This is a genomic window from Alsobacter metallidurans (assembly GCF_014636935.1).
In the GTDB taxonomy this organism is placed as follows: domain Bacteria; phylum Pseudomonadota; class Alphaproteobacteria; order Rhizobiales; family Beijerinckiaceae; genus Alsobacter; species Alsobacter metallidurans.
In genome coordinates, this window is sequence record NZ_BMES01000001.1 from 1,183,782 (window position 1) to 2,083,675 (window position 899,894).

Sequence of the window (899,894 nt, forward strand, 5' to 3'; positions counted from 1 at the left end):
GATGGACGCGGCCAGCGACGGCGCGGTTTGCTGAAGCGATGGGCGCTGGTTAGGTCGAACCTGACGAAAGAGCCCGCCTGGGGGTCAACCAGGCGGGCTCACTTACGCACAGGCTACACGTGTTCGCTTCCTGCAAGAGAAGGATGGACATTCGGAGTTAATGTTTGACTACATCAATGTGGCGAGCGAAGCGGACTGCCCTCGCCACCTCAGATGGGCTCTCACGTAGGCGATCAGGCGAGCAATGGATGAAGACGCCGAACGTACCCGGATTTCAAAGCTGGCGGCCGAACTGGTCGCCAAGTTCGGGGAACTCGGCACAGAAACCCTGAGCACGGAAGTCGCGAAATTCCTCGCGCGTCACCCTGATATAGACGCTGACGTGTTTATGGACATCGCAATTGATTTATACCTGGAGCGACGCAGGCCGCGCCGCCTGCATTAGACCGGATGCGCTTTTTCAAGCATGCAGAAAGACCTTCTTCGGTCCGTCGTGCTGCATCGCTACTGGGAGAACGACATGGTTCGGCGAAACCTGCGGGATGTCTACGACGGCAAAGCCCCCGATGGGTCGCGTTATGTGGACGTCACGTTTAGCCGAAGCGCTTGCAACACCATGGTTCTTGCCTGGGTTCATTCCACTGCGTGGACAGATGATCAAATCGTGCTTGATATACACCCAGCAGAACTGATCAGCGCAATCTCATCGGGCGCCGCCGCAAGGCTGCTCAAAGCGGCCGGCGCTTCAGGTGTCACCTTTCGTTACCCACAGCTCAGCGCGGATCGTGGCTAACGTTCAAACTTCAACGACGGGCCGCCGCTTCCCGCCACCATGGCCTGCGCCTCGCATTCCTTGGCGGGTTCCTCGTGTCCTATGCTGCCGGCTGCAGGCTGATTCACTACTACGCTGACTTTGAGGGCCGCAGTCAATGGGCCAGATGGACAATGAGGCGGCTGGCTGCTCACCATGCCTGAAACAGCTTATCAAGCATGCGCCCCGCGATCCTACGAACGCCTGGGAAAAGAGGCTTCGCCGGCTTCGTCGCTGCATGCTTCTCAAGCCTGCTAAGAACTCCGGCTTTCTTCTCGCGCCAGTTTTCCACGGGCAGCATGGGAGCAACCTCCGGCCCGGCCGCGAACACAGCCACTAGATCGTGCTGGCCGGCCGACGAAAACGGCCCCGACTTGACCGAGAGAGTCGCGAGGCCGCTTCGCCCAGCGAGGGCCGGCAGCGTCTTTCGGGTGAAATAGTAGGTGTGCACAACCTTGAAGACACGCGACGCGTTGTCGGTACGCACGATCGGCTGGATGGCATCTAAATACGGGACCAGCACCACGAGGCGGCCGTCGGGGGCCAGCATCGCGCGCAACGTGCGCAGCAGGGCGGCCCGTCTAGCACGTGCTCCAGCGTGGCAATCAGGAACACGAGGCCGTAGCGGTCCCCGGCGCTGATGCGCTCGTTGACGTCCTCCTCAAGAACGGTGAGTCCGTAGTGTTCCCGGGCGAAGCGCGCCGCCTCGGCGGACAACTCGACGCCGACCACCTGCCCGCGATGGCGCTTGCGGAGCTCCGACAGCATTTCGCCATAGCCGCAGCCGACGTTAATCACATTCATGTCCGGCCGGAATGCGACGTGAGGGGCGATCTCGTCAAGCACGCGGCGCATCACGCCCTCGTTCTTGGCCGCGATGGCGGCGAGCTGCCCGCCGTACAAAACCGCTGCGTTCGCTCAACGCCTTGACTCCTGGGCCATTCGAGGAAAGTTCCGGAAGTGAACCGAGGTGCAGGGATTTGCAGTTCTCTGCGTAACCACCCCGGCAGGATATCTCACATAGGACGCGGCGAGGCGCATCGCCGCGGGGGTTGCTCGGCTGCTTGCTCTGCTCGTCCGCAACAGTCTCGTGGCGATGTCGAGAGCGCCGCATCCGGGCCTCAATCAAATGGGCTCGCCCCTACTCTTCCGGGGGCTCAATCAAGCACAGCGCCCATCTTGTCAGGAGTCTATTCGCTAAGCCATGTTGGTTGGCTCTGCCAATGAGAGACTGTCAGCAATCTCCGAGGTAGGCCGGCATCAATCATGACGCCGCTTTAAGCATGGCTGCGTGATAGATACGAATAGCTCCTCAGGTCCTCGCACTGCGCCAATCATCGAACGTCTTGGCTTCCAAGGGTCGGCTTATGTGGAAGCCCTGACCCTCCTCGCAGTCCCAGGAGGCGAGAAGGTCGTAAGTTGCCTGGTCTTCGATTCCCTCGGCCACCACCCGGTAATCGAGATTGTGGGCCATGCCGATAATTGAGCGCACCAGCTCACGGTGCCTGTCAGGCAAGCCAGGGGGCTGGAGGAAGGAACGGTCGATTTTCAGCACCTGGGCAGGCACCTTGGCCAGGTTGGATATGTTGCTGTAGCCCGTGCCGAAGTCGTCGATCGCAAGGCCGACGCCGATCTGTCGGATTCCGGCGAGGCTCGCCGCTGTAGCCTCGTCATCGCCCGTTATGGCGTGCTCAGTCACCTCGAGTTCGAGGCGGTCTGCGGGGACGCCGTGGTACTCCAGGAGATCTGTAATATGGCTTACAAAGCTTTTGGCGCGCAGGTTTATCGCAGACACGTTGACCGAGAGCGCCAAGGGGCGGCTCTGAAACTCCCACGCAGCCGACTGCCTTAAGCTGGCTCCGAGCACCCATTCAGTGAGCGGCTCAATGAGCGAGGTTGCCTCTGCTAGTGGAATGAACTCCGCCGGCGAGATTGCGCCCAACAGTGGATGTTGCCAACGAAGCAGCACCTCAGCGCAGTGGCAATGCCCGTCCCTCATATCGATCCGTGGCTGGAAGCGGATCGAAAGCTGGTCTTGGGCGACGAGCGCAGCTCCTAGGTCTCTGACGAGATGGAAAGAACGCTGGTGCGCCTCGTCCGACACTCGGTCATAGCGTGCCCAGCCAGCAGCCCGGGATCGGCTGTCCTGCGCCGCGGCAAGGGCAGTGCGCAGCATGACCGAGGGTGCCGGAGGGTCATGGCCAAACTCGACAAAGCCGATCCCAACCCGGGTGGAGATGTGAAGACCCTCGCACACGAGAGGCTGGGCGAAGACAGCCGCCAGTTCGCGAGCGATGGTCTCGGTTGCTTGTCCGCCCTCCGTCAGAAACGCGAAGCTAAGCACGCTCACATGGTACAGAACAGCTTCGGGGCCAAGGAAACGGGAGAGTTCGGCGGCCCCAGCCCGGACGAATTCTTCTCCAAAGCCTTGACCCAGTGCACGCAAGATTGCGTTGAACTGATTAGCCTCAGTGAGGGACACTAGGACAAGTGCCTTGCCTGGAAAGCCACGTCCGCGCTCGGTATCGCGGGAGAACCGTGATCGATTCGGAAGCAGCGTGATGTGATCAGTCGATCCAAGCGCTTCCAGAGCATCGGAATAACGCTGTGCGATGATTGCAAGATCGCTTGTAGCCTCAAGATCTCCCGAGCAAAAACGGCCTAGGCGAGCGATCGCGTTCGGCGTTTCGTTCGACCCATATGGGTAAGAATTCTCTGATACGCGACGGTGAATTTCGCCGAAAGACGCTTCGTTAGCGGTCATCGTACGTCCTGACCTCGAGGCCTTTCGCATCCTCATCAGCGCTGATTTACAAACAGCTATCGTTTGCTGCGGCAAATCGCCTCAGAAAATGTGCTTGCGCAAATGTTATCTCGCCTGGCTATCCGCGGGTCTCCGTCTATCACGCCGATTGGATCAGGCCGTCGACCGGACCCGCTTTGCCCGGCAGACGGGAAGCGTCGGATATCGTTGAGCCAATCGATCTTGGCCAGACAGCTGTTAGTGATCTCATTGAGAAGCCCTAACGTATTTCTCGGCAATGAGGTCGGCATATTATGGCGGAGAAATGCAGGTCTTCAACCAAGGACGGGCCCCTCGGTCCGACAGCTTCTTCGCCGCTCTGCCACGCCTGAGGTCGAGCCGGGACACGTTTGACCTGAGTCTCTATCGGTCAGCTCCAGACTGTTGGTATCTAGCAATTACCGACGTGCAGGGCTCAACCGCAGCAATCGAGCAAGGGCGGCACCGGACAGTGAACTACATCGCCGCGGCCGGGATCGCGGCACTGCGGAATCTATGCCACGACTGTGAGATACCGATCTTATTTGCTGGCGACGGCTGCGCCGTAATGGTTCCGGCCAATTACGGTGACGCCAGTCGTCTTGCGCTGGCTCGTCTGCGCCAGCTAGCCCGGGAGGAGTTCAATCTTAATTTGCGCGTCGGACTAGCTCGCGTGAGCGAGCTTAGGGAATGGGGCGCGGACGTCTTAGTTGGCAGGTACGAGCCAACGATAGGTAACGCTTTTGGCGTCTTTGCGGGCGGAGGTGTGGCGGCCCTCGAAGCCGCACTGAAAAAAGAAGCGCCGTCACCGCTGAAGGCTAAGGCGCATATACCCTCATCGCTTGAAGATGGGGCCTTACCTGACCTGACCGGATTGAGCTGCCAGTGGCAGGAACTCAAGTCGCTGAACGGCCGCATGCTCACCCTTATTCTGGAGGGTCGAGACATGTCGCTCGCCTACTCGGCCGTTCAAAGGTTAGCAGGCTCAAAGGGCCTTACCGCGGCGACGCCGGCTAACCTACGACCGCGCTGGCCAGCCGCAGGTGTCTGGCTCGAAGCGCGGGCCACCCATGGCCGGAAGCCAGCCAGCCTCATCGCGGCGCGTCTTTTCGTGCGTGCGATGGCCGCCTACATCGTCCTGCGGACTGGCTGGCGTGTGAAGGGCTTTGATAGGCGGCGCTACATCGCCGAAATCGCCAGCAACACTGACTTCTGCAAGTTTGATCAACAACTTAGTCTCGTGATCGACTGTGACAGCGCAGCCGAGGTCGCCATACTAGCCGAGCTGGTCAGCATCGCGAAAGGAGGAGACCTTCATTTTGGCTTTCACCTATCGCCGACCGCGCTGATGACGTGTTTCGTGACATCGGTAGAAGACAGCAATCATGTCCACTTCATCGACGGAGGGGACGGCGGCTACACCAGGGCAGCAGGGCTGATGAGGCAAGACCCCAACGTTGAAAGCCCAACTGCACTGCCCACTGGTGGTAGCAATAGCACGAGCTGAATGCTGCCTATCGCGCCGCCTGCATCCACCTGCAAAAGCAGGACGTGACGCTTATGCGCGGCGGGCCTCATAGCCCTCGAAAAGCTCCTTGAGAAGCTGCTCCCTGACATTTTTTTGCGACTGATAGGAGAGTCCCTCGGCGGGCGGGTCGAACCAGGTCGCCTTCACGGCCTCTTTCCAGCCCGGGCTTTCGGTCCGCTCCATCTCGGCGCATCCTGCGTAAAGCTCCGCCTACAGTTGGTCGTCGCTCATCCGCTCCGGCACCATTCCCCGACCCACGCGCTGGGCAGTTTCGATCTTCCGCAACCGGCTCTCAAATACGCGCATCAGTCGCTTTCCTCGGTTTCACGCCACGCCTGGTAATCCGCCAGGATGCTGTCGAACACGTCGGAGTTCTTGTGATGTCCGGCTTGCCTGCTTTGGCCAGGCCCTCAAGCCACCAAGCCCTCGCCGCCTCTTTCCAAGCTGCCCCGTTCTCCTGCTCAACCGCCTGCAGCATCGGGAAAAATTGGCCGTAAGCCCGTTCGGTCTCGGCGGCGAGCTCCTCGTCTGTCATCTGCTCGATACGGCAGCCGAAGCGCTTGGGCTGCGGGGCTTCAAGCCTCCGTAGACACCCTTCAATCATGCGCATGAGGGCCCCTCAATCGTCAGCTCTGAACGCCGCCTCGATCGCGGCGCGCTGCTGCTCGACCGTCACGTGGCGAGAGCCGCCCAGAGGCCCCACAGAGGCGAGGATGCCGTCGGCATTGCGGTAGCTCGCCAGAGAGGCCGACACAGCAGCGTCCCGCGTCGCCTTCGGCACGATCGCCACATAGGACGCCTGGCGAGCCTCCAGGCGCTGCAGGCGCACCATTACTTCCCGCTTCATCGACGGCCTCCCATGCCCATGTCCTCCAGCCGCACGAGCCGGTCCTGAATCTCGGTCACCTCGATCGCGTGCACGTGCGCGATCGACGGCTTGGCGGTGAGGATGATCCTGGTCGCGGCCTCGACGCTTGCCGCGGTTTGGATATCCACCACGCCAGCTTCTCGCAGGTAGTTGGACACGACGAGCTGCACCGCGCGGCTATCGTCAACGATCAGCACCGAACCAGAAAACATTAGTTAGCCCTGCGTTACTCCGCAGTCGCACGAGGGCTGTGAAGGGCCCGTTAGCGCGCGTGCTTGCTCGAGCACCTATCCCGAAAGGAGCAAGTAACATCCCGGATGGGGTTCGCCCGACTTCGCTGTGCGCATTGAGCTGGCCCACCTGCTGGCATTGCCGGTCGATGGGGTCGCCTTCGTTGACGCCCACGACGAGCACGGGCCGGACCTGTTTCGGCATGCCTGCGCGCTCGGCTTGGAGGGCATTGTTTGCAAACGGAAGGACAGTCCATATCGGTCGGGGATCTCGCCAGCTTGGTTGAAGGCGAAGTGTCCAGATTACTCGCGGCTCTGAAGCCGGAAGCGGATCTGGATCACGTTCCGAGAGCATTGCGGTCAACCGGACGCCTGACGCAGGAGCGCTCTGCCCCCGCAGAGCGCGGTCACCGGTTCGGCGCAGAAGTCCGAAGCCGATCATCCAACTCTGTCACGAGCGCCTTCAGCTTATGAATCTCGGGCTCTGTTTTTTCGAGCGAACACACAATGGCGCGCCGGGCAGCCACGGCGTGGATGCGAGCGTCCCGGCCCAGCGACGTCAGGGAAACGCGAACTACCCGTTCGTCATTTTTGTCCCGGTTGCGACTAATGAAGCCCTGAGTCTCAAGGCGCTTCAGAAGGGGGGTCAGGGTGCCAGAATCGAGGTTCAGCTTGCCCCCGATCTCTCCAACGCTGGACCCATCCGCTTCCCAAAGCACCAACAGCACCAGGTATTGCGGATAAGTGACGCCAATCTGGTCCAGCAGGGGCTTGTAGGCGGCCGTGAAGGCGTGCGCGGCTGAATAAACGGCGAAGCACAGCTGATTTTCCAGCAGCAGCTCCGGAGTGTCTTGGTCTTTGTGAGCATGTGGCATATGGGCAATCTAGCACTTATTATGTTGCGCGCAATTTAATTGCGCACTATGGAAAGGCGCCGCAGAGGACCCGTCATGCTTGCTCGCTTTCTCCTGACCCCCGCAATTCTGGCCGCCATGGTTGTGGGTGGCATCCAACTGCTCGACGCCAAGACGCCCAAGGCCGCCGCTCCCGAGCGCAAGGTCGCCAGCCTCGAGGCCATCCCATCGGGCGGGGCTGCCCAATCGCCGGTCCGCTCGGGCCCGCGTGACGTGTTGGCTCAGCCAACAGCGAGCCGTAGCCCCGACCAGGCTGCCCCCGCAACGCTCTCCCAGCCCCAGGTCAATGCGACCGCCATACAGACCACAGCGCCAGCCCCGACGACGGTATCCGTGGTTCCGGTATCCTTGCCCGACAAGACGACGCCTGCTCGCAAGCCGGGCGCCGTGGCGGGGGCTGCTGGCTGCACCGGCTACAAGTCATACAGTGCCGCCACCCAGACCTATCGCTCTTTTGACGGCGCAGTGAAGCCTTGCCGGGAAGTGCCGGCGCGCTCGGTTGCGCTAAACTGAAGGCCGGCCGGATGCTCGACGATTCAAGAAGTTCGCGCTGCGCGGCAACGTCGTGGATCTCGCGGTCGCCGTCGTTATTGGCGCCGCCTTTGGCTCCATCGTGACGTCGCTCGTGGCCGACATCATCATGCCCATCATTGGGGCGATCACCGGCGGGCTCGACTTTTCCAGCTATTACCCGCCCGTTTCTGCAAAGGTGCAGTCCGGCCTGGCGTATACCGATGCCAAGAAGCAGGGCGCGGTGCTGGGATATGGGCAGTTTCTGACGGTTGCGGTGAGCTTCGCCATTGTGGCGGCTGTGCTGTTCAGCATCGTCCGAGCCATGAACAAGCTGAAACGTCAGGAGGACGCCAAGGTCGACGTGCCGAAGTCGCCGGAGATCCCGGCTGACCTCAAGCTGCTGGCTGAGATCCGTGACCAGATGACCGCCCTGACCCAAGCCCTGACACGTCTGGCCAGCACGGGCGCTGAGCCGTCGGCGCGAAGAGCTGTCGGCTGATCTACTGCTATGCGTAAGGGCCGCAGCTCCGTCATGGGCCAGATGGATGCCGCCACGGCCGAGCGGGTCGCCCAACTGCCTGCAGCGCTGAAAGGCGAGGGGGCCGACCTGGGCGACATCCCGGCCTGCTCGTGGACCGTGGAGGGCAGCGACGGCATGTTCCGGGTCAACTCATCGGGTCTGCGCTCGCCGGCGCGCCTACTACGCCGGCGCGCGGGGATCTGCCGTGGGACCCCAGAACGGCGCTTACGCCTGAAATATGCGATGTAAAACCCGCTTTGCGATATTGCGAAGGCCCGGGAAGAGGGCCTGAGCGGGCTTGATCGCTGAGTGTTTATCAAGCCTGGAAAGAACTTCGGCCTTTTTCTCGCGCCAGTCCTCCACGGGCAACTCAGGTGCGATCTCCGGGCCAGCTTGGAAAACTGCCACAAGGTCGTGCTGTCCCGCCGAAGAAAACGATCCCGACTTCACCGACAATGTCTGGAGACCGCAGCTGCCCGCCAGCGCCGGCAAACTTTTCCGGGTGAAATAGTAGGTGTGCACCACCTTGAAAACGCGCGAGGCGTTGTCTGTGCGGACGATAGGCTGGATGGCGTCTAAATCTGGGACTAGCACCACCAGTCTCCCGCCCGGCGCCAGCATGGCACGGAGCGTGCGCAAGAGCGCTGCGCCGTCTAGCACATGCTCCAGGGTGGCAATCAGGAAAACGATGTCATAGCGATCGCCGGCGTTGATACGCTCGTTGATGTCCTCCTCCAGCACCGTGAGGCCGTAATGCTCGCGGGCGAACCGGGCCGCTTCGGCGGACAACTCGACGCCAACCACTTCTCCGCCATAGCGTTTGCGGAACTCCGACAGGAGCTCGCCATAGCCGCAGCCGACGTCGATAACCTTCATGTCCGGCCGGAACGCGACATGGGACGCGATATCGTCCAGGACGCGGCGCATCACGCCTTCGTTCTTGGCCACGATGGCGGCGAGCTGTCCGCCGGACATTTCCTCGTAGTAGTCGGCCGCATAATATTGGTTGTAGCCGGCCTGATCGAGACGCGGCGACAGGAAGGTGAATCCGCAAGCCTCGCAGCACGCCACCCGGCAAGTGGGCGACCCCGGCCAGTGCGGCTTCTTCACCGGCGTGGTGATTAGCTCCTGATGCCGGTCCGGCGCAGACCCGCAGAGGTTGCAGGTTACGGGCTGCTCGATCTGGTTCACTGTTGCCTCCGGCGAACGACCCACGGGTCAGCGGCTTCGTAGCGCAATTGCCGACGCTGTTGGAAGGGGAGGGGGTCGACCTGGGCGACATCCCCGCTGGGCAGTGGACCGTGCAGGACAGCGACAGCATGAACTCGCCAGGCTACGCGCTGGCCTGCGTTTACTACGCCGATCGTCGGGCCGGGGATCTCACCTGGGACGAAGCCCGACGGATCTCGGCGGGGATTGCCCGGCTCCCATTAACGCTGCGGCCCTCTACGATACAGCCGAGTTAACGCCGTCGCCGCCTGAATGCCGGGTCGCGTACTCGCTGCCACCGCAGAGCCCTTTAGGGGGTCAGCCGTTCGGCCGATTCCGCCCGGCTTCGTTCACGCTTCAGGCTAATGGTAAATCTGCGCTATCTCAGTTCGTCGAGGCCAGGCGAACAGCTGTTCACCGATTGGCTGCCGTGCCCTCGTAGGCTGAGAACGCCCTGGTGATTGCGTCATGAAGCTTGTGCACCCAGTCGTTTGCGCTCTGGAGACGACACTCGGCTTCCGCTATCCGGCCATCTGCCTCCTTGATGCGGACCTCGGCTTCCGCGACCTGCTGCTCAAGGTCGCGTACTTTGGCCCGGGCGCGCGTCAACTCCTCAGTCAGGGCAGCAACTCCTGCCGCAGCTTCACTCTCAATTGCGCGGATCCGTCGGTCCGAGCGCTCCAGTAGGGTAGACGCGCGTCCAACAAGGCTCAGTGCACGGTCCAAGTCGCGCTGGTGAGTTGCGTGGCCGCCGGGCTTGTTGCCGCGCTGCGTCTCATCTCCGAACCCGCTCTGCCGCGAGCGTTCGGCCAGGGCGAGGATGCTCGCAAATTCGCTGAATGCATGTTCGCCCTGCTCGGCCAGATCTGAGTGAGCGAGTAACGTATCTAAATCCAGCGGATCTCTGCGCATTATGGTCACCGGTGCAAAAGCTAATGAACTGTAGCTTTTCATGGTTAATGCCGGGTTAAATCCAAGCGCGCTGCGAGTCCGCAAATGCTGACAAGAATAAGGCCCCGTGGCTGACGTGGCCTGAGTTGCCTTTGGAGGGGCGCTCCAATGTCAAGGTCGTTTGTCATTGCATATGAGGGGCAGCAAGGCTGTGACCTAGCGCACACACGCTTGTCTCTGGATTCTGCTGCTGCCCGCCAGACGGGCCGTTAATGTGTTTCAAGGCCATATTCTGTAAGCGTGCTAAAGGGGCTTTACAAACGCTTTGGGACTATGCGAACGTAAGTGCACGCTTACAGCCTTACAGGGGTTCGCTATGGCCGTTTACGCCTACACCCGGGTCAGCACCGATCGCCAAGCCAACGAAGGCGAGAGCTTGGACGTGCAGCAGCGGACCATCACCGGCTACGCCATGATGCACGGCCTGGCTGTTGAGCGCGTGTTTGTGGAGCGCGGTGTTTCCGGCTCGAAGCCCCTCGGCGAGCGCCCCGCCGGTGCTGATCTGCTCAAGGTTCTCCAGACCGGAGACGTGATCATTACGGCCAAGCTCGATCGCATGTTCCGCTCGGCCAGCGACGCCCTTTCCAATCTGGAGGACCTGAAGCGCCGGGGCGTCCACCTGCACATGATCGACCTGGGCGGCGATGTGACCGCCAACGGCATCGCCAAGCTGGTGTTCACGATCCTCAGCGCCGTAGCCGAGGCGGAGCGCGATCGTATCCGCGAGCGGGTCGCGACGGTGAAGGCTGATCAGCGCGCCCGCCGGCGCTACCTGGGCGGCTCGGTCCCGTTCGGCTACCGAGTCTCGGAAGATGGTGCTCTAGTCGAGCACGAGGCCGAACAGCAGGCCATCCGTGAGATGCGGGAGGCGAGGGCGGCTGGACGGTCTCTCCGGGCAATCGCCGCGCAGATCGAGGCCCGCGGAATTTCGATCAGCCATGTAGGCGTGAAGCAAGCGCTCTCTGCGGCTGCGCGTTGAAACTGGGCTGAATTGGGATGTGCTGATGTTCGGTCTTACAAAGCAGTACGATGTCTATACTGGAGTCGAATCTACAAAAAATGAAATGCTCATTTTTATTTGCGAGCATTCAGATCAGTCTCGGCTTTTAGTTCATGGCCTTTGTCATGAGCACGGATTAATCGTGAGCGAAATACAGCGAGGAATCCCTTTCGTCGATTACTCTAGCGGTCCACTTACAAAAGGTGAAACTGACCTATTATGCTGGATGCTGGGCTCCGATGGTCCCTGCGGACACAAGAGCCATTTCTTCCGGCTCAGCCCTGAGAGGAAGGAGCATCCCCATTTCGCCGATTTTGGAGAGAAGCTCCGTCAATTAATCTCTCGTCGTCTTCGACGAAATGACTTGCTCAGATGGCGTTGGTAGGTAGGTCGTCGTCCCCGACCATACGCTGCCAAACAATGCTTTTATGGTGTTATTTTAACATTCTGATGATGGAATTTCACAAGTGCGATCGCGGGATGTTCGTGCTTATTGCGGCCCCTCCGGGCTTGGCGCTCGGCCTCGCGCGCCGCATAGCGGGGTGAGGCAGAAACCACCCGTGGTCGGGGCGCAGCGCGGGGCGATCTCCGGCCCTCGGGTCGCTCCGGACCAGGTCGGCTGCGCTTGGCTGTTTAACGGCTGTATTTTCAGCCATGGGCATCGGCGGCCGGCATCGCTCTTCGTGCATCATCATCCCCAATTCGCAGCGGGCTTGAGTGGCTGACTGGCTTCCTCATCCCACAGGTCGGCCAGCTCCAAGATGCGGCTGGGCAGACCGTAGAAGGGGGCGGGGCGCGGGATTGGTGCCTGGGCCGCCGGTGGCGCAAAGCTGACCGGGATCGCGACTACGGCCGGCTCCAGATCGGGCGGCCACGCGATCGACTCCGCCGGCTTGGACGAAGGTTCAAACGAGAGGACCGTATCGGCGCGGCTTTTATTCGCCGGAGCATTGTTCCCCTGTGGGACAATGCCAGCCTGAGGCGAGTGCCCGGCTTGCTGTTCTTGCTGCTGTTCTGAGCGCGCTACGGTGGCGCGAGTCGTCGCTTTGCCGGGCCGGATCTCCGCCGGCTTGAGCCCAACGCTGGCGAGCTTGGCACGGGCCGCAGCCTCGTCGCCGGCGGCCACGCCCTGAAGACATATCTCGGCTCGGTAGCGGTCTTGGGGGGTCGCTCTAACCGTCCACTCTGACCATTGATCAGAAATGCTCTCAGACGGAGATTCTCCCATAGAGATACTTCTATGGGCGTTTCTCCGTCTGAGAGCTGTCTGCCATCGGCGGTCCACGTCAGGCCGATCGCGAAAAAATCCGCGCCAGGCGTCCGCCTTGCCCCCAAGCGCCGCAGCCCAAAAGGCCCACTTGCCGCGACCCTCGGCCGGCAGCACACCCTTGAAGATCAGGTCATCAACCGGCGTCGCCTCGGCGAAAAGGTCGGCCGTCCGGACAAGCTCATCCACCTGCAGGGGGAGGGGAACGCTGGTCCCGACGATCACGAGGAGAGGCGTCTCTGCAGAGCGGCGCACGGCGCGGGCGCGGCCGACGGCCTGGATTAACTCTGCCTCGGTTGTCTGCCAACGGAAGCGTTCGGCCAGCTCGTCGGGATGCCGGTCAGCTTCGGCCACACGGGCTGTACCGTCCGATAACAGGTAGGCGCTGGGCTGCTTCTCGAACCACTTGCCCTTGCCGACGCTCGGTCCCCACGAACCCCGATGCACGGCCGCCATGCGCTCATATTCCAGCGGTCCTGCCTGCGGGCGGGACCACACAACGAGGCAGCGAACAGCCCGGAAACCGTCATAGCCCCGGATCGCGCCGAAGTGCGCCAGCTTGCAAGGTGGCCGGCCGTTCCAGTGATCGATCAGCCACGCCTCCGCCGCTTGGGGGACGATCGCGGCAACGTCGCCGTGCTCTCTCACGAGCCCGTCCAGCATGCGCGCGAGCCGCTGAAGGTTGTTCTCGGCCGTGCGGTCCTGCTTGGTCGCATCCTCGGCCGTGGCGTCGCCCTGGGGCGTCCAACCGCGATACCCGTTGGTCTGGTCGTAGGTCTGATGGATCTCCGCCGCCGCCGGCGAGGCCACTTTCACGTCAGCCGCGACAGTGAGGCGAGGAAGCCAAGGCTTCAGCAATTCCGGGTCGCCGGTGCCGTCCAGCACCAGGACGGGGGCATTGCGATATGCTTCGTCCAGGTCCTCTTTCCACCCGAGAATGAAAGCCGGTTCGTCGCCTCCCTCGGCCTCAATCTGTCCAACCTCTAGCGCCGCATCGTCGTTGCCGGCATTGTCCTCGAGCGCTTGGGCGACACAGAATGCCAGCTTCGCGATAGCGAACAGCGGACGGTTCCATTTCACGATGTCGGCAAGCGCTTTGTGGAGGGCCGGCCCGGTCAGGTCAGAAGCGTTCGGCACGTCGCGCGCGAGCGAGAACACGGCCAACCGAAATTCCCGGAAATCGTGGGCCGTCATTCCCAGGCCGCGCAGCTCTCCAAGGCTGATCCGGACGCGGCTCTTATCCTGGGCGACACGCTTCAGCAGCTCCGCCAGTCGGCCGAGGCGCTCGTTCTGGTGCTCAAGCGTTTGCCAATCGACGGGGCGCTTGGCGTCTTCAGAATTGCGCAGGGGCCTTTGGAGCGTCGCCAGGCCGAGCTTATCGGGCTTCTCCGATAGGCCGCCCATCAGATCGGCCGGGCGGGTCTCATCGACCACGACGGCGTCAAAGGGGTCTACCGAAACCACTTCCCCTTGCCAGTCGGTCGCCTTCCGCCGGATCTTTCCGGGCGGGGCCTGCGTCAGCGCCGAAGGACCGGCAAGCACCACGATCGGGCTGCCTGCGTCGCCCTGCGTTTTGTAGGCGCACGGGCTCTCGCCTGAATTGGATTTGGGATGGAAGGGGCAGTAACCCCGCGCGTTCGAGCCGCAAAGGTGGTCGATCTTGCCGCCGGCCGCCTTCACCTCGTGGAAGTCCGCCACGCGGCGGCACATGGTGACAGAGGGGTCTTTCGGGTCCGGCCGTTCCAAGCCGCGCCAGAGCTGCGCGCAGCCGGGCTGCATTGCGTTGGCGCGCCGGTGCAGGTCTTCGCCCAGCTTGTGGTCATTGACGAAGAACACCACTCGCCGAGGCACGTCCGGCCGATCTTTCGCCGAGTGCCCAGCGTGCTCGCCGTCCGTAAACGCGAGAGCCCCGCGCAGTGCCGTTTCCGTTTTTCCGGCCCCGAGGTCAACACGCATCAACTGTTGCCGGCCCCGGTGCTCAGAGCGCCGCCAAGCGGGCATCTCGTCCGCCTCCAGCTTGAACCGTAGCCGCGCCGCGCTATCCCCCTCCACACCCCGCCAGAAAGCCTCCATCGGTCCTGCGAGCGCGGCTGACGCCTGATCGGCCCTCATCGTAGGAGCCTGCCACCAATCTGGAACGGGCGTTTCCGCCGGACCGCTGCGGGGCTGCGTTTCCTCGGCCGAGGCTATGGCATCCGTAATCCGAGCCCGAACGGATTCACTACCCTCAAGCTGGGCTAGGTCATTGAAATCCTTCGCGCCGTCAGGGGCAGAGGCCCAAGGCCAAGCCTCAACGATTCGGCAGCCCTCCGACCGCCATTCCTCAATCCGAGCCTCAATCTTCAGGCGCGACGGAGCGCCAGGACGATCATGCTCCCGCAGCACTACAAAGGGCCGGCCTGCGTCGGGCTGCAGCCCACTGATGCCGCCTAGGGCGATGCGGGTTTCAAGGCCGGTTGCCGCCCAGGCCGTCAGCCCGGTTTCCGGCCCCTCAGCGGCCAGTATCTCGCCTTCTGCGCCGAGGCCCGGAAGGATGACGGCGCGGCCGGCTATGACGCCGTGCGAGCGCTTGGACACGCCGGTAGCGTCGGGCCGCTTCTGCGCGTCGCGGGTGAGATAGATCGACTGAACCGCGCAGGTTTGGCCCGCCTCATCGAACACGGCCAGGATGAGCGCTTGCGTGATGGGATCGAAGCGGGCCGCGTCGGGCCAACCTTGGGCAGGAGCCGCGACGGCCCGCGTCCGGAGAAGATACGTCTCAGCCACGGTGCCGGCAATCGGCTGGGCTCGCTGCCAGCGCCGCTGCGCCTCGGCGATGCGTGCGGCCTTGTCGGCGGCCAGCTCGGCCTCCCGCGCCTCGCGGCGAGCTTCGCGCTCGGCCTGGCGCTTCGCAGCCCCAGCAGCCCACGCCGCGCGCTGTTCGGGTGTCTCCTGGTCCGGCTCAGGCATGCCCAGCCAGCGACGCGCCCAAGCCAATGCTTCGGGGAAGCTGCCGGACGTGACGCGCATCTGAATAAGGCCGAGTAGGTCCTTCCCTTGGCCGCCTTCCTTGTCGTGCCAGAAGCCGGCCTTGGGGCCGCTCAGGACCAGCGCGAACGAGCCCTTCCGGTACCAGCGAAGATCGCGGCCAGGGCGGGACAAAGCGCGGTTTGGCTGCTCGCCGAGGATGTCGCAGACGAGCGCCTCGGCGCTGGCCAGGAGAGCGTCGCGGACGTCGTCCAGGTCGCGGGAGCTACGCAACGCGCACCGCCTTCCGAGAGGCGGGGCAACCCCAGCTCTGAAAGGTGATGCGCGCGCAGATCACTCCACGAACTCCGCGCCGTAAGCCTGCGCCAGGTGGAGGCCGAAACGGACGGCGCGGCCGTGATCATGGAAGCGCCAGGCGACCGAGCTGTCAGACCATTTGCTCTCGTGGATCACGAGCCAGTCGCCAGCCCGGTAGGGGCACTCGCAGAGATAGACTTCGCCCTTGGGGTCGACGGGCTTTGGCCGCTGACGAGGAAAGCGGATAATCTCGGCGGCGCTCATCGTGCCACCCTCCCAAACGCGAGTTCGGCGACGGCTCGAGCATGCGCAGCGGAAACCCCAACGCGAGCGAGCAGCCAAGAGGCTTGCAGGTCTGCAAGTTGGCTGGACTTTTCAGAGGAGCTCTCGTATTTACTGGGGTAGCGATCCGCCAAGATCCTTCTACCCGGAGCCGGCCCGTCCCCCAGACGGCCGGCTTCGTCCGTTTTGGGCATTAGGCCGCGACCTCCCACCCAAGCAGGCGGCGCGCCTCTGCGGCGGGGATGCGGATCGTCCGCCCGACGCGGACTGATCGAATTTCACCCTTTTTGATCGCGTCATAAAGGTGGTTGCGGGAGGTCTCCGTAGCCTTCGCGATGCAAGTCACCTTGACCGGAAGGTCTGCTTCGACGCGCTGGCGCAAATCGGTATCCATTGCCGTCTCCGTATTATGAAGCGCCCGTGCGAGCACTTACTGGAGAACTAACGCTGGAATGCCCGATCCGCAAGAATTACGATGCGCTTATCCGTCATAAAACGACGCGGAGGACGTTATAGCGCTGGCGATGCGCTTAAGTGCGTGCTATGTGGTGCATGATTGGCAGTTTGGGATGAGAGCGCGATGGGTCGGCCGAAAAAATCGGATGAGGAAGCCAAACGAGCGCCGCTTGGATTCAGGACTACAAGGGAGCTTCGCGCGAAACTGGAGGAGGCCGCCGACGCCTCTGGACGTTCTCTGGCCCAGGAGATGGAAATCCGGCTGGAGCGCTCGTTCGACTTCGTTCAAATTGTCGACCGGGCGATTAAAACGACGATCGCAGCAACATCCGCGATGGTCGAAGAGAAACGGCTATCTGCAGTGGGTGGGAGCCATAATGCTCAGCTCGGCGAGCTGATCGCCTACATTGCGTTCTTAGTTGAAGCCGAACGCGAGAAGCGCTGGACCGAAGATCAGGATACTCGGCATGCCGTCGAATCTCGGCTGCTCTCGATGATCCCGAGGCTGCTCCGCAATCCTGTTATGGGTGAGAAGGAGCCGAGTGGCCCATTGCTGTCTGATTTGGCCAAGACAGCTGAAGCTGTGGCCAAGGGTCTACGCGCGAAGGCGGAATGAGAGTTCTTGCCTATTGCCACAACTCTCTGCCAACGCGGCGGAATCGGATTTTAACCCCCTCGCGCGTGCGCCCGCGCGTATTGGTCCCGAAACTCCTGATATCTGTCAGGCGGACCGCCTGTTTCGCCTCTGTTCTCAGGGCGACCTCTCGCTGAAACTGTCCAGCAAGCGCCGGGCCGCCGGGATCAGATCCCCACTGTCTGGGAAGTTGGTGATTGAGTAATTCATCTTCACCAGCAGAGAGCGATGGCTGAAGTACAAGCTACATCCCGGGTTAGGTACTTCACTCACGCAATGAGCATAGCCGGAGGCCATTGCTCTGAAGCTGTGTTTAGAACCACTGAACCACGGGGGCGTAGAATACGATCCATCAGGCGCTGCTTCGGCCCGATAAACGTTCGCGGCAGAGATCATCAGGGCCTGAAGATCGCGGGTGCGCGGGGCGGGTGTTAGCAAGATATTGATTATCGGATAGTACCCAAATCGGGATACAGCCTCAGGGATTGGGCGCAGAAGGAAGACCAGTGCGTCGTCGGGTAAGGGTGCCAGAGTCGGGCCAAACGCAAAGAAAAAGAAGGCAGGTTTCTCGCCTTGCGTCGGCTTCCCCTCGACATAAGCCGCAGGAATGAGCAGCGTTTCTTCGGCTATGCGCAATTCCAGGCTTTCGCCCACAGATGCCGACGAGTGATGCAGGCTGATCCGAGCTACGAGCGCCAGCGCGATTACAGGCGGCAGAAAATACCAGCGAAAGGTCATGCTCACTCATCCCTAGGGCATGGGCCACCTCTGAGGATAGCCGCAAAGGTATTCGCGTGACACGAACCCCCGAGGGGGATTGCCATGATGGCAACCCCTTGCCGACGTGGCCCACCCTGAAGGTATGGTCATGATGGCCATACCTCGATCCTCCCCCGCTGGGGGAACACCGCCCTGAACACTAAACCATCACTATTTGCTGTTGGCCGGGGTGTCCCGCGCGCCCACGCGTACTACTGCGAAAACGGCAACATGCCCTCTAAATCCCACTATTTTAGTGGTGGATCAGCGGGAGCCCGCCACGCTGTTTCCACGCTGTATTATCAGCGTCGGCCTCGCGGGCGCGCGCGTACTGGTCGCGAAACTCGGCAGGCCCTTTTTAGGGCATGACAAAACTCCCCCGCCCACTGTTCTCAGCGCGGATCGCGTCCCTGTTTTCTCGCTGTTAAAACAGTGGAGCGGCGGCTTTTTAGGGTGTTGCAAAACCCGCGCGCCACCATCATCGCCGTTGGACAGGTCAACGATTGCCGATCCGAATGCCGCAACGCACTATCCATTCGCGCGGCAGCACGTTGGCTCCGACGTCAGGCTTCAAAACGTAGAACGCCATCTTGCGATAGCTCCAGGCGTACGGCGTGCAGCCCTTAAGCGCCGCCGTGTGCAGAAAGAATTGGAAATCGCTAGGCGCTTCGCGGATGGAGCGGAAGAACGAGTGCTCCTCAACCTCATCCGCCCCGAAAGCCTGAACGGCGCGGTGCCTGATCCAATCCGCGTAGACGCCTACAATCGCCGTGGGTAGCAGAATGGCCAGGCATATGAGGATGGGGACCCTGAACGGGCTATTGACCGGCCCCATAAACCGGACCGTGAAGCTCAAAGCCACGAGGCACAGAGGAGGGATCAACTGCCACAAAGGAGCGCCAAGACGATCATGCCACAACAGAGCGAGCATGATTGGATGGACCGGGCTGCCGAACAGAAGCGTCGTCACTCCGACGTAAGTGAGAACGGCGTATAAGAACCCCATCGACATCCCATAGCAGGCCATTGCAGCGGCGAGTTTAGCTGCAAGCCTTACCCCGGCCATTAAAGCCGGTTGCTGCCACGCGCCAAGGGCCGAGACCTTCTCGTTCTGGTCACGTATGCACGTGAGAGCATTCCCCTATCGGAGCCTATTTTAGGCTCGGCCCGGATGGGAGCCCGTCTGTTTTGGTCCTGTATTTACAGACAGCCGGTCTCCGTATTTGTCCCGTAATTACGGGGAGCGCTCCGCTGCAATTAGCCTATCAGCAGCGCTGTCCGAGTTTGATTATTTGAACAGGTTCCTCATAGCCGAGCAGGCACCCCGATCGCTTTTTAGAAAAGCGCCCAGTTTGTCGACATGAGTCATCACTAATGCCTTATCGGCAGGGTTGTCTAAATTGATACCAGCAGCCTTCGCCATCAGGCTTTCCCTGACGATGACATCGCTGCTTACTGGGCCCGTTACCTGATCGCAGACCGCGCCATAGGCTAAAAGCGCCGCGAAATTATAAGCTGCATTGTCCCTGGTATCGGCGCGGGCTTGAGAGGCCACCGCAACAGTAAGCAACACTAACGAGATGACTTTTTTCAAGGCGGATTCCTTTCCAACGTCCTTGTTACACAGGTCGAAAAACAGCGCGGTACGAATTGTTATTTTTCGCAGATAGCGCTGCCTGTGGCCATAAGGCTGCTGTTCAGCAGCGCGCCGGCTGTCATCTCCACTGCCCTCCGCTCTGCCTGAATGAACGCCGCCCACAGCCGATCGTAGGTTCGCGCGTGCATGCCCTTGGGGCGGGGAGGGAAGGGCTCTACGAGGTTGCCGGAGCCTCCCACCCGCGCGCGGGCTTTCCTGGCCCTCCTAAGGCCCCTATCGCGCTCCGTCTCACGTTGGGAAGGGTAGGCAAGCCCCCTGCACTTTCTGCAGGCCAGTGGGAAGCCGTAGAGGACCGCGGCGCGCCTGCCGCACTCGTCGCGCCGAAACCAGCGCCGCTCGCCGCCCAGAGGCTGCTCTGTCCGCTCTAGGTGCACCCAATCGCATCGCTCGCCGATCCTGATGCGCAGGGCCGCCGGCTTGGCCTCTATCTGAGCCTCCGCGATCACGCGGCAATTGACGGTCTGGCAAAGCCGCCGCACAGCGCCGCGCTCCAGAAAGCCATTCCGGCCAAGCCAGCGAATATCCAGCTCGAATACGCTGGTGGTCTTCGGCCGTCCGCCACCTTCGGGCCTAGGCATGCCGGCTCTCCTGGATCAGCTCGATCACGCGGGACGCGATCGGCCCCCACGTCGCGAGATCCTGCGCAACCTGCGTTTCGCTCACTCCGTCCCGCCGCTGATAGTGCGCCAGGAAGGTAGGCCAGACGGCCTCGGCAGTGGTCGCGAAGGGAATGCGAGCATGCTGGCAGAAGCTCACCAGGTCGCGTGCATCATTCCCGGCCGCGAGTTCGTCGAATAAGCCGCGCAGTCTGTCCTCAGCCGCTCGGCGAATGCTCATCTTCGGCATTTTCGCTCCCATTTCCGAAATCATGTGGCAAAACCGAAAACGATCATCCCAACGAACACCATCGCGGCGAACGCAGCGAATTCGCGTTTTGCACGCGCAGTAATCGCATCAGCCGACCAGTCGATACAACGCCGCGGATTTCTGACAGTATAGCCATGCATTCCGGTTGCTCCATCCCAGAATTCAGCACAATCTTGGCGGATATGGGGGGAGTCGGACGTGAACCAATCGTTGTACGCTCACAAGCGCGAAGGCTATTTCACCGGCGAGCGCCGGGACTTCATCGATCCACTGCCGGGTGCCGGCCTGCGCATTCTTGAAATAGGCTGTGGCGACGGCGCAAACGCTGCCTATGCGCGCAAATCAGGCAAGGTCGCCTTCTACGCCGGCGTGGAGCCTTTCGAAGACGCCGCGCGCGTCGCAGAGCCCCACATGGACGCCCTGCACATCGGCGACGTTGAAAAGCTCGATCTCACCACGCTTGGGCGCGACTTCGACGTGGTGATCATGAGCGAGGTGCTGGAGCACCTGGTTGACCCGTGGGCGGTGCTGCGCGGCGTGCGCCAGGTCGTGACGCCAGACGCCACGATCCTGGCCAGCTCTCCCTGCGTCTGCCACTACAGCACCGTGCTGATGCTCCTGCGGGGCCGTTGGGATCTCACCGACTCCGGCCGCATGGACCGCACGCACCTGCGCTGGTTCACGCCCACCAGCTACGCCCGCATGTTCGAGGATTGCGGGTTTCGGGTGGAGTCCGTGGAGCGCATGAACGGGCTCACGCGCAAGCACCGGCTGGCCATGAGGGTTTTGCCTGAGCGGTATCATCACCTGTTCACCGGGCAGATAAGGCTCCGCGCGCGGCCAGCGTAAGAGCCAGTTATTGGCACAAGTTTTGGCCCAAACGACAAGGGCCACCCTAGCGGATGGCCCCAAGTCTTTGAGGAATAATGGTCGGAGCGATAGGATTCGAACCTACGACCCCCTCGTCCCGAACGAGGTGCGCTACCAGACTGCGCTACGCTCCGACACTGTCGACTGGCGACGCGGCGTTATAGGCAGCGGTGGGGAGCGGCGCAACCCCTAAAACGGGGCGACGGTCCCGACCTGCCCGGAAGCTCAGTCGCAGCAGGCGGCGTCCTGGGCGGCGTCGTCGCTTCCGAGGCCGCGCATCCAGGCGACCATGCGGCCGAGCGTCCCGAAAACCACTTCGTCGATCAGTTCGAGAACGGTTTCGAAGATGGCGTCGATCATCATGATTCTCCCGCGAAAAACCTGTCAGCGAATGCATCTCCAATAGGCCGGAGCGACGGCGGCACTTTCAGGGCAGACCTGCGGCGAAGCGGTGCGATCGCGCACATCCGAGGCATTCTGGACAGACACGGTTAACCAACCCTTTCCGCCGCCACGCCCAAGCCGCGGGGGTGGGCGCCTGGGAGAGGGCTGAGCCGGCGGGCGGATTTGTGGCGCCCCGGTCCGCAGAATCCACGACGGGAAAGCGCCGGACTGTTCTCAGCGGACAGGGCAGGTAGCATCGTGGCCGCACCCGAGGCCGCCCCATGCCCGTCCCGTCCCCCTGCATCAAAGTTTGCGCGCTGGACCCCGCCACTGGATGGTGCGTCGGCTGCGGCCGCAGCGCGCGCGAGATCGCAGGTTGGTCGCGCCTGGACGAGGACGACCAGCTCGCGGTCCTCGAGACGCTGCCGTCCCGTCGCGCCAGTCTGGCGAACATTGCGCCGCCGCCGATGGATTGCGCGACCTGCGGCGCCTGCTCGGGCCGCAGCGCGGCCGCCGCCTAGCTGAGGGGCGTTCAAGCGCTCCGGAACGCGGCCGGATCGATGCCGTGGCGGTTAAGCTTGTCGTAGAGCGTCTTGCGGGCGGTCCCTAATTCCTCCGCCGTCGCCCGGACGTCCCCCTTGTGACGCGCGAGCGCGTCGCGAATCAACGCGGCCTCGAAGCCGTCCACCTGGTCCGCCAGGCTCGCGCCGGCGGCGTCGGCCACGCCAGGTGTCCCGGCCAGTTCCGGCTCCAGCCCCAGCAGGGCGCGTTCGGCCGAATGGGCGAGCTCGCGGACATTGCCGGGCCAGTCGCGTCGGCTGAGCCGGTCCCGCATCTCGGCCGTGAAAACTGGCGCCGGGCGGCGGAACCGCTCGGCCGCCGAGGCGATGAAATGCGCAAACAGCAGCGGAATGTCGTCACGCCGCTCGCGCAGGGGCGGCAGCCGCAGCATCACGACGTTGAGGCGGTAAAAGAGATCCGCCCGGAACGCCCCGCGGGCGGCGGCTTCGGCCAGGTCGATCTTGGTGGCCGCGACCACTCGCAGGTCCACGGGGCGAACCTCGTTGCCGCCGAGCGGCTCGACGCTGCGTTCCTGCAGCACGCGCAGCAGCTTCACCTGCAGGGAGAGCGGCATGCTCTCGATTTCATCCAGAAACAGCGTGCCGCCGTCGGCATGCTCGATCTTGCCGATGCGGCGCTTCTGCGCGCCCGTGAAGGCGCCGGCCTCATGGCCAAATAGTTCGCTCTCGATCACGCTTTCGGGCAGCGCGCCGCAGTTCAGCGCCACGAAGGGGCGGGTCCGACGTCGGCTCCAGCGATGCAGCGCGACGGCCGCGACCTCCTTGCCGGTCCCGGTCTCGCCCTCGATCAGCACGTCGACGTCCGTGTCCGCGATGTCGTGCAGGGTGCGACGGATGCGCTGCATCGCGGGAGTCTCGCCGATCAGCACGACATCGCCCCGCCGTGCGTCCTCGAGTTCGGCCTGGAGGCGGCGGTTTTCCAGCACCAACGCGCGCTTCTCGAGAGCGCGGCCAACGCTGGAGATCAGCCGGTCGGCCGGATATGGCTTCGCCAGGAAGTCATAGGCGCCCTCCCGCATGGCCTGCACGGCCATCGGGATGTCGCCGTGCCCGGTGATCAGCAGCACGGGCAGGTCCGGATCGGCCTTACGCAGGCTGCGGAAAAACGTGATGCCGTCGATCACCGGCATGCGCACGTCGGTGACGACCACGCCGGCGAAATCCGGCCCGAGCGCCCGCAAGGCGTCCTGCGCGGACGCAAAGGCCTGAACGTCGAAGCCGGCGAGTTCCAGGCTCTGCGCGTTGGCGGCGCGCAGCTCCGCGTCGTCGTCCACAAAGGCGACGCTGCGAGGCCCGCTCACGCGTCGCTTCCCCTATCAAGCGGCAGCGTCACCGTGAAGGTTGCGCCGGAGGCGTCGCTCGCCGCCACGATGTCCCCGCCGAAATCGCGAACGATGTCGCGGCAGATGGCCAGTCCGAGCCCGAGGCCTTCCGGCTTGGTGGTCGCGAAGGCGGTGAACAGGTTCGCCATGGTGGATGGATCGATGCCGGGGCCGTTGTCCGAGACCACGAGGCTAGCATGTCCGTTTGCGGCGCGCAGGCGGATGGCGACATGTGGCGCGGCGACGTCCCGGGTGGCGTCCAGCGCGTTCTGCAGCAGGTTGACGATCACCTGCTCGACCCGCACGAGTTCGCCGCGCACCAGCACGTCCTCGGCCGGCAGGTCGGCGTCGACCGCGACGCCCTGGGCGAGCAGGCGGTGGTTCAGGAGCATCAGCGAGCCCTCGATGGCGGCCTGCGCCGACACCGGCCCGATCGCCCCCGACGCCTTGCGGCCGAACGCCTTCAGTTCGGAGGTGATGCGGGCGATGCGGGTGGTGAGCCCTCCGATTTTTACGAGGTTCTCGCGCGCGTCCGGCGCGCGGTCGCGGTCCAGCATCACGGCCCCATTGTCCGCATAGGCCCGGATGGCGGCGAGCGGCTGGTTGACCTCGTGCGCCACGCTGGCGGCGAGCTGGCCCAGCGTCGCCAGCTTGTTGGCCTGCACGAGCTGGTCGCCAAGGGTGCGAGCGGCGGTTTCGGCGCGCTGGCGCTCCTCCATCTCGGCTTCGAGGCGGCTCTTGGCGTCGGTGAGTTCGCGGGTGCGCAGCGCCACCTGGGTCTCGAGCTCGGCCCGGGCTTCCTCCTGCCGCCGGGCGCGCTCCAGCCGGCGCTGCCGCACCAGCAGGCCGAAACCCGCCGCAAAGGCGGCCGCCAGGGTGCCAAGCCCCGCAATGGCTTGCGCCTGCCGCTCGGCGCGGTCCACCACAGGCCGCAACGGCGTCAGCGTGTGCAGGGACCAGTCGGTCGTCGGCACGGGCTGCATCAGGTGCAGGGCAGGGCCGCCCGGCGTGGCCGCCGAGGCGTCCGTCTCCACGAGCGCGCCGTCCGCGGCTTCGGGCGGGCGGAACGGCAGGGGCTCCAGGTCCGACGCCGCGACCTGGAACTCCTCGCGCACCTGCTGGCGGCGTTCGGGCGCCAGCGCGCGGGCGGTGCGGAAGCGCCACTCGGGCCGGTCAGTCACCACAACCACGCCTTGCGCGTCCGTCGCGTAAGTGCGGTCCCCGCCGGTGCGCCAGTCGGCCTCGATGGCGTCGAATTCAAGCTTCACCACCACGATCCCAGCGGGCCCGGCCGCGTCCTCGGCCCGGCCGGAGAGGTAGTAGCCAGGCCGGCCGCTCACCGTCCCGAGCGCGAATTGCTCAAACGCTCCGCGCGCCATCGCCTCCTGGAAGTAGCGCCGGAACGCGTAGTTCTGGCCAACGAAGCTGGTCGGCTCGCGCCAATTGCTGGCCGCCAGCGTGCGCCCGTTCGCGTCCAGTGCGTAGATCACGGCCGCGCGCGCGGCGTGGCTCAGCTCTTCCAGCCGGCGGTTGATCGGCTCGGCCGCCCCCGGCCCCGCGCGGCCGCGCAGCAGGGCGAGCAGTTCGGCGTCCTGCGCCAGCACGGCGGGCAGCGCGCGTTGCTTCTCCAACTCGCTGCGGAGCGCCGAGAGGTGCAGCGCCATGGCGTTGCTGGCCGAGCGGCGCAGTTCGGCGATCGCGGCGGCGCGGCCGAGGCGGCCGCCTTCCCAGACCGCTGCCACGAAGGCCAGCAGGGCGAGCGCCGCCAAGGCCGCCCAGGCGGCGCGGCGGCGGTCCATGGATGAGCGTCGAGCGGCCTGCATGCCGGGCAACGGTTGAACTCCCAAGCAGCCGACCAATGGCCGAAGCTGCAGCAAGTGGCCCATCGTAGCGCCGGGCGCACGCAAAATCCCGCGAAGCGCGCTTGAGTGCGGATTTCCGCACTGGTTCGGCGGCCGAGTCACCGAATTCGCCCCGCGCGGGCCTGCGGGGCGCATCCCGTGCCAAGAATTCGGCAACGATTCCAACGTCGCCCGGCGAACAGGGCGAGAGCCCGCCGTGGCACGCGGCTTGCCATCCTATGAGCAGTCGCGCGGCTCCCCATAGGGCCAGCGGCGTTGCTGAAGGTGTGTCCGGCCAAGATGCGGCGAGGCGAATAAGCCTACTCCGCCCCCGGACCTCCGTTTCGAGGAGAGGAACGACCCATGGCTCACGCCCTCACGGCAGGCGCCGCGCCCGCGCCGCGCAAGAAATTCTATCAGGTGCTCTATGTGCAGGTCCTGATCGCGGTCGCGGTCGGCATCCTGCTCGGGCACTTCTACCCGCAGGTCGGCGAGCAGATGAAGCCGCTCGGCGACGCCTTCATCAAGCTCGTGAAGATGATCATCGCGCCGGTGATCTTCCTGACGGTCGTCAGCGGCATCGCGGGCATGACCAACCTCGAGAAGGTCGGCCGCGTCGGCGCGAAGGCGCTGCTCTACTTCATCTGTTTTTCGACGCTGGCGCTGATCGTCGGCCTGATCGTCGCCAACGTGCTGCACCCCGGCGCGGGGATGCACATTGATCCGAAGTCGCTCGACACCAAGGCGGTCGCCACCTACGCGGCCAAGGCCCATGACCAGTCGATCATGGGCTTCCTGATGAACATCATCCCGGACACCGTGGTGGGCGCCTTTGCGTCCGGCGAGATCCTGCAGGTGCTGTTCTTCTCCGTGCTGTTCGGCTTCGGCCTCGCCTTCATGGGCGACAAGGGCAAGCCGGTGCTCGACTTCATCAAGGTGGCGGCCGAGGCCGTGTTCGGCGTCGTCCACATCATCATGAAGGTGGCGCCCATTGGCGCCTTCGGCGCGATGGCGTTCACCATCGGCAAATACGGCATCGCGTCGATCGGGAACCTGTTCTACCTGGTCGCGGCCTTCTATCTCACCTCGGTCATCTTCGTGGTCGGCGTGCTCGGGCTCGTGGCCCGCTACAACGGCTTCTCGGTGCTGAAGCTCGTCCGCTACATCAAGGAAGAGCTGCTGCTGGTGCTCGGCACGTCGTCCTCGGAGTCGGCGCTGCCCTCGCTGCTGGAGAAGATGGAGCGCGCCGGGTGCTCGAAGTCGGTGGTCGGCCTCGTGGTCCCGACCGGCTACTCGTTCAACCTCGACGGCACCAACATCTACATGACCATGGCGGCGCTGTTCATCGCCCAGGCGACCGACACCCCGCTGACGCTCACCGACCAGGTGCTGCTGCTGCTGGTCGCAATGCTGAGCTCCAAGGGCGCGGCCGGCGTCACCGGCTCGGGCTTCGTCACGCTCGCCGCCACCCTCTCGGTGGTGCCCAGCGTACCGGTCGCCGGCATGGCGCTGATCCTCGGCATCGACCGCTTCATGAGCGAGTGCCGCGCGCTGACCAACTTCGTCGGCAATGCGGTGGCGTGCGTGGTCGTGGCGCGCTGGGAGGGCGAGTGCGACATGGAGCGCCTCCACGCCGCCCTTGACGGCAACCCCATGCCGCTGCCGTCCGAACTTGAAACACAGGCCCCGGTCGCAACCCCGATCGCCGCCTGAGCAGCCGCCCCGACGCGGCCCGGCTGGAAAGCATTCAGCCGGACCGCATTGGCAATCGCTAACGTGCCTGCGCGATTGCGAGGGGTAAGATCACTTGATCTCGGACTTCCATCCCCGAGCAACTTGGCATTCATGCAGCTCCGCTTCAGGTTTCTGGGGCGGAGTTTTTCTTAAACGACGGGGTTGCCGCCTGAATAGTGCTGATCAGATGGCGGATACTTATCAAATGTTGGGAAAGTGTAATCGTTGAGGCGCTGAAACTGCCTTGTATGCCAAATGCCAGATGGCTCATCCTCGGTCCAAACAGAAAAGGACCAAGGGATGAATGCTCAAGCGAAGCCCGTGAACCGCTGGCTGCAGCTCACCTTCGGGGTGATCTGCATGGCCATGATCGCCAACCTCCAATATGGCTGGACGCTGTTCGTCGACCCCATCGACGCCCAGCACCACTGGGGTCGCGCCGCGATCCAGCTCGCCTTCACGCTGTTTGTCGCCACCGAGACCTGGCTCGTGCCGATCGAGGCCTGGTTCGTGGACCGCTACGGCCCGCGCGTGGTGATCCGCTTCGGCGCGGTGATGATCGCCATTGCGTGGGTGATCAACTCCTACGCGGACAGCCTCCCGCTGCTTTATCTCGGGGCCGTGGTGGGCGGCGTCGGCGCCGGCTCGGTCTACGGCACCTGCGTCGGCAACGCGCTGAAGTGGTTCCCGGACCGGCGTGGCCTCGCGGCCGGCGTCACGGCGGCGGGCTTTGGCGCGGGCGCGGCCCTGACGGTGGTGCCGATCGCCAAGATGATCGCCACCTCGGGCTACCAGCACGCCTTCTTCACCTTTGGCGTCGGCCAGGGCGTGGTGGTGTTCATCATGTCGTTCCTGCTGCGCAAGCCCGACCGCGTCATGCCGGCGCAAAAGCGCATGGTCCGCGTGCCGCAGACGCGCGTCGACCGCACGCCGGGCGAGACACTGAAGACCCCGGTGTTCTGGCTCATGTACGCCATGTTCGTGATGGTGGCGTCGGGCGGCCTCATGGCGGCGGCCCAGATCGCCCCCATCGCGCATGACTACAAGGTCGCGGACGTGCCGGTGTCGCTGCTCGGCATGCAGATGGCGGCGCTCACCTTCGCGATCTCGCTCGACCGCATCTTCGACGGCTTCGGCCGGCCGTTCTTCGGCTTCGTGTCGGACAATATCGGCCGCGAGAACACCATGTTCATCGCTTTCTCGATCGCGGCGGGCTCGATCCTGGCGCTGAGCTGGTACGGGCACAATCCGGTGGTGTTCGTGCTCGTGAGCGCGCTGTTCTTCGCCGTGTTCGGCGAGATCTACAGTCTGTTCCCGGCCACCTGCGGCGACACGTTCGGCTCCAAATACGCCGCCACCAACGCCGGCATGCTCTATACCGCCAAGGGCACGGCCTCCTTCATGGTGCCGTTCGCCAGCATCATCGCGGCGTCCTATGGCTGGCACGCCGTGTTCAGCATCACGGTAGGCCTCAACGCGCTGGCGGCCTTGCTGGCGATGTTCGTGCTGAAGCCCATGCGGGCGCGCTACCTGCCCGGCGTCGACCCCGTCGCGGCGGCGCCCGCCACCGCGATCTCGCCCGAGCGCACGGCCTGATCGACCCGTGGATGGGCCGCCGGCTCAGTCTTCGCGGCTGAGCCGGTAGCCGATTCCGGTTTCGGTGATGATGTGCTCCGGCCGTTCGGGATCGTCCTCGATCTTCTGCCGCAACTGCCGGACATAGATCCGCAGATATTGCACGTCGACGGTCGGCCCCCAGACCTGCTCCATAATGACCCGGTGCGTGAGAACCCGCCCGGCGTTCAGGGCGAGCAGGCGCAGGATTTCCCATTCCTTGTTGGAGAGCTTCACCTCGACCCCGTGGCGGCGCACCTGCCGGCTGGTGAGATCGATAGTCAGGCCGCCATGGTGGTGCACGGGCTCGGCGCCTTCGCGTTGCACGCGGTGGCGCAGCGCCGTGCGGATGCGGGCGACCAGCTCCGACATCCCGAACGGCTTGGTGACGTAGTCGTCCGCGCCCAGTTCCAGCGCCTCGACCTTGCCGCGCTCGTCGCCACGGCTGGAGAGCACGATGATGGGCGTCCGGTCGCCGGCCGCGCGCCAGCGCCGGATCAACTCGACGCCTTCCATGTCCGGTAGTCCGAGGTCGAGCAGGATCACGTCGGCCGGATCCGCGTTTTGCAGGGCCAGCCCCGCCTTGCCGTTTGGCGCCTCCAAAACGCGGTAGCCCTGCGCGCCCAGGCTGGTGCGCAGCAGCCGGCGGATGGGACCGTCGTCCTCGACCACCAGGACGGGGAGGCTGGTTCCGGTCACGCCACGGCCTCCGGGGCGGCGATCAGGAGAGAAGGCGGAAACGTCAGCGCGAAGGCCGCGCCGACGCCGTCCGGATTGTCCCCGACCGCGAGCCCGCCGCCGAGCGCGGCCGCAAAACCCCTGCAGATCGCCAGCCCGACGCCGGAGCCGGCCGGCCGCCGGTCGCCGTCCCGCACCTGGAAGAACAGGTCAAACACCCGCTCGCGATCGGGTGGCCTCACGCCGGGCCCGCTGTCGCGCACCGTGATCGTCACGGCGCCGTCGGCCGCTTGCCCGCTCTCGATCCGGATCGCGGAGGCGGGCGGCGAGAACTTGGCGGCGTTTTCGATGAGGTTCCCGAGGATCTGCTCCAGCAGCACGGGGTCGAGGTCCAGCATCGGCAACGGTGGGATCGCGGTGGTCACGACGTGGTCGCGCGTCAGCGACGCCGTCTTGCGAAGGGCCGCGCCGACGATTTCGCCGATGTCGGTCGGCTCGCGGCGTGGCGCGACGGCGCCAGCCTCCAACCGGGCCATGTCGAGCAGGTTGGTGACGAAGCGGCTCATGCGCTCGGCTTCTTCCTGGATGGTGGCTGCAAGCTCCTCGCGCTGGGCGGCGTCATAAAGCGGCGCGTCGTCGCGCAGGGTCGTCACCGCGCCCAGAATGGAGGCGAGCGGCGTCTTCAGGTCGTGCGAAAGCGAGTTCAGCAGGGCGGAACGCAGCCGCTCGGCTTCGGCCGCGTGCTGGGCGGCGTCCCGCTCCCGGGCGAGCCGGATACGCTCCAGCGCCACCGCGGCCTGGTCGGCCAACGCGCGCAGGAGGCGCTCCTCCTCGGGGGCGAAATCGGGGCCGGCAGGGTCGCGCGCGGCGCCCACCGCCCCGAGCAGGCCCGCGCCGGTGAGCATCGGCGCGAAACAGGCGTCGCCAAGCCGGAGCAGCCGGTCGCGCGGCCGTTCCGGGCCCAACCATTCTGTCCGCAGTGCGTCGAGTTCGAACGCCTCGAACGCGCGATGGCCAATGGAGGGCGGGGCGGTCCCGAAGCCCCCTTGCGCGTCGGCGAGCAGGACGGTCGCTTCCCCGTGCAGCAGCGCGCCAACCGTGTCCGCCGTCGCGCGGACCACTTCGCCTGCGTCCATCAGGCGGGCAAGCCGGCTGCTGAAAGCGTAGAGCGCCTCGGTGGTCTCGGCCCGACGCCGCGCCTGCAGCGAACGCGCCGTTGCGAGGGCGGCGAGATTGGCCGTGATCAACGCCACTGCGCCGAACAGCGCGAGCGCCGCCACGTGCTTGGGATCCGCGATCGTGAACGTGTAGAGCGGCGGCAGGAAAAAGAAATTGTAGAACGCCACCGCGCCCGCGCAGGCCACGAAGGCGGGTCCGGGGCCGCTCCGGGCCGCCACCGCCACCACGGCGGTCAGGAACACGAGGTCGACGTTCTCCAGTCCCACCAGCGGCTGGATCAGGAGCGCGATGGCGAGCGCCGCCGCGGTCGCGAGCGCGGCTTCGCCATAGCGGCCGGCGCCCTCCGTTCCGCCCGCTTGTCCGCCCAGGATCATCCCCGCTCCACCGCCGCGCGCCACGGCGGCGAGCAAAACGGCTCCGCACCGGTGGCGTATAGGAAACTCATATATGAAAAGGCCCGTTTCGGCTCGTTTCTATGGCGCCGTCCGCCGGGCGGCATAGATCGAGCGTGCGGCCACCCCGGTCGCGCAACCGTCCCGAGCCATGAGCACCACTTCCCCCTCGGCGTCCCTTGCAGCGCCTTCTCCCGCAGTTCTGCACCCCGCCCAGCCCCATGCGCCCCGGGCGAGCTTCTGGGCTTTGACCCTCGGCAGCGTCGGCGTCGTGTATGGCGACATCGGCACCAGCCCCCTCTACGCCCTGAAGGAGAGCCTCACGGCCGCCGCGGATGGCGGCGCGCTGACGGAGCCGATGATTCTGGGCGTCGTCTCGCTCATTCTGTGGACGCTGATCGTCATCGTGACGCTGAAATACGTGCTGCTGATCCTCAGCATGGACAACGAAGGGGAGGGCGGCACGCTCACCCTCATGGCGCTGGTGCAGCGCGTGATGGGCCACAAGGCGGCCGCCATTACGGTGCTCGGCATGGCGGGCGCGGCCCTGTTCTACGGCGACGCCGTGATCACCCCTGCGATCTCGGTGCTCTCGGCCGTGGAGGGCCTGAAGCTCGTGGCGCCTAACCTCGATCCTATGATCGTGCCGCTGAGCATCGCCATCCTGGTGCTGCTCTTCGCCGCGCAGAGCCGCGGCACTGCTGCGGTGGCGCTCTTCTTCGGCCCGATCACGGCGGTGTGGTTCGTCGCCATGGCGCTGGGCGGCCTGCCGCACATCCTCGCCGAGCCGCGCATTGTCGGCGCTCTCAATCCCGTCCACGGCGTCGACTTCCTCGTCCATCACGGGATCGCGGGTCTGTTCGCCCTCGGGGCGGTGTTTCTCGCCGTCACGGGCGCCGAGGCGCTTTATGCGGATCTCGGCCATTTCGGCGCGAAGCCGATCCGTACGGCCTGGCTGGGGCTCGTTCTGCCGTCGCTGGTCGTCAGCTATCTGGGCCAGGGCGCGCTGCTGCTCGCTCGGCCGGAAGCGCTCGAGAACCCGTTCTACCTGATGTACCCGGCCTGGGCCTTGCTCCCCATGGTGGTCCTTGCCACTGCGGCCACCATCATCGCCAGCCAGGCAGTGATCACCGGCGCGTTCTCGATCACCCAGCAGGCCGTCCAACTCGGCCTGATGCCGCGCACCGACATCCTGCGGACGTCCGAGACCGAAAAGGGCCAGATCTATGTGCCGCGCATCAACTGGATGCTGCTCGTCGCGGTGCTGTTCCTGGTTTACGCCTTCAAGTCGTCGAGCGGCCTCGCCTCGGCCTACGGCATCGCGGTGACCGGCACGATGGTGGTCACGGCCGTGCTCGCGTGGTTCGTGCTGGTGCATGTCTGGAACTGGCCGCGCGCCCGCGCCACGCTGGTGATCGCGCCGTTCCTGGCCATCGACGTCGTGTTCCTGGGCGCCAACCTGCTGAAGCTGTTCGAGGGCGGCTGGCTGCCCGTGCTGGTCGGCTTCGGCCTGATGGCCATGATGCTGACCTGGCGCAGGGGAGCGGCTATCCTGGCCGAGAAGACGCGTCGGCAGGAGGTGCCGCTCGCCGGTTTCCTGACCTCGCTGGAGAAACGGCCCGCCGAGCGCGCCCGCGGCGTGGCGGTCTTCCTGACCGGCGACCCCAACCACGTGCCGTCCGCCCTGCTGCATAACCTCAAGCACAACAAGGTCTTGCACGAGCGCAACGTCATCCTCAACGTGGTGACCGAGGACGCCCCGCGCTGGGATCCGGCCGCCCGGGCGAGCTGCGAGCGCCTGTCGGAGGGGTTCTGGCGCGTCACGCTGCGCTTCGGCTTCATGGAGACGCCGGACGTGCCCAAGGCCCTTCAGGCCAGCAAGGCGCTGGGCTGGACCTTCGACCTGATGAGTACGTCGTTCTTTATCTCCCGGCGGGCGCTGCGGCCCGCCGTCCAGTCCCGCATGCCGCGCTGGCAGGAGAAGCTGTTCATTCGCCTCGCCCGCAACGCCAGCGACGCCAGCGAGCACTTCCGCATCCCGAGCGGCCGCACCATCGAGGTGGGGTCGCAGGTGACGGTCTGACCGCGATCGCCGTCAGCCCGGCAGGGGGTAGTCATCCGTGTTCAGCACCCAGCCGGGCTTCAGCGAGAAGTCCATGCGTGGCGGCGAAAAGATGTCGACCAGCTGGTTGACGCCCGGGTCCATGCCGCGCGTGGTGTGGATCGCGGGCGGCGGGATCACGGTGACGGAGGGCGTGCCGGCGTATTCGTGCTCGTCCTGGCGCCACATCCGCATGTCGGGCGTCCACGGCCAGCGCAGGTGGTGAATGAAGGCGCCCTGAACGGCCAGCGAATACTGCTCGAAGTCGTCGTGGTGGTGCGGCGACAGCTTGGTGGTGTCGCGCGGGCCGACCTGCGGGGCAAGGTAGTTCACCATGAAGGTGGTGCAGCGCCAGATGCGGCCGAAGCGACCGGGCTCGTCCGGCACGTCGAGCGAATAGGTGCGGATCTTGAATCCGTCCGGCGGCGTCGGCCAAGGCTGGAACGGCGGAATGTTGTGGTGCGGCTGCGCGTACTCGGCCGCGTTGGAGCAGCGCTCCGCCAGGTCGGCGTTGCGGGTCGTGAACAGCCGCACGATGCGCCCGCCCTCCAGCACCTCCACGGCGCTGTCGCCCGGCGGTACGAAGGTCACCGAGTAGCCCTCGATGGTCCTGGTGTCGCCGCCGGCCGTGAGCCGCACCGACACGCCGGCGTCCGGCAGCAGCAGCACCCACTCGTCGGGCTGGTTCTGGCGCGAGAAGCGGGCGCCGCTCTTGGCCTCCGAATAGGCTACCACGCCGTTCTGGCCGCGCATTAGCCAGGTGCGGCCGTCGGGGCCGCTCTCGGCCGGCTCGGTCTCGTAGAAGCGCACGTAGTCGGCCGGTGAGTAGGCGGTGAACACCGGCGCGTTTGCGGGCGCCTTGAACAACGCGGCGCGCGGATCGGACTTGTCGAACATCGGGAATGCTCCGTCGCGGAGAGCCGGCTGCGCCGGCGAGGAGATCAGGCTCGCTTGAAGCCCTTGAAGCCGGCGAAGATGCCGCTGGGAAACAGCAGCAGGACCACCAGCAGGGTGGAGAGCGCGGCGACGTTCTTGAAGCCGGCGCCGAACAGCACGATGGCGGCGGCCTGCAGCACGCCCAGCAGCACGCCGCCCGCCAGCGCCCCGGCGGCGCTGCCGAAGCCGCCGATGATGGCCGCGATGAAGCCGTTGACGCCAAAGGGCGTGCCGATGTTGAAGGCCGTCACCTGCGTGGGCGTCACCAGGATGCCGGCCACCGCGCCCAGCGCCGCCGAGAGCGCGAAGGAGACGAGCAGCATGCGGCCGACCGGAATGCCCAGCAGCGCAGCGGCCTCCCGATTCTGCGAGCAGGCGCGCAGCGCCCGGCCCGTGCGGGTGCGGGTGAAGAACAGCCAGAGCAGCCCCACCATCAGCGCGCCGCAGCCCAGGATCCAGAACAGCTGGTAGCCCACCGCGATGTCGCCGAGCTTCAGCGGGCCGCCCGGCGTGAACTCCGGAAACGAGCGCGGCTGGTCGCCCAGCGTCAGGATGGTGATGCGCTCGATCATGATCTGCGTCGCCAGCGTCGCCAGGATGATGGCGAACATGGTCGCGCCGCGGTTCCACATCGGCCGCACCACCAGCGTCTCGATCAGCATGCCGATGCCGGCCACGATCGGCACCGCCAGCACGGCGGCGAGCACGAGCGGCAGTCCGAGCCGGGTGAGCAGCGCGTGGCAGATCATGCCGCCCAGCATCACGAACACGCCCTGGGCGAAGTTCACGATGCCGCTGGCGTTGTAGATGACGCAAAAGCCTATGCCGACGAGGCCGTAGATGAGGCCCACGCCCACGCCGGTGATGAGGCTTTGCAGCAGTTGAGTGATGTCAGCCATCGGCCATCTCCACGCCGCCAAGATAGGCGGTGAGCACGTCGGGATGGGAGCGGATCTCGTCCGGCGTCCCTTCGGCGATCTTCTTTCCGAAATCGAGCACCGCGATGCGCTGCGCGACCTTCATGACGAGCCCCATGTCGTGCTCGATCAGCAGCACGGTGACGCCGCGTTCGTTCACGCGGTGGATGACGTCGGCCAGCGCCGCCGTTTCCTGGGTGTTCAGCCCTGCGGCCGGCTCGTCGAGCAGGATCAGGCGCGGCTCGGCCGCCAGCGCGCGGGCCACCTCCAGCAGCCGCTGGCGGCCGTACGGCAGCTTGTCGGCGATCATGTCGGCCTGGTCGCCCAGGCCCACGAAGGCGAGGAGCTCGCGCGCCTTGCGGGCGATGCTCTCCTCCTGCTCGCGGAACCAGCGCGGGCGAAGGAGCGCGCTGCCGACGCCGCCGCGCGTCACGCGGTGAAAGCCGATCTCGACGTTCTCGGCGACCGTGAGGTCCTTGAAGAGCTGCACGAGCTGGTAGGTGCGGATCAGCCCGCGCGACGCGATCGCGGCCTGCGGCAGGCCGGTGATCGGCTGGCCGTCGAACACCACCTTGCCGGACGTGGGCTTCAGCGATCCCGCGATGGAGTTGAACAGGGTCGTTTTGCCGGCCCCGTTCGGGCCGATCACTGCGAAAATCGAGCCTTCCGGCACATCGAAGCTGATGTTGTCGTTGGCCAGGAGGCCCCCGAACCGCATCGTGACGTTCTGGACGGAGAGCAACGCCATTGCGGTCACTCCGCCTTCGCGGCGGCGCCGCGGTTGAAGAACTGCTTGATGGCCGGGGCGAAGCCCGCGAGGCCGCGCGGCGCGAAGATCAGGATCGCGACCAGGATCACGCAATAGGCGACGTCCTGCAGCTCCTTGAGCCCGCGCAGCGCCTCCGGCAGCAGCGACACGATCACGGCCCCGACCAGCGGCCCCCAGGTGGTGCCAATGCCGCCCAGGTAGAGCATCGTGAAGCTCAGCACGACCATAGAGGTGCCGAACACCTCGGGGCTGATGAAGCCGACGAAGTGGGCGAACAGCGAGCCCGCCACCGAGCCATAGGCGGCCGCGATCACGAAGGCGACAAGCTTGTAGCCGGCGACGTTGACGCCCAGCGCCGCGGCGGCCGGCTCGCTGCCCGCGATGGCGGCGAGCGCCCGGCCGAAGCGCGAGCGGCGCAGCCGGTTGGAGATCCACACGCCGAGCAGCGCGAAGGCCACCAGCACCACCAGCATCTGCTTTTCGGTGACGAGTTCGTAGCCGAACAGGCCGATCGGCGGGATGCCCGAATAGCCCATGTAGCCCTGCGTCAGGCTGGTCCACTCGATGGTGATCTCGTAGGTGATCAGCCCGAGTGCGAACGTCGCCATCGCGAGATAATGCCCGCGCAGCCGCAGCGTCGGATAGCCGACCGCGAACGCGATCGCGACAGACACCGTCGTGGCGATCAGGAGTGCGAGCACCGGCTCCATGCCGTGCCCGGCCGTCAGGATGGCCGAGCCGTAGCCACCCAGCGCCGCGAAGGCGTTCTGGCCGAAGGAGGCCTGGCCCGTATAGCCCATGAAGAAGTTCAGCCCGGTGCTGAACACCCCGTAGATGGCCGCGAAGCCCAGCACGGTGACGATGTAGCCGCTGGAGCTGAGTCCGACGCCGAGCAGCGCCAGCGTGGCGAGCACCGGCAGCCAGGAGCCCGCGTGGTCGCGCCAGCTTGCTCTAGTGGAGGTAATAGCGGGCGAGGTCATGATGGGACCTGATCTCGGATGCGGGGAGTTCGGCCGCGATCTGGCCGAGCGACAGCACGTAGACGCGCTTGGCGAGCTTCAGCGCCAGCGGGGCCTTCTGCTCGACGAGGAGGATGCCGAGGCCCTGCCGGTTGAGCTCGCCAAGCGTCGCCAGGATCTCGCTGGCGACGCGCGGGGCGAGGCCGAGAGAAGGTTCGTCGAGCATCAGCAGCTTCGGCTCGGCCATCAACGCGCGCCCGATGGCGAGCATCTGCTGCTCGCCGCCCGACAGCGACGCCGAGATCTGGTCGATGCGCTCCTTGAGGCGGGGGAACAGCTCGAACACGCGCCCGAGCTGCTTGTCCATGTCGCCGCCGGGGCGCGTATAGGCGCCCAGGATCAGGTTCTCGCGCACCGACATCTGGCCGAAGAGGCCGCGGCCTTCCTGCACCATGATGACGCCCAGCTCGGCCAGCCGGTGGGTGGGCAGGCCGCTGACGTCACGCCCCTCGAAAGCGATGCGGCCCGACGCAGGCGTGAGCCGCGTGATGGCGCGCAGCAGCGTGCTCTTGCCGGCCCCGTTCGGGCCGAGCACGGTGACGAGCTCGCCGCGGCCGATATGCAGGCTCGTGGGCTTTAGCGCATGAACCCGGCCATAAAAGGCCGAGATGTCCGTGACCTCGAGCAACGGGCTCTCGGCGGTCGTTACGCCGGGCGTGCGGACCGTCCCGACCGCCGGAGCGTTGGCGGGAGCGACCCCGGTCATTTCAGGGCCACAAGCTTGCCGCCGCGCACCACGCCGATCTCGAACGGGTTCTTGGTGATGCCGACATGCTGCTCGGGCGAGAAGTTGAACTGCGCGAACGAGCCCTGGATCGACGGCAGCGTCTCGAGCGCGTCGCGCACCGCCGGCCCCTCGGTGGACTTGGCCTTCTCGACCGCCGCGACGATCAGCATGAAGCTGTCCCAGGCGCGCGCGCCGGCGTTGGGGTCGCGGTCGCCATACTTGGCCTGCCAGACTTTCAGGAAGGCGTCGGCCGCGTCCTTGGCCGGTCCGGCCGGGATCGACTCCGGGATCTGCACGCCGGGAGCGACGAACAGGAAGCGGTCGCCCAGCACTTCGCCGGCCTGCTTGAAGGTCGCGCCGTCGTCGAGGCTCGCCAGCAGCAGCATCTTGTCGAGGCCGAGCGCCTTGATGTTCTTGGCGGTCGTCACCGTGGAGCCGCCCTGGCCCATCTTGATCACCGCGCCTGCGCCGGCTGCGTTCATGCGGCCGAGCTGGACGCTCACGTCCGCGTCGTCCTGCTTGTAGGATTCGACCGCCACGACCTCCATGCCCATGTCCTTGGCGATCTTGGAGCCGAGGTCCTTCATCAGCATCGCGTAGGGCGTGGGGTCATGCAGGATGCCGACCTTGCGGATGTCGGTCTTGTCCTTGAGGTGCTGGTAGCGCGCCTCGATCTCGAAACGGGGAGGGGGCAGCACGCTGAAGGCCCACTTCTGCTCCTCCGGCCGCTGCGGCAGGATCGAGCACAGCACCATCGGGATCTGGGCGCGCACCACGGAGCCCGCCGCCGCGAAGTTGCCGGCCGACACGCAGCCGCTGTCAAAGATCTGCACCTGGTCGTTCGACATCATCTTGCGATAGCCGACCACGGCTTCCTGCGGCTCGGACCGATTGTCCTCCGCGACGATCTCGACCTTTTTGCCCAGCACGCCGCCCTTGGCGTTCAGCGTCTCGGCGGCGAGCAAAAGGCTGTCGCGCCAGGCGCGGTCGTTCACGGCCGCATAGCCGGTGAGGCCGACCGAGGATCCGATCTTGTAGGTCTGCTGGGCGAGGGCCGAGGTGGCCGAAAGGGCCAGGATGGCGGCGGCGGCCAACAGGCCGGAACGGTGTCGCATGGGTGGTCTCCTCCCGACGAGGTCGTTTCGTTAGACAGAACGACGTTTCGTTTGTAAGTTTGCGGGGGACGACAAGCCCTGTCAACCGCCTTCAGGTCGAATGCAACCGGCGTCGGCTCCCGAGCGCCTGCGAGATGCGTGAAGCGGCCGCCAGGATGCGTCGGATCTGCTCGGCCGAAGGCTCCGCCTCGATGTACTGGATCGAGTCCACCACGCCGACGCAGCCCGCGATGGTTTCGGACGCGTCGAAGATCGGGGCCGCGAGGGTGTTGATGCCGATCATCGCCTCGTTGGGCGCCACGGCCCATCCGCGGCTGCGGATCAGCTCCATCTCGCGCTCCAGCGCGCCGATGCTCACCAGCGTGTGCGGGGTGAGCATGTCGAGCCGCGAGCGCATCACGCGCGACCGCAGCTCCTCCGGCCCGTACGCCAGCGCGACCTTGCCTTGCGCCGATCCGTGGAACGACAGCAGCGACCCAGGACGGACGCCGATCTCGATCGAGGCCTTGCCCGGCATGGTGCGCAGCACCCGCACGCCGTCGACGTCGAGTTGCGACACCACAGCCGAATGGCCGAGCCCGTCGCGCAACTCCAGCAGCGCCGGCAACGCCGCGTTGGCAAGATCCAGGTCGTCCGCCACGGCGCGCCCGAGCGTGACGAGGCGCGGGCCGACCTGGTAGCGCTCGGTGTCCGGCTCCTGGCTCAGATAGGCCTCCTGCACCAGCGTCCGCAGATGGCGGTGGATGCGGCTCTTGGTGATGCCGAGTTCCCTGGACAGGGCCGTGACCCCCATGGGCTTCGGCGCGTGTCCGATCGCCTCCAGGATCCGCAGCACAAGCACTACCGCCTGGACGCCCTCGGCGGCCGGTCCTCCAACCTTTGGCATTCGTCGCTCCCTCGCGCAGCTCCGGCTCGGGCTTGGCCTCAAGGCAAAAAGGCCTTGACAGACCGCCGTCAAAATCCGGTATCGTTCTGAAAAATGAGATGCTGTTCTGATGTGCAGAACAATTTAGGGAGATGCGCCGATCATGTCAACGGCTTCGGGAGGCTCCCCCTCCTCCTTCAGGCAGCGCTTTCACGCCGGTGAAACGTTGCTCGGCACCTTCATCAAGACCCCGACCAGCCATGCGGTGGAGATCATCGGCGGACTCGGTTTCGACTTCGTGGTGATCGACGAGGAGCACGGCTCCTTTGACCGGGGCTCCACCGAGATGGCGCTGCTCGGCGCCCGCGCGGCCGGAACTGCCGGCATCGTGCGGGTGCCCGAGCCCACCGCGGCCCGGCTGCTGGCCGTCCTGGACGATGGCGCCACGGGCGTGCTCGTGCCGCACGTCTCCAGCGTCGACAAGGCCCGCGAGATCGTGTCCTGCTGCCGCTATCGCGGCGGCAAGCGCGGCTTCTCCAACACCACCCGGGCCGGCGGATTCGGCACGCTGGCGGTCTGGGAGCACGTCGACGCCATGGATGCCCAAACCACCGTGATCGCCATGATCGAGGACCCGGAGGCGCTGGACGTGATCGACGACATCGTCGCGGTGGAAGGCCTCGACGGCTTCTTCATCGGCCGCGGCGACCTCACGGTCGCGCTGGGCGCGAGCGGGATGGCCGACCCCAAGGTGCGGGCCGCCGCCGAGAAGATCTGCGCCGCCGCCCGCCGCGTCGGCAAGCCGGTCTGCCTCATGGTGGCCAACGCCGCCGAGGCGCAGGACTGGCGCGCGCTCGGCGCCTCGGCGTTCATCGTTTCATCCGACCACGGCTTCATGCGCCAGGCGGCCATGAAGACGCGCGCCGACTTCTCGGAACTCGCCAAGGCGTGAGCCGGCCTTCCTCAACGCCGGTTTATCAGGAGCACGACCATGTCTGCAGCCCTCTCCACCTCGTCGCTGGACCAGCGCATCGCGGCCTTGCTGGTTGGCGCCATCGACCCGCACGTCCATAGCGGCCCCTCCATCGCGCCGCGCAGCCTCGATCACCTGGAGCTCGCCCGAGAGGCGTCTGAAGCCGGCTTCGCGGCCGTGCTCACCAAGGACCACGACTATGCGGGCGTGATGACGGCGGCGCTGATCAGGCGTCACCACCCCGAGTTAAAGACCAAGGTCTATTCGGGCATCGCGCTCAACAACGTGGTCGGCGGCCTGAACCCCTACGCGGTGGAGCATACCGCCGCGATGGGCGGCAAGGTGGTGTGGATGCCGACGCTCACGGCCGAGCAGCATTTCCGCTGGGAAAAGGAATCCGGCAGGGCCCACCCGGCCTCCACGTCCAAGATCCGCCCCGCCACGGTGGTGCCGGTGCTCAACCCCGACAAAACCGTGCGCGACGACGCCAAGGAGATCCTCGACGTCATCGCCCGCACCGACATGACGCTGGCCAGCGGCCACCTGCATGTGAGCGAGACCTGGATCGTCTTCGAGGAGGCGAAGAAACGCGGCGTCAAGCGCCTCGTGTTCACCCACCCGGAGGACATCGTCGGCGGCACGCTGAACGACGTGAAGGGGATCGCCGCCATGGGGGCGCAGGTCGAGCACTCGCTGTGCATGTTCCTGGAGGGCAACAAATTCCAGTCCAGCCCGTCCGAGGACCTGAAGAAATACATCGACGCGGCCGGCGTGGATAACACCATCCTGTGCTCCGACCTCGGCCAGACCGGCAACATCAGCCCGGTCGAGGGCATGCGTCGCGGCGTGAAGCTCTGCATCGACCTGGGCTATTCGGACGAGGATATTCGCAAGATGGTGTCCACCAATGCGGCCAGGACCCTTGGCATCGAGGCCGATTTGCCCTCCGCTGCGTGACCCGAACAAGCAAGCTCAACGGAGAGAAACGCCATGGCGCAGCCCCGCAAGGTCGTCATCACCTGCGCGGTGACGGGCTCGATCCACACCCCGTCGATGTCCCCGCATTTGCCGATCACCGCCGAGGAGATCGCCGAGGCAGCCATCGGGGCGGCGGAGGCCGGCGCCGCCGTGGTCCATCTCCATGCGCGCGACCCCAAGGATGGCCGTCCGGACCAGTCGCCCGAGCGTTTCGCGCCTTTCCTCAAGGTGATCAAGCAGCGCTCCAACGTGGTGGTGAATATCACCACGGGCGGCGCGCCCACCATGAGCGTCGAGGAGCGGCTGCGTCCCGTCGCGCAGTTCAAGCCCGAGGTCGCCTCGCTCAACATGGGCTCGATGAATTTCGGGCTCTTTCCCATGCTGGCGCGCTTCAAGGACCTGAAGCACGAGTGGGAGCGGCCGTACCTCGAAGGCTCCAAGGAGCGGATCTTCAAGAATACCTTCGCGGATATCGAGATGATCCTGCGCACCTGCGCGGAGAACGGCACCCGGTTCGAGATCGAGTGCTACGACATCGGCCATCTCTACACGCTGGCCCATTTCGTCGAGCGCGGGCTGGTGAAGCCGCCCTTCTTCGTCCAGAGCGTGTTCGGCATTCTGGGCGGCATCGGAGCCCATCCGGAAGATGTCATGCACATGAAGCGCACGGCGGACCGGCTCTTTGGCGACAGCTATCGCTGGTCGGTGCTGGCCGCCGGCCGCAACCAGCTCCCGGTCGCCGCGCAGGCCGCCGCCATGGGGGGCAACGTCCGCGTCGGGCTGGAGGATTCGATCTGGATCGGGCCCGGCCAGCTCGCAAAGTCCAACGCCGAGCAGGTCACGCAGGTGCGCAAGATCATCGAAGGCCTCGGTCTCGCGGTGGCGACGCCCGACGACGCCCGCGAGATCCTGCAGCTCAAGGGCGGCGACCGGGTGGAGTTCTGATGCACGCCCTGATCGTCTACGCGCATCCGGAGCCGACCTCGTTCAACGCGGCGATGCGCGACGCGGCTGTCGCGGCGATCGCGGCGGCCGGCCATACCGCGGAGGTTTCGGACCTCTACGGCGAGGGCTTCAACCCGGTCGCGGGGCGGCATGACTTCACCACGGTCGCCGACCCGGACCGCTTTCACTACCAGACCGAGCAGGAGCACGCGGCCCTCCACGACGGCTTCGCGCCGGACCTCCGGCGCGAGCAGGAACGTGTCGCCCGCGCAGACGTGCTGATCCTCCAGTTCCCGCTGTGGTGGGGCGGTCCACCCGCGATCCTGAAAGGCTGGTGCGAGCGCGTTCTGGCCTATGGCGTCGCGTATGTGGACGGCGCCCGGTTCGACACCGGCCTGTTCAAGGGCCGCCGGGCGTTGTTCTCGGTGACGACCGGCGGCACGCCGGAGCGCTTCTCCTCCACGGGCGTCTACGGCCCGATCGAGCAGGTGCTCTATCCGGTGCAGCGGCTGCTGCTCGAATACTTGGGCTTCGACGTGCTGCCGCCCTTTGTGGCCTATGGGGCCCCGCGGGTCGGTGAAGAGGAGCGCGCCGGCTACCTTGGCGACTGGGCCGAACGCGTCCGCGCCGCCATGGCCGCGCCGGTGGACCGCAGCGACGCTGCGGCGGCCTCCGCGCTCACGACGCTCGGGTCGGGCGCCTGGGGACGAAAGCGCTAGAGGGCCGTCCGGCAATGCAGCACGGCGCTGAATGCACTGGCGCCGGCGCGCGAGACTGGGTTGAGTGTGCGCCGTCGCGCCCCTCCACAGCGGATCCGCATGCCCCCTCATTCCCGCCTGGTCGCCTTCGGCCGCTGGTTCTACGGCCAGCCCTACCTGTTGCTGCTGTTCACGACGCTGTTCTGGGGCGGCAACGTCGTGGCCGGCAAGCTGGCGGCCGGAGAGGTTTCGCCCATGGCGATCACCTTCCTGCGCTGGTTCATCTCCTGCGCGGCGCTGGCCATGTTCGCCCGCCGGGCCGTGCTCTCGGAGTGGCGCGTCCTGGCGCCGCGCTGGCTCTACATCGTCCTGATGGCGGGCGTCGGCTTCACCACCTTCAACGCCCTGTTCTACGAGGCCGCGACCCGCACCACGGGCGTCAACATGGCCATTATCCAGGGCTCGACGCCCATTTTCGTGCTGCTCGGCGCGCTCGCGTTCGGCGTCCGGTTCGGCCTTCTGCAGATGCTGGGCGTCCTCGCGACCATCGCGGGCGTGGCGCTCACGGCGTCGCGCGGCGATGTTGAGGTTCTGAAGACCATCGCGTTCAACCGCGGCGACGCCTGGCTGCTGATCGCCAGCATCCTGTACGCCGGCTACACGCTGGCGCTGCGCTGGAAGCCGAAAACATCCAGCCTCGTGTTCTTCACCGCGATGGCGGTGGCGGCCTGCGTCACCTCGCTGCCGCTGCTCGTGCTGGAAGGGCTGCGCGGCGACCTGCAGTGGCCCACCCTCAAGGGCTGGCTCGTGCTGCTCTATGTGGCGCTGCTGCCATCGCTGCTGTGCCAGATCTTCTACATCCGCGCCATCGAGCTCATCGGGCCCGGGCGGGCAGGGGCCTTCTACAATCTTGTGCCCGTGTTCGGGGCGCTGCTGTCGACCCTGATCCTGCCCGAGCCCTTCGCGGCCTACCACGTCGCCGCGCTGGCGCTGGTGCTCGGCGGCATCGCGCTGGCGAACTGGAAAGGGAGCAGCAAGGCTGCTCCCTGAAGGCCGCGGATCAGTTGGCCGTGCCGACCTTGGTGCTGATGGTGTTGAACTTGGCGTTGAGGTTCGACTTCACGCCCTGCAGCGCCGCGATGATCCCGACCGCGATGACGGCTGCGATCAATCCATATTCGATCGCGGTGGCGCCGCTCTCGTCGTCGATGAAGCGGGTGAGCGTCTTCTGAAGCATCGGGGGGAACTCCGTCAGGGGGAAACGACGGAGATCCTGAACGGCGAAGATTGATTTCTCGTATAGATTGCGGAAGTCTGTCGTGCACCTATCGACGACTGTTTCTCAACGCTGGATCAACCCTGGCTCAACGCTGCGAGCAGCTCCGGATCGTCGTGGCGTGGCAGATCGGCCCCCCGCCGCTGGCAGGTCACGGAAGCCGCCGCCACCGCGTAGCGCAGCGCCCCGCCGAGCGCCTCCCGCGACAAGCCCGCCAGCGCCTCCCGCGACAGCGCCTCGCGCCGGCCCAGGTCCGCCAGCATGGCGGCATGGAACGTGTCCCCGGCTCCCACCGTGTCCACCACGTCGACACGGCGGCCGGGGACCTCGAGCGGCTCGCCGCAGCCGAACGCCACGGCGCCCTCCGCGCCGCGCGTCACCACCACGATCTTTGCCCCGAGCTCCAGCCAGCGCCGTGCCGCCTCGGCGGGTCTCACGCGGCCGCCGAACGCGATCTCGATGTCCTCGTCGCTCGCCTTGATCAGCGTGGCGTGCCGGGCGAAGCGCTCGAACCGCGCCGGCCAGGCCGCCACGTCGCCGATCACGCTCGGCCGCAGGTTGGGATCGAGGCTGATCACCCGCCGCCCGCCCTCGCGCTCGGCCAGCGTCGCCAGCGCATCCGCGACCGGCGAGACCGAGAGCGTGTAGGAGCCCATCGCGATCGCCGCATAGCCGTCGAGGCTCGTGGGCAGGTCGGCGGCCGTCACCATCCGGTCCGCCGCGTCAGCTCCGTAGAAGGTGTAGCGCGGCTGCCCGTCCGCGCCTGTCGCCACCACGCTCAGCGTGGTGGCGTTGGGCTTCAGCGGCGCATGCGTGAGGTCCACGCCTTCCCGGGCCAGCCCCTCGCGCAGGATCTCGCCGAAGCGGTCCGTCGAGAGCCCGCCGAAATAGGCGCTCGCCGCGCCGAGCCGCGCCAGCCCGATGGCGACGTTCATCGGCGAGCCGCCGGCCACGAACTCGGCCGGCAGGCGCGGTCCCGCCTCCGGCCCCACGAACACGTCGAACAGCGCCTCGCCGCAGACGAGGATTGCCCCCTTCGCCATCCCCCGTTCCTTTTCAGTATCCGTCGTCGTGCCAACTTCTTCCGTCGCGCTCGATCAGCGCCACGGCGGCGGATGGGCCCCATGTGCCGGCCGTGTACGGCCGAGGCGGCTGCTCCGAATTGGTCCAGGCTTCCCGGATGGGGTCGATCCACGCCCACGCGGCCTCAACCTCGTCGCGTCGCATGAACAGCGTCTGCGAGCCGCGCACGACGTCCATCAGAAGACGTTCATAGGCCTCCGGCGCGCGGGCCGAGAAGCTGTTCGCGAAGCTCATGTCGAGCGGCACGTGCTGCAGCCGCATGCCGCCGGGGCCCGGATCCTTGATCATCAGCCACAGCTTCACGCCTTCGTCCGGCTGCAGGCGGATCACCAGGTGGTTGCTCATGACGGGTCCGGCCGTCGCGCCGAAAATCGAGTAGGGCACCGGCCGGAACGCCACGACGATTTCGGACACCCGCGTGGCCAGGCGCTTGCCGGTCCGCAGGTAGAAAGGCACGCCGGCCCAGCGCCAGTTCTGCACCTCGGCTCGTAAGGCCACGAAGGTCTCGGTTTGGCTTTCAGGCTTGCCGAGTTCCTCCAGATAGCCCGGGGCGGCGCCGTCCGGCGAAGCGCCGGCCTTGTACTGTCCTCGCACGGTGGCCTGGTCGGCGTTGCCCTCCCGGATGGGCTTGAGCGCCCGCAGCACCTTCAGCTTCTCGTCCCGCACCGCGTCGGCCTCCAGCGAGGTCGGCGGCTCCATGGCGACGAGGCAGAGGAGCTGCAACATGTGGTTCTGCACCATGTCGCGCAACGCGCCCGAGTTGTCGTAGTAACCGGCGCGGCCAGCCACTCCCAGCGTCTCCGCCACGGTGATCTGCACGTGGTCCACATGCCCGGCGTTCCACAGCGGCTCGAACAGCGCGTTGGCGAACCGCAGCGCCATCAGGTTTTGCACCGTCTCCTTGCCGAGATAGTGGTCGATGCGGAAAATCTGGCTCTCGTCGAAAACCGCCCCCACGGCGTCGTTCACGACCCGCGCGGTCTCTCCGCTCTTGCCCACCGGCTTCTCGACCACCACACGCGCCAGCGGCGTCACCAGCGCGTACTTGCCGATGCGCTCGCAGATCGGCCCGAACAGGTCGGGAGCAACCGCGAGGTAGAAGGCGCGGACCCGGTCCTGCGCTTCGCCGAGCAAGCGGGCGAGCTCGTCCCAGCCGTCCTCGCCGGCAGCGTCGAGCGGCACATAGGAGATGCGGGTCAAAAAGCGCTGCACGCAGGCTGGCTCGCGCTCCGGTTCGGACACGAACTCGGCCAGCCAGCCGCCAACCTTGCCGGCGAACTCCTCCCGCGAGAGCCGGCTGCGGGACACCCCTATGATGCGCGCCTCGGGCGGGATCTGCCCGGCGAGATCGCGCCGAAACAACGCCGGCATCAGCTTGCGGGCGGCCAGGTCGCCGGTTGCGCCGAACACGACCATGTCGAACGGATCCACCGCGATGGTGCGTGCGCTCATGCTCTCGTCTCCTTCAACAACACGTCCCGGTGTGGCGCGAAGCCCGACAGCAGCGGCAGCATCGCGGCCCCGAGCGCCCGCGCGTCCGGTCCCACCGCGCCCTCGACGATCGCGGCGGGCGTCAGCCCTTCGCGGTCCAGCGTTTCTGCCTCCGTCGCGACGGCGGCGACGAGCCGCCGACGCACGGCGTCCGGAAACGCGCCGTCGATGATCACGGCCTGAAAGTCGATCACGGCCGTGCAGGCGATCACGGCCGGGGCCAACGCCTTTGCGGCCTCGTCGATCCATGCGTCCAGGTGGGGGCCGAATTCCGCCCACTCGGATGGCCGCGTCCAGATCGGCGAGGGATCGATGCCGGCCGCCAGCAGGCGCTTTTCCAGGAGATAGATGGACGCCTGCCTGAGGAGCTGTGGCCGCACCAGCGCGCCGCGCGGGTCCAGGCGCGCCACCGGCATGGAGCCGAGCGCGCCGGCGTTGCCGCTGCCGCCCGGGTAGAGCTGCCCGTTCAGCACCACGCCGCCGCCCACGAAGGAGCCGAAGAACACATAGGCGAAATCGCGATAGCGTCCCCCGCGACCCACCATCAGCTCGGCGCCGCAGGCTGCCGTGGCGTCGTTGCAGACCTGCACGTCAAGACCGGAGATACGCGCCACCTGAGCCTTGACGTCGAACGACCGCCAGGCGTCCAGCACCGCCCTCGGCGCGCCGACCTCGGCCTCCCAGTTCCACAGCTCGAACGGCGCCGCGACGCCAATGCCCAAGATTCGGCGGCGCTGGGCCGGAGTCAGTTCACCGGTGGCGCGCCCCAGCGCGGTCTCGATCCAGGCGGTGAGCGCGGGCGGGTCGGGGTAGCGGTAGATCTCGCGCAGGCGCGCCCGAACCTTGCCGACAAAATCCACCAGCACCAGCTCGGCGCTCCGCCGGCCGATCTTGAGGCCGAGCGAAAACGCGCCGTCGGGGTTCAGGGCGTGAGGCACGGAAGGCTGGCCGACGCGGCCGCGCTGCTTTTCCTGGCGAACCAGCATCCCCTCGGATTCGAGCCGGTTCATGATCGTCGTTGTCGTCATGGCCGAGAGGCCCGTCATGCGGGCGATGTCGGCCTTGGGCAGGGGACCATGGCGGCGCACGAGCGACAGAACGAGGCGCTCGTTGTAGAGTCGCACGCCTGACTGGTTGGTGCCTCGGCTGGCGTCCGACGCGCCAAGCGAGAAGGTCGCCTCCAAGCCTGATTCTTGCGGGTGGTCCGCCATGCCTCCTCCAGCCGGCGGATTATCCGACGCCGATCGTTCAAAGCATCATTTGGCCCGGGTGTCTCGCTGTCAATTACTAAGTCCAATGGATTTACTAAGTTGACTCCCGCCCGGTTTCGATTTTTGATGCCGTCACGGTCGACACGTTCGCCGAACCGGCCTCGGAAAAGAGGCTCGATCCTTGGGAGGAATTGCGATGAAGATGCTTTTCACGGCGACGGCCGCGTCCGCACTCGCGCTCGGAATGCTCGCTTCCAGCCCCGCGACGGCCCAGAGCAAGCCGATCGTCGGCCTGATTACCAAAACCAACACCAACCCGTTCTTCGTGAAGATGCGCGAGGGCGCCGAGGCCGAGGCCAAGAAGGCCGGCGTTGAGCTGCGCACGTTCGCGGGCAAGTTCGACGGTGACAACCAGGCTCAGGTCGAGGCCATCGAGAGCCTCGTGTCGGCAGGGGCCAAGGGCATCCTGATCACCGCCAGCGACACCGCCGCCATCGTGCCAGCCATCAAGAAGGCCCGCGACAAGGGCGTGCTCGTGATCGCGCTCGACACCCCGCTGCAGCCCATCGACGCCGCCGACGCCACGTTCGCGACCGACAACTTCAAGGCCGGCGAGCTCATCGGCCAATGGGCGAAGGCGACCATGGGCGACAAGGCCAAGGACGGCAAGATCGCGCTGCTCGACCTCAGCAAGAACCAGGTCAGCGTCGACGTGCTGCGCGACCAGGGCTTCCTGAAGGGGTTCGGCGTCGACATCGCCGACCCCAAGAAGATCGGCGACGAAAAGGACTCGCGCATCGTCGGCAATGACGTCACGGCCGGCTCGGAGGAGGGCGGCCGCAAAGCCATGGAGAACCTGCTCCAGAAGAACCCGGGCGTGAACCTCGTCTACACCATCAACGAGCCGGCCGCGGCCGGCGCGTATCAGGCGCTGAAGGCCGTCGGCAAGGAAAAGAACGTTCTGATCGTCTCGGTCGACGGCGGCTGCCCGGGCGTCAAGAACGTCAAGGCCAGCGTCATCGGCGCGACCTCGATGCAGTTCCCGCTGCTGATGGCCTCCAAGGGCATCGAGGCGGTGGCCGAGTTCGCCAAGAGCGGCAAGAAGCCCGCCAACACGCCCGGCCTCGACTTCTTCAACACCGGCGTCGAGCTGATCACCGACAAGCCGGCGGCCGGCCTGCCGTCCACGACGTCGGAGGACGGCCTGAAGAAGTGCTGGGGCTGACGAGCCCTGAATGGTGCGGCCGGGGCGGCGACGCCCTGGCCGGCGATCCGGGGGCGCGGACGCGAAGGCGCCAGCGAGGAAAAAGCGCATGAGTACGAACGAGCCTGCCCGTCCGGCCGCGGCCGATTACGAAAAGGCGCTCGTGCGCAGCGACCAGCGCGTCGCCGAATTCGAGGAGGACGCCCCGACGCCGCTGATGCGTCTCCAACGCATGCTGCACAGCCAGCCTACGCTGATCCCCGGCATCGTGCTGCTGCTCGGTGTGCTGATGTTCAGCGTGATCGTGGGCGAGCGCTTCCTGGATCCATTCAACCTGTCGCTGATTGTCCAGCAGGTCACGATCATCGGCATCCTGGGCGTCGCCCAGACGATCGTGGTGCTCACCGCCGGCATCGACCTGTCGGTCGGCGCCATCATGGTGCTGACCAGCGTGGTGATGGGCAAGCTCGCGGTGGGCGGGGGCGTGCCGGCTCCGCTCGCCGTGTCAGCCGGGCTGATCGTCGGCATGGTGTGCGGCTGGATCAACGGTGTGCTGGTCACCTATGTGCGGCTGCCGCCCTTTATCGTCACGCTCGGCACCTGGAGCGTCTTCTTCGCACTGAACCTCTGGTATTCCGAAAGCGAGACCATCCGGGCGCAGGACATCGAGACCGAGGCGCCTCTCCTTCAGTTCTTCGGCACCGCGGTGGACCTCGGCCAGGCCCGGCTCACCTTCGGCTCTATTTTCATGCTGCTGCTGTGCCTCCTGTTCGGCTACATGCTGAACCGCACGGCCTGGGGCCGACACGTCTTCGCGGTGGGCGACGACCCCGACTCCGCCCGCCTCGCCGGCATCCGCACCGAGCGCACGCTGCTGTCCGTCTACAGCCTCGCCGGCCTCGTCTGCGGGCTGGCCGGCTGGGCGCTGATCGGCCGCATCGGATCGGTCAGCCCGCAGGCCGGGCAGACCGGCAACCTCGACAGCATCACGGCCGTGGTGATCGGCGGCACCAGCCTGTTCGGCGGGCGCGGCGCCATCCTGGGCACGCTGATCGGCGCGTTGATCGTGGGCGTGTTCCGCAACGGCCTCGCGCTGTCGGGCGTCAACGTGCTCTGGCAGGAATTCACCGTCGGCATACTCATCATCGTCGCGGTGGCGATCGACCAATGGCTCAGGAAGGCGACGTCATGAGCGTGGTTCCGGTTCTTCAGGCGCGCGGGCTGGTGAAGCGCTGGGGTCGCGTCACCGCCATGGACCACGCTGATTTCGACTTGATGCCGGGCGAGATCCTGGCCGTGATCGGCGACAACGGCGCCGGCAAGTCGACGCTGATCAAGGCGCTTACCGGCGCGGTGCTGCCCGACCACGGCGAGATCCGCCTCGACGGCAAGGTCGTGAACTTCGCCTCGCCGCAGGAGGCGCGCGCCGCCGGCATCGAAACCGTGTACCAGAACCTCGCGCTGTCGCCGGCGCTCTCCATCGCGGACAACATGTTCCTGGGCCGCGAGATCCGCCGCAAGGGGCCGCTCGGCGACTGGCTGCGCATGCTCGACAAGGCCGAGATGCAGCGCATCGCCCGGCAGAAGCTGTCGGAGCTCGGGCTGATGACCATCCAGAACATCGGCCAGCTGGTCGAGACGCTGTCGGGCGGCCAGCGCCAGGGCGTCGCGATCGCGCGCGCCGCGGCCTTCGGCAGCCGCGTGATCATCATGGACGAGCCCACCGCCGCGCTGGGCGTCAAGGAATCGCGCCGCGTGCTGGACCTCATCAACGACGTACGCCGCAAGGGGCTGCCAATCGTGCTGATCAGCCACAACATGCCGCACGTGTTCGAGGTGGCGGACCGCATCCACATCCATCGCCTCGGCCGGCGCCATTGCGTCGTGGACCCGAAAGCGATCAGCATGTCGGACGCCGTCGCGATCATGACCGGCGCGGCGGAGCCGCCGGCCGCCGCCGCGGCCTAGAGGGAGCCGCCACCCGATGACAGCCGCCACGCTCGACGCCGTTCTGAACTGCATCGCCGATCAGGCGACGTGCGGCCGCGTCATCGTGGCGCTTGCGGGCGCGCCCGGATCGGGCAAGTCCACGCTGGCCGAGCAGATCGCCGAGCGGCTCAACGCCAGCAAGCCGGGCTTTGCGGCCGTTTTGCCGATGGACGGCTTCCACTTTGACGACAGCGTGCTGGACGCCGCCGGTTTGCGGCCCCGCAAGGGCGCGCCCGACACTTTCGACGTCGGCGGCCTCCGGCACACGCTGCAGCGCCTGCGCGCCCGGGACGAGGACGTCGTCGCCGTGCCGGTGTTCGACCGCGACATCGAGATCGCCCGCGCGGGCGCCAGGCTCATCCCGTGCTCCGTCGCGGTGGTGGTCGCGGAGGGAAACTACCTGCTGCTCGACCGCCCGCCCTGGGCGGCGCTACGGCCGCTGTTCGACGTCGCCATCCTGCTGGACGTGCCCGAGCCCGTGCTGCGCATGCGCCTGGAGGAACGCTGGCGCGGCTATGGCCTGGATGACGACGCCGTGAGGCGCAAGATCGATGGCAACGACCTCCCCAACGCCCGCGCTGTGATGCGCGAGAGCTGCGATCCGGACATCCGGCTGGCCTGATCAGTTTCGCATGTCAAGTTAGGACCCTGGCCAACAAGGCGATCAGAGTTGCCTCATCGACTGGCTTGGGCAGCATGGCAACGCCATCAAACGCAGGGTCGCGCATGAACGATCGGCTGTAGCCGGTGGCGACGATGAACGGGATGCTCTGTTCCCGGAGTACGCGCGCCACCGGCTCGCTCGTTTCTTCGCCGAGATTCAGGTCAAGCAGAACCGCATCCGGTCGCGTCCTCGCAAGGATGTCCAGCGCCCGCCGGCAGGACGCAACCGGGCCAACGACGGCGCAACCGGCCTTTGAAAGCATCGCCTCGACGTCCAGCGCGAGCAGAAATTCGTCTTCAACCACCATGATGGTGCGCCCGGCCAGCGGGCTTTCCTTGTCGTCACGCGGCATCGGCTTGGCTCGTCATCTTGAACGCGAGTTTACTGACAAGGCCCCGCCGGTCGAAGCTCAGCTTCGTCTCGCCCCTCGGCTGGCATGCGGTGGCGTGCTCGAGCCGAACCCGTTCCCATTGGGGTGCTGAACAGGCAGCCCGTCGCTTGGGGACCGCCAGTCGAAGCGCGCCGTTTCGTTGGAGGCGAGCGCCGTTCAGCGTATCCGCCATCGAGTTTCAATCATTACCGTAGATTTCGGCATCCCCGGGCATGCGACTGATCGGGGTTGCCGTAAATCGGGCTCGCATGTGCCATGACGCACATCGCCCTGCCTGTAACAGGCGGATACCGGGACATCAGCTTTCGAGGAGAAATCGACGATGTCCCCCAATCCATTTCCTGCCGATGGCAAGGTGATGTTCCGTATCCGGAACGCAGCTACCCGCATTTCTAAGCGTATCATCTCGCGTCGCACACGTATCGCGCTAGCCGCACTGGACGATCGTCTGCTCAAGGATGTCGGCCTGAGCCGCGGCGATCTGGTGGGAATGTAGAAGCAAAGAGATGACGCAGCATAAAGCCTGCTGTTGTCGTGATGCGCTTCACAGCCGCGGCCCAAGATCTCGGCTAACCCTTGATCATCCACGCTGGCCGGCAGCGCTTCCGTGAACGCCGCCAGACCGCGCCCAACTCTGCAAAGGAGCCTGCGATGCGCCGTAAACCCACAGACCCATCTTCGTCCTCCACTGGCTTCGACAAACCCATCGCGGCGGACGGCGCGGCCCTCATCGGGCAGGCGCCTGAGGTCCCTGGCCACTGGCCGTCGCCGCTCACGGGCCGGGACGTTGTGGTCGCCCTGACGGCCTCGGCCATATGGGCGGCTGTTTTCGCCGTCACGTCGCTCACCGCCTCCCACGACGGTGCGGCGACGCCGGCTGCCATGACGACTTCGGCTCTCGCGATGCCAACCACCCCGAGAGAAGACCGCTCCAGCTTCGAGCGCGCCTACTCGGCCGGCGCCACATACCAGTACTGGCCTTGCGGCGATCCGGCCTGCGACCAGTAGGTCGCGGAGCCGCGACAGTTCAAAGGCCGTCTGCAGCAAAGGCTTTCTTCCTGCCGCAAGCACGCTAAGCTTTCGGTTCGCCACAGCGGCCACAAGCAGCGCGCGGGCGTTGGGAGGATAAACAATGAATCGACTGGCTTTGTTGGCCGGCCTCAGCCTGGCCGCCCTGACGGCGGGATCCGCCTGGGCGGCGCCGTTCATGATCGTCGGCAATGACGAGAAGCTGATCTGGGATGATGAAGGCAAGCCCGTTCTGGCCGCGCCCGGCAAGGACAACGTCCTGATCGTCGACCTCGCCAATCCCGAAGAGCCGAAGATTGTCGCCAATTTGCCGCTCAAGAACTCGGTCGTCGGGCCGCCCGTCAACGTCGCCATCGACCCGACAGGCTCCATCGCCTTGGTGGCCGACTCGGTGGACGTCATCAAGGACGGCGAGGCCCTGAAGCAGGTCCCGGACAACAAGATCCACGTCATCGACCTGAAGGCGAACCCGCCGAAGCTCGTCGAGACCATTCAGGTCGGCAAGATGCCGTCCGGCCTCGACATCAGCCCCAAGGGCGACATGGCGCTGGTGGCGCATCGCGGCGACAATTCCGTCGGTGTGCTCTCCATCAAGGGTACGAGCGTGAAGCTCGTCGACACGGTGCCGATGGGCGACATCGTCGCGCATGTCGCGTTTTCGCCGGATGGGACCAAGGCGCTGGCCGTCAAATTCCCGGGCCACAAGGTTTCGGTGCTCGACATCGCGGCCGACGGCAAGGTCACGTATGGCAAGGTCGACCTGCCGACCGGCCAGTGGCCCTACAACGTCGCGATCAGCCCGGATGGCAAGTTCGCGCTGACCTCCGACAACGGCAACTCCGGCGCGTCGGACGGCAGCGTCGACACTGTGAGCGTGATCGATATGACGGCCACGCCGGCCCGTATCGTCGATCGCGTCGTTGTGGGGGATGGCCCCGAAGGACTTGCGATCAGCCCCAAGGGCGATGTCGCCGTGGCGGTGATCCTGCGCGGCTCCAACGCTAGCAAGAAGGCCTATTTCTACAAGAAGAACGGCGCCATCGACGTCCTCAAGATCGACGGCGGCAAGGTCACGAAGATCAAGGAGATCGAGGTCGGCGGCCTGCCGGAGGCGGCCGTGTTCACGCCGGACGGAAAATACCTGCTGGTCGGCAACTATCTCGACCAGGACTTCTCGATCCTCAAGGTGAACGGCTCGGAGGTCACTGACACCGGCAAGCGGTTCAAGGTGCCGGGGCACCCCGCCTCCGCCCGCATGGGGCCGGGCTGACGTCGCAAGGCAGGGCAGGGCGGCGGCCATCACGGCCGCCGTTTCGCCTCAGCGCTTGCGGACCGCCCGGTCCAGCCCGCGCACGAGCGGGGCCACGACGTCCATCACCGGGGTCGCGATCCCATGCTCCACGCCAAACGCGGCTGGCTGCTCCAGAAGGGCGGCCACCTCGGTGGGCCGACCCGCCAGGATGTCCTGCAGCATCGAGGGGCGGCCGCCGCCGAGCGTGCCCTTGGGCCGCACGATGCCTTCCACGTCCACGTCGTCGCCGAGATCCCAGCCGGTCGCCTTCGCGACCGCCAGCACCTCGCGCACGAGCGCCTTGCCGACCTCGAACAGGCCCTCGTCCGCGCCCCGTTCGCCCGCGGTCAGGCGGGTCAGCGCCGAGAGCGGATTGCCGGGCGCGTTCAGGAGCAGTTTGAGCCAGACGTCGCGCCGGATGTCTGCGCTTCGCTTGGCCGTGAGGCCGGCCTGTTCGAACACACGCAGCGCGCTCGCCAGCGCGGGGCTGTCGCCATTGTCCGGCGCGCCAAGCACAAAGTGGCTGCGCGTGCTGTTGGACACGACGCCAGGCTCGGTGATCTCGTTGGGCGAATAAATGACGCCGCCGAGCGCTCGCTCGGGCCGCACGTCCGACCAGAGCCGGCCTTCGGGGTCCAGCAAGGGCAGCGTCGCCGGCTTGGCGTCGAGGCCGTAACGCCACCACCACGGGATCCCGTTCAACAGGAACACGGCCGCGCCCCCCGGCGCGATGAGCCGGCCGATCGCGTCGGCAGATTGGGGCAGGGACACGGCCTTCAGCGTCACCAGGACGAGGTCCTGCTGCGGCAGCGTCCCGGGATCGTTGGTGCACTGCGGGACCGGGACGGTGAAGCGCTCGGTTTCGCCGACATAGGTCAGCCCGTTGCGCCGCATCGCATCCAGGTGCGCGCCGCGCGCCACAAGCGAGGTTTCGGCCGCGCCGGCCCGCAGCAGCTTCGCGGCAATGTGGCTGCCGACCGCGCCGGCTCCGAACACGCAAACCTTCATCGAGCGCCGCCTCCTGATTGGGCTGGGCAGAGCGCGCCGACCCATGGCGGCGCACCGTGCGTGACGCCGCGATGATTAGCGCGGCCGTCGCTCACTGTCGCCAGCGCGGCGCGCATGGCTCCCGGGCTCACGCGTGCGCGTCGGAGCCCTTCGCGGCGGCCGGGCCGGGCTCCACCAGCACGTTCCCGTCGGGCTTGTTTTTCGTATCGCCGATCAGCGTCTGCAACTCGCCGGCCCCGACCGCCTTCGCGGTGGCTCCCGGGGTGGGCCGCGTCAGCACATCGACGGGCGCGCGGCGCTTGCCGCCGCCGCTTTCCGCTTCGTCGCGCACGGCGCGGACGGCGTCGTCCGACAAACATCCGAGCTTGCGCGCGTGCTCGGCGATTGCGGCGCTGTCGGCCGCGAGCAGCAGCGCACTGCCGGCTTTCGCCACCGCGGCCGCCAGCGTCTCGATCTCGGCGAGGCGCTCCCTGGAGCGCGTGACGTCGCGGATGTACACGGCCAACACCCGCCCGGGGTGCTCCTGAACGATGCCGCCGTAGATCTCCGGGTCATGCTGGCCGCTGTCGCCGATCAGCACAAAGGGAAGGTCGGAATAAAGCGCCAGCATGTTGGTGATCAGGAGCTTCTTGTGGTCCTTGGCTGCGCGCGGCCAGGGCCGTCGCCAGGAAAGCCCCCACTCGCGCAAAAACAGGATGGGGCCGACCGGGATGCCGTGTCGCTGGAAGATCTCCGCCAGCACTTCGTAGGTTCCCCACGGCGCGCGCGAGACGTAGAGCATCGGGTTGCGCTCACGCCCGGACGCGCCGTGGTGCAGCCCGCGATACAGCGCCGCCACCCCCGGAAAGGCGACGCGGCTTTCGGCGTCCGCCACGAAGAGGCGCCACAGCATTTTGAACACGTTGGCGACGCCGGTCTTCACCACCGTGTCGTCAATGTCGCTGATCACCACCAGCCGGCTGTCGGCAGGCGGAATGAACACCTCGCCCTTGGCGCGCACCGGCTGGTCGCCTTCCAGATCCAGCGCCACCTCATGCCAGCACGCGTCGGAGGGCGGCGGCTGTGGCAGGGTGAGGTGAAATCGGAAATAGCCGTCCGGGTCGGTCTCCACCGTCTGCTCGGCCCCGTAGAAGCGGGCGCGCACCCGCGCACCGCGCAAAGCCTTCCGGGCAATCCGTCGCGAGATGTTGCGCAGGTCGTCCGCGACTCCGCCGCCGCCCTCGCCGGGGTGCTTCTGCAGGAATACGCGGCCGATCAGAAAGATTTCGCTGGCCGAGCCATAGCCGCGGTAGGGCTGCAGCACGACGCCGCCTTTCCACCGCGCCACGCGCACCGGACGGGCCGCGAGGGACAAAAGGCGCAGGAGCCCGCGTCGCCATCCGGCGGTCTCCGTTTTCGCCATGAGCGCTTCCCCGGTCCGATCCCTCGTCGGGAGGTCAACCGCCCGGCCGCGACGCGGGTTCCAGCGCCGGCGGCGGACCAGGATTGCGCAAGACATCAAGGGAGGTGAACAGAAGTCGTCATTCGGCGTTGGGCTGCATCTCTCATTGGAGTTCCAGCAATGCGCGCCTTGATCATCATCTCCGCCGCGGCCCTCAGCCTCACGGCCTGCGCCACACGACAGCAAGCTACCGGCACGGCGGTCGGCGCGGTCGGCGGCGCCGTGGTGGGCGGACCGGTCGGCGCCGTTGTGGGCGCCGGCGCCGGCGCGGTGGTGGCGGCTCCGGGCGGCGTGATCGACCAGACCAAGCCGCGCCCGCGCAAGAAGTATCGCCGGGTTCGCTCGTCGTCCTGACGCGCAGATCTCCCGAGCCGGCGACCCCTAGCGGGGACGCGCCGGTTCGGATTTCGGCAGGAACCACGCCAGCAGGCCGAAGGCCGGCAGGAACGAGCAGAGCCGGTACACCGTGTCGATGCCGACATGGTCGGCCGCTTCGCCCAGCAACGCGGCCGCGATGCCGCCCATGCCGAAGCTGAGTCCGTAAAACAGCCCGCCGATGAGCCCGATGCGCCCCGGCACGAGGTCCATGGCGTAGATCATGATGCTCGCGAAGGCGCTCGACATGATCAGGTTAATGACCACCGTGAGCACGCCGGTCCAGAAAAGGTTCACGTAGGGCAGGGCGAGCGCAAAGGGCAGCGCCCCCAGGATTGAGAACCAGATCACCCGATGCCGGCCGATCCGGTCGCCGATGATGCCGCCCGCCAAGGCGCCCACGGCCGCAGAGGCGAGAAACACGAACAGCATCAGCTGCGAGGCCTGCACGGACACGCCGAAGCGCTCGATCAGGTAGAACGTGTAGAACGACGCGAAGCTCGACGTGTAGGCGTTCTTGGAAAACAGCAGGACCACCAGGATCGCCATCGCGCCGATGATCCGAGCCCGGGTGTGGCGCGGCTTGTCCACCGCCATGCGCGCCTTGCCGCCGGCCGGGGCGGCCGCGAGATCGCGCGCCTGCCGCTGCACGATCCAGACCATCATCATGATGGCGAGCAACGCCAGCACCGAGAACCAGGCGAGGCTGGTCTGGCCCTTGGGCACGATGATGTAGGCCGCGAGCAGCGGCCCGATCGCGCTGCCGGTCTGCCCGCCCACCTGGAAGATGCCCTGCGCAAGTCCCTGCTGCCCGCCCGAAGCGTTGCGCGCCATCCGGGTCGCCTCGGGGTGAAAAATCGACGACCCGATGCCGACGCAGCCTGCCGCGACCAGCAGGTGGCCGAAGCTCGACGCATAGGCGAGGCCCAGGAGCCCGACCAGCGAGAACGTCATGCCGACCACCATCGAGTACGGCATCGATCGGCGGTCGGTGTAGTAGCCGACCAGCGGCTGAAACAGCGACGCCGCGACCTGGAAGGTCAGCGTGATCAGGCCAATCTGGCCGAAATCGAGGTTGTAGGCGTTCTTGATCACCGGGTACACGGCCGGGATCAGCGACTGGATCGTGTCGTTCAGCAGATGCGTCACGCTGAGCGCCACGAGAACCGGCATCACGGCGCGGTGGGACAGGGTCGGGCTGGCGATGGTCACGGCGTCGACTCGCTTGCGCCCACATCCGCGGGCCGGGGGGCGTTACTGTTAGGGCGCCCTGTCACAATGCGAAAGCCGTCGCCCAGCAGGGGACGCTTGCGTTGTTGCTTTGGCGCGCAGTCCGCGCGGGGCCGGCCAAGCAGCGATGATGGAAGAACTCAGCGCGCCGCCGGGTCCGGGGTCTTGGAACGGCCCATGCGGTTCAGCACTTCGCGAGGGATGCCGTAGGCCTTCACCACCGCTTCCCAGTGCCGCAATCCGCAAAGTTCCCGCTGGATCATCAGCGACCAGACCCGGTCTGCGGCCTCGTCGAGCAACGCCGAGCGTCGAACCGGTTCAGGAGTCCCGGTCGCATCCAGAGCCTTGAGCCGCGCGAGCGCGGCCTCGACCTGCCCGCCGAGCGCACCCAGCGTCTCGGCCTTTTGCTGGGCGATCTCAAAGTGGAGCACATCAACGCCGGTTTCGGCGCGATGGCCGGCGGAAAGGCTCTGGGGCGGGCGGAACGTCATGGAGGCTCAGTGGGAAACGTGATGCGATCCCGCCCATATGGGCCATCGCTCGGCGTTCGCCACCCCGCCGTGCGGAAAGCGTCAGATCCACCGCATGTGGAAGCGCGCCCGCGCCACAGCGGCGCCGAGATACCCCGCGTCGTCGCGCACCAGCCGGAATCCGAGATTGGCCGGCGGCACGCCCACCGCGCAGCCGCCCGCACGGGCGTCGCGCACGAAGTCGGTCACGTAGCTACGGTGCTCGCCTTCCACGACCCGCACGCCGCAATTGACCGTGCGCTCGCCGGTCGGCTCGCCGGAAGCGTCCAGCGCCTGGCGCAGGAAGCAGGTGTCGGTCCACTCCCACACGTTGCCGGCAATGTCCGCGACCCCATGCTCGTTGAAACCGAACGCGCCGGCCGGACGGGGCGCCTTGTCGGCCGGGGCTTGGCGGCTGGATTCCTGCTCGTACTTGGCGAGCCAGCGCTTGGAGAAGGAGTCCGAGCCATCGTCCGCCAGTACGGCGTCGTCATTGAAGCGGGCGCCGGCCGCGAAGGCCCACTCGGCGTCGGTCGGCAGCCGCCAGCGCGCGCCGGTGCGGGACGAGAACCACGTCGCATATGCGGTAGCGTCGTGCCAGTTCACCCCCACGGCGGGAGCCTCCGCCGAAGCCGCCGCGCGAAACAGCCGCCGCTCGCAGGCTCCGGCCGCCACGCAGGCGTCATAGGCGGCGGCGCTCACCTGGTAGGTCATGATCGTGAGCGGACGCGTGAAGCGAAACGCGCGGCGGGGCGCGTTCACCGGGCGGCCGTTCAGCGCGAAGTCGCCCGCCAAGCGGTGCAGGAACGCGCCGGGCGCAATCGTCGTCACCGCCACCTGGTCGGCCGGAATGGCGGGAAGACCGTAGCCGGCAGCCGCAACCGCGAGCGGAGCGACGACCAGCGCCGCCTTGGCGGCCAGCTTGGCTTTGAGGATGAGCAGCATGGCGACGGCCTCCCGTGCGCCGGCTCGTCGCTTGGACGAGCCGGCGGCTCGCGATCAGTGCTTGTGGGCCGGGGCGTCCAGCGCGCCCGTCTTGGCGCCGCTCAGGATCGGGCTCGGAGGGCTGACCTGCTTCATCAGGTCGTCGTTCCAGGTCCCCTCGACCTTGAAATGCGCGGTGGCGCCGAGCTCCACGGCCTCGATGAGGTTGTGGTTCACATAGGCGTAGATGCCCGGCTGCTTGAAGGTATAGAGCGCGGCGCCGGCAGATCCGCCGCGGATGAACCAGGTTTCCAGGTCCTTCTCGGGCCGGTTGGCGAACTTGCCCGTCTCCCACACAAAGTCGCCATGGCCGCCGATCAGGTGCGGGCGCGTGTCGCGGTTGGCCTGGCTGTGCACCAGCAGCACCTGTTCGCCAACCTTGGCCGTCAGGGCGTTCTTGCCGGTCAGCGAGCCGACCTTGCCGTTGAACACCTCGTGGCTCGGGATGAGCTTGCGCATGACCTCGGCCTGGTCCGGATAGGCGTCGCCGGCGCTTTCGTAGGACTTGAACTTGCCGTTCTCGTCACGCGGGACGTAGAAATCCTGCTCGCCAATGTAGAAGGCCTTGTCGTAATGCAGGGGCTTGCCCGTGTCGTCCTTCAGGCCCTCGCGCGGCAGCACCATCACGGCGCCGTTCATGCCCGAGGTGACGTGCCAGGGGATCATCGAGCCGCCTGGCGCGCAGTGATACACGAACACGCCGGCGCGGTCGGCCTTCCAGCGCAGCACCACCTGCTCGCCGGGGTTCACCATGGTGAGCTCGCCACCGCCCAGCCCGCCCGTGGCGGAGTGGAAGTCGATGTTGTGGGCCATCATGTTGGTGTCGGGGTTGATCAGCGTCAGCTCCACGTAGTCGCCCTGGTGCGCGACCATCAGCGGGCCCGGAACCGAGCCGTTGAACGTCATGGCGTGGATCTTCGTGCCCTCGTTGTCGATGACCAGTTCCTTCTCCTGAATGGTCATCTTGAACTGCAGCACCTTGGGGCCGGCCTTGGTCGCCTGCTCATGGGCGTGGATGAAGGGCGGGGCCACCAGCTCGACCTGCTCCCGCGGAAGCTTGGCGAGGTCGTCGGCGAGCGCCGGAACGGCGGCGACGAGAGTGGCGAGGGCGGCGGCTGCCATCATGGTGCGGCGGGTGAACATGGCGTTCTCCATCAGGATCTCTTGATCACGAGATGGAGAATGCTCCCCCGGCCGCATGTCTTCTTTGCTGAGCCGCAAACACTTCGACGGTTGCGCCGGAAAGTACAAGACGCGCGCCTTCAGCGCGTCGCCTGCCTGTAGAGGCCCGGCAAGGCGGCCGGCAGGCGCGCGATGTCGCCCACGATCGCGTAGCCGCCCTGCCCGAACAGGGTGGGGAAGTAAGATTGCGCATTGGCGTCGATCGTCACCCCGAACACGCCCAGCCCCATGCGCCGCGCCTCGCCGACGGCCTTGCGCGTGTCCTCGATCCCGAAGCGCCCCTCATAGTGGTCGACGTCGTTGGGCTTGCCGTCCGTCAGCACGAGCAGGAGCTTGCGCAGGTTGGGGCGCCCGGCGAGCTGCGCCGCGGCATGCCGCACGGCGGCGCCGATGCGCGTGTAGTAGCCCGGCCGCAGCGCCCCGATCCGCCGTTCCACCGCCTGCGAGAGCGGCTCGTCGAAGCCTTTCACGGTCTCGACCCTCACCCATGAACGCCGGCGCGACGTGAAGCTCAGGATGGAATGGCTGTCTCCGCACGCCGCGAGCCCGTGCGCAAGCACCAGCGCGGCCTGCTTTTCCACGTCCAGTACGCGGCGCTCGTTCACCCAGGCGTCCGTGGAGAGCGACACGTCCACCAGCAGCGTCACCGCGATGTCGTGCGCCTGCGCGCGGCTCTGCAGGTGGACGCGGTCATTGCCCGCATTCCCGGCCGCAATGTCGCAGCGGGCCCGCACCAGGGCGTCAAGGTCGAGCTCCGCCCCGTCCTGCTGACCGCGCAGGATCTCGCGCCGCGGCCGCAGCGCCTCGAACTGGCGCCGCACGCGCCGGATCAGCCGCAGCCCGTCTTGGTCCGGCTCCCAGGTCTCGCCCTCCTCGGAGGCCGGCGCCGCGAGCACGCGGCAATGGCTGGGCAGATAGGCGCGTTTGCGCCAGTCCCACTCCGGATAGGTCAGCTCGGCCGTCAGCGGCGTGGCGTCAACGGCCTCGGGCGGCAGGTCGAGGTCGAATTTGAGTTTGCTGGCCGGCTTGCCGGTGCGTTGCCCCACGGTGAGTTCCTCGAGGTCGTCGGCCGCCTTGTCGGCGTCCTCGTCCTCGTCGTCGTCCGACGGGCGGTCGACGTTGATCATTTCCGCCATGGCGAGGATCTTTTCGAACCTGTTCAGGATCAGCGGGTCGCGCTCGCCGCGCTCCTGCGCCGAGCCTTCGCGCACGGCGAAGCGCTTGCGCGTATCCTGCGGGACGGAGGAGGGCAGGGCCGCAACCTCCTCGGCCTCCCCGCGGGAGGCGGCCTCGGTTCGCAGCCAGGCGTCGCCCCAGAGAGGGCACGGCAAGAAAGGCTGGTAGCCCGCAGGCGCGGCGGCAGGCAGGGGTGCGTCATGCACGACGGTGTCCCACAGCGCTCCGGGCGGCGGTTCCCTCGCGCCCAGCGCGGCGAGGATGATGCCCTCCACCTCGCGCTCCAGCGGCGGCATGGGCCGCACCGGCCGGGCGGCCGCGACGGCCTGGCAAAGCTGCGCATGGTCGCGAACGAGGCCCGGAAACGCCGACAGTGTCGCGAGCGTGGTTCGCCGCGCACGGCGCAGGATGGCGAGGTCCCGCCGCAACGGATCGACGTCGGCGATAGTCTCCACCGGAACGATCGAGAACCAGGCCGCGAGCCAAAGATACAACGCCCGGTTCAGCGTCGCGTCGGGAAACAGCGCGATCCGCTCGGGCAGAAACAGCGTCGCGGGGTCGCGCCCGGGTTGTTCGAGCCGCTCCTCGCCAACCCCGATGCGCTGGCGCCATCCAAGCCGATGGGGCGACTTTCGCGCCGCCGTGCCGGCGAGCTGCACGCCGGGCTCGCCGCCCAGGCCGCGGAACATCACGGCGAGCGGTCCGCTCAGATCCGCCAGCGCGACCGCGTGAGCGGGATGGCGCGGATAGGTGGCGGCCCCTCCGACCAGGCGATGCCACGCCTTGCCGACGGTTTCTTCCAGTTCCAGGAACTCGAACATCGGGGGATCTCCGTTCAGCCCGCGACGGCGCGCGCAACCTCGACGAGGGCCGCCTTGACGTCCGGCTCGTCCGTGAGGGGCTCGATCATGGTGGCCAGGATGGCCTCGCGCGCTTCCATGCCGGCCGCGATCAGGGTGGCGCAGTACACGACGAGGCGCGTCGACACGCCCTCTTCGAGATCGTGTCCCTTCAGCGCCCGAAGCCGCGTCGCGAGCTGGATCAGGGGCCGCACCGCGCCTTCCGGAAGGCCGCTTTCGGCCGCCACCACGGCCAGCTCCTGCTCGGGCGGCAGGAAGTCGAACGTGATTGCGACGAAGCGCTGGCGCGTCGATGGCTTCAACGCCTTGAGCAGGCTCTGGTAGCCGGGGTTGTAGGAGACCACGAGCATGAACGCGTCGGGCGCGGCCAGTTCCTCGCCGGTGCGCTCCAGCGGCAGCACGCGGCGATCGTCGGTGAGCGGATGCAGCACCACGGCCACGTCCTTGCGGGCTTCCACCACCTCGTCGAGATAGCAGATCCCACCCTCCCGCACCGCGCGGGTGAGCGGCCCGTCCGCCCAAATGGTGTCGCCGCCCTTCAGCAGGTAACGGCCGGTGAGGTCTGCGGCCGTGAGGTCGTCGTGGCACGACACGGTGTGCAGCGGCAGGCCGAGCCGCGCCGCCATGTGGGCGACGAAGCGGGTTTTGCCGCAGCCGGTGGGGCCCTTCAGCAACAGCGGCAACCGGCGCGACCAGGCGTGTTCGAACAGCGCGACCTCGTTGCGGGCCGGCGCGTAGGCGGGAATGTCGGCGAGGGGCCGGGGGAAAGCGGCGATGTTCATCGGGAACCTCGTAGGTGCGTTCAGGAAAGGGGAGCCGGCCCGGCGCGCCGGACCGGCCGGGCGCGTCATTCGGCGGGCTGGAGCGCGCTGACGGGTTCAGCGCTGCGGGTGCGGCCAGGAACCAGCACCGACCACGCGAACATCAGCGCGGCCGCCACTACGGCGACGCCGCAGCCGAGGCGGATCCAGTAGTAGACCGCGAGCCCGTCCTGGACCTCCATGTAGGTCTGGCCGAGGATGCGCTGAAGGTAGACCTGAATGAACCCGGCCGCCGTCAGGGCCAGCGTCATCACCGCCATGCCGCCGCACATCAGCCAGAAGCTTGCGACGCTGAGCCGCTGGTTGTAGACGCCGCGTCCGTTGAGCGCCGGAAACGCGTAGGCCATCATGGCGAGGTTCAGCATCACATAGGCGCCGAAGAAGGCGAGGTGCCCATGCGCGGCCGTGAGCTGCGTGCCGTGCGTGTAGTAGTTCACGGGCGCGAGGGTGTGGAGGAAGCCCCAGATGCCGGCGCCGAAGAACGCCATGACGGAGCAACCGATCGACCACAGCAGCGCCGCCCGGTTGGGATGGTGCCGGCCGGCCTTGCGGGTCATCTGCACTGTGAACAGGATCATCGTGAAGAACGGCGCGATCTCGAGCGTCGAGAACAGCGAGCCGATCCACTGCCAATAACCGGGCGCGCCGATCCAGTAGTAGTGGTGGCCGGTACCGAGAATGCCCGAGAACAGCGCCAGTCCGATGATCAGGTAGAGCCACTTTTCGACCACCTCGCGGTCGATGCCGTTGAGCTTGATCATCAAAAACGCCAGCACGGAAGCCATGATCAGCTCCCACACCCCCTCGACCCACAGATGCACGACATACCACCAGTACATCTTGTCGAGCGCCAGGTTCGGCGGGTTGTAGAACGCGAACAGAAAGAAGATCGCGACGCCCCACAGGCCGAACAGCAGGATGTTGACCACCGTGGTCTTGCGGCCCTTGAGCGCCGTCATGGTGACGTTGAACAGGAACATCAGCGCCACGACGACGATCCCGACCTTGATCGGGAAGGGCTGCTCCAGAAACTCGCGGCCTTCGTGGAAGCGGAACAGGTAGCCCACCACCGCAATGGCGGCCGCGCCCAGGAAAAGCCAGAACTGCACCTTGGCGATCCTGGTGGAGTAGAGCTCCGTCTCGGTTTCCTCAGGCAGCAGGTAGTAGGTGCAGCCCATGAAGCCCATCAACAGCCAGACGATCAGCGCGTTGGTGTGGATCATCCGGACGATGTTGAAGGGCAGCAGCACCGACAGCGTGTTCGGCAGCACGTAGATGAGGCCGGCGACGAGGCCAAACGTCACCTGCGCGACAAAGAGGCCGAGCGCGCCATAGAAGTAGAGGAGGGCGACCCTCTGGGTTTCGTATCTGGGTCCGAGCCCCCCGGGGGCGGACAGCACGGCGGATTGCGTTGGCATGGCGAAGTCTCGTCTTGGGAAAGGGCGGGGTGAGGAGCGGCGGCGCGGATCAGCCCGAGGTGTTCGGCGGCCAGTTCTGCGTGTTGATGCGGCTCGTCCACTCGAGGAAGTCGGCGAGGTCGTTCAACTCCTGATCGGTCAGGTTGAATTGCGGCATCTGCCGCCGGCCCGGCGTTCCGGATGGCTGGGACTGCATCCAGGCCTTCACCATCTCGCGGGCGCCGGCCGGGTCCTTGTCGCCGCCCCAGCGGTTCCAGACATTGCCGACCTCGGGCGCGAAGTAGGCTCCTTCGCCCAGGATGGTGTGGCAGTTGATGCAGGAGTTTTTTTCCCAGACATGCTTGCCGCGCGCGACGCCGTCCGACAGCGTCTTGGCGTCCGTGGACTGGGTGGCGATGAAGTAGTGGCTGTGGGCCGTGAGGCCGACGAAGATCGCGAAGAAGAAGGCCGAGCCGCCATAGAAGACGTTTCGAGCCGCCGAGGTGGTGAGGCGTTCAGCCATCAGGGGAGCCTTTCCGGAGGGTGGGCGCGGCCAGAGCCACGATGCGCCGCACCCTAGAGACCCGGTCAGGGGCTTCTTTGCGCCCCAACAAGCTCGCGGACGATCCTCCGGCAAGTTGTGCGGGCGCAAAGAGCGACGCCGCCCGCCAGCTCATGATGCCTGCGACCGAACCTGGAGAGGATCATGACCGACGCACAGCTGGGCCTGGCCGTGACCACGCCCATCATCATCGTTTTCGCGATCGCGCTCAGGCGCATGGGGGTGTTGCGGACAACCGGCGCGGCCACGGCGGTGCTCGCCTCAGTGGCGATCGCGGCGGCGCTTTACCTGACGCAGTGAGCGGTCCGCGCCGGACCCGTCCGGGCCCGCGGCCCGACAACCCGAGGAGTCACTCCATGCCGACGATCACACGCGACCTGCTGGTCGACGACGTCATGCGTCGCTGGCCGGCCGCCATCCGGGTCTTCCTGGACTTCGGCTTCCTGTGTGTGGGCTGCCCGATCGGCTGCTTTCACACGATCGACGACGCCTGCCGCGAACACCACAGCGACCCGGAGGCCTTCATGGCCGCTTTGCTGAAAACGGCTCCGCAGGCGGCGGCCGAGGCCAATCCGGCGTAACCTCGCACGCGCGTCCCCGGCCTCACACCACCCCGCCGGGCTTCGCCCGTCGACCCTCTCCGTCGAGGGGAGGGTTGCGCTGTGCGGTTGCGGCCGCGACCCTGCCTTCAGCGAGGCCGAAGAGGCGGTGCGGATCGCGGACGACGATCCGCTGGCGGCCACCCTCGACGAGACCCTGCGCCTCCCAGGCGCTCAGGATGCGGCTAACCGAATGCAGAGTCGTGCCGGTCATCTGGGCGACGTCCTCGCGGGTGATCGGGAAGCTGATCTGGATGCCTTCCTCAACCTTGCGGCCGGACTGCTTCACCAGCCGCAGAAGCGTATGCGCGACTCGGCGCTCGACCTCCTCGGTGGACATCTCGACCACCCGCACATGCGCGTCGTCCAGCCGCGAGCCGACCGTCTGCAAGGCGCCGGCGGCGAGCGCCGGGCAGCGCGCCAGCAGCGGCGCCCAGCTTGCAGCCGGCCAGACCAGCGCGACGCTGTCCACCACCGCCGTCGCGGTCGCGGGGTAGTGCGGGCGGCCCATCTGCACCGCGATGCCGAACAGGTCGCCCGGAACCACATAGCGGATCACGACCTGCTGGCCGGCCGGCGTCAGCTTGGCCACCTGAAGGTTGCCGTGCAGGAGCACAAAGAAGTTTTCCGCCCCTGCGCCCTGCTCGAACACCACCGCTCCCTTTGGATAACGGACCGACTTGGCGTGCGAGAGCACGAAATCGATTTCGTCGGGGCCCAGCGCGGCGAAATTCGGCATGTCGGCGATCAGCGAACGGTCGAGGGCGCCCATCGGCAAAGTCCTTCCAACGGAGGGCGTGGTCGGCGCCTCGATCTGCGCAGGGCTCGACCCGGTTTTTCCAACGCGCTAAACCGCGTGCAACTCCCAGGTGCAAGGTAGTCCGCGCGTGAAGCACGGCGCTATCCGGTCGGATACGGACCGCATTCTTGTTTGCGGTTCGACAAATAGCCTGCGCCTGCGTCGTCCTATGAGGGTGTGAGCCTCTTCCGAGGCCCCCGCTCACAGGAGTTCAATCATGCGCAATGCCGTTTTGCTCGCCGCCGTTTTGCTCGGCGCATTTGGGGCAGCAGCCTCGGCCGCCGAGGTGGAAGTCAAGATGCTGAACAAGGGCGCGGCCGGCGTCATGGTCTTTGAACCCGCCATCGTGCAGATCCAGCCCGGCGACACCGTGAAGTTCGTCGCGACCGACAAGGGCCATAACGCCGAGACAATCGACGGCATGCTGCCCGAAGGCGCAGCCGGCATCGCGGGCAAGATGGGCGAGGACGCGGTCGCGACCTTCGACAAGCCTGGCGTCTACGGCCTGCGCTGCAAGCCGCATTACGGGATGGGCATGGTCGCGATGGTGGTGGTCGGTCAGCCAACCAACCTCGACCAGGCCAAGGCCGTGAGCCATCCCGGCAAGGCCAAGACCACCTTCGCGGCCCTGTTCGACAAGCTCGCCACAAGCAAGACGGCCGGCAACTGAGGCCCGCCGCGGGAGCCGGAACGGGTCCGGCTCCCCTCCCGAGGATCGCGCCATGTCCCCCATCCCCCGCCTGCGGCCCCATGTCGGGCCGGACCTGCTGTCCTACGGCTTCCGGCCGTTCTTTCTGTTCGGCTCGCTCTTTGCGGCCGCCGCCATCCTGGCCTGGCTGCCCGCTTATTTCGGCGAGATCACGATCCCGACCGCCTTCGCGCCGCGCGACTGGCACGCGCACGAGATGATTTACGGCTTCCTGCCGGCGGTGATCACCGGATTTCTCCTCACCGCCATCCCCAACTGGACCGGCCGCCTGCCGCTGCAGGGCCGCGCGCTGGCGATGCTCGTGCTGGTCTGGGCCGCCGGCCGCGTCGCAGTTTCGACCTCGGCCTGGACTTCGCCGGTGTTCGCGGCCGTGGTGGACCTGTTGTTTCTCGCGCTCGTCGCCGCCGCCGCGACCCGCGAGGTGGCGGCGGGCAGGAACTGGCGAAATCTGCGCGTCATCGTGATCGTCGCGCTGCTGTTCGCCGGCAATGTCGTGTTCCACGTCGAGGCGATCCGCGACGGCGCGGCCGACTACGGCCTGCGCGCCGGCCTGGCGGCCGCCATCCTGCTTATCACTCTGGTGGGTGGACGCGTCGTGCCGAGCTTCACCCGCAACTGGCTGGCGCGGCTTAATCCCGGCCGCCTGCCCGCGCCCTTCGGCCGCTTCGACGCCGCCGCGATCGCGGCCTCTGCGGTGGCGCTCGCCGCCTGGGTCGCCGCCCCGAACGCTCATCTCACCGGCGGCGCCATGGCGATTGCGGGCGCGCTGCAGGCGGTCCGTCTCGCCCGGTGGGCCGGCGAGCGCACCTGGCGCGACCGCCTCGTGTTCGTGCTCCACGTCGCCTACGGCTTCGTGCCGCTGGGGTTCCTGCTCGCCGCGGCGGCCGCCTTCGGGCTGTTGCCCGCCTCGGCCGGGATCCACGCCTGGACGGTCGGGGCGGTCGGCCTGATGACGCTCGCGATCATGTCGCGCGCCAGCCTCGGCCACACCGGGCGCTCGCTGGTGGCGTCCCGGCCCGTGCAGGCCGTCTACGCGCTGCTGTTCACGGCCGCGCTGGGGCGCATCTGCGCGGCGACGCACCCGGCCGCCGCGATGGTCCTGCTCCACGCCGCCTGGCTGTGCTGGGTGGCGGCCTTCGGCGGCTTCGCGGTCGCGTACTGGAAGGTGTTCACAGGCCCGCGCCTGCGGGCCTGACCTTAGCGCCGCACGAGCGCGTGCGGCAGCAGGATCTCGCCCGCCGGCTCGCCCTGGCGCAGGCTGCGCAGGCACTCCACGATGCGGGGTCCGAAAGCGGGGTAGGGCACCCGCACGGAACTCAGCCACGGCGCGATCCAGGCGTTCAGCGCGTTGTCGTCGATCCCCACCGGCTCGCAATCGCCCGGCACGCGGACGCCCCGCTCCAGCGCGGCCCGGTAGAGCCCGTAGGCCATGAGGTCGCTCGGGCACAGCACGCCGTCCGGCCACTCTTCCGACGGACCCAGCGCGCCCGCGGCCGCGTAGCCTGCGTCGAGGTGGTTGGCGCCCGCGCCCGCGACGACCCGCACCCGCACGCCCGGCGCCTGCGCCTCGAAGCGCTCCACGAAGCCCTCCACCCGGTCCCGGATTGTCGAGGACAGCTCCGCCGGGTGGATCGCGGCCGGCCGCCGCACGCCGCGCGCCAGCAGGTGATCCGCCGCATCCGCCCCGGCCTTGCGGTTGTCGATGCCCACGAAGGCGAGCCCCCCATAGGGGCTGCGCCGGTTCACGAATACGATGGGGTCGCCACGCCCCACCGCCGCCTCCAGCTCCGGGCTCGCCACCGCGCTCACCACCACGAAGCCTTCCACGAAGCGCGACCGCATGGCGCGCAGGTATTCGTCCTGCAGGTCCGGACGGTCATGCGTGTCGCACAGGATCATCACCGTGCCGGCGTCGCGCAGCGCAGCCTCCGTGGAGGCCGCGATGGCCGCCATCGCGGGGTTGTCGAGGTTGGGCGCCAGCATGGCGACAAGCTGGCTCTCGCCGCCGCGCAGGCTGCGGCCCACCGGGTTGGGCCGGAAGCCGCGCTCGGCGATCAGCCGCTGCACCTTCTCGACGGTCGCCGGCGAGGCGCGGTCCAGCGCGCCGTTGGCGATCCGCGACACGGTGGACACGGAGACGCCCGCTTCGGCGGCGATGTCCGCCAGAGACGCGCGCGCTCCCAAACGTCTGTCCGGCTCGATTCTGCTCACGCCCAAGCCCTACCATCGCGGATCGAGAAGGCCCATTGACAGTTTAGGCAAACGTTTGCCAAACTCAACATTAAAGCCGGGATCCCACGCCAGAAAGCGCGATCCCGCGCGGATGATCCGCAACCGGCGCGCCAAGCCCGGACGGTTCCAGGGAGGAGAACGCCATGACGAAAACAATGTGGGCGCTCGGCTGCGCCCTGGCGCTGTCGCTGCTCGGCTCCACGGTCGCGCAGGCCCAGACCACGCTGCGCATGATGTGGTACTCGGACGGCAATGAGGGCGAGGTCATGGCCGACCTGCTCAAGCGCTTCGAGGACAAGAACAAGGACATCAAGGTCGTTCTCGACAACGCGCCCTTCAAGGCGATCACCGAGACGCTTCCGGTGCAGCTTGCCTCCGGGCAGGGCCCCGACATCGCCCGCATCACCGACATGGGCGGCCTGGCGCCTTTCCTGCTCGACCTGCGCCCGCACCTTAAGGACGCCGCGACCTTCGAGAAGAACTACGGCCCCTTCCTGGAGTGGATGCGCGTCCCCGGTAACACCACCGCGATCCCGGGCTACATGACGCAGCTCACCGTCACGGGCCCCTTCGTGAACAAGACCCTGTTCGAGCAGGCCGGCGTCCCAATGCCCGGCCCCAAGGCGACTTGGGAGGAGTGGGCCAAGGCCCTCAAGACCGTGGCCGACAAGGTGAAGGCGCCGTTCCCGCTGGCGCTGGACCGCTCCGGCCACCGCTTCTTCGGCCTCGCGGTGTCGCAGGGCGCCAAGGTGGTGGACGCCAAGGGCGAACCCGCCGTGGTGGACGAGGGATTCAAGCGCGCCGCGCAGCTCATCGTCGACTGGCACAAGTCGGGCGTCATGTCGAAGGAGCTCTGGGGCTCCGTCTCGGGCGCGGCTTATCGCGGCGCGAACGAGGAGTTCAAGAACGCCCAGGTCGTCATGTACGTGTCGGGCTCCTGGCAGATCGCCCAGTTCGACAAGACGGTCGGCGACGCTTTCGACTGGGTCGCGGTCCCGACCCCCTGCGGCCCGGCCAACTGCTCCGGCATGCCGGGCGGCGCAGGCCTCGTCGGCATCAAGGCCACCAAGAACCCGGCCGAGGTCGCGCGCCTTCTGGAATGGCTCGCCAGCGACGAGGTGGTGAGCGAGTTCTACTCGCGCACGCTGTTCGTCCCCGGCAACCTCTCGGTCGCCAAGAAGGGTGTCGCCTATCCGAGCGCCAAGCCGCAGGCCGCCGCCGCCCTCAAGGTCTTCGGCGAGGCCGTCGCGGCCATCGATCCGGCCGCCTACAAGATCCAGGGCTGGACCAACAGCCGCATCGTCTTCAACGCCGCCATCAGCCGCATCGGCCAGGCGGTCTCAGGCGAGACGACGCTGGACGAAGCCTACAAGCGCATCGAAAGCGACGTCGCCCAGCAGATCGCCGAGCGCGCCAAGAAGCAGTGACTCTGCGCTGAAACGCCGGGCCCACCCTCCCGTCATTGCGAGCGCAGCGAAGCAATCCAGCCCTGAAAGCCGGGCATAGAGACTGGATTGCTTCGCCTCCGGCTCGCAATGACGACGAGGAAAACAGCAACGCCGGGCCCACCCTCCGTCATCGCCGGCGGCGCGAAGCGCCGGGAAGGGGATCCAGACGTCGAGACGAGCCGCAGGCCGCCTGGATCCCCTTCCCGACCTGCTTCGCAGGTCGCCGGGGATGACGGCGAACCACCGCAACGCAGGGACCACCCGCCCGGCCGCGCACCGCAATCGGCAACATCGAAGCCCTGAACCGATGACCAGCCCCGCCCCATCCGCCGCGCCCGTACGCGCCCGCTTCGCTCCCTTCGAGCGGCTGGGCCTTGCGCTGGTGCGGCTCTTCGATCCGCCGATGCGGGCGGTGCAGCGCCTCGTCGGGGTGGGGCGGATGCCCTACGTGTTCCTGCTCCCGAACGCGCTGTTTTTTGGCGTCTTCGTGTTTTTGCCCATCGGCATCAACATCGTGTTCTCGGTCACGGGCGGTACGGCGCTGTTTCCGTCGCAGCGGCCCTATGTGGGCGGCCAGCAATACGCCTACCTCTTGGACTGCGGCTCCTATCTGGAGCCCGCGACCTGCCGCGAGGACCACTTCTGGCGCGGCGTGGCCAACACGCTGAAGTTCACGATCTTCCAGATGATCGCCATGGTGCTGTTCTCGCTGGCCGCCGCGCTGGTGCTGAACCGGCCCATTCGCGGGCGCGGCTTCTTTCGCGCGGTGTTCTTCTTTCCGGTGCTGCTCTCGCCCGTCGTGGTGGCGCTGATCTGGAAATGGATCCTGCAGCGTGACGGGCTGCTCAACGCCGTGCTCACCACGGCGGGAGGCGAGAAGATCCTGTTCTTCGTGGATCCGGGCTGGGCCATGTTCTGGTCGGTATTCGTGTCTGTGTGGGCCCATATGGGCTTCTACACGCTGATCCTGCTGGCCGGCCTCCAGGCCATTCCGCGCGACATCTACGAGGCCGCCGAGATGGACGGCACGCGGCCCTGGCGCACGCTGGTGCGCATCACCCTGCCGCTGCTCTGGCCCAACCTGCTGGTCGTGCTTGTGCTGGTGCTGATCCGCTCCGTGCAGGTCTTCGACGAGGTCTTCGTGCTCACGGGCGGTGGCCCCGGCACCGCCACCATGATGATCGTGCAGTACATCTACACGACGGCCTTCGCCAACCAGGTGCAGAACTTCGGCCTTGCGGCCGCCGCCTCCGTGCTGCTCGGCCTGGTGCTGTTCGGGCTCACGCTGCTGCAGCTCTACTTCACGCGCAGGAAAGCCGCATGACCGGGATCGCGCGCCTCTTTACCGCCCGCCGCGGCGTCGGCCGGCTGCATTGGACCGATTGGGTGTCCTACGCATTCCTGGCCGTCGCCGTGGTGCTGATGTTCGGCCCAGTGCTGTGGCTCGTGCTGTCCTCGTTCAAGACGCCCGCCGCCCTGCTGGAATTCCCGCCGACGCTCGCCCCCGTCGCCCAGAAGGAGGTGCGCGTCGAAGGCTACCCGCAGCCGCTGCCGCTTTTCTCCGTCCCGATGGAGGATGGAACCGTGCGCCAGCTCGCGCAGGTCCGTCGCGTCGGCATCATCGCCCAGATGGTGGATCCCGCGAGCCCGGCGGCGACGGTCAGGGTCCCGGTCGACAAGCGCACGCCCGTGCGGGAAGTCGCCTTCGCATTCGAGAACTACATTGAGCCCCTGGCCAAGTTCGACTTCCTCCGATTCCTCGGCAACTCGCTGTTCGTCACCGTGGTGGCGACCCTGATCACGCTGGTGATCAACTCCATGGCCGCCTACGCGCTCTCGGTCTACGAGTTCAAGGGCAAGAGCCTGGCGATGCTGGGGGTGATCGGCACGCTGATGATCCCGATCACCATCATCCTGGTGCCGGTCTATCTGGTCGTCACCGAGATGGGGCTCGTGAACTCGCTCTGGGCCGTGATCCTGCCCGGCGCGGCGACGCCCACGGGCGTGTTCCTCCTGCGCCAGTATATGCTCACCATCCCGCGCGACCTCATCGAGGCGGCCCGCATGGACAAGGCCTCCGAGTGGCGCATCTACGCCCGCATCGTCATGCCGCTGTCGCTGCCCGCCTTGGCGGTGCTCGCCATCTTCTCGATCATGTGGCGCTGGAACGACTTCCTGTGGCCGCTGGCGGTGCTCACCAAGAGCGAGGTCCACACCCTGCAGATCGCGCTGAACGCTTTCCAGGGTGAGCTGCAGACGCAATGGCACTACCTGCTCGCCATGACGGTGGTGACGCTGGCTCCGGTCGCGATCGTGTTCGCGTTCCTGCAGCGGTTCATCACCACCGGCATCGCCAACACGGGAATGAAGTGATGGCCGGCCTCGAACTCAGAGCCATCCGCAAGGACTACGGCCCCGTCGCGGTGCTCAAGGGCGTCGACCTATCCATCGCGGACGGCGAGTTCGTGGTGTTCGTCGGGCCTTCCGGCTGCGGCAAGTCCACGCTGCTGCGCGTCATCGCAGGGCTCGAGACCGTGACGGGCGGGGCCGTGACCATCGACGGGCAGGACGTCACCCGCGTCCCCGCGTCGGATCGCGGCCTCGCGATGGTGTTCCAGTCCTACGCGCTCTACCCGCACATGAGCGTCTACGACAACATGGCCTTCGCGCTGGAGAACATGGGCGTCGCCAAGCCGGAGATCGACGCCCGCGTGCGCCGCGCGGCCGCGATGCTGCGGCTCACCGATTATCTGGCCCGCAAGCCCGGCGCGCTCTCGGGCGGCCAGCGCCAGCGCGTCGCCATCGGCCGCGCCATCGTGCGCGATCCCAAGATCTTCCTGTTCGATGAACCGCTGTCCAATCTGGACGCCGAACTGCGCGTCGCCACCCGCAAGGAGCTGGCCGCGCTGCATGCCGAGATCGGCGGCACGATGATCTACGTCACCCACGACCAGGTCGAAGCCATGACGCTCGCCGACCGCATCGTGGTGCTGAATGGCGGGCGCATCGAGCAGGTCGGGCGGCCGCTCGATCTCTACAACGAGCCCGCCAACCTGTTCGTGGCCGGCTTCATCGGCTCGCCGCGCATGAACCTGCTGCCCGCCGGCGTGGACGCTGTGGGCGCGCTCACGCTCGCCGGGCGCGCCCTTGCGGGCGTCACGCCCGGCGCCCAGCTCGCCGGCGAGGCCGTCACGCTCGGCGTCCGCCCCGAGCACGTCGGGCTGTGCGCCGCGCCCGAGGCCGACGCCACCGTGGCGGTGGACCTCGTCGAGCAACTGGGCGGCGAAACCTTCCTGTACGCGTCCGGACAGGCCGATCTCAAGCTCACCATCCGCCTCGATGGCCAGGTCGGCGTCGGGCGCGGCGATATCCTGCCGGTGCGGTTCGATCGCGCGCGGCTGCACGTGTTCGATGCGGCCGGGCGCGCCCGGCCCCTCGGCCTCGCCCCACGGAGCCCTGCATGAAAGCCCTGACGCGCGCCCGCTTCGCCGGGCGCGACGGCGTTTCCGCCGTGTTCGCGCTCGACTACGGCGTTGAGATCCGCATCGCGCTGCTGGAGCCGGATCTCGGCCGCGTGCTGATGCGCCGCGATGGCGGCTACCGCCTCGACCGCGGCTGGACGGTCGCGCCGGACGGCGAGGACACGCCCTACGAGGGCCGTCCGCGCGACGATCTGGCGGGCTTTTCCTGCCCAACCGCCACCGTGACCGAGCGGGACGGCGTGGTGACGCTCGCGGGCGAGCGGCTGCGCGCCGAGGTCACGCTCGAGCCCTTCGGCGTCGCCTGGTTCCGCGCCGGCGAGAGCGCGCCGTTTCTGCAGGACCGCCGCACCCAGGCCTATTTCGTGTCGCGCAAGACGCACGCCTTCGTGCATCACACTGAGCGCCAGGAGCACGACCGGCACTATGGTCTCGGCGACAAGGCCGGTCCGCTGGACCGCACCGGCCGGCGCTTCCGCATCGACGCCGTCGACCCCTGCGGCTTCGACGCAGAGCTGAGCGATCCGCTCTACAAGATGATCCCATTCGTGATCGTGGCCGGTCCGACAGGCGCGCATGGCGTGTACTACGACAACCTCGCGACCGCCGAGGTGGACCTCGGCGCGACGCTGGACAACTACCACGGGCTGTTTCGCTCCTACCGGGCCGACGACGGCGACCTCGACGCCTATGTGTTCGCCGGGCCGGGCGTGCCGGACGTCGTGCAGGCCTTCTCGCGCCTCACGGGCGGCCACGCCTTCGGACCGCTCTGGACGCTGGGCTTCGCCACCACCTCAATGGCGATCGCGGACGCGCCCGACGCGCATGCGCGAATCGCCGATTACGTCGCCAAATGCGCCGAGCACCGCATCCCGTGCGACAGCTTCCACTTCGGCTCCGGCTACACGATGATCGACGGCCGTCGCTACGCGTTCCATTGGAACAGGGACAAGTTCCCGGATCCCGAGGCGACGCTGAAGAGCCTCGCCGACGCCGGCATGCATCCGGTCACCAACCTCAAGCCCTGCCTGCTGGAGGACCATCCGCGCCTCGCCGAGCTGCGCGACGGGGGAGGGCTGGTGCTAGATGGAGAAACGCGCGAGCCCGCTGTGGCGCAGTTTTGGGACGGGCTCGGCTTTCATCTCGATTTCACCCACCCGAACGGCCGCGCCTGGTGGCGGGCGGGCATCAACGACGCGCTGCTCCGCAAGGGCGTCGTGACGGTGTGGAACGACAACAACGAATACGAGATCTGGGACGAGGACGCGGTCGCGCATGGCGACGGCCGGCCCTTCGCGCAGACGCTGGCGCGCCCTGCCCAGGCGCTGCTGATGACCAAGCTGTCGCGCGACGCCCAGGTGGCGCATGCGCCGGCGAAGCGCCCCTACGCGATCACGCGCGGCGGCGCGGCCGGCATCGGCCGCTACGGCCAGACCTGGTCCGGCGACAACGAGACCGCCTGGAAGACCCTGCGCTTCAATCTCACGCAGGGGCTCAACATGAGCCTGTCCGGCCTCTTCGACATCGGCCACGACGTCGGCGGCTTCCACGGCCCCAGCCCCGGCCCGGAGCTCCTGTGCCGCTTCGTCGAGTTCTGCTCCTTCTGGCCCCGCTTCGTCATGAACTCCTGGAACACGGATGGGGTGACGACGCTGCCGTGGATGCACCCGGGCGTGATCGCGCCCATCCGCGAGGCCATCCGCCTGCGCTACCGGCTCGCGCCCTACCTGTACGCGCGCATGTGGCGCGCCGCGCTCGCGGACGATCCGGCCGTGCGCCCGCTCTTTTACGATTTTCCGCAGGATCCCGGCGCCATCGCCACCGAGGACGCCTTCATGCTCGGCCCGGATCTCCTGGTTGCGCCCGTGCTGGAGGAGGGCGCCCAAACCCGCTCGGTGCGGCTGCCCCACCATCCGGGCGGGTGGTACGCGTTTCACGACGGCTCGCACCACCCGGGCGGGACGGTCGCGACCGTGGACGCCCCGCTCGGCCGTGCGCCGCTTTTCGTGCGCGCCGGGGCCATGCTCCCGCTGGCGCAGCCAGGCGAGCGCCTGGACCCCGCGCAGGATCGCGTCCGCGAACTGGCGATCTTTGGCGCGCCCTCGGCCGCCGAGGCGAACCTCTATGACGACGACGGCGAAACGGCCGGCTGGCGCGAAGGGGCCGGGAGGGTAACCCAACTGCTGTTGCGGGATGGCCGCCTGTCTGCGACGGCCGAAGGTCGTTATGAGCCCGCCTGGCGCGAGATCCGGGTGCGCTGCGTCGGCGGCCCCATGCCGGCGTTTGAGCAGCGAGGCCCGGTTCGGCTGACGGCCTGAGCCGCGCTCAAGCCTTGGCGGGCTGCGGCGCGGGGGCCAGCAGCACGAGCCCGTCGGTCATCAGCACCGGGCTCGTTTCGGCGACCTGCGCGATCAGCTCGCCCAGAGTGACGTCGACCGGCTCCGGCCCCACCCGGAAGTCATCGAGGATGGCTTCGGCTGTCTCCTGGCCGATGGCAGCGCAACTCGTCAAACCCTGGATGAACGGTCGCTCGTCCAGCAGGAACGGCAGGCTGCAGCACCAGACGTTGCGCATGGAGTTCGGGCCGTCCACGAGCCGGAACGTCTCGTCGACCCGGATGGCGCGCCCGCCGGGATCGTCGCCGAGGTCGCGATTGGCGAACAACAGCGCTCGAAGCGTCGGGAACGGAAACGCCTCGTCCGGCGCGGCTTCCTGGCCCGTGGCGTCGAAGATGCAGTCGAACGCCGCAGCGCCGCCGCCCGAGATCACGCGGCCGCCCTGCGCCTCGCGCTCCACTCGGTATTCCGGATCGAGCTTCTCCAGATGGAGCACGCCCGCCTCCCGCAAGGCCAGCAGCCGTTCCACCGATCGCGGCGGCACGGCCGCGTAGTTGTCCACGAACACGCGCTTCAGCCCCATGTCGAAGCGGCGCATCTCGTCTTCGTCGAGCGCCGGAACGCACGCCGCAAAGGCTTCGTGGCTGCGCAGGATTGCATAGCGCCACGCGATGACGTGCTGTGTCTTCGCGTTTCGGCGGACCTCTTCGAGATTGCGCCGCGCCCACGCGAAGGGGTCGGCTCCGTCGCGCTCAGCGAAATAGGCGTCCGCGAAGCTGTCAGCGTCCAGGCCGGCCAATCCGATGCCTTCCGCATAATCCGGATCGCTGGCCGCCAGCATGTCCGCGAAGGCGGCGAAAACGGCGTCCAGCACCCGCCCGGGCGGGCTTGCGTCCACAAGCCTCAGGACATCGGCCTCTGCAAAGCCATCCGCCGGCGTGGTCGGCAGCGGGCAGAAGAAGTCCGCCTCGGGAAGCCGGCCGCCACGCGACATCATGGTGATGCGCAGCGGCGGCGCTTCCGGGAAAGCCTGGTAGCGCGCGCCCGCGAACAGGCCGCGTTGGCTCGCCATTGCGGTTGCGAGGTCGATCGCGGACAGCGACGACCCCAGGATTGCGACGTTCTTGACGTCGTCGTCGAGCGTCGTCAGCGCCTTGTGCGGGTATTCGACGCTGAGATGGCCCGTTGCGATCACGAGCTTGTCGCAGGCGCAGCTCCAGGGCGCGCCGTCTCGCTCCGCGACGATCCGGATCGAGGTCTCGATCGGAACGACGTCCTTCACCCGGGTATTCGTGTGGACGCGCAGATCATGGCCCGCGGCAAGCGCCTCGTCCCGCAGCAGCGCAAGCTGCTCGGCAAAATAGGCGCCGAGCGCCACGCGGGGGTAGAAATCCCGCTCCCCGAGGCGGCCGCGATCCAGCCCCCACGCCGAAAGGGTGTCGTCGGGGCGCCGCCTCATGAACGCCAGCAGCGTCTCGACCACGGGCGGCAGCTCGACGCTGGCGATGTTGGCGAGCATCTCGACCGTGTTGCGCCGCGGATCATAGGGCGTCCCAACGCCCGCCTGCGGCCCCGCCTCGAGCAGCAGCAGGGTCAACGGCCGCGGCTGCCGCACGAGGCTGCGGAGCGTGTAGATCGCCGTTGGCCCTGTACCGATGATCACGACAGTTCGCACGCAACGCTCCACCCGGCCCCGAACCACGCTGAAACAACGGCGCTGAAGCTTGGTTCCAAGCCTGGGGTGCGGCCATTTGGGCCGGCGCAGCGCAACGAAAAGCGCCGCGAACCGATCGGCGACCAGGAAAGAGCTTTGAAGCTCTGGCTGGGGCGGGAGGATTCGAACCTCCGCATGGTGGAATCAAAATCCACTGCCTTACCGCTTGGCGACGCCCCATCAGACTCATCGTCCGGCGCGGCGGACCATAGTGGGAGGCGCCATGGCGCGCAACGGGGGGAGGGGCGGTTTTGGCGCCGTTGAGGCGCGGCGAGTTGGGGCCGTGCGGGGCGGATCAGGCTGGTCGCCGGACGGCGATGCTCGCGCTTGCGGGAGGCGTCGGCTGGTTTAGGCTCGCCGAGCCACGCCCACCATCGCGGAGCATAAGCCATGGCTGACGAACTCGTGTTCTACACCAACCCAATGTCCCGCGGGCGCATTGCCCGATGGATGCTGGAGGAGGTGGGGCAGCCCTATCGCACCGAGATCCTGGACTATGGCACGACCATGAAGGCGCCGGATTACCTCGCCGTTAACCCGATGGGGAAGGTTCCGGCCGTGCGCCATGGGCAGACGGTCGTTACAGAAGCTGCGGCGATCTGCGCCTATCTGGCGGACGTGTTCCCGGAGGCGGGGCTTGCGCCTCCGCACGGCGCGCGGGAGCGCGGGCCCTATTACCGCTGGATGTTCTTTGCGGCCGGCCCGGTCGAAGCGGCCGTGTCGAACCGTGTGATGGGGTGGTCGGCGCCCGAAGGCCGCGAGCGCATGCTGAGCTATGGCCGCTTTGAAGACGCCATGGCGGCGCTCGATTATGCGGTGTCACAGGGCGACTACGTGGCGGGTGACCGTTTCACGGCGGCGGACGTCTATATCGGCTCGCAGATTGGGTGGGGCCTCATCTTCGGGACCATCGAGAAGCGCCCGGCCTTCGAGCGCTACTGGGCCCGGGTGAGCGACCGCCCGGCCTACCGACGCGCGACCGAGATCGACGACGCATTGATGCCGAAGGAGTGACCCGGCGCGCGCCTGTTGCCCGGTCTAGCGCCTTACCCCCCGGCGGCGCAGCACGATGCGCTCCAGCGCCGTCATGGCGTCGTAGATCAGCACCGCCATCACGCCCACCACCAATCCGCCCTGCAGGATAAAGGCGGTATTGTCTGACAGGAGGCCGGCGATGATGACCTCGCCCAGCCCCTTGGCGGCTACCGTAGAGCCGATCGTGGCGGTGCCGATCGCGATCACGGTGGACAGGCGCACGCCCTCCAGGATCTGCGGCGCCGCCAGCGGCAGTTCGATCTTCACCAACCGCTGTAGACCGCCCATGCCCGCGCCCTTGGCCGATTCGACCACGGCTGCCGAAACCTGCTGCAACCCGCTGAGCGTGTTTTCGAAGATCGGCAGCAGGCCATAGACGAACAGCGCGATCAGCGTCGGCGCCTGCCCGAAGCCAACCAGCGGAGCCGCCACAGCCAGCACGGCGACGGGCGGAAAGGTCTGGCCGATGTTCACGATGGCGCGCGAAAGCGGCAGGAACTCCGCGCCCGCCCGCCGGGTGACCAGGACGCCGAGCGCTATGGCGACCACGGCGCTGCCCACGGTGGCGAGCGCCACCAGTTCGAGATGCGCGATGGCGAGGTCGAGCAGCGAAGCCTGCGTGTAGATGGGCGGCGCGCCATTGTGCGTCAAAGGCGCGAACACAGGTGCGAAAAACTGCGGGGCGAGCAGGAAGGCGAGCAACAGCACGAGCGCAACGACGCGCGGAGCCAGCGCCATCGTGCTCATGCGCCGCGTCCGAGCGCGAGAATGCGGCGCAATGACAGGCGGCGGGGCGGCGTACCCGCCTCGCCGCTCACCGCTGCGGCGTCGGCGCCGCGCCAGATCAGCTCCGCAAGGGCGTCGCGCAGGTTCGCATCAGGCGCGATCGGGAAAAGCCCGTCCGTGTCGCCGCTTTCGGCGGCGTCGCGCGCGGTCTTGAGCGATAGCGCCCTGAGGGCGCGGTCCGACGAACCAATCAGTCGCGACACGTAGTCGTTGGCGGGCCGCAGCAGCAGGTCCTCGGGGGATCCATATTGCTGGAGCTTGCCGCCGCTCATCACCGCTATGGCGTCGCCGAGATGGAACGCCTCCTCCATGTCGTGGGTGACGAGCAGGATGGTGGTTTCGAACCGGCGCTGGATGGCCTTTACGTCGTCCTGCGCCTTGACGCGGATGATGGGGTCGAGCGCGCCGAAGGGCTCGTCCATCAGCAGAATGTTGGGGCCGGCCGCAAGCGCGCGCGCGACGCCGACGCGCTGCTGCTCGCCGCCCGAAAGTTCGTCCGGATACTTGGCCGCGAACTGGCCGGGATCGAGCTGGAGCGCCTCCAGCAACTCCGCCACGCGGGCGCGGATCTTCGCTTTTGGCCAGCCGAGCAGCGTGGGCACGGTGGCGATGTTCTGCGCCACGGTGCGATGCGGAAACAGGCCATGGCCCTGGATGGCGTAGCCGATGCCGCGGCGCAGGGTCGGGCCGGGCAGGGAGGCGACGTCCCGCCCGTCGATCAGCACCCGCCCGGCGGTGGGCTCGACCAGGCGATTGACCATGCGCAGCAGCGTCGACTTCCCCGAGCCGGACTGGCCGACCACCACCGTGAATGATCCCGGCTGGATCTGCATGGACACGTCCGACACCACATCGACGTCGCCATAGCGCTTGGTGAGGTTCTCGAGCTCGATCATGCCGGACGCCTGCCGAGTGCGTCGACAACTGCGTCCAGCAGCACCGCGGCCACGAACGCCATCGCGACCGTTGGGGCGGCGCCGAGCAGCACGAGGTCGATCGCGGTCTGGCCGACGCCCTGGAACACGAAGGTCCCGAGCCCGCCGCCGCCGATCAGAGCCGCAATGGTGGCGAGGCCGATGTTTTGCACCAGCACCACCCGCACCCCGGCGAGGATCACCGGCAGGGCGAGCGGGATTTCAATGCGGGCGAGGATTTGCCTTCGCGTCATGCCCATGCCTGCGGCGGCGTCCACCGCGGTGGCGGGCACGCGCCCAAGCCCGAGCGCCGTGTTGGCCGCCACGGGCAGCAGGGCATAGAGGGTTAGGGCGAGCAGCGCCGGCGCTGCGCCGATGCCGCGGATCCCGAGCTCGGCCGCCCAGGGCTGCGTGCGGCCCAGCCAGGCGAGCGGGCCCATCAGGAGGCCGAACAGCGCGATGCTCGGGATGGTCTGCACCACGTTGAGGACGGGCAGAACCGCGCCCCGGATGCGAGGGCTGAGCGCACAGAGCGCGCCGAGCGGAGCCCCGATCAGTATAGCGGCCGCCACGGACCCGCCAGCAAGCAGCAGGTGCTGGCGCGCCTCGCGCCCGAAAACGTCCGCCCGCGACGCGTATTCGCGCATAACCGAGAGCTGGTCAAAGAGGCCGGAGCGGAACGCCAGCACGGTCACGGCGGCGGCGCCCGCCAGCGCGGCCATGCGCAGCAACGGCGACAGCCCCAAGCGCGCCAAGGCGTCGGTGGCGAGCAGCGCCAGCGCCAGAAGCAGCAGCCAGGCTCCGCCCCCGGGCGCGACCCGGGCGAAGCGGTCGCCCGGAGGCGTCAGCCAGCCCGCCCCGAAGCCGACAGCCAGCGCCATCGCGCCGACGCCCAGCAGCGCGGCGGCGAGGCGAACGCGCGGCCGCCGGTCCAGAAGCGCCACCGCGGCGACGAGCGCCAGCACAGCCAGGAATGCCGCCGCGACGGCCGTTCCCAGCGTGTCGGCCAGGGTCTTGCCGGCGCCCGCCGCGATGCGGTTGGCCTTAAACGTCAGAAAGGGCAGGGACGCTAGCCCGCCGGCCGCCAGCGCAACCAGCAGGAGGCCGAGGCGATCGAGCCGTGCCAGGGCGCCTGTCCCAACCTGCCGCGGCGGCGCCGCGGCGGCCTGGTGCGTCGCCATGGCGTCGCGCGCCTTACTTCTTCAGGAAGCCCTTGGATTTCAGGTATTCCTCCGCGACCGCCTTGGCGGGCTCGCCACCCACCTGGATGCGGGCGTTGAGGTCCTGCAGCGTCTCGCGCGTGAAGCTCTCGAACACGGGCTTCAGCCACTCGGCGATCTTGGGATTATCCTTCAGCACCGCCTCGCGGATGATCGGGGCGGGCGCATAAACGGGCTGGTCGTTCTTGTCGTCGTCCATGACGACGAGGCCCGACGCCGCAACGCCGCCGTCGGTGCCATACGCCATGGCGGCGTTGGTGCCGTTGGTCTGGTCGGCCGCCGCCTTGATGGTCGCGGCCGTGTCGCCGCCCGAGAGCACCACCAGTTGGTCGGGCTTCATCGTGAAGCCGTAGGTCTTGCCGAAGGAGGGCAGGGCCGCCGGCGAGTTCACGAACTCGGCCGAGCCCGCGAGCTTCACGGTTCCACCGCCCGCGACCCATTTGCCGAAGTCGCTCATCGTCTTCAGCTTCGCCTTGTCGGCGACGTCCTTGCGCACCGCGATCGCCCAAGTGTTGTTGGCCGGCGCGGGCGAGAGCCACACGATCTTGTTGGCGTCGTAGTCGAGCTTCTTGGCCAGTTCGTAGCCCTTGGCGAGGTCCTTCCAGGCGCCGTCCTCGGCCTTGTTGAAGAAGAAAGCCGCGTTGCCCGTATATTCCGGATAGATGTCGATCTCGCCCGACGTGATCGCCTTGCGCACCACCGGCGTGCCGCCGAGCGTCAGGCGATCCTGCGTCTTCACGCCGTTCGCCTCCAGGACGATGCGGATGACGTTGCCGAGCAGCGTCGCCTCGGTATCCAGCTTGGATGACACGACGACGTCGGCCCGTGCGGCGCCCACGGCGCCCATCGCCAGTCCGAACGCCACCACGGCGATTTTGCTAACCTTGATCATGGAAGCCCTCGTTGTCGAAATCCGCCTCAGGCCCCCGCCGCGCCAAGTTTGGCTGGCCGAAACGATACGGGTCAAGAGCCGCGCTGGATTGGCGCAACCCCGCTCGGGGCTGTGAACTCGCTCACACACGTAAAGGCTGCATCGTGGTCCAATGTTCGCGCCGAAAGGCGATCTCTCGACTTCCCTCCGAGGAGCTCTCTTCACTCCGAAGCTCCGACTTCCCGCCGGCCCCGCGCCGGCGGGCTTTTCATATCCAACCGTGGTCCTGAACACTCGGCAACGGGCGTCGGCACGGAGCCAAAACTTGCGAACTCCCTTGCGTGGGAGGGCTGGGTTGCTGTCCTAAACCGCAGCCCCTGCCGGCCGGGGCTCACGCACGGCGGCGAGCAGTCTCGCCGGCGTGCGCCTCCGACGATGGATCTTGTCCATCAACAAGTAGATCACTGGCGTGGTGTAGAGCGTCAGCAACTGGGACACGATCAGCCCGCCCGCGATGGTGACGCCGAGAGGGCGGCGCAGTTCGGAGCCGGGGCCCGTGGCCAGGATCAGCGGCACGGCGCCAAGCAGGGCGGCTAGAGTTGTCATCAGGATCGGCCGAAACCGCTCGAGGCAGGCCTCGTGTATGGCGTCGAGCGGCGACAGCCCGCGCCGGCGCTCGGCTTCCAGCGCAAAATCCACCAGCATGATGCCGTTCTTCTTCACGATGCCGATCAGCAGGATCACGCCGATGAAGGCGATCACGGACAGCTCCATCCCGGTGACCTTGAGCGCCAGCAACGCCCCCAGCGCGGCCGACGGCAGCGTCGACAGGATGGTGAGCGGGTGCGCGAGGTCCTCGTACAGGATGCCGAGCACCAGGTAGACGGCGATCAGCGCGATGCCCACCAGCGCCGGCTGCGACCCGGCGCTCTGCGCAAAAGCCTTGGCGTCGCCTGCGAATTCGGCGTGAAGCGTGTCGGGCAGGTGCATCTCGGCAACTGCCGCCAGGATGCGGCTCTGCGCATCCGCGGCCAGCACGCCGGAGGCCATGTCATACGTGATGGTGGCGGCCGGGAACTGGCCCTGGTGGTTGACGACCAACGGCGCCAACCCGCGCTCCACGGTCGCCACCGACGAGAGCGGGACGAGCCCGCCGCCGCTTGCCGGAACATAGATGGCCGACAGGTCGCCCGGGTCGCGCTGGAAGCGCTGCTCGACCTCCATGACGATGCGATACTGGTTGCGCTGCGAGTAGATGGTCGAGATCTGCCGCTGCGCGAAGGCGTTGTTCAGAGCGTTGTCGATGTCCTGGATCTTGACGCCCAGCCGCGAGGCCGTCGGCCGGTCGATCACCACGTTGGCCTGCAGGCCACTGGGCTGGCGGTCCGTGGACACGTCCACGAGTCCCTCAACGGCCTTGATCTTGTCCAGCACCTTGGGAGCCCAGGCGATCAGCTCGTCGTAGTCGGGCGTCCAGAGCGTGAACTGGTTGGGGGAATTGCCCTGCCGGCCGCCGACGCGCACGTCCTGGCTGGCGAACAGGAACACGCGGATGCCCGCCACCTCGGCGAGCTTCTTGCGGAGGCGGTCGATCACCAGCGGTGTCGCCAACCCGTCGCGATCGGCCTGCGGCTTCAGGCTCACATACATCTGCCCCTGGTTCACCGAGCCCGACCAGCCGCTCGCACCCACGGACGATCCGATGCCGGCCACGGCGGGATCGGCCTGCACGATGGCGGCGACGCGCTCCTGCAGGTCCAGCATGGCCGGGAAGGAGATGTCGGTGGACGCTTCCGTGAAGCCGAACAGGAGGCCGGTGTCGTCCTGCGGGAAAAAGCCCTTGGGCGTCTTGATGAACAGGTTCACCGAGGCTGCGATCGTGGCGAGCAGGATCAGCACGGCCAGGAACTTCTGCCGCAACACCACCGCGAGCGTCGCGGCGTAGAACCGCACCAGCCCGGCCAGCGCGCCCTCCACCACCCGGTCCACGAGCCTCCCGCGATCCTGCGCCGGCGGGCCCTTGCTGCGCGCGCAGATCATCGGCGTGACGGTGAGCGACACGACCGTGGAGATCACGATCGTAAAGGCCAGCGTCATCGCGAACTCGCGGAACAGCTTGCCCAGCACGCCGCCCATCATGAACAGCGGCAGAAAGGCGGCCAGCAGCGATACGCTGATCGACACGACCGTGAAGCCGATCTGCCGTGCGCCCTCGATGGCGGCCTGCAGCGCCGAGAGCCCCGCCGCGCGGTTGCGGTCGTAGTTCTCGATCATCACGATCGCGTCGTCGACCACGAAGCCCACCGAAACCGCGAGCGCCATCAACGAGATGTTGTCGAGCGAGAAGCCGGCCGCCCACATGCACGCGCACGCGCCCGCGAGCGACAGCGGCACCGTGACGCCCGCCGCCATGGTCGGCGTGAGCCGGCGCAGGAACACGAGCACCACCAGCATCACGAGCCCGACCGTGGCGGCCAGCGTCCACTGCATGTCGTCGACGCTGGCCCGGATGGTGACCGTGCGGTCGGACAGGATGTCGACCTTGATCCCCGCCGGCACCCAGCGGCCGAGCTCCGGCAGCAGCGCCTTGATCTGGTCCACGGTGGCGATGACGTTGGCGTCCGCCTGCTTGGTGATGTTGAGCAGAACGGCGGGCTTGCCGTTGTAGCTCGCAGCGGAGCGCCGGTTGCGCGTCCCGGCCTCGACGGTCGCGATGTCGCCGAGCCGCACGCTGACGCCGTTCAGTGTCTTCACCAGCAGCCGAGCGACATCGTCGGGCTTGGCGAGCTGCGCATTGGTGGCGATCGCCAGCATGCGGTCGTCGCCGTCGATGGAGCCGATCGGCGCCAGCGCGTTGGCGGCCACGATGGCGCTGCGCACGGTTTCCATGGACACGCCCATGGCGGCGAGCCGCGACGGGTCGATCCGCACCCGGATCGCGGGCTGCTCGGCGCCCGACACGCTGACGTCGCCCACGCCGCTCACCTGCGCGATACGCTGTGCGATGACGCTGTCGGCCGCATCGTAGACGGCGCTGGGCGCCATGGTGTCGGAGGTCAGCGCCAGGATCAGGATCGGCGCGGCCGCCGGGTTCATCTTGCGGAAGGTCGGCAGCGTCGGCAGGTCGCCCGGCAGGTCCGTGGCGGCTGCGTTCAGAGCCGCCTGCACGTCGCGGGCGGCGCCGTCGACGCTGCGGTTGGCGTCGAACTGCACCACGATGCTGGTCTGCCCGAGCGACGAGCGCGACGTGATCTCGGTGACGCCCGCGATTTCGCCGAGCCGCCGCTCGAGCGGAGCCGCCACCGTGGCGGCCATCGTGGTCGGATCCGCGCCTGGCCGGCTCGACGCCACCCGGATGGTCGGCAGGTCTACGGTGGGCAGGCTCGACACGGGCAGGAGATGATAGGCCGCAAGCCCGGAGATCAGCAGCCCGAGCGCCATCAGGGTCGTGCCGACGGGCCTCCGGATAAACGGTTCGGAGATGCTGAACCCGCTCATGAGGCGGAACCGTCGTCGCGCTCTCCGTCATTGCGAGGAGCGCAGCGACGCGGCAATCCAGACGCCGGGCATGACCCTCTACGCCCGGCGTCTGGATCGCTTCGCTGCGCTCGCAATGACGGAGAAGATGTCACGGCCGCGCCTCCCCGGTCGCCAGCGGAGCTCCGCCCAGCCTTAACCGCACCCGCTCGAGCGCAAGGTAGATCACCGGGGTGGTGTAGAGCGTGATCAGCTGGCTCAGCAGCAGGCCGCCCACAATGCTGATGCCGAGCGGGTTGCGCAGCTCCGAGCCGACGCCGCTTTCGAGAGCCAACGGCAGCGCGCCGAACAGGGCGGCGAGCGTGGTCATCATGATCGGCCGGAACCGCAGCAGGCAGGCCTTGGTGATGGCGTCCCGCGGCGAAAGCCCGTCCTGGCGCTCGGCGTCGAGCGCGAAGTCGATCATCATGATCGCGTTTTTCTTCACGATGCCCATCAACAGCACGATGCCGATCAGCGCCACGATTGAAAGGTCCTGTCCGGTGAACCGCAGCGCCAGCAACGCCCCCACGCCCGCTGAAGGCAGCGTGGACAGGATCGTGATCGGGTGAATAGCGCTCTCGTAGAGCACGCCCAGCACGATGTAGATCGTCACCACTGCGGCCAGGATCAGCCAGGGTTGCCCGGCGAGCGAGCGCGCGAACTCGGCGGCTTCGCCCGAGTACCGGCCGCTGACCCCGGCCGGTGCGCCGAGCTCGGCTTCCGCCCGCCCGATCGCCGCCACGGCGTCGCTGAGCGACGAGCCGGGCGCGAGATCGAAGCTGATGGTTTCGGCCGGAAACTGTTCCTCGTGCTGCACCACCAGCGGCGCGGTGCGCTGGCGGATGGTCGCGATGGCGGACATCGGAACCTGCGCGCCTGCGCTCGTGGAGAGGTAGAGCTTGCCGATGGACGCGCTGTCCTGCTGATAGCGAGGCTGCGCCTCCAGGATGACGCGGTACTGGTTGGATTGGGCATAGATGGTGGAGATCTGCCGCTGCCCGAAGGCGCTGTTCAGCGTGTCGTTGACGGTCTGCATCGAGACGCCGAGCCGTGCGGCGGCGTCGCGGTCGACCTCGACGAAAAGTTGGCCGCCGCCTTCGCCGCCCTCCGTCGCGACGTCGCGCAGGGCCGGCTCGTCGCGCAGCCGGGCGGCGAGCCGCGCCGCCCAGCCGGTTACCTCGGCCGGGTCAGCGCCGGTCAGCGTGTACTGATAGGCGGCGCGGCTGGCGCGCGTGGTGATCTGCACGTCCTGCACGAGTTGGAACGATACCCGCGCCCCCGGGATGGAGGCCGTACGAGCTTTCAACCGCTCGATGATCGCCTCGGCGTCGGCGCTGCGCCGGTCGCGCGGCTTCAGCGTGACGGTGAGCCGGCCCGTGTTGGGCGTCAGGTTGGAAGGGCCGACGCCCGCCACGGCGGCTACGCCGGACACGTCCGGGTCGGCCCGGATCGCTTCCGCGGCCGCGATCTGCGCGCGCTGGATCGCCGCAAAGGATGCAGTCGGCTCTCCCTGCGCGATGGCGGTGATGAGGCCGGTGTCCTGCTGCGGCAGGAAGCCCTTGGGCATGGCCACGTACAGCCACAGGGTCGCGGCCAGCGTCGCGAAGGTGACGAGCAGCATCAGGCCCGAACGGCGCAGCGCCCATTCGAGGCTGCGTCCGTAGCCAGCCGTAACGCCGTCAAACATCGCGTTGAATGTGGCCGCGATCCGTCCCGGCCGGGCGGCCTCGCCTTCGCGCGCGGGCTTGAGAACCCGCGCACACATCATCGGCGTGAGCGTCAGCGACACAATCGCGGAGGCGACCACCGCCACGGTCAGCGTCAGCGCGAACTCGCGAAACATGCGCCCGACGATGCCGGTCATGAACAGCAGCGGAATGAACACCGCGATCAGCGACAACGTTAGCGACACCACCGTGAATCCGATCTCGCGCGCCCCCTCCAGCGCCGCCTCGAACGGCGGCTCGCCGCGCTCGATGTGCCGGACGATGTTCTCGATCATCACGATGGCGTCGTCGACCACGAAGCCCGTCCCGATGGTGAGCGCCATCAAGGACAGGTTGTCGAGGCTGAATCCCGCGAACCACATCACCCCGAAGGTGGCGACCAGCGAGAGCGGCAGCGCCACTCCCGCGATGATGGTGGCCCGCACGGTGCGCAGGAAGAGGAGCACCACGAGCACGACGAGGCCGACGCTCAGCGCCAACGTGAACTGCACGTCCTTGATGGAGGCCCGGATAGCGCCGGTGCGGTCGTGGATCACGGCCAAGGTCACGTCGGCGGGTAGCACCCGCTGCAGGCGCGGCAACTCCCCCTGCAGGCGCCGCACGGTCTCGACCACGTTGGCGCCCGGCTGGCGCTGGATGTCGATGATGATGGCGGGCTGGCCGTTGCTCCAGCCGGCCACCTTCGCGTTCTCCAGCCCGTCCACCACCTCGGCGACGTCGCGCAGCAACACCGGAGCGGCGTTGCGATAGGCGATCACGACGTCCCGGTAGGCCGCCGCGCTGGTCACCTGGTCGTTGGCCGCGATGGTGTAGGACTGATGCGCGCCGTCGAGCGAGCCCTTCGGCCCCGCCACGTTGGCGTTCACGATGGCGACGCGCAGGTCGTCCATGCCGATGCCGTATGAGGCAAGGCGCTGCAGGTCGGCCTGGATGCGGATCGCCGGCCGGACGCCGCCTTGGACCGAAACGTGGCCGACGCCTGTGATCTCGCTCAGCCGTTGGGACAGCAGGGTGTCAGCCATGTCGCTGAGCTGGCGCACACCGTAGGTCGGCGAGCTTAGCGTCAGCGTCAGGATCGGCGCGTCGGCAGGGTTCACCTTGGAATAGACAGGCGGGTAGGGGAGCGTCTTGGGCAGGGTCGACGCAGCGGCGTTGATGGCGGCCTGCACGTCCTGGGCGGCGGCGTCGATGTCACGGTCGAGATTGAACTGCAGCGTCACCTGGCTGATGCCGAAGGCCGACGATGACGTCATCGTGGAGAGCGACGGAATCTGCCCCATTTGCCGCTCGAGCGGCGCGGTGACGAGCGCCGCCACCGTCTCGGGATTGGCGCCCGGCACCTGCGTGGTGACCTGGATGGTCGGAAAGTCCACCTGCGGCAGGGACGACACCGGCAGGTTCAAATAGCCCATTACGCCGGCGATCAGCACCGCCAGCCCCAGCAGCGAGGTCGCGATCGGCCGGTGAATGAAGGGCGACGAGATGCTCATGATAACCCGGCCCGTGCTCCCTTCCCACCCCTTCGATACCCCTCGTTCTTCGAGACGCCATGCGAAGCCGCATGGCTCCTCAGGACGAGAGGCATCCCCGGGGAGACGAGCCCGAACTTGGCGTCGCTGTTCATGGCGTCGCGGCCGTGCTCGGCGCGGGCTGCCCGGCGGCCTCGCGTCTCGGCCGCTGCCCTGGCGTCGCAGCCGGAGCGCCGTCCGCCCCAGCGGCCGGTGCGCCCTCGCGACGCCGTCGACCTTCGCCGCCTGCGCCGGGCGTCCGCCCGCGCATGTCCTGGTGGATAGCGGGTGCGGCGCCGTCCGCGGGCGCGTCGGGCGCCGACACGGCCACGCGCGCGCCTTCGGCGAGCCGCGCGAAGCCGGTCGTGACGACGCGGTCGCCGGCCTGGAGGCCTGTCGCGATCACGGCCTGCACGTCGTCCTGGGTTCCCACCGTGACGTCGCGAAGCGCGACGGTGTCGTCCGGCTTCACCACGTAGACGAACGTGCCCTTGGGTCCGCGCTGGACGGCCGCCGTGGGGGTGACGACGACCTGCCTCAGCGTTTCCACGAGGAGGCGGACATTCACGAAGGCGCCCGGCCACAGCGCCAGCTGCGCATTGGGAAATTCGGCTTTCAACCGCACGGTGCCGGTGGTGATGTCTACCTGGTTGTCCACCACCTGGAGCGCGCCCGCATCCACGACGGCCTTGCCGTCCGCCGCCACGGCTTCGGCCCGCAGCGGAGCTGCGCTCTGCGCCTTGATCACGCGCGCCAGCTGCTGCTGCGGCAGGTTGAACAGCACGGCGATCGGCTGGATCTGCGACACCGTGACGATGCCGACCGCATCGCCCTGCTTGACGATGTTGCCCTCGTCGACATTGCGAAGTCCCGTGCGCCCGTCCAGCGGCGACACGATGGTGGTGTAGGCCAGCGTCGCCCTGGCGCTGTCGATGGCGGCCTGATCGGATTTCAGCTGCGCCTCGAGCTGCGCCACCGTAGAGCGCTGCGTGTCCGCCTGCTGGCGCGTTCCCGCGTTGGTTTCGGCGAGCCGAACATAGCGCTCGAGGTCTCGCCGGGCATTTTCGAGCAGCGCCTGGTCCTGCGCCTTCTTGGCCGTCGCCTGGTCGAGCTGCGCCTGGTAGGGGGTCGGATCGATGCGGGCGAGAATATCGCCCTTTTTCACGTCCTGGCCCTCCCGGAAGCGGATCTCGATCAATTGGCCGTCGACCTGCGGCCGCACCGTGACGCTGTTCAACGGCCGGGCGGTGCCGACGCTCTCCAGGTAGATCGGCACGTCCGCGAGTTTCGCCGGAACAGCGATCACGGCCGCGGGCGGCTGGCCCTCGCCGCCGCCGCCTCCGCCGCGCCGGCGTCCGCCGCCTCCTCCCGGGCCACGCTCGCGCACGCCCTGGCTGTCCGAGCTGGGCCAAAAATGGTCGACCGCCATCGGACCCAGCAGGGCCGCCACGATGGCCACCATCGCGAGCGGGACGCCGACTCGCCAAACCTTGCTCATTGGATGAGCCTTGCCCTTTCGCTTCCGTCGGTCAGAGCCGGCCGCCCCGCGGGGCGAGGTCCCAGCCGCCGCCGAGCGCCTGGTACAGCGCCACAATGGCCTGAAGCCGCGCAAGCCGCACCTGCGCCAGCGAATCCTGGCTGCCGAACAGGCTCGACTGCGTGTTGAGCACCGTCACGATGTCGACCGTGCCCTCACGCAGGCGCTGCTCCGATATCTGGTATGCGCGGCGCGAACTTTCGACGGCCTGCGCCTGTAATTCTTCCTGCCCGGCGAGTTGCCGCACCGCCACCAGCGCCCGCTCCACGTCCGCAAAGGCCGAGATCACGGCCTTGCGGTAAATCTCGAGCAACTCGCTCTCGCGTCCCCGGGCCTGGTCCAGTTGCCCCTCCAGCCGCCCACCCTGGAAGATCGGCTGCGCCAGCCCCGCCGCCAAGGTGTAAAAGCCGGCGCCAGGACCGAAAAGGCTGCTCAGCGCCGCGCTTTCGTAGCCGCCCTGTGCGGTGAGCCGGATCGACGGAAAGAACTGGGCCCTCGCGACCGTGACGTCGGCGCTGGCCGCGGCGAGCTGCTCCTCGGCCGAGCCCACGTCCGGGCGCCGGGCCAGGAGCTCGGAAGGCAGCCCGGGATTGATGCGCGGCAGCTTCACGCCGGCCGTACCGCCGCCCCGGATCGCGATGCGCTCGGGCGCGCGGCCGAGCAGCACCGCCAGCGTGGCCTTGTTCTGCTCGATCTGCTGCTCCAGCGGCGGAATGGCGGCCCGCAGCTGCGCCACCACGGTTTCCTGCTGCGCCTGGTCGAGCGACGTTCCGGTGCCCACCGTGACGCGCTGCTTGATGAGATCCAGCACGCGGGTCGCGCTCGCGAGGCTCTCGCGCGCGATCTTCAGCCGATCCTGCGCGCCGAGGATATCGAAATAGGTCGTCGCCGTGCTCGCCAGCGTCGACAGCGCCACCGTGTCGCGATCGAAGCGGCTGGCGGCCGCCAGGCGTTCGGCCGCGATCTGGGTCGCGCGGTTCTTGCCCCAGAAGTCGATCTCGTAGCTGGCGCTGAGCGCCACGTTGAGCGACCGCCGGTCCAGACCGCTCTGCCGGCCGCGGCTGGCGTCACTGGACGCGTCCAGCGTGGGGAGCAGGGCGGCGCCGGCGATGCGGGCCTGCGCGTCCGCCTGCTGGATGCGATACACGGCTGCACCGATATCGAAATTATCGGTCTCAACCGCCTCCATGATCCGCGTCAGCTCGGCGGAGCCGAACGACCGCCACCATGCGACCCGTGACGGAGCCCCGCCCGGCGCGCCCTTGGCGGCCCGGTATTGCGACGGAACATCCAGCGCCGCGTCGGGCTTCTCGATCGGGAGGCATCCCGCAAGCGCAAGCGCCGCCAGCGCCGCCGCGAGGGCGAGCCGAAGGGTGGCGAAGCGGGAACGTGGCGCCGTCAAGCCGGGTCCTTGCGAATTCGGGGGAGCCGCGACCGAGCGGCCGCGCAGGGAAAGCCTTCGCCCCTGCGCACTTGTACAGAGGCTACTGTCCAAGACTATGGGATCGCGGCGAAAAGACGGTGCTTTCCCCTCCTGTTTGCGCTCGCTTGGATCCGACCGGCTCCCGGCTGGCGCGATGCTTGCCTCCTTGTTTGGAGGTCCAAGCCGGAACGCCCCTCGTCCATGCCGAAGTCGCCGCGCATCGTGATCATCGACCAGAGCCCGGTGCGCCGGGCGATTCTCGCCGAAGGTTTACGGGAAGGCGGCTACACGGACGTGATCCATCTCGAAGGCACGGAGCGCATGGTGGAGCGCATCGTTGCGACCGAGCCTGACGTGATCGTGATTGATCTGGAGAGCCCCAGCCGCGACGTTCTGGAGCAGATGTTCCAGGTGAGCCGAGCCGTGCCCCGCCCGGTGGCGATGTTCGTGGACCAATCCGACACCGCCATGATCAACGCCGCCATTGACGCCGGCGTCTCCGCCTATGTGGTGGACGGGCTACGCAAGGACCGGGTGAAGCCGATCCTCGACATGTGCATCAGCCGTTTCAACGCCTTCTCGCGCCTCAGGGGCGAGCTCGAGCAAGCGAAGTCGCAGCTCGCCGACCGCAAGGTGATCGACCGCGCCAAGGGCATCCTGATGAAGGCCAAGGGGGTGACCGAGGAGGAGGCCTACGCGCTGCTGCGCAAGACGGCCATGAACGACAAGAAGAAGCTCGCCGAGATCGCCCAGTCGGTGGTCACCGCGGCGGAGCTCCTGCAATGACCACGCGCCTGCGCATTGGCTACATCCCGCTCGTAGACGCCACGCTGCTGCTGGTCGCCGACAAGTTCGGCTTCGCGGCCGAGGAGGGACTCGCTCTCGAGCTCGTACCGGAGGTGTCCTGGGCCAACATCCGCGACAAGCTCAACCTCGGCATCTTCGACGCCGCCCATTTGCTGGCCCCCGCCGCCATCGCGGCCAGCCTTGGGCTGGGGCAGGTGAGATCGGCGCTGGTCGCCCCGGTGGCGCTCAACCTCAACGGCAACGCCATCACGATCTCGACCTCGCTCCGGGCCGAGATGGAGGACGTGCTGGACGGCGACGCCGCCGACCCCGCCGCCACGGCCGCCGCGCTGGGGCGGATCGCGCGGGGCCGCCATCGCAACGGCCTGCCGCAGATCACGCTCGGCCACGTGTTTCCATTCTCCACGCACCACTACCAGTTGCGCGCCTGGCTGCGCTCAGGCGGCGTCGACCCGGATCAGGACGTCAACCTTGTGGTGCTTCCGCCGGCATTCATGGCCGAGAGCCTGAAAAATGGGCAGCTCGAAGGGTTCTGCGTCGGCGCGCCCTGGAACAGCATCGCGGTGGCGTCAGGCCATGCGGTGATCCTGCATCTGGGCTGCGACATCGTCCCGAACGCGCCCGAGAAGGTTCTGGCGCTGCGGGCCGAGCAGGAGGCGCGCAACCCCGAGTCGACCGCAATGCTCATCCGCGCCATCCGGCGCAGCGCCCAGTGGCTGACCCAGCCGGAAGCCAGGCGCCCGGTCGCCGCCATGCTGGCCGACACCGGGCTGTTCGGCGCATCGGAGGAGTTGCTGCTCGCGATCCTGCGCGGCTCCATCGTGACGGCGCCCGGCGCCGAGGGCCGCCCGGCGCCGGACTACATCCGGCTTGGCCCCGAGACGCTCGCGCCGAATTTAGCCCACGCGGCCTGGCTGGTGGACCGCATGGTGGAAGCCGGCCAGATGCCCGACGCACCCGAACTGCGGGACGCCGCGATGGCCACCTACCGGCCGGATTTGTTCGCGAGCGTGACGGCGCCCTGAGCCAAACCTGTTTGTTGCGGTGCACAAAGATTCAGCGGACGGGTGCTCATCAAGGCATCGGTCCGGCATCTTTGAATCTCTGCAGGAACCATAAGGTACGCAGACAAACGCCTGTGATCACGAGACAATCACGTCGCCGACGTCACTTGGCACGCCGTTTGTATCCATAAACCCAAAGCCGCCAACGCCGTCGGTTTGATCAGAGGCCCTCGCGGGCCGCCCAGCAGCGCCGCTGACCAGCCTTCCCGGCTTATCGGGAGGGCTCGTCAGCGGCGCTTTTCGTTTCAGCGGAGCCGAGCATGACCGAGCGCAAGACCCCCGAACCGAACACCACCGGCGTCAGCCGCCGCTCGTTGCTGCTGCGGGGCGGAAGCGCTCTCGGCGCGTCGGCGCTGCTCGGCGCCGTGGGGCTGAGCTTCCCGGGCGGAGCGTTCGCGCAGGGGGCCGGCCCGGAAGTCACCGGCGCCAAGCTCGGCTATATCGCGCTTACGGACGCCGCGCCGCTGATCGTCGCCAAGGAGAAGGGCCTCTTCGCCAAGCACGGCATGCCGGACGTGGACGTCGCCAAGCAGGCGTCCTGGGGCGCGACGCGCGACAACCTCGTGCTCGGCGGCGCGGCCAACGGCATCGACGGCGCGCATATCCTCACGCCGCTACCATACCTGATGTCCGCCGGCAAGGTGACGCAGAACAACGTCCCGGTGCCGATGGTGATCCTGGCCCGCCTCAACCTCGACTGCCAGGGCCTGTCCGTCTCCAACGAGTACAAGGACCTCAAGGTCGGCCTCGACGCCTCGCCGCTCAAGGCCGCCTTCGAGAAGAAGAAAGCCGACGGCAAAGACGTGAAGGTCGCGATGACCTTCCCGGGCGGCACGCACGATCTCTGGATCCGCTACTGGCTCGCGGCCGGCGGCGTCGACCCCGACAAGGACGTCTCCACCATCGTGGTGCCGCCGCCCCAGATGGTCGCCAACATGAAGGTCGGCAACATGGACGCCTTCTGCGTGGGCGAGCCGTGGAACGAGCAGCTCGTCAACCAGGGCATCGGCTTCACGGCGGCGACCACCGGCGAACTCTGGAAGGGCCACCCCGAGAAGGCGCTCGGCCTGCGCGCCGATTGGGTCGAGAAGAACCCCCGCGCAACCCGCGCGCTGCTGATGGCCGTGATGGAGGCCCAGCAGTGGTGCGAGGCCATGGCCAACAAGGACGAGCTCTCGCAGATCCTCGGCCGCCGGCAATGGTTCAACGTGCCGCCCGCCGACGTGCTCGGCCGCCTCAAGGGCGACGTGAATTACGGCAACGGCCGCAGCGCCAAGGCCACCGACCTCTACATGAAGTTCTGGGCCGGCCACGCCTCCTATCCGTTCAAGTCGCACGACGCCTGGTTCCTCGCCGAGAACGTGCGCTGGGGCAAGTTCGAGCCCACCACCGACATCAAGGCCATGGTCGCCAAGGTGAACCGCGAGGACCTGTGGCGCGACGCCGCCCAGACGCTGGGTGTGGCTGCCGCCGACATCCCGGCCACGTCGTCGCGCGGGAAAGAGACTTTCTTCGACGGCAAGGTCTTCGACCCCGAAAACCCGACCGCTTACCTCGCCAGCCTCGGCATCAAGCGCGTGGCGTGACGCTCCCCTGATCCGAGAACCGCTCCCCGGAGGCATGACCATGGGTCTCGCACTGCTCAAATCCGAAGCTTCGGCGCAAGCCGCAGCCGCCAGCGCCAAGCCGGCCGCGGCCGCGGCCGTGGTCGCCTTCGCGGCTCCGCGCCGGTCGGTCTCCAACCGGTTCCGCCCGGTGTTGCGCTGGGTCGGCTTCAACGTCGTGCCGCCGCTGGTGACGCTCGCCGTCATGCTGCTGGTCTGGCAGATCCTGTGCGACAGGCCGGGCGCCACGCTCCCGGCCCCGTCCGTGATCTGGAAGGAAGCGCGCGATCTCATCGTATCGCCGTTCTTTGATCTCGGCAGCCAGGACATCGGCCTTGGCTGGCGCGTGCTGGTCTCGCTCCAGCGCGTCGCGATCGGGTTCGGGCTGGCGGCGGTCGCCGGCATTCTGATGGGCTCGCTGATCGGCCAGTCCGAATGGGCGATGCGGGGCCTCGACCCCATCTTCCAGGTGCTCCGCACCGTGCCGCCGCTCGCCTGGCTGCCGATCGCCCTGGCGGCGTTCCGCGACAGCCAACCGTCAGCGATCTTCGTGATCTTCATCACGGCGATCTGGCCGATCATCATCAACACGGCGGTTGGCATCCGCAACATCCCGCAGGACTACCGCAACGTCGCCGCCGTCCTGCGGCTGAACTCCTTCGAGTTCTTCTGGACCATCATGCTGCCGTCGGCCGCGCCGTACATCTTCACGGGTCTTCGCATCGGCGTCGGCCTGTCCTGGCTCGCCATCGTGGCGGCCGAGATGCTCACCGGCGGCGTCGGCATCGGCTTCTTCATCTGGGACGCCTGGAATTCGTCGCGGCTGCCCGACATCATCGTCGCGCTCGCCTATATCGGCCTGGTCGGCTTCGCGCTGGACCGGCTGGTCGGCGCGCTCGGCTCCCTCGTCACCCGCGGCGCGTCCGCAAGCTGAGGAGCCGCCATCATGACGACCGCCTCCGACAAGCCCTATCTCAAGCTCGACCACGTCGGCAAAAGCTTCACCCGCGCGGGCGTGACCTCCGAGGTGCTGAAGGACGTCAGCCTGACGATCGACCGCAACGAGTTCGTGTCGATCATCGGCCACTCCGGCTGCGGCAAGTCCACGTTGCTGAACCTCGTGGCGGGCCTCACGCAGGTCTCCACCGGCGCGGTGCTGCTGGAGGAGCGCGAGGTCAACAGCCCCGGCCCGGACCGCGCCGTGGTGTTCCAGAACCACTCGCTGCTGCCCTGGCTGAGCGTCTACGCCAATGTCCGGCTCGGCGTCGACAAGGTGTTCGGCTCCAAGAAGACCCGCGCCGAGCGGCACGACTGGACCATGCACAATCTGGAGCTCGTCCAGATGGCGCACGCCAAGGACAAGCGCCCCTCCGAGATCTCCGGCGGCATGAAGCAGCGCGTCGGCATCGCCCGCGCGCTCGCGATGGAGCCCAAGGTGCTGCTGCTCGACGAACCCTTCGGCGCGCTGGACGCGCTCACGCGCGCCCACCTGCAGGACTCGCTGATGCAGATCCACGCGTCGCTCGGCAACACCGTGATCATGATCACGCACGACGTGGACGAAGCCGTGCTGCTCTCCGACCGCATCGTGATGATGACCAACGGCCCCTCCGCCCGCATCGGCGAGGTGTTGACCGTGGAGCTGCCCCGCCCGCGCAAGCGGCTCGAGATGGCGGCGCATCCCACTTACCTGAAAGCTCGCGAATCCGTGCTGCGCTTCCTCTACGAGCGCCACCGCTTCGTGGAAGCCGCGTGAGCGCGATGGCGATGCCTCGCCTCATGACGTCGCCGGGGCCGGTCTCCCATACCCCTCATCCTGAGGAGCTGGCCCCCTTGGGCCAGCGTCTCGAAGGACGAGGGGCTCCAGCGAACCGCGCTGTCTCCGCCTTCTGGATCCCCTCGTCCTTCGAGACGCCCTGCTGCGCAGGGCTCCTCAGGATGAGGGGGGCTGAAGTTGTCGCAAGGTTCCGATCATGAGCGAGCCCCTCGTGGTTGTCGGAAACGGCATGGTGGCGGCGCGCCTCGTGGAGGAGATCTCCACCCGGGCGCTCGGCCGCTACAGCATCCTCGTCGTCGGCGAGGAGCCGCGTCCGGCCTATAACCGCGTGCTGCTGTCGTCGCTGCTGGCCGACGAGATCGCGGACGCGGACCTGGAGCTGAAGCCCGCCGCCTGGTGGCGCGCCAAGGGCGTCAGCACCCTGTTCGGCCGCGCCGTGACGGCGATCAACCGGGAGGCGAAGACGGTCGCGCTCAGCGATGGCCGTGTGCTGCCTTACGGCAAGCTCGTGCTGGCGACGGGCTCGCGACCCATCCGCCTGCCCAAGCCCGGCATGGACCTGCCCGGCGTGATCACCTTCCGCGATGTTGCAGACGTCGACGCCATGCGGGCCGCCGCCCGCCGGGGCTGCCGCGCGGTGGTGATCGGCGGCGGGCTGCTTGGGCTGGAAGCCGCCTACGGCCTCGCCAAGGCGAGCGTGCCGGTGACGCTGATCCACCTCATGGACCGCCTAATGGAGCGCCAACTCGACGCGCCCGCGGCCGCGCTGCTGGCCGACGCCATGCGCCGGAACGGCGTCGAGGTTGTACTGCAGGCCGACACCGCCCGGGTGATCGGAACCGAGCGCGCCGAAGGCGTCGAGCTCACGGACGGGCGCGTGCTGCCGGCCGACCTTGTGGTTTGCGCCGTGGGCGTGCGCCCCAACGCCGACCTCGCCCGCGCGGCGGGGCTCGACGTCGGCCGCGGCGTCCAGGTCAATGACGGCCTGATCGCGTCCGATCCCGCCATCCACGCCATCGGCGAATGCGCCGAGCATCGCGGCGCCTGCTACGGCCTCGTGGAGCCCGGCTACGAGATGGCGGCCGCGCTGGCGCGCCGGCTCTCCGGTGACGCCTGGGCGGTCTACGGGGGCTCGGTGCTCTCCACCAACCTCAAGGTCTCGGGCGTCCCGGTTTTCTCCGCCGGCGACTTCTCGGGCGGGGAGGGGACGCAGGACCTCGTGTTCACCGATGCGGCCGCCGGCGTTTACCGCCGCGTGGTGCTGAAGGGCTCCGCCGTGGTCGGCGCCGTGCTGGTCGGCGACGCCACGGACGCCCTCTGGTACCGCGACCTCATCCGCTCGGGCGAGAGCGTCGCCTCCATGCGCCATTCGCTGGTCTTCGGCCGCGCCTTCTGCGCCGAAGCCGCCCCCCTCCTCGAAGCCGCCTGAGGTTCCCATGGGCGACGATTTCACCCCCGACCAGAAGCGCTACCTCGAAGGCTTCGTGTCCGGCGTCCAAGCGTCGCGCGCCTCCAAGGGCCTGGCCACGATCGGCGGCGCAGGCGCGCCCCCGGCCGGCGAGGCGGGCCATGATGGCCCGGACACGATCCACCTCGAAGCGCAGGACCGCACCACCGCGGCCGGCAAGAAGCTCGTCGACCAGGAGAAGTGGAAGCGCGAGGAGCATCCCTTCGACGCCTATCCGCGGCTGAAGGAGCAGGCGAGGGCGGACCAGTTCCCCAAGCCCGCCGACAACTTCCGCTGGCGCTATTACGGCCTGTTCTACGTCGCGCCCGCGCAGGACAGCTACATGTGCCGCCTGCGCATCCCCAACGGCATCCTCAAGGCGCACCAGTTCGAGGGCGTCGCCGACCTCGCCGAGCGCTGCGGCGGCGGCTACGCGCACGCCACCACGCGCGCCAACCTGCAGTTTCGTGACATCCCGGCCCGCTGCGCCATCGACGTCGTGGAAGGCTTGATCGACCTCGGCCTCACGGCCCGGGGCTCGGGCGCCGACAACATCCGCAACGTCACCGGCGACGCCACCGCCGGGATCGACCCGCAGGCGCTGCTGGACACGCGCCCCTACGCCCGCGAGTGGCACTTCCACATCATCAACGACCGGGCGCTTTATGGGCTGCCGCGCAAGTTCAACGTCTCCTTCGACGGCGGCGGCCGCGTGCCGACGCTGGAGGACACCAACGACATCGGCTTTCAGGCGGTCCAGGTTCTGGACGGCGCCGGCGTCGAGCCCGGCGTCTGGTTCCGGCTCATCCTGGGCGGCATCACGGGCCACCGCGATCTCGCCCGCGACACGGGCGTGCTGGTGAAGCCGGAGGACGCCACCAAGGTCGCGGACGCCATCGTGCGCGTCTTCATTCGCGAGGGCGACCGCACCAATCGGGCGAAGTCGCGCCTGAAATATGTGTTGGATTCCTGGGGCTTCAGCAAATTTCTTGCTGCAGTTGAATCAGAACTTCAGCTGCAGCTCCCGCGTGTCGACGCCGCCTTCGTGGCGCCGCGCCCGGCGCAGGACCGGCAGGCCCATATCGGCGCCCACCCGCAAATTCAGCCCGGCCTGAATTGGCTCGGCGTGGTGCTGCCCGTCGGCAAGATGACGTGCGAGCAGATGCGCGGCCTCGCCGCCCTGGCGGGCGACATGGGTGACGGCGACATCCGCCTCACCGTCTGGCAGAACCTGCTGATCTCCGGCGTGCCGGACGCCCGGCTCGAGGCCGCAAAGCGGCGCATCGAGGTGCTCGGGCTCGGCTGGAAGGCGACCAGCGTGCGCGCCGGCCTTGTCGCCTGCACGGGCAGTAAGGGCTGCCGCTTCGCCGGAGCCGACACCAAGGGCACGGCCGAGGACATCGCCGGCTGGTGCGAGGAGCGCGTCGCGCTCGACCAGCCGGTCAACATCCACGTCACGGGCTGCCACCACTCCTGCGCCCAGCACTATATCGGCGACATCGGCCTCATCGGCGCGCGCGTCTCCGTCAACGACGACGGCGACACCGTGGACGGCTACCACCTCGTGGTCGGCGGCGGCTTCGGGGAAACCGGCGCGATCGGCCGCGAGGTGCTGCGCGACGTGAAGGCCACTGACGCGCCCGCTGCCGTTGAAGGGCTTCTCCAAGCCTGGACGCAGCATCGCGCCGACCCGGCCGAGAGCTTCCAGTCCTTCACCCGCCGCCACGAGCCCGACGCGCTCGCCGCCTTCGCGCAGGGAGGCGCCGCATGAGCATCACCATGCCGACGACCTTCGCCACCCCGGTGCTGCCCGACAGCGCGCCGTTTTCGCCCGAGCAGCGCTCCTGGCTAAACGGCTTCTTCGCGGGCTTGCTGTCGCTCGACGGAGCCGGCGTCGCGGCGCTTACGCCCGCGGAGGGCGCAAGCCTGCTGGGGGGCTCGCCCGCCGCCGAGGACGACGACGCGCCCTGGCACGACCAGACGCTCCCCATCGCCGAGCGCATGTCGCTGGCCGAGGGCAAGCCGCTGCCCCGGCGCATGATGGCCGCCATGGCGCAGCAGGATTGCGGGCAGTGCGGCTATGTCTGCGAGACCTACGCCAAGGCGCTGGCCGACGGGGCCGAGAAGCGTCTGAACCTGTGCGCGCCCGGCGGCAAGGAAACGAACCGCATGCTGAAGAAGCTTGCGGAGGAGCTGGGCGACGCTCCCGCCGCCACGGCGCCGGCCGTCCTTGCGGGCGCTGAGGCGCCGGCCGAGGAGCCGCGCGGCTACTCGCGCGATGCGCCAGCCCCGGCCGTGTTCCTGTCCCGCCGCCGCTTAAACCAGGAAAGCTCCGCCAAGGAGACCCACCACATCGAGTTCGACCTCAGTCGCGCCGGCGTTGCGTATGAGCCCGGCGACGCCTTCGGGATCTATCCGAACAACCCGGTCGCGCTGGTGAAGAGCATCGGCCGCCACCTCGGCATCCCGCTCGGCGAGCCCATCACGGCCCAGGGCCAGACCCGCAGCCTCGGCGACTGGCTCACCCACGTGAAGGCGCTGTCGCCCGCGCCCGACGCGCTGTTCGCGCTGCTCGCGCAGGAAGCCGCCGACGCGGGCGAAAAGGCGAAGCTCTCCCGCATGGCCGAAGGTGAGGGCGCCGACGGCTACGACGTGCTCGCCGCCCTTCTGGCCTTTCCGCACCTCGCGCCCTCGCCCTACCGCCTGATCGAGGCGCTCGATCCGCTCGCCCCGCGGCTCTATTCGATCTCGTCCTCGCCCCGCGCCAACCCCGGCCGCGTCAGCCTCACGGTGGACGTGGTGCGCTACCAGGTGGACGAGCGCGTGCGCTTTGGCGTCGCCTCCACGTTCCTGGGCGCGCGCGTGCGCGAGGGCGACCCCGTCCGCATCTACATCCAGAAGGCCCACGCCTTCGGCCTGCCGCAGGATCCGACGACCCCCATCATCATGGTCGGCCCCGGCACCGGCATCGCGCCGTTCCGGGCGTTTCTGCAGGATCGGTTGGTGACGCGCGCCAAGGGCGAGGCGTGGCTGTTCTTCGGCCACCAGCGCGAGGCGTCGGATTTTTTCTACCGGGAGGAGCTGGAGGAGTTCCAGCGCAAGGGCGCGCTCACCCGCCTCTCGACCGCCTGGTCCCGTGACGCCGGGCCCAAGACCTACGTGCAGGACCGCATGCGCGAGCAGGGCGCCGACCTGGCCGACTGGCTCGACCGCGGCGCGCACTTCTACATCTGCGGCGACGCCACCCGCATGGCCAAGGACGTCGAGACCGCGCTCGCCGACATCCTGGTCGCCCACAGGGGCCAGGACGAGGCAGCCGCACGCGCCGCCATCGCGGCCCTCAAGGCGCAGGGTCGCTATCAGGCGGACGTGTACTGATGACCGCCACCCGCACAACCTGCCCCTATTGCGGCGTCGGCTGCGGCGTGGTCGCCACGCCGGATGGGCAGGGCGGCGCCGCCATCGCGGGCGATCCCGAGCATCCGGCGAATTTCGGGCGGCTTTGCTCCAAGGGGTCGGCGCTGGGAGAGACGCTCGGCCTCGAGACGCGCCTGCTCCACCCGATGATGCGCGACGCGGGCGGCGCCCTGCGGCGCGCGAGCTGGGACGCGGCGCTGGATCGCGTTGCCGAGGGCTTCGCGACAGCCATCCGCCGCCACGGCCCAGACAGCGTCGCGTTCTACCTCTCCGGCCAGCTCCTGACCGAGGACTACTACGTCGCCAACAAGCTGATGAAGGGCTTCATCGGCTCAGGCAATGTCGACACCAACTCGCGCCTTTGCATGGCGTCGTCGGTGGCCGGCCACAAGCGCGCGTTCGGGTCCGACACCGTGCCGGGCTGCTACGACGACCTCGACGAGGCCGACCTGCTGGTGCTGGTCGGCTCCAACGCGGCCTGGTGCCACCCGGTGCTTTGGCAGCGCATGCAGAAGTCCCGGGAGCGTGGCGCCCGCATGGTGGTGATCGACCCGCGCGGAACCGCGACCGGGGAGGGAGCGGACACTCATCTCGCCATCCGGCACGGAACCGACGCCGTGCTCTTCGCCGGGCTGCTCGTGCACCTGGCGGACGCACGCGCCGCCGCGCTGCCCTTCATCGCCGACCACACGTCCGGCTTCGCGCTGGCGCTGGCGGCCGCGCGGGCGCTCGCCCCCAACCTCGCCGAAGTCGCGGCCAAGACCGGGCTTGCTGCCGCCGACCTGCGGGCCTTCTTTTCCGAATGGGCCTCCACGGAGCGCGTCGTCACGCTCTACTCGCAGGGCGTGAACCAGGCGGTCGCCGGTACCGACAAGGTCAACGCCATCATCAACTGCCACCTCGCGACCGGCCGCATCGGTCGGCCCGGCATGGGGCCGTTCTCGCTTACAGGCCAGCCCAACGCCATGGGCGGGCGCGAGGTCGGCGGCCTGGCCAACCAGCTCGCGGCCCATATGGGCTTTTCGCCCAGCGAGGTGGACCGCGTCGGCCGCTTCTGGGGCGCGCCCATGATGGCGACCCGCGAGGGCCGGAAGGCGGTCGACCTGTTCGACGCCATCGAGCGGGGAGCGATCAAGGCGCTCTGGGTGATGGGCACGAACCCTACCGTGAGCCTGCCCCGCGCCGACGCTGCTCGCGCCGCCATGGCGAAGCTCGACCTGCTGGTCGTGTCCGAAAACGTTCTGTCCACCGACTCCTCCGCCGCCGCGCACGTGCTGCTGCCCGCCGCCGCATGGGGCGAAAAGGACGGCACGGTCACGAACTCCGAGCGGCGCATCTCCCGCCAGCGGCCCTTCCTGCCGATGCCCGGCGAGGTCCGGCCCGATTGGCAGGCCTTGGCGGGCGTCGCGGCACGGCTCGGATGGGGCGAAGCCTTCGCGTTTGACGGCCCAGCGGCCATATTCCGCGAGCATGCGGCGCTGTCCGCCTTTGAAAACGCTGGCGCGCGCGACTTCGACATCGGCGGGTTGGCGACGCTTTCCGACGCCGCCTACGAAGCCTTCGAGCCGACGCAATGGCCCGTGCGCCGCCCTGCCCACCCTCCCCTTGAGGGGGAGGGTCGCCGCGAAGCGGCGGGGTGGGGTGAAGGTCGTGCAGGGCGCGATCCGGCCGTAAGCAGCTCGATGCCCGGCGTCACCCCACCCCGCCGGTCTTTGGCCGTCGACCCTCCCCCTCAAGGGGAGGGTGGGGCTGCGCCCTCGGTTGCGGAACCCCGGGGGACGGCCCGCCTCTTCGCCGACGGCCGGTTCTTCACCCCGGACCGGCGCGCCCGTTTCGTCGCGATCGCCGCGGCCCAGCCGCCCCGCGTCACACCGGAGCATCCGCTTGTTTTGAACACCGGCCGCGTCCGCGACCAGTGGCACACGATGATGCGCACCGGGCTTTCGCCCCGCCTCGGCGGGCATCGGCCCGAGCCGACGCTGGAGGTCCATCCCGACGACGCGGACCGCTTCGGCCTGAGCGACGGCGGGCTCTGCCGTGTTTCCTCCGTTCACGGAGCCGCCACGCTCCGCGTCGCCGTCTCAATGGCCCAAACCCCCGGGACGGTGTTCGCGCCCATTCACTGGAACGACGAGACGGCCGCGGACGCCCGCGTGGGCGCGCTGGTGCACGCGGTCGTGGATCCGTTCTCCGGTCAGCCGGATGCCAAGGCCACGGCCTGCGCGGTCGCGCCCGTCGCGTCGACGCTGAGCGGCTTCGTGCTGTCGCGTCGCCGGATCACGCTGCCCCGACGCATGTTCTGGGCGTGGAGCGCCATCGTGGGCGGATACGTCGCGCGCCTTGCGGGTAACGGAGCCGCGGCCGAGATACTCGCAGCCCTGGAGGCCGCGCTGCCGGGATGCGAAATAGCCCGCTATATCGACGCCGAGCACGACGTCGGGCGCGCGGCCCTGATCGTCGACGGGCGTCTGGAAGCGGTCGTCTACACGGCCCCGGCCGGCCAGGAACCCGGCTGGGCCGGCCTCCTCGATCTCTGGGCGAAGCCAAAACTCGAGCGGCGCGATCGGCTCGCGGTGCTTTCGGGCGCGGCCGGGCCCGCCGGCTCCGACGATGGCCCGCTCGTGTGCGCCTGCTTCGGCGTCAGCGAAAACCGCGTCCGCGCTGCGGTCGCGGGCGGCTGCCGCGACCCAGCCTCGCTCGGAGCGGCCTTGAAGGCGGGCACGAATTGTGGCTCCTGCATCCCGGAACTGAAGCGCCTCGTCGCGGCCGCAGACCGACCGATGGCGCTCGCCGGAGAGTGAGCAAATGACCGCGCGTCCGCGTCGCCCGACGCCGACAGCCCCCGCCCGCATCGCCGCGCTCGCGGCCTTGCCGCTGTTCCACAAGCTGGAAGGGCGCCGCGTCGTGCTGGCTGGCGGCGGAGACGGCGCGGCGTGGAAAGCCGAGCTGCTGGCGGCCGCGGGCGCAGTTGTAGAGGTCTATGCCGCCGAGCCGGGCGACGCCATGCGGGAGATGGCGGAGCGCGAGCACCCGGGGCGTGTGGTTCTGATGGGTCGCCCCTGGACTCCGGATGTCCTGCGCGCCGCCGCAATGGCGATCGCGGACGTGGAAGGCGAGGCTGAGGCGCAGGCGTTCCGCTGCGCCGGGCGATTTGCGGGCGTGCCCGTCAATGTGGTCGACAAGCCGGCCTTCTGCGATTTTCAGTTCGGCTCCATCGTCAACCGCTCGCCGCTGGTGATTGGCATATCGACCGACGGCGCCGCGCCCGTGTTCGGTCAGGCGATCCGCGCCCGCATCGAGGCGCTCCTGCCCGACGGCCTCAAGGCCTGGGCGGAAGCCGCCAAGCTGTGGCGCCCCTTTGTTCAGCAGCGCGAGCTGCCGTTCCGCTTGCGCCGCGCTTTCTGGGAGCGCTTCACCGACCGCGCGCTCGCGCGTCCCGACGCCGCGCCGCAAGACGCCGATCGGGACGCCATGATGGAGGTGCTCGAGACGATCGCGACCGAGCGCGCGTCGCCAGTCGGCTCGGCCGTGTTCGTCGGCGCGGGACCGGGGGATCCGGAACTGCTGACACTCAAGGCCGTCCGCGCGCTGCAATCGGCCGATGTCGTGCTGTTCGACGATCTGGTGGACGGCCGCATTCTCGATCTCGCCCGGCGCGAGGCCGAGCGCATCGGGGTCGGCAAGCGCGGCCATCGCCCGTCCTGCAAGCAGGACGAGATCACCGCCCTGATCGTCGAGTTGGCGCTGGCCGGCCGCCGGGTGGTCCGCCTTAAGGGCGGCGACCCGGCCGTGTTCGGGCGGCTCACCGAGGAGCTCGACGCCTGCCGCGACGCCGGCGTGCCCACCGAAGTCGTCCCCGGCATCACGGCCGCGTTCGGGGCCGCCGCTTCGCTTGGCGTCTCGTTGACGGAGCGCAGCGCCGCCCGCCGCCTCCAGTTCGTCACGGCGCACAGCCAGGACGGCTCGCTGCCGCAGGATCTCGACTGGAAGGCTCTGGCGGATCCCCGCGCCTCCACGGTGGTGTATATGGGCGTGCGCACGGCGCCGGCGCTGGTCGAGCGCCTGCTGGCCGAAGGCTTGCCGGCGGCGTCCCGCGTTCTGCTGGTGGAGCGCGCCACGACCGAGACGCAGGCGGTGCGCTCCTGCGCGCTCGCCGAATTGCCCGGCGTCCTCGCCGCGGACCCGCCGAGCGGGCCATGTCTGATCATCCTCGGCGCCCCGGCAGCCCAATACGCGGCGCTTGCCACCCTCGGGGCGTAACGCGCTCCGCTCTTTCGGCGAACCTCCCCGGCCTCCCGGCGTTGAACCGCGTGTTTCAGCCCCAAGGAGGATCGCTATGCGGATTTCAGAGGTGATGACCCGCGACCCCGTCGCCATCGCGCCGGAGCGCAGCCTGCGCGAGGCCGCGCGGCTCATGGACGATCTGAATGTCGGCTCCTTGCCAGTGCAGCATCGCGGCCAGGTGGTCGGCCTGATCACCGACCGCGACATCGTGGTGCGCGCCATCGCGACGGGCCGCGACCCGAACGACACGCCCGTATTTGAGGTCATGACCGAGCAGCCGCATTGCTGCTTCGAGGACGAGGACATCTCGCACGTTGTGGACGTCATGCAGGAGCTGCAGGTCCGCCGCGTCCCCGTGCTCGACCGAAGCCGCCGCCTGATCGGCATGGTGGCGCTGGGCGACCTCGTCGAGGACAATGCTCCTGGCGCGGAGGAAGCGCTGGGCCGCATCTCCACTCCCGCGCAGCCTGATCGCTCTGGAACGCCTTCGAGCGGCAGAACCCGTGGCGGCGAGCGCGACGCGCCGCTCTCGGACGACGAGCGCCGGGAACTCTCCCGACGCGCTCAACGCTGGGAGCGTGACGCACCCCGCCGCGACCGTCAGCAACGCGACGATTTCCGCACCCGTGACGACAATGGCGCCGACATGGACCAGTTTGAACGTCGTAGTCGCCAGGATGGCCGCTTCCGCCTCCGCGACGAGGACGACGTTCGCTCGAGCTTTGGTTCCGCCGGCTCCATGCCCGGAGAAGGACGCGGCGCGCCGGAACCGCGCGGCGCGGGCCAGCAAGGCTACGATTCCTTCGGGGAGGACTACGGGCGCGGCGCCCGCTTCTTCCGCGACGACGCCGGGAGGGCCTCTGCGGCGCAGGCCGGCTTTGACGACGAAGACCGCGAGGGGCGTGGCATCCGGACGGTCTCGGTCCGCACTCGCCACCTGTCCGAACAGGAACGCGACCCGAACTACAACCGCCGACGCGACCAAGAGGGCCAGGATGACCCTTGGATGAGCACCGTGCGGCGCATGCACCAGCAACGGCGCGCCTAAGGCTCCACGGCCGCCAAAAATCGTGCGAACAGCAGGTCGGCGCAGATCAGGTCGAGGTGACCACCGCCGGCGTTCTTGTAGAGCGTGACGTCGTCCGGCCCGGTTCGGCCCCGGACGGCGCCCTGCGCGAGATCGGCCAGTTCGCCGCGAATATGGTCGGCCGTGATCGCTCCCGAGGCGATAGGCCCGGCGATGTCGCCCGCTACCAGCGCGAAGCGGCGGGTGTCCACGAACACGCGCGATCGGCGCACGGCCTCGTCGTCGGCCTCGCGCATGCCGGCCGTGAACGACCCGACGAGATCCACATGGGCGCCCGGACGCAGCCACTCGCCGCGCAGCAAAGGCTCCTGAGCAGAGGTCGCACAGCAAACGATGTCCGCGTCCTCAACGGCGTCCCGGGGTGCAGCCGCCGCGAGGGCGTCCAGCCCTTCGTCCCGAAGGGTCGCGGCCAGCGCCTCGGCGCGTTCGGGCGTGCGATTCCAGATCGAGACGGCGGCGATGGGCCGGACGGCGCACATCGCGCGGATCTGCCAAATGGCCTGCCCGCCGGCGCCCAAAATCGCGAGCCGCCGGGCGTCGGGCCGCGCCAGCAGCGACGCGCCGGCCGCCGAATCAGCGGCAGTCTTGCGGAAGGTCAGCGCCGGCCCGTCGATGAGGCAGACAGGGTGACCGTCTCCACCGTCGAACAAAACGTAAAGGCCGCCGATCGCGGCTTTGCCCGCGCGCGCGTTGCCGGGGAAAACCGTGACCAGCTTGATGCCGAGCGATTGGCCGGGGCGCCACGCCGGCCAAACCAGGAAATGCTCGTGCTCGCCCGTCGGCAAAGGCCGGCTCATCAACAAGCGCTCGGCCCCCGGCATCGCGCTGCGGTGAGCGGCAAGCAGGCCTTCCACCAAAACGTCGAAAGGCAGCAGCCGATGGACCTCGTCGGCCTTGATATGCGGGACCGATCGCACCGTTCGCCCTCAACCAGCCGGCTACACCACCTCGTCCGGCGCAAACCGACACGGATGAGTAGGGTCGCCCGCTTCCACCTGCAATGTCACGTGGTGGATGCTGAACCGGTCCCGCAACTCGGTCGTGGCGGCGCTGAGAAGCGCGTCATCAAGTCCCGCCCCGGGCCGCACGAGGTGGGCCGTCATGGCGTTCTCGGTAGTGCTCATCGCCCAAATGTGGACATCGTGCACCTCCGATACGCCCGGCAAGGAGCCGAGATAAGCTTCGATCTTGCGGCGGTCGACGCCCTGCGGAACGGCGTCCATGGCGAGGTTCACGGCCTGCCGTCCCAGGTCCCAGCTGCCAAACAGGATCACGCCCGCGATCAAGATGCTCACGGCGGGGTCGATCCAGAACCAGCCGGTCAGGCCGACCAGGAAAGCGCTGATCACGACGCCGAGCGATACGCCGGCATCCGCCGCCATGTGGAGAAAGGCGCCACGGACGTTGAGATCGTGCGAGCCGCCCATGAACAGCAGCGCGGTGCCGCCATTCACCAGGATGCCAATGCCTGACACCACCATCACGGTCGCGGTGGCGACCGGCGCGGGATGCGAGAGCCGCATCAGCGCCTCATACGCGATGGCCCCGACCGCAACGAGCAGAAACGCAGCGTTGCCAAGAGCGGCCAGAATGGACGCCCGGCGATAGCCGTAGGTGCGGGAGTGGGTCGGCAGCCGCCGGCCCAGCGCCAGGGCGCCCCAGGCGATCAGCAGCCCGGCGACGTCCGACAGATTGTGCAAGCCGTCCGCCAGCAGGGCGAGCGAATTTGCCGCAAAGCCGTACCCGAGCTCAACCAGGACGAAGACGAAATTCAGCGTCGTGCCTATCGCGAAGGCGGGGCCGAAATCCTTCGGCGCATGATGGTGTCCGCCCCCGCCATGATGGTGGCCGTGGGCTTCGTGCGCGTGGTCATGGCCATGATCGTGGCCGTGATCGTGGCCGTGACTGCTTCCATGTGATGTGGCGTGGGTCGACGGCGCCATGCGGATCTCGATCCTCGTCGGTCGGGGCTGACTGATAGGCGCACGCGCCGCTCAGGGTGGCCAACGCGCCGAGGACGCGTCGGTTTGCGCCCGAGCCTAGGCGCTTCGCCCCCTCGACGCCATTGCGCAGCCAATTCCAAGATAGCGCGTTAGGCCTCCAGGTGAACGCCATGACGCCGATCCACGCATTCCTGAACGGAACGGGCCGAGACGACCGGGGGCGCAGGATCGCCGACGTCCTCGCGATGGACGACCATGCGCTCGAGTTCACGCATGACTACATCCAGTGGCTGTTTCCGCTGGCGACGCCCAGCATGGCGCAGCCCGGCAGCCCCGTGCTGGCGCCGGGCGACGTTCCGGCAATCCGGGGCGACCCGCTCGCGCAGGCAAACCTGGCGCGCGCAGCCGTGCTGATGAGCGGCTTCTATGCCCGTAGTCCGGACTGGCTCGGCTCTTACGACCACAACCACCTGCGTATCACCCGCATCGTCACGAGCTTGAAGCTGCTCGTCGGGCGCGAGGCGGCCGCCGGCTTCCTCGCCGCCATCGAGGACCGCTGCCGTGCGGCCGGGGATCCCGTCAACGCTCGCAGCCGCCGCTACTGGCGCGAGGCGCTGGAAAGCTGACGCCGGATCCGCAGCCGCGCCCGCATGCCGATTGCGGCGGAGCGCCCGGCGCGCGAGAGTGCCGGCCCGAAGCTGCCGAGTCCCGTCATGACCGCCCCTGTTCCCGTGATCGCCATCGACGGGCTGACGAAAAGCTACGGCAAGGTCCGGGCGCTCGACGGCGTGTCGCTGAGCCTCGAGCCGGGACGGTTCACGGCGTTGCTGGGGCCGAACGGGGCCGGCAAGAGCACGCTGTTCCAGATCCTGACCGGGCTCTTCGTCGCCGACTCGGGCTCCGTGCGCGTTCTGGGCGCGGATCTCGCGGCCGACCCGACCGCGGCGCTCGCCCGCCTTGGCATCGTGTTCCAGCAGCCCTCGCTGGATCTCGATCTCACGGTGGAGCAGAACCTCGCCTACCATGCGGGCCTGCACGGGATCGGCGGCCGCCGGCGCCGGGACGCCATCGAGGAGGCGCTCGCCCTGTTCGGGCAGAGCGAAACGCGCCGCCAGCGCGTGCGCACCCTGTCGGGAGGCAATCGTCGCAAGATCGAGATGGCTCGCGCGCTGATGTCGGCCCCGGCGCTGCTGCTCCTCGACGAGCCGACGCAGGGGCTCGACCCGGCCAGCCGCCGCGATCTCGTGCTGCACGTCTCGCGCCTCGTGCGCGAACGCGACCTCGGTGTGCTCTGGGCCACCCACATCGTCTCGGAGGTCGAAGCCGCCGACCGCGTTGTCGTGCTTCACCGCGGACGCGTGATCGAGGACGGCGCGCCGGCCGACGTCGTCGCCCGTTCCGGCGCATCCACCCTGGAGGGCGCGTTTCTCGCGCTGACACAGGGGAGGGCGGCATGACCGGATCGCATTCTGGCGTGCTCGCCCATGCGTCCCTCGCGCTCGCGGCCATCCTGCGGCGGGAGATCACGAAGTTCCTCCGGCAAACGGGCCGGCTGGTGTCGGCGGTGGTTCGCCCGACATTGTGGCTGGTGGTGTTCTCGGCCGGATTCCAGAACGTGCTCGGGGTGTCGATCACGCCGCCCTACGAGAACTACATCACCTATGACGTCTACATGGCGCCTGGCCTGATCGGCATGGTGCTGCTGTTCCAGGGCATGCAATCCTCACTCGCGCTGGTGTTCGACCGGGAAGTCGGCACCCTCCGGCTGCTGCTCACCGCGCCGCTGCCGCGCTGGTACCTGCTGTTGTGCAAGCTCGCAGCCGGAACGCTGCTCGGCGTCGCGCAAGCTTATGCGTTCTTGTTGGTGGCGCTCGCCTTCGGTGTCGACCTGCCGCGATGGGGCTGGATCAGCGTACTGCCCGCGTTGGCGCTTGGCGGATTCTCGCTCGCCGCGCTCGGTCTCCTGCTGTCGGTATATGTGCGACGGCTGGAGAATTTCGCCGGTACGATGAATTTCGTTATCTTCCCTGCCTTTTTTTTCTCGACCGCGCTCTACCCGCTCTGGAAGCTGCGTGAGAGCGGCTCCGAGTGGATCGCCTGGGCAGCCCGCGTCAACCCGTTCACCCACGTGGTGGAGATGATCCGCTTCGCCCTCTACGGACAATTCTCGGCGCTTTCCACGGGGCTTACGCTGCTGTTCGGCGTCCTGGCCTTTGGGCTGGCCGTGCGGGGGTATGATCCGCAAAGCGGCGTTCTCGGTCGGGCTCCGCGGGACGAATGAGCGCCTCGCGCGTCGTCGCCCCGGGGCGCCCTAACCTGCGCTCGAAGCCTCTATGTCGAGGGCCGGGGGTTGAGCGCATCGCCGTCTTACCCGATGCTCGCCGCATGTGATCACCCTCGGAGGCCTCGATGACCAGCCACGCCATCCCACCTGTCGCGCTGTCGCATGACGTGAAGCTCGACCGACTGGGAGAGATCGCCGTGAAGGTGGGGCTGGGGCTCGCGCCCGGGCAGGAACTCGTGATGACCGCCCCGTTCGACGCGCTGCCGCTGGTGCGGCGCATCACCGAGCACGCCTACAGGGCTGGCGCCTCGCTGGTGACTACCCTGTTCGCCGATGAGGAAACGACCTTGGCGCGCTACCGCTTCGCGCCAGACGGCGCCTTCGACGTCGCCAGCGGCTGGCTCTATGACGGCATGGCTTCGGCGTTCAAGGCGGGCGCTGCGCGCCTCGCCATCGCGGGAGAAAATCCGTCGCTTCTCGCTGGCCAGGACCCCGACCGGGTGTCGCGCGCCAACCGGGCGCGGTCCAAGGCCTACATGCCCGCCCTTGAGTTGATCGCCGGCTTCGCGACGAATTGGACCATCGTCAGTTATGCGAGTCCGTCCTGGGCCAGAGCGATGTTCCCGGACGATCCGGAAGACATTGCGGTGGCGCGCCTCTGGCACGCAATCTTCGCCGCCTCCCGCGTCGACGGGCCGGATCCGGTTGCGGCCTGGACGGAGCACAATGCCGAACTGCAGCGCCGGACCGCGTTGCTGAACGCATCCCGCTTTGCGGCTCTGCATTTCCGCGGCCCCGGCACGGACCTCACCGTCGGGCTGGCCGACGACCACGAGTGGAATGGCGGCTCCACCACGGCCGGAAACGGGCTCGTCTGCAACGCAAACATCCCTACCGAGGAAGTCTTCACGACCCCGCACAAATTCCGGGTCGATGGCCGGGTGCGCAGCACCAAGCCGCTCTCTTACAATGGTACTTTGATCGAGGACATCGCGGTGAAGTTCGAGGCCGGCGCGATCGTTGACGCCCAGGCCCGAACCGGCCAGGACGTGCTCCTGAAGGTGCTGGAAACCGACGAGGGATCGCGCCGGCTCGGTGAGGTCGCGCTCGTGCCGTTCTCGTCGCCGATCTCGCAAAGCGGCTTGCTGTTCTACAACACGCTTTATGACGAGAACGCCGCCAGCCATATCGCGCTCGGCCAATCCTACAGCAAGTGCATCCAGAACGGCGTAAGTCGTCCCAAGGACGAACTTGTCACCCGCGGCGCCAACGACAGCCTGATCCACATCGACTGGATGATTGGCTCGGGCGAGGTGGACGTGGACGGATTGCGTGCGGACGGCTCGGCCGAGCCGCTGATGCGCAAAGGCGACTGGGTTTCTTGAAGGCCAGGACGGCAAAGCCAGCGGCGCGGAAGCACTGCGCCGAAGTAGAGCCGCACGCCGACAACCTTAATCGAGGTTAATGCACGCTCGCGCTGTGGTACCTAGCTTCAAAAGCGTAATCCGTCACGGCCAAAGGTCGGACGAAAAACTATAAAAAATGCAAAAAGAGTATCCTGGAGAGGAAAATCGCCCATGTTGTCTGCCGTTTTGACGTGCGGAGGTTTGGTCAAACCGCAAGCTAAAGCTTCTGAAAGAACGAACATCTCGGGATCTGCTTTCCGTGCAGTCGCCAGCGTGTGCGTTCAATGAGAAGCGACATCGACCCCGACAACATCTTCGACCGGGAGCGTCTGGACGATCGCTCGACCGTTGAAGTCCATGCGCGGACAAATGAGCCGCGGACCCTGTCACTCCACACGGGTTACCCGATCAACGCCGTAAGGGCAGCTCCATCCAGCGGCGCGGGCGCTCAGATGTCCGGCGAGGGCCGCCTCCGAACCCAAACGTTGGAACGCCAAGCTTCCGCCATCACGATGCTGAAGGCGCCATTAATCCCATCGTCGAAGTCACATCGAGAGAACGTTATGTATAATTTCACCGCAGACAGGCTGGACCTGGATCATGGACAAGGCGTCACCGCGGTGGTGCACGACGACGGCGCCGACGTCACCATCGCGTTTGGCGACGGAGAGACGGTTCACATACCAGGGCTGACCCTGGGCGTCGCAGGCGGCCTGAGCGGCGTAGTTGCTATAACCGATTGTTTGCGCTGCACTTTTCGCCGTGCGAGGCGTTAACGCAGAGCGTCGCGAGCCGGATGCGTGATGGACCGGCGCTGAACCTGCGTCGAACTAATCCTTTCGGACTAATCCAAAGGTGAATCCGTCCGTCCTGCGACGCTTACCTCATAAGAGCAATTGCAACCCAGAGTAGTATGCTTCAAACTTTTTTAATCGAATGCCGCATTCGAAAGTATATGGATTAAACATCAGATGTTGAAACGTGGTTTGGCTCGTTGTACGGCCGCTCAGTCTGGGGGGCGCTAAATGACGGCGGAAATCGTAAGATCCACGCTTCATCAGAAGGAAGGCGCGCCCTTCTCGCCCGATGAGTTGCCGAACTTGTGCGGACGCCCCGCGGTGTTGCGGCAACTCAGCCCCGGTGAGGAGTTGTTTGCCCCCGGCGAGCGCAGTGACGACATTTATGGCATCGTCTCAGGCTGGGCCTACTCATACCGTCTGTTCGATGACGGGCGGCGCCAGATCAACACGATCGAACTGCCGGGCAGCCTCATCGGCGTCGCCAGCGCGGCGCGTGACGGCGCGGCCGTCGGCTGCGCGTGCCTTACTCGCGTAGTCTACTGCGTTTACCCGCGCGCGACGCTTTTTGGCCGCGTGATGAGCGAGCCGGCGCTCGGTCTTCGGATCGTCGCCGAAGTCGTGCGCCAGGAAGTCTTGATACGGGAACGCCTGTCCGATGTTGCCCGGCGCCCGGCGCGCGAGCGCATCGCCAATTTCCTGCACGAACTCTACTGCCGCCGGCAGATCACCGGCCGCATGGACCGGCCGTTCAGCATTCCGCTCACGCAGACGCATATCGCCGACGCCCTGGGCCTCACGCCCATCCATGTCAGCCGCACCCTGCGCGAGTTCAAGCGCGACGGCGTCGCCAACTATGTGGGGCATGATCTGCAGATCATCGATGCAGGCAAACTCGCCCGGATCAGCACGCTGGACGAGTCCTACGCCCGCTGGCTCGGCGGCGGCGCCGATGCTCCGATCGCAGCCGCCGAAGCGCGCCCCGCGATGGCGGCCCGCCTGGCCTGATCGGCTGCGCGCTTTTAACTGAGGATTGGCCGCCCGACCTTACCGGTCAGCGCGGCTTTCCGCGTTAGACGCCTCTGCTGCCTGAGGCTGCGACGCGTAGACGGCCACCTCGGTCCGGTTACGGGCGTTGAGCTTCCGCATCAGGCTTCGGACATGCACCTTGACGGTGCCCTCGCGCAACTTCAGCTCGGATGCGATTGCCTTGTTGGCTTTGCCGTGGCGCAACAGAGCCAAAACATCGCTTTCGCGCCGACTGAATGTCGCCTGCGGGGCGGCTGGCCGCGACTGATCCAGCTGTCGCGGGCTCCGGTTGGCGCGCTCGGCCGCAAGGCGCACCAGAACGGCCGAGGGCACGAATTCGCCGCCCGCGAGCAGGATCCGGAGCGCATGGGCGAGCGCATCGGACGCCATAGACATAGGAAGGTAGCCTTCCACACCGGCCCTGACCGCCTCCGAGACCACGCGTGGGTCGTCGCAGTCTGATATCACCGCAACTGAAGTGCCGGGGTAAAGGGCGCGGACCGAGTCGAGATCCCGCAGGAAGCCAGGCAACTCGCCTTCGTTCAAGATGAAGACCATCAATTCAGGAAGCGACGAACCATTCTCCGGCGCGGTCGGGCGTTCCGTGCAAGTGATGGTCAGATCGGGCGCTTCACGAGCAAGATGAGCAGCCAGGAGGTCTCGCCAGATCGTCTTGGCCGCAACCAGAAGAACGCGGCGGACCGGGTGCGTAGGCATGATTGCTCCCCTGCTTGGACGCGAGGGCTCCCCCTCGCGGATCGATTAATTAAACGTTACCCTATAAATTACAACCATATACCTTATGGTGCGTGGAGGTTCCCCGGAGCAACACCGGGCCGCTTAAGCCCGCCTGTTCGGCCTAGGGAGACAGCGGCCATGTTCCACCTCTGGAGCTTACCGCCTTTTGCTTACCGCTTTTGACTCAGTTTGCCGACAAGAACGTTTGATCGAGGCGCAAACGCGACCGTTGGACACTGGCCCCGACGATCACCTGAATTCCGCAAGCTTCTGTTTACGCTCATGTCCGTCAAAGCTCGTTTCAAGTGTCGTTTCGCGTAGAACAATTTAACGTGGATTGAACGCAATCTAATCTACGCCGTTGGGTGGAGCGCCCCCCGGCGCGAGGCTCGGCGTAAGCCTCTCAGGCATCTTGGTCCGCGGGAGGGCTCGCAGCACGGTGGGCTGCGGCCTTCCTCCTTTTTCCATCGCCGCTCGCGAGGATCTGTTTTCTTGAGCGTTCCCCTTAAACCCCGCATGACAGGTCCGGCCCTCGTGGTCGATGACCTGCGAGTCCCGCAGCCCAGCCCGGCCCCCATTACCCGGCCGCAGCGTGTCGCTATCGTGCACGACTGGTGCCCGTCGTTCCGCGGCGGCGAACGCGTCCTGGCGGAACTCTGTGCGATGTTCCCGAACAGCGAGGTCTTCACGCTGTTCGACTTCTTCAGCGACGAGATCAAGAAACGCCACTTTCCGAACGTGGTCTTTCACACGTCTCCGGCGAACAAGCTTCCCGGCGTTCGCAAATACTACCGCGGACTGTTTTTCGCGTGCCCGTTCCTGATCGAGCAGTTCGACGTAACGGGCTTTGACGCCGTGGTTTCCTCTTCGGCCGCCTTTGCGCGGGGCGTGCTGACCCGGCCGGACCAGCCGCATGTCAGCTACATCCACAGCCCGATCCGCTACGCGTGGGACGAGCAGTTCTCCTATCTGCAGCAAGGCAAGCTGGGCTTCGGGCCGGTTGGCTTGCTGTACCGTTATCTCCTGCATGGTCTGCGGACGTGGGATACGCGCACGGCGCACGGGCCGGACGTGATGCTCGCCAATTCGAGCTTCGTGCGGTCGAGGATCAAGCGGGTCTACGGCCGTGACGCCACCGTCGTGCATCCGCCGGTGGACCTCGACACGTTTACGATGTCGACCGAGAAGGACGATTACTACATCACGGCCTCGTTCATGGCCCCGTACAAGCGTACTGACCTCGTAATCGAAGCCTTTAACGCCATGCCCGACCGGCGCTTGCTGGTCGTCGGAGAGGGCCAGCAGTCTGCGGCGCTCCGCAACATGGCCGGCCCGAACATCGAGTTCAGTGGGTTCCTTCCTCAGGAAGACTATGTACGCGCCGTGGCGCGGGCGCGGGCGCTCGTCTTCGCCGGATGCGAGGATTTCGGAATCGCCCTCGCGGAAGCGCAGGCCTGTGGAACGCCGCTGATCGCCTTTGGCCGCGGCGGCGCCCGTGACATCGTCCGTCCGCTTGGGACCGACAATCCCACCGGCTTACTGTTCAAGCAGCAGACCGTCGGCTCGCTGACCGACGCCGTGATGCGATTTGAGCGTGAGGGGTCTGCGATCACCGCACAGGCCTGCGCCGAGAATGCCCAACGGTTCTCGGCGGAGCGTTTCCGTCGCGAGGTCGCGCAAGCGTTCGACGCGGTCTGGGCTTCGCACCAGGCGGACTGACCGTCACCCTAAAAAGCGGCGGCCGGTTTAGGCCGCCGCCGCTCTGCTCCTCTGGGAAGCGCGACCGTCGATCGCCGCCATCTGCTCGAGATAAAGCTCGGCCGTGCGCCGCCAGCTGAATTGCGGCAGGCGCTCCCGCCCGCGGGCGATGCAGCCCTGCCTCAGTTCGGCGTCATCCCGCAGCCGCAGAATGGCTGCCCGCCAGTCCGCCACTGACGTGGGCGACGCATACAGCGCGGCGTCTCCGCAGATCTCCGGCATGCTTGCCCGATCTGATGACACCACCGGGCACCCGCGCGCCATGGCTTCGAGCGGCGGCAGTCCGAACCCTTCCGTGAACGACGGAAAGGCGAGGCAGCAGCTATCCCGCAAAAGCGCCGCGAGCTCGTCGTCGCTGACCCGGCCGAGCAGCACGACGTTGTCGGCGCTCGCGGTCGCTCCTTGCGCGTGAACGCGTGAATCCAGTCCACCACACAGCGCGAAACGGACCCCATCAGGGGCCATCGCGCGGGCGAGTTCGAAGATGAGGTCGATGTTTTTGTGAGGTGCGCGGCTGCCGATCACCACGACGGTGTCGGGCCCCGCAGCCGCGCTGGTCGTCGCCGAATGCGCCGGGGTCCATCGCAAGGCGTGCTCATGGCCATCGGGCGCCACGAAGATCTTGTTGTTCGACGCCACCCCGAAATGGGCCAGCTGCTCGGCCGCGAAATGCGAGACGGTGGCCACCCGGGCGGCGCTGAAGCCCAAGGCCGGCAGCAGGATGCGATACAGCGCTCGGAATGCGCGTGAATAGCTGTCGGGGGCCAGCCGGGTGTTCATGTCGTGGATGCAGACGATCTGCTTGCGCACAGTCAGCGGACCGGTGTTGCAGAGGCTCAGCAAGCCCCCTTGCACGGCTCGCGGCAACGCGATCTGCTCCCAAGCGTGGCCCGACCCGCCCGGGGCGGTCACGAAACGGACGGATTTCAGGCTTGAACTCGGCTCGCACCCGGGCGGAGCCGCCAGCGTGATCGTCAGGTCCGCCGTGTTCCGGCCTCCCTCGGCGAGAAGCTCGTCAAGCGCCGTCACGATCTCCCAGCCATAACGCTGGACGCCGGTGAGCGATTGGCTGAGGAAGCGGCCGTTAATGGTCCAGTTGCGATTCACGACCATTCTCCACGCGCAGGCCCGCTCAGGCCTCCCCGGCGTCTCGGCAGGGGGGAGTGGCGGTCCGCTCGTTTTTCGCTCAAGCTGGAAAGCGGCAGCCGATTCCGCCATGCCCGCGCAAGCGCGGCCTGAGTGGCGTCGCGAACCGAGGAAGCAGAAGTCGTGTTCCTGGCGGTGATCGTCACAGGCTTAGCCGGCTTGGTTCTCGGATTTCGATTCCGTGCGCCAGCTCTCCTGATGGCGACCGGGCTCGTCCTTGCGGCGGCCGTGGCGGTGGGCCTGGTCTCACGGTGGCCGTCATCCAAGACAGTGCTTTTTGCTGTCGTGGCTGTCATCGTCCTGCAATTCAGCTTCGGAGTTGGCGTGAGTCTGGTCGTCTGGCTAGACGCCAGACGCAACCGGCGATCGGCCCGAGAGGCCCTTCGCACGCGCGGCGCAGACTCAATACGCTGAAACGGTCAGGACGTCTCGCCGAAACTGATCACCGCCGGGACGGTTTTTAGAAGGATCAGAACGTCGCCCCAAAGCGTCCAATGTTGGACGTAGTGGCAGTCCAACGCCACGCGCTCGTCATAGGTGCGGAGATTCCGGCCGCTGGTCTGCCACAACCCGGTGAGCCCCGGACGCACGCGCGCATAATCGCGCGCATGGGGGCCATAGCGCTCGAGCTCGTCCTCGAGCACCGGGCGAGGGCCCACGCAGCTCATGTCGCCGCGTAGCACGTTGAGCAGCTGCGGGAGCTCGTCGAGGCTCGTCTTGCGCAGGATCGAGCCGATCCGCGTCACGCGGGGATCGCGCCGCAGCTTGCGAAACTCCCGCCATTCCTGCGCGGCCTGCGGGTCGCTGGCCAGATATTGCCGCAGAGCGGCGTCCGAATCCTGCACCATGGTGCGGAACTTCAGGCACCGGAATGGCCGGCGCCCCTGACCGATTCGCAGCTGCGAAAAGATGACGGGACCACCCATCGTGAGCTTGATCGCGAGGGCGACCATCATGAAGATCGGCAACAGCAGGATGAGCGCCGTGCACGCCACCACGATGTCGATGCTGCGCTTGCGCCAGCCCCCGATGGGCGCAAACGATCCATCGGCGCTGTCGAGCCGGCGCGGCTGCATGGTGATTGGCTGCGAACCTCCGTCGAGAGCGCTCGCGGACGGATAGGACGCCGCCCCGGCGGTTGCCTCCTCAGCTCGGGCGTGAACGCAGATCGGGGCCGTCATCGGCGCAGTCCGGGTGTCCCGCTCACCGGGCCGGAAAGGTGAGATGCTCGGTTCGAAATCAAGTCGTCTCATTACCATGCGCCAAGTTCTTCCAGGGGCTTATGCATCATCCTCATGCGATTCCCGCGACGCGCATAGGCGAGCAAAAGGGGTAGGCGATGCGCGTGGTGCGCCCCCTTCGAGTGAGCTCTGAGAGGAATGTCACAGAAGAAGCAGTAACCTGGCCCTGTTGGACAGCCGGAGCGCCGGCGCGCGGCGAATCGAGGCGCCACGTCGGCCCCCGCAGGCGGCTGCGGCTTCGCCTTGATCGCCCCGTCTGATCGCTCTAGGCTTTACCCGGCGCACACGGGACGCCACGCTGGGCGAAATGGCGCCTGGATCGGTCGATACATGCGCCGACGAGGGAGAGCGCTTGCTCGCACGCTTCAGATCTGCGGAACGCGACCAGGAGACTGATGCGGAGCGACGCAAGCGCATCCGTCAGGTCCTGCTGGATACCGTCGCGACGTTGCCGGGCAGCCGGACGGAGGCTTCGGAAGGGGAAGCCGAAGAACGCGATTTTTACCTTCGGCTGATCGCCAAACTCGATAAGCCGCTCTAAATCGTCGAGACTAACACCTTTCGGCCAAGTTGAGCCGGTTCGCATCAGCGTCGATGCTGCAGCGGACGGAGGACTCCTGGATGAACCTGCGCACGCTCTTCTCGCGAGAGACTGTCAGCAAGCCGGATCAGCGCGGCAGGCTCGCGGCTGTTGGCTCAGCGTTCGCGGACGCCATTAGCGACGCGACACGCGAGCTTGAAGGTTTGTCCAGGCGGTACGAGGAAGGGATCGCGCGAGCCTGCGTGTTATCGGATTCCGAAAATTTCGCCCTGGAGGACCCGCAAACGAGCGAGCCTCAGCTCAGGGCCGTTGAGCAAACTGTGATGCGCGTCCGCACCCGCATGCGGCAATTGCAGGCCGAGATCGCCCATTTGCGGGAACTTGAAAGCGAGCTGAACGCCTTCAGCGCGAACGTAGTCGTTAGATCCCACTAGGGCACTCATCTAATCTCGTAACTCTACGAACATTCACTGATCCAGCGTACATCCATCGAGCCTACGATATGCGTTCGGCAGCGCTCGCCGAATATGCTGTTCTTCAATCGTTGCTTTCAGTTGAGCCAGTTTTTTTGCTGTGCTCCCGACCGATCGCTCCGCGGGCACTCCAGACCAAGCGCCATCTGCATGTCAGGATAGCGCCCCGTAGGATAGAGGTCTTCGCGGATACCTCTAAGAGGCCAAAGAAATAGCTGAGGATCTAGTAACAACAGCCTTCTGCTGACCCAAGATCGAGCGGCCTATCATCTCTGGGCCAAGATCTACGCCCGACACGCCAGGGGGCGAGGCGCAGGATCTTCGCCACGAACGCTGGCCCGCGGCATTGTCTGGTACCAAAGCTATTAGCCTCGGGCGCAACGCGCCGATTAATCATCGCGTGCTTTGAACCGTCTATCCGGGTTTGAACGAGGGCGACCGCCAGCCCTTGAGAGGTGCGAAAGCGCACGTTGCAGAAATTTTGTGAGATCTACTGTCAGGCTCGCTCGCCGGGCATATGCCGCCGAAACTCCAGGCCGCCAGCCAGAAAGGCCGCCCGTTCCTCAACTAGGTAAACAAATAGAGGTACGGAAGGGCAACTACTGAAGCCAGAAGTGCAACTTGGAATTGAGAGCTCGCGGGTCTCAATCTGCAGCAGTCTTAGGAGATGGGCAATGAAAGCGGTCATCCTCGCTGGCGGGTTGGGCACAAGGATTTCGGAAGAAACCGGCGTTCGCCCGAAGCCAATGGTTGAAATCGGCAGCCAGCCGATCCTCTGGCACATCATGAAGATTTACGCCGCTCACGGTGTGAACGAGTTCATCGTGTGCTGCGGGTACAAGGGTCACGTCATCAAGGAATATTTCGCGAACTACGCGATGCAGACCGCCGACGTGTGTTTCAACCTGAGCACCAATCAAATGACGCTGCTGGGCCGGCGAACCGAACCCTGGAAGGTGACGCTGGTCGACACGGGTCCGAACACGATGACGGGAGGCCGCCTCAAGCGCGTGCGCGACTACGTCGGCGACGACACGTTCTGCATGACCTACGGCGACGGTGTTTCGGACGTCAACATCAGCGAGGCGATCCGCTTCCACACCGCGCATCGGCGCAAGGCCACCCTCACGGCCGTGCAGCCGCCCGGCCGCTTCGGCACGTTCTCGCTCGGCCGCGACAATCCTTCCGTGCGCGCCTTCGTGGAAAAGCCGAAAGGCGGCGATGGCGCCTGGATCAATGGCGGGTTCTTTGTGCTCGAGCCAAGCGTCATCGACTACATCGAGGGCGATCACATCTCCTTCGAGCACGGGCCACTCGACGGGCTGGCGCGCGATGGCGAACTGATGGCGTTCACGCATGACGGCTTCTGGCATCCCATGGACACGCTGCGTGACAAGGGGGTGTTGAACGACCTTTGGGCAGCCGGCAAGGCCCCCTGGATGGTTTGGGACGGAGCTGATCGCTGATCCCAAGCGCATTCAATCTGGAGATTTAAGATGATTATCGTCGATAAAGCGCTCGCTCGTCGCGAGGCTCAGAACCGTCCGGTGAAGGTCGGAATGGTTGGGACGGGCGTGCAGGGCAGGGCGATCACCCGGACCATCGTGAACTCGACCCCGGGGATGCGCATGAGCGTCATCGCCAACCGGACGATTGAGCACGCCGAGCGCGCCTTCTCGGAACTCGGGCTGACGGCGGTTCGCTGCGAGACGGTTGCGGCGCTTCAGGATGCGCTGGCGAATGATCGGCCCGCCGTGACGTCGAATCCGCTGCTCCTCGGCCAGGCCTCGGGCCTGGACGCCGTGATCGAGGCGACAGGCACCATGGAGTACGCAGCACGCGCGGTGCTGGCGGCGATCCAGGGTGGCAAGCACGTCGTCATGGTGAACGCCGAGCTGGACGGCACCGTCGGGCCAATCTTGAAGAAGAAGGCCGACACGGCCGGCGTGGTCTACACCGCCGGCGACGGCGACCAGCCCGGGGCCCAGATGAACCTTGTCAGGTTCGTGCAGGGCATCGGCCTCAAGGTCGTGTTGTGCGGCAACATGAAGGGGCTCTACGACCCCTACCGCAATCCTAAGACGCAGGAGAGCTTCGCGGCCAAGTGGGGACTGGACCCCGCCATGGTAGCCTCCTTCGCGGATGGGACCAAGATCTCGTTTGAACAGGCGGTGATCGCCAACGGTCTCGGCATGAAGGTCGCCAAGCGCGGCATGCTGGGCGTCGATGTGTCCGAGGGCAACCCCTACAAGCCCCTGGTGCCGCTCGACCAGACGGTCGAGGGCTTCCACGCCGCGCTCGACGCGCACCTCGCCGCCGGCGGGCCGGGCATCGTCGACTACGTGATGGGCGCCGCGCCGGGGCCCGGCATCTTCGTGCTCGCGACCTGTGACGATCCTGCCCAGAAGCACTTCCTGAACTACTACAAGATGGGCCCGGGTCCTTATTACACCTTCTACACGCCCTACCACCTCTGCCACTTCGAGGTTCCTGGCTGCGTGGCCCGCGCCGTGTTGTTCGAGGACGCGACCGTGACGCCGCTGGACGGCCCGTCGGTGGGCGTGATCGCGCTTGCCAAGAAGGACCTACAGCCTGGTGATCTGATCGATCAACTCGGAGGTTTCGAAGTCTACGGCATGCTCGAGAACATCGAGACCGTGCGTGCTGAAAACCTGATTCCAATCGGCCTGGCTGTCGGATCCCGCGTGACCCGCTTCATCCCGAAGGACCAGCCCCTCACTTTTGCGGACGTGACCCCGCCGGAAGACAGGCTCGTCGACAAGCTCTATGCCGAACAGGAAGCCATGTTCTCGTCGGAGCGGAGCCCGGAAGGACGTCGGCCGTGATCTTCAAATCTACGACTCTTGAAGGCGCGTTTGTTGTCGAGATGGAGCCGCGGGGCGATGACCGCGGCTTCTTCGCCCGTGTGATGTGCAGGGACGAATTCGAGGCTCATGGGCTGATCGGCGACTTTCCGCAGATCAACATGTCCTACTCCGTCCATAAAGGCACGCTGAGGGGTCTGCACTATCAGGTCGAGCCCCATGGCGAGGCGAAGCTGGTCCGTTGTCTCCGCGGGGCCGTGATGGACGTGATCGTCGACATGCGTCCGAACTCGCCGACTTATCGCAAGCACGAGCAATTCGAACTCACAGCCGACAACCGGCGACAGCTCTATGTCCCGCCGGGTTTCGCGCACGGGTTCCTCACGCTGGTCGACGATGCGGAGGTCACCTATCCGGTTTCAGCACGGTACGAGCCCTCGGCCGAGCGAGGCGTACGGTACGACGATCCGGCGCTTGGCATTACATGGCCGGTTCCCGTGGTCCACGTCTCCCCCAAGGATTCAACCTGGCCATTGTTGTCGAACGCGTCTGGCCAAACCCGGCAACCATGACAAAAACAGCGAGAGGGAGGCTGGCCATGGCCAACCCGTCAAATAAAAAATTCCTGGTGATCGGGCGGGTGGGCGACAAAAGCCTGCACAAGCATTGGCTTGAACCGGCCTCGACCGAGCGCAACTGGGATTTGGTGCTGAATTCCTACGGCAAGGATCAGACGCGCGTCCAAGACGGCGATCTCCCGACGGTGTTTGATCCGGGCACCAAATGGGACAGCATCGTGAGGCAATTCAAAGCGCATCCCGAGTTGCTTGAGCAATACACACACGTCATGCTGCCCGATGATGATCTTCTGATGACGGCTGGTGATATCAACCGAATGTTTGAGGTCGTGGTCGAGAATGGGCTGACGATGGCGCAGCCGTCTCTGACATACGAAAGCTACATAAGCTGGCCCATTTTGCTGCACGTTCCGGGCTTTAAACTCCGATACTGTAATTTCCTTGAATCGATGGCCTGTGTTATTGATGTTCGATATCTGAAGTCGCTCTTGCCAATGTTTGAGAAACATTACACCGGCTGGGGCACGGATATGATCTGGACGATGCTCATGAGAGATCCCCCGTTCCGGGCGGCGATCATCGATGAGGTTCAGATGACGCACACGCGTCCTCTTTATTCAGGTCCGATCTACAACACCTTTGTGGATATGCACGTTGATCCTCGTGACGAGGTTCGCAAGCTCACTGAGAGCTTCGCCAATTATCCTAACTCGATCGTGACCTATGGAGGCGTTCTGGCCAATGGCCGAACTGTCGGCGGCCGCAGGACCATGCTTGCCAACGTATCCTATCTTGTCCGCAACGCTCACAGGTCACGTTTGTGGTCGAGCTGCTTGGTGACCGCGAGCGAGCTCCTGGCCCGGAGCATTACGATGAACAACTACAGGCCAGAACAGTTGAAACCCGTCGCTGGTTCTGCGTTCGATCGGCTTGGCATCACTGCCGCGGATCTTCAGTTTGATCGTGAGCCTCGCCCGAGCGAAATCAGCCTTCCGGAGCGCTTGGCAATCTGACATCAGACCGGCGCTCCCCTAACCACCGAATATCCAGGGGAAGCGCTGATCAAAGAAAAAAGGCCGCGCACGGGGTTCCCGCAGCGCGGCCTTTTTTGCGGCGACACGGACGCGTCATCGCTTGAGGAAGCGAACCGTCGCCCGGATAACGGGCGCGATCGCATTGGGAGCATGGGATGTGATCGCCTCGATTTGCATCAGGTCCTCGTTAGGAAGCGCCTTCGTTAGTTTCAGGGCTAGCACATAGGCGATCGCGCCGGCCGCGATCGCGACAGGCAGCATGAGCAGCGAAGAATCAAGGTTCATGCAGAGACGCGCCGCCAATGCGCAAACGATCGCCGACACGAATAGCCGTGCGAGGTCGGCGTAGGGAGTCGGGCACTTCAAGACGCGTTCCAGAAACCACAAGCCCGCCGCCACGAGAGCTATTTGCGTCGCGGCGCGAGAAAGCGCAGCGCCGATGATTCCGAACTCCGGGATGATGATCAGGCCAGCCAGCGACGCCAGAATGGCTCCCGCGATACCTGTATAGAACTCGAAATCGCTGCGCTCCATGACCCAGGTAACGATGGCCGCGATGGTCGCGCAAGCGCCTACAGCGCTGGCGCAGACCAGAATGATGGACGCTGGAATGGCGTCCCGGAATGCATCTCCGTAAAGCATCGGGACCACCTCTGGCGCTAGGGCGGCAAGGCCGAAGCAGCACGGGAGAACAAGCAGCGCCATCATGCGAATGCTGGTTGCGTAACTCGCGCGCAATTTATCGTAGGCGCCGACACCGTACTGCTCGCTGAAATAGGCCATGAGCCCACGAGTAAGCAGTTGGGGGCCTTGCACGGCGATGCTAGCCAGCATGAGGCCGGCGGTGAACAGGCCGACTGCGTGGGTGCCGTGTGAGATCTCCAGGAAAAATACTTCCATGCGAGCCCAGACGAACGCCGCCGTGATTGAAGCCGCCCAGCGAAACCCCGAGTACCGGATCACCCGTCGGCGTAGACTTTTGTCGACCGGCCCTCTGGCCGCGCCCGCCTGAAATGCGCAGATCGCCGGGATGAGGCTTGCGCTCACATAACCAAGGACGGCTCCGACGGATCCCGCCAGGAACGAACCAACCAACACCAGCACGATTTGGAGGACGAATGAGATCGACGTGATTTTCGCGACCTGATCGAAACGCTGCAGCCCTTGCAGGTAAGCGATTCCGAATTCCGCAAGCAGTTGGCAGCTCGCCCACAGACCGATCACGAGCCAGACACGCCGGTCGGCGCTGGCGTTTGCGACATCGACGCCGGACACGTCGAGCGTCATGCCGTACGCCACGAATGCCCCGCCCGCGATGACACTGGCTAGCAGCGAGGGCCAGAACAGGAGATTGGACAAGCTCGAGGCGGCTTTGTCGTCGCCTTGGGCGGTCAGTTCCGGGACATACCGCTGCAGGCTGGCCGGAAAGCCGAAGCCTCCGACCGCGACCACCATCGTGACCACCCACATCACAAAGGCGACGACGCCCGATCCCTCGACGCCGAGAACGCGGGCGACAATCAGGCCGGCGAAGAAATTGCCGAGCGTGATCGCAAATCCCGCGATCGTGCCGAAAAACGAATTCCTGACGAACTTGGACATCTTGGGCTGCGCTGGCTCTGACACGCTTGGCCCCACGTTCAGCCCAGGAGCCGGCGCGGCGGCGTCCGGGATCATTGATGCAGTGTCCGTCATACGCACTTTGCTCCGCGACGACATACCGTAGCCGTCATGACGAAATGGAGCGCAGCATTCCGCCGCGCTCCCCCAACGCTAAATTTAACCGGCGCATGAAACGACAGCCGGTTGCGATCAACCGGCTTTCAGGGCCAGTTCGGCCTGCGGCTCCGGCTTGATTGCCGCGCCCCGCTGCCAGCGAAGGTCCTTCGATAGAAGGCCCTTGCCCATCAGGCGCTCGAGGGTGCGCAGGCGGACAAGTCGCGCGCTGCGCAGGTCGTCGGCCTTGACGTTAATCTGCTGCAGCCCTTCGCGCAGCGCCCGAATGCTGTCGGACAGCATCACCTGCGGCTGGTGGTCAGGCGCCAGGCGCTCGAACAGCGAGAAATTGACCCGATACGAGCGCTTGTCCGGCGGAGCGTTGGGATTCGTGTTCACGCGCGTGCCCGGGACGGCCTCGGCGACAGCCTTGGACAACTCCGAAACCTGCAGGTTCCAGTGGTTGGATCCGACATTGATGGCGAGGTGACGCCCGCCCGTCTCCTTCGGGCGCGTGATGGCCCATTCAATCGCGCGGGCCATGTCCTTGACGTCGATCATCGGGCGCCACGGCGTACCGTCGCTCAGCACGTTGATTTCGCCGGTAGCGAGCGCCGTTGCGACGAAGTCGTTCAGCACGAGGTCGAGCCGCAAGCGGTCCGACATCCCGCACGCGGTTGCAAACCGCAGGCAGGTGACCGTCATGTCCCAGGAGTTCTTTTCGGCCAGAGCCCGTTCGGTCGCGATCTTGGAGCGCGCATAGGCGGTAAGCGGATTGAGCGCGTCGCTCTCGGTCCGCGGCCCGCCCTCCGCGAAGCCATAGATGCTGCAGCTCGAGGCGAAGACGAAGTTCTTGACTCCCGCCTCTTCGGCGAGCCCCGCCAAGCGGGCGCTCGCGAGGTAATTGATGTCGTTCGTCTGCGCCTCATAGGCGTTGCCGATGGGGTCATTCGACACGGCCGCGAGATGCACGACGGCGTCGACGCCGGCCAGCAGCGCCGGCGGGAACTCGCGGACATCGCCATAATGCTGCTGATCCAGCAGCGTCTCGGGGAACTGCTCCGCACTGGACAGGCAGTCTGCGAAGAAGCCGGCGTCGAAGCCGATCAATTCAGCCTGGGGCCAACGGCTCCGAAGATGGCGAACAACCATGGGGCCGACATAGCCCATGTTGCCGGTGATCAGGATTTTCATGCAGCGACCCCGTTGGTGCGTTTATGGGCAAACAGTGGCTCACCAGCTAAACCCCGGCAATTCAGTCAATTGACGGCGTTGAGAGTCCCTTGGGACGCTTTCCGCGAGCCGGATTCAGCACGGCACGCCGCGAGAAAACAGGGTCCGTGTGAATTCGGTGTAAATGGACTATGCGGCCTACCTCTTTCGGCCGATAAGGTTCTGTTAATGGCTGGACCTCGAGCGCGTTGGCGAGGCGCTGTCAGTGGCGCGCCGGGATCGAATCGCGCTCATTTCCGCATCGCCGCAGCGCCAAAACCCCAAAGCGTGATCTTTCAGACTTTCATAACGATCCGAGCCGTTTCTTTGAGAAAACGCTGGGCTAGGCCGGCCTGCTGATAACCTTATTCGATTGAGTAGGGCGCGCTTAACGAGGACCTTTGCTATTGGTAGTGCGCCATGGAAGCGGTGGCGGTTTCCGCGCGCCTGCTCGGGTGTGGATCGCCACGGCTTCAGGGACGGCGAAGGATGAGTGTGAATGATGAGAGAAGTCCCGTCGAAGCTCAGCTTCGCCCTGGATGACGAGGCGCTCAAGCCAGGTCAGGTCCGGGGTATCGACTTCAAGGATGTCACAGCGTTCCTGCGCCGCAACGCGATCTGGACCGGAGCATGGCTCCTCGCCATGCTGTCGATCGCCTTCGTGTACATCGCGACCACGAAGCCGACCTTCTTGGCGACGGCTCAGGTCATCATCGATCCGAAGCGGCCCCAGATTTCCAGTCAGATGACTGATTACGGGATCATGCAGGTGACGCTCGACAGCTCGCAGCTCGAGAGCCAGATCCAGATCCTGCGTTCGGAGCGCATTTCGCGCCCGGTCATCACCGATCTGAATCTCGCCGCCGATCCCGAGTTTGACGGCGCGGGATCGTTCTCTCCCGTCGGCTACATCAAGGGCCTGTTCTCCGGGCCCGCGTCGCCGAATGATTCCAAGCTCACCAAGATCTTCACGGCGTTCAACGATCGCATGAACGTGCGTCGGCTTGGGCAGTCGTACGTGCTCGAGGTGTCGTTTTCGTCGACCGACCCGGACAAGTCGGCCCGCATCGCCAACTCGGTGGTCGCCTCCTACATCCGCGACCAGTTGAGCTCCCGTGCGGAATCGGCGGCTCGCGGCGAGTGGCTGCAAGGGCGCCTGACCGACTTGAAGGCCGAGATCGACGCAGCCTCACGCGCCGTTCGCACCGGTGATTTGCAGGCCACCGTATTTCCCAGCTCCGACTCGAAGGTCATCACGTCAGCGACCGCGCCACTGGGCAAGAGCGCGCCCCAGATCGGCCTTGTGCTGATTTTCTCGACCTGCCTTGGGCTGCTTCTTGGCGTGGGCACCGCCGGCCTTCGGCAGCGCTTCGATAATACCGTCCGAAATTCCGACCAGATCGAGGCGCTGGGTGTGGAATGCCTGTCGGTGCTCCCGCGCCTTAGCTCGAGAGCAGAGCCAGCGACGCGGCTCTTCGCAGTACGCGACGAGCCGTCCGGGTTCTTCGCTGACCAACTGCGCTATGTGAAAACCGCAATCGATCTCGCCCGCAATCATCGACCCATCAAGGTCATCGGCGTGACCGGCCCGCATGAGGGCCTCGGGACGACCACGATTGCGGCCAACCTTGCCGAGCTGTTCGCCCAGGCCGGACAGAGCACGCTTCTGGTCGACGCCAACCTGCGGTGCTGCGACCTGACACGCCTCGTGGCCTCGGAGCAGTCGGTCGGGCTCGTCGACGTCTTGTGCGGCCGCGCCCCGCTGGCAGCCGCGCTCGTGGAGCTATCGCCCAAGCTGGCGGTTTTGCCGGCCAGCTTGCAAACCACGGTTCCGAACTCCAACGACATCGTGGGTTCGGCCAGTATGAAGGCGCTCCTGGCCAAAGCTGGCGAGACCTACGGTTGCGTCCTGATCGACATTCCGGGATTCAAGGACATCCCGGACGCTCGCGCCATGATGCCGTCGCTTGACGCCCTCATCATCGTGGCGCGCAGCGGCGTAACCGAGGCCGCCGATCTGGGCAATCTGCTGAACACGACCGGTGTGATGCGCAAGACCCTCGGCGTCATCGTGAACCGTTCGGACCTGATCAGGCGGCCGCGCGCCGCCCGCGTTTGACCTACCGCTTTTGGACGGCGTCAGGCGCGACTCCGCAAGAGCCGAACGGCGCTACCATCAGGTGGTCCGCGTTCTTGGCCTTTCGAAGCCGACACCCGCCGCCGCGGCGCAAGCAAGCGATTGTAAGCGAAAAGCGATGCTGAATCCCCCGGGCGATTGCCTGCGAACTCGACGGAGCGATTTGATGCTGCGGAAGCTCACCGCCAGAATTCTCGGGTTGGTCATCTTGGTTCTGGCCGGGACGACGTTTGCGAATGCGGGCGGCGAGTACCTGATTGGTCCTGACGATCACGTTCGGCTGAAGGTTCATGAGTGGCGCGCTAGCAGAGGCGAGGCTTACGAGTGGACGGCGATGACAGGGGAGTACGTCGTCAGCGCGTCTGGCGCCTTGTCGCTTCCCCTGATCGGTGAAGTCGCCGCCGAGGCGCTCACGGTCGAGCAGTTGTCGAACCGGATCTCAGAGCGTCTGCAAAAAGAGATGGGCCTGGTCGAGCGACCGACAACATCGCTGCAGATTTCGCAGTTCCGGCCGTTCTACGTCGCGGGCGAAGTCACCTCGCCGGGCGCGTTCCCGTATCGGCCCGGTCTCACGGTGCTCAAGGCCATCAGTATCGCAGGCGGCATTTTCCGTCGCGGGACGACCGATCCGGCTCAATTTGAGCGTGCGTCGATTGCCTCCCGGGGTGATCTGACCGTGTTCGAGACCGAGCGTCTCCAGCTCATGGCCCGCCGCGCCCGCTTGCAGGCCGAGATCGAGGATCGCGACCGCGTGACCTTCCCGACTGAACTCACGAGCCGGGACAGCGCAGCCGTCCAGAGCCTGATCAAGCAGGAGCAGGCGCTCTTCGATTTTCGCCGCAAGGCCGTGCAGGCCAAGCTCGAAAACCTGACGCAGGCCCGCGCCGCGCTGGAGGAGGAGATCGCCACGCTCCGGGCCAAGGACGCCTCGAACGAGAAGCAGCTCGTTCTCGCCCGGCGTGAACTTACCAACGTCACCAGCCTCGCCGACAAGGGGCTCACGGTTTCAGCCCGGCAACTCGCCATGGAGCAGACTGTCGCCCAGCTCGAAACCGCGCGTCTCGACGTGGGCGTGTCTCGCATGCGCATCGAGCAGGAGCGCAGCAAGCTTGGCCGTGACGTGCTCGACCTGACCAACCTCCGGCGCACGGACGCGCTTACCGAGTTGCGGACAACCGAAGCCCGGATTGCCGAACTGACCGAGCGCTCGATCACTGCGCAGCAGCTGATCTACGACTCGGAGGTCACGGGGCCGAGGCTTCAGGCAAACCGTCTCGTCGACGATCGGCTGGCGCCGCAGTTCAGCTTGGTGAGGCAGGTGAATGGCCAGAGCCGCGAATTCCCTGTGGACGACAACGCAGCTGTGCTGCCGGGCGACGTTGTGCGGGTGAAACGCCCGATGCCGGAGATTGGCTTGCCCGTCGGAACCGCCCCTCGGGCTAACGGAGTGGGTGCGCTTTCACAGGCGGAAACCAACGCGCCTTCCGCCACTGTACGCCGCTGAGCACCGAAAACGATGACAATCGAGATATTCGGCGCTGTTGCGATCCTGCTCGGGATCTACTGCACGCTGAATGGGCCGGACTGGACGTTCCAAGTTTTCCTCGTCTGCACCTTGCTGCAGGCGACCGCGGCCATCAGTTTGCCGGCGCTCGGTGGCGCGAATATCCAGCCCGGACATGTCTTGCTTGGCTTCGTAATCCTGGCCGTGGTGACGCGCCCACAATATGCGAAAGGTATAGGCAACATCATCGAGCCTGGGCGCGAGGGCTTTTGGCTACTACTTACGGTAGTTTACGGCGTTGTTTCCGCCTATTTCATGCCGCGCTTGTTCGCGGGGCAGACACTCGTGTTCACGGTCGACCGTAACAGTCCGGTCCCACTCGCGTCTCCACTCGGGCCCGTCTCCGGCAACATCACGCAAACGGTGTATTTCGTCGGTAGTGCGATGTGTTTTCTGGCGACATACGCGTTCGCCTCAGGCAGTGGCGCAGCGTTGACTGTGCTGATACGGGCCGGTGTTGCATGCGCCATGCTGAACTTGTTCTTTGGCGCTGCCGATCTGGTGACCTACTGGACCGGAACGTCCTACATCATGGATGTGCTGCGAACAGCCCAGTACAGCATGTTGAACGAGACCACGATCGCAGGGTTCAAGCGCATCGTCGGGTCATTCTCGGAAGCTGGCGCGTATGCGTTTTTCACGCTCGGGTTGCTAGGTTTTAGCCTGCGATTGTGGCTAGGGGGCGTGATGGTTCGCGCAACCGGGCCGATTTCCTTGCTGTCCATACTCGCGCTCACGATGTCCACGTCGACAACCGCTTATGCAGGATTACCGCTCTACCTTGTGGCGGCGTTCGGTCTATCGCTTCTCCGCTTTCTGCGGGGCCCTGTTCCCCCTCGGACCATAATCTTTTTATTCCTGTCACCAATCATTCTGTGCGTGATCGTTATACCGCTGATTTTGAACGACACCGTATGGGCTGTGATTCAACAGGTCGCCCGCATCACAGTATTTGAGAAGATGACCAGCGACTCAGGAGTAGAACGCGGCAACTGGAATCGCCAAGCGATAACTAACTTCATTGAAACATTTGGTTTTGGTGCTGGACTTGGAAGTATTCGTTCGTCAAGTTTCCTCGCTGCAGTGCCCTCGAATCTTGGTGTATTCGGAACATTGACTTACACGATATTTCTAGTTCAGATTTTGCTGAAGAAAAAGGTCGGCGAGGAGGGCTCTTTGTCCTATGAATTTCGCGCCGCAGCGGCCCATGGTTGCATCGGGCTGTTTATCGCTGCCTGCCTTGTCGGGGGCTTCGTGGATCTGGGACTGATGTTCTTTACTCTGGCGGGCATTGCGGCCTCGAGACCGGCGGAGCTGAGGTCCTCCCGAACGTCGACCCTCGACAGGGATCAACTCACCGTTCGCGCTTTGCGTGTTTCACGCTCCGCCAGCTGAATGCGATACGGGGCCGCCGCGCCAAAGCGATCTGAGCCGATCGTGACGGTAAGCGGCCAAGTCACCGTTTGGGTTTATCGAGTAGCTCCATAAGTTGCGCCGAGTACGCATTCCGCACCGCGCTATGCTCGGTCGATAATTTGTTGTGAGCAGAAACCAAGTTCCTGTAGCGGACCGCGTATCTGCCCAGGACAAACGTTATCACCGCCGCGTAGACAACCAAGGCGATTTCAAGCGAGCGTGTATCGACTAGTTCCAGAATGACGTCGCGAGCCTCAAGCATCGGTCGCCTCGCTGGCAAAATCTGGCATCAGAATGCCGCCACAGCGGCAAGTTGGTCAAGTCGCAAGACAGGCCCGGGATCCCGAGATAAAAATACCAACACGTAGTCTCTAGCGTGTCAGCGATTCATATTCCCCTTTTCCCCGAGCCGAAGCACGCGTTCCGGCTCAATACGGCCGCAGAACAAATCTCCGAGCGCAAGTAGGTTGCCGCGTAAGCGTCCCGGATAATCCCGACGTCGATCCAGAAGCAAAGTCCGCGCTAGATTTGCAACCATGTTTCGTCCTGAGAACCGTAAGGCTCCACGTATGCTAATGCTTCGCTTAGTGACCAGATAAGCGATGTTAGAGATTTGAGAATAGCCAAAGCGGAGTCCACTGGTGCGACCTGAGTTGATACCCAAGTGAACGCCGCGACACGCCGTAAGTACTTCCAAGCGGCCATGCCGACTTGCTCGCTTGGAGTAATCTCGATCTTCTTGCCAGCTGTAGAGGGGAAGTCGTTCGTCAAAGCGCAACTCTCTCGCGACGGAGCCGCGAAAAGCCATGTTGCATCCGTAGAGACAGTCGATCTCGCGGTCCCCACCCCGCGCCGTCCAATGGGGGCTCGGCGCGCGGCCGCCGGATAAGAACTCAGTCGCGTCGATCTCTGAAAATCCGTCTCCATTCACGCCGTCGGCGATCACCAAGCCGGTGAGTCCAATAAGATCTGGAGCTTGCTCGAAAGCCTTTGCGCAATTCAGCAGCCAATCCTCGTGTGGGCGAAAGTCGTCGTCGAAAAAAACCGCAAGCCAACTGGTCGAATCGGACACGTTCGCCCACTGAGCGGCTTCCTCAAGTCCGATGTTTCGCTGCACGGAGGCTCCCGGCTGAGGAGCCAACAGGATCTTCGATTCGAGCGATAAACCGGTTGCATGCTCCGATAGCCCAGCGATGTCGCAGTCTTCAGAACCGACCACCACGACACCGTCGGGCCGACGCGATTGTTGGCTGAGGCGATCAAAAAGCACGCGGGTTTCCGCTGCTCGCCCCTTTGTCGCTACGATCACGAAGATCTTGAAATGCATGATCCGCCTGTTTGTACAACGCCTGCTGTCGCCGGTTTGATGAGCACTCCGGCGTACCCTTTCCGCATCGCACCGCATCGATTGGTTGCGCAGGGATAGACCGGAAAAGATTGAGCTCTCAGTTTTCTTGGTTCAGCGAGATCCTCTTTCGCCGGCCCGCCTTCCAACCCTCGACGCGGCCTTTCGCGACCTGCGTGTAATAGCGTGCTTGCGAAAATCGAAATCGAGCCGCGTAGACGGCGATCGCGGCGCTAGGCCGCCCGATCCAGGTTGTCATGTCGCGGACGCCAAATCCGTGGCGGCCGAGAACGTACCCCATACCACGCGCGTAACTGCGAGCCTTGGTGAGCACCCGTTCGTCAAAGTCGCCTGCAAGGATATTCGGGTGGTGACCCTGTAATGTCGGGTCGTAACGGGCCGTGAAGCCGCGGGCCAACGCCCTGAGCACCGCGTCTTGCCCCTCGGCGGATTGCCACGGCGTGCTTGCGCCGACGCCGATCGCCTCGTCGAAGCCGCCGATGGCCTGGATGGCTTCCCGGCGAAAGAACAGCATCCATTCGATTGACGTGGTCCAGACATTGGACCGGTCGATGTCCTGGGCGGCGCTCTCGAAGCGTCCGTTGATCGGGCGGCCCTCCTCATCGGCCGCCATGCCGCCGACGATCGCGTAGGAGCTCTGCTGAAACAGTCGCGAGGCTTGCTCAAAAGCGGTTGCGGGGTACCAGCAGTCATCGTCCGCGAATACGACAAGGTCGCCCGTGCAGCGCGCCAGACCGGTGTTGCGCCCCCGGCTCAGTCCGCGGGCCTGCGGCGTGCGGACATGCTCGATGGGAAAACCACACGACTTGGATGCGAGCAGCGCAGCCAGTTCCTCATGGGCGTTCTGGTCGACGATGATGACTTCCAGCGGCTTCTGGGTCTGTTTATCGAGGCTGTCCAGGAGTCGGCCAATCTCCCATGTGCGGCCGAGCGTCGAAACCACGACGCTGACCGACAAGCCAGGCAGGGCAATCCGGGGAGATGCTACTGGAGAGACAGGGCCTGAATTCATGCTTGCTCCATCGCTCGCTGCTTCCTGTAATGCGGGCCGATCCATCTGGGATCGCCGTCAACCGGAATCCGAGCCGTTGCGATTAGCTCATTGTTGCGCGGTGTCGGTTAAGCGCCTGTTCCGCTTTTAGAGGTAATCCGGTTGGTGTTTCGGGTTGCAGCCGCGGCAATGCGCTGGCGTAGCATTGGGGACGCTCCAGGAGCGGGGCGGCAGCCTTAGCCGTTTCGCACCAAAGAGGTAAGTCCGCGATGGTAAGGCCCGAACCGTGTGCGAATTGGCGAGGCTTCGATTAGGCGCCAAGCGACTAAAATAGAGTCAGAGAAAGCTGATCCATTCGCGAGTGAATGATCTGATTGGAGTGAACCAATGCGTTTGATCGAGCGATTGCGAGCTTGCGGCCTAATCGCATGCCTTTCGCTTCTGCCAAGTGTTGCTGCGATCGCGGCCGAACCCGGCAAGGTGGCATGGGGCGTTAACGGCCATCCGCTCGTGTCCTATCCGGGCGTGCCGCTGCAAAACCAAATCGACCTTATCGTTGATGCGGGGCTAAAATCTTATCGGGTCAACATCGAGGCCCTGAGTTCGGCCGACACGCTGGGACAGCTCATCGCATTGGGCAAAGCCCAGGGCGTCACGATCCTTCCGGTTCTGACGCCAAAGGTCGACATGGATCTGATGACCGAGCAGGAACTCCGCAAGGCGTCATACGACCTCGCGAAGGGGCTCGTTTCGCGTTTCAAAGAAGACATCCCTGTCTGGGAGCTCGGCAACGAGATGGAGAACTACGCCATCCTCAAGCCTTGTGAATTCCGCGACAACGGCGTGCGATACGGTTGTCAGTTCGGAGCGCCGGGCGGAACCGAGGCTCTGGACTACTATGGTCCGCGCTGGGCTAAGGTCGTGGCCGTTCTCAAGGGCCTTTCGGAAGGCGCGCGGGAGGCCGACCCTAAGGCTCGCCGGGCCATGGGCACTGCCGGCTGGGGCCACATCGCTCCGTTCGAGCGCATGAAGAATGACGGGGTCGAATGGGATATTTCCGTCTGGCACATGTACGGGCAGGATCCCGAATGGGCGTTCAAGATCCTGGCGACCTATGGACGGCCGATCTGGGTGACCGAGATCAACCATCCGAACGGCTCCATGAAGAGCGAGGCAGAGCAGGCGGATGGCCTGCGTCGCTGGATGCACCGCATCGACGAGCTTGCGCCGGCTTATCGCGTCGAGGCCGCACACCTTTATGAACTGCTGGATGAGCCTTATTGGGCCCCGAGCTACGAAGCCTACATGGGGCTTGTGACGCTGCGTCCCAGCGGTGACGGCAAGTGGCGCACCGGCAAAGCCAAGCTGGCCTATCTCGCAGTTCGCGAGATCCTGACCGGGCGTCCACCGCACCTGCCAGCGCCCACCGCCGCCACTGCTGATATCCAGCTCCCGCGCCGCGCCTGCGAGTTGGAGCGCATGCGCTCCGGGCCGATCCAGACCGTCCGCCAGCGTGTGACCTACGTTTACTGCCTCGCGCTTGGACGGTTACCTGACGGGGCAGGCTTGGAAGGCTGGACTGTCAAGCTGCGCGCGGAGCCGACGGCGCTACGCCCGATGTTGATGGACATGCTGCGCTCCGAGGAATTCCAAACCCGCTACCAGGAGGCGAGCGCATCCGAGGAAACTTATGTCGGGATGATGTACCGCCTGCTTCTCGACCGCGACGCCGATGCGGGGGCGACGACCTACATCAGGGCGCTCGAATCAGGCGACCTGAGCCGAACGGCGTTCATACGCGGTTTGTTGCTCAGCGAGGAATTCAAGACCCGCCATGCCGGCCTCACCGAGGGTGCGTCCTGGGGGCCTGCGCTGGACAATGACGTGGCGGCCCAGTTGTCGCGTTGGCGCGACTGCGACCTCGCGGAGATCGGCCGTCGGCCGAAACAGCCGCAGACCCAGGTGGAGTATGCTTATTGCCTCGTGCTGGGTCGCCGTCCCGACGACTTTGGCCTCAAGGGCTACTCGGAAAAAGTCGCGGCGGGCATGAAGCCGATGGAGATCGTCAAGTCCCTGACCGAGTCGGACGAGTTCAAAAACAAGGTCGACGCGTTGGACCTGGACCCTCCAGGCCTGGTTCGCTTCCTTGGATTCCTGGTTTATGGCGCCGAGCCGGACCAGACGACCGCGCGCGCTCTCACGGACAAGCTGACCAACGACAAGGCCACGCGCCTTGAGGTGGCCCAGACATTAATGGCCGCGCCTGACTTCCAGAAGGGCAACGTCGCCTTGTTCGCCAAGTGAGCATGTAAAAGAAGCAGGCCGGAGGGGGACAGCCCGCCCGGCCTGCTTTCATGAAACAAATAAGCGTCGATCCGGCGCTCAGAGCTGCGCGTGCGAGTACAGCGTGCTGATCTTGTACGCGACCTCGGTGCGATTGCGGGCCTTGAGCTTCTTCATGATGTTGCGGACGTGCACCTTCACGGTGCTCTCGCACATGTTGAGCTCGTAAGCGATGATCTTGTTCGCCTTGCCTTGCCGGAGCGCATTCACGACGGCGGCCTGGCGGGTCGTAAAGGGCATGTCTTGCGCTTCCGGCCGAACCGGCGCCTGAGCGGCTGCAGGGCGTTGCTGGACAAGGCTGGACGCCGGCACGAACACGCCGCCCGCCTTGACCAGACCAAGGGCGCCAAACGCGACCTCAAGGCTGACGCTGGTCGGGATGTAGCCGCGCGCGCCCATCTCGAGAGCCCCGAGGATGGATTCAAAGTCCTCCGCGTCCGACACCACCACGATCGGGGGCGGGTTCTCCGACTTGGCGAGCGCCGCAATGTCGCGCTGCATCTCCTCATCGGCGGTCTTGCGGGCGCTGCGGAACGCCATCACGAGCGGCGGCTCTTCAGTCAGCAATCCGGCGTCCTGCCAGGCGCGAAGCGAACTGTAGGTGTGAACCTCCAGCGAGGGATCCATGGCGCGCAGGCAGCGGGACAGGCAGTCCCGCATCAGAACGCGATCGTCAATGATCACCAAGTGAGTAGCGATTTCACCGGTCGCCGAAGAGCCGGAGCCCCCGTTCGTACCGATTTTGCCCAGCGCCTCAAAGCTCATGTGTTGCATCGGAAACTCCGCAATTAAAGGCCACCTGGTAGATTCCACTACCTGGCTAGCAATCCCCATTCTGGGGTTTGAACTTTCGTTGGTCTTAGATCGGAGCTCTTGTTCTGGTCCGATTAGCGAGATTACTTTCTGAATTAACCAGGGGCGTCGGACTTGTTTGAGCAAGTCGGCGCGCCGATCCGATCTCAATCAGAAGTAGCTCGCACTGACAAATTTGACGGATAGGTTGTGTTAAAACGTTAATGCAAATTAAGAGGTTGGCGAATTTTCGCATTCGGGCCACATCAAACTGGCGCTTGGAGTATGCGCCCATCCGATTGGGCTAATCCCGGTTTGCATTAACCAACTGGTAACCCTGCCCCGGTGTACAAGGGAGAAACGTCTGCGCGCGAATGCGCCGATCAACGCGGTCCCGCTGATAAGGGGATGACCATGGTCGAGACGTCTCTGGAGACGCTCAAGTCGCTTTGGGAAGATCTGCACACGCGATTAAAGGCCCAAAGTGCGGATTATCGCACATTGCTGGCTCTCGAGGCGGCAATGCGCAGCATGGAAGCTGCTGATCCCCAGGCTGTTCATGCCGCTGGGGTGTCCCCCCGCGGCTCGGCGCTCGACCTGGCCGTGCGGGTGACCCAGGCCGAGGCTGCCCAACGGGTCCTCGAGGCGCGTGGCGAGCCCATGCCCATCGATGAGTTGATTCGGCTCGTGCCGGCCTTTGGCGGCCGGCCCGGCACCCGGGCATCGCTGTCGTCGAGCCTGTCGCAGGCGCCGCAATTCGTGAGCATCCGCCACGCCAACCGCTGGTGCTGGTGGCTGACCGAACGGACTGTTGGCGAACCCGTCGAGGAGCCTGCCCGGCCGGGCCGGGCTCCGTCCCGGTCGAATCGCTGGCGCCAGATTGCCCGCGCGCCACGCAAGCGCGCGCAGAAGGTCTAGTCCATCGGGATGAGCGGCGCGCCGCCATGCAGGAGGGCCATTTGGCGGGGCAAGCACACGCTCTCGAGGTCAAACCGTTCAACGACGGTGCGTCTCGCCGAATCACGCAGCGCGAGGAACCGCTCTGGCGCGGCCGAAGCCTCCACGACGGTTTCCACCAGCGCATCCTGGTCGAAGAACGGCACAAGCAATCCGTTGTCGCCGTGGCTGATGACCTCCTCGACGGGCGGCGTCGCGGAGCCCACGAGCAAGCAACCGGAGGCCATGGCCTCCAAGGCAGACCACGACAGCACGAACGGGTAGGTCAGGTAAACGTGGGCCCGCGAGTGGCGCAGAAGGGCCAGGTAGATATCGTAGGGCAACTGGCCGACGAAATGGACGCGCGACAGGTCGAGATCGCCGCGAACTTCGTCAAAGAATATGCCACGCCAGGTCTTTCCCTCCGGTGGCTTCGCGCCGTAGGACACGCCGTCCCCGCCGACGATCACGACCCTCGCCCGGGGCCTTGCAGAAAGGATGCGGGGCAAGGCGCGCATGAAAATGTGGTAGCCGCGGTAAGGCTCCAGGTTTCGAGCAACGTAGGTGATCACTTCCTCGCCAGGCTCGATCGTGATGCCCCCGAAAGACCAGGGCTGCGCGGGACCAGGCCGAATCGCTTTGGTGTCGATGCCGTCGTGCACCGCTTGGATCATAGGCCGGTAGAGGGCGGGATAACGGCTCCGCTGCCATTCGGTGGGCGAAACAGCCGCGTCCGAATCGTTGAGCGCGAGCAGGGTGGCGGCGTTCCAGGCCGACAGCCGCACGTGATCCAACGGGCTCGGGCGAGAAAACTCCGGATCGAAGCCTACATCCGCCCCGGTGCCGTAGAAAAACTCGCAGTACGAGATAATGCGGGCCCGCGGGAAAATCGTGCGCAGCGGTGTGTTCTCGCCCCAGCCTGGATGAACCAGGATAACGGCCGGGTCAGCGCCGGCCTTTTCGCGCAATTGCAGGGCGGCCCTGGCGACCGCCTCGGCCCGGCGCATTTCGCCCTCGAACCGGCGCGCGAACGGATGAACGTCCTTGGCCGGCGCGGCCGCGCTCAGCTCATAGCGCGCCACCGAAACGCCGGGCAGCCCCGGCGATGCCTTCGCCCCGATGGCGAACAGGCGCGCGCCTCCGTCCTGCTGCAGGCGCCGCACGATGTGGCGGTACTGCCCGGGGAAGTTGTTGTGCACGAAGAGGACGTCCATGCCCGGCCTTCACGTTTGAACTGGGGAGTCGCCAGACTGAACGCCACCCCACGATTCGTATGTTGAACGATCGCAGCTGTGAATGAGGAGTATATCTTTTGTGCAGCCTGCTAATTCGGTCGACTTGCGCCAGGGACTCAGCGCCCCTTGTATGGGCATAGGGGGGGCCTAATGCCAAAGAACCAGAACTTGCTTAAGCTGACTGTCCTAGAGCGGAGCCAACGCCACGATGGCTGCGCGGCGATCCATATTGCGCTGGGCGGCCTGGAGGTTGTGGAGCCGGCTCAGTTTACGGCCGCTCTTGAGCCAAACGAAGCGTTGGACGCGATGAACGCCATCTTGGCCTGCGTGCGGGAAAGCCTGCCTGAGTTGTTTGACGCCGAGCCGGATGTCGACCATGGCCTCGTTCAATGCGCGCGAGGATCTGACTGCCGGCCTTGACGGGGCGCGCTGGTCCGAAGCTCTGCGAATTGACGCACGCTTGCGCTCGCGTCATTCCCAATCATGAGCTGCGCCATGCTGATTCGCGCGAAGCTCGGTCAAGGTCGGTCTGGAGGCGCCGTGCATGGCTCAGGCTGAGATGAAATCGCTGGGCGACCTGCGTGGTCTGGACCGCGCCGCCATCCTGCTTCTGGTGCTTGGCGAGGAGCACGGCCAAGCGCTTTGGGAATCGCTGGACGACGACGAACTCCGTAAGGTGTCGCTGGCGATGTCGACGCTTGGCACCGTTCCGGCGTCGCTGGTCGAACAGGTGCTGGCCGAGCTCGCAGGACAAACAAACCGCCTGACCGTTGTTGGCGATTACGAACGCACCCACGATCTCCTCTCCAAGCTGCTGCCCAAGGATCGGGTCGGGCCAATCATGGAGGAGATCCGCGGGCCCGCTGGCCGGACGATTTGGCAGCGTCTTTCCAATGTGCAGGATCACCTGCTCGCCAACTACCTGAAGACCGAGCACCCGCAAACGGTCGCGTTGATCCTCTCGCGGATCAAAGCCGAGCATTCGGCGAAGGTTCTCTCGATGCTGCCGGAGGACTTCGCCACGGACGTCATGCTGCGCATCCTCCAACTCGACACCGTGTCCAAGGATACGCTCGACCAGGTGGAAGACAGCCTGCGAACCAATTTCATCGCCAATTTGTCGCAGACCACTCGCCGCGACGCGCACGATCTTCTCGCCGAAATCTTCAATTCGTTCGATCGCTCCAACGAATCGAAGTTCATGGAGGCGCTGGAACGCAGCGCCTACAAGTCGGCCGAGAAGATCCGGGCCCTGATGTTCACCTTCGAGGACATCACGAAGCTGGACCCGAACTCCGCGCAAACGCTTGTGCGGTCGATCGACAAGGCCGATCTTGCCAAGGCGCTCAAAGGCGCGAGCGATGCGACGAAGACGTTCTTCACCTCCAAGATGACGGCGCGCGCCGCCACGATGTTCACGGACGAGATGTCGAGCCTTGGCCCGATCCGCTTGAAGGAAGTCGACGAGGCGCAGCAGAAGATCATCATGACGGCCAAGAACCTCGCCGATAAGGGCGAAATCATTATCGCCAAGTCCGGCAACGAGGAAGACGTGGTTCTGGAGTAGACCCTGCTCCCTGGCGGAACCCTGCATCGATGGGTTTCGCAACTGATAATTGCAGGAAATATTAACGCAGCTGGAAGTAGAGTCCGCGTGGCTGAAACCGCGATCGGGCTCCATGTTCCGCGTCGAATACTCCCGCCTCAGATTTCTGGTTGTCGATGACAACACCTATATGCGGCGCATCCTGAAGACGCTTCTTCATGGATTCGGCGCGCGGGAAGTCTTTGAGGCCGAAGACGGCGCGTCGGCGCTCGACGCCTTTGCGTCGCACTACCCCGACATTGTGTTCACCGACTGGGAGATGCCGCTCATCAACGGCATCGACATGACAAAGCTGATGCGCTGCTCGGACAACAGCGTGAACCCTTTCGTGCCAATCATCATGGTGTCGGTGCATTCCGAGCGGCACCGGGTGATCGAAGCCCGTGACGCCGGCGTCACCGAGTTCCTGGTCAAGCCGCTTTCCGCCACGGCGCTCCATCAGCGCATACTCGGCGTCGTCGCCCACCCGAGACCCTTTATCAAAACCTCATCCTTCTTCGGCCCGGACCGGCGCCGAACCAAGGTCGGAGAGTATTCCGGACCCGAGCGCCGCAAGGGTGAGGAAGAGAGCCAGGTCATCGCGCCAAAGCCCGTTCTCGTGAGCTATTCCAATGGTTGAGATCTCCCCCGCCGCGGCGGCTCCCCACCTGGACAAGCAGGAGGAGCACGCCGATCACACCGTGCTCCACCCCAAGCCCCGACTGCGCGAGAAGGCCCTCGTCAAGGTTGCGCCCGCCGGCATGACGGACGACGCCGACATGATCGCCCGGGCCGAGCGCGCAGTGGAGGCGTTGGAACCCAGCTTCGCCGAATGGATGTCGTCCGCCGCAACCGGGCTCATGGCGGCGCTCGTCGTGTTCGAGCAGAGCGACATGGGGCCGGCAGCCTTGAACGAGATGCGGCTGGCGGCCCAGAACGTGCGTGGCCAGGCCAAGCAGTTCCGCTACGGCGTGGTGGCTCAGATCGCGACCGGCCTTTGCGATCACCTGCAGGGCGAGGCGCTGGACGTGCCAGTCATCGTGGTGCGGCGCTATGTTGAAGCGGCCGCCTCGGTGATCCGCGCGGGGATCAGCGTCCAGTCCAACGAAACCGCGCTGGAGCTTGCCCGGCAATTGCTGGTGCTCTCGAGCGAGTGCCGCGCCCGCAAGAAGCAATTCGACGAACACATGGCGCAGGACGACGCTTCCGCGGCGCCTGCCCGGTCCCTGGAGGCCCATCGTGAGCTTTGACCGCAGCAAGCCTGTTCTCGTGGTGGACGACACCTATGCGATCGTCCGCATCGTTCGCACCCTCCTCAACGCGCAGGGCGTGCTTGACGTGGAAGGGGCAGGAAGCGGGCCCGAGGCGATCCGCAAGCTGAACCAGAAGGAGTATGGCCTGGTCATCTGCGACTATCACATGACGCCGATGAGCGGGGCCGACCTGAAGCTGATCATGGACGGCCGCCCTGAATGGGCCGGAATTCCGTTTCTGCTGATGACCGCAAACGACAAGGCGGCGGCCGTTAAGCTCAAGGACAGGCCGAATGCTCCGCCGGTGATCGCCAAGCCATTCACCGCCGAGACGTTGCTGAACGCCATGGATCTCGCCGCCGCCGCCTGAACGCCAGGCGCTGCGGACGCTAAAAGCGCCGCTGCGGGGTAACCGCGGCGGCGCTCCTTGTTTCTGGGTTCGTTGGGGCGGCGCAGCGGCGCCTCAGCGCCTCAGGCCACCTTGAGCACGGCTTTCACCCGGGCCTGCAGCGCGTTTGCGTCCACGGGCTTCAGGATGAAGGCGTCGACGTTCAAAGCCTTCGCCTGCCTGACAGTGTCGGAAGACGTCTCGCTCGTCGCCATGATCACGGGCGTGCCCCGCAGAACCGGGTGCGACCGCACGGCTTTCAGCAGGCCAAGCCCCGAGATGCCCTCCATATGGAGGTCCGTGATGATCAGGTCGTAGCGGGTGGTGCTGAGCTTCTTGATCGCCTCTTCGCCGCTTTCGGCGCCGTCGACGGTTTCCATCCCCATCTGGATCAGCGCGAAGCGCACGAGGCCGCGCATGCTCTTCTGATCGTCGACGACGAGCACTTTTTTGGATTTCAGGTCAGCCATGGTTCAGGCTCCCGCATGTCGCGACGTCCGGACGCGGGGCGCGCCGGACAAGATGTGGTCTGCAATGCGATCGAGCGGCAATACCTGGTCCACTGCGCCCATCGCAACGGCCGATTTGGGCATACCGTAGACCACGCAGGTCGCTTCGTCCTGCGCGATGGTATGCGCGCCGGCGTTGCGCATGGCCAGGAGGCCATCCGCTCCGTCGCGGCCCATTCCGGTGAGCAGAATGCCCGACGCAAGCCCGCCCGCCTCCTGCGCGGCCGAGTGGAACATGACGTCGATCGAGGGCTTGTGGCCCGAGACGGGATTTTCGTCCGTCAACTTGGCGAAGTAGCCGCCGGGTTTTCGAACGATGTGCAGGTGACGCCCGCCGGGCGCGACCCAGATGGTGCGGGGCGTAAGCTTGCCGCCGTCTGTCGCCTCGAACGCCGGCAGGCCTGTGGTCTGGGCAAGGCGGGTCGCCAGCCGAGGGGTGAAGCTGGCCGGCATGTGCTGCACGACCACGATGGGGCAATTGACGCCGCGAAGGCCCTCCACGACCTTGCACACGGCCGGCACGCCGCCTGTGGAAGCCCCGATGCAAATGAGGTTGTCGCCATTGAAGCCCGCCGCGCTCGCGGCGGACGCCGCCGCATTGGGGCGCGGCGGCAAAATCGGGTTGGCCGGAGGCGCGGCCGCTGGCGCGCGCGCGCGCAGCGAGCTCTGCGCCGCCCGCAGCAAGCCCGCGCCGGTGTCGCGCAGGAACCGGTCGATCTCGGTCGGGCGTCCATCCGGCTTCTGGATGCAGTCGATGGCTCCGTTTTCCAGCGCCGTGAGCGTCAGGTCCGCGGCGGAATCCGTGTGGCCCGAAACAACCAGCACCGGGATGGGCCGCTTGGCCATCAACTGCTTGAGAAATTCGATGCCGTTGATACCCGGCAGCTCGATGTCGAGCGAAACGACGTCGACCTCGAAGCCGGGTTGGCGCAACACGTCCCAAGCTTCCTCGGCGCTTTCAGCCGAACCGGCGAGCACCAGGCCCTCTGTTTCGTCCACGATGGCGCTGATCAAGCGGCGGATGGTGCGCGAATCGTCCACCACGAACACGCGATAGGGGCGGGCCGGCCGGATCATCAGAAGAACTCCACGTCGCCCGCAGGCTGCTGACGCACGAAGCTGCGGCGGTAATTTTCTTCCTGCTGCGTCACCGTCACGGCGCTCGTCTTGTCGAGCTCCTGAACCCAGGCGCGGCCTGTGGCCGGCTGATAGCGGATACGGCGTGGTGCGGTGCCGCCCACGGACCGGGCCACGATCGGAATGCCTTCGGTTTTCAGGAATTTCTCCACGAAAGCGATGTTCTGCTCGCCGATCTTGAGCATGCTGCTTCCGCCCAGCACGCGAGCGCCGCCGAAGATCTTGACCTCAAGGCGACCACGCTGGCCGCCGCGGCGATAAATGGTGTTAAGCAGCTGCTCCATTGCGTAATCGCCGAACCGCATGCCTTCGTCGCCGCCATGCACGTCATGGCTGTCGCTCGACGGCAGAAGGAAGTGGTTCACGCCGCCGACGCCCGTGATGGTGTCGCGCGCGCAGGCCGCCACGCACGACCCGAGAAGCGTGACGATGATCTGGTTCTTGTCGTCCGTGACATAGTGGTCGCCGGGCGCAACCGAGACGATTGTCGCGCCGGTGGAATCCTGGAACGAGCGCCGGGCGGCGGGGGGCGCCTTCGCGGGGAGAGCCATCAGCGCCTCCGATAGATGGTTCGTCCGATCAGCTCGAAAGCCGGATGCGGAGGGGAAAGGGATTCCGAGTGACCGAGATAGAGCCAGCCCCCCGGCCGCAGGAGATCGGCGGCGCGGTCGACGATGCTCTTTTTGGTGGGCGCGTCGAAGTAGATCATGACGTTTCGGCAGAAGATCACGTCGAAGGGCCCCTTCATCGGCCACTCGATCACAAGATTCAGCTGCTTGAACGTCAGGTAGCGCTTCAGCGCGGCTCCGATGCGGACGCTGTCCTGGCCGGCTGGCTCGCACAACAGCAGCGGCTTCAGATCGGCGGGCGCCCGCTCGACGACTTCGCGGGCGTACTCGCCGCGCTCGGCCCGATCCAGCACGTCGGTGTCGATGTCGGTCGCGAGGATGCGCATGTCCAGCGCCTTGGGCGGCTGGGACGCATGCACCATGGCGGCGATGGAGTAGGGCTCTTCACCCGTTGAAGAAGCTGAAGACCAGATACGCACGCGTGAGTTGTGTTTCAGCGCGCGCGAATAAGTCTCCGGCAGGGCGTCGCTCCGCAGGTGGTCGAGGTGATGCCGCTCGCGGAAAAACGCCGTGTGGTTCGTGGTGAGGACGTTGAGGAGGCTCGGCAACTCCTTGTGCCCGTCGCCGCTGCGCAGCAGGTCGCAATACTCGGCCACCGAGCGCAACTGCAGGGCGCGCAGCCGGCGCATCAGCCGCCCACGGATCATGGCCGACTTGTGAGCCCGAATGACGATCCCGGCCTGATCCCGCGCGATGCCGGCAATCAACTCGAAATCCTTGTCCGACAGGGCGTAGTCGGAATCGTCTGCGGCAAGACCGTGCACGTCGGCGCCTCTTGCGAAAGGGTCAGAAAAGCGCGGTGTCGCCGCGGCGAAAGGGGAGGGTGGCCTCAGACGGCCACGCCCAGAGTTTCCGACATGGTCGGCAGCTTGCGTCCGGACTGCGACAGCGCCGGCAGCGCGTCCACATCCAGAATAAGCGCAACCAAGCCGTCGCCCAGGATGGTCGCGGCTGACACGCCCTCGACCCTGCGGAACGACGATTCGAGGTTCTTCACCACGACCTGCTGCTGGCCCACGATCTCGTCTACCGCGATGGCGAGCCGCGGCACGGTCTCGGTCTCGACGATCACGACGATCGGCTCGTCACCGATCGCCCGGATGCCGAGCAACTGGCGCAGCTTCAGCAGCGGCGCGATCTCGCCCCGGAGCTGGAGAATGTCGCGTCCACCCGGAAGCGGCTCGACGCTGCCCGGATCGAGCTGCATCGTCTCGACGATTGACGACAGGGGGAACACGAAGCGCTCGGTTCCGGCCCGCACGATCATGCCGTCCAGCACCGCCAGCGTCAGCGGCAGGCCAAGCGTGAACTTGCAGCCGCGGCCGGGCGTCGACTCAACGGTGATGCGGCCACCCAGCGCCTCAACGTTCCGCCGCACCACGTCCATACCGACGCCGCGTCCGGACACGTCCGTGACCTGTTGCGCCGTGGAAAGGCCGGGATGGAAGATGAGGTTGTCGGCTTCTTCCGGCGTTGGCTCGGAGTCCGGCGGCAAGAGCCCTCGCGACTTGGCCTTGGCGATGAGCTTCTCACGGTTGATGCCGCGACCGTCGTCGGTGACGCAGATCAGGATGCGCGAGCCGCGATGTTCGGCAGAAACCCGGATCGTGCCGTCCGGCGCCTTGCCGGCGGCGATGCGCTCCTCAGGCGGCTCGAGGCCGTGGTCCATCGAGTTGCGAAGCATGTGGATCAGCGGATCCGCGAGTTCCTCGACGATGGTCTTGTCGACCTCGGTGTCTTCGCCGGCCAGCACGAGATGGGCCTTTTTGCCCAGCGTGCGCTCCAATTCGCGAACGAGGCGCGGCAACCGCTGGAAGACGACCTTTACGGGCTGCGCCCGCACGGCCATGACGTTGTCCTGCAGCTCGCGCGTTTGCCGGGCGAGGCTGAACAGGGCGTCGACAAAGGACGCGGCCTCCCGCTTGGCGAGCACGCCCGCGCGCTCCGAGAGCATGGACTGCGTAATGACGATTTCGCCGACCAGGTTCATTAGCCGGTCGATACGATCGAGGTCGACGCGAATCGTCCCGCCCGAAGCCCGGCGCTGAACCACCGGAGGAGCGACAGCGCCCGTGGCGGCCGAAGCATTCGCCGACGAAGGCGCGCCCTGCGGCGCGGCCTCGGCGTCCGGAGCATGAGCATCCGTGGACCGGATCTCGCCCGACGCCTTTGGCGCCTCGTGGAAGTCGAGCCCGGCCGCCGCGTCATCCTCAGCTTCGGTGTCGGTGAACGAATATTCCTCGTCCGCCAGGAAGGATTCGAGCGCCTCGACTACGTGTTCGCGGCTTTGCTCGGTTTCGATCTCGACGACCCACCGCATCCAGCAGTCGTTCGGGTCGAGTGACGAGATGACCGGCACCTTGGAGGCGTCGCAGGTCACCTCGATCTCGCCAAGGTGCTTCAGCGCCTCGAAGATCATTCGGGGATCGATCGCACGCCTGAAGAACTCCTTCTCGGGCGTGATGAACACCTTGATCCTGGCGGCCGCGCTCTCGGCCGCAGGAGCAGGCGCGGCCGCACTGGCCGCGGGCTTCGCGGCCGGTCCGGCTTTCGCCGGAGCGGGCTCGTCGTCGTCCAGGAAGATTTCGTCGCCGGCTTTGGGGGCTGCGGTTTTGCCGCCCGCCATCGCCTGCAGGGCCTTCACGATGGCGGGCGAAACCGGCACCGAGCGGCCGTCGCGGGCCGCGCCAATGAGCTCGTTGAGCACGTCGCCTGCCTGCAGGAGCATGTCAACCGGGGCGTCTTCGACCGCCACCTTGCCGGACCGCAGAGCATCGAGGCACGCCTCGAACATATGCGCGAACTCGACGAGTTCCGTGAGCGCGAACGCGCCAGCGCCGCCCTTGATGGAATGAACGGCGCGGAATGCGCCGTGGATGTCGTCCGGCGTCGCGCGCCCGTCGCCGATCGCGGCGAGGTGACCTTCGAGCAACCCGATGAACTCATCGCATTCGTCGAAGTAGATATTGCGGATTTCGGCAAGAGCATCCATGGCGCGCGCTACTTCTTGAAACGAGTCAGCATGTCGAGCAGTCGCTGGGGATCGAACGGCTTCACCATCCAGGCCGTTGCGCCGGCCTTGCGGCCTTCGGCCTTGATCTCGGCCCCGCTCTCGGTGGTGAGGATGATGATCGGGACCCCAGTCCCATCGGCGCGCGAACGAACAGCCCGCGTAAACTCGATGCCGTCCAGAACCGGCATGTTCAAATCGGTGATGACGATATCCGGGCGGTGGTCGGCGAAGCGGGCGAGCCCTTCCTCGCCGTTTTCCGCTTCCACCACGTCATAGGAAGCAGCCCGAAGCGTCCTGCACAGGAGCTCACGGAGCGTTCGCGTATCGTCGATTGCAAGGATGCGCACCGTCTACTCCATCGGAATCGTCATGAGCTCGGCGAACAGGCCGTAGCCCTGGAAGCCGTCGATCATGGCGGTACTAGGTGAAATGAGGGTAAAGCCCTGTCCGCTCTCACGCGCCGTCCGCCCCGCGGATACGATGACCTGGGCCAGAGTGGGAGAAAGATCTTCGGCGGCAGATCCGTCGAGGCGAACCTCTTTTCCGTCCGCGAAGGCGTCCTTCATCTTGTTGCAGAGGTCGACGACCTCGTCTCGGGTGCTGCGCGTGCTGAGTGCGAGATCGACCAATTCGCCCTCCTGAAATGATCTTGACGCAAACTAGGGTTTGAAACTTAACAAAGCTTTAGCCGAACAGCCCTGAGCTGTAATACTATCAATAACGCAACCAGTAATTGCAAAGCCAGCCATGGTCGGAACGGCCGTGGTGTGGCCTCGGCCGGAAGACATCCACCAGACTCGCCGCTGCCCCGCCTCAACCTCCTGAGTTGATAAAAGTCATCTTTTTACGCCTTCTTCATTGTTTGGTGGCTGACTGAAAAATTGCAACACCGAGCATTGCAGCTTTTGGGACACGTCCCGGGCTGAGGGGATCACTCCATGAGCATGATGACGGCTGCCGCAGCGGCTTTCGAAAGCACGGACTCGCAGGCAATCAGGATTGTCACCTTCCTGGTGGAAGGACGCCAGTTCGGCGTGGACGTTGGCCTGGTTCGTGAGATCAAAGGGTGGCAAGCCACGACGCCTCTCCCCAACACGGCGTCCTATGTGCTCGGGGTCCTCAATCTCCGCGGCACCGTGATCACGGTGTTCGACTTCCGCCAGCGCCTCGGGTTGGGGCCAAGCCCGATCTCGCGCTCGAGCGTGATCCTGGTGCTTGATCTCGGCCGGCAACCTGTGGGCCTGCTTGTGGACGCCGTTTCGGACATCGTCGACATCCCGCGCTCGGACTTGCGCCCGCCGCCGGAGATGCTCGGGGTCGAGGAGGCGCTTCACGGGATCGCGGTGCGCGGCGACAAGGTCATCGCCCTGCCTGACCTTGGAATGCTCGTCGGCGGCGGTGTGCAAACCGCCGAACTTGTTCCCACACAGCACTAACACTGACGGTCGCGGCAAAGCGACCGCAAGCAAAGACGAACTGAAGTCGGGGGATGATCGTGACGAATATGAGCTGGGCAAATTGGGTCAGGGACATGACGATCGGGAAGAAGATCGTGTTGATCATGGTCATTCTGGCAATCCCGTTCGCTGCCATGACTTACCTGTTTGGCAATCAGGTCCAAAAGGACATCAAGTTCGCCGAGACCGAGCGGGCGGGTTTGAAGGCGATTGAGCCGCTCTGGGCGTCTCTCCTCGTTGAAGCCGGAAAGGGTGCGAGCAGCGCGAGTGGCGTCGAGGCCAGGGTGAATGCGCGGGGCGCGATTCAAAGATCGGCCGATGCTTACAACCTGTCGCTCGATCCTGACCTGGACAGCTACTACGTCACGGACTTCGCGGTGACGCGCCTTCCCCTCCTTCTGGATGCGGCCTCCGAGTTGCTCGGTATCGCCGACCATCTGAAGGCCGGACAGGGGGGCGTTAGCGAGGCGGGCGACTTCAAATACGCGATGCGGACGCTCACCGTTCAGAACGGCGCGATCCAGGATAACCTTCAGGCCGCCGTGAAGGGCAACAGCGACGGCTCCGTTCAGAAAACCGTGGCCCCTGTGATCGAGCGCCTTGGGACGCGCATCGCCGCGACCGCCGCCCTCGGCCAGCAAGTCCTCCTGGCGCTGGAAGCCGGAAAGCCGGTCCCGGCGTCCGCACGGGACAGCCTCGTCGAGGAAGTCCGCCAGACCATGCGCGCCGTGGAGGCGACATGGTCGGTCTCCGTTCAGTCCGCCGATCAGCTGATCGCCAAGCGTATCGCCAACGCAATCGCGGATGCGTCCTGGAAGCTCAGCCTTGCGGGGTTGTGCGTGCTGCTTGCGGTCGCGGCCGCCGTCATTGTGGTTCGCTCGATCCAGCGGCCGATCGGCGACATCGTGGGAGTGATCCGCGCTTTCCAGGCAGGAAACTACAGCGTGCCTTTGGGGCACACGGCCGCCAAGAACGAAGTCGGCGAGATCGCCCGCGCGCTCAAGCACCTGCAGGGTCTCGGCGAAAGCCAGCAGCTCACGCTGGCGGCGATGAACGGCTCCCCCACCATGATGATGATCACGGATCCGGCCGAGCACATCGTCTACATCAGCCAGAGCCTGCAGCAGTTGCTCTACAGCATGGAGTCCGTGTTCCGGCAGGCGCAGCCCGACTTCTCGGTCGACCGGCTCGTCGGACAACACATCGACGCGTACCGCCGCAACGCCAATCTCAAGCGCGAGATGATCTCCGACGATGGCCAACGCCGGAAGGTGCGCTACGACATCGCCGGGCATGTGATCCTGGTCGACATGTCATATATCATGTCCCTGAGCGGGGAGCGCATCGGCCATACGCTGGAATGGCGCGACATGACCGCTGAACTCGCGGCGGAAACGGAAGTCGCCGCTGTGGTGGCGGCCGCCGCGCAGGGCGATTTCTCCAAGCGCATGTCGACCGAAAACAAGTCGGGTTTTGTCCGCGAGATCGCGGGTGGCCTGAATGGCGTGTCAGAGACGGTGGAGACGGCGGTTCGCGAGTTTGCCAGCGTGATGGCGGCGGTAGCGGACGGCGATCTCACCCGGTCGGTCGCGGGACGCTACGAAGGCGACTTCGGAGATCTGCAGCGCAGCATCAACGATACGGTTGAACGGCTGGCTGAGACGGTGGGCACCATTCAGACCACCTCCATCGACGTCACCAGCGCGGCGGGCGAGATCAACAGCGGCGCCAACGATCTGTCCCGCCGCACGGAGGATCAGGCGGCCTCGCTCGAGCAAACGGCGGCCACGGCCGAACAACTCGCCGCGTCCGTCAAGGCGGCCGCCCAGTCGTCCCGCCAGGCCGTCGAGATGGCCGAAAACGCCATGCAGGTGGCCCAAACGGGCGGCGCGATCGTCACGCAGGCGGTCGAGGCCATGACGCGGATCGAGCAAGCCTCCCAGAAGATCACGGACATTACCTCGGTGATCGACGACATCGCATTCCAGACGAACCTGCTCGCCCTGAACGCGGCCGTGGAGGCCGCGCGGGCCGGGGAGGCCGGCAAGGGGTTCGCCGTCGTGGCGTCCGAGGTGCGCACGCTGGCCCAGCGCTCCAGCGAGGCCGCCAAGGACATCACCGGGCTCATCGGCTCGTCGACGCAGGAGATCTCCGAAGGGGTGAAGCTCGTGCGATCGGCCGGCGACGTGCTCGGCCAGATCGTCGGCGCGTCCCAGAAGGTCGCCGGCACCGTCAGCGAGATCTCGGCTGCCACCAGCGAGCAGGCGAGCGGAATTGATGAAATGAGCCAGGCCGTCGCTCACCTGGACGAAATGACCCAGCAGAACGCCGCATTGGCCGAGGAGAGCGCGGCTTCCGCCGTGAGCCTCAATGGCCAGATCGAGAAGCTGAACGATCTCGTGGCGTCTTTCCGGATCCGCCAGGATGTGCGTGGAGCCCAGCGCGTGAGCGCTGGCGGCGGCGCCTCCTACGCGGCTTTGGCGGCCCCAAGCCGTCCGCCTGCGAAGCCTGCGCCGGCCGCTCCAAGGAAGCCCGCAGCAAGCTGGGCTGCAAAGCCCGCCGCCGCGAGCCCCAAAGTGGGCGAGCCGGAGCGTCTGCGCCGCCTGGCCGCCGAGGCCTTCGGCGGAGGCGCGGCGTCGGCCGCCAAGCTTGCCCCCGCCAAGGCGGCCTCCCTGGCCCGACCCGCTTCCGCCAAGGCGAGCACGGACAAGGCGGCCGGCGGTTGGGAAGAGTTCTGATCTTTCAAAGCCGAAACGAAAAAGCCCCGCGGCTCGCGTCGCGGGGCTTTTTTCGGTGAGCTCTGGCCGTCAGCCGCGTTTGCGCATCGCGTGCTCGACCTCGCCGACGACGCCGCGTCGGAACAGCAGCACGCAGGCGACGAAGATGCCTCCGATCAGCACCGTGACCGGGAAGTCCAGCGCCGCGAGATAATTCTCCAGCGTGACGACGATCAGGGCCCCGATCACCGGCCCGAGCATCGTGCCGATGCCGCCAAGCAGGGTGATCAGCACGACTTCGCCGGACATCTGCCAGGTGATGTCGGTAAGCGACGCAAGCTGGAACACCAGCGACTTCACCCCGCCCGCGACGCCGGCGAGCCCCGCCGAGATCACGAAGGCGATCAGCTTGTAGCGCTGCACGTCGTAGCCCAGGGAGATCGCGCGTGGCTCATGCTCGCGAATGGCCTTGAGGATCTGGCCGAACGGCGAGTTGACGATGCGCCAAAGAGCGAACATGCCGAACAGGAAGATCACCAGCACGAAGCTATACATCGCGAGCGGCCGGTTCAGGTCTATGAGGCCGAACAGCGTGCCGCGCGGAACGCCCTGGATACCGTCTTCGCCGCCCGTGAAAGGCGACTGCAGCGCAATGAAGAACACCATCTGCGACAGCGCCAGGGTGATCATCGAGAAGTAAATGCCCTTGCGCTTGATCGCCAGGTAGCCGATCAGCACGCCCAGGGCGCCGCCACCAATGCCGCCGAGCACCACGCAGAGCAGCGGATCCAGGTGCCAGACCTTGGCGGCATGGGCCGAGATGTAGGCGCCCGTCCCGAAAAACGCCGCGTGGCCGAAAGACAGCAGCCCCACATAGCCGATCAGCAGGTTGAAGGCCGCCGCGAACAGCGCGAAGCACATCAGCTTCATCAGAAACACGGGGTAGACGCCGAAGGGTGCGATCACCAGCGCGATCACGAGGCCGGCGGCGGCCACGCGGCCCCAGGTCTCGCCGCTCGTGGAGACGCCGGCCGGGCCGGTGGATGCGGTCGTCGCAGTCATCTCATTCTCCCCGACCGAACAGGCCCGCAGGGCGCACAAGCAGCACGATCGCCATCACGACGAAGATCACGATCGCGGACGCCTGCGGATAATAGACCTTCGTGAGCCCTTCGAGCACGCCTAGCATGTAGCCGGTGACGATCGCCCCCATGATCGACCCCATGCCGCCGACCACCACCACGGCGAACACCACGATGATGAGGTTCGACCCCATCAGTGGGCTCACCTGGTAGATCGGCGCGGCCAGCACGCCCGCGAAGCCCGCAAGCGCGACGCCGCCCGCATAGGTGGCGGTCACCAGCAACGGAACGTTGATGCCGAACGCCTGGACCAGCGCCGGGTTCTCGGTCGCGGCGCGCAGATAGGCGCCGAGCCGGGTTCGCTCGATCACGAACCACGTCGCGAAGCACACGACCACGGAGGCCACCACAACCCAGCCGCGATAGATCGGCAGGAACATGAAGCCGAGATTGACGCCGCCCTGCAACTGCGGCGGCGGCGCATAAGGCTGGCCGGAGGAGCCGTACCAGTGGCGGAACATGCCCTCAATCACGAGCGACAGGCCGAAGGTCAGCAGCAGGCCGTAGAGCGGGTCGAGCCCCGCCAGCCGTCGGAGCGTCGTTCGCTCGATGATGACGCCGAGGATCGCCACCGCGAGCGGCGCCAACGCCAGCGCAGCCCAGTAGTTGACGCCGAACTTCGTCAGCGCCAGCCAGGCCGCGAAGGCCCCGAGCATGTAGAGGGCGCCATGGGCGAAGTTGATGACGTGCAGCATGCCGAAGATGACTGCGAGGCCAAGCGAAAGCAGGGCGTAGAAGGACCCGTTGATGAGCCCGATCAGCAGCTGCCCGTAGAGCGCGGCGGTCGGGACGCCGAAGATGGTCGTCATCGCCTCACACTCCCAGATATTCGTGCAGCGAACCCATGCGGGCGCTGAGTTCCGTGGTCGCGAACGTGTCCACCACCCTGCCGTCCTCCATCACGAAGAACCGGTCGGCCAGCTTTGCGGCAAAACGGAAGTTCTGCTCCACGAGCACGATGGTGTAGCCCTGCGTTTTCAGCGTGCGGATCAACTCGCCGATGCGTTGCACAATCACGGGCGCGAGACCCTCGGTCGGTTCGTCGAGCAGCAGCACGCGCGCGCCCGTGCGCAGGATGCGCGCGATGGCGAGCATCTGCTGCTCACCGCCCGAGAGCTTGGTGCCGGGGCTGTTGCGACGCTCCTCCAGGTTTGGGAATATGCGGTAGATGTCGGCGATCGACATGCCGCCATCGGCGATCTTGGGCGGCAGCGACAGGTTTTCGTCCACCGAAAGGCTGGCGAAGATGCCACGCTCCTCGGGCACGTAGCCGAGACCGGCCCGCGCGACCTTGTGCTGCGGCAGCGCCAGCAGGTCCTGTCCCCGCAGCGTGATCACGCCCTTGCGCTTGCGCACGATGCCGATGATGGAGCGCAACGTGGTGGTCTTGCCCGCGCCGTTGCGGCCCAGGATCGTAATGGTCTCGCCTTCGCGCACGTCGAGCGATACGCCGTGCAGAACATGACTTTCGCCGTACCAGGCCTCGAGGTCGCGAACTTCGAGCAGCGGCTCCGAAGCGGTATTCTGCGCCTGCATCAGGCCTCCTCCATCCCCATATAGGCCTCGCGCACGCGCGGGTTCTCCGAAACGGTCGCGTAGTCGCCCTCGGCGATGATCTCGCCGCGCTGCAACACCGTGATCGTGTCGCAGAGGTTGGAGACCACCGAGAGATTGTGCTCCACCATTAAGATCGTGCGGCCCACCGCGGCCTTGCGGATGAGCTCGACTACACGGTCGATGTCCTCGTGACCCATGCCGGCCATGGGCTCGTCGAGCAGCAGCATGGTCGGATCCAGCGCCAGCGTGGTGGCGATTTCCAGCGCACGCTTGCGGCCGTAGCTCAGGTCGACGGCGGGCGTATCGGTGTAGATGTCGAGCTTGAAGTCGGCGATCAGCTCGCGCGCCCGGGCGTCGAGCTGTCGCAGCACCTTGTCCGAGCGCCAGAACTGTGTCGCCAGTCCGGCGCGCCGCTGCAGCGCCACGCGTATGTTCTCCAACACGGTGAGATGCGGGAACGTGGCCGAGATCTGGAACGACCGCACCAGCCCACGCCGCGCCACGGCCGCGGGCTGCTCCCGCGTGACGTCGACGCCGTCGAAGCGGATCGTCCCGCTCGACGGTGTCAGGAACTTGGTCAGCAGGTTGAAAACGGTGGTCTTGCCCGCGCCGTTCGGGCCGATCAGCGCGTGAATAGATCCGCGCTTCACCGAAAGGTTCACGTCCTTCACGGCGAGAAAGCCGAGGAACTCCTTCGTGAGCCCCTGGGCCTGGAGGATGGTGTCTGGCGCCGTCATTCAGGCAGGCCCCGCGTGCTGGGAGAACTCGTGGAACGCCCTCTCCCGCGAGCGGGAGAGGGCAGGCGCGCGGATCCGGTTACTTGGTGGCCGGGCAACCGCTCTCGGCGGCCGTGAAGAACGCCTTGTCGCCCGGGATGGTCGAGAGCAGCTTGTAGTAGTCCCACGGCTTCTTGCTCTCTTCCGGCTTCTTGACCTCGAAGAGATACATGTCGTGGATCATGCGGCCATTGGCCAACACCTTGCCGTTGCGGCCAAAAGCGTCGTCCACGGGCAGCTCCTTGAGCTTCGCCGCCACCTTGTCCGGATCTTTCGAGTCGGCCGCCTTGACGGCCTTCAGGTAGGAGAGCACGGCCGAATAGGTGCCGGCCTGGATCATGTTCGGCATCCGCTGCGTGCGCTTGAAGAAGCGGTCGCTGAACTCGCGCGAACGATCGTCGAGATCCCAGTAGAAGCCCTCGGTCAGCACCAAGCCGCTCGATGACTTGAGACCGAGGCCATGGACCTCGGCGAGCGTCATCAGGAGGCCGGCGAGCTTCTGGCCGCCCGCCATGAGGCCGAACTCGGCCGCCTGCTTCACCGAATTCGTGGTGTCGAGGCCCGCATTGGCGAGGCCGACCACCTTGGCCTGCGAGGCCTGCGCCTGAAGCAGGAAGGACGAGAAGTCGGTGTTGTTGAGCGGGTGCTTCACCGCGCCCAGGACCTTGCCGCCCTCCTGCTTCACGAGCTTGGAGGTGTCATCCTCGAGCTGGTAGCCGAAGGCGTAGTCGGCGGTGAGGAAGAACCAGCTGTCGCCGCCCGCTCGGGTGAGGGCGCCGCCGGTGCCGACCGCCAGCGCGCGGGTGTCGAACGCCCAGTGGAAGCCGTAGGGCTGGCAGGCGTCGCCGGTGAGCCGCGACGTGGCCGCGCCGACCACGATGTCGATCTTCTTCTTCGTCTTGGACAGCTCATGCACGGCCAGCGCCACCGAAGAAGTGGTCAGTTCGGTGATCATGTCGACATTGTCGACGTCGTACCACTGGCGGGCGATGTTGGAGCCAATGTCCGGCTTGTTCTGATGGTCGGCCGACATGAGTTCGACCTTCTGGCCGAGCACGGAGCCGCCGAAATCCTCGATCGCCATGCGGGCCGCCTCGACGGACCACTTGCCGCCGTAGTCGGCGTAAACGCCGGACTGGTCGTTCAGAATGCCGATCTTCACGCCGTCAGCCGCTTGGGCGGACACTGCGCTGGCCAGCGCGAGCGCGCCGAACGCAGCCGAGAGTGCCAGAGTCTTGACGGCGGCGGCCGCCGAGGATGCGGTGCGTATCAATTGACGTCCTCCTGAAAGCGCCGGGGGATGGCGCTGTCGTTGCGGCGGAGCCGCGATCTTTTTGTTGGTCTGCTACCCGCCACAAGCGGAGCGGCTGAGCGGAGGATAGTGCGGGGATTGGCGCTGGCAACAGGCGTGAGGTGAAAACCCCGTGCGTTTTTAGGCGTTTCTGCCTGCCGCGTCGGCAAACTAGACGAAAGTCGTAGAATGGCCGGGTCGCGCGCTAGGATGGCGCCGCGATCTCTCGGGAGTGGCCCAACCCACTCTCACCCTGCGCGTCCACGAATGCGAGCATCAGGTTGCTCAGCCCGGCCTCGTCGACCAGAAGCGCCGCTTCGTGCGGCGTCATCCAGGCGAGCCGACGCACCGCCGCCTCGCGGAACACCTTGAGCTGTTTGGTCACCCGCAGCGGAAAAACCTGCACACGCACCAGCACGAAGTGCTCCTTCATGCGCTTCCAGTACACATAGGAGCCAAGCGGCTTCTTGCCTGCCTTGCCCTTCAGGCCGGCCTCCTCAAGGGCTTCCTGTGCGGCGGCCTCGTGCGGCTTCTTGCCCTTCATGGGCCAGCCTTTGGGAAGCACCCAGCGTCCCGTGTCGCGGGAGGTCGCAAGCAGCACCTCGAGCCGGCCTTTGCGCTCCCGAAAGGGCAGGGCGGCGAACTGCGTCAGGGCTGCGTCGTCAGTTCGCACGGCGATCCGTCTCCTCCTCCTTGGCGGCGGAGCCAGCCTGCATGAAATCGAGTAAGCCGGCCATGCAACGCCTCCGCTCTCGCCGCGTTTCAGCCTGCATATTGGCCGATTCCCCGGAAACCATGCGCCCCATGCAAAACTATATTGAGGAGTCGCACGCAGTGGCCGGCGAGCCGGCCGGAGCGGAGCCGGGCGCCGCCAGGCGTGCGCTGGTGCTCATCAACCCGAACAGCCGGCGCGGCGCGGAAGCGGTCGACGAGGTTTCGCGCAGGCTCGAGGCAGGCGGCCTCGCTCTTCAGGTTGAGACGTTCACCAGTCCAGAGGAGGTCTCGTCCGACATCGTCCGCCGCGCTCCCGAGGTGGATTGCGTCGTGGTGTGCGGCGGCGACGGCAGCGTCAACGCGGCCGGGCCCGGGCTTCTCGAAACGCGCCTGCCTTTCGGGATCGTGCCGCTCGGCACCGGCAACGATCTCGCGCGCACCCTCGGCATTCCGGAGGACCTCGGCGCCGCGATCGACATCATCACGGCGGGAAAGGAGCGGACGATCGACATCGGGCTCGTCAACGGCAAGCCGTTCTTCAACGTTGCGAGCCTGGGCATTTCGACCGATCTCGCCCACACGCTCACGTCGGACATCAAGCGGCGCTTCGGCCGTCTCGGATATGCCCTCGCGGCCATGAAGGTGCTGACGCATGCGCGCCCGTTCACGGCGACGATCATGAGCAAGGGCGAGCCGATGCGCGTGAAGACCTACCAGATTGCGGTTGGCAACGGCCGCTACTACGGCGGCGGAATGGCGGTCGCCGAGCATGCGACGATCGACGACCACCACCTCGATCTCTACAGCCTCGAGCTTAGTAGCGTTTGGAAGTTCGCCCTCATGCTGCGCGCCTTCAGGGCCGGCTCCCACGGCGCCTGGGAGGAGGTTCGCACCGTCCGGTGCACGGAGTTCGAAATCCATACGCGCAAGCCACGCCCCGTGAACTGCGACGGCGAGATTTGCGCGCATACGCCGGCAAAGTTTCAGGTCGTCCCCAAAGCCCTGCGGGTCTTCGCGCCATAACGCCCGATTCTCCGCCACTCTCGTCTCGGAAGCCCTGGTTCTCGGGCTCACCAGGGCGAATGATTCTGTAGGCGCGCTTCCGGATGGCCGGCAGCCAATCCGGACGTGAAGGCGGCGGGCGTCGATCCGATGCAGCACTACCTGCAGTTTGGCGCTTTGGAGGGCCGGAGCCTGGGCGGCGTCAGCTGATCTCCGGAGCATGACGTCTGGGGGCCGGAGAGGAAACCCTCCGGCCCCTCTCGTTAGAGCGCGCCGGGCTTAGGCGGCGAATTTCAGTCCAAGGATCCCGGCCACGATCAGGCCGATGCAAACGAAGCGCGCCGCGGTGGCGGGCTCGGCGAACAGGACCACGCCGAGGATGGCGGTGCCGACCGCGCCGATCCCGGTCCAGACCGCATAGGCGGTCCCGATCGGCAGCTCCTTTAATGCGATGCCGAGCAGGCCCAGGCTTATGCCCATGCTCGCCAATGTGGCGATGGATGGCCACAGGCGCGTGAACCCCTGGGTGTATTTCAGCCCGATGGCCCAGCCGATTTCAAAAAGGCCGGCAAGGAGCAGATACAACCAGGACACTCTCGCCTCCATCGGGCCGCTACGGATTGGGTGCGATGCTTATGCGAGCAGAAGCGGACGGCAGGCAAGCCGACAGGATTTTTCGCACTCAGGCCCGGCGCGGCGCCTGGTCGCGGGCAGGCCCACTTTCGACCGCCCGGGGGCGCGTTTCTCCTCCCCCAACCGGGGGCTGTGGCGCCGACGGCACGCACCTTCGGTTGCGGTGAACACTGGCCCAGATCATGCAACGCTCGCGCTGGACCATGGTAGCATCGGTCCAGTCGGGGGTGATTCGATGCGGACACGCATACTACCCTTCGGAAAGTCGGTCGCGGTACGCCGCCGCCGCCCGCGCGCCACGTGGCAGCCGCAATCAGTTCCCAGCTTCTTATGGGAGCCAGGATGGGCGAGCAGTGCCGGTGTCGCCGACGCAACCCTTGTCCGCTCCAAAGGTTATCGCTGCGTTGAGGCGCTTGAACCCGCGGGTGCAAATGTCATCGAACATTGACCTCTTCACGACATACGCGAGATCGTATGAATCCCGTCGCGAAACCGAGATGTCCTTGCAGGACTACCTGGAAGGATGCCGCGACGACCCGATGATGTACGCCAGCGCGGCGGAGCGGATCCTCGCCGCGATCGGCGAACCCGAGATGCTCGACACGTCGCGGGATGCGCGGCTCGGCCGGATCTTCATGAACCGGACGATCCGGGCCTATCCGGCCTTTGCCGAATTCTTCGGCATGGAAGAGACGATCGAGCGCATTGTCGCCTATTTCAGGCACGCCGCGCAGGGGTTGGAGGAGCGCAAGCAGATCCTCTACCTGCTCGGGCCGGTCGGCGGCGGCAAGTCGTCGCTGGCTGAGCGTCTCAAGGCGTTGATGGAGAACCATCCCATCTACGTGTTGAAGGCCGGAAACGACCTGAGCCCCATCTTCGAAAGCCCGCTCGGGCTGTTTGATCCCGAACAGATGGGCAAGACGCTGGAGGAGCGCTACGGGATTCCGCGGCGGCGGCTTACCGGGCTCATGAGCCCTTGGTGCCTGAAGCGGCTGGACGAGTTCGGCGGCGACATCTCGAAGTTCAAGGTCGTGAAGGTGAACCCCTCTCGGCTGCGCCAGATCGGCATCTCAAAAACGGAGCCGGGAGACGAGAACAACCAGGACATCTCGTCCCTGGTCGGCAAGGTCGACATCCGCAAGCTGGAGCACCTGTCGCAGAACGATCCCGACGCCTACAGCTACTCGGGCGGCCTCAACCGGGCCAACCAGGGCATGCTCGAGTTCGTCGAGATGTTCAAGGCGCCGATCAAGATGCTGCATCCCCTGCTGACGGCCACGCAGGAGGGCAACTACGTCGGCACCGAGAATATCGGCGCGATCCCGTTCCAGGGCATCGTCATGGCTCACTCCAACGAGGCGGAGTGGCAAAGCTTCAAGACCAACAAAAACAACGAAGCCTTCATCGACCGCATCTACGTCATCAAGGTGCCGTACTGCCTGCGGGCAACCGAAGAGCAGAAGATCTACGAGAAGCTGATCCGCGGATCGGAGCTCGCCGGCGCGCCCTGCGCTCCGGCCACGCTGGAGATGCTGGCCCGCTTCGCGGTGCTGTCGCGGCTGCGCGAGCACGCCAACTCCAACGTGTTCTCGAAGATGCGCGTGTATGACGGCGAGAGCCTGCGCGAGGTCGATCCGCGCGCCCGCTCGCTGCAGGAATACAAGGATGCGGCCGGCGTCGACGAGGGCATGGAGGGCATCTCCACGCGCTTCGCCTTCAAGGTGCTTGCGGCGGCCTTCAACCACGACACCACCGAAATCGCGGCCGATCCCGTGCACCTGATGTACGTGCTGGAACAGACGGTTCGGCGCGAGCAGCTGCCGGAAGCGGTGGAGAAGCGCTATCTCGAATTCCTCAAGGCCGAACTCGCGCCGCGCTATGCGGAGTTCATCGGCCACGAGATCCAGAAGGCGTACCTGGAGTCCTACCACGACTACGGCCAGAACCTCTTCGATCGCTATGTCGACTATGCCGACGCCTGGATCGAAGACCAGGACTTCAAGGATTCCGATACCGGGCAGTTGCTCAACCGGGAGCTGCTCAACCAGGAGTTGACCAAGATCGAGAAACCGGCGGGCATCGCCAACCCCAAGGACTTCCGCAACGAAGTCGTCAAGTTCGCGCTGCGCTCGCGGGCGAGCCATGGCGGCAAGAATCCCTCCTGGACCAGCTACGAGAAGATCCGCGACGTCATCGAGAAGCGGATGTTCAGCCAGGTCGAGGAGCTTCTGCCGGTGATCAGCTTCGGGTCCAAGAAGGACTCCGACAGCGAGAAGAAACACGCCGACTTCGTCGCCCGCATGACCGAGCGCGGATACACCGAGCGCCAGGTGCGACGACTGGTCGAGTGGTACATGCGGGTCAAGCAGGCAGGGTAGCCTCGTCCAAGCAGCGGTCGGTCTGATCGCATCAGATCGACCGCTCGAGCCACCCGGCCGGAGCGGAGCGAAGATGCACATCGTCGACAGACGCCTGAACCCGGGAGGCAAGAGCCTCGGCAATCGCCAGCGCTTCCTGCGCAGGGCGCAGTCCCTCGTGCGCAGGGCGGTGCGGGACCAGTCCCGCGACCGCTCCATCAAGGACATGGGCGAGGGCGGGGAAGTTTCGATCCCGTCCGACGGCGTGCGCGAGCCGTCCCTGCGCCGCTCGAGCGCGGGCGGCATGCGCGAGCACGTGCTGCCGGGCAACAAGCAATTCACCGAAGGCGACACGATCCCGCGGCCGCAGGGCGGAGGCGGGGGCTCCGAGGGCGCGGAGGAAGGCGGAGGCGAGGACGATTTTCGATTCGTGCTGTCGCAGGACGAGTTCCTGGACCTGTTCCTGGAAGACCTCGAACTGCCCGACCTCGCGAAGACGCGCGTGGAGGACCTGGAGAATCCGGCCTGGCGACGGGCCGGCTACTCCACTTCAGGATCGCCCGCGAACCTTTCGCTCACCCGCACGATGCGCAACAGCCTGTCGCGGCGCATCGCGCTCAACCGGCCGAAATCATCGGAAATGAAGGAGCTCGAGGAGGAGATCGCCCTCCTCGAAGGCCGAGGAGACGAGCCGGACCGCGTCGCCGCGCTGCGTGTGAAGCTGGAAGGGCTGGAGCGCCGGCGCAAGCTCATCCCCTTCGTTGATCCAATCGATCTGCGCTATCGCCAATTCGCGCCCTATCCCAAGCCGGTGGCCCAGGCGGTGATGATCTGCCTGATGGACGTTTCGGGCTCCATGACGGAGCACATGAAGGACTTGGCGAAGCGCTTCTATGCGCTGCTCTACATTTTCCTGAAGCGCCGCTACCGGCACGTCGAGCTGGTGTTCATTCGCCACACGCACACGGCCGAGGAGGTGGACGAGGACACGTTCTTCCACTCCACCGAGACCGGCGGAACAGTGGTGTCCACCGCGCTGGTGGAGATGCTGAAGGTGCTGCAGGAGCGCTATCGCCCCGAGGACTGGAACATCTACGCCGCCCAGGCCTCCGACGGCGACAACGCGCCCAACGACAACGAGCGAACGGTGTCGCTGCTGCAGAACCAGATCCTGCCCATGATGCAGTACTTCGCGTATCTGGAGGTGAAGCCCGAGGACGAGCCGCTGTCGCTCGGCCTCACCTCGCGGGCGAGCGACCTGTGGCGCGCGTACGAGGCCATGGACGACGCGGGCCCACGCTTCGCGATGCGCCAGGTCCGCCACCGCCGGGACATCTTCCCGGTGTTTCGTGAGCTGTTCCGCCGCCGCGGCCAAGGGGCCGAGGCGGAGCGTGTGGGGGCGTCCTGATGACCATGCATCTCATCCCCAAGCCGCTTCTGTTCCACAGCAACGACTGGGACTTCGACACCATCCGGCGCATCTACGACGCCTGCGAGCGCATCGGCGTGGGGGAGCTCGGGCTCGACGTCTACCCGAACCAGATCGAGACGATCACGGCCGAGCAGATGCTGGACGCCTATTCGTCCTCCGGCATGCCGCTGTTCTACAAGCACTGGAGCTTCGGCAAGCACTTCGCCCACCACGAGGCGGTGTACCGCCGCGGCTATGGCGATCTCGCCTATGAGATCGTGATCAACTCCAACCCGTGCATCAGCTACATCATGGAGGAGAACTCCGCCACGATGCAGACGCTCGTGATTGCGCATGCGGCGTTCGGACATAACCACTTCTTCAAGAACAACTACTTGTTCAAGCAGTGGACGGATGCGGACGGCATCCTCGATTACCTCGACTTCGCCAAGACCTACATTTCCGACTGCGAGGAGCGCTACGGCCATCTCGCGGTCGAGCGGCTGCTGGACGCCGCCCATGCGCTGAACAGCCAGGCGGTGCATCGCTATCCGCGGCGCTCGAAGCCGGACCTGCGCTCGGAGGAGCGGCGCGCGAACGAGCGGCGGGCGCATGACGAGCAGATGTTCAACGACCTGTGGCGCACAGTGCCCAGGACCGAGAAAATCCGCACCGGCAACCTCGACGAGGAGCGCCGCCGCGCCCTGCTGCAGCTGCCGCAGGAGAACGTGCTCTACTTCCTGGAAAAGACCGCGCCGAAGCTGGCGCCGTGGCAACGCGAGATCCTGCGCATCGTCCGCAACGTCGCGCAGTATTTCTATCCGCAGCGCCAGACCAAGGTGATGAACGAAGGCTGCGCCACCTTCGTGCACTACAAGATCATGAACCGCCTGCACGAGCAGGGGATGCTGGACGACGGCAGCTACTTCGAATTCCTGAAGTCGCACACCAACGTGACGTTCCAGCCGAAATACGACGATCCGCGGTATGGCGGGCTGAACCCCTACGCGATCGGCTTCGCGATGATGACCGACATCGAGCGCATCTGCACCGAGCCCACCGAGGAGGACCGGCAGTGGTTCCCGGAGATCGCCGGCAAGGGCGACCCCATGGGTGTTTTGCGCGACGTGTGGGCGAACTACCGCGACGAAAGCTTCCTGCTGCAGTTCCTCAGCCCCAAGCTGATGCGCGAATGGCGAATGTTCCACGTCGTCGACGACCCGGACCGTCCGGACCTGCGAGTTGACGCCATCCACGACGAGCGCGGCTACCGGCGCATGCGCCGCGCTCTGGCGCGCCAATACGACGTGGCGTGGATCGACCCCGACATCCAGGTCGTGGACGTGGACCTCGCGGGCGATCGGCGACTCATTCTGCACCACAACGTCGTGAACAAGATGCTGCTCGAGAGCGAAGACGCCAGCCGCGTGCTGCAGCACCTTGCCGACTTGTGGGGTTATGACGTGCTGATGAAGGAGATTGACGCCCCGACCGGCATGGTTCTGAAGGAACACCGGGCGAGCGCGCAGCCGATAGGACGGTGAGCCGCAGTGCTCCCGCCTTGAACCGCTGTTTCGAAACTCCAGGCGCGGAACAGCGTGACTGGAGAGATCAGCGCCTCGCGTTGTGCGCGCCGGCGCTAATGAACTTCCGCCCCCACCCCGCCGCGTGCCAGCAAATTTCGATAAGCTTTCGAAGACGCGTGCCTGAATTTCAGTCGTCCCATTCTGGAACATGATCGCAATCTTGCCGCAACTCAGGCGGAAGCTTTAGGGGTCGGTGGGACGGGGGTTCCTAACGAGGATCGGCCAAAGCCGGTCACGTTCCGGCTTGTCGATCTTCTGCCGTGTGGGAGAAGGTCATGGAATACCGCGAATTCGACAAACTGCGCGATGTCGCCGATGTGCGGGTCGCCGCCCGGCCGGTCTTGACCCGCCGCGAGCGGCTTGAGCGCTGGGCGACGCTGCTGGAACAGGATCCGGCGCGCAGGTTGCGCTCGCTGGGCGAAATCGAGACCAAGACCGCCGCCGAGCGCGTGCAGATGCGTTCGCCCGACTCGCCGCTGACGGTCGCTTTCGAGGACAAGATCCTGCGGGCGGACGGGCTGGCGAGCGACCGGTTGGGCGACGCGATCGACTACTTCGAAATGACCGACGATGACGCCCATCGTCTCCTCTGCTCCTGCATGAATGGCTGGACGATGTCGGCCGGCAAGGTGGCGCGCGGCGTACGCAACCTCGCCAACCCGGACACGCGGCTCCAGAGCGCCGCGTGGGTGGTGGCCGGCGCATTTTTGGTCACGCCCGTTCTGATGCTGTTTTTTGGCTGAGGCCCGGCTCCGGGCCGTCCGCCAGGATGGTCCGGACGCTGCGTCGTCACTGCCCGGATCCACTGGCGCGCTCGGGCGTTGAGGGGCCTCCAGCGACAGGAGATCCCATGGCCGCCCAGACCCAAACCGACAAGCCGCAGTCGCTCGGCAAGTTCACGGTGACGCCGAGCGACGGCGTATTCCACATGCGCATCGAAACCGAGGAGGGCGCGGTGCTCGACCTCACGGCGACGCGCGACCAGATCGACATCCTCGCCGACGCGCTCGACGACATGCTCGCCGAAACCGAGGAAGATGACGCGGTCGAGGATTGATCGTCGCGTCGCCGCACCTGCGTCAACAAGAAGGGGCCGCCCTCGCGGGCGGCCCCTTCTTTGTGAGTGTTTGGCAATTACCCGTCGTTCTCGGCGTTCAGGTCCTCGGGCCTCAGGCCTTCGTCCGCCGCGCCGCGCAGGCGCACGCCTGGCCCGTCGTGGAACTCGACCCCGGCTGCGCCGAGCGCCGAGATCAGCCGCATCGTCACGGCCTCGTCCGGGCTGATCGGCGCCCCGCCGCGAGCTTCGATGTCCGCTAGCGCATCCAGGCTAATGCCGGCGCGCTCGGCCGCGTCCTCACGGGAAAGGCCCGCCAGCACGCGTGCCGCCCAGACCTGATTTCCCGTGAACATGGCGCGGACCCTCTCAGAAACGGACCGTGGCGTTTTCACCGCCATTCGGTCTTTCTCCCGTCGTCACCGCTTTCAGGTAGCCATAGGCGTACAGCATGGTGCTGGAAGGGCTGTCCCAGTATTCGGCCCCCTCGACCTTCACCTTGATGAGCCCGATCTTGGGGTCCTCGGCGCCCTTGGGGAACCAGGTCCGCATGGCCTCGCTCCAGAGTTCCTTAGTTTTTGCCGTATCCTGGATCACCTCGGCCACGCCCGAGATCGAGACGTAGTTCTGTTTGCTCTCGTCCGAGTAGGTGACCAGAACCTGCGGGTCACGGCGGATCTCGATCACCTTGGGCGAGTCGATATCCGTGAAGAACCAGAGATTGCCGTCGAACTCGACCGTCTTCGTGCCCATGGGCCGAGAATGCAGATGGCCGTCCTCGCCACGCGTCGCCATCATCGCGATATGGGCGTCCTTGATCAGGGACAGAACCTTGTCCCGAGCCGCCTGATCGTCTCTCTTCTCCACCATTGGGAGCTCCCGTTTCGGTTGATGCGTGTGGCCTGACAACCCATGCGCCCCGGTACGGTTCCGCTATTCCGTCCTGCTCCCAGGCGATGGATTCCGATCGCCATGCGGGCTAAGCAGGGGAGGGGGCGCAAGGATCTCGGCGAAGGAACAGCCATGGGCGACTGGATCAAACTGACCGCGTCGGACGGCGTCACGATCGACGCCTATCGGGCCCAGCCGACGGGAACGCCCAAGGCGGGGCTCGTGGTCCTGCAGGAAATTTTCGGCGTCAACGACCACATCCGCCGGGTGGCGGACGGCTTTGCGGCCGAAGGCTATCTGGCGATCGCGCCGGCGCTGTTTGATCGCGTGCGGCCGAAGATCGAACTCGGCTATGGGCCGGACGACATGAAGCAGGGCGTCGACATCCGGGCGCAGACGACGCTCGAAGGCGCGCTCGCCGATACGGCGGCCGCCATCGAGGCGGTGTCCGGGGCTGGCAAGGTGGGCGTCGTCGGTTACTGCTGGGGCGGATCGCTCGCCTATATGGCGGCCGCACGCCTGTCGGGCGTCGCCGCCGCGGTCGGGTATTACGGAGGCATGATCGCCTCGAACCTCGGCGAGATCCCCAAGGCGCCGACAATTCTGCACTTCGGCGAGAAGGACAAGCACATCCCGCTCACGGACGTGCAGAAGATCCAAGAGATCTTCCCGCAGATGTCGGTCTTCGTGTATCCGGCCGACCACGGCTTCAACTGTGACGCGCGCGGCAGCTACCACAAGCCCTCGGCCGATCTGGCGCGGGCGCGCACGCTTGAGTTCTTCGCCGACAAGCTGGGGTGAGACGCTTGACGGTGCGGCTTACGACCCGGCCGCGTCCTGCCGGGCCGACCGGAACAGGCTCGCGAAAGCGACCAGCAAGGTGAGCGCCACGGCCGAGAACGCGGCCGGGTAGCCGCCGAAGGTCGAGGTGATCAAGCCGAAAGCCGCCGGACCGACCACGTAGCCCACGAATGTCACGATGGTAGCGCCCGCGGTGGTCTCGCTGACGCGCCCCTTCGGCGCATGGCGGGCGACCTCGGCGAGGTGGACGCCGTTCCAGCTCGACACCGTCACGCCCGCGACGCCGGCCACGACCATGACGAGCCAGAGCGGCCACGCGGCGGAGAGCGCGGCGAACGTCGCCATCGTGGCGGCGGCCGCGATGGCGTTGATGATGAGCGTACGGACTCCCGACCCCCAGCGGTCCGACACCCAGCCCAGCGCAACCCTGCCGAACACGCCCGTCGCCTGCATTACCGCGAAAACGAGCCCGGCAGTGACGAGGTCGTAGCCGAGCCCCACCAGCCAAGTCACAGTAAAAGCGAACAGCGAGCCCTGGCCGACCGCAAAGCAGCAGCCGGCTAGCGAGAGGCCGCGCAACGGCGGTGACGAAATCACGGCCCGCAGCGGCCCCAGCATGGTGTGAGGCGAGAACAAGACGCCAGGCCCGACCGGCTGTTCAGGATCGCGGTCCCGGTCCACGCTGGCTCGGATCGGCTGCACGATGAGCACGGTCGCGATCGGTACGAGGCCGACCAGGATCAACGCCATGCGCCAGTCCATCCGCTCCACGAGAAACGGCAGCGCCAGCCCGGCCAGGACGCCTCCCAACGGCACGCCGGCCTGCTTCAGGGAGAAGATCAACGTGCGGTGCGCCGGCGGCGCATGCTTCAGCAGGATGTCGCTTCCCGCGGGCGCGGATGGCCCGTAGCCGAGGCCCAGCAGCATGTTGGCGAGGAATGGCGCCAGGGCCCAGGGCGGCGTGAGAAGCGCCACGCCCGCGCCGCCGAGCAGTAGCCCGATTTGGAGCGTGCGGATCGGCCCGAAACGCCGGATCAGCGGGTGGCCGATCATCAGGAAGATGATGGAGCCGAACGTCCCCGCGCCCGCGATGGCGCCGATCGACTCCGGCGCGAGGCCGGTGGCGGCCGTCATCACGGGGGCGACCGTTGGGACGAGCCTGCTCAGAAACGCGCTGGTGGTCTGGATGCCGAGCGTCGCCAGCAGCGGCCAAAGCCAAAGGGCGGCGGACGGGGCGCGCGCCCGCACGCCCTCCGAATCGTTCATGCGCGGCGGCCCGATGCGCTCTTAGGCATGTGCGGAGGCGTCCGGCTGCAGGCGCCGGCCCCAGGCCACGAACGCGCCGTTGCGGAAACCGTCTTCGGCCTTGCCGTAGCGCAGCGGCCCGCCGTCCGGGGCGAGCACGTCGCCGCCCGCGGCCGCCAATACGGCGTGGCCGGCGGCCGTATCCCACTCCATGGTGGGGCTGAAGCGCGGATAAACGTCGCCGTCGCCTTGCGCGAGCATGCAGAACTTCAGCGCCGAGCCCGCCGTGAGCGTCGACGCGCAGGGGCGCGTCGCCAGAAACGCCTTGGTGTCGGGATCGAGATGCGAACGGCTCACCAGCGCGACCTCGCCCTGGCCGGGCGCCGAGCGGGCCCGGATCTCGCGGCGCTGCTCTTCGGCCGGCATGGATGCGCCGGGCGCGACGGCCATGACCTGCGCGCGTCCGCCGCCGCCGATCCAGAGCACGCCCTTGGCGGGCTGGTAGACGGCGCCGGCCACAGGGCGACCCGCCGCGATCAGGCCGATATTGACCGTGAACTCGCCATTGCGGTCGATGAATTCGCGCGTGCCGTCCAGGGGATCGACGAGCAGGAAGTCCTGCCCGCAGCGCGGAACGTTGCCGGACGACGCCTGCTCCTCCGAGAGGATCGGCGTATCGGGCATGAGCCGCGAAAGCGCCGGCAGGATCACGGCTTCCGCAGCGAGGTCAGCCGCCGTCACCGGGCTGCCGTCCGATTTGGTCGCGTGGGAGCAACGGCAGTAATGCTCCATGATCGCAGGGCCGGCCGAAACCGCGATCGCGCCCAGGGCTTCGGCCAGGGCGAACAAGTCCAGCGGAGCAGCGCGCGGGGGCGCCGAAGGGTGGGTCATCACGAACCTCTCCCGGGGATCGATAGCGCAAAGCGCTCGATCCAGGGAGAGCCCAATGTAAGCGCGCCGGACACGCGCCGCCAGTGGGGCGGGACGCGACGCCGAAACGTCGCTAACGCACGGCGCACGCCGGGGCGCGGATCAGAAGATCAGCTCGGGATCGTCGATCAGCGGATCCGGGTTGGCGAGCGTCACGAGGGCGTCGCGATCCTTGATGCGAATCGTCCGCCCCTGAACCTCGACGCCGTGGCGGGTGAGAGTGGCGAAGTTCCGCGACAGGTTCTCGGGCGTCATGCCGAGGCGCGCCGCCAGGGTGCGCTTGTCGAAAGGAATGTCGAACTCGCCCACGTCGCCGTGGCCCTTCTGCTCGCGCAGGATCCAGTTCGCCAGGCGCTCGACGCTGGTGCGCAGCTTCTGGCTCTTGAGTTCCTTCACCATGCCCCGGTAGGCGCCCGCGATCTCGTCCGCGACCGCATTGGCGAAGCCGATGTCGGTCCGCATGGTCGAGACTACGATTTCCGCCGGGATCATGAGGATCCGCGAGCTCTCGAGCGTTCTTGCAGCCGTCAGGAGCGGCTGCTGGCGCACAAGCGCCGCAAGAACGAAGGCCGTGACGGGACGGATGACGCCGACCGTCGTCTCGCGGTCGTCATGCCGCGCGAAAAGCTCGACCGAACCTTCGAGAACGATGTGGAGAAAGTCCGGAGACAGTCCCCGCTCGAAGAGCGTTACATGAGGAGGGAATCGCTGGAGAAAAGCAGGCTGGATGAGAGCTTCGAACTTCTCATCCTGCATGTTTTTGAACAGCGGCAGTGTTCTAATGTTGTCAGCGTCTACGCTTCGCACCCGGCGCCCCTTGTGATTTTTCGGGGAAGCAAACGATATTCGGCGGCATTGTCAACGAAGAAGTTCTCTGACTTGCATAACGATCAGGTCTGCGTTGCTGAATCTATACGCCGCCACCATTTATCGTTCGTTTGCGTATAGACGGTTGACGCTATACGCCAAGGGAAAGCTCCGTTGTGTGACCGTGCCCTGCTTCAGTCCGTTCCCTCGACTTGCTATCAGGTTCAACGCCGGATGACCGTTTTGGTCCGTTATGGCGCGCAGAAACTCAACCCAACGCGTATTTGGCAAGTTGGTTCCCGTGCTGACTGAAAATTCTGCAACCGATGGAAGGCGCCGCGATGAGCAGCCGAGATCAAGTTCACGTGGCGCCGGTGGGCGTCCTCACCGTTTCGGATCGCGCCAGCCGCGGCGAGTACGAAGACAAGGGCGGGCCGGGCATCGTGGCGGCATTGTCGGACATTCTTGGGTCACCATGGCGCCCGGTTGCGTGCGTCGTGCCGGATGAACGGGACCAGATCGAGGCTGCGTTGATCGATCTCGCAGAGCGGCAAGGCTGCAGCCTCATCCTCTCCACGGGCGGCACCGGCCCGGCGCTACGCGACGTGACCCCGGAGGCGACAGAGGCGGTCTGCGACCGCATCCTGCCCGGCTTCGGCGAACTCATGCGCACCGCGAGCCTGCGCGAGGTGCCGACCGCCATTCTGTCCCGCCAACTCGCCGGCACGCGAGGCCGGACACTGATCATCAACCTGCCCGGAAAGCCCTCGGCCATTCGCACCTGCCTGGACGCCGTGTTCGCGGCCGTACCCTACTGCGTGGACCTGATCGGAGGCGATTACTTCGAGACGAATCCGCAGCACTGCAAGGCGTTTCGCCCCAAGGCCTGACGGGACGCCGCAAACCGGTCATTGACTTTTTGCGCCGCAACATTCATATGCATCGTCGTACGTCGGCTATCGGCGAAACAGGCTGCGTGTGCGGATCGATCGATCCGACCTGCCGACCGTCTGGGTTACGGCTTCCATAGCGAAGCGGGGCCCTGGGCTTTCCAAAGACTTCCCTGAACACGCGGGGCGTCCTCCGACCGGAACGGTTCAAGCCGTCCCGGGCGTTCGAGTCCGACTCCTCTTGAACCTCCGTTCCAGGATTTTTCCTTGACCCTCTTTTCTGAAATGGGCCTCAGCCGCCCGATCCTCGACGCGCTTGCGGCCGAGGGCTACACTGCTCCGACCCCCATCCAGGCCCAGGCGATCCCGTCCGTTCTCGCCGGCAACGACCTCCTTGGCATCGCCCAGACGGGCACCGGCAAGACGGCCGCCTTCGCGCTGCCGCTGCTGCAGCGCATGACGGACAATCCCCGTCAGGTTGCCCGCAAGGGCTGCCGCGTCCTGGTGTTGAGCCCCACCCGCGAGCTCGCCAGCCAGATCGCCGAGAGCTTCCGCACCTATGGCAAGAACCTGAAGCTCACCGCCAGCGTGGTGTTCGGCGGCGTTCCGGTGAACCGCCAGATTCGCGAGATGGCCAACGGCGTCGACGTGCTCGTCGCCACGCCCGGCCGCCTGCTGGACCTTTGCAACCAGCGCGCCGTGGACCTGTCGAAGATCGAGACCTTCATTCTCGACGAAGCCGACCAGATGCTCGACATGGGCTTCATCCACGACATCCGTAAGCTGATCGCGATGATCCCGGCGCCGGCCCAGCGCCAGACGCTGTTCTTCTCGGCGACCATGCCGAAGGAGATCGCGGACCTCGCCGACCGGCTCCTCAAGAACCCCGTGAAGGTCTCGGTGACGCCCGTCGCCACCACGGCCGAGCGCGTCGACCAGTCAGTGCTGTTCGTGGACACGGCGCACAAGCAGGCGCTGCTGCACCTGCTGCTCACCAACGACGCCTCGATCGAGCGCGCGCTGGTGTTCACCCGCACCAAGCACGGCGCTGACAAGGTCGTCCGCAAGCTCGCGGCCGCCGGCCACAATGCGGCGGCGATCCATGGCAACAAGAGCCAGAATCACCGCGAGCGCGCCCTGGCGGACTTCCGCGCCGGCAAGTCGCGCCTTCTGGTCGCGACCGACATCGCGGCCCGCGGCATCGACGTCGACGCCGTGTCGCACGTCATCAACTACGACCTGCCGAACGTGCCGGAGAGCTACGTCCACCGCATCGGCCGCACGGCCCGCGCGGGCGCGGCCGGCATCGCGATCTCGTTCTGTGACCGCGAGGAGCGCGCCTTCCTGCGCGACATCGAGCGGGTGACCCGCCAGAAGGTCCCGCAGGCCGAACTCCCGGCCGGCCTCGCGGCCGCCGCCGAGGAAGAGGCCAAGCGCGCCGCCTCCATGCCGCGCGAGGAGCGTCATCGCGACGAGCGCGCCGGCGGCCAGCGCAACGGACGTGGCCAGCAGAACCGCAGCGGCCGCTCCGGCGGTCCGGCGCGTCCGGCCGGCCAGAGCCCGCGTCCGGCCCAGGGCGCACGCCCGGCTCAGGGCCAGCGCCCCGCCCAGGGTCGCCCCCAGGCCGAGCGCACCGGCGAGGCCCGCCCGCAGCAGCCGCGCGGCGAGCAGCGTCAGCGCCCCGCGCAGGAGCACCACAGCGCCGGCCAGCGTCAGGCTGAGCCGCGCCGCAACGGCGCCGCTGGCGGCCCGGACGGCGCCCGCGCGCTCGAGCTCTGGGGCAACGGCTCCGCCAACCGCACGCCGCGCCCGCAGGGCGGCAAGCCAAACGGCCAGCCGCGCCGCGAAGGCCGCCCGAGCCGCTGAGGCCGGGTGCTCACAGTCAGAACCCTCTCCCGCGTAGCGGGGGAGGGCAGGGAGGGGGTGGCCATGCGCCGCCCCCTTTTCTTTCCGTTGAATAAAGCCGCCGATGTGCGGCGTCGCGGTGCACACCCACTAACATGTCAGTTGACGCCGGCTCTAAACCGGTTAGGCTCTCCCCAAGGTTGAATTGGACCGTGGCGCCCCGCGCGACCGACGGCCAAAGGCGCGGCTCGCCGCGTCCATAAAACAGTCCTGGGGAGGACCTTGATGAGTAAGCTGCCGTTCGGCGACCTGTCGCGTCGCGATCTTCTGAAAACCACCGCCCTTGTCGCCGGCGCCGTCGCCGCGCCCGCGATCGTGTCGCGCGCAAACGCCCAGTCGAAGTTCGACTGGAAGCGCTTCAAGGGCGAGAAGATCGACGTCATGATGGTGAAGAACCCCCGGTCCGACCTGCTGCAGGCGGCCGAGAAGGAGTTCACCGCTCTGACCGGCATCGAGGTCTCGTCCGAGCAGATCCCCGAGCAGCAGCAGCGCCAGAAGGCGATGATCGAGTTCACGTCCGGTCGCCCGACCTTCGACGTCGTGCTCCTCGCCCTCCACGTCCAGAAGCGCCTCGCCTACAAGGGCAAGTGGGTGGACGACCTGCGGCCGCTCCTGAACAACCCCGAGATGACCAATCCGGAGTTCGATCTTGCCGACTTTGGCGAGGCCGGCATGAACTTCGCCACCCAGTCCGACGGCGCGATCACGACGATCCCGCACTTCGTCGATTTCTGGATGCTCTACTACAACAAGGAAATGTTCGCCCAGAAGGGCCTCGAATACCCGAAGTCCATGGACGAGATCGTCACTGCAGCCGCCAAGCTGCATGACCCTTCCAAGGGCGTCGCCGGCTTCGTGTCGCGCGGCCTGAAGAACGCGAATATTCCGGTCTGGACCAGCTGGCTGCTGGGTCAGGGTCTCGAGACCATCGACCCGAAAACCGGCAAGCTCAACACCGACGGCCCGGAAGCCGTGTGGGCGGCGGACTTCTACCGCAAGCTCAACAAGGAATACGCGCCTCCCGGCACGATTGGCTTCAACTGGAACGAGTGCCAGACCACCTTCGCGCAGGGCCGCGCCGCTATGTGGCTCGACGGCATCGGCTTCGCCACGCCGCTGGAGGATCCCACCAAGTCCAAGATCGTCGGCAAGGTCGGCTACGGCGTCACGCCGCCCGGCCCGAAGGCGCATCACTCGGCCATTTTCTGCGACGGCATGGGCATCGCCCAGGCGTCCAAGAAGAAGGGCGCGGCCTGGTATTACATCCAGTGGGCGACCAACAAGGAAAACCAGCTGGCCATGCTCAAGGCCGGCGCGGGCGCTCCCGGCCGCCAGTCGCCATTCAAGAACCCCGAGGGAGTCCAGTCGAAGACCTTCGCCAAGGACTACTTCGACTGCATGGCCAACTCGGGCAAGATCGGCCGTCCCGGCCTGCCGCAGATTATCCCGGTCACGGAGTTCCGCGACATCTTCGGCGTGGCGCTCACCAACACGCTGTCGGGCGCCGATTCGCTCACAGAGCTGAAGAAGGCCACCGAGACCTTCAAGCCGGTGCTAGAGAAGTCCGAGCAGGGCTGAGAATCAGAGCCGCTCGGCCTTAGGGCCGGGCGGCTCCGACCTGGATCGCGAGCCTCCGGCTCGCATCCTTCCGGCGGCGATGAGGATGCGAGCCAGTAGGCTCGCGGTCCGGGGAGGCCGCCGCGCTCCAGGACAGCACAAGAGAGCGTTCATGACTGAGACCACGGCCCCCGCCGCTCTCCCCCCCACCGTCGCGGCGACCCGCGCAACCACGCCGCCCAGTGGCAAGCCGCATGATTTCTCGCGGAAGTACTGGGTTTTCGCGATGCCGGCCGCCGTGATCATCTCGGCCGTGATCGTGTTTCCGTGGCTGTTCACGATGTTCATGTCCGTGCAGGACTGGAAGATCGGCGGCGGCATCGACTTCGTCGGCCTCGACAACTTCCGGACGCTGGCGGCCGATTCGCGGTTCCGCGAGTCGTTGTGGATCACCTTCTACTTCACGGTGCTGGGCGTCGTGCTGCCAGTGGTGCTCGGCACCGCCGCCGCACTGGTGTTCCACCGCGAGTTCCCCATGCGCGGCCTGCTGCGCACCATCTTCGTAATGCCGATGATGGCGACGCCCGTCGCTGTCTCGCTGGTGTGGAAAATGATGTTCCACCCACAACTTGGCGTGCTGAACTACCTGCTCCAGCAGGTCGGCATCGGTCCGTCCGAATGGGTGTTCAACCCCAACACGGTGATCCCGACGCTCGTGATGGTCGAGGTCTGGCACTGGACGCCGCTGGTCATGCTCATCGTGCTCGGCGGTCTCGCGGGCTTGCCCAAGGAGCCCTACGAATCGGCCGTGATCGACGGCGCCAACGGCTGGCACATGTTCCGCTTCATCACGCTGCCGCTGCTCTGGCCCTTCATCATGATCGCGCTGATCATCCGCACGATCGACGCGCTGAAGGCGTTCGACATCATCTTCGTGATCTCGGAAGGCGGCCCCGGCACGGCCTCCGAGACGCTCAACATCTTCCTCTACTTGCAGGCCTTCCAGTTCTACAAGATCGGCTACGCCTCCGCGGTGGTGGTCATCTTCTTCGTCATTATCGTGATGCTGAGCCTGCTGCTGCTCTACTCGCGCCAGAAAACGAAGTGGAACGCGTGATGGCGGTCATGATGCAGGCTTTCCTTGCCGTTTCCGCCGTCATCCCCGGCGCGCCGCAGGCGCGGAAGGGGGATCCAGAACACGGCCTGGCGACGGACTGGATCCTCTTCCCGGCGCTACGCGCCGCCGCGGATGACGGGAACAGGGACATGACACTCGCGACCGGAGCACGCCCATGAGCGCCATCGTCGGCTCGCGCCGCCTGACGCCGAAGAACATCCTCACCAAGGCGGGGTTCTTCCTCTCGGTCTTCGTGCTCGTCTCGCCCGCCATCCTGGTGTTTCTCTGGATGCTGTCGCTCTCGTTCAAGAACGAGGTCGACAACACAGCCTGGCCGCCGGTGTTCATCCCGAGCCCGCCGACGCTGGCGAACTACGTCGAGGTCTTCGCCCGCAACAACTTCCTGCTCTATCTCTGGAACTCCATCCTGGTCACGGGCGGGGCCGTGTTCGTGGGTTTGCTCGTCGGCGTGCCGGCCGGCTACGGCATCGCCCGGTCGAAATCGGCCAAGTTCGCGATTCTGATCCTGATCGCCCGCATGACGCCGGCGCTGAGCTACCTGATCCCGCTGTTCATGGCGTTCCAGTGGCTCGGGCTCGTCGGCACCATCCCGGCGCTGCTGATCACCCATCTGGTGATCACCATCCCGATCATCGTCTGGATCATGATCGGCTATTTCGAGAATATCCCGACCGATCTCGAGGACGCCGCGCTGGTGGATGGCTGCACGCCCTGGCAGAGCTTCCGCTACATCGCGTTCCCGCTGGCCAAGCCCGGACTCGTGGTGGGCGGCATCCTGGCCTTCATCTTCTCGTGGAATAACTTCATCTTCTCGGTGGTGCTGGGCGGCAAGACCACCCGCACGCTGCCGGCCGCCGTCTACAACGTGCTCACCTTCGAGCAGCTGTCCTGGGGCCCGCTGGCCGCCGCGGCCCTGCTGGTGACGCTGCCGGTGCTGTTGCTCACCGTCCTGGCCCAGCGCCAGATTGTCGCCGGCCTCTCTTCGGGAGGCTTGAAGGACGGCTAGGTCATCGGGAGCCCCGCGCGGGCTCCCTCCGCATTCAACCGGCATGTCAGTGATCACACGCTAAGCGCCAGGCGCTAAAACGAACCAGGAGAACTCTCGTGCAGCCAACCCAGCAACGCTTCGGCCTCTCGGTCGCGCTTTCGACGCCGTTCGGCGCAGACGCCAGGGTCGACCTCGGCCGCATCGCCACCCACGCCAACTGGGTGCTGCAGAACGGCGCTGGCAGCGTCACGCTGTGCGGCACCACCGGCGAGGGCGCCTCCATCGGCCTCACGCAACGCGCGGCCATGCTGGGCGCGCTGCAGGGCGCGGGCATCGGGGCCGACAAGATCCTGATCGGCGTCGCCTCGGCGTCGCTGGACGAAGCCGCCGCCCAGGCCCGCATGGCGCTGGACGCGGGCTGCAAGGGCCTTCTCGTCGCCCCGGCCTTCTACTTCAAGGGCGTGTCCGACGACGGCGTGTTCAGCTGGTTCTCGAAGTTCTTCGAGCGCACCCCGGGCGTCCGCGACGTGTTCCTCTACCACATCCCGTCCGTCACGGCGGTTGGTCTCTCGGCCGAGCTCATCGGCCGCCTGCGCAAGGCGTTCCCGGCCGTGATCGCGGGCGTGAAGGATTCGTCCGGCGACGCCGCCAACACGGCGGGCCTCCTGGAGCAGCATGGCGACCTCGCCATTCTGGTGGGCGACGAGCGCCAGCTCGCCGGCGCGGTCCGCAAGGGCGCGCAGGGCACGATCTGCGGCTGCGCCAACTTCATCCCGGACATCCTCGCCCCGGTCGCCAACGAGGGCCGGGACGATCCGCGCGTCAAGCAGGTGGTGGATCTCGTCTGCCAGTACCCGGTGATGTCGGCCGTGAAGGCGCTGATCGCGCATCGCACCAACGATCCGGCCTGGCTGAACGTCTGCCCCCCGCTGGAGCCGCTCACGGCCCAGCAGGCGCGTGATCTCACGTCCGGCTTCGACCGTATCGTCGGCGCCAAGGCGGCATGATTTTGGCCCGAGGCGCTGGACGATGAACGAACGGGTCGAGATCGAGCGGGAGCCGCTGAAGCTGCGGGAGCGCGCCTATGACGCGTTTACGCAGCATCTGCTCGCCCGCAACATCCGGCCCGGCCAGTTCGTCTCGCAGCGGGAGCTCGTCGAGCTCACCAGCCTGCCGCTCGGCGCCATCCGCGAGCTCGTGCCGCGGCTGGAGGCCGAGGGGCTGATCCGCACGGTGCCGCAACGCGGCATGCAGATCGCCCATATCGACCTGACGTTGATCCGCGACGCTTTCCAATTCCGCCTCTTCATGGAGAAGGAGGCTTTCGCGCTGTTCGCGACCAGCGCCAGCGACGCGACGCTGCGCCAGTTGCGCGACACGCACGAGGACATTCTGCGCCGCGCCGCGGAGGGCATCACGCCAGCGTTGATAGCCGAGGCCCAGGCCGTTGACTGGGGCTTGCACGACACCGTGATCGATGCGCTCGGCAACGACATCATCTCCAACGCCTACCGGGTCAACAGCATCAAGATCCGCCTGATTCGCGAGGAACGCGTCCGCATCCTCGACCGCCTCCTCGTGTCCGTGATGCACGAGCACATGCGCATCCTCGACGCCTTCGACGCCCGCGACCCAGCCGCCGCCGTGCAGGCCGTGGAACAGCACATCGCCAGCTCCCGCGCACGCGCGCTGGGGGTGTAGGCGGGGCTAGTCGGCCACCGCCACCTCGTTCAGCCGGCAGGCCGAAACATGTCCGGAGCCCACCTCCAGCAGGGGTGGGCGCCCCTCCCGGCAGATGTCCATCGCCTTGGGGCAGCGCGGATGGAAGTGGCAGCCCGGGGGCGGGTGAAGCGGGGAGGGGATCTCGCCCTTCAGCGCCGTGAAGCGGCGCTTACGCCCGTCGAGGCGCGGCACTTCAGAGAGCAGCGCCTGCGTGTAGGGGTGGTTGGGCCGCGTGAACAGCGCATCCGCGGGCGCGAGCTCGACGATGCGGCCGAGATACATCACCGCGACCCGGTCCGCGATGTGCTCCACCACGCCGAGATCGTGCGACACGAACAGGTAGGTGAGATCAAGATCCCGCCGCAAGTCCATGAAGAGATTCAGCACTTGCGCTTGAATCGATACATCAAGCGCCGCCACCGCCTCGTCGCACACCAACACCTTCGGCTGCACGGCCAGCGCCCGCGCGATGCCGATGCGGGCGCGCTGGCCCCCTGAAAACTGGTGCGGGTAGCGGCCCATCACGGCCGGGTCGAGTCCGACGCGCGAGAGCATCTCGGCCACGTAGTCGCGCTTGCGAGCCGCCGGCACGAGGCCATGCACCACCGGGGCCTCGCCGACGATCTCGTCGATCCGCATGCGCGGGTTCAGCGACGCCATCGGATCCTGGAAGATCATCTGGATCGCGAGGTCCGCCTCGCGCCGCTTGGGCCCGTCGAGGCCCGCCACGTCCTGCCCACGGTAGCGGATCAGGCCCTCTGTCGGGTCCATGATGCCGGCGACCATGCGCCCGAGCGTGGACTTGCCGCAGCCGGATTCGCCGACGAGGCCCAGCACCTCGCCGGGGCGGATGTCGAGCGAAACCCCGTCCACGGCGCGCACCACCTGGTCGCGCAGCCCCGCGCCCAGCAGGTTGGCGAACTTGCCCGCGAGGTCGACCCGCTTGGTGAAGCGCTTCGACACGCTCTCGATGGAGACGATGGGCTCGCTCATGCGGCGACGCCTTCAGCCGTCAGCGGATGGATGCAGCGGAAGGCGCGTCCGCCGGTTTCGGCCAGCAGCGGCGGCGCCTCGATGCGGCACGCTGCATCGGCGCGTGGGCAGCGCGGCGCGAAGGCGCAGCCGGGCGGCAGGTTGGCGAGGGAGGGCGTCATCCCGGGTATCTGCGCCAGCGGCGAGCCGCGCCGGTTACGGCTCGGCACGGAACCGATCAGCCCCGCCGTATAGGGATGCCGAGGGGAATCCAGCACGCCGTCGACCGGACCGTCCTCGACGATCCGCCCCGCATACATCACGGCGATCCGGTCCGCGAGGCCGGCCACCACCGCGAGATCATGCGTCACCCACACCAGCGCGGTGCCGGTCTCGGCGCAGAGCTGCTGCACCTCGGCCAGGATCTGCGCCTGAATGGTGACGTCCAACGCAGTGGTGGGCTCGTCCGCCACCAGCAGGGCGGGGCCGTGCAGCAGCGCGATCGCGATGGCGACGCGCTGGCGCATGCCGCCGGAGAATTGGTGCGGATAGCTCTGCAGCCGCTCCTCCGGCGACGGAATGCCGACCCGAGCCAGCGCCCGTGCGGCCCGGTCGCGCGCCGCCTTCTCGGACACGGCCTCATGCGCCCGGATCGCCTCGATCATCTGCGTGTCGACCCGCAGCACCGGGTTCAGCGTCGTCATCGGGTCCTGGAAGATCATCGCGATCCGCCGCCCGCGCAGCGTCCGAAGCTCCTTTTCGGGCAGGCCGACGAGTTCGCGGCCCTCGAACTTGATCGAGCCCGCCGTGATCCGCCCCGGCGCATCGATCAGGCCCATGATCGAAAGTCCGGTCACGGACTTGCCGGAGCCCGACTCGCCCACCAGCCCAAGCACCTCGCCGCGTTTCACCGTGAGGCTGACGCCGTCCACGGCCCGCACCGCTCCTTCGCGCGTGCCGAACGACACCGCGAGGTCTCGCACCTCGAGAACCGGGCTCATCGGCTGAGCCTCGGGTTCAGCACGTCCCGCAGCCGGTCGCCCACGAGGTTGATGGCCACGATGGCGATCACCAGCGCGACGCCGGGATAGGTCGAGATCCAGTATTTGCCGGAGAGCAGGTAGTCGTAGCCGTTCTTGATCAACAACCCGAGCGAAGGCTCGGTCACGGGCACGCCGACGCCGAGAAATGACAGCGTCGCTTCCAGCGCGATGGCGTGCGCCACCTGCACGGTCGCGACCACGATCAGCGGCGGCAGGCAGTTCGGCAGAAGGTGCCGGAACACGATCCGGCTGCGCGGCAACGCAAGGCAGCGCGCCGCCTCGATATATTCGCGCCCGCGCTCCACCAGCGCGGAGCCCCGCACCGTGCGCGCGTAATAGGCCCACTGCACGATCACGAGCGCGATGATCACCTTGTCGATGCCGCGACCCCACACGGCCAGCAGCACCAAGGCGATCAGGATAGCCGGGAACGAGAGCTGCAGGTCCACGACCCGCATCACGAAGCTCTCGACCTTGCCGCCCGCATAAGCGGCCGCAACGCCGATCGAGGCCCCGATCGTGCAGGCGAAGAGCGTCGAGACCACGCCCACGAACAGCGAGATCCGCAGCCCGTACAGAATGGCCGACAGCATGTCCCGGCCCTGCTCGTCCGTGCCGAGATAGTAGGTGAAGCCCGCCGCCGCCTTTTCGCCCGGCGCGAGCCGCCCATCCATGATGTCGAGTTGCGCCAAGTCGTAGGGGTTCTGCGGCGCGATCCAGGGCGCGGCGATCGCCACGACCAGCAGCAGCACGAGCAGCCCCGCGCCCACGAAGGCGAGCGGCGTGTCGAAATACGCCGACAGCCGCCGGCGCAGCAGGCTCTCGCCGCGCTCAGCGCGGATGGGCTCGGCGGCGGCCGGGCCGAGGTCGTGCGGAAGGGCCTGCGTCATGTCACGAGCCCTGTTCGGAGAGCCGCACGCGCGGGTCCAGCGCGGCGTAGATGAGGTCGACCACGAAGTTGATCACGACGAACACCACCACGACCATCATCAGGTAGGCGACGATGATGGGCCGGTCGAGCCGCCCGATGCTGTCGATCAGCAGCTTGCCCATGCCCGGATAGGCGAACACCGTCTCGGTCACCACCGCGAACGCGATCATGCCGCCGAATTCCAGCCCCAGCACGGTGGTGATCGGGATCATGATGTTCTTGAGCACGTGCACGAGGATGATCCGCGACGGCGACAGCCCCTTGGCGCGCGCGAAGCGCACGTAGTCCTGCAGCATGGCCTCCCGCGTGCCGGCGCGCGCCAGCCGGATCACCAGCGCGGCTTTGTAGAGCGCCAGCGTGAAGGCGGGCAGCACGAGGTGCCGCAGCCCGTCGACGGTGAGAAAGCTCACCGGCACGCCCAGCACCGTCACGGTCTCGCCGCGCCCGCCGGACGGCAGCCACCGCAGCTGCACGGCGAACAGCAGGATCAGCATCAGGCCGATCCAGAAATTCGGCAGCGAAAACCCCAGGATCGAGCCCGTCATGATCCCGCGGCCCCACACCGAGTGCGGCCAAAGCCCGGCCAGCATGCCGAGCGGGATGCCGATCAGCACCGACACGATCAGCGCCGCGAAGGCGAGCTCCAGCGTCGCCGGCATGCGCTGGATGATGAGCTTCAGCGCCGGCTCGTTGAACACGAAGGAACGCCCCAGGTCGCCATGCAGCGCGTTCCACACGAACAGCGCGAACTGCTCGTGCAGCGGCTTGTCGAGCCCCAGCCGCCCGGCGATCTCGGCCATCTCCTTTGCGTCGGCATTCGGGTTGGCGAGCACGTCCACCGGGTTGCCAACCATGTAGATCGACACGAACACAATGGCGCCCATCACGGCCACCACGAGCGCCGCCTGGCCGAGCCGCCGAATGAAATAGACGAGCATTCAAGAGCTCCGTTCAGCGACGGGAAGTCCCCTTATCCGGCCCTTCGGGCCACCTTCTCCCCGTCCCGGGGCGAAGGGAGCAACGGCGCCGCAGCCGCGACCGGCCCCCTCTCCCTGGAGCAGGGAGAGGGCTGGGGTGAGGGCCTTCACAAAGGCCGCCAACCCCTCACTGCCCCGGCTTCACCTCGTACGCGAGCGTGTATTGGTCCACCCGCGGCGTGTACGTGATGGTTTTGCGGAACGCCCACGGCGTCACCTCGAAATGCAGCGGGATAATGCCGTAATCCTCCATGCCGACCTTGGAGGCTTCTTGCAGCAGCTTCTCGCGCTCCTTGTCGTCGATGGTGGTCAGCGCCTTCCTGGTCAGCTCGTCCACGGTCTTGTTGGAGTAGCGGCCGCGATTGGTGTTGCCGAAGCCGGGCGCGGCGTCTTGCGTGGCGATCAGCGCCACGATGGAGTTCGACATCTCGCCCGTGTCCGCGCCCCAGCCCGCCAGATAGGCCGAGAACTCGTATTTGTTGCGCCGGCTGAAGAAGGTCGAGGCCGTCATCGAGTCGACGCCGGTCTTGATGCCCACGCGTGTGAACATCTGCGCCACCGCCTGCGCAACCTTCTCGTCGTTGATGTAACGGTCGTTGGGCGAGCCCAGCGTCAGCTCGAAGCCGTTCGGATAGCCGGCCTCTGCCAAAAGCTTTTTTGCTCCTTCGGGGTCATACTTCTCGGGCTTCCGGTCTTCCGACGTACCGAACAGCGGAACGGGCAGCAGCTCGCCGGCCGGCTTGGCGACTCCGCCCATGATGCGGTCCACGATGGCGTCGCGGTTGATGGCCTTCGACATCGCCTGGCGCACGCGCTTGTCGAGGAACGGGTTCTTGCCGTCCGTGCCCTTCACGCCCGGCGTCTTCCAGTCGGGGCCCGTGAACTGGTCGAGATGCACGTAGATGATGCGGTTGGACAGGCCCTGCACTATGGTGAGCCCGGCCTTCTTGATCAGGTCGAAATCCTGGATCGGCGGGTTCTCGATCATGTCGACGTCGCCTGACACCAGCGCGGCCACGCGCGGCCCGGCGGAGGTGATCGGCCGGAACACCACCGTCTTCCAGTGCGGCTTGGCTCCCCAATAGCCGTCGTTGCGCTCCAGCGCGAGGCGCGTGCCGCGCGTGTATTCGGCCAGTTTGTACGGCCCGGTGCCGACCGCCTTTGCGGGGTCGTTGAAGTCCGCCGATTTCGGCGGCGTCCCCAGCCCCTCGCAGCCGCCCTTCTTGAACTTCAGGTCCGCGCCCGCGCCGCTCGCCTGCGCGGAGATGATCCCGAACACGCCCATGTCGAGCGGCATCAGCGGGTAGGGGCCCTTGGTCTTCACCACCAGCGTCAGCGGGTCGGGCGTCTCCATCGACTCGATGCCCTTCGTGGCGATCGTGAAGTTGGAGGGCGAGTTCTCGACGGTCGGGATGCGGCAGACCGAATACACCACGTCGCGCGCCGTGAAGTCCTGCCCGTTGGAAAATTTCACGCCGGGCCGCAGCTTGAACTCCCAGGTCGTGTCGTCCACCGCCTTCCAGGACGCCGCCAGGCCCGGATAGGGCTTCTGCGCCGCGTCGACGAACACCAGCGATTCGAAGATGTGCCGCCGTAGCGCGTTGTTCTGCCCCACATTGTGGAAATGGGGATCGATGGAGGTCGCCTCGGAGGCGACGCCGATCTTCAACTCCTGCGCGACGGCCGGAACGGCCACGCATGCGAGCACGGTTCCCGCCAACAGGGCGGTGCGCGAAACGACCATATGACTGCTCCTCCCGCCGCCTTCTGCGCCCCGACCGGAGCGCGTGCGGCCTCCGCCGGGCAGTCTACGGGGAGATACGGACGGCGCAAGCCAAGCGCGCTTCTGGTTGCCGCCGTGTAAGCCGCTTTTCCGTCGTCGAGCCGCGACGTAGGAGCCACCCTCCCGTCATTGCGAGCGCCAGCGAAGCAATCCCGCCTAACGACCGGGCATCAGGCTGGATTGCTTCGCCTCCGGCTCGCAAGGACGGCCAGGGGCGGCGATGCGGAGGCGCCTTCCCGCCATTGCGGGAGCAGCGAAGCAATCTAGACCCGTCAGAACGCCTTGAACGTGATGATCGTGTGGGTGTCGATGATGTCCGGGATCGGGTGCACCTTCTCGCCGATGAAGTGGCCGATATCGATGTCATCATCGACGTGGAACTTGGCCAGGATGTCGAAATTCCCCGCTGTCGAGTAGATCTCGGACGCGATCTCGGCGTCGGCCAGCCGGCTCGCCACGTCGTAGGTCTTGCCCAGCTTGCACTTGATCTCGACGAAAAAGGTCTGCATCGCCCCGCCCTGGATTGGAGTCGCCGGACCATAGCGCCGCGGCCCGGCGGCGTCACGCCCTACGGCCGCGCCGCGGCCTCGGCCAGGGTCGCCAGCCGGCGTGTCATTGGGCTGCCGGGGTCGGCCAACGGGGCGATCACGGTGAAATGGTTGGCGCCTTCCACGGCCTCGTAGCGGGTCTGCACGCCCGCCTTGCCCCATGCGTCCGCGATCGTTCGGCTCTGGCGCAGGTATTCGGCGCTTTCCGCGCCGCCTACAACAGCGTCCAGCGTGCGGCCGCGCGGAGCCTCCCAGAACAGGGGCGACAGCCGGCGCGCCTCGGCGGCGTCGAGGCCGAGCGCCGTGTTGACGCTGGTTCCCACCAGCGGCTCGAGGTCGAACAGCCCCGACAATGCGTAGGCGGACGGAACCAGTCCGGCCGGGAGAGCAGGGTCTATCGCACCCCAATTGGTCGCCAGCATGCAGGCCGCGAGGTGCCCCCCGGCCGAGTGGCCGGCCACCACGACGGGCCGCTCGAACCGCCGCCACACGAACGCGCAGGCCTCGCGCATCTGGTCCACGATGGTGGAGACCGTGACGGCTGGGCACAGGTCATAGCTCGGCGCCGCCACGGTGACGCCGCGCGACACGAGCCCGCGCGCGAGGTGGCTAAAGGACGAGCGGTCGAGGCCCTGCCAGTAGCCGCCATGAATGAACAGCACGACCGGCCCGCGACCGTCGCCGAAGATGTTGAGGCGGGTTCGCTCGCCATTCCCATAGGCAAGGCCCAGTGCGCCGCCGGCGCTCTCGCGATAGGCGGCCGCATCGCGCGCCCATCCGGCGATGATGGCGGGATGCTCGGGCACGCGCGCCCTGTTGTTGTACTCGGCCTCGTAGTCAATGCTCATGCGAAACTCCCGCGTCGCGCCGGAGAATGGGCCGAAGGCCAGCCCGTCCACAAGGGCCGACCCGAATGCGGCGGCGTCGGTGGGTTGCGGTGTCGGGCGGGCTTTGACACTCTCCGCGCCCGAGAGGGCGGCGCACCCCCGTCGCCCAGGAGATTGAGATGAATAACCCGGTACTGGTCGAGATCACGCGCGGCGCGGTGGTCGAATCGCGCCATCGCGGCGCGGTCGCCGTCGTGGACGCGAGCGGCGCGACCGTTTTCAGCGTGGGCGACGTCGCCCGCCCCGTGTTTCCCCGCTCGGCCGTGAAGGCCTTTCAGGCGCTGCCGCTTATCGAGAGCGGCGCGGCCGACCGCTACAATCTGTCGGCCTCGGAACTGGCCCTCGCGGTGGCGTCCCATTCCGGCGAGCCGCGTCACGCGGATCTGGCCGCGGGCGTGCTCGCCAAGGCGGGACGCGACGTGAACTGCCTCGAGTGCGGCGCGCATTGGCCGCTGAACGAGGAGGTGGCGCGCGATCTCGCGGCCTCCGGGGCCAAGCCTTCCGCGCTCCATAACAACTGCTCCGGCAAGCACGCCGCCTTCGTGTGCCTCGCCTGCCACCTCGGCGAGGACCCGGCTGGCTACGTGCAGGCCGAGCACCGCGTGCAACGCGAGGTGAAGGCCGCCCTGGAGAGCATGACCGGGACGACGCTGGGAGACGACATGCGCGGCACCGATGGCTGCGCAATCCCGACCTACGCGATCCCGATCGCCGCGTTGGCGGCCGGCTTCGCGCGCTTCGGCTCGGGCGTCGGCATGGACCAGGACCGCGTTCGCGCGGCCAGCCGAATCCGCGCCGCGGTCGCGGCCCAGCCCTGGGCGGTGGCGGGCAAGGACCGCCTCGACACCGTGCTGATGGAGCTTTTCGGCCAGCGCGTCTTCATGAAGACAGGCGCGGAAGGCGTTTATTGCGCGGCGCTGCCCGAACTCGGGCTGGGAATAGCCCTCAAGGTGGACGACGGCGCCAAGCGCGCCGCCGAATGCATCATGGCGGCGCTGCTCGGGCGCTACCTCGAGCTTTCCGACGCCGAGCACGCCGGCCTCGAACCCCATGTCCGGCAAACCCAGCGCAACTGGAACGGCGCCGACGTCGGCGCGACGCGACCGGCCGGGGCCCTGGCCTGAACGGAGGCGGACGGGCCGGAGCTGCGTCGAAAACGCGCGTCTGGCGTGCACAGGGTACTCTACGACTACGCCCGGCTACCCAAGCCGGAACCGTTGATGCATCCTGCTCAAGCGCCCGACAAGAGGCGCACCAGGGAGGCATCGATGCCCAGCATGAAGACCATCGTGTGGTCTGCCGCCATCTCGCTGCTCGCCACGTCAGCCTTGTCTACCGCCGCTTCCGCCCAGAACGCGCCCGGCAATCTCGAGAAGCTCGGCGCCTTCAAGACCACCGGGGCGACCCCGGAAATTCCGCTCGTTCCGCAGACGGGCCGCAAGGCCGACGCGATCAAGAAGAACCTCGCCAAGGTCAAGCTTCCGCCGGGCTTCAAGATCTCGCTTTACGCGCTGGTGCCGGATGCGCGCCACATCGCGGTGGGGCCGCAGGGCGTCGTCACCTTTGTGGGCACCCGCAAAAACAAGGTCTACGCGGTTACGGATCGCGGCAAGTCCGGCGTCGCCGACGAGGTGAAGCCCTTCGCGTCCACCATCGACCTCGCGATCCCCAACGGGGTCTGCTTCTCCAAGGACGGCTTCCTGTTCGTCGCCGAGCAGAATCGCGTGCTGATGTTCCCGGCCGCCGAGTTCTTCTACGAGAGCCCGGACGTGGTGGCTGTGCCGATCGTCGCGCAGGGCGACCTCATCCCCAAGGAGGAGGAGAGCTACAACCATACCGCCCGCGTCTGCCGCATCGGACCGGACGACAAGCTCTACGTGACGCTTGGCCAGCCGTTCAACGTCCCGGCGCCCGAGAAGGCGGAGCTTTACGGCAAGTGGGGCATCGGCGGCATCGTGCGCTTCGACCGCGAGGGCAAGAACCGCGAGGTCTTCGCCAACGGCATCCGCAATTCGGTCGGCATGGACTTCAACCCCAAGGACAAGTCGCTCTGGTTCACCGATAACCAGGTCGACGGCATGGGCGACAAGATCCCGCCCGGCGAGCTCAACCGCGCCAACCAGCCCGGCATGAACTTCGGATTCCCGTGGTATGGCGGCGGCAAGGTCCGCACCGCCGAGTACAAGGATGCGACGCCGCCCGAGACCGCCGTGGCCCCGCAGGTCGAGATGGACGCGCACGCGGCCGACCTCGGCATGACCTTCTACGCCGGCAAGATGTTCCCGAAGAAGTACCAGGGCGCGATCTTCTCCGCCCAGCACGGCTCGTGGAACCGCACGGACCCGATCGGCGCCCGCGTGATGCTGACCACCCTCAAGGAGGACGGGACCGCCGACAAGACAGAGGTGTTCGCCGAAGGCTGGCTGACGCCCGACGGCGAATATCTCGGCCGGCCGGTGGACGTCGCGGTGCTCAAGGACGGCTCACTGCTCGTGTCGGACGATTTCGCCGGCGCGCTGTATCGGATCACCTACGAGGGACGTTAAGGGCCAGCGCGCCGCGCCGGCTGATCCGGCGCGGCGCCGGTCCCGAAGTTGAACGAGTCCGGAGTTCCGCCGTGAGACGCATCCCCCACGCCGCCCGAAAGGCGGCGACCCTGGCCGCGTTTGCGGTCGTTTCCGCCGTTGCGAGCGCGCCCGCCCAGGCCGGCGACGTCAAGGCCGGCCGGCAGAAAGCTCTTCAGTGCCAGACCTGCCACGGCCTGGACGGCCGCTCCAAGCTGCCCGAGGCACCCAACCTCTCGGGCCAGGTCGAGCCTTACCTCGTCAAGGCGCTGCAGGAGTACAAGACCGGCGCGCGCAAGAACGAGATGATGAGCGTGGTGGCGCCCAACCTCAGCGACGCCGACATCGCCGACCTCGCGGCCTACTACGCCGCCATCGAGATTGAGGTGGTCGGAAAGCCGTGACAGGCTGTGGGCGCCCATCATCCGGGCGCCCCCGAGCCGGAGTGAAATGACGATGCGCGTGATGGTGATCGTGAAGGCCACGCAAGACAGCGAGCAGGGCGTCATGCCCTCAGTTGAGCTGATGGAGGCCATGGGCCGCTTCAACGAGGAACTCGCCAAGGCCGGGATCATGCGCTCCGGCGACGGCCTCAAGCCCTCTCGCCACGGCAAGCGGGTGGCGTTCGACGGCGACGGACGCACCGTGATCGACGGACCCTTTGCGCACACGATCGAACTCGTGGCCGGCTTCTGGCTGTGGGAGGTCAAGGACATGGAGGAGGCGGTCGCCTGGGTGAAGCGCTGCCCGAACCCGATGCCCGGCCCAAGCGAGATCGAGATCCGCCCGCTTTACGAGATGGAGGATTTCGGGGACGCCGTCACGCCCGAGTCCATCGCCGGCCACGAGAACGCGCGGCGCATCCTGGAAGGCGGAGGCTAAAACATCATCCCACCAAGTGGCTGCCGGTTGGTGGAAAAAGATGATGTTTGGACAAAGAGCTGGATCGGCTGACCTGATGCAATCAGGTCGGCCGCGCTAGTCCAGCCCTATCAGCCCGGCGATCTCCTCGGCCGCCACCGTGGCCGAGAGCGCGCCGTCGGCGACGCCCGCCTCCAGCGCGGGCAGCCTGTCCCGCACGGCCGGATCATTGCGGAGCCGGGCGAACACCCGGTCCTCCACCATCGCCCACATCCACTTCACCTGCTGGGCCCGCCGCCGGGCGGCGAGCTCGCCCGTGGCGGTCAGCCGGGCGCGATGGTCCTCGATCTTGGCCCAGAGATCGTCCAGCCCGACATTGTCGAGCCCCGAGATGGTGATCACCGGCGGCGTCCAGGTCGGCGTCTTCGGCGCCAGGATGTGCAGCGCGGCGCGGTATTCGGCAGCCGCCGCCCGAGCGCGGGTCTTGCCGTCGCCCTCGGCCTTGTTCACCGCGATCATGTCGGCGATCTCGAGCACGCCCTTCTTGATGCCCTGCAGCTCGTCGCCCGCGCCGGGCAGCATCAGGACAAGGAAGAAGTCGGTCATGTCCGCCACGGTGGTCTCGGACTGTCCGATCCCCACCGTCTCGACCAGGATCACGTCGAAGCCGGCCGCCTCGCACAGCAGCATCGTTTCGCGCGTCTTCGCCGCCACGCCGCCCAGCGTCCCGGAGGACGGGGAGGGACGGATAAACGCGTTGGGATCCACGGCGAGGCGCTGCATCCGGGTTTTGTCGCCCAGGATCGAACCGCCCGTGCGCGTGGAGGACGGGTCCACGGCCAGCACCGCCACCTTGTGGCCCGCCGCCGTGAGGTTGGAGCCAAGCGTGTCGATGGTGGTGGATTTGCCGACGCCCGGCACGCCCGTGATGCCCACCCGCATCGCCCCGCCGCAGCGCGGCAGCAGCCGCTGCACCAGCGCGCGCGCCGCCGCCTGGTGGTCGGCCCGCCTGGATTCGATCAGCGTGATGCCCCGAGCCAGCGCGGCGCGCTCGCCCGCGGCGATGCGGGTCGCGAGGTCGTCGACGTCTGGTGGAAGGGGTGCTGGGGCCATGGTCCAGCAGCCTTACGACGGCGCCCCGGCGCGTTCAACCGCCCGCGGCCTGTCCGTCGCCAAGGCTGTGGAATCCGCCGCATTGCAACCCGTCCGGCGGACGAGTACCACTCTGGGAAGGCTGGCGGGACATTCGGGCGTCTTCTCACGTCTGAAGCCCGGCTGACAAAGCTGAGAACCCCTCTCCTGAGGAGCATCGCCCCCAAGCGATGCGTCTCGGTGGACGCGGGGCTCAAGTTCGTGAGCAAGATCGAGCATCCTGGATCCCCGTCCTTCGAGACGACCTGCGAAGTCGCATGGCTCCTCGGGATGAGGGCTTTGAGGGAGTGACGGGCTAAGCTGCTGTGGGCAGCATCCCTGGGGGCGGACATGGCGGGCGTTTCGCGTTGGATGGTGGCGGGCCTGTTGGCGGCGCTGCTCGGAGGTTGCGCCGGCGGCCCGCCCAAGGGCGTGCTCGAACCGGTCGGGAACCTCCCGCCCGGCGCCGCGCTGGTCGCCATCAACGTCGCCACCACGCGCGCCCGCCCGGCCGATGAGCCGATGGCCATGTTCGACGGCGAGCGCGCCAAGGCGGTGGACCACGCCCGGCTTGTGATTTCGATTCCGCCGAGCCACGTCTCCGGCCTTGTTGAATGGCCCCGCAGCGCCAAGGGCGACCCCCGGCGCAATTTCGTGACCGCATCGCGCGACTACGTGTCGGACGCCGCCTTTATCGACAACGTCCGCAAGGCGGTGGCGAGCCGCCCGCCGGCGGATCGCACCATCCTGGTCTTCGTCCACGGCTACAACACCACCTTCGAGGAATCGGTCTACCGCTTCGCCCAGATCGTCCATGATTCGGGCTTCAAGGGCGTGCCGGTGCTGTTCACCTGGCCGTCGCGCGGGCAGCTGCTGCAATACCCGTATGATCGCGAAAGCGCGGTCTATTCGCGCGACGATCTCGAAACCACCCTGCGGCTGCTCGCCACCCGCTCGGGCGCGGGCAAGATCGACATCCTGGCCCACAGCATGGGCAACATGCTCACCATGGAGACCATGCGGCAGGCCGCCATCCGGGGCGACGGCCGCTTCGGCGGCAAGCTCGGCCAGATCATGCTGGCGGCGCCCGACATCGACATCGACGTCTTCCGCCGCCAACTCGCCACCGTCGCTCCGCTCAAGCTCCCCATGACGGTGTTCGTCAGCGCCGACGACAAGGCGCTGTCGATCTCGAAATACGTGTGGGGCGGCACGGCCCGCGCTGGCGCAACCGTGGTCTCCGATCCGGAAGTCATCGCCCGGCTCGCGGCCAGCAACATCACGATCTACGATCTCTCGTCCATTCGGGTGGAAGACTCCACCAACCACACGAAATTTGCCGAGTCGCCCCAGGTCGTGCAGCTCATCGGCCGCCGCCTCGCCACCGACAACGGCATCGAGACGCGCGGTCCCGGCCTAGGCGAGGGGCTGGTCGCCTTGGGAACCACACTCGGAACCACCGTCGGAACGGCCGCCAGCGTGGCGACCGCGGTGCCATCCGCCGTGCTCGGCGGCGCCGCCAATGCGGCCGGCAGCGTGCTCGAGCAGGCGGCGCCGTAGGCTGCGGCCCGCGCCCTCGGGTGTGTCCCACAGGCCGCAGCCGATCGGGAACAACACGCAGCCGCGCCCCCGGTCCCAATTGCGACACGTTGCGCCCTGATAGCCTTGGCGGAAGCCGCCGCTTGTGCGTCGTTAACGCGCGCTTAAGCCCGGCGGAGCGAACTGGGGCGAAGGCCGCCGCCTGGCGGGGCCGTTTCGCAAAGATCCGGAAGGGGTTGCCGTGCCGTCTTGCACGAAGGGATCAGCCGTCGCCACGCCTCGGCGGGCGCTGCGCGGGGCCGCCGCGCTCATGCTGGCGCTCGCGGTGGCGGGCTGCGGCGCCAATGCTGGCGGCCTTGCGGGGGTGTCGGCCATGCTGGGCTCCGGCGCGTCCGAGCAGGGCAGGGTGACACGCATCTTCGTGGCCTCCACCCGCAAGCCCGAGAGCGGCGACTCGTCCCGTATCCCGCGCTTCAACCTGTCGGCGATCAGCATCCCGCCCGGCCATCAGCCCGGCGTGATCGAGAAGCCGAGCTTTGGGTCGGCCAGTCCCGGCCGCCATTTCGTGATCGAGGGCGAGCGCAAGCTCGACGCCCAGCGCTTCCAGCAGGAGATCGCCACGCAGCTCTCGGGCCGCGTTGGCGTCAGCCGCGACGTGCTGGTCTTCGTGCACGGGTTCAACACCAACTACGACGAAGCCCGGCTTCGTCTCGCCCAGATCGTCAACGATTCGGGCTTTACCGGCGTGCCCGTGCTGTTCACCTGGCCGTCGCGGGCCCAGATCCTGGCCTACGGCTCCGACAAGGAAAGCGCCACGGCCTCGCGCGACCATCTCGAGAAGCTCATCGAGGATCTCGGCCAGGCGCCGGGCGTCGGCCGCGTTCACATCCTCGCCCACTCCATGGGCACCTGGCTCGCCATGGAGGCCATGCGGCAGGCCGCCATCGGCGGCAAGGCGGATCTCGGGGGCCATCTGGGCGAGGTCATGCTGGCTGCGCCCGACATCGATCTCGACGTCTTCCGCGCCCAGATGAGCCGCCTCGGCTCTGTGGCGCGCGTGTCCGTGTTCGCCGCCGCGGACGACCGGGCCTTGTCGATGTCGAGCACGCTCGCGGGCGACCGCATGCGTCTGGGCGCGCTGGACCTTAGCAATCCCGAGCACGTCGACGACCTCAAGGGCCTCAACGTGCGCGTCTATGACCTGTCGAAGACCAAGAGCTCCGACATGTTCCGCCACGTCACATTCGCGGAAGCTCCCAGCGTCGTGCAGTCCATCGGCACGCAGCTCGCCACGGTGCGCACCGAAGACAAGGGCATGGAAAACAAGCAGGCCCAGTCCTTCATCGACCCGCAGGCCGGCTCGCCCACCCCCTACGCCGGCGACGGCGTGGCCCCCGCTATCCCGGCCCCCGTCAGCACGGCCCCGTTGCTGGCGCCGGGGGCGGCGCAAACGCCCTCGTCGGCCGTGCGGTAAGCCGCCCCTAGTTTAAAGCCTCGCCGTCATTGCGAGCCGGAGGCGAAGCAATCCAGCCTAAATGTCCGGCCATTAGGCTGAGTTGCTTCGCTCACGCTCGCAATGACGGGAGGGTGAAACGGCCATTTGCGAATAGCTTGAAGCGTCGCGTCGTCTCTCCACCGTCATCCCCGGCCGGAGCGGCGCAGCCGCGGAGGGGAAGGGGATCAGGGCAACGTCGCATTGGGCGCCCAGTCGCCTGGATCCCCTTCCCGCCGCTTCGCGAGGCCGGGGTTGAGTGTGAAAAGAGTTGGGCCTCACGCCACGAGCGGCGGGCCTTTGTCCACCCCTCCGCCAAGGCGAAAATCTTCACCCCCGCGTCGGGGTGGGGTCCGCATCCCCGATCACCGGCTCGAACGGCCAGCCGATGCGGCCGAAGCCGGGGAGTTTCAGGGCGGGGCGGCGCAGGTCGACGCCGGCCACGAGGCCGAGCACGTTGACTTCGAGCCCCTCGATCCACCCCACGGTGACGCCCAGCAAGCCGCCTAACGCGACCTGCACGCCGGTCCGGCTCGGTGTGAGGCCGAAGAGCGAGCCGTCGGCCCGGTAGTCCTTGCCGAGAGCGGTGGGCGGCAGCGCGATGCCGGCCTCCGGAATGGCGGCGAGCACGAAGTTCACGAAGGTGTTGGAGTTCGGACCTGGCCAGGCCCGGTAGCCGCCCGCCTTGGAGAAAGGATATTGCCGCACGGCGTCGCGCACGCGCGGGATCATGGCTTCGGCGGTGGGACCCTCGATGGAGGCGATCTGCTCGGGGTCCTGCCCGAACCAGCGGGCGTCAGGGGCCCAGTTGTCGGTGCGCACCGGCGAGCCCCAGCCCACCACGTCGTATCGTGTGTAGCGGGCGGCGTCGCGGTCCTTGATCACGATCCATGTGTGATGCGCGAAGATGCCCCGCCACCAGCCGACCCGGCCCGCATAGACGCGCAGCATCGCTTCGGGCTTCTGCGTTGCGGGTGGGAGCAGGCCGGCGCTCGACCAGTTCGCGGTCGACCAGTCGCGCGGGCGGTCCTGCGCGGCCCACCAGGCGGCGTGAAGTCCGAGCGGAAGAATAAACAGGGCGAGAAAACCGAGGAGCACGCGTTTGATCCCGAGCATGACGGGAGCAAATGGGGATCCACGACGGCGTAACCAAGGCGCGCGTAGCCCGATCAGGCAGCCTCGCTGACAAAGCGGACGTGACCCGCTGTCGCGGGCGAGCGGCGGGCGGCCCCGTAGAAGCGGCGGTCGGCGGTGACCAGAGGCATGGCGAGCGCCTGCGCGAGTGCGAGGTAGATGCAGGAATAGATCGGCTCGCTGATGATCTGCGCCAACCGGAACGCCTCACGAAGATGGGGGTCCGACGGCGACATCTCGATCGCGAGCTGGCTCAGGCGCCGCTCCATGCCCGAAAGCTGCTTCTGGGGCAGCTCGCCCCGGGCCGACAGCGTGCGAAGCGCGCCCCGCACCTCGGCCGCCAGGATGTCGGGCGCTCGCAGCCGGCAGCGCTCGAGCAGCGCGAGGCTGGCCTCGGTTTCTTCGCAGACAACGAACCAGCTCAGCGCCACGCTGGCGTCGATCAGCATCTTCACCGGACGATCTCCGTCGGGTCCGGGCCGCCGATCATGGCGTCCCGCTCCAGCCGCTGGCTGCGCAGAATCGAAATGGGATTGCTCGTCACGGACAGCATCTTGCCGTAGCGGTAGAAGTCCGCCTGCCGCCTGGCCCAGGTTTGCTGGGCCTGGCCGCGCGAGTCGGCGAAGAAACGCATCAGGATGCGCCGCGCCTCATCCTCGATGGAATCGTGGTGCTCCGCGGCCCCGCGCGCCAGCGCGACAAGAACGTCTTGGGGAAGAGAGTTGATCGTGATAGTCGCCATGGAGGCAGACTAGAACATGCGGCTTAACGGCCAGTATCTTCATCCAACACGAATGTAATCGCGTATGGGTTGTATAGAAATAGGACGCAACCCATATGATGTAATGATCGCGCGACGCTGCGCTACTCGGCCGCCTGCCGCGGCGCATAGCCCAGCCGCCTGTTGAGCTCCTCCAGCAGGCTCACGGCCGCGTCCGCGATCACGGTTCCGGGGGGGAAGATCGCCGACGCGCCAGCCTGGCGCAGCGCCTCGAAATCGCCCGGCGGGATCACGCCGCCCACCACGATCATGATGTCCGGCCGGCCGGCCTCCGCCAGCGCCGCCTTGAGTTCGGGCACAAGCGTCAGGTGCCCGGCCGCCAGCGACGACACGCCGACGATGTGGACGTCGTTCTCCACCGCCTGCCGGGCCGCCTCGGCCGGGGTGGCGAAGAGGGGCCCGATGTCGACGTCGAAGCCGAGATCCGCGAAGGCGGACGCGATCACCTTCTGGCCGCGGTCGTGCCCGTCCTGCCCCATCTTGGCGACCAGGATGCGCGGCCTGCGGCCGTCGGCCTCCGCGAAATCCTCCACCAGCGTCTGCACGCGCGAGACCGACATGGCTCCCACCTCCCGCTTGTAAACGCCCGAGATGGAGCGAATGTCCGCCCGGTGGCGGCCGAACACCTTTTCGAGCGCCATCGAGATCTCGCCCACGGTCGCCTTGGCGCGCGCCGCGTCGACGGCCAGCGCCAGCAGGTTGGCGTTTCCCTGCGCGCCGTTGGTGAGCGCCGTCAACGCCGCCTCCACGGCCACGGGGTCGCGCTCGGCCTTGAGGCGCGCGAGCTTTTCGAGCTGCTGCGCCCGCACGGAGGCGTTCTCGACCTTGAGCACCTCGATGGGCCGGTCGTCATTGGGGCGGAACTTGTTCACGCCGATCACCGACTGCTTGCCGCCGTCGATGCGCGCCTGCGTCTTGGCGGCCGCCTCCTCGATGCGCAGCTTGGGGATGCCGGCCTCGATCGCCTTGGCCATGCCGCCGAGCTGCTCCACCTCGCCGATATGCTCCCAAGCCTTCTGGGCGAGCTCGGCCGTGAGCCGCTCCACGTAGAAGGAACCGCCCCAAGGGTCGATGATGCGCGTCGTGCCGCTCTCCTGCTGCAGGAAGAGCTGCGTGTTGCGGGCGATGCGGGCCGAGAAGTCGGTGGGCAGCGCCAGCGCCTCGTCGAGCGCGTTGGTGTGCAGCGACTGGGTATGCCCCTGCGTGGCCGCCATGGCCTCGATCTGGGTGCGCACGACGTTGTTGAACACGTCCTGCGCGGTGAGCGACCAGCCCGACGTCTGCGAGTGGGTGCGCAGCGGCAGCGACTTGTCGCTTTTGGGCCCGAACGGCTTCACCAGCTCGGCCCACAGGAGCCTGGCGGCGCGCAGCTTGGCGACTTCCATGAAGAAGTTCATGCCGATGGCCCAGAAGAACGACAGCCGCGGCGCGAACTGGTCCACCGTGAGCCCGGCGCCGATGCCGGCGCGCAGGTATTCGACGCCATCCGCCAGCGTATAGGCGAGCTCCAGGTCCTGCGTCGCGCCCGCTTCCTGCATGTGGTAGCCGGAAATCGAGATCGAGTTGAACTTCGACATCCGCTGCGACGTGTATGCGAAGATGTCCGAGATGATCCGCATCGAGGGCGCCGGCGGGTAGATGTAGGTGTTGCGGACCATGAACTCCTTCAGGATGTCGTTCTGAATGGTTCCGCTCAACTTTTCGGCCGGAACGCCCTGCTCCTCGGCCGCCACGATAAACAGCGCCAGCACGGGCAGCACCGCGCCGTTCATGGTCATCGACACGCTCATCTGGTCGAGCGGGATGCCCGAAAACAGCGTCCGCATGTCGTAGATGGAGTCGATCGCCACGCCCGCCATGCCGACGTCGCCGGCCACGCGCGGGTGGTCCGAGTCGTAGCCCCGGTGGGTGGCGAGATCGAACGCCACCGACAGGCCCTTCTGCCCGGCCGCGAGGTTGCGCCGGTAGAACGCGTTGGAATCCTCCGCCGTGGAGAAGCCCGCGTATTGGCGCACCGTCCAGGGCTGGTTCACGTACATGGTCGGGTAGGGGCCGCGCAGATAGGGCGGCAGCCCCGGCAATGTGTCCACGGCCGCCAGCCCGGCCCGGTCCGCCTGCGTGTAGACCGGCTTCACCGCGATGTCCTCGGGCGTCATCCAGGCTTCGCCGCCGGCCGATGGCGGGCACGCGACGGTCTCGAACGGGATGGCGGAGAAATCCGGGATGCGGGTCATGGACGGTCCTTGCGCTCAGCCCAAATTAACATGCGGCCCGCGGCTCCGTCGAACAGCGGCGCCACGGCAATAAGTCTGACGCGCGCCGCTTCAGCCCAGCGCCGCCTGCGCGTCGCGCAGCGCCGCCACCACGTCCATGCCGGCGAACACGAAGCCGCCGACCCCGGCGGCCGCGAGCGCGGCCTCCATCTCGCCGGGCCTGCCCGCGAGGTAAACCCGCCGCGCCCCGGCGCCGGCGAGCGCCCGTGCGGCCTCGGCGGCCTCGCGCCCGTAGATGTCGTCCGACGCGCACAGGCAGGCGAGCGGCGCGCCGCTCGCCCGGAACGCCGCCGCCAGCGCGTCGAGGTCCGTGGCGCCGTCCGCGCGCGCAAAGCCGTCATTCGACACGGCCGCGATGCCGCCGGCCTCGAACAGGTTCTTGCTGAACGTCGCCCGGGCCGTGAACGCCGATATGGGCCCAAGATTGGCCAGAAACACGCTCGGCTGGCCGCCCGACGCCCGCATTGCGTCGGCGGCGTCGCGCAGCGCCTCGAAGGGCTCGGCCGGCCGCCAAGCCGGCAGCGGCTCCACGCCCGAAAACATCGGCGCGGCAACCACGGCCGGCGCCGGCGCCAGCACATCAACGGGCTTCTCGCGCACGTCCGGGAACTCGCTCACGCCCGTGATCGCGTCCTTGCGGCGCGCCGCCGCTTTTTCGCGCTCCGCCCGCGTAGCCGCAACTTTCTCCTGCAGCAGCCCGGCTTCCAGCGCGGCCGGCAAGCCTCCGGCTTTCTCCAGCTCCTGCAGCAGCCCCCAGGCTGCGCCGCAGAGCTCGTCCGTCAGCGCCTCCAGCCCGCCCGCGCCGGCCGCCGGGTCGGCCACCCGGGCGAGGTTGCTTTCCTCCAGCAGCACGAGCTGCGTGTTGCGGGCCACGCGCCGCGCAAAGGCGTCCGGCAGGCCCAGCGCCTGGGTGAACGGCAGCACGCTGATGCTGTCGGCCCCGCCGACGCCGGCCGCAAACACCGCCACGGTCTGGCGCAGCAGGTTCACCCAGGGGTCGCGACGCGTCATCATGCGCCACGCCGTTTCGGCATGGATGCGGATCGGCCGGGGCGCCAGCCCGCTCGCGGCTTCCACCCGCGCCCAAAGCCGCCGCAGCGCCCGGAACTTCGCGATGGTGAGGAACTGGTCCGCATCCGCGGCCAGCCGGAAGCCGATCAGCCCGCGCGCCGCGTCGAGGTCGAACCCGCCCGCCTCCAGAGCCCGCCAGTAGGTGAGCGCCGACGCCATCGCATAAGCGAGCTCCTGCGCTTCCGATCCGCCGGCCGCGTGCACGATCCGGCCATCCGCCGCCGCGATCGGCCCCTTGAAGCCGCGATCCGCGAGCGAGCGTGTCATGCCGGCGAACATCCCGGCCAGCTGCGGCCACGCGACGGGCAGGCCGCCCAGCATCAGCATCTGCCCCATGGGGTCGTAGCCGAACGCGATGCTGACCTCGCTTGGCTGAAGCCCGCGCGCCTCCACAAGCGCGGCGATGGCTTCGGACGCGTCCTTGCACGCAAAGGAGAGGTCAATCTCCAGGTGGATGGCGTCCAGCATCACGCCGTCCAGCGCCGCCGCCACGGTCTCGCGCGAGCCGTCCGGCAGCCCGAACCCATGCGCGCCCTGCGCGCCCGCGAACACGAGTTGCAGCCCGGTCGCGCCGCCTTCCAGGTCCCTCATCGCCTGCGCGTGCGCCTGCCCGACTTCGGGATTGTCAACGCGCTGCAGCACGTTCCAGCCAGCGCCCGGCGCTCGTCCGGCGATCGGCGCGACGCCTTCCGCCTTCCCGTAGAGCGGCTCGATGCGCAGCCCGTCATAGGTGCGGCCCACCAGCGTGCGCTCGAAATCCTTGCCCTTCAGCACCGCGTCCACCAGGGACGTCCACTGTTCGCGGGTCGGAATCGGAAAGGAGGAGACGAAGGGCTGCGTCATCCGGGGCGCTCGCTGAAGGTCCTTGGTGGCCCGGACCATGCCACGCCGCCCCCGCCCCGCGCCACCCTCCGTTCGGCGAACGGTCTGGCGCGGCTCGTTCCCGGTGGCGGGTGGGCCCCCATCTTTGCGAGAAGCAAAGCGACGAGGCGAGCCAGACGCCGGGTCAAGGCGCCGAGCCCACTGGCCCACCATCAGCTGGATTGCTTCGCTGCCGCTCGCAATGACGGGGAGGGTGTCCCCAGTACCGACGCCTCGCCGTCATTGCGAGCCGGACGCGAAGCAATCCAGTCTAAGAGCCGGGCGTTAGGCTGGATTACGTTCGCGGCCCTCGCAACCGAGGGGAGGGCCCCGGTGAACGAACTTCGCCCTCGCCCGAACGCTCAGTAAGTCAGCGCGGGCGTCAGCGCCTTGGCGTCTTCCACCCACTTCGCCACCACGGTCTCGCTCGGCAGCTGGCGCACGAGCTTCTTCTTGAGGTTGGCGTCCGCCATGGCCTTGGCCAGGTTGGCGGCGTTGCGGGTGCGCAGTTCCTTAACGGTGTCGACGCCGGCCGCCTCGAGCAGCTCGGAATATTCCTCGCCGACGCCCTTTACGCGCATCAGGTCGGCCATGTTGGCCCATTTCAGGATCTGGCTTTCGTCGAGCCCGGCCGCGGCGGCGAGCTCCTTGCGGCTTGCCGGCGACTTGGCGCGCTCCAGCAGCGCCGCCGTGGTGGCGACGCCGGCGCCCTTGAGCTTCTCGGCGAATTTGGGCCCGATGCCCTCGATGGTGGCGATGGAATAGGACGACATGAACGGCTCCCCCTTCTTCAGGAAGGGCGCGGAAGCCTTTCAAAGATGGTCGCCGCGCCCTGGATCACGCTGCACGCAACACATACACACGAACCCGGGCGGCGAACCGCCCGGGTTGAAGACGTCAGACGAATTGGCCGAGGCCCGGCACCGCGCCCACGATGGCGCCCATTGTGTCCTCGCCGGCCTTCTCGCGGCCGTAAGCGAAGAGCTCCTTGCCGAGCACCTGCATCTGGTCCATCGACAGCCCGGCCGAGGTCAGCTTGCCGGCCAGCGCCATCAGGCCGCCGCCGCCCATCATGCCGCCGATCGCCCCCATGATGCCGCCACCGCTTCCGCCTTCCGCATGCGCGGCCGCGAGTTCCTGCGAGCCCGGCATGGCGTTGAACATGGTGGCGACGTCCTCGGCCGGAGCCTCCTTCTGCAGGAACCCCAGGATGATGCCGACCGCCTTGGTGGTCATGGCCGCATCCATGCCGGATGCGGCGCTGATGCGTTGAATGAGCTCTTCCATGTCGTCTCCCTGTGGCGGCCTGCGCCACGCTTTGGGCCATCATCAGGGCCCGCTTGCCGATTCACAAGAGTATACATGTAAACCATCTCGTGGGGCGTTGGCGAGGCGCCCTCAGCTTGTATAACGTGCGCCAAAGCAATGCGCGGGAGGGGATTCCGCGCCGGAGACGAGCAGCGCCATGGCGGACGACAGCGTAATCATCGGACACAGCGAAAAGCCCGAGCAGCTGCTGCTGAAGCTCGCCAACCGACACGGCCTCGTCACCGGCGCCACCGGCACCGGCAAGACCGTGACCCTGCAGGTGCTGGCCGAAGGCCTCTCCAACGCCGGCGTCCCGGTGTTCGCCGCCGACGTAAAGGGTGACCTGTCGGGCCTCGCCGCCATGGGCGAGCCCAGGGACGCCTTCGTGAAGCGCGCCAAGGACATGGGCTACGACTACCAGCCCGACGATTTCCCGGTGACGTTCTGGGACCTGTTCGGCCAGCAGGGCCACCCCATCCGGGCCACCGTCCTGGAGATGGGCCCGCTTCTGATGGCGCGCCTGTTCGAGCTCAACGACACGCAGGAAGGCGTGCTCAACATCGCGTTCCGCATCGCGGACGACCAGCAGCTGCCGCTGATCGACCTCAAGGACCTCCGGCTTCTCCTCAACGAGATGACAAAGGACGACGGCCTCAAGCCCGTCGCCATGCAGTACGGCAACGTGGCGGACGCCACGGTCGGCTCCATCCTGCGCCAGCTGCTGGTGCTCGAGAACCAGGGCGCAACCAAGTTCTTTGGCGAGCCGGCTCTGCAGATCACCGATTTCATGCGCCTGGATCGCACCGGCCGGGGGATGATCAACATCCTGGCCGCCGACAAGCTCATGGCCAACCCGCGGCTCTACGCCACTTTCCTGCTGTGGATGCTGTCGGAGCTGTTCGAGCAGCTGCCCGAGGTGGGCGATCCCGAGAAGCCCAAGCTCGTCTTCTTTTTCGACGAGGCGCATCTCCTGTTCAACAATGCCCCCAAGGCGCTGCTGGAAGCCGTCGAGCAGGTCGTGCGGCTCATCCGCTCCAAGGGCGTGGGCATCTACTTTGTCACCCAGAACCCCCTGGACGTGCCCGAGACCGTGCTGGCGCAGCTCGGCAACCGCGTCCAGCACGCGCTGCGCGCCTTCACGCCGCGCGACCAGCGGGCCGTCAAGGCCGCCGCCACCACGTTCCGGCAGAACCCCAAGATCAACACCGAGGAAGCCATCACGCAGCTCGGCGTCGGCGAGGCGCTGGTGTCCATGCTGGAGGGCAAGGGCATCCCCGAAATGGTGTCTCGCACGCTGATCAAGCCGCCCTCGGCCCGCGTCGGTCCGGTCACGCCCGAGGAGCGGAACGGCGTCATGGCGGCCAGCGGCCTTCGCGGAAAGTACGACACGGCAGTCGACGGCGAGTCCGCCTACGAGATCCTCACCAAGCGCCGCGGCCTGCAGACGCCGCAGGCGGCGCCCGGCCAGACCGCGCCGGGAGCCCCGCAGGAGCAGGCGTCCTCCGGCGGCCTCGGCGGCATGCTGGGCGGCATCCTCGGCCAGCTCGCCGGCGGCGGAGGCTCCGCGAAGGGCGGCCGCGCCCGCATCAGCGTCACCGAACGCGTCATCACCAACATGGCCTCCTCGGCCGCCCGCACGGTCGGCACCCAGGTCGGCCGCGCCATCCTGCGCGGCGTGCTGGGGAGTTTGATGAAGTAGGGAGAGGGTGCTGCTTTCCGAAGGCGTGCTCGACAGGCCGTTTTATGTACAGAACCTCGGGTTTTGTCCATAAAACGGGGAGCAGCGATCACGCCTGTTAGCTCGGCGCGTCTTGCGCAGTTGTAGACAAATTCAGCATTTCCGTCTACAACTCGCTGATGAAGAAGCTCTCCCTTCCATTGTTGACGCTCTACGCCGACGTGCAGCAGCAACTGCAGACTACGGTCGCTTTGCCGGGCTCTGTGTACGAGCAGGACGTCAAGGGGCGGCCCTACCTTCGCGCGGCCGTCAATGTTGGCGCCGGCCGTCGCATGATGCATCTCGGCCCGGCGGACGATCCCGAAGCGAAGGCCGCGGCTGAGCGCATCCGGGCCGAGATGCGTCTTTCGCGAGAACGGCGGCGCATCGTCCGAACCCTGCGCGAGGCTGGCTTTGGCAACCCTGGCCCAGACCTGGGCGCCGTGCTGGAGGCGGTCGCCGCGGCGGGCCTGTTCCAGGCTGGCGCGGTTCTGGTTGGCACAGGCGCATACCAGTGCATGTCGGCGCTGGTCGGAGCCGCTCTGCCGGCAAGCGCCATGACGACCCAGGACGCTGACATCGCGACCGCGACCCTTACGCTCACCGCGAACGCTGTCGAGTTGACGTCGGACGAACCCGAACCGCCCGTCCGGCGCGGCAAGAAGGGGCGACCCGCGCTGCTCGAAATCCTGCGCTGGGCCGATCGGAGCTTCGATCCCATCCCTGATCTGAACCCGCGCGCCTTGCCTGCACGCTATCGATCGGCTTCCGGCTTCGTCGTCGACGTCCTGGCGCCCCGGCTTCGCCGCAGCGACCCTAGCCCCATCGGCATTCCGGAGTTGAATGCCGGCGGCCTGCTGCTCCAGCACCTTGATTGGCTCATCGCGGAAACGCAGGACGCTGTCGCGCTTCACGGATCCGGCATCTTGGTCCGCGTGCCTGTTCCGGCCCGGTACGCCGTTCATAAGCTCATCATCGCGCAGAAGCGCTTGAGCGGGGATGGATCCAAGCGCTTCAAGGATCTGGAGCAGGCGCGAGCCATGATCGAGGTTCTGCGCGACCGAGACCGCTTCGCCCTTGCGGACGCATTGGAGGACGCTCGCGGACGCGGCGACAAGGGTTGGGCGGCGCCGATCGACAATTCGCTCGCGGAACTTGGCGTCAAGATCGACGATCTCCTCTGACCTCGCCTTGCGCCACGCGCCCGGCCGGATATGCTCCCCGGCCTTCCCGTCACTGCGAGTATATCCCATGTCCGAACTCGATGCCGTTCTCGCCAAAATCGACGCCGATCTCGATGCGTCCCTGGAGCGGCTGTTCGAATTTCTGCGCATTCCGTCTATTTCCACCGACTCGGCCTTCAAGGACGACTGCAAGCGCGCCGCCGAATGGCTGGCCGCGGACGTCAAGACTCTGGGCTTCGAGGACGCCGGGCTGAAGCCGACGGGCGGCCACCCGGTGGTGCTCGGCCATGCGCCCAAGCCCGGCAAGAAGCACGTGATGTTCTACGGCCATTACGACGTGCAGCCGGTGGACCCGCTGAACCTGTGGGAGACGCCGCCCTTCGAGCCGCGGCTCACGACCCTGCCGGACGGTCGCAAGGTCATCACCGCGCGCGGCGCCTGCGACGACAAGGGCCAGGTCATGACCTTCCTGGAGGCCTGCCGGGCGTGGAAGGCCGTCACGGGATCGCTGCCGGTCGGGATCACGCTGCTGGTGGAGGGGGCCGAGGAGGACGGCTCCAAGTTCCTGCCCGAATTCGTGGAGGCCAACCGGGAGACGCTGAAGTCCGACGTCGTGCTGGTGTGCGACACCGGCATGTGGGACGGCGACACGCCCATGATCACCACCGGCCTGCGCGGCATGGTGTACGAGGAGGTGATCGTCACCTGCGCCAACCGCGACCTCCATTCCGGCCTGTTCGGCGGCGGCGCGCAGAACCCCATCCGCGTCCTCTCGCGCATCATCGCGGACCTGCATGACGCGGACGGCCGCGTTACCCTGGAGGGCTTCTACGACGGCGTGCCCGAGACGCCGACCCAGGTGCTTGAGCAGTGGAAGGGCCTCGGCCTCACCGAGGAGAGCTTCCTCGGCCCCATCGGCCTCTCCATCCCGGCCGGCGAAAAGGGCCGGATGCTGATCGAGCAGGTCCAGTCCCGCCCCACCTGCGACGCCAACGGCATCATCGGAGGCTACACGGGCGAGGGCGCCAAGACCGTGATCGCCGGCCAGGCCTCGGCCAAGATTTCGTTCCGCCTGGTCGGCGACCAGGATCCAGAGAAGATCAGCGCCGCCTTCAAGGCGCACGTGCAGGCGCGCATCCCGGCCGATTGCTCGGTGGAGTTCATCAAGCACAAGGGCTCGCGCGCCATCCAGCTGCCCTACGACATGCCGGAGCTGACGGCGGCCCGCTCGGCCCTGCAGGAGGAGTGGGGCAAGGCGCCGGTGACGCTGGGCTCGGGCGGCTCCATCCCGATCGTCGGCGACTTCAAGCGCACGCTCGGCGTCGACAGCCTGCTGGTCGGCTTCGGTCTGGACGACGACCGGGTCCATTCGCCCAACGAGAAGTACGACCTCAAGAGCTTCCACAAGGGCGCCCGTTCCTGGGCGCGCATTCTGGCCGCGCTGGCCGAGTGACCATCGCGCGCCGCCCTTCCGCGCGGGAGGGCGGCCGCACCTGGGCGAAACGTAATCAAATGCGACCGTTAAGTGCGCGTCCGCCTTTAACCCTTCGGAAGTGACGCCGCCCTTATCGTACCGGTGGCTGGCCTGCGTACGAGGTTGGTCCTTGTACGAGTAGGCGTCATGGCATCCACCCAGGTTCACATCATCGACCCTTGCGGCGGTGGCCTCATCCTCGTCCAGTGCGAAGACGGCTCTCGCGTGCTGTATGGCTCCAACGTTTCGGCGGCGGGCCAGCAGGAGGTTGTGCAGCGCATCTTCGAGGTGCTCGAGGACGGCAAGATCGACTACTTCGTCCATAGCGGCGTCGAGGTCGACGGCAAGCTGGACTACGCCGCCATCGACGAATTCTTTCCCATCAAGGCCTTTGTCGAGCTCGCCGGCCAGGACATCCAGCTGCCGCCGAGCTACCTCGCCTTCCGGGGCTCCCGCCCGGTGGAGATGCTGGAGCCCGACGACGTGCTCGGCTTCGGCGCCACCAACATCCGCGTCTTCGGCGCGCAGACCGGCCGCCCCATGCCGGGCGGCGTCTGGCGCCCCATCGCCCTCCATGTCGCGCACGAGACCGAAGCGGGCACGAACGCCCTGCTGGCGCTCGGCCACACCGGCGGGCTCGACTGGCTGGCGATCGAAAAGGAGCTGGCCGAGGAAATGAAGGCCGATTGCCTCGTGGTGAACGGCAACCTGCCGCTCGACATCGTCATCACCACCGGCGACCGCGTCGAGGTCAGCATCGACCACCTGCGCGCCATCGGCCCCAAGACGGTGGTAATGGGCGCCGAGCACGGCTCCAAGAACCCGCTGCGCAAGGCCGCGATCGACCTCTACGGCTGCTTCACCCGCGACAATGGCGGCGATCCCGTGCTGGACATGAAGAAGGACAGCTGGCTCGCCCTGAAGCTCGACGGCCAGAAGGTGAAAACCGAAACCGAGCCCCGCGCCCTCGGCATGGCCGCCTGAGCTACTCCCAGCCCAAACAGAAACGCCGGCAGCGATGCCGGCGTTTGGCGTTCGGGGATCTTGGCGCGTTCAGCGCCTCACGCCGCCTTCAGCACCGTCTTCACCCGCAGCTGCAGCGCGTTGGGGTCCACGGGCTTGAGGATGAAGGCGTCGACGCCGAGCTGCTTGGCCTGCCGCACCGTGTCCGATGAAGTCTCGCTGGTCGCCATGATCACGGGCGTGTGGCGCAGCACCGGGTGTTGGCGAATGGCCTTCAGGAGCCCGAGGCCCGAGACGCCCCCCATGTGCATGTCAGTGATGATGAGGTCGTAGCGCACCGTCGTGAGCTTCTTGATGGCTTCTTCGCCGCTTTCGGCCCCGTCGATGGTCTCGAAACCCATTTGCAGCAAGGCGAAGCGCAGCAAACCCCGCATGCTCTTCTGGTCGTCCACGACCAGAACCTTCTTCGACTTCAACTCCGACATGCCGCTCTCCTGGAGGGGAGCCGCGCGATATGCAACGCGGTCCGCCAAAACACCCTGTCATGGTTGTGTAAACAGAAGCCTTCGGCGAGCTGCAGCGGACCATTTTACAACCGATCACAACCCTTCACGCCAACGATGAAGATTTGTCATCGCGCCCCCGCAATCCCTTCGTTGACCTTGGCCCCGGCGGGCGGTTCGATGCGGGCCATGCGATTCAACGGAGTGCTCCCATGACCGAGTGGTCGAAAACCTGGACCTGGCTGGACGGCCAATGGCACGAGGGCAATCCGCCGATCCTCGGCCCCCGCTCGCACGCCTTCTGGCTCGGCTCCTCCGTGTTCGACGGCGCCCGCGCGTTCGAGGGCGTCACGCCCGACCTCGACCTGCATCTCGGTCGCGTCAACCGCTCGGCCGAGGCCCTGAACCTCAAGGCCACGATGTCTGTCGGCCAGATGGTGGAGCTCGTCCAGGAGGGCGTGGCCAAGTTCGGCCACAACCCGGAGCTCTATATCCGCCCCATGTACTGGCCCGAATTCGGCGCCCAGGGCATGGTCGCGCCGGACGCCGAATCGACCCGCTTCGCGCTCTGCATCCACGAGGCCCCGATGCCCACGGGCGAGGGCTCCGCCATCACGGCCTCGCCATTCCGCCGCCCCACCATCGAGACGATGCCGGTGAACGCCAAGGCCGGCTGCCTCTACCCCAACAACGCCCGGGCGCTGCTGGAGGCCCGCAAGCGCGGCTTCGACAACTGCCTTCTCAACGACATGCTCGGCAATGTCGCCGAGCTCGCCACCGCCAACGTCTTCATGGCGAAGGACGGCGTGCTGATGACCCCCATCGCCAACGGCTGCTTCCTGGCCGGCATCACCCGCCAGCGCGTGCTGCAACTCGCCCGCAAGGCCGGCATGCCCACCGTTGAGGGCACGCTGCGCTACGCCGATTTCCAGTCCGCCGACGAGATCTTCTCCGTCGGCAACTACGGCAAGGTCCAGCCCGTCACCCGCATCGACGACCGCGATCTCCAGCCCGGCCCCCTCTACCGCAAGCTCCGCGACCTCTACTGGGAGTTCGCCCACGCCGGCTGAAGGGCGCGATGCGCCCCCTCTCCCCGGAACGGGGAGAGGGCCGGGGTGAGGGCCCTCGGACGGTGGGGCTTTCGCGAAACCCCTCATCCGGCGCTTCGCGCCACCTTCTCCCCGTTCCGGGGCGAAGGGGACGCCCGGCGCCGCCGCCGCAAAGCGCCCCCTCTCCCCGGCACGGGGAGAGGGCTGGGGTGAGGGTCGAGCGTTCAAGCGCCATACCCTTCACCCGAATCGGCTAGGCTCCCGCCATGAAGCCGGCCCCCATCGTCCTTGCCGCCTTGCTCGCGAGCCTCGCGTTGCCGACACAGGCCCAGCAGGTCCCCGAGCACGCCATGCGGTATTCGCGCGACCGGGGAGGGGACTGCTCGGCCATGATCCCGTATTATGGCCCCGCCGCGCTCTGGATCGGGCGCATCGCCGCGCAGCGGCCGATGGACGTGTCGTCGGACCGCATCTTCGCCGACCGGCGCGTCGCCGAATCCTGCTTCTTCACCGAGATCGAGTGCCGCACCTGGCTGGCGCGCCTGCAGATCGACTGGGCGCCGCGCCCCGGCTTCGCCGAGTGCCAGCCGGGCGACTACGGCGTCCGCCGGCGAGGGGGGCGGGCGCCGGGAAGCGGCCCGGTGATCAAGCCCTGAGGCTCACGTCGCCAAGGACCGTCACCGCGCTACCCACAAGCCTTCATCCTGGGAGCCCGGCCGGATCGTCAAGAATCCGCTCATCGTGAGCGCCTGGCCGGGAAATCAAGAATTCCCTCATCCTGAGGAGCATCGCCCCGTGGCGATGCGTCTCGAAGGACGAGGGACTCCAGAGAAGCGAACCATTCCGGCGCTCTGGACCCCTCGTCCTTCGAGACGCCATGCGAAGACGCATGGCTCCTCAGGATGAGGGGCTTTGTAAGATTGACCAGCCAAGTCGCTGGCGGCGCCTCATCTTCGCTGTAACCGGCTCTAAGCCCGCCTGAAAGGCACACGCAGCGCCTTGAACATGCCCAGCAGCACCGCCGCATAGACCACCGCTCCCGCCAGCCCGAGCACGCACAGCTGCGCCTCGTTGCGTAGCGTCGGCAGCCCCGAAACCAGCGCGGCCGACGGCGCGCGCCCGGCGAGCGCCACGGCGGTCAGCGCCAGCGCCGCAACCGCCACGGCCAGCACGGTCCGCCGCAGCGCCGCATCCGGGGCCAGCAGGTCCCGCCGCGCGGCCAGGAACACCAGCAGGCCCACATTCACCCAGGCGCCGACGCCCGTCGCCAGCGCCAACCCGGCCGCCCCCATGGGGGCGTAGAGGGCGAGCTTCAGCAGCAGGTTCAGCCCGAGCCCCGAGAAGGACGCGATCAGCGGCGTGCGCGTGTCGCGCCGCGCGTAGAAGGTCGCCACCGCCGAGCGGATCAGCACCACGGCCGGCAGGCCCACCCCGTAGGCGGCCAGCGCCGCCGCCGACTGCGTCGCGGCCGCCTCGTCGAAGGCGCCGCGCATGAACACGCCGCGGATCACGAGGTCCGGGATCGCCAGAAACGCCACCAGAAACGGCGCCGAAAGCGCAAGGGTGAAAGCGACGGCCCGGTTCTGCGCCGATTGAGCGCCCGCGGCGTCGCCCGCGGCCAGCCGCTTGCTCATGGTTGGCAGCAGCACCGTGCCGGCCGCGATCCCGATCACCCCGACGGGGAGCTGGTAGAGCCGGTCCGCATAATTCAGCGCCGAAACCGCGCCGGTCGGCAGCAGGGACGCGATGATGGTGTCGGCGAACATCGCGATCTGCACGCCCGCCGAGCCGATCACGGCCGGCCCCAGCGTCCGGAAAAAGCCCTTCAGGTCCTTGTCGAACACGGGCTTGCGGAAGCCCGGCATCACCCCGGCGCGGCGCGCGTCCACGACTACCAGAAGGAGTTGCAGCACGCCCGAGATCGTCACCCCCCAGGCCGCCGCATGCGCCGCCGAAGGAAACAGCCACGCGACCAGCAGCGCCGCGATCACACTGAGGTTCAGCAGCACCGGCGCGCCGGCCGCCGCCGCGAACCGCCCATTGGCGTTCAGCACGGCCGACACCAGCGTGACGATGGTGATCAGCAACAGATACGGGAAGGTGACGCGCGTCAGCGCCACCGTGAGGGCGAACTTCTCCGGCTCGTCCGAAAAGCCCGGGGCCAGTACGCGCACCACCTCGGGCATGAACAGGATGGCCAGCCCGGTGAGCGCCAGCAGCGCCAGCGTCAGCAGCGTCAGGATGCGCCCGGCCAGCAGCGAGGCCGCAGCGCCGCCCTTGGTTTCCAGCGCCCCCGAATAGCTCGGCACGAAGGCGGAGTTGAACGCGCCTTCGCCAAAGATGGTGCGAAAATGGTTGGGCAGGCGCTGCGCCACGAAAAACGCGTCAGACAAAAGCCCCGCGCCCATCACGGCCGCGATGATCACGTCCCGCAGCGCGCCCGTGAACCGGGACAGCAGCGTGAAGCCGCCGACCGAAAGAATGCTTTTGACCATGATGGCCTTCAGGCCCGCCGACGATCGACGCCGAGGGGGCGCACCGGCATGGCCACGGCCGGCTGCTCGCCGAACCCGACCTGCTCGCCCACGATATAAAGCGGCCGGCGCTTCACCTCGGCGAAGATGCGGCCAATATATTCGCCGATCACGCCGAGCGAGATCAGCTGCACGCCGGCCAGGAACATCACCGACACGATCAGCGAGGCGTAGCCCGGCACATCCACGCCCCACAGCATGGTGCGGATGATGAACCAGATGCCGGTCACGAACGCGAAGGCCGACACCAGCGCGCCCACATAGGTCCACAGCTTCAGCGGCAGCGTCGAAAACGACGTGATGCCGTCGGCCGCGAAGCGAAACAGCTTGCGCGTGCTGAACTTGCTCATGCCGCCGACGCGGTCAGCCACGTCGAACGGCACGCCGATCGACGGGAAGCCGATCCAGGCATAGAGCCCCTTGGAAAAGCGCGCCCGCTCGCCGAGCTGCCGCAGCGCGTCCACGGCGCGCCGGTCCAGCAGCCGGAAGTCGCCCGCGCCCTCCGGCAGCGGCGTTTCTCCGAAGGCGTCGAAGAGGCGGTAGAACATCTGCGTCAGCTTGCGCCGCATCGGGCTGTCGGCGCGCCGGTCGGTCCGCTGGCCGTACACCATCGCGTAGCCCTCGCGCCATTTCTCCACGAAGGTGGCGATCATCTCGGGCGGATGCTGCAGGTCGGCGTCCATGATCACGGTTGCGCGGCCGCGCACATGGTCCAGCCCCGCCGCGATCGCGATTTCCTTGCCGAAGTTCCGGCTGAACGACACCGCCCGCAACCGCGGGTCCGCCTCGTTGAAGGCCCGAATGCGCGCCAGCGTGTCGTCGCGCGATCCGTCGTCCACGAAGACGACTTCCCACTCGGAGGTGATCCCGTCCAGCACCGGCCGCAGCCGCGCCACCAGCGCGTCCACGTTCGCGCCTTCGTTGAAGACGGGAATCACCAGGGACAACTCGGGAGCGTTATCGGCCAAAGACTTGGGTCCAGGTTCAGGAAACAACAATGTTCCCCCCGAAAAGAGCCGACATTGCGCCCTCGCGCAAGCGGAGGGTTGGGGGGAGGGCGCGACGCGCCATCTTCTCGGCCGTCATTGCGAGCCGGAGGCGAAGCAATCCAGTACTAAACGCCCGGCGTTAGCTGGATTGCTTCGCTGTCGCTCGCAATGACGGAGAGAGCGGGCCTGATGCGACTGGCCAGTGCTGACGCCGCCAACGACCGTTCACGCCGCCGCGAGAGCTGCGCGAGCGTCCGTCTTGATGCGGTCCACCATGGCGCGGACGCCGTTGGAGCGCTGGGGCGTGAGGTGCGAGGCGAGGCCGAGCTTGTCGAATACCGTCTGGGCGTCCGTCTCCAGGATGCGCCGGGCCGGCTGGTCGGAAAAGATCGCCAGCGTTAGCGCCACGAGGCCGCGCACGATGTGGGCGTCGCTGTCGCCGAGATAGCGCAGCACGGGCTCGGGGCCGGTGCGGTCCACCGCGCTGGTGAGCCAGACCTGGCTGGCGCAGCCGCGAACCTTGTTGACGTCGTTGTGCGCCTCGTCCGGCATCGGATTGAGCGTGCGGCCGAGCTCGATCAGGTAGCGGTAGCGATCGTCCCAGTCGTCCAGGAGCTCGAAATTGTCGATGATCTCGTCGAGGGTCGCGTTCATGGCCGTCCGTGCGATGCTTCGCACACCATATAGACCGCGCAGGGGCGCCGGGACAGGGCGCGCCGGCCGCTAATCGACGCGCGGCGTTCGGGGCTCCGCGCCGGGCTTCTTGCGGGAAGGCTGCGCGGGCGCGGCAGGCGCCTTGGCGGAAGGAGCGTTGGCGAGCGTGGCCGGGCGGGTGGTGCTGCCCGTGACGCTCGGGCCGGCCGCGACCTCCCGGGCCGGCGCCGCGGGCGCGTCAGCGGGGTGGCCGAGGCCCAGAAGGGCGCAGCTCGCCTTGTCCTTCAGGCACAGCTGCATGGCGGCCGAGACGGCCTTTCCGCCCTGGTCCGCAACCACGGCGCGCGCCGCGCCGGCGAGGTCCGGGGCGGGCCCGGCCTGGTCTCGAAGCGGCGAAATCGCATACACGATCCCGACCGCGATCACTGTTCTGAGCACGAAACCCATACGTCCCGCCGGCTGCCGCCCCACGCCTCGCACGCTGCGCCGCGGCGGCTTAAGGCTTCGTCAAGCGGCCCTGAATCAGGCCCCATCCGGCGGCTTAACGGTTCATTGTTCCTAACGAATATCTAATTTTCTCAATGGCTTGATTTTAGGGTTCGTTTAAGGCGCCCCTGCGAAGCTGCGATCGTCTTTTGAAGGAAAGCGCGAAGCTCCGCGCCGGTAACGAGTCGAGTATGCGGCCCTTCGCAACGCTAGCCAAACAGCTCGGAGACCTGGTGCACGCGAGCGCCGACGCCGAGACTCTGGCGCGCCCGCGGCACGCGTGGTTCATCGGTTCGCGCCTGGGGCTCGGCGCGCTCGGGCTGGCGTCCGTGCCGGTGCTCCTGGCCGTGATGGGCGGCGTGCGCGTCCCCGCGCTGATCGTGATCCTGGGCGTGGTGCTGCAGGCGGTCGCGGGCGTGCTCGCGTCGCGCACCGGCCGGCTCGGGGAGGCGCACCTCACATCCATCCTGGCGGGGGTGGCCACGCTGCTCGGCTACGCGGCCTCGGGCGACGGGCTCGCGTCGCCGGCGCTCGCGGGCCTGCCCCTGCTGGTGCTCGAGGCCGCGCTGATCGGGCGCATGCGCGAGATCCGCTACGCCAGCACGCTCGCCTTCGGGGCGCTGTGCGCGCTCCTGCTGCTGCAGGGGGGCGCGGACCCGGTCGCGTTCTACATGCATGTGGCCGTGCTCGCCTTCGCGCTCGGGATGGCGCAGCTGGCCCAGCGCGAGATGCGCTCCCGCATGGTGCGCGAACGCCGCCTGGCCGCCCACAGCCGCATGCTCGTGGACGGGTTCGGGGACCTGGTCACGCGCCATGACGCGCAGGGGAGCGTGTTCTACGCCGGCCCGGGCGCGGCTTCCGTGCTCGCCTGCGCGCCCGGCGCGCTGCTCGGGCGCGGGCTGTTCGAGCGCGTGCACGTCGCGGACCGGCCCCTGTACCTGATGGCGCTCGCGGACGCTGGCGCGGGCAGCGCCTTCTCGCGTACGCAGGTGCGCGTGCGCAAGGGCGACGGCGACCGCCCGGCCGCGCCCGTCTATGCCTGGATCGAGCTGCGCGCGCGGCGCGTGGAAGCCGACGCGGACGCGCACGAAGGCGAAGAAATCATCTCCGTCCTCCGCGATATTTCGACACAAAGGCAGCATGAGGCGGAGATCGACCAGGCGCGGTCGGCGGCCGAGGCCGCGGCGGCGCTGAAGGACCGGTTCCTCGCCACCGTCAGCCACGAGCTGCGCACGCCGCTGAACGCCATCATCGGCTTCTCGGAGATGCTGGGCGACGAGAAGCTGGTGCCCGCCGGCGACGCCCGCCAGCGTGACTACGCCCGCATCATCCACGTCTCCGGCGAGCACCTGCTGCAGGTCGTGAACGCGCTTCTGGACATGTCCAAGATCGACGCCGGGACGCTGACGCTCCAGCCCGAGCCCTTCGACGTGGACCGGCTCGTCGCCGTGGTCGCCGACATGCTGCGCCTCAAGGCCGAGCAGGCCGGCATCGACTTCCGCGTCGCCGTGGAGCCCGGCCTGCCCGAGCTCGTCGCCGACCGGCGCGCCTGCAAGCAGATCCTGATCAACCTGCTCAGCAACGCCATCAAGTTCACGCCCGCCGGCGGCCAGATCGTGCTGGATGTGCGGCGCGACGGCGACATTCTCACCATGGTGGTCGAGGACACCGGCATCGGCATCGCGCCAGACGACCTCCCGCGCCTTGGCGAGCCCTTTTTCCAGGCCCGCGCCAGCTACGACCGCCCCTATGAGGGCACCGGGCTCGGCCTCTCGGTGGTGCGCGGCCTCGTCGGCCTCCACGCCGGCGCCATGCGCATCGACAGCGCACCCGGCAAGGGTACGCGCGTCACGGTCCGCTTCGGCCTCGATGGCCGCCTGAAGCTCTCGCCCCTGATGGCCACCCGCCCCGGCGCTTCTGCAGGCGTCGTGGAGCCGCTGCCGCTTCGGGAGCCGTCGCCGGCCGCCATCGTCACCAGCGCCAAGCTGCCCCATCCCCCCATCGACAGGGTGAAGAAAAGTGCCTGAGGTCCTCGCTCGCACCGACCATGATTTCGTTCTGAGCCAGGAGCGTCGGCCTCGGAAGGCGCGCGCCAAGCGCAAGCCTTCCCGCGCATCCTGGTTCGGCGCCCTGTTCCGCAATCCCGGCGTCACGGCCGTGGGAGCGGCGGGCGCGGCCATCGGCGTCGGCATCATCGTGAACGCCCTGGCGCTGCAGAACGCGCCCCATCCCGCGCCGCTGTTCGGCAAGGGCGCGGCGGACGTCGTCAAGGTCGGCGCCATCCCGCCCGTGTTGCCGCCGAGCCGTCCCACGGATCTGGGCAATAGCCCGACGTCAACCGCCTCTGTGGTCGCCGCCGAGTCTCCGCGTCCGCAGAAAGCCTCCCTGTCGACCCCGTCCGCGACCCCGCAGCCGATCCCGCGCGACGCCATCGGCGACATGCTGCGCGGCGGCTCATCCGGCGTGGAGCTCAACAAGGGCGTGCTGGCGGCCCAGAAGGCGCTCAACAAGCTCGGCTACGGCCCCGTGAAGGCCGATGGCGTCATGGGCTCGGGCACGCGTCAGGCGGTGGAGCGCTTCGAGCAGGACCGCAAGCTGCCGCAGACCGGTGAACTCAATCCCCGCACCGCCAAGGCGCTCGCCTCCGCGTCGGGCATTGCGCTCGACTGAGCCGCCCGTCAGGGTGCGGCCATGAGGCTGCGCTCCGACATTTTCGTTTCCGCCTATATCCGCCGCTGCGCCGTGGAGGGCGCCCCCGCGGTGCTGCGCCGCCGCGGCGCGGCCGAGGCCGGCTCCGTGTTCGTGAAAATCGACCGCCTCGACGGAACCTGCGCGCTCTTTGGCCCGGCGCCGCAATCCTCCTTCGGGGAAGGCGAGGGCGAACGCCGCTTCGCCCGCCTCCACCCCGAACCCTTCGTCGAAATCCCCACCGCCGAGGCCCGGCTGGCGCGGGAAATCAAGTTCGATTCCGACCTCTGGATCATCGAAGTCGAAGACCGCGCCGGCCTCCCGCGGCTGGACCTCGTGGAGGTCTGAGGCGGCGCCTTTCCCTTCGCCCCGGAACGGGGAGAAGGTGGCGCGAAGCGCCGGATGAGGGGTTGGTGGCCGGGTGCGCGTCGCACACAGGCGCTCACCCCAGCCCTCTCCCCTGTTTGGGGAGAGGGGGCAGGCTGCGGCGCGTGACCGCGATTGCCCCTTTGCTCTGCCGAAGTGGCTATTCACACACTCAAACCCCCTCATCCTGAGGAACATCGCCTCTCGGCGATGTGTCTCGAAGGACGAGGGACTTCAGTTCGCGCCGGCGAATCAGCCTGCTGGAAGCCCTCGTCCTTCGAGACGCAGGCCCAAGCGGGCCTGCTCCTCAGGATGAGGGGCAATTGAGCGGCGGCGCCCGTCCCTTCGCCCCGGAACGGGGAGAAGGTGGCGCGAAGCGCCGGATGAGGGGTTGGTGGCCGGGTGCGTGGCCCAGAGAAATCCTCACCCCACCCCTCTCCCCCGTGGGGGAGAGGGGGGCAGGCTGCGGCGCGTCAGCCCACGGTCGGGCGGTAGTCCGGGGCACCCCACATGCGGGATTTTGCGGAGGCGGGGCCAGTGGCTTCGTTGGAGAGGCCGTAGTGGGTGGCGAGGCGGTCCAGGGCGATGCGCAGGACGAGTTTGGCGGAGCGGGCCGGCCAGGAGCGTTCGCGTTCCACGGTTTCAAGGCCCTTGAGGAAGCCGCAGACGTCGAGAACGACGCCGAAGAGTTCGCCGCCGAGCGCCCGGCCGGCGGCGTCGCAGCGTTGGCGGGCGGCGAGCGCGACGTCGGCGATGTGCTCGCGCGGCGGGCCGCGGCGGCCGCCGCCGGTTCCGCTCCAGTCGGCCGTGACGCGGGGCAGCATCTGGCCGAGCGTGATGTCGGCGCGCAGCCGTTCGCCGGCCTGGAACTGGGCGTCGTTGAGAAACGGCCGGCCGTCCTTGCCGGCGCGCCGGCGCAGCCAGGCGAGGGGGCTCTCGCTGTCGTCCACGAGCGCGACCTGGGCGGCGCCCTCGTAGTCGATGCCGCGCTCGGCCAGGGGACGATGCTGCGCCAGAAACTCGTGGTCGCGCGGGCCGCCCAGACGGCGGGCGCGGGCGCGGCCGGGCTCGGTCGCAACCAGCCGGCGGGTTGAACCCGCGCCCGTCCATGCGGCGAGGTCGGCCGCCACCAGCACGGCGGCCGGCTCCGCCATCGACGCCACGTCGCGCTCGGCGAGGCCGTCCCGGAATGCGGCGACGCGCAGGAGCAGGCGGTTCTCGGCGGCGCTACGCCCGGCGGCGGCGGGCTTCGCAGGATTGTTCTTAGGCACGATGTCTCTCCATCGATCTTGAAAACGGTATAAATTCTTATATCTTGAAACAACGGTCCTCCGCAAGCGACCGGTCGTCTCACTGTTTTCATCGAGAGGAGGGCCATTTTGCCCCGCCATCCTGTTCAAGCCCAAAGAATTGACGTTCGCAGGCCGGCCCGCAGGGCGATTGCGCGGCTCGTCGAGTCAGGGAGTGAATCCTATGAACGCGGCCGTATGCTGCCGCGCCTGATCCCGCTCGGGCTTGGTCGGCTGCCCGCGGCGGAGCCCGACCGCAGCCGCGCGATCCTGCGGCTGCTCGACCAGGCGCTTCGCGCCGAGCGGGCGCTCGGCCGCGCCGGCCATTGGACCTATGACCTGAACCGGCATATCGGGCTGATGCAGGCCTTCAAGGCCGAGCGCGCGCGGAGCCGCGCATGAGCGCGAAGAGCCCCTGCGGCCAGACATCCGCGCATGAAAAAGGGCGCCAGCGGCGCCCTTCATCTGCGTGTTCGCCCGGAAGGCGGTCAGCGCTTGCGGCGCTGCTGGCCAAGGCCCATCTTCTTGGCGAGGTTGGACCGCGCGGCCGCGTAGTTGGGGGCCACCATCGGATAGTCGAAGGGGAGGTTCCACTTCTCGCGGTAATCCTCGGGCGTCATGCTGTACTGCGTGCGCAGGTGGCGCTTCAGCGACTTGAATTTCTTGCCGTCTTCCAGGCAGACGATGTAGTCGGGCGTGATCGACTTCTTGACGTTCACGGCGGGCTTGGGCGCCTCGACGGGCATCTCGGGCGCAACCGTCCCAACCCTGCCGAGCGCCGCGTGGACCATGCCGATCAGGCCAGGGAGATCCGTCACCGAAACAGCGTTGTTGCTCACATAGGCGGCGACGATGTCAGCCGCGAGTTCGATATGACGGTTCTGATGCTCGTTGCTGTCCAACATGTCGCTCTCTCTTCCCCACTGCGCTTCCCGGGGTCGGCAATTCGCCGCTCCCTGGTTTCTCGGGCGCCGGTCCGGCGCCATTGCCCCACGAAAACCGGAGTTCTTGTCAGTATCGGCCAGCGTCGAACGACCCCGGCGTCTAAACTGGAGCCGTAAAGGCTGCGTGGTTCTCTTGATTATCGTCTATGTCAGACTCAAAGGTTGTGCAATACAGAAATCAAAGTTCTTTGTTGGGTTGTCTTGGCGGATGATGCGATTTGTCCCTGTTCGCGGGACCGCCGCATAGTCGTATGATCAAGCAACGAGAGCGCCGGCCAATAGGGACCGCGCCCTGCCAAGGTGGCCCGGCGATTGCCGATCCAACACGGATCCTTCGCGCCGCCCGCCCGCCGCCCGTTTCGAGAACGAAAGCGAAATCATGGATCCGGAAGACTTGGACTTGAACGACAACCGCGCGGGCGCGCCCCGACCGTTCCCGGCCGCGCCCCGCGCCGAGCGCCGGGCGCAATCGCGCACCTGGCATGGGCGCACCGTGACGGACCCCTACGGCTGGCTCAAGGCCGAGAACTGGCAGGACGTGCTGCGCGAGCCCGCTTTGCTGCCCGCCGACATTCGCGCCCACCTGGAAGCCGAGAACAGCTTCGGGGCGGCCGTGCTGGCCGGGGTTCGCGACCTGCAGGACGCCATCACGGCCGAGATGCGCGCGCGCATCAAGGAGGACGATTCGTCTGTGCCGGCGCCCGACGGCCCCTTCGCGTACCTGACCCGCTACCGGGCCGGCGATCAGCACCCGCTGGTGTGTCGCAGGCCCCGCGACGGCGGCCCAGAGACCATCATGCTGGACGGCCAGAAGCTGGCGGAGGGCAAGCCGTTTTTTCATCTCGGCCGCCGCCCCCACACGGACGACCACGCCCTGCTGGCCTGGAGCAGCGACGACACGGGGTCGGAATTCTATACGATCCGCATTCGCGATCCGCTGACCGGCGAGGACCTTCCCGACCTCATCGAGGGCGCCACCGGCGAAGTGGTGTGGGACGCGGCCGGCGCGAGTTTCCTCTACGTGAAGCTCGACGCCAACCACCGGCCGCGGCAGGTGTTCCGGCACGTGCTGGGCCGGCGGGTGGAAGACGACGCGCTGGTCTATGAGGAGCAGGCGGACGGCTGGTTCGTCGACATCGACGAAAGCCGCTCGGGCCGCTTCGCGTTTATCCAGATCAGCGATCACGAGACCACCGAGGTGCACGCGCTGGAGCGCGCCGACCTGTCGGCCGCACCCCGTTTGCTGAACAAGCGCGAGCACGAGCTGCGCTACGAAGTCGACCACTTCGGCGACCGCTTCGTGCTCCTCACCAACGCTGACGGGGCCGAGGACTTCAAGATCGTCACCGCGCCCATCGACGCGCCGCAGAAGGAGAACTGGACCGACCTCGTGCCGCACCGGCCCGGGACCATGATCCTGACGGTCGCGCCGTATCGCGACTTCCTGGTGCGCATGGAGCGGCAGGACGCCAATCCGCGCATCGTGGTGCGCGACGCCGCCGGGGCCGAGCACGCCATCGCGTTCGACGAGGAAGCCTATGCGCTGCGTCTCGCGCCCGGCTTCGAGTTCGACAGCCCGGTCGTCCGATTCGTGTATTCGTCCATGACCACCCCGGCCGAGACGTACGACTACGACATGGCCGCGCGGTCCCGCACGCTCTTGAAGCGGCAGGAAGTGCCCTCCGGCCACGACCGCGACGCCTATGTGACGCGCCGCCTGTTCGCGACCGCGCCGGACGGCGAGCGCGTGCCAATTTCGCTGCTGCACCGGGCCGACCTGGCGCTGGACGGCGCGGCGCCGTGCCTGCTCTACGGCTACGGGGCCTATGGGCACGCGATCTCGTCCGACTTCGACACCGAGTGCCTGTCGCTGGTGGACCGCGGCTTCGTTTACGCGGTGGCGCATGTGCGCGGCGGAACCGAGAAGGGCTGGCGCTGGTACACGGAAGGCAAGCGCGAAAAGAAGCCGAACACCTTCACGGACTTCATCGCGGCCGGGCGGGCGCTGTGCGAAGCCGGCTACACGGCCCCGGGCCGCATCGCCGCGCAGGGGCGCAGCGCCGGCGGCATGCTGATGGGGGCGATCGCCAACAGCGCGCCGGAGCTGTTCGCCGCCGTGCTGGCCGAGGTGCCCTTCGTGGACGTGCTCACCACCATGCTGGACGCGGACCTGCCGCTGACGCCGCCCGAATGGCCCGAATGGGGCAACCCGATCGAGAGCGCCGAGGCGTTCGACGCCATCCTGGCCTATTCGCCCGTGGACCAGGTGAGCGCGCAGCGCTACCCCGCCATCCTGGCGATCGGCGGCCTGACGGACCCGCGCGTGACCTATTGGGAGCCTGCCAAATGGGTGGCGCGCCTGCGCGAGCACGCCCTGCCGGGGAGCGGCCCCGTGGTGCTGCGCATCGACATGGATTCAGGCCACGGCGGCGCTTCGGGCCGGTTCGACCGGCTCAAGGAAGTCGCGCAAAGCTACGCCTTCGCGGTGGGCGCGGTCGAAGGACGCCTGCCGAAGCCCGCGGAGGCGTAAGAGGACGGCGCTTCGGCGCCGTTCAGGACGCGGCCGGGGAGGCCTTGTCGGGCTCGGCGGCGTCGTTGGCGGCGTCCGCGACGGCCTGCTGGCCGGACGCGGGCGCGATGAGCTCGCCGCCTTCGCCGGTTTCCACGAAACGGCGCAGCTCCGACATGGAGGCGAAGCGGTAGCGCCCCTTCTCCATCTCGGCCTCGATGCCGCCGTCCGAATACATGAAGTACTGGACGCCGCCGGACGTGTAGGTGGCCACCACGGTGGGCGGACCGGCCGGCGCGGCGGGCTCGGGAGCGGATTCGGTCTCAGGCTCGGGCTTGGCATCCGGCGTCGCCGCCTCGGGCTCGGCCGCTTCCGGCTCGGGTTCCGGACGCGCGGGAGCGGGTTCCTCGGCGCGGGCTTCCTCCGGGGAGGCCGGCGCGGGAGCGTCTTCGGCGCGCGCTTCCTGCACGGACACGGCCGAAGGCGGCTCGGCGCCCTCTGCGATGCTGCGCTCGAACTCACCGGGCTCGATCGGCGCCGGCTGACGCGGCGGGGCGGGTTCGTCGGAGGGCTGCGGGGCCAGCGCGAAGGCGGGCGCGGCGGCCGTCTCGACCGGGGAGGGCGCGCGGGCCGGCGCGGGCGGCGCCTTGGCGGGCTCGAGGTCGTCGCCGATCTCGGTGAGCGCGAGGCGGATCTTCTTCAGCTCGCGCAGCGCCGCCGCCAGCCCCAGCGTGACAAAGCCGGCCGCGAACAATGTCGCGCCCATGTGCAGCCACGCGGCGCCGCTCTCGGCCCGGATGTTGTCGGCCCCATAGAGTCCGACGGCGCCGCCGGCGAGGATCAGCAGGATGGCGAACAGGTACAAAACAACGGCCATGGCGCATCCGGCGGGGGGAACGGGCTTCAAACGATCGTGGCGTGACAGTCGTCAACGGGCCCATCCGTGTCAACCGCGCGGCCCCGATCGGGCGGCCCCGGGCTGTTGAAGGTTTGCGGCCGCGCCCCACCTTCAGGCTGTCGGGGCGATTTCCGCCGCCGACCCGGCTTCCCAGCGAGGCGGAAACAGTTTTAAGGTCCCGGCCTCTCGGCGCGCCCCCCAGCGCGCTCCCCGCTCGGGACGAAACTACGAGGAGATTGCGCCATGTCTTTCAGCTTGCCCGAACTTCCCTACTCCCATGACGCGCTGCAGCCCTACATGTCGAAGGAGACGCTGGAGTACCATCACGACAAGCATCACCTCGCTTACGTGAACAACGGCAACAACCTGCTGAAGGGCACCGAGTGGGAGGGCAAGTCCCTCGAGGAGATCGTGAAGGGCTCCTTTGGCAAGAACGCCGGCCTCTTCAACAACGCCGGCCAGCACTACAACCACCTGCATTTCTGGCAGTGGATGAAGCCCAACGGCGGCGGCGCCATCCCGGGTTCGGTCGAAAAGGCGCTGGTGGACGGCTTCGGCTCGGTGGACAAGGCCAAGGAGGAGTTCATCCAGGCCGGCGTGACGCAGTTCGGCTCCGGCTGGGCCTGGTTCGCCGTGAAGGACGGCAAGGTCGTGGTGATGAAGACCCCCAACGGCGAGAGCCCGCTGGTGCGCGGCGCGAGCCCGATCCTGGGCGTCGACGTGTGGGAGCACTCCTACTACATCGACTACCGCAACCGCCGCCCCGACTACCTCAAGGCCTTCGTCGACAACCTGGTCAACTGGGAACACGTCGAGAAGATGTACACGGAAGCCGCCAAGTAAGGCTCCTTCTCACGCACGACCGAACGGGGCCCCAGGGCCCCGTTTTGCGTTCAGGCCCGCGACACGGAGTTCAGGAACCGGTCCACGGTGTCGTGCAGGCGCTTGGACTGCTCGGCCACGTCCATTGCCGACTGGTTGACCTGCGCGGCGGACTGGTCGGTCTCGCCCACCACGGCGTCGAGCTCGCGCATGTCGGAGGCGGCGCTCTCGGTGCCCTCGGCGGCGCGCGACACGCCGGTGGCGATCTGGCTCGTCGCCGCCGCTTGCTGCTCCACCGCATGCGCGATGCCGCTGGTGAAGCCCTCGACCTCGTGCATCAGCTGCGAGATCGCCTCGATGGCGTCCACGGCCGACGCGGTCGCGCCCTGGATGGCGCCGACCTGCTCGGCGATGCGCTCGGTGGCGCGGGCGGTCTGGCCGGCGAGATTCTTCACCTCGGAGGCCACCACCGCGAAGCCCTTGCCGGACTCGCCGGCGCGCGCCGCCTCGATGGTGGCGTTCAGCGCCAGGAGGTTGGTCTGGGCTGCGATGGCCTGGATGAGGCTCACGACCTCGCCGATGTCCTGCGCCTTGCCGGCGAGGCTCTGCACGGTGGACGTGGTGGCGCGCGTGGTGCTGGAGGCGTCCACCACGACGCGGCGCGCCTTGCTCACCTGCGATTCGATCTCGGTGATCGCCGACGAAAGCTCGTCCGACGCCTTGGAGACATGCCGCACGCTCTCGGAGGCGTCGCGGCTGGCGCGTGCCGCCGTTTTGGCGCGCTTGGCCGATTCGGCCGCGATGCCCGTCATGGTGCGGGCCGCGAAGGTCATCTGCTCGCTGTTGGCCGCGACGCTGGAGAGCGCCTCGCGCACGGCCGAGCGGAATTCGGCCACCAGCGCGTCGACGCGCTGCTGCCGGCTCTGCTGGCTGGAGCGGTCGGCCTCGCTGCTTTCCTGCAGGCGGGCGCGCTCGATGGACTGGTTGCGCAGCACCTGGATGGCGCGCGCCATGGATCCGATCTCGTCGGCCCGGTCCACGCCCGGCACCGCGGTGGAGAGGTCGCCGGCCGCGAGCTGGTGCGTGGCGGCCGAAAGCGCGCCCAGCGGCCCGGTCGTCTGGCGGATGCTGACCAGCAGCGCGCCCCAGATCACCAGCGCGCTCAGCGCCCCGATCGCGGCCGCGATGGCGAGCAGCCGCATGAACATGGCCTCGATCCGCTCCGTGCCGAACTGGATCACCAGCGCGGCGCGAGACGGGGTTCCGGGCAGCATCACGCCGACCAGGGTGGCGTTGACGTCCCCGCCATGGATTTCGCCGCCCGGATTGGCGGCGGCTTCGCGCACCAGCGTCCCGATCGCGCCGTCGCTCCAGCCGGACGCCGCACGGGCGATCGTGACGCGGCCGAGCACCCCGCCTTGCGTGTCTACCACCATGGCGATGCGCACGTCGGGATCGGCCTTCACGGCGTCCAGCGCCGCCCCGAGGTCGTCGCCGCGCGCCAGCGCAACCCGCAGCGAAGGCGCCACGGCGCGCACCAGCGAGATGTTCTTGGAGTCGAATCCACCCCGGATAGCGTCACGCCCCAGAATGCTGGCTCCGGCGACGCATAGCGCGATGATCAGGACGCTCACCGTCGCGACAGCGACGATGACCGAACGATGAAATGTGCGCCGTTCGCCCTGCTGCACGGTGTGAACTCTCACGGGATCTTTCGTCACCGTAAGCACCCCCCGTAAAAGGCGGGTTAAGTTCCACCCAGCGATTGGTCACGGTTGTGCTGTGAGTTGTGTCAGGCGACGTAGTTCGAATGGGTTATTGGCCAGATGTACTGCGAAGTCTTCGCTTGCGAGATAGCAATGTTCAACGGCCCGGCATTCCGTCACGGGGTCGAGCGCGGCGAGTTCCGCGTCCGGAAATCCGGGATGGCACATCACCAGATGCGCCGGGCCGGGCGCCTGGAGGAACCGGTCGAAGTCGATCGCGTAATCGCGCTTCGGGTCGAAAGCGCTGACGCCCGAGAAGCCTTGGTTGTGCGGCAGTCCGGCGCGGTCGAGCCGCCGTCCCCAGCCGATCGCCAAGGCGGCGATCACGGTCGCCTTCACGGGCGCGACGCCCCGCGCCAGGATGGCGCCTGGCGTGTCGAAGGGATCGCGCAGCACGGGCTTGGGTTCGCCGGCCCAGCGCAGCGCCACCGCGTCGAGCAGCGCGCCGCGCACGCCCGGCAGCACATGGACATGCTGGTGGCCATCGATGTAGTCGGGCAGCCGCCCATAATGCAGCGCGAAGGCGTCGATCTGGCGCAGAATCTCGTCCCGGATTTCCACGCCGTCCAACCGAGCCGAAAAGGCGAGCGTCGCCAGCTGGTTGAACGCAGGCAATGAATCAGAACCGCAAAGCCGCCGCATGGGGCCGAGCGGCCGCCCGAGCGTCATGTTAAGGTGCAGCCCCATGTCGATCCGCCCCTCGTGCTCCCGGAGCGCCTTTGCGGCTTCGGGCCAGGCAGGTCGGTTCGTCATGGCTCCGGTGCCGGAGATCCGGCCCGCGGTCGCCAGCTCCAGAATGGCCCGGCTGACGCCGTCCGTGAGGGCGTAATCATCCGCCACGAGCGCGAAAGCGGAGGGGCGGGCGGAGGAGCGATAGGACGACATGGCGGTGGGATAGCACAAGTCCAACGACCTCGCCGTCATTGCGAGGAGCGAAGCGACGAAGCAATCCAGGCGCCGGGCGAAAAGTGCAAAGCCCAGCCTTGGGGCCCCACGCCCAGCGCCTGGATTGCTTCGCTGCGCTCGCAATGACGGGAGGGGAACAGCGGTCGCGGCTGACGACCCGATGGAACGCCGAGGGCGCGGACGCCCTTAGCTGACGCGGCGCTGACCGGGCAGGGCGGGGGCGGCGGCCGCGGCCGGCGTGGCCGGTTGACGGGGGCGCTCGGCGGCGTCGCCGCGGGGTGGGTAGGCGGCCGTGCGGGTTTTGGAGGGCTGGAGGCCCAGCATGGCTGAGACCAGGCGTTCGGCGGCGCCGGGCGAGACGCGGCGGGTGAGCTCCACCAGCGCCTGGACGCGCTCGGTGGAGTGGCCCACCAGCGGATCGCGGAACATGAAGATGCGGGTGCAGACCTCGTCCGGCACGCCAAGCGCCACGAGGGCGAGGCCGAGCGCCTCGCCGCTGCGGTCGGCCAGCAGCATGCGGACTTTTTGCGGGCTGGCGCCCAGCGCGAGGCCGAGCACCTGCGCGAAGGTGGCACCGTCGTCATAAAGCGCGGCGGTTTCCAGCGAATGGACCACCTCGTCGGACGGGGCGGTACGGCGGCGCGGCGACAGGCTCGCGGCGCGCTCGGCGTCCTCGATGATCTGGCGTCGGGCGACCTTGTCGGCCGCCAGAAACAGCACGCCGCGGTCCGCGCCCGAAAGGTCGCCGCGCGCCAGCAGGGCGGCGCCGAGGGCTTCCTCGTCGCGGGCGCGCTCCAGCAGCACGTCCAGGATGTCGGCCGGGAGGCGAAGCGCGGTGTTGGCCGCCAGCGTGACGTCGATCAGCGGATCGCACCGGTCCAGCAGCAGCCGAACGAGATCGGGATCGAGATGGGCGCGCGCCGCCACGGCGGCCGCCATCACGCGGTCGCCAACCGCCGCATAGGTGATCTGGGTGTGGGCCGGCATCCAGCGCGCGTCAGCGAGGAGGATGCGCGACGCGTCGTCGTTGCGCGCCAGAATGGCGTTGCCGACCTCGACGGGGGTGCCCGGGTAGCCGGCGAGCTTGCAAGCCACAACCAGGGCGGTGTCGAGATCCACCTGGCCGGCCAGCGTGCCGCCGATCTCGCAGAACTGCGCCGCCTCGTCGCTCGAATGCACCGGCACCGAGATGTAGAGATCGGTGAGCACCCGAAGCAGCACGGGCTTCATGTCGAGCCCTTCCTCGCGCGCGATCGCGAGCAGACCGTGCAGCTCGGGCGGTGTGATGCTGGACATGCGGGAACGCCTGAGAACGGAGGGCAACCGCGGCAGGCTAGGGCCGTCATCCTTAGCGGCGGGTTAATGCAACGGCCGAGCTTTGGTCGGTCCGCGTGCCAAAAAGCACATACTCGACGGCTAAGATGACGTTGACTGGCCTCAAGGTAAGACTCCGTTAACCAAGAGAAGCTTTTCTCACCCATGCCGCAATCGGCGGTTGGAGAGCGATAGGAGGAGTGTGATGGGTCGCGTCCTGCATTTCCAAGCTCCCGCCCGCCCGGCGCAGGAAGCCACGGAGAACCGGACTGGCGCCATGTGCCAGATCCTTTTCTTCACCGGCGTGCGCTATGAGCGCCACGCCGAGCCCCAGCACGACCCGCAGCAGCCGGACGCCACCACCCGCCGCCGCACGCGCCGCCGCAGCGCCTGACCGTATGGACCGCGATCCGCGTCCGGCGCCCGCAGCGGCGCCGCCTGCCGAAACGCGGGCCCTGTCTGGATCGAGCAATTCCCCGGCTTTTGCTGCCCCTTCTCTATTCCCTCTCGCCTCGAGCGGGACGGTCGCCGGACTGCCCACCCTCCCTTTGAGGGGGAGGGTCGCCGCGCAGCGGCGGGGTGGGGTGGAGCCGGGCGAAGGGCTCGGCGCTTTCGGTTCACCTTCCCTTTCATCCTCCTCCACTGCGCCAGTCCCCGGCTTCACCCCACCCCGCCGGGCTTCGCCCGTCGACCCTCTCCCTCAAGAGGAGGGTGGGCGCCGCGGCCGGTCCTGGATGATCGCGGCGTTTGTGCTGGCGGGATTTGTGTCGGGGTGCTCGGAGACCGGCGATCTGGGCCGGCCGAAGCCGACGCTGTGGGGGGATGCGATCTCGCCGCTGTCCGGCAAGGCTTTCGCGGCGATGCGGGGCGAGGCGGTGTCGCTGGCCCTGCTGACCGACGACGAGCAGGAACTGCGGGCGCGGGCCTATCGCTTCCTGATGCCGGCCCGCGAGCGATGGTTCTTCGACCGGACGCTGGCCGAGCTCGCGGCCGATCGGATCGTCCGGCGCGACTTGTTGCCAGCCTCCGAGGAGGCCTATTTTCAGGCGTTGATGCTGGACCTCGATCGCTCGCCCCGCGCCCGTTATCAGCGGCTGCGCGAGGATGTGGAAAACGACCGCGAGTTGATCACCGTGTTCGCCGCCGTGGTGTGCCGCGTCGCCGAGATGGACAAGGTGCGGCTGCAGGCGCTGGGCGCGATCCCCCCCGAGGAGACCTTCACCCGCGCCATGGCGTTCGCGCGCGTAGCCGAGAACGAGATGCTGGCCCGCTGGGTGGAGGAATCGGTCGACCTGCGCCTGCGCGCCTATCGCTTCGCGCTGGAGCGGCTGGTGGTGACCAGCCCGGACAAGGACGCGATCCGGGCCGAGCGCACGCTCGACGCCTTCGAGGGCTATCGTGGCCTGACGAGCCGCTGCATCGGCCCGGTTCGGGGAACCATCACGGTGACGTCGGGCGCAAACGGCGCGCGGTTTCTGCCGCGCACGGAACGCGAGCTGCCGCCGAAGTAGGGCTGGAATTCGACGAGGGCCGAAGGCCCACCCTCCCCCTCAAGGGGAGGGTGGTCAGCTGCGCTGACCGCAGGAGCAGACGCCCAATCCTAGCTCTTCTTGGCCGGCGGCAGCGCCTCCGGGCGGCACTGTGCGGTCCGGAGATGCGCTTCCGCATCGGCGGCGGCGCCGTTTTCGGGCGCAAGCGCGCGCAGGATCACGAAGCCGGTGCGGTCGGGAGAAACGAGGCGCAACTCGCGGACGGGCTCGTCCTCGGGGTCGTTGTTCTGCAGCGTCTCGAGCTGCGGCTGCGTGACGATCACCACGTCCATGAGGCCACGCACGGCGCTGCGGTCCGTAAGGGCGTAGAACACGCCGCCCATGCTGCGATGAAAGCCCATGCTGAGGAAGATCTCGCCCGCATTGGCCTGCACGCGGACCGGGCCCGACGCGAGATCGTAGCGGCAGACGGCCGTGGCGGTGGCGGGGTCGCGGAAGGGCAGGGGGTTCGGGCCCGGCAGGGCGGCGGGCAGGAGCTTCACCACGTGCCGGTCCGCGAAGGCCGCGAGGCGCGCGTCGGCGTTCTGGGCCGCGAAGCTCGGCAGCGCAAGCATGGAGGCGAGGTGCACGATGGCGGCCAGCACCAGGCCGAGCAGCCCCACATAGGCGGCGCGCTTCAGGGAGCCGCTCATGTGCAGGCTCCCCGCTCGATGCGCGGCACGGCGGCGGGATCGATGCGCGAGCCGACGACGCTGACGGGCGTGTCGTAGAGGCGCAGCGCGAGGTCGAAACGGCCCTCGCCGCTGAGCGGCAGCCAGTTGCCGGGCCGCGCCTCGCGCGAGGCCTCGATGGCGAAGAGGCCGGCGGCGTCGCGCACCACCTCGGCGGAGGTGAAACCGTAGCGCCGGGCCGGATTGTCGAGCAGCAGGCCGCCCGGCGTCTGCGCGGTCAACGTCCAGTAGCGCGCCTGCGGGGTGCGGCCGTGGATGCGGTAGGCGCAGCGCGCGATCAACGGATTTCCGGCGCTGTCGCGCCGCGCCGTGAACACGAGCCCTTCGCCGAGCCCGAGCGGCGCCTCGCCGCTGCGCGCCACCGACGCGCGGGTATAGGGGTCGGCGTCGAGTGCGCCGGTGCGCGGCCACGCGGTCCAGGGGCCGGCCTCAACGGCGCCGAACGAGACGTTGCGGGCCACCGCGAACCACGTCGCCCCGAGGCCGCCGACGAGGCCGATGGCCAGAACGGCGAGCACGGACGGCAGCAGCGTGCGGCGGCGGCGCGGGGACGCCTCGGCCTGAAGGGCGGCGCGCGGCGCGCGCAGTGCGAAATCGGTCATCGGAGCGGCTTACTGGGAGGCGATCCGGCCGCCGACGGAGCGGACGGGATCGGCGGCGGCGCGGCGCGGCTGCGCCTCCGGCTCCAGGAAGGCCGAGTTGGCGCCGCGGCGGGTTGAAAGGGTGCGGAACAGCGTGTCGATGCCCCCGATGGCCTCCAGCGCGCGGGGGTTCAGGACGGCCGGGCGCTGGGCGCCAAGAACCTCGAAGGGCTTGCCCTCGCCATTCGCCGCCACCGCCGCGCCCTTGGGCTCCGCGATGGCAGGGATGCCCGGAATGGGCTTCAACTCGACGCTCTGGTGCGCGGGCGCCATCATCTCGTGCCAGGTCATGGCCGGCAGCGAGCCGCCCGTCATCTTGTTGGTGGACTGGTAGTCGTCGTTGCCGAACCACACGGCCGCCACGAGGTTGCCGGTGAAGCCGACGAACCAGGCGTCCCGGTAGGCGTTGGTGGTGCCGGTCTTGCCGCCGACGCGCACGCCGGGCAGCATCGCCTTCTTGCCGGTGCCTTCCTCCACGACCTTCACGAGCATGGAGTTCATGTCGGCGATCACGTTGGCGTTGATGATCTGCCGCGGCGCCGGCAGGTCGCGGTCGTGGCGGAAGATCACGTCGCCATGCGAGTTGCGGATCTCGACGGTCGCGTAGGGATCCGCGCGCTTGCCGCCATTGGCGAACACCGCGTAGGCGGCCGTCATGTCCATCACGGTGACCTCCGCCGCCCCGATCGGCAGCGACACCGTGTCGGCCAACGGCGTGTTCAGCCCCATCAGGCGGCAGATCTCGATGATTCGGGCGCGGCCGGCCTTGTTGTTGTCGCCGCCGATGGCCGAGGCGAGCTGCACCGGGATGGTGTTGATGGACTTCGCCAGCGCGGTGGAGAGCGGCATGGAGCCCGCATAGGAGCGGCCGTAGTTGTTGGGGCACCAGTTGCCGATGCACACCGGCCGGTCCGTGACCGTTGTGGTCGGCTTGAATTTCCCCGTCAGCAGGGCCGCCGTGTAGACAAACGGCTTGAACGACGAGCCCGGCTGGCGCAGCGCGTCCGTGGCGCGGTTGAACTGGCTGGCGCCGTAGTCGCGCCCGCCCACCATGGCCCGCACGGCGCCGTCCGGGTCCATCACCACGGTTGCGCCCTGCTTGGCGTCGTAGCTGTCGCCATACTGGCGCAGCATCGATTCCATGGCGGTGTCGGCCTGCTTTTGCACCTGCAGGTCGGCGGCGGTGCGCACCGTGAGCACCCGGTCGGAGCCGAGCTTGCCGTCGTCCGAGAGGCGCTTCACCTCCGCGAAGGCCCAGTCGAGGTAGAAGTCCGGGCTCGCCTCGCGCTTGCGGTCCACCGGCGTCGCCGGGTTGCGCCGCGCCGCATAGACCTGCCCTTCGGTGAGGAAGCCGGCGTCCACCATGTTGGAAAGCACGTCAGCCGCACGGGCGCGGGCGGCCGGCAGGTTGTTGTGCGGCGCGTATTTGGTCGGCGCCTTGAACAGGCCCGCCAGCATGGCGGCCTCGCTCAGGCTCACATCCTTGATCGACTTCCCGAAATAGAACTCCGCCGCCGCCTGCGCGCCGAACGAGCCGCCGCCCATGTAGGCGCGATCGAGATAGAGCTTCAGGATCTCGCGCTTTGTGAGGTGGAACTCCAGCCACAGCGCCAGGAACGCTTCCTTGATCTTGCGCTCCAGCGAGCGCTCGTTGGACAGGAACAGGTTCTTGGCCAGCTGCTGCGTCAGCGACGAGCCGCCCTGCACCACGCCGGAGGCGCGGGCGTTCACCGAGATGGCCCGCATGGTGCCGATCACGTCGATGCCGAAATGCTCGTAGAAGCGCCGGTCCTCGGTGGCCAGCACGGCCTTGATGAAGTGATCAGGGAAATCGTCCAGCGACACCGAATCGTCGTGCCGGATCCCGCGCCGCCCGATTTCCTGGCCGTAGCGGTCCAGGAAGGTGACGGCGAGATCCTGCTTCTTGAGCCAGTCGTCGCCGCCCACCTCGCGAAACGCCGGCAGCGCAAGCGTGAGCATGACCAAGAGCCCGCCGACGCCCAGCGTCAGAGCCTCGCCGGCGACTTCCACGCCGACCCGCTTGGCGCCGCGCACCTGCAGCCGGTCAAGCGCCTCCGAATAGCGCGCATAAAGCTCGCCGAACTTGCGGCCGCCCTCGTTCAGCGAAAACGCCGTCCAGGAATCGAACGCCTCGAACCCGCGCACGATTCGCCGCCAGATCGAGCTCTTGCCGCGAAACTCCACCGCTACCGTCCGCCTTCGACCCGCACCGCGCCGCCCGTTTACACTCTAGCAACGAAAACCCGGCCGCGCGAGATCGGGTTGCAGGGCGCGCGGCCCACGCTTTCGGCGTAGTGGCGAGCGGAGGCGCGTCGAATCCGCATGAACCCTGCGCGCATCCCGCGCCTCGGCCGCATGGCGGGGCGGGGCGGCGGATGCTATGGAGCCGGCGATGACGGATGACGCCACCCCTCCCGCCGCGCCGTTCTGGCGCACCACCGCGCTGGACGACATGACGGCCGAGCAGTGGGAGAGCCTGTGCGACGGCTGCGGCCGCTGCTGCCTGGTGAAGCTCGAGGACGAGGACACCGGCCAGATCCACGCCACCGACATCAGCTGCAGGCTGTTCGACGCAGGCGCGTGCCGGTGCCGCGACTACGAGAACCGAACCAGCGTGGTGCCGGACTGCGTCGGCCTGACCCCCCACGAGGTGCGCACGCTGCCATGGCTGCCGCCGACCTGCGGCTACCGGCTGGTGGCGGAGGGCCAGGACCTCGCCTGGTGGCACCCGCTCGTGTCGGGCACGCCGGACACGGTGCGCGAGGCCGGCGTCTCGGTGCACGGCAAGGTCTTCGCCGGGGAGGACGAGATCGCGATCGAGGACGTGGTCGACCGCATCAAGCGCTGGCCGCTGCAATGGCCCAAGGGGGCCAGGACAGGCCTCAAAGCCCGCCCGAAGACCCGCTGAGCGCCCTGGGCTGCGCACGGGCGCGGCCGCATGCTTTCCAGTATCTCACTTAAACTAGGAAAAACATCCTTGACAGCGTAACGCTCTCTGGATAAGATGGCTTCATTCTCCAGAGTTGCGAGCGGACAAAGCGGCCAGGTTCCTTGGCCATCCGCGGCCGGGTCTTCTTTTCGAAGGCGCGTCTTCATAGGAGCATTTTCAGCATGACGTTGCCAGCCAACACCCAGCCGAACAGTCGGGGCAGCCTGGGTCCGGACGCGCCCGACAGCCTCACGGCTCGCCGCAGCCCCGGCGACCACCCTCCGCCAAGCCGCAAGGAGGCGCTTTTGTCGCGCCTCTGGGCCGCGGCCGAAACCCAGGTGACCAAGATCGAGCAGCGCAGCCGCGACATTCCGGGCGGCGGCAACCTCGAGCACGAGGCCAAGGCGCTCGCGGTGCTCTGCCGCGTGCTCAAGGAACTGCCCACCGAAGACGACATCGCCCGGGACAAGGCGCGCGCGGAACCGGAGATCGACGATGGAGACCGCGACGCCGACGAGTTCCGCGAAGAGCTTGCGCGACACCTTTCTCGAATTGCACGAGAACGGGAAGCTGAACTCGCTCTTGAGCGAGGCGAGCCCGGGGATCCTGCGGCACTGGATGACGCAGTGGGACCTTTGGGGTCGGCCTGACCAGCAGCCGCCCGCGGCCGCGCAGGGCGGTGGGCCATGGTCGGTGTGGCTCATCCTGGGCGGCCGCGGCGCGGGCAAGACGCGCGCCGGGGCCGAGTGGGTGAGGGCGCTGGCTACCGGCCGCAAGCCGGTCGGCCGCATCGCGCTGCTGGGCGAAACCTTCGCGGATGTGCGCGACGTGATGGTGGAGGGGCCTTCCGGCATCCTCGCCGTTCACCCGCGCGACAAGCGGCCCCGGTGGGAATCCTCCCGCCGCCGGCTCGCCTGGCCCAATGGAGCGGTGGCGCACGCCTTCTCGGCCGAGGACCCCGAAAGCCTGCGCGGCCCCCAGTTCGGGGCCGCCTGGCTGGACGAACTCGCCAAGTGGCGGCAGGCCCGCGAGACCTGGGACATGCTGCAATTCGGCATGCGCCTGGGCGACCGGCCGCGCCAGCTCGTCACCACTACGCCACGGCCCTTGCCGCTGCTGAAGGAGATCCTGGCCGATCCGCACACGGCGGTGTGCCGGGCCTCCACGGCCGCCAACCGGGCGTTTCTGGCGCCAGGCTTCATCGACATGATGGCGCGCCGCTATGGCGGCACGCGGCTCGGCCGGCAGGAACTCATGGGCGAGATTCTGGAAGAGCGGCAGGACGCGCTATGGAGCCGCGACCTCATCGAAAGCTGCCGCGAGGCCGAGGCCCCGGCGGGGCTCACCCGGATCGTCGTGGCCGTGGACCCGCCGGCCTCCTCCTCCAAGCGCGCCGACGCCTGCGGAATCGTGGCCGCCGGCATTGACGCCGACGGCGTGGTGCACGTGCTGGCCGACGCCACGCTGGCGGGCGTCCGCCCGGCCGCATGGGCGGCGGCCGCCTGCGCGCTGGTGCGCCGGCTGGAGGCCGACGCCCTCGTGGTGGAGGTGAACCAGGGCGGCGAAATGGCCCAGGCCGTGCTGGCCGAAGCCGGCCCCGGCGTACCGGTGACCCCGGTGCGCGCCGCCCGCGGCAAGCACCTGCGCGCTGAGCCGGTCGCCCACCTCTACGAACGCGGCCGCGTCCGCCACGCCGGGAGCTTTCCCGACCTGGAAGACGAACTCTGCGACTTCGGCCCCACCGCGACCGGCTTCGGCCTCTCCAACGGCCGTTCGCCCGACCGAATGGACGCGCTGGTCTGGGCCGTCACCGCGCTCGCGCTGGGAGCCAAGACGGCGGAGCCGCGCGTGCGGCGGATGTGAAGCGCCTCCCTCTCCCGCCTGCGGGAGAGGGGCAGGGGTGAGGGCCTTCGCCGCCGCTCCAATCGCAGTATCGAGACCCGTCGCGCCACCCTCACCCCTGCCCCTCTCCCACGGCGTGGGAGAGGGGAGCATCCTGGAGAACCCTTTCATGTCATCCTTGCTGTCGCGCCTCATGGGGCGCGGGGGGCGCGTCGCTGCGCCGGTTTCGGCGCCGCACGCGAAGGCGTCCCGCACCGGGCCGCTCATCGCCTTTCCCAGCATCGGCCGGCCCGTGTGGACGCCGCGCGACTATGCGGCGCTGGCGCGCGAGGGCTACCAGCGCAACGCCGTGGTGTATCGGGCGGTGCGTATGGTGGCCGAGGCCGCCGCCAGCGTGCCCCTTCTCGTCTACCGCGACGGGCGCGAGGAGCCGGACCATCCGCTCGCCCGCCTGCTGGCGCGACCCAACCCGCGCGACGCCTCGGCGGCGCTGTTCGACGCGCTCTATGGCCACCTGCTGGTGGCCGGCAACGCCTATCTGGAGCTCGCCAGCGTGCGGGGCGAGCCGCGCGAGCTCTATGCGCTGCGGCCGGACCGCATGAAGGTGGTGCCCGGGCCGGACGGCTGGGCCCAGGCCTACGACTACACGGTGGGCGCCCGCACGGTGCGCTTCGCGCAAGATCACCGGGACGGGGGAGACGGCCCGCCGCCGATCCTGCATCTCACCCTGTTCAACCCGCTGGACGACCACTACGGCTTCGCCCCCACGGAAGCCGCCGCCGTGGCGCTCGACATCCACAACGCCGCCGGGGCGTGGAACAAGGCGCTGCTGGACAACGCCGCCCGGCCCTCCGGCGCGCTGGTCTATGCCGGGGCGGCGGGCATGAACCTGTCGGACGAGCAGTTCGATCGCATCAAGGAGGAGCTGGAGGCGAGCTTCCAGGGCGCGGCCAACGCCGGCCGCCCGCTGCTGCTGGAGGGCGGCCTGGACTGGAAGCCGCTGTCCATGAGCCCCAAGGACATGGACTTCATCCAGGCCAAGGCGGCCGCCGCCCGCGAAATCGCGCTCGCCTTCGGCGTGCCGCCCATGCTGCTCGGCCTGCCGGGCGACAACACCTATTCCAATTACGCCGAAGCCAACCGGAGCTTCTGGCGCCAGACCGTGATCCCGCTGGTCACCCGCACGGCCGCGAGCCTGGCCCACTGGCTCGCCCCCGCCTTTGACGGCGCCCTTCGCCTGGAGCCCGACCTCGACGGCGTCGACGCCCTCGCCCCCGAGCGCGAGGCCCTGTGGGCGCGCATCGGCGCGGCCGGCTTCCTCACGGATGACGAGAAACGCGAGGCGGTGGGGTATGGGGCAAAGCCCGCCTCCGCCCGGCCGGGGGCCGGCAAGGGCGGCTGGGGCGGGGTGGACCCGCTGCCCGGTGATGTCGTGGCGAGCCCGGCCGGAGGGGACGGCCTCGGCGGCGGGGGCGGCGGAAGCTGGCAGAACCAGCCGCGTGTGCCGGCCGGGAACCCGGAGGGCGGGCAGTGGACGGATGGGAGTGGAGAAGGTCAAACCAACCGTCGCTGAAAGAGAGGCAGGTTGGGTATCCGCGTCGCTCGAAAGTCGGTGCAAACGACAACTTGAGCGAGATACATTTCAATGTCGGATGGTTGGCCTAGCCTCTTGCTATCGTCACGCCATGGAACGCTATGCTGCGTGTTTGCGCGGTAAGCCGATCCCTTCACTTAACTATTGAGTAATAAATGATCATCACACAAAAAGTCATCGACATCATCAAAAGTTCTGACGAAAAGGTAACCGTCAGCATTTTTGCGCCTGAGCGTCTGAAGAAAGACTGGTCGTGCCGATACGAGATTCAATGGCCAAATGAAAAAACAACGCGTCGAGCCCACGGTCTAGACTCTGCGCAAGCTTTAGTCTTGGCGATATATATGGTTGGGACTGATTTGTATTGCAGTGATTTTCACAAAAACGGAAGGATGGTTGTCGAGGGAAGACCGGGGGGATTCGGCTTCCCCATACCCCGTATCATCAGGGACGACATTCCAGGATATGAAGACATGTAGCCAAACGGCTCCGGCTGCATAACAGACCGGCCCGCCGCGGCGGCGGGCGCGAACCTCTCGGACGAGCAGTTCGACCGCCTGAAAGAGGAGCTGGAGGCCGGCTTCCAGGGCGCGGCCAACGCCGGCCGCCCTTTGCTGCTGGAAGGCGGACTGGACTGGAAGCCGCTCTCCATGACCCCCAAGGACATGCACTTCATCCAGGCCAAGGCGGCCGCCGCCCGCGAGATCGCGCTGGCTTTCGGCGTGCCGCCGATGCTGCTCGGCCTGCCGGGCGACAACACCTATTCCAACTACGCCGAAGCCAATCGCAGCTTCTGGCGCCAGACGGCGCGCCGGGCCTGCCCGGCTCGCCGCATCCAGGACTCTTTGGATTCCGCTGGTCACCCGCACGGCCGCGAGCCTGGCCCATTGGCTCGGCCCCGCCTTCGACGGCGCCCTTCGCCTGGAGCCCGACCTCGACGGCGTCGACGCGCTGGCCCCCGAGCGCGAAGCGCTATGGGCGCGCATCGGCGCGGCGGGCTTCCTCACGGATGACGAGAAACGCGAGGCGGTGGGGTACGGGGCGAAGCCACAGCCGGCCGCGCCGCCGGCCGGTAAGGGCGGCCGGGGCGGGGTAGGCTCTCTGCCGGGAGACGTCGTGGCGAGTCCGACGGCGGCAAAGGGGCCACTGGATCGGACGTCCGATCAGCGCTCCAGCCCTCCGTCTCAAGCCGCGCAATAGCGATCCCACATCATGTTGCGAAAAAGGGCTTTCGGATCGTGGCGCCGTTTCGTTTCGATGAACGCGGGAAGGGCTGGGTATGCAGCCAACACCTGGCGCCGCGACGCGTGAAGGCGATAGGGCAGGTAAAATGAGCCCCCGTGCGACAACGCCAAGTCGATCAGCCCGGTTGTCATGGACTGCATGCCGGCTTCCGCGTCCGCCGTCAGTTGTTGCGAAAACGACATGACGGCCGCGATACGCTCCTCTGGCGCATAGGCCAGAACGCTGTCGCGGTCCGCCCGAACATACCTCAGGGTGACGTTGAGCAGATCGCCGCCGCCAGCTGGGATGATCCGGCCGCAGCCATCGAGGAATGCGGCCAGGTGGGCCGGCGGGACAAAATACTCGTGCAGGATGTCCGTCCTGCCCCGCGTGGTGTTGCGAAGCGCAGAGACCGGCTCGTTGAGCAGGGCGTTGCGTGCATAAAGGCCCGAAGCCAGAGCCGGCCCCAGCGCTGTCTCGGCGAACCATCGCGCGCGTTTCCCCCAGTCGGAGCCGACCTGGGCGCGGTAGACGGCCCGAGTGAGGGAAGGCGGCAGGCGACGACCTGGCGTCGCGTCGTCAAGACGGTGCGGCGAGGTCGGCGTCGTCGCTAAGGCGACGAGCAACGCCTGCTTGAGGAAATGGGCTCGATCCACGGAGAGCCGACCGTAGATCATCCGCGTTTTCGGATCCGAGACGCCCGCCATGAAGGCCGTGGCCAGCTTGTCGAACGAAGTCGTCGTGAACCGAGGCTGCAGGGCCTCGTTCGGAACCATCGCGAGTTCGAGGTCCAAAATGACGCCAAGGAGTCCATAGCCGCCCATGGCGTGACGAAAAAGCTCTTGGTTCTCGGTGCGGGAACAGCGCAGGACCGTCCCGTCGGCGAGCATCAGGGTGACAGCCTCCACGGTGGAACCGTGCGGGGCAAACGGCGCAGGCCAACCATGGGCGTTGACGCTGAAGGTCGCCGCTACGCCGAAGTCGTGATTGGACTGCATGACGGCGGGCGAAAAGCCGGCGCGGTCGAGTCTCGCGATCACGTCTCGCCAGCGGGCGCCTGCTGACACGCGGTATCGCAGTCTGGCGGTATCGAGATCCAGTTCAACAGCCGGAAGGCTTGCCGCTGTTCCGCCGGCCGCAAGGCTCTGCCCGCCCATGGAGTGCCGGGCGGCGCCGACCGTGAACGGGCGGCCAGCGGCGGCTGCGTCGCGAAGCTCAGCCCGGAGCAGATCACGCAGACGCCCCGGGGTCTCGGCCGCGGATGGCGCCCATGTCTTGGCGACGGAAGTGGGATTCAACCCGCTGGCGTCGTTCAGCACGAAGGCCGGCGCTTTCGTCGCCAGCGCGGGGCGCGCAAGCGCCGCCGCGGTCGCGCCAAGGACAATGCCCCTCCGGCTAAAAGAAATCATGGCGCGGTCTGCCATTTAAGATTCAAAAATTGATTGTTGCCGCTGTCCTGTCGTGCCGCAAGGCGCCGACGCAGGTTTCAGATTTCCCCAGCGCCCCGGCCCCCGCCGCGGGCGCTTTTTGCGTCCCCCGGCCGCGCGCGGCCCAATGGCAAGGAGCTTCCGATGCCGCCCCTCCTCGATAGCCCTCTCATCCTGAGCCTGCTCGGGCGCGGCGACCTCGCCGACCTGGCGCTTTTTCTGTGGGCCAGCGGCGCCTCGGCGGCCGTGGCGCTGCTGCTGCGCGAGCTCTCGGCCGCCAACCGCCGCTTCGATGGCTTCGTGCGCGAGTTGCATCGCTTCAACGCCCGCGCGGATCGGCGGGACTGACGCTCGACCCGTTTCACCAAGCCTTTTCAGCACCAAAGGATTTCCCATGCTGTCGTTTCTGTTGCGACGCGCCGCCCGCGGGGCGGACGCGAACGAGGCCCTGTCGGCGATCGCCGGGGCGGCTGTCGCCGCCAAGCCGGAGCCCGAGCAGGTCATCGCCGCCTTTGTGCAGACGCTGGCCAGGCTTGATCCGTGCGGCTCGGCGCCGTCGCCGCGCCGCCGGCCGCGCGTCGTGGCCTCGGCCCGGAAGGGTTGAGCCATGCGGCTCGCGACCCGCTCCTCCCTGCCGCCATTGCGGCCGCCGCCGCGCCCGCCGCCGCCGCCCGTGGAGGTGCGGGACGGCCGGCTGCCGCTGGCCCCCCTGTCCGCCGCGGGCGTGTTCGAGGGCTACGCCAGCCTGTTCGGCGTGGTGGACCTCGGCCGCGACATGGTGCTGCCCGGCGCCTTTTCCGAAAGCCTCGCCCGGCGCGGCGTCTCGGGCGTGCGGCTCCTGTGGCAGCACGATCCGGCCGAGCCCATCGGCGCCTGGACGGTGCTGCGCGAGGACGCGCGCGGCCTTTTCGCGCGTGGCCGCCTCAACATGGGCGTGGCCCGCGCCCGCGAGCTCGTCGCGCTGATGCGCCAGGGCGCGGTGGACGGGCTCTCCATCGGCTTCAAGGTCGGCGGCGCCCGCACCGACGCGCGCTCAGGCGTGCGCCGCATCGCCAAGTTGGACCTGTGGGAGATCTCGCTCGTGACCTTCCCGCTGCTCCCCCAGGCCCGCGTCACCGCCGTGAAGGGGCGGTGAGAGCGGGCGCAACTCCACCCACCGCAAACGCTCAACCCCCTCATCCTGAGGAGCGCCCGCAGGGCGCGTCTCGAAGGACGAGGGACTCCAGCTTGCACGACATTTCCCACCTCCTGAACACCTCGTCCTTCGAGACGCCTTGGCTTGCGCCAAGGCTCCTCAGGATGAGGGCAGGGAGGGTGGCGCATCGTTTTCAACCGCAAGGACGTGACATGACCCACGCCGCTCCCGCCTACGAGACCAAGCACGCCGCTTCGAACGCCCAGGCCTTCGAGGAGCTGAACCGGGCCTTCGAGGCCTTCCGCGAAACCAACGACCAGCGCCTCGGCGAGCTCGAGACCCGGCTCTCCTCCGACGTGCTGGTCGACGAAAAGCTCGCCCGCATCGACCAGGCGCTGGACGAGGCGCGCCGGCGGGTCGACGGCATGGCCCTCAAAGCGAGCCGCCCGGCGCTGGGCCGCGACGAGCGCGAACACGCGTCCGGCGCCGCCGCCGAGCACAAGGCGGCGTTCGACCTCTATGTCCGGGCCGGCGAGAGCGCCGGGCTGAAGTCGCTGGAGGCCAAGGCCCTGTCGGCGGGCTCGGGCCCGGACGGCGGCTACCTGGTGCCGCCCCCGGCCGAGCGCGAGATCCTGCGCCGCATGGCGCTGATCTCGCCCATCCGCGCGATCGCGTCAGTGCGGGAGATCTCCACCGGCAGCTTCAAGAAGGCCTATTCCACCACCGGCCCGGCCTCCGGCTGGGTGGCCGAGGCGGCGGCGCGGCCGCAGACCGCCAGCCAGGTGATCGCCGAGCTCAACTTCCCGGCCATGGAGCTCTACGCCATGCCGTCGGCCACGCAGACGCTGCTGGACGACGCGGCCGTGAACATCGAGCAGTGGATCGCCGACGAGGTCGAGACCGTCTTCGCCGAGCAGGAGAGCGCGGCCTTCGTCAACGGCGACGGCGTGAACAAGCCCGCCGGCTTCATGGCGGCGCCCAAGGCGACCGTGGCGGCCTGGACCTGGGGCAAGCTCGGGTACCTCGCCACCGGCGTGGCGGGCGGTTTCGCGGCGTCGAGCCCCACCGTCAATCCGGCGGATGTTCTGGTGGATCTCGTTTACTCGCTCAAGGCCGGCTACCGCCAGAACGCCAGCTTCGTGCTGAACCGGCGGACGCAGGCGGCCATCCGCAAGTTCAAGACCAGCACGGGCGACTACATGTGGCAGCCGCCCACCGCCATCGGCCAGCCCGCGACGCTGCTGAACTTCCCGGTGGTCGAGGCCGAGACCATGCCGGACATCGCGGCCGACAGCTTCGCGGTGGCGTGCGGCGACTTCCGCCGGGGCTACCTGGTGGTCGACCGCGTCGGCGTGCGCGTGCTGCGCGATCCCTACACGGCCAAGCCCTACGTGCTGTTCTACACCACCAAGCGCGTCGGCGGCGGCGTGCAGGACTTCGACGCCATCAAGCTGCTGAAGTTCGGGGTGGCTTAGTTGTCGCGACCCAAATCGAGGGCCGCAACGCGTCCCCTCTCCGCGGCACGGGGAGAGGGCTGGGGTGAGGGTGGTCCAGCCGCTCCCCTCATCCGACCTCGCTTCGCTCGGCCACCTTCTCCCCGTGCCGGGGAGAAGGGCTCACCGCCCCCAGCCCGCCAGGGTCTTGCCGATCCAGGCGCGTTGCGGGGCGACCAGCACGCCTTGCGTGAGGGCGCCGCATCGCGCCTTGCCGGCGCCCTCCGCCCAGGCCGTGATCGCGCCGAGCGATCCGTCCGGGGCGAAGATCGGCCCGCCGGAATCGCCCGTGCAGGCGCCCCGGCCGGGGGTGGAGCTCCTGAGCCAGACCAAGATCGTGCTCGGCCCATAGGGCTCGATCACCGGCAGCGCGGCGGCGCGGAACTGGCCTCCCGTGCGCGGGTCGCCTTCCTCGCCGAGGCCGTAGCCGGCCACCGTCCAGCTTTCGCCGGCGGCAGGCCGGCCGTTCTCGCCCAGCGTCGCGGGCAGGAACCCCGACGGCAGCGGCGCAGGGAGGCGCACCAGCGCGAGGTCGATCGAGCGCCGCCGCGCCTGCGCGCCGCCCTTGTCGTATTGCGGATGCACGGCGACGCCCAGTGGGGCGAGCAGCACCGGCGCGTTCGCAGCGTCGCGAATCATCACGCGGATCTCCTTGCCGGCGACGCAATGGGCGGCCGTCAGCACCACGTCGGGCGCCACCACGGCGGCCGAGCAGAAGCCCTGCCGCTCCACCACCATCACAACATGCGGCGCCAGGCGCGGCGCGGGCTCGCCCAGCGTCACCGCCTTGGCGGGCGCGGTCGCGCCGAGCATTCCGAGCGTCGCCGCGGCCGCGACCCTCAACCGACCTTGCAAACCCAAGCGCATCTTCGATCCCCGTTTCGAGCGCCGCGACATCGCACGGCCGCGCCCGGAACGGAAGCGACGGCGCAACCCAGGGAGGCCGCCCAATGGCGCTCATTCTCCTCACGGCCCCGACCGTGGAGCCGATCACGCTCGCCGAGCTTAAGGACTGGCTGAAGATCGACGTGGCGGACGAAGACGCGCTGCTGGCCGCCGCCATCGCGGCGGCGCGGCTCGGCGTGGAGGCGGCTTCGGGCCGTAAGCTCGTCACCCAGACCTGGCGGTTGGTGCTGAACGCCTGGCCGCCGTCGCCGCTCAGCTTGCCGGTGACGCCCGTGCAGGCCGTTTCGGCCATCCGGGTGTTCAACGCCGCCAACGTGGCGACCACTGTGGCGACGGCGGTCTACCAGTTCAGCGGCGCGTTCAACCCGCCCCAGCTCGCGCTATTGGGCGCCGTGCCGGCGCCGGGCCGTCCGCTCGGCGGGATCGAGATCGACATGACGGCAGGCTACGGCGCAGCCGCCGCCACCGTTCCGGAGGCGCTGCGCATGGCGGTCAGGCTCTTCGCCGCGCACCTCTATGAAAACCGGGGCGACGGCGCGCCTGGCGTTGCGCCCACCCCCATGCCGGCGGCCGTCGCCGCGCTGGTCGCGCCCTACCGCCGGGCGAGGCTGTGATGGCGGGACCGGCCAGCATCGCCCAGTTCCGGCGTCGCCTGACCCTGGAAGCCCCGACCGAGACGCCCGACGGGGCAGGGGGCGTGCGCCGCACCTTCGCGGCCGTCGCGCAGGTCTGGGGCCGCATCGATCCGGTCGGCGGCGAGGACGACATCCGCGCCGGCGCGCTCGGCCAAAGCGTCACGCACCGCATCGCGTTGCGCTGGCGCGCCGGCGTGGACGCCTCCAGGCGGTTGCGGCTCGGGACGCGGCTGTTTCTGATCCGCTCGGTCTGGGATCCGGACGAGCGCCGCCGCCGACTGGTGTGCCTGTGCGAGGAGGTGAAGCCGTGAGCCACCCCATCCTGGCGCTTAGAACGGCGCTGCGCGCGCTGCTCGTCGCCGACCCTGAGCTGAACGCGCTTTTGGGCGGCGCGCGCATCTACGACGAAGCCCCGCGCGGTGCCGATCCGCCCTACGTCACCTTCGGCGAGGCGAGCGCCAAGGACTGGTCCGCCGGATCCCTGAATGGTCGCCAGCACGCGCTGTCGCTTGTCGCCTGGTCGAGCCAGGGCGGCGACGCCGAACTGCTCGCCATTCTGGAGCGCATTGCCGCGCTGGCCGCCGACCCGCCTCTCGTGCTCGACGGCCACCGCCTCGTGCTCCTGCGCGTCGCCGCCGAGGAAACCGCCCGTCCCGACAAGGCCGGCCTGCGCCGCGCCGTTATCCGCCTGGCGGCGCTCACCGAGCCGCTCTGATTTTTGGAGATCCCCATGGCCGTTCAGAAGGGCAAGGACCTGCTGCTGAAGCTCGACGATGGAGCCGGCGCCTTCGTGTCCGTGGTGGGATTGCGCGCCCGCCAGATCAGCTTCAACGCCGAGGCCGTTGACGTCACCCACGCGGAGTCCGCCGGCCGCTGGCGCGAACTCCTGGCAGGCGCCGCCGTACGCCGCGCGGCCGTGAGCGGATCCGGCGTGTTTCGCGACGAGGCCGCCGACGCCCTGGTGCGGCAGGTGTTGTTCGACGACGCGATCCGGAGCTGGCAGATCGTGATCCCGAGCTTCGGGATCGTGCAGGGTCCGTTTCACATCGCCAACCTCGATTACCGCGGCGACCACGCCGGCGAGGTGACCTTCGACCTCGCGCTGGAAAGCGCCGGCGCCCTGACATTCACGGCGCTCTGAGTTGTTTCTCCCAAACGCCGTTTGCCTGCGCGCATCCTTCTCCCGGGGGGAGAAGGATGCGCCTGTTCTGCGAGAGGCGCCGACGCCCACCCTCCCCTTGAGGGGAGGGTGGCGCTGCGCGCTTGCTCCATCCAGATCGGAGACACTCATGCCCAATCCCCACCGGGGCGACGTCGAGGCCATCATTGGCGGGCGGCGCTACACGCTGCGGCTGACGCTGGGCGCGCTGGCCGAACTCGAGGCGGCGTTCGCGGTCGAGAACCTGGACGCGCTCGGGCGCCGCTTCGCCTCCGGCCAGCTCGGCGCCCGCGACCTCGTGCGGCTGCTGGGCGCCGGCATTCGGGGCGGCGGGACGCCGCTCAGCGACGAGGAGGTCGCGGCCCTGCCGCTAGGTGACGGCCTGGAGCCGATCGCGACCGCGATCGCCAACATGCTCGAACGCTGCTTCAGCTCGGGCGGGGACGCTTCGCCGCGCCCTTGAGAGCCGCAGGACGTCGACCCGACCACCCGGATGGGGAGCCCTCCCGCCCCTTCCCGTGGTCCGACGCCATGGCCTTCGGGCTTGGCGTCCTGCGGCTGTCGCCTGCCAATTTCTGGGCCGCGACCCCGCGCGAACTCGCGGCCGCGGCTGAAGGCGTGTTCGGCAAGACAAGGGGCGGAGGCGCGCCCACCGGCGCCGATGTGCGAGCGCTGATGCGGATGTTCCCGGACTGAGCGCACCACGATGGAGCTGACCGATGACCATGCAGGATTTCGCCACGCAGGAAGCCCAACTCACGCGGCTCGACGGGTTGGCGCAGGCCTTCGGGAAGTCGATCACGTCGGCGTTCGCCAAGGGGGCCACGGACGGCAAGCGCTTCGAGGACGTGCTGCGCGGGCTCGGGTTGAAGCTGCAGGACATCGCCCTGAAAGCCGCCATGAAGCCGCTTGAGGGCCTGCTCACCACGGGGCTGTCCAACATTCTCGGCAACTCCGGCGGCCTGTTCGGCGGCGGCTCTGCGCCCGTGCAGGCTTTCGCTGATGGCGGAGTGGTGCGGGCGCCGACCTATTTTCCTCTCGGCCAGGGGCTGGGGTTGGCCGGGGAGGCCGGGCCGGAGGCGATCCTGCCGCTGGCGCGCGGCCCGGACGGCGCCCTCGGCGTGCGTGCAGGCGCGGGTGGCGGTCGCTCCGTGACGGTGAACATCACCACCCCGGACGCCGAAAGCTTCCGCCGCTCGGAGGCCACGGTGAGCGCCGCCATCGCCCGAGCCGTGGCGCGCGGGCAGCGGGGCTTGTGAGGAAAGCTGCGAGAGCGCCGCCAACGTTCAGAACGCGCCGCAGCCACACACTCCCCTTGAGGGGGAGGGTCGCCGCGCAGCGGCGGGGTGGCGTGCAGCAGGGCGTGACTCTGGTTGGAAAGAACGAGGCCGTCCCAGGCGTCAACTCACCCCGCCGGCCTTTGGCCGTCGACCCACCCCCTCGAGGGGAGGGCGGCGCCTCGCGCCGTGCGCCCCCTACGCCGCCGTCCGCAGCATTGCGGCGATCTGGTCCTTCAGTTTGAGCCGCTTCTTTTTCAGCGCTTCCAGCACGGCGTCGTCCACGGGCTCTAGCCCCGCCTCGATGCGGTGGATCTCGCGGTTTGCGGCCTCGTAGCCCTCCACCAAATGGGCGAAATGTGCGTCGCCGATCTTGAGGCGGCTAATCGCCGCCGCGGCGTTGGGGAATTCTTCGTGCAGGCCATGGGGGACGTGGGTCATCGGGACCTCCCTTGTGTGGATGCCCCAGATGACGTCCGGCCGCGCCGATCCGCTTTGCGCGAAGTCAACGACGCTGCATGCAACCAGAGGAGACGCCGATGCCGGCCCCTTTCCATGAGGTGCGTTTTCCGGTGGACGTGGCGGTGAAAAGCCGTGGCGGGCCCCGCCGGCGGACCGACGTGGTCGTCACCGGCTCAGGCCGCGAGGAGCGCAACGCCCGCTGGGCGCATGCGCGTCGCCGCTATGACGCCGGCTACGGCGTCAAGACGCTGACCGCTCTGGCCGCCGTGGTGGCGTTCTTCGAGGAACGGCGGGGCCGGCTCTACGGCTTTCGCTGGCGCGACCGGCTGGATGATCGCTCCTGCACGCCCGGCGCCGCGCCCGGGCCGCTGGACATGCCGATCGGAACCGGCGCGGCCGGGCTCGCGAGCTTCGCGCTGGCCAAGACCTACGGGGCCGCCTTCGCGCCGTATCGCCGGCCGATCGAGAAGCCGGTCGCCGGCAGCGTGCGCGTCGCAGTAGCGGGCGTCGAGAGGGCGGCGGGGGTCGACTGGGATGTCGACGCCGCGACCGGGCAGGTCACGTTCCGGCCCGGCAAGCTGCCCGCGCCCGGCGCGGCCGTGACGGCCGGCTTCCTGTTCGACGTGCCGGTGCGCTTCGACGCCGACGAGCTGATTGTGGATCTCGCCGCCTTCGAGGCCGGCGAGATCCCGTCCATTCCGCTGATCGAGATTATCCCCTGACCAGGAGGCGCTCATGCGCGCGCTGCCCGCATCCCTCTCGGCCGCGCTCGCGACCGGGGCGACTACGCTCGCCCGCTGCTGGCGCATCACGCGCCGGGACGGCCTGGTGCTCGGCTTCACCGACCACGACCGCGACCTCGTGTTCGACGGCGTGACCCACGCGGCAGCGGCCGGCCTGGAGGCGGCCGACAGCGAAAGCCAACTCGGCTTCGCGGTGGGCGGCGGCGAGGTCGCGGGCGCGCTGGCTGCCGGTTCGCTCTCGGAGGCCGACCTCGCGGGCGGGCTCTTCGACGGCGCCGCCGTGGACCTCTGGCTGGTGGACTGGAGCGATCTGGGCAGCCGCGTGCTGCTCGACGGCTTCACGATCGGCGAGGTGCGCCGGGCCGACGCCGCCTTCACGGCCGAGCTGCGCGGCCTGGGGCAGCGCTTCGACGACCCGCGCGGCCGCGCCTTCCAGCCCGCCTGCGCGGCCGACCTCGGCGACGCGCGCTGCGGCGTGAGCCTGGCCGACCCGCGCTGGCGGGCGGACGGGATCGTGCAGGGCACGGACGGGCGGGTGTTCATTGAGGCGGGCGCGCTGGCGGGTTTCGAGCCGGACCTGTTCGCGGGCGGGCGGCTCGTCTTCACGTCCGGCGACAATGTTGGCGCGGCCGGCGCCGTGAAGGCGCATGACGGAGGTTCGCTGACGCTCTGGCAGGCGCCCGGCGCGCCGATCCTGCCGGGCGACGGCTTCACGGTGACGGCGGGCTGCGACAAGCGGCTGGAGACCTGCGCGGGGCGCTTTGGCAATGTTGTGAACTTCCGCGGTTTTCCGCACATGCCCGGCAACGACTTCCTGCTGCGCGTCGCCCGCAACGGCGACCCCGCGATGGACGGCGGGAGCCTGTTTCGGTGAGCGAAGAGCTCACGGCGGCGAGCCGCGACGCCGTGCTGGCGCAGGCGCAACTGTGGCTCGGCACCCCCTATGTGCACGGCGCGAGCCTGCGCGGCGTCGGCTGCGACTGCCTGGGGTTGGTGCGCGGCGTCTGGCGGGCGGTGTATGGCTCCGAGCCGGAGCCGACGCCGCCCTACCGGCCGGACTGGGCCGAGGCGCAAGGGCGCGACACGCTCGCCGAAGCCGCCGGCCGCCATCTCGCGCCGCTGGCGCTCGCCGGCGTCTTGCCCGGGGATTTGCTGCTGTTTCGCTGGCGCGACGGCGCGCCCGCCAAGCATTGCGGCGTCGCGTCCGGGCCGGGCCGCATGATCCACGCCCATGACGGCGCCTGCGTGGCCGACGTCGCGCTCGGCGTCTGGCGGCCGCGCCTGGCGGCGGCGTTCCGCTTTCCACCCCTGAGGGAGAACCAGCCATGACCACGCTCGTGCTGCAGGCCGCCGGCTCGGCCATCGGCAACGCGCTCGGCGGCCCGGTCGGCGCGCTGATCGGCCAGACCGTGGGCGCAGCGGCCGGCTCGGTGATCGACCACCGCTGATTGGCGGCGGTGGAGGCCGCAAGTTCGTCGAGGGGCCAAGGCTGAAGACGCTGACCGGGCTCGGCTCCACCGAAGGCGCGCCGATCCCGCGCGTCTATGGCCGCGCCCGCGTCGGCGGCGAGGTGATCTGGGCGACGCGCTTTCTCGAGGAGGTGAGCTACGCCCGCGAGGGCGGCGGCGGCAAGGGGCTCGGCGGCTCCTCCGCGCCGCACACCACCACGGCCACCTACGCCTACTACGCCAACCTGGCGGTGGGGCTCTGCGAGGGGCCGATCGCCTTCGTGCGGCGCATCTGGGCCGACGGCCGCGAGATCGACCGCACGCTCTACACGATCCGGGTCCATGCCGGGACGGAGACGCAGGACCCCGACCCGCTGATCGTCGCCAAGGAGGGCGCGGACGCCGCGCCGGCCTATCGCGGGCTCGCCTATGTGGTGTTCGAGCGCCTGCCGCTCGCCAATTTCGGCAACCGCGTGCCGCAGCTCTCCTTCGAGGTGGTGCGCCCCGTCGGCGCTCTGAACGCCCGCATCCGCTCGATTGACGTAATCCCGGGCGCCGGAGCCTTCGCGTATGCGCCGACGCCGGCCGGGCGCGACCGCGACGTCAGCGGAACCTTGCTGCAGAACCGCCAGCAGCTCACGCACGCGACCGACTGGGCCGCCTCCATGGACGCCCTGCAGGCGCTCTGCCCCAACCTCGACAGCGTGTCGCTGGTGGTGAGCTGGTTCGGCGACGACCTGCGCGCCGGCGCCTGCACGATCGCGCCGCGCTCGGAGCTGCCGGACGGCGAGGAGGGCTCGCCAGACGTGGTGGTGTCGGGCCTGCCCGAAGCCGCCATGCGGCGCGTCTCGCAAAGCGAGGGCCGCCCCGCCTACGGGGGCACGCCGTCCGACGCCTTCGTGATCGCGGCGATCCGCGACCTCAAGGCGCGCGGCCTCAAGGTGACGCTCTATCCCTTCGTGATGATGGACGTGCCGGCCGGCAACGCCCTGCCGGACCCCTGGACGGGGGCGGCCGGGCAGCCGCCCTATCCGTGGCGCGGCCGCATCACGTGCGCTCCTGCGCCCGGCTGGCCCGGAACCGTGGACGCAACGGCGGCGGCCGCCGCGCAGGTCGCCGCCCTGTTCGGCGCCGCCCAGCCCGGCCACTTCACGGCCGTCGACGACGGCGTGGCGTATGCCGGCCCTGATGAATGGACGCTACGGCGGCAGATCCTCCACTACGCCCGCCTCGCAACGGTGGCGGGCGGCGTCGACGCCTTCGTGATCGGCTCGGAATTCGTGAGCCTCACCCGGGTGCGCTCGGCCCCGGGCGTCTACCCGGCCGTCGGCAAGCTCGCCACGCTGGCCGCCGATGTGCGCGCCACCTTGGGGCCGGCCTCGGCCATCACGTATGCGGCGGACTGGACCGAATACGGCTCCCATGTTCCGGCGCCCGGCGAATTGCGCTTTCCGCTGGACCCGCTCTGGGCCTCGCCCGCCATCTCGCATGTAGGGGTCGACCTCTGGGCGCCGCTGGGCGACTGGCGCGACGAGCCCGGCCACGCCGACGAGGCGCTGGGCCGCAATGGCGCCGACCCGGCGTACCTGGCCGCCAACGTGGCGGGCGGGGAGGGGTTCGACTGGTTCTACGCCGACGAGGCCGGCCGCGCCGCGCAGACGCGCCTGCCGATCGCCGACGGCGCCTATGGCAAGCCCTGGGTCTACCGGCCCAAGGACCTCGCCGGCTGGTGGTCAAGCGCTCATGTGGAGCGCGTCGGAGGCGTCGAGCTCGGCGCCCCGACCGCCTGGGTTCCGCGCTCCAAGCCAATCCGGCTGATGGAATGCGGCTGCCCGGCCGTGGACAAGGGCGCCAACGGTCCCAACGCGTTTCCGGACCCAAAATCCTCGGCCGCGCAGCTGCCGCCGTTCTCGCGCGGCTTTCGCAACGACCTCGTCCAGAACCGCGCCATCGCGGCGCTGCTGGACCGCTTTGACCCGGCCGGGCCGCAGGCCGCGACCGCCAACCCGGTGTCGCCGCTCTATGGCGGGCGCATGGTGGACCCGGCCGCGATCACGCTGTGGTGCTGGGACGCGCGGCCCTTTCCGGCCTTCCCGAGCCGCAACGACGTGTGGGCGGACGGCTCCGCCTGGGAAACCGGCCACTGGCTCACCGGCCGCCTGGAAGGGATGCCGCTCGAGGACCTCCTGCGCGCCCTGCTGCGCGATTGGGACCTGCCGCCGGCGGCGGCGGTCGCGGTGGACGGCTTTCTGGACGGCTACGTGGTGGACCGTCCCATGAGCCTGCGCGCCGCCGCCGAGCCGCTCGCGGCCGTGTTCGGCTTTGATGCGGCCGCGAGCGGCGGCGCGGTGCGCTTTCTTGACCGCTCGGCCGTGGGCGCGCCGATCACGCTGGACGCGGACAACCTCGTTCCGGACCGCGACGGAGCGCTGGTGCGCTCCACCCGCGTGCAGGAGGCGGAGCTGCCGCGCGAGGTTGCGCTCGGCTTCGTCGACGCCGAGGGCGAGTTCCCCCGCGCCAGCGTCCTGTCGCGCCGGCTGGAAGGCGGCAGCCGCCGCGACGTACAGGTCGAGGCCGCCATCGTGCTGCCGCGCGCGGAGGCCGGGCGCCTCGCCGACCGCGTCCTGCACGACGCCTGGATCGGCCGCGAAACGGCGCAGTTCAGCGCCCGGCCGGGTCTGATCGCGCTGGAGGTTGGCGATTGCGTGCGCTTGCCCCGCGGGCCCGATAGCCCGCCGGGCGGGCTCTACCGCATCACCCGCATCCGCGACGCCGAGCAGCGCGACGTGGAGGCGCGGGCGGTCAACCCGGCCGTGTTCGCCGCGCCCGCCCGGCCGTTCGGTCGTCGGCCCGCGACGTCGCGGCGCGCCGGCGGCCGGCCCTTCGCGACAACGCTGGATCTAGCCCTGCCCGGGTCCGTCGATCCCGTGCTGCAGTGGCTGGCCGTGGCGGCTGACCCCTGGCCGGGAACGCTCGCGGTGTGGCGCTCCGTGTCGGGCGAGAGCTTCGACCTTCTGGCCTTTGTGGAAGCCCCCAGCCCCATCGGCCGTCTGGCCGCGCCGCTCGCGGCCGGTCCGCCGGACCGGTGGGACCGGGCCGCCGCCCTGGAGGTGCGCTGGCCCACGGGCGCGCCGCCGTCCGCGCTGGACGCGACGGCTCTTTCGGCCGCGACGGCCGTCGCCGTGCAAGGCGTCGGTGGCGCCTGGGAGGCGATCGCGTTCGGGCGCGCCGACCTGGTCGGCCCCTCGCGCTGGCGCTTGTCCCGGCTCCTGCGCGGGTTGGGCGGCTCACGCGTGGCTGGCGCGCCGTTGGGCGCCCTCGTGGTGGCGCTGGACGGCTCGCTCACCCGGCTCGCCGAAGGCGCGGGCGCGCTGGGCCGCGCCTACCAGTACCGCGTCGGCCCCGCCGCACGCGGCGCCGGCGACGCTGCGGCGCTCTCCTTCTCGGCTGCGGTGTCCGGGCAAGCGCTGCGGCCGCTCGCGCCAGTGCGCCCGACCGCCCGGCGCACCCCGGCCGGCGTAATCCTGCGTTGGCTGCGCCAGGGTCGCGTCGACGCCGACGCGTGGGAGCCGGTCGACATCCCGCTCGGCGAAGATCGCGAGGCGTACGAAGTGCAGATCCTGCGCGACGGCATGGCCCTGCGCACGCTGGCGGCTACGCAGGAAAGCATCCTTTACGCCACCGCCGACGAAGCCGCCGATTTCGGGGCTCAGCAGGCGTCCTTGTCCGTCAGCATCCGCCAGCTCAGCGCGACAGTGGGGGCGGGCGCCCCTCTCGAAGCAACCGTGCAGGTGAAGTGATCGGCTCGGCCGATCCGCCTTCGCCGAGATCGCCGCAGCCACATGCTCCCCTTGAGGGGAAGGGTCGCCGCGAAGCGGCGGGGTGGGGTGACGCTGGGCGTCAGCCTGTCTGATGACAACGCGCGCTTCCCCGGCCGCACCGAACCCCGCCGGCCTTCGGCCGTCGACCCTCCCCCTCGAGGGGACGGTGGGCATTGAGCCTTCCGACCTGATCCGCCTTCGACCTGACGCCATCCGATGCGCCCCAAACGCAGAGAAAGAGGTTCACCATGAGCGACAGCATGCGGCTGGGGTTGCCTTACCTGGCGGCGGCCCAGTCCCAGAAACATGTGACGCACAACGACGCCCTGCAGATGCTGGACGGCCTCGTGCACTGCGCCGTGCTGGAGCGGGGACGAGTGGCGCCGCCGGCCGCGCCGGTCGAGGGCGCGCGCTACTTGCTGGCGGCCGCGGCCACCGGCGCCTTCGCGGGGCAGGGCGGCTCCGTGGCGGCTTTCGATGACGGAGCCTGGCGCTTTTTCCAGCCCCGGGCGGGGTGGCGCGTCTTCGTGATCGCGGAGGCGCGGCTCCTCGTGCATGACGGCGCTGGCTGGCGCGACCTGGACGAGCTGGCGCGCCGGCTCGGGCCGCTGGACGCGTTGGGACTGGGGACGCCGCCGGACAACGGCAATCCATTTTCCGCCCGCCTCAACGATGCGCTGTTCAACGCCCGCCCGGCGGCCGAAGGCGGCACCGGAGACGTGCGCGTCAAGCTCAACAAGCCGCTCCCGGGCGGCGCGGCGTCGCTTTTCTTCCAGACAGGATTCAGCGGCAGGGCCGAGCTGGGCCTTGCGGGCGACGATGCCTGGCGGGTGCGGGTGTCGGCCGATGGTGCGGCGTGGCGCGACGCCATCGCGGCCAACCCGGCGACCGGGCTGGTGCGATTTCCTGTGGGCGTGGAGGGACTTCCGCACGGTTTCCGGAATCAGGTTCACAACGGCGATTTCAGCGTCGCCCAGCGCGGCGCAGGGCCCTTTCCGGTGGGGCAGGCGGCGGCGCATGGCTTCGACCGCTGGCTCGCGCAGGCGGCAGGCGCCGCGGCCGGCAGCGTCTCGCGCACGGCGTTTCCCCCTGGGCAAGCGGATGGCGGCCCCGGCGGCCGGTTCTTCGCCACGCTGGCGATTTCGGCCACGACGACGGCGTCCTATCCCGAACTCCAGACTCGCATGGAGGACGTCGCCACGCTGGCCGGGCGCCCGGCCACTTTATCGTTCTGGTATCGGACCGCGTCGCCGGCCTTTTTTGCCGACCTGTCGCAGAACTTCGGCGTAGCCGGCAGCGCCTCCGTGTTTTCGATCGGCCAGCAGGTCCTGCCCGCCTCTCCGGGCGTGTGGCGGCGCTTTATCGCCACGGTGACGCCGCCCTCGATCGCCGGGAAGGCCGTTGGGGCGGGGTCCTTCCTCTCCCTGCGTGTGTTCCTGTCCGGCGGGGCGGCCGCCGCCATCGACATCGCAGACGTGCAGGTGGAGGAGGGGGCCCTCGCGACCGCCTTCGAGCGCCGCCCCGCCGCCATCGAACTCGCCCTGTGCCGGCGCTTTTTCCGTCGCTACGCCACCGCGCAGGCGCCCGCCGACCTCGCCTTCGAGATGCGGGCCGCGCCCACGCAGGCCGGGGCCGGCCCGTTCGACTACTCAGCCGATTTGTGAGGCCGCCATGCATACGAGCTTCGAAGCTGCGCTCGGCGCGGTGTTTTCGGTCGAGGGAGGCTATGTGGACCACCCCGCCGACCCGGGCGGGCCGACGCATTTCGGCGTGACCCGGGAAACACTGGCGCGCGCCAGGGGCCGGCCGGCCACGGCCGCCGACGTCATGGCGTTGGGCCGGGATGAGGCCGCCGCCATTTATCGGCGCTTTTATTGGGACGCCGTGCGGGCGGACGACCTGCCGGCCGGGCTGGATCTCGCGGTGTTCGATCTCGCCGTGAACTCGGGCCCGCGCCGGGCCGCGCTGCTGCTGCACGGCGCGCTCGGGCTGCCGCCGGACGCCGAAATCGGGCCCGCCGCGCTGGCGGCCGCGCAGGTTGCCGACCAGCAGGCGCTCATCCGCGCCCTTTCCCGCGCTCGCGTGGCCTTCCTGCGCCGGCTCGCCGGCTGGCCCACCTTCGGGACCGGCTGGGCGCGCCGCGTCGCCGCCATCGAGCGCGCCGCGCTGGCGCTCGCCAACGCTTCCACCACCCCCAACATCCAGGAGAGACGACCCATGGACGCCTTGAAGCCCATTCTGCAAAGCCGGACCGTGTGGTCCAACCTCATCGGCCTCGGCGCGATCGCGCTGGCGGCTTTCGGCTTCGACACCGGCGGCGTCGACAGCGGCCAGTTGGCCGACACGGCGCTGCAGGTTGTGGCCGGCTTGAGCTTCATCGCCTCCACGGCGTTCCGCGTGCTGGCGACCCATCGGCTGAGCTAGGGGCCCCGCGCGCGGCCAATCGCCGCCCGGCGGCTCTTTCGCCGGGCAAGCGGCTTTGCATTCAGGCTTGGTTCAGGAACGGTGGCGCAAAGGGTTCAGCATGCGCGTATTCTTTCCCGTAGTGTTTGCCGTCATTCTATCGGGGTTCGCGGGCGTTTCCGCCGCCGCAGCCTCCGAATCAACTGTGCCGAAGCTGATCGGCTGCCTGGACCAGCACGAGATCCGCGAGGAAGTCGCCGCCAAGCGCGTGGTGCCGCAGGTGGTCGCCCTGCGGGCTGCCCGCGGGGCGCTGGGCGGCGAAGCCGTCCGGGCGCGCCTGTGCCGGGTGGATGGCGGGCTCGTCTACGCCATCACGGCCTTGAAGCGCGACGGCAAGGTCGTCAGGGTGTATGTGGACGCCCAGACCGGCAAGGTCATGGCGTCGAACTAAGCGCCGCTCCCGTTCATCCCTGTTCAGCGAGGATCGCACCGTGCGCCTGCTCGTCGTCGAGGACGACAAGGACCTCAACCGCCAGATCGTGACCGCGCTTGAACAGGCCGGCTACGCCGTGGACCGCGCCTATGACGGCGAGGAAGGGCTCTATCTGGGCGAAAGCGAGCCCTATGACGCCGTGATCCTCGATCTCGGCCTGCCCAAGCTCGACGGCGTCGGCGTGCTGCAGAGCTGGCGCCGCGGCGGACGGTCGATGCCGGTGATCATCCTCACCGCGCGCGACCGCTGGAGCGACAAGGTTCAGGGCTTCGACGCCGGCGCGGATGACTACGTCACCAAGCCGTTCCACATGGAGGAGATCCTGGCCCGGGTGCGCGCCGTGGTGCGCCGCGCCGCCGGCCATGCCACCAGCGAGCTCAGCTGCGGCCCGGTGCGGCTCGACACGCGCGCCGGGCGCGTCACCGTGGACGGCAACGCCGTCAAGCTCACCTCGCACGAGTACCGGCTGATGGCCTACCTGATGCACCACACCGGCCGCGTGGTGTCGCGCACCGAGATCGTGGAGCACCTCTACGACCAGGACTTCGACCGTGATTCCAACACCATCGAGGTGTTCGTGGGTCGTCTGCGCAAGAAGCTCGGCGTGGACGTGATCCAGACCGTGCGCGGCCTCGGCTACGTCCTGCAGGCCCCGCCTGCAGGAACCCCGCCCACGGCTTCCACGCCGCGCGCCTGATGTTTCGGCCGCTTTTCTTTCTCCGGAAGCGCCAATCCATTGCGACGCGCCTGTTCGTGTCGTCCACCGTTTGGAGCCTCGCGATCCTGCTGCTGGCGGGCGTGATCCTGTCCACGCTGAACCGCCGCACCACCGAGCACTCCTTCGACGAGCGACTGCACGTCTACCTCAAGTCGCTGGTCGCCGACGTGGCCTCGCCCAACGATAGCGAGCGTTCCGACCCCTACAGCCTGGGCGAGCCGCGCTTCGACCTGCCGCTGTCGGGCTGGTACTGGCAGATTACCCGCATCGACCACGAGCCCGCCGAGATCAAGGGCTCAACCTCGCTGTTCGGCGGGAGGCTTCTGTCGCTGGCGGCCAGCAACGTGAAGGCCCGCGCGGGCGAGTTGCGCGAGGGCTACGCGACCGGGCCGGACGAGCGGCGCCTGCGCATGGTGGAGCGCGTCATCGACCTCGGCGAGGATGGCAAGTTTCTGATTCAAGTGGCTGCGGATTCTGCCGAAATCGAGCAGTCGATCGCGGCCTTCCGCTGGGCGCTGGGGCTCACTTTCGTGCTGCTCGGTCTCGCGCTGGTGGCCACCACGGTGTTCCAGGTGCGCTTCGGCCTGCTGCCGCTGGCGCGCCTGTCGGCGGGCGTCAGCGCCATCCGGCGCGGCGAGGCGGACCATGTCTCCGGCCAGTTCCCGGATGATATCGCGCCGCTCGCCGCCGAGGTGAATCTGCTGATCGACAGCAACCGCGAGATTCTGGAGCGCGCCCGCACGCAGGTCGGCAACCTCGCGCATGCGCTGAAGACGCCGCTCAGCGTAGTGATGAACGAGGCCGCCGCCGAAGGCGGGCCGCTGTCCGCCAAGGTGCAGGAGCAGGCCGCCATCATGCGCGACCAGGTGAACTGGTACCTGGAGCGGGCGAGGGCGGCCGCCCGGGCCGGCTCGGTCGGCGCCGCTACCGAGATCGGCCCCATCGTTGACGGGATCCTGCGCACGGCGGCCAAGATCCACACCGATCGCGCCATCGCGTTCGACGGCGTTGTGGAGCCCGGCGCGATGTTTCGTGGCGAGCGCCAGGATCTCGAGGAGATGATCGGCAACCTTGTGGACAACGGCGGCAAATGGGCCGCCACCCGGGTCGACGTCGCGGTGCGCCCCGCCGAGCCGACCGGCGACGGGCGCTCCTATGTGTGCGTCACCGTGGACGACGACGGCGAGGGTGTCCCCGAAGCCGCCTGGACCAGCATGCTGCGCCGCGGCGCGCGCCTGGATGAGTCGAAGCCCGGCTCGGGCCTGGGGCTTTCCATCGTGGCCGACCTCGCCAGCCTCTATGGCGGCTCGCTGAAGCTCAACCGCTCGCCGCTGGGGGGGCTGCGGGCCGAGTTGACGTTGCCGGCGGCGTGACGCCGCAGGCGCCCCTCCGTACCCATCCGGATAGCCGTCCGGCCTGATTTGGCGTGACGCCGCCACAAAGGACCGCTAATCGAACGCCATGATGGTCTGGATCATCCTGGCGCTCATGACCGGCGCCGCCGTGCTGGCGGTGCTGTGGCCGCTTGGGCGCGACCGGCCTGAGGACGCCGCCGGCGAGACCGCCACTGACGCCGCCTTCTACAAGGCGCAGCTCGCCGAGATCGAGCGCGACGCCGAGCGCGGCCTGATCGAGCCCGCCGACGCCGAGACCGCCCGGGTGGAAGCCGGGCGCAGACTGCTGGCCTCCAACCGCCGCGCCCGGGCGATCGTCGCAGCCGACCCCGGCGCGGGACGCCGCCGGTTGGCCGCCGCCGTGGCGCTGATCGGCGTGCCGCTCGTCAGCCTCTCGGTCTACCTCACCATCGGCCATCCCGCGCTGCCCGACATGCCGCTCGGCGCTCGCGCCGACCGCGCCCGGCCCGACATGAGCATGGCGCAGGCGGTGGCCCGCATCGAGGATCACCTCGCCAAGAACCCTGACGACGGGCGCGGCTTCGAGGTGGTCGGCCCCGTTTATCTCAGCGCCGGGCGCTACGCCGACGCCGAGCGCGCCTTCGCGTCGGCGATCCGGCTGCTCGGCGAAAGCGCGGCGCGGCTGGAGAACCTGGGCGAGGCGCAGGTCGGTCTCGCCGACGGCGTCGTGACGGCGGCCGCTCGCGCCAGCTTCGACAAGGCGCTGGGCCTTGACGGGCGGCTCGTGAAGGCGCGCTATTTCCGCGCGGTCGCGGCCGAGCAGGACGGCGACAAGGCCCGTGCGCTGCAGCTCTTCGGGGAACTCGCCGCCGAGGCGCCGACCGGCACGCCGCTCAAGGCGCGGCTGGACGAAAAGGTGGCCGCGCTAGGCGGCGCCCCGGTTTCGGCCCCTCGCGACGAGACCGCCGAGACCCTTGCGTCGATGCCGCCGGCTGACCGCATGGCGGCCATTCGCGGCATGGTGGAGGGGCTTGACGCGCGCTTGTCTCAGAACGGCGAGGACCCGGAGGGTTGGCTGAGGCTTGTCCGTTCCTACATGGTGCTGGGCGAGGCCGAGAAGGCGCGCAATGCGCTGGCGCGAGGCCGCGCCGCGCTTGCGCTGGACGGCGCTGGCCTCAAGCGCCTCGAGGCGCTCGGGCGCGAACTGAAGATCGAAGGCTCCTGATCGATGACGCGCAAGCAGCGCCGCCTCACCCTCATCGGCTCCGCGCTCGCGGTGCTCGGCCTCGCGGCCGGGCTGGTGCTCTATGCGCTGAACGACACGATCGTGTTCTTCCACGGGCCGACCGACGTGGTCGAGAAGGGCATCCAGCCCGGCGTGCGCTTCCGCATCGGCGGGCTCGTGAAGGAGGGTTCGCTGGTGCGCGGCCCCAACCAGCTGATCCGCTTCGAGGTGACGGACACCAACAAGGCCGTGCCGGTGACCTACCAGGGCCTGCTGCCCGACCTTTTCCGCGAAGGGCAGGGCGTGGTGGCCGAGGGCGCGCTGCAGCCCTCCGGCGAGTTCAAGGCCGACAGCGTTCTGGCCAAGCACGACGAGAACTACATGCCCAAGGAAGTCGCCGACTCGCTGAAACAGCAGGGCGTGTGGCAGCATGCGGGCGACAAGGCCAAGGATGCCGGCGCTAAAGGCGCGGCGCCCAAGCCTGCCGCCGCCGCAAAGCCGGGAGCCTGACGCCATGATCGTCGAACTCGGCCACTACGCCCTCGTGCTCGCGCTGGCGCTTTCGCTCGTGCTCACCGTGATTCCGGCCTGGGGCGCGCACACCCGCGACGCGGCCCTGATGGGCGTCGCACGTCCGGCCGCTTTCGCGATGCTGTTTTTCACGGCCGCGTCCTTTGTGGCGCTGGCGGCCGCGTATGTGGGCTCGGACTTCTCCGTGCTCAACGTGTTCCAGAATTCGCATTCGGCCAAGCCGCTCGCCTACAAGATCTCGGGCGTATGGTCGAACCACGAGGGCTCGATGCTCTTGTGGGTGCTGATCCTCGCGATTTTCGCCGGCCTCGTCGCCTGGCGCGGCGCGGCGATGCCCCGGCGCCTGCTCAGCTACGTGCTGAGCGTCCAGGGCGCGATTGCGGCGGCGTTCTTTCTGTTCATCCTGCTCACGTCCAACCCCTTCGCGCGCGTGATGCCCGCGCCGTTCGAGGGCGAGGGGCTGAACCCGCTGCTGCAGGACCCCGGCCTCGCGATCCACCCGCCGCTGCTCTACCTCGGCTATGTCGGCTTCTCGGTGGCGTTTTCGTTCGCGGTCGGGGCCTTGCTGGAAGGCCGCATCGACGCCGTGTGGGCTCGCTTCGTCCGGCCCTGGACGCTGCTCGCCTGGGCGTTTCTGACGCTCGGCATCGCGATGGGGTCCTACTGGGCCTATTACGAGCTTGGCTGGGGCGGCTGGTGGTTCTGGGACCCGGTGGAGAACGCCTCGCTGATGCCCTGGCTCGCCGGCACCGCGCTGGTTCACTCCATCGTCGTGATGGAAAAGCGCGACGCATTGAAGGTCTGGACGATCCTGCTCTCCATCTTGGCCTTCTCGTTGTCCCTGATCGGCACCTTCCTGGTGCGCTCGGGCGTGCTGACCTCCGTGCACTCCTTTGCGAGCGATCCGGCGCGCGGCGTGTTCATTCTCTGCATCCTGGTGTTCTTTATCGGCGGCGGTCTGACGCTATTCGCCTGGCGCGCGCCGGTGCTGCGGCAAGGCGGCCTGTTCGCGCCGGTGTCGCGCGAAGGCGCGCTGGTGCTCAACAACCTGTTCCTGGCCGCCGCCTGCGCGGCTGTGTTCATCGGCACGCTCTACCCGCTAGCGCTCGAGGCTGTGACAGGCGCCAAGATCTCGGTGGGCCCGCCCTTCTTCGAAGCGACGTTCCTGCCCCTGATCGTGCCGCTGCTGCTGCTTGTTCCGGTCGGCCAGACGCTGGCGTGGAAGCGCGGCGACCTGCTGGGCGTTCTCCAGCGCCTCTCGGCCGCCTTTGGACTGGCGTTTGTCGGAACGATCATCGTCTTCGCGACGACGCGCGGCGGGCCGGTCGCGGCTCCGCTCGGCGTCGGGCTCGGTTTTTGGCTGATCCTCGGATCGCTCTCGGAGATCACGTCCCGCTCGCATCGCCGCGGCGCGTCCGTCCTCACGGTGCTGCGCCGCGCCGCTGGCCTGCCGCGCGCCGCCTGGGGCTCGGCAATCGCCCACGCGGGCGTCGGCGTCACGGTGATCGGCATTGCGGCGACAGCCTGGGGCGTGGAACGCATCGCTACGCTGAAGCCGGGCGAGCAGATCGCGCTCGGCCCCTACCAGGTGACGCTCGAGGGCGTTGTTCCCCGCAACGGGCCGGATTACCGCGAGGTCGCCGCCCTGATGGTGGTGCGCGACGGCGATCGGGTCATCGGCCGCGTCGAGCCCGGCAAGCGCACCTTCATCGCCCGCACCACAGCGACGTCCGAGGCCGGGCTGCTCACCGTCGGCCTCGGCCAGATCTACGCCAGCGTTGCGGAAGTCGGCGCCGCGGACGGATCGGCCGGCGTCCGGCTCTACTGGAAACCCTGGGTGCTGCTGATCTGGCTCGGTTCGGTCGCGATGGCGGCGGGCGGCGTGCTGTCGCTCAGCGATCGGCGCGCCCGCGTGGCCGCGCCGGCGCGCCGGGCCGTCCCGGCGGCGGTTCCGGCCGAATGAGCATGCGCAAGCTCGCAGCCTCCGGACTGATCGCGGCGGCGCTGCTGGCTTCGGCTCCCGCCTGGGCGGTGAACCCCGACGAGGTGCTGCCCGATCCCGCCATGGAAGCGCGCGCCCGCGCGCTCTCGACGGAACTGCGCTGCCTCGTCTGCCAGAACCAGTCCATCGACGACAGCGACGCGCCGCTGGCGCGCGACCTGCGCGTGATCGTGCGCGAGAAGATCAAGGCCGGCGAGAGCGACGGCGCGATCAAGAGCTATCTGGTCGACCGTTACGGCGAGTTTGTGCTGCTGAAGCCGAGCTTCTCGGCCCGCACCGCGCTGCTCTGGGCCGGCCCCTTTGCGGTGCTGCTCGGCGGGGTCGCGGTGGTGTGGATCAACGGGCGTCGACGGCGCGACGAAGTTGCGACCTTGTCGGCCGAGGAGGAAGCGGCGATCCGCTCCCTCCTCGACGAAACGCCTGCGGAAAGCGCGTCTCCGGTCACTTCTCCCCGGACAGGATCCCGCTCTTGAAGGCGAGGCCGGCCAGGGCCGCACCGACCAGCGGACCGACAAAGTACACCCAGATCTGCGCCGCCGCCGCGCCGCCGGCATAAAGGTTCGGCGCCAGCGTCCGCGCAGGGTTGAGCGAGTTGCCGGTGATCGGCACGAAGGCGAGGTGCAACAGCGCCAGCGTGAGGCCAATCACGAGGCCGGCCAGCGCGCCGCCGCCGACGTTGGGCTGCGTTACGCCCAGGATCACGGCCGTGAAGATGAACGTCGCGACCGCCTCTGTGAGCAGCGCCGACATCGGCGACCAGGCGCCGAAAGTGGTCTGCCCGAACACGCCGCCCGAGATTGCGTAGCCGCCCGGCGCGCCCTGGAGGATCAGCGCCAGCACGCCTGCGCCCACGAAGCCGCCCACGAACTGGGCGATGAGATAGCCCGGCACGTCCTTGCCGCTGAACCGGCCCGCGGTCCACAGCGCCACCGTGACGGCTGGGTTGATGTGGCAGCCCGAGATCGGGCCGATGCAGTAAGCCATGGCGGTCACCGACAGGCCGAAGGCCAGCGCTATGGCGAGAATGCCCTGCGTGTGCACCGACGCGCCCATGGCGACGGCCGGGCTGAGGCCTGACCCGAGCAGGTTCACGGCGACGACGCTGCCGCATCCCACCAGCACCAGCACGGCTGTGCCGAGCGCCTCTGCGATGAATCTTTTCATGATCGTCTCCCCCAACGGGCCATTCTGGCCGGCTAAGCGGGATTTCAATCACTAACAGCACAAAGGTCAAATGAAGAAGCGACATGCATTCGGACGGTTACGGTCGGTCACCTTTCCTATTTGTCATGATCTCGTGACGACGCCGTAAGCCGCCGACCCCCATCTTCTGCTCCACAAGCCGGGGAGATCCCCCGCGACCAGGCTTCGAGGAGCGAGACCATGACCCCAGAGACCCCCACGACTTCGCCCGGGAATGCCCCGAAGCGCCGCCTGTCGGTCCGCGCCGGCCTATTGGCCGGAGCATGCGCGATCGCGGTGGTCGGCGCCGGCGCAGCCCATTACTCCGACTTCCCGACCGCCGTCGCCAATGCGCAGACCGCGCAGCCGCAGGTCGCCCAGGCGCTGGGCGGGCCGCCTTCCTTCGCCAACGCGGTGGATCGCGTGAAGCCGGCCGTCGTCTCCGTGAAGGTGAAGGTCGAGAACGCCGCGACGCGTGACGGCGACATCGCCGGCAACGACGACGAGGATGGCGGCATGCCGCAGAACATCCCGCCGCAGCTGCGCGACTTCTTCCGCCAGTTCGGCCAGCCGGACGGTCGCGGCATGCCGCGCGGCGGCCAGGCGCGTCCGCGCGGCCATCAGTACGGCCAGGCGCAGGGCTCGGGCTTCTTCATCACGCCGGACGGCTACATCGTGACCAACAACCACGTGGTCGCGAACGCCGTCGAGGTGGCGGTGACCATGGACGACGGGCGCACGCTCGACGCCAAGGTGATCGGCACAGATCCCAAGACGGACCTCGCGCTGCTGAAGGTGAAGCAGTCCGGGACCTATCCGTTCGTGAAGTTCGCCAAGGGGCAGCCCCGCGTCGGCGACTGGGTGATCGCGGTCGGCAACCCGTTCGGCCTCGGCGGCACCGTCACGGCCGGCATCGTCTCGGCCCGGGGCCGCGACATCGGCTCGGGTCCCTATGACGACTACCTGCAGATCGACGCGGCCGTGAACCGCGGCAACTCGGGCGGGCCGACCTTCGACATGAACGGCGACGTCGTGGGGGTGAACACCGCCATCTACTCGCCGTCGGGCGGCAATGTCGGCATCGCCTTCGCGATCCCGACCGAGGTCGCCACCAACGTGATCGAGTCGCTGAAGGACACGGGCTCCGTCTCGCGCGGCTTCATCGGCGTGCAGATCCAGCCGGTCACCTCCGAGATCGCCGACAGCCTCGGCCTCAAGGAAACGCGCGGCGCACTGGTCGCGGACGCGCAGAGCAACGGCCCGGCCGCTGCGGCTGGCGTGAAGGCCGGCGACGTGATCGTCTCGGTGGACGGCGACAAGATCGCCGGACCCAAGGAGCTGTCGCGCCGCATCGGCTCCATGAAGCCCGGCGACAAGGCCGAGCTCAGCGTGGTGCGCGACGGCCGCGAGCAGCAGATCACCCTGAAGCTCGCCGCGCTGCCGAACGAAAAGCAGGCCCGCGCCGACACGCAGGACGACGCCGCCCCGACGGCGGGCGGCTTCGGCCTGAGCCTCGCTCCGGCCCGCACCGTGCAGGGCGCGGGCGGCCAAGGCGTGGTGGTCACGCAGGTCGATCCGGACGGTCCGGGCGCCCAGCAGGGCGTGAAGCAGGGCGACGTGATCCTGGAGATCGGCGGCCGCACAGTCTCCGACCCCACCGAGGTCAAGCAGGCTCTCGCGGACGCCCGCCAGAACGGCAAGAAGGCCGTGCTGATACGCCTGAAGACCGGAAAAGACAGCCGCTTCGTGGCGCTCGCCTTCCCCAAGAAGGACGCGCGCGGCTAACCCGATCGGAGCGCCGGCGGGCACGCCCCCCGCCTGCCGGCTTCCGCAGCGGCGCGCAGCGCGATCGCCCCCGCGCGAGACGCCGCCTCCCGTCCGCCTTTTCGGCGGACGGGAGAACCAGGCAGGCCGGGATTTCAGCCTCTTCCCGGCCTGCCTTTTTCGTTGGAGCCGCAACTTTCCTTTGCGCAACGGGCTCCGGACGCCGCTTCCCCCTCAACATGCGGGCGTCTTGGAGGTATGCCATGGACATGAAGCTTCTGATCGTCGAGGACGACAAGGACTCCGCCTCCTATCTGGTGAAGGCGTTCCGCGAGTCCGGCCATGTCGCGGACCATGCCGCCGACGGCCTCGACGGATACGCGCTGGCGCGCGAGGGCGACTACGACGTCCTGATCATCGACCGCATGCTGCCCAAGCTCGATGGGCTTTCGCTCATCCACGGCCTGCGCGAGCAGAAGGTGGAGACGCCGGTGCTGATCCTCTCGGCGCTCGGCCAGGTCGACGACCGTGTGAAGGGCCTGCGCGCCGGGGGCGACGACTACCTGCCCAAGCCCTACGCGTTCTCCGAATTGCTCGCCCGCACCGAGGTGCTGGCCCGCCGGCGCCGCTCCGGTCCAGCCGAGGAGACGCGCTACCGCGTCGGCGACCTCGAACTCGACCGGCTGTCGCACCAGGTGACCCGCGCCGGCAAGCCCGTGGACCTGCAGCCGCGCGAGTTCCGGCTGCTCGAATACCTCATGAAGCACGCCGGCCAGGTGGTGACGCGCACCATGCTGCTCGAGAACGTGTGGGATTATCACTTCGATCCGCAGACCAACGTCATCGACGTTCATCTCTCGCGGCTACGCGGCAAGGTCGACAAAGGCTTCGACCGGCCGCTGATCCATACGGTGCGCGGCGCGGGGTACATGGTTCGTGACGGCGCTCGGTAAGCTCTTCCGCACCACGGCGTTCAAGCTGTCGCTGGCTTACCTCGTCATTTTCACGCTGTTTGCGTTTTTCCTGCTGGGCTACATCGCCTTCAACGCGCGCCGGCTGATCGCCGACCAGGTCGCCTCCGTGGTGGAGGCCGAGACGCAAGGGTTGGCCGAGCAGTACATGGCCGGCGGGTTGCGCCGGCTGGTCGAAATCATCGAGCAACGCTCGCGCCAGCCCGGCGCCTCGCTCTACCTGGTCATGGGCCCGGGAGGCGACAAGCTTGCGGGCAATATTGGCCAGTTGCCGCCGGACCTCCTGAACCAGACCGGCCAACGCCAGATCGCCTATTTCCACAACGACGACGACCGCCGGCCCCACATGGCGCTGGTGCGGATCTACGACCTGCCGTCGCGCGTGAAGCTGCTGGTCGGCCACGACCTCGCGGAGGCCGACAGGCTGCGGAGCGTGATCCGCCGCGCTTTCGGCTGGTCGTTGTCGCTGGTCGTGATCCTGGCGCTGCTGGGCGGCTGGTTCGTCACCCGCCGGGTGCTCGGGCGCATTGACGCCATGACGGACACGACGCGGGGCATCATGGAGGGGAACCTCTCGGGCCGGCTGGCGCTTTCGGGCTCCAATGACGAGCTCGACCGTCTGGCGGTGGGCCTCAACGCCATGCTGGACCGCATCGAGGAGCTGATGACCGGCCTCAAGGAGGTCTCGGACAACATCGCGCACGACCTCAAGACGCCGCTCACGCGCCTGCGCAACGGCGCCGAGCAGGCGCTGCGCACCGCGCAGTCGCCGGACGACTACCGCCAGGCGCTGGAAGGCACGATCGAGGAGGCCGACAACCTCATCCGGGTGTTCAACGCCCTCCTGATGATCGCCCGCGCGGAGGCCGGCAGCGCGCATGACGGCGTCAGCGACTTCGACCTCGCCGAAATGGCGCGTGACGTGGTGGAGCTCTATGAGCCGGTGGCCGAGGAAGCCGGCGTGCCGCTAACGCTCGACGTGCCGCCCGGCCTGCGCCTGAAGGGCTCGCGCGAACTGGTTGGGCAAGCGCTCGCCAACCTCGTCGACAACGCCATCAAATACGCACCGCGGCCGCTCGACCCCGGCGCTGCGCCGAACGCCCAGCCCGGGGTCCGCGTCAGCGCGGCGACGCGCGGCGACGCCGTCGAGATCGCGGTGGCGGATGGCGGCCCCGGCATTCCGGCTGCGGATCGCAATCGCGTGCTGGAGCGTTTCGTACGCCTGGAAGGCGCGCGCACGCGCCCTGGTTTCGGGCTCGGCCTGTCGCTTGCCGCCGCCGTGGCGCGGTTGCATGGCGGCGTGTTGCGGCTCGAGGATAACGAGCCCGGCCTGCGCGCCGTGGTGGCTCTGCCGCTGCCAAGCGGAGGCGCGTGAGTGGTGGAGCCGCAGGATCAAGGAGCAGGCCTGGCGGAGCGCATCGTCGCCGCGCCGCGTCTCTCGGATGCCAAGCTGGCGCGCAGCCGGCTGGCCGAGCTGCTGGCCGAACCTGACGCAGGCGCGCTCCGGTCTTTGCTGGACACGTCGCTTAAAGCCGTGGCCCTGCTGCAGGGCATTGCGGATCACTCGCCCTTCCTTTGGCGGCTCGCCTCGTCCGACCGCTCGCGCCTCCATGCGTTGCTGGCGGCCAATCCGGACCTCCGCTTCACCGCGTTGATCGCGCGCGTCGCCGATTGCTGGCGCGGGAGCCCGCCCGAGCCGCAGCTCATGAAGGCGCTTCGGCTCGCCAAGCAGGAGCTCGCCCTGCTGGTCGCGTTGGCCGACATCGGCGGCGTGTGGACCGTCGAGCAGGTCACGGCCGCGCTCAGCGACTTCGCGGACGCCGCGGTGGCGTCCAGCGTCCGCTGGCTGCTGGCCGAGGCCGCCGCCGCCGGGCGGTTCCGGCCCGCCGAGCCGGCCGACCCCGCGCTCGCCTCCGGCGTCGTCGTGCTGGCGCTTGGCAAGCATGGCGCGCGCGAGCTGAACTATTCGTCCGACATCGACATCATCGTCTTCTTCGATCCCGAAACCGCTCCCCTGGCGGCGAACGTGGAGCCGACGCCGTTTTTTGTCCGGCTGGTGAAGGGGCTCGTGCGGTTGCTGCAGGAGCGCACGTCCGAAGGTTACGTGTTCCGCACCGACCTGCGCCTGCGGCCCGATCCCGCGTCCACGCCAAGCGCCATCCCGCTGCCGTCGGCCTACGCTTATTACGAGAGCGTCGGCCAGAATTGGGAGCGCGCTGCGCTCATCAAGGCCCGCCCGGTCGCCGGCGATCTGCCGATCGGCGAGGCTTTCCTGCAGGAGCTGACGCCGTTCATCTGGCGCAAATATTTCGACTACGCCGCCGTGGCGGACATTCACGCCATGAAGCGGCAGATCCACGCGGCCCGCGGCCACGACGTGATCGCGGTGGCGGGGCACAACATCAAGCTCGGCCGCGGCGGCATCCGCGAGGTGGAGTTCTTCGTCCAGACTCAGCAGCTGGTATTCGGCGGGCGACGGCCGCAGCTGCGGGGCCGGCGCACGCTGGACATGCTCACCGCCCTGCGGTCGGACGGCTGGATTTCCGACAAGGCGGAGCGGGAGCTCGCGCACGCCTACCGGTTCCTGCGGACCATCGAGCACCGGCTGCAGATGCAGGCCGACGAGCAGACCCAGCAACTGCCGCACGAGACCGACAAGCTCGCCTGCTTCGCCCGCTTCTGCGGCTACGCGTCGGCGGCGGCCTTCGGCAAGGCGCTCACCACGGAGGCGTTGAAGGTCGAGCGCCACTATGTGCGCCTGTTCGAAGAGGGCGGGGAACTCACCTCCGGCGAGGGCAACCTTGTGTTCACCGGGGTGACGGACGACCCCGACACTCTCGATACGTTGCGCCGGATGGGCTTTTCCGACCCGACCACCGTCGCGGAGACCGTGCGCGGCTGGCATTTCGGCCGGCGGCAGGCCGTACAAAGCGCGCGCGCCCGCGAGGTGCTCACCGAGCTGGTGCCCAAGCTTCTCGGCGCCTTCGGGGCGACCGCCGATCCGGACGGCGCGCTGGCGACGCTGGATCGTGCACTCGCCCGCATGCCGGCCGCGGTTGAGCTGTTCTCGATCCTCCGGAACCACCAGTCGATCCTGTCGCTTTTCGCCGACTTGCTCGGCTCCGCGCCGCGGTTGGCCGAGATCGTCGCGCAGCGCCCACATCTGCTCGACGCGCTGATCGACCCGGCCGTGAACCGCGCCTATGCGGGGCTGGACGACCTCGTCACGCGGTTGTCGGGCGCGGTGGGCGCGCCGGAACTGCTGGAAGATTTCCTGGATCGCTTGCGCGACGCCGGGCAGCACGAATTGTTTTTGGTCGGCTCACGCGCCATCTCGGACGCCGTGCCGCTGGCGCGCGTCGGCGACGCCTACGCGATGCTTGCCGAGGCGCTGATCCGCGTGGCGCTGGCCGAAGTGGAGCGCCGCTTTCGCGCCGACCACGGCGTCGTCCCGGGAGGGCGGATCGCCGTGGTCGCAATGGGCCGGCTTGGGTCGCGCGAGATGACGGCCACGTCGGACCTCGATCTGGTGGTGCTCTACGATTTCGACGAGGAGCGCTCCGAGAGCGACGGAGCCCGGCCGCTCAGCGCCACGACCTACTACACGCGCCTGACCCAACGCTTGATCAGCGCCCTCACGGTTCCAACCCGCCGCGGCGTGCTGTATGCGGTGGACATGCGCTTGCGCCCATCCGGCAACAAGGGCCCGGCCGCGACGCAGTACCGAGGTTTTCTGCAATACCAGCACGACGAGGCCGAAGTCTGGGAGCAGATGGCGCTCACGCGGGCGCGGCCCGTCGCCGGCGACATTGGCTTCATGGCCGAGGTCAGCGACGCCATCGCGGACATCCTCCGCCGCGAGCGCGATCCCGCCACCGTTCGGCGCGAGGCTGCCGACATGCGCAGGCTGATCGCGAGCGAGAAGGGCGACGCAGATCGCTGGGACCTCAAGCTTGCCCGGGGCGGCCTGCTCGACATCGAGTTCATCGCCCAGACCATCGTGCTTCTTGAAAGCCGCGCCCATCCGGAGCTGGCCCAAACGTCCACAGGAGACATCCTAGACGTTGCCGCCCGAGTGGGTCTGCTGCCGCCCGACGATGGCGAGGCTCTGCGCGAAGCCTACGCGATGATGCGCGACATGCTGCAATGGCAGCGGCTTACCGTTTCGGGAACGTTCAAGCCGGAGGAGGCCTCTGCGGGCCTCAAACGCCGCATGGCGTCCGTGGTCGGCCTGCCGGACTTCAAGATGCTGGAGCGCGACCTCGCCGAGCGGCAGGCGAACGTCCGCGCCATCTTCGAGCGGCTGCTCGCGGCGCCGCCCGTGTCCTGATCAGTGCCGCATTCCGGCGCGGGCCGACGCGATCTCGAGCCCGGTGGGCGGCTTCAGCGGCAAGTGCAACAGCACGATCGTACCCGTGCCCTCGCAGGAGCGGATCCGCAAGCCGCCGCCATGGAGTTCGGCCAGCGACCGCGCGATCGCGAGGCCCAGGCCGGAGCCGTCGGTGGGCTTGGACGCATCCATGTCGACCCACGCGAACGGCCGGGCCAGCTTCGGAAGCGCGTCCTTTGGGATGCCCACTCCGGTGTCTTCGACATAAATGTTCAGCGAGCCGCCGATCCGGCGTGTGCGGACCATCACCTTTCCGCCTTCAGGGGTGAACTTCACCGCGTTGGAGAGAAGATGGCCGAGCATCTTGTCGAGCGCGCGGCGATCGGCATGCAGCACGGTGTCGGGCATGGCCTCCGCGGTGACCGTCAGCCCGCGGGAGTGGGCTACGGACGCGATGCCGTCGATGGCCGACGCAATGGCGTCTTCGGCCTGCATCGGCTCGCGGTTCATGCGAACCCGCCCGGCCTCGATCTCGGCCATGTCGAGGATATCGGCGATCAGGCCAAGCAGGTACTCGCCGCTCTTGCGGATGTCCCGGCAATAGTCGGTGTACTTCGCGCAGCCCAGCGAGCCAAAGATCCCCGCCTCCATAACCTCCGAGAACCCCAGGATGGCGTTGAGGGGGGTGCGCAGCTCATGGCTCATCTTGGCCAGGAACTCGGACTTGGCGCGGTTGGCGCCTTCCGCCTCGGCCTTCTGCTCGAGGTAGCGCTCGGCAAGGTCGGCGAGTTGCTGGGCCTGCATTTCCAGCGTCTGCCGCGACCGCTTCAGGTCGGCGACCGAGGCCGTGAGCTTGCGCTCGCTGTCGAGCAGGCGCTCCTCCTGCTGCTTCAGCAGCGTGATGTCCGTGCCGACCGAGACGTAGCCGCCATCCTTGGTGCGGCGCTCGTTGATCTGCAGCCAGCGCGCGTCGGGGAGCTGAGCCTCGTAGCTACGAGCGCCGGCCTCGCCGAGCCGCCCGTCCAGCCGGTGCTGCACGACTGATGGCGTCAGGGCTGCGGCCAGCGTCTCGTAAGGCGTGCCGGCGTTGATGTCCTCGGCCGAGAGATTGTGCAGTTTCTGAAACTTGGAATTGCACATCACCAGCTTGTTGGAGTCGTCCCAGAGCACGAAGGCTTCCGAAATGGTCTCGATGGCGTCGCGCAGGCGCATGTCCGCTGTGGCGCTGCGCTGGGCGAGGCGATGCTGCTCGCTGATGTCAATTGCGATGCCGATGAGGTGCGGGTCGCGGTTCTCGCCGTCGCGGACGAGCTCGGCGCGGGCGCGCACCCAGACCCACTCGCCGTCAGCGGCGCGGACCCGGAACGCGTGGTCGACCGTGGTGGCTTCGCGGCTGGCAAGCTGGTCGGCGAGTGAGAACAGGTCGCCGTCATCCGGATGCACGAGGCGGTTGACCTCGCCAAAGGACATCAACTCGCTATCGCGGTCGTATCCCAACATCTCGTACATGGAATCGGACCAGTAGAGCGTGCCGCGGGCGATGTCCCAGTCCCACAGGCCGCAACGGCCGCGCGACAAGGCGGTGTCGAGGCGCCGGCGGAACTTGTCGCAGATCGCATCGGCCTGCCGGGCGCGCCAGGCTTGCCAGAAATAAGCGGTGCTGATGGCGGTGAGCACGAAGGTGGCGGCGCCGAGCAGTATCAGTGTCGAGGTCGTGCGCGAGCGCCACCCCGCCAGGGCCTGCGAGACCGGCTGCACCACCGCGACCTGGCCGTAAGGGGCCGGGAGGTCGCGCACGGTGGCGAGCGCCTTCGCGCCGCTCGGCAGCGTGATCACGATCACCCCGGCCTTGTCCGCGAAGGTCGTCAGCGGCTGGGTTTCGCCAAGGGCGTTGACGAGGCTCGAGCGGGCATGAAGGCCGCTGGGCAGGCTGGCGCCCACCATGCCGTCAGTCCGGGTCAGCAGGACATAGCGGCCGTCGTGGATCGCGTGGCTCGGGATGAAGCCGAGGGCGCGGGGATCGAACGTCTCGTTCGGCGCCACCGTGCGCGCCAGTTCGGACGCCGCGTAGGAGGCGAGGATGTCCATGTCGCCGACAGCGTCGACAAGCGTTTCATCCCGCGTGCTCGCGGCGTTCATGTAGGAGATGCTGCCGAGCGCCACCACGAAAACCGCGACCATGACGGGCACGATGCGCCTGAGCCAAGGTTCGATATCGAGCAGTTTCAAGTAGGCTGGGTTGGCCAGAGACCGCACCAGACCCGGAATAGAATGCGCGCGAACGGAAGCAATGGCTGCGAAGCTTCGCGCCATGCACAATACCCCCTCGGATCCCTTTAACGCCCCATTCGGAAGGACGTGCCGCATCTTCCCGAATCGAGATTATCTGAATCCTGAGCAGGTGATTTGTCCAGTTCTTAAGAGATGATTACGGAGCAAAAAAACACTTGCTACTAAGGATAGTATAGCCGCCCCAGCGGGGGCCCAAGGCGACCAGGAACAAAGCGGAATCAAACGTTCGCTCAGGCCAGCGAGCGGGTGACGATGTCCGATACATCCGGCGAGAGATCCGGGCGCGCCGCAATCCGGCGGAGCTCTGTTTCGGCCTTCGCCCGCCGGGTATGCTCCAGCGAGCGCCACGTCCGGAATGCGCCCAGAAGGCGGGCCGCGAGTTGCGGGTTCGCGCCGTCAAGCTGCAGCACGATGTCTGCCAGAAACGCGTAGCCGGCGCCGTCCGCACGGTGAAATTGCGACATGTTCGCCATGGCGAAAGCGCCCACGAGCGCCCGGGCGCGGTTGGGGTTGGCGAGCGAGAACGCCGGGTGGCTCATGAGGCGACGAACGCGGTCCAGCGTCGCGGCTTCCGGGATGGCGGCCTGCAGGCCGAACCATTTGTCCAGCACCAGCGGATCGCCCGCGAACCGCGCGCCGAACGCCTCGAGCGCGTCCTCGCGCGCGTCGCCGGGGTGTTGCGCCAGAATCGCCAACGCGCCGATCTGGTCGGTCATGTTGTCGGCAGCCGCGAACTGCGCCTGCGCGAGCGGGATACCGCGAGCCGGGTCGCCCGCCGCCAGGAGATCGAGCGTGGCGTTGCGAAGCGCCCGCCGCCCGGCGCTGGCCGCATCTGGGCTGTATGGGCCCTTATTCGCCAATCGCTCGTAGGTCGCCGCCAGCGTGTCGCCAATCTGCGAGCCGACGAATGCGCGCAGCGCTTTCCGGGCGTGCAGAACCGCGTCGGGATCGATGTCGCGGCCGAGCTCGCGGGCGACGTCGGCTTCGCTGGGCAGGGCCATCACCTGCGCCGCGAAGGCGTGGTCGTCGACGCCGAGCAGGAGTTCGCCGAGCGCCTGCGCAAACGCAACGTCGAACACGGGTGCGCTCTGGCTGCGCAGCGCCTCGACCGCCCGAACCATCAGCCGCATCGCATATCTTTGCGCCGCCTGCCAGCGGTTGAACGGATCGGCGTCCCGGCTGAACAGCGTGAGCAGGTCCTCGGGCTGCAATTCCTGCTCGAGCCGAACAGGCGCTGAGAAGCCGCGCAGCAGCGACGGCACGCTGTGGGGCGGGATGTCCGCCAGGGTCAGGCTGTCCGCCGTGCGCTCCAGCACGAAGAGGCCGTCATCCAGCGTCTCCCCGGTCACTGTGCGAAGTGGCGAGACCTCGCCCTGCGGGCTGACGACCCCCAGCCGGATCGGGATGACGACCGGTTCCTTGTCGTTTTGGCCCGGCGTCGGCGGCGTGCTCTGGGCGAAATCGAGCCGCAAGGTGCGGGCGGCTGCGTCATAGGCTGTGCGCACCGCGACGCTGGGTGTGCCGGCCTGTCGGTACCACAGCGAGAATTGGGACAGGTCGCGCCCGCTGGCTTGCGCAAAACAGGCCAGGAAATCCTCGATGGTGGCCGCCGCGCCATCGCAGCGCTGGAGGTAGAGATCCATGCCGGCCTTGAAGGTCGTCGCCCCGAGCAGGGCCTTCAGCATGCGGATCACTTCGGCGCCCTTTTCGTAGACGGTCGCCGTGTAGAAGTTGTTGATCTCCCGGTAGGCCGACGGCCGCACCGGATGGGCCAGGGGACCGGAATCCTCCGCGAACTGCTGCGCTCGCAGCGTCCGCACGTCCGCGATGCGCTTCACCGGGCGCGAGCGCTCGTCCGAGCTGAATTCCTGGTCGCGGAAAACCGTCAGTCCCTCCTTGAGGCAGAGCTGAAACCAGTCGCGGCAAGTGATTCTGTTGCCGGTCCAATTGTGGAAATACTCGTGAGCGATGATGGCTTCGATAGCCGCGTAGTCGGCGTCCGTGGCCGTCTCGGGGCTGGCCAGCACGTATTTGTCGTTGAAGATGTTGAGACCCTTGTTCTCCATCGCGCCCATGTTGAAGTCGGACACGGCGACGATGTTGAACACGTCGAGATCGTACTCGCAGCCGAACGCCGTCTCGTCCCACCGCATGGAGCGGATCAGGGCGTCCAGCGCGTAGCCGGCGCGGGCCTCCTTGCCGGGCTCCACATAGATGCCCAACTCCACCTTACGGCCGGACATCGTCGTGAACTCGCCCCCGATGCGGCCGAGCTTGCCGCCCACGAGGGCGAAGAGGTAGCAGGGCTTCGGGTGCGGATCCCGCCAGACGGCGAAGTGCCGGCCGTTCGGCAGGGTCCCGCTCTCCACCGGATCTCCGTTGCCCAGCAACACCGGAGCTTCGGCTGCGTCCGCCTCGATCCGGGTGGTGTAGACCGCCATGACGTCGGGCCGGTCGAGGAAATAGGTGATGCGGCGGAAGCCCTCGGCCTCGCATTGCGTGCAATAGACGCCGGAGGACCGGTAGAGCCCCATCAGCTTGGTGTTGGCGGTGGGATTGATCCGGGTTTCCATTGTCAGCCGGAAGGGCCGCTGCGGCGGCGACAGCACCGTCAGGCCGGTCGCCGAAATCTCGTAAGCCGTAGGAGCGAGCGGCAGGCCGTCCAGGGTGATGGACAACAGCTCCAGTTCGTCGCCGTCGAGCCGCAACGCCGCGCCCGCTACGCCGGCCGGATTGGGCCTAATGCCAAGCTCCGCGCGGACGACCGTCGCCGTCGCGTGCAGCCGAACGTCCAGCGAAACCGTGTCGATGAGGTAGTCCGTCGGGCGGTAGTCCTCAAGGCGAACGGGTGTGGCGGCGTCGGTGCGCATGGGCTTGGAGTCCGGCTGAAAGGGCGCCTGTTATCGGGCGCCCGCCCGCTCGCCACAACCCCGCAGCGGCGGCGTCACGCGCCCGGCAAGGCGGGCTCCGGGGTCGATGCGGCCGGTGGCGTGGCGTTCGGGCGCGGAAAAAGCCCGTGGGGATCGGAGAACACCTGGAAGGTGTCGCTTCGCGCCAGCGCGACCAGCGTCAGCCGGTGCTCGGCGGATAGCCGCACCGCCAGTCCCGTCGGCGCCGAGATGCCGGCCAGCGCCGGGATGCCGGCCGCCAGGCATTTCTGCACGAGTTCGAAAGAGATGCGGCTCGTCATCACGCAGAAGCCCTGGTCAGCCGGAATGCGATTGCGCGCCAGATGGCCGATCAGCTTGTCCAGCGCGTTGTGGCGCCCGACATCCTCGCGCACGGCCAGGATCTCGCCGTCGGGCGTCGCGAAGGCGGCCGCGTGCACCGCGCCGGTGTCGCGGTTCAAAGTCTGCATCGGGTAGAGCGCGTCCATGGCCTTGAAGATCGCCGGCCCGCTGATCTGCGGCCGGGCCTTGATCGGCCCGAACCGGCGCACCGCCTGCTCGAGCTCGACGATGCCGCAAATCCCGCAGCCCGTCTGGCCGACGAGGTTGCGGCGGTTCTCCATCAGCGCTTTCTGGCGGTGCGTCGGGATCATCGCCTGGGCGAGCAGCCCAAGCGTGATCGGACGCACGATGATCTCCTCGATCTCGTCCGGGCTCTCGATGATCTGCTCGGTCAGCGAAAAGCCGACCACGAAATCGTCGATGTCGAGCGGGCTCGCCATCATGACGGCGTGCGCAAGCCCATTATACGTGATCGAAACCGGCACCTCGGCCGCCAGCGCGCGGCCTCGCTCCTGCACGGAGCCGTCGCGCGCCACCGCGAGCGTCTGGGCCTCCAGGCGCGGGGGAGGGGGCTCCGAAAGGATCTCGATCTCGTCCTCTTCGCTCACCAGCGTGGTCCTTCGCGGGCCGGCCGGGGCTGTCCGGCGGGCAATCACGCCTATAACTTAGGGCGATCTGCGCCGGGCCGCCATGCAGAGCGGGGGCTTTCCCCTCCGGGCGACCCGGGGAATGATCCCGCCAGGATTAAACGAGACCCCACGAGGAGCAAATCCCATGGAATATCTGCACACGATGGTGCGCGTCGGCGACCTCGACAAGGCGCTCGATTTCTACTGCGCCAAGTTCGGCCTCGTCGAAGTTCGCCGAATCGACAACGAAAAGGGCCGGTACACACTCGTGTTCCTGGCCGCTCCCGACGACGTCGAGAAAGCCAAGGACACCAAGGCGCCGCTGCTCGAGCTCACTTACAACTGGGACGAGAAGGAATATGCGGGCGGACGCAATTTCGGCCATCTCGCCTACCGGGTGGACGATATCTACGAGACCTGCGACCGCTTGATGAAGGCCGGCGTGACGATCAACCGCCCGCCGCGCGACGGCTACATGGCGTTCATCCGCTCGCCCGACGGCATCTCGATCGAGCTGCTACAGAAAGGCGAAGCCAAGGCGCCGGCCGAGCCCTGGAGCTCGATGCAGAACACGGGCAGCTGGTGACAAAGACCGCTCGCGCCCAGGCGCAGTCGGGTCTCATCACTTAAGGACGATGGCCAGCCTTGCGCGAAGGCTGGCCATCGCTGGATTAAAGCAGCAACCACAAACGGGGGGCGCGCGTGCACGCCAGGGAATTCGGGCGACTGGGCGATGAAATCGTCCATGAGATCACAATCCGGTCGGAGGCCGGGGCCGAGGCCAAGATCCTCACCTGGGGCGCCGTGGTGCGCGACATGCACGCGCCGCTGCCCGGCGGCAAATCGCAGCGGGTCGTACTCGGCTTCGACCGGCTGGAGGATTATGTCGCGCATTCGCCCCACATGGGCGCGGTCGCGGGTCGTTACGCCAATCGCATCGCCGAGGGCCGCTTCACGCTGGACGGCGTTTCGCATCAGCTCGACCGCAACGAGAACGGGCGCAACGCGCTGCACGGCGGAGCCGCGGGCTTTGGCAAGCGGCTCTGGCGCCTCGGCGCTGCCGACGAGAGGTCCGTCACGCTGACGCTCGTCTCGCCGGACGGCGACGGCGGTTGTCCCGGGCAGGTGACGACCACCTGCGTCTACCGCCTGGTGGAGCCCGCGACCCTGCGGGTGGAGCTCACCGTCACCACGGACGCGCCCACCATCGTGAACCTGGCCCAGCACACCTACTGGACGTTGGATGGAGCCGCCTCCGTGCTCGATCACGAGCTGCAGGTGTCGGCTGACTTCTACACGCCGGTCCGCGACGACCAAATTCCGACGGGCGATATCCTGTCCGTCGCAGGCACGCCGTTCGATTTTCGCCGGTCGCGGGTGCTGCGCCAACCAGGGGAGGGCGGCGCGCCGTTCAAGCTCGACCACAACTTCGTTTTGTCATCTGCGCGCCCGTCGCCGCACGAGCCGCTTCGGCATGCGGCGACTCTCCGTTCGGCGCAAACCGGGCTGGCGCTCGAACTCCATACGACGGAGCCCGGCGTCCAGGTCTATGACGGCTGGAAGATCGACCTTTCGGTCGCAGGGCTCGACGGCCAGCGCTACGGCGTGAACGCGGGGCTCTGCCTCGAAGCGCAGGTCTGGCCGGATAGTCCGAACCAGCCGCACTTTCCTGATCCGACATTGCGGCCGGGGGAGGTCTACACCCAGGTCTCCGAATACCGGATCGCCTGAGGAGACGCCATCATGGCCGGCGTGTTGTGCGTGGGCTTCGCCGCGCAGGATTACGTGTTCGCGGTGGACCGCATTCCGACGTCGCCGGAAAAACACCGCGCCCATGGGCTTGCGGTGGTGGGTGGCGGCATCGCCGCGAACGCGTCGGTGGCCGTCGCGCGGCTTGGCGGAACCGCAATGCTGGCCGCGCGCCTTGGCGACGACGCGGTCGGCGACGAAATCATCCGCACGGTGGAGCGCGAAGGGGTGGATTGCTCCGCCGTGTTTCGGGGCGCGGGCATGCGGTCGCCCCTGTCGTCCGTGATCGTCGATGCGGCCGGCGAGCGGCTCGTTCTCAGCTATGAGGACCCGCGTATGCCGGAGGCGACGGGCGTCATCCCGGACCAGCTTCCTGCGGGCATTTCGGCCGTGATGTGCGACACGCGCTGGGAAGCCGGCTCGGCCAAGGCCTTCGCGGCTGCGCGCGCATCCGGCGGCGTCGGCGTCCTGGACGGCGATCGCGCGCCGCGATCCCGTGGTCTGGTTGAGAGCGCCACGCATGTCGCTTTTGCGGCGCAGGCGCTGCGCGAACTGACCGGCTGCGAGGACCTGGCCGTCGGTTTAGTGCAGGTCGGCGCCGGGGCGGCAAACTGGCTCGCCGTCACGGATGGGCCACGGGGCGTGCTGTTCCTGGAAGCGGGCGAGGTGCGTCATGCGCCGGCGTTCCCGATCCAGGCAGCCGATACGCTCGGTGCCGGCGACGTGTTCCACGGCGCCCTCGCATTGGCGCTCGCGGAAGGGCGCCCGGAGGCGGATGCAGTGCGGTTCGCGTCGGCGGCTGCAGCTATCAAATGCACCCGTTTCGGCGGCCGTGACGGTGCGCCCAGCAGGGCCGAAGTCGACGCTTTTTTGCGAAAGACCGAATAACCGTCACTTCAGGTCCGAGCTGTAATGGAGGTCGTCTGTGAGGCAGTGGCTGACGCGCCACTCGATCACGGACCCGTCGAGCCCATACGCAATCCGGTCCACCAGAAGCGCCGGCGTCCCAACCTTGGCCTCCAGCAGCAGCGCCTCGCCCTCCGGCAGCGCCACCGCCTTGAGCCGCTCGTGCGCACGCGCGACCGTAACGCCATAGCGCCGCGCATAAAGGCCGTAGAGATTGTTTGGCGCTTCCGTATCGGCGAAACCTGGAAACAGGGCCGCCGGGATCACGATGCGCTCCGCGATCACCGGGCGTCCGCCGATCGATCGCACCCGATGGATGCGAAACACCTCGGTCCCCTGCGGCAGGCTCATTGCCTTCACGTCCTCGGCCGTAGCCGTGCAGGATCGCGCCGACACCACGCGGCTTTCCGGAAAGGACGCCTCGCCCGAGTCGCCGACCAGCTTAAAGAACTGAAACAGGATGCGGGCTTCGTCGTGCTCCGCCACGAAGGTGCCGCGGCCTTGCCGGCGCACCACCAGGTTGTCGGCCGCCAGCGAGTCGAGCGCCTTGCGAACGGTCCCCTGGCTCACGCCCATGTCGGCTGCAAGCTCGAATTCGCTGGGCAGCATCTCGCCCTCGGCCCAAACGCCTTCCACGAGCCTCCGCACCAGAGTGTTGCGAACCTGGGCGTAGAGCGGCGGTTGTGGCGCGCGCTCACTGAAACCAGACTTGTTCGAGTCGGCCATTATTGACACCCAATCCCGCGCACCATCCTATGGCCCGCCAGAAGCTGCGGTTCACGTGCGACGCCTATAAGGCTCCGCTCGAGGTCTTCCTTATCCTCTGGCTAGAGATGGGAACTGCTCGCCACAATTCTACATTCGCCTCGGTTTGAGACGATCAACGCGGCCCGCGAACACAAGCCTCCGGTCCATGCAATCTGCATATCTTCGGACGTCAAAAGATGTACGGCGTGTCCGCGCAAGACGGTATCCGAGTTCAAGAGTTCCCAAGTTCATGCTCCCCCGCATTTTCGCTTCCGCAGCTTCGGTGCAGTTTACCAGAGGCCAGCGCCATGCTTTGCCGCTGCGCTCCGCGCAAAAGCCTTCCGCTTCCCGACGATTGATTGCAGGCGTGCGGTGGAAGCGAGTTGTGTGGCTGCTGGATGACGCGTGTAACTGGCAGTCGACTGCCTTCCGCATCCCGGCTTGCTGCGCCCGACGCATCCTCGGTCAAGCAGCCATCGTCGCGAATTACCTTGGCAGTCGTTGCCGCGGCATTCTGACGCATCACTGTTTCGGACGCGCCAAGACGCAATCGCGGTTTTCCGCGCTTTGTTTGGCCCCCAATATCCGCCGGGCAAGCTGACCATGAGGCCCAACGAAGTGTCCTTTCAGTCGTCCCGATTGGGCCTCGCCCTGCGCGCCTCCATGCCTGGAGTGGCGCTCTCGCTGCTCGTCGCGCTTCTCGCATCGGCCGGCGAGCCGTTGGTTTCCCGGCTGGTTGGAGGTTTTAGCGGGCGGCCCATCACGATCCCGGCGGTCGTGCTGGCTCTCATTATCGGCATGGCCCTGCATGGGCTGGCGCTCCGGCCGACCTTCAAACCTGGCCTGGCGTTCAGCGGGAAGAAACTGCTGCGGATCGCGATCGCTCTGCTTGGGTTCCGGGTGGCGCTGGGCGACATCGTCGCGCTCGGCTGGTCGACGGTCGCGATCGTGATCGTCGCCATGGTGGCCACGCTGGCGAGCGGCATGGTTCTGGCCCGTATGCTTGGGCTGGGCGAACCCTTCGGCGCGCTTGCCGGCGGCGCAACGGCGGTGTGCGGCGCCTCGGCCGCGCTCGCGACCGCCACCGTGTTGCCGGCCTATCCGCGCCGGGACGCCGACACGGTGTTTACGGTCGTTGCCGTCAATACCCTTTCAACGCTCGCGATGGTGGTCTACCCGGCCTTGGGCCCGCTGATGGGGTTCGACGACCGCACGACCGGCATCCTGCTGGGCGCCACCATCCATGACGTCGCCCAGGTGGTGGGCGCAGGATTTTCGGTGTCGGAGACGGCCGGCGATGCGGCCGTGATCGTGAAGCTGTTTCGGGTCTTTCTGCTCCTGCCAGTCGTGCTCGGGATCGGCTGGTGGTTTGCGGGGCGCGGCGGTTCCGCCAGCAACGCCAAAACGCCCGTGCCGGTTTTCGCGCTGGCGTTCCTCGCGTTTGCGCTCCTCAATTCCGCCGGGCTCGTGCCGGCGCAAGTGCGGACGGCCGCCGTCTGGCTGTCCGGATGGGGACTTCTGGTCGCAATCGCGGCCTTGGGGCTCGGAACATCCATCGGAGCCCTGCTGCGCGTGGGTTGGCGAACCATCGCGGTGGTTTGTGGAACGACCACGGTGATCCTCTTGGTCGCGCTGGCCGGACTGAAGCTGGTCCACTGACGTCGGCGCTGGAATTGCGCATTCTCGGCGGGACGCGCGCCCGTGGGGGCTTCTGCGGGCGCGGGACTTGCTCCATCATGACCGAATGAAGCTGACCACCCATGTTCTCGACACCGCCGCGGGGCGACCCGCCGCCGGCGTGCGTGTGATCCTCAAGCGTTTGAGCGACGGCGCCGTCCTGGCCGACGCTTTTACCAACCAGGACGGGCGCCTCGACCAGCCGCTGATCGCGAGCGAATCAGCGGAGCCTGGTCCGTTCGAGCTCAGCTTCCACGTCGGCGACTATTTCCGTGCGGCAGGGGTGCGGCTGCCCGAGCCTGCCTTCCTGGACGTCATTCCCCTGCGTTTCGCCGCGGCTGAGAACGCCCATTATCACGTGCCTCTGCTTGTCTCGCCCTTCAGCTTCTCGACCTATCGGGGGAGCTGAGCATGACGAGGAGTTCGATCCGCTTCGTGCGGCGCGGGCGGGTGGTGCAGGTCGATGATTTCGCGCCTCGGACCACGTTGCTGGACTGGCTCCGGATCGAGCAGCGGCTCGTCGGAACCAAAGAGGGCTGCGGAGAGGGCGATTGCGGCGCCTGCACGGTGGTGCTCGGGCGCGAGCGCGACGGCAAGCTCGTGTATGAGCCCGTCAACGCCTGCATCCTGCTGCTCGGGCAGATCGACGGCGCGAAGCTGATCACCGTCGAAGATCTGGCCCCCGGGGCCGCAAGCGGTTCCAAGGAACTCCATCCCGTCCAGGCCGCGCTTGTGGCGCGGCATGGCTCGCAATGCGGGTTCTGCACACCCGGCATCGTGATGAGCCTGTTCGCGCTCTACCACGAAGGCGTGAGGCCGGTGACCCGCGAGGCGGCCTGCGACGCATTGGCCGGCAACCTTTGCCGGTGCACCGGCTACAGGCCCATCATCGACGCCGCGCTGGATGTGTGCGCCGAACCGGCCGCGGACGGTTCCGACGCTCGCGCAGACGCGACGCTGGCGATGTTGCGGCGGCTCGACGACGCGCAGGACGTGTTCGTCGGCGACGAAGACGCGTTTTTCGCCGCGCCCGCCAGTGAGGAGAGTCTTGCGGCGCTGCTGGCCGAACATCCCGAGGCCACCCTCCTGGGCGGTGCGACTGATGTTGGCCTCTGGCTGACAAAGGCGCTCGCGCCGCTGCGCAAGTTTATCTGGCTGGGCCGCGTGCACGGCCTTGGCGACATTCATGACAGCCCGGAAGTGCTGGCGCTGGGCGCCACCGTGTCGCACGCGCGCGCTCTCGAGCCGCTCGCGGCCATCGACCCCGATATTGGCGAGGTGATGCGTCGCTTCGGCTCCAATCAGGTTCGCGCGTCGGGCACGGTCGGCGGCAACATCGCCAATGGCTCGCCCATCGGCGACCTTGCCCCCATGCTGATTGTGCTGGGCGCGCATCTCGAGCTGCGCGGCGGCTCCGAGCGCCGCACGTTGCCGCTCGAGAACTTCTTTCTCGCCTACCGCAAGCAGGACCGTCGAAAGGGAGAGTTCATCCGCAGCCTTCTCGTGCCAAAGCCGGGGCCGGGCGATCATGTCCGGGTGTTCAAGGTCACCAAGCGGTTCGACGAGGACATTTCCTCGTTGCTGATGGCGATGCGTGTGACCATCCAGGGGGAGCGCATCGTGATGGCGCGCGTGGCGTTCGGCGGCATGGCGGCGACGCCCAAGCGGGCGCTTGCGGTCGAGACCGCCCTGTTGGAGCAGCCGGTGAACGACGGCGCCTCCTGGGCGGCGGCCGGCGAGGCCCTCGCCAGCGACTTCGCCCCCCTCGACGATCATCGTGCGTCCGCGGCCTATCGGCTGCAGGTCGGCAAGAACCTCATCGTCAAGGCGCTCGCCGAGATCGCCGGCGCGCCGAGTTCCGCCACCCGCATCATCGGCCATCGGGAGACCGCCCATGCGGCCGAATAGCTTTTCGGACATGTCCGAAGCGCCGCTGCGGCACGTTCGCCAACCGCTGCCGCACGATTCAGCCGCCAAGCACGTGCAAGGGTCGGCCGCCTATATCGACGACCTGCCCGAGCCTGCAGGCTGCCTGCACATCGCGATTGGCGGGTCGCCCATGGCGCGCGGCTCCCTTATGGCGGTGGGTCTGGAGCGGGTTCGGGCCATCCAGGGCGTGGTCGCGGTGCTGACGGCCGCCGACATCCCGGGCAAGAACGACATTTCCCCCACGTTCGACGACGAGCCGCTGCTGGCCGCCCGAGAGGTGATCTTCCACGGCCAGCCCGTGTTCGCCGTGGTCGCCGAAACGCGAGACGCCGCGCGCCGGGCGGCGCGCCTCGGCGCGCTCACGATTGCGCAGGAGAAGCCGAGCGTTACGGTCGAGGACGCGCAGGCGCGGGGCGAAACCGTGCTGCCCGACTACGCGTTTCAGCGTGGCGACGCCCCGGCAACGATCGGCGCGGCGCCGCATCAACTCGCCGGCACGTTCCGAATTGGCGGGCAAGAGCATTTCTACCTCGAAGGGCAGGTCGCTCTGGCGATCCCGGGCGAGGACGGCTCGATGCACGTGCATTCGTCCACCCAGCACCCAACCGAAATCCAGCATGTCTGCGCCCGGGTGCTCGGCGTTGCTGACGCACTCGTGACAGCCGAGGTGCGCCGCATGGGCGGCGGCTTCGGCGGCAAGGAGAGCCAGGCGTCGCAATGGGCCGCCATGGCGGCGCTTGCCGCGCGCGTCACGGGCCGGCCCTGCAAGATCCGCCTCGACCGCGACGACGACATGGCTATGACCGGCAAGCGGCATGACTTCCGGGTCGATTACGCGGTCGGCTTCGACGACGACGGCCGCATCCAGGGTGTCGAGATGGCGTTTCTCGCGCGCTGCGGGTGCTCGGCGGATCTGAGCCAGGGCGTGGTGGACCGCACCATGTTTCACGCCGACAGCTCCTATTTCTTGCCCGAGCTGATCATTGGCACGCGCCGACTGAAAACCAACACAGTCTCCAACACGGCCTTCCGGGGCTTCGGCGGCCCGCAGGGCATGCTCGCGATGGAGCGGATCATCGACCAGATCGCATGGCGTCTCGGCCGCGATCCGCTCGATGTGCGCAAGGCGAATCATTATGGCCCGGAGCGGGACGTCACGCCCTATGGCATGACTGTTGAGGATCACGACGTTGGCGCCGCCATCCTCGAGCAGCTCGAGGCGAGCAGCGACTATCGGGCCCGGCGCGAAGCCATTGCGGCGTTCAACGCCACGTCGCCGATTCTGCGCAAAGGCATTGCGCTGACACCGGTCAAGTTCGGCATCTCGTTCACGCTCTCGCACCTGAACCAGGCCGGCGCCCTGGTGCATGTCTACTCAGACGGGTCGATCCAGTTGAACCACGGCGGCACCGAGATGGGGCAGGGGCTCTATCAAAAGGTCGCCCAGGTGGTCGCCGAGGAGTTCGGCGTTGGCATGGACCGTGTCCGCATCACCGCGACCACGACCGACAAGGTGCCGAACACCTCGCCTACGGCAGCGTCCTCCGGGTCAGACCTGAACGGCATGGCGGCGCAGATCGCTGCGCGCCAGATCCGCGAGCGGATGGCCGTGCTGGCCGGCGAGCATTTCGGCGTGCCCGCCGCCGAGGTGCAGTTCCGGGACGACCACGTCTTCGCCGGCAACGAGAGCGTCTCCTTCGCGGAACTCGCCAAGCGCGCCCACATGGCCCGGATTCACCTGTCCGCGGCCGGGCACTACGCGACGCCGAAACTTCATTGGGATCGTCCCAACGGCCAAGGTCGGCCCTTCTTCTATTTCGCTTACGGGGCGGCTTGCGCCGAGGTGGTGATCGACACGCTCACGGGCGAAAACCGAGTGTTGCGCGTCGATATCCTCCACGACGTCGGGCATTCGCTGAACCCGGCGCTCGACATCGGGCAGATCGAGGGCGGCTTCGTGCAGGGCATGGGCTGGCTCACCACCGAGGAACTCGTCTACGATAAGGACGGCCGCCTGCGCACACACGCTCCGTCCACCTACAAGATCCCGGTGGCGTCTGACATGCCGGCGGACTTCCGGGTGACGTTGTTCGGTGGAGCCAACCGGGAGGAGACGATCTATCGCTCGAAGGCGGTCGGCGAACCCCCGGTGATGCTCGCGAACGCCGTGTTCGGAGCCATCGCGGACGCCGTTCAATCTTTGGCTCCGGGGCGCCCCGTCGTGCTGGATGCGCCGGCCACCCCGGAAGCAATTCTAAAGGCCGTGCAGGCAGTTGCGTCGGCGGGTTGAATCGCGCGCGCAGCCGCTTGAATCAGGATGTGAACTGCAGGAACCGTGACCCTCATCTGGACCCGACTGCTGGAAACCATCGATACGCAGGGCTCCGCCGCGCTGGTGAGCGTGGTCGCTGTGCAGGGCTCCGCGCCGCGTGAGGCCGGCGCGCGCATGGTCGTGCGTCCTGATGGCGGGTTCTGGGGCACGGTGGGCGGCGGCGAACTCGAGTGGCGCCTGCTGCGCGATGCGAAGGCCACCTTGGGCGCTGAGGCGCGTTCGACCCTGGTGGGGGACTGGCCGCTCGGGCCCGATCTCGGGCAGTGCTGCGGCGGTCGGGTCAAAACCTGGGTCGAGACGTTTGCCCGCGAAGACAGGGCCGAGATTGCGCGTTTCGCCGAGCTCGAACCAGGGGGCCCGTTCCACCTGGACGCCTTGCTCGGACCCGATGGGCGCATTATGCGCAAAGTCGCGGTAGACGCTGCGCAGTCGGTTGCGGTGGTGCGCGAACGGTATGGAGAGGACCGGACGCCCTTACTCTTGTTCGGCGCCGGCCATGTAGGGCGCGCGCTGGCGCAGGCGCTGGCGCCTTTGCCGTTTCGCTTGCGGTGGATAGACTCTCGCGAGGACGCCTTCCCGGCCATCATTCCCCAGAATGCCGAAGCGCTTGTCACCGCGGATCCCGTCCAGGCGGTCGCAAACGCGCCGGCGGGCTCGCTCGTCATGGTCATGACCCATTCCCATCCGCTGGATCTGGCCGTCACGGCGGCGGCGTTGGGACGAACCGATTTGGGCCCCGTCGGCCTGATCGGGTCGGCGACCAAGCGGGCCCGCTTCCTGGCTCGGTTGAGGCAGGCGGGCGTTTCGGAGGCGACGCTGTTGCGGCTCAACTGCCCCATCGGTGTCGAGGGCGTCAGCGGCAAGGAGCCCGCCGTGATTGCGGCCGTTGCGGCGGCGCAGCTATTGCAATGGCGGGAGGCGCAGGATGCCGCCCGCATCCAGACAACCAGCGTGGCGGCGTCATTCCGGCCGCGGCGGATATCGGGGGAACGCGGATGACACTGGATTCGAGCGACCACGGCTTCCTGAAGCGCGCGGTCGACATCGCTTACGACCACATGCGCTCCGGCGAAGGCAAACCTTTCGGCGCTGTGCTCGTGCTGAATGGCAAGCCGTTGGCCGAAGGCTGGAACTCGGTTTTCGCCTCCAAGGACCTGACAGCCCATGCCGAGCTGATGGCGATCCGCCGCGCGTCCAAGGTGCTCGGCCACGGCGATCTGAGCGGCTCGGTGCTCTATGCGTCCGGGGAACCCTGCCCGATGTGCATGGGGGCCATGTATCTCGCCGGCGTTGCGCGCTGCTTCTACGCGACCACATGGGAGGAGGCGAAGGCGATTGGGGTCAAGAGCGAGGAGATCCGCGCCGAGTACGAGAAGAGCCCGGCCGAACGGCGCATTCCGTGCATTCATGCGCCCATGCCGGAGGCGAGCGCCGCCTTCGAGGAGTGGCTCTCCCGCGCCGGTTGATCTCCCATTTCCAGGACCGCAGATGATTGCCCAAGACGATCTTGCTCACCTCGGACGAGCCGTCGCGCTCTCGCGTGAGCGCATGGAAGCCAATCTCGGCGGCCCATTCGGGGCCGTGATCGTTCGGGACGGCGCCGTGCTCGCGGAAGGCTGGAACGAGGTCACGTCCACAAACGACCCCACCGCCCATGCGGAAGTGACCGCGATCCGGCGCGCGTGCCAGGCCGTTGGTGATTTCAGCCTCGCCGGAGCCACCCTCTACACCAGCTGCGAGCCTTGTCCGATGTGCCTCGCATCAGCTTATTGGGCACGCATTTCCCGCATCGTCTACGCGAACACGCGCGACGAGGCCGCCGCCATCGGTTTCGACGACGCCTTCATCTATGACGAGATGCCGAAGCCGCCGGCCGAGCGCGCCATCGCGATGGAGCATCGGCCGACGGCCGAGGCGACCGCGGCCTTCGCGGCCTGGATGGCGAAGCCGGACAAGATCGAATACTGACGGACGCAGGGGCGGGGGCACGGCGTCATGGGCGCATTCGCGGTCGATTGGATCAATCTTGGCTTGAGGTGGTTCCACCTCGTCGTGGGTATCGCCTGGATTGGAGCCAGCTTTCACTTCATCTGGCTCGATTTTAGCCTGCGCGCCCGCGAGCGGATGAACGAAGGCGTGTCTGGCACCTCGTGGATGGTGCACGGCGGCGGCTTCTACCATGTCGAGAAATACGGGGTCGCGCCCGCCACCCTGCCGCCGGACCTGCACTGGTTCAAATGGGAGGCCTATCTCACTTTCCTGTCCGGCTTCGGACTGCTGGTGATGCAATATTATTGGAACGCCAGCGCCTTCCTGGTGGACCCGGCAGTGCTTGACATGTCGGGCGCGGAGGCCGTCATCATTTCGGTGCTGACGCTCGGCGCCGGCTGGTTCGCTTATGATGCGCTCTGCCGGTCGCCCTTGCGCGACAGGACCGAATTGCTCGCGCTGAGCGTCTTCGCGCTGATTGTCGGCGCCGCCTTTGTGTTCACGCACGTGTTCTCGGGCCGCGGCGCTTTCATTCATGTGGGCGCGATGGTCGGAACTATCATGGCCGCGAACGTCTTCGCGGTGATCATCCCGAACCAGAAGATCATCACGGCCGACCTTCTGGCCGGCCGCACGCCGGACCCGCGTTACGGCAAGATCGGCAAGCAGCGCTCGCTTCACAACAACTACCTGACGCTGCCCGTACTCCTGTTCATGGTCTCGAATCACTACGCGTTCCTGTACTCGCATCCACAATCCTGGCTGGTCGTCGCCTTGATCGTGCTGACGGGCGGGCTCGTGCGGCATTTCCTGAACCGGGTCGATGCCGGGGATGAGCCGAAAACGGTCGCATGGGCCCTTCCGGCCGCAGCGGTTGCGATGGCGGCCGCAATTGTCTGGACCGCGCCGCGCGGCGCCGCGTACCCGGCCGGCGTCACGGATGCGGACGCGCTCAAGATCACGCAGACGCATTGCGCGATGTGCCATGCGGCCAAGCCGACGCACGAAGCGTTCCGGGGGGGCGAGCCGCCCAAGGGCGTCATGCTGGATACGGTCGCAAATATCCGCCGGCATGCCGCCCAGGTGAACGCCCAGGCCGTGCAGGGACGCGCAATGCCGCTCGGCAACGAAACCAAGATGACCGACGATGAGCGCGCGCGGCTGGGCGCCTGGTTGGCGCAGCCGTGACCGGCGCGGTCCTGTCGATCGACGACGTCAACGCGCTCACGACCGCGCGTTTCACCCAGGTGTTCGGCGGGATTGCCGAGCATGCGCCGTGGGTCGCCGAACGCGCCGCCGGGTCGCGCCCTTTCGCGACCCGCTCCGCGATGGTGGACGCCTTCCAGCGCGCAATCGCGAGCGCCGGCGAGACCGAGCAGACCGCGTTGCTAAGGGCCCATCCTGACCTCGCTGGTCGGGCGGCGCTGGCCGGTGAACTGACGGCCGAAAGCACGCGCGAGCAGGCCGGCGCTGGGTTGGACACTCTTACCGCCGATGAATTCGCGCGGTTTACAGCGCTAAATGACGCGTACAGGGCGCGCTTCGGGATTCCCTTCATCCTGGCCGTGAAAGGCGCGACCAAGCACCACATTCTAGCCAGCTTCGAGAGCCGCATTGGCGGCGCTCTGGTCGAGGAGCGCATGACCGCGCTTGCGCAGGTGCTGCGGATTGTCCGCTTCAGGCTCGAAGAGAAGGTGGCGGGCTAGCTTCACCCGACCCTGACGGGCCGCCCGCTTTGTGCCGATTCGGTTGCCGCGTCGGCCAGGATCTGCGCCCGCAGTCCGTCGGCGCCCGACGGGTCGGGCGCCTTTCCGTCGGCCACTGCGCCAAGAAACGCGTCGAGCTCCAGCCGATAGGCGGCCGCATAGCGCTCCAGAAAAAAGTTCTGGACCGGATCGGCCCGGAAGCCGGTCGCGGTGGCGCTCTCGACGGTCGTCTCGTGCACGTTGCCGGCTCGGATCATGCCCTTGGAGCCGTGCACCTCGATCCGCTGGTCGTACCCGTAGGCGGCGCGGCGGGAGTTGGAAATCTGCGCGATCTTGCCCGAGGCCGTCTTCAGGATCACGGCGGCGGTGTCTACGTCGCCGGCTTCGCCGATCGCCTTGTCGACCAGCGCCGAGCCGACCGCGTAGACCTCGACCGGATCCTCTCCGAGCAGGAACGCCGCCATGTCGAGATCGTGGATCATCATGTCGCGAAAGAGTCCGCCCGAGCGCTTCACGTAGTCGACCGGGGGAGGGGCGGGGTCGCGTGAGATCACGGTGACGATCTCGATCGCCCCGACCTCGCCCTCGACGAGGCGGCGCTTCAGCGCAGCGAAGTTTGGATCGAACCGCCGGTTGAAGCCGATCATCAGCGGCGTTCCGGCGTCCTCGACAACCCTGAGGCAGGCGCGGATGCGGTCGGCTGCGAGATCAACAGGCTTTTCGCAAAACACGGCCTTGCCGGCCTTTGCGGCGCGCTCGATCAAGTCGGCATGCATGTCGGTCGGCGTGCAGATCAGCACGGCATCGATCTTGTCGTCATCGATGATGCCGTCAATCGTCGCCACGGTGGCGTTGGTCTCGGCCGCGATGGTCTGGCTCGCCTCCAGAACGGCGTCGGCCACCGCCACCAACTGCGCCTTCGGATGAGCGGCCACGTTGCCGCCGTGAATACGGCCGATGCGGCCGGCGCCGAGAAGACCTACGCGCAGCATACCGGGTTCCTCCGTTGGGGAATCGAGGCTTTGTGGGCCGCGTTTGCCGCAGCCGTGGATCGCGCGCCAGAATACATATTCCGAATTGACGCGCCATTCGAATTTCCGTTTCATCGCGCCAAGCAGCCGATCAAGGCTGGCTGGTCCGCACGGCGGACGAGGAGGATGCGATGCCCGAAGCGCCCCGTTCAAACCGCCTGTCCGGCAAGGTCGCCGTCGTCACGGGCGGCACGCAGGGCCTTGGCGAGGCGATCGCGCGCCACATCGCGGCCGCGGGCGCGGCCGGCGTGGTCCTGACCGGGCGCAACGCCGAGCGCGGCAAGCGCGTGGCCGACTCGCTCGCGGCGAGCGGCTGCAAGGCCGTGTTCGTGCAGGCCGACCTCGCCAACCACGACGAGGTCGCCCGCATCATCCCCGCCGCCGACGAGGCGTTCGGCCGTGTCGACATCCTCGTGAATGCGGCCGGGGACACGGACCGTGGCACCATCTTCGACACGTCGCCCGAGCTCTACGACCGCCTGATGGACGTGAACCTCAAGGCGCCGTTCTTCCTGATCCAGGGCGCCGCCACGCTGATGCGCCGCGACGGGATCGAGGGCGCCATCGTCAACATCCAGTCGATGTCGGCCCATGGGGGGCAGCCCTTCATCTGCGCCTACAGCGTGTCCAAGGGCGCGCTGGCGACGTTGACCAAAAACGCGGCCTTCTCGCTGATGCCGTGGCGGATCCGGGTCAACGGCCTGAATATCGGCTGGATGAATACGCCCGGCGAGGACGCGATAGCGCGCAAGTATCACGGTGCGCAGGATGGCTGGCTCGAGAAGGCCGTTGCGACCCAGCCCTTCGGCCGCCTTGTAGACCCCGACGAAGTGGCGCGCGCCACCGTGTTCCTGGCGTCCGACGAAGCCGGATTGATGACCGGCGCCAACATCGACCTCGACCAGTCGGTGCTCGGCTGCTGGGAGAGCGCTCCCCGACCCAACAAGCCGGCGTGAGCGCCATGGCCGAACCCACTCTCGACGTGATCACGATCGGCCGCTCTTCAGTGGACCTCTACGGCCAGCAGGTTGGCGGCCGTTTGGAGGACATGGGCAATTTCGTCAAAGCGGTGGGCGGCAGCCCAACCAACATGGCGATCGGCGCCGCGCGGCTGGGCCTGAAGCCCGGCCTCATCACGCGGGTCGGCGACGAACACATGGGCCGTTTCCTGCGTGAACAACTCGAACGCGAGGGCGTCGACACAAACGGTGTGCATACCGATCCTGACCGCCTCACCGCGCTGGTGATCCTCGGCATCCGGGATGACAAGAGCTTCCCGCTGATCTTCTACCGGACCGATTGCGCAGACGGCGCGCTCGACGAGAGCGACATCGACGAAAACTACATCGCCTCCGCCAAGGCTATCGTCGTGACGGGCACACATTTTTCCAGGCCGAACACGGACGCAGCCCAGCGCAAGGCCATGCGGCTGGCCCGCAAACATGGACGGAAGGTCGCGTTCGACATCGACTATCGCCCCAATCTCTGGGGCCTGGCCGGCCACGGCGCTGGCGAGGAGCGCTACATCGGCTCCGACCAGGTGACGCGCCACCTCATGGAAATCTTGCCGAGCTGCGACCTCGTCGTTGGCACCGAGGAGGAACTGCATATCGCCGGCGGCTCGACGGATACGTTGGAGGCGATCCGGACCATCCGGCAGGTGTCGGCGGCCACCATCGTCTGCAAGCGCGGCCCGATGGGCTGCGTGGTGTTCCCCGGCGCGATCCCGGACGACATCGAGGATGGGATCAAGGGGCCCGGCTACCCGGTCGAAGTCTTCAACGTGCTCGGCGCCGGCGACGGCTTCATGGGCGGCTTTCTCAGGGGATGGCTCACTGACCAGCCGCTCGAGACGACCTGCGCCTGGGCCAACGCCTGCGGGGCGTTCGCGGTCTCACGCCTGATGTGCTCGTCCGAATACCCGACCTGGCCGGAATTGCAGCACTTCCTCCAGCATGGCTCGCCGTATCGCGCCCTGCGCAAGGACGAGGCGTTGAACCAGGTTCATTGGTCGACCACGCGTCGTCCCCAGGCCGGAACGCTGAAGGCCTTCGCGATCGACCATCGCTCGCAGCTTGAAGAGATAGCGGACCGCGCCGGGGCTCCGCGCCAACGGATCGAGCAGTTCAAGGCGTTGGCCGTGAAGGCCGCCGCCTCGGTGGCGCGAGGGGCCGCCGGTTATGGCATGCTGCTCGACGGGACCTATGGCCGCGAGGCGCTGTTTCGAGCGGTCGACCACGATTTCTGGGTCGCCCGCCCGCTGGAGCAACCTGGCTCCCGCCCGCTTCGCCTGGAGATCGAGGGCCACACCTCGCTCGGCGCGGCGCTCGCAGAATGGCCCGTCACCCACACCGCCAAGGTGCTGTGCTTCTACCATCCGGATGACGCGGACGATTTGAAGCGCGACCAGGAACGCGAATTACGGCGTGTCTTCGACGCGTGCCGCAGCGTCGGGCGCGAACTGCTGGTGGAGATCATCGCGTCCAGGCACGGCCCTGTCAGCGACGATACGACCGCCTCGATCATTCGCCGCCTTTACGCGCTGGGGATCAAGCCCGACTGGTGGAAGCTGGAGGCGCAGCCGACCGCGGCCGCATGGTGGGCAATCGCAGCCGCGATCGAGAACAATGATCAACTCTGCCGCGGCGTGCTGCTGTTGGGGCTCGATGCGCCCGAGGACGAACTCGCGAGGGCCTTCGCGTTGGCGGCGCAATGCCCTGCCGTGAAGGGGTTCGCCATAGGACGAACCATCTTCGCCGAGCCGGCGCGCGCGTGGCTGGCCGGACGCCTGGACGACGAGGGCGCGGTGAGCGCCATGGCGGGCAACTTCCGCCGCCTGGTCGCCGCTTGGGACGACGCGACCGGCGCGCAGGGGAGCGCAGCATGAGCAAGACGATCCGCCTCACCATGGCGCAGGCGCTCGTTTGCGCCATGGCGGCCCAAAAGACACAGATCGGGGACAAGACGCTGCCGCTCTTTGCCGGCATGTGGGCCATCTTCGGCCATGGCAATGTCGCCGGCATGGGCGAGGCGCTCTATGGCGTGCGGGAGCAGCTGCCGACGTTCCGCGCGCACAACGAGCAGGGAATGGCGCATGCTGCGGTCGCCTTCGCCAAGGCTTCGCGTCGCCGGCGCATGATGGCCTGCACAACGTCGATCGGGCCTGGCGCCACCAACATGGTGACGGCAGCCGCGGTCGCGCATGTAAACCGCCTGCCGGTTCTGCTCCTGCCGGGCGACGTGTTCGCCACACGCCGGCCCGATCCTGTGCTGCAGCAGATCGAGGATTTCGCCGACGGCACCGTGTCGGCCAACGACTGCTTTCGACCCGTTTCGCGCTACTTCGATCGACTCTCCCGCCCCGAACAGATGATCCCGGCCTTCGCTCGCGCCATGCAGGTCCTGACCGACCCGGCCGATTGCGGCCCCGTCACCCTGGCGCTGTGCCAGGACACGCAGACGGAGGCGTTCGATTACCCCGCAAGCTTCTTCGCCGAGCGCATCTGGACGCCCCGTCGCCCGAGGCCGGACGGGAACGAGCTGGAGCAGGCCGCCGCAATCCTCGCCAAGGCTGAAAAGCCGCTCGTGATCGCCGGCGGCGGCGTGCTCTTCAGTGAGGCGGAAGACCGCCTTAGGACGTTCTGCGAAGCGCACGGCTACCCGGTGGTCGAGACGCAGGCCGGCAAGAGCACTCTGCCGGATGGACACCCGCTCAACGTCGGCGCCGTCGGCGTCACCGGAACGGGCGCGGCCAACGCGCTCGCGCAGGACGCGGACGTGATCCTGGCCGTGGGCACGCGCCTGCAGGATTTCACAACTGGATCCTGGAGCCTGTTCGGCAACCCAGACCGGCGCATCATCGGCCTCAACACGCAGCCCTTCGACGCCGCGAAGCAGGGCGCGCTGTCACTCGTCGCGGACGCGCGCGCCGGCCTGGAGGAACTCGACGCGGCTTTGGGCGCGCGTAAGGCTCCAGCGGCCTGGCGCGAGCGGACCGATGCCGAAAAGGCGAAATGGACCGGGACGGCGGCGAGCTACACCGCACCGACCAACGCCGACCTGCCGAGCGACGCCCAGGTGATCGGAGCGGTGCAGCGCGCCGGCGAGGCTTCGGACATCGTAGTCTGCGCGGCCGGTGGCCTGCCCGGCGAACTGCACAAGCTCTGGCGCGCCGCCCAGCCCGGCGGCTACCACATGGAATACGGCTTCTCGTGCATGGGCTATGAAATTGCCGGCGGACTTGGCGTCGCGATGGCCTGCCCGGATCGACGGGTCACCGTGATGGTCGGCGACGGCTCGTACCTAATGATGAACTCGGAACTTGCTTCAGCGGCCATGCTCGGCGTCGGGATGACGGTGGTGATCCTCGACAACAGAGGCTTCGGCTGCATCAATCGCTTGCAGCGCGCGACCGGGGGCGAGAGCTTCAACAATCTTTTGCGCGACACCCGTCACGAGACTCTGCCGGCGATTGATTTTGCCGCACATGCCCGCGCCCTCGGGACTCATGCCGAGAAGGTTGCGAGCCTCGCCGAACTGGAGACCGCGCTCAAGGCGGCGCGCGGCCGGCCGGGCGTTTCGGCCGTCGTGATCGACACCGATCCGCTCGCGTCCACGGATGCGGGTGGCTGGTGGTGGGACGTCGCGGTGCCGGAAACGTCTGAGCGAGCCGAGGTTCGCGAGGCGCGCAAGCGCTACGAAGAGGCCCTGGTTCGCCGTGGGTCGCTCAACTGAACACGGCGCCAGCGCCAAACTGCTCTAGGAGACACGAATGCCCATCCGCATCGGCGCCAACCCCATCGGCTGGTCGAACGACGACCTCCAGGACGTCGGCGGCGCGACCCCGCTCGAAACCTGCTTGGCCGAAGCGCGCGAGGCCGGTTTCGAGGGCATGGAGTTGGGCCACAAGTTCCCGCGTGAGCCGGGCGCTCTCAAGGCCGCGCTGGCGCCCTTCGGCATGGCGTGCATCTCGGGCTGGTATTCGGCCGAATTGTTGAAGCGCGACGCCGACGAGGAAATGCGCCATCTCAGGCCGCATCTCGACCTGCTCAAGGCGATGGGCTCGAACGTGCTGGTCTTCGCCGAAACCTCCAACGCCATACACGGGGATCGCGCCAAGCCGCTGTCGCACCGCCCAGTGATGAGGCAAGGCGACTGGGCCGAGTTCGGTCGCCGCATCACGCAGGTGGCCGAGCGCACCTGGGCCGAAGGCGTGCGGCTCGTGTATCATCACCACATGGGCACGATCGTGGAGACCGGCGCCGACATCGACGCCTTCATGGCGTCCACCGGAGAAGCGGCGCACCTGCTGCTCGACACCGGGCATGCGACCTGGGGCGGCGCCGATCCGGCGGACCTCGCCCGCCGTTACCGCGACCGCATCAGCCATGTCCACGCCAAGGACGTCCGCAAGCCAATCATGGAGAAAGCCCGCGCGAAGGGCTGGAGCTTCCTCGACGCCGTGCTCGGCGAGGGCTCTGAACTCGGCGTCTACACCGTCCCGGGCGACGGGATGGTGGACTACGCCTCGGTGTTCAAGGCGCTGCCCGGCTATTCCGGCTGGGTGGTGGTCGAGGCCGAGCAGGACCCCGAAAAGGCCAATCCGCTGCAATACGCCAAGCGGGGCGTCGCGCACCTGCGATCGGCGCTCAAGGAAGCCGGACTGAGCTAGTCTGCATTCGCACGGAGTTCAGGACATGCCGCACCTCCTTGTTCGCCCGTCCGCGCCCGATGCCGGGGGAGCGGTGCATCGAATCACACCCGCCAGCGCCGGCTGGCGCTATGTGGGTTTCGACGTGTTCCGCCTGAAGGCCGGGCAGGCCGCGCAGCAATCCACTGGCGGAGAAGAGCACTGCCTCGTGCTCCTGTCCGGCAAGGCGCGCGTATCGGCCGGCGGAAAGGAGTTTGGCGTCATCGGCGAGCGGTCCAGCCCTTTCGAGGGCGCGCCGTGGTCGCTCTATGTTCCGGGCCGATCCGGTTGGGCGGCGACGGCCGAAACGGATTGCGAACTGGCGGTCTGCAAGGCGCCGGCTGAAGGGCGTCTCCACGCAAGGGTGATCCCACCTCAAGACGTCGGGCTGGAGACGCGCGGGAAGGGAACGAATGTCCGGCACGTGCGCAACATTCTGCCGGACGTGTCGCCCCATGCCGAAAGCCTGCTGGTGGTCGAGGTCATCACGCCGGGCGGCCACTGGTCCAGTTACCCGCCGCACAAGCATGACATGGACGACTTCCCGCGCGAAACCTATCTGGAGGAGACCTATTATCACCGGCTGGCTCAGCCCGGCGGCTTCGCCCTGCAGCGCGTCTATACCGACGATCGCTCGCTGGACGAGACAATGGCGGTGTCCGATGGTGACGTCGTGCTGGTGCCCAAGGGCTATCACCCCGTGGGCGCGCCGCATGGCATAGACCTGTTTTACCTCAACGTCATGGCCGGCCCGGTGCGCCAGTGGAAGTTCACCATGTCGCCGGAACTGACCTTCCTGACCTGGTGAACCGATGTCGGACGAAAGCCGCCTGCGCGAGGAAATCTGCCGCGTGGGAGCCAGCCTCTTCGCGCGCGGCTATACGGTGGGGGCTGCGGGCAACATTTCGGCCCGGCTGTCGGATGGCTTCCTGATCACCCCGACGGACGCCTGCCTGGGCTTCCTTGATCCGGCCCGGCTATCGAAGCTCGATCGTAATGGCGAGCAAATTTCGGGCGATCGCGCTTCCAAGACGATCAGGCTGCACAGGGCCATATACGAGGCCGACCAGGCGCTGGGCGGTGTGGTCCACACGCATTCAACTCATCTCGTCGCGCTGTCGCTGACGCCTGGCGTCGACTCCCGCAACATGCTGCCGCCTCTCACGCCCTACCATGTCATGAAGGCCGGGCGCGTGCCGCTGATCCCGTACCGTCGCCCGGGCGCGCCCGAGGTGGTCGACCTCGTGACGCCGCATGTCCCGCATTGCCGAGGCGTGATGCTGGCCCGGGTCGGCCCGACCTTCTGGCATGAGAACGTCTCGGCGGCGTCGGCCGCCCTGGAGGAAGCCGAGGAGACCGCGAAGCTCGTCATTCTGACGCGCGGGGCCTGTCTGCCGCCGCTTGGCGAGCGGGATATCGATGACCTGCGCGAGGCTTTCGCGGCGCGTTGGTGAAGCCTTTCCTTGCGCGCCCGAACGCGACAAGGTGGCCGAACAAAACCCCCAGAAGGAAACGGCCATGCTGCTCGGAGTGATCGCTGACGACCTGACGGGAGCGACGGACGTCGCACTCATGCTGGCTCGTGAGGGCATGCGGGTCGTGCAGACGGTCGGTGTGCCGGCTTCCGCGCAAGCTCTGCCGGAAGCGGACGCCGTCGTTGTGTCGATGAAGTCGCGGACCAACCCAGCCGCCGAGGCAGTGGACTGGTCGCTCGCCGCGTGCGACGCCCTGCTGGGCGCCGGGGCCAGGCAGATCCTGTTCAAGTACTGCTCGACATTCGATTCCACCGACGCCGGAAATATCGGCCCGGTCGCCGAAGCGCTCATGAAGCGGCTGGGGGTCGGTTGGACCGTGGCGTGCCCGGCCTTCCCGGCGAATGGCCGCTCAGTTTACCAGGGGCACCTATTCGTCGGCGCGCAGCTTTTGTCGGATAGCCCGATGAAGGACCATCCGCTCACGCCAATGCGCGACTCCAACTTGGTCCGCGTGCTGCAGCGCCAGACGGCCGTGAAGGTCGGGCTCGTCACGGTGTCGACGATCGAGCAAGGCGCGGCCGCCACCAGAAAGGCTTTCGAGTCGCTGGCCGCCGAAGCGCCCTGCATCGCAATCGGCGACGCGATCTTGGATGCGCACCTGCGTGTGCTCGGCGAGGCTTTCGCGGGCGAGAAGCTGCTGACCGGCGGCTCCGGCATCGCGCTCGGATTGCCGGACAATTTCCGCCGCGCCGGCCTGCTCGAGCCCAAGGGCGCGCCGCGTCCCTTCCACGCCCCAGCCGGCAAAACCGCGATCCTGGCCGGAAGCTGCTCGGCCGCCACGCGCGGGCAGGTCGCGGACGCCGTGTCGAAGGGCGTCGAGACCTTCGCGCTTGATCCCGTGGCGATCGCGGCCGGCCGGCTCACTCCCGACCACGTTCTCGACTGGGCGGGGCCACGCCTCGGGGCGCGTCCCGTGCTCGTCTATTCGACCGCCGAACCGGAGGCCGTGAAGGCCGCGCAGGATAAGCTCGGCCGTGACGCAGCCGGCGCGCTCGTGGAGCGCCTGCTCGCCGAAGTCGCGCAAGGCTTCGCGGCCGCTGGCGTGACACGCCTCGTCGTGGCAGGCGGCGAAACCTCCGGCGCGGTTGTCGGCGCGCTCGGCGTCTCGATGCTCGAAATCGGCCCCGAGATCGACCCCGGCGTTCCGTGGACGCTTGCGGCGGACGGCGCCAGCATGGCCTTGGCTCTGAAGTCCGGCAATTTCGGCGCGCCGGACTTCTTTACCAAGGCTCTTGCGATGCTGGACTGAGCGGGCTGTAGAGCCTGCTCTCAAAACGTCTTCGCGCCGCGCACCAGCACGTAATAGGCGTAGAGCGAGGTGGTGCCACAAATATAGAGGCGGTTACGCCGGAGTGCGCCGAAGCAGACATTCGCGACGATCTCGGGCACGTGCACCCTGGCGATCATCGTGCCGTCAGGGTCGTAGACATGGACGCCGTCGGCCGCCGACGTCCAGATCCGGCCGTCCTCGTCGCAACGGAAGCCATCGAACATGCCGTTCGTGCAGGTTGCGAAGATCTCGCCGCCCTTCAGCGTCCGCCCGCCCTCGACGTTGAACACGCGGATGTGCCGCGGACCGTTCTCGAAATGGCTGGCGCCCGTGTCGGCGATGTAGAGCTTGCTCTCGTCAGGCGAGAAGGCGAGCCCATTCGGACGCTTGAAGTCGTCCGCCACAAGGTCCACGGCGCCGCTCGCCGGGTCGATCCGGTAGACATTGCATGCGCCGATCTCGCTTTCGGCCCGGGCGCCTTCGTAGTCCCAGTCGATCCCGTAGGCCGGGTCGGTGAACCAGATCGATCCGTCGGACTTCACCACCACGTCGTTTGGTGAATTCAGGCGCTTGCCGTTCCACCGATCCGCCAGAACTGTGATGCTGCCGTCATGCTCGGTCCGCGACACCCGGCGTCCGAGATGCTCACAGGAGACCAGCCGTCCTTCGCGGTCTACCGTGTGGCCGTTGGTGTTGTTGGACGGCTCGCGAAATACCGAGACGCTCCCGTCGGTCTCGTCGTAGCGCATGATCCGGTTGTTGGGGATGTCCGACCAGATCAGGTAGCGCCCGGCCGGGAAATAAGCCGGTCCCTCCGCCCAGCGGCAGCCTTCGTAGAGACGCTCGAGCTTGGCGGTCTTGTTGAACAGGCCCTTGGCCCTCGGGTCCAGCACCTCGTAAGCCGGATCCAGGATCTCTTTCGTCATTGTACTAGCCCTCCCTGATCTTGTTTTTACTTTGCGAAATCACACCGAGGCGGTCAGCCCTCCATCGACCATCAGCATGTGCCCGTTCACAAAGTCGGACGCCGACGAGGCCAGAAAGATCGCCGCGCCGACCAACTCGTCGAGCTTGCCCCAGCGCCCGGCGGGAGTCCGCCCGCACAGCCAGGCGCTGAACTCGGGATTGTTGACCAGCGCGGCGTTCAGCGGCGTATCGAAATAGCCCGGCCCGATCGCGTTGACCTGGATGTTGTGCTTGGCCCATTCGGCGGCGAGGCCGCGCGTCATCAGCTTCACAGCGCCTTTCGTGGCCGTGTAGGGCACAATGGTGGGGCGGCCGAGCTCGCTTTGCACGGATCCGATGTTGATGATCTTGCCGCTGCGGCGCTCGATCATTCTTTTGCCGACCGACCGGGACGCAAAAAACGCGCTGTCCACATTGGTGCGGAAGATGTCCCGCCAGGCGTCGTCCGGAAAGTCTTCGGCGGGCGCCCGGTGCTGCTTGCCGGCATTGTTGATCAGAATGTCGATCGGGCCAATCTCGGCCTCGACGCGCGCCACCGCGGCCTCGATGGCGGCCGGATCGGTGACGTCGAACACGCTTGCTGACGCGTTCAGCCCCTCGTTCGAGAGGCTTTCGACAGCTTGCGCCAGTTTGGCCGCATCGCGGCCATTCAGGACTACCCGCGCCCCTGCGCGGCCGAGGCCGGCCGCAAGGGCATAGCCGATCCCCTGGCTGGAGCCCGTGACCAGGGCAATGCGGCCGGTAAGGTCGAACAGCGAAAGGGACATCAAAGCTCCAGGAAATGAGGCGGCGAAAGTGTCGATTAATGCGCACGGTATGAGGATGCCTGCGACGGAGCAACGGCTTCGGCCGCGGAGGCGCTCCGCATTCCACGGCTGCCGACATCGTTTGTCGGCCTCGACGCCGGAGCGTGGATCGGACTAGCATGCGCCCCAACGGGCTTGCGCGATGCAAAACGCGCCGGGCCTGCACGAGAGGGGATTTCGATGACGTTCGACCGCAGGCTTTTCCTTGGCGGCTCGCTTGCGACTCTGTTGGCGGCGGGAGCGATCGCCGGCCTGACTGGCCCGGTTCTCGCCGCAGCCCGCAAGGACGTGATCATCGGCGTTCGCCTCGAGCCGCCTCACCTCGACCCCACCGCGGGCGCGGCCGCGGCCATCGGCGAGATCGTTTACGCCAACGTCTTCGAGGGCCTGACCCGAGTCGATCGCACTGGCGCGACGAAGCCGGCTTTGGCCGAAAGCTGGACGATCTCGGAGGACGGCAAGACTTATACGTTCAAGCTGCGCGCTGGCGTGACCTTTCACGACGGCGCGCCTTTCGACGCAACGGTGGCCAAGTACAACCTGGACCGTGCCAGGGCGCCGGACAGTGTGAACCCGCAAAAGGGCGTCTTCGCGCCGATCGAGACTGTCGAGGCCGTCGATCCCGTGACTCTGAAAGTCACCCTGAAGCAGCCGACCGGCAACTTTCTGTTCGGCTTGGGCTGGCCCGCATCGGTGATGCTGTCGCCAACTTCCGCGGCGGACGCCAAGACCAAGCCGATCGGCACCGGCCCGATGAAGTTCGTGAACTGGGCCAAGGGCTCAAGCGTCGAGCTCGGCAAGAACGATCGCTACTGGGGAACGCCGATCAAGATCGAGAAGGCCGTGTTCAAGGTGATCGGCGACGCGTCTGCCTCCTTCGCGGCCCTGATGGCGGGGGACATCGACGCTTATCCGCTTTATCCCGCGCCCGAGACGCTGGACCAGTTCCGCGCTGACCCGCGCTTCAAGGTCGTGGTCGGTTCCACCGAGGGCGAGACGATCGTCGCGCTGAACAATGGCCGCAAGCCCTTCGACGACGTGCGCGTGCGTCGCGCGGTGTCACATGCGGTGGATCGCAAGCTGGTGATCGACGGCGCCATGTTCGGGCTGGCGAAGCCCATCGGCTCGCACTTCGCGCCGCAGAACGCCGGCTATGTCGACCTCACCGGCAAATACCCGCACGATGTCGCCAAGGCGAAGGCGCTGCTCAAGGAGGCGGGCGTCGCCGAGGGCACGAAGCTTCGCCTTGTTCTCCCGCCGCCGGATTACGCTCGGCGCAGCGGCCAGATCATCGCCGCGCAACTCAAGGCGGTGGGGCTCGATGTTGAGATTGTCCCGATGGAATGGGCCCAGTGGCTCTCGGACGTGTTCAAGGGCAAGAACTTCGACATGACGATCATCTCGCATGTCGAGCCGCTCGATCTCGATATCTACGCCCGGGACGACTACTACTTTGACTACAAGAGCCCTGCCTACCGGGCGATCTATGCGGAATTGGCCGCCACCGTAGACCAGGAGAAACGCCTCTCTCTCTACCGCAAGGCGCAGGAACGGATCGCCGAAGACGCCGTGAACGTGTTTCTGTTCATGCTGCCTAAGACGGGCGTCTGGAACGCGGACCTGCAGGGGCTGTGGGAAAACGCGCCCATCCCGGCCAACGACCTCACCGAAGTGAGCTGGAAAGGGTGAGCCGGGGATCCAGGCCTCCCCCACCATGCTGAGCTTTGCGCTTCGCCGCATGATCGCCCTTCTGGTCACCTTGGCGGTCGCGACCGTCTTGGTGTTCACCGTACTGGAGGTCCTGCCGGGCGACCCCGCGCAGGTGATGCTCGGCACGGAGGCGCGGCCCGATACCCTGGCGGCGCTGCGTGACAAGCTGGGCCTGAACCAGCCCGCGCCAGAACGTTATCTCCATTGGGTTGCCGGCCTCGTCACCGGCGACCTCGGCGTCAGCTACACCTACGCGACGCCGGTTGCAGAGCTTGTCCGCGACCGCCTCGCCGTCAGCCTGCCGCTGGCCGTGTTCGCCCTGGCGCTGACGACGCTGATCGCCATCCCGCTCGGCGCCTGGGCGGCCGCGAGGCGCAACAGCGCCGTCGACGTCGGCGTCATGGCGGCCACGCAGATTGGCATTGCCGCGCCCAACTTCTGGCTAGCTATGCTCCTGGCGCTGTTGTTTGCGATCACGCTGCGATGGCTCCCGGCTGGCGGCTTCCCCGGCTGGAGCGCCGGGCCGTGGCCGGCGCTGCGGGCGTTGATCCTTCCCGCCGTGGCGCTCGCGCTCCCACAAGCCTCCATCCTCGCCCGCGTCATGCGTTCCTCGCTGCTGGACACGCTGGGGGATGATTACGTCCGCACGGCCCGCGCCAAGGGGTTGAGCGCCGGCCAGGCCTTGCGCCGCCACGCGCTGCGCAACGCCATGATCCCGGTGCTCACCATCATGGGTCTCCAGTTCTCGTTTCTACTGGCCGGGACGATCATCATCGAGAACGTGTTCTACCTGCCGGGCCTCGGCCGCCTCGTTTTCCAGGCCATCAACCAGCGCGACCTGATCGTGGTGAAGAGCGTCGTCATGCTCCTCGTCGCCAGCGTCATCGTGGTCAATTTTCTCGTGGACGTCGCCTATGCGGCCGTCGACCCGCGCTTGCGGAGGCGGGGGTGAGCGTATCGTTCGGCGCATCACGCACGGCTGACGGATGGCAGTTTCGCGCGCTGCGCCATCCGAGTTTCCTTGCCGGTGCAGTGCTGACCGCTCTCGTCATGACGATCGCGGCGGTGTCGCTTCACTGGACCCCCTGGGATCCGACGGCGATCGACATCCCGGCAAAATTTCAGCCTCCGTCGACGGCCCACTGGTTCGGGACCGACCAGTTCGGCCGCGACGTGCTGGCGATGATCATGCGCGGCGCCGTGACGTCAATCGCGGTGTCGATCTTCGCAGTGGGCCTTGGCGCAGGCGTCGGAGTGCCGCTTGGCCTTCTGGCCGCCCAGCAACGCGGTTTCGCCGACCAGGCGATCATGCGCGCCAGCGACTTCGTGTTCGCGTTTCCGGCGCTCCTCATTGCCATCATGCTGCGCGAGGTCTTCGGCCCAGGCGCGACCAACGCCGTCGTGGCGATCGGCATCTTCAACATCCCGGTTTTCGCCCGCGTAGCCTATGGGGCGGCTCTGCCTCTGTGGACTCGGGATTTTGTGCTTGCGGCGCGCGTCGCCGGCAAGGGCTTGGTGCGCATCACGGTCGAGCACATCCTGCCCAACATGGTCAGTCTCGTGATCGTGCAGGCCACCATCCAACTCTCGCTGGGGATCCTCGCCGAAGCGGCGCTGTCCTATGTCGGTCTTGGCGTCCAGCCGCCCGCACCGAGTTGGGGCCGCATGCTGAACGAGGCGCAAACTCTCATGGGGCTCGCGCCGCGGCTGGCGTTGATCCCCGGCTTCGCCATCATCGTGACCGTGCTCGGCCTGAACCTGCTGGGCGATGGCCTGCGGGACATCTTCGATCCGCGCCTCGCCCGGGAACGCTGAGGTGGCGCTGCTCGACATCCAGGGCCTCAGCCTCTCGATCAACGGCGCGCTCATCCTGCAAGACGTCTCGCTGGCGATCGAGCCTGGCGAAACTCTGGGCCTCGTGGGCGAGTCAGGCTCCGGCAAGTCGATGACCGCACTCAGCGTCATGCGCCTCCTGCCGCGGGGCGCCCAAACAAACGGTTCGATCCGTTTCGATGGGCAGGACCTCGCCGCTCTTCCCGAACCGGACATGTGCAGGATTCGGGGCCGCCGCGTCGGTATGATCTTCCAGGAGCCTATGACGGCCCTGAACCCGCTCAAGACCGTCGGCGATCAGGTCGCCGAGGGCTTCGTCCTGCATCTGCGCCTAACCCGGGCGGAGGCCGCGCGCCGCGCTCAGGCTGTTCTGGAGCGTGTCGGCCTGCCCGCAACCGAGATCTCGCTGGGGCGATACCCGCACGAGTTGTCCGGCGGACAGCGTCAGCGAGTCGTGATCGCGATGGCGGTAGCGCTGGCCCCACCACTCCTGATTGCAGACGAGCCGACCACTGCGCTGGACGTCACCACGCAGGCGCAGATCCTGAAGCTGCTGCGGGAACTCATCCGCGAAAATGGGTCGAGCCTCTTACTCATTACGCACGATCTCTCGGTCGTGAACGCCATGGCGGACCGGGTCGCAATCATGCGAGCCGGCGAGATCGTGGAGCAGGGCAGGGGAGGAGGCCTGTCTGGGGCGATAACGCACCCTTACGCGAAGGCCTTGCTGAACGCATCCAGCCTGCCGCCGAGGGTGACGTCGGCGGCTGCGCCGACCTCTCGGCCGATCCTTGAGGTCAAGAACCTGGTCCGCGCCTACGCGCTGCCGCGTCGCAGCCTGTTCCGAGCGGCCCCGCGCCGGCTCGCCGTCGACAATGTCAGCTTCACTGTTGCAAAGGGCGAGAGCCTCGGCCTCGTCGGCGAGTCGGGATGCGGGAAGTCCACCACTGCCCGCGCGATCCTGGCGCTCGAGGCCGTGCAGGGCGGCTCGATCGCGTTTGCCGGCCAGGATACGTCGAAGCTTCGTGGAGCCGAAATGGCCGCGTTCCGTCGCCGGGTGCAGATGGTCTTTCAGGATCCATATGGGTCCTTCGATCCCAGGCACAAAGCGGGCCGCATTGTCGGCGAACCGCTGCGCCTCCTCGGCCGGGAATGCGATCCCCAAAGCGCCCGACGGCGCGTGGACGAAGCGTTGACCGAAGTCGGCCTTGATCCCGCGGACGCCGACAAGTACCCGCACGAGTTCTCCGGAGGGCAGCGCCAGCGGCTGGCGATCGCCCGAGCGCTGATCACGCGGCCGGACCTGATCGTGCTCGACGAGCCCGTGTCGGCGCTCGACGTCTCGGTGCGTGCACAGGTGCTGAAGCTGCTCACAGAACTTCAGAAACGACTCGGCCTGACCTACCTCTTCATCTCGCACGATCTCGCGGTGGTGCGCGCCATCACGGACCGTGTCCTGGTGATGCGGGCCGGCAAAGTCGTGGAGGCGGGTCCGACCCCGAAGGTTCTCGGCGCGCCGGAGCATCCCTACACGCGCGAGCTGGTCGCAGCGTCGCTCCACCTCGACGCGATCCTGAGCGAGCGAACCGCCGCCAGCTTGCCCGATGCGGCCGGCTGCTAAGCGGCCGGAACCGCGCGTCGTCCGAACCAGTGGCGCGGCGGATCCAGGGCGGCTAGCCTCGCCCAAAGGATTGCGCAATGCAGACGACCTCCCGGTTGACCACGATCGGCTTCGATGCCGACGACACGCTCTGGCACAACGAGCGCTTCTACCGACTCACGGAGGACCGGTTTGCGGGGCTGCTGGCCGAACATGCCGAGCCCGGCGACATCAAGGCGCGCCTGCTCGAGGCCGAGAAGCGGAACTTGCGGATTTATGGGTTTGGCATCAAGGGCTTCACGCTGTCGATGATCGAGACCGCGATCGAGATCACGCACGAGCGTGTTCCGGGCGGGATCATCGCGCAAATCCTGGCGGTCGGGCGGGACATGCTTGCGCACCCCGTGGACACCCTGCCGCATGCGCGCGAAACGCTCGAAGCGCTCGCCGGGGGTTTTCGTCTCGTTCTGATCACCAAGGGCGACCTGTTTGATCAGGAGCGGAAACTCGCCGCGTCCGGCTTGGGCGAATTGTTTGACGCTGTGGAGATCGTGAGCGACAAGACGGTCGAGACCTATACGCGTATCTTTACACGCCACGGCGACGGGCCGGCGCGAAGCATGATGGTCGGGAACTCGGTCAAATCGGACATCCTGCCGGCGATCGCGGCAGGCGCTTGGGCGGTTCACGTGCCGCACGACCTCACCTGGGAATACGAGCACGCGCATCCGCCGGAAGCGAACGCGAATTATCGACGCATCGAGGATCTCGGCGGCTTGCTGGCGATCGTGTCGGAACTCGCGGACTAGGGCCTCGGACGCCAACCTGCCGCGCTGGCGAGAGCCGCCGGCCGAGGCTTTATGGTCAGGCTGTCACATGCCCCGCCGCGGCTCGCTCAGCTTGTCCCACCCGAACGCCGCCTCGAATGCGCGCGCCGCGCGCAACACGAGCGCATCCGCGCCGTAGGGGCCGACGATCTGCAGGCCTATCGGCAACCCGTCGGCCGTGAAGCCGCAGGGCACGGTGGCGGCTGGCTGCTGCGTGATGTTGAAGGGGTACGTGTAAGGCGTCCAGCGCGTCCAATCCGTCCCGAACCGCCCATCCGCAGGCGTAAGCCGGCCGGCTTCGAAAGCGCTCGTGGCCAGCGTAGGCGTGAGCAGAAGATCGAAGCGCTCGTGGTAACGCGCCATTGTGCTCGCGAGCGCATTGCGCTGGTACAGAAAAGCGTCGGCATACTGTGCGCCGGAGATGCGCGCGCCGAACTCGGCCGCCTCGACGAGTCCGGGGTCAATCAGCGTGCGCTGTTCAGCCGCAAAGGGCTCGAGGGCCAATGCCGCTCCCGCCGACCATAAGGTCGTGAGCGTCTCGAGCGGATCGTGAAAGCCAGGGTCGGAGGCCTCCACGATCGCGCCCAACTCAGCGAAGCGCAGCGCCGCCTTTTCAGCGCTTTCCTCGACCTCCGTATCCAATCGCCGCACATAGCCAAGGCGCGGCGACCAGCCGATGCGCAGACCCCGCACCCCGTCGGCAAGGCCGATGCGGTAGTCGGGCGGAGGCGCCGTCATGGCGGTCATGTCCCGCTTGTCCGGCTGGCCAATTACGCCCAGCGCCAGCGCACTGTCCTCGACGGTCCGGGTCAACGGCCCGACATGGGCCAGGAAGCCCATCACGGAGATCGGATACGCCGGCACCCGGCCATAGCTCGCCTTGATGCCGAACACGCCCGTGAAGGCGGCTGGGATACGGATCGAACCGGCCCCGTCCGTGCCGATGTGAATGCAACCAATATTCAGCGCCGCGCACGCCGCTGCGCCGGACGACGACCCTCCGGGCGTGCGGTCGAGCTTCCAGGGATTTCGGGTGATCCCGGTGAGCGGTGAATCGCCCAGGCCCTTCCAACCAAACTCCGGCATGCAGGTCTTGCCGAGGAACACGGCCCCGGCTTGGCGCAGGCGCGCCACCGCGGGCGCGTCCTCGTCCGCCGGCGCTTTCGAGGTCACGGCCGAGCCCTTGAAGTTCGTCCAGCCCTTGACCGCAATGTTGTCCTTGATGGTGGTGGGCACGCCGTCCACGGGACCGCAGGGTTCGCCTCGATTCCACCGATCTTCCGACGCCCGTGCCATGGCGAGCGTGGTCTCGTCGTCCCCGCCGCAGAAGGCGTTTACGGCCGGCTCGTGCCGTGCCTTCCGGGCAATCGCATCCCGTGCAACCTCGACCGGCGATAGCGTCTTGCGCCGGTAATGCTGCAGCAGCTCAACGGCGGTCAAATCGGCGATCTCGGGCATGACGCTCTCCGGGCGGGGAGGGTCATCGAAACGCAAGCAGCCAGCCGTTGCAACGGCTGATTAAGACCCTCAGGAGCTAAGGTCCAACCTGTATTTCGCGAATCCATCCGGCCTATCGCCCGCCGCAGTGGCGTTCAATCCTTTCGGCAAGGCTTTCCCGGCTCTCGGCGACGTCAGGAAGGTTACCTGCACGGGGCCTGCGATCGGCGCGAAGCGCCAGTTCCGGTCGGCGACTGGATCGATCGACTTCTGCTCGACGATGTAGCGCACGATCACGTCGCGGTTGGTGTCCGGCGCGTCGATCACGACCGTCTTGCCGTCCGCACCCGGGAAGTTGCCTCCGCCGCCGGCACGGTAGTTGTTTGTGGCCACGATGAACTGCTGGGCAGGATCGATCGGCTGGCCGCCGAAGCGTAGGTCCACGATGCGATGCGCGTCGGGCGCTACGACCTTGCCGGCATTGTCATAGCGCGACGGTTGCGTCACGTCGATCTGGTAGGTGACGCCGTCGATGACGTCAAAATTGTAGGTCGGGAAGCTCTCGTCGATCAGCGCCTGCTCGCCGGTCGCCTTCGGATCGATCTGCCGGAACATCCCGGCCGAGCGCTCGAGCCACTCGCGCACCTGCTCGCCCGTGACTTTCACGGCTCGCACGGTGTTCGGGTAAAGGTAGATGTCGGCCACGTCCTTGATGGCGATCGGGCCGGCCTTCACGTCCGTGTAGTAGTCCGGCCCGCCGCGCCCGCCGCATTTGAACGGCGCCGCGGCCGACAGGATCGGCAGCCCCTTGAGGGCAGGCATCGTGGCGGCGATCTGGCCGATGTACCAGAGCTGCGCCTGCGAGACGACCTGCACGGATGGGTCGTCCGCGACCAGCGCAAAGAACGAATTGATCGGGTTCTTAACCTCGCCCACGGGCTGGCGCACATAGGCCAGTGTGGCGTCGTGCTCGGCTTTCACGCTCGCCGCAACGGCGGCTTCCGCCTCGACTCGGGCGACGATCTGCCGATCCTTACGCTCGTAGATCGGCCGCGCTTCCGTCCGGAACCCCGCGACGCGCCAGCCCGTCGTGGTCTTGTCGAGATCGAGGTCCACGATCCCGAGGTGACTGCCCCAGAAGCCCGCCATCACGGCCGGCACGCCGTTCAGCGTTCCCTTCTCGACATCCACGCCTGGAATGCCGGCGAAGTCCTTCCCACCGGGAAACACTTTGTGCTGGTGCCCGGTGAAGATCACGTCGATTCCCGGCACCGACGAGAGGTGCAAGGCCGCGTTCTCCTCGCCGCCCTTACGCTCCCCACCCTCGATGCCGGAATGGCAGAGCGCGACCAGCAGGTCGCACTGCTTGCGCAATTCGGGCACATAGCGCCGCGCCGCGTCCACGATGTCGGTCGTCTGCACCTTGCCGACGAGGTGCGCCTGGTCCCATTGCATGATCTGCGGCGGCACGAAGCCGATCACGCCGATGCGCAGGCGCTGCTTGGCCCCGGTTTCGTCCTCGACTTCCTTGTCGATCACCAGCGTGGGCTTCAGCAGCGGCGAGGCGTCGGCCTTGTTGAGGTTCGCGCAGACGACCGGGAAGGTCGCGCCCGCCAACGAAAATCCGAGGAAGCTGAGCCCGTAGTTGAACTCGTGGTTCCCGACCGTTCCGCACGCGTAGTCCAGGCCGTTCATGGCGGCCACCATCGGGTGCACGTCGCCGGCCTTCATGCCCTTGCGGTAGGCCATGTAGTCGCCCATCGGGCTGCCCTGGATCAGGTCGCCGTTGTCGAACAGAATGGCGTTCTTCACCTCTGCCCTCGCGGCCTTGATCAGCGCCGCCGTCTTGGCGAGCCCCACCGTGTCGTCCGGCTTGTCGCGGTAGTAGTCGTAGGGCAGTACGTTGACGTGCAGGTCGGTGGTTTCCAGCAGCCGCAGGCGGACGCGCGCGGCCTGCGCCAGGGCGGGGCCAACCGCCGCCGACGCCGCCAGGACGGCGCCCGCGCCCGCCAAAACCTGCCGGCGCGAAACCGTCTTGGCGCCGGCGGCATCGCGGTTCGCGGACGGGGCGGCGCTGTAGTCCATGGACACTCTCCGGGCAGGGTCGTTACGCTCATTCATGCCGCAGCCTATGCCGGGCCGACGTGGCGGTGAAGTGACGAACTCGCGGCGTCGTTCAGGCCACGCGCGGCAGCCTCTCGACACGAGCCCCGAAGCCGGGCACATCGGCTCAGGGGAGTGCGCCACATGACCACACAACCGGATCGCGCCTGGGTCGAAGCCGCCATCACGGCCATCGAGGCGGATTTCACACGCTCGGCCGACACGCATCTTCATCGCGTGCCGATCCCGGGAGCGCCCGGCGTCGTGCTCTATCTCAAGGACGAGTCCACGCATCCTACCGGGAGCCTCAAGCACCGATTGGCGCGCTCTCTGTTCCTTTATGCGCTGTGCAACGGCTGGGTCGGCCCGCACTCCACCATCATCGAGGCTTCCAGCGGCTCCACGGCCGTGTCCGAGGCTTATTTCGCCCGCATCCTCGGCCTGCGCTTCATCGCCGTGATGCCGCGGACGACCTCGCCGGAAAAGGTTGCCCAGATCGCGTTCCATGGCGGTGAGAGCCATTTCGTCGACAGTCCGGCCCAGATGTACGAAACCAGCGCGCGCCTCGCGGCCGAGCTTGGCGGACACTACATGGACCAGTTCACCTACGCGGAGCGCGCGACCGACTGGCGTGGGAACAACAACATCGCCGAATCGATTTTCGGCCAGATGGCGCGTGAGGAGCACCCGGTCCCGGCTTGGGTCGTGATCGGCGCGGGCACGGGCGGCACGTCCGCCACGCTGGGGCGCTTCATTCGATACCGCCGTCTCCCCACGCGCCTGTGCCTCGCCGATCCGGAGGCTTCCGTGTTCCACCGCCACCTCGCCGATCGCAGCATCTGCACGGTGTCGGGGCCGCCGTCCTGCATTGAAGGCATTGGGCGTCCTCGCTGCGAGCCATCCTTCATCCCTGAGCTGATCGACGAGGCCTATGCGGTTCCTGACGCCGCCAGCGCGGCGTCGGCGCGCGTGCTCAGCCGACGCATCGGTCGCTCCTGCGGGGGCTCGACAGGCACGAATTTCTGGGCCGCCGCGCACCTGATCGAGCGGATGGCTGCAGCCGGGGAGGCGGGCTCGGTTGTCACGCTCCTGTGCGACAGCGGCGAGCGCTATCGCAGCACCCTGCTGGACGAGAATTGGCTGAAAGCGCGCGGCATCGACATTGCGCCCTGGGAAGCGCGCATGGAGCGCTTCCTTGAAACGGGCAGGATCAGCGAGGCTTGACCACAGCCGGAGCTCTGGCGGAGTCGCCACGCGAGGCTTTTGCGGTTATCAACGCGTTTTCCCCTGATCCCGCGATGCCTGAAACCCGCTCACTCTCCTCGCCCTGGCGCTTCTCCGTCGCCCCGATGATCGACTGGACCGATCGGCGCTGTCGCATCTTCCACCGGCAGCTGTCGCGGCGCGCCTTGCTTTATACCGAGATGGTCACCACCGGCGCGGCGCTGCACGGCGACCGCAGGCGCGTGCTGGGGTTCGATCCCGCCGAGCAGCCCGTGGCCGTCCAGTTGGGCGGCTCCGATCCAGTCGACCTCGCCGAGGCGGCGCGCATCGCCGAGGCGGAGGGCTATTGCGAGGTCAACCTGAATGTCGGTTGCCCGTCCGACCGGGTGCAGAGCGGCCGCTTCGGCGCCTGCCTGATGCGCGAGCCCGAGCTCGTCGGCGACATCGTCGCGGCGTTCAAGGCGGCCGTACGCGTGCCCGTCACGGTGAAGTGCCGCATCGGCGTCGATGACCAAGACCCCGAGGAAGCGCTCGACCGATTGGCCGACGCCGTGGTGGCGGCCGGCGTGGACGCGCTCGTGGTCCATGCCCGCAAGGCCTGGCTGAAAGGCCTGTCGCCCAAGGAAAACCGGGACATCCCGCCGCTCGACTACGACCGCGTCTATCGCCTGAAGCGGCGACTGCCGGACTTGCCCGTGGTGATCAATGGCGGCGTCGGCTCCCTTGCAGAATGCCGCGAGCATCTGCGCCACGTCGACGGCGTGATGCTCGGGCGAGCGGCCTACCAAGAGCCCGAACTGCTGCTTGCGGTGGACCCTGCATTGTTTGGCGAGCCTGCGCCGGTCGCGGACGGCTTCGAAGCCCTGGCCAGGCTCGAACCCGTTATCGCGCGGGAGATGGAAGCCGGCGCAAAGCTGTCGTCCTTTACCCGCCACGTGCTCGGGCTTTTCCATGGCCAACCCGGCGCGCGGGCGTTCCGCCGCCATCTCGCGACCGAGGCCGTGAAGCCGGGTGCAGACATCGGAACGCTGCACGCCGCCCTGGCGCATCTGCGGCGAACGAACTCCGAGGCCGCCTGAATGGCGCGCCGCCGCCGCCGGCGTTAGCCTTCGCTGGGCCGCTCGGCCAAGCGCTCCCGCAGAGCCTTGAGCCGTTTCCCAAGCATTTTTGTGATCCGCTTGCGATCCGCCGCGGACAGGGTCGGCCAACGCCCGATCTCTGCGGTGGTCCGTCCGCAGCCCTCGCAAATTCCCGTGGCCGGATCGACCACGCAGAATTTCACGCAGGGCGAGTCCGCCGACATCGCTTCAGCGCAAACCGGCCAGCAGCGCCATGAGCATGACGGTCTCGGCCAGGATAGCCCCGGCGCCGGCGACATCGCCGGTCTGCCCGCCGATCTTCGCCCTCGCGAGCCGGATCAGCGGCCAGGCCGACAGCGCCGCCAGCCCGAAGCCTATCAGCGCTCGTCCCGGCCCAAATACCGGCAGCAGCAGCACCGCACAGATCACGGCAGCGCCCGCAAATGCGGTTCCCATGATGGCGTCGTTGGGACGGCCGACCGAGGCCGAACGTCCTCCGGGGCGCGCCGACGGCAGCGCCCACAACGGCGTCAGCCCGACGACGCGCGACACGGATGCGGCCGCGACGATCGCCAGCGCGGTCCGGCCCGCTCCCGCTTGGGCAAGCAGGCCCGCGATCGCGGCGAAGCGCAGCAGCAGGGCGAGACCCAACGCCGTGGCCCCATAGGAACCGAGCCGACTGTCCGCCATGATTTCGAGCCGACGCTCCGGCGTCGAGCCGCCCCAAAAGCCGTCGGCCATGTCGGCGAGGCCGTCTTCGTGGAACGCGCCGGTCGCCGCCACGAGCGCGGCGAGCGCCAGGGCGGCGGCAGCGATCGGGGGCAATCCGGCCGCGCTGGCGAGCATCAGCGCCAACCCGCCGACTGCGCCCACGGCGGCTCCGGCGAGCGGCAGCATGCGTGGCGCGCGGGTAAAATCCGGTGCGGCGTGCGGATCGCCTTCCCACGACAGCCGGGGCGTCGGAAGCCGCGTGTAGAAGCGCAGGCACTGGACCAGATCGACCGCCAGCCCGCGCCATGCGGACGGGGGAACCGGGGGAGGGGTGTCGGCGGGCGCAAAGGACATGACGGCGCGTGGCTTTCCGCATCAGGTTGCAGGCGGTATAGCAGGCCTCTCGCCGAATCCCCACCGGCGCGACTTCAGGAGCACGGGCGATGAACGCGGCTGGCCTTCCTTTCGACGATATCCGCAGCCTCGTCGCCAGCATGCCGGGGCCGGATCTCGGCGCCGAGCGCGCTGTTCGGGAGCGTGACGCCCAGCTCACGAAACCGCCCGGCAGCCTCGGCCGGCTTGAGGACATCGCGGTCTGGCTGGCGGCCTGGCAGGGCAAGCCCAAGCCTGAGATCAATCGGCCGACCGTTTGCGTGTTCGCCGGCAACCACGGCGTGGTCGCCCAGGGCGTCTCTCCCTATCCGCAAAGCGTCACCCGTCAGATGCTGGAGAATTTCGCTGCAGGCGGCGCGGCCATCAACCAGATTTGCGCGGCCTATGACCTCGGCTTCAAGGTCTTTGATCTGGCGCTCGACATCCCGACCGGCGACATCACGCAGGAAGCCGCGCTCGACGAGAAGAGCTGCGTCGCCACGATGGCGTTCGGCATGGAGGCGATCTCGGGAGGCATCGACCTGCTCGGCCTCGGCGAAATGGGCATCGGCAACACCACGATCGCGGCGGCGATCTATGCGGGCCTTTACGGCGGCGATCCGTCCCGCTTCGTCGGCCGCGGCACGGGCTTGGATGACGAGGGCCTGAAACGCAAGACGGCCGCCGTCGAGCGCGCGCTCGTCATTCATGCCGGCCACCTGGCCGACCCGCTCGAGTTGCTGCGCCGCCTGGGCGGGCGAGAGATCGCCGCCACAGCGGGCGCGATCCTGGCGGCGCGCCTCAACCGCATCCCGGTGGTGCTCGACGGCTATGTGATCACGGCCGCCGCAGCTGTGCTGCACGCGCTTGATCCGTCGGCGCTCGACCACTGCGTCGCCGGGCACGTGTCCGCCGAGGGCGCGCATCGTGAGGTGCTGGAGCGGCTCGGCCTGAAGCCGGTTATCGACCTGGGCATGCGCCTGGGCGAAGGCTCCGGCGCGGCGCTCGCCATGGGGGTGATCAAAGCGGCTGCGGCCTGTCACACTGGCATGGCCACCTTCGGCCAGGCGGGCGTTTCTGACCGGGAAGGCTGACGCTCAGGCCGCGCGGCGGCCTGTCGTGTGCACGGCGGGTGTTTCCGTCCGCGGTTCGGCGATGGGCGCGAGCGTGTCCATCACGCGCGACGGCGGGAAGGTAATCACCACCTCGGTGCCCTCGCGGAGCTTGGAGTTCAAGATCAACTGGCCTCCGTGCATGTCCATCAGGCCTTTCACGATCGGCAGGCCGAGGCCGGTGCCCTGCTCGGCGGTCTTGATGGCGAGCGATCCACGTCCGAACGACTGAAGCACGATCGGGATCTCGTCCTCGGGAATGCCTGGTCCCGTATCGCGGATACTCAAATACTGCCCGCCCGATGAAGTCCAGCCCACCTTGATCGTGACCTCGCCGCCCGAGGGCGTGAACTTGATGGCGTTGGAAAGGAGGTTGAGCGCGACCTGCCGGATGGCGCGTTCATCCGCCCAGATCTTTGGCAGCTGGGGCTCGATCATCTCCTTGATGACGATGGATCGGTTCTTGGCCCGCATCTGGAGCATGTGTCGGCAATCCTCGACCACATGCGCGAGGCTGACGGCTTCTTCCTTCAACTCGTAGCGGCCGGCCTCGATGCGCGACAGATCAAGGATCTCGTTGATGATGTCGAGCAGGAGCTTGCCACTGCTATAGATGTCGTTCGAGTACTCGCGATAGGCCGGCACCTGATGCTGGCCGAAGAGCTCGCCCTTCATGACCTCCGAAAATCCCATGATGGCGTTCAGAGGCGTGCGCAACTCGTGGCTCATGGTGGCGAGGAAGTGCGATTTCGCGATGTTGGCTTCCTCGGCGCGGCGTCGCGCCTGGTCGGAATTGGCCTTCGCCTGTTCGAGCTCGGCGATCAAGGCGTCCTTTTCGGCGCGGAACTCCAGGGTCGCGATTGTTGACGAGTAAAGCCTGTTGGACAGGATCGCGAAGTAGAGCTGCCCGCCCATCGCTGCCGCCGCCATGGTCAGCCACTCGATGCTGCTCACAGCCGAGGTGCTCGCGATGATGCTGGCCGTGAGCGGCGCGATGCCGCCATAAACCGCGACCGGAACATTCGCCGACAGCATCGCGGTCACGGCCGTGATCAGCAGCGACAGAAACAGCAGGAAGGTCTGCGCCGAAACGGATCCGCTCTGGTAGAGCTGAACAAGCAGCGCCGCCCAAGCGACGCCCTGCGCGAGTTCGGTCGCCATGAACCGCATGCGCCAGGTGGTGGTGACCACCTCGTCGGCCGGAGCGCGCAGAAACCGACCCGCGACCACGAAGCCGACGCTCATCACCGAGGTGACGACCGCGAGCCAAAGGACCATGAGCGGCGTGCTGAGCCAGACGCTGGAAGCGGCCGCCACGATGGCGGCCAGGAGATACATCACGGTCGCGGCGTTGCGGCGGGTCTCGGCGAACTGGCGCAGAAGCTCGTAGTCGAACGCGCGCTCCAGGCCGGAGGTCGAGGTCAGCTTCTCACGGGTGGCCTGCAGTTCACGATTGGCGCGACGACGGCGCGCGACCTCGGACGGATCCGCCCCGCGGCCGCGCTGGATGATCTCGGGCGTCAGTTCGGTCATCGGCGGAACGCAGACTCACAACGCGTGGTGAGGCTGCATGCTCGCCGAAAACAGTTAACTTGCGCCTGATGGATTCGGCTGGATTGAACCTATGGCCTTTTATGGCGTCGGCGCCGCACGCTTCCGCCGCGGCCTTCCGGGACTGTTGGCGCTCGCGATCACGGCGGCCCTGTTCGCGGCGGGCAAGGAAGTTGTCCGTTTCCTGCGCGTCGAAAACGTGCAAGGCCGCGTCGAGGTGGTGGACGGCGACAGCTTGCGCATGGCGGGAGACGACATTCGCCTCTCGGGCATCGACGCGCCCGAACTGCATCAGACCTGCTTTCGCGGCGCCGCCGAGGAGCCGTGCGGCCGCGCCGCGCGGGCGGCATTGCTCGAACTCGTGGGACGCGCGCCCGTGACCTGCGCGGTAAGCGGTCGCGACCGTTACGATCGCAAGCTCGCCGTCTGCAAGGCCGGGGAGGTCGAGCTCAATCGCGCCATGGTCCGCGCCGGGCGAGCTGTTGCGTATGGCGACTACGAGAGCGAGGAAGACGAGGCCCGTCGCGCGCGGCGCGGCCTCTGGGCCGGGCGCTTCGAACGGCCGGCCGACTGGCGGGCCCGCCATCCCCGTCCGCACGGTTCGTGACGCGCGAAGGCGCACCTATGAAGAAAGACCGCCTTGAACTCCTGCTCGCCGAGATTCGCGCCTGCAGGATCTGCCGCGATGCGCCCTGGAGAGCCCCTCTTCCCCATGAGCCGCGGCCTGTTCTGCAAGCATCGTCGACGGCGCGGTTGATGATCGTCGGGCAAGCGCCTGGCACGAAGGTGCATGTGTCTGGCCGACCGTTCACGGATGCGTCGGGCGACCGGTTGCGCGAGTGGCTCGGCCTCGACGATGCGACGTTCTACGACGCCGCCAGGGTCGCAATCCTGCCGATGGGCTTTTGCTTTCCCGGGCAGGATGCCAAGGGCGGCGACCTGCCGCCGCGCCCGGAATGCGCCCCCGCCTGGCGCGCCCGGCTTCTGGCCGAGATGCCCGAGCCGGCGCTCACCGTCGCGCTCGGCGCGCCCGCCTTGCGGTGGACGCTGCAGCGGGCAGGCCGGCGCGATCTTGTGGCGCCGACCCTGGATGCCGCCATCGTGGATTGGCGGCGGATTTACGCGCAGCTGCGGGTGATGCCGCTGCCCCATCCGTCCTGGCGAAACACCGGCTGGCTGAAGCGCAATCCGTGGTTCGCCGAGGAGGTCCTGCCCGTGCTCAGGGCGGAGGTGGCCCGCGCTCTGGCGTGAGCGCGAGCCGGAGCGACTTACTTCTCCAGGCGCGCAAACAGGCTGGACGTGTCCCAGCGCGCGCCGCCCATCTTCTGGACTTCCGAGTAGAATTGGTCCACCAGCGCGGTGACAGGCAGGTTGGCGCCGTTGCGCCGCGCCTCGGCGAGGCAGATGGCGAGGTCCTTGCGCATCCAGTCCACCGCGAAGCCGAAGTCGAACTTGCCGGCGTTCATGGTCTTGTAGCGGTTTTCCATCTGCCAGGACTGCGCCGCGCCCTTCGAAATCGTCTCAATGACCCCTTCGACGTCGAGTCCCGCCTTTTTGGCGAAGTGGACGCCTTCCGACAGCGCCTGCACGAGGCCGGCGATGCAGATCTGGTTGACCATCTTGGTGAGCTGTCCGGCTCCCGAAGGTCCCAGGCGGCGGCACGCGCGCGCAAAGCTCATGATCACCGGCTCGACGCTGGCGTAGACCTCCTCGTCGCCGCCGCACATCACCGTCAGCACGCCGTTCTCAGCGCCGGCCTGTCCGCCCGAAACAGGCGCGTCAATGAATGCGACGCCGAGTTCCTTGCCCTTGGCGTAGAGCTCACGCGCAACCTCGGCCGAGGCCGTGGTGTGGTCGACGAAAGTGGCGCCCTTCTCCATTCCGGCGAAAGCGCCCGCGTCGCCCAGCACCACCGAGCGCAGGTCGTCGTCATTGCCCACGCAGGCGAAGACGATCTCCTGGCCGGCGGCCGCTTCCTTCGGAGTGCGGGCGGCGCGCCCGCCGTTCTCGCTCACCCACTTTTCGGCTTTCTCGAAGCTGCGGTTGTAAACCGTCACCTCATGGCCCTTGGCCTTGAGATGCCGGGCCATGGGATAGCCCATGACGCCGAGGCCGAGGAACGCGACTTTCGCCATGTGGTGTGCTCCTGATCGGGGAGGGCGCCGCCCTCCAAATGCCTTATGGGCCGCACGCAGGCGGCCGGGTCCGGTCTACCCGGGCCGGGCATATCAGGCGGTATGGAGGTGCCGCGTCAAGCGCTGCTCGATCACATCCCACACGCGGCGGATAATTTCGACGATCAGCAGGTAGAGCAGCGCCGCGAACACATAGACCATCAGGTCGAACGACCGCGCGAAGGCGAAGCGCGTCGAGCCCATCAGGTCGAGGATCGTCACCAGCGAGGCGACGGCCGACGACTTCACCATGATCACGAGTTCGTTGCCGAGCGGCCGCAGCGCCACCATGCCGGCTTGCGGAGCCACGACCTTCCAGAAGATGTGGCGCGCCCGCATGCCGAGCGCCCGCGCGGCCTCCCATTGCCCGCGATGCACGGATTGGATGGCGCCCCGGTAAACCTCGGCCTGATAGGCGGCCGTGTTCAGCGTGAAGGTGAACGCCGCACAGAAGAACGCCTCGCGGAAGTAGACCCACAGGCCGACATCCTGCAGCAGCGGCCTGATCTGTCCGGCGCCGTAATAGACGAGGAAAAGCTGCGCCAGCAGCGGCGTGCCCCGGAAGAAGGTCGTGTAGGCGGCCGCCACGCTGGAGGAAACGACGCCGCCATAGAGCCGCACAAGCGCAATCGCGAGTCCAAGGCCCGAGCCCAGGACGACCGAAATCGCCACGAGCTCCATCGTCGTCCCCAGGCCGCCGAAAATGCGGCAGCCATAGTTGGTCAGGGCGTCATTGCCGATGACGTAACCGGGGTACTGACACCAGTTCATCGCGTGCCCCCCGCGCCCGAGACGAAGCCGCGATTGGTCCGGCCCTCAAGCCGCGACAGGCCCCAGGCCGACAGCACCGAGAACACCATGTAGATCATGCAAGCCGCGCCGAAGAACAGGAACGGCTCCTTGGTGACCACGTTGGCCCGCCCGGTCCAGAACATCAGGTCCGGCAGCGCGATCACGGAAACCAGGGACGTCTCCTTGAGGAGCACCATCCAGTTGTTGCCGAGGCCCGGCAGCGCGACACGCAGCAGCTGCGGCGCAACGACAAGGCGAAACGCGAGCGCCTTGTTCAGCCCCAACGCGTAGGCGCCCTCGCGTTGCCCTTTATGGATGGAGTTCAGAGCCCCGATCCACACCTCGCACGAGAAGGCCGCGAGCACGAAGCCGAGCGCGATCATGCCGGCCACGAAAGCGGGCATCTCGATGTTGCCCGGCAGGCCCAGGCCCTTCCAGGCTTTCTGCAAGCCAAGCTGCAGGCCGAAATAAACGATGTAGAGCGTCAAAAGCTCCGGAACGCCGCGAAACACCGTGGTGTAGATCGTCCCGGCCGCACGCAACACGGCGCTGTCCGACCGTTTCGCCAAAGCCACCAGCAGGCCCAGCGCGACGCCGAACGGCAGCGTCGCCAGCGCCAGCGTGATGGTGATCATCGCGCCGCGGGCCAGTTCGTCTCCCCACCCTTTGTCGCCCCAGGCGAGGAGGTTCAGGTAGTAGTCCATGTGGCCGCGCAGGTCCGGCGGGGAGGGGACGCGGGCCGGAATCGGCCGACGTCAGGCGGGTCGGGCGGAGCGGCCCTTCAGGCAGGCCGCTCCGGTATTGCGAGCGAGGCGAAAAGCCTCAGTCAGCCATGATGTTGATCTTGAAGTACTTATCCGCGATCTTCTTGTGCGTGCCATCCTTCAGCGAAGCTTCAATCGCCTTGGAGAACATGTCGCGCAGCGCGGTGTCTTCCTTACGGACCGCCATGCCGACGCCCGGGCCGTGGATCGCCGGATCGCGCTTCACTTCGCCGACGAACTTGCAGCAATCCTTGCCCTGGCCGTTGATGAAGTCTTCCAACGAGAGCTGATCCGCCACGATGTAGTCGAGGCGGCCATTCTTAAGGTCGAGGTTGGCCTCTTCCTGCGTCGGGTAAAGCTTCACGGACGAGCCCGAGTAAAACTTTTCGAGGTAGTTGGCGTGGACGGTGGAGCTCTGCGCGCCGACGGACTTGCCCTTCAGGGCTGCCGGGGACACGTCCGAGCTGGTCACCGTCTTGGCGGCGATCACCGAGATCGGCGTGCGCGTGTAGACGGCCGTAAAGTCGACCTTCTTCTTGCGCTCATCGGTGGCGTTCATGCCGGCGGCGATGATGTCGTACTTGCCCGAAAGCAGCGCCGGGATGATGCCGTCCCAGTCCTGCGCCACCCAGGTGCACTTGATCTTCATGTTGGCGCATAGCGCGTTCACATAGTCGATCTCGAAGCCCTCGAGCTCGCCCTTGGCGTTCAGGTTGTTGAACGGCGGGTAGGCGCCCTCCGTACCGACGCGCACTTCCTTCCATTCCTTCTGCTGCGCCTGGGCCACGCCCGCGGCGGCCAGCAATGCGGCGACCGCAACGGCAGCGATACGAATGGTCTTCATCAGCAATCCCTCCATGGTCCCGCTGTTCGCGGGGCTCGTTTCGTCCACCCAGATCATCGCTTGATCCTTGTCGGGCGGAGCTGGCGCATTGGACACCGCCGCTTTGCGCGACGCAACAGGGATGCCGGGCGAAACCGCTGAATTTGCGAGCGAATGATGCCCGCTATTTCACGTCGAAGGGGAAGTATCGAGCACGAATGCGCTCATAGGTTCCATCCGCCTGGATCGCCTCGATGGCGGCGTCCAGCAGCCTTTTCAGGTCGTCGTCGCCCTTTCTCAGGCCGATCCCGTAGCCCTCGCCGAAATACGTCACGTCCGGCGGCGCATCGGCCAGGAACTGACAGCAGGAGGCCTCTTGTCCACGTTTGAGCCACTCCGTCAGGGCGATCTTGTCGCCCAGAACGGCGTCGATCCTCCCGAGCGCGAGATCGAGGCTCGCCTCGTCCTGGTTGGCGTAGAGCCCGACGGCGGCCCCCGGCGCGTAGAGGTCTTCCAGATAGGTCGCATAAACGGTGCCGGCCATCGCGCCGAGCTTGCGGCCCTTCATGGCGTCCGGCGTCACCGCCTTCAGGTCGGTGTCCTTGCGGACCATGAACACGGGAGGCGTGCGGTAGTAGCGTCGGGTGAGGGCGATCTTCTGTCGCCTTTCCTCCGTGATCTCGAGCGACGCCACGATGGCGTCGATCTGCCCGCGTTTCAGGTCCGGCACGAGATCGTCCCAGTCGGTGATCACGAAGGAGCAGGTCGCCTTGGCCTTCTCGCATAGCGCCTTTGCGACATCGATCTCGAAACCCTGCAACTCGTTGTTCTCGACATAGTTGAAGGGCGGATAGGCGCCCTCCGTGGCGATGCGGATCGTGCTCCAATCTTTCGCGCATGCGGGCGAGAGAGGCGCCGTGGCGAACAGGGCCGCCACCAGGGCTAGAAACAGGCGCTTCATCACGAACGGCTTTTTTATTGTCCGGCCGAGGCTCGGCCGCGATTGCGGACGCATTATGCCCGCAATAGCAGGCGCGGCAATCAGGGCTGCACCGGTTTCAGCCGCCGTTCGGCCGTCGCCAGGTCCTCCGGCGTATTCAGGTTGGCGAACGGGTCGACCTCGTCGGGTCCGGGCTCGAAGCTCACCAGCCGATGCGGAATATCTGACAGCAGGCGGTGCACCGCCCGTCGCTGCTCCGCGAGCGCCTTCTCGATGGCCGAGGCGGCCGCGACGCGCCAGAGGCCGACCAGAGGCTCCAGCCCGTTTGGCCCTGTGGCGACCGCCGCGAGGGCGGCCGCGTCGAGAGCAGTTGTAAGACGCGCTACCGCGTCCCGCGGCAGGAAGGGCGCGTCCGACGGCGCCGTCGCGACCAGCGCGAAGCCTCTGCGCCGCCCGAGCTCCAGCGCGGCTGCAAGGCCCGCCAGGGGGCCGGGATGGTCAGCGTGCAGATCCGCGACGATCTCCAGGCCGAACGACGCGAAACGCCCGGGGTCGCCATTCGCGTTCAGCGCCACCGCGTCGACCTGCGGGCCAAGCCGTTCCAGCACATGCTCCAGCAGCGGCCGTCCGGCCAGGGCGACGAGCGCCTTCTCGCGTCCCATGCGAGACGACAGGCCCCCGGCCAGGATGACGCCAAGAATGGGTTCTCGCATTCGCTCCATGCTCCACGGCCGCTCCGCGCGCGTTGACCCGCCGCAGCCGATCTTTACATAGAGCCATGCGCGGCGCCCAACATGTCCGCCGCCGCAGGTCGGGAGAGTGCCGTGGTCACCGAGAAGGACGTTCTTTCCGCGCTCGCCAATGTTTTGGGGCCGGACGGCAAGCCTGTCACCCAGTCGGGGGTCGTGTCGGGCCTCTCCATCCAGGGCGCCAAGGTCTATCTCTCGCTTGGCGCCGATCCCGGCCGGGCGGCCGAGGCGGAGCCGATGCGCAAGTCCGTTGAGGCCGCCGTCAAGGCGCTGCCGGGCGTCGAGGCCGTGCTCGTCACCCTGACGGCCGAGCGCGCCCCGGGTTCAGCCCCGGCCGCGCGGCCCGGGCCGGCGTCGCCGGGGCCTCGCGCGACCGCGGCGACGGCCCGAGCCGGCGTGCCCGGCGTGAAGCGCATCATCGCGGTGGCGTCCGGGAAGGGCGGCGTCGGCAAGTCCACGACGGCCGCCAACCTCGCGCTGGCGCTCGCCGCGCAGGGATTGAAGGTCGGCATCCTGGACGCCGACATCTACGGCCCGTCCATGCCCAAGCTGTTCAATCTCCACGAACGGCCCGAGATCCTCGAGGGCAAGGTCATGAAGCCGCTTGAGGCCTACGGCCTCAAGATCATGTCCATCGGCTTCCTGATCGAGGACGAGACGCCGGTGATCTGGCGGGGCCCCATGGTGATGTCGGCGTTGCAGCAGATGCTGCGCGAGGTCGCGTGGGGCGATCTCGACGTGCTCGTGGTCGACATGCCGCCCGGCACCGGAGACGCGCAACTCACCATGGCGCAGGCGGTGGCGCTGGCCGGCGCGGTGATTGTCTCGACGCCGCAGGACCTCGCGCTGATCGACGCGCGCCGCGGAATCGCGATGTTCAACCGCACGGATGTGCCAGTGCTGGGCTTGGTGGAGAACATGTCCACCTTCATCTGCCCGCATTGCGGCGGCCGCTCCGACATCTTCGGCCATGGCGGCGCCCGCCACGAGGCGCAGCGCCTTGGCGTGCCCTTCCTGGGCGAAGTGCCGCTGCACATGGAGATCCGCGAGAAGTCCGACGCAGGCCTGCCCGTGGTCGCGACCGCACCCGACGGGCCGCACGCACAAGCCTACAAGGCCATCGCCGCACAGGTTTGGGCCGGGCTCGAAGCCGGCCGGGCGGGAGCGCGCCCCGCGCCGAAGATCGTCATCGAATAGCCTACGGCCAGGCCGGGGCGGCATGCAGCGTGACCCCGGCCAGGAACACGACGAGCAGCAGCTTCGACGCCCAGTGATCGAGGCCGAAGATCAGGGGCTGCAAGGCCGCGCGAAGCGCCCAGAAGCCCGCCCCCAAAAACAGGAAGCCGCGGCCCAGCGCGTCCGTGGCCACCAAGTCGGGTTTAAGCGCCAGCACCGCGCCCGCTGCCGCAAATACAAAGACCAGCATCAGGTTCAGGGTCACCAGGATGCCCCTGTTCACGGGATCCAGTTTGGCCAGCCGGGAGCGCCAGCGAAACAGCAGCGGGAAGGCGAGATGAAACGCCGCGAACGCAAGGTCGAACGCGCCCGCGGCCCCGATCAACGACGTCGCGCTCAATCCCGCCATTTGCTCATATCCCCTGGTATGCGCACATATTCTACCTTCGGACGGACTGGCCGAGGCCGGGAGGGGTGAATAGCGCTTGCGCGGCGCAATATCTCCGGCCCGCTACTTGCAAACCGCATGGGGCCGTCGCATAGCAGAACCGCGCTGCGCGTGAGGCTTCGAGACCTCTGGCGGGCATTGCCGCGCCCGCCTTGTTGGTCCACATTCAGCGCCCGATGGGCGAGCCGCAAGGTTTCGCCATCTCAAGAAAAGCAGCAAAACAGGCCCACCCCCTTGGGCCCTTCGGAGGGACCGTTGCAATGAAGCGTCGCCAATTTATCCAGACCGCAGCCATCGGGGCTGCGGCCAGCGCCGTCGCGGCGCCTGCCATCGCGCAGTCCAGCCCCGAGGTGAAGTGGCGGCTGACATCCAGCTTCCCGAAGTCGCTTGACACCATCTATGGCGGCGCCGAGTACATGGCCAAGATGGTCTCGGAAATGACGGACGGCAAGTTCCAGATCCAGGTCTTCGCCGCCGGCGAGATCGTGCCTGCCCTGCAGGCTCTGGACGCCACCCAGAACGGCACCGTCGAGGCCTGCCACACGGTGTCCTACTACTATGTCGGCAAGGACCCGACCTTCGCGATTGCGGCGTCCGTGCCATTCGGCCTCAACGCCCGCCAGCAGAATTCCTGGCTGTTCCAGGCCGGCGGCAACGAGCTCTTCAACGAGTTCTACAAGAAGTACAATGTCATCGGCGCGCCCTGCGGCAACACCGGAACCCAGATGGGCGGCTGGTTCCGCAAGGAGATCAAGACCTCCGCGGACCTGAGCGGCCTCAAGATGCGCATCGGCGGCATCGCCGGCCAGGTGCTGCAGAAGCTCGGCACGGTGCCGCAGCAGATCGGCGGCGGCGACATCTACCCGGCGCTCGAAAAGGGCACCATCGACGCGGCCGAGTGGGTCGGCCCCTATGACGACGAGAAGCTCGGCTTCAACAAGGTCGCTCCCTACTACTACTACCCTGGCTGGTGGGAGGGTGGCCCCACCGTCCACGCCTTCTTCAACCAGGAGAAATTCAACGCGCTGCCGAAGCACTACCAGGCCATTCTGCTCAACGCCTGCACGGCCGCGAACACCTGGATGCAGGCGCGTTACGACATGCAGAACCCGGGCGCGCTGAAGCGCCTCGTCGGCGCCGGCGTGCAGCTTCGTCCCTTCCCGCAGGAGGTGATGGAAGCCTGCCTGAAGGCCTCCAACGAGCTCTATGCCGAGATCAGCGCCAAGAACGAGGACTTCAAGAAGGCGATCAACGCCATGATCGCTTACCGGAACGAGGAATACCTCTGGTTCCAGGTTGCCGAGTTCACCTTCGACAACTTCATGATTCGCGCCCGCGCACGCCAGTAAGGCGACAAGCGTTTCTGCTTCCGACACCCCGGGGTTCGCGCCCCGGGGTTTTTTTTGCCCAGCGCAAGCTTGGCGCTTGAAACTTCGCGAATGGATCCGATATGCGTCTATCGGGATGCGCCATTGCGTCAAACGCATAAGAACGCACCGGTTGGAGGGGACATGTTGGAACGCCGTAAATTCATCGCTGCAGCCGGCGCGGGACTTGCCGCAACCGCGGTCGCAGCGCCCGCTATCGCGCAATCCACGCCAGACGTGCGCTGGCGCTTGACGTCCAGTTTTCCGAAATCGCTCGACACGATCTACGGCGCGGCGGAAGTCTTCGCCAAGCTGGTCGCCGAGGCAACGGACAACAAGTTCCAGATCCAGGTTTTTGCGGCCGGCGAAATCGTACCCGGCCTGCAGGCCGCCGACGCCATCCAGAATGGCACCGTCGAGTGCTGTCACACGGCGCCGTATTACTATGTCGGCAAGGATCCGACTTTCGCGTTTGGCACCGCCGTGCCGTTCGGGCTGAACTCCCGCCAGCAGAACGCCTGGTTCTACCACGGCGGCGGCATGGAGCTGCTGAACGATTTCTTCAAGAAGTACAATATCGTCTCACTGCCCGGCGGCAATACAGGCACGCAAATGGGCGGCTGGTTCCGCAAGGAGATTAAGACACCGGCCGACCTGAACGGCCTCAAAATGCGCATCGGCGGTCTCGCCGGCCGCGTTATCCAGAAGCTCGGCGCCGTGCCGCAGCAGATCGCTGGCGGGGACATCTATCCGGCGCTCGAGAAGGGCACCATCGACGCGGCCGAGTGGGTCGGCCCGTACGACGACGAGAAGCTCGGCTTCAACAAGGTCGCGCCCTACTACTACTATCCGGGCTGGTGGGAAGGCGGCGCCGCGCTGCACTTCTTCATCAACACCGAAGCCTGGGCCAAGCTGCCGAAGAATTATCAGGCGATCGTCACTGCTGCTGCCGGCTACGCCAATGTCGACATGCAGGCGAAGTACGACGCCCGCAACCCGGCCGCCGTGCGCCGGCTGGTGCAGAGCGGCGCGCAATTGCGTCCGTTTTCGCCTGACATCATGGAGGCCTGCCAGAAAGCCTCGGTCGAACTTTATGCCGAAATCTCCAAGGACAACGCGGATTTCAAGAAGATCCACGATGCCTACATGGCGTTCCGGAACGACGAATATCTGTGGTTCCAGATCTCCGAGTTCACCTACGACAGCTACATGATCCGCTCGCGCGCGAAGGGGTAGGGGGCCCCGGCCGCGCGCGCTTCAGCGTCGCGGCGCTTCTGCGTGCAGCCCCGGGAGCTCGTCTCCCGGGGTTTTTGCGTTGCACAACCCTGGTCAACGGCCGAGGCTGTTTCCCGCCGCCTCGGCGGCGTCTATAGGAGCCACAACCGCCACGTCTGAAGGACAACCCATGAAAGTCGCCCTGATCGGATCCCGCTGGTTCGCAGCCCGGGTGCTCGACATCCTGCTGGAACGGGGCGACGAGGTTTTCGTGCTCGGGACCAATGGCGAGGACCAGCTTGGCAAGCTCGCGACCGAAAAGGGCGTGCCGCATTCGCTGCTCGACAACCCGCGCCGCATCGAGGCCGAGATGCTGCCCGACGGCTCTTATGATGCGATGATCGCAGCCCATTGCCACGCCTTCATCGGCGCAGGCGCGCGCGCCAAGGCGCGCAACGCGTTCGGCTACCACCCCTCGCTGCTGCCCCGCCATCGCGGCATCGCGGCCGTGGAGTGGACCATCAAGGCGCGCGACCCGATCGGCGGCGGCTCCATTTATCACCTGTCCGAAGGCTGGGATGATGGCCTCGTGGGCGAGCAGGAGTGGTGTTTCGTCTATCCCGACGACGACGCCGGCTCGCTCTGGAAGCGCGAACTCGCCCCGATGGGACTTCGCCTGATCCGCCGCGCGCTGGAAACAATCGAGAAAACCGGAACGCTGCCCGGCCATGCCCAAGACCCCAAGGTCGTGACGCTTGCGCCGATGAGCGGTCTTTAGTCTCCGCAGCGCACTTCGCCATCCAAACGAAAAGGCCGGGAGCTGATCCCGGCCTTTTTGTTTATTGTCAGCGCTTACTGGATCTTCGGCGGGGCGCCGAAGTCCAACGCCGGCGGCCCGTCGTCCATGTTCGGCGTCAGGTTGTTGAGCTGCTCCATCGCCTTCTTCTGGTCCACAACGGGGCCGCTGCTCTTGTAGTGCATGACCATGCTGGGGAAGAGCAGCACCAGCGCCACCATGATGAGCTGGATCACCACGAAGGGCACCGCGCCCCAGTAGATCTGACCGGTGGTCACCGGATCCATCATCTTGCCCGTCACCCGGTCCTTGTAGGGCTCGCGCGGGGCCACCGAGCGCAGGTAGAACAGCGCAAAGCCGAAGGGCGGGTGCATGAACGACGTCTGCATGTTCACGCCCAGCATCACGCCGAACCAGATCAGGTCGATGCCGAGCTTGTCGGCCACCGGCCCGATCAGCGGCACCGCGATGAAGGCGAGCTCGAAGAAGTCGAGGAAGAACGCCAGAACGAAGATCAGCAGGTTCACGAAGATCAGGAAGCCGACCTGTCCGCCCGGCAGGGAGGTGAGCAGGTGCTCCACCCAGACGTGGCCGCTGACGCCGAAGAAGGTGAGCGAGAACACGCGCGCGCCGACCAGGATGAACACCACGAAGGCCGAGAGCTTCGCGGTGGATTCGGTGGCCTGGCGCATCAGGTCCCAGGTGAGGCGCCGCTTGGCGATGGCCAGCAGCACCGCGCCCGCGGCGCCCATCGCGCCGCCCTCCGTTGGCGTGGCGAGGCCGATGAAGATCGTGCCGAGCACCAGGAAGATGAGGCCGAGCGGCGGCACCATCACGAACACGGTCTGCTCCGCCATGCGCGACAGCAGCCCCAGCCCTAAGAGCTTGTTGATGACCGCGATCGCGAAGGACACCGCCACCGCGACCGTCATGGTGAGCACCACGAAATCCGCGCCTGCGCCGACCTTGGTGAAGTTCTTGATCACCAGATAGCCGATCACGCCCGAGATCACGGTGACGACCAGCACGGAAAGGCGGCGGGTCTGCCCGTCGGCGTCGCGCAGCGTCTGCGCCTCCGGCGGCAGGCCGGGGGCCGCGGCCGGGAAGAACACGCTCACGCCAAAGACGTAGAGCGCATAGAGCAGCGCCAGCACGAGGCCGGGGATGAACGCCCCCTCATACATGTCGCCCACCGAGCGGCCGAGCTGGTCGGCCATCACGATCAGCACGAGCGAGGGCGGAATGATCTGCGCCAGCGTGCCGGAGGCTGCGATCACGCCCGATGCGAGCCGGCGATCATAGCCGTAACGCAGCATGATCGGCAGCGAGATCAGGCCCATCGAGATCACCGAGGCCGCCACCACGCCCGTGGTCGCCGCCAGGAGAGCCCCCACGAAGATGACCGCATAAGCGAGGCCGCCGCGCACCGGGCCGAAGAGCTGGCCGATGGTATCCAGCAGGTCCTCGGCCATCCCTGATCGTTCAAGGATCAGCCCCATGAAGGTGAAGAATGGAATGGCCAGCAAGGTGTCGTTGTTCATCACCCCATAGACGCGTTCCGGCAGCGCTTGCAGGAAGTCGGGGCGGAACAGGCCGAGCTCGATGCCAAGCAGCGCGAAGAACAGGCCGTTCGCCGCAAGGGCAAAAGCGACCGGGTACCCCAGCAGCAGGAAGAGCACGAGGGCGCCGAACATGATCGGCGCCATGTTCTCGATGAGGAAGGCGGTCATGGGGAATGATCCCGGGAGGACGAGTGCAGGCGAAGGAGGCGGATGCGCCCCCGAGACGTTCGGCAGGCTAGTGCGGCTTGGGATCGGCGACCGGATCGAGCCCGGCGGCGGCCAGCAGGCGCTGCGCCTCCGCCTCCGCGGAGGCGTGATGCCCGCCGCCGGAGGCCGTATCGGCGAGGTGGCCACGCATGATCGCGACGCGCTTGATCAGCTCCGAGATCGCCTGGAAGAAGAGCAGGAAGAACGCCAGCGGCACCAGGAACTTGGCCGGCCACTGCGGCAGTCCGCCCGCGTTCTGCGACTGCTCGCGGATCATGAAGCTGCGCGTGAAGAACGGCCAGGACGTGATCAGCATCACGATGGTGAGCGGCAGCAGGAACAGCGTGTGGCCGATCACGTCGATCCAGTCGCGGCCGCGCTTGGGCAGCATGCTGTTCACGATGTCGATGCGGATGTGCTCGTTGCTGAGCAGCGTCCACGGCGAGCACAGCAGAAAGACGATGCCGAACAGCACCCACTGCAGCTCGAGCCAGGCGTTCGAGGACACGTCGAACAGCTTGCGGATGATGGCGTTGGTGGTCGACACGATCACGGCCGCGACGATCAGCCAGCTCAGCCATCGTCCAAGACGCGTGTTGATGCCGTCAATCAGACGGCTGAACGTCAGCAAGCCGGACAACACACCCCTCCATCGTGCACAACGTGTGCTTTTTGTTTTGCAGAAACCGCCGCGAACGCAGCAAAGAGACCCGCGGCACGGGTCACGCTATAACATCCTGTCTGCCCTGCTGCTAGCGCAGGTCTGCGGCTTCGGGGAGGTTTTTCGCCAAGCCTGCACTCTCGCGTTGAAACCTGCCCGCAAGCTACGGCGCCGGCTCACAATTCGCCGCCGCCGACGCGGTCGCGGGCTCCATGCGGGCGCGGATGCGCTCCCGATGAATGGTGTAGATCCCGCTGCCGATCACCAGCGCCGCGCCCGTGATCGTCATCGCGTCCGGCAGCTCGCCAAACACGATGGCGCCGGCCAGCACGGCCCAGATGATCACGCTGTAGCGGAAGGGTGAAACAACCGATACGTCGACGTCCCGGAACGCCGTAATCACGAAGAACTGCCCGAGCATCACCGCGGCTCCGGCGCCGATCAGATACAGCCACTGAACGGGAGCGAGGTGGACCCAGTTCTCGACCGTGATCATCCCCAGCCCGCTCAGGCACACGGCCGTGGAGGTCGCGGTCAGAATGGCCGCGGTAGGGATCGCCCGCGGAATGCTCCGGGTCACAAGATCGCGTCCAGCCACGAAGAAGGCCGACAGCAGGGCGACAAAGCTGTAGGCGTCGAAATGCGAACCGGTCGGCCTCACGACGAGCAGGACACCGCCGAACCCCACCAGAACGGCCAACCAGCGCCTCCAGCCCATGGGCTCGAGCCCCGAAACCGCGCAGGCGACGGCGATCAGGATCGGCGCCGACTGGCCGATCGCCGTTAGGTCCGCGAGCGGCAGGTGCCCGAGTGCGATCACGAAGCAGATAGCCACAACGGCTTCGAGGCCGGCGCGCAGCGCGACCCAGCCCGAAAGCGTATCGGGAAGCCGGCGGATCTGCCCAAGCCCGAACAGCAGCACCAGGCTGAACAAGATTGCGAACGCGCCGCGGATGAACACCACCTCGCCAGGCGGCGCTGCTTCGCGGACGATCTTCATCATCGTGTCGCTGGTTGTGAAGATCGCCATGGCGGCCATCATGGAGAGGATGCCGCGGCGGTTCTGAGCAAAGCTGTGCATGGATTATCGCGTGATTTTCGCGAGACCCTACACGGTCAGCCGTTCCCTTCCAGCACAATCGAATGTCCGTCGCCGACGCAGGGCGAACTTGATAATCAACAAGCTATACGAGTGAAGTAGTTTAGCTGCTCGTTAAGGCGCCCGGTGTAGGGTTCCGTCATGTGATGGATCCGCCCGCGCGCATGTCCTTTCTCGACGACCTCCGCTCCCGCCAGAAAGCGTTCTCCCTGAACCGGGAGAGCGAGGCGATCATCCGTGGCCTCCGGTCCGTTGTTGAGCGAGACGGCCCAAGCGTGCTGCGCGCCTACTATGCGACGTGGCGCGATCTTCCAGGCTTCGACTCCTTCGCCGAGAGATACGCCGAAACCTATGTGGCCTTTCAGTCGCGCTATTACGGCGAGATGTTCGACGGCAACATGGACGACGCCTATGTGGGGCGTCTGAAGGAGACCATCGGCCGCGAGATGCGCGATGGGTATGGACCCCGCATCCGCCTCGCAAGCGCCGTGGCGCTGTCGGCGCACCTCTTCGATCACATCGGCGCGCATCACGTGTTCTCGGGCCGCAAGGTCGCGCAAAAATGCGCCGCCGTGATGCGCTATGTCGCCGTGGACGCGCTTAACGCCATGGCGATCGAGCAGGCGGAATTGAAGCGGAGCCTCGAGGAGCGACGGGAGAAGGTCGACAACGCGCTTGCCTCCTTCACGGCGACGTCCGGCAGCGTCTCGACGGCGATGATCTCCACGTCGGAGGCGGTCGAGACAACAGCGGCCGAAACCCTGTCCGCGTCCGAGCACGCCCGCCGCGAGGTCGACCGGGCCGACAACGCCTCGCGCGAGAGCGCCGATCGGGTCAGCGCCACCGCCACCGCCACCGAGACCCTGTCGCGCTCCATCGGGGCGATCGGCGAGCAGGTGCAAAAGAGCCTCGGCGTCACGCAGCGCGCATCCGCGGACGTCGCCGAGATGGCCCGTACGATGCGCGAGCTGGCCGGGGCGGTGGAGCGGGTTGGCTCCGTGGTCGGCCTCATCTCGGAGATCGCCGCGCAAACCAACCTTCTCGCCCTCAACGCCACGATCGAGGCTGCGCGCGCAGGCGAATCCGGACGAGGTTTTGCGGTGGTGGCTTCCGAAGTGAAGTCGCTGGCGGCGCAAACCAGTCGGGCCACCGACGACATCGCTAACCAGATCCACGCCATTCAGGCCGCTACGCAAGCCTCCGTAAGCCAGATCGCCACCATCGTGGATTCGATCGACCAAGTGTCGGGCATCGCCTCCGTCATCGCCGAAGCCGTGGACGAGCAAAGCGTCGCCACCACGGCTATCGCGACGGGCGCGCAGGATGCCGCCCGAATGGCCGCAACGGTGGGCGAAGCGGCCAACAGCGTGCGCGTCGCGATGGGTGCTCTGGAAAAGTCCGGCGGCGCCATGCGCGAGCGCTCCAACCAGCTCGCGCAGCAGTCCAACGCCTTCGGCTCGGAACTGGATCTGCTCGTCTCCCGTTTGCGCTCCGCTTGACGTTCGGTATCGGCGCGTCGCCAGATGCGTCGGCCGTTGCGGCCCGCAAGGAGATTTCCAGTGTCAACGATCCCCCATCGTCTCGCCGGGCGTTTCGCCCTCGTCACCGGCTCATCCCGCGGCATCGGGTTGGCGGTGGCGATACGCTTCGCCCAGGAGGGCGCGATCGTGGCGATCAATCACCGCAATGATCCCGAGGACGCCGACAAGGCCATCGCCAAGCTTCATGAGGTCACGGCGGCCGCCGGCCTGCCGAAAGTCGACCACCGGATCGTGGTAGCGGACGTCGCCCGGGAAGGCGACATCGAGCGCGCCATCGGCGAGCTCGTGTCAGGCTGGGGACGGCTCGACATCCTGGTCAACAACGCTGGCATCCAGAGCGAAACGCCCGGCGACGAAATGTCGGACGACGACGTGTCGAAGATCCTCGACGTAAACCTCAAGGGCCCGGCGCTGGCCTCGCGGGTAGCGATCCGCCATTTTCTGTCGCGTCCGGGTGGCGGCGTTATCATCAACACGTCCAGCGTGCATGAGGCGATTCCGAAGCCCGGCTACGCCGCCTACGCGATGTCGAAGGCCGGGCTCGGCCATCTCACCCGCACACTGGCGTTGGAATTTGCCGAAAAGGGCATCCGCGTCAACGCCATTGGGCCGGGCGCGACCGTGACGGCCATGAACGACGCCTGGCGCAACGATCCCGCAAAGCGCAAGTCGGTCGAGAGCCACATCCCGATGGGCTTTGCGGGCGACCCGGAGGATATGGCCCCGGCCTACGCGTTCCTGGCTTCCGACGAGGCCCGCTATATCACCGGGCAGACGCTCTATATCGACGGCGGGCTGACGCTTTATCCGGACTTCAAGCATAACTGGTCGTCGTAAAGCCCGGAGGGCTGATCACCCCGGCCGGCTCAGTGGAACAGCTGCGCCAGGCCGTGGCCGAGCAGGCCGATCGCCAAGACCAGCATCGGCAGCAGCGTGGCCGAGAACCCGACCACGCGCAGCCGCAGGGGAGCGTCCTGCTGGATAAAGTACCAGGCGTGGACGGCCCGGCCGGCCGTGAAAACGGCTGCGAGACCGTGCAGCACGAAGCCCGGGGCGCCGATGGCCGCCGCGATGATCAACAGGATGAAGAACATGGGGATGTTCTCCACCGCGTTGGCGTGGCCGCGCATCACACGGATAAGCGCCGGAACGCCGCCATCGCCGATCGACACCTGATGTTGCCGGCGCAGCTTGCCGGTGGACCACGCCAGCCAGGCGAGAATGAAAACGTTGAGCGCCGCATAGACGCCGACGATCGGAAAACTATTCAACTGAGACCCCATCGGACTCGCAAAAACACGGTCCCGCGCCTCAAGATTGCGCGTATGGCGAAAACGTCAAGCTCAAGGCTCAGCCGCCCGTGACGCTCATGTGGCGGCCCACGGCCGGGCGGGCGGTATCGCGATCGATGATGAAATCGTGGCCCTTGGGCTTGCGCGCGATGGCGGCCTTGATCGCCGCGTCCAGCGCTTCGTCGCCCTCGGACGCGCGCAGAGGCGCCCGCAGGTCCGCGGCGTCCTCCTGGCCAAGGCACATGTAGAGCGTTCCCGTGCAGGTCACCCGCACGCGATTACAGCTCTCGCAGAAGTTATGTGTCAGTGGCGTGATGAAACCGATGCGCCCGCCGGTTTCCTTGGCGCGCATGTAGCGGGCCGGCCCGCCGGTGCGATACGGGATATCTTCAAGCGTGAAGGTCTGCGCCAGCCGTGCGCGCAGGTCGCGCAGCGGCCAGTACTGGTCGAATCGCGCCGGTTCGATGTCGCCCATCGGCATGACCTCGATAAAGGTCATATCCATGCCGCCTGCATGGGCCCAGTCGATCATGCGCTCGACTTCGTCCTCGTTGACGCCCTTCAGCGCCACCGCATTGATCTTCACCTGCATGCCGGCCCGGCGGGCGGCGTCCACGCCCTTCAGCACGACCGCGAGGTCGCCTCGCCGGGTAATGGCCTTGAACTTGTCGGGATCAAGCGTATCCAGCGACACGTTGATGCGCCGCACGCCGCACGCCGCGAGTTCGTCGGCGTAGCGCGCCAGCTGCGAGCCATTCGTGGTGAGCGTCAGCTCCTCCAGCGCGCCCGAATCGAGATGGCGCGACAGGTTCTCGAACAGCGTCATGATGTCTCGCCGCACCAAGGGCTCACCGCCCGTGATGCGCAACTTGCGCACGCCTTGGCGCACGAAGGCCGAGCACAGGCGATCCAGCTCTTCGAGCGTCAGCAGGTCCTTGCGCGGCAGAAACGTCATGTCCTCTGACATGCAGTACACGCAGCGGAAATCGCACCGGTCGGTGACCGACACGCGAAGATAGGTGATCGACCGGCCAAACGGATCGACAAGCGGGCGGGCCTGGGTCGGAAGCTGGATCGTCTCGGTCATGGGCCTGAGATGGTGCGGAGCCGCGTGGCGGAAAGGCATCTTGCCCGATATATGTGCGCTGGCAAGCGACCGCCACCGCCGACCTACCGGGCTCCATCGCGGCGCCGCCGTTCAGGGATCATCATCGCATGTCGAGCGTCTGGCCCACCGAAATCACATTGGCGAAAGACAAGCGCACGCTGCACGTGGCTTTTGACGACGGGACGTCGTTTGCTCTGCCGGCCGAGTATCTGCGCGTCGAGAGCCCCAGCGCCGAGGTGCAGGGCCATTCGGCCGCCGAACGCAAGACCGTGCCGGGCAAGCGCAACGTGCAGATCATCGGCGTCGAGCCGGTCGGCAACTACGCGGTTCGGCTGATTTTCGACGACATGCACCAGACAGGAATCTTTAGCTGGCCCTATCTGCGTGAACTCGGCGCGGAACACGAGACGCGCTGGGCCGCCTACATCGCCGAACTCGACGCCAAGGGCCTGAGCCGCGATCCGCCGCGCCGCCATTGAGCCGACGACCCAAACGAAAAAGGCCGGCGCGACGGCCGGCCTTTTGAGGAGAGTGCGGATCAGCGCTGGACGACGACCTGCGCGCCGACCTTCACACGCTCGTAAAGGTCGATCACGTCCTCGTTGACCATGCGGATGCAGCCCGACGACACGGCCTGGCCGATCGTCTCCGGCTCGTTGGAGCCGTGGATGCGGTACAGCGAGGTGCCAAGATACATGGCGCGCGCGCCAAGCGGGTTTTCCGGGCCGCCCGGCATGTACTTCGGCAGGTCGGGACGGCGGCGCAGCATCTCGGACGGCGGACGCCAATCCGGCCACTCGCGCTTCATCGTGACGGTCTTCACGCCGGCCCAGTCGAAACCGGGGCGGCCTACGCCGACGCCGTAGCGCACGGCCTTGCCGTCGCCCAGCACGTAGTACATGCGCCGCTCGGTGGTCGAGACGACGACCGTGCCGGGCTTGTACTTGCCGTCATAGCTGACGATCTCGCGCGGAACGGCGGTAGCCTGGGGCTTTGCGGCCTCCGGGTAGGCTTCCACCAGCGGCTGGCGGGTGAGGGGGTCGATCTGGTAGGCCTGGGCCGCGCCAGACAGGAGCAGTCCTGCGGTCACGCCAGCCAACGCGATAGCTATACGGCGCATCTGTGTTGCCTCGATTTCGGTCTCAGAATTGACAAATTGCGGCTGGGCCGCGGACCTTGAGCGTTACCCATACTCGTTTAAGGAATTCAACAACCTACCCGGGAGTTTCATCACGGATTGGTGTTTCATTCACCAACGTGTCGGGCGCGCCACAACTGCGGTCCTTTCTAGGCGCAAACAGGGCAGGCCCGCTGTGTCGAAACACACAAACCTCGTCTTGGTTTCCGGCCTTTGCCACCGTTTCGACGCCATGGTGAATGAATCGGCATACCTTCCGGCGGCATGCGTTCCGGGCGGATCGTCCCCAGTCACCCACACGCTTGACTTGCCGCGCGCGGCTGCCTAGAAGCCTGCCACGTTCGGTCTGGCCCCATGGCCGCCACGGACGGGCGCGTAGCTCAGCGGGAGAGCACTCCCTTCACACGGGAGAGTTCACCCCTGCAACTTCAATGGCTTGCGCGGGTGCTGTGGTTCAGATGAACCGAGGCGCAAGAGGATGGGCGATTAGCTCAGCGGCAGAGCGTCCCCTTCACACGGGGAAGGTCGCAGGTTCAATCCCTGCATCGCCCACCATTCTCTCTCACGCGCGGCGCTTCACGGGCCCGACTTCGAGGTCCACGGCGCTGCCGGTTTCCCGCAGATAGGTCGGCGAGAACTTTGCATAGACGCGCTCGGTGAGGCGGCTGTCGCTGTGCCCCAGAAACGCGGCGATCTCGGTCATAGGGCGCCCGGCCTCGGCCATGAAGCGCGCCGCCGAGTGCCGGAAGACGTGAGGCGACACCCACGGGCAGCCGATCTTCCGGCCAGCGGCCTTGATCCCCTTCTTCACCGAGCCAACCTTTTCGCCCGCCCACTCGATCACGTAGGAGCTAGTGGCCGATTCGCGCGCCTCGGCCAGCGCCGTGCGGGAGAGATTGTTCATGGGCACCGTGGCCCGGCCCTTGTTGGTGGTCGCGCGCTCGGGGTCATCGAGGTGAATGAGGCCGCGCTCGAAGTCGACGCGGTCCCAGGTCAAGTCGAGTATCGCGCCGGCGCGGCCCGCCGTGGTGATCGCGAGGATGGCGAACAGGCGCACATGCGGCGCGTTGCAGGCGTCAATCAGCGCGGACGCCTGCGCGCGGGACAGGTGCTTGTCGCGCGGCTTGGGCGGGGCCGGGCGCTTGATCAGCGGGGCCTTGCCGATCAGGTTCTGACCCTCGGCCCAGACGAGGCACATCCGCAAGCGGCCGAGCTCGGTCCAGATGGTGCCGTCGGAGCGACCCTTGGCGCGGCGCGCCTTGGTGTAGGCGTTGCACTCGTCCTCGGTGATGGCGTCGGCGAGGCGCGAGCCGAAGGCCGGGCCGATCGATTTCCACTCAAAGCCCATAGTGGTGGCGGCAGGTCGCTCGCCAAGGCTGGCGCGGTAGCCGTTCCAGCAGTCCTCGACGGTCACCGGCCTGCGCTCGGCTTCCGCGCGCAGCTTCTTGTATTGCTCGAAGCGGCGCTGGGCCTCTAACGGGTCATCCGTACCAAGCGAAGGGCGCTGTCGCTTCCCGTTTTCCCACCACTCGACGGCCCACTTTCCCCGATATTTGACGAGGCGCATTGCTCATATTCCTCCACATCAGCGAGCCGGAAGCGGAGCAGTTTCCCGCCCGCGCGAAAGCCGCGCAACTCGCCCCGCAGGAACAGGTTGCGGATATGCCGCTCGGAGCACTGCCACCGCTCGGCGACGTCAATGGGGCGCATGGCCTTGGGGCTCATGGCGTGCCTCCGGTTTCAAACTCCAGTCCACGGTCGTACTTCGCAACCCGCGCCGCGACGTCGGCGCAGCCGTGTTCCACGAGCACGCTAAGGCGGTGGTGGCCGTGGAGAAGCCAACCCTCGCCCTCGCTGATGAACAGCGGCAGCGGCTCGCAAAGCTGTGGCATCACTGCCTCTTCGCTGCGCGCCACGCCGTCGCGCAGCTCGTCCAGTCGTTCGACCTCCACCTCCACCTTGGCGTTGTGCTTTAAGGCTTGGAGGGCGTCGATAGTGTAGGGCCTGCCGTGCACGCCCGCCCTGCAGTCGAAGAGCGCGGCCGGGAAGTTGAGATAGCGCGCCTTGCCGGCGATCTCGCTGGTGTAGAGCTGGACACGCATTAATTCGAGACGGCCCATCATGCGCTCGGCTCCTTTGGCTGGCATTGGAGGGAAGGGAAGCGCGCGAGCCGCAGCCCGCGCGCGGTGGCGGCTCACGCCCGCATGGGCATGAGGACGCCGACGTAGTCGGGCGAGACGCCGACGGGGACGAGCCGCAAGGGCGAGCCCGGGTCGATCATCTGGAGCGAGACGTGCTCGGTAGTGAACTGGGCGAGCATCTCGCGCAGGTAGCTGGCATTGACGCCGAAGTAGTCGGCGGCGTGCTTGCCCTCGCCCACCGTGAGTGCGCGGGTCAGCTCGCCTTCCAGCTCCTCAGTGCCAGAACCGCTGTCGACGTCGCGGATCGAGGCCGTGAGGGCGGTGATGTCGACGCGGATGGCCGAGCTGGACTTGGCGATCGCGGTCAGGCGGGTGAGCGCCGAGATCACCTCGTTGCGCGAGAGCGTCAGGAGCGCCGCGTCGGGATCCAAAGCCGGGCAAACCCGCTGGTAGTCGGGAAAGGAGCCGTCAATCAGCTTGGACGTCAGCACCACGTCGGCCCAGGCAAACTGGATCTTAGTTTCGCTCACCCTCACGGTGGCGCCCTTGACGAACAAGCTGGAGATGACGCCCACGGTCTTGCGGGGCACGATCACGCCTGCGGGCAGCTCGCCGCCCTCGGGCATCTCGACAGTGGCCTGCGCTAGCCGGTGGCCGTCCGTGGTGACGCCGCGCAGGCATGTGACGCCGTTGGCGTTGGTGACCGGGTGCAGGAAGACACCATTGAGGTAGTAGCGGGTTTCTTCGGTCGACATGGCGAACGAGGTCCGCCCGAACAGGTGCGCCATAGCGTTCTCATCGAGCGGGAAGCTGGCCGCGCCCTTCTCGAAGGTGAGGTTGGGGAAGTCCTCGGCGGGCAGCGTCTGCAGCTTGTAGCGGGAGCGGCCGGACTGGATCGTGATCTGGCCCTCGTCGGCCGTCTCGATCCGCACCGTGGCGCCCTTAGGCACGCCACCCAGAAGGCGCTTCAAGGCGTCGTGCGGGATGGTGACCTTGCCAGGCTTCTCGACCTCGGCGGGGATCTTGTAGCCGAGCTGCAGGTCGAGGTCGGTGCCCGTTATGGCGACGTGCTCGCCCTCGGCTTCGAGCAGGACGTTGCTCAGGATCGGGATGGTGGTCTTCTTCTCGACGATAGCGTCAGAGGCCCTCATCGCGGCGAGGAGATGGTCGCACGAGACGGAAAACTTCATAGCGTGACCTTTCAAAGAGGTGCGGGGGCGAATTGAAATTGCAGAATAATGGAAATCACCGCCGGTGCAATACAGAATATTGCACTTGAGGGGCAAATTTGTAGCATGCGCTTGATGTGACCTCGAGCTAGGCCAGCGCGGCGACCGCCGCCCCGAAGGTGTTGAACAGGGTCAGGATTACACATCACGCGCCCGCATAGCGCGCCAGGAGCACGCATCCATGCAGTCGGCTTCGCGCCAATAGCTGCCGTTCGGGCCCTGCCAGGAAGCGGATGTCGCCAGGCGAAGTTGGTTCAGGATTGCTAACGGCCTTCAGCGGACGAACGGTCGGTTTTTTGATAGTCGGAGCGCATGACGGACAAGGCAAACATCCACGTGCAACGCGCCGATCATGTCGGCTTCGCGGTCGCCTCCCTCGACTAGGCCGTTCGGTTCTGGGTCGAGGGGCTCGGCGCGCGGCTCGTACGGACTGGCGAGATGGGAGGCGCGTTCCTCGGTCAGGTGACAGGAGCGCATGGGGCGCAGGTCCGCATGGCAATCGTCTCGCTGGCCGATCAGACGATCGAACCCCTAGAGTATTGGGGTCTGGTTCGGCCAAGCGTTCCGGCCAAGCCATTCGGCCCTGGCTTTGCGCATCTAGCCCTTGTGGTCGATGACATCGATGCAGTCCTTGCGCGGATCGTCTCCTACGGCTGGAGGGCGCAAGGCACGCCGCAGCCGATCACGAGCGGCGCACGCGCCGGAACGCAGGTGATCCACGCTCTTGGCCCTGACGGCGCGACGATCGAGTTCATGCAGCCGCCGTCTAACGCGCAAGACCGCTGACCTCACTGGAGCAGCGTCGGCGGACGGCCGCGACACAGACCCAGCCCGAGAGTCACCGAGACGCAAGCGTGAAAAAGGACGCGCTGATCCAAACTTCCGCCATCGCGCGATCGCGTTGCTGTCCGCCGATTACGCGCCGAACGTTCGCCATGTCCGAATGACGATCCCGGACAGGGTAACGAGGTCAGGTCACGTTGGACTTCGCCATCTCGAGATGGTGCCGAATGCCCGGAAGCAGCTTCTCGGCGAACGCCATCAGTTCAGCATCGCTGCCGGATTTTCCGAAGCGCTCGAGGAGCGATACCGCAGACTCGTGCGCCGCGACTTGCTCCTTGTAATCTTCGTGAACTCGGCACCGTCCAGCTTCTTCAGCTTATCGATCCTGGCCTGATGGCACTTGTCGAGTTTCGAGGGTAGCGGCGTCATGCCGATGTGGGGCTTCACGATGAGCGACAACTCGAACGAGGACTTCTGGTGGTCCTCGATCATCGTCGCCGGAAGTCGCGCGCCTTCTGATCGCCGCGGACGGCTGCCAGCTCGCTCGATTTCGTTTCGAACATGTCGCTCAGGGCGAATTCGGTCACGAAGTCCTTCGTCGATGGGCTCATGCCGACGGTGGCACTGACGCCGGTCTTCTCACCTGAGGATTGAGCGTAGGCGGGCGAAGCGACCGCCATGAGTAAGGCAAGCGCAAGTGCGGGTTTCATGCTGCATCCTCGGCGTGGACAGTCACGCGGTGCCAGGCGGTCATCAGGTAACCGGGGAAATCGTAGATCGATGCTGCCGTCTCGGGCTGGGTATGACAGCGCCCATACGCGCGTTCACGCGCTCGTGTCCCGCCATCGGCAGATCGTGAGGAATGAACGACGACGCCCGTGCGTTTTCTCTCCAGATGACGTCGCAATGGAGGAACGATGCGAACGCTCCAACTGGCCGTAGTCGGTCTGCTCGCGATGGGCTGCGTGGGCCACGCAGCCGAAACCACAAGGGCATCCGTAATCAACGCTGCCGGCATCGTCGCCACGGACATGAAGGCTTTTAGCGAGGCGATGGATCGATCGATGGCGCGGATGCATGAGGGCATGGCGGCTGCAAAACCGACCGGCGACCCCGACCGCGACTTCGCCGCGATGATGATCCCGCATCACCAGGGCGCGGTCGAGATGGCCGAGATCCAGTTGCGCTTCGGACGCGACGAGCGCCTGCGCCGTCTTGCCCAAGGTATCATCGTCGAACAGCGGCAGGAGATCGCAGTGATGCAGCGGATCCTCGACGAAAAACCCGCCGCTCCGCGCCAAGCCGCAGGCCCCTCGGCACCCGCGCACGGCCATCACGACCACAAGGACATGAAACCATGATCACGCGCCTGGCAGCCCTGCTGCTGCTCTCGACCGCTATTCCTGCTTTTGCCGGCCAGGCGCCCGGTCGCGCCGAGGCTCCCGATATCGCGATCAACAAGAGCGACCGATTCTACACCTCCGACCAGTTCTCCAACACGGTCTCGGTGATAGATCCGTCGCAGAACAAGCTGCTCGGCGGGATCAAGCTCGGCGAGCCGACGCCGGCCAATCTGAGCCCGCTCTATCGCGGGCAGGTGCTCGTCCACGGCATGGGCTTTTCGCCGGACGGCAAGACGCTGGCCGCCGTCTCTATCGGCTCCAACTCCGTTAGCTTTATCGATACCGCGACCAATGCCGTGAAGCACACGGCCTATGTCGGCCGCTCGCCACACGAAGCGTTCTTCCGTCCCGACGGCAAGGAGGTCTGGGTCGCGGTGCGCGGCGAAGACTATATCCAGGTGCTCGACGGCAAGAGCTTCGCGCCGACCGCGCGGATCAAGGTGCCGAACGGACCCGGCATGACGATCTTCTCCCCCGACGGGCGCTACGGCTTCGTCTGCTCGTCCTTCTCGCCGGAGACGGTGGCGATCGACACCAAGACCCGCAAGATCGTCGGCCGGATGACGCAGGAAAGCCCGTTCTGCCCTGATCTCGCGGCAACGCCCGACGGCGAGCAGCTCTGGCTAACGCTGAAGGATGTCGGCAAGACCATGGTCTTCGAGGCGAAGCCGCCGTTCAAGGCGCTGAAGACACTCGATACCGGGCCGATCACAAACCACGTCAACATCGTTCGCCGCGACGGCGGCCAGTTCGCCTATGTCACGGTCGGCGGCACCAACGAGATCAAGGTCTTCCGCACTACCGATTTCTTGCAGGTCGCTACCATCCCGGTCGGAGCGCTGCCGCACGGGATCTGGCCGTCTGGAGACGGGACGCGGGTCTATATCGGGCTTGAGAATGCGGATGCGGTCGCGGTGATCGATACAGCCAAGCAGGCGGTCATTGCGACCGTCCCCGTCGGCCAGGCGCCGCAGGGTGTCGCCTATGTGCCCAATGCGGTCCCGTCCGGCGACGGCATGACCAACCTTCAACCCCTTTCGGCGGCGCAGAACTCGGCGCAATTGTCGCTCGCAGGCTCTGATGGCAAGCCGGTAACGCAGGTGACGCTGTTCAATCAGGGGCTCGTCCAGATGCTGCAGGCCGCCGTCACCGGCCTCGAGCCTAAATCGGCCTATGTTCTTGCGCTCGCGAACGACGTGAAGGGAGAGACCGGCATCCAACCGCTGGCGCCCTTCATGACCAACCCGGCCGGAGCGGCGATCGTCAACGCGGTCGGGCCGATCCGGCAGGCGGTCGGCGATGCCGCACCCGACCAGAGGCGCTACTTGGTCATTCTCGCAGGTGGCCCGGACAAGCCGGGCACCGTGCTCCAGACACAGGTTCGATGAGGTCTTTATTCGATTTTGATGATCGATTAAAGTGAAACATTGCGTTGGATCGATAGATCGTCCAGTACCACTCTCTCCTCACAACATCCGGTTCGGATGCGCAATGTGAGGGAGAGGGTCATGGCGACCGTCGAATTCAACAGGCAGAATTTCGTCCAAGCCCGGCCGATCCTCGGCCCGGCCGCGCGAGGGCCGAAGCCGATTCCCCGTCGCAACCTCCTGCCGGCGACAGATGTTAATCCGGCCGCGATCGGCATCACGCTCGCCGGCTATGCCTGGCTCATCGTGCTAGCCTGGGCAGCTTTCGCCGGCGGCCCAAGCTCGCTTCTCCTCGTCATCGTCACCACGATCAGCGTGATGTTCTTCGGACTGCTAGTCGGCGGCGGCGCCTATAGCCGCAACACGACGCCGGAGCGCGAAACCGAACGCAGCTTCGCCGAATTTCTGGCCGGCGACGTGAACATCGCGACAGGACGAGTCAGCGGCAAGGACGCTCTCTTGCAGATCCTCGCATTGCCCATCGCTGCCGCAGTGGGTGGAACGGTCATCGTGCTGATCGCCGTCTTCGCGTGATCGAAGGCGCCTCAGGGCGCCTTCTTACCGTCGGCACCGAACTGCTTGAGATATGCCATCAGATCGTCGACTTCGGTCGGGTCCTTCAGCCCGGCATGCCGGGCACCTTGGCCTTCGGGTCCTTAATGTAATCGGCGAACGTCGCCTTGTCCCAGGTCAGGCCGGAGCTCTTCAAGGCCGTGCTGTAGCTGTAGCCGTCGTGGCTCGCGGCTTTGCGGCCGATCAGGCCGTTCAGGACCGGGCCGACCGTGTTCTTCGCGGTTTCGCCGACCTGGTGGCAGGCGCGGCACTGGTTGAAGATCTTTTCGCCCGATGCGGCGTCTTGCGCGTGAACCGGCGAGGACGCCACGCTGAGGACGACGCAGACGAAAGCATATTTTAGCATGGAATGTCCTTGGAAGCGCCGGCAAGGCACGGAGCGGTAGGCATTGCCGGCTTCGGAAGCGAAAGGGGTCAGTAGGTCTTGGCGAGATAGTCGGCGATGGCCTTGGCATCGGCCTCGTCGACCGGCGCGTGGTAGACCTTGATCATCTTCTGGACCTCGGCCTCCCAGAACGCCTGCCCCTTCTTCCCCGGCTGGTAGTTGATGTAGTCGACCGAGTGGCAGGCCATGCAATTGTTCTTGGCGGCGTCGAAACCGGGCTGGGGACCTGGCTTCAATTCCGCCGTTTCATCCGGAAGCTGATAGGTTTTGGGGGCGGCGAGCGCGATGCCGCCGGCCACGACGATGCAGGCCATGAGAGCGGCGCCGGCGAGGCGGATTTTGCGATGATGATGGTTCATGTCCGCTCTCCTCAGGTCGCGACGACGCGCGTGGTTTCGACGACGTTGCGCATGTAGCCGGCAGGGTTCCAGCTTGCCTGCGTCGGCTGGGTCTGGCCCTTGCCGTTGGTGGCCTTGACCATCAGCGCATTCTCTCCGGCGGTCAGCTTTATGGCGGCCTTCCACTCGCGGAAGGAATATTTGCCGAGATCCTCACCGAGCGTCGCCGCGGTCCAGCTCTTCCCGCCATCTGCGGAAACCGAGACCTCCGCGATGCCTGAGCCGCCATCGAAGGCGATGCCGCGCAAGGCCAGGTCGCCCGCTTTGACGCGGGCCCCGTTTTCGATGCTGGTGATGAAGGAACGGGTGTTCAGGCGGTTGATCGGGATGGTCGCGGTCGGCGCCTTGCCGGGTTCGACGCAGGCGCAGTTATTATCGGGAATCCGGTAGGCGGATTTCATCCAGAAGCCGTCGAACGGCTTGTCGTGCACCGTGATGGCATTGAGGTGCTTGACCCAATATGTGCCGTAGTAGCCCGGCACGACGAGGCGCAGCGGATAGCCATTGAGCCAAGGCAAATCCACCCCGTTCATGGCATAAGCCAGCATCACTTCGCCGTCCCGCGCGTGATCGAGGTCGAGGGCCTTCTCGAAATCAGGCGTCTCCGGAACGACCGGGCCGTCGAGCCCGCCGAAGGAGACCTGGACGGCACCCGATTTCACGCCGGCCTTTTCGAGAACAGCCTTCAGAGAGACGCCGCGCCAGCGCGCATTTCCCATCGCCCCGTTGCCGAGCTGGCCGCCCGCGACACGGGGCTCGACGAAGCCGCGGCTGTTGCCCGAGCACTGGTTCACGGCAACGACCTCGACGGCTGGGAAGCCGGATTTGAGGTCCGCGAGCGAGAGCGACAGCGGCTTGTCGACCTGGCCCTTGATCTCGAGCCGGAACGTTTCCGGATCGATTTCGAGCGGAACGTCGGCAAGATGATAACGGACGAAGAAGGCGTCGTTGGGCGTGATCACCCCATCGTTAAAGACCGAGAAGGGCGTTTCCAGCTGCGGGGGACGCGCTGTCAGCCCGATCATGGGCCGCTTGCCCGGAAACGTCACGAAGTTGCGCTCGCCGTTCTCGAAGGGAAGCGTGACGGTCTCGGCAGCCCAGGCCGCGAAGCGCGATCCGGCGATCGTCGCTGCTCCGATTCCCAAGGCCGTCGCAGCGCCCGACTTCAGAATCTGTCGTCTGTTTTGCATGGCGTTTCTCCCGAGGATATATTCCTCGACAATAAAACGCACGGGACCCGCAATCTATTCCCGTCGAAAGTACGCCTCATGCGGAGCAAGGCCCTCCGATCGTATGGAGCGAGCGCAGCCTCGCGATCTGCGCGTCGGTCGGGCGGGCTTGGGGCAGCGGCATGCTGGCAACGATCTCTGTGACCTCGTCCAGCCTGCGCGAATCCATGCCTCGGCTGAGCAGAGCATAGCTGTTTCCGTCGAACGCCCAGGTGCTGATCTTGAGGCCGTCGCGGTCGGCCCGCACCGGCTTCGGCGTCGCCGAGGCGAGCTGAGGGCCGATCCAAAGGCCGAGCCGGCATCCTTGCGGCCCGATATAGCCGGCGAGGACGCCGCCGCCACCCGTGTTGGCCGGATCGAGAGAGAGATAGGCCAGTCGCAGGGATGCCGCGCCTAGATCGGGCAGGCCGTCGCCGCCCGCCGTCAGAGCGATCGACAAGCGAGTGGCCGGACTGTCGGACGCGAGCCATTGACGTTGCGCCTGCACGGCGAGGGACAATCCGTCGGGTGGCGCGGCCGTCCATGGGACGAAGCGATAAGCGCCAGCCACCAGCAGCGCTGCCAGGACTAGACTTGCTGCGAGAGCAGCCCCTCTCGGGCCGCCTTTGCGCCGTCTCGCCCACAAAGGCAGTGAAGGCGGCGACGCCGGTTGCGACGGCAGCACGGTAACCACAGCCCGCAGCCTGGCCAAGGTTGCAACCCTCGCGGCGAGCCCGGCGTCGTTTGCCACGGCCGAGGCAACAGCCGCCGCGTCGGCCGGCACCAGTTCCCCGTCGACATAGGCGTTGAGCCGCTCCCAGGACATGGCCTGCTCGTCCATCATTTTGCTATCGTCATCCGACATGGCGACGCCCCGTCGGAAACGGTGTCACGTTCCGCCCGCCGATCTCATCCAGCAGCGCCAGGCGCGCGCGGCTCAACCGGCTCATCACGGTCCCGACCGGGACGCCAAGGATTTCCGCTGCCTCCGCGTATCGAAAACCGGCGAGATCGACCAGTTCGATAATGTCGCGGTGCGTCGCATCCAGCCGTTCCAACGCCTGCTTGACCGTGATCTCCGCGATCAGCCGATCGTCGTGCCGCCACGGCGTCTCCAGCCCGATCTCCATGCCGCGATCCTCGGCTCGCACTGAAGCCCTTCGGCGATCGTCGAAGAAGCCGTTGCGCAGGATTGCGAAGAGCCACGCCCGAATGCCTGATGCGTCGGGCACGGTCTCGCTCGCCAGTGCCTTCATCGCGCAGGATTGCAGCAGGTCGGCAGCTGAATCGCGATTGCCGCTGAGACGCAGGGCATAACCGAAGAGTCGCTGCCAGTTCTGCCTTAGTGCCGTTTCGACCGCATCGCGCAGGGTAACGTTCCTTCTTTGCACGCCGCCAAACTAACTCGCATCGTCCGCGAGGGCGACAGCGATCTCCCGGCGCAATCTTCCGCCGAACAGATTCTCCCTGGCGGCGGGCGATGCTGCGAGATGCGTCGGGCTTGGATGGGGGATCGCTATCAGACGCAACTCCGGCTTTGCCGCAGCCAGGGCCGTCCGAAAGCTCTGAGCGACGCGGCCGGCGAGAGCGACGACCTGCAGTCTCGGCAGGAGCGCGAGCAGCGCTGGCAAGTCCTGCGCCGCCATTTCGATATCCTTGCGGGTCGGCCGCCCGAGCTTGCCCTCACGTCGTGGCAGCCCCCACGGTACCGCGTTCCAGATGACGGTATCCCGTCTCGACAATGGAAGTTCGTCGAGAAAGCGGGTCAGGTTGCGCGCCGTTCCGGTGGGATTGTCGCGTGATGTCGTCTCGGTCGACGCCGAAGCCGGTCCGGGCGTCTCCAGCAGCACGAGCACACGCGCGTCGATGCCGCCATCCAGGGAATCGAAGCGGGGCACGTCACCATGCCGCGCCCGTAGCGCGGCGGCATAGCGGTTCAGTGGCGCTATATGCGTCGGATCTCCGACCCATTCCTCCGTCATGAGCCGAGTGCTCGCTCGTGTTCGCTAAATTCTCCGAGTCGAGCAGCGCGCGAAAAGCCTGCGCTGCCCGTCCGACATAGCGTTCCTTTTGGCGAAGCATCAGGAAGCGGCGCGGCGGTATCTCGACCGGGATTTCGAGCAAGACACCGGATCGCAGCGCGGTGGCGAAGACGAGCCGCGACATCAGACTGGCGCCGGCGCCGGCCTCGACCGCGGCGCGCACGGCTTCGTTGGCGGGCAGTTCGAGCGCGATGTCGAGGTCTGCGATCGTCTGCCCCACTCTCCGCAGCACCGTCTCCAGAAGCTGCCGGGTACCCGAGCCCGGTTCGCGCAAGACCCAAGATGTCTCGCCGAACGCGTCTGGAGTGACTGCATCCCGTGCGGACCAGGGGTGCTCGGGCGCGACGACGATGCTCATCGTGTCGGTTGCGACAACCTCCTGCGCGAGATAAGGGTCGTCGATCTCGCCCTCGACGAGCCCGATATCGGCGAGACCGTCATGAATGGCGGCGGCGACAGTCTCGGTGTTGCCGATCACAAGCGGCGTCTCGATGCCGGGGTGGCGTTTGCGAAACGCGGCGAGCCTTTGCGGCAGCCAGTAATTTCCGATCGTCTGGCTCGCAGCGAAGGAGAGCCGACCGCGCTTCAGCCCGGCGAGATCCGAAAGAACCTGCTCCCCGACGGCAGCCCGCGTCAGGATCGCGCGTGCCTCCTGGAGGAACAGGCGCCCGGCATCGGTCAGCGCGATCCGCCTGCCGACGCGATCGAACAGCTTGACCGCGTGGCGATGTTCAAGCGCCGCGATCGCCGCGCTGGTCGCCGACTGCGTCAGGTTGAGATCGGCGGCGGCGCGCGTCACGTGCTCGCGCTCCGCAACCGCGACGAAGATCCGCAGTTGTTCAAGGGTCATCGGAACGCCTCGCCGGAATAATTCGCAGGGCCTGTGCGTTTCGTCATAACTCCTCCCGACAGCGAGCATACCTCATGACAAGCATCGAACCCGATCACAACCAGCCGCCACCGCACCATTCCGACGCTTAGCCCGCACGCCTTACGACCGACAGTCGCGACAGGGGCCAAAGGGCAAACGCATCCTCTATGTCCTCGCGGGCACGGTCTTCGGCTCAATCATCGTCGTCGGCGCCATCTTCCTCTGGTTCGCAGCCAAGGGCTGACCTCAGCCCGCGTCATCAATCTATTCTATCGATTGAGACAAGAAAAACAATCTGTTGGATAACTTGATCGCGGTGAACGACACGTTACGCATCGAACGAACGGATGCCGCGATGACCCTGCCTAGCCAGACGAGAACACCTTTGAATTCCTCTTCGACGGGCGGTGCCCTGCGCATCTGGCCCGGAGTTCTGCTCTGCGTGGGCGTCTCGACCTTTGCGCTGGGGATCGAACATGTCGAGGCAGGCTTTTTCGGCCGAGCCTGGCTCGAAGCACTCGTCATGGCGATCCTGATCGGAACAGTGATCCGGTCGCTGTGGACGCCCGACAGTCGTTGGCGGCCCGGAATTTCGTTCTCGACCAAGACACTGCTGGAGATCGCGGTGGTGTTGCTCGGCGCCTCGCTCAGCGCTGCGACGATCGCCGCGGCCGGCGCGGCCCTCCTCGTGGGCATCGCAGCCGTCGTCTTCGTCGCGATCGGGCTGAGCTACGCCATCGGCCGCCTGCTCGGTCTGCCACAGCGGATGGCCATCCTCGTCGCCTGCGGAAACTCGATCTGCGGCAACTCGGCCATTGCGGCGGTGGCACCCGTCATCGGCGCCGACGGAGACGATGTCGCGGCCTCGATCGCCTTCACGGCGGTGCTCGGCGTCATCGTCGTCCTTTGCTTGCCTCTCCTGATCCCGGCGCTGGGCCTCAGCATCCATCAGTTCGGCGTGCTTTCTGGACTGACGGTCTATGCCGTCCCGCAGGTGATCGCGGCGACGGCTCCCGCTGGGGCTGCGGCGATCCAGGTCGGCACTCTGGTCAAGCTCGTTCGCGTGCTGATGCTCGGCCCGGTCGTGCTGATCCTGTCGATGCTGTCCGGACGCCTGCGCGAAGAGACCGACGAACCTGCTCCGCATGTGACCGCCGGCAATCGCCCGGCGCCCAAGCGGATCGCCGTCCACCATCTCGTGCCCTGGTTCATCGTAGGTTTTCTGGTGATGGCGGCGCTCCGTTCGGCCGGCCTTATCCCCGCCGGGTTCCTCACGCCGCTGGCGACGGTAGCCAACCTGCTCACGATCGTCTCGATGGCGGCGCTCGGCCTCGGTGTCGACATCCGCTCGGTTGCCAAGGCCGGACCGCGGGTCACGGGCGCCGTCGTTCTCTCGCTGCTGGCGCTCGCCGCCATCTCGCTCGGCCTCATCCACCTCATCGGCGTGGCGTGAGCCAACGCTTGCAACCTCTAGAAAGGATCGACGCATGACCCATCTCAGCCGTCGCGGTATCGGGATTCTCGGCGCGGCGCTTGCCGCCGGGCTCACGACGCCCGCCAGTGCGGCCGCCGCCTGCGCGACTACGGGTCGGGCGGCCCGATGCCCGCGATGAAGGAGGCTGCCGCAACCTTCGGCAGGGCGCAGGGCATCGAGGTGCAGGTTGAAGCCGGCCCGCTTCCAGCCTGGAAGGACAAGGCGACCAAAGACGCCGACATAATCGTCAGTGGCTTCGAGGTGATGATGTCGGACTTCATCGAGGCGCTGCCTGACATCGATCCGTCAACCGTCCAACCGCTTTACCTGCGCGCCTCCGCGATACTGGTCCGGCCTGGCAATCCGAAAACAATCGGCGGCGTGAAGGCCTTGCTCGAGCCCGGACACCGCATTCTCGTCGTAAATGGCGCGGGCCAGCAAGGCCTGTGGGAGGATGTCGCCAGCCGGCTCGGCCGCATCGCCGACGTCAAAGCGTTTCGCTCGAATATCACGAAGGTCGCCAAGAACAGCGCCGACGCCCGGAAGGCGTGGGTCGAGGACAGTTCGCTCGACGCGTGGCTGATCTGGACGATTTGGCAGGTCGCCAACCCCACCCTCGCGGACGTCGTCGAGGTCGAGCCGGACCTTCGGATCTATCGCGACAAGGGCATAGCCCTGACGAAGCGTGGGCAGATGCGACCGGAAGCCAAGCGGCTCGTGGAGTTTCTTGCCTCGGCTGAAGGCCAGCGAATCTTCGTCAAATGGGGATGGATGCCCGCGTAGAGGAGCGCGACAGGTAGCCCGACAGTAGGCCGCGTCAAGTCGCCGGGCAGCGGACACTCCAGATGTCGGCTAGGGGTCAGTTACTCGCCCAGGGAGAGATGCGGGCTGGAGCTCGCTGGGAGGTCGCCAAGTCAGACGCGGTGTGGCGGAGCGAGATTAGAGAGACGCTCTGTGTCGCCCCCAAACGCGAAGCACGGCAGGCCGACGTTGGGCTAGACGAGCGGTTTAACAATTGCGGCGAGCCCGTTGCTCTACTGACCGGCAGGCTTTTTCCGCGGGGCTTTGATCTCGTCTCCCTTTCCGAGGACGTGTTTCGCCCCGTCGAGACCCTTTGGATGGCGGCCGGCCCAAATAAGATAGTAGAGGTGTCCGCCCTTGGTATTGCGGATTAGACGCGCCGGCGACACGTGGCCGAAGGCATCCTTGAGCCGCTGGAGATACCAGGCCAGCAAGCGCTTCCCGCTGTCATCTAGCTTGGTCGTGCTCGACCCGAAGAGGTCATCCTTCGCTTCATAGGCGTGCTCGCGCCAGTCTGGAGAGCCAAAGAACTCGTCCAACGTCGCAGCCCAGTTTGCTGGGACATCTCCGGTTCGGACGAGGAACCGCTGGATCGCCATGCCCAGCGGAAAATTGATGATGACCTCGAACACCTTGGTCTTGGCCAATGCCTCCAAGGTCGACCACGGAATGTGCATGCCAAAAGGGTCGACGAACACCACTCCGCGATATGATCCCCAATCGGCCTTTGATGCCAGGATCGCGAGGAGCTCCGTCGCGGCGTCGCCTCCCTTCACGACGATGTTGCGCTTCGCACCGTACTCTTGAGCGAGCGCGTTCAGCTCGGCGACGCGGACCGGACTGCGCTCGATGAAGGTGTAGCTGCTGAAGGGGTTCGCGATGTCGAGCGCCACGCGTGGCGAGCCCTTCAAAAATTCGTCAGCTTCTTCGACCACCTCGACCATCGGAACGACGTTATCGAAGAAATCCTCGGATTTTGGATTAGAAGCCCTGGGCGTCTGCCGAATTTTCGACCGGCCCGGACCGGCAAACGCGTCGATGTAGATTGTGCCCCTCAGCCACTTTTGGTTCTTGAGCACCTTTGTGTAAAAATCGAGATATTCTCCCAGCGCGCCCAGCTTCTCGCGGGCCCAAGGCCCCACGCTGCCGTCGATTGATTTGCTGCTCATTCGGCGACGACTCTGCATCCCGTTGCGTTAGTGGCAGGAAACTCGCTCCACTCGCGACCGTCTAGGTTTCGACCTCCGGATTTAGGCCGGTATCCACCCCATTGTTTGAAAAAAAACGCTACGCCGGCTTGTTGGCACTGATCGCGGACCTCGCGAACCCATTCCGGATCCATCGGTCGGGCGCGGGGGCCGCTTTCGCCCCCGACGATAACCCAGTCGATCCCGGTTAGATCGAGTGTCCCGATAGGCCCGATAAGAGGCTCGATCGAGAGGAAGCGGGTTCCGGCCGGCGTATCCTGAAGATGCCGAACACGCGAAATTCGGGCACCGTCCTCGACGGACACGCCGCACCAGATATGCAGTGGACCGCGCCCATCCCCGTACCGCCGGCGAAGAAAATCCCGCATTAGCGAGGATCGCTTCGTCAGCAGCTGGAAGGTGTGCCAGTTAGCACGCTCCATGGTGTGGAACACCTTCGACACGAAGCTGTCCGGCACGTTCTTGTGGAACAGGTCGGACATCGAGTTAACGAAGATCATCTTCGGCAGACGCCAGCCGAGCGGCTGTTCCAACCGCTCGGGACGGAGCGTCAAATCGAAGCCGTGTTCAAACGCGTTACCGGGAACGCCGCGAAACCGTTCAGAGAAACGTTCCGCGTAGCAGTTATCGCAGCCGGGACTGATCTTCGTGCACCCGGTAATCGGATTCCACGTAGCGTCGGTCCACTCGATCGATGTGCCCTGCGCCATACGTCACCTAGAACAAATAAAGAACATTGTATCAATCATCATGGCGAGCAAACGGTTAACGGATCTTACCGGCTGTTTCGAAACAGTCCGATCACCTGTTCGCGGCGACCAGGGCCGCGACAGCGCGACGGTCGTTGGGCCTCTACGGTTGCCGCGACGGGCAGGCGGAAGCTTCTGCGTCGGCCCAGGCGAACCTATGCGGCCGCAAGGGCCTGCGCCACTTGGACGTGGGCTTTCCTCCAACCGGGTCCATAAGCGGGGGCGGTGGCGAGAAACGTCCGGTAGCTTTCAGTCGCCCTCAGCGAAGATTGCGGAGATCCCCGGCCTTCGGCCGCAATTGCGACCTTCCCCGGGATGGGTGAGGTCGAATTCGCTCCACTTAGAATCGAACCGGGGCTCGCGCCGGATGCGGATCAGATCAGCTTGCCCATTGCTACACCGAACCTTGCGCAAGCGTACGTTTCACACGCGGCGATGGGTCGCTGACCGTCTTATTTTGCTGCAGCAGCCGAAAGCCATGGGCGGGTCTCACGGCGTGCGGCTCCTGCTCGGGATGGGGCGCTTCGCGCTCGCAAAAGGTCGGGAGGGAATCCTCTGCTTGGCCTTCCGAGAGCGCGCCGGGGGCGGCTCCTCGTCTCCGGCGGTCTTGGCCAGGAGGCGGCGCTGGAACGCCGCGTAGGCCTCGCTGATCCCGCGCACCCGCGCCCGCTCGCCTTGGTCGGAGCCGCGGGTGTGAATGCGCTTCTCGCCGCCCGGCCCGTAGGTGCGGATGTCGTGGCAGTCGCGGTGGACCGCCTCGATAAAGGCTGGATCGAGCTGGGGCGGGTCGAAGTCGCAGTTTTCTGCAATCCACAGACGTGCGGCGAGCGCCGGCCGGTGATCGAAGTTTAGCCCGGCCAACTCGCCGAGCTTGTCGCCGCAATGGGCGCATTTGCCGTTCTGCCGCAGCACGGCGAGGAGCTTCACCTTGTCGGGGATGCCCTTGCGGCGCTTGCAGATGTGCCCGAGGTCGCTCATGGCTCGCGGTCGCTGACCAAGGGCGCGCGGGCCGCGATCTCCAGGAACATGGCGAAGCAGAAGAGGAGGGCGATGCCGATCTTCATCATGCCGCCTTATCCACATTCTGCTGCAGCTGCTTGGTGGTGACGCCGACCATCTCGGCCACCACGTCCATGATCGCCTGCTTGGACTGCTGGAAGGTCTTGCCATCCATGGCGCGGCGGCTCTGGCTTTTGGCCGTGCGGCGGATCACCAGCGGGCCCCGCACGATCACCAGCGCGAAGTCGTCGACCGCCGCGAAGGCTTGCCGCACCCGCAGGGCCGCCGCCGCTGAGCCCGCGTCCACCACCACCTCGTCGTAGTAGCCAGCCTCGATCAGCGCCCGCTTTCGCAGGTGCTCGGGCGTCGGGTAGAGGTCGGCCAGCTGCTCGGGCAGGTTCTTCCACGCCTCGCGCAGCCAAGCGAACTCATGCTTGTGCGACACCGCCGAGCGGTCCTCGTAGTTGTCGAGATCGTAGAACTGCCCGATCACGAACAGCCGGTCAGCCTTGCGGGCGAAGCCGGGGAGGGGCTGCATCACCTCCCCGTCCCAGCGAAAGGGAAGGGGCGCCATCAGGCGTCCCCACCGTTGTCGTCCTGCGCGTCCTTCACGCCGGTCTGGACCTCGGCGCTGTAGCGTTCGAACGTCTCTTTCAGGGCCAGCGCGGCGCTCTTGTCGCGCGCCCAGAACTCGCGCAGCGGCACCCGGTTGCGATCCCACCACAGCGCCAGCGCCGACGGCTCGTCCTTGAGCTTCGCCATGTGCTCGTCGCAGCGATCGAAGACCTTGCCGTAGGGCACGTCCACGAGCGTGCCGAGATCGTCGAAGGTCATCAGCAGCCCGAGCCCGACGCCGGCCTTTTCCATGCGCGACTCGGTGGCGCCCAGATCGGCCAGCTCGGAGGCGGTGAGGTCGAGCATCTTGGCCTTGTCGACCTCGCTCTCCTCGTAGACGTTGGCGAAGTCGTCGGGCCACGCCTGACGCAGCGCCAGCGCCTCGGCGCACTTGGCGATCATGAGCCGCGGCATTTTCGGCCACTGCGTCTTGGGATCGAGGCGGCGCTCAACCGTGCCCCGGGCGACCTTCTTCTTCTTGGGCTTGCCGGTGTCGGGCCAGACCTCGCCCGTGTCCACATAGTCGTAGTCCTCGGCCTCCTCCTTCACGGGGGCGAACTCGGACCAGAAAGCGTCGGCCTTGTGCTCGTGCCATTCGCAATGGCTGAACTGCCAAACCGATACGGTGGCTTTCTCGATCCCCTCGGGGTTGGCCGGGTCGATCGGGTAGAGCTGGTCGATCAGGGCGAGGCGCTTGGCCCGCTCGGCGAGATCCTCGATCCGGCGCGCCTTGGCGATCTCCTGGTCCCGCTCGGTGCGGGCCTGGTTGATCGTCCAGGTGGTGTCGCCCGGCCGGTAGTTGCCGGTGCGCGCGGCCACGGCGCGAAAGCCCGAGATCGCCGTCACGATGGTCAACTGGCGCTTGTCGGGGTCGCCCTTGTTGTAGACGAAGGCGTAGACCTGACGGCGCAGCGGGTTGAGCTGCAGGGCGCGGCAGGTTTCGACGAAGACCGAGAACTCGTCGGCCGTGCAGTCCTTGGCGACGGTGCGCCAGATGAGGTCCAGCTGCTTCTTGTCATACAGGATGGCGGCAGCCTGAGGCTGGCGGATGGCGATGGGCGCGTTCATGGCTCAACCCCTGATGGTGACGGTGACGCCGCCGTTATCGACGGAGGCGCCGGGAACGGGCGGATGGTCGATGTCGACCTGCTTGAGAGCGGCGAGCCGGGCCTCGAGGGGCTCGAGCTTGCGGGCGTCCTCGAGTGCGGCGACGCGATTGAGCACGGCCTCGTTGAGTGCCTTTTTGTCGACGACCGGGTCCGGCTTCTTCCAGAAGCGGGCCGGGATGTCGGCCTCCTCGATGACGTCAACGCCGGGGCGCTTGTCGGTGAGCGAGACGACGCCGGCCGGGGCGTCCCAGCGCCGGATGCCGAGGATGTCCATGCCCGTCAGGATCAGGACGCGCTTGCGGTCCTTGCGGGCTTCCAGCGTCTTCACCCGGGCGTCCAGCCGCAACTTGGCTTCCTTGGCCCCGTCAATGAGCGCATCGTCGAAGCGCTCGGAGGCGACGAGCTGGTTGAGCAGCTGGTCGATGTCGCACTCGCCTTCCAGCGTGTCCCGGATGAACTCGGGGTCATCCCCAGCGAGGGCCGCGATCTGCTCGCGCAGCACCTTGGCGGCTTCCAGATCCATTGCGGCGTCGCGTTCCAGGTCGGGCGCGCGGGAGGGTTTCTTTGCCATGCTCTACTCCTTCGGTGATCAGCGGCCTTGGGCGAGGCGCAGCACGCGGCGGCCGTAGCCGGTGCAGCGAGAGGGGGCATGGACACCGTGGTTGTAGGCGCTGACGCCTGCGCAGCCGGGTCCATGAATGGCGATGGCGCGCCTCAGGTAGAGGACGCCCGCCCGCGCGCCGGTGCGGCAGTCGGTGAGCGATCCGTGGACGCCTTCGCCGCGCGCCGTGGCGGGAACGGTCTGCATCAGGCCGACGGCGCGGTGGTTGCGGGCGGCGCAGCGGCCCCCGCTCTCGACGCGCATGACGGCCACAGCGAGGTTGGCGGGCACACCGGCCTTGCGAGCTTCCTCGGTCACGATCGCGGCCGACCCCTGCGGTTTGGCGACGTCGCTGGCCATCGCGGACCAGCTGCTGCGCGACTGCTCGCGGTAGGCGGCGCGGTCGGCAGCAGTGACACATCCAGCGAGCGTGAGGGAGGCGAGGGCGGCGAGGCTCACTTGCAATCCCCTCATTGAGCCAGAGGGGGTGCGACGGACCAGCCGAGCCAAGACGGGGCGCATACGCCGGCCGCGCCGATCGCGCGTATAGCGCGTGCGCCATCGTCGAAAGGGAGCTTACGCGGCAACGCGGCCTCCCTGGCGCAGCTCGGCCGGAATTATCACCACGAGACCTGCCTCAGTGATCTCGTACTCGGCCCGCACGGTTACGGCAGGGGCCACGATGTCGAGGGTGTCGCAGGGTAGGTTGAGCAGCAGGTCCTTAGACGCTCCCCAACACTTCACCTCGAGATCGGCGACGCTTTCGGTGCTGACCAGCAAGAGCTTGCCGAAGTCGAGGCCCCGCCCGGCATGGACGCGAACGCGAGAGCCGGTACGCAGACCGAGCAGGTCGGCGGTGCTCGGCGAAATGCGGAGCAGGACGCGCCTGCTGCCACGGCTTACGGGGGCGAAGCGCACACCATCGAGCGGCCGTCTGCCGAGCGAAGCCCGTAGATTAGTCTGCGCTTTTTTCAGCGGCTGCCGAATGTCGAGGGGCTGGAAAGACATGGTCGGGAAGCTCCTTTCAGGGATGCGACGCCTTACTCGGCGGCGGCGAGGAACTCGGCGTCGCGGGAAGCGAGCTGCGCGGCCTTGATGGCGGCGCGGTGGGCAAGGACGCGGGGCATAAGGCGAGCGAAGGTGGTGAATCCCTCCACGGCGGCTTTCTCGATCAGGGCGGCGTCAGCGGCGCGATCTGCGAGCACCTGGGCGCGGTTGCGCCTGGCCAGGGCCCAAGCATGGCGGAGGGCGCTGGCAAGGCGGCTGCGGTCGAAGACGCGCTTCACCGTGAGCACCCCGTTTTTGTAGGAAGACTGCAAACGTGTGCAGTCGGCGATGGCCCGGGTCATGATCTGACCCCGGTCGTATTCGCCTGTGGGAGTCAGGAAAGCGGGGACATGCATCACGGCGGGCATCCATTTCGCATTCGATGCCCGATATTGCAGAAAAATGGATATTAGGACAAGTCAGAAAACACAGAATTATGCATTTAACACGCACAAGAACCCGCTATCGGAACAGTGATCGTTTGCAGGCAGGGGAGAAGGGCGGTGGGTGCGCCGGGCTCAGCGCACCAGCAGACTTCTGTGCACCGAGATCGCCAGGCCGCGAATTTCAACGGTGAAATCCTCGCTGGCGCTCTCGCCTGAGGGGGTTAGCTCTAGGCGGGTATTGTAACGGTCCTCGGTGCTGTAACCTTCCAGCCAATGGCCCGCTGCTGTGACGCGCAAGCGCTTAACAGTGACCTCGACGAGACCTCCACGATTGCGCTCAACGTGGACGAAGTCGCCGTCCGTGAGGGTGCCACGGTAGCTAAAATAGGGCACGCAGACGAGCGCATCGCCGTCCTGCGCGAGCTTGTTGATGCTATCGCCGCTTACCCGCAACGCGTATTGTTCCAGACGGTCAAAGCGGGTGTCGGGGATCGCCGGAATACCTTCGTGGCTTTCGACCCTGTCGTGTTCCATCCATGCTCCTGCGGCGATCACGCCGACGACCGGAACGTCCCGGATGGAGCTCGCCATCCTCTCGGCTGAGCTCCCACTTGGGGTGCCGCGAGGTGCTGGGTCAAGTAGGTTATTTCCCCCATTGGCGAGCATAGATGGAGATTTTAGGCCTAAAACTTGAAGAAGTTCATGCAGGTAGCTGGGTCTGACGATGCGTCCCGCCTCAAATTCAGAAATTGCGCCCGCTGTGATCAACCCGGGCTGCTGCGCTATTAAACTCACCTTGTCGGCGAGCTCGCGGCGAGAAAGGCTCAGCTGCTCTCGCTTCTCTCGGACGATCTCTCGCAACTCCCGACCGCCAACCAAAATCGGGCGGCGCTTGCCCTCATCCACAGACTTCATGTTCGTGACCTTTCGGGAACAGCGACATCGTCCATGAGCCTGTCAGCTCCGCGCGGAGCTCTCCCCCCGCCGGCGACATCTCAGGTCTTGCAATACATTGCTGCAGATTGTCTTGCAAATCTGTAAAGCGGGAACTCCGCGATCTGCAAATGCTGACGACGGAAAAGGCGAAATTACAGTTTTCTGTTGCATGTCGCCGATCGCTCCTGCAATCTGGCGATGCACGGACAGCGCGGCGTAAGCCGCCTGTTTCTACCTCCCCGTTTCCGACGGGCGATCCGAGTGGCCGTCCGGGTAGACCAAGTCTCGCTGCCGCGCCTGGGGAGGGCGCCTTCCGGCTCTCGGGTAGGCCGGGGAGTGACATGCAGGGCCAAGCGAGACGCGAGGCGGCGGCGACGCTGCGCAGGCCCGGAATGAGCCGGGATCCGCAGCGCCCGTCACCACCGGGGGCGCGGAGGGAACCCAGGTTTCCTCCGCATCCCGGCGATCCTCGGTGGAATGACATCGCTGCGCCTCGGCCTTGGCCAAAATGGCCTGAGCCAAGCCCCCGAGGTGGTCCCAAGTCATTGTCTGTGCTCCAAAAAGCTAGACGTGACTTTGATCGAGAAATTTTTGCGCCGTTGCAAAAAGTCCCTGCGAATTTTGAAAAAAGGGCTCGGCCATGCCGAATTACGTGGAGGAAACAGCGGACCTGTTTGAGCAGCTGCTCCAGCTTGAGCGCCGGGGGCACGGCGACACAGACGCAGCGATGCACCGTCTATCGGCCAGGCACCGTTTGCCGAAGCGGCTCTTGTGGAGCCTGCGCTATCGCACGCCGAAGACCCTGCCTTGGGACTTCGTCGAAGACCTCAAGGCGGCCTACGCCGCAACCTGCAGAGCGCAAGCCGAGAGGCTGCTGCGGCAGGCCGACAAGCTGGGGGCAGCTGGTGGACTTAATGCGGATCGTCTGGGCCAGGTTCGAGCTTTGGCTGCTCGCCACCAGGCTCAAGTTCAACCATCGGAACCTTCGCAATGAGCAATGACGACAAGCCGCTGGCGCGACGGCGCCAGCTCGCGGTCTACGAGCGCAATAAGCGCTTCCCGACCATTCAGCCCAACCGCGACCGGCACATACTGCATATCGCTACGCCGGGCTTTGGGCTGCCCAAGAACAGCCGCGAGGCGCTCGACCGCTCTGAGGAGCCCAACCTGGCCGTGATCCTGCAGGAGTGCCTCGCCAAGCACATGCTGATGCTGCGCGACGTCGTTTCCAACCGGCAGACGCCCGACGCGCGGTACTGCCGGATGGAGTTCTACTCCCGGGCCCGGCACGAGACGCTGCACAGCTACCCTGTGATCGCCCACTTCATCTGCCGCAAGGATCACACCGCCGCGATGCACGGCGTGCGCCGGTTCGCGGCGATGCGGCAGTCCGGCCTCTGGCAGCGCTACGAGACGGTGCTGGTGGCGCGGCGCGAGCTCGCCCGCGAGCAGGAAGCGCGGACGGCGGCATGAGCTTCTTCGGCCCGACCACCTTCACGCCCCGCACCAAGGACATCGCCCGCCACGCCGACGTCGTCCGCGACATCGAGCGCAAAAGCGGCCGGGACGCCGCCTTGCGGGTCGCGACCGCCGCCATGGAGGGCATGGCCGCCTGGATCATCACCGCCGTGGGGCCGCGCGAGTGCCTCGCCGTGCTCGATCGGATCAAGACCGACCTCATCAACTCAACCCGCTCGTAAGGCCCTCCCGTGACTGATCCCATCTACCGTCCCCAGCCCGCCCTGCTGCCCAGCGCGGCCGACCTCAAGGCCCGCCTCATCGCCGCCAAGACTGGCGACGTTTTCATCTACCACCACGGCTTCCTGAGCGCCGATCGCGAGCACTGCGCGACCGTGCACGCCATCGGGCAGACCGCCTCCAAGATGGCCGAGCTGGGCCATGCCACGCTGCGCCAGCGCAAGCTCAGGAACATGCTCTACGCCTACGAGCTGCGGGTGACGACCACCCACGCGGAGCGCCAAGCCCTGCGAGAGCCCGCACAGGCATGAGTCCGATTTCCAGAAATCTGCAAAGACGAGTGCGGGCCAAGATGGTCCCGCGCGCCAATGAGGACGCGATCCAGATCGCGATTGTCACCTATCTGCGGATGGTGCTGCCGCGCGTCGCCAAGGTGTTCCATGTCCCCAATGGCGGCAAGCGGAACAAATCTGAGGCCGCCAAGCTGAAAGCGATGGGCGTGCTGCCGGGCGTGCCGGACATCCTGATCATGGTGCCGCCTGGGCGGCTCTATCTGGCCGAAGTGAAGTCGGGCAAGGGCACGCTCGAGCCAGAGCAGCAGGAGTTCGCTCGCGAGGCCCTGCAGATGGGCTTTGGCTGGTGCTGCGTCCGCTCCATCGACGACATGCGCAAGGCGCTGGCGGTGTGGCAGGTCGAGACCTGCGACGCCTCCTTGGGGAGCCTCGTCTAGCCATGGCCGCTCTGCCGTACATGCCGCTCTACGTCGCCGATTATCTCGCCGACGCGGCCCACCTCACCGCGGCAGGGCATGGCGCCTACCTGCTCCTCATGATGACGTACTGGCAGCGTGGCGAGCCGCTGCCGGCCGACGACCGCAAGCTGGCGCGGATCGCCAGAATGACGGACGCCGAGTGGGCCGAGGTGCGGCCCGACGTCGCCGAGTTCTTCCGCGAGGAGGACGGTCGCTGGTTCCAGCCTCGAATCGAGCGCGAGCTGGAAAAGGTCAGGGACAAGTCCGAGATCGCTCGCAGCGCCGGGCAGGCTTCGGCCGCACGTCGGGCCAGCAAAGGCGGCAACGCCCGTTCAACGGACGATCAACGGACGTCCAACGAGGATCAGGGCGCCGCGCAAGCATTCGGTGGCCAAGCGAGCGCAAGCGTGCAGGGGACCGACCCCAGCCAGAGCGCCAGCATCCCGCCCACCCCACGATCTGAGGCAAATGGCAACGCCCGTACAACGAGCGCTGAACGGACGCTCAACGGGCGTTCAACGGACGCTCAACGGACGTTCAACCATACAGATACAGATACAGAGAAAGAAAGAGAGAGGGAGAACGCGGGCGCGCAAGCGCTGGCGGGTGACGCGGGCAGGCAGAAGCCCGTCGCGATCACGGCCAAGCCGGCCGCCCAGCCCGACCCCTTCGAGGCGTTCTGGGCGCTCTACCCGAAGCGCCCCGGCAACCCTCGCAAGCCAGCTGCCGAGAAATTTGCGGCCGCGCTGAAACGCGGCGTGGATCCCATGGCGATCGTGGAGGGCGTGCGCCGCTATGCGCTGAGCCGAGAGGGCGAAGATCCGACCTACACGGCGATGGCGTCGACCTGGCTGCACCAGGAGCGCTGGACCGTCGACTTCACGCCCGCCCGCCCCACCACCCGCCAGCCTGCTCAGGGAAAGCCCAATGAACTCGCCAACGCCTTCGACCGCCTTGACGCCCGGATCGCCGCAGCGCGTGCGGGAGCACGTGGCGAGGATCGAGGCGACCACACCGAGCTCGAACTGCGAGCTGCTGCCGGTTGACGCCTGCCGGGCGGTTCTGGAGGCCGCCGATCGCGCCATGGCGCTGCCGCAGCCCGAGGAGGCCGCCCAGCTCGCGCGCACCATGATCGGCGTCTATCCGAAGGCCGACGTCACCGACCCCGACGTCTACGCTACGGCGGTGGCGGGCACGCTGGCGGAGTTCCCGGCCCATGTCGCCCGCAAGGTGGCGAGCCCCGTGCACGGCTTGCCCAGCCGCCAGAAATTCCTGCCGCGCATCGCCGAGATCAGGGAAGCCTGTGAGGCCGAGGTCGCGCGCCAGAAGACGATCGCCTCCCGCGCCCGCTGGATGATCAAGGAGCGCGAGCGCCGCGAAAAGGAAGCCGCCGAGCGCGCCTCTTGGGAGGGACGCCGAATCGACCCCGCCCGGGTCGACGCCATCCTCGCCGGCATCTTCAAACCGGACACCAAAACCGCCACTCTACCCATCGAAGGAGCCTGACCCATGGCGGGAAGCGGCAACAAAGTGAGGCGGGCGCTCGGCAAGTACCGGCGCACCATCACAGACGGCCACAAAGCTATGCCGCTGAGCGGCCGGGCGCTGTGGCACTTCGTCTGCCAGGTCAGCGTGGTGGAAACCGGCCTCGTCGAGTGCGCCAAGGGCCGGGGCCCTGCAGGCGCTCGCCGCCGAGCTGGACAAGACCCAGACCGGTTCGGCGTGGGCCAGGGCGCGCGAGATCGTCAAGGCCCGCATCGCCAACGCCGCAAAGCTCCTCCCCAAGCCTACGCGCCATTGAGGCCCTGATGATGCCCTTTCCCCTTGCCCCAGAAGTAGAAGACCGGCTGCGCATTGCGCTGCGGCTGGCCGCCGAGACCGCTTTTCAGGCCGGGGACGAGGACGTCCAGCCTGCCGACCTGGTGCGCGCTCTGTTCGAGGACGCCATGAAGGTCCTGCGCCAGCTCCCCGACAAGGAGAGCGGCTGGCTTTACGTCATCCGCTCGCCGTCGCCGGCCGTCTCTTACACCCAGGCCGAGGTGTGGGTCGCATGGGCCGAGACCATGGAGCAGATCCGAAAGGGCGAGTATTCCAGCGACGTCCTGGTCCGGACCCGCTCGCCCAACGCCAAGGAGATCGCCCGCATGGAGGCGGTGTTCGAGCTGCGGCACCTGCTGCGCGGGCGCAACCTCGCGCGGGACTGGAAAATCCTGTGCCGGCTGGCCGACGGGACAGACTACAGAAAACTGGCCCGCTCCATGGAGTGCTCGCGCCAAACAATCTACCACGTCCGCGAGATGCAATCTGAGGCGATTGCTCACCGTTTGCTGCACCTGATGCCGCTGGAGGTGAGCATGCCACGCGCGAGCGGAAAAAAATATCCAGAAAACTGCAAAAGACCGTTGGAAAAATCCGCCGTTTCAGAGTAGGTTTTCCGCCACGATCGACGCACTGCGCCGCACCCGAATCATCCCCCTCCAGCCCGGCCTCGCGCCGGGCTTTTCCGTTTCCGTGCTACCCCATCGCGGGGGTGTCCGGCCGCGTCTCCAGACCCGAAAACTGTAGAAGACGCGCCGCGACGGGCGCCGCTGAGCCTTGACCGCTCGGGGCGCCCACCTTTCGCTGTCCTCTAACGCCGAACCCGCCATGACCGAGGAAGACGACTTCGAGCCATGGCCGTGGCGCAGGACGCCCAGCTGATCAAGGGCCACAAGGCCCGTGTGAGGGCCGCCGCCGCAGCGGTGGCCGCCCCCAAGTTCTAGCCCTTCGCAAGGGCGAGCCGGCAGGATCCCTCCCGCGCTCTTAGGCCAACGCCACCGTGCGTCTCTCACCCGAGCGCCAGCAAGGGTCTGTCCGGTTCCCCGCCGCAGCGTTGCGTAGGCGGCGGGGACGCGGACCTGGAGTGTTCCCATGAAAGTCGACAACAATCTGGTTGCGCTCGCCTGCGTCATCGGGGCGGCATGCGTTGCGAGCAGCGGCCATGACGGCTGGGGCTGGCTCCTGTTTATCGCCGTCGTGGCGCTCTGATGGACATCGTCTTCCGGCGTCCCAGCCCGTCCGAAGGCTAACGGTAGCCGGATGTCCGCTGGCCCCGCTCGATCTCATCTTCCGTGCCACCGTGCTCCCCTGGCCGATCTGGGCGGGCTATTGCTTCTCGTGCCTGGAGCCGCCCTATGTCGCGCACGGACGAGGCCCTGCAGTCTGACGCCGTCACGATTATGGCGCTGATGGCCGCCCTCCAGGTCGCCTTCGAGCAGACCATTCCAACAGCCCAGGCCGCGCCGCTGCTGCGCAAGATGGTGGCGGCGATGAAGGCGACCGAGACCACCGACTACAGTTACGGCGTCGAAGCGACGGGCATCACCGAAGCCATCCAGTGCCTGGTCCAGTGCGCGGATCGCGCCATAAACGCGAGGGCGAGCGCGTGATCCCCTTCCGCAAGCTGACGCCCGCCAAGCTGGGGCAAGCGCCGCAACCGAAAAAGGCGCCCCGACCGGCGAAGGTCGGAGCGCATGTATCCTCCAAGCCCAAGGCGCGGACCGGGAAGAAGCCTCACCGTTTCCAGACGGTCTCGTCCGCTTCGTCGGTAACGAGGTAGGCCTCGGCCTTTTACGCGTCGTCCCCTTCGCCCCACTCGATCCCGCCCGCTGGCGCTTGGCGCACGCGGTCCAGCGCTTTGTCGCGCGCCTGCTCGGCGTCCTCACCCTCGACCAAGGTCTTGGCGACCATCTCAACGTACTGCTGCAGGTAGACGGTGAACTGGGGCATCAGGCCCTCCCTGCGGCGGGCGCGCGTTCGAGTGCGGTGACCGTAATGGTGGGCTCTGGGATGACGCCCACGGGCTCGGGAATGACGCTGTGCAGGTTGCGGCCGGCGCTGACCAGGAAACGCACTACGCGCGCCAACTGCGCGATCTCGACGGAGGGTTCGGCGTCCTTCCCCTCGTCGTCCGAGCCCACGAACAGGCCCTTGCCGGCGATCAGCGCGCCCGTGCCCACCACGGTGAAGAAGCGGTCGCCCGGCTCCTCGATCTCGTCGGCGAAGTAGATGGCGTCGCCACGCGGCATGCGCAGCGTGTCGACGTGGTCGCAGCCCAGATGGGCGTAGATGCTGGCGAGATCGCCCGCGTGCTCGACCTCGGTGACGGTGAAGTTCTCGGCGGAAATCAGGTAGGCTCTCATGGTCAACGCCTTTCGCTTGCTGCTGCTGGATAGTGCGATGCGGTGGGCGAGCTTCCTCGCTGGGGAAGGGCGCACGCCGACGCGAGTGAGGACGAGGGTCTGGGGCGCTTAGCGCCCCCCGATCTGGAGGGGCGCGGCCGATCCGCGTGAGCCGCCCACGGGGCGGTTGAAGGCGGCGCTGTCGCCCGCCCGCTGCCCGGCCGCATAGGCGCCCTTGTCACCGATGCTGTCGCGGCGGGTGCCGCCCTTTTTGAAGCTCATGCCGCGGTTCTTGACGAGGTCGTTCCGGGCGTCGTCCATGCGGCGGCGCGTCTCGGCGGTGGCCAGCTCGATCAGGCGGGCCTCGATCCGGTGGCAGACGCCGACGGCAAAGGACTTCATGCGATCCTTGCGCTGCCACTCAGTCTCGGGGCGCACCGCCTCGACGGCCCGGCTGGACGACCCGAACAGGTCGGACTGGCCGAAGGGGCGGGGCTTGGAGGCCTTGCCGGACGACTTGATCCCGCCCGTGTCGGCGGCGTAGGCCATCGCCTGACGGCTCACGAAGCCGTCCAGCGCGTCAATCAGCCAGTTGGCGAACATGCCGTCCGTCTCGCGGCCATGGAGCGTGATGACGCCCTCCTGGCGGAACGGGAAAGTGCCGGTGAACACCGCCACCCCGTAGGCGAGCTGCTCGGACCAGTTGAAGCCGCGCGAGGCCGACTTATCGGCGAAGCGGTTGAGCACGAACGCCTCGGCGTCCATTTCCTCGCGGGAGAGGCCGTACTTGGCGAGCAGCTCCTGCGCCTTTTCGGCGGCGGCTAGCGCCTCGTGCTCGGAAGCGCCGTTCTCGACGGACTTGGCGAGCAGCGCGCGGATGCGGTGCTTAAGCTTTTCCTGGACGGTGAAGTCGGTCATGGCTGGCTCCTTACTCGGCGGCCACAGGGGCGGCGATGGTCGGCACCGGGGGCTTGTCCCAGCCATGCTGGCCGTGATTGTCGGCGGGGAAGATGCGGGCGATGGCGTCGGCCAGCAGATGCGCTTGAATGTGGCTGGCGAAGTAGAGGCTAAACTCGACGGTGGCGGGCTTCACGCCGGGCTCAGGGAAGACGTCGCGCTCAATCGCGATCAGCGAGAGCACAGTGGAGCCGGTGTCGAGCTTGTGGACCTTCCGGACATGCAGGCGGTCGACGAAGATCGTGAGGTCGATGGTGGACATGGGGAAAATCCCTGTGGGCGTTTCGATATGTGCAGAATAATGGACGTTGGCATTGGAACAACAGAATTATGCAAGAAGGGGCAAAAATGTTGCGGACGTTGGTGGGCGGCAAAATCCAGCGGGTGAAGGTCACGGGAAAGTCCGTGAACTACAACGGGTCGGTGAGCATCTGCCGCGACCTGATGCGCCGCGCAGGGATCCTGCCGTTTGAGCGGGTCGACATCGTCAACCTCGCCAACGCGCACCGCTGGACGACCTACGCGATCGAGGCCGAGTCTGGAGTTTTCACGCTCAACGGCGGTGGCGCGCGCCTTGGCGAGCTGGGCGACAAGTGCGTGATTATGACCTACGTGCAGGCCGAGGCGTTCACCGGCGCGCCGGTGGTTTACTGCGATGAAAACAACGGCGTTGACCGCGCTTTCGACTACGAGCCGAGCGTGCCGGGTGGCGATCCGGTGCACTACGAGGTCCGTTAGCCTTGCAGAAATCTGCGCCTACAAGGGCTGCGCGCTGACTTTTGCGCAGCCCTCCTTGGGCGTTTCCTCCCTATCCCACTCACCCGGCCTCGGCCGGGTTTTCTTTTGCCTCAATATGAGGGGCGACCATGAGCGAGTTCATCTGCCCCCAGCAGGGCAGCAGGCCCAGTGCGCGCGGGCGCGAGGCCAAGTCATACCTGCGCGCGGACGGCACGTGCTCCTACTGCGGCTCGATCACCGAGCAGGCGTTCTTCGCCGCGGTTGAGGCGGGCCTGGAGGTCACGCCCACCGACAAGAGCTACAAGGTCTACGTCGACGTGCCGGAGGAGCGCGCCGGCCAGCCCCGCGTGGTGTCGGTCACGGGCGGCGACGACCAGCCCGGCCCCGACTGGATCCCAGCGGACCCGGCTCACCTGGAAGCCAGCGGCTGGATGGGCGGCGGCTACAATTGGATGCAGCTCGCGCCCCGTGGGGCGACGCGCCAAGCGAAGTTCTACCTGGAGCACCTCTCCTATGAGGGCCAGATCCGCTTCGTTGCGCTGGTGAACGCCAAGGGCATGCAGCTCGCTTATCCGGGCTTCTTCTACGTCGCGCCGTTCTTCTGCGAGCCAGTGCGCAAGGGATCGGTCGCATGACGCTTGGAGCAGCTCACCACGACGTGCTCAACGCCGCGCTGATCCTCGCCAGCATGGCCATGGGCGCTGTCGCGGTGGCGGTCTACGAGCAGGTGAGGGGACGCTCGCGTCATGCGTGGCATGCGCTGAGCCTCGGCGGGCTGGCGCTGCTGGCCTCGGCTGCGGCCACTGGACTGGCGCTGTTGCGATGAGCGGGACGGCTGCCCTAATTCCCGAACAGCCGAACGCTAAAAAGGGAGCCTACCTGCTCGCCCGCCTGGAGCCGACGCTGCGCGGCAAGGAACCCCGCTTCGTGCGGGTTGTGAGCAACGGGACCGCGCCTGAGACGATCGCCTTCCGGGGCGTGCGCTCACCAAGCGCGCCACAGCGGGCGGCTGGCTTGTCTACGAGGAACGGGCGCGGCAGTGCTGATCCCCCGGCAGCGCCGCTCCTTGCGGCGTCACTCGGTGGTCTCCCCGAGGTTGGCGCCATCGGGCGCAATCTGGATGCGCGCGACGTTCTCCTCGCCGCAATCGTCGCAGACCATATCGGCGTCGAATACGTTGGCGAGGCTCCAGTCCTGCGCCTGCTCGTCCCAGGCGGCATAGGCGTCCTGCTTCACGTTGCGCGACTTGCAGGCGCGGCACTCGAACGAGATGCGGTGCGTCATGGCTCAGTCCTGCAGCAAGATTGCGACAATGGAGGCGAGCGCCACCCAAGCGTCGGGCTGATCCCCGCGCTGGAGGACGACGGCGTCGCCGACGATCTTGACGAACGCGCCTGCAAAGGACGCGCCGCCAAGGCAATCGAGCTCGAGCCAGTACCCCTCGCCGGGGTCCAGCTGCGCTTCGATGTCGGCCTTGATGGCGAGGAACGTTGCGGCGTCCATGATTAGTGCTCCCGTGGGTTGAAGGGTTGCCCCGCCGCTCACGCGGCGAGGATCTCGCCCTGCGCGGCGGCGGCGCGGAGCGCGTGTTCCATCTGCAGCAGGTGGTTGCGGATGAGCGCGAGCTTGTCGGCCATGCCCTTGACCTTGTTCGGGTCGACCTTCTTGGCGATCGTGCACTCGTTGTCCTTGAAGCCGAGGGCCGCGAGGGCGGCGATCTGCTCGACCTTCGCTTCCATGCGGTTGACGACGGCGACTTCCTTTTCGGTGGCGGCCGGCATGGCGGCGAAGATGTCGTCCTGAGCCAGCGCCTCACGGAGCGCGATCACGGCGTGGCGCACCTGCTCGGCGGTCTTGAGCTGGCCGGTTGAGACCTGCCGGATCACCTTGACCTGCAGGGCGGCAGGCAGCGTGGCGATCTCGCAGGCATAGGCCGGGGGCAGGTTGCCGCCTTCCACGAGCGTCTGGAACTCGGGGTTGAGCCTGAGCAGGTTCACCCGGTCCAGCACGCGATTGCGGCTCTTGAGGCCCAGCTCCTTCATCAGCGCCGCGACGGTGTAGCCCCGGTCCAGCATCGACTGGAACGCGCGGGCTTCTTCCATGGCGGTGACGTCGGCGCGCTGCAGGTTCTCGATGATCGCCTTCACGGCCATCTCGTCCTCGGTCATCTCGACGGCCAGGCAGCGGATGGTCTCGGCGCCCATGTGCTTGTGGGCGCGGAAGCGGCGCTCGCCGGCGACAATCATGTACCGGCCCTGCTCGCCAACCTTGCGGGGCAGGGGGCGCACGGTGATCGGCTGCATCAGGCCGTTGGCCTTAATCGACGCCGCGAGGTCGGCGATCTTGGTCTCATCGAACAGCTTGCGGGGCTGGTTCGGGTTGGCTTCGATCTGATCGAGGCGGATTTCACGGACCTTCTGGGACATTGTCGGCTCCTACTGGAAGTTATTTGCGTCGATGGACACAGTATTGCGGACAACCACCAGCGGGACAATCCAGTATGGCGAAGAAAACGCAGAACAATGTACCGAAGAAACACTGGCCCGGGTGCAGCGTAGAGCTTCGTTCCATCGAAACGTTGCTGCCATACGCGCGCAACTCGCGGACGCACAGCGACAGCCAGGTGGCGCAGATCGCGGCGAGCATCAAGGAGTTCGGGTTCACCAACCCGGTGCTGGCGGCCGAAGACGGCACGATCATTGCCGGGCATGGCCGCATCCTGGCCGCCCGCAAGATGGGGCTCGAGCAGGTGCCGGTGATGGTCGCGACCGGGTGGACGCCGGCGCAGATCAAGGCCTACGTCATCGCCGACAACAAGCTGGCCGAGAACGCGGGCTGGGATAACGAGCTGCTGGCGATCGAGATCGAGGATCTGCGCGCCGACGGCTTCGACCTCGACCTGCTGGGCTTCTCCGACAAGGAGATGGACAAGCTGTTTGGCACCCAACAGGACGAGGCCGGCGACGCCGAGTCCGACAACCCGCCAGCGGTCTGGGGGATTGTCATCAACGTCGACAGCGAGGAGGAGCAGGTGGCTCTCCTCGAACGGCTCAGCGGCGAGGGCCTGCGCGTGAGGGCGATCCTGTGAGAAAAGCGCATATCGTCCGGTCTTCGCCGGTCCTGACCTCGCCGCGCGTCATGCAGATGACGGCGCTCTTTGACGTGCCGCCCGCCGAGAATTCGACGGTGGAATGGGACGTCGCCCTGCCGGTGGACGAAAAGCCCTGGAGCATCGGCCTCATCGTCGGGGCTTCCGGCTCAGGCAAGACCACGGTGGCGCGCGAGCTGTTCGGCGATCGCATCGTGGACCGGCACGAGTGGCCGGGCGACCGCTCCATCCTCGACGCCTTCCCCAAGTCGATGGGGATCAAGGATATCACCGGGGCGCTCACCGCCGTCGGCTTCGGCTCGGCGCCCAACTGGATGCGGCCCTTCCACGTGCTCTCCAACGGCGAGCAGTTCCGCGTCACGGTCGCTCGCGCGCTGGCCGAGGCCGGCAAGGAGCTGGTGGTGATTGACGAGTTCACCTCGGTGATCGACCGCGCGGTGGCGAAGGTCGCCTCGCACTCGGTGCAGAAGGCGGTGCGCCGCAACGGCGGCCAGCTGGTCGCGGTGGCGTGCCACTACGACATCATCGAATGGCTCCAGCCCGACTGGGTTTTCGAGCCGCATACGAACTCGTTTGAATGGAGGTGTCTTCGACGACGCCCCCAGCTCGATATTGAAGTCCGCTCTGCGAGCAAAGAAATCTGGCCGCTCTTTAGCAAATATCACTATCTGAGCGCCAACCTCCACACCGCCGCCAAGTGCGTCGCGGCGTTCTACCAGGACCGGCCGATCGCCTTTTCGTCGGTGCGCTACTTCCCGCACCCGCACGCCAAGGACATCATGATGGGCCACCGCCTCGTGGTGCTGCCCGACTTCCAGGGGCTGGGGCTCGGCGGCATCCTGGACGACTGGCTCGGCCAGTGGCTCTGGGAGCGCGGCTGGCGCTACCATAACGTGGTGGCGCACCCGGCCATGATCGCGAGCTATTCGCGCTCCCCTCGGTGGCGGATGCAGACCAGCGGCATCCGAACCACGGGCGGCAAGCGCGGCATCGCCTCGATGAAGAAGCACCAGGCGCAATTCAGCGCCCAGCGCAACTCGGTCACCTTCGCCTACACGGCCCCGGCCGGCTCAGAGAGCAAGCCGCGGCTCAAGAAGGCGCTGGAACTGTGACAGGTCGACCCGCTCCCACGGGATGTCGACGTGGATCAGGAACAGCTTATCCGTCGGCTTCGAGCCCTCGTAGAAGTCGAGCATCTCGGGGTGGGCGCTGAACGGCGGCGCCTCCGTTTTCGTCACGGTGGCGGGCAGCTGCCCATACCGGCCGTCATAGGTCATCGAGATGCCGATCTCGCGCCCGACGCGCCAGATGCTCTCGCACCAGCGAGGCCCATAGCGGCGGTACTCGATCGTCTTCTCGCCTCGCAAAAACTCGAGGAAGTACGGCTTCCTCACAACCAACAACAGCGGCACTCGGTGTCCTTCCAATTGGGTGGCAAATGCGGATTCTCGAACTCGGCTCCTACATCGTCCCCGCCTATGCGGGCATGGTCCTGGCCGAGCAGGGCCACGCGGTGGAGAAGTGGACGAACGGGCGCGACCCCATCCTCGGCCTCGATCGCGGCGAGGAGCTGTGGGCCTGGATCAATCACGGCAAGCGCCTCGTGCGCCGCGACCTCGCCGACGTGGCAGGGGCGCTCGCCAGCGGCGAGTACGACGCCGTTATCGACAATGTCCGCCCCTCGACCTGGAAGCGCCTGGGCGTCGAGCCTGCCGTGCTGGCGCTGCTCCACGACGTGCGCTGGATCAGCATGGAAGGCGAGACGGGTGGCGACACCGGCGAAGTGAGCTTCGACGTCTTCTGCCAAGCCCGCGTCACCATGGAATTTGCCGGCTGGATCCCGTTCTACATCGGCGACACGGGCGGCGGGCTCTGGGTGGCGTTCAAGCTGCTCGCCGCGCCTGGCCCGGGCCACTACATGCTCGGCCACGCCTCCTGCCTGCAAAAGCTGGTGGAAGGCGAGCTCGTGGTCGACACCGACCGCACCCGCACGGGCACGCCGTGGGATCGCGAGCCCTACGGGGCCGACGAGAACGGCGCGCTCGTCTCGTTCAAGGGCGCGGAATACCGCGAACCCATCCGAGATCGTGCGTGGAAAATCAAGCATCTTCGCCATCGCAATGGGCGTATCGTCATCTAATGATGACGCCGAACTTCACTATAGCACATCCGCAACGGGGCTATAGATCGCCAATCGAATAAAGTTGGACAAGTCCATGTCAGGCCACCCTGAGCGTTTTACATTCGAGCAGGTCGCGGACGCCTTGCGTCGCGCTGCTGGCATCCAGGCGGGCGCTGCGAAGTTGCTTGGCTGCAACCGTTCGGTGGTGGCGGGTTACATGGTCCGCTATCCGGAGCTGCGCGAGCAGGCCGAGGAGCTGGTGGAGGAGACCCTCGATGTTGCCGAGCTGGGCCTCGTCAAGAAGCTGCGGGACGGCAACCTCACCGCGCTGATCTTCTACCTCAAGACCAAGGGCAAGCACCGGGGCTACGTCGAGCGGCGCGAGACCACGGGCGCGGTCGACGCGCCTCCGGTCCAGGTGTCCCAGGTTCCGTTTGATCCCCAGCTGTTCGCGCGCATGACGCCGGAAGCGCAAGCCGTGATGGAGGCAGAGTTTGAACGCCTCCTTGCCGCCGAAGAAGACGCCTGAGCTACGATCGGCTCTCGACATCATGCGGCGCATCCGCGCCGAGCAGCATCTGCCCGAATTTATTAAGCAGGGCTGGCGGCATGTGGAGCCGAACGCCTACGGCTCCAACTGGCACACCGACGCCATCTCGGACCACCTGACCGGCATCGTAGACCGGCAGATCAAGCGCCTTATCATCAACATCCCGCCGCGCCACATGAAGACGCTCCAGACGGGCGTCTTCATGCCCGCGTGGGTGTGGGCGCAAGATCCCGATCCGACGGGCAGCGGCCACGGCAAGCCGATCAGGCCGGGCACCTGGCGCGGGCCGGGCGTCAAGTTCATCTTTTCGAGCTACGAGCACGGGCTGGCAATCGAGAGCAACGTCAAGGCCCGCCGCCTCATGGACAGCGACTGGTATCGCGACAACTGGGGCGAGCGCGTCAACTTCGCCAAGGATCAGAACACCAAGATCTACTACGAGAACACCCGCAACGGGGCGCGCTTCGCCACCTCATCGTCGGGCGTGCTGACCGGCAAGGGCGCGGACATCTTCGTCATTGACGACCCGCACAACGTCCAGCAGGCCGAAAGCGAGACCGTCCGCGAGGGCGTGCTCAAGTGGTGGCAGGAAAGCGTGCCCACCCGCCTCAACGATCCCGAGGCGGGCGCCTTCATCATCGTGATGCAGCGGGTGCACGAGGGCGACCTCACCGGCCACATCCTGGCCAAAGAGACCGGCTGGACGCATCTGTGCCTGCCCGCCTACTACGAGCCGAAGCACCCGACGCCGATCGCCAACCCGGTGCGCAAGCTCTACGGGCCGCAAGCCGGGCAGCTGTGGGAGGATCCCCGCACGCAGGAGGGCGAGCCGCTCTGGAAGGCGCGCTTCACCAAGCAGACGCTGGACGAGTGGTCCTCGCGCATGGGCTCGTATGCGACGGCGGGCCAGCTGCAGCAGCGCCCGGCGCCCCGCGAAGGCGGCTTCTTCAAGCGGCATTGGTTCTCGATCGTCAACGCGCTGCCTGCGGGCTGCGAATTCGTCAGGCGCTGGGATCTGGCCGCCACCGAGGCCGGGCAGGGCTCCGACCCTGACTGGACGGTGGGCGTGCTCATGGCGCGCGACACCTTCGGCTTTGTCTACGTCGCGGACGTCACCCGGCTGCGCGGCACGCCGCACGACGTGGAGCGCCTGATCAAGAACACCGCAGAGCAGGACGGCACCAAGGTCCGCATCCGGCTGCCGCAGGATCCTGGCTCGGCGGGCAAGGCCTATGCGCAGTCGCTGGTGCGGATGCTGTCGGGCTTCGATGTCAAGGCGGAACCCGAGACCGGCGACAAGGCGACCCGCGCCAACCCGTTCGCGGCGCAGGCCGAGGCCGGCAACGTCACGCTGGTGAAGGCGGGCTGGAATGAGGCCTACCTCGACGAACTGACAACCTTCCCGATGGGGCGGCACGACGACCAGGTGGACGCTTCCTCGGGGGCGTTCAACGCGCTCGCCGGTCCCTCCAAGCAATTCCTTTTCGGCTGACAGGCGACCGTTAATGGCCCTCATGGACTATCTCAAGCGCAAAGGTCCGGGCCGCAGGCGCTCGGAGCCGCAACGCGACACCTTCACCTTCCCCAACACGGTGCAACTGGGCCAGACCGGCGCACGCCAGCGCGTGATCTACAAGCCGACGCCGCGGAACCTGCGCTTCTTCGGCCAGACCGTTTATGCGCGCCGCGCCATCAACGCGATCAAGAACCCGATTAAGCTACTCGACTGGGAGGTCCGGCCCCGCAAGGGGATCGACATCAACCCCGAGCTGCAGCGCCAGATCGACATCGCCACGGCCTGCCTGACCAACCCGAACAACGATGACAGCTTCCACACCTTCGTGGAGCAGCTCGTCGAGGACGTCCTGCACGGCGCGGCGGCCTATGAGCAGCAGCTCGGCGGCGATCCGCTGCGGCCGCTCTGGCTGTGGCCGGTGGACGGGCTCTCGATCCAGATCTTCCCGGGCTGGAACGGCGACATCAACGAGGCGCGCTACCAGCAGACGATCGGCTACGGCACGGCCTATGGCGGCGGGCATCAGATCCTGCTGCGCAATAACGAACTGGTCTATCTGCGCCCGAACGCCTCCACGGCCACGCCCTTCGGCGTCGGCGCGCTGGAGATCGCCTTCAACACCATCTCGCGGACGCTGGGCGTGGGCGAGTTCGCCGGCAACGTGGCGAGCAACGCCCGCCCGAGCGTCGGCCTTGATCTGGGCGACGGCGTCAGCGCCGAGGGCCTGCAGGCCTTCCGCAACTACTGGCGCAACGAGATCGAGGGTCAGGGCCAGATGCCCATCATGGGCTTGGCCGGCGAGAAGGGCAGGGGCGCCAACGTGCTGCGCTTTTATCCGGAGGGCGATAACGCGCTGTTCCTAAAGTATCAGGAGTTCCTGAAGAGCGAGATCGCCACCGCCTTCGACCTCTCGCCGCAGAACCTTGGCGTGGAGCGCGACGTCAACCGCTCCACCGGCGAGGTTGGCGAGGACCGCGACTGGGACGGGGCGATCAAGCCCATGGCCCACATGGTCAGCTCCCACATCTCGCGCGAGACAATCCAAGGGCTGCTCGGCTTTTCTCAGCTCGAGTTCGGCTTCCTGGGCATCGACCGCGAGGACGAGAAGCAGGAGGCTGACGTCTACGCGGTCTACTACGCCTCCAACGCCATCACGCCGAACGAGCAGCGCGAGCGCATGGGCCTGCCGCCGCTCGCGAGCCCCTACGGCGACATGATCTTGATCGAGGCGAACCAGCAGATCGCCCAGCAAGCCGCAGACGCCGCCGCCGAAACCGCCGCCAAGGAGCTTGCGCGGCCTTAATTCCTTCCGAAAGGACCAACCATGCCCCTTCCCGTTCAGCGCTTCGATGTCATTGGATCCGCCGACCAGCTCGGCATGCAGGACCGCGTCGCCTTCGCCATCAAAAAGGCCGTCGCCAACGCGATCGGCGGCGGCGCCGGCGCTTCGGTCGCCACCGTCGTGACCTTCTCCGAGCCCCTCCCGACCAACTACGCCGTGCTGGTGACGCCCAACCAGGACGCGACGTTCTGGATCTCGGCCCGCTCCACGGCGGGGTTCACCGTCAACCTCGCGCCGCGCCTCGCCGCCAACACGCTGGCGGCTGGCTCCTTCGACGTCGCAGTCTTCGGCTGAGGTGGACATCATGGCCGAAGACAACACCCCTGCCGCCGCAGCGGCGAGCGCTGGCTCTCCCACGAACGCCGACGTGCTTGCTGCGGCGAGCAACGAGCCGGCCGCTGGCGACGGCGCAGAGCCCATCCTGGCGGTCGCCGACGTCGAGCCGGGCATCCACATGCTCGCGGAGGCCGAGCGCCTCGCCGCCGAGCTGGCGGATGCTGGCGACAGCGCCAATGCCAATGCGGTCGCCACCGTGCTGGCCGCGCTCACCGACGTGCGCCGCCAGATCCTCGCCCAGCGCGACCTGGCGACGGGTGACGCCCGCGAGTTCCTGGCCTTCGTGGCGAGGATCTTCTGATGGCCAAGGCTCCCAAGGCGAAAGCCGCTGCGGCCGTCGGTTTGATTGAAGGCCTCCACGGGCTGATCGGCGAGCACTCCGACGAGGCTCGCTATCACGCCGCGGCGGTGCTGCATCAACTGCGGCAGCGCGCCGAGGAGCTGCGGGCGATCCTGCCGCACATCCCGCGCGACATTCTGTCCGACGACATCGCGGCTCAGGTCGACGCCCTGACCGAAACGCTCTGAGGCTTCCCATGGCGCTTACCAAGGAACAGCGGGACAAGCTCCCCGCTGAGGACTTCGCCGTGCCGGGCCGGCGCCTGCTGCCCATTCACGATGCGAAGCACGTCTCCCTCGCCTGGGGGAGCGTCATCACCGCGTCGGGCCTGAGCGATGAGGAGCGCGCCGCTGCGCGCGCCGCCATCCTGGCCCGCGCCGACCAGTTCGGCCTCGACACCGCAGCCTGGCGCAAGCTCAAGGATCTGCGGATCGAGGCCATGTCTCTCGCGCTCCCTGAAAGCGACGACCACCCCAACCGCATGCCTTTCTCGGGCGTGCTGGTGAAGCTGAACGAGGTCTCCGACGCCGCGCCCGGTGGGTCTGGCGGTCGCAAGATCCTCGTCACCAAGGAGGCCGCTGACGCCGCCTTGGGGTCGCTGCTCGGCATGGGCGTGAACTACACCTGGGGCTATGACGGTCACGACCCGCGCCAGAAGATCGGCCTCATCACCGACGCGACGATCGAAGGCGACGAGATCCGGATCGCAGGCTTCATCTACGCCGCCGATTTTCCAGAGGTCGCAGACGACATCCGTGGACTGAAAGACGCGCTGGGCTTCTCGTTTGAAGCCGCCAGCATCTTCGTCGCGGACCCGACGGCTGACCCCCTGACCATCACGGCACTGACCTTCACGGGCGCAGCCATTCTCCGCAAGGACAAGGCCGCCTACACCTCCACATCTCTGGCCGCCGCTGCGGCCGACGAGGACGACACCATGACTCCCGAAATGAAGGCTGCTCTCGACGCCATCACGGCTTCCGTCGCTGGCCTCGCCACGCAGGTCGCCGACATCGCCGCCAAGCAGGCCGCCGCCCCGGCCGTGGACCCCAAGATCCAGGCTGCCGCCGAGGCCGCCGCCAAGCTCGACGAGCAGGCCGCTGCGCTCACGGCCGCTGGCCTGACCGAAGCCGCCGCCGCCATCACGGCCCAGGCCGTCGCGCTGCGCACCGGCAAGCCCGTCGCGGCTCCGGTCGCCGCCGCCGCCGCACCGGTGGTGGTTGCTCCCGCGCCGGTCGACCTCAAGCCGATCACAGACGCGCTGGCCGCTCTCTCCACCAAGGTCGCCGACATCTCGGCCGCTGCGGCGAAGACCGCGACCCCGCCTGAGCGCAAAACGCTCGCCCCGGGCATCTCGGCGATCCTGGCCCGCGCCGCGATCACGCTCCCTGAGGGCGACGCCAAGATGGACCGCGCCACGGTCGACGCCGCTCTGGTCAAGGCCGGCATGGCGCCCGAGCAGCGCCTCACCACCAAGATCGCGCTGGAGCACGCCGGCCTCCTGCCGCGCTGATCCCGGCTTCGCTGGTCGCCGATGGCGGCCGGCTCGCTCCCCCACTCCGTTCTTGAAAGGACGACCTAATGACCGGTCAGGTTCAGGCCCAGTTCCAGGGCCTTCAGGCCGCCGCCGACTTCCTCGGCACAGGCGCTATTGAAGTCAACAAATACGAGAGCGAGATCCTCGACATCGTCCGGCGCACCTCCACGGCGTTGAACCGGCTGCCCAAGATCCCCGCGACAGGCCATCCGCATCGCTATTTTGAGCAGACCGCGATCGCAACGGCAGCATTCACCGATCCTCGCGCCATTGCGCCAACTGCGCAGAATCCAACCCGCGTCGAGCGCTCGGCCATGATCAAGGCCATTACGGCTCAATCCAACCTCTCTCTGTTCGATGTCGACGTGACGCGCATGCAAGGTCAATTCGCGTATATCGAGAGCCGCGACATCAATGACATCGTCAATGCGGTGGCGGTGCTCCAGGCTAGCAACATCTGGAATGGCACCGACACTTCGCTGACTACGCCGACCTCGATTCAATATGTCGGTTTGCTCAACCAGATCACGCTTCAATCTACTGTGGCTCCCGGCGCGTCCATCATCGACGGCATCAAGGCTCAGGTAGCGGCCATGATGGCCAACCAGACCTACGTGGTGCGCCCGACCGCCATCTATCTCAACCCGATCCTGGCCGACTACATCGACCGCGAAGCCAAGGCCGGGAATGTGACGATCGGCTCGCTGGAGGTTCAGGCAGGCGTCACAGTCCCGGCAATCCAGACGCAGGCTGGCCTGCTGCCCCTGATCACCGAGCCCTTCATGCCCACGCTGGCGGCCAATACCGCGGGTTTCGGCTTCTCGGCCCCTGGCGCCGGGATCAAGACCTATTTCGCGGTGATCGTCACCGAGAACATGGTCGAGATCCCTTACGTCCACGGCGGCGACGGCAACCCGAACCCGCGCCTGTTCCAGCTCGGCCTTTTAGCCAATCTGCTGGGCCAGTACGTCGCCATCAACTTCTCGGCCATTGTGGCCAAGGGCCCGTCCTACGCGCACGCCACCGTCGCCGTTCAGCGCCCCTGATCGCTGAGCTGAACTTCCAATTCTCCAAACGGTCCCGGCTTGATTGCTCGGGGCCGTTTTCATTACTCCAGCCCCAAGGCCCGACCGTATGCGCGTCTACCTGCCCACCGACGGGACCCGTAAACCGGCTCCGTCCCATCTGATGCATCTGTGCCCGGCGGCCCACATGGCGGGCCAGGCGGACCTCCCCGCCCACTGGGTGACGGACGCCAACGAGCCGGTGCAATTCACGGTGGATTTCATCGTCGGTGAGGCCGAAGTCGAAGACGAGCTCGGCCGCTACATGGTCGCGCACAAGCTCGCAAAGCGCACCAAGCTGCTGCTGCCCAGCACCTGATCCCTCGGAGGCTCCCGTGCCATTTGTCGACAAGACTCGTTCCACCGACTTCTGGGAGCCGGGAGCTTTCGGGCCGGTCTGCCAGCTGTACGGCATCCCGACCCTGCCCACCGCGTTCCCGACCACCATCGCGGGCAGCGGGGCCTATGACAGCGGCCTGGTCTGCGCCGATGGCTTCAAGGCCATGGCGCTGGGGCTGACCGCCGACCAGTCGGGCTCGATGCAGATCACTCGTTATCTCGACCCAAACGGGCTGGTGCTGCAAGGCGGCCCGGTGTCCATCGCGCTGGTGGGCGGCCAGGCGAAGCTGATCAACATCACCGACGCGCTGCCGTTCGCCTACTACCGGGTGCAGATCACCAATGGAGCAGGCTCGCTGATGACGATCACCAACGCTTGCCTGCTTCTCAACGCGGCCTGAGTTTGGCAGGCGTTTATAAGACAATTATCCTAATTATATACCTGACAAATCGGAAAACGTCCTACGGTCATTCGCGACAGGCCGGCGCTCAAACCCCTGCTTCGGATGAGGCGGGGGGCTTCCCTGCGCCCACACCGAAAATGGTTGAGGCCGGGGCTCGCGAAATCGAGGATTTGTTCGGCTTGTACGGAGAGAACGCCGCTATTCGTATTTGGGAGGCGATGCTCGGCAGCGCGCCCGAATCGTATAGACAAGCTCTTGCAGCTCGTCTTGGCATTCCACAAACCGGTCAGTGAAATAACCCACTTCCCTTGAAGTTAGCGAGTAGGTGGCTTTGTGCCCCGTGCCCCGGCTTTCGAACGAAGTTTCGAGGAAGAATCTAAGGTTTTTGTCGTTTTCCTCGCGCCGCAGAACGATGCCATGCGCGATATCGTTACGACGTGGTGAGAAGTTGTCTGCCCGGTCAACGGCGCTCTTGAAGGGTGGCTGAAGATCGTCAAAGCCGTTCAGGCGGAAGAACACGCCAGCGGCTTTGCGCAAAACGGATGTGCGTGTTTTGAAGCCGATTATTGCGGCGTAGGCTTCGAGGGCTGGGTAGGAGTGAAACGACACAGCGCCGGTAGCGTGTCGGTTCATGAAGGTTGAGAACAGCTGGCTGAGCGTGAACTCGACCATTTGCCATCGTGACGTGGCCAGTCCAACGGCGGCGTATAATGTGGTTGGGTCGGCGTCGCCCACCGTAGGCATCGGACGCCGGTGGTACTCTTTGGCGGGTTGCATGGCACAAGATCCTGGCGTCGACGAAAAGAAGCGAGACGAGGTGCTGAAGCGCATGCTCACCACCCCGCCGAAGAAGCACGAGACGGAGAAACGGGATGAGCATGCTCGAACGAGAACTGGTCCGCGTTCAAAGAGCGATGGCGACCGCAAGCGCTGATCGCCATCGCGAGCTCTATGTCGTGCAGCAAGCGCTGGCTTGGGCCTCAGACCCTGAGTGCTACAGGCGGCCTTTGCTGACCGTCATGGGCACTCAGGCAGAGCCAGAAGGTTGTTCGGCTCCCGCCCATCAGCCTCAGTCCGCAGATATTTGTGACCGCGCGCGCTGATTTCGACACGAACCATCACTCGGCGTCCGTTCATCGCGACGAAGAACTCCCACTCGCCGTTCTCGATGTGGCGGATAGCCTCATGGAGGCTCAGCTTCCAGTGGCTCGTTTCATAGCCGCCGACATGCGTGATGGCGTGATACGGGTCTTGCCTTGGGTCTTTGTTGATGCACTTGATTTGTGCCGTTTGGGTAGCCATTTCGCGCTCCTGCGCTTGAAGCCGAGCTTGACCAAAGGCGACAAATCAGAGCTAACTCTGATTGCTTGAATAGCCTGTTCCGCAGCCCGGCTGGGTTTGTGCGGGTCAGAAAACAAGTGAGCGGCGACCCTCCCACAGGTCGCCGTTCTTGTTTCTCAAGTTCAACAAGCATCCGACCCGATTCTCTCTGGAGAGTCGAGCCCGCCTTTCTTGGATATTCACGGATCTTTCAGCTGAGCGCGGCGCCAGCGTAGAAAACGCGCCACCTGCTGCTTACGCGAGGTCGGCGCTGTCAATCCGCCGATAGGTAAGGCGCTTGCCGCTGATGCCTTCAAGGGCCTTCTCGGCGCGCTCCACGTCGCTGCATCCAAGCGCAATGCGATGGTTGTAGCGGAACGAGAACTCGTGAAGATAGCGGTGAAGGTGCTTCTCGGCGCAATGCTGATAGACGCCCTTCATGCCGCGGGTCGAGAACACCCGTTCCCAACGCCTTTCAGGGCGAACTCGGCCCGCTTAACAACGGCCCAGGTGCTTTTGATCGGCTTTTTTTGCGGCAATCGGGGACTGCGGACCGCCGCCGCCGCGGGCCACTAGCCGAGTCCGTTTCTGCATCTGACGGGCTTCTCGGATTAATCAGCGAGCAGAGCGCCTGACCTGCTGCTTGCGTGAGGTCGGCACTAATTGGCCGCCCATAGGTCAGCGCTGAGCTTTCCAAGCAACGCTGCGGAGCTACTCGGACGGGCGTGAGGCTGCCTAGGCCCGGTCCCGACCACAGGCCACCCACGGGCACAGCGTCAATCTTACTACCAGCGCCTGCCTGCTGCTCAACGCCGCGTGAGGATCCCATGCCGTCCAGCTACCTGCTCAGCGCAGACTACAGCACCTTCGGGGTGCCGAACGCGACCGCTGCGCAGGTGCAGCAGGCGAGCGCCATCGTAGACGCCGCGATCGGCCGTCCCGAGGGCCTTGCCTGGGCGGCTGGCGCGGACGGCTCGCCCTGCTACATGGCGGGCCTTGACCCCACGGGCAGCCTCGCGCTCCCGGCCTCGATCGCGCCCGGCGCAAATGTCGCCGTCGCCGCGCCGGCCTATATCTGCCGCCCCGACATGCTCGGCCAGGTGGTGGTCCTCGACCGGGCCGACATCACAAAAACCGAGGCGGCGGTCATCAGCGCCGTCGGTGCCGCCTCCATCACGCTGGACAAGGTCACTTACGCGCACGCGCAGGGCTCATTCGCTGAATGGGGCCTCGTGATCACGGAGGAGCGCCCGCTCCCGGCCAAGCGCACCATCGGCCGCATTATGCGCACCCCGGTGGTGCGGGTGATCTCGGCGCTGGGTCGCTACGGCCAGCTGCGGCGCTCGCAGTCGGTGGGCATGGCGCAGGGTTTCAACCTGCTCGCCATCTCGCAGACCTTCGGCGGCCCGCCGCCATGGACGCTGATGGACTGCTCCCAGATTAGCGCGTCGCCCACGACCGGCGAGCTGTGGCTGCCTCAAGGGATATACGGGGTGAGCTGGAGCGAGTTCAAGGCGAACTTCGTCTGCGGCTACAACCAGACGACGCTGCCCAGCCAACTGCGCACGGCCTGCGCCAAGATCGTCGCCCAGCTCCAGACCTTCCCCGAGATCAGCGGCAACGTGCGGCTCTACAAGGCCGGCGATACCGAGGTGCAGCGCTTCACCGACTCGGTGCTCGACGCCGAAACCAAGGCCTATCTCGATCCCTTCCGGCTCCGCGCCTTCGTCTGAGGAGGCCCAAATGAGCTTCATCTACCCGCGCACCATCTCGGTGCGACGCCCCTCCGCGCCCAGTGGACGCGGGGCCGTCGGCTATCAGGGCCTGCAGGCGAGCGACGAGAGCGTGATCGCCAGCGGGCTCGCCGCCTCGATCCAGGAAAGCGGCACGGCCTCGCGCACCGACGCCGGGCTTCCGGCCGACGCTTTCTCCTCGACCATCTGGCGCATCTTCATCCCGCAGCTGCCCGACGGCCAGCTCCGCAACCGCGACATCATCGTGGACGACCAGGGCCGGCGCTTCCAGGTGGTCGCGGCCTACTGGAACTCGCTGGGCTATAACGCCCGGTGCCACATCATGGAGACCTGACATGGCGGACGTCCACGACGTCGAAAACGCGCTGGTCTCCATCATCGCGGCGGCGATCTACCCCAACGGCACCGGCCAGCCTTCCGCGATCGGCGCGGGCTGCCGCATCTTCCCCGGCTGGCCCAAGCCGCAGGGCCTCGACGCCGATCTTCTCGCCGGGATCGTCAACATCTCGGTCTTCACCACGCCGAACGCCTCGACCAACACCTCCCGTTTCCCGAAAACCTGGCATCCGCTTCAAGCGCCCGCCAAAACGCTCAACGCCGTGGCGGCAGGGCAGGGGATCACTTTCTCGGGCGCGGTCACCGTGCCTGAGAACGTCTCGGTGGGCGTCAACGGCAAGCCCTCCAGCTACGCCGTGCAGGCGGGCGACACGCTCACCACGATCGCCACCGCGGTCGCCGCGATGGTGAGCCCTGATCTGGCTGGCGTCTCGTCTTCGGGCGCGACGGTTACCTTCCCGTCCACCGCCCGCATCGAGGTGCGGATCGGCGGCGCCGCGAATGCAGTGAGGGAGCTACGCCGCCAGCAGCAGCGCTTCCAGGTGACGGTCTGGGCCGCAAGCCCGACGGCGCGGGCGGCTGCCGCCAAGCTGGTCGACGCAAAGCTGGCGGCGCTCAACTTCATCACCATGCCGGACGGGGTTGCGGCGCGGCTCACCTATTTCGGCACCGCCTCGATCGACAACGCCGAGAAGGAAGGCCTCTACCGGCGCGACATTTTCTACACCGTGGAATACGCCACCACCGAGACGGAGCTCGAGTACGAGATCACCGTGGTGCAGCTCAACGTGGGAGACGGCACCGTGATCAGCCTCAAGCACGTCCCGGCCGTGGATGCGCCGCCCGCCTATGGCGACGTCACCACCGCCTCGGTTGCGGGCGTCCTCACCATCGACCTGGCGCTCGGCAGCGTCTTCCGCTTCACACTCAGCGAGAACGTCACGTCCGTGGCGTTCCTCAACCGCCCGCCTGCAGGCTCCATCCGGCGCATCGAGCTGGTGGCGACGCAGGACGGCGTCGGCGGGCGCACGATCGCGGCCTCGGCCTGGCCCGCAGGCTCCACGAGCGCCAGCGGCGCGGCTCCGCAGCTCTCCGTGGCGGCGGGCGCGTCGGACATTATCGTGGTGGAGCTGGGCGCCACGGCGACCTCGGCCACCCTCGTCGGCCAGAACTACCGCGCCTTTAACTGATCCCGGGCCTCGCGCCCATTCCCTCCAGGCCGCCTTCGGGCGGCTTTCGCGTTTCAGGAGCCCATCCATTCACAGTGAGAACCAGGTCGCGATCGAGCGCGCGGCGGCTGCGGTCGCGTTCGGCGGCGGTCACGGCGAGGACGCCCGCATCCATGGCCGCTACCGCGTCGAGTGCCTCGACAGCGAGGGCAAGGTCAAATGGGTCGAGGAGTTCAATAACCTCGTCACCAACGTCGGCAAGATCGACGCGCTCGACAAGTACCTCGCCGGCTCGGCCTACACGGCGGCGTTCTATCTCGGCCTCGTCGACGGCGGCTCGGCTCCGACCTTCAACGCGGCCGACACCATGGCCTCCCATGCGGGCTGGACAGAGGTTGTGGCCTATGCGGCTGCGACCCGCCCGGCTCCGACCTGGAACGCGGCCACCGGCACGGGCGGCGGCGCGGGCACGGCTGGCACCGGCTCCAAGGCCACCACGGCGACGGCCTTCGCGATCAACGGCACGGCCACGATCGCGGGCGTCTTCCTGACCACGGTGAACACCAAGTCGGGCACCACCGGCACGCTGTTCAGCGCCGGCGCTTTCACGGGCGGCAACCGCGCCGTGGTGAACGGCGACACGCTGAACGTCACCTATACCGCGCAGAACTGAGGAGCGCTCCCGATGACCGAGATGAAAAAGGGCGACACCGTCCGCGTGGTGCAGCCGGTGGTCCAGGGCGAGATCGTCGCCGCCCGCGTGGATGACGACGCCAACTTCCTGTTCGTGGTCCGCTGGACCGACGAGACGGGCGAGCACGAGCGCCCCTTCAAGCAAAGCGAGCTGGAGCCGGTCGCGGCTCCCGCCTCCTGACGACCCGGGCCGCTCCTTCGGGGGCGGCCTCCTTCCCCTGAGCTGAACCGGGAGAGCGCCCATGGCCACCGTCAACTGGATCGGCGGCAGCGGCACGGGCGGCACCTCCGTTTCGGAGGACTTCGACAGCACCAGCTGGGGCTTCGAAGGCGGGATGTCCGTCGTCAAGAACGGCGTCGCCAACCCGATCAACGGCGCGCTGACGGCCGACACGATCACCTGGACCGGGCCTTACGCCACCTTCAAGCAGAACAATGGCCTCACGGTCGTCGCCGGTGAGAAAATCTGCTTCTCCATCTACGCCCGCAAGGCGACGTGGAGCTGCAATTTCAAGTTCTACCTGCTCTCCACCGGCTATGTGACGATTCAGGACGTCTCCTTCGACGTCAACGGCTCGACTGGCGCCTTCACCGCGGTGGACGCCTATTCGCGGGTGGTCGACCTCGGCAACGGCTGGCTGCGCATCTCTGGCGGCATGACGATCGCGAGCGCCGGCACCTATCTGCCCTACTGCGGCATGATGAGCCTTGGCGCTCAGTCGGTCGACGTCTGGGGAGCGATGCTCGAAAAGGGCTCGCTGCTCCCGACCCGCTACCAGCCCGACAATGCGCTGGGCGCGACCGGCCCCACCACGACGCTGAACCCGGCCAACAAGTCCTCCTTCGCCACCCTGGCGGATGACAACCGGACATTCAGCAACGGCTTTAGCGCCAACGCCAGCGCCGTCGCCATCGCGAGCGTGTCTTCGGGCTTGATCTACTTCGAGGCCGAGATCCACAGCACCGGCTACTCGGGCAACAATTGGTGCGTCGGCATCGGCAACAGCAGCTATGCGCTGGCGGTCGACCCCTACAACTCGGCCAACGCGATCGGGCTCTATCGCAGTTATGCGGCCGGAAACGCCCAAGCCGGAACGGGCGGCTCCAGCCTCATCGCGCTCGCCGCGGCCGGCGCCCGGGGCGACGTCGTCGGCGTCTGCTTCAACCCGACCACCAAAAAGGCATGGTTCCGCCTCAACGCCGGGCTCTGGAACAACAGCGGCACGGCCGACCCGGTTTCGGGCGTGGGCGGCGTCGCGTGGACGTTCTCGGGGCCCTATTTCCCCGTCATCGCCTGCGACGACACCAACGAAGTCGCCACCATGCGCTTCGCCCCGGCCTCGTGGGGCTTCACCCCGCCGACCGGCGCCACCTCGATCACCGGCGCGCTGTGGACCCCGGCCAACCTCACCACGCGCCCGGTCGCCGAGTTCAACGCGGATGACGTGCCGTGGAGCGGGACCGCCTTCGCCGACTGCGCGAACACCGGCACGATGGGCGGCACCTGGGGCATCGGCACCACCGCCACTCCCGCCAAGGGATCAGCGCCCGTCAACGGCCACCTCCCGGCCGTGTTCAGCGGCGGGCAGGGCCTACGCACCAGCCTCACCGCGAACCTGCCGGCTGGAACGTCCAAGCAGGTTTTCGCTGTCGTCAAGGGCCTGTCTGACACCCACGGCGCGCTGATCGGGCAGAATTGGGGCGTCAACTTTGGCGACGTTTGGTACGTCCGCGACGGTGGCCACATGGTCGCCTACAGCGGCACGCCGTCCGGCCTGTCGCAATATCAGAGCGGCGGCGATCCCGGCGCGGGGCTTGCCGCCCTCACAGTTCGCTTCTCGACCGATGGCTATGCGCTGCCGCATCAGATGCGGATCAACGGCGTCGCCGATCTGTCCTTTGTTAGCAACCCCACATACGCCATCGCCAGCGACACCGACGACTTCTGGCTCGGCGAGTCGGGCAACCACTTCGGTAATGAGTTCCTGAACGGCCAGGTGCTCTACGCCATGGAGAGCGTCGGCCTGCCCGACACCGAGGTCCAGAAGCTCGAAGGCTGGGCCTCCTGGTACTATGCGGGCGACGGCTCGCTGCTGCCGGTGGGCCACCCCTACAAGAGCGCGCCGCCGACGATTTCGGCGGGCGGCACGACCTACTCCGTCTCGCTGGCCGAAACCGCCACCGCGCTGGAAAGCTCCGTCTCGGTGCTGGCTCTCGCCGCAGCCTCCTCGGAGGTTGCGACCGCGATCCACGCGCAGACCAGCTCGGCCGCGTTCGGCTCGGCCGCCACGGAAGCCGCCACCGCGATTCACGCCCAGACGGCGACGGAAACCCGCGTCGGCGCGACCACCGAAGCCGCCACGGTCACGCAGGCCCAGACCAACACCTGGTCGGGCGCATCGGCGACCACCGAAGCCGCCACGGCCACGGACAGCAGCACGGGGCCTCTCACCCGCGTCGGCGCTCTCAGCGAGCCGGCTGCGGCGACGGACGCCTCGGCGAGCGGCATGGCGGCCGGCGCATCCGCAACCGAGCTGGCGGCGCAGGCCGACACCTCGGTCAGCTCGACGGCGAACGGCGGCGTGGACGCGATCGAGTTGGCGGCCCAGCTGGACAGCTCGGCCACGCAGCTCGCCGCGGTCGCAGCCGCATCAGAGCCCGCCGTCGCGGTTGACGCGCAGGCGAGCGTCCTGACGGCGCTGGCGGCGGCCACGGAAGCGGCGACAGCCACGCATGCGCAGACCAGCGCCGCCGCCTTCGGCAGCGCCAGGATCGAGGCTGCGACCGGGCTGGACGCCTCCACCACGGCCATGGCCGCAGGTGCGGCCGCAACCGAAACGGCGCTCGTGCTCGACTTCTCCGACTGGGGCGGCGGCACGATCTACCCGGCGAGCGCGATCGAGGCTGCGACGGCGGTGGATGCGGTGGCGGCGTTCATGGCTGCGGTCGCCTCGATCGCCGAACTCGCTGGAGCCACAGAGACGGTCGCTGGCGGCCTCCAGGCGGTTGCCGCGTCCACTGAGGCGGCCAATGCGACCGACGCCGCCAGCGCCGTCCGCAGCTTGACTGCCGCGCAAACCGTAACCGCCACCCTGGTGGAGCTGTCGGCGTCGAGCCAGGCGGCGCTCGCCATCGTGCTGGAGGCGGTCGCCGGCAATGACGTCCTCACCAACGTGATGGTGATGGCGGTGGCGCTGGTGGAAGCCTCGCCGGTCTTCGGCGTGCAGACCGGAACCATCGCCGGCCAGGTGGTCGCCTACACGTCCACCGCCGCACTCCTCCTCCTGCTGTGAAAGGGCTCAACCTTGCGCCTCCTCGTCACGTCGCCCTTCCTCGACCGGAAGGTGGGCGACTACGTCACCAACCCGGCTGAGCAAGCCTCCATTCTCGCCAGCGGCCGGGCGGCCTTCGTGCTGCTCGTGCCCGACGCCGAACCCGCCCCGGCGTCCGCGCCCAAAGAGCCAGCACCGGTCGACAAGCCCGAGGCCTGATCGCCCCACCCGTCGCCCCCGGCCCGCCTCTAAGCGGGCCTTTTTTGTTGAGGGAAACTCCACATGATCGTCCAACAGGGCTCGATCAACACCACCGCGCTGGTGACGCCCGACCTTTACGTCCAAATCGTTCCGCCGAGCGTCTATCTGCTCAACGGCGTGCCGACCAACATCGCCGGCCTCGTCGGCACGGCGCAGTGGGGCCCGGTTAACTCGCCCACGATCGTCGGCAACCTCGCCGACTTCACCCGCCAGTTCGGCAACATCCAGAATCGCAAGTATGACGTCGGCACCGCGCTGGCGGCTGCCGTCCTGCAGGGCGGCTCTGGCGCCTACTACGTCGTCCGCGTGACCGACGGCACCGACGTCGCCGCCACGATCGCGGTGCTCACCAACTGCATCACCTTCACCTCGAAGTGGACCGGCACGCTCGGCAACTCCTGCCAGGTCACGATCGCGACCGGCTCGGCCGCCAACTCCTACAAGGTCATGGTCGCCCAGCCCGGCCAGCAGCCGGAGGTCTTCGACAACATCACCGGCACGGGCAACGCCCTGTGGGTGAACATGGCCGCCGCCATCACCAACGGCCAGAACGCGCTGCGCGGCCCCTCGCAGATCATCAAGGCCACGGCGGGCGCCGGCGCGACCGCAGCCTCGCTGGCGACCTACTCGCTTGCGGGCGGCACGGACGGGATCGCGACCATCACCAGCGCGGTGCTGATCGGTCAGGACACCGTGCCGCGCAAGGGCATGTATGCGCTGCGCAACCTCGCCGTCTCGGTGGCCGCGCTGGTCGACTGCGACGACACCACGGTCTACACGACCCAGGTGAGCTTCGGCCTCTCCGAAGGCGTCTATATGATCGCCACCGGCCCGGCTGGCGACACCATCTCGAACGCGGTCTCGGCCAAGAACACGGCCGGCATCGACAGCTACGCCATCAAGATCCTGTTTGGCGACTGGTGCCTGTTTAACGACACCGTCAACGGCGTGCAGCGCCTGATCTCGCCGCAGGGCTTTGTGGTGGGGCTGCTCTCCAACCTCGCGCCCAACCAGTCGACGCTGAATAAGCCCATGCAGGGCATCATCGGCACGCAGAAAACCATCGCCAACCAGGTCTACTCGGGCGCCGAACTGCAGACGCTGGCCGCGGCGGGCTTCGACCTGATCACCAACCCACTGCCGCGCGGCCCGGCCTATGGCTGCCGCTTCGGCCGGAACACCTCGTCCAACGCGGTGATCCACGGCGACAACTACACGCGGATGACCAACTACATCGCCGCGACGCTAAACGCCGGCATGGGCATCTATGTCGGTCAGCTGCAGAGCGCCGACGTGCGCCGCAACGCCAAGGTGACGCTGGACAGCTTCCTGCAGGGCCTCGCCGACCAGGATCTGATCGGCAACGCCGACGGCACCACGCCTTTCCAGACCGTTCTGGACAGCACCAACAACCTGCCGTCCCGCGTGGCGCTGGGCTACATGCAGGCTGACGTCAAGGTCCAGTACCTCTCGGTGATCGAGTATTTCCTCGTGAACCTGGAAGGCGGGCAGTCGGTCTCGATCTCCCGCACCTCGACCACCCTCAACAACAACTACTGAGGCCTGAACCATGCCTGTGAACGGCTTCTCGGTCGGGCGCGACATCGCGCTCGACATCTTCGACGCGAACACGCGCGCCACAATCGCCATCAACACCATCACGGACTTCGACCGCAAACAGCGGACGCAGCGCGTCGAGGTCAAGGCGCTGAACGGCGTGGTGAGCTTCCTCGAGCTCCCGCAGGGCTGGGAGGGCTCCATCGGACTGGAGCGCTCCGACCGCGTGCTGGACGACTTCATCGCCGCGCTGGAGGGCGCCTACTACTCGGGCGGCAACGTCAAGACGGCCTCGATCACCGAGACCATCACCGAGCCGGACGGCACCGTCAGCCAGTACCGCTACGAGGGCTGCGTCTTCAAGCTCGACGACGCCGGCGCCTGGAAGGGCGATAGCTCGGTAAAACAAAAGCTCGCCTGGGTCGCGAGCAAGCGCCGGAAGGTCATCTGATCACCATGAACGTCACCATCCACGAGGCGGGGGCTGTAGCGGCCCCCGCCGCCAACGCGACTGCCCCCGCTACCGCCGAAACCCCCTCGCAGAAGATCGTCAAAGCCGCCGACCGGCGCGCCACGGCGACCGACGACGAGGGCCGGGTGATCGAGGTGAAGGCGCTCACCGCGCTCGACCTCTACCGCCTCACCAAGCTGCTCGGAGCCAATTCGGCCAACCAGCAGGCTCTCAACATCGCCATGAGCGCCTGCTCGGTCACGGCGATCGACGGCGAGCGCATCACGCCGCCCAACAGCGAGCGCGAAATCGAGGCCATGATCCAGCGCCTCGACTTCCACGGCCTCCAGGCCGCCACGATCGCGCTCGTCCAGCTGCAGATCCCAACCTTGGCCGAGGTCAAGGACCAGGCGGGAAACTCCTAAGCGACGCCGGGTTCAGGGAGGCGCTGTTCTTGACCAAGAACGGCGTCCCCTTCGACGTCGCATTCTCGATGGAGCCCGCTATGAGGCTCGCCGCCTGCATCGCCTTCGGGGAGATGGACGGCGGCAAGTGGAACTGGTCCCGCATGGCATGGGAGAACGGCGAATGACCATGACCTTCAACAATCTCGGCGCCTTCGCGACCCATCTGGGCGGCCTCGTGGTGGGCATGGAGCACGCCGAGACGGTGGCGCTCCGCAAGGCGGCGAAGATTGTCCAGACCGAGGCCAAGCGCGTCATCGGCACCTATGAATACGGGTGGACGCCGCTGAAACCCGACACCATCAAGGCCAAGGCGCGGGGCGACACCCCGCTCCTTGAAACCGGCCAGTTGCGCGACAGCATCGGCATCAAGGTGGGCATCGGTAACGCCACCATCGGCTCGAACGAGATGAAGGCGGTCTGGCAGGAGCTGGGCACGAGCCGCATCCCGCCGCGCTCCTTCCTCGTCGCCGCCGCCAAGCACAAGCAAAAGGAAGTCGTCGCCGAGATCGGCAAGGTGATCATCTCGCGGTGGCGTCACCTGTAGGCGACAGCCTTGGCGATCAGGATCGCCGACGTGGTCACAAAGCCCAGCGTCAGGCCGAGCGCGATCTGTAAGGCGCGCCGGAGCGGGCTCACCGACGGCGCTGCTGCCGGTCCTTGTGCGGCCAGGCGCATGACTTCGCCCAACCGATCGGCCGGGATCTCGACGATGCGGTGACCCAGCCAGCTCGCCGCCATCGCGATCGCAGCGACCGCGGTGGGGACGTTGGTGTCGAACCACTCGCCGTTCATCCGCCGCCCCGCCAAGTGCGCCAGCGCCTGCTGCTCCACGGCCAGCGCCGGCCCAGCGCCGCCTTCCACCGCACAGACATACGCGAACGCGAGCGGGAAGGGCGACGCCGTCCTGAGCGTCGCCAGCCGCGCCTCCGGATTGGTCGAAAAGCCGACCTTCACCAGCCCGTGGTCGCCACGGATCACATAGACGAAACCGCTTTCGGCTCGGGGCGCGCCGCCGCCACGAGGGGCGAAGTCTTCCGGCCCCAAGATCATTCCGGTGCGGACGCCGAACACTCGCGGCCAACCCACAAATAAACGCATCAGCAATTCTCCACGGCGTGAGGTATAGCACGATGGATGCTTATAAGATCGGCGTCAACCTCGCTGTGACGTCTAACGCGCCGCAGTTCTTCTCGGCGCTGTCCCAGCAAGTGCTGCATCTTCACGCCAACGTGAACAAGCTGCAGGGCGGGCTCAACCGGCTCCACATGGTGATTGCGGGCGGGCTCGCCGCGAAGGCGGGGCTCGGCATCTTCCACGGCATCAAGGCCACGCTCGACGTCGCCAAGGATCTCTCCCACGAGCTGGTGCAGATCCAGAAGCTCGGCATCACGGGCGAGCAGTTCAAAGAGGTCCAGTCGAACGCGCAGAAGACCGTCGCCAATGTGCCGGGCACCGCGCAGGACAAGGCGCTGGGCGCTTACGGCGCGGCCTACTCGATCTTCGGCCACGATGAGGCGATCAAGCTCATGGAGCCGCTGGAGCGGTTCGCGCAGGTGCTGGGCAACACCAGCGGCAACTACGAGAAGGCGCACGAGAGCGTCTACTCCTTCGTCCGCGCCGGCGACCTCATGGGCAAGTTTGTCGACGAGACCACGCACAAGGTCGACCCCGAGCGGCTGCGCCACTTCATGGATCTGGGCTCCAAGGTGGTGCTCGGCACCCACGGCAAGGTCAACGCCGACACCTGGCTCGGCCTCGCGCAGCAGGGCGGCCCGGCGCTGTCGGGCCTGTCCGACAAGGGCCTGCTCACCATGGCGATTGCCTCGCAGGCGATGGGCGGCCAGCGCGCCGGTACTGCGCTCACCTCGCTCTATTCGCAGATGGTCGGCGGCACGATGACGAAGTCCAAGGCCGAGAAGCTCCGCGAACTGGGCCTCGTCGGCGACTTCGACGTCGGCAAGGGCGGGCACGTCCAGTTCCGCAAGGGCGCGCTCGACAACGACTTCACCCGGGCGCTCAAGACGGACCCCATCCAGGCGGTCGAGCACATGAAGGCGGCGCTGGAGAAGCACGGCGAGAAGACGATCGAGCAGCAGGTTCCGATGCTGTTTGAGATCCTCGGCCGTCAGACCACGCAGCGCCTCGTCCACGATCTGCTCCGCAACCTGCCGCAGATCGTGGGCGAGCGCGAGCGCATCGCGGGCGCGATGGGCACGGGCGACAGCGCCAAGCTGGCCGACGACAAGGATATGTCCAAGGCGATGCACAACCTCGGCGCAGCGTGGCGCGACCTGCAGCTGACGATCGGCAACTCGCAGCTGGCGATCGACTCGCTCAACGCCATCACGCGCGCGCTGCGCAGCTTCAACCAATGGCTGCAGGAAATCCCGCCCGAGCGGATGGAGACCTACCGGGCGGCGCTGTTCGGCCTCGCGGCGGGCCTCACGGCGCTGGGCGCGGTGTTTATCGGCGGCGCGCTGGTCGCGGCCATCGGCACGGGCGGCTGGCTGATCATCGGCATGGCGGCGCTCGCGGGCGCGATCGGCTCCTTTGTGGCGGCGCACTGGGACGAGTGCGTCGCGGCGATCAACAAGGTGAAGGACGCCATCGGGTCTCTGGCCGAGGGCTTCGTCAACTTCGTCAACAAGGTCGCCGGGCTCCTGGGCAAGCTGAATGGCGCGCCCATCAACGCGGGCAAGGCCGACACCGGCCCGAGCGCGGCCGAGCAGACCAAGGCCCCGCCCAAGGCCTCCACGCCCTATGACGCGGTCCCGGCCGGTCGTCCTGGCCCGCACCGCGAGAGCATGATGAACCCGATCTATCTCGACGGGAAAAAGGTCGGGCACCAGCTCGCCCGGGTCTATGGCGACCACTCCTCGCCCGAAGGCGGGGCCTATGCCGACGGACGCCGCGGCTGGCTCGCGCCGGACGCCGCTTACTCTTGATCGAGGATCCCCATGGCGACTGTTCCGCTGGTTCTGGGAGGCATCGTCTTCCAGGACATCGAAAGCCCGCCCAACGTCAACTTCGGCGGCGAGCAGCAGCTCGTCATCCATAAGCTGCCGGGCGGCAAGCGCGTGGTCGACGCCATGGGGCCCGATCCCGCGCCGATCCAGTTCGCCGGCCGCTTTCAGGGCCCCGGCGCAGAGGCGAAAGCCCGCGCGCTGGACGCCATGCGGATGGCTGGCTCGCAAGTGCCGCTGACCTGGTCGAGCTTCTTTTTCCTGGTCGTGATCAAGAACTTCGAGGCGACGTTTCAAGCGCCGTTCCAGGTGCTCTACCGCGTCGTCTGCGAGGTGGTCACCGATCCGGCGCAGGGCGCGCTCGGAGGCATCGCCAGCGCGCTGGGCGACCTTGTCGGCGGCGATCTCGCTGGCGCTGTGTCGCTGGTCGCGGGCGTTGCGGCTCCGGCGCTGGCGACCGCCGTAGGCAATGTCTCGACGGCGGTGAGCGCCATCGCGAGCATCAACACCGCCTCGTTCTCGGAGCTTGCGCCGGCGCTGCAGGCGGCGGGCGCGGCTGTGGGCGTCGCGCAGGCGGCCTCCAACGGCTTCGACGGTATCATCTCGGCGCTGGATGTCGGCGCGCAGGACGCGGCCAGCTTCGGCGCCAATCTGGCGACCATCGCGGACGCGGTGACGCAGCAGGGCGTGGTGCAGGACGTCCAGAGCCTCGTCGCGCGGGTCTCGGCCAATCTCAGCACGGTTCGCGGGTAAGGGGAGGGCGGCATGCCCAGCATCATCACCGCCACCTCGGCGAAGGTCATCACGGTGACGGGCGGGACGCTGTTTGCGCTCGCCCAGAAGTATCTCGGCGACGCCAGCCAGTGGAACCGGATCGCCAAGTTCAACGGCCTGACCGACCCCTTCCTCTCGGGCGTGGTCACGCTGCGGCTGCCGCCCGTCGACAAGAACGCCGGCAACGGAGGCATCCTCTATGGGTGAGCTGCGCAAGCCGCGCGCCTGGCTGGTGGTGAACGGCCAGTCCATCCCCTGCATGGACGCCGACGCCACCGTCACCACGCTGTCCTCGTCGGACACCTTCTCGGCCTCGATCCCGCTGGGCGCGCTGCCGGAGGGCATGGACGAGGCGTTCTGGGCCGACGAGCCCGAGATCAAGGCGCAGATGGTGTTCGCCACCGACCCTTCCGGCTCCGATCGCAAGGTGCTGGTGGACGGCAAGATCACGCAGGTGGACATCGAGTGGGGCGCGCGGATGCTGCGCGTCAATGGCAAGGACGCCACCGCCGACCTGCTCCACGCCAAGTCGAACGAGAAATTCCTCAACCAAAAGGCCGAGGAGATCGTCAAGACGATCGCGGGGCGCCATGGCCTCTCGGTGGAGACCGACGGGCAGACCAACAAGGCGGGCAAGACGTATCAGATCGACTGGAACAAGCTCACCGACCTCCATTCCGAGGCGGCGATCCTCCAGCACCTCGCCGACATCGAGGGCAAGGTCTGGTTCGTGAACGGCCAGAAACTGACCTTCAAAAAGGCCGACGACGACAGCCTGCCGGCCTTCCAGGTGCAATATGTTGCGCCCACGGCCCAGAGCTACGAGCAGGGCACCTTCATCCGGCTGCGAACCCTGCGCAACGTCGAGCTGGCCAAAAAGGTCAAGGTCAACGTCCGCTCGTGGAACACCAAGTCCAAGGAAGTGGTGAAGTCCGAAAAGGAGCTGGACGGCGGCGGCGAGCAGCCCCTCGTCTACGAGTACCGCGCGCCGGGGCTCAACCAGGAGCAGGCCGACCGCATCGCCGAGAAGCGGCTCGAGGAGAACACCCGCCACGAGCGCACCGTGGACGTCGACATGCCGGGCGACCTTTCGGTGGACGCCCACATGAAGCTGACGCTCAGCGGCACCGGCACCTCCTTTGACCAGGACTACGCCATCGACGCCGTCGAGCACCGCATCGGCATGGGCGAGGGCTACCGCATGTCGATCCGCTCCAAGAGCAAATCCAAGAAGCGGGGCAAGTGAGCATGGAAGACCTGTTCAACGCCATGCGGCGCGAGGCCCAGCGCATGGATCAGCGCCACGCCAAGAGCCGCGTGGGGCTGGTGACCTCGTGGGATCCCGACAAGCACGCCGCCAAGGTGAAACTGCAGCCCGAGGACGTCGAAACGGGCTGGCTGCCGGTGGCGTCCAGCCATATCGGCGACGGCCACGGCATCGCGGTGGGCCTGACCCCCGGTGACCAGGTGACGGTGGGCTTCCAGGAGGGCGACGTCGACACGCCGGTCATCACCGGCCGCGTCTTCTCCGACAAGGACAAGCCGCCGCGCGCTGAATCGGGCGAGCTGGTGATCAAGCACAAGTCGGGCGCCATCATCACCATCGACAAGACCGGAGCCATGACGGTCAAGAACGTCACCGGGGCCATGACCATCGACGCCGGGACCGATCTCGCCATCAAGGCGGCGGGGGCCATCGACATCACCAGCGCGACCCTCAAGCACAACGGCAAGAACATCGGCGACACCCACGTCCACGGCGGCATCGTCGTCGGCGGCTCCGACACCTCCACCCCGCACTGACCGGAGGGGCAATGCCCGACCTGTACCACTTCTGGGGCAGCGACCTGGTCGCTGGCTCCACCGGAGACGTGCGCACCGTGGACGGCTCCACGCTCGGCACCCAGCGCGTGCTGCGCCGGCTCCTCACCAACCCGGGCGACCTCATCTGGCACCCCGAATATGGCGCCGGGCTGCCGCGCCTCGTCGGCGAGCTGCTCGACCTGCCCGCCCTGACGGCGCTGATCCGATCGCAAATCTTTCTGGAGGACGCGGTTGCGCCGACGCCCGAGCCCACGATCACCGTCTCCCCCATCGCCAACGGCGTGAGCGTCTACATCCTCTATGCGGACGCCCAGACCGGACAGCAGATCACCCTCTCCTTCGACGTGAGCTCGTGACCATGGCCACCCTGAACGTCCGTTCCTTCACCGCTCTCGTCCAGGCGCAGGCCGCAGCCATCCAGGCCCGCGCCTCCGTGCTGGTGGACTTCACCATCGGCTCCATTCTGCGCTCGGTTGTGGAGAGCAATGCGGGCGTCGGCCTGTGGCTCCAGGGCCTCGTCCTGCAGGTGCTGCTGCTCACCCGCGCCGCCACCTCCAAGGGCGCGGACCTCGACACCTGGGTCCAGGACTTCGGCATGACGCGCCTCGCCGCGGCGGCCTCGGCCGGGCAGGTGACCTTCGCGCGCTTCTCCACCGGCATCTCCTCGCTGATCCCGGTTGGCGCGCAGGTGCAGACGGCCGACGGCACGCAGAACTTCACCGTGATCGCCGACAGCACCAAGCCGGCCTATTCCGCCGCGCAGAACGGCTATGTGCTGCCGATCGGCGTCTCGTCGCTGGCCGTGCCCGTGAAGGCGAACACGCCCTCGGCGGCGAGCAACGTCCAGGCGGGCTCGGTCACGGTGATGCGGACGGCCATCTCGGGCGTCGACACCGTCACGAACGCTTCCGCCATGTCGGGCGGCGGCGACGCGGAGGCGGATGCCGCGCTGCGCACCCGGTTCGTCGCCTACCTGCTTTCGCTCTCCAAGGGCACCAAGCAGGCGGTGTGCTATGCGGTGACCTCGGTGCAGGCCGGGCTCTCCTACACGCTCACCGAGAACTACGACTACGCCGGGAACATGAGGACCGGCTATTTCTATGTGGTGGTCGACGACGGCTCCGGCGCGCCCGCAGCCTCCATCATCAACGCCGTCTACACCGCCGTGGACGCGGTGCGCCCGCTCGGCGTCATGTTCGCGGTGTTCGCCCCGACCACGCTGACGGCGGAGGTGGCCGCCACGGTGACGACCGGGCAGGGCTACGACCACAACGCCGTGGTGGCGCAGGTGGGCGTGGCGCTCACCGCCTACATCAACGGGCTGGGGCTCGGGGCGCGCCTCGACTTCTACCGGCTGGCGGCGGTGATCTATGGCGTGTCGGGCGTCACCGACGTGACCGGCCTCTCGCTGAATGGCGGGACCAGCGACCTCATCGCCACCACCCAGCAAGTGATCAAGCCCGGCGCCGTGACGGTGTCCTAAAGGAGCGGCCATGGCGACCGGCGATCAACCCGACATCGTCTCCCGCCTCAAGGCGCTGCTGCCGCCCACCTGGTTCACGGCGAGCCCCATTCCGATCGTCGAGGGCCTGCTCAGCGGCGCGGCGAGCATGCTGGCTGGCGTCTATGCCCAGATCAGCTTCGCCCGGCTGCAGACGCGCATCTCCACCGCGACCGGGGGCTTTCTCGACCTCATCGCGCTCGATTACTTCGGCTGGCGCGTCATGCGCAAGACCAACCAATCGGACGACAGCTTCCGCGCCCGCATCCTCGAGGAGCTGCTGCGGCCGCGCGTGACGCGGTCCTCGCTGGTGGCCATGCTCACGGACCTCACCGGCCGCGCGCCCACCGTCTTCGAGCCGGCGCTGCCGGCCGACACGGGCGGCTACAACCTGCCCTGCATGGGCTACTCGCTGGCGGGCCGCTACGGCAGCCTGCAGCTGCCCTGCCAGAGCTTCGTCACGGTGCTGCGGCCCGCCTCCTCGGGCATCCCGTCGGTGGGCGGCTACGGCGCGCCTCTGGGCGGCTATGCCCGCGCCAGCGCGCTGGAATATGGCCAGCTCTCCCAGATCGTCGGATCGGTCACAGATCAGGACATCTATGACGCCATCGAGAGCGTCAAACCGGCTGGCACGATCGTCTGGACGAAGATCCAGAACTCGCCCGACGCGCCGCTGGTGCTGGGCCCGCGCCTGGATCTCGACTTCGTGCTGGACACCTCCGCGCTCTCGTGAGCGCACCACCTCATCTGAACGGGGAAAACCCTTGAAACTCTCTCGGATCCTGGCGCTCGTCGGGGCGCTTCTGCTTGGGCTGAGCACCGCCCCCGCCTTCGCGCAATACAGCGCCGGTCAGGTGCTGCGCGCCTCCGACATCAACAACATCATCACCCGAATCGTGGCGCTGGAGACGGCGGGCGTCGTACCGGGCAACGGTACGGTCACCTCGGCCAAGCTCTCGGGCGCGCTGACCATGCCGGGCGCGGTCTACATTCCGAGCGGCAATCTCGGGGTGGGCACGAGCACGCCGTTCTCGCGCTTCCACGTCATCGCCTCGGTGACGGGCGCGGCCCCGGCCGCCACGGGCACGGCAGACGCCGCCGTGATCGCGCGCTTCGCCAACGTCAACACGGCGCTGGACCTCGGCCAGTACGCTTCGGGCGATATGTGGCTGCAGGCGCGCAACTACACGGCACTCGGCACCCAGTTCAACCTGGCGCTGCAGCCCAACGGCGGCAATCTGGGCGTCGGCAAGGTTCCGACCACCACCCTCGACGTCAACGGCGTTGCGCAGGCCACCGCGCTGGCGCTGAACGGCGTCACGACCACGCCCACGATCGGCTTCTTCGCCCCGTCCACCAACAACCTCGCGTTCTCGACGGCTGGCGCTGAGAAAGCCCGCATTGACGCCTCGGGCAACTTCGGCATCGGCAAGACGCCGACCGCCAAGCTCGACGTCAACGGGTCCATCGCCGGTTCCTCGGCGACAATCACGGGCATCGTCAACGCCAGCGGCTACCAGCAAGGCGGCACGGCGCTCGAGCAGGCGCTCCCGGCCTTCACGGGCGACAGCGGCGGCGGCGGCGCGAAGGGCGTGGTCCCGGCTCCGGCCGTCGGCGACGCGGCGGCGGGCAAGTATCTGGCGGCGGGCGGCACCTGGTCGACCCCGGGCCAGTCGAAGATCGTCAAGCAGATCATCTACGCGCCGAACTCGGCCGGCGCGACCGGCACCGGCACCATCCCGTTTGACGACACGATCCCCCAGATCACCGAGGGGACGGAGTTTATGACGGCGACCATCGCGCCGACCAGCGCCTCCTCGACGCTGATTATCACGGTGACGGCGAACATCTCGCAGGACGCGACGGCGGTGCAGATGGCCTGTGCGCTGTACCAGGACGCCAACGTGAACGCCCTCAAGGCGGTCGCCCAATACATGCCGAACGCCGATATGTACCCGATCAACTTCAAGCATGTGATGACGGCCGGCACGACGGCGGCGACCACCTTCCGCGTCCGCTGCGGAGCGAACACGGCCACCACGACACGGTTCAACGGCTGGACCTCGGCTGTTCGTCTCTTCGGCGGCGTGATGGCCTCGGACATCACCATCCAAGAGATCTCGCCGTAAGCGCCTCCTGCCCTCCTTCGACCCTTCCTCGGCCGCCCCTGATCGGGCGGCTTTTCGCATTCTGAGGACCACAATGGACCGCCAGATCATCTACCCGGGCCAGATCCCACTCGACACCGACCTGCTCAACGCCGAGCGCTTCACCATGACGGCGCTGGGCGCGCTGATGCAGGCGGTGCTGGGCACCTCCACGGTGGTGGACGGCCTGCAGTGCGTTCCCTCCGCGCCCGCCTCGCTGAGCGTCCAGGTGCTCGCCGGATCGGTCTATGCGGTCCAGAACCTCGACGCCAACGGCTTTGGCTCGCTCGCGGCCGACACCACGCGCTCCATCGTCAAGCAGGGCATCTCGCTCGACACCACGGTGCTCACGCTCACCCCGCCCGCGACCAACGGCCAGGCGATCAACTATCTGATCCAGGTCGCGTTCTCGGAGACGGACGACACGCCGATTGTCCTGCCCTACTACAACTCGGCGAACCCGGCTCAGGCCTATTCCGGCCCCAATGGGCTGGGAACGTCGCAGATGACCGTGCGCCGCCAGAAGGCGCTGATCAGCGCCAAGGCGGGCGTCGCGGCCACGGCCGGCACCCAGACCACCCCGGCTCCGGACGCGGGGTACACCGGCCTCTACTCGGTTACGGTGGCCTACGGCGCGACGCAGCTGACCTCGGCCCAGATCACCCAGCTCTCCACCGCCCCCTTCATCAACCCGAAGCTGCCCGCCGTGGTCCCCGCCGTGCAGGCGGGCGCCTTCGCCTATGCGGTCGACACCGGCGCGGTCAACTCGCTGGTGGTGACGCTGCAGCCCGCTCCGACCTCGCTGGCGGCTGGCTTCTCCACCCACATCAAGGTGGCGAACACCTGCACGGGCGCGGGCGTGACGGTGAACGTCAACGGCATTGGCGCGAAACCGCTGGTGCTGCCCGACGGCACGGCGCTGATCGCGGGCTCCATCAAGGCGGGCCAGGTCATCCGCGTCACCTATGACGGCGCGAGCTTCTACCTCCAGAACGCCGGTTCGCCCGACTTCGGCGTGCTGGACACCCGCTACGTCATCAAGTCCGGTGACGACATGAGCGGCGGCCTGTCCATGCCCTCGCTGCGCACGCGCGGCGCGGCGGCCACGAACCGCGACTTCTTCGGCGAGACCGGCACCACCGACGCCAACGCGCTCGCCCGCTGGCTGATCCGCATGGCCGACGCCACGGCGGAAACGGGCTCCAACGCGGGCTCGGACTGGAGCATGGCGCGCTACTCGGACGCCGGCGCCTTCATCGAGATCGTCCTCAAGTGCCTGCGCTCCTCGGGCGTCTTCGACTTCGCCCGGCTGCCCACGATCGGCGGCAACCCGCTCGCCACCGCGCTGGGCGCGTCCATCTCCAACCAGCCGGTGGGCTCGGGCCTGATCTGGCTCGGCTCCTCGCCTCCCTCTGGCTACCTGGAGCTGGCCGGTGGCCTGATCTCGCGCACGACCTACGCCAACCTGTGGACGGCGGCGCAGGCGTCGGGAATGATCGTCACGGACGCGACCTGGACAACCGTTGGCAACCGAGCCTGGGCCTCGTACTCGCAGGGCGACGGGTCCACCACCTTCCGGCTGCCCGACTTCCGCGGCGAGTTCCTGCGCGGCTTCGACAACGGGCGCGGCGTCGACATCAGCCGGTCTCTCGGCATCCAGCAGGCGCACAAGACCGAAGACCTCTACGCCCAGAACGGCGGCACCCTGCGCCACAACGAAATCACCACCCCGTCGTGGACCTCGAACGTGGCCTTCCCGCTGAACAATAACGGGATCAACACCACGCAAAGCTCAGGCACCAAGGTCGACGTGCTGGGAACCGGCGAAACCCGGCCCCGCAACGTCCCCGTGATGTTCTGCGTGAAATTCTGAGGAGCGCGCCATGACCGCATATTGCTACGACCGCGAGACCGGCGCCTTCACGGGCGCCATCACGCCGCACCTGGACCCGCTCGAATCGGAGGCTCAGGGCCATCCCGTCTACATGCTCCCGGCATGTTCGACGGAGCTGGAGCCGCCGCCCGCCGAAGCCGGCAAGGTCGCGGTGTTCGCCGACGGCGCATGGTCGCTGCTCGCTGACCACCGGGGAGAGACCTGGTGGACGGCCGACGGGCAGAAGATCGAGGTTATCGGCCTCGGCGACCCCGTCGCGCATGGCCTGCAGCCGACTGAGCCGCCCCGCGTGCTCAGCAAGGACGAGCTGAAAGCCTACGCCGCCGCCAAGCGCTACGCCGTCGAGACGGGCGGCGTCACGGTGGGCCAGGCGCGGATCGACACCACGCGCGAGAGCCAGAGCCTGATCGGCAACGCGGTGCTCCTGAGCCTCTACACGGCTCCGGACGCCGTGGTGAAGTTCAAGAGCCTGTCTGGCTGGGTGACGCTGCCCAAGGACGCCCTCGTGACGATCGGCAAGGCCGTGGGCGACCACGTCCAGGCAAGCTTCGCCGCCGAGGAGGCGGTGGATAGCGCGATCGAGGTGGGGACCATCACCGACAAGGCGGGCGTGGACGCGGCCAACTGGCCGGGCTGACGCCCCTTCCATTCACCTTCAACGCATCGCGGGCCGCTCCTTCGGGGGCGGCCTTTTTCATGAGGCGCGCTCATGCAGCCCGAAAAGCTCCACGTCGTCACCGTCATCCACAATCCGCTGGGCTTCAAATCGCGCGAGCGGCTCTACTGGCCCTTCGCCCAGCACATGATTCAGAGCGGGGTCCAGCTCACCACCGTCGAGTGCGTCACCGGCGACGAGGGGCACAAGCTCGGCCGGGTGGCGGGCATCAACCACGTCCCGGTGAAGTGCTCCTCGCAGGTCTGGATCAAGGAAAACCTGCTCAACATCGGCCTCGCGCGGCTGCCGTCCGACTGGAAATACGTCGCCTGGATCGACGCCGACGTCCACTTCCGCGATCGGAACTGGGCCACGCGCACGCTCCACGCGCTGCAGCACTACCCGATCGTGCAGCCCTGGACTCAGGCGCTCGACCTCGGGCCGGGCGGCGAGGTGATGCAGCTCCACACCTCCTTCGCCAAGGTCTTCCATGAAAACCCTGACCGGATCGTCCCGGGCCAGGGCTACGGCGCGCCCTATCCCCACCCCGGCTACGCCTGGGCGGCGACGCGCGACGCCATCGAGCGCCTCGGCGGCCTGATCGAGACCGCGGCGCTCGGCTCGGCCGACCACCACATGGCGCACGCCATCGCGGGCCGAGTGGCCGGAACCGTTCCCAAGGGCCTCGGGCCGGGCTACCTGCGCCCGCTGCTGCAGTGGGAGAAGCGCGCCCAGCAGCACATCAACGGCGCGCTCGGCTGCGTGCAGGGCGTGATCGAGCACGGCTTCCACGGGACCAAGGGGAACCGGAAATACGTCGAGCGCTGGGACATCCTCAAGCGCCACGCCTTCGATCCGGACACGGACCTCAAGCGCAACGTCCACGGCGTGATCGAACTGGCGGGCAACAAGCCCGGCCTGCGCCGCGACATCCAGCACTACTTCGCCGCCCGCAACGAAGACGCCAACACCCTCTGAGGGAGGATCCCACCATGTCGATCTGGCCCCGCCAGCGCGACTGCGACGCCTTTTATGGCAACCCTCGCAGCAACGATCCCACCCAAGCCGCCGCCAGCTGGAAAAAGGCCAACCTGGTCCGCGTCGGCCAGCTCCCCTTTGTGATGCGCTACGCCGGTCAGCCGGTCACCAGCGTCGTCTGCCACCGCAAGGTGGCCGACGCCTTTCGCTCGGTGCTGGACGGCGTCTGGCGCCGCTCTGGCTGCGACCAGCGCGTGGTCGACGACTGGGGAATGAGCGTCTTCTCAGGCAGCTACAACTACCGCCTCATGCGCGGTCTCAATGTCCTGAGCATGCACTCCTACGGGTGCGCCTTCGACTTCGACGCGCCCCGCAATGCGCTGCACGACCGCACGCCGCACTTCGCTCAGTGCCCAGAGGTGCTCGCGGCCTGGAAGCAGGCCGGGGCTGTGTGGGGTAGTGACTGGAACGGCAACGGCTCAGCGGCCGACGAGCCGCGCGCCGACGGCATGCACTTCCAGTTCGCGACCCTCTGAACGACCGAACGCGCCGGAGGGGGGCATCCCCGGCGCGCTCATCATCCGTCCCGTACTCCCGTCCATAACGGTGCTCCCATGTCTTGGTTCCCCGATCGCAAAGTGCTTGCGGGCGGCTTCGGCGGCATTGTCGCCTGGCTGCTCACTCTCGTCCTCGCGCGCTACGGCATCCCGCTCACGCCCGAGATGCAAACCATGATCACCACGGGCGTCGGCATGCTGCTCGCCTATGCGGTTCCGCCCGCGCAGCGCGACATCATCCGCCACCTGAACGACGAGCTGGTGGCGATCGCCGCCGCCAAGGCCGACATCCCGGTGACGCCCGCCAAGGCGGCAGCCAGCATCAACGTCGTCGCCAAGCGCATTGCGCCCGCGCTGGTGATGTTCTGCGCGCTGGGGCTCGTCCTTGTGTCGCTGAGTGCCTGTCAGTCGGCCTCCGAGTCGGCCAAACCGCAGCTCGCCGCCGTGGTGCAGAATGTCGAACACATGACGCCCCAGCAAAAATACGAGGTGGCGTGCAATGCCGCCGAGGGGCTCCACTTCGCTTATCTCAGCTTCGTGGCGCCCAAGCAGAAGCCCGCCACCAACGCGCAGGAGCTGGCCGCCTATGAGGCGGTTCAGGCGGTGTGCGCAACGAAGCCTGAGAACTACGCCACCGGCATGGTCGCGATGCTCGCGGCCGTGAACGCCTACAAGCAGTGCGCGGCGACCTATAAGGCGCTGGCGGCAGCGAGCCCGGGATCGGGCGCCTGATGCCGGATCGCGAGCCCGATCCGAAGGTTCTCCTTCTCGACAACAAGGTTACGGGACTCGAGCGTCAGGTCGACGACCTCGCTAAGACGACCGCACGCGGTCTGGCGGACATCCGACAGGACACCCACCAGCAGCTCACCGCGATGCGGACCGAGAACACCGGCGAGTTCCGCGCGATCACAAGCGCGATCGGCGACCTGCAGAAGACGATCGCCGGCAATGCCGGGATCCGCGGCGCCCAGATTTGGCCCGCCATCGGGGCGATGACGGCAGTTCTCGGCCTCGTGGGCGGCATCCTATACTGGCCGATCAAGGACAGCATCGTGGAGCTGCGCACCAGCCAGAAAGACACCATCGGGGCCATCAACGAGCGGATGGTTCCGCGCGCTGAGCACGCCGAGAAGTGGCGTCAGAACGAGCATGACAACCAGCGGCTGGAGGAGCGGATCGATCGCCTCGAAAACATGCTGCTGCGCAGGAACTGAGTGCCTGCAGGCGCACGCCATTTCTGAGGTCGCGTGGACCCGTGCAGCTATCCCAGTCTAAGGGGTCCACCGTGCAAACAAACAGAGACGACGCGCCAAAGCGCATCGCCTCTGTCCGGCTCATGATGCCCTCGGAAGGCGGCATCAATCGAGGATGATAGAAGGTCGCCTGTTTGGGTCAACCATCACGTTGAACAACAGGCAAACTCGGGCATAACTGCCGACCGAATTAATGTTGTGGAACTAAGGCGGTCTGGATGGGGGCTGCTCATGATTGCGGGTGATGGGGGAGGGGGGCGTCGTTAGGCTGCGGCATTCAGCGCTGGCCTGAGGCAGCCCTCATATTGCGCGCTCCAACCCCGGTATTTGCCCGCTTTAACGCTACCTGGATTTCGCTTGGGGGTGCAGTGAACACCCACCGGCTAGGCACCTCTTGCGATTGCCGGGTGAGAAATGAATAGCCCGTGCTGCGCCAGTTGCGGATGTCGTCGCGCTTGTTGTCGAGCACTACGTCACCGCCGTCCGTAACGGCGGTAAGCACGGCGTGCCCCTCGCGGTTCTGGTCGAGCGCAGCCGTGATGAGGAGTCGGCCCGAAGGCCATCCGAGCGTGATGAGCTTGCGGCGCTTCAGGAGAGCGAAGTCCTCACAATCGCCGGCCCCGTCGTCGGGAAAGCCCCAGACGTCGGAAACGCCAAAGTGCTCCAAATCGGTCACCTGCCGTATGGTGCCGTTGACCTCGCGGTTCACCGCTTCAAGCTCGGCTAGCCGCTCGGGCGTTGTGCGAAAAGCGGCAGCGTCACCGCGGACTACGCATTCGCCAGGGTTCTTCTCGCAGAACGGGTAAAAGGCCTTAGGGGCGGGCGCAACGCCGATCACAACCATGGCGAGCGGCCGGGTTGCCGGACTCCCCGTCGCGCTACGGGGATTGGCTTCAGCCGGCGCTTGCGATGCGACGAGCATCAGCATCGCCCGGACCACCGTTGTTAAGCACCGAGTCGCCCCCATTTACAGTCTCCATCTTCCTAGATGGCAACTTGAAGCTGCGGGCCCGGGACCGTCATCCGGAACATTCCGTATGAACTTGCAAGACCTTCGCGGTGGTACTTTCTTGTAACAGCCTTCACTGCTGGCGCTCACGTAGTTGCGTGATTGCAGAAGTTTTTGCAGTGAGTAGCGGCCGTTCCGCCACAACGGGTAAACCCTCAATCTGCGACATATATAAGACTTTGGACTAGTAAGGCCGATTATGATTACTTCGCCAATGACATTGCAAGGCAGTGCGCGCGAGCGGTTGCCCGCTGTCGCGTGAGCGAGGCAATTTTGCTGGACGTGGCGCACAAAGTCAGCCCAGATGTCGTTACTGCGGACTGATCTCCATCCTGTGCGCACAAAGCTCCGGTTTTCCGGAGCTTTTTCTTAAACGACTTTGACATGCACGGCACAGCCTTAGGTCAGCGATCGGATCTGGAAATAGCTTTGGCATAGATGATAAGGTTATCGCTAATTCGTGTCATAGCTAATGGCCGGCAGCGCCGCCAATATTCGGTTGTAAAGAACGATGCCCGAGTGTTGCGCACGATTGAAGCCGCTATGGCAACCAGAGTGAAGCTCAACCGATGCCGCCCAAGGCTGGAAAGACCTCCAAAAAGAAGATCGCAATGCTTGTGATATGACCGGTGATCATGGCAACTCCCATTGCGATCATGACCCCGCCAGCCCCGATCTGCAGCGCACGCCCGGTTCGGCGCAAGTTTTTTAAGTGTGCCACGAACCCGGACAGAAACAGAGCTGCCAGCACGAACGGAACGCCAAGGCCAAGAGAGTAGGCCGCAAGTAATAATACCCCGCTCGACGCCGTGGAGGAGGCGGTCAAGGCGAGAATGGCTCCCAGAACCGGGCCGATGCAAGGCGTCCAGCCGAACGCAAAGGCCGCCCCAAGCAGGTAGGCGGCGACGGGCCCCCGGCCCGGCGGGTCACCGTGCCAACGTAACTCCCGCTTCAGCCAGGGCAAATTGAGGAGCCCGGCCGTAAACAGCCCGAAGACGATCACTATGACTCCGCCAAGGAAGTTCAGCTCGAAACGGAACGTGTTTAACGCCGAACCGAATGCGCTCGCTCCGGCCCCGAGCGCCACAAAAATTGTTGAAAATCCGAGCACAAAGCAGGTGCTCAGCGTTAGAGTGCGAAGCGTACTGCGATCGGGGGTAGCATCTGACGAACCCACGTTCTGGCCGGCCACATATGAGACATAGCCAGGAACCAAGGGCAGCACACAGGGCGAGAGGAAGGAGACGGCTCCGGCAGCGAAGGCCGTCGCATAGCCGATCGTTGTCAAGGTGCTCATGAGATCCTCGATATTCGCGTGCGTCCTGATAACCTGGGTTGAGAATACCCACCGTTCATGGGTCAATACTCCGAGACCCGAAGTGAGCGGAATCCCACGTTGGACGGCGGTTTGCCTTTGAATCTCCGCGGCGGATGAATCAGCGATAACCTATGTTCATCGTCCAGTGCGTGCTTACCGCGTTTTTGATTGTGCTCGCTATCGCCTTTGGGTTTCTTGCGGCGGGATCTCCCGCTAAAAGGGAGGCGACCCAGACTGGGCTTTTTTGGGAAGGCGCGGCGCTGATGACCTGCTCCATGGTCTGCATCTTGAGCGCCGGTGCGCTTTGGCTCTAACGCTAAACAACCCCGCCGGAACGGCCGCGAGGCGATTGTGCCCACCAGTCGCGCTGCGAAGCTCGCGTCGTTAGGTGATCTCCTTCGCCCATTCTCGCTGAGCGTATGTTGCACCTGCGAGATCAAATCACTACGACTGACGTCGAGTTGCATCTGCGGTGCCTGCCCGCAACCATCGGCTTCCTCGTTGAATACGGTCGAAGTGTTACAGCTTTGCCGCCGCGTTCTGACCTAGGTAGCAGGATTAGGCCAGTATCTCACGGTTCTTGAAAAAAGTTTCTGTCAGCCCCGTCCAAGCCTCTGAAGCTTAGCGCGCGCGGTTTCAGCCTGCTCATGTTGGTCGATCGTACCTGCAAAAGTCCCATCCGCCGCGCGCAGAATAACCAGGCTGGAATGCTCCATCGTGTAGCCCTCAGTTTGAGGAACCTTGGCATAATATGCCGCAAACCCTTTCACGATGGCGTTTAGGTCCTTTGCCGATGGGCTGAGGGCAACAATGCTGGGATGAAAAGACTCCATGTATTCCTTCAGGATTGCTGGCGTGTCGCGTTCTGGGTCGACCGTTACAAAAACCACCGTCAGCTTCTTCGCGTCCTCGCCCAACTGATCGAGGGAGGTGGTGAGCTGCTGCAATGTCGTGGGGCAGACATCAGGGCAGTGCGTGAAACCAAAAAACCATGCCGATGGCTTCCCTTGGAATGTCCTTTCTGTGACCCGGCGACCATTCTGATCGATGGCTTCGAACGAGGGGTCTAGCTTCGCACGAGCCTGAAGCTGCGGAGGGTTTCCAGAGCTTACAAGGAGCAACACCGCCGCTCCCACTCCTGCCAGAGCAACAAGGAGCCAAAGGCCGATCCTGAGGGCTCGTAAAGCCCGCATTTCAGTGGGCATGCTCTGACGCCCCTGCCTTTGCTCCACCCAAGGGCTCCACGTTGAAGGTCACCTCCACTTGGCCTGCGTGCTCGAAGACGAGGGTCGCGGCGATCTTGTCTCCGGCTTTGAGTGGCTGTTTCAGATCAACGAACATGATGTGATCGCCGCCGGCTTTCAGGGTCACTTCGCTATTTGCAGGCAGCGGGAGGCCATTCGCCATCTCCCTCATCCGAGCGACGCCGTTCTCGTTCGTTGATGCATGGACTTGGATCCGATCGGCAACCGCACTCTCGATCCGGACCAGCCGATCATCCGAAGAAGTGGTGTTTCTGATTGTCAGATAGCCGGCGCCCACCTTTGCGCCACCGGGGGTTGCCCTGGAGGTGGGATGAACGATTACCAGTTCGCCGGCCTGGAAATCATGAGCCAGAGCTGGCGCTGCTAGCAGAAAAGCACCCGCGAGAAACAAGCCACGCATTCCATCCTCCCTGATCAAGCAGGCCGGCCGCCGCGGTACCGGGCGAACGTCTTGCGCCCCTCCGGCCCAAACTGGACGATTTCGTAGGTGTCGAGGTTGCCATTGGCGACCTCCATCCCAGGCGAGCCGGATGGCATGCCCGGCACAGCCAGCCCGCGAGCCTTGGGTTTCTCCGCCAGCAAGCGCTTGACCTCGGCTGCAGGCACATGGCCCTCCAGCACGTAGCCTGCGACCTCGCCGGTGTGGCATGAGGCCAGCTCGTCCGGCACGCCCAACCGCTTCTTAACCGACTGCATGTCGGCCGATTCACTGACGGCCACCTGAAATCCGGACCGGCGTAAATGGCTGACCCAGCCCTGGCAGCACCCGCAGGAGGGGTCCTTGGTGACAGAGACTCTAGGAAGCGATTGGCTCAATGCTTGAGACGCCCCGAGGAGTGGCGCTGCGGCCAACGCGGCCAGGGCGGTCCTACGGCTCATGGATGGCATGCTTTCCTCTTTCATGATCGTGCCTCCAAGATCAGTTGGAGTTGGTCTGGCGTTCAAAGGAGGGGCCGGCTCTCCGATCAGGGCGGAGTGATGCCCCCAGGACGAGAAAGCAGCCCAAAACCACCGCGACATCGGCCAGATTGAAAGTCGGCCAGTGCAGGTCGTTATAGTGAAGATCTAGGAAATCGGTGACAGCCCCCTGCCGCCAGCGATCAAGGGCATTGCCCAGAGCACCGCCTGCTGTTGCGGCGAAACCAATTTGTTCGACCCGCCGGCGGCTGATCATAGCCCAGAAGATCAGAAGGGCCGCGATACCAAGTTTCGCTATGGCGGCCGCCTCCGGCCATCGGGCTACCCAGTTCCGCAGCAGGCCGAAGCTGATGCCAGGGTTGAAGGAGAGGGTGAGGTTAAAAAAGGAAGTAACCTCGACCAGCGACTGCTCGTGGAGGGTTGCGATTGCGATAGCCTTGCTCACTTGGTCTGCGAGTAACGCAAAAGCTGCCGTTCCCATTATTGCCGCGGATTTCATTTCAGCGCCTTCACGCAATTGCCTGCTCCAACATGAACAGAAGCAGGAACCCGGCAAAAAACATAGCTGCTACCCAGGGCCGGTCAGGCTCTGCATGGGCCTCAACTAAGAGTTCTTCGGTTACTAGGTAGAGGAGGGCCACGAGTCCAAAAGCGAAAAAGGCCGTGATGACGGGCTGTGGCATGCCTGAAATCGGGATAGCCACTGCGGCGCCGACCGGAAGCAGTAGGGATAGCCCCACAGTGGTGCCAACGACGGCCAACTTCGAGCGAGACGTCTCAGCCAATTCGGTTGTGACGGCCAGTCCGAGGAATAGAATTTCCAGCGTCAGGGCGATAGTCAGTAGAAGCCCTTCCCGCTGCCCCGCCACAAATCCAAGGCCGAGCACTAGCCCGTCGATGAACACGTCAACGCCGACAGCAACAAGTAAGCTCACAGAGCCTCGGGTTGACGTCTCTAAGCTCTTGACCGCCAACATGGCCAAAACACCGGCGACTGAGCCCAGTATCACAGGCCAGAACCCCTGGTGCTTGAGATCGGGCAAAATCTCGCCTGCGGCAGCCGCGAAAACCACTCCGGCGGTGAAGTGCTGGATCGCGCTTGTCAGCGTGATTCCGGGCGGGCGAATTACCGCTATTGTTGCACCCATTGCGGCGGCCACAACTGGAGCTAATATGAAAAGCCACATAGCCATGCCGCTTAAATAGCAAGTGTTTGTGTCTGGGTCTGTTGCGATACCAGCGCTCGCGCGGACATCACTAAAACCGCCGGCCAAGGTCGTCCATGTTTCGTCACCAGCATGACACCTCGCTTTCAGATCCTGTTAACGAACGGTCCTTCGCTCGACTAGCCCAAGACCACGGCTGACCAAAGTGCCAGCCATGGCCGAGACGCAAATGGCCTGAGAAGCATTCTTGGTGCGAAGCTGTGTCAGCCATCCCAATCACGCAGGTCGCTCCGAATCCGTTCCAGGCGCGAGGCGCGCGAATGCTAGTCGGAACTCAGTCGAAGAGACGACCCAAAAAGCTGCCTCTTCTCCCGCCACCATGGCCATGTGCGTCCCCGTGACCACGATAGCCGCCATGGCCAGTACCATGCGACGCGTGGCCTGAGCGATCATATTCGACTTGCCGGTCGAAGGGCTGTACGCAACCGGAGTCGTGAGGAGCAGCCGGAGTTGCAGCATTGCCCCATGGGTTCGGCGACACGGGCGGGAGGAAGCCAGCCGCTCCCTGAGTCGGCTGATTGCGCTCAGCCTCGGTCCGCTCGATGATTTTGTCCAATTCGCCACGATCGAGCCAAACGCCACGACATTTGGGGCAGTAGTCGATCTCAATTCCCGATCGTTCGCTCATGAGCAGGTCGGCCCGGCAAACTGGGCAGCTCAGTCCGTGAGGGGCAGCTTGCTGCGTATCAGTCATGTTGTCTCCTTCATGTCGCGCACTCGGCAGGACGAACGGGAGATAGGTGCTCTAGTCGCTAGAGATCAAGGACCGCTATTGCGCTGTGAATTGCATTTGGGCAGATCGCGATCAGCATGCCACCGCAGTGCTTCTGTCAGTCAATCTTGTGTACCTGGCGCACTAGGATGATCGCGTCAGGAGCGTGACCCCGTTGCCGCAGGCGAAACGGAACCGGTCGAGGAAGGCTCAAGGATAATTTCCTCCGGTCCGGTCAGGGCTTCTGGCCTGGAAATTTCGCCGACTTTGGCTGCTCCGGACGAAAACGCCGTATTCTGGCCGCCGTCGCGGTACACGAGCTTCACCGCGGGCACACCGGCAGCGACCAACTGATTGGTTCTGAGATCGTCGGCGCGCTCCTTATTCTTGAGCGCTGCGAAAAGCGATGGTTCCTGCAGCCCGCAACCGTCTTTGCCGGTATTGAAGGTGTATCGCCGGTCACATACCCCAATCTGCGGGACCTGGCGGGTCAGGGCGAACACGTCATCACCTTCTTTCAGATTGCGCCAGAACACGATGTTTGGATCAGCTCGGTGCTTGGCCAAATTCTCCGGAGTCATGCGGAAAGGGTAAGACTGGAACTGGAACTCCCGCTGACCAGCTGCAAACGCCTCCCGAGCGAGTGCGTAAACATCCGAGATCGCTTCGTCGGTCATAGCGAAGCACCCCCTGGATGAGCACGATCCATGCACCATCAGGTAAGAGCCCGTGCGATCGTTAGCTCGGTCATATTCGTTCGGAAATCCTAAATTGAAGGACAGATAGAGCGCCGAATTTGGGTTCATGGCCGCCGGCGTGATTGTGTAGAAGCCTTCGGGAGCCTGTCGGTCACCCTCGCGTACCTTTGGCCCAAGCTGCCCAGACCATCTGCAAATCGGATAGGTTTTCAGAAGAGCGTATCGCCCGCCAGATCCCCGTTTCCAGACTTCCAATTCGGCCTCTTTTTTGAAAGCCCGAAGCAGGATTGGCTGCGATGAGTTGGTACCTTTTGCCTGCATCAAGGCCATGGTGCTAGGGGAGATCGGCGCTAAGTGCCTGTTGCTGTAGCCGTCCTGACAGCCGGCAACAACCAGCGCGGTACCCAGCATCATTGCCACGGCCTTCATGCATCATCCTCCCAAAGGTCAATGTTGCGGCGCTACGCTTAACTGCCCGTGAACAAGGGCCAAAGCTAGGCAAGGGGTGCGCCGCTTACCTTCCGCAAACCAAGATTGGGGACTAGTCCCGCAACTTCTACCACCCCGTAAAATTTGAGCGATTTTTTCTGGGCTGCTTGAAGTGGTCGAACGCCAGTGTTGCCTCACTGGAGGAGCTCATGCGCGTTCAAGCCGTTTTTGTCGGTTGCCTGGTGTTGCTGGCCATCGGTTCAAGCCCATCTCGAGCCAGCCCCCATCCCGGACTAAAATATGTCAGCCAGAGCATGCCCGCCGAAAACGCCGCCAACCCCATCAAAGGTTGGGTCGATTTTTGCCGTCGCTACGCCAGCGAATGCGAGGTGGATGTCAAGGAGCCGGACAGCCTGGTTCTTACTGACGGCCATTGGGCACTTTTGCGGAAGGTGAATGCGCGGATCAACTCCGCGATCATGCCCGTTACGGACCCAGACCACTGGGGTGTAGCGGACCGCTGGGACTTCGCCGAGGATGGCAAGGGCGATTGCGAGGACTACCAGCTGCTTAAGCGCAAGGTACTTGCGCAAGCAGGCATCCCGCGCCGCACCATGTTAATGACCGTGGTTGTCGACGAGAGGGGTGAAGGGCATGCCGTGTTGATCGTCAGGACCGATCATGGTGACCTCGTTCTCGACAACCGTCGTGATGAGATCGTGCCTTGGGATCAGACTCCTTATACCTATGTGAAGCGAGAGAGCCAAAACTCGGTTGGCTGGGTTTCGCTCGATCGGAGAACGGGGATCGACGCCACCGCCTCAGGGAAGTGAACGAAGGGCGCCGCGTGCCATCGCGTCACACACTTGCCTTTGTTGCTAATGACAAAGGGGCCTGAAAACGAAGGCCTAAAATGCGACGCGCGGCGGTTACCCTGATTTTGGCATTGGCGGGTTTAGGGCCCGTTTTTGCAATCGACGATGAGCATGATCGATTGGGTCAGATCGCTTCACTCGAGATAGTAGACGGCTGGGCGAAACCATCCGACTCCGGCGACGGCTGGATCATTGCTTCTCGGTTAAGAACTCTGGATCGGAGGAAGATCACCTGGTCGAAGTCGTTGGCGAGAACGGCGTCTTTGGCCGGATTCTGAAATCAACTAGCACGCAGGCCACTCCGATTGGCCGTACTGGGCTCCGGATTCCGGCAAAGTCGGGCCTCGTTCTCGCCCCTACGGGTTCGTTCGTCGCGTTTCCGATTGCTGCCTCCGGTGCCCAATCATTGAAGCTGTCCCTGACCTTTTCGCGCGCCGGCCGTTTAACCATTTCGGTGCGTGTACAAACTGGTGATAGGTTCGCCGGTCATATGGCGCATCTGCACTGAGGATTCAGATGCGCTGTATAACTCAGGTTTTCATTCTCCTCTCAGGGATAATTCCGACAGCGCTCGCGGCTGAGGCACACGATTATCGCCTTGAAACATTGGCGATAGAGCACCCTTGGGCACGGGCGAGGACCTCTGGTTCCAACCTAGAAGGCCCCCGAATGTCGATCACGAACACAGGCGTGTCCGGCGATCGCTTGCTCGAGGTTCGGTCACCGGCCGGGCGGGTCAGCATCCTGGAGCGGGACACGATAGCCTATGCCGAAGCCCTGCTCCATGAAACAGCGTCTGGAGTCGAGATCCCGGCTGGGACTACCGTAAGTCTCGGGCCCGGGAAACGTTGGTCGCTGGCGTGGGCGGGGAGGGCTCCACAATTGCGCGCCGGAAAGAAGGTGCGATTAACGCTCGTTTTCGTGCTGGCCGGAACAGTGAAGATCGAGGCATTCATCGAACCCATCGAAGACGCAAGCCGTCGTTGGGCGAAGCTCCGACCGCTAAGTCTCGTTCTCCAGCAAAGCGCCCGCCTCTAGGGGCTCTTGGTCTCTGCTGACAGTTCGGGGGCCGTGGCGGTTTCCCGTACGGCGTGAATGACGCTGAGGCCGAAGATTGCGGTAATCACAACGGTGAGGGCAGCGAGGGTCAGCCGGTTCCGAAGCCGATAATCCTCGGGGGGTGATTTTTTCATAATGAAAGCTCCAAGGACATCCTCGCGTGCCGCCTGGCTTGCGGTCGGGCTCGGATCAAAAACTTGGGTCGGGTGTCCAGATGTAGAGCCACCAACGAGGTGGAGCACGAGCCCACCACCCAGCGCGAGCAAGCCTGTCGCGAAAGCGAAATGCCAGCCGTCACCCGAGTCGACAGCGTGTTGCATCCAGAAACCAGCGGCGACCAAGGTCGCTGGAACCAGGGTCGCAACGAGCCGATCACCTCGCTCGAAGCGCCAGTTCATTTGCGAGCACGAAGCAGGCGCATGGCATTAGCAGTCACCAGCACAGTTGCGCCGGTGTCAGCCAGGATCGCCGGCCAAAGCCCCGTGATCCCAATGATTGTGGTCACGAGAAAAACGGCCTTGAGGCCGAGTGCAACCGAGATGTTTTGCCGGATATTGGTCATAGTCCTCTTCGAGAGGACCACCATCTCGGCGACATCCATCACGCGCCCATGAAGGACTGCTGCATCGGCCGTTTCAAGTGCGACATCAGTTCCGCCACCCATAGCGATACCGACATTTGCGGCAGCCAGAGCCGGCGCGTCGTTGATACCATCGCCTACCTTCGCGACAATCAAGCCCTCACGCATCATCTCGCCTACGATGCGCTGCTTGTCTTCGGGAAGAAGCTCGGCCCGAACCTCGATGCCGAGCTGGCGGCCGACGGCATCCGCTGTACGCTGGTTGTCGCCGGTCAACATCACAGTCTTCACGCCGGCATCGGCCAAGGCTTTCAGACCGGCTTTGGCGTCGGGGCGGGGCTCGTCACGCATTGCGATCGCGCCAGCAAGCTGATCATTCGCGAGCAGAACCGAGACGGTCTTGCCCTCGTCGTTCAGGGCGGCAATGCGCGCCAGTTGGCCCTCATCCAGCGGAGCGCGTTCGGAAGCCGCCTGTGGCGAACCCAGAAAAAGGGATGTCCCTTCGATTACGCCGGATACGCCCTTGCCACCATGGGCCTGCGCGTTCTCCGCGACATTTACGGCGATGTTGTCGGCCTTCGCCTTGGCGAGGATCGCCAGCGCGAGCGGATGGCTAGAGCCACTCTCCAGAGCCGCTGCAAGGCGCAGAACCTCCGCCTCAGGACGTCCGAAGTTGAGGATGTCAGTCACCTGAGGCTTGCCGGCGGTCAGGGTTCCGGTTTTGTCAAAAGCAGCCGCCGTGATCTTTCCTATGTTCTCCAGCACAGCGCCGCCCTTCAGCAGCAAGCCGCGGCGTGCTCCGGCCGAGAGGCTGGCCGCAATCGCAGCCGGTGTGGAGACCACGAGGGCACAGGGGCAGCCGATCAGGAGGATGGCCAAGCCCTTATAGACCCAAGCCCCCCATGCTCCGCCGAAAAGCAGAGGCGGCACAATCGCGACAAGGGCGGCCACCAAGACGACGCCGGGCGTATAGTAGCGGGAGAATCGATCAATAAAGCGCTCGGTCGGAGCTTTGCTCTCCTGCGCTTCTTCCACGAGCTTCACCACACGCGCGATGGTGTTGTCGGCCGCCGCCGCCGTCACCTTAACCCGAAGTGCCGCATCGCCGTTCACGGTCCCGGCAAAAACGCTGGCATCCACGCCCTTGCGAACAGGGACGCTCTCGCCCGAAACCGGCGACTCGTCGATCGCGCTCTCGCCCGACACGATCACGCCATCCGCCGGAACACGGTCGCCAGGGCGCACCAGGATAATGGACCCGACTTGGACCTGTTCAGCGGGAATCTCGGTTGTCTTGCCATCAGTCTCCAACAGCGCCGTCTTTGGGACCAGCTTAGTCAGCGACTGGATGCTGTCGCGCGCCTTGCCGGCAGCGACGCCCTCCAGCAACTCGCCCACGAGAAACAGGAAAACGACTGCCGCGCCTTCCTCGCCTGCGCCGATGATCACTGCACCCACAGCGGCGATGGTCATCAGCATCTCGATCGTGAAGGGCACGCCGGCTGCGGCGGCCATGACGGCGCGCTTCGCGATCGGGGCCAGGCCGATCAGCATGGCAGCCACGAATGCCCATTGCTCGATGCTGGGGGCCAGCTTTCCTATCGCGTAAGCCACAACCAGCCCCAAGCCGCTGGCGATTGTCAGCAGCCCCTTGGACGATTTCCACCATGGACCAGAGGTCGGTCCATGGTCGTGGCCATGAAGTCCAGGAATTTCAGCGCCGTGATCGTGCTTCTGGTCGTGATCGTGCTTCTGGTCGTGATTGTGGCCGTGGTCGTGATTGTGGCCGTGGTCGTGACCGCGGGCCGAGTGCTCATGAGCGTGGCTGGCTTGGTCGGTGTGGCTGCCGCTTGCACCCGAAATGGGCTGCGGTGGATTGGCTTGAACTTTGGTCAGCTTGTAACCGAGCCCTGTTACCTTCTTCTCCATAGCGGGTAGGTCGGCCTGATCACGGTGCCGAACCGTCATGGTTCCGGCTGTCGGCGACACCTGGACATCCTCGATTTCTGGCAGCCTTCGAACCGCCGAGTCGATCTTGGCGGCGCATGAGGCGCAGTCCATGCCCTCCACCCGATAACGTGTCGCGACAGTCATATTAATTTCCTTCTCAATCCAGCCGGATTAGTCGTACATCCTCTAGCGGGTAGAGGAGCAATCAATTATGCAGGGATCATCGATTGGCAAGGTCGCGGAGCGAAGCCGGGTCAAAATCCCGACGATCCGGTATTACGAGCAGATTGGGTTGCTCCCTGCTCCGCCAAGGAGCGACGGGAATCGCCGCCTCTATGGCGAGCAGGATATGAGGCGCTTGTCGTTTATCCGCCATGCCCGCGAGTTGGGTTTCGAGGTCGAGGCGATCAGGACCCTGCTTAACCTGCAAGACAATCCGAACCAGTCTTGTGCGACCGCGGACGAGATCGCACAGGCTCGACTGGTTGAGGTCGAGGAGCGCATCAGAAGTCTCCTAGCGCTCAAGGCTGAGCTACAGCGGATGGTGGAGCACTGTCAGCAGGGGCGGGTCGCTGAATGCCGTGTAATCGAGACGCTCTCTGACCAAACCCATGATCATGGGCGACTTGCCTGACCACCTCTGATGCCAGTGACGTCGCCTCTTCGGAACTTTCTTGTAGGCGCTGCATTGCTGGATCAGCCGGCGCGCCGGTCATAGCAGTAGGGAGAAACGCTCATGGCACAGGAAAAACCCGGCCAGCATCACGATCATCCCGGTCACAAGCGAGGCGATCTTGATCCCCAAGGCCATCGCGACAAGGCTGGGCAGAAAGAGGTGCCGGGTCAGCATCATCCCCACCCGGGTCACACTTCGGGCGACTTGGACCAACACGGTCATCGGGACAAAGGCGGTTCAGCTAAGAAATAACTGAATACCGCCTTGATCTGATGCGGGCCTTTTATAGGCCCGCATAAACCTAAAGTAGCCTCTCTTACGAGCCTGTCCGTCGTGGTCTCCTGACCCGCTCGCGGCCTATCCAGCCGGACGACGTTCCATCTTCCGCTCCGGCTCCACGCCTGATATGCTATTGCGACTGAGTTGCAATAGCGAGCATCCAATAGACGCCCATGTCAGTCGAACCCACGATTTGGATGTAGCAGAGGACTTACTGGCTGGCGTCAGCCGAGGGGTAGGGCGCCCCTCTCGGATGTATACCGCACTGTTGCAGTGCCCCGGGATTCGACGAGCCCTCGCCGGTTGGCCGCATTCTTAGGCGCGGGCTATCTTGTCGCAGTTGGATACATGGATCCCGGAAATTGGGCCACTTCGATCGCGGGTGGGTCGAAATTTGGGTATTCGCTGCTGGTGTAGCGCTCGTGTCCAACATCATGGCGATTATCCTGCAGTCACTTTGCGCCAGGCTCGCTGTTGCTTCCGGCCACGACCTTGCACAGGCCTGCCGTGATGCGTTCCCAAAGTTTATAGTATATCCCTTATGGGCCATGGCGGAAGTTGCCATCGTTGCGACCGACATAGCCGAGGTTATCGGGACGGCGATCGGCCTTAACCTGCTTTTCGGCATCCCGCTCTAGGTTGGCGTGTTGGTCACGGCCTTAGACGTGTTCCTGATCCTCTACCTTCAGAAACTCGGGTTTCGTTACCTTGAAGCTTTCATCATTGGGCTTCTTGCGATTATCGCAGCATGCTTCGCAGTTCAAGTCGCACTGGCGAGTCCAGATTGGGGCGGAGTCATTCGCGGGTTTGCTCCGACTTCCGAAATCATCACGAACCCGGAGATGCTCTACCTAGCGCTCGGTATCCTCGGCGCGACTGTCATGCCCCACAACCTCTATCTTCACTCGGCGATCGTCCAGACTCGCGACTATGGCTCCTCACCTTTGGAGAAGCGGGAAGCGCTGAAATTTGCAACAATTGATTCAACGGTGGCCTTGATGCTCGCCTTGCTCATCAACGCATCTATTTTGGTATTGGCAGCTGCAGCCTTTCACTCGAGTGGCCGAAGCGACGTAGCTGAACTCGCGGAAGCCCATTCCATACTTTCACCGTTGTTGGGAGCTGCGATCGCGCCGACTCTGTTTGGCGTCGCTCTTCTGTGCTGCGGCCTGAACTCGACTGTAACAGCCACTCTCGTGTCCGTCGTCAGATAATTTGAGACCGTTTTTGTTTCTCAGGAACGGAGGTTCTGGCTCATCTGGGTTTGAGGTTATGCGGCCTGCAAGTGATGCTGCAAGCGTCTCTCCTGGATGGTCTGGCGCTTGATCCTTTCGCGTTCGGTGAGGATGGCCTGCCCGCGGCTGAAGTAGACATCGGCGGGCGTCAGGTTGCCGAGGCTCTCGTGGTAGCGGGCATGGTTGTAATGCTCGACGAAGGCCGCGACCTGCCGTTCGAGATCGCCGGGCAGATAGTAGTTTTCCAGCAGGATGCGGTTCTTCAGGGTCTGGTGCCAGCGCTCGATCTTACCCTGCGTCTGGGGATGATAGGGCGCGCCGCGAACATGCTGCATGCCCTTGCCTTCGAGCCAGGTGGCGAGGTCGGCAGAGATGTAGGAACTGCCGTTGTCGCTCAACAGCCTGGGTCGATGAGCGACCGTGATCTGGTCGAGCCCCGATGCCGCCAACGCCAGATCGAGCGTGGCGGTGACGTCGTCCGCCCGCATCGTGGCGCAGAGCTTCCAGGCAACGATGAACCGGGAGAAGTCGTCGAGCACGGTCGAGAGATAATACCAGCCCCAGCCCGTGATCTTCAGGTAGGTGAAGTCGGTCTGCCAGAGCTGGTTGGGCGCGGTCGTCTTGTCCTTGAACTCGGACGCCGCCTTGATGACGATGTAAGCCGGGCTGGTGATCAGATCATGCGCCTTCAGCAGCCGATACACCGATGACCCTTCCCGAAAACCCCTAAACTGTCTCAAAAGCGCTGACGGCGGACATTCGCCATCCTCTCCAGGCGCCGTCTCAAGCGCGGCGTTTTCAAGGGCGTCGTCGATCTACAGGCCGCGATCAACCGCTTCGTCTTCGACCACAACCAGCAGTCAAAACCCTTCGTCTGGACCGCCGATCCCGACAAAATCATCGCCGCTGCCTCGCGCGGGCACCAGGTGCTGGAGTCAAACCGCTAACCTTTGGCCATGGCAGTGCGGCGTCAGCGCCGAATGTCCACTCTCCGGAAAACAGCTAACGGGGAAGTTCGACCCGTTGCGGACTCCGGAATCCTCGCGCGGCGCGGCGATCCCAAAACCGATAACCGCCATTATGGAACAAAAGATATTCTTCAATTACCAAGTTTTGGTATGAATCTCATGTATAGTAACGAGCTGATAAGCTCGACCACTGTTTGCGCCACGATGGTCGCGGGCAGTAACGGCATGGCGTTTGGAACGGCGAACGCCAGAGGCAGCACCACAAGCGAATTGCGCGTTGCGGCACTGAACGCAATCGCCCGCCCTGCCGGTGCATGCAGTCCGGCCAGTCGTCCAATGCCCCACCCGATCAAAGGGGCGGCAAGCGCAAAGGCGATATAGATCGGCACAGCTCGCACCGCATTGTCGAACGCAAGGCCAAGCTGCGGCACCACCGACGCGAACACCATGAACAGGACGAGCGCGGTCGCAGGCACCGGCAGGAGGCCGAGGGCGGCGGCAACGCGCTCCACCTTCGGGATACGGGTCGCGCCGAGCTGGACGACCGCAGCGAGGGCGAGCGGAATGGCGATCAGCCAGACGAAGGCATGCAGGAACGGCCCCATCTGTACCAGAGCCGCCGCGTCGTCACCGAGGAACAGGCCGAGATAAACCGGCAGCAGAAGCATTTGCAGCACCAGCAGGGCGGGTGTCGAGGCGAGAAGCAGTTTCGCATCCGCCCGCCCGATATGGGCGAACGTCACCACATAGTCGATGCAGGGAGTCAGCAGCACGAACAGCACGCCGAGCCTCACCATGGGATCGGCAGGCAGAAACTGAATCAACGCCAGCACGAGCAGCGGCACGGCGATGAAATTGGCGATCAGCAGCGCTGCGAGAAAGCGAACGCGCAACAGAGCTTTGCCGAGATCGGCCAGAGGCACTTGCAGGAAGGTGACGAACAGCATCAACGCGAGTGCCGGATTGATGCCTGCTTCCAGCTCGGTCGTGGCCGGAACGACGAGGGAGAGCAGCACGGCCACGATGATCGTGCCGAAATAGATTTTCACCTGTTGGGATTCTAGCGTGTCGCGCAGTGGAGTCATGTCATTGTCGCTTGATGGTTAAAGGCCATAGGGATCAGGTGCAGACGAAATTCCGGCGCACGGGCGTGGTCTCGGCGGTCGGGCGTCCGGTGCATTGCGCGAACAGGGCGATAGCGCGGTCGCAGACCTCGCAATGCCCCTCGCAGCAGTCGCGCATCAGGAAGGCGACCAGATCGGACAGGGCCGGAAATATCGCGCTGTAGATGATCGAGCGGCCTTTACGGCGGCTGACGATCAGGCCCGCTTGTTCCAGATGGTTCAGGTGGAATGACACCCTCGATGCGGCGGAGCCATCGAGCGCGGTTGCGATTGCGCCCGCGCCCATCCCTTCGGCCCCAGCCTTCACCAGCATTCGGACGATCCGCAGCCGTGTTTCCTGCGAGAGCGCGGCAAAGGCCCCCAAGGCTCGGACTTCATCCATAATGCTTCAACGTTTCAAGAACCATTGAAGCAATATCCCGTGACAGTGGCGGAGGCGCAAGGGCGAAAAATCACGCGATCATCTGGTGTGACTTTCGCCCGCGAGATACATTGTTCACCCATGCGCGAAGGATTGTTCAATCCGATAATGGGATTATGGAACGTCGGGGCCAGCCTGTCTGCTTTCGACCCACCCGCGACCTTCGCAATGTCTGCAACCGGGCAGGACCGCGCCGCTCTTCCCGAGGCGTCAGGACACCCTCCGGCGGGTACCAAGCGTCAGATTCAATCCACCAGCGCGGCTGCAACGGCCATTGCGCAACGCGTTGGCGTGGCCTTAACCATCTACAGGCAGCATATTTCGCGCTGGGGACGTCCGCCTCTGGCTCGGAAACGGCCCCGCTGCCAGCGCACTGGCGGGGTCGACACCTGCAGGACGGTTCGATGGATCAGGTCGTCAGGACGGCCGGGGGCTTTGGATGCTCGATCCTGCACGCTGTAGCCGGGCCGGCCGCGTGCACAACCTCCATGTCGCCGACAAGCATGGGCGTCGCCGTCCTCGGGCTGGCTTCACTCGCAATCGTCCTTGCGATCATTGCCCGTCAATTCGCTATCCAGCAGCCGTCTAAATTTGCTAGGCGGATTGGTGTTTCGCTTCTGATCGAGAATCTGAGGAGCCATGATGGTTCGTCGATATCTGCGGGATGCCTACGACGGCAACGCCCTTGATCGATCGCGCTATGTGGATGTCACATTTCGCCGAAGCGCTTGCAACACCATGGTCCTTGCCTGGGTCCATTCCACTGCGTGGACGGATGCCCCGATCGCGCTTGAGATACACCCGGCAGAACTGAGCGGTGCAATCTCATCGGGCACAGCTGCAAGGCTGCTCAAGGCGGCCGGCGCTTCAGGTGTCGCCTTCCGGTATCCCCAGCTCAGCGCGGATCGTGGCTGACGCCCAGACCACAAATCCCAGCCGCGGGTTTCCGCCACCCTGGTCCGCCTCTCGCATCCCAGGCGGGTTCCACGTGCCCGACGCAACGGGCTGCCGGTAGTGGTACGCCGGTTTCGAGGGCCGCAGCTCCCTCATGAGCCAGATGACGCCGCAACGGCCGAGCGAGTCGCCAATGCCATCGCCCGGCTGCCGGCGGTGCTGAAATGCGAGGGGCCGAGCTGGGCGGCATCCCCGCGGGTCGGTGGGGCGTGGAGGATATCGGCAGCATGTTCCGGGTGAACTCGCCAGGGTGCGGGCTCCCTGCGTCTACTACGCCGATCGCCGGGCAGGGGATCTCACCTGGGAGAGGCGCGGCGGATCTCGGCGGAAATTGTACAAGTGCCTACTCTGATCAAAACCAAAGCAGGACCCATCCCGGTCTCACAACGTGAGCGCCCGCGCAGGGTAGCTAGAGAGGATCATACAACCGACTTGCCTTCCCAATTTCATCTACTATTCTGGATGCATGGATTTACAAACCGCTACAGCCGCCCTGGGGGCCTTGTCGCAGTCGACCCGCCTTGAGGCCTTCCGCCTCTTGGTGAAGCACGAGCCGGAGGGCCTAGCAGCTGGGGAAGTCGCCCGGCAGCTCGACGTCCCACAAAACACCATGTCGGCACATCTCTCGGTTCTGACACGGGCAGGGCTGGCAACGGCTGAACGTCATAGCCGCTCGATTATCTACCGCGCCGACCTGGACGGCGTGCGCACGCTAACGCTCTACCTTGTCCAGGATTGCTGCGGAGGCCGAGCCGAGCTGTGTGCACCGCTGATTGCGGAACTAACGGGCCCCTGCTGCCCGGCTGAAGGAGCCCGCGCATGATCGCGCCCGCTGACGTGGTGATCTACCACAACCCCGAGTGCGGAACGTCGCGCAATACCCTCGCCATGATCCGCAATGCCGGGATCGAGCCGCATGTAATCGAGTATCTGAAAACGCCGCCAGCGCGGGCCCTGCTGGCTTCGCTGATCGGGCGCATGGGCGTTTCCGTGCGCTCGGTGCTGCGCGAGAAGGGAACGCCGTTTCAAGAGCTGGGTCTGTCCGACGAAAGCCTGACGGACGATCAGCTGCTCGATGCGATGATGGCGCACCCCATCCTCATCAACCGGCCGATTGTCGTCTCGCAGCTCGGCGTGAAGCTGTGCCGGCCGTCTGAAGCGGTTCTAGATCTGCTCCCGAACCCACAACAGGGGGCATTCGTGAAGGAGGATGGCGAGCGCGTCGTTGACGCCTCCGGCCGCCGTGTCGCCCCGGAAGGCCCTCGCCATGAATGAAGCGGTTGCAGGGGCAGCTTCTGCCACCAAAGCCCCATCCATGAGCGGGTTCGAGCGGTACCTGACGCTATGGGTGGGCTTGTGCATCGTCGTCGGCATTGTCCTCGGCCGCCTGGCTCCGGGCGCATTCCACCTGATCGGCGAGGCCGAGGTCGCGAAAGTGAACCTGCCAGTGGCAGTGCTGGTGTGGCTGATGGTCATTCCAATGCTGCTGAAGATCGACCTGGCTGCGCTTGGTACGGTCGGCGTGCACTGGAAGGGGATCGCTGCCACGGTCGGCATCAACTGGCTGGTCAAACCGTTTTCGATGGCGCTGCTCGCCTGGGTGTTCATTGCCCATGTGTTCCGGCCATATCTCCCAGCCGATCAGATCGACAGCTACACGGCGGGCCTGATCCTGCTGGCCGCCGCACCATGCACGGCCATGGTGTTCGTGTGGTCGAACCTCGTGGATGGAGAGCCGCATTTCACGCTCGGGCAGGTAGCCTTGAACGATTCCATCATGGTGGTGGCGTTCGCGCCAATTGTCGGGCTGCTGCTCGGCCTATCCTCCATCACTGTGCCATGGGGAACGCTGCTGCTGTCGGTCGCCAGCTACATCATCGTGCCGGTGATCGTGGCGCAGCTCTGGCGGGCGCTCCTCTTGAAGGGTGGCGAGCCTGGGCTGGCGCGGACGCTCAAAAGTCTGTCGCCTTTGTCGCTCGGTGCGCTGATGCTGACGCTCGTGCTGCTGTTCGGATTGCAGGGCGAGCAGATCACGCGGCAACCGGCCGTCATCGCCATGCTGGCGGTGCCTATTCTCATCCAGGTCTATTTCAACGCCGGGCTGGCCTATTGGGTGAACCGTCGGCTCGGCGTCGAGTGGTGCGTGGCCGGACCCTCCGCGCTGATAGGCGCCAGCAACTTCTTCGAGCTGGCGGTGGCGACAGCCGTTGCGCTGTTCGGCTTCCAGTCCGGCGCCGCGCTCGCAACCGTGGTCGGCGTGCTGATCGAGGTTCCGGTGATGCTGTCGGTAGTGAAAATCGTGAAAGCCTCACGCGGCTGGTACGAGCGGGGCGCTGCCGTATGAGGCTTCGCCAGTTATCCGACCCGGACCATCTGCCCGCGCTCGATCGGCGTTACGTGATCGAGCGGCCAGCCCTTGATCTCGGCCCCCTCGACCATCCGCCGCGTATCCTGCTGCTCTATGGATCATTGCGCCCGCGTTCTTTCTCGCGCTTGGCGACGGAGGAGGCTGCCCGACTCTTGCAGTTCTTCGGTGCGGAGGTTCGCATTTTCGATCCGTGTGACATGCCCTTCCCTGACCAAGTGAAAGGCGACGAGCATCCCGCGATCCATCAACTGCGCGAGCATTCGATCTGGTCGGAGGGCCAGGTGTGGTGCAGCCCTGAACGGCATGGCCAAATCACCGGCCTGATGAAAGCGCAAATAGACAACCTGCCCTTGAGCATGGGCGCGATCCGACCGACGCAAGGGCGGACGCTCGCCGTGATGCAGGTGTCGGGCGGCTCACAGTCGTTCAATGCGGTGAACACGTTGCGCCTGCTCGGCCGCTGGATGCGCATGTTCACAATCCCGAACCAATCCAGTGTCGCAAAGGCGTTTCAGGAATTTGAAGCGGACGGCCGCATGAAACCATCCAGCTATTATGACCGGATCGTAGACGTGATGGAGGAGCTGGTGCGCGTCACGGTGCTGATGCGCCCGCACACCGCGCAGCTGACCGACCGCTATTCCGAGAGGAAAGAGGACGCGGTCAAATCGGAAGCCCGAACGAAGATCAGCGCGATCTGATCCAATCGAACTACATGCCCCGCCGAGTTGGCCAGGTTCTCGGGTTTGTGCAAGATAGGGTCATGAGCTTACTTGCCTACGCAGGAGCGGCGCTCGCCGAGATCGCAGGCTGCTTTGCCTTCTGGGCCTGGCTGCGCCTCGACCGATCCCCCTACTGGCTGCTGCCCGGGATGGTTTCACTCGCCTTGTTCGCCTACCTGCTGACCCTTGTGGAGAGTGAAGCGGCGGGGCGTGCATACGCTGCCTATGGCGGCATCTACATCGTCGCCGCGATCCTCTGGCTTTGGGGGTTCGAGGGCCACCGGCCGGATCGTTGGGACCTGGCCGGAGGGGCAATCTGCCTTCTGGGCACCTCGATTATCATTTTCGGCCCTCGCAGTGGTTGAGCAGTAGAGAAAAGCCGTTCGGCCCGTCTTAGAGGGGGCAGTTAGCGACAGCGACGTGCCCTTATCTCGCATCTTTGTGATCGGCCGCGTGCAAGACGTGTTGAGCTTGCGGCCGCTACAAGAGCCACAGCAGGCCGACTTTTGATGAAGGCGACCATGTCGGCCGAGAATGCGCCCGCGTTGGCACAAGACAAGCAGAAGGCGGTCCTGCAGCGTGCTGCCGTTCGTTTGCTCGCGGTAGTTGGAGCTATCACTGGCACGGGCGCCTTTGCGGCATCGTCCTGCTGTGTATCGCCTCTTTTTCTTGGCGGGTAAGGGGCAGGAGCGGGGGTCTTCTCTGCTCTCGAAACACTCGCGCCCATGCGAACGCCACTGCTGACCGTCAGCGCATTGGTGATCTTCGCAGCGTGGGTGTCCATTGTGCGCTCGAATCGGACAGCGTGCCCGGCCAATGCGTCGTCGCGCCAGTCGCTCGGATTTGCTGGATGATCGGCTGGATGTTCGCCGCATGCTTGTCGGCGTTGACCGTGCGGACTGCATTCGCCAAGGCCCGAGCCTCCGGCAGGTTCGTCCGGTTGCCGAGGGGAGGAAGTCCATCACGCTGTCGGCGTCCCTTAGCAGCTGCCAGTGCGGCCTTTAGTCCTAGCCGAATTCATCGCGCGCTCGTGCTCGGCAACGGCCGCGAGAACGTGAATGTGGAACGGATTGGCGTTCGGGTTGTCGACCGCGATGAAGTCTACGCCCGCCTTCATCAGCCCCGAGATGAAATGGCAGTCGTGCCACAGCCGGTCCAACTTGGCGATCACCAGCGTCGCCTTCGTCTTGCGGCAGAGCTTGATCGCATAGACGAGCTTTGGCCGATCGGAGCGCTTCCCGGACTCGATCTCTACGAACTCAGCGTCTAGCGTCCAGTCGCCGCCGTTCAGGTGACGGATCACAGCGTCGCGCTGTGCATCGAGGCCGAGGCCACTGCGGCCCTGCTCCTGCGTGGACACTCGAAAGTAGGCGACGAATCGACCGGAAGCCATGATGGGTAGCCCTCACAAAGCGCTTTTCGGGTCATTGTGGAGGTGCCATTAAGGACGGACAGTCCTGCGATCACGATCAACGGCGATCCGCAATCTGCGACCAAGGTGGGCACCACGTAATGATGCCCACCCGAAACGTTTGCGCTCAGTTCACATGCCGTGCCTTTTTTCCCAGGCAGTCATCTCCTTGATTTCCTTTTTTTGGTTGGAGACGACGTCCTGCGCCATGCGCTTCAGCTTCGGATCAGTTCCGTATTTTAGGTAGGCCTGCGCCATTTCCACCGCCGCCTGATGGTGCGGCTTCATCATCATGACGAAGTCCATGCTGGGATCGTTGGCAGGCTTCATTCCCTGCATCTTCTCGTTCATGCCTTGCATCGCCCGCATGTAGTCCTGGGTGGCAGGACTGGTTGCCCCCTTCATGTCCATGCCCTGCATCGGGCTGGATTGAGCCAGCGCCATGGAGGGAGCAGCGAGGAGTGCAAGGGCAAGAGCAGACGCTTTCATAGTCATTGTCGGTCTCCGTTTTCACATCAGCAACATCCAGATCGCCATGGCGACCCTCATCGCGTTCTCGGCCAGCGCCACACGAAGCCGAGTGCCATGTTTCAAGACCCGCCCACAGGCGCACTAAAAGTTGCAGTCAAAGCCGCACGGACCGTAGCCGGACGGCATTGCCGATCACGCTCACGGAGGACAACGCCATAGCGGCCGCTGCGATAATGGGCGAGAGAAGCACGCCGAAAAACGGGTAAAGCGCACCCGCCGCCACCGGAACGCCTAGTGCGTTGTATGCGAACGCGAAGAACAGATTCTGGCGGATGTTGCTCATCACCGCTTCCGAGAGGCGGCGGGCCCGCAGGATGCCGGTCAGGTCGCCCTTCAGCAAGGTCACACCGGCGCTCTCGATGGCCACGTCTGTCCCGGTCCCCATGGCGATACCCACGTCGGCGGCGGCCAGCGCAGGGGCATCGTTGACGCCGTCGCCCGCCATGGCAACGACACGGCCCTCTCGCTGGAGCTTCTCGACGACTGCGCTCTTCTGCTCGGGCAGGACCTCCGCCTCTACCTCGGGAATACCCAGCCGGCGGGCTACGGCCTCGGCAGTTGTGCGATTGTCGCCGGTCAGCATGACAACGCGGACGCCCTCTTCCCGCAGCGCCTTGAGTGCTTGCGCCGTGGTCGCCTTCACAGGATCAGCGATGGCCAGGATGCCGGCGGCCCTGCCATCCACGCCGACGAAGATGGCCGTGGCGCCGTCCTGCCGCAGCTCATCGGCCGTTGCGGCGAGCGCACTCACGTTGACCCCCTTCTCGGCCAGGAATCGGGCGTTGCCGAGGATCACGGGACGGCCGTCGACAATTCCAAGCGCGCCCTTGCCGGTAGGCGAGTCGAAGTCCGCCAGCTCGCCGGGATCGACGCCCTTGGCTTCGGCAGCTGCCACGATCGCGACGGCAAGCGGGTGCTCGCTCGCCCGCTCTACCGTGGCGGCCAGCCGCAGGATTTCTGTTTCAGAGAACCCTTCTGCCGGAACGATGGCCGTGAGGGCCGGCTTCCCCTCAGTTAGAGTCCCGGTCTTGTCCACTACGAGCGTATCGACCTTTTCCATCCGCTCCAGGGCCTCGGCATTCTTGATCAGCACGCCGGCCTGCGCGCCGCGCCCCACGCCGACCATGATCGACATCGGCGTCGCCAAGCCCAGCGCGCAGGGACAGGCGATGATGAGCACCGACACGGCGGCGACAAGCCCGAAGGCGAAGCGTGGCTCGGGACCCCAGATTGCCCAGGCGCCGAATGCCAACATGGCGACGGCGATCACCGCCGGGACGAACCAACCGGAGACCTGGTCGGCGAGCCGCTGGATCGGCGCGCGGCTACGCTGCGCCTCAGCTACGAGCTGCACGATCTGCGAAAGCATGGTGTCGCGGCCGACCTTGCGGGCCTCGATCACCAATGCGCCCGACTGGTTCATAGTGCCGCCGATCACGGCGTCGCCGACGCCCTTAGTGACGGGCATGGACTCGCCAGTGACCATGGACTCGTCCACGGCGCTTCGCCCCTCGACCACAGTCCCGTCAGCCGGAACCTTCTCGCCCGGTCGGACGCGCAGGCGGGCTCCGACCTTGACGGTGTCGAGCTGGACTTCCTCTTCGTTCCCGTCCGACCTTATGAGGCGCGCCGTCTTGGGTGCGAGGTCGAGCAGAGCGCGGATTGCGCCGCCGGTGCTCTCGCGCGCCCGTAGCTCCAGCACCTGCCCGAGCAGCACGAGAACCGTGATCACGGCCGCCGCCTCGAAGTAGACCGCCACGGATCCGTCGTGACCCCGGAAGGCGGGCGGGAACAAGCCCGGCGCCAGCACTGCGACCATGCTGTAGGCCCAGGCCACACCAGTCCCCATGGCGATGAGCGTGAACATGTTGAGGCTGCGGTTCACGAGCGACGCCCAGGCCCGTATGAAGAATGGCCAGCCGGCCCACAGCACAACTGGCGTCGCCAGCGCCATCTGAACCCAGTTCGAGACGCCGCGCGGCACGTAGCGGTCTAGGCCTGTGAGATGGCCGCCCATCTCCAGCGCCAGAACCGGCAGGCTTAGGACGAGGCCGACCCAGAACCGGCGGCTCATGTCCTTCAGTTCGGAGTTATCGTGCTCGCCGGCGGCCGCGACCACGGGCTCCAGAGCCATGCCGCAGATCGGGCAGGAGCCCGGGCCGACCTGGCGGATCTGCGGGTGCATCGGGCAGGTGTAGATCGCCCCCTCCGGCATAGGTGCCGCCGCCTTCGGGGCCGGCGTCACGTATTGTTCGGGGTCGTCCCTGAACTTGGACTGGCACCCGGCCGAGCAGAAAAAGTACGGCGCGCCGGCGTGTTCGGCACGAAACTTGGTCTTGTGAGGATCCACGGACATGCCGCAAACCGGGTCCTTGGCGGTACCCTCGACCACGTCAGCGGGGTTCCCTCCAAGATGATCAGCGTGTACGTGCGCAGCATGGTCTTGGGTCATGGTGATACTCCCGCCGCTGATGGCGTCTTGAAGCAGCGGTAACCTCTCCCAGAACAGAAGGGTGGCCCGCTCACTTCCCCTTCTGGATCTTCACGACCGAGATCTGCCCATCCACCCGGTCGGCCTGGAAGCGGACCTTGTCGCCCGCCTTCACGCCCTTCAGGACGGACACGTCCGGGGCGCGGAACACCATTGTCATCGCGTCCATGTTCAGGTTGGGAATGGCGGCGTGATCGAGGGTGATCTTGCCTGCCGCCGCATCCACCTTTTCGACCGTCCCCGAGACCGTCGGGAGCTCCTGGCTCGGCGCGGCCGCGGGCGGTTTCGATGGGGGCGCCGCAGGAGCAGGGGTCGGGTTCACGGCAACTGTTGGAGCGCGTGCAGTGGGAGGCTTGGCCCGGACCTGCCACTCCTTCACCTCTGCGATAGCCCGGTTCTGGTCATCAACGATTTTCTGCGCAATATCGCGCAGCCGGGCGTCGCCGCCGTATTCCAATTGCGTCCGGGCGAGGAACACGACGTCCTCGTGATGGGCGAGTAGAAGGAGGGCGAAGTCATGGTCCGGTTCGCCGGCTAACTGCGTGTCGCGAACCCGGTTCGTCATCACCTCCCGGACCCGCTCGAACGCGGCCGCGGCTCCCCGAGCGGCTTGGGCGAAGGCCGGACGGCTGGCTGGTAGGAGCGCCGAGCCAAGAGCCCCGGCGGCGAATGCAACGGCTATTATGACAATGCGTGTCATGAGCGGCCTTTCCGAAAGGCCGCCCCGCCGAGCGGGGCGGCATGGGCTTATTTGCCCTTTTTGATAGAGGTGACGGTGATCTGGCCATTCACGCGGTCAGCAGTGAACTGGACCTTGTCGCCGGCCTTAACTGTTTTCAACATCGCGGGATCTTGCGCCTTAAAGACCATGGTCATGGGATCCATGCCGAGGTTCGGGATGGCCTGGTGGTCAATGGTGATCTTTCCGGCAGCGGCGTCGACCTTCTCAACCTTGCCGGCGACAGTGGGAGTCGTTTGCGCAAGAGCGGATCCGGCGGCCAATCCGGACATCATTGCGACAATGAGAGACATCTTCCTCATGTGGATCCTCCTGGGTTGTTACTTGACCACCACGACGCCGTGCATGCCGGACTCGTAGTGGCCAGGGATCAGGCAGGCGAATTCAAAGGTTCCCGCCTTTGTGAAGCGCCAGACAATCTCGTTCGAACCTTCCGGCGCGAGCCGCTTTCCGTTCGGATCGTCGTGCTCCATGTCCGGGTTCTTCTCCATCGCGATCTTGTGCTTGGCGTTGTGCTCGATCGTGTCGAGCATGAATTCGTGGTCCGCCTTGCCCTGATTTTTGAGCACAAACCTGACTTGCTGGCCTCGTTTCACCTCGATCCGATCGGGAGCAAATTTCATCTTGGCGTCGTCGGTCTCGTGCATGGAGACCTCGATGGTTTTCGCAACCGGCTTTTTCGGGTCGCCGGGCTCACCAGCGCCAAAGGTTTTGTGGCTGTGCCCTGGGGCCCCCGGACCAGCCAGCGCCAGCCCGCCTGAAAGAGCCAGGACCGCAAAGGCGGCCATCAATCGCATTGTCATCCTGTTTCTCCGTGTGTTGTTCAATGATTGCCGTGGCCGGCGCTGGCGGCCTTCACAGGCCGGGTGCGCGGGTCAACAGCGCGGAACTCAGTTGCCTTCACGCCGCTGTCGGGACCAGAGGATCGGACTGGTTCAGCGAGCTTCTCGCCCGTCCACTCGTAGGCGACGGTCCCCTCCGGGTGCTTGTACCAACCCGGGTCCCGGTAATCGTCGGCGGCCAGCCCGGGCCGAACCTTCACGACCGAGAACATGCCGCCCATCTCCACCGGCCCGAACTGGGCGAAACCGGTCATCATCGGCAGCGTGTTGTCGGGCAGCGGCATTTCCATCGAGCCCATCTCGCCCATGCCGGAGCCCCCCATGGGCATGTAGCCGGCAGCGATCTTCTTCAGCGCCGGCGCGGTCTTCTTCATGTTGACTCCGATATAGGTTTTCACGCTGTGGCCCATTGCGTTCATCGTGTGATGCGACTTGTGGCAATGGATGGCCCAGTCGCCCGGCTTGTCGGCCACGAAGTCAAAGGCGCGCATTTGGCCGACCGCGCAGTCCACCGAAACCTCCGGCCAGGCTGCGGCCTCAGGCACCCAGCCCCCGTCCGTGCAGGAGACCTTGAAGTCATGGCCATGCATGTGGATCGGGTGGTTGGTCATAGTCAGGTTGCCGAAGCGCACCCGCACGCGGTCGCCCTGGCGCACGACCAGTGGATCGAGGCCCGGAAACACCCGCGAATTCCAGCACCACAGGTTGAAATCCAACATGGTGTTCACCTTCGGCACGTAGCTGCCGGCCTCGATGTCGAAGGCATTCAGGAGGAACACGAAATCGCGGTCGACGCGGCGGAACGTCGGGTCGCGGGGATGGACCACGAAGAAGCCCATCATGCCCATCGCCATCTGGACCATTTCGTCCGAGTGGGGGTGGTACATGAAGGTGCCGGACTTCTGCAGAATGAACTCGTACACGAAGGTCTTACCGGGTGGGATGTGGGGCTGCGTTAGCCCGCCGACGCCATCCATGCCGTTCGGGAGAAGCTGCCCATGCCAATGCACGGCCGTGTTCTCTGGGAGTTTGTTGGTGACAAAGATGCGCACCTTGTCGCCCTCGACAGCCTCAATGGTCGGGCCGGGTGACTGGCCGTTGTAGCCCCACAAATGCGCCTTCATGCCCGGCGCGAGTTCCCGCACCACGGGCTCGGCCACGAGGTGAAACTCCTTCCAGTCCCCGTTGGTCCGCCACGGCAGCGTCCAGCCGTTCAGGGTCACGACGGGCTGGTAGTCCGGGCCGCTCTGGGGAAACAGCGGGGGCTGCATCGTGGCCTGGTCCATAGTGGGCGCCTCGGGCAAGCCCGCCGCCTGGGTGCGGCCGCTGATGGCGGATGCGCCCACGAGCGCCAGTCCGCCGCCTGCGCCGAGCAGGCCTCTGCGTGATAGGTTCATGGTGGTTCCCGTTCAATGGCCGCCGGCCGCGGGTGCGGCCGAGGCTGTCGCGGCCGCGCTGCTTTCGCCGCCGCCCACCCCGCCGCCCACAAGGGCCGCCTTGAGGTCGGTTGCGGCGATCCAGAAATCGCGGCGTGCATTGATGGCGTCTACGTTGCTCAAGACGCGGGCGCGCGCGTCCGTGATCAGTGCAGTCACATCCACGAGCATGCCGCTGTATTGCAGCAGCGCCTGGTCCTGGATGGTCTTTTGCAAGGGCAAGACGCGGCCTTGGTAGTGGCGCGCTAGGTCGTAGTTGCCGCGATAGCGGAGATAGGCCTCTCTCGCTTCCGACCGCACGTTGACGGCGCGCTCGGCCAAGCGATTTGCGGCCGCCATGTAGGCCTCTTGGGCGTTCCTCACGCCGGTAGCGCCGAAGTCGTAGATCGGGATCTGGAACTCCACCTCCAGACCGCGCCGTCTAATCTTGTCGCGTTCGAGTTGTGGGCCGTCCGGTCCCTCGACCACGCTCTTGCTGCGCTCGTAGTTGGACAGGCCGGCCAGCTCAACGTCGGATACGAACCGCGTTGCGCCCGCCAAGCCATACTGCCCGGCGGTTGCATCCAGGTCGTGCCTGAGCGCCTGCAGGTCCACGCGCTTTTCGAGCGCACGCCTTTCGACATCGCGGGCTGATGGAACGGCCGAAGGCAGAGCAGGCAGAGATGCTGGGAGCCGGAAGTCAATGTCCCGCCCCCATAAGCCGAGCTGCCGGATCAGCCGCTCGCGTTCCACCTGCTGGTCGATGCGGGCCCGTGCGAGCTGCGCCCCGAGTTCCTGGTAAAAGGCGTGCTCACGCGCCTGCTCAAGCTTATTCATCGCGCCTGTTTCGCCGAGCTGCTTGGCGAGTTCGGAGGCAGCGGCCGCCGTCCCGAGCGCCTGCTGCATGAAGGCGACGCGCTGGTTGGCGGCCACTGTCCGATAGTATTGGCGGCGTGTTTCTGCAGCGAGGCGGAGCACCGCCTCGGCCGTCCGAAACTGGGCCGCTCGGAAACGCTGCTCGGCAATCGCAGCGCGGGCCGGCAATGTCGCCAGTTCAAACAGTCCGACCAGGATCTGGCGTTCAATCTCGAGTTCGAGGCTGCCGCCAAGGCGGGACAGGCCGATCCGGGGGCTTGGCGGCAATGTGGCCTGCACGTAGGCGGCCTCCGAAACCCCGAGATCGTTGAATGAGGCTTGCAGGCCCCGGTTCTTGAACAAGGCAATCTGGACAGCGCCGTCCGGCGTCAGAGGCCGGCGCAGGAGCGCCTCGGCCTGGCGCTGGACCAAGCCAGCAGAGGCCTCATCCGAGACCTTGACGATGTCCTTGCCAAGCTCGGACTGGGCGAGCCCCTGCGCCGTCGAGAGGCCGCCATCGGAAGAGAAGGACGCGCAGCCGGCAAGCAGCAGCGAAATGCTGGTGAATATGATTGGTGAGATGCGGGCCATGATCATCGGCCCTTCCTTGCAGCGTCATTCGAGCCGCCGCGCTCGGGGGCGCCCGGCGCGATGCTGCGGTTCAGCTCGCGCCAGTCCTTCGGCTCGACCACGTCGTAGGCGCGGACGCCTGCGCCGACGGGAGCGTATCGGGGCTGGCGGATCGCGACGGTCGGGTCGGCGGGAGCCGTCAGATAAGGCGGCGTCGCGGACGAGCATGCGGCCAGCGGGGCAAGCATGCCCAGGATGGCGAGTGTCATCGGATTCATCGGGATGTCCGTCCCGGTCGCCATTCAACGCATGATGGCCTGGAGAGCCATCATCGCGGAGCGGGATACCGGATGAGTCAGGGCGAGGCGGCCGGCAAGCGGGCGCGCCGAAGGGTGCGGGCGATCAAGCGCCCGCTGCCTGGCTCAAATGGTTCGCGGCGGGCGGTCTAGGCCGCCTGTCGTCGAGGCCTTTACCTGTTCATCCCTGATTAAGAACAAGACCGACGTTGTTCCCAAGGGGGATTCTAAAGGCGAACTACTACTGATCTGAAACGCAAGGCAAAGGCCCACGCCGCAGCACCCCTTTGCTCCATCAGGCTGTGCGCCTTGAGTCCCCTCGCAGCCTTTCAAAGTGGGGTCGCACGCAGAGGCCGGCCCGTGTGCGCCCTTGTGCGCGTGGGCTGATTGCAGAGCATGCTCCTTTATCACATAGGTCGCCGCAGCCGCACGATGACTTTCATGCGCCATCGCTTTGGGCATGGCGAAAGGCGCCATCGCGAAAGTGATTGCGAGCAGGAAGCCAATGATCTGGGCCTTGAAGCGCAAGTAGGAGACACTCCTGTAAAAGCGGATTTGTCTCATAGTTGGGGGAAGCAGGCAAGCCGACAAGGCGCCACTGGTCGAATGCGACTAGGATTGAGCACGGCCCGGTGCTCCTGTCCCTACACTTGCTCGCCAGCTTCTGGAGGGCATCGCTGACGCACTGAAGCTCGGCTATTTTGCGGTTAAGATCTGCGACCCGGCTTTCTACAAGTGCGCGGCCGCCGGAACGATCCTCTAAGGTGTCCAGCCTAAAAAGCTCTCCGATTTCCTGAGTGTGAACTACGCCGCTTGTTCGTGTCGTACGAAGCGCAGGCGACGCACTCACTACTGTTCACCGTTCATCTCGCCTGATCAAAGGTGTCTTAACTGCCTTAGGTCCCTAGTGCGACGCGGCGCGCTCAAGAGCTCGTGATAGCTTGAGCCTTCACGGCCAGGCGCAAACATGACAAGTTCCCGTTTATGTTCGGTCGTTCCGTCATGCGCATGCTTGCCATGCTTGCAGCCATCGGTCTGTTCCTCGCGCCCCTCTCCGGGGCCCGAGCCGCACCGTGGTCGCCGGCGGATGTCACTGCGACAATGGATGACGGCATGCCGTGCTGTCCCCCGGCCAAGCCCGTCCCTCCTGACTGCCAAAAGGGGTGTCCGCTCGCCGCCTTCTGCTTCGCAAAGTCGGCTGCTACGCCCAGCAAGGGACCGGAAGCGCGCACGGCTTCCCTAAGGGCGGCAATAATTCGACCACTCGACGACCCGCGCCTGGACGGACCACTTCAGGGTCCGCCACTTCGACCTCCGCAGTCCTGAGCTTAGATCCGTCGAACGCGGATGGCCTCGCTATGGGCCGGCCTCCGCATGCATCCGGTCAAGCTCAGGACAACCCACATGACAATCAAAGGCCCAGTCGCAACTGCGGCGCTACTTGCGCTGACGGTGGGCGCGCCAGCGCGCGCTGACGTTAAGGACTACGAGTTCCAACTGGTGACGACGGAGGCGCGGCAAGGCGAGGCGGTCGTCGCCGTGCGGCTGATCGACCGGCGCTCCGGAAAGCCTGTGCCGGACGCGGTGATCTTCACCAAGCGCCTCGACATGGAGCCCGATGGGATGGCCGCTATGACGTCGGCCATCGACCAGGTGGCCTCAGGAGAGCCGGGGGTTTATCGCTTTCAGACGAAGCTCACCATGGCGGGTCGGTGGCGGATTTCACTCGGCGCTAAAGTCCAGGGCGAGGTCGGCACTGTGGAAGGCAGGCTGGTCCTGAAGGCGGGGGAGTGAGCCGCCCTGCCTGGAGCGTCCTTGTGCTGGCCGCGCTCGCGGCCAGCATCCTGGGCTATGGCGCCGGCCGCGCTCCGTCAGGCGCCTTGGACTTGTGGGGCAAGACACGCGCGCTTCTCGGTCAGGTCCCTGCAGCCGATCAGTCGACCCGCAACGACCCAGGAGTCGGGCCTGTTGTTTATTACCGCGACCCTGATGGCCGGCCCGCCTATTCCTCGGAGCCGGCCCGCACGGCCGACGGGCGCAATTTCTTAGCGGTGCGCAGAAGCGCCGATCTCAGCTTCGACGACCCGGCGCAACCCGGCGTAAAGGAGGCCAGAGCTTCCGGGCGCGTCCTGTACTACCGCAACCCGATGGGCCTGCCCGACACCTCCCCAACGCCCAAAAAAGACTCGATGGGCATGGATTACATCGCGGTGCGGGAGGGGGAGGACGAGCCGGGCGTTCGGCTCTCTCCCGGGAAGCTGCAGCGCACGGGCGTTCGCTCGACGGCCGCCGAACGTCGCGTTGTCGCCATGGCCGTGCGAGCGCCCGGCGTGGTCCAGCTAGACGAACGCCGCGTGTCCGTGGTGGCCCTGCGCTCGGACGGCTTCGTCGAGAAGGTCGAGAACGTGACGACCGGGGACCGGGTCCGCAAGGGCCAGCCTCTCCTCCAGCTTTATTCACCGGAAGTGTCGGCCGCGGCCGCCCAATATCTCACGGGTCTCGGCATCGAGGGCGCGCGGCGGCGTCTGGAGAATCTCGCCGTCCCGCAGGAGGCAATAACCGAGATCGAGCGCAGCCGCCGCGCTCCGACTTCCTTCACCTGGACGGCGCCGCGGGACGGGGTGGTGCTGGCGCGCAACGCGGTGGAGGGCATGCGGGCCACTGCGGGGGAGGCGCTGTTTCGCATCGCGGACACCTCGTCCGTGTGGGTCGTCGCCGACATACCTGAGGCAGACCTGGCGAGGGTCTCGGTCGGGCAGGAGGCATCCGTCACTATGCGCGGATTACCCGGCAGAACGTTCATAGGCCGGGTGACCATCATCTACCCGCAGGTCGAGAAGGTGACTCGCACGGCGCGTGCCAGGATTGAGATAGCCAACCGCGACGGGGCCTTGCTTCCCGATATGTACGCCGAGGTCTCCCTGGCGACAGGGCCAAAGGCCGAGGTCGTCGCCGTGCCCGACAGCGCGGTCCTCGACACCGGGGCGAGGCGGCTCGTTCTGCTCGACATGGGCGAGGGACGCTTTGAACCGCGCGATGTGGAGACCGGGTCGCGCGGAGGGGGTTGGGTCGAAATCCGATCCGGCCTGGAGGCCGGCGAGGCGGTCGTCACCGCCGCCAACTTCCTGATCGACGCCGAGAGCAACCTCAGGTCCGCCCTCCAGGGCATGGCCCACGAGGCGGAGGCGTCGCCATGATCGCCCGCCTGATCGCCTGGTCCGCCCGCAACCTCCTGCTTGTCCTAATTGGGGCCGTGTTTGCCGTCGCAGCGGGCCTGCAGGCTCTGCGGACGTTGCCGCTCGACGCCATTCCCGACCTCTCCGACGTGCAGGTCATTGTCTACACCGACTACCCGGGGCAAGCGCCCCAAGTCGTGGAGGACCAGGTCACCTATCCGTTGACCACCGCCATGCTGACGACCCCTCGGTCGAAGGTAGTCCGGGGTTTCTCGTTTTTCGGAGCCTCGTTCGTCTATGTGATTTTCGAGGACGGCGTGGACCCCTACTGGGCCCGCAGCCGCGTTCTGGAGTACCTGAATGCGGCGTCGCGGCGCCTTCCCACGGGCGTGACTCCGACGCTCGGCCCTGACGCGACAGGGGTCGGGTGGGTCTATCAATACGCGGTGGTGGCCGCCGGCATGACCTTGGCGGAGCTGCGCTCGCTCCAGGACTGGGTTGTTAGATTTGCTGCATCGCGGGGGGAGGGTGTCGCGGAGGTCGCCGGCGTCGGCGGCTTCGTGAAGCAGTACAACATCGTGGTCGATCCGCGCCGCTTGCGGAGCCAGAGCATAACGCTGGCGCAGCTGCGCGACGCAATCCGGGCCAGCAACGCGGATGTGGGCGGCCGCACTCTGGAACTGTCCGAGTTCGAATTCATGGTGCGGGGCCGCGGCTATCTCCGCTCCATCCAGGACATGGAGAACATCGTTCTGCGGACTGAAGCGGGGACCCCGGTCCGCCTGGGCGACGTGGCGCGGGTGGAGACCGGACCGGACGAGCGGCGCGGCGTCACGGAACTCAACGGCGAGGGGGAGGTGGCAAGCGGCATCGTCCTGCAACGCTATGGCGCAAACGCCCTGAACGTCATCCACAGCGTCAAGGAAAAGCTTGCGCAGGTGGCCACCGCGCTGCCCGAAGGCGCGAAGATCGTGCCGGTTTACGACCGCTCGCGCCTGATCGAGGCCGCCATCGAAACCTTGAAGGGTACGCTGATTGAGGAGAGCGTAATCGTAGCGCTCGTGTGCGGGGTATTTCTTCTTCACCTGCGAAGCGCGCTTGTCGCCATCCTGATGCTGCCAGTCGGTATCTTGCTGGCGTTCGCGGCCATGCGGCTGATTGGGCTCGGGTCGAATATCATGAGCCTGGGCGGGATTGCGATTGCCATCGGCGCGATGATCGACGCGGCCATCGTGATGGTCGAGAACGCCCACAAGCGGTTGGAGCGAGCAGCGCCTGGCGCGAGCCGGGTGGAGGTGTTGGCGGGCGCGGCCGCCGAGGTCGGCCCGGCGCTGTTCTTCAGCCTGCTCGTCATCACGGTGTCGTTCCTGCCGATTTTCACCTTAGAGGCTCAGGAGGGGCGAATGTTCGCGCCTCTGGCCTTCACCAAAACCTTCGCGATGGCGGCCGCCGCCCTGCTCTCGGTGACCCTCGTTCCGGCGCTCATGGTTGTCTTTGTGCGGGGCCGGATCGTGCCGGAAGCCCGCAATCCGGTGAACCGGGTTTTGATCTGGGCCTACAGGCCGGTGATCCGGGGTGTGCTTCGGGCGAAGTGGACGACTCTGCTCGTTGGAGTTTTGGTCTTGGCGGCCACGATCCTTCCGGCCCGGCAGCTCGGCTCCGAGTTCATGCCAGACCTGGACGAGGGCACGCTGATGTACATGCCGACCACACTGCCGGGGCTGTCGGTGACCAAGGCGGCCGAGCTGCTGCAGATGCAAGACAGGATCATCAAATCCTTCCCGGAGGTAGAGTCGGTTTACGGCAAGGCCGGACGGGCCGGCACGGCCACCGATCCGGCCCCAATGGAGATGTTTGAAACCATCATCAACCTGAGACCGCGAACCGAGTGGCGCCCCGGCGTCACCGTCGCCGGACTAAAAGCCGAGTTGGATAGGGCGCTTCAGTTTCCTGGAGTGTCCAATGCGTGGACGATGCCGATCCGGGCCCGTATCGACATGCTATCGACCGGCATCCGCACTCCTGTGGGCATTAAAGTGTTCGGGACTGACCTGGCCAAAATGGAGAAGGTCGCGCGTGAGGTGGAGGCGGTTGTTCGGGGAGTGCCGGGCACGTCGAGCGCTTACGCGGAGCGGGTTGTTGGTGGGTACTATTTGGAGATCACCCCTGACCGTGAGGCGCTCGGCCGGTACGGGCTGTCCGTTGGAGACGTTCAGGACGCCATTGCCGTCGCGCTTGGCGGAGAAACGGTCACGAACACGGTTGAGGGCCGCGAGCGCTACGGCGTGACCATTCGATACCCCCGCGATCTCCGCTCCAGTCCCGAAGCCATCGCCACGGAGGTACATGTAGCCATGCCAGGCGGGGGGACTGTGCCGCTAGGGCAGGTCGCGAGCGTGACCCGCACACGTGGGGCGACCTCGATCCGCACCGAAAACGGGCAACTCGCGGTCTATATCTTCGTGGACATCGCCGGTCGTGACCTGGGCGGGTACGTCGCCGAGGCGCAGAGCGCGGTCGCTTCCAAGGTGAGCTTCCCGCCGGGGACTTACGTGCAGTGGAGCGGCCAATTCGAATACCTTGAGAGGGCCAAAGCGCGCCTCCAGGTGGTTGTGCCTGCAACGCTGCTGATCATCTTTCTTCTGCTCTACCTGAATTTCAGGAGGCTGACGGAGACCCTCATCGTCATGCTGTCCCTTCCCTTCGCGCTGGTTGGGGGCGTTTGGCTCATGTGGATGCTGGAGTTCAACCTTTCGGTTGCGGTGGCAGTAGGCTTTATCGCACTGGCCGGCGTCGCAGCGGAAACTGGGGTTATTATGTTGATCTACTTAGACCAGGCGCTAGACGAAATCAGGCGCGAGCGCGCGATTGCGGGCGAAACGTTTACGCGGGACGACCTGCACGAGGCGATCAGGCTGGGCGCGGTGGAGCGCGTCCGCCCCAAGATGATGACCGTAACGGCGATCATGGCTGGCCTTCTGCCAATCCTGTGGAGTTCTGGTGCGGGCTCGGAAGTTTTGCAGCGGATCGCCGTCCCGATGATCGGCGGCATGGTGTCGTCCACCGCGCTAACGCTGGTCGTCATCCCCGCGCTATACGCGATCGTCAAGGGGTGGAAACTGCCCGTGCGGGCGGTCGCGGACACCGGACCAGAGCGGGCGCGGATGGCCGCTGAATAGCTGGGGGGCGGCCTCAGGCCGCACTGTCGGCCTTGTATCGGCCGAACGATTTGGGTCCTCCTTGGCTGAACAGGACAAGGTCGTAGGATTCGCGGCGCGTTGGGCGATTCCATGCCGAGCGAGCCGACGGGCATGCGGGCGGGGATAACCCCTTGCCGATTGGTGCTCGAAAGTAAGGCAGCCCGACCCACGAACTTGCATTTCGGCGAACACGCGCCCCTGGCATCTCCATGCCAAATGGCTCGGAAGCGTCGCCATAAAAAATGGCGGATCCAAAAACAGGATCTGCAGAAAACGTGCGGCACACAAAAGCTCATGGTCCGAGCGGCGAACGCCGTCAGTCCTGAGCTTCCATGGGCCTTAGCGGTCTCCGACGCGATGGGCGGTTCCAAACCAAAGCCTTGTTGGTCGAAGCTCGCTTCGGGAGAACGGCTGAAACAACCGGCCCAATGAGCGACTATGACCGCGGAAAGTCCACGGCCGACGAGAACTCCCTTCGCGTGATGGGCTACACGCTCGACGAGATCGCGGGCAAGCACCACGGCATATTCGCAGAGCCCGTGTATCGCGACAGTAATGAATCCATGCAGGTCTGGGCGAAGCTAAACCGCGGCGAGTTCGACACCGGCCAGTACCGCCGGATCGCGACAGGCGGCCGCGGCGTCTGGCTACAAGCCAGCTACAACGCGGTGATCGACTCCTCGTGCAAGCCGATCAAGGTGGTCAAGCTCGCGTCGGGCATCACCGCTCAGGTCGCTACGCGGACCGATCGCCGCTAGAGCTCAAGGGGCTCGCGGGCGATCGCATTGGATGGTCTTCCGAGGCCGAAAGCGTGGAAGCGAACGGAACCTGCAGAACCACTTGTCCAGCTTGGTCGCAAAACACAAACTCGCAATCGCTGGCGCTCTGGCCGAGCTTCGCCGCCTCGGCGATGATCTCCCTTGCGCCTTTCACCGCCTCGTCCCTGGCAGTCGCCAGATCGTTGAACTCGAGCCCCACCTGATCGTAGGACACGTTCGAACCTCGTCTAACGTGGACGTAATAGCGTGGCATGCGGACTGAACGTGAGCGTGTGAGGCGAGTTCCCGCAAAATCGGAACGAACGGACTATTATCAATCCTAAGTCGAGTTCCCGACGGACGCGGAACCGTGAACGTAGCTATGATGAACTCCTGCTATCCAAGCTGGACGGGCCTCTCAGGCTATGGTGACGATCAAAGAAGCAGCGGACTGGGGCGGTGCGCCGAAGGCAGCTATCGCGCGGGGTATCGTCAGCAATCGCTTGCTTGCGTCGCTCTCTCCCACGGATCGTGCGCTGGTCGAGCCTCATTTTGAGCCGGTGCACCTAAAGCAGGGCGAGGTGCTCTTCACGCCGGGCGACGACGTCGTGAAAACGCATTTCCCGGTCGGGAGCGCGATGCTCTCCTTGATCGTTCTCACCTCAGATGGCCGCGCTGTCGAGGTGACGTCGGTCGGCCGAGAAGGCGCCGTCGGCGGGATCGTATCGGCCGGCGCGAAGCCGGCCTTTGCCCAAGCCGAAGTTCAGATTGCCGGCGTAGCGCTGCGCATTGAGACGTCGCGTCTCGAGGAGGCGAAGGTGCGATCCGCATCATTTCGCGACCTGTTCTCTAGATACGCCGATGTTCTGATAGCGCAGATCATGCAATCGGTCGCTTGTAACGCACTACACTCCCTCGAAGCTCGGTGCTGCCGCTGGCTCCTGGCGACGCAGGATCGGGTGAATAGCGCCGAGATCCCGCTGACCCAGGAAGCCTTGGCCGAGATGCTCGGCGTGCAGCGGACAACCGTTTCGGCGGTAGCTCGGTCGCTGCGTGACCGGGGACTGATCCGGTATGCGCGCGGCCAGATCGTGATCTTGAACCGCACCCGCCTGGAGCAGGCAGCGTGCGAGTGTCATCGATCTGTGAATCTTCATTTTTCCAAGGTGCTGCCCGAGGTCAAGCCGCAACAGATCGTAGCGAGTTAGCGATGCCGCAGCTCTGTCTGATTGTCGAAGACAATTTCCTGATAGCGATGACCATGCAGGATCTGATGGCCGAGCTGGGATGGGAAACGATCCCGGCCCAAAACGTAGACGAGGCGATGCATGCTTTCGCCGACCAGAGAAAAGTCGATCTTCTCATCACCGACATCCGCATTCCTGGCGGTGATGGAATAACCTTGGCGAAGCTCTTCAAGTCGCTTCAGCCATCCTTGCAGGTGATCTTCGCAACGGGCTGTGTTTTGGAGGAGCTCGAGCAGGCGCGATCGACGGGCTTTCCAGTCCTTACCAAGCCGTTCGATCTCACAATGCTCGAAACGGCGCTCCGGGAGGTGGCGCGCAGCAGTAGCGAGGCAAGGGCAGCGACGCCCGCCTAAGTAGCGGTCCGGCTCTGTGCCGCCGGTCTAGGTCGCGAGGCGCAATGGTATTGTCCAACTCTGGTGTTAGCCTGCTCGCGACTCGAAGCAACAGCTAAGTGGTGGCTGGCCAGTACGGAGGATGCGATGAGCCGCAAGTACATCGACTGCCGTGCGATCCCAAGTGAGATGAATTGCACCATCGCGATTGCGGCGGATACGGAACAAGAACTGCTAGAAGCGGCCGTTCAGCACGCCGTGGCAGTCCACGGACATCAGGACTCGCCAGAGCTGCGCGACATGATTAGGTCGGCTATCCAGGACGGAACGCCGCCGTCCGTCGCCTCGGGTGCGGCGTAGCCGGCCTATTGCTTGGCTATCTTCACAGCAAATGGAGCTGGCCCCAGTTTCGGCCCAGAAACCTACCAGGAGGCATAAATTTGGGCAGAATTCAGAACACTTAAGCTGTTGAAAATTCAGCGTAGGGCTGTGTAGCCAGTCCGTTTACACCGAGGTTGTCGGGGGTCGAGGCCGTTATCGCCCCCAAAGGCTTGCCGAAGCCGTGCAAGTGAACGAACCCGGCACGCCGCATCGTTCTGTGAAATTGACGGGTTGAGGTAAACGGCCCGCCCGGTGGATTAGCGGAGTGCTCTTTGGTTCCAGCCGGCTGGAACACAAGCACAAAAAGAGAACGAAACAGCCCCAATTGCGAACCCTCCGGCTGAGGAGACCTAGCAATTTCAAGACGTTATGTTTGATCCCCTCCCTTCACACGGGAGGGGTCACAGGTTCAATCCCTGTCGCGCCCACCATTTTCCGAAGTTTGAAGCAAGCGCTCAGCTTGTTTCCCCAGACATTCTCAGACGGCGTGTCCGACGAGCATGCCGATTGCGGCGGTGGCCGCCATAGCGAAGGCGCCCCAGAACGTGACCCGTACGGTCGGCCTAAGTATGCCTGCGCCGCCCGCCATGGCCCCAGCGGCTCCAAGCGCCGCCAGGCCTGCCAGGGAGCCGATCGAGACCATCCACACCGTCTTGCCGGCCGGGGCTATGAAGGCGATCGCCAGCGGCATCGCGGCGCCCACGGCGAACATAGCAGCAGACGCCACCGCCGCCTGAACGGGCTTGGCCACAATGTGCGCCGAGAGCCCCAACTCGTCGCGCGCATGCGCCGCAAAGGCGTCCTTGGCGGTCATCTGCTCGGCCACCTGCTTCGCCAACGCCGGCTCCACACCCCTGTTGACGTAGATCTGCGTCAGCTCCTGGAGCTCGGCCGCCGGTTGCTCCGCTAACTCCCGGCGCTCCTTGGCGAGGTCGGCTTCTTCCGTGTCGGACTGGGAACTGACCGAGACATATTCGCCGGCCGCCATGGACATGGCGCCTGCCACGAGGCCCGCGACGCCGGCGACGAGAACTTCGTTCGGCGTACTCGAGGCGTTTGCCACGCCAACCATCAGGCTCGCGGTGGATATGATGCCATCATTCGCTCCGAGCACGGCGGCCCTCAGCCAGCCGATCCGCTCGATCAGATGCGTCTCGCGGTGCACGGCCCGCATCGGCTCCCCCTCTCATCGGCCTTGGGCCGCGTTGAAACCAATCGTTCATCTCGTTGTCGCCACCCGGTCCGCCACACAGCTCCCAGGTTGACGTGCGGACGGTCCAACTCGCCATTGAGGCGCTGGGTAGTCGCTTTTCGCGGACGCCCCAGAGAGTCGCCCGTGCGCCACACCCACCTGACGCCAAGCCGACTCAACCGCCAACGTATCAGGCCTCACGCGGCGGGCGGACGATATATGTCAAGGACGGGTCAAATGGCCTGCCCACGGACCCGGTCCCTGACATGGCCCAACGACAGTCCATTCCTGTCGGGCTTTATTCGGCTCCTTGGAAGGAGCGCGACATGTCCGGCCTCTGGCTCAACTTTACGGTGGCGCTTGCCTTGGGCCTTCTGATCGGCGTCGAGCGCGAACGCTCGAAAGGCGAGGGGCCGACGCGTGGCGCCGCCGGCCTGCGGACATTCGCCATCGCCGCCGTGCTCGGCGCGGTGGCCGTCCACGTGGGTGGTCCATGGGCTCTCATCACGGTGCTCGCCGGCGTGGCGGCCCTGACCGCGGTTGCGTATGCGCGGGACCGCGGTGACGATCCCGGGCTGACGACCGAGGTCGCCCTCCTCGTTACCCCTCTTATCGGCGCCCTGGCGATGAGCGACACCATCCTGGCCGGGGTGCTGGGCGTCGCGACGGCCGTCGTGCTTGCCGCCAAGCGCCCTGTCCATGGCTTCGTGAAGGGGTCCCTCACGGACGCCGAGGTGAAGGACGGCCTTATTTTCGCAATTGCGACTGTGGTCGTCTGGCCCCAGCTCCCGGACCGGCCAATGGGGCCTTACGGAGCTCTCAACCCTCACGCCCTGTGGCTCTTCGTGATCCTGGTGCTCGCGATCGCGGCCTGCGGCCATATCCTGACCCGCATGATCGGGCCGCGTTTTGGGCTGCCTTTGGCGGGCTTCGCGTCCGGTTTTATCTCCAGCACGGCGACGATAGGGTCCATGGGCGGTCTCGCCGCCCGGCATCCCGAGACACTTGGCGCCGCCGTCGCGGGCGCCTCCCTGTCGACGACCGCCACCTTCGCGCAGCTTGCGCTGCTGCTTGCCGTCGCGAGCCGCCCGACTCTCGACGCCATGGCGCTGCCGCTCCTGGCCGGCGGCGCCGTCGCGCTCGGCTACGGCGTCGTCTTCACCGTCCGGGCCGTGACCTCGCAGAACGTCGAGTTGCCCGCCGGCGGCCGCGCTTTCAGCGTGAACGCCGCGCTGATTCTTACGTCTACGCTCGCCCTGATGATGGTGGTGTCGGCCTGGCTGAGGTCCCAGTTCGGCGACACCGGAACGGTTCTAGGAGCAGCCATCGGCGGCCTCATCGACACCCATTCGGCCGCGCTCTCCGTGGCCGCCCTGGCGGCGTCGGGCGGCTTGGCCCCGGCCGACACAGTCCTGCCGGTCCTCGCCGCCATGACAACCAACGCGTTTGCGAAGACCGCCATGGCGGTAGGGACCGGGGAGCGGGCCTTCGTGGCGCGCGTGGCGCCAGGCATCGCCCTTTCACTCGCGGCGGCGTGGCTGGCCGCCTTGCCGGCCCTGAACTTGGGCTAGCCAGGGACTGGAGCCGCTCGCGCCTCGTCACTCCTTCGGCCTAGACGCCGACGACCTCGCCCGGTCCGTGTTCTCCGACCGGCCGTCAGGCGCATCCTTCGGAACAGACCGGCCGTCTGCACGGTTGATCCCCACACACCTGTCGGGAGAGAAACAATGCAGAACAAGACCCTTGCGACCATCGCCCTCACACTCACGTTCGCGGCGCTCACGCCCCTGGCCGCGCAGGCGCAGCGACGCGCGCCGGCCGGTCCGGCGATCAGCGGCGAGAGCACGATGCGCACGGAGACGCCGCGCGCCACCAATCCCACCGTCGGCAACACGCGCGGGCTGAAGCGGATGTTCAACAGCTTCGGATCGAAGCGCGCGCCGCGAGGAGCGTCCAAGCGCGCGCCGCTCTGACGCGTCGGCCCCTATTTCAAACGGCGGAGCTCCACCGGAGGATAGCCCGGTCGGCTCACGCTGAGCTTGTCGCGCTCGAGATAGCCGACGAGCTGCTCCGGGCCGATCGCGAAAACCACCATGTTCCCGGCCACGCTGCGGATCTGCAGGGGCGCCCGCGAAAACGGGCGCTCCTTGTCCATGTTGCCCTGCATGCGCTCGAAATCGATGAGGAGGTAGATCTCGCCTCCCGTCCAGCGCCCGTTAAGCCGCTTGAGAAGGTCGCGCTGCGGGTTCGCCGCCCAAGCATCCCCCGCCAGCCCACCCGCAATCGCGAGGGCCATGCACAGCCGGGCGCATGCTTTGCGGTAATCTCGCGCCATTCAAAATGCGCCTTCGCTCGTACTCTCAGGTAAAAACAAAGCGCGCGAGCGTTGCAGACCTGTGGTGACGCCGATCACGGTTTGATTCAGCCGCATCCACGACATCCACAAATTCGCCCGTTCAAAGCTGGTTAACCTCGTTGACTTTATAATGGCGTATGATCGAATAGCAAAAAAGGCCACCCACGGAGATGAAAAGGACCGTGGGGCCGATGGGGAGGGTTGTTCGATGTGGGTGCTCATTTTTGCGCTCGGTTGTTTGGCTATACTGCTCGAGCTCGCGGCTCGTGCTCCGCTGATCGAAGAAGCCTGATCGGCGGCAGAATTGTCGGTTCGATCTTCTCCGGAGTTGCATCCGGAGCTGCAGCGTTAGCTCGGGAAAGACCGCACGCTGCTGGCCGAGCCGCACCGTGCCGGGCAAGTGAAGCGGACACGCATCCACCGCTTCGGTGAGGCAGCTCGGACCTCTCATAGATTCCTGAAGCGCCGGCGCAGCATCGCCGATCTTTGCGGTGCGGCAATCACGGCGGCGTTTCGCCCGGTCACGCGATTGGCCGGCCGCGCGCCGCATGGTACAGGCCGCTCACCGCCAAAGCGCGGACTTCGAGGGTCAGTGGTGAGCGCAAGGAGCCAAGACGGAGCGATCAAACGCGCAGCCCGCGCGGCCGCGGTGCTCGTCATCGCCTATGGCCTCGTTCTCAGCGCGCTCGTCTCCGCATGGGCGGGCGGACGCCTCGATCCCACGCACGCGCCAGCCATTCTGTGCCTGTCCGCCCCTGACGACAGCGGCTCGCCCCGTCCAGCCGGCTCGGCCCACGACCATTGCCTTGCGGGCCCCTGCCATGCGGGCTGGACACCCGTTCTGCGGCCTCTTTCGGCGGCCGTTCAGCCAGACCGCGCCGTCGCCCTGGCCTTTGCGGGCGCGCCATCCGCGCCGTCGCGGCGCGACGCCTTTCCGCCCGCGTCCCAATCTCGCCCTCGCGCTCCTCCGGCGTCGAACCGCTTCAGCTGAGCCGTTTCGACGATCTTCCACAAAGATAGGGCTCTTGCGCCCCGGAGTTCGCATCCATGATCCGCAATCGCATTCTCGCAGCCGCATGTCTCGCGGGCTGCATCCTCGCCGCGCCCGCCTTCGCGCATGGCTACAAGCTCGGCGACCTTGTGATCGGCCACCCCTGGGCCCGCGCCACGCCGGCCGGCGCTCCCGTTGGAGGGGGCTATCTGACGATCGAGAACACCGGCCAGACGCCCGATCGCCTCGTCTCGATCAGCAGCGACGCGTCTCCGCGCGCGGAAGTCCACCAGATGAGCCAGCAGGACGGAGTCATGACGATGCGCCCGGTCGAAGGCGGCCTCGTGATCCCGCCGGGAGCCAAGGTCGAACTGAAGCCCGGCGGGTACCACGTCATGTTCATGAAGCTGCAGAAGGGACTGGCCGCGGGCGAAACCGTGAAGGCCGTGCTGACCTTCGAGAAGGCTGGCAGCATCCCGGTGGAGTTCATGGTCCAGGCCGTCGGCGCCAAGCCCGCGCCGGCTCAGGCCCCGGGCGAACACGCGACGCATTGAGCCGCAGATTCGCCCCCTCATGCAGCCGTTCAGGCCCTTGAAACGCTCAGGCGACGGCGCTCGTCACCCCATGGTCGAGCGCCGCGACGGCGTCAAAAAGCGCATCGTAATGGTCGATGATCACGTCCGGGCCGAGCTCCGACACCGGCGTGTCGGTGTATCCGAACGTTACCGCCACGGCGGGAAGTCCCGCCGCCCGGGCAGTGTCGATGTCGGTGCGTGAGTCGCCCACCATGATGGCGCGCCGCGGGTCGCCGCCTGCGCGCTCCACCGTAAGGGTCAGGTGACGCGGGTCAGGCTTGGAGTACGCGAAGCTGTCGCGACCGCAGATTGCCGCGAATCGGTCGGCGACGCCGAGCGCGCGCAGCAGCGCAATCGAGTGCAACTCGACCTTGTTGGTGCAAACCGCGAGCCTGTGTCCCGCAGCCTCGAGCCGATCCAGCGACTCCAGGACCCCCGGAAACAGCCGCGTCTTCACGGCGAGGTGTTCGGCGTAGTGGTCGAGGAAATCGACGAAGAGCCGGTCGAGCTTATCCGTGGCGAGATCCCGGCCGCCCAGTGCGAAGCCGCGCTGGATCATGGCCCGCGCACCGGCGCCCACTACATCGCGGGCGCGTTCCACCGGAACGGTGGCGACACCTTCCCGCACCATCAGCACGTTCATGGTCTCGATCAGGTCGGCGGCCGTGTCGGCCAGCGTTCCGTCAAGATCGAAAACAACGGTCGCGCGGTCGTTCAGGATGTGTCTCGCCATCGTGGAGATTTGAAGGATCGCGCCGGACGCGTCAATCGGCGGCCTTAAGTGTCGGTTACCATTCATTAACCATGCCCACCCAGAGTTCCGCCAAGGGCGTGCATCAGCCGCCGCGGGCCGAATCGGCTGCGGGGGCGAGGCGCCGCTAGCGATTAAACGAGGCGACGATGAAGCGGTCTTTCTCCATTCTGCCGGCGATAACTGCGCTGGCGCTGCTTGGCGCAACCGCCCCTGCCCTGGCGGGGCAGTTCGAGTTCATTCCGGCCCCGCAGACCGATCTCAACCGGATCTACCGGATCGACCGGGTGACGGGTGAGGTCGGCGCCTGCCAGTATGGCCAGAAGGAGGGCACCTTCGGCGTCACCCTGTGCTTCCCGGCAGGCGAGGGCGCGGGCAAGCAGGAGCCGTCCGAATACAGCCTGGTTCCGTCACGGCACGAGCGTGAAGGCGGCGTGTTCAGAGTCGACGCGCGCAACGGCGCAATGAGCGTCTGCTACGTATTCGACGAGAAGGTCGTCTGCACGCCTCCCGAGAAGGGCGCCGTCGCCGACCTTGGCGGCCGCACCGGCGCGGCCGATACGACGGGAGCGGTTCGCAAGCCCTGATCCCTCCAACGGCCTGTCTTGCGTGGCAGGCCTTGATCTCGCTGCTTTTCCGGCGCACCGCTGGCGTGCTAGGGGATGCCGTCCCGTTGGCTTGAGGCCACACGGGCGCCCTCTATCGCGGGCGGGCTGACCCGCTCGTCCGAAAAGCGGAACACGGCATGATCGCGCACACCGCGCCCGTCTCTGGACGGCGCATCGAGATCCGTATCTCGGCCTGCTCGGAGAGATCACGGTGAGCCTCGACGCCCTGAAGCGCGAAGCCGCCGCCCGCGCCGTCGCCATTGTCCAGCCCGGCATGCGCCTCGGCCTTGGCACCGGGTCTACAGCCAAACACTTCGTCGATCTGCTCGCCGAGCGTGTTCGCGGCGGCCTGTCGATCGTGGGCGTCCCGACCTCGGAGGCGACGCGCGCCCAGGCGCAGGCTCTCGGCGTGCCGCTCACGACCTTGGACGAGACCCCACAGCTCGATCTCACGGTGGACGGCGCCGATGAACTGGACGGCCGGTTGCGCCTGATCAAGGGCGGCGGCGCCGCGCATCTGCGCGAGAAGATCGTCGCCAACGCGTCGCGCCGGATGATCGTGATCGCAGATGAAACAAAGCGCGTGGAGACGCTCGGACGTTTCCCGCTGCCATTGGAGGTCGTCACCTTCGGGTTGGGCGCAACGCGTATCGCCATCGGCAAAGCCTTGGCTGCGTCCGGCTGCGCCGGCGAGCTCACCATCCGCAAGCGTCAGGATGGCTCCGTCGTGCTCACCGACAGCGGCAATCTCGTGCTAGACGCCGCGCTGGGGCGCATTCCCGATCCGGATGATCTGGCGGCCCGGCTCGACGCCATTCCCGGGCTCGTGGAGCACGGACTTTTCATCGGCCTGGCGAACGCCGCCATCCTGGCGACGGCGTCCGGCATCGAAATTATCGGGGATCTCGGTTGATCCGTGACCCCGGCCTTCCCTCGTCGCGCCCGTCGCGGCCGTCAGACAGGAGACGCATCGTGTCGTTCACAGCAGCTTTCAATCCCCGCTCCGCCCTCGCGGCCGCGGCAATCGCCCTGGCGCTTTCAACCGCTCCTGCGCTGGCCCAGCAGCCCGCCGCCACGCATCTGGCGGTGGCGCGCGAAGTGGTCGTCGCGTCCGGCCTGTCGCGCTCCTTCGAGGCGATGGTTCCCCAGTTCATGGAGCAGATGAAGTCCAGCCTGCTCACGACTCGCCCGGAGATCACCAAGGATCTGAACGAGGTTTTGGCGAAGCTCAAACCCGAATTCGAGTCGCAGCGCGAGGACATCCTCAACGCGGCGGCGCGCACCTTCGCGGGGCGCATGAGCGAGCCTGAGCTCAAGGACGTCGCGGCCTTCTACAAGTCCGCCTCGGGCCAGAAGTACGTTTCAGTCCAGCCGCAGGTCATGGATGACCTGTTCGGCCAGATGCAGGCATGGAGCCAGCGCCTGTCCGAATTCATGATCGGCCGGGTCCGCGCCGAGATGAAGACCCGGGGCGTCCAGCTCTAGAGCGGATGTTTGCAGGATCGGCTTGGGCGAACGGCGTAGGGCAGGTGGAGATCCTCGATGGCGGGCTATGATGTCGACCTTTTCGTCATCGGGGCCGGGTCCGGCGGCGTTCGCGCCAGCCGGATCGCGGCCGGCTACGGCGCGCGGGTCATGGTCGCCGAAGAGCATCGTATCGGCGGCACCTGCGTCATCCGGGGCTGCGTGCCGAAGAAGCTCTACGTCTATGCGAGCCGCTACGCGGCGGAGTTCGACGAAGCCGCCGGCTTCGGCTGGGACGTGCCGGAGCCACGTTTCGATTTCGGCAAGCTGAAGGCCGCCAAGGACCGCGAAATCGTGCGACTCGAGGGCGCTTACCGCGCAAACCTCGAGCGCTCGGGCGCGCAGGCGATCGCGAGCCGCGCCGTCATCGAGGATCCGCATACGGTGCGGCTGCTCTCCGACGGCCGCCGCATCACGGCGGAGCGCATCCTGGTCGCGGTCGGCGCCCATCCATTCGTCCCTGAGGCGATGAAGGGCTGCGACGTCATCGAGACATCGAACGATATCTTCGAATGGGAAAGCCTGCCGAAATCCGTCGTGATCGCGGGCGGCGGCTACATCGCGGTGGAATTCGCCTGCCTGCTCGCTCGTCTCGGCTCGGACGTGACGCTCGTCCTGCGCGCCGACAAGGTGCTGCGCGGCTTCGACGAGGACCTGCGGGACGCCCTCATGGCGCAACTGCCGTTCTCGGGCGTACGAGTCATCACGCAGGCAGAGATCGCCAGCATCGACGGCCGCATCGGCAATCTGGCGGTCAACCTCACCAATGACCAGTCGATCGCCTGTGAGAGGGTTGTCTACGCGACTGGCCGCGTGCCCAACACGGCCGGTCTCGGTCTGGAAGCCGCCGGCGTCGAGCTCGACGTGGCGGGAGCGATCCGGGTGGACCGCCACTCGCAAAGCTCCACGCCGTCCATCTTCGCCGTCGGCGATGTCACCAACCGCGTGAACCTCACGCCGGTGGCGATCCGGGAGGGGCACGCCTTCGCGGACACGGTTTTTGGCGGCCGGCCCACCGAGGTCGATCACGCCCTGGTGCCCTCCGCGGTTTTCACCACGCCCGAGATCGGGTCAGTCGGTCTCACCGAGGCGCAGGCGCGAGCCCGTTGCGAGATCACACTCTTCAAGACCTCGTTCCGGCAGATCAAGGCTACCCTGTCGGGTTCGCAGGAGCGCACCTTCATGAAGATCATCGTCGACAAGGCGACGGATCGCGTGCTCGGCGTGCACATCATGGGCGAGGGGGCGGGCGAGATGATCCAGTGCGTCGGCATCGCGGTGCGCATGGGCGCCACCAAGCGCGATTTCGACATGACGATGGCGGTTCACCCCACATCGGCCGAGGAACTCGTCACCCTGCGATCGCCCTGGGAGCCGCCCGCCGGGGCCTGACAAAAGCAACTGCTCACCAGAAAATACTCGTTTTAAGATATATTCATCGAACAAATTAACAGAAAGGCGAGTGGTTATACCTACCCTGGGTTGTAGTCAGGTCCAGGAGTATCGACCTTGAGTACGCCGGCTCGTTTTGCTCGCGACCCCAGTGGTGCGGCTGCGGTCATTTTCGCCATTCTGATCGTGCCGTTGATGATGGCGCTGGGCGCCGCCGTCGACTACTCGCGCGCCAACGCCTCCCGGACCGCGCTCCAGGCCATCACGGACTCGACAGCCCTCGCGCTGACCAATCCGCGCTACACGCCTGAGGTCATCCAGTACCAGGCGGAGCAGATCCTGAACGCCGAGGTGCAGGACAAATACGCATTCCTGGGCGGCATCGTGATCAAGGCCAGTCTGGCCAACGATGGACGGTCGGTCACGGTCTCGGCCAGCACGGTGGTGAAGAACAACTTCATGTCCCGCTTCGGCAACGACGTGACCGGGATTTCGGCCGTCGCGCAGGCCTTCCGCGCCGTCACCGGCAGCGTCGAACTCGTGCTGGTGCTCGACACGACCAATTCGATGAACGATCCCGGCAAGAACAAGCTGTCGACGCTGAAGACGGCCGCCAACACGATGGTCGACACGCTCACGGCCGACAAAAACGCCGACGTGAAGATCGGGGTGGTCCCGTTCGCCAATTACGTCAATGTTGGCCTGTCGAACCGCAATCAGCCATGGATCAGCGGCGCTTCGGATTACACCACGAACATCTGCACGCCGGAGAGCTGCAACATGGTCACGCCAGTGACCAAGACCTACGACTGCGTCACGACGCAGAAGATCGGCTACAACGATGGCATCCCGTACACTTATAATTCGACTTCCTGCAAGTACGAGTACGGCACGCCTTACCAGCAGTGCACGCCCGCCAAGTGCACGGATTACAAATACAAGTGGAACGGCTGCGTTCTGTCGCGCCCATACCCGTTGAACCTGACTGATGACGTCGCGATCACGCCTTATCCGGCGTTCATGACGCAGACCGGCGGCACCCCCGGCAAGTGCGCGACCGAGTTGCAGCCGTTGACCAAGAACTATGGGCAGATCAAATCGACAATCAGCAATCTGTCGGCGACAGGCGAAACCTACATCCCGGCCGGCCTGGTCTGGGGCCTAAACGTGCTCTCGCCTTCCGAGCCGTTCAGCGAAGCCACCGCCTACGACTCCGCCAACAGGCTGCCCCGGAAGGTGATGGTGTTCATGACGGACGGCGTCAACACCAAGTCGATGAACACGACCTCGCTGAAGCACGACGGCTCCAACCGCACCCAGGCCGACACCTACACCAAGGCTTTGTGCAGCAACATCAAGAACAAGGGCATCGAGATCTACAGCATCGCCCTGATGGTGGATGACGCAGCGGCCAAGACCATGCTGCAGAACTGCGCGTCCGGCGCCGACCACTACTTCGACGCGACGAATTCAGCCATGCTGACCTCGGTGTTCTCGCAGATCGCGGTGTCGCTGCAGACCACATATCTCGGCAAGTAGAACCGCGCGGGTAGGCCCGCGACTTGAAACGACAATGGCCGGGTCATCCCCGGCCATTGTGCGTTCAGAGCCGTTGAACGTCGCTCACAGCCAGGCGTCGTCCGTCTCTGGCGCGCGGCGGCGCGGCTTCGCCTTGACGGTAGGCATCTGCGTCGGCGTGCCGGTCACCACCACGCGCGCTCCCACCGACACGCGGTCATAGAGGTCGATCACGTCCTGGTTGATCATCCGGATGCAGCCCGACGACACGCTCTTGCCGATCGTCCAGGGCTCCACGGTGCCGTGGATCCGGTACAGCGTGTCCTTGTTGCCCTGCCACAGGTAAAGCGCCCGCGCGCCGAGCGGGTTGCCAGGGCCGCCATGCATGCCGACGCCGCTTTGCAGGTCCGACATCTTGGCCGCCAGGTCCGGCTGGCGCTCCAGCATCTCCTTGGGCGGGTACCAGTCCGGCCAGGCCTGCTTGTTGCGGATGTCCGCCACGCCCGCCCAGCCGAACCCGCTGCGGCCGACGCCCACGCCGTAGCGGATCGCCGTGCCGTCGCCGTTCACCAGGTAAAGGTAGTGGCTGCGCGGATCCACGATGATGGTCCCGGGCGCCTCCACGCTGTCATACGCCACCGTGCGCCGATGGAATGCCGCCGGCACGGTGTCCGACCGCAGCCCGGGCACCGGGAAGGGCTCGCCCGGCACGGGGCCGTACATTCCGCTGTCGACGCCGGCGTCCGACGGCGGCCGAGGCCGCTGCCGCGGCGCGGGGTAGAGCCCGTAGAGGTCGCCAGAGCCCGGCCGCGCGCTCGGCCCCCACACGGCCTGCGCGACCGCCTGCGTCCCTGTCGCGGCAGCCGCGAGAGCACCCAGCACCACAGCCCTGCGATCCATTCCGGCCATGCTGGCCCCCTTACGCTCGTTCTGAACCGATGTTGTGACGTCACAACGCGCCGCGAGGCTCTTCCGTTGCGGAATGTGCATTCCGCGAGCGGCTGAATCTTGGCGACGGCGGCATGGTGGTCTCATTTCGAAGCATCCGCCGCCTGTCCGGGTGGCGCAAGCTCCGCCTCTTCTGTATAAGGCCCGCTTCCTGAAGGTGTATGCCCACCCTGGTCAAGGGGCCACGGATGGGGGAGGAGAGGGTGATGAGCGAGCGTTGGACGCCGTCGAGCTGGAGAGACAAGCCCATCCAGCAGGTCCCGGCCTATCCGAACATGGATGAGCTGAAGGCCGTCGAGGCGCAGCTCGCCGGCTTTCCGCCGCTCGTTTTTGCCGGCGAGGCGCGCAAGCTCAAGCGGGCGTTGGGCAAGGTCGCGGCCGGCGAGGCGTTCCTGCTGCAGGGCGGCGACTGCGCCGAATCCTTCGGCGAGCATTCGGCCGACAACATCCGCGATTTCTTCCGCCTCTTCCTCCAGATGGCGGTCGTGCTCACCTTCGCGGGCTCGTCCCCGGTCGTGAAGGTCGGCCGCATCGCCGGCCAGTTCGCCAAGCCGCGCTCGGCGCCCAACGAAACCGTGGGCGGCGTCGAGTTGCCGAGCTATCGCGGGGACATCGTCAATGGCATCGAGTTCACGCCCGAGGCCCGCGTGCCCGATCCGCGGCGGCAGATGGAGGCCTACCGCCAGTCTGCCGCCACGCTGAACCTGCTGCGCGCCTTCGCGACTGGCGGATACGCCAATCTCGAGAACGCGCATCGCTGGATGCTCGGCTTCGTCAAGGACAGCCCCCAGTCGGGCCGCTACGAGGAGCTTTCGGGCCGGATCACCGAGACGATCGACTTCATGCGGGCGATCGGCCTCGATCCGGAAGCGCATCCCGAGATGCGCACCACCGATTTCTATACCTCGCACGAGGCGCTGCTGCTCGGCTTCGAGCAGGCCATGACGCGCGTCGATTCGACGACGGGCGACTGGTACGCCACCTCCGGCCACATGATCTGGATCGGCGACCGCACCCGCCAGCCCGATCACGCCCACGTCGAATACTGCCGCGGCGTCCGCAACCCCATCGGCCTGAAATGCGGCCCGTCGCTGAAGCCCGACGAGCTTATCAAGCTGATCGACCTGCTCAACCCGCAGGACGAGGCCGGCCGGCTCACGCTGATCTGCCGCTTCGGGGCCGAAAAGGCCGCCGAGCACCTGCCCGCGCTGGTGCGCGCCGTGAAGCGGGAAGGCCGCACCGTGGTGTGGTCCTGCGATCCCATGCACGGCAACACCGTGAAGGCCGCCACCGGCTACAAGACCCGCCCGTTCGACCTGATTCTCGCCGAAGTGCGCGACTTCTTCGCCGTGCACCAGGCCGAGGGAACGCATGCGGGCGGCATCCACCTGGAGATGACCGGCAAGAACGTCACCGAGTGCACGGGCGGCGCCCGCGCCATATCGGACACGGACCTGCACGATCGCTACCACACCTATTGTGACCCGCGTCTCAACGCCGAGCAGGCGCTCGAGCTCGCCTTCCTGGTGGCCGAGCAGCTCAAGCGCGAGCGCATTGCGCGCGGTCGGCCCATGGTTGAAGCGGCCGAGTGACAGCCGCGAACTCCAAAAGCAAAACGGCGCCCGCGAGGCGCCGTTTTCGTCTCGGTGAAGAGAGGGTCAGTACTTGACGCCCGCGCCCAGCCGGAACGAGTTGGCCGAGGTCGTCGCGCCCTTGTAGGACGCCATCGCGATGTGCTGGTACTCGGCGCGCAACAGCACGTTGTCCAGCACGGCCCAATCCACGCCCACGCCGATCGCGCCGCCGTAGTTGTAGCCGGACTTCACCACCGACGCATTGCGATTCAGGGGCCCGACATTCACGCCCGTGATGGCGCCTGTCGCAGGGTCGAGCGTCAGCTCGTTGTAAACGCTGGTGTACTGGGCGGAGAGGCGCTGCTTCGCGACCACCGCGCCCAACGTGGCGTAGGGCAGGAAACGGCCGAACGCGTAGCCCCCGCGCAACTTGAAGATGGCGTAGTCGCCGAGTTGCGACCGGGCCGACGACGTATAGTCGATTGCGTCAGCCAGTGTCGTCGAACTCGCCCGGCGCGCCGCATCGCTGATCGAGCTCGCGCCGACCAGCTTGTCCTTGAGATGCGTGTAGTCCAGCTCGAAGCCCACCACGGCGTCGTCAAACAGCATGTTGTAGCCGACGAACCCGCCGAGGTGCATCTGCTGGTCGGAAGGGTTCTCGCCGAGCCGCACCATGCTTTCGGCCAGCGGCAGAGCGGTCTTGTTGTAGTAGGCGTCATTGACCAGGGTCTTGCCGAGGCCCGTCGTCTTGAAGTCGGCCGTGGTCGCGCCGGCATGGATGCCGCCATAGAGGCCGCCCCAGTTGAAGTCCTCCGCCGGACCCGGGAGCCGCCCAGCTGGCAGCGGGGGCATCATGTAGTCCGCTGCGGAAGCGAGTGTGGGAGCTGCAATCAAAAGGGCGACGAGAGACGCGAACCGCATGGGATGAACCCTTGCCTCAATGGGGGCGCATGCGCCCGAAGAACCTGCAAACAATTGATAGACAGGTAACCTTACTGGCCGGTTAAGGCGGCGCCCCCACGCCGTTGCGCGCGCCTCCTGTGTCCGTCATAAGCGGTCCATGAACACGCCTGTCGTCCGTTTCGCGCCATCGCCCACCGGGCGCCTGCATATCGGCAATGCCCGCCCGGCGCTGCTGAATGCGCTTTTCGCCCGCCGCAACGGCGGTCGGTTGATCCTGCGCTTCGACGACACCGACAAGGAGCGGTCGCGCGCCGAATACGCCGACGCCATCGTGACCGACCTCGCCTGGCTGGGCGTCGAACCCGACCTGACGGTGCGCCAGTCGGACCGCATCCCGCTCTATGACAAAGCCGCTGACCGGTTGCGCGCGCAGGGCCGCCTCTACGCCTGCTACGAAACCGAGGATGAGCTCGACCGCCGTCGCAAGCGTCAGGCCGCACGCGGCTTGCCGCCGATCTACGATCGCGCCGCGCTGAAACTGACGGAGGCGGAGCGCCAGGCTTTCGAGGCCGAGGGCCGCCGGCCGCATTGGCGCTTCCTGCTGGACCATCGCACGGTGGAGTGGGACGACCTCGTGCGCGGCCCCTGCCACATCGACGGCGCGTCCCTGTCGGATCCCGTGCTGGTCCGCGCAGACGGGTCCTATCTCTACACGCTGCCCTCGGTGGTGGATGACGTCGACCTGGGCGTCACGCACGTGATCCGCGGCGAGGATCACGTCACCAACACGGCCGTGCAGATCCAGATCATCGAGGCGCTGGCCGGAGCCGCGAAGGTCCCGGCCTTCGGGCACCACAACCTGCTCACCACCGCGAGCGGGGAGGGGCTCTCCAAGCGCCTCGGCCACCTGTCGCTCGGCTCCTTGCGCGAGCAGGGCGTGGAGCCGCTGGCCGTCGCCGCGCTCGCCGTGCTGGTGGGCTCTGCAGAGGCTGTGCGCCCCGTCCGCAGCCTCGACGAACTGGCACAGCTGGTCGACATCGCACGCCTTTCGCGCGCGCCGGCGCGCTTCGATGAGGCGGAGCTGCACGCCCTCAACGCCAAGGTGCTGCATCACCTGGAATATGCCGACGTCCGCGACCGTCTGGCCGCCAGGGGCGCGCCGGACGGCGAAGCCTTTTGGCTCGCGATCCGCGGCAACTGCGCGGTGTTCGCGGATGTCGGCGGCTGGTCGGCGGTCGTGACCGGACCCTTGGCGCCCGTGGTTGAAGACCCGGCTTTCTGCGCCGCCGCCGCCGCCGTGCTTCCGCCCGAGCCCTGGGACGCGAACACCTGGGCCGCCTGGACCAAGAACGTCGCGCAGGACACCGGCCGCAAGGGCAAAGCCCTTTTCATGCCGCTGCGCCTCGCCCTCACGGGACTGGACCACGGCCCGGAGCTGAAAGCCCTGCTGCCACTGATCGGCCGCGCCCGCGCGCTTGCGCGCCTGAACGGCGAAACGGCCTGAAACCGCCGTCCAGCGGGCCGCTGCGGCGCTCCACCCCGGGTCTCAGCGCGACGAGCCGGCTCAGTTCCCCAACGCTCCGCGCGGCACGCCGGCGGGCGGCAGCACGATCGGCGGCGCAAGCGGCGGCAAGGTCTCTGAGCGCACCGCGCCGGGCGGAGTGGACGGGTTGGCGCGAGGGCGCGACGGGGCGGCCGGAGCGGCGGCGGGATTGAGCGTCGAAGAATCCACGCCCGCCGTGCCGGGAGGCCCACCGCGCGGCACGGCCGCCGAAGGCGACTGAACAGATGCCGCCCCGGGCGGAGCGGAAGGCGGTCGCGGAGCGACGCCGGGGGGCGGTGCAACAGCCGTCCGCGGCCGGGCCGGAGCCGCCCCGCCCGCCGGAGCCGGGTCTTTCGGCCTGGCCATTTCCTGCGATTGCTGCTCGGTCACCGTCACATCGCCGGCGCGGCCGCCGACCAGCTTCTCGGCTTCGGCGAGAGCCTGGACCCAGCTCTGGCCGTCCTTGCGGCACGTGCAGGTGGAGTCGAAGCTCTTGCGGTATTTGAAGGCGTTCGGCAGCGACGTGTAGGGCGTGCCCGCCAGGGACACGGCCGCATCCGCCTCGCGGCCGGCCGGCTGCACGAAGAGCTCCACCTCGGCGTTCGGGCAGGAGGCCTGGCACAGGCTGGCGTCGAGCTCGAACCGCCCGCGATTGGCGTACTGGCTGACCGGGAAGTAGAACCCGTCGCACTTGCGAACGCACAACGTCTTGCCCGCGCTGGCCACGCCCGAAGCGCCATCCGCCTGCGGCTGCTGCTGCAGTTCGTCCGGGATCGTGGGCGTTTCGCCGCCAGGCGAGCCGAACAACTGCTCGAACAGCCCGGGCTGGCGCCCGGAAGCCGGACCGGGCGCGACCCCGCGGCAATTGGCGTCGAACGCGGCCGAGAGAGACGCACGCTGCGCTTCCACCGAGCCGCCGGCGCGCTGCAGTTGCGAGTCGAGCTGCGCGAGCCCGGCTTCCAGGCTGTTGATCCGGCTTTCCAGCGACGGGCATTCGGCCGGCGGCGCGTCGCCGAAGATGAAGAAGCGTTGCCGCTGGCAGCCGATCGACCGTGCATACGCGACCGTGCGGTTCACCTCGTTCCGCTGGCGCTGCATCTGGTCCAGGATCTGCTGTCGTTGTCCCGCAGGGCCGGCGCGGTCGAGGGCCGCGAGATCGGCTCGCAGGCGGTCACAGTAGCCCTGCTGCTGCGCAAGGGCTGGCCCGGTTGCGAGCGCCAATCCGAACAGCGCGCCCGCAAGCCCGCCCAATCTGGAGATGAAGGCCATGTTTCCTGTCCCCGCGGGCGCCACAACGCCCCGCGGACTCACGCCCCGATGGTTGGACGACCAGCATAAGAAGGTCAATGGCGCCGAAAATATGGATCCACTGGAGCCGGTTCCGCCGAGCCGTCCGGGCGTTCGAGCGCGATCCGCTCGAGCAGTCGGTCCAGCGGCTTGGGCCTGGCGAACAGGAACCCCTGCGCGGTGTCGCAGCGCGCCTGCCGGAGCATGGTGGCGACCGCCTCGGTCTCGATGCCTTCCGCAACCGTGCTCATCTCGAACTCCCGGGCGAGCGACAGCGTGGCGCGCACGATCTTCCAGGCATGCGAGTCCGAGTCGGCCGCCTGAACGAAGGACCTGTCGATCTTCAGTTCGCCGAACGGCATCCGCAGCAGCGACGACAGCGAGGCATAGCCGGTCCCGAAATCATCCAGCGAGAGCTGAATGCCCTTGATGCGCAGCCGGGTCAGCACATCACCCACGGTCCGGTCGTCGCTGAGCGCCACCGATTCAGTGACCTCCAGGGTCAGGAACGTGGGCGAAAGGCCAGCGGTCGCGAGCGTTTCCTCCACCAGGTCCGGGAACGCGAGGTCGGTCAGCGCCGCGGCAGGAACGTTTACCGCGACTCCGACGCGACCGAAGCGCCGCGTCCAGTTGGCGGCGTCCGCCACGCTCTGGCGCAGGATGCTGCGGGTTAGGGCAGGGGCGAGGCCGTAGCGCTCGATCAGCGGGATGAAAACCACGGGCGACACCGCCCCATAGATCGGGCCCGACCAACGCGCCAGCGCCTCGACGCCGGAGATATGACCGGTGGCGAGATCGATTTTCGGCTGGTAGTACGGCCTGATCTCGCCTCGCCGTATCGCTTCCGCGAGGTGCCCCGGCTCGATCGTGGCTTCGCGCGGCGAAAACCCGGGCTCCAGCGGGTCGGGCAACTCGGCGTCGAGGCAAGCGCGAAGCCGCGCGATGTCGATGGGTTTTTCCAGGTTGCCGAGGGTCGCAAGCCCCAGGGTCTGCCCAAGCCTGATCGCCGAATCGCGAATGCGGGCGTCCAGCCCCGAAACCACCAGCAGGGCAGGGCGCTTGCCCGTTCCGGCGATGTGGCGGATCGCTTCCACGCCGTCGCGTTCGCCCAGCGACAGGTCCACGATCACCACCGCGTAGTCCGCCTCGTTCAGGGCTTCGAGAGCGTCGGCTACCGAGCCGACCGCATCGGTGCGGTAATGCGCGGCTTTCGCGACCGAGCTGATCAGCATGCGCTGCATCGCGTCGTCGTCGATCACCAGGGCCGCGCCGCGGCCGACAGGCCGGGAGGGAGAGCTATGCGTCATGCGGGTCAGTCCGCCTTCAGGGTTTCGGGCAGGGCGCGCCTTGCGTCCACGAAGGCGCGGCCGAGATCGTCGATGGAGCACGCTAGCGCGTCAGGACTCATGGACGACGCTTGCGCCTCCAGACGAGCCGCGACGTCGCACATCGCCGTGAGCCCGAGCGTCGCGGCGGCGCTTTTGATCGAATGCGCGTCCCGCACCAGCGGGCCGCGATCGGCCACCTGCGCCGGCATGGCGGCGATCCGTTCCTGCGTGTCGCGCAGAAACACCCGAACGATGTCGTCCGCCGTGGCGGCCCCAATGTCCGCGATGAAGCGGTCCAGCGTGCCTCGGTCGAGGATCGCGCCTTTGTGGACGGCCGGCGCCGCGGATACGGCTGGCTTGCCGTGGGCGCCGCCGACCTCGCGAATGAGCTCGCCAAGGCGCCGGCCGGTGATCGGCTTGGTCGCGAAGGCGTTCATGCCGGCGGCGCGACCGGCCGCGGCGTTCTCGGGGAGCGCGTTGGCGGTGAGGCCGACGATCGGCACCGTCGCGCAGGGGCTCGACAGGGCCCGGATGGCCCGGGTGGCTTCCAAGCCGTCCATTTCGGGCATCATCACGTCCATGAGCACGAGGTCGTAGGGCGCGGTCTGCACGGCTTCGACGGCCAGCGCGCCGTCCTCCACCGCGTGAACGTGGTGGCCCAGCTTCTCCAGCAAAGTCCCGATCACCAGCCGGTTCGTGCGGTTGTCCTCGGCCAGGAGAATGCGCAGGGGCGGACCGGCTGGCTCCGCCTCCAACTCGCCGAAGCGCCCGTCGTCCTCTGGCGCGTCGGGCGCTCCCATGTTCTGTTCGGCGGCCCCGAACCGGGCCGTGAAGTGGAAACGGCTGCCGGCCCCGGGGCGGCTTTGCACATCGATCCAGCCGCCCATGCGCGCCACGAGCTTGCGGCAGATCGCAAGTCCCAGCCCGGTTCCGCCGAAACGCCGCGACGTACCTTCGTCGACCTGCGAAAATTCGCGAAACAGCAGCGGCAAGTTTTCTTCTGCGATGCCGATCCCGGTGTCCTCCACCGCAAAGGAGAGGCGCACCGGCCGCTCGGCGTCGCCCTCGACAGGGGCGTCGTCGTCCATGGCGGAGTCGGGCGCGATGCGGATCGTGACCGAGCCCTTGTCGGTGAATTTCACCGCGTTGCCGGCGAGGTTGAGCAGGATCTGGCGCAACACCGAGGGATCGCCCTCGACCCAGCGCGGCGCGGCCGCGTCCAGGTCGGTCTCCAGCCGAAGGCCTTTCTCGTTCGCTGCCGGCGCGAGGATCTCGAGCACTCCGTCCGCAAGCTTGCGCAGATCGAAGCGCTCGTTGCGCAGCTCCAGCCTGTCGGCTTCGAGCTTCGACAAGTCGAGCACGTCGTTGATGATCTGCAGCAGGTGCTCGGCGGATTCCCGCAGCGTCGCCGCATAACGCCGCTGCTCGGCGTCGAGCCGCGTCCCGCCGAGCAGGCTGGCCATCCCGATCACCCCATTCAACGGCGTCCGCATCTCGTGGCTCATCATGGCGAGGAACATGCCGCGGGCGCGGGAGGCCGCCTCGGCGCGGTCCAGCGCGGCCGCGAGCTCGGCCTCCGCGCGGGCGCGGGCGCTCACGTCCGTGTACGTGCGCACGACGCCCCCGTCCGCGAGCGCCACGCTGCGCACCTCGAGCACGGTCCCGTTCGGGCGCGTGCGCTGGTAAAACCGCCCCACCTCCCCAATCCCGCCATTGGCGACGAAATCGCGGACTTCGGGGTCGCTGTTGAATTCGCCGGCGGCCTCCTGCCAGCGCAGAATGTCGTCGAAGCGCGGCCGGCCGAGCGCCAGGTCCTCGGGCAGGCCCAGGAGATCCACGGCCTTGCGGTTGAGCACCGCCACCTCGCGGCCGGCGTCGATCATCATGATGCCCTGGCTCATGTGCTCGAGCGTGGCCTCGAGCTCGCGCGACTTGCGGATCGCGAGCGCCTCGCTTTCCTGCCGCGCGGCCTGGGAGCCGGCGAGCCGGCGGTGATGGCGGACGCCCAGCAGCATGCCGGCCAGCACAAACATCGTCATCAGCGCCGCGATGGCGGTGTAGCGCGCCCGATCGTGATCGGGCTGCGCGAAGACGCGCCGGGCCGCCATTGACACGGCGACCGCCAGCGGATAGCCGCGCACCGTCCGGTAGGCCGTCAAGCGCGCCGCGCCATCCGCCGGGCCTTCGGCCTGGTAGCCGCCGTTTCCGGCTTTCGCGAGCGCGGCAAAAAGCGGGCCGGCCAACACCGAGCGCCCGACCGGCTCGCCGATGTCGCCGCCAAGCGCCCGTACGACGCCGTCCGTTCCGACCAGCGTGATGCCGCCGCCCGGGCCAAGATCGATCGCCTCGTAGAAGCGCGAGAAATGCCGTGGGTCCAGGGAGGCCACCAGAACGCCCGCAAACTCGCCGCCGGGCCCGCTGAGCCGGCGCGTGAGCTGCACGGACCACTTGCCCGACGCGCGCCCCAGCACCGGCTTGCTGATGAACAGCTCGTCCTCTATGCGCTGCTGATGAACCCGGAAATGCTCCCGGTCGCGCAGGTCCACCGGCGTGGCAGTTTTGCCCAGATTGGTGGCCAGCATCATGCCGTCCGGCCCGATCATCGCGACCTGCAGGGTCAGGTTGTCGAGAAAATAGGGGTTGGACGTGAAGGACCCGAGGTCGAAGCCGTCCGGATCAAGCTCATACGCCGTGCGCAGCAGCAGCAACGTCTTGTCGACTTCCTGGATCGACCGGACCGTGTGCTCCTCGAAGGTTCTGGCCAGGTTGGACAGGTTCTGCTCGGCGCCCTTCAGCGCATGGTCGCGCGCTTCGCTCAAGTGAAACGACAACCCGGCCCAGATCAGCCCGATCATCACGAGCCCCAGCACGAAGCCTGAACTCAGGGCGAACCGGATGTCGAAGAACTGCTTGGCGCGTTTTTTCATGAAGGAGCAAACCGGCGGGATGCTCAGGCCTACAACTTTCAAGTTCCAAAAGACTTAAAGCAATCAAAGATTGTATTTGTTTCAGGCCGCTTCCATCTGGGACGGCGTGGGTCCGAGCGTGATGCGGGCCGGAAACCTACAACTTCGGCTAGCCAACCCCATATGAGGGGCTCAGGAGGACGGCAATCGATGATCATCACACGGCTTCGGCGACACGCAACGGGTTTAGGGCGCGCAGCGCAGGCTTGCCGCGCAACGCTGGGACGCATTGCGCCGGTTCTGGCCTGTGCAGCCCTTTTGGGCGCGTCCGGCGCACACGCGCAAGAGCCCGAAGTGGTGATGAAGAAGTCGACTGTCTGGAAGATGCTCACGCCGGACGACAAGCTCGCCACCTATGCGCTCGACGACCCGGGCGTCGCCGGTGTGGCGTGTTTCTATACGGTGCCGGAGCGAGGAGGCGTGAAGGGCATGTTCGGCGTCGCCGAGGAGCGGTCCGAAGTGTCCCTGGCGTGCAGGCAGGTAGGGCCGATCTCGTTCAAGGAGAAGTTCGAGCAGGGCAGCGTCGTGTTCCGCCAGTCGCGCTCCTTGATCTTCAAGAAGATGCAGATCGTCCGCGGTTGCGACGCCAAGCGCAATACGCTGGTGTACCTGGTCTACACGGACCGGCTGATCGAGGGGTCGCCGCAAAACTCGACCTCGGCGGTGCCGATCATGCCGTGGGGCGCCGCCACGGACGCACCCAAATGTGCGAATTGGGTCGACAAGTAAGGCGCCGGGCGCTTGAGGGCGGGCAGGCAAAAAGGGGGCCTTTCGGCCCCCTGAACGTTCCAAACCTCAGCCGCGCCGTTACTCGGCGCAAGTCACCGAATAGGCCTTGGCGGAGGCTCCCACCCGGGCGGTTTCGATAGAGGCAGTCACCTCGGAGGGATCGACTGGCCCGAACTGGGCGGCCTTGCCCAGCCCGTGAGCCTCGCACCAAGCGTTCGCCACGATGCTGCCGCACGACCCGCCGGAGGCGAGGCAGTCGGCGACCCCGTAGCCGTCGTTTGCCGGGATCAGGAAAGACTTCTCGCCCTGCGCGGCGGCCGGGCGCGTCATCATCGAAAAGCCGGTCAGGCCTGCTCCCGCGAGGGTGGCGGCGACAAGGGCGAGCGAGAGGGTACCGCGGAACGACATGTGCGTGGTCTCGGGGAAAGCTGGGGGGCTAACGAGGTTTTGAGAGTGCCTCTTCGCCGGTATCAATCACGTTAACGGGCCCTGGGTTCCTGGCTGTGTGCATGCGCACAAAGAAGGTGGTTACCGGGCCCGAACGAGGCGGGACTTAGCTGATCCGCGTGCGGCCGGGCAATGCGGCCGAGCTACATTCATGGTTTGGCCGCAAACCGGCCGGGATGTGTGGCCGCAGGCGCACAGTTTTCGCGCTCGAAGCGCGTCGCGTTTTGCACCGCTCACATCGCCAATGTCGGCTTGACGGAACCAGGGCCGCGCATCATGGTGCGGCCATCATGGCTCCGACGACCGTTATCCCGTTCGTGAACATTTGCAGCTAGCGTCATCGCTGGCTGGAGCCGTCTTTGTGTGACAACTCGGAGCGGATGCCCCAGCCGGACTGGCGAGGGTGGAACCGTATGTCGCTCAAGCTCTACAACACGCTGACCCGCCGCAAGGAAGAGTTCGCCCCCATCGATCCGGCGAACGTGCGGGTGTATGTCTGCGGCCCCACGGTCTACGACTACGCCCACATCGGCAATGCCCGCCCGGTGATCGTGTTCGACGTGCTGTTCCGGCTTTTGCGGCATGTCTACGGAGCGGATCACGTCACCTATGTCCGCAACATCACGGACGTGGATGACAAGATCAACGACCGCGCCGCGCGGGATTATCCGGACCTCCCGCTCAACGAGGCGATCCGCAAGGTCACGGAGGCGACCGCCGCGCAGTTCCACGCCGACATCAAGGCGCTGGGCGTGCTGGCGCCCACCCACGAGCCGCGCGCCACCGAGCACATCGACGGCATGAAGGCGATCATCGAGCGCCTCGTGGCTGGCGGCTTTGCGTATGTGGCCGAAGGGCACGTGCTGTTCTCGCCGGCCGCCATGGACGCCGCCGGCGCGGCGCAAGGCTCGCCGCTGCCGCGCTACGGCGCGCTCGCCAACCGCACGCTGGACGAAATGATCGCCGGCGCGCGCGTCGACGTGGCGCCCTACAAGCGCGACGCCACCGACTTCGTGCTGTGGAAGCCCTCGAAAACCGGCGAGCCCGGCTGGCCATCGCCTGCCGGGATCGAGGGTCTTGGGCGTCCTGGCTGGCACATCGAGTGCTCGGCCATGAGCCAGGCCTTCCTGGGCGAAGTCTTCGACATCCACGGAGGCGGCATCGATCTCGTGTTCCCGCACCACGAGAACGAGATCGCCCAGTCGACCTGCGCGTTCGGCAAGGGCGTGATGGCGAACGTCTGGATGCACAACGGCTTCCTACAGGTCGAAGGCGAGAAGATGTCGAAGAGCCTCGGCAACTTCGTGACGATCAACGAGCTGCTGGCGGTGAAGACGTTTGGCGGACGGCGGTGGCCGGGCGAGGTGCTGCGGCTGGCGATGCTGAAAACGCATTACCGGCAGCCGATCGACTGGACGCTGAAGGCGCTGGAGGAAGCCGAGCGGACGCTGGATCGTTGGTACGCGGCGGCGGCGGCTTTGGCTGAGGCCGATGCTGATCCCCATCCGGACCTGATCGCCGCATTGCAGGACGACCTGAATACCGCCCAGGCGCTCGCGCTGCTGCATGGCCTCTTTGAAACGGCGCCCGCCTGCGCACTCGCGTCGGCGCGTCTTTTTGGTCTCATGCAGGCCAGCACGGACGCGTGGCGCAAATCAAAGATGGAGCAGGTCGCCATCACGGCGGAGGATATTGGTGTCCGCATTCAAGCCCGGCTCGAAGCCCGACGCGCCAAGAACTTCGCCGAGTCCGACCGCATCCGCGATGAACTTGCCGCCATGGGCGTCCAGCTCAAGGACGGCAAGGACGCCGCCACGGGCGAGCCCACCACCACCTGGGAAGTGAAGCGGTGACCGGCATGCGCCAACTCTCTCCCGCGCAGCGGGGGAGATGTCCACGGAGTGGACGGAGGGGGCGGCCGTGCGCCGGCCTCTCCACGGTGTTCCCGCCTGGCCCAAACGCCCCCTCCCTGACCCTCCCCCGCTTCTCGGGAGAGGGGACCGGCTGCGGCCTTGCTCTGCAACATCATCAGCGGTCATGGCCGGGCTTGTCCCGGCCATCCACGCGTGAGCCCAAGGCGTGGATCCCCGGGTCAAGCCCGGGGATGACAGTGGAGGGATTTCGGCTTGGCGTTGGGCGCTGCGCCGCCTTTATAGGTCCCGTTCAGCGCGTCCCTTCTCCCGGGGGTGAGAAGGGGAGCGCGCTTCGGCATCGGCCACCCACGCCGTCATTGCGAGCGCAGCGAAGCAATCCAGGGGTCTCCGGGCGCATGCCCGGCCGCGTTCGCGCCTTGCCCCCTCTGGATTGCTTCGCTTTGCTCGCAATGACGGCCCAGGTATCGCGATCATGACGGAACCTGCGAAGAGCCCATTCAAATTCCGCCGCCTCTGGTGGCTGATGGCCCTCAAGATCGTGCTTCTCGCCCTTGCGATCTATCTCACATTGCGCGCCTACAACCTCGTCTGATCTCAGAAAGACCTGCTCCATGTCCCGCGAGAGACTCACGCTTTTTGACACCACGCTGCGCGATGGCGCGCAGACGACGGGGGTTGATTTCTCGCTGGAGGACAAGATCCACATCGCCGCTCTGCTGGACCGGCTTGGGATCGACTATGTGGAGGGCGGCTATCCCGGCGCAAACCCGCTGGATACGGACTTCTTCGCCAGGAAGCGCACGCAGCGCGCCCGGTTCGCGGCCTTCGGCATGACCAAGCGGGCAGGGCGCTCGGCCGCCAACGACCCGGGCGTGGCGGCGCTGCTCGATGCGCAGTGCGACGCGATCTGCTTCGTGGCCAAGAGCTGGGACTACCACGTGCACGTCGCGCTGGGCTGCACGCTGGAGGAGAACCTCGAAGGCGTGCGCGACAGCATCGCTGCGGCGCGCGCCGCCGGCCGTGAGGCCATGCTGGACTGCGAGCACTTTTTTGACGGCTACAAGGCGAACCCGGACTATGCGCTCGCCTGCGCGAAGGCCGCGCACGAGGCTGGCGCGCGCTGGGTGGTGCTGTGCGACACCAATGGCGGGACGCTGCCGCACGAGGTTGAACGCATCGTCGCCGAGGTCGCGGCCGTGATCCCGGGCAACCATCTCGGCATCCACGCCCATGACGACACCGGCAACGCGGTGGCGAACTCGCTCGCGGCCGTGAGGGCCGGCGCGCGGCAGATCCAGGGCACGCTGAACGGCCTCGGGGAACGCTGCGGCAACGCCAACCTGGTGACGCTGATCCCGACGCTGAAGCTGAAGCCCGGCTACGGGGATCGCTTCGAGATCGGAGTCGACGACGCCGGGCTGGCGACGCTCACGCAGACGTCACGCGCTCTCGATGAATTGCTGAACCGGGCCCCCAACCGGCACGCCCCCTATGTGGGCGCATCCGCCTTCGCCACAAAGGCGGGCATCCACGCCTCCGCGGTGCTGAAGGATCCGCGCACCTACGAGCACGTGCCGCCCGAGACGGTGGGCAACCACCGCGTGGTGCTCGTTTCCACTCAGGCGGGAAAATCCAACGTGCTGGCCGAGCTCGAGCGGCTCGGCATCGCGGTGCAGCGCGACGACCCGCGTGTGTCGCGCCTCCTTGACGAGGTGAAGGAGCGCGAGGCCATGGGCTATGCATATGAGGGCGCGGACGCCTCGTTTTTCCTGCTGGCCAAGCGCGTGCTCGGCGAGGTGCCCGAGTTCTTCACCGTGGAGCGGTTCAAGGTGAACGTCGAGCGCCGCTACAATGCGCTGGGCGACCTCACCACCTTCTCGGAAGCCACCGTGAAGGTGCGGGTGGAGGGCGAAAGCCTGATCTCGGCCGCCGAGGGCAATGGACCCGTGAACGCGCTCGATGTCGCGCTGCGCAAGGATCTCGGCAAATACCAGCGCTTCATCGCCGACATGGAGCTGCTGGACTACAAGGTCCGCATCTTCCAGGGCGGCTCGGACGCGGTGACGCGCGTGCTGATCGAGAGCGGCGACAGCCAGGGCGATCGATGGACCACGGTCGGCGTGTCCGCCAACATCATCGACGCCTCGTTCCAGGCGCTGGTGGACAGCATCACCTACCGTCTGGTGAAATGCGGGGCCGGGCAGGCGCCGTAGCGCGCCCGCGCCCTGCGTCTCAATCCACCAGCGTCAGCGTCTTGTCCTTGCAGACGTCCATGCCGGAGCCCGAGATCTCGATCTCGTCCGCGTAGCTGCCCAGGATGTCGAAGACGCATTCGCCCTTCTTGGCCGGCACCACGAGCACGATGCTCTTGCCGGACGCCAGGGGCTTCCGGAGCAGGTTCTTGCCACCGGTTTCCGCGCCGGGCGCAAGAAAGCCCAGGCTCGTGATCGCGACCGCACGCTTGTTGGTGACCGTGATCTTGAGCGCGCCGCCCGCCTTCGCCTTGGGCGCCGCCTCCGCGGCCGGAAATGTTGCGCTCAAGAGTGCGGCTGCGCCCAGCAGCCCCAGCCAATTCTTCATGGTGTCCCCCGTGGCGTCTGCCGCGCCTTTAGCCCGGCTCCAGCTTCATCCGCGAAGCAGAGCCTCGTCAAGCGGCCGTGAAGCTCAAGCTTAGGATAGCGTCCGCCTAAGTTGAAGGACCAGCTGAGAGTCAAATTAAGGAACAATTGCGAGGGGGGTGCGTTCACTTGGCACGATCGAACAAGTCGAACGGTGTCTAGGAGGACAACAATGACCTACGATCCCAACAACGTCAACCGCCCGCTGACGGACGATACTCTGGCCCCGCGCACCGATGCGCCTGGCGCTTACAGCCGTCCGCCGAGCAATACGGGCGTCATCGGCGCGATCATCGGCGTGCTCGCCGTGGTGGCGGTCGTGTTCTTCGTCTGGCGCGGCTATGAGGGCGGCGACATGAACAACACGACGGCTCCGGCCAACCGCGGCGCGGCCACCAGCACGACTTCGCCTGCGCCGGCCCCGGCGGCTCCCGCCGCCCCGGCCGCGCCCGGCGCTCCCCGCACGCCGTAACGGCGTCGCGACCGCTCACAAGCGCTTCGCATCCGCTTCGAGGGCGGGACATGGGCGGTCGGCCGAAAGGTCGGCCGCCTTTTCCATTTCGGGAGTCAGAAGCGCTCGGCGACGAGCTTCTCGGCCCTCTGGTCGGGGTGGGCCGCGGCGGCCGCGGCCTTCAGCATCGGGATGATCTCCGCGGTGCGTTCGGCCACCAGGTAATTCACCTCGAACCCGGCGCGCACGAAGCCCTGCTCGCGCATGTGGTCCAGCAGCGACAGGAACGGCCGCCAGAAGCCCGCGATGTCGGCCACCAGGATTGGCTTGCGATGCTGGCCGAGTTGCGACCAGGTCATCTGCTCGACGAGCTCCTCAAGCGTGCCGACGCCGCCCGGCAGCGCCACGAAGGCGTCGGCGCGGTCGAACATCATCTGCTTGCGGGTGTGCATGTCCGGCACCACCACGAGCTCCTGCGCGTCGGCGATCATGAGCTCCCGCGCGCGCAGGAATTCCGGGATGATGCCGGCGACATGTCCGCCATGGTCCAGCACCGCGCGCGCCACCGTGCCCATCAGCCCCACATTGCCGCCGCCATAGACGAGCCGGATTCCGGCCTCCGCCATGGCGCGGCCCAGATCCGTGGCGGCCTGCGAGAAGGCCGGGTCGGCGCCGTGGCCGGAGCCGCAATAGACGCAAATCGATGTAATCTCGGTCATCGGGTTATGTTGCACCGCACTTTCCCAGGGTCAATGCGAGCAATCGACGGAGCCGCCTTCTCCATCTGTGCGCTATGCGCAGCACCTTTGAATTGCTAGGGTTTATGGCGTGACGTGCGTTCAGGACAGGTATGATGGCGGTTTGGATCAAGGTTGTGGCGCTGGTCCTCGGGCTTGGAGCCCTGGGGGGAGCGCTCGCGCTGTTCGGATTGCCCACGAACCTGACCCGCAACGCGGACGCGCCGGCCGCCGTTCCAGCCCCGCCGGCGGGGCAGGCCCCGGCCGTCACCGCGCCCGCGACGCCGGCTCAGCCTGCGCCGGCGCCCAGCGCCGCCGCCCCGCAGTCCCCGGCCGCCGCCGGCCCAGTCGCGGCGCTCCCCGGCGCGGCCCCGGCGTCCGAGCCCGCGAAGGCGCCGACGCCCGCGGCCCCCGGCATGCAGGCGGTCCCGGCCCCGCCGACCTTCGACATCGTCCGGGTCGAGCCCGGCGGCGACGCCGTGATCGCCGGCCGCGCGGTTCCGGGCTCCACCGTCGAACTGCTGCGCAACGGCCAGCCGCATGACCGCGTCAAGGTCGACGCCACGGGCCAGTTCGCGATGACGCCGCCGAAACTGCAGGCCGGCGCGCATGAGCTCACGCTCGCGATCACGACGCCCGACGGCAAGCGCCAGGTCTCGGCGCAGAGCGTCACCGTGTCGGTGCCGACCAGCCCCAACGGCGAAGTCGTGGTCGCGCTCACCGCGCCCGACAAGCCCACCGAAATCCTGTCACGCACGCCGGCCGCCAACCCGGCCCCCAACGCTCCGCCCGGCGCCAACACGCCCGCCAAGGTCGCGAGCGCGCCCTCCTCGCCCGCCCCGGCCGCGACGCCGGGCGGCCCGCGGTCACGCGTGCTCCTGTCCACCGTGGAGGCGGAGGAGGGCGGCAAGCTCTTCGCCACCGGTCAGGCCGCCCCCGGAGCCGCCGTGCGGCTCTACCTGAACGAGACCTTCCTGGCGACCGCCAAGGCCGGCCCCGACGGCCGCTGGTCCTTCACCATCAACAAGGGGCTGGAGCCGGGCGCCTACCGTGTCCGGGTCGACGACGTGGACGTTGACGCCAAGGTGTTGTCGCGCGCCGAGGCCCCGTTCGACTACACGGCCCGCATGGCGTCGCTGGGCAACGCCGGCGCGGTTGCGGCCGTTTCGGCGCCCGTCGCGGCGACGACCGGCGCGCCGGGGGCCGCCACTTCATCCCCAGCGACGGATGGGTCCTCCCAGGGCGGCAAGCCTGCCCAGATCGCGTCGGCGGACGGCGCCAACGTCGTCGTGCCTGAAATCCGCACCACCCTGGTGGCGCGGGGCGACAGCCTGTGGCGTATCAGCAAGAAGAGCTACGGCAGCGGCATGCGGTACACGGTCATTTATGACGCGAACCAGACGCAGATCCGCGACGCCGACCTGATCTATCCGGGCCAGATGTTCGTGATCCCCGGCGATAAGAAGCCCTGAACGTTCGCATCCCTGGACGAACGCGGTGCGCAGTCGCCCGGGCGCGCCCGGATAGGGTGCACGTGGCCGCGAACGGGCCTATATAAGCGGCGACCCAGTTTGGAATTGCTGCAATGAACGTCATGTCGCCGCCGCCGGCGCAAGGCGCGGCCTCCGCATCCCGCCCGGGCATGCAGGGCCGCGTATCCGCGGGCAAAGGCAAGCTCACCGAAACGATCCGCGGCCTCTGGCCCTATATCTGGCCGTCCGACAGGGCGGACCTCCGGCGCAGGATCGTGTGGGCGACGGTGCTGCTGTTTGTCGCCAAGCTCGTCACCGTCGGCGTGCCGTTCACGTTCAAATGGGTCACCGACGCGCTTGTGCCGCCCGGCCCCAATGGCCCGCCCACCAGCATTCCGATCGCCTCGCTGGCGGCCGCCCCCATCATCCTGACGCTGATCTACGGCGTGGCGCGCTCGCTCATGGCGCTGCTCACCCAATGGCGCGACGCCATGTTCGCGACCGTCTCGATGCACGCCGTGCGGCGGCTCGCCTTCGAGGTGTTCGAGCACATGCACCGGCTGTCGCTGCGCTTCCATCTGGAGCGCAAAACCGGCGGCCTCACGCGGGTGCTTGAGCGCGGCCGCAACGGCATCGAGACCATCGTCCGCATGGTGATGCTGACCGGCTTCCCGACCGTCGTCGAGTTCGCCCTGATCCTCGGCATCCTGCTCTACCAGTTCGACTGGCGCTACGCGGCCGTCACGGTGGCGATGATCGCCGCCTATATGTTCTACACAACCAAGGCCACCGAGTGGCGCATCGCTATCCGTCGCACCATGAACGAAAGCGACACGGACGCGAACACCAAGGCCATCGACAGCCTGCTCAACTATGAGACGGTGAAGTATTTCGGCTCCGAGGAGCGCGAGGCCAGCCGCTACGACAAGTCCATGGAGCGCTACGAGCGCGCCAGCGTGAAGGCCTATATCTCGCTCGCCATTCTCAACGCCGGTCAGGCCGTGATCTTCACGATTGGCCTCACGGTCTGCATGGTCATGGTCGTGTCCGGCATCCGCACGGGTCGCCACACGGTCGGCGATCTCGTGATGATCAACGCCATGTTGATCCAGCTCTACCAGCCGCTGAACTTCATGGGCATGGTCTATCGCGAGATCAAACAGGCCGTGATCGACATCGAGGCCTTGTTCGACATCCTCGACCGTTCGCCTGAGATCGCCGACCGGCCCGGCGCCAAGCCGCTGGCCGTTCCGTCGGGTGACCTGCGCTTCGAGGACGTTCACTTCGCGTATGTGCCCGAGCGGCCGATCCTGCGCGGCGTCACCTTCGAGGTGCCGTCCGGCAAGACGGTGGCGATCGTCGGCCCATCCGGCGCCGGCAAGTCCACGTTGTCGCGGCTGCTGTTCCGGTTCTACGAGCCGCAATCGGGCCGCATCACCATCGACGGACAGGACATAGCGGACGTCACCCAGAAAAGCCTGCGCGCCGCCATCGGCATGGTGCCGCAGGATACGGTGCTGTTCAACGACACCATCGGGTACAACGTCCGCTATGGCCGCTGGGAAGCCAGCGAGGAGGAGGTCCACAAGGCCGCCGCGCTGGCCCAGATCGACGTCTTCATCAAGTCGCTGCCGGAAGGCTACGAGACCAGCGTCGGCGAGCGCGGCCTGAAGCTCTCGGGCGGCGAGAAGCAGCGCGTCGCCATTGCGCGCACCATCCTGAAGGGACCGCCCATCCTTGTGCTGGACGAGGCTACCTCGGCGCTCGACAGCTTCACCGAAAAGGACATCCAGGACGCGCTGGAGCGCATCTCCCGCGGCCGCACCACGCTGGTGATCGCTCACCGCTTGTCGACGGTGATCAACGCCGACGAAATCATCGTGCTCGACAAGGGCGTGATCGCCGAGCGCGGTCCGCACGCCGAGCTGCTTGCCAGGGACGGCCTCTACGCGGCGCTCTGGAACCGTCAGCGCGAGGCCGACGAAGCCCGCGAGAAGCTGGAGCGGACGCGTGCGGAGGAGGGGCTTGTCGGGAAGGTGGGGGAGGTCGTGTGAACGCCGGCTTGTTGGCGTCTGATCGACCTCACGCCTCCTCGTCTTCCTCGTCCTTGGGATCCACCGGCACGGCGTAGACGCCGTTGAGCCAGCGTGACAGGTCGAGGTCTGCGCAGCGCTTGGAGCAGAAGGGGCGGTACTTCAGTTCCGCCGGCTTTCCGCACATCGGGCAGGAACCCATGGTCTGCGGAGCGGGATCGTTGGCTGGCCTGGGCAGGCCGCCGGCGACGGTGTCGTCAGAATTCGCGTTGTCATCAGGCATATTTAAGGGTCAATCCGCCGTCCACGATGAGTTCGAGGCCGGTGACGTACCGGCTCTCGTCGCTGGCCAGGAACAGCGCCGCATTGGCGACGTCCCAGGCTTCGCCCTGGCGGCCCATCGGTACCTGCGACGCGCGCTTGCGCCACATTTCCTCGACGTCGCCGCCCGAATAGGTCGCCGCGAGCCCGGCCGAATGCGCCACCATGGGGGTCTTCATCAGGCCGGGCAGAACGGCGTTCACCCGGATGTTCTGGGCGGCGTACTGCACCGCAGTGGTTTTGGTGAGGTGATTTAAGGCCGCTTTAGAGGCGTAGTAGGACGCATAGGGCACCCCGGTCCAGCGCAGCGACGCCACCGACGAGATGTTGACGATGGAGCCGCCGCCCTGGCGCTCCATCACCGGAATCACGCGCTTCATGGTCAGGAAGGCGCTCTTGAGGTTCACCGCGAACACGCGGTCCCACTCGGCCTCCTCGAGCTCCACGACCCCTCCGACCTCCGCGATGCCGACATTGTTGTCGAGCACGTCGATTCGCCCGAAAGCGGCCAGCGCGGCTTCCACCATGGCGTCGATATCCGCCAGTTTGGTGACGTTGGCCTGCAGGGCGATAGCCTCGCCGCCCTCGGCTCGAATGAGCTCGGCCGTTTCTTCTGCCGCCGCCAGATTGATGTCGGCGCACACCACATGGGCGCCCTCGCGCGAGAAGGTCACGGCCGTCGCCTTGCCGTTGCCCCAGCCGGGCCCGATGGAGCCTGCACCCACCACGAGCGCTGTCTTGCCCTTGAGACGATCCACCATGGTTGATGCTCCCTAGACGGCGTTTAGCCAGGACATCTGCACCGGATAGCCCTCGCCGGTGAGCAGCGCCACCGTTTCATAAAGCGGCAACCCCACCACGCTTGAATAGGAACCGACCAGCTTGGTGACGAACGCGCCTGCGCGGCCCTGCACGGCGTAGCCACCGGCCTTGCCGCGCCACTCGCCAGAGGCCAGGTAGGCCTCAATGTCCTGCCGCGAAAGGTGCTTGAAGGAGACGCGGGTCTCGACGAGCCGCTCGCGGAACCCCTCTTTTGGGGTAACGACGCACAGGCCCGTGTAGACGCGATGCCCGCGCCCTGAGAGGAGCCGCAGGCACTGCGCGCCTTCCTCGACGTGCTCGGGCTTGGGCAGGATGCGGTTTCCGCGCGCCACCACGGTGTCAGCCGCCACGATAAAGGCGCCCTTGAGGTCGTCGCGGCTCTTCAGCACCGTCAGGGCCCGCTCGGCCTTCTCGCGTGCGAGCCGGCGCGCCAGCGCCTTGGGGCGCTCGCCCTTGATCGGGCTCTCGTCGAGGTCGCTGGGCAACAACGCATCAGGCTCGACGCCGATCTGCTGCAGCAACGCCAGACGGCGCGGCGAGGCGGACGCCAGCACGAGCTTGGGCCGCCAGTCTTTCGCCTCAGCCAAGGCCATCTCCGGTCTTTGTGCGGCTCCGGCCGCTTCGCGCCGGGACCGTAGGGCAATCATGATGGGTTGTGAACCGAGCCCCGGCGCACGGACGGAGCGCCAGCGTCTAGATCTCGCCGGCTTCCGGCGCGGGGGTCGGCTGCAGCGCCTTGCCGCGCGCCTCGGCCCGCTCGCGGGCCCGGTAGCGCGACACGCCGAGCGGTATCAGCGCCAGGTAGACCAGCGTGATCACGAGCAGCAGCAGGAAGGTGTGGATCACCAGCAAGGTGATGAACAGCGCCACCGCGAGCAGCAACGGGATCGCCCACTCGCGCGGCACGCGGCTGCCCAGCGTCTTGCCGGCGTAGGTCGGGATCCGGCTCACCATCATGAGCGCAATAAACAGCGCGTAGACGGCCTCGAGCACCACGAAGCCGGCGGGGCGGTCGATCCCGACGAGGTGGATGTAGATGGGCAGAAGCCCCGCCAGCGCGCCGGCCGGGGCCGGGATGCCGACAAAGAAGTTCTTCTGCCAATCCGGCCGCATCGGGTCGTCGATCATGACGTTGAAGCGCGCCAGCCGCAGGGCAGCCGCCATCGCGAAGGCGAGCGCCACCAGCCACCCCAAGGACGGGATGTTGTGCAGGCTGTAGGTGTAGAGAATCATCGCCGGCGCGACGCCGAAGCTGACAAAGTCCGCCAGCGAATCGAGCTCCGCGCCGAAGCGCGACGTGCCTTTCAGCAACCGCGCGATGCGCCCGTCGAGCCCGTCGAGCACGGCGGCGATCAGGATGAACACTACGGCTCGGTCGAGCTTGTCGTCACCCTCGATGGCCAGGCGCATGGCCGTGAGGCCGGCGCATAGCGACAACAGCGTCACAAGGTTCGGCAGGAGCACGCGCAGCGGCACCGGCTGGAACCGGCGGCGTCGCGGCTCGTCGCCGGGCTCATAGGGAGGAAACAGGTCCGTCATGCGCAGCACAGCATAGAGAACCGCCGACCGGAGGGGAAACGGGTTTCCACCACGGGGTCTGTCTCAGATCTTCGCGAAGCTGCGGGCCGGATCGGACATGCGCGCATCCGCCAGCACGGTTTCGCCCGCCACCGCCTTCTGGCCTTCACCGACCAGCGGACGCACGCCGTCCGGCAGATACACGTCGACCCGCGAACCGAAGCGGATGAGGCCGAAGCGCTCGCCCACCGCCAGCGTCTCGCCTTCCTTGACGAACGGCACGATGCGCCGCGCGATCAGGCCGGCGATTTGCACGACCCCGTAGCGGCCGCCCATGCTGTCGATCACCATGCCGCTGCGCTCGTTGTCGTCGCTCGCCTTGTGCAGTTCGGCGTTCAGGAACAGACCGGGACGGTAGACCATCCTGGAGATCCGCCCCGACACCGGCGCGCGGTTCACGTGGCAGTCGAACACGTTCATGAAGATGGACACGCGCGTCAGCGGCGTGTCGGACAGTCCGAGTTCGGCTGGCGGCACGCAGGCGACGATCTGCGAGACGTGCCCGTCGGCGGGCGAGATCACCAGCCCTTCGCGGACCGGCGTGGTGCGGACCGGATCACGGAAGAAGTAGGTGCACCACGCGGTGAGGATCCAGCCGATCCAGCCCAGCGGTCCCCAGATCCAGCCCAGGATCAGGGCCAGCACGGCGAAGCCGGCGATAAACGGCCAGCCCTCCCGATGGATCGGCGTGGCCTGGGCGCGGATGGAGTTCACGATCGACATGCGAAACGGCTTCCCTGTGATGCGCCGGCAGTTGTCACGCGCGGGCGCGCGCGGTCAAGTCGGAGCGGGGCCGCAGGGCGCGAGGAGCCCTCCCGCACGCCGGGCTTTGCAGCCGCGCAAGGCCGCGCCCCTGTCGTCTTGCGATTGAGCGCTTATCTTCAGCCTCAACGATGCGCGGAGCCTCCGCGCCCCCGCCCCGAGGACCCCCGCCATGCAGCTCACCGGCATCCACCATCTCACGGCCGTCACGGCCGACGCCAAGGGCAACCACGATTTCTATACCCGCGTGCTCGGCCTGCGGCTGGTGAAGAAGACCGTGAACCAGGACGACACCAGCGCCTACCACCTGTTCTACGCCGACGCCGAGGCGTCGCCCGGGACGGACATCACCTTCTTCGACTGGCCGGTCGGGCCCGAGCGGCGCGGCGCTCACAGCGTGTCGCGAACGGCGTTCCGGGTCAGCGGCGAGGAGAGCCTGCGCTGGTGGCTGGCGCGCTTCGACGAGCACGGCGTCACGCACGGCTCGCTGGAGCAGCTGGATGGACGCCTCACTCTCGAATTCGAGGACCCCGAGGGCCAGCGGCTCGCCCTGGTGGACGATGGCGGCGCTGGCCCGGCGCATCCGTGGGACCGCAGCCCGGTCCCGGCTACGCATCAGATCCGCGGGCTCGGCCCGATCACGCTCAGCGTGCCGGACGTTGAGCCCACCAAGCTGGTGTTGGAGCATGTGATGAACATGCGCCATGTCCGCCTCTACAAGCGCGGTTCGCACGCCGTGCACGTGTTCGAGATGGGCGAGGGCGGTCCCGCGGCCGAGCTGCACGTCGCCGAGCAGCCGGACCTGCCGGAAGCGCGCCAGGGGGCGGGCGGCGTCCACCATGTGGCGTTCCGCACGCCCGACGCCGAGCAGTACCAGGCCTGGGCGGCTCGGCTGCGCGAGTTGCGCATCCCGTCCAGCGGCCCGGTGGACCGGTTCTACTTCCAGAGCCTCTATTTCAGGGAGCCGAACGGCGTGCTGTTCGAGATCGCCACCGATGGGCCCGGCTTCGACTCCGACGAGCCCAAGGCTACGCTGGGCGAGAAGCTCGCCCTGCCGCCTTTCCTGGAGCCGCGCCGCGCCCGGATCGAGGCCGGCCTGAAGCCGCTCTAGGAGCCCGCGATGGACAAGATCTTCGCTGCCGTCGCGATGGTGGCCTGCCTGGCCCTAGTGGGCCGCGGCATGGGCATGCGCGCCATGCTGCTCTCCGCGGCGGCGGGGCTCATTCTCGTCGTCGCCGTGGTGGGGCTCGAAAGGGCAGGGGTCTTTTGACCGTGCCGCCTCACCCTGTGCCTCTCCCCTGATGGGGAGAGGCACGCGTAGACATGTCCGACTTAAGCCGGCCGCTTCTTTGCCGGCCGAAGCTCCAGCACAAGCAGCGAGCGGCCTGTGACCTGGTAGGCGTGGCCCAGCGGCAGGCGCTCCTCCTCGTCCTCGAACTCCGTGACGTTGGTGTCGACCAGCCGCCGCCAGTCGCGGCCGCCGGCCACCTCGGGCAGAACGAACTCCACAACGTCGTGGTGGGCGTTGAGGATCAGCATCAGGGTGCGGTCGCTGCCGCGCCTGCGGATGCCTGAGGGCTGCGCCCGGCCGTCCAGCACGACGCCGAAGCAGCGGGCGTTGCCGTCGTTCCAATGCTCGGGCGTCATCTCGTCGGCCGTGGGGGTGAGCCAGGTCACCTCCTTGATGTCCATCTCGGCGTTGTAGGCGCCGCTCAGGAAGCGGCCGCGCCGCAGCATGGGCTGCGACTGCCGGATGGCGATGATCTGGCGCACGAACTCGGTCAGCGCCTTGCCTTCCGGGGTGATCTTGTCCCAGTCGATCCAGCCGATCTCGTTGTCCTGGCAGTAGGCGTTGTTGTTGCCGTTCTGCGTGCGGGCGAATTCGTCGCCGGCCAGCAGCATCGGGGTGCCTTGCGAGAAGATGAGCGTGGCAAGCATGTTGCGCATCTGGCGGAAGCGCAGGTCCTTGATCTCGGCGTCGTCGGTCGGCCCTTCGACGCCATGGTTCCAGGACAGGTTGTCCGAGTGGCCGTCGCGGTTGTCCTCGCCGTTCGCCTCGTTGTGCTTGTCGTTGTAGGAGACAAGATCGTTGAGCGTGAAGCCGTCATGGGCGGTGATGAAGTTCACCGACGCCCAAGGCTTGCGGCCTCGCTTGTTGAAGAAGTCGGCCGAGCCCGTCATCCGTGCGGCGAGCTCCGGCAGCTTGCCTTCGTCGCCCTTCCAGTAAGCCCGGACGGTGTCGCGGTAGCGGTCGTTCCACTCCGCCCAGCCGGGCGAGAACCGCCCCACCTGGTAGCCGCCCGGGCCGCAATCCCACGGCTCGGCGATCAGCTTCACCTTGGCGAGCGTCGGGTCCTGCCGGCAGGCGTCCAGGAACCGGCCGTCTTCCTCAAACCCGTGCGGCTCGCGCCCCAGGATCGTCGCGAGGTCGAAGCGGAAGCCGTCGATGTGCATCTCCTCGGCCCAGTAGCGCAGGCTGTCGGTGACGAGTTGCAGCACCCGCGAGTTGGAAAGATTGACGGTGTTACCGGTGCCGGTGTCGTTGATGTAGTAGCGCTTGTCTGGCGCCAGCCGGTAGTAGGACGCGTTGTCGATGCCCTTGAACGACAGCGTTGGCCCGAGCTCGTTGCCTTCGGCCGTGTGGTTGTAGACCACGTCGAGGATCACCTCGACGCCGGCGTCATGGAAGTGCGCCACCATCTCCTTGATCTCGTTAACGAAAGGCGAAGCGAGATAGCGCGGGTGGGGCGCAAAAAAGCCGATGGAATTGTAGCCCCAGTAGTTCCGCATGCCTTTTTCGACAAGGTAGCTGTCGTCCACGAAGGCGTGGATCGGCAACAGCTCGACGGCGGTGACGCCCAGCCCGCGAATGTATTCGATCACCTCGTGCTGCATCATGCCCGAGAACGTGCCGCGCAGGTCGTCCGGCACGGCGGGGTGGCGCATCGTGAAGCCGCGCAGATGCGCCTCATAGATGATGGCGCGGTCCCAGGGCGACTGCGGCCGGCGCTGCGATCCCCACGTGAAGGCGGGGTCGATCACCCGGCACTTCGGCATGAACTTGGCGCTGTCGCGCTCGTCGAAGGAGAGATCCTTGTCCGGATGGTCCAGCGTGTAGCCGAACAGAGCCGGGTTCCAGGTCAGCTCGCCGTCGATCTGCTTGGCGTAGGGGTCCAGCAGCAGCTTGTTGGGGTTGAAGCGGTGTCCGGCCGTCGGCTCGTAGGGCCCGTGAACCCGGAAGGCGTAGACGGTGCCGGGACGCGCATCTGGCAGGTAGCCATGCCACACCTCGTCCGTGTATTCGGGAAGCTCGATGCGCTCGAGTTCGGTCTCGCCCGAGATGTCGAACAGGCACAGCTCCACCTTGGTGGCGTTGGCCGAAAACAGAGCGAAGTTTACCCCCAGCCCATCCCAGTTCGCGCCCAGCGGGAACGGCTGCCCCTCCCTCACGCGGGACTTCTTCATCACCTGCGGCGCAGCCTGCGACTGCGCCGTCGCCGGCTTGGGGCTTTCCATGTTCATCGTGGCCTCGGTCGGGGGGAGGGAAAATCGTGTCGCTCAACGCGCCAGAAGGCGAGAAGCTCCACGCTTCGGCCACGTTTCGGCGCCTGCTCGCGCAGGCCGGTGGCCCGCCGGTCACGGCCGTGGTAGCGCTGGTGCTGCGTCGCAACCTGACGGGCGGATTCGCCTCCGCGCCGATGGCCAGAAAACAGAGACTGCTGCGCCACAATGAACGATGCATCGCCGAGACTGCCGCCGGGTGTTCGGATCTACGCCGTGGGCGACATCCATGGCAGGGCCGACCTTCTGGACCTGATGCTGGCCTTCATTGACGACGATCGCCGGCGCCGGCCCGTCGGGCAGGCGATTGAGATCTTCCTTGGCGACTATGTGGACCGTGGCTCCGACAGCCGAGGCGTCATCGATCGCCTGATCCAGCGCGTCGTCCGTGTTGGAGCCGTCTGCCTCAAGGGCAACCACGAACAGATGATGGAGCGGGCGCTCGTAGACGCGGAGGCCTTCGCGTTCTGGCTGGGGGTCGGCGGACTCGAAACCACGCGGTCCTATGGCGCGCCTGCCGGCCGGGGCCGCGACCGCGGGCAGCGGCAGTTCGCCCACGCGGTCCCGAGCGAGCATCTCGACTTTCTGGCCTCGTTGCGGCCGTCCATGACCGTCGGCGGCTATTTCTTCGCCCATGCGGGCGTGGCGCCCGGGACACCGTTGGCGTCACAGACCAGTCGCGACCTTCTCTGGATCCGCGACGCGTTTCTTTATTCGGACGAGGACTTCGGAAAAGTCGTCGTTCACGGCCATTCGCCCGCGCCGACGCCGGAGCGCCGTCGCAACCGGATCAATGTCGACACTGGCGCGTATTTCTCGCACCGGCTGTCCTGCGCGGTTCTGGAGGGCGACGGCGTCGTGTTTCGCAGCACCTGACCGGCGCTGCGAACGGCTCAGTACCGCGCCGAAATCACCGCCGGATAGTAATGGGGGCGGCCGACCGGCAAAGGATGGTTGTAGAGCACGCCCGCGTGGTTGATCACCGGAATCGCGACGTAACGCGCGCGAATGCGGTAGTCCGGATAGACCGGCGGCGCGGGCTCGTAGAGCACGAGCGCCTCATCGGGACCGGTGACCGGCACGCGTCCATAGAAGGGGTCGCCCGCCTGCGCCGCCCCGCCCAGGGCGACGATCGCGGTCGCACAAATACCCACTCCGACACCAAACCTCATCGCGATTTTCCCTCGCCAGCTCGACCGCACCTGCGTCGATCATGCGTGCGAGAACGTGAGGGCGGAATGAAAGTCGCAGCCAACCGACCGGCAAGCTGCCGAATTGGTGAACGGAAACTAACAAAGGCGTGTGGGGGCGGCTGGCCTCAGGCGGCGTTGCGCGTCGCGTGATCAAGCTGCGCAAAGGAGCGCAGCGAAGCGATGTCGCGCACCAGCACCTCCTTGCGTCGAACCTCGACGCCATAGTCCTTCAACTGAATGAAGCCCTTGGCGAGATGCTCCGGCGTTGTGCCGATATAGCTGGCGAGAAGTTGCTTGGAGATCGGCAGCTTCACCCAGGATCCGAGTCGCTCGGGTTGCGTGGTTTCGGCGAGCCATCGCGCCAGCCGTTCGGCCGCGCTACGCAGCTTCTGGTCGGCGAGCGCCGCCTGCGCCCGGCCCACCTGCCGCACGATCATGCTGGTGACCTCCCGCGCGAAGGATGGCTCCCGGTCGTAGAGCGCCCGAAGCGTGTCCACCGGGATCACCAGCAGCCGCGTCCTCGCACAGGTGCGGACCGCGTGGGGGGAAGTCTCGTCGCCCAATGCCGACCACAGCCCGAGCAGCGAGCCTGGGCCGTGCAACTCGACCGTGCTCTCGCGTTGGCCAGTCGTCACCACGGTTTCGACCCGCCCTTCCAGCACGCCATAGACGAAGCGGGGAGTCGAGCCCTGTTCGCTCACCACGACCCCGGGGGGAAACACCTGGGGAAACGCTCCCCCAAAGGCTGCTACGGCCGCGGAGCCGGACATGGGAAACAACGAGTCGATCATTTCGGCCACAGACGATTCGGACAGGGCGCTCAATGCTTTGGTCCCCAAGGGTGGATCGAGTCCGGACAACATACCAAACAAATATCAATATAAAAATATAACTTTAACAAGTGGTGCCGTGTGGGCGCCCTCGGTCTGACTCTGGCCTCTCCACTGACCAGACGACATAGGCCGAGCGGCATTGTAGCCAAAAGGGGGCGATAATGGGCTCCCGCAAGTCGTTTTGGCCCTGATTACCAGTAACGCGAGGCGTCGGCGAAGCCCTGAGTGGCCCATCCCGGCCCTGCTGCGTTCGATGCAGAAATGCAACAACGACTTCCAATCGCAGGGAGAAACCCGCGTTAGATTGGGTTTGGAGTTGTTGCAACCATAGGTCGTGCTACTTTCCGACTCGCTCGACCGAGAGGGGGGCTTCCTCTCTGAGCACGAACCTGGAGCGGCGCTCGGCAAGTCTAGATCTTGCCAAATGCTGGCCAAAAAAATCGAGACCTCCGCTCTGCGTGTGGTTTCGCCGATAGACCTTCGATCACGGCGTACCCGTACAGGGTGGAAGCCAAGGAGCTGAAAATGAACATCAAGACGAGGCTGCTGATGGCCACGGCGGCGGGCATCGCCACCGTGTCCGGCGCTCAGGCTGCCGATCTGCCGTCCAAGAAGGCCGCGCCGGTCGAGTACGTTCGCGTTTGCTCGACCTTCGGAGCTGGCTTCTTCTACATCCCGGGCACCGACACCTGCATTCGCATCGGTGGCCGCGCTCGCTTCGAGTACCAGTACGGCGAGCCCTTCGCCCGCAACGACGCCACGACCGGCTCGCGCACGACCGGCCGTATCTACGTCGACGCCCGCACGGCCACCGAATACGGCCTGCTCCGCGCCTACGTTCGCTACGACATCTCGCGTCGTATCGGCCAGATCTACTCTGGTTCGGCCATCCGCGTCGGCACCGCCTTCACGGGCACGGGCGTTGATTACGCCGGCCAGGCTCAGACCCAGGTTGACCTCAACCGCGCCTTCGTTCAGTTCGGCGGCCTGACCGCTGGTCGTACGCAGTCGTTCTTCGACTTCTACGGCGGCGACCTCGAATACGTCGGCACGACCGCTGGTTCGTCGCTGACCACCAACCTCCTCGCCTACACGGCTTCGTTCGGCGGCGGCTTCTCGGCCACCCTGTCGCTCGAAGACGCGCAGGAGCGTCGCTCGGGCCTGAACACCGGCAACGCGCTGCTCCCGGGCGGCACGCTGGTCGGCACCTACGCGTATACCGGCGACTCGATCCCGGATGTTGTCGCGAACCTCCGCGTCGACCAGGCTTGGGGCTCGGTGCAGCTCTCGGGCGCGCTTCACCAGATCCGCGTCGGTAACTACGCCGCTTTCGGTGGCCTTACCCCTTCGGCCAATGCTCCTGACTCGGAGTACGGCTGGGCTGTGAACCTCGGCACCAAGATCAACCTGCCGATGCTCGCCCCCGGCGACACCCTGTACCTGCAGGGCACGTACACCAAGGGCGCTCCGTCCTACATCCTGTCGAACCCCTTCGGTCTCGGCAAGACGGCGTGGAACTTCGGCGGCACGGGCGCGATCATCCCTGACGCTTACCTCGTGGGCACCGGCGCGATTAACGGCATCGCCACCTACGACATCGAGAAGCCGGCTGTCTGGGGCCTCACGGCCGCCATGCTGCACTACTGGACCCCGACCATCCGTCAGGCGTTCATGGCTTCGTACATCAAGAGCGATGCTCCGGGCTCGACCTACGCCGCCTTCGGCACCGCCGCTGGCGTCGGCGCCGGGACCGCGTTCTCGAACCGCGCTCGCGACCTGACCTACTGGACCCTGGGCACCAACGTGACCTGGTCGCCGATCAAGGATCTCGACATCGGCGCCGAGGTCAACTACATCCACGCCAACGTCAGCAACGGCCTGAGCCAGACCTTCGTTGGTTCTGACCCGATCGCTCGTTCGGTCAAGAACGACTCGGTGTGGAACACCCGCCTGAAGATCCAGCGCGACTTCTGATCCGTCCTCCAGGACTGGTCTGGGACCCCGGCGTTCGCGCCGGGGTCTTTTCGTTTGAGCCGTACGACGAGCGCGCCCCGTCGAGAATGGCGGAGATCCACCGCGCGTGCATGAGACACGCCGGCTGCGGCAGTGTCGTTCTGGCGGAGCTGATTTTGACCCGCGGGTCCGGTCAGGCTGCGGCAGGTTCGCGCTGCGCCAGGACGGCGACCTCGCGCAGGAAGCGCTCAACCGATCGCTCGCCCGAGCCGATGCGAATGCGGGTCGTGATCGCGTCGTAGGAGCCCTCGGAGAAAAGGCGCTGCGTCGCGTCCGCAAGCGCCTCCCCGTCGACCCGCGCGGCCACAATGCCTGTGGCCCCGTCCTGCACCTGCTCGGTGAGGCCACCGACGGGCGTCGTGACAATCGGCAACCCGGCCCCGAACGCCACCGCGGCTACGCCGGATTGGCTTGCTTCGGTGTGCGACAGCATCACGGCGTCGAAGCGCGGCAAGATGGCGGCGATCTCGTCGTCGCCGAGCCAACGGTTTACCAGTTCGCCGCCAAGCCGCTCGATGCGCGTCGCCTCCGCGCCTACAGAACCCTCGCCGAACACGCCGAATTCCACTGCTTCCCCGCGACGCCTCAGCGCCTCGACGGCGTCAAGAAACAACGGCAGGCCCTTGTAGGGCAGGATGCGCCCGAGAAAGAGCAGCCGCACTGGTGCGCCTGGGCGCCGCGCCCGGACAGCGGGTTCGCTCACGAGCGTCAGGTCGGGATGAAACAGCGTCGTGATCTTGGCCGCCGGCGCCCGGCCTGCGTCGATCAGGCGTTTCGCAACGGCCTGGCTCAGCGTGACCACATGATCGGCCAGCGGCACGCAGAGGTTCATGATGACGTTCGCCGCGCTGGTCGGATCGCCGGGATGCGCCTGCGCGTCGTGCACCACCGTGATGTAGCGCGCGCCCGCACGGCGCACCGCCGGCATCGCGAGCGGCGACCAGACATGGGGCATCAGCTCGAAGACGGCGTCGATCCTCTCGCGTTGAACCAGGGCTGCAAGTTGCTGGCGGATCGCGAACGCCCGCCACAGAGCCGCGGCCCCGGCGCCGCGCCCGAACGTCTCGGCGGGCTGGAGCCGCGGCCCAAGCTGTTTGAACCGGTCGAAGATCTCGTTCTGGCGAGACACGCTCACATAGGCGTCGATGCCGGGGGACCTTTGCGCCGCCCGCCCGAGCTCGAGGGCAAGGTTGGAGATCGGCCCGCGCCGACCCCAGTAGGTGAACAGGACGCGCGGCGCGCTCACGCAGCGGCTCCGCCGAAATCGCGCAGGGCGCGCACGATCTCGGCGACGGTGCGCTCGGCCGAGCGGCCGTCCAGCGGCTCGAGATGCTCGGCGCGCAGCAGCGCGCGCTCGGCGGCGTCGCGGGCGGGATCCGCCAGATAGGCAGCAATCGCTGCGCCAAGTTCGTCGATGCTCGTCACCTTGCGGACGCCGCCGGTGGCCATCACGGCCGCGTAATGCTCCATGTCGTAGCGCCGGGAAGGCCGGTCGTGGAAGGGCAGGCTCACGTCCTCGAACGCCACCGCGATGGCGGGGGTGTCGAGCGCGACCGCGTCCAGCGAGATGGTGCCGGCGGAGGACACCACGCAGGCGGCGTGCCGCACGAGGTTGGCGAGGCCGGCGAGGTCGCCCATGCCGGGCTTCTCCACCACGACGTCGGGTCGCTTCTCCAGATCGCCGAACCGCTCAGCCGCCTGGGTCTCGTTGGGGTGGCAGCGAATCCACAGCGTCACGTCCGGCCCAAACATCCCGCGCGCATTGGCGTCGGCGATCCAGCGGCACATGGCGGGCTCGTGCGGGCCGAGCCTCTCCGTGTAGGCGCCAACCAGGATATAACGCCGCCCGGGGGGCAGGCCGACCTGCCGCAGAAACGCGTCGCGCTCGAGCAGTGCGTCAGGCCGTGCGTAGACGTCCATCTGCGGCCAGCCGACGACGACGCAGTCGTCGGCCGAAAAGCCATGATGCTCAGTGAGGTCGCGCACGACGTTGCGGCTTTGCGCGAGCATGCGGCGGATGCCTGGGACCAGCGGCCCCTTGGTGGTGGGCTGGTCCCAACTGCCGTTCACGCCCAGGATGGGCACGCCGCGGCGCATGGCTTCCAGCACGTAAGGGGCGACGAAATGGTTCTGGCAATGCGCCAGCACCACCATGTTGGGCGTCTCTCGGTCGAAAAGCTCCACCGCGCGCGGGTGCCGCTGCCAGCCTGCCCAGTAGAGCCGGCCGAGCCCTTCCAGCAGACCGCGTGAGCGCGGGAACGGCTTGTCGAGGAACCGCAGCACCGGCAGCCCCTCGCGCAAGGCGGGCTTGCGCATCGCCCAGGACTGCGCGAGCCGGTCCTGGTGGCCCTTGAAGCCGCGCACCGCATTGAACCGGTGCGTGAGCACGAGATGCAGGCCGTAGCCGGCCGTCAGCAGCGCTTCGGCGGCGCGCTCGCGCCAATTTCGCGGCGCGCGCAGGAAGCGCACCATTGGCTCATGCGTGATCTGCTGCCCGAGGGCGGCGAGCCGCGCCGCGTCCCCGTCGTTGCGGGTCGCCAGGATGGTGCGCAGGCCCGGCTCCTCGGCCAGCCGACGCGCCACGTCGGTCGCCACCATGTTGCGCGTGATCATGTCGAAGGGCGAAAGAACCAGAATGGTCGCCGGCGGGCTCATGCGCGCTCCCCGGCCAGCGTCGCGGCCGCGAGCGGGAACACGGCCTCGGCCAGCATCAGGTCCTCGGCGGTGTCGATGTCGATCGACCGAAACGCATGCATGGGCAGCGCGCGGATGTGCGGGCCGTAAAGTTCGCCGCCCATCAGGGTCGCCGTCCGGGAAAGCAGGATGGCGGGCCCGTTGCGGGCGAACAGCCGCTCCTTGTCCTGCCGGCGGAACCTGCGCGCTTCGGGCGGCGCGCAGAACTCCAGGCGTCCGTCGCTGGTTTCCTGCATCAGCGAGGTCGGCGAGAACGGGTGGGGGACCGGCACGACCGACACGATCGTGTCGGCGCCGGTCTGCGTCATGAGCGCGATCGCCCGCGCGATGTCAGCGGCGGCCCGAAGCGGGGAGGTGGGCTGGAGGTAAGCGACGGCGTCGAAGACGTCGCCCTCAGCCGCCAACGTCTCGATCGCGTGAACGATCACCGGGAGCGCCGGCGTCGCGTCCTCGGCCAGCGCGGCGGGCCGCAGGAAGGGCGTCTCGGCCCCGGCGAGCCTCCCGGCTTCCGCGATGGCGGCGTCATCGGTGGAAAGCACCGTGCGGCTCACAGCCGGGCACGCCAGCGCAGCCTGGATCGTCCAGTCCAGCAGTGGACGGCCGGCCATCAGGGCCAGGTTCTTGCCCGGAAACCCCTTGGAGCCGCCGCGGGCTGGAATGAGCGCCAGAACGCGCATGGGGCTCCTCTTGGCCGGTATCGCGCCTTAGTAGGTGATCACCTTGTTGGTGCCAATCGTCTCGGTGGCGAGCAGGTCCGCAACCTTCGGACCGGCCGTCCCGTCGCCGTAGATCGGCTCGAACGCGAAACGCCCGTGGCTGATGCGGTCGCGGACGGCGTGCAGGATCTCGTCCTTCTCGTACCCCGAATCGATCACGTTGCGCCCGCGCTCGCGGTCGGTCTGTCGCGAGCCGACATTCACGGCCGGCGTGCCGATGAACGCGCCTTCACGGATGGCGCTCGACGAGTTGCCGACCAGGCAGGACGTCCGCGCCATCAGCGGGATGTAGACCTCGGGCGGGAGGTTCTTGACGTAGCGGAAGGGCGCGTCCGGGTTGCGCTCGCGGTATTTGCGGATGCCGCGCGACACGTCCTCGGAGCCTGCATCTGAATTCGGCCAGAGCACCACAGCCGGCAGCCCGGTCTCGCGCACGGCCGCCAGGGTGGCGCTGATCTGCGCTTCGCCGGATCCGTACTCGCCGGTTACGGGGTGCTGCGACACCAGCACGAAGGGTTCGCGCGAGCGGATGCTGACGCCCACACCTTCGCCCCCGAGATAATGATCCACCTCGGGGTCCTGCTGCAGGATCTCGGCGACGATGTCCATGCGCGGGCAGCCCACGTTGTGGACGATCTCGGGCCGCTCCCCGAGCTTGATGATGCGCTGGCGCGCGTCCTCGGAGGCCGGGAAATGGATGTTGGCGAACTTGGTGATCGCGTGCCGGATGTTTTCGTCGATGTTGCCCGACACCTCGCCGCCCATCGTATGGGCGAGCGGGATGTTCATGTAGGCGGCCGCAAGCGTGGTCGCCATGGTCTCGAAGCGGTCGCCGACCGTGAGCACCACGTCGGGCTTCAGCGCCTCGAACACGGTCGGCAGCTCGATCAACCCGAGCCCCGTGGACTTCGCCATGGTGACGGGCGTCTCGCCTTCCACCAGCATGAAAATCCTGGCCGCGGCCTTGAAGCCGTCGCGCTCCATGATGTCGACGACGGCGCCGTAGCGGTCCAGCAGCGCGGATGCGCCGGCTACCAGCTGCAGCTCGAGGTCCGGATGAGCCTGTACGGCCCGCATCACGGCCTTGATGGAGGAGTAGTTCGCGCGCGATCCGACGACCACGCAGATTTTTCTCTTGGGCAAGGAAGCGCTCCCATGCGGCAGCCCGGCTGCGCGCGACAAGGACACGGCGGCTCAGCCGAACGGCGATCCGCAGCGTGGGCGGGAGTACCACCCCAGCGTGCGGGTGTCGAGATCGGGAGAACCCTGGAGTCCGCAACGGCTGAACGGCGCAGAACGCCCGCTCCCTTAAGGGGGAGGGTCGCCACGCAGCGGCGGGGTGGGGTGCTGGGCGTTCGCCAGTTCGGCGACGGTGCGCACGGCCCCGGCGACACCCCACCCCGCCGGGCTTCGCCCGTCGACCCTCCCCCTCAAGGGGAGGGTGCTCGTCGCTTCGCTTCTCGCGAGGCTGGAGGGGGGCGTTCAGCCTGGAAGCGCCGGCTCCATGTCGTCGGGCCGAAGCAGCGTGTCGGCCGCGATGGGGCCGCGGGCGCGGCGGCCGATCACATCGCCGAGGCGCGCCGCCGGGATGCCGTCTCCGGGTTTCTTCACCGTGACCATCTCGGCAGTGATCGTCGCACCGGCCGCGATGTCGACGCGCGCCACCACGCTCTTCTCGAAGATCTGCTTCATCGACCGGTAGGGATCGAGGTCGTTCTTCTCCACCCGCGAGGCGAGCATTTCCGAGATCGCCCGCACGCCCTTCACCAGGTCCGCGAACTGCGGCGGCTCGGCCGAGTGTGGCGCATCGGAGCCGTACATCGCCCGGCTGAAGGTGAGGTGCTTCTCTACCGCCACAGCGCCCAGCGCGACGGCGGCGAAGATCGCGTGGTTGTCGAGCGTGTGGTCCGAGTAGCCGACCGGCATGCCCCAGCGCGCCTGCATTTCGCCTAGAACGTTCAGGCCGACGCGGTCGTTGGCGGTTGGGTAGGCCGAGGTGCACTGCATCGGCGTGAGCTTGTCGTGGCGCTTCAGGATTGTCTCGACCGCCCGGTCCATCTCGCGCCAGTCGCTCATGCCCGAAGACAGGAGCACCGGCTTTCCGGTCTGCGCCACGACCTCCAGCATCGGGATGTTGGTCACCTCGCCGGACGGGATCTTGTAGCGGCTGACCCCGATGCGCTCCAGGAGCTCCACAGCCTCCACCGAGAACGGCGAGGACAGGAACTCCAGCCCGCGCTCGTCCGCCTTCGCCTTCAGAAGGCTCCACTGTTCGAGCCGAAAACCCGTGCGCTCGAAATATTCGAAGCGCGGCTCGCCCTTGAAGTAGGGCGGCATCGGCGCGTTGCGGGTGGTCTCCGCCGCCGCGATATGGGTCTGGAACTTGATGCAGCTCGCGCCGAGATCGGCCGCGAGGTCGATCAGCTTGCCGGCGTTGCCGAAGGACCCGTCATGCACGGAGCCCACTTCGGCGATGATGAAGACGTCGCTCACGGGCGGCTCCGTTCGGTGTTGCGGTTACTTGCGGGCCCAGACCAGGAAGGCGAGGCCCCACGGCTCGGCGCAGGTCCAGGGATCGCGCAGCGGATCGGGCGAAGCCGCGTCCTTGCCGGGCCGCGCGGCCAGGAGCGTCCGCCACGTCGCCATCAAACGCTTTTCGGCGGCCGGGCTCATGGCCGTGAACGGAAATTTCCAGGAATGCGAAACCAGCGGCACCGGAAACATCCCGAATGCGCCACGGTTTTTAACCGCCAGCCGGTCGAGCACGTCGAGATAGGCCGTGCTGTTGAAGGTGTTGCGGTAGAGCTCCTGCTTGGGCGGCGCAGCCGGACGCGTCTCGCTCGAGGTGTAGCGGTCCCACAGCCGCAGCGCGGCATTGAGCGGCGCACCCACGGTTTGCACGCTCACGGGCCGCTCCGGCACCACGTAGCCCAGGAACACGCCGCCCGGCTTGAGAATGCGGATCTGTTCCTCGAGCGGCGGCGCGATGTCCTCGAAATGTTCGAGCAGGCCGATCGACACCGCCACGTCGAATTGGTTGTCCGGAAAGGGCGTCGCGAGCGCGTCGGCCTGATGGTAGTGCCCGGTGAGCCCGTCCGCCTCGAAGTTGCGCCGCGCGCAGTCCAGCGCCGACGCCGAGGTGTCGAGCAGGTGGGTCTCGAAGCCCGCCTTGGCGAAAAAAGCCGCCATGCTGCCTCGGCCGCAGCCGAGTTCAATGGCCCGTCCGCCGGTCGTGTGGCCCATCACCTTCTGGAACACGCGCCAATGGTTCTGGAAGGCGAACTGAACCTGGTGCGCCGGCTCGCCGGCCGCGAAATGGTAGCGCTCGCTGGCCGGAAGCGCCTTCCAGCTATCGTCGAAGGCGCCGACGGAGCCGAACTTGAAATCGCCTGCCTCTGCGGTCACGCGGCTGCTCCTCAGTAGGTCATGCGCTTGATCGCCGGCAGCTCGATGCTGGCGAGGATCTCGGCCATGCGCGGCCCGGCGTCGCCGCGCCCGAAGATGGGGTCGCTGTCATAGCGCTTTGCCGCGATCTGTCGACGGCCGGCCTCCGCGATGGCGGCCTGCTCGTAGGGCGCGAAGGTGACATTGCGGCCGTGCTCGCGGCCCATCTGCCGATCGCCCACGATCACGGCCGGAACGCCGAGAAAGGCGCCTTCGCGGATGAACGAGGACGAGTTGCCGATCAGACAGGCCGCATTGGCGAGAACGCGGCCGTAATCCTCCGGCGAGAAGTTCCGGAAGAAGTGGAAGGGCAGCGTGGGATTGCGCTCGCGGAACACGCGGATGCCCTTGGCGACGTCGTCCGTGCCGGCGTCGATGTTGGGCCACAGCACCACGGTCGGGAGGCCGATCTCCACCGCCGCCGCCAGGCTCTCGTTGATCTGCGCGAAGCCCTGGCCGTAGGAGGTCGTCACCGGGTGCTGGACCAGCAGCACGTAGGGTTTCGTCCAGTCGATGCCCACACCGGTGCCGCCGTAGCTGGCCATGATCTCGTTGTCGATGCGCAGGTCCTGGTTCACCAGCACGTCGACGGACGGGCAGCCGACATTGAACACGTAGGCCGCGTCCTCGCCCATGCGGATCACGCGTTCGCGCGACTGCTCGCTGGAGGGGAAATGGAGGTCGGCCAGCTTGGTGATGGCGTGGCGCACCCGGTCGTCGATGTTGCCCGAGATTTCGCCGCCCTGGATGTGGGCCAGCGGCACGTTCATGTAGGTCGCCGCGATGGCAGTCGCCATGGTCTCGAACCGGTCGGCGACGCTCACCACGATGTCGGGCTGCAGGTCGTCAAAGGCGGTCGCCAGTTCGGAGATGCCTGCGCCCGTGGACTTCGCCTGGGTGACGAGGTTCTCGCCCTCAAGAATGTAGAACAGCGACCGGTTCGGCTTGAATCCATCCGCCTTGATCACGTCCACGGCGCGGCCGAAGCGATACAGCAGCGTCGACGCCGAGACGATGAGCTGGAGCTCGAGGTCCGGCCGCTGCTGGACGGCCTTCATGAGATATTTGACCCGGCCATAATTGGCCCGGCTGGCGACGACCACGCAGATCTTGCGCACAGTGCTCACCTCAATGGTCGAAGTCGCCGTCGGCGAAGAAATGATCCTTCGGGACGGGGCGCGCCAGCCGCTTCCCGAGAAGGCGCTCGTAGTCGGACACCGGGATGCCGATCCCCGGCTTCTTGAAGGCCAGCGCTGCTCGGTCCAGCACGGCCCCGGCGGGCAACTCGCGCCCGGCGACCACGCTCTTGGTGAAGAGCTTGCGCAGCGGATCGAGCGCTTGCGCCTGGTCGTCCTTGTTCACCGGGTTGCTCAGGGCGCGGTCGATAAAGGCGACGCCGCGCACGAGGTCGTGCAGCTGCTCGCGCGTCAGGGAGGCCTTCACGTCCGGGCCGTACATGTCCTTGGAGAAGCACACATGCACCTCCAGCACGTCGGCGCCCAGCGTCACGGCCGCCAGCCCGGCGAAGATGTCGCCGGAGTGATCCGAAAGGCCCACCGGCACGCCGTAGCGCTCCCGCATCTCGGCCAGCACGTTGAGGCCGAGCTTCTCGGGCGGGCACGGGTAGGCGGAGGTGCACTGGAGGATCGACACCGCCGCGCCGCCGCTTTTCAGCACGTTCACGGCGCGGTCGAGCTCGGCCTGCGGCGACATGCCTGACGACAGGATCACGGGCAGCCCGGTGGCGGCGGCGCGCTCCAGCAGCGGCAGGTTGGAGACTTCGCCGGACGCGATCTTCAGCGCATCCGCGCCGACGCGGGCCAGCAGGTCGACGGCCTCCTCCGAAAAGGGCGAGCTGATGAACGCGATGCCCTTGGCGTGCGTGCGCTCCACCAGCGAGCGCCACTGCGCTTCCGTGAAGGCGGTGCGCGTCCAGTAGTCGTAACGCGTTCCGTCCTGCCCGGAGAGCGGCACCCGGAACTTCTCCTCCGGCGTGCTCTCGGCTTCGGCGATGTGCGTCTGAAACTTCACGGCGTCGCAGCCCGCATCCGCGATGAGGTCGATGAAACTCTGGGCCGAGCCGAGGCTGCCCTCGTGGGCGAGGCCCACTTCGCCGATGATGAGGCGCTTGCCTTGGCCGACGGGCCAGCGGGTGGTCACGAGGCTGCTCCTGCGTGTGTAGGGGCCACTCGGGCGCGGAATGAGAGTGGCGCATTGCTACGGGGGATCAGCGTGCGTTTCAAGCCGTGTGCCCGCCAAGCCCTCAGCTGATGGCGGTTCCCCGGAAACGATTGCGGACCTGTCGGGTCAGCGGCTCCACCAGCAGCGCGAGCGCGAGCGAGGCCAGCGTGGAGAGCGTCAGCGACAGCGCGATCATGCTGACGCTCCTCCCCGTGGTGAGGTTCAGCAGCGCGATCGTGACGACGTAGTGGTTCAGGTAGACCGGGTAGGAGAGGTCGCCAAGAAACCGGTCGACCTTGCGCCAGCCTGCGCTGAGGTGAAGCCGGGCGAGGCCCGCGAGGGCGGGCGCGATGGCGACCACCAGGACGCCGCCGATCAGCGCCTCGCGGGTGCGATCCGCATAGCCGTAATAATGATGGTAGCACAGCGCCAACGCGACCCCGGCCCCGATCAGCGCCGCCCGGTCGCGCCACTGCACGGCGTGATAGAGGCAGACGCCCGCCACGAAGTAGGGCGCGAAGGTCAGCGGGTAGAACCACGACACCCGCGTGTAGCGGTAGAGATAGCCGACCGCGAGCGCGGCCGCGAACACGATAACCGGCCGCCGCATGCTCTCCAGCGCCGGAACGAACACCACCGCAATCAGCACGTAGAACAGCCACTCCACGCTCACCGCCCACACGTACCGGACGAACGGATAGACCGGCGCGAGGTGAAGCGTATCGAGCCCGTACCAGACGAAGACCAGGATGAGGTTGGACAGCAGGTTCCCGGGCCCGAACAGGTTCGCGGGCAGCGCGTCGTAGTCGAAGGTCAGCACGGGGCCATGCCCGGCCAAGGCGAGATGGATCGCCACCGACAGCGCGAGGGCCGCCAGATAGGGCGGGAACAGCCGCAGGAACCGGTTCGCCAGAAATGGCCCTGTCCGGCCGGCGTAGAACCGCTCCAGCGCCTCCGCGATGATGAAGCCGGAGAGCATGAAGAAGCCCAGCACCGCGATGTTGCCCAGCCCCCAGGGCTTCAGCGCCGCGATGGCCCCAGCACTGCCGAGGTCGCGGCTGTGGCTGAGGACCACCAGCAGCGCCAGAAAAAGCCTGAAGGCCCCAAAGGCGCGGTAGCATGCCGGCTGCGCGGCCGCGTTCGTCGGCTTCGCGTCCCGCCCGGGGGGGCTGCGTGAGGCAAACAGGGAGACGCCCAGGTCTTTAAGGGCCAAGTGGGGCGAAGGCATCCATCGCGTATACACGCTTGGATTGTCAGGATGATAGGGACGCAACCAATTTAGATGTTCAAACCACGGCCGCGCCGCTTGCGCCCGCCTCATTCGCCCGCGCGGCTATCGCGTCGGCCAGCGTCGCCACCAGCCGCTCATACGCAATGGACGATTTGGTCGCGAAGCGGTGGTCGTTGCTGCTGACGATGAGGTCGGGGAGGAGCCCGGCCACGAAACGGATCATGTCGGCGCGGATCTCGTCGCGCCCGCGCCCTTCGAAGCTCGCCAGCGCGGCGCGGATGTCCTCCACGGAACCGACCTGCGCCACCGCAGTGCAGCAGCCATACCACGCGGCGCCGAACACGAGCGCCGGAACGCCCTGCAGCAGGGCTTCCCAGCCCACTGTGCCAGTAAGCGTCGCGCAGGCGCGTGCCCCGTCGATCAGCGCTTCGGTCGGCGCCTCCAGCGGCAGAAGTCTCACGTTCGGCAGCGCGGCGAGCGCCTCGTAGTCGGCCGGGCCGCGCGCGTGCCGTCGATGCATTGCCGGGGGCGTTACCCCGAGCTGGCGCGGATGCTCCTTGATTGCGAGCGTCCAGTCGTCCGGCAGCGCGCGCGCCAGCAACTGGGCGACGTGGACCTGGTCCGCGAACTCCAGCCCCTCAGGTTGGCTCGTCCGCTCCGGCTGGTATTGCAGCGCGAAGTAGACGTACGGGCGTCCGGGGTCGAGCGGCCGCGCCAGCGCTTCGTAGCGCCGGCGCAGCGCCCGGATATCCGCCTGGAAGCCCATCTTGCGGCGCCAGACCTCCGCGGGGCCGAGCGCCCCTTCGCCCGCGAAGGCGTTGATGAAGCGGTCGGCGCTGTCGGGCGCGTGCCGGATGCGTTTCTTCAGCCACCATGCCTCATCGCGCAGCGCCTTCACGATCGCCTTGGCCGAGCGGCCGGCGCCGAGCGCGTCCTTGTTCTTGGCGATGGAGAGCCGGACCCAGTCGCTGACGCTCTCGATTTGCGCCAGCAGTTCGGGCCCGAGCGCGCCCTGTGCGTCTGCGAGGGAGGGCAGGGCGGCCGGGCGCGGCGGCTCGCGGAAGTCGTCCGCCAGGTACACGCGGTCCGCAATCGTCGTCCGGTGCAGGCTGAGCGTAAGCCGGCCGCGCAGCCGCGCCAGATGGTAAAGCACGAGGTCCCAGCCATGGTGCGGCGTGCTGGGGAAGTACAGCGTCGTGATGTCCGGCCGGGCGGTCAGAAACCCGTCCAGCCACGCGATGAGCTCGTGATAAAGCCGCATGCGCATGCCCACCGGCTTCGGCGCGAACAGGAAACGATCGGACATCTCCATGAAGCCGCGTTCGGCTTCGGCAAGCGCCCGGATGGTCGCGCGGGAGGGTGGAACCGGCGTCACGCCTGGGAAAGCAAGCGGCAGGTCATCGACCCGGAACAGCCGGCGCGCCACCACGACCGGAGGAGGCGGGGAGAGGCCCTGCAGCATGCCGGCGTCGTAGCTGGACAAACCCGCGAGCAAGTGAAGTTCGTGAAGCCGCCATGCGACCGCTTCCGCGAACGGCTCATCGACCGCTACGCAAAAAATGCTCATGTGGCGGCCTGCCACGCGGCCACGAACATGTCGGCCATGATCTCCTCCGTGAGCGCCATGGCCTGCCAGGTCGCGCCGCCAACATGCGGGGTGAGCAGCAGGTTGCGATTCTGCGTCAGCGCCGCGAGCCTGGGCAGGTTGTTCGCCGGGGCATTCTCGTTCTGAATTACGTCCAGCGCCACGCCCGCGAACAAGTCGCGCTCAAGCCGCTCGATCAGGGCCGCCTCGTCGATTAGCTCGCCGCGCGCGATGTTGACCAGGAACTTGCCCGCCAGCGCGTCAAGCCGCGCGGCGTCGAGGATCACGGGGTCGCCGGGCGCATAGGAGGCCGCCAGGATGACGATGTCCGACGACGCGATCACGGCGTCGGCGTCCGGCAGCCGGCGGGCGTCGGGCCCATCCGTGATCTGCGTGGGATCGTGCAGCGACACCCTGCAGCCGAGCGCCGAGAAGGTCTGCGCCAGCCGCCTGCCGACGCGCCCGTGCCCAATCAGGCCCACGCATTGGCCGGCCAGCATATGGCCGCGCACGCTGTCACGATCCCAATGAAGATTCTCCGCCGTCACAAAGGCGCGGCCATAGTTGCGCAGCAGCGCCAGCGTCAGCCCCAAAGCGTGCTCGGGCGTGGATGTGATGTGCTCGATCAGATGCGTGTTGCCGGCGAGCGTCAGCACCGTTACGCCGCGCGCAGAGGCCGCATCGGTGTCGATATGGGTGACGCCTGTGGTTGGCGAGATCAGCCATCGCAGGCGAGGGGCAAGGCGCAGCAGGTCACCGTCGATGAAACGGCCAAGCCGGATAAACAGGGCATCGACCTCATGCAGAAACGCCGCAAGCGGGTGGGCGGACGAAAAGGTCCGGACCTCGAACCCTGCCGACTCCAGCGCCGCCCGGGCTTTCGCCGAAAACGCATCCGGCTCGAGAATGCCGACAACGGGCCGGTTCACCGGGCCCGCTCCGCCGCCACCGCCTCGGCGACGAGGAAGTCCAGTCGGTCGTTGATGTTCACGGCCGAGATGCGGTCGACCTCCACATAGGTCGCCGGATCGACGATGAACCGGCCCTCGGACATCAGGCTGTCGCGCGCCGTGAGGTAGATGTTGCCGGTGCGCATGAAGAAGCGCTGCAGCTCCTGGCGGGGCCCCTCGCGCTGCATCTCCGGGAAGGCGCGGCTGACGCCGCCGTCGTCGTCGCGGGCCAGCAGATAGGCCGGGTGCTGGTCCACCACCTCCGCCATGGAGCCGACAAAACGATATCGTCCGCTCGCGAAGAGCGCGAGCGCCTTGGCCAGCTGTGCAGGCGTCGTAAAGGGGCAGGTCGGTTGCAACAGCAGCAGCGCATCATAGGGCTGCCCGATGCGCTGCTCCATCGCGTCGATCGCATGCCGCGCCATCGCGACGCTGGAAGCCTGGTCGGTGGCGAGATCAGACGGCCGCAGAAACGGAACGTCGATCCCAAGCGAGCGGCCGACCTCCGCGATGGCCGCGTCGTCGGTGGACAGGATTACGTCCTGCAGCCCCTGCGTGGCCTGCGCAAGCCGCGCCGGGTAGCCGATCAGAGGCAGGCCGCCCAGCGGCATGACGTTCTTGCCCGGCAGTCCCTTGGAACCGCCCCGGGCCGGGATGACGGTGAGAATGCGGGGCGCGCCGGCCATGCCGGTCAGCCTTTGCGGGGTGTCGACAGCACGGTGCGGCCATGCACGTTGACGCGCACGTCGAACCGGTCGCCGACAAGGTCGCGAAAGAACCGGGCGTTGAACAGGCGCACATCGGTGGCGGCCAGGGCCACCCGCGTGCCGCGTTGGACCTCCAGCACGAAATCGCCGCTGAACGGCGTCTCGCTCCCAATAGGCGCGGGGCCGTCGATGAACGCGAAGTCGATGTGGTCGACCGGCGGGCGCTCCACATAGTGGACGGCCCGATAACCGGCGAGGTCGATTGGTTTTACGGCGCTACGGATGAGCTCGAAGGAGGGTTTCAGGGCCGCCGGCATCGCCTGCTCGATCCGCTGCGCGTAATCCTCGGATTGCTCGAGCGAGTAGAATCGTGGCGTCGGGCCGCCCTCGCGAGCGATCTGGTCGAGGATCTCTGCAATCAGGAACGTGGAGGCGCCGCCGCCATATTCCACCACCACGCCCGGCCGGGCGTTGCGCAGCAGGCGCGACAAAATCAGGACCTTGTAGGGTCGCAGCGTGGTGCCGGACTGCTTCACGGCGGCCCGCAGCCGCTCGCCGCCATCCGGAAGGGAGCGCAGCGCCGCCAGCCCGAAGCGATTGGCGAGACGATGCGCCAGCCACACGTCCGGCCGCCGGTAAGTCGCACGGATTCGCAACTCCTCGGCGAGGGCCTTGGCCTCCTGCGAGCCTAAGTCACCCATGCCCAATCAACTCCCTTCTGTCCCGCCCGCCGGCCCCGTCGAGCCCGCTGAAGGCGGACACAACCGCAGAGTAATCCCCCTGCGCGCGCACGCGTCCGTTGTCCAGCCAGTAGATCACGTCGCAACTCGCAACGGCCGAAAGCCTGTGGGCGACGACGATGATGGTGGTCTCTGACCGCAGAGCGTCCAGGGACGCCAAGATGGCCGCCTCGGTGTTCACGTCGAGCGCGCTGGTGGCCTCGTCCAGGATTAGCACTTCCGGGCGGTGGTAGAACGCCCGCGCGATGCCGATGCGCTGGCGCTCGCCGCCCGACAGCCGGTCGCCGGCGTCGCCGACCTGCGCTGCGATCCCCTCGGGGAAGCGAGCCAAGAGGCCTTCGAGCTGGGCGGCTTTCACGGCGCGCGCGACGGCGTCTGGGTTCAGCGGCCGGCCGAATACGATGTTGTCCTCAATGGACCCGGCGAACACCATGGTGCTCTGGGGCACATAGCCGACTCGCTCGAGCCACCCCGGCGCGGCCGCGGCCGACAGCGCCTCGCCGTCGATCATCAAGGCCCCGTCTGCGGGCGGCAGCAAGCCCGCGATGATCTCCAGCAGCGTGGTCTTGCCCGACCCCGAGCCGCCGATGATCCCTGCCATGGCATGGCGCGGGATGGTCATCGAGACCTTGTCGATCACCGTGGGAGCGTCCGGGTAGGCGAAGGACACGTTCTCCAGCGCGATCTGCCCTCGCAGGGTCGGCCCTTCCGCGTGGCGGATCGGGCCATCCGGCACGGGATAGCGCCGGTAGAGGTTCTCGAGATCCTGCACGCAACCAATGTTGTGGAGCACGCTCGACCACGCGCTCGCGAGCCGGTTGGCGCTCGGCATCAGCCGCGCCACCGCGACGGCGAGCACCAGCATGCGGCTCGCGAACTCGGCGCGGGGCACATCCAGCAGCAGCTGCGCCAACACGAGCGCCAGCACGACAAAAACGATGCCAGTCTCGATATAGAGCCGGGGCGTTTCGGTGAGCAGCCGCGCGCGGCGCTGCAATTCGGCTTCCTCGTCGAGAAGGCGGCTATGGCGCAGATTGAACTCGCGGTTGAGCCCGTGAATGCGGATATCCCGGAAGCCGCGGAAGCTATCCAGCACATGCTGCTGGTAGCGCACCGAGGCCTTGTTTTCGGCGATTCCGTTGCGGCGCAGCTTGCGGCCGGTGACCATCTGGACGACGCCATAGAGCGTGAACATCGCGATCCCGACCGCGGCCGTCGTGACCGGCTCCTGGAGCGCGAGGCCGATCACAACCGCGATCACCAGCGTGGCTTCCACGCCGGCCATCAGGATGGCGTTGAGCAGGTTCTTGCCGACTCGCGGCGCGACTTTCAGAAGCGTGGTCAACACCGCGGCCGAATCGATCGTCGCGTAGGCCTGATAGGGCAGGCTCATCACGCCACGGTACACGCGCCGCATGGCGGCGTGCTGGACGCTAACTATCAGTCGGGTGCGCACGTCCGAGTACAGCAGCGCGACGCCGAGCCGGACCGTGTAGGCGACGACCAGAAAAAGGATCAGGTTGATCTGGGCGTCATAGCGCGTGCCAAACCTGAATACGTCGACGATCGGCTCCAGCTTGGCCAGAAGCCCGCTCGTGCGGTCCTGCGCGAACGACTGCAGCAGCAGCACCACGAGGCCGATGCCGAAGAGTTCCACCACCGAGCTCACCACGGCAAGCACGAAGAACGCCAGCACGCCGACGCGCTGGCGCGTGGTCAGGAAGCCATAGAAGCGCTTCAAGAACGCCATGGAAAGTCCTGATTCACCGCACGAAATCCGCGATCAGCCGCAGGCCGGCCGGACCGCTCTTCTCCGGATGAAACTGCGCGCCCGAGACGTTGTCCTTGCGAACCACGGCGGCGATGCGCTGCCCGCCATGGTGGGCGTCCGCCAGCCGATGTCGCCAGTTTTCCGGGATCACCGTGAAGGAATGGACGAAATACATGGGTGTGCCGACCGGCGTGGAGCGCAGGATGGTTTCCTCCCATAAGGCCGGATCGTTAGCCTCCCTGGGCGGCTCCAGCGCGGTCCAGCCGATATGCGGGATCTTCAACGGCGCGCCCTCCAGGGTCAGGTCCGGGATGCGGCTCACCCGGCCCGGGATCACGCCCAGCCCCGCATGGCCGCCGAATTCATCGCCGTGGTCGAACAGCATCTGCATGCCCACGCAGATGCCGAGCACCGGCCGGCCGGCCGCGATCACCTCCATCACGGCCTCGCGCAACCCGCTCGCCGTGAGCGCGCGCACGCAGTCGCCGAAGGCGCCGACGCCCGGCACCACCACCCGGTCGGCCTTGCGCAGCTGGTCCGGATCGCGCACAAGCGAGGCTTCCGCGCCCACGTGCTGGAAGGCGCGGCTGGCGCTCATCAGGTTGCCGATGCCGTAGTCGGCGATCGCCACGGTCGCGCTCATGCGGCGTTCTCCGCCCAATCGACGCTGCGCACCGGCACGCCCGCCTCACGCAGGCCCGCCCTGATCTGCGGCAGCGTCATCCGGTCGTAATGGAGCATGTCCGCGATCGCGATCGCATCGGCCCGGCCCTCGCGCACCGCCGCAGCGGCGTGCTCCACCGATCCCATGCCGCCCGAGGCGATCACCGGGACGGTCGCGACCGCCCCGATAGCGGCCAGCAAAGCGAGGTCAAAACCCTTGCGGGTTCCCTCCTGGTCCACGGACGTGACCAGGATTTCGCCGACGCCGAGCGTCAGCGCGCGCTGGGCCCATTCCACGGCGTCGAGCCCGGTGCGCTCGCGGCCATTGTCCGTGTAGGCTTCCCAGCGCGCGCCATCGCGCTTGGCTTCGATGGACAGCACGACGCATTGCGTGCCGAACACCCGCGCCATCTCGGATATCAGCTCCGGCCGGCGCACCGCGGCGGTGTTCACCGCCACCTTGTCGGCCCCGGCGCCGAGGGCCGCGCGCGCGTCTTCCACCGAGCGGATGCCGCCCCCGACCGTGATCGGCACGAACACGTCGCGGGTGGTGCGCTCCACGATGTCGAGCAGACTGTTGCGCTCGTAGAGGCTCGCGACCACGTCCATGTAGAGGATCTCGTCCGCGCCGGCCTCGTAGTAGCGCTTGGCGCGCAGGTTCGGGTCGCCGATCTTGCGCAGCCCTTCGAGGTGCACGCCCTTGATCAGGTTGGGCGCCTTCACGTCGAGGCGCGGGATCAGCCGGATGGTGCTCATGCGGGCGTTGTTGCAACAGCCGGGCCGGTTGTCCACCCGCCTGCAACGTCCGCGACGGTATGCTGGCCAAACACAACCGACGCCACCCGATCCATGCTGTGGCCGTCCAGCAGCTCCGGCGCCTCGCCATCCGCCGCCGCGGCGGCCGTCCAGGCGGCGCGCTCCCGCGGATCCGCGAAGGCTTCCAGCAGCGTCGCGTAGCCGGCGCCGTCATACGCGATGCGCACGCCCGGCCGTGCGTCGAAAAGGGGGTCGCGGAACTGCAGCGTGTCGTACACGACCGTCGGCACGCCGAGCGCCGCCGCCCAGCCGATGGTGGACGAGTAGCCGGCCGCCGTGAACAGGTCGCAGGCGCCCAGCCAGCCGTCGAGCCGGTCCGGCGCGATCCGCAGGCGGGGATCCAGTTCGGCGAGCCAGCGATAGCGCGCCGGGTCCATCTTGGGATGCAACGACGCCACCACGACGCCGCCCAACGATAGCAACGCCTTCGCAACCTCGCGCATGAGGCGGTCGGACGCGGCGGCGGGCAGGAGGTCATGCTCGAAGTGCTGGTGCACAGACCAGCCGATCAGCGGCCCCGGCGCGCCCGGCTGGGCGAAGTCCCGGATCAGCGCGGCCCGGATTTCTGCTCTGCGCGCATGGCCGGCGGCGAGCCGGTCGAGCTCCAGCGATCCCACCACGCGCACCCGCTCGGCCGGCAGGCCCTCGGCGACGAACTGGCGGGCGATGTCGCGCCCTGGCGCGAGCACCACGTCGCCCCACATGCCGCCCAGCACCCACGGGTTGCCCCGCAGCACGCCGGCTTGGGCCAAGGCGGGCGTGTAGACGGACGGATTGAAGAAAGCGAGGCGCTGGCCGTCCGGCCCGTCGATCACGTGCGCGGGATGGCGCGCCGCCAGGTCGGAGCCGGTCGGGACGCGAAAGCGCCTGTCTCGCAGCCGCCAGTCGACGAGGCTGCGCCGGAAGGCCGGCAGCGCGGCCGGAATCACGACGATGCGAACGCCTGACTCGTGCGCGCAGCGCAGCAGCATGAGCCGGGCGCGCAAGTCCCTGTCGGCCCCCGTCACAATGGCGGCAGGCCGCAACCGCATCAGCACGGCCCGGCACCACGGCTCGAGCCGCAACAGCGCCCGCCCGGCTCCGAGATGGCGCCAGAGCGCGTCGAGCTTGGCAGCGGCGGTTTCGATCGGCCGGCGAAGCGGCCCGATGCGGCGGGCGAGGGCGGCGGCCCGCGCGGCGATCCAGGGCGACAGGCCCTCGGCGAGGCCGGGGTCCAGCAGATGCATGCCGGGCTTCCCGGCGATGCGCGAGCCAAACAGCGCCGCATCCAGCGGCGACGCGAACAGCACGTGCACGTCGGCGGTTTCGGCCAGCCGCTCGCCATAGGGCAGCAGCGCGTTCACCTCGGTGACGTTGCCGAGCGCCAGGATGATGCGCGGGCGCGCCTCGGCCGGTCCGGGCGCAGGCCCGGCCTTAGGGGGCATCCTGCCAGACCGCGCTGCGCAGGCGCCACGCGCCGTTCTCGTGCACCCACAGATGAGGCGGCCGGAAAGTGTCCGCCAGCCGGTCGAAATAGGCGCGGTCCAGGATCGGCTGCTCGAACATCCTCGACGCGACCGGGAACTCGCTTTCGGGGATCGACAAGTAGCGGAAGATCTCCTCGGCGAAGCGCTCCGGGAACTCGCCGTCGAAGCGGCGCACCAGCGCAACGCCCTCGTCGCGCTCGATGTCGGCCGAGCGGATCTCCTGCGCGGCGTCGTAGGTGGCGCGGCCGATGCCGAACTTGATGAAGGTCGTGTAGTAGTGGAAATCGTCGATGCGGTCGTCGATCGAGTTGTACTTGGAGTAGGTGCCCGGCGTGCGCTCCGGCGAGGCCTGGAAGCCGCCATGCTCCACCGCGTAGTAATAGGCCGACTGCGGGTGCCACTTCACATAGTAGCCGAGGTAGTGCACCTCGGTGCCCGTGCTGGCGAGCTTGGCCGGATCGGCGGGCAGGTAGGGCTCGAAGTCGGCCGGACGCAGGCCGAAGTCGTTCTTCAGCTCGGTGAGGGAGGTGCCGCCAAGGAAGATCTCGTCCTCGGACTGCGCCGTGAAGTAGTCCCAGGAACGCTTGGCGTCGCCGGTGTCCTGCTTGGGGTTGCCGTACTCGGCTTCGTTCTCGCCGTAGAACACCAGCGGGATGCCGGTCATGATCGACATCTTCGCGGCGAGCTGCTTCTGGCCCAGGATAAAGGGCTGGAACGGGTGGAACAGCCGCTCCACCGCGAGGCGCGTCAGCAGCCGGTGCACGCGGCCGTTGGGCGTGTGGAGATAGTTGTCGAACCCGGCGTGGATCCAGGCCTGGAAGTTCTTCCATCCCCAATCCGTGTAGACGTGCGGCGCCCACGTCACCGTGAGCGGGTTCATGTTGTACTTGTACTTCAGCAGATGGGCCGCATAGAACGAATCCTTGCCGCCCGAGCCCGGCACCACGCAATCATAGTGACCGGTGCGGCTACGGTGCTTGTCGAGCAGCGCCAGGAGATTGCGCTCGCGCTCCTCCCAATCGATGTCGGCCTTTTCCTCAGCCACGCGGCAGGCGTCGCAAACGCCTTCGTGGTCGAAGTGGATCGTAGCCTTCTTGCTCGCCGCCGTGTGCTTGAACTCCACGGCCGAGTTGGGCCGCTGGTTGGAGATCACGCAGCGCTTGCAGAAGCTGACTTCACGCGGCAGGCCGTAGCGGGTCTCGGGCGCGTTGTTCCCCGGAGCGAAGGGCAGCAGCTCGACGGGGTGGGGCTTGTGCAGGATGGTCATGCGCTGTGTAGGCCTCGCGAGGGGCGCGGGCGGCGGCGCAGGGCGCGGCTCACCGGCGGTCGGGCGCGATCCGGCGACGGTCGCGGACGGAGCTGCGGGTTACCATGCGGACAGGCCACCGTCCACGAACAAGTTCTGCCCCGTCACATAGCTGGACGCGTCCGAGGCGAGGTACACAACCGCGCCCGTCATCTCGTGCGCCAGCGCCATGCGGCCCATGGGGACGCGCGCGCCGTACTGGCGGGAGAACCGCTCGTTCTGGCCGCTCTCGACGCCGCCCGGCGTCAGGGTGTTCACCCGGACGCCCGCCTTGCCCCAATAGGCCGCCAGATAGCGCGTCAGCCCGATCACGCCTGCCTTGGAGGCCGAATAGATCGGCGGCGTGTTGATGGGCCGCCCAAGATACTCGGAGCCTTCGTAGATGCGCTGGTCGGGCCCCATCGCGCCGTAGATCGACGCCGTCTGGATAATTGACCCGCGCCCGCGCTGTGCCATCCGCGAGCCCACCGCCTGCGCGACCAGGAACATGCCGTCCAGGTTCACGGCCATGATGGCCCGCCAGGTGTCGAGGTCAAACGTCTCCAGCGGCTCGAAAAAGGCGTCCAGCGACGCGCCCTTGCCGGCGGCGTTGTTGTGCAGGACGTCGATGGGTCCGAGTTCGCGCTCTACGGCGTCCGCCATGGCGACAACCGAGGCCTTGTCCGCGACGTCTACGCCCACGCCAAGCGTGCAAACCTCATATGTCGCGGCCAGCTCCGCGGCGACAGCTTTCGCTTTGCCTTCGTCGAGATCCACGACCGCAACGGCCGCGCCGTGGTCGGCCAGCGCCGCCACGATCTCCTGGCCGATGATGCCGGCGCCGCCAGTCACCACCGCGACCTTGCCGGAGAGGTCGAACAGCTGCCTGTATCCGCCCTTGGCCCTCATGCCGGCCGCTCCCCGTGGCGTCGTTCCATCAGCATCGTGACGATGTCCATGTCGAGCGGGCTATCGATGTCGACCGAGCGCTCCTCCGGCATCTCGTAGAGGCCAGTGTCGGGGTAGAAGACCCGCGGATCGCCCACGATCGCGGATCGCCGCCAGACATAGATCGACGCGTTCATGTCGAAGCAACGGGGCGCATCCTGCCGGCGCACCACCGCGTTCGGGAGCGGCTTGGAGAGGTGCGCGTTGCCGGCCCCGTCCAGCTCGACGAGGTTGAAATAGGGCGAGCGCCGGGCCGGAGCCGCCGTGATCACGCAGGAGCGGCCATCCGCTTCCAGCTGCGCCACCGCGCCCGCGATGTCGGCGGGCTCACGCAGCGGCGACGTCGCGTCGAGATCCACCAGCACGTCGGCCTGCCAGCCGAGCTCGGCTTCGGCGGCGAGCAGCGCATGCCGGATCACCGGCGCCTTGGGGGCCGTGTCCGTCGCCATGTCGGCCGGACGGCGAACCAGCACCTGCGCGCCTGCCGCCTCCGCGGCCCGGAGAATATCCTCCGAGTCGCTCGACACCGCGATCGCGTCGAACAGCCCCGTTTGCGCCGCCTGCCAGATCGACCAGGCGAGCAGCGGCCGGCCGGCGATCACCCGGAGGTTCTTGCCCGGCACGCCCTTGGAGCCGCCGCGGGCGCAGATGGTGCAGATGCGCTTCATGCCGTGATCCAGACCCGGTCCCGTGCCGCCTTCTCGATCGCCGCGATGGTGTCGACCACCGCCAGGCCCTCGGCCGCCGTGCAGAGCGGGGAGGGGGCGTGATCCAGCATGGCCTTGTGCATGGCCCGGTAGGTCGCGTCGCGCTCGGCCGGGTGAGCCTCGGCCTTGCCGTTCTCGGTGAACGTTCCGGCGATGAAGTCGATGCTCAGCGAGCCCTCGGCGGTTTCGACCACGATGCTCCGGCGCGCCGGGCGGTGCCAATAATCCACGCCGAGCGTCACGATCGCGCCCGAGCGCAGTCGCATCAGCACGCCCCAGGCGTCGTCCGTCTCGATGTCGAGCGGCCCGAGCCGGCCGCCCGTGGCGGTCAGCTCCGTCCAGGAACCCAACAGGTGCGCGGCCAGATCGAGCTCATGCGACAGGTCGCGCAGCACGCCGCCGCCGGCGGCCAGGCTTGCGGACGACGTCGCCCGGTAGTCGGTCCCGGGCCGCCAGTCGGGCAGGTATTGGCCACAATGAATGGATGCGCTGAGCACGCGGCGCCCAGTCAGCGCGTCGCGCAGGCGGGCGACCAGCGGATGGAAGCGTAGGTTGTAGCCGACGCCGACCTGGCCAAAGCCGCCCCACGGCAGGGTCGCGGGCTCGGCCAGCAGCGGCTTTTCCACCAGCACGCGGCCGCCAAAAGCCTGCTCGGCCAGCGCCTCGAGCCCGGCGCGATGGTCGGAGGTCGGGCTCGCCAGCACCACGTAGTCCGGGCGGAACTGCGCCAAACCTTCGGCCAGGGTGGCGACCGAGCCCTCCGCCGCGCCGCTGCGGCTGACGACGCCGACCTCGAGCCCATCCTCGCGCAGCACGCGCGCGTGCCGGGCGCCGATGGAGCCGTAGCCCACCACCATGGCGCGTCTGGCGGTCACGAGGCGTCGTCCCCGGCCGCGCGCTCCACCGCATCGGTGCGCGCTTGGGCGAGGTCCTCGTGGCGGCCGACGTCGAGCCAGTATTCGCGCAGTGGAAACACGCTGGCCTCTCGGCCTTCCGCCATCAGGTCGGCGAAGAGATCCGTCATGTCGTAGAAGCGGTCCCGCGGCACGCGCGCCAGCGCGTCGGGCGACAGCACGTAAATGCCGGCGTTCACGAAAAACGAGTGGACGGGCTTCTCCTGCAGCGTCTTCAGCCGGTGCTGGTCCGTCTCGACAACGCCGAAGGGCACCTGGATGGAGTACTCGCGCACGCACATGGTGGCGTCCGCGCCGTGCTCCTCGTGGAAGCGCAGAAGCTGGCGAAAATCGACGCTGGTCATGATGTCGCCGTTCATCACGATCACGGGGCCGGGCGGAGCCTCGCGCAGCAACGACAGCGCCCCGGCCGTGCCCTTGCGCTCCGTTTCGTGCAGATACTCGACCTGCACGCCAAACTGCTCGCCGTCGCCGAAGTGGCGCATGATGTCCTCGGCCCGGTAATTCACCGAGAAGAAGAACCGCCGGAAACCCTGCGCGGCGAAGCTTTCCACGATGGTCTGGATGATCGGCTTGCCGCCCACGGGCAGCATCGGCTTGGGCAACGTCTCGGTGTAGGGCCGCAGCCGCGTGCCCATGCCGCCTGCCATCAGGACAATCCAGGTGTCGTCCCCGGGCGCCAGCAGTAGGTCGCCGAAGAGCTCCAGCCCGACGACGCGGCCGGAGGCGTCCACCAGCGGCGCCTGCTCGACGCCCCAGGCGCGCATCTTGCCGATGATGGCGTCGCGCGAGGCGGTGGGGTCCACCCAGCGCGGCTTGGCGTTCATCACCGCCGTGACGGGCTCGTCCAGCTTCACGCCGCGCAGCAGCCCGCGCCGCACGTCGCCGTCCGTCACCGTGCCGACGAGCCGGTCGTCCGGCGTCGTCACCAGCGCGATGCCGCCCGGGCCGGAATCGATGATCCGGATAGCGTCCAGAATCTGGCTCTCGGGCGTCACCCGGGCGTCGTGCCACTTGATCGGGCGGCGGATCATGGCCGGCGCTCCCGCGCGGGAACGCCTTGTACGAGCCGACCGGCAGGGACGTCGTGGATCACGACCGCACCGGCCGCCAGCACGGCCCCCGCGCCGACGCGCACGCCCTGGCACACCACCGCGCCCGGCCCGACATGGGCGTCATCGCCGATCGTCACGTCGCCACATATCGTTGCTCCCGGCGCCACATGCACGAAGGCGCCGATGCGGGCGTGATGATCGACGCTGCAGGCCGTGTTGAGGATCGTGGCTTCGCCGATGCGAACGCCGGTTTGCACCGCGGCACGCATCATCACCACGGCTCCGTCGCCGAGCATGACGCCGGAGCCTAACGCAGCGGCGGGGTGGACGAGCGCCGGAAAGCTGAATCCCCGCATGCGGAAACGCTCCCAAACGATTCGGCGGACTCGCGAATCGCCGATTGAGCCGACGCCCAGCGCCAACGCGACCGCGTCGGGCGACACGCCGTCCAGCGCGGCATCGCCGCCCAGCAGGGGCGCCGAGGCCGAGGCTGGCCCGTCTTCCGGCGCGACGCAGCCGCGCACCTCGCGGCCCAGCGTACGAAGTAAATCGAGCACCACGGCCGCGTGGCCGCCCGCGCCGAGCACGATCACCGGGATGGGGGCGGTCACCGGGCGGTTCTCATCGGATCGCATCGTCTTCGTCGTAGTCGGCGGTCGCCTCGGTTCCGACCAGGTCCCAAATGTCGAAGGGCGACCGGCCGTCGCCGGGCCGCTTTGTCGTGATCGCGTCGAGGGTCAGCCGTTCGCCCCTGGCGATCGGCCGCGCCGCCACGATGGATTTGCGCGCAACCGGGATGTTTGGAACCTCCGACGCCCGGGGCGTTTTCAGGCCATCTCCGAGCGAGGCTGAAATTTCACGCACGCCGTCCACCAACTGCTTGAGCTCGCCCGGCTCCAGCGAGGCGGCGTGGTCCGGGCCCGGTCGCGTCCGGTCCAGCGTGAAATGCTTTTCGATCGCCACCGCGCCCAGCGCCGCGGCCGCGAGCGACACGTTGATGCCGAGACAGTGGTCCGAGTAGCCGACCGGCAACCCGAAAGCGGCCCGCAGCGTCGCCATGGCGCCGAGATTGGCGTCGGCGGCCGGCGCCGGATACTGCGTCGTGCACTGCAGCAGCGTGACGTTGCGGCGCAAAGCCTCCCAGGCCGCCGCATCAGACAACGCCCGCGCAAACGCCGCCCGGTTGGGCTCGCGGCCAAGGTAGCCGACCGCCAGCGCGGCCAGCGCCAATTCGACTTCGCCCAGGTTCGCCATGCCGGTGGACAGGACCACGGGACGGCCGGTGCGTCCCACGGCCACGAGCAGCGGCGCATTGGTGACCTCGCCAGAGCCGAGCTTCAACTGCGGCAGGCGCAGGTCGTCAGACAGGAAGGCGAGGCTCTCCAGGTCGAACGGCGTGGACAGGAAGCCGATGCCCCGCTCGGCCGCGTGCTTCACCAGCCGGCGATGCGCGTCATGCCCGAGCTCCAGGCGGCGCAGCATGTCGCGCTGGCTTTCGCCGGCGCCGGTCGCCACTTTCTGGTAGGCGGCCTTCTCGGCCTTGCGGCTGGCGAGCTTGTCGGCCGAGAAGGTCTGGAACTTCACCACGTCCGCGCCCGCGTCGGCGGCGGCGTCCACGAGCGCCACGGCGGCGTCAAAGTCGCCGTCGTGGTTCACGCCGGCCTCGGCGATGATCAGCGTCTTGCGGCTCATGGCGCGTCTCCGGCCGGTTTGCGCAGCAGGTCGCGCGGCCGCTCGATGGCGGCGATCACGTCGGCGATGCGGGCGGAGGACCGCCCGTCGCCATAGGGGTTGACCGCCCCGCTCGCGTCCATGGCAAGCGCCTGCGCGATGGCGGCCGCGATGGCGTCGCGGGTGGGCGCGCAATGCACCACCGACGACGCCCGAAGCCGGCCCTTCTGCCGGTCGCCGACGTCCACGGTCGGCTTGCCGAAGCTCGGGACCTCGTAGAGCCCGCTGGACGAATTGCCCACCACGGCGTCCGCCGCCGCCACGGCCGAAAAATACAGCCGCGACCCCAGCGAGCCGCGATGCACGGCGTTGGGGCGCCTGGCGCAGAAGGCCGCGATGTCCCGGTCCAGCGTCGCGCCGTCAGGGTCAGCGTTGACCCCCGTGAAAACGAGGCCGAACTCCGGGCCAAGACGGCCCAACGTATCCAGCAGCGCCGCGAGCTCGGCGCGCGAGCTGTCCGACAGGGTCACGGGATGAAACGTCACCACCAGCAGCTTTGGCGTTGGCGGGAGGCCGAGCGCCGCAAAGGTCTCGTCGCGGGTGAGGAGGGCGGTGGCCCTGATGCGATCGATGCCAGGGCTGCCGACTGCGTGGACGCGCCCGGCCGGCTCGCCCATCGCCCGGACGCGTGCGGCGGCCTCTTCGGTGGTGGTGAAGTGCAAGCTCGCCATCTTGGTGATGGCGTGCCGGATGGCGTCGTCCATCGCGCCTTCGGTGATGTCGCCGCCCGCGATGTGCGCGACCGGGATCCGCATCACCAGCGCGGCCGAGACGGCTGCCAGGATCTCGTAGCGGTCGCCGAGCACGAGCAGCAAGTCTGGCGCGAGCCTGCCGAGCGTTTCGGCCAGACCGATCTGCAGCAGCCCCATCGCCTTCGCGGCGGCAGCGCCCGTGTCGGCGGCGAGCAGGATGTCGACTGTGTCGGCGGGCTCGAAGCCGTCCTGCCGAATGGCCTCCAGCGTATTGGCGGGGCCGAGATGCTGCCCGGTGGCGATCACCGACACGCGCAGGCCCCGGTCCGCCAGCGCCCGCGCGGGGCCGGCCAGCAGCCCCCAGTCGGCGCGGCTTCCGGTCACGATGGCGACGTGCAGCGCCATCTAGCGCAGCCCGTGCTTGGCCGAGGAAGGGATGTTGATCAGCCGCCGGCCAATGCTTTCGGCGACCGAGAGGTCGTCGCGCGGGCAGTCGCGGTACATGGACAGCTTGTGCATCACGGTCCAGACCGGCCGCGTCATCAGCCCGGCGTCGTTGGTGGCCTGCAGCACGCGGTCGCGCTCGGCCTCGTCGTCGGCGTCCAGCAGCACGGCGTTCAGCCAGTAGTTGGAGCGGGCGAAGGCCGGCTCGCGGAAGAACCGAAGCCCGGACACGCCCTCCAGCGCCTGCGCGTAGCGCTCGGCCAGCGCGCGCTTGGCGTCCAGGAACCCCGGGAGCTGCTCCAGCTGCGCCACGCCCAGCGCGGCGTTCAGATTGGGCAGGCGGTAGTTATAACCCAATTCGTCATGATCAAACGCCCAGCGGTGCGGGACCTTGGCCGTGGTGGTGAGGTGCTTCGCCCGCGCGCCCAGCACCGGATCATGCGTCAGAACCGCGCCGCCGCCGCCCGTGGTGACGATCTTGTTGCCGTTGAAGCTGAGCGTGCCGATGGGCGCCAGTGAGCCCGAGGGCCGGCCCTTGTAGAGCGTTCCCAGCGACTCGGTGGCGTCCTCGATCACCGGCAGGCCGAACTGTTCGGCGATGGCGTTCAGCCTGTCCATGTCCACCGGGTGCCCAAACGTGTGCATGGGCACGATGGCGCGGATCGTCCGGCCGGTCTCGCGGTTCACCAGCACGCCGTCCCGGCGCGTCCCGATGCGCTCCAGATGACGGCCGAGCTTTGCGGGGTCCATGCCGAGCGTCAGCATCTCGGAATCGACGAGGTGCGGCACGGCCCCGCAATAGACCACCGCGTTCACGGTGGCCACGAAGGTGAGGGTGGGGACGATCACTTCGTCGTCGGGCCGCACGCCCGCCACCAGCAGCGCCATATGCAGCGCCGCGGTGCCGTTCACGACCGCGACCGCCCGGCCGGCCCCGCAGGTCTCGGCCAGCCTGGCCTCGAAACCGTCCACGTACTGGCCGACCGACGAAACCCAACCGGTGTCGAGGCAGTCCTTCAGCAGCTCCCACTCACGGCCGGCGAAGCGCGGCTCATGCAGCGGGATCAACGCATCGGCGGGGCCGAGCACGCCCTTCAGGGCGTCGATAAGGCGGGAGTTGTCGACCGAGGTCATCATGCCTTCCAGGTGGCATTCGACCTGCGAGGTACCGCGCCGCTTGCGGCGATGTCAATGAGCGCACCCCAAGGTTGATCCACCTTGCCTTCTCGGCTACTGCGGGCGTGCAACCGAAAGGAGCCTGCAGGTGCGGTACCAGGGTCGGCGCGTGGTCGTGACGGGCGCGGATGGTTTCATCGGATCCCACGTCGTCGAAGCGCTTGTGGCCGAGGGCGCGGACGTCACCGCATTGGCGCTCTACAACGCCTTCGACAGCCACGGCTGGCTGGACGATCTCGCTCCGGATGTTCGCGCCAAGGTCAAGCTCGTGCGCGGCGACGTGCGCGACGGGGGCTTCATGATGCGGCTCCTCGCCGGGCAGGAGGTCTGCTTCCACCTCGCGGCGCTGATCGCCATCCCGTATTCCTATGACGCGCCGCAATCCTACGTGGCCACCAACGTGCAGGGCACGCTGAACGTCCTGGAGGCCGCCCGCGCACACGGCCTCGCCCGGGTGGTCCACACCTCGACGAGCGAGGTCTACGGCACGGCTCAGACCGAGCCCATGGACGAGACGCACCCGCTGCAGGGTCAGTCGCCTTATTCGGCCTCCAAAATCGGCGCCGACATGATGGCGGAGGCTTACGCACGCTCGTTCGAGCTGCCCGTGGTGACGCTGCGGCCCTTCAACACCTTCGGCCCGCGCCAGAGCGAGCGCGCCGTGATCGCCTCGACGATCCGCCAGATCCTCGACCCCGCCTGCGAGGCGATCCGCCTGGGCGATCTGTCGCCGCGTCGCGACTTCACCTTCGTGACCGACACCGCTGAGGCCTTTCTCGCCGTCGGGCTCGCGGACGGCCTGCAGTTCGGCTCCGCGTACAATGGCGGCACCGGCCGCGCCGTCACGATTGGGCAGCTCGTCGAGACGCTGCAGCGCGTCACCGGCTCCAACAAGCCGATCCAGAGCGAGGCGGCGCGCATGCGCCCGGCCGGCTCCGAGGTGCGGGCCTTGCTGGCCGATCACGCACGGCTCACCGCCGCCACCGGCTGGGCGCCCAAGCTGAGCCTGGAGGACGGGCTGGCCAGCACGGTCGCGTGGTGGCGCGGCCGCCTGTCGGGCGGACGCGCGCGCTCCGCCACCGACTACGTCGTCTGACGCGCCACGGGAGTACGCCGATGAAGATCCTCGTCACCGGCTCGGCCGGGTTCATCGGCTTTCACCTGGCCCGTCGCCTGCTGGCGGCCGGCCATTCGGTGGTCGGTCTCGACGGCATGACGGCCTATTACGACGTGCGGCTGAAAGAGCGGCGCGTCGCGCTGCTCAACCAGAACCCTGATTTCATCCAGCACGTGGTGATGCTGGAGGACATGGAGAGCATGGCCGCGGTGGTGCGCGAGGCCCGGCCCGACGCCATCTTCCATCTCGCGGCCCAAGCCGGCGTCCGCTACAGCCTCGAAAACCCGCGCGCTTACGTGGACGCCAACCTGGTCGGCACCTTCAACGTGCTGGAACTGGCGCGCGAGCTCGCCGTGAAGCACCTGCTGATGGCTTCCACGAGTTCGGTGTACGGCGCCAACACGGTGATGCCGTTCACCGAGGACCAGCGCGCCGACATGCCGATGACGCTCTACGCCGCGACCAAGCGGGCGACCGAGCACATGGCGCACAGCTACGCCCATCTGTGGGGCATCCCCACCACGATGCTGCGCTTCTTCACCGTATACGGGCCTTGGGGCCGGCCCGACATGGCGCTGTTCAAGTTCGCCAAGGCGATCCTGGACGGCGAGCCCATCGACATCTACGGCCAAGGCGCGATGCGACGCGACTTCACCTATGTGACCGACCTCGTGGAGGCTATGGCGCGCTTGCTCGACGCCGTGCCGGCCGCGGCTGCCGACGAGGACGAGGCCAAGCTGACCGGCGCGTCGATCGCGGCGCCGTTTCGCGTGGTCAACATCGCGGGCGGCCAGCCGGTGGAGCTGATGGACTACATCGCCTGCCTGGAGCGGCATCTCGGCCGCCAGGCGCAGCGCAACTACATGCCCATGCAGCAGGGCGACGTGCCCGCCACCTTCGCCAACGCCGACCTGCTGGAGCGCCTCACGGGCTATCGACCATCGACGACCGTGGACCAGGGCGTAAAGGCCTTCGTCGACTGGTACGTCAACGAGTGGCGCTAGGGGGCAGGGCGCGCTCCCGTCATCGCGAGCGCAGCGGAGCAATCCAGCCTGGAAGCCCGGCAATCAGGCGGGATTGGTTCGCCTTCGGCTCGCAATGACGGCGGGGCGCACGGGCCGGGAGGGCGCCTCCGGGGCTTCCTCGAACCCTTTAGAGCCTGAAGAGCTCCAGCCCGTCCGGCTTTGCGTCACGCGGCAGCGCGCCGCGCACGTCGATCACCGTCGTTGAGCCCGGCTTCAGGAGCGACTGCACGAGCGTCCAACCCTCGTTGACGAACTCCGCATGCGGCACAGCCAGGATCACGGCGTCGGCCGGCGTAAGCTGGTCCAATGGCGTCAGCGCCAGCCCATACTCGTGCTCGGCGTCGCGCGGATCGGCGAGCGGATCGTGGATCTCGACCGCGACGCCAAAATTCTTCAGCTCCGCGACGATGTCGACCACCTTGGAGTTCCGGGTGTCCGGCACGTTTTCCTTGAAGGTCAGGCCCAGCACCGTGACTGTCGGGTTGGCCTTGCCGGCCGCCAGCATCATGCGGATGCACTCGCGCGCAACGCGTTGGCCGACGCCGTCATTGATGCGGCGTCCCGCGAGGATCACCTCGGGATGGCACCCGGCGCGCTCGGCCCGGTAGGTGAGGTAATAGGGATCCACGCCGATGCAGTGCCCACCGACGAGGCCAGGGCTGAAGGGCAGGAAGTTCCACTTGGTGCGCGCCGCCGTCAGCACGTCGCCGGTGTCGATGCCGAGCTGCTGGAAGATCACCGACAGCTCGTTCATGAACGCGATATTGAGGTCGCGCTGCGTATTCTCGATCACCTTCGCGGCCTCGGCCACCTTGATGGACGGCGCCTTGTGAACGCCCGCCTTCACGACGGAGCCATAGACCGCCGCGATGATGGAGAGGCTCTCGGCGTCCTGCCCGGACACCACCTTGGTGATGGTTTCGAAGCGATGCTCCTTGTCGCCAGGGTTGATGCGCTCGGGCGAGTAGCCGACCCGGAAATCCGGCCCGCAGCGCAGGCCCGAAACGCGCTCCAGCACGGGCACGCAGTCTTCCTCGGTGGCGCCGGGATAGACCGTGGATTCGTAAACGACGATGCCGCCCGTCTTCAGGGCGCGACCCACCGTTTCGGACGCCTTGAGCACGGCCCCAAGGTCCGGCCGGCGCGCGTCGTCGATTGGGGTCGGCACCGTGACGATGAAAAAATCAGCATCCGCGAGATCGGCCGGATCGGCGGTGAGCCGCAGGGCGCGCAAATCGGCGGCTTCAACCTCGCGCGTGCGGTCATGCCCGGCGGCGAGCTCCGCGATCCGCTTGCGGTCAATGTCGAAACCGATCACCTGGGCTCCGGCCCGCGCGAACGACGCCGCGACCGGCAGGCCCACGTAGCCGAGGCCTATAACAGCGATCCTGCGATCATGCTCCACGGCGGCGCCTTTCTGCTTGGGAGCCGTGCCTTATCGCCCCGGGCCCGTCGCCGCAAGCGTGTCCGCGTAGCCCGGTGGGCGTTCCGGTTGCAGACGTGGGAATAGCAGGACCGCGGCCGCGACCGCCGCGATCCACCAGCCCTGCCACGCGCCATGGCTTTCCATCGCTATCGCCAGCACGGCGACCGCGCAGGCCGCCCGCTCCGGCAACAATTGATTGGGCAGGCGCGCCAGCCGCAGGCCGACAAGCCCGAGCAGAACGATGCTGATCAGCGCGCCCGGAAGCCCGAGCTCCGTCCAGGCCTGCAACAACGCGTCATGGGGATGGCCCACCGCCAGCATCGCGCGGTGCCGCTCCGGCACTTCGATTGCGACTGGATCCTTGTCGAGCTTCGGCGACGACCCGAAGCCCGTCCCGGTCGCGAGCCTGCGCACCGCCACCTCGCCGAAGGTGATCCAGATGTCGACCCGTTCCCGCGCGTGCGCGGAGCTCAGCGCCGACATGCCGCTTTCGGGAATCGCGCGCGACAGCGCCAGCCCGAACACCGGCTGAACCGCCATCGCGAGCACCAGTACAGGGGCGGCGAGCGCCTTGACGAGGCGCGGGGCTGCGAGCGCCATCATGAAGGCGGCGGCGCCAACGAGCACGGAGAGTTTCGAGGTGCCGCTGGTGGACGCGAGCGCCCCCGCGGCGACCACCGCGAAGGTCGCCAACGCCAGCCCGTTGCGCCCCTGCGCGCGCATCGCAGCGGCCAGCGGCCAGAACAGCAGGGTGGCTGTCACGATCGGGCGGTTCATCACGTAATCTTCGAGCCGGCCGCCCCAGAGACGCCGCATCGGGAAATCGAAGTGGATCTCCACCGCGAGAACCAGCGTCACCAGCGCGAGCGAGACGGCCAGCGCCGGCGTCGCCCAGCCGGGGAGAGAGCGGGGTAGCGCGGCGGCGAGCAGGGTTGCGGCCGCCAGCGGCGCGATCAACTCGCCAAAAGCCGCCACCGATGACCGCTGATCGACGCTCCACAGGATGGTGACAAGCGCCCAGACCAGAAACGCAAATCCGGCCCAGGCTTCGGGTGTGCGCAGCATAGCGCCAAGCGAGGCGCCGAGCGCGGGCGCGCCCGAGCGAACCAGCGCGGCCGCGAGCGCGAGGGCTGCCGCGATCCCTAAAACGAGCGGAGACGACCGGTTGGCGAACGCCATCAGCACCGGCAGCACCACCACGAGGCAAGCCGTCGCGAGATCGGCCAGCAAGGCCCCGCGTGCGCCGGCAGGGGCTGGTTCGGCCGTGCGGGGGAAGGAAGCGACCATGCGTCAGGGCTCCAAGCGGTTCCGCGTTATGAAGCTTGATCGCAGCCTGCGCAATTCGTGTTCAAGCGTCATGAACCTGAATGGCCGCTCCACGCCGGCACTTTGTAGAAGCCGTCCGGATCGTCCCGGCCCGTCGTCCAAGCGTCGGCGAGGCCCTGCTCGATCCGTCGCGCGATCGGCAGCCGATAATGCAAATGGTCCCAGAAGTTGGCGTCGTCCCGGGTGATCGGGTTCGGCAACCGGAAGTCGACCATTGTCGCGCCCCTGGCGAGCGCGATCGCGGCGACCCGCGCCTTGCATTCCTCCATCCGAGCGCCCTCACGGCTGGCCGCAGGATAGATCCCGGCCGCGTGGGCCGGCGGAAACACTACGAGGCGGACGGCGCCGGCGGGCGTTCGGGCCAAAAGGTTGTCCAGCCATGCGAGCGCCGGGAGCCGGATGGTCGTGCGGTCTACGCCAGCGGCGGGCGGCGCATCTGAGGGAGCCTCCCGCCGGAATCCGGTGTCGCCATAGATATGGAGGCGGGCGCGCCCGAGATCATAGGCGCGCTCGTCGGGCGTGAAGACCTCGTAGCCGTTCAGCGGCAGGCGCGGCGCCATCAGGCCCATCCGGTGGAGAGCCAGCCGCCACGCGATTTCGATCGATCGGAGGTTGAAGAGATGGCGCCAATCGTTCCAGGGGTTCGCGTCGTAGAGGCTGTCGGGGAACCCCCGCGACGTGATTCGCTTGTCGGGGCTGTCGGCGTCCTGGGCGCACCAAAGCGGATCGATCCCGAAGATCGCCAGCCGGGCTTGCGGCGTTTCGCGCAGGAAGAGGTTGGCAATTTGCGCCTGCTCCCAGGCGGTAGCCGAGTTCATCGCGAGATTGGCCGTGCGCGCGCCGAAGGCCAGATCGAGCCGGCTGGGATCCAGCAGTCTCACCGTCGAGGTGCCGAATACGGCCCCGTCGAACAGGTGCGTCCGGATTACCTGCGGGTACATGTAGCGCTGGTTGAGGTCCATCAGCGCCGGAGCGCCGCTGCGCTTGAGCGGCATGGCCCCGTAGGGATCAAACGCCGCAAGCGCGCCGCCGAGCACTACCCCGATCAGCGCGAGCGCGGCGAAAAATCCCGCCAGCAGCTTTCGCCAGGGATGCGCCGGTCTCGATGCGCTGCTCGTCATTGTCCCCGCCGCGAGGCTCCGTGGTTGACGCGGTCACGGAGGCGACCGGCAGTCGCCTCCGCATGAAAAAGCGTCCGACCTGAGGAGGTCGGACGCTTCTGTGGGACAGATCGGCAGCCGGATCAAGCGCTGGCGCTCGCTCCGAAGCGGCGTCGTGTCTTAGCGGCAGATCACCCGGCCGGACGACGCGCGCTGGCACTGGCGACCATTCCGGTAAACGACCGGGTTTTCGCTGCGGCCATAGCCGTAACCACGGCCGTATTCACGTCCGTATCCCCGGCCATAGCCGCGATCATAACCACGCCCGTAGCCGTAGCCGCCGCCCGCCGGCCGGCACACCACCGCGCCGGACGAAGCCCGCTGGCACTGTCGGCCGTTGCGATAAACGATTGGATTTTCCTGGACAGTCTGCACGAGACCGTCCTCGGCGCCCGTAAGCGGCGCAACCGGGAACGGCGCGGCCTGCGCCGAAGAGGCTCCGAGCCAGGCTGCGGCGGCGGCGATGACGATTGCTGCGGTCTTTTTCAAGTTTCAACTCCCTCACGTGAACGTATCTGATTATCGATCGACGACGTTTGAAAGGCCGGGCGGTTCCACTTCGGCCTTGAGCTTGTCGGCCGAAACAGCTGAACGGCCTGCCTATTCGTCCGCCGGAGCCTCTTTCGCAAGGTGCGGAGACCGCGCGCAACGGCGCGGTGGTGACGTTCCACCGCCCACCAGAGCGCGATTGCAAACATGTTTGCGGCCGCCAGGCCCGTCCAGAACGGAAAGTACCTGAATGCGAGATGGGTCAGGTACAGCGAGTAGGAGAAGGCGGCCAGACCACGCCCGGAGCGAGCCAGCCAAGCCGGTGGCCGCAGCCGCTCGACGGCGAGCAGAAACGAGAACAGGCCGGCTCCGATCAGCACGTTGAGCAGGAAATCGTAGAACTGACCCTCGACGGCTTCCCATCGCAAGACCGCCAGCGCCGTGAAGGATGCCGCCAGAGCGGCCCACACCGGGGCGTTGCGCGGCAGGCGGCTCCACAGTGACGCCGCCAGCGCCCCGAGCATCCACGTCAAGGCGAGGCGACCGCTCACAGTCTGGTGGTGCCAGACGACAAGCGCGGGCAGGAACAGGGGCAGATAGGGCCAGAGGCTCTGCCGGCGGCGCAGCATAAGCGCGCCGAGCCCGACATAGCACCACCACTCCACCGCGATGGACCAGAGGGTTCGCCCGGGTCCGACCCGGTCAAAGGCGGGAAACCACTCCCAACGCTCATGCAGCGGGAAATCCTGCAGCATGAACAGGTTGGCCATGACCGTGACCAGATCCGTCGGGCCATCCTTGGCGAAGGACACCCCAGCGAGCCACAGAAATGCGAGGGCGGGCACGTAGGGGGTGAAGACCCTCGCGGCGCGGTCGATCAGGAAGTCGCCATAGTCATAGTCGCTCGGCTTAGAGGCCACGCTGGCGGCGATCAGAAAGCCAGACATCACGAAAAACAGGATGACGCCGAGATCCTGCATCGTGAACGGAGAGGCGACGCCGTTCAGCGATAGGAAGTGCCCCACCAGCACGAGTTGCGCCGCAATGCCCCTCGTCCAGTCGAGCGTCACGGTTTGCGCCGGCGACAGCGCCTTGCGCGTTGATCCAGCTTCAAGGATTCGGGGATGCCGAAGCCGCTCTGCGGCGTTGGCCGGATCGGCGCTCATGCAGGACGCCTCCCGGTTGTGCGTGGGGCCGCAGATTGGCGGTGATCCACCTGGACGTCGGTAAACGCAACGACTCCGCCGGCAGCCCGGCGGAGTCGTGGTAAAGCTGATTTAGCGGCAGATAACCCGGCCGGACGAAGCCTGCTGGCAGCGTCGACCGTTCTGGTACCAGACAGGGTTTTCCGAGTAGCCGCGGCGGTAGCCGTACCCGCCGCCATAGCCGCCGCCGTACCCGCCGCCCCAGCCGTAGCCATAGCGCTCACGACGCAAAGGCCGGCAGATAACGCGCCCGGAAGACGCCTGCTGGCATTGCTGGCCGTTGCGGTAGAAGATTGGCGTATCCGGTTCGTCATCATAGTAATACTGCGCCTGAGCCGAAGCTGCTCCAGCCACCAGGGCGAGAGAGGCGAACGCCACCGTTGCAAACATCCTCATGGGTCTTCTCCTGGTCCGTTTGAATGCCTAGCTACGTCGACGGTTCCGCAGCTCTGGTTCCTGATCCGCCAAGCTCAGGCTGGTTGCAACCTAAAGCCAGCGGACGGCGAATTCACGAGCGAAATATGATAAAGGTATCGTTACGTCGCCCGGTCGATCAATTTTTCCCTGAGTTCGACCACGTTGGTTGTTGCGGTCTGCGCTCTGGCCGCCGCGCTCGAGACGATCCGCCGCAGCGGCGGAGCCTTGAGCATTGCAGGGTAATAACGTGTTGGCCGGCCTGAATGTTCCCGGAACGAGTGCGCGACGACTTGCGCCGCTTTGGCCTAAAAAGCGGTTCAGCTCTTCGGCTTTGCCGTGCGGGAGCGGCGTCCTTCGAGAACGATCGTCCAGCCGCCAGCCCAGAGACCCGCGGAGGCCGTCTTGGCGGCCTGTGTCTCGCGCTCGTATTTGGGTTCGGCGCCTTCCGATGAGCGCGCCCATCCGTTGGCGACCATGATCCGCGCTAGGTCGCCTTCGCGGCCTTTGCACCGGGCGCGAATGCGTCGTTTCTCCAGCCGCTCGACCACTTCACAACTGAGAGTCTGATCTCGCAATTGATTGGCGAGCGCCGCCCGGGCGCGCAGCCCGCAGGCCCAGCGCAACTTGGCGGTGTCGGCGCAAACGGCTTCGGGTCCGGGCCCGATCACCTCGTCTAGGATGATCTCCCCGTTTGCCTTTGAGGTGAACGATACCGAATCGACCGGATCGAACGGGCCTTCCACGCTCACGACCGCGAGAACCGTCGGAGGCGGGATCTTGGAGGCCGGCGCAGGTACTGGAGGCGGGGCCGCGATTTCGACCGGCGGCGGCGGAGGGACGGGAGGTTGGGACAGCCGGTCGCCCATGGTGGCGACCAACCCGATCGCGGCGGCCAGAAGGACGCCGGCGATCAACGCCACGCGCGCCAGAACGCCGGCGTCGCCCCAGATCGGCCTGTTCACGCGAGTCTCCCGCAGGCGCCAATCGCGAATCGCAAGGCATGCCTCAACCGTTGAGAGCCGAGATGTAAAGCACACCTTCGCGGACGGAAATGCTCGCCGTCCCTTTTGGCAACGCTCCTTTCACCACAGCCCCATGGAAACGGGCGCGTCCGCTTGAGTCGCTCAAATTGAATCAATCCTTCTCAGAACCGTTGAACCGCCCCCACGCTACCGGTTCAAGCGAAGGGCGGCCCCGGCGTCGCAGCGTTGACCTTAGGAGGGTGAGATGGCGGCGATGTGGGCGATCCTGGCGGTCCTGGGCGGCGGGATCGGGTTTACGATCGGCCTGAACTTCGGCATCGCCGCCGCGTTCGTCTCCGCTTTCGTCGGCGCCTGGACGTTCACGGGCGCCGGCGTCGCCGCCTTGCTGCTGCGCGGCTCGCGTCCGGGCGGCGAGAAGGATGTGAACGCTGAAGCCGCCGATGACGTGGTCGAGATCGACCTCGACGCCATGACCGACCAGATGGTGAGCGCCCTGCGAGGCGCGCTTGAGGCGGCCGAGCGGCGCGACGGCGCGGCAGTGCGCATGGGCGACGCCGCAGGGCGCGCTTGCGCCTGACCTGACGCCCACAGGGTAAAACCCAGCCGCGTCTGCGGCTCAACTGCAATCGATGAAGTCAGCCGCCGGCGCATCGCTGGCGGCTTTTGCGTTTGTTCAGGCCCCGAACTCAGCGCAACTGTGACTGACAAACCAAAAAGCCCGCCGTGGAAGCGGCGGGCTCAGCAACGGAGAAGTGGCGCGCGAGAGGAAGTCTCAGCCGTCCACGCCGCCGCGCAGCGTCCAACTCTCGTTGGAGAATGGATCGGAAGCCGCCGAGGCGCTGGCCACTGGCTTCTCCGCGCCGCGCCGAACCGGCGGAGCGGTCCGGGCGATCGTTGGGCGCGCCGCTCGGCTGGGCTCGAGCGACACCCAATAGCGCGGTTGCGCCGCGGACTGGCGCTTGACCCATTTGTACCCCGAGAGGTTCCAAGCGACCACGCGCCCACGCAGGTTGTCGAGCACGAAGTCGCCTCGGTCGGTGCGAACCGTTAGAACAAGGTGATTCTCGCCCGACCCCGTGACCACGGCTGCGAGCGATAAGGCATTCGCCGGAAAGCCGCGTGCGATCAGCGCCGAACGTTTCTGAACCGCGTAGTCGTTGCAGTTGCCGTAGCGCGTTTCCAGCGACCACTTGAAGCCGTCCTTGCCGGCGTTCGGCGCGATGCGGGCGTTCACGGCCGCATTCACGGCAGCCATCTCGCTCCAGCGCGCGGGCGTGAGCGCGACCTCGCTCTCGCCGGCGGGCCTGCACTGGTCGGCATGGGCGTTGCAGAATTGAATGAAAGCGAGGGGCGCGAGCGTCAGTTCGCCGTCGCCCAGAGCAGTGGCCTGCGGCAGGCTCCGGGCCTGATCGCCCTGCGATGGGGTGGGGCTCGCATTCGCGACGCCGTTGCCGAAGCCAATCGCGACCGTCAACACGGCCGCGTGGAGAACGCGGGACATCATGATCTCCCTGATCAGATGCCACGAATTTAAAGATGAAGGATTGCAGGTCGGCGCCGGATCAGCGTCGAATACTGGCTATCGTATCAGTCAGTCTTTAACCAGCATGCGGCGATCCGAAACCGGACTACGTCAAGCCATTGGCCGGCGCCGGGCCGAGAGCAGCCGGTAAGCCACAAAGATCAGGCCAAGCACCGCTGCGCCGACCAGGATTGCGGATGTGAGGTTCGGCTCTACGATGAGGCCCGGCGTCGCATAGCCCAGCACGGCCGCACAAAGCAGCACAACCGCAGTGGCGCGATGGATGGGGTGCCGGAAAAAACGCAACATCGTCCAATATAACGCGCGACAACACCGGGCGTTCCTTGGCGGCTCAACGCCTCAATCGATCTCCGAGCCGCTCCACTTCCCGACGCAGCGTGTCAAGGCCGCGCTGCATTTCCCGGACGGCGTTGTCGGAGATGATCGGGGCCGAGGTCAGCGGCGGCCCCGGCGTGGCATCCGGGCAGTCGGGGAGGCCGTCGCGCTTCAATCGCGGCGAGATCCCGCCTTGTGGCGTCAGGAGGTAGGCGCAACCGGTGTCGTCCCGCCAGACCACGGGTTGATCGAGCGCGAAGGCGGGAGTGGCCCCGCAAGCAGTGATTAGGAGGGCGGCGAAAGCAGGACTGCGCATGCCCGACAACGCAATCCCCTTCGATTCAGTTCAGGTCGGGGCTCAAAACTTACGGCGAACGACGGGGTCGAACGCCGGCACGGCATCCGGAAGGGGCGTCGCCCGCGCGGGCTGCTCGCGTCGCTCGATGCGGTCCATCAGGTGAACAAGCCGCACCAGATAGGGCGGAAGGGGTTCATTGATGGCCGACATCAGTTCAGGGCCGGTCGGCGGGGCCGGGATCTCGTCGAAAGAGAAGGTTTGGCTGGACATTCATGATATCCTTTCGAGCGAAGGCAAGCATCTCATGGTTAATAAAATCTTAACATGAAAGTCATTGGGCACCTTGGGCTGCGCAATTCCGGAGATCGACGATGACGCGTCTGGCGACCTGGGTAATCTTGTTTGCAGTCCTGAATACTGTATCGGCCTGTGGTCATTGCGCCGATTTCAGGCCCTTTAACCCGTTTCGGAGCTGCCAGGATGATCAGCCTCGCTAGGGAGGGCGCGACGTCGTGACCAACCGTCTCGTGTTCGAAACCGCGATCGGCGAGTGCGCGCTGGCCTGGACGGACCGAGGAATTTCGAAGTTGTGGCTGCCGGGCGGCTCCCTTCCACAGGGTGATTCGACCTACGAGCACAGTCCGGCGTGGCTGGCCGGCGCCGTCGACGCGATCCAGCGCCTCCTGCTGGGGCAGAGGGTGGATCTCTGTTTCATTCCGGTCGATCTTCGCGCCGCGCCAGACTTTCATCGAAAAGTCTACGTCGTCGCGCGCTCCATCCCGCCCGGCCGCGCGATGACGTATGGCGAAGTCGCCGCGGCGATCGGCGAACCCGGCGCGGCCCGGGCCGTCGGGCAGGCGCTCGGCCGCAATCCGGTTCCCATCGTGGTTCCGTGCCATCGCGTGCTGGCGGCCGGCGGCAGGACAGGTGATTTTTCAGCTCCCGGCGGGGCTGCGTCCAAGCTGCGCTTGCTGGCGATCGAGGGCTATGCCGGCTCCGGGCCTTCGTTGTTCGACTTCGCCGAGGCTCAGGCGACTGCGCGAAGCGCCAGCGCCGATCCGTAGAGGCCCAGCGCGAACACCACGTGGCCGGCAATGTTCAAGCCGCGGATTTGCATCGCGTTCGACCGTTTTGATGCGGCCCAGCCTGCGCCCATTCCGGGTTGCAGCAGAAACCAGCCCGCCCCGACGGTCACGAGGCCCAGCACCAAGGCGGGCGCGAATGTCGGTGCTTGCGCCCAACCGGGGACGATCGCCAGCAGAGCGCCCGCGTAGATCACTCCGATCGCGTAATGCGCAATCCACCCGATTGCGACTTCGCTCGGGTGCGGCTCGGCAGCCGCGATATCGTCGTGAAACACGCGTCCGGAGGGCAGGTGGCTGAACCAGCGGCCGACCAATCCCCAGTTGGCGAGCGGGATGCCGAAGCTACGGAACAGGAACAGGGCCCAGAGGTCCATCAGCGCCGTTGCGCCGACGCCGATTACGAGTGCGCGAACGAGAAAAGAGAACATGGCTGCACTCGAGGGGTGATGGCGGCTGGGCCGTCAATTCAGCCCGGATCAGCCCGTCGCGCCAGCGCCGGTGAGAGCGGCGCTCACGTTGTCCCCGCCCAAATGCGTCAGTCCGCCGCCGACTGGCTGGCCCGCGCCCGCCATGCGGAGCGGATTGCCCAAAGCGCTGCCGCGGCCAGAAACGCGCCGATCGCGCCCCCGAACGAACTCGCGACCCAGTCGATCAACTGAGACGTCCGGCCCGGAATGAACTGTTGAACCCACTCGAGCAATGCGGCGAGCGTCGCAAAAGCGAGCGGCAGGGCCAGCGTGGGCGGTCGGGCGGCCGCGATCCCGATCAGGAAAGTTGCGCCTGAATAAGCCATGAAATGTTCGAACTGGCCCGAGGCGCCCGTATGCGGCCGATCCGCCCCGGGCACCACGGACAGGATCACGATGACGGCGACGAGCCCGAGGGCGGTCAGCTTCGCGGCCCTGTACGCGGTTCGGCCCGGCGGGCGCGTGAAGAAGGTCGGCGGCAATTGAAATCCTCGGTCGCGTTTCGGCGGGCGCATCAGAACCGGACAAATCGGGCCGTAATGCATCCGGCTTGTGACGGCTGACACATATTGGCGGTTGCGTCCATGCCACGATGCAACAGTCAGACCAGCCCGGCGCCCGGCTCGTTTCGAAACGAAACAGGGTTGTCGGCAAGCCGTTTGCAACCTCTCGGCAGGTGTCGCGGTTTCTGCGCCGGAATCTTCGGAGTTGGCTCGTGCTGAAACAATCTGTCCCTTCGGTCATGCAGCCAAAAGCCGGAGAGGAGGAGAGGGTCGAGCTTACCCTCGTCGATCCCCGCGAGATCATGCGCGAATGTCTCGCCGCCGCATTGGCAGAGGCCGACCAGGCCTTCTCGATCACGGCTCTCGCAGCCTTGCCTCCGAGCTGGCGCAATGGCTTCCCAACGGGCCGGCTGCGAATCGCGCTGCTGAATGGGGAGAAAGGTGATTCGGCCGCTCTGGCGGCGGACGTCACAGCGCTCCTCGGTCCGCACGGCTTTGATCATGTCATCGCGCTTTGCGCCAAAGGCGACGCGGCCTCCATGGTCGACGCTCTCGGGGCGGGCGCGGCGGCGGTGGTTCCGGCCGACGCCAGCCTCGACCTCCTGCGTCATGTCGTCCGGCTCGTCATGGCTGGCGGGACCTATGCGCCGGCCTCGGCGCTGCAGGCCTTGGAGCCAGGCCCGGCCCCGAAAGTCGCCAAGCCGGCCGCCGTCGCAGGCCTGCCGCCGCTCACGCCACGCCAGGCCGCGGTGGTCGAGGCGCTGCGCCGCGGCAAGCCCAACAAGCTGATCGCCTATGAACTGAACATGTGCGAAAGCACCGTGAAGGTGCACCTGCGCACCGTGATGAAGAAGATGCGCGCGCAGAGCCGGACGCATCTGGCCACCATGATGGGCCGCCACGAGGCGCTGGCTCTTTCGGCCTAAGCCTCAGTGGCGCTTATCGGATGGGCTTCGCATGAGGCCCCTGGGCAAGCGTGTCCTTGACCTTGAAGGGCAGCAATCGCCAGTTCACCGGCTTCGACACGAAAGCGGATGCGCCGAGTTGGTAAGCCTTGTCGATCGCGCTCAGATTGGTTTTTCCGGTGATCACGATGATTGGCGTCGTGGTCGTTCGCGCATCGCCGCGCACGTGCTTGATCACCCCGAACCCGTCGGTTCGCGGCATTTCGAGGTCGACGATCACGAGATCGAAATGCGCAGCGCCGAGCTTGCCGATCGCGACGGATCCATCTTCGGCGGTATCGACCTCGACAGCCTCATCCGTCAGGGCGCGTTCCGCGATCTTCCGGAATGTGGGATCGTCGTCGACAACGAGGACGCGCTTGCGTGCCTCGGGCATGGAACACCTCGCTGGTTCGCCGAAAATGCGACCACAGGTTGTAATCTTTAGGCCTGCACTGATTAAAGAAACGGTAACTCTGTCGGAAAACGTCTCTGATCCATCAACCTGATGGCAGACGTTACAACCATAGGATGCGCCAACGGAGGTGCAACTTGGTGAACACGCGCGAGAGCTTAGGGCGGCGAATCCGCGTCCTGCGCGATGCGTTGCGGCGCAGGCCCGACACTGAGCACGAGATGACGATCAATCGCGTCGTGCTGTTGTCGCTCGTGCTCGGTTACCTTTGCATTGCGGCCGCGATTGGCCACGAGGGCGCTTCGGCGATGCTCGCCAAGTCCTGGCGCGTATTCGCGGGACACTATGTCGTCACGTTGCTGCTGATCTGGCATTTGATCATGCGGCCCGGCGCGTCGCCGGTGCGCCGCCTCGTCGCCATCGTGGTGGATCTCGGCAGCCTGTCCTTCGGCGCCTATGCGGGCGGTGACGCCGCGGCCGCCATTTACCCCATCTATCTTTGGGTCATCCTCGGCAACGGCTTTCGCTTCGGCGTATCCTACCTGTTCGCCGCCTCCGTCGTCTCGATCATCGGGTTCACCACTGTGATCGCCGTGACGCCCTTCTGGCGCGACAACCTGCCTCTCTCGATCGGGCTCCTGATCGCGCTTGCAGCGCTGCCCGCCTATGTGTCGACGCTGATCCGCAAGCTGAACCAGGCCAAGGCCGAGGCCGAGGCCGCGAGCAGGGCCAAGAGCCTCTTTCTGGCCAGCGTCAGCCACGAGCTGCGCACGCCTCTGAACGCCGTGATCGGCTTCAGCGACCTGCTCGACGACGGCCGGCTGCAGGGCGATCAGTCCGAACTCAACAGGGCCATCGGGGCCGCGGGGCGGTCGCTGCTCACGCTGATCAACAAGCTCCTGGAGCTGTCGCGCCGCGAGGCCCAGCAGGGGGAAGCCCCGCCCGTGTCGTTCGATCTCGCGGCGGCCCTTTTTGCGGCGCGCAACATGGTTTTCGTCCAGGCGCGGCAGAAGGACCTGCAGGTGAACGTCTTCATCGGCGAGGGAGCGCCGCTGCGCCTGCGCGGACAGGCGAGCCAACTGGGCGAGGTGTTGGTCAATCTCGCCGGCAACGCAGTGAAGTTTACGGCGTCGGGCCATGTGGTGATCGCGGCTGGGCCATCAGGCGCGCCCGGCCTGCTGCGCTTTGAGGTGCGTGACACTGGGATCGGGATCGCGCCGGAGGCCCGCGAGCGCATCTTCGAGCGCTTTACCCAGGCGGACGCCACCATCATCGACCGTTTCGGCGGCACCGGGCTGGGCCTCAGCATCGTCAAGGACATCGTCGAGGCCCAGGGCGGCCGGATCGGGGTCGACAGCGAGCCGGGCCAGGGCAGCACGTTCTGGTTCGAATGGCCATTCGAGGCCGACGCCACGACGGAGCCGGCCCGCGCCGCGGTGGTTTCGCTGTTCTCGTCAGACGAACGATTCCGACAGCGCTGGACGAATGCGCTGACCCGCCGCGGCGTCGTGATCGCGCCGCTGGGGGCAACCGCCATGACCGGCCAGGTCATCGTTCTGGACGGCGCCGACGCGGGCTGGCGCGACGTCGCCGAAACCCTTGCGGCGGACCGCAAGGTCGGCGGCCTCACGATCTTGCTGGCGGCTCCGGACCGCGGTTTTGTCCTCGAACAAGCCGATGAAGCGCTCGTCAACGCAGTTGCGCCTGTCGCGCCGGACGCCGACGCGCTCACCTGGTCGCTCGCGATCGTCGACAAAGCGGGAGGCGCCCGCCAGGACGGGCCCGTTGTTACGTCGGCTTCGCTCGCGGGTCTGCGTGTGCTGGTCGCCGAGGATAATCTGGTGAACCAAAAGGTCGCGAGCCTGATCCTCGGCAAGGCCGGTATCGTGGTGACGCTCGCCAACAACGGCGAGGAGGCGCTCAGGGCCCTGGAAGCGTCGGACTTTGACGTGGTGCTGATGGACGTCAACATGCCGGTGATGAACGGCATCGACGCCGCGCGGCTCTACCGCGTGGGCCGCGGCTCCGACGGCGGCGCGCCCATCCTGGCGCTCACGGCCGACGTCACGCCCGAAACGGAGGCGCGCTGCCGCGAAGCCGGCATGATCGGCTGCGTCACAAAGCCGATCAACCAGGACGTGCTTCTCGCCAAGCTCGCCGAAGTGATCGGCGCACGCCCGGCGGTCGACCGTCCGGCCGAGGCGCCCGGCGCCGACCTGTCCGGCAGTGAGATCGACGAAGCCGCACGGGACGTGCTGCGCGAACTAGGCGGCGACGCCTTCCTGGCCGAATTGACGGGCGATTTCCTCGACTCCGCCTCCGCCGCGATGGAAACGCTGATCCGGGCGCGCGAGGAGCGCGATTCCGAGACCTTCCGCCAGGCCAGCCACGCGCTGAAAAGCGCGGCCGGCAATGTTGGCGCCGAGCAGGTGCGCCAGCTCTGCGCGGCTTGGTGCGACGCCACGGAGGCGAGCCTCGCCGACCCGGCGACCGACACCGGCCGCCTCGCCGCCGCGATGCTGCGTTTCCAGCACCGCTTGGCGACGGGCGCAGTCGAGGAACCGGACCTCAGCGCGGGGGAGGAAGCCAGGATCTCCTACTCGAAACGCAGCTGAGCGCACGCCGGATGAGCCCGGCTTGCGCGAAAGGCCGCAAAATACCAGATTGGCGCTATGTGTGGCCGCTTCGCCCTGACCGCCTCGCCCGACCAGATCCGCGCTCTGTTTCAGTACGAGCAGCAGCCGAACTTTCCGCCGCGCACGAATGTCTCCCCCACCGAGCCGATCGCCATGGTGGCGTCCGACCGGGGAACGCGTTCGTTTCGGCTCGTCCGGTGGGGTTTTATTCCGTCCTGGGTGAAGGACACCAAGGCGTTTCCGCTGCTGATCAACGCGCGCGGCGAGACGCTCGCGACCAAGCCCGCATTCCGCAACGCGATCCGGCGGCGGCGCTGCATCGTGCCCGCCGACGCCTTTTACGAGTGGAAGCGCGAAGGCGAGGGCCGGGCGGCGCACAAGCAGCCTTATCTGATCCGCCGCCGGGATGGGCGCACGATGGGCCTCGCAGGCCTTTGGGAGACCTATGTGTCGCCGGACGGCGGCGAGATCGATACGGCGTTGATCGTCACCACGGGCGCGAATGGCGCCATGGCGGCAATCCACGATCGTATGCCTGTGATCCTGAAGCCGGAGCAGTTCGACCTATGGCTGGACTGCGCCAATGAGGATCCGGGCCCGGCGCTGCAACTCGTGCGGCCCTGCGCGGATGACGTGATTGAGATGGAGCCCTGCGACCCGCGACTGCCCCAGCCCGAACGCCGCGCCGCCCCCGCGCCGCGTCCATCGTCGCCCGAGCTCCCGCCTCGCGAACCCGTCTCAGCTTCCCGCAAGGCAGGGGTCGGCGATGCGCAGGGCAGCCTGTTCTAGGATCGTCCCGGGTGAACGGCACGGCCTCGATCGATGCGCGCCTGGCGGTGCGGGCCTACCGACCCTCGGATTGCGCTGCCTGCGCGTTGATCTATGTCCGTGCCCGCATCGTCGCCTTTCCGTGGCGGCCGGCGACGAGCTTCGCATTGGCCGACTTCGAACGCGACTCGCAGGACGAGTCCGTTCTGGTCGCCGAACGCGACGGCCAGGTGGTTGGCCTGTTGTCCGTCTGCCCCGATGAGCGCTTCATCCACCTGCTGTTCGTGGACCCTGACCATCACCGTACGGGCGTCGGCCGGCGCCTGCTCGCGCATGCGCTCGAGGCGCTTGGCCCGCGCGTCTGGCTGAAGTGCCAGCAGAAAAACCTGCCCGCGCTGGCGTTCTATCGCAGCCAGGGCTGGAGCGTGACGCCCGGCGGCGCCGACGAGGTTGGTCCCTGGAGCTATGTCGCGTCTCCGGCCGCCAACGTGGCGCAGCCGTGAGGCGCTCCATCAGCGCTGCCGCAGCGTCGCCCGCAGCACGAAGGTGAGCACCGCCGCGACTGCCCGATAGAGTTCCTCGGGAATCTCCTCGTCCAGAGGCACGCGCGAGAGCGCCTCGGCCAGCAAAGGGTTCTCCTCGACGGCCACGCCGTGCTCCTGCGCGGTCGCGACGATGCGATCCGCCACGGCGCCGCGCCCCTTGGCGGTGACGCGCGGCGCACGGCTCTTGCCGCGTTCATATTCGAGCGCGACCGCAACTTTCGGAGGCGAGGCGCCGCTCATGAGCGCTGGTCCAGCCGCCCGCCGGGCGGGGAAGCTGGGCGGCGTGGCGCGCCCGGGATCACGGCGATCTCGGGGTTTTCGAAGGCGGCGTCCACCAGCGAAAAGCGCAGCGCGTCCGCGCCTGCTTCGAGGCGGGCGCGCGTTTCCGGCTTTTCCGCCCACAGCGTCACGCCGAGCGCCTGCGCGCCGAGCGCCAGTCGCGCATGGACGGGGCCGCCCTCCGATGTGTCGATCGCGAACTCCAGCGTCCAGAGCGGCGCCGACGCGCCTGCCGCGCCGCCGCGCGATCCCTCGTTGCGGATGCGAACCTGCGCGTTCGCGGTTTCGCGCGGCAGCAGGATCGGGATGTCGAAAACCCAGCCTTGCTGGCCCGGCGGACGCACCTGCTGTGGGGCGCTGTCCGTCTCGTTCAGCGGCAGCGAGGCCGCCTGCGACAGGCGAATGCGATCGATGCTCGCCTCCACCTGCTCGCCGATCCGTTGCAGCGGCGCGTCCGTGACGGGCGTGTCGGCCAACATGGCGGGCGAAGATGGCCGGGGAGGCTGGTCGGCGCGCGGCGGCGCGTCGCGAGGATGCGACGGCGGAGCCGGAGATCCCGGCGGCGTCTCGCCGACGTCGGCCGGGATGGGATCGCCTCCGGCCGCCAGCGTGGCCCGCAACGCCTGCGCCAGCATGCGCGCGTCGCCGATCGGCGAAGCGGCGGCGCGCAGCGCCTGCGCGAGCGGCAGAACCGTATCCACGAGCGAGGTCGTGTCGTCGACTTGCTCGGCGGCGCTGCGCGCCGGCGCCGCTACGCCTTGGGCCGGCTTGGGCGAGCCCGCGATGTCCTTGGCGGCCAGCAGGTCAAGATCGGAAACGGGATTGCGGCGCGGCGGCTGAAAACCCCGCTCGCCGACCGCCGCGCCGGTGTGCTCGTCGATCGAGGCCGGCGCGTCCACGGCCGGGACGGGCCCGACCAGCGCCTTTGCGAGTGTCAGCAGCAACGACTTGGCATCCGCCACGCGGGGCGACCGCCCGGTGGCGAGCCGGCTTTCGAGAAACAGTCCGGATGACTGCGCCATGGCCTGCAGCGTCACCGGGTCGATTGGCGCTCCGCCATCCAGCGCCCGCCCGACAAGGGCGGTCGCGGCCGCGCGGGCCGCCGGCGGCAGGGACGCCGCGACGATGGGATCGGCGAGCGCGTTCCGGAGCAGGCTGACCAGTTGCGAGGCGGGCGCCTGCGTGGCGTCGGCCCGCACCAGGGCGGCCGAGAGCGCAGTGGCCGGCGTCGCGAGCGGAAGCGGATCCAGGACCGGTGGCGGCGCGGGCGCACGCTCCACCGTGGCGGCGGGCGGCAACGGACGAGCGCCCACTGACGACGAAGCAGGGTCGAGAACGACCTGGACGGCGGGCTGTTGCCCAGCCGAGAGCACGGAGAGCCGCACATTCGCGCCGACCTGCAGGTTCTCTGCCCCGGAGACCTGCAGCGGACCCAGCGCGGTGATCAGCGTCGCCAGCCCTTCCTGCGTGATCGCGGCCACGCGCGCCGCCACGACGGCGCCGGGCTCCAGCGCCAGCGCTTCGGCGGCTGCGGCTTGAAGGGCCGGCTTCAGGGGTGTAACGCCGCCCACGGCCACGGCTGTTCTCCCGGCGCGCCGAGCGCGCGCGGGTCAAGGTTGCCGCATTCGCGTTTGCGGATCGTTAAGGAATGCCCTCCAAGCCGAGATGGCTCGCGGGCGGCGCCTACAGCACCTTGCCGGGGTTGAGAATGCCCTTGGGATCCAGCGTCGACTTGATTGCGCGCATCATCTCCAGCGCCACTGGATCCTTGACCTCCGCGAGCAGATGCCGCTTCAGCCGGCCAATGCCGTGCTCGGCTGAGATCGATCCGCCATAGCGGGCCGTGAGCCCGTGCACGACGCGATTGATGGCGTCCCACTGCGCCATATAGGCGGCTTTCTCCATGCCGACCGGCTGGGTCACGTTGAAGTGGAGGTTGCCATCGCCCAGATGGCCGAAGGGCAGGGGGCGGCAGCCCGGCATGGCCTGCTCCAGCGCCGCGTTGGTCTCGGCGATGAACTGCGGGATCGTGGCGATCGGCAGCGCGATGTCGTGCTTGATCGAGCCGCCCTCGAAGCCTTGAGCCTCTGAGAGCGTCTCGCGCAGCTTCCAAAGTGCGTTGCGCTGGTCCAGCGAGGTCGCGATGGCGGCGTCCTCGACCTCGCCGGCCTCCATGGCGGCTCCGAGGATCTCCTCCAGGGCGCCGTCCAGGGCTTCGTCGCGCGCCGACGAGAGCTCGATCAGCACGTACCATGGATACGGACGTTCCAGCGGGTCGCGGCAGCCCATGTAATTGACCGACATCTCGATTCCGAGCCGCGGCACGAGCTCGAACGTCGTCAGGCCGTTGCCGGCCGCCGCCTTGGCGCGACCGAGCAGCGCCAACGCGGCCGCCGGCGTGGGCAGGCCGCACAGCGCCGTCACCATCTGGCGAGGGCGGGGGAAGAGCTTCAGCACGGCCGCCGTGACGACGCCCAGCGTGCCTTCAGCCCCGATAAAGAGGTTCTTGAGATCGTAACCGGTGTTGTCTTTCCGCAGCTTGCCAAGCCCATGCCAGACGCGGCCATCGGCCAGCACCACCTCGAGGCCGAGCACGAGATCGCGGGCGTTGCCATAGGCGAGCACGGCGGTGCCGCCGGCGTTGCTGCCGAGATTGCCGCCGATCGTGCAGGTGCCCTCCGAGGCGAGCGACAGCGGAAACAGCCGGTCGGCCGCCTGCGCCGCCTCCTGGGCGCGCAGCAGGGTGACGCCGGCCTCCACCACCATGGTGTCGGAGAGCGGATCCACCTCGCGGACGCGATCGAGGCGCGTCAGCGACAGCACGATTTCGTCGCCGCTCTCGTGCGGCACCTGGCCGCCGACCAGCCCGGTGTTGCCGCCCTGGGGGATAACCTTCCAGCCCTGCGCGTTGCACAGCGCCAGCACGCGCGAGACTTCGTCGGTGGAGCCCGGGCGCACGACGCAGAGCGCCTTGCCCCGGTAAAGGCCGCGCCACTCCACGAGGTAGGGCGCCATCTCCTGCGGGTCCGCAAAGGCGTATTTCTCGCCCACGATGGCGGCCAGTTGCGAGACCACGGACGCGGCGGCGGTGAGCAAGGAATCCTGCATCGTTCTATCCCAGGGTAGGGCGGGCCCGGCTGGCCCGGGGGCGCTCGAAGACGCCGACGAGTTCCACATGGGCTGAATAAAGGAATTGGTCGACCGGGGTAACGCGCGTCAGCGTATAGCCGCCCCCCACGAGGATAGCGGCGTCGCGCGCGAACGTGGACGGGCTGCACGACACGCCCACCACCGTCGGGACCCCCGACTCGGCGAGTTGGCGCGCCTGCGCCTCCGCGCCCGCGCGCGGCGGGTCAAACACCACCGCGTCGTAGCCCTTCAGCTCCAGGGGCATCAATGGCCGGCGAAAGAGGTCGCGCGTTTCCACCGTGAGCGGTCGGAGCCCCTGCGTGCGCCTCACCGCGGCCTGCAAAGCCTGCAGGGCAAAGGCCTCGCCCTCCACGGCGTGGACGGCGGCGCGCTCGGCGATGCGCAGCGCGAACGGTCCGACCCCAGCGAAGAGATCGGCGACTTTTTTTGCCCTGGGCATCGCCTCCAGCACGAGCCTCGACAGGGCTTCCTCGCCAGCTGCGGTGGCCTGGAGAAACCCGCCCGGCGGCGGCTCCACCTGGGCGCGGCCGATCTGAATGGCGGCCGGCCGGAGCGCGACGATCAGGTCGCCATGCATGGTCAGGCGGGCAAGGCCCAGCCGCTCGGCGAGCTGGACGAGATCGGTCCGCAGACGCGGCGAGGCCGGGCCGTGGCCGCGCAGGTCGACGTCGAGGCCGCCCAGCGTAGCCGTGACCTGGATGTCGAGAGGCTTGGCGCTCTTGGAACAAGCTTCCGCGAGCGCGAGCGCCACTTCGGGCGCGCGACCGAGCTCCGGAACCAGCAGCGGGCAGAACGGGATTGGGACCAGGTCGTGCGAGCGCGCCGCCATGAAGCCCACCGCCATCCGGCTTCGGCCTTCGCTCTCCACCCGGCGTGCATGAAACACCACGCGCCGGCGCCCGGCGCCGTGAGCGGGAACCATCGGCAAGATGTCGGTCTCGACGCCCGCCTGACGCAAGGTCGCGGCGATCTGGCCGGATTTCCAGGCCAGGTAGTCCGCCGCGCCCATATGCTGGGCGGCGCAACCGCCGCAGGTTCCAAAAAGCGGGCAGGGCGCTTCGACCCGGCTCGGGGCCGCAAGTTCCAGGTCGATCAGACGACCGCGATCTCCCGCGACCTCCGCCAGGACGGTCTCGCCTGGCAGCGCATAGGGGACATAGACGGGCCCCCGATCCGTCAGCGCGACGCCGTCGCCCCTCTGGCCGAGCCTTTCGATGACGAGCCGCTCAGCCATGGTGATCCGTTGCCGCGCCGCGCCGGGCGCCAATGAGGAATTCGAGATTGCCGTCGCCGCCCGGCACGGGCGACGCGATCACGCCGTCCGGCCGCCAGCCAAGCCGTCGCACGAGTTTCTCGATGTCGTCGCAGACCGCGACGTGGATCGCCGGGTCCTTGACGATTCCTTTGCGGACGTTCGCGCGGCCGGCCTCAAACTGCGGCTTGATCAGCGCCACCATGGCGGCGTCCGGCGCCGCGAGCGAGAGCACGTGCGGCAGAACGAGCCGGAGCGAAATGAAACTGAGATCGAAGGTGACCACCGACGGCGCTTCGGCGAGGTCGGCGGCCACAACGGCCCGCGCGTCCCGTCCTTCGAGCGAGACGACGCGAGGGTCGGCCGCCACGGTGCGATGCAACTGGCCGTGCCCGACATCCACGGCCGTGACCGCGCGGGCGCCAAGCGTGAGCAGCACGTGCGTGAAGCCGCCCGTGGAGGCGCCCACGTCCAGGCAGGATTGGCCCGCAGGATCGTAGCCAAATCGCGCCAGCGCGGCCGCGAGCTTGAGGCCGCCGCGCGAGACCCACGGATAGGGCTGTTCCGCACGCACCGTCGCGGTGGCGGACACTGTTTCGGAGGGCTTTCGCACCACCGCGCCGTTCACGGTCACGAGCCCGGCCGCGATGGCTTCCTGCGCCTTGGCGCGGCTCTTAAAGAAGCCGCGCTCCACGAGCGCCAGATCCGCACGGCTCGCAGCGCGAGCTCCGCCCGGGCCGGCGGGCGCGCGCCCGTCCGCGGATCGAAGGTCGTCGTGCAGGGGGCGGCTCATCGGCGAAATCGCGACATCAGGTTGCGGGCGAAGCCCTTTGGTTGGGGTGGCCGGTCCTATAGCATGCCCCGGCCGGGGGCGAAGCCTTTCGGCGGCAGTGATCACAAAGGGAGACCTCGATGAAGCGCCTCGTTCTTGCCGTTCTCGCAAGCCTGCCGCTGACGACCGGCTTTGTCGCCGGAGCAGCCGCCCAGGAAACGGCTCAGGCCGACGTCGTCGACAACAAGGGCGCGTCCATCGGTTCCATCCAGGTGCGCGGCTCGGCCGCGGGCGTCGTGATCAGGGTCGCGCTCAAGGCCGGCGCTCTGCCTGCCGGCTGGCATGGTTCGCACCTGCATGCCGTCGGCGATTGCGGCGACACCGAGAAGTTCATGAACTCCAAGGCGCATGTGAATCACGACAACAAGAAGCACGGACTGCTGAACGCCGAGGGGCCCGACAACGGCGACGCGCCGAACCTCTTCGCGGCGGCGGATGGATCGGTAAACGCCGAGTTCTTTACGCCGTTCGTGAAACTGACTGGCGCGAACGGCCTCAAGGACGCTGACGGATCGGCCTTCGTCATCCACGCCAGCGAAGACGACCACGCCTCCCAGCCAATCGGCAACTCCGGCGCTCGGCTCGCCTGCGCGGTCATCAAGTAAGGCGCGGCCGTTTCTGGCCGGTGGAACGCATTTGAAGTATCGCCGGCCAGAACGATTCATTTCTGTACATTAAGTTAGTCTTGGTTTTGCGGATTGGGAGTTTCTTTCATGCAGTTTATCAAGTTGGCTTTGGCGCTCGCGACTGCCTTTTCGGCTGGTTCCGCGAGCGCCGCGCCGCCGAGCTGGCGCCTTCAGCATCTGGCTGATGGCGCCTTGCAGGCGGGCCTCAAGCCATCGCCGGAACTGGGCGACATGGAATTTTTGGTGGCGTGCAAGCCAGGCGCTTACGTCGCCGAAATAGAATTTCGGAGCACCAACGACCACAGCGGCGCGCAGGCGTCGGCGAAACCGCACGATTCGATGCTCACCATCGAGGTCAACGGCAAGGCGCACGGCCCGGTTTCCGCTGATCTGGTCTATGACGAGCCGGACGCCGCGTGGCACTTCAGGGTCCCGGTTCCGACCACCGGGTGGGTGTGGCGCGAACTCGCGTCGGCCCGAACCATCGTGGTGCAGTCGCCGGATCGCACCGTCGAAATACCGATGGCCGAAGCCGCCGCAGCCCTGGCGGTCATGAACAGGGCTTGTTCCTGACGTCGATGACGCGTCCGCCCTCGTTTACGCGATGAGGCTCGCCGCCTTGGCGGCGGCGCTCTCGTCCCGCCCAAGCGCTTCAAGCGCCTTGGCGACAATACCGCGCGCGTCCAGGCCGGCCTGGGCGTACATGCGCTCGGGCTTGTCGTGGTCGAGCCAGACATCTGGCAGAACGAGACTCCGGACGCGCAAGCCCTTGTCCAGAGCGCCCACTTCGGCGAGGTGGTGCAGCACGAACGAGCCAAACCCGCCGATCGAGCCTTCTTCCACCGTGATCAGCACTTCGTGCTCACGGGCGAGCCGCTCCACCAGCACGGCATCGAGCGGCTTGGCGAAGCGAGCATCCGCCACCGTGGTCGACAGGCCCATCGCGGCGAGATCGTCGGCCGCCTTGAGGCACTCGGCCAGCCGCGTACCGAGAGACAGCAGGGCGATGCGCGAGCCCTCGCGGACGACGCGGCCTTTGCCGATCTCCAGCACGGTCCCGACCTCGGGCAAGTCGAGGCCGACGCCTTCGCCACGGGGATACCGAAACGCGATCGGCCCCCGGTCGTAAGCCACCGCGGTCGCCGTCATGTGGACCAACTCGACCTCGTCGGCTGCCGCCATAACGACCATGTCGGGCAGGCAGCCCAGATAGGCGACGTCAAAAGACCCCGCATGCGTGGCGCCATCGGCTCCCACTAGCCCGGCGCGGTCGATCGCAAACCGCACGGGCAATCCTTGGATCGCGACGTCGTGGACCACCTGGTCGTATGCGCGCTGCAGGAAGGTGGAGTAGATCGCGCAAAATGGCTTGTAGCCTTCGGTCGCGAGCCCCGCCGCAAACGTCACCGCATGCTGCTCGGCGATGCCGACATCGAAAGTGCGCGTCGGGAACTCCTTGCCGAACAGGTCGAGGCCCGTGCCGGACGGCATGGCGGCCGTGACGGCCACGATCCTGTCGTCCGCGCGTGCGGCCTTGATCAAGCTGTCGGCGAAGACGCGCGTGTAGGACGGCGCGTTCGCCTTGGGCTTGGCCTGTGCGCCCGTCACCACGTCGAAGGTGTTGACGCCGTGGTACTTGTCGGCGCTTGCCTCAGCCGGAGCGTAGCCCTTGCCCTTTTGGGTGACGACGTGGATCAGCACCGGCCCGGCCTGCCCGTCGCGCACGTTCTTCAGAACCGGCAGGAGGTGCTCGAGGTTGTGCCCGTCGATCGGCCCCACATAGGTGAAGCCGAGTTCCTCGAACAGCGTGCCGCCGGTGAGAAATCCGCGCGCGTGCTCCACCGCGCGCGTGATGGTGCGATCGAGCCTCTTGGGCAGGTGCCCGGTCACCTGCTTGCCGATGTCGCGCAGCGTCAGGTAGGTCCGCCCGGACAGGAGGCGCGACAGATAGGCCGACATAGCCCCGACCGGCGGGGCGATCGACATGTCGTTGTCGTTGAGGATCACGATCAGCCGCGAGTCCATCGCTCCGGCGTTGTTCATCGCCTCGTAGGCCATGCCGGCCGACATGGCGCCATCGCCGATCACCGCCACGACGTTGTTCTTGCGCCCGTCGAGGTCGCGGGCCACCGCCATGCCAAGGCCAGCCGAGATCGAGGTCGACGAATGGGCGGCCCCGAAGGGGTCGTACTCGCTTTCCGTCCGCTTGGTGAAACCCGACAACCCGCCCGCCTGCCGCAGAGTCCGGATGCGGTCGCGTCGGCCGGTCAGGATCTTGTGCGGGTAGGCCTGATGGCCGACGTCCCAGATGATCCGGTCATCCGGCGTATTGAAGACGTAGTGCAGCGCGACCGTGAGCTCCACCACGCCCAGCCCTGCGCCGAGATGTCCGCCCGTCACCGACACGGCGTCGATCGTCTCGCTGCGCAGTTCGTCGGCGAGCTGCCGCAACTGCGTGGGCTCGAGCCGACGCAAGGCGTGCGGGTCGACGACTTGGTCCAGCAGGGGTGTCTTGGACGGAGACGGGAAGGTGTGATTCACAATCGGAGCCTGTTGGGGAGCGTTCCCCATCCTTTGCGACGGTTTACCCGAAAACGGAGCGCCGAAACAAACGCCCGTCATCGTCTCCGCTAGCGGTCGACGTCCAGCGGTTCGACCCCGCGTGGGCGTCCATCGGCCGAGAGCGTGATTTTTTCAACGCGCGCCTCGGCCTTCCGCAGCAGGGTCTCGCAATGTTTTTTCAATGCCTCGCCGCGCTCGTAGATCGCGATGGAGTCCTCCAGCGCGACATTTCCACGCTCCAGCCGGCCGACGATCTCCTCGAGTTCGGCGAGCGCCGCCTCGAACGGCATGGCGGCGATGTCGGCCCCGGTGGCGGCTGCGCCCGGCTGTGCGGCGTCGGTCACGAGAAAACTCCACTGCAGTGCGGGCTGTATATCGACCGGCGCGTGCACGGTTGCAAGCCTTGCGGCTCCAACCGCGAAGGCCGCGCTTGCATCAAATCGGCAGCGCCGTGGTGCGCTTCACCGTCCGCAGCGCCAACGTCGACTGCACGCGGACGACGCCAGGCAGCGTGGTGAGCACGCTGCGGTGGATGCGCTCGAAATCGGCCGTGTCGGCGAAAACCACCCGGATCAGGTAGTCGGCCGTCCCGGCCAGGAGATAGCATTCCAGGATCTCGGGGTGGCGCGCCACCGCGGCCTCGAAAACGTCGAGACTCTGGCGGCCCTGCTGGTCCAGAGTCACGAACACGAAGGCTGCGCCCGGCAATCCCGCGGCCGCCTCGTCGAGCAGCATCACGGTGCCTTTCACCAGCCCGGATTCTTCCAGGATCTTCACCCGCCGCAGGCAGGCGGAGGGCGAGAGATGCACCTTCTCGGCCAAGTCCGCATTGGTGATGCGGCCATCCTGCTGCAGCAGCTTCAGGATCGCACGATCGCGCGCATCCAGTTCCTGTAGTCGCATCGTGGCCGCCCCTGCGCCGAATTTGCGCAAGCTTATGCGAACAACCAGCCGGGAGGGAAGCCGCGCCGCTCAGGGTGGCGTGGGCTCGGGCGCGGGCTCCCCGGCGGCCGGCCCAGTCGGCGCCGCTGGCCGGCCAAAGATCCACTTCTGGTAGACGAGCCCGATGCCGACCAGAACCGCGCCGAGCCCGATGAACGACAGCGCCCGCAACGGCCCGGTGAGGCCGGACATGTCGAACAGAAACGCCTTGCCGACCGCCAGCAGGATATAGGCCGCCGAAGCAAGCCGCGCCGTGCGGGAGTGGCGCAGCACCCCATAGGCGAGCAGGGCGAGGCCGACCGCCAGGAAGGCGGCCGAGTAGGTGTAGAACTCTGCGTCGCTTGTGGGCCGGAACATGCGGATGCTCGGGCCCTGAAAGATCCGCCGGATTTCCAGCACGATCCACAGCAGGTTCAGCCCGGCCCCCAATGCCCATGCGGCGCCGACGAACCACGCTGCACGCCGCCCGCGCGCGATGCGGGCCAGCGCGAAGGCCGCGAGCGACGGCAGCAAGTAAGCGAGCAGCAGCGAATTGAACACCGCACCCCCGACCACCGGGCGGCCTTCAAACAACGGGTTCTCGAATATCGTGAGGCCGAGCAACGCGCCCGCAAGGCCGATCCCGCCAAAAATATAGCTCGCCACCCGCAGCACCATGCTGCGACGGAACGCTTCCAGGCTCACCGTGAGAACCGCAAACAGCAGCGCCGCCAGCACCTGGAGGCCGACCTCGAGATGATCGGTGCGCGGCGAGTCGAGCCGGCCGGTCAGCGCATGCCGCAGTTCAAAGAACACGAGCAGCGCCGAGAAGGCGAGCGTCAGCGCCTGCGTCAACGCCACCACCTGATCGTCACGCTGGCGGCGCAGCAGCCGCGTCGCGAGCCCGAAGGCGAGCGCCGGAACGCCATAGGCCCACAGCAGCCAGTTGACGATGGGCGGGCCGATGTCTCCGCGCAGCAGCACGGTGTTCCAGCCGAGCCGCAGCGCCACCGCAACGCCGAGCGCGCCCACGCCGTAGCGTAGAAGGCCGAGCGGCTCGCGGGTCGTGACCCAGGCCGCACCTAACGCGGCGAGCGCCAGCGCCACCGTGAGCGAGCCCTTGTCGAACACCATTGTGAGCCCGAGCGCCAGGGCGCCTAGCGCGCCGGCCGCGAAAGCCTCGTAGCCCACCAGCGCGGCCCAGCCGCTCTCGTGGCGCTGTTCCTTGAGAAGCCGTGCCGCGAGCGTGAAGGCGCCGCCGAGCCCGCCGGCCGCCAGCGCGAACGGGATGGAGCGGTCGAAATCCGAAACGCTCCACCATGCGAGGGTCAGCAGCAGCAGTGGGCCCGCTGTTCCGGCCGCTGCGTAGATGCCGGCCGCAAGCCTCGGCAAGGCTGGGCTCCGCATCAGGCGAGCCCAGGTCAGCGCGCCGAGCGCAGCGCCGCTGAGCGCGCCGCACACCAGGAAAAGCCAGAGCGCATCGGGCATCGGCGGCCGGGACGGGCCGCCCGGCAGCACGGTCGGGCTCTCGGCGAGCGACTCGGTGATCACCGGCCAGCCCCACAGCATCGCGCCCGCGACGCCGGCGGCGAAAAGCGCCGCGCCGGCCGTCGGAGCGATCAGCAGCGCAGCGCCCAATTCGATGGCGAACACGGCGCCGCCCAGCACCGGCCTCAGCGCTCCGAGGCCCGACTGCTGCAGGCCTAAGCCGGCCAGCACCGCAAAACCGCCCAGCACGGCCAGCGCGAGCCGGTCTGGAGCCGCATCGTCGTCGGGCGCACCGCGATAGGGCTCGACCACCAGCATGAAAGCCGCCAGCGCGGTCTGGATGACGATGTGCGCCACCATGGCGGAGCGCTCGTCGACGCTGACCGTCATGAAGGCGAGGCCCCAAAGGCCCGTTCCGATCGCGACCGCGCGGGCCAGCCACCGCCAGCGGCGCAGCCTAGCCTGGGCATATCCCGCCGCCGCCACGACGACGAGGTAGAGCACGACGGGCCAGGGCTGGGGATTGCTCGAATCCACGAGCAGCGGAACCGCGAAGGCTCCCAGGAGGCCCAGGCTCGCGAGGGCGGGGCCATGCAGCGCCGACGCCGCCAGGGCGGCCAGCGCTACGACGGCCATCAGCACGAAGCCGAGCGCGGGACCAACCATGCCGTACAGCGCGTGCGCGGCGTAGACCGTCGCAAAGGCCGTCATCGCACCCGCTGCGGTGACGATGCTTGGCGCGTGAGCGGACGGAATCACGAATGCTCCGGCGCCCAGCGCCCGTTCTGACCGCCGCAGCCGCTCGCCGATGGCGACAAGCGCCGCCGCAAACAGCGCGCCGGCGACGATCCGGGCGCCGGGTCCGAAGAACCCCTGCTCGATGGAATAGCGCACCAGAAACAGCCCGCCGAGCGCCAGCGCGAGCCCGCCGAGCCATACGGCCCAGCGCGTTCCGATGGTTTCCTCCAGCGATCGCGACGGGGCGGGCGTGACCTGCGTCGGAACCGGCTCCGGCGCCGTAGCGGCTTCGAAGGCCTCCGGCTCCGTGACGGCAAGCGGCTCGGCCTCCTCGGCCGGCTGGCTCAAGGCCGCGGCGGCCACGTCAGGCGTCGCCGGCGCGATCTCGGCGACCGCCTCCGTGGCGGCCCCGGCGGGCGCTGGGCCCAGGGCGAGGCGCTGCTCCGCCTCGGCCAGCCGTCCTTCCAGCAGCAGCACGCGGTTGGCGAGAGACAGCGTCCGAAAGAACGCCACCAGGCCAAGCACCGGGATCGCGAGGGCGATCAATGCGAGAAGAACGAATTCCATGACGCCATCCGGAGCGATTCGAAATCGGGCGCGGCCAAGCTCCAGCCTAGCCGAGGACGCCCATCGCTGCCACGGCGGCTACGGCGGCGCGGTGTGCTTGCGCACCCGCCAGCCGCGGATTGCGAGGCGGAGCTTTGCGAGCGCCTGTTCCCACCAGGGTTTTGGCGTCGGGAGGTCCTCGTCCTCCTCGGTCGCCTCCAGGATCAGGCCGGCGAGGCGCACCTTCTCGTGCACCACGTCATGCGCGATGAGGCTCGCGGCCCCGAGATCGATGCGGTCATTCTCCTGCGGCGCGTCGTCGAGCCGTTGCGCAAACAACTCGGCGACAGTCATCGCGCGTTCGTCCGAGCCGATGTCGAGCCCATAAAGGTCCGCGATCGCTCCGATGCTGAGGCTGCCGTCAAACGGGAACTCCGCCATCGCTTCGGGGGCAGGGGCCATCCCGTCCACCGCGAAGAAGCGGTCGAGGCGGGCCAGCCGAGAAGTCGGGGCGAGAAAATATCCGTAGTCGCGCGTTTGCAGGGCGCCGGCCTCCGCCGGCTCGAGGATTTTGCCGTCGCGCACCACCAGCACCGGCTTCACCCAGGCCGGCAGGGCGCGGTGGCGCGCGGCCGGGCTTTGCTCCAGCAACGGGTAGCCGACGAGCTCGGCGTCGAGCTGGCCGGGAAGATCGATCTCGATGCGCTGCACTTCCGGGGCGGGATCCCGCAATGCGACGCCCAGCCTGCGTCCCGCATAGCCGATGGTCCAGCCCTGCACGATAAGCGACACCACCACGACCACGAAGGCGACGTTGAAATAGATCTCGGCCCCAGGCATCCCGGCGAGCGTCGGGATGGTGGCGAGAAAGATCGAGACGCCGCCGCGCAGGCCGACCCAGGAGATGAAGGTCATCTCGCGACGCGAGAACCGGAACGGCGCAAGGCACAGGAAGACAGCCAGCGGCCGCGCCACGATGATCAGCACGACCGCGAGGGCGAGCGCCGGCGCGAGCACGGGCAAAATCAGCTTCGGCGACACCAAAAGGCCGAGCAGGGTGAACAGCGCGATCTGGCAGAGCCAGGTCGCCGTGTCGTGGAAGCTCGCAATGGACGCATAGGCCCGCACCGGCCTGTTGCCGACGATCAGCCCCGCCACGTAGGCGGCCAGGAACCCGCTCGCGCCGATGATCTGCGCCAGCGCAAATACGACGAGAGCGGCCGTCACCACGAAGGCCGGATGCAGCCCGGCCGGAAGGCTCAGCCGGTTAAGCACGAACACGAGGCCGAACCCGCCAAGCCCGCCGATGAACACGCCGAGCGAGGCTTCGCGGACCACCGCCATGACGACATGCGCCGCATCGGTCCCGGGGCCGCCGGCCGCGATCTCGACCAGCACCACCGTCAGCAGCACCGCGAAGGGGTCGTTGGTGCCGGATTCGACCTCCAACGTCGCGCCCACCCGCCGTTTCAACTGAAGGCCACCGGTGCGCAGCAGAAAGAACACCACCGCGGCGTCCGTCGAGGCTACGATCGCGCCGATCAGCAGCGCCGGCGTCCAAGGCAGTCCGAGCAGCAGCTTGGCCACCGCGCCCGTGATCCCGGCCGTGAGCAGCACGCCCACGGACGCGAGGACGCCAGCCGGCCCCAGCACCGACCGGATCGTGCCGGCGCGTGTCCGCAAGCCGCCGTCGAACAGGATGATCGCGATCGCGGCCGAGCCGATCAGATAGGTGAGGCCGTAATCGCTAAACGCGACGCCGCCGGGCCCGCTGTCGCCGGCCAGCATGCCGACGCCCAGAAACACGAGCAGGATTGGAACGCCGAAACGCGACGCCGCGAGGCTGGACAAAATACCGATCAACGCCGCCGCGGAGGCGAAAAGAAGCGTTGCATGGGCATGAAAAAGAGCTTGCATGCCAGCACTATCGGGGGTGGGTCCGACCGGAACAAGCCTCATGGGCTCTCTTTCCGGCAATTTGGCCGGTGTCATCGTCGCGGCCGGCCCGCGCCAAATCTCCGCCCCGGCTTGCCCGCCCTTCGCCCGCGCGATAAGGCTTGCGCATGTCAGCGATCCGCGCGCCCCGCACGGCCTTTTACGCCGGCTCGTTCGATCCCATCACGAACGGCCACCTCGACGTCGTCCGCCACGCCTGCCGGCTGGCCGAGACGCTCGTGGTCGCCATCGGGGTGCACCCCGGCAAGGCGCCGTTGTTCTCGGTCGAGGCCCGCCGGGAGATGATCGAGGCGGAATTCCAGTCGCTGGCGGCCGAGACCGGGGCGGCGATGCGCGTCGTCACCTTCGGCGACCTCGCCATCGACGCGGCCCGTCGCGAGGGCGCGACGCTGCTCATCCGCGGCCTGCGCGACGGCACGGACCTCGACTACGAAATGCAGATGGCGGGCATGAACAGCGCCATGGCGCCCGACATCGCGACGGTGTTTCTGCCGGCCTCGCCAATGGTCCGCCCCATCACGGCCACGCTCGTGCGCCAGATCGCCTCGATGGGAGGCGACGTTTCCCGCTTCGTGCCCGCCGGCGTCGCCGCCCGCCTTCGCGCCAAGTTCCCCGCGAAAGCCTGACGGGCCAGCGCCAACACTTCTCTGGAGGATCCATGAACAGACGTCACGTGGTCGCCCTTGCCCTCGCTGCCGGGTTGCTTGCCGCTGCGCCCGCCTCGGCGCAGACCGCCGACCCGCAGAACACGCTGGTGCTCACCACCAAGGACGGCAAAGTGACCATCCGCCTGCGGCCGGATCTTGCGCCCAAGCACGTCGAGCAGGTGAAGGCGTTGGCCAAGCGCGGCTTCTACGACGGCATCGTGTTCCATCGCGTGATCGACGGCTTCATGGCCCAGACCGGCGACCCCACCGGCACCGGCACGGGCGGCTCCGACCTGCCGAACCTGCCGGCCGAGTTCTCGCGCGAGCCTTTCAAGCGCGGCACTCTCGGCATGGCGCGGTCCAACTCGCCGAACTCCGCCAACAGCCAGTTCTTCATCTGTTTTGGGGACGCCAGCTTCCTGAACGGCCAGTACACGGTGTTCGGCGAAGTCACGTCCGGGATGGACGTCGTCGACAAGATCAAGAAGGGCGACCCGAACGCCAACGGCCTCGTGAAGAGCCCGGACAAGATCGTCAGCCTGAAGCTCGCGGCCGACGCCAAGTAGCCACGTCAAGCAAGAGCACGCCAAAACCCCACGGGCGAAAGGAGCCACCATGGCCGATCCCGCAAACACCCTCATTCTCGAAACCACCCAGGGCCGCGTCGTCATCGAGATGCGTCCGGACCTGGCGCCCGGGCACGTCGCCCGCATCGCCGAGCTCGCACGCTCGGGCTTCTATGACGGCGTGCCGTTCCATCGCGTGATCGAGGGCTTCATGGCCCAGACCGGCGACCCGACCGGCACCGGCATGGGCGGCTCCGGCCAGAAGCTCAAGGCCGAGTTCAACGGCGAGCCGCACAAGCGCGGCGTCTGCTCCATGGCGCGTGCGCAGGACCCGAACTCCGGCGACAGCCAGTTCTTTATCGTCTTCGATGACGCCGGCTTCCTGGATCGCCAGTACACGGTCTGGGGCAAGGTCACCGAGGGCATGGAAAACGTGGACAAGATCAAGCGCGGCGAGCCCGTGAAGGATCCGGACAAGATCGTCACCGCCCGCATGGGCGACCAGGCGGCCTGATCCGCCGCGAGTGCAGCTCTCTCCCGCGAAGCGGGGGGAGATGTCGGCGCAGCCGACAGAGGGGGCGCCGGGGCAGGGCGCCCCTTTGCGTTCCGGTGGGCTCCCGCCCCCTCCTTGTCCCGCCCCCGCTTTGCGGGAGAGGGGACGCGCTTCATGGCGCCCATTCAGAGTACGCATGAAAGTCGACCTCTTCGATTTCGAACTTCCCGAAGCGAGCATCGCCCTGCGCCCCGCGCAGCCTCGCGACGCCGCGCGCATGCTGGTGGTGCGCCCGGGCTCAACGCTGGAGGACCGGGTCGTCCGCGACTTGCCCGACCTGCTCCAGCCGGGCGATCGTCTCGTGGTGAACGACACGCGCGTGATCCCGGCGCGGCTCGACGGCGTGCGGGTGCGCGGCGAAGCAGTGGCGCATATCCAGGCGACTTTGCATCTGCGAGAGGGGCCGGACCTTTGGCGCGCCTTCGTGAGGCCGGCCAAGCGGCTCGCCGTCGGAGAGCGCGTCCGCTTTGGCGAGAGCGGAGAGAGCATGGCCTGCATGCTCGCCAGCCTCGACGCCGAGGTGGCGGAGAAAGGCGAGGGCGGCGAGGTGCTGCTGCGCTTCGCGTTCACGGGCCCGGCCCTGGACGAGGCCATCGCGCGCGTCGGCCACATCCCGCTGCCACCCTATATCGCGGCCAAGCGCGGCGAGGACGAGCGCGACCTGAGCGACTACCAGACCCTGTTTGCCGAGCACGAGGGCGCAGTCGCGGCCCCCACGGCGGGCCTTCATTTCACGCCGGAGCTCACCGATCGCCTTGTGGCGCGCGGCGTGGGGCTGACCCGGCTGACCCTGCATGTCGGCGCCGGCACCTTTCTGCCGGTGAAAGCGGACGACACCGCCGACCACAAGATGCACGCCGAATGGGGCATGATCTCCCATGAGGCCGCCGACGCTCTGAACGCCACGCGGGCGGCGGGCGGCCGGATCATCTCCGTCGGCACAACCTCGCTGCGCCTGCTGGAAAGCGCCGCGACCGACGATGGCCGTTTCGCGCCCTGGCAGGGTCAGACCTCGATCTTCATCACCCCGGGCTATCGCTTCCGGGCCGTGGACGCGCTGATGACCAATTTTCACCTGCCGCGCTCGACGCTGTTCATGCTGGTGAGCGCCTTTAGCGGCCTCGAGACCATGCGGGACGCCTACGCGCACGCGATCGCGACCGGCTATCGCTTCTACTCCTACGGGGACGCCAGCCTGCTGTTCCCGGCCGCGCCGGAGAGCCGCCCATGAGCCTCGTGGACACCCCCGTCGAGGACTTCACCTTCACGCTGGCGGCGACGGACGGAAAAGCCCGCACGGGCGAGATCCGCATGCCGCGCGGCGTCATCCGCACGCCGGCCTTCATGCCGGTGGGCACCGCCGGCACCGTAAAGGCGATGTATCCTGAGCAGGTGAAGGCCCTGGGCGCGGATGTCGTGCTGGGCAACACCTACCACCTGATGCTGCGCCCCGGCGCGGAGCGCGTCGCGCGCCTCGGCGGCCTGCACAAGATGATGAACTGGCAGTACCCGATCCTCACCGACTCGGGCGGCTTCCAGGTCATGTCGCTGGCGCAGTTGCGTAAGCTCGACGAGAACGGCGTCACGTTCCGCTCGCACGTGGACGGCGCCAAGCACGTGCTCACGCCCGAGCGCTCGATCGAGATTCAGGGCCTGCTCGGCTCCGACATCCAGATGCAGCTCGACGAATGCGTGAAGCTGCCCTGCTCGGACGCCGAGGCCGAACGCGCGATGGAGTTGAGCCTGCGCTGGGCCGAACGCTCCCGCGCCGCCTTCGGCGAACAGCCCGGCAAGGCGCTCTACGGCATCGTGCAGGGTGGGGCGGTTCCGGATCTGCGCGTGCGCAGCGCCCAGCAACTCGCCGCCATGGGGTTCAAAGGCTACTCCATCGGCGGCCTCGCGGTGGGTGAGCCGCAGGATGTGATGCTCTCCATGATCGAGACCGTGGAACCGCATCTGCCGCGCGAGAAGCCGCGCTATCTCATGGGCGTCGGCACGCCGGACGACCTTATCGAGGCCGTGCGCCGCGGGGTCGACATGTTCGACTGCGTGATGCCGACCCGCGCCGGGCGCCACGGCCAGGTGTTCTCCCGCATGGGCAAGCTCAACCTGCGCAACGCCCGCCACGCCGACGATCCGCGCCCGATCGACGAGCAGTCGAGCTGCCCGGCCGCGCGCGACAACAGCCGCGCGTATCTCCACCACCTCGTGAAGGCCGGCGAGATCCTCGGCATGATGCTGCTCACCTGGGTGAACCTCGCCTACTACCAGGACCTCACGGCCGGCATGCGCAAGGCCATCGCGGACGGTCGCTACGACGACTTCGCGGCGGAAACCAAGGACGGCTGGGCCCGCGGGGATCTGGAGCCCTGGGCCGGGTAGGGGACGAGCGCAAACACGCCCCCTCTCCCCGGCACGGGGAGAGGGTGGGGTGAGGGTGGTCGTCATCCCCTCATCCGACCTCGCTTCGCTCGGCCACCTTCTCCCCGTGCCGGGGAGAAGGGAGAGGGCGCGGCGCCGTGCGCCATGACAGGCGCGGGCTGCGCCGCTATACAGGCCCGCAACGACCACGGAGCCTCGCCATGACCGGCACCACCCGCACCAGCGCTGACCTCGACCCGCGCCGCCGCAAGGTGCTGTTTCGCTCCTGGCACCGCGGCATGCGCGAGATGGACCTCATCATGGGCCAGTTCGCGGATGCGCAGATCGACCAATTGACCGACGCCGAACTCGACATATACGAGCACCTGATCGAGGCCCCGGATCGCGACATCCTGATGTGGCTCACCGGCGAGGCGCCGACGCCGGCGAACTACGACACGCCGGTGTTTCACCGCATCAAGGCGTTCCACACCCATCTGGGGCCGATCAACGTCTAACGCGGCCACACCGCACGAGGGGAATAGCGCATGATCGGGCGGCTCAACCACGTCGCGATCGCGGTGACGAACATCGACGCCGCCTCGGCGCTTTATCGCGATACGCTGGGCGCCGACGTGTCGCCCCCGACCGACCAGCCGGAGCACGGCGTCACGGTGGTGTTCGTCAACCTGCCCAACACCAAGATCGAGTTTCTCCAGCCGCTGGGCGAGAACTCGCCCATCGCCAAGTTCCTGGAGAAGAACCCGGACGGCGGCATCCACCACGTCTGCTACGAGGTGGACGACATTCTGGCTGCCCGCGACCGCCTGAAGGCGACCGGCGCGCGCGTACTGGGCGACGGAACGCCGCGCATCGGCGCGCACGGCAAGCCGGTGTTGTTTCTTCATCCCAAGGACTTCAACGGCACGCTGGTGGAGTTGGAGCAGGCGTGAGCCGCCCCCGCCAGCCGCCGCAACAACGAGCACCACATGAGCATCACGGGCGGCCTGGCGCTGTACTTCATCATCTGGTGGCTGACGCTGTTTGCGGTGCTGCCGATCGGCGTGCGCAGCCAGCATGAGGACGGAACGGTGTCGGACGGCACCGAGCCCGGCGCCCCCATGCTGCCCCGCATGGGCTTCAAGCTGCTGCTCACCACGCTGCTGGCGCTGCCGGTGTTCGGCCTCGCCTGGTACGTGATCGTGGTGGTGGACTGGTGACCGCGCGAGTGCGCCACAATAACTGGCGCCGGCGCCCCATTTAAAGGCGCCGTGATGCGGCCCGAACGACGCGGCGCTCGATGCTCCCCCGGTGGCGCCCGCCTCGTAACGTCGGTGGGACTGTACTTCGCGCGTCGTACGACGAGCCGCGCGAAACGCCAACTTTCGACCTTTCGCGCTTGCCACAACGCCGCCTCATCCCAAAGTCACGCCCTGCTTTGGGATAGTGCAAACCTAAGCCAATGCCGCGCATGAACAGCGTAACCCAGCTACCAAAGAAAAAAGGCAAGACTTGCGTCTTGCCTTTTTGGTAGTTTTTCTAGTCTTGAACCCCAGATCTCGTCAGCCGTTTCGGCGCCGGTCAATCCGAATGCTCACTGCCCTTCTCGAGCTTTTTGGTCGTCTTCCTCCCAAGACTTGGACCACGAACCCTTCCCCGTTGGTTCGGGGTGGGCCTGTTGTTGTGTAGAAGACTCATAGCGTAGCAAAAACGGTCTGTCATCTCTTTGTGCAACCGCCGACGCGAAAAGATGCAGCATCTCGCGCATGGGTTCGTTCGCCGCCATTCCGCCGCCGGATTCGGTCGCTTGTGTTTTGGGCGGCGATGGTTTTGATGGTGCGGCGGCCCGCCCAGCGCGCCCGCGCGATTCATGCTGCTCGCACCACGCTTTTGGAACGCCATGCGCCTTTCCCGCTATTTTCTGCCCATCCTCCGAGAGCCTCCCCGCGAGGCCGAGATCGTGTCGCACCGCCTCATGCTGCGGGCCGGCATGATCCGTCAGGAAGCCGCCGGCATCTACGCCTGGCTGCCGATGGGCTTGCGCGTGCTCAACAAGATCAGCGCCATCGTGCGCGAGGAGCAGAACCGCGCCGGCGCGATTGAGCTCCTGATGCCCACCATCCAGTCGGCCGACCTGTGGCGGGAATCCGGCCGCTACGAAGCCTACGGCAAGGAGATGCTGCGCATCGAGGACCGGCACGAGCGCGAGATGCTGTTCGGCCCCACCAACGAGGAAATGATCACCGAGATCTTCCGCGGCTCGGTGCGCTCCTACCGCGATCTGCCGCTCAACCTCTACCACATCCAGTGGAAGTTCCGGGACGAGGTGCGCCCGCGCTTCGGCGTGATGCGCTCGCGCGAGTTCCTGATGAAGGACGCCTATTCGTTCGACATCGACAAGGAGGGCGCGGTCCACTCCTACAACAGGATGTTCGCCGCCTATCTGCGCACCTTCCAGCGGCTCGGCCTCACCGCCATCCCGATGCGCGCCGACACGGGCCCCATCGGCGGCGACCTCAGCCACGAATTCATCATCCTGGCCTCCACGGGCGAGAGCGAAGTGTACTGCGACAAGGCGATCCTGGATCTGCCGGTCCCGGGCGCGGACACCAACTTCGACGACGCCGCCGGCCTCCAGTCGATCTTCGACGCCTATACGACGCCCTATGCGGCCACCAGCGAGATGCACGACGCCGCAGCCTTCGCGCAGGTGCCGGCCGAGCGCCAGGTCTCGGCGCGCGGCATCGAGGTCGGGCACATCTTCTATTTCGGGACGAAGTACTCCGATCCCATGGGCGCCAAGGTGACGGGCCCCGACGGACAGGAGCGCCCCGTTCACATGGGCTCTTACGGCATCGGCCCGTCGCGCCTCGTGGCGGCGCTGATCGAGGCCTTCCACGATGAGAACGGCATTGTCTGGCCGGATTCCATCGCGCCCTTCAACGTCGCGCTGCTGAACCTCAAGGTTGGCGACAGCGCCACGGATGCGGCCTGCGACACGCTTTATTGCGCGCTGGGGGCCCGCGGGCTCGACGTGCTCTACGACGACCGCGACGACCGGCCGGGCGCCAAGTTCGCGGCCGCCGACCTCATCGGAGCGCCCTGGCAGGTGATCGTCGGCCCCAAGAGCCTCTCGGATGGCAAGGTGGAGCTGAAGCGGCGCGCGACGGGCGAGCGCACGCTCGTCTCGATCGAGGACGCCGTCGCCCGGCTGACGGCCTGAGCGGGCCGCATGAAAGAAGCTGACGCCCTGCGCGGCACGCGCCCTTTCACGGGCTTCGAGTGGATGGTGGCGTTGCGCTACCTCCGCGCCCGTCGCAAGGAGGGCTTCATCTCGGTGATCGCCGGCTTCTCGTTCGCCGGCATCATGCTGGGCGTCGCCACGCTCATCATCGTCCTCTCGGTGATGAACGGCTTCCGGTCCGAGCTTCTGAACAAGATTGTCGGCATCAACGGCCACGTCTTCATCGCCGGCGTCGACCAGCCGATGACCGACTTCGTGGAGGTCACCAACCAGGCCAACGGCACGCCGGGCGTTAAATTCGCCTTCCCGATGGTGGAAGGGCAGGCGCTCGCGTCCTCGCCGAGCGGGGCCAACGGCGTTCTCGTGCGCGGCGTCCGCCAGCAGGACATCACCAAGATCCCGGCCATCGGCGGCACCGTGCGGCAGGGCCAGCTCGAAAACTTCGACACCGCCGGCGGCGTCGCCATCGGCCGGCGCCTGGCCGAGAGCCTGTTCATCCGGGTCGGCGACACGCTGACATTGACCGCGCCCAAGGGCGCCGAGACGCCGTTCGGCGTCGCGCCGCGCATCAAGAGCTACCCCGTGGTGGCGGTGTTCGAGGTCGGCATGTCCGAATTCGACGCCGGCTTCGTCTACATGCCGCTCGCGGAGGCGCAGGCCTATTTCAACCGCGACAACGACGTCACCGCCATCGAGGTTTTTCTTCAGGTTCCGGACCGCATCGACGAGGTAAAGGCTGCGCTGGAGAAGTCCATCAGCCGGCCGATGATCCTGTCCGACTGGCGCCAGCGCAACAAAACGTTCTTCGGCGTGCTCGAAGTCGAGCGGAACGTCATGTTCTTGATCCTGATGCTGATCGTGCTCGTTGCGGCGCTCAACATCATCTCGGGCCTGATCATGCTCGTGAAGGACAAGAGCCAGGACATCGCGATCCTGCGCACCATGGGGGCGACGCGGGGCTCCATCATGCGCATCTTCCTGATCACGGGCGCGGCCATTGGGGTGGTCGGCACCTTCGCGGGCTTCCTGCTCGGCCTGCTGGTGAGCATGAACGTGGAGACGATCCGCGGCTTCATCTCCCGCATGACCAACACGAACCTGTTCCCGGCCGAATTCTACTTCCTCAGCCGCCTGCCGTCCGAGGTCGACCCGCGCGAGGTCGTCACCATCGTGTCGCTGGCGCTGGTGCTGTCGCTGATCGCCACGCTCTATCCCTCCTGGCGCGCCGCCCGGCTCGATCCGGTCGAGGCGCTGCGCTACGAGTGACCGCATGAGCAATGGCGCGCCCCCGGACGACTACCCCGCGCTGTATCTCTACGGCGTGCAACGCCGCTTCGTGCAGGGCGAAGGCGCGCTCGAGATCCTGCGCGGCGCCGATCTCGCGGTCTGGGCCGGGCAGTCAGTTGCCCTGATTGCGCCGTCCGGCACCGGAAAGTCGACGCTGCTGCAGATCGCCGGGCTGCTCGAAAAGCCCGACGGCGGGGAGGTCTACGTCGACAAGGTCCCGACCGTGACGCTGGCCGACGACCAGCGCACCGCGCTGCGCCGCAACGCCATCGGCTTCGTCTACCAGTCGCACCACCTCCTGCCGGAGTTCTCGGCGCTGGAGAACGTCATGCTGCCGCAGCTCATCCGCGGCCTCCATAAGCGCGACGCCGCCGAGCGCGCCGCCAACCTGCTGAGCTATCTGGGCCTCGGCGAGCGGCTGAAGCACCGTCCGTCCGAGCTCTCCGGCGGCGAACAGCAGCGCGTCGCGCTCGCCCGCTCGGTCGCCAACGCGCCGCGCGTGCTGCTGGCCGACGAGCCCACCGGCAACCTCGACCCCAAGACCTCGCGCTACGTCTTCGACATCCTCACCCGCTTGGTAAAGGAAACGGGCCTCGCGGCCATTATCGCGACCCACAATCTCGACCTCGCCGCGCAGATGGATCGGCGGGTCACGATCCGCGATGGCGTGGTGGTGGAACTGGCCTAGCGGCCCAGCCCGCCCAGGAACTCCCCGAAAAGAACCAGTCCCTCCGGCCAGAGCCCGAGATTCGCTTCCGAGCCGATGTGCCCGCGCGCGCCGATCTCGATCAGTCGCGACCCCCACGCCCGTGCAAACACGCGCGCCCGCTCGATCGACACATACTCGTCATCGTCGCTCGCCACCACGGTGGAGGGAAACGGAAGCGGCTTCAGGATCATGGGCCCGAAGCCCACCGGTCCGCCCGGAATGCCATCGCGCATGTCTCGATCGGTGGGGGCGACCAGGAACGCGCCTGCGATCTTGGCCACCAGCTCCGGCGGCCCGTCCCGCAAACTGAACAGCATCGTCAGCGAGGTGCCGAGGCTGTGGCCGATGATCACCACCGGCCGGTCCGCTTGCGCGACGGCGTCCCGCAAGGGCGGCAACCAGTCGCCATAGACCGGCTGCTCCCAGTCCGCTTGCTGGACCCGACGCATCGCCGGAAAAGCCGCCTCCCAGTGGTGCTGCCAGTGCGTCGGGCCGGAGCCGTGCCAGCCGGGCAGCACCAGAGCTTCGTATGCGTCGAGCGCGCCCGCCATGCCGTTCATCCCTTTTCCGACCGCCGGTTAACCCTAGGAAGCGGCTTCCGGCAGGATCACCCTAGGCGGGGCCTGAAGCCGCTTGCAACAAGAACAAATAAGGAACATGCTTCGTTCATTCGATGAACAGGGAGTTCCGCCATGGTTCGCACGATCATCTCCGACATCGCCGAGATCGCAGCGCTTGGCTCGTTTGCGACCGCCGTTCTGGTCTTCTCCAAGCTCGCCGGCGCGTGAGGCTCTCGGGATCGCGTCGCCGTCCCCAGCCACGACGGCGCGCGGTCTGGACCATGCGTCCGGGGAGGCCGATGATGCCGGCCTGATCGGGAGAGCTTCGCGTGAGTCGCATTCTGGGTGACGTCGGATTCGTGCACCTGCACGTGCATTCGTCCTTTTCGCTGCTGGAAGGGGCGCTGCGCATCGACGACTTGAAGAAGCTCGCCTTGAAGGACGCCATGCCGGCGCTGGCGCTGACCGACAGCAACAATTTGTTCGGCGCGCTGGAATTCTCCGAGAAGCTCTCTGGAGCCGGCGTGCAGCCGATTACCGGGATCGAGCTGTCGGTGGAGTTCGGCGACGAGAAGCCGAACCGCAACGCCACCCAGCCCGCGCGCCCCAGCCTCGTGCTGCTCGCCGCCGACGCGAAGGGCTACGAAAACCTGATGCTGCTCGGCTCACGGGCCTATATGGGCCCGGCGCCGGGCGAGCCGCCGCACGTCCAGCTGGACGAATTGCTGCGCCTCAATGACGGGATCATCCTGTTGACCGGCGGCCCGGACGGCCCGATCGACAAGGCCATCGTGGCCGGCCAGCTCGACCTTGCCGGCGCGCGTCTCGACGCGCTGGCGGCGGCCTTTGGAGACCGGCTCTATGTCGAGATCCAGCGGCACGGCACGGACGACGAGGCCGCCGTCGAAGGCGAACTGATCGAGCTCGCCTACGCCAAGCGCCTGCCTCTGGTTGGGACCAACGAACCCTATTTCCCCAAGTCTGACGACTACGAGGCGCATGACGCCCTGCTGGCCATCGCGGATGGCCGGCTCGTGTCGGACCCCGATCGCCGGCGGCTTTCCCCGGACCACGGCTTCAAGGCGCGCGCCGAGATGGTGCAGATCTTCAAGGATTTGCCGGAAGCCGCCGCCAATACGGTCGAAATCGCCATGCGGTGCAGCTTCCGGCCGCGCACCGGCAAGCCGATCCTGCCGCGCTTCACCACGGGCGATCACGAGGACCCGGATCTCGTCGTGGCCGAGGAGGCCGCGGAGTTGCGCCGGCAGGCGCATGAAGGCCTCGCCCGCCGCATCGCCGCGCATGGCGTCGCGCCGGGCATGACCGAGGACGAGTACCGCGAGCGGCTCGACTTCGAGCTCTCGGTGATCGAGCGTATGAAGTATCCTGGTTACTTCCTGATCGTTGCCGACTTCATCACCTGGGCGAAGTCGCAGGACATCCCGGTCGGCCCGGGCCGCGGTTCGGGCGCGGGCTCGCTGGTCGCCTACGCGACCACCATCACGGATCTCGATCCGCTGCGCTTCGGCCTCCTGTTCGAGCGCTTCCTGAACCCCGAACGCGTGTCCATGCCGGACTTCGACGTCGATTTCTGCCAGGACCGGCGCGAGGAGGTCATCCGTTACGTCCAGAAGCGCTACGGCCAGGACCGCGTCGCCCAGATCATCACCTTCGGCACCCTGCTGGCGCGCGGCGTCATGCGCGACGTCGGCCGCGTCATGTCGATGTCCTACGGCCAGGTCGACAAGCTCACCAAGCTGGTGCCGCAGAACCCCGCCAACCCGGTCACGCTTGCGCAGGCCATCGAGGGCGAGCCCAAGCTCCAGGCCGCCGCCGCCGAGGATCCGGTGGTGCAGCGCATGCTGACCGTTGCGCAGAAGCTGGAGGGCCTCTACCGCCACGCCTCCACGCACGCGGCCGGCATCGTGATCGGCGACCGCCCGCTCGAGCAGATCGTGCCGCTCTACCGCGATCCGAAGTCCGACATGCCGGTCACCCAGTTCAACATGAAATGGGTGGAGCCGGCCGGCCTCGTGAAGTTCGACTTCCTCGGCCTGAAGACCCTCACGGTCTTGAAGACGGCCGTGAACCTCCTGAAACAGCGCAACATCCACATCGACCTCTCGGCGATCCCGATAGACGACAAGAAGACTTTCGAGATGCTGGGCCGCGGCGAGACCGTCGCGGTGTTCCAGGTTGAATCGGCCGGCATGCGCAAGGCGCTGGTCGAGATGCGGGCCGACCGCTTCGAGGACATCATCGCACTTGTGGCGCTGTACCGGCCGGGCCCGATGGCCAACATTCCGGTCTACTGCGCCCGCAAGCACGGCGAGGAGGAGCCGGACTTCATCCACCCGCTGCTGGAGCCGGTGCTCAAGGAAACCCAGGGCGTCATCATCTACCAGGAACAGGTGATGCAGGCGGCCCAGATCCTGTCCGGCTACTCGCTCGGCGAAGCGGATCTTTTGCGCCGCGCCATGGGCAAGAAGATCAAGGCCGAGATGGACGCCCAGCGCGTGCGCTTCGTATCCGGCGCCGTGAAGCAGGGTGTGCCGCAGCAAAAGGCCGACGAGGTCTTCGACATCCTGGCCAAGTTCGCCGACTACGGCTTCAACAAGTCGCACGCCGCCGCCTATGCGCTGGTCGCCTACCAGACCGCCTACCTGAAGGCGAACTACCCCGTCGAGTTCCTGGCCGCGTCCATGACGCTCGACATGTCCAACACCGACAAGCTGTCGGAATTCCGCCGTGAGGCGCAGCGCCTCGGCATCCTGGTCGAGCCGCCCAACGTCAACCGCTCGGGCGTCACCTTCGAGGTTCATCCGGACGGGCAGGGGGCCTTCGCGATCCGTTACGCGCTCGCGGCCGTGAAGGGCGTCGGCGTCCAGGCCGTGGAAAGCATCGTGGCGGCCCGCCAGGAGGGCGGAGCCTTCCGCGACCTGTCCGATCTCGCCCGGCGTCTCAACCCGCGCGTCGTCAACAAGCGCACGCTGGAGAGCCTCATAGCGGCCGGCGCGCTGGACGACATCGAGCGCGACCGCGCCCGCTGCGTCGCGGCGCTGGACGCCATCATGGCGCAGGCCAACCGCGCCCAGGAGGAGGCCACCGCCGGCCAGGCCAACTTCTTCGGCGGCGAGGGCCATGTCGAGCCGATCCGCGTCGCCCATTACGAGCCGTGGCTGCCCTCCGAGCGCCTGCAGCGCGAATACGACGCCATCGGCTTCTTCCTCACCGGCCACCCGCTGGACGAATACGCCCACGTGCTGGAGCGCCTGCGCGTCCAGCGCTGGGCCGACTTCGCTCGCGCGGTGCGGGGCGGCGCCTCCATGGGCCGCGTCGCAGCCACGGTGCTGGACCGGAGCGAGCGGCGCACCAAGTCGGGCTCGAAGATGGGGATTTTCTCGCTGTCGGACCAGAGCGGCCACTTCGAGGCGATCATCTTCTCCGAAGGCCTCAACCAGTACCGCGACCTGCTGGAGCCCGGCCGCGCCGTGGTGCTCACCCTGCAGGCGTCCGCCGAAGGCGAGGAGGTGAGGGCGCGCATCGGCACGGCCGAGCCGCTGGACATCGCCGCCGAGAAGCTGAAGAGCTCGATGCGCGTCTTCCTGCGCGACGACAAGCCCGTCCGCAGCATCCAGGAGCGCCTGCGCGAACGCGGCGACGGCGAGATCGCACTCGTCCTGATGCTCGACGACGGCCAGCGCGAGGTGGAGGTGAAGCTCCCCGGCCGCTACAAGGCAACCCCGCAAGTAGCCGGCGCGCTGAAGGCCGTGCCGGGCGTCGTCGCGGTGGAGTTCGCTTAGGAACTGCACCGCGAGCCTCCGGCTCGCATCGCGGACGGGCCCGGCCGTGCGAGCCGGAGGCTTGCGGTCCGTCGCCGCCGTTTCCGGTGGACGCCCGCACGCATGGGATTCACAGACTCACGCCGATCCGCTAAACCCGGCGCATGAACCGACCCTTTCTCGGCGTCGAGCGCTCGGCCACCGGCCGGCGCTGGCGTGATCGGCTCGATGACGCCGGGCAGGCGCGCGCGCTCGCCATCGTGCAAGAGCATGGCCTCGACGACGTGCTCGCCCGCGTGCTCGCCGGGCGCGGCGTCGCCTCCGCGGATGCGCCCGGCTTCCTGGAGCCGCGCTTGCGCCACCTCCTGCCGGACCCGTCCTCGCTGATCGACATGGACGCCGCCGCCGCCCGCATCGCCGACGCGGTGACGCGGCGCGAGAAGGTCGCCATCTTCGGCGACTACGATGTCGACGGCGCGTCCTCGGCGGCGCTCCTGGGCTCCTACCTGCAGAGCTGCGGCCTCGAGACCATCATCCACATCCCGGATCGCTTGATCGAAGGCTACGGCCCCAATGTGGACGCCATCGGCAAGCTGGCGGCCGCTGGCGCCGGCCTGCTGGTGACGGTGGACTGCGGCACGACGAGCCACGAGCCGCTGGCCGAAGCGCGGCGGCTCGGCCTCGACACGGTAGTGATTGACCACCACCAGGCGCCCGAGCAGCTGCCGAGCGCTGTCGCGATCGTGAATCCCAACCGCCTCGACGACCTCTCGGGCCTGGGCGCCCTGTGCGCGGCCGGCGTCGTGTTCGTCACCCTCGTGGCGCTGAACCGCGAGCTTCGCCGCCGAGGCTTCTGGAACGGCCGGCGCGAGCCGGACCTCATGGACATGCTCGACCTGGTGGCGCTCGGCACGGTGGCGGACGTGGTGCCGCTGGTCGGCCTCAACCGCGCCTTCGTGCGCCAGGGCCTCGCCATCATGAAGGCGCGCGGCCGGGTCGGCCTGCGCACCCTGTGCGACGTCGCCCGGCTGGACGGTCCGCCGAGGCCCTACCACCTCGGCTACCTGCTCGGCCCGCGCATCAACGCCGGCGGCCGCATTGGCGACGCGGCGCTGGGCGCGCGGCTCCTGATGACCGTCGACGAAATGGAGGCGCAGTCCATCTCGGCCACGCTCGATCGCCTCAACGGCGAGCGCCAGGTCATCGAACAGGCCATGGTGGCCGAAGGCGTCGGCCTCGCGCTCGGCCAGGTCGGCCTGGAGGAGAATGGCGCAGCGTTCGTGGCCGTCGGCTCGGCCGATTGGCACCCCGGCGTCGTCGGCCTCGTCGCGTCGCGCCTGAAGGAGCGCTTCGGCCGGCCGGCTTTCGCCTTCGCTTTTGGCGAGAATGGCCTCGGCACGGGTTCGGCCCGCTCCATTCCGGGCGTCGACGTCGGCCGCGCCGTCCGCGCCGCCGTGGAGGCGGGCCTCGCCGTCAAGGGCGGCGGCCACGCCATGGCGGCGGGCGCCACCATCGCGCGCGAGCGCCTGCCGGACCTCGCGGCCTTTCTGGAAGACCGGCTCGGCTCTGCCATCGCGACCGCGCGGGCCGACCGGGGCCTCGCGATCGACGCCGCCATCATGGCGGGCGGGGCCCGCACGGATCTGATCACCCGCATCGAAACGGCCGGCCCCTTCGGTTCTGGCCACCCGGAGCCCATGTTCGCGTTGCCGTCCCACCGCCTCGTGGAGGCGACAGAGGTCGGGCGCGGCCACGTGCGCGTCCGCCTCAAGGCCGGCGACGGCTCCACGTTGGACGGTATCGCATTCGGGGCGGCCGAGCAGCCCCTCGGCAAGGCGTTGTTCGAGGCGCGCGGCAGCACAATTCACGCGGCAGGCCAGCTGGCCGTCGATCGGTGGCAGGGCGCCGAGCGCGTGCAGTTGCGCCTAACCGACATGGGCCGGCTCGAAGGCCGCCCCTGAGGCTTCACCGAGGCGCTTAGCCCGACGTGCGCCCCGTCCGCGCCAGCGCCTGCTCGCGCATGAAGATGTAGAAGCCCGCCGCCACGATCACGGCCGAGCCGACGAACACCGCCATCTCGGGCACGTCGCCGAACACGAGCCAGCCCAGCAACACCGCCCAGGCGATCTGCGTGTACTGGTAGGGCACCACCACGGCCGCCGACGCGAGCTTCAGCGACTTGTTCACGCAGATATGCGCAACCGTCGCGACCACGCCCAGCATGCCCAGCAGCGCGAAATCCCGCGGCGTCGGCGTCACCCACTGGAACGGCGCCAGCACGGCCCCGAAGGCGAGCGCGCCGATCACCTGCCAGGTCACCAGCACGGTGCCGCTCGTGTCGCGCAGCTTGCGGGTGGTGATCATCAGGAGCGCGAAGAGAAGGCTGCCCGACACCGCCACCAGCGCCGGCAGCCCGAAGGCCGCCTCGGACGGCCGCATCGCGATCACGACGCCCAAAAAGCCCACCAGCACCGCCGTCCAGCGCCGCCAACCCACCTTCTCGCCGAGCAACGGCCCGGCCAGCGCCGTCACCCAGATCGGGCCCGACAGGTAGAAGGTCACCACGTCGGCGAGCGGCAGGTAAGCCACCGCCCAGTAGAAGGCCGCGACCTCAAGCGTGGAAAACACGATCCTCAGCAGCTGCAGGCCGGGGCGGGCAGGGCGGATGATTGGCCCGAGCCCCTCGCGCATGATCATGGGCGCCAGCAGGACGAGCGCGAACAGGCTGCGGATCAAAAGCACCTGGCCGACCGTGTAGGTCGACACCAGCCACTTTCCCATCACGTCGTTGCAGACAAACAGGAAGATGCCGACCAGCATCATCAGGATGCCGAGGCCTGCCGAGCCGCTCGTGGGCTCCGGCCCCGGAGAGGCTGTCGCGGCCGAATCGGGCGCAGCTCCCGGGCCGGTCGGAGCGAGCCGATGATCTACGCCCGCCGCAGCATTCTCCGCCGCAGCCCCGGCGCCCGCGCGCCCACCTTCCTGCTCCACCGTTTCCTCGCCCTGGCTTGTTTTCAGGGAGGTTCTCTAGCGGTTTCCTCAGCCCATGAGGAGGGGCCGCGATGGCGTATCCAAAGATCGCCAGACGGGCTTGTGGCCCGCCGCGATCCCGCCTATAAGCCCCCTCGCGCTGCGCCCATCGTCTAGCGGTCTAGGACGTCGCCCTTTCACGGCGAAAACACGGGTTCGAGTCCCGTTGGGCGCGCCAGCTTTTTGGCCCTTCTCGACTTTTTTCGTTGTCGAATTCGTTGCCGAGGGCTTTCGGATGACGTTAACTCGCAACACGCCCAATACCGCGCTCGAGTTCATCTGGGATACGCCGGGCTACGTGGGGACAGCCGCGGTTGCGCATGTTCGATCGTGTGCTGAACGCTTAGGTGAGAACGCCGATGCGATCATGGACGCAATCAGGAATGACACGCCCGCCGGTCGAATGATCCTGAAGCTCCTCGGGCTGCAGCGTTCGGATGTGATTTTCAAGAACCGCCCCCCAGATCCACTACGTGAACAAACGATTTACGCGGTGGTTAGCCAACTCGTTTGGGAAGGGGCCTCTTTACAGGAAGCCTTCAAAACAGCTCCGGCACTTCTGGCCGATCCAAACAGACGTGCATCTCGGGGAGCTATTGGCGACACTGGGCTGAAGGTCCTCGGGAAATTTCGAAACGGTGATGTGCATCATCTCTCCCCGCGCGCCGTACGCGACGCTTACTGGCGGTATCGTAAGCAGGGCCTGGCGAACCGATACTTCGTCGCGGTGGATGAAACCCCATTCGAGTCAGCGCAAGGTAGGACAAAATTATCGTACAGCGATGATGCTGCTTGATTGCCTGAACTGGCTGTGCCGCTTCTTCCAAACGACCCGAAGCTGGCGTGGTTAGTGCCCGCTTTTGACCCACAGTGGTCGTTGGCTGGGTCTGCTTGCAGGGAGCGAGGGCGCGAGTCCCAATTAACTAGGCAGCTTAGCCAATGCGGCCTGAACGATCGTCAGCGCGCGGGATTGTATCCGGCCCTTGTTCAAGGCGCGGTCGCTGTCGTGCTGATCAGGTTAGATGCTCGAGCCCGACACAGGCCAGATGCACCGACACAGCAATGGCGGCGCGCGAAGGCTCGGCCGCAGCCTTCACGCGCTCTCACGAAGGCCTTCAGCGATGCAACCCGACTATGCCGCCCAAAATCAGCGCTCGATCGACTTGTATTGGTGCGCGGGTCCATTGGAGTGCTGTGCGTTAAGTCAGCTTCGCTTGCGCGTGAACGGCGTATCGTCATGGGGGCGTCATCACCCATCGCTACCAGCAGGCCATTGTCGCGCCGCATGGGGCCACGAATGGATGACCTGCTGTTCAGCTACGCGGATGAAACGACGCCGCGCTTTAAGCGTAGAGTCATTCGCACGGTGGAGCGCCTGACCGGCCAGCCCAAACTGAAGCGGATCTACGTCGACAACCAGCTCCGCCCGCGTGCCGGGGAGAGCTTCTGGTCGGCCGCCGTGCGGCGGCTTCGGCTCGACGTGCGCTTCGACGCCGCCCGGCTCGCAGCGCTGCCGAAAACCGGGCCCCTGGTGATCGTCGCCAACCATCCCTATGGCGTGCTGGACGGGCTGGTGATCGCCTGGCTGGCCGAGCGCATTCGCCCGGACTTCAAGATCCTGACCCATGCCGTGCTGCTGCGCGCCCCAGAGGCGGCGCCGCAATTGCTCCCGGTCGACTTCTCTGGCTCGCCCACCACCATGGCGACCAACCTTGCGTCCCGCGCGGCCGCGCGCGACCACCTCGCCCAGGGCGGTTGCGTCGTGGTGTTTCCGGCCGGCGGCGTTTCCACCTCCCCGGACCGCCTGGGGCGCAAGCCCGCCCAGGACGCGCCATGGCAACCCTTCACCGCCCAATTGATCGAAAAGGCGAAGGCTGCCGTGGTCCCGATGTATTTCGAGGGGCAGAACAGCCGCGTGTTCCAGATCGCCAGCCATCTCAGCCTCACGCTGCGGCTGGCGCTGATCTTCCACGAGGTCCGCAGCCGGATGGGGGCGGAGCTCCGCGTCGCGATCGGCGCGCCGATCGACCCGAGCGAGTTGGCCCAAGCCGGCGATCGCCGGGCCCAGATGGCCGATTTGCGGCGCCGCACCGAGGCGCTCGCCTCCGACCTGCCAGCACGGTGTTCGCCCGAGCGGCGCGGGGTGGCGTTGAAGAGCCGCATCGCCACCGTGTCGGCCAAGCTCAGCCTGGGCCTGAAACGGGATTAACGGCGGCCGCCGCCTCGCCTGAGCGCGGCCTTGAGGCCGAGATACACCAGCATGGCGGCCAGAACGGCGATCACGCAGGCCCACCAGAAGCCGCTTTCGTCCTCGGCGAACGGCAGCCCCTTGGTGTTCATGCCGAACAGGCCCGTGACCAGGGTCGCGGGCAGGAACACGGCGGTCAGCATCGACAGGGCGTAGAGCTGGCGGTTCGTCTCGGCCGCCAGGCGGGCCGATATCTCGTCCTGCAGCAGCCGTGCGCGCTCCTGGGTCGAGTGAACCTCCTGGTGAATGGACTCCAGCCGCTGCGCGATGCGCCCTGCGGCCTCCCGCACGTCCGCCGGCAGCCGCAGCGCGGGGGCGAGTTCCACGCGCCGGAACAGGCCCATGAGGCGCGACAGCTGGCGGTTGAGCCGCACGGCGCGCCGCCGCATGGCCCCGATGGGCGCGCCGGCTTCCGCGCCGTAGCCCTCCAGGATTTTGTCCTCGACGCCGTCCACCGCGTGGCCGAGCTCGGTCGCGGCAGCCGCCACCACGTCAGCCTCCCGGTCGACGATCGCCTCCAGCAGGTCCAGCGCAGAATCGATGGGCCGACCGGATTCCACGGCGGCGCGCGTGGCCTCGATGGACCGGAGCGACTGGCGACGACCTGTGATCAGCAGGCGCTCCGCCAAGATGAAGCGCAGCTGCGCCAGCTCCTCGGTCTCATGGGCGAAGTCGAGCTTCAGGTCGACGAAAACGCCCGCCAGCACGTCGCCCTCGATGTCGACCTGGTCATGCTGCGTGGAGGCGAGCAGGACCTCCTTGGCCTCGTCGGGGATGAACGCCTGGCGCGACACCCAATCGCGCCCCCGCTTGTCCACGAGGTTGACATGCACCCACCAGAAGCGGCCGTCGGGATCGGGCAGGGTGGGCGCGGCGTTCTGGGCCAGCGCCAGCCCACGGCCGTTCTCGTCAAACCGGTAAGCGAAGACGATGCCCGGCCGCGTGTGCTCGTCGGCCAAGGGCAGCGCCGAGGCGTGCGCTGTCATCGCAGAGCCTGCCGAAGGCGTTCAGCCGGTCGCGCGTGGGGGCGCATCAGGGCTTTGCTGGCTGGGGAGCGGCTGCGTCGGGCTTGCGCCGCGCCGCTTTGGCCGCGCCGCCGCCGGGCTCGCCCGTTTTGTCATTGGCGGGCGTCAGCGGCTCCGGCGCGGCTGCGAGAGCTTCCGAAGCCGGAGCCTTGCGCTTCTGCTTCTTGGACTTTCCGGGCTTTTCCTTGAGCTTGGCGATGGCGCTCTCGATATGCTTCACCGCGAAGGCGTGCAGTTTCTTGAGCGCGCGGCGTTCGGCCCTGAGGGCCTCGAGCTCGGCCTCCACGGCCTTCGTGCCGGCCGAACTCGCGAGCGCCGACAGCATGCCGCTGCGCCCGTCGATGCCCTTCACCTCGCCGCGGGCGGAAGCCGCGACCTTGCGGGCCTGCTTGGCCTCCTTAAGGGCCTCCAGCAGCTTTTCGAATTTGCGAGCTTGCTTATCCGTCATGCGACTGCCCCTCCGTTCGGCGACACTATGCTGAGCCCGCTTGTCACAATCGAGAGGCGAAGCTTCAGCTTCGCGCGGCGCTTTCGGGGCGAGGCTGAACCACATGGCCAGCTCAGCCCTCGCCCAGCGCGGCGTGCGCGACGATGCGAAAACGCTCGCCGGGCTCCTGCCGAAACAGCGCAACGTGGTTCACCCTCACGGGGTCGTCGCCGAGACGCTGCGCGGCCAGCGCGCGCAGGCGCGCCGCGATGGCGTCGGCGTGGACGCCCAGCGGGCCGGTGAGCGTCATGTGAAAGCGGTACTGCTCGCGCACATACGGGTAGCCGAAGCGTTCGAACAGTTCGCGTTGCCGCGGCGTCATCGCGTCGGGATTGCGGCGTAGCCGCTCGGCCGGGGAGGGCGGCGCGCGAAAGGGCTCGAAGGCGTCCACGGCCGCATCGGCGAGCGTCGACAGCGCCGGCGGACGTCCAGGCGGAACCAGCGCCACGAAGGCGCCGAGCGCCGCCACGGCGAGCCCGGTCTCCACGGCCGGCTGGCCGTGCGCGAAATGGCGGAGCGTCTCCAGGAGTTCGTCCTCGCGTCGTCCCTGGGCAAGCCGGAACGGCGCCTTCAGGGTCGCGTGGAAGCCGTAGCGGCGCGGCTCGGCCGTCAGATCCCGCCATTCGGCCTGCGAAAAGCCTTCAGGGACAAGCACGTTTGTGTCGTCGCCCGTGGAAGCGTCGTAGCCGAGCACGGCGGAGCCGAACCGCCACAGCGCGGTGTCGGGGGAGGGCGCGAAGTAGATGGCGTAGCGGGGCCCGTCCATGCCTCAGCCGCCGTGGCGCTCGAGGAACGCGTCGACCGACAGGGCGCGAAAATCCGGCAACGCCAGCCGCAGCCGCTCGTGATCCCAGTCCCACCAGGCGAGCGCCTGGAGGCGGTCGGCCGTCCGCGCGTCAAAGCGGTCGCGCACCGGCCGGGCCGGAACGCCGGCGACCACCGCGTAGGGCGCCACGTCCTTGGTCACCACCGCGCCGGCCGCCACCACCGCGCCGGTCCCGACGCTGCGCCCGGGCAGGACGATCGCGCCGTGCCCGATCCACACGTCGTGGCCAATGCTGACGGGCGTCGAGCGCCGCCAGTCGAAGAACGCGGCCTCGTCCGCCTCGCCCTCGAAATAGGCTGACGCCCGGTAGGTAAAATGCGCCTGCGAGGCCCGGTGCATGGGGTGGTTGCCGGGGTTGATCCGCGTCGCCGCCGCGATGGAGCAGAAGCGGCCGATCGTCGTGTAGATGATGTCGGCGTCCTGCACCACGTAGGAGTAGTCGCCCATGCGGGTCTCGACCACGCTGGTGCGCGCGCCCACCTCGGTGTAGCGCCCGAGCTCGGACTTTACCACCTGGGCGGTGGGATGGATCAGCGGCTCTGGTCCCAGTTTCGTCGCCACGCCGAATCTCCTCCGCAGGCCATTGCGCGGTCGGTTGCATGGCGTCGTGACGCCGGAATGACGCGTCCGGCCGCGGCTGTCACGAAAGCGTTGCGCAGACGGATTAGCCGGTTCTCCAGCGGAAACCGGGGTCTGACCCAATGCTGGTGATCGAGGGACTGACGCGGCGCTTCGGCGGCAAGGTTGCGGTCAGCGACGTGAGCCTGACGGTCGAGAGCGGCGGCTTCGTGGGCGTGATCGGCCGTTCCGGCGCCGGCAAGTCGACGCTGCTGCGCATGATCAACCGCCTGCAGGAGCCGAGCGAAGGCCGGATCCTGTGCGACGGCCGCGACGTCACGGCCCTGCGCGGGCAGGCGCTGCGCGACTGGCGGGCCGACTGCGCGATGATCTTCCAGCAGTTCAACCTCAGCGGCCGGCTCGACGTGCTCACCAACGTGCTGATGGGCCGGCTCAACAAGACCTCGACGCTGAGCTCCGTGCTGCGGCTGTGGAGCGCGCAGGACAAGGCGATGGCGCTGTCGGCGCTGGAGATGCTGGACATCGCCAACCTGGCGGCCCAGCGCGCCGACAGCCTCTCGGGCGGCCAGCAGCAGCGCGTCGCCATCGCGCGGGCGCTGGTGCAGGAGCCGCGCATGATCCTGGCCGACGAGCCGATCGCGTCGCTCGACCCGCGCAACACCAAGGTCGTCATGGACGCGCTGCTGCGCATCAACAAGCACTACTGCATCACGGTGCTCTGCAACCTCCATTCGCTCGATCTCGCGCGCACCTATTGCGACCGCCTCGTCGGCATGGCGCAGGGCCGCGTGGTGTTCGACGGCGCGCCCGAGGCGCTGACCGAGGACGTCGCCCGCGAACTCTACGGCCTCGAGGCCGGCGAGGTGATGGACGCCGCCGCCGAGCGTCCCCAACCCGCCGCTGCCGCCTTCGCGGCCGCCTGAACCCGCCTTGGCCACGTTTTCACCCAGGAGAGACCCATGTTGAACCGTCGCACTCTGATCGCCGCCGGCGCCGCCCTGGTGGGCGCGACGCTGGCCACCGCCGCCGCCGCGCAGGACTGGAAGGCCAAGTATCCCGAGCTCGTGCTCGGCGTCATCCCGGCCGAGAATGGCTCGGGCGTGCTCGACCGCTACGGCCCCTTCGTGGAGTACCTGTCCAAGGAGATCGGCGTGAAGGTGACGCTGCGCGTCGCCCAGGACTACGCGGCCGTGATCGAAGGCCAGCGCGCCGGCAACATCCACATCGCCTATTACGGCCCGGCGTCCTTCGCCCGCGCCCGCCTCACCGGCGTCGCCACCGACGTGTTCGCGATGGACGTGAACAACGACGGCACGAAGGGCTACTACTCGGTCTTCTACGTGAAGGCCTCGAGCCCCTACAAGACGCTGCAGGACCTCAAGGGCAAGAACCTCGGCCTCGTCGACCCGAACTCCACCTCCGGCAACAACATGCCCCGCTTCGAGCTCGACAAGATGAAGATCGAGCCGGAGAAGTTCTTCGACAAGGTCGTGTTCACGGGCAGCCACGAGAACGCCGTTCTGGCGCTCAGCCAGGGCACCGTGGACGTCGCCGCCAACGCCTGGACGGCCGACGACGACAGCTATCTCTACCGCATGATCACCAAGGGCATGCTCAAGAACGCCGACGGCTCGCCCGCCAAGGTCAGCGACTACCGCATCATCCACAAGTCCACGATGATCGTGAACGGCCCCTACGCCTACCTCAACAGCCTGCCGGACGACCTCAAGGCCAAGATCCGCGACGCCTTCATGAGCGCCGCCACCAAGGACAAGGCCGCCTTCGACAAGCTCTCGGACGGCAAGAACAAGCCCTGGGCCGCCACCGAGAACAAGGACTACGACCAGACGATCGAGCTGATCCGCTTCGTCGACAGCCTGCGCAAGAAGTCGTCCTGATCTTCAGCTTCCAGGGGCGCGGTTTCGACCGCGCCCTTTTTTTTCTTGAGGGGTCCGCCATGGCGACCGCCATTCCGCATCGGCCGGACGCCCAAAACCAGGCGCTCGTGGACGGCTACGAGGCGGCGATCGCGGCCAGGCGGCGACGGACGCTCCTCGGCATCGCAATTCTGGCGGCGCTCATCCTGGCCGCGGCGCGGATCAGCGAAGTCGACCTCGGGACCTTTTTCGGCAATCTCGGACGTTTCACCAGCTATATCGGGCGCATCTTCACGCTGGAGGACGGCCACCTGGTTTTCACGAACCCGGCCGAGTGGCTCTGGGGTTTGCGGAAATGGCTTCGCCTGCTGGGCGAAACGCTGCTCATCGCCTATCTGGGCACGGTGATCGGAGGGCTCGGCGCCTTCGGGCTCAGCTTCCTGGCGGCGCGCAACATGGTCGTGGCCCCGTGGCTGCGCTTCTCGGCGCGGCGATTCCTGGAATTCTGCCGCACCGTCCCTGAACTCGTCTTCGCGCTCATCTTCGTCGTGGCGTTCGGCCTCGGGCCGCTTCCCGGCGTTTTGGCGCTGGGGATCCACACCATGGGAGCGCTCGGCAAGCTCTTCGCCGAGGTGGTCGAGAACATCGACATGAAGCCGGTGGAGGGCGTAGCCGCCACCGGGGCGAACTGGGCGCAGGGCGTGCGCTTCGGCACTCTTCCGCAGGTGCTCTCCAACTTCGTCAGCTACACGTTGCTGCGCTTCGAGGTGAACGTGCGCGGGGCCGCCATCATGGGCTTCGTCGGCGCGGGGGGCATCGGACAGGACCTCGTGGAGGCGATCCGCAAGTTCTACTACTCGGACGTCAGCGCCATCCTGATGCTGATCGTCGTCACCGTGATGCTGATCGACCTCGTCACCGAACGCGCCCGGCACGCGCTGATCGGCCGGGAGTTGGGGCGTTGAGCGCCGTGCCTGAAGCCGCTTCCCGCCGGGCGAGGCTGGCCGACGTGGATCTCGCAGCCCTGACGGCGCGTCATCCGTCGGCGTTCCGGCCCGATTGGGGCCGCCGCGCCGTCGTGGCGGCCTGCGTGGTCGCCCCCGTCGCGCTGTTCGCTTATGCGCTCGCGAGCCTCGACGTCTCATGGTCCCGGGTCTTCGCCGGGCTGGGGCGACTGGGGGACTTCGTCGGCCTAATGCTGCCGCCCAGCTACGGGACGACCGCCAAGCTGCTCACCTACCTGCACGCCCTGGCGGAGACGCTCGCCATCGCATTCCTGGGCACGCTGCTGGCCGCGATGCTGGCGCTGCCGCTGGGGTTTCTGGCGGCGCGCAACGTCATCCCGACCTGGATCTTCCGCTTCGGCGTGCGCCGCTTCCTGGACACGGTACGCAGCGTCGACACGCTGATCTGGGCGCTCATCTGGATCAACGTGGTGGGCCTCGGCCCCTTCGCGGGCGTGCTGGCGATCATGAGCTCGGACTTCGGCGCTTTCGGCAAGCTGTTCTCGGAGGCCATCGAGGCGGCGGACAACAAGGCCGTGGAGGGCGTCGAATCGGCGGGCGGAAGCCGGCTGCACGGGGTGCGCTTCGGCCTGCTGCCGCAGGTGCTGCCCGTGATGGCGAGCCAGGTCCTCTACTTCTTCGAGTCGAACACCCGGTCGGCCACCATCATCGGCATCGTCGGCGCGGGCGGCATCGGCCAGTACCTCTACGAGGAGATCAAGGTGCTGGAGTGGGGCCACGTCTCCTTCCTGGTGCTGCTGGTGCTGGCGGCCGTGGTGCTGATCGACGCCGTGTCGGCGCGGCTGCGCTTCGCCGTGATCGGAAACCGCCCGCAGCGCTGAATGCGTCATCCGGGCGTCATCCGACCGGCTTAGCAGACCTTCCATGGTCATGCAGTTGAACGCCCGGCGCACCGACGACACCGTCGCCCGCCAGCACCTGATGGCGACCGCCGCCGTCGCTACGCTCGACGAACTCGAGCAGGCCGTGGCCCGCCTGGGCCGGCCCGCTTGCCAGGACCTTCGCGCTCCCGAGATCGGGCTCGTCATGCTGCGCGGCCGGATGGGCGGCGACGGCGCTCCCTTCAACATGGGCGAGGCGACCGTCACGCGCGCCGCAGTGCGGCTGGAGACCGGCGAGGTCGGGATGTCCTACCTGCTCGGCCGCGACCCGTCCCGCGCCCGGCTGGCGGCTGTGATCGACGCGGTCTGGCTGCGCGACAGCGCTTTGGTGGAAACCGTGTTCCTCGACCCCGTCCAGGCCCGCATGGAGGCCGACCGGCGCGAGGCGGCCGCCCGCTCGGCGGCCACCCGGGTGGACTTCTTCACCCTCGTTCGCGGAGAAGACTGATGTCCGCCGCACTCTCGACCACCCTCTCGGCCGGCTTCGAGCGCCCGGTGTTCGACGCGCAGGCGGTGTTCCGCTGCGTCATGATGGCGATGGCGCGCCCAGGGCTCATCCGCACGTTGACGGTGGCCGTGAAACCGCCCGGGCGAATGGCTCCCGCCGCCGCCGCGCTGGCGCTCGCGATGTGCGATTTCGAAAGCCCCGTGTGGCTGGACGACGCGCTCGCGGCCGATCCGGCCGTGGCGGAGTTCCTCCGCTTCCACACCGGCGCGCCGATCGTCGCCGACCCGCGCAAGGCCAGCTTCGCGTTTCTGGCCGACGGGGCCGAGATGCCGCCGCTCGACTGTTTCGCCCTGGGCTCGCCCGAATACCCGGACCGCTCCACCACGCTGGTGATCGGCGTCGACTGGATCGACACGGAGAGCGGCTGGCGGCTCGCCGGCCCCGGCGTGAACGGGCAAACCCGCTTCTCGGCCGGCCCGCTGCCCCACGACTTCCTGGGCCGCCTGTCGGACAACCGCGGGCTTTTCCCGCGCGGCGTCGACCTCGTTTTCGTTCATGGCGACCGCGTTGCCGCCATCCCCCGCTCGACCGTCGTCGAGAAGTGAGATCCACCCATGTATGTCGCAGTCAAAGGCGGTGAGCGGGCGATCGACAACGCCCACCGCCTCCTGGATCACGCCCGGCGCGGCGACCCTGCCGTTCCGGAGATCACGCCCGCCCAGATCGACGAGCAGCTCGCGCTGGCGGTCGACCGCGTGATGGCGGAAGGCTCGCTCTACGACCGCGACCTCGCCGCCCTCGCCATCAAGCAGAGCCGCGGCGACCTGATCGAGGCCATCTTCCTCGTTCGCGCCTTTCGCACCACGCTGCCGCGCTTCGGCGCCTCCGAGCCGGTGGATTCCGGCGCCATGCGCATCGAGCGGCGCGTGTCGGCGACCTACAAGGATTTGCCCGGCGGCCAGGTGCTCGGCCCCACCTTCGACTACACGCATCGCCTCGTCGACTTCGCCCTCGCGGCCGGCGTGTCGCCGCCCGAGCCCGCGACGGCCGGGCAGGGCGAGGCGATCGACGCCCCGCACGTCACCGGGCTCCTCGACGACGAGGGGCTGATCGAGGTCAATCCGGGGGCCCAGGCAGACCATCCGGTGGGCGACCTCACCCGCGAGCCGCTGGAGTTCCCGGCCGGTCGCGATCTGCGCCTGCAGAACCTGGCGCGCGGCGACGAGGGCTTCCTGCTGGCGCTCGGCTACTCCACCCAGCGCGGCTTTGGCCGGACGCACCCGTTCGTGGGCGAGATCCGCTTTGGCGAGGTCGAGGTCGCGTTCACCCCCGAGGAGCTCGGCTTTCCGGTCTCGCTCGGACGCGTGGCGCTCACCGAATGCGAGATGGTGACCCAGTTCGCCGGCACGGCCGAGGTCGCGCCGCAGTTCACCCGGGGCTACGGCCTCGTCTTCGGCCAGTCCGAGCGCAAGGCCATGTCGATGGCGCTGGTCGACCGGGCGCTGCGCACCCGCGAGTTCGGCGAGGACGTGGTCGCGCCCGCGCAGGACGAGGAATTCGTGCTGTCCCACTCCGACAACGTGCAGGCCACCGGCTTCGTGGAGCACCTGAAGCTGCCGCACTACGTCGACTTCCAGGCCGAGCTCGGCCTGGTCCGGCAGCTCCGCCGCGAGCACGCCGAGCGCGCCGCCGCGAAAGCGTCCGACGCCGCCGCGCACAGGGAGGCGGCCGAATGAACGCCCCCATGACGGCCGGATACAACTTCGCGTATCTCGACGAACAAACGAAGCGGATGATCCGCCGCGCCATCCTGAAGGCGATCGCGATCCCGGGCTATCAGGTCCCGTTCGCGTCGCGCGAGATGCCGATGCCCTATGGCTGGGGCACGGGCGGCGTGCAGGTGACGGCGGCGGTGATCGGCGAGCACGACGTGCTCAAGGTCATCGACCAGGGCTCGGACGACACCACCAATGCGGTCTCGATCCGCAAGTTCTTCGCCCGCACGGCCGGCGTCGCCACCACGACGTCGACGGCCGACGCCACCGTGATCCAGACGCGCCACCGCATCCCGGAGGCGCCGCTGACCGAGGACCAGATCCTCGTCTACCAGGTGCCGATCCCCGAGCCGCTGCGCTTCCTGGAGCCGCGCGAAACCGAGACGCGCACCATGCATGCGCTCGAGGAATACGGCCTCATGCACGTGAAGCTCTACGAGGACATCGCCCGGCACGGCCACATCGCGACCACCTACGCGTATCCGGTGAAGGTGAACGGCCGCTACCTGATGGACGCTTCGCCGACGCCCAAGTTCGACAATCCCAAGATGCACCTGTCGCCGGCGCTGCAGCTTTTCGGCGCGGGTCGCGAAAAGCGCATCTACGCGCTGCCTCCGTATACGCAGGTCGTGTCGCTGGATTTCGAGGATCATCCCTTCGAGGTGAACCGGTTCGACAAGCCCTGCGCGCTGTGCGCCGCGCATGGCGTCTACCTGGACGAGGTGGTGCTGGATGACCGGGGCGGGCGCATGTTCGTGTGCTCGGACACGGATTTCTGCGAGACCCGACGCGCCGAGGGCCATCGCGGCGAGATGCTCGCGGACACTCCTGCCGACGGAGGCGCGGCATGAGCGCCGGTCACGATCGTCCGCTTCTTCAGGTCGAGGGCCTCGGCAAGAGCTACGGCGCGCGCGTCGGCTGCGTCGACGTGTCGTTCGATCTCTACCCGGGCGAGGTCCTGGCCGTGGTCGGCGAGTCCGGCTCCGGCAAATCGACGCTGCTGAGCGTGCTCTCGACCCAGCTCGCGCCGAGTGCCGGCGCGGTGCGCTATCGCATGCGCGACGGCGTCCTGCGCGACATGTTCGCGCTGGCTGAGGCCGAGCGCCGCTTCCTGATGCGCACTGACTGGGGCTTCGTGCACCAGGATCCGCGCCAGGGCCTGCGCATGGGCGTGTCCGCGGGGGCCAATGTCGGCGAGCGGCTGATGGCGGTGGGCGAGCGCCATTACGGCCGCATCCGCGACACGGCCGCCGACTGGCTCGGCCGCGTCGAGATCGACGCCGATCGCATCGACGACCAGCCGCGCGCCTTTTCGGGCGGCATGCGCCAGCGCCTCCAGATCGCCCGCAACCTCGTGACGCATCCGCGCCTCGTGTTCATGGACGAGCCGACCGGCGGCCTCGACGTCTCCGTGCAGGCGCGCCTGCTCGACCTCCTGCGCGGGCTCGTCGCCGATCTCGGCCTCGCGGTGATCATCGTGACGCATGATCTCGCGGTCGCGCGCCTGCTGTCGCACCGCATCATGGTGATGCGGCAGGGCCGGGTGATCGAAACGGGCCTCACCGACCAGGTGCTCGACGACCCGCGCGAGCCCTACACGCAACTGCTCGTCTCCTCCGTGCTGCAGGTCTGACATGGAAGCGCTCTCGATCGACCGCGTCGGCAAGACCTTCACGATGCACCTGCAAGGCGGCGCGCGCCTGCCGGTGGTGCGCGACGTGTCCCTCGCCGTCAGCCCGGGCGAATGCGTGGTGCTGGGCGGGCCCTCCGGCGCCGGCAAGTCCTCGCTGCTGAAGATCGCCTACGGCAACTACCGGTGCGACGACGGCCACGTGTGGGTGCAGGACGGCGGCGAACGCGTCGACGTCGCGCGCGCCGAGCCGCGCCGCGTGCTGCGGCTTCGGCGAACCACGCTTGGCTATGTGAGCCAGTTCCTGCGCGTGATCCCGCGCGTCTCCGCCCTCGACCTCGTCGCGCAGGCGGCCGTCGAGCAGGGCGCATCGTCCGACGAGGCGACCGGGCGCGCCGCGGCCTTGCTGGAGCGCCTCAACGTGCCGCGCCGGCTCTGGAGCCTGCCGCCCGCCACCTTCTCGGGCGGCGAGCAGCAGCGCGTCAACATCGCGCGCGGCTTCGTGGCCGAGCACCCGGTGCTGCTGCTCGACGAGCCGACCGCCTCGCTCGACGCCCGCAACCGCGCCGCCGTGGTGGAACTCATCCACGACAAGAAGCGCCGCGGCGTCGCCATCCTGGGCATCTTCCATGACGAGGACGTGCGCGACCGGGTGGCTGATCGCGTCGTCGACGTCACCCGCTTTTCCGCCGCAGCCTGAGAGATCCCATGGACCCGCGCGACTACGTGCTCTCCAACGCCACGCTGGTGCTCCGCGACCACGTCGTCGCCAACGGCTGGGTGGCGGTGAGCGACGGCCGCATCGTCGAGATCGGCGAGGGGGCTGGCCCCGAGAAGGGGCTCGACCTCGGCGGCGACACGCTCATCCCCGGGCTCGTCGAGTTGCACACCGACCACTTGGAGCTGCACTACAAGCCGCGCCCGGCCGTGGAATGGCCCGCCGTGTCGGCCGTTCTGGCCTATGACGCGCAGATCGCCGGCTCGGGCATCACGACCGTGTTCGACTCGCTGCGCGCCGGACAGGAAGACCGCCGCGACGCCGTGACCAACAGCCTGGAGATCCTCGCGGACGCGCTGGACGAGGCTCGCGCCAGGAACCTCCTGCGGGCCGAGCACCTCACCCATCTGCGCTGCGAGATCTGCACGCCGGACGTGATCGAGGTCACGAAGGCTTTTCTGGCCAAGCGGCCTATTCACTTGATGTCGCTGATGGACCACACGCCGGGGCAGCGGCAGTTCCGGGACGTGGAGAAGTTCCTCGTCTACTACCGGGGCAAGACCTCGCTGACCGAAGCCGAGCTGCAGCAGCTCGTGTCGCGCCGGATCGAGGAGAACGAGCGCTACGGCGTCGCCAACCGCCGCGCGTTGGTGGCCATCGCGCAAGCGAACAAGGTGTCGCTGGCCAGCCACGACGACGCGACGCTGGAGCATGTGGCGGAATCGCGCGCCGACGGTGTCTCGATCGCCGAGTTCCCGACCACCGTGGAGGCCGCCGAGGCGTCACACGCGGCCGGCATCGGCGTCCTGATGGGCGCGCCCAACCTGGTGCGGGGCGGCTCGCATTCCGGCAACGTGGCTGCCGAAGAGCTGGCGCGGCTCGGCATGCTCGACATCTTCTCGTCGGACTACGTGCCGGCGAGCCTGATCCACGCCGCCTTCGACCTCCACCGCCGCGTCCCCTCGATCACGCTGCCGGACGCGGTCGCGACCGTGACGGACAATCCGGCCCAATCGGCCGGGCTCGCGGATCGCGGTCGCATCGAGGTCGGCCTGCGCGCCGATCTCGTCCGGGTCACGCAGGGCGACCTTCCGGCCGTGCGGGCCGTGTGGCGAGAGGGGCGGAGGGTGTCATGAGCCAGAGCCGCCGCATTGGCCCGGGCCATCTCGTCCTGGTGGTGGGACCCAGCGGCGCCGGCAAGGACACGCTGATCGGCCTGGCGCGAGACGCTTTCGCGTATGATCCGCGCGTGGTGTTCCCCCGACGGCTCGTCACCCGGCTGGCGGGCGCCTTCGAAGACCACGACACCTTCACGGAAGACGACTTCCTCGCCGGCGAGGCTGCCGGACTTTATCCGCTCGCCTGGCGCGCCCATGGGCTCTGCTACGCGCTTCCCCCGTCAGTCTCCGAGGCCGTGGGCAAAGGATCCGTGGTTGTCGCGAACGTATCGCGGGCGGTTCTGGCCGCAGCGCGAGAGCGCTTCGCCAACGTCTCGGTCGTGCTCGTGAACGCTCCGCCGGATGTCCTCAAGCACCGGCTGGCGGCGCGAGGCCGCAGCGAAAACATCGCCGAGCGGCTCGCGCGATCGACCCAGGCCACTCAACAGGTCTCGTATGACCTGGAGATCCTGAATGTTGGCGAACCCCGGGTCGCGGCGGCGGTCCTGAACGACCTGATCGACTCCGCGCTGGCAGGCGGCGCAGTCTGGCGCGGGGTCGTATACTCTCGATGACGCCCATGACTGTTGCATGACAAAGCACAGACGGGCACAAAGCGAGGTTGTTGCCCACGGGCGCCTCGTGATCCCACTGGCCGATGTTGTCCACGCACATTCTTCCAAGGCTCGCGCCGCTGCGCACGACACGCGAGCCTGCGCGTGTCGGGCGCAGACATTCGCTCCAGTCCGCGACTGGCGGCCTGGCGTCCAGCCTGTCCGACCAGGCCCCATCGGGCGCGGAAAGCGGCGTGCTGCAGATGCGCGACGGCGTACAGGTGCGGTTCGCATCCTGGCGGCCGCCCGGACCCGCGCGCGGAACGATGTGGATCCTGCAGGGCCGCGCCGACTTCATCGAGAAATACTACGAGACGATCCGCGAACTGCTGGCGCGAGGCTTCGCGGTCGCGACCTTCGACTGGCGCGGGCAGGGCGGGTCGGAGCGTCTGGTCGCTGATCCGCGCCTGAACCATGTAGAGTGCTTCGCGCCCTTTGTCGGCGACCTTCAGGACATCGTCACCAAGCGGTGGTTCGCGGGACTGCCCCGGCCCTTTCACGCCTTGGCGCACTCAATGGGCGCGAACGTGCTGTTGCAGACCATGGCGAGGAACTCGGGGCTCTTCGCAAGCGCCGTCCTGACTGCGCCCATGATCGCGCTCGCGCCCAACCTGAGGCCGGACGTCGCGCGGATGTTCTCCACGGCTTTCGCCGCAGCGGGCCTCGGCCAGGCCTCCATCCCTGGCGGGCGGCGCAATGGCGAGGTGGCGTCGCCGTTCAGGCCCGACAACCTGCTGACCGCATGCCCGGTGCGGTATGGCCGCGCCGCCGACATCGTCGCGCGGGCTCCGCACCTGACGGTCGGACGTCCCACGGTGGGGTGGCTCCACGCAGCCCTTCAGGCGATGGATGCGGTGCGGAACGCCTCAGCCATCACCGCGCCGGTGCTGATGGTGGCGGGTGACCGGGATCGCGTGACCTCGACGTTCGCCGCCATGGCGTTTTGCGAGGCCCTGCCGAACGCCAGGGCGGTGTCGCTTGCCGACTGCGCCCACGAGGTGCTGCTCGAAACCGACGCCGTGCGCGCCCGCTTCTGGGAAGCGTTCGACTTGTTTCACAGCGACCAGGCCTTCTAGTCCCTCGCTGCGTGAACGGGAGCCTAGGCCGTTACGAACGCAGGCCCGCTCCGGGCGTCGTACGGGCCGCGCCGCAGGCTTTGCCGCCCCGGGACGCTGCGGAAAGGTTGTCGCCCTTCCGCAGCGTGTTTCTCGTCCGTTACTTGGCTTTCAGCAGGTCTTCCACCTGCAGCAGAACAAGCTCGTTGTCGTCCGCCTTGTTGGGCTCGCGGCTCGACGAGAACGGCAGGTTGTTGTCGTTGCCGACCACGATGTGGCTGGCGTCGACCACGTCGACATTCTCGATCGTGAAGAACGGGAAGGTGAGAACGCCGGCGGTGAGCGGTTTGCGCGCCAGCTTGTCCGGGTCCTGGATCTTCAGGAGGTCTATAAAGCCGATCTTACGCACCGGCTTGCCGACATTGGCGTCCGTCAGCTCGATCTTGTAGACGCGCTTGAACTTGGCGATGTCCGGGAAGCAGTCGGCCCCGCGGACGCCGGCCGCGCACGCCTTGTCGGCCGTGCCCTCGCCGTTGTCGCGCTCGATGATCAGTCCGGTCGTCCCGTCGATCATGTTGAAGTCGCCGATGGCGTTGCCGTTGGCCTCGAACCGGTACTGCCAGAACCGGCCGGTGAACTTTTCGGCCGCGACGTCGAACTCGAGGATGCGGGACGCTTCGGTTCCGTCCACCTTCTCCCAGTCCTTGGTCTCGGCATTCCAGAGCGGCCCCTCGAGCAGACCGTAGATGAACTTGCCGTCCTTGCTGGAGGCGAAGCCCTCGAACCCTTTCGAGCGACGCAGGTTGACGTTGGTGTAGGTCGCTCCCGGCGCGCCCGGCGACGCGGCGCCGAAATGGTCGGGAGAGCGCACCGGCTTGCCGTCAGCGACCGTCTCGAACACGCCCAAAACCTTGCCGTTCATGTCGGCCTTGATGAGGTAGGGTCCGAATTCGTCGCCGATCCACAGCGTGTCGCCAATGATCTGGAAGCCTTCCGTGTCGAAATCCGATCCCGTGAGATAGCGCTTCTCGCTTCCCTCGTGGACGATGCGGAACGGGACCTTCTTGTCGGGGTCGTGCAGGAACACGGTCTTGTTGTGCCGCCACGCGCCAGTCTTCCAGTCGATCGTCCAGTTGTTCAGGTACAGCATGGAGTCGGGCGAATTCGCTTTCGCGCCCATGCCGTTGTCTGTGATGATCCAGAACGAGCCGTCCGGCATGACCTTGATGCCGGAGTGCCCCTGGATGGGCTGGCCCTTGAACGGCAGCTTCACGCCCGTCGCACGCTCGAACGACATGCCCATCACGGAGCCTTGCGCATCCACGCGCTTGCCCGTCGTGTATTTCCCGGAGGTCTGGAGATCGACGGGAGCGTCGGATGGAGCGGGGATGAAGGTTTCGGCCGCCAGGACGGCGTGTCCGGCGAGCTTGGCCGGGAATTCCTGCTGTGCGGATGCGGCGCTGGCGACGGTCGCCAACCCGAGGCTGACCAGGATTACGGCGCGTTTCATGTGACCCCCAATGGGAAAGTTGGACGGGCCTCTTCTCAGGGGGAGGGGCGACGTTGCGATGACGTCTGTCTGTTAGATGTGCGACACCTTCGACCTAGCCGCCGCGAAGCCCGGTGACGACGCTGCCCCGGTAAGCCGCCGCAGCCGGAACGAGGGCGAGGAGGGCGCCCAGAACCGCCGCGAGCGCCGTCATGGCCCATTCGTCCGGGCCGATCCGCGCGTTCAGCATGAAGCCGAACCGCTCCGACAGGAGCGCCGACGCGCCCGCGGTGGCGACATACCCCATCGCGATCCCGGCGAGGGCGGCGGCGCACACGAGCAGGCAGACACCGAGCCACACCACCGCGAACACGAAGGCGCGCGGCGCGCCGATGGCGCGCAGCACCGCGATGTCGCGCCTGCGCGCGGACGCCAGCGCGAACACGCAGACCAGCACCGAGACGAACACGAGAGCCTGCGTGGCCAGCGCCATGGCGGCCATGACGGCCTTCACGTCGGCCAGCGCCCCATAGAGCTGCACCAGCACCTCGGCCGGAAACACAGCCATGGTGCGTCCGCCGCGGAACGCCGCGCGCAGCCGATAGGCGTCCGCCACGCTGGCCGCCTTCACGACGATCACGGGCGCGTCCCCGGTCGCCTCCGGCCAGGGCGGTCCGATCCGCGCGTCGCGATCGGGGCGTCCGCGTGCGAGGCCATGCGCCTCCCAGACGGCCTCGATGGGGGCCAGAATGGCGCGGTCATACGGCGTCCCGGTCCGCGGCATGCGGCCCACGACGATGAGCTCGTGACCTTCGTGCCTGGCCTCGCCCGGAAGCGCGCGACCGTCGTCGCGGGAATGTCCGTGCGAGGTCACGACGCCGGCGCCGATCGCAAGCGGAACATCCGATCCCACCACCGCTTCGTGGTCCGCCTGGAACAGTCGGCCCGCCTCCGGCGTCCTCTTGCCGCCGCGCGTGACGAAATCGGCCGTGGTCCCGATCACCGGCCGCCCACGCCACGTGTCCCCGAACACAAGCGGCGCGGCCCACGTGACGCCGTTGCGCCTGGCGAGTTCGGACCAAACCGTGTCCGGCATGAGCGGCAAGGCGCTCTCCTGCAGGTAAACGCCAGTCAGCACCAGCTGTGTTTCGCTGCCGGGGGCTCCGATGAGGAGATCGAAATCGTCGGCCGCGCGGGCGCTGCCCTGCCGCAGCGCGCGTTCCTGCGCGATCACCGTCACCCCCATCGCGATCGCGAAAGCCATCACGGCGAACAGCGCGAGCGCGCCCGGCCAGGATCGCCGCAGCTCGGCGCCGATGAGCGGAAACGGGTTCATGCCGCCGCCTCGACCGGGGCGACCGACCCGTTGGCGATCCGGATGACGGACCCGAGCCGCCCCAGCAGCGCGGCGTCGTGCGTGACGACCAGCAGCGTCGCGCCGCTCCGGCGGGCTGCGGCCAGCAGCAGATCGGCGACAACGGCGCGGTTCTCGGCGTCCAGGCTCGCGGTGGGCTCGTCGGCGGCGAGGATGCGCGGATCCCGGATCAGCGCCCGTGCGATGGCGACGCGCTGCTGCTCGCCGCGCGACAGCACGCCGGCGCGGCGCTTCGGCTCGGCAAGCCCGACGGCGTCGAGGAGATCCTGCGCGCGGTCCCGTTGCGCCGCGCCGAGGCGCCAGTGATCGAAGCGCAACGGCAGCAGCACGTTCTCGAGCGCGCTGAGCTGTGGGGCGAGATGGAAATCCTGGAACACCAGGCCGACATTGCGGCGACGCCAGGCGTCCCGCGCGCCTTCTCCCAGGGTCGCCAGGTCGACGCTTCCCCAGCAGATAAGCCCTGTCGTCGGACGCTCGATGCCGGTGAGCACGTGCAGGAGCGACGTCTTGCCGGAGCCCGACGGGCCGCTGACGCTAAGCTGGGCGCCTGCCGCGATCGACAAGGCCGGGACATCGAGAACCGTCGTGGCGTCTCGCCCGCGCCCATAGACGAGCCGCAGGTCGTGGACGGTGAGCGGCGGCGCTTCAGACGATGCGGAAATCGGCATTCATCAGTCTGATCTGCGACACGAAGCCCGTGGCCGCGTCGGTCGCGGACCCGACCTCCAGAACCCCTGTTACGGCGATCGGATCGGAATAGCGTGTGGGTTGGGCCGCCCGGCGCAGGTGGATGACCACGATGTCGGTCGGCCAATCGGCGTCGGACGAGCAGAAGGGGCAGAGCGAGACGGGCTCCCGCGTCAGGACGAAAAAGTCGCTTTCGGCCTTGAGGGGAGGGGCCATGTAGCCCTGCATGGCCACGGACGCGCCCTTTAGTGACAGCAGCTTGGGCGAGAATTTCAGCCCGAGCACGCCCGACGCCTCGTAGAGATCGGCGAAGTCGAGAACGGCCGGCGCGGCGGCCGCCGTGCGCACGCCGCCGGAGGCGAGGCCCGCCGCCAACGCCAGCAGGGCGCGGCGGCGGCTCAGCCGCAGCTTCGGCGGATTACTTCGCGGTTCCGAGTGCGAGCGCATGCGCCATCACCTTGAACACGTCCGTATTGTCCATCGAGCCCTTCACCATCTCGGAGCCGGGCCCGTAGGCGTTCAGAAGCGAGTCCTCGGCGCTGTGAACGTCGGAGTTGCCGTCCTTCGGCAGGTTGCCGGGGCGCAGCTGCGCGCCGGGCGACTTGGCGTAGATCTCGTTGGCCGCGTAGGTGCCCTTCTCCTTGCCGGCGACGGTGGGATTGTTGGGGCCGTCCATCTTGGGCCGGTAGGTCTCGTAGTAGTCGGGGAAGCTCGCAGAGAACAACGCCAGGCGGTCCTTCACGTCGACCTTGTTGGGATAGCCCTCGGCGTCCGGCGCCGGATAGCTCGGGTAGCCGGCCTCGGCGTAGATCCCGAGGCGATCGCGCAGCTCGACGTTGGGGGCGGGGCCGTCCATGTCGTCATGCATGACGCCGACGATGCCGACCGGGTGGGTGTGGTCGGCCAGCACCAGGATCAGCGTGTCGTTCTTCTGGTCGGCGAAGTCCTTGGCCACCTTCACGGCGTTGTCGAGCATGATCGTGTCGTAGATCGCCCGCTCCATGTCGAGCGCGTGCGTGAACTTGTCGATCAGGCCGGACTCGACCATCAGCACGAAGCCGTTGTCGTTCTTCGACAGCACCTCGATGGCGGACTTCACCTGCTCGGTGAGGTCGGGCTGCTCCGGATAGCGCTTGACGCTGCCGACCTTCAGGAACTTGCGATCCAGCACGCCGTCCATGTTGCCGAGGTTGAAGAGGCCGAGCAGCTTCTTGGCCCCCGCGGCCGAGGCCGCCTTCATCTCGCCCGCCGTGGTAGCGACCGCGTAGCCGGCGTCCTTGAACCTCTCCACGTAGTCCTGATCGTCGCCGCGCTTGGAGCCCGCCGTGCTCTTGGGGATAAAGTTCGCCGCGCCGCCGCCCATGATCACGTCGGGTTTCTGGTCCAGGAACTGCTGGACGATGACGTCGTATTCGGCGCGCCGGCGCGTGTGCGCCACCATGGAGGCCGGCGTGGCGTCCTCGATCTCGGTGTTGGTGACGACGCCGACCGCCATGTTCAGCCGGCGCTGCGCCAGCGACGTGATGGTCTCGACCTTCGGGTCGTCGGTCGTGCTCTTGGTGCGGTCCGCGTAGACGCCGAGCGCATTGGTGGACGATTTGTGGCCGGTCGTGTAGGCGCTGGCCGAATTGGCCGAGTCGGTGATCACGCTGTCGACGCCCGAGGTGGACACCAGCGCCATCGCGGGCATGTCGTCGAGCGTGAGCTTGCCCTTGTACTTGCCCTCTTGGATGCCCCTGGCGAGGATGCGCGCCGCCACCCTATGGGCGTTCGACATGCCGTCGCCGATAAACAGGATCACGTTCCTGGCCTTGCGCGGCTGCGCGGTCTCATAGACGTCCCACGCGACCTCGCGCGTGTTGACGCCGTCAGTCGCCTTCACGACGTAGCGGCCGGGCTTGTCGATCACGACGTCCCGCAGCGTCACGGCCGACTGGTCCTTGTCGTCCTCACGCGCCACGTAGGTCGCGGCGCGTCCCAGCGCCTGGGCGTGATCCTGGCCGTTCACCGTGACGGAGATCTTGCCGGGCTCGGCCAGCCCCGGGAACTCGACCTTGAGATCGAACATCGCCCCGGTGAGGATCTGCGCCCGGTCGATCGGATAAATGGTCTGGCTCAGGGCCGGCGCCGATACGGTGGAGAGCAGCAAGGCTGCGGCGAGCGTCTGACGCATGGGTTATCCCGGGCCGTTTGAGGAACGCCTTACTCGCCTAGACACCTCACATGACGCCTCGATGACGCGATCAATCACGAATGGATGCCAAGCCGAACCACACAAGCAGGGGCGAAGATCATCGCGGGATGCAGCGCGCCGAAACTTCGAGAACTCCAGGCTAGCAGGCTGATCCGATCGGTCGCGGTAAGGGCCAAATTAGAAGTACTGATCACCTTTCGGGTCACCATCTCCGAAATTGCCGGCCGCACTGGCGATCAGATGACCATCAACGTAGAGCTCGATGGCGCCGTTTCGTCCCGTGCGAAGAAAGAATTCATAGCGGATTCCGCTTTTGGACAGCGGCGGGAGAGGCGCAAGGTGGGAAACCTACGATGGCCGGCTGTATGCCGAGCTGGACACGGACTATTTCGCTCCGCAGGCGATTAAGATCCCGATCTAAGGTGACCAAAATAGCGGGCGGCCTGTCGCATCTTGAAGCCTCACGCAATTGCAGAGGCTCCGATGTCCAATCAACACCTGAACCCCAAGCGCGGTGCTCTGACAGTCGAGGAGGCCGCCGACTTTCTCCGCGTTTCTCGCGCGACAATCTGGCGCTTACTCCAGAGTGGCGCGCTGCCGCGGGCCCGCATCGGCGGGCGTACCGTTATCCGCCTGGTCGATGCTGAGGCCTTCCTTGCTCGCGCCGTCGAGGTGGCGTGATGGGCCGCCGCTTCGCTCCGCACGACGAGACGTTCTTCGCTTTCGCCTGCTACGTCGAAGAGGTTCTTGTGGACAGGTCTCGGCTTTGGCCGGACTGGCTGATCGACAACCTGGTTGATGATCAGCCACGGGAACTTGCGGCTTGGGCCGCGTACCGCGCCAAAACGAAGCAGGACGAGCGCGCTTTTTTCACCATCGTCGCAGAGTTGGAACTCACCAACGCCGGGCTTTCGGCTGACGTGCTTTCAACCCCGCAAATGGCTGAGTACATCGACCGGCGGGTCGAAGCCTTGATTATTGCGCGAACCAGCACCGATTTGATCAGCCATCTTGCCCTGACGCGCACACGCTCTCCAATTAGATCCGACGAGGACGGCTGGCGGCCTGGACGCAGGAGCATGGCCGACGTCGTGGCTGGCGTTGTGTGTGCGTTCCACCCGTACAACCGCTCGGCGACAGCGAAGTTTCTGAACCGCGGGCTGCCTGATGACCGGAATGTGGACGGCGCGACTCACCGGACGGTCAGGGATGCTTTGGAGACCTTCTGCAGCCGGGGCGCCCTGCTCAACCCAAATACCATGTCCTACGCCTGCTGCCACTTGGCGTTCAGGGCCAGAGTTCTGGACTGCCTGTTCACGTTCGTGCGAACGGATCCGCTACTCCGCCATCTGACGCTTCCACGCGCCGCCGAACGTCTCCTCAAGAGCGGGCAGTTGTTCACGCTGCTACGCGTGGCAGAAGAAGAGGCGGGCCGCATCGTCGGACCGATCCCGCTTTTGGCTGTGCCCGACGACATCACGGCCACTCAGATCAGGATATTAAAGCGGCATCTCTCAGCCCGTACTCGGGCGCAGATCGGTGCGCTGGCGGCACGCGAAGCCCCGGGTGGTATCGCACCAAGCGCTGCTGCACGCTCCCTGGAAACGGGAGAGCGAAACCATGCTGAACTCTGACGCGAGAGCTTCCTACCCTGATGTCGAGGTCCTTTCGGTGCCAGAGGCGGCAGCGATAGCGGGCCGCTCCGTCTCGTGGGTGTGGACCCAACGTACATTTGGGCGGCTGCGTCCCGCCATGCTCAACGGCCGACAGGCTGTAGTGGCCGAGAGCTTATTCATCCTGATCGCCGATCGGGCCCGCCGGCGCCAGAAGCCAGCGCTGAAACTCGTCGTCAACAACTAACGAAAAGGCCGGGACCTGCTGAAGACAGGGCCCGGCCCGAAAGGATGCGATGTGAACGCTCCCCTTATACCACGGCCGACGCCGGCCCGGCAATTCACTGGCTCGCTTGAAACAAACCCGTTCAGGGCGATCTGGGATCTCGGCTACCGCAGTTTTGTCCCGATCGTTCCGCCCGGCGCCGAGCTATCCTCATTCAGCCATTTGGCACGTAACCCGAGCAGTCGGGGGAAGGTGCCTGGCGAACTAGGGTTCGACGGTAAGTGGCGCGGTCTGAAAGGTTGGCACACGCTGCAGCCTACCGAGCGGCGCATCGACGACTGGTGGGCTATGCGTGCGGGTGTCGGCATTCGAACGGGCCAACAGCACGACGGCAGTTACATCTACCTTATCGACGCCGATACGATGAGCGAGCGATGGGCGGCGGCTATCGCCGACAAGATCGCCGAACAGTTCGGTGTTCTGCCGCTTAGGATCGGGCGTTGGCCGAAGGCTGGCTATGTCGTCAGGATGGCCCAACCACTCCGGTACCACCGGGTCACGTTTGGCGATGTCGGCCTGGACGGAGCCCAAACCGAACTGGTCGAGGTTCTGACGAGCGGCAAGCAATTCGTTTGCGCCGGCGTTCACGCCCTGACGGGGCAGCCCTACGAATGGCGAGTGCCTCTTCCGCCGCTGGCGGAACTACCTTTGCACAATCCCGAACAGGTCCTGGCCTTGCTGGACGACCTAAGGGCGACTTTGCCCAAATGCAGCAAGGCCCTGTTCGAGGGCAGCAACGGGGAGTTTCCTCCGCAGGAGACGCTGCGCGCAGCTAACCAGGATCTTCTCCGCAGGGCAGCGGCGCTCATTCCGAACACCTCCGAGCTCTTCCCGACAAGAGTGAGCATGGTAAAATTCGGTTATGCCTGCTTGGCAGCATTCGATGACGAAAACGAGGCCAGGGCCTACTTCTTCGATTTCTGCGATCGGTGGTCCGATGGAACCAACGATGCCGACTTCATAGATCGCGAATGGGCGCGCATCCACGCGCCTTGCAAGGTGGGCGCTGATTGGCTGTTCGACATGGCCGACGCACATTCGGAAGGGAAGTTCAGCAAAGCTGAAGTCTGGTTCGACGTAGAAGCGGCCGCCGCAGCTGAGGCGGCCCAAACCTACCAGCCGTTGTTCCCTACGGCCGCCCTCCCGCCGCACAGGGCAGCGCTTTCAATCCAGCCCTACATTCCTCGCGATCCCCGCCTCATACCGCCTCGCGAATGGATCTACGGCCAGCATTACATTCGTAAGTTCGTCTCCTCTACGATCGCACCAGGCGGCTTGGGGAAGTCGTCGCTGAGCATCGCCGAGGCGCTTGCGATGGTGACTGGCAAGCCGCTCTTGGGTGTGCAGCCCCGCGGCACGGCGCGTGTGCGCTATTGGAATGGCGAGGATCCCTTCGAAGAGATCGAGAGACGTTTCGCGGCCGCGCAACTCTTCTTTGGCCTGACACCCGAGGACATCGGTGACCGCCTGTTCATCGACAGCGGCCGGGACGTGCCTTTGGTGCTAGCGAACCGGCAGCGCGATGACGTGACGATCTACGAACCGGTGGTGAAAGAGATTGTAGCGGCGATGCTCACCACCAAGACGGACGTCATAATCCTCGATCCCTTTGTGTCGACCCACCGAGTTCCAGAGAACGATAACGGGGCTATCGATCTTGTCGCGAAGCGTTGGGCCAGCATTGCAGACGTGACGAACGCGTCGGCCGAATTGGTCCACCACGTCCGGAAAACCAATGGCGCGGATATCACGCCAGAGGACAGCCGTGGCGCTGGAGCATTCATCGCTGCGGCGCGATCGGTGCGCACGCTGAACCGGATGTCCCCCGCCGAGGCCGAACCGCTTGGCCTCAAGGCGCTACAGCCGCGGTTGTTCAGGTTTGGAGATGGCAAGGCCAATCTGGCGCCGCCTCGCGCGAACGACCGCACAGAGTGGATGCAACTCGTTTCACAGCCGCTTGGGAATGGCTCAGGGCAAGGCGGCGCGGCCTTCTTTGCCGGCGATGATGTCGGCGTCGTAACCAGGTTTGAGCTCCCCGACGCTCAAGCCATTTTCGAACGCGATGATCTGGCTCGAGCCATCGATGCAGTGAGACAAGGCGGGCCGTGGCTGAACGACGTGAGAGGTCGTGACAGCTGGGTTGGCGTTCCGATCTCCATCGCGTTGGGGCTCGACCACGACACGGACCGCGCCAAGATCAAGGCCGTTTTAGATGCGCTTTTGAAGTCTGGCCGTCTTGTCCGAGTGACCGGCAAGGGCGCTAATCGGAAGCCGCGCATCTTCATCGAAGCGCTCCCCGAACTGCCAGATGAGGGCATCTTCGGGTGAGAATTCCCAAAAAACCCAACAAAATCAATGGGTGCGCCAGTTACGCGAACTGGCGCAAGGTTCGGGGTGCGCTAGTTGGTAACGAGAGGCCATATTCCGAGTGCGGACCGACGCGCTTCAAGTACTTGAAATCCTTCAGGATGCGCCAGTGCGCCAGTTCGTTTTCAACTGGCGCAAACGAACTGAAGCAGACCCAGTGCGCCAGTGCGCCAGTCCCTCTTATAGAGAGGACTGGTGCAACTGGAGCGGCGCACGAGCAACTGGCGCGTTTCAGGAACTGGCGCAGGCCATCGCAAAGGACAACATGTCCAATGGCCTTTCACGCGCTCATACCTCACCAGTCCACAACTCTCGGAGTGCTTCCATGAAGGGGCGGCCACTTAGTAAGGCGCAGATCGCATGGCGTACATCGGAGCGCTTCAAATCCTTAGGTCGGAGAATGTCGACCGAGAACTTGGCAGAGATGCGAACACGGCCACGCTGCGGGGCCGCTCGGAAGAGAGACGGAGAGCCGTGCTGTAAGCCGGTTCTCAAAGGACGAGAGCGCTGCCGGTTTCATGGAGGTCGGACGCCGAAGGGCGATGCTTGGCATCAAAGGCAGTGGCCGGCTTCCGGCCGGCCGGACGCGACCACAAAGATGCACGCCAAGCTTGCTGACCAGGAACGCGCCGCCAAAGCTAAACGGAAGCGTCTTCGTCAGATGAGCGATGAGCAGCGCCAGGCACACGAGCAATGGCAGAAGAACCACCGGTCAGGTTCTGCCGCAGTTCGCGCCCGCAGACGGGCGGAGATCGAACAGAACAGGGCGGCGCGGAAAACACTGGAATGCGCTGGGCAGAGCCAGCCAAGCGCTGAACTGCAGCAAATTGCCGAGGCGATCCGTCGGGCAGAAGCCGAAATCCGACGTCGCGATAACGAGCGTCGGATCGCAGCAGGAGAGGGGATTTTTGGATGACCGAGCGCAAGTCAGATGATGTTCGCCGCACGGTGCTTGAGCGTCTGCGCAGCGAAGGAGTTGAGCAGGCCTACCAGACGGCGCTCGAGATCTGCCGCAGCCCGAATGCCCCCGCGCCGGCGAAAGCGACAGCAGTCACGGCGCTATTTCGCGCAGGTGGCTTCTTCGATCGGGGCGCCGACGCCACCGATCAGAAAGAGCCGCATGAAATGGACGGCAATGAGCTCCGGGTTGCTGCCGAAAGGGCGATGCGCCAGCTGCAGGCACATGACCAGCCCGACGCAAACGAGGTCCAGGAAGACGTTGGCCTGTTCGGGTAAGGGCCCTCACGCGTTCTGGCATTCTTTCACCAGCCTCGACAGAGTCGCCAGACTGAGACCCGCGTGATGGCTCTTAGCGATCGAAGCTGAGATAGCCCTGAGAGGCGTTCCGCTCGTTCTGAGGCGCAGCACCTCGGCGATAACGGCCTGTTCCTCTGGGACAGGCTCCAGAGCCCCCTCTGGCGTCACCCGGAAGCCGTAAGGGGTTTTTCCGCCTAGATAGCGCCCGCGGGCGCGCTGGTCCATTTTCGAAGTCGTGACGCGCTCCCGGATGCGATCGCGTTCGGCCTCGGCAAAGGCTGCTGCAATAGTGAGAAACAGCCTACTAAGGCCATTGCCTGCGATGTCACCACCAAGATCGATAAGGTGGAGTTTCACACCGCGAGCTCTTAGCTGCTCAACGACCTGCAGGGCATCGAGCGCGGATCGGAACATTCGATCAAGCTTCGCTGCGATCAGCACGTCACCTTTTTTCAAACGACGGAACAGGCCGCCGCCTGCAGGCCTCTCATTTACCGGAACGCTGCCAGACACGCCCTCCTCGACAACCACATCGTCGATGCTGAGGCCGTGCATCATCGCGTAGCCTTCAATCTGGCGGCGCTGAACGTCCAGGCTCTCGCCCTCGCTGACCTGTCTGCCGGTGGAGACCCTGGTGTAAGCGTAGACGGCCATTGAGCATCTCCTGTTCGCTTGTTCGCTTGCGTCTCTCATCTTTACTCTTGTCTGGTTGCTTTAGCAAGCGAACAAAACTGCAGGATTTCTGTGCCGTTGGTAGCCAGGATCGGGTTTTTGCGCGGTGCATTGTTGCCGTAGGTTTCCAGAGCGCGCTTCGCTCGGACCTTGAGGCTCTGACACGATGTGAACATGGACATCACCTCCAGCTCATCCAGACATTCGGAAACGCAATCGATGTCGTTGGCGCGCACAGCATGCGCCAGCATCGAGGTGATACGAAAGAAAAATTCTGTCTCGCTTGCGATGTTCATTTCATCTCTCACCAAATAAGCGTCTGACGCGTAATGCTGAACATGCAGTCTTGTGTCCGGCAAGCGTATAATTCGCACCGCACATACGACTGACAAGTAGTTCATTTATCGCTCAGATAATGAGCGCTTAGCCAGTTTGTACTTCGATGTCGTTCGGCTGTCCGGCTATTGTCGTCCGACAGATTGCAACGAGACCTCGGTATTCGGCCTCCAGCATTGGCCGCGTCACCCCCTGCCCGGGTAGTCCCAGCCACGCGGCGAAGACGCCGCCGGCCTTCAGAAGAAATTCAGGTGGTGCTGGAACTTTGCCCCTTTGCGGCCGCCAAGTTGGTGCGCTGGAGAGCACGTTTTCACCCTGTTGTTTCGCACTTGACCTTGGCCGACGATCCACCATCGACAGGTTGGAGCAGGCTCAATGGCCAGCAGTGCAGAACAGGTTCCACCCGCGCCTACGTCAGATCGGGCGCTCTCGGTGCTTCGTGACCTCGAGCAGGCGGCCACCGGCCAGCATGTGGCCTGGTGCCTTAGCGGAGCGCTAGACACGCTGAGGAAGCTTGAGCAATACCCGCAGATCAGCCGTGAGGAACGCCATTCGCTGCTGTTCGCATCGGGCCGGGCATTCGAAGCCGCGGCCGCGCTTCCCCCTGGGCTGATCTTCGACGAGGATCTCCACGCCGGCTTCGCCGCGCTGGCCGGACTGGTGTGCCTGTGGGCCGAGGATGCCCAAGCAAGGGCGCTACGACCCAATCACGTCCGCCTTGACCTCTTCGCTCGCGCGCGGATCTTTCAGAACCACGCCCACAATGCGTCGCTGACCGAGGAAATTGCGGAACGCGCCTTTGAGCAGGCCCGCCACCACTCCCTTCGTCATCAGCTGAGGCTTGTTCACGATCGGGAGGCGAAGTGACGCTTGATCCGATCCACATCGACCAGCGCTTGGCAGACATCACGATTGCGTTCCAGTGCGCTGCCCGAGGTCAAAACACGATCGTCAACGCGGTCATTGGTCTGCGCGGGCTTATTGAGGCCGCTACCCAGTTTCCAGGTGTCGCCTCTGTCGAAGTCATCACCACAGCCGATCAGTGGATGAACGAGGCGATGCACGCCGTCATCCAAGCGGTAGACGACAGGTTGACCTGGGAAGACTGTGCAACCTCGTTTGGGGCCGCCAGGGGCATATTGGCCCTGTTCGGATCGCAGGATCTGCTTCCTGGCGAGCTGCGCTGCGACCAGATCGACACTGCTGCAATCCTTGCCGCGCGTCTCGAAATCATCGCGCGTCGGCGGGCAATTAGCACCCGCGGCAACGTTCTGGTGCGCTGTGCAGCAATCACCGTAGCGAGCGCGATCGTGCGCATGCCGAACACTCCCGTGCATTGAGGTTCAATCATGGCCAGCATTCGTCGCAATCCATACGTTCCCGACCCCCACATCGCGAAGGGGCTGGAGAACATCGCGTCGATGTTCGCGCCGCCGAGCGCCCAGGACCTCGCCGCGGGTGCGGCCACCCAGGCCAAGCAGGCCGAGGCCGCGCGCCAGGCCGAGGCGTGGAAGGTCTACAACGACCCGAACACGGCGCCGGAGGTTCGAGAGCGCGTCGGCATCGCTGGGCAGTTCTTCAACCCGTCGCAGAGCTTCACGGCCGTCGGCATGAACAACGCGACACAGCGCTACGGCTACGATCGGACCTACCAAGCCTCGACCGAGAACAACGTCCGGGACAATAGCCGCGCGCTGCAGACGAACGCTGCCGACAATGAACGGGCGGTCACGACGTCGATGCTGCAGCCGGTGGCCGCCGGCGCAACCCGCTTCGTGCCGCCGGACGTGGCGAGCATGTTCAAGGTAGATCCGACGCAGATCGGCGTCATCGAAACCAAGCCCGGCGAGACAGCGACGCTGCCGGATGGCCGGACCATCGCGGGAACGCCCGTCCCGCTGACGACCGATCAGATTGTCGCCGCCACGCTGGCCGAGCAGCCGATGGCCGATCGTCGAGCCGTTGCGATGAAGGACATCAAGCCGACCGAGATCATGCGGGATGGCCGGCGCGTCTACGCCAACGCTGCGGACGCGGCGGGCAACGAAGTCCCGGTTGACCCGACCAAGGAGACGCTCACGAACGCTGTCGACGCGAACGGCCGAGTGCTCGGCGCTGCGGTAAACCGCAACGGCCAGCTGGTGGAGCCGACTACCGGCAAGCCGTACCCGGCCGGAACCGGCGTCGCCTCTCTCAGCGTCCAGGCGCAGACGCCGGGCGGCCTTGGGTCCAAGTCGACCGAGGATCAGCGCAAGGCGGCCTACGCGTACCGAATGACCAACGAGGCCACGAGCAGCATCCTGGCGGGGTTCGACGCGCCAGACGGCGCCGGACTCCCGACCAAGGGAGACGAGGCCCTGCGCGGCCTTGCGTCCGTCTCCCCGGTGTTCGCCAAGGGCATGGTGCAGAACCAGATGTCCCCGCAGGGCCAGAACTTCCTGCAGGACGTCAAAACGGCGCTGCCGATGCAGCTCCTGACGCAGTCTGGCATGGGCGTCACGGAAGGCGAGTACGACCGCAAGATGCAGGAGCTTGTCCCGATTAGGGGCGAAGACCCGGGCGTCACGGCCAAGAAGCGCCGCCAGTTCGCCGCCTATCGCGAGGCCATCAAGCGCATGGCGGGGCCGGCGCTGGAGGAGGACGAGCGCGCCAATGCGCCGGTCTCTAGCCAAGCCGGCGCCGCGGGCGCGCCTGGCGCGGTGGTGTCTGTCCAGACTCCGGAGGAGGCCAACAAGCTGCCACCCGGCACCCGTTTTCGCCGCCCTGACGGGAAGGAGTTCATCCGATGACCGATGACGCTTGGAGCAGCTTCACGCCCGCACCGGCCGCCGACCCTTGGGCGAGCTTCACGCCGGCACCGCCGGCCACGGTCGCGCCGAAAGCCAACGTCGCGGTAGACATGGCCAAGAGCTTCGGCACGGGCGCGGCGCTGCGTCAGCCCGCGTCCGTGATCGGCGCCCCGCGCGACGTCGCTGGCCTCATCACGGGGCCGGCGATGGATGGCGTGTTGAGCGTGGGAAATCAGATCCGGTCATTGCTCGGCCTTGAGCCCACCGTTCCGACCCCAGCGCAGCGCGAGGGCATGCGCCGCATTGGCCGCGCCATGACGCCCAACATGGGCCTAGGCGGATCGGCCGACGTTCAAAAGACCATCGAGGACAACGTGACGGGCGAATGGCACAAGCCGCAGACCACCGCCGGCCAGTATGCCCAGACGCTCGGCGACTTTACCGGCCCGGGCGCCATCCCGGCCCGCGCGGCGCGCGCTGCGCCGACCGCCGGCGCGTTCCTGCGCAACATGGCGGCCGAGCTCACCGGCAACGTCGTAGCGCCAGCGCTCCTGTCCGAAACGGCCGGCCAGCTGACGCACGGCACGTCCGCGGAGCCTTGGGCGCGCGTCCTTGGCGCCGCTGCGGGCAATGTCGGGACCGCGGCCATGCGATCGGCCTACGCTCCCGAGAACGTCGTGAGGCGCGCAACGGGCGATATGACGGACGCTCAGTGGCAGCGGGCGCGCGAGCTCGCCGCCAATCCGCACGGTGTGCGCCTCACCGGCCCTGAAGCCATCGCCCAGGCCACCGGTGGAGCGAGCGGCCTCCCGAACGTCCAGCGCGTGGTTGAGGGCAGTGTCGACGGCCGCGCCAGGTCCGGCCCGTTCTTCGCCGCTCGGCCCGGACAGGTCGACGACGCTGTCGGCCAGTGGCTCAATAGCATCGCCCCGCAGAGCTCGAACCCGTCGCAGCTGGGCCCTAAGGCGGCCTCGGCCGCCGGCCGTGCTATCGAGCAGACGACCGAGGGCCAGGCCCTCATTGACGCGGTACTCGGCACAGGCCCCCGCACGACGCCGATGCAGGCCGGCGCCGAGATCCAAGCGCCGCTGCGCCAGATTTTCGACCGTCGCAGCGGCATGCGCGACGCGATCGGCGACGCCGAATACACGGCTGCCCGCGCCGCCGAGCCGCGCATGCCCGTGGCCGACATCCAGCCCGAGACGGTGCGCTCCGAACGCCCCGTCTATTCGATCCGTCCCACGGCGGCGGACGAGGCGGCCAGAACGTCGGCCGGCATGGCGCCGGTTCGCACTGACACGCCGCCGCAGCCTGTGGCCATGGAAAGCCTCACCGGGCCGTCGGCCATTCAGGTCGACCCGCGGCCGTTCATGCGCCATATCGACGAAGCTCTTGTCCACGAGAAGGGGCCGACGGCCGACGCTCTGTCCGAGATCCGGCAGAGCGTGATGGGCCCGAATGGCGTCGACACCAGCGTCACGGGTCTCGACAACCTACGCGGCGCCATGAACGCCCGCATTGCGGCCGCCAAGCAGGTTGGTGACGGTCACACCGCAGAGAAGGTCCTGCTTGCGCAGAAGGAGCTCGACCGCGTCCTCGAGAGCGTCCCGGAATACGCGCGAGCGCGGACAGGCTTTCAGGCCGGCAGCGCACCGCTGGAGCCGTTCGAGAACCCCGCTGTGTCCCGCCTGATCGAGCGCGACGCCTACGACCGCAACTTCACCACCACGCCGGAGAACGTTCCGGCGACGCTGGAGGCCGGCGGGCCGACGGCCGCCCGCGCCTTCAACGAGGTCGCGCCGGCCAACGCCCGCGTGGCCTACGAGAACTACCTGTCGACGAAGATCATGGACTCGGTGACGGACGCCAATGGCGTTGTGAACCCGGATCGCCTGGCGCTGGCGCTGCGCGATAACCAGGACCTCTTGTCGCAGTACCCGGCCGTCGCCGAGCGCCTGGCCGCAGTGCCGCGAGCCGACGCCGGTTTGGCAGGCGTGCGCGCCGGCCCCCTCGGGCAGGTTTCCCGGGCAACGACCACGCAGGAGGCCGGCGCGACGATCCTGCCGCACAACCCGATGTCGGGATCCGGGCCGGAGACGGCCGACGCCGTTGCGCGCCTCCTGGCGCAAGACGCGGACGCAACGCGCGGCGTCGTGCGCCAAAACCTCGCCGACCGCTACGGCCGTGCGGCGACGGACACGATGGAAGGCAACCGCGAGTTCGCCGGGGCCAAGTTCCGCAACGACGTGGCCGGCAGCGATCCCCGGCGCGAGGTCCTGGACGCCGTCCTAAATGGCATCCCGGGCGGCCCGGCGGCGAGCAGCACCGACGCGCTGCTCGAGGTGCTCCAGGCGACCGGCCGTCGCAAGCCGATCGGTTCGGCAACCGAGTTCAATCGCAGCCTCAACGCCGAGCTCGGCGACGGCTCGCTTGGTGCGCAGAGTGCGCTGGCGCTGCGTTCACTCGGAACGTCTCTGATCACGAACGCGGCCGACGCTGCGCGGCGCGCCACGATGCGGCGGAGCATAGGCACATTGGCCGACATGTTCCTGGACCAGAACTCCGTCGACCTGATCCGGGCCGCCGCGGCGCGCGGCGCGCCGGTGAACTACGGCGAGGCGATCGCCCGAACGGGCGGCCAGATCGCGCAAATGTTCGAAGCACGCTGACAAGGGTCACGATCATGCAGCCGCTATTACAAGCACTCGCCGAGGCCCTGCCAAACGCGCGACTCGTGGGACAAGGGGCCGCCCAGCCCAGCACGGCCTCGACTGCCTCCCCCAACACGTCGGGGGATACCCTCGCCGCATCGGGCGACGACATCGACGTGGCGGTGCCCGCCGGCGGGCTGACTGAGCCGCCAATCGAGCGTCGCTGATGTCTCAGTGGCACGAACAGCCGGAGCGGCGGCCGGTAACGCTTGCCGGCCCAGGAGAGATTTTGTCCTGGTGGCGTGTATCCGATCGAGCGGGAACGGCTAGGCCGGTTTCCGGCTGTCGGTGGCCGGAAGGATGCGATGCTGAGTGCAGACCCGGTAAATCGTACTGCCACGAGCACCACCGTGTCAGCGTGCAGCGCGCGGCAGAAGGCATCGCTTCGGCCGCAGGAGTGCCTCGTTAATAGTTTGCTTCCAGAATTGCGCAGTGCGAGACTGTTCCTGCTTCGTTCTGGTGCAATTCGATGGCAATGACGACGTCTATTGAGTGGACCGACACCACGTGGAACCCGGTGACTGGCTGTACGAAGATCAGCCCGGGTTGTGATCGCTGCTACGCCGAACGTTTTTCAGAACGGTTTCGGGGGGTGGCCGGTAACCACTTTGAGCAGGGTTTCGACCTGACGTTGCGACCCGAACGCCTCGAACAGCCGCTTCACTGGCGGCAACCACGAATGGTGTTCGTGAATTCGATGTCTGACCTCTTCCACAAGGACATTCCAGACGATTACATTGATCGAGTATTCGGCACCATGGAGAGGGCATGGTGGCATACGTTCCAGGTTCTCACCAAACGATCATCGCTTCTTCGTGACTATCTCAAGCGCCGCTACCGCGACAGACTGTGCCCCCGGAACATATGGCTCGGCGTCTCGGTCGAAGATAGCGCCCGACTTTCGAGAGTTAGTCACTTGCAAGACGCGCCGGCCAGCGTTCGTTTTCTCTCGGTCGAGCCGCTCTTAGCACCGTTGGGCGCCGTTGATCTTACGAACATCCATTGGGTCATCGTAGGTGGGGAGAGCGGCCCCGGCGCGCGGCCCTTGGATCCGGTCTGGGTTCGCGGGATCAGAGATCAATGCCTCGACGCTGGCGTGGCGTTTTTCTTCAAGCAATGGGGTGGTTTTCGGCCGAAAACCGGCGGGCGATCACTAGACGGAAGGGAATGGAGCGAGTTTCCTACGATCGAACCAGAAACATACCGAGATGCAGCTGAATGAACGACGATCTGGCCGTTGTTGGGCCTTGGGCCGCCGAGAAGCTCGGCGACCTTCGCGAGTATCTTGAGTTTTACACGAAGGTTCTCAAGAACCAGCATACATGGTGCCAAGCAACAATTTTCGTAGATGCTTTCGCTGGTGCCGGGCGGGCACGCATCCGAACAAAAGAACGCAGCAACAGCGACGATCTAAATCTATTCCATGAGTTCGAGAGTGTGTCCGACACGGATGAAATCCAATATCTTAATGGATCTCCACGGGTCGCGTTGTCGATAAGCAACCCGTTCTCCCGCTATATCTTCATCGAAAGAGATCCAGATCGTGTTTCGAAATTAAATGAACTCTGCGAAGAATTCGGTTTGACCCGAACTATGACCGTTCGTAGTGGGGATGCTAACGCAGAGCTTCTATCGATCGCGCAATCAGGGACCAATTGGCGTGTAACTCGGGCGGTTGCTTTTTTAGACCCATTTGGCATGCACGTCCCTTGGGAGACTATCGTTGCCTTGGCGAAGACCCAGGCTGTCGAGGTGATTATCAACTTCCCGCTTGGAATGGCTATCCAGCGTCTTATTCCAAGATCGGGTGATCTGACTCCAGCAAGACGGGAGGCACTGGACTCGTTTTTCGGCACACCGGATTGGTGGGATCAGGCTTATGAAACCAATTCCGATCTGTTCGGGCCGAAAACGATCAAGCTCCGCGACTCTGGTAAACGCCTGCTTGGCTGGTATCGAGAGCGGCTCCGGGCCGCATTTGGTCATGTCTCGGCGGCCCGGCTGATTAGAAATACGCGCGGCGGACACCTGTACTACCTGATTTGGGCGGGGCCGCATCCTTTGGGCCTAAAGGGCGCGAACGCCATTCTGAATAAAGGCGATCGGGTGAAGCTCTAAGACGTCCGCCACACCTGACACTCTGAGAAGGGCAATGAACATCGTTTCGCTGCCAATCCCAGACGCGCGAAGTTGCAGAAACAGAGAAGCTGAAGCGGAACGACTCGCTGCGCTCAAGGTTGAGTTCGCCAGTTGCGGCGTATCGAGTTGGGGAGGGCCAGGATGGCTCCTCGTGCGAATTGGAAGGGCTATCTCAAGCTCTCCCTGGTGTCTTGCGCTGTGGCGCTCTATCCGGCCTCTAGCTCCTCCTCCCGGGTTTCGTTCAACACCCTGAACCGTCAGACCGGCAACAAGGTGAAGCGCATCTACGTCGACCCGGATACGGGCGAGGAGGTGACGAGCGACGACCAAGTCAAGGGCTACGCCGTCGCCAAGAACTCCTATGTGACGATCGACGACGCGGACCTGGACGCGATCAAAATCGAGAGCTCGCACACGGTCGACATTGAGAAGTTCGTGCCGCGCTCCGAGATCGACCCCCGCTACATGGATGCGCCTTATTACATCGCTCCCGATGACCGCGTGGCTCAGGAGGCGTTCGCCGTGATCCGGGAGGCCATGCGCGAGGGCGGCATGGTGGCGCTGGCCCGGGTCGTGATCGCCCGGCGCGAGCGGATCATCATGATCGAGCCGTGGGGGAAGGGGCTACTCGGAACCGTGCTGCGGTACGGCTACGAGGTTCGAGACGCCGCGGCTTACTTCGAAGACATTCCGGACATGCCGATCCCGGCCGACATGAAGGACCTTGCGCACGTGATTGTGGAGCGCAAGGCCGGCCATTGGGATCCGGCCGAGTTCGAGGACCGCTACGAGACGGCTGTAGTCGAGATGCTGAAATCCAAGCAGGCTGGAGCCGTTGTAGCCGACGCGCCGACGGCGCCGCGGCCGAGCAACGTCGTTAATCTCATGGATGCGCTCCGACGAAGCATCGAGACCGAAAAGGCGGCATTGGCCGCCGCGGAGCCCAAGCCGCTTGCTGGGTCCAAAAAGCCGAAAGCGACTAAGAACGCAGAAGCTGTGACGCCGCCCGAGCCGAAGAAGGCCAAGGGCGGCTCACGAAAGCGGGGCTGAACAAGAACGCCGTGCTGCTTACTGCAGCGCCGGCCTAGCGAGGCTGTCGAGCGCCGGCCTCAGCCTCGCGATCTTCTGCCCTGGGGTTAGGTTCGCCCAGCCTGATCGATCAACTTCCCCGCCGAAACGCCTAACCTGTTCTGAGATCAGGTCGAGCATTTCAGCTGCCGGAAGGTCGGCTTCCTGAGCTTCTTTGAGGATCTCGTAGGGGCAACGCATCGCGACCGGCCCTCTCTGAGGATCACTGAGCAGACAACAATCAAGCCAAGGAGGCAAGCTGGGTTATCTCGATCGTTGACCGTAGCGGTGGACCAGCGGACGTCGCTACAATGCAGATATGTGCAATCTCTACAGCATGACCAAGAACCAGGCCGCGATCCTGGAGCTCACCCGGGCGATGCGCGACAGCACGGGTAATCTTCCGAGTTTGCCGGGGGTCTTCCCTGACCAGATGGCCCCGGTGGTGCGCAACGCGCCGGACGGCGTGCGCGATCTGGCGATGCTGCGCTGGGGTATGCCGTGCCCGCCGGCCTATGGCGGCCAGCCCGTGACAAACATCCGGAACACCAAAAGCCCGCACTGGCGCGCCTGGCTGAAACCGGCCAACCGCTGTTTGGTCCCGTTCACGTCATTCTGCGAATACGAGGACACCAAGCCGCGGAAGACGCCGACTTGGTTCGCCTTGGACGAGAGCCGACCGCTGGCTTTCTTCGCCGGGATCTGGACGGGCTGGCATGGCGTGCGGGGCACCAAGGCCAATCCCATCGAGGGGCGGCACGAGCTGTTCGGGTTTTTGACCACGGATGCCAACGCCGAGGTCGGAGCCGTCCACCCGAAGGCCATGCCGGCGATCTTGACCACGTCGGAAGAGTGGGAAGCCTGGCTAAATGCGCCGGCCGAGGAGGCGCTACGCCTCCAGCGGCCTTTGCCAGACAACAACCTCGTGGTTGTCGCTCGGGGGCTGCGGGAGGATGCACTCCCGGTGACGAGCCCTTAAGCTTCCGCCGATGCCTCGTCTGCGACGGGACTTCAGAGTCAGACTCCATGGGTATGTAGACGCTTGCCTCAGCTACGTCAGCGATCGCACGCTGGACAGCGGCCGTCGTCAGGTGTTTGGCAGAAATGTCACGCCCACGAACGCCTTACTCCAGTGTCGCTGTTGGGAGGAACAAGGCCCGCATACTTCAGTTGAGATCCGAACGAGCGTCGGAGAACACCAATGGCCAAACTCGAAATCCAAATCTCTGCGGCGCCCGACCACGCAACGCTTAGTTTCCAGGCCGAGGGTTCAACGCTAGCGATCCAACTCGATGCAACTGACCTCGATCAACTGATCTACAAGCTTGCAAAGGCCCGGGCGCACCTCGCCGACGGCGTACCTTTGCAACTCGAGCCAGTCGCGATTATTGAGGCCGTTGCAGACCCAAATTGGCGCGTCAACAGGCCGATCGAGGGCGGCTTTCGCCCATTGCTTTTGCGCCATCCGGGATTTGGCTGGATCGGGTACGCGCTGTCGCAGCAGTCTGCCGCAGCGTTGGTGGAGCAGCTTACAGACGAGCCAGAAGAGCTGCGAGAAGCGGTCCCGACCACTCCAAAGCGGCATTTTGCTGAACGCCCGCCGAGAGGCGCGTCCCGACCAATTCAAGCGCAAAAGACAGCGCGAAGGCATAACGAAGCGCAGCAAGAAATGCGGCTGAGCCACGTAGGGCGAAATGAGCCAAAATAATCCAGCCCTTTGTCACGGCAAATGCCTCGGGCTGGGATTAATCGAAGATGAACAGCGCGGCCATTTTAAGTTCAGGCAGCAGATGTAGGGTGCGCCCTTGATAGGAGGGTCCCATGGCTACATTCAAGATTGGACTCGTTTCTCGGGATTTCCTCTACGGCGATTGTTTCGTTGAATTCGTCGCCGAGGTGGATGGAATAACGTTTTACGACGCCTGCCAGAGGCACGCCGATACAGATGCAGCTTTCCGCGAGAGCTTCGACCAAAACTCGATGATGTGCCGTGGACACAGGCTCGTTTCACTGGATCATTATGCTCGCGAGAAGCTCAAGGCCCCCTTGTAGAACGTTGTTGATCACCTGAAGCCGCATTCGATTTGGACGGCAGGGCGGTTTGCTGGACGTGCCGACCCCGTTCGCGCGAAAGCGGTCCGGATCTGTGTCAATACGGTCAAAAGCAGCTGGCATTGGATGTGCGGTGAACCGGGGAGCCCCTATCCGATGGGCGACAGATGTCCTCGAACGACCCGCCCCAGCCATCAAACCGTACAATCCGGAGTCTACAGATGCAGCATATGACGTTAGAGACGCTGGAAAAAACCGGAAACGGGGCTCCCGGCTCGCTCGCGGCGAACGCAACCCATCTGGTAATCATCGACGACCGCATCCTGATGCGCGACTGCTTGGTTCGCTGCCTGCAGGCTATGGATCCGGCTCTGGTGATTTATCCCTTCAGTTCGCTTCGCGCTTGGCAGGATGCCGGCCTGCAGATCGGAGAACCTCCGCTTGTAATGGCGTTCCGCAGCAGCCGCAAAACGGCGGATGAAGAAATGCAACGCGACATCGCGGCTCTCGCGAAAGTCGACAACCCGCCGTCGATGGTGGTGGTGTCCGACGCGGAGGATTTCGAGTCGATCCTCGGCGCGCTCGAACTGGGCGCTCGCGGCTACATCCCGACCAGCGTCACCCTTGAGGTTGCGTTTGGCGCTCTTGGTCTGGTGAAAGCTGGCGGCGTTTTTGTACCTGCGTCCAGCGTGGTGCAGCAGCGCCCAGCCACTTATTCGCCCGCTCGCACTGAAGCGCCGGAGTTGCCATTCACCAGCCGCCAAGTCGCCGTTGCCAAAGCGCTCCGGGAGGGTAAGGCAAACAAGATTATCGCATATGAACTCAACATGTGTGAGAGCACAGTGAAGGTGCATGTCCGCAACATTATGAAGAAGCTTAAGGCCCGAAATCGCACTGAGGTGGCGTACAAAATTAGCACATTGTACTCGCACGCGCAGCTTTGAGCAGCTGCAAACGCCAAGCGGCCGAGAACAGATCCTGCGATCGCCGGAGCAATCGGCACAACGGAACGGCCATCGTCTTAAGGTGGCGTTAACCGACTCCGCCAACGTTGCGCCTGCAGGCGATCGACCGCGGCCTGCGACTTGACCCCTTTCGCTTCGGCGGAAGGGGTTCATCTCGCGCTCAAGAACCTGGTCGTGATTGCCTGAGATCCAGCCGGATTGACTCTTGCTCTCCTCCCTGATGTTCTCTTTTCGTTCTAACGAAAAGAGCTACTCGATGCCGACGTCGGACCCGCCGCCCGCAGCGCCAACCTACCCCACCGACGCCGATGTGGACGCGCTCTTGGCGGAGTTTGACGGCGACGCCCGGGCCGCGATCAAATCGCTGCTCGAGGATTTGGCAACGCTGGCCGACGATCGCGAGGCAAGCGTCTCGGCTGGCTTTGTCCGCGGCCGCCAGATCCGGATCGTGGGGCGGCCGTGAGGACACGGCGGAGCGCATTGTCGGGAGCAGAGGCGAGCGAGCTTCTCCGGGCGGTGGAGGAGTGCCGCTCGGCGGCTGTCCGGGCGATCACACGCGCTCCGATCGGCTCTGAAGGCGCTATCGCCTGCCGCGAGTTGCTGACCGTCCTGGACAACCTCGCTGGCGCCCTGACCGGCGACCACCGGCGGTTTTGGTCCAAGCCGCACTATACGCCCGAGGGCGGTGGAGGTCGGCCGGTCGGGGACTGAGCAGAGAGGAGAGCGACGATGAGACAGACTAAGGAGCGTTCCCAGTCCGAGGCCGCTAGCAAGCGCGTGACCTACTACGTCGCGCTGCCTTTCACTCGCGACGAGGAAGGCGAACTGGCCGCCGGCGAGGCCGCCGAGTTCCAGAGTCCGGGCGCCGCAACGCAAGCTGCGAATGCGCTGGCGAAGAAGCACGGAGGAGCGGTGGCGTTTTCCCGGTCGGGCGACCCCTCGGTCGGCGAGTTCGACGACGCCGTCGTTCTGCTGAGTGTCGGAGATGTGCCGACCGATTTGGAGAGCTTCACGGGTTAATTGGTCAGACTAGCCCGTCGCAACCTCCAGCTCGCCGGATCTGCACAATACACCAACCGTCGGCCGTGTTGCTCGCGCGGTCGTTCACAGCCTCGACCTGAACGCGACAGGTGGCGTCGGCGCCGACAGTAGGAACTCCATAAGAGCCCGGAAGAACGGTTGTTCTCGGCGCGCCAGCGAAAACGAACACTCGGGAGCCGCTCAGGTCATACTTGTCCACCGGCGTCAGCATCGTCGCGCTGATGAAGTCCGCAACCGTGCGGCCGAGGTAACCGTCCCACCGCGCTTGCTCCTGCTGCATCTGCTCCTGAGCGGTCACACATCCAGAAAGGGCGGTTGCCATAGCCACCACAACGAATACTCGAGCCATAACGGATCTCCATCCTACTGCAGTGTGGCTGAGGGCGGGCTTTTGAGGAGAGGGAGCTCGGGGAGGAGTAGGTTCGGAGCAGTCCGGCGAATTGTATCGGCGACGAAGGATGGCGCCAGGTGGGCGTAATGCTTTTCGGCCATCCTGGTATCAGAGTGACCGAGAGCCTCGGCGACGACAATAAGCGGCGCGCCGGCCCGCACCATTGCGCTGGCGTAGGAGTGCCTCAGCTCGTGCAGGGTGAGATTGTCCAAGCCGGCCCGCTGCAGGGCTTCCTTGAAGCTCCTTTGGTATGTGGCCGGTTTCCAGCGTTCGCCCGCGATCCGGGATAGCAGGGGATCCTCGCCGGCCTTGCCACGGGCGAGCCTCGCAAACAGTGTTGCTCCACCTGGTGTGAGTGGCACGTGGCGCGCTTTCCCGCTCTTGCTCTCCGCAATGAAGATCGTACCGTTTGTGGGATCGAAATCTCGAGCACTCAGCCGAGCGAGCTCACCGAACCGAGCGCCCGTCATCAGCGCGGCCGCAATGAGGTCTCGCAGCGGGCCCTCGACGCTGTCGAGCAATCGCTGCTGTTCGTTGATGTCCAGGAACCGAACCCGTGCCGCTGTCGTGCCTCGGAAGGGTTTGGTGAGCCGCCAGGCGCTGTCGTCGTCTACGAGACGGTGGTCCCGAGCCCAATTGAGCGCTGCCTTTAGAAGGGTCAGAGTCCTATTCGCCGTGTCGCGCCGCCGGCGCAGGCCGTCGCTATCCCCAGCAGCGATCTCCCGAATGTTCTGTTTCGCCGCGCCCTTGGCTGTCCGCAGCCGCTTGGCCGATTTCGCCATCTCGTTGCGCCAGCGTGTGAGCCGATCGAGCGTCAGCTCTGTTACCATCAGGCCACCGAGCTTGGGCGAAATGTGCGTGCGAAATCGAGATCTTGCATCGTAGACCGACTTCATTCCCTCCGCTTCGCGAGCCTCGATGTAACGCTCGACAACGCCGCCGACGGTGAGGGTAGGGGAGACCTTTACACCGCCTGCACGGATTGCCTTGGCCCAGGAGCGCGCACGATCGCGCGCCTGATCAGCGGACAAGATCTCCGCGCCATCCGCAGCCGCCACATCGTCGGCCCGACCTAAGCGGGTCTGGATCCGTTTGCCGTCCGGGTCACGCGTGGCGGCGAGCCAAGCTCCGCCTCCTCCTCGCGTGCCGCGGCCCCGTCTGTAACCAAGTCTCACTCCCGGGCTGATGACCTCCCATTCGGGTGTGTCAGACAGCGGCAGAGTTGACCGGCTCGTGCGCGTCGAAAGGGAGCTGCGGCGGTGGGCCATCTGACGCTTTCGTTGTCGAATTCGTTGACTTCCACGTCAGGAGACACGGTGATACGATATGCGTCAAGATGTTGTTTTCTCGTGATCTCACAACGGATCAGAGGGTCTCAGGTGGTCGCAGATTACGCCCTTTCACGGCGAAAACACGGGTTCGAGTCCCGTTGGGCGCGCCACCTCAATGCTAAAGCATTGAGGTGCATCATCTTCTCGCAAAGTCAGCGGCTTAGCTCGGCGCATTGCTACACTTGCGTGCTACACGGGCATGGGCAAAACGGGCCGTATGTCGTATCTGCAGCGGCGCGCTGGCCGTTACGAGTATCGCTATCGCCTACCCGAGGACCTAGCGGGCGAGCCTGCGCCTCTTCACCTACCGGCACCTCTGGCGCTGCTGGTAAACGGGCGCAACGGCCGGTTCAAGGCGGAATTGGTTCGTTCGTGCGAGCAGCGCGATTGCTGACACCCTGGAGGCCAAAGGTCATCAGCATCCATTGGAAGAGACGAGGCGTTTGAGAGCAATCAAGCGATGCCGTAACGCCGAATTCTACCAAGTATCGCACGCTTTCACCGCAGAGATCGCGCCCTGCAGCTGAGCTTACGATATCCAGAGCGTTCCGGTTCAACTCAGATTTGAGGACTGCTCGTGACCGGGATCAAGAGCGAGTGGGGGTGGCCTGCATAAAGGCCCAGGTCTCGTCGAACGAGACAACGCCGGCCTGGGAGCCCAGACCCGTGGCGTTGAGCGCCGAGGTCGCTTGGGCGAAGCGGACTGAGGTTTCCGGGTCGAAGCCCCTGCAGAAGGCCACCGCCATTCCGGCGTTGAAGGCGTCGCCGCAGCCGCAGGTGCAGGTCACGTCGACCGCGAAGGCAGGCATGGCGAAGCAGGCGCCGTCGGCGGCGTGATAGTAGGCGCCGCCGTCGCCCAGCGTCAAAATGCAGCAGGCCACACCTAGGTCGAGGAACACCCGGGCCATGTCGGCCAGGTCGGTCAGCCCCGTTAGCGCCTGCGCTTCCTCGAGCGAGGGCATGAAACAGTCCGTATGCGGCAGCACGGCGCTGATCTTGGCCATGTCCTCGGACGAACCCGCAAACACGTCGACGGTGGTGAAAGCGCCCGACCTCTTGGCCAGGCGCAAGAGCTCGGCGTTGCGGCCCTGGTCCATGCGGTCCATCTGGCCGACGCCGCCGAGATGCACGACACGCGCGGCCGCAACGGTCGCCAGCATGTCGTCGGCCACGAAGAAGTCGCGCGTCGCGCCTTTCATGTGCAGCGCGGGTCGCGAGCCATCGGCCCGCGTGGTGACGATCGACGACGAGGTGCGCCCGCCGGAGATCTGCTGCATGCCGGCTATGTCGACGCCGAAATGGCGCAGGCGCTCCAGCACCCAACTCCCCATCAGGTCCTCGCCGACGCCGCCGACCGCCAGGGTGCGCAGGCCCATCTTGGACGCCGCGATCGCGGCCGTTCCCGCCGCGCCCGAGACCGCGAGCGTGAAGTCGTCGAGAAAGGCGGTTCCGCCCCCTTCGGGCACGTGGGTGAACGGCCAGCCCAGGCAGTCGAAGGTGTAGAAGCCAATCGACGAATAGTCGTACGCCATGGCCGATCTCAATCCGTCTCGATCTCGTCGAGGAAGCTTGAGCCGATCTCCGGCGCATCGACCGCAAAGATTTCGGCGATCGTGGCCGCAATGTCGGCGAGCGTGCCGCGCATGAAGATGCCCTTGGGCCGGATGGTCGGGCTCCAGACGAGCAGCGGCGTGAACTCACGGGTGTGCTTGTCGTGGCCGATGGTGGGGTCGTTGCCGTGGTCGCCGGTGATGATCAACAGGTCGCGCGGCCCGAGCATCCCCATCATGCGGCCGATGCCCTCGTCGGCCATGATCAAGCAATCGGCATAGCGCCTTGCGCTCTGGTCGTGGCCGGCGAGGTCGGTCTCCTGGATGTTGACGGCGATGAGCCCGCACTTGACGCGGCCGAGCGACGCATAGGTGGCCTCGATCACCGGCCTGGTCAGAACGTGCGGCTCCTTGTGGGCGCCCTCACAGGTAATGACGTCGGCGACCTTGCCGATCAGCTCGACCGTGTAGCCGGCCTTCTGCAGAATGGTTGGCACCTGAACGTCCGGGCGGTTGCCACGGGTGAGGTGGCGCACGACGTAGTTGCTGGTGTAGAGGCCGAGCGCGACGTTGTTGACGCCGCTCTGGCCAGTGGGGCGCAGCTCAACGCAGTTCCGGATATCCGCGGCGCGGAAGCCGTACCCACCCATTGCGACCACGCGGCGCACCCGCGCGACCGAGCGCAGGATCTCGCCGACGGCCAAGATCGCCTCATAAGGTTGGTCGTCCAGCGAGCCGACGCAGTGATAGGTCTGCAGCGGGTCGCTCTCGAGGTTGTCGCCCACCACCATCATGCTGTCGACGAACAGGGCCGGCAGCCCCTCGCTGGCCGGCTCGACCGAATGGCCAGCCGCGCGCAGAGCCGCGGCGACGTCGTCGCGCACCGCCGAGAACAGCTCCTCGGGCGTGTCGGGCACGGGCGAGCCCATCAGCACCTGGTGGCCGAGATAGGTGTCGGCGCCCTTGTAGCCCAGGCCGTTGACGCTGTGCACGGAGATCGGCGCAGGATCGACGCGCAGGCCGGCGTTCGGCGCGACGGTGCCAAGGCCCAGGCGCTCGAGATTTGGCAGGGACAGCCCTCCCACCGCCCGCACGACATGGCCCAGCGTGTCGGATCCCACGTCGTTGGGACGTACGAGGTGGACATCGGGCATTGCGCCGACGCCAAGCGCGTCCAGCACGATCAGCAGCACCCGATCGAAGGGGCGCGAGCCAGGCGAGGTCGAGGGTGTCGGCATGGGCAAGGCGGCCTCGCTATGAGCCGGGATCAGGATGGAGTCCCAGCCTCCGGCGGCAGAAGATGGATGGCGCGGGCGACGAAGGCCAGCCCCACGGGCTCGCCCTCGGCAATGCGCCGGTGGCGCGCCAGGGCGGTCTCGATGACGGTGACCTGCGTCGACCCAACCCGCACGCGGTACTCGGTGCGGTCGCCGAGATATTCGATCATCTCCACCGTGCCGGTGGGCATGCCGGGGCCGGGCTCGACCAGTTGCAGCGCCTCCGGCCGGGCGAGGACGAGCACGTCGGGGCCGGGCGCGCCGGGGACGGCTGGCTGCTCCAGACGATGCCCGAGCGTCTCGACCGTGACGGCGTCAGCCCCGCGAGCCACGATCCGACCCGGCAGGGCGTTCACCTTGCCGACGAAGCCGGCGACGAACAGGGTCGCGGGCCGTGCGTAGATCGCCTCTGGCGCGTCGACCTGTTCGACCCGACCGGCGCGCATCACGGCGATACGGTCGGACAGGCTCATGGCCTCGTCCTGATCATGGGTGACGTAGAGCGCCGTCGTGCCGAGGCTCTTTTGCAGGCGCCGCAACTCGGCGCGCACCTGCACGCGCAGCTTGGCGTCGAGATTGGAGAGCGGCTCGTCGAACAGCAGCAGGTCGGGCTTCATCACCAGAGCGCGGGCGACGGCGACGCGCTGCTGCTGGCCGCCGGAGAGCTGGCCAGGCAGGCGCGGCCCGAACTCGGACAGGCCCACCGCTTCCAAGGCGTGGGCGACGTCAGCGCGCACCTGCCGGTCTGGTTCGCGGCGCAGGCGCAGCGAATAGGCGACATTCTCGAAGACGCTCATGTGCGGGAACAGGGCGTAGTTCTGGAACACCAGCCCGATGCGGCGCTGGTGCGCTGGCAGGCGGGCGATGGAGCGCCCGTCAAGCAGGATCTCGCCGGCCTCGAAATCCTCCAGCCCGGCCAGGGTGCGCAGCACCGAGGTCTTGCCGCAGCCCGACGGGCCGAGCAGCGTCACGAACTCGCCGGGCGCGAGCGTCAGGTTGAAGTCGCGAACCGCGGGGACGGAACGCCCGCGCGACATCGCGTAGGACTTGTCCAGCCGGCTGATGCGCAATTCTTTGGCCGGTGTGGTGTGGGCAGTGGTCATGTCGGGGCCTTACCGTGCTTCACGCCAGTCGCGGCCGAGCAGATGCGGGACGCCGTGCACGACGAGCAGCACCATCACGACCACCATGAGGCTGAGCGCCGCCGCCTCGCCGACGTCGCCCCGGTCCATCTGCGAAAGGATGGTGGGCGTGACGAGCGACCAGTGCGGCGAGACGACGAAAATGACCGCGCTCAGCGTCGTGACGCTGCGGGTGAACGAAAACACCATGCCGGCCAGCAGCGCCGGGCGCACGAGCGGCACGAGCACGCGCCACAGCGTCTGGCCGCCGGTGGCGCCCATGGTTGTGGACGCTTCATCGAGCGAGCGGTGAAGCTGGTCCAGCGCCGCGACACCCGAACGGATGCCGTAGGGCAGCGAACGCACCGAGAAGGCGATGACGATAATCGCGGCGGTGCCGGTCAACACGATCGGCGGGCCGCTGAACGCGAGCGCGAAACCGAGGCCGATCACCGTGCCGGGGATGGCCAGCGGCAGGTTGGCGACGAAATCCAGCCATGAACGGCCAGGCAGCTCCGTGCGGGCGACGAAGTAGGCGATCAGCAGGCCCAGCACCACCGACACGGCCGAGGACACGACAGCCAGGGTGAAGGTGTCGAGCAGCGCGCCGCGCGACTTGGTCAGGGCGGCGACGAGGTGCTTGCCAGTGATCGTGTAGTTGATGCCGAAGAGCTGCGTGGTCGCGCCGGCGATGATGGTCATGTACTGCAGCACGATCACCAGCGAGACCAGCCCGACGAAGGCAAGCGCCGCCGCCCTCGCGCCACGGTGGCGGACGAGGCGGTGCCGGCTGGACCCCTTGGCTCCCACCGTGGCGAAGGCCGTGCGCGCCGACAGCTGCTTGTGAGCAAAGAACATCAGCACGGCCGGAAGGGTCAGCAGCAGCGCCAGGCAGGCGCCCTGCGGGATGTCATAGAGGCCGATGATGCTCTGGTAGATCTGCGACGACATCACCGGAAAATCGCCGCCCAGCAGCAGCGGATTGCCGAGGTCGGCGAAAGAGTAGCTGAATAGGAGCAGCACCGAGCCGGCCAGCCCCGGCATCAGCAGCCGCAAGCTCACGGTGCGCAGAACCTGCCAGGCGTTTGCGCCCAGGGTGGACGCGGCCTCTTCCAGCGAAGCGTCCAGGCCGCGGAAGAGGTTGAGCATCAGGAGGTAAGCGAAGGGAAAATAGGAAATCAGTTGCGCCAGCACGAGGCCGCGGAAGCCGTAGAGCGCGGTGGTCTGGATTCCCAGCAGCTCGTGGGTGACGAGCCCCCGGCGGCCGTAGAGGAGGATCAGGCCGAGCGCCATCAGGATGGGCGGCGAGATAGTGGGAAGCAGCGCCAGGAAATGCCACATCCCCTTCAGGGGGATCGCCACACGCGTCATCGCATAGGCGAATGCGGTGGCGATCACAGTGCCGAGCACAGCCACCACGGCTCCGAGCAGCAGCGTGTTCCAGAAGACCTTGCGGCTGAACGGGTCGGCGACGAGCTTGCCGAGCACCGCCAATGTCGGCTTGCCGTCCACCATCACGGCGCGGGAGAAGAGCTCGGCTACCGGATAGGCCACGAACAGCAGCACGAACGCGGCGAGGACGGGGTAGAGCAGCAGCAGCCCCCAACCCCGTCCGATTTTCTCCTGCGCTCCGCCGGGAAGCGCGACGGCGTCGGCCATGTGCTTACTTCCTGCCCGCCAGGATCTCGTTCTGGAAGCGGGTGATGATCTCCTGCCGCGTCGCAGAGGCGCCCGCCCAGGCGAAGTCGAAATCGATCAGCTTGGCGTTTTGCCACGGCTTCACGAGGTCATGCACCTTTGCTTTCGGATTGGTTGGCACGTCGTAGTATTCGGATGCGGCGAGCAGCTCGATCGAGGCGGGGCTCACTGCCCAGTCGAGGAACTGCTTGGCCGCGTCAGCCTCCGGCGCGCCCTTCAGCAACACCGCGCAGAACAGGTCGTAGCCCGTGCCCTCCTGCGGCAGGGACATCTCGATAGGGAAGCCCTTGCTGATGCTGCCGAGGATGTCGTGCGCGAAGAGGATGCCGATGCCGACCTCGCCTCGCCCCACAAGCTGCGTAGGCCCGATGCCGGATCGGGTGTATTGCGCCACGTTGGCGTCGAATCGCTTGAGATAGGCCCAGCCTTTCTCCTGGCCCATGACCTGCAGCACGGTGGTTACGAAGGTGTAGCCGGTGCCCGAGGTCGCCGGGCTGCCCAAGCAGATTTGCCCGGTGAATTCGGGCCTGAGCAGGTCTTCCCAGCTTTGCGGGGCCTTGAGCTTCTTTTCGGCGAGGAATGTCTTGTTGCAGGCAAAGCCGATGAAATCGACGTCCGTGCCTGTCCAGAACCCGTCAGGGTCGCGGTACTTGGCGGGGATATCGTCTGATCCGTTCGGCCTGTAGGGCTGCAGCAGGCCATCGGCCTTGAGCGTCATCATCGAAGGCAGACCGATGCCATAAAGCACGCTGGCTTGAGGCGCGTTGCGTTCGGCGCGGATGCGGTTGATGGCCTCCCCGGCCGAGAGCCGGAGCACCGTGGGCTTGCCGCCCGAGATCTTCTCGAACGCTTCCGCCAAGGCCGTGCAGGTGGCCTCCGGCGGGCCCATGTACAGCGTCAGCTTCTTGCCGGCTTGAGCGAACGCGCGCGGGGCGAGCAGCGCGGCCGTGGCGCCAGCCATGGCGCCTGTGAAGTACCTTCGCGTCAGCTTGATCACGTTGCTCTCTCCCTACGAACATTTGTTTTGTTGCGTCGATGATTGTACACGTACATGGCTGAGTCAAGAACGAGCGGGCGCCGTCATCTCCTCCGATCATTCAGACGCCCCGCGTCCGGACTTGCTGCCGGCTGTTGAACTCGTGCGCGTTTGCGGCGGATGGCAGAATCGACCCTGCGACGGCTACTTTCGTGGCCGATTGCAAGCTAAGGTGACGGCAGGAACGGCCAATGCCTGAGGCTCATTCGCACGGTCGACGCACGCGGGTCGCGGCCGCGCGGTCGCGAAATCAAGGAAGGTGGCATGGCCAATTTTGATCGGCCCGAACGACCGGCGCGAGAGGCGAACGGCGCCCCTCGCGGCAGCGCTGATCTGAAGGTCAAGGCGGCCTGGCTCTACTACGTCGAGGGTCTCACCCAGGAACAAGTCGCGCGGCATCTCAACGTCAGCCGGCTCAAAGTCCTGCGCATGCTTGCGGCCTGTAACGATGAAGGCGTCGTCCGCATCTCGATCGAGGGTGAGACAGCGTCCCAGGTTGCACTCGAACGCAGCCTTGAGGCGCAGTTCGACCTGGACGAAGTCATCGTCGTGCCAAGTCCGACAGACCCGTTAGCCACGCCGAAGATGATCGGCCATGCGGCCGCGGAATATATCAGCGGCGCGATTTACGACGGCGTCACGGTTGGGGTTGGCTGGGGCGCGACGCTGCACCAGTCGCTTGGTTCGCTGGCCCGCCGCACGACCAGCGACGTGGCCGTGGTGTCGCTCCTCGGCGGGCTGGTGCGGTCGCAGTGGATCAATCCGTCCTTCTTCGCCTGGCGGATGGCCGAGGCGTTCGGGGCCGAGAGCTTCGCGCTGACTGCGCCCGTTTATCTGTCCGATCCAGCGCTGCGCCAACGCCTCTGGCAGGAGCCGCAGCTGCGGGCTCTCCTCGAGCGCGCGAAGGCGATGGACTTGGCCTTCGTAGGGGTCGGGGGGATCTCGGAAAGCTCGACGGTGTTCCAGCACGGAATCCTTCCGCAATCCGACATTGCGTCGTTGAAGCGCGCTGGAGCCGTCGCCGACGTCTTGTGCCAGTTCGTCAACGCCGAGGGCCAACTGGTCGACCATCCTGTGAACCGCCAGGTGATGGCGATCGACCTCGATGTGCTCAAGGCGACGCCCAAGGTCGTGCTCGTGGCCGGCGGGCAAGACAAGCTCGCCGCCATCCAGGCGGCGCTTCGGGCTACCGGGGCCAAGGTCTTGATCACGGACGCGAGCACCGCAATGGGCTTGATCAAGCAAAACCAGGCGGCTGCCACCGCCTGACCGCCGCCGCAATCAGGTGGCGACTCGGTACGTCTCCGCGATGATCCTGGCCATCTCCTGGCGCGCTTCAAAATGAGGAAGGTGCCCGACACCCTGGAACAGGTGAACGGCCACCCGACCCGGCAAGCTGCGGACATGCGCGGCCGGGATGATGCGATCGGCTTCGCCGAAGACGACCCGGGTGGGGACGGACAGGCCCGCCAGGATCTTCCGCACTGTGAAGGTCTGCGTGCCGTCCCGGAACAGGTGCGAAGCCATCACGCGCTGGCCGTCGACAAGACCGCCGCGGGTTCGCTGACGCAGCGTTCCGGCGACGAGAGCTGGACTGAGGGCGTCCTCGTCAGCCACCAGGCGGAGCATCCAGGGCCTCAGGCTGGCCTCGCTTTCGGCCCTGAGGAAACCATCCAGAAAAGCCCCGTCGATGTCCGGGCCGAGCCCCGCGGGAGAGAGCAGCGCCAACCCGCCAACGCGATCGCCAAACCGGCCGGCCAGCATCGTGGCGACTGCGGCGCCGAGCGAATGGCCGACCAGCACCAGGCGGTCGACGCCTTCCGCCTCGATGGTTCGGGAAACGGCGTCCTCGATCGCCGCGAGATCACTCCCGCCCACCGCGGAAGACTGGCCGTGGCTCGGAAGATCGACGGCCAGCACGGGAGCGGCCCCCGGGAGGAGGTCGACCAGGGGCCGCCAGCCCGACAGGTCCGCGCCGAAGCCGTGCAGCATGACCAGCGGCAATCCGTCTCCGCGACGAAGCCAGACGCGGTGCAGCAGTCCATCTCCGGACAGGTCCGCGCGATCTGGTCCGCCCGTCGCGGTCACGGCCTGGGCCAGAACCTGCCGCGGTTGCGGCTTTCCAAGGAGCGCAAGCACGTCCACGCTCTGGACGCGGCCTCTCGGACCGGTTCCACCGACGCCCTCGATCGACACCCCGTTCTGCCGCGCAAGGCGACGGGCTAGCGGCGTGGCGCGAAGGCCGGAGCGTGAGGCGTCGTCTTTCGGTTCTGACGTAACGTGCATCGCCGGTCGCGATGGGGGCGCATGCTCCTCCGGAGCGGCGGGCGCGACTGGCGCGTCGCCGACAGCCATGTTCGTCTGGGCTTCGCCCTGCGTGTAGATCCACGCCACGATGCTGCCGACAGCCACGTCCTGCCCGGTCGCGTCGGATACGAGCCGGAGAACGCCGCTGGCGGGCGACTCCACCTCCATGGCGGCCTTGTCGGTCTCGATCTCGAACAGCGGCGCGCCTTTCTCGACGGCGCCGGCGTCGTCCACGAACCACCGGGAGATCTTTCCGGTCGCCATATCCATGTCGACCCGGGGGAGGATGACTTCGGTCGGCATGGTCAGATCCTGTTTGCGAGCATGTCGGAAACAGCTGCAAAAATCGTGTCGGTCTGGGGCACGGCGGCTTTTTCGAGCTCCGGATTATACGGCAGGGGGCATTCGGCTCCGCCCAGCCGGACGATTGGGCAGTCGAGATAGTCGAAAGCGTCGCTTTCCGCGATGGTGGCGCTGATCTCAGCTCCGATGCCAAGCGTCTTTACGCCTTCGTAGACGCAGATGAGCCGTGACGTGCGCTTGACGCTGTCGATGATGGTTGCGGTGTCGATAGGACGCAGCGAACGCAGGTCGATGACCTCGGCCTCGATCCCCCGGGCAGCGAGCCGCTCGGCCGCCTCCAGTGCGCGATGCACCATGATCGCGTTCGCCACGATGGTGACGTCGCGCCCAGGGCGGCGGATCTCCGCCTTGCCGATCGGCACCGTGTAGTGGCCCTCAGGCACGGGGCCTTTCATCTTGTAGAGCAGCTTGTGCTCGAAGATCATCACCGGATCGGGGTCTTCGATGGCGGCCAGCAGCAGGCCCTTGGCGTCGTGCGGGGTTGACGGCTGCACAACCTTCAGACCCGGCACATGCGCCAGCCAGGCTTCCAGGCTCTGGCTGTGCTGGGCGGCCGCGCCCGTGCCCGATCCGGCCGGGAACCGCATCACGAGAGGCACGGAGACCGAGCCGCCGAGCATGTAGCGGATCTTCGCCGCCTGATTGACGATCTGCTCCATCGCCAGGGTGGCGAAATCGGAAAACTGAAACTCGTAGATGGGCCGCATACCCGCCATCGCGGCGCCGACGGCAACGCCCGCGCCGCCCAGTTCCGAGATCGGCGTGTCCATTACGCGGTCTTCGCCGAAGCGGTGCACCAGGTCGCCAGTGACCTGGAAGGCCCCGCCATAGACGCCGATGTCCTCGCCCATCAGGAACACCCGGCTGTCGGCCTCCATGGCGATCGCCATGGCTTCCTGCAGAGCCTGCGCGTAGCTCAGTTCGCGAACTCCGGCGTCCGGCGCCGTCTCGGCTTCAATTGCTGTAGACATCGCGCGTCAGGTTCTCAACATGGGGGGACGGGCTGGTCTTGGCGAACTCGATGGCTTCGGCGATTTCGGTCTCGACGCTGGCGCGCAGCGCGTTCGCCTCATCGGAGGTGAGGAGCCCGAACTCGGTCAATTCGGCTTCAAGCTGCAGGATCGGATCACGCGCCTGCCAGGACGCGATCTCTTCCTTTGTGCGGTAGCGGTTTCGGTCGCTGCGCGAGTGGCCGCGGATCCGGTAGGTCTTGTTCTCGATGAGCGTCGGCCCCAGCCCTCGCCGGGCCCGCTCGACGGCTTCAAAGGACGCGTCGGCGACGTCGGCCAGCCTGTTTCCGTCCACGACCACGCCCGGCATCGCGTAGGCGGCGGCGCGCGTGGCGACGTCGCGAACGGCGGTGGACCTCTCGGTCGAGGTCGACATGCCGTAGTTGTTGTTTTCGCAGACGAAGATCACCGGCAGCTTCCAGATCGAGGCCATGTTGAGGCCCTCGTGGAAGGCGCCCTCGTTGTTCGCCCCGTCGCCGAAAAAGGCGATCACGACCGAATCGCGCCCCTGCTTTTTGGCCGCCAGCGCGGCGCCGACCGCGATCGGGATGCCGCCGCCGACGATGCCGTTCGCGCCGAGATTGCCGCGCGTCGGGTCGGCGATGTGCATTGAGCCGCCGCGGCCCTTGCAATAACCGTCCTCCTTGCCGAAGAACTCGGCGAACATCCGGTTCACCTCGGCGCCCTTGGCGATGCAATGACCGTGGCCGCGGTGCGTGGACGTGATGTAGTCGCGGTCGTCCAGGGGAAGGCAGGAGCCCACAGCGCTAGCCTCCTGGCCGATCGACAGGTGCATGGTGCCGTGAATGAGGCCGCGCATGTAGGCCTCTTCGGCGCTCTCCTCGAAGCGGCGGATCAGGATCATCTTGCGCAGCGCGTCGTGCAGCTGCGGCTTCGACAGGCGGCCGTATATCCGCGGCCGATTGTCGAACTGCGGCGCGACCGTCTGGACGGGAGAGCCAGAGATGCTCATCGATTGCTTCTCCTTGAAGCGTCTGCTCAGGCCGTGAGGAACGACCGATCCGCTTCGTCAAGCTGGCGGCGCACCTGCGTGATCACCATGGTTTCGTCCGGCGCGCAGTTTTCGGACGTCAGGCGTTCGCCGGTCTTCACCGCGCGGGTGACGCGGGCGCGCTCCGCCAGTCCAAGCGGGAGCGCGCCCGCCGCCTGGGCGTCGCGCCACGTCATCGCAAGGCCGCGGTAATCCGTTTCGCCAATCTTCCCGAGCGTCTCGCCAGGGACGAGGTCGCGCTTCGCGACGGCGACACATTCGGCGACCGGGCGGTCAAGCGGCTGCAGGTCCGCCGTTCCGTACATCACGGCGCGGGCGGCCGAGAGCGGCGTTTCGAGGCTGGTCAGATGGTAGGGCCGGAACAGCGCGAAGCACGGCCCGGGCCCGACCTTGAGGTCCGTCATGCGCTCGAGCACGCGCGGATGCGTGGGCTTGACGATGCAGAACACACCGGGCGCCACGCCCTTGCCGATGGAATAGTCAACGACGCCTGCTTTGCTGAGGACGCCGCCGTCCTCACGGGTGCAAAGAACCTGGGCGAGTTCATCGCGGGTCGCCGAGGGGCCGTGCATGCCGGGAACGTCCGGGAGCAGCCCAGTCGCGTTGGCGACGGCCACCATCTCGACCATGGTTTTGGACCCGTCCACGAATTCCACCAGCATCCTGGCGTTCATGTTGCGGGCGCGCGCCTCGGCCTCGAACTCGGCCGGCGTGGCGTCGAACTTCAGGGGGTTGTTCTTGCCTTTTCCGGCCGCAACCACGTCCAGGCCCAGGCTCTGCGCGAAGCTGATAAGCTCCAGCGTGCAGGCGGGCTCATCCCCGGCCGCGCCCGTGTAGACGACGCCGGCGTTGCGGGCCTGCTGCATGAGATGCCGGCCGACCGTGATGTCGGCCTCCACGTTCAGCATCACGATGTGCTTGCCCTGGCTGATCGCCTCGAGCGCCACCAGCGTGCCGACGTTCGGATTGCCCGTCGCGTCGATGATGACGTCGATCCGGCCGGCCGAGCAAAGCGCCTTGAAGTCGCCCGTGACGGCGATCTTGCCGGCCTCGATCGCGGCGTCGATGCGCGAAGCCGAGTCTGCGTCGACCACGTTGCCCAGATCGTGGCCGGCCATCAGGGCGGCGTCGCGCGCCGCCTTGGTGTTGATTTCAGAGATTGCGCCGACCCGCAGGCCCTGCATGAGGGCGATCTCGACGACGATGTCGGTGCCCATCTGCCCTGCACCGGCGAGGCCCACCACGATCGGACCTTTGGTTTGCGAGCGGGCGGACAGCGCGGCCGCAAAACCCACGCGAGCGAGATCAACCATGAACGCCTCCCAGCAACGTGCGGCTTGCATTCTGCCGTATTGCACTTTTGTGCGCTGGTCAAACAAAATGTACAGATATGCCCTGAGTCGACCGGCGGTTCAGGGCGCGTTGAAGTACGAAGCCCAACTCAATGCGCCGAGTTGCTGCGGGGCGGGGCGTCAACGCGATCCCAATCGGGGCTTTCCGCCATCACGCGCTGGAAGAACGGCACCACCCAGCCGGCGTATTCGGCGGCGTTCTCCCGCATGGACCACCATGTCGTCAGAGATTGCCGGGCTTCCACGAAGCTGGAAGCCGGCAGTTGCTCGTCCTCCAGGATGGCGCTGCAGATCTCGGCGCAAAAACGAAGTGCGCAATAGCCCTCTGGCCAGAACTCCACGATCCGCGAAAGCTCAACGTCCTGGATCGCGTGATGCTCGCCCGAGACGCCGATCGCCTCCGACCGCACCAGCTCCCTGCTGACGACGCCGCCCATGTACAGGATGAACTGGCGCCGGACCGAGCGGGCCAGGTGGCGATTGAGATCGAAGCACCGCATCCAGTCGGCGAACGCGCGGGCGACACGGTCCTCATCCACCACGGGGCGCAACTCATACGGCTGCAGGATGCGGGCGCTGACGACCTGAACGGAGGCGGTGAACCATTCGCGGGACCGCACCTGCTTTCGCAGCGGCGATCCCGCCTGAAACAAATCAGCCCTCTCGAACAGCATGGCGTCCTCCCTGGCGTCCAACGCCCTCAGCCGATCACGGCCGCGAGCTCGGCGCTCTTCACGGATGCAGCCCGCCATGACTGCAGCGCGTAGATGGCGAAGCCTTGCGACAGCAGATCGTTCTCGTCCCCTGGCTCGCTGGTTCTCTGGCGACCCCGCGGCATGATCAGCGTCGTGGTCGGCCCGCCCTGCTCGACCACATCGCAGCGGACGCCAATCTTGTTGGACCCGATCCGCTCCACCGGCTTGAACGGCGCGGGCAGGTTCGCTGGAAGATTGAAGCTAAGCCAATGGCCGGGGCTCGCCCAGGCGGCGCGGCTCTCGAAGAGACGACGGATCAGGCCAGCGATCCATGCGCGTCCGGCCGCTGTTAGATCCGGCGCGCCGTCGCTGGAGAACGCAATGGCGGGCAGCCCCCAGAACGCCGCCTCGCGGGCGATGCCGATCGTGCCGGAATACATCATGTCCTCGCCGACATTGCGGGAGTCGTTCACGCCCGAGAGCACGAGGTCTGGTCTGCCTGCGGCCGCGAAAAGGTGGCTCATCGCCACGGCCACCGAGTCGGCCGGCGTGCCCGTGCAGCTGAAGCGTTGTGGCGCGCGCTCGGTGAGATGCAGCGGGCGGCCGAGCGTCAGCGCATGGCTTCCGGCGGTGCGCTTGCCGTCCGGAGCGACGACCCAGATGTCAGTCGAGAGCGTCCCGGCGGCGGCGATGAGCGCCTCCAGGCCCGGCGAACCATATCCGTCGTCGTTACAGAGTAGGATGCGCATGCAGCAAAGCTTCCACGTCAAGGGTGTCGCCAGTGGCCGCGATATGCAGGTTCGGCAATCGTCCAACCATGCGCCGCAGGGTGGCCTCGTCGCACGAGTGACCGATGCTGATGCGCGGCCCGCACTGGCTGATCAGCGCCGTCGTCTCCGCCCAGGTCGGATGCGTCGGCAGGCGGATCCAGTCGGCCTGGCGCCGCTTAAGGGCACCCTCGGCCGGACTTCCCGCCGGCAAATGGCCGGTCAGCAGGATGGGAACGCCATCGCGGACGGCCCGCTCGATGGCGTCGCGGCTTGGGCCGGAGAGGCCCATGCCATCATCAACCAGCAGCGGCTTGGCCGGGAATGGCTCCCCCTCGGTCCAGTCCTCAATCCGTGACAGCGTGGCCTGGAGTTGATCAGACATCCCGGGTTGCAGCCACATGCGCTGGCTGACCTGTTGCAGGATGCTGGCCCGCATGCCGCGATGGATGGCGAGGTTCGGCCCGAGTGCGGCGATGAGCTCGAGCGACCGCCCGATGAGAGGCGTCGGGAGGAGGCTCGGGCCCACGCGACTGCCCACCCACATGCCGATATCGCGCAGGCGTTCGGCCAGCAGCACGGGATCGTCCCCATAGGACGCGTCGAACAGCACCACCTCGGACGGCGGCGGCGTATCCATGGCGAGCACGGGACTGTGCGGAACCACATCGCCGCAATACAGCGCCGACGTCCCGGCGCGATTGGACGCCCGCATCCAAACGCCGCCCACGGCATGCCCCGAACGCCCGGTTTCGACCCGGAGCGCCCCGAAGTCGAGCGTCGCGCCCGGTCTGAACTCTTCAATGTCCAACGTGGCGGCGGCGGAACGCTCTTGCGGCGTCGCGTACTCGGCCAGACATGCATCCATGTCGGCGCGGGTCTCAGCGGTCATCAGCACCCGGCCGCCGAAGCCCTGTTCGACGCACCAGCCAAGGCCGCCGACATGGTCCTCATGGGCGTGTGTGATCAGGATGGCGTGCGCCCGCGCGAGCTGCTCCGGGCTAATTGCCGGGTAGTAGGCGTGTTGCCTGTCGCTGGTGTTGATCCCGACATCGAAGATCAGACTGAGGCCATCGCTCTCGACGCCCACCGACGTCCGGCCCTTTTCGCCGAAGCCGCCATGGAGGTGCAGTCTCATGCGGCCAGACCTTCAGCGTGCGGAATGACCCAGCCCTCGCCGACGGCGACGCGCAACGCTGCGCCCTGCTCAATCCCGCCAACCTCGTCCACATGCAGGAACAGCCGCGTGCTGGGCGCCCGATCAGGCGCGACTTCCACCCGAAAGCGCCCGCCAAGATACGTCAGCTTGGTCACGTGGCAGGCGACGCCGCTCCGACCATCGGCGCTGGGGCTCAGCGCATTGGGGTACAGGGCCAGCTTCACCAATCGGCCCGGGGCCTGGCGCCTGGCGCAGCGCGCCTTTACGTCGGCGTCGTAGAGGCGGACCACGCAGCGGCCATCCGCTTCGCTGGCCAGCATCTCCGCGTCCAGCACCATGCCGCCGCCGATGAAGCTGGCGATCATTTCGGTGGCCGGGCGATCGTGGAGCTCGGCAGGCGTCGCCAACTGCGCCAGGCGGCCGCGATCCATCACCGCAATGCGGTCCGCCATCGCCATGGCCTCGGCCTGATCGTGCGTGATGTACACCATCGTGCTGCCGCTACGCCGGTGGAAGTCCGAGAACTCGTCTTCCATCGACGCCCGCAGATGGACGTCGAGGTTCGCCAGCGGCTCGTCCAGCAGCACGAGATTGGGCGACTGCACGAGGCAGCGGGCCAGCGCCACGCGTTGCCGCTGGCCGCCGGAAAGCTTCGACGGCGAGCGATCCTCGAATCCACCGAGGCCAACGACGCCCAAAGCCTCAGCGACTTTTTTGCGGGTCTCGTCCTTGCTGGCGCCGAGCACGCGCTGGGAGTAGCCGACATTCTGCGCGACCGTCATGTGCGGCCAGAGCGCATAGGACTGGAAGACGATCCCGACCTGCCGGTCCTCGGGAGGCACGTGGCGATTAGGCGCCGAAACGGTTTTCTCGCCAATGCGGATTTCGCCGCTGGTGACACGCTCGAACCCGGCGATCAGCCGGAGCAAGGTGGTCTTGCCGCAACCTGACGGGCCGAGGATGGCGAGGAACTCGCCGTCGCGGACATCGATGCTGACGTCTTGGAGAACCTGCACGTCGCCAAAGGACTTGGAAACGCGGTCGAGGATCAGTCGCGCCATGGAAGAACTCCAGCGGGAACGTGGCGGCCCAGTGCGGCCAGCAGGAGGAGGATCGCGAGCGTCACCACGATGGTGAGCACCGACATGGCGGCGGCGAAGTTGCTCTCGCCGCCCTGCTCGAAGGAGAACACCACCACGCCGAGCGTTTCCGCCCGGGAGGACCACAGCAGCGCCGAGACGGTCAGCTCATTGAAAGCCGTCAGGAAGATCAGGATTGCTCCGGCCACCGCCGCCGGCGCAACCAGCGGCACGATGACGGTGCGCAGCCGAAAGGTCAGAGAGGCGCCGGCGACCTGGGCGGCTTCCTCCAGCGCCCTGTCGAGCTGGTGATAGCCGCTCACGACGGGTCGAAGCCCGAGCACGAGGAAGCGCGCCAGATAGGCGAAGAAAATGATCCAGATCGTATTGTAGAGCGATATACCCAGCATCGGGATCGGCTTCAGGAACAACAGGATGGCGGCGATCGACAGCACCACGCCCGGAAGCGCGTAGGGCAGTTCCGCAGCCAAGTTCAGCAGTCGCAGCAGCCACGTCCGCCGCCATACGACGAAGTAGGCGAGCGGCATCGAGATCAGCGCCAGCAGAACCGCGGCGCCGCCGGCCAGCATGAAGCTGTTCGCGAAAGCGCGCCGCGCGGCTTCGTGCTCGAACAGGACAAACCGGAAGTTTGCCAGCGTGGCTGTCGCCGTCGTGAGCCGCACGCCATAGGCGGGCACCAGCGAGGTCATTACGAGCCCGATCAGCGGCACGAGAAGGATGACCGTGATGGTGGCCCAAAGCAGCATTTCGGTCGGCAAGCGCCACCGCCCCAGTTCGAAGGGCTGGAACTGCGCCGAACTGGTCGTGGTTCGGAAATCGCGGCGGTGCAGCATCAGATCCTGCAGCAGGATGCCGGCGATCGCCACGACGCCGATGAGGATCGACAGCACCGCGACTTCCGACAGCGCGCTCGGGCCGAGGCCTGAGAGCCGCTGGTAAATCAGCGTGGGCAGAACCGTGTAGCGGCCCGGAATTCCAAGAAAGGCCGGAATGCCGAAATTGCCGATGCAGGAGACGAAGGACAGCGCCAGGCCGGCGATGAGCGGCGGGGTCATCAGCGGCACGATGATGGTCCGAAGCACCATCCACTTGGATGCGCCGGACGACAGACCTGCCTCCACGAGCTCGCGGGGAAGGGATCGCAGCCCTGCCCGCAGCGTCAGGAACACCAGCGGCGCATACTGGATGCCGAGCAGCAGGATGATGCCTTCGCCGGAATACAGCGGATTGCGCGAGCCGAGCGGCGGGGCCATGCCGATCGCCTTGAGAAGCGGGCTGGCGGGTCCGGTCACCTGCAGCCAGGCCAACGCGGTGACCTGCGGGGCGATCATCAGCGGCAACACGAAGCAGAAGACGAACGTCGAGCGCGCCCTGATGTCGGTCATCGCCACCACGATCGCCACGATGGCTCCGATAACGAACGCGATGGCGGTGCCGCCCAACGCGGTTTCCATGCTGTTTCTAAAAGCCGTCCAGGTCGCCGGGCTGGACAGCACGCGTCCAAAGGCGTCGAGAGACGGTGTCCCCCGGACCATGACGCTTTCAACCAGCAGCCTCGCCAACGGGAGCAGGGACAGGGCGCTGACGACAGCGCCCAGCCCGTAGATCAATCCCCGCTCGCGCCAAATGCGCCCCGATTGTTCGACCGCCGCGATCGACATGACGCTGGGGCTTACCCGCCGAACATGTCTGCGAAGCGTTTCTTATCCGCCTCGGTGCGCGACAGGATGCTCTTCAGGTCCTTGGACATGATGTTGATCGTGACGTCCTTGGGCAGCCATGTTGGGCCGGTGATCGATGTCTTGGCGGGCACGTAACCTTGGCTGACAGCGAGCCTCTGCCCCTCGTCAGAGAGGATGAAGTCGACGAACGCCTTGGCGCCGGCCACGTTCTGGCTCGTGCTGAGGATCGCGACCGGCTCCGTCACCGCAGGTACGCCTTCCTTGGGGAAGACGAACTCGATCGGCGAGCCCTTCTGCTTTGCGTTTAGCGCCATGAAGTCCACCAGCACCCCGTAGGGCTTCTCACCGGTGGCGACAGACTTGAGGACGGCTCCGTTGCCTCGTACCGACACGGTCTGGTTCGACTGCAGCCCTTCGAAATACTTCCACCCGAGATCGTCCCGCTGCGTCATGGCGCTCAGCATGATCGCGGCTGCGCCCGAGTAGAGCGGGCTCGGCATCGAGATCAACCCCTTGAATTCGGGCTTGGCCAGATCCGCCCATGACTGCGGCTTGAGGGGCGCTTCGGTATTGTACGCGATCCCGGTGGTGATGAGCTTGGAGCCGAAATAGTAGCGCTCGGGATCGATTGAACCCTCGCGGAAGCCATCCGCCTTCGCCTCTTTGTATTGGAGAAGGCGCTTATCGGCTTTCAGGGCTTCCATGCTGACCGCGTCGGCGATCAGCAGCACGTCAGGCTTGGGTTGGCCGCCAGCGAACTCGGCGGCAAGCTTGCTCATAACCTCGGTGGTGCCGGAGCGGAACACCTCGACCTGCATGCCCGGGTTGGCGGCCTGGAACCCCTTGACGGTTTCCTGCGCGTCCTTGTCCGGTTGTGATGTATAAAGAATGATCTTTCCCTGACTCAATGCAGGGACCGTCGTTGCGCCGACCAGACACAACGTCGCTATCAGTGTGCGGATCCGATTGTGCGCCATGGAATCCTCCCAGGTGGCAAGCTGATTGACCGCCTGCGTTGTGGCCAAATATGATTGAACATTTGTGACAACGTCAACGTATTTGTGCACCTTTGCAGGACTCGGTGCAGGCTATAGAATGCGCGCAAAACGAGGGGAAAGCCGATGCACGTCAACATCTCGCAGTTCGCCAAGCGCTCACGTGAGCTGACGCCGTCCGATGTTCCTCTGATTCTCGAGAGGATCCGATCCCATCTTGTGATGCCGCGGATGACCCCTGAGGAGTTCCGGGCCGTGGTCACTCAACTGGGATTTTCGTCGACACGAGGGTTCGCGGAGCGTATCGGCCTGCCGCACCGTACTGTCGAGAGCTGGGACAAGTTCGGAATGTCCCGCGACGCCGCCCAACTGCTGTTGGCGCTGCTCGCCTACAAGGATCGTGTCGAAGGAGCCATTCGGGACATCGACAGCTATACCAACATCGGTTTGGCTGACTTCTTCGAGAATTACGATATTCCGTAATGCTCGGATCGAAGCAGCGTCAGCAAGCGGCGCGAGCAGGTTACACCATCTGTGGAAGCTAAAAGGGTAACCGGGTGGGCTGCTTGCCCCAGCACTCGCAGAGCGTCGGACCTGGCCTTCCAGTTTTGAGCCTGGCGTAGCGATCCCTCTTCGGCGAGCCCAAGGCGGCAGTGCATCTGGCGCCAGACACATCGTCGCGCGGGTAGAAGCGACAGCACCGGCAATCTGCGAGGAGAGAGCACGAGTAACTGCCGGCAAATGCCCGCTTTCGGCCTTTGACGGAACTTCTGCTTCTGGCGCAAGCCGACTGCTTCGAACGCCTCCCGACCCGAAGCGGTCATGTTCATAGGTCAGAGCGAATGCATCCACCTTTTAAGATCAAGACCCAGGCGGCCCGAGCTTGCGGCTTATGATCTGACTTGCTCTGTCGAGCGTCGCCTGCACGCCGGCGCCGTAGAGGCTGCCCAGCCAGTCCGTCAAGCGCGCGATGAGCCGCGAATTGTCGCCGAGTTCCCCGAACAGCGATCTGATGGAGAGCAGCGGACGTGGATCCGGTCCGCCCTCCAGCGCCTTCTCGCGCAGGAGAGCCGCAAGCGGATGCGTCACGAGGAGCGGCGCGCCTTTCTCATCCGCGCCGCGCACCCGGTAGAACCACGCGGCTAGCGCGAGTGCGAGGAACGTTACGTCCTGCTCGGCCTTCAGGCGGTCGCGGATCGGCTCCACGAGCAGGTTGATGGGCGCATCCGAGTTGACGCGCTGCACGGTGTCGCGGATGGCCACGTTGGCGAACCGCTGGAGAAGCTCGGCCTTGTACGCCGCTATGTCCACGCCGGGAATCTCGGGCAACGTGGGCCCGGTCTCCCGATCCATCAGGGCCGCCATGACGGTGCGAATGCGCGGATCAGCCAGCGACTGGTCGATTGTCACATAGCCGGCGAGCTGGCCCAAGCCGGACACAGCCAGATGACTGGCGTTCAGCAAGCGCAACTTCATGAACTCATAGGGAGCGACATCGTCGACGAACTGGGCGCCGACCTCCTCCCAAGCCGGACGGCCTTGCGGGAAGCGATCCTCAATGACCCATTGGCTGAAGACCTCCGACACCACGGGCCACTGATCAGCGACGCCGTAGCGCTCGGACAGCCGTTCGATGTCGGCCTGGCTCGTGACGGGGGTGATCCGGTCCACCATGGTGGAGGGGAAACTCACCGCCTCGGCGATCCAGCGCCGCAAATCCTCGTCGCGCAGGGCGGCCAGGTCCATGACGCAGTGGCGCAGCACCTCGCCATTGTGCTGGATGTTGTCGCATGAGAGCAGGGTAGGGGGCGGCGCGCCGGCGACATGTCGGCGACGGAGCATCTCGACGATGACCCCGATGGCGCTTTTCGGTCGATAAGGGTCAGCCAGATCCGCCCGGATCAGCGGGTGCTCGACATCGAGACGCTTCGTGGCGGCGTTGAGGCAGTAGCCGTTCTCGGTGACCGTGAGGCTCACGATGCGGATCGCCGGACGATCCAGGATCTCCAGCAAGGGGCCGCTCGTCTCGCCGGCGTCAAACACCCCTGCGAGCGAGCCGATCACCCGAACCCGCTCATGCTCGCCGTTGCGCTCCACCAGCGTGTAGAGCCCGTCCTGCGGCGCCAGCGCATCGACCATGCGCTTGTCCCGCGGCAGCAAAACCGCGCCGACAATGCCCCACTCCAGCGCTTCCGGCCGCCGTTCCATCAGTTCATGCGTGTAGCGGGCCATGTGGGCGCGGTGAAAGCCGCCCAGGCCGAGATGCACGATCCCGGGCCGCACGCTGGCCGGATCGAATGCGGGACGTTCGACGGTGGGCGGCATGTCCGCCAGAGAGCGACGATCCAACGAGATCAGGGTCAACGACGCCCTCCGCGTGAGTTTGATACCAGTCGGACGCTCGTGCAACTGAAGCCGGTCATGAGGGCCGGGCGTGGGTTTGTGACGAGCGTTCACCCCGAATGACCCGCGCCGAGACGGCCTCGTTACGAGCATATGCATGCTATGAGGCGGATCCGTTACCCGCCAGCTGCGCTCGTATGTCGACGGCGAGATCAGGCCTATCCGTCGTCAGTTGCGCGATGGGCTGGCGGAGCCAATGGTGCAAGTCCGTCGCCGTGTTCGGCGCCCAGACGCCGAGCCGGGCCGTGCCGACAACCGACAGGCACGCGTCCTGCTCCGCCTCCAACAGGCTTTTCTCGACCGCGATCGTGCAATCCAGATCCATGAAGCGCTTCAGCGCCTGGTTCAGGCCACCCAGCATCTCGGCCGAGCGACGGTCAAGCGAGGCGAGCCGGCGCATGCTTGGCGCGACGGCGCGGATCTCTTCCAGCACCTCCGGGACGAAGCACGTGAGCCGCACCCGCTCCACCATGTGGTAGCGCTCGACCATCGCCACGGTTTTCTGCACGAGGCCTGGGTAAGGCACGCCGCGCGAGTCGGTCTTGATCTCCAGCTCCAGGTGCAGGCTGGTGGGCGCGAACAGGGCGAGAGTTTCGTCGAGCGTCGGAATGCGTTCGTCGACCGTATCCTGGAGGCGCAACTGCCTCAAAGCATCCAGCCCCAAGGCCGCTACCGGGCCGCGCCCCGTGGTCGTGCGATCGAGCAGGGGATCGTGGATCACCACGATCTCGCGGTCGCGGGTGAGGTGCAGGTCCAATTCCACCGCGTCCACGCCAAGATCAATCGTGCGGCGAAACCCGCCCAGGCTGTTCTCCGCCCACAGGTTGCGCGCGCCGCGATGCCCGATAATCCACATGTCCGGCCTCTCCGTTGAGTATTTACTTGCCGCTGTCGATGAGCCCCTTGGTGAACCAGCGCTGGGCGAATAGCACGAGCAGCACGGGGGGCAGCATGGTCACCAGGGTGGCGCTCATCAGCACGTGCCACGTGGGCTGGGCGTCTGCGGAGGGCAGGAGCTCGCGCAATCCGATCACGGCCGTGGCCATGTCCTTGTCGGACGTCACCAGCAGGGGCCACAGGTACTGGTTCCAGGACCACAGAAAGAGGATGATCGCCATCGCGATGATGTTGGATCGGGAGAGCGGCAGCAGGATCATCCAGAAGAACTGCATCGGGCGCGCGCCGTCGATGCGGGCCGCCTCGCTCAACTCGTCCGGGATCGTCATGAAGAACTGCCGGAACAGGAAGGTGGCGGTGGCGGAGGCCATCAGCGGGAAGATCAGTCCGCTATAGGTGTTCACCAGCGACCAGTTCACCGTCAGGCTGACAGCGCGCCCGAGCAGGCTCGTCGCCAGAGTGTCGAGGCCAAGCGTCTCGACCAGCAGATTCCAGGGCAGGCCCGCATTGGCGGCTGACTCGTAGGTCGGCACGATCCTGACCTCGATCGGCAGCATGAGCGAGACGAAGATCAGCCAGAACGCCGTGCGCCGCAGCGGAAACCTGAAATACGTGACCGCGAAAGCGGCCAAGAGCGACACCGCGATCTTGCCCGCCACGATGGCGGTGGACACGACCAGCGAGTTGAAGAACAGCCGCCCGAAATGGGCTTTCCGCCACGCCGTCTCGAAATTGGCGAAGAGCTGGTCGGAGGGCAGCCATGTCATCGGCAGGCTGAGCACCTGCTGCTGCGACAGGGAGCCGGTCACGACCACGAAGTAGATGGGCAGGCAGAAAAGCACGGCCCCGAGGATCAGGATCAGGTGGCAGGCCGCGTCCAGGATTGGGGTTCTTTCGACCATGCGTCAGACTTCGTACTGCACGCGCCGCTCGACGACGCGGAACTGCACGAAGGTGAGCGCCAGCGCGAGCGCCATCAGGATGATCGACTGCGCCGCCGACGACCCGAGATCCAGCGACACGAAGCCGTCCTGGTACACCTTGTAGACGAGCGTCGTCGTGGCTCCCGCGGGCCCTCCTCGCGTGGTCGCGTCGATGATCGGGAATGTCTCGAAGAGGCCGTAGACCACGTTGATCACGAACAGGAAGAACAGCGTCGGGGTCAGCATCGGCAGCACGATGGCGAAGAACCGCCGCACAGGTCCGGCGCCGTCCACCGCGGCGGCCTCCACGATGGAGGGCGGCGTCGCCAGCAGGGCCGCGAACAGGAACAGGAAGTTGTAGGAGATCTGCTTCCAGGCGCTCGCCACCACGACGAGCGTCATGGCGTGCCCGGGATAGCGGTTCGGATCCCACGCGACGCCCAGCGAGTGGAGCACCTGGGCCAGGGGGCCGACCGAGGGGTTGAACAGGAACGCCCACACGATGCCGGAAATCGCGGGCGCGATCGCGTACGGGATAATCAGGAGCGTACGATAGACGCCGCGCCCGCGCAGGATGTGGTTCGCCGCGAAGGCGAGCAGCAGGGCGATCCCAAGCGTGGCGACGCTGAGCGCCACCATGAAGACGATGGTGGCCCGCACCGCCGCCCAGTAGGGCGGGCTCCGCCACAAGGCGACGAGGTTGTCGAATCCAACCCATTGCACCCCGCCGCCGAAGGGATCGGACAGCTGGAACGCCTGGATGAGCGCCCGAACCGACGGGATGAAGAAGAACAGCAGGAGGATGAAGAGCTGCGGCGCCAGCAGCAGGTAGGCGAGCCCGCGATTGGGGAAGCTCGACCGCTTCAGCCCGCTCTCGACGCCGCCCGACCTGTCGCTTGTCCGGCGCGCCCCCGCAAGGCGAAGGGCCTTGCCGAGGCTGACGCCGGAAACGCTGTCAGTTCTTGCCAGCATTGACCTTCTCGAACTGACGCAGCACCTGGTTTCCGCGCTCGACCGCCATGTCCATGGCCTTCTGAACCGGCTTTTGCCCGAGCAGGCCGGCCATGATTTCTTCCTTGATGGCGATGTTGGCCTGCGCGCTGTTGCCCAGGCGGAAGCCGCGTGAGTTGTCGGACGGCGTGCCTCGCATCAGCTGCAGCACTGCGATTTCGCGGGTCGGCTTGTCCTTGTAGTAGCCCTCGGCCTTGGCGGCTGCGTAGGCCGCGGACGTCACCGGCACATATCCGGTGGCCTTGTGCCACCACACCTGCGTCTCGGTTTTGCCGAGGTAATCGTAGAACGCGGCGACCGCCTTGTATTCAGGCTCGGTTTTGCCCTTCAGCGTCCAGAGGGCGGCGCCCCCGATGGTGCTGTTCTTGGCGGTGGAGCCCTCCTCGTGCGGCAGGAACGTCGCGCTCCACTGGAACTTCGCGCCGGCCTCGACCGCCGCGTGCGCGGCCGTCGAGTTGATCACCGTCGAGCACTGGCCGGCGATAAAGAGCTGTCCGGGGTTGATGCCTTGGCCGGCGAGCTCCATGAGGCCGTCGTCGAGATGCTTCTTCACCTGCTCGATATGGCCGACCAACTTGGTCTTGTTGAAGACGTACTCGGCCCCGTAGCCATCGAAGCCGTTGCGCTTCGTCGCGTAAGGCTGGTCCTCGATAGCGCTGTAGTTCTCGAGGTAGCTCCACTCCCAGTCCGCCGGCAGCACGGCGGCGCACTTGGAAACGCCTTTCTTTTTGATGGCGTAGAGCTGCTCCTCGAGCCCCTTCCAGGTATCGGCCGGCGCGTCGAAGCCCGCGGCCTTGAAGTGATCCTTGTTGTAGAAAAGAATTGGCGTGGAGGCGTTGAACGGCATGCTCATCATCGCGCCGTCCTTGGTGTAGTATGTCGCGATGGGAGCGATGAAGTCGCCCCAATTGATCTTATAGCCTTCTTTGGCCATCAACTCGGCGACAGGCAGGGTGGCGCCGGAATTCACCATCGTGAGGAAGCCGCGCTCGTTGACCTGGACGATCGCGGGCTGCTGCTTGGCCCGATAGGCCGCAATCATGCTGTTGACGACTTCGTCATACGTCCCCTTCGCCACGGCCCTGACCGCGTAGTCGTTCTGGGACTTATTGAACTTGTCGACGAGCTCGTTGACGCGGTCGGCGAGTTCGCCGCTCATCGCGTGCCAGAACTCGACCGTGGTCGCCGCCTGTGCGGCCCCCAACGGAGTCGACAGCATCGCCAGCGCCAAACACGCCTTGGCCATGGTTTTCATGGATCCGACCTCCCTGCTGAGCTTTTTTGTCAACGTCGGCGGTCGTCAGATTCTCCGCCTGCTGAAGCAGCATACTAATGTATCTGTTGCCTTACAATCGTAACGTGTATGTGACAGCACACACTCTGGCGTCAGTTGTGGAGTTGCGCCTATGGCAGATTTTCAGGAGCCAACCGCTGCGGATCGTCGCGGCCTCGTTATCTTTGATTGCGACGGGGTCCTCGTCGACAGCGAGATCCTGGCCTGCGATGTCCAGAGCCGGGCGCTCGCACGGCACGGGATGAAGATTTCCGGCGCGGAAGTCGCGCGCCGTTTCCTCGGCGCGTCCGCCAAGGACATGCGCGCCGCCATCGAGGCCGATTTGGGCCGGTCGCTGCCCGCCGATCACGAAGATCAGTGTCTGCGCGAGCTCTATGCGGCCTTTCGGCGCGAACTCGCGCCCGTCGCCGGGATCGCGAACGTTGTCGGGGCCGTGCGAGCCGCCGGATACGCCTGCTGCGTGGCCTCGAGTTCGTCGCCGGAGCGCATTGCGCTGGCGCTCGACGTCACCGGGCTGAGATCGGCGCTCGAGCCCCACGTCTTCAGCTCGACCATGGTGTCGCGCGGCAAGCCTGCGCCGGACCTGTTTCTTTTCGCGGCCGAGCGGATGGGGTTCAAGCCCGGCCAGGCCCAGGTCGTCGAGGACAGCCAGAACGGCGTCAAGGCCGCCAAGGCGGCCGGCATGCGGTGCGTCGGCTTCGTCGCAGGCTCACACTGCTCCGCCGAACATGCCGACAGCCTCGTTGCGGTCGGGGCCGACCGCGTGTGCGCTGACGCGCGATCGCTGAGCGCCGCCCTGACGGGTTGGGATCAACGCGACCCGGAGGGGGCGGGGTCGCCCGGATAGAGCAGGCACTTCACCATGCCGGCTTCGTTATCGGCGAGCCGGGCAAAGGCGGAGGGGCCGTCCGACAGGGGAAGCCTGTGGCTGACGACGGCGTTCACATCCACCCGGCCCTGCGCCACGAGCTCGATCGCACGCGGGTACACGTGGCCCATGCGGCGGGAGAACTTGATCGAGAGCCCCCGCCGCCGGGCCTCCGAGGCCGGCAGCGTGTAGGTGTCGCCGTCCGGAATGCCGACGAGCACCACGCGGCCGCCAATCTCCGCCGCCCTGACGGCGTCGCGGAAGCCCTCAGGCGCATTCGTCGCCTCGATCACGAGCGGCATGCCTTCGCCCCCGGTCCAACCGGCGATGTCCTCGACGCTCGCGCCTGCGCGGGACGCGCCCAGCCGCAACGCCAGCGCACGCCGGTGGGGCAGGGGATCGCACACGACGATCTCGCTGGCGCCGACGGCCTTGAGCACCTGCAGGATCAGGAGCCCTATGGGCCCGCAGCCGAGGATCGCCACGCGCTCGAGGAGGCGAGGGCGCGCAAGGTCGACCGCGTGGATAGCGACGCCAAGCGGCTCGAGCATCACCGCCTCGGCCGGCGTGAACGCGACCGGGACGGGCACGATCAGGGACTTTGGAACCCAAATGCGGTCGGTCATGGCGCCGTTGTTGGGCGGCGCGCCGATAAACTCGACATTGGGGCAGAGATTGGGATGGCCTGCCAGACAATGCCGGCAATGGCCGCAGGCGTGGTTGGGGTCGACCGCCACGAGCCGGCCACGCTCGAGGCCAAGCTCCGGAACGTCCTCGGTCAGCCATCCGCTGAACTCATGGCCCGGCACAAAAGGCTCCGTGATCGTCGCAGCGCCGATGCCTCCGTCCTTGTAATAGTGCAGGTCGCTGCCGCAGAGCCCGACCGCCGCAACGTCCAGCAAGGTCTCTCCCGGCGCGCCTTCCCGCAGGTTGAACGGCGCGATGCGAGCATCGCGGGCGGCATGGATGAAGACGGCTTGCGACATGGCGGAATCAGCGCTCCACAGTAGGCTTCAACAGATGTAATTTGTGTCATACATTAGTTTCAGTCAACGCGCTACGCCAAGGCGCAATCGCCGGGCCGCTGGCCGCAATTGGGTTGTGATGTAATCCTCCGCCGATGTATCCCGATCCGGGCCGTCAAGGCCGCCCGATTGCCGCTGGAGCCGCCATGCAGGACGACGCACAGACCCAAGTTCGCGCGGCGTGGCTCTACTACATGGAAGGCCTCACACAGGCGGAGGTCGCAGACCGGCTGAAAATGACCCGGCTGCGCGTCAACCGCCTCCTGGTCGACGCCCGAGGCAGCGGCCTTGTGAACATCTCGATCAATTCGCGCCTCGAAAGCTGCGTCAGGTTTGAACGCGCTCTCGTGGACGAATTCGGGCTTCGAGACGCGGTGGTGGTGCCCACGCCTTCCAGCCCGGACCAGGTGCATGCGGTGGTCGGCCAGGCGGCCGGAGAATTCATATCGCGCCTGATCGAGGACAACCCGTCCGGGGTTTTCGGCGTCGGCTGGGGCGGAACGTTGCGCGAGACGATCCGGCATGTCCGCTCCGGCCGGTTTCCTGACATGAAGGTCACCTCCATGATGGGCGGCCTGACCTACGGGATCGAGATCAACACGTTCGAGATCGCCAGCGAACTGGCGCGACGCTGGCAGGCGGAGTGCCATTATCTCGCTGCCCCCATCTATGCGGGCACGCCGGAAAGCCGCAACACCATCGTGGCCCAGGACGTCTTCCAGCACGCCTTTGAGCGGATCCGGTCCACCGACGTCGCGATCCTCAGCGCCGGCGACATGACGGATCGATCGCTGCTGATCCGCTACGGCCTGCCCCCTCTGGTCGAAGTTCAGGACCTGGTGCGGGCCGGGGCTGTCGGCGACATGCTCGGGCAGTTCATCGATTCCCGGGGTCAGCCTATCGAGCATCCCATCAATCAGCGCGCCATTGCGCTGCCGCATGATGCGTTGCGCTCGATCCCAACCGTGATTCTGGCGTCTGGCGGAGCCAACAAGGCCGCCGTGATCGCGGCTGCGCTTCGCGGCAAGCTCGCGTCAGTGCTGATCACCGACGAGAGCGCCGCCGAGGCGGTGCTCCAGATCCTGAGAAGGTGAACGCAATGGCCTCGGTCCTCGGCATCGACCTCGGAACGTCCGGCGTGAAATCGGTCCTGGTCGACGACCATGACCGGGTCCTCGCGGAAGCCATGGCGCCGCTTACGGTATCGCGCCCGAGAGCGCTCTGGTCCGAGCAGGATCCAGAAGACTGGTGGCAAGCCGTCGAGCTGACGCTCGATGAGCTGGCGCGCGCCCATCCCGAGAAACTGGCCGCTGTCCGGGCGATCGGGCTGTCGGGACAGATGCTCGGAGTGACGTGCCTCGACGCGTCCGACCGTCCCCTGCGACCCGCCATTCTGTGGAACGACGGCCGCGCGAGCAGCGAATGCGCCGAGTTGGAGGCGGCTCTGCCCGACTTCGCAGGCCTCACTGGCTCTCGCGCGATGCCGGGCTTCCCGGCGCCGAAGCTGCTTTGGCTCTCGCGCCACGAACCGCAGACGCTGGCGTCGGCGCGGCGCATCCTGCTGCCAAAGGATTTTGTCCGCCTTCGCCTCACCGGCGAAGCGGCGAGCGACCACGCGGATTCCAGCGCCACGCTGCTCATGGACACGGTTGCGGGCCGCTGGGACGTGAGGCTGCTGGGAGCATGCGGCGTCGCCCCGGAACAGATGCCGAAGCTGCTGGCTTGCGACGAGGCGGGCGGCGGCCTTCGTCGCGTCCACGCGGAGCGCTGGGGCATGCGGTCCGATACGCCCGTGGTCGGCGGCGCCGGCGACAACATGTGCGGCGCGGTTGGGGCTGGGGTCGTCGAGGCGGGCCGGGGCCTCGTCAGCCTGGGCACTTCTGGCGTGTACTTCTTCGTCAATGATCGCTACTTGCCTGCGCGGAGCGGGGGCACGCACACGCATCGCCACGCCATTGACGGTCTCTATGGCCAGAATGGCTGCATCCTCAGCGCAGGAGCGGCGCTGGCCTGGGCGGCTGGCCTCGTGGGCGCGAAAGACGTTCCGCATCTGCTTGCGCAGCTGGAGGCGGCAGGGCTCGCCGTCGAGGACACGCCCGTCTTCACCCCCTATCTGGCAGGCGAAAGAACGCCCCACAACGATGCCGGCCTGACCGGGACTTTCTCCGGCCTGACCTTTTCGACCACGCCGCTTCACATGGTTCATGCCGTCCTGGAAGGCGTCGCCTTGGCGTTGGCCGACTGCCACGACGCGCTGAAGGCGAGCGGCGCGCGGATCGCGGGCCTTTCCCTGGTCGGGGGAGGATCGCGCAGCCGCCTCTGGGCCAGCCTCGTCGCCAGCGCCATCGACATGCCCCTGTCGGTGACAGCCGACGCCTCGGTCGGCCCTGCGCTCGGCGCGGCCAGGCTGGCGCGCAGCGGCGTGGGCGGGCCGCTGGTGAGCGATGCCTCGGACGGGGCCGCCGCCTTGGAGGTTCGGCCCGTCGCCCATCTCGTCGACGCTCTGGCGTCAAAGCGTCAGCGCTATATGCGGCACCTCGCCCTGCGCTGATCCCCGTCGTTCACGCGCCGCGCACGGCGTCCAGCAACTCTTCGTGGATCAGCCCATTCGAGGCGATCTTCTCCAAGTCGTCGTCGCCGGATTCGGCGCCCGACGCTGTGGTGACCCGACCGCCTGCGCTGCGCACGAGCGGCATGGCGGCGGCATGCGAAACGATGTCGGCCTTGAGGGCGACGAAGCCGTCCAACTGTCCCGCCGCCACCAGGGACATCTCGAGGCCGCCCGAAACCACGATGCGGACGCCCCGCGTCCGCTCCGCCAGCCGGCGGACCACATCCGCCGACCGTGCGATCTCGTCGCCCGTGTAGTGGGACGTGAGCACTACCGAAACAACGGCGTCGGAGAGGCGGCGCGTCTTCGAAACGGCCGCGGGCTTTCCGTTCACGGTCGCGACGCCATCCAGCGCATAGTGGGCCACAAGGCCCGCCACCGGCGCACAAGTAATCCCGAGTATCGTCCGGCCCTGTTCCTGGTAGGCCATCGTCACCGAAAACCAGGGCAGGCCGCTCGCATAGTTCACCGTTCCGTCGAGCGGATCGATGATCCAGCGTGGTCCGTCAACGGAGCCAGAAAATCCTGCTTCCTCTGACAGAATGGCGGCCTCGGGCGTGAGCGCCCGGAGACCTTCGATGACGAGCGCTTCGGATGCGAGATCCGCCGCCGTGACGACGTCGCGCAACTCCTTGCGAGCGATCGACAGGGGATCGTTCTGCATACGGACGAGAAGCTCGCCGGCCCGGCGCGCCAGGTCGTCCGCAGGCCCGATCAGCGACGCCGCTGTGTGCTCAGCCATTCTGCTCACCCCGTATTGCGTGGCCCGGATATGCGGGATCGAGCACGAACTCGCGGCGCGGTCCAAAATCTCCGATCGGCTGCACATGGCTCACGAGACCGGCTTCGGGGTCCCAGACATGGACCGCGAAAGCCGGCGGCTCGAGAATGAACCGGTTCGACTCGCCTGGTCGAAGATCCAGCGCGACCTGATGAGCCGAACTGGGAGCCACATACCCCATGGTCTTGGCGAAACGGCGCTGGATCGGCCTGTGATAATGCCCGCAGGCGACACGCTCGATCTCCGGATGGGCGGCCACCAACGCGGCGAAACCAGGGGATGTCCGGCATGGAATCGCGTCCATCCCGGCCACCGCCACGCGAAAGGGCGGATGGTGCATGAAGACTAGCGTCGGCCGGCCCTCGCCCTCCGCCAGCCGCTCGGCGAACCAGACCTCGCGTTCGGCGCAGATCTCTCCGCCGTCTTCGCCGGCGATCACGGTGTCCAGTCCGATCAGCCGGACCGTAAAGTCGTCGATCACGTAGTGCAGAAACCCGGATTCCGGCAGGTAGGGATGTCCCGCCCTCAGGCCGTTCGCGAAGTTTTCGCGACGGTCATGGTTTCCGGGGATTACGTAGACTGGCATCGGCAGCGCCGCGAGCGCCTCCTGGACGATCGCGTATTCCTCCGGAAGTCCGCAGTCGGCGAGGTCGCCGGTGACAAGCACGCAATCCGGGTGTGGCTCCATCGCCAGCACGGCCTCCACGGCCCTCCGCATGGCCGCGTTGGTGTCGACGTCGCCATAGGCGGGCCGACCATTTGGGCGAGCGTGGAAATCGCTCAGTTGAACGATTATCATGGACGAAGTCTCTGGCTGGTTCAGAACGACGACGCCTGCCGCCCGGCTCCGCGCGGCCGGGCGGCAGGCGGGAGGAGCGTTACTTCATCAGCGCTTCGGTTTCTGAAACAATGCGCTCGATACCGGCCTTCGGCGCCGTCTCGCCGCGCATTACGCTGTTGATGACCTCGCGCTGCGTCCGCCAGATCCGGACCGAATTGTTGCCCGGGTAGCCCTGCCAAGGGGCGGCGCGATCGACCTGGCCGTTGATGGTGCGGAAGTTCGGATTGGCCTTGTAGAACGGGCCGAGGAACTCGTCAGATCCTGCCCGAAGATTGGTCGGCATGTAGCCGGCCGTCTCGACCACGATCTTCTGGGCCTCCGGCCCGGTGACGAATTTGATGAACTCCCAGGCCGCCTTCTGCTTCGCCGGGTCCTTGGCGGTGATCAGCGCGGCGTTTCCGCCCGTCGGCAGCTTGCCCTTCGCCTTGTCGTCGATCGGGAAGAGGGCGGTCTTCAGCGTGAACCGGTCGCCGATCAGGTCCGTAACCTGTCGCAGACGCGCCGGGGTGTCGAAGAAGATGCCGATCTTGCCTGCGATGAATTGCTGGCGTGATTGATCCCAGTCGATCAGCGGCATGCCGGCTTCCGTCACGAAGCTCCGCAGCGTCTGCAACGCTTTTTCGCCATAGGCGCCGCCGAAGCCGACCTTCTTGCCGCTGTCGTCCAGCAGCGTCGCGCCGCCCTGCAGGATCATGCCGCGCCACAACCAGTCGTCGGGCCAATCGTGGATATTGTACGCCATTCCGGCGACATCGGTCGCGCCGGCCCGGATCGCCTTGGCGAGCGCAACCAGAGCGGCCCAGTTGTCCGGCATCTTGTCAGGATCGCCGCCGGCCTTCTTCACCAGCTCGGCGTTGTAGTACATGAGCGGCGTCGAGGCGTTGAAGGCGAGGCCGGATTGCTTGCCGTTGGCCTGCCCAAGCGATAGCAGCGCGTCGGAATAGTTGACCTTGCGCCAGGCTTCCGGCTCGGCCGCGAGCATCGGCCCGAGATCGACGATCTGCTTGCGCTTGTCCAAAGCCTCCACGAGCTCGCTCAGGAGATGGAAGCCTGAGTAGTAGACGTCCGGCAACTGATTGGTGACCGACTGCCGCAGCATCGTCTGGTGACCTTCGTCGTAGCTTGCTGCCGGCGCGCGGAAGTTGATCTTGATCTTGGGGTGCGCCTTCATGAATTCCTGGGCGATCGGCTCATGAAATTTGGCGAAGGCCGGAAAGGCGTAGAAGACGTCGAGGGTGACGTCCTGGGCCCTGGCCGCCGTGCTGGCGACGAGGGCGAGCGCCGCGGCTGCGAACGCTCTGCCGATGCTTTTCATGGTGAGTCTCTCCATTGCGGTCGCCAGAGCGGCGGTCCGAGGGCGGGGCTACTTCACTCCGGTCATCGTGACGCCATCGATGAACCGGCGTCTCGCGATCAGGAAAGCGATGACGAGAGGGGCGGTCAGAACGGTCGCGGCGGCCGTGAGCGCTCCGTAGTTGGAGCCCGTCTCGGCGTCGGCGAAGAACATCATTCCGAGCGGCGGCGGGGCCATCTTGGCGTCCGAGATGACGATCAGAGGCCAGTAGAGATCGTTCCAGTGCGCCACGGCGGAGAAGACCGAGAAGGCGGCGATCGCCGGCCACGCGCTGGGCGTCACGATTCGCCAGACAATCTCGAACTCGCTCACGCCGTCGAGGCGCGCCGCGTGGATGATGTCGTCGGGGAAGCTGCGGAAGAACTGGCGCAGCAGAAAGATGGCGAAGACCGAAAGGAAAAACGGCGCCATCATCGAGAAATAGGTGTTCAGCAATCCCAGTTCGGCGAGCGCGATGTAGAGGGGCATCGCGGGCACTTGAACGGGTATGCACAATCCCAGCAGCACCAGGACGAAGACCACGTTCCGGCCGGGGAAGTTCAATTTCGCCAGCGCATACGCGCAGGGGATCGCGACAAGCAGTTGCACTGCCAGAATCCCGAAGCACAGGATCAGCCCGTTTAGCGCAAAGCGCAGCAAAGGCGCCTGCGATAACGCGAAGGTGTAGTTCTCAACGCCGTAGAAATTCTTCGGCCAGAGTGAGATCTGCGCCGTGAAGATCTCAGCCGGCGGCTTGACCGACGTGATCAGCATCCACACGAACGGCAGGAGCATGAACACGGCGCCAGCCACCAGGACGGCATGGACGGCGACGAGCGACAGAAGGCGCGCCGCCATGGCGCCGGCCGGAACGGGCCGCGCAGCCGCCCCGCTCGGGAGTGCGGTCTCGGCCATCAGTAATGCACCTTCTTGTCGAGAGTGAAGGTCTGCGCGACGGAAAAGACCAGGATGAAGGCGAGGAAGATAAACGTCAGAGCCGCCGCGTATCCGGTATGAAAGTACTGAAAGCCTTCCAGGTAGATGTTGTAGAGGAGCACCTCGGTCGTCCCCATCGGACCGCCGCGCGTCATCACCGCGACGGTGTCGAAGATCTTGAACGCCGTGATCATGGTGGTGACGATGACGAACATCGTCGTCGGCCCGAGCAGCGGCCAAGTGATCGTGAGGAAGCGGTCGATCGGGTTCGACGCCCCGTCGATCTCGGCCGCCTCGTAAAGGTCGCGCGGAATGGCCGAGAGACCCGCGAGAAATAGGATCATATTGAAGCCCAGCAACTGCCATATGCCGATCACGGCCAGTGTCGGCAGGGCGGTCGTGGGCTCGCTGAGAAATGCGATCTGGCCGAACCCAAGCGATCTCAGCACGGCGTTCACCGGTCCAAGCGCCGGATGCAGCAGGAACTGCCACACAGTCGCCATCGCGATCAGCGTCGACGTCACGGGCAGGAAGTATATGACTTCGTAGAACGACCGCGTTCTGCGGCGTCCATGCACCAGAATGGCGATCAAGAGCGCGCCGAAGACGCCGCCGGGAACGACAACGGCCACATAGACCAGCGTGTTAACGACCGAGCGCCGAATGATCGGATCGCCGAGCGCTTTCTGGAAATTCGCGAGGCCAACCCAGTCGGCGCTGATGGCTCCAAACTCGTAGTTGGTCATGCTGAGATAAAGCAGGACCGCAAGCGGCAGCAGGATCGTCAGGAAGAGGAGCGCCAGCGCCGGGAGCGCGAAGCCGAGCCCTGTCGCCTGCTCGATCCAGCGCCGCCGCCTGGAGCGCGCCGCGCCCTGCGCAACCGCCGTCATGGCCAGGCCTTCAGCGACACGATGGTGTTTCGGGAGGAGCCGTCTCGCGCTTCCAGCCGCCGCCCCGCGCTGTTGAAGACGTGACACAGGCCCTCGTCGAAGGTCAGCGTGACCTCGGAGGATTCCTGAACGAGCGCAGCCGACGCCGGTGTCGCCCGCATCGTCACGCCGGATGCATCCGGGCCGGCCAAGTCGAAATGGAGAATGAACTCGGACCCGAGATTTTCCTTTCGTCGCAGGCGCGCCGAAAATGAAGCCCTTGCGCCGTGCCCCGGATCCGCCTGTCCGATCGAGAGCGCCTCGGCGCGGATCCCGAGCGTGACCGCGGAGCCGGCGGGCTCCTCCACGGCGCGCGCCAGCGGGCGCCCGAACAGCTCCACGCGGCCGCCCGGGCCGACGGTCGCGGGCAGGAGGTTGATCGCCGGGCTGCCGATGAACTGCGCAACCTTGATGGACGCCGGCAGATCGTACAGCTCGGACGGCTTGCCGAGCTGCAGGATCTCGCCCGCATCCATCATCGCGACCCGATCCGACATCGTCATGGCTTCGATCTGGTCGTGGGTCACGTAGATGAAGGTTACGCCGAGCCGCTTGTGCAGCTCGGCGAGCTCCGTCCGCATGTGCACGCGCAGCTTCGCGTCCAGGTTGGACAGCGGTTCGTCCATCAGGAACACGTCGGGATTGCGCACCATCGCGCGGCCCAGCGCGACACGCTGGCGCTGGCCGCCGGAGAGCTGCGCCGGGCGGCGGTCGAGCAGGTGCTCGAGCTGCAGCTGCGCCGCCACCGCGGCGACGTCCGCGTCGATCCCGCGCATGATCTCGCGGCGGCTGCGAGACATCAGCCGCACCAGCGGGAGCCGCTGCCGCATCGTCATGCGTGACATCGTCAACGGCACGGCGATGTTCGACCGAACGGACATGTGCGGGTAGAGCGCATAGCTCTGGAACACCATCGCGACCCGCCGTTCATGCGGCCGCATGTGGTCGACGCCCAAACCGCCGATGGCCACGCTGCCGGAATCCTGGGTCTCCAGCCCTGCGATGATGCGGATGAGCGTCGACTTCCCGCAGCCCGATGGGCCGACCAGGGTCAGGAACTCTCCGTCCGCGATCGAGAGATCGACGCCGCCGAGCACCTTTGTCGCGCCGAACGATTTCGCGATGGATTGCAAGCCGACGGTCGCCATGTCTCGGTTCTCAGCCTGCCCGTGCACGAGCCCGGGCTCTTAGTGTGGAGGTGGACATCCACCGCGGCCGCTCCATGCGGACCTTCGCGGTGGTCCCGCGTCACGCCGCGCGAGGCGGGTAGACTTCGTGGATCACGTCGTCGATCCAAAGCGTCTCGAGCGTTTCGAGCCTCCGAACTTCGGCCGTGAAGGACGCGCCGTCGAAGGTGTAGAGGACCGCGCCGAGTTCGCGGCTCCCAGGCATCTCCGGCTGCAGGTCAGGTCCGACGACAAAGCTCGAGGAGGGTCCCCAGATGTATCGTGCGCCGTCCACCACCTGGTCGTGCGCCCTGTGCAGATGGCCGCTGGCGACCATCGCCACGTCGTAGCGTCGGATCAGGTCGATGAGGTGGGCCCGCGGCTCCGGGGTGACACTCCAGTATCCCTGGTCGCCTTCGCACGGCTTGTAAACGAAGAGAGGCCGGTGCGTGAAGATCGCGAGCTTTCGGCCATTCGCCTCCGCCAGCTGGCGCTTGAGCCAGTCGAACTGGCGCTCCTCCTCCTGATGGCCGCTGCCCAACAGCATCGAGTCAAGGCCGATCAGCCGCCAGTTCTCGAGATCGTGCGACCAGAAATCATCGCCGAAGTGCCTGCGCCAGCGCGCGAGGCGCTCGCCATTCACGGGTTGATGGGGGTGGTGGGCTTCGCCAACATCATGGTTGCCTGGCACGCTGAGCATAGGCGCGCCAAGATCGGCCATGATCTGCGCGCAGTGCCGCATGTCCTCTTCGTCATCGGCGCCATCGACCGTGATGTCGCCCGTGTGAATGACGAGGTCCGGAGCCTGGGCCTTCACCCACTCGCGAAGCGGCTCCCAGTTGCGTTCGAAATGCCGCTTGCTGGGGCTGAGATGCGTATCCGAGATCTGAAGGACACGATACATGTAAGTTCCTCCCGAGCCCTCCCGTCAGGGCGGCGGCGGCGCATTATGGGCCTGCGGCCCAGCGCTCTCTGAACAAACCATACAGATGAATGTTTGATGACACAATTGTATTTCAGCTACTCGTCGCCGGTCCAACGCGGGCGGCCATAAGCGGCGCGGCAAGTTCTCGCGGGAGTGCCGCACTCTCCACGTCGTCCGGCTGATAGGCGCTTACAGCCACGATCCGTATCGTGCCAACGATCCCAACAGGGACATTGTCGGCGTCGAGCTACGCAGCATCTAACGCGTGAGCTGGCGCCCAATCAAAGCCACGGCAGAGACACCGAGGGCATCACGGGACGTCGGGCGCGTCAGTGCATCTCAACCAGATTGTCGGTTCAACGCGTCGCCCGCCTCGGGCCACGCTGCGCGGTGTGTTTCGTGCGGTCTATTACTCGCGATGATTCGTGAGGCTGGCGCTCAAGAAAAACGACCGCAAGCTTGGTTCTTCGAATTTGGTTGCAAGTTTTTCGGATAGCGCCTATACACGTGCATCGACTTTGGCCGGACAATCGGGCCGTTGCCCTTGGCATAGCCGGGCGCACGTTCAGACATTCTCCAAAATTCGACTATATGCGGCGGCGCTGACGCGCTTCTCGTCGTCGCGGACATTTGCGCAAAGGACTACTTCTATGACGAACGGCACCGTGAAGTTCTACAACGACCAGAAGGGCTTCGGCTTCATCACCCCGGACGACGGCGGCAAGGACGTGTTCGTTCACGCCACCGCTCTCGAGCGCGCTGGCATGCGTGCGCTGGTTGAGGGTCAGAAGGTTTCCTTCGACACCGAGGCCGACCGCCGCAGCGGCAAGATCGCCGTCGGCAACATCGCCGCGGCCTGAACTTTCAGACGCCGCCCGGCTGGCGAGCATGGCTCGCCGGCTCGGTCTGGCCCCGCGTGGGTCAGGCCGCCGTGGCGACGTTTGCTAACATCGCCGAGCCGTTCGTCCGACCATGGATGTACCGGCGCACAAACAGTTCGGTGAAGCGGATCGCCGCCTCGGGGCAACCCTTGGCGGCTTTTTCGTGTGCATAGCCATGCCGTCCGGCGCGCCGCCCGAACAAGGTGGGCGGCCGCGCAAAGGTGCGCGACCAGCGAATTATCTACGCGAGCCCAGCGTCGCTCATTCGATAAAAAGCCACCACGGCCGCCACATAGGCGCGGTTGAGTCCGTGGAACGGGATGGTCTTCACCGGCGTGACCGGGAAGGGCAGGGCCTTGCGGTCACCCGTCGCCAGATAGGCTGCAAGCGCCTTGCCCATGGTCGACTCAAGGCCGATCCCGCGCCCCTGGCAGCCAATGTTCACAATCATGCCGGGTTCGGGCTCGTGCAGATGTGGCAGGAAGTCCCGCGTGACCGCCACGCGCCCGCACCAGCGGAACTGGATGGGCGTGTCCTTCACGGCCGGGTATAGGCGCGCGATCACGCGTTCCAGATGCGCCCAGTCGCTCTTGTCGGTCGGCTCGCGGAACGGCCCGCGCCCGCCCATCAGCAGGCGACCCTCGTGGTCAAGCCGGAAATAGAGCAGCAGTTGGCGAGTGTCGGAGGTCACCTGCCCGTAGGGCAGGATGCTCTTGCGCAGGTTGTCCGACAGCGGCTCGGTCGCGACCTGGTAGGAATTGGGCGCGATCACCGTCTGCGCCAGCTTCGGGTAGTAGTCGCCCGTGTACCCATTGGTGCAGAGCGCCACCTTGCCGGCCGTGACGGTCGCGCCCTGCGCGGTTTTCACCTTCCACTTGCCGCCCTCCCGGGCGAGGCCCTGGACCGGGCTTTGCCCGTGCACGATGGCGCCAGCCTTTTGCGCCGCGCGGCACAACTCGCGCGCATAGCTGAGCGGCTGAACCGCGCCGCCGCGCTTGTCGATCCATCCCGCGAGGTAAACGTCCGTGCCGAGGTGGTCAGTGGTGCGCGCCTTGTCGAGATACTCGGTCGGCGCGCCTAGCCGCGCCCATTCGGCCGAGCGCTTCTTGGCAGTTTCCACCATGGACGCCATGTGCGCGCCCTGGATCCAGCCATTGCGCACATGCGGCACGTTCATGCCGTGCTTGGCGATGAGGTCGAACACCGTGTCGGCGGTGGAGCCCGCAAAGGCCGTGAGAGCCTTGCCAGCCTCTTCGCCGAACTTCGCGATCAGCTCGTTGGGGTCGTATTTCAGCCCGGGAATGACCTGGCCGCCATTGCGGCCTGAGCCGCCCCAGCCCGGCTCTCGCGCCTCCAGCACCACGCAGCTGACGCCGCGTTCGGCGAGGTGAAGGGCGGTGGACAGGCCGGCATAGCCGCCGCCCACGATCGCGACGTCGACCGCGACATCCTGGTCGAGCGGCGGGCAGTCCGGCGCCGGGACCGCGGTTGCATGCCAAAGGGATGGGTCGAGCGGAAAGGGTGGGGGATTCATCGCGACCTCAGATCGGGTTCAGCACGCGGCGCAAAAAGTCCTGCGTGCGGGGGTGTTGGGGGTTGGTGAGAAGATCGCGGGCCGGGCCCTGCTCGACAATCACGCCGCCGTCGATAAACAGAACGCGGTCCGCGACCTCGCGGGCGAACGCCATCTCGTGCGTCACCACCACCATGGTCATGCCTTCCTCGGCGAGCGCGCGCATCACGGAGAGAACTTCGCCGACGAGCTCGGGGTCCAGGGCCGAGGTTGGCTCGTCAAACAGGATGGCGTGGGGTCGCATCGCCAGCGCGCGCGCGATCGCGACGCGTTGCTGCTGGCCGCCGGAGAGCTGCGGCGGGTGCGCGTTCTCCTTCTCGGCCAGTCCCACCCGGGCCAGGAGCTCCCGCCCATGCGCGATCGCGGCGTCGCGCGGCTCCTTCTTCACGAAGATCGGCCCCTCGATGACGTTCTCGAGCGCGGTGCGGTGCGGGAAGAGGTTGAATCGCTGGAACACCATCGAGACCCGCGTGCGGATGTCCACGATGGAGCGTTGGGCGCGGTCGACCCGAATGCCCTCGACCAGGATGTCGCCCCGGTCATAGGTCTCCAGCCCGTTGATGCAGCGCAGGATGGTCGACTTGCCGGAGCCGGACGGGCCAATGATGCAGACGACCTCGCCCTTTTTCACCTCCGCCGACATGCCGCGAATGACGTGGTTGGGGCCGAAGCTCTTGTGGACGTCGCGCAGCTCGATCATCGCCGCGTCCCCATGTTCTTCTCCAGCCGGGCGACCAGAAGGATCAGCGGGATGCTCATCACGAGGTAGAGTACGGCGACCAGCGTGAACACGGTGGAGTTCTTGAAGGTCGAGGAAGCGATCAGCTTGCCCTGCAGGGCGAGCTCCGCGACCGTGATGGTGGACGCCTGCGAGCTGTCCTTCAGCATCATGATCATGATGTTTCCATAGGGCGGCAGCACGATCTTCACCGCCTGCGGCAGGATCACCCGGCGCATGGTCATGAACCACCCCATGCCGAGCGACTGCGCGGCCTCGACCTGGCCGTGGTCCACGGCCTCGATCCCGGCGCGGAAGTTCTCCGCCTGATAGGCCGAATACGCGATGCCGAGCCCGATGATGGCGGCGCTGACGGCCGACAGCGCGATGCCGAAGTCAGGCAGCACGAAGTAGATGTAAAACAGCTGCACGATGATCGGGATGCCGCGGATCACGTTGATCACGGTCTTGGACGTGCGATCCAGCGCTTTCACGCCGGATACGCGCATCATGGCCCAGAGCAGGCCCAGCACGCTGGACAGCAGCAGCGACCCGAACGTGACCAGCAGCGTGTATTTCACGCCCAGCAGGAGAATGGGCAGGAACTCGATCGAGTCCTGGATAAAGCGTTGCATCTTTGACTCGGCTCAGGCGAAGCGGCGCGTCCCGGACGCCGCCGCGCCCGGGACAAGGGGTGAGAGAGCGCCTTATTCCTGGCCCCACTTGGCGAGGATCTTCTTGACCGTGCCATCGGCCTGGAGCTTGGCCAGCGCGGCGTCGATCTTCTTCAGGAGCTCGGCGTCGCCCTTGCGCACGCCGATGCCGACCGAGCCCACGATGGTGGACTTGTAGTTCTTGGCCAGGCGAACCTCGGGGAAGTTTCCGAGCTGGAGGTTGTAGGCCACGATCGGCAGGTCGGCGAAGCCGGCCTTGATCCGGCCCGCGTTCACGTCGCGCATGATGTCCGGGATGGTGTCGTAGATCTTTACGTCGGCGAAGAGGCCGCTCTTCTTCAGCGGCTCCACATAGGCGGTGCCGACCTGCGCGCCCACCGTCTCGCCCTTGAGGTCCTCGAGCTTCGTGTAGTCCTTCGCATCCGTGCGGGCCACCATCAGGCCCTCGCCATAGGTGTAGACCGGCGCGGAGAAATCGACGGCCTCCTTGCGGGCCGGCGTTATGTACATGGCGGCCGCGATGATATCGATCTTGTTGGCCTGCACGCCCGCGATCAGCGTCGAGAACTGCATCGGCTCGATCGTCACCCCGAAGCCGGCTTCCTTGCCGACCGCCGTGATCAGGTCGACCATGATGCCCTGGATGGTGTTAGTCTTGGTGTCCAGGAAGGTGAACGGCACGCCGGTCGGGGTGGAGCCGACCTTCAGGGTCTGCTGCGCCGAGGCGGGCAGGGCGCCCAGAAGAAGTGCGGCCGCCGCAATGCCGGTGACAATACGCTTGATGCTCATGATGAGGCCCCTGGGTTGTGCGACGTTCGGGTCGCTTCCGGATGATTGCATTTTCGATACGCAAAATGTCGCACGTCCAGAGCGCCCGCAAAACCGAAAAGCTCAGTTTTCCGTGGAGTTTATACACTTCCTAAGCGGAGCCGCTCGGCCGCCACGATGGCGAGCGCGGCCGCCAGCAACCGCTGCGTCGCCTCGCGGGTCTTGTAGGCCGCGTGCGAGGTGAGCGTGACGTTCGGCAGCGCCGTAAGGGGATGACCATTGGGAAGCGGCTCCGTGTCGAAGACGTCCAGCCCCGCATGGCGCAGATGACCGGAGCGGAGCGCCTCGACGAGCGCGGCCTCGTCCACCAAGCCGCCGCGCGCCGTGTTGACCAGGACGGAGCCCGGCTTCATGCGCGTCAGCCGCCCGGCGCTGAGAAAGCCGCGCGTTTCCGGCGTCAGCGCGAGATGCAGCGAGACCACGTCTGAGGTTGCGAGCAGCTCATCCAGCCCGACCGCCGCGCAGGGCAGCGCCGGATCCACGCCGCCGCGGCTCCAGGCGACGACGTTCATCCCGAACCCGGCCGCGATGCGCACCATCTCGCGGCCGACGCCGCCGAGCCCGATCACGCCCAGCGTCTTGCCGCCGAGCTCAACGCCCTCGGCGGCCGACCACACGCCGGCGCGCACCTGCCGGTCCATCGCGGCCACGTCCCGGGCGGCCGCCATCACGAGCGCGAACGCGTGCTCCGCGATGGCGCGGTCGCCATAGTTGACGATGCGATGCACCGCCACGCCGTTCCGCTCGGCCGCCGCCATGTCGATGTAGCTGCTCGGCCCGCTGCCCAGAAACACGATCGAGCGCAATCTCGGCGCCCCGGCGAGAAGCTCGGCGTCCATCGTGGTGTGCCCGTTGATCGCCACCTCGGCGTCCGCCAGCATGGCGGCCAGCTGCGCCCTGTCGGGATCGCCGACGAACACGTCAATCTGCGCCGCGGCCTCGGGATGAGCTGCGAGCAGTTCCTGCATCAGCGCCGTGCAGTCAATGTAGCGAACCGTGGTCATCTGCCTTTGCCTTCAACGCGTGCGCGACGGAGCGAAGCGACCCCACCCTCCCCCTCAAGGGGAGGGTGAAGATGCTGCGCCTCATCCTCGGCTCCCTCACAGCGCCCGGCAAAGCCGCATCGCGTCGAGCACGGCCGCCTGCACGTTGCGGCTCGCCACCGCGTCGCCGATGCGGTGCAACTCGATGCGCGCCTCGGGCCGCAGGTACAGCGGCTGTGGCTTCAAGGCCAGCAGGGCGTCGATGTCCGTGACGCCGTCATTGCCCGCGTGGGGCTTCAGCGCGTGGTAGAGATCGTCGGCCGGGCGGGTGCCGTGCTCCACCAGGATCTGGTCGGCCTCGCGCTCCATGAGCTGCTCCGAAGCGAGGTTGCGGAACGTCGCTGCCATGCGGTTGCCGCGCCGCTCGACCTTGACGATCTCGTGGTCGAAGATCATCGGCACCCCGAGTTCGTAGATCCGCTTTTTCCAGATCACCCGCTCCGCGTAGGTGAGCTCCTGCGAGATCTGGGCGTCGATGGAGACGAACTGGACCTTGCGGCCTTCCTGCGCCGCGAGCTCCGCGGCCTGGGGACCGGGGTGGCGGCCGGTGCCGTCATAGACCAGCACCTCTGCGGCGAGGCGCGTCGCGCCGCCGATCACGTCCCACACGCTGGTGCAGTGCTCGGCCCCGTCGATCCAGTCGATGTCCGGCACGCCTCCGGTGGCCACGATCACGGCGTCCGGGTTCTCGGCCAGCACGTCCTCGACCTCGGCGTAGCGGTTGAGCTCGACCCGAACGCCCAGGCGTCGGATCTCCTCCGCGCGCCAGCCCACGATGCCGATCAGGTCGCGGCGCCAGCTGGCGCGCTCGCCCAGCAGCAGCTGCCCGCCGAGCTTGGCGCCCGCCTCCAGCAGCACGACCTCATGCCCGCGCTCGGCAGAGACCCGCGCGGCCTCCAGGCCCGCCGGTCCGCCGCCCACCACCACGACCTTGCGGCCGGCCCGGTCCGAGCGCTCGATCGCGTGCGGCAGGTCCTTCTCGCGGCCGGAGGAGGGGTTGTGCAGGCAATGCGGCCGGAACGGCGACTGGCAATGCGTCGCGCCCACGCAGGGGCGGATGCGGTCTTCCTCGCCGGCCTCGATCTTGCGCACGATGTGCGGGTCGGCGATGTGCGCCCGCGTCATCGCCACCATGTCGAGCAGCCCCTCGCGGATGGCGTGGCGCGCGGTCGCGATGTCGGAGATGCGCGCCGCGTGGAACACCGGCAACCCCACCTCGCGCTTGAACGCGCCGACCTGCTGCAGCCAGGGCGCGATCGGCGACGCCATGCCGGGCATGTTGGCCACCGCCAGCGCCCGCTCGGTGTCCATGCGGCCATAGATGGCGTTGTAGAAGTCCAGCATGCCGGTGCGCTCGAAGATGTGCGCCACCTTGATGGCGTCGGACATCTGCAGGCCGGTCTCGCCCTCGTCGATGACGTAGCGCATGCCCACGATGAAGTCGTCGCCGACCTCCCGGCGGATTGCCTCGAACACTTCGAGGCCGAAGCGGCAGCGGTTCTCGAGCGAGCCGCCATAGCGGTCCGTGCGGTGGTTGGTGGAGGGCGACAGGAACTGGCCGATCAGGTGGCCGCCCGCCAATGTTTCGACGCCGTCGAGCCCGCCCTCCTTGCAACGGCGCACCGCCGCCGCATAGGCCTGCACGACGCGTCTGATATCGTGTTCGTCCATCTCCTTGGGAAAGCTGCGGTGCAGCGTCTCGCGCATCGCAGAGGGCGCGATGGTCGGCAGCCACTTGTCCGCATAAGGCTCGCCGCGCCGGCCCAGGTGCGTGATCTGCACCATCAGGGCGGCCCCGTGGGCGTGCATGCGGTCGGAGAATTCCTGCAGCCAAGGGATGATGTCGTCCGTGCCGACATTGAGCTGGCGGAAGATGTTGGGGCTGTCCGGCGCCACGTTGGAAGAGCCGCCGAACATGCTCAGCGCGATGCCGCCCTTGGCCTTTTCCTCGTGGTAGAGCTGGTAACGCTCCTTGGGCATGCCGCCTTCCTCCATCCCGGAGGCGTGGCTGGTGCTCATGACGCGGTTCTTCAGCACCAGGTTCTTGATGCGCAGAGGTTGCAGCAGGGGGTCGCGCGCGGCGGCGGCCGGCGCGGGATTCGCTTGGGCGAACGACATGGGTGCGCTCCGATAGGGATCTGGGAGGTCAGCCGCGGACGGGGGTCCCCGGCGTGGCCGGGCTCGATCGTGGCGGTGGAATGCCGAGAAGCTGCGCTTCCCGCTGGAACGTGGCCTCGACGATTCGCGCGCAAAGCGCGGGGCCGTCGGCCGCGAGGGCGTCGATCGCGGCCTCGGTCGTGCCGCCCGGCGTGGCCGTGCGCCGCATGACGTCCTCGAAGCTGGCGCCTTCGTCGAGCAGGGCCGCGAGTGCGCCAACCGATTCGGCCAGCATGGCGCGCAGCGCCTCCGGATCGAGCGCCTGGGCGCGCGCGGCGTTCGCGTCGAGGAACGACGCGCAGAAGGCAGCCAGGATCGCGGGTGCGCAACCGGCGAGGTTGGACGCGATCCGGGCATCGGCCGGGTCGGTCAGCACCGGCCTGCAGAACCGCGCGAACAGCGCGCGAACGCGCTCCACCTGCTCGGCCGTGGCCCGAGGGCCGGCCGTCAGCAGACAGGCGCCGCGGCCGACCGCGTGAGCGGGCGACGGAATGATCTTGATCACCGGGTTGGCGCACCAGCGCCCGAGGTCCTCAAGCGTGACCGCATTGGTGACGCTCACCAGAATGGCGCCGGGCCGCATTGTCGGCGCGAGCGCTTCGATCCAGGCGCGATAGGCCTGGGGCGGCAGGCACAGCACGACCAGGTCGGCCGTGGAAGCGAGTTCCTGAGGATCGACGGCCCGGGCCATCGGCCAGTCCGCCACAGCGCCGGCCACCCGTTCGGGTTCCCGCCCGCTCGCCAGAACGGCGACGTCCGGAGCGAACCGGCCGAGCGCAGTCAGCAGCACCGTCCCGATCCGCCCGAGCCCGACCAAGCCGACCGTGAGCGCTGCGCGAGGGGAGGATTCGTGGGCCATCGCTCAGGCCTTCATCACGGCTGGCGCGGGGGCGGCGGCGGCCGCCGGAACCGGGTTGAAGCACGCGAAGGCATGCGGGGGCTCGCCGAGGCGCGGCCTTTCCACAAGACACCGCGGCAGCCGCCGTGCGCAACGCGGCGCGTAGTGGCAGGCCTTGGCGGGATCGGGAATCGCCAGGCCGGCCTCGTCGGCGTCGCTGGCCACCGGCGCCCGGTCGTGCTGGCGCGCCCGCAACAGGCTCAGCGTGTAAGGGTGCTTCGGCTCCTCGAAGATGGCCTCGGTCGGCCCCTCCTCGACGATCCGGCCGAAATACATCACCGCGATGCGATCGCAGAGGAAGCGAGCCACGCCGAGATCATGCGTGATGAACACGAGCCCGACGCCCGTCTCCCGGTTCATGCGCTTCAGCAGGTTGAGCACCTGCGCGCGCACGGACACGTCGAGCTTGGACACTGCCTCGTCGGCGACAATGAAGCGCGGCCGCACGCTGATCGCCCGCGCGATCGCGACGCGCTGCAACTGACCGCCCGAGAGCTCGTGCGGGTAGCGCTTGGCGTGGTCCGGCGTCAGGCCCACCCGGGTGAGCAGCGACGCCACCTCGTCCGGAATCTGCTTCTTTGGCACGACCGCATGAAGAGCGAGCGGCAGCGCCAGCGAGCTGCCCAGCGTGAAGCGCGGGTTGAAGGACGAGAGCGGGTCCTGGAACACCATCTGCAGGTCGCGCCGGAACGGCTTCCAGGCGCTCGGCGCCGCGGCCGCGAGGTCGGTCCCGCGATAGTGGATGGCCCCCGAGGTGGGGCGGTGCACGCCCAGCATCGTCTTGCCGAGCGTGGTCTTGCCGCTGCCCGACTCGCCCACGAGCCCGACGATCTGCCCCGGCGCGATGTCGAGGCTGACGCCGTCCAGCGCCCGAAACACCTTGTCCTGCCCGAAGCCCGACCGCGTGCGGAAATCCAGCACGATGTCGCGCAGCTGCATGGTCTGCCCGGGCTGGCCGGGGAGGGCGGTCGGCTCAGTCGCCATGGAGAAGGCACCTTGCCTGGTGGTCGGGGCCGACGGCCCGCATGTCGGGATGGATGGTCCGGCACTGCGGCATCACCTTGGGGCAGCGGCCCGCAAAGGCGCAGCCCTCGTCCGGGATCTTGCCGCCGGGCTCGCCCGCGAGCTCGAACAGGTATTCCTGCCTCTGCGCCAGCGAGATCGATGTCTGAAGCAGGCAGGCCGCATAGGGGTGCTGCGGGTTGCGCAACACGGCGTCGGCCGGGCCGATCTCGACGATCTCGCCGGCGTACATCACCGCGATCCGGTCGCAGATGTCCTCCGCGATGGCGAGATCATGCGTCACGAAAAGCACCGACGCCTTGAGCCGGCGCTGGTGCACCCGGATCAGCTCCAGGATCTGCCGCTCGACGAGGTTGTCGAGGTTCGTGGTCGGCTCGTCCGCAATGATCAGCGCCGGGCGCAGCGCGATCACCATGGCGATCAGGGCGCGCTGGAGCATGCCGCCGCTGAGTTGGTGCGGATAGGACGACAGCACGCGCTCGGGCGCCCGGATGCCGACATCCTGCAGCAGGCTCTCGGCTTCGGCCCGCCAGGCTTTTCCGTCCGTTTCGGAGCGACGAAGGATGGCGTGCTCCAGGTGCCAGCCGATGGTCTTGGCCGGGTTGAACGAGCCCACCGGGTCCTGGAAGATCATGGCTAGCTGCACGCCGCGCAGCTTGCGGAAGCTTTCCTCGTCGTGCGCCGTCAGCTCGTCGCCGCGAAACCGGATGGCGTCCGCTTCGATCGCAGCGTGATCCGGCAAAAGCCGCAGCAGCGACATGCCCGTGACGGTCTTGCCGGAGCCAGACTCGCCGATGAGCCCGAGCACCTCCTCGTCGCCGATCGTGAAGCTGACGCCGCGCACGGCCTTGACGCGGCGCTGGCCGACCGCGAAGGACGTGCGGAGGTTCATCACCTCCAGCAGGGGCGGGGACGCGTTCACAGGCGGGCCCTCAGCTTGGGATCCATGAGATCGCGCACGCCGTCGCTCAGCAGGTTGAGGCCGAGCAGCGCGACCGAGATGGCGACGCCCGACAGCGTCAGCACCCAGGGCGCTCGGCTGAAATACTCGCGCCCGTCCGCCATGATGGAGCCGAGCGATGGGTTGGGCGGCTGCACGCCGAGGCCGAGGAAGCTCAGACCCGCCTCGATCACGATGCCGAACGCCACCGCCAGCGCCACCTGCACGAACACCGGCGCGGCGATGTTGGGCAGGATCTCGCGCGTGATGATGCTCCAGGTGGACTGGCCCATCAGCGCCGCGGCCTGCACCCAGGGTTCGTCCTTCACCAGCACGGCCATGTTGCGGGAGAGACGGGCGAAGATGGGCGCGTAGATCAGCGCGATCGCGACCGCGATGTTCACCACCCCGAAGCCGAGCACCACCATCAGGAAGAGCGCCAGCACAAAGCTCGGGAACGAGAACAGCAGGTCCGACACCCGCATCAGGATGGCCTGCCACCAGCCGCCGAAATAGGCCGCGACGAGGCCGGCCGTGGTGCCGATCAACGCGCCCGCGAGCACGCCGCTGATGCTGACCGTGAGCGACACGCGCGCGCCGTAGAGAATGCGGGTGAGCACATCGCGGCCAAACGAGTCGGTGCCGAAAGGATGCGACCCGCTGGGCGGATCGAGCAGCGCCATGAAGTCGGCGTCCGTGGGCGAATAGGGCGACAGCCACGGCCCGACGATGACGCCTGCCAGCACGATCGCGGTGATGATGGCCCCCACGAGGGCGAGGCGGTTGGCGATGATGGCTTTCACGGCGTCCCCCTCAGTTCTGCCGCGGATTCAGGGCGGCGCAGATGAGGTCCACGACGAAGTTCACCAGCAGCACGCTGAGCAGGAAGGTGAGCGCGCAGGCCTGCACGAGCGGATAGTCCCGCCCGAAGGCTGCGTCCACCATCAGCGCCCCGACGCCCGGAATGCCGAAGATGCGCTCCACCACCACGGTGCCGCCGAGCAGGTAGCGGATCTGCAGGCCGATCACCGTGACGTATGGGATCAGCGCGTTGCGCAGCACGAAATGGATGAACACGAAGGCGTCGCGGTAGCCCAGCGAGCGGGCCACCCGCACATGGTCGCGATAGAGCGTTTCCAGCAACGCCGTGCGCAGGATGCGCGTGAAGGCGGCCGCCATCGGAGCCGCGATCGCGAGCGCGGGCAGGAAGCCGCTGTAGAGCGCGCCCGTGAGGGACTGCGCCGGCGGCGTAAAGCCATAGGACGGAAAGACGCCGAGCCCGAGCGCCAGCCCGTAGACCAGCACGTAGGACAGCCAGAAATCCGGCATCGAGATGCCGAGCACCGCGATGGAGGTCGCGGCCGTATCGGTGAACTTGCCGTGCCGCAGCGCCGAGATCGTGCCCGCGAAGAGCGATACGCTCACGGCGATCACCAGCGCATAGGCGCCGATAAACAGCGTGTTGGGCAGCCGCGAGCCGATCAGCCCCATGATGGGCGTCCCGCCCGCCACCGTCATGGACAGGCCGAAATCGCCCATCACCGCGCTGGACAGCCAGCGCCAGAACTGGATGACCAAGGGGTCATCCAGCATCCATTTCTTGTGGAAGGCCGCGATGGCCTCCGGGGTCGCCTGGTCGCCCAGCACCGCGATGGCCGGGTCGCCCTGGCCGGCGCGCATGACGAAGAACACCGTCGCGGAGCCGAGCAGGGCCAGCAGGGCGACCCCGCCGAGCCTGCTCGAAACCCGGCCGATGCTGATCGCGCGCGCCATTGTGGTCAGCCCACCGTCATCTTCGCGAACTGGTCCGCGAAGTTGGAGTAGGGGAGCTGCGAGAAGCCCTTGACGTTCGGGCGCACGAGGTTGTGCACGTTCGAGCAGAAGCAGGGCAGCACCGGCATGTCCTCGATGGCCAGCATGTCGGCCTCGCGGTAGACCTGCCGGCGCTTGGCCGGATCCATCTCGCTACGGGCCTTTTCGAGCAGCGCGTCCATCTTGGGGCTGCTGTAGCCCTGGATGTTGCGGAAGCCCTTGGAGCCCAGGATCTCGCCCAGATACTCGTCGGCGTCGACGAGGCCGAGCCAGCCGAACACCAGTGCGTCGTAGTCGCCCGCCTTGGCCTTCGCGAAGGCGGCGTTGAACTCCATGGCCTGCAGCTGGAACTTGGTCCCCAGCGTCTGGTTCACCATGCCGACCATGATCTCGCCGGTGCGGCGCCACCAGTTGGAGCCCCAGATGATCACGGTCGCTTCCGTGCCGGCGCCGTATTTCGACTTGGCCATCTCCTCCTTGGCCTTGGCGGGGTTGAACGTCGTGTACTCCGACGTGAAACCCTTGCCCTCCGGCCACAGCGACGGCGGCAGCACGCCCGGGATGGCGACGCCCTCGCCGAAGATCGCGGCCTTCACGAGCACGTTGCGGTCGAACGCCATCGAGACCGCGCGGCGGAAGTGCACGTCGTCGAACGGGGCCTTCTTCACGTTCAGGGCGAAATAGCGCGTGTTCAGGCCCGGCTGCTTCAGCACGGTGACTTCGGCGGTGCGCTTCTCCAGCCCGGGCACGTCCGCGAAGGGGGCCGTGCTGGTGAGGTCGATCTGGTTGCCCAGGATCGCCGTCATGCCGCTCGACTCCTCGGCGATGATCGGGATCTTCACGCTGCGGATGGCCGGCTTGCCGCCGAAGTATCCGTCGAACGCCACCATGTCGACGCTCTCGTTGGACTTCCAGTCCTTCACCATGAAGGCGCCGGTGCCCACCGGCTTGCGGCCGAAGCCCTCCGCGCCGGCCGCCTCGACGGCCTTCCTGGACACGATCTGCGTGCCCGTGCGGGTGTTGGTGAGGTAGTTCAGCAGCGGCGCGTAGGGCGCCTTGGTGGTGATGCGAACCGTGTACGGGTCCACCACCGTAACGGCCGAGATGGCCGTCACCTTGCCGCGGTTGGGCGAAGCGAATTTCTCGTCCATCAGGCGCTCGATCGAGAACTTCACGTCCTCGGCCGTCATCTCGCCGCCGTCGTGAAACTTCACGCCCTTGCGCAGCTTGAACTCGGTCGTGGTCGGGTCGACCACCGTGTAGCTCTCGGCCAGATCAGGGACGATCTCCATCTTCTCGTTGAACTTCAGCAGCCCGTTGAATGCGCCGTAGATCACCAGGAACTCCGGCACGAGGCTGGCCTTGGCGGGGTCGAGCGTGTTGATCACGTTGAACCCCGCAATGCCGGCGCGCAGCTCGTCCGCCGCAAAGGCGCTGGAGTTCATCCACGGCAGGCCCGCCAGCGCAGCCGCGCCGGCCCCGATCTTCAACGCCGCCCGGCGGCTCAGCTTGTGCTCGTCCATCAGTCCCTCCTCCAGAAGCGCCCGGCTTTCACGCCGCCGGCGCCTTGCTCCACGCGTCGATCGTCCGGGTTCCCGGCCGGAAGATCGCCTCGACTTCGTCCCGGTAGGCGGCGATCTCGCGCCGCGTCCGGTCTTCATCCCATCCCAGCAGGGAGCCGGCCTCCGTCGCCGCCCTGGCGATCAGCGCGTCGTCGAACGGCCCGCTCCAGGCCTCGCCCGTGCGCCGGAACAGCACGTCCGCCAGGGTCTCGGCATGGGCCAGGCAATCATTCGCCCGGTGTGTCGCAGCGTCAGCTCGGCCTGCCGCTCGCCCAGGTTGCAACTTGTGCGCCACCGCGGCAACGACCTCGCGGCCGGCCGAGCGATGCGTCATCACTGGCCCCGCCGTCATCGCGAAGGCGTTCGGCAATCCGTCATGGCTGAGGTCGTGCAGCACCCGCGAGCGATTGCCGAACGGAACCGCCTCGTCATAGGTGAGCGGGCGCACGCCCGCCCAGGTGAAGCGCACGTCCGCGCGTGTGAGCCCAAGCGCAGGAAGCAGCCGGTTCGCCTCGGCCAGCAGGAAGTCGCACTCGGCGTCGTCCACGAACACCCGGTCCGGGTCGTCGCGATATTCGGTCTCGGTTGGGCCGAAATAGTGCAGATGCTTCCAGGGGATGCAGTAGAACGGCTCACCCCGGCTGTTGAGCGTCGCGACGCCAAGGCCCCGACACTCCTCCGGCAGCTGCACGACGATGTGGCAGCCCTTGGTGCCGAATATCTTGCGCCCGGCCTGCGGCGCGGCGCCCTTCAGCAGCCCGTCCATCCAGACGCCCGCCATCACGACGACCGACTTCGTCCGCACGCTGACAGGCGCGGCCTGCTCGCGCATGTCGGTGAGCTCCACCGTCCATGCGCCATCGGGGCCCGGCCGGGACAGCGCCGCGCGCGTATGGTTGCGCGCCGTCGCGCCGGCCCGCTCGGCGTCCAGCACGGCGTCCACGCAGACGCGCTCGGGCCAGTCGAACTGGTACTCGCGAAACCGCGCTACGCCGGCGAGCTTGTCCTGGTCCCGCAAACCGCGGATCAGCGGCGCTTTGGCGATCTCGGCGGGGCCGAGGCGCTCATAGTCCAGCGGCAGGTCCTTGGGGCCGAGCGCGTGGAGGAGCCGGAACGCGGCATCGACCTGCCAGCCCTTGTAGGGCCCGTCTCGATAGATCGGGAAATGGAGCTTCATCGCCACGGCCCGGTCCGGGCTCGCCTTAACGAACTCGCTGCGCGCCTCCATGGCGAGCTTGGCCATGCGCAGGGCGGCGCGGAACCGGCCGGGATGGCGCACGAAGTCGAAGATCGAGCGGCCGGGCGCCAGATATCGCAGCCCGCAATGCAGAAGCCGGCTGGAGCGGGAGGACGCGCCGGAGCCGAAGTCGCCCTTGTCGACGACCAGCACCCCATAGCCGGCCTCCGCCAGTTCCCGCGCCGCGCTCGCGCCGTTGACGCCGCCGCCGACCACAACCACGTCGAAGTCGGTCCCGTCCAGGGCTGCGAGCGGCTGGCGAGCCATCCGTCTAGACCTGTTTTCGGCAGTGAACGGCGGGGAAGCGGGCGACACGCACGGTTATGCAACTCCGGGAGGTGATCCCCGCAGTGTGACCGCTTTGTGTATGCCGTCAAATGCGTACAGCTACGTCGTGTATGCGTTTTAGTTATACGGCTCCGCCGTCAAGCATCAGCTCGACTTCGGCGAGCGTCTCGCGGCGGCGCTGGCGCAAGAGCCCGGCAAAATCGCGCGCGATGCGCGACATGGGCCGGTGCGTCGGATGCAGCATGCCGATGCGCATCTCGACGCTGGGCTCGAAGCGGACCGGCGCGATCCGGCCGTCCGCGAAGTCGAGCGCCGTGAACGGATCGATGAAGCCGACGCCGAGCCCATAGGACACGAAGGTGGCCACCCCGGCGACGACCTGCGTGTCGAGCACGAGTTCGCGCTGCACGCCTTCCTTGTCGAACAGGCGGTCCATCAGGATGCGCCCGACCGTGTTGCGGGTTTGCGAGATGAACCGCTCGCCCTCGAGGTCGCGCGGGCCGACGACGGCCCGTCCGGCGAGCCGGTGCCCGAACGGCACGGCGAGCAGGTAGCTGAACCGGGCGAATTCCTCCACCTCGATGCCGGTGCGCTCGAATTTGCCTGGCTCGATCGGGTACTCGGCGAAGCCGAGGTCGATCTGCTGTGCGGCTGCCCATTCCTCCACCTTCGGGGACATCTGCACGTTCAGCGAAATGCGCGTCCGCGGATGGGATTCGTTGAACGCCCGGATGGCTTTGGGCAGGAAGCCAAGCGCCATGAGCGGAAACGAAGCCAGGTTCAGGCTGCCGGCCTCGGCCGATTTGATCTCACGCGCCAGCTCGCGGATCTTGTCCACCGAAACGAAGGTGCGCTCCACTTCCTCGTGCAGCAGCAGCGCCTCGGGCGTCGGCGCCAGGCGGCCGGACGAACGGTCGAACAAGGTGAGCTCCAGCGAGGCCTCGAGCTGGACGATGAGCCGGCTCACGGCCGGCTGCGACACGTCCAGCAGCTCCGCCGCGCCCGTGGTGGAGCGGGCAATCATCACGGCCCGGAATGCTTCGAGTTGTCGGATATTCACAGCGTTCGTCTAAGCCCCGCAGGCACCGCCGAAGCCGTATCTATACGACGCATCGCGGCCTGGCGATGCGCGTTCCGGCGCCGCTTGAGAAGCTTCTGCGGTTGTCCTGGCCTAGCCCTTGCAATTGACGGGATCGGGTCGGACCGGGCAGGTTGCGCCCCGGAGGGCGTTGCATGCGTGTCGCGATGGTGTCGGGAGCCAACCGGGGAATCGGCCTCGCGGTCGCCCGTGAGCTCGGCCGCGCTGGCTTTGCGCTGTCCCTGGGCGTCCGGCGGCCGGAGACCGTTCCGGCCGATCTCGCCAGTGGTGCGGACGTGCTCGTCTGCGGGTACGACGCCCGCGACCGCGCTTCCGCCACCGCATGGGCGGACTCGACCGCCGCCCGTTTCGGCGGCGTGGACGTACTCGTCAACAACGCGGGCATCGCACCCTTCGTTGGCCTGGAGGATGGGACCGACGAGGCGCTGGACCAGCTCTTCGATGTCAACGTGAAGGGGCCGTTCCGCGTCATCCAGGCCGCGCTGCCGCATTTGAAGGCGTCCGGGCAGGGCAGGGTGGTGAATGTCGCGTCCCTGTCCGGCAAGCGCGTCATGGGGCTGAATGTCGGCTACCAGATGTCCAAGCACGCCGTCGTGGCGCTAACCCACGCGGTGCGACGCCTCGGCTGGGAGCACGGCATCCGCGCCACCGCGCTCTGCCCAGGCTTCGTCGACACCGATCTCGTGGCGAGCGTCACCGACGTTCCGCACGACGCCATGACCAGGCCAGAGGACCTCGCCCGAATCGTCGCGCTCGTGGTGCAACTGCCGAACTCGGCTTCGGTCGCCGAGCTCCTCGTGAATTGCCGCTATGAGCACATGATCTGAAATGACCGCAGCCGCCGATGCTCCCCTGTTCCATCGCCTCGCCTCCCGGGCCGGCCCGCTCGTGTCGTTCACGATCGACGGCGCGCCCGCGACCGCGCAGGCCGGCGACCTCCTGATGACCGCGATCCTGCTGAATCGGCCGGCGCTGCGCCGCTTCGAGTTCGGCGAGGCGCACAGGGCCGGCTTCTGCTTCATGGCGGCGTGCCAGGATTGCTGGGTGACGCTGGCCGACGGCGGCCGGGTCCGCGCCTGCACGACGCTCGTGCGGAACGGCATGGCGGTGCTGATCGACGGAGACGCGCGTGTCTGATCCCGTGATCGCCATCGTGGGCGCGGGCCCGGCGGGCCTCCGCGCCGCCGAGACGCTGGCGCTGGCCGGCCTTCGGCCCGTCCTGTTCGACGAGGCCGAGCGTCCAGGGGGCCAGATCTACCGGCAGCCGCCGCCCGGCGCCGAGCGGCCCGGCGCCGCCATCTATGGGCTGGAGGCCGGCAAAGCGCAGGCGGTCCACGCCATCCTGCCCACGCTGGGCGAACGCATCGACCATCGCGCCGGCACGCTTGTCTGGAACGTCTTCGAGGGGCGGCTCGACACGCTGCGCGCCGGCGCCTTCGCGCATCAGCCCTTTGACCGACTGATCCTCGCCACCGGCGCGATGGACCGTGTGATCCCGTTCCCGGGCTGGACCACCCCCGGCGTGTTCACGCTCGGAGGCGCGCAGATCGCCCTCAAGGCGCAGGGCGTCTCGATCGGCCGCCGGGTCGCCTTTGTAGGGGCCGGCCCGCTGCTGCCCCTGGTCGCGCACCAATACGCCAAGGCAGGAGCCGAGGTGGTCGCCGTGCTCGACGTGACGCCCTTCGGGGCGAAGCTCCGCTCAGCCGCCGGCATGCTGGCGCAGCCCTCCACCCTGGCGAAGGGCCTCTACTACGTGGCCCGCAACGCGCTCGGCCGAGCCCGGCGCGCCAGCGGCGTGCGCGCCATCCGCGTCGAGGGCGAGGGCCGTGTCGCCGCGCTCGCCTGGACCGACCACAAGGGCGCGGAGCATCGTGTCGCCTGCGACGCCGTGGGAGCGTCGTTCGGCCTGCGCAGCGAAAGCCAGCTCGCCGACCTCGCCGGCTGCACGTTCGCGTTCGACGCGCTCACACGCCAATGGGCCCCGGTGCGCGCGCCGGACGGCCGATCCAGCCGGGAGGACGTCTTTCTCGCCGGCGACGGCGCCGGGATCGGCGGCGCGGACGTCGCGGAGCTGCAGGGCCGCCGCGTGGCGCTCACGGTGCTGCAGGATGTCGGCCGCCCCGTTGACGTCGCCGAGGTCGCCCGCCTCGATTCGGCGCTTGCCCGGCAAGCGCAGTTTCGCGCCGCGCTGGAAGGCGCCTATCCTTATCCCGAACATCTCGTCGCCGCGGTCGCCGACGACGAGATCCTGTGCCGCTGCGAGGGCGTCACGGCCGGCGCCTTGCGCGACGTTGTGCGCCACAAGGGCGCCGCCGAGGTCAACCGCGTGAAAGCCTTCACGCGCATCGGCATGGGGCGCTGCCAGGGCCGCGTTTGCGGCCACGCGGCCGCTGAGCTGGTCGCGCTGGAGCGCGGCTGCCCGGTGGAGGACGCCGGCCGCCTCAGGGGCCAGCCGCCCGTGAAGCCCATCCCGGTGCTGGGAGGCTTCTCATGAGCGCACGCCTGGCCGTGGACGTCTGCATCATCGGCGGCGGCATCGCGGGCTGCGCCTCCGCAGTCGCGCTGCGCAAGGCCGGCCTGACGGCGGCGGTGCTGGATCGCGGCCTTTGCGGGGCAGGGGCCAGCGGCGTAAATTTCGGCGGCGTGCGCCAGCAGGGCCGCAACCTCCACGAACTGCCGCTCGCCCGCCGCTCGCGCCGGATCTGGGACAGCCTCGCCGCCATCCTGGAGCAAGATGTCGAGTTCGACGTGTCCGGCCACATCAAGCTGGCGCGCTCCGAGGCGGACCTCGCCGAGCTCGAGACCTACGCACGCAACGCCCGCGACTACGGCCTCGACTTGCAGATGCTGGGCGCCAACCGCGTGCGCAGCGAAATCCCCTGGTTGGGAGACAAGGTGATCGGCGCCTCGCTCTCGCCCGAGGACGGGCAGGCCAACCCGCGCGTCGTGGGCCCAGCCTTTGCGCGCCTCGCCCGCCGGCTCGGGGCCGAGATCCACGAGCATCGTCGCGTCACGGCGGCGCGGCGCACCGAGACGGGCTTCGAGGTCGAGGCCGGCGACCTCACCGTCGCGAGCGCCTGGCTGGTGAACACCGCCGGCGTCTTCGGCGGCACGGTCGCGGGCTGGTTCGGCGAACATGCGCCCGTCGAGGCGCTGATGCCCAACATGCTGGTGACAGAGCCGCTGCCTTACTTCGTCAGCCGCTCCATCGGGGTCTGCGGCGGCGATGTCTACCTGCGCCAGACCGGGCGCGGCAACGTCATCTTCGGTGGCGGGCGGGGCTGGGGAGACGCCGAGATTGCGCGCTCGCGCCCGCTCGCGGACGAATCCCTCGGCGGAATGAGCCGGACGCTGGACCTCGTGCCGGCGCTCACCAACGCGCAGGTGATCCGCACCTGGACGGGCATCGACGGCCAGACGCCGGACCGCATTCCGGTGATCGGCCACTCGTCCACCACACCGCAGCTGGTGCACGCCTTCGGGTTCTCCGGGCACGGTTTCCAGCTCGGGCCAGTGATGGGCGAGATCATCGCCGAACTCGTCACCCAGGGCCGAACGCCGACGCCCATCGCGCCATTTTCCATCGAGCGTTTCGCGGCAGGCGGCGTCGCCTCCAGCGTCGAGGCGCACACCCATACCGAGCATTGATGATGGACGACGCCGTCGCGGCACTAGCCGCCGCGACCGGAACGCGCGTACGATCTCGCTCAGAACGACCACCGGCCGCAGGCCGGCAAGCCTGAAAACAGGCTCGCAAAAGGGGAACTCGACAATGAAGAAGCACATCATCGCCGCCGCCGCCGCGTTGGCCCTGCTGGCCTCGACGGCCCCGGGCGCCTACGCGCAGACGCTCAACATCGGCATGGCGGCCGCCGACGTTGGCCAGCTCGATCCGCACCGCGCCACCACGACGCAGGACAAGCCGGTGGTGTCGTGGATCTTTAACGGCCTCGTGCGCTTCAAGCCGGGCTCCGCCAGCCTCGAGACGCTGGAGCCCGATCTCGCCGAGAAGTGGGAGTCGTCTCCCGACAAGCTCACCTGGACCTTCACGCTGCGCAAGGGCGTCAAGTTCCACGGCGACTACGGCGAGATGACCTCCGAGGACGTCGTCTACTCGCTGAAGCGCGCCGCCGATTCCAAGACCTCGTCCTTCGCGGCCGACTACGGCGCGATCGACAGCATCGAGGCCGTGGACCCCTCCACGGTGCGCATCAAGCTGAAGCAGGCGATCCCGTCGCTGCTCGGCCTCGTCACCAACTACCACGGCGGCAACATCGTCTCGAAAAAGGCCGTGGAAGCCCTGGGCGCCGATTTCCGCCTGAAGCCGATCGGCACCGGCCCGTTCGCGTTCCAGGAGTACAAGCCCAACGAGAGCCTGACGCTGGTCGCCAACAAGAGCTACTTCCGCGGCGCGCCCAAGCTCGAGAAGATCGTCTACCGCTTCATCCCGGCCGACAGCGCCCGCGACCTCGCGTTCACGTCCGGCGAGCTCGACCTCGTGTATGGCCGCCAGGATCAGAAATGGGCCGAGCGCTTCAAAAAGGAGAAGGACGTCGTCGTCGACGTTCTGCGCCCGGCCGAGCTCTCGGTTATTCACCTGAACATGGCCATGAAGCCGCTGGACGACAAGCGCGTCCGCCAGGCCGTCGCCTATGCGATCAACCGCGCCCAGATGGTGCAGTTCAAGGGCGAGCTCGTCGCCGAGGAGCCCACCTCGGTGGTGCCGAACGGCTACCTCGGCACCGTGAAGGCGCCGCTGTTCCCGCATGATGTCGCCAAGGCCAAGGCGCTGCTGAAGGAGGCTGGCTTCGAGAACGGCGTCCAGCTGAAGTCCGTCCAGACCAGCCTGCCCACGATGCTGAACTCCATGCAGATCGTGCAGAACCAGCTCAAGCAGGCCGGCATCGACCTGCAGCTCGAGGTGGTCGACCACCAGACCTACCACGCCAACATCCGCAAGGATCTGAGCGGCGTCTCCTACTATTCGGCCGCCCGCTTCCCGGTCGCGGACGTGTACCTGACGCAGTTCTACTCCTCTAAGTCGATCGTCGGCACGCCGACGGCCGTCACCAACTTCTCCCACTGCACGGTGGCCGACAAGGAGATCGACGCGGCCCGCAGCGAGCCGGATCTCGCCAAGCAGAAGGAGCTCTGGGCCGAGGCGCAGAAGAAGATCGTCGAGGAGGTGTGCTCCGTGCCGCTGTTCGAGCAGCTGCAGGTCTGGGCGCACAAAACCAACGTCAACTTCGGCTACGAGCTGAAGGACGCCATCCATCTCGGCCCGGTGATCACCGAAGCGACCACCAAGAAGTAACGCTCAATGCTGCGCTTCGTCGCCAAGCGCCTGGCCCTCGCGGTCCCGACGCTCTGGGCCGTGCTGACGCTCGTCTTCGTGCTGGTGCGGATCGTCCCTGGCGATCCCACTATCGTGATCCTGGGCGACCAGGCGAGCCCGGCCGCGCGCGCGGCGTTGCGCGAGCGGCTGGGCCTCGACCAGCCGCTCTGGTCCCAGTACTGGGACTTCATGGTCCAGATCCTCCACGGGGACCTGGGCCGGTCGCTCGTCACCAACCGGCCGATCATCACCGACGTCGGCGCCGTGCTGCCCTTCACGATCGAGCTCACCGTGGCCGCGCTGGTGATCGGCGTCGTCATCGGCGTGCCGCTCGGCGTCATGGCGGCGCGCCGGCGCGACGGTTTCGCCGACTGGTTCGCCCGCATCTTCTCGCTGGCTGGCCTGTCGTTCCCGGCCTTCGTGTCGGGCATCCTGCTGCTGATCTGCTTCGCCGTGCAGCTGCGCTGGTTCCCGGTGATCTCCACCGCCAACGCCAGCGACCCGATGGAGCGCCTGCGCGCGCTGGTGCTGCCGGCCTTTAATCTCGGCCTCATCATGGTCGCCTACGTCACGCGCGTGACCCGCTCGGGCATGCTGAAGGCGCTGGGCGAGGACTACATCCGCACCGCCCGCGCCAAGGGCTTGCCGCAGCGGATCGTGGTCTGGCGCCATGCCCTGCGCAACGTCCTGATCCCCATCGTAACGGTGATCGGCCTTTATCTCGGCGTCCTCATCGGCAACGCGGTGGTGACCGAGATCGTGTTCAACCGGCCCGGCCTCGGCAAGCTCATCGTCACGGCCCTGAACCAGCGCGACTACGCGCTGCTGCAGGGCCTCATGGTGGTGTCCGCCTTCGCGATCGTGGTCGCCAACATCCTCACCGACCTGACCTACGGCCTCGTCGACCCCCGGGTGAAAACCGCATGAGCGACGTCGCCGCCCCCGCGCCCGTCTCGCTGGCCGCGCCCTCCGCCTGGCGCCGCGCCACCCGTTCGGGCGGGCTCGCGCTCGGCCTCGTGCTGGTCGTCGTCCTGATCCTGGTCGCCGCCCTGGCCAAATGGGTCGCGCCCTACGATCCCGACGCCCAGGACGTCATGATGGTGCTGGAGGGCCCGGCCTCCGCGCACTGGTTCGGCACTGACGCGTTCGGCCGCGACGTGCTCTCCCGCGTGATCTGGGGCGCGCGCATCTCGCTCTTCGTCGGCTTCGTGGCGACGCTGGCCGGCGTGGTGTTCGGCACCGTGGTGGGCGTCATCTCGGGCTACTACGGCGGCAAGATCGACAAGGCCATCACGGCCGCCACCGATGTCCTGCTGAGCTTCCCCCAGCTCATCATGGGCCTGATGCTCGTGGCCGTGCTCGGCCCCAGCCTGCGCAACCTGATCCTCGCCATCGCGATCACCGCCATCCCGGCCTTTATCCGCGTCGCGCGCGGCTCCACGCTCGCCATGAAGGAGCGCGATTTCGTCGACGCCTGCCGGGCGCTGGGCTATGGCGACCTGCGCATCATGTTCCTCCACATCCTGCCCAACATCATGGACGAGGTGGTCGTGATGGCCTCGCTGTGGCTCGCCACCGCGATCCGCACCGAATCCACGCTGGCCTTCATCGGGCTGGGCGTGCCGCCGCCCACCGCCACCTGGGGCGGCATCGTGCGCGAGGGCTTCGACAACCTGCTCGACGGATGGTGGCTCTCGGTGTTTCCCAGCCTCGCCATCCTGCTCGTGATGATCGCCCTCAACCTCATCGGCGACGGCCTGCGCGACGCCACGGACCCGAGGGCCCCGCAATGACGTTCGCGCTCGACACGGCCGCGCCCAACGCGGAGGCCCCGCCCGCCAACGCGCTCACGGTGGAGGGCCTCACCACCTCCATCCGCATCGCCGGGCGCTGGTTCGACGCGGTGCGCGACGTGTCCTTCACGGTCGGCCCGCGCGAGACGCTGGCGCTGGTCGGCGAGTCCGGCTGCGGCAAGAGCCTCACGGCGCTCTCCATCATGGGCCTGCTGCCTGCCGCGGTGGGCCGCGTCTCGGCCGGCCGCATCGTGGTGGACGGCGTCGACATGACGGCGGCCGACGAGCCCGCCCGCGAGGCCATGCGCGGCGACCGTATCGGCATGATCTTCCAGGAGCCGATGACGTCGCTGAACCCGGTGCTGCCCATTGGCTTCCAGATCGCCGAGTCGCTGATCCAGCATCGCGGCCTATCCAAGCGCGACGCCCGCAAGCGCGTGGTGGAGCTCATGGAGCTCGTCCGCATCCCGGCCGCCGAGGAGCGGCTGGACGCCTATCCGCATCAGTTCTCCGGCGGCATGCGCCAGCGCGTCATGATCGCGATGGCGCTGGCCTGTTCGCCGCGCGTTCTGATCGCCGACGAACCCACCACGGCGCTGGACGTCACCATCCAGGCGCAGGTGCTGGCGCTTCTGGCCGACCTGCAGAAGCAGGTCGGGCTCGCCGTGCTGCTGATCACCCACAATCTCGGCGTTGTCGCCTCGGTGGCCGACCGCGTCATGGTGATGTATGGCGGGGACGTCGTCGAAAGCGCGCCCATGCGCAGCTTCTTCAAGGCCCCGACGCACCCCTACAGCGAGGCCCTGCTGAACGCCATGCCGCGCGTCGACCGCGCCACCGCGCTGGCGCCCATCCCCGGCCAGGTCCCCACCTTGCCGGACATGCCGGCCGGTTGCCGCTTCCAGTCGCGCTGCCCGCTGCGCGTCGACAAATGCGCAGAGAGGCCGCCGCTGGTCCCCATGGCGAGCGATCCCGCCCACGCGGTCCGCTGCTGGGTGAGGGCGGGCGCATGACCGGCGAGCCGTTGCTGCAGGTCCGCGACCTGTCCAAGACCTTTCTGTCGCGCAAGGGCTTTCCCGTTCCCAAGACCGTGGCGGTGCGCGCCGTCGACAAGGTGTCGTTCGAGGTCGGCAAGGGCGAGGCGCTAGGGGTGGTCGGCGAGTCCGGCTGCGGCAAGTCCACGGTCGCCCGGCTGGCGCTGCGTCTCATCGAGGCCGACAGCGGCGACGTGCGCTTCGACGGCGTCGACGTGCTCGGCGCCAGCAAGGGCGATCTTCGCGCCCTGCGCCGGCGCATGCAGATCGTGTTCCAGGATCCCGCCTCGGCGCTGGACCCGCGCCAGCGCATCGGCGAGGCGCTGGGCGAGGCGCTGCGGGTGCATGGCCTCGCCCGCGGCCGCGACGTCCGCACCGTGGTGGAGCGCCTGCTGGATGAAGTCGGCATGCCCAAGGTGGCGGCCGACCGCTTCCCGCACGAATTCTCGGGCGGCCAGCGCCAGCGCCTCGGCATCGCCCGCGCGCTTGCGCTCGGGCCGGACCTCGTCTTCGCGGACGAGCCCGTGTCGGCGCTCGACGTCAGCGTGCAGGCCCAGATCCTGGTGTTGATGGAGCGCCTGAAGGCCGAGCGGAACCTCGCCTTCGTGTTCATCTCGCACGACCTCGGCGTCGTGCGGCACTTCTGCAAGCGGGTGGTGGTGCTGTATCTCGGCCGCGTCGTCGAGAGCGGCCCGGTGCCGGCGATCTTCGACGAGCCGCTGCACCCCTATGCGCAACTGCTCAAGGCGTCCTCGCCGTCCCCGGATCCGGACCACGCCGTCGCGATGGCGTTCCAGGAGGGCGAACCGCCGTCGCCCGTGAATCCGCCGTCCGGCTGCCACTTCCACCCGCGCTGCCCCTTCGCAATTGACCAGTGCCGGACGGTCTCGCCCGCCCTGCGGACGGCCGCGCCGGGCCGCGAGGTCGCCTGCCACCTTTATCCGGAGTAGGCCGATGCCCGGCCGCACGGTCGACGTTGCGATCGTGGGCGGCGGCATCGCGGGGTGCTGCGCGGCCTTCCACCTCGCATCCCGGGGCGTGTCGGTCGCGCTGTTCGAGAAGGGCGCGTTCGGCGCCGGCGCGAGCGGCGTCAACTTCGGCGGCGTGCGGAGCCAGGGCCGGCACATGGCCGAGATGCCGCTGTCCCGGCGCGCCCGCGAACTCTGGGACCGGCTGCCCGAGCTGGTCGGAACCGACGGCGAGTTCACGCCCTCCGGCCACCTCAAGCTCGCTTACTCGCCGGCCGACATGGACTTCCTGGAGCGCTATGCCGTCGAGGCGCGCGAGCACGGCCTCGTCCTGGAGCTGATGGGCGCCAACGCGGTGCGCGAGCGCCACCCGTGGCTCGGCCCCGAGGTGGTCGGCGCGTCGCTGTGCGCCGACGACGGCCACGCCAATCCGCGCCTGGTCGCGCCCTCCTTCGCCCAGGCCGCGGGCCGCCTCGGCGCCGAGATGCGCGAGCAGTCCGCCGTGACCGCCATCGCGCGCGACGGGGACGCATTCGTGGTCACGGCCGGGGAGGGCGCTCCGGTTCGCTCCCGCTGGCTGGTGAACGCAGCCGGCGCCTGGGGAGCGGCGGTCGCGGCGCAATTTGGCGAGCCCGTCCCGCTGGAGCCCATCGCCCCAACCGCCATGGTGACTGAGCCGCTGCCAGCCTTCATGGATCGTGCTGTCGGCATCTGCGGCGGCGGCGTCGCGCTGCGTCAGACGCGGCAGGGATCCGTGGTGATCGGCGGCGGTGAGTCGGCGGTCGACATGGAAGCCGGCCGCGCCCGGCCGCTCGCCGAGATCTGCGCCGCCGTGCTGGCCCGCGCGGTGCGCGCCGCGCCGCGGCTCGCCAACGCGCAGGTGCTGCGCGCCTGGGCGGGCGTGGAGGGCGACATGCCCGACCATCTGCCCTGCCTCGGGCCGAGCCTCACGACGCCCGGCCTGGTCCACGCCTTCGGCTTCTCGCAGCACGGCTTCCAGCTGGGGCCGGCGGTGGGCGAGGCGGTCGCCGACATCGTCAGGACTGGCGCGCCAAGCGTCGACATTAGCCGCCTCTCGATCGGGCGGTTCGCCAACGCCTGAGCGCGCAGCTTGAAGGCGCGACGACCTGGCGGCCCCTTCGGCGCTTCCCACTTATTCCGCCATCCCCTCCACCGTCATCCCCGGGCTTGACCCGGGGATCCACGCGCCGGGCTCCCGCGTGGATGGCCGGGTCAAGCCCGGCCATGACGGAGAGAGAGAGAGAGGCAGGCCGAAGCCCTTTCGGCCAGCCTCTCTCGCCCTTGTTGAGCCGCTTTGCCAACGCCTGAGCGGGGAAGCTCGAACGCGAGTCAGCCTCGCAGCCCTATGCAGCGAGGCCCACTTATTCCGCCATCCCCTCCACCGTCATCCCCGGGCTTGACCCGGGGCTCCACGCGCCGGGCTCCCACGTGGATGGCCGGGGCAAGCCCGGCCATGACGGAGAGAGAGAGGCGAGCCGAAGTCTGTTCGGCCAGGCTCACTCGCCCTTGTTGAGCGACACCGGCTTCAGCGCGTTGTCCTGCAGGCCGTACTTCGCCAGCAGCGCGTCATAGGTCCCGTCGGCCTGTAGCTTCTCCAGCGCCGTCTTCACGGAATCGCGCAAGGCGCTCTCGGCCTTGGTGAAAGGGATGCCGACCAGCGACAGCGTGAAGGCCTTGCCGAGCGGCACATAGGTGTTGGGCTCCAGCTTCTGGAACCACGGCAGGGTCTCGTTGCCCTGCACGGCCGCCTGCAGGCGCTGCGTCTTCAGCTGCGTGCGCGCATCCACCGAGCCTTCGGTGCCCACCACGTTCATGGCCGGCTTGCCCTTGCCCTCGCAGTTCGCCTTGCTCCAGTCGGCGATCTGCTGCGGCCAGTTGGTGGAGCGGCTCGCCCCCACGGTCTTGCCGCACAGGTCCTCGGGCGTCTTGATCTCGCCGGCCAGCGCCGTGATCGTGTAGAACTGCGCGCCCGACGACATGTAGTCGACGAAGTCCGCGACCTCGCGGCGGGTCGGCAGGTCGCTCATGCCGGCCATCACCATGTCGACGCGGCCCGTCTGCAGCGACGGCAGCATCTGCGCGAAGGCGATCTCCTGCCACTCGGCCTTCACGCCCATCGTCTTGGCGATGGCTTCGCCGAGGTCGATGTCGAAGCCCGTCAGCGTGTTGGTGGCCGGGTCCTTGTAGGTGATCGGCGCGTAGTTCGGGAAGGTCGCGATGATCAGCTTCCCGGCCTCCTTGATGCGCGGCGGCGCGGTCTGGGCGCTGGCGGGGGCGGCGAGCAGAAGCGCCGTGGCGGCCAAGGCGAGGGTGGCGATCGGTTTCATGCGGTGTCTCCGGTTTGGTATGGCGGTTGGGATCAGGGCAGCACGGCGGCGATGAACTCGCGCGTCCGGGCGTGCGTGGGGGTGGAGAGCAGTGTGCCGGGCGGGCCCTGCTCGACAACGCGGCCGTTGTCCATGAACACGACGCGGTTGGCGACCTCGCGGGCGAAGCCGAGCTCGTGCGTCACCACGATCATCGTCATGCCGCCCTTGGCGAGGTCGCGCATTACCGCCAGCACGTCGCCGACGAGCTCCGGGTCCAGCGCCGAGGTCGGCTCGTCGAACAGGAGGAGCTCGGGCTTCATCGCCAGCGCCCGCGCGATCGCGATGCGCTGCTGCTGGCCGCCCGAGAGCTCGGCCGGGTAGCTGTCGCGCTTGTCGGACAGCCCCACCTGCTCCAGCAACGCCATCGCGTCCGCGATCGCCTCGGCCCTGGGCCGGCGCAGCACCGTCACGGGCCCTTCGATGATGTTCTGCAGCACCGTCATGTGCCCGAACAGGTTGAACCGCTGGAACACCATGCCGCTCGCCAGCCGCTGGCGCGCGATCTCGCGGTCGCTGAGCGGATGGAGGCGGTCGCCCTCGCGGCGATAGCCGATCAGCTCGCCGTTCACCCAGATCGCGCCGCCGTCGATGCGCTCCAGCTGGTTGAGGCAGCGCAGGAAGGTGCTCTTGCCCGAGCCGGACGGCCCGATGATGCACACCACCTCGCCCCGGGCGACCTCCAGCGAGACGCCGTCCAGCGCCTTGAGTGGTCCGAAGTGCTTGCTGACGTCGAGCGCGACAATCATCGGCGTCATGCGGAGGCGCTCCGATTGCTGGCCGGCCGCGCCCGCGTGACGCCGCCGCGCGCATAGCGCTTCTCCAGAAAAAACTGGCCGATGCTCAGCACCGTCACCACCGCGAGATACCAGATGGCGGCCACGATCAGGAGCTCGATCACGCGTGCATTGGCGAAGTAGATCGTCTGCGCGTTGCGCAGGATCTCGGCATACTGGATCACGCTCGCCACCGAGGTCAGCTTCACCATGCTGATCACCTCATTGCCGATCGGCGGGATGATCACCCGCATGGCCTGCGGCAGCACGATCCGGCGCAGGGTGGTGAGCCTGGTCATCCCGATCGTCTTCGCGGCTTCGGTCTGTCCGGGGTCGACCGACAGGATGCCGCCGCGCACCACCTCGGCCGTGTAGGCCCCCTGGTTGATCCCGAGCCCGAGCAGCGTCGCCACGAAGGGCGTCATGACATCCACGGTTCGCCAGTCCAGCAGGCCCGGGATGCCGATGCGCGGAAACACCAGCGCGAGGTTGAACCACAGCAGCAGCTGCAGCAGCAACGGCGTGCCGCGGAAGAACCAGATGTAGAACTGGGCCAGCCCCCTCAGCACCGGGTTGGGCGACATCACCATCACGGCGAACAGCACGCCGAGCGCGATGCCGAGCGCCATGGCCCAGACCGTCATCGCGACCGTGTTCACGAGCCCGCTCAGGATCGCGGGCGCGGTCAGGAACTGCCCCACCACCGGCCAGGCGATCTGCCCCTGTGCAAAGGCGCGGAGAATAGCCGCGAAAGCGACCAGCACTACAGCGGCCGCCAACCAGCGGCCATAATGCTTGGGCCGCACATGGGTGAGATGCGCGATCTCATACGGATTGGCGGCGCCAGGGCCGGACAGGGCAGGGGCCGTCATGGCGCCTCGCGAGGATCGAGATAGCGCGGCCCCTCATAGGCCACGCTCCAGGCGCGCTGCTCATCGAGCCGGACCCTGAGCCGGTCCAGCTGCTCGCGCACCCGTTCCGGCGCCGTGCCGCCCGGCCCTGATCGCGCCGCCACGGCGGCCTCCGGCGTGAGCACGTCGGCGAGCGACGCTTCGAGTCGCGGGTCCACGGCGGCGAAGTCCTCGGCCGAGAGGTCCTGCAGGCCGACGCCCTTGTGTTCGCAGAACTGCACCAGCGCGCCCGTGATCTCGTGCGCCTCCGCGAAGGGCACTCCCCGGCGCGACAGCCAGTCGGCCACCTCGGTCGCCAGCGTGAAGCCGTCCGTCGCCTGCGCGGCGAGGCGATCGGTGCGCACCGTCATGGTGGCGACGAGACCCGCCAGCGCGGGCAGCACCACCAGCAGTGAGTCCAGCGCATCGAAGGCGGCGCGCTTGTCCTCCACGAGGTCGCGGTTATACGCGAAGGGCAGGGCCTTCAGCATGGTCAGCGTGGTCGAGAGATCGCCGATCAGCCTCGCCGCGCGGCCCCGCGTCAGCTCGGCGATGTCGGCGTTCTTCTTCTGCGGCATGATCGACGAACCGGTGGCGTAGGAATCGTGCAGCTCGACCCAGCCGAACTGCCGCGACGACCACAGGAAGATCTCCTCGGCCAGCCGGGACAGGTGGACGTTCGCCATCGCGGCTACGAACACGAACTCGGCCACGTGGTCGCGGCTGCCCACCGCGTCGATGGAGTTCTCGCACGGCCCGTCATAGCCGAGCTCGGCGGCCGACAGGTCCGCCCGCAGCGCGATGGCCGAGCCCGCCAGCGCGGCCGCGCCCAGCGGCGACGTGGCGTGCCGGCGGTCCCAGTCGCGCAACCGGTCGACGTCGCGCAGGATGGTCTGCGCGTGAGCCAGCAGCTGGTGCGCGAACGTCACCGGCTGCGCCGGCTGCAGGTGCGTGAACCCAGGCGCCACCGTCTCGACATGCCGCTCGGCCTGCCCCACGAGCGCGTCCTGCAGCCCCAGCAGCGCCGCCGCCAAGTGACGGGCGCCATCCCGCAAATACAACTTCAGGTCGTTGGCGGCCTGGTCGTTGCGCGAGCGCCCGGCCCTGAGCTTGCCGCCGAGCGGGCCCAGTCGCGCCACCAGCGCGCGCTCCACGAAGGTGTGCACGTCCTCGTCCGTGGGCGCGGGTTCGAGCGCGCCCGCGTGAAAGTCGCGCGCGATCGCGCCCAGCGCGTCCGTGATGGCCGCGCACTCGGCGCCCGTGAGCAGGCCGGCGCGCTCCAGCTCGCGCGCATGCGCCCGCGAAGCCTCCACATCATACGCCGTCAGCCGGAAGAAGCTGGAATCGGCGCGCGACAGGCGCATCAGGTCCGGGGATGGCGGGCTGCGGAACCGGCCGCCCCACAGCATCGTCGGCTTGGTCATCGGGAACTCTCCTGCGCGTGCAGGCTACAACCTGGCTCGCGCGTCACAACGGAAATGATGGACAAGGCCCTGCGCCTTTGGGAATAACCCCGCCATGAGCAGGAATGGGCCGGGCGGATCGGGCCGCCGCCGCAAGTTCAAGGTGCGCATGCCGGACGACGGCGGCCCCGCGCCCGACGCCGCGCGACCGAAAGCGCACGCCCTCGCGCCCGACGACGCCGACGACGAGGAGCGCGCCGAGAACTACCTCGCCGAAGAGGCGCAGCGGCCCTTCGTGCCGCAAGTCTTCCTGATCAAGAAGCCTTCTTCCTGATCAAGAAGCCGTCGTCCTGATCAGGAAGCGCCCCTGAGGCCGGCCAGCGCCGGGCGCGGAACCGCGCAAGTCCCGCGCGTCGCGGCTCACTTCACCGAGACGTCGTAGCCGAAATATTTCTGGCTCAGCTTCTCGATCGTGCCGTCGGCATTGGCCGCCATGATGGCCTTGTCGAGCTTGGCCTTCAGGACCTCGTCGCCCTTACGCAGCCCGATGGAGCTGCCGCGCCCGAGCACGCCGCCCTGGAAGCGCGGGCCCGTGATGGCCATGTCCTCGTTGCCCTGCTTGGAGGCCGCCGTGGTGAGGTACGCCATGGAGGCCATGATCAGGTCGACGCGGCCGGCCGCGAGGTCCAGATCGTGCTGCTCGGTGGTCTTGTACTCGCGCACCTCGACCACGCCCTTCAGGTACTTGTCCACAAAGGACGCCGCGATGGAGGCGGTCTGCACGCCCATCACCTTGCCCTTGAGGACGGGCTTCAGCTTGTCGATCTCGGCCTGGGCGGCGGCCTCGTTGGCGGGCGTGGAGAGCGGGAAGAGCTGGCCCGTGTCGGGCAATTCCTTCAGCGTTCCGACTTTCGAAACGCCGAAGCTCTGGCCGGTCGAGCCGTAAGGGATCGTGAACAGCACCACTTCCTCGCGCTTCGGCGTCGCCGACATGCCCGAGATGATGGCGTCGTACTTGCCGGCGTTGAGGGCCGGGATGGCGCCCTCGAAGGCCTGCGACTGGATGGTGCAGTCGAGCTCGGCGCGCTTGCAGAGGTCCTTGTAAAGATCGATCTCGAAGCCCGCGAGCGAGCCGTCGGCCTCCGTCCAGTTCCACGGCCGGAACGCGCCCTCGGTGGCGAAGCGCACCTTCTGCTGCTGCGCGGCGGCCGGGCCCGCCACGATGGCGGCGCCCACGAGCGCCATGGCGGCGATAATCTTCAGTTGCATGATCCTGTTCCCCTGTTGTCGTTTTGGAGCGATCAGCCCGCCAGGAACTGGCGAAAGCGCTCGGATGTGGAGTTGGTGAAGACCTCGCCGGGCGCGCCCTGCGCTTCCACGACGCCCTTGTGCAGGAAGACGACCTTGTTGGAGACGTCGCGGGCGAAGCCCATCTCGTGCGTCACCACCAGCATGGTGCGGCCTTCCTCGGCGAGCGACCGCATCACGCGCAGCACCTCGCCGACGAGCTCGGGGTCCAGCGCCGATGTCGGCTCGTCGAACAGCATCACCTTGGGCCGCTGCGCCAAGGCTCGCGCGATGGCGGCGCGTTGCTGCTGCCCGCCGGAGAGATGCGCCGGATAGTGGTTGCGCTTGTCCGCGATGCCCACCTTGGCGAGGATCGCCTCGGCCTCGGCGACCGCCTCGGCGCGCGGCCGCTTCTGCACGTGGATGGGCGCCTCGATCACGTTCTCCAGCACGGTCATGTGCGACCAGAGATTGAAGCTCTGGAACACCATGCCGATCTGCGAGCGCATCCGGTCCACCTGCAGCCGGTCGGCCGGCCGCATGCCGTGGCGCGTCGGCGTCAGCCCGATCACTTCGCCGCGGATCGCGACCTCGCCGCCGTCGGGCGTCGCCAGCATGTTGATGCAGCGCAGCATGGTGGATTTGCCTGAGCCCGACGAGCCCAGGATCGACACCACGTCGCCCTCGTGGGCTTCGAGCGACACGCCCTTCAGCACCTCGAGGGGCCCGAAGCTCTTGCGCAGGTCGGTGAGCCGGACGGCCGGAACTGCGGTCACGCCGCGCCTCCATCATTCAGGATCGCGACCGGGGCAGGTCGCAGATGCGGCGTCAGCCGCCGCTCGGCGGCCAGCACGAGCCGGGTCACGACGAAGTTGAGAACCAGGTAGATCGAGCCCGCCACGATGAAGACCTCGATCGCCCGGTAGGTCTCGGCGATCAGCTTGGCGGCGAGCCCCGTCACCTCCATGAGGGTGATGATGGACGCGAGCGCGGTGGCCTTGATCATCAGGATCAGCTCGCTGCCATAGGCCGGCAGCGCCTGGCGGATCGCCACCGGCAGCACGATGCGGCGAAACAGCAGGCCGCGGCTCATGCCGGCGGCGCGCGCCGCCTCCACCTGTCCGTGCGGCACGGCCAGGAGCCCGCCGCGGAAGATCTCGCTCGCATAGGCGGCGGTGTTCAGCGTCAGCGCCAGCACGGCGCACCAGTAAGGCTCGCGCAGAAACGGCCAGAGCCAGCTGGTGCGAACCTCGCGAAACTGCCCGAGTCCGTAGTAGATCAGGAAGATCTGCACCAGGAGCGGCGTCGACCGGAACAGGAACACGTAGACCCGGGCCGGCCAGTCCAGCGCGCGCAGGCCCGACAGCCGCATCATCGCAAGCCCCAGCGCCAGCACGGCCCCGAGCGCCACGGCCGAAAAGGCGAGCTTGAGGGTAAGCGGCACGCCGGGCAGCAGCGTCAGCAGGGTGTCGTACAGGAAGGCGAAGTCCATCACGCCCTCCTGAGGCCGCGGGTGAAATGCGCCTCGGCGCGCGACAGGCTCCAGCCGGACGCGGTGGAGATCACGAGGTAGAGCACGGCCGCCGCCATGAAGAACGTGAAGGGCTGGCGCGTGGAGCCGGCCGCGATCTGCGACTGGCGCAGGATCTCGACCAGGCCCGTCACCGAGATCAGCGCCGACTCCTTCAGCACCTGCTGCCAGACATTGCCGAGGCCGGGCAGCGCGAAGCGCAGCGTCAGCGGCACGACGATGCGGCGGAACCGCAGCAGCCGGGTCATCCCGGTCGCGGTGGCGGCCTCGAGCTCGCCGCGCGACACGGTGTTGTAGGCGCCCCGGAACACCTCGGTGAAATAGGCCCCCGACACCACCCCGATCGCCAGCGCGCCGGCCAGGAAGCCGGGCAGCGACACGAAGCCCTCCGCGCCGAAGAAGCGCCCGATCGGCGTCAGCACGGCGCTGGAGCCGAAATAGAAGAGGTAGATTACCAAGAGGTCCGGGATGCCGCGCAGCACGGTCGTGTAGGCGTCGGCGACGCCGCGCGCGAGGGCGCCGCCGCCGATCTTGGCCCAGGCGCCAAGCGTGCCGATCAGCGAGCCGAACACGAATCCCGTCAGCGCCACCGCGATCGTCATCGCGGCGGCCCTCAGCATGGCCGGCCCCCATCCTCCGGGGCCGAAGCCGAGCAGATCCATCGTGCCGACAGGGTTCATGCGCGATGCGTCAGGGCGTCGGCGTCAGGTCGATCTTGCTCCACTTGGTGGAGATCGTCTTGATCGTGCCGTCGGCGGCCGCCGCCTGGATGGCCTTGTCGAAGAGGACGCGCAGGTCCCCGTCGTCCTTGCGCACGCCCATCGCGACCTCGGTGGCGAGCGGCGGGCCCTTCAGCAGCGGTCCGGCGATGCGGATGTCCTCGTTGCCGGGCTTGTCGTGCAGCGTCGCCGCATAGACGGCGCTGTCGAAGCCGATGTCGATGCGGCCGGCCTTCAGGTCGAGGTCGCGGTCCTGCGAGGTCTTGTAGGTCCGCACCGTGACGTCGTCGCCGAAATTGGCCCGGATCAGCTGCTCGTGGCTGGTGGACTGCACCACGCCGACCGTCTTGCCCTTCAGCAGCTTGCGCATCTCGGCCATCACGGGCGCGGCCTTGTCCTTGTCGTTCAGGTCGAGGCGCTGGCCGTCCATCGGCAGCGACGCGATCGAACCGTCCTTGCTGAGCGTGAAGGCCGCCGCCCCGCTGGCGTACGGGACCGTGAAGTCGATGATCTTCTTGCGCGCCTCGTTGATGCCGATCGACATCACCATGTCGAACTTGCCCGCCTGCAGGCTCGGCACGATGCTGGTCCACTCGTTGGCGATCAGCTCGCACTGCACGTTGGCGCGCTTGCACAGGTCGGCCAGGAGGTCGACGTCCAGCCCCACGAGCTTGCCGTCCGCCGTGGTGGCGTTCCAGGGCGGAAACGCGCCCTCGATGCCGATGCGCACCTTGGACCAGTCCTTGGCGAGGGCAGGAACTGCGCCGGCGAGCAGCGTGGCCGCGAGAACGGCCGCGATCGAGGTCCTGAGCGTCATTGGGGGGCTCCACTCTGTGAAAGGGCTTGGGTCAGCGTCTCGGTCGCCAGGCCGATGGCGTGCAGGGCGCGGTTGCGGGCCGCGCGGGCCTCGACCTCGCGGAAGCGCCGCTCGTCCGAGCCGGGGTCAGCGTCCGCGAGGTCGCGCAGGGGCTGCAGCGACGGCCAGGGCGGCTGCGGCATGGCGGGATCGTGCCGGAAGCGCTCGCCGCTGGTGTAGTTAAGCGGCACCAGCGCGCGTGACGCCCGCATCAGGGCGGCGTCCAGCCGGCGCGCCTGCGCGTCGCCGGCCTCCAAGGCGGCCGCGTTGACCGCGGAGGCGGCGGCTTTCAGCGCCGCCGTCGCCTGCCGCAGGGCCTCGATGTCGAAGCCCTCGGCGCCGGCCGCGATTGCGTCAAGCTCCCGCGCCAGCGCGTCGGCCGTTTGCGTGTAGTCCAGCGGCAGAACCGGGTCGGCCTGCAGCGCCCACAGGCACCGCAGCGCGATGCGGGTGTCGCGCACGAGGTGGTCGGGGTCGATCTTGTCGGCGAGATCCTCCGGCGTGTGCCACCACCAGCCGAGCGCCACCAGCATCTTCACCGGCCCGGGCGGTTGGTGGCTGAGGCTGCCGAACATGGACGGCACGCCGACGCCCCAGAACGACTGGTCGGCGGCCCGGCCCTGTCGGCCACCCTTGTGAACCTGCCCGGTCTCGGCCGCGATGGCTTCCCGGGCGAGGCCGGTCAACTCGTCGATCACGCCCGCGTCGGTGAGCACCGTCGCGCCGATCGCGCCGGTGGAGTCGACGTTCACATGCGCCGCGCAGGAGCGCTCCAGCTCGATCCAGTTCTCGTCCGCGTACCAGGCCGAGCCCGAATACCGGCCATGCGAATGGCCGGACCAAAAGCACACGCGCAGGCCTCGCCGCCAGTCGGCGCGGCGTTCGGCCAGCACCCGCGCGGCCTCCAGCATGGTGGCGTTGGCCGAGCCGTTGTCCATCACGCCGTAGTGCCAGGTGTCGTGGTGGCCGGAGAACAGCACAAAGGGGGCGTCCGCCCCCGCAGGCCCGTCCATGTCGCACACCAGCAACGGCGTCTTGCGCCAGCCGGTGTCCACCGCGCTCGTGATGGTGGCCACCACCGTCTCGCCCGCGAGGCAGCGCTGGCGCAGCGCCGCGCCGTCATCGCGCGACACGGTGACGACCGCCGTCCGCGGCAGCTTGGCGCGCGTGAGGTGCGAGGGGCTGCCCCACACGGGCGAGATGCACATCTCGTAGGTCTGCTCGGTGGGCGAGATGTGGATCTCGCCGATCGCCCCGGCCTCCGAGGCGTAGCGGGCCACGTCCTCCACCGCGATGCCGTCCACCAGCACGATCTTGCCGGCGACATCCTTGCCGGCGATCTCGGCTTCCGAGCCTTCGCCCACATGCACGACCGCCGCCGTACGGCCACCCGGGCCCGTGGGATCCGACATCGAATGCGTGATGCAGCGGATGGCGCGCCCGTCCACCGCCAGCGAGGCCGCGCCCGGAAGGCTGATATAGGCGTCGTGCGACAGGAGCCGGGTGCGAAAGCCGTAGCCCCGCATCGTGTTTTCCAGGTAGCCGAAGCTCTCCAGCTCCTCGGGCGTGCCCGACAGCTTCACCCGCTTGGCGAATTCGGCGACGTGCGCCATCAGCCGGTCGCGATCCACCTCGGCCGCGACGGCGTCGAGCAGGCCGTTCACGGGCCCGCTCACTTGGCCGCCATGTCGAGCGGCGGCTCGACGTCCGGCGTGATCGGGTTGTCGAACGGGTTTTCGCGCCGGAACGCCTCGAACTCGTCGCGCGCGGCCTTCAGCAGCGCCGGGTCGGCGAGCACGTCCCGCGCCACGCCCGCCATGGCCTTGGCGGCCAGCGCCAGCCCCTTGTGGGCGGCCGGCGCGCGGCCCTGCGCGACGAGCTGCCAGGAATGGCCGGGCGTCCCCACCGCGTAGCAGGCGGCGCGGCACTGCACCGTGGGCGTCACCCAGCTGACGGTGCCGACGTCCGTGGAGCCGACGAAAAGGTCGGCCGTGAAATCGAGCGGATAGATCTCCTCGCTCAGCGCCTCGCCGTCGCGCGGCTTCAGCCCGAAGCGGCCATAGGAGGAGCGGATGTCGTCCTTGGAGAAGGTCTTCTGGATCTCGGCCGCGAAGCGCCGGTCGGCCTCGTCGAAGCCCGGGCCGCCGAGCCGCGTCAGGTTGCGGTGCATGCACTCCTCGAGCGGCCGGTTGCCGACCAGGTTGGCGTCGCCCGAGAGCTGCTTGGCGACGACGCGCGTTTCCGACATTAATGCAGCGCCTTGGGCGATGTCCTTGACTCGACGCACGAGGTCCCACATCTCGGCCAGCGTCCGCGCCCGGATGAGGTGGCGCACGGTGGCGCGGGCCTGCACGACGTTGGGCGCAATGCCGCCGCCGTCGATCATGGCGTAATGGACGCGCGCCGAGGACGGCATGTGCTCGCGCATGTAGTTCACGCCGATGTTCATCAGCTCCACGGCGTCCAGCGCGCTGCGGCCGAGATGCGGCGTCGCTGCTGCGTGCGAGGCGCGGCCGTGGAAGGTAAACTCGATCTCCACGCAGGCGAGCGAGATCGGCTTGTTGACGCCCGTGAAGGCGGCCGGATGCCAGCAGATCGCGACGTCGACGTCGTCGAACAGCCCGGCCCGCACCATGAACCCCTTGGACGACCCGCCTTCCTCGGCCGGGCAGCCGTAGTAGCGCACGCGGCCCTTCAAGCCGTTCTTGGCGAGATAGTCCTTCACCGCCGTGGCGGCCAGCAGCGAGGCCGAGCCCAGCATGTTGTGGCCGCAGCCATGGCCGGCGCCGCCATCCTCGATCGGCTTCTCCACGGCGACGCCGGCCTCCTGGCTGAGCCCCGGCAGCGCGTCGTACTCGCCCAGGATCGCGATCACGGGCCCGCCTTCGCCGGCCTCGCCGATCAGCGCAGTCGGGATGCCGGCAACGGCCGTTTGAACCCGAAATCCCTCCTGCTCCAGCATGCGGGCGTGCTCGGCGGCGGACTGCGTTTCCTGGTAGTTCAGCTCCGGCGTGCCCCAGATGCGGTCGCTCATCGCGAAAAAGGCCGGGCTCTTGGCGTCCGTCAGGCGCCAGATCTCGTCGTCGTTCCGCATCGTCGTCTCCGCTCGCTCGGCCGCTCTTGGGCGCGGTCTTCGTCGCTGCGTCACTTCTGGCACGGTCGTTTCGGCCGAACAATCGCGGGTTGTGCACGCCCTTCATGCATTGCCGGCGCGGTCGGCCGCGACCATCGGAGACCTCGCGCCGCCTTATGCCCTTCGGCCTAGCCCATGAGCGATCGGAACGGATCAATGCCGAACCGGTTTGAAATCCAGACTTCCTCAGGAGAAAAGCCGTGAACAGGGCCGCCGGCGTTTCCATTCTGTGTGCGATGAGCTTCGCCAGCAGCGATGCCGCCGCCGAGGGGATGATCGGGCGCGGCGTCGCGGCCTGGTACCAAAGCGGTCACCGCACCGCCACCGGCGAGCGCTTCATTCCGGACGGCTACACGGCGGCCCACCGGACCCTGCCGCTCGGCTCGAAGGTCCGCGTCGTCAACGCCCGCAGCAACCGCTCCGTGGTGGTGCGCATCAACGATCGCGGCCCCTTTGGCGGGCGCCGCATCATCGACCTGTCGCGCGGCGCCGCCCGCGCCATCGGGCTCGACGGCGTCGGAATGGTGGAACTGCACGCCACGAACTGAGCCTCAGCGCTTGAAGGCCGCCGCGGTCGTGTCGTCGGCCGGCCAGAACGCCTCGATGGCGAGCTCCGCCACGGTGACGTCGCGCGGCGTGCCGAACACCATCGATGTGCTGAGGAAACTGAGCACGCTGCCTTCGGTGGCGATGCGGAACGGGATTGCGACCTCCGTCAACTCCGTTGCGGCGTGCCGGCGGTCGGTGGCGGGCGCCGGATAGCCCATGAGCTCCGCCATCAGAGTCGACAGCGCCGGATCGCCGCTGTGCGCCGCCTGCCGGCGCAGCCGCTCCAGCAGGTGCTCGCGCCACTCCGGCAGGTTGACGATGCGCCCGCTCAAGCCGTCCGGATGGAGGCTCAGCCGCAGCACGTTCACGGGCGGCTCCAGCAGCGCCGGCGCGCAGCCGGCCAGCAGCGGCGCCACCGCCGCATTGGCGGCCACCAGCGTCCAGTGTCGGTCGATGGCGAGCGCCGGCAGCGGCTCGTGGCCCTTCAGCACCCGCTCCACGAGGTCGCGCACGGGGCCGAGCAGCGGGTCAGCCAGCGGCCGCTCGGGGTAGACCGGCGCGTAGCCGGCCGCCAGCAGCAGCGCGTTGCGGTCTCGCAGCGGCAGGTCGAGTTGCTCGGCAAGGCGCAGCACCATGTCGCGGCTTGGCCGCGCCCGGCCGGTTTCCAGGAAGCTCAGGTGCCGGGACGAGATCTCGGCGTCCAGCGAAAGGTCGAGTTGGCTGACGCGCCGCCTTTGGCGCCAGGTGCGCAGGAGCCCGCCAAACGTGTGGGTGTCGGCCTCGGCCGTTTGCATTGTCATGAGGTGACCTTAGCGGCGGCCCGGCGCGGCTTCCATGACCTGCCGGGTAATCGACGCGCCGCTGCGGCGGCGACAGGGTGGCGTCGTCACCAACACGGGAGACCCCACCAATGACCGATCACAACACTCTCGCGGCCCGTTACATCGAAGCCTGGAACGAGCGCGACCCCTCTCGCCGACGCTCCCTCGTGGAGGCGCTCTGGAGCCCGGACGGCAGCTATGTCGACCCGCTCGGCGCCGCGCGCGGTCACGCCGAGATCGACGGGCTCATCGGAGCCATCCAGGACCGCTTCCCCGGCATGGCGTTCAAGCCGGCCGGCAAGGCCGACGGCTACGGCAACCATGTCCGCTTCTCGTGGACGCTCGGACCCGCCGACGCCGACGCCCTCGCGGGCGGCACCGATTTCGCCGTGGTTGCGGACGGCCGGCTGGCCGCCGTCACCGGCTTCCTGGACTTCGCCCCCACGGCGGCGTGACGACCCGCGCGGGGCGGGGGAGGGCGCCTGCGGTCGCTCTTCCCTGCCTCCGCAATACTGGCGACCCAGTACATTAGAACCGTTATATACTTTCTTCGAACACTTGTGGTTGCGATAAAGCCTCTGTATTGAACCGCTTAACGGCGCCGTTCGAGATTGGAACTACTCAAAACAAGGCGTCGAATTTGGTCGCACAGCGCGACGCTTTGCTTGAGGTTGATGTCGATGATCGATGCGCCGTCCGACGGGTCCGCGAAGAACCCTTCAGCAGACCAGAACCAGATCATGCGTGAACTGGACGCCGCGTCGCTGCTGGGCGACGCGCGCCAGATTGTCATCGTCCACCGGGGCGAGCGCTATTCGCTGCGCATCACCGCCAAGGACAAGCTCATCCTGACGAAGTAAGCAGCGGCGGCTCGGCCATGGCGTCGAGCAGGCCGGTTCCGGCGAGGTCGGCCAGCGTGGTCGCCTCCAGCGACCGAAAGAAGGCCCGGTGGGCCGAGAAGATCAGCTTCGAGATCCGGGCGTCGACCTCCGAGGCTGCCAGGAAATTGGCCGGGCAATCCTTGGGCTCGAAGGCTCGCGCAATCTCACCCACCGAGATCGACTGCGCCGGCCGGGCGAGCCGCATGCCCCCGTAAGGACCGCGCGCGGCTTCCACCAAGCCCACCTGCGCGAGGATGTTGGCGGTCTTCTGCACGTTCAACGGCGTGATCGCCGTGATCTCGGCGAGGCGCCCGGCCTTTACGATCGCGGGCGCGGCCTCCGCGAGGGCGGCCATGATCCGGATCGCGTCGACGGTGCGCTGGTTCAACCACATGCGACCCTCTTAGCCCAATCCCGCGCCCAAGGGCAGTCACAGTGCAGCGGCTTGGCGGCGGATGCGACGTCGGAGGGAATCCGCCGCATCCGCCTACCCGGCGCGGCCGCAGCCTTCGGCGCGCCGGGGTCCCGTGCGGGGCCGGTCAGCCCAGGAGCTCCGGCCCGGCGTCGTCGAGCGATGCGAGCCCGCACAGCGCCATCGCGACCGCGAGCTCTTCCACCAGCAGCTTCACGGCATGCGCGACGCCCAGCGCGCCGGCGGCGGCCAGCGCCATCGTGGCGGGCCTGCCGATCAGCACCGCGTCGGCGCCCAGCGCCCGCGCCTTCAGGATGTCGGTTCCGCGCCGGACGCCGCCGTCCAGCAGAACCGCGCCGCGGCCCGCCACCCCCGCCGCCACGGCCGGCAGCGCCTCGATGCTGGCGGGCGTCCCGTCCAGCGTCCGGCCGCCATGGTTGGACACCACCACGCCGGCGCAGCCCAGCGCCACCGCCTCCGCGGCGTCGTCGGGGTGCAGCACGCCCTTGACGAGCACCGGCAGCGGCTGCGCGCCGCACAGCCACGCCACGTCGGCCCACCGCGGCGCCGCCGCCATGGCGCCGTCGAACACCGGATGGCGGCCGGCGCCGCCTGGCGGCGGCATGCGCCCATCCGGGAGGTTCGCGGCAGACACGCCGTCGGGCAGCCGAAAGCCCGCTCGCCGGAGATCGTTGCGGAACGCCGTCACGGGCGAGTCCACCGTCAGGACGAGCGCCTCGCAGCCGGCGGCTTGGGCCCGCTCGCACAACGCCAGCGTGGCGGCCCGGTCGCCCTGCCAATAGAGCTGGAACCAGCGCTGGCCGGCCCCGCCGGCCTGTGCGATCGCCTCCAGCGTTTCGCTCGCCAGCGTGCTCACCACCATTACGGCGTCCACGGCCTCCGCCGCCATCGCGGTGGCCCGTTCGCCGTCGGGATGAAACAGACGCTGGTAGGCGATTGGCGCCAGCAGAACCGGATGCGCCAGCCGCCGCCCGAGCAGCGTCACCGCCGTCGCGCCGCCGGCGACGTCGCGCAGGATCCGAGGCCGCACCGTGAGCCGGTCGAAAGCCTCCCGGTTGCGCTGCGCCGTGAGCCCGTCCGCCGCCGCGCCTGCGACATGCGCCCAGGCGCCGTCGTCCAGCCTTTCGCGCGCCAGCGATTCGTAGTCGGCGAGGCAGCTCAGCGTTGACGGAATGCGATCCAGCGGCGGGGGGCGGAGGCCGGTCATTTCAACCGATACCGGATGGGGACCACCAGGGTCGCCGACGAGGCGGCGACCCGGGCCGGCAAAGCGGGCAGGGGCTCGGCCCGGCGCAGCATCTCGAGCGCCTCCCGGTCCAGGATCGCGACGCCCGAAGCCTTGAACAGGCTCGCCTCCGCAACCTTGCCGCCGTGGTCCACCCGGAAGCTCACCACCACCTCGCCCTCCAGCCGGCGCGAGCGGGCGTCCGCCGGGTAGCGTTTGTGCCGGCCAAGATGCGCCAGCACAGCGCGCTGCCAGGATTCCGGCGCGGCGGCCGCCTCCGCCACGCTGCCCTCGGCCGGCGCCGTGATGGCTTCGGCGGCGACGGGCGTCATCTGCGATGCGGCGGCGGCCTGCTGGGCCGCCGCGCTGGGCGCCGGCTCCGGCCGGGCTTCCTGCGCCTCGGTGGTCTGGCCGCGCTCGGCCTCCTCCTGCTTGTCGCGGGTCTGCTCCTGCACGGCCTGAAGGTCGGGCGTGGTCTCGGTCGGGGAGGCGGCCGCGGTCGGCAGGTCCGCTTCGGTCTTGGCCGAAAGCTTCTGGTCCACCTCGGGCGTGGGCGCCGCCTCCGGGGCTTCGGCGGCCGAAGCGGCTTCGGGCTCGGCCTCCTCGGGCGCGGCCGGCGCCTCGGCGAACTCGATTGCGAGCGGCGCGCCGACGTCCTCGACGGAGTCGGCCGGCGGCGGCGCGCTCACCAGTGCGAGCCCGGCCGCGCCGGCATGGAGGCAGAGCGCCAGCAGGGCGGCCACGCTCCAGCGCAGCCGCTGGGTAAAGGATCGAGCCCCCGTCATGGCGAAGCCACTGCGGGCGCGACCGGGCCGGGCGTGGCCGGCCCCGGCCCGCCTTCCAGCGCCACCAGCGCGACCTTGAGATAGCCTGCGCCGCGCAGCCGATTCATCAGCTGGGTCAGCTCGCCATAGGGCACGGCCTGGTCGGCCCGCACGAAGATGCGCTGCTCGCGATCCACCCGCGTCGCGGTGTCGAGCGCCCAGGCCAGCCCAGCGCCGTCCACCTTCTCGTCGCCGATGAGCAGCGAGAGGTCGGCCTTCAGCGTGACGTAGACGGGCTTGTCCGGCCGGGGCTGCGGCTTGGCGGTCGACACGGGCAGGTCCACGGGGGCGTCCACGGTGGAAAGCGGCGCCGCCACCATGAAGATGATCAGCAGCACCAGGATCACGTCGATGAACGGCGTGACGTTGATGTCGCTGGTTTCGGGCAGGTCGTCGTCCGAGGACGTGTTGAGCGAAATTCCCATGGGGTCACTTCCCCGCCTGCTGCGCGGTTGACACCGCCCGCAGCCCCGGCCCGCGATCGAGGTCGCGCGACACCAGCCGCATCACGGCCGCGGCGGCGTCGCCGACCAGCACCCGGTAGGCCCCGATGGAGCGGCTGAAATGGTTGTAGATCACCACGGCCGGGATGGCGGCCACGAGCCCGATGGCGGTGGCCAGCAGCGCCTCCGCGATGCCGGGCGCCACCACGGCCAGGTTGGTGGTCTGCGCCTTCGAGATGCCGATGAAGCTGTTCATGATGCCCCATACGGTGCCGAACAGCCCGACGAACGGCGCGACGGACCCGATGGTGGCCAGCAGCCCGGTGCCGCGCAGCATGTCGCGGCCGGCCGCCACCTCGAGGCGCTGCACCCGCGAGGCGACGCGCTCCTTGATCCCGTCCTTGTCGGGCGCGCGGGTGGACTGGCGGATCTCCTGCGCGGCGGCCTCCACGAGGGCGCGGCCGATGGCTTCGCGCGCGCCCAGCGCCTGCGTGGCCTCGGCCAGCGTCTCGTGGTCGGTGAGCCGCGCCACGGTGCGGCGGAGCCGGCCACGCGCGGCGCTGAGCTCCAGGGACTTGGCGATCCAGATCGTCCAGGTGGCCACCGATGCGAGCGCCAGCCCGATCATGACGGCCTTCACCACCGCGTCGGCGGCGAGGAACATCGCCCAGGGGGAAAGGTCGTGCGGCATGTCAGGTCTCCGCCCAATGCCGGATGAGGTTGTGGTAGACGCCGGTCAGCCGCACGCTGGCGGGATCGTCCAGCCCGCGCTCGCCTTGCAGCTCCTGGATCGTTTGGTCGAGCTCGAACAGCATGGAGCGCGGGCTCTCGTCGCGGATCATGCTCTGGATCCAGAAGAACGACGCCACGCGGGCCCCGCTGGTGACCGGCTGCACGCAATGGAGGCTCGTCGACGGGTACAGCACCGCGTGGCCGGCCGGCAGCTTCACCTCGTTGGCCCCGTAGGCGGTCTCGATGGTGAGCTCGCCGCCCTCGTATTCGTCCGGCTCGCTCAGAAACAGCGTGCAGGAGAGGTCCGTGCGGATGCGCGTGGCGCTGCCGGGAACGTTGCGGATGGCGTTGTCCACATGGACGCCAAAGGTCTGGCCGACGCCGTAGCGGTTGAACATCGGCGGCAGGATGCGCAGCGGCAGCGCGGCGGACAGAAACAGCGCGTTGCGGCCGAGCGCATCGAGCACGATGTCGCCAAGCTCCCGCGCCTCCGGCGACGCCGCCGGAAGCTGCATGTTGTTTTTCACGGAGGCGGATTGCGGACCCGCCGTCATGCGGCCGTCCTGCCAGTGCGCCTTGTCCATGACCTGGCGGCACTGGCTGACCTGCTCGGGGCCGAGCACGTCGGGGATGCAGATGAGCATGCGGTTCTCCTCGGATCGCGAGGGCGCCCGCCGGGCGCGCCGGCGGGCGCCCGTTCAGTATTTGAAGTTCAGGCTGAAATACGCGGCCCGCCCCGGCGCGAGGTACACGTAGGGCACGTTGCTGCGGTAGAACGCGTCGTAGATGGTCGCGTCCGTGACGTTAAGCACGTTGAGGCGGGCCGAAACGTGGTCGGTGAACTTGTACTCGGCCAGCAGGTCCAGCCGCCATCCGCCCGGCAGCACGTTGTTGTTGGCCGCGAAGGTGCCGCCCAGGATCCGGCCGATATAGGTCGCCTGCGCGCCCACCGAGAGCTTGTCCGTGATGGCGTATTTGGAGAGCAGGCTGAAGCTCTCATGCGCGATGTTGGCGAGCTGCAGCCCGCGGTTCGCCGCGATGGCGGACTTCGTCACCTCCGAGTCCATGAACACGGCCCCGCCGAACAGGCTCCACCGGTCCGTGACATTGCCGCCGACGCCCACCTCGACACCGCGCACCCGGTACTCGCCGGTGGGCGACACCGTCGCCCCGATGGTCTCGCGGGCGCGGGACTTCTCGTTCTGGAACAGCGCCGCCGTCACCAGCAGGCGCCGGTCGAACAGCTCCCACTTCGTGCCCACCTCGTAGGAGCGGTTCTTCTCGGGCCCCAGCGCCGCGTTGGAGGCCGTGAGCGCCCCATAGTCGTTGCCGCCGCCGTCGAGCTCGGAGCCGACCGGGTTGGAGGACGTGCCATAGGCCGCATAAACGGCCGCAAAGGGCAGGGGCTTGTAGGTCGCGCCGATGTTCCAGTTGAACATCGTGTCGTCCCGCTCCAGCGTCGTGCGAACGCCGGTCGCGGCCGTGGAGGCGGCCTTGATGCCGTAGTCGTCCACCCGCACGCCGCCGGTGAGGAAGAACCTGTCGTTCCAGTTGACCGTGTCGAGCAGGTAGGCGCTGCGGGTGTCGACGCCGATCTCGGTGGGGCGGCCGGTCTTCGCGAAGGTCCCGGTGAACGGGATCAGCCCGCCGCCCGGGTCCCACAAATTGAGGCTCGCGCCCGGGATCGCGCCGGCGCCGAAGCTCTCGGTGGAGAGCGCCAGGTAGCTGTCGCGCGAAACGTTCTCGCGGCTGATCTCGACGCCGCTCACCAGCGTGTGCAGCAGGCCGAACGTCGTGAACTTGGTGGTCAGCTCGGTCTGGTTGGCGATGACCTCGTTTTCCTGGTAGCGGCTCTTGGCTCCGCTGTTCACCGTCCAGCGCGCCGGGTCAGGGTTGGTGGTGTTCACCGAGCCGGGCGCGGAGGCCACGTAGTCCAGCACCGAGAAGCCGTAGCGGAACTTGTTGGAGAGCGTCGCCCAGTCGGTGAGCTCGTAGCTCATCGAGGCCGTGGCGATGTCCTGCTTCGCCTTCTGGAAGTCGCGGTTGGGCAGGCCGTAGTAGTTGTTGCGGTTGAGGCCGCTCTCGGTGAAGGGCCGCCGCTTGCGGGCGTCGAAGGGCACGCCCCAGTCGGGCAGCTGGTCGAGGTCGACGTGGAAATAGTCCACGGTCATCTGGAAGCGCTCGTTCGGCTTCCAGGTCGCCGCGATGGCGCCGCCCCAGCGGTTGTCGAAGACCTCGTTGCGGCCCGCCACGCCGGCGCCCTGCACCATGCCGTTCGCGCGTACGGCGAATTCGGGCGAGACCACGTGGTTGACGTCGAAGGTCATGCGCTTCGTGGCGTCCGTGCCGCCCGTCAGGCCGGCCTCGTAGAAGCTCACGAAGGAGGGCTTCTTGGTGACCACGTTGACGGCGCCGCCCGACGTGCCGCGGCCGCCCACCGTGGAGGCCGGGCCCTTCAGCACCTCCACCTGCTCGGTGGCGAAGTTCTCGCGGATGTTGACGCCGGGATCGCGCACGCCGTCCACATAGATGTCGTTGCGGGCGTCAAAGCCCCGGATGAAGACGCGGTCGCCAAAGGCGTTGCCGCCTTCGCCCGAGCCCAGCGTCAGCCCCGGCGTGGTGCGCACCAGCTCGCGGAACGAGGTCGCCTGCTTCTCCTCGATCACCTCCTTGGGGATCGCCGTGACGGTGCGCGGCGTGTTCAGGAGCGGCTCGGTGAGCTTGGAGGAGGCGGAGCGGTCCACCTTGAAGGGGGCGGCCGGGTCCGCATACGGGTTGGCGCTGGGGCCGGCCTGCGGGCCGGGAGCCCCCGCCGCGCCGGGGCCGGCCGCCGCCTGCGCGGGCGCCGCAACGGCCGGCCGGGCCGGGCGGCTCGCCGCCGCGAGGGGCCGCGCCCGGGTGGGCTTCGCCGCCACGGGCTTGCGCTTGCGCGGCTCTGCCGGCGCCTCGACGGTGAGGCCGGGCGTGGTGGTCGCCGTTTGCGCGGCGGCCTCCTGCGCGGCCAGCGTCCCGGCCAGCGCCGCGGCGGTCAGAAGCCCGACGCCGGCGGAGCGGTCGGTCTTCGGGCCGGTCGGCCGGGTGGTGGAAAAGGTGGATGCGCCACGCAGGGTGGCGGGTCGCTTGCAATCGCCCATGGATCAGCCCCATTGCCGACCCCAAGAGGTCGGTACGGTCCCCGAAGGGATCCGAGCCGACTCCACGCTTCAGCGCCGACACGCGGTGCCGGTCGCCGACCCGGGGGAGTCGGACGCCCAAAAACACGCTCTGTCGTCTGGGTGGCTGGAGGGCGCGCCTGTGGCTGCCTGCAACGAGCAAGGCCGTTCTGGCATTGTTGACGAATGGCGTCAAGAACCCTGGCGCAAGCCGGATATGCGTTTTTTCAGCCCATCCCGCCCCGGCTACCCGGGCCGGGAGGGTGGGCGCGGCTGTGCGTTCTCCGTGCGCGCGGAGGTGAGGCGGGCGAGACCAGGATGGGGAGACGCGGAGCGCCGGCCATCAAGTCCGTAGTGCAGCGGATGTCGGATGACCGACGCTCCACGTCCGGCGATTTTGGGCTGTTTCGACCCGCGCTCCGGCTCACGACGCCCCTCCGGTGGGACCGGGCGTCGGGAACGTTAAGGTGGCCGCGTCCACGGCCCCGCCATAGTACGGGGCGGGCGGGCTCACGACCGGTCGCCGGGCTTGCCGGGGCTGTTACCCCCCGACCCCCCGACCGGCCGCTTCGAAACAGCCTCCCGGGAGGGTGGGACCGGTAACCCCACCCGCGCAGGCGCCGCGCCCCGACCCCGCCTGCAGACCGCTCCGGAAGCGTTCCCCATCTGGGTCGAGAGTGAGCGAAGGGTGCCGGAAGCGGGCCCGAATGTCAAGGATTATATTCTTACAATATCGGCCGCTGTCCGGCGACCCGCATCCCGAGCAACAGGCCGTCGTCGGCCGACGCCGTGTGGTCAGCGAAAGGGGCCCGGAGGCATCGGCGGCGGCTCGTTGATCAGCGTGATCGTCAGGCGCTGGTTCGACGCGAGGTAGGGATTGTCCGGGAACACCGGCTCGGTGTCGGCCCGCCCCGCCACGGATGTGAAGCGGTTGCTGGGGAATCCCGCGTTTGACAGGATCTCGCGCACCGAGACGGCGCGCCCGGCCGTGAGGCCCCAGGAATCGGCCCCCGGCGAGCCCGGGCGCGTGGCGGCGGTGTGGCCGGTGACCGAGAGGCGGTTGTTCAGCCGGCGCAGGGTGGGCGTCAGCGCCTCCAGCACGAGGCGGGTGCGCTCGTAGGGGCGGACCGAGCCGTCGGGGAACATCGAGCGGCCGTCCTGGTCCGTGAGGGACACGTTCACGCCCTCCCGGGTCGCCTCGACCACGATGTTGCGCGACAGGTCGGCGTATTCGGGCATGCTCTGGAGCGCCTGCCGGATGCTGGCCGCCGCGCTCTGGTTGGCCTGCCCGCTGGCGGCCGAGCGCTTGGCGTCGCGGTCGCTGGCGGCCGGGCTGTTGGGCTCGCGGTCGCTGGCGCGGCCCGATCCTCCCACCGGCGCGTCGCGCAGATCGGACGCCTTGCTGCCTGACTTGTCGATGGTGGTGCCATTCAGGACGCCGCCGGAGCCGCTGGTGGTGATGCTCACATTGGGCGGCGCGAAGTAGTTCGCCAGGCCGGTCTTCTGCTCCTGCGTGGTCATGCTGATCAGCCACATGAGCAAAAAGAACGCCATCATGGCGGTCACGAAATCCGCGTAGGCGATTTTCCAGGCGCCGCCATGGTGCGCGTGCGCGGACTTCTTGACCTTCTTGACGATGATCGGCTGGGTGGACTTGGCCATGGGGAATCCTGCTGGCGGTCGTGGTCAGGCGGCGGCTGGCAGGGCGGCGGTGGCGGCTTCCACTTCGCTGTAGGTCGGGCGGACTTCGCTGAAGAGAGCCTTGCGGGCGAACTCCACCGACATCACCGGCGGCTGGCCGCTGATGTGGGCGAGCAGGCCCGCCTTGAGCGAGATGTAGTATTTCGACTCCGCCTCGAAGGTGCTCTTGAGAGAGGCGGCCATCGGGGCGAAGAAGCCGTAGGCGACGAACACGCCAAAGAAGGTGCCGACCAGCGCGCCGCCGATCAGGTGGCCCAGCACCTCCGGCGGCTCCGAGATCGCCCCCATGGTCTTGATCACGCCGAGCACGGCCGCGACGATGCCGAGCGCCGGCGTGCCGTCCGCGAGCGACTGCATGGCGGCCACGATGCGCTCCTGCTCCTGGTGGTGGGTTTCCAGTTCCTCGTCCATGAGAGCGTCGATCTCATGGACATTGTCCGCGCCCATCGTCACCATGCGCATGTAATCGCAGACGAACTCCACCGCATGGTGGTTGGCCGCAAAAGTCGGAAAGGCGTTGAACAGGGTCGAGTCGCCCGGATTTTCAATATGCGGCTCGATGGCCGTCATGCCCTTCTGCTTCGCGAGCTTGTAGAGCGAGAACTGCATCGCCAGCAGTTCGACATAACATGTCTGCCTGTACTTTGGGCCTTTCACGAGCGTGCCGAGCATGGCCGGCACGGCTTTCAGCACCGGCCCCGGATTGCCGATGATGAACGCGCCGATCGCCGCGCCGAGGATGATCACGAACTCGAAGGGCTGCCACAGCACCTCGAGATGGCCGCCCATCATCGCGTAGCTGCCGAACACGCAGGCGAAGACGAGAACTGTGCCGACGACCAGTCGCATGGTTTGCCACCCTCGCGGGCATTCCCGCGCAATTGCTACCTGCAAAGCAATTGACTGACGAAAGTTAAGTTCAGGTGTAGAGCCGACGGGCCTGCGGGGTGGTGGCGCCTCCCTGTCCCGCATGCGGGAGAGGGGCAGGGGTGAGGGTGGTTGGGTTTGCTCGGCGCCCATCATGGAGCGCTCCCCTTCTCCCCCCGCGAGAAGGTGTCGGCGGAGCCGACGGATGAGGGCCTAAAGCTTGGTCATTGTCCCGCGCATCGCGGCGCAACGCCCGGCCGCTAGACCCTCATCCGGCCCTTCGGGCCACCTTCTCCCGGGGGGAGAAGGGAGGCCTACGTCGGCAGTGCGCATCCCTCTCCGGCTATGCCGGAGAGCCGCAGGGGTGAGGGCGGTCCCGCCCACGCCGATCCCCGGCGCTGGCAGGTCAATGAACGCGGAGCGCGGCCCCGGCGCCCTCACCCCTGCCCCTCTCCCAGGGGGAGAGGGGATCGCGTCAGGCGGCGCGGTTGGGTGGGCGGGTCTGGTCGCGGCGGCCGGCCAGGAGGGCGGCGATGCTGATGTCCTCGTCCAGCGCCTCCCAGTGGAGGCCGGCGGGGCTCAGCGTATAGGCCGCCCGCTGTTCATGCGTGGTGGCGGCTAGGCGCGGAAATCACGCGAGCGGCACGCCGAGGGTGCGGCCGTTGGATCGATCCGGGGTCGGACATGACTGAAGCGAATTCAGGTACCTGGACTGTTCAATGGCCACGATTCTATTCCGTCTTTTGATCTGACGACGACGGTTTATACAGAGATATGGAGCCGTCTTTAACTAGCGTAGTGGCGGCTTTCTTGAAGCGCTTCGACAAAACAACTTCGTTGTAAAGGTATGTTGGTACAGTCAAACGAAACGTGACACGCGGCTTACCAGTAGATGCGTTCCACGCAGTAAACTTCCCTTGGTCATCCTTTCTCTTTTCTCGTTCGAACAATTCTCTGTATCGAAAAGGTGATACCCCAATGAATGGCCGAAATGCGACCTTCTTCTGTTCGCCAGTCTCATGAACGCTTATGGAGTCGCCATGAAGATGTTCAGCATAGCTTTTAGGATATGGCTCGATGTAGCTCACCGAATGAATTCCCGACGAAACAATGTGCTTGGCGCAAAGGTGACATGGGAATGTGGTACAATAAAGCGTTGTGCCCGCGAGAGGTTTTCCTAAACGCGCAGCGTCAGTTATTGCGCTCATCTCAGCATGTATAATGCGGCCATATTCGAGGAGGTCCATCAAATGGGCATCGCGAAGCGAGCTTCCTTTTCTTGAAACCTCAGACAGAGCATAATCAACAATTTCATCCAATGTCTTTTTATTCTCGATAAGGCCACTTTCAGACAGTCTCCGTATGGTATCTGCGATGATAGTCTTCTTGATGCGTTCATTTTCATCATGTCCAATGACATAATCACGATGATCGTAGCCATCATCACACCAGTAGGCACCACCAAACGGGCGCGGAACTTCGTTGCAGCCCATTGTAACGACATCGCCTCTGTCGTTTAGGATTGCAGCGCCGACTTGCCTCGACAAATCCAACGATCGCAACGCAGATGTTTTGGCTAAATACATTCCGTATTCGGACTTGGTTGGGCTAACTTTATTCGACCCAAACAAGGCTTCAAAAAAGCGGTCTATAAGAGCTTTGGCATGAGCTTCGTTGTCAATGTTTATAAATAAATCGGCAAGTGCAAAGGCGTCTTGTAGTCGCTGTCCGTTTCGTTCATCTCGTTCATCTTCGTCTCGTTCGATTAAAGCTTTAGCGGCTTGCTCGTCTTCATTTTTTGGGCGCGGGTGGGAGTGATCAGAGGCGATTCGCTCAGACAGGTTTTTTATTCTGTTGTTTTTATCGGAATAAATCGAGATCAAAATAAAAGAACGTCCGTAAGTTTGTCTTAGTAGGGCAATTTCTTCTTTTCGTTTAAACTGGTCAAAAACGTAAGTCGTACAAGGCGTATGGGAACTATAATCTTCTCCAAGTAAGCGACGCTCGGATCTTACGGCCATACAGCAGAGGACAGCCAAAACAGTCGGGTCGTTGAATCGATCTCTTATAGAATTGGCATAGCGGATATAAGAGTCATACCTTTTGTCGATAGGAGTCTCAACAAGCTGAGCATCGGAAAGAACAACTTGCTTCATTAGATCAGTTACCTTAAAAATTTTTGTTTTGTAAGAAAACCGAACGAGAGATAATTCAATCAGTTCGCGCACTTTTGCGTTGTCGGTCCCGATGGGCGAGCAGAGCCCGATAACAATTTCAGGCGCCTCAATCGTCGGTATCATTCCAACCTCATAGGAAAACGAACTTGTCGTTAATGACTGCGTCCGATGCTAGCGTCTGAACGTTGAGTCTCGCAATGGGGGGAAACGGAGGCGAGGATGAACACTCTTTCTGACGATTGGCTTTCGAACGAACTCGAACACGTTGATGATGAGTTTGAGAAGTGGAACGAGGCGCTAAAAAACAGCTTTAGTTCCATTGTAGAGGACGATGAAGATAGCTGAAAAGATAAAGGGCCGCGCGAGCGGCCCTTTTACGTCCATTGCAGCAGCTACTAATACCCTCAGCTACACCCCGTCGTCCCACCGCAAGTGTCGCACTTCAAGCAGGTCCCGTTCCGGACCAGCGTGAAGTTGCCACACTCGCCGCAGGCGTCCCCCTGGTAGCCCTTCATCAGCGCCTCGGCCCGCTTGGCCGCGCCGGTCGGGGCAGGAGCCTGCGCCTGCTCCCGCGGGGCGGGAGGCGCGAAGGCCAGGTTGCCGAGGCCGTCCTCGCCGATCACGCGCTCGACCTCCTCGGCGACTTCCTCGCGCAAGTTCTCCTCGCGAAGCTCCTGCTTCAGGGCGGTGGCGCCCTGGGTGGCGTAGGCGGTGGTGACGGCGGCGCCGGAGGCAGGGGCCGCCGGGCGGTTGTCGAAGCCGCCCGCGATCGCCATCAGGTTGGTGGCCTTGCCGCGCACCAGGCCCTTGGAGACGACGCGCGAGGCGTGGTTGGCCGGGGCCTTGCCCTCGTCGTCGCCCTTGCCGAGCGCGTCGAACACGGTCGCCTCGGGCGCCACGTGGGCGAGGTCGTTGCGGCCGAGATAGGAGATCGCGAGCTCGCGGAACACGTAGTCGAGCAGCGAGGTGGCGTTCTTGATGGCGTCGTTGCCCTGCACGAAGCCGGCCGGCTCGAAGCGCGTGAACGTGAAGGCGTCCACGTACTCCTCCAGCGGCACGCCGTATTGGAGGCCGAGCGAGATCGCGATGGCGAAATTGTTCATCAGGCTGCGGAAGGCGGCGCCCTCCTTGTGCATGTCGATGAAGATCTCGCCGATGCGGCCGTCCTCGTACTCGCCGGTGCGCAGGTACACCTTGTGGCCGCCCACGATGGCCTTCTGGGTGTAGCCCTTGCGCCGGTCCGGCAGCTTCTCGCGCTCGCGCATCCGCTCGATGCGCTCCACCACGCGCTCCACGATCTTTTCGGAGATCGCGGCCGCCCGGGCCGTGGCCGGCTGGGCGATCAGGGCCTCGACCTCGTCCTCCTCGTCCTCGTCGGCGATGAGCTGCGAGTTCAGCGGCTGGGAGAGCTTGGAGCCGTCGCGGTAGAGCGCGTTGGCTTTCAATGCGAGGCGCCACGAGAGCGTGTAGGCGTTCTTGGCGTCCTCGACGGTGGCGTCGTTGGGCATGTTGATGGTCTTGGAGATCGCCCCCGAGATAAAGGGCTGCGCCGCCGCCATCATGCGGATGTGGCTTTCCACCGAGAGGTAGCGCTTGCCGATGCGCCCGCACGGGTTGGCGCAGTCGAACACCGGGTAGTGCTCACGCTTGAGGTGCGGCGCGCCTTCCAGCGTCATCGCCCCGCAGACGTGGATGTTCGCGCCCTCGATCTCACCCTTGGTGAAGCCGAGGAAGGCGAGGAGCTCGAAGGAGGGATCCGCCAACTTCTCCGCCGGCACCTTGAGGGTGTTGACGAGGAAGTCCTCCCCGAGCGTCCACTTGTTGAAGACGAACTTGATGTCGAAGGCCGACGCCAGGTTCTTCTCCACCGCGGCGATCTGTGCGTCGCCGAAGCCCTTGCTCTTGAGCGTGGTGTGGTTCACGCCCGGCGCCTGCGCGAGCGAGGCGTGGCCCACCGCATAGGCCTCGATCTCGGCGATCTGCGCCTCGCCGTAGCCGAGCGTCCGCAGCGCCTCCGGCACCGCCTGGTTGATGATCTTGAAGTAGCCGCCGCCGGCCAGCTTCTTGAACTTCACCAGCGCGAAGTCGGGCTCGATGCCGGTGGTGTCGCAATCCATCACGAGGCCGATCGTCCCAGTCGGGGCGATCACCGTGGATTGGGCGTTGCGGAAGCCGTGCTTCTCGCCGAGCGCCAGCGCGTCGTCCCAGGCCTTGCGGGCATGCTGGACGAGCTTCTGGTCCGGGCAGGACGCGTGGTCGAGCGGCAGCGGCGCGATGTTGAGGCCCTCATAGCCGGAGGTCTCGCCATGCGCGGCGCGGCGATGGTTGCGGATCACGCGCAGCATGTGCTTCGCGTTCTCCTTGTAGCGCGGGAAGGTCCCGAGCTCGCCCGCCATCTCGGCCGAGGTCTTGTAGGCGACGCCCGTCATGATCGCCGTCAGCGCGCCGCAGATGGCGCGGCCCTGGTCGCTGTCATACGGGATGCCGGCGGTCATCAGGAGGCCGCCGATATTGGCGTAGCCGAGGCCCAGCGTGCGGAACTCGAAGGAGAGCTGCGCGATCTCCTTGCTCGGGAACTGCGCCATCATCACCGAGATCTCGAGCACGATCGTCCACAGCCGCGTGGCGTGCTCGTAGCTCTCGACGTCGAACTCGCCATCGGCCTTGCGGAACTGCAGCAGGTTGGCGGAGGCGAGGTTGCAGGCCGTGTCGTCCAGGAACATGTATTCCGAGCACGGGTTCGACGCGCGGATCTCGCCCGAGGCCGGGCAGGTGTGCCAGTCGTTGATGGTGGTGTGGAACTGGATGCCGGGATCCGCCGACGCCCAGGCGGCGTGGCCGATCTTCTCCCACAGGTCGCGGGCCTTCAGCGTCTTGATCGGCTTGCCGGTGATGCGCGCGGTGAGCTGCCAGTCGCCGTCGTTCTCCACCGCGTTCAGGAACTCGTCGGTGACGCGCACCGAGTTGTTGGAGTTCTGGCCCGAGACCGTGAGGTAGGCCTCCGAATCCCAGTCGGTGTCGTAGCTGTCGAACTGGATCTCGGTGTAGCCCTGCTTGGCGAACTGGATGACGCGCTTGATCAGGTTGTCGGGCGCCATGGAGCGGCGGGCGAGCTTGATCTCGCGCTTCAGCGCCGGGTTCTTCTCCGGGTCGTAGCAGCTGTCGCCGGGGCCGTCGCAGTTCACGCAGGCCTTCAGGATGGCCTTGAGGTGCTTCTGCAGGATCTTGGAGCCGGTGACCAGCGCGGCGACCTTCTGCTCCTCCTTCACCTTCCAGTCGATGTAGCTCTCGATGTCCGGATGGTCGACGTCCACCACCACCATCTTGGCGGCGCGGCGCGTGGTGCCGCCCGACTTGATGGCCCCGGCGGCGCGGTCGCCGATCTTCAGGAAGCTCATGAGGCCGGAGGAGCGCCCGCCGCCGGCGAGCTTCTCGCCCTCGCCGCGCAGGGCGGAGAAGTTGGAGCCCGTGCCCGAGCCGTACTTGAACAGGCGCGCCTCGCGCACCCACAGGTCCATGATGCCGCCCTCGTTCACGAGGTCGTCGGCGACGGACTGGATGAAGCAGGCGTGCGGCTGCGGGTGCTCGTAGGCGGACTTGGAGCGCGTCAGCTTGCCGGTCTTGTGGTCCACATAGAAGTGGCCCTGGGCCGGGCCGTCGACGCCATAGGCCCAGTGGAGGCCGGTGTTGAACCACTGCGGCGAGTTCGGGGCCACCATCTGCATGGCCAGCATGTAGCGGTGCTCGTCGAAGAACGCCTGCGCGTCCTCCTCGCTGGTGAAGTAGCCGCCCTTCCAGCCCCAATAGGTCCAGCAGCCGGCGAGCCGGTCGAACACCTGCTTGGCCGACATCTCCGAGCCGGTGCGCTCGTTTTCGGGCAGGGCCGCCAGGGCCGCCTCATCCGGCACGGAGCGCCACAGCCAGGACGGAACGTCGTTTTCCTCGACCTTCTTGAGGCGGGTCGGCACGCCGGCCTTGCGGAAATACTTCTGGGCGAGGACGTCGGCCGCGACCTGGCTGAACTGCTGGGGCACGTCGATGCCTTCCAGCCGGAACACGATGGAGCCGTCCGGGTTGCGGATCTCGCTCGTGACGGAGCGGAACGCGATGGCGGCGTAAGGCGACTGGCCGGTCTTGGTGTAGCGACGTTCGATCCGCATCGTCATCCCCTTTAGGGCGGACAACAACGGTCCGCCGGGCCGGTCGAGTTCCGGCCTCTTGCCCAAATCTGTTTTCTGCCCCTGAGGAACGCGGCCAACTCTCGACGGGTCGAACCTGCATCCCGATGCTGCCGCGGCGTTGCGGGCGTTCCCTGCCGGTCCTGGTTGAGGGGGGCCGGAGGGGGCCTCGCCGGGCTGCGGCGAACCGTCAAACGGCGCCGCCGCAGCCCCGTGCGACACGTCCACAACCTAGGCCCCGGGGAGCCCGAACGTCAAGGATTAGTGCCTCCGGGTCTTTGCTGACGCAAGATGTTGTAACAGGGGTGTGAACAGTGGGGATGATGCAACGCTGTCGCATAAGCCTCGGATTCACTTACGAGAATCGATTCAATTTTAGCCATTGCGGGCCGTCGCGCCTCCCGAAGGCCATCTGGAATCGTGGAAGACTCGCCGACACGGACCAGCCCAGGCTTGACTCGCGCGAAAGTTGAGCGGGTGGCGCCACAGTTGAGGCGAGAATGAGGCAGGCGTTGAGGTTGGGCGGGAATCGACCGGACGCGAGCGTATTGGCTCCGGCGGCTCGCGCGTCTCCGAATCGCCACGCCGCCGTTGCCTTTACAAAGCTGCGATGCCATCTTTACAACACCGTCAACACAGGATCGATTTATGTCGGCTCCTCTCAACATCCGGAACCCGCGCGCCCGCGAACTGGCGCGTGAACTGGCCGAGCGCCGGCGCATCAGCATCACGGACGCGGTGGTGGGGGCGCTCCAGGCGGAGCTCGCGCGCGAGCGGGCCGAAACCCCGCTGGCGCGGCGGCTGGGCGACATCGGCGCCCGGTCTTGCGCCAAGGCCGGGCCGAACCGCCGCGATCTCAGCGAGGAGGAACGCGACGCGCTATGGACGCGCTGATGTTCATCGACACGTCCGTTTTCGTCGCCATCCTGTGCGGCGAGCCTGAGGCCCCGCTGTTCGCGGCCGCGATCGAGCGGGCCGCCCGGCGCTTCACGTCGCCGATGGTGCGGCTGGAGACCTGCATGGTCGCGTCGACTCGCCTCGACCGCTCGCCCGCCGACGTGGAGATGGATTTCGACGCCATTTTGATCGAGGCCGCCATCGAGGTGGCGCCGATCACGGACGAGACGAGCCGTCTCGCCGTGCGGGCCTTCGAGCGGTTCGGCAAGGGCAGGGGAACCGCGGCGAGGCTGAACCTCGCCGACTGCTTCTCCTATGCGAGCGCCCGTGCGCTCGGCGCCCCGATCCTGTTCAAGGGACGCGACTTCGCGGCCACGGAGCTTGGCGTCGCCGTGTACTGAGCACCCGCGACCACGGTCGGGCTGGACAGGCGCCCCCGCAATCGTATAGTCCGCGCCAGAATGCCCGGGCCCCTTCGGTGGCCCGCCGTCCGAGGCCCCCGGCGGGCCCTGCGCAAAGGCCCACCCATGGCGATGAAGCCCTTTCTTCTGCAGTTCTTCACCTGGTGGAGCGGCCAGACCATCGGCACGCGCTTCTTCACCTGGCGCTTCGGCGAGCGGGTGGGCGAGGACGAGTTCGGCAACGTCTATTACCAGACCGCCGGCGGCAAGATCGACCCGACCATCGGGGTTCCGCGCCGCTGGGTGGTCTACAAGGACCGCACCGAGGCCACGCTGGTCCCGGCCGGCTGGCTCGGCTGGCTGCGCAACACGCAGGTCGAGCCGCCGTCCGTTCAGCCCTACACGCCGCGCGAGTGGGAGCGCCCGCACCAGCCCAACATGACCGGCACGCCCTTCGGGTACCGCCCCAAGGGCTCGATCCTGAACCAGAACGAGCGCCCCGCCGCCACCGGCGACTATGACGCCTGGTCTCCGGGCGGCGCGCCCAAGGAGCGGCGCATCGAGACCGGCGAGAAGGCCTGACCCCACTCCGCTCTTCCCAAACGCAAACGCCGCCTTCCGGGCGGCGTTTTTCGTTGTAGGCTCCGGCGGGGGCTTTCGGGTGGATCGCGCCTTTCGGGTGGAGCTTGGAGACGCGCATGCGCGAACATCGCTACCGCACCACCACGGTGTGGACCGGCAATCTCGGCTCCGGAACCGCCGACTACCGCAGCTATGGGCGCGACCACGCAGTGCGGGTCGTCGGCAAGCCCGACATCCTGGGCTCGTCCGATCCAGCCTTTCGGGGCGACCCGACGCGCCACAACCCCGAAGATCTTTTTGTCGCCTCGCTGTCGGCCTGCCACATGCTCTGGTACCTCCACCTTGCGGCCGTATCCGGCATCGTTGTGGCCGCCTATGAGGACGAGGCCGAGGGCGTGATGGAGGAGGGGCCCGAGGGCGGCCGCTTCACGGGCGTCACCTTGCGGCCCCACGTTCGCATCGTGGCCGGCGATCCCGAAAAGGCCGGCGCCCTGCACGAGCAGGCGCACCGCTACTGCTTCGTGGCCAATTCCGTGAACTGCCCGGTGCGTTGCGAACCCACCATCGAGAGCCAGCAGGGCGTCGAAGGCTGAGCCGAAACGCCCTGTAGCGCCATGCGAGGCGGCGCACAGGCGCGCCCGCCCTTTCTCCGCCCACTTTGGCGTGTTAAGCACCCGGCCCGTTGGGCGACCGCGGCCTCGAATCGCGGCGTGGAGCCTCTTGCGCGTGTTCATGCCTGTCTTGCCGATCGTCACCATCCTTCGTCGTCCCGCCCCGATCGCGGCCGTGCTTGGCTGCGCGATGGCGCTCGCGGCCGGTCCCGCCCAGGCGGACAAGATCAAGAACCCGACGGCGATTTTCGCTGGGCTCGACAAGATCACCGGCCGGATCATCTCCTTCGAGGCGCAGGTTGACGAAACGGTGCAGTTCGGCGCGCTGCAGATCACGCCGCGCGTCTGCTACACGCGCCCGCCGACGGAACCGCAGAACACGACGTCCTTCATTGAAGTCGACGAGGTGACGTTCAACAACGAATATCGTCGCATCTTCGGCGGCTGGATCTTTGCGTCCAGCCCCGGCCTGCACGGCATCGAGCACCCGATCTATGACGTGTGGCTGACCACCTGCAAGGGCGGCAAGGACGTGATTCCGGACCCGGTCGATCCGGACAAGATCGATCCGCTGAAGCCGACGCAGCCTGATCCGAAGGTCTCCGAGCAGCAGCAGCGCCAGCAGCGCCGCGCCCAGACCAATGGCGGCACGGGTGGGCTCTACACCGTTCCGGCGCCGTCCGCGCCGGCCGGCGGCGGGCAGATCGGCGTCGCGGCCCCGCAGGGCGTGCCGGTGGCGCCGCGCCAGCCGACCCAGCGCTTCTTCCCGACCAATCCCAACGGCGTCGGCCTGCCGCCCGGGCGTGACCCGACCGGCAGCAACCGCTGAGCCTGCCGCCGTTTCGTTGCCTTGGCCTGCCCCGAGGTCTATACCGCTCGCAGGCGGCCCGGGGGCGGCCGGCGCGCCCGAATTGGGTCGCCGGACGCTGCGTTTTGAGGACGTGAGATGACGGAGCCCACCCGCGTGGCGAACACCAGCACATCCGCTGACGAGGGCGGCGTCCTCGAAACCATCAAGGTCGTCGTCCAGGCGCTCCTGATCGCCCTCGTGGTGCGGACCTTCCTGTTCCAGCCCTTCAACATTCCGTCCGGATCGCTGATCCCTACGCTGCTGATCGGCGACTACCTGTTCGTCTCGAAATACAGCTACGGCTACTCGAAATATTCGATCCCGTTCAGCCCGCCGCTGTTCAGCGGCCGGATCTGGGCCGCGGAGCCGCAGCGTGGCGACATCGCGGTGTTCAAGCTGCCGCGCGACAACTCCACCGACTACATCAAGCGCGTCATTGGCCTGCCGGGCGACCGCATCCAGATGATCGACGGCATCCTCCACATCAACGGCCAACCGCTGAAGAAGCAGGCGGTCGGCAAGGAGGACGTCAACGCCGGCGCGGGCTACCGCGACCGCGCCACCTTCTATCGCGAGACGCTGCCCAACGGCATCAGCTACGTGATCCAGGAATTGGACATCTACGGCAACAAGCTTGGCCGAAACACGCCCGTCTACCAGGTGCCGCCCGGCAACTTTTTCATGATGGGCGACAACCGCGACAACTCGCTCGACAGCCGCGACATGACCTCCCAGGGCGTCGGCTACGTGCCGTTCGAGAACCTGATCGGCCGCGCCGAGGTGATCTTCTTCTCGGTGTCGGAGGAGGGCGCAGCCTGGAAGGTGTGGGAGTGGCCCTGGACCGTGCGCTGGAACCGCCTGTTCAAGCCCGTGCATTGAGCTGATGGCGCGCCGGCCCAAGCCCAGCCTCTCCGTCCTGGAAGAGAGCATCGGCTATTCGTTCAAGGACCGCGCCCACCTGGAGCGCGCGCTGACCCACATCAGCGCGCTCAAGGGCACGCCCAGCAACGGGCCGCACTATCAGCGGCTGGAATTTCTGGGCGACCGCGTTCTCGGGCTGGTTGTCGCCGAGATGCTGTACCGGGCCTACCCCAAGGCGGGCGAGGGCGAGCTCTCACGCCGGCTCGGCCATCTCGTGCGGCATGAGACCTGCGCTGAAGTCGCAGAGCTGTGGGATGTTGGCCCGCATATCCGCCTCGGCGTCGGCGAGAACCAGTCCGGCCTGCGCAACAAGACCGCCATCCTGGGCGACGTCTGCGAGGCCGTGATCGCGGCCGTTTATCTGGATGGCGGCTTCGAGCCCGCGCGGGTCTTGGTGGAGCGCGATTTCGGGCCCAAGATGAGTGAACCCGGCCGCGCCACGCGCGATCCGAAATCCATGCTGCAGGAATGGGCGCTGGGCCTCGCCCGGCCCGTGCCTGTTTACGAGGAGCGCGACCGCTCCGGCCCCGACCATGCGCCGCAGTTTCGCATCGCCGCGCGGGTCGAGGGCTTCAAGGACTGCGAAGGGGAGGGGCCGTCGAAGCGCCTCGCCGAGCAGGCCGCCGCCGAGGCATTTCTGCGCCGTGAGGGCGTGTTGAAGGATTCCCGATGACCGACACGCCCGCCCCGCACGACGACGAGCCGCAAGGATCCCCGGACGCGCCGCGCGAACCGACCCGCTGCGGCTTCGTTGCGCTGATCGGCGCGCCCAACGCCGGCAAGTCGACGCTGATCAACGCCCTCGTGGGCGCCAAGGTGTCGATCGTTTCGCGCAAGGTGCAGACCACGCGCGCGCTGGTGCGCGGCATCGCGCTGCAAGGCGCGGCCCAGATCATCGTGGTGGATACGCCCGGCATCTTCGCCCCCAAGCGGCGGCTCGACCGCGCCATGGTGACCTCCGCCTGGGGCGGCGCGGGCGACGCCGACGCGGTGGCGCTGCTGGTGGACGCCCGCAAGGGCGTGGACGAGGAAGTCGAGGCCATTCTTGCCAAGCTGGGTGAGCTGAAGCGGCCCAAGCTGCTGATCCTGAACAAGATCGACATGATCGACCGGACGCGCCTGCTCGGCCTCGCGCAGGACATCAACGCCCGTCACCCCTTCAAGGAGACCTACATGATCTCCGCCCTGAAGGGCGATGGCGTCGACAAGGTGCGCGAATCGCTGGGCGCCATGATGGCCCCCGGGCCCTGGCTCTACCCCGAGGATCAGATCTCCGACGCGCCGCTGCGCATCCTCGCGGCCGAGATCACCCGCGAGAAGCTGTTTGAGCGCCTCCACGACGAATTGCCCTACGAATCCACGGTCGAGACCGACCAGTGGAAGGTGATGAAGGACGGCTCGGCCCGGGTGGAGCAGACAATTTTCGTGGCCCGCGAGAGCCAGCGCAAGATCGTGCTCGGCAAGGGCGGCCAGACCATCCGGGCCATCGGCGAGATGTCGCGTAAGGACATCGCCGAGGCCGCGGAAGTGAAAGTGCACCTCTTCCTGTTCGTAAAGGTGCGCGAGAACTGGGCCGACGACCCCGAGCGCTACCGCGAGATGGGTCTGGAATTTCCGCGCGGCGGGTAACCTTCACCGAGCTTGACCGCAGCCGCCAGCGAGGCACAATGGTTGTGTGCTTCGGCCGATTGCCTGCCGCGTGTCGGCGGTCTTCTCTCGACGATTGATGCTCGGCGCCGTGGGCGCTGCAGCGCTGGCCATCGCCGCGCCGTCGTTGAGCAGTGCCGAGCCGGCTGCTTTCAAGCCCTTCGCGACGGAGGAGCGTGACCTCGTTTTTCCGGACATCGACGGCGTCCCGCGCGCTCTGGCGGACCACCGTGGCCGCCCGGTGGTGCTGCACGTGTTCGCCACCTGGTGCGAGCCCTGCCGTGAGGAGCTTCCCGTGCTGGCCGCCGTGGCGGCGGAGCCGGACGCCCCGGCCGTGGTGGCGGTCGCGCTGGCCGAGCCGGCTAGCCGGGTGCGCGGCTTCCTGGACAAGCTCGCCCTCCACTTCGAGACCGCGCTTGTCGACGACGCGCGCGCGACCGTGAAGCGCTGGGGCGTTTCCATCCTCCCCACGTCGATTCTGATCGACGCCGCAGGCGCGCCGCGCTGGAAGGCGGAGGGCCCCGTGGACTGGCGCGCCCCGGCCACGGCTGCGCTGCTCGACGACCTCAAGACAAAGCCCCGCATCCAAGCGGGCGCAACCCGAACGGGAGGGTGAAGCCATGTTGCGACGTGACGTGTTGAAGGGCGGCCTCGCCGCCGGAACCGCGGCCCTGCTGCCGCGCGCCGCCTGGGCGCAGGCCAGCGCGCCAGGCTGGCGCAGCTTCGAGATCAGGACCACGCTGAAGCTCCGCAACCCCGGCGGCGGCGCGGCCCGCGCGTGGGTTCCGCTGCCCTCCGCAGTGGACGAGAGCTGGGTGCGCGCCGTGGGCTCGACCTGGAGCGGCAACGGCCGGTTCGAGGCGGTCGCGGACCCGGTCTACGGCGCGCCCATGCTGGTCGCGTCCTGGACAGGCGAGGCCGAGCCACGGCTCGAGATCGTCTCGCGCCTGACCACCCGCGACCGCGCCGTCGACCTCGCGAGGCCGACGCCCGTGACGCCGCTCTCCGAGACCGAGCGCCTCCTCTACACCCGCGGCACTGAGCTGCTGCCCGTCACCGGCATCGTGAAAGCGAAAGCCGACGAGATCGTCGCGGGCGCGGCTGGCGACCTCGCCAAGGCGCGGGCCATCTACGAGTGGGTGGTGGAAAACACCTTCCGCGATCCCGCCACGCTCGGCTGCGGCGTGGGGGACATCGAGTCGTTGCTCGCGTCTGGCAATCTCGGCGGCAAATGCGCCGACCTCAACGCGCTCTATGTCGGGCTCGCGCGCGCGGCCGGGCTACCGGCGCGCGACGTCTACGGCATCCGCATCGCGCCGTCGCGGCGCGGCTACAGGAGCCTCGGCGCCAACGCGGAGGTGATCAGCAAGGCCCAGCACTGCCGCGCCGAGGTCTGGCTGGCCGACTTCGGCTGGTTCCCGGTGGACCCCGCCGACGTCCGCAAGGTCGTGCTGGAGGAGCCGCCCGGCAAGCTCGCGATCACGGACCCCAAGGTGGTCGAAGCGCGCAAGATGCTGTTCGGCGGGTGGGAGATGAACTGGATGCCCTACAATGTCGCCCACGACGTCACGCTGCCGGGCTCCAGGCGGGTGGTCCCGTTCCTGATGTACTCGCAGGCCGAAACCGCGGACGGCGTCCTCGACAGCTTGGATCCGGACGCCTTCGGCTACGCGATCACGGCGCGCGAGGTAACGGCCTGAGTGCGCCGTCCCGCAGGGACTCACATCCCGCCCGCATGCTAAACCGCCCGCATGGAGTGGCGCGACGAAGGCATCGTGATCGGGGTCCGGCGGCACGGCGAAGGCAGCGTGCTGCTGGAGTTGATGACCCGCGAACATGGCCGCCATATCGGGCTGGTGCGCGGCGGGCGCTCGGCCCGGATGCAGCCGGTGCTGCAGGCCGGCAACTCCGTGTCGGTCGCCTGGCGGGCGCGGCTGGACGAGCATCTCGGCTCGTTCCAGGTCGAGCCCACGGTGCAGCGCGCCGCTCGGCTGATGGATTCGCCGGCCGCGCTCTATGGCCTCGGCGTGCTCGGCGGCCTCGTGCGCCTTTTGCCGGAGCGCGATCCGCATCCGGCCCTGCATGAGACGCTGGAGCTGGTGCTGGGCGCGCTGGACGACCCGGCGCTGGCCGGCCCGCTCGTGGTGCGCTTCGAGCTCGCGATCCTGAGCGAACTCGGCTTCGGCCTCGATCTCGCCGAATGCGCCGCCACCGGCTCGCGCGACAACCTCGTCTTCGTGTCGCCGAAAACTGGCCGCGCCGTGTCGGCCGCGGCCGGCGAGCCCTGGCGCGACAAGCTGCTGGCCCTGCCGCCGTTCCTGCACGAGGGGCAGGGGCGGGCGCTGCCGAGCCCCGCCCAGCTTGCCGCCGCCTTCGCGCTCACCGGCCACTTCCTGAACCGCCACGTCTACGAGCCAAGGGGAACGACAGCCCCCGACGTGCGCGCGGCGTTCATCGCGGCTGTTCTTTCGGCTCAGTCTCGCGACGCGAGTTAGCGTCCGCAGCGCGCCGGATGTTCGACGCGTTGCCGCAGCGAGCCCCCTCTCCCTGGCACAGGGGGAGGTTGGGGTGAGGGGTCGCCGCCTCTGCAGCGGTCTTGTTGAAGTCAAAGGCCCAACCGGCCCTCACCCTGTCCCTCTCCCCTGCAGGGGAGAGGGGACGCGCTGCAGCCGCCTTTGGACACGGTGAGGCTCAGCCTGGGGATAAGGCCGCCCCAGCCTTGCGGCGCAAGGCCGTGTTCGCTAAGCGTTCACGGTCGTTCGTCCCGGATTTGGACGACCAACGAGGATCGTGATGGGCAAGCCGGTCGACCCACCGTCAGGCAAGGACGTCGAGAGCATCGACCTGCGCGAGGCGCTGGAAGAGCGTTATCTCGCCTATGCGCTCTCCACCATCATGCACCGCGCCCTGCCGGATGCGCGCGACGGGTTGAAGCCCGTGCATCGGCGCATCCTGCACGCCATGCGGCTGCTGCGGCTCGATCCCGGCACGGCCTTCAAGAAATGTGCCCGCATCGTCGGCGACGTCATCGGCAAGTTCCACCCGCATGGCGACCAGGCCGTCTATGACGCGCTGGTGCGCCTCGCGCAGGATTTCGCCCAGCGCTATCCGCTGGTGGACGGGCAGGGCAATTTCGGCAACATCGACGGGGATAACGCAGCCGCCTACCGCTATACCGAGGCGCGCCTCACCGAGGTCGCGCGGCTGCTGTTGGAAGGGATCGACGAGGACGCGGTCGATTTCCGCGACACCTACAATGGCGAGGACGACGAGCCCGTCGTGCTGCCGGCCGCCTTCCCGAACCTGCTCGCCAACGGCTCTCAGGGCATCGCGGTCGGCATGGCGACCTCCATTCCGCCGCACAACGCCGCCGAGCTCTGCGACGCCGCGCTCTACCTGATCAGCCACCCCAAGGCGACCTCCGAGCAGTTGCTCACCTTCGTGCCCGGGCCCGACTTTCCCACCGGCGGCGTGCTGGTGGAAACGCGCGCCAGCATGGCCGAGACCTACCGCACCGGCCGCGGCGGCTTTCGCCTGCGCGCCCGCTGGGAGAAGGAGGAGACCGGCCGCGGAACCTGGGTGGTGGTGGTCACCGAGATTCCCTACCTCGTGTCCAAGGGCCGCCTCATCGAGAAGCTCGCCGAGCTGATCAACGAGAAGAAGCTGCCGCTCGTCGCCGACATCCGCGACGAGTCGGCCGAGGACGTGCGCGTCGTCATCGAGCCGCGCTCGCGCACGGTCGACCCCGCCATGATGATGGAAAGCCTGTTCCGCCTGTCGGAGCTGGAAAACCGCATCGGCATGAACATGAACGTGCTCTCGGGCGGCGTCGTCCCCCGGGTGCTCGGCCTGTCCGAAGCCCTGCGCGAGTGGCTGGAGCACCGCCGCACCGTGCTGCTGCGCCGCTCGCGGCACCGGCTGAACCACATCGAGAAGCGCCTGGAGATCCTCCAGGGCATGCTGATCGTCTATCTCGACCTCGATCGCGTCATCAAGATCATCCGCGAGGAGGACGAGCCCAAGGTCGAGCTGATGCGGTTCTTCGAACTCACCGAGAACCAGGCCGAGGCCATCCTCAACACCCGCCTGCGCTCGCTGCGCAAGCTGGAGGAGATGGAGCTGAAGCGCGAACTCGCCTCGCTTGAAGTCGAGAAGGGCCAGATCGAGACGCTGCTCGGCTCCGAGGCGGCGCAGTGGAAGACGATCTCGTGGGAGATCCGCGAGGTTCGCAAGACCTTCGGCCCCGAAACCAAGATCGGCAAGCGGCGCACCAGCTTCGCGGACGCGCCGGACCTCTCCGACGTCGACTTCGCCGAGGCGATGGTGGAGCGCGAGCCCGTCACCGTGGTGGTGACCCAGAAGGGCTGGATTCGCGCCCTGAAGGGCCACGTCCAGGACCTCTCGGGCCTGCAGTTCAAGGGCGACGACGCGCTGCAAACGTCGTTCTTCTCCGACACCGGGGCGAAGATCCTGGTGTTGGCCGACAACGGCAAGGTGTTCACCCTGGAGGCCTCGCGCCTGCCGGGCGGGCGCGGCTTCGGCGATCCGATCCGGCTTCTGGCCGACATCGACGCGGGCGCGGAGATCATCCAGGTGTGGCAGCACAAGCCGGGCGGCAAGCTGCTGTTCTCCACCAGCGAGGGACGCGGCTTCGTGGCGGCCTCGGACGATGTCGTGGCCAACACCAAGAAGGGCAAGAACGTCCTCAATGTCGACGCCGGCCACAAGGCGGTCTTCGCCGCGCCGGCCGATGGCGACTACATCGCCATCATTGGCGAGAACAGGAAGCTGCTCGTGTTCCCGACCGCCCAAACGCCGGAAATGTCGCGCGGCAAGGGCGTGCGCCTCCAGCGCTACAAGGACGGCGGCGTCTCGGACGCCAAGGTCTTCAACCTCGCCGAAGGCCTCACCTGGCGCGACACATCCGGCCGCACCTGGACGGTGGCGGCGGGCGAACTTACCGAATGGATCGGCAATCGGGCTGAAGCGGGCCGGCTGCCGCCGAAGGGGTTCCCGAAGAACAACAAGTTCGGAGGGTAGGGCAGGGCGCTGGCGGGTTACCCCTGACCGCGCCGAATAACATTTCAGCCAAGTTGGCTATAAAACTTCGTGTAATATCTCGGGACCGGACCTCGTGCGGCTGCTTTCGGTGATCAAAAAAACGGACTGCGATCCATCGCCAGATCGGGCTCACTGCCAAACCGCCGGCCACCGCAAGCCGCACCCTCACTCCACCCTCTGCCACCCATGCGGAGCCAAACGCTCCTGCGGGGTGAAGCGCGCCTTGTAGGCCATCTTGGGCGACCCCTCGACCCAATAGCCGAGGTAGACATAAGGCAGGCCCATGCGGCGCGCGCGGGCGATGTGGTCGAGGATCATGTAGGTGCCGAGGCTGCGCTCGGCCTCGTCCGGATCAAAGAACGAGTACACCATCGAGAGCCCGTCTCCGAGCACGTCGGTGAGCGCGCAGGCCAGCAGGGGGCCGACGCCGCGGCCGTTGATGGCGGTGTCAGGTCCACGTCGGCGATATTCGATCACCTTGGTCTCGACATGCGAGTCCTCCACCATCATGGCGAAGTCCAGCGCCGTCATGTCGGCCATGCCGCCGGCCGCATGGCGCGAGTCGAGGTAGTGCCGAAACAACGAATATTGCTCGGAGGTCGGCGTGTTCTCGCGCATCTCGCCAACGAGGCCGCGGTTCGCGTCCGTCACGCGGCGCATGTTGCGCGAGGGCGCAAAGTCGTCCACCAGCACGCGCACCGAGATGCAGGCGCGACAACCATCGCAGGCTGGCCGGTACGCAATGGTCTGCGAGCGGCGGAAGCCCCCATGAGTCAGGACGTCGTTCAACTCCGGCGCGCGCTTGCCGATGAGGTGCGTGAACACCTTGCGCTCGAGCTTGCCGCGCAGATACGGGCAGGCGGTCGGGGCCGTCAGGTAGAATTGCGGCTGGTCGCGGGACTGGGTCGTCAATCCGAGCTTCCTTGCCTTCGTTCGGACCAGTCCCGGCATGCGCGAACCGCACGTCGGAGGCCCTTGCGGGCGCGCTACTCAGGATAGCATCGGGAGCGCCAGCCTCAAGCCCCGAGGCTGGCGCCGCGCGTCAGGTTCCGCGGCGCACCGCGATCAGGCCGGAAAGAAGGTCGTGCAGCATGCGGCGGTCGGCGCGCACGAGCCCGAACAGCAGCACAAGCGGGGTGAGCGTCGAGATGCTGACGTAAAAGAACACCGCATGCACGGCCGCGACGATAAAGGGCGCGGTCTGGCCCGTGACCGTGCGCAGCTCGACGCCGAACATGCGCTGGCCGATCGTCGAGCGCCGCGGCCCCGAGACGGTGACGCCGCTGTAGATCACGGCCACGATGGGCCACAACACCGGCAGGATCATCCAGCCGAGCCCGAAGGTGAGCACGCCGAGAACCAGCGACGCCACCGCGAACACGGCCCAGAGCGCGCCGATCACAAAGAAGTCCACGATCCACGCGCCCATGCGCCCGCTGAGGACGCCGGACGTGTCGCTGGCCGGAACGGCGGTGTAGACGACGGGCTGAGGGGTCATCGCAGTCCTTTCGAGGCTCAAAGCCGAGCCGCACGAGATGTGGCCCCGGCCTGCGCTGCATTCAAGATCGTGGCGGCTAACTGCGCCGGTCCATGCGCTTGGGCGCGAGGCCGTCGGCCGCGAGCGCCTCCAGGATCTGCCGCGTGTGCTCGGCCCCGCGCGTCTCCACCGTGACGTCGATGGTGACGCCCTTGGCGGGCACGTCCAGGAACAGCCGGCCGTGCGACACTTCCAGGATGTTGGCGCCAAGCTCGCCGAGATGCGAAGCGATCGCGCCGAGGAGGCCGGGGCGGTCCGCCGTGGTGATGCGCAGCGAGGCGATGCGCTCCTCGCGCTCCAGCGTGCGCACCATGATGGAGGCGAGCAGCCGCGCGTCGATGTTGCCGCCGCACAAAATGAGCCCGACATTCAGCCCGGCGAACCGCGCCGGCTCGGCCAGCATGGCGGCAAGCCCGGCCGCGCCCGCGCCTTCGGCCATGCTGCGCGCCAGGGTGGCGAAGCAGCTCACGCCACGCTCGATGGCGGGCTCGTCCACGAGCAGGATGTCTTCCACGAGGTCGCGGACGATGGGCAGCGTCAGCGTTCCCACGGTCTTCACCGCGATGCCCTCGGCCAGCGTCGGCCCGCCGATCGGCCGGTCGCCGCCCGCGATGGCGTTCACGAAGGAGGGGTAGAGGGCGGCCTCCACGCCGACGATGCGGATGCTGGGCTTCAGCGCCTTGGCCGCCACCGCGTTCCCGGCGCAGAGCCCGCCGCCGCCGATGGGGATCACCAGCATGTCGAGGTCCGGCCGCTCGGCCAGCATATCGAGCGCGATGGTGCCCTGGCCCGCGATCACGGCCGGGTCGTCATAAGGGTGCACCAGCGTGAGGTCGTGCTCGCGCTGGATCGCCTCGCAGCGTTCGCGCGCCTCGTAGAGCGTCTCCCCATGGAGTTCCACCGTGGCCCCGTAGGAGCGGGTATTCTCCACCTTCACGATGGGCGTGGTGGCCGGCATCACGATGGTGGCCGGCACGCCGAGCCGGCCGGCATGGTAGGCCACCGCCTGCGCGTGGTTGCCGGCCGACATGGTGACGACGCCGCGCGCGCGCTCCTCCGGCGTGAGCTGGGAGAGCCGGTTCAGCGCGCCCCGCTCCTTGAAGGAGCCGGTGGATTGCATGTTCTCGTATTTCACGAACACGTTCGCGCCCGTCAGCGCCGAGAGGCGAGGGGCGGGCAGCATCGGCGTCTTTTGCACCTGCCCCTGGATCACGGCGGCGGCGGCGCGAATGTCGTCCAGCGAGATGCAATGTGTCATCGGCTCATACCCGTCGGGGAAGAAGGTCGCGCCAGCCGAAGAGCCCGCCGGGGCGCAGGGCCAGCGTGATGCTGAGCAGGGCGTAGATGGCGATGTCCCGGCTCTCCAGCGGCATGGTAGCCGACCAGAACGCCTCCGCTAGCCCGATCACGACGCCTCCCGCCAAGCCTCCGCCCACGGACCCGATGCCCCCGATCACGGCCGCCACCAGGGCCTTGAGGCCGAGCGTGAGGCCATAGCCGTAGCCGACGCCGCCCCAATAGGCCGTGATGATGAAGCCCGCGAGGCCAGCCAGCGCGGCCGAAACCCCGAAGGTGAGCAGGAAGATGCGTCGGCGATCGACGCCAAACAGCGCCGCCGTTTGCGGGTCGTCCGCGAAGGCCCGCCAGGAGCGGCCAAAGCCTGTGTAGCGCATGGCCAGCAGCAGCGCTGCGCCGGCCAGCAGCGCCGCGAGCGTCACGAGCAGGGCCATGGGCGTGACGGTGGTGACGAAGTCGCCGGATCGGACCAGCGACATCGGCGCATTCAGCACCGGCGACGTCCACCGCAGGTCGTTGCCCTGGGCCAGGCGCTGGACCTCGGACAGGCTCATCATCAGGCCGGTGGTGGCGATCAGGATAGGCAATCCCGGCCCTGCGATCAGCGGCGCCACCACGAGCCTGCCGCTCGCCATGCCGGTCGCGGCCGCGCCATACAGCGAAAACACGCAGGCCAGCGCCAAACCGGCGGCCGGATCCCGGAAGCCGAGCTGCACCATCAGGGTGACGCCGAGCAGCGCCCCGTAGCCGCCGAGCGCCGCGAGCTCGCCGAAGCCGAACACGATCCGGCCCACGAGCCCATAGATCAGCGAATAGGCGGCCGCCACCAGGCCATACACGGCCGCCTGCGGCAGCGCGTTCAGCGCCTGCTGCAGGCCATACGCGACGGGACGCGGCGCGGTCGGAAGATCGATCGACTGAAGCCCGCCGGGATCGGCCAGCAACGCTTCAGGCTGGGCGAGGTAGAAGCGCCGCAGGAAATAGAACGCCGGTTCGCTGAGCTGGCCCTGCTCGGTGACCACCGCGACGAGCTCCTGCCGGTTGCGCGACAGGACGTCGCCGGCGAAACGGCAGGCGACGAACCTCGTCCGCGCCGGTTCTCCCGGGGGCTCGGCCCGGTACACGATCCGCAATCCGCGCTTGTCCTCCGCGGGCGTGATCCGCCCCAGCGTGATGGAGGTGCCGGCCGGGTTCAACGCCGGGATCGCCATGCGGCACAGCCGCGCCTGGTCGGCGTCGATCAGGGTCGCGCAACCGGTTATGGCGACAAGGAGAATCGCCAGCAACGCAGCGGACAGGCGGGACATGCCCGGCAGGATAACGCGAGCCGGGCGCGTGTCACGCAAGGAGAACGGCTCAGCCTCAGCCCCGCTTCAGCTTCTCGGCCACCGTGGCGGCGAAATAGGTGAGGATGCCGTCCGCGCCGGCGCGCTTGAAGGCGAGGAGGCTCTCGATCATGGCCTTCTCGCCGTCCAGCCAGCCGTTCTGGGCGGCGGCCTGGATCATCGCGTACTCGCCGGACACCTGGTAGGCGAAGGTCGGCACCGCGAAGGTGTCCTTCACGCGCCGGACGATGTCGAGATAGGGCATGCCGGGCTTAACCATCACCATGTCGGCGCCTTCGTCGAGGTCGAGCGCAACTTCGCGCAGCGCCTCGTCGGAATTGCACGGGTCCATCTGGTAGGTGCGCTTGTCGCCCTTCAGCAGCGCGTTGCTGCCCACCGCGTCGCGGAACGGGCCGTAGAACGCGGAGGCGTATTTCGCCGCATAGGCCATGATCTGCACGTCGCCGAGGCCCGCGGCGTCGAGCCCGGACCGGATGGCGCCGACGCGGCCGTCCATCATGTCGGACGGCGCGACGATGTCGCAGCCGGCCTGGGCCTGGTTCAGGGCCTGTCGCACCAGCACGGCGACGCTCTCGTCGTTGAGGATGTGGTCGCCGTCCATCAACCCGTCATGGCCGTGGCTGGTGTAGGGGTCGAGCGCCACGTCGGTGAGGATGCCGATGTGCGGCACGGCCTTCTTCACCGCCCGCACGGCGCGGCAGACGAGGTTCTCGGGGTTCAGCGCCTCGGCGCCGTCTGGGCAGCGCAGCGCCTTGTCCGTGTAGGGAAACAGCGCGATGCAAGGGATGTCGAGCGCGGCGGCGCGCTCGGCCTCGCGCACGATCTCGTCGACGCTGAGCCGTTCCACGCCCGGCATGGAGGCGACCGGAACGCGCGTGTTCTGCCCCTCGACGATGAACAGCGGCCAGATCAGGTCGTTGGCGGTCAGCACGTTCTCGCGCACGAGGCGGCGCGCCCACTCGGCCTTGCGGTTGCGGCGGGGGCGGTGCGACAGCTCGAGCGGCGAGGCCGGCGCGCGGGCGGGCTCGGATCGTGAAGCGGGTGTCTGGAACGGTGTGACCCGGGACGCCATTGGCGTTGTCCTCCGGTAATCGCTGCGAGAGCGGGGACGCTATCTTGGAAACGTTCTGAACATCGGAGTAACACCAACCGGGCCCGGCCGAAAGCGGCCAAGGGCCGCGCCAGCATTTCTACGCATGGGTGCGTTGACGCCCATGCCCCCGCGAGCTTCACTCCGCCGCCTTCGCCCAACCATGAGCCCCGCATGTCCGAATCGCCGACCTCACCAGCCGAGACCCACGCCGAGCCGGAGGCGATCTGCGAGATCCGCGGCGCCGCGGGCGTGATCACGCTGAACCGGCCCAAGGCGCTGAACGCCGTGACGCTCGGCATGGTGCGCGCCATTCGGACCGCGTTGGACGCGTGGGCGCAGAACCCTGCCGTCACCCGGGTGGTGATCCGCGGCGCGGGCGAGAAGGCGTTCTCGGCCGGCGGCGACATTCGCCAGCTCTACGATCTCGGCAGGGCAGGGCGGCAGGACGAGGCGCTGGTGTTCTGGCGCGAGGAATACGTGCTGAACGGGCTCATTCATGCCTATCCCAAGCCCTACGTGGCGCTGATCGACGGCATCGTGATGGGCGGCGGCGTCGGCGTGTCGCTGCATGGCAGCCACCGTGTGGCTGGCGATCGCTACCTGTTCGCGATGCCGGAGGTCGGCATCGGCTTCTTCCCGGACGTGGGCGCCACTTATGCGCTGCCGCGCCTGCCGGGCGAGGCGGGGACCTGGCTGGCGCTCACGGGCGCGCGCGTCCGCACCGCCGACGCGCTGACGCTCGGCCTCGCCACCCACGCGGCGCCCTCGGCCGCCTTCCCGGCCATCCTGGACGAGCTCGCGGCGGGCAAGCCTGTCGATGACGTGCTAGCCGCGCACGCGCGGGCGCCGGGCGAGGCGCCCGTCTCTGCCATTCAGGACGACATCGACCGCTGCTTCGTGGGCGCCAGCGTGGGCGAGATCCTCGATCGGCTGGATGGCGCGGCCGCGGCCGGCTCGGAGTTCGCCGCGGACGCAGCGGCCGTGATCCGCTCCAAGTCGCCCACCAGCCTGGCTGTGGCGCTGGAGCAGATGCGGCGGGGCAGGACCCTGAGCTTCGTCGACGCCATGCGCACCGAGTACCGGATCGTGTCGCGCATGGTCGACACGCCCGATTTCTACGAAGGCGTCCGCGCCGCCGTGATCGACAAGGACCAATCCCCGAACTGGTCGCCAGCCGCCCTCGCGCAGGTGGATGACGCGCGAGTGGCCGGCTATTTCGCGTCGCTGGAACCCGAACTCGACATGCCGGGCGCCGCCTCGTGAACGTCGAACAGCATCGCAGCCAGGCGCTGCCCGAGACCGCGGCGCGCAGGACCATCGCGTGGGACTGGGTTCTGGTGATCTTCATGCGCCTGATGGCGGCGCTCTGGCTCGTGAAGGGGCTATCCTACTGGGTGACGCTGCTCGGGATCGCAATCCCGGGCGTCGCAACCTTCGAGTCCTTGCCGCCGCCGGCCCGCGCCGTCGTGGTGGTGTTCGCGGTGCTCGACCTCGTGGCGGCGGTCGGCCTCTGGCTGACCAGCACATGGGGCGGCGTGATGTGGCTGCTGGCCGTGATGAGCCATCTGCTGATCGGCAGCGTCGCGCCGCTGGGCTCGCATCTGCTCGGCGTCGGCGGCGTCGTCGCCGAAGCTTCGGCGGTCGTGGCCTATATCGTGTTCTCCTGGTTGGCCGCGCGCGAGGCTTGAATTTGGCTCGGTAAACAAAGGATCAAGCAACGTATTGCATCGCATTTAAGTTCGATTCACCTGAAAAAAGTGAACATTCGATTCATCTCGTTGTTTAAACTGGCTTTTAGAAGCAGGGGCTAAGTTTGCTATCAACGCAGCCGGGAAAACTCGGCGTACAGGGATAGCAGCGAGGCAAAGCAATGCAGTCGGCAGTGAAGACCATCGAGGTCCAGGACCGGGCGTCCTCTTCGACCGAAGTGAAGCCCCTCTACATCGAAGCGCTCACCTTGGTGGAGCGGCTGCATCGCCGCCTGCTCGACGTGATCAAGGACGAGTTCGATCGCCGCGGCCGTTCGGACGTCAACAGCGTCCAGGCGCTGCTGCTCTACAACATCGGCGACAAGGAACTGACCGCCGGCGAGCTGCGCACCCGCGGCTACTATCTCGGCTCCAACGTGTCCTACAACGTCAAGAAGCTGGTCGAGATGGGCTATCTCCACCATGCCCGCTCGCGGGTTGACCGCCGCTCGGTGCGCATCAGCCTGACCGAGCAGGGCCGGGAGATCCACGACATCGTCAAGGGCCTCTACGACAAGCATGTTCGCACGGTGGAGCAGATCGGCGGCATCTCGTCCGACGAGTTCAAGCTGGTGAACACGGCCCTGACCCGCCTTGAGCGGTTCTGGACGGACCACATCCGCTACCGCCTCTGAGGCGGCGGGCTGCACCCTCCAATACGCAAAAGGCCGGGGAAACCCGGCCTTTTTCCGTTTGTCCTGAAGCTTGTAAGCCCTGCCGATCAGTTCTGCTCGGCGCGGCTCAGCTCGGAGATGCCCTTGCGCAGGGCGCTGGCGGCGGCCTGCAGCCGCTCGATCGCGTCCACGGCCTCCGACGAGAGCGCGGGGGCGGGAGCGCCGAGCATCCGCACGGGCGCGTCCTGCTGGGCCCGCATGTGCGGCGCAAGCCGCTCGATCAGCTGCTCCACCTGGAACAGGCGCAGCCGCAACTCGGTCACGATCACGTCTTCTTGAGAAGCGAAAGAGTTGGCGAGATTGGCCTGATTGAGTGCGAGCATGATGTCCTCCGCGTGCGCCGTTTTCTGAGGCTCACTATGGCGCAGCCCAGGCTTTCTCTCGATCCGGTCCGACTACGCAGAAGCGCTGCGTAGCTCCGCAGCGCTCACGCCGCCGTCCTCTGCGGCTGCCGAAACGTGGCGCCCCCGCCACAGTGCCTCGCCAGCCTGCGAAAGCATGGCCGCGCCGCCTTAAATTCGCCGGACTGGAACTTGCATTTCCGATCCCATAAGCCCGGGGCAATCCAAGTGAGAACGGTTCGTTTACGCTGATCCCTCAAGGATCATGTTCGACGTCCCCCTCACGCAACTGCAGTTGAAAACGCATCATGAGCGCATTCAAATCGATCTCTCGCCGCGACTTCGCCCTGACGGGACTGGCGACCCTGATGGCCGCCTCGTCCGGCGCGTTCTCGAGCGCCTTCGCGCAGAGCGCATTCGGCCAGGCCGAGTGGAAGCAAAACTATGACGCCGCGACCTCCCAGAAGGTGGCGCGCTCCACGACCCCGGTGCTGTCGCCGCTGACGCTCCAGGCCACCGAGCAGACCATCGAGGTCTATCGCCAGCTGGTCGCCCAGGGCGGCTTCCCGACCATGCCGGCCGCCAACCTCAAGCTTGGCTCCAAGGGCGCCACCGTTGTGGCGCTGCGCCGCCGCCTGATCGCGTCCGGCGACCTCGACCAGAATGCGGGCGGCTCGCAGGTGTTCGACAGCTTCGTGGAAGCCGGCGTGAAGCGCTTCCAGGAGCGCCACGGCCTGATGCCGACCGGCATCGTCAACCAGAACACCGTGACGGCGATGAACGTGCCGGCCGCCGTTCGGCTGCGCCAGCTCGAGACCAACATCGTCCGCCTGCGCTCCTACGCGGGCAACCTGGGCGACCGTTTCGTGGTCGCCAACATCCCGGCCGCCCTCGTGGAGACGGTCGAGAACGGCCAGGTCATGACCCGCCACGCCGCCGGCGTCGGCAAGATCGACCGCCAGTCGCCGGTGATGACCACCCGGGCGACCGACATCAACTTCAACCCCTTCTGGACGGTGCCCGCCTCCATCATCAAGAAGGATCTGATCCCGAAGATGCAGGCGGACGCCAACTACCTGACCGAGAACAAGATCCGGATCTACAACAAGGCCGGGCAGGAGATCGCCCCGACCGCCATCAACTGGCGCTCGGACGAGGCGACCCACTACATGTTCCGGCAGGATCCGGGCGGCGACTTCAACTCCCTCGGCGTGGTGCGCATCAACATCGCCAACCCCTATGGCGTCTACATGCATGACACGCCCGCCAAGGGCATCTTCGGCGACGACTTCCGCTTCGTCTCGTCGGGCTGCATGCGCGTGCAGAACGTGCGCGACTACATCACCTGGCTGCTCAAGGACACGCCCGGCTGGACCCGCGAGCAGATCGACGCCGCCATCGAATCCGGCCAGCGCGTTGACGCGCGCCTGGCCTCGCCGGTCGCCGTCTACTGGGTCTACATCACCGCCTGGGCGACGCCCGAGGGCGTCGTGCAGTTCCGCGACGACATCTACAACAAGGATGGCCTCGGCGCGACGCCGGTCGCCTCCGTGGCGTCCAGCAACTTCGACGACGAGACGCAGTAAAGACGCGCGATATCTTCGCCGCTTTCAAGAAACCCCGCCGCGATCCGGCGGGGTTTTCATTTGAAGGGTTGATACAACTCACGCAGGAATTGTCGCCGCAGCCGAGCCCGGCAGGCAACGACCCGGACCCGACCGCGTTCACGTCGATCTCACGATGAGGAACGCTTCATGTCGGACACCCGATCGCCCCTTCGTTTCGAGCCCTCCTTCGAGCAGGTCGACGCCGAGAAGGAAGCGCGCGTCGCCGCCGAGATCGCCGAGACAATGGTGGGCATCAGCCGGAAGACTTTCAAGGATGGCGGCCACGGGCTGCGCAGCGTCCATGCCAAGAGCCACGCGCTGGTGCGCGGGCGCATCGAGATCCTCGGCGGATTGCCGGCGCCCTATGCGCAGTGGCTGTTCAGCAAGCCCGGGAGCTACCCGGTGGTGATGCGCTTTTCGTCCATCCCGGGCGACATCCTGCCCGACAGCATCTCGACGCCGCGGGGGCTGTCGCTGAAGATCCTCGGCGCGCCCGGGCCGCGCCTGCCTGGCGCAACCGGCGACGACCAGGACTTCGTGCTCGTGAATGGCCCCGCCTTCAAGGCCCCGACGCCGGAAGCCTTTCTGTCCAGCCTCAAGCTCCTGGCCGCGACCACGGATCGGGTCGAGCCCCTGAAGCGGGCCGTCGCCGCCGTGGCTGGTGGAGCCGAGCGCGTGCTGGAGGCTTTTGGCGGGGAGAGCGCACTTTTGAAGACGATGGGGGGCGAGCCGCAAACCAACCCGGCCGGCGAGACCTACCACAGCCAGACGCCGCTGCTCTGGGGCGATTACATCGCCAAGGTGTCGGCCGCGCCGGCTTCGCCCAACCTGCAGGCCCTTTCGGGCAAGCCTGTCGACATCGGCGACGACAAGGACGGCCTGCGCAGCGCCATGCTGGCGCTGTTCGCCCGCGAGGGTGGAACCTGGGAGCTGCGCGCGCAGCTCTGCACGGACCTCGAGGCCATGCCGATCGAGGACGCATCCGTGGTCTGGCCCGAAGGGGAGAGCGCACACGTCGCGGTCGCCCGGATCACCGTGGAGCCGCAGGAGAGCTGGAGCCCGGCGCTGGCCCGGGAAATCGACGACGGCATGGCCTTCAGCCCCTGGCACGGCTTGGCGGCGCACCGGCCGCTGGGCGCCGTGAACCGGGCGCGCCGGGTCGCCTATCCGCGCTCCGCCGCCTTCCGCTTCGAGAAGAACAGCGTCGACCCGGCGATGACGGGCGACGCGCCGGCCTAAAGCGCCCGGCGCATGAAAAACGCGCCGACCACCGGATTGTCGTAGTAGGGCGCGATCTCGTGGAAGCCGAGCTTGCGGTAGAGGCTCTGGGCCGCCGTCATGCTCGGCAGCGTGTCGAGCAGGATCGCGTCATAGCCGCGGCTTTGGGCGGCGGCCATGGTTTCACGGACCAGCGCTTCGCCCAGCCTCATGCCGCGCCCTTCCGGCGCGACGTAGAGGCGCTTCATCTCGCAGGCGCCGGGCTCATCCAACGGCCGGAGCGCAACCGCGCCGACCGGGGTCCCGTCCGGGAGCCGCGCCAGCAGCAACTCGCCGCGCGGTGGCGCGTATTTGCCCGGCATGGCCGCCATCTCGCCCTCGAAATCCTGGAAGCAGAGATCGACATCGAGCGACCGCGCATAGGCGCGGAACAGCGCGATCGTCGCCGCGAGGTCGTCAGCGCTGCGCACGGGCGCGATCCGAAAAGGGGAGGTCTCAGGCATGGGAGGCGACGTCCGCGCGGAGGGAATGCGGCAGCTTCCCGCCTCGCCCTGCGGTCTGCAACGAAAAATCCCCGCCGGAGCGGGGATTTCGCATCTACCAGGCAAGTCTTGCGACTGGCCCTGCAGCTCAGCGCTGGTTGATCGACACGTATTCGCGCAGCGGCGCGCCGGTGTAGAGCTGGCGCGGGCGGCCGATGCGCTGCGACGGGTCCTCGATCATTTCCTTCCACTGCGCGATCCAGCCGACCGTGCGGGCGACCGCGAACAGCACCGTGAACATGGAAGTGGGGAAGCCCATCGCCTTCAGGGTGATGCCCGAGTAGAAGTCGATGTTCGGGTAGAGCTTCTTCTCGATGAAGTATTCGTCGTGCAGCGCGATGCGCTCGAGCTCGATCGCGACGTCCAGCAGCGGATCGTCCTTGATGCCGAGCTCGTTCAGCACCTCATGCGTGGTCTTCTGCATGATCTTGGCGCGCGGATCGTAGTTCTTGTAGACGCGGTGACCAAAGCCCATGAGGCGGAACGGATCGTTCTTGTCCTTGGCGCGGGCGATGAAGTGCGGGATCTTGTCGACCGTGCCGATCTCCTGCAGCATCTTCAGCGCCGCCTCATTGGCGCCGCCATGCGCCGGGCCCCACAGGCAGGCCACGCCGGCCGCGATGCACGCGAACGGGTTGGCGCCCGACGAGCCGGCGAGCCGCACCGTGGACGTGGACGCGTTCTGCTCGTGGTCGGCGTGCAGGGTGAAGATGCGGTCCAGCGCGCGCGACAGCACGGGGTTGACCTTGTACTCCTCGCACGGCACCGCGAAGCACATCTTCAGGAAGTTCGATGTGTAGTCGAGGTCGTTCTGCGGGTACACGAACGGCTGGCCGATCGAATACTTGTACGCCATGGCGGCGAGCGTCGGCATCTTGGCGATCATCCGCATGCTGGCGATCATGCGCTGCGTCGGATCGGAGATGTCCGTGGAGTCGTGGTAAAAGGCCGAGAGCGCGCCGACGCTGGCCACCATCACGGCCATCGGGTGCGCGTCGCGGCGGAAGCCCTGGAAGAACCGCATCATCTGCTCGTGCACCATCGTGTGGCGCGTGACGCGGTAGTCGAAATCGGCCTTCTGGGCGGCGGTGGGCAGCTCGCCGTAAAGCAGCAGGTGGCAGGTTTCGAGAAAGTCGCCGTGCTCGGCCAGCTGGTCGATCGGGTAGCCGCGATAAAGCAGCACGCCTTCGTCGCCGTCGATATAGGTGATCTTGGATTCGCAGCTCGCCGTCGAGGTGAAGCCCGGATCATACGTGAACATGCCCGTCTGGGCGTAGAGCTTGGCGATATCCAGCACGTCCGGACCAATCGAGCCGGATTTGACAGGAAACTCGACGTTCTTTCCGGAAATCGAAAGGTTAGCGGGCGCGCTCATAGGCGGTCATCCTTCGGCCAAGACGTCACGGCGTGGCAGCTGCCGCCAAAACGAGGCGCATGGCGGCGGCGGCGAGATCAGGCGGCTGTCGACGGTCCGGAAATGCCCCGAAAGGGAGACAAAACCCGGTCCCAAGATCGCAAGTTCGCCTGAAGCCTAATGGTTGCTATCGCAATTGCGAAGGCCGTTCAACCACACCGAAAGTCGGGCGGCTGCGCGTCCGGCGAGGGCCTGCGGACGCTCAGGCCTTGGCGGCCTGGCCTTCCAGCCGCGCCAGGCTCTCGTCGCGGCCCAGCACCGCGAAGACGTCGAACAATCCCGGCGAGGTTGAGCGACCCGTGAGGGCTGCCCGCAGGGGTTGCGCGACCTGCCCGAGCTTGGCCCCGGTCTGCTCCGCGAAGGCGCGAACGGCGGCCTCCGTGGAGGCGGCCGTCCAGTCGCCGAGCGCCCGCAACTGCGGCAGCAGCGCCGCGATGCGCTCGCGCCCGCCATCGGCCAGCAGCTGCTCGGCCTTTGGCTCGAGGTTGAGCGGCCGGCTTGCATAAAGGTAGTAGGCGCTGTCGATCAGCTCGATCAGGGTCTTCGCCCGCTCCTTGAGGCCCGGCATCGCGGCCACGAACTTGGCCCGCAACGCGGGATCGAGCTTGGTCGGCGCGCCGCGCGCGGGGCCGACCTCCGGCAGGATCACCTCGATGGCGGCGACCAGCTCCTCGTCCGAGCTCGCCCGCATGTAGTGGCCGTTGAGGTGCTCCAGCTTGGCGAAGTCGAAGCGCGCCGGGGACCGGCCGACGCCCGACAGGTCGAACGCCGCGATCATCTCCTCGGTGGAGAAGAATTCCTGGTCGCCATGGCTCCAGCCGAGCCGCACGAGGTAATTGCGCAGGGCGGCCGGCAGGTAGCCGAGCGCCCGATAGGCGTCGACCCCGAGCGCGCCGTGGCGCTTGGAGAGCTTCGCGCCGTCCGCGCCGTGGATCAGCGGGATATGCGCCATCACGGGCACGTCCCAGCCGCAGGCCTGGTAGATCTGCGTCTGGCGCGCCGCGTTGGTGAGGTGGTCGTCTCCGCGGATCACGTGCGTGACCGCCATGTCGTGGTCGTCCACCACCACGGCGAGCATGTAGGTCGGGTTGCCGTCCGAACGCAGCAGCACGAGGTCGTCGAGATCCTTGTTCTGCCATGTGACGCGGCCCTGCACCTGGTCCTCCACCACGGTCTCGCCCTCGGTGGGCGCCTTCAGGCGGATCACCGGCTTCACGCCGGCCGGGGCCTCGCTCGGATCGCGGTCGCGCCAGCGGCCGTCATAGCGCATGGGCCGGCCCTCGGCGCGCGCGGCCTCGCGCATCTGCTCGAGCTCCTGCTGGCTCGCGTAGCAGTGGTAGGCCTTGCCCTCCGCGAGCAGCTTCTCGGCCACCTCGCGGTGCCGAGCCGCGCGGGCGAACTGGTGCACGACGTCTCCGTCCCACGTGATGCCGAGCCACTGGAGTCCGTCGATGATCGCCGCGATGGCGGGCTCGGTGGAGCGCTCCCGGTCGGTGTCCTCGATACGCAGCAGCATCTTGCCGCCTAGGCGCTTGGCGTAGAGCCAGTTGAACAGGGCGGTGCGGCCGCCGCCGATATGCAGGAAGCCGGTCGGCGAGGGGGCGAAGCGGGTCACGACGGGTGCGGACATCGGGCGGAGCGTCTCAAAAAAAGAGGATGGCGGACGATGCAACTGCCCGTCGCTGGTCCGCAAGAGGCGGTGCTGTAGCATCAATGTCCGGCGAGGTTAAGGGCGCCGGGCGCGGGGCTATCGGGATGGGGGAGGGCGGCTGGCCGTCGAGCCGGGGCAGGGCTGCCGCGCAGGCGTTGCGCGGCGGGCGGCTTTCGGGCGTCGGCGGCGGCTGGGCCGCCTGGGGCGAGGCCGTGTGGGGCGGGCTCGCGCGCATCCGCGGGCTGTTTGAGCAGGAGATCGAGGAGCGGCGGCTCTTCCTCTGGCTGCCCGTGGCGGTCGGCCTGGGCGTGCTGCTCTACTTCTCGGCCGACCAGGAGCCGTCGATCTGGGCGCCGGGCGTCGCGGCAGCGATCGCGGCCGCCGCCGCAATAGCGCTGCGGCTCCGCTCCCGCCTCGGCTCCGGCGTCGCGATCGCGGTTCTGGCCGTGGCGGCTGGCTTTTTCGCCGCGACGCTGCGCACGCGCCTCATGGCTGCGCCCGTGCTCGACCGGGTCCGTGTCGGCAAGCTCACGGGCGTCGTCGAGGGCATGGAAACCCGCATCGCGGGCGGCAGGCTGATGATCCGCGTGCTCGCCATGGAGGGCGTGGAGCCCGCCGCGCTGCCCTATCGAGTCCGGGTGACGACGCCGAACCACCCGACCGTCAAGCCGGGCGAAACGATCCGCGCCACCGCGAGGCTCTTGCCGCCGCCCGAGCCGTCGCGGCCCGGCGGCTATAACTTTGCCCGGGACGCCTTTTTCGGCGCGATCGGGGCGGTGGGCTCGCTGGCCGGCAAGATCGAGCTCGATCCGGCGCCGGCGGCCCTCCCGCTCGACCTGCGCGTCTTTGCGGCCATCGATCGCGCCCGCAACGACATGACCGAGCGCATCGCCCGCAGCATAGGCGGGGCGGCGGGCGGCGTTGCGGCCGCCTTGGTGACGGGCAAGCGCGGGCTCATCCCGGAGGCCGTCAACGACGACCTGCGCGCCGCCGGCATCTACCACGTCGTGTCGATCTCGGGGCTCCATCTGGTGCTGGCCGCCGGCATGGTGTTCTGGCTGGTGCGCGCCGGTCTGGCGCTTTCGCCGGCGCTCGCCTTGCGGCGCCCGATCAAGAAATGGGCCGCGCTCTGCGCCATGCTGGCCGGCGCCGGCTATACTGTGTTCGCGGGCGGCGACGTCGCCACCGTGCGCTCGCTCGTGATGACGCTGGTGCTGCTGGGCGCCATCCTGGTGGACCGGCCGGCGCTCTCCATGCGCAACCTCGCGCTGGCGGCGCTGCTGATCCTGCTGATTGAACCCGAAAGCGTGCTCGCCCCCGGCTTCCAGATGTCCTTCGCGGCCGTGGCGGCGCTGATCGCCGTGTTCGAGCGACCGGGCGGCGCCGGCTCCGATCCCGAGGCCGGGACTTTTGTCGGGCTGGGGCTCGCGCCGCCCCCCGCCAAGGCGCCCGCGAAAGGCTGGCCGGCGCGCATTCTGGACGGGCTTCGCCACCATGCGGTCGGCACCGTGCTGTCCACCCTTGTCGCCGAGGCCGCCACGGGCGCCTACGGGCTCTACCATTTCCAGCGCTACACGCCCTTTGGGCTGGTCGGAAACGCGTTGACGCTGCCGCTGGTGTCGCTGGTGGTCATGCCCGCCGCGCTGCTGGGCGCGATCGCCTACCCGTTCGGGCTGGACGGGCCGATCTGGCAGATCATGGGCCTCGGCGTCGACGGCATGCTGCGTATTTCCGCGAGGGTGCATGCCTGGCCGGGCTCCACCCAGGCCATTCCGGCCTTCGGCATGACGGCCGTGCTCTGCCTGACGCTGGCGCTTCTTTGGCTGACGCTGTGGCGCACGGCACTGCGTTGGGCCGGCGTTCCGCTCGCGCTGCTCGGGGCGGGGTTGGCGGCCGCCGCACAGGCGCCGGATGTCGTGATGGCGCGCGATGGCCGCGCCCTGGCGGTGCGTGGACCCGATGGGCGCCTGGTGCTGGTCGGCCGGCAAGCCGGCGCCTTCGTGACCGAGCAATGGCTGCGCGCCGATGGCGACGTGCGCTCCGCCGGCGACGCCACCCTGGGCGCAGGCGCGCGTTGCGACACGCTCGGCTGCGTGGTGCGCCTGCCGGACGGGCGCGCGGTGTCGCAAGTGCTGGTCGCCGGGGCTTTCGAGGAGGATTGCCGGCGTGCAGCCGTGATCGTGACGCCGCTGCAGGCGCCGTCCTGGTGCAACAAGCCCCTGGTGATGGATAGAGCACGCCTCACGGCCGCCGGCGCCACGGCGCTCACCGCCACATCGGACGGCTTCACGGTGGCGAGCGAGCGCACGGCGCTGCGCGACCGGCCCTGGCTGCCGCACCCTCCGGTCAGGAAGCCGGCCGAACCTTCGGCCGCGGCGGCGAAAGCTTCTCGCTCAGCACCCGCGACGCCCGGCGGCGGAGCCGCTCCAGCCGTCGACGATCCTGACGATCCCGGCCCGCCGGCGGAGCCGTAAGCCAGACCGCGCTTCACCGGTGCTCACCGCTAAAGCGCTCGCGCCAGTCAGTCTGCCGAGCGCCCGAGGCCCTGCGGAACGCGTCAGTACTTCCGGACGAGGCTCACAAGCTTGCCCTGGATCTGCACCCGGTCGGGACCGAGCACGCGCGTCTCGTAGGCAGGGTTGGCGGCCTCCAGCGCAATGGACGATCCCTTGCGCCTGAGCCGCTTGAGGGTCGCTTCCTCGTCGTCGATCAGCGCAACGATGATGTCGCCGCTGTTGGCGTTGTCCTGCTTGCGGATCACCACGGTGTCGCCGTCCAGAATGCCGGCGTCCACCATCGAGTCGCCGCGAACCTCGAGCGCGTAATGCTCACCCGTGGACAGGAGGTCCGGCGGAAGGCTGATCGTGTGGCTGCGCGACTGGATGGCCGAGATTGGCGTACCGGCCGCGATGCGGCCCATCACCGGGACGGCCACGTTCTGGTTGGCCTCCTCGCCGAGCGGCGACTTCGGCCGGACCTTGCCGAGGTTGCCCTCGATCACGCTGGGGCTGAAACGTCCACGCGGCGCGGCGCCGGGCAGCGATTGCTCGGGCATGCGCAGCACTTCCAGCGCGCGCGCCCGATTGGGCAGGCGGCGAATGAAGCCGCGCTCCTCGAGCGCCATGATGAGCCGGTGAATGCCCGATTTGGACCGCAGCTCGAGCGCCTCCTTCATTTCATCGAAGGAGGGCGGCACGCCGTCCTCCCGCAGGCGGTCATGAATGAAGCGCAGAAGTTCATGCTGCTTTCGCGTCAACATCGCCCGATCCCGCCCTGATGGACCTTCGGGCGTCTGCGCCCGACTCAGTCAAAACAAATCACGAACAAACCATACATGTTCATTCTGTGTTCCGCAATCGTGCTGGTTCCGCGGATGCGGTACTCGACGCCGAGCGGCTCAGAAGCGAAGCACGCGGCATGCTTCGCCGGCCTTTGCGGCGGGCGCGTGCGGCGGGCGCAGCACCAGCCCGTCGGCTTGCGCAAGGATGCGCAGCATGGACGAATCCTGCACGGCGGCCGGAAAGGCGACTGGTCGACCGTCAGGGCCGGGCTCGAAGCGTGCGCGCAGGTAGTCCTGGCGGCGATCGTTGGCCGGGATGTCGGCGCCGAGCAGTCCGGGCTCGGTGGGATCGTCGCCCGCCTGCGGATCGCCCTGCAGGGAGCGTAGCAGCGGAACCAGAAACAGGCGCCCGCACAGAATGGAGGCGACCGGATTTCCCGGCAGGCCCAGGATGCGCATCGCGCCCATCTGGCCGAAGATCAGCGGCTTGCCCGGCCGCATCGCGATGCGCCAGAAACCAAGCTGCATTCCGCGCTGGGTGAGGGCGGACTGAACCAGATCGTGGTCGCCGACCGAGGCGCCGCCGAGCGTGACGAGCACGTCTGCCTCGCGCGCCAGAGCGGTCTCGATAGCCCCCTCCAGCGCCGCGAAGGTGTCCCCCGCGATGCCGAGATCGATAGGCTCGGCGCCGGCCCGGCGAGCGATCGCCGCGAGAGCGTAGGAGTTCGACGTAACGATCTGGTCCGGGCGCGCGGCCTCGCCGGGGCGCACGAGCTCGTCGCCCGTGGCCAGGATGGCGACGCGCGGCTTGCGGCGAACGGAAAGGCGCGGCTGGCCCATGGCGGCCGCCAGCGCCACCGTACGCGGGTTCAGCCGGTGCCCCGCGGCGAGAAGCTCCTCGCCGGTGCGGAAGTCGAGCCCAGCCGACCGCACGAACGCGCCCGCCGTCACCCCCTCGCGCACCGTCACGGCGTCGCCGTCCGGCGTCGCGTTCTCCTGGATCAGGATCGCGTCCGCGCCCTCCGGCACGGGCGCGCCGGTGAAGATGCGGACCGCTTCGCCGGGCCCGACCTTGCCTGGGAACGCCCGGCCGGCGGGCGCCTTGCCGATCACCCGCAGCGTGGCCCCGACCGTGGCGTCGGCCGCCCGCACCGCGTAGCCGTCCATGGCGGAAGCCGGGAAGGGCGGCTGCGTGCGGGTGGCGGCCAACGGCGCCGCGAGGGTCCGGTCGAGCGCATCTTCGATCGCGACCTCTTCGGCCGGCAGAGGCTCGGCGGCCGCGGCCAATACCCGCCGCAGCGCCTCGTCGACGGCCAGGAGCGGTTCGGCCGCCACGCTCAACCTTGCCCGGGAGGCGCGTCGGCGCGCCAGGTTCCGGATTTGCCGCCGTCCTTCTCGAGCAAGCGCACACCCTCGATGCGCATGCCGCGATCAGCCGCCTTCACCATGTCGTAGATGGTGAGGCAGGCGACCGAGACGGCCGTGAGCGCCTCCATCTCGACGCCGGTCTGGCCCGACACCTTCACGGTTCCGGTCACGCGCACGCCGGGCAGCGCGTCGTCGAGAACGAGCTCCACCGCCACTTTGGACACCATCAGCGGGTGGCAGAGCGGAATGAGCTCGTGCGTCTTCTTGGCCGCCATGATGCCGGCCACCCGGGCCACGCCGAGAACGTCGCCCTTTTTGGCGTCGCCGGCGCGGATCAGCGCCACGGTTCCGGGCAGCATCACGACGCGACCTTCCGCGACGGCGACGCGCGACGTCACGGCCTTTTCGGACACGTCCACCATGCTGGCCGCGCCGCTGGCGTCAATATGGGTGAGCTCGCTCATGCGGCGCCGCCCTGCGAGGCGGCCGCGTCGCTCACGACTTCGTCGCCAAACAGCAGCGCGCGCGTGGCGGCGGCGACGTCGGGCTGGCGCATCAGGCTCTCGCCGACCAGGAACGTGTCGATGCGCGAGGCAGACAGCCGCCGCGTGTCCGCATGCGTGAAGATGCCGCTCTCGCCCACGATGATGCGGTTCGCCGGGATTTGTGTCGCGAGGTCTTCGCACACAGAAAGACTCACCTCGAAGGTGCGCAGGTTGCGGTTGTTGACGCCTACCATCTTGGTGCCGAGCGGCAATGCGCGGTCGAGTTCGGCGCGGTCGTGCACTTCCACCAGGACGTCCATGCCGAGCTCGTGGGCCGTCTCGGTGAGGAGGCGCGCGTCCGCATCCGAGAGGCTCGCCATGATGACGAGGATGCAGTCGGCCCCCCAGGCGCGGGCTTCGAACACCTGGTAGGGCTCGAACAGGAAGTCCTTACGCAGGGCGGGCAGGCCCGAGGCCTCGCGCGCCTGGGCGAGGTATTCGGGCTTGCCCTGGAAGGAGGGCTCGTCCGTGAGCACGGATAGGCAGCTCGCGCCGCCCTCCGCATAGGCCTTGGCCAGCGAGGGCGGATCGAAATCGGCCCGGATGAGCCCCTTAGAAGGGCTCGCCTTCTTGATCTCGGCGATCAGGGCCGGGCGGCCCTGCGCGAGATGCGCCTCGATGGCGCGCACGAAGCCGCGGGGCGGGGCCGCCGCAAGGGCGCGCCGCTCGATCTCGGCCGGCGATACGCGGGCCTTGGCGGCCTCGATCTCGCGGCGCTTGTAGGCTTCGATCCTGGCGAGAATGTCCGACATGGCGCTCAGGCGTTGGACGCTGTGACGAGCCGGTCGAGCACGCCCTTCACGGCGCCGCTGTCGATCGCCTGCTGGGCCATGCCGGCGCCGTCGCGCAGCGTTTGCGCCTTGCCGGCCACCACGAGCCCGGCGGCGGCGTTCAGCACCGCGATGTCGCGATAGGGCGTCTTCTCGCCGAACACCACGGCGCGCAGCGCGGCGGCGTTGTGATCCGCTTCGCCGCCCTTCAGGTCCTGCGGGCGGGCGCGCTCGATCCCGGCTTCCTCGGGGGTAATCACGAAGCGGCGGATCTCGCCGTCTTCAAGCGCCACGACGGCGGTTTCGCCCGTTGTGGTGATTTCGTCCAGCCCATCGCGGCCATACACGACCCAGACGCGCTCGGAGCCGAGCACCTTCAGGGTCTCGGCGATAGGCTGCAGCCAGCTTTCCGAGAACACGCCTAGCACCTGGCGCTTCACACTCGCCGGGTTGGAGAGCGGGCCCAGAATGTTGAAGATCGTGCGGGTGCCGAGCTCCACGCGCACTGGCGCGACGTGGCGCATGGAGGCGTGGTGCGTGGGCGCGAACATGAAGCCGACGCCCGCCTCCGCGATGCAGTGCGTCACCTTCTCGGGCTCGAGCCCCACCTTGACGCCCAGGGCGGCCAGCACGTCAGCCGCGCCGGATTTGGAGGAGGCCGCACGGTTGCCATGCTTGGCGACCGGCACGCCGCAGGCGGCCGTGATCATGGCGGCCAGCGTCGAGACGTTGTAGCTGCCGGAGTTGTCGCCGCCGGTTCCGACGATGTCGATGGCGTCGGCTGGCGCCTGCACGCGCAGCATCTTGGCCCGCATGGTCGCGACCGCGCCCGCGATTTCGTCCACGGTTTCGCCGCGCACGCGCAGCGCCATCAGGAATGCGCCGGTCTGCGCCAGCGTGGAGCCGCCCGACAGGATGGTGTCGAAGGCGTCCTCCGCCTCCTCGCGCGACAGCGGGCTGCCGGCGGCCACCTTGGCGATAATGGGCTTGAAAGCGTCCATGGCGAGGCTCCGCAGCGGCTCAGGCGACCGCCCGCCCGCGTCTCGTCTTATTCCATTCGGATGCGAGGTCGAGGAAATTCTTGAGGATCAGCAGGCCGTGCTCGGACTGGATGCTCTCGGGGTGAAACTGCACGCCGTGGACGGGCAGGGACTTGTGCGAGAGGCCCATCACGAGCCCGTCCTCGCTCTCGGCCGTGATCGCGAGATCGGCCGGAAAGCCGTCCCGCTCCACCACCAGGGAGTGGTAGCGTGTCGCCCGGAACGGCCCGTTGATGCCGCGAAACACCGTCTGTCCGCCATGGTGGATGGTCGACACCTTGCCGTGCATCGGCAGCGGCGCGCGCACCACGCGCCCGCCGAAGGCCTGGCCCATGGCCTGGAGGCCGAGGCAGACGCCGAAGATCGGCACTTGGTCCGCCGCCTTGTCGATCACGTCGAGGATGATGCCGGATTCGCTCGGCGTTCCCGGCCCGGGCGACAGCACGATGACGTCGGGGCCGCTGGCCAGCACCTCGCGCGTGCTGATCTGGTCGTTGCGCACGACTGTCACCATCGCCCCGAGCTTGCCGAGGTCGTGGTAGAGGTTCCAGGTGAAGCTGTCGTAGTTGTCGATCAGGGTGACGGCGGTCATGCGGGCGGGTCCGGCTGCGCATTTCTTTTGCGGCGCGACGGATAGGGCGTCAAGGCGCGCCCTGCATTCCCTTCTTCCCGGCGCGGGGCGAAGGGAGCTGACCGGGCGCTTTGGCAACGCTCCTGTTACGAAGCTTCACCCAAAGTGATTTTGCGCGACGCGGGCCAAGAGCTTAAGGCTCGGCGTAGCATAACGGCTTGGGAGCAGCGGCATGTGCGGCATCGTCGGAATTCTGGGAACAACGCCGGTCGCGTCCATGATCGTGGAGGGGCTGAAGCGCCTGGAATACCGGGGATACGATTCCGCCGGCGTCGCCACGCTCGAGCATGGCCATCTCGAGCGCCGCCGCGCCGAGGGCAAGCTGCGCAACCTGGAAGCCCGGCTGCGCGAGCAGCCGCTGGACGGCCACATCGGCATCGGCCACACGCGCTGGGCCACGCATGGCAAGCCGACCGAGCGCAACGCCCATCCGCACGCCACCGACAAGCTCGCGGTGGTGCACAACGGCATCATCGAGAACTTCCGCGAGCTGCGCGCCGAGCTGGAGGCGGACGGCGTCCGGTTCGAGTCCGAGACCGACACCGAGGTGGTGGCCCAGTATGTCACCCGCGAGATGCGCCGCACCAACGACCCCGTCGCGGCTGTGGCGGCCTCGCTGCGCCGATTCCGCGGCGCTTTCGCGCTCGGCTTCGTGTTCGACGGGCAGGAGGATCTTCTGATCGGCGCCCGCCGCGGCGCGCCGCTGGCGATCGGCTGGGGGGAGGGCGAGATGTATCTCGGCTCCGACGCCCTGGCGCTGGCGCCTTTCACGGACACCATCACCTACCTGGAAGAGGGCGACTGGGTCGTCCTGCGCCGCGACGGCGCCGAGATCCGCGACGAGAACAACCAGGTCGTGAGCCGGGCGAAGCAGAAGAGCGCGGCCGGCGCCTTCCTGGTCGACAAGGGCTCGCACAAGCACTTCATGGCCAAGGAGATCCACGAGCAGCCGGAAGTGGTCGGCCGCACGCTGGCCCACTACATGGACATGGCGACCGGGCGCGTGCGCCTCCCGTTCGAGACGCCGTTCAGCTGGCGCGATCTCGACCGCATCACCGTCACGGCCTGCGGCACGGCCTATATCGCGGGCATGATCGGCAAGTACTGGTTCGAGCGCTTCGCCCGCCTGCCGGTGGAGATCGACGTCGCGTCCGAGTTCCGGTACCGCGAGGCGCCCCTGCCCAAGAACGGGCTGGCGCTGTTCATCTCGCAGTCCGGCGAGACCGCCGACACCCTCGCGAGCCTGCGCTACGCGAAGGAGAACGGCCAAAAGATCCTGTCCGTCGTCAACGTGCCGACCTCCTCGATCGCACGCGAGAGCGACGTTGTGGCGCCCACGCTGGCGGGCGTCGAGGTCGGCGTCGCCTCCACAAAGGCGTTCACGTGCCAGCTCACCGTGCTGGCCTGCCTCGCGGTGGCGGCCGGGCTGGAGCGCGGTACGCTGTCCGAGGCCGAGGGCCTGCGCCTCGTCACAGAGCTGATCGCCACGCCCGGCCTGATGGCGGACGCGCTCAAGGGCGAGCACGCCGTCGAGCAGGTCGCGCGCGACATCTCCAAGGTCACGGACGTGCTCTATCTCGGCCGCGGCACCAGCTACCCGATGGCGCTGGAGGGCGCGCTCAAGCTCAAGGAAATCTCCTACATCCACGCCGAGGCCTATGCGGCGGGCGAGTTGAAGCACGGCCCCATCGCGCTGATCGACGAGACCATGCCGGTGATCGTGATCGCGCCGCGCGACGCCATCTACGAGAAGACCGTTTCCAACATGCAGGAGGTCGCCGCGCGCGGCGGGCGCATCGTGCTGATCTCGGACGAGCATGCGGCCGCCGAGTCCGGACTCTCCGGCCTGGAGAGCGTCGTGATGCCCCCCATGGGGCCGGATTTCGCGCCGATTGTTTATGCGGTTCCGGTGCAGCTGCTCGCCTATTACGCGGCGGTGGCGCTCGGCAAGGACGTGGACCAGCCGCGCAACTTGGCCAAATCGGTCACCGTCGAATAAGTTCTCCCCGAACATGCCGGCGCTCAAGCCTGCGGTTCGCCTGAACCGGCAGGCTGGAGCACGCCTCGGTCGGACCCGATGACTCTGTCGGGCGTTCTTGGTGTATGCCGTTGATCAGTTGGCGCCCATTTCGCAGGATGCGGGATGACGTCGCGAGGAGAGCCTGTCCGAATGAGCACCGAGCCGGTCTTCAGTTCCGAGCCGAGCCTGGCGGCGTCGCCCTTCATTGCGCCTGTCCCTCCGCCCAAGCGCTCGGCGCGGCACCGCCTGCGGGCCTATTTCCTCACCGGCATCGTGGTCGCGGGGCCGCTCGCCATCACGGCCTACATTACCTGGTGGTTCATCAACCTGGTGGACGGCTGGGTGAAGCCCTTTATCCCGGCCGCCTACCTTCCCGAGACCTATCTGAAATATCCGATCCCGGGATTTGGCCTCATCGTCGCCCTGTTCGGGCTGACGCTGCTGGGCTTTCTCACCGCAAACCTGGTTGGGCGCTCGCTGTTGGATTTCGGCGAGACGCTGCTCGGCCGCATGCCGGTGGTGCGCGGCCTCTACAAGAGCGTGAAGCAGATCTTCGAGACGGTGTTCTCGCAGTCCGGGACCTCGTTCCGCACCGTCGGCCTCGTGCAGTTCCCCGCCAAGGGCATGTGGTCGATCGTGTTTCTCTCCACCCCGCCGCAGGGCGAGCTGGCCGAGAGCATGCCGGGACGCGACGAACACGTTGCCGTTTTCATGCCATGCACACCCAATCCGACCACGGGGTTCTTCTTCTACCTGCCGCGGAGCGAGGTGATCGAGCTTTCCATCTCGGTGGACGAGGGCGCCAAGCTGATCATGTCGGCCGGCCTGATCCAGCCCGACGGCCAGCGGCGGCTCGCAAAGCTCGCCGAAGCCGCAAAAACGCGCCGGCATGTCCCGGAGGCGGATGCGCCGCTCGAAGCAGCGCAGTAGACGCCGCCCTCAATAGACGTAGGCTTTAGGTGCATCTTGTCCAATAAGCCGAAACGAATTCCAGAGAATTCGAGCCTATCGTCCGGCCGAAAGCGGCGTTCGACCGCGACCATTGCAAGAGAGATCGTCATGCCGCAGGCCGTTTCCGACGCGTTGATCACACCCGTCATTCTCTGTGGAGGGTCTGGCACCCGTCTTTGGCCGGCGTCGCGCAAATGCATGCCGAAGCAGTTCATCCCGCTCACCGGCCCCCTCTCGATGTTCCAGGACACCGTGAAGCGTGTGTCCGATCCGGCCTGCTTCGCCGCCCCGATCGTGGTCACCAGCGACGAGTTCCGCTTCGTGGTCGCCGAGCAGTTGCGCGAGATCGACACGCAGGCCGAGATCGTGCTGGAGCCGTCGCCGCGTGATTCCGGCCCGGCGGTCGCGGTCGCGGCCGTGCTCGCGGGCGGGCGCCACAAGCGCGGCCTCGTCCTTATCCTGCCGTCCGACCATCTCATCCCGGACGCGGCCGCTTTCACGGCCGCATGCGTCGAAGCCGCCAAGGGCGCCCAGGACGGGTTCATCATGACCCTGGGCGTCGCGCCCACCGGCCCGGCCACCGGCTATGGCTATATTCGCCCGTCGCGTGCCACTGGTTCGGGCGGAGCGCTGGCGGTCGAGGCCTTCGTCGAGAAGCCCGACCTCGCCACCGCCAAGACCTATGTCGAGCAGGGTTATCTCTGGAACAGCGGCAATTTCCTGTTCCGCGCGGACGTGATGCTGGACGAATTGAGCCAGTTCGCCCCTGACATGCGCCGCGCCGCCGAGGCTGCCGTCGCGCAGGCGACCCGGGACCTCGACTTCCTTCGCCTCGACGGGGAGGCCTTCGCGGCCGCGCCCAAGAAGTCGATCGACTACGCGGTTCTGGAGCACACCCGCAAGGCGGCGGTGCTGCCTGTGTCGTTCCGCTGGTCGGACCTCGGCGAATGGGACGCCGTGCTGGCCAACTCCGAGCGCGACGCCAACGGCAACTCGCTCTCCGGCAACGTCCATGTGCGCGACGCCAACAACAGTCTCGTCCACAGCGAGGGCATGCTCACCGCGGTGCTGGGCCTCGACGACGTCGTAGTGGTGACCACGCAGGACGCCGTGTTGGTGACGAGCCGGGCCGCCTCGCCACAGGTCAAGGACCTCGTGGAAAGCCTGAAGGCCTCCGGCCACGCCGAGGCGACCGAGCACCTGCGCATGCACCGGCCCTGGGGCTGGTACCAGCGCGTCGACATCGGCACCCGTTTCCAGGTGAAGCGCATCATGGTGCGCCCCGGCGCCCAGCTGTCGCTGCAGAAGCACTTCCACCGCGCCGAGCACTGGGTCGTGGTGCGCGGCACCGCCGAGGTCACGCGCGACGCCGAGGTCCTGCTGCTGCAGGAAAACGAGTCCGTCTACCTGCCGCTGGGCTGCGTCCACCGCCTCACCAACCCGGGCAAGATCCCGCTGGAGCTCATCGAGGTCCAGGTCGGCAGCTACACGGGCGAGGACGACATCGTCCGCATCACGGATGTGTACGGCCGCTCGGCCTGACATCCTCCCCGTCATTGCGAGGAGCGCAGCGACGCAGCAATCCAGGCGCCGGGCCAAGAGCTCGACGCCAACCGTCTGGATTGCTTCGCTTCGCTCGCAATGACGGCTTGGCCGCTCACCCCGCACGCAGCAGCCGGATCGCGGCGTCGCGCTCGAAAAGGTAGAGCAGCACGCGCAGCGCCTGGCCGCGTTCGCCGGCGAGGTCGGGGTCCGTCGCGAGCGCCAGCTTGGCGTCGTCACGGGCGGCCTGCAGCAACTCGCCGTGCAGCTCCGGAATCGCGAGGCGAAAACCCGGCATGCCGGACTGGCGCGTGCCCAGCACGTCGCCTTCGCCGCGCAGCTTCAAATCCTCCTCGGCGATCTCGAAGCCGTCCTCTGTGCGGCGCATGGTTTCCAGCCGCGCCTTGGCGACCTCGCCGAGCGGCCCCCGGTAAAGCAGCAGGCAGCTCGACTTGCCGGAGCCGCGCCCGACCCGCCCGCGCAGCTGGTGCAGCTGCGCCAGGCCGAACTGCTCGGCGTGCTCGATCACCATGATGGTGGCCTGCGGCACGTCCACGCCGACCTCGATCACCGTGGTGGCGACCAGCACGGAGGTCTCGCCCGCCGCGAAGGCCGCCATGGCGGCGTCCTTCTCCTTTCCCTTCATCTGGCCGTGCACCAGCCCGACGCGCGGACCGAAGATGCGGGTCAGCGTCTCGAAGCGCTCCTGTGCGGCCGCAAGGTCGAGCTCCTCGTTCTCCTCCACGAGCGGGCATACCCAATAGGCCTGCGCGCCCGCCGCGATCGCCCGGCCGACGCCGGCCACCACCTCGTCCAGCCGGTCGAGCGGCACGATGCGCGTGTCGATGGGTTGCCGCCCGGCCGGCTTCTCGCGCAGCACCGAAACATCCATGTCGCCGAAATAGGACAGCACCAGCGTGCGCGGAATGGGAGTGGCGGTCATCACCAGCACGTCCACGGCCTCGCCCTTGCGCGACAAGGCGAGCCGCTGGTGCACGCCGAAGCGGTGCTGCTCGTCCACCACCGCCATGCCGAGGTCCGCGAACGCGACCTCCTCCTGAAACAGCGCATGCGTGCCGAACAGGATGTCGATCTCGCCCGCCGCCAGCGCCTCCAGGGTGGTGCGGCGGCTTGTGCCCTTGTCACGGCCCGTCAGCAGCGCGGTGCGCAGCCCGGCGGCCTCGGCGAGCGGCTTCAGCTTCTCGTAGTGCTGGCGCGACAGGATCTCGGTCGGCGCCATCAGGGCGGCCTGCCGCCCGGATTCCACCACGCTCGCCATCGCGAGCAGCGCCACCACGGTCTTGCCGGAGCCGACATCGCCCTGCAGCAGCCGCAGCATGCGCTCGGACGTCGCGAGATCGCGGCGGATGTCCTCCAGCGCGGCGGTCTGCGCGCCCGTGAGCGAGAACGGCAGGGCGGCCATGATGCGGCCCGCGATTCGGCCATCGCCGACCTGCGAGCGGCCGGCGGCCTTTTTCATGTGCTGGCGCGCCAGCAACAAGGCGAGTTGGCTCGCCAGCAACTCGTCATAGGCGAGCCGCTGGCGCGCCTTGACGTCGGGCGCCAGCGCGGCGGCCGAGATCGGGCGGTGAAGATCGCCCAGCGCGTGCGCGAAGGTGGGCAGGCGGCGCGCCCGCATCCAGGCCTCGTCCTGCCATTCTGGCAGATCGGGCAGGTTTTCTAGCGCCGCTGACGCCGCCTTGGCGACCACGCGCGGCCCGAGCCCAGCCGTGAGGCCGTAGACGGGCTCGAAGGCCGGCATGGCGGCGAGCCCGGCGGCGTCAACGATGCGGTCGGGATGCACCATCTGCAGTCGCCCGTCCCACTGCTCGAGCTTGCCGGAGATCCAGCGCTTTTCGCCGAGCGGCAGCAGTTGCTCCATGCGCCGCTGGCTGGCGTGAAAGAACACCAGCGCCACGCTGCCGGTGGGGTCGGCCACGATCACCCGGTAGGGCCCGGCGCGGCGGTTCGGCGGCCCAGGGCGGTGCTCCTCGACGGTTACCTCCAGGGTGACGATCGTGTCGAGCGGCGCCTCGGCGATGCGCGGCTTGGCGCTGCGGTCGATCACGCCGTGGGGCAGGTGAAACAGGAGGTCCAGCACGCGCGCCCCGCGCCCCGGCTCGCCGAGCAGCACGTCGAACAGCAGCGCCATTTTCGGCCCGACGCCGGGAAGGGTCGCGACGGGCGCGAAAAGCGGGTTCAGCAGGGCAGGGCGCATGGCTCGATTCGGATGGCTCGGAGGGGAGCATACATGCGGGGCGTCAGCCTCGCCGCCAATCCGTGAGGATCACCGGGCCCGCCGGATCGATCACCTGCGCCGGGCCGGCCGCGAGGCCATGGCGCGCCAGCACGGATTCGGCTGTTTCGCTTGGGGCCGCCGTCCCGAACAGCCGGCGTCCACCCGGCACCCGGACCCCGATCGCCCGCGTGAGGTGGAAGGCGTCGTAGCCGAGCTTGAGGAAAAGGTCGAACACGCCCTGGCCGCCCGGCACGGCGATGCGCCCGCCCGGGGGGAGGGCGCGGGATGCGGCGTCCGGCCATGCGACCGTGGAGGGGTTCCACCACCAAGCGTCGGCGCGGCGCTCCAACCCACCGACGGCGGCCGAAACCACCATTCGGGGCCGGCGCTGGGGGTTGCCGTGCGCCTCGTGGCCGAGCCGCCCGAGCACGGTGAGGTCCGAGCGGTCGAGCTCGGCCTGGAACAGCGCCCAGTCGGCCTCGTTGCGCAGCACGGCCGGCATCCGCCCCTGCGCATCCGCGATGCAATCGTCGTCCGAGACGATCGCGTGGCCGGTGACGAACCAGGTGGGCATGCTGCAAGTCTCTCCCGTGCTCCGGCGCGCAAAGCCCGGATTGCCTCCATGCCGCCGCGGTGCGAAACCTGCACCCAGCATCGACGGAGCCCTGCATGCGCATCGCCACCTGGAACGTCAATTCGGTCAAGGCCAGGATCGGCCATCTCGTCGACTGGTTGAAGCAGTGCAATCCGGACGTGGTGTGCCTGCAGGAGATCAAATGCGTCGACGAGGCCTTTCCGGCGGCCGAGATCGAGGCGCTGGGCTACAATGTCGCGACCCACGGGCAGAAAACCTATAACGGCGTCGCCATCCTGTCGAAGCGCCCTTTCGAGGTGATGCGCGGCCTGCCGGGCGGCGACGAGGACGTGCAGTCGCGCTACATCGAGGCCGAGATCCCGACCGATTCGGGCGCCGTGCGGGTAGCGTCCATCTACCTGCCCAACGGCAACCCGCCCCAGACCGAGAAATACGACTACAAGCTCGCCTGGATGGACCGGCTCACCGCCCACGCGCAAGAGCTGCTGGCGCTGGAGGAGCCGCTGGTGCTGGCCGGCGACTACAACGTCATCCCCACCGCGCGCGACGTGCACAATCCGGCCGCATGGGAGACCGACGCGCTGTTCCTGCCGCGCACCCGCGCCAAGTTCCGCGAGCTGCTGGCGCTCGGCTTCACGGACGCCTTCCGGGCCTGCGACGACCGCGACGGCCAGTACACCTTCTGGGACTACCAGGCCGGCGCCTGGCAGCGGAACAACGGCATCCGCATCGACCACCTGCTCCTGTCGCCCCAGGCCGCCGACAAGCTGCAGACCTGCGTGGTCGACAAGCACGTCCGCGCCTGGGAGAAGCCCTCCGACCACGTCCCGGTCTGGGTGGATTTGAAGCTGTAGGGCTCATTCTCTCCGTCATCCCCGGCGGCGCGAAGCGCCGGGAAGGGGATCCAGGGGCAAAGGCGCTCACCCCTGGATCCCCTTCCCGACCTGCTGCGCAGGTCACCGGGGATGACGGCGAGGGGCGCGACCGTTGCGCCACCCTGCCGTCATTGCGAGCGCAGCGAAGCAATCCAGGGGCCGGGCGTAGGGCTCAACGCCTAGCCTCTAGACTGGATTGCTTCGCCTCCGGCTCGCAATGACGGCGAGGCGCTCACCGCCCGATCGCGTAGGCCTGCATCAGGCGCGGTGTCGCGGCGGCGTGGAGGAGGCCGGACTCGTCTTTCTCCGCGGCCGTGAGGCGGCCCACCGTCCAGGGCTCGGCGACTTCCACGGCATGGCCGCGCCGGCGCAGCTCCGCGATCGTCGCCTCGCCGACCGTGGACTCCACCATGAGATGGCCGGGCCGCGCCTCGCGCGGGTAGAACGACGACGGGAAATGCCCGGTGTGGAACAGCGGCAGGTCGATGGCCTCCTGCAGGTTGAGGCCGTGGTGCACCCGGCGCAGAAACAGCGACAGCTGCCACTGGTCCTGCTGGTCGCCGCCCGGCGTGCCGAACACCAGCGCGGGCCGGCCATCCTGCAACGCCAGCGAAGGGGTCAGCGTCGTGCGCGGGCGCTTCCGGGGTTCCAGGCTCGTCGGCAGGTCGGGCTCGAGCCAGAACATCTGCGCGCGCGAGTTCAGTGGGAAGCCGAGCTCCGGGATCACGGGCGACGACTGCAGCCAGCCGCCCGAGGGCGTGGCCGAGATCATGTTGCCCCACCGGTCGATGACGTCGATGTGCACCGTGTCGCCGCGCTTGGCGGTTTTCAGGTGCGCCATGGTGGGCTCGCCGGCCCCGACGCCGGTGCCATGGCCGCGCGTGCGCGCCAGGTTCTCCAGCGTGCGCCGCACCTGTTCCTCGAAGCCGGGGAGCACCGAGGGCCGCAGCTCCGCCGACGCCGTGTCGCCGATCAGCGTGCGGCGCTCATCCGCATGCGCGTCCGACAACAACCGATCGATCGGCACGTCGTGGAAATCGGGGTCGCCGTAATAGGCCTCGCGGTCCGCATAGGCGAGCTTCATGGCCTCAACGACCGTGTGGATGTAGTCCGGCCCGGCCGGGTCCATCTTGCCGATGTCGAAGCCCTTCAGCAGCGACAGCGATTGCAGCAGGGCGGGGCCCTGGCCCCAGGGCCGCTGCTTGCAAACGGTCCAGCCGTGGTAGTCGTAGGTTTGCGGCTCGTCGAAGCTCGCCTGCCACTCGGCCATGTCCTGGCCGGTCAGCACAGCGCCGTTGCGCTGGCCGCTGGCGTCCATCACCTCGGTGGTGCGGCAGAAACGGTCGATGGCCTCGGCCACGAAGCCCTTCATGAAGGAATGGCGGGCCGCCTCGATCTGCTGGACCCGGTCGCCGCCGGCGCTCTCGGCCTCGCTGAGGATGCGTTCATAGGTGATCGCCAGCATGGGATTGCGGAACAGCGCCCGCGCCTTCGGGGGCTCGCCGCCCGGCAGCCAGGTGGCGGCTGAGGTCGGCCATTCCTTGGTGAAGAACTCCGCCTGGGCGGCGATGGCGTCCGCCACGCGCGGGAGCATCGGGTGGCCGTCGCGCGCGTACGAGATCGCCGGCGCGAGAATGTCGCGCAGCGGCAGCGAGCCATGCTCCCGCAGGAGCAGCATCCAGCCGTCGAAGGCGCCCGGCACCACGGTCGCGAGCAGGCCGGAGCCCGGGATCATGTCGAGCCCGCGCCGCTTGTATTCCTCGATGGTGGCGGCGGCGGGCGTCACGCCCTGGCTGCACAGCACCTCCACCTTGCCGGTTCGTTTGGAGTAGAAAATTGCCGGCGCCTCGCCAGCGGGCCCGCACAGATGCGGCTCCACGATCTGCAGCACAAAGGCGCTCGCCGCGCAGGCGTCAAAGGCGTTGCCGCCCTTTTCCAGTATCGCCATGCCGACCGCCGAGGCGATCCAGTGCGTGGAGGTGACGACGCCGAACGTCCCCAAAATTTCGGGGCGGGTGGTGAACATGGGGGTGGCCTGAACGTGAGAGAGGAGGGGGATGGGCTATGTTTCGCGCGGATCGAGGGCGTCGCGCAACCCGTCGCCGAGCAGATTGAAGCCGAGCACCGTCAGAAAGATGCCCACGCCCGGGAACATCGACATCCACCACTGGCCCTGCTGGAGGAAGTTCTTTCCCGTGTTCAGCATCGAGCCCCAGCTCGGCGCCGGCGGCTGCTGGCCGAGGCCGAGAAACGACAGGCTCGCCTCCGCGATGATCGCCTGCGCGATGATCAGCGTCGCCTGCACGAGGATGGGCGCGAAGATGTTGGGGACGATGTACTTGGCCAGGATCCAGCGGTCCGGCAGCCCGATCGCGCGGGCGCCTTCCACGTAGTCCTCGGTTTTCACCGCCAGCGTCTGCGCCCGCGTCAGCCGGGTGAAGATGGGCGCGGCCGCGATGCCGATTGCGATCATCGCGTTGGTGAGGCTCGCCCCCAGCACGCTGCCGAGCGCGATGGCGAGAATCAGGAACGGGCAAGCGAGCATCGCCTCCGTGCAGCGCGAGATGATCGCGTCGATCCAGCCGCCGAAATAGCCGGCGATGAGCCCGAGCGGCCCGCCGATCGACACCGCAATGGTCACCGACACGATGCCGGCCAGCAGCGACGCCCGCGCCCCATAGACGACGCGTGCGAAAACGTCCCGGCCGAGATCGTCCGTGCCGAACCAGTTCAGCCACGAGGGCGCCTTGCGCACCAGCGACCACGACGTCTTGATCGGGTCCGCCGCCATCACGAGGGGTCCCAGGAAGGCGATCAGCGCGAAGGCGATCACCACGGTTCCGCCGATCAGCGCCGAGCGGTTGCGCAAGAGCTTGCCCCAGACGCGGCTGCGCGGGGCCGGGACGGCGGCCTGTTCGGCCGTGTCGAGCGCGAGCGTCATCAGCGGGCCCTCAGGCGGGGATTAAGGACGACATAGAGCACGTCCGCCAGCAGGTTCAGGCCGATATACCCGATCGCGGTGCACAGCACGACGCCTTGCACCACTGCGTAGTCGCGGTTGAACACGGCGTCCACGATCAGCTTGCCGAAGCCCGGAATGGTGAAGATCTGCTCGGTCAGCACCGCGCCGGCCAGCAGTTCGCCAAACAGCAGGGTGCCGATTGTCACGACCGGGATCAGCGCGTTGCGAAGCGCATGCTTCAGGATCACCCGCGGCTCGAGGAGGCCCTTGGCGCGGGCGGTGCGGACATAGTCCTGCTTCAGCACCCCCAGCATGGCGCTGCGGGTGTGGCGCATCATCGAGGCCGCCAGCGCGTTGCCGAGCACGAAGGCCGGCATGATCATGGTCTTCAGGTTCTGCGACAGGCTCTCGCTCGGCGGCACGTAGCCGGAGGCCGGCAGCCAGTTCAGCTGCACCGAGATCAGGAAGATCAGCAGGATGCCGAGAAAGAAGTTCGGGATCGAAAGTCCCCACAACGCCAGCGCGGTGGCCCCGTAGTCCCAGGCGCTGCCCTTGCGCACGGCCGCCATCACGCCGGCCGGGATGCCGATCAGCAGCGCGAAGCTCATCGCCATGGCGGCGAGCTGCAGCGTGACGGGCAGCTTGTCCTTGATGAGCTGCAGCACCGGCACGCCCGTGCGCAGCGACATGCCGAGGTTGCCCTGCAGGGCCTGCCCGGCCCAGGCAAGATATTGCAGCGGCAGCGGATCGTTGAGCCGGTACTTTTCGCGCAGGAGCTCGATCACGGCCGGGTCGCGCTCCTCGCCGGCCAGCACAAGGATGGGATCGCCCGGCAGCAGCTTTTGCAGCGTGAACACGAAAATCGAGACCAGGATGATGGTCGGGATCGCGATGAGGATTCGCCGACCGATGAAACTCAGCATGGGCGGTGGTCCCGTGTCTCATCCGTCATTGCGAGGAGCGGAGCGACGAAGCAATTCAGGCGCGGGGCGACGAGCTCGACGCCAGCCGCCTGGATTGCTTCGCTCCGTTCGCACGGACGGCGGGGGGCGTCGTTGGGGCGCGCCCCATCCGCCCTCTCCGCGGCTGCCTTCTCCCGGGGGGAGAAGGAGCGCGCGGGGTCTTCTCTGAAAAAAGCCAGGCTCACGACTTCTTCACGTTCTCGAGGCGGATCATGCCGTCCGGATGGGGCTGGAAGCCCGTGACGCTCTTCTTCACGCCCCAGATCCAGCTCTCGTGGTAGATCACGATGATCGGCAGGTCCTTGGCCAGGATCGTCTCGGCGGCGTCATAGCGCTTCTTGCGCTCGTTCACTTCGGAGAGCGTGCGGGCCTCGTCCAGCAGCTTGTCGATCTCGGGATTGCAGTACTTCCAGTCGTTCAGGTTGCCTTTGCAGGTCACGAAGGCGTGGATGTTGCCGTCCGGGTCGGGCCGGCCGGACCAGCCATACTGGTTCGCGGCGAAGTTGCCCTTGGTGCCTTCGTTCAGCATCGTGGCGAACTCGGTGGCGCGCAGCGAGATGTGAAAGCCGCCTTCCGCCGCCATGGACTGGATCACCTGCATCACGGCCTGCGAGCGCGGGCTGTTGGACATGGTGACTTCGAACTTCACCGGCGGCGTCACGCCGGCTTCCTTCAGAAGCGCCTTGGCCTTGTCGACGTTGCGCGCAGGGATCGGCACGCCGGCGGTGTAGTAGAAGTTCTTGGGCGAGAAATACTGGTTGCCGGGGCTGAACTGGCCCTCGAACACCACCTGGTTGATGGCCTCGCGGTCCAGCGTCAGCTCGAACGCCTGGCGCACGCGCGCGTCCTGGCCGATCGGGGTCTTCGCCCTGTCGCCATTGGCGACGTTGATGTTGATGGCCTGGTAGCCGAGGCCCACCGCCGAGGCGGTGGTCAGGTTGGCGTCCGCCTTAGCGGTCTTCACGTCGGTCGGCTCGAGGCGCTCGATCATGTCGAGGTCGCCGGAGCGCAGGTTGGCGAGCCGGACGGTGGAGTCCGGGATCGGCAGAAACGTGATCTTGTCGAACGAGAAGGCCTGCTTGTTCCAGTAGTCGGCGAAGCGCTCCAGCACGATGCGGTCGTTCTGCACCCGCTCCACGAACTTGTAGGGGCCCGAGCAGACCGGCTTCGTGCCCAGATTGGCGCCGAGCTCCTTGGCGGCCTTGGGCGACACCATCATGCCGGCGCGATCGGAGAGCTGCGCCAGCACGGTCACGTCCGGCTGCTTCATCACGAGCTTCACGGTCATCGGGTCGATGACCTCCACGGACGACACCGACGAGATCTCGCTCTTGCGGCGCGACTCCGGCAGCGTCTGGGCGCGCTCGATGTTGAACTTCACCGCTTCGGCGTCGAAGGGCTCGCCGTCGTGGAATTTCACGCCGCTGCGCAGCTTGAAGGTGAGGGACTTGTTGTCCGGGGCCCACTCCCACGAGGTGGCGAGGCGCGGCACGAACTTCAGGTCCGGCGTTACGTCCACGAGCTTGTCGCACAGCGACGTGAACACGATGCGGCCCACGAAGGTGCGGGCCTGGTGCGGGTCCATGACGTCCGCGTCCTCGGCAAGGCCGATGCGCAGCGACTGCTGCGCCTGCGCGGCGCCCGCGAAGGCGACCAGCCCGGCCGCGAGGGCCGTGGCGGAGACGAGGCCCGTAAGCCTCTGGCGATTGGCGGTCTTGCTCATCATCTTCCCCTGTTTCCCGCTTCCGTCATGCTTGCGGAAGCTTTCTCCGTCACGACGGCGTCCTGGCGCCGGCGGTGATCTCGATAAAGCGCCAGACGCCTCGCCTTGGCGGGGCTGTCGGCGGGGCCCATGGCCCGGCCTGCCGTCTCAGGCGGCAGGTCCTCGTAGAAGTGGCACGCCACGGTGCGCCCGCCCGCGTCGCGGAGCAACGGGATCTCGTCCGAACAGCGCTTCTGCGCGTAGGGGCAGCGGGTGTGGAAGCGGCAGCCGGAGGGCGGATTGGCCGGGCTGGGAATGTCGCCTTCCAGCAGCTTGCGCTCGGCGCGGTGGCCCGGGATGGGGAGCGGGATCGCGCTCAGGAGCGCGCGCGTATAGGGGTGCAGCGGCTCGGCGTAGAGCGCCGCCGTGGGGGCGACCTCCACGATGGAGCCGAGATACATCACGATCACTCGGTCGCTCATGTGCCGGATCACCGCAAGGTCGTGCGCGATGATGATCAGCGTCAGCGCGAAGCGTTCCTTGAGGTCTTCCAGCAGGTTGATGACCTGAGCCTGAATCGATACGTCAAGCGCGGACACCGGCTCGTCGCCGATCACAAGGCGCGGCGAGCTCGCCAGCGCGCGCGCGATGCCGATGCGCTGGCGCTGGCCGCCCGAGAACTCATGCGGAAAGCGATCCGCGAGGTCCGGCCGCAGCCCAACGGTGCGCAGCAGCTCCAGCGTCTTCTCGCGCCGCTCCCGGGTAGAGCCCTGGCCATGGAGCCAGAGCGGCTCGCCGACGATGTCAGCCACCGTCATGCGAGGGTTCAAGGACGAGAACGGGTCCTGGAACACCATCTGCATGTCGCCGCGCAGCTTGCGCAGGCCGGTCTCGCCGAGGCCGCCGAGGTCCTGCCCCTCGAACCGAACGGTCCCGGCGGTCGGCTCGATCAGCCGCATCAACATGCGCCCGACAGTGGACTTGCCGCAGCCGGACTCGCCCACGATCGCGAGGGTCTCGCCTTTCTCGACCGAGAAGGACACGTCGTCCACGGCCCGCACGACCGTCGGCTTGCTGAACAGCCCGCCGCCCGTTTTGAAGTATTTCTTGAGGCCGTCGGCCTGCAGGATGGCGCTCACGCGGCCTCCGTAACGTGCAGTTCAAGCGGCGCGCGGATGCAGGCGGCCTCGTGGCCGGCCGCCACCTCGATCAGGGGAGGGGGCGCGGCGTCGCAAGCCTCGATGCGGAACGGGCAGCGCGGCGCGAACCGGCAGCCTTTCGGCATGCGCTCGGGCGCAGGCACGCTGCCCGGGATGGTGGCCAGCCGCTCGTCGCGGCCGGTCAGCGAGGGCAGGGAGCCCATCAGCCCGATCGTGTAGGGGTGCTGCGGATCGTCGAAGATCTTGTCGACCGGCGCGCGCTCCACCACCCGGCCCGCATACATCACCGCAACGTCGTCCGCGACCTCGGCCACCACGCCGAGATCATGCGTGATCAGCAGCATGGCAGAGCCGGTCTCGCGCTGGAGCTGGCGGACCAGCGACAGGATCTGCGCCTGGATGGTCACGTCCAGCGCCGTGGTAGGCTCGTCGGCGATCAGCAGGCGTGGCGCGTTGGCGAGCGCCATCGCGATCATGATGCGCTGGCGCATGCCGCCCGAGAGCTGGTGAGGGAACTCGCCGAGGCGCTTCTCGGGCGCGGGAATGCGCACCTTCTTGAGCATTTCCAGGGCGACCCCGCTGGCCTGCTCGGGCGTGACGTCGCGGTGGCGCGTCACCACCTCGGCGATCTGATCGCCGATCGTGAAGGCCGGGTTCAGCGACGTCATCGGCTCCTGGAAGATCATCGTCATCCGGTCCCCGCGCAGATCCGCGCGCTCGCGGGGATCGAGCCCGCGTACGTCGCGGCCTTCGAACAGAATTTCGCCTTGCGTGATCGCGAGCGGCGGGGAGGCGAGCAGGCCCATGATGGCGAGCGACGTCAGGCTCTTGCCGCAGCCGCTTTCACCCACGAGGCAGAGCGTCCGGCCCGCCGCGAGCGAGAAGGACACGTCTTCCACCAGCGTCGTTGAGCGCTCACGGCCATGGACCGCGATGCTCAGGCCTTTGACGGAAAGAACGTGAGACGGCTCGGCGGGCTGGGGCGACCCGGGGGCTGGCGACATCCACATGCACTCGTTGGGCGGGAACCCCGCACTGGCATTTGTTGTGCCAGACTAGACGCTAAGCCCCCGCGATCAAGCGGGATTTCGCATCGCGCGAGGCAACCGCAGATCGCATTCGGGCCGGTTGCGACTGGATTGTGACAATCCGCCTCAGTACCGTTCTGCCCAATTCAAGGGCTGGACGGAGTTCACCTGCCATGAGCGAAAAAGCGCGCAAACGATTCTCGGAGCTGCACGAAGCCTACGAGAAGGCGCGAACCACCCGCGAATACGCGGCCGTCCTGGCGCGGGGCGGGGCTGTGGACGAGGTCGCCGCCACGTTGGCGACCGATGAGGGGCTGGATCGGTTCAAGGCCCAGCTCGAGGCGTTGGGCGACGAGCGAAAGGCGCTCAAGAAACTGGTGCGCTACGCCCGCAAGCACACCGACAAGATCGCGCCGCCCAAGGCCCCGGCTGTCGCGCCCACGCCCATCCGCAACGGCAAGCGCGCGAAGCCTGCTCCGGCGGCCTGATCGCCCGGGGCCTGCGAGTGGGCAGGGATCAGAATCCCTTGCCCATTCCCAGAGCGGCCGCCCAAGGCAGCGCTGCGCACAGCAGGGCGAGGATCGAGCGCTTCAGCGACCGGAATTTCGAGCGCAGGATGCGTGCGTTCGTGTGGCACTGGCGCAGGACGTCTTCCAGGTAGTCCTCGTCGCTGAGTTCACGCACCTTGAGGTGGTACTCCTCGAACGGGTGGTTCGCGATCGTCCCGAAAAAGAACCACGACGGCGTGGCCCGCATGCGTGGAAACTGGCCGCGCAGCAACTCGGCCAGCGCCGCCAGCAGGGCGATCGCCGCGGCCGCGAGCACGATGGCGTAGCGCCAGTTCCATTGCGAAAGCGCCGGGATCGACGCTGAAAGCGCGCCCGTCATCGCGATCGCGATGCCGAGCACGGCCGAACTGCGCGAGTCGTGCCTCCCGATCCACTCGATCATCCGCTGCAGGCTCTTTTCGGCCCGCTCGATCTGCTTGGCTGTCGTCGACTGCATCGTCCCATCCTCGGATGCGGCGAAAGGAAGCATATTACAGTGTACTTGCCAAGGTCAGGCTGTGCATTTCACGCAACTAAAGTTAAGCGGCTTCATAGTCCAGTGAGCGGCGAGTGAAGACGTCCAACTACACTGGAAAAGACTGCACCAAATCGGAACATCCCCTGTCAGGCCGCGTTGGGTTGCCACGAGACAGGAGAACCACATGCGCAAGACTAACTTGACCATTACGGCTTTCGCCTTGGCGCTCGGCGCCATGACCGCAGCTCCTCTGGCCTATGCGGCCGCCAATGACGGCGCAGGCGGCGGCAACGCCGGCTCGGCGGGCGGCGGCGGATCGGCCGGCGGCGGCGGCGGGGTGAACGGCTCCGCTGCGGGCGGCGTAGGCGCGGGCGGCTTGGGCTCGACCGGCGGCGTCACCGGCAACGGCGCGGTAGGCGTCGGCGGTGGCGCGGGCGGATCGGCGGCCTCCAACTCGGGAGCCCCCGCTGGCTCGGGCGGCGTCGGCGCGAATTCCACCGACACGACGGGCTCGATCGGCACCTCGCCCAGCAGCGGCGACATCAAGCTCCAGGGCAACCGCCGGCTCCAGCCCAACGGCGGCAACCAGACCAACCAGTAAGGCGCTTGAGCCTCGACGAAGCCGCCCGGAACAGTCCGGGCGGCTTTTTCGCGCGTGCTGGCGGTCAGCCGCCCCGCATCATCGTCATCACATGCGCGGCGGTGGAGCGGGCGAGCCCTTCCAGGTCATATCCACCTTCCAGCAGCGACACCACGCGCCCGCCCGCATAGCGATCGGCCTGGTCCATCAGCTGCGCGGTGGCCCAGCCATAGTCCGCCTCGACGAGGTTCAAATTGGCCAGCGGATCGCGCACATGTGCGTCGAACCCGGCCGAGATGATGATCAAATCCGGCCGGAACGCCTCCAGCCGCGGCAGGATCGCGACCTCCATCGCTTCCCGGAACTCCGAGCCGCCGTCGCCGGCCCGCAGCGGCGCATTGACGATGGTGTCGTGCTCGCCCCGTTCGTTGGTCGCGCCCGTGCCAGGGTAGAGCGGCATCTCGTGCGTGGAGCAGTACATCACGCTGGGATCGTCCCAGAAGATGTCCTGCGTGCCGTTGCCGTGGTGCACGTCCCAATCCACGACGGCGACGCGCTCCGCCCCGTGCGCCGACCGGGCGTAGCGGGCCGCCACGGCGGCGTTGTTGAAGAAGCAGAACCCCATCGCGCGGGTTTTTTCAGCGTGGTGGCCCGGCGGCCGGGACGCCGAAAACGCGTTGCGGACCTTGCCGGTCATCACCTCGTCGACCGCCATGATGGCGCCGCCCGCGCCGCGAATCGCGGCCTCCCACGTGCCCGGCGACATGGTGGTGTCGGCGTCGAGCTGCAGCATGCCGTCCTTGGGGGCGGCTTCCTCCAGGGCGCGGACATAGTCCTCCGGATGCGCCAGGCAGAGCTGCTCGATGGTGGCCTCCGGCGCGGATTCGCGCAGCAGCGGCTGGAAGCGCTCGTGCTCGAGAATGCGCTCCACGGCCCGGATCCGGTCTGGCCGTTCGGGATGCCCCATCGGTGTCTGGTGCCGGACGTAGCACGGATGGGAAATCAGCAGAGTGGACACGGCGCCTCCCGGAGCGTTCTGGTTGCGGGCATCTTCGGCCCTCGCGCTGCCGCCGTCCATCCTGCGATGATGGGGGCCTGCCGTTGCGCCAGATCATGGCGGAAGCGGCCAGACGCGCCTTGCTGCGATCACAAACGCGTGCGGTGAGGCCACGAGACCACAGCCAGAATGGCTCTGATCTGGTACGCCCGAACAACAAGGCGCAGGCGGCGCCGTGAATCGGATTGGATCGAGATGCGACTGCGGACGTCTTTGCTGGCGATGGGAATTGCGTTGGTGCTGGCGGGATGCCGGTACGAGCCGATCCCCGAGCCGAAGGTGAGCTCGAAGGACGCCGAATGGATGGCCATGGTGCCGAGCGTCGAGCTCTACCGGCCATTTGAGCGCTACCGCATCGACGATCCGACCGGCGAGTCGCCCGGCACGGTCGTGGTCGACACCAAGTCGCGCTTCCTCTATCTCGTGGAGCCGAACGGCAAGGCGCTGCGCTACGGCGTGGCGGTCGGCAACGAGGCCTTCGGCTGGAGCGGCGTCGCCACCATCCAGCGCAAGGCCGAGTGGCCGGACTGGAACCCGCCGGCCGAAATGATCAAGCGCTGGCCGCATGTCCACCACACCAAGGGCGGTCCGGACAACCCGCTCGGCGCACGGGCCCTTTATCTCTTCGAGGGCAACAAGGACACGCTCTATCGCATCCACGGCACCAACGAGCCGGAGACGATCGGCAAGGCCGTGTCGTCGGGCTGCATCCGGATGCGGAACATCGACGTGGTCGACCTCTACAACCGCGTCCCCGTCGGCGCGCGGGTGGTGGTGAAGTAAGCGTCGCTTTTCTGGGTCTTCGGCTCGCCCGAGCCCATCATCCTGAGGAGCAGGCCTGCTAGGGCCTGCGTCTCGAAGGGCGAAGGCTGCCGGGCCTTCTTTTAAGTGGCTGAATGAAAAAAGCCGGCGGTGCTCCCGCCGGCTTTCGCGTGTCTTGCCTGCGTCATCCGGCGATGAGATCGCTCAGGCGTCGTAGTCGTCGTCCCGGAGCACGGCCGGAATGTCCCGGCGATTGGTCGCGGCGTCACGCGACGCCTCTGGCGAAGAGCGCCGCATCTGCGCCGCCGCTGCCGCGACGGCCTGGATGCCGATGGGCGAATAGAACTGCACGTCCGACCCCGGGGGAGGGGTCTGGGTCTTCGGCGCCGCTGCGGCGGCCGGTTGCGTGACGTTCTGCATGATCTCCTCGTTGCCGTTCCCATCCGCTCGCGATGCGGATGGACGCTTTGTCGCAGCCCATTTCAGCCGCGCCATGGCGGGCTTGTGGTCGAACCGGGGCGGGGATGCCGCCTCGGTCCGTTGCAACCAAAACTGGCCGAACGGGGTGAATCGATCGTTAAGGCGCCGCGGTTCTCGCGTGATCCGCCGCGTCAGGTTGTATTTAGACCGTCACCTGCGTGCCGACTTCCACCACGCGCCCGGTTGGGATCTGGAAGAAGTCCGTGGCGTCGCTGGCGTTGCGGGCGAGCGCGATGAACAGCTTGTCCTGCCACAGCGGCATGCCCGACTGCGCCGCCGGCTTGATGGAGCGGCGCGACACGAAGAACGACGTCGACATGATGTCGAAGGTCCAGCCGAGCTTGCGCGCGATGGCGAGGCCGCGCGGCACGTTCGGGCTCTCCATGTAGCCGAACGTCATCTTCACCCGCGAGAAATGCTCGCTCACAGGCGAAATCGTGATCCGATCCTCCTCGCGCACCCGCGGCGTATCGGCCGTGGACACGGTCAGGATCACGTTCTTGTCGTGCAGGATCTTGTTGTGCTTGAGGTTGTGGAGCAGGGCGGTCGGCGCATAGTCCGGGTCGCTCGTCAGGAACACGGCCGTGCCCTGCACGCGGTGCGGCGGCTTTTTCTCCAGGTTTCGCACCAGCATCTCGAGGGGCACTTCCGACCGGCGCGTCTTGTCGGCCAGGATGCGCGTGCCCTTGCGCCACGTCGCCATCAGCAGGATCAGGCAGGACGCGAACACCAGCGGCGCCCAGGCGCCGTCGAGCAGCTTCAGCAGGTTCGCGGCCAGGAAGGTGGTGTCGATCAAGAGGAAGGGCGCCACCAGCAGGGCGGCCGCCCAGGGCTTCCAGCGCCACATCCGCCAGATCACGATAAAGGCCAGCGTCGCATCCACCACCATCGTGGTCGTCACCGCGATGCCGTAGGCCGACGCCAGCGAACTGGAGGAGCGGAACAGCAGCACCAGGATGATCACGCCCATCAGCAGCAGCGTGTTGATGCGCGGGATGTAGATCTGGCCGGAATGCGTTTCGGACGTGAACCGGATGTCGATGCGCGGCAGCAGTCCGAGCTGCACGGCCTGCCGGGTCAGCGAGAAGGCGCCGGTGATCACCGCCTGGCTGGCGATGATGGTGGCGGCCGTCGCCAGCCCCACGACCGGGATCAGCGCCCAGTCCGGGTAGAGCATGAACAGCGGATTATCGATGGCCTGCGGGTTGGACAGCACCAGCGCGCCCTGGCCGAAATAGTTGATCACCAGCGCCGGCAGCACCAGCCCGAGCCACGCGATCTGGATCGGACGGCGGCCGAAATGGCCGAGATCGGCGTAAAGCGCCTCGCCGCCCGTGACGGCGAGAAACACGGCGCCCAGCGTCACGAGCCCGATCAGCTTGTGCTGCACCAGAAACTGCATGCCCCAGGCGGGGTTCAGCGCCAGCACGACCCCGGGATCGTCGCTGATATGCGTGATGCCGCCGAGCGCCAGCACGCCGAACCAGGCGATCATGATCGGGCCGAACGCGGCCGCCACCTTGGCGGTGCCGCGGCTCTGCACGGCGAACAGCAGCACCAGGATGCCGATCGTGATCGGCACGACATAATGCTCGAGCGCCGGCGTGATGAGCTTCATGCCCTCGACGGCGGACAGCACCGAGATCGCCGGCGTGATCACCGAGTCGCCATAGAACATGGAGGCGCCGACCACGCCGAGCGCCAGCATGTAGCTGCGGCCCTTGGTGAGCGTGCGCTGCGCCAACGCCATCAGCGACAGCGTCCCGCCCTCGCCGTTGTTGTCGGCGCGCAGCAAGATCAGGACGTATTTTGCCGTCACGACGAGGAGCAACGCCCAGACGATGAGCGAAAGCACGCCCAGAACGGTGTCGCGCGGAACAAGCGGATGGGCCCCGGCCTGATTGTGCGCACCGACGGCGGCCAGCAACGCTTCACGGAAGGCGTACAGGGGGCTCGTGCCGATGTCCCCGTACACCACTCCGATGCTGCCGACCGTCAGCCCGACGAGGCTGCCCTGTCCGTGACTTTTTCCGTGCCCCGCAACTTGCGCTGCCGCGCTCTCGCCCACGGATGACCTCGCCTCTGGAGCAATGCCCGATCGGGTTGATCGGCGGCAGTGCTGCTTAACCTAGCCGGTTCCCGGCGGCGGCGCTTATAGCACCGACGCTGGCAGATGCCACCATCCCGCCACGGACCAGACAAAATGGTTACGGCACCGCTGGCAAGAACCATCTGGATGCGCAATCAAAGCGTGTTTCACAAGTGACCCACATCCTTAAGCGTTGGGGCGCTTTCGTTGGCTCGGGGCTTCGGCTAATGATGCCACCACAGCTTAGCGCCCACCGAATTTCGAATGGTCGACATGACAGAACAGATTACCCGGGCTTCCAACCTGCTCGCCGGCAAGCGCGGGCTCGTGATGGGTGTGGCCAACAACCGTTCGATTGCCTGGGGCATCGCCCGCGCGGTTCACCAGCACGGCGCCGAACTGGCGTTCACCTACCAGGGCGAAGCGCTGGAGAAGCGGGTGCGTCCGCTTGCCGCGGAGCTCGGCGCGGCCGTAGTGGGCCACTGCGACGTCACCGACCCGGCCAGCATGGACGCGGTGTTCGCCGAGGTGGACAAGCTCTGGGGCGGGCTCGACTTCGTGGTCCACTGCATCGCGTTCTCGGACAAGGACGAGCTCACCGGCCGTTACCTGGACACCAGCGAGGCGAACTTCACCAAGTCGCTGCTGATCTCGTGCTACTCGTTCACCGCAATTGCGCAGCGGGCCGAAAAGCTGATGCACAACGGCGGCTCAATGCTGACGCTGACCTATTACGGCGCCGAGAAGTGGATGCCCCACTACAACGTCATGGGCGTCGCCAAGGCGGCCCTCGAGGCGTCGGTGCGCTACATGGCGGCCGATCTCGGCCCCAAGAACATCCGCGTCAACGCCATCTCGGCCGGCCCGATCAAGACGCTGGCCGCCTCCGGCATCGGCGACTTCCGCTACATCCTGCGCTGGAACGAGTACAACGCCCCCCTGCGCCGCACCGTCACCACCGAGGAGGTCGGCGAGACCGCCGCCTATCTGGTGTCCGACATGTCGCGCGGCATGACGGGCGAAATCCTCCATGTGGACGCCGGCTACCACGTCGTCGGCATGAAGAACCCCGAGGCCCCGGACATCACGCTCGAGAAGGCCTGATCGGGCATGCCCGATCCGTACCGGCTCTTTTTCATCCGCCACGGCGAGACGGACTGGAACGCCGAGGGCCGGCTGCAGGGCCAGCAGGACATTCCCATCAACGAGCGCGGCCGCTTCCAGGCGGCCGAGGCCGGGCGAAAGCTCGGCCTGATCGCGCCCCATGCGGGCGATCTGCCCTGGCGTGTCAGCCCGCTCGGGCGCACCCGCGACACCGCCGAACGCGCGCGCCGCGCCCTGGGCCTCGATCCTTCCGCCTATGAGCTCGATCCGATCCTGAAGGAGATCTCCTTCGGCGACTGGGAAGGGCGCACCTGGAAGGAAATCCGCAAGGCGCTGCCGGAGGCGGCGGCCAGCCGCATCGCAAACAAATGGGCCTACCAGCCGCCCGCGGGCGAGAGCTATGCGATGCTGGCCGAGCGCGTCCGGCCCTTCGCCGACAGCCTCGTGGGCGATAGCGTAGCGGTCGCGCATGGGGGCGTCGCACGGGCGCTGCTCTACCTCCTGTGCGGCGTTCCGGCCGAACGAGTCGCCAGCGCCGAGATCTGGCAGGGCAGGGTGCTGCTGTTCGAGAACGGCCGCTACAGCTGGACCTGAGACTCGGTCAGCGGGTTGCAGAGTTGTGGCGCAACTGGCTGAACCTGCTGCGCTCGATCACAGCCAGGCGGCCTCTCCGGTTGTAAAATCAACCTTTTGGTCCCCATTCCGAGCAATCTGAACGGCCCCGTTCAGAATCGTTCATCGTGGGTTCAGTTCGGCGATTGCATAAGGGTGCACCGTCGGATGGCAGGGTTGCCGTTCGAAGGCCCTGCCGCCCTCGACGGCTGGCGGGTCAACCAACGAGGGCGTTGCGGGGGCATCGTCACCAGTCGAGCGCACGCGGCGGAGCTTGTCTCCGAACGACGACGCTTGGCCTGGCGATGGACCGTAGCGCCGGGAGAGCAGCGATGAACCGCGCACCGATCGATCTGGTGGCTTCGAACTCCGCAACCCGGGCCAGCGCCGTCGCGCAGGCCCCGGCCATCCTGCGGGGCGACCAGCGACCCGATCTGCTGCGCGACGAGGTCCTGGCCGAGATCTTCGGCGAGACCGCCGCCGCATTCCCGAACAAGCCGGCCATGATCTGCCGCGGCACGGCGCTCACCTACGCGCAGATCGAGGCGCAGGCCAACGCCATCGCGCGCGGCCTGAACGCCGGCGGCGTCGGCCCGGGCGACGTGGTCGGCCTTTGGGTGCCGCGCGGCTCCGAGCTGCTGATCGCGCAGATCGCCGTCGCGAAGTCGGGCGCCGCCTGGCTTCCCTTCGACGCCGACGCGCCGGTTGAGCGCATCGCGGTCTGTCTCGCGGACGCCGACGCCAAGGGCCTGCTCACCTGCGAGGCATTCGCGGACCGCGCCGCCGAGGCGGGCGTGCCGGTGCTGTTGTCCGCCCGGCTCGCAGCCGGGCAGAGCGGCGAATCGGTCGATCCGCGCCGGCTCGGGCTGACGCCGGACCATCCCGCCTACATGATCTACACGTCAGGCTCGACCGGCATGCCCAAGGGCATCGTCGTCAGCCAGCGCAACATCACGCACTATCTGCGCGCCGCCAACGCGCTGTTTGGCCTGACCGATCAGGACGTGATGTTCCAGAGCGCCTCCGTGGCGTTCGACCTTTCCATGGAGGAGATCTGGGTTCCTTATCTCGCCGGCGCGACCCTCTGGGTGGCGACGCCCGAGGTGATGGCCGAGACCGACAAACTCGCCGACGTAATCGCCGAGGCCGGCGTCACCGCCATCGACACGGTGCCGACGTTGCTCGGCCTCTTTGCGCGCGACATCCCCAGCCTGCGCGTCATCATCCTGGGCGGCGAGGCGCTGCCCGCCTCCATCGTGCAGAAATGGGCCAAGCCCGGCCGCCGCATCTTCAACACCTACGGGCCGACCGAGGCGACCGTGGTGGCGACCGCCTGGGAGGTCGTCGCCGGCGAGGCCGTGTCGATTGGCCGGCCGGTCGCGAACTACAGCTGCTACGTGGCGTCCGAGGACCTCACCCTGCTGCCGCCCGGCATGCAGGGCGAGCTGCTGATCGGCGGCCCGGGCGTCGCGCAGGGCTACCTGAAACGGCCCGAGCTGACGGCCGAGAAGTTCATCGCCAACCCGTTCTCGTCCGACGGCTCCGATCCCGTCCTCTACCGCTCCGGCGACGCCGTGAGCATCGATCCGGCCGGCAACATCCTGTTCCACGGCCGCATCGACGACCAGGTCAAGATCCGCGGCTTCCGCGTCGAGCTCGGCGAAATCGAGGTGAAGCTCGACGAGCTGCCGGGCGTCGCCCAGTGCGCCGTGGTGCTGCGCCAGGACGACGGCATCGACCGGCTGGTCGCCTTCGTGGTGCCGGAAGGCGAGGGCAAGCTCGACCGCATGCAGGTTCGCATGGCGCTCGCCGAGCGCCTGCCGTCCTACATGGTGCCGTCGCGCTTCGAGCTCGCCTCCACGCTGCCGCGCCTCGTCTCCGGCAAGGTCGACCGCAAGACCCTGCGCGCCATGCCCCTCGCCAGCGCGACCGGCCCAGCCGACGAGCAGGAGCCGGCCCGCACCGCCACCGAGGCCAAGCTGCTGGAAGCCGCCCAGTCGGTGTTCCCCGGCCAGAGCCTGCCGTTCGACGCGGACTTCTTCAACGAGCTCGGCGGCCACTCGCTGATCGCCGCGCGCTTCATCTCGGCCGTGCGCCAGAACCGCGGGCTGGAGAGCGTCACCCTGCAGGACGTCTACGGCCAGCGCACCCTGCGCGCCATTGGCGCCGCCATCGATGGGCGCGCCGTTTCGGTCGACTCCGACCTCTCCTTCGAGGCGCCCTCGTTCCGCCGCCGCTTCCTGTGCGGCCTGGCGCAGGGCGTCGCGATGCCGTTCATCCTCGGCCTCGTCACCATCCAGTGGCTCGGCCTGTTCCTGGCCTCCGTGTTCCTGCTGCAGGACGACCCGAGCCTGCTGGCCGAGGTGCCGGTGCTGCTGGGCGTCTACGTGGCGCTGAACCTCGGCACCAAGGCGCTGATCGTGGCGCTGAAATGGACCGTGCTCGGCCGCACCAAGCCGGGCCGCTACCCGCTCTGGGGCGTGTACTATTTCCGCGTCTGGTTCGTGCAGCGGATGATCCAGGTCACGACGCTGAAGTTCCTGCAGAACTCGCCCCTGATGCGCGTCTACCTGCGCATGCTGGGCGCCAAGGTCGGCAAGGACGCGATGATCTCGGACTTCGAGGCCGGCGCCATCGACCTGATCAGCATCGGCGACCGCGCCACGCTCGGCATCAAGACCAAGTTCGCCAACGCGGTCGCGATCGGCAACGAATTCGTGATCGGCCCGATCACCATCGGCGACGACGCCTACACGGGCTCGTCCTGCTCGTTCGGGCACGACACGGTGGTGGCGGAGGGCGCCCAGCTCGGCGACCTCACCTCCGTGGCGCCCGGCATGATCATTCCGGCCTGGGAGACCTGGACCGGCTCGCCCGCCCGCAAGACCGGCGAGGTCGACCGCGCCTCCATGCCCGAATTCCCGACCGTGACGCCGGTCACCCGCGCGCTGCAGAACGCCACCTATGCGGGCTCCTACATCGTCATGCTGATGCTCGGCCTCGTGCCGATCTTCCCGGCCTTCTACATCCTCTACAACCTCGACGGCCTCATCGACGGCCAGGTCGACTACAGCGTCAGCTGGGCGACGCTGCCCTTCCTCGCCTGGCCGACAGCCATGGCGCTGATCGTGGTGGCGGTCGCGATCATCGTGGCGCTGCGCTGGACTATCATGCCGACCCGCGTGAAGTCGGGCCACTACTCGATCCACAGCTGGTTTTATGTCCGCAAGTGGATGGTGGGCCTCGCCACCGAGGTGACGCTCGAGACCGTGTCGTCGCTCTACGCCACCGTGTTCATGCGGCACTGGTACCGGATGCTCGGCGCCAAGATCGGCCGCGGCACCGAGGTCTCCACCAACCTCGCCGGTCGCTACGACCTGGTGGAGCTGGGAGAAGACAACTTCGTCGGCGACGAAGCCGTGCTGGGCGACGAGGAGATCCGCAACGGCTGGATGATCCTGGAGCCCGTCAAGACCGGCGACCGCGTGTTCATGGGCAACGATTCGGTGATCCCGCCTGGCTCCGTGCTCGAAAACGACTGCCTCATCGGCGTGAAGTCGACCATCCCGTCCAGCCTCCACGTCAAGAGCGGCGAGATCTCGTTCGGCAGCCCGGCGATGCTGATCCCGGCGCGCCAGAAGGTGAACGCCAACGCGCAGTCAACCTACCGGCCGTCGAAATGGTGGGTGTTCGGCCGCACCATCTTCGAGACCCTGCACACGTCCCTGCCGACCGCGACCTTCATCACCTGCGGCTACATCACCGCCGACCTGATGGAGAGCCCGATCACCAATGGCGAGTGGGGCAAGGCGACCGCCATCTTCCTGGCCGCCGGCATCGTCATCGCGCTCGCGCTGATCGCCGTGTCGGTTGTCGCCAAGTGGCTGCTGATGGGCGTCTACAAGCCCACCATGAAGCCGATGTGGTCCTTCTGGGCCATGCGGACCGAGGCTGTCGCCGTGCTCTATGGCGGTCTCGTCGGCAAGGCCTCGGTGGAGTTCCTGCGCGGCACGCCGTTCCTCCCCATGGTGCTGCGCCTCTACGGCACCAAGATCGGCAAGGGCGTCTGGATGGACCTCACCGACATCACCGAATTCGACTGCGTGAAGATCGGCGACTTCGCCACCCTCAACATGGGCTCCTGCCTGCAGACGCACCTCTACGAGGACCGCATCATGAAGGTCGGCCGCATCGAGGTGAAGCGCGGCGTCCATGTCGGCTGGGGCACGACGGTGCTCTACGACAGCACCGTGGGCGAGTATGCCCGCCTTGGCCAGCTGACCATCGTGATGAAGGGCGAGAACATCCCCGCCCACACCAGCTGGGCCGGCGCGCCCGCCATGCCGGTGGCGGTGGTCGAGGCCACGGCCGTGGCCGAGCCCGTGAAGGTCGCGGCCTGAAGGCCCGACGCAATCTATTGATGACGGCCCGCTTCGGCGGGCCGTTTGCGTTGAGAGCCGCCGTTCCCCCATCCCCTAAAATGCTCTAAGACGCGGAGCCATTCTCCGGGGCCGCCGCCATGTCTCACAATACCTTCGGCCATCTCTTCCGCGTCACGACCTTTGGCGAGAGCCATGGGCCGGCGCTCGGCTGCGTCATCGATGGTTGCCCGCCCCGGATTCCGCTGACGGCCGAGGACATCCAGGCCGATCTCGACAAGCGCCGCCCCGGCCAGTCGCGCTTCACCACCCAGCGCCAGGAGCCGGACCAGGTGAAGATCCTGTCCGGCGTCTTCACGGACGAAGCTGGCGTGCAGGTCACGACCGGAACGCCGATCGCGCTGATGATCGAGAACGTCGACCAGCGCTCCAAGGACTACGGGGAGATCAAGGACAAGTACCGGCCGGGCCACGCCGACTTCACCTATGATGTGAAGTACGGCATCCGCGACTACCGCGGCGGCGGTCGGTCCTCCGCTCGTGAGACGGCGGCGCGCGTCGCCGCCGGCGCCGTCGCCCGAAAGGTCGTCGATGGGCTCACGGTGCGCGGCGCCCTCGTGCAGATCGGGCCGCACAAGATCAATCGCAACAACTGGGATTGGGAGGAGATCTCCCGCAATCCGTTCTTCTGCCCGGACGCGAAGGCGGCCGCCTTTTTTGCCGAGTATCTCGATGTGATCCGCAAGTCGGGCTCGTCGATCGGCGCGGTGATCGAGGTCGTCGCCGAGGGCGTTCCGGCGGGTCTCGGCGCGCCGATCTACGGCAAGCTCGATTCCGAACTCGCCAGCGCGCTCATGAGCATCAACGCCGTGAAGGGCGTGGAGATCGGCGCCGGCTTCGGCGCGGCCGAACTCACCGGCGAGCAGAACGCCGACGAGATGCGCTACGGCAACGACGGAAAGCCGTTGTTTTTGTCCAACAACGCCGGCGGCGTGCTGGGCGGCATCTCGACCAGCCAGCCTGTGGTGGTGCGCTTCGCCGTGAAGCCGACCTCGTCCATACTCACGCCGCGGCTCACCGTTGACCGCAAGGGCGGCGAGACGGATGTTTTCACAAAGGGCCGTCACGACCCGTGCGTGGGCATTCGAGCCGTGCCCGTTGGCGAGGCCATGGTCGCGTGCGTGATCGCGGACCAGTTCTTGCGCCACCGGGGGCAAGTCGGCGCTTCCAGTGCTTGGCCGACAGCCGGCTAATTCAGCGCCGCTTAATCAGCGTAAAATTCAGTGGCGCTGAATTCGAGCGAGGTTTATGCTGTCCGCATGAGGTTGGCGGAGTGGCTCCGATCTAAGGGCATGGCGCGGAACGTGTTCGCCCAGCGTATCGGCGTGTCGCCCGCGGCCGTGACCCAGCTTTGCAATAATGACACGGCCTGGATGTCGCGCGAGACCGCCGAGCTGATATCCAGGGCGACGGCCGGGGCCGTAACGCCAAACGATTTTATCGACCTTCCCACGGTTCTCCCGACCGCTTCCGAGGAGCGTTCCATGTCCCATTCGGTCACCGAAGCCATCGAGGCGCTCGCCAGGGGAGAGATCGTGATCGTCACGGACGACGATGATCGCGAGAACGAGGGCGACCTCATCTGCGCCGCATCGCTCTGCACGCCGGAGAAGATGGCCTTTATCATCCGCAATACGTGCGGCATCGTCTGCGCGCCGCTCACCAGCGGCGAGGCCAAGCGGCTGAACCTCAACCCGATGGTGGCCAGCAACGACGCCCCGCTGGGCACGGCCTTTACGGTGACGGTGGACGTGCGCCACGGCCTCACCACCGGCATCTCGGCCGAGCAGCGTTCCAACACCGTGCGGGCGCTCGCCAACGGCAACATGGGCGCGGGTGATTTCGTGCGCCCCGGCCACGTCTTCCCGTTGATCGCCAAGGATGGCGGCGTGCTCATGCGCTCCGGCCATACCGAGGCGGCCGTTGACCTCTGCAAGCTGGCAGGCCTGCCGCCTGTGGGCGTCATCTGCGAACTCGCCAACGACGACGGCACCGTGATGCGCGGCCCGCAGATCGTCGCCTTCGCCGAGCAGCATGCGCTGAAGCGCATTTCGGTCGCGGACCTGATCGCCCATCGTCAGGCGCGCGAAAAGCTGGTGGAGCGCGTCGCCACCTTCCCGGTGAAGACCGAGATCGGCGAACTCACCGGCTACGCCTACGTGACGCCCTACGACTCGGTGCACCACTTCGCCTTCGTGTACGGGCCGATCGGCGACGGCCGCAACATGACGACGCGGCTGCACCGCGCCAACGTGGTCGCGGATGTGCTCGGCGGCGGCAAGTCCGTGAACGGCGCGCTGCAACGCTTCAAGGAGGCCGGGCGCGGCGTGCTCGTCTACCTGCGCGACGGAACGGCGGGCGTGCCGCTGCAGGAGCTCGATGCGGACCTGTCCTCGTCGGAGGCGGCCCGACAGCGCCAGTGGCGCGAGGTGGGTCTCGGCGCGCAGATCCTTCGCGACCTCGACGTGCGGTCCATCGTCAACCTGTCGTCGACCCCGCGCTCCTATGTGGGGCTTGCGGGGTTCGGGATCGAGCTGGTCAGGACCGAGCCGCTGGAAGGGTGATGGTCAGCGAACGCTGATGCCGTAAGCACGACGTGTCGACGACCCGGACGGGTAGAGCGCCTCCGCAACCAGAGCGTCCGTGCCTGTGAAGCCCGGATTCGGCGTATACCAAAGCTGAAGCGAACGGATGCGCTTCATATTGCAAACGTGGCGCACGTTTGATGCGGGGAACGTGGTGTAGTCGACGCCATCGCGAAACGATGCACGGCCGTTCTTGGGTGGGACGACGATCCGGCCAACGATGCCCGGAATGGGCGTGCAATCTGGGTTTACTGAGGAATAGCGGTCGAGCTTCCGGGGCACGTCCTGCGGCACGGACACAATGCTCGTCCGGTCGGCGCCGGCCGTGTTGCAGCCGGCAAGTGCGATCGTAACGAGTAGAAACAGCGGCAAACGCATCAGAAAACCTCTCCATCAGAGGCTTCAGCTTAAGCGTCGCCTTGGATCCTTCAACCAACCCAGGGTCGGTCCCCCTCCATCAATGCGCGCATTCTGACGATCTCGGCCCCGGCCGTGTCCAGAAAGGCGCGAATGCGCGGCGAGGCCCGCAGGTCCGGGTGGGTGAGCAACCACAACCCCGCCGAGAAGTCCGGGTTTAGCGTCGTCAGGCGCACGAGGTCGGGTCGCCGATCGGCGATGAAGCAGGGCAGGGGGCCGACGCCGATGCCCTCCGCGACGGCTTCGGCGAGCCCCAGCACGGTGTTGATCTTGATCGCCACCTTCTCGGCCGGCACGTGGTCGCGCACGTAGCGCGCCGCCTTCAGATGCCCGAACTGGTCTCCGAGCGACACCCAGAAGCGGTCATAAAGATCGCGCTCCTCGATGGTCTCGCCAGCCGCGATGTCCGGAAAATCCGTTCGCCGGCCATAGACCGCCCACACGATGCTGGCGACGCGCCGCCCCACCAGCGTCTCGGGCGGGCTGTCGGTCGCCCGCACGGCGATGTCGGCGTCGCGCTTGGACAGGTTCAGCGCCTGGTTGGACAGCACCATGTCGACCCGGATGTCGGGATAGTTCTGCCGGAAGTTGGCGAGCACCGGCATCAGCAGATGCACCAGCAGCGTGTCGTTGGTGGTGACCCGCACCTCGCCTGACGGCGTCAGCGCCTGTCCGGCGAGTTTGCGCGAAAATGCCGCCACGTCCCGGTCCATGCGCTCGGCCAGCGCCGCCATCTCTTCGCCGGCCGGCGTCAGGCCGTAGCCGGTGCGGTGACGCTCGAACAACGACAGCCCGACCCGCTTCTCGATGTCGGCGAGGCGGCGGAACACGGTGGAGTGATTGACCCCGAGGGTCTCGGCCGCACCGGTGAGCGACCGTGTGTCCGCGATGGCTTTGACCAGACGAAAGTCGTCCCACGGAAGAGGGTTCATTTGCGTCTCTGCAAGAAAGTCCTTTCGCTATGTGCCATGGATTTGCGAAAGAGAGAAGTCCAATGTTCCGCCCATGGAAGCCGCCGGCATGGGCCGGGCGGCAAGCGACACCCCCGGAGAACACAGCCATGGTCGACCCCCGCACCGCCCCCTACGCCCTGTTGTTGCTGCGCGTGACGCTCGGCGTCATGTTCATCGCCCACGCCGCCCTGAAGGTCTTTGTCTTCACCGTGCCCGGCTTCGCCGGCTTCCTCGCCCAGGTCGGCATGCCGTCCTTCATGGCGCTGCCCGTGATTCTGCTCGAGGCGTTCGGCGGGCTCGCCCTCATCCTCGGCGTTTATGCCCGCGCGGTGGCGTTGGTGCTCACCCCCGTGCTGCTCGGCGCGCTCTCGGTGCATGTCGGCAACGGCTGGCTGTTCACGGCCCCGAACGGCGGCTGGGAATACCCGGCGTTTCTGGTGATCGCCGGCCTCACGGTGGTGCTTGGCGGTGACGGCGCCCTGGCGCTCCGGCCGACGGCGCTTCCGGCGCGCGAGCGGCTTGCCACGCAGACCGCCTGATCTATCTATCCCGTATCGAAGCCGCTCCGGCTCTCCCGGGGCGGCTTTTCATTGAATGGATTTCGCACGACATGAACGAGCCGAATGGCCAAACCCAGCCCGCGCCAAACCGTCTATCGCCCGCCCCGATGCGCTCCCCCAAACCGACCGCGCACGCCCAAGGCGGCTGCACGGGCCACAGCCTGAGTCAGCGCGTGGTCGCTCTCGTCACCGGTCGGTGCTCAGAAACCGGCAAGCGCATCACCGCCGCGGGACTGTGATCGAGCTCAGCCGCGCGGGGCCGCGGCCCTGCGCAAGCGATCATTGATCGCTTCTCCAAGACCCCTGTCCGGAATGGGAGCTGCCGCGATCGTGGCCGCGCCCGACCCATCCAGCCGCCGCAGCATGGCAAAGAGGTTCGCGGCCGCCTCGGCGAGGTCTCCTGAGGGGCTGAGATTGGCCGTCGCCGCCGCGCCCGCGGCGCCCTGCGGCGAAGATGGACCAAACAGCAGAGCGGCCTCGCCCGGGCGTATCGCCTGTGCGGCGAGCCGCACGGCCGCTTTCGGCGCGTAGTGCGAGGCCAACATGCCGGGCGCCACGGGCGCATGGTCCGCCTCGGAGAAGACCGCTTCGTCCAGCCCCCGGCCCAGCGCCGTCTCGATCGCGTCCCGCGCCACCCCGCCGGGCCGCAACAGCGTGACCTTGCCATCCAGACAGGACACAATCGTGGATTCGACGCCGACCTCGGTCGGGCCGCCGCTCACGACTGCGTCGATCCGCCCGTCGAGATCCTCGAGCACGTGCTCCGCCGCCGTGGGGCTGACGCGGCCCGAGCGGTTCGCGGAGGGCGCCGCCACCGGGCGTCCGACGAGGCGCAGCAAGGCGTTCGCGATCGCGTGCGCGGGAACCCGCAAAGCCACGCTGTCCAGCCCCGCGGTGGCGAGGTCCGCCACCGAACAGGTCGGCGCCTTGGGGACCACCAGCGTCAGCGGCCCCGGCCAGAACGCCCGCGCCAGCGCGAGCGCATCCGCTCCGAAAACGCCTTCGCGCTGCGCTGCCGCGAGGTCCGGCACATGCGCGATCAGCGGATTGAAGCTCGGCCGCTCCTTGGCGGCGTAGATGCCCGCCACCGCCCGCCCGTCGGTCGCATCCGCGCCGAGGCCGTAGACCGTCTCGGTGGGAAACGCCACGAGCCCGCCGTCGCGCAGCAGGGCCGCAGCCCGGGCGAGGCCTGCCTCGTCAGGCTGGAGGCGGGCGGTCCGGCGTGTTGACGCTGTATCGTTCATCTCTAAACTATCGCCCGACGCGCGCGAGTGCGCCTTATTTCGCAGTCGCTTCGCTTAGCACGGCGACTATGATGCGCGCCAACGGTCGCGTGAGCGGCCGATCCAACGCTGCGCTCCGGGAGAAACACGCCGATGACCTACCGCGCCCCTGTCGCCGACATGTTGTTCACGCTGCGCCATGTCGCGGGCCTGGACCGGCTGGCCGCGGACGGCCTCGCGCCGGAGCTCGAGGGCGACATGGCGCCCGCCATCCTGGAAGAGGCCGGGCGATTCGCCGGCGATGTCATCGCGCCGCTCAACCGCATCGGCGACAAGGTCGGCTCCCAGCTGCGCGATGGCGTCGTCACGACGCCGCCGGGCTGGCGCGAGGCTTATAAAGCCTGGACCGACGCCGGCTGGAACGGCCTCACGGCCGACCCGGACTTCGGCGGCCAGGGCCTGCCGCAGCTCGTGCAGGCGGCCTGCGTGGAAACGTGGAACTCCGCCTCCTTCGCCTTCGCGCTCGGCCCTCTGCTCACCGCCGGCGCCATCGAGGCCGTCAAGGCGCACGGCTCGGAGCACCTGCAGCAGACCTACCTCGCCAAGCTCGTCTCCGGCGAGTGGATGGGGACCATGAACCTCACGGAGCCGCAGGCCGGCTCGGACCTCAACGCCCTGCGCGCCAAGGCGGAGCGGGCCCCTGACGGCACGTACCGGATCTTCGGCCAGAAGATCTACATCACCTATGGCGAGCACGACCTCACCGACAACATCGTCCACCTCGTGCTGGCGCGCCTGCCGGATGCGCCCGCCGGCACGCGCGGCATCTCGCTCTTCCTGGTGCCCAAGTTCCTGGTGAACCCTGACGGCTCGCTCGGCGATCGCAACGACGTGCGCTGCCACTCCATCGAGCACAAGCTCGGCATCCACGCCTCGCCCACCTGCACGATGGTGTACGGCGACGAGGGCGGCGCCGTCGGCTGGCTGATCGGCGAGGAAAACCGGGGCCTCGCCTGCATGTTCACGATGATGAACAATGCCCGCCTCAATGTCGGCCTGCAGGGCGTCGCTATTGCGGAGCGCGCCTTCCAGCAGGCGCTGCATTACGCGCAGGAGCGCCGGCAGGGAAGGGCGCCGGGCTACACGGGCGAGGGCATGAGCCCCATCGCGGAGCATCCGGATGTCCGCCGCATGCTGCTGCGCATGCGCGCGCAAACGCAGGCCGCCCGCGCCCTGTGCTACCGCGTCGCCGAGGCGCTCGACCGCGCGCACCGCGAGACCGATCCCGCCGCCCGCAAGGCCGCAAACGAGCGCGCCGCGCTGCTCACCCCCATCGCCAAGGCCTATTCCACCGACATCGGCGTGGAAGTCGCCTCCATGGGCGTCCAGGTGCATGGCGGCATGGGCTTCGTGGAGGAGACGGGCGCCGCCCAGCACCTGCGCGACGCCCGCATCGCGACCATCTACGAGGGCACCAACGGCATCCAGGCCATCGACTTGGTGCAGCGCAAGCTGCCGCTGTCCGGCGGCGACACGGTGCGGGGCGTGATCGCCGAGATGCGCGAAACCGTGAACGCGGTCGCGCAATCCAACGCGCCGGGCTTCGGCAAGACGGCGGAGCGCCTGCGGGACGCCGTGGACAGCCTGGAGCGCGCCACGGCCTTCATGATGGAGGCTTTGGGCGCTCGCCCCAACGACGCGCTCGCGGGCGCCACCGACTACCTGAAGCTCTTCGCCCTCGCGCTGGGCGGCGCATCGCTGGCCACCAAGGGCCTCGTCGCCGCCGATGACTCCGGCCAGCCCGCGCGCATCGCCAGCGCGCGCTTCTTCGCCGAACAGGTCGCCACGGAGGCGCCCGCCCTCGAGCGCGCCATCGTGGACGGCGCCGGCGCGGTCGGGGACGGCGCCCTGGTTCTGGTGGCGTGAGCGAGGCGCCGCGCCCGCTGGCCGGCAAGGTCTGCATCGTCGCGGGCGCGTCCCGCGGCGTTGGGCGCGGGATCGCGCTGGGGCTCGGCGAAGCCGGCGCCACGGTCATCTGCAGCGGTCGTTCGACGCGCTTTGGCTATCGCACAGAGGGGCGCCGCGAAACCGTGGAGGACGCCGCCGAGGCCGTGGAAGCGGCCGGCGGCCGAGGCTTCCCGTATGTCTGCGACCACACGGACACAAAGGCGCTTTACGCATTCTCGGCCTATGTGATGCGGCGCTTCGGCCCGCCTTCGGTCGTTGTCTGCTCGGCCTGGGCCGGCGCGGAGGGCTTCGACGGCGCTCGCCAAGCTGACGGCACGCCCTTTGGCGCGCCCTTTCACGAGCGTTCGCTGGCCCCGTTCGAGCCCGCGCTCGAATCCGGCGCCTATGCGGCGCTCGCCACCGCGCGCGCTTTCGCGCCGCTGATGACGCCGGTCGGCGCCGGCCTCATCGTGGTGGTCGGGTTCGACGGCCAGGGCCGCCCGCTCGGCGACATCTTCTACGATCTCGGCAAGGCCGCGGCGCTGCGCGCCTCGCAGCTCATGGCGGCCGATCTCGCGCCGCACGGCGTGACGGTGGCGCACCTGTCGCCCGGCTTCGTCCGCACCGAGCGGGTGCAGGACGCCGGCCTCGCCGACGAGGCGACCGAAACGCCGCTCTATGCCGGCCGCGCCGTCGCGGCGCTCGCGGCCGATCCCGCCATCCGGGATCACTGCGGCGCATCGCTCTTCGTCGCCGATCTGGCGCGGCGCTACGGCTTCACGGACGCGGATGGAACCCAGCCCGGGCGCTTCGTTCCGGGCTGATCCAGGCGGATTCTGTTTCTCAGGGGAGGCGTTCATGTCATTGGCCGGAAAGACCTTGTTCATCACCGGAGCCTCGCGCGGCATCGGCCTCGCGATCGCCCTCAAGGCGGCGGCGGACGGCGCCAACATCGCGGTCGCGGCCAAGACCACCGAGCCGCATCCCAAGCTCGAAGGCACCATCTACACGGCCGCGGACGCCATCGAGCACGCCGGCGGCAAGGCGTTGCCCCTGGTGGTGGACGTGCGCGAGGAGGCGTCTGTCGCCGAGGCGATCGCCAAGACAGTCGAGACCTTTGGCGGCATCGACATCCTGGTCAACAACGCCTCCGCGATCCAGCTCACCCCCACGAGCCAAACCGACATGAAGCGCTTCGATCTGATGCACCAGATCAACACGCGCGGCACGTTCATGGTCTCCAAATACGCGATCCCGCATCTGGCGCGCGCCGCGAACCCGCACATTCTCATGCTGTCGCCGCCGCTCGACATGAAGGAGAAATGGTTCGCCCCGCATCTCGCCTACACGATGGCGAAGTTCGGCATGAGCCTGTGCGTGCTCGGCCTCGCGGGCGAGCTGCGCCAGCAGGGCGTCGCCGTGAACGCGCTCTGGCCCCGAACCACCATTGCGACCGCCGCGGTGAAGAACCTGCTCGGCGGCGACGCCCTGATGCGGGCAAGCCGGACGCCCGACATCGTCGCCGAGGCCGCCTATCGCATCTTCGGAAAGCCATCGCGGGAGTTCACCGGCCAGTTCCTGATCGACGATACGTTCCTGGCCGGCGAAGGCGTGACGGATTTCGACCAGTACCGGGTGGATCCCACCCAGCGTCTGTTCGTGGACTTTTTCGTGCCCGATGACAGCCCTGCGCCCGCGAGCCTCGATCCGCTGGAAAGCTGAGCGATCCCCAACTTGCGTGTGACGGCGCCGTGCGGTCAGGTAAACGTGACACGCAGGGCTTTGCGCCAACTCCCGCTCACCGGAGCCTGAATGATCATCGTCTACAACGCGGCCGTCGCCCCGGCGGCCGGCTTCGACAAGCGCGTGCTGCAGGGTGGGCAGGAGATCCCGCGCGGCGTGGTCTGGATCGACCTGATCGAGCCGACCCGCGATGAAGACCGGCAGGTCGAGGCCTATCTGGGCATCAGCATCCCGACGCGCGAGGAAATGAGCGACATCGAGCCGTCGGAACTGCTCTACACCGAGAACGGCGCGCGCTACATGACGGCCCGGGTGGTCTACCGGGTGGAGCGGGACCCCGAGATCACGGGCCTGACCTTCATCCTCAAGGACCAGACGCTCGTCACGGTCCGCTACGCCGAGCCCAAGGCGTTCCAGATGTTCAACAACCGGATCGCCCGGCCGGAGGGTTGCGCCGGCAACGCCGAGGCCGTGCTGGCAGGCCTGGTCGAGACCATCATCGACCGCGCCGCCGACGTGCTGCAGGAAACCGGCGCCAACATCGACGCCCTGTCCAAGATGGTGTTCGAGGCGCGGCCGCAGCCCGGCAGCCGCCAGGCCGAGCACCAGGACACGCTGCGGGCGCTGGGGCGCTATGGCGACCTGATCTCCAAGATCCGCGAGAGCCTCGTCTCGGTTGAGCGCCTGCTGCTCTTCCTATCGGTCAGCTACCGGGCCGCGCGCGTTCCCATGGAGCTGCGCGAGGAGGTCCGCACCACTCTGCGCGACCTCCAGTCGCTGGAGGAGCACGCCACCTTCCAGTCGCAGAAGATCCAGTTCCTGCTCGACGCCACGCTCGGGCTCGTGAACCTGGAGCAGAACAACATCATCAAACTGTTCTCCGTGATGGCCGTCATCTTCATGCCGCCCACCCTGATCGCCTCGATCTACGGCATGAACTTCAAGCTCATCCCCGAACTCGATTGGACGCTCGGCTACCCCATGGCGCTCGGCCTGATGGTGATGGCGGGCCTGCTGCCCTACGTCTTCTTCCGCTGGAAACGCTGGCTCTGATCGCGCAAGCGCCTCGCCGTCATTGCGAGGAGCCCAGCGACGCAGCAATCCAGACGCCGGGCGAAGGGCTTGGAGCGTTCTGATCCACCATCAGCTGGATTGCTTCGCTGTCGCTCGCAATGACGGGGAGGGGAGCGACCCGTTCGGGCGCCTGCGCATCATTCAGGCAGGTCAGCAGCCTTCTGGACTCCCTCGTCCTTCGCGACGCAGGCCTAAGCAAGCCTGCTTCTCAGGATGACGGGCAGGAAGGAGCTCACAGTGCAACCCCAGGCAATCGCCTCACGCAGCGGCCTGGTTCCTGAGCCGGCGCTTTTGGGCGGCCATCAGGTGGGCCATCCGGCGCAGGTCTTCTTCCCGCAGGCGCATGGCGGTGTCGACCCAGATGTCGGTGACGTCCTGCAACTCGCGAAGCGCCGGGCCGGCGACCCGTTTGCGGACCGCGAACAGGGCGCGCCGCGCCTCGTAGGTGCGGGAGGTCGCCGCGATGTACCGCTCCACCGCCTGGACGCCCTCGCCATCCTCCGCGACGACGTCCACGAGGCCCATGTCGTGCAGATCCTGCGCCGAATAGGTCTGGCCGCTGAGGATCATCTTCTCCGCCCGCATGGCGTCGAGGCGCCGGGTCAGCAGGGTGTAGGCGCCCATGCCGGGGAAAAGATTGAACAGGATCTCGGGAAGCGCGAACTTGGCGCTGCGCTCGGCGATGATGACGTCGAAGGATAGCGCCGCCTCAAAGCCGCCGCCCAGGGCGTCGCCTTGCACCAGCGCGATGGAGACAATGGGCAGGCCCTCGCCGAGATTGCTGTGCACGGCTTCCACGCACTGGTAGGCGTATTGGCGAAGCCCCTCGCGGTCGCCGTTGCGGATTTTCTCGGAAAACAGCCGCAGGTCGCCGCCGAAGTTGAAGATGCGCGGCACCCGCGAGCCGAACACGAAATAGCGGCCGCGCTCGGCTTCGACCGGCTCCTGAAGGTTTTCTTCCACCATGCGGCGCAGCCCGATGAGTTCGCGCAGCAGGGTGGGGGTGAAGGCCGGGGTCGCCCGGGGCTTCATGAAGCTCCAGATGATCCGCTCGCGCGGGCTCCAGTCCAGTTCGATTTCGTCGAAGTGGCTCGTCGCCATGGAGATCGGCAGCTCGGGTGAAGGACTATGCTGCCTTTGAGGGTTGGTCAGCACCGGCGTCAGGTGTGAAACGCCATACGCCTCGGATCGAGCCGACATCATCGCCATACTCCAAGCGCTCCGCCACGGACGCTGAAGTCATCCTTAAGAAGAAGTTAAAATCCGCGCCATCAATACAATTCGTTAACCTTAACATGGCAGGCCGATAGCTGTATTTAGCAACGACCGTGCGGGCTGACGCAAATTAACGACTTAAAAGACACGGGAAAATATATACCCGATATCAAGAAAAGGATTGTCTCTAACCTCTGCCTCGTTCATGGCCTCAGGTCCCGCGCCATGACGATGCCGGGCTGCCCACCTGCGACCTGGGTGGCGGTTTCGACCGGCCACTCCCCTTGCGACGGGAAGCGCCGATCCGGAGCAATCGCGCTTTCGTTCTTCCGCGCGATCCAGTCGCCCCAAGTGCGAAAGCGAAACCAAAGTGATCGCATAACAACAGTTGTCGTGGCACAGGAGCAAAAGGCCAAATGGCCGTTTTTGACGAACCAGAGATCGCCGCGCGGCACATTGATTTAGGACATGGACGGCGGCGATGACAGGTGTATTCTCGTTCGTAGACGCGCGAATACTAAGCCTGAATGGGCATGGAAAATTCGTGCTACTAAAAACCGTAGCAGGGGACGGGAATGCTTGGTCGTGCCGTGAAGCGCGTTGCGCAGTTCTGTGATTCGAGCGGCGAACTCCAAATTGGGCTGGATCGTCCGCAGGGCGCTCTGCCCGCCGATGTGCAGATCCTGCTCGTGAACGACCTGCTGAAGCCGATCAAGTTGCGAACAGGCCGCACGGGGGTCATCGCCTATGCGTTGACCGAGCGGGCAGGGGTGTATGCGGACGCACGCCCGCTTCTCAGCAAGGCGCGGCAGCCCCGGACCTCTCCGGCCACCTCCGTCGCCTGTTGAGGCTGCTCAGGCCACGCGACGTGCAGGTTCGGCCTGCCAATCGGCTTGCTGAACGGTCAGCCGGAGCAGCTCTGAGCTGAGCGTTGCGGTTCGCTCGCGTTCTGCCGCCAGGTCCAGTAACGCGGAGCTCAGCACCGAACGGATCTGGTTGAGTTCAGCCTGCAGGCGAGCGAGGTCTGGGGATGGCGAGGCCGGCGTCACAGCAGCTGTGGCGGCGGCATCCGACGCGATGGGAAGGTCCGTCGTAGAGCCGCCGCCGTCGACGGATCGGATGTATGCGCGGGTGAGTTCCACGCCCAGGGTCGGGGTGAGCTTCACGCGGGTCTGCCCGTCGCTGCACTGGCGCCGCGGCCAGGCGGCCGCAATCACGGCGTCGCGTGTTTCGGCTGGCGTCCTGCCGAAATGCTCCGCGAGTTCGTCGTAGGTCGCCCAGATCTGCGGCATGACGCGGTTCCCGTGTGACCGCTCAAATCTGCCCGCAAGGTCTTCAAAGCACGTGAAAAAACCTGGTTGAGCAGGGGTTCCGGAAAGGCCCGGAAAACCCGCGGTCGCGTCAACCCTTCGCTAACTCCAGCATCTCCTCGGCCTGCTTCACGAAGACCGAGGGCCGCAGGCCGGGCGGGATCGCCGGCAGGTAGTTCACCACGATTGTCCCCGGCCTCTTGTAGGGCAGGCCAAGGCCCCAGAACCGACCAGAATTGAGCGCCATGGGGACGACGGGCCGCCCCAGCGTCGCGTAGAGGAGCTCGACGCCGCGTTTGAAGGCGATCCGGTCGCCCACATTGGCGCGCGTGCCTTCGGGAAAGATCAGAATCGAGCGACCCTGTTCCAGCGCCGCCCGGCTCTCGGCCACCATCTTGCGCACCGCCGACGAGCCGCTTTCGCGATCGATCACGATCATCGGGGACCGACTCAGGAACCAGCCAAACACCGGGATGCGCAGGAGTTCGCGCTTGGCCACGATCGCGACCTCTGGAAACAGCGCCAGCGATGCGAGCGTCTCCCAGGCCGACTGGTGGTTGGCGATGATCAGGCACGGTTCCGCCGGCACGTTCTCGCGGCCGACCTCCCGATAATCGAGCCCGACCACCACTTTCAGAAGCGTCAGCACGCCCCGGCTCCAGACCCGCGTCGCCCGGCGGACGGCGCGCGGCGGCGAACCGCAGGCCCACAGACACAGGATCACGGGCGCGAACAAGGCCGTCCAGCCGGCCATCGCGGCGTCAAAGGCGCGTGAGCGCGCGCGTTCGACGCCGTTGCGCAGCGTCGCGCGCCAGGTCCGGGTATTCTCCATAGCGGCGGATCCGAGCAGACTGACCTCCCTGGACAACGCGGCCGCCGCCTCTTCGGACGGCGCGCGCGGCGCTTCGGCGACGGACGGCGTGGTCATTGTTGCGCGCCCTGCGCGAGGGCGAGCATCTCGAGCTGGGTGGGATCCTTCACCTCGATCTCGATAAACGCGATCGGGTGCGGCGAGCCGTTCATGACGTCATGTTCGATCCCTGCCGGCCGCCGATAGGATTGACCGGCGCCGAGCGGGACCTCCGTCTCGCCTTCGGCGGTCTGAACCCGGAGCACGCCCGGCGTCAGCATCACCACGAAGTAGGGGTACCCGTGCGTATGCCAGCCCGTCACCGCGCCGGGCTCAAAGTCCCAACGCGTGATCCGCGCAACCGCGTCGTCGACCTGCTGCGTCGGCACGGCCGGTATGTCACACTTGAACGCCATCGAAACCCCCGAGCCCCCGAATCGCGCCGGGGCCGGGCCTCATTATAGGGCAATTGCGGCGGTTTCCGCGCGGGCGCCTAGCCGTGATACGCGAAGGTGAAGCGGGCGCCCGGGCGCGGCGTCGCACGCACCTGCGCGCGTGAGCGCGCGAGGCCCGCGCTCGCGCCCTCCGCGGCCACGGTCGGGCCCATCACGAACACGCCGCGCCCGCCCGTACGCTCATGCGCGCGCTTGATCATGGCCAGGAGCAGGCGCCAGCCCGCGCCCCCGTTGTCCCGCGCCGACGCGCCCTCGAGGTAATACGTCGCCTCCCCGAAATCGATGCCCGCGTAGGCGCTGAGGGTGGAGGAGCCGGCCGAGATCGTGGCCGCTGCGGCGTGGTCGCGCATGCACCAGGTCCGCGCGATGGAGCGCAGCGCCATGCCGACGGGCGACTTCGGCACGTCCTTGTCGCGGTACATCCGGATCCGCATGGTGCTCAGCGCCGGGCTGTTCAGCAGCGCGAACGGCCCGGTGCGCAGCTCGATGTGAAGATCACCATGAAGCCGCGACGCCTTGCGCTCGTTACGGATCACGTTGGTGCTCACGGACGCCAGGTAGTCGGCCCAGCTCGCCCAGCGTTCGAACTCGATGAGGTCCAGCGACGTTGGCGAGACCTCCCGCAATTCGACATTGCGCAGCGTGGCGACAACCGCGTCGCGCGCCGGCCCCGGATCCCAATCGGAGCCATAGTGGTAGAGCCCCGGCCCAAGCGACTTCAGGGCGGCGCCCAGAATGGCCGGCCAGCGATGCTGATGCTCGGGCGCGACCTGTAGCGTATCCAGGAACGCGCCTTCGCCCCGACGCATGCTGAGCGCGAACTGCGCCACGCGCACCGGCCTGGAGGGCTGCAACTCCAGCACCTCGCCGCGGCGGATGGACGACCACGCGTGATGATCATAGCGCCAGCCCGCCGCCGCCCGGAACGCGCCACGAAACGACGCGCCAGACCTTTGGGCGAACGCGTCCCATTCGGCCCTGCCGACAGCGCAGGGGCGCCCAACGAGCTGAAGCGCATTCCAGCCCCCAGCGGCAGGCAAATGATCCGACTTGCCCCCAAGCACGCTGAACAGCGTACTCGGCGTGGCGACGGAAGGTGGGCGCATGAATTTGTCCTAGGCGAAGCCCTTAGTTTGACGGCATCTTGCAGGATTGGGAACTTGCAATGTTCCTAAACGGCTCCCGCTTTGGGCCATCTCAACAGCGCAAAAGGTCTACCTCTCCAAACATAGATGCAGAATTCTTACCAGAGTTGGTTCGCTCGCGAAGTGTTTGTAAAGAGCTGGACGTTCAGAGCGAATCAAAGAGCAGCGAGGCCGTGCGCAGGTTCCGCACTGCAGGACCGCTGAACCTTGCCAGGCCGAGATCGGTCGCCGGGCCGAGCGTGAACCGGATGTCCAGCATCACGGCCTCCGGCGGCGCGAGCGCTTCGGCGTTGGGCGCCGACGCAAGCTTGACGGATGCCTGCGCGATCCGCACCGGGCCGCGGCTGGCGGGCTTGGGCTGCACCGAGAACAGCGCCTGCACGGCGGCGTCCTGCGTGTCCGCGGTTGACCAGCCCGCCTCCCGGCTGAGCAGTCCGGCCATCATCGACGCCATTGCGGCCTCGCCAGTCTCGGACGGTGCGGCCGCGGCCGCGGTCACGACTGCGCCGGGCAGGTCGATGGGCCGTCGCAGCGGAAGCGGGGTTGGGCTCGCAGCAGGTTGCGGGTCGGTCTCCACATAGGACGACGCCGACGCAGGCAACGCGTTCGCCGCTTCCTGCTCCGGCGCCGCGCCGCCTTGCGTCGTGTCGCGCGAAGACCCGAACAACGCCGCAAAGAAGCTCTTCCGCGCCCCGATCGGCGCCTCGGCGACCATCGTGGTGGTCACGCCTTCCACGGTCTCGCCGCGCGCCAGCAGGGCGGCCTTGGCTTCCTGGTATCCCGGCAGCGGCTTGCCGTTACTCGGCAGGTGAACGGTTTTTCCGTCCGGGAACAGCTTGGCGAGTTGGTCCTGTCCCATGCGAGGCCAGGCGCGGATGCTGCCCGTATCGACATGAACGAACTTCTCGGAGCTGTAGTAGCCGACGCCGCCATGCTGGAGCCGCATCGCGGTGGCGCGTAGCCGGGCCGTGTCCACGTCGGCGAGCCGGATATCCATCGCCTTGCCGAGCATGTGCTGGCTTTGCTCCGCCACCGCCCGCGAGCGGCGATGCAGCATCGCGTTGGTGACCGGAGACCGATACGCCGAGATGATCTGGATGGGCGCCTTGCTGCCGCTTTCGCGGTAAGCCTCCCACACCACGTCGAAAAGCCGCGGATCCATGCGCGTCTGCTGGTCGTTGCGCCAGTCGCGCAGGAATGTGTTGAGCTTTTCCAGCCCATCCGCGTCAAACACGCCGTTGCGGCGATAAGTGATCGTCGCCGTCTCGTTCCGATGCGTGTGGAACAGCGTCAGGGACCGTTCATCCCCGAACGCGAGGGCAGGGGGGCCGTCGTTCGTCGCCACGAGGGTCGACACGGCGAGGACGCCCGCGGTGATGCGCAGCCAACGGCCCGCAGAAGCGGTCCTGCGCCCGCCCTTCGGTTCAGCCTTCAAAGGATCGCCCCTCCAGCTCGCGTCAGATCTCCTGTTGATCGGGAGATCAAGCACGGATCAGACAGCAAGATCTATTAGGCGGTTTGGTCTAGATCGTGGCGCGACGGATGTTTTTGCACCGTTACGTAGTCATACGAGCACAAACGCAAGCGTTGCTGCCGGGATAGTTCAGGAATTGCGGCGATGATCAGGTGGTATGGCTCAGTCTATGCTCAGCCTTATCCGTCGAGGTGCGGTCGTCGCTTTAGATCGCCCTCCCGTCATTGCGAGCGGAGCGAGGCAATCCAGCCTGATGGCCAGGCGGTTAGACTGGGTTGCTTCGCCTCCGGCTCTCAATCACGGCGAGGCGCACGAGGATGGCGGTTCCCCGCGCCGTCATTGCGAGCGAGAGCGAAGCAATCCAGCTGACGCCTGGCCTATAGGCTGGATTGCTCCGCCTCCGGCTCTCAATCACGGGGGGCTGCGATGATACCCGCAATGCCCCTCGACCCGAGGAGCAGGCCCTTGGGCCTGAGTATCCAAGGACGAAGGGTAGAGCGCTGCTGTCGCGGGCGCGCCCTCAGGGGCGCCCGATCCCGACATAGTTGAAACCGCGGCGCTTCATGTCGTCCGCCCGGTAGATGTTGCGCAGGTCGACCACGACCGGCTCTTTCAGCAGGCGCTTGACGCGGCTGAGATCGAGGGCCCGGAAGGCGTCCCATTCGGTGACGATCACGAGAGCGTCGGCGCCTTCCACGCAGTCATAGGCGTTGGGCGCGTATTCGACGTCGCGGAGCATGCCCTTGGCCTGCTCCACGCCTTCCGGATCATAGGCGCGCACGGCGGCGCCCTGGTCCTGCAGGGCTGTGATCAACGCCAGCGAGGGCGCATCGCGCATATCGTCCGTGTTGGGCTTGAAGGTGAGGCCCAGCACCGCGATGGTTTTGCCGCGAACGGAACCGCCGCAGGCCGTCACCACCTTGCGGGCCATGCCGCGCTTGCGCTGGTCGTTCACCGCCACCACGGTCTCGACGATGCGCAGCGGCACCGCCGCGTCCTGGCCGGTCTTGACCAGCGCTGTGGTGTCCTTGGGGAAGCACGAGCCGCCATAGCCGGGGCCTGCGTTCAGGAACTTGGAACCGATGCGGTTGTCCGAACCGATGCCGCGCGCGACCTCCTGAACGTCGGCGCCCACCGCCTCGCAGAGATCCGCGATCTCGTTGATGAACGTGATCTTGACCGCCAGAAACGCATTAGCGGCGTACTTGATCAGCTCCGAGGTGCGGCGCCCGGTGAACATCAAGGGCGGCGTGTTGAGGGACAGCGGACGATAGAGCTCGCTCATCACCTCCCGGGCATGCGCGTCGTCGGTGCCGATCACGATGCGGTCGGGGCGCTTGAAGTCGCCGATGGCCGCGCCTTCGCGCAGGAACTCAGGATTGGAGACGACGTAGTAGGTTCCGTCCGGACGCGTCTCGCGCAGGATGCGCTCGACCTCGTCGCCGGTGCCCACCGGTACGGTCGACTTCGTGACGACCACCAGCGGTCCCGCGCTGAGCTCGGCGATCTCCTTGGCGGCGGCATAGACATAGGACAGGTCCGCATGGCCGTCGCCACGGCGAGACGGCGTGCCGACGGCGATGAACACCGCCTCGGCGTCCTGGATGGCCTCGCTGAGGTCTGTCGTGAAGGAGAGGCGTTGCTCGGCGACGTTGCTCTCGACCAGATCGTCGAGACCCGGCTCGAAGATCGGCATTACGCCGTTCCGGAGCGCTTCGATCTTGCCGGCGTCCTTGTCGACGCAGGTCACCGTATGACCGAAGTCAGCAAAGCAGGCCCCTGAGACGAGGCCCACATAGCCTGAACCGATCATCGTGATGCGCATGGCAAGAACCTCTCGTCTTCGTTTCGTGCATGAGGGGGGCTGTATGTCGATTGCACGCCAGGGATGCAAGGACCCTGCCGCCGGGCCCCGGCGTGAAGCTGCAACGCAGCTGGAGTAGCTCCAGCAGAGACCAGCAACCTTTGTCGCCAGTGTGGCGCCGCCCTTTTGCGCCATGTTTGGGCCGGCTTCAGCCGCGACGCCGCAGCCCCGCCTTGGATCCCGGGACGTGCCCGGAACTCACCGCGAGAGACGCCGGGCGCGCCGAACCGGACCTAAGTGATTACGCTCGGGGTCTTGCGACCGGTGTGGCGCTCGATCCCACCAATTTCGTGAGAGAGGGCGATCAGATCCGAAAGCGCTTCCTGCGTATCCAGGCCATGCTGGGCGGCGTCCGCCACATAGCGATCCACATAAACGCGCAGCGTGGCGCCGGCCGTGCCGGTGCCCGAGAGGCGGAAGATCAGGCGGGAGCCTTCGGTGAAAAGAATGCGGATGCCCTGGTTGCGCGAGTCCGATCCGTCCACCGGGTCGTGGTAGGCGAAATCGTCGGCGTCCGCGATCTCCAGCCCGCCGAATCGCTGCCCCTTGAGGCCGGGGAGCTTGGCCCGCAGTTCCGTCACCATGGCGTTGGCGCCCGCAGCCTCGACCTCCTCGTAGTCGTGGCGCGAATAGTAGTTGCGGCCGTAGGTCGCCCAATGCTCCCGCACGATCTCGGCCACGCTCTGGCGGCGCGTCGCCAGGATGTCGAGCCAGAGCAGGACCGCCCAGAGCCCGTCCTTTTCCCGGACGTGGTCGGAACCCGTTCCGGCGCTCTCCTCGCCGCAGATCGTCACGAGGCCGGCGTCCAGCAGATTGCCGAAAAACTTCCAGCCGGTCGGCGTCTCGTAGATCGCGATGCCCTTGGCCTTCGCAACTCGGTCGGCCGCCGCGCTGGTGGGCATGGAGCGCGCCACGCCGGCGATGCCGCCCGCATAGCCCTTCGCCAGATGCGCGTTGGCGGCCAGAATGGCGACGCTGTCGGACGGAGTGACGAACTGCCCCTTGCCGATGATCAGGTTGCGATCGCCGTCGCCGTCCGAGGCGGCGCACAAGTCCGGCCCATCGGGAGACATGGCGAGATCGTAAAGGTCCTTGGCGTGGACGAGGTTCGGGTCCGGATGGTGGCCGCCGAAATCCGGGAGCGGCGTGCCGTTGATCACAGTGCCGGGCGCGGCGCCGAGAGCCCCTTCAAGGATCGCGGTTGCGTAGGGGCCGGTGACGGCCGACATCGCATCGAAGCGCATGCGGAATCCCGATGCGAACAGGGCGCGGATCCGATCGAAGTCGAACAGCGATTCCATGAGGACCTGATAGTCCGCCACGGGGTCGATCACTGACACGATGGCCTCGCCGACGGGAAAATCGCCCAGCGCGTTCAGATCGATGTCCGGGGTGTCGACGTAGACGAGCCGATCCACCGTGAGCGTGCGCGCATGGATCGCGTCGGTGATCTTCTCGGGCGCGGGCCCGCCATTGCCGATGTTGTACTTGATGCCGAAATCGCCATCCGGCCCGCCCGGGTTGTGGCTCGCCGACAGGATCACGCCCCCATAGGCGCCGAGCTTGCGGATCGTGTTTGAAGCCGCCGGCGTGGACAGGATGCCGCCACGTCCGACCACGATCCGCCCGAATCCTTTCGCGGCCGCCATGCGGATCACGATCTGGATGGCCTCGCGGTTGTAAAACCGCCCATCGCCGCCCAGCACGAGCGTCTGGCCCGCCGTTCCCTCCAGGCTGTCCATGATCGCCTGCACGAAATTGTCGAGATAGCGCGGCTGCTGGAAGACCGAGACCTTCTTTCGCAGGCCGGAAGTTCCGGGCTTCTGGCCTTCGAAGGGCGTGGTCGGGACGGTTTTGATCATGGACGGGGACCTACGACGTTGACGCCCTCGATGGGACGCCTGGAGCCACGAATGCACGAACTATGTCGTGCGATGCAGGGGCGCGCGCAATGCCAAATGCGGCCGGGACCTGCGAACGCGTGCGCCGGCCCGACGCACAGGAACCCGGAACCGCGCTGGGGGTTTCGCTCAAGCCCTCGCGTCGGAGTGGATCGAACGTGCAAAACGAAAAGCTGTCGGCCTACCGCGCCAAGCGCGACTTTGGGAAAACGGCCGAACCGAGCGGCGAAGAGCGGACCACGACCGGTGGACGGCGCCGCTTCGTGATCCAGAAACATGCGGCCACGCGCCTGCATTACGATCTGCGGATCGAGATCGACGGCGTGTTTAAATCCTGGGCGGTGACCAAGGGCCCGTCGCTCGACCCGCACGACAAGCGCCTCGCCGTGGAGGTAGAGGACCACCCGCTCGCCTATGGCGACTTCGAGGGCACGATTCCGGCCGGCGAATATGGCGGCGGGACCGTAATGGTGTGGGACCGGGGCTACTGGGAGCCGGAAGGGCCGCTCGGCCCCGAGGACGCGTTGGCCAAGGGCGACTTCAAGTTCCGCCTGGAGGGCGAGAAGCTGCACGGCAGCTGGGTGCTGGTGCGCATGAAGCGCAATCGCCCCGGCGACAAGCGCACCAACTGGCTGCTGATCAAGCACCGCGACGAATTTGCCGTGGATGAGAAGGGCGACGCCGTGCTGGCGCAGGACCTGTCGGTCGCATCCGGGCGCACGCTCGACGCCATCGCGGCCGGGGAGGGGAAAGCCCCAAAGGCTTTTGTGGATCAGGCGAGCCCAGCCGCGCGGGCGGACGCCGTGTGGGGCCAGGACGAGCCGGTTGAGGCGAAGCCGAAGGCAAAGCATCCGGCCGGCAAGCGGCCGGCGAAAGCCGTCAAAGACGAGGCTTCGGGCGCGGAGGCTGCTTCTCACGCCAAGGCTTCCGGGAGGAGGGCTGCCAAAGCCCCGGCGGCCGCCCGGTCGTCGACCCGCAAGAGCAAGGGGAACGAAACTCTCACCGGAGATCAGCCGGCTGCCAAGCGCCCGTCGGTCAAGCGGCCGGCGAAGAAGGGCCCCGCCGCAAAGCCCTCGGCGGCGGGCGCCGGGGCGGACCAGCGCCGATGACCGCCGACAACCCGCTGTCCACCGATCCTGACCAGACGGGCCTGAGCTCCGTCCTCCATCGCAACATCGACGCCTTGCGCGAACGCCGGGAGCGCGAAGCCAAGGCCGCCACGCTCGAGGAGCGCATCGCCGGGCTGGTGACGCGCTTCACCGGCAGCATGGCGTTCGTCTACATCCACCTCGCGGCGCTGGCCGTGTGGGTGAGCTGGAATGCGGGGCTGATCCCGGGTCTGAAGCCGTTCGATCCCTCTTTCGTGATTCTCGCGACAGAGGCGTCCGTGGAGGCGATCTTTCTCTCCACCTTTGTGCTCATCAGCCAGAACAGGGCGTCCGCAGCGGCGGACCGGCGCGCCGATCTCGACCTGCAGATCAACTTGCTGGCCGAGCACGAGGTGACCCGCCTGCTGCAGCTCACCGCCGCGATCGCCGCCAAGGTGGGGGTGACGGAGGCGCACCGGCCGGAACTCTCCGAGCTCAAGCGCGACGTTGCGCCAGAGGCCGTGCTGGATCGGCTGGAGGATACGGAGGAGAGCGAAAAGGCGTGATCCGGCCTGAGGCGGTTCACCACACCGCGAACAGGCGACCGGCGCCCCAGCCCAGGAACCCGAGCCAGCCCGTCATCAGCAGGAGGCAACTCCCCGCCATCGCGGCTCCGACCAGGCGGTCGGACGCGTAATCCGGCCGGGCGGCGACGCTGATTGGTGCGGCGCGGCGCTGATCGGCGTGATTCATGAGAGTCTCCACGTTGCGTCATGACCAGCAGCTTAAGGGCGGGTTGAAACAGCTCTGTGACGTCGAATCGCCCGCCGCATCCCACGCTCGTTTAGCGCCACGATTTAGGCCGGAGGGCGGCGCCTTAACGGTGCGCGTGCTGTTGCGGCAGGTCGGCGCTGCGGCGTGTGTGACACTTGTGCTTGCAGCTCCAAAATGGAGTCAAATGATGCAGAACGGAGTCAAGATTTAGGCAGCAATCACATCAGCTCAGTTCGAGCTTGCTCAATAGATTACGGAAGCCCGTATGGAACATCGCTTCCATCTATGCGTTCGGGGCAGGGTGACGCCAAAACCGCGCCGGTAAAAATTGCCTTAACATCTCGACAAATGCTTGCGGTTTCGCACGAACACATGCGCCAAACGGCCAGTTAAGCCTCTTGCTCTGCGGCCACGGTTAACCTCAACATGGTGCACCGCACCTTGCATGTTGAATCCAGCGTTAAAGCCAGTTAAGAAAGCTGGGTTCGCCAAAGGGGTCTAAGCATGGATGCGAAGCCGATCGCCGGCCCGGACTTAACGCCCATGGCCAATCGGTGGGTCGCTCCGGTCTCGTTCAACAATGTCGGGATCGTGGTCTTCGCGGTCGACATGCTGCTGATCGCACTGGTCGGCGTCGCATGCAGCGCCGCCTATCAGGAAGCCACCTATGGGGTGGTGGCGGACCTCTCCCGCTATGTCGGCGTGGCCTTGGTGGTGTGCACCATCTATGGCGGCGCGGCCCACCTGCGTTCGCTGTATGAGCCGCTCTCGATCATCAAGGAGCGGCGCGACGGAGCCAAGGTCGCGGCGATCTGGACATCCGTCTGGCTGTTCCTCACCGTTGTCGCTTTCGTGCTGAAGATCGGCGACGTCTTTTCCCGCGGCGCCGTGCTGAGCTTCGCGCTCGCCGGCGGCGCATCGCTGATCATCGCCCGGGCGGTCTGGCGCCGGCTGATTCGCAACGCGCTCGCTTCCGGCAGCTTCAAGGCCCGCCGCGTCGCCCTGATCAGCTTCGGCGCCGCCAACGGCCGCAACGTGCTGAAGCACATGTCCCGCCATGGGGTCCATCCGGTTCAGCGCCTGGCGTTGACCTCCGGCCCCGCTGGCGACAGCTGGCAGGTCGCGCTCCACAATTTCTGCAACGACTTGCGCGGTTCGGACGCCGAGGAGATCTACGTCGCCTGCGGCTGGGCCGAGGCCGCCCAAGTCGTCTCGTCGCTGGAAATCTTCCGCGCTCTCCCGCTTCCGGTGCGGCTGGTCGCGGACGGGGACTTTGCGGATTTCATGTCCCGTCCCGTGCGCCACATGGATTCAGTTGTCGCTGTCGAGATGCAGCGCGCGCCGCTCGGCCTCATCGAGCAGGGCGCCAAGCGTGGCCTCGACATCGCAGTCGCGAGCGTCGCCATCGCGCTGCTCAGCCCGATTTTCCTGCTGCTGGCGCTTGCCATCAAGGTCGAGAGCTCCGGTCCGGTGCTGTTTCGCCAGCAGCGCCAGGGCTTCAACGGCCGCACCTTCCGCATCCTGAAGTTCCGCAGCATGCGCGTGCAGGAGGATGGCGCCACGGTGCGCCAAGCACAAAAGAACGACCGTCGCGTCACCAAGGTGGGCCGCTTCATCCGCAAGACGAGCCTCGACGAGTTGCCGCAATTGCTGAACGTGCTGCTGGGCAACATGTCGCTCGTCGGCCCGCGCCCGCACGCCGTGGCCCACGACAACTACTATGACGGCGTGATCGCCGACTACGCGCTCCGCCGCCACGTGAAGCCCGGCCTCAGCGGCTGGGCCCAGGTCAACGGCTGCCGCGGAGAGACCCCCACCATCGAGAGCATGGCCGAGCGCGTCTCGCACGACCTCTGGTACATCGACAACTGGAGCCTGTGGCTCGACATAAAGATCCTCGCGTTGACGCTGCGCGAGTTGAAGGGTTCGAAGCGAGCTTATTGAACGAACTGAATTTAATTCCTTAACCAACAAATAACCAAACTGACGGAGAGTGTTCGCTCGCAGGTGTACTATGCAAGCGACTGAAACTCCCGCTGACGCGCCGTCCGCCGAAGCCTTCACCGAACGCGGCGATTTGCTGGGTTCGTTCGATATCGACGTTTTGTCGGACATAGGCGCGCATCTGAGGCTCCGATCAGGCGCCCGATTGCCTGACGAGTTCGTGCTGAAGATCGACGTGAACCGCATCTTCGCGGCCCGGGTTCGTTGGCGCCTGACCCGGTCGATCGGCGTCTATTTCCCGGATCGCTGCGCCAAGAAGTTTAAGCCCGAGATTGATCATCGCACGCTTGCGCTTCTCCGTGAAATCGAGAGCCTCAAACGAGACCTCGCATTGCACAGGGCGATCTCGAGTGTCTGATCCTCGCTCTTCAGCATGGCCGGAGGCTTTCCATGGGCGGCGCTGAGACGCGAACACTCCTGCCCACCGACTACGAGTCGATTCACGCCGCTGTGGTGGAGACAACCCGCGGCAGGTGGTTTCTTGAAGAGTTTGCCCGGCGCAATCGGCAGTCTGATACGCAGCTGATCCTCAATGCCCTCAGAGACCTTGCTGCCGGATTTGCTCACACCGTTGACGCTTTCGCGTCGGCTCCGCCACACCGGACCGAAGAGGGACACGAGGTCGGGCACACCCCGGAGCCGCTCCTGCAGCGAGGGCGGGAGGCGCTGGTCGCCATGTTGGCGGCGGCGGAGCGTATTCAGGAAGCGGCTTGGCTTCTGCAGGCAAAAGGTGCGGACGCCGAGTGCTGTGCCGTGATCGACGCCCAGGTTCGCGCGATCTACACGGCCGCGCCTCTTCAGGAGCTCTCGCTGCTCGGCTTGTCACACGGCGCCGGGAAGGCCGCGTGACCTGCACGTGCGTCCAGCCATGTGCGCCAGCGCTGGCGCCAAAGAGCGTTTGCGCCTAATCTAAAGCCATGAACGCAGGACTGGTGGGCGGCCTAATCGGCGTGCTTTTAGCTTCGGTAGGACCTGCGGCAGCCGACATCACCATTGTCGCATTCGGCACCAGTTTAACGGCACGCGGCGAATGGCAGTCATCGCTGGTTTCGCGGCTTTCGGAATGCACGGGCCAAAGCGTTCGCGTGGAGACCATCGCGAAGTCCGGAGCGTCAACCGATTGGGCGCTTAAGCAGATCGAAGCCGTCGCCGCAAAGCGACCCGACATCGTGCTCGTTGAATTCGCGTCTAACGACGCGGCGTTAAACAGGTGGATGCTCCCTAGCCGAAGCCGGAACAACATGGTTGCGTTGCTCACCGGCCTCCGCCGAGCGGCCCCCGCCGCCACCATCTACGTCATGGCGATGAGCCCGGTCCGTGGTCTTCGAGGCCTGATCCGGCCCTTTCTGCGCCACTACATGGAAACCCATCTGGAAGTCGCGCACGAACTCGGCGCTCGGACCCTGGATTTTCGGCCCGCTTGGGCGAAGCTCGATTCGGCTTCGCTCCAAGCGGCGCTTCCAGACGGCTTGCATCCGAAGGGAGGCGTGGCCAGCGACATCATGGTCCCGTTGCTGGCTGAGGCTATCACGGGCGGCTCGTGCCGCTAATCGTCTCCATGGAACGCTCTGACATCCACGAACGAACGCGGAGGGCTCGCCTCTGCCAGGCCGGAGAACGTGGGTGAGATAAGATTGCGTATCGGCCAGGTCGCGTTCATGAGGATGCGTTCGTGACCTCTCGCCTGCAAAGCGAGAAGCAGCCCGATCACCGGCCTACTCCTTCGACGCCCGGAGGTTCTCTCACTAGACTCTGCGCTCTAAATGCGCGGAGTGCTCCCCAGCGACACCGAATCTCCTCACCGGAGGAATCGTTTGTATCGGATCTCGAAACATGAATAGGGCTGCCCTGCGTCGTGGCGCGCCGCTGATAGCGTTCAGCTTAAACGAAATGCTGGTGGCTTTCGTCCGGATGATGATCATGGCGCGGGCGCTGGGTCCATTGGAACTCGGCTTCGCGTCAACGCTCGCGGCCACCTATGCGGCAGCGGAACAATTGGCCGACACGGCCATACACCGTTTTGTTTTGGCGAGCCCTCGGGAGGATTTTCGCAAGGCCCTTGCAGCCGCCCACGCCATTGCGCTTGCGCGAGGTTTGATCCTTTGCGTGGCTCTTTCCGCCATCGCCGCACCGCTCGCCTGCGGCTTTGTACGCTGCGAAGATTGGCCAAGCTTCGCTTGGCTGGCTCCTGTGGCGCTGATCCGCGGATTCGAGAACCTTGAGATCCGGGTGGCGGAGCGCGATTACCGGTACTGGCCGCAGTTGATCGCGTCGCTTTGTTCTCATGGAAGCGGCTTGGCGGCGCTCGTTTTCGTCGGACTGGTCTGGAAATCCCACTACGCCTACATCGCGTATTTGATGGTGCAGTCGACCGTTTATGTCGCCGCGACTCACCTGCTATCGACGACCCCTTACCGCGTCGCCCCCCGTTCCCCGCTGCTGCTCAACGCGCTGCGGTATTCCATGCCGCTCGTGCTGAATGGGATCGGCCAGTCGGTTATGACTCAAGGCGACCGCCTTCTGGTCGCCGCAACGCTCGGCGTTGAAGAACTCGGCCTTTACGCCGTGACGATCCTGATCGCCCTGGTTCCAATCAGTGGCTTGTTCCGCATCATAGGCCCCTTGCAATTCGCCGGCCTGCACAATGCCCGTGATGAAAGCGTACGAATGTCCAGGTTGCGGCTGTATGCAATTGGCGTTCCGATGCTAGCCGCCGTTTATTCAACTGCTCTAGTTGTTCTCGTCAAAGTGATGATGCCCCTGTTGTTTGGGCCGCGCTTCGTCATTGATGACTACGCGGTGATCCTCCTGGGTTTGATCATGATGTTCAGGGTCTGCAGAACAGAGCCTGAGACGTCGGTCTTCCTCATGCGCCATATGACCGGCCGCCTGGCGGTCGCCAGCCAGTCACCCATCGCCAGCTTTGGCTTTGCTTTGCTGTTCGTGTATTTTCGCCCAGGCTTGACATCCGTGCTCCTCGGCGTCGCTTGCGGTGAGCTTTTCGCGCTGGTCGTAACCTTGTTGCTATCGCGGGCGACTTGGGGGCCGGTATGGCGCGAGACCTTATTTTGGACGCCGCTCGCTGTGATGGTGCCGTTCCTGACCGCCCTCGGGCTCGCTGAAAGCGGTTGGTCAAACATGTTGTGGGTCCGCGTAGCTGCAGGCTTCGTCGCCGTCGGATTCGTGGCCTGCCTTGCGTTGATACGGCTTGGCCCGCTCTACCGTGAGGCGTACGCGCCGGGATCCGCCGCGACCCATTCAGGACCGACTTAGCGCCGACGTCCATGTCATGGATGACTGAAGGCGCCGCGACGGTGCGGACGCGGCAGATCATGAACAATGACGTCGCGATGTGGGGCGAGAAGGCGCAGCGCGCGGCGGGGGACGAACGAGTTGCACAGTAGGTTCAAAGCATGAGTGACCTCTTCGACACGGCAAGCCTGGATGCTGAAGCGCGCCCGTCGCGCGCCAGACGGAAGATGGCCAATCGGCTGGCAGTTCCCACCAGCTATCGTTTCAATCCCGCCGACGCCTACAATGCAGCCTGGTTCTATCCTGGCTTCATGGTCGTGCCGTCGAGCATCATCCTCCCGCTTGCCGGGGCCCTTACGGTTCTGCGCGTCGGCATTTTCATCGCTTTTCTGCTGGCTTTCAGGGAGGTTCTCAGAAAGCTGCTGCGCGGCGGCTTTGTGCTCGTGCTGTCCGACCTGTTTGTGCCAGCCATGGGCGCGTGGATGGTCGGGACGATCGTTTACCACCAGGGCGCTGGAGGGCTGGTGGGTTATGGCACGGTGGCCGCGCTCGAGTTTTGCTTCACCTATCTTATCGCTCGGGTCTTTTTCGGGACTCCCGCCGGTTACGAGCAGTTCATCCGCGTGCTCAAAGTGGCCGTGGTCGCGATCCTAATCTCCGCTCTGGCTGACACTGCGACAGGCATGAACGTCGTGTCGCGTGTCGGCGCGATGCTGACACGCGTATCGGCCGGCGAACTTGCCGACGTGCAGCGAAACTACAGGTTCGGCCTCATCCGCGCACAGGGCTCACTGGAGCATCCGATTCTCTTGGGGGTTTTCGGCGCTATCGCGGTGATTTTATTTTTCTTCTCTCGCCTGAACCAAACCCAAAAACTGGTCTGGTGCAGCATATCAGCATTCATGGCAATGCTGGCGCTGTCATCGGCGGCCTTCCTGTCGCTGACGTTCTTTTTCGGAGCGGCGGTTTTCGGCCGTATTTTCAGACACCATCCTTGGAAGTGGAAGGCACTCGCCATGATGGCCCTGTTTGGGGTCGGCTGCCTTTTCATTCTCGTCGACAATCCTGTCGAGACGATGATCCGCAACTTGACGCTCGATCCTCAGACTGGCCTGTTCCGGCTGCAGATTTGGCAGTGGGTCGGCTTGAATGTTCAACGCCACCCGTTCGTTGGCATCGGGTTCGCCGATTGGGCGAGACCCGACAACATGCCCCCCAGCATCGATTCACTCTGGCTTATTCAGTCAATTCGCAACGGACTGCCAGCGGCGATCCTGCTCGGTGCGGCGATGCTTACAACCGGTTTCGCTCTCCCGTTGCACAGTCGCCGGAGCGCGGGCAACGCTTTCATCGCAAATGCGCACTCAGGCTTGGGGATCGCGATCTTCATCTACGCTTTTAACGCCTTCACGGTGCATTTCTGGGGTACCAACTGGACCCTCCTCGCAGCCATATTGGGCATGCGGGCCGGTTTCACGGAGTGCCTGTACCTCACGCCTTTCGCGAGGGCCGACGACGCCAATTTCGGCGCCGCGCCAACGGCTCTGTTCTCAAGAACAATGCGGCTGTCCCCGTTCAAGAGCCTGAAGCGCCGCCCCCATCCGAAGCGCCACCGTGCGCCAAAATATGGCTTATGACGAGCGCGTGTCGGAAGGCTAATGTTGGGTGAAATATTTGGAATTGTAGTAGGTTGCGACTTGCTCGCCATAACGCGCCAGTTGCTTCACATCGGCCATGTTCAAGACGCAGCCGGCCAACTTGTCGTGGATGTTGGGGATTGAGTCGACCGCTTCGCCCACGGTCCGCTCCTCGCTCTTGGCCCACGCGAGCACCAGGACGAAGGCCGTGATGAACCTTTCGGCCGATCGCACGTCCGCAAGGGGCAGCACCGGGGGCAAGTCCACGACGACGTAATCGTAATGATCTCGCGCCTGCGCGATAAACGCGCCGAAGAGATCGGAGCCGAGAGGGACAAACTGCTCGAACCCCGAAGAGCCGTCCACCACTGAGCCAGTCATGGTCAATGACGGCCTGGCACGCGTCACCGAGGGAACGAAGTCAAAAGGCTGGCGACCGTGCTGTACAGATGTCGCAAGATTGGCGCGGGCCAAGAGCACGTCCTCGATCGAAGGGCCGAAATTAGCTTTTAGCGTGTGCGTGAGACTCGGGTTGCGAAGATCCGCATCAACGAGCAGCACGCGCTTGCCTTGGCCGGCGAGCAAATAAGCCAAATTGGCGGATATGCTGGTTTTACCTTCGTCCGGCAGGCACGATATCATGCCAACCACCGGGCAGGTGCCAGGCGCGGAGCTATGATTGATGGACGTCGCCACGGTTCGGAGCGTTTCTGCCGCGACCGAGAAGGGATGACGCATGACGTAATCCAGCGGCAGCGTGCGCCCGTCGGCAGCTTCGGGCCCTTGTTGAGGCTTGGCGTTCACCAAGGGTATGAATCCGAGACATTCGGCGCCGGACGCGGCTTCGGCCTCGCTCCGGGTGCGAATGCGGCGGCGCCCGAGCTCGAGGTAAAACGAGGCGCCGAGCGATCCGAACAAACCCAGGGCGGCGCCAGCCAGCATATAGATGCCACGCTTGGGCTTGAACTTGCCATTTGGCGGCTGCGCCGTCGAGATCAGGCGGCCTTCGCTGACTGGAAAGCTCTGCCGCTGAAGTGCGTCGGTGTAGCGCTGCATGAACGCTTCGTAAGCGGTGCGTAGCGTGCGCGCATCGCTTTCATAGCTGTTCAGCTTGACCTGGGCGCCACCGACGTCGACGGTTTTTTTGAATTGTTCGTCGAGACTCTCCTTGAGCGACCGCTCGCGGGCGCTGGCGATCTCATAGTCGCTTCGATAGCTCTCTTGGTACCGCTGCATCTCGGTGCGGATCGAATCCAGGATCGCTTTGGCGTCGGCGCGCATCTTGATCACGGCCGCATGCTGTTCGCCGTATCGCGACGCAAGGCTGGAAGCCTTTCCGTTGATCTCCAGGTACTGCTGCCGCAGCTTTGTGATCACCGTGTTCTGCAGCGCGTCGGTCAGCGACAGGTCCGGGGATCCCGTCTGCAACTGCATGATCCGGTCCAGCTTCGCCTTCGCTTCCCCTTTGGCCGCCGTAGCCGCGGATAATTGCGTGCTGATCTCCGCGAGCTGCTGCTCGTCGATAAGCTTTCCGTCAGCCTTGGCGATGCTGTTGGAACGCCTGAAATCGTTGACCACGGCTTCGGCCTTGGCGGTCTGGTCGGAGAGTTGGTTCAGGCGGGCCTTTAGCCAGACCACGGCCTGTTTTGTTGCGTCGTAGTTTGCGTCGAATTGGCTTCGCACATAGGCGTCAGCGAAGCCGTTGGCCACTTTTGCAGCGAGTTCCGGGCTGATCGCCTCGAAGCTGATGGTAATGACGTAGCTCTTGTCGACGCGCTCGACCTTCAAACCATTGCCGACGGCGACCATCGTGCCAAGGATCCGGTCTTCCTCGGTCGGCGGCGCGCTCGGATCCTTGAACGAGCCCAGGAGCTCGTTCAGCATCCCGCGAATGCCCGACGGGGGGAGATTAAACTCGGGCGCATTTTGCAGATCAAGCGTCGTCACGACCGAGCGAATCACGCTCTCGGAGCGAATTGTTTCCACCTCGGTGTCAGCGCGCCCGGAATCGATCAGGGGTTCGTCGCGCCTCATTGTCTGGGCGTTCACCGGCGCTGCGATGGCGGTGCGGCGCGGATCGAGGGAAAGCTGTGCAGTCGCCAGATAAGTCGGGGTTACGGTGAAGCTGTACGCGGTGGCGAGCACCAATCCGGCCGTCGTGCTCAGCAGAATAAGGCGCGTATGCCGGCGAAGGATTTCCATTACCGCGCGCAACTCGTTGCGCAACGTCGGCTGCTCGCGGAAAGAGTCTACGTCGTACTGAACGTTCGCGCCGATCATCCATTCACCTTCCAGGCCTGCCGCACGAGATATGTGAGAGTGAGTGGGCGGGCTGACGGACCTATCCAACATTCGATCCCGGCGATTTCGGGACCTATCGAGTCATTTTTGTTGCAGGTGCGAAGTGACCATTTCGTACGGCTTCGGAGCGAAGGACGGCGGGAACCCCGTTTCCCCGCGAAGACCTGCCCACCAACCCGCAAGCGCAACGCGGTAGTTCTTGTAAGCGCCCGCTTTGAGGTATTGGGCGGCGAGCAGGAACGTTGAAACCGCGACCACCGGGAACTGACGCGGGAAAAAGCGGCGGGTGAGCAGGAGCTTGCTGCGCTCATCGAGGTAGACCGAAAGACTGGACCGACTCCGACGATCGTGGCTCGACCCAAGCGTCGCCCCATGAGCATGGTCGACAATCGCGTCGTGCGCATACCCCAATTTGAAATGACCCTTGCGAAAAAACCAGTCCACTTCTTCAGCGTAGAGAAAGTATCGCTCATCCATTCGGCCGACCGTATTGATGAACGAGCGGGTAACATACATCGAGGCGCCACTGATGTACTGCATATTAGCTTCAACATCGGCTGGATCAATAGTGGCGTCCGCGCTCGCTCCTAGCCCGATGTTGTAACCGCGCGCCATCCACCGGCGCCACCGGCCCGCATACATTTGGACGGTATTGGACCGCTTGAGAATGATACGGCTGCCGACAGCGCCATAAGCGCCGTCCTGAGCCCTTTCGCGCAGAGCCTTTAGCGCGCCAGGACGAGGCTGTGTGTCCGGGTTGAGCACCCAGACGGCTTCCCAGTCAGGATCACCTTCGAGGACGTCCAGGATGGCGTTAACGCCGCCCGCATACCCGAGATTGCCGGCCGCCAGATATGCGCAGATCGGAACGGCGCCTGCGAACCGACGTCCCTCGTCGAGGGACTTTGAACTGCTTGGAATGGTGTCCGAAGATCCGAAGACCTCTGTCAGAGCCGAAATCAGAGAAGCATAGGCTTGCGAGCCGCCATTTTCACAGATGCGAACCGAGACGTCGCCGCCCTCGAGTGCGTAGATCGCATGCAGGCATTGCACGATGTCGTCCTCGCACCGATACCCGACAATGATGATTTCGCAACGCGCCATTCAGTTGATGATCCTCGCTATGACTTGGGTGGGACGTGCTAACGTCACATCAAATAGGGTCCATGCTCATCATTGAGCCCCGTTTGCTGAACATCTGCCACGCCTGACAGGCTCGCGTTTATGAAGAGCCCTGGTCGCAACTGCCACATCCTGCTATTGCAGGCCCTGCGGCATCATTTCTCCCGCCAGGCCTTCATTAGCTGATCCGACAGCGGCTTGATCAAGAATGACAGGACAGTCCGATTTTCAGCCTTGATGAAGGCCTCCACGGGCATGCCCGGCACGAGTCGGAGACCATCCAGCCGCGCAACCTCTGATTTAGGAATTGAAATTCGCACCGCGTAGTAGCTTTGCCCGCTTCGCTGGTCGGTGGTCAAGTCGCCGGCGATCATTACGACCTTGCCGTTCAACTCCGGGGTCGTGCGCTGATTGAAAGCGCTGAGACGTAGGAAAGCCTCCTGCTCAGGCCGCACCTGGTCAATTTCATTGGGTGGAAGCTTGACCTCGACGACGAGCTCTTCTTTCTCGGGAACGATCATCATCAACACCTCGCCGGGCCCGACGACACCGCCAACGGTGTGGACCGCGAGCTGATGCACCACACCGGCCAGCGGGGCCCTGAGCTCGATCCGCGCCATCTGGTCCTCAGCGGAGACCTTTCGTTCCACGAGTTCGGCGATTTTCGCCTGAATCTCTCGCAACTCCTTGGCGACCTCGCTACGCAAGTCCTGGTCAACCTGGATGATCTGCAACTCGGTCTCGCTGATCTTCACCTTGGTCTGAGCTACCGCCGCGGTGAGCTGCCCAGCTTCGCCGTCGATCCGGGCGGCGTCGCGCTCGAGGGCAGTGACACGGGGCAACTGGATCAGGTTGCGGCGGAGCAGATCGCGAACGCCCTCCAACTCGCGGGCGATAAACCGCGACTCGTTTCGCTTTGCTTCGATCTGGTTGCTAAGGCCGCGGATCTCCTCCGCCAGCTGCGCCTTGCGTTCGCTGAGCTGCATCTTTTGTCCGGCGCGTGCGGTACGCCGAAGCTCAAACAAATTGCTTTCACCAGCCATGATGCGCGCCACAGCGTCATCTGCTTTCCGGCTCTGCAAGATGTCGGGATATTGAAGCGCGGTCGACCCATCGCGCTCGGCTTCGAGTCGGGCCTGTCGCGCGTAGAACTCGTCCAGGCTCTTGGTCAAGATGGCAAGGTTCACACGAGCGACCGTCTCATCAAGGCGTACGAGCAACTGCCCGGCCGCTACCTTTTGGCCGTCCGTCACCGCGATCTGCCCAACCACACCCCCTGTGGGATGCTGGATTTTCTTGAGACTGGAATCGACCACGAGGGCTCCGGGGGAGATGACCGCCCCCGCGAACTCCGTTGTGGCCGCCCATCCGCCGACGCCCACCGCCAGGAAAACGACGGCGGCTATGCCAGCCTGCATGTGGCGTTTGATCGAGGCCAGGGTCTGATCTGCGTTCTCGCTCATGCCTTGATCGCCTGCTTTTCGCTTACGACCCGGAACACCGGCTGAGGCTGGGCAGCCGCGCCTGCAGCGGCGGAGGCGTTGGAACTGGAAGCAGCCTCGACAGCGGGCTGCGGGCTTGCGAGTTCGCGCAAAACCGCATCGCGTGGGCCGATAGCCTGAATCACACCGTCCCGTATCACCAGGACCTGGTCAACCGAAGCTAGCGCGCTGGGGCGGTGAGCGACCACGATCACGATTCCCCCGCGCGCCCTCACGGACGCGATTGCATTGGTGAGCGCACGTTCGCCGTCTGCATCGAGGTTGGAGTTGGGCTCGTCCAACACCACCAGGAAGGGGTCGCCGTATAGCGCCCGCGCCAGGGCTATCCGTTGCCGTTGCCCGCCGGACAGGGCGGCCCCACCTTCGCCGATCTGAGTGGAATATCCTTCGGGCAAACGAAGGATCAGGTCATGGACCCCCGCGATACGGGACGCCGAGATGATCGCTTCCGATGTCGCCTTGGGATCGAAGCGGGCGATGTTCTGAGCGATTGTGCCGGAGAAGAGTTCGACATCCTGGGGCACGTAGCCGATATGGGACCCGCGTTGCTCAGGCGAAAACTGATCGAGTTCCGCTCCGTCCAACCGTATGCTGCCCGCGACTGCAGGCCACACGCCGACGATGGCCCGGGCGAGTGACGACTTGCCCGAAGCGCTCGGACCAATCACGCCGAGGCCTTGGCCTGCCTTGAGACTGAAAGTTGCGGAGGACACCACCGGACGCCGAGCGTTGGGCGGCACCACCGTAACATTCGCCACATCAACGGTGCCAACCGGCGCCGGTAAAGTCAGCGGCATCGCGCGGGCAGGGTTCTGCCTCAACAGCTCGCGCAGACGAGCCCAGCTTTGCCGCGCGTTGAGGAATCCCTTCCAATTCGCAATCACCAGATCGACGGGCGCCAGAGCTCGCGCTGTCAAAATCGACGCCGCGATGATGACGCCGCCGCTGGCCAACTGCTGAACGACCAGATATGCGCCCACCGCCAGCACGGCCGACTGGAGCATCATGCGCAGCACCTTGGAGATCGACCCCAGCCCGCCGCTGACGTCCGCGAGCGTCCTTTGACTGGTTAGGTATTTTTCGTTGGATCGGTCCCAAAGGTCCCCAAGGCGGGGACCCATTCCCATGGCTTGCACGACTTCAGCGTTGCGCCGCGACGCTTCCAGAATGTTGCGACGGTCCATGGCGTCGACCGTGAGGGCCGCCATCGGCCGGCGGCTGAAGATATCCGTGGCAACCGTGACTCCGACGAGGATCAAGGCTCCGAACACGGCCGTCAGCCCGATCATCGGATGGAAGATAAAGCAGATTCCGAGATAAAATGGCAGCCACGGCAGGTCGAAGAAAGCGCTTGGCCCCGGCCCCACAAGGAATGTGCGGACTTGCTCGAGATCGCGCGCGCCCTGCATCGCCTCGGCGCTGTTTTTACCCGGGGGAGCGCTAACGATGATGTCGTAGATACGACGGCTGAGGCTTTGGTCCACGAAAGTGCCAACCCGCACGAGCACGCGGCTCCGCAAGACCTCAAGCAGACCTTGAAAGCCGTAAAGGAAAGCGGCGAGCACGCACAAGCCGATCAGCGTCGGCACACTACGGCTGGGGACCACACGATCGTAAACCTCGAGCATAAAGAACGATCCCGTGAGGTACAGGATGTTGATCATGCAACTCATGACGCCCGCGCCCGCGAAGGCGCGGATGCATCGGCGCAGCGGTTCTGCCAGCTCATTGTTCGTGTTGCGGCCCGCAAGCATGCTGTCGTCCAATCTCATCCGACCCCGACGGCGCGTTCTGGCCGTAACGTTCCACAATCAGTGATCCGGCCACGTTAAAGTCAGCTTACGGGAAAACGTAAACGTCCGGCAGCAGACACCCCAGCGGGAACACCTTGGCGCCAATAAGGCCGGTTGCGGGAGTGACGCAGAGTTGGCGTCCATCAGACACCCTCCAGGTTGCGATGATACCGATTTGCAACAGAATTAACAGGTGCGATGTGAAAAACGGCTTTAAATCACCGGTCAGAGCCCAATCGCCGCCCGGACAGTCTCCGCCTGCTTGAGCCACCGTGTAACCCGAGACGGTGAGCCCCGGAGCGCAATCGCCGCGTTCGCGTGCTCCTCGTGCTCAACGATGGCTCGCAGGCAGCAAATTCTCAGTGATTCGGCTGTATTGTTCTCGGCGAACAGCCCTGCCGGGCTGAATAGCGACCGAAGCAGGGGTGTATCGCTCAGGATCATCGGCTTACCTGCGCCGAGCGCTTCGCTGGCGGCGCTCAGTTGAATGCCGTCCTCCTTCGTCAAGGCAAGAACGCCGTAGGATCTCATTATCAACGAGTTGAATGCGTCGGTGTCGAGAAAGCCGGTGAAGTGAACGTTATCAGGCGCGCCTTCGACAAAGCCGCGCCTTTGAGCCTTGGCCTTGTCGCCGGTGATGATGAAATCCACTTGGGGCAGCGTTCTTGCGGTTTCAATCACCATCGAGACCGGCTCGTCGGCATTGAACGAACACGGCATCACGAGCATGGGGCGTCCAGCGCCCGGGACCGCCGCGATGGTGTTGAACCGAGGCGTCTTGTCTTCCAAAACGAAAAGCTTGTTCGCGACGATCCCGGCTTTCAGGGCGCGCGCGTAAACGTCAGCGTTGTGGACCAGCACGACGTCGCAGCGGTTCAAGAGCGCCCGGCTCAGCGGCGTCCGCCACCATCGTTGCGAAAGGGCGGCGTTGTGCAGGTCTGCGATGATCTTGGTTTTTCCGCCTGTCAGCGCTCTGGCCACGAATGCAAGATGCACGAGGAAGTTGGGCGGCGCCTGCACCCAGATTGCTTCCGGAGCGGCGCGCAGAGCCATCGTTATCATGCGGTATGCCCGCGCCACGTAGCTGATGGCCAGCCGGGACGTCGAGCGAAGCTCCGGGCTCGGCAGATAGACGACGTTAAAATTGAAGAAGTCCTTCATGGATTCGGCGCGTCGCTGGTAGCGCACCCATGCGAAATAAATCTGCATCAAAGGACCTGAGTCCTTCCTTCGCGCGGAAGAAAAAGAAAATTATTCACGTATCCAGAATCGAACGCGCCGTCCGGCGATTTCGCGAGCGCTGGTGGTTGCAGCCGTACGAAGTCAATCACATCTGCGCCGACCACTTCACCACCTTCAATGTAATGGGCGCGGTAGCCGTTCGCCACAAGGTCATCGACGATCGAACTCGACCGGCCCGGATGGTGGCGCTCCTCGATTTCTACGACGAGGGCAGGGCGATTTCGCAGAATGGTCTCGCGGGCGCCGGCGAGCACGGCGGCTTCGTGGCCCTCGACGTCGATCTTGATCACCGCAACATCGTCCAGGCGCCAGGCATCCAAGCGGCGGACAGGGGTTGGTTGCGCCACAAGGCTATAGCCCGGGTTGGCTTCAGCCTCGAGTGAAGCGCGGGTGTCAATGACCCGACCCTCTTTAACCGGAACGAAAAGCGTCATGTCGCCATCGTGGTCACTGAGCGCGCAGGCTTCGATCTGGACATGATGGTAGCGCGTCTTCAAAGACTCCGCTCGCCAAAGGATTGGTTCAAACGCCACGACCCGAGCGGCGCTTCGCGCAAAGCGGTGGGTGTAAAGCCCCTCGTTTGCGCCGACGTCGACGGCCGTTCGCCCCAGCGCAAGGCGTTCGGCCAGGTTAAGAAGCGGATCGTTTGCCCGCGCAAAACGGATTGCTCGGAGAAGACCTTCAGGGGCAAGCCGACGAACCTGATCTTTCCAAGCCCCGAACACCTAACCCCCGCGATTGCCCCGCCTTCACCCGCGTCTGTGATTGTGTTCTAAGCATACCTTCAACGATCAGCAATTCCGTAATCGGCATTATAAACGGTTATCGCGTCGAGCGCCGGGAGCATGGAAACAAACTTCTGGAGCAAGGGAGGAACAACATGCGGGTAGGCGGGACATTCGCTTGAGAGCGCTCACGCTATTTGGTCACGCTCAGCTGAACCCCGGCGCGGCTGCCCCCAGCGCGTCGTCTCTGCTCGCCTGGGCCGCAACGCTGACCTTCTGCAATGGAGTCGCCGGTAAGGCCATTGTGGCGATCAATCGGGTCGGCTTCGCGCCCGCATTGGCCAACAGCTTCGATATGAACATTCTCGTGCTGGCCGCCGGCGTGGTCGGTCTTCGCCTTGCGTGGTCGGCCGAAGCTTCGCGCCCGTCGTCGCGGCTCGACTATGTAGTGGCGGGCGCGGCGGCGGCTCTCGCGTTGATGCCCTACGCGCCCATGGCGTGGCTCGGATTAAGCATTGTCGCTCTCCGGGCCATGGCCCGGGAGAAACAATGCGATCTCCTGCGCCGGGCTGGATGGATCCTCGCGGCGGTCTCAGGTTCGCTGATCTGGACAAAACTGCTCTTCGCCCTTTTTGCGCCCACCATCCTGTCTGGCGATGCGCTGCTCACTGCTGCTCTCCTGAACGTGGAGCGCAGCGGCAATATGGTCGCCTTCGCCGATGGGTCGGGTTTTTTCCAAGTCTACCCAGCATGCTCGTCCCTCGGCAATGTGTCGGTGGGGATCGTCTGTTGGGTGACGGCCGTCAACCTGCACGCACCAGGCCGAGCGAGCTGGAACATCGTCGTGGGGGTCGGCGTCGCGGCGGCTGTGGTGACAATCAACATCATCCGGTTGGCGCTGATCGGCCTCTACCCGGCGCAGTTTGAAACAATCCATGGCGCCGTCGGCGAGATGGTGACGATCTGGACCACGCTGGCCGCCGTGGTGGGCCTCTCGGCGATCACCTTGAGAAAAAGGGCCGCTCTTGTTTAAGACGATGCTCGCCCTGTCACTCGCGGCATCGATTGGCTTGAAAATCTGGATCGCGCAGGCGCCAGTTTCCGCCGCCCCGTCCGCATCGCTCATGGCCGATCTTGGCCGCTCCCTCGTGGCGGAGGGGTGGAGCGTCACAACGTCCGAATACGCGGCATCCCCGATGATCGAAGCAACGCGAGAAAAGTGTCGCGTCGTCATGGTCGAAGCGCGTCCGCAAGGCTGGAATGCCGCAGCCCTTGGCCGTTTGAAGGAGCCTGGCGAGAACTTAGCCTACGCCTTCCGGGGTCAACTCACCTTAGAGCTACCTCGCATCCGCGCCACTGCAGCCTATTATTGGTCAATAGTTCTGCGAACGGCAGGTCTAGCGTCAACGGGCTCAGGTCTTCTGGCGATTGTCGCTGCCCCAGAGTGCCTAACGGGGATTGCGCCATTAACAAGTCCAGACGCGAGCTGATCTGCGAAATTTACCTTAATCAGAGCAGCTAACCACGCCTGCACGCTACGGGACCGTTGCGTCGCAGTCACAATGTTTACTTACTTTCCCATTTCTTTCCGGAGATGTTTAACTTGGTTGCAACCGACAGGCCGCTTGACGTAGTTATCAATTAATTAAGCGGGCTTCGCTAGCCCCGCTGTGAACGAGGTCCGCTGCTTGCCGACGAACGCACCCACTGTATCGAGCCTCCAGTCGCCTGGGGCAGCCCCGCTGCCGAGCGAGATTTCCGGAGTGGTTCTGGAAGTCCCGAATGTCACGGGCGATGCCGCGACTGTGCTGACCGCGAAAGGCGCGTTCGCCTTCCGAGACCTTGATCCGGCTGACGTCCATTCCCTGACGATCGCCCCGAAAGCAGGCGGCTATCTGGGATCTCTCGCTGCGGCGGTCACGTCCGAGAGCGCCAGCGGCAGCCTTGGCCGGATCGACTGGACCTTCACCACGACCGACAAGTCGCTTGATGCGCTCGCAGCCGGCCAGAAGGTCACGCAGGTCTATACGCTCGCCGTCTCGGATGGCGCAGGAGGGATAATCAGGCAGGACGTCGCGGTGACGATCACCGGCGCCGAAGACAAACCGGTCATCACCGGCTCACTCGCAGGCGCGACGATCTTTGAAAGCTCCGCGGCGTCGTTCACAAGGTCCGGAACGCTTTCGTTCAGCGACGTTGACGCCACGGATCTGCTGACGACCTCCATCCTTGGCCAAACCGTGAAGGTGCAGAACTCCGCCGGCCAGGATATCACCGCCAGCTTCGCCGCCGAGAAGTTCGAAGCGCTCAAGCAGGCGTTTTCGATGCCGGTCGGCGCTCTCGGGGGAAGCAAAGGGTCTCAGACCTGGACCTACGCGATCGCCGATTCGCCGCTCGACTTCCTCGGATCCAACGAAACCGCCACCATCGTAACGACCGTCAAGGTTGTCGATAATCAGGGCGGATCGAGCACCGCGGACGTCGTGATTACCCTTCGCGGCGCGAACGACGCGCCTGTCACCGTGACCGGCTCGGTCGTTTCGGGCGGGATCACCGAAGCGGCCAACACCGTTGGGGGAATTGCCTTGCAATCGTCGCAAGGCTCGATCCAGTTCACGGATCTGGACCTGACCGACAAGCATTCGGTCAGCGTCACGCCTAAACAGGCTGGCTATCTGGGGACGCTGAGCCCAGTTCTGACGACCGACACCGCCGGCGGCGGGACAGGCGTGGTGACCTGGACCTACAGCGTTCAGGACCGGGTCTTGGACGCCCTTGGGCCTGGGCAGCAACTCGTGCAGACCTATACGGTCAACGTCAGCGACGGGCGCGGTGGCGTGCTGAAGCAGGACGTGGTGATTGTTCTGACGGGGTCAGAGGACGCACCGACGATCTCTGGACCCACCTCCGTACAGTTCGTCGAAGGAAGCGCGCCAACCTTCGTGCGGACGGGGACCATCACGGTGGCCGATCCGGACGCGAACGCCCAACTGCTGGCGTCACTGAGCCAGAGCCTTGTCGCGAAGTCAGCGACCGGAGCAGACATCACGTCCACCTTGACGTCGGCGCAGGTCGCGGCGCTGACGCAGGCTTTTACCGTTCCGCAGGGTAATCTCGGCGTTAACAAAGCGTCTCTCGGCTGGTCGTTCAGCCTGGCCGACAGTGCTTTGGACTTCCTAGGTCTCAACGAAACCGTCACCTTGACCAACGCGGTGAGCGTCGACGATCGCGCGGGCGGCGTAGCGGCTACGACGGTCGTCATGACCCTCAAGGGCGTAAACGACGCGCCGATCATCGACCAAACCTCGAGCTTCACCGCCACCCTCGCGGATACCGCAGCGCGGAGCTCCGGGATCAATATGCAGGCGGGCGGCTCTTTCGCCTTTTACGACATTGATCAACGGGACGCCCACACGGTCGCTTCGGCTGCTTCCCAAACCGGATATGTCGGAACGTTCTCCGCAAGACTCGTTCAGGACAGCACTGGCGCCCAGCCTGGCTCGGTCGCGTGGACGTACACGGTTGCCGACAAGATCGTCGACGCCTTGGGCGCCGGACAAACGCTGAAACAGACCTATGTGGTTAGCGTCAACGACGGCAAGGGCGGCGTCGCCAAGCAGAACGTCGATGTCGTTCTGACCGGCTCCAACGACCTTCCTGTGATAACCGGCCTTGTGGGCTCGACGGTGTACGAGTTGCCGCCCAGCGCGTCGGAGTCGATGATCCACCGGGGTGGTACGCTCAAGCTCGCCGATGTCGACCAGACCGACCATCTTGAAGTTTCGTTCACGCCCGCATCCGTCTCCTTCACGGACGCCGCCGGACGCTCGATCTCGGATCTGCCATCCCAGCAATTGACGGCTGACCAGGCCAGCGCCCTTTCGCTGGCGAAATCGCTCGCCGCGAACCTGTCGATGTCGACAAGCACGGCGGGCAATCAGGGCTCGGTGAACTGGAGTTTCGACGCGGCGGCTTCAAAGCTTGCGTTCCTCGAGAAGGGCGAGACCGTCAAGATCACCGTCAACGTCGTTGTCCAGGATCTCGACGCCGCGAATGGGCCCACGGGCGAAGCGGTCGTCAAACCGGTCACGATCACGCTGGTGGGGCAGGACGCCAGCTGGCAAGCAAAGGACCACACCGCCGAGCTGATGAACAAGACCATCCTGACGAGTCCGACGTCAAACGGCGATATCGGTTGCCAACTGCCGGCCGCAGCCTTGCGCAGCTACCTCGACCTGGGCGGGAACGACGGCACGACTTTCCTGCGCCCGGTGACGGTGCGGATCGACAAGGATGGCGCGACGCTCGACGGGATCGATTTTCGTGGGTCGCAGGTCGTGGTGGCGGCCAGCAACGTCTCGTTCGTCAATTGCCTGTTCGACTCGTCGGGTTCGCTCGGGCGCCCAGGCGTCGATATTGGGGCCGGCATCCACGACATCTCTCTCGACCACTGCAGCTTCGATGGGCTGAAGAGGGCGACGGGGTACCCCGATTTTATTTCAAGCGCGGCCGAGCGGACCACGATCACCAACAGCGTCTTCCTGAACGCGCCCAGTGACGGCATCTACATCGAGAGCGGGATAATCGCCAATAACTACTTCAAAGGTGGCGGGTATTACCCAGGAACTCATGCCGACGCGATCTGGATTGGCAAGACAACCGGCCCAGTTTTGATTGAAAACAACGCGTTTGATTGGCGCGCCGAGCCGGGCGCTTTAACCAACAACGTCGTTCGTATTTCCGGTGAGCGGGGCGACGTCTCGGATGTCATGATCCGAAACAACGCCATGATCGGCGGAAACTATTCCATCACCGTCACGGATGGTGCGACCTGGACGCATACAGCCGATCAGGTCGGATCCGTGACAGGCGTGTCCATAATCGACAACATCATCGACGTCGCTGGAACCGGGCCGATCGACTGGCAGAACCGGCCTGCCGACACGATCATTGCGGGCAACCTGAACCTGAACGGGTTCGTAGCCTTCGGGGCGCTTTCGAGCACGCCTTCCCTCAATTTCGGGTCGCTCAGTGCGGTCCTCGGCACAACCGGAGCTGACACGCTCCAGGGAAGCGATGTCGCGAACTATCTCGTCGGTGGCGAAGGGCAGGATGTCATCTACGCCGGCGCGCACGGAAGCGTCATCCAGGGAGGCGCAGGACGCGACTTCCTCTTCGGCTCGAGCGGCGCCGACACGTTCGTATACAGAGCCGGCCGAGAGATGAACGACCTGATCCGCCAATTCGACGTGTCCATGGACAAGATCGACGTGGCGGACGTTGTCGAGTTCCGTGCGCTCGGGCTCACATCTCAATCATGGAATTGGCTTGGCGGGGCCGTTTTCACCGGCGACAAATATCAGGTTCGGTTCGTCCAGGGCGCGAGCCAGTCGAGCCTGCAGTTCGACGTCAACGGCGATACATTCGCCGATTACAAGATCGACTTTGTTGGGTCTATCCCGTTCAGCCGCGATAACCTCGTCCTCGAGCATACTGCCGACGCAGCTACTCAATTCAATGGTTTGTGGGCGGGGCAGGGAGTGGACCTTGTGTCCCGCAGCTTGACAACGTCAGCGTCGTTCAGCGACTCGCATTTGGTGATCGTCGGTCGCGATGTGGCGCTTCGGGATGCCGATGGTGCGCTGGCGCCGGTTACCGGGCTGAACAGCTTTGCCTTTGCTGACGGAAGCATCACGCGCGCGGATGCGGATCCGCTGGTCGACGATCTCTTTTACTTTCTTCGCAACCCGGTCCGCTGGGGCGCAAGCACCGCCCACGACGCGGAGGCGGATTTCTATGGGACGGGCTGGACCCTCGGCCTGGATCCGAACGCCTATTTCTCCACGAAGGGCTATATGGCGACGTTCGGGGCCGCAGCCGGGCAGGGCGTCGACCCGCTCTCGTTTTACGCCTCCACGGGCTGGAAGCTTGGCCAGGATCCGAGCGCGTCGTTCGACACCAGCCTTTATCTGCTGCACAATCGTGACGCCGCGGCCTCCGGCCTCGACCCGCTGACCCATTTCCTGACCGTTGGGGCTGCGGCCGGACGGAAGGCTTATGCGGTGGTCGGGGATGTCGGCGCCACTGGGTTTGACGCCGAGTTCTACGTGCTGGCCCACCCGGAGGCGGCCGCCGATCCATACGCGCACTACCTCACGTCAGGCTGGAAATCGGGCTTCAATCCGAACGCCTATTTCGATGTGAATTTCTACCTTGCGCAGAATCCCGCCGTCGCGGCCGCAGGCGTCGATCCGCTCCAGCACTACATGACGGCAGGCTGGCGGCAGGGACTGAACCCATCCGCTGATTTCGATGCGGCAAGCTATCTCGCGGCCAATCCGGATGTGGCCCAGGCTGGTCTCAATCCCCTGCTGCACTTCCTTCAAACAGGAGCGGATGAGGGTCGCGACGCTTTCGCGAGCGGGGCAGGCTGGCAAGGCGGCGCGCCCATCGGGGTGGCTGACAGCTTCGCGGTTTCGGCCGTGCCGGGCACGGACCTCATGGTGGCAGGCGTCAACGGCGTCCTCGCCAATGACGTCGATCCGAATGGCGACGCCCTGATCGTGAAGGCCGTTTCCCAGACCGGACTTCTGTCTGGCCAAGTCACCCAAGGCCTATACGGCAAACTCTTCATGGGCTTCGATGGTGGCTTCCGCTACACCGTGACGGATCCGGTCGGGCCGCAAGGCGCCCACCTGACCGAGCGCTTCACCTATGTGGTTGGCGACAACACGGGCGCCAACAACGCCGCCGTACTCGACATCGTGTTGAATCGCGCTCCGACCGCGGCCGTGATCGCCAACAGTCTCCAGTCCGCCGCGAGCCTTTCGGTGGCGGCCGATAAGGGCGTTCTCGCCAAGGTGACGGATGCCGACGCAGACGCGCTCACGGTCGCCTCGGTGATGGTCAACGGCGTAACGGTTCTCGCCGGCCAGGCCATTCAGGGACAGTACGGGACTTTGACCGTGCAGTCCGACGGCGCCTATTCCTATACGGCGCTCCCGAGCTACGTGGGCAAGAGCGTGGTCGACGCATTTTCGCTCGTCGTTTCGGATAGCTTCGGCGCGACGTCGACCTCGCAGCTGCAACTCGACTTAAAGGGTACGCAAACGGCTCCCGTGATCATGGGCGGCGGCGGTGCGTTCACCGTGACCGAAAACGCGCCGGGCTCCTACATGCCGGGCGGCCAGTTCACGGTGTCGGACGCCGACCTGAACGACCAGCTGACCGTGAGCGTGGCGAAGCAGACATTCGCTGCGATCAACGGCAAGGGCGCCGACACGACGAGCCTGTTCTCCGACGCCCAGATCAACGCCATCAAGAACGCCTTCGTGATCAAAAACGGCCAGGTTGGCGGGCCGAGCGGCCTGGTCGATTGGTCGTTTGCCGGATCCGACTCGATCCTCGATGTCCTGGGCTCCAACGAGACCGCGACGCTGACGTCGTCCGTGCAGGTCGATGACGGGCGAGGCGGCCTCGCCGCGCGCGACATCGTGCTGACGCTCAAAGGCGTGAACGACTCGCCCCTGTTCACAGCAACCGGCGGCGCTACGGCCACCTTTACCGAACTCGCGGACCGCACACGCGACGAGAGCTATCAGGTCGTCCAAGGAGCGGTCGCCTTCAAGGACGCCGATGCCGGCGATCAGCATACGCTGACCGTGGCTCCGGCGAAGTCAGGCTATTTTGGAGCCCTTACCGCAAGCATCACGTTTGATACGGTTTCGGGCGGTCAAGGCCTGGTCATGTGGTCGTTCACCGCTCTCGAACGAACGTTGGACGCGCTCGCCTACGGCCAGACGCTCCAGCAGACCTACACCCTGACCCTGGCGGATGGGAAAGGTGGCGTGGCCAAGCAGGACGTGGTCGTGACGATCGTGGGTGGCAACGACTTGCCGACGATCGCCGGGGCGGCCTCCGCAACCTGGTTTGAAGGCGGCGCTGCGTCCTATTTGAAGTCCGGCGCGCTTACGTTCGCCGACGTCGACGCTACAGATAAGCTCGTCGTGAGCGTGACGAAGCAAACCGTCGTGCTCAAGAATGCGGCGGGCATCGATGTGTCGGGTCTGATGTCCGCCGATCAGATCACCGCGTTGAAGCAGGCCTTTGCAATTCCGGTTGACGAGCTCGGCTCCAACAAGGGGACAGCGACCTGGACCTACGCGATCAACGATAAAGCCGTCGACTTCCTGGGGCAGAATGACTCGGTCACTGTAACATCCACTGTGCAGGTCGACGATCACAATGGCGGCGTCGCCACCCGTGACGTCGTCATCACCATGAAGGGGGTCAACGACGCTCCCATGTTCACCCCTGCGCCGGTCAACGACGCGCGGCTTGACGGCAAGGTCGCCCAAGGAGCCAACGTCGACCTGGCCAGCGTCGGCGGCGCGCTCGTGCATCATGAGACTGGTTCGCTGTCCTTCACCGATGCCGACCTGACCGACGCGCACGGTGTCACGGTCAAGGCGGCCGCGGTTGGCTACCTTGGCGCATTCAAAGCGGTGATCACGGATGGCCCGGGCGGCGGCATCGTGGACTGGAGCTTCGACATCGACGACGCAACGCTGGCGAAATTCACCGGAGATCGTGTGCAGACCTATTCCGTCACCGTCGGCGACGGAAAGGGCGGCAGCGCCAAGCAGGATATCAGCATCGCCCTGACGCACGAGTCAGCCGACCAGTTTACGTTCCCGACAACGCCGACCACTCCCAAGATTGTCGACTCGTTCATTGGCGGGTGGGATTCGCTCAAGGTGAGCAGCGCAGCCGTGGGCCTCTCGTCCGGCGCCCTAACGCCCGACCGCTTCCAGACCGGCTCGGCCGAAACGGCTGGCGACAAGATGTTCGTTTTAGACACGAAGACGAACAACCTCGTCTGGAGTTCGTTTGACGCGACGGGCCAGCACATTCTGACCACCTATGCGCATTTCGGCTATGTGTCCGATCTTCACGCCAGCGATATCATCATCGTGTAAGGCTTTTGCTTCCCGCCTCGCAATTAATCGATGTTGTTAAGCGAACTTGTTTGGTTACCGCACAATGAATCGGCATACCTGTAAAATTGCTTGTAAGGACTAAACGCGTAATAAAAAACGCTCTGCCACAACTGTCCCCAGAAGGCGTTTCATTGAACGCCACAGTTGAACATCGGGGGACTTCCGCGTGGCGATGGCGAGTGACCTGCAGCAAATTGCTGCCCAGAATGGAATGAGTGATCTCGCGGCATTGAACAACGACGTCGGCGCCACGAAATCGGTCGCCGATATGCGGAGTTTCTTGACGCTCAAGCCGTCCGACGGAATTTACTATGCGCCGTCTCTGAATACTCTGGTGATCACGAAGCCTGGGGTGACGTTTTCTGGCATTAATTTCAGCGGCGTTTCGATCAACGTTCAGGTCAACGACGTAACTTTCACAAACTGCAATTTTGACGCAAAAGCCGGCGTCTACGCCATCAACGCGCTGCCGGGCACGTCCAATCTCACGGTCGATCACAGCACCTTCGACGGCCTGAAAATGGACAAGGCCTACAATCAGTTCATCAGCTCGCGTGGCTTCAACACGGTCATCACGAACAACGTGTTCAAGGATGCGCCGGCCGACGTGATCGGCATCCAGAGCGGCAAGGTCTCCGACAACTACATCGTAGGCGGCGGCTACATGACCGGCGCCCATTCGGACGGGATCTGGATCGGCAGCACAAATGGTCCGGTCGTCATCGAGCACAACATCATCGACTGGCGCGCTCCTTCGGACTCGCCCGCGTCGACGAACAACGCCATCCGCATCACCGGCGAGGGCGGGGCGGTGAAGGACGTCCTTGTTCAGGAGAACATCATCCTGGGCGGCTCCTTCTCGGTGTTGGTCACCGACGGCGCTACTTTGACCCACACGGCCAGCCAGGTCGGAAAGGTGACCGACGTCCGCATCATCGACAACGTCGTCGACTATGGCGGTTTCGGCTCTCTGTATCAGATCAGCCGGCCTGCCGACCTCGTCTACACCGGCAATCACAACGCGAGCGGCATGCCGGTTCACCCGGACGCCTCATCCGTCGGCGCGCTGCCCGAGCTATCGAGCCTGAATACCGTGATTGCCGTCGGATCGACCGACCGCGTCGTCGGGACGGCGGGATCCGATTACCTTGTCGGCTCCGCTGGATCCAACCTGATCGAAGGCGGCGCCGGGAATGACGTGATCTATGGCGGCGGTGGGCGCGATTACATCAGCGGCGGCGCTGGGCGCGACATCTTCGTGTTTAAATCCACGGCCGACGGTACGGACTGGCTATCGGACTTCACCCGTGGCGAAGACAAAATCTACCTCGCCCAGTTCGCCGGGGCGCCAAAAACACTGGCGGGGTGGTCCTGGACTGGAACGGAGCAGTTCACCGGCCAGGCATGGCAGTTGCGGTACAAGGTCGCCAACGGCACGACAACGGTGCAACTGGACGTCAATGGCGACATGAACGCCGATTTCGAGATCAACTTGAACGGTATCGCGCCGGTCAAGATGTCCGACTTCATCCTCGTCGACAGCAAGGATCTGCCTACGCCTCCCGCGCCCCCAACGCCTCCCGCGCCGCCGGTGGTGAACACCGCCCCGACGCTCACAGGCGTGACGAGCGGGGCATTCGCCGCGACGAAATCGGTTGGCCTGTCCGGGTCGGGCGCGCTCGTGGTGACTGACGCCGACAAGGACGCCGTGACTCTGAAGGTCGGCTTGCAAACGGTGACTTTAACGACGGCCAGCGGCGACGCGACGGGATACCTCACGGCGAGCCAGCTGGCCGCCTTCAAGGCAGGCTTCACGCTCTCTTCCGGCGCAATCGCCGGCGGCGCTGGTGGCCTGACATGGAACTACGGCGCTCTCGCCTCGACCGTCGGAGCGCTAGGCGCCAATGAGACGCTGACGCTCACCAGCACGGTCATGGCGACCGACGCCAAGGGCGCAACTGTCAGCCAGGACGTGGTGCTCACGCTCACGGGCGTGAATGATGGGCCAACGCTGCTGCAGTCAAGCAAAGTCGCGGCCACGCTCGTGGAGTCGGATGCGCCGTCCAACAGTCTCGGATGGCAGTCGGTAGCCGGCGCGCTCAAGTTCGCTGATCTAGACGTCACAGACCGGCATTCAGTGACGGTGACAGGCCAGCGAGGCTACATCGGCACGCTCACCGCCAACGTCGCACAGGACAGCACAGGCGGCCAGGACGGCGCAGTGCAATGGACGTTCACTGCGCTGGACCGCGTCATCAATGGCATGGGCGCTCACGAGAGCATCACTCAAGTCTATGCTGTTGCGATCAGCGACGGCAAGGGCGGCGTCGTTCAGCAGAACGTCACGGTCACTATCGCGGGGGCCAACGATGGCCCGACGATCACCGGATCGTCGCAAGCGACATGGTACGAGGGCTCCGCGTCGAGCTACAGCAAGTCGGGTGTTTTGACCTTCGCCGACGCTGACACCAATGATCGTCTGACGACGTCCGTCATCGACCAGTCGTTGGTCCTCAAGACCGCAGCCGGGCTCGACGTCACGTCAATGCTCTCGCCGGAGAAGATGGCGGCCATCAAAGCCGGTTTCAGCTTGCCGACCGGTGATCTCAATACGAACAAGGGCTCGGCGACCTGGGTCTACACGGCCTCCGACAAGGACTTGGACTTCCTTGGTCAAAACGACACCATTACGCTGACGACCAAGGTTCAGGTCGACGACCACCAAGGTGGCGTCGCGACGCGTGACGTGCTGGTGATCATGAAGGGCGTGAACGACGCCCCGGTGTTTGTTAGCCCGAAAGCCAGCGATGTCAGTGGGTCGGTGCACTTCGGATCCACCGATGACCTGGTGAGTGGGACGCTCCATCAGGAGGTCGGTTCTCTCGCCGTGTTCGACGCCGATCTGACCGATCATCAGGCAGTTTCCGTTCGCGCGACACAAGCCGGCTATGTCGGTGCTTTCAAAGCCGTCATCACTGAGGGCGCCGGTGGCGCCAGCTCGCTATCCTGGGCGTTCCAGGTTGATGATGCGCTGCTCGGAAAACTCACCGCCGACAAGGTCCAGACCTATACGGTGACACTGAACGACGGGCATGGCGGCATCGCGAAGCAGGATGTGACGATCACGCTAAGCCATGACCAAGATCCGATGGCGCACTTCACGTCGATGGCCCACGGCGCCGATTTGTTGCTGGTCTGACCTGCCGAGGGTCCAACCACCGATCGTCCGGCTTCACTCGAAGCCGGACGATCGCGCGTATACGGTCGGGTCGGGCACACGCTCATAAAGGATCCGCTTACCGGTGATAAGCATGATTTTGTTGCGGATCCGCCATCGCCAGAGCGGCCAATCGCCCCCAGTCATGAAGCGGCACATCAGGTTCGGAACCGGCATCGCAGAGCGCCACTTGCGGCTGACGAAGCGCCACGCGGCTCCGAAGCTGGCGTCCAACGTGGGGACCGAAGCGGAGTTGTGCACCACCGGCATGTCGCCGACGTAAACGCCCCGGCCCGCGTGCGCTGCGGCAAGGGCGAGTTCCGTGGCGTACATGTGAAAGCCAGGAAGCGCGGGATCGAAATTCACTCCGCCCGCGACGCGCACCACGATAACGATCTCGTCCAGCATGGCGACCTTTTGGGGTGCGCCGAATGGCCTGCCCAGCAACCTTCTCGACGACGTGTCATAAAGATAGCCAGCCTGAGATCCGTCCTGTCGAGCGCCATAGCACCCGATCACGGCCCATGAAGGATCGGTGGCGTCCAGCATTTGCATGGCTTCGCGAAGCCTGCTCGCCCATCCTGCCGGGAAATAGATGTCCTGATGCGCGAAAACCAGCACGGGTGAGGGTGGATCAGCGATCACCGCCGCGTAGGCCGCTGCGGCCGAACGGGCGCCCTTAATGACTCGAACGGGCAATGCGCCGGAGACGACGTCGGGGGAGCGCAGCAGGTTCTGCTCGAGAATCTCTCTGGAGTTTGAGCATGAAACGATCGTGATGGGCTGGGTCATGGCAGTCAATGCTTGCGAAACCGCATCCGTGCGGCCCTGAGGCCGTTTCCCACTAGACTGACGAAGTCGGCCGCGCGTCCAGTCGGGCGCACGGCCGCATTTCGGTCACCGGTTCAGATAGCGAACGCTGTTGCCTTCGTTCACCGTCGCAACCCCGATGCGAATGATGTTCAGCGCCTTCGCGAGCTCCACCGCCTGAGCGTTGCCGATGAAGATCACGTCCTTGTCGCGCAGCTGGAACTGCTGGAGCGTGAACATCCCATCCTGGCTCCGCAGGTTGAAGTTGTAGATGATCGGAACGTCACCGGCCGGCCAGCCGGTCAGGTCAAGGCCGAGCCGCTGCGCCACGGCACGTGGCTCTGTGCGATAGATGTAAACGGCGGAAGGATTGGCGCGCTCATCAAGCAGGCCACCAGCCTTGCCGACGCCTTCGGCAGCCGTCATCTGCTCGGATTCGAAGTTATACTTCCCGTTGAACCCCGATGCGCCAAGGATGACGTAAGAGCGGTTCTCCCGGTACACATAGACGGTGTCGCCGGGATTGACAAAAATATTGTTGGTGGGATCGTTTACGATCCGGTTGAAGTAAACGGACCGCTTTTGCGGGCCACGCTGCAGCGTAACGAAGCTCTCGTAACCCTGACCCTTGGGGCCGCCTGCGCGGGCGATGACGTCCAGTATGCGTTCGCCCGCAGGGTTCACGGCGAGACGGGCGGGTTGGTTCACCTCACCCAAAACGCTCACCTGCGTGGCTTTCTGATCCCTCAGCGCCACGACCACCTGCGGCTCGATCGCGCGGTTGCGCAAACGGGACTCGATTTCGGCTTGCACCTCGGGAGGGCGGCGCCCTGTTACGGGTATCTGGCCGGCATAAGGAACAGAAATCGTGCCGCGGCGATCAACCTGCTGGTCCGGGATCGTGACGAAGTTGCCGGCGCGCGAGCCCGCCTCGCCGGGAATGAAGAGGCCGCCGGCGGCCGCCTCGAAAATTGTGACGCTCACGACGTCGCCGACGCCAAGACGAATATCGGCCGCGCCGCCGCGAGACGCGAACGAGCCCAGGCCGCCGAAATCCCTGCCCGCAGACGCGACGGCTGCAACCGACGGATTAGCGACCACCATGAAATGCGGCAGGATAACTTGCGGATCGGTCGAGACTGGCTGGGTGGGCAGTTGCGGACCGCCTGTCGGAAGCGTGTCACATCCCGAAAGCGTCGTCATTGCAATTAGCAAAGCGACGCGCATTTTCGGTAATGGGTCGTTCATAAGCGGAATCCTAAACGCGACGACACATAGCCAGCCTTGACCCATACAGGCCAACACGCCCACAAGCGAGTCGGAGTAAATGGATCGGCCGGAATATGCCTGGTTGTGTGGCGCATCCGGCACACCGGAGGCATCATGTGGGAGGGCGGGTTAAAACAAACCAAGACGCTAAATGCCGTTACTTCTTATGGTTACATGGCCGTTAAGGATAGTGCTTATAAGCCCTGTGGCGGCCTGGGGCTATATTGATGCAACGGAGGCGAACAATTGTGACGCGCGGGCGCGTGTCGGCTCGGTGGCTTGCAATGGTCAATGCTCACGAGTGATATGTCAGATACGAGGACTCCTGGGCGTGCGCGTCCTGCGACAGGAGCAGCCCTTCAGTGTTCACCTGGTTCAGGACGGTCCCGATCAGCTTCTGCGCGATTTCGATGTTGGCGCGTAGGCAGTCGCGGACCGTGCTGGCCTTGGTCTTGTCCCATTTAAGAACCAGCACGAACCCGTCGATCAGACTGGAGATAAGGCGAGGCTCGGCCACGACGCCAGCGGGCGGCAGGTCAAGGATAACATAGCGGAAATGGAGGCGCGCTGCTTCAAGCAGCTTGCGCAGCGCGTTGACGTCAAGCGACGCGCCCATGTCTGCCGCGCTCTGCCCGTGGGCGAGAGCGGGCATGAAGGATAGCGACGGACGATCTGTCGAGAAGATCGCATCAGAAAACCGCGCGGCGCCGGTGAGTACCTCGTGAATGCCCGCCTGAGCGTGCGGCGCAAGCATGTTGGACATGGCAGGCCGGCGAAGGTTGAGATCGATCAGCAGCGCACGCTCGCCGTCAAGGCCGCAAATCTCGGCGAAGTTCGCAGCCACGGTCGTTTTGCCGTCGTCGCCAGCGCACGACGTGAACGCGACGATCGAGCATTTGGCGGAGGCGTTGAGGTCGACTGACACCTTCAACGAACGAAGCGTTTCCGCATAGAGGCTGAACGGAGCGCGGGCCACGAACGAGAGCCGGGGGCTCCGGCGGGCGCGCTGGCCTTCTCCCTCCTGTTCAGGCGGCGGCTTGAGGCCGACTTGCGGCGGGATAAGCGGCAGGTAGCCAATGCATGGAGCCATTGCCGCATCTTCGGCTTGCCGCTTGGTCCGGATCACGCTGGAAAACGCCTCCAGGCTTATGGCCAGAAAGAAGCCGAAGCCCAGGCCAAGAAGCGCTCCGCCCCCCAGGCACTTCGCCGGCGTCGGGAACGACGGCGACTGCGGAGCCAAGGCCTTGGTGATGACGCGGGCTTCGGTGATCGGGAAGCCTTGCTTTTGGATTCCTTCGACATACCGCGACATGAAGGTGTCGCGAATGCTCTTCACCGCGGACGCGCCGCTTTCCAATTGATGAAGTTCCACACGGGCGCCCTGAGCATCGGCGGATGCGCGCGCCAGTTCGCTGAGCTCGCTCTGGAGCGTCTGCTCGCGGCTACGGGCGATTTCCATGTCGCTCTTTGCGCCTTGCTGGATGCGTTTGAACTCATCCGCAATGGCGTTTTCGAGCTCGTTCATCTTGGACTTCACCTTGGCGACCGAGTCGTGGTTTGCGCCGTACCTAAGCGAGAACTCCGCCGCCGTGCGTTTGGCCTCAAGATATGCGTTGCGCAGCGGCACGATGACCTCGTTGGAGAACTCGTCGACGAGCGTTCCCTGCGTCGCGCCGTTCGCGAGAATCTGGCGGATCTGCTCGACCTTCGCCTCCGCGGTGACGCGCATGAGGCGGGCTTGAACAAGCTTTTGGCTGAGGTCGGAGAGCTGCTGCTCATCGATGAACTTACCATCGCTGCTCATTATGTTGTTGCGCAGCCTGTACTCCACGGCCTTGCGGTCGGCGGTGTTGACGTCGGCTTGAAGCTCGGCGATGCGCTCGCTGAACCACGTGCTCGCCTTCTCGGATGCTTCGCGCTTGGCCTGCAGCTGGTCCTGGATGTACATGGCCGCGATTGCGTTCGCGAGCCTTGCCGCCTTTTCGGCGCTTCGGGCCACGAAATCGATCGAGATCGTGTACGAGAGGTCAATCCGGTCCACCGCGAGCGCTTTAACGACGGCTTCTGACGCTCGCCGACGACGCTCGTCAGGTGGGAGGTCGGTAGGATTGGTAGCGGCGCCGATCCAGGACAGAATCTTGGTTAGCAGGCTCGGCTTGCCGATGAATTCCGGATCTTCGTCCAGTTTCTCCGCGACCACCGTCCTGTCGATCACGCTCTCGGATTTCAGAATCTCGATCTGGCTGAGCACCGCGGAGCTGTCGATGCGGCCGCTAGACGTCGAGAAATCCTCTTCCAGCGCCGCGAGACGTTTGAAGTCGATCAGAACCACCGCCCGCGCTTTGAAGGTGGGCGGAACAAGCACGAGAAGCAGGAAGCCAATAGCGACCGCGACTGCGACGACAGCCCAGATCAGACGCTTGCGCCGACGCGCCACGCCCACGAAGAACGAGATGTCGCCCGCCTCGGATCGGCCGAGATCGACGGCGCTGATTCGCCTAAAGGTCCCGCGCTGGGTGGAGTCGAGCATTAGCGGTCAGGGTCTCGCGTGGCTGGGGTGGAATCAAATGGGCGTTCACTGCGAACAGTGCAGTAGCTTAGCGGCATCTTAGTGACCGGCCCAGTTTCAGTCAGGAATCTTAACCAGCCTGTTGAACGCAGCGACGTATTTTGCGGATTCCCGCTCCCAACTGAACGATGCGTCCGCGAGGCTTTTCGCCTGAGCGGCCTTGGCCGCCCGCAGGGGCGGGGCTTCGATAAGCCCGAAGATGGCCTCCGCCAGCCCGGCCGGATCCGGCGTCGCGGCGTAGTTGCCGGCGTCCCCCAATAGCCGGCGGGTTTCCGTCAAGTCATACGATACGATCGGAATGCCGAGCGCGCTGTACTCGAAGACCTTGTTCATCGAAATCTTGTCGTTGTACTCGTTCACCGGGTCCGGGATCACGCCGATGTCGAACGCGCTCAGGTGCGCCAGCAGCGCATTGCCGGACAGATAGCCGGTGAACGACACGACGTCGCCGACGTCCAGCTCCTCGGCCAGCTTCCGTATGCCGGGTAGGGCAGGGCCGTCGCCAACGATCACCGTCTTGAATCCCGTGACGCCATGCTGGGTCTTGAGCAGGTGCGCCGCCCGCACGAGGTGATCGACGCCGTCCTGATCGCCGATGATGCCGACATAGCCCAGGATCGTCTGAGCCTGGGACCTGACCGCCGGGTCAGGCTCCACCCTTCGCAACCGGTCTCGATCGGGCACGCTGTAGACGGTCACGACGTCGTTGGGGTCCTTACCGCCCCGTTTAATCGCGATGTCGCGGTACGTATCGTTCGCCGAGATCACCAGGTCCGCGGTCGCGAAAGTCAGGCGCTCGGCGACCAAAAGCAATCGATGCAGGAAACCTTTTTTCCCGTACTTGGCTGCAAATAGTTCAGGTGAAACGTCATGGTGGTCGAACACGAAACGCTTGCTGAAGAGCTTGAACGGCCATGCCACAAGAAAGATCAGGTCCGGTGGATTGCAGGCCTGGATCACGTCGAAGCCCGTTTTCCTGGCCACCTTCACCAATAAACGTGCTTCGTGAAACAAAGCAGCGGCATATTCGACAAGGAAGCCTAGGGCTCCCCGCGCCTCGATCGGCAACGGATGCCGATGAATATCGATGCCGTCGAGCGTTTCAAAACTGAGCGGATACTGATCGGTCGATGGGCAGATGACCGTCACTGTCCATCCGGCAGCCTTCAGGGCTTGTGCTTCCTGCCAGACGCGGCGGTCAAACGGCACCGGCAGGTTCTCGACAACGATGACGCATGAGGGCGCGCGGGGTGAAACGTTCAAGCTCATCTCAGGCTCTTAAACAAGTGATCAAAAGGGGTTCCTTTGGCGCGGCACTCACTGCGGTGAGCCGTTGCGACGGCGCAGCTGCTCCTGCTGCGAAGGACGGGACTCACCTGAGCCGAATGGTGACTGGAACGGGGTGCTGCGGAAGGCAGGTGAAGGATCCGTGGGGCGAATGTCCACCCCCCGCCGGTTATAGAGTGGGCTGTCAGGGCAACGACGGCTCACCGGATCGCCCAGTCGGCATGGCGTGTTGTTCTGGGCGGATGCGGATTGCGGAATCGCGACAAACGCAAGGAGCGCGAGGGTGCAGGCGAAGCGTTGCATCGGCTCAGTTCCCTTCAGGTTCGAGGGCGTGAAACGGCCCAGTTGAGCCTGTCGGAAATCGTCGCTCGCAAGGCGCGGGCTTCGGGGTCGTAGGACGTTGACGAAAGCGCCAATTCAAGCCGTTTAAGCGTCAAAGGTGGCGAACCGACGACGAATTTCTATGCCTCGGTTCGGTCCTGCAGCGTCGCGTCGCGTTCACGGCGCAACGTTTCGTCGACCAGAGCTGTGAAACGCCCGAACGGCCCCACTTCAATGTTTGAGCGGAGCACCGTGGCCGGATTCCCTGCCGCGATCGAGCCGGCTGGGATGCTCTTTGTCACGACGCTCCCGGAGCCAATCACACATCCGTCCCCGATTTCCACGCCGGGAAGGATGATGCTGCGAGCTCCGATGAAGCAGCGGTTCCCGATGCGTGTGTGGCACTGCAGCACGCGGGTCATGTCATGGGCCAAGATCGCGACATCGAACGCAATGTAGGTTTCCGCCCCGACGTGGACGCCTTTCGGATGCGTCTTGTCGAACCGGGCGCTGAGCGAGAACACGCAGGTCGGGTGGATGTCCATGCCCCAGAAGCGCGTGTAATAGGCGCGTTTGATCGCGACCAGAACACGCTGAACCCTGATAAGCTGATTCAGGCTTCGCATTGGCAGTTTCTCTCGATGAAGCAGGACCGGCTGCGGGGGCTCAACCGGCAAGCTTTTTCAACGCTCGTCCATAACTCGTCTTCTCGAACAGGGCGGCGCGCTCAAGCAATTGCGTCCGGTCAATGAAACCATTCAGGAAGGCGATCTCTTCGAGCGCCGCGATTTGCATGCCCTGCCGGTGCTGGATCGTTCGAACGAACTCGCTGGCTTCCAACAGGCTGTCGTGGGTCCCTGTGTCGAGCCATGCAAAGCCGCGCGACATCAGCTCGACGTGCAACGCCCCAAGGTCCATGTAAGCCTTGTTGACGTCCGTGATCTCGAGCTCGCCGCGGTGGGAGGGCTTGACCGCGGCAGCAATGTCCAGAACGGCATTGTCGTAGAAGTAGAGACCCGTTACGGCCCAGTTTGACTCGGGCTCGGTTGGCTTCTCGACAATCTTCACGGCCTTGCCGGAGCTGTCGAGGCTCACGACGCCGTAACGTTCGGGATCCTCTACGTGGTAGGCGAAAATTGTCGCGCCCTGCTTTCGGCTCTTGGCACGGTTGAGCAGCTGAATGAGGCCGGAGCCATGGAATATGTTGTCGCCCAGCACCAACGCCACGCTGTCGTCGCCAACAAACTCGCGTCCTATAATGAACGCCTGGGCCAGCCCCTCGGGCTTCGGCTGGACGGCATACGAGAAGTCGACGCCAAACTGTTCTCCGGAGCCGAACAGGCGTTTATAGTTGTCGAGATATTCCGGCGATGAGATGATCAGGATCTCGCGGATCCCTGCCATCATCAGCACCGACACCGGATAGTAGATCATCGGCTTGTCGTAGACCGGCAGAAGCTGTTTGTTGACCGCCAGCGTTGCGGGATGAAGCCGAGTGCCAGAGCCGCCAGCGAGGACAATGCCCTTCATGGAAAAGTTCCTTTGTTTATGCCGGCCGGCGTGGGCCGACTAAAATGTCCATCACATCGCCCAACGCATCCTGCCAGGGTCGCGGCGTCACGCCGAAAGCGGCGCCGATGCGAGCGGTGGACAGGCGGGAGTTGGCTGGCCGTCTCGCCGGGGTCGGGAAATCGGCGGTGGTGATCGCCTCGACGGGGACCGAAGGGCCGCCGCGCGCGGCGGACTGAGCCATAATCTCGCTGGCGAGCCCGCGCCACGTGACCCCGCCTTCGTTGGCAAAGTGAAAATCGCCGGTCGGGGCGGCAGGATCGTCCGCGAGTCTGAGGGCGATCCGGGCCAAGGCGGCAGCCAGGTCGGAGGCGATGGTGGGCGTTCCCCACTGATCGTCCACGACGCGCAGCGACGGCCGATCCGCGGCGAGCCGCAACATCGTCTTCACGAAATTCGCCCGGTGCGGACTGATCACCCAGGCGGTGCGCACGATCGCGTGCCGCGGATTCGCCGTCCGCACGGCCTGCTCGCCGCCTTCCTTGCTCGCGCCGTATACGCCAAGCGGGCGCACTGGATCACTCGTGTCGTAAGGATGGGCGGCTGAGCCATCGAAGACGTAGTCCGTCGAGACGTGCACCATGGGGATCGAGGCAGCGCCCGAGGCAGCCGCAAGGATGGCGGGGCCCAGCGCGTTCAGCCGCCAAGCCGCCACAACATCGCTTTCCGCCTTGTCCACGGCCGTGTACGCGGCTGCGTTGATGACCACTCCGTAGGGAGCATTGGCGAACTGGCGTTTGACCGCGGCTTCGTCAGCGATATCGAGATCTGCCCGGCTTGGGGCGTCCACGATGACGCCTTCGGGCCAAGGGTAAGCCTGCAATTCCAGGCCGACCTGGCCGGCGCCGCCGAGGATCAGGATGCGCATCGATTCAGGCCCGCGTAGCCACGAGGCCAAGGCGCTGCCCTTGATAGACGCCTTGCTGAATGGGGCGCCACCAGCTTTCGTTGGCGAGGTACCACGCGACGGTCTCACGCAACGCATCCTCGAAGCTTTTCTGGGGCTTCCAGCCCGTTTCTCGCTCGACCTTGGACGGGTCGATCGCATAGCGCCGGTCATGTCCCGGTCGGTCGGTCACAAACGTGATCAGCTTCTCGTGCGGGCCTGCTTCAGGGCGCAACGCATCAAAGGCCGCGCAGAGTGCATGCACGACTTGCATGTTTGTGCGTTCCGAGCGCGAGCCGACCAGGTACGTATGCCCGACACGCCCACGCTCGAGGATGGCGGTAAGCGCCCGCGCGTGATCTTCCACGTGGATCCAGTCGCGCACATTCTGGCCGTCGCCGTAGACCGGAAGCGGCTTGCCGGCGAGCGCGTTGAGGATCATCAGCGATATGAGCTTCTCCGGGAATTGGCGCGGCCCATAGTTGTTCGAGCAGTTGGAGATCAGCACCGGCAGGCCGTAGGTCTCCCCCCATGCGCGGGCCAGATGGTCCGACGCTGCCTTGGACGCCGAATAAGGGGATCGCGGATCGTAGCGGCTTTCCTCGGTGAAGTAGCCCTCTGGCCCCAACGAGCCGTAGACCTCGTCCGTCGAGACGTGAAGAAAGCGGAATGCGTCTTTGTCGCCAGGCGGCAGCCCGTCCCAGTAGGCGCGGGCCGCGTCTAGCATCGACTGGGTGCCGACCACGTTCGTGCGCACGAAAGCGCCCGGGCTCGTGATCGACCGATCGACGTGGCTCTCGGCCGCAAGATGCATCACCGCGTTCGGCTTGAACTCAGATGTCAGCGCGCGCATGCGCGACGTGTCGCAGATGTCGGCCTCAACCAGGCGGTAGCGCGCATCGCCCTGCAGCGGACTGAGCGAGATCGGGTTCGCCGCGTACGTAACCGCGTCGACGTTCAACACCTCGTGGCCAAGGTTCTGAACGAGGTGGAGAACCAGGGCGGATCCGATGAACCCGCAACCGCCGGTGACTAATATGCGCATGGTCAATTCTCTCTCTGTCGCGATCCGCGACGTGCTCCCCGTCCGGCAAGCGTCAGGCGAACACCGGGCCTATGTCTTTCACGTTGGGCGCAGCTCGGTCTTTGTCGGAAAGTACCGCCGCATCCAGATCCACCGTCCATTTGACGCCGATCTCCGGATCGTTCCAAGCCAGGCTTCGGTCGTGCTCGCGGCTATAGTAAGCGCTGACCTTGTATGCGGCCATTGTGTTCGGTTCGAGGGTGCAGAACCCGTGGGCAAAGCCCGTCGGAACATACAGCTGCTCGCCCTTCTGGGCGTCGAGCCGCACCGCCACGTGGCGAAGATAGGTCGGGGAGGAGCGCCGCAGGTCGACCGCCACGTCGAGGATGCTGCCGGCTAACACGCGGACGAGTTTCGCTTGGGCGAATGGCTCCAGTTGAAAGTGCAAACCGCGAACCGTCCCGGCATGAACGGAAAAAGATTGATTGTCCTGCACCCATTCGCAATCCACACCGGCGCGGACAAGAACATCTTTACGAAATGTCTCAGAAAACCAGCCTCGATCATCGCTGAAAACTTGTGGCGTCACAAGCAGAGGGCCTGGAATTTCGAGCTCCGAAATTTTCATCTTGCTGTGGGCCTCATCAACGCCAATTCGCTAAAAGTTGTACATTCAGACATTTACCCTCGTTTTTGCAGTGCGTCAAACCGGGCTGGCCGATTCGGCCGAGACTTGACGGTTCCGGACCCGTGCAGCCGGGGCGTCGTCAAGGAAGCGGCCTTCCAAGCGCATGCCGCGGGCGGAGCGCCTTGGCGGTGTTTTTCGAGACCGCCCAACGCTAGCGTCGCGCGCAAGCTTCGTTTCGCGAGTGGTTCAAAATGTGACCGATACGCAACAACAATGCGTCTAAATCAAACGCTTTTGTCGATAATTTAACTGAAATACTTGGCATCTCTGTTGCAGACGTATCTTATCGATCTGTGTGGCGGACTGTTAAGCGATTAAGGATGATGATGCGGCTCCTCGCTTCAATTGCGGTTATTTCGGCGACAATCTCAATGAGCGGCGCGGGCGCCCTGGGGGCCGAGTGCCGTTCGGCCTTTGGCCAGGCTGGCGCAGCGGCTCTGGACGCCTTCTCGACGAGCCCGACAGGAATTTTGACGAGCAATCCGCAAGGCGGCGGCTTGTTGGTGAAGCAGGTGCGCGATCTCCTGCTCGCCAACACGGATCTCGCACAGTCCATGTTGGCCTTGGCTGCGACCGCCAACCCGGACCAACGCTCGTCGATCGGCGCCGCCATGGGGCAGGTGACATTGGCCTGCGCCAAGGCCCAGCCGGAGGTTGCGCAGCGTCTCCAGGAAGTCGTCCTCGCCGTCGCGAACCCGGATGTGCTGAGCGCCTTCCGACAGGCGACCGGCGACGTCTCGACGGCGGCGGTGGGTGTCGCGGCATCCTCCGCACCCGCATCGAGCCCGCTTGGCGGCGCCAACGCTTCACTTGTCGGCGGTGGCGTCGGCGAGGCTGGCTCGAATGGCGCCAAGCAGGGGGGCGGCATCGCTAGTCTCGCCATTTCCGGCGCTCGCTTCGCCCAGGCGGCCCAGCGCTCCTTTGTGTCCAGCGCGAACAGCGTCGTCTCGAGTTCCCGGCCGCCCGTCGTAACGGTGCCAACCCCCGAGGCGGGAACCGGTTTGTCCGGCTTGGCCGTCGCGGGCGCTCTGGCGGCCTGGTGGCGTCTGCGCCGTCGTAAGCCGGCTGAACCCGGCCGGGCGTCCAAGACTTAGCCGTCCACGGATTCCGTCTGCGACCGGGCGGCGACCATTGCCCGGTCAATCACGTGATGAAAGCTGCGCGGGCGCTGCCTTGTGTGCCGACGACGTCGCTGCAGGGCCCCGACGCTGTTTGAGTGATTGGGCGCGCGCCTAAATCAGGAGCAGGTCCGCGCTGAAGTTGGCCGCGTGAAGCGTGGGGTGATCGTCGTTCACGCCCCTGATCGTCGCCACGACCTCCGCTTCGGCGTGGCCGCCGTGCTGGTCATGAACCCCAACAGTCATGTGAATCGTGAGCGTCTCGCGCAGATCAAGGAACCGGACAGCGGAATCCGCCAGGTTGAGCGACCACTGTCCGCTGCCCTCGTTGCCGTGGGCTGCGCCCTTGAACTGGATGGCGTTCTCGAACTGAGCGATTTGCGCCTTCGTGAGATGGTTGGTCAGGTCTTGCCCAGCCGCGCCGGTGAAATGGACGCTCTTGTCGATCAAGGACGTGGTGAGCGTGTCCTTGCGGTCCACGTCGTTGAACGCAAGCGCGCCTTGTTTGCGGATGGTGGTCGACTGGCCCTCATAGGCGTTCGCCGTCATTGCACCCCGGATGTTTGGAGCATCTTCGGAGCCTGCCAGCGACACGACGACGGCCTTGCTGGTCCACTTGCCGTCATCGTCAGCGATCTTGACGTTGAAAGTTTGCTTCACCACCTCGCCAGCCGAGAGCGTGTCCAGCGCGCGCTCGGTCGCCGCGTAGGTCCACTGCACCGCGCCGGCCTTGGAGCCAGATGCTTGGGTTTGGACCGATGCGTTCAGTCCACCGACATAGCTGGGTCCCGCGTTAGTGACCGAGACGTGGTGCGCGTCGCCGATATCCAAATCCGAGAAATTGAAAACGCCGGTCTTGTGGGCGTAGCTCGTTTTGCCGGAATTTGCGGCCGTTTCGGCCAGGGCGGTCGCGACCACGCCTGCCGCGACGGTAGGCGCATGGGCGTCGTCGGCCGTTGGCGCGGGTTTCGTGGGAGGCGCGGGGATTACCGGAGGGGTCGGCGCGGGTGACGCGCTGACGGCCGTGTTGTGGCTTAGAATGAAGTCCGAGAGCGACAGCGCGACCGCGCCCTTCAGGTCGATCGAGAAGTCCGCGGTGAGGTCGCCGTTGCGGTCGAGCTGAACCACCGTAGTCCCGTTCGTGGTCGACGCCCGCAACTGCCAGGCGGCGCCAGTGAAGCCCTTTGAGCCTACCCACGTCCAGTCCGAAACCTTCACGCCCGTTCCCGCAAGCGCGGCGAGGTCCAGCCGGTCCTGCCCGTGCACGAAATCCGAAACAAAGTCGCGGCCATCGTTCCAGGACGAGATCTTCACCCGGTCACGTCCCGCCCCAAGGCTGATGTAGTCGCGATCGGCGCCGCCCTGCACGACGTCGTCGCCGGCGCCGGCCTGGATTAGGTTTGAGCCTCCTCCGCCGAGGATGCGGTCTGCGATGCCTGTCCCGTTCAGCGTCTGCCCGGCCGTGGTGGCCCACAAATTGTTCAGGAGCGACGAAGCCGGATCGGCCGCCGCCGAGGATGCGCCCGCGTGCTGCAGCGGTCCGCTTGCATAATGATTGCCGGCGTAGACCAGGTCCGCAGGGCGATCCTGCGAGTACAGGTTACCGAAGCTGCCAAAGTCCACAACGTTGTCATAGACCTTGACCTTCGTGACGGAGCCGATCTGGGCCGCCGTATGCGTCAACGTTGCGCCGTCGGTCACCAGCACGGTGTACCCGCCGCCTAGCATGATGTTGCGCGTCACCGTCACGTTGGAGACGTCGCCACCTTCGCCGGTCACCCGCAGGGCGTTGTTGGCGCCGGACGTGCGCCAGTCGATGATGTTGTCCTGGATGACGATGGGGCCAAGCGTCTTTGCGATGTAGATGGCGTCTGAATGGGCGGTGGAGTGATAGGCTCCCCCGGCGATGTAGTTGCCCGCGATCTTGCCGCTGACGATGCTCAACCCGTCCTCTGGCGCATTCAGGAACGCGCAGTTGGTGATTGTCGTGTTAAGCCCGCGCGAGCTGACGAAATCGGTGTAGGCGCGGTTGAGCTTCAGCCCATCGAACGTGCAGTGATCGACGGTGAGGTTGTCCGACCCTGGAAATGCGTTGATCCCGTAGGCGCCTACGCGCGCATCGAAATAGCAGTTCTTGAACACGACGTTGTCGGCTTGAACGTTGAGCTGAACGCCGGAGAAATTGACGCCGTCGAATACGGCCCCGTTTTTTGTGATCGCCAGCGTGTTGATGCCCTTCGCGTAGTAAACGCCGTCGGCGGCATCAAGAGCCTTGAAAGACTTCATCGCGTTCGGCGCGGTGGTCGCGCCCACATTTCCGGTGACGGCGGGCAGGGATGACATGCCATTGTTGTTCGCGATTGAAGTCAGTTCGGCAGTAGCTTTCATTACAACGTTTCCCCCATCCAAATTCAGCAGGCATAGATCAGATACATTCGCGATCGTTGGTGATTCGCTTCATGGTCGTATGGCTATGGTTAACAGAGTATGTGGTCAAATTGCGGTGACTAAGCTTGCGCAAATCTCGGGCGATCTAATCATCGGGGGAGGATATACAAGGATGCGCCAAGCTATTGTTCCGACAGCGCTAATGTGTCTGGAGAGAAGCGGGTATACGTAGAAACCCAGATCTGTCGAAAGAGGCGTTCCGTCGAACGCGATTAGACATCGATCAACCATCTCGGTGAGCCCGAGCATCGACCTCAATGGCGTGTTTCAGGGCAAGGATCTTCGTTCAACGAGGTGGGCTGCATACCTATCGGCCGGCGCAATGCGACAGTCCGCAAGGAGCGCAGCCCCGGCCCCGCAACGCCGAGGCCGCTCGTCGCCTGACGGTGCAGGCGCGTAGCGCGTTACAGGCTCAGGCGTTTGAACAGACGCTCTGGAATGCTCCGGATGATCCACATTATCAAACGCCAGACCGAGCGCACGTAGACGACGTCACTGCCTTTCGTCACGGCGCGCCAGGTTGCGTCCGCGACTTCCTGCGGAGCCGCCGTGAGGGCAGGTGGCAGCTTCATGCCTGCTGTCATCCGGGTCGCCACGAAACCGGGCTTTATCGTCACGACTTGGATATTCTGGGCGGCCAGGCGGTTTCGCAGTCCGGACAGGAAAGCCGTGAATCCCGCCTTTGCGGAGCCATAGACAAAGTTGGAGCGGCGGCCGCGGTCCCCGGCCACGGAGCTGATCCCCACAATGGCGCCGGACCCGCGCGCCTCCATGCGCCGCGCCACTTCCAGCAGGTAGCAGGCCGGCCCCGTATAGTTGGTGGCCATCACGCGCATCGCCGCGTCCTGGTCGACCTCGTTGACCGCCTGGTCCCCCAGTAGTCCCGCCACCATCACCACCACGTCCGGCAATTCAGGCAAGCTGTCGAAGAATCGCGTCGCGCCGCCGTCGATCACGTCGAACTCGATCGCACTGGCCGCCACTTGATAGCGCGCCGAGATATCGGCGACATCGACGTTAAGGTCAGCGGCCCGGCGCGCCGCCAGCACGATTGGCCGCCCATGGCCCGCAAATGTGTGCGCGATCGCGCGACCGATATCGGATCGCGCGCCGAGGATGAGAACGGATTGATTGGTCACCATCAAAGCCCCAGGCGATCGGAAAGCGCCGACCGAAACCGCGTCGTGAAGCCATACTGCTCGCGCACCGCGCGGAACCGGTCGAGCCTCGGATAGCTCGCCTCCAACATGGCGCGGCGCATGCGTGCATCCTTGGTGAGATAGAGGCGCCCACCTGCCTCCAGCGTGATGTCGTCGAGCCTGTCCAGCAGGCCGAAGGTCCGATCCGTCGCCGGAAAGTCCAACGCGAGGGTGTAGCCCTCAAGGGGAAAAGACAGGAGACCAAACGATTCGCGGCCAAGCCGTTTGAGGACTGCCAGGAATGATGGGTCTCCAGCCCTGGCGATCTCTGTCAGCAGCGCCGCAAGGCCGTCCCGGCTCGTCGCCAGCGGCAACACGCATTGGTATTGAACGAAGCCGCGTTGGCCGTAGATCCTGTTCCAGTCCTGGATGGCGTCCAGCGGGTAGAAGTACGGCTCGAGATCGACCAGCCTCCGGCCGGGAGCCTGCCGCTTGTAGTAGAGCTTGTTGAATGCCGACACCGACGCACGGTTCAGTGCGAAGCCAGGAAAGTCGAGCGGAATACGTCTCTTATTCGGAGTCCGTCTGCTGAAGGGCGCGCTGCGAGCGTCCGAGTCGAAATCATCGGGGCTGGCGTGATCGCCGAAAATAACGGCGGAGCGCCCGAGTTCCGCCCCCGTCGCAAGGCAGTCGATCCAGGCCACCGAGTAGGTTCGCTCCGAGCCGGCCTCGAACAGGTCCATGGCGGCTGCGAGGTTCGGAGCGCGCTGCGTCTCCTGCATGATCCTTGCGCTGCGCACGGGGATCATCCGGAAGGTCGCCTCCAGGATGACGCCGGTCAGGCCCATGCCGCCGCAAGTTGCCTCGAAAAGGTCGACGTTCTCCGTGCGCGAGCAGGTCGCGACCGAACCGTCCCCAAGCGCCAGGCGAAAGCTGATCACGTGGTCGCCGAACGAGCCGGCCAGGTGATGGTTCTTGCCGTGCACGTCCGACGCGATCATGCCGCCGATGGTGACGAACTTCGTGCCGGGCGTGACCGGAGGAAACCAGCCTCGCGGCGTCCACAGCCGGATGACGTCGCTGAGAAGCACGCCGGCCTCGCAGGTCATCACGCCTGACGCGGCGTCGAAGGCGGTCACATGGTCCAGCCGCCGCATGTCCAGCGTTAAGCCTGGGCCGAAACTGGCGTCGCCGTAGGAGCGAGCCGCCCCGCGCGCAATCACGGGTGTGTCGCCGGTCCGGTCCACAGACGCGTCGCGTACTGTCGACGGCTGCTCAACTGCGCCCGGAAGGCGTGGAAACCGGCCCCACCCCTGCAGAATCTTTGTTTCGCCACGATGGCGGGGATCTGTGCGCAGAGTCAAATTGAGATCGCCAGAACGGCCAGGACGCAACAGCCGGTCAGAAGGCTGTTTCTATCGGTGAGCGCGAACACGACCGGGTCGTCGTGCATCTCGTCACGGTTCGAGAGGATCAAGACACGGCTGATCCAATAGATCAACAACGGGCACACCAGCCAGAGCCGGTCTGGATGGCTGTAGAGCCCGCGCATTTCCGGGCTGGACAGATACAAAGAGAAAACCAGCACGGACCCGTAGCCAGCGGCCGCCGCGCAGGGAAATAAAACCCGGAGATCACGCACCTGATAGCCACGGCCAATCAGCCGTCCATGTGCTTCGCGCTTGTTGGCGGTGAGCTCGGAGCACCGTTTCACGATGGCGAGGCTCGAGAACAGGAAAAGCGAGAACATCAGCAGCCAAGGCGATTGCGCCAGTCCAAGCGCCGTCATGCCGCCGAGCACGCGAAGGGCGTAGAGACCCCCCAGCGCCACCACGTCGATCACCAGCTTCCGTTTCAGTAATAAGGAATAGCCAAGCGTGGTGATGACATACAGCAGCAAAATAAACCGGAATTTCCAGGGCAGGGCGGTCGCAAGCGCGAATGCGCCGCATCCCAAGGCGACTGCCGCCACGATGCCGTGCATGATTGGCGTCGAGCCGGACGCGAACGGCCTGTAACGCTTGCGGGAATGGGCGCGGTCGCCGGGCAGGTCCAGCAGATCGTTGATGAGGTAGGCGCTGGAAGCCGCCATTGAAAAGCAGATGAACGCCAGCACCGACGCGAAAATGGCCGACGCCGTGAAATGATGGCCGGCGAGAAGGGCGACGAACACCAGCGAGTTCTTGGCCCACTGATGCGGCCTGAGCGCCCGCGCCATATCGGCCAGGGAGGCCGTCGGCCGCGCGATGACTTGCGCGTCCGGAAAAGCGCTCATCAGCTTCGCCTCGAAACCCCTCTTATGCGAGACCGCCAGCACGCGGCGGCTGGCCTGCCAGACGGGAAAATCGACCTTGGCATCTCCAACATAGTCGAAACCGCCTCGGCCGAATTCTGCGATTAGGCGTTCCGCCTTGGCGTCGCCTGCGAGGTTCACGGTCGATTCCGTTGCGAATACGCCCGTCACGCCGCCGATCCTGTCCGCCAGCGCCTCGACCATCGAACGCTCCGACGCAGAGGCCAGATAGACACGCCGTCCAGCCGACTGCGCTTCCCTGATCAGGGTCAGCGTCTCGTCCCGTATCGGAATTGAGGCGACGACCGGGTCCGCGACCTTGGCGAGTTCGGTCTTCAAGCCCGATTTGCCCTGAGTTCTCAGCCAGACCGGCAGCTTCCAGATCTGGTAGGGGTAGCGGGCCACGAACTGCAGCGCGGATTCGTGAAGGATGTCGGATTTGATGAGCGTCCCATCAACATCCACGACCAACGGCACGTCGGCGACAGTCGCGCCAGCATTTGCGCCAAGTTGGCGGTCGTATTGTCGGTCTGTAATGCTTCCTGCCAAGCCCAACCCTCGCCGAACGTCCATCACGTGATGCGTGTCGCCATCTCCCGACCCAGTCGAACGCTCTCGGAAATTCCGCGATCTTCCGGATAGTAAAAGCAGGTATCTGCTATCTGTAGCCCGCGGATCGGTGTGACGACCGGTGGTATTTTCTTGGCGAAGTCTGGCTCGCAGATAGGTTGAGCGTAAGATAGCCGCGCGACGTAGGTCGAAAGGATATGATTTCGCGTCAGCGCAGGATTGATTTTCTGGATTGCCGCGAACGCTTCATCCAGCAGAGCCTCATCCGTCCAGGCAAATTTCGGGTTGGATGTCGGCATGTAGTAGGGCACGTAGACGACGGTCTCGCCGCCGACGGGCCGGAGATTGGAAAATTCGATCAATCCCGGGATGGCGCAGTCCTTGTCGGAGATGTTGACCCAGAAATGGGGCGACACCGACCGCGACAGTTTGAACACGAGGCAGCACACGCCGATGTTCTTGATGGCGTCGTAGCGTGCGCGCCAGTCGGCCGGCAGGTCGGGCGCCAGCCGCGAGACGAAGGGCGTCGGCGTTGTGCAGATGACCGCGTCGGCGTCGATGGTCTCTCCGCCGCGAAGCTGAACGCCCACGACTTGGCCGTTTTCCTGCAAGATGCGTTCGGCGGTAGAGGCGAGGCGGATCTCGCCTCCATTCCGGCGGATAGCATCGCTCAGCGCATTGACCAGCGTCTGACTGCCGCCCTCTAGATAGCCAAGCTCCTCTTGGAAAAGCGAGCGGCGGGAGCGTCCAATTCGCTTCACGCGGGTCCAGATCCAGGCCGCCGAAATGTTGTCCGCGTATTCGTAGAACTTGAGATCGAACAACGGCTTCCAGAGCTTGTCGTACACTTCCCGTCCGCACCAGCGGGTGATCCAGGACTTCGCCGTTTCACCCTCGATAGCGTCCCAGCGTCGGCGGCGCGTCGACACGAACGCAAACAGCCCGTAACGAAGGCGCGACAAAAGGCTGATCTCGTTGAAGCGGAGCAGTGCGATGGGATCGCCCCACTTGTGGAGGCGGCCATTGATCCAGTAGCCCATCGAGGTTCCGCGCCACCGCAACGCTCCGTCGATGCCTAGCTCTTTCAACAAGTCGAAAGTCGCTTGGTCGCTTTTGCAAATGAAATGATAGAACCTCTCGATGGACAGGCCGTCCAAATCAAAATGAGCGGCCATTCCGCCCGTTTCGGGAGCAGCCTCGATCAATATGACCTGGCGTCCACTTTGGGCGGCCTGATAGGCGGCGGCCAAGCCCATGGCGCCGGCTCCGATCACGACAATACGCGTCAAAAAATCAAATCTCCGTTGCGATTAGTGGCGCCTCTAGCACACCATAGGTTGTTCCTCTATACACCCATCTGGTGGATCCGAGTGGGGGGCGCATGCCCGATCTCCAAGAAAAACTGATCAATTTCAACGAGTTTTTACGGTTTGTTGTCACCGGAGTGACGGCGACTGTCGGCAACCTCGCGGCTGTCTTCTTGTCCCGGGATCATGCGCCATTCGGCGTGTCCCTGCTGTGCGGTTTAGCGGCGGGCTTCTCCATTTCATTCCTGCTCACCAAGATCTTCGCCTTCCGTTCGCATGCCTGGGACCGCGCGCCCGGCGAACTCGGCCGATTCTTGCTCGTCTATGCCTTGGGATCCGCGGTGTACTGGGTCGTCGCCTTCGTCCTCGGCAGGTACGCGCTCACCCCCTACCTCCCCCTGCATATGGCTGAACTGGCGGGCGCCTTTGTTGGAGCGGGTCTCATGACGTTCACGAGCTATTTCGGGCACCGGTTCTTCACCTACCGGACGTTTCGGCCGACGGAGGCGCCGCGCATAAGCAGCGCTTCTGACGTTTAGAGCGCGCCGCGATGGCCCTGAAGCGCTGGCTGACATTCGCACCAGCCGCACTGTGCGGCGGCCTTACGTTCGCGTTTCTGCTTGCCACGATGCCGCGCGATCTAAACGTGTTCGACGAAGGCATCGTGCTCACGAACGCCATGCGCATGGCTGCCGGCGAACTCGTACACCGCGACTTCTACTCCAGCTATGGGCCCGCGCAGTACGCCATTGTGGCGGCGGTCCTCGGCCTGTTCGACGGCTCGTTTATCGCTGAGCGGATTTATGATCTTGCCGTCAAGGCGGCGATCTGCACGGCCGTGTTCAGCATCGGGCTGCGCGTCTGCCGGCTGTGGGTGGCGGGGCTCGCCAGCGCGGTCTGCGCCATTATGCTCGCCGGGTCCAACTCATTCCTCTACCCGGTCTTCCCTTGCATCCTGCTGGCTCTGGCGGCCACGTCCTTGTTGGCGCGTCCAGCCATCGGGCAGGTTGGCCCCCTTTGGCCAAGCTTCGGCGCTGGCCTGTGCGCCGGGTTTGCGGCCTTGTTCCGCTATGACGCGGGCTTTTTCCTGCTAGCCGCCAACGGCGTCGGCGTCGCGGTTGTAGCCGTTCTGTCGGACCCATGGCCGGCGGCCCTGCGCCGCACGCTCGCGATCGGCCTTGCTTATGCGGTTGGAGCAGCCGTCGTCTTCCTCCCGGCCGCCGTCGCATTTCTGTCCGCGTCGCCGTTGCACCCCTTTGTGCACGACATTTTCGAATACACGTTGCGCTACTACGGCCCGATGCGGGGATTGCCGTTTCCGGCGCCCTGGCGCTCGTTTGCGCCGGCCGTATACCTGCCCGTCGTGGCGGCCGCGCTCGCCGCCTTCGAGGTCTGGCGAATGAGCCAGCGGGAGAAGGCGAGCGCGCGCGCGGGGTGGTCCGCGCTCGCCCGCGCGCACCTCGTGCTCTTCGGCGCGTGCGCGCTGTTCCTATTTACGAAGGGCGTTGTGCGCGTGCAGCCGGTGCACATGCTCCTGGGCGGCGTGCCCGGACTCGTCGCGCTCGCGGTCGTGATGGACCAGTGGGCGCGCGCCCACTCGCCCGCCCGCGCGTACGTGCTGGCGCTCTTCGTGGTGACGGCCGGGGTCGGGAGCACCTACTACGAGTTCGGCGTGAGCCTGAGCGACCGGCCGCGGACGCTGGCGGGCTGGCTCGCCCAGGGCGCGCCCACCGGCGCATGCGAAGGCGTCGCGCGCCTGAAGCCTGCATATGCTCGGGTTGCAACCACCCTGGCTCGGCGCACGCGCGCGGACGAAAAAATCCTCGTCGCCCTCCACCGCAACGACCGGATCCTGGTGAACGCGATGGTGCTCTATGCTGTCGCGCGGCGGCTTCCGGCGACGCACTGGGCCCAGTTCGATCCGGGCCTGCAGAACCGGGCGGACATCCAAGCTCAAATGATCGACGAACTCCGCCGCGGCCACGTGCGCTTCGTGGTTCGGGACGCCAGTTTCGACAGCATCCGCGAGCCGAACGGCAGCGCGCAAAGCAGCGGCGTCACGGCATTGGACGACTTCCTGACCGCCGAATATCACGCTTATGCTCGCGCCGGCGATGTCGAGATCTGGATTGCGAACACGGCCGAAACACCCCCAGGGCGGTTTGATGCATGCGAGGCGGAGCTTGTGCAATCCTAGTGAGGGGTCCCCGGCGGCAGCCGGTATGTGCGGCAGACGTTGTCGTGGACGCGGATATTAGAGGATGGCCGCCCTTCCTTCGATTTGTCGACGCTGATCCACGGCGTGAGCTTCGGGTTCGAGTTGGGCGAAAGCGCCACGGTATTGCCGGCGATCTCAATCCCGTCCACGCCGAACCACGTAATTCCGTGCCAGGCATTGACGACGACCTTATTGCGCAGAACCCGCACATCACGCCAGCGCCCGTCAAACGCCGTAATGCCCTGCAGGTAGTCCCCAGCCGCCCCCGTCATGTCGACGGTGTTGTTCTCGATCAAGATTCCGGTATGAACGCCATCGTTTGCCTTGGGGTAGCCCTGCATCCCATCCGCGTGAAGCTGCTCACGCGCCGTGTGTCGCCCTTGGCGAATCACGTTCCGGGAGATCACCAGCCCATCCGCCCCGAACTGGATGGCGTCGTTGCCGAAATGCTCGATGACGTTGTCGATCGCCCGACCACCGGGGCCGGATAGCGAAAGCGCGTTTCGCACGTTGAAGATTCGGGAGTTCAGCAACGCGCAACCGGAGCCGCGCATCATCAACGCTACGTTAAAGGGCTTCAGTACCCAGTCGTCCGGCGACCATCCGGAGATGTCGTCGACCGTCGCGAAGCTGCAACTCTGGAAGATGATGTCGGCGCTCGTCGGCGAGACGTCCACCAGTCGGTTGACGCTTTTCTCGTCAGCAGCCGGATCCACCCCCCGAAAGCTGATGGATTGGAACAACCATTTCTTGGCCCCGGCAAGGACCGTCTTTCCGACGATCGCGCCGGGCTCACCCAAGACCGAAACAACCGCCTCGTTGGCGCGCGTGATCACGGGCGCCCCGTGGAAGCCGGCCGCGAGATGAATGACGTCACCAGGTCCAAGGCTGGCGTTGAGCCGCCCCATTTGGTTTGCCAGGGTTTGACCCTGTGCAGGGTCGAGCTTGTGTGTCTGAGCCATCGGGCCGATGTTTCACCATGGGCGTCGTCTACGCAACGCTGGATTGCAGCTGGTGCTGCGGAAGGGCGACCACGGGATGCCGTTCGGCGCTCGCGATCCGAAATCGGACGCAATTCGGCCCCGGACCTTCGCTATCGCTGGGTGCTTCGCTTATCACGCTCCTCCGACGTGCTCAGTCTCCCAAGCCTCGTTGCCTCGCCGCTGGCCAATGACCATCAACCTTTTCTCTTGCCGCCGCCCTCTTGCGACTGGTTTGAGACCAAGCCAGAACGCGAAAAGGGCAACAGGTTTGAGGAGCCGCGAGTTTAACGATTTTCGGGCAGGATAAGCCGATATCGGAGCCATGAGAACAGCCGGCGCCTTATAACACCTCGCCGCGGTCCAAGGACCGCCGGCATGAGTCTATGAGAGGTCTTTGAATTGGCATCGACACCACGTGTCAGCGTGATCGTTCCGCATTATCGAGATATTTCGGGCCTCGACCGGTGTCTCGAAGCGCTGTCTCGTCAAACATGGCGTGATCCCTTCGAGATTATCGTCGCCGACAACAATTCCCCCGAGGGTGAGGAATGGGTGCGGCAGGCGATCAGAGGCAGGGCCCAACTGGTGATCGTCCGGGAAAAGGGCGCCGGACCAGCCCGGAACGGTGGCGTGGCCGTGTCCACGGGAGACGTCCTGGCGTTCACCGACTGTGATTGTGTTCCGGAGCCTCAGTGGCTCGTCGAGGGAATCAGGGCGCTGGGTTCGGCGGACTTCGTCGGCGGCGGCGTCCGCGTTTTGGTGGATGATCCAGCACGTGTGACGGCGGTCGAGGCGTTCGAACGCGTTTTCGCATTCGACATGAAGCAGTACGCGGAAAAGTTGGGTTTTGCAGGGTCCGGAAATCTGTTCGTATCCCGCAAGGTGTTCGATGAAGTGGGCGGCTTCCGTTCGGCCGTGTCCGAAGATCGGGATTTCTCTTGGCGCGCGACCGCCAAGGGCTATAAGCTCGGGTATAGCGACCTTGCCCAGGTCGGCCATCCTGCCCGCAAAACCTGGCCCGAACTCGCCGCGAAGTGGCGTCGGGTTAATCGCGAAAGCTATGCGCTCGCCACCGACAAGGGCCAGACTTGGCAATGGGCCTTGCGCAACTTGCTCCTGATTCCGTCCATTGCGGCCCATGCGCCCAAGGTTCTGTTGAGCCGTGAGTTGGTCACTGCTCGCCAGAAGGCCGGGGCGCTGGGCGTTCTTGCGCTGTCGCGGATCTGGCGGTTTGGCGATGTCGTTCGAATTCTCACGACTGGAGAGAAGGTTGCCGCTCCAGCCGTGGAAGGCGGCTCGGTTCCCCACTAAGCGGGCAGGATACCGGTCGGCGAATTATGAGACCCGCCTTTCGAAGATATACGCGAGTGATTTAGCCTCGATCGACGTCGCAAAGGGGCATTTCGCAACGTTGTGCAAAAAAGTTGTATCGAAGCGCAGCTGAAAGGCTGTGTATCCCATGATCGATTTTTGCCTCAAATCTTCTCCTAAAAACGGGGGAGAAGTGATGTGCTGCAGACTGGGTTGATATTCAGGTTCTCGCAAAAACGCGTCACACATGCCGCTATGATCGCAGCTGCATTTTGCTGCATGGTGTATTTCGGAACCCGGATCATGGGCCGCTTGGTGGCTGACGGCAGCCCGGAAGCCTGGGAATCCATCTATCTGCGCAGCGTGTACAGCCGGACCGTAATCTCGCTCGATTTTTTCAATGACGGATTTGTGCGGCGCGGACTTGGCGGAACGATCGCGAATTCCTTGTCGAGCAATTGGCTTCATGGCGCCATTGCATTCATGGCGCTGTCCTGCGTTCTTCTGGCCATTGCAGTGAGCGTTATACTCACTCGGTTAAACTGGAGTCAGAATTTTTGGGACTGCTTGTTTCTGACGGGCGTGATTTGCGTCTCACCGCAAACGTTCAAGGGATGTGCGTTAGACTTCGCGCGAACCGACATGTTGGTAGCCAGCGGAATCGCATTCGCGTCCGCCGCAGTCATGTTTCGAAGATCTTTGCTGGCGTTGGCGATCATTCTGCTGACCTCGCTGGTACACGAAACAGCCCTGATCTTCGGAGCCCCGATCTTGGCTGTACTGCTTATCAACAGCTGCAGCGTCCGCCAGAATGCGGTTTACGATCTTGCAATCTATGCCGTACTGTTAACTGCCGGAACAGTATTAATTTTTTTGGCGCAACGATACTATTCAGCACCGAATGCAGCCTTGGTCGAGCGAATGATGAGGGCGGGCCCCGATTGGGTTGACCATTCGGCCTTAGCCTCGAAAGAGATTGCAACATACATGTTCGTGACTGGACTTAGAGGAATCAGGACAGCAGTTTGTTATAATTTACAAATTAACCAACGGTATTTTATGAATACATTCCTTGCGTTGTTGATGATTTTCGTATACATACCTATTCTGAACTTAACGTCACGGTTCACCGCCTGCTTGGGGGTCGCTTTTCTGCCTGTCTTGTTCATGATCGCCATCGCCAACGATACGGGCCGATGGCTGCAACTAGGTGTCCTTAATCTCTGGATCTATGCTTCGAGCTTACAAGCACGCGGTGTCGCAACGCCCTCACGACGCGGAGCATACATTGTTCGCTCCGGTCTCTTTATCGCCGTGATTTCGATCGGGGCGACCCGCTACGAATCAATCAACAATCTGTCTTCCTGGCTTGGCGACGCATTGGGGTTGCAACTTTCCGACCCGCTTGCACCTTGGCTCGATCGATGCGACCCAGACTGGCGGGCGGTCGTTTCCCGATAGCCTGTGTGGGCGCACAAGGCCGCCGCGTACGGATGCGTTGCCTTGGTCATGGCGGCACATCTTGATCGTAATAGGTCTAGCGGTTGCGAACTGTCCGCCAAACCTCCGGCTGCCGTACTCCCTCAAATGCGGCTCAGCAAGCGTGAGCCGGCACAAATCGCTTGCAGACAGCATGGCCTCGGCGCTGGGTTCAAACAAATCGTTCTCGTCTCTCCATTGTTTTTTGCTGCCTTTCTTGATCGTTCCTTCAGCGCCGACTGCCAGCATCGGCCGGCAGCGCCCTGGCGCCGCATGCCCGCCTCAACCCGAGTTGTCGCCTATGAACGCCAAGCCACGCCGGATTCTCGTCGTCGATGACGACGTGCTGTTCCAGAAGATCGCGCTGCGCGTCCTTGCTGATCCGGCGTCCGAGATCGTGATTGCCCAAGGTGGGGCCGAGGCGATCGGCCTTCTTGAGATCCGCACATTCGATCTCGCGATCATCGATCTCGGGATGCCGGAAGTCGGTGGCTTTGCGGTGATCCGGGCCATGAAGCAGGACACACGGCTGCGCAATATTCCCATCCTGGTCATCACCGGCAACCATTGCGGCAGCGTTGTCAGCAAGGCGGTTCAGCTTGGCGTAGGCGCCATCCTGCCGAAGCCTGTGCGCTGGCGCGCCCTGCCGTCCATGGTGGAGGAAATGCTAGATCGCCCGACATCCGCCGTATAGACCGGACGAGATGCACCGGGGCGCCGCTGTGGGACGCCGCAGCATGCTTGAATCAGGACCCATCATTGATGCCTCATCCAGCGCTGAAACCCGGGGCAACCGCAGTCGTCACGGGCGGCGCCGGCGGCATCGGTCTCGCGTCTGCTTTGCGCTTCGCGCGCGCAGGCCTGAACGTCTGTATTGTCGACGTCAATGTCGAGATGCTCGCGCAAGCCAACGCCACGCTCACGGCGGCGAACGGTGGGGGCGAGATCCTGGCCGTGCAGACCGATGTGAGCGCGCCGGAAGACCTAGCGCGGCTGCGCGCGCAGATTATGCAGCAGTTCGGCGGCGTTGACGTGCTCATGAACAACGCGGGAATCCAGCCGGGCAGCAGCCTGCTGGACGCCGGTGCGTGGGAAAGGATCTTGGCGGTCAATCTGTGGGGCGTAATCCGCGGGACGCAGATCTTCGCGCCGGAGATGATCAAGCGGGGTCGCCCGGGGCTGATCATCAACACGGGGTCTAAACAGGGGATCACCACACCGCCGGGCGATCCGGCCTATAACGTGGCAAAAGCCGGCGTTAAGGCCTTTACGGAGGCCCTGCAACACGAACTGCGCAACACTCCGGGTTGCGCAATCACGGCGCATCTGCTGATCCCAGGCTTCGTGTTCACGGGCCTCACAGCCAAGGGCCGCACCGCCAAGCCCGCCGGCGCTTGGACGCCGGAGCAGACAGCCGATTTCATGATCGCGCGGCTGAACCGAGGCGACTTCTACATCCTCTGTCCCGACAACGACGTATCGCGTGAACTCGACCAACGCCGCATCATGTGGGCGGCCGGCGATATCGTCGAAAATCGCCCTCCATTGTCTCGTTGGCATCCTGACTATGCGGCAGCCTTCGAGGACTTCGTCAAAGCTGCTCCGAGATAGCTGCCCTCAAGCGGCCCGCAAAGGCTCTGCGCCGTCGGAGGTCGCGCCCTCGATCACGGCCACGACCTCCGCGCCGTTCAGGGTCTCGCGGTCCAGCAGAGCTTGCGTCAACCGGTCCAGCGCGTCGCGGCGGTCGTCGACGATGAGACGGGCGGCCCGATAGGCCTGCTCCACCAGCGCCCGCACCTCGTCGCGCACCGATTGCGGCAGGTCGCCGTCGCGCAGCGTGACCTTGATCTTGCCGGTGGCGGCGCTCATGCCCCATTCGGTGACCATGCGGGTCGCGAGGTCGGTCGCAAACGCGATGTCGGAGGCCGCGCCGGTGGTCACCTTGTCGGGGCCGAACACCGCTTCCTCGGCGGCCCGGCCGCCCATCGCGACCACAAGGTCGGCGCGCAGCTTGTCGAGCGGCACGCAAAGCCGGTCCTTCTCGGGCAGGCGCATCACCATGCCGAGCGCGCCGCCATGCGGCACGATGGTGGCCGAATGCACCCGGTCGGCGGCCGGCAGCAGCGTGGCGCACAGCGCATGGCCGGCCTCGTGCACGGCGACGAGCTGCAGCTCGCCGGCGTCCAGCACCAGGCTGCGCCGCTCCAGCCCCATCAGCAGCTTCTTGTGCGCGCCGGCGAAATGCTCCGCCGTGATGGTGGTCGCGCCGGCGCGGGCGGCCAGAACCGCCGCTTCGTTCACGAGGTTGGACAGTTCCGCTCCCGAGAAGCCCGGCGTGCCGCGCGCAATCACGCGCAGCTCGACGTCCTCGGCCAGCGGCCGCTTGGCGCAATGCACGGCCAGGATGGCGGCGCGCCCGGCGATGTCGGGGAGCCCGACATGGACCTGACGGTCGAACCGGCCTGGACGCAGCAGAGCGGGATCGAGCACGTCGACCCGGTTGGTCGCCCCCACCACGATCACGCCGTCCGAGCCGTGGAAGCCATCCATCTCCACCAGGAGCTGGTTGAGGGTGGTGTCGTATTCACGCTCGGCGGCCGACGCGCCGGCCGCGCGCTTCTTGCCGATGGAGTCCAGCTCGTCGATGAACAGGATGCAGGGCGCCTTGCGTCGCGCCTCGCGAAACAGCCGGGCGACGCGGCTCTTGGAGACGCCCACGAGCGCGGCCGAGAAGTCGCTGCCCGAAACCGCCATGAACGACACCTCGGCCTCGCCGGCCAGCGCGCGCGCCAGCAGCGTCTTGCCGGTGCCCGGAGGTCCGACCATCAGCACGCCACGCGGGGCGCGCGCGCCGACGGTCGCGAACGAGGCGGGGTTCTTCAGGAAGCTGACGATCTCGGCCACCTCGGCCTTGGGCTCCTCCAGCCCGGCGACGTCGCTGAACCGGAAGGGCGTGGTCTTTGCGGTCGCCGGCCAGGCCAGCTTGCCGCGCAGGTCGAGCTGCAGGCCCATCACCACCACGGCGACGCCCATCAGCAGGAAAGACGCTAATCCGCCGAGCATCGCCAGGAGGTCCCAGTGGCGGCCGCTGAGGTCGACTTCGACGCCCGACGCCGCGAGCCGGTCGAGATAGGCTGCGTCCAGCAGGCCGGCGGGCAGCTTCACGACGGCGTCGCCGCCGGTGCGGCGGTACACCAGGATGGCGTCCTCCCCCACCGTTACCCGAGCGATCTCGCCGCTCGCCGCCGCCTTGGCAAAGGCCGTGTAGGACATATCCGCTGGTTGCATGCGCACCACTGGTATCGCGATCGCGGCCGTAACGGCGGCGGCCAGCACCAGGCAGAGCGCCACGAGGGCGCGACGGGACAGACGCTTCGACAGGCTTGAGATGAATCGGGTCACGGCAAGTCCAGTTGACGATGACACAGAAATGAATCGCTTTCCGGCCCGCTTGCGGCTGAACCGGCGATGCAGGCCGGAAAGGAAACACGTTGAACAGGAATGATCCAGTCCGGCTCACTACGAAGGGCGTTCGAGCTTAAGCGGAGCTTTCAGGCTGTTCTGCTTTCAGCAAGGGCACGAATGTTGGCCGTTGTACGGCCGATCCCGCAGGCCGCGAAGACGCTCGCGTGAAATCGCAGACAGCCGCAAGCCGGGGCGCGAACCGCTTCAGCCGGCGCCTCGACGTCGCCAAACGCATCCCTGTTCCGTCTGAAGCGTTCGGGCAGAGCCACGCGTTCGTGGTACGAACGGCGAAGCTTCGCGATCACAGCTTGGCGATCAAACTCGGCCGATCGGGACGGACGGCATGGCGGACAGCGGTTTTGGCGCGCTCTGGCGGGATGGCATGGACCGTCTGGGAAAGCGCGTGGGCCGTCGCACCCCGACGCCCTCCGCGGCCGGAACGGTCGCGACCTCGCGCTGGCGCCGGCTGTTTCGAAACCGCTCCGGACCGCCGCTGGCGCTTTTGGCCAGCGCCTGCCTGGTCGGGGTGGCGGCCGGCGCCTGCGTGTTCGCGGTTCATCATCTCGTGATCTGGGCGCAGCGGGCGGCGCTCGGCTTCGCGGCCGAGAACCGCGTCGCGGTGCCGGACCACACCGCGCCCTGGCGCGTCGGCGCGGCGCTGGTAGTCGGCGCCCTGCTGGTCTCGCTCGCCACCTGGCTCACGTCGCGCCTGTCCGACAGGCCGCCCTCCGACGCCGTGGAGGCGAACGCCCTGCATGGCGGCTACCTGACCTGGGAGGACGGGGTCGCGGTGGTGTTGCCCATCCTCCTGTCGGTGTCGTTCGGCGCTTCCGTGGGCGTCGAGGCCGCGGTGACGCAGACCGGCGCCGTGCTGGCTTCGGTGCTCGGCCGGCGGCTCAAGCTGCCGCGCTCGGACCTGCGGCTGCTTGTGGGCGCGGGGGCGGCGGCCGCCATCTCGGCCGCCTATCAGGCGCCTATCGCCGGCATGCTCTACGCCTTCGAGCTCGTGCTCGGCACCTACAACAAGCGCTCACTCGCCCCGGTGGCGCTGGCGGCGATCTGCGGCTTCATGGCCGTGACGGCGCTGGATGGCGGCCCGCGGCCGTTCGTGATCCGCCAGACCGCCTCGGCCGTGTGGACCGACTACCCGGTCTCGGCCGTGATCGGCATCCTGGCCGCGCTGCTCGGCATCGCCGTGATGGTGCTGGTCGGCGGCGTCGAGCGCGCCCTGGCGCGGCTGACGAAATCCGAAACGGTGCGGCGGGTTCTCGGCGCGCTCGGATTGGCGTCGCTGGCCTTTCTCGCGCCCGGCATCCTGGGCAGCGGGCACGCGGCGATCGACGAGGCCGTGAATGGCGAGATCGTCGGCCGCCTCGCGGTGGGGCTGCTCGGAGCCAAGGCGCTCGCGTCGGCGTTGAGCCTGGGCGCGGGCTTTCGCGGCGGCCTGTTCAGCGCCTCGCTGTTCATCGGCGCGCTGCTGGGGCAGGGGGTGGCGTGGCTGTCGCAGCTGCTGCCCTATGTGCCGGTCGCCAACCCCACTCTCTGCGCGCTGGTCGGCATGGCTGCGCTGGGGGCCTGCATTATCGGAAGCCCGCTCGCGATGGCGTTTCTGGTGCTGGAGAGCACCGGCAACTACGAGGCGTCCCTCGTGGTGGCGCTCGGAGCCGTCTTGTCGTCGCTCGTCACCGACCGGCTGTTTGGCTACAGCTTCGCGACATGGCGGTTCCAGCAGCGCGGCCTCGCACTGGAGGGCGGCCACGACATCAGCCGGCTCACCACGGTCAGCATCGCCGAACTGATCCGGCCGGCGAAATTCGTGCTCCCGGCCAGCGCCAGCCTGGAGCAGGTGGCCCGCGCCGTTTCCCACGCCGGCAACAAGGCCGTGGCCGTGCAGGACGACAAGGGCCGCCTGCTCGGCCTCGTCGATCCCGCGCTGGTCGAGGTCGTCGAGAACGAGCCCGACCTGCCTCTGGCGGCCGCCGACCTGATCGGCACGCCGGTGGTGCGGGTTTCGCCTACCGCGACGCTGGCCGACGTGGTGGCGATCTTCGGCCAGGACGACCGCGGCGTGCTGCCCGTCGTGGACCCGCAAAAGCCCGATCGGCTGATCGGCGCGATCCGCTCGCGCGACGTGTTTCGGCTGTCCACCTCGGTGGCCGAACAGCAGCGCCGGGAGGATCTGGGCCTCGTCGCGAGGCGCTGATCGCGTCCGTAGAAACCCAGTGCAACTTGCAGTCCGCATTTTTTTGAGGCAATGCTTCTGCGCTTCACGGCCGATTAACCATGCGCGCGCCTTATTGAGCACAGTTGAGTGACCCGCCTAGAGCTGGGCTTGTGCCAATCCACAGCGGGCTGTGCTTGAGAGAACGTAGCGTATGCGGTCCTTCTCTTCGCGTTCAAACGGCGTTGTTGCCCGGTCCAGCTCACGCCGCGGATTCAGTTCGGCGTCGGTGGTGGTTCTGTCCTGCATGACTGCGGGCGCGGCCGCCTGGGCGGTCATGACCGCGCCCGCTCCCGAAGCGCCGCTGACCATCAGCAATCGCTCGCCGGTCCGGGTGAACGGCCCGGCGTCGCCGCTGGCTTTCACCGCCAAGAATTTCGAGGATGCCTACGCGCTGGAGCCGAAAAACGGCTCGGCCGCGCCGGCGGCGTTTACCGCCAAGGCGTTCGAGATCGCCTACGCGCAGATGCAGCCCCTGATGGAGCCCGGCTTCTCGCTCGGCGTCCCGGCCAAGCCGTTGGCGCAGAGCGCGCCGATGCCGTCGACGTTCGCGTGGGGCGCGGCGGAGCCGTCGCGGGCTCCCGCCATCGTTCTGGCTTCGGTTCCTGCGCCCGCGGTTGCGGCCGCCGACGACGAAGACGAAGACGAAGACCCGGAGGATCCGGAAGCCGAGACCGTGGTCGCGAAGGCCGCGCCGCTGCCGTTGCCGCGCCCGTCCGAATTCCGGTTGCCCGTCCCCGGCGGCCCGCGCATCGCCATGGAGGCCCCGCGTCGGCGCGGCGCGCCGGCCGTCGCGCAAGCCTCCCCGACGGACGATCGTAATTTCTTCGAGAAGCTCTTCGGCTCGCAGCCCAAGCAGAACAACGGCCCGCAGCTCGCCTATGCGGCCCCGCAGGACGAACTCCTGATGCGCGGCCCGCTGCAGCGCATGGCGCCGGCCCCCAGCACGGCCACGGCCGGCACGGCCATCTACGACATCGCGTCCCGCACCGTGCACCTGCCCAGCGGCGAGAAGCTGGAGGCGCATTCGGGCCTGGGCGACCGCAAGGACGACATCCGCTACGTCCGCGAGCGGATGAAGGGCCCGACGCCGCCCCACACCTACGACCTGACGCTGCGCGAAAGCCTGTTCCACGGCGTCCAGGCGATCCGTCTCACGCCCGTGGGCGGGACGGCCGCCATCTACGGCCGCGATGGCCTCCTGGCCCACACCTTCATGCTCGGACCAGGCGGCGACTCCAACGGCTGCGTCTCGATCCGCGACTACGACCGCTTCCTGCAGGCCTTCATGCGGGGCGAGATCAAGCGCCTCGTGGTGGTCGCGAGCCTCTAAGACCGTCAACCCGCCCCAACGCGCCCCCTCTCCCTGGCACAGGGAGAGGGCTGGGGTGAGGGCGGCGTCGCCTGGCTGAACCTCCGAGATCCTCGCCCAGCGGCCCTCACCCCTGACTGGGGAAAGGGCGCGCGAGGCGCCTGCGCGCGGCTGCCGCGCGGTTTCGGCGCTCGACTGGCGCGCTCAACAGGTTAAACGGGCAAGGCCCGGTTTCGCGGGCGGCCGGCGCTCCCCCCATGCTGCAGTTCCTGGCGACGAGCTCGCCCTTTTTCGCCGTGATCGCGGTTGGCGTCTGGGCCGCCCGGCGCGGGCTGTTCGCGCCCGAGTCCGTGAAGGTGCTGAACACCTTCGCGTTCATGATCGCGACGCCCGCCATGGTGGTGCGCGTGATGGCCCGCCAGCCGATCGCGGAGCTGTGGAACCCGGCCTATATCGGCGGCCTCGCGATGGTGGCGCTGGCGTTGCTGACGCTGGGGCTGCTGGCGGCGCGCCGGGTCGCCCGGTTGCCGTTTCCGGATTCGGTGTCGCGCGCGCAGTGCCTCATTGGCGGCAACTTCGCATTCCTGGGCATTCCGCTCACGGTCGCGTTTCTGGGCGAGCGCGCCGCCGCGCCGGTGGCGATGGGGCTGATCTGCGACACCGCCCTGGTAGTGCCGCTCTGCATCGGGCTGATCGAGGCGGGGAGGGGCGTCGGCGCGCCGGGCGCCATCGCGTGGCGGCTCGCGAAGGGCACGGTGCTAAACCCGTTCATGCTGTCCATCATGGCAGGCGCGGCCCTGTCGCTGGCCGGGGTCGCACTGCCGGAGCCGGCGGATCGGTTTCTCGCCTTTCTGGGCGGCGCGGCGGCGCCGGCCGGCGTCTTTGCGCTCGGGCTGGCGCTGGCGCAGTGGGTGCGGCCGGACCTTTGGCGCGTCGTTCCGCTCGCGCTCGCCAAGCTGACGCTGCATCCGCTGGCGGTGTTCCTGGCGCTGCGCACCCTCGGGCTCGACCCGTTCTGGGTGAAGGCCGGCGTGCTCTATGCGGCCGTGCCGGTGGCCGCCAACGCCTTCGTGATCGCCGAGCGCTACGGCACGGGCGACCGCCCGGTCGCGGGCGCGATCCTGGTCTCCACCGTGCTGGCGACCCTGACGTTTCCGCTCGCCGCCTGGCTGGTTTCGGGCTGAGCGCAATCTTCGGCTGCGCCGGACCTGCCTAATCGGCAGTCAATCACCGTTATTTGCGCGAAACGGCGTGGACAAAGTTCCTGCCGCTATCCTCTAATGGTTTCAATGATGAATGACGCCGCGAGCAGACGGCGCATCACGGAGGAACTGTCCATGCAGGTGACCAGGCGCGTCTTCACGTCCGGATTGGCGATCGGCCTTGCGGCCCCCGCGGTGCTGCGCGGCGCGAGCGCGCAGGGCGGCACGATCAAGATCGGCCAGGTGGTGCCGATCACGGGTCCGGCCGCCGAGGCCGGCAAATACGCCATGGCGGGCGCCAAGCTCGCGCTCGAGAAGGTCAACAAGGCCGGCGGCGTGCTCGGCAAGCAGCTCGAGATCGTCACCGAGGACGACCAGACCACCAACCCCGGCGCGGTGCTGGCCTTCTCCAAGCTCGCCACCAACGCCGACATCTCGGCCTTCATCGGCTCCATCCGCTCCACGCAGATGCACGCCATGGCGCCGGACATCCTGAAGAACGCCAAGCCGACCATGTTCGGCGGCACCGACCCGACGCTCACCAAGCTGGGCAATCCCTGGCTGTTCCGCTGCCGCCCGAATGACGGCTACTCGGGCCGCGTGATCGCGACCTTCGGCCTCGACGAGCTGAAGCTCAAGAAGTGGGGCATCGTCCACTCCACCGACGCCTTCGGCACCAATGGCGCGAAGGCTCTGGCCGAGGCGCTCGAGAAGGCCGGCGTGAAGCCCGCCATCATCCAGGGCTACAGCAACCAGTCGCAGGACTTCACCCCCGTTGTGCTCGCCCTGAAGCAGGCCGGCATCGACGTGCTCGGCTCCTACTTCACCTTCGAGAACGACCTCGGCATCTTCGCCCGCCAGCTGCGCCAGCTCGGCGTCACCGCGCCGTGGGTGGGCTCGCCCTCCATCGTCAACGTCACGGCGCTGAAGCTCGCCGGCCCGGCGCTCTACAACACCTACGGCGTCGCCGACTACGCCGAGGATTCCAGCCCCGAGGCCAAGGCTTACGCCGACGCCTACCGGGCCGTGATGAAGGTCGATCCCGACAACCAGTCCTCCTGGTGCTACGACGCCGTGAGCCTGCTCGCGACCGCCATCAACAAGGCCGGCAAGACCGACCCGCAGGCCGTGCGCGAAGCGATGCTGTCCATCAAGGGCTACAAGGGCGCCGAGGGCGAGTACAACTTCGACCAGAACGGCGACGGCCTGCACGGCTACAACATCGTGCAGAACAAGAGCGGCAAGATCGCCTTCGCCAAGCACATCGAGTTCAAGGACTGAACCTCCCCGCGCGCGCCGGCCGCCATTGCGTGGCCGGCGCCCACGCCTCCCGCTTCTCGTCGGCGTTCCGGGGACCCCCATGGATCTCGTTCTGCAACTGCTCTTCACGGGCATCGGCATCGGCTCGGTCTACGCCCTGGTGGCGCTGGGCTTCGTGCTGATCTTCCGGGCCACCAACGTGGTGAACTTCGCCCAGGGCGAGTTCTCCATGGTGGCGGCCTTCCTGATGGTGATCTTCGCCGTGGACCTGGAGTGGCCCTACTGGCTCTCCTTCCTGCTCGCGCTCGCCGGCATGGCGCTCTACGGGGTGATCTTCAACCTCGGCGTCTACTACCCGCTGCGCCACCGCACCTACCTGCCGGTGATCATCTCCACCATCGGCGCGTCCATCCTGGTGGCCAACACCATGCTGGCCCTCTACGGCCCGCAGCCGCAGGTGCTGTCGCCCGTGTTCGAGACGCCCGGCTTCAACGTCGGCCCCGTCTATCTCGACAGCCAGTACCTGCTGATCATCGTGGTCACGATGGTGCTGGTGGCGTTCCAGTACTGGTTCTTCGAGCACACGCTGCTGGGCAAGAAGCTGCAGGCGACCTCACAGGACAAGGAGATGGCCTCGCTGCTGGGCATCCCGGTCGCCACCATGATCATGATCACCTTCGTGTACAGCGCCGTGCTGGGCGGGCTGGCCGGCATCCTGGTCGCCCCCATCCTGTTCGTGTCGATCCAGATGGGCGGCACCATCGCGCTCAAGGCCTTCGCGGCCACCATCATCGGCGGCTTCGGCGACGTCGCGGGCGCGATCATCGGCGGGCTGGCGCTAGGCGTGATCGAGACCTTCGGAGCGGCCTACATCTCGGTGCCCTACAAGGACGGCTTCGCCTTCCTGGTTCTGGTGCTCTTCCTCGTGTTCAGGCCGCAGGGCCTCTTCGGCGAACGGGTGGCTGAAAAGGCATGACCAGCATCACGGACGCTCCCCCGGCGGTTCGCCGAACCGCCCCCTTCGGCCTTCTCGGCTATGTCGTGCTCGCCGCCGTGGTGGTCTACTACGCGGCCACGCACCCGTTCGACGGCTACATCACCAACATCCTCATGCAGGCCGCGACCTATTCGGTCGCCGTGATGGGGCTTACGGTGGTGTTGGGCCTCTGCGGCCAGATCAACCTCGCGCAGGCGGCCTTTTTTGGCCTCGGCGCCTATGCGGTCGGCCTCGGCACGGTTGATTACGGCCTCAATTTCTGGCTGTGCGTCGGTCTTGGCCTCGTGCTCGTGGTGGCCGCCGGCGCCTTCCTGGGCACCTCGACGCTGCGGCTCGGCGGGCACTATCTCGCGATGGTGACCATCAGCTTCCAGCAGATCGTGACGCTCGTGATGGTGAACTGGATTCCGATGACGCACGGGCCGGATGGCGTGTCGCGCATCCCGCGCCCCGGCCTGTTCACCTCCGCGCAGGGCTATCTGGCCTTTTGCGTCACCGTGCTGGCGGTGGTCGGCTACATGGTGTGGCGCCTGCCGGCGTCGCCGCTCGGCCGCGCCATGCGGGCGGTGCGCGACAACGAGCTTGCCGCCAGCGTGGCCGGCATCGACGTGCAGCGCACCAAGGTGACGGCCTTCGCGATCTGCGCCTCGCTGGGCGGGCTCGGCGGCGCGCTGTTTGCCGGCGGCTTCGCGTATGTGAGCCCGGACCAGTTCTCCTTCGCCGAGTCCATCGTGTTCCTCACCATGGTGCTGCTCGGCGGCGTCGCGTCACCGATTGGCGCGGTGGTGGGCACCGGGCTGCTGATCCTGATCCCCGAGTGGCTGCGCTTCCTGAAGTCGGTTCCCGGCCTTTACCTCGCGATCTACGGCCTCGCCGTGATCCTGATCGTGCTGTTCATGCCGGACGGCATCTGGGGCTGGTTCTCGCAATGGACGCGCCGCTTCGGCAGAGCCGCGGTCGCGGCCGTTCCGGCCGACGCCGCCGCCCTGGAGCTGCGCGGCTCCGTTGGCCACAACAACGAGGTGCTGCGCGTCGAGGGGCTCGCCAAGCACTTCGGCGGCCTCAAGGCCGTGGACGGCGTCAGCTTCACGGTGAAGCGCGGCAGCGTCCATGCGCTGATCGGGCCCAATGGCTCGGGCAAGACCACGACGCTGAACGTGCTGTCCGGCATCTACACGCCGACGGCCGGCAAGATGGTGCTGGACGGAACCGACGTCTCCAACCTGCCGCCGCACCGGCGCACCATCGCGGGGCTCGGCCGCACCTTCCAGAACATCCGGCTGTTCCGGTCCATGACGGCGGTCGAGAACGTCATCATCGGGGCCGAGCACCCCGGCAACCCGGTCGGCAAGGCGCATCATGCGCTGGACGCCCGGGCGCGCGCCGCGCTCGCCTTCGTGGGCCTTGGCGACCGCGCCGACGAGATGGTGACCTCGTTCAGCTATGGCCACCAACGGCTCATCGAGATCGCCCGCGCGCTCGCCGGCAACCCGACTTTGCTGCTGCTGGACGAACCGGCCGCCGGCCTGAACTCCACCGAGAAGGTGGAGCTCACCGGCCTCCTGAAGCGCATCGCCGCCAAGGGGCTCACCATCCTGATCATCGACCACGACATGACGCTCGTCAGCGACGTGGCCGAGCACATCACCGTGCTGAACTTCGGCCGCCGCATCGCGGACGGCGACCCCGTGTCGGTGCTCAACCACCCCGACGTCGTCACCGCCTATCTCGGGAGCGAGCCAGATGCCCCTCATTGAGTGCAAGGATCTGGTGGTCCGCTACGGCGAGATCGAGGCCCTCCACGGCCTGACGATCGCCGTCGAGGCCGGCGAGGTGGTGACGCTGCTGGGCGGCAACGGCGCCGGCAAATCGACGACGCTGCGCAGCATCTCCGGGCTGGTGAAGCCCGTCTCGGGCGACATCCTGTTCGAGGGCCAGTCGATCCTCGGCGCCGGGCCGGAGGACATCGTCCGGCGCGGCATCGCGCACGTGCCGGAGGGGAGGCGGGTGTTTCCCGGCCTCTCCACCCGCGAGAACATCATGCTGGGCGCCTCCAACCGGAAGGGGCTCACCAAGGCCCAGATCCGCGCCGAGGCGGACGGCATGTTCGACCTCTTCCCGGACATCCGCCCCTTCGCGGACGCGCTCGGCTGGACGCTCTCGGGCGGCCAGCAGCAGATGGTCGCGGTCGCGCGTGGGCTTATGGCCAAGCCCAAGCTGCTGCTGCTCGACGAACCCTCGCTCGGCCTCGCGCCCGTGATCGTCCAGAAGGTGTTCTCGATCATCGCCGAGATCCGCAAGCTCGGCACGACCGTGCTGCTGGTGGAGCAGAACGCCCGCATGGGCCTCTCGGTCGCGGACCGCGGCTACGTGCTTGAAACCGGCCGCCTCGTGCTCAGCGGCAAGCCCGCCGACCTCTGGGGCAACGAAGACATCCGCGCCGCCTATCTGGGCGGCCACGCCAGGGTGAAGGCCACGCTTCCGGCCGTGTGAGACCGGACCGCGAGCCTTCAGGCTCGCCCCTTCCGGCCGCGCCGAGATTCGAGCTTGAAGGCTCGCGGTCCAGCCGCTCGCCTCCGCCGTCATTGCGAGCGCCAGCGAAGCAATCCAGCTGATGCCGGGCGCTACGCCCGGCGTCTGGATTGCTTCGCTCCGCTCGCAATGACGGGGAGGGGTGTCGGGGTTGTGCGCAGCGCCAACCTGCCCACTGGCCAATCTGGGGCGCGGTGGAGTATAGACCCCCCACATCTTGCGGATGCGACGCACCATGTCGCTCGCCGGGATGCGCCGCGACACCAAGACGCCGATAACCGACCCGTTCACACGCCCATGGGGCCGGAGACTAGAGCCGATGTCCAGCCAAGCGCGCCAGAGCCACATGTCGAACAGCTTCTTCGCCGCGTCCCTCGCGGACCGCGATCCGGAGATCGCCGACGCCATCGGCAAGGAACTCGGTCGCCAGCGCGACGAGATCGAGCTGATCGCCTCCGAGAACATCGTCTCGCGCGCCGTGCTGGAGGCGCAAGGCTCGGTGATGACCAACAAATACGCCGAGGGCTATCCGGGCCGGCGCTACTATGGCGGCTGCCAGTTCGTCGACATCGCCGAGACGCTGGCCATCCAGCGCGCCACGCGGCTCTTCGGCTGCCGGTTCGCCAACGTCCAGCCGAACTCCGGCTCGCAGGCTAACCAGGCGGTGTTTCTCGGCCTCATGAAGCCGGGTGACACCTTCATGGGCCTCGATCTGGCCGCCGGCGGCCATCTCACGCATGGCGCGGCTCCCAACATGTCGGGCAAGTGGTTCAACGTCGTGAGCTACGGCGTGCGGCCCGAGGACCAGATGGTCGACATGGACGCGGTGGAGCGCCTCGCCCAGGAGCACAAGCCCAAGATCATCATCGCGGGCGGCTCCGGCTACGCCCGCCACTGGGACTTCGCCCGCTTCCGCGAGATCTGCGATGCGGTCGGGGCCTACTTCATGGTCGACATCGCGCATTTCGCGGGCCTGGTGGCCGGCGGCGCGCATCCGTCGCCGTTCCCGCACGCGCACGTGGTCACGTCCACCACCCACAAGACCCTGCGCGGCCCGCGCGGCGGCCTGATCCTCACGGACGACGAAGACATCGCCAAGAAGATGAACTCGGCCGTGTTCCCCGGCCTGCAGGGCGGCCCGCTGATGCACGTGATCGCCGCCAAGGCGGTGGCGTTCAACGAGGCGCTGGCGCCCGAGTTCAAGCTCTACGCCCGCGCGGTGGTGGACAACGCCAAGGTGCTGGCCGACACGGTGAAGAGCGCCGGCTACGACATCGTCACGGGCGGCACCGACAACCACCTCATGCTGGTGGATTTGCGGCCCAAGAGCCTTACCGGCAAGGCCGCCGAAGCCTCGCTCGGCCGCGCCCACATCACCTGCAACAAGAACGGCGTGCCGTTCGACACGGCCAAGCCCACCATCACGTCCGGCATCCGCCTCGGCACCCCCGCCGCCACGTCGCGCGGCTTCGGCGTCGCCGAGTTCAAGCGGGTGGGCGAGCTGGTGGTCGAGACGCTGGATGGGCTGGCCAAGAACGGCGAAGAGAACAACGCCGGCGTGGAGGAGGCCGTGAAGGCGAAGGTCACCGAGCTGACCCGGCGGTTCCCGATCTACGCGTAGGATCTGAGGTTCAAAACCCTCCGCCGTCATGCCCGGGCTCGTCCCGGGCATCCACGCGGGGGCATAGATGTGGATGGCCGGGTTTAGCCCGGCCATGACGGAGAATGAGCGTCGCTCGTTCTCGTGACAGAGGACCGCCCGTGCGCTGCCCCTACTGCTCCAGCCTCGACACGCAGGTGAAGGACTCGCGGCCGACGGACGACAGCTCCGCCATCCGGCGCCGGCGCGTGTGCCCGGATTGCGGCGGGCGGTTCACGACCTTTGAACGCGTGCAGCTGCGCGAGCTCATGGTGGTGAAGCGCTCGGGCCGGCGCATCCCGTTTGATCGCGACAAGCTGGTGCGCTCGCTCGAGATCGCGCTGCGCAAGCGGCCGGTGGAGCCCGAGCGCGTCGAGCGCATGATCAACGGCATCGTGCGCCAGCTGGAAAGCCTTGGCGACGGCGAGATCCCGAGCGCCACCATCGGCGAACTTGTAATGGAGGGCCTGAAGGCGCTCGACGACGTCGCGTATGTGCGCTTTGCATCGGTTTACAAGGATTTCCGCGAGGCCAGGGACTTCGAGGAGTTGCTCGGCGAACTCTCCGGGCCGGACGAGGCCGCGACCCCGTCGCGCGCAAAGGCGAGCGCGCGCGAGCCGTCATGAGCGGCGCGGCCGACGACGACGTCGCCACCATGCGGATCGCGCTGGCGCTGGCGCGACGCGGGCTGGGGAACACCTGGCCCAACCCGGCCGTCGGCGCCGTGGTGTGGAAGCCGGGATCGCAGGGGCCAATCATCCTCGGGCGCGGCTGGACGCAGCCGGGCGGCCGTCCGCACGCCGAGCCGGTCGCGCTGGCGCAGGCCGGCGCGGCGGCGCGCGGCGCGACGCTCTCGGTGACGCTGGAGCCTTGCTCCCATTTCGGCAAGACCGGCCCCTGCAGCCACGCCATCATCGAGGCCGGGATTGCCCGCGTGGTGTCGGCGATCGAGGATCCCGACCCGCGCGTCAACGGGCGCGGCCACATCATATTGCGCGCGCACGGCATCGACGTCACCGTGGGCGTGCTCGGGCGCGAGGCGCGCTGGGGCAACCGCGGCTTCATCAAGCGCATGGTCGAAGGCCGGCCCATGGTGACCGTGAAGCTCGCGCAGACCGCCGACGGCTTCGCGGGCGCGACGGGCGGGCCGCGGCTGATGATCACCGGGCCGGACGCCCAGGCGCGCGTGCACATGCTGCGGGCGCAGCACGACGCCATCATGGTCGGGGTCGGCACCGTGCTGGCGGACGACCCGCAGCTCACCTGCCGCCTGCCCGGGCTGGAAGCGCGATCGCCCGTCCGGGTCGTGCTTGACAGCGACCTGCGCACGCCGGCGGCGAGCCTGCTCGCCCGGACCGCGCGCGAGGTCCCCACCTGGGTGATCGCCGCCGCAGATGCGCCGGCAGGGCGCGAGGCCTCGCTGCTCGCCGCCGGCGTCGTGGTGGAGCGCGTCCCGCGCGGACCGGCCGGGCAAGGGCTCGACCTCCTGGCGGCGCTGGGCGCGGTGGCGGCGCGCGGCGTCACCCGAGTGTTGTGCGAAGGTGGGCCGACGCTCGCCGACGCGCTCGCGGCGGTCGGCCAGGTCGACGCGCTGGAGCTCATCACCGGGCCCGAGCCGCTCGGGCGTCCCGGCCTGCCGGCGATCGGCCCCGCGCTGGCGCGTTTCATCGATCACGATCCCCACGTGGAGCGGACCCATCCAGTCCCGCTCGGCCGGGATCTCTGGCAAAGCTTCGCAAGGAGACGCTGATGTTCACCGGAATCGTCACGGACGTGGGCGAACTCGTCGCCGTGGAGGATCACCAAGGCTCGCTGAAGCGCCTGCGCGTCCATTCCGCCTATGACGCCGCCACCATCGAGATGGGCGCCTCCATCGCGACGGGCGGCCCCTGCCTCACCGTCACGGGCTTCGGCCCGCGGCCGGAGGGCGGCTGCTGGTACACGGTGGACGCCGCCGCCGAAACGCTGGCGCGCACCACGGTCGGCGCATGGCAGGTCGGCCGCAGGCTCAACCTGGAGCGCTCGCTGAAGATCGGCGACGAACTGGGCGGCCATCTCGTCTCCGGCCACGTCGACGGCGTCGCCGAGATCGTGGCGCGCGACGACGTGACCTCGGAGGAGGGCGGCGCCTGGGGGCCGACGGCCCGCTTTACGCTGCGGGCGCCCAAGGGCCTGGCCAAGTTCATCGCCGAAAAAGGCTCGGTGGCGCTGGACGGCGTGTCGCTCACGGTCAACAGCGTCGAGCGCGACCTCTTCACCGTGTTCCTGATCCCGCACACGCTGGAGGTCACCACCCTTGGCGGCTGGAAGGCGGGCGATCGCATCAACCTGGAAGTGGACCAGATGGCCCGCTACGCCGCGCGGCTTGCAGAAGCGCGCGAGCAGGGCTACTGACAGCCGCTCCCGCGACGACCTGCCGAGTTCCGCCCATGGCCGCCCCACGCCCAGCCCGCGCCACGCATGACGGCGTGCCCACCAAGGGCCGCCTGCTGATCGTGGAGGCGCGCTTCTACGACGATCTCGCCGACGAGCTTCTGGCGGGCGCCAAAGGCGTGGCCGAGGCCGAGCAGGCGGACGTGACGGTGCTCACCGTCCCGGGCGCGCTGGAGATCCCGGCCACGATCGCGATCGCACTGGATGCGGCGGAAGCCGCCGGCCAGCCCTTCGACGCCGTGGTGGCGCTCGGCTGCGTGATCCGGGGCGAGACCGGCCATTACGACATCGTGGCGGGCGAGAGCTCCCGCGCCCTGATGGATCTCGCCGTCGCCCGCCGCATCCCGCTGGGCAACGGCATCCTGACGGTGGAGAACGACGCACAAGCCTGGGCCCGCGCTCGCGTCTCGGAGATGAACAAGGGCGGCGGCGCCGCCGAAGCGGCCCTCGCGGTGCTGAGAATCAAACGCCGCCTCGCTGCGGGAAGGATCTGACCGAATGAGCAAGGGCGAGAACCGCGGCGACAAACGCGAGAAGCGCTCCGCCGCCAGGCTCGCGGCCGTGCAGACGCTCTACGAGATGGAGCTGTCCGGCAAGGGCGTGCTGGACGCCGTGGCCGAGTACGAGGCCCACTGGATGGGCCGCGAGATCGAGGACATGGAGTTCAAGCCCGCCGACGCCGGCTTCTTCCGCGAGATCGTGTCGGGCGTCGTGGAGGACCAGCGGCTCGTGGACCAGAAGGTCGACGCCGCCTTGGCCAAGGGCTGGCCGCTGAAGCGCATCGAGGCCGTGCTGCGCGCCATCCTGCGCGCCGGCGCCTATGAGCTCATTCGCCGCCAGGACGTGCCGGCTCGCGTGGCCATCACCGAATATGTGGACGTCGCCAACGCGTTCTACGACGGCGACGAGGCCGGCATGGTCAATGGCGTGCTCGACACCATCGCGCGCGACGTGCGCGGCGACGAGCTGACCAAGCAGCGGGCCTGATCGGCGAAACCGGACGGCGGGAGGTTGGCATCACGACCCAGCGGCCGTCCGAGGACGAACTCATCGCCAAATACTTCCGCCCCATGGCCGGGGAGGGCGGCATGGCCCTCCTGGACGACGCCGCGCGGCTGCCCGGCGAGGCGGGCCGCGACCTCGTGCTCAAGGTCGACGCCATCGTGGCGGGCGTCCACTTCTTCGCAGACGACCCCCCGGCGGACATCGCCTGGAAAGCGCTGGCCGTGAATCTCTCCGATCTCGCCGCCAAGGGCGCCACGCCGCGCGGCTTCCTGCTGGCGCTCGCGCTGCCGCCCGACTGGACCGAGGACTGGCTCGCCGCGTTCAGCCAAGGCTTGCAGGCCGGGGCCGACGCGACCGGTTGCCCGCTGCTGGGCGGCGACACCGTGAAGACGCCGGGCCCGCTCACCATCTCGGTGACGGCGCTGGGCTCCGTTCCGGCCGGCCGCATGCCGGTGCGCATGGCCGCGAAGGCGGGCGACGCCATCCTGGTGTCCGGCGCCATCGGCGACGCCGCCCTCGGCCTGGCGCTGCGGCTCGATCCGGACGCCGCCTGGGCGGGCGCGCTCAACGGAGCCGACCGCGCGCATCTTCTCGACCGCTACCTGCGCCCGCAGCCGCGCCTGACGCTGGCCCCTGCGCTGCTCGCCCACGCGCGCGCCGCCATGGACGTCTCGGACGGACTCGTCGGAGATCTGCGCAAAATGCTGAAGGCCTCCGGCCTCGGCGGCAGGCTCGACCTCGACGCCGTTCCGCTGTCGCGGGCCGCCGCCGCTGCGGTCGCGCGGGAGCCTGCGCTGCTGGAGCGCGCCGTGACGGGCGGCGACGACTACGAGATCCTGTGCACGGTCGCGGCATCGGAGGTTTCGGCCTTCCGCGCCCATGCGGCCGCGCTCGGCGTACCGATGACGCCGATCGGCGACGTCGTCGCATCCACCCCCGCGGAGCTTCTTCTCAGCCGCGGCGGAGCCCCCGTGAGCCTCGCCCAGGGCTCGTTCAGCCACTTTTGAAGGCCCCCATGCACGCCCCCCTCATCGATGACCGCCTTGCCCGGCGCAACGCCCTGATCCTCGCCATCGCGCAGGCCCTTGCCGGCGCCAATGCGACCGTGATCTTCGCCACCGGGGCCATTATCGGCGCGCAGCTCGCGCCCGATCCTGCCTACGCAACGGTGCCGATCTCGATCTTTGTGCTCGGCATGGCGTCCGGCACGCTGCCGGTGGGCGCGATCGCGCGGCGCTACGGGCGGCGTGCGGCCTTCATGACGGGTGCGGGAGCAGGCGCGCTCACGGGCCTCCTCGCCTGCCTGGCCATCCTGCAAGGCTCCTTCGCGCTGTTCTCGCTCGCTACGTTCTTCGGGGGCTTCTACGCCGCCGTGGCGCAATCCTTCCGCTTTGCGGCGGCAGACACCGCGAGCCCGGGCTTCCGGCCGCGCGCAATCTCGTACGTGATGGCGGGCGGCGTCGTGGCGGGCGTTTTCGGGCCGCAGCTGATCCAGTTCACGATGGACGTCTGGCCGCCCTACGTATTCGCGGCGAGCTACCTCGCCCAGGCGGTCGTCGCCCTGGTGGCGATGGCGGTGCTATCGCGCGTCCGCATTCCGCTGCCGCCGCGGGGGCCGAACGCAGGCGGCGGGGCGCGGCCGCTGGCTATGATCATTCGCCAGCCGCGCTTCATCGTGGCGGCGCTTTGCGGCGTGATCAGCTACGCGCTCATGAACCTCGTGATGACCTCCGCGCCCCTCGCCATGCGGATGTGCGGCCACCCGCTCTCCGATTCGAACCTCGCCATCCAATGGCACGTGATCGCCATGTACGGCCCGAGCTTCTTCACCGGTTCGCTGATTGCCCGCTTCGGCGCCCCCCGCGTCATTGCGACCGGGCTGGTGTTGCTGATCGGCGCCGGGATCGTTGACATCGCGGGCGTGACTGTGGCGCATTTCTGGAGCGGGCTGATCCTGCTCGGGCTCGGCTGGAACTTCGGCTTTATCGGCGCTTCGGCGCTGGTCACCGAAAGCTGCGAGCCGGCGGAGCGGACTCGCGTGCAGGCCTTCAACGACTTCCTGGTCTTCGGCACCATGGCAATCGGTTCGTTCTCGTCGGGCCATATCCTGGCGACGGCCGGCTGGGCCGCCGTGAATCAGGTCGTGTTCCTGCCGGCGCTTCTGGGGCTGGGGCTGTTGGCCTGGAGAGGAATGCGGCCGAGATTGGCCGCATAATCTCAATTGATGGCGAAGAATACTTTCATTCCCGATGCAATACGATTGCGCCGCGCAGCAAATTACAATCGCTGCGTGTAAAGTTTGATTGTTGCAGGCGGATCTGTGACCTGCTTCACAGAAAAGGCGCGCCGCGCCGGTCCAGCATGCCGGTGTGTCACCGCGTGAACTCATAGGCGACGGCCTCGCCCGTCGAAACGCCTTGGCGTTGTCGGTCGCGCAGGCCTTTTCGGGCGCGGCGATCACGGTGCTGTTCGCGACCGGCGCCATCGTGGGCGCGACCCTCGCGCCGGAGCCTGGCTGGGCGACCGCGCCCATCTCGATCTTTGTGGTCGGCATGGCGCTCAGCACCGTGCCGGTCGGGGTGACCTCGCGGCGGTGGGGACGTCGGCCGACCCTGCTGCTCGGAACGACCCTGGGCGTCCTGTCCGGCGCGCTCGCGAGTTCCGCAATCCTGGCGGCGTCGTTCCGGTTGTTTCTGCTGGCCTGTTTCCTGAACGGGTTCCACGCGGCCGTATCGCTCACCTATCGGTTCGCCGCCACCGACGGTGCCACGGATGAGTTCCGCCCCAAGGCGATCTCGTATGTGCTGGTCGCCGGCGTGGCGTCCGCCATTCTGGGGCCCCAGGCCGTGCAGCATAGCTTCGACCTTGGCCCGGCGCCCTATGTGGCGAGCTACCTCGCGCAGGGCGCCCTGGCGTTGCTCGCACTCGTGGCTGTCGCCTTCTTTCGTGCGCCTCTTGCGCCGGCGGCCTCGGGGGCGCCGCCCACTCCCGCGTCGGCTTTGCTGCGGCGGCCGCCTTACCTCTTGGCGGTGTTCTGCGGTTTGGTGGCCTACACGGCGATGAACATGGTGATGACGGCCGCGCCGCTGGCCATGACGCTCTGCGGCCACTCCAACGCGGACGCGAACCTCGGCATCCAGTGGCATGTGCTCGGCATGTATGCGCCGAGCTTCGTGTCGGGCGCGATGGTCAGCCGCTTTGGCGCGCGCCGAATGATCCTGGCGGGCCTCGCGCTGCTGGGTTCCGCCATCGTGGTGAATCTGGGCGGAGACGAGTTGTGGCGGTTCTGGCTCGGCCTTGCGGCGCTTGGCGTCGGCTGGAACTTCGCTTTTGTGGGCGCGACGACGCTCGTGGTCGAAAGCCTCGCTCCCGAGGAGCGCACCCGCGGGCAGTCCTTGAACGATTTCATCATCTTCGGCGCGATGGCGGCCGGCTCGCTGCTTTCCGGCGGCCTGCTCGCGTCGGGCGGTTGGAGCACCGTCAACATGGTTGTGGCGCCGGCGTTGCTCGCGGCTTTCGCAGCATTGTTCAGCAAGGCCGCGCGCTCGCAACAGCGCCGCGATGGTGCGGCGCCGTGAAACCGGCCGAAATCCCTGAACTCAGGCGAAAGTCCGTTTGCGTCCGTCTCGCGTTTTTGCAACGCTTGCGCCGCGTCCTCTTTGGGGCGCGCAAAGATGACGGCCCGTCCGCCACCCGTGGAACAGGGCTGCACCGCGTGGGAACTGCAAGGACGGCACAATGACTTTAGCGTTGATCATCATTGGCGGCCTATTGGCGGTCGTCTATGGGGTGTGGGCGAGCGCCGACGTAAATCGTCGCGACGCCGGCACCCAGCGGATGCAGGAAATTGCGGCCGCAATCCGGGAAGGCGCACAGGCCTACCTGAAGCGGCAATACACCACCATCGGCATGGTGGGCGTCGTCCTCTTCGTCATCATTGCGTGGCTGCTCGGCCTCAAGGTGGCCATCGGCTTCCTGATCGGCGCGGTGCTGTCCGGCGCGGCCGGCTTCATCGGCATGAACGTGTCGGTGCGCGCCAATGTCCGCACCGCCCAGGCGGCTTCGGTGTCGCTCGCGGCCGGCCTCGACGTCGCCTTCAAGGCGGGCGCGGTGACCGGCATGCTGGTGGCGGGACTCGCCCTGCTCGGCGTCGCCGTCTACTACACCATCCTGATCGGCCCGATGGGCCTGTCGATCAACGATCCCGCCCAGCTGCGCGTCATCATCGACTCGCTGGTCGCGCTCGGCTTCGGCGCCTCGCTGATCTCCATCTTCGCCCGCCTCGGCGGCGGCATCTTCACCAAGGGCGCTGACGTCGGCGCCGACCTCGTCGGCAAGGTCGAGGCCGGCATTCCGGAAGATGACCCGCGCAACCCCGCCACCATCGCGGACAACGTCGGGGACAACGTCGGCGACTGCGCCGGCATGGCGGCCGACCTGTTCGAGACCTATGCGGTGACGGTGGTCGCCACCATGGTGCTCGCCGCGATCTTCTTCGCCGGCCAGCCTGTGCTCAGCGCCACGATCCTGTACCCGCTCGCCATCTGCGCGGTGTGCATCGTGACGTCGATCGTCGGCACCTTCATGGTGAAGCTCGGCAGCGACAACTCCATCATGGGCGCGCTCTACAAGGGCCTGTGGGCGAGCACGCTGCTCTCCGTGGTCGGCCTCGCGATCGCGACCTGGGGCACGGTGGGCTTCGGCGACATCGGCACCGTCAAGGCCATGGGCGGCGACATCGTGGTCAACGGCACGCGCCTCCTGGTCTGCGGCGTGGTCGGCCTCGTGGTCACGGGCCTGATCGTCTGGATCACTGAGTACTACACCGGCACCGGCAAGCGCCCGGTGGTGTCCATCGCGCAGGCGTCCGTCACCGGCCACGGCACCAACGTGATCCAGGGTCTCGCGGTGTCGCTGGAATCCACGGCGCTGCCCGCCATGGTGATCGTCGGCGGCATCATCTCGACCTTCCAGCTCGCCGGCCTCTACGGCACCGCCATCGCGGTCACCACCATGCTCGGCCTCGCCGGCATGATCGTCGCGCTGGACGCCTTCGGCCCCGTCACCGACAACGCCGGCGGCATCGCCGAGATGGCGGGCCTTCCCAAGGAAGTGCGTCACTCCACCGACGCGCTGGACGCCGTGGGCAACACCACCAAGGCGGTCACCAAGGGCTACGCCATCGGCTCCGCCGGCCTCGGCGCGCTCGTGCTGTTCGCGGCCTACAGCTACGACCTGCAATACTTCATCGGCGAGGCGAACAAGGCGGGCTCCACCCTGTTCCCCTACTTCAAGGGCGTCGGCCAGGTCTCGTTCGACCTGTCGAACCCCTATGTGGTTGCGGGCCTGATTTTCGGCGGGCTCATCCCCTACCTCTTCGGCGGCATCGCGATGACGGCCGTCGGCCGCGCCGCGGGCTCGGTCGTCGAGGAGGTGCGCCGGCAGTTCAAGGAGAAGCCCGGCATCATGCAGGGCACCGAGAAGCCGGACTATGCCCGCGCGGTGGACATGCTCACCAAGGCGGCGATCAAGGAGATGATCATCCCGTCGCTGCTGCCCGTGCTCGCCCCGCTTGTCGCCTATTTCGGCGTGCTGGCGCTGTCGGGCTCCAAGGCGTCGGCCTTCGCGGCGCTCGGCGCCTCGCTTCTGGGCGTGATCGTCAACGGCCTCTTCGTCGCCATCTCGATGACATCGGGCGGCGGCGCCTGGGACAACGCCAAGAAGTCCTTCGAGGACGGCTTCATCGACAAGGACGGCGTGAAGCACCTGAAGGGCAGCGACGCCCACAAGGCGTCGGTGACGGGCGACACCGTCGGCGACCCCTACAAGGACACCGCCGGCCCGGCCGTGAACCCGGCCATCAAGATCACCAACATCGTGGCCCTGCTGCTGCTGGCGATCCTGGCGCATATCGGCGCGGCTTGAGAAGCGTTCAGCGGTCCCTCCACCGTCATCCCCGGGCTTGACCCGGGGATCCACGCGCTGGGCTCCGGCGTGGATGGCCGGGTCAAGCCCGGCCATGATGGAAAGGGGAGGCTTGGTCTTCAATCGCCGCCCGGATTACCAACCTGAACAGCTCCAACAAAAAAGCCCGCGATACGCCGCGGGCTTTTCTCGTTCACGGGCCGTGCGGCCGGGCAGGGGGCTCAGATCACGCCCTGGCCGGTGGCGCGCAGGAGCTGGCGCACGACCGAGAGCTCGTTGCCGCCGGTGGGCGTCGTGCGGCTGATGAAATCGAACACCACGCCGTCCTGCAGGCCGTAGGAGGCGATCTTCTCCACCCGCATGCCCTTGTTGAAGTTGATGGCCAGCACGCGCTGGTCGATCACGGTCGGGTTCATGAACTGGAGCGGGCGGGTCGTCTTCTGGCTGATGTAGTACCAGGTCTGGTTGCCGACCGTGGACACCGTCGAGGGCGAGCCCATGGTGGACAGCACCTTCTGAGCGTCCGTGCCGACCCGCACTTCGTTCAGGAGCTTTTCGTCGAGAACATAGCCGCGCGTTTGCGGCTCGGTGTTGCAGGCGGAAAGGCCGACCGCGAGCGCGGCGCCGAAAGCGGCGCGCAGCGTCCATGCGGCGAAGGGGGACCTTTCCGACAACTTGTGAAGCGCCATGTAATCACTCCAGGAAGCCGCCCGTTCGGGCCGGTGAGAGTTGGGAATCGGCTCGCGCCGACGATTTCTCTTGCCGGAACCGGCCGGGATGCCGTAACCCGCGTCCGACCGAATTGCAAGGAGCGCCGCGGCGGGCCCCTGGAGCAACGCGACCATTCCCGCCGCCGGAACTGCGCACATGATCTTGGGCCTTTTCAGGCGACGCGATCCCAACGCCGACATCGTCGATCGCCTCTACGCCGCCGTCGCGCAGGCTTCGCGCGCGCCGGCCCTGTATCGCGAGGGCGCCGTGCCCGACACCGTGGACGGCCGCTTCGATCTCTTGGTGATCCACGCCTTCGTGGTGCTTCGCCGCCTCAAGGCGCTGCCCGAGCCCGGCCCCGACCTGGCGCAGGATCTGGTGGACGCCACCTTCAAGCATCTCGACCACGCGCTGCGCGAGCTCGGCGTCGGCGACGTCGTGGTGCCCAAGCGCATGAAGACCCTGGCGAGCGCGTTCTATGGCCGCGCCAAGGCCTACGAGGACGCGCTGGGCGGCGCCGAGCCGCTCGAGGACGCCCTGCTGCGCAATGTCTACGCCAAGGCTCCCGAGCGCGCCCCTCAGGCCGCCGCGCTCGCCGCTTACCTGCGCGCTTCCGTGGCGGCGTTCGACGCCACAGGCTTCGACCCGATCGCGAGCGCGACGCTGCCGTTCCCGCAGCCTGATCCGTTTTTCAAAGGCGCGCCATGAGACAGCCCCACACCGCCAGCCTTCCGCCGGGCCCCCCGCCGCTTCTGTCGCGGCCCTTCGACGTCAACACCATCAAGGCCGGCGGCTCAGACGTCGTCGTCGTCGCGACCGAGGCCGAGCGCGCCGCGTTGGCGCAAGAATACAAGCTCGTCGGCGTCGACCGGCTGGAGGGCCGCTTCAAGGTGTCGGGCCGCGGCCGCACCGTTTCGATGAAGGGCCTGGTAACGGGCGACATTCGCCAGACCTGCGTGGTGACGCTGGAGGAGTTCCCCTCGGCGGTATCCGAGGAAGTGGACCTGAAATATTCCGAGGACGTGCCCGAGCCGCGCGCCCAGGAGGGCGACGAGGAGCGCTCCTCCGAGATGATCGACGCACCCGATCCCATCATCAACGGCAAGATCGATCTCGGCGCGCTCACGGCCGAGTTCCTGGCGCTGGGGCTCGACCCGTATCCGCGCAAGCCCGGCGTCGAGACCTTCGCGCACGAGGAGGATGTTGGCCCGGCGGCCTCGCCCTTCGCGGCGCTGGCGGCCGCCAAGCGGGACGATCCGACTTGAGCCGCCGCCATGCCGTCAGGGGGCTGAACATAGCCGAGATCAAGGTTGCCTCGCGCCGCCGCTTCGCTATTGTCCGCCGGCCGCGCGAGCCCGCGCGCCGCATCCTGGCGTGATCCTTCCGTTTCCGGGCAGGCCTTCTCGATGAACACCAAAGTGCGGATCGCGCTCGACGCCATGGGAGGAGACCACGGTCCTTCCGTGGTGATCCCCGGCGCCGCCTTGTCGCTCGTGCGCCGCCCCGACACCGCCTTCGTAATCCACGGGCGCTCTGAGGAGTGCCTGCCGCTGCTGGACCAGCACCCGGCGCTGAAGGCCGTCACCACCTTCGTGCATTCCGACGTCGCGATCCGGATGGACGACAAGCCGAGCCAGGCGCTGCGCCAGGGCCGCTACAAGTCGTCCATGTGGCGCGCGCTCGACTCGGTGAAGAAGGGCGAGGCCGACGCCGCCGTGTCGGCCGGCAACACCGGCGCGCTGATGGCCATGTCCAAGTTCTGCCTGCGCACCATGGCGCAGGTGGACCGGCCCGCCATCGCGGCGATCTGGCCGACCATGAAGGGCGAGAGCATCGTGCTGGACGTCGGGGCCACCATCGGGGCGGACGCGCGCCACCTCGTGGACCTCGCCATCATGGGCTCCGCCATGGCGCAGATCGTCTTCGACATCGACCGGCCCAGCGTCGGCCTGCTGAATGTCGGCGTGGAGGAGATCAAGGGCGTCGAGGAGGTGAAGTCCGCCGGGCGCATCCTCAAGGAAACGAACTTTCCCCATCTGACCTATGCGGGATTCGTCGAGGGCGACGACATCGGCAAGGGCACGGTAGACGTGATCGTCACCGAGGGGTTTGCAGGCAATATCGCGCTGAAAACCGCCGAGGGCACCGCCAAGCAGATTGCCTCGTACCTGCGCAGCGCCATGAGCCGCACCCTCATGGCCAAGATCGGCTACCTCTTCGCCAAGGGCGCGTTCGACGCGTTGCGCGCCAAGATGGACCCGCGCCGGGCCAATGGCGGCGTGTTCCTCGGGCTCGACGGCATCGTCATCAAGAGCCATGGCGGCACGGACGCAATGGGGTTCGCAGCCGCCATCGATCTGGGTTATGACATGGTCAAACACGATCTGCTGTCGAAGATTCGCGACAGTCTCGAGGTCAACTTCCCGAACGCGGCCGCCGAAGCCGTCGCGTCGCCGGAGACTTCTGAGTGATGTCATTGCGTTCTGTTGTCATCGGTTGCGGCCATAGCCTGCCCGAGCGCGTCCTCTCCAACGCTGAGCTGTCCACCATGGTGGACACCTCCGACGAATGGATTCTCGAGCGCACCGGCATTCGCCACCGCCACATCGCCGCCAAGGAGGAGACCACCTCCGTCTTGGCCACGCGGGCTGCGCGCGCAGCGCTTGACGCGGCCGGCGTCGACGCCTCCAGCGTGGACCTGATCATCGTCGCCACCGCGACGCCGGATTTCACGTTTCCGGCCACCGCCACGCAGGTGCAGGCAGCCCTGGGTTCAAGCACCGGCGCGGCGTTCGACATGCAGGCCGTGTGCTCGGGCTTCGTGTACGCCCTGGCGACGGCGGACAAGTTCCTGATCACAGGCGCGGCCAAGCGCGCGCTGGTGATCGGGGCCGAGACCTTCTCGCGCATCCTGGACTGGACCGACCGCACCACCTGCGTGCTGTTCGGCGACGGCGCGGGCGCGGTGCTGCTGGAAGCCCGCCGCGGCGATGGCGAGCTCAGCGACCGCGGCGTGCTCTCGACCCACCTGCGCGCCGATGGTCGGCATCTCGACAAGCTCTATGTGGATGGCGGCCCGTCCTCCACGGCCACAACCGGCCACCTGCGGATGGAAGGCAAGGAGGTCTTCCGCCACGCGGTGACCAACCTGGCCGAGACCATCGAGGAAACCTTCCGGCAGACCGGCGTCACCGCCGACCAGATCGACTGGTTCGTGCCGCACCAGGCGAATCGCCGGATCATCGACGCCACGGCCCGCAAGCTCGGAATCGATTCGTCGCGCGTCGTGATCACCGTGGAGGATCACGGCAACACGTCCGCGGCCTCGATTCCCCTTGCTCTGGGAGCCGCATGCGCGGACGGACGCATCAAGCCCGGCCAACTTGTGCTGATCGAGGCCATGGGCGGCGGCTTCACCTGGGGCTCGGCGCTGATCCGCTGGTGATCCGGTCTGCTGTCTCGCGTCCAAGTTGTAATCCACGAGACGCAGATCATCAGCGTTGACCAGCCCTTCGCGCGCGAATAGCCTTCGGTTTTCAGAGGGCTACCGGCGTTTTCTCGCCGCAAGGCCCAGCGATTCTCAACGAAGAATGACCAGTCGGGGGACGAGCGTGGCTGAACGCACCATCACGAGAGCCGAGCTGAGCGAGGCGGTCTACAAGGGCGTGGGGTTGTCTCGCACGGAATCGTCCGCGCTGGTCGAGCTGGTGCTGAAGGAAATCTCGGATTGCCTGGCGGAAGGCGAGACCGTGAAGCTGTCGTCCTTCGGTTCCTTCGTGGTGCGCTCCAAGGGCGAACGCGTCGGCCGGAACCCGAAAACCGGCGTCGAGGTGCCGATCGAGCCCCGCCGCGTCATGATCTTCAAGCCGTCCAACATCCTCAAGGCCCGCATCAATGGGCTCGAAGCTGGAAGCGAAGAGGATTGACCCACCATCGCGGTCGAAGCCGCCGGCCGCCGATCGGTAAACGGCGCGGCCAATTTTGCGTGACAGTCTGCCCGGGGGCCAGCGGTGGACAAGAGTCCTGACGCCTTTCGCACCATCAGCGAGGTCGCCGATGACCTCGACCTGCCGCAGCACGTCCTGCGGTTCTGGGAGACGCGTTTCGCCCAGATCCGGCCGCTGAAACGCGGCGGTGGTCGACGCTACTACCGCCCGGACGACGTGGACCTGCTGCGCGGCATCCGCCAGCTGCTCTACGGGCAGGGCTACACCATCAAGGGCGTGCAGCGCATCCTGAAGGAACAGGGCCTGCGCTCCGTCCAGGCGCTCGGCCGCGGCGAGATCACGGCCCCGATGCCGCCGCCCAGCCAGGGGCGGGCAGGCGACGACGACGATTTCGAGCCTGATGAGCGCGAGAGCGACGACGGGGACGACAACCCCTTGTCGCCGCCCGAAACCGGCGCCACGCGCGGCGCGCTCGTGTCCACCGCCGGCGGCATCGTGATGTCGCCGGACGCGATCCGGCGCTTGCAGGGAGCCTTGTCTGAGTTGGTGGAGTGCCAGCGGCTGCTGCAATCCATCAAGCCGCAGCACGATGGGGACGCCGAGGCGTCCTGATCGCCATCTCAGCCGAGCACCAGGCCACGCCGACGGCGCTAGGCCTGGTCGCTCGCACGGAGCAGCCCAACCATGTTGTCGATCATCGAGACGCGCCGCCGCATCGAGGCCGGCGAGCTTGCGCCTGCCGCCGCCGTGGAGGCCGCGATGGCGGCCGCGAAGGCGCGCAACGGCGACCTCAAGGCCTTCGCGAGCTTCGCCTCGGATAGCGCAGCCGCGCCTGGAGCGGGCCCGCTGGCCGGCGTCGCGGTGGGCGTGAAGGACATCATCGACACCGCCGACCTGCCGACCGAGATGGGCTGCGCGGCCATCTTTGGCGGGTGGCGGCCGCGCGCCGACGCCGCCATCGTCGACCGGGTACGGGAGCTCGGCGGATCGATCATCGGCAAGACCGAAACCACCGCCTTCGCGTATCTGGATCCCGCTCCCACCCTGAACCCGCACGATGCCGCGCGAACGCCGGGCGGCTCCTCGGCCGGGTCTGCCGCAGCCGTGGCGGCCGGGCTCATCCCGCTCGCGATCGGCACGCAGACGGCGGGATCGGTGATCCGGCCGGCGTCCTTCTGCGGCGTCGCGGCCATCAAGCCGTCATTCCGGCTGCTGCCGACCGTCGGCGCCAAGACCACAGCCTGGACGCTCGACACGCTCGGCCTTTTCGCCGCGGCCGCAGACGACCTCGCCTACGCGCTGGCGGCGATCAGCGGGCGCGACATGGCGTTTGGGGACGATCCGGCCGGCTTGCGCTTCGGCGTCTCCACCATGCCGCATGCGGGCGAGCGCAGCCCCGAATCGGAAGCCGCGCTGGAGCGCGCCGCCTCAGCCCTGGCCGCGCAGGGCGCATCCGTAACGCAAGTGACGCTGCCCGGCGCGCTCGTTGAGGCGGACCGGCTGCAGCCGACCATCTACCAGTACGAGCTGCATGCCTCGCTCGGTTGGGAGTGGCGCACCCAGCGCGCCGCGATCCCGCCCGGCCTCGCGGCGGCGCTCGCGGCAGGCGAGGCCGTGTCGACCGACGACTACGACCGCGCCCGCGGGGCGGCCCGCCGCGCCCGCAACGCCGCCAAGGACCTCTTCGCAGAGGTTGACGTCCTGCTGACGCTTTCGGCGCCCGGACCAGCGCCCGCGCGGGCCACCACCGGCGAGGCGCGCTTCAATAGGCTGTTCACGCTGCTGGGAACGCCTTGCGTGAATGTTCCGGGTCTGCGCGCAAGCGACGGAATGCCCATCGGAATCCAGATCGTCGCGCCCTTCGCGCGGGATTCCCGCGCTCTCGCGGCCGCTCGTCTCCTCGAATTGGCGATCAAGGCGCTCTAATAGAAATCACATCGTCTTCTTCGTGGAATTGCCGGAAGGATGCATTCCAAAACTTCGCGGACCTAAGTCGCAAGAGTTGAGCGTCTGGATTTGCGGGGCGTTGACAAGCAAAAACATGACGAGCGCATGAACGGACTGCGCGGCATTTAAAATAACTTTCCTACGTTGCGCCGCAGCAACAAAAGGGCTTGCGGAACACGGCGAGGCTGCTAGCGTTAGTGCAATGTTAACCGCAGGAGGAGGACCTCATGGCCCTGGTGCAGCGGCTCAACATGATGGCCATGTGCGCGGCTTTCGCGCTGGTCGGCGCCGTCGTCCTCGGACTGTTCTGAGGCCGGCCATCCCGGCGGGACAGCCGGGACCCTAAGCGCCAGATGCTTGATCCGGGCTCGGATCGGAGAGTTGACGCCGCCGGGGGGCAACCGGCGGCGTTTTTGTTTGGGGCGGTTGGGCCCGCCCGCAACCAGCCTAAGCCACTTAAACGCCCCTCATCCTGAGGAGCAGGCCCCCTTGGGTCTGCGTCTCGAAGGACGAGGGGTCCAGTGCGCTCAATCCCTGTACGAGCTGGAATCCCTCGTCCTTCGAGACACATCGCCAAGAGGCGATGCTCCTCAGGATGAGGGTTTCGAGGTAGAATGACGGCGGATTGGGGGAAGGGCGAGCCGCCGCGTCTTGCTGAGGATATTGCGGGATCGCCGTGAATCCTCAACCGTCATCCCCGGGCTTGTACCGGGGATCCACGCGTTGGGCGTCGGCGTGGATGGCCGGGACAAACCCGGCCATGACGGAGAGAGAAAAAGCCAGCGCTCACCCGATCTCCACCACCACGCGGCCGCGCACGGTCCCGTCCAGGATGGCTTTTCCGGTCTCGATCACCTTGTCGAACGGGATCGTGGTGGTCAGCGACGCCAGCTTGGCGCGGTCGAGGTCGCGGTCAAGCCGCGACCAGGCCTCGAGCCGGCGCTCCTTGGCGGCCATCACGCTGTCCACGCCGAGCAGCGCGACGCCGCGCAAGATAAAAGGCGCGACCGAGGAGGGCAGATCCATGCCGCCCGCCAGCCCGCAGGCCGCGATGGCGCCGTTGTAGCGGGTCTGCGCCAGCAGGTTCGCCAGCGTCGTGGAGCCGACCGAATCGACGCCCGCAGCCCAGCGCTCCTTGGCGAGCGGCTTGCCGGGCGCGGAGAGCTCGTTGCGGTCGATGATCTCGGCCGCCCCGAGCCCCTTCAGGTAGTCGGCCTCCTCGGGCCGCCCCGTGGAGGCGATCACGCGCCAGCCGAGCTTGGACAACAATGCGATCGCCACGGAGCCGACCCCGCCGGCCGCGCCCGTTACGACAGCCGGGCCCTTGTCTGGCGTCAGGCCATGCTTCTCCAGCGCGATCACGGCCAGCGCCGCCGTGTAGCCGGCGGTGCCGATGGCCATGCATTCGGCCGGGCTTAGGCCCGCCGGGCGCGGGATCAGCCAGTCGCCTTTCACGCGAGCCTTCTGCGCGTAGGCCCCGAGATGCGTCTCGCCCGTGCCCCAACCGTCGAGCACCACTTCGTCGCCGGCCTTCCAGTCCGGATGGCTGGAGCTTTCCACGACGCCGGCGAAATCGATGCCCGGGATCATCGGAAAGCGGCGCACCACTGGCGCCTTGCCGGTGATCGCGAGGCCGTCCTTGTAGTTCACGGTGGAATGCGTGACCCGCACCGTGACGTCGCCGTCCATCAGGTCGGCCTCGTCGAAGTCGCGAAAGCCGCAGCCGTATCCCTGCTCGCCCTTGTCGACCACCACCGCGCGGAACGTCGCCATCCTGATCTCCTCGCCTGAGCGCTTCTGTTGCGCCGAGTTGTGGCGCCGCGCCCGGGAGGCCGCAAGCCCGCCGAAGGTGCGGGCCTGCGCAGACCGGAAGCCTGATCTCAGGCCAGGGCGGGCCGCGCCACCGGCGCCTCGCGGATCGGGATGTTGATGATGGCCGACGCCACGCCGAGCGCAATCGAGAGCCACCACACCACGTCGTAGGAACCCGTCTTCTCGTAGAGAACGCCGCCGAGCCAGACGCCCAGGAAGCCGCCGACCTGGTGCGAGAAGAACGCGAAGCCAAACAGCATCGACAGGTAGCGCGTGCCGAACATCAGGATCACGAGGCTGGACGTCGGCGGCACCGTGGAAAGCCACAGGAGTCCCATCGCGACGCCGAAGCTCAACGCATTGGCCGGGGAGGGCGGCAGCATGATGAACACCAGCACGGCCACCGAGCGGGCGAGATAGATGCCCGACAGCAGCCACCGCTTGCTCATCCGCCCCGACAGCCATCCCGACGTCAGCGAGCCGACCGCGTTCGCGAGCCCGATGATCGCCAGCGTCCACGCGCCCACCCAGGCTGGCAGGTTCTGGTCCTTCAGGTAGGCCGGCATATGCGCGGTGATGAAGGCGAGCTGGAACCCGCAGGTGAAGAATCCGAGCACCAGCAGCACGTAGCTCGGATGCCGGAACGCCTCGCCGAGCGCCTGGGCGATCGACTGCGAAGGTCCCTTCGTGGCCGGCTCCGAGGCGTTGCCGCGCGTCGCCAGCATGAACGAGAGCGGGATCACGAGTAGCACCGTGAGACCGAAGATCACGGAGGTCTGCTGCCAGCCGATGTGGTCGATCAGGATCGAGCCGATCGGCGGAAACAGGAACTGGCCGAAGGAGCCCGCCGCCGTGCCGAGGCCGAAGGAGAGCCCCCGCCACTTCTCCGGCAGGATCTTGCCGAAGGCGCCGAGCACGAGGTTGAACGAGCAGCCCGAAAGCCCGAACCCGATCAGCACGCCGGCGCCCACCGTCATCATGCCCGGCGTGCTGGCGACCGACATCACCACCAGCCCGGCCGCGTACAGCACGGCTCCCAAAATCAGCACCCGGATGGTGCCGAAGCGGTCCGCCAGTGCGCCCGCGAAGGGCTGGCCGACGCCCCAGAGCAGGTTCTGGATCGCAATCGCGAAGGAGAACACCTCGCGGCCCCAGCCGAATTCCTGGCTCATCGGGATCTGGAACAGTCCCGCCGAGGCGCGCGGCCCGAAGGTGATCAGCCCGCACAGGCAGCCGGCGGCGAGGATCAACTCCGGCGCATAGCGCGAAGCCTTGCGCGCCATGGATGGATCGGCTGCGGTGCTCATGGGCGTCTCCGGGGGAGGTGCGAGAGGCGGGATGCTAGGCGCGCGGGTTGGATTCTAAAAGTCAGGGCTTGTGATGGCTCCGATCGCCGAATGCGATCGATCAAGCCGCCGCGGCGGCTTTTGGCACATCGAATACGAAGCAGGTCTCGGTGCCGTGCGCCAGCAGCCGCCCGCGGGCGTCGTAGAGCTTGCCCTCGGAAGTCGCGAGGCGGCCGCCGGCGTGAATCACGGAGCCGACCGCCCGCACGGGCGCGGAGCTCGGAAACACGGGCCGCACGAAGTGCACCTTGAACTCGGCCGTAGTGTAGCCCTGGCCGGCCTTCAGCATGGTGTGAACCGCGCAGGCCATCACCGTGTCGAGCATGATGGAGGTCCAGCCGCCATGGATGGTGCCCAGCGGGTTCATGAACGCATGGGTGGGCGCGCCCTCGAATTCCACCTCGCCCTCGTCGGCGCGGCCGAGCCGCATGCCCGAAATTTCCGCGATGGGCGGGGCCGGGTAGATCCCGGCGATCATGCCGCGCAGGAAGTCCAGGCCCGACACGGACGCGACCTCGTGCAGGGGGAGGACGCCGTAGCGGATGGCGGGCTGGCCATCTGCAGGATCAAGGGCGATGGGATCGGGGGACATGGGCGCTCCTTTCAGGCGGGGCGTGTCAACGGGAAGGCGCGTCCGGGGCAGCCTTCGCGTCGGGATTTGCGTCGAGATCGGCCGCCAGCGTCTCAGCGGCGCGACGCAGCGTCGAGAGCTCGCGCTTGTAGGCGAGCGCCGCATCCGGCCCGAGTTCGGCCGCGAAGGCGTCCTGCGCCTTGCGCCAGAACGGCATGGCCTTGGCCAGCGCGGCTTCGCCGGCCGGGGTGAGCCGGTAGCGCTTGCCGCGCCCTTCAGATCCGCAGGGGGCCACCATGCCGGCGCGACGCAGCTGGTCGAGATTGCGCAAAAGCGTCGTGCGCTCGAGCGCCAGCCCGTCTGCCAGGTGGGAGAGGCTGTCGTAGCGATCGATCCGCAGCCCGGCCAGCACGGAGAACTGCGCCATCTGCAGCCCGGATTCACGCATGTGGGCGTTGTACACGCGCACCAGCGCCCGCGCCGCCATGCTGGCCGAGCGGGCGAAGCACAGCGGCAAATCCTGCGGCAGGTCAGCGGGGAGGGGCGTACGGGCCATGACGTGTAGATACACGCTTGTTCGCGGTTCGCCAAGCGCCGGCGTACAACCGGGGCAGTGGCGCGCTTTCGGAGGGATCGATCCCACCCTATGCTGCGTTGCAGCGAGATCAGGTCCGTTGGCCTGGTCGGAGCACACGTGATGATCACACAATCGGATATCGACGCGTTCTCGGATGGGCAGCCGCGTTTCGTTAAGCGGCAGGACGACGCCTCCAACTCGGTGATCCTGCCCGTCGTCGCGATCGAGCAGGCGTTCCGGATTTGGTTTTCGCTGAGCGCGGCGACGATTCGGCTGATGCTGCCGGTCTACGTGCGTCCGCGTTGAAGCGCGGTCCGGGCGTGCGTCACAATTTTGTCGCGACCCCTTTCCAAGCCCGGGCGCCGTGCCTATAATACTTATGCTCACAGTGAGCATAAGTGGATCGATCTCGCTTCCAGGCTTGATCGATCTTGCCCGGTTCTTCTTATGCTCAATGTGAGCATTAGGGGGTCGCCATGGAAGCCCAGTTCGCCGCCGCCGGAGCTCGCGCTCCCTTTCCGCCTGTCGCGTCCGAGCTGACGCCGGCCCAGCGCCGCTTCGGCGTGCTGCCCATGCCGACCATCGCGTGGACTCCGGAAGTGGAGGCCGCAACCGCCCACCTCTACGAGAAGGTGAAGGACGTCATCCCGTCTGTGGAGTGGCCGTTCTTCGCGCCCTACGTGAAGGCGATCAACGAGCTCAAGGCCCAGCGCGGCGCCGTGATCCTGGCGCACAACTACCAGACGCCGGAAATCTTCCACTGCGTCGCCGATGTGGTGGGCGACAGTCTGCAGCTCGCCCGCCTCGCCGCGAAGGCCAAGGAAGACATCATCGTCCAGTGCGGCGTGCACTTCATGGCCGAGACCTCCAAGCTGCTCAGCCCGGAGAAGACGGTCCTGATCCCCGACAGCCGCGCCGGCTGCTCGCTGGCGGCCTCGATCACGGGCGCGGACGTGCGGCTGCTGAAGCAGAAGTACCCCGGCGTGCCAGTGGTCACCTATGTGAACTCGTCCGCCGACGTGAAGGCCGAGACGGACATCTGCTGCACGTCTTCCAACGCCGTCCATGTGGTGGAGAGCCTGGGCGTCGACCGGGTGATCTTCCTGCCGGACGAGTATCTCGGCAAGTACGTCCAGACGCAGACCAAGGTGCAACTCATCCTCTGGAAGGGCCACTGCGAGGTGCATGAGCGCTTCACCGGGGCGGAACTGCGCGCCTACCGGGACGCCGATCCGACCATCCGGATCATCGCCCACCCGGAATGCCCGCCGGACGTGATCGCGGAGGCCGATTTCACCGGCTCAACCGCGCACATGATCGACTGGGTGAAGACCAAGCAGCCGCGCCGCGTCGTCATGGTGACCGAGTGCTCCATGGCCGACAACGTGGCGGCCGAAGCCCCGAAGGTGGAGTTCGTTCGCCCCTGCAACCTCTGCCCGCACATGAAGCGCATCACGCTGCCTAAGATCCTCGATAGCCTGGTGAACATGCGCGAGGAGGTGCTGATCGACCCGGCGATCGCCGAAAAGGCCCGCCTGCCGATCGAGCGGATGATCAACCTGAAGAACTGAGCTGCGGCGGAAGCGGGCGCCCGTCCCGCTTCCGCATTCCTCCGCGCCGTTCCGCAGCCTGCGGCGCACGGCGTTGCGCCTCGACGGCGGACCTCGTGGCCCGCGACCTCGTCCGCTCTCAAGAAAGGGCCATCCTCATGGCCGCACCCATCATCATCGTCGGCGGTGGCCTCGCGGGGCTGTTTTGCGCGCTGAAGCTCAGCCCGCGCCCCGTCACCGTGCTGGCCGCTGCGCCGATCGGGGAGGGCGCCTCCTCGAGCTGGGCCCAGGGCGGCGTCGCGGCCGCGATGTCGGAGGGTGACAGCGCCGAGAAGCACACGGCCGACACAGTGGTGGCCGGCGCAGGCCTCGTGGACGAGGCCGTGGCGCTCGGCATGGCGCGCGAGGCCAGCGACCGCATCCACGACCTGCTCGCCTACGGCGTGCCGTTCGACAAGGATCTGGAAGGCCATCTTGTGCAGTCGCGCGAGGCCGCCCATTCGGAGCGCCGCATCGTGCGCGTGCGCGGCGACATGGCCGGCAAAGCCATCATGGAGGCGCTGGTCGCGGCCGTGCGCAAGACGCCGTCCATCACCGTGCTGGAGGGCGAGGTCGCCGAAGGCCTCGTGCGCAGCGGCGACCGGGTCAACGGCGTGGTTAGCCGGGGCGAGGGCGGCCGCGCCGCGATCGCGCGCGTGCTGCCCGCGGCCGCTGTGGTGCTGGCCACCGGCGGTGTGGGCCACCTGTTCGCCGTCACCACTAACCCGCCCCAGGCCAACGGCCACGGCGTGGCGCTGGCCGCCCAGGCGGGCGCGCTGATCGCCGACGCCGAGTTCGTCCAGTTTCACCCGACCGCGATTGACATCGGCCGCGATCCCGCGCCGCTCGCCACTGAGGCGCTGCGCGGCGACGGCGCCTGGCTGGTGGATCGCGAAGGCCGCCGCTTCATGCAGGCGATCCATCCGGACGGGGAGCTTGCGCCGCGCGACATCGTCGCCCGCGGTGTCTTCGCCGAGATCGCGGCCGGCCGAGGCGCGTTCCTGGACTGCCGTCAGGCGGTCGGCGCCGAATTCCCCGAGCGCTTCCCGACCGTCTACGCGGCCTGCATGCAGGCCGGGATCGATCCCGTCACGCAGCCCATTCCGGTCGCGCCCGCCGAGCACTATCACATGGGCGGCGTCTGGACGGACGTCCGCGGCCGCTCCACCGTGGCGGGGCTGTGGGCCGCCGGCGAAGTCGCCTCCACGGGCGTGCATGGGGCCAATCGCCTGGCGTCGAACTCGCTGCTGGAAGCCGTGGTGTTCGCGGCGCGCATCGCGGCCGACCTCGGGTCGACCCCGCTGCCGATGCTGGACGCCGAGCCCCGGACCGCCGACGACGCGCCGGCGAGCGGCTTCGCGAGCGAGGACGAGCCCGTGCTTGCGCGCCTGCGCCAGACCATGAGCGCGCGGGTCGGCGTGATCCGGGACGGCGCCGGTCTCGCGGAGGCCTGCCGGGAGATCACCGCCATGACGGCCGAAGCGCAGGGCGCCACCGTGCGCAACATGCTCACCACCGCGACGTTGATCGCCGCCTCCGCGCTGGCCCGCACCGAAAGCCGCGGCGGGCATTACCGCTCGGATTATCCCGAGCCGAACCCGCTTTTCGCGCGCCGGTCACGGCTGAACCTGTCCGAGGCGCGTTTCCTCGCCAGCCAGACGCGCGCGGCCTGACCAGGAGCCCGCCATGACGACGCTGTTCCTCAATCCTCTGCTGATCGACGACGCCGTCCGGCGCGCCCTGGAAGAGGACCTCGGCCGCGCCGGCGACATCACCACGTTGGCCACCATCCCGCCGAGCGCGACCGCCAAGGCCGTGATCGCGTCGCGCAAGGCGGGCGTGATCTCGGGCCTGCCGCTCGCCGCCGCCGCGTTCCGGATTTTCGATCCGGCGGTGCGCTTCGAGCCCGCGCTGCAGGATGGCGACCGCGTGGCGCCCGGCGGCGTCGTGGCCAGGATTTCGGGCCCGGCGCAATCGGTGCTGTCGGCCGAACGGGTGGCGCTGAACTACATGGGCCGCATGTCCGGCATCGCCACCATGACGGCCGCCTTCGTGGACCGGGTGAAGCACACCAAGGCCCGCATCGTCTGCACCCGGAAAACCACGCCCGGCATGCGCGCCTTCGAGAAATACGCCGTGAAATGCGGCGGCGGCGCCAACCACCGCTTTGGGCTCGACGACGCCGTTCTGATCAAGGACAACCACATCGCGGTGGCGGGCGGCGTCACGCAGGCGCTGCGGGCCGCCAAGGCGGCTGTCGGGCATCTGGTCAAGATCGAGATCGAGATCGACAGGCTGGACCAGCTCGACGCCGTGCTGGCCGAAGGCGCAGACGTGGTGCTGTTGGACAATATGGCGCCTGCCGACATGGCGACCGCCGTGGCGCGCATCGCCGGGCGCATTCGCACCGAAGCCTCGGGCGGGGTCAATCTCGACACCGTTCAGGCCATCGCCGAAACGGGCGTCGACATGATCTCGGTCGGCGCGCTCACGCATTCCGCGCCGGTGCTGGATTTGGGCCTGGATATCGCAATCTCGAGCTAGCGCAGACCAGCGCACGGCTTCTCGCTCGACCCTGTGGCTGGCATCGTTGACGTGAGCGCCCGGTGGGGCTCCGAGGACCGGGCTGTCTGCGTTGCGTCGATCTGGTGGAAGCCCGAGGACCAGTGCGAAGCAGACAACTGCAGTTTCAGCCTTAAATACCGAAAATCAAGTTAATTAATAGCGGTTGTAAATCCATTTTTTGTGCGCCGAGGTGGTGGTTCAAGTCTGCCCAGGCTTGAGCTTGTAGAAGATGTGCCGGCCGATCACGTCCATCTTCTTCAGCCGCTTGGCCCAGAATGGCCGCACGTAGTTGGCGTGGTAGTGCGTGGCGCCGCCAACCTCGGCGTTGTAGGTCTGGCCGAACGTCACCTCACGGGCGATGCGCACGGCCGATTTCCAGCTTTCCGCCTCGGTGATCTTCAGCGCCTTGCCCTCGCAAGCGAACGAGAACTGGCAGGCGAACTTGCGCGCCCGGTTCTGGTAGACCACGCCGCAGACCGTGTTGGGATAGAGCCCACTCTTGACGCGGTTCAGCACCACCTGCGCGACGGCGGCGCGTCCCTCCTCGGGCTCGCTGCGCGCCTCGAAATACACCGCCTCGGCGAGGCAGCGCTCTTCCTTGTTCAGGTTTTCGGGGTCGATCAGGCTGGCGTAGCTCGGGCGGCCCTCATCCGGCTTGGCGACGATCGACATGCCGCCGCCCGCGGGCAGGCGCGCCTTCAGGGCGTTGAGCCCGTCCAGCGAAACCGGCGCGGCCGCGATCTCGACCGGGGTGGCGTCGGCCGGGGCCGGCGTGCTCGAAGACAGCGCCACGGCGCGCGGCACCGTTGGTGTCGAGCCGACGCCCGTTGTGGTGGCGCCGGATGCGCGTGACGCGGCCGTGAGCTGCGACTGGCCCGAGCCCGACGAGTCGGCCGTGCCGACCGGCGTGGTGGAGGTCGCGTCGGCGCTGGGCTCAAAGCTCGTCACCGAATCGGGCGCGTCGTAGCTCGGCGGCAACAGGATGGTGGGCGGCAGGAGGTCGACGTTCATGCCGGTCGCGATGCCGTCGCCGCGACGCAGCGGGGCCGCGCGGGTCAGGCTCGGGCGAAGCACCAGGATGGGGTCGCCCTTGTGGCTCCGGTCCACCACCGGGAAGCCCTTGGTCTGCGCCTTCAACTCCGGCCGCGGCTGCGGAGCGCCCGCATAGGCGTCGGCCGAAGGCTCCACGGCGGGCAGGCGGGCGGTGTGGATGAGGCCGTAGCGCCCCGGCGAAATTGTGGGTCCGAAGCCGAGCTGCGCGACGCCTCCGCCGGAAGGCGGCACCAGCATGCCGGCCATCCCGACCGGCGCGGCCGACATCGCGGCCACCTGGTATCCGCCCGAGGCGTCGACGCCCGCGTCGGCCGCCATCGAAACGAGAACGCCGGCCGCAAGGGCCCAGGGAGCCACCGTTCCGCACGCCCAACGCACACTCGAAACCATGCGAACGCAACCCCACCCGATGTCGCGCGGCGCGCGAGAACCCTTACTCGGACGTGACCGTAAAGACCGAAAGGTCGAACGATTTCAGTTATCGATGAGTAAGGTTGAGCGGGAGTTAACGAGCAGGAGCTGAGGCGGAAGACTGCCGCGTTTCTCTAAGCGTCTGGCGGGTTGCTCGCCGCTGCCACCCCTCCACCGTCATCCCCGGGCTTGACCCGGGGATCCACGGGCTGGGCTCCGGCGTGGATGGCCGGGTCAAGCCCGGCCATGACGCAGAGGGTTGCCCGCACCGTGTTGAGGCGGACTGAAAGTCCGCCCCACACTCGCCAATCAGGCGCGCACCTTCACGTACTCTCCCGGCGCGTCGCAGAGCGGCTTCAGCTTCTTGCCGCCGGGCTTGCGAGCCTTCACCTTCTCGGGGGCCTGCGCGGCGATCCACTGGATCCAGTGCGGCCACCAGGAGCCCGGATGCTCGGAGGCGTTGTCGATCCAGTCCTCCAGCAGGCCCTGCGGCTTGCCGCCCGTCCAGTACTGGTATTTCGGCTTTCCGGCCGGGTTCACCACGCCGGCGATATGGCCCGAGCCGGCCAGCACGTAGGTGACCTCGCCGCCAAAGCTCTGCGATCCGACGAAAACGGACTTGGCCGGCGCGATGTGGTCCTCGCGCGCCGCCAGATTGTAGATCGGGATCGTGACCTTGGAGAGGTCGAGCTTGATGCCGCCCACCTCCATCTCGCCCTTGGAGAGCTTGTTCTCCAGGTAGCAATTGCGCAGGTAGAACGAGTGGTTCGCGGCCGGCATGCGGGTGGAATCGGAATTCCAGTACAGAAGGTCGAACGGGAAGGGCGATTGCCCCTTCAGATACACGTTCACCACATAGGGCCAGATCAGGTCGTTCGGCCGCAGCATGTTGAAGGCCGACGCCATGCTGGAGCCTTCGAGATAGCCCCGCGCATACATCTTGTCCTCGGTGTGGCGCACCTGCTCCTCGTCCACGAACACTGACAGGTCGCCCGCATGCGTGAAGTCGACCTGCGTGGTGAACAAGGTCGCGCTCTCGATCCGGTCGTCGCCCGTCGCCGCCATGTGGGCCAACGCCACCGACAGCAGCGTGCCGCCGACGCAATAGCCAATGGCCGTCACCTTCTTCTCGCCGGTGGCCTTCTCGATTGTGTCCAGGGCCGCGAACACGCCCTCGCGCATGTAGTCCTCGAAGCTCTTGGTCGCCTGGCGTTCGTCCGGGTTCACCCAGGAGATCGTGAAAACGGTCAGTCCCTGCGACACCGCCCAGCGAATGAACGACTTCTCGGGGTTGAGATCGAGAATGTAGAACTTGTTGATCCACGGCGGCACGATCAGCAGCGGGCGCTTGAACACCTGCTCGGTCGCGGGCTCGTACTGGATCAACTCCATCAGGTCGTTGCGGAACACCACCTTGCCGGGCGTCGTCGCCATGTTGACGCCCACGGCGAAATTGCCCGCCGTGGTCTGGCGCAGCTTCAGCGTGCCCTGGCCGGCCTCGATGTCCTCGGCCAGCATCTTCATGCCGCGCACAAGATTCTCGCCGTTCTCCTTCAGGGTCTCGCGGATCAACTCGGGGTTGGTGGCGACGAAATTGGTCGGCGCCAGCGCGCTGGCGATCTGGCGCACATAGAACTCGGCCTTGTGCTTGGTCTTCGGGTCGATGCCGTCGGCTTCCTTCACCAGGTCCTCGGCCCAGCGCGAGGTGATCAGGTAAGCCTGCTTGATGAAGTCGAACACCGGGTTTTCGGACCATTCCGGGTCCTTGAAGCGCTTGTCGCTCGGTTCCGGCGCGGCCACCGGCATGGGGTGCTCGCCCTGCATGCGCTTCAGCGAGCCGGTCCACAAATCGAGGAAACCTTTGGTCAGCGTGGTCTGCGCGATAATGAGGCGCTGCGGATCAGCCACCCAGTGCTCGGCCACCTGGCCCAGCGTCTTCACCATGTCGCTGACTTCGCTGCTCACGCCGGGCTTGACGCGGCCTTCCTCGACGGGCTTCAACGCTGCGGCGGTCGCCTTTCCGAGTTCCTCCATGAGGCGCGCGGAGTTGGTCGCAAGGGCTTCCGCGTCTGCAACAGGGAACTGAGTCTGGTGGTTCTGGTCGCCGCCCTGCATGTCCCTGAGTCCCCTTCGCGTCACGGCGTCCCTTGCCGGGGCGCTCGTTGCCGACATAATAACGGGCGGCGCGCCGTTTAAGGCTAAAAAAATTGTCGGGCATTTCTAGGCGTTTGGTATCAACGCCGAATGACGGAGAAGCATTCGTGAGAATCGGACGCCCAGGCAAGTCCAGCTGGCGCTTTTGCGCCGGGATGCTGCTCGCAGGTCTCGCCATGGTGGGCGGCGGTTGCTCGGCTCAGCCCTTGTCGGAAAACCCTAGCGTCAAGGGAGTCACCGACAAGCTCAACATCACCACCAATGTGCCGCCGCCGGCGGATTTCGTGGCCAAGAGCCGGCCGCAGTCGCTGGAGTACATGCCGGTCGGCGTCGTGCCGCCCGCGCGCGGCGGGCCCGCTCCGCGCAAGCCCGATCAGGTGAAGGCGCTCGAGGCCGAGATGGAAGGAACCCGCGCCCGGCATGATCGCCTCGGCGGCCGCAAGCCGCCGGTCACGGCCGCCAAAGCCAAGCCCGGCGACAAGCCCAAGCCGAAGCCCGCGGCGCCGCTCTAGCTCGATATCGCGCGCCTAAACCAACGAATGCGTGCGAGCGCGCCTCCTTGATGGTAAGCAGGCGCGCTGCTTCGCATGCGCGGCGGCGGACGCCGGCCGTCGTTGCGTGACGCGCCGGGTTCATTGCAACGCCCCCGACCGGACGGGCCGGGCAGGGGGATTTGTTTTCACGGGACCAAGCGCCATGACGACCGATTTCCACCGCATCAAGAGACTGCCTCCCTACGTCTTCGAGCAGGTGAATCGGATCAAGGCCGCCGCACGCAACGCTGGCGCCGACATCATCGACCTCGGCATGGGCAACCCGGACCTCGCCGCCCCCAAGCACGTCATCGACAAGCTGGTGGAAACCGCCGGCAAGCCGCGCACGGACCGGTACTCCGCCTCCAAGGGAATCGGCGGCCTTCGCCGCGCCCAGGCGAACTACTACGGCCGCCGCTTCGGCGTGAAGCTCAACCCCGACACGCAGGTCATCGCGACGCTCGGCTCCAAGGAGGGCTTCGCCAACATGGCGCAGGCCATCACGGCGCCCGGGGACGTCGTGCTGGTGCCCAACCCGAGCTATCCGATCCACGCCTTTGGGTTCCTGATGGCGGGCGGCGTCATTCGCTCGGTGCCGGCCGAGCCGAACGAGGACATGATCCGCGCGCTGGAGCGCTCGGTCGTCCACTCGATTCCCAAGCCCATCGCGGTGGTCACCTGCTACCCCGCGAACCCGACCGCCTACACGGCGTCGCTCGATTTCTACAAGGACCTCGTCGCTTTCGCGAAGAAGCACGAGCTGATCCTCCTGTCGGACCTCGCCTACGCCGAAGTCTATTTCGACGAGAACGACCCGCCGCCCTCCATGCTGCAGGTCAACGGCGCGATGGACGTCGCGGTGGAGTTCACGTCGCTGTCAAAGACGTTCTCGATGGCCGGCTGGCGCGTCGGTTTTGCGGTCGGCAACGAGCGGCTTCTCGCCGCCCTGGCGCGCGTGAAGAGCTATCTCGACTACGGCGCCTTCACGCCGGTGCAGGTCGCGGCCGCCGCCGCCCTCAACGGCCCGGACGATTGCATCCGCGAAATGCGGGAGGTCTATCGCAAGCGCCGCGACGCGCTGGTGGATTCGTTCTCGCGCGCCGGCTGGGACTTTCCCGCGCCGAACGCTTCCATGTTCGCCTGGGTCAAGATCCCCGAGCCGTTCCGCGAGATGGGCAGCCTGGAGTTCTCCAAGATTCTGGTCGAGAAGGCTTCGGTCGCGGTCGCCCCTGGAATCGGCTTTGGCGAGCATGGCGACGAGTATGTCCGCATCGCGCTGGTCGAGAACGAGCAGCGCATTCGGCAGGCCGCCCGCAACGTCCGCCGCTTTCTTGAAACGGCCGAGAAAACATTGCACAACGTCGTTCCATTGGCGGCGCGCGGTTGACCCACGCCTCTTTCGCACAGGCGGCGCGCGGGCGAGCCCGCGCCTCTTTCGGACAGGAATAATCCAGAATGGCTGAGCCGCTCCGCATCGGCATCGCCGGCCTTGGCACCGTCGGGGCGTCGCTCGTGCGCCTGCTGGCGCGCAACGCCGACGCCTTGCAGGCGCGTTGCGGCCGTTCTCTCGTCGTCACGGCGGTCTCGGCGCGCGACCGCGCCCGCGACCGCGGGGTCGACCTCTCCGGCTTTGAATGGTTCGACGATCCCGTGGCGCTGGCGCGTGCGCAGGGCGTTGATTGCGTCGTTGAACTGATGGGCGGATCGGACGGGCCCGCCAAGGCCGTCGTCGAGGCCGCTCTGGAGACCGGCCGGCCGGTGGTGACCGCCAACAAGGCGCTGCTGGCGCATCACGGGGCCGCGCTGGCGGCCCTGGCCGAGCGCAACGGCGCGACCATCGGGTTTGAGGCGGCGGTGGCGGGCGGCATCCCGATCGTAAAGGCGTTGCGCGAGACGCTCGCCGGCAACGCCGTGCACCGCATCTCGGGCATCCTGAACGGCACCTGCAACTACATCCTGTCCCGCATGGAGCTCGAGGGCCTCGGCTTTGACGAGGTGCTGGCCGACGCCCAGCGGCTCGGCTACGCGGAGGCGGACCCCACCTTCGACGTCGGCGGCTTCGACACCGCCCATAAGCTCGCAATCCTCACCAGCCTCGCCTTCGGCACCCAGATCGACGCCGAGGCCATCCACGTGGAGGGGATCAGCGCCATTACGCCGCTCGACCTGAAGATGGCGGACGACCTGGGCTACCGCATCAAGTTGCTGGGCGTCGCCGAGCGCACCGCGACCGGGATCGAGCAGCGGGTCCATCCGACCATGACGCCCAAAACCTGGCCGATCGCGCAGGTGATGGGCGTCACCAACGCGGTGAACGTCATGGCCGACCCGGTCGGCGAGCTCACGCTCGTTGGCCCCGGCGCCGGCGGCGACGCGACGGCCTCCTCGGTGTTGGCCGATCTTGTGGACGTGGCGCGCGGCGTCGCTCTCCACCCGTTCGGGCAGCCGGTCGCCAGCCTTGAAAAGGCCGAGCGCGCGCCCATGCAGCGGCACGAGGGGGGCTACTATGTCCGCCTGTCTGTCGCGGATCGCCCCGGCGCGGCGGCCGCGATCGCGACCCGCATGGCCGAGCGGCAGATCTCGCTGGAGAGCATCGTGCAGCGGCGCAGCGGTCCGCGCTCCGCGGACACGACCGGTCGTTCGGGCGAGCCCGTGCCGGTGGTGCTCATCACTTACGCCACCACAGAGACAGCCATTCGGGGCGCCATCGACGCCATGCTGGCGGACGGGTACGTCACCGAGCCGCCGCAGGTTATCCGGATCGAGCGCGCGTAAACCTTTCGTGCGGGTTCCATTCGCCAGCCGGAATGTTATCGCGCAATGGTGCAACCTTTAGCGCAGCTGTGCGTCTTCGCCGCAATAAACCCAGACTCTGAATTGAGTCTCCTGCCCACCCACCAGCCGGGGGATCGCCCGTGACCGACACTACCCATGACATCAACGTCCAGCCGAAGGACGTGATCGAGCGCATCCTCTCGATGGAACTCGTGCGCGTGACCGAGCGCGCGGCGGTCTCCGCCGCCAGGCTGCGCGGCCATGGCAACGAGAAGGCCGCCGACCAGGCCGCCGTGGACGCGATGCGCCGCGAGCTGAACAAGCTGCCCATCGAGGGCACCATCGTGATCGGCGAGGGCGAGCGCGACGAAGCCCCCATGCTGTTCATCGGCGAGAAGGTCGGCAACGGCCGCGGCCCCAAGGTCGACATCGCCGTGGACCCGTTGGAGGGCACCACCCTGTGCGCCAAGGACATGCCCGGCGCGATCGCCGTGATGGCGATGGCCCAGGCCGGCTCGCTGCTCTATGCGCCGGACGTGTACATGGACAAGATCGCGATCGGCCCGGGCTACCCGGAGGGCGTGGTCGACCTCGACGCTTCGCCGACCGACAACGTCCATGCGCTCGCGAAGGCCAAGGGCTGCAAGCCCCATGAGCTCTCCGTGCTCATCATGGATCGTCCCCGCCACGCCGACCTGATCGCGGCCGTGCGCAAAACCGGCGCGTCCATCCGCCTGATCACGGACGGCGACGTCGCCGGCGTGATCTTTACCGCCATGCAGCACGAGACCGGCATCGACCTCTATCTCGGCATCGGCGGCGCGCCCGAGGGCGTGCTGGCCGCGGCGGCGCTGCGCTGCGTTGGTGGCCAGATGCAGGGGCGCCTGATACTGGACACGCCCGAGAAGGTTGAGCGCGCCCGCGGCATGGGCGTCGCCGACCCGAAGAAGAAGTATGGCATGACCGACCTCGCCAACGGCGACGTGATCGTGTCGGCGACAGGCGTCACCGACGGCGCGCTGCTCACCGGCGTGCGCTTCGGCAAAGACGTGATCGAGACCGAGACCATCGTGTATCGGTCGATCACCGGCACGGTCCGCAAGATTCAGGCTGAGCACCGCGAGTTCGAGAAGTTCAGGCTCGACTGAAAGCTGGCTCAAGGGCCCTTCAAGCGAAAAGGCGCGGAGCAATCCGCGCCTTTTTCATATCCGATGGGTCTAGACCGTCACCCGGAACGCGTGGTCAAAAAGCCGGGCGGCGTGATGCCCCCTCGACATCACGCCACCACGCAGAGGCCCCCCGACCCCCACGTCGGCCCGGGCGCTTTCGCGCACCGAAATGCGAAACCATAGCAATCTCGCGAGTTTGTCAATTGACAAATCCCTCATCGAAACCATGCAAGAGAAAGGTTTTGATAGGCCGGCCGGACTAGGCGCGCGGACTAGGCTAGCACGCAGCGATTCAGCTGCTGGATGATGGCGGCCGCCCGGTTGCGGATCTCCGCCAGCAAGGCCTCATCCTGCCCCGTCTGGGTCATCTGGCAGTCTTTCGCGGCCGCCGTGACGAGGCTCAGCGTGATGGGCAGATCGCCCAGCCGGCCAACCAGCACCTGGAACGCCGATCGCTCGAGATAGTCGCTCACCACGCCCCGCAGCTCCGCATAGTCGATGCCCGAATAGCGGTGATCCGCGCCCTTGCACATTAGTGCGTTCAGGGCCGCCACGGCCGTGGTCAGCGCCTCGACCCGCTGGGGCCGGTCGCCCTCTCGCGTCGGGTCCATGGCCGCCAGGATCCTGTCCAGATCCTCCGTCAGCCGCGACGAGGGCGCCGGGGGCGCATCCGCGGGGGCTCGGGATCGTCGGCGCAGGAAATCGAGCATTCACACCTCGCGGCGCCGGCCGCAGGCGGCCAAGCCTCGAACGCAGAATGGCGTTCGATCTGGTTAATGCAACTCAAGCGTGCGTTGTGCAAGCCGTCGCGGCTAGCCGGCCCGCGTCAGCGCCGGTTGGCCGGCTTCGGCCGGTTCGCCAGCAGCCCGGCCAGCGCGCGCGCGAAGGCGGCGGTGTCCAGCGGCTTGCCCCAGATGGGCACGCTGGCGAAGTGCGGCGGCAGCATCGGGTGCTCATAAGCGCTGGCGAACATGAACGGCGTCTGCCGCGCCCGCAGCTCGTCCGCGAGCGGAAACACCAGCTCGCCGCGCAGGTTGATGTCCAGGATCGCGATCGAGATCGGCGACCGTGCGTCCGCCAGCAGGGCGCGTGCCGACTTGATGTCGGCCGCCGGCCCGACCACCTCGGCGCCGAGGTTCTCCAGCGCCTGCGCGAGGTCGAGCGCGATCATGCCTTCATCTTCGACCACCAGGATGCGGTGGTGGTCCAGCCGGAGCTGCGCGTCGGTCATGAGACCTCGTCCCTGCTGTGCGAGAACGCGACGCGCCGCACTGAGTTTCCTGCCCGTTCGGCCGTGTTTTTTCGCCCTGCCAAGTTGTCCCTTGGATTGTGGGGCGTCGGCCGTCGCCCCGGGCTTTGCGCCTCGTTTGAGGCTGGAGCGGGGCAGGCTAGTTCTTCAGCTTGTAGCCTGTCGCGAAGATGCGCCACACGATCAGCAGGCAGACGGCCATGAACACGAAGGTCATCGCCAGGCTGGCCCCCACATGCACGTCCGCGACGCCGAAAAAGCTCCAGCGAAAGCCGCTCACCAGATACACCACCGGGTTGAACAGCGTCACGGTCTGCCAGACCGGCGGCAGCATGTTGATGGAGTAGAAGCTGCCGCCCAGGAAGGTGAGGGGGGTGATGATCATCATCGGCACGATCTGCAGCTTCTCGAAGCTGTCCGCCCACACGCCGATGATGAAGCCGAACAGGCTGAACGTCACCGAGGTCAGCACCAGGAAGAGCAGCATCACGAATGGATGCGCGATCCCGTAGGGCACGAACAGCCGCGCGGTGAGGAGAATGATCACGCCCAGGATCACCGACTTGGTCGCCGCCGCCCCCACATAGCCGAGCACGATCTCCATGGCGGATACGGGCGCCGACAACACCTCGTAGATCGTCCCCGAGAAGCGCGGCATGTAGATGCCGAAGGAGGCGTTGGACAGGCTTTCGGTGAGGATCGAGAGCATCACCAGCCCGGGCACGATAAACGCCCCGTAGCTCACGCCGTCGATGTCGGCCATGCGCGAGCCGATGGCCGAGCCGAACACCACGAAATACAGCGAGGTCGACAGCACCGGCGACAGGATGCTCTGCATCAGCGTCCGCCATGTCCGGGACATCTCGAACAGGTAGATGGCTTTCACCGCATAGACGTTCATGTGCGCCCCCGGACCAGGCTGACGAAAATGTCCTCCAGAGAACTCTCGGAGGTTTGCAGGTCCTTGAAATCCACCTCGTGCTGGGCGAGCCGCCGCAGCAGATCGGCGACGCCGCCCTGGTCGGCCGTGGCGTCGAACGTGTAGGTGAGCTCGGTCCCGTCGGCCGAGAGCTCCAGCGCCGGATCGACAAGGCCCGGCGGCAGCGCCGCCAGCGGTTCGCGCAAGTGAAGCTTCAGCTGCCGGCGCCCGAGCTTGCGCATCAGCGCGGCCTTCTCCTCCACCAGCACGATCTCGCCCTGCCGGATCACGCCCACGCGGTCGGCCATCTCCTCGGCTTCATCGATGTAGTGCGTGGTGAGGATCACGGTGACGCCGGTCGCCCGCAGGGCGCGCACCATCTCCCACATGCTGCGGCGCAACTCCACGTCGACGCCTGCGGTGGGCTCGTCCAGGAACAGCACCTGCGGCTCGTGCGACAGCGCTTTGGCGATCATCACGCGCCGCTTCATGCCGCCCGAGAGCGCCATGATCTTGGAATCGCGCTTCTCCCACAGCGACAGGTCGCGCAGCACCTTCTCGATATGCGCCGGGTTCTTCGGCTTGCCGAACAGCCCACGGCTGAACGTGACGGTGTTGATCACCGTCTCGAACATGTCGGTGGAGAGCTCCTGCGGCACCAGCCCGATCAACGAGCGCGCGGCGCGGTAGTCCGCCACCACGTCATGCCCGTCGATGCGCACATGGCCGCCGCTCGGGTTCACGATGCCGCAGATGATGCTGATCAGCGTCGTCTTGCCGGCCCCGTTGGGCCCGAGCAGCGCGAAGATCTCGCCCCGCTCGATCTGCAAGTCGACGGTTTTCAAGGCCTGAAAGCCTGTCGCATAGGTTTTCGACAGGCCTTCGACGGAAATGATGGGAGACACGGGAAATCCTGAACGACCGCCGCGAGGGCTGGACAAACCCCTACATAGCGCGGCGGCCGCGCAAAGGGGAGGGCGCCCGCCCGGCGACCGCTGCGCGCGCTCCTTCTCCCCCCGGGAGAAGGTGTCAGCGAAGCTGACGGATGAGGGTCTGACGCCTGGAGCCCCGGCGACGAGCCTCGATGCAACCCGCTAGGCCCTCATCCGGCCCTTCGGGCCACCTTCTCCCGGGGGGAGAAGGGGCGCGCGCCTCTGACGAGCGCACGTTCACGGCAGCGCCTTCAGATACCGCACCGTCCGCCCGGCGCTCACCGCCTGCGCGGCGTGCACGATGGCGTTGGCGTCGATGCCGTGGTGGCGGTAGAGGTCCGCGATCGTGCCGGTCTGGCCGAAATGCTCCACGCCCAGCGCCTTCTGGCGGTGGCCATGGACGCCGCCCAGCCAGGCCAGCGTCGCCGGGTGGCCGTCCAGCACCGAGACGATCCCGCAATCGCGCGACAACGGCGCCAGCAGCCGCTCGATGTGGCTCGTTGCGTCGTGCATGCCGCGCTGCCGCGCCCGTTCGGCGGCCTGCCAGCCGGCGTTCAGCCGGTCCGCGGACGTGATGGCGAGGAGCCCCACGTCCCGCCGGTCCTCGGCCAGGAGCCCCGTGGCGGCGATCGCCTCCGGGGCCACCACGCCCTGGTAGGCGACGATCACGCTCGCGTTGGGGCCGGGCGGACGCATCCAGTAGGCGCCGTTGACGATGTCGCGGCTGAGTTCGGCCGTCATCGCCCGGTGCGGCTGCTCCAGCGGCCGCGTCGACAGGCGCAGATACACCGAGCCGCCTGTCTGGTCGCGCAGCCAGGTGGTCTCGTCCGGGTCGCCCTCGCCGTCGCGCTGCATGTAGTCGAACGCAAAGCGCATCATCACCGAAAGCTCGTCCACGAAGGCCGGCTCGAAGGCGCAGAGCCCGTCCTGCGCCATGCCGATCAGCGGCGTGCCGATGGACTGGTGCGCGCCCCCCTCGGGCGCCAGCGTGACGCCGGAGGGCGTCGCGACAAGGAGGAATCGCGCGTCCTGGTAACAGGCGTAGTTCAGCTGGTCGGCCGAGCGGTAGATGAACGGGTCGTAGACGGTGCCGATGGGCAGCAGCCGCACGCCGTTGATGGAGTGCGACAGCCCCAGCGCCGACAGCATGATCATGAGGTTCGATTCGGCGATGCCGAGCTCGAAATGCTGCCCCTTCGGCCCGAACTCCCACGCATAGGTCGACGGAATGCGCTCGGCCTTGAAGGTGTCCGCCATGCTCTCGCGGGCGAAGAGTCCACGCCGGTTCACCCAGGGGCCGAGATTGGTGGACACCGTCACGTCCGGCGCGGTGGTGACGATGCGCTCCGCCAGAGGGCTCTGCTCGCGCGCGATCTCGTTCAGGATCTGCCCGAAGCCCATTTGGGTCGACACCGGCTTGCCGCCCGGCGCGGGCGTCACGAGCGTCTCGGGCACCGGCACCGCCTCGGCGCTCAGCCGCCGGCGGCCTTCGCGGAAGAACGGCGCCTTGGCGATGAACGCCTCCAGCTCCGCCGCCGGGGCGCCCGCCGCCTCCCACTTGTCCCACTCATGGCCCGGTCGCACGCCCATCTGGGCGCGGAAGCTCTCCATCTGGTTCGGCGTCATCAGCCCGGCGTGGTTGTCCTTGTGGCCGGCGAGCGGCAGGCCGTAGCCCTTGATCGTGTAGCAGATGAAGCAAACCGGCCGGTCATGCGTGGAAGCCTGCTCGAACGCCTCCAGCAGGCTGGGCAGGTCATGGCCGCCGAGGTTCACCATCAGGGCCTGCAGCTCATCGTCCGAGCGGCGCTCGATGAGTTGCGTCACCGGCCCCTGGTCGCCGATCTCGTCGAGCAGGCGCTTGCGCCAGGCCGCGCCGCCCTGGAACGTCAGCGCCGAGTAGAGCTGGTTGGGGCAGCGCTCGATCCAGTCGCGCAGCGTGTCGCCGCCGGGCTCCGCGAAAGCGGCCTGCTGCAACGAGCCGTGGCGCAGGATCACGACATCCCAGCCGAAATTGGCGAAGATCTGCTCGAACTTCTTCCACAGCCCTTCGCGGATCACCGAGTCGAGCGACTGGCGGTTGTAGTCCACCACCCACCAGGTGTTGCGGAGCCCGTGCTTCCAGCCCTCGATCAGGGCCTCGTAGATATTGCCCTCGTCCATCTCGGCGTCGCCGATCAGGCTCACCATCCGACCTTCGGGGCGGTTCTTCATCCAGCCATGCGCGGACACGTAGTCCTGGACCAGCGACGAGAACAGCGTCTGCGCTACGCCGAGGCCGACGGAGCCGGTGGAGAAGTCGACGTCGTCCACGTCCTTGGTGCGCGACGGATAGCTCTGCGCGCCCTTGTAGCTGCGAAAGTTCTCCAGTTTCTCCCGGGTCTGGTTGCCAGCGAGATATTGGATCGCATGAAAGATCGGCGAGGCGTGCGGCTTCACCGCCACCCGGTCCTGCGGTCGCAGGGCCGCGAAATAGAGCGCCGTCATGATGGCGCCGAGCGACGCCGAGGACGCTTGGTGCCCGCCCACCTTCACCTCGCCGGCCGGGCGGATGTGATTGGCGTTATGGATGGTCCACGCCGCGAGCCAGGACACGCGGCGTTCGAGTTCACGAAGAAGGGGGATGCGAGCGTCGGTCATGCCGCATTGAACGGGGCGCCGCTCGCGGTTGCAAGCTCCTCGCGGTTCGGCGGCCACACGACCTTAACGCCAGACCAGCTCGAGCCTGCGTCTCGGCGGCTTGAGCACTCCGCATTCTGGAGTCCCTCGGCCTTCGAGACGCAGGCCGAAGACAGCCTGCTCCTCAGGATGAGGGTATCGGGGGTGTTAGAACGACTTTCCGGCCAGGCTCTCAGGATGACGGGACGGTGGGTGACTCAGAATGCTAGCTGCAGCTTCATCACCGCCCCTCATCCTGAGGAGCAGGCCCGCTGGGGCCTGCGTCTCGAAGGACGAGGGCTCCAGTGCGCACCATTGTCGTGCTTGCTTGAATAGGCCACTCGAGCTCAAGCTAAGCTGCAACGATCCGGAGACGGGCGGCATGGATCAGGGGTGCTGGCTTTACATCCTTCGCTGCGTCGACGGCAGCTTCTACGTCGGCGTTACACGCAAGGATGTCGGAACACGCGTGAGCGAACACAATCTGGCGCTGTCGGGTAAAGCCTACACGGCCCGGCGCCGACCCGTAACGCTCGCCCATGCGGTGCATTTCGAGCGCGTGCTCGACGCGATCGCGGCCGAGCGGCAGTTGAAGGGGTGGCGGCGGGAAAAAAAGGAAGCCTATATCCGCGGAGAGTTCGAGCTTTTGTCTCAACTGTCCAGCAGGCGCGTGCGTATGCAGGCCGTTTAGCTCTCCGTTGGCGCACACTGGAGTCCCTCGTCCTTCGAGACGCATCGCCAAGGGGCGATGCTCCTCAGGATGAGGGGATTGTGGGCCAGCGCCGCGTTGAGATTTCCCAACATCCGTCTCGGCTGAAGGCCACTGCACCAAGTCCAGCACCAACGCCCCTCATCCTGAGGAGCAGGCCCGCTTGGGCCTGCGTCTCGAAGGACGAGGGAGTCCAGGTAGCTCAACCCCGTATGGCGTCAAACCGCCAAAGAGCCGCCGTGCGCCTCACTTCGCCTTGGTGGCCGACAACGGCGGGGCCGCCACGAAGCTGGGGATGGCTTTCGCGTCCGCGACTGCGGGCGGGGCTGCCTGGGCGGGCGCAGCCTGCGGCTCGGGCGACTTCTGCGCGATTGCGCCGGTTTCGATCTGGGGCGGCGACGTGTCCTCGAAGACGGTCTCGACGCCCTTCTTGACCATGCCGGCCAGGTCGGAAACGTCCCAGTTGGTGAGGCGGACGCAGCCGTGCGAGTAGGTCCGGCCGATGCGGCTGGGTTCGGCCGTGCCGTGGATGCCGTAGCTGGGCTCCGACAGGTCGATCCAGACAGCGCCGACGGGGTTGTTCGGGCCGGCCGCGACCGTGAAGGGCTCGTTGGTTTTCACACCCTTGAACGCGTATTTCGGGTTGTAGTGATAGACCGGGTTGCGGGCGACGCCTGTGATCTTGAAGGAGCCGCTCGGGGCCGGCTTGTCGTCGCTGCCGATGGAGGCCGGGTAGGCGGCCACCAGCGCGCCGTCCTCGCCGAAGGCGCGCAGCAGGCGCGCCTGCTTGTCGATCTCGACGCGCGACACCTTGATCTTGCCACCCTCGCGCGCGACGTCCGGGACCACGATTTCGTCGCCGGCCTTCTTGAAGCTCTTGCCGGGATTGAGCTGCGCCAGCAGCGCCTCCTCGAGGTGGAAGCGCTCGGAGAACATCTCCTTCGGGTTTTTGTAGCCCAGGCGATCGAGCTTGGCCTGCTTTTCGAGTTGGGCGGGGATTGTCTTGGTGAAGGGCCCCTTGATGTCGGACTTCTTGATCTCGTAGCGCGTCAGCGCCGGCTTGGCGTCCTGGTTCAGGGCGACCCAGGTCGCCTGGTCGAGCTTGCCGGTGACCGGAAGCTGCCGGGACTGCTGGAAGGCTGTAAGCGCCTTGTGAAAGTTTTCGCCGTCCTTGCCGTCGATCGAGCCGGGCGAGAAATGCTGGCGGTCGAGCAGGACCTGAGCCTTGAGATAGCCGGGCTGGAACTTGGCGGGCGGCGCCTTCGCGTTAGCTTTGCCGGCCTTCGGGGGCGCGGCTTCGGGCGGCAGTCCGGCGGCGTTCACGGCCTCGAGATCAAACTTCGGCGCACTCGATTTCGCCTGCGCGCCGAGAGGACACGCGACGGCGCCGAGAAGGAGAACCCAAGCCACGCGACGCATCCGAAATCTCCTTGAACTTCCGCACCTTGCTAACTGAGACAATGCCGTGGGGCGGCGCATGTTCCCGCCTACTGGCAGATGCGGTAGCCGTTGCGCCGGTCGCGCATGTCGAGATGGAGGTGGTCGGCGTGCTCGGCGTTCGTGCCGGGGCCGAGGACGGTGGTGAACAGGCGGCAAGCGCCCGTGCGCGACGCGTCCGCGAAGCGCCCCTCGGGGCCTTCGGGATCGGCCTTGCCGATCGTGACGGCCGCGTGCTTGTGGAACTCGAAACCCGCCACGTCGACGCCGTTGGCGAAGGCGTGCTCGCTGAGTTTGGCGCCCTGCTGGTGGTTCTGCGAGCGGCACTGGTAGGAGGTGCCAATCACGATGCGCGACAACGGGGCGGACAGCTCCTTGTCGGCCGCGACGCCGACCACGTCGCGCGACCAGAGCGCCAGCGCCTCGGCGGCGCGGCAGGTGAGCGTGACCGGGGGAGACACCGCCACGCCGTCGGGCAGGCCTGCGACTTCGAGCGGCGTCGTAGCCCCACAGGCGCCCTCCGCGATGGCGGGCAGCGCCTTGGACCTGACGCCGAGCCGCGCCAGGCGCTCGGGACATTCGGGATCATCGTCCGGGGGCGGCGCGGCGGCTTGCTGTGCGGGCGCCGGTTCGGGAGCTTTGCCGTTCTGGGGCGCGGGCTGGGGCGAGGCGAGGTCGCTCGGCCGCTCAGGCGGCAGCGGAACGGCTTCGGCCGCGGCAGGGGGTGGAGACGACAGCTCGGGCGGGCGCTCCGGCGGAAGCGGCGCAGCGCTCTCGCCGGAGGGTGGCGCCGCCGAGGCGGCATGCGCGCCGGCCAGCGCCGTCGCGAGCGAGACGAAGATGAAAACCAGGCTGGAGCGAAGCATGGGCATGGCGTCTCAACGCCGCGCCCACGCCAAGGTTCGGGCGAAAGCGGTCGATCAGCTCGGATCGGCCGCCAAAGCCGTGACGGTCGGCGTCCCGAAGGCGCTTACGCCGGTGTAGCGGGCGAGGCGCAGGCCGATCATCGAGTCGATCAGGTTGTAGACCTCGGCTACGCTCAGCGGCTTCAGGCGGCGCCCCTTGCGGGCGAAGAAGATGTTCTTGTTGGCCTTTGCGGCCGCCTTGAACTCTTTGGAAGCCGCCGTGGTGGGCTTGCTGCGCTGCAGCTCCAGCAGGGACGCGGCGTCCGACGGGCCGAGGAAATGCGTGAGGTAGAGCTCGGCGGGCTTGAGATCGCGTCCGATGCGGAACGCCACCTGGGCGCGGTCGCGCTTCATCAGCTCGCTGGCCATCACGGCCGCCACATAGGGGTCGCGGCGCAGCTCGAGGATGCGCGTGCGCATCTCGGGGTCCTTCACGGCAGGCTTGTCGCCGGCGGTGTCGATGGCGGACGCCTCGAAGGCGAGGCCGTGGCGCGAGCCGTAGTCGTGCACGACTTCGAGCCAGGTGCTCTCGATGAACTGGAACAGGCCCTCGGCCGAGGACGTGGAGGCGCGGACCTCCGGACGGAAGCTCGACTCCTTGTCGGCCAGCGCCATGAGGTAGACGGGGTCGACCTCCGCCTGCTCGGCCGCGCGCAGCATGGTCATCACCATCTTGCGCGGCACGCCGAGGCTGCCGAAGCGCAGCTTCTCCTCCGGATCGGGGCCAATCGCGACAGGGCTTTCCTCGGGCAGGTGCAGCTCGCCGCCGGGCGCATCAGCCGAGGCGTCGCTCGGCATCGCGAAGATGCGGCCGGTTACGCTGCGCTCGGCGAAGCCCGGAACGCTGTGGGCGATCGCCAAGGCGATGGAGGGCAGCTTGGAGCTGTCGAACTCCTTGGCAGGAACGAACGCCACGGACGGCGCGGTCGCGACCGCCGGGACGATGCCCGACAGAACCGTGCCGGCCACGATGGCCAAGCACCAGCGCACCGCCCTGGTGGCGGGACCCGTCTTTTTCGGGAACACGGCGGCCTTTGCCGCGTTGGTCGCGGGAAGGTCGGCGTCGGTGGACGCCGGCATCTCGGCGATTGACCCTCGCATACTTGCTCCGAGCATTTTGCCGCTGGCGGGCGGCTCTTCGTCGTTGGTTAACGGGTCCTTGACGGCCGGATGTGGCTGGAATGGGGCACATGCTCACGCCTGCGTGATCGTACTGATGGCATGACGGGATGTGTTCTTTGGCCCTGCGAGGTCGCTGCTGAACATCCGACAAGCTTGAGCGGAGTGATTCGCGCCATTTTGCGCCATTGATCGCCCCGACATGGCCGCGATGAAGCTCGATGTGCTTTTGGCGACACAGCGCGAATAAAGAATCTCCGTCTTTATCATCCAGGGTAGATCGTTCTACTTTCCCGTCCAACTCACCCAGCTTGAGCTTCTCGCTGGCGAGCCTCCATTGACAGCGCTCGCCATTTCCCGTTCGGTCCGGCGTCGCGCCAGCGGCGGTTGCAGGGTTGAGCGGAGAGGCAGATGCAGCTCGGAATGGTCGGGTTGGGGCGGATGGGCGCGAACATCGTGCGCCGCCTCATGCGGAGCGGGCACGAATGCGTGGTCTATGACCGCAATCCTGAGCCCGGCCGGCAACTCGCGGCCGACGGCGCCACGGCGGTCGCCGACCTCGCCGCCATGGTGGCGAGCCTGCAGGCGCCGCGCCACATCTGGCTGATGCTGCCCGCGGGCGCGATCACCGAGGCGACCATCGCGGAGTTCGCCGCGCTGCTCTCCCCCGGCGACGTGCTGATCGACGGCGGCAACGCCTTCTGGAAGGACGACATCCGCCGCGCCGGCGAACTCGCGCACAAGGGCCTCGCCTATCTGGACGTCGGCACCAGCGGCGGCGTCTGGGGTCTCGAGCGCGGCTATTGCCTGATGATCGGCGGGCCGGAGGACGTGGTGAAGCGGATGGATCCGATCTTCGCCGCCCTGGCCCCGGGCGCGGGCGACATCCCGCCGACGCCCGGCCGCGACGGCCGCGACCCGCGCGTGGAGCAAGGCTACCTGCACGCCGGGCCCAATGGCGCCGGGCATTTCGTGAAGATGATCCACAACGGCATCGAGTACGGGATGATGCAGGCCATCGCGGAGGGCTTCGACATCCTGCGCCACGCCGACAGCCCGCAGCTCGCGCCGGAGCTTCGGCTCGACCTGGACGTCGCCGACATCGCCGAGGTGTGGCGGCGCGGCAGCGTGATCACGTCCTGGCTGCTGGACCTCACCTCCACGGCGCTTGCGGCCGACGAGGATCTCACGGGGTATTCGGGCTACGTGGACGATTCCGGCGAAGGCCGCTGGACCGTGCAGGCCGCCGTCGAGGAGGCCGTGCCGGCCGAGGTGCTGACGGCCGCGCTCTACACGCGCTTCCGCTCGCGGCAGGACCACACCTTCGCCGAGAAGGTGCTGTCGGCCATGCGCAAGGGGTTCGGCGGGCATGTCGAGCCCAAGCCGGCCCTCCCGAAGGACCCCAAGGCGTGAGCGGCCCCACCGTGCTTGTGATCATGGGCGTCGCGGGGTCGGGCAAGACCACCACGGCGCGCAACCTCTCCAAGGCGCTGGGCTGGCCCTACCGGGACGCCGACGAATTCCACCCCGCCGCCAACATCGCCAAGATGACGCGCGGCGAGGCCCTGACCGACGAGGACCGCGCGCCGTGGCTCGCCGCCATCGCGGCGTGGATCGACCAGAACCTCGCGGCCGGAACCAGCGCCATCGTGACCTGCTCGGCGCTGAAGCGCGCCTACCGTGATGTGCTGGCCGGCGGCCGGCCGGGCGTGCGGATGATCCACCTCGTCGCGAGCCAGGGCCTGATCGCCGGCCGCATGGCGGCGCGCAAGCACCACTTCATGCCGACGAGCCTGCTGGACAGCCAGTTCGCCGCGCTGGAGCGGCCCGCGCCGGACGAGCACGTGCTGGACGTGTCGGTGGAGCAGAGCCCCAAGGCGGTGGTGCAGGACATCCTCACCCGGCTGGGCCTGCGCGCGTGAGCGCCGCGCTCACGATGGCGGCGGCTCGCTCCGTCCTGCTCGTGATCGACTTCCAGGGACGGCTCATGCCGTCCATCCACGACGGCGCGCCCGCGATGGCCAACGCCCGCCGGCTGATCGACGCGGCCGGAATCCTCGGAGTTCCGGTCGTCTACACCGAGCAGAACCCCGAGGGTCTCGGCGGCACGGCGCCGGAGCTGCTGACGGACGGCGCAGCGGTCTTTCGAAAGATGACGTTCGACGCCATGCGCGAGCCCGGCTTCCTCAACCTGCTGCCGGCGGAGCGCGAGGTCGTGGTGGTCGGCTGCGAGGCGCATGTCTGCGTCATGCAGACGGCGCTCGGGCTGATCGAAGCCGGGCGCCGGGTCTGGCTCGTTCGGGACGCCATTGGTTCGCGCAGGGCGGAGAGCAAGGACGTCGCCGTCGCGCGCCTCCGGGCCGCAGGCGCGACCGTCGTCACCGCCGAGATGGTCGCCTTCGAATGGCTGGGCGACGCCCGCCACCCCGGCTTCCGCGACGTGCTGCGGCTGGTGAAGTAGGCCGGGTCATTCTCCGTCATGGCCGGGCTTGTTCCGGCCATTCACGCGTGAGCCCAGTGCGTGGATCCTCGGGTCAAGCCCGGGGATGACGGTGGAGGGTGTGCGCCAGGGCGCCAACTCGCTCGGCGTTCTCACAGTCCGTAGGCCGAGCCATTCTCCGCCATGGCCGAGCTTTTCCCAGCCATCCACGCGTGAGCCCAGCGGGTGGATCCCCGGGTCAAGACGGTGGAGGGCTTGCGTCAGGCCAACAACTCGCTCGGCGTCCTCACGTGCGGTAGGCCGAGCCATTCTCCCTCATGGCCGGGCCTGTCCCGGCCATCCACGCGGGAGCCCAGCGCGTGGGTCCCC

At 66.8% G+C, this 899,894-nt stretch carries 858 protein-coding genes, 4 tRNA genes and 14 pseudogenes; 443 read left to right on the forward strand and 433 right to left on the reverse strand.

From position 1 onward, the window contains the following. Positions 1–244: 244 nt before the first annotated feature. Both IEV99_RS05170 and IEV99_RS05175 read left to right on the forward strand, forming a co-directional pair. A complete protein-coding gene (locus tag IEV99_RS05170; RefSeq protein ID WP_188516621.1) occupies positions 245–445 on the forward strand; it encodes a hypothetical protein in 201 nt (66 codons plus the stop codon). Between the two features lie 21 nt (positions 446–466). Then, entirely contained in the window at positions 467–793 is a 327-nt protein-coding gene (locus IEV99_RS05175) for a hypothetical protein (protein ID WP_188516622.1), read from the forward strand. A 169-nt stretch (positions 794–962) separates the two neighbouring features. On the opposite strand, the gene IEV99_RS05180 is transcribed toward IEV99_RS05175, so the two are convergent. The 3 genes from IEV99_RS05180 to IEV99_RS05190 all read right to left on the reverse strand — a co-directional run bounded on the left by IEV99_RS05180 (position 963) and on the right by IEV99_RS05190 (position 3,575). Next, positions 963–1,361 (reverse strand): hypothetical protein, encoded by a 399-nt coding sequence (locus tag IEV99_RS05180; protein ID WP_188516623.1) that lies wholly within the window; start codon positions 1,359–1,361, stop codon positions 963–965. Further along, a complete protein-coding gene (locus IEV99_RS05185) occupies positions 1,316–1,666 on the reverse strand; it encodes an SAM-dependent methyltransferase (RefSeq protein ID WP_188516624.1) in 351 nt (116 codons plus the stop codon). Before IEV99_RS05185 ends, IEV99_RS05180 begins: the two co-directional genes overlap by 46 nt. A 457-nt stretch (positions 1,667–2,123) precedes the next feature. Next, positions 2,124–3,575 carry a putative bifunctional diguanylate cyclase/phosphodiesterase gene (locus IEV99_RS05190; protein ID WP_188516625.1) on the reverse strand — a complete coding sequence of 484 codons (1,452 nt, stop codon included), beginning with the start codon at positions 3,573–3,575 and terminating at the stop codon, positions 2,124–2,126. Between the two features lie 304 nt (positions 3,576–3,879). On the opposite strand from IEV99_RS05190, the gene IEV99_RS05195 reads away from it, so the two are divergent. Continuing rightward, positions 3,880–5,100 (forward strand): DUF3095 family protein, encoded by a 1,221-nt coding sequence (locus tag IEV99_RS05195; RefSeq protein WP_188516626.1) that lies wholly within the window; start codon positions 3,880–3,882, stop codon positions 5,098–5,100. Between the two features lie 51 nt (positions 5,101–5,151). On the opposite strand, the gene IEV99_RS05200 is transcribed toward IEV99_RS05195, so the two are convergent. From IEV99_RS05200 to IEV99_RS05220, 5 genes are all read right to left on the reverse strand, one after another. Beyond that, positions 5,152–5,304: a hypothetical protein gene (locus IEV99_RS05200; RefSeq protein ID WP_188516627.1), complete on the reverse strand. Its 153-nt coding sequence runs from the start codon at positions 5,302–5,304 to the stop codon at positions 5,152–5,154. Positions 5,305–5,413: 109 nt separating this feature from the next. Next, positions 5,414–5,731 carry a hypothetical protein gene (locus IEV99_RS05205; RefSeq protein WP_188516628.1) on the reverse strand — a complete coding sequence of 106 codons (318 nt, stop codon included), beginning with the start codon at positions 5,729–5,731 and terminating at the stop codon, positions 5,414–5,416. A gap of 9 nt (positions 5,732–5,740) precedes the next feature. Beyond that, the gene (locus tag IEV99_RS05210) at positions 5,741–5,968 is read right to left on the reverse strand and encodes a hypothetical protein (protein ID WP_188516629.1); all 228 of its coding nucleotides are present in this window, start codon (positions 5,966–5,968) and stop codon (positions 5,741–5,743) included. After that, positions 5,965–6,159, reverse strand: a complete 195-nt coding sequence (locus IEV99_RS05215; RefSeq protein WP_210318622.1) for a hypothetical protein — start codon at positions 6,157–6,159, stop codon at positions 5,965–5,967. The genes IEV99_RS05210 and IEV99_RS05215 overlap by 4 nt, the downstream gene beginning before the upstream one ends. Positions 6,160–6,626: 467 nt before the next feature. Then, complete coding sequence (locus tag IEV99_RS05220) at positions 6,627–7,094, reverse strand: MarR family winged helix-turn-helix transcriptional regulator (protein ID WP_188516631.1); 468 nt, start codon at positions 7,092–7,094, stop codon at positions 6,627–6,629. Positions 7,095–7,169: 75 nt separating this feature from the next. Here IEV99_RS05220 and IEV99_RS05225 point away from each other — a divergent pair, with 75 nt between their 5' ends. From IEV99_RS05225 to IEV99_RS23650, 3 genes and pseudogenes are all read left to right on the forward strand, one after another. Beyond that, positions 7,170–7,646 carry a BA14K family protein gene (locus tag IEV99_RS05225; RefSeq protein WP_188516632.1) on the forward strand — a complete coding sequence of 159 codons (477 nt, stop codon included), beginning with the start codon at positions 7,170–7,172 and terminating at the stop codon, positions 7,644–7,646. Positions 7,647–7,668: 22 nt separating this feature from the next. Further along, a pseudogene (gene mscL / locus IEV99_RS05230) lies at positions 7,669–8,145 on the forward strand (large conductance mechanosensitive channel protein MscL); the annotation flags it as partial. 33 nt (positions 8,146–8,178) lie between these two features. Next, complete coding sequence (locus tag IEV99_RS23650; RefSeq protein ID WP_194483064.1) at positions 8,179–8,415, forward strand: hypothetical protein; 237 nt, start codon at positions 8,179–8,181, stop codon at positions 8,413–8,415. Here IEV99_RS23650 and IEV99_RS05235 read toward each other — a convergent pair. Together IEV99_RS05235 and IEV99_RS05240 are read right to left on the reverse strand one after the other, a co-directional pair. Further along, positions 8,392–9,357 (reverse strand): class I SAM-dependent methyltransferase, encoded by a 966-nt coding sequence (locus IEV99_RS05235; RefSeq protein ID WP_188516633.1) that lies wholly within the window; start codon positions 9,355–9,357, stop codon positions 8,392–8,394. The two genes, IEV99_RS23650 and IEV99_RS05235, sit on opposite strands and share 24 nt — an antisense overlap. Positions 9,358–9,789: 432 nt before the next feature. Then, positions 9,790–10,329, reverse strand: coding sequence for a hypothetical protein (locus tag IEV99_RS05240; protein ID WP_188516634.1), 540 nt, complete (start codon positions 10,327–10,329; stop codon positions 9,790–9,792). A 313-nt stretch (positions 10,330–10,642) separates the two neighbouring features. Between IEV99_RS05240 and IEV99_RS05245 the strand changes: the two genes are divergently transcribed. After that, positions 10,643–11,305, forward strand: a complete 663-nt coding sequence (locus IEV99_RS05245; protein WP_188516635.1) for a recombinase family protein — start codon at positions 10,643–10,645, stop codon at positions 11,303–11,305. Between the two features lie 712 nt (positions 11,306–12,017). Here the strand turns inward: IEV99_RS05245 and IEV99_RS05250 are convergent. The 3 genes from IEV99_RS05250 to IEV99_RS05260 all read right to left on the reverse strand — a co-directional run bounded on the left by IEV99_RS05250 (position 12,018) and on the right by IEV99_RS05260 (position 16,533). Beyond that, positions 12,018–15,833 carry a DUF7146 domain-containing protein gene (locus IEV99_RS05250; protein WP_188516636.1) on the reverse strand — a complete coding sequence of 1,272 codons (3,816 nt, stop codon included), beginning with the start codon at positions 15,831–15,833 and terminating at the stop codon, positions 12,018–12,020. A 60-nt stretch (positions 15,834–15,893) separates the two neighbouring features. Further along, positions 15,894–16,121: a hypothetical protein gene (locus IEV99_RS05255; protein WP_188516637.1), complete on the reverse strand. Its 228-nt coding sequence runs from the start codon at positions 16,119–16,121 to the stop codon at positions 15,894–15,896. 211 nt (positions 16,122–16,332) lie between these two features. Further along, entirely contained in the window at positions 16,333–16,533 is a 201-nt protein-coding gene (locus IEV99_RS05260) for an excisionase family DNA-binding protein (protein ID WP_188516638.1), read from the reverse strand. Between the two features lie 186 nt (positions 16,534–16,719). Between IEV99_RS05260 and IEV99_RS05265 the strand changes: the two genes are divergently transcribed. Then, positions 16,720–17,211, forward strand: coding sequence for a TraY domain-containing protein (locus IEV99_RS05265; protein WP_188516639.1), 492 nt, complete (start codon positions 16,720–16,722; stop codon positions 17,209–17,211). 135 nt (positions 17,212–17,346) lie between these two features. Here IEV99_RS05265 and IEV99_RS05270 read toward each other — a convergent pair whose 3' ends face one another. The 5 genes from IEV99_RS05270 to IEV99_RS05290 all read right to left on the reverse strand — a co-directional run bounded on the left by IEV99_RS05270 (position 17,347) and on the right by IEV99_RS05290 (position 20,491). Further along, positions 17,347–17,967, reverse strand: a complete 621-nt coding sequence (locus IEV99_RS05270) for a hypothetical protein (RefSeq protein WP_188516640.1) — start codon at positions 17,965–17,967, stop codon at positions 17,347–17,349. A gap of 517 nt (positions 17,968–18,484) precedes the next feature. Next, positions 18,485–18,958, reverse strand: a complete 474-nt coding sequence (locus IEV99_RS05275) for a hypothetical protein (RefSeq protein WP_194483065.1) — start codon at positions 18,956–18,958, stop codon at positions 18,485–18,487. A gap of 318 nt (positions 18,959–19,276) precedes the next feature. Then, the gene (locus IEV99_RS05280) at positions 19,277–19,582 is read right to left on the reverse strand and encodes a hypothetical protein (RefSeq protein WP_188516642.1); all 306 of its coding nucleotides are present in this window, start codon (positions 19,580–19,582) and stop codon (positions 19,277–19,279) included. 59 nt (positions 19,583–19,641) lie between these two features. After that, positions 19,642–20,223, reverse strand: coding sequence for a hypothetical protein (locus tag IEV99_RS05285; RefSeq protein WP_188516643.1), 582 nt, complete (start codon positions 20,221–20,223; stop codon positions 19,642–19,644). Then, positions 20,216–20,491 (reverse strand): hypothetical protein, encoded by a 276-nt coding sequence (locus IEV99_RS05290; protein WP_188516644.1) that lies wholly within the window; start codon positions 20,489–20,491, stop codon positions 20,216–20,218. Before IEV99_RS05290 ends, IEV99_RS05285 begins: the two co-directional genes overlap by 8 nt. A 219-nt stretch (positions 20,492–20,710) precedes the next feature. Between IEV99_RS05290 and IEV99_RS05300 the strand changes: the two genes are divergently transcribed. Then, positions 20,711–21,361: a class I SAM-dependent methyltransferase gene (locus IEV99_RS05300; protein ID WP_188516646.1), complete on the forward strand. Its 651-nt coding sequence runs from the start codon at positions 20,711–20,713 to the stop codon at positions 21,359–21,361. A gap of 78 nt (positions 21,362–21,439) precedes the next feature. On the opposite strand, the gene IEV99_RS05305 is transcribed toward IEV99_RS05300, so the two are convergent. Further along, positions 21,440–21,516 (reverse strand) — tRNA-Pro (locus tag IEV99_RS05305). Positions 21,517–21,607: 91 nt separating this feature from the next. Then, positions 21,608–21,742 (reverse strand): hypothetical protein, encoded by a 135-nt coding sequence (locus IEV99_RS23850; RefSeq protein WP_280514631.1) that lies wholly within the window; start codon positions 21,740–21,742, stop codon positions 21,608–21,610. 305 nt (positions 21,743–22,047) lie between these two features. Between IEV99_RS23850 and IEV99_RS05310 the strand changes: the two genes are divergently transcribed. Further along, positions 22,048–22,287 carry a DUF1289 domain-containing protein gene (locus IEV99_RS05310; protein WP_188516647.1) on the forward strand — a complete coding sequence of 80 codons (240 nt, stop codon included), beginning with the start codon at positions 22,048–22,050 and terminating at the stop codon, positions 22,285–22,287. Positions 22,288–22,298: 11 nt separating this feature from the next. Here the strand turns inward: IEV99_RS05310 and IEV99_RS05315 are convergent, their stop codons facing one another. After that, positions 22,299–23,648 (reverse strand): sigma-54-dependent transcriptional regulator, encoded by a 1,350-nt coding sequence (locus IEV99_RS05315; RefSeq protein WP_188516648.1) that lies wholly within the window; start codon positions 23,646–23,648, stop codon positions 22,299–22,301. After that, positions 23,645–25,468 carry a sensor histidine kinase gene (locus tag IEV99_RS05320; RefSeq protein ID WP_188516649.1) on the reverse strand — a complete coding sequence of 608 codons (1,824 nt, stop codon included), beginning with the start codon at positions 25,466–25,468 and terminating at the stop codon, positions 23,645–23,647. The genes IEV99_RS05315 and IEV99_RS05320 overlap by 4 nt, the downstream gene beginning before the upstream one ends. Before the next feature lie 405 nt (positions 25,469–25,873). Here IEV99_RS05320 and IEV99_RS05325 point away from each other — a divergent pair, with 405 nt between their 5' ends. Together IEV99_RS05325 and oxlT are read left to right on the forward strand one after the other, a co-directional pair. Beyond that, the gene (locus IEV99_RS05325) at positions 25,874–27,223 is read left to right on the forward strand and encodes a dicarboxylate/amino acid:cation symporter (protein WP_188516650.1); all 1,350 of its coding nucleotides are present in this window, start codon (positions 25,874–25,876) and stop codon (positions 27,221–27,223) included. A gap of 321 nt (positions 27,224–27,544) precedes the next feature. Continuing rightward, complete coding sequence (oxlT, locus tag IEV99_RS05330) at positions 27,545–28,840, forward strand: oxalate/formate MFS antiporter (protein ID WP_188516651.1); 1,296 nt, start codon at positions 27,545–27,547, stop codon at positions 28,838–28,840. A gap of 24 nt (positions 28,841–28,864) precedes the next feature. Here the strand turns inward: oxlT and IEV99_RS05335 are convergent, their stop codons facing one another. After that, positions 28,865–29,557 (reverse strand): response regulator, encoded by a 693-nt coding sequence (locus IEV99_RS05335; RefSeq protein WP_188516652.1) that lies wholly within the window; start codon positions 29,555–29,557, stop codon positions 28,865–28,867. Continuing rightward, entirely contained in the window at positions 29,554–31,089 is a 1,536-nt protein-coding gene (locus IEV99_RS05340; RefSeq protein WP_188516653.1) for a DUF4118 domain-containing protein, read from the reverse strand. The genes IEV99_RS05335 and IEV99_RS05340 overlap by 4 nt, the downstream gene beginning before the upstream one ends. Positions 31,090–31,258: 169 nt before the next feature. On the opposite strand from IEV99_RS05340, the gene IEV99_RS05345 reads away from it, so the two are divergent. Beyond that, positions 31,259–33,190, forward strand: coding sequence for a potassium transporter Kup (locus IEV99_RS05345; protein WP_188516654.1), 1,932 nt, complete (start codon positions 31,259–31,261; stop codon positions 33,188–33,190). A gap of 12 nt (positions 33,191–33,202) precedes the next feature. Here IEV99_RS05345 and IEV99_RS05350 read toward each other — a convergent pair whose 3' ends face one another. From IEV99_RS05350 to IEV99_RS05380, 7 genes are all read right to left on the reverse strand, one after another. Beyond that, positions 33,203–34,105, reverse strand: coding sequence for a cupin domain-containing protein (locus IEV99_RS05350; protein ID WP_188516655.1), 903 nt, complete (start codon positions 34,103–34,105; stop codon positions 33,203–33,205). 44 nt (positions 34,106–34,149) lie between these two features. Next, on the reverse strand, positions 34,150–35,043 hold the full coding sequence (locus tag IEV99_RS05355) for a branched-chain amino acid ABC transporter permease (RefSeq protein ID WP_188516656.1): 894 nt from the start codon (positions 35,041–35,043) through the stop codon (positions 34,150–34,152). Then, entirely contained in the window at positions 35,036–35,809 is a 774-nt protein-coding gene (locus IEV99_RS05360) for an ABC transporter ATP-binding protein (protein WP_188516657.1), read from the reverse strand. Before IEV99_RS05360 ends, IEV99_RS05355 begins: the two co-directional genes overlap by 8 nt. A 5-nt stretch (positions 35,810–35,814) precedes the next feature. Further along, a complete protein-coding gene (locus IEV99_RS05365; protein ID WP_188516658.1) occupies positions 35,815–36,810 on the reverse strand; it encodes a branched-chain amino acid ABC transporter permease in 996 nt (331 codons plus the stop codon). Continuing rightward, on the reverse strand, positions 36,782–37,555 hold the full coding sequence (locus tag IEV99_RS05370; RefSeq protein ID WP_188516659.1) for an ABC transporter ATP-binding protein: 774 nt from the start codon (positions 37,553–37,555) through the stop codon (positions 36,782–36,784). Before IEV99_RS05370 ends, IEV99_RS05365 begins: the two co-directional genes overlap by 29 nt. Further along, positions 37,552–38,691, reverse strand: a complete 1,140-nt coding sequence (locus IEV99_RS05375; protein WP_188516660.1) for an ABC transporter substrate-binding protein — start codon at positions 38,689–38,691, stop codon at positions 37,552–37,554. Before IEV99_RS05375 ends, IEV99_RS05370 begins: the two co-directional genes overlap by 4 nt. 91 nt (positions 38,692–38,782) lie before the next feature. Continuing rightward, positions 38,783–39,577 (reverse strand): IclR family transcriptional regulator, encoded by a 795-nt coding sequence (locus IEV99_RS05380; RefSeq protein WP_188516661.1) that lies wholly within the window; start codon positions 39,575–39,577, stop codon positions 38,783–38,785. Between the two features lie 142 nt (positions 39,578–39,719). On the opposite strand from IEV99_RS05380, the gene IEV99_RS05385 reads away from it, so the two are divergent. The 5 genes from IEV99_RS05385 to IEV99_RS05405 all read left to right on the forward strand — a co-directional run bounded on the left by IEV99_RS05385 (position 39,720) and on the right by IEV99_RS05405 (position 44,200). After that, positions 39,720–40,508, forward strand: coding sequence for an HpcH/HpaI aldolase family protein (locus tag IEV99_RS05385; protein ID WP_188516662.1), 789 nt, complete (start codon positions 39,720–39,722; stop codon positions 40,506–40,508). A 39-nt stretch (positions 40,509–40,547) separates the two neighbouring features. Further along, on the forward strand, positions 40,548–41,486 hold the full coding sequence (locus tag IEV99_RS05390) for a DUF6282 family protein (RefSeq protein WP_188516663.1): 939 nt from the start codon (positions 40,548–40,550) through the stop codon (positions 41,484–41,486). Positions 41,487–41,519: 33 nt separating this feature from the next. Continuing rightward, a complete protein-coding gene (gene kce / locus IEV99_RS05395) occupies positions 41,520–42,452 on the forward strand; it encodes a 3,5-dioxohexanoate:acetyl-CoA acetone transferase (protein WP_188516664.1) in 933 nt (310 codons plus the stop codon). After that, complete coding sequence (locus IEV99_RS05400; RefSeq protein ID WP_188516665.1) at positions 42,452–43,171, forward strand: NAD(P)H-dependent oxidoreductase; 720 nt, start codon at positions 42,452–42,454, stop codon at positions 43,169–43,171. The genes kce and IEV99_RS05400 overlap by 1 nt, the downstream gene beginning before the upstream one ends. A gap of 99 nt (positions 43,172–43,270) precedes the next feature. After that, the gene (locus tag IEV99_RS05405) at positions 43,271–44,200 is read left to right on the forward strand and encodes a DMT family transporter (protein WP_188516666.1); all 930 of its coding nucleotides are present in this window, start codon (positions 43,271–43,273) and stop codon (positions 44,198–44,200) included. 10 nt (positions 44,201–44,210) lie between these two features. Here the strand turns inward: IEV99_RS05405 and IEV99_RS05410 are convergent, their stop codons facing one another. The 4 genes from IEV99_RS05410 to IEV99_RS05425 all read right to left on the reverse strand — a co-directional run bounded on the left by IEV99_RS05410 (position 44,211) and on the right by IEV99_RS05425 (position 48,211). Continuing rightward, positions 44,211–44,387, reverse strand: coding sequence for a Flp family type IVb pilin (locus tag IEV99_RS05410; protein WP_188516667.1), 177 nt, complete (start codon positions 44,385–44,387; stop codon positions 44,211–44,213). Between the two features lie 116 nt (positions 44,388–44,503). Next, on the reverse strand, positions 44,504–45,469 hold the full coding sequence (locus tag IEV99_RS05415) for a carbohydrate kinase family protein (RefSeq protein ID WP_188516668.1): 966 nt from the start codon (positions 45,467–45,469) through the stop codon (positions 44,504–44,506). 13 nt (positions 45,470–45,482) lie between these two features. Next, positions 45,483–46,961 (reverse strand): glucose-6-phosphate dehydrogenase, encoded by a 1,479-nt coding sequence (gene zwf / locus IEV99_RS05420; protein ID WP_188516669.1) that lies wholly within the window; start codon positions 46,959–46,961, stop codon positions 45,483–45,485. Beyond that, positions 46,958–48,211 (reverse strand): ROK family transcriptional regulator, encoded by a 1,254-nt coding sequence (locus IEV99_RS05425; RefSeq protein ID WP_188516670.1) that lies wholly within the window; start codon positions 48,209–48,211, stop codon positions 46,958–46,960. Before IEV99_RS05425 ends, zwf begins: the two co-directional genes overlap by 4 nt. A 196-nt stretch (positions 48,212–48,407) precedes the next feature. Here IEV99_RS05425 and IEV99_RS05430 point away from each other — a divergent pair, with 196 nt between their 5' ends. The 4 genes from IEV99_RS05430 (at position 48,408) to IEV99_RS05445 (ending at position 52,026) form a co-directional block, all read left to right on the forward strand. Continuing rightward, positions 48,408–49,436, forward strand: coding sequence for a sugar ABC transporter substrate-binding protein (locus IEV99_RS05430; RefSeq protein WP_188516671.1), 1,029 nt, complete (start codon positions 48,408–48,410; stop codon positions 49,434–49,436). 88 nt (positions 49,437–49,524) lie between these two features. Further along, positions 49,525–50,607, forward strand: coding sequence for an ABC transporter permease (locus IEV99_RS05435; protein ID WP_188516672.1), 1,083 nt, complete (start codon positions 49,525–49,527; stop codon positions 50,605–50,607). Continuing rightward, the gene (locus IEV99_RS05440) at positions 50,604–51,383 is read left to right on the forward strand and encodes an ATP-binding cassette domain-containing protein (protein WP_188516673.1); all 780 of its coding nucleotides are present in this window, start codon (positions 50,604–50,606) and stop codon (positions 51,381–51,383) included. The genes IEV99_RS05435 and IEV99_RS05440 overlap by 4 nt, the downstream gene beginning before the upstream one ends. Before the next feature lie 16 nt (positions 51,384–51,399). Next, entirely contained in the window at positions 51,400–52,026 is a 627-nt protein-coding gene (locus IEV99_RS05445; RefSeq protein ID WP_188516674.1) for a nucleoside/nucleotide kinase family protein, read from the forward strand. A gap of 13 nt (positions 52,027–52,039) precedes the next feature. On the opposite strand, the gene IEV99_RS05450 is transcribed toward IEV99_RS05445, so the two are convergent. Next, the gene (locus IEV99_RS05450; protein WP_188516675.1) at positions 52,040–52,420 is read right to left on the reverse strand and encodes a response regulator; all 381 of its coding nucleotides are present in this window, start codon (positions 52,418–52,420) and stop codon (positions 52,040–52,042) included. A gap of 361 nt (positions 52,421–52,781) precedes the next feature. On the opposite strand from IEV99_RS05450, the gene IEV99_RS05455 reads away from it, so the two are divergent. The 3 genes from IEV99_RS05455 to IEV99_RS05465 all read left to right on the forward strand — a co-directional run bounded on the left by IEV99_RS05455 (position 52,782) and on the right by IEV99_RS05465 (position 54,758). After that, on the forward strand, positions 52,782–52,955 hold the full coding sequence (locus IEV99_RS05455; RefSeq protein WP_188516676.1) for a DUF1127 domain-containing protein: 174 nt from the start codon (positions 52,782–52,784) through the stop codon (positions 52,953–52,955). Between the two features lie 155 nt (positions 52,956–53,110). Further along, complete coding sequence (locus tag IEV99_RS05460) at positions 53,111–53,467, forward strand: hypothetical protein (RefSeq protein WP_188516677.1); 357 nt, start codon at positions 53,111–53,113, stop codon at positions 53,465–53,467. A 124-nt stretch (positions 53,468–53,591) separates the two neighbouring features. After that, complete coding sequence (locus IEV99_RS05465) at positions 53,592–54,758, forward strand: YncE family protein (RefSeq protein WP_244643574.1); 1,167 nt, start codon at positions 53,592–53,594, stop codon at positions 54,756–54,758. 48 nt (positions 54,759–54,806) lie between these two features. On the opposite strand, the gene IEV99_RS05470 is transcribed toward IEV99_RS05465, so the two are convergent. Next, positions 54,807–55,787 (reverse strand): ketopantoate reductase family protein, encoded by a 981-nt coding sequence (locus tag IEV99_RS05470; protein WP_188516678.1) that lies wholly within the window; start codon positions 55,785–55,787, stop codon positions 54,807–54,809. 127 nt (positions 55,788–55,914) lie between these two features. Then, entirely contained in the window at positions 55,915–57,189 is a 1,275-nt protein-coding gene (locus IEV99_RS05475; protein WP_188516679.1) for an App1 family protein phosphatidate phosphatase, read from the reverse strand. Positions 57,190–57,348: 159 nt separating this feature from the next. On the opposite strand from IEV99_RS05475, the gene IEV99_RS05480 reads away from it, so the two are divergent. After that, a complete protein-coding gene (locus IEV99_RS05480) occupies positions 57,349–57,582 on the forward strand; it encodes a hypothetical protein (protein ID WP_188516680.1) in 234 nt (77 codons plus the stop codon). A 27-nt stretch (positions 57,583–57,609) separates the two neighbouring features. Here IEV99_RS05480 and IEV99_RS05485 read toward each other — a convergent pair whose 3' ends face one another. The 8 genes from IEV99_RS05485 to IEV99_RS05520 all read right to left on the reverse strand — a co-directional run bounded on the left by IEV99_RS05485 (position 57,610) and on the right by IEV99_RS05520 (position 66,285). Further along, positions 57,610–58,776: an MFS transporter gene (locus IEV99_RS05485; RefSeq protein ID WP_188517664.1), complete on the reverse strand. Its 1,167-nt coding sequence runs from the start codon at positions 58,774–58,776 to the stop codon at positions 57,610–57,612. Between the two features lie 197 nt (positions 58,777–58,973). Then, on the reverse strand, positions 58,974–59,324 hold the full coding sequence (locus IEV99_RS05490) for a DUF6665 family protein (protein ID WP_188516681.1): 351 nt from the start codon (positions 59,322–59,324) through the stop codon (positions 58,974–58,976). Between the two features lie 81 nt (positions 59,325–59,405). Then, positions 59,406–60,287, reverse strand: a complete 882-nt coding sequence (locus IEV99_RS05495) for a formylglycine-generating enzyme family protein (protein ID WP_188516682.1) — start codon at positions 60,285–60,287, stop codon at positions 59,406–59,408. Between the two features lie 54 nt (positions 60,288–60,341). Then, positions 60,342–61,469, reverse strand: a complete 1,128-nt coding sequence (nirK, locus tag IEV99_RS05500; RefSeq protein ID WP_188517665.1) for a copper-containing nitrite reductase — start codon at positions 61,467–61,469, stop codon at positions 60,342–60,344. A gap of 119 nt (positions 61,470–61,588) precedes the next feature. Then, a complete protein-coding gene (locus IEV99_RS05505; protein ID WP_188516683.1) occupies positions 61,589–63,505 on the reverse strand; it encodes a nitric oxide reductase activation protein NorD in 1,917 nt (638 codons plus the stop codon). 14 nt (positions 63,506–63,519) lie between these two features. Beyond that, a complete protein-coding gene (locus tag IEV99_RS05510) occupies positions 63,520–64,326 on the reverse strand; it encodes a CbbQ/NirQ/NorQ/GpvN family protein (RefSeq protein ID WP_188516684.1) in 807 nt (268 codons plus the stop codon). Between the two features lie 65 nt (positions 64,327–64,391). Further along, positions 64,392–65,783 carry a cbb3-type cytochrome c oxidase subunit I gene (locus IEV99_RS05515; protein WP_188516685.1) on the reverse strand — a complete coding sequence of 464 codons (1,392 nt, stop codon included), beginning with the start codon at positions 65,781–65,783 and terminating at the stop codon, positions 64,392–64,394. Between the two features lie 49 nt (positions 65,784–65,832). Further along, positions 65,833–66,285 carry a c-type cytochrome gene (locus IEV99_RS05520; protein WP_188516686.1) on the reverse strand — a complete coding sequence of 151 codons (453 nt, stop codon included), beginning with the start codon at positions 66,283–66,285 and terminating at the stop codon, positions 65,833–65,835. Positions 66,286–66,468: 183 nt separating this feature from the next. Here IEV99_RS05520 and IEV99_RS05525 point away from each other — a divergent pair, with 183 nt between their 5' ends. Both IEV99_RS05525 and IEV99_RS05530 read left to right on the forward strand, forming a co-directional pair. Further along, entirely contained in the window at positions 66,469–66,624 is a 156-nt protein-coding gene (locus IEV99_RS05525; RefSeq protein ID WP_188516687.1) for a hypothetical protein, read from the forward strand. A 56-nt stretch (positions 66,625–66,680) separates the two neighbouring features. Further along, entirely contained in the window at positions 66,681–66,905 is a 225-nt protein-coding gene (locus tag IEV99_RS05530) for a DUF1858 domain-containing protein (RefSeq protein ID WP_188516688.1), read from the forward strand. Between the two features lie 22 nt (positions 66,906–66,927). Here IEV99_RS05530 and IEV99_RS05535 read toward each other — a convergent pair whose 3' ends face one another. Beyond that, entirely contained in the window at positions 66,928–67,695 is a 768-nt protein-coding gene (locus IEV99_RS05535) for a Crp/Fnr family transcriptional regulator (RefSeq protein WP_188516689.1), read from the reverse strand. Between the two features lie 244 nt (positions 67,696–67,939). Between IEV99_RS05535 and IEV99_RS05540 the strand changes: the two genes are divergently transcribed. Continuing rightward, positions 67,940–68,392 carry a pseudoazurin gene (locus IEV99_RS05540; protein ID WP_188516690.1) on the forward strand — a complete coding sequence of 151 codons (453 nt, stop codon included), beginning with the start codon at positions 67,940–67,942 and terminating at the stop codon, positions 68,390–68,392. Positions 68,393–68,444: 52 nt separating this feature from the next. After that, on the forward strand, positions 68,445–69,626 hold the full coding sequence (locus IEV99_RS05545) for an NnrS family protein (protein WP_188516691.1): 1,182 nt from the start codon (positions 68,445–68,447) through the stop codon (positions 69,624–69,626). 2 nt (positions 69,627–69,628) lie between these two features. Here IEV99_RS05545 and IEV99_RS05550 read toward each other — a convergent pair whose 3' ends face one another. Continuing rightward, positions 69,629–70,642, reverse strand: a complete 1,014-nt coding sequence (locus IEV99_RS05550) for a LacI family DNA-binding transcriptional regulator (RefSeq protein ID WP_244643580.1) — start codon at positions 70,640–70,642, stop codon at positions 69,629–69,631. Between the two features lie 164 nt (positions 70,643–70,806). Between IEV99_RS05550 and IEV99_RS05555 the strand changes: the two genes are divergently transcribed. From IEV99_RS05555 to IEV99_RS05575, 5 genes are all read left to right on the forward strand, one after another. After that, on the forward strand, positions 70,807–72,090 hold the full coding sequence (locus tag IEV99_RS05555) for an ABC transporter substrate-binding protein (RefSeq protein WP_188516692.1): 1,284 nt from the start codon (positions 70,807–70,809) through the stop codon (positions 72,088–72,090). 328 nt (positions 72,091–72,418) lie between these two features. Further along, positions 72,419–73,435, forward strand: a complete 1,017-nt coding sequence (locus tag IEV99_RS05560) for a carbohydrate ABC transporter permease (protein ID WP_188516693.1) — start codon at positions 72,419–72,421, stop codon at positions 73,433–73,435. Continuing rightward, positions 73,432–74,484, forward strand: coding sequence for a carbohydrate ABC transporter permease (locus IEV99_RS05565; protein WP_188516694.1), 1,053 nt, complete (start codon positions 73,432–73,434; stop codon positions 74,482–74,484). Before IEV99_RS05560 ends, IEV99_RS05565 begins: the two co-directional genes overlap by 4 nt. Beyond that, on the forward strand, positions 74,484–75,575 hold the full coding sequence (locus tag IEV99_RS05570; RefSeq protein WP_188516695.1) for an ABC transporter ATP-binding protein: 1,092 nt from the start codon (positions 74,484–74,486) through the stop codon (positions 75,573–75,575). The genes IEV99_RS05565 and IEV99_RS05570 overlap by 1 nt, the downstream gene beginning before the upstream one ends. Further along, entirely contained in the window at positions 75,572–77,908 is a 2,337-nt protein-coding gene (locus IEV99_RS05575; RefSeq protein ID WP_188516696.1) for a glycoside hydrolase family 31 protein, read from the forward strand. Before IEV99_RS05570 ends, IEV99_RS05575 begins: the two co-directional genes overlap by 4 nt. A 7-nt stretch (positions 77,909–77,915) precedes the next feature. On the opposite strand, the gene IEV99_RS05580 is transcribed toward IEV99_RS05575, so the two are convergent. After that, complete coding sequence (locus IEV99_RS05580) at positions 77,916–79,601, reverse strand: FAD/NAD(P)-binding protein (RefSeq protein ID WP_188516697.1); 1,686 nt, start codon at positions 79,599–79,601, stop codon at positions 77,916–77,918. Positions 79,602–79,745: 144 nt separating this feature from the next. Then, a tRNA-Gln gene (locus tag IEV99_RS05585) sits at positions 79,746–79,820 on the reverse strand. 210 nt (positions 79,821–80,030) lie between these two features. Here IEV99_RS05585 and IEV99_RS05590 point away from each other — a divergent pair. Continuing rightward, positions 80,031–80,654 carry a glutathione S-transferase family protein gene (locus IEV99_RS05590; protein WP_188516698.1) on the forward strand — a complete coding sequence of 208 codons (624 nt, stop codon included), beginning with the start codon at positions 80,031–80,033 and terminating at the stop codon, positions 80,652–80,654. 24 nt (positions 80,655–80,678) lie between these two features. Here IEV99_RS05590 and IEV99_RS05595 read toward each other — a convergent pair whose 3' ends face one another. The 8 genes from IEV99_RS05595 to IEV99_RS05630 form a co-directional block, all read right to left on the reverse strand. Beyond that, positions 80,679–81,422 carry an ABC transporter permease gene (locus tag IEV99_RS05595; RefSeq protein WP_188516699.1) on the reverse strand — a complete coding sequence of 248 codons (744 nt, stop codon included), beginning with the start codon at positions 81,420–81,422 and terminating at the stop codon, positions 80,679–80,681. Continuing rightward, positions 81,419–82,357: an ABC transporter ATP-binding protein gene (locus IEV99_RS05600; RefSeq protein ID WP_188516700.1), complete on the reverse strand. Its 939-nt coding sequence runs from the start codon at positions 82,355–82,357 to the stop codon at positions 81,419–81,421. The genes IEV99_RS05595 and IEV99_RS05600 overlap by 4 nt, the downstream gene beginning before the upstream one ends. Next, complete coding sequence (locus tag IEV99_RS05605) at positions 82,354–83,556, reverse strand: ABC transporter permease (RefSeq protein ID WP_188516701.1); 1,203 nt, start codon at positions 83,554–83,556, stop codon at positions 82,354–82,356. Before IEV99_RS05605 ends, IEV99_RS05600 begins: the two co-directional genes overlap by 4 nt. Before the next feature lie 13 nt (positions 83,557–83,569). Next, on the reverse strand, positions 83,570–84,442 hold the full coding sequence (gene osmF / locus IEV99_RS05610) for a glycine betaine ABC transporter substrate-binding protein OsmF (protein WP_371875779.1): 873 nt from the start codon (positions 84,440–84,442) through the stop codon (positions 83,570–83,572). 387 nt (positions 84,443–84,829) lie between these two features. Beyond that, complete coding sequence (locus tag IEV99_RS05615; protein WP_188516703.1) at positions 84,830–87,964, reverse strand: efflux RND transporter permease subunit; 3,135 nt, start codon at positions 87,962–87,964, stop codon at positions 84,830–84,832. Positions 87,965–88,094: 130 nt separating this feature from the next. Then, positions 88,095–91,202 carry an efflux RND transporter permease subunit gene (locus IEV99_RS05620; protein WP_188516704.1) on the reverse strand — a complete coding sequence of 1,036 codons (3,108 nt, stop codon included), beginning with the start codon at positions 91,200–91,202 and terminating at the stop codon, positions 88,095–88,097. Positions 91,203–91,332: 130 nt separating this feature from the next. Then, a complete protein-coding gene (locus IEV99_RS05625) occupies positions 91,333–92,718 on the reverse strand; it encodes an efflux RND transporter periplasmic adaptor subunit (RefSeq protein WP_188516705.1) in 1,386 nt (461 codons plus the stop codon). Between the two features lie 31 nt (positions 92,719–92,749). Beyond that, positions 92,750–94,159, reverse strand: coding sequence for an efflux transporter outer membrane subunit (locus IEV99_RS05630; protein ID WP_188516706.1), 1,410 nt, complete (start codon positions 94,157–94,159; stop codon positions 92,750–92,752). Between the two features lie 222 nt (positions 94,160–94,381). On the opposite strand from IEV99_RS05630, the gene IEV99_RS05635 reads away from it, so the two are divergent. The 11 genes from IEV99_RS05635 (at position 94,382) to IEV99_RS23660 (ending at position 109,628) form a co-directional block, all read left to right on the forward strand. Next, the gene (locus IEV99_RS05635) at positions 94,382–94,966 is read left to right on the forward strand and encodes an ANTAR domain-containing response regulator (protein ID WP_188516707.1); all 585 of its coding nucleotides are present in this window, start codon (positions 94,382–94,384) and stop codon (positions 94,964–94,966) included. Further along, a complete protein-coding gene (locus IEV99_RS05640) occupies positions 94,963–96,012 on the forward strand; it encodes a CmpA/NrtA family ABC transporter substrate-binding protein (RefSeq protein ID WP_188516708.1) in 1,050 nt (349 codons plus the stop codon). The genes IEV99_RS05635 and IEV99_RS05640 overlap by 4 nt, the downstream gene beginning before the upstream one ends. A gap of 299 nt (positions 96,013–96,311) precedes the next feature. Continuing rightward, positions 96,312–97,637 (forward strand): CmpA/NrtA family ABC transporter substrate-binding protein, encoded by a 1,326-nt coding sequence (locus IEV99_RS05645; RefSeq protein ID WP_188516709.1) that lies wholly within the window; start codon positions 96,312–96,314, stop codon positions 97,635–97,637. 40 nt (positions 97,638–97,677) lie between these two features. After that, entirely contained in the window at positions 97,678–98,589 is a 912-nt protein-coding gene (ntrB, locus tag IEV99_RS05650) for a nitrate ABC transporter permease (RefSeq protein ID WP_188516710.1), read from the forward strand. A gap of 12 nt (positions 98,590–98,601) precedes the next feature. Then, on the forward strand, positions 98,602–99,411 hold the full coding sequence (locus IEV99_RS05655) for an ABC transporter ATP-binding protein (protein ID WP_188516711.1): 810 nt from the start codon (positions 98,602–98,604) through the stop codon (positions 99,409–99,411). Between the two features lie 217 nt (positions 99,412–99,628). Further along, positions 99,629–100,861 (forward strand): NAD(P)/FAD-dependent oxidoreductase, encoded by a 1,233-nt coding sequence (locus tag IEV99_RS05660; protein ID WP_188516712.1) that lies wholly within the window; start codon positions 99,629–99,631, stop codon positions 100,859–100,861. Positions 100,862–100,868: 7 nt separating this feature from the next. Beyond that, positions 100,869–102,650 carry a NirA family protein gene (locus IEV99_RS05665; RefSeq protein WP_188516713.1) on the forward strand — a complete coding sequence of 594 codons (1,782 nt, stop codon included), beginning with the start codon at positions 100,869–100,871 and terminating at the stop codon, positions 102,648–102,650. Next, positions 102,647–104,257, forward strand: coding sequence for a sulfite reductase subunit alpha (locus IEV99_RS05670; RefSeq protein ID WP_188516714.1), 1,611 nt, complete (start codon positions 102,647–102,649; stop codon positions 104,255–104,257). The genes IEV99_RS05665 and IEV99_RS05670 overlap by 4 nt, the downstream gene beginning before the upstream one ends. Further along, complete coding sequence (locus IEV99_RS05675; RefSeq protein WP_188516715.1) at positions 104,257–107,097, forward strand: nitrate reductase; 2,841 nt, start codon at positions 104,257–104,259, stop codon at positions 107,095–107,097. Before IEV99_RS05670 ends, IEV99_RS05675 begins: the two co-directional genes overlap by 1 nt. 4 nt (positions 107,098–107,101) lie before the next feature. Beyond that, positions 107,102–108,556, forward strand: coding sequence for a siroheme synthase CysG (gene cysG / locus IEV99_RS05680; protein WP_188516716.1), 1,455 nt, complete (start codon positions 107,102–107,104; stop codon positions 108,554–108,556). A 76-nt stretch (positions 108,557–108,632) separates the two neighbouring features. Beyond that, a complete protein-coding gene (locus IEV99_RS23660) occupies positions 108,633–109,628 on the forward strand; it encodes a CBS domain-containing protein (protein ID WP_210318623.1) in 996 nt (331 codons plus the stop codon). On the opposite strand, the gene IEV99_RS05690 is transcribed toward IEV99_RS23660, so the two are convergent. Next, entirely contained in the window at positions 109,625–110,584 is a 960-nt protein-coding gene (locus tag IEV99_RS05690; protein ID WP_188516717.1) for an ornithine cyclodeaminase family protein, read from the reverse strand. The genes IEV99_RS23660 and IEV99_RS05690 overlap by 4 nt on opposite strands. Before the next feature lie 21 nt (positions 110,585–110,605). Next, entirely contained in the window at positions 110,606–111,454 is an 849-nt protein-coding gene (locus IEV99_RS05695; RefSeq protein WP_308469362.1) for a cation diffusion facilitator family transporter, read from the reverse strand. Positions 111,455–111,780: 326 nt separating this feature from the next. Between IEV99_RS05695 and IEV99_RS05700 the strand changes: the two genes are divergently transcribed. From IEV99_RS05700 to IEV99_RS05725, 6 genes are all read left to right on the forward strand, one after another. Next, a complete protein-coding gene (locus IEV99_RS05700; RefSeq protein ID WP_188516719.1) occupies positions 111,781–112,236 on the forward strand; it encodes an opioid growth factor receptor-related protein in 456 nt (151 codons plus the stop codon). 87 nt (positions 112,237–112,323) lie between these two features. Then, on the forward strand, positions 112,324–113,067 hold the full coding sequence (locus IEV99_RS05705) for a lanthanide ABC transporter ATP-binding protein PedB/LutE (RefSeq protein ID WP_188516720.1): 744 nt from the start codon (positions 112,324–112,326) through the stop codon (positions 113,065–113,067). Beyond that, positions 113,064–113,891 (forward strand): lanthanide ABC transporter permease protein PedC, encoded by an 828-nt coding sequence (locus IEV99_RS05710; protein WP_188516721.1) that lies wholly within the window; start codon positions 113,064–113,066, stop codon positions 113,889–113,891. Before IEV99_RS05705 ends, IEV99_RS05710 begins: the two co-directional genes overlap by 4 nt. A gap of 128 nt (positions 113,892–114,019) precedes the next feature. Continuing rightward, positions 114,020–115,279, forward strand: coding sequence for an aminopeptidase (locus IEV99_RS05715; protein ID WP_188516722.1), 1,260 nt, complete (start codon positions 114,020–114,022; stop codon positions 115,277–115,279). Between the two features lie 305 nt (positions 115,280–115,584). Beyond that, positions 115,585–116,076 (forward strand): hypothetical protein, encoded by a 492-nt coding sequence (locus tag IEV99_RS05720; protein WP_188516723.1) that lies wholly within the window; start codon positions 115,585–115,587, stop codon positions 116,074–116,076. A 249-nt stretch (positions 116,077–116,325) separates the two neighbouring features. Further along, positions 116,326–117,105, forward strand: a complete 780-nt coding sequence (locus IEV99_RS05725; RefSeq protein WP_188516724.1) for a Crp/Fnr family transcriptional regulator — start codon at positions 116,326–116,328, stop codon at positions 117,103–117,105. A 39-nt stretch (positions 117,106–117,144) separates the two neighbouring features. Here the strand turns inward: IEV99_RS05725 and IEV99_RS05730 are convergent, their stop codons facing one another. Beyond that, positions 117,145–117,843, reverse strand: a complete 699-nt coding sequence (locus IEV99_RS05730; protein ID WP_188516725.1) for a LuxR C-terminal-related transcriptional regulator — start codon at positions 117,841–117,843, stop codon at positions 117,145–117,147. 537 nt (positions 117,844–118,380) lie between these two features. On the opposite strand from IEV99_RS05730, the gene IEV99_RS05735 reads away from it, so the two are divergent. After that, the gene (locus IEV99_RS05735; RefSeq protein ID WP_188517667.1) at positions 118,381–119,583 is read left to right on the forward strand and encodes a glycosyltransferase; all 1,203 of its coding nucleotides are present in this window, start codon (positions 118,381–118,383) and stop codon (positions 119,581–119,583) included. A gap of 27 nt (positions 119,584–119,610) precedes the next feature. Here the strand turns inward: IEV99_RS05735 and IEV99_RS05740 are convergent, their stop codons facing one another. Both IEV99_RS05740 and IEV99_RS05745 read right to left on the reverse strand, forming a co-directional pair. Continuing rightward, entirely contained in the window at positions 119,611–120,735 is a 1,125-nt protein-coding gene (locus IEV99_RS05740) for a glycosyltransferase family 4 protein (RefSeq protein WP_308469349.1), read from the reverse strand. A 452-nt stretch (positions 120,736–121,187) separates the two neighbouring features. After that, positions 121,188–121,949 carry a sugar transferase gene (locus IEV99_RS05745; protein ID WP_280514633.1) on the reverse strand — a complete coding sequence of 254 codons (762 nt, stop codon included), beginning with the start codon at positions 121,947–121,949 and terminating at the stop codon, positions 121,188–121,190. Positions 121,950–122,361: 412 nt separating this feature from the next. Here IEV99_RS05745 and IEV99_RS05750 point away from each other — a divergent pair, with 412 nt between their 5' ends. The 6 genes from IEV99_RS05750 (at position 122,362) to IEV99_RS05775 (ending at position 127,439) form a co-directional block, all read left to right on the forward strand. Further along, a complete protein-coding gene (locus IEV99_RS05750; RefSeq protein WP_188516727.1) occupies positions 122,362–122,550 on the forward strand; it encodes a hypothetical protein in 189 nt (62 codons plus the stop codon). 80 nt (positions 122,551–122,630) lie between these two features. Further along, a complete protein-coding gene (locus tag IEV99_RS05755; protein WP_188516728.1) occupies positions 122,631–122,984 on the forward strand; it encodes a hypothetical protein in 354 nt (117 codons plus the stop codon). A gap of 713 nt (positions 122,985–123,697) precedes the next feature. Next, positions 123,698–124,489, forward strand: a complete 792-nt coding sequence (rfbF, locus tag IEV99_RS05760) for a glucose-1-phosphate cytidylyltransferase (RefSeq protein WP_188516729.1) — start codon at positions 123,698–123,700, stop codon at positions 124,487–124,489. 30 nt (positions 124,490–124,519) lie between these two features. Further along, a complete protein-coding gene (locus tag IEV99_RS05765; protein ID WP_188516730.1) occupies positions 124,520–125,869 on the forward strand; it encodes an NAD(P)H-dependent oxidoreductase in 1,350 nt (449 codons plus the stop codon). Beyond that, the gene (rfbC, locus tag IEV99_RS05770; RefSeq protein WP_188516731.1) at positions 125,866–126,420 is read left to right on the forward strand and encodes a dTDP-4-dehydrorhamnose 3,5-epimerase; all 555 of its coding nucleotides are present in this window, start codon (positions 125,866–125,868) and stop codon (positions 126,418–126,420) included. Before IEV99_RS05765 ends, rfbC (IEV99_RS05770) begins: the two co-directional genes overlap by 4 nt. A gap of 26 nt (positions 126,421–126,446) precedes the next feature. Beyond that, the gene (locus IEV99_RS05775) at positions 126,447–127,439 is read left to right on the forward strand and encodes a DUF707 domain-containing protein (protein WP_188516732.1); all 993 of its coding nucleotides are present in this window, start codon (positions 126,447–126,449) and stop codon (positions 127,437–127,439) included. A gap of 114 nt (positions 127,440–127,553) precedes the next feature. On the opposite strand, the gene IEV99_RS05780 is transcribed toward IEV99_RS05775, so the two are convergent. Together IEV99_RS05780 and IEV99_RS05785 are read right to left on the reverse strand one after the other, a co-directional pair. Then, entirely contained in the window at positions 127,554–129,062 is a 1,509-nt protein-coding gene (locus IEV99_RS05780; protein ID WP_188516733.1) for an oligosaccharide flippase family protein, read from the reverse strand. A gap of 210 nt (positions 129,063–129,272) precedes the next feature. After that, a complete protein-coding gene (locus IEV99_RS05785) occupies positions 129,273–130,370 on the reverse strand; it encodes an NAD-dependent epimerase/dehydratase family protein (RefSeq protein WP_188516734.1) in 1,098 nt (365 codons plus the stop codon). 520 nt (positions 130,371–130,890) lie between these two features. On the opposite strand from IEV99_RS05785, the gene IEV99_RS05790 reads away from it, so the two are divergent. The 3 genes from IEV99_RS05790 to IEV99_RS05800 all read left to right on the forward strand — a co-directional run bounded on the left by IEV99_RS05790 (position 130,891) and on the right by IEV99_RS05800 (position 135,484). Beyond that, entirely contained in the window at positions 130,891–132,507 is a 1,617-nt protein-coding gene (locus IEV99_RS05790; RefSeq protein WP_244643770.1) for a tyrosine-protein kinase domain-containing protein, read from the forward strand. A 184-nt stretch (positions 132,508–132,691) separates the two neighbouring features. Next, positions 132,692–134,029, forward strand: a complete 1,338-nt coding sequence (locus IEV99_RS05795; RefSeq protein WP_188516736.1) for a polysaccharide biosynthesis/export family protein — start codon at positions 132,692–132,694, stop codon at positions 134,027–134,029. A gap of 12 nt (positions 134,030–134,041) precedes the next feature. Beyond that, complete coding sequence (locus IEV99_RS05800) at positions 134,042–135,484, forward strand: O-antigen ligase family protein (protein WP_188516737.1); 1,443 nt, start codon at positions 134,042–134,044, stop codon at positions 135,482–135,484. A 400-nt stretch (positions 135,485–135,884) separates the two neighbouring features. Here IEV99_RS05800 and IEV99_RS05805 read toward each other — a convergent pair whose 3' ends face one another. Both IEV99_RS05805 and IEV99_RS05810 read right to left on the reverse strand, forming a co-directional pair. Continuing rightward, positions 135,885–136,832 carry a glycosyltransferase family 2 protein gene (locus IEV99_RS05805; RefSeq protein ID WP_188516738.1) on the reverse strand — a complete coding sequence of 316 codons (948 nt, stop codon included), beginning with the start codon at positions 136,830–136,832 and terminating at the stop codon, positions 135,885–135,887. 118 nt (positions 136,833–136,950) lie between these two features. After that, positions 136,951–137,829: a glycosyltransferase family 2 protein gene (locus tag IEV99_RS05810; RefSeq protein ID WP_188516739.1), complete on the reverse strand. Its 879-nt coding sequence runs from the start codon at positions 137,827–137,829 to the stop codon at positions 136,951–136,953. A gap of 420 nt (positions 137,830–138,249) precedes the next feature. On the opposite strand from IEV99_RS05810, the gene IEV99_RS05815 reads away from it, so the two are divergent. Further along, the gene (locus tag IEV99_RS05815) at positions 138,250–140,166 is read left to right on the forward strand and encodes a DUF4214 domain-containing protein (RefSeq protein WP_188516740.1); all 1,917 of its coding nucleotides are present in this window, start codon (positions 138,250–138,252) and stop codon (positions 140,164–140,166) included. Positions 140,167–140,244: 78 nt separating this feature from the next. Here the strand turns inward: IEV99_RS05815 and IEV99_RS05820 are convergent, their stop codons facing one another. Continuing rightward, positions 140,245–140,865, reverse strand: a complete 621-nt coding sequence (locus IEV99_RS05820; protein WP_244643585.1) for a LuxR C-terminal-related transcriptional regulator — start codon at positions 140,863–140,865, stop codon at positions 140,245–140,247. Positions 140,866–141,405: 540 nt separating this feature from the next. On the opposite strand from IEV99_RS05820, the gene IEV99_RS05825 reads away from it, so the two are divergent. Then, the gene (locus tag IEV99_RS05825) at positions 141,406–141,915 is read left to right on the forward strand and encodes a hypothetical protein (RefSeq protein ID WP_188516741.1); all 510 of its coding nucleotides are present in this window, start codon (positions 141,406–141,408) and stop codon (positions 141,913–141,915) included. On the opposite strand, the gene IEV99_RS05830 is transcribed toward IEV99_RS05825, so the two are convergent. Further along, positions 141,912–143,147, reverse strand: coding sequence for a glycosyltransferase (locus IEV99_RS05830; protein ID WP_188516742.1), 1,236 nt, complete (start codon positions 143,145–143,147; stop codon positions 141,912–141,914). The two genes, IEV99_RS05825 and IEV99_RS05830, sit on opposite strands and share 4 nt — an antisense overlap. A 207-nt stretch (positions 143,148–143,354) precedes the next feature. Beyond that, complete coding sequence (locus IEV99_RS05835) at positions 143,355–143,546, reverse strand: hypothetical protein (protein ID WP_188516743.1); 192 nt, start codon at positions 143,544–143,546, stop codon at positions 143,355–143,357. A gap of 166 nt (positions 143,547–143,712) precedes the next feature. Between IEV99_RS05835 and fliG the strand changes: the two genes are divergently transcribed. From fliG to IEV99_RS05855, 4 genes are all read left to right on the forward strand, one after another. Beyond that, on the forward strand, positions 143,713–144,735 hold the full coding sequence (gene fliG / locus IEV99_RS05840; protein ID WP_188516744.1) for a flagellar motor switch protein FliG: 1,023 nt from the start codon (positions 143,713–143,715) through the stop codon (positions 144,733–144,735). A gap of 112 nt (positions 144,736–144,847) precedes the next feature. Continuing rightward, complete coding sequence (locus tag IEV99_RS05845; RefSeq protein ID WP_188516745.1) at positions 144,848–145,393, forward strand: response regulator; 546 nt, start codon at positions 144,848–144,850, stop codon at positions 145,391–145,393. Continuing rightward, complete coding sequence (locus IEV99_RS05850) at positions 145,386–146,003, forward strand: hypothetical protein (RefSeq protein WP_188516746.1); 618 nt, start codon at positions 145,386–145,388, stop codon at positions 146,001–146,003. The genes IEV99_RS05845 and IEV99_RS05850 overlap by 8 nt, the downstream gene beginning before the upstream one ends. Beyond that, positions 145,993–146,376, forward strand: a complete 384-nt coding sequence (locus IEV99_RS05855) for a response regulator (protein WP_188516747.1) — start codon at positions 145,993–145,995, stop codon at positions 146,374–146,376. The genes IEV99_RS05850 and IEV99_RS05855 overlap by 11 nt, the downstream gene beginning before the upstream one ends. Before the next feature lie 101 nt (positions 146,377–146,477). Here IEV99_RS05855 and IEV99_RS05860 read toward each other — a convergent pair whose 3' ends face one another. The 7 genes from IEV99_RS05860 to IEV99_RS05890 form a co-directional block, all read right to left on the reverse strand. Beyond that, entirely contained in the window at positions 146,478–146,864 is a 387-nt protein-coding gene (locus tag IEV99_RS05860) for a response regulator (protein WP_188516748.1), read from the reverse strand. A 3-nt stretch (positions 146,865–146,867) separates the two neighbouring features. Then, complete coding sequence (gene cheB, locus IEV99_RS05865; RefSeq protein ID WP_188516749.1) at positions 146,868–147,980, reverse strand: chemotaxis-specific protein-glutamate methyltransferase CheB; 1,113 nt, start codon at positions 147,978–147,980, stop codon at positions 146,868–146,870. Next, the gene (locus IEV99_RS05870; protein WP_188516750.1) at positions 147,980–148,591 is read right to left on the reverse strand and encodes a chemoreceptor glutamine deamidase CheD; all 612 of its coding nucleotides are present in this window, start codon (positions 148,589–148,591) and stop codon (positions 147,980–147,982) included. The genes cheB and IEV99_RS05870 overlap by 1 nt, the downstream gene beginning before the upstream one ends. Next, on the reverse strand, positions 148,591–149,433 hold the full coding sequence (locus tag IEV99_RS05875; RefSeq protein WP_188516751.1) for a CheR family methyltransferase: 843 nt from the start codon (positions 149,431–149,433) through the stop codon (positions 148,591–148,593). Before IEV99_RS05875 ends, IEV99_RS05870 begins: the two co-directional genes overlap by 1 nt. 65 nt (positions 149,434–149,498) lie before the next feature. Then, complete coding sequence (locus IEV99_RS05880) at positions 149,499–151,661, reverse strand: chemotaxis protein CheA (RefSeq protein ID WP_188516752.1); 2,163 nt, start codon at positions 151,659–151,661, stop codon at positions 149,499–149,501. An 8-nt stretch (positions 151,662–151,669) separates the two neighbouring features. Continuing rightward, positions 151,670–152,029 carry a response regulator gene (locus IEV99_RS05885; protein ID WP_188516753.1) on the reverse strand — a complete coding sequence of 120 codons (360 nt, stop codon included), beginning with the start codon at positions 152,027–152,029 and terminating at the stop codon, positions 151,670–151,672. A gap of 3 nt (positions 152,030–152,032) precedes the next feature. Continuing rightward, positions 152,033–152,311 carry an STAS domain-containing protein gene (locus IEV99_RS05890; RefSeq protein WP_188516754.1) on the reverse strand — a complete coding sequence of 93 codons (279 nt, stop codon included), beginning with the start codon at positions 152,309–152,311 and terminating at the stop codon, positions 152,033–152,035. A 309-nt stretch (positions 152,312–152,620) separates the two neighbouring features. Between IEV99_RS05890 and IEV99_RS05895 the strand changes: the two genes are divergently transcribed. Continuing rightward, positions 152,621–153,118, forward strand: coding sequence for a chemotaxis protein CheW (locus tag IEV99_RS05895; protein WP_188516755.1), 498 nt, complete (start codon positions 152,621–152,623; stop codon positions 153,116–153,118). 95 nt (positions 153,119–153,213) lie between these two features. Further along, positions 153,214–155,877: a methyl-accepting chemotaxis protein gene (locus tag IEV99_RS05900; protein WP_188516756.1), complete on the forward strand. Its 2,664-nt coding sequence runs from the start codon at positions 153,214–153,216 to the stop codon at positions 155,875–155,877. Between the two features lie 69 nt (positions 155,878–155,946). Here IEV99_RS05900 and IEV99_RS05905 read toward each other — a convergent pair whose 3' ends face one another. From IEV99_RS05905 to IEV99_RS05930, 6 genes are all read right to left on the reverse strand, one after another. Next, on the reverse strand, positions 155,947–156,918 hold the full coding sequence (locus tag IEV99_RS05905; protein ID WP_188516757.1) for a branched-chain amino acid ABC transporter permease: 972 nt from the start codon (positions 156,916–156,918) through the stop codon (positions 155,947–155,949). A 1-nt stretch (position 156,919) separates the two neighbouring features. Then, positions 156,920–157,807 carry a branched-chain amino acid ABC transporter permease gene (locus IEV99_RS05910; protein WP_188516758.1) on the reverse strand — a complete coding sequence of 296 codons (888 nt, stop codon included), beginning with the start codon at positions 157,805–157,807 and terminating at the stop codon, positions 156,920–156,922. 4 nt (positions 157,808–157,811) lie between these two features. Further along, on the reverse strand, positions 157,812–158,534 hold the full coding sequence (locus IEV99_RS05915; protein ID WP_188516759.1) for an ABC transporter ATP-binding protein: 723 nt from the start codon (positions 158,532–158,534) through the stop codon (positions 157,812–157,814). Then, positions 158,534–159,292, reverse strand: a complete 759-nt coding sequence (locus IEV99_RS05920; protein ID WP_188516760.1) for an ABC transporter ATP-binding protein — start codon at positions 159,290–159,292, stop codon at positions 158,534–158,536. The genes IEV99_RS05915 and IEV99_RS05920 overlap by 1 nt, the downstream gene beginning before the upstream one ends. A gap of 79 nt (positions 159,293–159,371) precedes the next feature. Continuing rightward, the gene (locus tag IEV99_RS05925) at positions 159,372–160,562 is read right to left on the reverse strand and encodes an ABC transporter substrate-binding protein (RefSeq protein ID WP_371875780.1); all 1,191 of its coding nucleotides are present in this window, start codon (positions 160,560–160,562) and stop codon (positions 159,372–159,374) included. 265 nt (positions 160,563–160,827) lie between these two features. After that, on the reverse strand, positions 160,828–161,295 hold the full coding sequence (locus IEV99_RS05930) for an NUDIX hydrolase (protein WP_244643591.1): 468 nt from the start codon (positions 161,293–161,295) through the stop codon (positions 160,828–160,830). 131 nt (positions 161,296–161,426) lie between these two features. On the opposite strand from IEV99_RS05930, the gene IEV99_RS05935 reads away from it, so the two are divergent. Beyond that, positions 161,427–162,359 (forward strand): lipid kinase, encoded by a 933-nt coding sequence (locus IEV99_RS05935; RefSeq protein WP_188516761.1) that lies wholly within the window; start codon positions 161,427–161,429, stop codon positions 162,357–162,359. Between the two features lie 258 nt (positions 162,360–162,617). Here the strand turns inward: IEV99_RS05935 and sugE are convergent, their stop codons facing one another. Next, positions 162,618–162,932 carry a quaternary ammonium compound efflux SMR transporter SugE gene (sugE, locus tag IEV99_RS05940; protein ID WP_188516762.1) on the reverse strand — a complete coding sequence of 105 codons (315 nt, stop codon included), beginning with the start codon at positions 162,930–162,932 and terminating at the stop codon, positions 162,618–162,620. Between the two features lie 470 nt (positions 162,933–163,402). Here sugE and IEV99_RS05945 point away from each other — a divergent pair, with 470 nt between their 5' ends. From IEV99_RS05945 to IEV99_RS05965, 5 genes are all read left to right on the forward strand, one after another. Then, positions 163,403–165,349, forward strand: coding sequence for a PrkA family serine protein kinase (locus IEV99_RS05945; protein WP_188516763.1), 1,947 nt, complete (start codon positions 163,403–163,405; stop codon positions 165,347–165,349). Positions 165,350–165,422: 73 nt separating this feature from the next. After that, positions 165,423–166,736, forward strand: a complete 1,314-nt coding sequence (locus tag IEV99_RS05950) for a YeaH/YhbH family protein (RefSeq protein ID WP_188516764.1) — start codon at positions 165,423–165,425, stop codon at positions 166,734–166,736. Then, entirely contained in the window at positions 166,736–168,283 is a 1,548-nt protein-coding gene (locus tag IEV99_RS05955; RefSeq protein ID WP_188516765.1) for a SpoVR family protein, read from the forward strand. Before IEV99_RS05950 ends, IEV99_RS05955 begins: the two co-directional genes overlap by 1 nt. A gap of 317 nt (positions 168,284–168,600) precedes the next feature. After that, a complete protein-coding gene (locus IEV99_RS05960) occupies positions 168,601–169,068 on the forward strand; it encodes a hypothetical protein (RefSeq protein ID WP_188516766.1) in 468 nt (155 codons plus the stop codon). Between the two features lie 107 nt (positions 169,069–169,175). Next, positions 169,176–169,382: a hypothetical protein gene (locus IEV99_RS05965; RefSeq protein WP_188517747.1), complete on the forward strand. Its 207-nt coding sequence runs from the start codon at positions 169,176–169,178 to the stop codon at positions 169,380–169,382. A 77-nt stretch (positions 169,383–169,459) separates the two neighbouring features. Here IEV99_RS05965 and IEV99_RS05970 read toward each other — a convergent pair whose 3' ends face one another. Both IEV99_RS05970 and IEV99_RS05975 read right to left on the reverse strand, forming a co-directional pair. After that, positions 169,460–169,735 (reverse strand): helix-turn-helix domain-containing protein, encoded by a 276-nt coding sequence (locus IEV99_RS05970; protein WP_188516767.1) that lies wholly within the window; start codon positions 169,733–169,735, stop codon positions 169,460–169,462. A 13-nt stretch (positions 169,736–169,748) separates the two neighbouring features. Beyond that, positions 169,749–170,249, reverse strand: coding sequence for a pyridoxamine 5'-phosphate oxidase family protein (locus IEV99_RS05975; RefSeq protein WP_188516768.1), 501 nt, complete (start codon positions 170,247–170,249; stop codon positions 169,749–169,751). A gap of 153 nt (positions 170,250–170,402) precedes the next feature. On the opposite strand from IEV99_RS05975, the gene IEV99_RS05980 reads away from it, so the two are divergent. Next, entirely contained in the window at positions 170,403–171,071 is a 669-nt protein-coding gene (locus IEV99_RS05980) for a dienelactone hydrolase family protein (RefSeq protein ID WP_188516769.1), read from the forward strand. Positions 171,072–171,089: 18 nt separating this feature from the next. On the opposite strand, the gene IEV99_RS05985 is transcribed toward IEV99_RS05980, so the two are convergent. From IEV99_RS05985 to IEV99_RS05995, 3 genes are all read right to left on the reverse strand, one after another. Further along, a complete protein-coding gene (locus tag IEV99_RS05985) occupies positions 171,090–172,337 on the reverse strand; it encodes an MFS transporter (protein ID WP_188516770.1) in 1,248 nt (415 codons plus the stop codon). A 21-nt stretch (positions 172,338–172,358) separates the two neighbouring features. Continuing rightward, positions 172,359–173,207 (reverse strand): 3'(2'),5'-bisphosphate nucleotidase CysQ, encoded by an 849-nt coding sequence (gene cysQ, locus IEV99_RS05990; protein ID WP_188516771.1) that lies wholly within the window; start codon positions 173,205–173,207, stop codon positions 172,359–172,361. A gap of 141 nt (positions 173,208–173,348) precedes the next feature. Further along, positions 173,349–174,053, reverse strand: a complete 705-nt coding sequence (locus IEV99_RS05995) for a helix-turn-helix domain-containing protein (protein WP_188516772.1) — start codon at positions 174,051–174,053, stop codon at positions 173,349–173,351. Between the two features lie 341 nt (positions 174,054–174,394). Here IEV99_RS05995 and mog point away from each other — a divergent pair, with 341 nt between their 5' ends. The 8 genes from mog (at position 174,395) to IEV99_RS06035 (ending at position 182,232) form a co-directional block, all read left to right on the forward strand. Further along, complete coding sequence (gene mog, locus IEV99_RS06000; protein ID WP_188516773.1) at positions 174,395–174,943, forward strand: molybdopterin adenylyltransferase; 549 nt, start codon at positions 174,395–174,397, stop codon at positions 174,941–174,943. 267 nt (positions 174,944–175,210) lie between these two features. Beyond that, positions 175,211–176,809 (forward strand): DEAD/DEAH box helicase, encoded by a 1,599-nt coding sequence (locus IEV99_RS06005; protein ID WP_188516774.1) that lies wholly within the window; start codon positions 175,211–175,213, stop codon positions 176,807–176,809. 264 nt (positions 176,810–177,073) lie between these two features. After that, a complete protein-coding gene (locus tag IEV99_RS06010) occupies positions 177,074–178,426 on the forward strand; it encodes an ABC transporter substrate-binding protein (protein WP_188516775.1) in 1,353 nt (450 codons plus the stop codon). A 151-nt stretch (positions 178,427–178,577) separates the two neighbouring features. Next, positions 178,578–179,522, forward strand: a complete 945-nt coding sequence (locus tag IEV99_RS06015) for a carbohydrate ABC transporter permease (protein ID WP_188516776.1) — start codon at positions 178,578–178,580, stop codon at positions 179,520–179,522. Then, complete coding sequence (locus IEV99_RS06020) at positions 179,522–179,701, forward strand: hypothetical protein (RefSeq protein WP_188516777.1); 180 nt, start codon at positions 179,522–179,524, stop codon at positions 179,699–179,701. The genes IEV99_RS06015 and IEV99_RS06020 overlap by 1 nt, the downstream gene beginning before the upstream one ends. Positions 179,702–179,724: 23 nt before the next feature. Beyond that, the gene (locus IEV99_RS06025) at positions 179,725–180,549 is read left to right on the forward strand and encodes a carbohydrate ABC transporter permease (protein ID WP_188517672.1); all 825 of its coding nucleotides are present in this window, start codon (positions 179,725–179,727) and stop codon (positions 180,547–180,549) included. Between the two features lie 98 nt (positions 180,550–180,647). Then, positions 180,648–181,538: a dihydrodipicolinate synthase family protein gene (locus tag IEV99_RS06030; RefSeq protein WP_188516778.1), complete on the forward strand. Its 891-nt coding sequence runs from the start codon at positions 180,648–180,650 to the stop codon at positions 181,536–181,538. Positions 181,539–181,560: 22 nt separating this feature from the next. Next, positions 181,561–182,232 (forward strand): GntR family transcriptional regulator, encoded by a 672-nt coding sequence (locus tag IEV99_RS06035; RefSeq protein ID WP_188516779.1) that lies wholly within the window; start codon positions 181,561–181,563, stop codon positions 182,230–182,232. A gap of 6 nt (positions 182,233–182,238) precedes the next feature. Here the strand turns inward: IEV99_RS06035 and IEV99_RS06040 are convergent, their stop codons facing one another. The 7 genes from IEV99_RS06040 to IEV99_RS06070 all read right to left on the reverse strand — a co-directional run bounded on the left by IEV99_RS06040 (position 182,239) and on the right by IEV99_RS06070 (position 189,355). Continuing rightward, a complete protein-coding gene (locus tag IEV99_RS06040) occupies positions 182,239–183,246 on the reverse strand; it encodes an ABC transporter ATP-binding protein (protein WP_188516780.1) in 1,008 nt (335 codons plus the stop codon). Beyond that, entirely contained in the window at positions 183,243–184,226 is a 984-nt protein-coding gene (locus tag IEV99_RS06045) for an ABC transporter ATP-binding protein (protein WP_188516781.1), read from the reverse strand. Before IEV99_RS06045 ends, IEV99_RS06040 begins: the two co-directional genes overlap by 4 nt. Further along, positions 184,223–185,158 (reverse strand): ABC transporter permease, encoded by a 936-nt coding sequence (locus tag IEV99_RS06050; RefSeq protein ID WP_188516782.1) that lies wholly within the window; start codon positions 185,156–185,158, stop codon positions 184,223–184,225. The genes IEV99_RS06045 and IEV99_RS06050 overlap by 4 nt, the downstream gene beginning before the upstream one ends. 1 nt (position 185,159) lies before the next feature. Next, positions 185,160–186,137 carry an ABC transporter permease gene (locus IEV99_RS06055; RefSeq protein WP_188516783.1) on the reverse strand — a complete coding sequence of 326 codons (978 nt, stop codon included), beginning with the start codon at positions 186,135–186,137 and terminating at the stop codon, positions 185,160–185,162. 166 nt (positions 186,138–186,303) lie between these two features. Continuing rightward, the gene (locus IEV99_RS06060) at positions 186,304–187,920 is read right to left on the reverse strand and encodes an ABC transporter substrate-binding protein (RefSeq protein ID WP_188516784.1); all 1,617 of its coding nucleotides are present in this window, start codon (positions 187,918–187,920) and stop codon (positions 186,304–186,306) included. A gap of 311 nt (positions 187,921–188,231) precedes the next feature. Further along, the gene (locus IEV99_RS06065) at positions 188,232–188,468 is read right to left on the reverse strand and encodes an Lrp/AsnC ligand binding domain-containing protein (RefSeq protein ID WP_188516785.1); all 237 of its coding nucleotides are present in this window, start codon (positions 188,466–188,468) and stop codon (positions 188,232–188,234) included. A gap of 59 nt (positions 188,469–188,527) precedes the next feature. Then, positions 188,528–189,355 carry an alpha/beta hydrolase gene (locus IEV99_RS06070; protein ID WP_188516786.1) on the reverse strand — a complete coding sequence of 276 codons (828 nt, stop codon included), beginning with the start codon at positions 189,353–189,355 and terminating at the stop codon, positions 188,528–188,530. 158 nt (positions 189,356–189,513) lie between these two features. Here IEV99_RS06070 and IEV99_RS06075 point away from each other — a divergent pair, with 158 nt between their 5' ends. The 4 genes from IEV99_RS06075 (at position 189,514) to IEV99_RS06090 (ending at position 192,840) form a co-directional block, all read left to right on the forward strand. Further along, the gene (locus tag IEV99_RS06075) at positions 189,514–190,518 is read left to right on the forward strand and encodes an asparaginase (RefSeq protein WP_188516787.1); all 1,005 of its coding nucleotides are present in this window, start codon (positions 189,514–189,516) and stop codon (positions 190,516–190,518) included. Between the two features lie 153 nt (positions 190,519–190,671). Further along, complete coding sequence (locus IEV99_RS06080) at positions 190,672–191,940, forward strand: PQQ-dependent sugar dehydrogenase (RefSeq protein ID WP_188517673.1); 1,269 nt, start codon at positions 190,672–190,674, stop codon at positions 191,938–191,940. A 110-nt stretch (positions 191,941–192,050) separates the two neighbouring features. Then, positions 192,051–192,362: a c-type cytochrome gene (locus tag IEV99_RS06085; RefSeq protein ID WP_188517674.1), complete on the forward strand. Its 312-nt coding sequence runs from the start codon at positions 192,051–192,053 to the stop codon at positions 192,360–192,362. A 52-nt stretch (positions 192,363–192,414) separates the two neighbouring features. Further along, positions 192,415–192,840: a YciI family protein gene (locus tag IEV99_RS06090; RefSeq protein ID WP_188517675.1), complete on the forward strand. Its 426-nt coding sequence runs from the start codon at positions 192,415–192,417 to the stop codon at positions 192,838–192,840. Positions 192,841–192,936: 96 nt separating this feature from the next. Here IEV99_RS06090 and meaB read toward each other — a convergent pair whose 3' ends face one another. Beyond that, positions 192,937–193,932, reverse strand: coding sequence for a methylmalonyl Co-A mutase-associated GTPase MeaB (meaB, locus tag IEV99_RS06095; protein ID WP_188516788.1), 996 nt, complete (start codon positions 193,930–193,932; stop codon positions 192,937–192,939). A gap of 369 nt (positions 193,933–194,301) precedes the next feature. Between meaB and IEV99_RS06100 the strand changes: the two genes are divergently transcribed. Together IEV99_RS06100 and IEV99_RS06105 are read left to right on the forward strand one after the other, a co-directional pair. After that, entirely contained in the window at positions 194,302–195,510 is a 1,209-nt protein-coding gene (locus IEV99_RS06100) for an alpha/beta hydrolase (RefSeq protein WP_188516789.1), read from the forward strand. 220 nt (positions 195,511–195,730) lie between these two features. After that, positions 195,731–196,963: an alpha/beta hydrolase gene (locus IEV99_RS06105; RefSeq protein WP_244643595.1), complete on the forward strand. Its 1,233-nt coding sequence runs from the start codon at positions 195,731–195,733 to the stop codon at positions 196,961–196,963. A gap of 348 nt (positions 196,964–197,311) precedes the next feature. Here the strand turns inward: IEV99_RS06105 and IEV99_RS06110 are convergent, their stop codons facing one another. The 7 genes from IEV99_RS06110 to IEV99_RS06140 form a co-directional block, all read right to left on the reverse strand. Beyond that, a complete protein-coding gene (locus IEV99_RS06110) occupies positions 197,312–198,079 on the reverse strand; it encodes a DUF3750 domain-containing protein (RefSeq protein ID WP_308469350.1) in 768 nt (255 codons plus the stop codon). Positions 198,080–198,150: 71 nt separating this feature from the next. Further along, a complete protein-coding gene (locus tag IEV99_RS06115) occupies positions 198,151–198,564 on the reverse strand; it encodes a type II toxin-antitoxin system VapC family toxin (protein WP_244643771.1) in 414 nt (137 codons plus the stop codon). 2 nt (positions 198,565–198,566) lie between these two features. Next, positions 198,567–198,857, reverse strand: a complete 291-nt coding sequence (locus IEV99_RS06120; RefSeq protein WP_188516792.1) for a FitA-like ribbon-helix-helix domain-containing protein — start codon at positions 198,855–198,857, stop codon at positions 198,567–198,569. A 122-nt stretch (positions 198,858–198,979) separates the two neighbouring features. Then, a complete protein-coding gene (gene scpA, locus IEV99_RS06125) occupies positions 198,980–201,130 on the reverse strand; it encodes a methylmalonyl-CoA mutase (protein WP_188516793.1) in 2,151 nt (716 codons plus the stop codon). Between the two features lie 90 nt (positions 201,131–201,220). Then, positions 201,221–203,083: a methylmalonyl-CoA mutase subunit beta gene (locus IEV99_RS06130; protein WP_244643598.1), complete on the reverse strand. Its 1,863-nt coding sequence runs from the start codon at positions 203,081–203,083 to the stop codon at positions 201,221–201,223. Between the two features lie 380 nt (positions 203,084–203,463). Continuing rightward, positions 203,464–203,874, reverse strand: a complete 411-nt coding sequence (locus tag IEV99_RS06135) for a DUF4332 domain-containing protein (protein WP_188516795.1) — start codon at positions 203,872–203,874, stop codon at positions 203,464–203,466. Positions 203,875–203,998: 124 nt separating this feature from the next. After that, a complete protein-coding gene (locus IEV99_RS06140) occupies positions 203,999–204,388 on the reverse strand; it encodes a DUF2267 domain-containing protein (protein WP_188516796.1) in 390 nt (129 codons plus the stop codon). 178 nt (positions 204,389–204,566) lie between these two features. Between IEV99_RS06140 and IEV99_RS06145 the strand changes: the two genes are divergently transcribed. The 4 genes from IEV99_RS06145 to IEV99_RS06160 all read left to right on the forward strand — a co-directional run bounded on the left by IEV99_RS06145 (position 204,567) and on the right by IEV99_RS06160 (position 209,768). Continuing rightward, positions 204,567–206,108: a helicase HerA-like domain-containing protein gene (locus IEV99_RS06145; protein ID WP_188516797.1), complete on the forward strand. Its 1,542-nt coding sequence runs from the start codon at positions 204,567–204,569 to the stop codon at positions 206,106–206,108. 158 nt (positions 206,109–206,266) lie between these two features. After that, the gene (locus tag IEV99_RS06150; RefSeq protein ID WP_188516798.1) at positions 206,267–207,310 is read left to right on the forward strand and encodes a GSU2403 family nucleotidyltransferase fold protein; all 1,044 of its coding nucleotides are present in this window, start codon (positions 206,267–206,269) and stop codon (positions 207,308–207,310) included. A 67-nt stretch (positions 207,311–207,377) separates the two neighbouring features. Further along, the gene (locus tag IEV99_RS06155; protein ID WP_188516799.1) at positions 207,378–208,763 is read left to right on the forward strand and encodes a dipeptidase; all 1,386 of its coding nucleotides are present in this window, start codon (positions 207,378–207,380) and stop codon (positions 208,761–208,763) included. Between the two features lie 168 nt (positions 208,764–208,931). Beyond that, a complete protein-coding gene (locus IEV99_RS06160) occupies positions 208,932–209,768 on the forward strand; it encodes a hypothetical protein (protein WP_188516800.1) in 837 nt (278 codons plus the stop codon). Between the two features lie 77 nt (positions 209,769–209,845). On the opposite strand, the gene IEV99_RS06165 is transcribed toward IEV99_RS06160, so the two are convergent. Then, positions 209,846–210,232, reverse strand: coding sequence for a response regulator (locus IEV99_RS06165; protein ID WP_188516801.1), 387 nt, complete (start codon positions 210,230–210,232; stop codon positions 209,846–209,848). Between the two features lie 230 nt (positions 210,233–210,462). Between IEV99_RS06165 and IEV99_RS06170 the strand changes: the two genes are divergently transcribed. Both IEV99_RS06170 and IEV99_RS06175 read left to right on the forward strand, forming a co-directional pair. Beyond that, on the forward strand, positions 210,463–211,320 hold the full coding sequence (locus tag IEV99_RS06170; protein WP_188516802.1) for a branched-chain amino acid aminotransferase: 858 nt from the start codon (positions 210,463–210,465) through the stop codon (positions 211,318–211,320). Between the two features lie 245 nt (positions 211,321–211,565). Further along, positions 211,566–211,955: a hypothetical protein gene (locus tag IEV99_RS06175; protein WP_188516803.1), complete on the forward strand. Its 390-nt coding sequence runs from the start codon at positions 211,566–211,568 to the stop codon at positions 211,953–211,955. Positions 211,956–212,267: 312 nt separating this feature from the next. Here the strand turns inward: IEV99_RS06175 and murJ are convergent, their stop codons facing one another. From murJ to IEV99_RS06195, 4 genes are all read right to left on the reverse strand, one after another. Continuing rightward, on the reverse strand, positions 212,268–213,794 hold the full coding sequence (gene murJ / locus IEV99_RS06180; RefSeq protein ID WP_188516804.1) for a murein biosynthesis integral membrane protein MurJ: 1,527 nt from the start codon (positions 213,792–213,794) through the stop codon (positions 212,268–212,270). A gap of 8 nt (positions 213,795–213,802) precedes the next feature. Then, entirely contained in the window at positions 213,803–214,771 is a 969-nt protein-coding gene (locus IEV99_RS06185) for a glycosyltransferase family 2 protein (protein WP_244643601.1), read from the reverse strand. Between the two features lie 276 nt (positions 214,772–215,047). After that, positions 215,048–215,476 (reverse strand): SufE family protein, encoded by a 429-nt coding sequence (locus IEV99_RS06190; RefSeq protein ID WP_188516806.1) that lies wholly within the window; start codon positions 215,474–215,476, stop codon positions 215,048–215,050. A 69-nt stretch (positions 215,477–215,545) separates the two neighbouring features. Further along, positions 215,546–215,923 carry a hypothetical protein gene (locus tag IEV99_RS06195; RefSeq protein WP_188516807.1) on the reverse strand — a complete coding sequence of 126 codons (378 nt, stop codon included), beginning with the start codon at positions 215,921–215,923 and terminating at the stop codon, positions 215,546–215,548. A 230-nt stretch (positions 215,924–216,153) separates the two neighbouring features. On the opposite strand from IEV99_RS06195, the gene IEV99_RS06200 reads away from it, so the two are divergent. The 3 genes from IEV99_RS06200 to IEV99_RS06210 are packed head-to-tail and all read left to right on the forward strand — an operon-like array spanning position 216,154 to position 218,998. After that, positions 216,154–217,989, forward strand: coding sequence for a PAS domain-containing sensor histidine kinase (locus IEV99_RS06200; protein WP_188516808.1), 1,836 nt, complete (start codon positions 216,154–216,156; stop codon positions 217,987–217,989). Continuing rightward, positions 217,982–218,632 (forward strand): peptidoglycan-binding domain-containing protein, encoded by a 651-nt coding sequence (locus IEV99_RS06205; protein WP_188516809.1) that lies wholly within the window; start codon positions 217,982–217,984, stop codon positions 218,630–218,632. The genes IEV99_RS06200 and IEV99_RS06205 overlap by 8 nt, the downstream gene beginning before the upstream one ends. Before the next feature lie 21 nt (positions 218,633–218,653). Then, the gene (locus IEV99_RS06210) at positions 218,654–218,998 is read left to right on the forward strand and encodes a DUF1491 family protein (RefSeq protein WP_188516810.1); all 345 of its coding nucleotides are present in this window, start codon (positions 218,654–218,656) and stop codon (positions 218,996–218,998) included. 491 nt (positions 218,999–219,489) lie between these two features. Here the strand turns inward: IEV99_RS06210 and IEV99_RS06215 are convergent, their stop codons facing one another. Then, positions 219,490–220,287 carry a DUF6456 domain-containing protein gene (locus IEV99_RS06215; RefSeq protein ID WP_188516811.1) on the reverse strand — a complete coding sequence of 266 codons (798 nt, stop codon included), beginning with the start codon at positions 220,285–220,287 and terminating at the stop codon, positions 219,490–219,492. A gap of 108 nt (positions 220,288–220,395) precedes the next feature. Between IEV99_RS06215 and IEV99_RS06220 the strand changes: the two genes are divergently transcribed. Continuing rightward, positions 220,396–220,707 carry a DUF6477 family protein gene (locus IEV99_RS06220; protein WP_280514634.1) on the forward strand — a complete coding sequence of 104 codons (312 nt, stop codon included), beginning with the start codon at positions 220,396–220,398 and terminating at the stop codon, positions 220,705–220,707. 86 nt (positions 220,708–220,793) lie between these two features. Here IEV99_RS06220 and IEV99_RS06225 read toward each other — a convergent pair whose 3' ends face one another. Then, entirely contained in the window at positions 220,794–221,210 is a 417-nt protein-coding gene (locus IEV99_RS06225) for a Ros/MucR family transcriptional regulator (RefSeq protein ID WP_188516813.1), read from the reverse strand. 418 nt (positions 221,211–221,628) lie between these two features. On the opposite strand from IEV99_RS06225, the gene IEV99_RS06230 reads away from it, so the two are divergent. Next, on the forward strand, positions 221,629–223,779 hold the full coding sequence (locus IEV99_RS06230; protein WP_188516814.1) for a S9 family peptidase: 2,151 nt from the start codon (positions 221,629–221,631) through the stop codon (positions 223,777–223,779). Between the two features lie 22 nt (positions 223,780–223,801). Here the strand turns inward: IEV99_RS06230 and IEV99_RS06235 are convergent, their stop codons facing one another. Then, positions 223,802–224,635, reverse strand: a complete 834-nt coding sequence (locus IEV99_RS06235) for a hypothetical protein (RefSeq protein ID WP_188516815.1) — start codon at positions 224,633–224,635, stop codon at positions 223,802–223,804. A gap of 264 nt (positions 224,636–224,899) precedes the next feature. Between IEV99_RS06235 and IEV99_RS06240 the strand changes: the two genes are divergently transcribed. After that, complete coding sequence (locus tag IEV99_RS06240; RefSeq protein ID WP_188516816.1) at positions 224,900–225,499, forward strand: superoxide dismutase; 600 nt, start codon at positions 224,900–224,902, stop codon at positions 225,497–225,499. Between the two features lie 50 nt (positions 225,500–225,549). On the opposite strand, the gene IEV99_RS06245 is transcribed toward IEV99_RS06240, so the two are convergent. From IEV99_RS06245 to IEV99_RS06255, 3 genes are all read right to left on the reverse strand, one after another. Continuing rightward, entirely contained in the window at positions 225,550–227,184 is a 1,635-nt protein-coding gene (locus tag IEV99_RS06245) for a methyl-accepting chemotaxis protein (protein WP_188516817.1), read from the reverse strand. A gap of 63 nt (positions 227,185–227,247) precedes the next feature. Then, the gene (locus IEV99_RS06250) at positions 227,248–228,153 is read right to left on the reverse strand and encodes a ChbG/HpnK family deacetylase (RefSeq protein ID WP_188516818.1); all 906 of its coding nucleotides are present in this window, start codon (positions 228,151–228,153) and stop codon (positions 227,248–227,250) included. Between the two features lie 183 nt (positions 228,154–228,336). Next, a complete protein-coding gene (locus tag IEV99_RS06255; RefSeq protein ID WP_188516819.1) occupies positions 228,337–229,446 on the reverse strand; it encodes a DUF2336 domain-containing protein in 1,110 nt (369 codons plus the stop codon). 223 nt (positions 229,447–229,669) lie between these two features. Here IEV99_RS06255 and IEV99_RS06260 point away from each other — a divergent pair, with 223 nt between their 5' ends. Both IEV99_RS06260 and IEV99_RS06265 read left to right on the forward strand, forming a co-directional pair. Then, entirely contained in the window at positions 229,670–229,858 is a 189-nt protein-coding gene (locus IEV99_RS06260; RefSeq protein ID WP_188516820.1) for a hypothetical protein, read from the forward strand. 340 nt (positions 229,859–230,198) lie between these two features. Further along, positions 230,199–230,975 carry a hypothetical protein gene (locus IEV99_RS06265; protein WP_188516821.1) on the forward strand — a complete coding sequence of 259 codons (777 nt, stop codon included), beginning with the start codon at positions 230,199–230,201 and terminating at the stop codon, positions 230,973–230,975. Positions 230,976–231,064: 89 nt separating this feature from the next. Here the strand turns inward: IEV99_RS06265 and IEV99_RS06270 are convergent, their stop codons facing one another. Genes IEV99_RS06270 through IEV99_RS06280 form a run of 3 tightly spaced genes read right to left on the reverse strand, consistent with a single transcriptional unit; the run spans position 231,065 to position 234,531 of the window. Next, on the reverse strand, positions 231,065–231,646 hold the full coding sequence (locus IEV99_RS06270; RefSeq protein WP_188516822.1) for a DUF1254 domain-containing protein: 582 nt from the start codon (positions 231,644–231,646) through the stop codon (positions 231,065–231,067). Beyond that, positions 231,643–232,287: a DUF1214 domain-containing protein gene (locus IEV99_RS06275; RefSeq protein ID WP_188516823.1), complete on the reverse strand. Its 645-nt coding sequence runs from the start codon at positions 232,285–232,287 to the stop codon at positions 231,643–231,645. Before IEV99_RS06275 ends, IEV99_RS06270 begins: the two co-directional genes overlap by 4 nt. A gap of 9 nt (positions 232,288–232,296) precedes the next feature. Next, positions 232,297–234,531, reverse strand: a complete 2,235-nt coding sequence (locus IEV99_RS06280) for a transglycosylase domain-containing protein (RefSeq protein WP_188516824.1) — start codon at positions 234,529–234,531, stop codon at positions 232,297–232,299. A 208-nt stretch (positions 234,532–234,739) separates the two neighbouring features. Between IEV99_RS06280 and IEV99_RS06285 the strand changes: the two genes are divergently transcribed. From IEV99_RS06285 to IEV99_RS06305, 6 genes and pseudogenes are all read left to right on the forward strand, one after another. After that, positions 234,740–235,255 (forward strand): YcgN family cysteine cluster protein, encoded by a 516-nt coding sequence (locus IEV99_RS06285; protein WP_188516825.1) that lies wholly within the window; start codon positions 234,740–234,742, stop codon positions 235,253–235,255. A gap of 203 nt (positions 235,256–235,458) precedes the next feature. Further along, entirely contained in the window at positions 235,459–235,926 is a 468-nt protein-coding gene (locus IEV99_RS23725; protein ID WP_244643606.1) for a hypothetical protein, read from the forward strand. Further along, the gene (locus tag IEV99_RS06290) at positions 235,895–237,139 is read left to right on the forward strand and encodes a DNA-packaging protein (RefSeq protein WP_244643608.1); all 1,245 of its coding nucleotides are present in this window, start codon (positions 235,895–235,897) and stop codon (positions 237,137–237,139) included. The genes IEV99_RS23725 and IEV99_RS06290 overlap by 32 nt, the downstream gene beginning before the upstream one ends. Positions 237,140–237,287: 148 nt before the next feature. Continuing rightward, positions 237,288–238,691 (forward strand): phage portal protein, encoded by a 1,404-nt coding sequence (locus IEV99_RS06295; protein WP_188516827.1) that lies wholly within the window; start codon positions 237,288–237,290, stop codon positions 238,689–238,691. A 176-nt stretch (positions 238,692–238,867) separates the two neighbouring features. After that, positions 238,868–239,191, forward strand: a complete 324-nt coding sequence (locus IEV99_RS06300; RefSeq protein ID WP_188516828.1) for a DUF6968 family protein — start codon at positions 238,868–238,870, stop codon at positions 239,189–239,191. Between the two features lie 27 nt (positions 239,192–239,218). Beyond that, positions 239,219–239,750: pseudogene (locus IEV99_RS06305) on the forward strand (phage portal protein); the annotation flags it as partial. A 146-nt stretch (positions 239,751–239,896) separates the two neighbouring features. Here IEV99_RS06305 and IEV99_RS06310 read toward each other — a convergent pair. Then, positions 239,897–241,360: an FAD-binding oxidoreductase gene (locus IEV99_RS06310; RefSeq protein ID WP_244643610.1), complete on the reverse strand. Its 1,464-nt coding sequence runs from the start codon at positions 241,358–241,360 to the stop codon at positions 239,897–239,899. Positions 241,361–241,507: 147 nt separating this feature from the next. Here IEV99_RS06310 and IEV99_RS06315 point away from each other — a divergent pair, with 147 nt between their 5' ends. The 4 genes from IEV99_RS06315 (at position 241,508) to IEV99_RS06330 (ending at position 243,973) form a co-directional block, all read left to right on the forward strand. Then, a complete protein-coding gene (locus IEV99_RS06315) occupies positions 241,508–241,711 on the forward strand; it encodes a hypothetical protein (RefSeq protein WP_188516829.1) in 204 nt (67 codons plus the stop codon). 46 nt (positions 241,712–241,757) lie between these two features. Next, positions 241,758–241,967, forward strand: coding sequence for a hypothetical protein (locus IEV99_RS06320; protein ID WP_188516830.1), 210 nt, complete (start codon positions 241,758–241,760; stop codon positions 241,965–241,967). Between the two features lie 3 nt (positions 241,968–241,970). Continuing rightward, entirely contained in the window at positions 241,971–242,498 is a 528-nt protein-coding gene (locus IEV99_RS06325; protein ID WP_188516831.1) for an HK97 family phage prohead protease, read from the forward strand. 212 nt (positions 242,499–242,710) lie between these two features. After that, positions 242,711–243,973 (forward strand): phage major capsid protein, encoded by a 1,263-nt coding sequence (locus tag IEV99_RS06330; RefSeq protein ID WP_244643613.1) that lies wholly within the window; start codon positions 242,711–242,713, stop codon positions 243,971–243,973. A gap of 141 nt (positions 243,974–244,114) precedes the next feature. Here IEV99_RS06330 and IEV99_RS06335 read toward each other — a convergent pair whose 3' ends face one another. After that, positions 244,115–244,858, reverse strand: a complete 744-nt coding sequence (locus tag IEV99_RS06335) for a S1 family peptidase (protein WP_188516833.1) — start codon at positions 244,856–244,858, stop codon at positions 244,115–244,117. An 83-nt stretch (positions 244,859–244,941) separates the two neighbouring features. Between IEV99_RS06335 and IEV99_RS06340 the strand changes: the two genes are divergently transcribed. The 7 genes from IEV99_RS06340 (at position 244,942) to IEV99_RS06370 (ending at position 247,950) form a co-directional block, all read left to right on the forward strand. Further along, positions 244,942–245,511: a head-tail connector protein gene (locus tag IEV99_RS06340; protein WP_188516834.1), complete on the forward strand. Its 570-nt coding sequence runs from the start codon at positions 244,942–244,944 to the stop codon at positions 245,509–245,511. Beyond that, positions 245,511–245,843 carry a phage head closure protein gene (locus IEV99_RS06345; protein WP_188516835.1) on the forward strand — a complete coding sequence of 111 codons (333 nt, stop codon included), beginning with the start codon at positions 245,511–245,513 and terminating at the stop codon, positions 245,841–245,843. Before IEV99_RS06340 ends, IEV99_RS06345 begins: the two co-directional genes overlap by 1 nt. Then, the gene (locus tag IEV99_RS06350; protein WP_188516836.1) at positions 245,840–246,247 is read left to right on the forward strand and encodes a DUF3168 domain-containing protein; all 408 of its coding nucleotides are present in this window, start codon (positions 245,840–245,842) and stop codon (positions 246,245–246,247) included. The genes IEV99_RS06345 and IEV99_RS06350 overlap by 4 nt, the downstream gene beginning before the upstream one ends. A gap of 15 nt (positions 246,248–246,262) precedes the next feature. Then, a complete protein-coding gene (locus IEV99_RS06355) occupies positions 246,263–246,673 on the forward strand; it encodes a phage major tail protein, TP901-1 family (RefSeq protein ID WP_188516837.1) in 411 nt (136 codons plus the stop codon). Positions 246,674–246,821: 148 nt separating this feature from the next. Beyond that, positions 246,822–247,154 carry a gene transfer agent family protein gene (locus IEV99_RS06360; RefSeq protein WP_188516838.1) on the forward strand — a complete coding sequence of 111 codons (333 nt, stop codon included), beginning with the start codon at positions 246,822–246,824 and terminating at the stop codon, positions 247,152–247,154. Beyond that, the gene (locus tag IEV99_RS06365; protein WP_371875765.1) at positions 247,151–247,387 is read left to right on the forward strand and encodes a phage tail assembly chaperone; all 237 of its coding nucleotides are present in this window, start codon (positions 247,151–247,153) and stop codon (positions 247,385–247,387) included. Before IEV99_RS06360 ends, IEV99_RS06365 begins: the two co-directional genes overlap by 4 nt. A 23-nt stretch (positions 247,388–247,410) precedes the next feature. After that, positions 247,411–247,950, forward strand: coding sequence for a phage tail tape measure protein (locus IEV99_RS06370; RefSeq protein ID WP_188516840.1), 540 nt, complete (start codon positions 247,411–247,413; stop codon positions 247,948–247,950). Positions 247,951–248,166: 216 nt separating this feature from the next. Here IEV99_RS06370 and IEV99_RS06375 read toward each other — a convergent pair whose 3' ends face one another. Beyond that, the gene (locus IEV99_RS06375) at positions 248,167–248,409 is read right to left on the reverse strand and encodes an HP1242/YdcH family protein (protein ID WP_188516841.1); all 243 of its coding nucleotides are present in this window, start codon (positions 248,407–248,409) and stop codon (positions 248,167–248,169) included. 98 nt (positions 248,410–248,507) lie between these two features. Between IEV99_RS06375 and IEV99_RS06380 the strand changes: the two genes are divergently transcribed. The 13 genes and pseudogenes from IEV99_RS06380 (at position 248,508) to IEV99_RS06440 (ending at position 263,642) form a co-directional block, all read left to right on the forward strand. After that, positions 248,508–249,152, forward strand: coding sequence for a DUF2460 domain-containing protein (locus tag IEV99_RS06380; RefSeq protein WP_188516842.1), 645 nt, complete (start codon positions 248,508–248,510; stop codon positions 249,150–249,152). A gap of 13 nt (positions 249,153–249,165) precedes the next feature. Next, positions 249,166–250,047: a phage/gene transfer agent baseplate hub protein gene (locus IEV99_RS06385; protein WP_188516843.1), complete on the forward strand. Its 882-nt coding sequence runs from the start codon at positions 249,166–249,168 to the stop codon at positions 250,045–250,047. After that, complete coding sequence (locus IEV99_RS06390) at positions 250,044–250,502, forward strand: NlpC/P60 family protein (protein ID WP_188516844.1); 459 nt, start codon at positions 250,044–250,046, stop codon at positions 250,500–250,502. The genes IEV99_RS06385 and IEV99_RS06390 overlap by 4 nt, the downstream gene beginning before the upstream one ends. Continuing rightward, positions 250,499–254,421: pseudogene (locus tag IEV99_RS06395) on the forward strand (baseplate multidomain protein megatron). Before IEV99_RS06390 ends, IEV99_RS06395 begins: the two are co-directional and overlap by 4 nt. A gap of 269 nt (positions 254,422–254,690) precedes the next feature. Beyond that, positions 254,691–256,106 carry a DUF2793 domain-containing protein gene (locus tag IEV99_RS06400; RefSeq protein ID WP_188516845.1) on the forward strand — a complete coding sequence of 472 codons (1,416 nt, stop codon included), beginning with the start codon at positions 254,691–254,693 and terminating at the stop codon, positions 256,104–256,106. 7 nt (positions 256,107–256,113) lie between these two features. Then, positions 256,114–256,866, forward strand: a complete 753-nt coding sequence (locus IEV99_RS06405; protein WP_188516846.1) for a glycoside hydrolase family 108 protein — start codon at positions 256,114–256,116, stop codon at positions 256,864–256,866. Between the two features lie 100 nt (positions 256,867–256,966). Continuing rightward, positions 256,967–257,296, forward strand: coding sequence for a PepSY domain-containing protein (locus IEV99_RS06410; RefSeq protein WP_188516847.1), 330 nt, complete (start codon positions 256,967–256,969; stop codon positions 257,294–257,296). Between the two features lie 40 nt (positions 257,297–257,336). Then, the gene (locus tag IEV99_RS06415; RefSeq protein ID WP_188516848.1) at positions 257,337–258,035 is read left to right on the forward strand and encodes a response regulator transcription factor; all 699 of its coding nucleotides are present in this window, start codon (positions 257,337–257,339) and stop codon (positions 258,033–258,035) included. Between the two features lie 56 nt (positions 258,036–258,091). After that, entirely contained in the window at positions 258,092–259,429 is a 1,338-nt protein-coding gene (locus tag IEV99_RS06420; RefSeq protein ID WP_308469353.1) for a sensor histidine kinase, read from the forward strand. Between the two features lie 88 nt (positions 259,430–259,517). Continuing rightward, positions 259,518–260,636: a c-type cytochrome biogenesis protein CcmI gene (gene ccmI, locus IEV99_RS06425; protein ID WP_188516850.1), complete on the forward strand. Its 1,119-nt coding sequence runs from the start codon at positions 259,518–259,520 to the stop codon at positions 260,634–260,636. A 3-nt stretch (positions 260,637–260,639) separates the two neighbouring features. Beyond that, positions 260,640–261,146 (forward strand): cytochrome c maturation protein CcmE, encoded by a 507-nt coding sequence (ccmE, locus tag IEV99_RS06430; protein WP_188516851.1) that lies wholly within the window; start codon positions 260,640–260,642, stop codon positions 261,144–261,146. A 4-nt stretch (positions 261,147–261,150) separates the two neighbouring features. Beyond that, positions 261,151–263,130: a heme lyase CcmF/NrfE family subunit gene (locus IEV99_RS06435; protein WP_188516852.1), complete on the forward strand. Its 1,980-nt coding sequence runs from the start codon at positions 261,151–261,153 to the stop codon at positions 263,128–263,130. A 2-nt stretch (positions 263,131–263,132) separates the two neighbouring features. Next, positions 263,133–263,642, forward strand: coding sequence for a cytochrome c-type biogenesis protein (locus tag IEV99_RS06440; protein WP_188516853.1), 510 nt, complete (start codon positions 263,133–263,135; stop codon positions 263,640–263,642). Here IEV99_RS06440 and IEV99_RS06445 read toward each other — a convergent pair. After that, positions 263,611–264,333, reverse strand: a complete 723-nt coding sequence (locus IEV99_RS06445; RefSeq protein WP_188516854.1) for an MIP/aquaporin family protein — start codon at positions 264,331–264,333, stop codon at positions 263,611–263,613. The genes IEV99_RS06440 and IEV99_RS06445 overlap by 32 nt on opposite strands. Positions 264,334–264,552: 219 nt before the next feature. On the opposite strand from IEV99_RS06445, the gene IEV99_RS06450 reads away from it, so the two are divergent. From IEV99_RS06450 to IEV99_RS06465, 4 genes are all read left to right on the forward strand, one after another. Continuing rightward, a complete protein-coding gene (locus IEV99_RS06450; RefSeq protein ID WP_188516855.1) occupies positions 264,553–266,136 on the forward strand; it encodes a Do family serine endopeptidase in 1,584 nt (527 codons plus the stop codon). Positions 266,137–266,384: 248 nt separating this feature from the next. Continuing rightward, positions 266,385–267,068, forward strand: a complete 684-nt coding sequence (locus tag IEV99_RS06455; protein WP_188517678.1) for a winged helix-turn-helix domain-containing protein — start codon at positions 266,385–266,387, stop codon at positions 267,066–267,068. After that, entirely contained in the window at positions 267,052–268,461 is a 1,410-nt protein-coding gene (locus IEV99_RS06460) for a sensor histidine kinase (RefSeq protein ID WP_188516856.1), read from the forward strand. The genes IEV99_RS06455 and IEV99_RS06460 overlap by 17 nt, the downstream gene beginning before the upstream one ends. Then, the gene (locus IEV99_RS06465) at positions 268,462–271,416 is read left to right on the forward strand and encodes a bifunctional [glutamine synthetase] adenylyltransferase/[glutamine synthetase]-adenylyl-L-tyrosine phosphorylase (protein WP_244643617.1); all 2,955 of its coding nucleotides are present in this window, start codon (positions 268,462–268,464) and stop codon (positions 271,414–271,416) included. On the opposite strand, the gene IEV99_RS06470 is transcribed toward IEV99_RS06465, so the two are convergent. From IEV99_RS06470 to fdhD, 3 genes are all read right to left on the reverse strand, one after another. Then, positions 271,417–273,597, reverse strand: coding sequence for a PAS domain-containing sensor histidine kinase (locus IEV99_RS06470; protein ID WP_244643620.1), 2,181 nt, complete (start codon positions 273,595–273,597; stop codon positions 271,417–271,419). 341 nt (positions 273,598–273,938) lie between these two features. Further along, on the reverse strand, positions 273,939–276,578 hold the full coding sequence (gene pepN / locus IEV99_RS06475) for an aminopeptidase N (protein WP_188516858.1): 2,640 nt from the start codon (positions 276,576–276,578) through the stop codon (positions 273,939–273,941). Positions 276,579–276,652: 74 nt separating this feature from the next. Then, positions 276,653–277,546, reverse strand: a complete 894-nt coding sequence (fdhD, locus tag IEV99_RS06480) for a formate dehydrogenase accessory sulfurtransferase FdhD (RefSeq protein WP_188516859.1) — start codon at positions 277,544–277,546, stop codon at positions 276,653–276,655. A 166-nt stretch (positions 277,547–277,712) separates the two neighbouring features. Between fdhD and gloA the strand changes: the two genes are divergently transcribed. From gloA to IEV99_RS06495, 3 genes are all read left to right on the forward strand, one after another. Beyond that, positions 277,713–278,153, forward strand: a complete 441-nt coding sequence (gene gloA, locus IEV99_RS06485) for a lactoylglutathione lyase (protein WP_188516860.1) — start codon at positions 277,713–277,715, stop codon at positions 278,151–278,153. A 116-nt stretch (positions 278,154–278,269) separates the two neighbouring features. Next, the gene (locus IEV99_RS06490) at positions 278,270–279,298 is read left to right on the forward strand and encodes an aldose epimerase family protein (RefSeq protein ID WP_188516861.1); all 1,029 of its coding nucleotides are present in this window, start codon (positions 278,270–278,272) and stop codon (positions 279,296–279,298) included. Positions 279,299–279,310: 12 nt separating this feature from the next. Continuing rightward, positions 279,311–280,204, forward strand: a complete 894-nt coding sequence (locus tag IEV99_RS06495; protein ID WP_188516862.1) for a PfkB family carbohydrate kinase — start codon at positions 279,311–279,313, stop codon at positions 280,202–280,204. Between the two features lie 3 nt (positions 280,205–280,207). On the opposite strand, the gene IEV99_RS06500 is transcribed toward IEV99_RS06495, so the two are convergent. Beyond that, positions 280,208–280,948, reverse strand: a complete 741-nt coding sequence (locus tag IEV99_RS06500; protein WP_188516863.1) for a GntR family transcriptional regulator — start codon at positions 280,946–280,948, stop codon at positions 280,208–280,210. Positions 280,949–281,572: 624 nt separating this feature from the next. On the opposite strand from IEV99_RS06500, the gene IEV99_RS06505 reads away from it, so the two are divergent. The 9 genes from IEV99_RS06505 (at position 281,573) to uraD (ending at position 290,602) form a co-directional block, all read left to right on the forward strand. Further along, on the forward strand, positions 281,573–282,628 hold the full coding sequence (locus IEV99_RS06505) for a YeiH family protein (protein ID WP_244643622.1): 1,056 nt from the start codon (positions 281,573–281,575) through the stop codon (positions 282,626–282,628). 85 nt (positions 282,629–282,713) lie between these two features. Further along, positions 282,714–283,055 (forward strand): hydroxyisourate hydrolase, encoded by a 342-nt coding sequence (uraH, locus tag IEV99_RS06510; protein WP_188516864.1) that lies wholly within the window; start codon positions 282,714–282,716, stop codon positions 283,053–283,055. Positions 283,056–283,057: 2 nt separating this feature from the next. Beyond that, the gene (gene xdhA, locus IEV99_RS06515) at positions 283,058–284,554 is read left to right on the forward strand and encodes a xanthine dehydrogenase small subunit (protein ID WP_188516865.1); all 1,497 of its coding nucleotides are present in this window, start codon (positions 283,058–283,060) and stop codon (positions 284,552–284,554) included. Further along, positions 284,541–286,865 carry a xanthine dehydrogenase molybdopterin binding subunit gene (xdhB, locus tag IEV99_RS06520; RefSeq protein ID WP_210318625.1) on the forward strand — a complete coding sequence of 775 codons (2,325 nt, stop codon included), beginning with the start codon at positions 284,541–284,543 and terminating at the stop codon, positions 286,863–286,865. The genes xdhA and xdhB overlap by 14 nt, the downstream gene beginning before the upstream one ends. Positions 286,866–286,910: 45 nt before the next feature. After that, entirely contained in the window at positions 286,911–287,906 is a 996-nt protein-coding gene (gene xdhC / locus IEV99_RS06525; protein WP_244643625.1) for a xanthine dehydrogenase accessory protein XdhC, read from the forward strand. Beyond that, positions 287,903–288,373 carry a nucleoside deaminase gene (locus tag IEV99_RS06530; protein WP_188516866.1) on the forward strand — a complete coding sequence of 157 codons (471 nt, stop codon included), beginning with the start codon at positions 287,903–287,905 and terminating at the stop codon, positions 288,371–288,373. The genes xdhC and IEV99_RS06530 overlap by 4 nt, the downstream gene beginning before the upstream one ends. Before the next feature lie 22 nt (positions 288,374–288,395). Further along, positions 288,396–288,875: a nucleoside deaminase gene (locus tag IEV99_RS06535; RefSeq protein WP_188516867.1), complete on the forward strand. Its 480-nt coding sequence runs from the start codon at positions 288,396–288,398 to the stop codon at positions 288,873–288,875. A gap of 27 nt (positions 288,876–288,902) precedes the next feature. After that, entirely contained in the window at positions 288,903–290,084 is a 1,182-nt protein-coding gene (locus IEV99_RS06540; RefSeq protein ID WP_188516868.1) for a urate hydroxylase PuuD, read from the forward strand. Further along, the gene (gene uraD / locus IEV99_RS06545) at positions 290,081–290,602 is read left to right on the forward strand and encodes a 2-oxo-4-hydroxy-4-carboxy-5-ureidoimidazoline decarboxylase (protein ID WP_188516869.1); all 522 of its coding nucleotides are present in this window, start codon (positions 290,081–290,083) and stop codon (positions 290,600–290,602) included. Before IEV99_RS06540 ends, uraD begins: the two co-directional genes overlap by 4 nt. Before the next feature lie 2 nt (positions 290,603–290,604). Here the strand turns inward: uraD and iolG are convergent, their stop codons facing one another. Next, complete coding sequence (iolG, locus tag IEV99_RS06550) at positions 290,605–291,594, reverse strand: inositol 2-dehydrogenase (RefSeq protein ID WP_188516870.1); 990 nt, start codon at positions 291,592–291,594, stop codon at positions 290,605–290,607. A 170-nt stretch (positions 291,595–291,764) separates the two neighbouring features. On the opposite strand from iolG, the gene IEV99_RS06555 reads away from it, so the two are divergent. From IEV99_RS06555 to otnK, 7 genes are all read left to right on the forward strand, one after another. Then, complete coding sequence (locus tag IEV99_RS06555) at positions 291,765–292,589, forward strand: SDR family oxidoreductase (protein WP_188516871.1); 825 nt, start codon at positions 291,765–291,767, stop codon at positions 292,587–292,589. 5 nt (positions 292,590–292,594) lie between these two features. Continuing rightward, a complete protein-coding gene (locus IEV99_RS06560) occupies positions 292,595–294,520 on the forward strand; it encodes a bifunctional 5-dehydro-2-deoxygluconokinase/5-dehydro-2-deoxyphosphogluconate aldolase (RefSeq protein ID WP_188516872.1) in 1,926 nt (641 codons plus the stop codon). After that, positions 294,517–296,367, forward strand: coding sequence for a 3D-(3,5/4)-trihydroxycyclohexane-1,2-dione acylhydrolase (decyclizing) (gene iolD, locus IEV99_RS06565; RefSeq protein ID WP_188516873.1), 1,851 nt, complete (start codon positions 294,517–294,519; stop codon positions 296,365–296,367). Before IEV99_RS06560 ends, iolD begins: the two co-directional genes overlap by 4 nt. A 37-nt stretch (positions 296,368–296,404) precedes the next feature. Then, a complete protein-coding gene (gene iolE / locus IEV99_RS06570) occupies positions 296,405–297,304 on the forward strand; it encodes a myo-inosose-2 dehydratase (RefSeq protein ID WP_188516874.1) in 900 nt (299 codons plus the stop codon). A gap of 25 nt (positions 297,305–297,329) precedes the next feature. Then, the gene (gene iolB / locus IEV99_RS06575) at positions 297,330–298,130 is read left to right on the forward strand and encodes a 5-deoxy-glucuronate isomerase (RefSeq protein ID WP_188516875.1); all 801 of its coding nucleotides are present in this window, start codon (positions 297,330–297,332) and stop codon (positions 298,128–298,130) included. Positions 298,131–298,134: 4 nt separating this feature from the next. Further along, complete coding sequence (gene otnC, locus IEV99_RS06580; RefSeq protein WP_188516876.1) at positions 298,135–298,776, forward strand: 3-oxo-tetronate 4-phosphate decarboxylase; 642 nt, start codon at positions 298,135–298,137, stop codon at positions 298,774–298,776. A 64-nt stretch (positions 298,777–298,840) separates the two neighbouring features. Continuing rightward, entirely contained in the window at positions 298,841–300,106 is a 1,266-nt protein-coding gene (otnK, locus tag IEV99_RS06585; protein ID WP_188516877.1) for a 3-oxo-tetronate kinase, read from the forward strand. 20 nt (positions 300,107–300,126) lie between these two features. Here otnK and IEV99_RS06590 read toward each other — a convergent pair whose 3' ends face one another. Together IEV99_RS06590 and IEV99_RS06595 are read right to left on the reverse strand one after the other, a co-directional pair. Next, positions 300,127–301,053: an SMP-30/gluconolactonase/LRE family protein gene (locus IEV99_RS06590; RefSeq protein ID WP_188516878.1), complete on the reverse strand. Its 927-nt coding sequence runs from the start codon at positions 301,051–301,053 to the stop codon at positions 300,127–300,129. A 39-nt stretch (positions 301,054–301,092) separates the two neighbouring features. After that, positions 301,093–301,860: an SDR family oxidoreductase gene (locus IEV99_RS06595; RefSeq protein WP_188516879.1), complete on the reverse strand. Its 768-nt coding sequence runs from the start codon at positions 301,858–301,860 to the stop codon at positions 301,093–301,095. Positions 301,861–302,079: 219 nt separating this feature from the next. On the opposite strand from IEV99_RS06595, the gene IEV99_RS06600 reads away from it, so the two are divergent. From IEV99_RS06600 to IEV99_RS06620, 5 genes are all read left to right on the forward strand, one after another. Beyond that, on the forward strand, positions 302,080–303,588 hold the full coding sequence (locus tag IEV99_RS06600) for an ABC transporter substrate-binding protein (protein WP_188516880.1): 1,509 nt from the start codon (positions 302,080–302,082) through the stop codon (positions 303,586–303,588). A gap of 25 nt (positions 303,589–303,613) precedes the next feature. After that, positions 303,614–304,561: an ABC transporter permease gene (locus IEV99_RS06605; RefSeq protein WP_188516881.1), complete on the forward strand. Its 948-nt coding sequence runs from the start codon at positions 303,614–303,616 to the stop codon at positions 304,559–304,561. 98 nt (positions 304,562–304,659) lie between these two features. Then, positions 304,660–305,424 (forward strand): ABC transporter permease, encoded by a 765-nt coding sequence (locus IEV99_RS06610; RefSeq protein ID WP_188517683.1) that lies wholly within the window; start codon positions 304,660–304,662, stop codon positions 305,422–305,424. A 1-nt stretch (position 305,425) separates the two neighbouring features. After that, positions 305,426–307,063, forward strand: coding sequence for an ABC transporter ATP-binding protein (locus IEV99_RS06615; protein ID WP_188516882.1), 1,638 nt, complete (start codon positions 305,426–305,428; stop codon positions 307,061–307,063). A 77-nt stretch (positions 307,064–307,140) separates the two neighbouring features. Further along, on the forward strand, positions 307,141–307,851 hold the full coding sequence (locus tag IEV99_RS06620; RefSeq protein ID WP_188516883.1) for an HAD family hydrolase: 711 nt from the start codon (positions 307,141–307,143) through the stop codon (positions 307,849–307,851). A gap of 63 nt (positions 307,852–307,914) precedes the next feature. Here the strand turns inward: IEV99_RS06620 and IEV99_RS06625 are convergent, their stop codons facing one another. After that, on the reverse strand, positions 307,915–309,327 hold the full coding sequence (locus tag IEV99_RS06625) for an amidase (protein WP_188516884.1): 1,413 nt from the start codon (positions 309,325–309,327) through the stop codon (positions 307,915–307,917). Between the two features lie 69 nt (positions 309,328–309,396). Further along, the gene (locus tag IEV99_RS06630) at positions 309,397–311,391 is read right to left on the reverse strand and encodes a bifunctional 2',3'-cyclic-nucleotide 2'-phosphodiesterase/3'-nucleotidase (protein ID WP_244643628.1); all 1,995 of its coding nucleotides are present in this window, start codon (positions 311,389–311,391) and stop codon (positions 309,397–309,399) included. 162 nt (positions 311,392–311,553) lie between these two features. On the opposite strand from IEV99_RS06630, the gene IEV99_RS06635 reads away from it, so the two are divergent. After that, positions 311,554–312,633 (forward strand): PLP-dependent cysteine synthase family protein, encoded by a 1,080-nt coding sequence (locus IEV99_RS06635; RefSeq protein WP_188516886.1) that lies wholly within the window; start codon positions 311,554–311,556, stop codon positions 312,631–312,633. Between the two features lie 74 nt (positions 312,634–312,707). Then, positions 312,708–313,712 (forward strand): tRNA dihydrouridine(20/20a) synthase DusA, encoded by a 1,005-nt coding sequence (gene dusA / locus IEV99_RS06640; RefSeq protein ID WP_188516887.1) that lies wholly within the window; start codon positions 312,708–312,710, stop codon positions 313,710–313,712. A 23-nt stretch (positions 313,713–313,735) separates the two neighbouring features. On the opposite strand, the gene IEV99_RS06645 is transcribed toward dusA, so the two are convergent. Together IEV99_RS06645 and IEV99_RS06650 are read right to left on the reverse strand one after the other, a co-directional pair. Next, on the reverse strand, positions 313,736–314,011 hold the full coding sequence (locus IEV99_RS06645; RefSeq protein ID WP_308469354.1) for a DUF1289 domain-containing protein: 276 nt from the start codon (positions 314,009–314,011) through the stop codon (positions 313,736–313,738). Next, a complete protein-coding gene (locus tag IEV99_RS06650) occupies positions 313,941–314,777 on the reverse strand; it encodes an adenosylcobinamide-GDP ribazoletransferase (protein ID WP_188516889.1) in 837 nt (278 codons plus the stop codon). Before IEV99_RS06650 ends, IEV99_RS06645 begins: the two co-directional genes overlap by 71 nt. Positions 314,778–314,866: 89 nt before the next feature. Here IEV99_RS06650 and cobT point away from each other — a divergent pair, with 89 nt between their 5' ends. Next, a complete protein-coding gene (gene cobT, locus IEV99_RS06655) occupies positions 314,867–315,889 on the forward strand; it encodes a nicotinate-nucleotide--dimethylbenzimidazole phosphoribosyltransferase (RefSeq protein WP_188516890.1) in 1,023 nt (340 codons plus the stop codon). Between the two features lie 3 nt (positions 315,890–315,892). Here the strand turns inward: cobT and IEV99_RS06660 are convergent, their stop codons facing one another. After that, positions 315,893–317,440, reverse strand: a complete 1,548-nt coding sequence (locus IEV99_RS06660) for a sensor histidine kinase (protein ID WP_188516891.1) — start codon at positions 317,438–317,440, stop codon at positions 315,893–315,895. Between the two features lie 145 nt (positions 317,441–317,585). Here IEV99_RS06660 and IEV99_RS06665 point away from each other — a divergent pair, with 145 nt between their 5' ends. Beyond that, positions 317,586–318,065 (forward strand): thermonuclease family protein, encoded by a 480-nt coding sequence (locus tag IEV99_RS06665; protein ID WP_188516892.1) that lies wholly within the window; start codon positions 317,586–317,588, stop codon positions 318,063–318,065. 17 nt (positions 318,066–318,082) lie between these two features. Beyond that, on the forward strand, positions 318,083–318,709 hold the full coding sequence (locus IEV99_RS06670; protein WP_188517684.1) for a uracil-DNA glycosylase family protein: 627 nt from the start codon (positions 318,083–318,085) through the stop codon (positions 318,707–318,709). Between the two features lie 17 nt (positions 318,710–318,726). Here the strand turns inward: IEV99_RS06670 and IEV99_RS06675 are convergent, their stop codons facing one another. The 6 genes from IEV99_RS06675 to mobA all read right to left on the reverse strand — a co-directional run bounded on the left by IEV99_RS06675 (position 318,727) and on the right by mobA (position 323,664). Beyond that, positions 318,727–319,593: an NAD(P)-dependent oxidoreductase gene (locus tag IEV99_RS06675; protein WP_188516893.1), complete on the reverse strand. Its 867-nt coding sequence runs from the start codon at positions 319,591–319,593 to the stop codon at positions 318,727–318,729. Between the two features lie 93 nt (positions 319,594–319,686). Beyond that, complete coding sequence (locus IEV99_RS06680) at positions 319,687–320,403, reverse strand: ABC transporter permease (RefSeq protein WP_188516894.1); 717 nt, start codon at positions 320,401–320,403, stop codon at positions 319,687–319,689. Further along, on the reverse strand, positions 320,400–321,128 hold the full coding sequence (locus tag IEV99_RS06685) for an ABC transporter permease (protein ID WP_188516895.1): 729 nt from the start codon (positions 321,126–321,128) through the stop codon (positions 320,400–320,402). Before IEV99_RS06685 ends, IEV99_RS06680 begins: the two co-directional genes overlap by 4 nt. 118 nt (positions 321,129–321,246) lie before the next feature. Next, entirely contained in the window at positions 321,247–322,032 is a 786-nt protein-coding gene (locus tag IEV99_RS06690; protein ID WP_188516896.1) for a transporter substrate-binding domain-containing protein, read from the reverse strand. Positions 322,033–322,195: 163 nt separating this feature from the next. Continuing rightward, positions 322,196–322,972: an ABC transporter substrate-binding protein gene (locus tag IEV99_RS06695; RefSeq protein ID WP_188516897.1), complete on the reverse strand. Its 777-nt coding sequence runs from the start codon at positions 322,970–322,972 to the stop codon at positions 322,196–322,198. 80 nt (positions 322,973–323,052) lie between these two features. Continuing rightward, positions 323,053–323,664 carry a molybdenum cofactor guanylyltransferase MobA gene (gene mobA / locus IEV99_RS06700; RefSeq protein WP_244643631.1) on the reverse strand — a complete coding sequence of 204 codons (612 nt, stop codon included), beginning with the start codon at positions 323,662–323,664 and terminating at the stop codon, positions 323,053–323,055. A 111-nt stretch (positions 323,665–323,775) separates the two neighbouring features. Here mobA and IEV99_RS06705 point away from each other — a divergent pair, with 111 nt between their 5' ends. Further along, the gene (locus IEV99_RS06705) at positions 323,776–324,897 is read left to right on the forward strand and encodes an Mrp/NBP35 family ATP-binding protein (protein WP_188517685.1); all 1,122 of its coding nucleotides are present in this window, start codon (positions 323,776–323,778) and stop codon (positions 324,895–324,897) included. Position 324,898: 1 nt separating this feature from the next. On the opposite strand, the gene IEV99_RS06710 is transcribed toward IEV99_RS06705, so the two are convergent. After that, complete coding sequence (locus IEV99_RS06710) at positions 324,899–325,285, reverse strand: hypothetical protein (RefSeq protein ID WP_188516899.1); 387 nt, start codon at positions 325,283–325,285, stop codon at positions 324,899–324,901. Positions 325,286–325,584: 299 nt separating this feature from the next. On the opposite strand from IEV99_RS06710, the gene IEV99_RS06715 reads away from it, so the two are divergent. The 3 genes from IEV99_RS06715 (at position 325,585) to IEV99_RS06725 (ending at position 328,684) form a co-directional block, all read left to right on the forward strand. Then, on the forward strand, positions 325,585–326,673 hold the full coding sequence (locus IEV99_RS06715; RefSeq protein WP_188516900.1) for a TRAP transporter substrate-binding protein: 1,089 nt from the start codon (positions 325,585–325,587) through the stop codon (positions 326,671–326,673). A 165-nt stretch (positions 326,674–326,838) separates the two neighbouring features. Beyond that, the gene (locus tag IEV99_RS06720) at positions 326,839–327,927 is read left to right on the forward strand and encodes a TRAP transporter substrate-binding protein (RefSeq protein ID WP_188517686.1); all 1,089 of its coding nucleotides are present in this window, start codon (positions 326,839–326,841) and stop codon (positions 327,925–327,927) included. Positions 327,928–328,096: 169 nt separating this feature from the next. After that, positions 328,097–328,684 (forward strand): formyltransferase family protein, encoded by a 588-nt coding sequence (locus tag IEV99_RS06725; RefSeq protein ID WP_188516901.1) that lies wholly within the window; start codon positions 328,097–328,099, stop codon positions 328,682–328,684. Between the two features lie 74 nt (positions 328,685–328,758). Here IEV99_RS06725 and IEV99_RS06730 read toward each other — a convergent pair whose 3' ends face one another. The 3 genes from IEV99_RS06730 to IEV99_RS06740 form a co-directional block, all read right to left on the reverse strand. After that, positions 328,759–330,432, reverse strand: coding sequence for a TRAP transporter large permease (locus tag IEV99_RS06730; RefSeq protein WP_188516902.1), 1,674 nt, complete (start codon positions 330,430–330,432; stop codon positions 328,759–328,761). Between the two features lie 67 nt (positions 330,433–330,499). Further along, positions 330,500–331,111 carry a TRAP transporter small permease subunit gene (locus IEV99_RS06735; RefSeq protein WP_188516903.1) on the reverse strand — a complete coding sequence of 204 codons (612 nt, stop codon included), beginning with the start codon at positions 331,109–331,111 and terminating at the stop codon, positions 330,500–330,502. Between the two features lie 184 nt (positions 331,112–331,295). Next, entirely contained in the window at positions 331,296–332,213 is a 918-nt protein-coding gene (locus IEV99_RS06740) for a DMT family transporter (protein WP_188516904.1), read from the reverse strand. Between the two features lie 182 nt (positions 332,214–332,395). Here IEV99_RS06740 and IEV99_RS06745 point away from each other — a divergent pair, with 182 nt between their 5' ends. Both IEV99_RS06745 and IEV99_RS06750 read left to right on the forward strand, forming a co-directional pair. Next, positions 332,396–333,730 (forward strand): methyl-accepting chemotaxis protein, encoded by a 1,335-nt coding sequence (locus IEV99_RS06745; protein WP_188516905.1) that lies wholly within the window; start codon positions 332,396–332,398, stop codon positions 333,728–333,730. 24 nt (positions 333,731–333,754) lie between these two features. Continuing rightward, the gene (locus tag IEV99_RS06750) at positions 333,755–334,609 is read left to right on the forward strand and encodes a glucose 1-dehydrogenase (RefSeq protein WP_188516906.1); all 855 of its coding nucleotides are present in this window, start codon (positions 333,755–333,757) and stop codon (positions 334,607–334,609) included. 29 nt (positions 334,610–334,638) lie between these two features. Here IEV99_RS06750 and IEV99_RS06755 read toward each other — a convergent pair whose 3' ends face one another. Together IEV99_RS06755 and moaA are read right to left on the reverse strand one after the other, a co-directional pair. Beyond that, positions 334,639–335,043 carry an MAPEG family protein gene (locus IEV99_RS06755; RefSeq protein WP_244643634.1) on the reverse strand — a complete coding sequence of 135 codons (405 nt, stop codon included), beginning with the start codon at positions 335,041–335,043 and terminating at the stop codon, positions 334,639–334,641. A 79-nt stretch (positions 335,044–335,122) separates the two neighbouring features. Next, positions 335,123–336,151, reverse strand: a complete 1,029-nt coding sequence (gene moaA, locus IEV99_RS06760; protein WP_188516908.1) for a GTP 3',8-cyclase MoaA — start codon at positions 336,149–336,151, stop codon at positions 335,123–335,125. Positions 336,152–336,279: 128 nt separating this feature from the next. Here moaA and IEV99_RS06765 point away from each other — a divergent pair, with 128 nt between their 5' ends. Next, complete coding sequence (locus IEV99_RS06765) at positions 336,280–336,651, forward strand: gamma-butyrobetaine hydroxylase family protein (protein WP_188516909.1); 372 nt, start codon at positions 336,280–336,282, stop codon at positions 336,649–336,651. A gap of 59 nt (positions 336,652–336,710) precedes the next feature. Here the strand turns inward: IEV99_RS06765 and IEV99_RS06770 are convergent, their stop codons facing one another. Further along, positions 336,711–337,292 carry a L,D-transpeptidase gene (locus IEV99_RS06770; protein ID WP_188516910.1) on the reverse strand — a complete coding sequence of 194 codons (582 nt, stop codon included), beginning with the start codon at positions 337,290–337,292 and terminating at the stop codon, positions 336,711–336,713. Positions 337,293–337,790: 498 nt separating this feature from the next. Between IEV99_RS06770 and IEV99_RS06775 the strand changes: the two genes are divergently transcribed. Further along, positions 337,791–337,865: transfer RNA gene (locus IEV99_RS06775), tRNA-Val, on the forward strand. 7 nt (positions 337,866–337,872) lie between these two features. On the opposite strand, the gene IEV99_RS06780 is transcribed toward IEV99_RS06775, so the two are convergent. The 4 genes from IEV99_RS06780 to dnaN form a co-directional block, all read right to left on the reverse strand. Continuing rightward, positions 337,873–338,724: a tyrosine-type recombinase/integrase gene (locus tag IEV99_RS06780; RefSeq protein ID WP_188516911.1), complete on the reverse strand. Its 852-nt coding sequence runs from the start codon at positions 338,722–338,724 to the stop codon at positions 337,873–337,875. A 59-nt stretch (positions 338,725–338,783) separates the two neighbouring features. Next, positions 338,784–339,035, reverse strand: coding sequence for a helix-turn-helix domain-containing protein (locus tag IEV99_RS06785; protein WP_188516912.1), 252 nt, complete (start codon positions 339,033–339,035; stop codon positions 338,784–338,786). Next, positions 339,032–339,433, reverse strand: coding sequence for a hypothetical protein (locus IEV99_RS06790; protein WP_188516913.1), 402 nt, complete (start codon positions 339,431–339,433; stop codon positions 339,032–339,034). The genes IEV99_RS06785 and IEV99_RS06790 overlap by 4 nt, the downstream gene beginning before the upstream one ends. A gap of 71 nt (positions 339,434–339,504) precedes the next feature. Next, on the reverse strand, positions 339,505–340,641 hold the full coding sequence (dnaN, locus tag IEV99_RS06795; protein ID WP_188516914.1) for a DNA polymerase III subunit beta: 1,137 nt from the start codon (positions 340,639–340,641) through the stop codon (positions 339,505–339,507). Positions 340,642–341,076: 435 nt separating this feature from the next. On the opposite strand from dnaN, the pseudogene IEV99_RS06800 reads away from it, so the two are divergent. Next, positions 341,077–341,466: pseudogene (locus tag IEV99_RS06800) on the forward strand (VOC family protein); the annotation flags it as partial. Positions 341,467–341,650: 184 nt separating this feature from the next. Here IEV99_RS06800 and IEV99_RS23950 read toward each other — a convergent pair. The 3 genes and pseudogenes from IEV99_RS23950 to IEV99_RS06810 form a co-directional block, all read right to left on the reverse strand. Then, positions 341,651–341,740, reverse strand: a pseudogene (locus IEV99_RS23950) (hypothetical protein); the annotation flags it as partial. After that, entirely contained in the window at positions 341,722–341,955 is a 234-nt protein-coding gene (locus IEV99_RS06805) for a DUF4142 domain-containing protein (RefSeq protein ID WP_188516915.1), read from the reverse strand. The pseudogene IEV99_RS23950 and the gene IEV99_RS06805, both read right to left, overlap by 19 nt. Next, complete coding sequence (locus tag IEV99_RS06810; RefSeq protein ID WP_188516916.1) at positions 341,952–342,173, reverse strand: hypothetical protein; 222 nt, start codon at positions 342,171–342,173, stop codon at positions 341,952–341,954. The genes IEV99_RS06805 and IEV99_RS06810 overlap by 4 nt, the downstream gene beginning before the upstream one ends. 207 nt (positions 342,174–342,380) lie before the next feature. On the opposite strand from IEV99_RS06810, the gene copM reads away from it, so the two are divergent. From copM to IEV99_RS06825, 3 genes are all read left to right on the forward strand, one after another. Continuing rightward, positions 342,381–342,824, forward strand: a complete 444-nt coding sequence (gene copM, locus IEV99_RS06815) for a CopM family metallochaperone (RefSeq protein ID WP_188516917.1) — start codon at positions 342,381–342,383, stop codon at positions 342,822–342,824. Continuing rightward, positions 342,821–344,254: a YncE family protein gene (locus IEV99_RS06820; RefSeq protein WP_188516918.1), complete on the forward strand. Its 1,434-nt coding sequence runs from the start codon at positions 342,821–342,823 to the stop codon at positions 344,252–344,254. The genes copM and IEV99_RS06820 overlap by 4 nt, the downstream gene beginning before the upstream one ends. A 120-nt stretch (positions 344,255–344,374) precedes the next feature. Further along, entirely contained in the window at positions 344,375–344,827 is a 453-nt protein-coding gene (locus tag IEV99_RS06825) for a hypothetical protein (protein WP_188516919.1), read from the forward strand. An 11-nt stretch (positions 344,828–344,838) separates the two neighbouring features. On the opposite strand, the pseudogene IEV99_RS06830 reads toward IEV99_RS06825, so the two are convergent. The 7 genes and pseudogenes from IEV99_RS06830 to IEV99_RS06860 form a co-directional block, all read right to left on the reverse strand. Then, positions 344,839–345,212 (reverse strand): annotated as a pseudogene (locus tag IEV99_RS06830) (c-type cytochrome). A 68-nt stretch (positions 345,213–345,280) separates the two neighbouring features. Beyond that, complete coding sequence (gene sorB / locus IEV99_RS06835) at positions 345,281–345,565, reverse strand: SorB family sulfite dehydrogenase c-type cytochrome subunit (RefSeq protein ID WP_371875781.1); 285 nt, start codon at positions 345,563–345,565, stop codon at positions 345,281–345,283. Positions 345,566–345,621: 56 nt separating this feature from the next. Then, positions 345,622–346,839 (reverse strand): SorA family sulfite dehydrogenase catalytic subunit, encoded by a 1,218-nt coding sequence (sorA, locus tag IEV99_RS06840; protein ID WP_188516921.1) that lies wholly within the window; start codon positions 346,837–346,839, stop codon positions 345,622–345,624. A gap of 76 nt (positions 346,840–346,915) precedes the next feature. After that, a complete protein-coding gene (locus IEV99_RS06845; protein ID WP_188516922.1) occupies positions 346,916–347,722 on the reverse strand; it encodes an anti-sigma factor in 807 nt (268 codons plus the stop codon). Continuing rightward, the gene (locus IEV99_RS06850) at positions 347,712–348,248 is read right to left on the reverse strand and encodes an RNA polymerase sigma factor (RefSeq protein WP_244643640.1); all 537 of its coding nucleotides are present in this window, start codon (positions 348,246–348,248) and stop codon (positions 347,712–347,714) included. Before IEV99_RS06850 ends, IEV99_RS06845 begins: the two co-directional genes overlap by 11 nt. Before the next feature lie 9 nt (positions 348,249–348,257). Then, entirely contained in the window at positions 348,258–348,839 is a 582-nt protein-coding gene (locus IEV99_RS06855; RefSeq protein ID WP_244643643.1) for a uracil-DNA glycosylase family protein, read from the reverse strand. Next, positions 348,757–349,749, reverse strand: coding sequence for a LysR family transcriptional regulator (locus IEV99_RS06860; protein ID WP_188516924.1), 993 nt, complete (start codon positions 349,747–349,749; stop codon positions 348,757–348,759). The genes IEV99_RS06855 and IEV99_RS06860 overlap by 83 nt, the downstream gene beginning before the upstream one ends. A gap of 376 nt (positions 349,750–350,125) precedes the next feature. On the opposite strand from IEV99_RS06860, the gene IEV99_RS06865 reads away from it, so the two are divergent. Together IEV99_RS06865 and IEV99_RS06870 are read left to right on the forward strand one after the other, a co-directional pair. Further along, positions 350,126–351,223 carry a YeiH family protein gene (locus tag IEV99_RS06865; RefSeq protein ID WP_188517688.1) on the forward strand — a complete coding sequence of 366 codons (1,098 nt, stop codon included), beginning with the start codon at positions 350,126–350,128 and terminating at the stop codon, positions 351,221–351,223. 120 nt (positions 351,224–351,343) lie between these two features. After that, the gene (locus IEV99_RS06870; RefSeq protein ID WP_280514647.1) at positions 351,344–352,027 is read left to right on the forward strand and encodes a substrate-binding domain-containing protein; all 684 of its coding nucleotides are present in this window, start codon (positions 351,344–351,346) and stop codon (positions 352,025–352,027) included. A gap of 251 nt (positions 352,028–352,278) precedes the next feature. On the opposite strand, the gene IEV99_RS06875 is transcribed toward IEV99_RS06870, so the two are convergent. From IEV99_RS06875 to IEV99_RS06920, 10 genes are all read right to left on the reverse strand, one after another. Next, positions 352,279–353,214, reverse strand: a complete 936-nt coding sequence (locus IEV99_RS06875) for a three-Cys-motif partner protein TcmP (protein ID WP_188516926.1) — start codon at positions 353,212–353,214, stop codon at positions 352,279–352,281. Then, positions 353,211–353,963: a DUF5131 family protein gene (locus tag IEV99_RS06880; RefSeq protein ID WP_188516927.1), complete on the reverse strand. Its 753-nt coding sequence runs from the start codon at positions 353,961–353,963 to the stop codon at positions 353,211–353,213. Before IEV99_RS06880 ends, IEV99_RS06875 begins: the two co-directional genes overlap by 4 nt. Before the next feature lie 528 nt (positions 353,964–354,491). Beyond that, complete coding sequence (locus IEV99_RS06885; RefSeq protein WP_188516928.1) at positions 354,492–354,980, reverse strand: hypothetical protein; 489 nt, start codon at positions 354,978–354,980, stop codon at positions 354,492–354,494. A gap of 85 nt (positions 354,981–355,065) precedes the next feature. Beyond that, the gene (locus tag IEV99_RS06890; RefSeq protein WP_188516929.1) at positions 355,066–355,575 is read right to left on the reverse strand and encodes a hypothetical protein; all 510 of its coding nucleotides are present in this window, start codon (positions 355,573–355,575) and stop codon (positions 355,066–355,068) included. Beyond that, positions 355,575–356,684: a phage recombination protein Bet gene (gene bet / locus IEV99_RS06895; RefSeq protein ID WP_188516930.1), complete on the reverse strand. Its 1,110-nt coding sequence runs from the start codon at positions 356,682–356,684 to the stop codon at positions 355,575–355,577. The genes IEV99_RS06890 and bet overlap by 1 nt, the downstream gene beginning before the upstream one ends. Before the next feature lie 3 nt (positions 356,685–356,687). Continuing rightward, positions 356,688–357,296 carry a siphovirus Gp157 family protein gene (locus IEV99_RS06900; protein WP_188516931.1) on the reverse strand — a complete coding sequence of 203 codons (609 nt, stop codon included), beginning with the start codon at positions 357,294–357,296 and terminating at the stop codon, positions 356,688–356,690. A gap of 18 nt (positions 357,297–357,314) precedes the next feature. Continuing rightward, a complete protein-coding gene (locus IEV99_RS06905; RefSeq protein WP_188516932.1) occupies positions 357,315–357,785 on the reverse strand; it encodes a transglycosylase SLT domain-containing protein in 471 nt (156 codons plus the stop codon). Positions 357,786–357,902: 117 nt separating this feature from the next. Then, positions 357,903–358,334, reverse strand: a complete 432-nt coding sequence (locus IEV99_RS06910; protein WP_188516933.1) for a hypothetical protein — start codon at positions 358,332–358,334, stop codon at positions 357,903–357,905. Between the two features lie 32 nt (positions 358,335–358,366). After that, entirely contained in the window at positions 358,367–358,675 is a 309-nt protein-coding gene (locus IEV99_RS06915) for a hypothetical protein (RefSeq protein ID WP_188516934.1), read from the reverse strand. 216 nt (positions 358,676–358,891) lie between these two features. Further along, complete coding sequence (locus IEV99_RS06920; RefSeq protein ID WP_188516935.1) at positions 358,892–359,674, reverse strand: LexA family protein; 783 nt, start codon at positions 359,672–359,674, stop codon at positions 358,892–358,894. A gap of 661 nt (positions 359,675–360,335) precedes the next feature. Between IEV99_RS06920 and IEV99_RS06925 the strand changes: the two genes are divergently transcribed. From IEV99_RS06925 to IEV99_RS06965, 9 genes are all read left to right on the forward strand, one after another. After that, on the forward strand, positions 360,336–360,689 hold the full coding sequence (locus IEV99_RS06925; protein ID WP_188516936.1) for a hypothetical protein: 354 nt from the start codon (positions 360,336–360,338) through the stop codon (positions 360,687–360,689). Further along, positions 360,686–361,168 carry a hypothetical protein gene (locus IEV99_RS06930; protein ID WP_188516937.1) on the forward strand — a complete coding sequence of 161 codons (483 nt, stop codon included), beginning with the start codon at positions 360,686–360,688 and terminating at the stop codon, positions 361,166–361,168. The genes IEV99_RS06925 and IEV99_RS06930 overlap by 4 nt, the downstream gene beginning before the upstream one ends. Continuing rightward, positions 361,165–361,395, forward strand: coding sequence for a hypothetical protein (locus tag IEV99_RS06935; protein WP_188516938.1), 231 nt, complete (start codon positions 361,165–361,167; stop codon positions 361,393–361,395). Before IEV99_RS06930 ends, IEV99_RS06935 begins: the two co-directional genes overlap by 4 nt. A gap of 9 nt (positions 361,396–361,404) precedes the next feature. Beyond that, the gene (locus IEV99_RS06940; RefSeq protein ID WP_188516939.1) at positions 361,405–361,704 is read left to right on the forward strand and encodes a hypothetical protein; all 300 of its coding nucleotides are present in this window, start codon (positions 361,405–361,407) and stop codon (positions 361,702–361,704) included. Positions 361,705–361,745: 41 nt separating this feature from the next. Further along, complete coding sequence (locus tag IEV99_RS06945) at positions 361,746–362,123, forward strand: VRR-NUC domain-containing protein (protein WP_188516940.1); 378 nt, start codon at positions 361,746–361,748, stop codon at positions 362,121–362,123. Between the two features lie 2 nt (positions 362,124–362,125). After that, on the forward strand, positions 362,126–363,190 hold the full coding sequence (locus IEV99_RS06950) for a DUF1376 domain-containing protein (RefSeq protein ID WP_188516941.1): 1,065 nt from the start codon (positions 362,126–362,128) through the stop codon (positions 363,188–363,190). After that, a complete protein-coding gene (locus tag IEV99_RS06955; RefSeq protein WP_188516942.1) occupies positions 363,135–363,650 on the forward strand; it encodes a hypothetical protein in 516 nt (171 codons plus the stop codon). Before IEV99_RS06950 ends, IEV99_RS06955 begins: the two co-directional genes overlap by 56 nt. 302 nt (positions 363,651–363,952) lie before the next feature. After that, a complete protein-coding gene (locus tag IEV99_RS06960; RefSeq protein ID WP_188516943.1) occupies positions 363,953–364,573 on the forward strand; it encodes a hypothetical protein in 621 nt (206 codons plus the stop codon). 744 nt (positions 364,574–365,317) lie between these two features. Next, the gene (locus IEV99_RS06965; protein WP_188516944.1) at positions 365,318–365,572 is read left to right on the forward strand and encodes a hypothetical protein; all 255 of its coding nucleotides are present in this window, start codon (positions 365,318–365,320) and stop codon (positions 365,570–365,572) included. Between the two features lie 181 nt (positions 365,573–365,753). Here the strand turns inward: IEV99_RS06965 and IEV99_RS06970 are convergent, their stop codons facing one another. The 4 genes from IEV99_RS06970 to IEV99_RS06985 all read right to left on the reverse strand — a co-directional run bounded on the left by IEV99_RS06970 (position 365,754) and on the right by IEV99_RS06985 (position 367,523). Beyond that, positions 365,754–365,912, reverse strand: coding sequence for a hypothetical protein (locus tag IEV99_RS06970; protein ID WP_188516945.1), 159 nt, complete (start codon positions 365,910–365,912; stop codon positions 365,754–365,756). Continuing rightward, positions 365,912–366,325: a hypothetical protein gene (locus IEV99_RS06975; RefSeq protein ID WP_188516946.1), complete on the reverse strand. Its 414-nt coding sequence runs from the start codon at positions 366,323–366,325 to the stop codon at positions 365,912–365,914. Before IEV99_RS06975 ends, IEV99_RS06970 begins: the two co-directional genes overlap by 1 nt. Positions 366,326–366,433: 108 nt before the next feature. Further along, entirely contained in the window at positions 366,434–367,222 is a 789-nt protein-coding gene (locus IEV99_RS06980; RefSeq protein WP_188516947.1) for a DUF2786 domain-containing protein, read from the reverse strand. Positions 367,223–367,232: 10 nt separating this feature from the next. Beyond that, entirely contained in the window at positions 367,233–367,523 is a 291-nt protein-coding gene (locus tag IEV99_RS06985) for a hypothetical protein (protein ID WP_188516948.1), read from the reverse strand. An 86-nt stretch (positions 367,524–367,609) separates the two neighbouring features. On the opposite strand from IEV99_RS06985, the gene IEV99_RS06990 reads away from it, so the two are divergent. The 3 genes from IEV99_RS06990 (at position 367,610) to IEV99_RS07000 (ending at position 368,825) form a co-directional block, all read left to right on the forward strand. After that, positions 367,610–367,999: an aspartate 1-decarboxylase gene (locus IEV99_RS06990; RefSeq protein ID WP_188516949.1), complete on the forward strand. Its 390-nt coding sequence runs from the start codon at positions 367,610–367,612 to the stop codon at positions 367,997–367,999. 128 nt (positions 368,000–368,127) lie between these two features. After that, complete coding sequence (locus tag IEV99_RS06995; protein ID WP_188516950.1) at positions 368,128–368,634, forward strand: hypothetical protein; 507 nt, start codon at positions 368,128–368,130, stop codon at positions 368,632–368,634. Next, positions 368,631–368,825, forward strand: a complete 195-nt coding sequence (locus IEV99_RS07000; protein ID WP_188516951.1) for a hypothetical protein — start codon at positions 368,631–368,633, stop codon at positions 368,823–368,825. The genes IEV99_RS06995 and IEV99_RS07000 overlap by 4 nt, the downstream gene beginning before the upstream one ends. A 248-nt stretch (positions 368,826–369,073) precedes the next feature. Here the strand turns inward: IEV99_RS07000 and IEV99_RS07005 are convergent, their stop codons facing one another. The 3 genes from IEV99_RS07005 to IEV99_RS07015 are packed head-to-tail and all read right to left on the reverse strand — an operon-like array spanning position 369,074 to position 370,425. Beyond that, positions 369,074–369,283, reverse strand: a complete 210-nt coding sequence (locus IEV99_RS07005) for a hypothetical protein (RefSeq protein WP_188516952.1) — start codon at positions 369,281–369,283, stop codon at positions 369,074–369,076. A 3-nt stretch (positions 369,284–369,286) separates the two neighbouring features. Next, on the reverse strand, positions 369,287–369,502 hold the full coding sequence (locus tag IEV99_RS07010; protein WP_188516953.1) for a hypothetical protein: 216 nt from the start codon (positions 369,500–369,502) through the stop codon (positions 369,287–369,289). Positions 369,503–369,540: 38 nt separating this feature from the next. Next, positions 369,541–370,425: a ParB/RepB/Spo0J family partition protein gene (locus IEV99_RS07015; RefSeq protein WP_188516954.1), complete on the reverse strand. Its 885-nt coding sequence runs from the start codon at positions 370,423–370,425 to the stop codon at positions 369,541–369,543. A gap of 74 nt (positions 370,426–370,499) precedes the next feature. Between IEV99_RS07015 and IEV99_RS07020 the strand changes: the two genes are divergently transcribed. Then, the gene (locus IEV99_RS07020) at positions 370,500–371,087 is read left to right on the forward strand and encodes a ParB N-terminal domain-containing protein (RefSeq protein ID WP_188516955.1); all 588 of its coding nucleotides are present in this window, start codon (positions 370,500–370,502) and stop codon (positions 371,085–371,087) included. Then, positions 371,084–372,220, forward strand: coding sequence for a GNAT family N-acetyltransferase (locus IEV99_RS07025; protein ID WP_210318627.1), 1,137 nt, complete (start codon positions 371,084–371,086; stop codon positions 372,218–372,220). Before IEV99_RS07020 ends, IEV99_RS07025 begins: the two co-directional genes overlap by 4 nt. Here IEV99_RS07025 and IEV99_RS07030 read toward each other — a convergent pair. Then, complete coding sequence (locus IEV99_RS07030) at positions 372,179–372,520, reverse strand: hypothetical protein (RefSeq protein ID WP_188516957.1); 342 nt, start codon at positions 372,518–372,520, stop codon at positions 372,179–372,181. The two genes, IEV99_RS07025 and IEV99_RS07030, sit on opposite strands and share 42 nt — an antisense overlap. A gap of 26 nt (positions 372,521–372,546) precedes the next feature. Between IEV99_RS07030 and IEV99_RS07035 the strand changes: the two genes are divergently transcribed. The 11 genes from IEV99_RS07035 to IEV99_RS07085 all read left to right on the forward strand — a co-directional run bounded on the left by IEV99_RS07035 (position 372,547) and on the right by IEV99_RS07085 (position 380,655). Beyond that, on the forward strand, positions 372,547–373,248 hold the full coding sequence (locus IEV99_RS07035) for a CoA transferase (protein ID WP_188516958.1): 702 nt from the start codon (positions 372,547–372,549) through the stop codon (positions 373,246–373,248). Between the two features lie 64 nt (positions 373,249–373,312). After that, positions 373,313–373,759, forward strand: coding sequence for a hypothetical protein (locus IEV99_RS07040; RefSeq protein ID WP_188516959.1), 447 nt, complete (start codon positions 373,313–373,315; stop codon positions 373,757–373,759). Further along, a complete protein-coding gene (terL, locus tag IEV99_RS07045; RefSeq protein ID WP_188516960.1) occupies positions 373,725–375,272 on the forward strand; it encodes a phage terminase large subunit in 1,548 nt (515 codons plus the stop codon). The genes IEV99_RS07040 and terL overlap by 35 nt, the downstream gene beginning before the upstream one ends. A 13-nt stretch (positions 375,273–375,285) precedes the next feature. Then, positions 375,286–376,599: a phage portal protein gene (locus tag IEV99_RS07050; RefSeq protein WP_188516961.1), complete on the forward strand. Its 1,314-nt coding sequence runs from the start codon at positions 375,286–375,288 to the stop codon at positions 376,597–376,599. A gap of 21 nt (positions 376,600–376,620) precedes the next feature. Next, entirely contained in the window at positions 376,621–376,932 is a 312-nt protein-coding gene (locus tag IEV99_RS07055) for a hypothetical protein (protein ID WP_188516962.1), read from the forward strand. 10 nt (positions 376,933–376,942) lie between these two features. Continuing rightward, positions 376,943–377,275, forward strand: a complete 333-nt coding sequence (locus tag IEV99_RS07060) for a hypothetical protein (protein ID WP_188516963.1) — start codon at positions 376,943–376,945, stop codon at positions 377,273–377,275. After that, positions 377,275–377,502 (forward strand): hypothetical protein, encoded by a 228-nt coding sequence (locus IEV99_RS07065; RefSeq protein ID WP_188516964.1) that lies wholly within the window; start codon positions 377,275–377,277, stop codon positions 377,500–377,502. Before IEV99_RS07060 ends, IEV99_RS07065 begins: the two co-directional genes overlap by 1 nt. 8 nt (positions 377,503–377,510) lie before the next feature. Beyond that, on the forward strand, positions 377,511–378,827 hold the full coding sequence (locus IEV99_RS07070; protein ID WP_188516965.1) for a hypothetical protein: 1,317 nt from the start codon (positions 377,511–377,513) through the stop codon (positions 378,825–378,827). A gap of 68 nt (positions 378,828–378,895) precedes the next feature. After that, the gene (locus tag IEV99_RS07075; RefSeq protein WP_188516966.1) at positions 378,896–379,897 is read left to right on the forward strand and encodes a hypothetical protein; all 1,002 of its coding nucleotides are present in this window, start codon (positions 378,896–378,898) and stop codon (positions 379,895–379,897) included. A 166-nt stretch (positions 379,898–380,063) separates the two neighbouring features. Then, positions 380,064–380,234, forward strand: a complete 171-nt coding sequence (locus tag IEV99_RS07080) for a hypothetical protein (protein ID WP_188516967.1) — start codon at positions 380,064–380,066, stop codon at positions 380,232–380,234. A 16-nt stretch (positions 380,235–380,250) separates the two neighbouring features. Continuing rightward, positions 380,251–380,655: a hypothetical protein gene (locus IEV99_RS07085; RefSeq protein ID WP_188516968.1), complete on the forward strand. Its 405-nt coding sequence runs from the start codon at positions 380,251–380,253 to the stop codon at positions 380,653–380,655. Positions 380,656–380,856: 201 nt separating this feature from the next. Here the strand turns inward: IEV99_RS07085 and IEV99_RS07090 are convergent, their stop codons facing one another. The 3 genes and pseudogenes from IEV99_RS07090 to IEV99_RS07100 all read right to left on the reverse strand — a co-directional run. Further along, on the reverse strand, positions 380,857–381,435 hold the full coding sequence (locus IEV99_RS07090; RefSeq protein WP_188516969.1) for a hypothetical protein: 579 nt from the start codon (positions 381,433–381,435) through the stop codon (positions 380,857–380,859). 240 nt (positions 381,436–381,675) lie between these two features. After that, complete coding sequence (locus tag IEV99_RS07095) at positions 381,676–381,960, reverse strand: DUF3892 domain-containing protein (RefSeq protein ID WP_188516970.1); 285 nt, start codon at positions 381,958–381,960, stop codon at positions 381,676–381,678. A gap of 273 nt (positions 381,961–382,233) precedes the next feature. Next, a pseudogene (locus IEV99_RS07100) lies at positions 382,234–382,425 on the reverse strand (IS1595 family transposase); the annotation flags it as partial. A gap of 380 nt (positions 382,426–382,805) precedes the next feature. Between IEV99_RS07100 and IEV99_RS07105 the strand changes: the two are divergent. The 12 genes from IEV99_RS07105 (at position 382,806) to IEV99_RS07160 (ending at position 392,482) form a co-directional block, all read left to right on the forward strand. Further along, positions 382,806–383,711, forward strand: coding sequence for a hypothetical protein (locus IEV99_RS07105; protein WP_188516971.1), 906 nt, complete (start codon positions 382,806–382,808; stop codon positions 383,709–383,711). Positions 383,712–383,721: 10 nt separating this feature from the next. Next, positions 383,722–384,066, forward strand: a complete 345-nt coding sequence (locus IEV99_RS07110) for a hypothetical protein (protein ID WP_188516972.1) — start codon at positions 383,722–383,724, stop codon at positions 384,064–384,066. A 1-nt stretch (position 384,067) separates the two neighbouring features. After that, on the forward strand, positions 384,068–385,258 hold the full coding sequence (locus tag IEV99_RS07115) for a hypothetical protein (RefSeq protein WP_188516973.1): 1,191 nt from the start codon (positions 384,068–384,070) through the stop codon (positions 385,256–385,258). A gap of 346 nt (positions 385,259–385,604) precedes the next feature. Then, positions 385,605–385,910, forward strand: a complete 306-nt coding sequence (locus IEV99_RS07120) for a hypothetical protein (protein WP_188516974.1) — start codon at positions 385,605–385,607, stop codon at positions 385,908–385,910. 12 nt (positions 385,911–385,922) lie between these two features. Next, positions 385,923–386,111 (forward strand): hypothetical protein, encoded by a 189-nt coding sequence (locus IEV99_RS07125; protein ID WP_188516975.1) that lies wholly within the window; start codon positions 385,923–385,925, stop codon positions 386,109–386,111. Positions 386,112–386,172: 61 nt separating this feature from the next. Beyond that, a complete protein-coding gene (locus IEV99_RS07130; RefSeq protein WP_188516976.1) occupies positions 386,173–389,223 on the forward strand; it encodes a phage head spike fiber domain-containing protein in 3,051 nt (1,016 codons plus the stop codon). Between the two features lie 12 nt (positions 389,224–389,235). Beyond that, positions 389,236–389,421 carry a hypothetical protein gene (locus IEV99_RS07135; protein WP_188516977.1) on the forward strand — a complete coding sequence of 62 codons (186 nt, stop codon included), beginning with the start codon at positions 389,236–389,238 and terminating at the stop codon, positions 389,419–389,421. Between the two features lie 63 nt (positions 389,422–389,484). Continuing rightward, positions 389,485–391,023: a phage tail sheath protein gene (locus IEV99_RS07140; protein WP_188516978.1), complete on the forward strand. Its 1,539-nt coding sequence runs from the start codon at positions 389,485–389,487 to the stop codon at positions 391,021–391,023. Positions 391,024–391,033: 10 nt separating this feature from the next. Continuing rightward, positions 391,034–391,471: a hypothetical protein gene (locus IEV99_RS07145; protein ID WP_188516979.1), complete on the forward strand. Its 438-nt coding sequence runs from the start codon at positions 391,034–391,036 to the stop codon at positions 391,469–391,471. A 5-nt stretch (positions 391,472–391,476) separates the two neighbouring features. Further along, entirely contained in the window at positions 391,477–391,896 is a 420-nt protein-coding gene (locus IEV99_RS07150; RefSeq protein ID WP_188516980.1) for a hypothetical protein, read from the forward strand. A 29-nt stretch (positions 391,897–391,925) separates the two neighbouring features. Continuing rightward, positions 391,926–392,063: a hypothetical protein gene (locus IEV99_RS07155; protein ID WP_188516981.1), complete on the forward strand. Its 138-nt coding sequence runs from the start codon at positions 391,926–391,928 to the stop codon at positions 392,061–392,063. After that, a complete protein-coding gene (locus tag IEV99_RS07160) occupies positions 392,060–392,482 on the forward strand; it encodes a phage virion morphogenesis protein (RefSeq protein WP_188516982.1) in 423 nt (140 codons plus the stop codon). Before IEV99_RS07155 ends, IEV99_RS07160 begins: the two co-directional genes overlap by 4 nt. Here the strand turns inward: IEV99_RS07160 and IEV99_RS07165 are convergent. Then, positions 392,473–393,036, reverse strand: coding sequence for a GIY-YIG nuclease family protein (locus tag IEV99_RS07165; RefSeq protein ID WP_188516983.1), 564 nt, complete (start codon positions 393,034–393,036; stop codon positions 392,473–392,475). The genes IEV99_RS07160 and IEV99_RS07165 overlap by 10 nt on opposite strands. A gap of 32 nt (positions 393,037–393,068) precedes the next feature. On the opposite strand from IEV99_RS07165, the gene IEV99_RS07170 reads away from it, so the two are divergent. The 15 genes from IEV99_RS07170 to IEV99_RS07240 all read left to right on the forward strand — a co-directional run bounded on the left by IEV99_RS07170 (position 393,069) and on the right by IEV99_RS07240 (position 406,448). Further along, positions 393,069–394,883: a phage tail tape measure protein gene (locus tag IEV99_RS07170; protein ID WP_188516984.1), complete on the forward strand. Its 1,815-nt coding sequence runs from the start codon at positions 393,069–393,071 to the stop codon at positions 394,881–394,883. Positions 394,884–394,895: 12 nt separating this feature from the next. Continuing rightward, the gene (locus tag IEV99_RS07175; RefSeq protein ID WP_188516985.1) at positions 394,896–395,654 is read left to right on the forward strand and encodes a hypothetical protein; all 759 of its coding nucleotides are present in this window, start codon (positions 394,896–394,898) and stop codon (positions 395,652–395,654) included. A 12-nt stretch (positions 395,655–395,666) separates the two neighbouring features. Continuing rightward, positions 395,667–395,882, forward strand: a complete 216-nt coding sequence (locus tag IEV99_RS07180) for a hypothetical protein (RefSeq protein WP_188516986.1) — start codon at positions 395,667–395,669, stop codon at positions 395,880–395,882. Further along, positions 395,875–396,921: a phage late control D family protein gene (locus IEV99_RS07185; RefSeq protein WP_188516987.1), complete on the forward strand. Its 1,047-nt coding sequence runs from the start codon at positions 395,875–395,877 to the stop codon at positions 396,919–396,921. Before IEV99_RS07180 ends, IEV99_RS07185 begins: the two co-directional genes overlap by 8 nt. 2 nt (positions 396,922–396,923) lie before the next feature. Beyond that, a complete protein-coding gene (locus IEV99_RS07190; RefSeq protein WP_244643778.1) occupies positions 396,924–397,478 on the forward strand; it encodes a phage baseplate assembly protein V in 555 nt (184 codons plus the stop codon). A gap of 11 nt (positions 397,479–397,489) precedes the next feature. Then, complete coding sequence (locus tag IEV99_RS07195; RefSeq protein ID WP_188516989.1) at positions 397,490–397,855, forward strand: phage tail protein; 366 nt, start codon at positions 397,490–397,492, stop codon at positions 397,853–397,855. Positions 397,856–397,857: 2 nt separating this feature from the next. Next, positions 397,858–398,982: a baseplate J/gp47 family protein gene (locus tag IEV99_RS07200; RefSeq protein WP_188516990.1), complete on the forward strand. Its 1,125-nt coding sequence runs from the start codon at positions 397,858–397,860 to the stop codon at positions 398,980–398,982. Positions 398,983–398,992: 10 nt separating this feature from the next. Continuing rightward, entirely contained in the window at positions 398,993–399,733 is a 741-nt protein-coding gene (locus tag IEV99_RS07205) for a UCP028438 family phage-derived protein (protein WP_188516991.1), read from the forward strand. Positions 399,734–399,764: 31 nt separating this feature from the next. Continuing rightward, positions 399,765–401,129 (forward strand): hypothetical protein, encoded by a 1,365-nt coding sequence (locus IEV99_RS07210; protein ID WP_188516992.1) that lies wholly within the window; start codon positions 399,765–399,767, stop codon positions 401,127–401,129. A gap of 73 nt (positions 401,130–401,202) precedes the next feature. Continuing rightward, positions 401,203–403,020, forward strand: a complete 1,818-nt coding sequence (locus IEV99_RS07215; RefSeq protein ID WP_188516993.1) for a phage tail protein — start codon at positions 401,203–401,205, stop codon at positions 403,018–403,020. Between the two features lie 10 nt (positions 403,021–403,030). Then, positions 403,031–403,678, forward strand: coding sequence for a DUF4376 domain-containing protein (locus IEV99_RS07220; RefSeq protein WP_188516994.1), 648 nt, complete (start codon positions 403,031–403,033; stop codon positions 403,676–403,678). Positions 403,679–403,750: 72 nt separating this feature from the next. After that, positions 403,751–404,674: a hypothetical protein gene (locus IEV99_RS07225; protein WP_188516995.1), complete on the forward strand. Its 924-nt coding sequence runs from the start codon at positions 403,751–403,753 to the stop codon at positions 404,672–404,674. Positions 404,675–404,688: 14 nt separating this feature from the next. Further along, positions 404,689–405,210: a M15 family metallopeptidase gene (locus IEV99_RS07230; protein ID WP_188516996.1), complete on the forward strand. Its 522-nt coding sequence runs from the start codon at positions 404,689–404,691 to the stop codon at positions 405,208–405,210. A gap of 78 nt (positions 405,211–405,288) precedes the next feature. Beyond that, entirely contained in the window at positions 405,289–405,963 is a 675-nt protein-coding gene (locus tag IEV99_RS07235) for a hypothetical protein (protein ID WP_188516997.1), read from the forward strand. Beyond that, entirely contained in the window at positions 405,963–406,448 is a 486-nt protein-coding gene (locus tag IEV99_RS07240) for a hypothetical protein (RefSeq protein WP_188516998.1), read from the forward strand. Before IEV99_RS07235 ends, IEV99_RS07240 begins: the two co-directional genes overlap by 1 nt. 316 nt (positions 406,449–406,764) lie before the next feature. On the opposite strand, the gene IEV99_RS07245 is transcribed toward IEV99_RS07240, so the two are convergent. The 9 genes from IEV99_RS07245 to IEV99_RS07285 all read right to left on the reverse strand — a co-directional run bounded on the left by IEV99_RS07245 (position 406,765) and on the right by IEV99_RS07285 (position 414,062). Continuing rightward, the gene (locus tag IEV99_RS07245) at positions 406,765–407,415 is read right to left on the reverse strand and encodes a transglutaminase-like cysteine peptidase (protein WP_188516999.1); all 651 of its coding nucleotides are present in this window, start codon (positions 407,413–407,415) and stop codon (positions 406,765–406,767) included. A 643-nt stretch (positions 407,416–408,058) separates the two neighbouring features. Beyond that, the gene (locus IEV99_RS07250) at positions 408,059–408,793 is read right to left on the reverse strand and encodes a cytochrome c biogenesis CcdA family protein (RefSeq protein ID WP_188517000.1); all 735 of its coding nucleotides are present in this window, start codon (positions 408,791–408,793) and stop codon (positions 408,059–408,061) included. A 617-nt stretch (positions 408,794–409,410) separates the two neighbouring features. After that, positions 409,411–410,019, reverse strand: a complete 609-nt coding sequence (locus IEV99_RS07255; RefSeq protein ID WP_188517001.1) for an SCO family protein — start codon at positions 410,017–410,019, stop codon at positions 409,411–409,413. Further along, positions 410,009–410,479, reverse strand: coding sequence for a copper chaperone PCu(A)C (locus IEV99_RS07260; RefSeq protein WP_188517002.1), 471 nt, complete (start codon positions 410,477–410,479; stop codon positions 410,009–410,011). Before IEV99_RS07260 ends, IEV99_RS07255 begins: the two co-directional genes overlap by 11 nt. 14 nt (positions 410,480–410,493) lie before the next feature. Further along, positions 410,494–410,982, reverse strand: coding sequence for a DUF411 domain-containing protein (locus tag IEV99_RS07265; RefSeq protein ID WP_188517003.1), 489 nt, complete (start codon positions 410,980–410,982; stop codon positions 410,494–410,496). A 16-nt stretch (positions 410,983–410,998) separates the two neighbouring features. Beyond that, entirely contained in the window at positions 410,999–411,514 is a 516-nt protein-coding gene (lspA, locus tag IEV99_RS07270) for a signal peptidase II (RefSeq protein WP_210318628.1), read from the reverse strand. Further along, on the reverse strand, positions 411,507–412,190 hold the full coding sequence (locus IEV99_RS07275) for a ZIP family metal transporter (RefSeq protein ID WP_188517004.1): 684 nt from the start codon (positions 412,188–412,190) through the stop codon (positions 411,507–411,509). The genes lspA and IEV99_RS07275 overlap by 8 nt, the downstream gene beginning before the upstream one ends. A gap of 307 nt (positions 412,191–412,497) precedes the next feature. Further along, entirely contained in the window at positions 412,498–412,917 is a 420-nt protein-coding gene (locus IEV99_RS07280; protein WP_188517005.1) for a TFIIB-type zinc ribbon-containing protein, read from the reverse strand. A 176-nt stretch (positions 412,918–413,093) separates the two neighbouring features. Then, positions 413,094–414,062 carry a L,D-transpeptidase family protein gene (locus tag IEV99_RS07285; protein ID WP_188517006.1) on the reverse strand — a complete coding sequence of 323 codons (969 nt, stop codon included), beginning with the start codon at positions 414,060–414,062 and terminating at the stop codon, positions 413,094–413,096. A 209-nt stretch (positions 414,063–414,271) separates the two neighbouring features. On the opposite strand from IEV99_RS07285, the gene IEV99_RS07290 reads away from it, so the two are divergent. Next, entirely contained in the window at positions 414,272–414,895 is a 624-nt protein-coding gene (locus IEV99_RS07290; protein ID WP_188517007.1) for a transglutaminase-like cysteine peptidase, read from the forward strand. Between the two features lie 558 nt (positions 414,896–415,453). Further along, entirely contained in the window at positions 415,454–415,975 is a 522-nt protein-coding gene (locus tag IEV99_RS07295; protein ID WP_188517008.1) for a copper chaperone PCu(A)C, read from the forward strand. On the opposite strand, the gene IEV99_RS07300 is transcribed toward IEV99_RS07295, so the two are convergent. Continuing rightward, entirely contained in the window at positions 415,972–416,394 is a 423-nt protein-coding gene (locus IEV99_RS07300; RefSeq protein WP_188517009.1) for a hypothetical protein, read from the reverse strand. The genes IEV99_RS07295 and IEV99_RS07300 overlap by 4 nt on opposite strands. Next, on the reverse strand, positions 416,391–418,670 hold the full coding sequence (locus IEV99_RS07305) for a heavy metal translocating P-type ATPase (protein ID WP_188517010.1): 2,280 nt from the start codon (positions 418,668–418,670) through the stop codon (positions 416,391–416,393). Before IEV99_RS07305 ends, IEV99_RS07300 begins: the two co-directional genes overlap by 4 nt. A gap of 67 nt (positions 418,671–418,737) precedes the next feature. Here IEV99_RS07305 and IEV99_RS07310 point away from each other — a divergent pair, with 67 nt between their 5' ends. Then, positions 418,738–419,160: a MerR family transcriptional regulator gene (locus IEV99_RS07310; RefSeq protein ID WP_188517011.1), complete on the forward strand. Its 423-nt coding sequence runs from the start codon at positions 418,738–418,740 to the stop codon at positions 419,158–419,160. A 78-nt stretch (positions 419,161–419,238) separates the two neighbouring features. Here IEV99_RS07310 and IEV99_RS07315 read toward each other — a convergent pair whose 3' ends face one another. Then, a complete protein-coding gene (locus tag IEV99_RS07315; RefSeq protein WP_244643648.1) occupies positions 419,239–419,376 on the reverse strand; it encodes a hypothetical protein in 138 nt (45 codons plus the stop codon). Positions 419,377–419,694: 318 nt separating this feature from the next. Here IEV99_RS07315 and IEV99_RS07320 point away from each other — a divergent pair. Next, positions 419,695–420,689 (forward strand): annotated as a pseudogene (locus IEV99_RS07320) (Nramp family divalent metal transporter); the annotation flags it as partial. Positions 420,690–420,751: 62 nt separating this feature from the next. Here IEV99_RS07320 and IEV99_RS07325 read toward each other — a convergent pair. Further along, a pseudogene (locus tag IEV99_RS07325) lies at positions 420,752–421,429 on the reverse strand (transposase); the annotation flags it as partial. 45 nt (positions 421,430–421,474) lie between these two features. On the opposite strand from IEV99_RS07325, the pseudogene IEV99_RS07330 reads away from it, so the two are divergent. Then, a pseudogene (locus IEV99_RS07330) lies at positions 421,475–421,663 on the forward strand (IS630 family transposase); the annotation flags it as partial. A 152-nt stretch (positions 421,664–421,815) separates the two neighbouring features. Here the strand turns inward: IEV99_RS07330 and IEV99_RS07335 are convergent. Both IEV99_RS07335 and IEV99_RS07340 read right to left on the reverse strand, forming a co-directional pair. Next, positions 421,816–422,733 (reverse strand): arsenic resistance protein, encoded by a 918-nt coding sequence (locus IEV99_RS07335; protein ID WP_308469355.1) that lies wholly within the window; start codon positions 422,731–422,733, stop codon positions 421,816–421,818. A 70-nt stretch (positions 422,734–422,803) separates the two neighbouring features. Then, a complete protein-coding gene (locus IEV99_RS07340; RefSeq protein WP_188517014.1) occupies positions 422,804–423,190 on the reverse strand; it encodes an ArsR/SmtB family transcription factor in 387 nt (128 codons plus the stop codon). Between the two features lie 1,459 nt (positions 423,191–424,649). Here IEV99_RS07340 and IEV99_RS07345 point away from each other — a divergent pair. The 5 genes from IEV99_RS07345 (at position 424,650) to IEV99_RS07365 (ending at position 427,638) form a co-directional block, all read left to right on the forward strand. Next, entirely contained in the window at positions 424,650–425,006 is a 357-nt protein-coding gene (locus IEV99_RS07345; RefSeq protein WP_188517015.1) for an ArsR/SmtB family transcription factor, read from the forward strand. Continuing rightward, entirely contained in the window at positions 425,003–425,458 is a 456-nt protein-coding gene (arsC, locus tag IEV99_RS07350) for an arsenate reductase (glutaredoxin) (RefSeq protein WP_188517016.1), read from the forward strand. Before IEV99_RS07345 ends, arsC begins: the two co-directional genes overlap by 4 nt. 40 nt (positions 425,459–425,498) lie before the next feature. Next, the gene (gene arsB / locus IEV99_RS07355; RefSeq protein ID WP_188517690.1) at positions 425,499–426,527 is read left to right on the forward strand and encodes an ACR3 family arsenite efflux transporter; all 1,029 of its coding nucleotides are present in this window, start codon (positions 425,499–425,501) and stop codon (positions 426,525–426,527) included. Continuing rightward, entirely contained in the window at positions 426,524–427,252 is a 729-nt protein-coding gene (gene arsH, locus IEV99_RS07360; RefSeq protein WP_188517017.1) for an arsenical resistance protein ArsH, read from the forward strand. The genes arsB and arsH overlap by 4 nt, the downstream gene beginning before the upstream one ends. 62 nt (positions 427,253–427,314) lie before the next feature. Continuing rightward, positions 427,315–427,638 carry a YnfA family protein gene (locus tag IEV99_RS07365; RefSeq protein WP_188517018.1) on the forward strand — a complete coding sequence of 108 codons (324 nt, stop codon included), beginning with the start codon at positions 427,315–427,317 and terminating at the stop codon, positions 427,636–427,638. A 614-nt stretch (positions 427,639–428,252) separates the two neighbouring features. Here IEV99_RS07365 and IEV99_RS07370 read toward each other — a convergent pair. The 9 genes from IEV99_RS07370 to IEV99_RS07410 all read right to left on the reverse strand — a co-directional run bounded on the left by IEV99_RS07370 (position 428,253) and on the right by IEV99_RS07410 (position 436,405). Next, on the reverse strand, positions 428,253–428,666 hold the full coding sequence (locus IEV99_RS07370; protein ID WP_308469356.1) for a recombinase family protein: 414 nt from the start codon (positions 428,664–428,666) through the stop codon (positions 428,253–428,255). A 150-nt stretch (positions 428,667–428,816) separates the two neighbouring features. Next, entirely contained in the window at positions 428,817–429,179 is a 363-nt protein-coding gene (locus IEV99_RS07375; RefSeq protein ID WP_188517019.1) for a DUF305 domain-containing protein, read from the reverse strand. Between the two features lie 130 nt (positions 429,180–429,309). Then, a complete protein-coding gene (locus IEV99_RS07380) occupies positions 429,310–431,667 on the reverse strand; it encodes a heavy metal translocating P-type ATPase (protein WP_188517020.1) in 2,358 nt (785 codons plus the stop codon). Between the two features lie 70 nt (positions 431,668–431,737). Then, positions 431,738–432,406: a copper-binding protein gene (locus tag IEV99_RS07385; protein ID WP_188517021.1), complete on the reverse strand. Its 669-nt coding sequence runs from the start codon at positions 432,404–432,406 to the stop codon at positions 431,738–431,740. 47 nt (positions 432,407–432,453) lie between these two features. After that, complete coding sequence (locus IEV99_RS07390; RefSeq protein WP_188517022.1) at positions 432,454–432,747, reverse strand: copper-binding protein; 294 nt, start codon at positions 432,745–432,747, stop codon at positions 432,454–432,456. 18 nt (positions 432,748–432,765) lie between these two features. Next, entirely contained in the window at positions 432,766–433,248 is a 483-nt protein-coding gene (locus IEV99_RS07395) for a cupredoxin domain-containing protein (RefSeq protein WP_188517691.1), read from the reverse strand. Between the two features lie 20 nt (positions 433,249–433,268). After that, positions 433,269–434,684 (reverse strand): multicopper oxidase family protein, encoded by a 1,416-nt coding sequence (locus IEV99_RS07400; protein WP_188517023.1) that lies wholly within the window; start codon positions 434,682–434,684, stop codon positions 433,269–433,271. A 12-nt stretch (positions 434,685–434,696) separates the two neighbouring features. Then, positions 434,697–436,154 carry a TolC family protein gene (locus IEV99_RS07405; RefSeq protein ID WP_188517024.1) on the reverse strand — a complete coding sequence of 486 codons (1,458 nt, stop codon included), beginning with the start codon at positions 436,152–436,154 and terminating at the stop codon, positions 434,697–434,699. Continuing rightward, positions 436,151–436,405 (reverse strand): hypothetical protein, encoded by a 255-nt coding sequence (locus IEV99_RS07410; protein WP_188517025.1) that lies wholly within the window; start codon positions 436,403–436,405, stop codon positions 436,151–436,153. Before IEV99_RS07410 ends, IEV99_RS07405 begins: the two co-directional genes overlap by 4 nt. Positions 436,406–437,827: 1,422 nt before the next feature. Here IEV99_RS07410 and IEV99_RS07415 point away from each other — a divergent pair. The 4 genes from IEV99_RS07415 (at position 437,828) to IEV99_RS07430 (ending at position 443,557) form a co-directional block, all read left to right on the forward strand. Further along, positions 437,828–438,217, forward strand: a complete 390-nt coding sequence (locus tag IEV99_RS07415) for a FixH family protein (RefSeq protein ID WP_188517026.1) — start codon at positions 437,828–437,830, stop codon at positions 438,215–438,217. After that, positions 438,214–439,620: an efflux RND transporter periplasmic adaptor subunit gene (locus IEV99_RS07420; protein ID WP_188517027.1), complete on the forward strand. Its 1,407-nt coding sequence runs from the start codon at positions 438,214–438,216 to the stop codon at positions 439,618–439,620. The genes IEV99_RS07415 and IEV99_RS07420 overlap by 4 nt, the downstream gene beginning before the upstream one ends. After that, on the forward strand, positions 439,617–442,778 hold the full coding sequence (locus tag IEV99_RS07425) for an efflux RND transporter permease subunit (protein WP_188517028.1): 3,162 nt from the start codon (positions 439,617–439,619) through the stop codon (positions 442,776–442,778). Before IEV99_RS07420 ends, IEV99_RS07425 begins: the two co-directional genes overlap by 4 nt. Before the next feature lie 449 nt (positions 442,779–443,227). Continuing rightward, positions 443,228–443,557 carry a PAS domain-containing protein gene (locus tag IEV99_RS07430; protein ID WP_188517029.1) on the forward strand — a complete coding sequence of 110 codons (330 nt, stop codon included), beginning with the start codon at positions 443,228–443,230 and terminating at the stop codon, positions 443,555–443,557. Here the strand turns inward: IEV99_RS07430 and IEV99_RS07435 are convergent. Continuing rightward, positions 443,535–443,831 (reverse strand): DUF6894 family protein, encoded by a 297-nt coding sequence (locus IEV99_RS07435; RefSeq protein ID WP_371875766.1) that lies wholly within the window; start codon positions 443,829–443,831, stop codon positions 443,535–443,537. The two genes, IEV99_RS07430 and IEV99_RS07435, sit on opposite strands and share 23 nt — an antisense overlap. A 151-nt stretch (positions 443,832–443,982) precedes the next feature. Here IEV99_RS07435 and IEV99_RS07440 point away from each other — a divergent pair, with 151 nt between their 5' ends. From IEV99_RS07440 to IEV99_RS07450, 3 genes are all read left to right on the forward strand, one after another. Beyond that, positions 443,983–444,765, forward strand: coding sequence for a Crp/Fnr family transcriptional regulator (locus tag IEV99_RS07440; protein ID WP_188517031.1), 783 nt, complete (start codon positions 443,983–443,985; stop codon positions 444,763–444,765). A gap of 2 nt (positions 444,766–444,767) precedes the next feature. Then, entirely contained in the window at positions 444,768–445,157 is a 390-nt protein-coding gene (locus IEV99_RS07445; protein WP_188517032.1) for a response regulator, read from the forward strand. Positions 445,158–445,283: 126 nt separating this feature from the next. Then, positions 445,284–445,496 (forward strand): DUF1059 domain-containing protein, encoded by a 213-nt coding sequence (locus IEV99_RS07450; protein ID WP_188517033.1) that lies wholly within the window; start codon positions 445,284–445,286, stop codon positions 445,494–445,496. Between the two features lie 499 nt (positions 445,497–445,995). Here the strand turns inward: IEV99_RS07450 and IEV99_RS07455 are convergent, their stop codons facing one another. Beyond that, entirely contained in the window at positions 445,996–446,691 is a 696-nt protein-coding gene (locus IEV99_RS07455; RefSeq protein ID WP_188517034.1) for a VIT1/CCC1 transporter family protein, read from the reverse strand. A 344-nt stretch (positions 446,692–447,035) separates the two neighbouring features. On the opposite strand from IEV99_RS07455, the gene IEV99_RS07460 reads away from it, so the two are divergent. Further along, positions 447,036–448,280 (forward strand): MgtC/SapB family protein, encoded by a 1,245-nt coding sequence (locus IEV99_RS07460; protein WP_188517035.1) that lies wholly within the window; start codon positions 447,036–447,038, stop codon positions 448,278–448,280. 156 nt (positions 448,281–448,436) lie between these two features. After that, on the forward strand, positions 448,437–448,682 hold the full coding sequence (locus IEV99_RS07465) for a hypothetical protein (RefSeq protein ID WP_188517036.1): 246 nt from the start codon (positions 448,437–448,439) through the stop codon (positions 448,680–448,682). Positions 448,683–448,693: 11 nt separating this feature from the next. Here IEV99_RS07465 and IEV99_RS07470 read toward each other — a convergent pair whose 3' ends face one another. After that, positions 448,694–449,005 carry a hypothetical protein gene (locus IEV99_RS07470; protein WP_188517037.1) on the reverse strand — a complete coding sequence of 104 codons (312 nt, stop codon included), beginning with the start codon at positions 449,003–449,005 and terminating at the stop codon, positions 448,694–448,696. Positions 449,006–450,112: 1,107 nt separating this feature from the next. Between IEV99_RS07470 and IEV99_RS07475 the strand changes: the two genes are divergently transcribed. Further along, on the forward strand, positions 450,113–450,610 hold the full coding sequence (locus IEV99_RS07475) for a copper chaperone PCu(A)C (protein ID WP_188517038.1): 498 nt from the start codon (positions 450,113–450,115) through the stop codon (positions 450,608–450,610). A 46-nt stretch (positions 450,611–450,656) separates the two neighbouring features. On the opposite strand, the gene gph is transcribed toward IEV99_RS07475, so the two are convergent. Beyond that, a complete protein-coding gene (gph, locus tag IEV99_RS07480) occupies positions 450,657–451,364 on the reverse strand; it encodes a phosphoglycolate phosphatase (protein WP_188517039.1) in 708 nt (235 codons plus the stop codon). 167 nt (positions 451,365–451,531) lie between these two features. On the opposite strand from gph, the gene IEV99_RS07485 reads away from it, so the two are divergent. From IEV99_RS07485 to IEV99_RS07505, 5 genes are all read left to right on the forward strand, one after another. Then, positions 451,532–451,969: a hypothetical protein gene (locus IEV99_RS07485; protein WP_244643649.1), complete on the forward strand. Its 438-nt coding sequence runs from the start codon at positions 451,532–451,534 to the stop codon at positions 451,967–451,969. 232 nt (positions 451,970–452,201) lie between these two features. Further along, a complete protein-coding gene (rpiA, locus tag IEV99_RS07490) occupies positions 452,202–452,903 on the forward strand; it encodes a ribose-5-phosphate isomerase RpiA (RefSeq protein ID WP_188517040.1) in 702 nt (233 codons plus the stop codon). Between the two features lie 59 nt (positions 452,904–452,962). Beyond that, entirely contained in the window at positions 452,963–453,475 is a 513-nt protein-coding gene (locus IEV99_RS07495) for a DUF2059 domain-containing protein (RefSeq protein ID WP_188517041.1), read from the forward strand. Positions 453,476–453,532: 57 nt separating this feature from the next. Beyond that, positions 453,533–454,906, forward strand: a complete 1,374-nt coding sequence (gene gorA / locus IEV99_RS07500) for a glutathione-disulfide reductase (protein WP_188517042.1) — start codon at positions 453,533–453,535, stop codon at positions 454,904–454,906. A gap of 117 nt (positions 454,907–455,023) precedes the next feature. Further along, a complete protein-coding gene (locus IEV99_RS07505; RefSeq protein ID WP_188517043.1) occupies positions 455,024–456,445 on the forward strand; it encodes a TadE/TadG family type IV pilus assembly protein in 1,422 nt (473 codons plus the stop codon). 84 nt (positions 456,446–456,529) lie between these two features. Here the strand turns inward: IEV99_RS07505 and IEV99_RS07510 are convergent, their stop codons facing one another. Further along, the gene (locus tag IEV99_RS07510; protein ID WP_188517044.1) at positions 456,530–457,333 is read right to left on the reverse strand and encodes a L,D-transpeptidase; all 804 of its coding nucleotides are present in this window, start codon (positions 457,331–457,333) and stop codon (positions 456,530–456,532) included. 245 nt (positions 457,334–457,578) lie between these two features. Between IEV99_RS07510 and IEV99_RS07515 the strand changes: the two genes are divergently transcribed. Then, on the forward strand, positions 457,579–458,964 hold the full coding sequence (locus IEV99_RS07515) for a class II 3-deoxy-7-phosphoheptulonate synthase (protein ID WP_188517045.1): 1,386 nt from the start codon (positions 457,579–457,581) through the stop codon (positions 458,962–458,964). Positions 458,965–459,030: 66 nt separating this feature from the next. On the opposite strand, the gene IEV99_RS07520 is transcribed toward IEV99_RS07515, so the two are convergent. Next, positions 459,031–459,798: an outer membrane protein gene (locus tag IEV99_RS07520; protein WP_188517046.1), complete on the reverse strand. Its 768-nt coding sequence runs from the start codon at positions 459,796–459,798 to the stop codon at positions 459,031–459,033. 208 nt (positions 459,799–460,006) lie between these two features. On the opposite strand from IEV99_RS07520, the gene gltX (IEV99_RS07525) reads away from it, so the two are divergent. Further along, on the forward strand, positions 460,007–461,353 hold the full coding sequence (gene gltX / locus IEV99_RS07525) for a glutamate--tRNA ligase (RefSeq protein WP_188517047.1): 1,347 nt from the start codon (positions 460,007–460,009) through the stop codon (positions 461,351–461,353). A 60-nt stretch (positions 461,354–461,413) separates the two neighbouring features. Here gltX (IEV99_RS07525) and IEV99_RS07530 read toward each other — a convergent pair whose 3' ends face one another. The 3 genes from IEV99_RS07530 to IEV99_RS07540 all read right to left on the reverse strand — a co-directional run bounded on the left by IEV99_RS07530 (position 461,414) and on the right by IEV99_RS07540 (position 466,934). Then, the gene (locus IEV99_RS07530) at positions 461,414–462,661 is read right to left on the reverse strand and encodes a DUF2865 domain-containing protein (protein WP_188517048.1); all 1,248 of its coding nucleotides are present in this window, start codon (positions 462,659–462,661) and stop codon (positions 461,414–461,416) included. Between the two features lie 74 nt (positions 462,662–462,735). Continuing rightward, positions 462,736–463,986, reverse strand: coding sequence for an EAL domain-containing response regulator (locus IEV99_RS07535; protein ID WP_188517049.1), 1,251 nt, complete (start codon positions 463,984–463,986; stop codon positions 462,736–462,738). Between the two features lie 5 nt (positions 463,987–463,991). After that, positions 463,992–466,934, reverse strand: a complete 2,943-nt coding sequence (locus IEV99_RS07540; protein ID WP_188517050.1) for an ATP-binding protein — start codon at positions 466,932–466,934, stop codon at positions 463,992–463,994. A gap of 189 nt (positions 466,935–467,123) precedes the next feature. Here IEV99_RS07540 and IEV99_RS07545 point away from each other — a divergent pair, with 189 nt between their 5' ends. Beyond that, a complete protein-coding gene (locus tag IEV99_RS07545) occupies positions 467,124–467,702 on the forward strand; it encodes a CreA family protein (RefSeq protein WP_188517051.1) in 579 nt (192 codons plus the stop codon). Between the two features lie 78 nt (positions 467,703–467,780). On the opposite strand, the gene IEV99_RS07550 is transcribed toward IEV99_RS07545, so the two are convergent. Continuing rightward, positions 467,781–468,110, reverse strand: coding sequence for a hypothetical protein (locus IEV99_RS07550; protein WP_188517052.1), 330 nt, complete (start codon positions 468,108–468,110; stop codon positions 467,781–467,783). 452 nt (positions 468,111–468,562) lie between these two features. Here IEV99_RS07550 and cysS point away from each other — a divergent pair, with 452 nt between their 5' ends. Continuing rightward, positions 468,563–470,002, forward strand: a complete 1,440-nt coding sequence (cysS, locus tag IEV99_RS07555) for a cysteine--tRNA ligase (protein WP_188517053.1) — start codon at positions 468,563–468,565, stop codon at positions 470,000–470,002. A gap of 632 nt (positions 470,003–470,634) precedes the next feature. Beyond that, positions 470,635–472,236 (forward strand): citramalate synthase, encoded by a 1,602-nt coding sequence (gene cimA / locus IEV99_RS07560; protein ID WP_188517054.1) that lies wholly within the window; start codon positions 470,635–470,637, stop codon positions 472,234–472,236. A 19-nt stretch (positions 472,237–472,255) separates the two neighbouring features. On the opposite strand, the gene IEV99_RS07565 is transcribed toward cimA, so the two are convergent. Then, complete coding sequence (locus IEV99_RS07565) at positions 472,256–472,603, reverse strand: hypothetical protein (RefSeq protein WP_188517055.1); 348 nt, start codon at positions 472,601–472,603, stop codon at positions 472,256–472,258. A 210-nt stretch (positions 472,604–472,813) separates the two neighbouring features. On the opposite strand from IEV99_RS07565, the gene IEV99_RS07570 reads away from it, so the two are divergent. After that, complete coding sequence (locus tag IEV99_RS07570) at positions 472,814–473,113, forward strand: hypothetical protein (RefSeq protein ID WP_188517056.1); 300 nt, start codon at positions 472,814–472,816, stop codon at positions 473,111–473,113. Between the two features lie 95 nt (positions 473,114–473,208). On the opposite strand, the gene IEV99_RS07575 is transcribed toward IEV99_RS07570, so the two are convergent. After that, on the reverse strand, positions 473,209–473,811 hold the full coding sequence (locus IEV99_RS07575; RefSeq protein ID WP_188517057.1) for an LOG family protein: 603 nt from the start codon (positions 473,809–473,811) through the stop codon (positions 473,209–473,211). Between the two features lie 134 nt (positions 473,812–473,945). Between IEV99_RS07575 and IEV99_RS07580 the strand changes: the two genes are divergently transcribed. Beyond that, on the forward strand, positions 473,946–475,301 hold the full coding sequence (locus IEV99_RS07580) for a LysM peptidoglycan-binding domain-containing protein (RefSeq protein WP_188517058.1): 1,356 nt from the start codon (positions 473,946–473,948) through the stop codon (positions 475,299–475,301). Positions 475,302–475,423: 122 nt separating this feature from the next. Next, positions 475,424–477,355 (forward strand): ABCB family ABC transporter ATP-binding protein/permease, encoded by a 1,932-nt coding sequence (locus IEV99_RS07585; protein WP_280514648.1) that lies wholly within the window; start codon positions 475,424–475,426, stop codon positions 477,353–477,355. A gap of 28 nt (positions 477,356–477,383) precedes the next feature. Here the strand turns inward: IEV99_RS07585 and IEV99_RS07590 are convergent, their stop codons facing one another. From IEV99_RS07590 to IEV99_RS07610, 5 genes are all read right to left on the reverse strand, one after another. Next, complete coding sequence (locus IEV99_RS07590) at positions 477,384–477,617, reverse strand: DNA gyrase inhibitor YacG (RefSeq protein WP_308469357.1); 234 nt, start codon at positions 477,615–477,617, stop codon at positions 477,384–477,386. Then, positions 477,610–478,413 (reverse strand): SDR family NAD(P)-dependent oxidoreductase, encoded by an 804-nt coding sequence (locus tag IEV99_RS07595; protein WP_188517694.1) that lies wholly within the window; start codon positions 478,411–478,413, stop codon positions 477,610–477,612. The genes IEV99_RS07590 and IEV99_RS07595 overlap by 8 nt, the downstream gene beginning before the upstream one ends. 15 nt (positions 478,414–478,428) lie before the next feature. Next, complete coding sequence (locus IEV99_RS07600; RefSeq protein ID WP_188517059.1) at positions 478,429–479,070, reverse strand: Maf-like protein; 642 nt, start codon at positions 479,068–479,070, stop codon at positions 478,429–478,431. A 100-nt stretch (positions 479,071–479,170) separates the two neighbouring features. Further along, positions 479,171–480,016, reverse strand: a complete 846-nt coding sequence (gene pssA, locus IEV99_RS07605; RefSeq protein WP_188517060.1) for a CDP-diacylglycerol--serine O-phosphatidyltransferase — start codon at positions 480,014–480,016, stop codon at positions 479,171–479,173. Between the two features lie 63 nt (positions 480,017–480,079). After that, positions 480,080–480,778 (reverse strand): phosphatidylserine decarboxylase, encoded by a 699-nt coding sequence (locus tag IEV99_RS07610; RefSeq protein WP_188517061.1) that lies wholly within the window; start codon positions 480,776–480,778, stop codon positions 480,080–480,082. Positions 480,779–480,989: 211 nt separating this feature from the next. Between IEV99_RS07610 and IEV99_RS07615 the strand changes: the two genes are divergently transcribed. Further along, positions 480,990–481,928 (forward strand): ring-cleaving dioxygenase, encoded by a 939-nt coding sequence (locus IEV99_RS07615; RefSeq protein WP_188517062.1) that lies wholly within the window; start codon positions 480,990–480,992, stop codon positions 481,926–481,928. Positions 481,929–481,937: 9 nt separating this feature from the next. Continuing rightward, positions 481,938–482,087, forward strand: a complete 150-nt coding sequence (locus IEV99_RS07620; RefSeq protein WP_188517063.1) for a hypothetical protein — start codon at positions 481,938–481,940, stop codon at positions 482,085–482,087. A 62-nt stretch (positions 482,088–482,149) separates the two neighbouring features. On the opposite strand, the gene glgX is transcribed toward IEV99_RS07620, so the two are convergent. Further along, positions 482,150–484,333: a glycogen debranching protein GlgX gene (gene glgX, locus IEV99_RS07625; protein ID WP_371875782.1), complete on the reverse strand. Its 2,184-nt coding sequence runs from the start codon at positions 484,331–484,333 to the stop codon at positions 482,150–482,152. 261 nt (positions 484,334–484,594) lie between these two features. On the opposite strand from glgX, the gene IEV99_RS07630 reads away from it, so the two are divergent. Further along, positions 484,595–485,254, forward strand: coding sequence for a metallophosphoesterase family protein (locus tag IEV99_RS07630; RefSeq protein WP_244643655.1), 660 nt, complete (start codon positions 484,595–484,597; stop codon positions 485,252–485,254). Positions 485,255–485,271: 17 nt separating this feature from the next. Here IEV99_RS07630 and IEV99_RS07635 read toward each other — a convergent pair whose 3' ends face one another. Next, positions 485,272–485,550 carry a hypothetical protein gene (locus IEV99_RS07635; protein WP_188517066.1) on the reverse strand — a complete coding sequence of 93 codons (279 nt, stop codon included), beginning with the start codon at positions 485,548–485,550 and terminating at the stop codon, positions 485,272–485,274. Positions 485,551–485,696: 146 nt separating this feature from the next. Further along, entirely contained in the window at positions 485,697–486,293 is a 597-nt protein-coding gene (locus IEV99_RS07640) for a cyclic nucleotide-binding domain-containing protein (protein ID WP_188517067.1), read from the reverse strand. Between the two features lie 636 nt (positions 486,294–486,929). On the opposite strand from IEV99_RS07640, the gene IEV99_RS07645 reads away from it, so the two are divergent. Next, positions 486,930–488,378, forward strand: coding sequence for a porin (locus IEV99_RS07645; protein WP_188517068.1), 1,449 nt, complete (start codon positions 486,930–486,932; stop codon positions 488,376–488,378). Between the two features lie 172 nt (positions 488,379–488,550). Here the strand turns inward: IEV99_RS07645 and IEV99_RS07650 are convergent, their stop codons facing one another. The 26 genes from IEV99_RS07650 to IEV99_RS07775 form a co-directional block, all read right to left on the reverse strand. Next, the gene (locus IEV99_RS07650) at positions 488,551–489,663 is read right to left on the reverse strand and encodes a glycosyltransferase family 4 protein (protein WP_188517069.1); all 1,113 of its coding nucleotides are present in this window, start codon (positions 489,661–489,663) and stop codon (positions 488,551–488,553) included. Beyond that, positions 489,660–491,072 carry a CDP-glycerol glycerophosphotransferase family protein gene (locus IEV99_RS07655; RefSeq protein ID WP_188517070.1) on the reverse strand — a complete coding sequence of 471 codons (1,413 nt, stop codon included), beginning with the start codon at positions 491,070–491,072 and terminating at the stop codon, positions 489,660–489,662. Before IEV99_RS07655 ends, IEV99_RS07650 begins: the two co-directional genes overlap by 4 nt. Next, positions 491,069–491,788, reverse strand: coding sequence for an acylneuraminate cytidylyltransferase family protein (locus tag IEV99_RS07660; RefSeq protein ID WP_188517071.1), 720 nt, complete (start codon positions 491,786–491,788; stop codon positions 491,069–491,071). The genes IEV99_RS07655 and IEV99_RS07660 overlap by 4 nt, the downstream gene beginning before the upstream one ends. A gap of 27 nt (positions 491,789–491,815) precedes the next feature. After that, a complete protein-coding gene (gene neuC, locus IEV99_RS07665; protein ID WP_188517072.1) occupies positions 491,816–492,970 on the reverse strand; it encodes a UDP-N-acetylglucosamine 2-epimerase in 1,155 nt (384 codons plus the stop codon). 339 nt (positions 492,971–493,309) lie between these two features. After that, a complete protein-coding gene (locus IEV99_RS07670; RefSeq protein WP_188517073.1) occupies positions 493,310–494,320 on the reverse strand; it encodes an N-acetylneuraminate synthase family protein in 1,011 nt (336 codons plus the stop codon). Between the two features lie 24 nt (positions 494,321–494,344). Then, on the reverse strand, positions 494,345–495,232 hold the full coding sequence (locus IEV99_RS07675; RefSeq protein WP_188517074.1) for a class I SAM-dependent methyltransferase: 888 nt from the start codon (positions 495,230–495,232) through the stop codon (positions 494,345–494,347). A gap of 11 nt (positions 495,233–495,243) precedes the next feature. Next, entirely contained in the window at positions 495,244–496,398 is a 1,155-nt protein-coding gene (gene neuC, locus IEV99_RS07680; protein WP_188517075.1) for a UDP-N-acetylglucosamine 2-epimerase, read from the reverse strand. Position 496,399: 1 nt separating this feature from the next. Next, positions 496,400–497,431 (reverse strand): N-acetylneuraminate synthase family protein, encoded by a 1,032-nt coding sequence (locus IEV99_RS07685; RefSeq protein ID WP_188517076.1) that lies wholly within the window; start codon positions 497,429–497,431, stop codon positions 496,400–496,402. Positions 497,432–497,534: 103 nt separating this feature from the next. Continuing rightward, positions 497,535–498,773, reverse strand: coding sequence for an acyltransferase family protein (locus IEV99_RS07690; protein WP_308469358.1), 1,239 nt, complete (start codon positions 498,771–498,773; stop codon positions 497,535–497,537). Then, positions 498,739–500,178 carry a capsular polysaccharide export protein, LipB/KpsS family gene (locus tag IEV99_RS07695; RefSeq protein ID WP_188517078.1) on the reverse strand — a complete coding sequence of 480 codons (1,440 nt, stop codon included), beginning with the start codon at positions 500,176–500,178 and terminating at the stop codon, positions 498,739–498,741. Before IEV99_RS07695 ends, IEV99_RS07690 begins: the two co-directional genes overlap by 35 nt. A 68-nt stretch (positions 500,179–500,246) precedes the next feature. Further along, positions 500,247–501,197: an NAD(P)-dependent oxidoreductase gene (locus IEV99_RS07700; protein WP_188517079.1), complete on the reverse strand. Its 951-nt coding sequence runs from the start codon at positions 501,195–501,197 to the stop codon at positions 500,247–500,249. Then, complete coding sequence (locus IEV99_RS07705) at positions 501,194–501,904, reverse strand: acylneuraminate cytidylyltransferase family protein (protein ID WP_188517080.1); 711 nt, start codon at positions 501,902–501,904, stop codon at positions 501,194–501,196. Before IEV99_RS07705 ends, IEV99_RS07700 begins: the two co-directional genes overlap by 4 nt. Positions 501,905–501,909: 5 nt before the next feature. Continuing rightward, entirely contained in the window at positions 501,910–502,626 is a 717-nt protein-coding gene (locus tag IEV99_RS07710; RefSeq protein ID WP_188517081.1) for an O-methyltransferase, read from the reverse strand. Further along, positions 502,619–504,415, reverse strand: coding sequence for an ABC transporter ATP-binding protein (locus IEV99_RS07715; protein ID WP_188517082.1), 1,797 nt, complete (start codon positions 504,413–504,415; stop codon positions 502,619–502,621). Before IEV99_RS07715 ends, IEV99_RS07710 begins: the two co-directional genes overlap by 8 nt. Before the next feature lie 13 nt (positions 504,416–504,428). Further along, on the reverse strand, positions 504,429–505,079 hold the full coding sequence (gene hisH, locus IEV99_RS07720) for an imidazole glycerol phosphate synthase subunit HisH (protein WP_188517083.1): 651 nt from the start codon (positions 505,077–505,079) through the stop codon (positions 504,429–504,431). Continuing rightward, the gene (gene hisF, locus IEV99_RS07725) at positions 505,076–505,855 is read right to left on the reverse strand and encodes an imidazole glycerol phosphate synthase subunit HisF (protein WP_188517084.1); all 780 of its coding nucleotides are present in this window, start codon (positions 505,853–505,855) and stop codon (positions 505,076–505,078) included. Before hisF ends, hisH begins: the two co-directional genes overlap by 4 nt. Next, positions 505,852–507,339, reverse strand: coding sequence for a hypothetical protein (locus IEV99_RS07730; RefSeq protein ID WP_188517085.1), 1,488 nt, complete (start codon positions 507,337–507,339; stop codon positions 505,852–505,854). The genes hisF and IEV99_RS07730 overlap by 4 nt, the downstream gene beginning before the upstream one ends. Continuing rightward, positions 507,329–508,648, reverse strand: a complete 1,320-nt coding sequence (locus IEV99_RS07735) for an N-acetyl sugar amidotransferase (protein WP_188517086.1) — start codon at positions 508,646–508,648, stop codon at positions 507,329–507,331. Before IEV99_RS07735 ends, IEV99_RS07730 begins: the two co-directional genes overlap by 11 nt. Positions 508,649–508,747: 99 nt before the next feature. Continuing rightward, entirely contained in the window at positions 508,748–509,575 is an 828-nt protein-coding gene (locus IEV99_RS07740) for an SDR family oxidoreductase (RefSeq protein WP_188517087.1), read from the reverse strand. Further along, positions 509,572–510,282, reverse strand: a complete 711-nt coding sequence (locus tag IEV99_RS07745; protein WP_188517088.1) for an acylneuraminate cytidylyltransferase family protein — start codon at positions 510,280–510,282, stop codon at positions 509,572–509,574. The genes IEV99_RS07740 and IEV99_RS07745 overlap by 4 nt, the downstream gene beginning before the upstream one ends. Continuing rightward, a complete protein-coding gene (locus tag IEV99_RS07750) occupies positions 510,279–511,196 on the reverse strand; it encodes a Gfo/Idh/MocA family protein (RefSeq protein WP_188517089.1) in 918 nt (305 codons plus the stop codon). The genes IEV99_RS07745 and IEV99_RS07750 overlap by 4 nt, the downstream gene beginning before the upstream one ends. Next, complete coding sequence (locus IEV99_RS07755; RefSeq protein ID WP_188517090.1) at positions 511,193–512,269, reverse strand: nucleotidyltransferase family protein; 1,077 nt, start codon at positions 512,267–512,269, stop codon at positions 511,193–511,195. Before IEV99_RS07755 ends, IEV99_RS07750 begins: the two co-directional genes overlap by 4 nt. Next, positions 512,266–512,901: a NeuD/PglB/VioB family sugar acetyltransferase gene (locus IEV99_RS07760; RefSeq protein ID WP_188517091.1), complete on the reverse strand. Its 636-nt coding sequence runs from the start codon at positions 512,899–512,901 to the stop codon at positions 512,266–512,268. Before IEV99_RS07760 ends, IEV99_RS07755 begins: the two co-directional genes overlap by 4 nt. 10 nt (positions 512,902–512,911) lie before the next feature. Beyond that, complete coding sequence (gene neuB / locus IEV99_RS07765; protein ID WP_188517092.1) at positions 512,912–513,982, reverse strand: N-acetylneuraminate synthase; 1,071 nt, start codon at positions 513,980–513,982, stop codon at positions 512,912–512,914. Further along, positions 513,979–515,118 (reverse strand): UDP-N-acetylglucosamine 2-epimerase, encoded by a 1,140-nt coding sequence (neuC, locus tag IEV99_RS07770; protein WP_188517093.1) that lies wholly within the window; start codon positions 515,116–515,118, stop codon positions 513,979–513,981. The genes neuB and neuC (IEV99_RS07770) overlap by 4 nt, the downstream gene beginning before the upstream one ends. Further along, entirely contained in the window at positions 515,119–516,291 is a 1,173-nt protein-coding gene (locus IEV99_RS07775; protein ID WP_188517094.1) for a LegC family aminotransferase, read from the reverse strand. A gap of 130 nt (positions 516,292–516,421) precedes the next feature. Between IEV99_RS07775 and IEV99_RS07780 the strand changes: the two genes are divergently transcribed. Further along, positions 516,422–517,429 (forward strand): GDP-mannose 4,6-dehydratase, encoded by a 1,008-nt coding sequence (locus tag IEV99_RS07780; RefSeq protein WP_188517095.1) that lies wholly within the window; start codon positions 516,422–516,424, stop codon positions 517,427–517,429. A gap of 20 nt (positions 517,430–517,449) precedes the next feature. Beyond that, positions 517,450–518,454, forward strand: a complete 1,005-nt coding sequence (locus IEV99_RS07785; RefSeq protein ID WP_188517096.1) for an SDR family NAD(P)-dependent oxidoreductase — start codon at positions 517,450–517,452, stop codon at positions 518,452–518,454. A gap of 148 nt (positions 518,455–518,602) precedes the next feature. Here the strand turns inward: IEV99_RS07785 and IEV99_RS07790 are convergent, their stop codons facing one another. From IEV99_RS07790 to IEV99_RS07820, 7 genes are all read right to left on the reverse strand, one after another. Continuing rightward, positions 518,603–519,880 carry a nucleotide sugar dehydrogenase gene (locus IEV99_RS07790; RefSeq protein WP_188517097.1) on the reverse strand — a complete coding sequence of 426 codons (1,278 nt, stop codon included), beginning with the start codon at positions 519,878–519,880 and terminating at the stop codon, positions 518,603–518,605. A 30-nt stretch (positions 519,881–519,910) separates the two neighbouring features. After that, the gene (locus IEV99_RS07795; protein ID WP_188517098.1) at positions 519,911–521,188 is read right to left on the reverse strand and encodes an O-antigen ligase family protein; all 1,278 of its coding nucleotides are present in this window, start codon (positions 521,186–521,188) and stop codon (positions 519,911–519,913) included. A gap of 68 nt (positions 521,189–521,256) precedes the next feature. After that, positions 521,257–522,348, reverse strand: coding sequence for a hypothetical protein (locus IEV99_RS07800; protein WP_188517099.1), 1,092 nt, complete (start codon positions 522,346–522,348; stop codon positions 521,257–521,259). Between the two features lie 159 nt (positions 522,349–522,507). After that, positions 522,508–522,876 carry a hypothetical protein gene (locus tag IEV99_RS07805; RefSeq protein WP_188517100.1) on the reverse strand — a complete coding sequence of 123 codons (369 nt, stop codon included), beginning with the start codon at positions 522,874–522,876 and terminating at the stop codon, positions 522,508–522,510. Further along, complete coding sequence (locus IEV99_RS07810; protein ID WP_188517101.1) at positions 522,873–524,042, reverse strand: acyltransferase family protein; 1,170 nt, start codon at positions 524,040–524,042, stop codon at positions 522,873–522,875. The genes IEV99_RS07805 and IEV99_RS07810 overlap by 4 nt, the downstream gene beginning before the upstream one ends. 111 nt (positions 524,043–524,153) lie before the next feature. Then, positions 524,154–524,477 carry a hypothetical protein gene (locus tag IEV99_RS07815; RefSeq protein ID WP_188517102.1) on the reverse strand — a complete coding sequence of 108 codons (324 nt, stop codon included), beginning with the start codon at positions 524,475–524,477 and terminating at the stop codon, positions 524,154–524,156. A 338-nt stretch (positions 524,478–524,815) separates the two neighbouring features. Further along, the gene (locus IEV99_RS07820; protein WP_188517103.1) at positions 524,816–525,418 is read right to left on the reverse strand and encodes a thermonuclease family protein; all 603 of its coding nucleotides are present in this window, start codon (positions 525,416–525,418) and stop codon (positions 524,816–524,818) included. Positions 525,419–525,725: 307 nt separating this feature from the next. Between IEV99_RS07820 and IEV99_RS07825 the strand changes: the two genes are divergently transcribed. Continuing rightward, on the forward strand, positions 525,726–526,058 hold the full coding sequence (locus tag IEV99_RS07825; RefSeq protein ID WP_188517104.1) for a hypothetical protein: 333 nt from the start codon (positions 525,726–525,728) through the stop codon (positions 526,056–526,058). Between the two features lie 195 nt (positions 526,059–526,253). Here the strand turns inward: IEV99_RS07825 and IEV99_RS07830 are convergent, their stop codons facing one another. From IEV99_RS07830 to IEV99_RS07840, 3 genes are all read right to left on the reverse strand, one after another. Then, positions 526,254–526,982: a transglutaminase-like cysteine peptidase gene (locus IEV99_RS07830; protein WP_188517105.1), complete on the reverse strand. Its 729-nt coding sequence runs from the start codon at positions 526,980–526,982 to the stop codon at positions 526,254–526,256. A gap of 132 nt (positions 526,983–527,114) precedes the next feature. Next, positions 527,115–527,312, reverse strand: a complete 198-nt coding sequence (locus IEV99_RS07835) for a hypothetical protein (RefSeq protein WP_188517106.1) — start codon at positions 527,310–527,312, stop codon at positions 527,115–527,117. Between the two features lie 385 nt (positions 527,313–527,697). Beyond that, positions 527,698–527,907: a hypothetical protein gene (locus tag IEV99_RS07840; RefSeq protein WP_188517107.1), complete on the reverse strand. Its 210-nt coding sequence runs from the start codon at positions 527,905–527,907 to the stop codon at positions 527,698–527,700. A gap of 242 nt (positions 527,908–528,149) precedes the next feature. Here IEV99_RS07840 and IEV99_RS07845 point away from each other — a divergent pair, with 242 nt between their 5' ends. Continuing rightward, positions 528,150–528,701, forward strand: coding sequence for a methylated-DNA--[protein]-cysteine S-methyltransferase (locus tag IEV99_RS07845; RefSeq protein ID WP_188517108.1), 552 nt, complete (start codon positions 528,150–528,152; stop codon positions 528,699–528,701). On the opposite strand, the gene IEV99_RS07850 is transcribed toward IEV99_RS07845, so the two are convergent. Together IEV99_RS07850 and IEV99_RS07855 are read right to left on the reverse strand one after the other, a co-directional pair. Beyond that, positions 528,665–529,150, reverse strand: coding sequence for a DUF2938 domain-containing protein (locus IEV99_RS07850; protein WP_188517109.1), 486 nt, complete (start codon positions 529,148–529,150; stop codon positions 528,665–528,667). The genes IEV99_RS07845 and IEV99_RS07850 overlap by 37 nt on opposite strands. Before the next feature lie 107 nt (positions 529,151–529,257). Continuing rightward, complete coding sequence (locus IEV99_RS07855) at positions 529,258–529,671, reverse strand: VanZ family protein (protein ID WP_188517110.1); 414 nt, start codon at positions 529,669–529,671, stop codon at positions 529,258–529,260. Positions 529,672–529,904: 233 nt separating this feature from the next. On the opposite strand from IEV99_RS07855, the gene IEV99_RS07860 reads away from it, so the two are divergent. Continuing rightward, on the forward strand, positions 529,905–530,618 hold the full coding sequence (locus tag IEV99_RS07860) for a helix-turn-helix transcriptional regulator (RefSeq protein ID WP_188517111.1): 714 nt from the start codon (positions 529,905–529,907) through the stop codon (positions 530,616–530,618). 13 nt (positions 530,619–530,631) lie between these two features. Here the strand turns inward: IEV99_RS07860 and IEV99_RS07865 are convergent, their stop codons facing one another. Continuing rightward, positions 530,632–531,033, reverse strand: coding sequence for a response regulator (locus IEV99_RS07865; protein WP_188517112.1), 402 nt, complete (start codon positions 531,031–531,033; stop codon positions 530,632–530,634). 239 nt (positions 531,034–531,272) lie between these two features. Between IEV99_RS07865 and IEV99_RS07870 the strand changes: the two genes are divergently transcribed. Genes IEV99_RS07870 through IEV99_RS07880 form a run of 3 tightly spaced genes read left to right on the forward strand, consistent with a single transcriptional unit; the run spans position 531,273 to position 534,958 of the window. Further along, a complete protein-coding gene (locus tag IEV99_RS07870) occupies positions 531,273–533,666 on the forward strand; it encodes an ATP-binding protein (RefSeq protein ID WP_188517113.1) in 2,394 nt (797 codons plus the stop codon). Positions 533,667–533,723: 57 nt separating this feature from the next. After that, a complete protein-coding gene (locus IEV99_RS07875; protein ID WP_188517114.1) occupies positions 533,724–534,476 on the forward strand; it encodes an SOS response-associated peptidase in 753 nt (250 codons plus the stop codon). A gap of 11 nt (positions 534,477–534,487) precedes the next feature. Next, positions 534,488–534,958, forward strand: coding sequence for a GNAT family N-acetyltransferase (locus IEV99_RS07880; RefSeq protein ID WP_188517115.1), 471 nt, complete (start codon positions 534,488–534,490; stop codon positions 534,956–534,958). Positions 534,959–534,967: 9 nt separating this feature from the next. On the opposite strand, the gene IEV99_RS07885 is transcribed toward IEV99_RS07880, so the two are convergent. From IEV99_RS07885 to IEV99_RS07905, 5 genes are all read right to left on the reverse strand, one after another. After that, positions 534,968–535,240, reverse strand: a complete 273-nt coding sequence (locus tag IEV99_RS07885) for an EscU/YscU/HrcU family type III secretion system export apparatus switch protein (protein ID WP_188517116.1) — start codon at positions 535,238–535,240, stop codon at positions 534,968–534,970. Continuing rightward, positions 535,237–536,856 carry a flagellar hook-length control protein FliK gene (gene fliK, locus IEV99_RS07890; protein ID WP_188517117.1) on the reverse strand — a complete coding sequence of 540 codons (1,620 nt, stop codon included), beginning with the start codon at positions 536,854–536,856 and terminating at the stop codon, positions 535,237–535,239. Before fliK ends, IEV99_RS07885 begins: the two co-directional genes overlap by 4 nt. A gap of 106 nt (positions 536,857–536,962) precedes the next feature. Further along, positions 536,963–538,387, reverse strand: coding sequence for an FAD-binding oxidoreductase (locus IEV99_RS07895; protein WP_188517118.1), 1,425 nt, complete (start codon positions 538,385–538,387; stop codon positions 536,963–536,965). A 4-nt stretch (positions 538,388–538,391) separates the two neighbouring features. Beyond that, entirely contained in the window at positions 538,392–539,663 is a 1,272-nt protein-coding gene (locus IEV99_RS07900) for a class I SAM-dependent RNA methyltransferase (protein WP_188517119.1), read from the reverse strand. Then, a complete protein-coding gene (locus IEV99_RS07905) occupies positions 539,656–540,474 on the reverse strand; it encodes a TlyA family RNA methyltransferase (protein WP_188517120.1) in 819 nt (272 codons plus the stop codon). The genes IEV99_RS07900 and IEV99_RS07905 overlap by 8 nt, the downstream gene beginning before the upstream one ends. 119 nt (positions 540,475–540,593) lie before the next feature. On the opposite strand from IEV99_RS07905, the gene IEV99_RS07910 reads away from it, so the two are divergent. Then, the gene (locus tag IEV99_RS07910) at positions 540,594–541,118 is read left to right on the forward strand and encodes a superoxide dismutase family protein (RefSeq protein WP_188517121.1); all 525 of its coding nucleotides are present in this window, start codon (positions 540,594–540,596) and stop codon (positions 541,116–541,118) included. 108 nt (positions 541,119–541,226) lie between these two features. After that, positions 541,227–541,712 carry a hypothetical protein gene (locus IEV99_RS07915; protein ID WP_188517122.1) on the forward strand — a complete coding sequence of 162 codons (486 nt, stop codon included), beginning with the start codon at positions 541,227–541,229 and terminating at the stop codon, positions 541,710–541,712. Between the two features lie 24 nt (positions 541,713–541,736). On the opposite strand, the gene dxs is transcribed toward IEV99_RS07915, so the two are convergent. The 5 genes from dxs to IEV99_RS07940 form a co-directional block, all read right to left on the reverse strand. Further along, positions 541,737–543,680: a 1-deoxy-D-xylulose-5-phosphate synthase gene (gene dxs / locus IEV99_RS07920; protein WP_244643658.1), complete on the reverse strand. Its 1,944-nt coding sequence runs from the start codon at positions 543,678–543,680 to the stop codon at positions 541,737–541,739. Positions 543,681–543,769: 89 nt separating this feature from the next. Next, a complete protein-coding gene (locus tag IEV99_RS07925; RefSeq protein ID WP_280514636.1) occupies positions 543,770–544,045 on the reverse strand; it encodes an exodeoxyribonuclease VII small subunit in 276 nt (91 codons plus the stop codon). A 91-nt stretch (positions 544,046–544,136) separates the two neighbouring features. Further along, positions 544,137–544,604 (reverse strand): Lrp/AsnC family transcriptional regulator, encoded by a 468-nt coding sequence (locus IEV99_RS07930; protein ID WP_188517124.1) that lies wholly within the window; start codon positions 544,602–544,604, stop codon positions 544,137–544,139. 69 nt (positions 544,605–544,673) lie between these two features. Next, entirely contained in the window at positions 544,674–547,415 is a 2,742-nt protein-coding gene (locus IEV99_RS07935) for a DUF2339 domain-containing protein (RefSeq protein WP_188517125.1), read from the reverse strand. A gap of 78 nt (positions 547,416–547,493) precedes the next feature. Then, positions 547,494–549,311 (reverse strand): potassium/proton antiporter, encoded by a 1,818-nt coding sequence (locus IEV99_RS07940; RefSeq protein ID WP_188517126.1) that lies wholly within the window; start codon positions 549,309–549,311, stop codon positions 547,494–547,496. A gap of 146 nt (positions 549,312–549,457) precedes the next feature. On the opposite strand from IEV99_RS07940, the gene coaD reads away from it, so the two are divergent. The 11 genes from coaD (at position 549,458) to IEV99_RS07995 (ending at position 558,696) form a co-directional block, all read left to right on the forward strand. Next, on the forward strand, positions 549,458–549,976 hold the full coding sequence (gene coaD / locus IEV99_RS07945) for a pantetheine-phosphate adenylyltransferase (RefSeq protein ID WP_188517127.1): 519 nt from the start codon (positions 549,458–549,460) through the stop codon (positions 549,974–549,976). Between the two features lie 32 nt (positions 549,977–550,008). Further along, on the forward strand, positions 550,009–550,563 hold the full coding sequence (locus tag IEV99_RS07950) for a peptidylprolyl isomerase (RefSeq protein WP_188517128.1): 555 nt from the start codon (positions 550,009–550,011) through the stop codon (positions 550,561–550,563). Positions 550,564–550,612: 49 nt separating this feature from the next. After that, a complete protein-coding gene (locus tag IEV99_RS07955) occupies positions 550,613–551,077 on the forward strand; it encodes a peptidylprolyl isomerase (protein WP_188517129.1) in 465 nt (154 codons plus the stop codon). Positions 551,078–551,252: 175 nt separating this feature from the next. Then, on the forward strand, positions 551,253–552,347 hold the full coding sequence (gene queA, locus IEV99_RS07960; protein ID WP_188517130.1) for a tRNA preQ1(34) S-adenosylmethionine ribosyltransferase-isomerase QueA: 1,095 nt from the start codon (positions 551,253–551,255) through the stop codon (positions 552,345–552,347). Beyond that, entirely contained in the window at positions 552,344–553,498 is a 1,155-nt protein-coding gene (gene tgt / locus IEV99_RS07965; protein WP_188517131.1) for a tRNA guanosine(34) transglycosylase Tgt, read from the forward strand. The genes queA and tgt overlap by 4 nt, the downstream gene beginning before the upstream one ends. Positions 553,499–553,698: 200 nt before the next feature. Further along, a complete protein-coding gene (locus IEV99_RS07970) occupies positions 553,699–553,995 on the forward strand; it encodes an FAD assembly factor SdhE (RefSeq protein WP_188517132.1) in 297 nt (98 codons plus the stop codon). Between the two features lie 30 nt (positions 553,996–554,025). Further along, a complete protein-coding gene (gene mce, locus IEV99_RS07975; protein ID WP_188517133.1) occupies positions 554,026–554,430 on the forward strand; it encodes a methylmalonyl-CoA epimerase in 405 nt (134 codons plus the stop codon). A gap of 36 nt (positions 554,431–554,466) precedes the next feature. Further along, the gene (locus tag IEV99_RS07980; RefSeq protein WP_188517134.1) at positions 554,467–554,697 is read left to right on the forward strand and encodes a DUF1467 family protein; all 231 of its coding nucleotides are present in this window, start codon (positions 554,467–554,469) and stop codon (positions 554,695–554,697) included. Between the two features lie 680 nt (positions 554,698–555,377). After that, entirely contained in the window at positions 555,378–556,700 is a 1,323-nt protein-coding gene (proS, locus tag IEV99_RS07985; protein WP_188517135.1) for a proline--tRNA ligase, read from the forward strand. 9 nt (positions 556,701–556,709) lie between these two features. Then, complete coding sequence (locus tag IEV99_RS07990; protein WP_188517136.1) at positions 556,710–557,987, forward strand: lipoprotein-releasing ABC transporter permease subunit; 1,278 nt, start codon at positions 556,710–556,712, stop codon at positions 557,985–557,987. A 4-nt stretch (positions 557,988–557,991) separates the two neighbouring features. Beyond that, on the forward strand, positions 557,992–558,696 hold the full coding sequence (locus IEV99_RS07995) for an ABC transporter ATP-binding protein (protein ID WP_188517137.1): 705 nt from the start codon (positions 557,992–557,994) through the stop codon (positions 558,694–558,696). On the opposite strand, the gene IEV99_RS08000 is transcribed toward IEV99_RS07995, so the two are convergent. Further along, the gene (locus tag IEV99_RS08000) at positions 558,693–559,277 is read right to left on the reverse strand and encodes an RBBP9/YdeN family alpha/beta hydrolase (RefSeq protein ID WP_244643661.1); all 585 of its coding nucleotides are present in this window, start codon (positions 559,275–559,277) and stop codon (positions 558,693–558,695) included. The genes IEV99_RS07995 and IEV99_RS08000 overlap by 4 nt on opposite strands. A gap of 341 nt (positions 559,278–559,618) precedes the next feature. Here IEV99_RS08000 and dnaE point away from each other — a divergent pair, with 341 nt between their 5' ends. After that, on the forward strand, positions 559,619–563,080 hold the full coding sequence (gene dnaE / locus IEV99_RS08005) for a DNA polymerase III subunit alpha (protein WP_188517697.1): 3,462 nt from the start codon (positions 559,619–559,621) through the stop codon (positions 563,078–563,080). Between the two features lie 143 nt (positions 563,081–563,223). Beyond that, positions 563,224–565,020, forward strand: a complete 1,797-nt coding sequence (gene recJ / locus IEV99_RS08010) for a single-stranded-DNA-specific exonuclease RecJ (protein WP_188517138.1) — start codon at positions 563,224–563,226, stop codon at positions 565,018–565,020. Positions 565,021–565,036: 16 nt separating this feature from the next. Here the strand turns inward: recJ and IEV99_RS08015 are convergent, their stop codons facing one another. After that, positions 565,037–566,050, reverse strand: a complete 1,014-nt coding sequence (locus IEV99_RS08015; RefSeq protein ID WP_244643663.1) for a DMT family transporter — start codon at positions 566,048–566,050, stop codon at positions 565,037–565,039. A gap of 141 nt (positions 566,051–566,191) precedes the next feature. On the opposite strand from IEV99_RS08015, the gene IEV99_RS08020 reads away from it, so the two are divergent. The 3 genes from IEV99_RS08020 to IEV99_RS08030 all read left to right on the forward strand — a co-directional run bounded on the left by IEV99_RS08020 (position 566,192) and on the right by IEV99_RS08030 (position 568,298). Beyond that, positions 566,192–566,267 (forward strand) — tRNA-Glu (locus IEV99_RS08020). After that, positions 566,256–566,885 (forward strand): hypothetical protein, encoded by a 630-nt coding sequence (locus tag IEV99_RS08025; protein WP_188517139.1) that lies wholly within the window; start codon positions 566,256–566,258, stop codon positions 566,883–566,885. Before IEV99_RS08020 ends, IEV99_RS08025 begins: the two co-directional genes overlap by 12 nt. A gap of 501 nt (positions 566,886–567,386) precedes the next feature. Then, entirely contained in the window at positions 567,387–568,298 is a 912-nt protein-coding gene (locus IEV99_RS08030) for a lysophospholipid acyltransferase family protein (protein ID WP_188517140.1), read from the forward strand. Here the strand turns inward: IEV99_RS08030 and IEV99_RS08035 are convergent. The 4 genes from IEV99_RS08035 to IEV99_RS08050 form a co-directional block, all read right to left on the reverse strand. After that, positions 568,295–569,323, reverse strand: coding sequence for a CorA family divalent cation transporter (locus tag IEV99_RS08035; protein ID WP_188517141.1), 1,029 nt, complete (start codon positions 569,321–569,323; stop codon positions 568,295–568,297). The genes IEV99_RS08030 and IEV99_RS08035 overlap by 4 nt on opposite strands. Positions 569,324–569,369: 46 nt before the next feature. Further along, on the reverse strand, positions 569,370–569,810 hold the full coding sequence (locus IEV99_RS08040) for a hypothetical protein (protein WP_188517142.1): 441 nt from the start codon (positions 569,808–569,810) through the stop codon (positions 569,370–569,372). Positions 569,811–569,922: 112 nt separating this feature from the next. Next, complete coding sequence (locus IEV99_RS08045; protein ID WP_188517143.1) at positions 569,923–570,615, reverse strand: DUF1045 domain-containing protein; 693 nt, start codon at positions 570,613–570,615, stop codon at positions 569,923–569,925. A 3-nt stretch (positions 570,616–570,618) separates the two neighbouring features. After that, positions 570,619–571,236 (reverse strand): DapH/DapD/GlmU-related protein, encoded by a 618-nt coding sequence (locus tag IEV99_RS08050; protein ID WP_188517144.1) that lies wholly within the window; start codon positions 571,234–571,236, stop codon positions 570,619–570,621. Between the two features lie 140 nt (positions 571,237–571,376). On the opposite strand from IEV99_RS08050, the gene phnC reads away from it, so the two are divergent. The 13 genes from phnC (at position 571,377) to IEV99_RS08115 (ending at position 582,455) form a co-directional block, all read left to right on the forward strand. Further along, positions 571,377–572,177 (forward strand): phosphonate ABC transporter ATP-binding protein, encoded by an 801-nt coding sequence (gene phnC, locus IEV99_RS08055; protein ID WP_188517145.1) that lies wholly within the window; start codon positions 571,377–571,379, stop codon positions 572,175–572,177. 36 nt (positions 572,178–572,213) lie between these two features. Beyond that, positions 572,214–573,152, forward strand: coding sequence for a phosphonate ABC transporter substrate-binding protein (gene phnD / locus IEV99_RS08060; RefSeq protein WP_188517146.1), 939 nt, complete (start codon positions 572,214–572,216; stop codon positions 573,150–573,152). 59 nt (positions 573,153–573,211) lie between these two features. After that, positions 573,212–574,096, forward strand: coding sequence for a phosphonate ABC transporter, permease protein PhnE (gene phnE, locus IEV99_RS08065; protein ID WP_188517147.1), 885 nt, complete (start codon positions 573,212–573,214; stop codon positions 574,094–574,096). Further along, the gene (gene phnE, locus IEV99_RS08070; protein ID WP_244643664.1) at positions 574,093–574,977 is read left to right on the forward strand and encodes a phosphonate ABC transporter, permease protein PhnE; all 885 of its coding nucleotides are present in this window, start codon (positions 574,093–574,095) and stop codon (positions 574,975–574,977) included. The genes phnE (IEV99_RS08065) and phnE (IEV99_RS08070) overlap by 4 nt, the downstream gene beginning before the upstream one ends. Before the next feature lie 43 nt (positions 574,978–575,020). Next, positions 575,021–575,485, forward strand: coding sequence for a phosphonate C-P lyase system protein PhnG (gene phnG / locus IEV99_RS08075; protein ID WP_244643666.1), 465 nt, complete (start codon positions 575,021–575,023; stop codon positions 575,483–575,485). Then, a complete protein-coding gene (phnH, locus tag IEV99_RS08080) occupies positions 575,485–576,090 on the forward strand; it encodes a phosphonate C-P lyase system protein PhnH (protein ID WP_188517148.1) in 606 nt (201 codons plus the stop codon). The genes phnG and phnH overlap by 1 nt, the downstream gene beginning before the upstream one ends. 9 nt (positions 576,091–576,099) lie before the next feature. Beyond that, positions 576,100–577,221: a carbon-phosphorus lyase complex subunit gene (locus IEV99_RS08085; protein WP_188517149.1), complete on the forward strand. Its 1,122-nt coding sequence runs from the start codon at positions 576,100–576,102 to the stop codon at positions 577,219–577,221. Continuing rightward, positions 577,218–578,111 carry an alpha-D-ribose 1-methylphosphonate 5-phosphate C-P-lyase PhnJ gene (locus IEV99_RS08090; protein WP_244643677.1) on the forward strand — a complete coding sequence of 298 codons (894 nt, stop codon included), beginning with the start codon at positions 577,218–577,220 and terminating at the stop codon, positions 578,109–578,111. The genes IEV99_RS08085 and IEV99_RS08090 overlap by 4 nt, the downstream gene beginning before the upstream one ends. Next, entirely contained in the window at positions 578,108–578,893 is a 786-nt protein-coding gene (gene phnK / locus IEV99_RS08095; protein WP_188517150.1) for a phosphonate C-P lyase system protein PhnK, read from the forward strand. The genes IEV99_RS08090 and phnK overlap by 4 nt, the downstream gene beginning before the upstream one ends. A 1-nt stretch (position 578,894) precedes the next feature. Beyond that, positions 578,895–579,590 (forward strand): phosphonate C-P lyase system protein PhnL, encoded by a 696-nt coding sequence (gene phnL, locus IEV99_RS08100; protein ID WP_188517151.1) that lies wholly within the window; start codon positions 578,895–578,897, stop codon positions 579,588–579,590. Positions 579,591–579,598: 8 nt separating this feature from the next. Next, positions 579,599–580,744 (forward strand): alpha-D-ribose 1-methylphosphonate 5-triphosphate diphosphatase, encoded by a 1,146-nt coding sequence (locus tag IEV99_RS08105; protein ID WP_188517152.1) that lies wholly within the window; start codon positions 579,599–579,601, stop codon positions 580,742–580,744. Continuing rightward, entirely contained in the window at positions 580,741–581,340 is a 600-nt protein-coding gene (gene phnN, locus IEV99_RS08110; protein ID WP_188517153.1) for a phosphonate metabolism protein/1,5-bisphosphokinase (PRPP-forming) PhnN, read from the forward strand. The genes IEV99_RS08105 and phnN overlap by 4 nt, the downstream gene beginning before the upstream one ends. Positions 581,341–581,582: 242 nt before the next feature. Continuing rightward, positions 581,583–582,455: an alpha/beta fold hydrolase gene (locus IEV99_RS08115; protein WP_244643783.1), complete on the forward strand. Its 873-nt coding sequence runs from the start codon at positions 581,583–581,585 to the stop codon at positions 582,453–582,455. A gap of 139 nt (positions 582,456–582,594) precedes the next feature. Here IEV99_RS08115 and IEV99_RS08120 read toward each other — a convergent pair whose 3' ends face one another. From IEV99_RS08120 to IEV99_RS08140, 5 genes are all read right to left on the reverse strand, one after another. Continuing rightward, positions 582,595–583,944: an esterase-like activity of phytase family protein gene (locus tag IEV99_RS08120; protein WP_188517155.1), complete on the reverse strand. Its 1,350-nt coding sequence runs from the start codon at positions 583,942–583,944 to the stop codon at positions 582,595–582,597. A 94-nt stretch (positions 583,945–584,038) separates the two neighbouring features. Then, positions 584,039–585,259, reverse strand: a complete 1,221-nt coding sequence (locus tag IEV99_RS08125; RefSeq protein ID WP_188517156.1) for an FtsX-like permease family protein — start codon at positions 585,257–585,259, stop codon at positions 584,039–584,041. Then, positions 585,256–585,966, reverse strand: a complete 711-nt coding sequence (locus IEV99_RS08130; RefSeq protein WP_188517157.1) for an ABC transporter ATP-binding protein — start codon at positions 585,964–585,966, stop codon at positions 585,256–585,258. Before IEV99_RS08130 ends, IEV99_RS08125 begins: the two co-directional genes overlap by 4 nt. Beyond that, entirely contained in the window at positions 585,944–586,432 is a 489-nt protein-coding gene (locus tag IEV99_RS08135) for a hypothetical protein (RefSeq protein ID WP_210318631.1), read from the reverse strand. Before IEV99_RS08135 ends, IEV99_RS08130 begins: the two co-directional genes overlap by 23 nt. Then, positions 586,404–588,158, reverse strand: coding sequence for an alkaline phosphatase (locus tag IEV99_RS08140; protein WP_188517158.1), 1,755 nt, complete (start codon positions 588,156–588,158; stop codon positions 586,404–586,406). The genes IEV99_RS08135 and IEV99_RS08140 overlap by 29 nt, the downstream gene beginning before the upstream one ends. A 504-nt stretch (positions 588,159–588,662) precedes the next feature. On the opposite strand from IEV99_RS08140, the gene IEV99_RS08145 reads away from it, so the two are divergent. The 7 genes and pseudogenes from IEV99_RS08145 to IEV99_RS08170 all read left to right on the forward strand — a co-directional run bounded on the left by IEV99_RS08145 (position 588,663) and on the right by IEV99_RS08170 (position 593,681). Next, positions 588,663–588,860, forward strand: a complete 198-nt coding sequence (locus IEV99_RS08145) for a helix-turn-helix domain-containing protein (RefSeq protein WP_188517159.1) — start codon at positions 588,663–588,665, stop codon at positions 588,858–588,860. After that, a complete protein-coding gene (locus tag IEV99_RS08150) occupies positions 588,860–589,813 on the forward strand; it encodes a hypothetical protein (protein ID WP_188517160.1) in 954 nt (317 codons plus the stop codon). Before IEV99_RS08145 ends, IEV99_RS08150 begins: the two co-directional genes overlap by 1 nt. Beyond that, positions 589,800–590,039, forward strand: coding sequence for a hypothetical protein (locus IEV99_RS08155; protein ID WP_188517161.1), 240 nt, complete (start codon positions 589,800–589,802; stop codon positions 590,037–590,039). The genes IEV99_RS08150 and IEV99_RS08155 overlap by 14 nt, the downstream gene beginning before the upstream one ends. Before the next feature lie 51 nt (positions 590,040–590,090). Then, on the forward strand, positions 590,091–592,406 hold the full coding sequence (locus IEV99_RS08160) for an AAA family ATPase (RefSeq protein WP_188517162.1): 2,316 nt from the start codon (positions 590,091–590,093) through the stop codon (positions 592,404–592,406). Positions 592,407–592,869: 463 nt separating this feature from the next. Further along, a pseudogene (locus IEV99_RS23855) lies at positions 592,870–592,962 on the forward strand (HGGxSTG domain-containing protein); the annotation flags it as partial. 81 nt (positions 592,963–593,043) lie between these two features. Beyond that, on the forward strand, positions 593,044–593,361 hold the full coding sequence (locus IEV99_RS08165) for a hypothetical protein (protein ID WP_188517163.1): 318 nt from the start codon (positions 593,044–593,046) through the stop codon (positions 593,359–593,361). Beyond that, a complete protein-coding gene (locus IEV99_RS08170) occupies positions 593,358–593,681 on the forward strand; it encodes a hypothetical protein (protein WP_188517164.1) in 324 nt (107 codons plus the stop codon). Before IEV99_RS08165 ends, IEV99_RS08170 begins: the two co-directional genes overlap by 4 nt. A gap of 6 nt (positions 593,682–593,687) precedes the next feature. Here the strand turns inward: IEV99_RS08170 and IEV99_RS08175 are convergent, their stop codons facing one another. Together IEV99_RS08175 and IEV99_RS08180 are read right to left on the reverse strand one after the other, a co-directional pair. Then, on the reverse strand, positions 593,688–594,356 hold the full coding sequence (locus IEV99_RS08175) for a recombinase family protein (protein ID WP_188517165.1): 669 nt from the start codon (positions 594,354–594,356) through the stop codon (positions 593,688–593,690). 41 nt (positions 594,357–594,397) lie between these two features. After that, positions 594,398–594,670, reverse strand: a complete 273-nt coding sequence (locus IEV99_RS08180; protein ID WP_188517166.1) for a hypothetical protein — start codon at positions 594,668–594,670, stop codon at positions 594,398–594,400. A 415-nt stretch (positions 594,671–595,085) separates the two neighbouring features. Here IEV99_RS08180 and IEV99_RS08185 point away from each other — a divergent pair, with 415 nt between their 5' ends. From IEV99_RS08185 to IEV99_RS08250, 14 genes are all read left to right on the forward strand, one after another. Then, positions 595,086–595,577 carry a hypothetical protein gene (locus IEV99_RS08185; protein ID WP_188517167.1) on the forward strand — a complete coding sequence of 164 codons (492 nt, stop codon included), beginning with the start codon at positions 595,086–595,088 and terminating at the stop codon, positions 595,575–595,577. Then, the gene (locus tag IEV99_RS08190) at positions 595,574–596,050 is read left to right on the forward strand and encodes a hypothetical protein (protein ID WP_188517168.1); all 477 of its coding nucleotides are present in this window, start codon (positions 595,574–595,576) and stop codon (positions 596,048–596,050) included. Before IEV99_RS08185 ends, IEV99_RS08190 begins: the two co-directional genes overlap by 4 nt. Before the next feature lie 9 nt (positions 596,051–596,059). After that, positions 596,060–597,499 (forward strand): hypothetical protein, encoded by a 1,440-nt coding sequence (locus IEV99_RS08195; protein ID WP_188517169.1) that lies wholly within the window; start codon positions 596,060–596,062, stop codon positions 597,497–597,499. After that, positions 597,496–600,168: a hypothetical protein gene (locus IEV99_RS08200; protein ID WP_188517170.1), complete on the forward strand. Its 2,673-nt coding sequence runs from the start codon at positions 597,496–597,498 to the stop codon at positions 600,166–600,168. The genes IEV99_RS08195 and IEV99_RS08200 overlap by 4 nt, the downstream gene beginning before the upstream one ends. Positions 600,169–600,679: 511 nt before the next feature. Further along, positions 600,680–601,432, forward strand: a complete 753-nt coding sequence (locus IEV99_RS08205; protein ID WP_188517171.1) for a DUF5131 family protein — start codon at positions 600,680–600,682, stop codon at positions 601,430–601,432. After that, positions 601,429–602,328, forward strand: coding sequence for a three-Cys-motif partner protein TcmP (locus tag IEV99_RS08210; RefSeq protein WP_188517172.1), 900 nt, complete (start codon positions 601,429–601,431; stop codon positions 602,326–602,328). Before IEV99_RS08205 ends, IEV99_RS08210 begins: the two co-directional genes overlap by 4 nt. Positions 602,329–602,490: 162 nt before the next feature. Continuing rightward, positions 602,491–603,399, forward strand: a complete 909-nt coding sequence (ku, locus tag IEV99_RS08215; protein WP_188517173.1) for a non-homologous end joining protein Ku — start codon at positions 602,491–602,493, stop codon at positions 603,397–603,399. Positions 603,400–603,736: 337 nt separating this feature from the next. Further along, positions 603,737–604,396, forward strand: a complete 660-nt coding sequence (locus IEV99_RS08220) for an SOS response-associated peptidase (protein ID WP_188517174.1) — start codon at positions 603,737–603,739, stop codon at positions 604,394–604,396. A 222-nt stretch (positions 604,397–604,618) separates the two neighbouring features. Continuing rightward, positions 604,619–605,125: a hypothetical protein gene (locus tag IEV99_RS08225; RefSeq protein ID WP_188517175.1), complete on the forward strand. Its 507-nt coding sequence runs from the start codon at positions 604,619–604,621 to the stop codon at positions 605,123–605,125. Between the two features lie 113 nt (positions 605,126–605,238). Next, positions 605,239–605,469, forward strand: a complete 231-nt coding sequence (locus tag IEV99_RS08230; protein ID WP_188517176.1) for a hypothetical protein — start codon at positions 605,239–605,241, stop codon at positions 605,467–605,469. 221 nt (positions 605,470–605,690) lie between these two features. Further along, the gene (locus IEV99_RS08235; protein WP_244643678.1) at positions 605,691–606,413 is read left to right on the forward strand and encodes a response regulator transcription factor; all 723 of its coding nucleotides are present in this window, start codon (positions 605,691–605,693) and stop codon (positions 606,411–606,413) included. Between the two features lie 226 nt (positions 606,414–606,639). Next, complete coding sequence (locus IEV99_RS08240) at positions 606,640–606,897, forward strand: hypothetical protein (RefSeq protein ID WP_188517177.1); 258 nt, start codon at positions 606,640–606,642, stop codon at positions 606,895–606,897. A gap of 17 nt (positions 606,898–606,914) precedes the next feature. Beyond that, positions 606,915–607,145, forward strand: a complete 231-nt coding sequence (locus tag IEV99_RS08245; protein ID WP_188517178.1) for a hypothetical protein — start codon at positions 606,915–606,917, stop codon at positions 607,143–607,145. Between the two features lie 18 nt (positions 607,146–607,163). After that, the gene (locus IEV99_RS08250) at positions 607,164–607,454 is read left to right on the forward strand and encodes a hypothetical protein (RefSeq protein WP_188517179.1); all 291 of its coding nucleotides are present in this window, start codon (positions 607,164–607,166) and stop codon (positions 607,452–607,454) included. A gap of 384 nt (positions 607,455–607,838) precedes the next feature. On the opposite strand, the gene IEV99_RS08255 is transcribed toward IEV99_RS08250, so the two are convergent. The 6 genes from IEV99_RS08255 to IEV99_RS08280 form a co-directional block, all read right to left on the reverse strand. Next, positions 607,839–608,897, reverse strand: a complete 1,059-nt coding sequence (locus IEV99_RS08255; RefSeq protein ID WP_244643679.1) for a tyrosine-type recombinase/integrase — start codon at positions 608,895–608,897, stop codon at positions 607,839–607,841. Between the two features lie 887 nt (positions 608,898–609,784). Beyond that, positions 609,785–610,729, reverse strand: coding sequence for a carbohydrate kinase family protein (locus tag IEV99_RS08260; protein WP_188517181.1), 945 nt, complete (start codon positions 610,727–610,729; stop codon positions 609,785–609,787). An 8-nt stretch (positions 610,730–610,737) separates the two neighbouring features. Next, on the reverse strand, positions 610,738–611,985 hold the full coding sequence (locus IEV99_RS08265; RefSeq protein WP_188517182.1) for a phosphopentomutase: 1,248 nt from the start codon (positions 611,983–611,985) through the stop codon (positions 610,738–610,740). A 29-nt stretch (positions 611,986–612,014) separates the two neighbouring features. Beyond that, a complete protein-coding gene (locus IEV99_RS08270) occupies positions 612,015–613,127 on the reverse strand; it encodes an ABC transporter ATP-binding protein (protein WP_188517183.1) in 1,113 nt (370 codons plus the stop codon). Between the two features lie 9 nt (positions 613,128–613,136). Continuing rightward, a complete protein-coding gene (locus IEV99_RS08275; RefSeq protein ID WP_188517184.1) occupies positions 613,137–614,804 on the reverse strand; it encodes an ABC transporter permease in 1,668 nt (555 codons plus the stop codon). Positions 614,805–614,808: 4 nt separating this feature from the next. Then, positions 614,809–615,840, reverse strand: coding sequence for an ABC transporter substrate-binding protein (locus IEV99_RS08280; RefSeq protein ID WP_188517185.1), 1,032 nt, complete (start codon positions 615,838–615,840; stop codon positions 614,809–614,811). A 303-nt stretch (positions 615,841–616,143) separates the two neighbouring features. Between IEV99_RS08280 and IEV99_RS08285 the strand changes: the two genes are divergently transcribed. Then, positions 616,144–617,148 (forward strand): sugar-binding transcriptional regulator, encoded by a 1,005-nt coding sequence (locus tag IEV99_RS08285; RefSeq protein WP_188517186.1) that lies wholly within the window; start codon positions 616,144–616,146, stop codon positions 617,146–617,148. 12 nt (positions 617,149–617,160) lie between these two features. Here the strand turns inward: IEV99_RS08285 and IEV99_RS08290 are convergent, their stop codons facing one another. From IEV99_RS08290 to IEV99_RS08335, 10 genes are all read right to left on the reverse strand, one after another. Next, positions 617,161–618,489: an acetoin dehydrogenase dihydrolipoyllysine-residue acetyltransferase subunit gene (locus IEV99_RS08290; protein WP_188517187.1), complete on the reverse strand. Its 1,329-nt coding sequence runs from the start codon at positions 618,487–618,489 to the stop codon at positions 617,161–617,163. A 2-nt stretch (positions 618,490–618,491) separates the two neighbouring features. After that, positions 618,492–619,520, reverse strand: coding sequence for an alpha-ketoacid dehydrogenase subunit beta (locus IEV99_RS08295; protein ID WP_188517188.1), 1,029 nt, complete (start codon positions 619,518–619,520; stop codon positions 618,492–618,494). Then, a complete protein-coding gene (locus IEV99_RS08300) occupies positions 619,504–620,532 on the reverse strand; it encodes a thiamine pyrophosphate-dependent dehydrogenase E1 component subunit alpha (RefSeq protein ID WP_188517189.1) in 1,029 nt (342 codons plus the stop codon). Before IEV99_RS08300 ends, IEV99_RS08295 begins: the two co-directional genes overlap by 17 nt. A 26-nt stretch (positions 620,533–620,558) precedes the next feature. After that, a complete protein-coding gene (locus IEV99_RS08305) occupies positions 620,559–621,884 on the reverse strand; it encodes an NAD(P)H-dependent oxidoreductase (RefSeq protein WP_188517190.1) in 1,326 nt (441 codons plus the stop codon). Between the two features lie 128 nt (positions 621,885–622,012). Beyond that, positions 622,013–622,597 carry a hypothetical protein gene (locus tag IEV99_RS08310; protein ID WP_188517191.1) on the reverse strand — a complete coding sequence of 195 codons (585 nt, stop codon included), beginning with the start codon at positions 622,595–622,597 and terminating at the stop codon, positions 622,013–622,015. A gap of 26 nt (positions 622,598–622,623) precedes the next feature. Further along, positions 622,624–623,367 (reverse strand): 5'/3'-nucleotidase SurE, encoded by a 744-nt coding sequence (locus IEV99_RS08315; RefSeq protein ID WP_188517192.1) that lies wholly within the window; start codon positions 623,365–623,367, stop codon positions 622,624–622,626. Next, positions 623,348–624,523, reverse strand: a complete 1,176-nt coding sequence (locus IEV99_RS08320; RefSeq protein WP_188517193.1) for an MBL fold metallo-hydrolase — start codon at positions 624,521–624,523, stop codon at positions 623,348–623,350. Before IEV99_RS08320 ends, IEV99_RS08315 begins: the two co-directional genes overlap by 20 nt. Continuing rightward, the gene (locus tag IEV99_RS08325) at positions 624,520–625,605 is read right to left on the reverse strand and encodes an ABC transporter ATP-binding protein (protein WP_188517194.1); all 1,086 of its coding nucleotides are present in this window, start codon (positions 625,603–625,605) and stop codon (positions 624,520–624,522) included. Before IEV99_RS08325 ends, IEV99_RS08320 begins: the two co-directional genes overlap by 4 nt. Beyond that, positions 625,593–627,305, reverse strand: a complete 1,713-nt coding sequence (locus IEV99_RS08330) for an ABC transporter permease (protein ID WP_188517195.1) — start codon at positions 627,303–627,305, stop codon at positions 625,593–625,595. Before IEV99_RS08330 ends, IEV99_RS08325 begins: the two co-directional genes overlap by 13 nt. A gap of 11 nt (positions 627,306–627,316) precedes the next feature. Next, positions 627,317–628,303 (reverse strand): ABC transporter substrate-binding protein, encoded by a 987-nt coding sequence (locus IEV99_RS08335; protein WP_188517196.1) that lies wholly within the window; start codon positions 628,301–628,303, stop codon positions 627,317–627,319. Positions 628,304–628,447: 144 nt separating this feature from the next. On the opposite strand from IEV99_RS08335, the gene IEV99_RS08340 reads away from it, so the two are divergent. Further along, complete coding sequence (locus IEV99_RS08340) at positions 628,448–628,804, forward strand: helix-turn-helix domain-containing protein (RefSeq protein ID WP_188517197.1); 357 nt, start codon at positions 628,448–628,450, stop codon at positions 628,802–628,804. A gap of 378 nt (positions 628,805–629,182) precedes the next feature. Here the strand turns inward: IEV99_RS08340 and IEV99_RS08345 are convergent, their stop codons facing one another. From IEV99_RS08345 to IEV99_RS08365, 5 genes are all read right to left on the reverse strand, one after another. Continuing rightward, complete coding sequence (locus IEV99_RS08345; protein WP_188517198.1) at positions 629,183–630,685, reverse strand: mannitol dehydrogenase family protein; 1,503 nt, start codon at positions 630,683–630,685, stop codon at positions 629,183–629,185. A gap of 139 nt (positions 630,686–630,824) precedes the next feature. Beyond that, positions 630,825–631,580, reverse strand: coding sequence for a glycerophosphodiester phosphodiesterase family protein (locus tag IEV99_RS08350; RefSeq protein WP_188517199.1), 756 nt, complete (start codon positions 631,578–631,580; stop codon positions 630,825–630,827). A gap of 22 nt (positions 631,581–631,602) precedes the next feature. Next, on the reverse strand, positions 631,603–632,523 hold the full coding sequence (locus IEV99_RS08355; RefSeq protein WP_188517200.1) for an ABC transporter permease subunit: 921 nt from the start codon (positions 632,521–632,523) through the stop codon (positions 631,603–631,605). 3 nt (positions 632,524–632,526) lie between these two features. After that, a complete protein-coding gene (ugpA, locus tag IEV99_RS08360; RefSeq protein ID WP_188517201.1) occupies positions 632,527–633,516 on the reverse strand; it encodes a sn-glycerol-3-phosphate ABC transporter permease UgpA in 990 nt (329 codons plus the stop codon). Beyond that, the gene (locus tag IEV99_RS08365) at positions 633,500–634,810 is read right to left on the reverse strand and encodes an extracellular solute-binding protein (RefSeq protein ID WP_188517202.1); all 1,311 of its coding nucleotides are present in this window, start codon (positions 634,808–634,810) and stop codon (positions 633,500–633,502) included. The genes ugpA and IEV99_RS08365 overlap by 17 nt, the downstream gene beginning before the upstream one ends. 151 nt (positions 634,811–634,961) lie before the next feature. Here IEV99_RS08365 and IEV99_RS08370 point away from each other — a divergent pair, with 151 nt between their 5' ends. Continuing rightward, positions 634,962–635,696 carry an HAD family hydrolase gene (locus tag IEV99_RS08370; RefSeq protein ID WP_188517203.1) on the forward strand — a complete coding sequence of 245 codons (735 nt, stop codon included), beginning with the start codon at positions 634,962–634,964 and terminating at the stop codon, positions 635,694–635,696. Here the strand turns inward: IEV99_RS08370 and IEV99_RS08375 are convergent. Further along, a complete protein-coding gene (locus IEV99_RS08375; RefSeq protein WP_188517204.1) occupies positions 635,660–636,703 on the reverse strand; it encodes a zinc-dependent alcohol dehydrogenase in 1,044 nt (347 codons plus the stop codon). The genes IEV99_RS08370 and IEV99_RS08375 overlap by 37 nt on opposite strands. Before the next feature lie 185 nt (positions 636,704–636,888). Between IEV99_RS08375 and IEV99_RS08380 the strand changes: the two genes are divergently transcribed. Further along, positions 636,889–637,836 carry a sugar-binding transcriptional regulator gene (locus IEV99_RS08380; RefSeq protein WP_188517205.1) on the forward strand — a complete coding sequence of 316 codons (948 nt, stop codon included), beginning with the start codon at positions 636,889–636,891 and terminating at the stop codon, positions 637,834–637,836. A 5-nt stretch (positions 637,837–637,841) separates the two neighbouring features. Next, complete coding sequence (xylB, locus tag IEV99_RS08385; RefSeq protein ID WP_188517206.1) at positions 637,842–639,293, forward strand: xylulokinase; 1,452 nt, start codon at positions 637,842–637,844, stop codon at positions 639,291–639,293. Between the two features lie 10 nt (positions 639,294–639,303). Here the strand turns inward: xylB and IEV99_RS08390 are convergent, their stop codons facing one another. From IEV99_RS08390 to IEV99_RS08420, 7 genes are all read right to left on the reverse strand, one after another. Then, positions 639,304–640,095: an inositol monophosphatase family protein gene (locus tag IEV99_RS08390; protein WP_188517207.1), complete on the reverse strand. Its 792-nt coding sequence runs from the start codon at positions 640,093–640,095 to the stop codon at positions 639,304–639,306. Further along, entirely contained in the window at positions 640,088–640,933 is an 846-nt protein-coding gene (locus tag IEV99_RS08395) for a phosphodiesterase (RefSeq protein WP_188517208.1), read from the reverse strand. Before IEV99_RS08395 ends, IEV99_RS08390 begins: the two co-directional genes overlap by 8 nt. Before the next feature lie 79 nt (positions 640,934–641,012). Continuing rightward, complete coding sequence (locus IEV99_RS08400) at positions 641,013–642,290, reverse strand: ABC transporter substrate-binding protein (protein ID WP_188517209.1); 1,278 nt, start codon at positions 642,288–642,290, stop codon at positions 641,013–641,015. 48 nt (positions 642,291–642,338) lie between these two features. After that, positions 642,339–643,166, reverse strand: a complete 828-nt coding sequence (locus tag IEV99_RS08405) for a carbohydrate ABC transporter permease (RefSeq protein ID WP_188517704.1) — start codon at positions 643,164–643,166, stop codon at positions 642,339–642,341. Between the two features lie 56 nt (positions 643,167–643,222). Beyond that, the gene (locus tag IEV99_RS08410; RefSeq protein WP_188517210.1) at positions 643,223–644,134 is read right to left on the reverse strand and encodes a carbohydrate ABC transporter permease; all 912 of its coding nucleotides are present in this window, start codon (positions 644,132–644,134) and stop codon (positions 643,223–643,225) included. Continuing rightward, on the reverse strand, positions 644,131–645,321 hold the full coding sequence (locus IEV99_RS08415) for an ABC transporter ATP-binding protein (protein ID WP_188517211.1): 1,191 nt from the start codon (positions 645,319–645,321) through the stop codon (positions 644,131–644,133). Before IEV99_RS08415 ends, IEV99_RS08410 begins: the two co-directional genes overlap by 4 nt. A gap of 100 nt (positions 645,322–645,421) precedes the next feature. Next, a complete protein-coding gene (locus IEV99_RS08420) occupies positions 645,422–646,243 on the reverse strand; it encodes a metallophosphoesterase family protein (RefSeq protein WP_188517212.1) in 822 nt (273 codons plus the stop codon). A 671-nt stretch (positions 646,244–646,914) separates the two neighbouring features. Here IEV99_RS08420 and IEV99_RS08425 point away from each other — a divergent pair. Beyond that, entirely contained in the window at positions 646,915–647,124 is a 210-nt protein-coding gene (locus tag IEV99_RS08425; protein WP_188517705.1) for a cold-shock protein, read from the forward strand. 262 nt (positions 647,125–647,386) lie between these two features. On the opposite strand, the gene IEV99_RS08430 is transcribed toward IEV99_RS08425, so the two are convergent. The 14 genes from IEV99_RS08430 to IEV99_RS08495 form a co-directional block, all read right to left on the reverse strand. Further along, a complete protein-coding gene (locus IEV99_RS08430; RefSeq protein WP_188517213.1) occupies positions 647,387–648,679 on the reverse strand; it encodes an NAD(P)/FAD-dependent oxidoreductase in 1,293 nt (430 codons plus the stop codon). Between the two features lie 7 nt (positions 648,680–648,686). Further along, a complete protein-coding gene (locus IEV99_RS08435; RefSeq protein WP_188517214.1) occupies positions 648,687–649,418 on the reverse strand; it encodes an amino acid ABC transporter ATP-binding protein in 732 nt (243 codons plus the stop codon). Further along, the gene (locus IEV99_RS08440; RefSeq protein WP_188517215.1) at positions 649,415–650,071 is read right to left on the reverse strand and encodes an amino acid ABC transporter permease; all 657 of its coding nucleotides are present in this window, start codon (positions 650,069–650,071) and stop codon (positions 649,415–649,417) included. Before IEV99_RS08440 ends, IEV99_RS08435 begins: the two co-directional genes overlap by 4 nt. A gap of 72 nt (positions 650,072–650,143) precedes the next feature. Further along, positions 650,144–650,899, reverse strand: coding sequence for an ABC transporter substrate-binding protein (locus IEV99_RS08445; RefSeq protein WP_188517216.1), 756 nt, complete (start codon positions 650,897–650,899; stop codon positions 650,144–650,146). A gap of 119 nt (positions 650,900–651,018) precedes the next feature. Then, positions 651,019–651,942 carry a 2-hydroxyacid dehydrogenase gene (locus tag IEV99_RS08450; RefSeq protein WP_188517217.1) on the reverse strand — a complete coding sequence of 308 codons (924 nt, stop codon included), beginning with the start codon at positions 651,940–651,942 and terminating at the stop codon, positions 651,019–651,021. 96 nt (positions 651,943–652,038) lie between these two features. Continuing rightward, complete coding sequence (locus tag IEV99_RS08455) at positions 652,039–654,099, reverse strand: NADH:flavin oxidoreductase (RefSeq protein ID WP_188517218.1); 2,061 nt, start codon at positions 654,097–654,099, stop codon at positions 652,039–652,041. Positions 654,100–654,127: 28 nt separating this feature from the next. After that, positions 654,128–654,928 (reverse strand): pyrroline-5-carboxylate reductase family protein, encoded by an 801-nt coding sequence (locus IEV99_RS08460; RefSeq protein ID WP_244643682.1) that lies wholly within the window; start codon positions 654,926–654,928, stop codon positions 654,128–654,130. Positions 654,929–655,000: 72 nt separating this feature from the next. Beyond that, a complete protein-coding gene (locus IEV99_RS08465; protein ID WP_188517220.1) occupies positions 655,001–656,020 on the reverse strand; it encodes an oligopeptide/dipeptide ABC transporter ATP-binding protein in 1,020 nt (339 codons plus the stop codon). After that, on the reverse strand, positions 656,010–656,981 hold the full coding sequence (locus IEV99_RS08470) for an ABC transporter ATP-binding protein (RefSeq protein ID WP_188517221.1): 972 nt from the start codon (positions 656,979–656,981) through the stop codon (positions 656,010–656,012). Before IEV99_RS08470 ends, IEV99_RS08465 begins: the two co-directional genes overlap by 11 nt. After that, positions 656,978–657,802 (reverse strand): ABC transporter permease, encoded by an 825-nt coding sequence (locus IEV99_RS08475; RefSeq protein ID WP_188517222.1) that lies wholly within the window; start codon positions 657,800–657,802, stop codon positions 656,978–656,980. The genes IEV99_RS08470 and IEV99_RS08475 overlap by 4 nt, the downstream gene beginning before the upstream one ends. Positions 657,803–657,812: 10 nt before the next feature. Continuing rightward, positions 657,813–658,772 (reverse strand): ABC transporter permease, encoded by a 960-nt coding sequence (locus IEV99_RS08480; RefSeq protein ID WP_188517223.1) that lies wholly within the window; start codon positions 658,770–658,772, stop codon positions 657,813–657,815. A 5-nt stretch (positions 658,773–658,777) separates the two neighbouring features. Then, entirely contained in the window at positions 658,778–660,334 is a 1,557-nt protein-coding gene (locus tag IEV99_RS08485) for an ABC transporter substrate-binding protein (protein WP_188517224.1), read from the reverse strand. Positions 660,335–660,362: 28 nt separating this feature from the next. Next, a complete protein-coding gene (locus IEV99_RS08490; RefSeq protein ID WP_188517225.1) occupies positions 660,363–661,877 on the reverse strand; it encodes an FAD-dependent oxidoreductase in 1,515 nt (504 codons plus the stop codon). 142 nt (positions 661,878–662,019) lie between these two features. Then, positions 662,020–662,958, reverse strand: a complete 939-nt coding sequence (locus tag IEV99_RS08495) for a LysR substrate-binding domain-containing protein (protein ID WP_280514637.1) — start codon at positions 662,956–662,958, stop codon at positions 662,020–662,022. Between the two features lie 173 nt (positions 662,959–663,131). On the opposite strand from IEV99_RS08495, the gene IEV99_RS08500 reads away from it, so the two are divergent. From IEV99_RS08500 to IEV99_RS08545, 10 genes are all read left to right on the forward strand, one after another. Then, the gene (locus tag IEV99_RS08500; protein WP_210318632.1) at positions 663,132–663,824 is read left to right on the forward strand and encodes an SDR family NAD(P)-dependent oxidoreductase; all 693 of its coding nucleotides are present in this window, start codon (positions 663,132–663,134) and stop codon (positions 663,822–663,824) included. Between the two features lies 1 nt (position 663,825). Next, positions 663,826–664,134, forward strand: coding sequence for a (2Fe-2S)-binding protein (locus tag IEV99_RS08505; protein ID WP_188517227.1), 309 nt, complete (start codon positions 663,826–663,828; stop codon positions 664,132–664,134). Next, the gene (locus IEV99_RS08510) at positions 664,127–665,491 is read left to right on the forward strand and encodes an FAD/NAD(P)-dependent oxidoreductase (RefSeq protein ID WP_188517228.1); all 1,365 of its coding nucleotides are present in this window, start codon (positions 664,127–664,129) and stop codon (positions 665,489–665,491) included. Before IEV99_RS08505 ends, IEV99_RS08510 begins: the two co-directional genes overlap by 8 nt. Beyond that, positions 665,488–666,645: an NAD(P)/FAD-dependent oxidoreductase gene (locus tag IEV99_RS08515; RefSeq protein WP_188517229.1), complete on the forward strand. Its 1,158-nt coding sequence runs from the start codon at positions 665,488–665,490 to the stop codon at positions 666,643–666,645. Before IEV99_RS08510 ends, IEV99_RS08515 begins: the two co-directional genes overlap by 4 nt. 124 nt (positions 666,646–666,769) lie before the next feature. Beyond that, on the forward strand, positions 666,770–668,311 hold the full coding sequence (locus IEV99_RS08520; protein ID WP_188517230.1) for an ABC transporter substrate-binding protein: 1,542 nt from the start codon (positions 666,770–666,772) through the stop codon (positions 668,309–668,311). A 6-nt stretch (positions 668,312–668,317) separates the two neighbouring features. Further along, a complete protein-coding gene (locus IEV99_RS08525) occupies positions 668,318–669,259 on the forward strand; it encodes an ABC transporter permease (RefSeq protein WP_188517231.1) in 942 nt (313 codons plus the stop codon). Then, entirely contained in the window at positions 669,256–670,125 is an 870-nt protein-coding gene (locus tag IEV99_RS08530) for an ABC transporter permease (RefSeq protein ID WP_188517232.1), read from the forward strand. Before IEV99_RS08525 ends, IEV99_RS08530 begins: the two co-directional genes overlap by 4 nt. Beyond that, positions 670,122–671,138 carry an ABC transporter ATP-binding protein gene (locus IEV99_RS08535; RefSeq protein WP_188517233.1) on the forward strand — a complete coding sequence of 339 codons (1,017 nt, stop codon included), beginning with the start codon at positions 670,122–670,124 and terminating at the stop codon, positions 671,136–671,138. Before IEV99_RS08530 ends, IEV99_RS08535 begins: the two co-directional genes overlap by 4 nt. After that, entirely contained in the window at positions 671,135–672,109 is a 975-nt protein-coding gene (locus IEV99_RS08540) for an ABC transporter ATP-binding protein (RefSeq protein ID WP_188517234.1), read from the forward strand. The genes IEV99_RS08535 and IEV99_RS08540 overlap by 4 nt, the downstream gene beginning before the upstream one ends. A gap of 4 nt (positions 672,110–672,113) precedes the next feature. Further along, positions 672,114–673,229 carry an NAD(P)/FAD-dependent oxidoreductase gene (locus IEV99_RS08545; RefSeq protein ID WP_188517235.1) on the forward strand — a complete coding sequence of 372 codons (1,116 nt, stop codon included), beginning with the start codon at positions 672,114–672,116 and terminating at the stop codon, positions 673,227–673,229. A 415-nt stretch (positions 673,230–673,644) separates the two neighbouring features. Here the strand turns inward: IEV99_RS08545 and IEV99_RS08550 are convergent, their stop codons facing one another. Genes IEV99_RS08550 through argH form a run of 4 tightly spaced genes read right to left on the reverse strand, consistent with a single transcriptional unit; the run spans position 673,645 to position 677,604 of the window. Beyond that, a complete protein-coding gene (locus IEV99_RS08550) occupies positions 673,645–674,475 on the reverse strand; it encodes an ABC transporter substrate-binding protein (RefSeq protein WP_188517236.1) in 831 nt (276 codons plus the stop codon). Positions 674,476–674,507: 32 nt separating this feature from the next. After that, on the reverse strand, positions 674,508–675,272 hold the full coding sequence (locus IEV99_RS08555; protein WP_280514638.1) for an amino acid ABC transporter ATP-binding protein: 765 nt from the start codon (positions 675,270–675,272) through the stop codon (positions 674,508–674,510). Then, positions 675,269–676,162, reverse strand: coding sequence for an amino acid ABC transporter permease (locus IEV99_RS08560; protein ID WP_188517237.1), 894 nt, complete (start codon positions 676,160–676,162; stop codon positions 675,269–675,271). The genes IEV99_RS08555 and IEV99_RS08560 overlap by 4 nt, the downstream gene beginning before the upstream one ends. Then, a complete protein-coding gene (gene argH / locus IEV99_RS08565; RefSeq protein ID WP_188517238.1) occupies positions 676,159–677,604 on the reverse strand; it encodes an argininosuccinate lyase in 1,446 nt (481 codons plus the stop codon). Before argH ends, IEV99_RS08560 begins: the two co-directional genes overlap by 4 nt. A 94-nt stretch (positions 677,605–677,698) precedes the next feature. Here argH and IEV99_RS08570 point away from each other — a divergent pair, with 94 nt between their 5' ends. Beyond that, positions 677,699–677,917 (forward strand): hypothetical protein, encoded by a 219-nt coding sequence (locus tag IEV99_RS08570; protein ID WP_188517239.1) that lies wholly within the window; start codon positions 677,699–677,701, stop codon positions 677,915–677,917. A gap of 86 nt (positions 677,918–678,003) precedes the next feature. On the opposite strand, the gene IEV99_RS08575 is transcribed toward IEV99_RS08570, so the two are convergent. The 7 genes from IEV99_RS08575 to IEV99_RS08605 are packed head-to-tail and all read right to left on the reverse strand — an operon-like array spanning position 678,004 to position 685,070. Then, positions 678,004–678,852, reverse strand: a complete 849-nt coding sequence (locus IEV99_RS08575) for a transporter substrate-binding domain-containing protein (RefSeq protein WP_188517240.1) — start codon at positions 678,850–678,852, stop codon at positions 678,004–678,006. Between the two features lie 32 nt (positions 678,853–678,884). Next, positions 678,885–679,646 (reverse strand): ABC transporter ATP-binding protein, encoded by a 762-nt coding sequence (locus tag IEV99_RS08580; protein WP_188517241.1) that lies wholly within the window; start codon positions 679,644–679,646, stop codon positions 678,885–678,887. Then, positions 679,643–680,362 (reverse strand): ABC transporter permease, encoded by a 720-nt coding sequence (locus IEV99_RS08585; RefSeq protein WP_188517242.1) that lies wholly within the window; start codon positions 680,360–680,362, stop codon positions 679,643–679,645. The genes IEV99_RS08580 and IEV99_RS08585 overlap by 4 nt, the downstream gene beginning before the upstream one ends. Then, on the reverse strand, positions 680,362–681,081 hold the full coding sequence (locus tag IEV99_RS08590) for an ABC transporter permease (RefSeq protein ID WP_188517243.1): 720 nt from the start codon (positions 681,079–681,081) through the stop codon (positions 680,362–680,364). Before IEV99_RS08590 ends, IEV99_RS08585 begins: the two co-directional genes overlap by 1 nt. A 10-nt stretch (positions 681,082–681,091) precedes the next feature. Beyond that, positions 681,092–681,937 (reverse strand): transporter substrate-binding domain-containing protein, encoded by an 846-nt coding sequence (locus tag IEV99_RS08595; RefSeq protein WP_188517244.1) that lies wholly within the window; start codon positions 681,935–681,937, stop codon positions 681,092–681,094. Beyond that, entirely contained in the window at positions 681,934–683,640 is a 1,707-nt protein-coding gene (locus tag IEV99_RS08600) for a M28 family peptidase (protein ID WP_244643683.1), read from the reverse strand. Before IEV99_RS08600 ends, IEV99_RS08595 begins: the two co-directional genes overlap by 4 nt. An 8-nt stretch (positions 683,641–683,648) precedes the next feature. Then, on the reverse strand, positions 683,649–685,070 hold the full coding sequence (locus IEV99_RS08605) for a M20 family metallopeptidase (protein ID WP_188517245.1): 1,422 nt from the start codon (positions 685,068–685,070) through the stop codon (positions 683,649–683,651). A 275-nt stretch (positions 685,071–685,345) separates the two neighbouring features. On the opposite strand from IEV99_RS08605, the gene IEV99_RS08610 reads away from it, so the two are divergent. Beyond that, complete coding sequence (locus IEV99_RS08610; RefSeq protein WP_188517709.1) at positions 685,346–685,657, forward strand: septal ring lytic transglycosylase RlpA family protein; 312 nt, start codon at positions 685,346–685,348, stop codon at positions 685,655–685,657. Between the two features lie 3 nt (positions 685,658–685,660). On the opposite strand, the gene IEV99_RS08615 is transcribed toward IEV99_RS08610, so the two are convergent. Then, the gene (locus tag IEV99_RS08615) at positions 685,661–686,458 is read right to left on the reverse strand and encodes a helix-turn-helix domain-containing protein (protein ID WP_244643685.1); all 798 of its coding nucleotides are present in this window, start codon (positions 686,456–686,458) and stop codon (positions 685,661–685,663) included. Between the two features lie 110 nt (positions 686,459–686,568). Between IEV99_RS08615 and IEV99_RS08620 the strand changes: the two genes are divergently transcribed. Beyond that, on the forward strand, positions 686,569–686,934 hold the full coding sequence (locus IEV99_RS08620; protein WP_188517246.1) for a nuclear transport factor 2 family protein: 366 nt from the start codon (positions 686,569–686,571) through the stop codon (positions 686,932–686,934). Between the two features lie 219 nt (positions 686,935–687,153). Then, the gene (hemP, locus tag IEV99_RS08625) at positions 687,154–687,339 is read left to right on the forward strand and encodes a hemin uptake protein HemP (RefSeq protein WP_244643687.1); all 186 of its coding nucleotides are present in this window, start codon (positions 687,154–687,156) and stop codon (positions 687,337–687,339) included. On the opposite strand, the gene IEV99_RS08630 is transcribed toward hemP, so the two are convergent. The 11 genes and pseudogenes from IEV99_RS08630 to IEV99_RS08680 all read right to left on the reverse strand — a co-directional run bounded on the left by IEV99_RS08630 (position 687,323) and on the right by IEV99_RS08680 (position 699,037). After that, positions 687,323–687,754: an Rrf2 family transcriptional regulator gene (locus tag IEV99_RS08630; RefSeq protein WP_188517247.1), complete on the reverse strand. Its 432-nt coding sequence runs from the start codon at positions 687,752–687,754 to the stop codon at positions 687,323–687,325. The two genes, hemP and IEV99_RS08630, sit on opposite strands and share 17 nt — an antisense overlap. 145 nt (positions 687,755–687,899) lie before the next feature. After that, positions 687,900–689,000: an alpha-hydroxy acid oxidase gene (locus IEV99_RS08635; protein ID WP_188517248.1), complete on the reverse strand. Its 1,101-nt coding sequence runs from the start codon at positions 688,998–689,000 to the stop codon at positions 687,900–687,902. Continuing rightward, on the reverse strand, positions 688,997–689,803 hold the full coding sequence (locus IEV99_RS08640) for an energy transducer TonB (RefSeq protein ID WP_188517249.1): 807 nt from the start codon (positions 689,801–689,803) through the stop codon (positions 688,997–688,999). Before IEV99_RS08640 ends, IEV99_RS08635 begins: the two co-directional genes overlap by 4 nt. Beyond that, positions 689,800–690,267 carry a TonB system transport protein ExbD gene (gene exbD / locus IEV99_RS08645; RefSeq protein WP_188517250.1) on the reverse strand — a complete coding sequence of 156 codons (468 nt, stop codon included), beginning with the start codon at positions 690,265–690,267 and terminating at the stop codon, positions 689,800–689,802. Before exbD ends, IEV99_RS08640 begins: the two co-directional genes overlap by 4 nt. A 4-nt stretch (positions 690,268–690,271) precedes the next feature. Continuing rightward, positions 690,272–690,979 (reverse strand): annotated as a pseudogene (exbB, locus tag IEV99_RS08650) (tonB-system energizer ExbB); the annotation flags it as partial. Continuing rightward, positions 690,978–691,661 (reverse strand): Fe2+-dependent dioxygenase, encoded by a 684-nt coding sequence (locus IEV99_RS08655; protein ID WP_188517252.1) that lies wholly within the window; start codon positions 691,659–691,661, stop codon positions 690,978–690,980. The gene IEV99_RS08655 and the pseudogene exbB, both read right to left, overlap by 2 nt. A 54-nt stretch (positions 691,662–691,715) precedes the next feature. Then, positions 691,716–694,151, reverse strand: a complete 2,436-nt coding sequence (locus IEV99_RS08660) for a TonB-dependent receptor (RefSeq protein WP_188517253.1) — start codon at positions 694,149–694,151, stop codon at positions 691,716–691,718. Positions 694,152–694,964: 813 nt separating this feature from the next. Then, positions 694,965–695,831, reverse strand: coding sequence for a flagellar motor protein MotB (locus IEV99_RS08665; RefSeq protein WP_188517254.1), 867 nt, complete (start codon positions 695,829–695,831; stop codon positions 694,965–694,967). A 24-nt stretch (positions 695,832–695,855) separates the two neighbouring features. Then, complete coding sequence (gene motA, locus IEV99_RS08670; protein ID WP_188517255.1) at positions 695,856–696,719, reverse strand: flagellar motor stator protein MotA; 864 nt, start codon at positions 696,717–696,719, stop codon at positions 695,856–695,858. 493 nt (positions 696,720–697,212) lie between these two features. Further along, positions 697,213–697,356, reverse strand: a pseudogene (locus IEV99_RS23955) (DUF2442 domain-containing protein); the annotation flags it as partial. 112 nt (positions 697,357–697,468) lie between these two features. Further along, entirely contained in the window at positions 697,469–699,037 is a 1,569-nt protein-coding gene (locus IEV99_RS08680) for an anti-phage dCTP deaminase (protein WP_188517256.1), read from the reverse strand. A 96-nt stretch (positions 699,038–699,133) separates the two neighbouring features. Here IEV99_RS08680 and IEV99_RS23860 point away from each other — a divergent pair, with 96 nt between their 5' ends. Next, the gene (locus IEV99_RS23860) at positions 699,134–699,259 is read left to right on the forward strand and encodes a hypothetical protein (RefSeq protein ID WP_280514639.1); all 126 of its coding nucleotides are present in this window, start codon (positions 699,134–699,136) and stop codon (positions 699,257–699,259) included. Positions 699,260–699,318: 59 nt separating this feature from the next. Here the strand turns inward: IEV99_RS23860 and IEV99_RS08685 are convergent, their stop codons facing one another. After that, positions 699,319–703,074 carry a vitamin B12-dependent ribonucleotide reductase gene (locus IEV99_RS08685; RefSeq protein WP_188517257.1) on the reverse strand — a complete coding sequence of 1,252 codons (3,756 nt, stop codon included), beginning with the start codon at positions 703,072–703,074 and terminating at the stop codon, positions 699,319–699,321. Positions 703,075–703,740: 666 nt separating this feature from the next. Here IEV99_RS08685 and IEV99_RS08690 point away from each other — a divergent pair. The 12 genes from IEV99_RS08690 to parC all read left to right on the forward strand — a co-directional run bounded on the left by IEV99_RS08690 (position 703,741) and on the right by parC (position 714,041). Then, on the forward strand, positions 703,741–703,986 hold the full coding sequence (locus IEV99_RS08690) for a type II toxin-antitoxin system VapB family antitoxin (protein ID WP_188517258.1): 246 nt from the start codon (positions 703,741–703,743) through the stop codon (positions 703,984–703,986). Beyond that, positions 703,986–704,390: a type II toxin-antitoxin system VapC family toxin gene (locus tag IEV99_RS08695; RefSeq protein WP_188517259.1), complete on the forward strand. Its 405-nt coding sequence runs from the start codon at positions 703,986–703,988 to the stop codon at positions 704,388–704,390. The genes IEV99_RS08690 and IEV99_RS08695 overlap by 1 nt, the downstream gene beginning before the upstream one ends. Positions 704,391–704,522: 132 nt before the next feature. Beyond that, positions 704,523–704,972 (forward strand): NADH:ubiquinone oxidoreductase subunit NDUFA12, encoded by a 450-nt coding sequence (locus IEV99_RS08700; RefSeq protein ID WP_188517712.1) that lies wholly within the window; start codon positions 704,523–704,525, stop codon positions 704,970–704,972. Positions 704,973–705,088: 116 nt separating this feature from the next. Further along, positions 705,089–705,565: an OsmC family protein gene (locus IEV99_RS08705; RefSeq protein WP_188517260.1), complete on the forward strand. Its 477-nt coding sequence runs from the start codon at positions 705,089–705,091 to the stop codon at positions 705,563–705,565. A 139-nt stretch (positions 705,566–705,704) separates the two neighbouring features. Further along, entirely contained in the window at positions 705,705–706,412 is a 708-nt protein-coding gene (locus IEV99_RS08710) for a DUF2155 domain-containing protein (protein WP_188517713.1), read from the forward strand. Between the two features lie 135 nt (positions 706,413–706,547). Further along, positions 706,548–707,312: a signal peptidase I gene (gene lepB / locus IEV99_RS08715; protein WP_188517714.1), complete on the forward strand. Its 765-nt coding sequence runs from the start codon at positions 706,548–706,550 to the stop codon at positions 707,310–707,312. Positions 707,313–707,316: 4 nt separating this feature from the next. Next, positions 707,317–708,027, forward strand: a complete 711-nt coding sequence (gene rnc / locus IEV99_RS08720; RefSeq protein WP_188517261.1) for a ribonuclease III — start codon at positions 707,317–707,319, stop codon at positions 708,025–708,027. Beyond that, positions 708,024–708,983, forward strand: coding sequence for a GTPase Era (era, locus tag IEV99_RS08725; RefSeq protein ID WP_188517262.1), 960 nt, complete (start codon positions 708,024–708,026; stop codon positions 708,981–708,983). Before rnc ends, era begins: the two co-directional genes overlap by 4 nt. Positions 708,984–709,080: 97 nt before the next feature. Further along, entirely contained in the window at positions 709,081–709,617 is a 537-nt protein-coding gene (locus IEV99_RS08730) for a TlpA family protein disulfide reductase (RefSeq protein WP_188517263.1), read from the forward strand. A gap of 4 nt (positions 709,618–709,621) precedes the next feature. Then, on the forward strand, positions 709,622–710,701 hold the full coding sequence (locus tag IEV99_RS08735) for a transglutaminase-like domain-containing protein (RefSeq protein ID WP_188517264.1): 1,080 nt from the start codon (positions 709,622–709,624) through the stop codon (positions 710,699–710,701). Between the two features lie 51 nt (positions 710,702–710,752). After that, positions 710,753–711,496 (forward strand): DNA repair protein RecO, encoded by a 744-nt coding sequence (recO, locus tag IEV99_RS08740; protein WP_188517265.1) that lies wholly within the window; start codon positions 710,753–710,755, stop codon positions 711,494–711,496. Positions 711,497–711,794: 298 nt separating this feature from the next. Further along, positions 711,795–714,041 (forward strand): DNA topoisomerase IV subunit A, encoded by a 2,247-nt coding sequence (gene parC / locus IEV99_RS08745; RefSeq protein ID WP_188517266.1) that lies wholly within the window; start codon positions 711,795–711,797, stop codon positions 714,039–714,041. 186 nt (positions 714,042–714,227) lie between these two features. Here the strand turns inward: parC and IEV99_RS08750 are convergent, their stop codons facing one another. The 5 genes from IEV99_RS08750 to hemB form a co-directional block, all read right to left on the reverse strand. Then, positions 714,228–714,974 carry an arginyltransferase gene (locus IEV99_RS08750; RefSeq protein ID WP_188517267.1) on the reverse strand — a complete coding sequence of 249 codons (747 nt, stop codon included), beginning with the start codon at positions 714,972–714,974 and terminating at the stop codon, positions 714,228–714,230. 130 nt (positions 714,975–715,104) lie between these two features. Beyond that, complete coding sequence (locus tag IEV99_RS08755; RefSeq protein ID WP_188517268.1) at positions 715,105–715,560, reverse strand: RDD family protein; 456 nt, start codon at positions 715,558–715,560, stop codon at positions 715,105–715,107. A gap of 76 nt (positions 715,561–715,636) precedes the next feature. Beyond that, positions 715,637–716,857, reverse strand: a complete 1,221-nt coding sequence (locus IEV99_RS08760; RefSeq protein WP_188517269.1) for a threonine ammonia-lyase — start codon at positions 716,855–716,857, stop codon at positions 715,637–715,639. 4 nt (positions 716,858–716,861) lie between these two features. Further along, complete coding sequence (locus IEV99_RS08765) at positions 716,862–718,241, reverse strand: branched-chain amino acid ABC transporter permease (protein ID WP_188517270.1); 1,380 nt, start codon at positions 718,239–718,241, stop codon at positions 716,862–716,864. 16 nt (positions 718,242–718,257) lie between these two features. Then, complete coding sequence (hemB, locus tag IEV99_RS08770; protein WP_188517271.1) at positions 718,258–719,313, reverse strand: porphobilinogen synthase; 1,056 nt, start codon at positions 719,311–719,313, stop codon at positions 718,258–718,260. A 192-nt stretch (positions 719,314–719,505) separates the two neighbouring features. On the opposite strand from hemB, the gene IEV99_RS08775 reads away from it, so the two are divergent. The 3 genes from IEV99_RS08775 (at position 719,506) to ldtR (ending at position 721,717) form a co-directional block, all read left to right on the forward strand. After that, the gene (locus IEV99_RS08775) at positions 719,506–720,597 is read left to right on the forward strand and encodes an enoyl-CoA hydratase/isomerase family protein (protein ID WP_188517272.1); all 1,092 of its coding nucleotides are present in this window, start codon (positions 719,506–719,508) and stop codon (positions 720,595–720,597) included. Then, complete coding sequence (locus IEV99_RS08780; RefSeq protein WP_188517273.1) at positions 720,594–721,022, forward strand: DUF6163 family protein; 429 nt, start codon at positions 720,594–720,596, stop codon at positions 721,020–721,022. The genes IEV99_RS08775 and IEV99_RS08780 overlap by 4 nt, the downstream gene beginning before the upstream one ends. 182 nt (positions 721,023–721,204) lie before the next feature. Further along, complete coding sequence (ldtR, locus tag IEV99_RS08785; protein WP_188517274.1) at positions 721,205–721,717, forward strand: transcriptional regulator LdtR; 513 nt, start codon at positions 721,205–721,207, stop codon at positions 721,715–721,717. Positions 721,718–721,803: 86 nt separating this feature from the next. Here the strand turns inward: ldtR and IEV99_RS08790 are convergent, their stop codons facing one another. Continuing rightward, a complete protein-coding gene (locus IEV99_RS08790) occupies positions 721,804–722,079 on the reverse strand; it encodes a hypothetical protein (protein WP_188517275.1) in 276 nt (91 codons plus the stop codon). Between the two features lie 326 nt (positions 722,080–722,405). Between IEV99_RS08790 and IEV99_RS08795 the strand changes: the two genes are divergently transcribed. Both IEV99_RS08795 and IEV99_RS08800 read left to right on the forward strand, forming a co-directional pair. Further along, positions 722,406–723,683, forward strand: coding sequence for a L,D-transpeptidase family protein (locus IEV99_RS08795; RefSeq protein WP_371875768.1), 1,278 nt, complete (start codon positions 722,406–722,408; stop codon positions 723,681–723,683). Between the two features lie 168 nt (positions 723,684–723,851). After that, positions 723,852–724,943, forward strand: a complete 1,092-nt coding sequence (locus IEV99_RS08800) for a catalase family protein (protein WP_188517276.1) — start codon at positions 723,852–723,854, stop codon at positions 724,941–724,943. On the opposite strand, the gene IEV99_RS08805 is transcribed toward IEV99_RS08800, so the two are convergent. The 3 genes from IEV99_RS08805 to gltX (IEV99_RS08815) form a co-directional block, all read right to left on the reverse strand. Beyond that, positions 724,940–725,392, reverse strand: coding sequence for a GNAT family N-acetyltransferase (locus IEV99_RS08805; RefSeq protein WP_244643689.1), 453 nt, complete (start codon positions 725,390–725,392; stop codon positions 724,940–724,942). The genes IEV99_RS08800 and IEV99_RS08805 overlap by 4 nt on opposite strands. 160 nt (positions 725,393–725,552) lie before the next feature. After that, positions 725,553–726,839: a citrate synthase gene (gltA, locus tag IEV99_RS08810; RefSeq protein WP_188517278.1), complete on the reverse strand. Its 1,287-nt coding sequence runs from the start codon at positions 726,837–726,839 to the stop codon at positions 725,553–725,555. A 241-nt stretch (positions 726,840–727,080) separates the two neighbouring features. Continuing rightward, positions 727,081–728,508 (reverse strand): glutamate--tRNA ligase, encoded by a 1,428-nt coding sequence (gene gltX / locus IEV99_RS08815; RefSeq protein ID WP_188517279.1) that lies wholly within the window; start codon positions 728,506–728,508, stop codon positions 727,081–727,083. Positions 728,509–728,591: 83 nt separating this feature from the next. Between gltX (IEV99_RS08815) and IEV99_RS08820 the strand changes: the two genes are divergently transcribed. After that, positions 728,592–731,003, forward strand: a complete 2,412-nt coding sequence (locus IEV99_RS08820) for a ComEC/Rec2 family competence protein (RefSeq protein ID WP_244643692.1) — start codon at positions 728,592–728,594, stop codon at positions 731,001–731,003. A gap of 83 nt (positions 731,004–731,086) precedes the next feature. Here the strand turns inward: IEV99_RS08820 and lexA are convergent, their stop codons facing one another. From lexA to IEV99_RS08850, 6 genes are all read right to left on the reverse strand, one after another. Further along, positions 731,087–731,788, reverse strand: coding sequence for a transcriptional repressor LexA (gene lexA / locus IEV99_RS08825; protein ID WP_188517280.1), 702 nt, complete (start codon positions 731,786–731,788; stop codon positions 731,087–731,089). 138 nt (positions 731,789–731,926) lie between these two features. Then, the gene (locus IEV99_RS08830; protein WP_188517281.1) at positions 731,927–733,144 is read right to left on the reverse strand and encodes a molybdopterin molybdotransferase MoeA; all 1,218 of its coding nucleotides are present in this window, start codon (positions 733,142–733,144) and stop codon (positions 731,927–731,929) included. Positions 733,145–733,146: 2 nt separating this feature from the next. Next, a complete protein-coding gene (gene moaC / locus IEV99_RS08835) occupies positions 733,147–733,641 on the reverse strand; it encodes a cyclic pyranopterin monophosphate synthase MoaC (protein ID WP_188517282.1) in 495 nt (164 codons plus the stop codon). After that, positions 733,638–734,474 (reverse strand): indole-3-glycerol phosphate synthase TrpC, encoded by an 837-nt coding sequence (gene trpC, locus IEV99_RS08840; RefSeq protein ID WP_188517283.1) that lies wholly within the window; start codon positions 734,472–734,474, stop codon positions 733,638–733,640. Before trpC ends, moaC begins: the two co-directional genes overlap by 4 nt. Before the next feature lie 5 nt (positions 734,475–734,479). Beyond that, positions 734,480–735,493, reverse strand: coding sequence for an anthranilate phosphoribosyltransferase (trpD, locus tag IEV99_RS08845; RefSeq protein WP_188517284.1), 1,014 nt, complete (start codon positions 735,491–735,493; stop codon positions 734,480–734,482). Positions 735,494–735,512: 19 nt separating this feature from the next. Then, a complete protein-coding gene (locus tag IEV99_RS08850) occupies positions 735,513–736,124 on the reverse strand; it encodes an anthranilate synthase component II (RefSeq protein ID WP_188517285.1) in 612 nt (203 codons plus the stop codon). Positions 736,125–736,335: 211 nt separating this feature from the next. Between IEV99_RS08850 and glmS the strand changes: the two genes are divergently transcribed. The 3 genes from glmS (at position 736,336) to IEV99_RS08865 (ending at position 740,676) form a co-directional block, all read left to right on the forward strand. After that, complete coding sequence (gene glmS, locus IEV99_RS08855; protein WP_188517286.1) at positions 736,336–738,162, forward strand: glutamine--fructose-6-phosphate transaminase (isomerizing); 1,827 nt, start codon at positions 736,336–736,338, stop codon at positions 738,160–738,162. A 171-nt stretch (positions 738,163–738,333) separates the two neighbouring features. Beyond that, complete coding sequence (locus IEV99_RS08860) at positions 738,334–739,113, forward strand: DUF502 domain-containing protein (RefSeq protein WP_188517287.1); 780 nt, start codon at positions 738,334–738,336, stop codon at positions 739,111–739,113. A gap of 129 nt (positions 739,114–739,242) precedes the next feature. Then, the gene (locus tag IEV99_RS08865) at positions 739,243–740,676 is read left to right on the forward strand and encodes a mannose-1-phosphate guanylyltransferase/mannose-6-phosphate isomerase (RefSeq protein ID WP_188517288.1); all 1,434 of its coding nucleotides are present in this window, start codon (positions 739,243–739,245) and stop codon (positions 740,674–740,676) included. A 115-nt stretch (positions 740,677–740,791) separates the two neighbouring features. Here IEV99_RS08865 and recG read toward each other — a convergent pair whose 3' ends face one another. Continuing rightward, a complete protein-coding gene (gene recG, locus IEV99_RS08870; protein ID WP_188517289.1) occupies positions 740,792–742,894 on the reverse strand; it encodes an ATP-dependent DNA helicase RecG in 2,103 nt (700 codons plus the stop codon). 43 nt (positions 742,895–742,937) lie between these two features. Continuing rightward, positions 742,938–743,489 carry a dihydrofolate reductase family protein gene (locus IEV99_RS08875; protein WP_244643694.1) on the reverse strand — a complete coding sequence of 184 codons (552 nt, stop codon included), beginning with the start codon at positions 743,487–743,489 and terminating at the stop codon, positions 742,938–742,940. A 95-nt stretch (positions 743,490–743,584) separates the two neighbouring features. Between IEV99_RS08875 and xth the strand changes: the two genes are divergently transcribed. Then, entirely contained in the window at positions 743,585–744,364 is a 780-nt protein-coding gene (xth, locus tag IEV99_RS08880; protein WP_188517290.1) for an exodeoxyribonuclease III, read from the forward strand. 253 nt (positions 744,365–744,617) lie between these two features. On the opposite strand, the gene IEV99_RS08885 is transcribed toward xth, so the two are convergent. The 6 genes from IEV99_RS08885 to IEV99_RS08910 form a co-directional block, all read right to left on the reverse strand. Beyond that, positions 744,618–746,411, reverse strand: a complete 1,794-nt coding sequence (locus IEV99_RS08885) for a gamma-glutamyltransferase family protein (protein ID WP_188517291.1) — start codon at positions 746,409–746,411, stop codon at positions 744,618–744,620. Positions 746,412–746,447: 36 nt separating this feature from the next. Next, positions 746,448–747,326, reverse strand: coding sequence for an ABC transporter permease (locus tag IEV99_RS08890; RefSeq protein WP_188517292.1), 879 nt, complete (start codon positions 747,324–747,326; stop codon positions 746,448–746,450). Beyond that, positions 747,326–748,270: an ABC transporter permease gene (locus IEV99_RS08895; RefSeq protein ID WP_188517293.1), complete on the reverse strand. Its 945-nt coding sequence runs from the start codon at positions 748,268–748,270 to the stop codon at positions 747,326–747,328. Before IEV99_RS08895 ends, IEV99_RS08890 begins: the two co-directional genes overlap by 1 nt. A 220-nt stretch (positions 748,271–748,490) precedes the next feature. After that, positions 748,491–750,035 (reverse strand): ABC transporter substrate-binding protein, encoded by a 1,545-nt coding sequence (locus IEV99_RS08900; protein WP_371875769.1) that lies wholly within the window; start codon positions 750,033–750,035, stop codon positions 748,491–748,493. Further along, the gene (locus tag IEV99_RS08905) at positions 750,032–751,150 is read right to left on the reverse strand and encodes an ABC transporter ATP-binding protein (RefSeq protein WP_188517295.1); all 1,119 of its coding nucleotides are present in this window, start codon (positions 751,148–751,150) and stop codon (positions 750,032–750,034) included. The genes IEV99_RS08900 and IEV99_RS08905 overlap by 4 nt, the downstream gene beginning before the upstream one ends. Continuing rightward, positions 751,147–752,175 (reverse strand): ABC transporter ATP-binding protein, encoded by a 1,029-nt coding sequence (locus IEV99_RS08910; protein WP_188517296.1) that lies wholly within the window; start codon positions 752,173–752,175, stop codon positions 751,147–751,149. Before IEV99_RS08910 ends, IEV99_RS08905 begins: the two co-directional genes overlap by 4 nt. Before the next feature lie 197 nt (positions 752,176–752,372). Between IEV99_RS08910 and IEV99_RS08915 the strand changes: the two genes are divergently transcribed. Then, positions 752,373–752,687 carry a hypothetical protein gene (locus IEV99_RS08915; protein WP_188517297.1) on the forward strand — a complete coding sequence of 105 codons (315 nt, stop codon included), beginning with the start codon at positions 752,373–752,375 and terminating at the stop codon, positions 752,685–752,687. 28 nt (positions 752,688–752,715) lie between these two features. On the opposite strand, the gene IEV99_RS08920 is transcribed toward IEV99_RS08915, so the two are convergent. After that, a complete protein-coding gene (locus tag IEV99_RS08920) occupies positions 752,716–753,204 on the reverse strand; it encodes a Pycsar system effector family protein (RefSeq protein ID WP_188517298.1) in 489 nt (162 codons plus the stop codon). A 205-nt stretch (positions 753,205–753,409) separates the two neighbouring features. Here IEV99_RS08920 and IEV99_RS08925 point away from each other — a divergent pair, with 205 nt between their 5' ends. Further along, entirely contained in the window at positions 753,410–753,826 is a 417-nt protein-coding gene (locus tag IEV99_RS08925) for a hypothetical protein (protein ID WP_188517299.1), read from the forward strand. Between the two features lie 64 nt (positions 753,827–753,890). Here IEV99_RS08925 and IEV99_RS08930 read toward each other — a convergent pair whose 3' ends face one another. Further along, entirely contained in the window at positions 753,891–754,823 is a 933-nt protein-coding gene (locus tag IEV99_RS08930; protein WP_188517300.1) for a histone deacetylase family protein, read from the reverse strand. A gap of 234 nt (positions 754,824–755,057) precedes the next feature. On the opposite strand from IEV99_RS08930, the gene IEV99_RS08935 reads away from it, so the two are divergent. Next, entirely contained in the window at positions 755,058–755,645 is a 588-nt protein-coding gene (locus tag IEV99_RS08935) for a L,D-transpeptidase (protein ID WP_188517301.1), read from the forward strand. Between the two features lie 183 nt (positions 755,646–755,828). Here the strand turns inward: IEV99_RS08935 and IEV99_RS08940 are convergent, their stop codons facing one another. Beyond that, positions 755,829–756,044 carry a hypothetical protein gene (locus IEV99_RS08940; RefSeq protein WP_188517302.1) on the reverse strand — a complete coding sequence of 72 codons (216 nt, stop codon included), beginning with the start codon at positions 756,042–756,044 and terminating at the stop codon, positions 755,829–755,831. 202 nt (positions 756,045–756,246) lie between these two features. Further along, the gene (locus IEV99_RS08945) at positions 756,247–758,103 is read right to left on the reverse strand and encodes a potassium transporter Kup (protein WP_244643789.1); all 1,857 of its coding nucleotides are present in this window, start codon (positions 758,101–758,103) and stop codon (positions 756,247–756,249) included. Positions 758,104–758,466: 363 nt separating this feature from the next. On the opposite strand from IEV99_RS08945, the gene fabI reads away from it, so the two are divergent. The 5 genes from fabI to ribB all read left to right on the forward strand — a co-directional run bounded on the left by fabI (position 758,467) and on the right by ribB (position 766,912). Further along, positions 758,467–759,297 carry an enoyl-ACP reductase FabI gene (gene fabI / locus IEV99_RS08950; protein WP_188517304.1) on the forward strand — a complete coding sequence of 277 codons (831 nt, stop codon included), beginning with the start codon at positions 758,467–758,469 and terminating at the stop codon, positions 759,295–759,297. Positions 759,298–759,303: 6 nt separating this feature from the next. Then, positions 759,304–759,891: a histidine phosphatase family protein gene (locus tag IEV99_RS08955; RefSeq protein WP_188517305.1), complete on the forward strand. Its 588-nt coding sequence runs from the start codon at positions 759,304–759,306 to the stop codon at positions 759,889–759,891. Between the two features lie 350 nt (positions 759,892–760,241). Continuing rightward, positions 760,242–764,309 carry a Pls/PosA family non-ribosomal peptide synthetase gene (locus IEV99_RS08960; protein WP_188517306.1) on the forward strand — a complete coding sequence of 1,356 codons (4,068 nt, stop codon included), beginning with the start codon at positions 760,242–760,244 and terminating at the stop codon, positions 764,307–764,309. A gap of 119 nt (positions 764,310–764,428) precedes the next feature. After that, the gene (gene aroC / locus IEV99_RS08965; RefSeq protein ID WP_188517307.1) at positions 764,429–765,541 is read left to right on the forward strand and encodes a chorismate synthase; all 1,113 of its coding nucleotides are present in this window, start codon (positions 764,429–764,431) and stop codon (positions 765,539–765,541) included. Positions 765,542–765,607: 66 nt separating this feature from the next. Continuing rightward, a complete protein-coding gene (ribB, locus tag IEV99_RS08970) occupies positions 765,608–766,912 on the forward strand; it encodes a 3,4-dihydroxy-2-butanone-4-phosphate synthase (RefSeq protein ID WP_188517308.1) in 1,305 nt (434 codons plus the stop codon). 3 nt (positions 766,913–766,915) lie between these two features. On the opposite strand, the gene IEV99_RS08975 is transcribed toward ribB, so the two are convergent. Continuing rightward, positions 766,916–767,311 carry a hypothetical protein gene (locus tag IEV99_RS08975; RefSeq protein ID WP_188517309.1) on the reverse strand — a complete coding sequence of 132 codons (396 nt, stop codon included), beginning with the start codon at positions 767,309–767,311 and terminating at the stop codon, positions 766,916–766,918. 50 nt (positions 767,312–767,361) lie between these two features. Then, positions 767,362–768,282 carry a LysR family transcriptional regulator gene (locus IEV99_RS08980; RefSeq protein ID WP_188517310.1) on the reverse strand — a complete coding sequence of 307 codons (921 nt, stop codon included), beginning with the start codon at positions 768,280–768,282 and terminating at the stop codon, positions 767,362–767,364. Between the two features lie 128 nt (positions 768,283–768,410). On the opposite strand from IEV99_RS08980, the gene IEV99_RS08985 reads away from it, so the two are divergent. After that, on the forward strand, positions 768,411–768,842 hold the full coding sequence (locus tag IEV99_RS08985; protein ID WP_188517311.1) for a DoxX family protein: 432 nt from the start codon (positions 768,411–768,413) through the stop codon (positions 768,840–768,842). Between the two features lie 266 nt (positions 768,843–769,108). On the opposite strand, the gene IEV99_RS08990 is transcribed toward IEV99_RS08985, so the two are convergent. Next, positions 769,109–770,107: an L-threonylcarbamoyladenylate synthase gene (locus IEV99_RS08990; protein ID WP_188517312.1), complete on the reverse strand. Its 999-nt coding sequence runs from the start codon at positions 770,105–770,107 to the stop codon at positions 769,109–769,111. A 132-nt stretch (positions 770,108–770,239) separates the two neighbouring features. On the opposite strand from IEV99_RS08990, the gene IEV99_RS08995 reads away from it, so the two are divergent. From IEV99_RS08995 to corA, 4 genes are all read left to right on the forward strand, one after another. Continuing rightward, entirely contained in the window at positions 770,240–772,012 is a 1,773-nt protein-coding gene (locus tag IEV99_RS08995; RefSeq protein ID WP_188517313.1) for an acyl-CoA dehydrogenase, read from the forward strand. Beyond that, a complete protein-coding gene (locus IEV99_RS09000; protein WP_188517314.1) occupies positions 772,009–772,857 on the forward strand; it encodes an SDR family oxidoreductase in 849 nt (282 codons plus the stop codon). The genes IEV99_RS08995 and IEV99_RS09000 overlap by 4 nt, the downstream gene beginning before the upstream one ends. Positions 772,858–772,891: 34 nt before the next feature. Beyond that, on the forward strand, positions 772,892–773,755 hold the full coding sequence (locus IEV99_RS09005) for an SDR family oxidoreductase (RefSeq protein ID WP_188517315.1): 864 nt from the start codon (positions 772,892–772,894) through the stop codon (positions 773,753–773,755). 90 nt (positions 773,756–773,845) lie between these two features. After that, positions 773,846–774,829, forward strand: a complete 984-nt coding sequence (corA, locus tag IEV99_RS09010; protein WP_188517316.1) for a magnesium/cobalt transporter CorA — start codon at positions 773,846–773,848, stop codon at positions 774,827–774,829. A 279-nt stretch (positions 774,830–775,108) separates the two neighbouring features. On the opposite strand, the gene IEV99_RS09015 is transcribed toward corA, so the two are convergent. Further along, on the reverse strand, positions 775,109–776,059 hold the full coding sequence (locus tag IEV99_RS09015) for a crotonase/enoyl-CoA hydratase family protein (protein WP_188517317.1): 951 nt from the start codon (positions 776,057–776,059) through the stop codon (positions 775,109–775,111). Positions 776,060–776,640: 581 nt separating this feature from the next. Here IEV99_RS09015 and IEV99_RS09020 point away from each other — a divergent pair. Further along, on the forward strand, positions 776,641–776,913 hold the full coding sequence (locus IEV99_RS09020) for a hypothetical protein (RefSeq protein ID WP_188517318.1): 273 nt from the start codon (positions 776,641–776,643) through the stop codon (positions 776,911–776,913). 6 nt (positions 776,914–776,919) lie between these two features. Here the strand turns inward: IEV99_RS09020 and IEV99_RS09025 are convergent, their stop codons facing one another. The 7 genes from IEV99_RS09025 to IEV99_RS09055 all read right to left on the reverse strand — a co-directional run bounded on the left by IEV99_RS09025 (position 776,920) and on the right by IEV99_RS09055 (position 785,025). Continuing rightward, positions 776,920–777,357 carry a hypothetical protein gene (locus IEV99_RS09025; RefSeq protein ID WP_188517319.1) on the reverse strand — a complete coding sequence of 146 codons (438 nt, stop codon included), beginning with the start codon at positions 777,355–777,357 and terminating at the stop codon, positions 776,920–776,922. Between the two features lie 109 nt (positions 777,358–777,466). Continuing rightward, positions 777,467–778,303, reverse strand: coding sequence for a lysophospholipid acyltransferase family protein (locus IEV99_RS09030; protein ID WP_244643696.1), 837 nt, complete (start codon positions 778,301–778,303; stop codon positions 777,467–777,469). Continuing rightward, positions 778,300–778,641, reverse strand: a complete 342-nt coding sequence (locus tag IEV99_RS09035) for a cupin domain-containing protein (RefSeq protein ID WP_188517320.1) — start codon at positions 778,639–778,641, stop codon at positions 778,300–778,302. The genes IEV99_RS09030 and IEV99_RS09035 overlap by 4 nt, the downstream gene beginning before the upstream one ends. Positions 778,642–778,718: 77 nt before the next feature. Continuing rightward, on the reverse strand, positions 778,719–779,786 hold the full coding sequence (locus IEV99_RS09040) for a hypothetical protein (protein ID WP_188517321.1): 1,068 nt from the start codon (positions 779,784–779,786) through the stop codon (positions 778,719–778,721). A 184-nt stretch (positions 779,787–779,970) separates the two neighbouring features. Then, positions 779,971–781,260, reverse strand: a complete 1,290-nt coding sequence (locus IEV99_RS09045; protein ID WP_244643698.1) for a peptidoglycan L,D-endopeptidase MepK — start codon at positions 781,258–781,260, stop codon at positions 779,971–779,973. A 559-nt stretch (positions 781,261–781,819) separates the two neighbouring features. Continuing rightward, positions 781,820–783,124 (reverse strand): UDP-glucose dehydrogenase family protein, encoded by a 1,305-nt coding sequence (locus IEV99_RS09050; RefSeq protein WP_188517322.1) that lies wholly within the window; start codon positions 783,122–783,124, stop codon positions 781,820–781,822. A 272-nt stretch (positions 783,125–783,396) separates the two neighbouring features. Then, positions 783,397–785,025: an alpha-D-glucose phosphate-specific phosphoglucomutase gene (locus IEV99_RS09055; RefSeq protein WP_188517323.1), complete on the reverse strand. Its 1,629-nt coding sequence runs from the start codon at positions 785,023–785,025 to the stop codon at positions 783,397–783,399. 197 nt (positions 785,026–785,222) lie between these two features. Between IEV99_RS09055 and IEV99_RS09060 the strand changes: the two are divergent. Both IEV99_RS09060 and IEV99_RS09065 read left to right on the forward strand, forming a co-directional pair. Beyond that, a pseudogene (locus IEV99_RS09060) lies at positions 785,223–785,939 on the forward strand (DNA polymerase ligase N-terminal domain-containing protein); the annotation flags it as partial. Positions 785,940–786,169: 230 nt separating this feature from the next. Next, entirely contained in the window at positions 786,170–786,718 is a 549-nt protein-coding gene (locus tag IEV99_RS09065) for a DUF1003 domain-containing protein (protein ID WP_188517325.1), read from the forward strand. Between the two features lie 16 nt (positions 786,719–786,734). Here IEV99_RS09065 and IEV99_RS09070 read toward each other — a convergent pair whose 3' ends face one another. Continuing rightward, positions 786,735–786,905: a hypothetical protein gene (locus tag IEV99_RS09070; protein ID WP_188517326.1), complete on the reverse strand. Its 171-nt coding sequence runs from the start codon at positions 786,903–786,905 to the stop codon at positions 786,735–786,737. 564 nt (positions 786,906–787,469) lie between these two features. Here IEV99_RS09070 and IEV99_RS09075 point away from each other — a divergent pair. The 6 genes from IEV99_RS09075 to IEV99_RS09100 all read left to right on the forward strand — a co-directional run bounded on the left by IEV99_RS09075 (position 787,470) and on the right by IEV99_RS09100 (position 793,819). Then, positions 787,470–788,870: an undecaprenyl-phosphate glucose phosphotransferase gene (locus tag IEV99_RS09075; protein WP_188517327.1), complete on the forward strand. Its 1,401-nt coding sequence runs from the start codon at positions 787,470–787,472 to the stop codon at positions 788,868–788,870. Between the two features lie 220 nt (positions 788,871–789,090). Continuing rightward, entirely contained in the window at positions 789,091–789,288 is a 198-nt protein-coding gene (locus IEV99_RS09080) for a hypothetical protein (protein WP_188517328.1), read from the forward strand. 32 nt (positions 789,289–789,320) lie between these two features. Beyond that, positions 789,321–789,779: a hypothetical protein gene (locus IEV99_RS09085; protein WP_188517329.1), complete on the forward strand. Its 459-nt coding sequence runs from the start codon at positions 789,321–789,323 to the stop codon at positions 789,777–789,779. Between the two features lie 68 nt (positions 789,780–789,847). After that, positions 789,848–790,480 carry an SGNH/GDSL hydrolase family protein gene (locus IEV99_RS09090; protein ID WP_188517330.1) on the forward strand — a complete coding sequence of 211 codons (633 nt, stop codon included), beginning with the start codon at positions 789,848–789,850 and terminating at the stop codon, positions 790,478–790,480. 283 nt (positions 790,481–790,763) lie between these two features. Then, positions 790,764–792,203 carry a lipopolysaccharide biosynthesis protein gene (locus tag IEV99_RS09095; protein WP_188517331.1) on the forward strand — a complete coding sequence of 480 codons (1,440 nt, stop codon included), beginning with the start codon at positions 790,764–790,766 and terminating at the stop codon, positions 792,201–792,203. Between the two features lie 140 nt (positions 792,204–792,343). After that, positions 792,344–793,819, forward strand: a complete 1,476-nt coding sequence (locus IEV99_RS09100; RefSeq protein WP_188517332.1) for an O-antigen ligase family protein — start codon at positions 792,344–792,346, stop codon at positions 793,817–793,819. Positions 793,820–793,837: 18 nt separating this feature from the next. Here the strand turns inward: IEV99_RS09100 and IEV99_RS09105 are convergent, their stop codons facing one another. The 6 genes from IEV99_RS09105 to IEV99_RS09130 form a co-directional block, all read right to left on the reverse strand. After that, entirely contained in the window at positions 793,838–796,099 is a 2,262-nt protein-coding gene (locus tag IEV99_RS09105) for a GumC family protein (RefSeq protein ID WP_188517333.1), read from the reverse strand. A 102-nt stretch (positions 796,100–796,201) separates the two neighbouring features. Then, positions 796,202–797,224: a glycosyltransferase gene (locus IEV99_RS09110; protein WP_188517334.1), complete on the reverse strand. Its 1,023-nt coding sequence runs from the start codon at positions 797,222–797,224 to the stop codon at positions 796,202–796,204. Between the two features lie 173 nt (positions 797,225–797,397). Continuing rightward, entirely contained in the window at positions 797,398–798,705 is a 1,308-nt protein-coding gene (locus IEV99_RS09115; RefSeq protein WP_188517335.1) for an HlyD family type I secretion periplasmic adaptor subunit, read from the reverse strand. Beyond that, entirely contained in the window at positions 798,702–800,516 is a 1,815-nt protein-coding gene (locus IEV99_RS09120) for a type I secretion system permease/ATPase (RefSeq protein ID WP_371875770.1), read from the reverse strand. Before IEV99_RS09120 ends, IEV99_RS09115 begins: the two co-directional genes overlap by 4 nt. 246 nt (positions 800,517–800,762) lie before the next feature. Beyond that, positions 800,763–801,746 carry a glycosyltransferase family protein gene (locus tag IEV99_RS09125; protein WP_188517336.1) on the reverse strand — a complete coding sequence of 328 codons (984 nt, stop codon included), beginning with the start codon at positions 801,744–801,746 and terminating at the stop codon, positions 800,763–800,765. Next, positions 801,746–802,504 (reverse strand): FkbM family methyltransferase, encoded by a 759-nt coding sequence (locus IEV99_RS09130; RefSeq protein ID WP_188517337.1) that lies wholly within the window; start codon positions 802,502–802,504, stop codon positions 801,746–801,748. The genes IEV99_RS09125 and IEV99_RS09130 overlap by 1 nt, the downstream gene beginning before the upstream one ends. Positions 802,505–802,682: 178 nt before the next feature. Between IEV99_RS09130 and IEV99_RS09135 the strand changes: the two genes are divergently transcribed. The 3 genes from IEV99_RS09135 to IEV99_RS09145 all read left to right on the forward strand — a co-directional run bounded on the left by IEV99_RS09135 (position 802,683) and on the right by IEV99_RS09145 (position 814,702). Then, entirely contained in the window at positions 802,683–803,537 is an 855-nt protein-coding gene (locus IEV99_RS09135; RefSeq protein WP_188517338.1) for a hypothetical protein, read from the forward strand. A gap of 730 nt (positions 803,538–804,267) precedes the next feature. Continuing rightward, positions 804,268–811,482 carry a VCBS domain-containing protein gene (locus tag IEV99_RS09140; protein ID WP_188517339.1) on the forward strand — a complete coding sequence of 2,405 codons (7,215 nt, stop codon included), beginning with the start codon at positions 804,268–804,270 and terminating at the stop codon, positions 811,480–811,482. A gap of 193 nt (positions 811,483–811,675) precedes the next feature. Further along, on the forward strand, positions 811,676–814,702 hold the full coding sequence (locus IEV99_RS09145) for a VCBS domain-containing protein (protein WP_244643790.1): 3,027 nt from the start codon (positions 811,676–811,678) through the stop codon (positions 814,700–814,702). A 33-nt stretch (positions 814,703–814,735) separates the two neighbouring features. Here the strand turns inward: IEV99_RS09145 and IEV99_RS09150 are convergent, their stop codons facing one another. From IEV99_RS09150 to rfbC (IEV99_RS09190), 9 genes are all read right to left on the reverse strand, one after another. After that, positions 814,736–815,512: a hypothetical protein gene (locus IEV99_RS09150; protein WP_188517341.1), complete on the reverse strand. Its 777-nt coding sequence runs from the start codon at positions 815,510–815,512 to the stop codon at positions 814,736–814,738. 105 nt (positions 815,513–815,617) lie between these two features. Further along, entirely contained in the window at positions 815,618–816,778 is a 1,161-nt protein-coding gene (locus tag IEV99_RS09155; RefSeq protein WP_244643700.1) for a polysaccharide biosynthesis/export family protein, read from the reverse strand. Positions 816,779–817,094: 316 nt separating this feature from the next. Further along, on the reverse strand, positions 817,095–819,329 hold the full coding sequence (locus IEV99_RS09160) for a Wzz/FepE/Etk N-terminal domain-containing protein (protein WP_188517342.1): 2,235 nt from the start codon (positions 819,327–819,329) through the stop codon (positions 817,095–817,097). A gap of 96 nt (positions 819,330–819,425) precedes the next feature. Further along, positions 819,426–820,637, reverse strand: coding sequence for a glycosyltransferase family 4 protein (locus IEV99_RS09165; protein ID WP_188517343.1), 1,212 nt, complete (start codon positions 820,635–820,637; stop codon positions 819,426–819,428). A 479-nt stretch (positions 820,638–821,116) separates the two neighbouring features. Beyond that, the gene (locus IEV99_RS09170) at positions 821,117–821,626 is read right to left on the reverse strand and encodes an acyltransferase (RefSeq protein WP_371875783.1); all 510 of its coding nucleotides are present in this window, start codon (positions 821,624–821,626) and stop codon (positions 821,117–821,119) included. A gap of 16 nt (positions 821,627–821,642) precedes the next feature. Further along, positions 821,643–822,506 (reverse strand): glucose-1-phosphate thymidylyltransferase RfbA, encoded by an 864-nt coding sequence (gene rfbA, locus IEV99_RS09175; RefSeq protein WP_188517345.1) that lies wholly within the window; start codon positions 822,504–822,506, stop codon positions 821,643–821,645. A gap of 16 nt (positions 822,507–822,522) precedes the next feature. After that, positions 822,523–823,413: a dTDP-4-dehydrorhamnose reductase gene (gene rfbD / locus IEV99_RS09180; RefSeq protein WP_188517346.1), complete on the reverse strand. Its 891-nt coding sequence runs from the start codon at positions 823,411–823,413 to the stop codon at positions 822,523–822,525. Between the two features lie 4 nt (positions 823,414–823,417). Next, complete coding sequence (rfbB, locus tag IEV99_RS09185) at positions 823,418–824,476, reverse strand: dTDP-glucose 4,6-dehydratase (protein ID WP_188517347.1); 1,059 nt, start codon at positions 824,474–824,476, stop codon at positions 823,418–823,420. Between the two features lie 52 nt (positions 824,477–824,528). Then, positions 824,529–825,083 carry a dTDP-4-dehydrorhamnose 3,5-epimerase gene (gene rfbC / locus IEV99_RS09190; RefSeq protein ID WP_188517348.1) on the reverse strand — a complete coding sequence of 185 codons (555 nt, stop codon included), beginning with the start codon at positions 825,081–825,083 and terminating at the stop codon, positions 824,529–824,531. 431 nt (positions 825,084–825,514) lie between these two features. Between rfbC (IEV99_RS09190) and IEV99_RS09195 the strand changes: the two genes are divergently transcribed. Beyond that, positions 825,515–826,237: a hypothetical protein gene (locus tag IEV99_RS09195; protein WP_194483067.1), complete on the forward strand. Its 723-nt coding sequence runs from the start codon at positions 825,515–825,517 to the stop codon at positions 826,235–826,237. A gap of 138 nt (positions 826,238–826,375) precedes the next feature. On the opposite strand, the gene IEV99_RS09200 is transcribed toward IEV99_RS09195, so the two are convergent. From IEV99_RS09200 to IEV99_RS09220, 5 genes are all read right to left on the reverse strand, one after another. After that, on the reverse strand, positions 826,376–828,604 hold the full coding sequence (locus IEV99_RS09200) for a VCBS domain-containing protein (RefSeq protein ID WP_188517350.1): 2,229 nt from the start codon (positions 828,602–828,604) through the stop codon (positions 826,376–826,378). Positions 828,605–829,113: 509 nt separating this feature from the next. Continuing rightward, positions 829,114–829,851 carry an SDR family oxidoreductase gene (locus IEV99_RS09205; protein ID WP_188517351.1) on the reverse strand — a complete coding sequence of 246 codons (738 nt, stop codon included), beginning with the start codon at positions 829,849–829,851 and terminating at the stop codon, positions 829,114–829,116. Next, the gene (locus IEV99_RS09210) at positions 829,851–831,095 is read right to left on the reverse strand and encodes an FAD-binding oxidoreductase (protein WP_308469359.1); all 1,245 of its coding nucleotides are present in this window, start codon (positions 831,093–831,095) and stop codon (positions 829,851–829,853) included. The genes IEV99_RS09205 and IEV99_RS09210 overlap by 1 nt, the downstream gene beginning before the upstream one ends. A gap of 113 nt (positions 831,096–831,208) precedes the next feature. Continuing rightward, positions 831,209–832,690: a UbiA family prenyltransferase gene (locus IEV99_RS09215; protein WP_188517352.1), complete on the reverse strand. Its 1,482-nt coding sequence runs from the start codon at positions 832,688–832,690 to the stop codon at positions 831,209–831,211. A 23-nt stretch (positions 832,691–832,713) separates the two neighbouring features. Then, complete coding sequence (locus tag IEV99_RS09220; protein WP_188517353.1) at positions 832,714–834,000, reverse strand: NAD(P)/FAD-dependent oxidoreductase; 1,287 nt, start codon at positions 833,998–834,000, stop codon at positions 832,714–832,716. 92 nt (positions 834,001–834,092) lie between these two features. On the opposite strand from IEV99_RS09220, the gene IEV99_RS09225 reads away from it, so the two are divergent. Continuing rightward, the gene (locus IEV99_RS09225) at positions 834,093–834,557 is read left to right on the forward strand and encodes a GtrA family protein (protein ID WP_188517354.1); all 465 of its coding nucleotides are present in this window, start codon (positions 834,093–834,095) and stop codon (positions 834,555–834,557) included. A gap of 11 nt (positions 834,558–834,568) precedes the next feature. Next, a complete protein-coding gene (locus IEV99_RS09230; protein WP_188517355.1) occupies positions 834,569–836,215 on the forward strand; it encodes a hypothetical protein in 1,647 nt (548 codons plus the stop codon). On the opposite strand, the gene IEV99_RS09235 is transcribed toward IEV99_RS09230, so the two are convergent. Further along, positions 836,212–837,198 (reverse strand): right-handed parallel beta-helix repeat-containing protein, encoded by a 987-nt coding sequence (locus tag IEV99_RS09235; RefSeq protein WP_188517356.1) that lies wholly within the window; start codon positions 837,196–837,198, stop codon positions 836,212–836,214. The two genes, IEV99_RS09230 and IEV99_RS09235, sit on opposite strands and share 4 nt — an antisense overlap. Positions 837,199–837,618: 420 nt before the next feature. Between IEV99_RS09235 and IEV99_RS09240 the strand changes: the two genes are divergently transcribed. The 4 genes from IEV99_RS09240 (at position 837,619) to IEV99_RS09255 (ending at position 841,620) form a co-directional block, all read left to right on the forward strand. Further along, positions 837,619–838,530 carry a glycosyltransferase family 2 protein gene (locus IEV99_RS09240; protein WP_210318634.1) on the forward strand — a complete coding sequence of 304 codons (912 nt, stop codon included), beginning with the start codon at positions 837,619–837,621 and terminating at the stop codon, positions 838,528–838,530. Between the two features lie 198 nt (positions 838,531–838,728). Further along, positions 838,729–839,991: a hypothetical protein gene (locus IEV99_RS09245; protein WP_188517358.1), complete on the forward strand. Its 1,263-nt coding sequence runs from the start codon at positions 838,729–838,731 to the stop codon at positions 839,989–839,991. Positions 839,992–840,310: 319 nt separating this feature from the next. Beyond that, positions 840,311–840,703 (forward strand): response regulator, encoded by a 393-nt coding sequence (locus IEV99_RS09250; protein WP_188517359.1) that lies wholly within the window; start codon positions 840,311–840,313, stop codon positions 840,701–840,703. Between the two features lie 68 nt (positions 840,704–840,771). Beyond that, entirely contained in the window at positions 840,772–841,620 is an 849-nt protein-coding gene (locus tag IEV99_RS09255) for an SDR family NAD(P)-dependent oxidoreductase (RefSeq protein WP_188517360.1), read from the forward strand. A 6-nt stretch (positions 841,621–841,626) separates the two neighbouring features. Here the strand turns inward: IEV99_RS09255 and IEV99_RS09260 are convergent, their stop codons facing one another. Next, complete coding sequence (locus IEV99_RS09260; RefSeq protein WP_188517361.1) at positions 841,627–843,411, reverse strand: ATP-dependent metallopeptidase FtsH/Yme1/Tma family protein; 1,785 nt, start codon at positions 843,409–843,411, stop codon at positions 841,627–841,629. A gap of 406 nt (positions 843,412–843,817) precedes the next feature. Here IEV99_RS09260 and IEV99_RS09265 point away from each other — a divergent pair, with 406 nt between their 5' ends. Beyond that, on the forward strand, positions 843,818–845,677 hold the full coding sequence (locus tag IEV99_RS09265) for a chloride channel protein (protein WP_194483068.1): 1,860 nt from the start codon (positions 843,818–843,820) through the stop codon (positions 845,675–845,677). Between the two features lie 117 nt (positions 845,678–845,794). Here the strand turns inward: IEV99_RS09265 and IEV99_RS09270 are convergent, their stop codons facing one another. Further along, on the reverse strand, positions 845,795–845,974 hold the full coding sequence (locus tag IEV99_RS09270) for a hypothetical protein (RefSeq protein WP_188517363.1): 180 nt from the start codon (positions 845,972–845,974) through the stop codon (positions 845,795–845,797). Here IEV99_RS09270 and IEV99_RS09275 point away from each other — a divergent pair. The 16 genes from IEV99_RS09275 (at position 845,973) to IEV99_RS09350 (ending at position 864,000) form a co-directional block, all read left to right on the forward strand. After that, the gene (locus tag IEV99_RS09275; protein WP_244643701.1) at positions 845,973–847,028 is read left to right on the forward strand and encodes a DUF2778 domain-containing protein; all 1,056 of its coding nucleotides are present in this window, start codon (positions 845,973–845,975) and stop codon (positions 847,026–847,028) included. The genes IEV99_RS09270 and IEV99_RS09275 overlap by 2 nt on opposite strands. A gap of 236 nt (positions 847,029–847,264) precedes the next feature. Further along, complete coding sequence (locus IEV99_RS09280) at positions 847,265–848,191, forward strand: AEC family transporter (protein WP_188517364.1); 927 nt, start codon at positions 847,265–847,267, stop codon at positions 848,189–848,191. 153 nt (positions 848,192–848,344) lie between these two features. Beyond that, positions 848,345–849,490 carry an ABC transporter substrate-binding protein gene (locus IEV99_RS09285; RefSeq protein ID WP_188517365.1) on the forward strand — a complete coding sequence of 382 codons (1,146 nt, stop codon included), beginning with the start codon at positions 848,345–848,347 and terminating at the stop codon, positions 849,488–849,490. A gap of 79 nt (positions 849,491–849,569) precedes the next feature. Next, positions 849,570–850,445 carry a branched-chain amino acid ABC transporter permease gene (locus tag IEV99_RS09290; protein WP_188517366.1) on the forward strand — a complete coding sequence of 292 codons (876 nt, stop codon included), beginning with the start codon at positions 849,570–849,572 and terminating at the stop codon, positions 850,443–850,445. Beyond that, positions 850,442–852,223, forward strand: coding sequence for a branched-chain amino acid ABC transporter ATP-binding protein/permease (locus IEV99_RS09295; protein WP_188517367.1), 1,782 nt, complete (start codon positions 850,442–850,444; stop codon positions 852,221–852,223). The genes IEV99_RS09290 and IEV99_RS09295 overlap by 4 nt, the downstream gene beginning before the upstream one ends. Then, the gene (locus IEV99_RS09300; RefSeq protein WP_188517368.1) at positions 852,210–852,959 is read left to right on the forward strand and encodes an ABC transporter ATP-binding protein; all 750 of its coding nucleotides are present in this window, start codon (positions 852,210–852,212) and stop codon (positions 852,957–852,959) included. The genes IEV99_RS09295 and IEV99_RS09300 overlap by 14 nt, the downstream gene beginning before the upstream one ends. Positions 852,960–853,317: 358 nt before the next feature. After that, the gene (glyA, locus tag IEV99_RS09305) at positions 853,318–854,619 is read left to right on the forward strand and encodes a serine hydroxymethyltransferase (protein ID WP_188517369.1); all 1,302 of its coding nucleotides are present in this window, start codon (positions 853,318–853,320) and stop codon (positions 854,617–854,619) included. Between the two features lie 140 nt (positions 854,620–854,759). Continuing rightward, the gene (nrdR, locus tag IEV99_RS09310) at positions 854,760–855,263 is read left to right on the forward strand and encodes a transcriptional regulator NrdR (protein WP_188517370.1); all 504 of its coding nucleotides are present in this window, start codon (positions 854,760–854,762) and stop codon (positions 855,261–855,263) included. After that, the gene (gene ribD / locus IEV99_RS09315; RefSeq protein ID WP_244643703.1) at positions 855,260–856,387 is read left to right on the forward strand and encodes a bifunctional diaminohydroxyphosphoribosylaminopyrimidine deaminase/5-amino-6-(5-phosphoribosylamino)uracil reductase RibD; all 1,128 of its coding nucleotides are present in this window, start codon (positions 855,260–855,262) and stop codon (positions 856,385–856,387) included. Before nrdR ends, ribD begins: the two co-directional genes overlap by 4 nt. Next, on the forward strand, positions 856,387–857,031 hold the full coding sequence (locus IEV99_RS09320; RefSeq protein WP_188517371.1) for a riboflavin synthase: 645 nt from the start codon (positions 856,387–856,389) through the stop codon (positions 857,029–857,031). Before ribD ends, IEV99_RS09320 begins: the two co-directional genes overlap by 1 nt. Positions 857,032–857,066: 35 nt before the next feature. Then, positions 857,067–857,564 carry a 6,7-dimethyl-8-ribityllumazine synthase gene (gene ribH / locus IEV99_RS09325; protein ID WP_188517372.1) on the forward strand — a complete coding sequence of 166 codons (498 nt, stop codon included), beginning with the start codon at positions 857,067–857,069 and terminating at the stop codon, positions 857,562–857,564. 4 nt (positions 857,565–857,568) lie between these two features. Then, entirely contained in the window at positions 857,569–858,057 is a 489-nt protein-coding gene (gene nusB, locus IEV99_RS09330) for a transcription antitermination factor NusB (RefSeq protein ID WP_188517373.1), read from the forward strand. Between the two features lie 101 nt (positions 858,058–858,158). Beyond that, on the forward strand, positions 858,159–859,082 hold the full coding sequence (thiL, locus tag IEV99_RS09335; protein WP_244643704.1) for a thiamine-phosphate kinase: 924 nt from the start codon (positions 858,159–858,161) through the stop codon (positions 859,080–859,082). 8 nt (positions 859,083–859,090) lie between these two features. Beyond that, entirely contained in the window at positions 859,091–860,290 is a 1,200-nt protein-coding gene (locus IEV99_RS09340) for an MFS transporter (RefSeq protein ID WP_188517375.1), read from the forward strand. A gap of 202 nt (positions 860,291–860,492) precedes the next feature. Next, positions 860,493–861,653: an MFS transporter gene (locus IEV99_RS09345; protein WP_244643705.1), complete on the forward strand. Its 1,161-nt coding sequence runs from the start codon at positions 860,493–860,495 to the stop codon at positions 861,651–861,653. A 160-nt stretch (positions 861,654–861,813) separates the two neighbouring features. Continuing rightward, the gene (locus tag IEV99_RS09350; protein ID WP_188517376.1) at positions 861,814–864,000 is read left to right on the forward strand and encodes a sodium-translocating pyrophosphatase; all 2,187 of its coding nucleotides are present in this window, start codon (positions 861,814–861,816) and stop codon (positions 863,998–864,000) included. Between the two features lie 221 nt (positions 864,001–864,221). On the opposite strand, the gene IEV99_RS09355 is transcribed toward IEV99_RS09350, so the two are convergent. After that, entirely contained in the window at positions 864,222–864,689 is a 468-nt protein-coding gene (locus IEV99_RS09355; protein ID WP_188517377.1) for an outer membrane protein assembly factor BamE, read from the reverse strand. A gap of 178 nt (positions 864,690–864,867) precedes the next feature. Between IEV99_RS09355 and IEV99_RS09360 the strand changes: the two genes are divergently transcribed. From IEV99_RS09360 to IEV99_RS09390, 7 genes are all read left to right on the forward strand, one after another. Continuing rightward, a complete protein-coding gene (locus IEV99_RS09360) occupies positions 864,868–865,419 on the forward strand; it encodes a ubiquinol-cytochrome C chaperone family protein (protein ID WP_188517378.1) in 552 nt (183 codons plus the stop codon). After that, positions 865,416–865,976, forward strand: coding sequence for a YceD family protein (locus tag IEV99_RS09365; protein WP_188517379.1), 561 nt, complete (start codon positions 865,416–865,418; stop codon positions 865,974–865,976). The genes IEV99_RS09360 and IEV99_RS09365 overlap by 4 nt, the downstream gene beginning before the upstream one ends. A 141-nt stretch (positions 865,977–866,117) precedes the next feature. After that, the gene (plsX, locus tag IEV99_RS09370) at positions 866,118–867,182 is read left to right on the forward strand and encodes a phosphate acyltransferase PlsX (RefSeq protein WP_188517380.1); all 1,065 of its coding nucleotides are present in this window, start codon (positions 866,118–866,120) and stop codon (positions 867,180–867,182) included. Continuing rightward, entirely contained in the window at positions 867,179–868,156 is a 978-nt protein-coding gene (locus tag IEV99_RS09375; RefSeq protein ID WP_280514640.1) for a beta-ketoacyl-ACP synthase III, read from the forward strand. Before plsX ends, IEV99_RS09375 begins: the two co-directional genes overlap by 4 nt. Positions 868,157–868,322: 166 nt before the next feature. Continuing rightward, positions 868,323–868,637, forward strand: coding sequence for an integration host factor subunit alpha (locus IEV99_RS09380; protein ID WP_188517381.1), 315 nt, complete (start codon positions 868,323–868,325; stop codon positions 868,635–868,637). 84 nt (positions 868,638–868,721) lie between these two features. Then, positions 868,722–869,270, forward strand: a complete 549-nt coding sequence (locus tag IEV99_RS09385; RefSeq protein WP_188517382.1) for a MerR family transcriptional regulator — start codon at positions 868,722–868,724, stop codon at positions 869,268–869,270. A gap of 72 nt (positions 869,271–869,342) precedes the next feature. Beyond that, positions 869,343–870,584, forward strand: coding sequence for an amidase family protein (locus IEV99_RS09390; protein ID WP_188517383.1), 1,242 nt, complete (start codon positions 869,343–869,345; stop codon positions 870,582–870,584). Between the two features lie 807 nt (positions 870,585–871,391). On the opposite strand, the gene acuI is transcribed toward IEV99_RS09390, so the two are convergent. The 4 genes from acuI to IEV99_RS09410 form a co-directional block, all read right to left on the reverse strand. Further along, positions 871,392–872,378 carry an acrylyl-CoA reductase (NADPH) gene (acuI, locus tag IEV99_RS09395; protein ID WP_188517384.1) on the reverse strand — a complete coding sequence of 329 codons (987 nt, stop codon included), beginning with the start codon at positions 872,376–872,378 and terminating at the stop codon, positions 871,392–871,394. A gap of 107 nt (positions 872,379–872,485) precedes the next feature. Continuing rightward, entirely contained in the window at positions 872,486–873,724 is a 1,239-nt protein-coding gene (locus tag IEV99_RS09400) for an MFS transporter (protein ID WP_188517385.1), read from the reverse strand. Between the two features lie 100 nt (positions 873,725–873,824). After that, positions 873,825–874,355 carry a PaaI family thioesterase gene (locus tag IEV99_RS09405; RefSeq protein WP_188517386.1) on the reverse strand — a complete coding sequence of 177 codons (531 nt, stop codon included), beginning with the start codon at positions 874,353–874,355 and terminating at the stop codon, positions 873,825–873,827. Positions 874,356–874,380: 25 nt separating this feature from the next. After that, positions 874,381–874,890 (reverse strand): MarR family winged helix-turn-helix transcriptional regulator, encoded by a 510-nt coding sequence (locus IEV99_RS09410; protein WP_188517387.1) that lies wholly within the window; start codon positions 874,888–874,890, stop codon positions 874,381–874,383. Between the two features lie 141 nt (positions 874,891–875,031). Here IEV99_RS09410 and IEV99_RS09415 point away from each other — a divergent pair, with 141 nt between their 5' ends. From IEV99_RS09415 to nadC, 4 genes are all read left to right on the forward strand, one after another. Beyond that, positions 875,032–875,217, forward strand: coding sequence for a hypothetical protein (locus IEV99_RS09415; RefSeq protein WP_188517388.1), 186 nt, complete (start codon positions 875,032–875,034; stop codon positions 875,215–875,217). 170 nt (positions 875,218–875,387) lie between these two features. After that, positions 875,388–876,482: a quinolinate synthase NadA gene (gene nadA / locus IEV99_RS09420; protein ID WP_188517389.1), complete on the forward strand. Its 1,095-nt coding sequence runs from the start codon at positions 875,388–875,390 to the stop codon at positions 876,480–876,482. 137 nt (positions 876,483–876,619) lie between these two features. Then, positions 876,620–878,173, forward strand: a complete 1,554-nt coding sequence (locus IEV99_RS09425) for an L-aspartate oxidase (protein ID WP_188517390.1) — start codon at positions 876,620–876,622, stop codon at positions 878,171–878,173. Positions 878,174–878,186: 13 nt separating this feature from the next. After that, the gene (gene nadC, locus IEV99_RS09430; protein WP_188517391.1) at positions 878,187–879,044 is read left to right on the forward strand and encodes a carboxylating nicotinate-nucleotide diphosphorylase; all 858 of its coding nucleotides are present in this window, start codon (positions 878,187–878,189) and stop codon (positions 879,042–879,044) included. A gap of 219 nt (positions 879,045–879,263) precedes the next feature. On the opposite strand, the gene IEV99_RS09435 is transcribed toward nadC, so the two are convergent. Further along, positions 879,264–880,475, reverse strand: a complete 1,212-nt coding sequence (locus IEV99_RS09435) for a cell wall hydrolase (RefSeq protein WP_244643706.1) — start codon at positions 880,473–880,475, stop codon at positions 879,264–879,266. A 363-nt stretch (positions 880,476–880,838) separates the two neighbouring features. Then, the gene (locus IEV99_RS09440) at positions 880,839–882,644 is read right to left on the reverse strand and encodes a PHA/PHB synthase family protein (RefSeq protein WP_244643708.1); all 1,806 of its coding nucleotides are present in this window, start codon (positions 882,642–882,644) and stop codon (positions 880,839–880,841) included. Positions 882,645–882,790: 146 nt separating this feature from the next. Here IEV99_RS09440 and IEV99_RS09445 point away from each other — a divergent pair, with 146 nt between their 5' ends. The 4 genes from IEV99_RS09445 to glpX all read left to right on the forward strand — a co-directional run bounded on the left by IEV99_RS09445 (position 882,791) and on the right by glpX (position 887,139). Further along, positions 882,791–883,195 carry a hypothetical protein gene (locus IEV99_RS09445; protein WP_188517394.1) on the forward strand — a complete coding sequence of 135 codons (405 nt, stop codon included), beginning with the start codon at positions 882,791–882,793 and terminating at the stop codon, positions 883,193–883,195. Between the two features lie 184 nt (positions 883,196–883,379). Beyond that, a complete protein-coding gene (locus IEV99_RS09450) occupies positions 883,380–884,603 on the forward strand; it encodes an LL-diaminopimelate aminotransferase (protein ID WP_188517395.1) in 1,224 nt (407 codons plus the stop codon). A gap of 68 nt (positions 884,604–884,671) precedes the next feature. Beyond that, a complete protein-coding gene (locus tag IEV99_RS09455; protein WP_188517396.1) occupies positions 884,672–885,991 on the forward strand; it encodes a homoserine dehydrogenase in 1,320 nt (439 codons plus the stop codon). 140 nt (positions 885,992–886,131) lie between these two features. Then, on the forward strand, positions 886,132–887,139 hold the full coding sequence (gene glpX / locus IEV99_RS09460) for a class II fructose-bisphosphatase (RefSeq protein WP_280514641.1): 1,008 nt from the start codon (positions 886,132–886,134) through the stop codon (positions 887,137–887,139). Positions 887,140–887,432: 293 nt separating this feature from the next. Here the strand turns inward: glpX and IEV99_RS09465 are convergent, their stop codons facing one another. The 5 genes from IEV99_RS09465 to IEV99_RS09485 form a co-directional block, all read right to left on the reverse strand. Next, positions 887,433–887,771 carry a hypothetical protein gene (locus IEV99_RS09465; RefSeq protein WP_188517397.1) on the reverse strand — a complete coding sequence of 113 codons (339 nt, stop codon included), beginning with the start codon at positions 887,769–887,771 and terminating at the stop codon, positions 887,433–887,435. 215 nt (positions 887,772–887,986) lie between these two features. Continuing rightward, positions 887,987–888,391: a response regulator gene (locus tag IEV99_RS09470; protein WP_188517398.1), complete on the reverse strand. Its 405-nt coding sequence runs from the start codon at positions 888,389–888,391 to the stop codon at positions 887,987–887,989. 157 nt (positions 888,392–888,548) lie between these two features. Next, positions 888,549–889,310, reverse strand: a complete 762-nt coding sequence (locus IEV99_RS09475; protein WP_188517399.1) for an ABC transporter permease — start codon at positions 889,308–889,310, stop codon at positions 888,549–888,551. Then, the gene (locus IEV99_RS09480) at positions 889,307–890,233 is read right to left on the reverse strand and encodes an ABC transporter ATP-binding protein (protein WP_188517400.1); all 927 of its coding nucleotides are present in this window, start codon (positions 890,231–890,233) and stop codon (positions 889,307–889,309) included. The genes IEV99_RS09475 and IEV99_RS09480 overlap by 4 nt, the downstream gene beginning before the upstream one ends. Positions 890,234–890,497: 264 nt before the next feature. Further along, positions 890,498–892,897: a thiamine pyrophosphate-binding protein gene (locus IEV99_RS09485; protein ID WP_188517401.1), complete on the reverse strand. Its 2,400-nt coding sequence runs from the start codon at positions 892,895–892,897 to the stop codon at positions 890,498–890,500. 400 nt (positions 892,898–893,297) lie between these two features. On the opposite strand from IEV99_RS09485, the gene IEV99_RS09490 reads away from it, so the two are divergent. After that, positions 893,298–893,606, forward strand: a complete 309-nt coding sequence (locus IEV99_RS09490) for a GIY-YIG nuclease family protein (RefSeq protein ID WP_188517402.1) — start codon at positions 893,298–893,300, stop codon at positions 893,604–893,606. Between the two features lie 264 nt (positions 893,607–893,870). Here IEV99_RS09490 and IEV99_RS09495 read toward each other — a convergent pair whose 3' ends face one another. From IEV99_RS09495 to IEV99_RS09505, 3 genes are all read right to left on the reverse strand, one after another. Next, positions 893,871–895,043, reverse strand: a complete 1,173-nt coding sequence (locus IEV99_RS09495) for a L,D-transpeptidase family protein (protein ID WP_188517403.1) — start codon at positions 895,041–895,043, stop codon at positions 893,871–893,873. Positions 895,044–895,111: 68 nt separating this feature from the next. Then, positions 895,112–895,933, reverse strand: a complete 822-nt coding sequence (locus IEV99_RS09500; protein ID WP_244643715.1) for an extensin-like domain-containing protein — start codon at positions 895,931–895,933, stop codon at positions 895,112–895,114. Positions 895,934–895,981: 48 nt separating this feature from the next. Then, entirely contained in the window at positions 895,982–897,067 is a 1,086-nt protein-coding gene (locus IEV99_RS09505; RefSeq protein ID WP_188517404.1) for a transglycosylase SLT domain-containing protein, read from the reverse strand. A 429-nt stretch (positions 897,068–897,496) separates the two neighbouring features. Here IEV99_RS09505 and gnd point away from each other — a divergent pair, with 429 nt between their 5' ends. The 3 genes from gnd to IEV99_RS09520 are packed head-to-tail and all read left to right on the forward strand — an operon-like array spanning position 897,497 to position 899,546. Then, positions 897,497–898,498 carry a phosphogluconate dehydrogenase (NAD(+)-dependent, decarboxylating) gene (gnd, locus tag IEV99_RS09510; RefSeq protein WP_188517405.1) on the forward strand — a complete coding sequence of 334 codons (1,002 nt, stop codon included), beginning with the start codon at positions 897,497–897,499 and terminating at the stop codon, positions 898,496–898,498. Further along, positions 898,495–899,007: a gluconokinase gene (locus tag IEV99_RS09515; protein WP_244643717.1), complete on the forward strand. Its 513-nt coding sequence runs from the start codon at positions 898,495–898,497 to the stop codon at positions 899,005–899,007. The genes gnd and IEV99_RS09515 overlap by 4 nt, the downstream gene beginning before the upstream one ends. Continuing rightward, positions 899,004–899,546, forward strand: coding sequence for an isochorismatase family protein (locus tag IEV99_RS09520; protein WP_308469360.1), 543 nt, complete (start codon positions 899,004–899,006; stop codon positions 899,544–899,546). The genes IEV99_RS09515 and IEV99_RS09520 overlap by 4 nt, the downstream gene beginning before the upstream one ends. Positions 899,547–899,894 lie beyond the last annotated feature (348 nt).

Bases quoted from the DNA above. Each gene is read 5' to 3' on its own strand.
- IEV99_RS07955 (WP_188517129.1), top strand. From the start codon at position 550,613: ATGGCCGATCCCGCAAACACCCTCATTCTCGAAACCACCCAGGGCCGC.
- IEV99_RS06455 (WP_188517678.1), top strand. From the start codon at position 266,385: ATGAAGCTTCTGATCGTCGAGGACGACAAGGACTCCGCCTCCTATCTG.
- IEV99_RS05590 (WP_188516698.1), top strand. From the start codon at position 80,031: ATGGCTGACGAACTCGTGTTCTACACCAACCCAATGTCCCGCGGGCGC.
- IEV99_RS05655 (WP_188516711.1), top strand. From the start codon at position 98,602: ATGACGACCGCCTCCGACAAGCCCTATCTCAAGCTCGACCACGTCGGC.
- IEV99_RS07290 (WP_188517007.1), top strand. From the start codon at position 414,272: ATGCGCGTTCAAGCCGTTTTTGTCGGTTGCCTGGTGTTGCTGGCCATC.
- IEV99_RS09365 (WP_188517379.1), top strand. From the start codon at position 865,416: ATGAGACAGCCCCACACCGCCAGCCTTCCGCCGGGCCCCCCGCCGCTT.
- IEV99_RS08850 (WP_188517285.1), bottom strand. From the start codon at position 736,124: ATGACCGCCGTCACCCTGATCGACAACTACGACAGCTTCACCTGGAAC.
- IEV99_RS06745 (WP_188516905.1), top strand. From the start codon at position 332,396: ATGTCCTTTCTCGACGACCTCCGCTCCCGCCAGAAAGCGTTCTCCCTG.
- rfbD (WP_188517346.1), bottom strand. From the start codon at position 823,413: ATGCGCATCCTGATCCTCGGCGGCGCCGGCCAGGTCGGCCTGGAATTG.
- IEV99_RS09455 (WP_188517396.1), top strand. From the start codon at position 884,672: ATGGCTGAGCCGCTCCGCATCGGCATCGCCGGCCTTGGCACCGTCGGG.
- IEV99_RS07130 (WP_188516976.1), top strand. From the start codon at position 386,173: ATGGCCACCGTCAACTGGATCGGCGGCAGCGGCACGGGCGGCACCTCC.
- IEV99_RS08455 (WP_188517218.1), bottom strand. From the start codon at position 654,099: ATGTCGTTCGCCCAAGCGAATCCCGCGCCGGCCGCCGCCGCGCGCGAC.
- IEV99_RS05340 (WP_188516653.1), bottom strand. From the start codon at position 31,089: ATGATCCTGGGCGGACAAGCGGGCGGAACGGAGGGCGCCGGCCGCTAT.
- IEV99_RS07620 (WP_188517063.1), top strand. From the start codon at position 481,938: ATGGACAAGATCTTCGCTGCCGTCGCGATGGTGGCCTGCCTGGCCCTA.
- IEV99_RS08435 (WP_188517214.1), bottom strand. From the start codon at position 649,418: ATGATCGAGCTGCGCGACGTCCACAAGAGCTTCGGCCCCAACCACGTC.
- IEV99_RS05465 (WP_244643574.1), top strand. From the start codon at position 53,592: ATGAATCGACTGGCTTTGTTGGCCGGCCTCAGCCTGGCCGCCCTGACG.
- IEV99_RS07510 (WP_188517044.1), bottom strand. From the start codon at position 457,333: ATGGCCGGAATGGATCGCAGGGCTGTGGTGCTGGGTGCTCTCGCGGCT.
- lexA (WP_188517280.1), bottom strand. From the start codon at position 731,788: ATGTTGACGCGAAAGCAGCATGAACTTCTGCGCTTCATTCATGACCGC.
- IEV99_RS07170 (WP_188516984.1), top strand. From the start codon at position 393,069: ATGGATGCTTATAAGATCGGCGTCAACCTCGCTGTGACGTCTAACGCG.
- IEV99_RS05560 (WP_188516693.1), top strand. From the start codon at position 72,419: ATGACCAGCCCCGCCCCATCCGCCGCGCCCGTACGCGCCCGCTTCGCT.
- IEV99_RS07405 (WP_188517024.1), bottom strand. From the start codon at position 436,154: ATGATCATGGCCCGCATCTCACCAATCATATTCACCAGCATTTCGCTG.
- IEV99_RS08185 (WP_188517167.1), top strand. From the start codon at position 595,086: ATGGCCAGCAGTGCAGAACAGGTTCCACCCGCGCCTACGTCAGATCGG.
- phnC (WP_188517145.1), top strand. From the start codon at position 571,377: ATGCTGGTGATCGAGGGACTGACGCGGCGCTTCGGCGGCAAGGTTGCG.
- IEV99_RS06210 (WP_188516810.1), top strand. From the start codon at position 218,654: ATGAGGCTGCGCTCCGACATTTTCGTTTCCGCCTATATCCGCCGCTGC.
- IEV99_RS05450 (WP_188516675.1), bottom strand. From the start codon at position 52,420: ATGCCGCGTGACGACAAGGAAAGCCCGCTGGCCGGGCGCACCATCATG.
- IEV99_RS06680 (WP_188516894.1), bottom strand. From the start codon at position 320,403: ATGAACTGGTGTCAGTACCCCGGTTACGTCATCGGCAATGACGCCCTG.
- IEV99_RS09095 (WP_188517331.1), top strand. From the start codon at position 790,764: ATGAATAGGGCTGCCCTGCGTCGTGGCGCGCCGCTGATAGCGTTCAGC.
- IEV99_RS05375 (WP_188516660.1), bottom strand. From the start codon at position 38,691: ATGCGACACCGTTCCGGCCTGTTGGCCGCCGCCGCCATCCTGGCCCTT.
- IEV99_RS08590 (WP_188517243.1), bottom strand. From the start codon at position 681,081: ATGAACCCTGTCGGCACGATGGATCTGCTCGGCTTCGGCCCCGGAGGA.
- IEV99_RS08200 (WP_188517170.1), top strand. From the start codon at position 597,496: ATGACCGATGACGCTTGGAGCAGCTTCACGCCCGCACCGGCCGCCGAC.
- IEV99_RS05515 (WP_188516685.1), bottom strand. From the start codon at position 65,783: ATGCCAACGCAATCCGCCGTGCTGTCCGCCCCCGGGGGGCTCGGACCC.
- IEV99_RS06855 (WP_244643643.1), bottom strand. From the start codon at position 348,839: ATGACGGAGGAATGGGTCGGAGATCCGACGCATATAGCGCCACTGAAC.
- IEV99_RS06330 (WP_244643613.1), top strand. From the start codon at position 242,711: ATGACCCACGCCGCTCCCGCCTACGAGACCAAGCACGCCGCTTCGAAC.
- IEV99_RS08680 (WP_188517256.1), bottom strand. From the start codon at position 699,037: ATGATACCGACGATTGAGGCGCCTGAAATTGTTATCGGGCTCTGCTCG.
- IEV99_RS08735 (WP_188517264.1), top strand. From the start codon at position 709,622: ATGTTGCGACGTGACGTGTTGAAGGGCGGCCTCGCCGCCGGAACCGCG.
- IEV99_RS07245 (WP_188516999.1), bottom strand. From the start codon at position 407,415: ATGCTGATGCTCGTCGCATCGCAAGCGCCGGCTGAAGCCAATCCCCGT.
- acuI (WP_188517384.1), bottom strand. From the start codon at position 872,378: ATGGCGACGTTCCGCGCGGTGGTGGTCGACAAGGGCGAGCAGGGATAC.
- IEV99_RS07015 (WP_188516954.1), bottom strand. From the start codon at position 370,425: ATGTCCCAGAAGGTCCGTGAAATCCGCCTCGATCAGATCGAAGCCAAC.
- cysS (WP_188517053.1), top strand. From the start codon at position 468,563: ATGTCGCTCAAGCTCTACAACACGCTGACCCGCCGCAAGGAAGAGTTC.
- IEV99_RS06825 (WP_188516919.1), top strand. From the start codon at position 344,375: ATGGCGACCGTCGAATTCAACAGGCAGAATTTCGTCCAAGCCCGGCCG.
- IEV99_RS07990 (WP_188517136.1), top strand. From the start codon at position 556,710: ATGAAAGAAGCTGACGCCCTGCGCGGCACGCGCCCTTTCACGGGCTTC.
- IEV99_RS05430 (WP_188516671.1), top strand. From the start codon at position 48,408: ATGAAGATGCTTTTCACGGCGACGGCCGCGTCCGCACTCGCGCTCGGA.
- IEV99_RS06765 (WP_188516909.1), top strand. From the start codon at position 336,280: ATGTCGAGCGTCTGGCCCACCGAAATCACATTGGCGAAAGACAAGCGC.
- IEV99_RS08235 (WP_244643678.1), top strand. From the start codon at position 605,691: ATGCAGCATATGACGTTAGAGACGCTGGAAAAAACCGGAAACGGGGCT.
- IEV99_RS08795 (WP_371875768.1), top strand. From the start codon at position 722,406: ATGAGCGCATTCAAATCGATCTCTCGCCGCGACTTCGCCCTGACGGGA.
- IEV99_RS08480 (WP_188517223.1), bottom strand. From the start codon at position 658,772: ATGGCGCGCGCGATCAGCATCGGCCGGGTTTCGAGCAGGCTCGGCGGG.
- IEV99_RS06040 (WP_188516780.1), bottom strand. From the start codon at position 183,246: ATGAGCGAGCCCATCGTCTCCATCGAGAGCGTGTCGAAGCGCTTCACC.
- IEV99_RS07380 (WP_188517020.1), bottom strand. From the start codon at position 431,667: ATGACCCAAGACCATGCTGCGCACGTACACGCTGATCATCTTGGAGGG.
- IEV99_RS09100 (WP_188517332.1), top strand. From the start codon at position 792,344: ATGAGTGACCTCTTCGACACGGCAAGCCTGGATGCTGAAGCGCGCCCG.
- IEV99_RS08410 (WP_188517210.1), bottom strand. From the start codon at position 644,134: ATGACGGCGGTTGCGCAGGGCGCGGCGCGCTCCAGGCGGCGGCGCTGG.
- ku (WP_188517173.1), top strand. From the start codon at position 602,491: ATGGCTCCTCGTGCGAATTGGAAGGGCTATCTCAAGCTCTCCCTGGTG.
- IEV99_RS05725 (WP_188516724.1), top strand. From the start codon at position 116,326: ATGACGGCGGAAATCGTAAGATCCACGCTTCATCAGAAGGAAGGCGCG.
- IEV99_RS05980 (WP_188516769.1), top strand. From the start codon at position 170,403: ATGGGCGACTGGATCAAACTGACCGCGTCGGACGGCGTCACGATCGAC.
- IEV99_RS05860 (WP_188516748.1), bottom strand. From the start codon at position 146,864: ATGGCTGACCTGAAATCCAAAAAAGTGCTCGTCGTCGACGATCAGAAG.
- IEV99_RS07295 (WP_188517008.1), top strand. From the start codon at position 415,454: ATGCGCTGTATAACTCAGGTTTTCATTCTCCTCTCAGGGATAATTCCG.
- IEV99_RS06140 (WP_188516796.1), bottom strand. From the start codon at position 204,388: ATGGAAGAGCTCATTCAACGCATCAGCGCCGCATCCGGCATGGATGCG.
- IEV99_RS07250 (WP_188517000.1), bottom strand. From the start codon at position 408,793: ATGAGCACCTTGACAACGATCGGCTATGCGACGGCCTTCGCTGCCGGA.
- zwf (WP_188516669.1), bottom strand. From the start codon at position 46,961: ATGAGCGCACGCACCATCGCGGTGGATCCGTTCGACATGGTCGTGTTC.
- IEV99_RS07565 (WP_188517055.1), bottom strand. From the start codon at position 472,603: ATGAAGAATTGGCTGGGGCTGCTGGGCGCAGCCGCACTCTTGAGCGCA.
- IEV99_RS09035 (WP_188517320.1), bottom strand. From the start codon at position 778,641: ATGGCGTTCAAGTGTGACATACCGGCCGTGCCGACGCAGCAGGTCGAC.
- aroC (WP_188517307.1), top strand. From the start codon at position 764,429: ATGTCTCACAATACCTTCGGCCATCTCTTCCGCGTCACGACCTTTGGC.
- IEV99_RS07710 (WP_188517081.1), bottom strand. From the start codon at position 502,626: ATGGGTGACTTAGGCTCGCAGGAGGCCAAGGCCCTCGCCGAGGAGTTG.
- IEV99_RS08485 (WP_188517224.1), bottom strand. From the start codon at position 660,334: ATGGACGAGCACAAGCTGAGCCGCCGGGCGGCGTTGAAGATCGGGGCC.
- fabI (WP_188517304.1), top strand. From the start codon at position 758,467: ATGACAGAACAGATTACCCGGGCTTCCAACCTGCTCGCCGGCAAGCGC.
- iolG (WP_188516870.1), bottom strand. From the start codon at position 291,594: ATGCTGCGCGTAGGTCTTCTCGGCGCCGGCCGCATCGGCCGTATTCAC.
- plsX (WP_188517380.1), top strand. From the start codon at position 866,118: ATGAACACCAAAGTGCGGATCGCGCTCGACGCCATGGGAGGAGACCAC.
- IEV99_RS07115 (WP_188516973.1), top strand. From the start codon at position 384,068: ATGGCGGACGTCCACGACGTCGAAAACGCGCTGGTCTCCATCATCGCG.
- IEV99_RS09255 (WP_188517360.1), top strand. From the start codon at position 840,772: ATGCCTCATCCAGCGCTGAAACCCGGGGCAACCGCAGTCGTCACGGGC.
- IEV99_RS08195 (WP_188517169.1), top strand. From the start codon at position 596,060: ATGGCCAGCATTCGTCGCAATCCATACGTTCCCGACCCCCACATCGCG.
- IEV99_RS07060 (WP_188516963.1), top strand. From the start codon at position 376,943: ATGGCCGAAGACAACACCCCTGCCGCCGCAGCGGCGAGCGCTGGCTCT.
- IEV99_RS09055 (WP_188517323.1), bottom strand. From the start codon at position 785,025: ATGATCAAAACCGTCCCGACCACGCCCTTCGAAGGCCAGAAGCCCGGA.
- IEV99_RS09300 (WP_188517368.1), top strand. From the start codon at position 852,210: ATGCCCCTCATTGAGTGCAAGGATCTGGTGGTCCGCTACGGCGAGATC.
- IEV99_RS07610 (WP_188517061.1), bottom strand. From the start codon at position 480,778: ATGTCGATCGTGAACTCCATCCGCGCCCAGGCCACGCCGATCCATCGG.
- IEV99_RS08560 (WP_188517237.1), bottom strand. From the start codon at position 676,162: ATGACGGCCCCTGCCCTGTCCGGCCCTGGCGCCGCCAATCCGTATGAG.
- IEV99_RS08955 (WP_188517305.1), top strand. From the start codon at position 759,304: ATGCCCGATCCGTACCGGCTCTTTTTCATCCGCCACGGCGAGACGGAC.
- IEV99_RS08700 (WP_188517712.1), top strand. From the start codon at position 704,523: ATGAAGCCCTTTCTTCTGCAGTTCTTCACCTGGTGGAGCGGCCAGACC.
- IEV99_RS05960 (WP_188516766.1), top strand. From the start codon at position 168,601: ATGGAATACCGCGAATTCGACAAACTGCGCGATGTCGCCGATGTGCGG.
- hemP (WP_244643687.1), top strand. From the start codon at position 687,154: ATGTCGATGATCGATGCGCCGTCCGACGGGTCCGCGAAGAACCCTTCA.
- IEV99_RS05565 (WP_188516694.1), top strand. From the start codon at position 73,432: ATGACCGGGATCGCGCGCCTCTTTACCGCCCGCCGCGGCGTCGGCCGG.
- osmF (WP_371875779.1), bottom strand. From the start codon at position 84,442: ATGGGCGCCGTGGGCGCCGCACGGGCCGACGTCGTCGTGTCATCCAAG.
- IEV99_RS08090 (WP_244643677.1), top strand. From the start codon at position 577,218: ATGAACGCCCCCATGACGGCCGGATACAACTTCGCGTATCTCGACGAA.
- IEV99_RS05825 (WP_188516741.1), top strand. From the start codon at position 141,406: ATGACCATGGTCGAGACGTCTCTGGAGACGCTCAAGTCGCTTTGGGAA.
- IEV99_RS05365 (WP_188516658.1), bottom strand. From the start codon at position 36,810: ATGACCTCGCCCGCTATTACCTCCACTAGAGCAAGCTGGCGCGACCAC.
- phnG (WP_244643666.1), top strand. From the start codon at position 575,021: ATGGTCATGCAGTTGAACGCCCGGCGCACCGACGACACCGTCGCCCGC.
- IEV99_RS07690 (WP_308469358.1), bottom strand. From the start codon at position 498,773: ATGAGGCGGGCGCAAGCGGCGCGGCCGTGGTTTGAACATCTAAATTGG.
- xth (WP_188517290.1), top strand. From the start codon at position 743,585: ATGCGCATCGCCACCTGGAACGTCAATTCGGTCAAGGCCAGGATCGGC.
- IEV99_RS05545 (WP_188516691.1), top strand. From the start codon at position 68,445: ATGTCCCCCATCCCCCGCCTGCGGCCCCATGTCGGGCCGGACCTGCTG.
- IEV99_RS07315 (WP_244643648.1), bottom strand. From the start codon at position 419,376: ATGCTGACCCGGCACCTCTTTCTGCCCAGCCTTGTCGCGATGGCCTTG.
- IEV99_RS06300 (WP_188516828.1), top strand. From the start codon at position 238,868: ATGATCATCACACAAAAAGTCATCGACATCATCAAAAGTTCTGACGAA.
- IEV99_RS08125 (WP_188517156.1), bottom strand. From the start codon at position 585,259: ATGAACCCGTTTCCGCTCATCGGCGCCGAGCTGCGGCGATCCTGGCCG.
- IEV99_RS06950 (WP_188516941.1), top strand. From the start codon at position 362,126: ATGGCCGCTCTGCCGTACATGCCGCTCTACGTCGCCGATTATCTCGCC.
- IEV99_RS08925 (WP_188517299.1), top strand. From the start codon at position 753,410: ATGCGCAAGACTAACTTGACCATTACGGCTTTCGCCTTGGCGCTCGGC.
- recJ (WP_188517138.1), top strand. From the start codon at position 563,224: ATGAACCGACCCTTTCTCGGCGTCGAGCGCTCGGCCACCGGCCGGCGC.
- IEV99_RS08690 (WP_188517258.1), top strand. From the start codon at position 703,741: ATGTCGGCTCCTCTCAACATCCGGAACCCGCGCGCCCGCGAACTGGCG.
- IEV99_RS09280 (WP_188517364.1), top strand. From the start codon at position 847,265: ATGCTGCAGTTCCTGGCGACGAGCTCGCCCTTTTTCGCCGTGATCGCG.
- IEV99_RS07385 (WP_188517021.1), bottom strand. From the start codon at position 432,406: ATGACACGCATTGTCATAATAGCCGTTGCATTCGCCGCCGGGGCTCTT.
- IEV99_RS07005 (WP_188516952.1), bottom strand. From the start codon at position 369,283: ATGACGCACCGCATCTCGTTCGAGTGCCGCGCCTGCAAGTCGCGCAAC.
- IEV99_RS06070 (WP_188516786.1), bottom strand. From the start codon at position 189,355: ATGAGCATTGACTACGAGGCCGAGTACAACAACAGGGCGCGCGTGCCC.
- IEV99_RS08535 (WP_188517233.1), top strand. From the start codon at position 670,122: ATGACGTTCGCGCTCGACACGGCCGCGCCCAACGCGGAGGCCCCGCCC.
- IEV99_RS05260 (WP_188516638.1), bottom strand. From the start codon at position 16,533: ATGGATACCGATTTGCGCCAGCGCGTCGAAGCAGACCTTCCGGTCAAG.
- IEV99_RS06805 (WP_188516915.1), bottom strand. From the start codon at position 341,955: ATGATCGAGGACCACCAGAAGTCCTCGTTCGAGTTGTCGCTCATCGTG.
- IEV99_RS07875 (WP_188517114.1), top strand. From the start codon at position 533,724: ATGTGTGGCCGCTTCGCCCTGACCGCCTCGCCCGACCAGATCCGCGCT.
- IEV99_RS07870 (WP_188517113.1), top strand. From the start codon at position 531,273: ATGACGATCAATCGCGTCGTGCTGTTGTCGCTCGTGCTCGGTTACCTT.
- IEV99_RS05170 (WP_188516621.1), top strand. From the start codon at position 245: ATGGATGAAGACGCCGAACGTACCCGGATTTCAAAGCTGGCGGCCGAA.
- IEV99_RS07745 (WP_188517088.1), bottom strand. From the start codon at position 510,282: ATGAAGCGCATCTGCACCATCTGCGCCCGCGGCGGCTCCAAGGGCGTG.
- parC (WP_188517266.1), top strand. From the start codon at position 711,795: ATGGGCAAGCCGGTCGACCCACCGTCAGGCAAGGACGTCGAGAGCATC.
- IEV99_RS07230 (WP_188516996.1), top strand. From the start codon at position 404,689: ATGTCGATCTGGCCCCGCCAGCGCGACTGCGACGCCTTTTATGGCAAC.
- IEV99_RS07530 (WP_188517048.1), bottom strand. From the start codon at position 462,661: ATGGCCTTCATCTCCAGATTGGGCGGGCTTGCGGGCGCGCTGTTCGGA.
- IEV99_RS06170 (WP_188516802.1), top strand. From the start codon at position 210,463: ATGACCGAGTGGTCGAAAACCTGGACCTGGCTGGACGGCCAATGGCAC.
- IEV99_RS05525 (WP_188516687.1), top strand. From the start codon at position 66,469: ATGACCGACGCACAGCTGGGCCTGGCCGTGACCACGCCCATCATCATC.
- queA (WP_188517130.1), top strand. From the start codon at position 551,253: ATGAAAGTCGACCTCTTCGATTTCGAACTTCCCGAAGCGAGCATCGCC.
- IEV99_RS09495 (WP_188517403.1), bottom strand. From the start codon at position 895,043: ATGCGTCGCGTGGCTTGGGTTCTCCTTCTCGGCGCCGTCGCGTGTCCT.
- IEV99_RS06555 (WP_188516871.1), top strand. From the start codon at position 291,765: ATGCCCGAAGCGCCCCGTTCAAACCGCCTGTCCGGCAAGGTCGCCGTC.
- IEV99_RS09405 (WP_188517386.1), bottom strand. From the start codon at position 874,355: ATGTCCCCCGATCCCATCGCCCTTGATCCTGCAGATGGCCAGCCCGCC.
- IEV99_RS05935 (WP_188516761.1), top strand. From the start codon at position 161,427: ATGCAAAACTATATTGAGGAGTCGCACGCAGTGGCCGGCGAGCCGGCC.
- IEV99_RS07995 (WP_188517137.1), top strand. From the start codon at position 557,992: ATGAGCAATGGCGCGCCCCCGGACGACTACCCCGCGCTGTATCTCTAC.
- IEV99_RS07310 (WP_188517011.1), top strand. From the start codon at position 418,738: ATGCAGGGATCATCGATTGGCAAGGTCGCGGAGCGAAGCCGGGTCAAA.
- IEV99_RS06660 (WP_188516891.1), bottom strand. From the start codon at position 317,440: ATGACCGAACTGACGCCCGAGATCATCCAGCGCGGCCGCGGGGCGGAT.
- glmS (WP_188517286.1), top strand. From the start codon at position 736,336: ATGTGCGGCATCGTCGGAATTCTGGGAACAACGCCGGTCGCGTCCATG.
- IEV99_RS06310 (WP_244643610.1), bottom strand. From the start codon at position 241,360: ATGGCAGACCGCGCCATGATTTCTTTTAGCCGGAGGGGCATTGTCCTT.
- IEV99_RS08630 (WP_188517247.1), bottom strand. From the start codon at position 687,754: ATGTGGTTGAACCAGCGCACCGTCGACGCGATCCGGATCATGGCCGCC.
- IEV99_RS06090 (WP_188517675.1), top strand. From the start codon at position 192,415: ATGCGCGTGATGGTGATCGTGAAGGCCACGCAAGACAGCGAGCAGGGC.
- IEV99_RS06920 (WP_188516935.1), bottom strand. From the start codon at position 359,674: ATGAAGTCTGTGGATGAGGGCAAGCGCCGCCCGATTTTGGTTGGCGGT.
- IEV99_RS05510 (WP_188516684.1), bottom strand. From the start codon at position 64,326: ATGAACATCGCCGCTTTCCCCCGGCCCCTCGCCGACATTCCCGCCTAC.
- uraH (WP_188516864.1), top strand. From the start codon at position 282,714: ATGAAGCTGACCACCCATGTTCTCGACACCGCCGCGGGGCGACCCGCC.
- IEV99_RS06315 (WP_188516829.1), top strand. From the start codon at position 241,508: ATGCCGCCCCTCCTCGATAGCCCTCTCATCCTGAGCCTGCTCGGGCGC.
- argH (WP_188517238.1), bottom strand. From the start codon at position 677,604: ATGACCAAGCCGACGATGCTGTGGGGCGGCCGGTTCCGCAGCCCGCCA.
- IEV99_RS05205 (WP_188516628.1), bottom strand. From the start codon at position 5,731: ATGCGCATGATTGAAGGGTGTCTACGGAGGCTTGAAGCCCCGCAGCCC.
- IEV99_RS07835 (WP_188517106.1), bottom strand. From the start codon at position 527,312: ATGTTGCGTTTTTTCCGGCACCCCATCCATCGCGCCACTGCGGTTGTG.
- IEV99_RS08640 (WP_188517249.1), bottom strand. From the start codon at position 689,803: ATGACGGGGGCTCGATCCTTTACCCAGCGGCTGCGCTGGAGCGTGGCC.
- IEV99_RS07910 (WP_188517121.1), top strand. From the start codon at position 540,594: ATGAAGCGCCTCGTTCTTGCCGTTCTCGCAAGCCTGCCGCTGACGACC.
- IEV99_RS05700 (WP_188516719.1), top strand. From the start codon at position 111,781: ATGACGCCGATCCACGCATTCCTGAACGGAACGGGCCGAGACGACCGG.
- IEV99_RS07425 (WP_188517028.1), top strand. From the start codon at position 439,617: ATGATCGCCCGCCTGATCGCCTGGTCCGCCCGCAACCTCCTGCTTGTC.
- IEV99_RS08515 (WP_188517229.1), top strand. From the start codon at position 665,488: ATGAGCGCACGCCTGGCCGTGGACGTCTGCATCATCGGCGGCGGCATC.
- IEV99_RS06590 (WP_188516878.1), bottom strand. From the start codon at position 301,053: ATGACGAAAGAGATCCTGGATCCGGCTTACGAGGTGCTGGACCCGAGG.
- IEV99_RS06495 (WP_188516862.1), top strand. From the start codon at position 279,311: ATGGCCGGCGTGTTGTGCGTGGGCTTCGCCGCGCAGGATTACGTGTTC.
- IEV99_RS05360 (WP_188516657.1), bottom strand. From the start codon at position 35,809: ATGGCGTTGCTCTCCGTCCAGAACGTCACGATGCGGTTCGGGGGCCTC.
- IEV99_RS07150 (WP_188516980.1), top strand. From the start codon at position 391,477: ATGAACGTCACCATCCACGAGGCGGGGGCTGTAGCGGCCCCCGCCGCC.
- IEV99_RS08860 (WP_188517287.1), top strand. From the start codon at position 738,334: ATGAGCACCGAGCCGGTCTTCAGTTCCGAGCCGAGCCTGGCGGCGTCG.
- arsH (WP_188517017.1), top strand. From the start codon at position 426,524: ATGAGGCTTCGCCAGTTATCCGACCCGGACCATCTGCCCGCGCTCGAT.
- IEV99_RS05710 (WP_188516721.1), top strand. From the start codon at position 113,064: ATGACCGGATCGCATTCTGGCGTGCTCGCCCATGCGTCCCTCGCGCTC.
- IEV99_RS06200 (WP_188516808.1), top strand. From the start codon at position 216,154: ATGCGGCCCTTCGCAACGCTAGCCAAACAGCTCGGAGACCTGGTGCAC.
- IEV99_RS06890 (WP_188516929.1), bottom strand. From the start codon at position 355,575: ATGGCGCCCCTTCCCTTTCGCTGGGACGGGGAGGTGATGCAGCCCCTC.
- IEV99_RS05740 (WP_308469349.1), bottom strand. From the start codon at position 120,735: ATGGTCGTGAATCGCAACTGGACCATTAACGGCCGCTTCCTCAGCCAA.
- IEV99_RS09205 (WP_188517351.1), bottom strand. From the start codon at position 829,851: ATGGTGACCAATCAATCCGTTCTCATCCTCGGCGCGCGATCCGATATC.
- IEV99_RS07370 (WP_308469356.1), bottom strand. From the start codon at position 428,666: ATGGCTTCCGGTCGATTCGTCGCCTACTTTCGAGTGTCCACGCAGGAG.
- IEV99_RS06710 (WP_188516899.1), bottom strand. From the start codon at position 325,285: ATGGCGGGATTGAGCGCGACGTCGTTGATCGGGGCCGCGGGCGCGTTC.
- IEV99_RS07850 (WP_188517109.1), bottom strand. From the start codon at position 529,150: ATGTTCTCTTTTCTCGTTCGCGCACTCGTAATCGGCGTCGGCGCAACG.
- IEV99_RS05390 (WP_188516663.1), top strand. From the start codon at position 40,548: ATGTCTGCAGCCCTCTCCACCTCGTCGCTGGACCAGCGCATCGCGGCC.
- IEV99_RS09015 (WP_188517317.1), bottom strand. From the start codon at position 776,059: ATGGCGATGATGTCGGCTCGATCCGAGGCGTATGGCGTTTCACACCTG.
- IEV99_RS05290 (WP_188516644.1), bottom strand. From the start codon at position 20,491: ATGCCGAAGATGAGCATTCGCCGAGCGGCTGAGGACAGACTGCGCGGC.
- IEV99_RS09090 (WP_188517330.1), top strand. From the start codon at position 789,848: ATGAACGCAGGACTGGTGGGCGGCCTAATCGGCGTGCTTTTAGCTTCG.
- IEV99_RS08490 (WP_188517225.1), bottom strand. From the start codon at position 661,877: ATGGCTCGCCAGCCGCTCGCAGCCCTGGACGGGACCGACTTCGACGTG.
- IEV99_RS06080 (WP_188517673.1), top strand. From the start codon at position 190,672: ATGAAGACCATCGTGTGGTCTGCCGCCATCTCGCTGCTCGCCACGTCA.
- IEV99_RS05715 (WP_188516722.1), top strand. From the start codon at position 114,020: ATGACCAGCCACGCCATCCCACCTGTCGCGCTGTCGCATGACGTGAAG.
- neuB (WP_188517092.1), bottom strand. From the start codon at position 513,982: ATGAGCCGCAAGACGCTGATCATCGCCGAGGCCGGCGTGAACCACGAC.
- IEV99_RS08660 (WP_188517253.1), bottom strand. From the start codon at position 694,151: ATGGGCGATTGCAAGCGACCCGCCACCCTGCGTGGCGCATCCACCTTT.
- IEV99_RS09155 (WP_244643700.1), bottom strand. From the start codon at position 816,778: ATGAACGACCCATTACCGAAAATGCGCGTCGCTTTGCTAATTGCAATG.
- IEV99_RS09230 (WP_188517355.1), top strand. From the start codon at position 834,569: ATGGCCCTGAAGCGCTGGCTGACATTCGCACCAGCCGCACTGTGCGGC.
- IEV99_RS06320 (WP_188516830.1), top strand. From the start codon at position 241,758: ATGCTGTCGTTTCTGTTGCGACGCGCCGCCCGCGGGGCGGACGCGAAC.
- IEV99_RS08320 (WP_188517193.1), bottom strand. From the start codon at position 624,523: ATGAGACTGCACCTCCATGGCGGCTTCGGCGAAAAGGGCCGGACGTCG.
- IEV99_RS06900 (WP_188516931.1), bottom strand. From the start codon at position 357,296: ATGGCAAAGAAACCCTCCCGCGCGCCCGACCTGGAACGCGACGCCGCA.
- IEV99_RS05270 (WP_188516640.1), bottom strand. From the start codon at position 17,967: ATGACCTTTCGCTGGTATTTTCTGCCGCCTGTAATCGCGCTGGCGCTC.
- IEV99_RS09490 (WP_188517402.1), top strand. From the start codon at position 893,298: ATGGATCAGGGGTGCTGGCTTTACATCCTTCGCTGCGTCGACGGCAGC.
- tgt (WP_188517131.1), top strand. From the start codon at position 552,344: ATGAGCCTCGTGGACACCCCCGTCGAGGACTTCACCTTCACGCTGGCG.
- IEV99_RS05775 (WP_188516732.1), top strand. From the start codon at position 126,447: ATGGCCAACCCGTCAAATAAAAAATTCCTGGTGATCGGGCGGGTGGGC.
- IEV99_RS07950 (WP_188517128.1), top strand. From the start codon at position 550,009: ATGAACAGACGTCACGTGGTCGCCCTTGCCCTCGCTGCCGGGTTGCTT.
- IEV99_RS06915 (WP_188516934.1), bottom strand. From the start codon at position 358,675: ATGACCCGGGCCATCGCCGACTGCACACGTTTGCAGTCTTCCTACAAA.
- IEV99_RS08585 (WP_188517242.1), bottom strand. From the start codon at position 680,362: ATGGACTTCGCCTTCCTGTACGACACCCTGCTGACGCTGCTGCCCGGC.
- IEV99_RS06695 (WP_188516897.1), bottom strand. From the start codon at position 322,972: ATGAAGCGCCTGTTTCTAGCCCTGGTGGCGGCCCTGTTCGCCACGGCG.
- IEV99_RS06340 (WP_188516834.1), top strand. From the start codon at position 244,942: ATGGCGCTCATTCTCCTCACGGCCCCGACCGTGGAGCCGATCACGCTC.
- IEV99_RS06195 (WP_188516807.1), bottom strand. From the start codon at position 215,923: ATGGGTTTCGTGCTCAGAACAGTGATCGCGGTCGGGATCGTGTATGCG.
- IEV99_RS06360 (WP_188516838.1), top strand. From the start codon at position 246,822: ATGCCCAATCCCCACCGGGGCGACGTCGAGGCCATCATTGGCGGGCGG.
- IEV99_RS09200 (WP_188517350.1), bottom strand. From the start codon at position 828,604: ATGTCATCCCTGCCCGCCGTCACCGGAAATGTGGGCGCGACCACCGCG.
- IEV99_RS09410 (WP_188517387.1), bottom strand. From the start codon at position 874,890: ATGGCCCGTACGCCCCTCCCCGCTGACCTGCCGCAGGATTTGCCGCTG.
- IEV99_RS06595 (WP_188516879.1), bottom strand. From the start codon at position 301,860: ATGTCCCTTTCGCTGTTCGACCTTACCGGCCGCATTGCCCTGGTCACG.
- IEV99_RS05615 (WP_188516703.1), bottom strand. From the start codon at position 87,964: ATGAGCGGGTTCAGCATCTCCGAACCGTTTATCCGGAGGCCCGTCGGC.
- gorA (WP_188517042.1), top strand. From the start codon at position 453,533: ATGGCGGGCTATGATGTCGACCTTTTCGTCATCGGGGCCGGGTCCGGC.
- IEV99_RS08310 (WP_188517191.1), bottom strand. From the start codon at position 622,597: ATGCTGTTCGAGAGGGCTGATTTGTTTCAGGCGGGATCGCCGCTGCGA.
- IEV99_RS05975 (WP_188516768.1), bottom strand. From the start codon at position 170,249: ATGGTGGAGAAGAGAGACGATCAGGCGGCTCGGGACAAGGTTCTGTCC.
- IEV99_RS08210 (WP_188517172.1), top strand. From the start codon at position 601,429: ATGAACGACGATCTGGCCGTTGTTGGGCCTTGGGCCGCCGAGAAGCTC.
- IEV99_RS08730 (WP_188517263.1), top strand. From the start codon at position 709,081: ATGCTCGGCGCCGTGGGCGCTGCAGCGCTGGCCATCGCCGCGCCGTCG.
- IEV99_RS06440 (WP_188516853.1), top strand. From the start codon at position 263,133: ATGCGCAAGCTCGCAGCCTCCGGACTGATCGCGGCGGCGCTGCTGGCT.
- IEV99_RS07145 (WP_188516979.1), top strand. From the start codon at position 391,034: ATGCCTGTGAACGGCTTCTCGGTCGGGCGCGACATCGCGCTCGACATC.
- IEV99_RS06685 (WP_188516895.1), bottom strand. From the start codon at position 321,128: ATGGACTACTACCTGAACCTCCTCGCCTGGGGCGACAAAGGGTGGGGA.
- IEV99_RS07305 (WP_188517010.1), bottom strand. From the start codon at position 418,670: ATGACTGTCGCGACACGTTATCGGGTGGAGGGCATGGACTGCGCCTCA.
- IEV99_RS07415 (WP_188517026.1), top strand. From the start codon at position 437,828: ATGACAATCAAAGGCCCAGTCGCAACTGCGGCGCTACTTGCGCTGACG.
- IEV99_RS05540 (WP_188516690.1), top strand. From the start codon at position 67,940: ATGCGCAATGCCGTTTTGCTCGCCGCCGTTTTGCTCGGCGCATTTGGG.
- IEV99_RS07345 (WP_188517015.1), top strand. From the start codon at position 424,650: ATGGATTTACAAACCGCTACAGCCGCCCTGGGGGCCTTGTCGCAGTCG.
- IEV99_RS06810 (WP_188516916.1), bottom strand. From the start codon at position 342,173: ATGAAACCCGCACTTGCGCTTGCCTTACTCATGGCGGTCGCTTCGCCC.
- IEV99_RS05670 (WP_188516714.1), top strand. From the start codon at position 102,647: ATGAGCATCACCATGCCGACGACCTTCGCCACCCCGGTGCTGCCCGAC.
- sorB (WP_371875781.1), bottom strand. From the start codon at position 345,565: ATGGCCTGCATCGTCGTGGCCGGCGGCATCGCGCTCGCCGCCCCCAAA.
- IEV99_RS08375 (WP_188517204.1), bottom strand. From the start codon at position 636,703: ATGTCGCAAGCCGTCTTCATCCATGCCGCCCGCGATGCTCGCATCGCG.
- IEV99_RS06235 (WP_188516815.1), bottom strand. From the start codon at position 224,635: ATGGCCGTTGTTTTGTACCTGTTCGCCATCCTGCTGATCCTCGCCGGC.
- IEV99_RS09235 (WP_188517356.1), bottom strand. From the start codon at position 837,198: ATGGCTCAGACACACAAGCTCGACCCTGCACAGGGTCAAACCCTGGCA.
- IEV99_RS08710 (WP_188517713.1), top strand. From the start codon at position 705,705: ATGCCTGTCTTGCCGATCGTCACCATCCTTCGTCGTCCCGCCCCGATC.
- IEV99_RS07520 (WP_188517046.1), bottom strand. From the start codon at position 459,798: ATGCCCCCGCTGCCAGCTGGGCGGCTCCCGGGTCCGGCGGAGGACTTC.
- IEV99_RS09225 (WP_188517354.1), top strand. From the start codon at position 834,093: ATGCCCGATCTCCAAGAAAAACTGATCAATTTCAACGAGTTTTTACGG.
- IEV99_RS07775 (WP_188517094.1), bottom strand. From the start codon at position 516,291: ATGACCTCGGTCGACAACTCCCGCCTTATCGACGCCCTGAAGGGCGTG.
- IEV99_RS05665 (WP_188516713.1), top strand. From the start codon at position 100,869: ATGGGCGACGATTTCACCCCCGACCAGAAGCGCTACCTCGAAGGCTTC.
- IEV99_RS05835 (WP_188516743.1), bottom strand. From the start codon at position 143,546: ATGGTCGACATCCGGCTCGGCGTCAAACAACTCAGGCAGGCTTTCCCG.
- IEV99_RS06055 (WP_188516783.1), bottom strand. From the start codon at position 186,137: ATGCTCGTCTATTTCATTCGGCGGCTCGGCCAGGCGGCGCTCGTGGTG.
- otnC (WP_188516876.1), top strand. From the start codon at position 298,135: ATGTCGGACGAAAGCCGCCTGCGCGAGGAAATCTGCCGCGTGGGAGCC.
- IEV99_RS05985 (WP_188516770.1), bottom strand. From the start codon at position 172,337: ATGAACGATTCGGAGGGCGTGCGGGCGCGCGCCCCGTCCGCCGCCCTT.
- IEV99_RS08620 (WP_188517246.1), top strand. From the start codon at position 686,569: ATGACCGATCACAACACTCTCGCGGCCCGTTACATCGAAGCCTGGAAC.
- IEV99_RS05415 (WP_188516668.1), bottom strand. From the start codon at position 45,469: ATGGCGAAGGGGGCAATCCTCGTCTGCGGCGAGGCGCTGTTCGACGTG.
- sorA (WP_188516921.1), bottom strand. From the start codon at position 346,839: ATGCAAAACAGACGACAGATTCTGAAGTCGGGCGCTGCGACGGCCTTG.
- IEV99_RS06010 (WP_188516775.1), top strand. From the start codon at position 177,074: ATGAGTAAGCTGCCGTTCGGCGACCTGTCGCGTCGCGATCTTCTGAAA.
- IEV99_RS08635 (WP_188517248.1), bottom strand. From the start codon at position 689,000: ATGACCGGCCTCCGCCCCCCGCCGCTGGATCGCATTCCGTCAACGCTG.
- IEV99_RS06860 (WP_188516924.1), bottom strand. From the start codon at position 349,749: ATGACCCTTGAACAACTGCGGATCTTCGTCGCGGTTGCGGAGCGCGAG.
- IEV99_RS23650 (WP_194483064.1), top strand. From the start codon at position 8,179: ATGGGCCAGATGGATGCCGCCACGGCCGAGCGGGTCGCCCAACTGCCT.
- IEV99_RS07190 (WP_244643778.1), top strand. From the start codon at position 396,924: ATGGAAGACCTGTTCAACGCCATGCGGCGCGAGGCCCAGCGCATGGAT.
- IEV99_RS05785 (WP_188516734.1), bottom strand. From the start codon at position 130,370: ATGAAAATCCTGATCACCGGCAACATGGGCTATGTCGGCCCCATGGTT.
- IEV99_RS06535 (WP_188516867.1), top strand. From the start codon at position 288,396: ATGATTGCCCAAGACGATCTTGCTCACCTCGGACGAGCCGTCGCGCTC.
- era (WP_188517262.1), top strand. From the start codon at position 708,024: ATGACCGACACGCCCGCCCCGCACGACGACGAGCCGCAAGGATCCCCG.
- IEV99_RS09110 (WP_188517334.1), bottom strand. From the start codon at position 797,224: ATGGCGCGTTGCGAAATCATCATTGTCGGGTATCGGTGCGAGGACGAC.
- IEV99_RS08275 (WP_188517184.1), bottom strand. From the start codon at position 614,804: ATGGCCGACGCCGTCGCGCTTCCCGGCGGAGCGCAGGAGAAAATCGGA.
- IEV99_RS08980 (WP_188517310.1), bottom strand. From the start codon at position 768,282: ATGAACCCTCTTCCGTGGGACGACTTTCGTCTGGTCAAAGCCATCGCG.
- IEV99_RS06980 (WP_188516947.1), bottom strand. From the start codon at position 367,222: ATGACCGACTTCACCGTCCAGGAAAAGCTTAAGCACCGCATCCGCGCG.
- IEV99_RS09390 (WP_188517383.1), top strand. From the start codon at position 869,343: ATGTTGTCGATCATCGAGACGCGCCGCCGCATCGAGGCCGGCGAGCTT.
- IEV99_RS07265 (WP_188517003.1), bottom strand. From the start codon at position 410,982: ATGAAAGAGGAAAGCATGCCATCCATGAGCCGTAGGACCGCCCTGGCC.
- IEV99_RS06650 (WP_188516889.1), bottom strand. From the start codon at position 314,777: ATGTCCTTTGCGCCCGCCGACACCCCTCCCCCGGTTCCCCCGTCCGCA.
- IEV99_RS08405 (WP_188517704.1), bottom strand. From the start codon at position 643,166: ATGGCGGCGCGCCTTCTGTCGCTCGTCGCCGTCCATGCCGTCCTGGTG.
- IEV99_RS05195 (WP_188516626.1), top strand. From the start codon at position 3,880: ATGCAGGTCTTCAACCAAGGACGGGCCCCTCGGTCCGACAGCTTCTTC.
- moaC (WP_188517282.1), bottom strand. From the start codon at position 733,641: ATGAGCGAGCTCACCCATATTGACGCCAGCGGCGCGGCCAGCATGGTG.
- IEV99_RS06500 (WP_188516863.1), bottom strand. From the start codon at position 280,948: ATGGCCGACTCGAACAAGTCTGGTTTCAGTGAGCGCGCGCCACAACCG.
- IEV99_RS08910 (WP_188517296.1), bottom strand. From the start codon at position 752,175: ATGTCGCCAGCCCCCGGGTCGCCCCAGCCCGCCGAGCCGTCTCACGTT.
- IEV99_RS07575 (WP_188517057.1), bottom strand. From the start codon at position 473,811: ATGACCGAGATTACATCGATTTGCGTCTATTGCGGCTCCGGCCACGGC.
- IEV99_RS05920 (WP_188516760.1), bottom strand. From the start codon at position 159,292: ATGACGGCGCCAGACACCATCCTCCAGGCCCAGGGGCTCACGAAGGAG.
- IEV99_RS05600 (WP_188516700.1), bottom strand. From the start codon at position 82,357: ATGATCGAGCTCGAGAACCTCACCAAGCGCTATGGCGACGTCGATGTG.
- IEV99_RS08315 (WP_188517192.1), bottom strand. From the start codon at position 623,367: ATGCGCATCCTACTCTGTAACGACGACGGATATGGTTCGCCGGGCCTG.
- IEV99_RS05440 (WP_188516673.1), top strand. From the start codon at position 50,604: ATGAGCGTGGTTCCGGTTCTTCAGGCGCGCGGGCTGGTGAAGCGCTGG.
- IEV99_RS08155 (WP_188517161.1), top strand. From the start codon at position 589,800: ATGCTGAACTCTGACGCGAGAGCTTCCTACCCTGATGTCGAGGTCCTT.
- xdhA (WP_188516865.1), top strand. From the start codon at position 283,058: ATGACGAGGAGTTCGATCCGCTTCGTGCGGCGCGGGCGGGTGGTGCAG.
- moaA (WP_188516908.1), bottom strand. From the start codon at position 336,151: ATGACCGAGACGATCCAGCTTCCGACCCAGGCCCGCCCGCTTGTCGAT.
- IEV99_RS08040 (WP_188517142.1), bottom strand. From the start codon at position 569,810: ATGACGGATAAGCAAGCTCGCAAATTCGAAAAGCTGCTGGAGGCCCTT.
- IEV99_RS05555 (WP_188516692.1), top strand. From the start codon at position 70,807: ATGACGAAAACAATGTGGGCGCTCGGCTGCGCCCTGGCGCTGTCGCTG.
- IEV99_RS05910 (WP_188516758.1), bottom strand. From the start codon at position 157,807: ATGACGACCATCTTCGGCGTCCCGACCGCCGCGCTCTACGGGCAGCTG.
- IEV99_RS08305 (WP_188517190.1), bottom strand. From the start codon at position 621,884: ATGGTTGATCTCGCTCGCGTGGGTTTTGCGGCCGCGCTGTCCGCCCGC.
- IEV99_RS08960 (WP_188517306.1), top strand. From the start codon at position 760,242: ATGAACCGCGCACCGATCGATCTGGTGGCTTCGAACTCCGCAACCCGG.
- IEV99_RS06400 (WP_188516845.1), top strand. From the start codon at position 254,691: ATGAGCGACAGCATGCGGCTGGGGTTGCCTTACCTGGCGGCGGCCCAG.
- IEV99_RS06450 (WP_188516855.1), top strand. From the start codon at position 264,553: ATGACCCCAGAGACCCCCACGACTTCGCCCGGGAATGCCCCGAAGCGC.
- gph (WP_188517039.1), bottom strand. From the start codon at position 451,364: ATGGCGAGACACATCCTGAACGACCGCGCGACCGTTGTTTTCGATCTT.
- IEV99_RS08180 (WP_188517166.1), bottom strand. From the start codon at position 594,670: ATGAACATCGCAAGCGAGACAGAATTTTTCTTTCGTATCACCTCGATG.
- IEV99_RS06445 (WP_188516854.1), bottom strand. From the start codon at position 264,333: ATGAAAAGATTCATCGCAGAGGCGCTCGGCACAGCCGTGCTGGTGCTG.
- motA (WP_188517255.1), bottom strand. From the start codon at position 696,719: ATGCGACTGGTCGTCGGCACAGTTCTCGTCTTCGCCTGCGTGTTCGGC.
- ugpA (WP_188517201.1), bottom strand. From the start codon at position 633,516: ATGCTGGCAAGAACTGACAGCGTTTCCGGCGTCAGCCTCGGCAAGGCC.
- IEV99_RS08085 (WP_188517149.1), top strand. From the start codon at position 576,100: ATGTATGTCGCAGTCAAAGGCGGTGAGCGGGCGATCGACAACGCCCAC.
- IEV99_RS08800 (WP_188517276.1), top strand. From the start codon at position 723,852: ATGTCGGACACCCGATCGCCCCTTCGTTTCGAGCCCTCCTTCGAGCAG.
- IEV99_RS06240 (WP_188516816.1), top strand. From the start codon at position 224,900: ATGTCTTTCAGCTTGCCCGAACTTCCCTACTCCCATGACGCGCTGCAG.
- IEV99_RS07935 (WP_188517125.1), bottom strand. From the start codon at position 547,415: ATGGAATTCGTTCTTCTCGCATTGATCGCCCTCGCGATCCCGGTGCTT.
- IEV99_RS07120 (WP_188516974.1), top strand. From the start codon at position 385,605: ATGGCCTCCCATGCGGGCTGGACAGAGGTTGTGGCCTATGCGGCTGCG.
- IEV99_RS05200 (WP_188516627.1), bottom strand. From the start codon at position 5,304: ATGGAGCGGACCGAAAGCCCGGGCTGGAAAGAGGCCGTGAAGGCGACC.
- IEV99_RS06260 (WP_188516820.1), top strand. From the start codon at position 229,670: ATGGGTCGCGTCCTGCATTTCCAAGCTCCCGCCCGCCCGGCGCAGGAA.
- IEV99_RS07825 (WP_188517104.1), top strand. From the start codon at position 525,726: ATGGCGGCGATGTGGGCGATCCTGGCGGTCCTGGGCGGCGGGATCGGG.
- IEV99_RS07660 (WP_188517071.1), bottom strand. From the start codon at position 491,788: ATGCGCGTTCTGGCGCTCATTCCAGCCCGCGGCGGCTCCAAGGGGTTT.
- IEV99_RS06115 (WP_244643771.1), bottom strand. From the start codon at position 198,564: ATGCTGATCGACGCCAGCGTGGCGCTGAGCTGGTTCGTTGTCTGCGAA.
- IEV99_RS05845 (WP_188516745.1), top strand. From the start codon at position 144,848: ATGTTCCGCGTCGAATACTCCCGCCTCAGATTTCTGGTTGTCGATGAC.
- IEV99_RS05950 (WP_188516764.1), top strand. From the start codon at position 165,423: ATGCACATCGTCGACAGACGCCTGAACCCGGGAGGCAAGAGCCTCGGC.
- IEV99_RS05425 (WP_188516670.1), bottom strand. From the start codon at position 48,211: ATGGCGGACCACCCGCAAGAATCAGGCTTGGAGGCGACCTTCTCGCTT.
- IEV99_RS08450 (WP_188517217.1), bottom strand. From the start codon at position 651,942: ATGACCACGGTTCGCTACATTGACTGCACGGCGCTGATGCAGGAACTG.
- IEV99_RS23860 (WP_280514639.1), top strand. From the start codon at position 699,134: ATGAACACTCTTTCTGACGATTGGCTTTCGAACGAACTCGAACACGTT.
- IEV99_RS07815 (WP_188517102.1), bottom strand. From the start codon at position 524,477: ATGAGGATGTTTGCAACGGTGGCGTTCGCCTCTCTCGCCCTGGTGGCT.
- glgX (WP_371875782.1), bottom strand. From the start codon at position 484,333: ATGGAAAGCCCCAAGCCGGCGACGGCGCAGTCGCAGGCTGCGCCGCAG.
- IEV99_RS07705 (WP_188517080.1), bottom strand. From the start codon at position 501,904: ATGGCCGGCGCGCCCCGCATTCTCACCGTCATCCCGGCCCGGGGCGGT.
- IEV99_RS06435 (WP_188516852.1), top strand. From the start codon at position 261,151: ATGATCGTCGAACTCGGCCACTACGCCCTCGTGCTCGCGCTGGCGCTT.
- IEV99_RS05400 (WP_188516665.1), top strand. From the start codon at position 42,452: ATGCACGCCCTGATCGTCTACGCGCATCCGGAGCCGACCTCGTTCAAC.
- IEV99_RS06015 (WP_188516776.1), top strand. From the start codon at position 178,578: ATGACTGAGACCACGGCCCCCGCCGCTCTCCCCCCCACCGTCGCGGCG.
- IEV99_RS06820 (WP_188516918.1), top strand. From the start codon at position 342,821: ATGATCACGCGCCTGGCAGCCCTGCTGCTGCTCTCGACCGCTATTCCT.
- arsB (WP_188517690.1), top strand. From the start codon at position 425,499: ATGAGCGGGTTCGAGCGGTACCTGACGCTATGGGTGGGCTTGTGCATC.
- IEV99_RS07255 (WP_188517001.1), bottom strand. From the start codon at position 410,019: ATGCCCACTGAAATGCGGGCTTTACGAGCCCTCAGGATCGGCCTTTGG.
- IEV99_RS06530 (WP_188516866.1), top strand. From the start codon at position 287,903: ATGACACTGGATTCGAGCGACCACGGCTTCCTGAAGCGCGCGGTCGAC.
- gnd (WP_188517405.1), top strand. From the start codon at position 897,497: ATGCAGCTCGGAATGGTCGGGTTGGGGCGGATGGGCGCGAACATCGTG.
- cheB (WP_188516749.1), bottom strand. From the start codon at position 147,980: ATGATCCGGCCGGCCCGCCCCTATCGCGTGTTCGTGGTGGACGATTCG.
- IEV99_RS23725 (WP_244643606.1), top strand. From the start codon at position 235,459: ATGACGTTGCCAGCCAACACCCAGCCGAACAGTCGGGGCAGCCTGGGT.
- IEV99_RS06610 (WP_188517683.1), top strand. From the start codon at position 304,660: ATGACGATCGCGGCGGTGTCGCTTCACTGGACCCCCTGGGATCCGACG.
- IEV99_RS08335 (WP_188517196.1), bottom strand. From the start codon at position 628,303: ATGGCGCACAATCGGATCCGCACACTGATAGCGACGTTGTGTCTGGTC.
- IEV99_RS06045 (WP_188516781.1), bottom strand. From the start codon at position 184,226: ATGAGCCCGGTTCTCGAGGTGCGAGACCTCGCGGTGTCGTTCGGCACG.
- IEV99_RS07215 (WP_188516993.1), top strand. From the start codon at position 401,203: ATGGACCGCCAGATCATCTACCCGGGCCAGATCCCACTCGACACCGAC.
- IEV99_RS05505 (WP_188516683.1), bottom strand. From the start codon at position 63,505: ATGTTCGAGTTCCTGGAACTGGAAGAAACCGTCGGCAAGGCGTGGCAT.
- IEV99_RS06690 (WP_188516896.1), bottom strand. From the start codon at position 322,032: ATGAAGACCATTCGTATCGCTGCCGTTGCGGTCGCCGCATTGCTGGCC.
- IEV99_RS08300 (WP_188517189.1), bottom strand. From the start codon at position 620,532: ATGAGCATCTCTGGCTCTCCCGTCCAGACGGTCGCGCCGCAGTTCGAC.
- IEV99_RS08975 (WP_188517309.1), bottom strand. From the start codon at position 767,311: ATGCGTTTGCCGCTGTTTCTACTCGTTACGATCGCACTTGCCGGCTGC.
- IEV99_RS05350 (WP_188516655.1), bottom strand. From the start codon at position 34,105: ATGTTCGACAAGTCCGATCCGCGCGCCGCGTTGTTCAAGGCGCCCGCA.
- IEV99_RS09030 (WP_244643696.1), bottom strand. From the start codon at position 778,303: ATGACCACGCCGTCCGTCGCCGAAGCGCCGCGCGCGCCGTCCGAAGAG.
- IEV99_RS07915 (WP_188517122.1), top strand. From the start codon at position 541,227: ATGCAGTTTATCAAGTTGGCTTTGGCGCTCGCGACTGCCTTTTCGGCT.
- IEV99_RS08150 (WP_188517160.1), top strand. From the start codon at position 588,860: ATGGGCCGCCGCTTCGCTCCGCACGACGAGACGTTCTTCGCTTTCGCC.
- IEV99_RS07090 (WP_188516969.1), bottom strand. From the start codon at position 381,435: ATGCAACCCGCCAAAGAGTACCACCGGCGTCCGATGCCTACGGTGGGC.
- IEV99_RS05735 (WP_188517667.1), top strand. From the start codon at position 118,381: ATGACAGGTCCGGCCCTCGTGGTCGATGACCTGCGAGTCCCGCAGCCC.
- IEV99_RS05530 (WP_188516688.1), top strand. From the start codon at position 66,681: ATGCCGACGATCACACGCGACCTGCTGGTCGACGACGTCATGCGTCGC.
- IEV99_RS05620 (WP_188516704.1), bottom strand. From the start codon at position 91,202: ATGAGCATCTCGTCGCCCTTCATTCACCGGCCGATCGCGACCTCGCTG.
- IEV99_RS07485 (WP_244643649.1), top strand. From the start codon at position 451,532: ATGAAGCGGTCTTTCTCCATTCTGCCGGCGATAACTGCGCTGGCGCTG.
- IEV99_RS06265 (WP_188516821.1), top strand. From the start codon at position 230,199: ATGATCGCGGCGTTTGTGCTGGCGGGATTTGTGTCGGGGTGCTCGGAG.
- IEV99_RS08885 (WP_188517291.1), bottom strand. From the start codon at position 746,411: ATGTTCACCACCCGCCCCGAAATTTTGGGGACGTTCGGCGTCGTCACC.
- IEV99_RS06960 (WP_188516943.1), top strand. From the start codon at position 363,953: ATGATGCCCTTTCCCCTTGCCCCAGAAGTAGAAGACCGGCTGCGCATT.
- IEV99_RS06405 (WP_188516846.1), top strand. From the start codon at position 256,114: ATGCATACGAGCTTCGAAGCTGCGCTCGGCGCGGTGTTTTCGGTCGAG.
- IEV99_RS06375 (WP_188516841.1), bottom strand. From the start codon at position 248,409: ATGACCCACGTCCCCCATGGCCTGCACGAAGAATTCCCCAACGCCGCG.
- IEV99_RS05820 (WP_244643585.1), bottom strand. From the start codon at position 140,865: ATGCGGGACTGCCTGTCCCGCTGCCTGCGCGCCATGGATCCCTCGCTG.
- IEV99_RS07645 (WP_188517068.1), top strand. From the start codon at position 486,930: ATGAACATCAAGACGAGGCTGCTGATGGCCACGGCGGCGGGCATCGCC.
- IEV99_RS08350 (WP_188517199.1), bottom strand. From the start codon at position 631,580: ATGTGGATTATCGGGCATCGCGGCGCGCGCAACCTGTGGGCGGAGAAC.
- IEV99_RS05405 (WP_188516666.1), top strand. From the start codon at position 43,271: ATGCCCCCTCATTCCCGCCTGGTCGCCTTCGGCCGCTGGTTCTACGGC.
- IEV99_RS08145 (WP_188517159.1), top strand. From the start codon at position 588,663: ATGTCCAATCAACACCTGAACCCCAAGCGCGGTGCTCTGACAGTCGAG.
- IEV99_RS07905 (WP_188517120.1), bottom strand. From the start codon at position 540,474: ATGAGCCGCCCCCTGCACGACGACCTTCGATCCGCGGACGGGCGCGCG.
- IEV99_RS05255 (WP_188516637.1), bottom strand. From the start codon at position 16,121: ATGAGCGCCGCCGAGATTATCCGCTTTCCTCGTCAGCGGCCAAAGCCC.
- IEV99_RS05790 (WP_244643770.1), top strand. From the start codon at position 130,891: ATGAGAGAAGTCCCGTCGAAGCTCAGCTTCGCCCTGGATGACGAGGCG.
- IEV99_RS05945 (WP_188516763.1), top strand. From the start codon at position 163,403: ATGTCATCGAACATTGACCTCTTCACGACATACGCGAGATCGTATGAA.
- IEV99_RS05660 (WP_188516712.1), top strand. From the start codon at position 99,629: ATGAGCGAGCCCCTCGTGGTTGTCGGAAACGGCATGGTGGCGGCGCGC.
- IEV99_RS07095 (WP_188516970.1), bottom strand. From the start codon at position 381,960: ATGGCTACCCAAACGGCACAAATCAAGTGCATCAACAAAGACCCAAGG.
- IEV99_RS09105 (WP_188517333.1), bottom strand. From the start codon at position 796,099: ATGATCGGCGCGAACGTTCAGTACGACGTAGACTCTTTCCGCGAGCAG.
- IEV99_RS06935 (WP_188516938.1), top strand. From the start codon at position 361,165: ATGAGCTTCTTCGGCCCGACCACCTTCACGCCCCGCACCAAGGACATC.
- IEV99_RS06675 (WP_188516893.1), bottom strand. From the start codon at position 319,593: ATGGCGAAAGTCGCGTTCCTCGGCCTCGGCGTCATGGGCTATCCCATG.
- IEV99_RS08270 (WP_188517183.1), bottom strand. From the start codon at position 613,127: ATGACCACTGCCCACACCACACCGGCCAAAGAATTGCGCATCAGCCGG.
- IEV99_RS08595 (WP_188517244.1), bottom strand. From the start codon at position 681,937: ATGACGCTCAGGACCTCGATCGCGGCCGTTCTCGCGGCCACGCTGCTC.
- IEV99_RS05595 (WP_188516699.1), bottom strand. From the start codon at position 81,422: ATGAGCACGATGGCGCTGGCTCCGCGCGTCGTTGCGCTCGTGCTGTTG.
- IEV99_RS05780 (WP_188516733.1), bottom strand. From the start codon at position 129,062: ATGTCCAAGTTCGTCAGGAATTCGTTTTTCGGCACGATCGCGGGATTT.
- IEV99_RS08935 (WP_188517301.1), top strand. From the start codon at position 755,058: ATGCGACTGCGGACGTCTTTGCTGGCGATGGGAATTGCGTTGGTGCTG.
- cysQ (WP_188516771.1), bottom strand. From the start codon at position 173,207: ATGACCCACCCTTCGGCGCCCCCGCGCGCTGCTCCGCTGGACTTGTTC.
- rfbA (WP_188517345.1), bottom strand. From the start codon at position 822,506: ATGAAGGGCATTGTCCTCGCTGGCGGCTCTGGCACTCGGCTTCATCCC.
- IEV99_RS08760 (WP_188517269.1), bottom strand. From the start codon at position 716,857: ATGACACATTGCATCTCGCTGGACGACATTCGCGCCGCCGCCGCCGTG.
- IEV99_RS05915 (WP_188516759.1), bottom strand. From the start codon at position 158,534: ATGCAGGCGCAGAATACCGCTTCGGAGCCGCTGCTCGAAGTTCGCGAC.
- IEV99_RS07225 (WP_188516995.1), top strand. From the start codon at position 403,751: ATGCAGCCCGAAAAGCTCCACGTCGTCACCGTCATCCACAATCCGCTG.
- IEV99_RS07450 (WP_188517033.1), top strand. From the start codon at position 445,284: ATGAGCCGCAAGTACATCGACTGCCGTGCGATCCCAAGTGAGATGAAT.
- IEV99_RS05955 (WP_188516765.1), top strand. From the start codon at position 166,736: ATGACCATGCATCTCATCCCCAAGCCGCTTCTGTTCCACAGCAACGAC.
- IEV99_RS07205 (WP_188516991.1), top strand. From the start codon at position 398,993: ATGGCGACCGGCGATCAACCCGACATCGTCTCCCGCCTCAAGGCGCTG.
- IEV99_RS05970 (WP_188516767.1), bottom strand. From the start codon at position 169,735: ATGTTCACGGGAAATCAGGTCTGGGCGGCACGCGTGCTGGCGGGCCTT.
- IEV99_RS08225 (WP_188517175.1), top strand. From the start codon at position 604,619: ATGGCCAAACTCGAAATCCAAATCTCTGCGGCGCCCGACCACGCAACG.
- IEV99_RS08500 (WP_210318632.1), top strand. From the start codon at position 663,132: ATGCGTGTCGCGATGGTGTCGGGAGCCAACCGGGGAATCGGCCTCGCG.
- IEV99_RS06410 (WP_188516847.1), top strand. From the start codon at position 256,967: ATGCGCGTATTCTTTCCCGTAGTGTTTGCCGTCATTCTATCGGGGTTC.
- IEV99_RS06730 (WP_188516902.1), bottom strand. From the start codon at position 330,432: ATGACCGCCTTCCTCATCGAGAACATGGCGCCGATCATGTTCGGCGCC.
- IEV99_RS08415 (WP_188517211.1), bottom strand. From the start codon at position 645,321: ATGGCGACCGTCGGCTTGCAATCCATCGCGAAATCGTTCGGCGCGACA.
- IEV99_RS05185 (WP_188516624.1), bottom strand. From the start codon at position 1,666: ATGCGCCGCGTGCTTGACGAGATCGCCCCTCACGTCGCATTCCGGCCG.
- IEV99_RS08250 (WP_188517179.1), top strand. From the start codon at position 607,164: ATGAGACAGACTAAGGAGCGTTCCCAGTCCGAGGCCGCTAGCAAGCGC.
- IEV99_RS09360 (WP_188517378.1), top strand. From the start codon at position 864,868: ATGATCTTGGGCCTTTTCAGGCGACGCGATCCCAACGCCGACATCGTC.
- IEV99_RS09500 (WP_244643715.1), bottom strand. From the start codon at position 895,933: ATGCCCATGCTTCGCTCCAGCCTGGTTTTCATCTTCGTCTCGCTCGCG.
- IEV99_RS06065 (WP_188516785.1), bottom strand. From the start codon at position 188,468: ATGCAGACCTTTTTCGTCGAGATCAAGTGCAAGCTGGGCAAGACCTAC.
- IEV99_RS07540 (WP_188517050.1), bottom strand. From the start codon at position 466,934: ATGAAAAAACGCGCCAAGCAGTTCTTCGACATCCGGTTCGCCCTGAGT.
- IEV99_RS05485 (WP_188517664.1), bottom strand. From the start codon at position 58,776: ATGCCGGTTCTCGTGGCGCTCAGCGTGACGCATCTGCTGAACGACACG.
- IEV99_RS08205 (WP_188517171.1), top strand. From the start codon at position 600,680: ATGGCAATGACGACGTCTATTGAGTGGACCGACACCACGTGGAACCCG.
- IEV99_RS08890 (WP_188517292.1), bottom strand. From the start codon at position 747,326: ATGACGCTCGCGCTCGACACGGCCGAACAGGCCGCCGTCCCGGCCCCG.
- IEV99_RS05575 (WP_188516696.1), top strand. From the start codon at position 75,572: ATGAAAGCCCTGACGCGCGCCCGCTTCGCCGGGCGCGACGGCGTTTCC.
- IEV99_RS07895 (WP_188517118.1), bottom strand. From the start codon at position 538,387: ATGCAGGATTCCTTGCTCACCGCCGCCGCGTCCGTGGTCTCGCAACTG.
- oxlT (WP_188516651.1), top strand. From the start codon at position 27,545: ATGAATGCTCAAGCGAAGCCCGTGAACCGCTGGCTGCAGCTCACCTTC.
- IEV99_RS06740 (WP_188516904.1), bottom strand. From the start codon at position 332,213: ATGCACAGCTTTGCTCAGAACCGCCGCGGCATCCTCTCCATGATGGCC.
- IEV99_RS05705 (WP_188516720.1), top strand. From the start codon at position 112,324: ATGACCGCCCCTGTTCCCGTGATCGCCATCGACGGGCTGACGAAAAGC.
- IEV99_RS06715 (WP_188516900.1), top strand. From the start codon at position 325,585: ATGAAGCGTCGCCAATTTATCCAGACCGCAGCCATCGGGGCTGCGGCC.
- IEV99_RS06100 (WP_188516789.1), top strand. From the start codon at position 194,302: ATGGCGGGCGTTTCGCGTTGGATGGTGGCGGGCCTGTTGGCGGCGCTG.
- hisF (WP_188517084.1), bottom strand. From the start codon at position 505,855: ATGAGCACCATCCGGCTGATCCCGCGCCTCGACGTGAAGGCGCCCAAC.
- trpD (WP_188517284.1), bottom strand. From the start codon at position 735,493: ATGGACGCTTTCAAGCCCATTATCGCCAAGGTGGCCGCCGGCAGCCCG.
- ccmI (WP_188516850.1), top strand. From the start codon at position 259,518: ATGATGGTCTGGATCATCCTGGCGCTCATGACCGGCGCCGCCGTGCTG.
- IEV99_RS05180 (WP_188516623.1), bottom strand. From the start codon at position 1,361: ATGCTGGCCCCCGACGGCCGCCTCGTGGTGCTGGTCCCGTATTTAGAT.
- IEV99_RS08530 (WP_188517232.1), top strand. From the start codon at position 669,256: ATGAGCGACGTCGCCGCCCCCGCGCCCGTCTCGCTGGCCGCGCCCTCC.
- IEV99_RS08000 (WP_244643661.1), bottom strand. From the start codon at position 559,277: ATGAACGGCATGGCGGGCGCGCTCGACGCATACGAAGCTCTGGTGCTG.
- IEV99_RS08175 (WP_188517165.1), bottom strand. From the start codon at position 594,356: ATGGCCGTCTACGCTTACACCAGGGTCTCCACCGGCAGACAGGTCAGC.
- IEV99_RS07020 (WP_188516955.1), top strand. From the start codon at position 370,500: ATGGCGAAGAAAACGCAGAACAATGTACCGAAGAAACACTGGCCCGGG.
- IEV99_RS05310 (WP_188516647.1), top strand. From the start codon at position 22,048: ATGCCCGTCCCGTCCCCCTGCATCAAAGTTTGCGCGCTGGACCCCGCC.
- IEV99_RS08420 (WP_188517212.1), bottom strand. From the start codon at position 646,243: ATGTATCGTGTCCTTCAGATCTCGGATACGCATCTCAGCCCCAGCAAG.
- IEV99_RS09125 (WP_188517336.1), bottom strand. From the start codon at position 801,746: ATGCAGATTTATTTCGCATGGGTGCGCTACCAGCGACGCGCCGAATCC.
- IEV99_RS09485 (WP_188517401.1), bottom strand. From the start codon at position 892,897: ATGACCGACGCTCGCATCCCCCTTCTTCGTGAACTCGAACGCCGCGTG.
- IEV99_RS08220 (WP_188517174.1), top strand. From the start codon at position 603,737: ATGTGCAATCTCTACAGCATGACCAAGAACCAGGCCGCGATCCTGGAG.
- copM (WP_188516917.1), top strand. From the start codon at position 342,381: ATGCGAACGCTCCAACTGGCCGTAGTCGGTCTGCTCGCGATGGGCTGC.
- IEV99_RS05475 (WP_188516679.1), bottom strand. From the start codon at position 57,189: ATGGCGAAAACGGAGACCGCCGGATGGCGACGCGGGCTCCTGCGCCTT.
- exbD (WP_188517250.1), bottom strand. From the start codon at position 690,267: ATGGGAATTTCGCTCAACACGTCCTCGGACGACGACCTGCCCGAAACC.
- IEV99_RS07545 (WP_188517051.1), top strand. From the start codon at position 467,124: ATGATCATCACACGGCTTCGGCGACACGCAACGGGTTTAGGGCGCGCA.
- IEV99_RS05815 (WP_188516740.1), top strand. From the start codon at position 138,250: ATGCGTTTGATCGAGCGATTGCGAGCTTGCGGCCTAATCGCATGCCTT.
- glyA (WP_188517369.1), top strand. From the start codon at position 853,318: ATGTCCAGCCAAGCGCGCCAGAGCCACATGTCGAACAGCTTCTTCGCC.
- IEV99_RS08550 (WP_188517236.1), bottom strand. From the start codon at position 674,475: ATGAAACCGATCGCCACCCTCGCCTTGGCCGCCACGGCGCTTCTGCTC.
- IEV99_RS06975 (WP_188516946.1), bottom strand. From the start codon at position 366,325: ATGAGAGCCTACCTGATTTCCGCCGAGAACTTCACCGTCACCGAGGTC.
- IEV99_RS07865 (WP_188517112.1), bottom strand. From the start codon at position 531,033: ATGCCCGAGGCACGCAAGCGCGTCCTCGTTGTCGACGACGATCCCACA.
- IEV99_RS05570 (WP_188516695.1), top strand. From the start codon at position 74,484: ATGGCCGGCCTCGAACTCAGAGCCATCCGCAAGGACTACGGCCCCGTC.
- IEV99_RS08575 (WP_188517240.1), bottom strand. From the start codon at position 678,852: ATGCAACTGAAGATTATCGCCGCCATGGCGCTCGTGGGCGCCGCCATC.
- kce (WP_188516664.1), top strand. From the start codon at position 41,520: ATGGCGCAGCCCCGCAAGGTCGTCATCACCTGCGCGGTGACGGGCTCG.
- IEV99_RS08985 (WP_188517311.1), top strand. From the start codon at position 768,411: ATGGTCGACCCCCGCACCGCCCCCTACGCCCTGTTGTTGCTGCGCGTG.
- IEV99_RS06540 (WP_188516868.1), top strand. From the start codon at position 288,903: ATGGGCGCATTCGCGGTCGATTGGATCAATCTTGGCTTGAGGTGGTTC.
- IEV99_RS08120 (WP_188517155.1), bottom strand. From the start codon at position 583,944: ATGAAACGCGCCGTAATCCTGGTCAGCCTCGGGTTGGCGACCGTCGCC.
- IEV99_RS09440 (WP_244643708.1), bottom strand. From the start codon at position 882,644: ATGCAGGGCGGCGACCAGAACCACCAGACTCAGTTCCCTGTTGCAGAC.
- IEV99_RS08370 (WP_188517203.1), top strand. From the start codon at position 634,962: ATGGCAGATTTTCAGGAGCCAACCGCTGCGGATCGTCGCGGCCTCGTT.
- IEV99_RS06155 (WP_188516799.1), top strand. From the start codon at position 207,378: ATGTCCGAACTCGATGCCGTTCTCGCCAAAATCGACGCCGATCTCGAT.
- IEV99_RS08875 (WP_244643694.1), bottom strand. From the start codon at position 743,489: ATGCCCACCTGGTTCGTCACCGGCCACGCGATCGTCTCGGACGACGAT.
- IEV99_RS05900 (WP_188516756.1), top strand. From the start codon at position 153,214: ATGACGATCGGGAAGAAGATCGTGTTGATCATGGTCATTCTGGCAATC.
- IEV99_RS09005 (WP_188517315.1), top strand. From the start codon at position 772,892: ATGTCATTGGCCGGAAAGACCTTGTTCATCACCGGAGCCTCGCGCGGC.
- IEV99_RS05460 (WP_188516677.1), top strand. From the start codon at position 53,111: ATGCGCCGTAAACCCACAGACCCATCTTCGTCCTCCACTGGCTTCGAC.
- IEV99_RS05210 (WP_188516629.1), bottom strand. From the start codon at position 5,968: ATGAAGCGGGAAGTAATGGTGCGCCTGCAGCGCCTGGAGGCTCGCCAG.
- IEV99_RS06635 (WP_188516886.1), top strand. From the start codon at position 311,554: ATGACCACACAACCGGATCGCGCCTGGGTCGAAGCCGCCATCACGGCC.
- proS (WP_188517135.1), top strand. From the start codon at position 555,378: ATGCGCCTTTCCCGCTATTTTCTGCCCATCCTCCGAGAGCCTCCCCGC.
- IEV99_RS06160 (WP_188516800.1), top strand. From the start codon at position 208,932: ATGGCATCCACCCAGGTTCACATCATCGACCCTTGCGGCGGTGGCCTC.
- IEV99_RS06225 (WP_188516813.1), bottom strand. From the start codon at position 221,210: ATGTTGGACAGCAACGAGCATCAGAACCGTCATATCGAACTCGCGGCT.
- IEV99_RS06275 (WP_188516823.1), bottom strand. From the start codon at position 232,287: ATGACCGATTTCGCACTGCGCGCGCCGCGCGCCGCCCTTCAGGCCGAG.
- IEV99_RS05320 (WP_188516649.1), bottom strand. From the start codon at position 25,468: ATGGACCGCCGCCGCGCCGCCTGGGCGGCCTTGGCGGCGCTCGCCCTG.
- IEV99_RS06230 (WP_188516814.1), top strand. From the start codon at position 221,629: ATGGATCCGGAAGACTTGGACTTGAACGACAACCGCGCGGGCGCGCCC.
- pssA (WP_188517060.1), bottom strand. From the start codon at position 480,016: ATGACGGACCTGTTTCCTCCCTATGAGCCCGGCGACGAGCCGCGACGC.
- IEV99_RS09470 (WP_188517398.1), bottom strand. From the start codon at position 888,391: ATGACCGACGCGCAGCTCCGGCTGGACCACCACCGCATCCTGGTGGTC.
- phnK (WP_188517150.1), top strand. From the start codon at position 578,108: ATGAGCGCCGGTCACGATCGTCCGCTTCTTCAGGTCGAGGGCCTCGGC.
- IEV99_RS07055 (WP_188516962.1), top strand. From the start codon at position 376,621: ATGCCCCTTCCCGTTCAGCGCTTCGATGTCATTGGATCCGCCGACCAG.
- IEV99_RS05355 (WP_188516656.1), bottom strand. From the start codon at position 35,043: ATGGCTGACATCACTCAACTGCTGCAAAGCCTCATCACCGGCGTGGGC.
- IEV99_RS07185 (WP_188516987.1), top strand. From the start codon at position 395,875: ATGGGTGAGCTGCGCAAGCCGCGCGCCTGGCTGGTGGTGAACGGCCAG.
- IEV99_RS06985 (WP_188516948.1), bottom strand. From the start codon at position 367,523: ATGTCCACCATCGACCTCACGATCTTCGTCGACCGCCTGCATGTCCGG.
- IEV99_RS08990 (WP_188517312.1), bottom strand. From the start codon at position 770,107: ATGAACGATACAGCGTCAACACGCCGGACCGCCCGCCTCCAGCCTGAC.
- IEV99_RS08395 (WP_188517208.1), bottom strand. From the start codon at position 640,933: ATGATAATCGTTCAACTGAGCGATTTCCACGCTCGCCCAAATGGTCGG.
- pepN (WP_188516858.1), bottom strand. From the start codon at position 276,578: ATGCGCACCGACGCCGCCACACCCGTTCGCCTTGAGGACTACCGCCCG.
- IEV99_RS06295 (WP_188516827.1), top strand. From the start codon at position 237,288: ATGTCATCCTTGCTGTCGCGCCTCATGGGGCGCGGGGGGCGCGTCGCT.
- IEV99_RS08265 (WP_188517182.1), bottom strand. From the start codon at position 611,985: ATGCCGACACCCTCGACCTCGCCTGGCTCGCGCCCCTTCGATCGGGTG.
- IEV99_RS09415 (WP_188517388.1), top strand. From the start codon at position 875,032: ATGATCACACAATCGGATATCGACGCGTTCTCGGATGGGCAGCCGCGT.
- IEV99_RS06785 (WP_188516912.1), bottom strand. From the start codon at position 339,035: ATGAGCCCCAAGGCCATGCGCCCCATTGACGTCGCCGAGCGGTGGCAG.
- IEV99_RS09040 (WP_188517321.1), bottom strand. From the start codon at position 779,786: ATGCGCCCACCTTCCGTCGCCACGCCGAGTACGCTGTTCAGCGTGCTT.
- IEV99_RS08165 (WP_188517163.1), top strand. From the start codon at position 593,044: ATGCACGCCAAGCTTGCTGACCAGGAACGCGCCGCCAAAGCTAAACGG.
- IEV99_RS07375 (WP_188517019.1), bottom strand. From the start codon at position 429,179: ATGACTATGAAAGCGTCTGCTCTTGCCCTTGCACTCCTCGCTGCTCCC.
- IEV99_RS08525 (WP_188517231.1), top strand. From the start codon at position 668,318: ATGCTGCGCTTCGTCGCCAAGCGCCTGGCCCTCGCGGTCCCGACGCTC.
- IEV99_RS07730 (WP_188517085.1), bottom strand. From the start codon at position 507,339: ATGCCCCCTAAGGCCGGGCCTGCGCCCGGACCGGCCGAGGCGCGCCCG.
- IEV99_RS08695 (WP_188517259.1), top strand. From the start codon at position 703,986: ATGTTCATCGACACGTCCGTTTTCGTCGCCATCCTGTGCGGCGAGCCT.
- IEV99_RS08545 (WP_188517235.1), top strand. From the start codon at position 672,114: ATGCCCGGCCGCACGGTCGACGTTGCGATCGTGGGCGGCGGCATCGCG.
- IEV99_RS08505 (WP_188517227.1), top strand. From the start codon at position 663,826: ATGACCGCAGCCGCCGATGCTCCCCTGTTCCATCGCCTCGCCTCCCGG.
- mobA (WP_244643631.1), bottom strand. From the start codon at position 323,664: ATGCGAGAACCCATTCTTGGCGTCATCCTGGCCGGGGGCCTGTCGTCT.
- IEV99_RS06990 (WP_188516949.1), top strand. From the start codon at position 367,610: ATGTTGCGGACGTTGGTGGGCGGCAAAATCCAGCGGGTGAAGGTCACG.
- IEV99_RS08140 (WP_188517158.1), bottom strand. From the start codon at position 588,158: ATGCGTCAGACGCTCGCCGCAGCCTTGCTGCTCTCCACCGTATCGGCG.
- ribH (WP_188517372.1), top strand. From the start codon at position 857,067: ATGGCCGCCCCACGCCCAGCCCGCGCCACGCATGACGGCGTGCCCACC.
- IEV99_RS06075 (WP_188516787.1), top strand. From the start codon at position 189,514: ATGAATAACCCGGTACTGGTCGAGATCACGCGCGGCGCGGTGGTCGAA.
- IEV99_RS05245 (WP_188516635.1), top strand. From the start codon at position 10,643: ATGGCCGTTTACGCCTACACCCGGGTCAGCACCGATCGCCAAGCCAAC.
- dnaN (WP_188516914.1), bottom strand. From the start codon at position 340,641: ATGAAGTTTTCCGTCTCGTGCGACCATCTCCTCGCCGCGATGAGGGCC.
- IEV99_RS08940 (WP_188517302.1), bottom strand. From the start codon at position 756,044: ATGCAGAACGTCACGCAACCGGCCGCCGCAGCGGCGCCGAAGACCCAG.
- phnD (WP_188517146.1), top strand. From the start codon at position 572,214: ATGTTGAACCGTCGCACTCTGATCGCCGCCGGCGCCGCCCTGGTGGGC.
- IEV99_RS07435 (WP_371875766.1), bottom strand. From the start codon at position 443,831: ATGCCACGCTATTACGTCCACGTTAGACGAGGTTCGAACGTGTCCTAC.
- IEV99_RS06770 (WP_188516910.1), bottom strand. From the start codon at position 337,292: ATGCGCCGTATAGCTATCGCGTTGGCTGGCGTGACCGCAGGACTGCTC.
- IEV99_RS05435 (WP_188516672.1), top strand. From the start codon at position 49,525: ATGAGTACGAACGAGCCTGCCCGTCCGGCCGCGGCCGATTACGAAAAG.
- IEV99_RS07300 (WP_188517009.1), bottom strand. From the start codon at position 416,394: ATGAACTGGCGCTTCGAGCGAGGTGATCGGCTCGTTGCGACCCTGGTT.
- IEV99_RS06995 (WP_188516950.1), top strand. From the start codon at position 368,128: ATGAGCGAGTTCATCTGCCCCCAGCAGGGCAGCAGGCCCAGTGCGCGC.
- cimA (WP_188517054.1), top strand. From the start codon at position 470,635: ATGTCCCGCGAGAGACTCACGCTTTTTGACACCACGCTGCGCGATGGC.
- IEV99_RS08900 (WP_371875769.1), bottom strand. From the start codon at position 750,035: ATGATGAGCAAGACCGCCAATCGCCAGAGGCTTACGGGCCTCGTCTCC.
- recG (WP_188517289.1), bottom strand. From the start codon at position 742,894: ATGCGCCCTGCCCTGCTGAACCCGCTTTTCGCGCCCGTCGCGACCCTT.
- IEV99_RS07180 (WP_188516986.1), top strand. From the start codon at position 395,667: ATGCCCAGCATCATCACCGCCACCTCGGCGAAGGTCATCACGGTGACG.
- IEV99_RS05640 (WP_188516708.1), top strand. From the start codon at position 94,963: ATGACCACGCGCCTGCGCATTGGCTACATCCCGCTCGTAGACGCCACG.
- thiL (WP_244643704.1), top strand. From the start codon at position 858,159: ATGGCCCTCCTGGACGACGCCGCGCGGCTGCCCGGCGAGGCGGGCCGC.
- IEV99_RS08365 (WP_188517202.1), bottom strand. From the start codon at position 634,810: ATGAAAACCATGGCCAAGGCGTGTTTGGCGCTGGCGATGCTGTCGACT.
- phnN (WP_188517153.1), top strand. From the start codon at position 580,741: ATGAGCCAGAGCCGCCGCATTGGCCCGGGCCATCTCGTCCTGGTGGTG.
- rfbB (WP_188517347.1), bottom strand. From the start codon at position 824,476: ATGCGCATATTAGTCACCGGCGGTTGCGGGTTCATCGGATCCGCCCTG.
- IEV99_RS05455 (WP_188516676.1), top strand. From the start codon at position 52,782: ATGTCCCCCAATCCATTTCCTGCCGATGGCAAGGTGATGTTCCGTATC.
- IEV99_RS08260 (WP_188517181.1), bottom strand. From the start codon at position 610,729: ATGGCGTACGACTATTCGTCGATTGGCTTCTACACCTTCGACTGCCTG.
- IEV99_RS06750 (WP_188516906.1), top strand. From the start codon at position 333,755: ATGCGTCGGCCGTTGCGGCCCGCAAGGAGATTTCCAGTGTCAACGATC.
- IEV99_RS06325 (WP_188516831.1), top strand. From the start codon at position 241,971: ATGCGGCTCGCGACCCGCTCCTCCCTGCCGCCATTGCGGCCGCCGCCG.
- IEV99_RS06885 (WP_188516928.1), bottom strand. From the start codon at position 354,980: ATGAGCGACCTCGGGCACATCTGCAAGCGCCGCAAGGGCATCCCCGAC.
- IEV99_RS07400 (WP_188517023.1), bottom strand. From the start codon at position 434,684: ATGAACCTATCACGCAGAGGCCTGCTCGGCGCAGGCGGCGGACTGGCG.
- IEV99_RS05190 (WP_188516625.1), bottom strand. From the start codon at position 3,575: ATGACCGCTAACGAAGCGTCTTTCGGCGAAATTCACCGTCGCGTATCA.
- IEV99_RS07395 (WP_188517691.1), bottom strand. From the start codon at position 433,248: ATGACAATGCGATTGATGGCCGCCTTTGCGGTCCTGGCTCTTTCAGGC.
- IEV99_RS09160 (WP_188517342.1), bottom strand. From the start codon at position 819,329: ATGCTCGACTCCACCCAGCGCGGGACCTTTAGGCGAATCAGCGCCGTC.
- IEV99_RS07110 (WP_188516972.1), top strand. From the start codon at position 383,722: ATGAGCTTCATCTACCCGCGCACCATCTCGGTGCGACGCCCCTCCGCG.
- IEV99_RS05345 (WP_188516654.1), top strand. From the start codon at position 31,259: ATGAGCACCACTTCCCCCTCGGCGTCCCTTGCAGCGCCTTCTCCCGCA.
- IEV99_RS07050 (WP_188516961.1), top strand. From the start codon at position 375,286: ATGGCCCTCATGGACTATCTCAAGCGCAAAGGTCCGGGCCGCAGGCGC.
- iolD (WP_188516873.1), top strand. From the start codon at position 294,517: ATGAGCAAGACGATCCGCCTCACCATGGCGCAGGCGCTCGTTTGCGCC.
- IEV99_RS08355 (WP_188517200.1), bottom strand. From the start codon at position 632,523: ATGGTCGAAAGAACCCCAATCCTGGACGCGGCCTGCCACCTGATCCTG.
- IEV99_RS09475 (WP_188517399.1), bottom strand. From the start codon at position 889,310: ATGAACGTCTATGCGGTGAAAGCCATCTACCTGTTCGAGATGTCCCGG.
- rfbC (WP_188517348.1), bottom strand. From the start codon at position 825,083: ATGAAAATTTCGGAGCTCGAAATTCCAGGCCCTCTGCTTGTGACGCCA.
- IEV99_RS07175 (WP_188516985.1), top strand. From the start codon at position 394,896: ATGGCGACTGTTCCGCTGGTTCTGGGAGGCATCGTCTTCCAGGACATC.
- IEV99_RS08290 (WP_188517187.1), bottom strand. From the start codon at position 618,489: ATGCCGACCGAAGTCATCCTCCCCCGGGTCGACATGGATATGGCGACC.
- IEV99_RS07220 (WP_188516994.1), top strand. From the start codon at position 403,031: ATGACCGCATATTGCTACGACCGCGAGACCGGCGCCTTCACGGGCGCC.
- IEV99_RS07195 (WP_188516989.1), top strand. From the start codon at position 397,490: ATGCCCGACCTGTACCACTTCTGGGGCAGCGACCTGGTCGCTGGCTCC.
- IEV99_RS06150 (WP_188516798.1), top strand. From the start codon at position 206,267: ATGAAGAAGCTCTCCCTTCCATTGTTGACGCTCTACGCCGACGTGCAG.
- IEV99_RS06970 (WP_188516945.1), bottom strand. From the start codon at position 365,912: ATGCCCCAGTTCACCGTCTACCTGCAGCAGTACGTTGAGATGGTCGCC.
- IEV99_RS09115 (WP_188517335.1), bottom strand. From the start codon at position 798,705: ATGAGCGAGAACGCAGATCAGACCCTGGCCTCGATCAAACGCCACATG.
- IEV99_RS07715 (WP_188517082.1), bottom strand. From the start codon at position 504,415: ATGGCGTTCTTGAAGCGCTTCTATGGCTTCCTGACCACGCGCCAGCGC.
- IEV99_RS09075 (WP_188517327.1), top strand. From the start codon at position 787,470: ATGGCCAATCGGTGGGTCGCTCCGGTCTCGTTCAACAATGTCGGGATC.
- IEV99_RS08445 (WP_188517216.1), bottom strand. From the start codon at position 650,899: ATGAGCATCAAGCGTATTGTCACCGGCATTGCGGCGGCCGCACTTCTT.
- IEV99_RS07070 (WP_188516965.1), top strand. From the start codon at position 377,511: ATGGCGCTTACCAAGGAACAGCGGGACAAGCTCCCCGCTGAGGACTTC.
- IEV99_RS08920 (WP_188517298.1), bottom strand. From the start codon at position 753,204: ATGCAGTCGACGACAGCCAAGCAGATCGAGCGGGCCGAAAAGAGCCTG.
- IEV99_RS07535 (WP_188517049.1), bottom strand. From the start codon at position 463,986: ATGACGCATAGCTCTCCCTCCCGGCCTGTCGGCCGCGGCGCGGCCCTG.
- gltX (WP_188517047.1), top strand. From the start codon at position 460,007: ATGAACACGCCTGTCGTCCGTTTCGCGCCATCGCCCACCGGGCGCCTG.
- ntrB (WP_188516710.1), top strand. From the start codon at position 97,678: ATGGGTCTCGCACTGCTCAAATCCGAAGCTTCGGCGCAAGCCGCAGCC.
- IEV99_RS07515 (WP_188517045.1), top strand. From the start codon at position 457,579: ATGAGCGAGCGTTGGACGCCGTCGAGCTGGAGAGACAAGCCCATCCAG.
- IEV99_RS05535 (WP_188516689.1), bottom strand. From the start codon at position 67,695: ATGGGCGCCCTCGACCGTTCGCTGATCGCCGACATGCCGAATTTCGCC.
- IEV99_RS07455 (WP_188517034.1), bottom strand. From the start codon at position 446,691: ATGCGGGCCGTGCACCGCGAGACGCATCTGATCGAGCGGATCGGCTGG.
- IEV99_RS06355 (WP_188516837.1), top strand. From the start codon at position 246,263: ATGGCCGTTCAGAAGGGCAAGGACCTGCTGCTGAAGCTCGACGATGGA.
- IEV99_RS09025 (WP_188517319.1), bottom strand. From the start codon at position 777,357: ATGCCGCAGATCTGGGCGACCTACGACGAACTCGCGGAGCATTTCGGC.
- IEV99_RS09085 (WP_188517329.1), top strand. From the start codon at position 789,321: ATGGGCGGCGCTGAGACGCGAACACTCCTGCCCACCGACTACGAGTCG.
- IEV99_RS08775 (WP_188517272.1), top strand. From the start codon at position 719,506: ATGTCCGAATCGCCGACCTCACCAGCCGAGACCCACGCCGAGCCGGAG.
- IEV99_RS09265 (WP_194483068.1), top strand. From the start codon at position 843,818: ATGGCGGACAGCGGTTTTGGCGCGCTCTGGCGGGATGGCATGGACCGT.
- IEV99_RS05745 (WP_280514633.1), bottom strand. From the start codon at position 121,949: ATGACGGCCCCGATCTGCGTTCACGCCCGAGCTGAGGAGGCAACCGCC.
- IEV99_RS07465 (WP_188517036.1), top strand. From the start codon at position 448,437: ATGCAGAACAAGACCCTTGCGACCATCGCCCTCACACTCACGTTCGCG.
- IEV99_RS09150 (WP_188517341.1), bottom strand. From the start codon at position 815,512: ATGACCCAGCCCATCACGATCGTTTCATGCTCAAACTCCAGAGAGATT.
- IEV99_RS05445 (WP_188516674.1), top strand. From the start codon at position 51,400: ATGACAGCCGCCACGCTCGACGCCGTTCTGAACTGCATCGCCGATCAG.
- IEV99_RS07235 (WP_188516997.1), top strand. From the start codon at position 405,289: ATGTCTTGGTTCCCCGATCGCAAAGTGCTTGCGGGCGGCTTCGGCGGC.
- meaB (WP_188516788.1), bottom strand. From the start codon at position 193,932: ATGGCCCCAGCACCCCTTCCACCAGACGTCGACGACCTCGCGACCCGC.
- IEV99_RS06645 (WP_308469354.1), bottom strand. From the start codon at position 314,011: ATGTCGCCGGCGCCGGGGCTATCCTGGCCGAGACCGTCATGCTCATGG.
- IEV99_RS08105 (WP_188517152.1), top strand. From the start codon at position 579,599: ATGGACCCGCGCGACTACGTGCTCTCCAACGCCACGCTGGTGCTCCGC.
- IEV99_RS05480 (WP_188516680.1), top strand. From the start codon at position 57,349: ATGCGCGCCTTGATCATCATCTCCGCCGCGGCCCTCAGCCTCACGGCC.
- nusB (WP_188517373.1), top strand. From the start codon at position 857,569: ATGAGCAAGGGCGAGAACCGCGGCGACAAACGCGAGAAGCGCTCCGCC.
- IEV99_RS08755 (WP_188517268.1), bottom strand. From the start codon at position 715,560: ATGACCCCTCAGCCCGTCGTCTACACCGCCGTTCCGGCCAGCGACACG.
- IEV99_RS09050 (WP_188517322.1), bottom strand. From the start codon at position 783,124: ATGCGCATCACGATGATCGGTTCAGGCTATGTGGGCCTCGTCTCAGGG.
- IEV99_RS05410 (WP_188516667.1), bottom strand. From the start codon at position 44,387: ATGCTTCAGAAGACGCTCACCCGCTTCATCGACGACGAGAGCGGCGCC.
- IEV99_RS09275 (WP_244643701.1), top strand. From the start codon at position 845,973: ATGACCGCGCCCGCTCCCGAAGCGCCGCTGACCATCAGCAATCGCTCG.
- IEV99_RS07885 (WP_188517116.1), bottom strand. From the start codon at position 535,240: ATGAGCGGCGCCTCGCCTCCGAAAGTTGCGGTCGCGCTCGAATATGAA.
- IEV99_RS06120 (WP_188516792.1), bottom strand. From the start codon at position 198,857: ATGGCGACTATCACGATCAACTCTCTTCCCCAAGACGTTCTTGTCGCG.
- ldtR (WP_188517274.1), top strand. From the start codon at position 721,205: ATGCAGTCGGCAGTGAAGACCATCGAGGTCCAGGACCGGGCGTCCTCT.
- IEV99_RS09290 (WP_188517366.1), top strand. From the start codon at position 849,570: ATGGATCTCGTTCTGCAACTGCTCTTCACGGGCATCGGCATCGGCTCG.
- IEV99_RS08610 (WP_188517709.1), top strand. From the start codon at position 685,346: ATGAGCTTCGCCAGCAGCGATGCCGCCGCCGAGGGGATGATCGGGCGC.
- IEV99_RS06270 (WP_188516822.1), bottom strand. From the start codon at position 231,646: ATGAGCGGCTCCCTGAAGCGCGCCGCCTATGTGGGGCTGCTCGGCCTG.
- IEV99_RS06035 (WP_188516779.1), top strand. From the start codon at position 181,561: ATGAACGAACGGGTCGAGATCGAGCGGGAGCCGCTGAAGCTGCGGGAG.
- IEV99_RS07010 (WP_188516953.1), bottom strand. From the start codon at position 369,502: ATGGACGCCGCAACGTTCCTCGCCATCAAGGCCGACATCGAAGCGCAG.
- phnE (WP_188517147.1), top strand. From the start codon at position 573,212: ATGGCGACCGCCATTCCGCATCGGCCGGACGCCCAAAACCAGGCGCTC.
- IEV99_RS06605 (WP_188516881.1), top strand. From the start codon at position 303,614: ATGCTGAGCTTTGCGCTTCGCCGCATGATCGCCCTTCTGGTCACCTTG.
- IEV99_RS06560 (WP_188516872.1), top strand. From the start codon at position 292,595: ATGGCCGAACCCACTCTCGACGTGATCACGATCGGCCGCTCTTCAGTG.
- hisH (WP_188517083.1), bottom strand. From the start codon at position 505,079: ATGAGCGCGACCGTGGCGATCGCCGACTACGGCATCGGCAACCTGATG.
- IEV99_RS08030 (WP_188517140.1), top strand. From the start codon at position 567,387: ATGGATGACCTGCTGTTCAGCTACGCGGATGAAACGACGCCGCGCTTT.
- IEV99_RS07390 (WP_188517022.1), bottom strand. From the start codon at position 432,747: ATGAGGAAGATGTCTCTCATTGTCGCAATGATGTCCGGATTGGCCGCC.
- iolB (WP_188516875.1), top strand. From the start codon at position 297,330: ATGCCGCACCTCCTTGTTCGCCCGTCCGCGCCCGATGCCGGGGGAGCG.
- IEV99_RS07585 (WP_280514648.1), top strand. From the start codon at position 475,424: ATGTCGCCGCCGCCGGCGCAAGGCGCGGCCTCCGCATCCCGCCCGGGC.
- IEV99_RS09295 (WP_188517367.1), top strand. From the start codon at position 850,442: ATGACCAGCATCACGGACGCTCCCCCGGCGGTTCGCCGAACCGCCCCC.
- IEV99_RS07285 (WP_188517006.1), bottom strand. From the start codon at position 414,062: ATGAAGGCCGTGGCAATGATGCTGGGTACCGCGCTGGTTGTTGCCGGC.
- rfbF (WP_188516729.1), top strand. From the start codon at position 123,698: ATGAAAGCGGTCATCCTCGCTGGCGGGTTGGGCACAAGGATTTCGGAA.
- IEV99_RS07570 (WP_188517056.1), top strand. From the start codon at position 472,814: ATGACCTACGATCCCAACAACGTCAACCGCCCGCTGACGGACGATACT.
- IEV99_RS07105 (WP_188516971.1), top strand. From the start codon at position 382,806: ATGCCGTCCAGCTACCTGCTCAGCGCAGACTACAGCACCTTCGGGGTG.
- fliG (WP_188516744.1), top strand. From the start codon at position 143,713: ATGGCTCAGGCTGAGATGAAATCGCTGGGCGACCTGCGTGGTCTGGAC.
- IEV99_RS09505 (WP_188517404.1), bottom strand. From the start codon at position 897,067: ATGCGAGGGTCAATCGCCGAGATGCCGGCGTCCACCGACGCCGACCTT.
- IEV99_RS07655 (WP_188517070.1), bottom strand. From the start codon at position 491,072: ATGAGCCCGCCGGCGACCATTCTGGTTCTTTCGCCCTTCGACATGATC.
- murJ (WP_188516804.1), bottom strand. From the start codon at position 213,794: ATGGTCAAAAGCATTCTTTCGGTCGGCGGCTTCACGCTGCTGTCCCGG.
- IEV99_RS08555 (WP_280514638.1), bottom strand. From the start codon at position 675,272: ATGACGCCGATGATTGTCGCGCTCGACGTCAGCAAGCACTTCGGACCA.
- IEV99_RS07365 (WP_188517018.1), top strand. From the start codon at position 427,315: ATGAGCTTACTTGCCTACGCAGGAGCGGCGCTCGCCGAGATCGCAGGC.
- recO (WP_188517265.1), top strand. From the start codon at position 710,753: ATGGAGTGGCGCGACGAAGGCATCGTGATCGGGGTCCGGCGGCACGGC.
- IEV99_RS05225 (WP_188516632.1), top strand. From the start codon at position 7,170: ATGCTTGCTCGCTTTCTCCTGACCCCCGCAATTCTGGCCGCCATGGTT.
- phnL (WP_188517151.1), top strand. From the start codon at position 578,895: ATGGAAGCGCTCTCGATCGACCGCGTCGGCAAGACCTTCACGATGCAC.
- hemB (WP_188517271.1), bottom strand. From the start codon at position 719,313: ATGGCGTCCCGGGTCACACCGTTCCAGACACCCGCTTCACGATCCGAG.
- IEV99_RS07000 (WP_188516951.1), top strand. From the start codon at position 368,631: ATGACGCTTGGAGCAGCTCACCACGACGTGCTCAACGCCGCGCTGATC.
- IEV99_RS07430 (WP_188517029.1), top strand. From the start codon at position 443,228: ATGAGCGACTATGACCGCGGAAAGTCCACGGCCGACGAGAACTCCCTT.
- IEV99_RS06345 (WP_188516835.1), top strand. From the start codon at position 245,511: ATGGCGGGACCGGCCAGCATCGCCCAGTTCCGGCGTCGCCTGACCCTG.
- xdhB (WP_210318625.1), top strand. From the start codon at position 284,541: ATGCGGCCGAATAGCTTTTCGGACATGTCCGAAGCGCCGCTGCGGCAC.
- IEV99_RS09400 (WP_188517385.1), bottom strand. From the start codon at position 873,724: ATGAGCACCGCAGCCGATCCATCCATGGCGCGCAAGGCTTCGCGCTAT.
- IEV99_RS05905 (WP_188516757.1), bottom strand. From the start codon at position 156,918: ATGACTGCGACGACCGCATCCACCGGCCCGGCCGGCGTCTCCACGAGC.
- IEV99_RS08915 (WP_188517297.1), top strand. From the start codon at position 752,373: ATGAGCGAAAAAGCGCGCAAACGATTCTCGGAGCTGCACGAAGCCTAC.
- IEV99_RS07590 (WP_308469357.1), bottom strand. From the start codon at position 477,617: ATGCCTGATGACAACGCGAATTCTGACGACACCGTCGCCGGCGGCCTG.
- IEV99_RS06600 (WP_188516880.1), top strand. From the start codon at position 302,080: ATGACGTTCGACCGCAGGCTTTTCCTTGGCGGCTCGCTTGCGACTCTG.
- phnH (WP_188517148.1), top strand. From the start codon at position 575,485: ATGTCCGCCGCACTCTCGACCACCCTCTCGGCCGGCTTCGAGCGCCCG.
- gltX (WP_188517279.1), bottom strand. From the start codon at position 728,508: ATGTCCGCACCCGTCGTGACCCGCTTCGCCCCCTCGCCGACCGGCTTC.
- IEV99_RS06865 (WP_188517688.1), top strand. From the start codon at position 350,126: ATGACCCTGCCTAGCCAGACGAGAACACCTTTGAATTCCTCTTCGACG.
- IEV99_RS05520 (WP_188516686.1), bottom strand. From the start codon at position 66,285: ATGGCTGAACGCCTCACCACCTCGGCGGCTCGAAACGTCTTCTATGGC.
- IEV99_RS05265 (WP_188516639.1), top strand. From the start codon at position 16,720: ATGGGTCGGCCGAAAAAATCGGATGAGGAAGCCAAACGAGCGCCGCTT.
- IEV99_RS08520 (WP_188517230.1), top strand. From the start codon at position 666,770: ATGAAGAAGCACATCATCGCCGCCGCCGCCGCGTTGGCCCTGCTGGCC.
- mog (WP_188516773.1), top strand. From the start codon at position 174,395: ATGAGCAGCCGAGATCAAGTTCACGTGGCGCCGGTGGGCGTCCTCACC.
- IEV99_RS05470 (WP_188516678.1), bottom strand. From the start codon at position 55,787: ATGAAGGTTTGCGTGTTCGGAGCCGGCGCGGTCGGCAGCCACATTGCC.
- IEV99_RS08130 (WP_188517157.1), bottom strand. From the start codon at position 585,966: ATGCCGATTTCCGCATCGTCTGAAGCGCCGCCGCTCACCGTCCACGAC.
- IEV99_RS05870 (WP_188516750.1), bottom strand. From the start codon at position 148,591: ATGGCTCTCCCCGCGAAGGCGCCCCCCGCCGCCCGGCGCTCGTTCCAG.
- IEV99_RS08895 (WP_188517293.1), bottom strand. From the start codon at position 748,270: ATGCTGAGTTTCATCGGTCGGCGAATCCTCATCGCGATCCCGACCATC.
- IEV99_RS09285 (WP_188517365.1), top strand. From the start codon at position 848,345: ATGCAGGTGACCAGGCGCGTCTTCACGTCCGGATTGGCGATCGGCCTT.
- IEV99_RS07810 (WP_188517101.1), bottom strand. From the start codon at position 524,042: ATGAGCGCCGATCCGGCCAACGCCGCAGAGCGGCTTCGGCATCCCCGA.
- IEV99_RS07065 (WP_188516964.1), top strand. From the start codon at position 377,275: ATGGCCAAGGCTCCCAAGGCGAAAGCCGCTGCGGCCGTCGGTTTGATT.
- IEV99_RS05605 (WP_188516701.1), bottom strand. From the start codon at position 83,556: ATGGCGACGCACCAGGCCGCCGCGGCGCCGCCGCGGCAGGTTGGGACA.
- IEV99_RS23660 (WP_210318623.1), top strand. From the start codon at position 108,633: ATGCGGATTTCAGAGGTGATGACCCGCGACCCCGTCGCCATCGCGCCG.
- IEV99_RS05880 (WP_188516752.1), bottom strand. From the start codon at position 151,661: ATGGATGCTCTTGCCGAAATCCGCAATATCTACTTCGACGAATGCGAT.
- IEV99_RS06370 (WP_188516840.1), top strand. From the start codon at position 247,411: ATGACCATGCAGGATTTCGCCACGCAGGAAGCCCAACTCACGCGGCTC.
- IEV99_RS09320 (WP_188517371.1), top strand. From the start codon at position 856,387: ATGTTCACCGGAATCGTCACGGACGTGGGCGAACTCGTCGCCGTGGAG.
- IEV99_RS06930 (WP_188516937.1), top strand. From the start codon at position 360,686: ATGAGCAATGACGACAAGCCGCTGGCGCGACGGCGCCAGCTCGCGGTC.
- IEV99_RS08790 (WP_188517275.1), bottom strand. From the start codon at position 722,079: ATGCTCGCACTCAATCAGGCCAATCTCGCCAACTCTTTCGCTTCTCAA.
- IEV99_RS08605 (WP_188517245.1), bottom strand. From the start codon at position 685,070: ATGCGGAACGACGACGAGATCTGGCGCCTGACGGACGCCAAGAGCCCG.
- IEV99_RS07470 (WP_188517037.1), bottom strand. From the start codon at position 449,005: ATGGCCCTCGCGATTGCGGGTGGGCTGGCGGGGGATGCTTGGGCGGCG.
- IEV99_RS06880 (WP_188516927.1), bottom strand. From the start codon at position 353,963: ATGGCGCAGGGCACATCGATCGAGTGGACCGACGCTACGTGGAATCCG.
- IEV99_RS05370 (WP_188516659.1), bottom strand. From the start codon at position 37,555: ATGACCGGGGTCGCTCCCGCCAACGCTCCGGCGGTCGGGACGGTCCGC.
- IEV99_RS07445 (WP_188517032.1), top strand. From the start codon at position 444,768: ATGCCGCAGCTCTGTCTGATTGTCGAAGACAATTTCCTGATAGCGATG.
- IEV99_RS08425 (WP_188517705.1), top strand. From the start codon at position 646,915: ATGACGAACGGCACCGTGAAGTTCTACAACGACCAGAAGGGCTTCGGC.
- IEV99_RS06190 (WP_188516806.1), bottom strand. From the start codon at position 215,476: ATGAACGCGACCCTCGACGAGATCATCGACAATTTCGAGCTCCTGGAC.
- IEV99_RS06965 (WP_188516944.1), top strand. From the start codon at position 365,318: ATGTCGCGCACGGACGAGGCCCTGCAGTCTGACGCCGTCACGATTATG.
- IEV99_RS08400 (WP_188517209.1), bottom strand. From the start codon at position 642,290: ATGAAAAGCATCGGCAGAGCGTTCGCAGCCGCGGCGCTCGCCCTCGTC.
- IEV99_RS05220 (WP_188516631.1), bottom strand. From the start codon at position 7,094: ATGCCACATGCTCACAAAGACCAAGACACTCCGGAGCTGCTGCTGGAA.
- IEV99_RS09070 (WP_188517326.1), bottom strand. From the start codon at position 786,905: ATGAATCACGCCGATCAGCGCCGCGCCGCACCAATCAGCGTCGCCGCC.
- IEV99_RS05800 (WP_188516737.1), top strand. From the start codon at position 134,042: ATGACAATCGAGATATTCGGCGCTGTTGCGATCCTGCTCGGGATCTAC.
- IEV99_RS07275 (WP_188517004.1), bottom strand. From the start codon at position 412,190: ATGGCTATGTGGCTTTTCATATTAGCTCCAGTTGTGGCCGCCGCAATG.
- IEV99_RS06285 (WP_188516825.1), top strand. From the start codon at position 234,740: ATGACGGATGACGCCACCCCTCCCGCCGCGCCGTTCTGGCGCACCACC.
- IEV99_RS07340 (WP_188517014.1), bottom strand. From the start codon at position 423,190: ATGGATGAAGTCCGAGCCTTGGGGGCCTTTGCCGCGCTCTCGCAGGAA.
- IEV99_RS08170 (WP_188517164.1), top strand. From the start codon at position 593,358: ATGACCGAGCGCAAGTCAGATGATGTTCGCCGCACGGTGCTTGAGCGT.
- IEV99_RS08045 (WP_188517143.1), bottom strand. From the start codon at position 570,615: ATGGACGGGCCCCGCTACGCCATCTACTTCGCGCCCTCCCCCGACACC.
- IEV99_RS09340 (WP_188517375.1), top strand. From the start codon at position 859,091: ATGCACGCCCCCCTCATCGATGACCGCCTTGCCCGGCGCAACGCCCTG.
- IEV99_RS05895 (WP_188516755.1), top strand. From the start codon at position 152,621: ATGAGCATGATGACGGCTGCCGCAGCGGCTTTCGAAAGCACGGACTCG.
- IEV99_RS08665 (WP_188517254.1), bottom strand. From the start codon at position 695,831: ATGGCCAAGTCCACCCAGCCGATCATCGTCAAGAAGGTCAAGAAGTCC.
- IEV99_RS09165 (WP_188517343.1), bottom strand. From the start codon at position 820,637: ATGAGCTTGAACGTTTCACCCCGCGCGCCCTCATGCGTCATCGTTGTC.
- IEV99_RS07550 (WP_188517052.1), bottom strand. From the start codon at position 468,110: ATGTCGTTCCGCGGTACCCTCTCGCTCGCCCTTGTCGCCGCCACCCTC.
- arsC (WP_188517016.1), top strand. From the start codon at position 425,003: ATGATCGCGCCCGCTGACGTGGTGATCTACCACAACCCCGAGTGCGGA.
- gltA (WP_188517278.1), bottom strand. From the start codon at position 726,839: ATGAGCGCGCCCGCTAACCTTTCGATTTCCGGAAAGAACGTCGAGTTT.
- IEV99_RS08135 (WP_210318631.1), bottom strand. From the start codon at position 586,432: ATGCGCTCGCACTCGGAACCGCGAAGTAATCCGCCGAAGCTGCGGCTG.
- IEV99_RS08325 (WP_188517194.1), bottom strand. From the start codon at position 625,605: ATGGCGCGACTGATCCTCGACCGCGTTTCCAAGTCCTTTGGCGACGTG.
- IEV99_RS06875 (WP_188516926.1), bottom strand. From the start codon at position 353,214: ATGAGCAGCAAATCAATCGACGGCAGCGTGGGGCCTTGGGCCCGCGAG.
- ribD (WP_244643703.1), top strand. From the start codon at position 855,260: ATGAGCGGCGCGGCCGACGACGACGTCGCCACCATGCGGATCGCGCTG.
- IEV99_RS08330 (WP_188517195.1), bottom strand. From the start codon at position 627,305: ATGTCGATCGCGGCGGTCGAACAATCGGGGCGCATTTGGCGCGAGCGG.
- IEV99_RS08035 (WP_188517141.1), bottom strand. From the start codon at position 569,323: ATGACAGCGCACGCCTCGGCGCTGCCCTTGGCCGACGAGCACACGCGG.
- IEV99_RS07755 (WP_188517090.1), bottom strand. From the start codon at position 512,269: ATGATCCGCCGCCCGATCAAGTGGCACGACGCCCGGGTGACGCCCGAG.
- IEV99_RS23850 (WP_280514631.1), bottom strand. From the start codon at position 21,742: ATGATCGACGCCATCTTCGAAACCGTTCTCGAACTGATCGACGAAGTG.
- IEV99_RS09195 (WP_194483067.1), top strand. From the start codon at position 825,515: ATGAGCGGCGCGGGCGCCCTGGGGGCCGAGTGCCGTTCGGCCTTTGGC.
- IEV99_RS06630 (WP_244643628.1), bottom strand. From the start codon at position 311,391: ATGGACTACAGCGCCGCCCCGTCCGCGAACCGCGATGCCGCCGGCGCC.
- IEV99_RS07930 (WP_188517124.1), bottom strand. From the start codon at position 544,604: ATGCGACTACAGGAACTGGATGCGCGCGATCGTGCGATCCTGAAGCTG.
- IEV99_RS09065 (WP_188517325.1), top strand. From the start codon at position 786,170: ATGACCGCCGACAACCCGCTGTCCACCGATCCTGACCAGACGGGCCTG.
- IEV99_RS08390 (WP_188517207.1), bottom strand. From the start codon at position 640,095: ATGGCTGAGCACACAGCGGCGTCGCTGATCGGGCCTGCGGACGACCTG.
- mce (WP_188517133.1), top strand. From the start codon at position 554,026: ATGATCGGGCGGCTCAACCACGTCGCGATCGCGGTGACGAACATCGAC.
- IEV99_RS06175 (WP_188516803.1), top strand. From the start codon at position 211,566: ATGAAGCCGGCCCCCATCGTCCTTGCCGCCTTGCTCGCGAGCCTCGCG.
- IEV99_RS07970 (WP_188517132.1), top strand. From the start codon at position 553,699: ATGACCGGCACCACCCGCACCAGCGCTGACCTCGACCCGCGCCGCCGC.
- IEV99_RS07160 (WP_188516982.1), top strand. From the start codon at position 392,060: ATGACCATGACCTTCAACAATCTCGGCGCCTTCGCGACCCATCTGGGC.
- IEV99_RS07080 (WP_188516967.1), top strand. From the start codon at position 380,064: ATGGCGGGCCAGGCGGACCTCCCCGCCCACTGGGTGACGGACGCCAAC.
- IEV99_RS06845 (WP_188516922.1), bottom strand. From the start codon at position 347,722: ATGTCGGATGACGATAGCAAAATGATGGACGAGCAGGCCATGTCCTGG.
- IEV99_RS07800 (WP_188517099.1), bottom strand. From the start codon at position 522,348: ATGACGAGCAGCGCATCGAGACCGGCGCATCCCTGGCGAAAGCTGCTG.
- IEV99_RS07440 (WP_188517031.1), top strand. From the start codon at position 443,983: ATGGTGACGATCAAAGAAGCAGCGGACTGGGGCGGTGCGCCGAAGGCA.
- bet (WP_188516930.1), bottom strand. From the start codon at position 356,684: ATGAACGCGCCCATCGCCATCCGCCAGCCTCAGGCTGCCGCCATCCTG.
- corA (WP_188517316.1), top strand. From the start codon at position 773,846: ATGATCATCGTCTACAACGCGGCCGTCGCCCCGGCGGCCGGCTTCGAC.
- IEV99_RS07125 (WP_188516975.1), top strand. From the start codon at position 385,923: ATGACCGAGATGAAAAAGGGCGACACCGTCCGCGTGGTGCAGCCGGTG.
- IEV99_RS08615 (WP_244643685.1), bottom strand. From the start codon at position 686,458: ATGACAATGCAAACGGCCGAGGCCGACACCCACACGTTTGGCGGGCTC.
- IEV99_RS06670 (WP_188517684.1), top strand. From the start codon at position 318,083: ATGAAGAAAGACCGCCTTGAACTCCTGCTCGCCGAGATTCGCGCCTGC.
- nadC (WP_188517391.1), top strand. From the start codon at position 878,187: ATGACGACGCTGTTCCTCAATCCTCTGCTGATCGACGACGCCGTCCGG.
- IEV99_RS07740 (WP_188517087.1), bottom strand. From the start codon at position 509,575: ATGAGGGCCAAGGGCGGATACAGGCAGCTGTTCGACCTCTCCGGCAAG.
- IEV99_RS09465 (WP_188517397.1), bottom strand. From the start codon at position 887,771: ATGGACCCGACGCGAGAGGGCGACCGGCCCCAGCGGGTCGAGGCGCTG.
- IEV99_RS06725 (WP_188516901.1), top strand. From the start codon at position 328,097: ATGAAAGTCGCCCTGATCGGATCCCGCTGGTTCGCAGCCCGGGTGCTC.
- IEV99_RS06165 (WP_188516801.1), bottom strand. From the start codon at position 210,232: ATGTCGGAGTTGAAGTCGAAGAAGGTTCTGGTCGTGGACGACCAGAAG.
- IEV99_RS07280 (WP_188517005.1), bottom strand. From the start codon at position 412,917: ATGACTGATACGCAGCAAGCTGCCCCTCACGGACTGAGCTGCCCAGTT.
- IEV99_RS08430 (WP_188517213.1), bottom strand. From the start codon at position 648,679: ATGAATCCCCCACCCTTTCCGCTCGACCCATCCCTTTGGCATGCAACC.
- IEV99_RS06255 (WP_188516819.1), bottom strand. From the start codon at position 229,446: ATGTCCAGCATCACACCGCCCGAGCTGCACGGTCTGCTCGCGATCGCG.
- IEV99_RS05755 (WP_188516728.1), top strand. From the start codon at position 122,631: ATGAACCTGCGCACGCTCTTCTCGCGAGAGACTGTCAGCAAGCCGGAT.
- IEV99_RS08705 (WP_188517260.1), top strand. From the start codon at position 705,089: ATGCGCGAACATCGCTACCGCACCACCACGGTGTGGACCGGCAATCTC.
- IEV99_RS06505 (WP_244643622.1), top strand. From the start codon at position 281,573: ATGAGGCCCAACGAAGTGTCCTTTCAGTCGTCCCGATTGGGCCTCGCC.
- IEV99_RS07980 (WP_188517134.1), top strand. From the start codon at position 554,467: ATGAGCATCACGGGCGGCCTGGCGCTGTACTTCATCATCTGGTGGCTG.
- IEV99_RS07635 (WP_188517066.1), bottom strand. From the start codon at position 485,550: ATGAGGTTTGGTGTCGGAGTGGGTATTTGTGCGACCGCGATCGTCGCC.
- IEV99_RS07410 (WP_188517025.1), bottom strand. From the start codon at position 436,405: ATGAATCCGATGACACTCGCCATCCTGGGCATGCTTGCCCCGCTGGCC.
- nadA (WP_188517389.1), top strand. From the start codon at position 875,388: ATGGAAGCCCAGTTCGCCGCCGCCGGAGCTCGCGCTCCCTTTCCGCCT.
- IEV99_RS07075 (WP_188516966.1), top strand. From the start codon at position 378,896: ATGACCGGTCAGGTTCAGGCCCAGTTCCAGGGCCTTCAGGCCGCCGCC.
- IEV99_RS05490 (WP_188516681.1), bottom strand. From the start codon at position 59,324: ATGACGTTCCGCCCGCCCCAGAGCCTTTCCGCCGGCCATCGCGCCGAA.
- IEV99_RS07785 (WP_188517096.1), top strand. From the start codon at position 517,450: ATGAAGATCCTCGTCACCGGCTCGGCCGGGTTCATCGGCTTTCACCTG.
- ccmE (WP_188516851.1), top strand. From the start codon at position 260,640: ATGACGCGCAAGCAGCGCCGCCTCACCCTCATCGGCTCCGCGCTCGCG.
- IEV99_RS08570 (WP_188517239.1), top strand. From the start codon at position 677,699: ATGAGCAGGAATGGGCCGGGCGGATCGGGCCGCCGCCGCAAGTTCAAG.
- cysG (WP_188516716.1), top strand. From the start codon at position 107,102: ATGACCGCGCGTCCGCGTCGCCCGACGCCGACAGCCCCCGCCCGCATC.
- IEV99_RS05240 (WP_188516634.1), bottom strand. From the start codon at position 10,329: ATGAAAAGCTACAGTTCATTAGCTTTTGCACCGGTGACCATAATGCGC.
- IEV99_RS08440 (WP_188517215.1), bottom strand. From the start codon at position 650,071: ATGCAACGCTTTATCCAGGACTCGATCGAGTTCCTGCCCATTCTCCTG.
- IEV99_RS05380 (WP_188516661.1), bottom strand. From the start codon at position 39,577: ATGCCAAAGGTTGGAGGACCGGCCGCCGAGGGCGTCCAGGCGGTAGTG.
- IEV99_RS05765 (WP_188516730.1), top strand. From the start codon at position 124,520: ATGATTATCGTCGATAAAGCGCTCGCTCGTCGCGAGGCTCAGAACCGT.
- coaD (WP_188517127.1), top strand. From the start codon at position 549,458: ATGTCAGCGATCCGCGCGCCCCGCACGGCCTTTTACGCCGGCTCGTTC.
- IEV99_RS06335 (WP_188516833.1), bottom strand. From the start codon at position 244,858: ATGCGCTTGGGTTTGCAAGGTCGGTTGAGGGTCGCGGCCGCGGCGACG.
- scpA (WP_188516793.1), bottom strand. From the start codon at position 201,130: ATGACCCGCATCCCGGATTTCTCCGCCATCCCGTTCGAGACCGTCGCG.
- IEV99_RS05850 (WP_188516746.1), top strand. From the start codon at position 145,386: ATGGTTGAGATCTCCCCCGCCGCGGCGGCTCCCCACCTGGACAAGCAG.
- IEV99_RS09270 (WP_188517363.1), bottom strand. From the start codon at position 845,974: ATGACCGCCCAGGCGGCCGCGCCCGCAGTCATGCAGGACAGAACCACC.
- IEV99_RS08820 (WP_244643692.1), top strand. From the start codon at position 728,592: ATGTCCGGCGAGGTTAAGGGCGCCGGGCGCGGGGCTATCGGGATGGGG.
- IEV99_RS06020 (WP_188516777.1), top strand. From the start codon at position 179,522: ATGGCGGTCATGATGCAGGCTTTCCTTGCCGTTTCCGCCGTCATCCCC.
- ribB (WP_188517308.1), top strand. From the start codon at position 765,608: ATGAGGTTGGCGGAGTGGCTCCGATCTAAGGGCATGGCGCGGAACGTG.
- IEV99_RS07900 (WP_188517119.1), bottom strand. From the start codon at position 539,663: ATGGCTGAGCGGCTCGTCATCGAAAGGCTCGGCCAGAGGGGCGACGGC.
- otnK (WP_188516877.1), top strand. From the start codon at position 298,841: ATGCTGCTCGGAGTGATCGCTGACGACCTGACGGGAGCGACGGACGTC.
- IEV99_RS06945 (WP_188516940.1), top strand. From the start codon at position 361,746: ATGGTCCCGCGCGCCAATGAGGACGCGATCCAGATCGCGATTGTCACC.
- IEV99_RS07600 (WP_188517059.1), bottom strand. From the start codon at position 479,070: ATGGCCTTGGCTGAGGCGAAAGACTGGCGGCCCAAGCTCGTGCTGGCG.
- IEV99_RS07260 (WP_188517002.1), bottom strand. From the start codon at position 410,479: ATGCGTGGCTTGTTTCTCGCGGGTGCTTTTCTGCTAGCAGCGCCAGCT.
- IEV99_RS05675 (WP_188516715.1), top strand. From the start codon at position 104,257: ATGACCGCCACCCGCACAACCTGCCCCTATTGCGGCGTCGGCTGCGGC.
- IEV99_RS07940 (WP_188517126.1), bottom strand. From the start codon at position 549,311: ATGCAAGCTCTTTTTCATGCCCATGCAACGCTTCTTTTCGCCTCCGCG.
- IEV99_RS08655 (WP_188517252.1), bottom strand. From the start codon at position 691,661: ATGCTCATCTGCATCCCCGACGTGCTCGGCCCCGAGCAGGTCAGCCAG.
- IEV99_RS08865 (WP_188517288.1), top strand. From the start codon at position 739,243: ATGCCGCAGGCCGTTTCCGACGCGTTGATCACACCCGTCATTCTCTGT.
- iolE (WP_188516874.1), top strand. From the start codon at position 296,405: ATGCCCATCCGCATCGGCGCCAACCCCATCGGCTGGTCGAACGACGAC.
- IEV99_RS05830 (WP_188516742.1), bottom strand. From the start codon at position 143,147: ATGGACGTCCTCTTCGTGCACAACAACTTCCCCGGGCAGTACCGCCAC.
- IEV99_RS06050 (WP_188516782.1), bottom strand. From the start codon at position 185,158: ATGACGCAGGCCCTTCCGCACGACCTCGGCCCGGCCGCCGCCGAGCCC.
- IEV99_RS05965 (WP_188517747.1), top strand. From the start codon at position 169,176: ATGGCCGCCCAGACCCAAACCGACAAGCCGCAGTCGCTCGGCAAGTTC.
- IEV99_RS07240 (WP_188516998.1), top strand. From the start codon at position 405,963: ATGCCGGATCGCGAGCCCGATCCGAAGGTTCTCCTTCTCGACAACAAG.
- IEV99_RS08295 (WP_188517188.1), bottom strand. From the start codon at position 619,520: ATGTCTACAGCAATTGAAGCCGAGACGGCGCCGGACGCCGGAGTTCGC.
- IEV99_RS05635 (WP_188516707.1), top strand. From the start codon at position 94,382: ATGCCGAAGTCGCCGCGCATCGTGATCATCGACCAGAGCCCGGTGCGC.
- IEV99_RS07035 (WP_188516958.1), top strand. From the start codon at position 372,547: ATGCGGATTCTCGAACTCGGCTCCTACATCGTCCCCGCCTATGCGGGC.
- IEV99_RS05625 (WP_188516705.1), bottom strand. From the start codon at position 92,718: ATGAGCAAGGTTTGGCGAGTCGGCGTCCCGCTCGCGATGGTGGCCATC.
- IEV99_RS08380 (WP_188517205.1), top strand. From the start codon at position 636,889: ATGCAGGACGACGCACAGACCCAAGTTCGCGCGGCGTGGCTCTACTAC.
- IEV99_RS06145 (WP_188516797.1), top strand. From the start codon at position 204,567: ATGGCGGACGACAGCGTAATCATCGGACACAGCGAAAAGCCCGAGCAG.
- IEV99_RS08685 (WP_188517257.1), bottom strand. From the start codon at position 703,074: ATGCGGATCGAACGTCGCTACACCAAGACCGGCCAGTCGCCTTACGCC.
- IEV99_RS07795 (WP_188517098.1), bottom strand. From the start codon at position 521,188: ATGGTCGCTTCCTTCCCCCGCACGGCCGAACCAGCCCCTGCCGGCGCA.
- IEV99_RS08230 (WP_188517176.1), top strand. From the start codon at position 605,239: ATGGCTACATTCAAGATTGGACTCGTTTCTCGGGATTTCCTCTACGGC.
- IEV99_RS09425 (WP_188517390.1), top strand. From the start codon at position 876,620: ATGGCCGCACCCATCATCATCGTCGGCGGTGGCCTCGCGGGGCTGTTT.
- IEV99_RS07140 (WP_188516978.1), top strand. From the start codon at position 389,485: ATGATCGTCCAACAGGGCTCGATCAACACCACCGCGCTGGTGACGCCC.
- IEV99_RS06385 (WP_188516843.1), top strand. From the start codon at position 249,166: ATGCGCGCGCTGCCCGCATCCCTCTCGGCCGCGCTCGCGACCGGGGCG.
- IEV99_RS07580 (WP_188517058.1), top strand. From the start codon at position 473,946: ATGGCGGTTTGGATCAAGGTTGTGGCGCTGGTCCTCGGGCTTGGAGCC.
- IEV99_RS07200 (WP_188516990.1), top strand. From the start codon at position 397,858: ATGGCCACCCTGAACGTCCGTTCCTTCACCGCTCTCGTCCAGGCGCAG.
- IEV99_RS05495 (WP_188516682.1), bottom strand. From the start codon at position 60,287: ATGCTGCTCATCCTCAAAGCCAAGCTGGCCGCCAAGGCGGCGCTGGTC.
- IEV99_RS08995 (WP_188517313.1), top strand. From the start codon at position 770,240: ATGACCTACCGCGCCCCTGTCGCCGACATGTTGTTCACGCTGCGCCAT.
- IEV99_RS06910 (WP_188516933.1), bottom strand. From the start codon at position 358,334: ATGTCTTTCCAGCCCCTCGACATTCGGCAGCCGCTGAAAAAAGCGCAG.
- IEV99_RS09355 (WP_188517377.1), bottom strand. From the start codon at position 864,689: ATGGCGCTTCACAAGTTGTCGGAAAGGTCCCCCTTCGCCGCATGGACG.
- IEV99_RS07735 (WP_188517086.1), bottom strand. From the start codon at position 508,648: ATGACCATCCTGCACAAGCCCCACCCCGTCGAGCTGCTGCCCTTCGCT.
- IEV99_RS07475 (WP_188517038.1), top strand. From the start codon at position 450,113: ATGATCCGCAATCGCATTCTCGCAGCCGCATGTCTCGCGGGCTGCATC.
- IEV99_RS06060 (WP_188516784.1), bottom strand. From the start codon at position 187,920: ATGGTCGTTTCGCGCACCGCCCTGTTGGCGGGAACCGTGCTCGCATGC.
- IEV99_RS06135 (WP_188516795.1), bottom strand. From the start codon at position 203,874: ATGTCGTCCTATTCCATCGCCACCATCGAGGGCATCGGGCCCAAATTC.
- IEV99_RS08340 (WP_188517197.1), top strand. From the start codon at position 628,448: ATGCACGTCAACATCTCGCAGTTCGCCAAGCGCTCACGTGAGCTGACG.
- IEV99_RS09450 (WP_188517395.1), top strand. From the start codon at position 883,380: ATGACGACCGATTTCCACCGCATCAAGAGACTGCCTCCCTACGTCTTC.
- nirK (WP_188517665.1), bottom strand. From the start codon at position 61,469: ATGTTCACCCGCCGCACCATGATGGCAGCCGCCGCCCTCGCCACTCTC.
- IEV99_RS06130 (WP_244643598.1), bottom strand. From the start codon at position 203,083: ATGACGCAGCCCTTCGTCTCCTCCTTTCCGATTCCGACCCGCGAACAG.
- neuC (WP_188517093.1), bottom strand. From the start codon at position 515,118: ATGGCGCTGCACGTCGCCATCGTGACCGGAAGCCGCGCCGACTGGGGG.
- IEV99_RS09250 (WP_188517359.1), top strand. From the start codon at position 840,311: ATGAACGCCAAGCCACGCCGGATTCTCGTCGTCGATGACGACGTGCTG.
- IEV99_RS05730 (WP_188516725.1), bottom strand. From the start codon at position 117,843: ATGCCTACGCACCCGGTCCGCCGCGTTCTTCTGGTTGCGGCCAAGACG.
- IEV99_RS09350 (WP_188517376.1), top strand. From the start codon at position 861,814: ATGACTTTAGCGTTGATCATCATTGGCGGCCTATTGGCGGTCGTCTAT.
- IEV99_RS08465 (WP_188517220.1), bottom strand. From the start codon at position 656,020: ATGGCGACTGAGCCGACCGCCCTCCCCGGCCAGCCCGGGCAGACCATG.
- cobT (WP_188516890.1), top strand. From the start codon at position 314,867: ATGAACGCGGCTGGCCTTCCTTTCGACGATATCCGCAGCCTCGTCGCC.
- IEV99_RS05720 (WP_188516723.1), top strand. From the start codon at position 115,585: ATGAGAAGCGACATCGACCCCGACAACATCTTCGACCGGGAGCGTCTG.
- IEV99_RS07460 (WP_188517035.1), top strand. From the start codon at position 447,036: ATGTCCGGCCTCTGGCTCAACTTTACGGTGGCGCTTGCCTTGGGCCTT.
- IEV99_RS05175 (WP_188516622.1), top strand. From the start codon at position 467: ATGCAGAAAGACCTTCTTCGGTCCGTCGTGCTGCATCGCTACTGGGAG.
- IEV99_RS05795 (WP_188516736.1), top strand. From the start codon at position 132,692: ATGCTGCGGAAGCTCACCGCCAGAATTCTCGGGTTGGTCATCTTGGTT.
- IEV99_RS05325 (WP_188516650.1), top strand. From the start codon at position 25,874: ATGGCTCACGCCCTCACGGCAGGCGCCGCGCCCGCGCCGCGCAAGAAA.
- IEV99_RS07830 (WP_188517105.1), bottom strand. From the start codon at position 526,982: ATGTCCCGCGTTCTCCACGCGGCCGTGTTGACGGTCGCGATTGGCTTC.
- IEV99_RS07615 (WP_188517062.1), top strand. From the start codon at position 480,990: ATGCAGCTCACCGGCATCCACCATCTCACGGCCGTCACGGCCGACGCC.
- IEV99_RS06380 (WP_188516842.1), top strand. From the start codon at position 248,508: ATGCCGGCCCCTTTCCATGAGGTGCGTTTTCCGGTGGACGTGGCGGTG.
- IEV99_RS08285 (WP_188517186.1), top strand. From the start codon at position 616,144: ATGGCCAATTTTGATCGGCCCGAACGACCGGCGCGAGAGGCGAACGGC.
- IEV99_RS06925 (WP_188516936.1), top strand. From the start codon at position 360,336: ATGCCGAATTACGTGGAGGAAACAGCGGACCTGTTTGAGCAGCTGCTC.
- IEV99_RS09120 (WP_371875770.1), bottom strand. From the start codon at position 800,516: ATGAGATTGGACGACAGCATGCTTGCGGGCCGCAACACGAACAATGAG.
- trpC (WP_188517283.1), bottom strand. From the start codon at position 734,474: ATGTCGGACATTCTCGCCAGGATCGAAGCCTACAAGCGCCGCGAGATC.
- xylB (WP_188517206.1), top strand. From the start codon at position 637,842: ATGGCCTCGGTCCTCGGCATCGACCTCGGAACGTCCGGCGTGAAATCG.
- IEV99_RS08115 (WP_244643783.1), top strand. From the start codon at position 581,583: ATGCGCGACGGCGTACAGGTGCGGTTCGCATCCTGGCGGCCGCCCGGA.
- IEV99_RS06470 (WP_244643620.1), bottom strand. From the start codon at position 273,597: ATGGTCGCGGTTTTCGTGGTGGCGCTCGGCAGCATCTCCTACATGAAC.
- IEV99_RS07165 (WP_188516983.1), bottom strand. From the start codon at position 393,036: ATGCGTTTATTTGTGGGTTGGCCGCGAGTGTTCGGCGTCCGCACCGGA.
- IEV99_RS06620 (WP_188516883.1), top strand. From the start codon at position 307,141: ATGCAGACGACCTCCCGGTTGACCACGATCGGCTTCGATGCCGACGAC.
- gloA (WP_188516860.1), top strand. From the start codon at position 277,713: ATGGAATATCTGCACACGATGGTGCGCGTCGGCGACCTCGACAAGGCG.
- dusA (WP_188516887.1), top strand. From the start codon at position 312,708: ATGCCTGAAACCCGCTCACTCTCCTCGCCCTGGCGCTTCTCCGTCGCC.
- IEV99_RS08540 (WP_188517234.1), top strand. From the start codon at position 671,135: ATGACCGGCGAGCCGTTGCTGCAGGTCCGCGACCTGTCCAAGACCTTT.
- IEV99_RS05285 (WP_188516643.1), bottom strand. From the start codon at position 20,223: ATGCCTAGGCCCGAAGGTGGCGGACGGCCGAAGACCACCAGCGTATTC.
- IEV99_RS09145 (WP_244643790.1), top strand. From the start codon at position 811,676: ATGGCGAGTGACCTGCAGCAAATTGCTGCCCAGAATGGAATGAGTGAT.
- rnc (WP_188517261.1), top strand. From the start codon at position 707,317: ATGGCGCGCCGGCCCAAGCCCAGCCTCTCCGTCCTGGAAGAGAGCATC.
- IEV99_RS06290 (WP_244643608.1), top strand. From the start codon at position 235,895: ATGACGCAGTGGGACCTTTGGGGTCGGCCTGACCAGCAGCCGCCCGCG.
- IEV99_RS06790 (WP_188516913.1), bottom strand. From the start codon at position 339,433: ATGATGGGCCGTCTCGAATTAATGCGTGTCCAGCTCTACACCAGCGAG.
- IEV99_RS05385 (WP_188516662.1), top strand. From the start codon at position 39,720: ATGTCAACGGCTTCGGGAGGCTCCCCCTCCTCCTTCAGGCAGCGCTTT.
- IEV99_RS05805 (WP_188516738.1), bottom strand. From the start codon at position 136,832: ATGCATTTCAAGATCTTCGTGATCGTAGCGACAAAGGGGCGAGCAGCG.
- IEV99_RS07840 (WP_188517107.1), bottom strand. From the start codon at position 527,907: ATGTCCAGCCAAACCTTCTCTTTCGACGAGATCCCGGCCCCGCCGACC.
- IEV99_RS09020 (WP_188517318.1), top strand. From the start codon at position 776,641: ATGCTTGGTCGTGCCGTGAAGCGCGTTGCGCAGTTCTGTGATTCGAGC.
- IEV99_RS06625 (WP_188516884.1), bottom strand. From the start codon at position 309,327: ATGCCCGAGATCGCCGATTTGACCGCCGTTGAGCTGCTGCAGCATTAC.
- IEV99_RS05645 (WP_188516709.1), top strand. From the start codon at position 96,312: ATGACCGAGCGCAAGACCCCCGAACCGAACACCACCGGCGTCAGCCGC.